General features: G+C 67.5%; 834 protein-coding genes, 6 tRNA genes, 6 rRNA genes, 1 other RNA gene and 5 pseudogenes (2 of these 852 running past the window's edge). 498 read left to right on the top strand and 354 right to left on the bottom strand.

The window, feature by feature from the left end:
* The 3 genes in view from cysD (OG300_RS21825) to OG300_RS21815 are tightly spaced (at most 15 nt apart) and all read right to left on the bottom strand, a layout consistent with a single transcriptional unit that may run on beyond the window.
* Positions 1-424: the 5' end (the start) of a sulfate adenylyltransferase subunit CysD gene (gene cysD, locus OG300_RS21825; RefSeq protein ID WP_405484376.1), read on the bottom strand. The gene continues 503 nt to the left of window position 1, outside the view; the window shows 424 of its 927 coding nt (coding positions 1-424); its start codon is at positions 422-424; its stop codon lies off the left edge, out of view.
* Entirely contained in the window at positions 403-1,113 is a 711-nt protein-coding gene (locus OG300_RS21820) for a phosphoadenylyl-sulfate reductase (protein ID WP_405484374.1), read from the bottom strand. Before OG300_RS21820 ends, cysD (OG300_RS21825) begins: the two co-directional genes overlap by 22 nt.
* Before the next feature lie 15 nt (positions 1,114-1,128).
* Positions 1,129-2,919: a nitrite/sulfite reductase gene (locus OG300_RS21815; RefSeq protein ID WP_405484372.1), complete on the bottom strand. Its 1,791-nt coding sequence runs from the start codon at positions 2,917-2,919 to the stop codon at positions 1,129-1,131.
* A gap of 476 nt (positions 2,920-3,395) precedes the next feature.
* Between OG300_RS21815 and hemW the strand changes: the two genes are divergently transcribed.
* The 11 genes and pseudogenes from hemW (at position 3,396) to era (ending at position 13,849) form a co-directional block, all read left to right on the top strand.
* Complete coding sequence (gene hemW / locus OG300_RS21810) at positions 3,396-4,586, top strand: radical SAM family heme chaperone HemW (RefSeq protein WP_405498628.1); 1,191 nt, start codon at positions 3,396-3,398, stop codon at positions 4,584-4,586.
* Between the two features lie 93 nt (positions 4,587-4,679).
* Entirely contained in the window at positions 4,680-5,519 is an 840-nt protein-coding gene (locus tag OG300_RS21805; protein WP_405484370.1) for an alpha/beta fold hydrolase, read from the top strand.
* 9 nt (positions 5,520-5,528) lie between these two features.
* Positions 5,529-6,116: a thioredoxin family protein gene (locus tag OG300_RS21800; protein WP_405484368.1), complete on the top strand. Its 588-nt coding sequence runs from the start codon at positions 5,529-5,531 to the stop codon at positions 6,114-6,116.
* Positions 6,117-6,279: 163 nt separating this feature from the next.
* Positions 6,280-7,320, top strand: coding sequence for a heat-inducible transcriptional repressor HrcA (hrcA, locus tag OG300_RS21795; protein ID WP_405484366.1), 1,041 nt, complete (start codon positions 6,280-6,282; stop codon positions 7,318-7,320).
* 37 nt (positions 7,321-7,357) lie between these two features.
* Positions 7,358-8,512: a molecular chaperone DnaJ gene (dnaJ, locus tag OG300_RS21790; RefSeq protein WP_405484364.1), complete on the top strand. Its 1,155-nt coding sequence runs from the start codon at positions 7,358-7,360 to the stop codon at positions 8,510-8,512.
* 4 nt (positions 8,513-8,516) lie between these two features.
* Positions 8,517-9,257, top strand: coding sequence for a 16S rRNA (uracil(1498)-N(3))-methyltransferase (locus OG300_RS21785; protein ID WP_405484362.1), 741 nt, complete (start codon positions 8,517-8,519; stop codon positions 9,255-9,257).
* 224 nt (positions 9,258-9,481) lie between these two features.
* The gene (locus OG300_RS21780; RefSeq protein ID WP_405498627.1) at positions 9,482-10,552 is read left to right on the top strand and encodes a PhoH family protein; all 1,071 of its coding nucleotides are present in this window, start codon (positions 9,482-9,484) and stop codon (positions 10,550-10,552) included.
* A gap of 22 nt (positions 10,553-10,574) precedes the next feature.
* Positions 10,575-11,144, top strand: a complete 570-nt coding sequence (ybeY, locus tag OG300_RS21775) for an rRNA maturation RNase YbeY (protein ID WP_405484360.1) — start codon at positions 10,575-10,577, stop codon at positions 11,142-11,144.
* Entirely contained in the window at positions 11,141-12,463 is a 1,323-nt protein-coding gene (locus OG300_RS21770; protein WP_405484358.1) for a hemolysin family protein, read from the top strand. The genes ybeY and OG300_RS21770 overlap by 4 nt, the downstream gene beginning before the upstream one ends.
* Positions 12,456-12,773: pseudogene (locus OG300_RS21765) on the top strand (cytidine deaminase); the annotation flags it as partial. The gene OG300_RS21770 and the pseudogene OG300_RS21765, both read left to right, overlap by 8 nt.
* 134 nt (positions 12,774-12,907) lie before the next feature.
* On the top strand, positions 12,908-13,849 hold the full coding sequence (era, locus tag OG300_RS21760) for a GTPase Era (RefSeq protein WP_405484356.1): 942 nt from the start codon (positions 12,908-12,910) through the stop codon (positions 13,847-13,849).
* Positions 13,850-13,920: 71 nt separating this feature from the next.
* On the opposite strand, the gene OG300_RS21755 is transcribed toward era, so the two are convergent.
* Positions 13,921-15,336, bottom strand: a complete 1,416-nt coding sequence (locus OG300_RS21755) for an amidase (RefSeq protein ID WP_405484354.1) — start codon at positions 15,334-15,336, stop codon at positions 13,921-13,923.
* Positions 15,337-15,486: 150 nt separating this feature from the next.
* Here OG300_RS21755 and recO point away from each other — a divergent pair, with 150 nt between their 5' ends.
* The 5 genes from recO (at position 15,487) to OG300_RS21730 (ending at position 21,382) form a co-directional block, all read left to right on the top strand.
* Entirely contained in the window at positions 15,487-16,260 is a 774-nt protein-coding gene (recO, locus tag OG300_RS21750; RefSeq protein ID WP_405484352.1) for a DNA repair protein RecO, read from the top strand.
* A 272-nt stretch (positions 16,261-16,532) separates the two neighbouring features.
* Positions 16,533-18,710: a DUF4132 domain-containing protein gene (locus OG300_RS21745; protein WP_405484350.1), complete on the top strand. Its 2,178-nt coding sequence runs from the start codon at positions 16,533-16,535 to the stop codon at positions 18,708-18,710.
* A gap of 89 nt (positions 18,711-18,799) precedes the next feature.
* Positions 18,800-20,017: an arylsulfotransferase family protein gene (locus OG300_RS21740; RefSeq protein WP_405484348.1), complete on the top strand. Its 1,218-nt coding sequence runs from the start codon at positions 18,800-18,802 to the stop codon at positions 20,015-20,017.
* A gap of 142 nt (positions 20,018-20,159) precedes the next feature.
* A complete protein-coding gene (locus OG300_RS21735) occupies positions 20,160-20,963 on the top strand; it encodes an isoprenyl transferase (RefSeq protein WP_405484346.1) in 804 nt (267 codons plus the stop codon).
* Complete coding sequence (locus OG300_RS21730) at positions 20,960-21,382, top strand: hypothetical protein (RefSeq protein ID WP_405484344.1); 423 nt, start codon at positions 20,960-20,962, stop codon at positions 21,380-21,382. The genes OG300_RS21735 and OG300_RS21730 overlap by 4 nt, the downstream gene beginning before the upstream one ends.
* Positions 21,383-21,389: 7 nt before the next feature.
* Here the strand turns inward: OG300_RS21730 and OG300_RS21725 are convergent, their stop codons facing one another.
* Positions 21,390-22,004: a TetR/AcrR family transcriptional regulator gene (locus tag OG300_RS21725; RefSeq protein WP_405484342.1), complete on the bottom strand. Its 615-nt coding sequence runs from the start codon at positions 22,002-22,004 to the stop codon at positions 21,390-21,392.
* A gap of 103 nt (positions 22,005-22,107) precedes the next feature.
* Between OG300_RS21725 and OG300_RS21720 the strand changes: the two genes are divergently transcribed.
* Positions 22,108-23,145 (top strand): hypothetical protein, encoded by a 1,038-nt coding sequence (locus tag OG300_RS21720; protein ID WP_405484340.1) that lies wholly within the window; start codon positions 22,108-22,110, stop codon positions 23,143-23,145.
* Between the two features lie 72 nt (positions 23,146-23,217).
* Here the strand turns inward: OG300_RS21720 and OG300_RS21715 are convergent, their stop codons facing one another.
* Both OG300_RS21715 and OG300_RS21710 read right to left on the bottom strand, forming a co-directional pair.
* A complete protein-coding gene (locus OG300_RS21715; protein WP_405484338.1) occupies positions 23,218-23,631 on the bottom strand; it encodes a Fur family transcriptional regulator in 414 nt (137 codons plus the stop codon).
* A gap of 3 nt (positions 23,632-23,634) precedes the next feature.
* Positions 23,635-24,030 (bottom strand): ArsR/SmtB family transcription factor, encoded by a 396-nt coding sequence (locus tag OG300_RS21710; protein WP_405484336.1) that lies wholly within the window; start codon positions 24,028-24,030, stop codon positions 23,635-23,637.
* Between the two features lie 170 nt (positions 24,031-24,200).
* Here OG300_RS21710 and OG300_RS21705 point away from each other — a divergent pair, with 170 nt between their 5' ends.
* The 8 genes from OG300_RS21705 (at position 24,201) to OG300_RS21670 (ending at position 45,312) form a co-directional block, all read left to right on the top strand.
* Positions 24,201-25,592 (top strand): glycine--tRNA ligase, encoded by a 1,392-nt coding sequence (locus OG300_RS21705; RefSeq protein WP_405484334.1) that lies wholly within the window; start codon positions 24,201-24,203, stop codon positions 25,590-25,592.
* A 192-nt stretch (positions 25,593-25,784) separates the two neighbouring features.
* Positions 25,785-26,495 carry a DUF6875 domain-containing protein gene (locus tag OG300_RS21700; RefSeq protein WP_405484332.1) on the top strand — a complete coding sequence of 237 codons (711 nt, stop codon included), beginning with the start codon at positions 25,785-25,787 and terminating at the stop codon, positions 26,493-26,495.
* Between the two features lie 10 nt (positions 26,496-26,505).
* A complete protein-coding gene (locus OG300_RS21695; RefSeq protein WP_405484330.1) occupies positions 26,506-39,954 on the top strand; it encodes an amino acid adenylation domain-containing protein in 13,449 nt (4,482 codons plus the stop codon).
* 110 nt (positions 39,955-40,064) lie between these two features.
* Positions 40,065-41,507 carry a molybdopterin-dependent oxidoreductase gene (locus tag OG300_RS21690; protein ID WP_405484328.1) on the top strand — a complete coding sequence of 481 codons (1,443 nt, stop codon included), beginning with the start codon at positions 40,065-40,067 and terminating at the stop codon, positions 41,505-41,507.
* A 74-nt stretch (positions 41,508-41,581) separates the two neighbouring features.
* Positions 41,582-42,520 (top strand): ABC transporter ATP-binding protein, encoded by a 939-nt coding sequence (locus OG300_RS21685; RefSeq protein ID WP_405484326.1) that lies wholly within the window; start codon positions 41,582-41,584, stop codon positions 42,518-42,520.
* Positions 42,517-43,287, top strand: coding sequence for an ABC transporter permease (locus tag OG300_RS21680; protein WP_405484324.1), 771 nt, complete (start codon positions 42,517-42,519; stop codon positions 43,285-43,287). Before OG300_RS21685 ends, OG300_RS21680 begins: the two co-directional genes overlap by 4 nt.
* Positions 43,271-44,710 (top strand): sensor histidine kinase, encoded by a 1,440-nt coding sequence (locus OG300_RS21675; protein ID WP_405484322.1) that lies wholly within the window; start codon positions 43,271-43,273, stop codon positions 44,708-44,710. The genes OG300_RS21680 and OG300_RS21675 overlap by 17 nt, the downstream gene beginning before the upstream one ends.
* Complete coding sequence (locus OG300_RS21670) at positions 44,707-45,312, top strand: response regulator (protein ID WP_405484320.1); 606 nt, start codon at positions 44,707-44,709, stop codon at positions 45,310-45,312. Before OG300_RS21675 ends, OG300_RS21670 begins: the two co-directional genes overlap by 4 nt.
* Positions 45,313-45,453: 141 nt before the next feature.
* On the opposite strand, the gene OG300_RS21665 is transcribed toward OG300_RS21670, so the two are convergent.
* Positions 45,454-47,460 (bottom strand): TPM domain-containing protein, encoded by a 2,007-nt coding sequence (locus OG300_RS21665; RefSeq protein ID WP_405484318.1) that lies wholly within the window; start codon positions 47,458-47,460, stop codon positions 45,454-45,456.
* A gap of 62 nt (positions 47,461-47,522) precedes the next feature.
* Here OG300_RS21665 and OG300_RS21660 point away from each other — a divergent pair, with 62 nt between their 5' ends.
* Genes OG300_RS21660 through OG300_RS21645 form a run of 4 tightly spaced genes read left to right on the top strand, consistent with a single transcriptional unit; the run spans position 47,523 to position 50,931 of the window.
* A complete protein-coding gene (locus OG300_RS21660) occupies positions 47,523-48,218 on the top strand; it encodes an MBL fold metallo-hydrolase (RefSeq protein ID WP_405484316.1) in 696 nt (231 codons plus the stop codon).
* 44 nt (positions 48,219-48,262) lie between these two features.
* Complete coding sequence (locus OG300_RS21655; RefSeq protein WP_405484314.1) at positions 48,263-48,922, top strand: YdcF family protein; 660 nt, start codon at positions 48,263-48,265, stop codon at positions 48,920-48,922.
* Positions 48,923-48,926: 4 nt separating this feature from the next.
* On the top strand, positions 48,927-50,195 hold the full coding sequence (locus tag OG300_RS21650) for a deoxyguanosinetriphosphate triphosphohydrolase (RefSeq protein WP_405484312.1): 1,269 nt from the start codon (positions 48,927-48,929) through the stop codon (positions 50,193-50,195).
* Positions 50,196-50,226: 31 nt separating this feature from the next.
* Positions 50,227-50,931: a hypothetical protein gene (locus OG300_RS21645; protein WP_405484310.1), complete on the top strand. Its 705-nt coding sequence runs from the start codon at positions 50,227-50,229 to the stop codon at positions 50,929-50,931.
* Positions 50,932-50,937: 6 nt separating this feature from the next.
* Here the strand turns inward: OG300_RS21645 and OG300_RS21640 are convergent, their stop codons facing one another.
* The 3 genes from OG300_RS21640 to OG300_RS21630 all read right to left on the bottom strand — a co-directional run bounded on the left by OG300_RS21640 (position 50,938) and on the right by OG300_RS21630 (position 52,853).
* A complete protein-coding gene (locus OG300_RS21640) occupies positions 50,938-51,618 on the bottom strand; it encodes an energy-coupling factor ABC transporter ATP-binding protein (protein WP_405484308.1) in 681 nt (226 codons plus the stop codon).
* A complete protein-coding gene (locus tag OG300_RS21635; protein ID WP_405484306.1) occupies positions 51,615-52,163 on the bottom strand; it encodes a biotin transporter BioY in 549 nt (182 codons plus the stop codon). The genes OG300_RS21640 and OG300_RS21635 overlap by 4 nt, the downstream gene beginning before the upstream one ends.
* Positions 52,164-52,262: 99 nt before the next feature.
* Complete coding sequence (locus OG300_RS21630; RefSeq protein WP_405484304.1) at positions 52,263-52,853, bottom strand: energy-coupling factor transporter transmembrane component T family protein; 591 nt, start codon at positions 52,851-52,853, stop codon at positions 52,263-52,265.
* Positions 52,854-52,974: 121 nt separating this feature from the next.
* Between OG300_RS21630 and dnaG the strand changes: the two genes are divergently transcribed.
* Complete coding sequence (gene dnaG, locus OG300_RS21625; protein WP_405484302.1) at positions 52,975-54,885, top strand: DNA primase; 1,911 nt, start codon at positions 52,975-52,977, stop codon at positions 54,883-54,885.
* 56 nt (positions 54,886-54,941) lie between these two features.
* Here dnaG and OG300_RS21620 read toward each other — a convergent pair whose 3' ends face one another.
* Complete coding sequence (locus tag OG300_RS21620) at positions 54,942-55,187, bottom strand: hypothetical protein (protein ID WP_405484300.1); 246 nt, start codon at positions 55,185-55,187, stop codon at positions 54,942-54,944.
* 188 nt (positions 55,188-55,375) lie between these two features.
* Here OG300_RS21620 and OG300_RS21615 point away from each other — a divergent pair.
* Positions 55,376-55,448 (top strand) — tRNA-Asn (locus tag OG300_RS21615).
* Positions 55,449-55,676: 228 nt separating this feature from the next.
* Here the strand turns inward: OG300_RS21615 and OG300_RS21610 are convergent.
* The 3 genes from OG300_RS21610 to OG300_RS21600 all read right to left on the bottom strand — a co-directional run bounded on the left by OG300_RS21610 (position 55,677) and on the right by OG300_RS21600 (position 57,340).
* Positions 55,677-55,988, bottom strand: coding sequence for a hypothetical protein (locus OG300_RS21610; RefSeq protein WP_405484298.1), 312 nt, complete (start codon positions 55,986-55,988; stop codon positions 55,677-55,679).
* A 22-nt stretch (positions 55,989-56,010) separates the two neighbouring features.
* Positions 56,011-56,301: a hypothetical protein gene (locus tag OG300_RS21605; RefSeq protein WP_405484296.1), complete on the bottom strand. Its 291-nt coding sequence runs from the start codon at positions 56,299-56,301 to the stop codon at positions 56,011-56,013.
* Between the two features lie 571 nt (positions 56,302-56,872).
* Positions 56,873-57,340 (bottom strand): DUF4254 domain-containing protein, encoded by a 468-nt coding sequence (locus tag OG300_RS21600; RefSeq protein ID WP_405498626.1) that lies wholly within the window; start codon positions 57,338-57,340, stop codon positions 56,873-56,875.
* Between the two features lie 153 nt (positions 57,341-57,493).
* Here OG300_RS21600 and OG300_RS21595 point away from each other — a divergent pair, with 153 nt between their 5' ends.
* Together OG300_RS21595 and OG300_RS21590 are read left to right on the top strand one after the other, a co-directional pair.
* A complete protein-coding gene (locus tag OG300_RS21595) occupies positions 57,494-58,357 on the top strand; it encodes a helix-turn-helix transcriptional regulator (protein WP_405484294.1) in 864 nt (287 codons plus the stop codon).
* A gap of 4 nt (positions 58,358-58,361) precedes the next feature.
* On the top strand, positions 58,362-58,742 hold the full coding sequence (locus tag OG300_RS21590; protein ID WP_405484292.1) for a DUF397 domain-containing protein: 381 nt from the start codon (positions 58,362-58,364) through the stop codon (positions 58,740-58,742).
* Between the two features lie 955 nt (positions 58,743-59,697).
* Here OG300_RS21590 and OG300_RS21585 read toward each other — a convergent pair.
* The gene (locus tag OG300_RS21585; protein ID WP_405484290.1) at positions 59,698-61,047 is read right to left on the bottom strand and encodes a serine/threonine-protein kinase; all 1,350 of its coding nucleotides are present in this window, start codon (positions 61,045-61,047) and stop codon (positions 59,698-59,700) included.
* Between the two features lie 154 nt (positions 61,048-61,201).
* Positions 61,202-61,672: an NUDIX hydrolase gene (locus OG300_RS21580; RefSeq protein WP_405484288.1), complete on the bottom strand. Its 471-nt coding sequence runs from the start codon at positions 61,670-61,672 to the stop codon at positions 61,202-61,204.
* A gap of 160 nt (positions 61,673-61,832) precedes the next feature.
* Here OG300_RS21580 and OG300_RS21575 point away from each other — a divergent pair, with 160 nt between their 5' ends.
* A complete protein-coding gene (locus OG300_RS21575) occupies positions 61,833-62,249 on the top strand; it encodes a DUF2628 domain-containing protein (RefSeq protein ID WP_405484286.1) in 417 nt (138 codons plus the stop codon).
* A 125-nt stretch (positions 62,250-62,374) separates the two neighbouring features.
* Here the strand turns inward: OG300_RS21575 and OG300_RS21570 are convergent, their stop codons facing one another.
* The gene (locus tag OG300_RS21570; RefSeq protein ID WP_405484284.1) at positions 62,375-63,817 is read right to left on the bottom strand and encodes an ATP-binding protein; all 1,443 of its coding nucleotides are present in this window, start codon (positions 63,815-63,817) and stop codon (positions 62,375-62,377) included.
* A gap of 379 nt (positions 63,818-64,196) precedes the next feature.
* Between OG300_RS21570 and OG300_RS21565 the strand changes: the two genes are divergently transcribed.
* The 4 genes from OG300_RS21565 to OG300_RS21550 all read left to right on the top strand — a co-directional run bounded on the left by OG300_RS21565 (position 64,197) and on the right by OG300_RS21550 (position 72,291).
* Positions 64,197-64,574, top strand: a complete 378-nt coding sequence (locus tag OG300_RS21565; RefSeq protein ID WP_405484282.1) for a hypothetical protein — start codon at positions 64,197-64,199, stop codon at positions 64,572-64,574.
* Positions 64,571-65,245, top strand: coding sequence for a hypothetical protein (locus OG300_RS21560; protein WP_405484280.1), 675 nt, complete (start codon positions 64,571-64,573; stop codon positions 65,243-65,245). Before OG300_RS21565 ends, OG300_RS21560 begins: the two co-directional genes overlap by 4 nt.
* Entirely contained in the window at positions 65,246-70,999 is a 5,754-nt protein-coding gene (locus tag OG300_RS21555) for a putative T7SS-secreted protein (RefSeq protein WP_405484278.1), read from the top strand.
* A 776-nt stretch (positions 71,000-71,775) separates the two neighbouring features.
* Positions 71,776-72,291, top strand: a complete 516-nt coding sequence (locus OG300_RS21550) for a hypothetical protein (RefSeq protein ID WP_405484276.1) — start codon at positions 71,776-71,778, stop codon at positions 72,289-72,291.
* Positions 72,292-72,663: 372 nt separating this feature from the next.
* Here OG300_RS21550 and OG300_RS21545 read toward each other — a convergent pair whose 3' ends face one another.
* From OG300_RS21545 to OG300_RS21530, 4 genes are all read right to left on the bottom strand, one after another.
* A complete protein-coding gene (locus tag OG300_RS21545) occupies positions 72,664-73,560 on the bottom strand; it encodes a hypothetical protein (RefSeq protein WP_405484274.1) in 897 nt (298 codons plus the stop codon).
* A 120-nt stretch (positions 73,561-73,680) separates the two neighbouring features.
* Complete coding sequence (locus OG300_RS21540) at positions 73,681-74,835, bottom strand: radical SAM protein (protein ID WP_405484272.1); 1,155 nt, start codon at positions 74,833-74,835, stop codon at positions 73,681-73,683.
* Positions 74,836-74,972: 137 nt separating this feature from the next.
* Complete coding sequence (locus OG300_RS21535) at positions 74,973-75,341, bottom strand: hypothetical protein (RefSeq protein ID WP_405484270.1); 369 nt, start codon at positions 75,339-75,341, stop codon at positions 74,973-74,975.
* A gap of 135 nt (positions 75,342-75,476) precedes the next feature.
* Positions 75,477-76,028 (bottom strand): TetR/AcrR family transcriptional regulator, encoded by a 552-nt coding sequence (locus tag OG300_RS21530; protein ID WP_405484268.1) that lies wholly within the window; start codon positions 76,026-76,028, stop codon positions 75,477-75,479.
* A 150-nt stretch (positions 76,029-76,178) separates the two neighbouring features.
* Here OG300_RS21530 and OG300_RS21525 point away from each other — a divergent pair, with 150 nt between their 5' ends.
* Positions 76,179-76,670, top strand: a complete 492-nt coding sequence (locus tag OG300_RS21525; RefSeq protein ID WP_405484266.1) for a hypothetical protein — start codon at positions 76,179-76,181, stop codon at positions 76,668-76,670.
* A 6-nt stretch (positions 76,671-76,676) separates the two neighbouring features.
* On the opposite strand, the gene OG300_RS21520 is transcribed toward OG300_RS21525, so the two are convergent.
* Together OG300_RS21520 and OG300_RS21515 are read right to left on the bottom strand one after the other, a co-directional pair.
* Positions 76,677-77,159 carry a diadenosine tetraphosphate hydrolase gene (locus tag OG300_RS21520; RefSeq protein WP_405484264.1) on the bottom strand — a complete coding sequence of 161 codons (483 nt, stop codon included), beginning with the start codon at positions 77,157-77,159 and terminating at the stop codon, positions 76,677-76,679.
* Between the two features lie 13 nt (positions 77,160-77,172).
* Positions 77,173-77,640, bottom strand: a complete 468-nt coding sequence (locus tag OG300_RS21515; protein ID WP_405484262.1) for a hypothetical protein — start codon at positions 77,638-77,640, stop codon at positions 77,173-77,175.
* 263 nt (positions 77,641-77,903) lie between these two features.
* Here OG300_RS21515 and rox point away from each other — a divergent pair, with 263 nt between their 5' ends.
* A complete protein-coding gene (rox, locus tag OG300_RS21510; protein ID WP_405484260.1) occupies positions 77,904-79,358 on the top strand; it encodes a rifampin monooxygenase in 1,455 nt (484 codons plus the stop codon).
* 7 nt (positions 79,359-79,365) lie between these two features.
* On the opposite strand, the gene OG300_RS21505 is transcribed toward rox, so the two are convergent.
* The 3 genes from OG300_RS21505 to gabT form a co-directional block, all read right to left on the bottom strand.
* Positions 79,366-81,171 carry an AMP-binding protein gene (locus tag OG300_RS21505; RefSeq protein ID WP_405484258.1) on the bottom strand — a complete coding sequence of 602 codons (1,806 nt, stop codon included), beginning with the start codon at positions 81,169-81,171 and terminating at the stop codon, positions 79,366-79,368.
* 151 nt (positions 81,172-81,322) lie between these two features.
* Positions 81,323-82,777 carry an NAD-dependent succinate-semialdehyde dehydrogenase gene (locus OG300_RS21500; RefSeq protein ID WP_405484256.1) on the bottom strand — a complete coding sequence of 485 codons (1,455 nt, stop codon included), beginning with the start codon at positions 82,775-82,777 and terminating at the stop codon, positions 81,323-81,325.
* A 27-nt stretch (positions 82,778-82,804) separates the two neighbouring features.
* The gene (gene gabT, locus OG300_RS21495; protein WP_405484254.1) at positions 82,805-84,190 is read right to left on the bottom strand and encodes a 4-aminobutyrate--2-oxoglutarate transaminase; all 1,386 of its coding nucleotides are present in this window, start codon (positions 84,188-84,190) and stop codon (positions 82,805-82,807) included.
* Positions 84,191-84,324: 134 nt separating this feature from the next.
* Here gabT and OG300_RS21490 point away from each other — a divergent pair, with 134 nt between their 5' ends.
* Positions 84,325-85,827, top strand: coding sequence for a PucR family transcriptional regulator (locus OG300_RS21490; protein ID WP_405484252.1), 1,503 nt, complete (start codon positions 84,325-84,327; stop codon positions 85,825-85,827).
* A 294-nt stretch (positions 85,828-86,121) separates the two neighbouring features.
* On the opposite strand, the gene OG300_RS21485 is transcribed toward OG300_RS21490, so the two are convergent.
* Positions 86,122-86,385 carry a GlsB/YeaQ/YmgE family stress response membrane protein gene (locus OG300_RS21485; RefSeq protein ID WP_405484250.1) on the bottom strand — a complete coding sequence of 88 codons (264 nt, stop codon included), beginning with the start codon at positions 86,383-86,385 and terminating at the stop codon, positions 86,122-86,124.
* Between the two features lie 236 nt (positions 86,386-86,621).
* On the opposite strand from OG300_RS21485, the gene OG300_RS21480 reads away from it, so the two are divergent.
* On the top strand, positions 86,622-87,980 hold the full coding sequence (locus OG300_RS21480) for a ferritin-like protein (RefSeq protein ID WP_405484248.1): 1,359 nt from the start codon (positions 86,622-86,624) through the stop codon (positions 87,978-87,980).
* A 67-nt stretch (positions 87,981-88,047) separates the two neighbouring features.
* Here the strand turns inward: OG300_RS21480 and OG300_RS21475 are convergent, their stop codons facing one another.
* From OG300_RS21475 to OG300_RS21435, 9 genes are all read right to left on the bottom strand, one after another.
* Positions 88,048-89,271 (bottom strand): cytochrome P450, encoded by a 1,224-nt coding sequence (locus OG300_RS21475; protein WP_405484246.1) that lies wholly within the window; start codon positions 89,269-89,271, stop codon positions 88,048-88,050.
* Complete coding sequence (locus tag OG300_RS21470) at positions 89,268-90,527, bottom strand: cytochrome P450 (protein ID WP_405484244.1); 1,260 nt, start codon at positions 90,525-90,527, stop codon at positions 89,268-89,270. Before OG300_RS21470 ends, OG300_RS21475 begins: the two co-directional genes overlap by 4 nt.
* Positions 90,524-91,126: a GTP-binding protein gene (locus OG300_RS21465; RefSeq protein ID WP_405484242.1), complete on the bottom strand. Its 603-nt coding sequence runs from the start codon at positions 91,124-91,126 to the stop codon at positions 90,524-90,526. The genes OG300_RS21470 and OG300_RS21465 overlap by 4 nt, the downstream gene beginning before the upstream one ends.
* Positions 91,127-91,160: 34 nt before the next feature.
* Complete coding sequence (locus tag OG300_RS21460) at positions 91,161-91,514, bottom strand: DUF742 domain-containing protein (RefSeq protein ID WP_405484240.1); 354 nt, start codon at positions 91,512-91,514, stop codon at positions 91,161-91,163.
* Complete coding sequence (locus OG300_RS21455) at positions 91,511-91,945, bottom strand: roadblock/LC7 domain-containing protein (protein ID WP_405484238.1); 435 nt, start codon at positions 91,943-91,945, stop codon at positions 91,511-91,513. The genes OG300_RS21460 and OG300_RS21455 overlap by 4 nt, the downstream gene beginning before the upstream one ends.
* Entirely contained in the window at positions 91,942-93,474 is a 1,533-nt protein-coding gene (locus OG300_RS21450; protein WP_405484236.1) for a sensor histidine kinase, read from the bottom strand. The genes OG300_RS21455 and OG300_RS21450 overlap by 4 nt, the downstream gene beginning before the upstream one ends.
* A 286-nt stretch (positions 93,475-93,760) precedes the next feature.
* Positions 93,761-94,435, bottom strand: a complete 675-nt coding sequence (locus tag OG300_RS21445; RefSeq protein ID WP_405484234.1) for a hypothetical protein — start codon at positions 94,433-94,435, stop codon at positions 93,761-93,763.
* Positions 94,432-94,791 carry a hypothetical protein gene (locus OG300_RS21440; RefSeq protein WP_405484232.1) on the bottom strand — a complete coding sequence of 120 codons (360 nt, stop codon included), beginning with the start codon at positions 94,789-94,791 and terminating at the stop codon, positions 94,432-94,434. The genes OG300_RS21445 and OG300_RS21440 overlap by 4 nt, the downstream gene beginning before the upstream one ends.
* 72 nt (positions 94,792-94,863) lie before the next feature.
* The gene (locus OG300_RS21435; protein ID WP_405484230.1) at positions 94,864-95,079 is read right to left on the bottom strand and encodes a hypothetical protein; all 216 of its coding nucleotides are present in this window, start codon (positions 95,077-95,079) and stop codon (positions 94,864-94,866) included.
* 213 nt (positions 95,080-95,292) lie between these two features.
* Between OG300_RS21435 and OG300_RS21430 the strand changes: the two genes are divergently transcribed.
* From OG300_RS21430 to OG300_RS21390, 9 genes are all read left to right on the top strand, one after another.
* On the top strand, positions 95,293-96,282 hold the full coding sequence (locus OG300_RS21430; RefSeq protein ID WP_405484228.1) for a zinc-binding dehydrogenase: 990 nt from the start codon (positions 95,293-95,295) through the stop codon (positions 96,280-96,282).
* Between the two features lie 19 nt (positions 96,283-96,301).
* Positions 96,302-97,195, top strand: coding sequence for a hypothetical protein (locus tag OG300_RS21425; protein ID WP_405484226.1), 894 nt, complete (start codon positions 96,302-96,304; stop codon positions 97,193-97,195).
* Between the two features lie 74 nt (positions 97,196-97,269).
* A complete protein-coding gene (locus tag OG300_RS21420; RefSeq protein ID WP_405484224.1) occupies positions 97,270-98,649 on the top strand; it encodes an MFS transporter in 1,380 nt (459 codons plus the stop codon).
* The gene (locus tag OG300_RS21415) at positions 98,639-99,058 is read left to right on the top strand and encodes a MarR family winged helix-turn-helix transcriptional regulator (RefSeq protein WP_405484222.1); all 420 of its coding nucleotides are present in this window, start codon (positions 98,639-98,641) and stop codon (positions 99,056-99,058) included. Before OG300_RS21420 ends, OG300_RS21415 begins: the two co-directional genes overlap by 11 nt.
* Positions 99,059-99,182: 124 nt before the next feature.
* Positions 99,183-99,974 (top strand): N-acetylmuramoyl-L-alanine amidase, encoded by a 792-nt coding sequence (locus tag OG300_RS21410; protein ID WP_405484220.1) that lies wholly within the window; start codon positions 99,183-99,185, stop codon positions 99,972-99,974.
* 125 nt (positions 99,975-100,099) lie between these two features.
* Positions 100,100-102,052, top strand: a complete 1,953-nt coding sequence (locus OG300_RS21405) for an amino acid transporter (RefSeq protein WP_405484218.1) — start codon at positions 100,100-100,102, stop codon at positions 102,050-102,052.
* A 124-nt stretch (positions 102,053-102,176) separates the two neighbouring features.
* A complete protein-coding gene (locus tag OG300_RS21400; RefSeq protein WP_405484216.1) occupies positions 102,177-103,082 on the top strand; it encodes a metal-dependent hydrolase in 906 nt (301 codons plus the stop codon).
* Positions 103,079-104,188: a PDR/VanB family oxidoreductase gene (locus tag OG300_RS21395; protein ID WP_405484214.1), complete on the top strand. Its 1,110-nt coding sequence runs from the start codon at positions 103,079-103,081 to the stop codon at positions 104,186-104,188. Before OG300_RS21400 ends, OG300_RS21395 begins: the two co-directional genes overlap by 4 nt.
* Before the next feature lie 21 nt (positions 104,189-104,209).
* Positions 104,210-105,979 carry an SDR family oxidoreductase gene (locus tag OG300_RS21390; protein ID WP_405498625.1) on the top strand — a complete coding sequence of 590 codons (1,770 nt, stop codon included), beginning with the start codon at positions 104,210-104,212 and terminating at the stop codon, positions 105,977-105,979.
* A 64-nt stretch (positions 105,980-106,043) separates the two neighbouring features.
* On the opposite strand, the gene OG300_RS21385 is transcribed toward OG300_RS21390, so the two are convergent.
* Together OG300_RS21385 and OG300_RS21380 are read right to left on the bottom strand one after the other, a co-directional pair.
* Positions 106,044-107,105 (bottom strand): TerC/Alx family metal homeostasis membrane protein, encoded by a 1,062-nt coding sequence (locus tag OG300_RS21385; protein WP_405484212.1) that lies wholly within the window; start codon positions 107,103-107,105, stop codon positions 106,044-106,046.
* Positions 107,106-107,281: 176 nt separating this feature from the next.
* A complete protein-coding gene (locus tag OG300_RS21380; protein WP_405484210.1) occupies positions 107,282-107,710 on the bottom strand; it encodes a nitroreductase/quinone reductase family protein in 429 nt (142 codons plus the stop codon).
* 128 nt (positions 107,711-107,838) lie between these two features.
* On the opposite strand from OG300_RS21380, the gene OG300_RS21375 reads away from it, so the two are divergent.
* The 4 genes from OG300_RS21375 (at position 107,839) to OG300_RS21360 (ending at position 111,561) form a co-directional block, all read left to right on the top strand.
* Complete coding sequence (locus OG300_RS21375; protein ID WP_405484208.1) at positions 107,839-108,213, top strand: DUF4234 domain-containing protein; 375 nt, start codon at positions 107,839-107,841, stop codon at positions 108,211-108,213.
* Positions 108,214-108,324: 111 nt separating this feature from the next.
* Positions 108,325-108,398: transfer RNA gene (locus tag OG300_RS21370), tRNA-Ile, on the top strand.
* A 727-nt stretch (positions 108,399-109,125) separates the two neighbouring features.
* Complete coding sequence (locus tag OG300_RS21365) at positions 109,126-110,715, top strand: ArnT family glycosyltransferase (protein WP_405484206.1); 1,590 nt, start codon at positions 109,126-109,128, stop codon at positions 110,713-110,715.
* Between the two features lie 141 nt (positions 110,716-110,856).
* Entirely contained in the window at positions 110,857-111,561 is a 705-nt protein-coding gene (locus OG300_RS21360) for a VIT1/CCC1 transporter family protein (RefSeq protein WP_405484204.1), read from the top strand.
* 9 nt (positions 111,562-111,570) lie between these two features.
* Here the strand turns inward: OG300_RS21360 and OG300_RS21355 are convergent, their stop codons facing one another.
* The 3 genes from OG300_RS21355 to OG300_RS21345 all read right to left on the bottom strand — a co-directional run bounded on the left by OG300_RS21355 (position 111,571) and on the right by OG300_RS21345 (position 113,884).
* Positions 111,571-112,041 carry a MarR family winged helix-turn-helix transcriptional regulator gene (locus OG300_RS21355; protein WP_405484202.1) on the bottom strand — a complete coding sequence of 157 codons (471 nt, stop codon included), beginning with the start codon at positions 112,039-112,041 and terminating at the stop codon, positions 111,571-111,573.
* Positions 112,042-112,334: 293 nt separating this feature from the next.
* A complete protein-coding gene (locus tag OG300_RS21350) occupies positions 112,335-113,033 on the bottom strand; it encodes a DUF2993 domain-containing protein (protein ID WP_405484200.1) in 699 nt (232 codons plus the stop codon).
* 104 nt (positions 113,034-113,137) lie between these two features.
* The gene (locus tag OG300_RS21345; protein WP_405484198.1) at positions 113,138-113,884 is read right to left on the bottom strand and encodes an SDR family oxidoreductase; all 747 of its coding nucleotides are present in this window, start codon (positions 113,882-113,884) and stop codon (positions 113,138-113,140) included.
* 129 nt (positions 113,885-114,013) lie between these two features.
* Between OG300_RS21345 and OG300_RS21340 the strand changes: the two genes are divergently transcribed.
* The 3 genes from OG300_RS21340 to OG300_RS21330 all read left to right on the top strand — a co-directional run bounded on the left by OG300_RS21340 (position 114,014) and on the right by OG300_RS21330 (position 116,005).
* Positions 114,014-114,964 (top strand): LysR family transcriptional regulator, encoded by a 951-nt coding sequence (locus tag OG300_RS21340; RefSeq protein WP_405484196.1) that lies wholly within the window; start codon positions 114,014-114,016, stop codon positions 114,962-114,964.
* Between the two features lie 124 nt (positions 114,965-115,088).
* Positions 115,089-115,547, top strand: coding sequence for a MarR family winged helix-turn-helix transcriptional regulator (locus tag OG300_RS21335; RefSeq protein WP_405484194.1), 459 nt, complete (start codon positions 115,089-115,091; stop codon positions 115,545-115,547).
* 20 nt (positions 115,548-115,567) lie between these two features.
* Positions 115,568-116,005, top strand: a complete 438-nt coding sequence (locus tag OG300_RS21330) for a hypothetical protein (protein ID WP_405484192.1) — start codon at positions 115,568-115,570, stop codon at positions 116,003-116,005.
* Between the two features lie 15 nt (positions 116,006-116,020).
* Here OG300_RS21330 and OG300_RS21325 read toward each other — a convergent pair whose 3' ends face one another.
* A complete protein-coding gene (locus tag OG300_RS21325; RefSeq protein WP_405484190.1) occupies positions 116,021-116,437 on the bottom strand; it encodes a VOC family protein in 417 nt (138 codons plus the stop codon).
* Positions 116,438-116,441: 4 nt separating this feature from the next.
* Entirely contained in the window at positions 116,442-123,749 is a 7,308-nt protein-coding gene (locus OG300_RS21320; protein WP_405484188.1) for an amino acid adenylation domain-containing protein, read from the bottom strand.
* A gap of 450 nt (positions 123,750-124,199) precedes the next feature.
* Here OG300_RS21320 and asnB (OG300_RS21315) point away from each other — a divergent pair, with 450 nt between their 5' ends.
* A complete protein-coding gene (asnB, locus tag OG300_RS21315) occupies positions 124,200-126,044 on the top strand; it encodes an asparagine synthase (glutamine-hydrolyzing) (RefSeq protein ID WP_405484186.1) in 1,845 nt (614 codons plus the stop codon).
* Between the two features lie 59 nt (positions 126,045-126,103).
* Here asnB (OG300_RS21315) and OG300_RS21310 read toward each other — a convergent pair whose 3' ends face one another.
* The 5 genes from OG300_RS21310 to OG300_RS21290 all read right to left on the bottom strand — a co-directional run bounded on the left by OG300_RS21310 (position 126,104) and on the right by OG300_RS21290 (position 131,123).
* Positions 126,104-126,643 carry a hypothetical protein gene (locus tag OG300_RS21310; protein ID WP_405484184.1) on the bottom strand — a complete coding sequence of 180 codons (540 nt, stop codon included), beginning with the start codon at positions 126,641-126,643 and terminating at the stop codon, positions 126,104-126,106.
* Between the two features lie 111 nt (positions 126,644-126,754).
* Complete coding sequence (locus OG300_RS21305; RefSeq protein ID WP_405484182.1) at positions 126,755-127,669, bottom strand: SDR family oxidoreductase; 915 nt, start codon at positions 127,667-127,669, stop codon at positions 126,755-126,757.
* A complete protein-coding gene (locus tag OG300_RS21300; RefSeq protein ID WP_405484180.1) occupies positions 127,669-129,162 on the bottom strand; it encodes a flavin-containing monooxygenase in 1,494 nt (497 codons plus the stop codon). Before OG300_RS21300 ends, OG300_RS21305 begins: the two co-directional genes overlap by 1 nt.
* A 15-nt stretch (positions 129,163-129,177) precedes the next feature.
* Positions 129,178-130,233 carry a PDR/VanB family oxidoreductase gene (locus tag OG300_RS21295; RefSeq protein WP_405484178.1) on the bottom strand — a complete coding sequence of 352 codons (1,056 nt, stop codon included), beginning with the start codon at positions 130,231-130,233 and terminating at the stop codon, positions 129,178-129,180.
* On the bottom strand, positions 130,230-131,123 hold the full coding sequence (locus OG300_RS21290; protein ID WP_405484176.1) for a metal-dependent hydrolase: 894 nt from the start codon (positions 131,121-131,123) through the stop codon (positions 130,230-130,232). Before OG300_RS21290 ends, OG300_RS21295 begins: the two co-directional genes overlap by 4 nt.
* 99 nt (positions 131,124-131,222) lie before the next feature.
* Here OG300_RS21290 and OG300_RS21285 point away from each other — a divergent pair, with 99 nt between their 5' ends.
* Entirely contained in the window at positions 131,223-131,834 is a 612-nt protein-coding gene (locus OG300_RS21285; protein ID WP_405484174.1) for a TetR/AcrR family transcriptional regulator, read from the top strand.
* 194 nt (positions 131,835-132,028) lie between these two features.
* Here OG300_RS21285 and OG300_RS21280 read toward each other — a convergent pair whose 3' ends face one another.
* Entirely contained in the window at positions 132,029-132,388 is a 360-nt protein-coding gene (locus OG300_RS21280) for an RNA-guided endonuclease InsQ/TnpB family protein (protein ID WP_405484172.1), read from the bottom strand.
* 23 nt (positions 132,389-132,411) lie between these two features.
* Here OG300_RS21280 and OG300_RS21275 point away from each other — a divergent pair, with 23 nt between their 5' ends.
* Positions 132,412-132,642: a hypothetical protein gene (locus OG300_RS21275; RefSeq protein ID WP_405484170.1), complete on the top strand. Its 231-nt coding sequence runs from the start codon at positions 132,412-132,414 to the stop codon at positions 132,640-132,642.
* 4 nt (positions 132,643-132,646) lie between these two features.
* On the opposite strand, the gene OG300_RS21270 is transcribed toward OG300_RS21275, so the two are convergent.
* On the bottom strand, positions 132,647-133,063 hold the full coding sequence (locus tag OG300_RS21270) for a PaaI family thioesterase (protein WP_405484168.1): 417 nt from the start codon (positions 133,061-133,063) through the stop codon (positions 132,647-132,649).
* Positions 133,064-133,234: 171 nt separating this feature from the next.
* Here OG300_RS21270 and OG300_RS21265 point away from each other — a divergent pair, with 171 nt between their 5' ends.
* Positions 133,235-136,405, top strand: coding sequence for a BTAD domain-containing putative transcriptional regulator (locus tag OG300_RS21265; protein ID WP_405484166.1), 3,171 nt, complete (start codon positions 133,235-133,237; stop codon positions 136,403-136,405).
* Positions 136,406-136,418: 13 nt separating this feature from the next.
* Here OG300_RS21265 and OG300_RS21260 read toward each other — a convergent pair whose 3' ends face one another.
* Positions 136,419-137,789 carry a serine hydrolase domain-containing protein gene (locus tag OG300_RS21260; protein ID WP_405484164.1) on the bottom strand — a complete coding sequence of 457 codons (1,371 nt, stop codon included), beginning with the start codon at positions 137,787-137,789 and terminating at the stop codon, positions 136,419-136,421.
* 364 nt (positions 137,790-138,153) lie between these two features.
* Between OG300_RS21260 and OG300_RS21255 the strand changes: the two genes are divergently transcribed.
* Positions 138,154-139,152 (top strand): alpha/beta hydrolase, encoded by a 999-nt coding sequence (locus OG300_RS21255; protein ID WP_405484162.1) that lies wholly within the window; start codon positions 138,154-138,156, stop codon positions 139,150-139,152.
* 108 nt (positions 139,153-139,260) lie between these two features.
* Here OG300_RS21255 and OG300_RS21250 read toward each other — a convergent pair whose 3' ends face one another.
* From OG300_RS21250 to OG300_RS21240, 3 genes are all read right to left on the bottom strand, one after another.
* Complete coding sequence (locus OG300_RS21250; RefSeq protein ID WP_405484160.1) at positions 139,261-140,874, bottom strand: flavin-containing monooxygenase; 1,614 nt, start codon at positions 140,872-140,874, stop codon at positions 139,261-139,263.
* A 126-nt stretch (positions 140,875-141,000) separates the two neighbouring features.
* A complete protein-coding gene (locus OG300_RS21245; RefSeq protein ID WP_405484158.1) occupies positions 141,001-141,360 on the bottom strand; it encodes an ArsR/SmtB family transcription factor in 360 nt (119 codons plus the stop codon).
* A gap of 4 nt (positions 141,361-141,364) precedes the next feature.
* Entirely contained in the window at positions 141,365-142,603 is a 1,239-nt protein-coding gene (locus OG300_RS21240; protein ID WP_405484156.1) for an MFS transporter, read from the bottom strand.
* A 109-nt stretch (positions 142,604-142,712) separates the two neighbouring features.
* Between OG300_RS21240 and OG300_RS21235 the strand changes: the two genes are divergently transcribed.
* Positions 142,713-143,450 carry a hypothetical protein gene (locus OG300_RS21235; protein ID WP_405484154.1) on the top strand — a complete coding sequence of 246 codons (738 nt, stop codon included), beginning with the start codon at positions 142,713-142,715 and terminating at the stop codon, positions 143,448-143,450.
* A 61-nt stretch (positions 143,451-143,511) separates the two neighbouring features.
* Here the strand turns inward: OG300_RS21235 and OG300_RS21230 are convergent, their stop codons facing one another.
* Entirely contained in the window at positions 143,512-144,294 is a 783-nt protein-coding gene (locus OG300_RS21230; RefSeq protein ID WP_405484152.1) for an SDR family oxidoreductase, read from the bottom strand.
* A 125-nt stretch (positions 144,295-144,419) separates the two neighbouring features.
* Positions 144,420-146,006 (bottom strand): TerD family protein, encoded by a 1,587-nt coding sequence (locus OG300_RS21225; RefSeq protein WP_405484150.1) that lies wholly within the window; start codon positions 146,004-146,006, stop codon positions 144,420-144,422.
* Positions 146,007-146,093: 87 nt separating this feature from the next.
* Here OG300_RS21225 and OG300_RS21220 point away from each other — a divergent pair, with 87 nt between their 5' ends.
* Complete coding sequence (locus OG300_RS21220) at positions 146,094-146,579, top strand: hypothetical protein (RefSeq protein ID WP_405484148.1); 486 nt, start codon at positions 146,094-146,096, stop codon at positions 146,577-146,579.
* A 6-nt stretch (positions 146,580-146,585) separates the two neighbouring features.
* On the opposite strand, the gene pabB is transcribed toward OG300_RS21220, so the two are convergent.
* A complete protein-coding gene (gene pabB, locus OG300_RS21215) occupies positions 146,586-148,691 on the bottom strand; it encodes an aminodeoxychorismate synthase component I (protein WP_405484146.1) in 2,106 nt (701 codons plus the stop codon).
* An 83-nt stretch (positions 148,692-148,774) separates the two neighbouring features.
* On the opposite strand from pabB, the gene OG300_RS21210 reads away from it, so the two are divergent.
* Positions 148,775-149,839, top strand: coding sequence for a phosphotransferase family protein (locus OG300_RS21210; protein WP_405498624.1), 1,065 nt, complete (start codon positions 148,775-148,777; stop codon positions 149,837-149,839).
* A gap of 80 nt (positions 149,840-149,919) precedes the next feature.
* Positions 149,920-150,501, top strand: a complete 582-nt coding sequence (locus OG300_RS21205; protein ID WP_405484144.1) for a DinB family protein — start codon at positions 149,920-149,922, stop codon at positions 150,499-150,501.
* Between the two features lie 3 nt (positions 150,502-150,504).
* Here OG300_RS21205 and OG300_RS21200 read toward each other — a convergent pair whose 3' ends face one another.
* Complete coding sequence (locus tag OG300_RS21200; protein WP_405498623.1) at positions 150,505-151,539, bottom strand: agmatine/peptidylarginine deiminase; 1,035 nt, start codon at positions 151,537-151,539, stop codon at positions 150,505-150,507.
* Positions 151,530-152,720 carry a serine hydrolase domain-containing protein gene (locus OG300_RS21195; RefSeq protein ID WP_405484142.1) on the bottom strand — a complete coding sequence of 397 codons (1,191 nt, stop codon included), beginning with the start codon at positions 152,718-152,720 and terminating at the stop codon, positions 151,530-151,532. Before OG300_RS21195 ends, OG300_RS21200 begins: the two co-directional genes overlap by 10 nt.
* A gap of 139 nt (positions 152,721-152,859) precedes the next feature.
* Here OG300_RS21195 and OG300_RS21190 point away from each other — a divergent pair, with 139 nt between their 5' ends.
* From OG300_RS21190 to OG300_RS21175, 4 genes are all read left to right on the top strand, one after another.
* The gene (locus tag OG300_RS21190) at positions 152,860-154,296 is read left to right on the top strand and encodes an amino acid permease (RefSeq protein WP_405484140.1); all 1,437 of its coding nucleotides are present in this window, start codon (positions 152,860-152,862) and stop codon (positions 154,294-154,296) included.
* Positions 154,297-154,305: 9 nt separating this feature from the next.
* The gene (locus OG300_RS21185) at positions 154,306-155,118 is read left to right on the top strand and encodes a serine hydrolase domain-containing protein (RefSeq protein WP_405484138.1); all 813 of its coding nucleotides are present in this window, start codon (positions 154,306-154,308) and stop codon (positions 155,116-155,118) included.
* Between the two features lie 118 nt (positions 155,119-155,236).
* The gene (locus OG300_RS21180; protein WP_405484136.1) at positions 155,237-155,767 is read left to right on the top strand and encodes a DUF3145 domain-containing protein; all 531 of its coding nucleotides are present in this window, start codon (positions 155,237-155,239) and stop codon (positions 155,765-155,767) included.
* Positions 155,768-155,883: 116 nt separating this feature from the next.
* Positions 155,884-156,303, top strand: a complete 420-nt coding sequence (locus OG300_RS21175) for a hypothetical protein (protein WP_405484134.1) — start codon at positions 155,884-155,886, stop codon at positions 156,301-156,303.
* Positions 156,304-156,454: 151 nt separating this feature from the next.
* Here OG300_RS21175 and OG300_RS21170 read toward each other — a convergent pair whose 3' ends face one another.
* Positions 156,455-159,454, bottom strand: coding sequence for a DUF4132 domain-containing protein (locus tag OG300_RS21170; protein WP_405484132.1), 3,000 nt, complete (start codon positions 159,452-159,454; stop codon positions 156,455-156,457).
* 65 nt (positions 159,455-159,519) lie between these two features.
* Positions 159,520-162,504 carry a DUF4132 domain-containing protein gene (locus OG300_RS21165; RefSeq protein ID WP_405484130.1) on the bottom strand — a complete coding sequence of 995 codons (2,985 nt, stop codon included), beginning with the start codon at positions 162,502-162,504 and terminating at the stop codon, positions 159,520-159,522.
* A gap of 155 nt (positions 162,505-162,659) precedes the next feature.
* Here OG300_RS21165 and OG300_RS21160 point away from each other — a divergent pair, with 155 nt between their 5' ends.
* Positions 162,660-166,703 carry a hypothetical protein gene (locus OG300_RS21160; RefSeq protein WP_405484128.1) on the top strand — a complete coding sequence of 1,348 codons (4,044 nt, stop codon included), beginning with the start codon at positions 162,660-162,662 and terminating at the stop codon, positions 166,701-166,703.
* Between the two features lie 64 nt (positions 166,704-166,767).
* Here OG300_RS21160 and OG300_RS21155 read toward each other — a convergent pair whose 3' ends face one another.
* The 6 genes from OG300_RS21155 to aceE all read right to left on the bottom strand — a co-directional run bounded on the left by OG300_RS21155 (position 166,768) and on the right by aceE (position 175,293).
* Positions 166,768-168,198 (bottom strand): acyl-CoA carboxylase subunit beta, encoded by a 1,431-nt coding sequence (locus OG300_RS21155; RefSeq protein ID WP_405484126.1) that lies wholly within the window; start codon positions 168,196-168,198, stop codon positions 166,768-166,770.
* A 164-nt stretch (positions 168,199-168,362) separates the two neighbouring features.
* Positions 168,363-169,613, bottom strand: coding sequence for a KasA/KasB family beta-ketoacyl-ACP synthase (locus OG300_RS21150; RefSeq protein WP_405484124.1), 1,251 nt, complete (start codon positions 169,611-169,613; stop codon positions 168,363-168,365).
* A gap of 10 nt (positions 169,614-169,623) precedes the next feature.
* Positions 169,624-169,926 (bottom strand): meromycolate extension acyl carrier protein AcpM, encoded by a 303-nt coding sequence (acpM, locus tag OG300_RS21145; RefSeq protein ID WP_405484122.1) that lies wholly within the window; start codon positions 169,924-169,926, stop codon positions 169,624-169,626.
* Between the two features lie 104 nt (positions 169,927-170,030).
* Positions 170,031-170,945, bottom strand: a complete 915-nt coding sequence (locus OG300_RS21140) for an ACP S-malonyltransferase (protein ID WP_405484120.1) — start codon at positions 170,943-170,945, stop codon at positions 170,031-170,033.
* A gap of 127 nt (positions 170,946-171,072) precedes the next feature.
* Positions 171,073-172,377 carry a PucR family transcriptional regulator gene (locus tag OG300_RS21135; RefSeq protein WP_405498622.1) on the bottom strand — a complete coding sequence of 435 codons (1,305 nt, stop codon included), beginning with the start codon at positions 172,375-172,377 and terminating at the stop codon, positions 171,073-171,075.
* Between the two features lie 45 nt (positions 172,378-172,422).
* Positions 172,423-175,293: a pyruvate dehydrogenase (acetyl-transferring), homodimeric type gene (gene aceE / locus OG300_RS21130; protein ID WP_405498621.1), complete on the bottom strand. Its 2,871-nt coding sequence runs from the start codon at positions 175,291-175,293 to the stop codon at positions 172,423-172,425.
* Between the two features lie 281 nt (positions 175,294-175,574).
* Between aceE and OG300_RS21125 the strand changes: the two genes are divergently transcribed.
* The 4 genes from OG300_RS21125 to OG300_RS21110 all read left to right on the top strand — a co-directional run bounded on the left by OG300_RS21125 (position 175,575) and on the right by OG300_RS21110 (position 177,404).
* On the top strand, positions 175,575-176,132 hold the full coding sequence (locus OG300_RS21125) for a hypothetical protein (RefSeq protein WP_405484118.1): 558 nt from the start codon (positions 175,575-175,577) through the stop codon (positions 176,130-176,132).
* 137 nt (positions 176,133-176,269) lie between these two features.
* The gene (locus OG300_RS21120; RefSeq protein WP_405484116.1) at positions 176,270-176,692 is read left to right on the top strand and encodes a DUF3052 domain-containing protein; all 423 of its coding nucleotides are present in this window, start codon (positions 176,270-176,272) and stop codon (positions 176,690-176,692) included.
* Between the two features lie 121 nt (positions 176,693-176,813).
* Complete coding sequence (locus tag OG300_RS21115) at positions 176,814-177,278, top strand: peroxiredoxin (RefSeq protein ID WP_405484114.1); 465 nt, start codon at positions 176,814-176,816, stop codon at positions 177,276-177,278.
* 54 nt (positions 177,279-177,332) lie between these two features.
* Positions 177,333-177,404 (top strand) — tRNA-Val (locus tag OG300_RS21110).
* A gap of 99 nt (positions 177,405-177,503) precedes the next feature.
* On the opposite strand, the gene OG300_RS21105 is transcribed toward OG300_RS21110, so the two are convergent.
* Positions 177,504-177,941 carry an ester cyclase gene (locus OG300_RS21105; protein ID WP_405484112.1) on the bottom strand — a complete coding sequence of 146 codons (438 nt, stop codon included), beginning with the start codon at positions 177,939-177,941 and terminating at the stop codon, positions 177,504-177,506.
* Between the two features lie 173 nt (positions 177,942-178,114).
* On the opposite strand from OG300_RS21105, the gene OG300_RS21100 reads away from it, so the two are divergent.
* Entirely contained in the window at positions 178,115-178,909 is a 795-nt protein-coding gene (locus OG300_RS21100; RefSeq protein WP_405484110.1) for an alpha/beta fold hydrolase, read from the top strand.
* A gap of 28 nt (positions 178,910-178,937) precedes the next feature.
* Here OG300_RS21100 and OG300_RS21095 read toward each other — a convergent pair whose 3' ends face one another.
* On the bottom strand, positions 178,938-180,770 hold the full coding sequence (locus tag OG300_RS21095; RefSeq protein WP_405484108.1) for a PQQ-binding-like beta-propeller repeat protein: 1,833 nt from the start codon (positions 180,768-180,770) through the stop codon (positions 178,938-178,940).
* Between the two features lie 176 nt (positions 180,771-180,946).
* Between OG300_RS21095 and OG300_RS21090 the strand changes: the two genes are divergently transcribed.
* From OG300_RS21090 to OG300_RS21065, 6 genes are all read left to right on the top strand, one after another.
* Positions 180,947-182,680 (top strand): ankyrin repeat domain-containing protein, encoded by a 1,734-nt coding sequence (locus OG300_RS21090; protein ID WP_405484106.1) that lies wholly within the window; start codon positions 180,947-180,949, stop codon positions 182,678-182,680.
* A gap of 316 nt (positions 182,681-182,996) precedes the next feature.
* Positions 182,997-183,722 (top strand): hypothetical protein, encoded by a 726-nt coding sequence (locus tag OG300_RS21085; protein ID WP_405484104.1) that lies wholly within the window; start codon positions 182,997-182,999, stop codon positions 183,720-183,722.
* Complete coding sequence (locus OG300_RS21080; protein WP_405484102.1) at positions 183,719-184,117, top strand: hypothetical protein; 399 nt, start codon at positions 183,719-183,721, stop codon at positions 184,115-184,117. Before OG300_RS21085 ends, OG300_RS21080 begins: the two co-directional genes overlap by 4 nt.
* Positions 184,118-184,119: 2 nt before the next feature.
* Positions 184,120-184,659 (top strand): hypothetical protein, encoded by a 540-nt coding sequence (locus tag OG300_RS21075; protein WP_405484100.1) that lies wholly within the window; start codon positions 184,120-184,122, stop codon positions 184,657-184,659.
* Positions 184,656-185,633 (top strand): hypothetical protein, encoded by a 978-nt coding sequence (locus OG300_RS21070; RefSeq protein ID WP_405484098.1) that lies wholly within the window; start codon positions 184,656-184,658, stop codon positions 185,631-185,633. The genes OG300_RS21075 and OG300_RS21070 overlap by 4 nt, the downstream gene beginning before the upstream one ends.
* Before the next feature lie 58 nt (positions 185,634-185,691).
* The gene (locus OG300_RS21065) at positions 185,692-186,330 is read left to right on the top strand and encodes a GNAT family N-acetyltransferase (protein WP_405484096.1); all 639 of its coding nucleotides are present in this window, start codon (positions 185,692-185,694) and stop codon (positions 186,328-186,330) included.
* A gap of 40 nt (positions 186,331-186,370) precedes the next feature.
* Here OG300_RS21065 and OG300_RS21060 read toward each other — a convergent pair whose 3' ends face one another.
* On the bottom strand, positions 186,371-187,141 hold the full coding sequence (locus OG300_RS21060; protein WP_405484094.1) for a GTP-binding protein: 771 nt from the start codon (positions 187,139-187,141) through the stop codon (positions 186,371-186,373).
* 155 nt (positions 187,142-187,296) lie between these two features.
* Here OG300_RS21060 and OG300_RS21055 point away from each other — a divergent pair, with 155 nt between their 5' ends.
* The 5 genes from OG300_RS21055 (at position 187,297) to OG300_RS21035 (ending at position 192,524) form a co-directional block, all read left to right on the top strand.
* On the top strand, positions 187,297-187,719 hold the full coding sequence (locus OG300_RS21055) for a Zn-ribbon domain-containing OB-fold protein (RefSeq protein ID WP_405484092.1): 423 nt from the start codon (positions 187,297-187,299) through the stop codon (positions 187,717-187,719).
* Positions 187,712-188,911 carry a lipid-transfer protein gene (locus OG300_RS21050; RefSeq protein WP_405484090.1) on the top strand — a complete coding sequence of 400 codons (1,200 nt, stop codon included), beginning with the start codon at positions 187,712-187,714 and terminating at the stop codon, positions 188,909-188,911. The genes OG300_RS21055 and OG300_RS21050 overlap by 8 nt, the downstream gene beginning before the upstream one ends.
* A gap of 209 nt (positions 188,912-189,120) precedes the next feature.
* Positions 189,121-190,485, top strand: a complete 1,365-nt coding sequence (locus OG300_RS21045; protein ID WP_405498620.1) for a DoxX family protein — start codon at positions 189,121-189,123, stop codon at positions 190,483-190,485.
* A gap of 135 nt (positions 190,486-190,620) precedes the next feature.
* Positions 190,621-190,872, top strand: a complete 252-nt coding sequence (locus OG300_RS21040) for a hypothetical protein (RefSeq protein ID WP_405484088.1) — start codon at positions 190,621-190,623, stop codon at positions 190,870-190,872.
* Positions 190,873-191,063: 191 nt separating this feature from the next.
* Positions 191,064-192,524 (top strand): glyceraldehyde-3-phosphate dehydrogenase, encoded by a 1,461-nt coding sequence (locus tag OG300_RS21035; protein ID WP_405484086.1) that lies wholly within the window; start codon positions 191,064-191,066, stop codon positions 192,522-192,524.
* 152 nt (positions 192,525-192,676) lie between these two features.
* Here the strand turns inward: OG300_RS21035 and OG300_RS21030 are convergent, their stop codons facing one another.
* The gene (locus OG300_RS21030) at positions 192,677-194,296 is read right to left on the bottom strand and encodes a hypothetical protein (protein WP_405484084.1); all 1,620 of its coding nucleotides are present in this window, start codon (positions 194,294-194,296) and stop codon (positions 192,677-192,679) included.
* Between the two features lie 64 nt (positions 194,297-194,360).
* Positions 194,361-194,993: a TetR/AcrR family transcriptional regulator gene (locus OG300_RS21025; RefSeq protein ID WP_405484082.1), complete on the bottom strand. Its 633-nt coding sequence runs from the start codon at positions 194,991-194,993 to the stop codon at positions 194,361-194,363.
* Between the two features lie 93 nt (positions 194,994-195,086).
* On the opposite strand from OG300_RS21025, the gene OG300_RS21020 reads away from it, so the two are divergent.
* Together OG300_RS21020 and OG300_RS21015 are read left to right on the top strand one after the other, a co-directional pair.
* The gene (locus OG300_RS21020; RefSeq protein WP_405484080.1) at positions 195,087-195,752 is read left to right on the top strand and encodes a hemerythrin domain-containing protein; all 666 of its coding nucleotides are present in this window, start codon (positions 195,087-195,089) and stop codon (positions 195,750-195,752) included.
* Positions 195,749-197,209, top strand: coding sequence for an MDR family MFS transporter (locus OG300_RS21015; protein ID WP_405484078.1), 1,461 nt, complete (start codon positions 195,749-195,751; stop codon positions 197,207-197,209). Before OG300_RS21020 ends, OG300_RS21015 begins: the two co-directional genes overlap by 4 nt.
* A 53-nt stretch (positions 197,210-197,262) precedes the next feature.
* Here OG300_RS21015 and OG300_RS21010 read toward each other — a convergent pair whose 3' ends face one another.
* Both OG300_RS21010 and OG300_RS21005 read right to left on the bottom strand, forming a co-directional pair.
* Complete coding sequence (locus OG300_RS21010; protein ID WP_405484076.1) at positions 197,263-198,156, bottom strand: cutinase family protein; 894 nt, start codon at positions 198,154-198,156, stop codon at positions 197,263-197,265.
* A 746-nt stretch (positions 198,157-198,902) separates the two neighbouring features.
* Positions 198,903-199,634, bottom strand: coding sequence for a hypothetical protein (locus OG300_RS21005; protein WP_405484074.1), 732 nt, complete (start codon positions 199,632-199,634; stop codon positions 198,903-198,905).
* A 204-nt stretch (positions 199,635-199,838) separates the two neighbouring features.
* Here OG300_RS21005 and OG300_RS21000 point away from each other — a divergent pair, with 204 nt between their 5' ends.
* The 5 genes from OG300_RS21000 to OG300_RS20980 all read left to right on the top strand — a co-directional run bounded on the left by OG300_RS21000 (position 199,839) and on the right by OG300_RS20980 (position 205,384).
* Positions 199,839-201,338 carry an alpha/beta fold hydrolase gene (locus OG300_RS21000; RefSeq protein ID WP_405484070.1) on the top strand — a complete coding sequence of 500 codons (1,500 nt, stop codon included), beginning with the start codon at positions 199,839-199,841 and terminating at the stop codon, positions 201,336-201,338.
* A 16-nt stretch (positions 201,339-201,354) separates the two neighbouring features.
* Positions 201,355-202,071: a response regulator transcription factor gene (locus tag OG300_RS20995; protein ID WP_405484068.1), complete on the top strand. Its 717-nt coding sequence runs from the start codon at positions 201,355-201,357 to the stop codon at positions 202,069-202,071.
* A gap of 31 nt (positions 202,072-202,102) precedes the next feature.
* The gene (locus tag OG300_RS20990; RefSeq protein ID WP_405484066.1) at positions 202,103-203,428 is read left to right on the top strand and encodes an ATP-binding protein; all 1,326 of its coding nucleotides are present in this window, start codon (positions 202,103-202,105) and stop codon (positions 203,426-203,428) included.
* A 96-nt stretch (positions 203,429-203,524) separates the two neighbouring features.
* Positions 203,525-204,967 carry an NADP-dependent phosphogluconate dehydrogenase gene (gene gndA, locus OG300_RS20985; protein WP_405484064.1) on the top strand — a complete coding sequence of 481 codons (1,443 nt, stop codon included), beginning with the start codon at positions 203,525-203,527 and terminating at the stop codon, positions 204,965-204,967.
* An 81-nt stretch (positions 204,968-205,048) separates the two neighbouring features.
* Positions 205,049-205,384 (top strand): hypothetical protein, encoded by a 336-nt coding sequence (locus OG300_RS20980; RefSeq protein WP_405484062.1) that lies wholly within the window; start codon positions 205,049-205,051, stop codon positions 205,382-205,384.
* Between the two features lie 91 nt (positions 205,385-205,475).
* On the opposite strand, the gene OG300_RS20975 is transcribed toward OG300_RS20980, so the two are convergent.
* From OG300_RS20975 to OG300_RS20955, 5 genes are all read right to left on the bottom strand, one after another.
* Positions 205,476-206,225 (bottom strand): vancomycin high temperature exclusion protein, encoded by a 750-nt coding sequence (locus tag OG300_RS20975; RefSeq protein WP_405484060.1) that lies wholly within the window; start codon positions 206,223-206,225, stop codon positions 205,476-205,478.
* A gap of 45 nt (positions 206,226-206,270) precedes the next feature.
* A complete protein-coding gene (locus tag OG300_RS20970) occupies positions 206,271-206,915 on the bottom strand; it encodes a TetR/AcrR family transcriptional regulator (protein WP_405484058.1) in 645 nt (214 codons plus the stop codon).
* Between the two features lie 135 nt (positions 206,916-207,050).
* A complete protein-coding gene (locus OG300_RS20965) occupies positions 207,051-207,224 on the bottom strand; it encodes a hypothetical protein (protein ID WP_405484056.1) in 174 nt (57 codons plus the stop codon).
* A 140-nt stretch (positions 207,225-207,364) separates the two neighbouring features.
* Complete coding sequence (locus OG300_RS20960) at positions 207,365-207,880, bottom strand: gamma carbonic anhydrase family protein (protein WP_405484054.1); 516 nt, start codon at positions 207,878-207,880, stop codon at positions 207,365-207,367.
* Positions 207,881-207,982: 102 nt separating this feature from the next.
* Positions 207,983-209,008: a GlxA family transcriptional regulator gene (locus tag OG300_RS20955; protein ID WP_405484052.1), complete on the bottom strand. Its 1,026-nt coding sequence runs from the start codon at positions 209,006-209,008 to the stop codon at positions 207,983-207,985.
* Positions 209,009-209,079: 71 nt separating this feature from the next.
* On the opposite strand from OG300_RS20955, the gene OG300_RS20950 reads away from it, so the two are divergent.
* Positions 209,080-209,874 carry an MBL fold metallo-hydrolase gene (locus tag OG300_RS20950; protein ID WP_405484050.1) on the top strand — a complete coding sequence of 265 codons (795 nt, stop codon included), beginning with the start codon at positions 209,080-209,082 and terminating at the stop codon, positions 209,872-209,874.
* A 234-nt stretch (positions 209,875-210,108) separates the two neighbouring features.
* On the top strand, positions 210,109-211,218 hold the full coding sequence (ald, locus tag OG300_RS20945) for an alanine dehydrogenase (protein WP_405484048.1): 1,110 nt from the start codon (positions 210,109-210,111) through the stop codon (positions 211,216-211,218).
* Positions 211,219-211,306: 88 nt separating this feature from the next.
* Here ald and sigJ read toward each other — a convergent pair whose 3' ends face one another.
* The 4 genes from sigJ to OG300_RS20925 form a co-directional block, all read right to left on the bottom strand.
* The gene (gene sigJ, locus OG300_RS20940; protein WP_405484046.1) at positions 211,307-212,269 is read right to left on the bottom strand and encodes an RNA polymerase sigma factor SigJ; all 963 of its coding nucleotides are present in this window, start codon (positions 212,267-212,269) and stop codon (positions 211,307-211,309) included.
* 141 nt (positions 212,270-212,410) lie between these two features.
* Positions 212,411-213,373, bottom strand: coding sequence for a cobalamin biosynthesis protein (locus OG300_RS20935; RefSeq protein ID WP_405484044.1), 963 nt, complete (start codon positions 213,371-213,373; stop codon positions 212,411-212,413).
* 143 nt (positions 213,374-213,516) lie between these two features.
* Positions 213,517-214,425, bottom strand: coding sequence for an SURF1 family protein (locus tag OG300_RS20930; protein WP_405498619.1), 909 nt, complete (start codon positions 214,423-214,425; stop codon positions 213,517-213,519).
* A gap of 17 nt (positions 214,426-214,442) precedes the next feature.
* Positions 214,443-214,943 carry a low molecular weight protein-tyrosine-phosphatase gene (locus tag OG300_RS20925; protein WP_405484042.1) on the bottom strand — a complete coding sequence of 167 codons (501 nt, stop codon included), beginning with the start codon at positions 214,941-214,943 and terminating at the stop codon, positions 214,443-214,445.
* A 167-nt stretch (positions 214,944-215,110) separates the two neighbouring features.
* Between OG300_RS20925 and cobC the strand changes: the two genes are divergently transcribed.
* Together cobC and OG300_RS20915 are read left to right on the top strand one after the other, a co-directional pair.
* Positions 215,111-216,127 (top strand): Rv2231c family pyridoxal phosphate-dependent protein CobC, encoded by a 1,017-nt coding sequence (cobC, locus tag OG300_RS20920; protein ID WP_405498618.1) that lies wholly within the window; start codon positions 215,111-215,113, stop codon positions 216,125-216,127.
* A gap of 31 nt (positions 216,128-216,158) precedes the next feature.
* Positions 216,159-217,289 (top strand): Nif3-like dinuclear metal center hexameric protein, encoded by a 1,131-nt coding sequence (locus OG300_RS20915; protein WP_405484040.1) that lies wholly within the window; start codon positions 216,159-216,161, stop codon positions 217,287-217,289.
* Between the two features lie 18 nt (positions 217,290-217,307).
* Here OG300_RS20915 and OG300_RS20910 read toward each other — a convergent pair whose 3' ends face one another.
* Positions 217,308-217,766, bottom strand: coding sequence for an OsmC family protein (locus tag OG300_RS20910; RefSeq protein WP_405484038.1), 459 nt, complete (start codon positions 217,764-217,766; stop codon positions 217,308-217,310).
* 154 nt (positions 217,767-217,920) lie between these two features.
* Between OG300_RS20910 and OG300_RS20905 the strand changes: the two genes are divergently transcribed.
* Both OG300_RS20905 and OG300_RS20900 read left to right on the top strand, forming a co-directional pair.
* Positions 217,921-218,661: a zinc ribbon domain-containing protein gene (locus tag OG300_RS20905; RefSeq protein ID WP_405498441.1), complete on the top strand. Its 741-nt coding sequence runs from the start codon at positions 217,921-217,923 to the stop codon at positions 218,659-218,661.
* Between the two features lie 215 nt (positions 218,662-218,876).
* The gene (locus tag OG300_RS20900) at positions 218,877-220,049 is read left to right on the top strand and encodes a bifunctional RNase H/acid phosphatase (RefSeq protein WP_405498617.1); all 1,173 of its coding nucleotides are present in this window, start codon (positions 218,877-218,879) and stop codon (positions 220,047-220,049) included.
* 1 nt (position 220,050) lies between these two features.
* On the opposite strand, the gene OG300_RS20895 is transcribed toward OG300_RS20900, so the two are convergent.
* Positions 220,051-220,938 carry an alpha/beta hydrolase gene (locus OG300_RS20895; protein ID WP_405498440.1) on the bottom strand — a complete coding sequence of 296 codons (888 nt, stop codon included), beginning with the start codon at positions 220,936-220,938 and terminating at the stop codon, positions 220,051-220,053.
* A 30-nt stretch (positions 220,939-220,968) separates the two neighbouring features.
* Between OG300_RS20895 and rnpB the strand changes: the two genes are divergently transcribed.
* The 4 genes from rnpB (at position 220,969) to OG300_RS20875 (ending at position 224,999) form a co-directional block, all read left to right on the top strand.
* An RNA gene (gene rnpB / locus OG300_RS20890) (RNase P RNA component class A) lies at positions 220,969-221,397 on the top strand.
* A gap of 146 nt (positions 221,398-221,543) precedes the next feature.
* Positions 221,544-222,500: a slipin family protein gene (locus OG300_RS20885; RefSeq protein ID WP_405498439.1), complete on the top strand. Its 957-nt coding sequence runs from the start codon at positions 221,544-221,546 to the stop codon at positions 222,498-222,500.
* Between the two features lie 529 nt (positions 222,501-223,029).
* Positions 223,030-223,299, top strand: coding sequence for a hypothetical protein (locus OG300_RS20880; RefSeq protein ID WP_405498438.1), 270 nt, complete (start codon positions 223,030-223,032; stop codon positions 223,297-223,299).
* Between the two features lie 14 nt (positions 223,300-223,313).
* Positions 223,314-224,999: an RNB domain-containing ribonuclease gene (locus OG300_RS20875; protein ID WP_405498437.1), complete on the top strand. Its 1,686-nt coding sequence runs from the start codon at positions 223,314-223,316 to the stop codon at positions 224,997-224,999.
* A gap of 25 nt (positions 225,000-225,024) precedes the next feature.
* Here OG300_RS20875 and OG300_RS20870 read toward each other — a convergent pair whose 3' ends face one another.
* The 5 genes from OG300_RS20870 to OG300_RS20850 form a co-directional block, all read right to left on the bottom strand.
* Positions 225,025-225,921 (bottom strand): CHAD domain-containing protein, encoded by an 897-nt coding sequence (locus OG300_RS20870; protein WP_405498436.1) that lies wholly within the window; start codon positions 225,919-225,921, stop codon positions 225,025-225,027.
* 15 nt (positions 225,922-225,936) lie between these two features.
* A complete protein-coding gene (gene pip / locus OG300_RS20865; RefSeq protein WP_405498435.1) occupies positions 225,937-226,893 on the bottom strand; it encodes a prolyl aminopeptidase in 957 nt (318 codons plus the stop codon).
* Positions 226,893-227,339, bottom strand: coding sequence for a hypothetical protein (locus tag OG300_RS20860; RefSeq protein ID WP_405498434.1), 447 nt, complete (start codon positions 227,337-227,339; stop codon positions 226,893-226,895). Before OG300_RS20860 ends, pip begins: the two co-directional genes overlap by 1 nt.
* Before the next feature lie 142 nt (positions 227,340-227,481).
* On the bottom strand, positions 227,482-228,336 hold the full coding sequence (gene panB / locus OG300_RS20855) for a 3-methyl-2-oxobutanoate hydroxymethyltransferase (protein WP_405498433.1): 855 nt from the start codon (positions 228,334-228,336) through the stop codon (positions 227,482-227,484).
* Between the two features lie 163 nt (positions 228,337-228,499).
* Positions 228,500-229,657, bottom strand: coding sequence for a S1C family serine protease (locus OG300_RS20850; protein ID WP_405498432.1), 1,158 nt, complete (start codon positions 229,655-229,657; stop codon positions 228,500-228,502).
* A 264-nt stretch (positions 229,658-229,921) separates the two neighbouring features.
* Here OG300_RS20850 and OG300_RS20845 point away from each other — a divergent pair, with 264 nt between their 5' ends.
* The 3 genes from OG300_RS20845 (at position 229,922) to OG300_RS20835 (ending at position 236,160) form a co-directional block, all read left to right on the top strand.
* Entirely contained in the window at positions 229,922-231,457 is a 1,536-nt protein-coding gene (locus tag OG300_RS20845; protein WP_405498431.1) for an alpha/beta hydrolase, read from the top strand.
* Positions 231,458-231,544: 87 nt separating this feature from the next.
* Entirely contained in the window at positions 231,545-232,885 is a 1,341-nt protein-coding gene (gene glnA / locus OG300_RS20840; protein WP_405498430.1) for a type I glutamate--ammonia ligase, read from the top strand.
* A gap of 260 nt (positions 232,886-233,145) precedes the next feature.
* Positions 233,146-236,160 carry a bifunctional [glutamine synthetase] adenylyltransferase/[glutamine synthetase]-adenylyl-L-tyrosine phosphorylase gene (locus OG300_RS20835; protein WP_405498429.1) on the top strand — a complete coding sequence of 1,005 codons (3,015 nt, stop codon included), beginning with the start codon at positions 233,146-233,148 and terminating at the stop codon, positions 236,158-236,160.
* A 194-nt stretch (positions 236,161-236,354) separates the two neighbouring features.
* Here OG300_RS20835 and OG300_RS20830 read toward each other — a convergent pair whose 3' ends face one another.
* The 11 genes from OG300_RS20830 to OG300_RS20780 all read right to left on the bottom strand — a co-directional run bounded on the left by OG300_RS20830 (position 236,355) and on the right by OG300_RS20780 (position 250,339).
* The gene (locus OG300_RS20830) at positions 236,355-237,662 is read right to left on the bottom strand and encodes a hypothetical protein (protein WP_405498428.1); all 1,308 of its coding nucleotides are present in this window, start codon (positions 237,660-237,662) and stop codon (positions 236,355-236,357) included.
* Positions 237,663-237,752: 90 nt separating this feature from the next.
* The gene (locus OG300_RS20825) at positions 237,753-238,574 is read right to left on the bottom strand and encodes a class I SAM-dependent methyltransferase (protein WP_405498427.1); all 822 of its coding nucleotides are present in this window, start codon (positions 238,572-238,574) and stop codon (positions 237,753-237,755) included.
* 122 nt (positions 238,575-238,696) lie between these two features.
* Positions 238,697-239,536, bottom strand: a complete 840-nt coding sequence (locus OG300_RS20820) for an alpha/beta hydrolase (RefSeq protein ID WP_405498426.1) — start codon at positions 239,534-239,536, stop codon at positions 238,697-238,699.
* 137 nt (positions 239,537-239,673) lie between these two features.
* On the bottom strand, positions 239,674-241,041 hold the full coding sequence (locus OG300_RS20815) for a M20/M25/M40 family metallo-hydrolase (RefSeq protein WP_405498425.1): 1,368 nt from the start codon (positions 241,039-241,041) through the stop codon (positions 239,674-239,676).
* The gene (locus tag OG300_RS20810) at positions 241,041-242,690 is read right to left on the bottom strand and encodes a CocE/NonD family hydrolase (protein WP_405498424.1); all 1,650 of its coding nucleotides are present in this window, start codon (positions 242,688-242,690) and stop codon (positions 241,041-241,043) included. Before OG300_RS20810 ends, OG300_RS20815 begins: the two co-directional genes overlap by 1 nt.
* A 134-nt stretch (positions 242,691-242,824) precedes the next feature.
* Entirely contained in the window at positions 242,825-243,736 is a 912-nt protein-coding gene (locus OG300_RS20805; protein WP_405498423.1) for an oxygenase MpaB family protein, read from the bottom strand.
* A 334-nt stretch (positions 243,737-244,070) separates the two neighbouring features.
* Positions 244,071-245,345 (bottom strand): dihydrolipoamide acetyltransferase family protein, encoded by a 1,275-nt coding sequence (locus OG300_RS20800; protein WP_405498422.1) that lies wholly within the window; start codon positions 245,343-245,345, stop codon positions 244,071-244,073.
* Positions 245,346-245,360: 15 nt separating this feature from the next.
* Positions 245,361-246,347: an alpha-ketoacid dehydrogenase subunit beta gene (locus OG300_RS20795; protein WP_405498420.1), complete on the bottom strand. Its 987-nt coding sequence runs from the start codon at positions 246,345-246,347 to the stop codon at positions 245,361-245,363.
* 19 nt (positions 246,348-246,366) lie between these two features.
* On the bottom strand, positions 246,367-247,494 hold the full coding sequence (gene pdhA / locus OG300_RS20790) for a pyruvate dehydrogenase (acetyl-transferring) E1 component subunit alpha (protein ID WP_405498418.1): 1,128 nt from the start codon (positions 247,492-247,494) through the stop codon (positions 246,367-246,369).
* 11 nt (positions 247,495-247,505) lie between these two features.
* A complete protein-coding gene (lpdA, locus tag OG300_RS20785; protein WP_405498416.1) occupies positions 247,506-248,963 on the bottom strand; it encodes a dihydrolipoyl dehydrogenase in 1,458 nt (485 codons plus the stop codon).
* Between the two features lie 173 nt (positions 248,964-249,136).
* The gene (locus OG300_RS20780; RefSeq protein ID WP_405498414.1) at positions 249,137-250,339 is read right to left on the bottom strand and encodes a PucR family transcriptional regulator; all 1,203 of its coding nucleotides are present in this window, start codon (positions 250,337-250,339) and stop codon (positions 249,137-249,139) included.
* Positions 250,340-250,657: 318 nt separating this feature from the next.
* Here OG300_RS20780 and OG300_RS20775 point away from each other — a divergent pair, with 318 nt between their 5' ends.
* Entirely contained in the window at positions 250,658-251,557 is a 900-nt protein-coding gene (locus tag OG300_RS20775; protein ID WP_405498412.1) for an SDR family NAD(P)-dependent oxidoreductase, read from the top strand.
* Between the two features lie 423 nt (positions 251,558-251,980).
* The gene (locus OG300_RS20770; protein WP_405498410.1) at positions 251,981-252,436 is read left to right on the top strand and encodes a TY-Chap domain-containing protein; all 456 of its coding nucleotides are present in this window, start codon (positions 251,981-251,983) and stop codon (positions 252,434-252,436) included.
* 24 nt (positions 252,437-252,460) lie between these two features.
* Here the strand turns inward: OG300_RS20770 and OG300_RS20765 are convergent, their stop codons facing one another.
* From OG300_RS20765 to OG300_RS20750, 4 genes are all read right to left on the bottom strand, one after another.
* Complete coding sequence (locus OG300_RS20765) at positions 252,461-253,300, bottom strand: tyrosine-protein phosphatase (protein ID WP_405498408.1); 840 nt, start codon at positions 253,298-253,300, stop codon at positions 252,461-252,463.
* Between the two features lie 311 nt (positions 253,301-253,611).
* Positions 253,612-255,048 carry a type I glutamate--ammonia ligase gene (gene glnA, locus OG300_RS20760; RefSeq protein WP_405498406.1) on the bottom strand — a complete coding sequence of 479 codons (1,437 nt, stop codon included), beginning with the start codon at positions 255,046-255,048 and terminating at the stop codon, positions 253,612-253,614.
* Positions 255,049-255,497: 449 nt separating this feature from the next.
* The gene (locus OG300_RS20755; protein ID WP_405498404.1) at positions 255,498-255,887 is read right to left on the bottom strand and encodes an SUKH-4 family immunity protein; all 390 of its coding nucleotides are present in this window, start codon (positions 255,885-255,887) and stop codon (positions 255,498-255,500) included.
* A gap of 161 nt (positions 255,888-256,048) precedes the next feature.
* Entirely contained in the window at positions 256,049-257,014 is a 966-nt protein-coding gene (locus OG300_RS20750) for a DMT family transporter (RefSeq protein WP_405498402.1), read from the bottom strand.
* 664 nt (positions 257,015-257,678) lie between these two features.
* On the opposite strand from OG300_RS20750, the gene OG300_RS20745 reads away from it, so the two are divergent.
* The 6 genes from OG300_RS20745 (at position 257,679) to OG300_RS20720 (ending at position 262,149) form a co-directional block, all read left to right on the top strand.
* A complete protein-coding gene (locus OG300_RS20745; RefSeq protein ID WP_405498400.1) occupies positions 257,679-258,233 on the top strand; it encodes an alpha/beta hydrolase family esterase in 555 nt (184 codons plus the stop codon).
* Between the two features lie 362 nt (positions 258,234-258,595).
* Positions 258,596-259,126 (top strand): RDD family protein, encoded by a 531-nt coding sequence (locus OG300_RS20740; RefSeq protein WP_405498398.1) that lies wholly within the window; start codon positions 258,596-258,598, stop codon positions 259,124-259,126.
* Positions 259,127-259,425: 299 nt separating this feature from the next.
* A complete protein-coding gene (locus OG300_RS20735) occupies positions 259,426-260,340 on the top strand; it encodes an alpha/beta hydrolase (RefSeq protein ID WP_405498396.1) in 915 nt (304 codons plus the stop codon).
* Between the two features lie 125 nt (positions 260,341-260,465).
* Complete coding sequence (locus tag OG300_RS20730; protein ID WP_405498394.1) at positions 260,466-261,068, top strand: sulfite oxidase-like oxidoreductase; 603 nt, start codon at positions 260,466-260,468, stop codon at positions 261,066-261,068.
* Entirely contained in the window at positions 261,068-261,859 is a 792-nt protein-coding gene (locus OG300_RS20725; protein WP_405498392.1) for a ferredoxin reductase, read from the top strand. Before OG300_RS20730 ends, OG300_RS20725 begins: the two co-directional genes overlap by 1 nt.
* Entirely contained in the window at positions 261,856-262,149 is a 294-nt protein-coding gene (locus OG300_RS20720) for a DUF6510 family protein (protein ID WP_405498390.1), read from the top strand. The genes OG300_RS20725 and OG300_RS20720 overlap by 4 nt, the downstream gene beginning before the upstream one ends.
* Before the next feature lie 80 nt (positions 262,150-262,229).
* On the opposite strand, the gene OG300_RS20715 is transcribed toward OG300_RS20720, so the two are convergent.
* On the bottom strand, positions 262,230-262,973 hold the full coding sequence (locus OG300_RS20715; RefSeq protein ID WP_405498388.1) for a DUF4191 domain-containing protein: 744 nt from the start codon (positions 262,971-262,973) through the stop codon (positions 262,230-262,232).
* Positions 262,974-263,351: 378 nt separating this feature from the next.
* On the opposite strand from OG300_RS20715, the pseudogene OG300_RS20710 reads away from it, so the two are divergent.
* Positions 263,352-263,471: pseudogene (locus OG300_RS20710) on the top strand (excalibur calcium-binding domain-containing protein); the annotation flags it as partial.
* 182 nt (positions 263,472-263,653) lie between these two features.
* Here OG300_RS20710 and OG300_RS20705 read toward each other — a convergent pair.
* The 6 genes from OG300_RS20705 to sucB form a co-directional block, all read right to left on the bottom strand.
* Positions 263,654-265,849 (bottom strand): elongation factor G-like protein EF-G2, encoded by a 2,196-nt coding sequence (locus tag OG300_RS20705; RefSeq protein WP_405498386.1) that lies wholly within the window; start codon positions 265,847-265,849, stop codon positions 263,654-263,656.
* Positions 265,850-266,055: 206 nt separating this feature from the next.
* A complete protein-coding gene (gene lipA, locus OG300_RS20700) occupies positions 266,056-267,120 on the bottom strand; it encodes a lipoyl synthase (RefSeq protein WP_405498384.1) in 1,065 nt (354 codons plus the stop codon).
* A 22-nt stretch (positions 267,121-267,142) separates the two neighbouring features.
* On the bottom strand, positions 267,143-267,967 hold the full coding sequence (gene lipB / locus OG300_RS20695; RefSeq protein ID WP_405498616.1) for a lipoyl(octanoyl) transferase LipB: 825 nt from the start codon (positions 267,965-267,967) through the stop codon (positions 267,143-267,145).
* Positions 267,961-268,473, bottom strand: a complete 513-nt coding sequence (locus tag OG300_RS20690) for a GNAT family N-acetyltransferase (protein WP_405498615.1) — start codon at positions 268,471-268,473, stop codon at positions 267,961-267,963. Before OG300_RS20690 ends, lipB begins: the two co-directional genes overlap by 7 nt.
* Before the next feature lie 74 nt (positions 268,474-268,547).
* Entirely contained in the window at positions 268,548-269,447 is a 900-nt protein-coding gene (locus OG300_RS20685) for a TIGR01777 family oxidoreductase (RefSeq protein ID WP_405498382.1), read from the bottom strand.
* Positions 269,448-269,456: 9 nt separating this feature from the next.
* Positions 269,457-271,208, bottom strand: coding sequence for a 2-oxoglutarate dehydrogenase, E2 component, dihydrolipoamide succinyltransferase (gene sucB, locus OG300_RS20680; protein WP_405498380.1), 1,752 nt, complete (start codon positions 271,206-271,208; stop codon positions 269,457-269,459).
* A gap of 554 nt (positions 271,209-271,762) precedes the next feature.
* Here sucB and OG300_RS20675 point away from each other — a divergent pair.
* Positions 271,763-272,098 (top strand): oxidoreductase, encoded by a 336-nt coding sequence (locus OG300_RS20675; RefSeq protein ID WP_405498378.1) that lies wholly within the window; start codon positions 271,763-271,765, stop codon positions 272,096-272,098.
* A gap of 77 nt (positions 272,099-272,175) precedes the next feature.
* On the opposite strand, the gene OG300_RS20670 is transcribed toward OG300_RS20675, so the two are convergent.
* Positions 272,176-273,681: a leucyl aminopeptidase gene (locus OG300_RS20670; RefSeq protein WP_405498376.1), complete on the bottom strand. Its 1,506-nt coding sequence runs from the start codon at positions 273,679-273,681 to the stop codon at positions 272,176-272,178.
* A gap of 178 nt (positions 273,682-273,859) precedes the next feature.
* Between OG300_RS20670 and tuf the strand changes: the two genes are divergently transcribed.
* A complete protein-coding gene (gene tuf / locus OG300_RS20665) occupies positions 273,860-275,056 on the top strand; it encodes an elongation factor Tu (protein ID WP_405498374.1) in 1,197 nt (398 codons plus the stop codon).
* Here tuf and OG300_RS20660 read toward each other — a convergent pair.
* Positions 275,049-276,317 carry an IS1096 element passenger TnpR family protein gene (locus OG300_RS20660; RefSeq protein WP_405498372.1) on the bottom strand — a complete coding sequence of 423 codons (1,269 nt, stop codon included), beginning with the start codon at positions 276,315-276,317 and terminating at the stop codon, positions 275,049-275,051. The genes tuf and OG300_RS20660 overlap by 8 nt on opposite strands.
* A 64-nt stretch (positions 276,318-276,381) precedes the next feature.
* Positions 276,382-277,800, bottom strand: a complete 1,419-nt coding sequence (locus OG300_RS20655; protein ID WP_405498370.1) for a sugar porter family MFS transporter — start codon at positions 277,798-277,800, stop codon at positions 276,382-276,384.
* Between the two features lie 637 nt (positions 277,801-278,437).
* Here OG300_RS20655 and OG300_RS20650 point away from each other — a divergent pair.
* The 4 genes from OG300_RS20650 to OG300_RS20635 all read left to right on the top strand — a co-directional run bounded on the left by OG300_RS20650 (position 278,438) and on the right by OG300_RS20635 (position 284,339).
* Positions 278,438-279,954: ribosomal RNA gene (locus OG300_RS20650) — 16S ribosomal RNA — on the top strand.
* 331 nt (positions 279,955-280,285) lie between these two features.
* A 23S ribosomal RNA gene (locus tag OG300_RS20645) occupies positions 280,286-283,401 on the top strand.
* Between the two features lie 158 nt (positions 283,402-283,559).
* Positions 283,560-283,676 (top strand): 5S ribosomal RNA (rrf, locus tag OG300_RS20640).
* Together the 16S, 23S and 5S rRNA genes form the textbook arrangement of a ribosomal RNA operon.
* A gap of 159 nt (positions 283,677-283,835) precedes the next feature.
* Entirely contained in the window at positions 283,836-284,339 is a 504-nt protein-coding gene (locus OG300_RS20635; protein ID WP_405498368.1) for an SUKH-3 domain-containing protein, read from the top strand.
* Between the two features lie 15 nt (positions 284,340-284,354).
* On the opposite strand, the gene OG300_RS20630 is transcribed toward OG300_RS20635, so the two are convergent.
* On the bottom strand, positions 284,355-284,621 hold the full coding sequence (locus tag OG300_RS20630; RefSeq protein ID WP_405498366.1) for a hypothetical protein: 267 nt from the start codon (positions 284,619-284,621) through the stop codon (positions 284,355-284,357).
* 88 nt (positions 284,622-284,709) lie between these two features.
* Here OG300_RS20630 and OG300_RS20625 point away from each other — a divergent pair, with 88 nt between their 5' ends.
* From OG300_RS20625 to OG300_RS20605, 5 genes are all read left to right on the top strand, one after another.
* On the top strand, positions 284,710-285,039 hold the full coding sequence (locus OG300_RS20625) for a WXG100 family type VII secretion target (protein ID WP_405498364.1): 330 nt from the start codon (positions 284,710-284,712) through the stop codon (positions 285,037-285,039).
* Positions 285,039-285,326, top strand: a complete 288-nt coding sequence (locus OG300_RS20620; RefSeq protein ID WP_405498362.1) for a WXG100 family type VII secretion target — start codon at positions 285,039-285,041, stop codon at positions 285,324-285,326. Before OG300_RS20625 ends, OG300_RS20620 begins: the two co-directional genes overlap by 1 nt.
* Complete coding sequence (locus OG300_RS20615; RefSeq protein ID WP_405498360.1) at positions 285,323-286,804, top strand: hypothetical protein; 1,482 nt, start codon at positions 285,323-285,325, stop codon at positions 286,802-286,804. Before OG300_RS20620 ends, OG300_RS20615 begins: the two co-directional genes overlap by 4 nt.
* Positions 286,805-286,820: 16 nt before the next feature.
* Positions 286,821-287,921: a hypothetical protein gene (locus OG300_RS20610; RefSeq protein ID WP_405498358.1), complete on the top strand. Its 1,101-nt coding sequence runs from the start codon at positions 286,821-286,823 to the stop codon at positions 287,919-287,921.
* A gap of 325 nt (positions 287,922-288,246) precedes the next feature.
* Entirely contained in the window at positions 288,247-289,398 is a 1,152-nt protein-coding gene (locus tag OG300_RS20605) for an ankyrin repeat domain-containing protein (RefSeq protein ID WP_405498356.1), read from the top strand.
* Positions 289,399-289,427: 29 nt separating this feature from the next.
* Here OG300_RS20605 and OG300_RS20600 read toward each other — a convergent pair whose 3' ends face one another.
* Both OG300_RS20600 and OG300_RS20595 read right to left on the bottom strand, forming a co-directional pair.
* Complete coding sequence (locus tag OG300_RS20600; protein ID WP_405498354.1) at positions 289,428-289,643, bottom strand: hypothetical protein; 216 nt, start codon at positions 289,641-289,643, stop codon at positions 289,428-289,430.
* Between the two features lie 87 nt (positions 289,644-289,730).
* A complete protein-coding gene (locus OG300_RS20595; RefSeq protein ID WP_405498352.1) occupies positions 289,731-290,333 on the bottom strand; it encodes a DUF4352 domain-containing protein in 603 nt (200 codons plus the stop codon).
* A 788-nt stretch (positions 290,334-291,121) separates the two neighbouring features.
* Between OG300_RS20595 and OG300_RS20590 the strand changes: the two genes are divergently transcribed.
* The 3 genes from OG300_RS20590 (at position 291,122) to OG300_RS20580 (ending at position 295,533) form a co-directional block, all read left to right on the top strand.
* The gene (locus tag OG300_RS20590) at positions 291,122-291,418 is read left to right on the top strand and encodes a YrhB domain-containing protein (RefSeq protein WP_405498350.1); all 297 of its coding nucleotides are present in this window, start codon (positions 291,122-291,124) and stop codon (positions 291,416-291,418) included.
* Between the two features lie 150 nt (positions 291,419-291,568).
* Positions 291,569-293,479: a DNA/RNA helicase domain-containing protein gene (locus OG300_RS20585; RefSeq protein ID WP_405498348.1), complete on the top strand. Its 1,911-nt coding sequence runs from the start codon at positions 291,569-291,571 to the stop codon at positions 293,477-293,479.
* 311 nt (positions 293,480-293,790) lie between these two features.
* Entirely contained in the window at positions 293,791-295,533 is a 1,743-nt protein-coding gene (locus tag OG300_RS20580) for a DNA/RNA helicase domain-containing protein (RefSeq protein ID WP_405498346.1), read from the top strand.
* On the opposite strand, the gene OG300_RS20575 is transcribed toward OG300_RS20580, so the two are convergent.
* The 5 genes from OG300_RS20575 to OG300_RS20555 all read right to left on the bottom strand — a co-directional run bounded on the left by OG300_RS20575 (position 295,523) and on the right by OG300_RS20555 (position 303,075).
* Entirely contained in the window at positions 295,523-295,891 is a 369-nt protein-coding gene (locus tag OG300_RS20575; RefSeq protein WP_405498344.1) for a nucleotide pyrophosphohydrolase, read from the bottom strand. The genes OG300_RS20580 and OG300_RS20575 overlap by 11 nt on opposite strands.
* Before the next feature lie 798 nt (positions 295,892-296,689).
* On the bottom strand, positions 296,690-299,272 hold the full coding sequence (locus OG300_RS20570) for an AAA domain-containing protein (RefSeq protein ID WP_405498342.1): 2,583 nt from the start codon (positions 299,270-299,272) through the stop codon (positions 296,690-296,692).
* A gap of 193 nt (positions 299,273-299,465) precedes the next feature.
* Positions 299,466-301,397, bottom strand: a complete 1,932-nt coding sequence (locus OG300_RS20565; RefSeq protein ID WP_405498340.1) for a hypothetical protein — start codon at positions 301,395-301,397, stop codon at positions 299,466-299,468.
* Positions 301,394-302,131: a hypothetical protein gene (locus tag OG300_RS20560; RefSeq protein ID WP_405498338.1), complete on the bottom strand. Its 738-nt coding sequence runs from the start codon at positions 302,129-302,131 to the stop codon at positions 301,394-301,396. Before OG300_RS20560 ends, OG300_RS20565 begins: the two co-directional genes overlap by 4 nt.
* Positions 302,128-303,075, bottom strand: coding sequence for a VWA domain-containing protein (locus tag OG300_RS20555; protein WP_405498336.1), 948 nt, complete (start codon positions 303,073-303,075; stop codon positions 302,128-302,130). The genes OG300_RS20560 and OG300_RS20555 overlap by 4 nt, the downstream gene beginning before the upstream one ends.
* 318 nt (positions 303,076-303,393) lie before the next feature.
* Here OG300_RS20555 and OG300_RS20550 point away from each other — a divergent pair, with 318 nt between their 5' ends.
* On the top strand, positions 303,394-303,909 hold the full coding sequence (locus tag OG300_RS20550) for a hypothetical protein (protein ID WP_405498334.1): 516 nt from the start codon (positions 303,394-303,396) through the stop codon (positions 303,907-303,909).
* Here the strand turns inward: OG300_RS20550 and OG300_RS20545 are convergent.
* From OG300_RS20545 to OG300_RS20525, 5 genes are all read right to left on the bottom strand, one after another.
* A complete protein-coding gene (locus OG300_RS20545) occupies positions 303,877-304,368 on the bottom strand; it encodes a hypothetical protein (protein ID WP_405498332.1) in 492 nt (163 codons plus the stop codon). The genes OG300_RS20550 and OG300_RS20545 overlap by 33 nt on opposite strands.
* A 319-nt stretch (positions 304,369-304,687) precedes the next feature.
* The gene (locus tag OG300_RS20540; protein ID WP_405498330.1) at positions 304,688-305,101 is read right to left on the bottom strand and encodes a hypothetical protein; all 414 of its coding nucleotides are present in this window, start codon (positions 305,099-305,101) and stop codon (positions 304,688-304,690) included.
* A complete protein-coding gene (locus OG300_RS20535) occupies positions 305,101-306,405 on the bottom strand; it encodes a polymorphic toxin type 24 domain-containing protein (RefSeq protein WP_405498328.1) in 1,305 nt (434 codons plus the stop codon). Before OG300_RS20535 ends, OG300_RS20540 begins: the two co-directional genes overlap by 1 nt.
* Positions 306,406-306,407: 2 nt before the next feature.
* Positions 306,408-306,707 (bottom strand): WXG100 family type VII secretion target, encoded by a 300-nt coding sequence (locus OG300_RS20530; protein WP_405498326.1) that lies wholly within the window; start codon positions 306,705-306,707, stop codon positions 306,408-306,410.
* 16 nt (positions 306,708-306,723) lie between these two features.
* The gene (locus OG300_RS20525; protein WP_405498324.1) at positions 306,724-307,038 is read right to left on the bottom strand and encodes a WXG100 family type VII secretion target; all 315 of its coding nucleotides are present in this window, start codon (positions 307,036-307,038) and stop codon (positions 306,724-306,726) included.
* 220 nt (positions 307,039-307,258) lie between these two features.
* Here OG300_RS20525 and OG300_RS20520 point away from each other — a divergent pair, with 220 nt between their 5' ends.
* The 12 genes from OG300_RS20520 (at position 307,259) to OG300_RS20465 (ending at position 319,272) form a co-directional block, all read left to right on the top strand.
* Positions 307,259-307,558: a type VII secretion target gene (locus OG300_RS20520; RefSeq protein ID WP_405498322.1), complete on the top strand. Its 300-nt coding sequence runs from the start codon at positions 307,259-307,261 to the stop codon at positions 307,556-307,558.
* On the top strand, positions 307,555-309,255 hold the full coding sequence (locus OG300_RS20515; protein WP_405498320.1) for an alpha/beta hydrolase: 1,701 nt from the start codon (positions 307,555-307,557) through the stop codon (positions 309,253-309,255). Before OG300_RS20520 ends, OG300_RS20515 begins: the two co-directional genes overlap by 4 nt.
* Before the next feature lie 80 nt (positions 309,256-309,335).
* Complete coding sequence (locus tag OG300_RS20510) at positions 309,336-309,866, top strand: LppA family lipoprotein (protein ID WP_405498318.1); 531 nt, start codon at positions 309,336-309,338, stop codon at positions 309,864-309,866.
* 47 nt (positions 309,867-309,913) lie between these two features.
* Positions 309,914-310,297, top strand: a complete 384-nt coding sequence (locus OG300_RS20505; protein ID WP_405498316.1) for a hypothetical protein — start codon at positions 309,914-309,916, stop codon at positions 310,295-310,297.
* A 39-nt stretch (positions 310,298-310,336) separates the two neighbouring features.
* On the top strand, positions 310,337-312,007 hold the full coding sequence (locus tag OG300_RS20500) for an alpha/beta hydrolase (protein WP_405498314.1): 1,671 nt from the start codon (positions 310,337-310,339) through the stop codon (positions 312,005-312,007).
* A 35-nt stretch (positions 312,008-312,042) separates the two neighbouring features.
* The gene (locus OG300_RS20495) at positions 312,043-312,615 is read left to right on the top strand and encodes a hypothetical protein (protein ID WP_405498312.1); all 573 of its coding nucleotides are present in this window, start codon (positions 312,043-312,045) and stop codon (positions 312,613-312,615) included.
* A 144-nt stretch (positions 312,616-312,759) separates the two neighbouring features.
* Positions 312,760-313,386 carry a hypothetical protein gene (locus tag OG300_RS20490; RefSeq protein ID WP_405498310.1) on the top strand — a complete coding sequence of 209 codons (627 nt, stop codon included), beginning with the start codon at positions 312,760-312,762 and terminating at the stop codon, positions 313,384-313,386.
* Between the two features lie 206 nt (positions 313,387-313,592).
* Entirely contained in the window at positions 313,593-314,381 is a 789-nt protein-coding gene (locus OG300_RS20485) for a hypothetical protein (protein WP_405498308.1), read from the top strand.
* Positions 314,378-315,463, top strand: coding sequence for a hypothetical protein (locus OG300_RS20480; RefSeq protein ID WP_405498306.1), 1,086 nt, complete (start codon positions 314,378-314,380; stop codon positions 315,461-315,463). The genes OG300_RS20485 and OG300_RS20480 overlap by 4 nt, the downstream gene beginning before the upstream one ends.
* Positions 315,460-316,947, top strand: coding sequence for a hypothetical protein (locus OG300_RS20475; protein WP_405498304.1), 1,488 nt, complete (start codon positions 315,460-315,462; stop codon positions 316,945-316,947). Before OG300_RS20480 ends, OG300_RS20475 begins: the two co-directional genes overlap by 4 nt.
* Positions 316,944-318,254 (top strand): AAA domain-containing protein, encoded by a 1,311-nt coding sequence (locus tag OG300_RS20470; RefSeq protein WP_405498302.1) that lies wholly within the window; start codon positions 316,944-316,946, stop codon positions 318,252-318,254. The genes OG300_RS20475 and OG300_RS20470 overlap by 4 nt, the downstream gene beginning before the upstream one ends.
* Before the next feature lie 205 nt (positions 318,255-318,459).
* Positions 318,460-319,272: a hypothetical protein gene (locus OG300_RS20465; protein WP_405498300.1), complete on the top strand. Its 813-nt coding sequence runs from the start codon at positions 318,460-318,462 to the stop codon at positions 319,270-319,272.
* A gap of 94 nt (positions 319,273-319,366) precedes the next feature.
* On the opposite strand, the gene OG300_RS20460 is transcribed toward OG300_RS20465, so the two are convergent.
* Complete coding sequence (locus OG300_RS20460; RefSeq protein ID WP_405498298.1) at positions 319,367-319,693, bottom strand: hypothetical protein; 327 nt, start codon at positions 319,691-319,693, stop codon at positions 319,367-319,369.
* A gap of 413 nt (positions 319,694-320,106) precedes the next feature.
* Between OG300_RS20460 and OG300_RS20455 the strand changes: the two genes are divergently transcribed.
* Positions 320,107-320,892 carry a hypothetical protein gene (locus OG300_RS20455; RefSeq protein ID WP_405498296.1) on the top strand — a complete coding sequence of 262 codons (786 nt, stop codon included), beginning with the start codon at positions 320,107-320,109 and terminating at the stop codon, positions 320,890-320,892.
* A 1-nt stretch (position 320,893) separates the two neighbouring features.
* On the opposite strand, the gene OG300_RS20450 is transcribed toward OG300_RS20455, so the two are convergent.
* The 3 genes from OG300_RS20450 to OG300_RS20440 all read right to left on the bottom strand — a co-directional run bounded on the left by OG300_RS20450 (position 320,894) and on the right by OG300_RS20440 (position 323,845).
* A complete protein-coding gene (locus OG300_RS20450) occupies positions 320,894-321,748 on the bottom strand; it encodes a DUF1266 domain-containing protein (protein WP_405498294.1) in 855 nt (284 codons plus the stop codon).
* A 99-nt stretch (positions 321,749-321,847) separates the two neighbouring features.
* Entirely contained in the window at positions 321,848-323,038 is a 1,191-nt protein-coding gene (locus tag OG300_RS20445) for a Fic family protein (RefSeq protein ID WP_405498292.1), read from the bottom strand.
* A gap of 186 nt (positions 323,039-323,224) precedes the next feature.
* A complete protein-coding gene (locus tag OG300_RS20440) occupies positions 323,225-323,845 on the bottom strand; it encodes a pyridoxamine 5'-phosphate oxidase family protein (RefSeq protein ID WP_405498290.1) in 621 nt (206 codons plus the stop codon).
* Between the two features lie 233 nt (positions 323,846-324,078).
* Between OG300_RS20440 and OG300_RS20435 the strand changes: the two genes are divergently transcribed.
* Positions 324,079-324,978, top strand: a complete 900-nt coding sequence (locus OG300_RS20435; protein ID WP_405498289.1) for an alpha/beta hydrolase — start codon at positions 324,079-324,081, stop codon at positions 324,976-324,978.
* 3 nt (positions 324,979-324,981) lie between these two features.
* Here the strand turns inward: OG300_RS20435 and OG300_RS20430 are convergent, their stop codons facing one another.
* Positions 324,982-325,128: a DUF5763 domain-containing protein gene (locus OG300_RS20430; RefSeq protein ID WP_405498614.1), complete on the bottom strand. Its 147-nt coding sequence runs from the start codon at positions 325,126-325,128 to the stop codon at positions 324,982-324,984.
* A pseudogene (rnhA, locus tag OG300_RS20425) lies at positions 325,114-325,548 on the bottom strand (ribonuclease HI); the annotation flags it as partial. The gene OG300_RS20430 and the pseudogene rnhA, both read right to left, overlap by 15 nt.
* Positions 325,549-325,686: 138 nt before the next feature.
* Between rnhA and OG300_RS20420 the strand changes: the two are divergent.
* Entirely contained in the window at positions 325,687-326,055 is a 369-nt protein-coding gene (locus OG300_RS20420) for a glyoxalase (protein ID WP_405498287.1), read from the top strand.
* A gap of 205 nt (positions 326,056-326,260) precedes the next feature.
* Here OG300_RS20420 and OG300_RS20415 read toward each other — a convergent pair whose 3' ends face one another.
* Positions 326,261-326,491: a hypothetical protein gene (locus tag OG300_RS20415; RefSeq protein WP_405498285.1), complete on the bottom strand. Its 231-nt coding sequence runs from the start codon at positions 326,489-326,491 to the stop codon at positions 326,261-326,263.
* A gap of 4 nt (positions 326,492-326,495) precedes the next feature.
* The gene (locus OG300_RS20410) at positions 326,496-326,687 is read right to left on the bottom strand and encodes a hypothetical protein (RefSeq protein WP_405498283.1); all 192 of its coding nucleotides are present in this window, start codon (positions 326,685-326,687) and stop codon (positions 326,496-326,498) included.
* Positions 326,688-326,956: 269 nt separating this feature from the next.
* On the opposite strand from OG300_RS20410, the gene OG300_RS20405 reads away from it, so the two are divergent.
* The 4 genes from OG300_RS20405 (at position 326,957) to OG300_RS20390 (ending at position 328,902) form a co-directional block, all read left to right on the top strand.
* Positions 326,957-327,856, top strand: a complete 900-nt coding sequence (locus OG300_RS20405; RefSeq protein ID WP_405498281.1) for a helix-turn-helix domain-containing protein — start codon at positions 326,957-326,959, stop codon at positions 327,854-327,856.
* A complete protein-coding gene (locus OG300_RS20400; protein WP_405498279.1) occupies positions 327,853-328,053 on the top strand; it encodes a DUF397 domain-containing protein in 201 nt (66 codons plus the stop codon). The genes OG300_RS20405 and OG300_RS20400 overlap by 4 nt, the downstream gene beginning before the upstream one ends.
* A 68-nt stretch (positions 328,054-328,121) precedes the next feature.
* A complete protein-coding gene (locus OG300_RS20395) occupies positions 328,122-328,259 on the top strand; it encodes a nucleotidyltransferase domain-containing protein (protein WP_405498277.1) in 138 nt (45 codons plus the stop codon).
* A gap of 13 nt (positions 328,260-328,272) precedes the next feature.
* A complete protein-coding gene (locus tag OG300_RS20390) occupies positions 328,273-328,902 on the top strand; it encodes a hypothetical protein (RefSeq protein ID WP_405498275.1) in 630 nt (209 codons plus the stop codon).
* Here OG300_RS20390 and OG300_RS20385 read toward each other — a convergent pair.
* The 5 genes from OG300_RS20385 to OG300_RS20365 form a co-directional block, all read right to left on the bottom strand.
* A complete protein-coding gene (locus OG300_RS20385; protein ID WP_405498273.1) occupies positions 328,872-329,429 on the bottom strand; it encodes a hypothetical protein in 558 nt (185 codons plus the stop codon). The two genes, OG300_RS20390 and OG300_RS20385, sit on opposite strands and share 31 nt — an antisense overlap.
* 23 nt (positions 329,430-329,452) lie before the next feature.
* On the bottom strand, positions 329,453-329,998 hold the full coding sequence (locus OG300_RS20380; protein ID WP_405498271.1) for an RDD family protein: 546 nt from the start codon (positions 329,996-329,998) through the stop codon (positions 329,453-329,455).
* A 163-nt stretch (positions 329,999-330,161) separates the two neighbouring features.
* Positions 330,162-330,716, bottom strand: coding sequence for a DUF3558 family protein (locus OG300_RS20375; RefSeq protein WP_405498269.1), 555 nt, complete (start codon positions 330,714-330,716; stop codon positions 330,162-330,164).
* A gap of 2 nt (positions 330,717-330,718) precedes the next feature.
* Positions 330,719-333,091, bottom strand: coding sequence for a hypothetical protein (locus OG300_RS20370; protein WP_405498267.1), 2,373 nt, complete (start codon positions 333,089-333,091; stop codon positions 330,719-330,721).
* Positions 333,088-333,405: a hypothetical protein gene (locus tag OG300_RS20365; protein ID WP_405498265.1), complete on the bottom strand. Its 318-nt coding sequence runs from the start codon at positions 333,403-333,405 to the stop codon at positions 333,088-333,090. The genes OG300_RS20370 and OG300_RS20365 overlap by 4 nt, the downstream gene beginning before the upstream one ends.
* 323 nt (positions 333,406-333,728) lie before the next feature.
* Here OG300_RS20365 and OG300_RS20360 point away from each other — a divergent pair, with 323 nt between their 5' ends.
* Positions 333,729-334,091 (top strand): SseB family protein, encoded by a 363-nt coding sequence (locus tag OG300_RS20360; RefSeq protein ID WP_405498263.1) that lies wholly within the window; start codon positions 333,729-333,731, stop codon positions 334,089-334,091.
* Here the strand turns inward: OG300_RS20360 and OG300_RS20355 are convergent.
* The gene (locus OG300_RS20355) at positions 334,051-335,535 is read right to left on the bottom strand and encodes a sodium:solute symporter (RefSeq protein ID WP_405498261.1); all 1,485 of its coding nucleotides are present in this window, start codon (positions 335,533-335,535) and stop codon (positions 334,051-334,053) included. The genes OG300_RS20360 and OG300_RS20355 overlap by 41 nt on opposite strands.
* Positions 335,532-335,870, bottom strand: a complete 339-nt coding sequence (locus tag OG300_RS20350; RefSeq protein WP_405498259.1) for a DUF3311 domain-containing protein — start codon at positions 335,868-335,870, stop codon at positions 335,532-335,534. The genes OG300_RS20355 and OG300_RS20350 overlap by 4 nt, the downstream gene beginning before the upstream one ends.
* Before the next feature lie 392 nt (positions 335,871-336,262).
* On the opposite strand from OG300_RS20350, the gene OG300_RS20345 reads away from it, so the two are divergent.
* From OG300_RS20345 to gcvT, 3 genes are all read left to right on the top strand, one after another.
* Positions 336,263-337,270: an exonuclease domain-containing protein gene (locus tag OG300_RS20345; protein WP_405498257.1), complete on the top strand. Its 1,008-nt coding sequence runs from the start codon at positions 336,263-336,265 to the stop codon at positions 337,268-337,270.
* Between the two features lie 110 nt (positions 337,271-337,380).
* Positions 337,381-338,400, top strand: a complete 1,020-nt coding sequence (locus OG300_RS20340) for an alpha/beta hydrolase (protein WP_405498255.1) — start codon at positions 337,381-337,383, stop codon at positions 338,398-338,400.
* A 31-nt stretch (positions 338,401-338,431) separates the two neighbouring features.
* Complete coding sequence (gene gcvT, locus OG300_RS20335) at positions 338,432-339,532, top strand: glycine cleavage system aminomethyltransferase GcvT (protein ID WP_405498253.1); 1,101 nt, start codon at positions 338,432-338,434, stop codon at positions 339,530-339,532.
* A 231-nt stretch (positions 339,533-339,763) separates the two neighbouring features.
* Here gcvT and OG300_RS20330 read toward each other — a convergent pair whose 3' ends face one another.
* Positions 339,764-340,606, bottom strand: coding sequence for a hypothetical protein (locus OG300_RS20330; RefSeq protein ID WP_405498251.1), 843 nt, complete (start codon positions 340,604-340,606; stop codon positions 339,764-339,766).
* 119 nt (positions 340,607-340,725) lie between these two features.
* Here OG300_RS20330 and OG300_RS20325 point away from each other — a divergent pair, with 119 nt between their 5' ends.
* A complete protein-coding gene (locus OG300_RS20325; protein ID WP_405498249.1) occupies positions 340,726-341,826 on the top strand; it encodes a branched-chain amino acid aminotransferase in 1,101 nt (366 codons plus the stop codon).
* A 46-nt stretch (positions 341,827-341,872) separates the two neighbouring features.
* Here the strand turns inward: OG300_RS20325 and OG300_RS20320 are convergent, their stop codons facing one another.
* From OG300_RS20320 to OG300_RS20310, 3 genes are all read right to left on the bottom strand, one after another.
* Positions 341,873-342,586: an MBL fold metallo-hydrolase gene (locus OG300_RS20320; RefSeq protein WP_405498247.1), complete on the bottom strand. Its 714-nt coding sequence runs from the start codon at positions 342,584-342,586 to the stop codon at positions 341,873-341,875.
* A 116-nt stretch (positions 342,587-342,702) separates the two neighbouring features.
* Complete coding sequence (locus OG300_RS20315) at positions 342,703-343,674, bottom strand: carbohydrate kinase family protein (protein ID WP_405498245.1); 972 nt, start codon at positions 343,672-343,674, stop codon at positions 342,703-342,705.
* Positions 343,675-343,822: 148 nt separating this feature from the next.
* Entirely contained in the window at positions 343,823-344,191 is a 369-nt protein-coding gene (locus OG300_RS20310; protein WP_405498243.1) for a HesB/IscA family protein, read from the bottom strand.
* Positions 344,192-344,471: 280 nt separating this feature from the next.
* On the opposite strand from OG300_RS20310, the gene OG300_RS20305 reads away from it, so the two are divergent.
* Positions 344,472-345,125 (top strand): DUF3043 domain-containing protein, encoded by a 654-nt coding sequence (locus OG300_RS20305; protein ID WP_405498241.1) that lies wholly within the window; start codon positions 344,472-344,474, stop codon positions 345,123-345,125.
* Between the two features lie 86 nt (positions 345,126-345,211).
* On the opposite strand, the gene OG300_RS20300 is transcribed toward OG300_RS20305, so the two are convergent.
* On the bottom strand, positions 345,212-345,424 hold the full coding sequence (locus tag OG300_RS20300) for a hypothetical protein (protein ID WP_405498239.1): 213 nt from the start codon (positions 345,422-345,424) through the stop codon (positions 345,212-345,214).
* Complete coding sequence (locus tag OG300_RS20295) at positions 345,421-345,543, bottom strand: hypothetical protein (protein ID WP_405498237.1); 123 nt, start codon at positions 345,541-345,543, stop codon at positions 345,421-345,423. Before OG300_RS20295 ends, OG300_RS20300 begins: the two co-directional genes overlap by 4 nt.
* A gap of 85 nt (positions 345,544-345,628) precedes the next feature.
* Here OG300_RS20295 and OG300_RS20290 point away from each other — a divergent pair, with 85 nt between their 5' ends.
* The 5 genes from OG300_RS20290 to OG300_RS20270 all read left to right on the top strand — a co-directional run bounded on the left by OG300_RS20290 (position 345,629) and on the right by OG300_RS20270 (position 351,400).
* Positions 345,629-346,594 carry a GlxA family transcriptional regulator gene (locus tag OG300_RS20290; protein ID WP_405498613.1) on the top strand — a complete coding sequence of 322 codons (966 nt, stop codon included), beginning with the start codon at positions 345,629-345,631 and terminating at the stop codon, positions 346,592-346,594.
* Positions 346,595-346,655: 61 nt separating this feature from the next.
* The gene (gene cobT / locus OG300_RS20285) at positions 346,656-348,557 is read left to right on the top strand and encodes a nicotinate-nucleotide--dimethylbenzimidazole phosphoribosyltransferase (RefSeq protein WP_405498235.1); all 1,902 of its coding nucleotides are present in this window, start codon (positions 346,656-346,658) and stop codon (positions 348,555-348,557) included.
* A gap of 87 nt (positions 348,558-348,644) precedes the next feature.
* The gene (locus OG300_RS20280) at positions 348,645-349,391 is read left to right on the top strand and encodes an adenosylcobinamide-GDP ribazoletransferase (RefSeq protein ID WP_405498233.1); all 747 of its coding nucleotides are present in this window, start codon (positions 348,645-348,647) and stop codon (positions 349,389-349,391) included.
* A gap of 222 nt (positions 349,392-349,613) precedes the next feature.
* A complete protein-coding gene (locus OG300_RS20275; RefSeq protein WP_405498231.1) occupies positions 349,614-350,411 on the top strand; it encodes a DUF4239 domain-containing protein in 798 nt (265 codons plus the stop codon).
* Positions 350,412-350,452: 41 nt separating this feature from the next.
* Positions 350,453-351,400, top strand: coding sequence for a hypothetical protein (locus tag OG300_RS20270; RefSeq protein WP_405498229.1), 948 nt, complete (start codon positions 350,453-350,455; stop codon positions 351,398-351,400).
* Between the two features lie 3 nt (positions 351,401-351,403).
* On the opposite strand, the gene OG300_RS20265 is transcribed toward OG300_RS20270, so the two are convergent.
* Positions 351,404-352,267 (bottom strand): MetQ/NlpA family ABC transporter substrate-binding protein, encoded by an 864-nt coding sequence (locus OG300_RS20265; RefSeq protein ID WP_405498227.1) that lies wholly within the window; start codon positions 352,265-352,267, stop codon positions 351,404-351,406.
* Positions 352,268-352,397: 130 nt separating this feature from the next.
* Here OG300_RS20265 and OG300_RS20260 point away from each other — a divergent pair, with 130 nt between their 5' ends.
* From OG300_RS20260 to OG300_RS20250, 3 genes are read left to right on the top strand one after another with little or no spacing between them, the layout of a single operon-like run.
* Complete coding sequence (locus tag OG300_RS20260; RefSeq protein ID WP_405498225.1) at positions 352,398-353,273, top strand: MetQ/NlpA family ABC transporter substrate-binding protein; 876 nt, start codon at positions 352,398-352,400, stop codon at positions 353,271-353,273.
* Entirely contained in the window at positions 353,270-354,331 is a 1,062-nt protein-coding gene (locus OG300_RS20255) for a methionine ABC transporter ATP-binding protein (protein WP_405498223.1), read from the top strand. Before OG300_RS20260 ends, OG300_RS20255 begins: the two co-directional genes overlap by 4 nt.
* Positions 354,332-354,351: 20 nt before the next feature.
* On the top strand, positions 354,352-355,014 hold the full coding sequence (locus tag OG300_RS20250; protein WP_405498612.1) for a methionine ABC transporter permease: 663 nt from the start codon (positions 354,352-354,354) through the stop codon (positions 355,012-355,014).
* A 46-nt stretch (positions 355,015-355,060) separates the two neighbouring features.
* Here the strand turns inward: OG300_RS20250 and OG300_RS20245 are convergent, their stop codons facing one another.
* Complete coding sequence (locus OG300_RS20245) at positions 355,061-356,485, bottom strand: DUF1254 domain-containing protein (RefSeq protein WP_405498221.1); 1,425 nt, start codon at positions 356,483-356,485, stop codon at positions 355,061-355,063.
* A gap of 196 nt (positions 356,486-356,681) precedes the next feature.
* Positions 356,682-358,649, bottom strand: a complete 1,968-nt coding sequence (asnB, locus tag OG300_RS20240; RefSeq protein ID WP_405498219.1) for an asparagine synthase (glutamine-hydrolyzing) — start codon at positions 358,647-358,649, stop codon at positions 356,682-356,684.
* 545 nt (positions 358,650-359,194) lie between these two features.
* On the opposite strand from asnB (OG300_RS20240), the gene OG300_RS20235 reads away from it, so the two are divergent.
* Both OG300_RS20235 and OG300_RS20230 read left to right on the top strand, forming a co-directional pair.
* Positions 359,195-360,187, top strand: a complete 993-nt coding sequence (locus tag OG300_RS20235) for a cytochrome c oxidase subunit II (protein WP_405498217.1) — start codon at positions 359,195-359,197, stop codon at positions 360,185-360,187.
* A 12-nt stretch (positions 360,188-360,199) separates the two neighbouring features.
* Positions 360,200-360,616, top strand: coding sequence for a cytochrome c oxidase subunit 4 (locus OG300_RS20230; protein WP_405498215.1), 417 nt, complete (start codon positions 360,200-360,202; stop codon positions 360,614-360,616).
* 165 nt (positions 360,617-360,781) lie between these two features.
* On the opposite strand, the gene OG300_RS20225 is transcribed toward OG300_RS20230, so the two are convergent.
* Both OG300_RS20225 and OG300_RS20220 read right to left on the bottom strand, forming a co-directional pair.
* Complete coding sequence (locus OG300_RS20225) at positions 360,782-361,570, bottom strand: SDR family NAD(P)-dependent oxidoreductase (protein ID WP_405498213.1); 789 nt, start codon at positions 361,568-361,570, stop codon at positions 360,782-360,784.
* Between the two features lie 120 nt (positions 361,571-361,690).
* Positions 361,691-362,950 (bottom strand): FAD-dependent oxidoreductase, encoded by a 1,260-nt coding sequence (locus OG300_RS20220; protein WP_405498211.1) that lies wholly within the window; start codon positions 362,948-362,950, stop codon positions 361,691-361,693.
* 268 nt (positions 362,951-363,218) lie between these two features.
* On the opposite strand from OG300_RS20220, the gene OG300_RS20215 reads away from it, so the two are divergent.
* Both OG300_RS20215 and OG300_RS20210 read left to right on the top strand, forming a co-directional pair.
* Entirely contained in the window at positions 363,219-364,364 is a 1,146-nt protein-coding gene (locus OG300_RS20215; protein WP_405498209.1) for a hypothetical protein, read from the top strand.
* Between the two features lie 67 nt (positions 364,365-364,431).
* Positions 364,432-364,986, top strand: a complete 555-nt coding sequence (locus tag OG300_RS20210) for an NADAR family protein (RefSeq protein WP_405498207.1) — start codon at positions 364,432-364,434, stop codon at positions 364,984-364,986.
* A 153-nt stretch (positions 364,987-365,139) separates the two neighbouring features.
* Here the strand turns inward: OG300_RS20210 and OG300_RS20205 are convergent, their stop codons facing one another.
* Both OG300_RS20205 and OG300_RS20200 read right to left on the bottom strand, forming a co-directional pair.
* A complete protein-coding gene (locus tag OG300_RS20205; RefSeq protein WP_405498205.1) occupies positions 365,140-366,312 on the bottom strand; it encodes an FAD-dependent monooxygenase in 1,173 nt (390 codons plus the stop codon).
* A 148-nt stretch (positions 366,313-366,460) separates the two neighbouring features.
* Positions 366,461-367,288 carry a helix-turn-helix transcriptional regulator gene (locus OG300_RS20200; RefSeq protein WP_405498203.1) on the bottom strand — a complete coding sequence of 276 codons (828 nt, stop codon included), beginning with the start codon at positions 367,286-367,288 and terminating at the stop codon, positions 366,461-366,463.
* A gap of 86 nt (positions 367,289-367,374) precedes the next feature.
* On the opposite strand from OG300_RS20200, the gene OG300_RS20195 reads away from it, so the two are divergent.
* The gene (locus OG300_RS20195) at positions 367,375-368,124 is read left to right on the top strand and encodes an SDR family oxidoreductase (protein WP_405498202.1); all 750 of its coding nucleotides are present in this window, start codon (positions 367,375-367,377) and stop codon (positions 368,122-368,124) included.
* A gap of 17 nt (positions 368,125-368,141) precedes the next feature.
* Here the strand turns inward: OG300_RS20195 and OG300_RS20190 are convergent, their stop codons facing one another.
* From OG300_RS20190 to OG300_RS20175, 4 genes are all read right to left on the bottom strand, one after another.
* Positions 368,142-368,615: a flavodoxin family protein gene (locus tag OG300_RS20190; RefSeq protein ID WP_405498200.1), complete on the bottom strand. Its 474-nt coding sequence runs from the start codon at positions 368,613-368,615 to the stop codon at positions 368,142-368,144.
* Between the two features lie 127 nt (positions 368,616-368,742).
* Positions 368,743-368,994 (bottom strand): hypothetical protein, encoded by a 252-nt coding sequence (locus OG300_RS20185; protein WP_405498198.1) that lies wholly within the window; start codon positions 368,992-368,994, stop codon positions 368,743-368,745.
* Between the two features lie 121 nt (positions 368,995-369,115).
* Positions 369,116-369,655, bottom strand: coding sequence for an NUDIX domain-containing protein (locus OG300_RS20180; RefSeq protein ID WP_405498196.1), 540 nt, complete (start codon positions 369,653-369,655; stop codon positions 369,116-369,118).
* Positions 369,656-369,684: 29 nt separating this feature from the next.
* Positions 369,685-370,599, bottom strand: a complete 915-nt coding sequence (locus OG300_RS20175; protein ID WP_405498194.1) for a helix-turn-helix domain-containing protein — start codon at positions 370,597-370,599, stop codon at positions 369,685-369,687.
* A 227-nt stretch (positions 370,600-370,826) separates the two neighbouring features.
* Between OG300_RS20175 and cysD (OG300_RS20170) the strand changes: the two genes are divergently transcribed.
* The 8 genes from cysD (OG300_RS20170) to OG300_RS20135 all read left to right on the top strand — a co-directional run bounded on the left by cysD (OG300_RS20170) (position 370,827) and on the right by OG300_RS20135 (position 380,374).
* Entirely contained in the window at positions 370,827-371,732 is a 906-nt protein-coding gene (cysD, locus tag OG300_RS20170; protein ID WP_405498192.1) for a sulfate adenylyltransferase subunit CysD, read from the top strand.
* Positions 371,732-373,594 (top strand): adenylyl-sulfate kinase, encoded by a 1,863-nt coding sequence (cysC, locus tag OG300_RS20165; RefSeq protein ID WP_405498190.1) that lies wholly within the window; start codon positions 371,732-371,734, stop codon positions 373,592-373,594. Before cysD (OG300_RS20170) ends, cysC begins: the two co-directional genes overlap by 1 nt.
* A complete protein-coding gene (locus OG300_RS20160) occupies positions 373,594-374,796 on the top strand; it encodes a hypothetical protein (RefSeq protein ID WP_405498188.1) in 1,203 nt (400 codons plus the stop codon). Before cysC ends, OG300_RS20160 begins: the two co-directional genes overlap by 1 nt.
* The gene (locus OG300_RS20155) at positions 374,793-375,602 is read left to right on the top strand and encodes an SDR family oxidoreductase (RefSeq protein WP_405498186.1); all 810 of its coding nucleotides are present in this window, start codon (positions 374,793-374,795) and stop codon (positions 375,600-375,602) included. The genes OG300_RS20160 and OG300_RS20155 overlap by 4 nt, the downstream gene beginning before the upstream one ends.
* Before the next feature lie 19 nt (positions 375,603-375,621).
* Positions 375,622-376,752, top strand: coding sequence for a sulfotransferase family protein (locus tag OG300_RS20150; RefSeq protein ID WP_405498184.1), 1,131 nt, complete (start codon positions 375,622-375,624; stop codon positions 376,750-376,752).
* Between the two features lie 203 nt (positions 376,753-376,955).
* Positions 376,956-377,558, top strand: a complete 603-nt coding sequence (locus OG300_RS20145) for a dihydrofolate reductase family protein (protein ID WP_405498182.1) — start codon at positions 376,956-376,958, stop codon at positions 377,556-377,558.
* Between the two features lie 81 nt (positions 377,559-377,639).
* Positions 377,640-378,959 carry a DUF222 domain-containing protein gene (locus OG300_RS20140; protein ID WP_405498180.1) on the top strand — a complete coding sequence of 440 codons (1,320 nt, stop codon included), beginning with the start codon at positions 377,640-377,642 and terminating at the stop codon, positions 378,957-378,959.
* Between the two features lie 800 nt (positions 378,960-379,759).
* Complete coding sequence (locus tag OG300_RS20135) at positions 379,760-380,374, top strand: dihydrofolate reductase family protein (RefSeq protein ID WP_405498178.1); 615 nt, start codon at positions 379,760-379,762, stop codon at positions 380,372-380,374.
* Here the strand turns inward: OG300_RS20135 and OG300_RS20130 are convergent.
* A complete protein-coding gene (locus OG300_RS20130) occupies positions 380,371-381,042 on the bottom strand; it encodes a TetR family transcriptional regulator (RefSeq protein ID WP_405498176.1) in 672 nt (223 codons plus the stop codon). The two genes, OG300_RS20135 and OG300_RS20130, sit on opposite strands and share 4 nt — an antisense overlap.
* Positions 381,043-381,183: 141 nt before the next feature.
* Between OG300_RS20130 and OG300_RS20125 the strand changes: the two genes are divergently transcribed.
* The 5 genes from OG300_RS20125 to OG300_RS20105 are packed head-to-tail and all read left to right on the top strand — an operon-like array spanning position 381,184 to position 386,251.
* Positions 381,184-382,335, top strand: a complete 1,152-nt coding sequence (locus tag OG300_RS20125; protein WP_405498174.1) for an acyl-CoA dehydrogenase family protein — start codon at positions 381,184-381,186, stop codon at positions 382,333-382,335.
* Between the two features lie 25 nt (positions 382,336-382,360).
* Positions 382,361-383,110 carry a 3-oxoacyl-ACP reductase FabG gene (gene fabG, locus OG300_RS20120; protein WP_405498172.1) on the top strand — a complete coding sequence of 250 codons (750 nt, stop codon included), beginning with the start codon at positions 382,361-382,363 and terminating at the stop codon, positions 383,108-383,110.
* A gap of 35 nt (positions 383,111-383,145) precedes the next feature.
* Entirely contained in the window at positions 383,146-384,303 is a 1,158-nt protein-coding gene (locus tag OG300_RS20115) for an acyl-CoA dehydrogenase family protein (protein ID WP_405498170.1), read from the top strand.
* Complete coding sequence (locus tag OG300_RS20110) at positions 384,304-385,788, top strand: long-chain-fatty-acid--CoA ligase (protein ID WP_405498168.1); 1,485 nt, start codon at positions 384,304-384,306, stop codon at positions 385,786-385,788. It begins immediately after the preceding gene.
* A 10-nt stretch (positions 385,789-385,798) separates the two neighbouring features.
* The gene (locus OG300_RS20105) at positions 385,799-386,251 is read left to right on the top strand and encodes a MaoC family dehydratase (protein ID WP_405498166.1); all 453 of its coding nucleotides are present in this window, start codon (positions 385,799-385,801) and stop codon (positions 386,249-386,251) included.
* Positions 386,252-386,341: 90 nt separating this feature from the next.
* On the opposite strand, the gene OG300_RS20100 is transcribed toward OG300_RS20105, so the two are convergent.
* Positions 386,342-387,109: a YdcF family protein gene (locus OG300_RS20100; RefSeq protein ID WP_405498164.1), complete on the bottom strand. Its 768-nt coding sequence runs from the start codon at positions 387,107-387,109 to the stop codon at positions 386,342-386,344.
* Between the two features lie 224 nt (positions 387,110-387,333).
* Between OG300_RS20100 and OG300_RS20095 the strand changes: the two genes are divergently transcribed.
* Positions 387,334-387,801 carry a carboxymuconolactone decarboxylase family protein gene (locus OG300_RS20095; protein WP_405498162.1) on the top strand — a complete coding sequence of 156 codons (468 nt, stop codon included), beginning with the start codon at positions 387,334-387,336 and terminating at the stop codon, positions 387,799-387,801.
* 190 nt (positions 387,802-387,991) lie between these two features.
* On the top strand, positions 387,992-388,396 hold the full coding sequence (locus OG300_RS20090) for a hypothetical protein (RefSeq protein ID WP_405498160.1): 405 nt from the start codon (positions 387,992-387,994) through the stop codon (positions 388,394-388,396).
* Between the two features lie 104 nt (positions 388,397-388,500).
* On the opposite strand, the gene OG300_RS20085 is transcribed toward OG300_RS20090, so the two are convergent.
* Positions 388,501-389,352: an SDR family oxidoreductase gene (locus OG300_RS20085; protein WP_405498158.1), complete on the bottom strand. Its 852-nt coding sequence runs from the start codon at positions 389,350-389,352 to the stop codon at positions 388,501-388,503.
* A gap of 78 nt (positions 389,353-389,430) precedes the next feature.
* On the opposite strand from OG300_RS20085, the gene OG300_RS20080 reads away from it, so the two are divergent.
* Both OG300_RS20080 and OG300_RS20075 read left to right on the top strand, forming a co-directional pair.
* Positions 389,431-389,874 carry a MarR family winged helix-turn-helix transcriptional regulator gene (locus OG300_RS20080; RefSeq protein ID WP_405498156.1) on the top strand — a complete coding sequence of 148 codons (444 nt, stop codon included), beginning with the start codon at positions 389,431-389,433 and terminating at the stop codon, positions 389,872-389,874.
* Positions 389,875-389,892: 18 nt separating this feature from the next.
* A complete protein-coding gene (locus OG300_RS20075) occupies positions 389,893-390,168 on the top strand; it encodes an Lrp/AsnC family transcriptional regulator (protein WP_405498154.1) in 276 nt (91 codons plus the stop codon).
* Positions 390,169-390,195: 27 nt separating this feature from the next.
* On the opposite strand, the gene OG300_RS20070 is transcribed toward OG300_RS20075, so the two are convergent.
* The 3 genes from OG300_RS20070 to OG300_RS20060 all read right to left on the bottom strand — a co-directional run bounded on the left by OG300_RS20070 (position 390,196) and on the right by OG300_RS20060 (position 392,191).
* Positions 390,196-390,510 carry a hypothetical protein gene (locus tag OG300_RS20070; protein WP_405498152.1) on the bottom strand — a complete coding sequence of 105 codons (315 nt, stop codon included), beginning with the start codon at positions 390,508-390,510 and terminating at the stop codon, positions 390,196-390,198.
* 150 nt (positions 390,511-390,660) lie between these two features.
* Positions 390,661-391,716 carry an anthranilate phosphoribosyltransferase gene (gene trpD / locus OG300_RS20065; protein WP_405498150.1) on the bottom strand — a complete coding sequence of 352 codons (1,056 nt, stop codon included), beginning with the start codon at positions 391,714-391,716 and terminating at the stop codon, positions 390,661-390,663.
* A gap of 52 nt (positions 391,717-391,768) precedes the next feature.
* Positions 391,769-392,191 (bottom strand): hypothetical protein, encoded by a 423-nt coding sequence (locus OG300_RS20060; RefSeq protein ID WP_405498148.1) that lies wholly within the window; start codon positions 392,189-392,191, stop codon positions 391,769-391,771.
* A 185-nt stretch (positions 392,192-392,376) separates the two neighbouring features.
* Between OG300_RS20060 and OG300_RS20055 the strand changes: the two genes are divergently transcribed.
* From OG300_RS20055 to OG300_RS20040, 4 genes are all read left to right on the top strand, one after another.
* Positions 392,377-392,988: a heme-copper oxidase subunit III gene (locus tag OG300_RS20055; RefSeq protein ID WP_405498146.1), complete on the top strand. Its 612-nt coding sequence runs from the start codon at positions 392,377-392,379 to the stop codon at positions 392,986-392,988.
* An 84-nt stretch (positions 392,989-393,072) separates the two neighbouring features.
* Positions 393,073-393,936: a c-type cytochrome gene (locus OG300_RS20050; RefSeq protein ID WP_405498144.1), complete on the top strand. Its 864-nt coding sequence runs from the start codon at positions 393,073-393,075 to the stop codon at positions 393,934-393,936.
* Positions 393,933-395,081: a ubiquinol-cytochrome c reductase iron-sulfur subunit gene (locus OG300_RS20045; RefSeq protein WP_405498142.1), complete on the top strand. Its 1,149-nt coding sequence runs from the start codon at positions 393,933-393,935 to the stop codon at positions 395,079-395,081. The genes OG300_RS20050 and OG300_RS20045 overlap by 4 nt, the downstream gene beginning before the upstream one ends.
* The gene (locus OG300_RS20040) at positions 395,078-396,706 is read left to right on the top strand and encodes a cytochrome bc complex cytochrome b subunit (RefSeq protein ID WP_405498140.1); all 1,629 of its coding nucleotides are present in this window, start codon (positions 395,078-395,080) and stop codon (positions 396,704-396,706) included. The genes OG300_RS20045 and OG300_RS20040 overlap by 4 nt, the downstream gene beginning before the upstream one ends.
* 61 nt (positions 396,707-396,767) lie before the next feature.
* On the opposite strand, the gene OG300_RS20035 is transcribed toward OG300_RS20040, so the two are convergent.
* Entirely contained in the window at positions 396,768-397,976 is a 1,209-nt protein-coding gene (locus tag OG300_RS20035; RefSeq protein ID WP_405498138.1) for an oxygenase MpaB family protein, read from the bottom strand.
* A 99-nt stretch (positions 397,977-398,075) separates the two neighbouring features.
* On the opposite strand from OG300_RS20035, the gene OG300_RS20030 reads away from it, so the two are divergent.
* A complete protein-coding gene (locus OG300_RS20030; protein WP_405498136.1) occupies positions 398,076-399,146 on the top strand; it encodes an AraC family transcriptional regulator ligand-binding domain-containing protein in 1,071 nt (356 codons plus the stop codon).
* Between the two features lie 48 nt (positions 399,147-399,194).
* The gene (locus tag OG300_RS20025) at positions 399,195-399,794 is read left to right on the top strand and encodes a Uma2 family endonuclease (RefSeq protein ID WP_405498134.1); all 600 of its coding nucleotides are present in this window, start codon (positions 399,195-399,197) and stop codon (positions 399,792-399,794) included.
* A gap of 27 nt (positions 399,795-399,821) precedes the next feature.
* Here OG300_RS20025 and OG300_RS20020 read toward each other — a convergent pair whose 3' ends face one another.
* Complete coding sequence (locus OG300_RS20020; RefSeq protein ID WP_405498132.1) at positions 399,822-399,965, bottom strand: hypothetical protein; 144 nt, start codon at positions 399,963-399,965, stop codon at positions 399,822-399,824.
* A 42-nt stretch (positions 399,966-400,007) separates the two neighbouring features.
* On the bottom strand, positions 400,008-401,753 hold the full coding sequence (locus OG300_RS20015; protein WP_405498130.1) for a DEDD exonuclease domain-containing protein: 1,746 nt from the start codon (positions 401,751-401,753) through the stop codon (positions 400,008-400,010).
* Between the two features lie 626 nt (positions 401,754-402,379).
* Here OG300_RS20015 and OG300_RS20010 point away from each other — a divergent pair.
* From OG300_RS20010 to OG300_RS19965, 10 genes are all read left to right on the top strand, one after another.
* Positions 402,380-403,009, top strand: coding sequence for a C40 family peptidase (locus OG300_RS20010; protein ID WP_405498129.1), 630 nt, complete (start codon positions 402,380-402,382; stop codon positions 403,007-403,009).
* Between the two features lie 235 nt (positions 403,010-403,244).
* On the top strand, positions 403,245-404,243 hold the full coding sequence (locus OG300_RS20005; protein WP_405498128.1) for an NlpC/P60 family protein: 999 nt from the start codon (positions 403,245-403,247) through the stop codon (positions 404,241-404,243).
* A gap of 101 nt (positions 404,244-404,344) precedes the next feature.
* On the top strand, positions 404,345-405,349 hold the full coding sequence (locus OG300_RS20000) for a peptidase MA family metallohydrolase (RefSeq protein ID WP_405498127.1): 1,005 nt from the start codon (positions 404,345-404,347) through the stop codon (positions 405,347-405,349).
* A 100-nt stretch (positions 405,350-405,449) separates the two neighbouring features.
* Positions 405,450-406,607 carry a glycosyltransferase family 4 protein gene (locus OG300_RS19995; protein WP_405498125.1) on the top strand — a complete coding sequence of 386 codons (1,158 nt, stop codon included), beginning with the start codon at positions 405,450-405,452 and terminating at the stop codon, positions 406,605-406,607.
* A 200-nt stretch (positions 406,608-406,807) separates the two neighbouring features.
* Positions 406,808-407,197, top strand: coding sequence for a polyketide cyclase / dehydrase and lipid transport (locus OG300_RS19990; protein WP_405498123.1), 390 nt, complete (start codon positions 406,808-406,810; stop codon positions 407,195-407,197).
* Between the two features lie 42 nt (positions 407,198-407,239).
* The gene (locus OG300_RS19985; protein WP_405498121.1) at positions 407,240-407,677 is read left to right on the top strand and encodes an SRPBCC family protein; all 438 of its coding nucleotides are present in this window, start codon (positions 407,240-407,242) and stop codon (positions 407,675-407,677) included.
* Between the two features lie 68 nt (positions 407,678-407,745).
* The gene (locus tag OG300_RS19980; RefSeq protein WP_405498119.1) at positions 407,746-409,008 is read left to right on the top strand and encodes an ArsA family ATPase; all 1,263 of its coding nucleotides are present in this window, start codon (positions 407,746-407,748) and stop codon (positions 409,006-409,008) included.
* Positions 409,005-409,877: a hypothetical protein gene (locus tag OG300_RS19975; protein ID WP_405498117.1), complete on the top strand. Its 873-nt coding sequence runs from the start codon at positions 409,005-409,007 to the stop codon at positions 409,875-409,877. The genes OG300_RS19980 and OG300_RS19975 overlap by 4 nt, the downstream gene beginning before the upstream one ends.
* Complete coding sequence (locus OG300_RS19970) at positions 409,874-410,878, top strand: ROK family glucokinase (RefSeq protein WP_405498115.1); 1,005 nt, start codon at positions 409,874-409,876, stop codon at positions 410,876-410,878. The genes OG300_RS19975 and OG300_RS19970 overlap by 4 nt, the downstream gene beginning before the upstream one ends.
* Positions 410,879-411,041: 163 nt before the next feature.
* Positions 411,042-411,767 carry a lysophospholipid acyltransferase family protein gene (locus tag OG300_RS19965; RefSeq protein ID WP_405498113.1) on the top strand — a complete coding sequence of 242 codons (726 nt, stop codon included), beginning with the start codon at positions 411,042-411,044 and terminating at the stop codon, positions 411,765-411,767.
* A gap of 80 nt (positions 411,768-411,847) precedes the next feature.
* Here OG300_RS19965 and OG300_RS19960 read toward each other — a convergent pair whose 3' ends face one another.
* Positions 411,848-412,351 carry a polyadenylate-specific 3'-exoribonuclease AS gene (locus OG300_RS19960; protein WP_405498611.1) on the bottom strand — a complete coding sequence of 168 codons (504 nt, stop codon included), beginning with the start codon at positions 412,349-412,351 and terminating at the stop codon, positions 411,848-411,850.
* A gap of 153 nt (positions 412,352-412,504) precedes the next feature.
* On the opposite strand from OG300_RS19960, the gene OG300_RS19955 reads away from it, so the two are divergent.
* Positions 412,505-413,893: a class II 3-deoxy-7-phosphoheptulonate synthase gene (locus tag OG300_RS19955; RefSeq protein ID WP_405498111.1), complete on the top strand. Its 1,389-nt coding sequence runs from the start codon at positions 412,505-412,507 to the stop codon at positions 413,891-413,893.
* 128 nt (positions 413,894-414,021) lie between these two features.
* On the opposite strand, the gene pknB is transcribed toward OG300_RS19955, so the two are convergent.
* Positions 414,022-416,031, bottom strand: coding sequence for a Stk1 family PASTA domain-containing Ser/Thr kinase (gene pknB, locus OG300_RS19950; protein WP_405498610.1), 2,010 nt, complete (start codon positions 416,029-416,031; stop codon positions 414,022-414,024).
* A gap of 108 nt (positions 416,032-416,139) precedes the next feature.
* Here pknB and OG300_RS19945 point away from each other — a divergent pair, with 108 nt between their 5' ends.
* Positions 416,140-416,508, top strand: coding sequence for an Rv2175c family DNA-binding protein (locus OG300_RS19945; protein ID WP_405498109.1), 369 nt, complete (start codon positions 416,140-416,142; stop codon positions 416,506-416,508).
* 51 nt (positions 416,509-416,559) lie between these two features.
* On the opposite strand, the gene OG300_RS19940 is transcribed toward OG300_RS19945, so the two are convergent.
* The 4 genes from OG300_RS19940 to OG300_RS19925 all read right to left on the bottom strand — a co-directional run bounded on the left by OG300_RS19940 (position 416,560) and on the right by OG300_RS19925 (position 421,936).
* The gene (locus OG300_RS19940; RefSeq protein ID WP_405498107.1) at positions 416,560-417,489 is read right to left on the bottom strand and encodes a phytoene/squalene synthase family protein; all 930 of its coding nucleotides are present in this window, start codon (positions 417,487-417,489) and stop codon (positions 416,560-416,562) included.
* A complete protein-coding gene (locus tag OG300_RS19935) occupies positions 417,486-419,135 on the bottom strand; it encodes an alpha-(1->6)-mannopyranosyltransferase A (protein ID WP_405498105.1) in 1,650 nt (549 codons plus the stop codon). Before OG300_RS19935 ends, OG300_RS19940 begins: the two co-directional genes overlap by 4 nt.
* Positions 419,136-419,199: 64 nt before the next feature.
* Complete coding sequence (gene crtI, locus OG300_RS19930; RefSeq protein ID WP_405498103.1) at positions 419,200-420,813, bottom strand: phytoene desaturase family protein; 1,614 nt, start codon at positions 420,811-420,813, stop codon at positions 419,200-419,202.
* A gap of 13 nt (positions 420,814-420,826) precedes the next feature.
* The gene (locus OG300_RS19925) at positions 420,827-421,936 is read right to left on the bottom strand and encodes a polyprenyl synthetase family protein (RefSeq protein ID WP_405498609.1); all 1,110 of its coding nucleotides are present in this window, start codon (positions 421,934-421,936) and stop codon (positions 420,827-420,829) included.
* 240 nt (positions 421,937-422,176) lie between these two features.
* Here OG300_RS19925 and OG300_RS19920 point away from each other — a divergent pair, with 240 nt between their 5' ends.
* On the top strand, positions 422,177-423,115 hold the full coding sequence (locus OG300_RS19920) for a methylenetetrahydrofolate reductase (RefSeq protein ID WP_405498101.1): 939 nt from the start codon (positions 422,177-422,179) through the stop codon (positions 423,113-423,115).
* Positions 423,116-423,208: 93 nt separating this feature from the next.
* Positions 423,209-424,024 carry a hypothetical protein gene (locus tag OG300_RS19915; protein ID WP_405498099.1) on the top strand — a complete coding sequence of 272 codons (816 nt, stop codon included), beginning with the start codon at positions 423,209-423,211 and terminating at the stop codon, positions 424,022-424,024.
* A 77-nt stretch (positions 424,025-424,101) separates the two neighbouring features.
* Here OG300_RS19915 and OG300_RS19910 read toward each other — a convergent pair whose 3' ends face one another.
* The 5 genes from OG300_RS19910 to OG300_RS19890 form a co-directional block, all read right to left on the bottom strand.
* The gene (locus OG300_RS19910; protein WP_405498097.1) at positions 424,102-425,250 is read right to left on the bottom strand and encodes a glycosyltransferase; all 1,149 of its coding nucleotides are present in this window, start codon (positions 425,248-425,250) and stop codon (positions 424,102-424,104) included.
* Positions 425,247-425,891, bottom strand: a complete 645-nt coding sequence (locus tag OG300_RS19905) for an LppM family (lipo)protein (RefSeq protein WP_405498608.1) — start codon at positions 425,889-425,891, stop codon at positions 425,247-425,249. The genes OG300_RS19910 and OG300_RS19905 overlap by 4 nt, the downstream gene beginning before the upstream one ends.
* A 144-nt stretch (positions 425,892-426,035) precedes the next feature.
* Complete coding sequence (locus tag OG300_RS19900; RefSeq protein ID WP_405498607.1) at positions 426,036-426,791, bottom strand: carotenoid biosynthesis protein; 756 nt, start codon at positions 426,789-426,791, stop codon at positions 426,036-426,038.
* A gap of 187 nt (positions 426,792-426,978) precedes the next feature.
* Entirely contained in the window at positions 426,979-428,532 is a 1,554-nt protein-coding gene (locus OG300_RS19895; protein ID WP_405498606.1) for a phytoene desaturase family protein, read from the bottom strand.
* A gap of 53 nt (positions 428,533-428,585) precedes the next feature.
* Positions 428,586-429,197, bottom strand: a complete 612-nt coding sequence (locus OG300_RS19890) for a GNAT family N-acetyltransferase (RefSeq protein ID WP_405498095.1) — start codon at positions 429,195-429,197, stop codon at positions 428,586-428,588.
* Between the two features lie 183 nt (positions 429,198-429,380).
* On the opposite strand from OG300_RS19890, the gene OG300_RS19885 reads away from it, so the two are divergent.
* The 21 genes from OG300_RS19885 to ileS all read left to right on the top strand — a co-directional run bounded on the left by OG300_RS19885 (position 429,381) and on the right by ileS (position 454,675).
* Positions 429,381-429,821, top strand: coding sequence for an SAV_6107 family HEPN domain-containing protein (locus tag OG300_RS19885; protein ID WP_405498093.1), 441 nt, complete (start codon positions 429,381-429,383; stop codon positions 429,819-429,821).
* A 125-nt stretch (positions 429,822-429,946) separates the two neighbouring features.
* Positions 429,947-430,375: a DUF3040 domain-containing protein gene (locus OG300_RS19880; protein WP_405498091.1), complete on the top strand. Its 429-nt coding sequence runs from the start codon at positions 429,947-429,949 to the stop codon at positions 430,373-430,375.
* A gap of 463 nt (positions 430,376-430,838) precedes the next feature.
* Entirely contained in the window at positions 430,839-431,270 is a 432-nt protein-coding gene (gene mraZ / locus OG300_RS19875) for a division/cell wall cluster transcriptional repressor MraZ (protein ID WP_405498089.1), read from the top strand.
* Positions 431,271-431,499: 229 nt separating this feature from the next.
* Positions 431,500-432,480, top strand: a complete 981-nt coding sequence (gene rsmH / locus OG300_RS19870) for a 16S rRNA (cytosine(1402)-N(4))-methyltransferase RsmH (protein WP_405498087.1) — start codon at positions 431,500-431,502, stop codon at positions 432,478-432,480.
* A 52-nt stretch (positions 432,481-432,532) separates the two neighbouring features.
* A complete protein-coding gene (locus OG300_RS19865; protein WP_405498085.1) occupies positions 432,533-433,219 on the top strand; it encodes a hypothetical protein in 687 nt (228 codons plus the stop codon).
* Positions 433,220-433,256: 37 nt separating this feature from the next.
* Complete coding sequence (locus tag OG300_RS19860) at positions 433,257-435,215, top strand: peptidoglycan D,D-transpeptidase FtsI family protein (protein ID WP_405498083.1); 1,959 nt, start codon at positions 433,257-433,259, stop codon at positions 435,213-435,215.
* Positions 435,216-435,357: 142 nt separating this feature from the next.
* The gene (locus OG300_RS19855) at positions 435,358-437,025 is read left to right on the top strand and encodes a UDP-N-acetylmuramoyl-L-alanyl-D-glutamate--2,6-diaminopimelate ligase (RefSeq protein WP_405498081.1); all 1,668 of its coding nucleotides are present in this window, start codon (positions 435,358-435,360) and stop codon (positions 437,023-437,025) included.
* Positions 437,022-438,506, top strand: a complete 1,485-nt coding sequence (gene murF, locus OG300_RS19850; protein ID WP_405498079.1) for a UDP-N-acetylmuramoyl-tripeptide--D-alanyl-D-alanine ligase — start codon at positions 437,022-437,024, stop codon at positions 438,504-438,506. The genes OG300_RS19855 and murF overlap by 4 nt, the downstream gene beginning before the upstream one ends.
* A complete protein-coding gene (gene mraY, locus OG300_RS19845; protein ID WP_405498077.1) occupies positions 438,503-439,579 on the top strand; it encodes a phospho-N-acetylmuramoyl-pentapeptide-transferase in 1,077 nt (358 codons plus the stop codon). Before murF ends, mraY begins: the two co-directional genes overlap by 4 nt.
* 49 nt (positions 439,580-439,628) lie before the next feature.
* Positions 439,629-441,071 (top strand): UDP-N-acetylmuramoyl-L-alanine--D-glutamate ligase, encoded by a 1,443-nt coding sequence (gene murD / locus OG300_RS19840; RefSeq protein WP_405498605.1) that lies wholly within the window; start codon positions 439,629-439,631, stop codon positions 441,069-441,071.
* Positions 441,068-442,570, top strand: a complete 1,503-nt coding sequence (gene ftsW / locus OG300_RS19835) for a putative lipid II flippase FtsW (RefSeq protein ID WP_405498075.1) — start codon at positions 441,068-441,070, stop codon at positions 442,568-442,570. Before murD ends, ftsW begins: the two co-directional genes overlap by 4 nt.
* A 91-nt stretch (positions 442,571-442,661) precedes the next feature.
* Positions 442,662-444,155 carry a UDP-N-acetylmuramate--L-alanine ligase gene (gene murC / locus OG300_RS19830; RefSeq protein WP_405498604.1) on the top strand — a complete coding sequence of 498 codons (1,494 nt, stop codon included), beginning with the start codon at positions 442,662-442,664 and terminating at the stop codon, positions 444,153-444,155.
* Positions 444,156-444,162: 7 nt separating this feature from the next.
* On the top strand, positions 444,163-445,005 hold the full coding sequence (locus tag OG300_RS19825) for a cell division protein FtsQ/DivIB (protein ID WP_405498073.1): 843 nt from the start codon (positions 444,163-444,165) through the stop codon (positions 445,003-445,005).
* A gap of 337 nt (positions 445,006-445,342) precedes the next feature.
* Entirely contained in the window at positions 445,343-446,617 is a 1,275-nt protein-coding gene (gene ftsZ, locus OG300_RS19820; RefSeq protein ID WP_405498071.1) for a cell division protein FtsZ, read from the top strand.
* A gap of 157 nt (positions 446,618-446,774) precedes the next feature.
* Positions 446,775-447,515: a peptidoglycan editing factor PgeF gene (gene pgeF, locus OG300_RS19815; RefSeq protein ID WP_405498069.1), complete on the top strand. Its 741-nt coding sequence runs from the start codon at positions 446,775-446,777 to the stop codon at positions 447,513-447,515.
* Positions 447,512-448,285, top strand: coding sequence for a YggS family pyridoxal phosphate-dependent enzyme (locus tag OG300_RS19810; protein WP_405498067.1), 774 nt, complete (start codon positions 447,512-447,514; stop codon positions 448,283-448,285). The genes pgeF and OG300_RS19810 overlap by 4 nt, the downstream gene beginning before the upstream one ends.
* A 104-nt stretch (positions 448,286-448,389) precedes the next feature.
* Positions 448,390-449,187 carry a cell division protein SepF gene (gene sepF, locus OG300_RS19805; protein WP_405498065.1) on the top strand — a complete coding sequence of 266 codons (798 nt, stop codon included), beginning with the start codon at positions 448,390-448,392 and terminating at the stop codon, positions 449,185-449,187.
* A gap of 491 nt (positions 449,188-449,678) precedes the next feature.
* Positions 449,679-449,981 carry a YggT family protein gene (locus tag OG300_RS19800; protein WP_405498063.1) on the top strand — a complete coding sequence of 101 codons (303 nt, stop codon included), beginning with the start codon at positions 449,679-449,681 and terminating at the stop codon, positions 449,979-449,981.
* A gap of 72 nt (positions 449,982-450,053) precedes the next feature.
* Positions 450,054-450,884 (top strand): DivIVA domain-containing protein, encoded by an 831-nt coding sequence (locus OG300_RS19795; RefSeq protein WP_405498061.1) that lies wholly within the window; start codon positions 450,054-450,056, stop codon positions 450,882-450,884.
* A 129-nt stretch (positions 450,885-451,013) separates the two neighbouring features.
* A complete protein-coding gene (locus OG300_RS19790) occupies positions 451,014-451,217 on the top strand; it encodes a hypothetical protein (protein ID WP_405498603.1) in 204 nt (67 codons plus the stop codon).
* Between the two features lie 302 nt (positions 451,218-451,519).
* On the top strand, positions 451,520-454,675 hold the full coding sequence (gene ileS, locus OG300_RS19785; protein WP_405498060.1) for an isoleucine--tRNA ligase: 3,156 nt from the start codon (positions 451,520-451,522) through the stop codon (positions 454,673-454,675).
* Positions 454,676-454,730: 55 nt separating this feature from the next.
* Here ileS and OG300_RS19780 read toward each other — a convergent pair whose 3' ends face one another.
* A complete protein-coding gene (locus OG300_RS19780) occupies positions 454,731-455,315 on the bottom strand; it encodes a TetR/AcrR family transcriptional regulator (protein WP_405498058.1) in 585 nt (194 codons plus the stop codon).
* Between the two features lie 128 nt (positions 455,316-455,443).
* Between OG300_RS19780 and OG300_RS19775 the strand changes: the two genes are divergently transcribed.
* The 3 genes from OG300_RS19775 (at position 455,444) to OG300_RS19765 (ending at position 457,330) form a co-directional block, all read left to right on the top strand.
* A complete protein-coding gene (locus tag OG300_RS19775) occupies positions 455,444-455,716 on the top strand; it encodes a hypothetical protein (protein WP_405498056.1) in 273 nt (90 codons plus the stop codon).
* Positions 455,717-455,756: 40 nt separating this feature from the next.
* On the top strand, positions 455,757-456,569 hold the full coding sequence (locus OG300_RS19770; protein ID WP_405498054.1) for a carboxymuconolactone decarboxylase family protein: 813 nt from the start codon (positions 455,757-455,759) through the stop codon (positions 456,567-456,569).
* Between the two features lie 224 nt (positions 456,570-456,793).
* A complete protein-coding gene (locus tag OG300_RS19765) occupies positions 456,794-457,330 on the top strand; it encodes an NlpC/P60 family protein (RefSeq protein ID WP_405498052.1) in 537 nt (178 codons plus the stop codon).
* A 6-nt stretch (positions 457,331-457,336) separates the two neighbouring features.
* Here the strand turns inward: OG300_RS19765 and OG300_RS19760 are convergent, their stop codons facing one another.
* Positions 457,337-457,750: an organic hydroperoxide resistance protein gene (locus tag OG300_RS19760; RefSeq protein WP_405498050.1), complete on the bottom strand. Its 414-nt coding sequence runs from the start codon at positions 457,748-457,750 to the stop codon at positions 457,337-457,339.
* A gap of 108 nt (positions 457,751-457,858) precedes the next feature.
* On the opposite strand from OG300_RS19760, the gene OG300_RS19755 reads away from it, so the two are divergent.
* Entirely contained in the window at positions 457,859-458,398 is a 540-nt protein-coding gene (locus OG300_RS19755) for a TetR/AcrR family transcriptional regulator (protein WP_405498048.1), read from the top strand.
* Here the strand turns inward: OG300_RS19755 and OG300_RS19750 are convergent.
* Positions 458,395-459,414, bottom strand: coding sequence for a hypothetical protein (locus OG300_RS19750; RefSeq protein WP_405498046.1), 1,020 nt, complete (start codon positions 459,412-459,414; stop codon positions 458,395-458,397). The two genes, OG300_RS19755 and OG300_RS19750, sit on opposite strands and share 4 nt — an antisense overlap.
* 56 nt (positions 459,415-459,470) lie before the next feature.
* Here OG300_RS19750 and OG300_RS19745 point away from each other — a divergent pair, with 56 nt between their 5' ends.
* The gene (locus OG300_RS19745) at positions 459,471-459,914 is read left to right on the top strand and encodes a MarR family winged helix-turn-helix transcriptional regulator (RefSeq protein WP_405498044.1); all 444 of its coding nucleotides are present in this window, start codon (positions 459,471-459,473) and stop codon (positions 459,912-459,914) included.
* 18 nt (positions 459,915-459,932) lie between these two features.
* Here OG300_RS19745 and OG300_RS19740 read toward each other — a convergent pair whose 3' ends face one another.
* Positions 459,933-460,970, bottom strand: coding sequence for an alpha/beta hydrolase (locus OG300_RS19740; RefSeq protein ID WP_405498042.1), 1,038 nt, complete (start codon positions 460,968-460,970; stop codon positions 459,933-459,935).
* Positions 460,971-461,196: 226 nt separating this feature from the next.
* Positions 461,197-462,075: a UTP--glucose-1-phosphate uridylyltransferase gene (locus OG300_RS19735; RefSeq protein WP_405498040.1), complete on the bottom strand. Its 879-nt coding sequence runs from the start codon at positions 462,073-462,075 to the stop codon at positions 461,197-461,199.
* Positions 462,076-462,350: 275 nt separating this feature from the next.
* Between OG300_RS19735 and OG300_RS19730 the strand changes: the two genes are divergently transcribed.
* The 3 genes from OG300_RS19730 to OG300_RS19720 all read left to right on the top strand — a co-directional run bounded on the left by OG300_RS19730 (position 462,351) and on the right by OG300_RS19720 (position 467,805).
* On the top strand, positions 462,351-463,676 hold the full coding sequence (locus OG300_RS19730; protein ID WP_405498602.1) for a DNA polymerase IV: 1,326 nt from the start codon (positions 462,351-462,353) through the stop codon (positions 463,674-463,676).
* 202 nt (positions 463,677-463,878) lie between these two features.
* Positions 463,879-464,385: a hypothetical protein gene (locus OG300_RS19725; protein WP_405498038.1), complete on the top strand. Its 507-nt coding sequence runs from the start codon at positions 463,879-463,881 to the stop codon at positions 464,383-464,385.
* A gap of 114 nt (positions 464,386-464,499) precedes the next feature.
* Positions 464,500-467,805 (top strand): arabinosyltransferase domain-containing protein, encoded by a 3,306-nt coding sequence (locus tag OG300_RS19720; RefSeq protein WP_405498036.1) that lies wholly within the window; start codon positions 464,500-464,502, stop codon positions 467,803-467,805.
* Positions 467,806-467,818: 13 nt separating this feature from the next.
* Here the strand turns inward: OG300_RS19720 and OG300_RS19715 are convergent, their stop codons facing one another.
* Entirely contained in the window at positions 467,819-468,325 is a 507-nt protein-coding gene (locus tag OG300_RS19715; protein WP_405498034.1) for a hypothetical protein, read from the bottom strand.
* Positions 468,326-468,461: 136 nt separating this feature from the next.
* The gene (locus tag OG300_RS19710) at positions 468,462-468,737 is read right to left on the bottom strand and encodes a hypothetical protein (protein WP_405498032.1); all 276 of its coding nucleotides are present in this window, start codon (positions 468,735-468,737) and stop codon (positions 468,462-468,464) included.
* Between the two features lie 171 nt (positions 468,738-468,908).
* Between OG300_RS19710 and OG300_RS19705 the strand changes: the two genes are divergently transcribed.
* Together OG300_RS19705 and OG300_RS19700 are read left to right on the top strand one after the other, a co-directional pair.
* A complete protein-coding gene (locus tag OG300_RS19705) occupies positions 468,909-471,392 on the top strand; it encodes a tetratricopeptide repeat protein (RefSeq protein ID WP_405498030.1) in 2,484 nt (827 codons plus the stop codon).
* Positions 471,393-471,404: 12 nt separating this feature from the next.
* Positions 471,405-472,928 (top strand): hypothetical protein, encoded by a 1,524-nt coding sequence (locus OG300_RS19700; RefSeq protein WP_405498028.1) that lies wholly within the window; start codon positions 471,405-471,407, stop codon positions 472,926-472,928.
* Positions 472,929-473,048: 120 nt separating this feature from the next.
* Here the strand turns inward: OG300_RS19700 and OG300_RS19695 are convergent, their stop codons facing one another.
* The 4 genes from OG300_RS19695 to OG300_RS19680 all read right to left on the bottom strand — a co-directional run bounded on the left by OG300_RS19695 (position 473,049) and on the right by OG300_RS19680 (position 477,044).
* Positions 473,049-474,440 (bottom strand): DUF6777 domain-containing protein, encoded by a 1,392-nt coding sequence (locus OG300_RS19695; protein ID WP_405498026.1) that lies wholly within the window; start codon positions 474,438-474,440, stop codon positions 473,049-473,051.
* A 43-nt stretch (positions 474,441-474,483) separates the two neighbouring features.
* Positions 474,484-475,260 (bottom strand): NPCBM/NEW2 domain-containing protein, encoded by a 777-nt coding sequence (locus tag OG300_RS19690; protein WP_405498024.1) that lies wholly within the window; start codon positions 475,258-475,260, stop codon positions 474,484-474,486.
* A 207-nt stretch (positions 475,261-475,467) separates the two neighbouring features.
* A complete protein-coding gene (locus tag OG300_RS19685; RefSeq protein WP_405498022.1) occupies positions 475,468-476,178 on the bottom strand; it encodes a hypothetical protein in 711 nt (236 codons plus the stop codon).
* The gene (locus OG300_RS19680; protein ID WP_405498601.1) at positions 476,166-477,044 is read right to left on the bottom strand and encodes a hypothetical protein; all 879 of its coding nucleotides are present in this window, start codon (positions 477,042-477,044) and stop codon (positions 476,166-476,168) included. Before OG300_RS19680 ends, OG300_RS19685 begins: the two co-directional genes overlap by 13 nt.
* A 220-nt stretch (positions 477,045-477,264) precedes the next feature.
* On the opposite strand from OG300_RS19680, the gene lspA reads away from it, so the two are divergent.
* The 6 genes from lspA to OG300_RS19650 all read left to right on the top strand — a co-directional run bounded on the left by lspA (position 477,265) and on the right by OG300_RS19650 (position 482,810).
* Positions 477,265-477,969: a signal peptidase II gene (lspA, locus tag OG300_RS19675; protein ID WP_405498020.1), complete on the top strand. Its 705-nt coding sequence runs from the start codon at positions 477,265-477,267 to the stop codon at positions 477,967-477,969.
* Positions 477,966-478,892, top strand: coding sequence for an RluA family pseudouridine synthase (locus OG300_RS19670; RefSeq protein WP_405498018.1), 927 nt, complete (start codon positions 477,966-477,968; stop codon positions 478,890-478,892). The genes lspA and OG300_RS19670 overlap by 4 nt, the downstream gene beginning before the upstream one ends.
* Before the next feature lie 10 nt (positions 478,893-478,902).
* Positions 478,903-479,568, top strand: coding sequence for a hypothetical protein (locus OG300_RS19665; protein WP_405498016.1), 666 nt, complete (start codon positions 478,903-478,905; stop codon positions 479,566-479,568).
* A 67-nt stretch (positions 479,569-479,635) separates the two neighbouring features.
* Positions 479,636-480,322: a GAP family protein gene (locus tag OG300_RS19660; protein WP_405498014.1), complete on the top strand. Its 687-nt coding sequence runs from the start codon at positions 479,636-479,638 to the stop codon at positions 480,320-480,322.
* Between the two features lie 89 nt (positions 480,323-480,411).
* The gene (locus tag OG300_RS19655; RefSeq protein ID WP_405498012.1) at positions 480,412-481,407 is read left to right on the top strand and encodes a diiron oxygenase; all 996 of its coding nucleotides are present in this window, start codon (positions 480,412-480,414) and stop codon (positions 481,405-481,407) included.
* Between the two features lie 140 nt (positions 481,408-481,547).
* The gene (locus OG300_RS19650; RefSeq protein ID WP_405498010.1) at positions 481,548-482,810 is read left to right on the top strand and encodes an MFS transporter; all 1,263 of its coding nucleotides are present in this window, start codon (positions 481,548-481,550) and stop codon (positions 482,808-482,810) included.
* Positions 482,811-482,812: 2 nt separating this feature from the next.
* Here the strand turns inward: OG300_RS19650 and OG300_RS19645 are convergent, their stop codons facing one another.
* From OG300_RS19645 to OG300_RS19635, 3 genes are all read right to left on the bottom strand, one after another.
* On the bottom strand, positions 482,813-483,955 hold the full coding sequence (locus tag OG300_RS19645; protein WP_405498600.1) for a lipase family protein: 1,143 nt from the start codon (positions 483,953-483,955) through the stop codon (positions 482,813-482,815).
* A gap of 91 nt (positions 483,956-484,046) precedes the next feature.
* Entirely contained in the window at positions 484,047-485,828 is a 1,782-nt protein-coding gene (locus OG300_RS19640; RefSeq protein WP_405498008.1) for a gamma-glutamyltransferase family protein, read from the bottom strand.
* A gap of 9 nt (positions 485,829-485,837) precedes the next feature.
* The gene (locus tag OG300_RS19635) at positions 485,838-487,196 is read right to left on the bottom strand and encodes a flavin monoamine oxidase family protein (protein WP_405498006.1); all 1,359 of its coding nucleotides are present in this window, start codon (positions 487,194-487,196) and stop codon (positions 485,838-485,840) included.
* 56 nt (positions 487,197-487,252) lie between these two features.
* Between OG300_RS19635 and OG300_RS19630 the strand changes: the two genes are divergently transcribed.
* From OG300_RS19630 to OG300_RS19620, 3 genes are all read left to right on the top strand, one after another.
* Positions 487,253-487,846 carry a TetR/AcrR family transcriptional regulator gene (locus tag OG300_RS19630; RefSeq protein ID WP_405498004.1) on the top strand — a complete coding sequence of 198 codons (594 nt, stop codon included), beginning with the start codon at positions 487,253-487,255 and terminating at the stop codon, positions 487,844-487,846.
* Between the two features lie 51 nt (positions 487,847-487,897).
* Entirely contained in the window at positions 487,898-488,710 is an 813-nt protein-coding gene (locus OG300_RS19625) for a PIG-L family deacetylase (protein ID WP_405498002.1), read from the top strand.
* Between the two features lie 248 nt (positions 488,711-488,958).
* Positions 488,959-489,747: a helix-turn-helix domain-containing protein gene (locus OG300_RS19620; RefSeq protein WP_405498000.1), complete on the top strand. Its 789-nt coding sequence runs from the start codon at positions 488,959-488,961 to the stop codon at positions 489,745-489,747.
* Positions 489,748-489,757: 10 nt separating this feature from the next.
* Here OG300_RS19620 and OG300_RS19615 read toward each other — a convergent pair whose 3' ends face one another.
* Positions 489,758-490,558 (bottom strand): acyl-[acyl-carrier-protein] thioesterase, encoded by an 801-nt coding sequence (locus OG300_RS19615; RefSeq protein ID WP_405497998.1) that lies wholly within the window; start codon positions 490,556-490,558, stop codon positions 489,758-489,760.
* Between the two features lie 190 nt (positions 490,559-490,748).
* On the opposite strand from OG300_RS19615, the gene OG300_RS19610 reads away from it, so the two are divergent.
* Positions 490,749-491,666, top strand: coding sequence for an ADP-ribosylglycohydrolase family protein (locus OG300_RS19610; protein ID WP_405497996.1), 918 nt, complete (start codon positions 490,749-490,751; stop codon positions 491,664-491,666).
* 5 nt (positions 491,667-491,671) lie between these two features.
* Here OG300_RS19610 and OG300_RS19605 read toward each other — a convergent pair whose 3' ends face one another.
* The 4 genes from OG300_RS19605 to OG300_RS19590 form a co-directional block, all read right to left on the bottom strand.
* The gene (locus tag OG300_RS19605; protein WP_405497994.1) at positions 491,672-492,499 is read right to left on the bottom strand and encodes a PhzF family phenazine biosynthesis protein; all 828 of its coding nucleotides are present in this window, start codon (positions 492,497-492,499) and stop codon (positions 491,672-491,674) included.
* 87 nt (positions 492,500-492,586) lie between these two features.
* A complete protein-coding gene (locus tag OG300_RS19600; RefSeq protein ID WP_405497992.1) occupies positions 492,587-495,058 on the bottom strand; it encodes an HAD-IC family P-type ATPase in 2,472 nt (823 codons plus the stop codon).
* Positions 495,059-495,086: 28 nt separating this feature from the next.
* Positions 495,087-495,587, bottom strand: a complete 501-nt coding sequence (locus tag OG300_RS19595) for a MarR family winged helix-turn-helix transcriptional regulator (RefSeq protein ID WP_405497990.1) — start codon at positions 495,585-495,587, stop codon at positions 495,087-495,089.
* A 57-nt stretch (positions 495,588-495,644) separates the two neighbouring features.
* A complete protein-coding gene (locus tag OG300_RS19590; RefSeq protein WP_405497988.1) occupies positions 495,645-496,088 on the bottom strand; it encodes a nitroreductase/quinone reductase family protein in 444 nt (147 codons plus the stop codon).
* A gap of 121 nt (positions 496,089-496,209) precedes the next feature.
* On the opposite strand from OG300_RS19590, the gene OG300_RS19585 reads away from it, so the two are divergent.
* Positions 496,210-497,115, top strand: coding sequence for an alpha/beta hydrolase (locus tag OG300_RS19585; protein WP_405497986.1), 906 nt, complete (start codon positions 496,210-496,212; stop codon positions 497,113-497,115).
* Between the two features lie 27 nt (positions 497,116-497,142).
* Here the strand turns inward: OG300_RS19585 and OG300_RS19580 are convergent, their stop codons facing one another.
* Both OG300_RS19580 and OG300_RS19575 read right to left on the bottom strand, forming a co-directional pair.
* Entirely contained in the window at positions 497,143-497,841 is a 699-nt protein-coding gene (locus tag OG300_RS19580) for a TetR/AcrR family transcriptional regulator (protein ID WP_405497984.1), read from the bottom strand.
* 47 nt (positions 497,842-497,888) lie between these two features.
* Positions 497,889-499,112 (bottom strand): oxygenase MpaB family protein, encoded by a 1,224-nt coding sequence (locus OG300_RS19575; protein ID WP_405497982.1) that lies wholly within the window; start codon positions 499,110-499,112, stop codon positions 497,889-497,891.
* 281 nt (positions 499,113-499,393) lie between these two features.
* Here OG300_RS19575 and rarD point away from each other — a divergent pair, with 281 nt between their 5' ends.
* Entirely contained in the window at positions 499,394-500,323 is a 930-nt protein-coding gene (gene rarD, locus OG300_RS19570) for an EamA family transporter RarD (protein WP_405497980.1), read from the top strand.
* Between the two features lie 54 nt (positions 500,324-500,377).
* Here the strand turns inward: rarD and OG300_RS19565 are convergent, their stop codons facing one another.
* Genes OG300_RS19565 through OG300_RS19555 form a run of 3 tightly spaced genes read right to left on the bottom strand, consistent with a single transcriptional unit; the run spans position 500,378 to position 503,267 of the window.
* Entirely contained in the window at positions 500,378-501,430 is a 1,053-nt protein-coding gene (locus OG300_RS19565) for an ABC transporter substrate-binding protein (RefSeq protein WP_405497978.1), read from the bottom strand.
* A 3-nt stretch (positions 501,431-501,433) separates the two neighbouring features.
* A complete protein-coding gene (locus OG300_RS19560; protein ID WP_405497976.1) occupies positions 501,434-502,315 on the bottom strand; it encodes an ABC transporter permease in 882 nt (293 codons plus the stop codon).
* Complete coding sequence (locus tag OG300_RS19555; RefSeq protein ID WP_405497975.1) at positions 502,305-503,267, bottom strand: ABC transporter ATP-binding protein; 963 nt, start codon at positions 503,265-503,267, stop codon at positions 502,305-502,307. Before OG300_RS19555 ends, OG300_RS19560 begins: the two co-directional genes overlap by 11 nt.
* Before the next feature lie 159 nt (positions 503,268-503,426).
* Between OG300_RS19555 and OG300_RS19550 the strand changes: the two genes are divergently transcribed.
* Complete coding sequence (locus tag OG300_RS19550) at positions 503,427-505,301, top strand: ATP-binding protein (RefSeq protein WP_405497973.1); 1,875 nt, start codon at positions 503,427-503,429, stop codon at positions 505,299-505,301.
* Positions 505,283-505,975: a response regulator gene (locus OG300_RS19545; RefSeq protein ID WP_405497971.1), complete on the top strand. Its 693-nt coding sequence runs from the start codon at positions 505,283-505,285 to the stop codon at positions 505,973-505,975. The genes OG300_RS19550 and OG300_RS19545 overlap by 19 nt, the downstream gene beginning before the upstream one ends.
* Positions 505,976-505,991: 16 nt before the next feature.
* On the opposite strand, the gene OG300_RS19540 is transcribed toward OG300_RS19545, so the two are convergent.
* Positions 505,992-506,276, bottom strand: coding sequence for a hypothetical protein (locus OG300_RS19540; RefSeq protein WP_405497969.1), 285 nt, complete (start codon positions 506,274-506,276; stop codon positions 505,992-505,994).
* Between the two features lie 269 nt (positions 506,277-506,545).
* Between OG300_RS19540 and OG300_RS19535 the strand changes: the two genes are divergently transcribed.
* Positions 506,546-506,944: a VOC family protein gene (locus OG300_RS19535; RefSeq protein ID WP_405498599.1), complete on the top strand. Its 399-nt coding sequence runs from the start codon at positions 506,546-506,548 to the stop codon at positions 506,942-506,944.
* Here the strand turns inward: OG300_RS19535 and OG300_RS19530 are convergent, their stop codons facing one another.
* Together OG300_RS19530 and OG300_RS19525 are read right to left on the bottom strand one after the other, a co-directional pair.
* Complete coding sequence (locus OG300_RS19530) at positions 506,945-507,562, bottom strand: class I SAM-dependent methyltransferase (RefSeq protein ID WP_405497967.1); 618 nt, start codon at positions 507,560-507,562, stop codon at positions 506,945-506,947.
* A 46-nt stretch (positions 507,563-507,608) separates the two neighbouring features.
* Positions 507,609-509,003 (bottom strand): alpha/beta hydrolase family protein, encoded by a 1,395-nt coding sequence (locus tag OG300_RS19525; RefSeq protein WP_405497965.1) that lies wholly within the window; start codon positions 509,001-509,003, stop codon positions 507,609-507,611.
* A 137-nt stretch (positions 509,004-509,140) separates the two neighbouring features.
* Here OG300_RS19525 and OG300_RS19520 point away from each other — a divergent pair, with 137 nt between their 5' ends.
* From OG300_RS19520 to OG300_RS19510, 3 genes are all read left to right on the top strand, one after another.
* The gene (locus OG300_RS19520) at positions 509,141-510,391 is read left to right on the top strand and encodes a serine hydrolase domain-containing protein (RefSeq protein ID WP_405497963.1); all 1,251 of its coding nucleotides are present in this window, start codon (positions 509,141-509,143) and stop codon (positions 510,389-510,391) included.
* A 146-nt stretch (positions 510,392-510,537) separates the two neighbouring features.
* Entirely contained in the window at positions 510,538-514,089 is a 3,552-nt protein-coding gene (dnaE, locus tag OG300_RS19515) for a DNA polymerase III subunit alpha (RefSeq protein WP_405497961.1), read from the top strand.
* A gap of 132 nt (positions 514,090-514,221) precedes the next feature.
* On the top strand, positions 514,222-515,385 hold the full coding sequence (locus OG300_RS19510) for a beta-mannosidase (RefSeq protein WP_405497959.1): 1,164 nt from the start codon (positions 514,222-514,224) through the stop codon (positions 515,383-515,385).
* A gap of 6 nt (positions 515,386-515,391) precedes the next feature.
* Here OG300_RS19510 and OG300_RS19505 read toward each other — a convergent pair whose 3' ends face one another.
* The 6 genes from OG300_RS19505 to OG300_RS19480 form a co-directional block, all read right to left on the bottom strand.
* Positions 515,392-517,095, bottom strand: a complete 1,704-nt coding sequence (locus OG300_RS19505; RefSeq protein WP_405497957.1) for an ArnT family glycosyltransferase — start codon at positions 517,093-517,095, stop codon at positions 515,392-515,394.
* Complete coding sequence (locus OG300_RS19500) at positions 517,092-518,564, bottom strand: glycosyltransferase (protein ID WP_405497955.1); 1,473 nt, start codon at positions 518,562-518,564, stop codon at positions 517,092-517,094. The genes OG300_RS19505 and OG300_RS19500 overlap by 4 nt, the downstream gene beginning before the upstream one ends.
* On the bottom strand, positions 518,561-520,066 hold the full coding sequence (locus tag OG300_RS19495; protein ID WP_405497953.1) for a hypothetical protein: 1,506 nt from the start codon (positions 520,064-520,066) through the stop codon (positions 518,561-518,563). Before OG300_RS19495 ends, OG300_RS19500 begins: the two co-directional genes overlap by 4 nt.
* Before the next feature lie 10 nt (positions 520,067-520,076).
* Positions 520,077-522,050 (bottom strand): hypothetical protein, encoded by a 1,974-nt coding sequence (locus tag OG300_RS19490; RefSeq protein ID WP_405497951.1) that lies wholly within the window; start codon positions 522,048-522,050, stop codon positions 520,077-520,079.
* 106 nt (positions 522,051-522,156) lie between these two features.
* Positions 522,157-522,771: an MspA family porin gene (locus OG300_RS19485; RefSeq protein ID WP_405497949.1), complete on the bottom strand. Its 615-nt coding sequence runs from the start codon at positions 522,769-522,771 to the stop codon at positions 522,157-522,159.
* Positions 522,772-522,876: 105 nt separating this feature from the next.
* Positions 522,877-523,098, bottom strand: a complete 222-nt coding sequence (locus OG300_RS19480; RefSeq protein WP_405497947.1) for a hypothetical protein — start codon at positions 523,096-523,098, stop codon at positions 522,877-522,879.
* A gap of 86 nt (positions 523,099-523,184) precedes the next feature.
* On the opposite strand from OG300_RS19480, the gene OG300_RS19475 reads away from it, so the two are divergent.
* From OG300_RS19475 to OG300_RS19465, 3 genes are all read left to right on the top strand, one after another.
* Positions 523,185-523,622 carry a nitroreductase family deazaflavin-dependent oxidoreductase gene (locus OG300_RS19475; protein WP_405497945.1) on the top strand — a complete coding sequence of 146 codons (438 nt, stop codon included), beginning with the start codon at positions 523,185-523,187 and terminating at the stop codon, positions 523,620-523,622.
* A 111-nt stretch (positions 523,623-523,733) separates the two neighbouring features.
* Positions 523,734-525,089 (top strand): threonine ammonia-lyase IlvA, encoded by a 1,356-nt coding sequence (ilvA, locus tag OG300_RS19470; RefSeq protein ID WP_405497943.1) that lies wholly within the window; start codon positions 523,734-523,736, stop codon positions 525,087-525,089.
* 131 nt (positions 525,090-525,220) lie between these two features.
* Positions 525,221-525,655 carry an SRPBCC domain-containing protein gene (locus OG300_RS19465; protein WP_405497941.1) on the top strand — a complete coding sequence of 145 codons (435 nt, stop codon included), beginning with the start codon at positions 525,221-525,223 and terminating at the stop codon, positions 525,653-525,655.
* Positions 525,656-525,746: 91 nt separating this feature from the next.
* Here OG300_RS19465 and OG300_RS19460 read toward each other — a convergent pair whose 3' ends face one another.
* A complete protein-coding gene (locus tag OG300_RS19460; RefSeq protein ID WP_405497939.1) occupies positions 525,747-526,421 on the bottom strand; it encodes a response regulator in 675 nt (224 codons plus the stop codon).
* A gap of 125 nt (positions 526,422-526,546) precedes the next feature.
* Here OG300_RS19460 and OG300_RS19455 point away from each other — a divergent pair, with 125 nt between their 5' ends.
* The gene (locus OG300_RS19455; RefSeq protein ID WP_405497937.1) at positions 526,547-527,761 is read left to right on the top strand and encodes a DUF2235 domain-containing protein; all 1,215 of its coding nucleotides are present in this window, start codon (positions 526,547-526,549) and stop codon (positions 527,759-527,761) included.
* Positions 527,762-527,776: 15 nt separating this feature from the next.
* On the opposite strand, the gene treY is transcribed toward OG300_RS19455, so the two are convergent.
* Together treY and glgX are read right to left on the bottom strand one after the other, a co-directional pair.
* Entirely contained in the window at positions 527,777-530,185 is a 2,409-nt protein-coding gene (gene treY, locus OG300_RS19450; RefSeq protein ID WP_405497935.1) for a malto-oligosyltrehalose synthase, read from the bottom strand.
* Positions 530,186-530,196: 11 nt separating this feature from the next.
* Positions 530,197-532,314, bottom strand: coding sequence for a glycogen debranching protein GlgX (gene glgX / locus OG300_RS19445; RefSeq protein ID WP_405497933.1), 2,118 nt, complete (start codon positions 532,312-532,314; stop codon positions 530,197-530,199).
* Between the two features lie 104 nt (positions 532,315-532,418).
* On the opposite strand from glgX, the gene OG300_RS19440 reads away from it, so the two are divergent.
* Positions 532,419-533,708: an adenosylmethionine--8-amino-7-oxononanoate transaminase gene (locus tag OG300_RS19440; RefSeq protein ID WP_405497931.1), complete on the top strand. Its 1,290-nt coding sequence runs from the start codon at positions 532,419-532,421 to the stop codon at positions 533,706-533,708.
* 19 nt (positions 533,709-533,727) lie between these two features.
* Here OG300_RS19440 and OG300_RS19435 read toward each other — a convergent pair whose 3' ends face one another.
* Complete coding sequence (locus tag OG300_RS19435; protein WP_405498598.1) at positions 533,728-534,321, bottom strand: TetR/AcrR family transcriptional regulator; 594 nt, start codon at positions 534,319-534,321, stop codon at positions 533,728-533,730.
* A 121-nt stretch (positions 534,322-534,442) separates the two neighbouring features.
* Here OG300_RS19435 and OG300_RS19430 point away from each other — a divergent pair, with 121 nt between their 5' ends.
* The 4 genes from OG300_RS19430 to OG300_RS19415 all read left to right on the top strand — a co-directional run bounded on the left by OG300_RS19430 (position 534,443) and on the right by OG300_RS19415 (position 537,548).
* Positions 534,443-535,366, top strand: coding sequence for an aldo/keto reductase (locus OG300_RS19430; RefSeq protein WP_405497929.1), 924 nt, complete (start codon positions 534,443-534,445; stop codon positions 535,364-535,366).
* 76 nt (positions 535,367-535,442) lie between these two features.
* A complete protein-coding gene (locus OG300_RS19425) occupies positions 535,443-535,943 on the top strand; it encodes a MarR family winged helix-turn-helix transcriptional regulator (protein ID WP_405497927.1) in 501 nt (166 codons plus the stop codon).
* Positions 535,940-536,743 (top strand): ABC transporter ATP-binding protein, encoded by an 804-nt coding sequence (locus OG300_RS19420; RefSeq protein ID WP_405497925.1) that lies wholly within the window; start codon positions 535,940-535,942, stop codon positions 536,741-536,743. Before OG300_RS19425 ends, OG300_RS19420 begins: the two co-directional genes overlap by 4 nt.
* A complete protein-coding gene (locus tag OG300_RS19415) occupies positions 536,703-537,548 on the top strand; it encodes an ABC transporter permease (RefSeq protein ID WP_405497923.1) in 846 nt (281 codons plus the stop codon). Before OG300_RS19420 ends, OG300_RS19415 begins: the two co-directional genes overlap by 41 nt.
* A 6-nt stretch (positions 537,549-537,554) precedes the next feature.
* Here the strand turns inward: OG300_RS19415 and OG300_RS19410 are convergent, their stop codons facing one another.
* Complete coding sequence (locus OG300_RS19410) at positions 537,555-537,866, bottom strand: hypothetical protein (protein WP_405497921.1); 312 nt, start codon at positions 537,864-537,866, stop codon at positions 537,555-537,557.
* 86 nt (positions 537,867-537,952) lie between these two features.
* Between OG300_RS19410 and OG300_RS19405 the strand changes: the two genes are divergently transcribed.
* From OG300_RS19405 to OG300_RS19390, 4 genes are all read left to right on the top strand, one after another.
* Complete coding sequence (locus OG300_RS19405) at positions 537,953-539,107, top strand: 8-amino-7-oxononanoate synthase (RefSeq protein WP_405497919.1); 1,155 nt, start codon at positions 537,953-537,955, stop codon at positions 539,105-539,107.
* A gap of 76 nt (positions 539,108-539,183) precedes the next feature.
* Positions 539,184-539,864, top strand: a complete 681-nt coding sequence (bioD, locus tag OG300_RS19400; RefSeq protein ID WP_405497917.1) for a dethiobiotin synthase — start codon at positions 539,184-539,186, stop codon at positions 539,862-539,864.
* Positions 539,865-540,008: 144 nt separating this feature from the next.
* Positions 540,009-540,476 carry an SRPBCC domain-containing protein gene (locus OG300_RS19395; protein ID WP_405497915.1) on the top strand — a complete coding sequence of 156 codons (468 nt, stop codon included), beginning with the start codon at positions 540,009-540,011 and terminating at the stop codon, positions 540,474-540,476.
* 87 nt (positions 540,477-540,563) lie between these two features.
* Complete coding sequence (locus OG300_RS19390) at positions 540,564-541,712, top strand: alpha/beta fold hydrolase (RefSeq protein ID WP_405497913.1); 1,149 nt, start codon at positions 540,564-540,566, stop codon at positions 541,710-541,712.
* Here the strand turns inward: OG300_RS19390 and OG300_RS19385 are convergent.
* Together OG300_RS19385 and OG300_RS19380 are read right to left on the bottom strand one after the other, a co-directional pair.
* A complete protein-coding gene (locus OG300_RS19385) occupies positions 541,690-542,064 on the bottom strand; it encodes a cupin domain-containing protein (protein ID WP_405497911.1) in 375 nt (124 codons plus the stop codon). The two genes, OG300_RS19390 and OG300_RS19385, sit on opposite strands and share 23 nt — an antisense overlap.
* 49 nt (positions 542,065-542,113) lie before the next feature.
* A complete protein-coding gene (locus OG300_RS19380; RefSeq protein WP_405497909.1) occupies positions 542,114-542,488 on the bottom strand; it encodes a cupin domain-containing protein in 375 nt (124 codons plus the stop codon).
* An 83-nt stretch (positions 542,489-542,571) separates the two neighbouring features.
* Between OG300_RS19380 and OG300_RS19375 the strand changes: the two genes are divergently transcribed.
* The 3 genes from OG300_RS19375 (at position 542,572) to OG300_RS19365 (ending at position 544,800) form a co-directional block, all read left to right on the top strand.
* Positions 542,572-543,018 (top strand): MarR family winged helix-turn-helix transcriptional regulator, encoded by a 447-nt coding sequence (locus OG300_RS19375; RefSeq protein WP_405497907.1) that lies wholly within the window; start codon positions 542,572-542,574, stop codon positions 543,016-543,018.
* Positions 543,019-543,099: 81 nt separating this feature from the next.
* Entirely contained in the window at positions 543,100-543,669 is a 570-nt protein-coding gene (locus tag OG300_RS19370; protein WP_405497905.1) for a TetR/AcrR family transcriptional regulator, read from the top strand.
* A gap of 81 nt (positions 543,670-543,750) precedes the next feature.
* A complete protein-coding gene (locus OG300_RS19365; protein WP_405497903.1) occupies positions 543,751-544,800 on the top strand; it encodes a medium chain dehydrogenase/reductase family protein in 1,050 nt (349 codons plus the stop codon).
* Positions 544,801-544,864: 64 nt separating this feature from the next.
* Here OG300_RS19365 and OG300_RS19360 read toward each other — a convergent pair whose 3' ends face one another.
* Positions 544,865-545,449, bottom strand: a complete 585-nt coding sequence (locus OG300_RS19360) for a TetR/AcrR family transcriptional regulator C-terminal domain-containing protein (RefSeq protein ID WP_405497901.1) — start codon at positions 545,447-545,449, stop codon at positions 544,865-544,867.
* A 110-nt stretch (positions 545,450-545,559) separates the two neighbouring features.
* On the opposite strand from OG300_RS19360, the gene bioB reads away from it, so the two are divergent.
* From bioB to OG300_RS19335, 5 genes are all read left to right on the top strand, one after another.
* On the top strand, positions 545,560-546,597 hold the full coding sequence (gene bioB, locus OG300_RS19355) for a biotin synthase BioB (protein WP_405497899.1): 1,038 nt from the start codon (positions 545,560-545,562) through the stop codon (positions 546,595-546,597).
* Between the two features lie 94 nt (positions 546,598-546,691).
* Positions 546,692-546,907 carry a hypothetical protein gene (locus OG300_RS19350; protein WP_405498597.1) on the top strand — a complete coding sequence of 72 codons (216 nt, stop codon included), beginning with the start codon at positions 546,692-546,694 and terminating at the stop codon, positions 546,905-546,907.
* Positions 546,907-547,593 carry a DUF2567 domain-containing protein gene (locus OG300_RS19345; RefSeq protein ID WP_405497897.1) on the top strand — a complete coding sequence of 229 codons (687 nt, stop codon included), beginning with the start codon at positions 546,907-546,909 and terminating at the stop codon, positions 547,591-547,593. Before OG300_RS19350 ends, OG300_RS19345 begins: the two co-directional genes overlap by 1 nt.
* Positions 547,594-547,664: 71 nt before the next feature.
* Complete coding sequence (locus OG300_RS19340; RefSeq protein WP_405497895.1) at positions 547,665-547,826, top strand: hypothetical protein; 162 nt, start codon at positions 547,665-547,667, stop codon at positions 547,824-547,826.
* 193 nt (positions 547,827-548,019) lie between these two features.
* Positions 548,020-551,034, top strand: a complete 3,015-nt coding sequence (locus OG300_RS19335) for an alpha-mannosidase (protein ID WP_405498596.1) — start codon at positions 548,020-548,022, stop codon at positions 551,032-551,034.
* A gap of 87 nt (positions 551,035-551,121) precedes the next feature.
* Here OG300_RS19335 and OG300_RS19330 read toward each other — a convergent pair whose 3' ends face one another.
* Positions 551,122-551,943: an NUDIX domain-containing protein gene (locus OG300_RS19330; protein ID WP_405497893.1), complete on the bottom strand. Its 822-nt coding sequence runs from the start codon at positions 551,941-551,943 to the stop codon at positions 551,122-551,124.
* 76 nt (positions 551,944-552,019) lie between these two features.
* Here OG300_RS19330 and nadA point away from each other — a divergent pair, with 76 nt between their 5' ends.
* From nadA to nadC, 3 genes are read left to right on the top strand one after another with little or no spacing between them, the layout of a single operon-like run.
* Complete coding sequence (gene nadA / locus OG300_RS19325) at positions 552,020-553,054, top strand: quinolinate synthase NadA (protein WP_405497891.1); 1,035 nt, start codon at positions 552,020-552,022, stop codon at positions 553,052-553,054.
* Positions 553,055-553,085: 31 nt separating this feature from the next.
* Positions 553,086-554,744 carry an L-aspartate oxidase gene (locus OG300_RS19320; protein WP_405497889.1) on the top strand — a complete coding sequence of 553 codons (1,659 nt, stop codon included), beginning with the start codon at positions 553,086-553,088 and terminating at the stop codon, positions 554,742-554,744.
* A 22-nt stretch (positions 554,745-554,766) separates the two neighbouring features.
* Positions 554,767-555,627: a carboxylating nicotinate-nucleotide diphosphorylase gene (gene nadC / locus OG300_RS19315; protein ID WP_405497887.1), complete on the top strand. Its 861-nt coding sequence runs from the start codon at positions 554,767-554,769 to the stop codon at positions 555,625-555,627.
* Positions 555,628-555,631: 4 nt separating this feature from the next.
* Here the strand turns inward: nadC and OG300_RS19310 are convergent, their stop codons facing one another.
* Both OG300_RS19310 and OG300_RS19305 read right to left on the bottom strand, forming a co-directional pair.
* Positions 555,632-556,171: a tellurite resistance TerB family protein gene (locus OG300_RS19310; protein WP_405497885.1), complete on the bottom strand. Its 540-nt coding sequence runs from the start codon at positions 556,169-556,171 to the stop codon at positions 555,632-555,634.
* A gap of 129 nt (positions 556,172-556,300) precedes the next feature.
* A complete protein-coding gene (locus OG300_RS19305; protein ID WP_405497883.1) occupies positions 556,301-557,479 on the bottom strand; it encodes a winged helix DNA-binding domain-containing protein in 1,179 nt (392 codons plus the stop codon).
* A 142-nt stretch (positions 557,480-557,621) separates the two neighbouring features.
* On the opposite strand from OG300_RS19305, the gene OG300_RS19300 reads away from it, so the two are divergent.
* Positions 557,622-558,590, top strand: coding sequence for an alpha/beta hydrolase family protein (locus OG300_RS19300; RefSeq protein WP_405497881.1), 969 nt, complete (start codon positions 557,622-557,624; stop codon positions 558,588-558,590).
* Between the two features lie 12 nt (positions 558,591-558,602).
* Here OG300_RS19300 and OG300_RS19295 read toward each other — a convergent pair whose 3' ends face one another.
* Complete coding sequence (locus OG300_RS19295) at positions 558,603-561,092, bottom strand: FtsX-like permease family protein (protein WP_405497879.1); 2,490 nt, start codon at positions 561,090-561,092, stop codon at positions 558,603-558,605.
* 90 nt (positions 561,093-561,182) lie between these two features.
* Here OG300_RS19295 and OG300_RS19290 point away from each other — a divergent pair, with 90 nt between their 5' ends.
* Both OG300_RS19290 and OG300_RS19285 read left to right on the top strand, forming a co-directional pair.
* Positions 561,183-562,061 (top strand): arylamine N-acetyltransferase, encoded by an 879-nt coding sequence (locus tag OG300_RS19290; RefSeq protein WP_405497878.1) that lies wholly within the window; start codon positions 561,183-561,185, stop codon positions 562,059-562,061.
* Between the two features lie 296 nt (positions 562,062-562,357).
* Entirely contained in the window at positions 562,358-563,938 is a 1,581-nt protein-coding gene (locus OG300_RS19285; protein ID WP_405497876.1) for a serine/threonine-protein kinase, read from the top strand.
* A 92-nt stretch (positions 563,939-564,030) separates the two neighbouring features.
* On the opposite strand, the gene OG300_RS19280 is transcribed toward OG300_RS19285, so the two are convergent.
* Complete coding sequence (locus tag OG300_RS19280; protein ID WP_405497874.1) at positions 564,031-564,882, bottom strand: helix-turn-helix transcriptional regulator; 852 nt, start codon at positions 564,880-564,882, stop codon at positions 564,031-564,033.
* A gap of 148 nt (positions 564,883-565,030) precedes the next feature.
* Here OG300_RS19280 and OG300_RS19275 point away from each other — a divergent pair, with 148 nt between their 5' ends.
* The 9 genes from OG300_RS19275 to OG300_RS19235 all read left to right on the top strand — a co-directional run bounded on the left by OG300_RS19275 (position 565,031) and on the right by OG300_RS19235 (position 571,714).
* Positions 565,031-565,318, top strand: a complete 288-nt coding sequence (locus tag OG300_RS19275; RefSeq protein WP_405497872.1) for a putative quinol monooxygenase — start codon at positions 565,031-565,033, stop codon at positions 565,316-565,318.
* 87 nt (positions 565,319-565,405) lie between these two features.
* Entirely contained in the window at positions 565,406-565,702 is a 297-nt protein-coding gene (locus OG300_RS19270; RefSeq protein ID WP_405497871.1) for a DUF6412 domain-containing protein, read from the top strand.
* A gap of 82 nt (positions 565,703-565,784) precedes the next feature.
* Complete coding sequence (yidC, locus tag OG300_RS19265; RefSeq protein WP_405497869.1) at positions 565,785-566,570, top strand: membrane protein insertase YidC; 786 nt, start codon at positions 565,785-565,787, stop codon at positions 566,568-566,570.
* 111 nt (positions 566,571-566,681) lie between these two features.
* Positions 566,682-567,401 carry a DsbA family protein gene (locus tag OG300_RS19260; RefSeq protein WP_405497867.1) on the top strand — a complete coding sequence of 240 codons (720 nt, stop codon included), beginning with the start codon at positions 566,682-566,684 and terminating at the stop codon, positions 567,399-567,401.
* Between the two features lie 100 nt (positions 567,402-567,501).
* Complete coding sequence (gene hisD, locus OG300_RS19255) at positions 567,502-568,839, top strand: histidinol dehydrogenase (protein ID WP_405497865.1); 1,338 nt, start codon at positions 567,502-567,504, stop codon at positions 568,837-568,839.
* Entirely contained in the window at positions 568,836-569,963 is a 1,128-nt protein-coding gene (locus OG300_RS19250) for a histidinol-phosphate transaminase (protein ID WP_405497863.1), read from the top strand. Before hisD ends, OG300_RS19250 begins: the two co-directional genes overlap by 4 nt.
* On the top strand, positions 569,960-570,577 hold the full coding sequence (gene hisB / locus OG300_RS19245; protein ID WP_405497861.1) for an imidazoleglycerol-phosphate dehydratase HisB: 618 nt from the start codon (positions 569,960-569,962) through the stop codon (positions 570,575-570,577). Before OG300_RS19250 ends, hisB begins: the two co-directional genes overlap by 4 nt.
* Positions 570,574-571,209 (top strand): imidazole glycerol phosphate synthase subunit HisH, encoded by a 636-nt coding sequence (hisH, locus tag OG300_RS19240; protein WP_405497859.1) that lies wholly within the window; start codon positions 570,574-570,576, stop codon positions 571,207-571,209. The genes hisB and hisH overlap by 4 nt, the downstream gene beginning before the upstream one ends.
* Before the next feature lie 49 nt (positions 571,210-571,258).
* A complete protein-coding gene (locus OG300_RS19235; RefSeq protein ID WP_405497857.1) occupies positions 571,259-571,714 on the top strand; it encodes a MarR family winged helix-turn-helix transcriptional regulator in 456 nt (151 codons plus the stop codon).
* An 8-nt stretch (positions 571,715-571,722) separates the two neighbouring features.
* On the opposite strand, the gene OG300_RS19230 is transcribed toward OG300_RS19235, so the two are convergent.
* The gene (locus OG300_RS19230; RefSeq protein ID WP_405497856.1) at positions 571,723-572,352 is read right to left on the bottom strand and encodes an LppP/LprE family lipoprotein; all 630 of its coding nucleotides are present in this window, start codon (positions 572,350-572,352) and stop codon (positions 571,723-571,725) included.
* A 139-nt stretch (positions 572,353-572,491) separates the two neighbouring features.
* On the opposite strand from OG300_RS19230, the gene priA reads away from it, so the two are divergent.
* From priA to hisI, 4 genes are read left to right on the top strand one after another with little or no spacing between them, the layout of a single operon-like run.
* The gene (gene priA, locus OG300_RS19225; protein WP_405497854.1) at positions 572,492-573,223 is read left to right on the top strand and encodes a bifunctional 1-(5-phosphoribosyl)-5-((5-phosphoribosylamino)methylideneamino)imidazole-4-carboxamide isomerase/phosphoribosylanthranilate isomerase PriA; all 732 of its coding nucleotides are present in this window, start codon (positions 572,492-572,494) and stop codon (positions 573,221-573,223) included.
* 4 nt (positions 573,224-573,227) lie between these two features.
* Entirely contained in the window at positions 573,228-574,040 is an 813-nt protein-coding gene (locus OG300_RS19220) for an inositol monophosphatase family protein (protein WP_405497852.1), read from the top strand.
* The gene (gene hisF, locus OG300_RS19215) at positions 574,037-574,810 is read left to right on the top strand and encodes an imidazole glycerol phosphate synthase subunit HisF (RefSeq protein ID WP_405497850.1); all 774 of its coding nucleotides are present in this window, start codon (positions 574,037-574,039) and stop codon (positions 574,808-574,810) included. The genes OG300_RS19220 and hisF overlap by 4 nt, the downstream gene beginning before the upstream one ends.
* Positions 574,807-575,166: a phosphoribosyl-AMP cyclohydrolase gene (gene hisI / locus OG300_RS19210; RefSeq protein WP_405497848.1), complete on the top strand. Its 360-nt coding sequence runs from the start codon at positions 574,807-574,809 to the stop codon at positions 575,164-575,166. Before hisF ends, hisI begins: the two co-directional genes overlap by 4 nt.
* Here hisI and OG300_RS19205 read toward each other — a convergent pair.
* The 4 genes from OG300_RS19205 to OG300_RS19190 all read right to left on the bottom strand — a co-directional run bounded on the left by OG300_RS19205 (position 575,163) and on the right by OG300_RS19190 (position 577,463).
* Positions 575,163-575,657: a MarR family winged helix-turn-helix transcriptional regulator gene (locus OG300_RS19205; RefSeq protein ID WP_405497846.1), complete on the bottom strand. Its 495-nt coding sequence runs from the start codon at positions 575,655-575,657 to the stop codon at positions 575,163-575,165. The two genes, hisI and OG300_RS19205, sit on opposite strands and share 4 nt — an antisense overlap.
* A 191-nt stretch (positions 575,658-575,848) precedes the next feature.
* Complete coding sequence (locus tag OG300_RS19200; RefSeq protein WP_405497844.1) at positions 575,849-576,445, bottom strand: permease; 597 nt, start codon at positions 576,443-576,445, stop codon at positions 575,849-575,851.
* 138 nt (positions 576,446-576,583) lie between these two features.
* Entirely contained in the window at positions 576,584-577,042 is a 459-nt protein-coding gene (locus OG300_RS19195; protein ID WP_405497842.1) for a peroxiredoxin, read from the bottom strand.
* Between the two features lie 115 nt (positions 577,043-577,157).
* On the bottom strand, positions 577,158-577,463 hold the full coding sequence (locus OG300_RS19190; protein ID WP_405497840.1) for a hypothetical protein: 306 nt from the start codon (positions 577,461-577,463) through the stop codon (positions 577,158-577,160).
* Between the two features lie 133 nt (positions 577,464-577,596).
* On the opposite strand from OG300_RS19190, the gene OG300_RS19185 reads away from it, so the two are divergent.
* The 12 genes from OG300_RS19185 to OG300_RS19130 all read left to right on the top strand — a co-directional run bounded on the left by OG300_RS19185 (position 577,597) and on the right by OG300_RS19130 (position 590,248).
* Positions 577,597-579,150 (top strand): anthranilate synthase component I, encoded by a 1,554-nt coding sequence (locus tag OG300_RS19185; protein WP_405497838.1) that lies wholly within the window; start codon positions 577,597-577,599, stop codon positions 579,148-579,150.
* On the top strand, positions 579,147-580,052 hold the full coding sequence (locus tag OG300_RS19180; protein WP_405497836.1) for a TIGR02234 family membrane protein: 906 nt from the start codon (positions 579,147-579,149) through the stop codon (positions 580,050-580,052). The genes OG300_RS19185 and OG300_RS19180 overlap by 4 nt, the downstream gene beginning before the upstream one ends.
* A gap of 149 nt (positions 580,053-580,201) precedes the next feature.
* Positions 580,202-581,020, top strand: coding sequence for an indole-3-glycerol phosphate synthase TrpC (trpC, locus tag OG300_RS19175; RefSeq protein ID WP_405497834.1), 819 nt, complete (start codon positions 580,202-580,204; stop codon positions 581,018-581,020).
* 8 nt (positions 581,021-581,028) lie between these two features.
* Positions 581,029-582,315 carry a tryptophan synthase subunit beta gene (trpB, locus tag OG300_RS19170; protein WP_405497832.1) on the top strand — a complete coding sequence of 429 codons (1,287 nt, stop codon included), beginning with the start codon at positions 581,029-581,031 and terminating at the stop codon, positions 582,313-582,315.
* Positions 582,312-583,112: a tryptophan synthase subunit alpha gene (gene trpA, locus OG300_RS19165; protein WP_405497831.1), complete on the top strand. Its 801-nt coding sequence runs from the start codon at positions 582,312-582,314 to the stop codon at positions 583,110-583,112. Before trpB ends, trpA begins: the two co-directional genes overlap by 4 nt.
* Before the next feature lie 483 nt (positions 583,113-583,595).
* Entirely contained in the window at positions 583,596-584,768 is a 1,173-nt protein-coding gene (lgt, locus tag OG300_RS19160) for a prolipoprotein diacylglyceryl transferase (protein ID WP_405497829.1), read from the top strand.
* A gap of 134 nt (positions 584,769-584,902) precedes the next feature.
* Positions 584,903-585,424, top strand: coding sequence for a hypothetical protein (locus tag OG300_RS19155; protein WP_405497828.1), 522 nt, complete (start codon positions 584,903-584,905; stop codon positions 585,422-585,424).
* Positions 585,425-585,676: 252 nt separating this feature from the next.
* On the top strand, positions 585,677-586,168 hold the full coding sequence (locus tag OG300_RS19150; RefSeq protein WP_405497826.1) for a TM2 domain-containing protein: 492 nt from the start codon (positions 585,677-585,679) through the stop codon (positions 586,166-586,168).
* A gap of 194 nt (positions 586,169-586,362) precedes the next feature.
* Complete coding sequence (locus tag OG300_RS19145) at positions 586,363-587,118, top strand: transporter substrate-binding domain-containing protein (protein WP_405497824.1); 756 nt, start codon at positions 586,363-586,365, stop codon at positions 587,116-587,118.
* 21 nt (positions 587,119-587,139) lie between these two features.
* Positions 587,140-587,808 carry an amino acid ABC transporter permease gene (locus OG300_RS19140; protein ID WP_405497822.1) on the top strand — a complete coding sequence of 223 codons (669 nt, stop codon included), beginning with the start codon at positions 587,140-587,142 and terminating at the stop codon, positions 587,806-587,808.
* 90 nt (positions 587,809-587,898) lie between these two features.
* The gene (gene pyk, locus OG300_RS19135) at positions 587,899-589,323 is read left to right on the top strand and encodes a pyruvate kinase (protein ID WP_405497820.1); all 1,425 of its coding nucleotides are present in this window, start codon (positions 587,899-587,901) and stop codon (positions 589,321-589,323) included.
* Between the two features lie 61 nt (positions 589,324-589,384).
* Positions 589,385-590,248 (top strand): acyl-CoA thioesterase, encoded by an 864-nt coding sequence (locus OG300_RS19130; RefSeq protein WP_405498595.1) that lies wholly within the window; start codon positions 589,385-589,387, stop codon positions 590,246-590,248.
* A 60-nt stretch (positions 590,249-590,308) separates the two neighbouring features.
* Here the strand turns inward: OG300_RS19130 and OG300_RS19125 are convergent, their stop codons facing one another.
* From OG300_RS19125 to OG300_RS19105, 5 genes are all read right to left on the bottom strand, one after another.
* Positions 590,309-590,671 carry a hypothetical protein gene (locus tag OG300_RS19125; RefSeq protein ID WP_405497818.1) on the bottom strand — a complete coding sequence of 121 codons (363 nt, stop codon included), beginning with the start codon at positions 590,669-590,671 and terminating at the stop codon, positions 590,309-590,311.
* 237 nt (positions 590,672-590,908) lie between these two features.
* Complete coding sequence (locus tag OG300_RS19120) at positions 590,909-591,583, bottom strand: low molecular weight phosphatase family protein (protein ID WP_405497816.1); 675 nt, start codon at positions 591,581-591,583, stop codon at positions 590,909-590,911.
* Positions 591,584-591,634: 51 nt separating this feature from the next.
* Positions 591,635-592,297 carry a monooxygenase family protein gene (locus OG300_RS19115; RefSeq protein ID WP_405497814.1) on the bottom strand — a complete coding sequence of 221 codons (663 nt, stop codon included), beginning with the start codon at positions 592,295-592,297 and terminating at the stop codon, positions 591,635-591,637.
* 117 nt (positions 592,298-592,414) lie between these two features.
* Positions 592,415-593,173 (bottom strand): aminoglycoside phosphotransferase family protein, encoded by a 759-nt coding sequence (locus tag OG300_RS19110; protein WP_405497812.1) that lies wholly within the window; start codon positions 593,171-593,173, stop codon positions 592,415-592,417.
* Between the two features lie 10 nt (positions 593,174-593,183).
* A complete protein-coding gene (locus OG300_RS19105; protein ID WP_405497810.1) occupies positions 593,184-593,570 on the bottom strand; it encodes an acyl transferase in 387 nt (128 codons plus the stop codon).
* Between OG300_RS19105 and OG300_RS19100 the strand changes: the two genes are divergently transcribed.
* Complete coding sequence (locus OG300_RS19100) at positions 593,554-593,814, top strand: hypothetical protein (RefSeq protein ID WP_405497808.1); 261 nt, start codon at positions 593,554-593,556, stop codon at positions 593,812-593,814. The two genes, OG300_RS19105 and OG300_RS19100, sit on opposite strands and share 17 nt — an antisense overlap.
* A 163-nt stretch (positions 593,815-593,977) precedes the next feature.
* Here the strand turns inward: OG300_RS19100 and OG300_RS19095 are convergent, their stop codons facing one another.
* The 6 genes from OG300_RS19095 to OG300_RS19070 form a co-directional block, all read right to left on the bottom strand.
* Positions 593,978-594,511 carry a hypothetical protein gene (locus OG300_RS19095; RefSeq protein ID WP_405497806.1) on the bottom strand — a complete coding sequence of 178 codons (534 nt, stop codon included), beginning with the start codon at positions 594,509-594,511 and terminating at the stop codon, positions 593,978-593,980.
* A 108-nt stretch (positions 594,512-594,619) separates the two neighbouring features.
* Entirely contained in the window at positions 594,620-595,060 is a 441-nt protein-coding gene (locus tag OG300_RS19090; RefSeq protein WP_405497804.1) for a hypothetical protein, read from the bottom strand.
* Between the two features lie 41 nt (positions 595,061-595,101).
* A complete protein-coding gene (locus tag OG300_RS19085; protein WP_405497802.1) occupies positions 595,102-595,986 on the bottom strand; it encodes a helix-turn-helix domain-containing protein in 885 nt (294 codons plus the stop codon).
* 436 nt (positions 595,987-596,422) lie between these two features.
* On the bottom strand, positions 596,423-597,874 hold the full coding sequence (locus OG300_RS19080) for a BTAD domain-containing putative transcriptional regulator (protein ID WP_405497800.1): 1,452 nt from the start codon (positions 597,872-597,874) through the stop codon (positions 596,423-596,425).
* Positions 597,875-598,008: 134 nt separating this feature from the next.
* Positions 598,009-599,265 carry a SulP family inorganic anion transporter gene (locus OG300_RS19075; protein WP_405497798.1) on the bottom strand — a complete coding sequence of 419 codons (1,257 nt, stop codon included), beginning with the start codon at positions 599,263-599,265 and terminating at the stop codon, positions 598,009-598,011.
* Positions 599,262-599,657 carry a hypothetical protein gene (locus tag OG300_RS19070; protein WP_405497796.1) on the bottom strand — a complete coding sequence of 132 codons (396 nt, stop codon included), beginning with the start codon at positions 599,655-599,657 and terminating at the stop codon, positions 599,262-599,264. Before OG300_RS19070 ends, OG300_RS19075 begins: the two co-directional genes overlap by 4 nt.
* Positions 599,658-599,780: 123 nt before the next feature.
* Here OG300_RS19070 and OG300_RS19065 point away from each other — a divergent pair, with 123 nt between their 5' ends.
* A complete protein-coding gene (locus OG300_RS19065; RefSeq protein WP_405497794.1) occupies positions 599,781-602,348 on the top strand; it encodes a LuxR C-terminal-related transcriptional regulator in 2,568 nt (855 codons plus the stop codon).
* 18 nt (positions 602,349-602,366) lie between these two features.
* Here the strand turns inward: OG300_RS19065 and OG300_RS19060 are convergent, their stop codons facing one another.
* The 3 genes from OG300_RS19060 to OG300_RS19050 all read right to left on the bottom strand — a co-directional run bounded on the left by OG300_RS19060 (position 602,367) and on the right by OG300_RS19050 (position 606,260).
* Complete coding sequence (locus OG300_RS19060) at positions 602,367-604,235, bottom strand: glycoside hydrolase family 15 protein (protein WP_405497792.1); 1,869 nt, start codon at positions 604,233-604,235, stop codon at positions 602,367-602,369.
* Between the two features lie 88 nt (positions 604,236-604,323).
* Positions 604,324-604,812: a DUF1269 domain-containing protein gene (locus OG300_RS19055; protein ID WP_405497790.1), complete on the bottom strand. Its 489-nt coding sequence runs from the start codon at positions 604,810-604,812 to the stop codon at positions 604,324-604,326.
* A gap of 71 nt (positions 604,813-604,883) precedes the next feature.
* Positions 604,884-606,260: an MFS transporter gene (locus OG300_RS19050; RefSeq protein WP_405497788.1), complete on the bottom strand. Its 1,377-nt coding sequence runs from the start codon at positions 606,258-606,260 to the stop codon at positions 604,884-604,886.
* A gap of 187 nt (positions 606,261-606,447) precedes the next feature.
* Here OG300_RS19050 and OG300_RS19045 point away from each other — a divergent pair, with 187 nt between their 5' ends.
* Positions 606,448-607,107 carry a hypothetical protein gene (locus OG300_RS19045; protein ID WP_405497786.1) on the top strand — a complete coding sequence of 220 codons (660 nt, stop codon included), beginning with the start codon at positions 606,448-606,450 and terminating at the stop codon, positions 607,105-607,107.
* Between the two features lie 61 nt (positions 607,108-607,168).
* On the opposite strand, the gene OG300_RS19040 is transcribed toward OG300_RS19045, so the two are convergent.
* Positions 607,169-607,255: transfer RNA gene (locus OG300_RS19040), tRNA-Leu, on the bottom strand.
* Between the two features lie 221 nt (positions 607,256-607,476).
* Here OG300_RS19040 and OG300_RS19035 point away from each other — a divergent pair.
* The 6 genes and pseudogenes from OG300_RS19035 (at position 607,477) to OG300_RS19010 (ending at position 613,776) form a co-directional block, all read left to right on the top strand.
* A complete protein-coding gene (locus OG300_RS19035; protein ID WP_405497784.1) occupies positions 607,477-608,100 on the top strand; it encodes an ANTAR domain-containing response regulator in 624 nt (207 codons plus the stop codon).
* Positions 608,101-608,346: 246 nt separating this feature from the next.
* The gene (locus OG300_RS19030) at positions 608,347-609,567 is read left to right on the top strand and encodes a branched-chain amino acid ABC transporter substrate-binding protein (RefSeq protein ID WP_405498594.1); all 1,221 of its coding nucleotides are present in this window, start codon (positions 608,347-608,349) and stop codon (positions 609,565-609,567) included.
* A gap of 101 nt (positions 609,568-609,668) precedes the next feature.
* Positions 609,669-610,709, top strand: a complete 1,041-nt coding sequence (locus OG300_RS19025) for a branched-chain amino acid ABC transporter permease (RefSeq protein WP_405497782.1) — start codon at positions 609,669-609,671, stop codon at positions 610,707-610,709.
* A complete protein-coding gene (locus OG300_RS19020; protein WP_405497780.1) occupies positions 610,706-611,923 on the top strand; it encodes a branched-chain amino acid ABC transporter permease in 1,218 nt (405 codons plus the stop codon). Before OG300_RS19025 ends, OG300_RS19020 begins: the two co-directional genes overlap by 4 nt.
* Positions 611,920-612,867 (top strand): annotated as a pseudogene (locus OG300_RS19015) (ABC transporter ATP-binding protein); the annotation flags it as partial. The gene OG300_RS19020 and the pseudogene OG300_RS19015, both read left to right, overlap by 4 nt.
* A 153-nt stretch (positions 612,868-613,020) precedes the next feature.
* On the top strand, positions 613,021-613,776 hold the full coding sequence (locus OG300_RS19010; protein ID WP_405498593.1) for an ABC transporter ATP-binding protein: 756 nt from the start codon (positions 613,021-613,023) through the stop codon (positions 613,774-613,776).
* Positions 613,777-613,840: 64 nt separating this feature from the next.
* Here the strand turns inward: OG300_RS19010 and OG300_RS19005 are convergent.
* Positions 613,841-613,913 (bottom strand) — tRNA-Trp (locus OG300_RS19005).
* A 123-nt stretch (positions 613,914-614,036) separates the two neighbouring features.
* Here OG300_RS19005 and polA point away from each other — a divergent pair.
* Together polA and OG300_RS18995 are read left to right on the top strand one after the other, a co-directional pair.
* Entirely contained in the window at positions 614,037-616,799 is a 2,763-nt protein-coding gene (polA, locus tag OG300_RS19000; RefSeq protein ID WP_405497778.1) for a DNA polymerase I, read from the top strand.
* A gap of 631 nt (positions 616,800-617,430) precedes the next feature.
* A complete protein-coding gene (locus tag OG300_RS18995; RefSeq protein ID WP_405497776.1) occupies positions 617,431-617,865 on the top strand; it encodes a 2-keto-3-deoxygluconate kinase in 435 nt (144 codons plus the stop codon).
* Between the two features lie 87 nt (positions 617,866-617,952).
* Here the strand turns inward: OG300_RS18995 and trxA are convergent, their stop codons facing one another.
* Positions 617,953-618,333: a thioredoxin gene (gene trxA, locus OG300_RS18990; protein WP_405497774.1), complete on the bottom strand. Its 381-nt coding sequence runs from the start codon at positions 618,331-618,333 to the stop codon at positions 617,953-617,955.
* A gap of 117 nt (positions 618,334-618,450) precedes the next feature.
* Here trxA and OG300_RS18985 point away from each other — a divergent pair, with 117 nt between their 5' ends.
* From OG300_RS18985 to OG300_RS18970, 4 genes are all read left to right on the top strand, one after another.
* Entirely contained in the window at positions 618,451-619,536 is a 1,086-nt protein-coding gene (locus OG300_RS18985; RefSeq protein ID WP_405497772.1) for an isocitrate/isopropylmalate dehydrogenase family protein, read from the top strand.
* A 138-nt stretch (positions 619,537-619,674) separates the two neighbouring features.
* The gene (locus tag OG300_RS18980; protein WP_405497770.1) at positions 619,675-620,598 is read left to right on the top strand and encodes an ABC transporter substrate-binding protein; all 924 of its coding nucleotides are present in this window, start codon (positions 619,675-619,677) and stop codon (positions 620,596-620,598) included.
* A 5-nt stretch (positions 620,599-620,603) separates the two neighbouring features.
* Positions 620,604-621,551, top strand: coding sequence for an amino acid ABC transporter permease (locus tag OG300_RS18975; protein ID WP_405497768.1), 948 nt, complete (start codon positions 620,604-620,606; stop codon positions 621,549-621,551).
* 117 nt (positions 621,552-621,668) lie between these two features.
* The gene (locus tag OG300_RS18970) at positions 621,669-622,421 is read left to right on the top strand and encodes an amino acid ABC transporter ATP-binding protein (protein WP_405498592.1); all 753 of its coding nucleotides are present in this window, start codon (positions 621,669-621,671) and stop codon (positions 622,419-622,421) included.
* An 18-nt stretch (positions 622,422-622,439) separates the two neighbouring features.
* Here OG300_RS18970 and OG300_RS18965 read toward each other — a convergent pair whose 3' ends face one another.
* Both OG300_RS18965 and OG300_RS18960 read right to left on the bottom strand, forming a co-directional pair.
* Positions 622,440-623,276 carry an alpha/beta fold hydrolase gene (locus OG300_RS18965; protein WP_405497767.1) on the bottom strand — a complete coding sequence of 279 codons (837 nt, stop codon included), beginning with the start codon at positions 623,274-623,276 and terminating at the stop codon, positions 622,440-622,442.
* Entirely contained in the window at positions 623,273-623,704 is a 432-nt protein-coding gene (locus OG300_RS18960) for a helix-turn-helix domain-containing protein (protein WP_405497765.1), read from the bottom strand. The genes OG300_RS18965 and OG300_RS18960 overlap by 4 nt, the downstream gene beginning before the upstream one ends.
* Before the next feature lie 165 nt (positions 623,705-623,869).
* On the opposite strand from OG300_RS18960, the gene OG300_RS18955 reads away from it, so the two are divergent.
* Complete coding sequence (locus tag OG300_RS18955; protein WP_405497763.1) at positions 623,870-624,331, top strand: DUF4383 domain-containing protein; 462 nt, start codon at positions 623,870-623,872, stop codon at positions 624,329-624,331.
* On the opposite strand, the gene OG300_RS18950 is transcribed toward OG300_RS18955, so the two are convergent.
* Positions 624,315-625,241, bottom strand: a complete 927-nt coding sequence (locus OG300_RS18950) for a LysR family transcriptional regulator (protein WP_405497761.1) — start codon at positions 625,239-625,241, stop codon at positions 624,315-624,317. The two genes, OG300_RS18955 and OG300_RS18950, sit on opposite strands and share 17 nt — an antisense overlap.
* 71 nt (positions 625,242-625,312) lie before the next feature.
* On the opposite strand from OG300_RS18950, the gene OG300_RS18945 reads away from it, so the two are divergent.
* The 3 genes from OG300_RS18945 to OG300_RS18935 all read left to right on the top strand — a co-directional run bounded on the left by OG300_RS18945 (position 625,313) and on the right by OG300_RS18935 (position 627,854).
* Positions 625,313-626,671, top strand: a complete 1,359-nt coding sequence (locus OG300_RS18945; protein ID WP_405497759.1) for an FAD-binding oxidoreductase — start codon at positions 625,313-625,315, stop codon at positions 626,669-626,671.
* A 146-nt stretch (positions 626,672-626,817) separates the two neighbouring features.
* Positions 626,818-627,696, top strand: a complete 879-nt coding sequence (locus OG300_RS18940; protein ID WP_405497757.1) for an SPFH domain-containing protein — start codon at positions 626,818-626,820, stop codon at positions 627,694-627,696.
* Positions 627,696-627,854: a hypothetical protein gene (locus OG300_RS18935; protein ID WP_405497755.1), complete on the top strand. Its 159-nt coding sequence runs from the start codon at positions 627,696-627,698 to the stop codon at positions 627,852-627,854. The genes OG300_RS18940 and OG300_RS18935 overlap by 1 nt, the downstream gene beginning before the upstream one ends.
* A 131-nt stretch (positions 627,855-627,985) precedes the next feature.
* On the opposite strand, the gene OG300_RS18930 is transcribed toward OG300_RS18935, so the two are convergent.
* Positions 627,986-628,858: a class I SAM-dependent methyltransferase gene (locus OG300_RS18930; RefSeq protein WP_405497753.1), complete on the bottom strand. Its 873-nt coding sequence runs from the start codon at positions 628,856-628,858 to the stop codon at positions 627,986-627,988.
* 302 nt (positions 628,859-629,160) lie between these two features.
* On the opposite strand from OG300_RS18930, the gene rpsA reads away from it, so the two are divergent.
* Entirely contained in the window at positions 629,161-630,645 is a 1,485-nt protein-coding gene (gene rpsA, locus OG300_RS18925; protein ID WP_405497751.1) for a 30S ribosomal protein S1, read from the top strand.
* A 110-nt stretch (positions 630,646-630,755) separates the two neighbouring features.
* The gene (locus OG300_RS18920; protein WP_405497749.1) at positions 630,756-631,388 is read left to right on the top strand and encodes a TetR/AcrR family transcriptional regulator; all 633 of its coding nucleotides are present in this window, start codon (positions 630,756-630,758) and stop codon (positions 631,386-631,388) included.
* Here the strand turns inward: OG300_RS18920 and OG300_RS18915 are convergent.
* The gene (locus OG300_RS18915; protein ID WP_405497747.1) at positions 631,334-633,670 is read right to left on the bottom strand and encodes an MMPL family transporter; all 2,337 of its coding nucleotides are present in this window, start codon (positions 633,668-633,670) and stop codon (positions 631,334-631,336) included. The two genes, OG300_RS18920 and OG300_RS18915, sit on opposite strands and share 55 nt — an antisense overlap.
* A 250-nt stretch (positions 633,671-633,920) precedes the next feature.
* Here OG300_RS18915 and OG300_RS18910 point away from each other — a divergent pair, with 250 nt between their 5' ends.
* Positions 633,921-635,444, top strand: coding sequence for a phospholipase C (locus OG300_RS18910; RefSeq protein ID WP_405497745.1), 1,524 nt, complete (start codon positions 633,921-633,923; stop codon positions 635,442-635,444).
* 100 nt (positions 635,445-635,544) lie between these two features.
* Here OG300_RS18910 and OG300_RS18905 read toward each other — a convergent pair whose 3' ends face one another.
* Positions 635,545-635,766, bottom strand: coding sequence for a hypothetical protein (locus OG300_RS18905; RefSeq protein WP_405497743.1), 222 nt, complete (start codon positions 635,764-635,766; stop codon positions 635,545-635,547).
* Positions 635,767-636,037: 271 nt separating this feature from the next.
* Between OG300_RS18905 and coaE the strand changes: the two genes are divergently transcribed.
* Complete coding sequence (coaE, locus tag OG300_RS18900) at positions 636,038-637,225, top strand: dephospho-CoA kinase (protein ID WP_405497741.1); 1,188 nt, start codon at positions 636,038-636,040, stop codon at positions 637,223-637,225.
* Between the two features lie 9 nt (positions 637,226-637,234).
* Here coaE and OG300_RS18895 read toward each other — a convergent pair whose 3' ends face one another.
* Positions 637,235-637,759, bottom strand: a complete 525-nt coding sequence (locus tag OG300_RS18895; RefSeq protein WP_405497739.1) for a DUF402 domain-containing protein — start codon at positions 637,757-637,759, stop codon at positions 637,235-637,237.
* Positions 637,760-637,946: 187 nt separating this feature from the next.
* Between OG300_RS18895 and OG300_RS18890 the strand changes: the two genes are divergently transcribed.
* The gene (locus OG300_RS18890; RefSeq protein ID WP_405497737.1) at positions 637,947-638,360 is read left to right on the top strand and encodes a hypothetical protein; all 414 of its coding nucleotides are present in this window, start codon (positions 637,947-637,949) and stop codon (positions 638,358-638,360) included.
* 83 nt (positions 638,361-638,443) lie between these two features.
* On the opposite strand, the gene OG300_RS18885 is transcribed toward OG300_RS18890, so the two are convergent.
* The gene (locus OG300_RS18885) at positions 638,444-639,028 is read right to left on the bottom strand and encodes a hypothetical protein (protein ID WP_405497735.1); all 585 of its coding nucleotides are present in this window, start codon (positions 639,026-639,028) and stop codon (positions 638,444-638,446) included.
* Between the two features lie 371 nt (positions 639,029-639,399).
* Between OG300_RS18885 and uvrB the strand changes: the two genes are divergently transcribed.
* On the top strand, positions 639,400-641,565 hold the full coding sequence (gene uvrB / locus OG300_RS18880) for an excinuclease ABC subunit UvrB (RefSeq protein WP_405497733.1): 2,166 nt from the start codon (positions 639,400-639,402) through the stop codon (positions 641,563-641,565).
* A 4-nt stretch (positions 641,566-641,569) separates the two neighbouring features.
* Here uvrB and OG300_RS18875 read toward each other — a convergent pair whose 3' ends face one another.
* A complete protein-coding gene (locus tag OG300_RS18875; protein ID WP_405497731.1) occupies positions 641,570-642,040 on the bottom strand; it encodes a VOC family protein in 471 nt (156 codons plus the stop codon).
* Positions 642,041-642,096: 56 nt separating this feature from the next.
* On the opposite strand from OG300_RS18875, the gene OG300_RS18870 reads away from it, so the two are divergent.
* Both OG300_RS18870 and OG300_RS18865 read left to right on the top strand, forming a co-directional pair.
* The gene (locus OG300_RS18870; RefSeq protein WP_405497729.1) at positions 642,097-642,960 is read left to right on the top strand and encodes a DUF6597 domain-containing transcriptional factor; all 864 of its coding nucleotides are present in this window, start codon (positions 642,097-642,099) and stop codon (positions 642,958-642,960) included.
* 538 nt (positions 642,961-643,498) lie between these two features.
* A complete protein-coding gene (locus OG300_RS18865; RefSeq protein ID WP_405497727.1) occupies positions 643,499-643,951 on the top strand; it encodes a universal stress protein in 453 nt (150 codons plus the stop codon).
* A gap of 84 nt (positions 643,952-644,035) precedes the next feature.
* On the opposite strand, the gene OG300_RS18860 is transcribed toward OG300_RS18865, so the two are convergent.
* Entirely contained in the window at positions 644,036-646,318 is a 2,283-nt protein-coding gene (locus OG300_RS18860) for a HelD family protein (protein ID WP_405498591.1), read from the bottom strand.
* Between the two features lie 188 nt (positions 646,319-646,506).
* Complete coding sequence (locus tag OG300_RS18855; RefSeq protein WP_405497725.1) at positions 646,507-647,844, bottom strand: diguanylate cyclase domain-containing protein; 1,338 nt, start codon at positions 647,842-647,844, stop codon at positions 646,507-646,509.
* 221 nt (positions 647,845-648,065) lie between these two features.
* Here OG300_RS18855 and OG300_RS18850 point away from each other — a divergent pair, with 221 nt between their 5' ends.
* On the top strand, positions 648,066-649,211 hold the full coding sequence (locus tag OG300_RS18850) for a beta-ketoacyl synthase N-terminal-like domain-containing protein (RefSeq protein ID WP_405497723.1): 1,146 nt from the start codon (positions 648,066-648,068) through the stop codon (positions 649,209-649,211).
* A 62-nt stretch (positions 649,212-649,273) separates the two neighbouring features.
* Here OG300_RS18850 and OG300_RS18845 read toward each other — a convergent pair whose 3' ends face one another.
* Positions 649,274-651,007, bottom strand: a complete 1,734-nt coding sequence (locus tag OG300_RS18845) for a GAF domain-containing sensor histidine kinase (protein ID WP_405497721.1) — start codon at positions 651,005-651,007, stop codon at positions 649,274-649,276.
* 223 nt (positions 651,008-651,230) lie between these two features.
* Here OG300_RS18845 and OG300_RS18840 point away from each other — a divergent pair, with 223 nt between their 5' ends.
* Positions 651,231-652,088, top strand: coding sequence for a sigma 54 modulation/S30EA ribosomal C-terminal domain-containing protein (locus tag OG300_RS18840; RefSeq protein WP_405497719.1), 858 nt, complete (start codon positions 651,231-651,233; stop codon positions 652,086-652,088).
* A 180-nt stretch (positions 652,089-652,268) separates the two neighbouring features.
* The gene (gene uvrA, locus OG300_RS18835) at positions 652,269-655,274 is read left to right on the top strand and encodes an excinuclease ABC subunit UvrA (protein ID WP_405497717.1); all 3,006 of its coding nucleotides are present in this window, start codon (positions 652,269-652,271) and stop codon (positions 655,272-655,274) included.
* Positions 655,275-655,456: 182 nt separating this feature from the next.
* Here the strand turns inward: uvrA and OG300_RS18830 are convergent, their stop codons facing one another.
* Entirely contained in the window at positions 655,457-656,233 is a 777-nt protein-coding gene (locus tag OG300_RS18830; RefSeq protein ID WP_405497715.1) for a hypothetical protein, read from the bottom strand.
* Positions 656,234-656,706: 473 nt separating this feature from the next.
* Positions 656,707-656,979: a hypothetical protein gene (locus OG300_RS18825; RefSeq protein WP_405497713.1), complete on the bottom strand. Its 273-nt coding sequence runs from the start codon at positions 656,977-656,979 to the stop codon at positions 656,707-656,709.
* Positions 656,980-657,370: 391 nt separating this feature from the next.
* Here OG300_RS18825 and OG300_RS18820 point away from each other — a divergent pair, with 391 nt between their 5' ends.
* A complete protein-coding gene (locus tag OG300_RS18820) occupies positions 657,371-657,673 on the top strand; it encodes a hypothetical protein (protein WP_405497711.1) in 303 nt (100 codons plus the stop codon).
* A gap of 545 nt (positions 657,674-658,218) precedes the next feature.
* Here OG300_RS18820 and OG300_RS18815 read toward each other — a convergent pair.
* The 7 genes from OG300_RS18815 to OG300_RS18785 form a co-directional block, all read right to left on the bottom strand.
* Positions 658,219-659,004 (bottom strand): methyltransferase domain-containing protein, encoded by a 786-nt coding sequence (locus tag OG300_RS18815; RefSeq protein WP_405497709.1) that lies wholly within the window; start codon positions 659,002-659,004, stop codon positions 658,219-658,221.
* Between the two features lie 242 nt (positions 659,005-659,246).
* The gene (locus tag OG300_RS18810) at positions 659,247-661,187 is read right to left on the bottom strand and encodes an ATP-binding cassette domain-containing protein (RefSeq protein ID WP_405497707.1); all 1,941 of its coding nucleotides are present in this window, start codon (positions 661,185-661,187) and stop codon (positions 659,247-659,249) included.
* A gap of 37 nt (positions 661,188-661,224) precedes the next feature.
* Positions 661,225-662,400: a type III polyketide synthase gene (locus OG300_RS18805; protein WP_405497705.1), complete on the bottom strand. Its 1,176-nt coding sequence runs from the start codon at positions 662,398-662,400 to the stop codon at positions 661,225-661,227.
* A 112-nt stretch (positions 662,401-662,512) separates the two neighbouring features.
* Positions 662,513-664,012 carry a fatty acid desaturase gene (locus OG300_RS18800; protein WP_405497703.1) on the bottom strand — a complete coding sequence of 500 codons (1,500 nt, stop codon included), beginning with the start codon at positions 664,010-664,012 and terminating at the stop codon, positions 662,513-662,515.
* 294 nt (positions 664,013-664,306) lie between these two features.
* The gene (locus OG300_RS18795; RefSeq protein ID WP_405497701.1) at positions 664,307-665,089 is read right to left on the bottom strand and encodes an LppX_LprAFG lipoprotein; all 783 of its coding nucleotides are present in this window, start codon (positions 665,087-665,089) and stop codon (positions 664,307-664,309) included.
* A gap of 436 nt (positions 665,090-665,525) precedes the next feature.
* The gene (locus OG300_RS18790) at positions 665,526-666,227 is read right to left on the bottom strand and encodes an alpha/beta fold hydrolase (RefSeq protein WP_405497699.1); all 702 of its coding nucleotides are present in this window, start codon (positions 666,225-666,227) and stop codon (positions 665,526-665,528) included.
* A gap of 239 nt (positions 666,228-666,466) precedes the next feature.
* The gene (locus OG300_RS18785) at positions 666,467-666,835 is read right to left on the bottom strand and encodes a DUF1844 domain-containing protein (RefSeq protein ID WP_405498590.1); all 369 of its coding nucleotides are present in this window, start codon (positions 666,833-666,835) and stop codon (positions 666,467-666,469) included.
* 329 nt (positions 666,836-667,164) lie between these two features.
* On the opposite strand from OG300_RS18785, the gene infC reads away from it, so the two are divergent.
* The 5 genes from infC (at position 667,165) to OG300_RS18760 (ending at position 671,058) form a co-directional block, all read left to right on the top strand.
* Positions 667,165-667,890, top strand: a complete 726-nt coding sequence (gene infC / locus OG300_RS18780) for a translation initiation factor IF-3 (protein ID WP_405498589.1) — start codon at positions 667,165-667,167, stop codon at positions 667,888-667,890.
* A 62-nt stretch (positions 667,891-667,952) separates the two neighbouring features.
* Positions 667,953-668,147, top strand: coding sequence for a 50S ribosomal protein L35 (rpmI, locus tag OG300_RS18775; RefSeq protein WP_405497697.1), 195 nt, complete (start codon positions 667,953-667,955; stop codon positions 668,145-668,147).
* A gap of 93 nt (positions 668,148-668,240) precedes the next feature.
* A complete protein-coding gene (gene rplT, locus OG300_RS18770) occupies positions 668,241-668,621 on the top strand; it encodes a 50S ribosomal protein L20 (protein ID WP_405497695.1) in 381 nt (126 codons plus the stop codon).
* Positions 668,622-668,661: 40 nt separating this feature from the next.
* Positions 668,662-669,459 (top strand): TrmH family RNA methyltransferase, encoded by a 798-nt coding sequence (locus OG300_RS18765; protein ID WP_405497693.1) that lies wholly within the window; start codon positions 668,662-668,664, stop codon positions 669,457-669,459.
* Positions 669,460-669,543: 84 nt separating this feature from the next.
* Positions 669,544-671,058: an APC family permease gene (locus OG300_RS18760; RefSeq protein ID WP_405497691.1), complete on the top strand. Its 1,515-nt coding sequence runs from the start codon at positions 669,544-669,546 to the stop codon at positions 671,056-671,058.
* 86 nt (positions 671,059-671,144) lie between these two features.
* Here the strand turns inward: OG300_RS18760 and OG300_RS18755 are convergent, their stop codons facing one another.
* Positions 671,145-671,759, bottom strand: a complete 615-nt coding sequence (locus tag OG300_RS18755; protein WP_405497689.1) for a TetR/AcrR family transcriptional regulator — start codon at positions 671,757-671,759, stop codon at positions 671,145-671,147.
* A 102-nt stretch (positions 671,760-671,861) separates the two neighbouring features.
* Between OG300_RS18755 and OG300_RS18750 the strand changes: the two genes are divergently transcribed.
* The 4 genes from OG300_RS18750 to OG300_RS18735 all read left to right on the top strand — a co-directional run bounded on the left by OG300_RS18750 (position 671,862) and on the right by OG300_RS18735 (position 677,813).
* On the top strand, positions 671,862-673,334 hold the full coding sequence (locus tag OG300_RS18750) for an MFS transporter (protein WP_405497687.1): 1,473 nt from the start codon (positions 671,862-671,864) through the stop codon (positions 673,332-673,334).
* Between the two features lie 221 nt (positions 673,335-673,555).
* On the top strand, positions 673,556-674,617 hold the full coding sequence (gene pheS / locus OG300_RS18745; protein WP_405497685.1) for a phenylalanine--tRNA ligase subunit alpha: 1,062 nt from the start codon (positions 673,556-673,558) through the stop codon (positions 674,615-674,617).
* Positions 674,618-674,649: 32 nt separating this feature from the next.
* The gene (gene pheT, locus OG300_RS18740; RefSeq protein WP_405497683.1) at positions 674,650-677,148 is read left to right on the top strand and encodes a phenylalanine--tRNA ligase subunit beta; all 2,499 of its coding nucleotides are present in this window, start codon (positions 674,650-674,652) and stop codon (positions 677,146-677,148) included.
* Between the two features lie 98 nt (positions 677,149-677,246).
* Positions 677,247-677,813 (top strand): hypothetical protein, encoded by a 567-nt coding sequence (locus OG300_RS18735; protein ID WP_405497681.1) that lies wholly within the window; start codon positions 677,247-677,249, stop codon positions 677,811-677,813.
* On the opposite strand, the gene OG300_RS18730 is transcribed toward OG300_RS18735, so the two are convergent.
* Complete coding sequence (locus OG300_RS18730; RefSeq protein WP_405497679.1) at positions 677,727-678,965, bottom strand: MFS transporter; 1,239 nt, start codon at positions 678,963-678,965, stop codon at positions 677,727-677,729. The genes OG300_RS18735 and OG300_RS18730 overlap by 87 nt on opposite strands.
* Positions 678,966-679,048: 83 nt before the next feature.
* On the opposite strand from OG300_RS18730, the gene OG300_RS18725 reads away from it, so the two are divergent.
* The 7 genes from OG300_RS18725 to OG300_RS18695 all read left to right on the top strand — a co-directional run bounded on the left by OG300_RS18725 (position 679,049) and on the right by OG300_RS18695 (position 684,831).
* Positions 679,049-679,501, top strand: a complete 453-nt coding sequence (locus OG300_RS18725) for a winged helix-turn-helix transcriptional regulator (protein WP_405497677.1) — start codon at positions 679,049-679,051, stop codon at positions 679,499-679,501.
* A gap of 598 nt (positions 679,502-680,099) precedes the next feature.
* Positions 680,100-680,981 (top strand): helix-turn-helix domain-containing protein, encoded by an 882-nt coding sequence (locus OG300_RS18720; protein ID WP_405497675.1) that lies wholly within the window; start codon positions 680,100-680,102, stop codon positions 680,979-680,981.
* Positions 680,978-681,184, top strand: coding sequence for a DUF397 domain-containing protein (locus OG300_RS18715; protein ID WP_405497673.1), 207 nt, complete (start codon positions 680,978-680,980; stop codon positions 681,182-681,184). The genes OG300_RS18720 and OG300_RS18715 overlap by 4 nt, the downstream gene beginning before the upstream one ends.
* Positions 681,181-681,390, top strand: a complete 210-nt coding sequence (locus tag OG300_RS18710; RefSeq protein ID WP_405497671.1) for a DUF397 domain-containing protein — start codon at positions 681,181-681,183, stop codon at positions 681,388-681,390. The genes OG300_RS18715 and OG300_RS18710 overlap by 4 nt, the downstream gene beginning before the upstream one ends.
* Before the next feature lie 239 nt (positions 681,391-681,629).
* On the top strand, positions 681,630-682,655 hold the full coding sequence (locus OG300_RS18705) for a hypothetical protein (RefSeq protein WP_405497669.1): 1,026 nt from the start codon (positions 681,630-681,632) through the stop codon (positions 682,653-682,655).
* Between the two features lie 133 nt (positions 682,656-682,788).
* Entirely contained in the window at positions 682,789-683,910 is a 1,122-nt protein-coding gene (locus OG300_RS18700; protein WP_405497667.1) for an epoxide hydrolase family protein, read from the top strand.
* 222 nt (positions 683,911-684,132) lie between these two features.
* Positions 684,133-684,831: a hypothetical protein gene (locus tag OG300_RS18695; RefSeq protein ID WP_405497665.1), complete on the top strand. Its 699-nt coding sequence runs from the start codon at positions 684,133-684,135 to the stop codon at positions 684,829-684,831.
* Between the two features lie 487 nt (positions 684,832-685,318).
* Here the strand turns inward: OG300_RS18695 and OG300_RS18690 are convergent, their stop codons facing one another.
* Positions 685,319-685,996 carry a GntR family transcriptional regulator gene (locus tag OG300_RS18690; protein WP_405497663.1) on the bottom strand — a complete coding sequence of 226 codons (678 nt, stop codon included), beginning with the start codon at positions 685,994-685,996 and terminating at the stop codon, positions 685,319-685,321.
* Positions 685,997-686,085: 89 nt separating this feature from the next.
* Here OG300_RS18690 and OG300_RS18685 point away from each other — a divergent pair, with 89 nt between their 5' ends.
* Positions 686,086-686,619, top strand: coding sequence for a YbhB/YbcL family Raf kinase inhibitor-like protein (locus OG300_RS18685; RefSeq protein WP_405497661.1), 534 nt, complete (start codon positions 686,086-686,088; stop codon positions 686,617-686,619).
* Between the two features lie 25 nt (positions 686,620-686,644).
* The gene (locus OG300_RS18680; protein ID WP_405497659.1) at positions 686,645-687,490 is read left to right on the top strand and encodes an SDR family NAD(P)-dependent oxidoreductase; all 846 of its coding nucleotides are present in this window, start codon (positions 686,645-686,647) and stop codon (positions 687,488-687,490) included.
* 81 nt (positions 687,491-687,571) lie between these two features.
* On the opposite strand, the gene OG300_RS18675 is transcribed toward OG300_RS18680, so the two are convergent.
* Positions 687,572-688,252, bottom strand: coding sequence for a hypothetical protein (locus tag OG300_RS18675; RefSeq protein ID WP_405497657.1), 681 nt, complete (start codon positions 688,250-688,252; stop codon positions 687,572-687,574).
* Positions 688,253-688,804: 552 nt separating this feature from the next.
* Here OG300_RS18675 and OG300_RS18670 point away from each other — a divergent pair.
* From OG300_RS18670 to OG300_RS18660, 3 genes are all read left to right on the top strand, one after another.
* Complete coding sequence (locus OG300_RS18670; protein ID WP_405497655.1) at positions 688,805-691,927, top strand: DUF4132 domain-containing protein; 3,123 nt, start codon at positions 688,805-688,807, stop codon at positions 691,925-691,927.
* A gap of 210 nt (positions 691,928-692,137) precedes the next feature.
* Positions 692,138-692,626: a hypothetical protein gene (locus OG300_RS18665; protein ID WP_405497653.1), complete on the top strand. Its 489-nt coding sequence runs from the start codon at positions 692,138-692,140 to the stop codon at positions 692,624-692,626.
* Between the two features lie 198 nt (positions 692,627-692,824).
* Positions 692,825-693,430 carry a hypothetical protein gene (locus OG300_RS18660; protein WP_405497651.1) on the top strand — a complete coding sequence of 202 codons (606 nt, stop codon included), beginning with the start codon at positions 692,825-692,827 and terminating at the stop codon, positions 693,428-693,430.
* Here the strand turns inward: OG300_RS18660 and OG300_RS18655 are convergent.
* Positions 693,424-694,041 carry a hypothetical protein gene (locus OG300_RS18655; protein ID WP_405497649.1) on the bottom strand — a complete coding sequence of 206 codons (618 nt, stop codon included), beginning with the start codon at positions 694,039-694,041 and terminating at the stop codon, positions 693,424-693,426. The genes OG300_RS18660 and OG300_RS18655 overlap by 7 nt on opposite strands.
* A 150-nt stretch (positions 694,042-694,191) precedes the next feature.
* Between OG300_RS18655 and OG300_RS18650 the strand changes: the two genes are divergently transcribed.
* Entirely contained in the window at positions 694,192-694,977 is a 786-nt protein-coding gene (locus OG300_RS18650) for an alpha/beta hydrolase (protein WP_405497647.1), read from the top strand.
* A gap of 10 nt (positions 694,978-694,987) precedes the next feature.
* On the opposite strand, the gene rho is transcribed toward OG300_RS18650, so the two are convergent.
* On the bottom strand, positions 694,988-696,208 hold the full coding sequence (rho, locus tag OG300_RS18645; protein WP_405497645.1) for a transcription termination factor Rho: 1,221 nt from the start codon (positions 696,206-696,208) through the stop codon (positions 694,988-694,990).
* 290 nt (positions 696,209-696,498) lie between these two features.
* Between rho and OG300_RS18640 the strand changes: the two genes are divergently transcribed.
* The 3 genes from OG300_RS18640 (at position 696,499) to OG300_RS18630 (ending at position 698,620) form a co-directional block, all read left to right on the top strand.
* The gene (locus OG300_RS18640; protein WP_405497643.1) at positions 696,499-697,008 is read left to right on the top strand and encodes a PspA/IM30 family protein; all 510 of its coding nucleotides are present in this window, start codon (positions 696,499-696,501) and stop codon (positions 697,006-697,008) included.
* Between the two features lie 38 nt (positions 697,009-697,046).
* Entirely contained in the window at positions 697,047-698,078 is a 1,032-nt protein-coding gene (locus OG300_RS18635) for a hypothetical protein (protein ID WP_405497641.1), read from the top strand.
* A 122-nt stretch (positions 698,079-698,200) separates the two neighbouring features.
* Positions 698,201-698,620: a hypothetical protein gene (locus OG300_RS18630; RefSeq protein ID WP_405497639.1), complete on the top strand. Its 420-nt coding sequence runs from the start codon at positions 698,201-698,203 to the stop codon at positions 698,618-698,620.
* Between the two features lie 9 nt (positions 698,621-698,629).
* Here the strand turns inward: OG300_RS18630 and OG300_RS18625 are convergent, their stop codons facing one another.
* From OG300_RS18625 to OG300_RS18615, 3 genes are read right to left on the bottom strand one after another with little or no spacing between them, the layout of a single operon-like run.
* Positions 698,630-699,034 carry a RidA family protein gene (locus OG300_RS18625; RefSeq protein WP_405497637.1) on the bottom strand — a complete coding sequence of 135 codons (405 nt, stop codon included), beginning with the start codon at positions 699,032-699,034 and terminating at the stop codon, positions 698,630-698,632.
* Between the two features lie 9 nt (positions 699,035-699,043).
* Positions 699,044-699,799 (bottom strand): IclR family transcriptional regulator, encoded by a 756-nt coding sequence (locus OG300_RS18620; RefSeq protein ID WP_405497635.1) that lies wholly within the window; start codon positions 699,797-699,799, stop codon positions 699,044-699,046.
* On the bottom strand, positions 699,796-700,824 hold the full coding sequence (locus OG300_RS18615) for a sugar kinase (RefSeq protein WP_405497633.1): 1,029 nt from the start codon (positions 700,822-700,824) through the stop codon (positions 699,796-699,798). Before OG300_RS18615 ends, OG300_RS18620 begins: the two co-directional genes overlap by 4 nt.
* A gap of 124 nt (positions 700,825-700,948) precedes the next feature.
* On the opposite strand from OG300_RS18615, the gene OG300_RS18610 reads away from it, so the two are divergent.
* The 5 genes from OG300_RS18610 to OG300_RS18590 all read left to right on the top strand — a co-directional run bounded on the left by OG300_RS18610 (position 700,949) and on the right by OG300_RS18590 (position 706,688).
* Positions 700,949-702,439: an amino acid deaminase gene (locus tag OG300_RS18610; RefSeq protein WP_405497631.1), complete on the top strand. Its 1,491-nt coding sequence runs from the start codon at positions 700,949-700,951 to the stop codon at positions 702,437-702,439.
* Positions 702,440-702,452: 13 nt separating this feature from the next.
* Positions 702,453-704,069 (top strand): amidohydrolase family protein, encoded by a 1,617-nt coding sequence (locus tag OG300_RS18605; RefSeq protein ID WP_405497629.1) that lies wholly within the window; start codon positions 702,453-702,455, stop codon positions 704,067-704,069.
* Positions 704,066-704,743: a bifunctional 4-hydroxy-2-oxoglutarate aldolase/2-dehydro-3-deoxy-phosphogluconate aldolase gene (locus tag OG300_RS18600; protein ID WP_405497627.1), complete on the top strand. Its 678-nt coding sequence runs from the start codon at positions 704,066-704,068 to the stop codon at positions 704,741-704,743. Before OG300_RS18605 ends, OG300_RS18600 begins: the two co-directional genes overlap by 4 nt.
* 4 nt (positions 704,744-704,747) lie before the next feature.
* Positions 704,748-706,214 (top strand): GntP family permease, encoded by a 1,467-nt coding sequence (locus OG300_RS18595; protein ID WP_405497625.1) that lies wholly within the window; start codon positions 704,748-704,750, stop codon positions 706,212-706,214.
* Positions 706,215-706,319: 105 nt separating this feature from the next.
* Positions 706,320-706,688 carry a DUF6188 family protein gene (locus OG300_RS18590; RefSeq protein WP_405497623.1) on the top strand — a complete coding sequence of 123 codons (369 nt, stop codon included), beginning with the start codon at positions 706,320-706,322 and terminating at the stop codon, positions 706,686-706,688.
* 8 nt (positions 706,689-706,696) lie between these two features.
* Here the strand turns inward: OG300_RS18590 and OG300_RS18585 are convergent, their stop codons facing one another.
* The 3 genes from OG300_RS18585 to OG300_RS18575 form a co-directional block, all read right to left on the bottom strand.
* Positions 706,697-707,182 carry a carboxymuconolactone decarboxylase family protein gene (locus tag OG300_RS18585; RefSeq protein ID WP_405497621.1) on the bottom strand — a complete coding sequence of 162 codons (486 nt, stop codon included), beginning with the start codon at positions 707,180-707,182 and terminating at the stop codon, positions 706,697-706,699.
* Positions 707,183-707,307: 125 nt separating this feature from the next.
* Positions 707,308-707,988 carry an HAD family hydrolase gene (locus OG300_RS18580; RefSeq protein ID WP_405497619.1) on the bottom strand — a complete coding sequence of 227 codons (681 nt, stop codon included), beginning with the start codon at positions 707,986-707,988 and terminating at the stop codon, positions 707,308-707,310.
* Positions 707,989-708,157: 169 nt separating this feature from the next.
* The gene (locus OG300_RS18575; RefSeq protein WP_405497617.1) at positions 708,158-709,078 is read right to left on the bottom strand and encodes an RNA polymerase sigma-70 factor; all 921 of its coding nucleotides are present in this window, start codon (positions 709,076-709,078) and stop codon (positions 708,158-708,160) included.
* A 492-nt stretch (positions 709,079-709,570) separates the two neighbouring features.
* Between OG300_RS18575 and OG300_RS18570 the strand changes: the two genes are divergently transcribed.
* Positions 709,571-710,293 (top strand): helix-turn-helix domain-containing protein, encoded by a 723-nt coding sequence (locus OG300_RS18570; RefSeq protein WP_405497615.1) that lies wholly within the window; start codon positions 709,571-709,573, stop codon positions 710,291-710,293.
* 8 nt (positions 710,294-710,301) lie between these two features.
* On the opposite strand, the gene OG300_RS18565 is transcribed toward OG300_RS18570, so the two are convergent.
* Both OG300_RS18565 and OG300_RS18560 read right to left on the bottom strand, forming a co-directional pair.
* Positions 710,302-710,796: a nitroreductase family deazaflavin-dependent oxidoreductase gene (locus OG300_RS18565; protein WP_405497613.1), complete on the bottom strand. Its 495-nt coding sequence runs from the start codon at positions 710,794-710,796 to the stop codon at positions 710,302-710,304.
* Positions 710,797-710,887: 91 nt separating this feature from the next.
* The gene (locus OG300_RS18560) at positions 710,888-712,600 is read right to left on the bottom strand and encodes an LCP family protein (RefSeq protein WP_405497611.1); all 1,713 of its coding nucleotides are present in this window, start codon (positions 712,598-712,600) and stop codon (positions 710,888-710,890) included.
* Positions 712,601-712,688: 88 nt separating this feature from the next.
* Between OG300_RS18560 and argC the strand changes: the two genes are divergently transcribed.
* From argC to OG300_RS18530, 6 genes are read left to right on the top strand one after another with little or no spacing between them, the layout of a single operon-like run.
* Positions 712,689-713,744 carry an N-acetyl-gamma-glutamyl-phosphate reductase gene (argC, locus tag OG300_RS18555; RefSeq protein WP_405497609.1) on the top strand — a complete coding sequence of 352 codons (1,056 nt, stop codon included), beginning with the start codon at positions 712,689-712,691 and terminating at the stop codon, positions 713,742-713,744.
* A complete protein-coding gene (gene argJ / locus OG300_RS18550) occupies positions 713,741-714,952 on the top strand; it encodes a bifunctional glutamate N-acetyltransferase/amino-acid acetyltransferase ArgJ (RefSeq protein ID WP_405497607.1) in 1,212 nt (403 codons plus the stop codon). Before argC ends, argJ begins: the two co-directional genes overlap by 4 nt.
* Positions 714,949-715,872, top strand: coding sequence for an acetylglutamate kinase (gene argB / locus OG300_RS18545; RefSeq protein ID WP_405497605.1), 924 nt, complete (start codon positions 714,949-714,951; stop codon positions 715,870-715,872). Before argJ ends, argB begins: the two co-directional genes overlap by 4 nt.
* Entirely contained in the window at positions 715,869-717,056 is a 1,188-nt protein-coding gene (locus OG300_RS18540; protein WP_405497603.1) for an acetylornithine transaminase, read from the top strand. The genes argB and OG300_RS18540 overlap by 4 nt, the downstream gene beginning before the upstream one ends.
* The gene (gene argF, locus OG300_RS18535) at positions 717,053-717,988 is read left to right on the top strand and encodes an ornithine carbamoyltransferase (protein ID WP_405497601.1); all 936 of its coding nucleotides are present in this window, start codon (positions 717,053-717,055) and stop codon (positions 717,986-717,988) included. Before OG300_RS18540 ends, argF begins: the two co-directional genes overlap by 4 nt.
* Complete coding sequence (locus OG300_RS18530; RefSeq protein WP_405497599.1) at positions 717,985-718,509, top strand: arginine repressor; 525 nt, start codon at positions 717,985-717,987, stop codon at positions 718,507-718,509. Before argF ends, OG300_RS18530 begins: the two co-directional genes overlap by 4 nt.
* A 22-nt stretch (positions 718,510-718,531) precedes the next feature.
* On the opposite strand, the gene OG300_RS18525 is transcribed toward OG300_RS18530, so the two are convergent.
* Positions 718,532-719,299, bottom strand: a complete 768-nt coding sequence (locus OG300_RS18525) for a trans-aconitate 2-methyltransferase (RefSeq protein ID WP_405497597.1) — start codon at positions 719,297-719,299, stop codon at positions 718,532-718,534.
* A gap of 219 nt (positions 719,300-719,518) precedes the next feature.
* On the opposite strand from OG300_RS18525, the gene OG300_RS18520 reads away from it, so the two are divergent.
* From OG300_RS18520 to argH, 3 genes are read left to right on the top strand one after another with little or no spacing between them, the layout of a single operon-like run.
* Positions 719,519-720,721, top strand: a complete 1,203-nt coding sequence (locus OG300_RS18520) for an argininosuccinate synthase (RefSeq protein ID WP_405497595.1) — start codon at positions 719,519-719,521, stop codon at positions 720,719-720,721.
* Between the two features lie 42 nt (positions 720,722-720,763).
* Positions 720,764-721,681, top strand: a complete 918-nt coding sequence (locus OG300_RS18515) for an SAM-dependent methyltransferase (protein WP_405497593.1) — start codon at positions 720,764-720,766, stop codon at positions 721,679-721,681.
* Positions 721,678-723,099: an argininosuccinate lyase gene (gene argH / locus OG300_RS18510; protein ID WP_405497591.1), complete on the top strand. Its 1,422-nt coding sequence runs from the start codon at positions 721,678-721,680 to the stop codon at positions 723,097-723,099. Before OG300_RS18515 ends, argH begins: the two co-directional genes overlap by 4 nt.
* A gap of 74 nt (positions 723,100-723,173) precedes the next feature.
* Here argH and OG300_RS18505 read toward each other — a convergent pair whose 3' ends face one another.
* On the bottom strand, positions 723,174-724,370 hold the full coding sequence (locus OG300_RS18505) for a hypothetical protein (RefSeq protein ID WP_405497589.1): 1,197 nt from the start codon (positions 724,368-724,370) through the stop codon (positions 723,174-723,176).
* Between the two features lie 158 nt (positions 724,371-724,528).
* On the opposite strand from OG300_RS18505, the gene OG300_RS18500 reads away from it, so the two are divergent.
* Both OG300_RS18500 and OG300_RS18495 read left to right on the top strand, forming a co-directional pair.
* The gene (locus tag OG300_RS18500; RefSeq protein WP_405497587.1) at positions 724,529-724,690 is read left to right on the top strand and encodes a CopG family transcriptional regulator; all 162 of its coding nucleotides are present in this window, start codon (positions 724,529-724,531) and stop codon (positions 724,688-724,690) included.
* Position 724,691: 1 nt separating this feature from the next.
* Positions 724,692-725,030 carry a VOC family protein gene (locus OG300_RS18495; protein WP_405497585.1) on the top strand — a complete coding sequence of 113 codons (339 nt, stop codon included), beginning with the start codon at positions 724,692-724,694 and terminating at the stop codon, positions 725,028-725,030.
* Here OG300_RS18495 and OG300_RS18490 read toward each other — a convergent pair.
* Positions 725,027-725,455: a MarR family winged helix-turn-helix transcriptional regulator gene (locus OG300_RS18490; RefSeq protein WP_405497583.1), complete on the bottom strand. Its 429-nt coding sequence runs from the start codon at positions 725,453-725,455 to the stop codon at positions 725,027-725,029. The genes OG300_RS18495 and OG300_RS18490 overlap by 4 nt on opposite strands.
* An 83-nt stretch (positions 725,456-725,538) precedes the next feature.
* On the opposite strand from OG300_RS18490, the gene OG300_RS18485 reads away from it, so the two are divergent.
* Positions 725,539-726,444 carry an LLM class F420-dependent oxidoreductase gene (locus tag OG300_RS18485; protein WP_405497581.1) on the top strand — a complete coding sequence of 302 codons (906 nt, stop codon included), beginning with the start codon at positions 725,539-725,541 and terminating at the stop codon, positions 726,442-726,444.
* Between the two features lie 45 nt (positions 726,445-726,489).
* On the opposite strand, the gene OG300_RS18480 is transcribed toward OG300_RS18485, so the two are convergent.
* Positions 726,490-726,684 (bottom strand): hypothetical protein, encoded by a 195-nt coding sequence (locus OG300_RS18480; RefSeq protein ID WP_405497579.1) that lies wholly within the window; start codon positions 726,682-726,684, stop codon positions 726,490-726,492.
* Positions 726,685-726,946: 262 nt separating this feature from the next.
* On the opposite strand from OG300_RS18480, the gene OG300_RS18475 reads away from it, so the two are divergent.
* Entirely contained in the window at positions 726,947-727,270 is a 324-nt protein-coding gene (locus tag OG300_RS18475; protein WP_405497577.1) for a DMT family transporter, read from the top strand.
* Between the two features lie 9 nt (positions 727,271-727,279).
* On the opposite strand, the gene ilvA (OG300_RS18470) is transcribed toward OG300_RS18475, so the two are convergent.
* A complete protein-coding gene (gene ilvA, locus OG300_RS18470; protein ID WP_405497575.1) occupies positions 727,280-728,494 on the bottom strand; it encodes a threonine ammonia-lyase in 1,215 nt (404 codons plus the stop codon).
* A gap of 198 nt (positions 728,495-728,692) precedes the next feature.
* Between ilvA (OG300_RS18470) and OG300_RS18465 the strand changes: the two genes are divergently transcribed.
* The 4 genes from OG300_RS18465 (at position 728,693) to OG300_RS18450 (ending at position 732,798) form a co-directional block, all read left to right on the top strand.
* A complete protein-coding gene (locus tag OG300_RS18465; RefSeq protein WP_405497573.1) occupies positions 728,693-729,211 on the top strand; it encodes a hypothetical protein in 519 nt (172 codons plus the stop codon).
* Positions 729,212-729,376: 165 nt separating this feature from the next.
* On the top strand, positions 729,377-730,903 hold the full coding sequence (locus OG300_RS18460; RefSeq protein WP_405497571.1) for an NCS1 family nucleobase:cation symporter-1: 1,527 nt from the start codon (positions 729,377-729,379) through the stop codon (positions 730,901-730,903).
* A gap of 180 nt (positions 730,904-731,083) precedes the next feature.
* Entirely contained in the window at positions 731,084-731,542 is a 459-nt protein-coding gene (locus OG300_RS18455) for an RrF2 family transcriptional regulator (RefSeq protein ID WP_405498588.1), read from the top strand.
* Positions 731,543-731,550: 8 nt separating this feature from the next.
* A complete protein-coding gene (locus OG300_RS18450) occupies positions 731,551-732,798 on the top strand; it encodes a globin domain-containing protein (protein WP_405497569.1) in 1,248 nt (415 codons plus the stop codon).
* A gap of 22 nt (positions 732,799-732,820) precedes the next feature.
* Here OG300_RS18450 and idi read toward each other — a convergent pair whose 3' ends face one another.
* Genes idi through OG300_RS18430 form a run of 4 tightly spaced genes read right to left on the bottom strand, consistent with a single transcriptional unit; the run spans position 732,821 to position 736,260 of the window.
* Positions 732,821-733,387: an isopentenyl-diphosphate Delta-isomerase gene (gene idi, locus OG300_RS18445; protein ID WP_405497567.1), complete on the bottom strand. Its 567-nt coding sequence runs from the start codon at positions 733,385-733,387 to the stop codon at positions 732,821-732,823.
* Entirely contained in the window at positions 733,384-734,256 is an 873-nt protein-coding gene (locus OG300_RS18440) for a geranyl diphosphate 2-C-methyltransferase (RefSeq protein ID WP_405497565.1), read from the bottom strand. Before OG300_RS18440 ends, idi begins: the two co-directional genes overlap by 4 nt.
* Before the next feature lie 49 nt (positions 734,257-734,305).
* Positions 734,306-734,839 (bottom strand): hypothetical protein, encoded by a 534-nt coding sequence (locus tag OG300_RS18435; protein ID WP_405497563.1) that lies wholly within the window; start codon positions 734,837-734,839, stop codon positions 734,306-734,308.
* A gap of 14 nt (positions 734,840-734,853) precedes the next feature.
* Positions 734,854-736,260, bottom strand: coding sequence for a family 2B encapsulin nanocompartment shell protein (locus tag OG300_RS18430; protein ID WP_405497561.1), 1,407 nt, complete (start codon positions 736,258-736,260; stop codon positions 734,854-734,856).
* Positions 736,261-736,591: 331 nt separating this feature from the next.
* Between OG300_RS18430 and OG300_RS18425 the strand changes: the two genes are divergently transcribed.
* On the top strand, positions 736,592-739,558 hold the full coding sequence (locus tag OG300_RS18425) for an AMP-binding protein (protein ID WP_405497559.1): 2,967 nt from the start codon (positions 736,592-736,594) through the stop codon (positions 739,556-739,558).
* A gap of 80 nt (positions 739,559-739,638) precedes the next feature.
* Here OG300_RS18425 and OG300_RS18420 read toward each other — a convergent pair whose 3' ends face one another.
* Positions 739,639-741,108 carry a hypothetical protein gene (locus OG300_RS18420; protein ID WP_405497557.1) on the bottom strand — a complete coding sequence of 490 codons (1,470 nt, stop codon included), beginning with the start codon at positions 741,106-741,108 and terminating at the stop codon, positions 739,639-739,641.
* Positions 741,092-742,084 (bottom strand): hypothetical protein, encoded by a 993-nt coding sequence (locus tag OG300_RS18415; protein WP_405497555.1) that lies wholly within the window; start codon positions 742,082-742,084, stop codon positions 741,092-741,094. Before OG300_RS18415 ends, OG300_RS18420 begins: the two co-directional genes overlap by 17 nt.
* A 423-nt stretch (positions 742,085-742,507) precedes the next feature.
* On the opposite strand from OG300_RS18415, the gene OG300_RS18410 reads away from it, so the two are divergent.
* From OG300_RS18410 to OG300_RS18390, 5 genes are all read left to right on the top strand, one after another.
* Positions 742,508-745,288 (top strand): AAA family ATPase, encoded by a 2,781-nt coding sequence (locus OG300_RS18410; RefSeq protein WP_405497553.1) that lies wholly within the window; start codon positions 742,508-742,510, stop codon positions 745,286-745,288.
* A 98-nt stretch (positions 745,289-745,386) separates the two neighbouring features.
* Positions 745,387-745,818 (top strand): nuclear transport factor 2 family protein, encoded by a 432-nt coding sequence (locus tag OG300_RS18405; protein ID WP_405497551.1) that lies wholly within the window; start codon positions 745,387-745,389, stop codon positions 745,816-745,818.
* A gap of 61 nt (positions 745,819-745,879) precedes the next feature.
* A complete protein-coding gene (locus tag OG300_RS18400; RefSeq protein WP_405497549.1) occupies positions 745,880-746,695 on the top strand; it encodes an alpha/beta fold hydrolase in 816 nt (271 codons plus the stop codon).
* Positions 746,696-746,729: 34 nt separating this feature from the next.
* The gene (locus tag OG300_RS18395; RefSeq protein WP_405498587.1) at positions 746,730-747,506 is read left to right on the top strand and encodes an SDR family NAD(P)-dependent oxidoreductase; all 777 of its coding nucleotides are present in this window, start codon (positions 746,730-746,732) and stop codon (positions 747,504-747,506) included.
* Positions 747,507-747,533: 27 nt separating this feature from the next.
* Complete coding sequence (locus tag OG300_RS18390; protein WP_405497547.1) at positions 747,534-747,896, top strand: DUF1622 domain-containing protein; 363 nt, start codon at positions 747,534-747,536, stop codon at positions 747,894-747,896.
* 113 nt (positions 747,897-748,009) lie between these two features.
* Here the strand turns inward: OG300_RS18390 and OG300_RS18385 are convergent, their stop codons facing one another.
* The 5 genes from OG300_RS18385 to OG300_RS18365 all read right to left on the bottom strand — a co-directional run bounded on the left by OG300_RS18385 (position 748,010) and on the right by OG300_RS18365 (position 750,974).
* Positions 748,010-748,264, bottom strand: a complete 255-nt coding sequence (locus OG300_RS18385) for a hexameric tyrosine-coordinated heme protein (RefSeq protein ID WP_405497545.1) — start codon at positions 748,262-748,264, stop codon at positions 748,010-748,012.
* A 72-nt stretch (positions 748,265-748,336) separates the two neighbouring features.
* A complete protein-coding gene (locus OG300_RS18380; RefSeq protein WP_405497543.1) occupies positions 748,337-748,753 on the bottom strand; it encodes an ester cyclase in 417 nt (138 codons plus the stop codon).
* A 34-nt stretch (positions 748,754-748,787) separates the two neighbouring features.
* Positions 748,788-749,588 carry an alpha/beta hydrolase gene (locus tag OG300_RS18375; RefSeq protein WP_405497541.1) on the bottom strand — a complete coding sequence of 267 codons (801 nt, stop codon included), beginning with the start codon at positions 749,586-749,588 and terminating at the stop codon, positions 748,788-748,790.
* 187 nt (positions 749,589-749,775) lie between these two features.
* Positions 749,776-750,138 carry a hypothetical protein gene (locus OG300_RS18370; protein WP_405497539.1) on the bottom strand — a complete coding sequence of 121 codons (363 nt, stop codon included), beginning with the start codon at positions 750,136-750,138 and terminating at the stop codon, positions 749,776-749,778.
* 200 nt (positions 750,139-750,338) lie between these two features.
* On the bottom strand, positions 750,339-750,974 hold the full coding sequence (locus tag OG300_RS18365; protein ID WP_405497537.1) for a TetR/AcrR family transcriptional regulator: 636 nt from the start codon (positions 750,972-750,974) through the stop codon (positions 750,339-750,341).
* 147 nt (positions 750,975-751,121) lie between these two features.
* On the opposite strand from OG300_RS18365, the gene OG300_RS18360 reads away from it, so the two are divergent.
* The gene (locus tag OG300_RS18360; RefSeq protein ID WP_405497535.1) at positions 751,122-751,880 is read left to right on the top strand and encodes an SDR family NAD(P)-dependent oxidoreductase; all 759 of its coding nucleotides are present in this window, start codon (positions 751,122-751,124) and stop codon (positions 751,878-751,880) included.
* A gap of 218 nt (positions 751,881-752,098) precedes the next feature.
* On the opposite strand, the gene OG300_RS18355 is transcribed toward OG300_RS18360, so the two are convergent.
* On the bottom strand, positions 752,099-752,659 hold the full coding sequence (locus tag OG300_RS18355) for a TetR family transcriptional regulator (protein WP_405497533.1): 561 nt from the start codon (positions 752,657-752,659) through the stop codon (positions 752,099-752,101).
* Positions 752,660-752,697: 38 nt separating this feature from the next.
* Between OG300_RS18355 and OG300_RS18350 the strand changes: the two genes are divergently transcribed.
* Positions 752,698-753,738, top strand: coding sequence for an epoxide hydrolase family protein (locus tag OG300_RS18350; RefSeq protein ID WP_405497531.1), 1,041 nt, complete (start codon positions 752,698-752,700; stop codon positions 753,736-753,738).
* Between the two features lie 142 nt (positions 753,739-753,880).
* On the opposite strand, the gene OG300_RS18345 is transcribed toward OG300_RS18350, so the two are convergent.
* A complete protein-coding gene (locus OG300_RS18345; RefSeq protein ID WP_405497529.1) occupies positions 753,881-754,180 on the bottom strand; it encodes a hypothetical protein in 300 nt (99 codons plus the stop codon).
* A 253-nt stretch (positions 754,181-754,433) separates the two neighbouring features.
* On the opposite strand from OG300_RS18345, the gene OG300_RS18340 reads away from it, so the two are divergent.
* Both OG300_RS18340 and OG300_RS18335 read left to right on the top strand, forming a co-directional pair.
* Positions 754,434-754,694 (top strand): hypothetical protein, encoded by a 261-nt coding sequence (locus OG300_RS18340; RefSeq protein WP_405497527.1) that lies wholly within the window; start codon positions 754,434-754,436, stop codon positions 754,692-754,694.
* A 390-nt stretch (positions 754,695-755,084) separates the two neighbouring features.
* On the top strand, positions 755,085-755,501 hold the full coding sequence (locus OG300_RS18335; RefSeq protein ID WP_405497525.1) for a CPBP family intramembrane glutamic endopeptidase: 417 nt from the start codon (positions 755,085-755,087) through the stop codon (positions 755,499-755,501).
* A 1-nt stretch (position 755,502) separates the two neighbouring features.
* Here OG300_RS18335 and OG300_RS18330 read toward each other — a convergent pair whose 3' ends face one another.
* Positions 755,503-756,996, bottom strand: a complete 1,494-nt coding sequence (locus OG300_RS18330) for a carboxylesterase/lipase family protein (RefSeq protein ID WP_405497523.1) — start codon at positions 756,994-756,996, stop codon at positions 755,503-755,505.
* 27 nt (positions 756,997-757,023) lie between these two features.
* The gene (locus OG300_RS18325) at positions 757,024-757,563 is read right to left on the bottom strand and encodes a winged helix-turn-helix transcriptional regulator (RefSeq protein ID WP_405497521.1); all 540 of its coding nucleotides are present in this window, start codon (positions 757,561-757,563) and stop codon (positions 757,024-757,026) included.
* Positions 757,564-757,620: 57 nt separating this feature from the next.
* Here OG300_RS18325 and OG300_RS18320 point away from each other — a divergent pair, with 57 nt between their 5' ends.
* A complete protein-coding gene (locus OG300_RS18320) occupies positions 757,621-758,268 on the top strand; it encodes a dihydrofolate reductase family protein (protein WP_405497519.1) in 648 nt (215 codons plus the stop codon).
* Between the two features lie 271 nt (positions 758,269-758,539).
* On the opposite strand, the gene OG300_RS18315 is transcribed toward OG300_RS18320, so the two are convergent.
* The gene (locus OG300_RS18315; protein WP_405497517.1) at positions 758,540-759,730 is read right to left on the bottom strand and encodes an FAD-dependent oxidoreductase; all 1,191 of its coding nucleotides are present in this window, start codon (positions 759,728-759,730) and stop codon (positions 758,540-758,542) included.
* 75 nt (positions 759,731-759,805) lie between these two features.
* Here OG300_RS18315 and ligA point away from each other — a divergent pair, with 75 nt between their 5' ends.
* The gene (ligA, locus tag OG300_RS18310; protein ID WP_405497515.1) at positions 759,806-761,797 is read left to right on the top strand and encodes an NAD-dependent DNA ligase LigA; all 1,992 of its coding nucleotides are present in this window, start codon (positions 759,806-759,808) and stop codon (positions 761,795-761,797) included.
* 320 nt (positions 761,798-762,117) lie between these two features.
* Here the strand turns inward: ligA and rffA are convergent, their stop codons facing one another.
* Positions 762,118-763,257, bottom strand: coding sequence for a dTDP-4-amino-4,6-dideoxygalactose transaminase (gene rffA / locus OG300_RS18305; protein ID WP_405497513.1), 1,140 nt, complete (start codon positions 763,255-763,257; stop codon positions 762,118-762,120).
* Positions 763,247-764,377: a glycosyltransferase gene (locus OG300_RS18300; protein ID WP_405497511.1), complete on the bottom strand. Its 1,131-nt coding sequence runs from the start codon at positions 764,375-764,377 to the stop codon at positions 763,247-763,249. Before OG300_RS18300 ends, rffA begins: the two co-directional genes overlap by 11 nt.
* 257 nt (positions 764,378-764,634) lie before the next feature.
* On the opposite strand from OG300_RS18300, the gene OG300_RS18295 reads away from it, so the two are divergent.
* From OG300_RS18295 to OG300_RS18280, 4 genes are all read left to right on the top strand, one after another.
* Complete coding sequence (locus OG300_RS18295) at positions 764,635-766,890, top strand: hypothetical protein (protein ID WP_405498586.1); 2,256 nt, start codon at positions 764,635-764,637, stop codon at positions 766,888-766,890.
* Positions 766,887-767,384 carry a GtrA family protein gene (locus OG300_RS18290; RefSeq protein ID WP_405497509.1) on the top strand — a complete coding sequence of 166 codons (498 nt, stop codon included), beginning with the start codon at positions 766,887-766,889 and terminating at the stop codon, positions 767,382-767,384. Before OG300_RS18295 ends, OG300_RS18290 begins: the two co-directional genes overlap by 4 nt.
* A 10-nt stretch (positions 767,385-767,394) precedes the next feature.
* Positions 767,395-767,616 (top strand): Trm112 family protein, encoded by a 222-nt coding sequence (locus OG300_RS18285; RefSeq protein WP_405497507.1) that lies wholly within the window; start codon positions 767,395-767,397, stop codon positions 767,614-767,616.
* A gap of 119 nt (positions 767,617-767,735) precedes the next feature.
* Complete coding sequence (locus tag OG300_RS18280) at positions 767,736-768,275, top strand: NUDIX domain-containing protein (protein WP_405497505.1); 540 nt, start codon at positions 767,736-767,738, stop codon at positions 768,273-768,275.
* Here OG300_RS18280 and OG300_RS18275 read toward each other — a convergent pair.
* Both OG300_RS18275 and OG300_RS18270 read right to left on the bottom strand, forming a co-directional pair.
* Positions 768,259-768,966, bottom strand: coding sequence for a hypothetical protein (locus tag OG300_RS18275; RefSeq protein WP_405497503.1), 708 nt, complete (start codon positions 768,964-768,966; stop codon positions 768,259-768,261). The two genes, OG300_RS18280 and OG300_RS18275, sit on opposite strands and share 17 nt — an antisense overlap.
* The gene (locus OG300_RS18270; protein ID WP_405497501.1) at positions 768,869-769,627 is read right to left on the bottom strand and encodes a hypothetical protein; all 759 of its coding nucleotides are present in this window, start codon (positions 769,625-769,627) and stop codon (positions 768,869-768,871) included. The genes OG300_RS18275 and OG300_RS18270 overlap by 98 nt, the downstream gene beginning before the upstream one ends.
* Before the next feature lie 201 nt (positions 769,628-769,828).
* Here OG300_RS18270 and OG300_RS18265 point away from each other — a divergent pair, with 201 nt between their 5' ends.
* The 3 genes from OG300_RS18265 (at position 769,829) to OG300_RS18255 (ending at position 772,073) form a co-directional block, all read left to right on the top strand.
* Entirely contained in the window at positions 769,829-770,020 is a 192-nt protein-coding gene (locus OG300_RS18265) for a hypothetical protein (protein WP_405497499.1), read from the top strand.
* A gap of 257 nt (positions 770,021-770,277) precedes the next feature.
* The gene (locus tag OG300_RS18260) at positions 770,278-770,649 is read left to right on the top strand and encodes a hypothetical protein (protein ID WP_405497497.1); all 372 of its coding nucleotides are present in this window, start codon (positions 770,278-770,280) and stop codon (positions 770,647-770,649) included.
* 254 nt (positions 770,650-770,903) lie between these two features.
* A complete protein-coding gene (locus OG300_RS18255; RefSeq protein WP_405497495.1) occupies positions 770,904-772,073 on the top strand; it encodes a hypothetical protein in 1,170 nt (389 codons plus the stop codon).
* A 19-nt stretch (positions 772,074-772,092) separates the two neighbouring features.
* Here OG300_RS18255 and OG300_RS18250 read toward each other — a convergent pair whose 3' ends face one another.
* The 3 genes from OG300_RS18250 to OG300_RS18240 are packed head-to-tail and all read right to left on the bottom strand — an operon-like array spanning position 772,093 to position 774,217.
* Positions 772,093-772,698 (bottom strand): TetR family transcriptional regulator, encoded by a 606-nt coding sequence (locus tag OG300_RS18250; protein ID WP_405497493.1) that lies wholly within the window; start codon positions 772,696-772,698, stop codon positions 772,093-772,095.
* Positions 772,695-773,483, bottom strand: coding sequence for an ABC transporter permease (locus tag OG300_RS18245; protein WP_405497491.1), 789 nt, complete (start codon positions 773,481-773,483; stop codon positions 772,695-772,697). The genes OG300_RS18250 and OG300_RS18245 overlap by 4 nt, the downstream gene beginning before the upstream one ends.
* The gene (locus tag OG300_RS18240) at positions 773,480-774,217 is read right to left on the bottom strand and encodes an ABC transporter ATP-binding protein (RefSeq protein WP_405497489.1); all 738 of its coding nucleotides are present in this window, start codon (positions 774,215-774,217) and stop codon (positions 773,480-773,482) included. Before OG300_RS18240 ends, OG300_RS18245 begins: the two co-directional genes overlap by 4 nt.
* A 235-nt stretch (positions 774,218-774,452) precedes the next feature.
* Between OG300_RS18240 and OG300_RS18235 the strand changes: the two genes are divergently transcribed.
* Positions 774,453-775,511, top strand: coding sequence for an NAD-dependent epimerase/dehydratase family protein (locus OG300_RS18235; RefSeq protein ID WP_405497487.1), 1,059 nt, complete (start codon positions 774,453-774,455; stop codon positions 775,509-775,511).
* 100 nt (positions 775,512-775,611) lie between these two features.
* Here OG300_RS18235 and OG300_RS18230 read toward each other — a convergent pair whose 3' ends face one another.
* A complete protein-coding gene (locus OG300_RS18230) occupies positions 775,612-776,235 on the bottom strand; it encodes a TetR/AcrR family transcriptional regulator (RefSeq protein ID WP_405497485.1) in 624 nt (207 codons plus the stop codon).
* Positions 776,236-776,329: 94 nt separating this feature from the next.
* Here OG300_RS18230 and OG300_RS18225 point away from each other — a divergent pair, with 94 nt between their 5' ends.
* Positions 776,330-777,841: an amidase gene (locus OG300_RS18225; protein WP_405497483.1), complete on the top strand. Its 1,512-nt coding sequence runs from the start codon at positions 776,330-776,332 to the stop codon at positions 777,839-777,841.
* A 126-nt stretch (positions 777,842-777,967) separates the two neighbouring features.
* Here the strand turns inward: OG300_RS18225 and OG300_RS18220 are convergent, their stop codons facing one another.
* On the bottom strand, positions 777,968-779,353 hold the full coding sequence (locus tag OG300_RS18220; RefSeq protein WP_405497481.1) for a hypothetical protein: 1,386 nt from the start codon (positions 779,351-779,353) through the stop codon (positions 777,968-777,970).
* 124 nt (positions 779,354-779,477) lie between these two features.
* Between OG300_RS18220 and OG300_RS18215 the strand changes: the two genes are divergently transcribed.
* From OG300_RS18215 to OG300_RS18200, 4 genes are all read left to right on the top strand, one after another.
* Positions 779,478-780,143, top strand: a complete 666-nt coding sequence (locus OG300_RS18215; protein ID WP_405497479.1) for a glycosyltransferase family 2 protein — start codon at positions 779,478-779,480, stop codon at positions 780,141-780,143.
* Positions 780,140-780,889: a DUF2064 domain-containing protein gene (locus tag OG300_RS18210; RefSeq protein ID WP_405497477.1), complete on the top strand. Its 750-nt coding sequence runs from the start codon at positions 780,140-780,142 to the stop codon at positions 780,887-780,889. The genes OG300_RS18215 and OG300_RS18210 overlap by 4 nt, the downstream gene beginning before the upstream one ends.
* A gap of 61 nt (positions 780,890-780,950) precedes the next feature.
* Positions 780,951-782,450: a molybdopterin-dependent oxidoreductase gene (locus tag OG300_RS18205; protein WP_405497475.1), complete on the top strand. Its 1,500-nt coding sequence runs from the start codon at positions 780,951-780,953 to the stop codon at positions 782,448-782,450.
* Entirely contained in the window at positions 782,447-782,917 is a 471-nt protein-coding gene (locus OG300_RS18200) for a hypothetical protein (protein WP_405497473.1), read from the top strand. The genes OG300_RS18205 and OG300_RS18200 overlap by 4 nt, the downstream gene beginning before the upstream one ends.
* Here the strand turns inward: OG300_RS18200 and OG300_RS18195 are convergent.
* Together OG300_RS18195 and OG300_RS18190 are read right to left on the bottom strand one after the other, a co-directional pair.
* Entirely contained in the window at positions 782,829-783,875 is a 1,047-nt protein-coding gene (locus tag OG300_RS18195; protein WP_405497471.1) for a sensor histidine kinase, read from the bottom strand. The genes OG300_RS18200 and OG300_RS18195 overlap by 89 nt on opposite strands.
* Positions 783,865-784,590 (bottom strand): response regulator transcription factor, encoded by a 726-nt coding sequence (locus tag OG300_RS18190; protein ID WP_405497469.1) that lies wholly within the window; start codon positions 784,588-784,590, stop codon positions 783,865-783,867. The genes OG300_RS18195 and OG300_RS18190 overlap by 11 nt, the downstream gene beginning before the upstream one ends.
* Before the next feature lie 260 nt (positions 784,591-784,850).
* Here OG300_RS18190 and OG300_RS18185 point away from each other — a divergent pair, with 260 nt between their 5' ends.
* Positions 784,851-786,050 (top strand): low temperature requirement protein A, encoded by a 1,200-nt coding sequence (locus OG300_RS18185; RefSeq protein ID WP_405497467.1) that lies wholly within the window; start codon positions 784,851-784,853, stop codon positions 786,048-786,050.
* 15 nt (positions 786,051-786,065) lie between these two features.
* Here the strand turns inward: OG300_RS18185 and OG300_RS18180 are convergent, their stop codons facing one another.
* Positions 786,066-786,785 (bottom strand): DsbA family oxidoreductase, encoded by a 720-nt coding sequence (locus OG300_RS18180; RefSeq protein WP_405497465.1) that lies wholly within the window; start codon positions 786,783-786,785, stop codon positions 786,066-786,068.
* 178 nt (positions 786,786-786,963) lie between these two features.
* Between OG300_RS18180 and OG300_RS18175 the strand changes: the two genes are divergently transcribed.
* The 5 genes from OG300_RS18175 (at position 786,964) to OG300_RS18155 (ending at position 790,955) form a co-directional block, all read left to right on the top strand.
* Entirely contained in the window at positions 786,964-788,148 is a 1,185-nt protein-coding gene (locus tag OG300_RS18175) for an NAD(P)/FAD-dependent oxidoreductase (protein WP_405497463.1), read from the top strand.
* 79 nt (positions 788,149-788,227) lie between these two features.
* On the top strand, positions 788,228-789,142 hold the full coding sequence (locus tag OG300_RS18170; protein WP_405497461.1) for an RNA polymerase sigma-70 factor: 915 nt from the start codon (positions 788,228-788,230) through the stop codon (positions 789,140-789,142).
* A gap of 147 nt (positions 789,143-789,289) precedes the next feature.
* On the top strand, positions 789,290-789,586 hold the full coding sequence (locus OG300_RS18165; protein WP_405497459.1) for a DUF3761 domain-containing protein: 297 nt from the start codon (positions 789,290-789,292) through the stop codon (positions 789,584-789,586).
* Between the two features lie 62 nt (positions 789,587-789,648).
* A complete protein-coding gene (locus OG300_RS18160) occupies positions 789,649-790,314 on the top strand; it encodes a DNA-3-methyladenine glycosylase (RefSeq protein WP_405497457.1) in 666 nt (221 codons plus the stop codon).
* Between the two features lie 56 nt (positions 790,315-790,370).
* Positions 790,371-790,955, top strand: a complete 585-nt coding sequence (locus OG300_RS18155) for a Clp protease N-terminal domain-containing protein (RefSeq protein WP_405497455.1) — start codon at positions 790,371-790,373, stop codon at positions 790,953-790,955.
* 26 nt (positions 790,956-790,981) lie between these two features.
* On the opposite strand, the gene OG300_RS18150 is transcribed toward OG300_RS18155, so the two are convergent.
* Entirely contained in the window at positions 790,982-792,586 is a 1,605-nt protein-coding gene (locus tag OG300_RS18150; protein WP_405498585.1) for a 2-isopropylmalate synthase, read from the bottom strand.
* Between the two features lie 215 nt (positions 792,587-792,801).
* On the opposite strand from OG300_RS18150, the gene OG300_RS18145 reads away from it, so the two are divergent.
* The 8 genes and pseudogenes from OG300_RS18145 to OG300_RS18110 all read left to right on the top strand — a co-directional run bounded on the left by OG300_RS18145 (position 792,802) and on the right by OG300_RS18110 (position 804,649).
* A complete protein-coding gene (locus tag OG300_RS18145; RefSeq protein ID WP_405497453.1) occupies positions 792,802-793,473 on the top strand; it encodes a FadR/GntR family transcriptional regulator in 672 nt (223 codons plus the stop codon).
* A 104-nt stretch (positions 793,474-793,577) separates the two neighbouring features.
* The gene (locus OG300_RS18140) at positions 793,578-794,003 is read left to right on the top strand and encodes a DoxX family protein (RefSeq protein ID WP_405497451.1); all 426 of its coding nucleotides are present in this window, start codon (positions 793,578-793,580) and stop codon (positions 794,001-794,003) included.
* A gap of 264 nt (positions 794,004-794,267) precedes the next feature.
* Positions 794,268-795,560, top strand: coding sequence for a tyrosine--tRNA ligase (tyrS, locus tag OG300_RS18135; protein ID WP_405497449.1), 1,293 nt, complete (start codon positions 794,268-794,270; stop codon positions 795,558-795,560).
* A 567-nt stretch (positions 795,561-796,127) separates the two neighbouring features.
* A 16S ribosomal RNA gene (locus OG300_RS18130) occupies positions 796,128-797,644 on the top strand.
* 337 nt (positions 797,645-797,981) lie between these two features.
* A 23S ribosomal RNA gene (locus OG300_RS18125) occupies positions 797,982-801,097 on the top strand.
* Positions 801,098-801,223: 126 nt separating this feature from the next.
* Positions 801,224-801,340 (top strand): 5S ribosomal RNA (gene rrf, locus OG300_RS18120).
* 1,046 nt (positions 801,341-802,386) lie between these two features.
* Positions 802,387-803,448, top strand: a pseudogene (locus OG300_RS18115) (hypothetical protein); the annotation flags it as partial.
* A gap of 304 nt (positions 803,449-803,752) precedes the next feature.
* Positions 803,753-804,649, top strand: coding sequence for an HAD-IIA family hydrolase (locus OG300_RS18110; RefSeq protein ID WP_405497447.1), 897 nt, complete (start codon positions 803,753-803,755; stop codon positions 804,647-804,649).
* 34 nt (positions 804,650-804,683) lie between these two features.
* On the opposite strand, the gene OG300_RS18105 is transcribed toward OG300_RS18110, so the two are convergent.
* Positions 804,684-805,442 carry a class I SAM-dependent methyltransferase gene (locus tag OG300_RS18105; protein ID WP_405497445.1) on the bottom strand — a complete coding sequence of 253 codons (759 nt, stop codon included), beginning with the start codon at positions 805,440-805,442 and terminating at the stop codon, positions 804,684-804,686.
* An 88-nt stretch (positions 805,443-805,530) separates the two neighbouring features.
* Between OG300_RS18105 and OG300_RS18100 the strand changes: the two genes are divergently transcribed.
* Genes OG300_RS18100 through recN form a run of 4 tightly spaced genes read left to right on the top strand, consistent with a single transcriptional unit; the run spans position 805,531 to position 809,482 of the window.
* Positions 805,531-805,818 carry a hypothetical protein gene (locus tag OG300_RS18100; protein WP_405497443.1) on the top strand — a complete coding sequence of 96 codons (288 nt, stop codon included), beginning with the start codon at positions 805,531-805,533 and terminating at the stop codon, positions 805,816-805,818.
* A gap of 1 nt (position 805,819) precedes the next feature.
* Positions 805,820-806,716 (top strand): TlyA family RNA methyltransferase, encoded by an 897-nt coding sequence (locus OG300_RS18095; protein WP_405497441.1) that lies wholly within the window; start codon positions 805,820-805,822, stop codon positions 806,714-806,716.
* The gene (locus tag OG300_RS18090) at positions 806,713-807,723 is read left to right on the top strand and encodes an NAD kinase (RefSeq protein ID WP_405497439.1); all 1,011 of its coding nucleotides are present in this window, start codon (positions 806,713-806,715) and stop codon (positions 807,721-807,723) included. Before OG300_RS18095 ends, OG300_RS18090 begins: the two co-directional genes overlap by 4 nt.
* Entirely contained in the window at positions 807,701-809,482 is a 1,782-nt protein-coding gene (recN, locus tag OG300_RS18085; protein WP_405497437.1) for a DNA repair protein RecN, read from the top strand. The genes OG300_RS18090 and recN overlap by 23 nt, the downstream gene beginning before the upstream one ends.
* 68 nt (positions 809,483-809,550) lie before the next feature.
* Here the strand turns inward: recN and OG300_RS18080 are convergent, their stop codons facing one another.
* Positions 809,551-809,970 (bottom strand): SRPBCC family protein, encoded by a 420-nt coding sequence (locus OG300_RS18080; protein WP_405497435.1) that lies wholly within the window; start codon positions 809,968-809,970, stop codon positions 809,551-809,553.
* Positions 809,971-810,132: 162 nt separating this feature from the next.
* Here OG300_RS18080 and steA point away from each other — a divergent pair, with 162 nt between their 5' ends.
* The 11 genes from steA to der all read left to right on the top strand — a co-directional run bounded on the left by steA (position 810,133) and on the right by der (position 822,798).
* Positions 810,133-811,344 (top strand): putative cytokinetic ring protein SteA, encoded by a 1,212-nt coding sequence (steA, locus tag OG300_RS18075; RefSeq protein WP_405497433.1) that lies wholly within the window; start codon positions 810,133-810,135, stop codon positions 811,342-811,344.
* 7 nt (positions 811,345-811,351) lie between these two features.
* Positions 811,352-812,272 carry a copper transporter gene (locus OG300_RS18070; RefSeq protein ID WP_405497431.1) on the top strand — a complete coding sequence of 307 codons (921 nt, stop codon included), beginning with the start codon at positions 811,352-811,354 and terminating at the stop codon, positions 812,270-812,272.
* 119 nt (positions 812,273-812,391) lie between these two features.
* Complete coding sequence (locus tag OG300_RS18065) at positions 812,392-814,113, top strand: CTP synthase (protein WP_405497429.1); 1,722 nt, start codon at positions 812,392-812,394, stop codon at positions 814,111-814,113.
* Between the two features lie 77 nt (positions 814,114-814,190).
* Positions 814,191-814,841: an NUDIX domain-containing protein gene (locus tag OG300_RS18060; protein WP_405497427.1), complete on the top strand. Its 651-nt coding sequence runs from the start codon at positions 814,191-814,193 to the stop codon at positions 814,839-814,841.
* Positions 814,842-814,941: 100 nt separating this feature from the next.
* Positions 814,942-815,862 carry a site-specific tyrosine recombinase XerD gene (xerD, locus tag OG300_RS18055; RefSeq protein WP_405497425.1) on the top strand — a complete coding sequence of 307 codons (921 nt, stop codon included), beginning with the start codon at positions 814,942-814,944 and terminating at the stop codon, positions 815,860-815,862.
* A 190-nt stretch (positions 815,863-816,052) separates the two neighbouring features.
* Entirely contained in the window at positions 816,053-816,946 is an 894-nt protein-coding gene (locus OG300_RS18050; RefSeq protein WP_405498584.1) for a ParA family protein, read from the top strand.
* Positions 816,947-817,179: 233 nt separating this feature from the next.
* Positions 817,180-818,043, top strand: a complete 864-nt coding sequence (locus OG300_RS18045) for a segregation and condensation protein A (RefSeq protein WP_405498583.1) — start codon at positions 817,180-817,182, stop codon at positions 818,041-818,043.
* A gap of 95 nt (positions 818,044-818,138) precedes the next feature.
* Positions 818,139-818,810, top strand: coding sequence for an SMC-Scp complex subunit ScpB (scpB, locus tag OG300_RS18040; protein ID WP_405498582.1), 672 nt, complete (start codon positions 818,139-818,141; stop codon positions 818,808-818,810).
* 12 nt (positions 818,811-818,822) lie between these two features.
* Entirely contained in the window at positions 818,823-820,652 is a 1,830-nt protein-coding gene (locus tag OG300_RS18035) for a pseudouridine synthase (protein WP_405497423.1), read from the top strand.
* A gap of 65 nt (positions 820,653-820,717) precedes the next feature.
* Entirely contained in the window at positions 820,718-821,386 is a 669-nt protein-coding gene (cmk, locus tag OG300_RS18030; RefSeq protein WP_405498581.1) for a (d)CMP kinase, read from the top strand.
* Entirely contained in the window at positions 821,383-822,798 is a 1,416-nt protein-coding gene (gene der / locus OG300_RS18025; protein ID WP_405497421.1) for a ribosome biogenesis GTPase Der, read from the top strand. The genes cmk and der overlap by 4 nt, the downstream gene beginning before the upstream one ends.
* 89 nt (positions 822,799-822,887) lie before the next feature.
* Here der and OG300_RS18020 read toward each other — a convergent pair whose 3' ends face one another.
* Positions 822,888-823,772: a LysR family transcriptional regulator gene (locus tag OG300_RS18020; protein WP_405497419.1), complete on the bottom strand. Its 885-nt coding sequence runs from the start codon at positions 823,770-823,772 to the stop codon at positions 822,888-822,890.
* Positions 823,773-823,860: 88 nt separating this feature from the next.
* Between OG300_RS18020 and OG300_RS18015 the strand changes: the two genes are divergently transcribed.
* Positions 823,861-825,114, top strand: a complete 1,254-nt coding sequence (locus tag OG300_RS18015; protein ID WP_405497417.1) for an MFS transporter — start codon at positions 823,861-823,863, stop codon at positions 825,112-825,114.
* On the opposite strand, the gene OG300_RS18010 is transcribed toward OG300_RS18015, so the two are convergent.
* The gene (locus OG300_RS18010) at positions 825,050-825,361 is read right to left on the bottom strand and encodes a hypothetical protein (protein WP_405497415.1); all 312 of its coding nucleotides are present in this window, start codon (positions 825,359-825,361) and stop codon (positions 825,050-825,052) included. The genes OG300_RS18015 and OG300_RS18010 overlap by 65 nt on opposite strands.
* Positions 825,362-825,537: 176 nt before the next feature.
* Entirely contained in the window at positions 825,538-826,272 is a 735-nt protein-coding gene (locus tag OG300_RS18005) for a TetR/AcrR family transcriptional regulator (RefSeq protein ID WP_405497413.1), read from the bottom strand.
* 108 nt (positions 826,273-826,380) lie between these two features.
* On the opposite strand from OG300_RS18005, the gene OG300_RS18000 reads away from it, so the two are divergent.
* From OG300_RS18000 to OG300_RS17950, 11 genes are all read left to right on the top strand, one after another.
* Complete coding sequence (locus OG300_RS18000) at positions 826,381-827,334, top strand: ATP-binding cassette domain-containing protein (protein ID WP_405497411.1); 954 nt, start codon at positions 826,381-826,383, stop codon at positions 827,332-827,334.
* The gene (locus tag OG300_RS17995) at positions 827,331-828,098 is read left to right on the top strand and encodes an ABC transporter permease (RefSeq protein WP_405497409.1); all 768 of its coding nucleotides are present in this window, start codon (positions 827,331-827,333) and stop codon (positions 828,096-828,098) included. The genes OG300_RS18000 and OG300_RS17995 overlap by 4 nt, the downstream gene beginning before the upstream one ends.
* Before the next feature lie 366 nt (positions 828,099-828,464).
* A complete protein-coding gene (locus OG300_RS17990) occupies positions 828,465-829,313 on the top strand; it encodes a lysophospholipid acyltransferase family protein (RefSeq protein WP_405497407.1) in 849 nt (282 codons plus the stop codon).
* A gap of 678 nt (positions 829,314-829,991) precedes the next feature.
* Positions 829,992-832,256, top strand: coding sequence for a germacradienol/geosmin synthase (locus tag OG300_RS17985; protein ID WP_405497405.1), 2,265 nt, complete (start codon positions 829,992-829,994; stop codon positions 832,254-832,256).
* Complete coding sequence (locus OG300_RS17980) at positions 832,253-833,278, top strand: polyprenyl synthetase family protein (protein WP_405497403.1); 1,026 nt, start codon at positions 832,253-832,255, stop codon at positions 833,276-833,278. Before OG300_RS17985 ends, OG300_RS17980 begins: the two co-directional genes overlap by 4 nt.
* Positions 833,279-833,321: 43 nt before the next feature.
* Positions 833,322-835,115, top strand: a complete 1,794-nt coding sequence (locus OG300_RS17975) for a 1-deoxy-D-xylulose-5-phosphate synthase (RefSeq protein WP_405497401.1) — start codon at positions 833,322-833,324, stop codon at positions 835,113-835,115.
* A gap of 29 nt (positions 835,116-835,144) precedes the next feature.
* Positions 835,145-836,227 carry a polyprenyl synthetase family protein gene (locus OG300_RS17970; RefSeq protein ID WP_405497399.1) on the top strand — a complete coding sequence of 361 codons (1,083 nt, stop codon included), beginning with the start codon at positions 835,145-835,147 and terminating at the stop codon, positions 836,225-836,227.
* Positions 836,228-836,254: 27 nt separating this feature from the next.
* Positions 836,255-837,658: an FAD-dependent oxidoreductase gene (locus tag OG300_RS17965; RefSeq protein WP_405497397.1), complete on the top strand. Its 1,404-nt coding sequence runs from the start codon at positions 836,255-836,257 to the stop codon at positions 837,656-837,658.
* 199 nt (positions 837,659-837,857) lie between these two features.
* Entirely contained in the window at positions 837,858-838,427 is a 570-nt protein-coding gene (locus tag OG300_RS17960) for a hypothetical protein (protein WP_405497395.1), read from the top strand.
* Positions 838,424-839,533, top strand: coding sequence for a PrsW family glutamic-type intramembrane protease (locus OG300_RS17955; RefSeq protein WP_405497393.1), 1,110 nt, complete (start codon positions 838,424-838,426; stop codon positions 839,531-839,533). The genes OG300_RS17960 and OG300_RS17955 overlap by 4 nt, the downstream gene beginning before the upstream one ends.
* Positions 839,534-839,592: 59 nt before the next feature.
* On the top strand, positions 839,593-840,459 hold the full coding sequence (locus tag OG300_RS17950) for a GNAT family N-acetyltransferase (RefSeq protein ID WP_405497391.1): 867 nt from the start codon (positions 839,593-839,595) through the stop codon (positions 840,457-840,459).
* Between the two features lie 77 nt (positions 840,460-840,536).
* Here OG300_RS17950 and OG300_RS17945 read toward each other — a convergent pair whose 3' ends face one another.
* From OG300_RS17945 to OG300_RS17935, 3 genes are all read right to left on the bottom strand, one after another.
* Positions 840,537-841,553 (bottom strand): alpha/beta hydrolase, encoded by a 1,017-nt coding sequence (locus OG300_RS17945; RefSeq protein WP_405497389.1) that lies wholly within the window; start codon positions 841,551-841,553, stop codon positions 840,537-840,539.
* Between the two features lie 229 nt (positions 841,554-841,782).
* The gene (locus tag OG300_RS17940; RefSeq protein WP_405497387.1) at positions 841,783-842,094 is read right to left on the bottom strand and encodes a transcriptional regulator; all 312 of its coding nucleotides are present in this window, start codon (positions 842,092-842,094) and stop codon (positions 841,783-841,785) included.
* Positions 842,091-842,555, bottom strand: coding sequence for a hypothetical protein (locus OG300_RS17935; RefSeq protein ID WP_405497385.1), 465 nt, complete (start codon positions 842,553-842,555; stop codon positions 842,091-842,093). The genes OG300_RS17940 and OG300_RS17935 overlap by 4 nt, the downstream gene beginning before the upstream one ends.
* 265 nt (positions 842,556-842,820) lie before the next feature.
* Here OG300_RS17935 and OG300_RS17930 point away from each other — a divergent pair, with 265 nt between their 5' ends.
* Both OG300_RS17930 and OG300_RS17925 read left to right on the top strand, forming a co-directional pair.
* Positions 842,821-843,045 carry a hypothetical protein gene (locus OG300_RS17930; protein ID WP_405497383.1) on the top strand — a complete coding sequence of 75 codons (225 nt, stop codon included), beginning with the start codon at positions 842,821-842,823 and terminating at the stop codon, positions 843,043-843,045.
* A gap of 82 nt (positions 843,046-843,127) precedes the next feature.
* Positions 843,128-844,342, top strand: coding sequence for a serine hydrolase domain-containing protein (locus tag OG300_RS17925; RefSeq protein ID WP_405497381.1), 1,215 nt, complete (start codon positions 843,128-843,130; stop codon positions 844,340-844,342).
* Between the two features lie 3 nt (positions 844,343-844,345).
* Here the strand turns inward: OG300_RS17925 and trpS are convergent, their stop codons facing one another.
* Together trpS and OG300_RS17915 are read right to left on the bottom strand one after the other, a co-directional pair.
* Positions 844,346-845,389, bottom strand: coding sequence for a tryptophan--tRNA ligase (trpS, locus tag OG300_RS17920; RefSeq protein WP_405497379.1), 1,044 nt, complete (start codon positions 845,387-845,389; stop codon positions 844,346-844,348).
* A gap of 161 nt (positions 845,390-845,550) precedes the next feature.
* A complete protein-coding gene (locus tag OG300_RS17915) occupies positions 845,551-846,855 on the bottom strand; it encodes an MFS transporter (RefSeq protein ID WP_405497377.1) in 1,305 nt (434 codons plus the stop codon).
* 297 nt (positions 846,856-847,152) lie between these two features.
* Between OG300_RS17915 and car the strand changes: the two genes are divergently transcribed.
* The gene (gene car, locus OG300_RS17910) at positions 847,153-850,662 is read left to right on the top strand and encodes a carboxylic acid reductase (protein ID WP_405497375.1); all 3,510 of its coding nucleotides are present in this window, start codon (positions 847,153-847,155) and stop codon (positions 850,660-850,662) included.
* Positions 850,663-850,712: 50 nt separating this feature from the next.
* Here the strand turns inward: car and OG300_RS17905 are convergent, their stop codons facing one another.
* Complete coding sequence (locus OG300_RS17905; protein ID WP_405497373.1) at positions 850,713-851,348, bottom strand: TetR family transcriptional regulator; 636 nt, start codon at positions 851,346-851,348, stop codon at positions 850,713-850,715.
* 121 nt (positions 851,349-851,469) lie between these two features.
* On the opposite strand from OG300_RS17905, the gene OG300_RS17900 reads away from it, so the two are divergent.
* A complete protein-coding gene (locus OG300_RS17900; protein WP_405497371.1) occupies positions 851,470-852,609 on the top strand; it encodes a lipase family protein in 1,140 nt (379 codons plus the stop codon).
* 55 nt (positions 852,610-852,664) lie between these two features.
* On the opposite strand, the gene OG300_RS17895 is transcribed toward OG300_RS17900, so the two are convergent.
* Together OG300_RS17895 and OG300_RS17890 are read right to left on the bottom strand one after the other, a co-directional pair.
* Positions 852,665-853,450, bottom strand: coding sequence for a VOC family protein (locus OG300_RS17895; protein ID WP_405497369.1), 786 nt, complete (start codon positions 853,448-853,450; stop codon positions 852,665-852,667).
* Positions 853,451-853,605: 155 nt separating this feature from the next.
* Positions 853,606-854,397: an SDR family NAD(P)-dependent oxidoreductase gene (locus tag OG300_RS17890; RefSeq protein WP_405497367.1), complete on the bottom strand. Its 792-nt coding sequence runs from the start codon at positions 854,395-854,397 to the stop codon at positions 853,606-853,608.
* Positions 854,398-854,563: 166 nt separating this feature from the next.
* Between OG300_RS17890 and OG300_RS17885 the strand changes: the two genes are divergently transcribed.
* The gene (locus OG300_RS17885) at positions 854,564-856,603 is read left to right on the top strand and encodes a CocE/NonD family hydrolase (RefSeq protein ID WP_405497365.1); all 2,040 of its coding nucleotides are present in this window, start codon (positions 854,564-854,566) and stop codon (positions 856,601-856,603) included.
* A 93-nt stretch (positions 856,604-856,696) separates the two neighbouring features.
* Here the strand turns inward: OG300_RS17885 and OG300_RS17880 are convergent, their stop codons facing one another.
* A complete protein-coding gene (locus OG300_RS17880) occupies positions 856,697-858,466 on the bottom strand; it encodes an ABC transporter ATP-binding protein (RefSeq protein ID WP_405497363.1) in 1,770 nt (589 codons plus the stop codon).
* Between the two features lie 86 nt (positions 858,467-858,552).
* On the opposite strand from OG300_RS17880, the gene OG300_RS17875 reads away from it, so the two are divergent.
* From OG300_RS17875 to OG300_RS17860, 4 genes are all read left to right on the top strand, one after another.
* On the top strand, positions 858,553-859,041 hold the full coding sequence (locus OG300_RS17875; RefSeq protein WP_405497361.1) for a MarR family winged helix-turn-helix transcriptional regulator: 489 nt from the start codon (positions 858,553-858,555) through the stop codon (positions 859,039-859,041).
* A gap of 79 nt (positions 859,042-859,120) precedes the next feature.
* Positions 859,121-859,765 carry a pentapeptide repeat-containing protein gene (locus OG300_RS17870; protein ID WP_405497359.1) on the top strand — a complete coding sequence of 215 codons (645 nt, stop codon included), beginning with the start codon at positions 859,121-859,123 and terminating at the stop codon, positions 859,763-859,765.
* A 40-nt stretch (positions 859,766-859,805) separates the two neighbouring features.
* The gene (locus OG300_RS17865; RefSeq protein WP_405497357.1) at positions 859,806-862,055 is read left to right on the top strand and encodes a molybdopterin-dependent oxidoreductase; all 2,250 of its coding nucleotides are present in this window, start codon (positions 859,806-859,808) and stop codon (positions 862,053-862,055) included.
* Entirely contained in the window at positions 862,052-862,558 is a 507-nt protein-coding gene (locus OG300_RS17860; RefSeq protein WP_405497355.1) for a winged helix-turn-helix transcriptional regulator, read from the top strand. The genes OG300_RS17865 and OG300_RS17860 overlap by 4 nt, the downstream gene beginning before the upstream one ends.
* Before the next feature lie 3 nt (positions 862,559-862,561).
* Here the strand turns inward: OG300_RS17860 and OG300_RS17855 are convergent, their stop codons facing one another.
* Complete coding sequence (locus OG300_RS17855) at positions 862,562-863,104, bottom strand: YaeQ family protein (RefSeq protein WP_405497353.1); 543 nt, start codon at positions 863,102-863,104, stop codon at positions 862,562-862,564.
* Between the two features lie 111 nt (positions 863,105-863,215).
* Between OG300_RS17855 and OG300_RS17850 the strand changes: the two genes are divergently transcribed.
* The 8 genes from OG300_RS17850 to OG300_RS17815 all read left to right on the top strand — a co-directional run bounded on the left by OG300_RS17850 (position 863,216) and on the right by OG300_RS17815 (position 869,884).
* Positions 863,216-863,917 carry a L,D-transpeptidase gene (locus OG300_RS17850; RefSeq protein ID WP_405497351.1) on the top strand — a complete coding sequence of 234 codons (702 nt, stop codon included), beginning with the start codon at positions 863,216-863,218 and terminating at the stop codon, positions 863,915-863,917.
* Between the two features lie 228 nt (positions 863,918-864,145).
* Positions 864,146-864,868 carry a response regulator transcription factor gene (locus tag OG300_RS17845; protein WP_405497349.1) on the top strand — a complete coding sequence of 241 codons (723 nt, stop codon included), beginning with the start codon at positions 864,146-864,148 and terminating at the stop codon, positions 864,866-864,868.
* A 104-nt stretch (positions 864,869-864,972) separates the two neighbouring features.
* Positions 864,973-865,509, top strand: a complete 537-nt coding sequence (ectA, locus tag OG300_RS17840; RefSeq protein WP_405497347.1) for a diaminobutyrate acetyltransferase — start codon at positions 864,973-864,975, stop codon at positions 865,507-865,509.
* Complete coding sequence (gene ectB / locus OG300_RS17835) at positions 865,506-866,777, top strand: diaminobutyrate--2-oxoglutarate transaminase (RefSeq protein WP_405497345.1); 1,272 nt, start codon at positions 865,506-865,508, stop codon at positions 866,775-866,777. The genes ectA and ectB overlap by 4 nt, the downstream gene beginning before the upstream one ends.
* A gap of 1 nt (position 866,778) precedes the next feature.
* Positions 866,779-867,168 (top strand): ectoine synthase, encoded by a 390-nt coding sequence (locus tag OG300_RS17830; protein WP_405497343.1) that lies wholly within the window; start codon positions 866,779-866,781, stop codon positions 867,166-867,168.
* Positions 867,169-867,183: 15 nt separating this feature from the next.
* Positions 867,184-868,068: an ectoine hydroxylase gene (gene thpD / locus OG300_RS17825; RefSeq protein ID WP_405497341.1), complete on the top strand. Its 885-nt coding sequence runs from the start codon at positions 867,184-867,186 to the stop codon at positions 868,066-868,068.
* A gap of 248 nt (positions 868,069-868,316) precedes the next feature.
* Complete coding sequence (locus OG300_RS17820) at positions 868,317-868,724, top strand: hypothetical protein (protein ID WP_405497339.1); 408 nt, start codon at positions 868,317-868,319, stop codon at positions 868,722-868,724.
* 83 nt (positions 868,725-868,807) lie between these two features.
* Positions 868,808-869,884, top strand: a complete 1,077-nt coding sequence (locus OG300_RS17815) for a calcium:proton antiporter (protein ID WP_405497336.1) — start codon at positions 868,808-868,810, stop codon at positions 869,882-869,884.
* Here OG300_RS17815 and OG300_RS17810 read toward each other — a convergent pair.
* From OG300_RS17810 to OG300_RS17800, 3 genes are all read right to left on the bottom strand, one after another.
* Positions 869,881-870,009, bottom strand: coding sequence for a hypothetical protein (locus tag OG300_RS17810; RefSeq protein WP_405497333.1), 129 nt, complete (start codon positions 870,007-870,009; stop codon positions 869,881-869,883). The genes OG300_RS17815 and OG300_RS17810 overlap by 4 nt on opposite strands.
* Positions 870,009-870,407 carry a hypothetical protein gene (locus OG300_RS17805; RefSeq protein WP_405497331.1) on the bottom strand — a complete coding sequence of 133 codons (399 nt, stop codon included), beginning with the start codon at positions 870,405-870,407 and terminating at the stop codon, positions 870,009-870,011. Before OG300_RS17805 ends, OG300_RS17810 begins: the two co-directional genes overlap by 1 nt.
* A gap of 164 nt (positions 870,408-870,571) precedes the next feature.
* Entirely contained in the window at positions 870,572-871,516 is a 945-nt protein-coding gene (locus tag OG300_RS17800) for an oxygenase MpaB family protein (RefSeq protein ID WP_405497329.1), read from the bottom strand.
* A 150-nt stretch (positions 871,517-871,666) separates the two neighbouring features.
* Between OG300_RS17800 and OG300_RS17795 the strand changes: the two genes are divergently transcribed.
* Positions 871,667-872,308, top strand: coding sequence for a TetR/AcrR family transcriptional regulator (locus tag OG300_RS17795; protein ID WP_405497327.1), 642 nt, complete (start codon positions 871,667-871,669; stop codon positions 872,306-872,308).
* 30 nt (positions 872,309-872,338) lie between these two features.
* Here the strand turns inward: OG300_RS17795 and OG300_RS17790 are convergent, their stop codons facing one another.
* Entirely contained in the window at positions 872,339-873,484 is a 1,146-nt protein-coding gene (locus tag OG300_RS17790) for a PucR family transcriptional regulator (protein ID WP_405497325.1), read from the bottom strand.
* A 184-nt stretch (positions 873,485-873,668) separates the two neighbouring features.
* Between OG300_RS17790 and OG300_RS17785 the strand changes: the two genes are divergently transcribed.
* The 7 genes from OG300_RS17785 to OG300_RS17755 all read left to right on the top strand — a co-directional run bounded on the left by OG300_RS17785 (position 873,669) and on the right by OG300_RS17755 (position 881,008).
* Positions 873,669-873,959 (top strand): hypothetical protein, encoded by a 291-nt coding sequence (locus OG300_RS17785; RefSeq protein WP_405497323.1) that lies wholly within the window; start codon positions 873,669-873,671, stop codon positions 873,957-873,959.
* 127 nt (positions 873,960-874,086) lie between these two features.
* Positions 874,087-875,478, top strand: coding sequence for a cytochrome P450 (locus OG300_RS17780; RefSeq protein ID WP_405497321.1), 1,392 nt, complete (start codon positions 874,087-874,089; stop codon positions 875,476-875,478).
* Positions 875,475-876,380, top strand: a complete 906-nt coding sequence (locus tag OG300_RS17775; protein ID WP_405497319.1) for an alpha/beta fold hydrolase — start codon at positions 875,475-875,477, stop codon at positions 876,378-876,380. Before OG300_RS17780 ends, OG300_RS17775 begins: the two co-directional genes overlap by 4 nt.
* The gene (locus OG300_RS17770) at positions 876,364-877,218 is read left to right on the top strand and encodes an SDR family NAD(P)-dependent oxidoreductase (protein WP_405497317.1); all 855 of its coding nucleotides are present in this window, start codon (positions 876,364-876,366) and stop codon (positions 877,216-877,218) included. The genes OG300_RS17775 and OG300_RS17770 overlap by 17 nt, the downstream gene beginning before the upstream one ends.
* On the top strand, positions 877,218-878,708 hold the full coding sequence (locus tag OG300_RS17765; RefSeq protein WP_405497315.1) for a flavin-containing monooxygenase: 1,491 nt from the start codon (positions 877,218-877,220) through the stop codon (positions 878,706-878,708). Before OG300_RS17770 ends, OG300_RS17765 begins: the two co-directional genes overlap by 1 nt.
* A 35-nt stretch (positions 878,709-878,743) precedes the next feature.
* The gene (locus OG300_RS17760; protein WP_405497313.1) at positions 878,744-879,361 is read left to right on the top strand and encodes a TetR/AcrR family transcriptional regulator; all 618 of its coding nucleotides are present in this window, start codon (positions 878,744-878,746) and stop codon (positions 879,359-879,361) included.
* Between the two features lie 111 nt (positions 879,362-879,472).
* Positions 879,473-881,008, top strand: a complete 1,536-nt coding sequence (locus OG300_RS17755; RefSeq protein WP_405497311.1) for a DUF4185 domain-containing protein — start codon at positions 879,473-879,475, stop codon at positions 881,006-881,008.
* Between the two features lie 34 nt (positions 881,009-881,042).
* Here the strand turns inward: OG300_RS17755 and OG300_RS17750 are convergent, their stop codons facing one another.
* The gene (locus tag OG300_RS17750; protein WP_405497309.1) at positions 881,043-881,624 is read right to left on the bottom strand and encodes a helix-turn-helix domain-containing protein; all 582 of its coding nucleotides are present in this window, start codon (positions 881,622-881,624) and stop codon (positions 881,043-881,045) included.
* An 81-nt stretch (positions 881,625-881,705) separates the two neighbouring features.
* On the opposite strand from OG300_RS17750, the gene OG300_RS17745 reads away from it, so the two are divergent.
* From OG300_RS17745 to OG300_RS17735, 3 genes are all read left to right on the top strand, one after another.
* Complete coding sequence (locus OG300_RS17745) at positions 881,706-882,671, top strand: NAD(P)/FAD-dependent oxidoreductase (RefSeq protein ID WP_405497307.1); 966 nt, start codon at positions 881,706-881,708, stop codon at positions 882,669-882,671.
* A 140-nt stretch (positions 882,672-882,811) separates the two neighbouring features.
* Positions 882,812-883,516 (top strand): response regulator transcription factor, encoded by a 705-nt coding sequence (locus tag OG300_RS17740; RefSeq protein ID WP_405498580.1) that lies wholly within the window; start codon positions 882,812-882,814, stop codon positions 883,514-883,516.
* On the top strand, positions 883,494-885,035 hold the full coding sequence (locus tag OG300_RS17735) for a sensor histidine kinase (RefSeq protein WP_405497305.1): 1,542 nt from the start codon (positions 883,494-883,496) through the stop codon (positions 885,033-885,035). The genes OG300_RS17740 and OG300_RS17735 overlap by 23 nt, the downstream gene beginning before the upstream one ends.
* Positions 885,036-885,145: 110 nt before the next feature.
* Here the strand turns inward: OG300_RS17735 and OG300_RS17730 are convergent, their stop codons facing one another.
* Positions 885,146-885,322, bottom strand: coding sequence for a hypothetical protein (locus tag OG300_RS17730; protein ID WP_405497303.1), 177 nt, complete (start codon positions 885,320-885,322; stop codon positions 885,146-885,148).
* A 265-nt stretch (positions 885,323-885,587) separates the two neighbouring features.
* Here OG300_RS17730 and OG300_RS17725 point away from each other — a divergent pair, with 265 nt between their 5' ends.
* From OG300_RS17725 to OG300_RS17710, 4 genes are all read left to right on the top strand, one after another.
* Positions 885,588-887,609: an ArnT family glycosyltransferase gene (locus OG300_RS17725; protein WP_405497301.1), complete on the top strand. Its 2,022-nt coding sequence runs from the start codon at positions 885,588-885,590 to the stop codon at positions 887,607-887,609.
* A gap of 634 nt (positions 887,610-888,243) precedes the next feature.
* A tRNA-Pro gene (locus OG300_RS17720) sits at positions 888,244-888,317 on the top strand.
* Positions 888,318-888,735: 418 nt separating this feature from the next.
* Positions 888,736-889,008, top strand: a complete 273-nt coding sequence (locus tag OG300_RS17715; RefSeq protein WP_405497299.1) for a hypothetical protein — start codon at positions 888,736-888,738, stop codon at positions 889,006-889,008.
* Positions 889,005-889,493: a Fic family protein gene (locus OG300_RS17710; protein ID WP_405497297.1), complete on the top strand. Its 489-nt coding sequence runs from the start codon at positions 889,005-889,007 to the stop codon at positions 889,491-889,493. Before OG300_RS17715 ends, OG300_RS17710 begins: the two co-directional genes overlap by 4 nt.
* A gap of 115 nt (positions 889,494-889,608) precedes the next feature.
* Here OG300_RS17710 and OG300_RS17705 read toward each other — a convergent pair whose 3' ends face one another.
* The 10 genes from OG300_RS17705 to OG300_RS17660 form a co-directional block, all read right to left on the bottom strand.
* Positions 889,609-890,445 (bottom strand): esterase/lipase family protein, encoded by an 837-nt coding sequence (locus OG300_RS17705; RefSeq protein WP_405497295.1) that lies wholly within the window; start codon positions 890,443-890,445, stop codon positions 889,609-889,611.
* Between the two features lie 11 nt (positions 890,446-890,456).
* Positions 890,457-891,278, bottom strand: a complete 822-nt coding sequence (locus tag OG300_RS17700) for an ABC transporter ATP-binding protein (RefSeq protein ID WP_405497294.1) — start codon at positions 891,276-891,278, stop codon at positions 890,457-890,459.
* On the bottom strand, positions 891,275-893,005 hold the full coding sequence (locus tag OG300_RS17695; RefSeq protein WP_405497293.1) for a dipeptide/oligopeptide/nickel ABC transporter permease/ATP-binding protein: 1,731 nt from the start codon (positions 893,003-893,005) through the stop codon (positions 891,275-891,277). The genes OG300_RS17700 and OG300_RS17695 overlap by 4 nt, the downstream gene beginning before the upstream one ends.
* A gap of 50 nt (positions 893,006-893,055) precedes the next feature.
* On the bottom strand, positions 893,056-893,997 hold the full coding sequence (locus OG300_RS17690) for an ABC transporter permease (protein WP_405497292.1): 942 nt from the start codon (positions 893,995-893,997) through the stop codon (positions 893,056-893,058).
* A gap of 4 nt (positions 893,998-894,001) precedes the next feature.
* On the bottom strand, positions 894,002-895,525 hold the full coding sequence (locus OG300_RS17685) for an ABC transporter substrate-binding protein (protein WP_405497290.1): 1,524 nt from the start codon (positions 895,523-895,525) through the stop codon (positions 894,002-894,004).
* 181 nt (positions 895,526-895,706) lie between these two features.
* Positions 895,707-897,161 (bottom strand): sulfatase-like hydrolase/transferase, encoded by a 1,455-nt coding sequence (locus OG300_RS17680; protein WP_405497288.1) that lies wholly within the window; start codon positions 897,159-897,161, stop codon positions 895,707-895,709.
* Between the two features lie 120 nt (positions 897,162-897,281).
* Positions 897,282-897,989: a hypothetical protein gene (locus OG300_RS17675; RefSeq protein WP_405497286.1), complete on the bottom strand. Its 708-nt coding sequence runs from the start codon at positions 897,987-897,989 to the stop codon at positions 897,282-897,284.
* A gap of 135 nt (positions 897,990-898,124) precedes the next feature.
* Positions 898,125-899,603: a sulfatase-like hydrolase/transferase gene (locus OG300_RS17670; RefSeq protein ID WP_405497284.1), complete on the bottom strand. Its 1,479-nt coding sequence runs from the start codon at positions 899,601-899,603 to the stop codon at positions 898,125-898,127.
* Between the two features lie 238 nt (positions 899,604-899,841).
* Positions 899,842-901,044 (bottom strand): M20 family metallopeptidase, encoded by a 1,203-nt coding sequence (locus OG300_RS17665; protein ID WP_405497282.1) that lies wholly within the window; start codon positions 901,042-901,044, stop codon positions 899,842-899,844.
* A complete protein-coding gene (locus OG300_RS17660) occupies positions 901,031-902,371 on the bottom strand; it encodes an MFS transporter (RefSeq protein ID WP_405497280.1) in 1,341 nt (446 codons plus the stop codon). The genes OG300_RS17665 and OG300_RS17660 overlap by 14 nt, the downstream gene beginning before the upstream one ends.
* Before the next feature lie 126 nt (positions 902,372-902,497).
* On the opposite strand from OG300_RS17660, the gene OG300_RS17655 reads away from it, so the two are divergent.
* Entirely contained in the window at positions 902,498-903,538 is a 1,041-nt protein-coding gene (locus OG300_RS17655; protein ID WP_405497278.1) for an Lrp/AsnC family transcriptional regulator, read from the top strand.
* A gap of 155 nt (positions 903,539-903,693) precedes the next feature.
* On the top strand, positions 903,694-905,496 hold the full coding sequence (locus OG300_RS17650; RefSeq protein ID WP_405497276.1) for a sulfatase: 1,803 nt from the start codon (positions 903,694-903,696) through the stop codon (positions 905,494-905,496).
* Here the strand turns inward: OG300_RS17650 and OG300_RS17645 are convergent.
* Positions 905,468-905,785, bottom strand: coding sequence for a DUF202 domain-containing protein (locus OG300_RS17645; protein ID WP_405497274.1), 318 nt, complete (start codon positions 905,783-905,785; stop codon positions 905,468-905,470). The genes OG300_RS17650 and OG300_RS17645 overlap by 29 nt on opposite strands.
* A gap of 82 nt (positions 905,786-905,867) precedes the next feature.
* Entirely contained in the window at positions 905,868-906,230 is a 363-nt protein-coding gene (locus tag OG300_RS17640; RefSeq protein ID WP_405497272.1) for a YidH family protein, read from the bottom strand.
* 106 nt (positions 906,231-906,336) lie between these two features.
* Between OG300_RS17640 and OG300_RS17635 the strand changes: the two genes are divergently transcribed.
* The 5 genes from OG300_RS17635 (at position 906,337) to OG300_RS17615 (ending at position 913,467) form a co-directional block, all read left to right on the top strand.
* A complete protein-coding gene (locus OG300_RS17635) occupies positions 906,337-907,314 on the top strand; it encodes a formylglycine-generating enzyme family protein (RefSeq protein WP_405497270.1) in 978 nt (325 codons plus the stop codon).
* A 63-nt stretch (positions 907,315-907,377) separates the two neighbouring features.
* Positions 907,378-907,944, top strand: coding sequence for a PadR family transcriptional regulator (locus OG300_RS17630; protein WP_405497268.1), 567 nt, complete (start codon positions 907,378-907,380; stop codon positions 907,942-907,944).
* Between the two features lie 105 nt (positions 907,945-908,049).
* Positions 908,050-909,615, top strand: a complete 1,566-nt coding sequence (locus tag OG300_RS17625) for a sulfatase (protein ID WP_405497266.1) — start codon at positions 908,050-908,052, stop codon at positions 909,613-909,615.
* 389 nt (positions 909,616-910,004) lie between these two features.
* Positions 910,005-911,207: an MFS transporter gene (locus OG300_RS17620; protein WP_405497264.1), complete on the top strand. Its 1,203-nt coding sequence runs from the start codon at positions 910,005-910,007 to the stop codon at positions 911,205-911,207.
* A 40-nt stretch (positions 911,208-911,247) separates the two neighbouring features.
* Positions 911,248-913,467, top strand: a complete 2,220-nt coding sequence (locus OG300_RS17615; RefSeq protein WP_405497262.1) for a glycoside hydrolase family 3 N-terminal domain-containing protein — start codon at positions 911,248-911,250, stop codon at positions 913,465-913,467.
* 19 nt (positions 913,468-913,486) lie between these two features.
* Here OG300_RS17615 and OG300_RS17610 read toward each other — a convergent pair whose 3' ends face one another.
* Both OG300_RS17610 and OG300_RS17605 read right to left on the bottom strand, forming a co-directional pair.
* Positions 913,487-914,104, bottom strand: a complete 618-nt coding sequence (locus OG300_RS17610) for a TetR/AcrR family transcriptional regulator (protein WP_405497260.1) — start codon at positions 914,102-914,104, stop codon at positions 913,487-913,489.
* Between the two features lie 102 nt (positions 914,105-914,206).
* The gene (locus OG300_RS17605) at positions 914,207-915,433 is read right to left on the bottom strand and encodes a lipase family protein (RefSeq protein ID WP_405497258.1); all 1,227 of its coding nucleotides are present in this window, start codon (positions 915,431-915,433) and stop codon (positions 914,207-914,209) included.
* A gap of 414 nt (positions 915,434-915,847) precedes the next feature.
* Here OG300_RS17605 and OG300_RS17600 point away from each other — a divergent pair, with 414 nt between their 5' ends.
* From OG300_RS17600 to OG300_RS17585, 4 genes are all read left to right on the top strand, one after another.
* The gene (locus tag OG300_RS17600; protein WP_405497256.1) at positions 915,848-916,885 is read left to right on the top strand and encodes a GDSL-type esterase/lipase family protein; all 1,038 of its coding nucleotides are present in this window, start codon (positions 915,848-915,850) and stop codon (positions 916,883-916,885) included.
* A 101-nt stretch (positions 916,886-916,986) separates the two neighbouring features.
* Positions 916,987-917,817 (top strand): SDR family NAD(P)-dependent oxidoreductase, encoded by an 831-nt coding sequence (locus tag OG300_RS17595; protein ID WP_405497254.1) that lies wholly within the window; start codon positions 916,987-916,989, stop codon positions 917,815-917,817.
* Positions 917,810-919,090 (top strand): MFS transporter, encoded by a 1,281-nt coding sequence (locus OG300_RS17590; protein ID WP_405497252.1) that lies wholly within the window; start codon positions 917,810-917,812, stop codon positions 919,088-919,090. Before OG300_RS17595 ends, OG300_RS17590 begins: the two co-directional genes overlap by 8 nt.
* Before the next feature lie 25 nt (positions 919,091-919,115).
* Positions 919,116-920,288: a glycoside hydrolase family 1 protein gene (locus tag OG300_RS17585; RefSeq protein ID WP_405497250.1), complete on the top strand. Its 1,173-nt coding sequence runs from the start codon at positions 919,116-919,118 to the stop codon at positions 920,286-920,288.
* A 9-nt stretch (positions 920,289-920,297) separates the two neighbouring features.
* Here the strand turns inward: OG300_RS17585 and OG300_RS17580 are convergent, their stop codons facing one another.
* Positions 920,298-921,602, bottom strand: coding sequence for a family 1 glycosylhydrolase (locus tag OG300_RS17580; RefSeq protein ID WP_405497248.1), 1,305 nt, complete (start codon positions 921,600-921,602; stop codon positions 920,298-920,300).
* 119 nt (positions 921,603-921,721) lie between these two features.
* Here OG300_RS17580 and OG300_RS17575 point away from each other — a divergent pair, with 119 nt between their 5' ends.
* Positions 921,722-922,339, top strand: a complete 618-nt coding sequence (locus tag OG300_RS17575; RefSeq protein ID WP_405497246.1) for a TetR/AcrR family transcriptional regulator — start codon at positions 921,722-921,724, stop codon at positions 922,337-922,339.
* Positions 922,340-922,470: 131 nt separating this feature from the next.
* On the top strand, positions 922,471-922,746 hold the 5' end (the start) of the coding sequence (locus OG300_RS17570; protein ID WP_405497244.1) for a hypothetical protein. The gene runs 444 nt beyond the window's last position; the window shows 276 of its 720 coding nt (coding positions 1-276); the start codon lies at positions 922,471-922,473; the stop codon falls past the right edge of the window.

Raw genomic sequence — 922,746 nt, 5'->3', positions numbered from 1 at the left:
GGCCGCCACCGAACACCGCGTCGAAGCGGTTGTCGTTGATGGAGTCCAGCAGCGGCACGGTCTGCAGCGGGTTGCGGATGCCGTCGGGACGCTCGGTGAGCCGCCCGTCGGCGAGGTAGTCCTCCACCGACGCGACATGCAGTCGCAGGCCGTACTTTTCGACGATCTTGTCGCGGAAGGCGAGCACCTCGGGCAGGTTGTGCCCGGTGTCCACGTGCAGCAGCGCGAACGGCAGCGGCGCGGGCCAGAACGCCTTGATCGCCAGGTGCAGCAGGACGGTGGAGTCCTTGCCGCCGGAGAACAGGATCACGGGGCGCTCGAACTCGCCCGCCACCTCACGGAAGATGTGGATGGATTCCGACTCCAGCGCGGCCAGGGTGTCGAACTCGGTCTCGATTGAAGTCATGATGCGTGCAACCCGCATTCGGTCTTGGCGAGCCCGGCCCAGCGGCCGGATCGCGGATCGGATCCCGGTTCCGGCTTCCGCGTGCACGGAGCGCAACCGATGGACGGATATCCCTCTTCGACAAGGGGATTCACGAGAATTCCGTTGGCCTCGATGTAGGCGGCCATCTCCTCGTCGGACCAGGCGGCGATCGGGTTGATCTTCACCAGGCCCATGCTCTCGTCGAAGGAGATCAGGGGTGCGTTGGCGCGGGTCGGCGCTTCCACCCGGCGGATGCCGGTGACCCAGGCGTTGTACCCGGTCAGCGACTTCTGCAGCGGCACCACCTTGCGCAGGCGGCAGCATTCGGCGGCGTCGCGGGCGAAGAGATCCTTGCCCAGCAGCTGATCCTGTTCGGCCACACTGTGTTCCGGTCGCACGTTGACGATGTTCACGCCGTAGACCAGCTCGACCGCGTCCCGGGTGCCGATGGTCTCGGCGAAGTGGTAGCCGGTGTCGAGGAACAGCACGTCCACTCCGGCATGCACCTGCGCGGCCAGCTGCACCAGCACCGCGTCCTGCATGTTGGACGCGACAATGTAATTGGTGCCGAAGGTGTCCTCGGTCCACTGCAGCAGTTGCTGCGCGGTGGCGTCGGGGCCCAGTTCGGCGGCGCCCTTCTCGGCGATGGCGCGGAGCTCGGATTCAGCGAGTTTCGTTGCGGTCATTGACGTTTCTCCCAACTACCGAAGGTCTGCTTCATCGGCGCGCACAGCCCACTGCGCGAAACGTTCTTCACCGTCACGGTTCTTGGTGAAATTGCGCACCACCCGCTCGATGTAGTCGCCGAGCTCGTCGCTGGTCACCTTGTGCTGGCGCAGCTTTCGCCCGAAGGCGCTGTCGAGCCCGAGGCTGCCACCGAGGTGAACCTGGAAGCCCTCCACCTGATTCCCGTCGCCGTCGTCGACGAGCTGGCCCTTGAAGCCGATGTCGGCGATCTGGGACCGGCCGCAGGAGTTGGGGCAGCCGTTGATGTTGATGGTGATCGGGACGTCGAGGTCGGCGTTGATGTCCGCCAGGCGCAGCTCCAGTTCGGGAGCCAGTACCTGCGAACGCTTGCGGGTCTCCACGAACGACAGCTTGCAGAACTCGATGCCGCTGCACGCCAGCAGGTTTCGCCGCCAGTGCGAGGGCCGGGCCTGCAGGCCGAGCGGCCGCAGCTCGTCGATCAGCTGCTCGACCTTGTCGTCGGGCACGTCCAGCACGATGAACTTCTGGTACGGGGTGAAGCGGATCCGGTCGGATCCGGCGCGCTCGGCGGCGTCGGCGGCCTGGGTCAGGATGGTGCCCGACACGCGACCGGCGATGGGGGAGAAGCCGACCGCGTTGAGGCCGTTGCGCAGCTTCTGCACGCCGATGTGGTCGATGGGGCGGGCGGGCTGCTCGGGCGCGGGACCGTCGATCAGCTTGCGCTTCAGGTACTCGTTCTCGAGCACCTCGCGGAACTTCTCGACACCCCAGTCCTTCACCAGGAACTTCAGGCGGGCCTTGGTGCGCAGGCGGCGGTAACCGTAGTCGCGGAACAGCGACACCACGGCCTCCCACACGTCGGGCACCTCGTCGAGCGGCACCCAGGCGCCGAGGCGCTGCGCCAGCATCGGGTTGGTGGACAGGCCGCCACCGACCCAGAGGTCAAGTCCCGGACCGTGTTCGGGGTGCTCGACGCCGATGAAGGCGACGTCGTTGATCTCGTGGACCACGTCCTGCTGACCGGAGATGGCGGTCTTGAACTTGCGCGGCAGGTTGGAGTATTCCTTCTTGCCGATGTAGCGCTTCACGATCTCGTCGATGGCCGGGGTCGGGTCGAGGATCTCGTCCAGCGACTCGCCCGCCAGCGGGGAGCCGAGCACCACGCGCGGGCAGTCGCCGCACGCCTCGGTGGTCTGCAGGCCGACCTCTTCGAGGCGACGCCAGATCTCCGGCACGTTCTCGATCTCGATCCAGTGGTACTGGATGTTCTCGCGGTCGGAGAGATCGGCGGTGTCGCGGCCGAATTCGGTGGAGATGGCGGCAATGGTGCGCAGCTGCTTCAGGTTCAGCGCACCGGCGTCGCAGCGCACCCGCATCATGAAGTAGCGAGCCTCGAGGATGTCGATGTTCTCGTCGCCGGTGAAGGTGCCGTCGTAGCCCTGCTCGCGCTGGGTGTAGAGACCCCACCAGCGCATGCGGCCGCGCAGATCGCTCTTGTCGATCGAGTCGAAACCCTGCTTCGAGTAGATGTTCTCGATGCGCGCGCGCACGTTGAGCGGGTTGTCGTCCTTCTTGCTCTGCTCGTTGGCGTTCAGCGGCTCGCGATAGCCGAGCGCCCACTGACCCTCGGACTTGCGCTTCACCGGGCGCGCGGTGCGCTCACGCGGCGCGACGGGCGCTTCCGAACGCGGACGGTCCGGACGCACACGTCGCTCCGAGGCGGGCCGTTCGGGCCGTGCGGAGGAAGCGGAATCGGAACTATTGGCGTCGGTGCTCGACGTCATGGGGGTCGCTCCTGAAGGTCTTGCGGGCAGGCGGGAGGGGCTGACTCACGCCTCCGATAGGGAGAACCGGCTCTCGTACGGCGTCGAAAAACGCCGGATTCCGGTAAGGGGGAGCCGATCTACCGGAGGCTTCCGAGCAGACAGCTCGCACTGCAGACACGCTTGAAGTCGACATGGCGACGCGCCACGAGTCGTACCCCAAGTCCAGTCATGTGGCTTATTGTGCCACGTCAGAAGGGTCGTTCCGACGGCCCGGCGGAATTTTCCGCACTTTTGCGGGAAATCCCCTGGATATATCGTTCGGTTTGTGACAGGGGTCATAGATCACCACTGTCCCGATCTTGGACAGTTGACCTCGAGAGTCCCAGGGGTCCCACCGTAGCGGTCGCCGCGCCGCAACCTCGAACTCGCGCGCTGACACCGCCCACGGTGTGACCCGCGCGACGGGTCACACTGATGTGGTGACCGACTCGACCATCACCGCACCCGCCACCGACCAGACTCCGGTGCTGCGCGACTTCGGCGTTGGGGCGTTCGGGATCTACGTTCATGTGCCGTTCTGCGCTACCCGGTGCGGGTACTGCGATTTCAATACCTATACGGCCGGAGAGTTGGGGAGTTCTTCGTCGCCGGCGTCGTGGTTCGAGGCTCTGCGGGGTGAGCTTGCCACGGCGGCAAAGGAATTCGGGGCGTTGCCGTCGGCTACGCCTGCGGTGGAGACGGTGTTCGTGGGTGGGGGGACGCCGTCGCTACTCGGTGGGGACGGGCTCGCCGGGGTGTTGGATGCCATTCGGGACAACTTCACGCTCGCGGCCAGGGCAGAGGTGACGACCGAATCCAATCCGGAGTCGACGTCGCCGGAGTTCTTCGAGCGGCTGCTCGCGGGTGGGTTCACGCGGGTTTCGCTGGGGATGCAGTCGGCGGCGCAGCATGTGTTGAAGATTCTCGATCGGACCCATACGCCGGGGCGGGCGGTCGCGGCGGCCAAGGAGGCGCGGGCCGCGGGGTTCGAGCATGTGAATTTGGATTTGATCTATGGGACGCCGGGGGAGAGCGACGCGGATCTCGATGCCAGCCTCGATGCCGTACTGGCCGCCGGGGTGGACCATGTGTCGGCGTATTCGTTGATCGTCGAGGACGGCACCGCGCTGGCTCGACGGGTGCGCCGCGGTGAACTGCCCGCGCCCGATGACGATGTGCTGGCCGCCCGCTACGAGCGGATCGACAGTCGGCTCGAGGCGGCGGGGCTGCGCTGGTACGAGGTCTCCAACTGGGCCGCGAACGACGACGCCCGCTGCCGCCACAACCTCGGCTATTGGGACGGTGGCGACTGGCTCGGCGCGGGACCGGGTGCGCACAGCCATGTGGGCGGCGTCCGCTGGTGGAACGTGAAACACCCTGCGCGCTATGCGGATCGGGTGATCGCGGGCGGCCTGCCCGCCGCCGGTTGGGAACTGCTCACCGACGAGGAACGCCACACCGAGCGGGTGATGCTCACCGTCCGCCTGCGCACCGGCCTCCCCTTCACCGACCTCGACGCCCACGGCCTGCGCGCCGCCGAAACGGTGATCGCCGACGGCCTCGCCGAGCGCTCGGGCGACCGCCTCGTACTCACCGACCGCGGTCGCTTGCTCGCCGACGGTGTCGTCCGAACCCTGCTGACCTGACATCCGCCCCATTCGGACAGGTGGTTCGTTAGGCTGCCAAGCGAGGTTCTTTCGCGAGCTGCCGTCCGGGCACTCCGTCGTGAGGAAGTCGCCATGCACGATTCGCACGTCGTTCCTGGTTCCACCGGCACCTCCACGCGGTCGAGGCGCGCAGGCGCTGTCGTGGCCGCGTTGCTGTTGAGTGCCGCGCCTGTTGTGGCAGCTGCTCCCGCCCACGCGGATTCGCTGCCGACTGTCGTGCTCGTGCACGGGGCATTCGCGAACTCGTCGAGTTGGGACGGCGTCGCGGCCAAGCTGCGCGCGGACGGGTATCGCGTTGTGACGCCGGAGAATCCGCTGCGCGGGCCCGCCTATGATTCGGCGGCGATCGAGCGGACCATCAATGGCATCGACGGGCCGATCGTGCTGGTCGGACATTCCTACGGCGGCACCGTGATCACGAATGTGCACGACCCGAAGGTCGAATCCCTGGTCTACATCTCGGCTTTCGCGCCGAGCCAGGGGGAAGTGGCGCTGGCGGAGATCAATCCGATCCAGTACCCCGGATCACAGCTGACTCTCGCCTTGCGCCCCAAGATCGTCGACGACCCACAGGGCTTGGCGGGCAAGAACCTCGACGCCTACGTCGACCCCGCCAGCTTCCACGATGTCTTCGCCCAGGACGTCGACCCGGCAGTTGCCGCGGACATGGCCGCCCATCAGCATTCCCTGGCGCTCACCGCCAACCTGGAGCCCTCCGGCCCGCCCTCGTGGGCGTCGACGCCGAGCTGGTATCTGGTCTCGGCCGCCGACCGCGTCATTCCGCCTGCCTCGCAACGGGATATGGCGGCCCGCATGGGCGCGCACACCTCCGAGATCGACGCCTCGCACGCGGGCCTGGTCTCGCACCCGGCCGACGTGGCAGCAGTGGTGGAGGCCGCCGCTCAGGGGTGACAATCGGGTATGGCGCTCGCATCCTCGATGGTTCCGATCGGCACTCCCGCACCGGATTTCACGCTGCCCGCGATCGACGGCGGCAAGGTCTCACTGGAAACCTTTGCGGGGGAACCGGTCCTGGCCGTCGTGTTCCTGTCCAACCACTGCCCGTACGTTCGGCGCATCGAGCAGGCGCTCGGCGCGGTGACCGCCGAACTCTCGCCGCGCGGCCTGGCCACCGTGGCGATCTGCAGCAACGACACCGGCAACTATCCGGATGACGATGCCGCGCATCTGCGAGATCAGGTGCGGCGGGCCGGTTTCCGATTCCCCTACCTGGTCGACGAGACCCAGCAGGTGGCGCGCGCCTATCAGGCCGCGTGCACACCGGACCTGTTCCTCTACGACGCGGACCGCCGCCTCGCCTACCGCGGCCGCTTCGACGCCGCCACCCCCGGAAATCAGGAACCCTCCGACGGTGCCGCTCTGCGAGCCGCTTTCGAGCAGGTGCTCGCCGCACGCCCGGTGCCCGAACCGCATGTCCCGAGCGTCGGCTGCGGCATCAAATGGCGGCACGGCGGAGCGCCCGGCGGGTGGCTCACCGCACCGCGCTGACGGGCGGCCGCACAGCGAACCTCGGACAGGCCACTAAACTGGAGTGGAATTCATCCGGGAGCCGCGTGGCCGGTGCCGTGCCGAGTCGATCGGCATCCGCTCTGCCGGGAGAACTCGGGCCTGCGACGAGGCAGACCCGAAGGCGAGCGAGGAGGTGGAGCCGATGTCGAGCACCGAACAGCGGCGGCTCGAGGTCCTGCGGGCGATCGTCGCGGACTACATCTCCACGAAAGAGCCGATCGGGTCGAAAACCCTGGTGGAACGGCACAATCTGGGTGTATCGAGCGCGACGGTCCGCAACGACATGGCGGTGCTGGAGGCCGAGGGCTACATCACACAGCCGCACACCTCGTCCGGCCGCATCCCGACCGACAAGGGCTACCGGCAGTTCGTCGACCACATCTCCGAGGTCAAGCCGCTGTCGGGTCCCGAGCGCCGGGCCATCATGGAATTCCTGGAGAGCGGCGTCGACCTCGACGACGTGCTGCGCCGCGGCGTCCGCCTGCTGGCCCAGCTGACCCGTCAGGTCGCCATGGTCCAATACCCGACCGTGTCCGCCTCGATCGTCCGGCACATCGAGGTGGTCGCCCTCAACCCCGCCCGACTACTCCTGGTCGTGATCACCGACAGCGGCCGCGTCGATCAGCGTCTGGTCGATCTGGGCAATGTGATCAGCGAAGAGGATCTGGCCGCCCTGCGCGGGATGCTGGGCAAGGCGATGGAGGGCAAACGCCTCGCCGCCGCCTCGGTGTCGGTGGCCGAACTGCCCGAGCATTCCCCCGCCAAACTGCGCGATGTGCTGATCCGGGTGTCGACCGTGCTGGTGGAAACCCTGGTCGAGCATCCCGAGGAACGCCTCGTGCTGGGCGGCACCGCCAACCTCACCCGCAATGCCGGTGATTTCGCCGGGAATGGATTCCCCGGTTCCCTGCGTTCGGTACTCGAGGCCCTGGAAGAGCAGGTGATCGTGCTGAAGCTGCTGGCAGCGGCCCAGCATCCGGGTACCGTGACGGTGCAGATCGGCGAAGAAACCAAGCTCGAGCAGATGCGTGGGACGGCCGTGGTGTCCACCGGTTACGGGATGCCCGGTACGGTGCTCGGAGGCATGGGGGTATTGGGGCCGACCCGCATGGACTACCCGGGGACCATTGCCTCGGTGGCGGCTGTCGCCCGATACATAGGTGAGGTGCTCGCCGAACGGTGAGCTCGGCTGAGACATGAAACAGGACTAGAGAGCGCAAGTGGCACGGGACTATTACGCACTGCTCGGCGTCGCACGTAACGCGACCGACCAGGAGATCAAGCGCGCCTACCGGAAGCTGGCGCGTGAACTGCATCCCGACGTCAATCCGGAACCGGAGGCGCAGGAGAAGTTCCGGGAGGTGTCGGCGGCCTACGAGGTGCTGTCGGACCCGGAGAAGCGCCGCGTCGTCGACCTGGGCGGTGACCCGCTGGAGTCGGGTGGCGGCATGGGCGGCGGGTTCTCCGGCGCCGGATTCGGTGGCCTGGGCGATGTTTTCGAGGCCTTCTTCGGCGGCATGAATGCCTCCGGCGGTGCGCGCAAGCCACGCGGCCGGGTGCAGCCGGGCGCGGATTCGCTGCTGCGGACCCGGCTTTCGCTGCAGGAGTGCGCCGTCGGCGTCACCAAGCACCTGACCGTCGACACGGCGATCCTCTGCGATCTGTGTCAGGGCGCGGGCACCAACAACAACTCCAAGCCGGTGCGCTGCGAAACCTGCGGCGGCGCAGGCGAAGTGCAGACCGTGCAGCGGTCGTTCCTGGGCCAGGTCATGACCTCGCGCCCCTGCCCGACCTGCCGCGGCGCGGGCGAGACCATCCCCGACCCCTGCCGCAAGTGCGGTGGCGACGGCCGGGTGAGGGCCCGCCGCGAGATCGCCGCGCCGATCCCGGCCGGTGTCGCCAACGGCATGCGGGTGCGGCTGGCCGCGCAGGGCGAGGTCGGCCCGGGCGGCGGTCCGGCCGGTGACCTGTACGTGGAGATCGTGGAGCAGCCGCACGACACCTTCGTGCGCGACGCCGACGACCTGCACTGCACCATCCGCGTCCCCATGGTCGACGCCGCGCTCGGCACCACCGTGGTCGTCGACACCATCCTCGACGGCCCGGTCGAGCTGACGATTCCGCCCGGCACGCAGCCGGGTGAGGCGTCGGTGCTGCGCGGCCACGGCATGCCGAAGCTGCGCGCGAATTCGCGTGGCGACCTGATCGCGCACCTCGACATCGTGGTGCCGACCAAGCTGGACGCCAAGCAGTCGGATCTGCTGCAGAAGTACAAGGGCCTGCGCGCCAACGAACGCACCGAGGTGCTCTCGGCCGGGTCCGAGCACAACTCGGGTCTGTTCGCCCGCCTGCGCGCTTCCTTCAGCGGACGCTGATCCGTTGGCCGCCACCGTCTTCTACCTCGACGAGATCCCCGAACCGGGTGCGACGGCCGTCCTGGACGGCCCCGAGGGCCGCCATGCGGCCACGGTCCGACGCACCCGGGTCGGAGAGGCCATCACTCTCTCCGACGGTCACGGTCTGCTCGCCGATTCGGAAGTGGTTGCGGCCCACAAGGACCGCCTCGAACTGAAGGTCCTCGACCGGCGGCGGGCCGAACCGTGGACCCCGCAGGTCACGGTGGTGCAGGCGCTGCCGAAGTCCGACCGCTCGGAATTGGCGATCGAGCTGATGACCGAGGCAGGAGTGGACGCCATCGTCCCCTGGCAGGCCGCGCGCTGCGTGTCCAACTGGGAAGCCAAGGCCCGCAAGGGCGTAGACAAGTGGCGGGCCGCCGCGAGACAGGCCGCGCGCCAATCCCGCCGCGCCTACATCCCCGACGTGGCCGACCTGCACACCACCCGGGATCTCCTCGAGCTGGTTCGCACCGCCAAATCCAACGGCGCGGTGGTCGCGGCACTGCACGAATCGGGCACCGCCCGTTTGACCGGACTGTCCTTCGACGGAGTTCCCGAGATCGTCCTCATCGTCGGCCCCGAGGGCGGGCTCGACGACGCCGAGCTGACCGCGCTGGCCGACGCCGGGGCCGACATCGTGCTGCTCGGCCCGACCGTGCTGCGCACCTCCACGGCCGCCGCGGTGGCCCTGGGCGCGCTCGGTGCGCTGACGCCCCGCTGGTAGTCCCCGTGACAGGCCGGATCCGGTCCGGTTTCGCCACGGAATGGATTCGGGGATGCGGCAGTTGCATGTCACCGGACTGTTCACCCTGCTGGTAGCGACTTATTCACTGGGCGGTGTCGGTGGGCGGCGGTAAACTTCTGTCAACGACGTGCGGTTCGAGACCGGAAAGCAGGCTGTAGCCACTTTTGAGAAACCCAGGCGAAATCGGCGACCAGAACACTTCCATCGTCGGCATCGGAGCCGATGGTGACGGTTCCGGACCGGCAGGTCGGACCGTCCGTTCCAGCATTGAATTGGCACCGGAGTCTGTGTTCGGATTCCTGGGTTCGGCTGATGAGAACCTGCGTGAACTCGAGCGCCTCCTCGATGCCGACATCCATGTCCGCGGCAACACCGTCACCCTGACCGGCAAGCCCGCCGACGTGGCGCTCGCCGAGCGGGTCATCGCCCAGCTGGTGGCGTTGACCGCGCGCAATCGGGTGGTCACGCCGGAGGCGGTGCGGCACACCTACTCGATGCTCACCGAGGGCTCCTCGGATTCCCCGGCCGAAGTGCTGAGCCTGGACATCCTGTCGCGGCGCGGCAAGACCATCCGGCCCAAGACGCTCAACCAGAAGCGCTATGTCGACGCCATCGACTCGCACACCATCGTGTTCGGTGTCGGCCCGGCCGGTACCGGCAAGACGTACCTGGCCATGGCGAAGGCCGTGCAGGCGTTGCAGACCAAGCAGGTCAGTCGCATCATCCTGACCCGGCCAGCGGTGGAAGCCGGTGAGCGCCTTGGTTTTCTGCCCGGCACGCTCAACGACAAGATCGACCCGTATCTGCGTCCGCTCTACGACGCCCTGCACGACATGATGGATCCCGAGGCGATCCCGAAGCTCATGCAGGCCGGTGTCATCGAGGTCGCGCCGCTCGCCTACATGCGTGGCCGCACCCTCAACGACTCGTTCATCATTCTCGACGAGGCGCAGAACACCACCGCCGAGCAGATGAAGATGTTCCTGACCCGGCTCGGATTCGGGTCGAAGATCGTGGTGACCGGTGACGTCACCCAGGTCGATCTGCCGCACAACTCGCGGTCGGGTCTGCGGGCCGCCACCGAGGTGCTGGTCGGCATCGACGACATCCATATCTCCTACCTCACCAGCGCGGATGTGGTGCGGCACCGATTGGTCGGCGAGATCGTCGACGCCTACGACCGCTACGAGTCCGAAACGCGGCGGCCGGTCGCGGTGCACCTGCAGGGCAACCGGGCGCAGCGACGAGCCGCGAGCCGGGGAGAGCGACACTGAGCTCGGCCATTAGGCTGGGCGGGTGAGTATCGAGATCGCCAACGAATCGGGTATCGAGGTATCCGAAGAAGAACTCGTCAGTGTCGCGCGCTTCGCGATCGCGCAGATGGACGTGCATTCGGCGGCCGAGCTGTCGATGGTGCTGGTCGATCTCGACACCATGGCGGATCTGCACATGCGCTGGATGGACCTGCCGGGTCCGACCGACGTGATGTCCTTCCCGATGGACGAGTTGGAGCCGGGCGGGCGGCCGGACGCCGCCGAGCCCGGCCCCTCCATGCTCGGAGACATCGTGCTCTGCCCGGAGTTCGCGGCCCAGCAGGCCGAGAAGGCCGGGCATTCCATGGATCACGAGCTGGCACTGCTGACCGTGCACGGCGTCCTGCACCTCCTCGGCTACGACCACGCCGAGCCGGAGGAGGAGAAGGAGATGTTCGCGTTGCAGGCCTCGCTGCTCGAGGGCTGGTACGAGAACGTGCGTGAGGAGCAGCTCGAGGAGCAGCGCCGCGCGGAGCTGGCCGAGCGGGATCGGCGACTGCTGGGCAAGACCGGATTCACCGACACCACCGGTGATCCGTTGGGCCCGGCGTGAATTCATTCGTCCTGCTCGTGCTGGCCATCGTCTTGGTCCCGGCGGGCGGCGTTTTCGCGGCGCTGGATTCGGCACTCAATACGGTGTCTCCGGCCCGCGTGGACGATCTGGTGCGAGCGGATCGCACCGGTGCGGCACGGTTGGCGCGCATCGTCGCCGATCGGCCGCGGTATGTGAATCTGATGGTGCTGCTGCGCCTTACGTGTGAGATCACCGCGACGGTGCTGCTGGCGGCGGTGCTGATGGACTGGTTGGACGAGGCGCTCGCGCTGCTGGTGACGGCGGCGGTGATGGTGCTGGTCGACTATGTGGTGATCGGTGTCGGCCCGCGCACGCTGGGTCGTCAGCACGCCTATTCGCTCGCGCTCGGCGCGTCGCTGCCGTTGCAGGCGATCGGTTCGCTGCTGGGTCCGATCAGCCGGCTGCTGATCCTGATCGGCAACGCGCTCACCCCCGGCAAGGGATTTCGCAACGGCCCCTTCGCTTCCGAGATCGAGCTGCGTGAGGTGGTGGATCTGGCGGGGGAGCGCGGCGTGGTGGACGCCGACGAGCGCCGCATGATCCAGTCGGTGTTCGAACTCGACACGACCCCGGCGCGTGAGGTGATGGTGCCGCGCACCGAGATGGTGTGGATCGAGGCGGACAAGACCGCGGCGCAGGCGATGTCGCTCGCGGTGCGTTCGGGGCATTCGCGGATTCCGGTGATCGGTGAGAACGTCGATGACATTCTCGGCGTCGTCTACCTGAAAGACCTTGTCCCGTACGCGGATCGCAGCCGCAAGGTGAAGGTGCGCCAGGTGATGCGGTCGGCCGTGTTCATGCCGGACTCCAAACCGCTGGACGCGCTGCTGGACGAGATGCAGCGCCGCCGCAACCATATGGCGCTGCTGGTCGACGAATACGGCGGCATCGCCGGGTTGGTCAGCATCGAGGACATTCTCGAGGAGATCGTCGGTGAGATCGCCGATGAGTACGACAAGGACGAGATCGCGCCGATCGAGCAGGTCGGGCCCGGCAAATACCGTGTCTCGGCGCGACTTCCGATCGACGACCTGGGTGAGCTGTTCGATATCGAGATCGACGAGGAGGATGTCGACACCGTCGGCGGCCTGCTCGCGCACGCGCTCGGCCGCGTGCCGCTGCCCGGCTCCAAGGCCGTCGTACAGGGTTTGCAGTTGAAGGGCGAGGGCGGCGCGGATGCCCGCGGCCGCATGCGGATTCACACCGTGGTGGTGCGGCGGGGGCCGGAGAAGACGAAAACCGAAGCGGCGGAGGACAAGCCGGACGGTGGCTACGAGGATGGAGAAGCCGATGACTGAGCTCGACGCCGAGGACGGCAAGCTGCTGGTGCTCGCGCGCGGCGCCCTGGGCCGCACCGGCGGCAACGGCGGCGCGGCGATCCGCGACACCGACGGCCGCACCTACGCGGCTGGTGAGGTGGAGCTGGCGGCGTTGAAGCTCAGTGCGTTGCAGGCGGCCGTCGCGGCCGCGATCTCCAGTGGCGCAGAGGGTTTCGAATGCGCCGTGGTGGTTGCGGGCCGGTTCTCCGACGCCGGGGTGGCCGCCGTGCGTGAGGTGTCGGCGGACGCGCGGATCGTGTTCACCGATCGTTCCGGCAAGGTCTTCGAGCGGGTCGAGGACGTCGCAGGCGACTACGGGGTCGAGAACCCCATTGCCGCACAACATTCCGAGGCGGGTGATGCGGTCAGCGAACGTGCGGTGCCCGCGGCGCTGGACCTCGGTTCCGAATCGGAGGTTTTCGAATGAGCGGCAAGGACGAATTCCGTTCCGGCTTCGTATGTTTCGTCGGGCGGCCGAACACCGGCAAGTCCACGCTGACCAATGCCATGGTGGGGCAGAAGATCGCCATCACCTCCTCGCGGCCGCAGACCACCCGGCACACCATCCGCGGCATCGTGCACCGTGAGCACGCGCAGCTGATCCTGGTGGACACCCCCGGCCTGCACCGCCCGCGCACCCTGCTGGGGCAGCGGCTCAACGACCTTGTGCGCGACACCTACTCCGAGGTCGACGTGATCGCGCTGTGCATTCCGGCCGATGAGAAGATCGGCCCCGGCGACCGCTGGATCGTCGATCAGATCAAGACCATGGCGCCGAAGACCACCCTGCTCGGCGTGGTCACCAAGATCGACAAGGTGAGTCGCGATCAGATCGCCCACCAGTTGATGGCCGTCTCCGCGCTGCTCGGTCCCGAGGCCGAAGTGGTGCCGGTGTCCGCGGTCAAGGGCGAGCAGGTCGAGGTGCTCGTCGACGTCATCGCCTCGAAGATGCCGGAGGGTCCCGCCTTCTACCCGGACGGTGAACTCACCGACGAGCCCGAGGAAGTCCTGATCGCCGAGCTCATTCGCGAGGCCGCCCTCGAGGGCGTCCGCGACGAGCTCCCGCACTCGCTGGCCGTGGTGATCGAGGACATCCTCGAGCGCGAGGAGAACGAGGACCAGGCGACCGAGGGCCGCCGCTCCGCCGAGGGCATGCTCGACGTCCACGCCCTGGTCTACGTGGAGCGCCCCAGCCAGAAGGCCATCATCATCGGCAAGGGCGGCGCCCGCCTCAAAGAGGTCGGCACCAACGCCCGCCAGCAGATCGAGAGCATCCTGGGCACCCGCATCTACCTGCACCTGCACGTGAAGGTCGCCAAGGACTGGCAGCGCGACCCCAAGCAGCTGGGCAAGCTCGGCTTTTGACCCTGATTCGCTGATGAAACCGCCGCCCACTGATTCGCTTCAGTGGGCGGCGGTTTCGTGTGTCACCGGGATCAGGGGTGCGGCCACCAGGGGGTGGGGCGGTGTTTGTACCACTGGAGTTCCGATTCCAGTTGGGCGGCAACGGAAACCAGGAGGGGCTCGGAGTTGGCGGGGCCCATGAGTTGGGCGCCGACCGGGAGGCCGGTGGCGGTGAAACCGGCGGGGACGTTCACCGACGGCCAGCCCAGGACGTTCCAGGGCCAGGTGTAGGGGCAGACGGCGGTGATGAGTTCGTCGGTGGCCCAGTTGCCGATGCCGTCGATCTCGTGGACATCGGGCGGCGGGGTTGCCGTGGTGGGGGCCAGGATTACGTCGAAGTCGTTGAACATGCGGCCGATTCGGTTGCGCAGCAACGGTTCTGCCTTACGGGCCGCGAAAAGCGTCGGGGCGAGCAGGCGGCCGACGGAGGCGTTGTGGTGCGTGCGCGGGTCCACCGTCGCGCCGGGGAGTCGCTTCATGGCCTGGTCGATGCCGGTCATGGAGCGGGGCAGGAAGGTCGCGCCCATCAGGACGCCGTACGGCACGTTGGCGATGGAGACCTCGTGGCCGAGGCGGCGCAGGGTATCGGCGGTGGCGTGCACGCGCGCTTCGACTTCGCGGTCGAGGCGAGTCCTGGTGGCGGTGAACGGGATTCCCAGCGACAGCGCGATGCGCAGGCGGCCCGGGTCGCGGCCGACGGCGTCGGAGACGCGCAGCGCTGGCGGGGTGTGCAGGTCGCCGGGGTGGGCTCCGGCGGCGGCGTCGAGCAGCAGGGCGGCGTCGGCGACGGTGCGGGCCAGGGGGCCGTTCACGGTGAGGCCGTAGAAGGCCTCGGGCAGCGGCCAGGTGGAGATGCGGCCGCGCTGCGGCTTGATGCCGACCAGGTTGTTCCACGCGGCGGGGATGCGCACCGAGCCCGCGCCGTCGGAACCCAGTGCGGCGGGCACCAATCCGGCGGCGACGGCGGCGGCGGAACCGCCGGACGAGCCGCCCGGGGTGCGGTCCGCGGCCCACGGATTCCTGGTGTGCCCGAAGGCTTCCGCGCTGGTGAACGGCAGCTGCCCGAGTTCACAGGTATTGGTCTTGCCGACGATGACCGCACCGGCCGCGCGCAGTCGCCGCACCGATTCGGCGTCCTCGGTCTTGGCGGGGAAGTCGCCGCCACAGCCGAAAGCCGTTGGCGTTCCGGCCAGATCGGTGTCGTCCTTGATGGCCATCGGTACGCCGAGCAGCGGAAAGCGTTCTCCCGCAGCGAGTTTCCGATCGGCTTCGGCGGCCTCGGCGAGCGCCTGCTCGCGCCGCACGATCCGGAAGGCATTGAGCGTGTCCTGGCTGGCCTCGATGCGATCGAGTACATCCGTGGTGGCTTCCACCGAGCTGATCGTGCCCGTTGCCAATGCCTGTGCGAGCTCCGCCAACGCGAGTTCGCCGACCGACGCCATCGTCATGTGAATCCCGTCTCCTCCGTACCGGTGGGTAACGTAGCGCGATTCTGGTCACACGTCCAATGTCGGCGGTCCGGTCTCGGATACCCGGAATCCCGCACACACCGGGCGACTCGTCGCCGCCCGATCGGCGCGGCATGCAAGACTGTCCCGGTGCGGTTGTATCGGGATCATGCGGTGGTGCTGCGCCAGCACAAGCTGGGCGAGGCCGACCGCATCGTCACGCTGCTGACTCGGCAGTACGGGCTGGTGCGCGCGGTGGCCAGGGGGGTGCGCCGCACCCGGTCCAAATTCGGGGCCCGCCTGGAACCCTTCGCCTACGTCGACATCCAGTTGCATCCCGGCCGCAACCTCGACACCGTCACCCAGGTGCACACGGTCGAGACCTACGCCGCTGACATCGTCTCCGACTACGGCCGCTACACCACCGCCTGCGCGGTCCTGGAAACCGCCGAGCGCCTGGCCGGTGAAGAGGGCGCGCCCGCCCCCCGCCTGCACACCCTCACCGCGGGCGCCCTGCGCGCCATCGCCATGGGCCGCCGCCCCCACGAACTCGTCCTCGACGCATACCTGTTGCGCGCCATGATGTTCGCGGGCTGGGCACCCGCCCTCGACGACTGCGCCCGCTGCGCCACCCCCGGCCCCCACCGCGCCTTCCACGTAGCCGCCGGCGGCGTGGTCTGTGTCCACTGCCGCCCACCCGGCTCGGCCACCCCCGTCCTCGGCGTCCTCGACCACATGAGCGCCCTCAACCGAGGCGACTGGTCCAACGTCGAAGCCGTCCCCGAAAACCTCCGCCGCCAGGCCAGCGGCCTCATCGCCGCCCACCTCCAATGGCACCTCGAACGCCAGCTCCGCACCCTCCCCCTGATCGAACGCACCCGCCCCCACGAATCCCTCGACCGCCCCGAAGCCGCCATCCGCTGACGATCTCGCAGGATGGTCCCAGCGTCGCCGGGAAACCACCGCTTGTTGGATGATGGCGCGGCTATCCGTTTTCGCCTCAGTGGTGCGCGCGATCCGATTTGGGCTTGTCGAACGTCTCTCAGAAGTGTTCCGGCCTGGCAGGCGTGCAAGTTCGCCGTCTGTGTCGGCCCGAGTGTCAGGGTCGACTCCGGCAGTGCCGGTGCGGAATTCGTGGTGTCGGTGGGTGGGGATACCTTGCTGTCAACGAATTGGATTGGCACTGGGGGAGACTCATGACCCGCGCATTGTCTGTCGAGGCACAGCCGGAAGAACTGCCGGAGATTCTTGTTTCGCCGCCGTGGTCGCGGAAGCGGGCCAAGCCCACCGTGATCGAGGTGGCGCGGGTGCATCGGGCCGCGGCGCTGGAGTGGGAGCCGGGAGAGCAGGAGAGCTGGGCGAACATCGCGTCGGTGTACGACAACGCCGATGAGCAGGTATGGCAGCGGTGGATCGACCAGGTGGTTGTGCAGCCCGGGTACACCACCATCCGGGTGTTGGCAGATGCTCCGGTGGAGCTTGCCCGGCCTCATTTGGATCGTCTCGGTGCCACCCCGTTCGTGAACGCGCGGTATCGGTTTCTGATGGCGGACGAGGGTGGTCCGGGCCTGGAGCCGCCCGATCCCCATCGGAAGTTGCTGGGCCGCTTCGGTGCCGACGTACTGGGCTGGGCCATGGAGACGGCTGATGCGCAGCCGTGGGTGGGTGCACCGATCTGGGCTCCGATCATCGGCAGCGATGTGACGGCGATGATGGTCGATTGGCTGGACAAGAGTCAGGGCGCAATCGCACGAAGCTGGTTCTGCCGCCATAGTTTCGCGGCGGCTCTGGATCTGATTCCGGCCGCGGTGGGCAAGGCCGTCAAGGATCGGCGCGAGGCCACCTTCGTGTTGCGGATGCTGGACAAGCGGGGGCATCGACGCACGATCATGTCGGCCGCCGACTCGTATGGCGCGGACGTGGTCGCGGCCGTCCTGAAGATCCTGGACGGCGACCGCCTGCTGTGGTTGCCCACCCGGATCCCGAAGGCGCCGGACTGGCTGGATCCGGCCGCGCTGCCACGAATTCGGTTGCGGCACAGCATGAAGGTGCTGCCCGACTCCGCGGTCCTGCACCTGATCGCCATGCTCATGATGTGCGAGCCGGACAGCGATTACGCGGGTGTGGCCGTCGCGGCCGAGGAGCTGGATGTCGTCTCGGCCGGTGAATTCGTCTGGGCGATCTACCGTGCGTGGCAGTCGGCCAAGTATCCGGGTAAGAAGAATCCCTGGGCGCTGCGTGCCTTGGGGCTGCTCGGTGACGACGCCACGCTGATGCGATTGCGCAGGATCGCGGAAAGCGATCGGGCGGTGAATCGTGCGCTGGAAGCCCTGGACACCCTGACCCTGGTCGGAACTCGCAACGCGCACACGCATATTCAACGAATTCGGGAGAACACCCAGTGGCCGGCGGTGCGCACGCAGGCAACCGAGGCCATCGCGAAGATCGTCGCCGAACTCGGGATCACCGTGGCGGAGTTCACGGATCGCGCCGTTGCGGATCTCGGGTTGTCATCGGATGGGACCCTGCGTCTGGACTATGGGCCCCGGCAGTTCGTGATCGGTCTGGATGAGCGGTTGAAAGTCGTTGTGCGGGAGGCGGATGGGAAGGTTCGGGCCAGCTTGCCGAAACCGGCTGCCGCTGATGACGAGGCGTTGGCCTCAGCGGCGTATTCGCGGTTCGGGTCGTTCAAGAAGCTGGTGCAGGAGGCGATCGTCGATGAATCGGGTCGGTTGGAGCAGGCGATGGTTTCCGAGCGGCGGTGGCGGGCGGACAAGCAGCGGGAGCTGATCATCGAGCATCCGTTGCTCGGGCAGTTGGCGCGGCGGTTGGTGTGGGCCACGTTCGGTGCAGGCGGTCAGGTGACGGGGACCTTCCGGGTGGATGCGGACGGGACCCTGGCTGATGTCGAGGATGAGTTGGTGGAGTTGGCGGGGGACGCGCTCGTCGGGGTCGCGCATCCGTTGCATCTGGGTGGGGTGCTGGGTGCGTGGGGGGAGGTGTTCGCGGATTATCAGTTGTTGCAGCCATTTTCGCAGTTGGAGCGGGTGAGTTTCGACGCCGGGTCGGAGGGGATGGCCGCCGGGTTGTCGCCGTTCTACGGGCGCACGGTGCCGACCGGGAAGCTGTTGGGGCTGCCCAAGCTGGGCTGGGCGAAGGGGTACGGGTCAGGTGGGGTGAACGAGCACTTCACGCGGACGCAGCCGGGTGGGAACAAGGTGTGGGTGGCGTTCAGTCCGGGGATCAACGGGCGTAATCCGATGGAGATTCCGGAGCAGACCCTCGACAACATCGGCACCGAGCTGGACCTCGAGCAGATGTCGCCGATCGTGGCGTCGGAGCTGTTGCGGGAACTGCATACGCTCGCCGTGTGAGTCCCGGTGAGCGGCACGGCGCGACAGGCTGAAAATCAGTGAGATTCCAGACAGCGATCGTGAAGGTTAGCTCGCCTAAAGTTCACGGCGTGGGTCTCTCGTCTGAACAGCAGTCGCGCCGTGTCGTCCTCCGCGCGGTCCCGGTCGTCGCCGCGCTCGCGGTCCTGACCACCGGCACCGCCGCCGCGCAACCGGCGCTGCCGAGTTCGCCGTTCGGCGGGCTGACGTACACGGTGAACGTGCAGCAGCCGGGCGAGGAGTCCGACGGCTACATCTACTACACCAGCGGCGTCAGCGCGGCGGCGCTGGTGCCCGGCCTCGGCACGATCGCGGGGCTGCTGCCCGGCGGCCAACCCGCGAACGTGATCGCCGATCGTTCCGGCCGGGAGATCAAACGCTACGAACCGCCTGCGGGACAGGATGTCTCGAACTTCCGCACCCAGATCTACCAGGGCCGCAAGGTGCTCACCTGGTGGCAGGGCAGCACGGTGGCCGGGCACGGTTCGGGTGTCGGGATCATCGCCGACGAGAACTTCAACGTGCTGGCCACCGTGGACCCGGGCGGCGCGGGCGCGGACGTGCACGAGTTCCGGCTGACCCCGGACGGGCACGCCCTGCTCACCTCGTACCCGCAGGTGACGGCGGATCTGACGGCCATCGGCGGCCCGGTGGACGGCAAGCTGTTCGACACCGTCGCCGTCGTGATCGACGTCGCCACCGGCAAGCAGCTGCTGCGCTGGAGCGCGGCCGAGCATGTGCCGCTGGCGGATTCGCAGACCACCGGCAAGCTGGGCGGCGATGTCTACGATCCGTACCACATGAATTCGATCAGCTTGGATCCGTCCGGGAATCTTGTTGTCTCCCTGCGCAATACGTCCGCCGTCTACGACGTGGACCCGCACACCGGCGACATCCTGTGGCAGCTCGGCGGCAAGAACCCGACCCTGACCGCGAGCCCGGACATCGAGTTCGCCTTCCAGCACGACGCCGAATTCACCGACGACTCCACGCTGCGGCTGTTCAACAACAACTCCAGCGGCCTCGAGACCCGCGGCCCGTCCAGCGTCGAATGGATCCGCATCGACCCGGTCGCCAAGACCGCGACCCTGGTTCGCAACCAGCAGCACCCGTCGGGCCTGACCACCTTCGCCATGGGCAACGCGCAATCGCTGCCCAACGGCGACACCTTCGTCAGCTGGGGCATGACGCCGCGCATCTCCGAGTTCAGCCCGTCGGGCGAACTGGTCTACGACGCGACCCTGCCCTTCGGCACCTACCGCGCCTACTTCGACACCCTGCCGTCCTGACCGCCCACTGACCCCGCGACCGCGCGGAATTGCCGGATTCGGTCGCGGTCGCGGGCCCTGGGCCGTCCCGAATGTGGAGGTTCGGTGGTGCTGTCGTGCGAAGGGTGTGGGGGGCGTCGCGGGCCGAATCGCGTCGGGCAGGATGGTGGTCGTGATCGGTAACCGGAAGTCCCCCACTGAGCAGCGTGTCGTGCGGCCGCCGTCGCCGCATCCGTCCGGGGCGACTCCGCCTGCCATCCCGCTGGAGTTCGTGCCCCGGCATGTGGCGTTGGTGATGGACGGCAACGGCCGCTGGGCGCAGGAGCAGGGACTGCCGCGCACCGCGGGCCACGAGCGCGGTGAGGCCGTGCTGATGGACACCGTCGAGGGCTGCATCGAGATCGGCGTGAAGTGGCTGTCCGCGTACGCCTTCTCGACCGAGAACTGGCGGCGCAGCCCGGACGAGGTGCGCTTCCTGATGGGCTTCAACCGCGACGTGATCCGCCGCCGCCGCGACGAAATGCACGAGATGGGCGTCCGGGTGCGCTGGGCGGGTCGCCGACCTCGCCTGTGGCGCAGCGTGATCAAGGAATTGGAAGTCGCCCAGGAGCTGACCGAGCACAATACGGTGATGACCCTCACCATGTGTGTCAACTACGGTGGTCGCGCCGAGATCGCCGATGCCGCACGGGAAATCGCGCGCCGGGCGGCGGCGGGTGAGCTCGACCCGGAGAAGGTGACCGAGGCGACCTTCGCCGAATACCTGGACGAACCGGATATGCCGGATGTGGACCTGTTCCTGCGTCCCTCCGGTGAGCTGCGCTCCTCCAACTTCCTGATCTGGCAGTCCGCGTACGCCGAATTCGTCTATCAGCACACGCTTTTCCCCGATTTCGATCGCCGCAACCTATGGGACGCCTGCCTGGAATACGCCAAGCGCGACCGCCGCTTCGGAGGAGTCAAATGAGCGACGAGACCACCCCCGCCGAGATCACTCCCGCCGAGGAGTTGCAGGCCCGCGCCGGAGCGGTGCTGGCCAAGTACAACGTCGATGTGCGTGTCGAGGACACCGCCCTCGGCTTCGAGTACGAGGGTTCGCTGTGCTCGCTGCGCGCGGTCAACCTCTCGCCCGGCCTCGACGTGCTGGCCCTGATGTGCATCCTGGCCTGGGATCGCCCGCTGAACGCGCAGCTGCACAAGCGCGTCGCCGAGCGCAATTCGCAACTCCAGTTCGGCACCATCACCGTCATGGGCCACGAGAAACTCGGCGACGTCGTCCTGCGCTACACCTTCCCGGCGGTCGGTCTCGAGGACCAGCCGCTCGCGACCATCCTGCTGCTCGCGCTGTCGGGGGCCGGTCGCGCCCGTCAGGGCCTGCTGCCCTGAATCCTGTTCAGGGAAGGGCGGTTTCGCGGGTGTAATCCGGGATGAGCTGGGCGATGCCGCGGGCGAAGGTGTCCGGGTCGGTGTCGCCCAGGATCAGGTGCTGGAGGATGAATCCGGGCAGTACGCCGAGCAGGATCTTCGCGACGGCGTCGGTGTCGGCGTCCGGGGGCAGCCAGCCGACCTCGCGCATGCGGTTGGCGTAGTCGAACCAGAGGCGGCGGATGCTGGCGATATTGCTGCGCACGTAGTCGGCGATATTGGCGTCGGTGAGGGCGAGCGCCCAGGCCTGGGGGATCAGGCGGACGGGGCCGCCGGGGGCGCTGAGCCGGACGATGGCTTCGGCGATGGTGCGGACCAGCTCGGGGGGAGTGGGCAGCGGGTCGCTGTAGACGGCCTCGCTCAGAGCTGCTCGCAGGTCGACGGTGGCGTCGTTGGTGAGGGCCTCGATGATGTCGTTCTTGGATTTGAAGTAGCGGTAGACCGCGCCCGCCGAGAGTCCGGATTCGGCGAAGACGTCCTGCATGGTGGTGGCGTGTAGGCCTTTGCGGGCGAAGATGGTCTGCGCGGCGTCGAGGATCTGCTGCCTGCGGCGTTCCAGGTGCTCCTCGCTGACTCTGGGCATACCGCCAAAGTAAAACGAATATCCGTTCTTGACAAGGTGACAGGGCGGTGTCAGGGTTGTCCGAACAAAGAGAACGAACCTCCGATTTTCTTTAGGGAAAGCCATGACCACCACTAAGCTTTCGTCGGAATCGGCCGCTCAGGGTACGGAAACGGATCGCTCGCCGGGGCGACTCGGGACCTCGATCGTGGCCCGCGCGGTGGCGCTGGGCTTGGCGGCGGCCGCGATTCAGGCCGTCATGCTCATCGCCTTCGCGTGGCCCGCTGTCCGCATCGCCCCGCGCGAGGTACCCATCGCGGTCGCCGGTCCGCAGGCCGCCGCCGTGGCGCAGCAGCTGACCGACCACGAAACCGGCGCCTTCGATATCCGCACCGTCGCAGACGAATCCGCCGCGCAGGCCGCCATCGAGCATCGAGATGTCTACGGCGCCATCGTGACCGGCGAACAACCGCGCGTCCTGGTCGCCTCCGCCGCGAGTCCGATGGTGACGCAACTACTCTCGGCCGTCGCATCGCAGATGGCCGGAACACCGGTGGTCGCCGCGCGTGACGTGGTCGCCGCCGATCCGCACGATCCGCGCGGCATCGGCTTCGGCGCGATGGTGCTGCCGCTGGTGATGTCCGGCCTGGCCGCCGGAGTCCTGCTCACCCTCGTGATCCCCACCGTCGCGGGCCGTGCCGTGGGCTTGGTGACCTTCGCGATCGCGGGCGGACTACTGAGCATGTCGATCGTGCAGGGCTGGCTGCACCTGCTGCCCGGCGACTACCTCACCATGGCGTCGATCGGCGCGCTCATCTCCTTCAGCGTGGCCGGAACGGTGGCGGGCCTGGCCGCGGCGATCGGCCGAGCGGGCCTCGGCTTGGGTGCGGTGACCCTGCTGCTCATCGGAAACCCTTTCTCCGCAGCGACTTCCGCTCCTGAGCTGCTGCCGCAACCGTGGGGGACCATCGGACAGCTGCTCCCGCCCGGCGCGGCTGCGACGCTGCTGCGCTCGGTGGCCTTCTTCGGCGAGGCCCCCATCTCGACCCCGCTCACCGTGCTGTTCTGCTGGGCCGCGGCCGCGCTGGCACTGCTGGGCATCGGATTCCTGCGTACACGCCGTCCGGCCCCGCAGCCGGTCGGGGATCTGGCCGTGGCCTGAGCTCGCACCACCGAACGCATTGCGCCCCGGCTCATTTCGAGCCGGGGCGCGCTGTCGTGTCCGGAGTCCGGGTCAGCCCTTGGCCTGCGCGCAGGTCTGGCAGGTGCCGAAGATCTCCATGGTGTGGCTGATATTGGTGAACCCGTGTTCGGCGGCGATGGCGTCGGCCCAGGCCTCGACCGTCGGTCCTTCCACCTCGACGGTGCGGCCGCAGTGGCGGCAGACCAGGTGGTGATGGTGCCCGGTGGAGCACTGCCGGTACACGGATTCGCCCGAGTCCGTGCGCAATACGTCGACCAGCCCCGCGTCGGCCAGCGACTGGAGCGTCCGATACACGGTGGTCAGGCCGATGCCCTCACCGCGCTTGCGGAGTTCGTCGTGCAGTTCTTGGGCGGAACGGAACTCGTCGATGTCGGCCAGCAGCGCGGCGATGGCGCTGCGCTGGCGGGTGCTGCGGACGCCGACCGTCTTCTCGGTTGTTCCCACGGTTCAGCCTTCCTCTGCGTGCGCGACCGCGTCGATGACGATGTGCGCGAGATGTTCGTCGACGAGTTCGTAGATGACCTCGCGGCCGGTGCGTTCGCCGCGGACCACCCCGGCGGACTTGAGGATCCGCAGGTGCTGGCTGATCAGCGGCTGTGTCACCCCGAGGGTGTCGACCAGTTCGTGGACGCAGCGCGGTGATTCGCGTAGTTGCAGCACGATGGCGATGCGCACGGGGGCGGCCAGGGCGCGCAGTAGTTCCCCGGCGGAGTCGAGAATGGTGCGGGAGGGCACCGCCGGTGGCTGGGGCGACCGGTAGGGGTACTCGTCGTGCGGGATCGCGGCGGGGGCCTCCGTCGCGACGTGCGAGCGCCGCAGGGGCGCGCCACTGTCCGTGGTCATCGAACCAACTCCTTATTGGAAACCGATGCCATTCTTATATGCACGGGTGCGCATGTCAAACCCGACACGGCGAGGCTACCCCACCGGACGGGTGTAAATCCGCTCGCGGCGTGCAGATAGGCTGGACGTAATCCTTTGCAATCTTCCGGACACGGATGGAGAACTGTTCAGTGGCACCCAAGTCGAAGGTGGACACCGTCGCCAACCTCGCCAAACGTCGGGGTTTGGTGTACCCGAGCGGCGAGATCTACGGCGGTACGAGGTCGGCCTGGGATTACGGTCCGCTGGGAGTCGAGCTCAAGGAGAACATCAAGCGGCAGTGGTGGCGGACCATGGTCACCAGCCGTGACGATGTGGTCGGCCTCGACTCGTCGATCATCCTGCCGCGTCAGGTGTGGGTGGCCTCGGGCCACGTGGCGGTGTTCAACGACCCGCTGGTGGAATGTCTCAACTGCCACAAGCGGCATCGGCAGGACCACCTGCAGGAGGCGTACGCCGAGAAGCACAAGCTCGACGATCCCGACTCGGTGGCCATGGAGCTCATCGGCTGCCCGGACTGCGGCACCGTGGGCAAGTGGACCGAGCCCAAGGACTTCAACATGATGCTGAAGACCTACCTGGGCCCGGTGGAATCCGAAGACGGCATGCACTACCTGCGCCCGGAGACCGCGCAGGGCATCTTCGTGAACTACAAGAACGTCGAGACCACCGCGCGCAAGAAGCCGCCCTTCGGCATCGCGCAGATCGGCAAGTCGTTCCGCAACGAGATCACGCCGGGCAACTTCATCTTCCGCACCCGTGAGTTCGAGCAGATGGAGATGGAGTTCTTCGTCAAGCCGGGCGAGGACGAGCAGTGGCACCAGTATTGGATCGACGCGCGCCGCGACTGGTACATCGACCTCGGTATCGATCCGGAGAACCTGCGGCTCTACGAGCACCCGAAGGAGAAGCTCTCGCACTACTCCACCCGCACGGTGGATATCGAGTACCGCTTCCGCTTCGCGGGTTCGGAGTGGGGTGAGCTCGAGGGCGTCGCCAACCGCACCGACTTCGACCTGAAGACGCACTCGGAGCATTCCGGCACGGATCTCGCGTACTTCGATCAGACCTCGGGCGAGCGCTACACCCCGTACGTGATCGAGCCCGCGGCCGGTCTGACCCGTTCGCTGATGGCCTTCCTGGTGGACGCGTACCACGAGGAGCAGGTGCCGACGGCCAAGGGCAATATGGAAACCCGCACCACGTTGAGGCTGGATCCGCGGCTCGCGCCTGTCAAGGCGGCTGTACTGCCGCTGTCGCGCAATGCGGACCTGTCGCCGAAGGCCAAGGACCTGGCCGCGCAGCTGCGTCGCAACTGGAACGTCGACTTCGACGACGCCGGGGCGATCGGCCGGCGTTACCGCCGTCAGGACGAGATCGGCACCCCGTTCTGCATCACGGTCGACTTCGACACGCTGGAGGATCAGGCGGTCACCGTGCGTGAGCGGGATTCGATGGCCCAGCAGCGCATCGCTCTTGATCAAGTAGAGGGCTACCTGGCAGCACGCCTCATCGGCGCCTGATTTCAGGTTCACAGGAAAGACCGGTCAATGGCTGACCGGTCTTTTCTTTATTCGGCTGCCCCCGAAATTCGGGGCGCCGGACCGAAATTGGGTATGTGACTACTCGTGTTAACAACTCGCCGGCGGGGCACTATTTAAAGGTATGAGCTATGGCGCCTTCTCTTGCCGTGGCTCGATCATCCGAGGTGAGTCATGAGCGAGCGTGTTATCGGGCCCCGCTCGGGGCTGCAATGGGTCTCATTGGGGGATTCCGGATCATCCTGTCCGGCCGCCGGTTCGACGGTGGCGGTATTTCGATCCTGGGCGGACGCTTTTCTGACCCAGCCGTGTGATGAGCTGGGTAGGGATGGACCCGTCTGCCCGTATGTCCGTCCGGCGCTGCGGCGTGATCTGCTCTGGCTGGCCCAGGTCCCGGCGGCGCGGCCGCGGCCGATGTGGGTCCGGGCGATCATCCGCGACGCCCTCGAACTGTATCCGTCGTTGCCGACCGGGAACGGCAGTTCGACTTCGGTGCTGCGTGCGCTGATCACGGTATTTCCGAATTTGAACGACTATGCGCTGATCGATGAGATGCACGTCGAATTCAAGTCCGAATTCGTTGATAAGGGAACGATGTTCGGTCAGTTCTATCCGGGCTGTGATCAACCTGGATTGTGGAACAAGGAATTTCGTCCGCTGGACGCGCCGATGCCGATGCTGGTGGTGCGGACCATGATGGTGACGGATTTCCCGTTCCTGCTCGACAAACCGGAATGGGCGGACGCTTATGTTCGAAAGTTCGCCCCGATGCTGCCCGCGCACGTCCGCGCGGTCATGGTGGGGCGCTTGACATCTCGCTCCGCGCCCAGGGTGCCGGCCTATGCCGACCGGCCGGCCGGAGAATCCTGCTCCACCAGCACTTAGGCGGTGCGCGATGACGCGCGAACTCACAGCCGAACCCACCGTTTTCCCGCTCTCGCCCGCGCAGTTGGGCATGTGGTATGCGCAGCAACTGGATCCGGCGCTCCCGCTGTCGGAGGCCCAGTACATCGAGATGCGCGGACCCCTGGAGCTGGCGGCGCTGGGCCGGGCCGCGGTGCTGGCCGGACGCGAATTCGGTTCCGGCGTACTGCGTCTGGTGTCCGGCCCGGACGGTCCGTCGCAGGTGGTGAACCCGCGGATCGAGCCGGTGGTGGGGTTCGCGGACTTCCGGGACCGACCCGATCCGGTGGCGGCGGCGCTGGCGTGGATGCGCGCGGATGCGGCCGCGCCGATCGACCTGCTGGGCCCGGATGCGGGAATCTCCAAGGTGATACGGGTCGGGGAGTCGCATCACCTGTGGTACACCAGAGCTCACCACATCCTCATCGATGGATTCGGTTCGGTGACCATGCTCTACCGGGTCGCCGAGCTGTACAACGCCGCGGTGCGCGGGCAAACGGCGCCGCCCGGCACCGCGGCCTCCCTGTCGGAGGTGCACGAAGCCGAGCTGGCGTACCGGGTTTCGACCCGGTACGCCGCCGACGAGCACTACTGGCGGGCGGCCACCGCGGGCATGCCGCAGCGGTGCAGCCTGGTATCGGCCACCGCGCCCGCGGCCGCCCTGGGGCGCGAGGCGCGCGCCGAGCTCGCCGCCGACATGTCCGCGCGTCTGGACGCCGCCGCCCGCCGCTTCGACACCAGCCCGGCCGCCGTGGTGATGGCGGCGGTCGCGCTGTATTACGCCCGCCTGACCGCCACCGAGGACGTGGTGCTGAGCCTGCCGGTGTCCGGGCGCACCACCGCCCTGCTGCGCCGTTCGGGCGGGATGATCGCGAATGTGGTGCCGCTGCGGGTGCGCGTGCCGCGCGCGGGTCTGGTGGGCGAGGTGCTGGACGCTGTGCGGGTGGCGGCGTCGGGGGCGTTGCGGCATCAGCGATTCCGGCACGAGGACATGCGCTCCGGTGACCATGCCGAACTCGGCCGGGGCATGACCGGTCCGGTCATCAACATCATGCTGTTCCCGGCCGGAATCGACTTCGAGGGCGTGGATTCCAGCCTGCACGTGCTCACCTCCGGTCCGATCGACGACCTGTTCGTGAACTTCTACCAGCACGGTGCGAACGCTCCGATCCACGTCGACTTCGCCGCCAATCCCCGCCTGTACGACGAGGATTCGCTGGCCCGACACCACCGGCGGTTTCTGGCCGAGCTGGATTCCCTGCTGTCGGCGAGCGCCGAGACACCGCTGGCGGAGTTGGCGTACACGACCACCGAGGACGAGCCACTGCTGAGCGGTGCGCACGGCCGACCGGCCCCGGCTACACAGCTGCTGCCCGAGATCTTGGCGGCCGGGTTGCGCCGTGCGGGGCGTGCTGCTGTGGCGGTGGTGGCCGGGGATCGACAGCTGACCTACGGGGAACTCGACGCGCTGTCGAACCGGTTGGCGCGCAGACTCTTACGGCTCGGACGTCCGGCGGACGGCGGCGACACCGGCCCAGCATCCTTTCCGGCGATCGGTCCGGAGTCCATCGTCCTGCTGGCATTGCCGCGATCCCTGGAGGCGGTGGTCGCACTGTGGGCCGTCGCGAAAACCGGTGCGGCTTTCGCCCCGCTGGGGGCCGACATGCCACCCGATCGGATGGCCCGGATCGCCGCCGAATGCGACGCGAAATTCGGCCTCTGCTTCGCGAAATCAGCTGATTCCCTGCCGATTTCGGTCACCTGGATGACCGTGGACGATGTCGCGCCGACCGGCGGGCGAACAGGCGAGTACAACGGTGCCGGGGTGGGCGCTGCGGTGCGGGATGACACCGAGCCGGGCACTGCCGCCACCCCGAGCGTCGACGATGCCGGATTGCCCGTCACGGCGCCGACTGGCGATCGGCCGCTGTCGGGTTCGGAGTTGCAGGGGCCGTTGCGGGTGGGGAATCCGGCGTATGTGGTGTTCACGTCCGGGTCGACCGGGGTGCCCAAAGGGGTTGGGGTGACGCATGCCGGGCTGGCGGCGCTGGCCGGGGCGATCGTGGAGGCGTATCGGGTGCGGCCGGGAGAGCGGGTGTTGCAGTGCCTGAATCCGAGTTTCGATGCGTCGGTGCTGGAGTGGTTGATGGCGTTCGCGTCGGGGGCGACACTCGTGGTGGCCGAGGCGGATCCGGTGCTGGGACCCGAATTGGCGGGGCTGGTTCGGGATTACGGGATCACGCAGGTGTGTTCGACACCGGCGGTGCTGTCGACGTTGGATCCCGAGGCGCTGGAGGGGGTGCGGGCGGTCTCCTCGGGCGGGGAGCCGACGCCGCCGGAGATCGTGGCCCGCTTCGGGATCGGGCGGGAGCTGCTGAATTCCTACGGGCCCAGTGAGACCACGGTGGCGGTGACGTATACCGGCGGATTGAGGCCGGGGGTGCGTGCCGGGATCGGTTCTCCCATACCGGGTGTGGGCATGCTGGTGCTGGATCGCTGGCTGCGGCCGGTCCCGATCGGTATGGCGGGTGAACTGTATGTGACCGGGCAGGGGCTGGCGCGCGGCTATGTGGGACGAGCGGGGGTGACGGCGGAGCGATTCGTGCCCGCGCCGTGGGGGCCGCCCGGGACGCGCATGTACCGGACGGGTGATGTGGTGCGGTGGAACGGATCCGGTGTTCCGGAGTATGTGGGGCGCAGTGATTTTCAGGTCAAGCTGCGGGGGATGCGGATCGAGCTCGGCGAGATCGACGCGGCACTGGATGCGCATCCGGGGGTGGATGTCGCGGTGACGGTGGCGCGGTCCGCTCCCGGCGGCGGCACCGTACTGGCCGCCTACGTGGTGCCGCATGCGGGCGCTGATCTCACCGAGGCCGAGTTGATCGCGCATGCCGCGCAGGGGCTGCCCGCCTACATGGTGCCCGCCACGGTCACCGTGCTGGGAGCACTGCCACTCACCGCGAACGGAAAGGTGGATCGCCGAGCTCTCCCGGAACCGGTTGTGACACCGCAGGTTCGGCGTCTCGAGCCGGTCACCGACACCGAACGTGCGCTCTGCGGTCTCTTCGCCGAGATCCTCGGCACCGACGAGATCGGCCCGGACACCTCGTTCTTCGCGCTCGGCGGCGATTCCATCATGGCCATCACCCTCGTCTCCCGCGCCCGGGCCACCGGACTGGTCTTCTCGGCTCGCGAGGTCTTCGACCACCGCACCCCGGCCGCGCTGGCCGCGATCCTCACCCGCGTCGACGACCGCCCGGCCCGGCTGGCCGAACTTCCCGGCGGCGGGGTCGGTCGAATGCCGTTGACGCCCATCGCCTCCTGGCTGCTGTCCCGGCCGGGCTGGGAGGGTTTCGCGCAGTCGATGGTGGTTCGGCTGCCCGTCGGCGTCGACCGGGCGACGCTGCTGCGCACGGTACGCACCCTGCTCGCCGGGCACGACATGCTGCGCGCGCAGGTCGTCTGCACCGCGCGCGGGCCGCAGCTCGAGGTGCCTGCCGAGTCGGTCGAGGACGAGCTGCTATTGGCTCGAATCGATTGCACCACTGATGATTCGGAGTCTGCTGTAATCGATCAGGCGATCGCGTCCGCTGTCGGTCGCCTGGATCCGCGCGCGGGACGCATGCTCGCTCTCACCTGGATGGACGCGGGTCCGGGCCAGGCCGGCCGTCTCGCGATCGCCGTCCACCACCTGGCCTGCGACGCAGTCTCCTGGCGAATCCTGCTGCCCGATCTGGTGTCCGCGTGGACCGAGGCATCGACGGGCACACCGGCGGCGGCGCACGAGTCCGGAACCTCCATGCGCACCTGGTCGCACGCGCTCCGGGAGCTGGCTGTGGCAACGTTCGACTCGGACGACAAGGTTGCCACCGACGGGGACCTGCGGGAGTCCGAGGTGCACTGGCCGGTGAGTGAACTCGGGTATTGGCGAAGCGTGCTGCGCGAGGATCCGCTGGTGGGGGCGCGGCGACTCGATCCGTCGGTGGACACGCGGCGAACTGTGAGGCAGATCGAAGTCGAAGTGCCGGGGGATATTTCGGCAGCCCTGGTGGCGAAGATGGGCGTGGCGTACCGGTGTGGCGTCGAGGAGGCGCTGCTGGCCGGTCTGGCGCTCGCGTTGGCGCGTTGGCGTGGTCCGACACGGGATGCCTCGGCGACCGTGGTGATGGTCGAGCGGCATGGGCGCGACGAGGTGGCGGTGACGGGTGCCGATCTGTCGCACACCGTCGGCTGGTTCACTGCGCAGGTTCCGGTGCGGCTGGGGCCTGTTGCCGTGCAGGGGGATTCGGACACTGACCGGTGGGCTGTCGTGGATGTGGCGGTGAAGACGGTCAAGGAGCAGGTGCGCGGCGTGCCGCGGGGCGGGTTCGGGTTCGGGCTGCTGCGGTATCTGAATCCGGAGACGGCGGGGGAGTTGGCATTGCTGCCGGAGCCGCAGGTCGGGTTCAACTATCTGGGGCAGATCCCGGATGTGGCGGCCGAGAGTGATTGGCTTCCGGTCTCGATGGCCGATCGGCTGGGCGGGCACGCCGATCCGGGGATGCCGCTGGCGGCGGTGGTCTCGGTGGATGCGGTGGCCCTCGAATCCGAGACCGGGACTCGCATCCGGGCGGTGTGGCAGTTCGCGTCCAAGGCGGTGACCGGGGCGACGGTGGAACAGTTGGCCCGGGAATGGGTTTCGGCGGTCACCGAGATCGCCGAGCTGGTGGCGCGACCGGGCGCGGGTGGGCTCACACCTGGAGATGTCCCGCTGCTGCCGGTCACGCAGGCCGAGATCGATACCTGGGCAGCCGATTTCGGCAGGCTCACCGATATCTGGCCGTTGACGCCGCTACAGCGGGGATTGCTGTTCCAGTCGCAGTTCGCCGAGGGTGGCCCCGACGGGTACTCGGTGCAAGCGGTGATCGATGTCGAGGGTGATCTGGATCCCGACCGGTTGCAGGCCGCCGCACGGGCACTGGTGCGCCGTCACGCCGGACTACGTGCCGGGTTCGCGGTCTCGGAAACATCTGCCGCCCAGGTGATTCCAGAGCTGGTCGAAGTACCGTGCGACTACCGCGAAGCTGTCGATGCGACACCGGAGCAGCTCGATGCCATCGCGGCGCAGGAGTTGCGTCGGCCGTTCGATGTCGCGCGACCTCCACTGATCAGGTTCCTCTGTATTGCGCTGGGCCAGAGCAGATTCCGCCTGGTCATCACCAACCATCACCTGATCCTCGACGGCTGGTCGATGCCGCTCCTCTTCGCCGAGCTGATCGGCCTCTACGAGACCTCCGGTGATGACACCGGTTTCGCCGCCCCGGTCCCGTTTTCCGACCATCTGTCCTGGCTGGCTCGTCGCGACCTGCCCGCCGCCCGGCAGGCATGGTCACGCGCCCTGTCCGGCCTGGACGGCCCCACTCTGGTGGTCTCCACCGCCTCGCGACCCGACACCGCGCCCGCCCCCGTAGCACACGCGGTTCCCTTGTCCGCCAGCGTGATCGACGACCTGCGCCGCACCGCGGCCGCACACCAGGTCACCCTCAACACGCTCGTGCAGGTCGGGTGGGCGCTGCTGCTCGCGGAACTCACCGGATCCACCGATGTGGTCTTCGGCGCGACCGTCTCCGGCCGTCCCCCGGAACTCCCCGGCGCGGAGCGCATGATCGGCATGCTGGTGAACACCGTGCCTGTCCGAATCGCCTTGAACCCGGCGGAAACCCTGACCGCCCTACTGACCCGCATCCAGCGGGAGCAGGCCGCCCTGGCCGACCACCAGCACCTCGGCCTCGACGAGATCCAGGCCATCACCGGCCACGTCCCCCTCTTCGACACCGCCACCGTCTTCGAGTCCTACCCTGTCGACGCCGCCGCCCTGACCGAGGCCACCCGCCACGCCGACCTGACGGTCACCGGCGTTCAAGCCCACGACGGCACCCATTACCCCCTGTCCCTGGCCGCCTACTCAGGCGACGGCCTCCGCCTGGAACTGACCAGATCACCCGGCCATTTCGACGCCGAGCAAGCCGATGCAATTGCGGAAACCCTTTCCCGCCTGCTGATCTCGCTCACCGGTGACCCCCAGCGTCACACCTCGCGGATCCACAGCGTCGACCCGCTGATCACCGCCGCCATCCGCTCCGGTAGTCCAGTCGGACCAGCGTGCCTACTCCCGGACCTGCTGACGGCCGTATCTGACCCGCAGACAGTTGCGGTCACCGGCGCGCATGTCGACCTGACCTATGGTGCGCTCGATCGTGCGTCGAATCGTCTGGCGCGCAGTCTGATCGCTGCCGGTGCGGGACCGGAGCGGGCGGTGCTCGTCGGCTTGCCGCGCTCGGTGGAGACGATGGTGGCGGTGTGGGCGATCGCGAAGACCGGTGCGGCCTTCGTGCCAGTGGATATCGCCCAGCCGGCGGATCGAACCGCTGCGATCGCGTTGGAATGCGATGCGGTACTGGGTATCACCGACCTCGTATCGCGGGCAGGACTGCCGAACGGGCCGACCTGGTTGTGTGTCGATGATCCTGTGGTCATCGCCGAGGTTGCCGATCGTTCGGCCGATCCGGTCACCGACTTCGAGCGCCTGACTCCATTGCGCACCGAGCAGCCCGCGTACATCGTGTTCACCTCCGGTTCGACGGGCACGCCGAAGGGCGTGGTGGTCACGCACGCGGGTCTGCCGAGTCTGGTGGCGGCTGCCCGCGAGCGCGGCGCGATCGGACCTGCTGCCCGCGTGCTGCTGTGCGTGAACCCCGCCTTCGATGCCGCGATCCTGGTCTGGCTCGCCACTTTCGCGGCGGGCGCGACCCTGGTGGTCGCCGCGCCGGAGGCGAATGCCGGGGCGGAGCTGGCCGCTGCGATCCGCGCCGGGGCCGCGACCCACCTGGTCTGTACCCCCGGTGTGCTCGCGACCCTGGACGACGCCGACCTCGCGGGTGTGGGCACCGTCGTCATGGGTGGTGAGCCGTGCCCACCCACGCTGGTCGCTCGCCTGGGTGTCGGCCGCGACCTGGTGAACTCCTACGGCCCGGCCGAGGCGACGGTAGCCGTGACCTTCGGTGATCCGATGACCACGGACACCGCGTCGGTACTGGGCGGCCCGGTCCCCGGCGTCACGCTGCTGGTTCTCGACGGCTGGCTGCGCCCCGTTCCATCGGGCGCGGTCGGCGAGCTCTATCTGCGCGGGCCCGCGCTGGCTCGCGGATATGCCGCGCGTCCAGGCCTTTCCGCCGCCCGCTTCGTCGCGGACCCTTTCACCGCCGGTGCCTGCATGTATCGCACGGGTGACCTGATGCGCTGCACCACGGCCGGTTTCGAATACGCGGGCCGCACCGACTTCCAGGTGAAGATCCGCGGCATCCGAGTCGAACCGTCCGAGCTGGACGCTGTCCTCCTGACACATCCCCGGGTGGCGGCCGCGGTCACCATCGCCCGGCGAAACCCGCTCGGGGCGATGGCCCTGTGCTCCTACGTGACTTCGTCGGACATCGCCCTGCGAGGGGCGGGGTCGTTGTCCGGGTCAGAGCTGCTGGCGTGGGTCACCGGCCGACTGCCCCGGTATCTGGTGCCGTCGAGTATCCAGGTGCTCGGCGAGCTGCCGCGCACGAGCAGCGGGAAGGTCGATACGCGGGCGCTACCGGAACCCGTTGTCGGGCATGCCGAATACGTGAAGCCGATCGGGGTGCAGGCGGTGGTGGCACGCACCTTCGCGGAGGTGCTCGGGATCGACCGGGTCGGGGCGTACGACGACTTCTTCGTGCTCGGCGGGGATTCGCTGATCGCGACCCGGGTGGCGGCCAGGCTGAGTACTGAACTGGGAGCGCCGGTTTCGGTGCGGACGCTGTTCGAGGTTCCAGTGGTGGCCGCGCTCGCCGAACGGCTCGCGACGGTGGAGAAGGATGCGGAAGGCCCGGAGCTGGTGCGGCGGGACCGGGCGGAGTTGGTGCCGTTGTCGCCGGCACAGCAGCGCATGTGGTTCGTGAACCGTTTGGATCCGGCGTCGGGTGCGTACAACGTGCCGGTGGCACTGCGGCTTTCGGGCCGCCTCGAGCTGGCCGCCCTACGGTCCGCACTGGGTGATGTGCTGGAACGTCACGAGACGTTGCGCACGGTCTATCCGGATGTCGACGGGGTCGGCGTGCAGCGTGTGATGGCCGCCGCCGATATCGAAGTGGAGCCGATAGCGGTCACCGCCGAGCGGCTTCCCGAGGCGGTTGCGCATGCCGTGGGTGAGGGGTTCGACGTCACCACGGCAGTCCCGCTGCGGCTGCGGCTGTTCCGGCTCGACGCTGATGAGCATGTGATCGTGCTGGTCATGCATCACATTGCCACCGATGGGTTCTCGATGGGCCCGCTGACCCGGGATGTGGCCGCCGCGTATGCGGCGCGCACGGAGGGCGTACAGCCCAGCTGGGAGCCGTTGCCGGTGCAGTACGCGGATTACGCACTGTGGCAGCGGGATCGGCTGGGTTCGGAGGCCGAACCGGGCTCGCTGCTGGCGCGGCAGGTGGACTATTGGCGGCAGGCCCTGGCCGGGCTGCCCGACTTGCTGGAGTTGCCGACGGATCGGATGCGACCGGCCCGGGCATCACATCGGGCTGCGGAATGTGTTGCGCGAGTGGATGGAACGCTGTCCGACGCCATCGAGGCATGCGCGCGTGCGCACCGGGCGACGCCGTTCATGGTGGTGCACGCCGCACTGGCGGTGCTGCTGTCGTGGTTGTGCGGCAGCGGCGATGTGGTGGTCGGGACTCCGGTGGCGGGTCGTGGACGGCGCGAGCTGGACGATCTGGTCGGGATGTTCGTCAATACCCTGGTGCTGCGCACCGAGATTCGCGCGGAGCAGGGCTTCGACGCACTGCTGGATCGAGTACGCGATATCGACCTGGCCGCTTTCGAGCACGCCGACGTGCCGTTCGAGCGTCTCGTGGACCTGCTGGCTCCCGTCCGGTCGGAGGCGCGGCATCCCCTCGTACAGGTGATGCTGGTGTTCCAGAACCTGGCGCTACCGCAGCTGCGACTGCCCGAACTCACCGTGGCCCCGCTCGAATTGCCTCAGACCGCCAGCCGTTTCGATCTGAGCCTCACCGTGACCGGTGATCCGGACGGCCTGGATTTGCGCTGCTGCTACGCCACCGACCTGTTCGACGCGGATACCGTTTCGGCGTTCCTCGACCGTCTGACCGGGCTGCTGCGTGAGATGACGACGACACCCGCGCAGCCGGTGGGCGACGTCGAAATACTCACGGCCAGTGAGTATCAGCAGCTACAGGCGACGCCGGCACCCGTGGCCGCACCGAGAAACCTGGCCGCCTTGATGGCCGACGCGGTAGCCGCGAACCCGGACGGTATTGCCCTCGTTTGCGGCGAGCGGCGACTGACCTACCGCCAGCTCGACGAGCGTGCCGACCGCCTGGCCCACCGGCTGCGCGCGGCCGGCGCGGGACCGGAAACCCTGGTGGCCGTCGGTATTCCACGCTCGGTCGAATCCGTGCTGGCCGTCTGGGGTATCACCCGTTCAGGGGCCGCGTTCGTGCCGGTGGACCCCGCCTATCCGCCGGACCGCATCGCGCGGATCATCGACGTCTCCGGAGTCTGCCTCGGGCTCACGGTGACAGCCCAGCGAGGCCGCCTGCCGGGCACCGTGGACTGGCTGTGCCTCGATGACATGGAGGACGAGCCGGGCGAATTCGACAGTTACACACTCGAATACGCATCCCCGGCGCACCCCGCCTACGTCATCTTCACCTCGGGTTCGACCGGGACTCCGAAGGGTGTCGTGGTCACGCACGCGGGTCTGGCGAATCTCGCTGCGGCTCAGCGGGAACGCGATGACATCACCCCCGATTCGCGAGTCCTGCACGTCGCATCTCCGAGCTTCGACGCCTCGGTGGTCGAACTGGTGATGGCAGTGAGCGCGGCCGCCACCCTGGTCGTCGCACCGCCCGCGGTCTTCGCGGGACCCGACCTCGCGGAACTGCTTGCCCGCGAGGAGGTGTCGCACATCGCGCTGACACCGTCGGCACTGTCCACAGTCGACCCCGCCGGTATGGACGCGCTGCGGCTCATCGTCACCGGTGGTGAACCCTGCCCGCCCGACCTGGTGGCGGCCTGGGCCGCACCGGGCCGCAACCACTTCAACGACTATGGGCCGACCGAAGCGACAGTGTGGGCCGCCGGTGCCCGCCTGCACCCCGGTGCACCCATCACCATCGGCACGGCCGCACCCGGGATGCGCACCCTGGTCCTCGACAACCGGCTGCACCCGGTCCCCGACGGTGTGGTCGGCGAACTGTATCTCTCCGGAATCGCGCTGGCCCGTGGCTATTTCGGCCGCTACGACCTGACCGCCGTCCGCTTCGTCGCCCTCCCGCACGGCGCTCCCGGCGAACGCATGTACCGCACCGGCGACCTGGTCCGCAGACGCCACGGCGACCTGGAATACCTGGGCCGCACCGATACCCAGGTGAAGCTGCGCGGCTTGCGCATAGAACTCGGCGAGGTGGGGGCGGCGCTGACCGCCGAACCCGGGGTGGCGCGGGCGGTGGCCATCGTCCGGGCGGATGTTCCCGGCGGCCTGCTCGCCGCCTACGTGGCACCGGACTGCGATGCCGAGTTGGATGTCACCGCGCTCAAAAAGGCTGTGGCGCAGCGACTGCCGTCCTACATGGTCCCCGCCTCGATTCAGCTGCTGCCAGAACTGCCGCGCACCGCCAACGGCAAGCTGGACTTGCAAGCCCTGCCCGCTCCGCAACCGACCAGCGCCGAGCACAAAGCTCCCGAAGGCCCCATGGAGGAGGCGGTGGCGAGGGCTTTCGCCGAGGTGCTGGGCATCGACCGGGTCTGGCGTGACGACGACTTCTTCGCTCTCGGCGGCAATTCGCTGATCGCCACCCAGGTGGTGGCCCGCCTCGGTGCCGCCCTCGACACCGCCGTACCGGTGCGTGCCCTCTTCGACGCGCCGACGGTCACGGAGCTGGCGGCCCTCGTCGCCTCGGGGCATACAGCGGACCGCCCGCGCCCGGGACCGCGCCCACGACCCGAACAGATCCCACTGTCCGCGGCCCAGCAGCGGATGTGGTTCCTCAATCGCTACGACCCGGGTTCCCCGATCTACAACATCCCCGGAGCCTTCGAAATAACTGGTGCACTGGATGTCTCGGTTCTACGGGCGGCGATCGACGACGTGGTCGCTCGGCACGAAACCCTCCGCACCGTCTACCCGGCGGGCCCGGACGGCCTGCCGTGGCAGGAGATCGCAGCCACGGTCCGCACGCCCGTCATCGAAATAGATGTTCCCGCAGAGGATGTCGCAGCCGTACTGACCGCGCAGCTGTCCCGGGGCTTCGACATCACCCGCGAAACCCCACTGCGCGTGAGCATCCTGCACCTTGCGGCAGACCGCACCGTGCTGGCACTGGCCGTACACCACATCGCCGCAGACGGCTGGTCCATGGCCCCTCTCGCCCGAGACATCATGCACGCCTTCACTGCTCGAACAGCGGGCAATCCTCCCGACTGGCAACCGCTGCCCCTGCAATACGCCGACTACGCACTGTGGCAGCGCGAGCTGCTCGGCTCGGAATCGGACCCCGACAGCCTGGCCGCCCGCCAGCTGGAGTTCTGGCGCACCGCATTGGCCGACGCCCCCGAGATCCACACCCTCCCGACGGATCGCCCCCGCCCGACGCTGCCGACCGGTGCGGGCGATCGAGTCGAATTCACTGTCCCCGCACCGGTGCACGACCGCATCCAGGTACTCGCCCGCAGCCATGGCGCGACGCCGTTCATGGTGGTGCACGCGGCCCTCTCGGTGTTGCTGGCTCGACTCTCCGGCCGCCGCGACGTCCTCGTCGGCTCGGTGGTGGCGGGACGCGGCGAGGGCGAATTCGACGACCTCGTAGGCATGTTCGTCAACACCGTGGTGCTGCGGGCGCGACTCGAACCGGCCGCCGGATTCGCCGACGCTCTCGATGCCGTGCGCCGCGCGGACCTCGCGGTGTACGGCAATATGGACCTGCCGTTCGAGCGACTTGTGGAGGTATTGGCCCCCGCCCGCACCACCGCGCACCACCCGCTGTTCCAGGTGCTGCTGGCCTTCCAGAACGTGCCGCTACAGTCGACGAGCCTGTCCGGCTTGGAGATTCGACCTCTCACGGCCCCGGCACCTGGCTCCAAGTTCGACCTGGAATGGATGCTGGCCGAACAGTTCGGCGCCGCCGGGGAACCGGCGGGCATCACCGGCTCGCTGATCTACGCCACCGATCTCTTCGACCGCACCAGGATCACCGCCATGGTGGACGCCTTCCTCGGCGTGCTGGAAACCGCCACGGCGACACCGGACACCGCGATCGGCGCACTCGAGGTCGCCACGCTGCCCACGCTCACCGCGGATACTCACGAGCCCGCCCGTACGGCGCACCCGCGCCCCGCCCGTCGCGGCTATCGCGCCCCGCGCACCCCTGCCGAACAGACCCTCGTCACCGCCTTCGAAACTGTGCTGGAGTCGCCGCGAATCGGCGTAGACGACAACTTCTTCGACAGCGGCGGCAATTCGATGGCCGCCGTACGCCTCGTCACGCTGGTGCGGGAACAGACCGGCCTGCCGATGCCCGTGCAGTGGATGTTCCTCGACCCCACACCCGCCGGGCTCGCCGCGCGGCTGGCCGAGACCGCCGACCAGCCGGACGTGGAACCGGCCATGCGGGTGCTGCTGCCCATGCGTGCCGCCGGTACGGCTCCCGCCCTGTTCTGCGTCCACCCCGCGATCGGATTGGCCTGGTGCTACGGCGGATTGGTGCGCTACATCGACGGCGACCGCCCGGTGTACGGCATCCAGTCCCCGGGCGTCGCCGACGGCGGCAGCGCGGATCGGACCGTTCGCCAACTCGCGGTGCGCTACGTCGAGGAGATCCTGCGGGTGCAACCCGACGGGCCCTATCACCTGCTCGGCTATTCGGCGGGCGGCCCGCTCGCGCACGCCGTCGCCGTCGAATTGCGCCGTCGCGACGCGGATGTCCCCGCGCTGATCATGATCGACTCCCGGGCCGACGTCGCGGTCCCCGACGACACCGCGCTGCCGCCACTGTCCATGCTGCTGTCGGAGTTCGGCGGCATCGACGTCCCACCCGAACTCGAGGACCTCACCCCCGCCCAGGCCGCCGGACTGCTGGAGGCGGCCGGAATCTCCTTCACCGCCGCCGAATTGGCGAACTTCTACAGCGACCTGCGGCATCTGCTGCGCCAGCTCGCCGCCCACGACCACCAGGTTTTCGACGGTGACCTGCTGTTCTTCACCGCCGCCGGAAATCCGGACCCGGTCCCGAACGTCGCCACCTGGCGCCCCTACATCGAGGGCGTCATCCACGATCGGCCGCTGCCGTACACCCACAACGAGATGATCACCGCCGCGGCACTGGCCCGCCTCGGCCCGGCCGTCGACGCGTATCTGCACGGCTAGCACCGGCGAATCCGCCCCGTGGACAGGGCCCTGCGTCACAAACCCGCCGATACAGTCACCCGGCTGGGGAACAATGGGCTGGAAACCCGGCCGACGGAAGGTTCGAGTAGGTGGCTGACAACGGGAAGCGGCGATTGCCGGGCGCGGCGGCGGTGGGGCTGGGCGCGCTCGGTGCGGGTGAAGTGATCGCCGCGGCCAGGGGTGGATCACTGCTCGACGGGATCGGGCGGCTGGCCGCCGATTACGCCCCGGTGCAGGTCGTCGAGACCATGGTGGAGCGGGCCGGGCGCTACGACAAGGAGATGACGCGGCTCGGCGTCGGTCTTGCCTCGGTGGCGGCGTCGGCCGGAATGTCGTTGCTGCCCGAGCGATTGCGAACTCCGGCCGCGTTGGCATTCGGGGCGGGCACCGCGGCCATGGCATTGCGCGGGGCCAACCGTTCGGTGCCCGGGGCACTGGGCGCGGTCACCACGGCGGCCGTACTGCGGGCGGGGCTGCGGCGTCCGCCCGCCGGTATCAGCCGCCAACTGCTCTGGGCCGCAACCGGAACCGGGCTGCTGGCCACCGCCGAGACCCTGGTGCGGCGGGCCGATCAGCGGCATCGGGACCGGGTCCGCCGGATCGGGTCGATGGGCGCGCACGTGCCGGTTCCCGAGGACGGCATCGGCACCGAACCGGGCCTCACACCGTTGATCACCACGGCGGGCAAATTCTATGTGGCGGACGTCAATTCGCGGCCGCCGCGCATCGATCCCGCGCAGTGGCGGCTCTCGATCGGCGGGCGGGTCGCGCACCGGCTGCGGTTCTCGCTGGCCGATCTGGCCGAGCAGGCAATCGAATTCGACGCCGTCATGGTGTGCGTGCACAACACCGCCGGATCCGGTCGCTGCGGCAACGCCCGCTGGTTCGGCGTCCCGTTGACCGCGCTGCTCGAACATGCCGCACCCGACACGGGAGCCACCCGCCTGGTCACCCGCGCCGCCGACGGCTACACCATCTCGCTGCCGCTGGAACCGCTGCGCACCGGGGAATGGCCCGGCTACCTGGTGATCGGTATGAACGGTGAACCGCTGCCACCCGAACACGGTTTTCCCGCAAGGGTTTTCGTGCCCGGCATTTATGGCCAGTACACCGGGTCCAAGTGGATCACCGAACTGGAACTGGCCGACGACTCGCACGTCGACTACTGGTGGAAGCGCGGCTGGCCCGCCGAAACCCTCTGGGTGCGACCACAGGCCCGCATCGACGTCGCTTCCTGCGCGAACTCCGGCTCCGGCAAGTGCACGGTCGCCGGAGTCGCGTGGGCACCGCCGCACGGGGTCTCCGGGGTGGAGATCCGGGTCGACGGGGGCGAATGGACATCGGTGGAACTCGGCTCCGAACTGGCTCCCGCCGCATGGCGGCGCTGGCGCACCCTGGTGGATCTGCCGCCCGGCGACCACACCATCGAGGCCCGCGCCACCAGCCGGTCCGGCGAGGTGCAGGACGCCGATGACCGGCCGCCGTATCCGATCGGGCCCGGCGGACTGCATGCGGTGACCGTCACCGCGTGAGCATGACATCTGTCATGGCCGAGTGATGACGGACAGCTGAGGTATCCGGGCCGCGACCGGCCGACAGTGGAGGTATGAACGCAACAGCCCACGGCGTCGCGGTCGGCAGGCCCCGGCCCGTGACCGCTCCGGCCATCGAAATCCGGGACCTGGTAAAGACTTTCGGGGCGGTGCGCGCCGTCGACGGACTCGACCTGACGGTGCGACCGGGTGAGATCGTGGCCTTCCTCGGCCCGAACGGGGCCGGTAAGACCACCACCATCGACCTGCTGCTCGGCTTCAGCCGCCCGGACTCCGGGCAGGTGCGGGTCTTCGGCGGCACCCCGTCCGACGCCATCGCCGCCGGGCGGGTGTCGGCGGTCATGCAGTCCGGTGGGCTGCTGCCGGATCTCAGCGTCGGTGAGACGGTCCGGTTGGTCGCCACCCTGCACGCCCATCCGCGTCCGGTGCAGGAGGTGCTGATTCGCGCGGGCATCGACGACATCGCCGATCGGCCGGTGGGCAAATGCTCCGGCGGCCAGCAGCAGCGGCTGCGTTTCGCCCTCGCCCTGCTGCCCGACCCGGACCTGGTCATCCTCGACGAACCCACCACCGGCATGGATGTCGAAGGGCGGCGCGACTTCTGGAACGCCATCCGCCAGGACACCAGTCGCGGGCGCACGGTGCTGTTCGCCACCCACTACCTCGACGAGGCCGACGCCTACGCCGACCGCATCGTGCTGGTGCGGGCCGGACGCGTCGTCGCCGACGGCAGTGCCGCGCAGATCAAGAACCTGGCCGCCGGGCGCACCGTCAGCGCCACGCTGCCCGGCGCGGACGCCGCACACCTGCTCACCCTGCCCGGTGTGGACCAGGTGGAACAGCGCGGCGAGCGGATCATCGTGCGCGCCAAGGACTCCGACGTGGTCGCCCGCTACCTGCTGACCGCGACCGGCGCGAAGGATCTGGAGATCTCCGCGCACAACCTCGAGGACGCCTTCCTGGCCCTCACCACGACGGGAGCAGTCCGATGACCACCCTCGACACTCGCCCCGCAGTGCGCGCCAACGGATTCCGGCCGGGATTCCTGGCCATGGAACTGCGGCGCACCCTGCGCAATCGACGCACCATGATCTTCACGCTGGTGATGCCGCCGCTGTTCTTCGTCATCTTCGGCACCAATTCCGGTTTCCGGCACCAGGATTACGGTTCCGGCAACGTCACCGGATACGTGATGGTGTCGATGGCGGTCTACGGGGCCATGCTCGCCACCACGAGCGGCGGGGCGATGGTCGCCGTGGAACGAGGTCTGGGCTGGAGCCGTCAGCTGCGACTGACACCGCTACGCCCGGCCGTCTACGTCGCGACCAAGATCATGGTCGCCATGGCGCTCGGATTCCTGTCCGTCGCAGTCGTTTTCGTTGCCGGAGCATTCCTGGGTGCGCAGCTGTCCCCGACCGCGTGGGTGGGCTGCTTCCTCATCGCCTGGCTGGGTTCGCTGGTCTTCGCCGCCTTCGGACTGTTCATGGGATACCTGCTGCCCGCCGAGAACGTCATGCAGATCCTCGGCCCGATCCTGGCGCTGCTGGCCTTCGCCGGCGGGTTGTTCATGCCGGTATCCGGCTGGTTCGGCACCATAGCGAAGGTGATCCCCACCAACGGCATCGCCGTCCTGGCCCGCGCCCCCTTCGCGCAGCCCAGCACCGCAGGCATTCTGCTGGCCCTCGCCAATGTCCTGATCTGGGCCGCGATCTTCGCCACCGGCTCTGCTCTGATGTTCCGTCGTGACACCGCCCGCTGACCGCCCGCACCGCCGCGAGCCGGACCGCCACCCAGGCGATCCGGCTCCGGCCGTGGGTGATCCCGAAACCCAGTCCGCGCCCGACCATCCGGATTCCCGGGCCGAGCGTTCGGTGGAACCCAGCAGGCCGGACGAGAGGGGGTATGCGATGGCGTCGGACGTCGCCGGACCGCGGGAGCCCGGGCGATCCGAGTCGTGGAGTCCGGCCGCCGCGTGGCGGCGCATCTGGGCGGGCGACGAGGGATGGGTGGGGCGCTGGGGCGAGCTGGCGGTAGCGTCGCGCGGTGTGGACGAGGAGGAGTTGGGGATTCGGCGGCGGCGACGCTACGGGTTCCTGTTCGCCGCGGTGTGGGCGGTGTATCTGAACGAGCCGGTGCGCAAGGCCTGGCAACTGCACGATCCGGTGGCCCGGGTGTACACGCTGGTGGTGATCCTCGCGTTCGCCGTCGCCTATATCGGTTCGTACTGGCTGGTGGTGCGGGGGCCGGTGTCGAAGAAGCCGTATCCGGTGCCGTTGCAGGTGCGGGTGGTGGTCTTCCCGCTGCTGGTGCAGGGGCTGCTGGTGCTGGCCGCAGCGGTCACACTGCATTCCGAGGCGTACGGGATGGCTGTATATCTGGTCTCGTTCAGCGCCTTCGCACTGCCGTCGGCGCGTGCGATACCGGTGCTGGTGGCGCTGATCCTGGCTTCGACCGTTGTTCCGCAGTTGCTCACCGGGCATTCGCCGGACTATGCGCTGATGCAGTCGATGGCACTGGCCGGATTCGCGGTCGGCGGGATTCGGATCATCCTGCTGCGCAATGCCCAGCTCTACCAGGCTCGTAAACGGCTGACCGAGCTGGCCGTCGCGGAGGAACGGCTGCGGGTCGGGCGTGATGTGCACGATATCCTCGGCCACTCGCTGACCGTCATCACCGTTAAAACCGAACTGGCGCAACGGCTCATGGACCTGGATCCGGAACGCGCCAAGACCGAGATGGCCGATGTGGAGCGGCTGGCCCGCGAATCTCTGGCCGGAGTGCGCACCACCGTCGGCGGCCTGCGCGAGGTCTCGCTCGCCGGTGAGCTGACCAATGCGCGAACCGCGTTGCGCGCCGCCGAGATCGACGCCGACCTGCCCGATACCGACGAGTTGCCGCTGCGGCACAGCGTGGTGTTCGGCTGGGTGCTGCGCGAGTCCGTCACCAACCTGGTGCGGCACAGCGGTGCCTCGTACTGCCGGGTCCGGGTGACGCCCACCAGCATCGAGGTGGTCGACGACGGCGTCGGTCTGCGGGACGGCGCGCACTTCGGTTCCGGCCTGTCCGGCTTGCGCGAACGGGTGCAGGCCACCGGCGGCAGCCTCACTCTCGGCAATCGCCCGGAGGGCGGATTACGGGTGCTGGCAAGCTTTCCGGCGGGACCGACCAAGGAGCCGGAATGATCAAACTGCTCATCGCCGACGATCAGGCGCTGGTGCGCGGCGCACTGGCCGCCCTGCTGCAACTGGAATCCGACCTGGATGTGGTGGCCGAGGTCGGCCGCGGTGACGAGGTACTCGAGGCCGTCGCCCGCACCGCCCCCGACGTGGCCCTGCTCGATGTGGAAATGCCCGGCCTGGACGGCATCTCGGCCGCCGCCCAACTGCACGCCGTCCACCCCGAGGTCCGCATCCTCATGGTCACCACCTTCGGCCGTCCCGGCTACCTGCGTCGCGCCATCGACGCCGGAGCCAGCGGCTTCGTCGTCAAGGACACCCCCGCAAGGGAACTCGCCGACGCCGTCCGCCGCGTCCACATGGGCCTGCGCGTGGTCGACCCCGCCCTCGCCACCGAAACCCTCACCACCGGCACCTCCCCGCTCACGGCCCGCGAACGCGAAGTCCTCGCCGCCGCGGCCGACGGCGCCACCGCGGGCGCGATCGCCAAACAACTCCACCTGTCCGAGGGCACAGTCCGCAACCACCTGTCCTCCGCAATCGGCAAGACCGGCACCAAAACCCGCACCGAAGCAGTCCGCGCCGCTGAGCGCCTCGGCTGGCTCTGACCCCCGTTCCAGCACACACGGCCCAGATACCCCGGCGAGTGGCCGCCCCGATCTGCTCGTGCCCCAGCCCTTTTCATGATCAAGGAGCTCTCAGCGCGAATATTTGTCCGTTTCGGCGCGGTGGGAGCTCCTTGATCTTGGTCAGAAGCGGCCGCCGCGGCTGATGCGTCGGGAGCTGTCGGAGCCGCCGTAGGAGCCGGGGCCGTAGGAGCCGCCGCCGAAGCCGCCGTTCGAGCGGGGGCCGGAGTTCATGCCGCGCAGCATGCCGTCGATGAGGATGCCGCCGAGGATCGCGCCGGTGGGGGAGTTGGAGCTGAATTGGCGCTGCTGCTGGGACTGCCATTCGCGCACGGCGGCCTGCGCTGTTTGCAGGGCGCGGGCGCCGAGTTCGACTGCGCGCTGGGCATATTGGAGGGCCTGTGCCGGGTCCGAACCGGCGAGCTGCTGGGCCTGTTCGAGGCTGCGCTGGGCTTCGGCCAGGCGGGTGCGGGGTTCGGCGTCGATGCCGCCGCGGCGGGTGCTGATGAAATCGGCGGCGGCGGTGACCTGCGACTGGGCGGCCCCGAGGGTCTGCTCGAGGCGGCGGTGGAGTTCATCGGCGGCGCGCTGACGGTCGGTGGCCGCCTCGATGGCCTGGTCCAGGGCGGAGTCGGCGGCGACGGCCTGCCGGAACACACCCAGTGGATTGCCGGCGGCCTCGGTGGTGGCCTGGTCGAGCGCGGCGCGTGCGGCCGTTGTGGCCGTGGGCAATTCGCTGCCGCCGTGCTCGGTGAGCGTGGCGGCGATATCCAGGTCGCGCTGGAGTTCGGCGATGATGGCGGGCAGTCCGGCGCGCGCCTGCTCGATATCGGTGGCCGCCGTGTCGATGGCGGTGAGCAGGGTGCGGGCGGCGTCCACGGCGGATTCCGCGGATCGGATGTCGGCGACCGCCGCGCCCTGCTCGCCCACCGGTTTCGCGACGGCCGCGCGCCCGCTCTCGATGGTCCGCTCGGCGAAGGAGATTCGCTCCTGCGCCATGGACACGTTGTCGCGGATCGGGGCGAGCACGGAGGCCGGATGCTCGGCGGTCAGCCGCGACAGCGTCGCCTGCGAACCGGGCAGCTGGGTGGTGAGCGCCACCAGATCGCGGGTGAGCGCGTCGAGCCGGTCGCCCGCGTTGATCAGCAGATTGCGCATCCCGTCGAATTCGGTGACCTTGGCGTCGAGTTCGCGATCGGCCCGGCCGCAGGTGCCGATCAGCTCGACCAGCAGCCGCCGCTGCTCGTCCGGGGTCTCCGGGATGTCGTCGTCGAGCTGCTGACGAATGGAGAAGGCCTTGGCGAGTGCGGTTTTCGCACCCTCGAGCGCCGCGGTGAACGGCGTGGTGGCCAGCGCGCCGAATTCGTCGGTGGCCAGCCGCAATTCCTCGGCGCTGGTGCGGATGGCGTTGTCGGTGTCGACCAGCGTCTCCTTGGACCGGGTGTCCAGGGCGTGCAGTGGCAGCGCCGCCAGCGCGGCGGTATCGGTCGGGTCGACCCGGCGGGCGGTCTGGAGCGCGGCCCGGTCCCGTCGGCGGCGGCGCACTCGCAGGAACAGCCACACCGCCAGCGCGGCGAACGCCACGATCAGCAGCAGGAGCAGCAGGGTGCGGCCGCTGAGCCCGCCCGACGCGCCCATCGCCTCGGACAATCCGTTCGCGGTCGCGAGCCCGGCCCCGGCCCAATCCCCGTTGCGCAGCTTGGGTTCCACCTTGTCGGTGAGCAGCCGGTCGAGCTCCTTGTCGCTGACCGAGGACGGCACGGTGCCGGTGAAGGCGTAGGCGCGGTCGTCCACGGCGATCGAGAGCAGCACATCGCGGTCGGCGAAGCCGGACAGTCGCGCGGTCTGCTCACCCCACGAATGTGAGTCCAGCCCTTGGAAATTGCGCACGTATACGATCCAGAGCCGCTCGTGGTCCTTGGAGTACAGCGAGTCGATGGCCTGCTGGAGTTCGGCGGTCTGCACCGCGTTCAGCGCCTGCGCTCGGTCGGTGAGATACGAGGGCAGTCGAAGCGGTTCGTCGGCCATCGCCGGGGCGGCGGGACCCCCGGCGAGCGCCAGGACCACGAGCACGCCGGTCACGATCAGGGACAACAACCGAGAGTGGGAGCGCTGCTTCGGTAGCCGCATGCATCGAATCTAAGCGGTTGAGGCCAGGTGGTCGGTTTCTTCCGCACACTGTGTCGGAAGCGATGACTACGATCGACAGCGTGATCACGATCGATTCCCCCTACACCGGACACGTCTCCCCCGGCTCGAATCCGCAGCAGCGCGAGCTGCCGGGCGCTCGCATCGTGAAAATGTCCGTCGGCGGCATGGACAACAACGTCTATCTGGTGCAGTGCGCGCACACCGGCGCGACCCTGCTGATCGACGCCGCCAACGAGGCCGAGCGCATCCTCGAGCTGATCGGCGAGCAGGCCCCGGACGGTGTCGAGCTCATCGTCACCACCCACCAGCACGCCGACCACTGGATGGCGCTGGAACCGGTGGCCACCGCGACCGGCACCCCCACCGCCGCCCACGAACTCGACGCCGCCCCGCTACCCGTGCCGCCCACGCGCCTGCTCGCCGACGGCGACAAGGTCAGCATCGGCGACCTCGAGCTCGAGGCCATCCACCTGCGCGGCCACACCCCCGGCTCGGTCGCGCTGGCCTTCACCGACGGCGCGGGCCGCACCCACCTGTTCACCGGCGACTCGCTGTTCCCCGGCGGCGTCGGCCGCACCGGCTCCCCGCAACAGTTCACCTCCCTGCTCGGCGATGTCGAAACCAAGCTGTTCGACCGCTATCCCGACGACACCGCCGTCTACCCGGGCCACGGTGACGACACCACCCTCGGTGTGGAGCGTCCGCAATTGCCCGAATGGCGGCGGCGCGGTTGGTAAAACTCCGCAACCGCACCCCCGAACCGGATTGGCTGGTGAGGGATATGACCGACACGCCCCGCACGGGCGGCCGCTTCACCGGCGTCGCCCGCTGGAGCCGGCGGCTGCTGCTCGGCGGCGTGCTCATCGGCGTGCTCGTGGTGGGCGGCACCGCGCTGCGGGTGTGGCAGGTGGCCCGCATCGACGACTACACCCACGCCGACGCCATCGTGGTGCTCGGCGCGGCCCAGTACGACGGCACCCCGTCTTCGGTGTTCCAGGCGCGACTGAACCAGGCGTTCAAGCTGTATCGCATGGGCATCGCGCCGATCGTCGTCACCGTCGGCGGCAAGCAGGTCGGTGACAACTACACCGAGGCCGCCGCGGGCAAGAACTACCTCAAGGACAACGGCATCCCCGACGACCGCGTGCTGGCCGTCGAAACCGGGTCCGACACCCTGCAGAGCATCGAGGCCGTCTCCAAAGCCCTGCTGGCGCGCGGCAAGTCGTCGGTGGTGCTGGTCAGCGACCCGTGGCATTCGCTGCGCACCCGCACCATGGCCCGCGACGCCGGACTGAAGGCGTGGACCGCGCCCACCCGCAGCGGGCCCGCGGTCTACACGCGGGAATCGCAGGCGCACGGCATCTTCCGGGAGACCTTCGCGTTGCTCTGGTATCAGCTGACCCATTTTCCAGCGGACTTCAAATACACGGCGGACCAGTGAAACCATGAATGCGCGTATCGACTACGACGGGGTGTACTCCGACGCCGACCGGGAGCGCATGGCTCCCGAAACCGGCGGCACCGCCGGACTGAACTGGTCACCCTGCCCGGCCCGGCGCAGCGAGTTCGCTCGCGACCGGGCCCGGGTGCTGCACTCCGCGGCCCTGCGCCGCCTGGCCGACAAGACCCAGGTGATGGGCCCGCGCGACGGTGACACGCCGCGCACCCGGCTCACCCACTCCCTCGAGGTCGCGCAGATCGGCCGCAGCATCGCCGACAGCCTCGGCTGCGACCCGGACCTGGTGGACCTGGCCGGGCTGGCGCACGACATCGGGCACCCGCCCTACGGGCACAACGGCGAGAAGGCGCTGGACCAATTCGCCGACGCGCACGGCGGTTTCGAGGGCAATGCGCAGAATCTGCGCATCCTGACCCGGCTGGAACCGAAGGTGCTCGACGATCAGGGCGTCAGCTTCGGGCTCAACCCGACCCGGGCCGCACTGGACGCGGTGATCAAATACCCTTGGGGCAGATCAGGTCCCGGCTCCAAGTTCGGTGCCTACGACGTCGACATGGACCGCCTCGACTGGGTCCGCAAGGGCGCGCCGGACCGGCGGCAGTGCCTGGAATCGCAGATCATGGACTGGGCCGACGACGTCGCCTACTCGGTGCACGATGTCGAGGACGGGATCATCGTCGGACGCATCGATCTGCGCGCGCTCGCCGACCCGGACGAGCAGCACTCGCTCGCGGAACTCGGTGCGGGACGGCATCGTTCGCTCAGTGTCGACGACTTGGTGGCCGCCGCCCAGCGCCTGTCCGAACTCCCCGTGATCGCCGCGGCGACCGAATACGACGGTTCGCTGATCGCCTCGGTGGCGCTGAAACGCCTCACCAGCGATCTGGTCGGCCGCTTCGCCACCGCCGCCGTCGAGGCCACCCGCGCCGCCTGGGGCGGCCGCCAATTGTCGCGCTACACAGCCGATCTGGAGGTGCCGCCGATCGTGGCCGCCGAGGTCGCGGTGCTCAAGACGGTCGCGCTGCGCTACGTGCTGTCCGACCCCATCCACCAGGTGCGCCAGGCCGGTCAGCGCGAACGCATCCTGCTGGTCGCGAACACCCTGCTCGCCGCCGCCCCGCGCGGCCTGGACCGGCTGCTGCTGCCCTGGTGGGAGGCGGCCGCCGACGACTCCGCGCGGGTGCGGGTGATCGTCGATCAGATTGCCTCCTATACAGAGAGCCGCTTGGAACGGGTCGCCGCCGCGATACCCTGAACCCGGCGAATTCGGCGGCAAGGGGGCGCTAATGACACGGGGTCTGGACACCATCGTCGATCTGGCTCGCTACCCGCTGGACCGGCGCGACGTCCCGCGCCTGCGCGAGGTGATCGAACAGGCACAGGCCGACTTCCTGGTCACCGGCGTCACCGTGCTGCCGGAATTCCTGCGCCCCGCCGCCGTCACCGAGATGGCCGCCGACGTGCTCTCGGACGGTCTCGGCGATTCCATGCGCTACGAGTACACCGTCGCCTGCGATCGCATCCCGGAACGGTCACCGCTCAAGGCGCTGTACAGCTGGGAACCGTTGCTGGACTTCGTAACCCAGGTGGTGGGGGAGCGGGCGCACCGCTCCGCCGACGAACTGGGCGCGATCACCGTGCAGATCCACGAGACCGGCGACGCCCAGGACTGGCACTTCGACATGTCCGACTACACGGTCATGCTGCACATCGTCGCGCCCGAACAGGGCGGGATGCTCGAGTACATTCCGCTGCCCGGCGCGTTCCTGGAACGCGGCGGCGGACTGCCGATGCGGCATCGGCACGGGGTGCGGATGCTGGCGACGGTCCCCGGCACGCTGGTGCTGCACGCCGGACGGCGGTCACGGCATCGGGTGACGCCGGTGCACGGGGCGATTCCGCGGGTGAGCGTGAACATGGCGTTCAATTCGAAGCCGGGCCAACGGCTCAACGCGCACGTGCGCCGACATCTCTACGGGCGCATCGAATAACGGCGTTCAGAGCTCGGCGTGCAGCGCCCGGTAGTGGGTGAGGCTGCGGTCCGGAGTGTCGTCGTGGACCAGGCGGCCCGCGTCGAAGACCAGGACGCGATCGAAGTCCGCGAGCAGATCCAGATCGTGCGAGATGACCACCAGCTGCTGCGGCAGCTCGTGCAGCAGCCGCGAGATCCGGCGGGTATTGCGCAGATCCAGCAGCGTGGTCGGCTCGTCGAAGATCACGTACTGCGGACCCGTCGACAGCACGGCGGCGATGGCGAGCAGCTGCTTCTGCCCGCCGCTGAGCAGATGCGCGGGATGGTCACGGAATTCGGTCAGCCCGTATTCGGCGAGCACCGCGTCGACCCGGGCATCGATGTCGCCCTTGGGAACTCCGTGATGCTTGAGCCCGAACGCCACATCCTCGGCGACCGTCGGCATCACGATCTGCACGTCCGGGTCCTGGAACACGAACCCGACCAGCTTGCGAACGGCTTTGCCCTGCTTGCGGGTATCGAGGCCGTCGACGCGCACGGTGCCGCGGGTGGGTACCTGCAATCCGTTGAGCAGCCGCGCGAAGGTGGACTTGCCGGAACCGTTGGATCCGACGACGCCGATGCGGTGCTCGCGCAAAGTCAGGTCGAGTTCGCTGAGGACTTCGCGCTCACCGAATTTGTGCGAGACGCCCGCCAGTTCGATCATGTGCGTGCCGGGATCATCGGATAGGCGCGGCGCACCGCCAGCGCGGCGAGGGAACCGATCACCGTCTTGACTACATCGCCGGGTAGGAACGCGACCGACGTGGTGATCGCCTTACCCAGCGAGATGTGGGCGGCAACCGCCATCCACGGAATCCCGATGGCGTACAGCACGATTGCGCCACCCAGGAAGTTGATCGCCAAGGCGATGGGCAGGTTGTAGTGCCGCCACAGCCTTTCGGTGAGCAATCCGATCACCAGTGCGCCGATCGGATAGGCCAGTACGAATCCACCCGTGGGGCCCATGATCACCGACAGGCCGCCGCGTCCGCCCGGCAGCACCGGCAGGCCGATGAACACCAGGACATCGAACAGCAGAATGGCCAGTGCCCCGCGCTTCGCTCCCAGAATCGCGCCCGCGAGGATCACGCCGAGAGTTTGCGAGGTGAACGGCGCGAACGCGCCCGGCAACTGGATGAGTGGGAAGAAGCCCAGCACCACCATGATTGCCGCGAACAGCGCGATCTGCGCCAAATCCCTACTACGCACCGGGGCATCCTAATTGGACAGCGGTCCGGTGCGGTGCGGCACCTATGCCGTGAGCGGCGTCAACTGCGATTGCCGGTCAGATGCTGTGACGGCTCGTACTCAATCCAGTCCGCGAGCGTCGAGGGCCTCGCCGACGCCATCGGCCATCCGCAGCGTGCGGATCAGCAGCGGCACCAGGAACACCGTGCTGCGCTCGATGCCGCGCGCTTTCTGTGCCGCACGCACCATTTCGGCTTGTTCGCGGATGACGGGGATGAATCGAATGGTCATGGCCACCAGCAGGCCGACGCGTTCCGGCCGCACACCGAGCGGTCGCAACGGACCGAGCGCGGTCTCGATGGTCGCGATCATCGCGGAGGTGCGAGTGGTGAGCGTCACCAGATTGGCCAGCAGCACCAGTGTCAGCAACCGCTCGCCGACCAGCACGGCCGAGACCCATCCGGTGAAGATCAACTGCGCGAACATGATCAGCATCAGGACGGGCAGCAGCCCGAGCACCTGCCGCCCGGTCGTCCGCCACGGCACCCGCGCCACCGCGTAAAGCGCGAGTACGGCGGCGAATGCCACCCCCAGCCAGGCCATCGAGTGAACGAAGAACAGCCCCGTCCCCGCGACCGCCAGCACCACCAGCTTCGCCCCGGCAGGCGCGGCATGCACCGGCGTCCGGGCATCGTGGTAGAGGCTGAGCACCGCCCGATCCTGGCAGACGGGCCGCGGGTGCTCGTGAGCGACTCCGGCGCTGTTGGCCGCGTGCCCAGGCTCGAAGAGGCGGGAGCACGCGTGCCCGTCGAGCGGGGCTAGACTCGCTCGCGTGGCCGGCCGACTTTCTGACCGCGATATCGCGGCGATTCGTGAACGTGTTCGGATCGAGGATGTAGTCGGTGAGTACGTCGCTTTGCGTCGCGCCGGTGCAGACTCGATGAAAGGGCTGTGCCCCTTTCACGATGAGAAATCCCCCTCCTTCCATGTGCGCCCAAATCATGGCCATTTCCACTGCTTCGGCTGTGGTGAGGGCGGCGATGTCTTCGCCTTCCTGCAGAAGATCGAGCACGTGGGTTTCGTCGAGGCTGTCGAGCAGATGGCCGACCGCCTCAACTACAAGATCAACTATGAGGGCGGCGGCACCTCGGTCCAGCGTGACCGCGGCACCCGCTCCCGCCTGGTCGCGGCCAATGCCGCGGCCCACGAGTTCTACATGGCTCAGCTCGGCAGCCCCGAGGCCGAGGCCGCCCGGAAGTACCTCACCGAGCGCAATTTCGATCACCAGGTCGCCAACCAGTTCGGCTGCGGCTACGCCCCCGGCGGGTGGGACACCCTGACGAAACACCTGCTGCGCAAGGGTTTTGAGTTCAAAGAGCTGGAAGCGGCGGGCCTGTCCAAGCAGGGCCAGCGCGGCCCGATGGACCGTTTCAACCGCCGCCTGCTGTGGCCGATCCGCAATCTCGGCGGCGAGGTGATCGGCTTCGGCGCGCGCCGCCTCTACGACGACGACACCATGACCGCCAAGTACATCAACACCTCGGAAACGTTGCTGTACAAGAAGTCCCAGGTGCTCTTCGGGCTCGATCTGGCCAAGCGTGAGATCGCGAAAGGCCATCAGGCCGTGGTCGTCGAGGGCTACACCGACGTGATGGCCATGCACATGGCGGGCGTGAAAACCGCTGTGGCGTCCTGCGGTACCGCCTTCGGCGACGAGCACATGGCGATCCTGCGCCGCCTGCTGATGGACGACAACTTCTGGCGCGGCGAGATCATCTACACCTTCGACGGTGACGCCGCCGGTCAGGCCGCCGCCCTGAAGGCCTTCTCCGGCGACCAGAAACTGGCCGGGCAGACCTACATCGCCGTCGCCCCCGACGGCCTCGACCCGTGCGAACTGCGCCAGCGCAGCGGCGACGGCGCGGTCCGCGACCTGGTCGCCCGCCGAGTCCCGCTCTACGAGTTCGTCATTCGCGGCCTGCTCGCCGAACACAACCTGGACACCCCCGAGGGCCAGGTGGAGGCATTGCGCCGCGCCGTCCCCGTGGTCGCCCAGATCAAGGACAACGCCCTGCGCAAGGCCTACGCCACCAAACTGGCGGGTTGGGTCGGCTGGGACGACATCCAGCTGGTCGTGCGCCGCGTCGGCGACGAGGCCCGCAAACAGTTCCGCAGCGGGACCAAGGCCGGCATCCCGGAAAAGTCCGCCCGCCAAGCCGATTCGGCCGCCCAACCCGCGGCCCGCCCCACCCCCACCGACCCGACCCTGCTGCCGCAGCGCCAAACCCTCGCCGCCGCACTGCAATACCCGGCCTTCGCGGGCCCCGTCTTCGATTCCCTGGACCCACAGGCATTCACCCACGCCGCCTACGTCTCCGTACTCACCGCCATCGAGAAGGCAGGCGGCACCGCTGCGGGCCTCAGTGGCGCGGAATGGGTCAACGCCGTCGCCGACAACACCGACGACCTCACCATGCGAGCCCTGGTCTCGGAGCTATCGGCCGAACCCCTGCCGGTGAAATCCGCCGACGCCATCCCGCGCTACGTCACCGGCGTGATCGCCCGCACCCAGGAAGCCTGGGTGGGCCGCCAGGTAGCCGAACTGAAGTCGAAGCTCCAGCGCATCTCCTCCACCGAGCAGACCGACGCCTACATGGCGCTGTTCGGTGACCTGGTAGCGCTGGAACAGTACCGTCAGAGCCTGCTCAAGCAGGCCATGGGCAACTCCGAAGACTTCCGCTGACACAACCCCCTCCGGATTCACTCCACAGAGGGGGCAAGGGGCGCAGCCCCAATCCCTCAGCGCCGCAGCTGGTCTTGCGGAATGAGGATCGTGGTGCGCTCGTCGATCGGCACCATGGGTTCCAGCTTGGGCTGGGTGCTCAGCTTGTCCGCGAGCTTCTGCCGTCCCATCGACACCATCTTCTTGGTGACGGGGCTCTCACTGATCGCACGGGTCGTCTTACTGATCTGTTCATACCGAACCCGCCCGGCCTTCGCGCCGAGCACGTACCCGGCAGCGACGCCGATGATCAACCGCAGCATCTCGAGAAGCTCCTCCCATAGACCAGTCCGCCCCCACCATCCTGCCCGACCCCACCCCCCACTGTCGATCCGGCACCCCGTCCCATCCCCACCCCTATTTCCCCAGCTAGAGCCACGATTTGGGAACTGAACAACAGATACGCTAAAGTTTTCCCCGGCCGGTTCGAGAGATCCAGCCAGGGAAACAATCCCCTATAGCTCAATTGGCAGAGCAGCCGACTGTTAATCGGCAGGTTTCTGGTTCGAGTCCAGATGGGGGAGCCTGAAACGGCCCCTGACCAGCGCGACAAGCGCAACGGTCGGGGGCCGAATTCGTTCCCGGAGTTAATCGCCCGTGACCACATCATGCTGGATGGCCGCGGCGCGGTGAGAGACTCGGCTGCGCGGAAGATATTGCGTAGGCAGCGCTTTCGCTGCTGTGCAATCCCTACGGCGTCGACAGCGTGGTGCATGCCGACAGTGGGCACCGACTGGTCTGAAGGGGCCTAGCTAGAGGGTCTGACCGGCCAGGCAGCCTTTGCCGCCGCTGGAGAGCGAGCACAGCAGCGTCAACGCCGGTACGACGGTGGCATTGGCCGCAGAGCCGACACCGTTGCCGATACCGGCGGCCGAGCCGGGCGGCAGGAGGCCGACCAGTGCGCCGACAATGGTGGAGGTCGCTTGGCTGCTGCCCAATTCGGTGCTGCCGGAATCGGCGACCGGGGTCGGGTTGTCGAGGGTCAGCGGCGCGGCCGAGGCCGACGCGACGGTACCGAGGGAGATGGTCGCACCGGCGATCCCGATGAGGAGTGAACGTTTCACGGTTTCTCGAATCCGATCCGGATCAGGCGAAGTTGCTGATGCAGCTGCGAGGAGCGCTGGACATTGTGCAGAGCGCGAAGAGCGGCGCGAGGATGATGTTGGCGGCAGCGCCGATGGTGTTGCCGATCGCGGCGGTCGAGCCGGTCGGGAGAACGCCGACCAGTGCACCGACGCTGCCGGATTCGAAGTTGCTACTGCCGGAATCGGCGACCGGGGCCGGGCTGTCGAGGGTCAGCGGCGCGGCGGAGCCAGTGCTCACGGTGCCGAGAGTGATGGTCGCACCGGCAATACCGGCGAGGAGTGCGCGTTTCACGGTAGATCCTTTGTGCATGTGCTGCTTCGACGGCGAATGACGTCGAAGCAGCACGGTACATAGCAATCGCCCGATTGGCGGATTAATCGATCATTCTTATCGCGTGGCGAATCCGGCTGTACCGGTGTGGTTTTCAATGCACAGAATGATCGCTTTCGGGAGACCTCAGTTATAGCGGGTCTAGCCAATCCGCCTCGGCGACCGACTTCCAGGCTAAGGCTCTCTTTCCGCGCGGTATGTCTCCTTTCAGGAGACTGCGACCGCCTGCCGTCGTGGGATCGCGGATCCATGCGTGACGCCGTGTACTGATCGATGGGCTGTGCGCCTCGCAGTCCGGGTCGCTGAGCCCGCTCTGGTGATTGCCCGTTGACCGCTGGATGTTTCGCTATCCGTGCGCTCCCGATCAACTCGCACCAGGATCGCCGCGACTGTCCGTCCTTCGTCCCGGGCGGATGTTTGAGTTCTCCCGAGCATCATCGTTGCGAACCACGTCAACGCGGTACCGACACCCACGCCGAGGAAGAATGAGAGCCAACCCTCGATCATCGCGTGCTCCTTTCGCGGTGCATTGCTATTTCGCGCTGTGCGGCTTGGAATCCGGTTCAGGACAGGCGAAGTCGGGAATTCGACGCCGCTGCCTCGCGAGATCATGGGACAGGTCGTCATAAGCGAGAGAAAGCTCCGCCAGCCGCTGCCATGCGAAGTGGAGCTCGGGTTCCGAACTGTCAACGGACAGTGCTGCGTAGGCCTCGACAAAGAACCCCGCGAGCCGATCGATGACCATGCCGACCGTCTCGGTGTGCATGGCGGCCGCGGAATGCGGCGTCGGCATCTCCAGTGCCACCCACCGGTCGATATCGCGAACCAATCTGTATCGGGCACAGTCGATTTCGATTGCTCCCGGTCCGGATCCGATCGTCGGGCGAGCCTCGTGCAGGCTCGCGAGCTCATAAGCGGCCTGTAGGACCGGGTGTGGCTCGATGATGCATCCTGAGCACGCCTCCAGGACCAGGTCCTTCGACGGCAACCGTGTTTTCATGCTCGCCCCTCCTCCCTCGATCCGGCAGTTCACCTGTCGGAGAGTGTGACTGAATGCACATCTGAGGGTACGTCTGACAACTTGTCAAAACAACACTCTTGTTTGGGTCGTTGTCGCTGTAGGATTGCGCTGACCCGGCGAAAGGATCGATCGATGGCACCCCAGTCACCGACCGTTGCTCGATGGGAACTCTCGCTTCGGTTGAACGAGTGGCGAAAGCAGCTCAACATCGATGTCGATACCGCAGCGAAAGCGCTCAAGATCTCCCGCAATCACTGGTGGCAGATCATGAGCGACCGGAGGGCGCTCACGGATGAACACTTCGCAGGCATGGTCAAGCTCTTCGGGATCGGCGGCGAAGAGCAGAAGATCCTGCGCGAGCTGCGTGCCGTGGCCCGTGACCGTGGATGGTGGTCCGAGTACTCCGCCCTCTACAGCGATGAGAACCGGCGATTGTTCGGTCTCGAACATGGCGCCCAGTCCATCTCCAGCTATGAAGCTCTGCTGATTCCTGGACTGCTGCAGACGGAGAGCTACGCCCGCGCGGTCATGACATCGGATGTCGCGCGCATTCGTCCGGTCGATGCCGAGCGCTACATCGAGGCGCGGCTGCGCAGGCAACAGCGCCTCGTTGACGCAGATCCGTTGCAGCTGACCGTAGTTCTGAGCCAGGCCGCACTGGTGCAGCAGACCGGGGGACCTGTCGTGCTGGTGGAACAACTGCGGCATATCGTGGCGATGGCACGCGATACTCGGGCCAGCGTGGATGTCCGCATCGTGCCGTTTGCAGCAAGTGAACGCCCGATTCTCAGCGGCTCACCGTTCCATCTGATCGAGTTCGAGAGCCCAGTGCTGCCGACGCTTGCTTGGCACGAATCCGTTGCGACACATGGCATCATCGAGGATCCTGTCCGGGTTCGTGAGCTGCGCATCATCTATGGCCACCAACTCGATTCGGCCCTCAGTCGAGAGGATTCACTCGCCCTGATCGAGGAGACAGCGAATCGGCTAGCCTGAAAATATGAGCACCGCCCAGTTTCATGGCAACTCCCGCACCGGCTGGTTCAAGTCCTCCAAGTCCAATGACGGACCCAACTGCGTCGAGGTCAAGTTCGCCGGCGATGTTGTGGCCATCCGGGACAGTAAGTTTCGGCGAGACGCAGCTAATGTGGGACGGTCTCAGCCGGTGATCGAGATCGGCCGCGTGGACTGGAATGCTTTCCTGGATCTTGCTGTCGACGCGGAAGTCGGATCGCTCCAAGGCCTTCCGGTCATTTCTCGACATGACTCGGGTGAAGTCAGCGTATCTGCTCCAAGTGGTGGCGTAGTGCTGGTCTTCACTGACACAGAGTGGCTTGCCTTCACCGAGGGCATTCGGGAAAACGAGTTCGCCGCGGCCTGATCGAGGGTTCAGCCTGACCTTGCGTTTGCCGCTCTGGTCAGGGGCTGTTTCAAGCTCCCGCATCTGGACTCGAGCTAGAAACCTGCCGATTAACAGTCGGCTGCTCTGCCAATTGAGCTATAGAGGTCAGTGCCGGAATGGGATCGGCCGCAGCCGAATCGCCGTCGACCGGTTCGGTCACGGGTTCGACCGGGTCTGTCGTCGACGTCATCTGCGCGGTGGTCGAAGTGATCCAGCCCTCGGCCTGCACGCTCTCGATTCCTGAGCACAATGGGGTAATGAGCCCACGCTCATGATTGCTGACCACGTCGCTCGATCTACTCCTCCATACGTTCCGCGTCGTCCGGGACCCAGGAAAAAGGGACCTGTGGCCAGCGGGCGGCGGTCCACGCCTCCAGGTCGATCGAGAGAACGGCGTCCACGAAAACTTGCGGAGGTCGGTAGCCGTGGGCGGTGATGTAGTGCCCGATCAGATATGGAGCGGCGTAAGCGATCCCAGCGGGCCCGGGGATGCGGATCTCCCCGTTCCCTTCCGGGCCAACCCCATGTGGGCACAAATCACACTCGTGTACTCCTAGGCAGACGATCATTCCGTGCAGTGAAAACCACACCGGCACAGCCGGATTCGCCACGCGATAAGAATGATCGAATAGGCCGCTGACTGGGCGAACGATATGTACCGTGCTGCTTCGACGTCATTCGCCGTCGAAGCAGCACATGCACAAAGGGATCTACTGTGAAACACGTACTCCTCGCCGGTATTGCCGGTGCGACCAGCACTCTCGGCACCGTGAGCACTGGCTCCGCCGCGCCGCTGACCCTCGACACCCCGGCCCTGGTCGCCGATTCCGGCAGCACCGAATTTTGGACCGATCGTAGTTTTGTCGACTGGCTGCGTCGAAAATCAAGCCCCTCCAACCGATTCCAGGTCCGGCGTGCCGACGCCGGGTGGACCTCACCTGTTGGCGAGCCGGTGGATGGTCCGCTTGTTAAGTACGAGGAGCAGTACGACGATCGCGGCGGTGCTACTGACCAGGTGCAACTTGGGAGCCGGGTAGTAGCGGAAGACCTCTAGATCAGGGAATGGTGTGAGGCTGAGGACGCCGATCGCGATGGTCAGTCCTGCGCCTGCGGCGGCGAATCTCGTGCCGAGGCGCTGCCGGGCGAACAGCAACCCTGGTCCTAGAACTAGCAGCGCGATGGACAGAACGACGAGAGCTGTGTTCAGCAGGTATGTGGTGTGGGTTATCTGGTAGCGCTCGCCCCAGCATGAATAGCCGGCGAGCAACAGCGCAAGGATCGCTGCGACGATGGCGACCGGTGGCGCGGCCGGTTTTACCGGAGCTGCCGTGGAGTGCAGTGGCCGGTCCGGAGACTGGTTGACTTGCGAGCGTGGGCGTTTCGATCCGATGCCATCGTTCGAAGCCGCGCGTCGATTTATGGCGGTCGGAAGCTGTCGCGCAATGCTGGCCCCGCGACCGTGCGCCGCATTCCGTGCCATGGTCGCGAATTCGGTACAGCTGTCGAATCTTTCCTGCGAATTCTTGGCCATCGCCCGGGCAATGACGGCATTGAGTTCTGGCGGGACGTCCGGGCGAAGCAGTGGTGGAACTGGTTTGCTCAGATGCCCCGCCACCACCTGCCCAGGATCGTTGGCCGCGAAGGGCGGCCGCCCGGCGAGAAGGGCGAACAGGGTGCAGGCGAGTGAATACTGGTCCGAGCGATGGTCGAGCGGTTCGCCGGAAAGCTGTTCGGGCGACGCGTAGGACAGTGTGGCAGTGAAGGTTCCGGTCGAGGTGAGCTGGGTGTTGGATGCCAGGAGGCGGGCGATGCCGAAATCGGTGAGTACGGCCCGTTCCGGGCGTCCGGCCCCTGGTGCCGCTAACAGGACGTTCGCGGGCTTCACGTCGCGATGCAAAATTCCTTGGCTGTGTGCGTAGTCCAGGGCGGCGGCGACCTCACTGATGATCTGGATCGCTCGTTGCACCGTGAGGGTGTCTGAAGCCAGCCTACTCGCATCGATACCTTGGACGTACTGCATTGCAAGCCAGAGCTGCCCGGCCTCGACCCCGCGATCCTGAACCGCCACGATCCCCGGATGGTCCAGTCGTGCAACGACTGTCGCCTCACGCTCGAACCGTGCCCGTAGCTCCGGATCGGTAGACACCGCCTGATTGAGTAGCTTGAGTGCCACCCTGCGCGGTAGTCGTGGATGGCGGGCCAGGAACACAGTTCCCATCCCACCCTGACCGAGCACACCTTCGATGACGTATCCGGCGAACGCCTCTCCGACTACTGCTCCCACCTCGTGGGCTCCTCCCCAAGCCAAGGGGCAGCGCGACACGACCGACCCCAACGCGGCGACTGTAAAGAAGTACAGCGAAGTCTGTCCACCGCTGGAAGCAATACAGGCTTCAGGCATTCGGGAAAACGAGTTCGCCGCAGCCTTGATCGGGAGTTCAGCGCAGATAGTCGGTGGCACGACCCAGGGGCGGCCTGGTCCGCCACAGTTCGATTCCCGCGTCGACGAGTCCGACTCGGTCTAGGTGGGCCACATCGTCGAGGGGATGCCAGGCGGCGAGGTCGGTCGAGCCGTTGGCTTCGTTGCGGAGTTCGCCGGTGGTGATCCGGCCCTCGTACACGATTTGGATGCCGTGGAAATCAGCGAATTCGCCGTGGGGGCGCGGGTATTGGCGGTTGATCGAGTGGATGCCGAGGAGGCTGACGAGTTCGACGACGTACCCGGTTTCCTCGTCTACCTCGCGTACCGCCGTCGCGAGCGGGTCCTCGCCGTGGTCCATTCCGCCGCCCGGCAGAGTCCACCGCTTGCCGCCGTCGGGGTTGATCCACCGGGCGAGCAGGATCTCGCTCGCGTCGTCGATTTCCCGCACGCACACGGCGTAGGCGGCCACTCGCAGTTCCTTCTTCACTCCGCGAGGCTAGCGGTCACCGTTGATTCTGTTCCGCCAGCGCACAATCTGGCTGAGCAGGCGGTTGTCGTACAGCTCCACTACTGTGTGCTCCGCCCGTGGAGTTCGTCCACGCGGCCGGGGGACTATCTCGTTTGCTACAGCGCTATGGAGTTCGATCATGACCGAGGCCACTGCCCGCGACTACAGTCACCTCCGGCTCCGCTGGCAGGAACGTTTCGCCTTCTACGACGCCCACGGTGCCCCCAGCTCCCGTGAATACCAGGCCGAACTGCGCCTGCTCCCGTTCTGGAAGCGCCTGTACTGGAACTACAACTTCCTGGTTTTCTTCTTCGGCCCCATCTACTTCTTCATCCTCGGCCTCTGGAAGAAGGCCTTGGTCCTGCTGGCCGTCGCGATCGCTCTGGGCGTCGTCTCCTTCGCCCTCGACGCCTCCGCGGGCTCCTTCCTCGGCCGACTGTTCACCTTCCTGGTCGCAGGCACCTACGCCACCACCGCGAACTACGCCTACTACTTGAAGGAGGCCAAGGGAATTCAGTCCTGGAACCCCTTGGAAGGCATGTTCCGCACGAAGTAGCTCCGCTGGGTCGGCTTCGCAGGAGTGGTCCTGATGGTATGCGGATCCGAAAACCGCTGGGAACCAAAGCAACTCGGCATTGCTGCGGCTGTCAGCCAGCTACCGGGCGTGGGAGACCGACCTTTTCAACTCCATGCTGAGAGCACATCGGAGGCATTCCACACCAGGTCTACGGAATCGACCACAGTCTGCTCGATATCGGTCAGGGATACGATTAGCAACGCTGTTTCACGAGCCTCGAATCCCGGAACGACGGCAATCGCCCGCGTTAGTTCGGCGAGGTCATGTCGGTCGAACGGGGTACCGAGCCACTTGATCGATCCGGCGAAGATCAGCTTGTTGGCGACGGGAGAGCGGTCGGCGCCGATAAGGTCTATCTCGGGGTTGAAGGCGCGGTTCCACCAACCGCCAACCGCACCAACTTCTTTCCAGGGCAGTGCGCCGGAAAGCGCCGTGAGCTCCAATGCGTCTCGTATCAGTGGCTCGACAGCTTTGCCACGCCACGAGGTCCAGCGTCGCGTGAACAGCTCGTACGCTGCGGCACTTCGGCCTCGTCGAACCAGGTCCTGGGCCGAACGCAGGGTTGCGAGGTAGAGTCGCAGGTTGCTGTCAGCGACCCGGTAGAGGGCGGGCTTTCCTGGTTTGACCGACAGTGGCTGGTCGACCGACAACACCTGCTTGTCTGTCGAAAGCCGTTGCAGGATCGGCGATAACGTTCCGGACGGCAGCGCGCCACTGCGACTGCCTGCGGTGGCCGCGATTGTGGCGTGCGTGCGTTCTCCGCTTCCGATCGCTTCCAGTACGCGTCGTGCCTGATCCGGTGCGGGAAACTCGGCGAGCAGTGTCGACTCCGGCACGCCGAACAGCGGCGCGGCAGGGTCGCGACATTCGCGTTGCACGAAGTCGAGTGGTGGAAGCCCGTGGGGCCAACTACGCAGAATGCCCGGCAGGCCGCCCGTGATCAGATGTGCGTCGATGCTGTCGGCCGCGTCGAGTCCGAGAGCTCGGCCGACCTCGGCAGGGTTGAGTGGATCGAGTACCAGGTTGTCGGCTCGTCCGTAAAACGGACGGTCGTAGGCGGTGAGTCGTTCCATCATGTGGATGTCACTGCCCAGGAGCAACAGCAGGATGGGGCGTTGCCGCAGCAGCCTGTCCCACGCGGTCTGGAGTGCGCCATCGAAAACGTCATCTTGTTCTGCGAGCCAGGGCAATTCGTCGATCACGACAATCGTCGGTGTGTCTCCGAGCGCGGTTGCCAGCGCTCGGAGCGCATCAGGCCACCCGCCGACGCTCTCGGGAAGAGCCTCGGGATCGTGTGCGATGCCCGAGCACCTCAGCTCGGTCAGGAACGTCATGAGCGATTCGGATACCGACATGCCCTTGGTGGCGGTGAAGTACAGATACGGCACCTGCGCCGTGTCGCAGAACTCCTGAACCAAGCGGGACTTTCCGACCTGTCGGCGTCCTCTGATGGCTAGGGCGATACCTGCCTTGGACTCCGCTACCCGTTGGAAGCGAGTTTGCAATAGTCCCAGTTCAACGCTTCGCCCTACGAACCCAGATGTCATTTACGCTCCCGGTAGTCTACGTGCAGGTAGATGGGATCTACGTAGATTGAATCTACATTAGTTCGTAGACCTTCCTGGCATGATCGAGTCGATCGTCTGATCGCCGACGTGGGCATGTTGCTGGTGGGTCTGCCTCGATGTCGATCGGTGCCGCATGGTTGAGCAAGCGCCGTTCCGCTCGGAGCAACTTCCATATGTGTCGACGTAGTGCCGCTCTGTTGCGTTGCTGCTGAATAGCTTTGGTGGCCGGTGTCGCCGTCGTATTGCCGGTGAGGCGTCTAGTTGGCTGTGAGTTGCGGCGACCGAATGTTGTAGGCTGCGCCTATTGCTGTTGTCGGGGGCCGCATGCAGGGGGTGCGTGGTGTTAGCTGGTGATGGAGTGGCCGAGTTGCGGTCGGAGATCCAGGCGTTCTACGCCGGGTTCGGGCAGCCGGAGTTGCTGCGGCAAGCCTTCGAGGCGGCCGTGCTGGTGGTGCCCCTGGTCGAGGACGATCGGGTACCCACTTCCCCGGTCGGCGGGATCGACTGGATTCCCGCTTTCACCAGTGTCGAGGAGTACGCCCGCTACATGGTTGCTCGCGGCGTTTCCGAGGAGCGTGAATACCGCTATCACACACTCCAAGGGGCTCTGCTGACCGGATACGCCGCCGCCAGGACCGAGCCGACGGGGGTGTCGGTGGACTGTGTCGGTGCCGCGCCGGTCGCCTTCCCGCCGCGGCCCGCGGCAGAGACCACTGCGGCGGAGGTGGAGGCGTGAGCGAGGAGTTGCAGGTCCAGCCTGAGGTGTTGAAGCAGGCCGAGACCGGGATCAACGCGATCATCGGTGAGCTGTCCGGTCTCGGCGTGAAGGAGACCGGCGCGCAGGGGCGCGGGTTCGCGCTGTTGACGCTGTCGCCGTTGCAGGCGGGGAAGGCTTCGGTGCAGTCGGCGTTCGAGTCGTTCTGTGACCGCTGGTCGTGGGGCGTGCGGTCGCTGGTGCAGTCGGCGAACTCGATGGCGCGGTCCGTGGGTTTGGCGGCCGGGCGCTATCAGATGATGGATCAGGCGGCGCAGAACGCACTGAAAGAGGTGTATTCGCACCTCTTCTCGGATCCTCATCTGACAAAGGACGACATCGACAAGCGGTCGTGGGGAGACACGCTGTCCGACAACGGTTTCAACGCGATCATGCATCCGGACTACACCGACAAGTCGTTCCAGGACATGCTCACCCAGCTCAACAAGGACGGCCAGGTGATCAAGATCGCCGCTCCGCAGGCGGCGGCGAATATCGGTGCGCTGCAGAATCCGGGGAGCGCGGTGGCGCCCTCCGGTGGCATGCCGGACGCGGGCTGGAACACCGGTGTGATGCAGGAGGCGGCGAAGATCCTCAAACCGCCAGAGCCGCAACAGGTCCCGGGCCAGGTGCAGCCGGAAGGCGGCCGATAGGTGGGTATCGGCGACTTCATCAACAGCGTCGGGAATGCGATCGGCGACGGCATCGACGAGGCCGAAACCAAGGCTGGTTCGATCCTGGACAAGGGCGCGCACACCGTCGCGACCTGGGTGCGCGACGCTGGTGCTGGTGGTGTCGCCGATGCCATCGACCACATCGGTGACCAGATAGCCGATGTGCTCGGCGGCGAACTCACCGAAATGGAACTCGGCCAGACCAAGGACAAGACCGAACTGATCCGCGGCGAGCCGGACGCCATCAACGACGTGGTCGGCAAACTGCACAAGATGTCGGCGTCCATCGAGTCCACCGGCGACGCGTTGAAGACCATCGACGTCGCGGACTGGACCGGCAAGGGCGCGAGCGCATTCCACACCGCCTTCGACAAGCAGCCGAAGCTGTGGTGGACCGCAGGTGATGCCATGTCGAAAACGGCTGCCCACTTGAGCAACTGGTATTGGGCAGTCGAAACGGCGCAGGCCAAGGCGCAGGACGCGATCGACAAGTGGGAAGCCGCCGACAAAGAGGAGTCGACGAAGAAGTCCGCTTGGAATGCTTTGTCGGACAAGGACAAGAAGGCTCACCCTCTTGCTGACACCTGGACATCGATGCGTGACGATGCCCGCGCGATCCTCAAAAACGCGCGCTCCCAGCGCGATAGCATCGCCAACCAGATCGCGAGCGGCATCTCGGCCGAAACCCAGCAGGCTCCGACCGAACCGCCTCTCACCCAACGGTTGTCCGACGACTTCGACGACATGAAGGACATCTACGAGTACGGCAAGATCAGCTTCGGCGACGGCCTGCTCACCAGCTTCTCCTCGATAGTCCAGTTCGCCCGTTCCACCAACGTCCTCGACCCCTACAACATCACTCACCCCGCCGCGTACGTCAGCCACATGGCCGACCTCGGAACCGGAATGGTCACCGCGGCAGCCGATCCCGGCGCCGTGGTTCACTCCATGCTCTCCGACGCCCGCCGCAACCCGTTCGAAGCGGGCGGCGCCCTGACAGGCAACATCATTCTCACGATCGCTACCGGTGGTGCGGGTGGCGCGGCGAAGACCAGCGTCGAAGCCCTCGACGAGATCAACAACGCGGCCAGGATCGCCAAGACCACCTCCGGCGTCGCCGAAGACCTGCCCGGCTTGGTTCCCGGCCGGAGCGTTCCCCGCGTCGACGCCCCGGCAATTCCCGACCGCGCTGCGCCGAGTCCGGGCCAAACCTTGGATACGAGAGCAGGTTCCGGCGCTCCCGCCGACGCACGGGCCGGTTCGGGAGGGCCCGCGGATACGCGATCAGGCCCCGCTCCGGCGGACAGCCGGGCCGGAGCTGGGACTCCCGCAGATGCCAAGGCAGGCGCAGGGGCGCCGGCGGACGGCAAGGCGACTCCGGGCCCGGCGGACGCGCGCGCAGGTTCCGGTACTCCAGCCGACACCCGCGCTGGTTCAGCCGCTCCCTCGGACGCCGCCCAACCGGGGCAGCAGCCACCAGGCCTGCACCCCGACAGTGGCAGTCCCGCAGGCCCTTCCAACGCCCCCGAGGGCGGCCCGGCGGCAGGCCCGCACCCGGATGGCGCTGCCCCACAGGCGAACCCGGTCGCCGAGCCACGCCCAGTCGACACCGCGCCCGAGCATCCGTCGACAGCCCCGCACGCCGACCAGCCGGTCGCAGCGAACGACCATGTCCCCGGCGACAATTCACCCCACTCCGGGCCCGACACGCTGCGCTCCGAACCTGACACGGTGAAGCCGCATCCCGAAGCGGATCCCGCCGCACCGCACCAGGACAAGCCCGGCGACACTCGCCCCGAACACCCGAACGACCAGACCCAACCCGGAGCTCACCCCGCGGCCGATACCGCTCCCCGCACTGAACCGACCACTCCACACCACGAACCCGACGGCACTCACTCCGGCGACCGCCCGTCGCCAGACCACACCACGCCGGATCACGAGAATCCCGCCGCCGATACTCATCCAGGCCATGACCAGCCCGATCCCCACGGCCACGAACCCACCCTGGATGACCTGGCCCACAACGATGCCGACGCTCGCCCGCATCACTCGGCCACCGACGCCCCCGCAGAGTCCAACCGAACCCCCGACAACACCTGCGCGGGCCGCGACCCCGTAGACATCGCCACCGGCGAATTCCTGCTGCCCGAAACAGATCTCGAACTCCCAGGCATCCTGGCGCTGGTCCTCAAACGCCGCCACCGCTCCAACTACCGCTTCGGCCGCTGGTTCGGCCCTTCCTGGTCGGCCACCCTCGACATGCGAATCGTGGTCGAAGACGAAGGCGTCACGTTCCTCGGCGAGGACGGGCTACTGATCGCATACCCGCACCCAGAGCCCGGTATCCCTGTCGAATCCCTCACGGGCGGCACTCCGTGGACCCTGACCCGCACCGACAGCGGCGGCTACCAAGTGCGGGACCCACAACGAGAACTCCTGTGGCACTTCGCTCCCAACACCAACTTCGACGGCCTCGACGTCCAATTGGGCAACTTCGCCGTCTCGGCCCTGACCGACCGCCATCTGAACCGAATCCGGTTCCACTACGGCGTCGACGGTGCCCCAACCGCGATAACGCATTCCGGCGGCTACCGAGTCGAGATCGCAACTGCTGCGGGCCGCATCACCGAGCTCACCGTGATCGGTGTCGATGGCTCTGGCGCGGAGACACGCACTCCGATAAGGCAATTCGGCTACCAAGCAGGGAACCTGGCCGCGGTCACCAATGCCGTGGCCGCCACGACCACCTACACCTACGATGACCGCGCCCGCATGCTGTCATGGACGGATTCCAACGGCACCTCCCTGCGGAACGTCTACGACGAATCCGGCCGAGTCATCCGCCAGCACGGCACCGACGGCATCCTCGACAGCGCATTCGAATACCTTTCTTTCCCAGACGGCACAGGCACTTTCACCACAGTCACCGACTCCCTCGGCGCAGCCACCCAACACGGCTTCGACCACGACCTGCGCCTGCGCGACATCGTGGATCCAGTCGGAGGCCACACCCACTACGACTACAACCGCGATCGCCATCCCCTGAAAGTCGTTGCCGCCGACGGCGCAACCACCGAATACCGCTACACATCCGACGGTGACCTGACCCAACTTATCCGCCCGGACGGCGCCAGTATCACCATGGAGTATGGGGCCCGCAGCCGCCCGTCCACCATCACCGATGCCGACGGCAGTGTCCGACACCAGGAATGGGACGGGGCAGGCAACCTCGTCGCCACAACCGACGCCGCCGGTATCCGCACCGAATACACATACCACGCTAATGGTGCGGTCGCATCCGTCCTGGCCGCCACCGGCGCTCGCAGCGTCGTGGAGGTGAATGCTGCAGGTCTACCAGTCACTGTCGCCGATCCATATGGCGCGACAACGCGCATCGACCGCGACAACTTCGGTCGCCCGATCCGTGTAACAGATCCCCTCGGCGGACTGACTCTGTATTCCTGGTCGCCCAGCGGAAAGCTGTTGTCTCGCAATGACCCGGACGGCTTCGCCGAATTGTGGACGTGGGACAATGAAGGCAACCTGCTCACCCACACAGACCGAGCGGGTGGCATCACTCGACACTCCTACACCGCTTTCGATCTGCTTGAAACCCGCACCGACCCGGACGGCTCGACAACTCACTACACCTGGGATACTGAACGCCGGCTCACCCGCGTCCGCAATCCGCTCGGTGATTCATGGGTTTATGAGTACGACTCCGCAGGTCGGACCATTGGGGAAACCGACTATGCGGGTGCTACCACTCGCTACGCCCACGACGTTGTAGGTCGGGTCGCATCGGTTACTGCCGCTGACGGCACGACCCGTTCCCATGTCCACGACATACTTGGCCGTGTCACTGAGGTCGCTGTGGATTCCGGCGAATGGCGACGATACCGGCATGATCGACTTGGTCGTGTCCTCACCGCAGTCTCCGGTCTTGGCGAAAAATCAATTCACACACTGCAATACGACTTCGCGGTGGGTGGCCAGGTGTTGTCCCAACGACTGGACGATCAGCCCGTCTTGGTACACGAATACGACCCCTACGGACGTCGAGTTCGGCGCACGACGCCCTCTGGCGCGGTAACGACATGGCACTGGGACATCACAGGCCGCGTCCAAACGATGTCGTCCGACGACCAGCACATTCAATTCGCTCACGACCGCATGGGACGCCAAACTGGCTGGCGTGTAGGTGAGATCACCGTCGACCGAGAGCTTTCGGGCACGGGTCTTCTTACTGCTCAGCAGGTCACTGGATTTCCCGCGTCCTCTCTGAATCTCGACCTGCACTCCGCCGCACGCCCCAGCCCGACGTCCATCCGCCGCGATGTCTATGCCTATCGTCCGGACGGGTATCTCACCAGTCACTCCCTCGAACGGCTGAGCGTTCCGTCCGAACAACGCAGCTTCGCTCTCGATCCCGCAGGTCGTGTCACCGCGATCACCCGCAACGACATGCTGATCGAGTCATATCACTACGATCCGCTGAGTAACATCACCGACGGTCATCGGGCTACCCAGGCAGCCAGATTTGATCAGGCTGCAGGTGCCTCAGAACCAGCAGATATCAGCCAGGGGTCCGGCAACGGACCACAGCGTGAGTATCAGCGCAACCTTTTGATTCGTGATGGTCGTACTCGCTATCACTACGACGTCTCAGGCCGTCTGATTCGAAAAACCTCCACTCGAATCTCCCGTAAGCCGCAAGTCTGGCACTATAGCTACGACGCCTTCAGTCAGCTCATCGCCGTCGATACGCCAGACGGCAGCCGTTGGTGTTACAGCTATGACGCGTTCGGAAGGCGAGTCACCAAAAATCGCGAAGACCCGGATGGTACTATAGCGGATCGCGTCGAATACACTTGGGATGACACGTCTATCATCGAGCAATCCGGCGTGGGGTCGGTGATGCGGTGGCAATATCAACCTAACTCCTATACGCCGATTACCCAAGTTACCGATCAAGAAGATATCGACCGAGCCTTCTTTGCGATAATTACCGACCTAGTCGGAGCGCCTGTAGAACTTATCGAACCGGTCAACGCAGAGATCGCTGGTGTAGCCGCAGCTGATCTCTGGGGTGAGACCGTATGGCATGGCGGGGCTGATACGCCACTGCGGTTCCCCGGGCAAATCCATGATCCTGAAACTGGCCTCCATTACAACCTCTATCGTGTCTACGACCCGGCTACTGGCCGATACTTGACGTCGGATCCGCTTGGTCTTGCACCTGCGGCCAATCCCAATTCCTATCCGCATAATCCGACCGTATGGACCGACCCTCTGGGTTTGTGCCCTGAAGATGTCCGCGATACGTATCGAGGTGATTCTCAGAACAGCCCAGGTGGACGCCATGGTCCCGGTGTGAGCATCGACCATGTCAAGATGGAACTGGGGCGTGCAGGTATGCCGGTGAACCAATACGACATCGTCCACGTGCCAACAATCCGAACTCCGGACGGGGTTGCGTATGGTAACAGCCCGCATACATTCGATGGGCTCCCGGCCACTGGTCCGAGAGGTCTGCCTAAAATTGAGATCTCTGATATTGGATTGCGTAACCTAAATGAAGCTGTCGCGACGATATATCACGAGATCTACCACCATCGGCAGTTTGGGTTGACTCGAAACTCGGGAAATATTTGGGGTGGCTCCGAGGCTGCGGCCGAGGATTTTGGCCAGAGAATGCTATCTGAATTCCTCAAGCGAAGGGCGAAATGACAATTAGGTTGGAATCATGAAAGAGTACGACTACCGGCAGGTGGATGCCTTGGTTTCGGGTCCCAGATTTTCGGAGGATCCAGTAGAGCGTTTATGTCCAGCTTGTGGGTGCAAAACTGTGCGGACCTATATCTATCGAAATATTGGTCCGCATAGAACGACTCGCGCCACCTACATGTGGTGTGCCTCGTGTCGTAGGTTCAAGGGATGGACCGGACCGGATTCTGATAATTTGACATTCTCAGACCCGCTTGAATCTCTCTCGTCCGAGGGGCGGCGAAAGATGGAGATGGACCTCGATAGCTTCTTTGGTTATCTGGATGGACTCTGGGATACGGGTATCCTTCCGCAGAATTTTAGTAAATCTGGATAGCGATCCTATAAGTTATCGACCCTATTCGAATTGGGTTCGAATCGTGGCCGAGCCCTCGGGTGTGCTGAACTCAGTTAGCCGACGTGTTGTGGTTCTCGGTCCGTTCGGGTGAGCCTCCCAACTGGGCGTGATTTGAGGAGGCGATGGTGGATGTCGGGATGTTGATGTTTCGGCTCGCGAGCTCTGGTGTGACTGCCTTGTTGAAGGCGGACCATGAATGCAATCCACCAACTCGGGTCGATGACGATCGTGATGGAGTCTTGTCGTAAGCGGTTGCCCGCTAATTTTCCCCGTGGGCAGTTGTGTTCCGGAGAGAATGGGAGGATGTCGCGTCTTGAATCCGAATCAACCTAACTACGGTGGCGCGCAATGGGAGTCGACTCCGAGGGAGCGGACCTACCCTGTGCCTGGCTACGGTGGGGCGGTCGGCTACCCGATGCATCCCGTGCCGCGGAAACCCAAGCGCCGCAACATGCTTTGGGTCTTCGGTGGGTTGACTATTGCAGCGGTGGTGGCGGTCGTGGGTGTGGTGGTGGCTCGCGGATACGATCCTGAAGATACTCGGATGTATAAGAGCGTCCGCGATCTTCGTGTCGGGGATTGCATTGACATGCCGATAGATTCATCGACGCTCCCGGGCGGTACGTCGCGCTCATGCAAGAAGCCTCACGATGCCGAGGTGCTGTACATCGGCGGGATCGACGTGTCGTTGGGGGATACGGCAGCGAAGGATGATTCCGCCAAACGGTGTGACGATCATGCCGCGCCGTTGCTCGCTGCAGCCGGGCTCGGTGACAAGGCTGAGTTGACGAGCTACTACTCGACCGATCAGTCGACATTGAAGTCGTGGTCGGGCATCATCTGCTTGGCGATCGGAACATCGGGGCACAAGCTCACTGCGCCGATCATCGGGAACTAGCCGCTTGACTGTGTCGCGAGGGGTGCGCGGATTGTTGTGTCGATCGCGAGACTCGCGGCGGTGGCCGGTCCTGAGATCTGACCTTCCGGCAGTATAAGTGCACTTCTCAGAAGTGTACTTATATACACCGCGACCGATGCGACCGAGGTCGAGGCGTTGGAGGGGTTCGGTAGCGCTGTGGCCGGTTTCGCCGATGGCGGGCGGTATGCGTTCCATCTACAGCAACGCCTAGGCGCGACAGACGGTCTCGTTACATTCGCTCGGGTGCCTGACCGAGGACATACAGCGTGGGGAGTTGGCCGCGGTTCGGTTCGGGCATCGGGCCTTCTTCGGGTGTGGCGGTTGCTGTGGGGAACGGTCGGACTTGGCCTACTAGGCGAGGGTTGTCGGTGCGGGGAAGTGGCCTCGGCAGCTGAATTGGAGGTCTATTTGGCCGTGGGGTTCGGCGTAGCCGTCGTGGAGCATGTTTTCGGTGGGGGCGAGGTATGCCTCGCCGGGGTGGAGGGTGATTTTGGTGACGGGGTAGTGGGGGAAGGCGGTGAGGAAGGCTTGGCCGAGGGTGTAGTGGGGGTCTTCGGTGCCGGTGAGGAGATTGTGGGCGTGGAGGGTTTGGGACATCGATGCGAGGGGGGTGTTGATGCAGAGTAGGTAGCGGGGGTGGTGGCCGAGGTTGATGGCTAGGCGGTTGGGGGCTGTCGCACGGGTTTTCAGGGGGCTGTGGTACCAGCTGTCGACGTGGAGGCCGACTTTTTGGGAGTGGTCGCCGGTGGTGAGGGTGGGGGAGCCGGTGGGGGTTTTGCCGTAGAGGAGGGGGGCGTCGATGCCGGCGCGGGTGGGGTCGGTGAGGGTCATGGACCAGCGGATTGCTTCGATGAGGGCGGTGCGGCCGGTGCGGCCGTTCAGTAGGGCGTTGAGGGCTTGGTCGTTGCCTTCGGCGGCTGCTGAGCGGAGGTCGGTGAACGTCGTCAGCAGGTGGGCGGGGGCTTGGATTATGGAGATCCAGTCGCCGGGGTCGGCGGCGGGTGTTGGTGTGCCGTAGAGGATTCCGCGTTCGTGGCAGCTGGGTGGGCGCCACGGGGTGCGGGGGACGAACGCGTCCGAGGTGTACTCGTGGGCGTGGTGGGTTTCGGCGGCGGGTTGGGTGCCGGAGCTCAGTTCGATTCTGTTGGCGGCGCTCGGGGCGACTCCGTTGGCGGAGTACGGGCCAGACGGGAATGAAAACGTCATCCCCCTGCGGAGTCCCGTGTGATCGGTCTGGGTGACGGGCATGGCTAGGTTCCTCGGTGCGGTGCGGTGCGGTGCGGTGCGGTGCGGTGCGGTGCGGTGCGGTGCGGTGCGGTAGGTGCTGAGCGGTGGATTTCGAGCGAAATAAGTTGCGTAGCAGCAGAGTCAGGCGTTGGCGTGCGTAGCTCGCCACTGTTCGACGGTGGCGGGAACGCGTCCTCGCAGCTGCTCGGCTATGTATGCGATCACCGGCCGCCCGGTGCACAGCAAGGTGCCGTGCCCGTCCTCGTCGCGTTCGCGCGCTTCGGTTTCGGCGAGCAGCGATCCACCGCATACGTCGAAGAACTGGCAGGACAGGCAGTTTCGGGCGACTCGCCGTTCGGCTTCGACGGCGCAGCGTTCGAACACCTCGCCGCTCAGCATCTCGGCGAACGGGTCGGTGAAGATGTTGCCTATCGACCAGTCGGGCTCCCCGTATGGTTCGCCGTAGGTGAAGCAGGAGCCGTCGGTGTTGACGAGTACCACTGGCAGCCATTCACGGCGGTCTTGGTATTCGGGGCCCTGAGCATCGGCGAGGTAGCGGGCAGCGATCTGGACAAAGTTGTCCAGGGGCGCAGGCGGGCGTTGCAGGTTGCCGGTCAGCCAGAGGTCGACGAGCTGCGCCAGGGCGGTGAGTTCCTGCTCCATCGTCACCTCGAAAGGTGTTGTCTGGCCGGGCTCTCCGGTATCGAAAAGCGGCAGCACTCGGAAGTTGAGGTTGCGGGATTCGAAGAAGCGGAACACCTCCTCGACCGCGTGGATGTTTTGCGCGGTCAGCACCGAGATGCAGCCGACGGGGACACCGGCGGCCACCAGTGCGTCGAGGTTGGCGGTTACGCGTTGTTGAGAATCGCGCCCGGCCAGGTTGACTCGTAGGCCGCCGACCACGTCCAGGGATACGCCGACGGTGTCGAATCCGTCGGTCAGCAGCTCTCGGCGTTCGTCGTCGAGCAGCATCAGGTTGGTCTGCACGCTGTTCGAGATGGCGAGCCGTGAGCCGAATATCTCGGCCTGGTCGGCGAGCGTCTGCCGGTAGAACTGCACCGGCTGCATCAGCGGTTCGCCTCCGTGCCAGATGAATTCGAGTGCGGTATGGGCTCCGTCGCGTTCATCGGCGGCCACGAAGTGGTCGTGCAGGTTGCGGTACATGGCGGTCAGTTGCGAAAGCGACATGGCCGCACGGTTTCCCAGTTCGGGGTACTCGTAGCAGTATTTGCAGCGCAGGTTGCAGAACTTGGAGACCTTGACCACGATCTGCAGGGTTCGGGTGGTCGAATTCACCTGGGCACACTCTTTTCTGGCGGGGTGACGTACGAGACCGGACCCGCCGCCAGGGTGCGCGAGCCTGACGGCGGGCGTGAAAGGTGCTGTGCCCCAGGCGGACCGTCGTCCGCTACCGGGGTTCCGTCAGCGGATGGCTACGGATCGACCAGCTGGTTGAAGGGGTCGCCGGGGGCTTGATGGAACGGCGGCGACTGGCCGAAGGGCTGGCCTTGCCGGAACGGGCCCTCGTTGAACTGATGGAACTGGTGGAACGGGGTCGGTTCCACCGTGTCGTGCTGGAGGCCGTGGGCGGAAACGAGTTCCGCCGTGGCACTCTGGGCCAGCAGCGAGGACAGATGGAGCTGGGCCGCCGACCCGACCACGGTGGTCTGCGGGGCGGGGGCAATCGCGGCGGCGGCCGGTCCGGCCAGGGAGACGGCGATCGCCGGTGCCGCGGCCATGGTCGCGGCGATCCCGGCGAGTCGTGCGATCGCTGCCGCCCGGCGGCTGTTCGGAGGTGACATTCGGTTTCCTTCCGGTCAGGCCCCGTCGCACTCTGGTGGCCCCGGGTACTCGAAGAACGCGGCGGGACACCAATAGATATGAGCGGGGTTACATTCCGGAATGACGCGGGCGAAACCTGTTGGTATGAAACAGGTTCACGGGGTGATGAGCAGGCGTCCCGCGGCTGTGAGCACCTGGTCACGGGTGCCGCCGGGGTGTTCAGCGGCGATGAGATGGTTGCCGATCAGCAATGAGAAGGCCAGCAGGCTGCGGGCTTCGACCTCCTCGGGGTCGCTGACGATGGCGCCGAGGAGCTCGCGCAGCAGGTCCATCCGGTTGTTGTCGACCCGGGCGAGCCGGGCCGCGACCGCGGGGTCGCGGCGTGACCATTCGCGGACCGCTATGTCGACCGGCAGCAGCTCCTTGGAGAAGGTGAGCAGCCCGGCCCGGCGAACCTTGCTCCCGGCGTCCCCGCCTTCGTGCTCGATTCGGGCCCGGACCTCGTCGGTGCTGCGATGCTCCCAGGTGTCGAGCACGGCATCGAGCAGTTCCTGACGCCCGGCGAACTGGCGATAGAACCCGCCGCGCGTGACACCCAGTGCGGTGGCGAGGGTTTCGACCCGGATGGCGTCGGGGCCGGACTCGGCGAGCATCGCCAGGGCGGCGTCGATCCAGGCCTGACGCGGGGTTCGCACTGGTGGCGGCATCTGTGGTCAACCAATCAGTCGGAGGCTCTTGATTACATCATCCCTCGATAGATACAGTACTGTTCTGTATCTATCGGCGCGAGGCCGATGCCCCTCGCCGACGCACACGAGTGATGGGAACTTCCGATGACGAGCTCGCACACGGATGAAATGTCCACTGCCACAGCGCAATCGTCCGTCGAGACCTTGGCTGCCGATGCGAGCATGCTCGCGCTCGGCACCCTCAATGAAGTCCAGTACGCCGACGCGCACCTCCTGCACACCCCGCACTGGGCCGAATATCCGGCCGAACGCTGGGCGCGCGCCATCATGGAGGAGGTGCCCGCCGAGATGGCCGAGCACCTCGAGCGGGCGTGGCGCAGCATCGGCCTGCAGCGTGAGATCAGCGGGACGCCCGGCACGGTCGCGGGCTGGCCGATCGCGCACGTGAGCACCGAATATGTTCTCCTGCAAGCACAGTCGACTCTCGGATTCGAGGGCCAGCTGCTCATCAGGAGCGCTGATCCCGGCGTTCTCGTCGCGACCTTTGTCGACTATCACGACCTGGACGGGCAAGCCCTGTGGGAGCGTGTCGTCCCGGGGCATCTGAACTTCGTGCGGGCCCTGCTCGAGCATCGCGCCGCGCACGTCGGCACGCTCTGAGGAGCGCTACTCCTCGGCGATAATCCGTTGCAGCGCAGCGGTTATGGCCGCTCGCACCGCGTCATGACTGCTGCCGAGCTGGTATTTCGGCGCATCACGCTCGCTACCGTAGCGAGCCACCGGCCCGACACGGAGTTCATCGGGCTCCCATCGGTAGCGCGGGTGAATGTGCCCGTGCAGGTGCTGCCACGAATTACCCTGCACCTCGTAGTTGATCCGCCAGAATTCGGGATCGACTGCCCTGCAACCCAGTTCGACCGCCTCGCCGAGCAGCACCAGATCCTGCATGAACACGAACCGGTCCGGTCGCGGCAACTCGGTGAGCTGATCGGCGCTGCCGTCGTGCAACAGCAGACAGTATCCGGGCAGATGCTGGGTGGTTCCGATGACCGCCCAGCCACTGCGCATCCGGGCCAGCACGGTCGGGTTGGTGCCCTGTCTCGCCGCGCCGATCGAATCGGTGCGGTAGTCGATGGTCGAGTCTGTCATGGGTGCTCCTGGCTCAGCTGGGGCATTCCGTTCTCACCTGAAGCTTTACCCGCGTGCCGTGCAGGAAGTCGGTGGTTTGGGCGGATGTCAGGTGCGCGCGGGCGAGCGGGCTGGGCGTCGGGAGGAATTGCAGGAGCAGCAGTTCGCAGCCGTTGGGGGCCTCACCGAGCGCGATCATCCTGCTGTAATCGTCACCGAGCGGATCGGTGCGGGGGACGAGCTGAATGCCGGGCGCCTGAAAGTGTTCCAGGAGTTGGGCGTCGGGGTCACCGAAATACTGGGCGTACGCCGTGGGCGGATCGTCGACGGTGACGCCGAACACCAGGCGGGTGTATCCGGGAATGGTCACCTGATCCACCAGGGTGAGTGCGGAATTCGGGCCGTGCGTGCGAGCCGGTTCGCGGGAGCACACGACGCCCGCGACGAGTAGGGCCACGATCGCCGCCAGCGTGGTCAGACAGCGGCGCGTGGTGGCACTCATCGAGGCGGCTCGGATCATCCCCCGCACGTTCTTCCCTTCCGGCACTCGGCAGCAGCACACCATCATGCCCGGGCGAGATGTCGGGACCGTGCAGGCGATGCGGGAGAGTCGGCGCGGCGGGCCGGAAAACAACGGCGGGCGAGGAGTTTGCTCACTCCTTGCCCCCTTCAACATATAGCGCACCCCGGGGCTTGCGGCAAGACCCCGGGGGTGCAGCAGAATCGTGCGCCGAAGCCGGAAATCGACGTCGAATGGGGAGTTTCATGATTGACGTGATCGTGGCAGGGTGCGGACCCACCGGGCTGATGCTGGCGAGTGAACTGCGGTTGCGCGGGGTGCGGGTGGTGATCGTGGACAAGGATCCGGAGCCGACGCCGGTGGTTCGCGCACTCGGAATTCACGCGCGCACCATCGAGATAATGGATCAGCGTGGGCTGCTGGACCAGTTTCTTGAGCTGGGCAAGAAGTACCCACTCGGTGGGTTCTTCGCTGGAATCCAGAAACCGCAGCCGGAACGGCTCGATACCGCGCACGCCTGTGTGCTGAGCATTCCGCAGACCGTCACCGAATGTTTGCTGACCGAGCACGCGGTGGCGCTCGGAGTGGAGATCCGGCGCGGCTGCGAGCTCACCGGATTCGATCAGGATGAGGCGGGAGTCACCGCCGAACTCGCCGATGGCAGCACCTTGCGGGCGCGATATCTGATCGGGTGCGACGGCGGGCGCAGCACCGTGCGCAAGCGGCTTGGCATCGGATTCCCCGGTGAATCGAGCACGGCAGACACCCTGCTGGGCGAGATGCGGCTGACCATGGATCCGGAGGCGATGGCCGCCAGGGTTTCCGAGGTCCGCAAGACCCAATTGTGGTTCGGGATCATGCCTTTCGGTGAGGGGATCTACCGCGTGGTCGTGCCCGCCGGTGAGGTGTCCGAGGGCCGCACGGCGCCGCCGACCCTCGATGACGTCAAGCAGCGGCTGATCGCGGTGGCGGGCAACGACTTCGGCGTGCACTCGCCGCGCTGGCTGTCCCGCTTCGGCAACGGCACCCGGCTGGCCGATCGATACCGGGTCGGCCGCGTATTCCTGTGCGGCGACGCGGCGCACGTGCACCCGCCGGTTGGCGGGCAGGGCCTCAACCTCGGTGTGCAGGACGCGTTCAACCTGGGTTGGAAGCTCGCCGCCGACCTCACGGGCCGGGCCCCGGAACACCTGCTGGACACCTACGAGGCCGAACGTCGACCCGTCGCCGCCGACGTCCTGGACAACACGCGCGCGCAGACCGAACTCATGTCCCTCGCCTCGGGCGCGCAGGCGGCCCGGCGGCTGGTGTCGAAGCTGATGGACTTCGACGAGGTGAACCGCTACCTGCTCGGCCAGATCATTGCCATCGACGTGCGCTACGACCTCGGCGACGACGACCCGATGATCGGAAAACGATTGCGGGACATGCCATTGAAGCAGGGACACCTCTACGACCGGCTGCGCGACGGACGCGGCCTCCTGCTCGACCAGACCGGCCAGCTGTCGGCCGCGGGCTGGGCGGATCGCGTGGACCACGTGGTGGACGTCAGCGAGGAACTGTCCGCCCCCGCCGTACTGCTGCGCCCGGACGGACACGTGGCCTGGACCGGAGATGACCAGCAGGCCCTGAACATTCATCTGGCCAAGTGGTTCGGCGCGGCCGTCGGCAGTGATCGATCAGGTGGTCCTGCGGCGTGACGCCGATTCAGGCGCGGCGGGCCATTGCTCGCAGGAGGGTGCCGTCGATGTAGGCGGTGCGGCAGGCGCGGCGGGCGATCTTGCCACTGGAGGTGCGGGGGATGGTGCCCGCGGGGACCAGGAGGAGGTCGCGCAGGGCCAGGCCGTGGCGGTGGAAGAGGGCGGTGCGGACTCGGGAGGTGACCACTTCCGGGTCGACCGCGCCGACCCCGGCGGCGCGTTCGGCGACCAGGATCAGGTGCGCGCCGTGCTCGAGATCGACTGTGAAGGCGGCGATGTGGCCGGGGCGCAGGGCGGTGCTGGCGTCCTGGGCGGAGAGTTCCAGGTCCTGGGGGTAGTGGTTGCGGCCGTCGACGATCACCAGGTCCTTGACTCGGCCGGTGACGAAGAGTTGGCCGCCGTAGTAGGCGCCGAAGTCGCCGGTGCGCAGCCAACGGGCATCCGGCGGTGCGCCTTTGGCGTGGCTGCCTTTGGACAGGCTGTAGTTCAACGTGTTTCGGAAGGTCTGGCGGGTCTCCTCGGGGCGATTCCAGTAGCCCGCACCGATATTCGCGCCGTGCAGCCAGATTTCGCCGACCGCGCCGTCGGGTCGTTCCCGGCCGGTCTCCGGATCGGTGATCACCGCCCACTGCGAGCGTGACGGGTAGCCGCAACTGACCTGTGTCACACCGGCTTCCAGGCCGGGCGCGACCCGCACCATGCGGCCGGCGTTGAGCAGGTTGCGTTCCACGTGCACCACCTTCGCGCCGTTGTCGGCGGGGGTGGCGGCGACGAAGAGGGTGGCCTCGGCCATGCCGTAGCAGGGTTTGATGGCGGTCGGGTGCAGTCCGAACGGTTCGAAGGTCTCGGTGAAGCGGCGCATCGCGCCGACGGTGACCGGTTCGCTGCCGTTGATCAGCCCGATCACCGAGGACAGGTCGAGGTCGGCGTCGGCGGGCGGGCGGCCGCGGGTCGCCGCGTACTCGTAGGCGAAATTCGGTGCTGCGGAGAAGACTCCGCCGCCGTCCGCGGTCGCGCCGAGCTCCTTGATCCAGCGGTACGGGCGGCGGATGAAGGCGCTGGGCGAGAGCATGGTGAGGTGCCTGCCGCAGACCATCGGCAGGATCACGCACAGCAGGCCCATATCGTGGAACAGCGGCAGCCAGCTGACGCCACGGGATTCGGCGTCCAGGCCCAGTGCCTCGGCCAGTTGGATCAGATTGGTGATCACCGCGCGATGAGTGATCTCCACGCCCGCCGGGACGCGCGTGGAGCCGGAGGTGTACTGCAGGTAGGCGATCGAATCACCGGTGGCCGCCGGGCGATTCCAGCGGATCGCCAGCACCTCCGGGACCGCGTCGACGGCGATGACCCGCGGCCGCGGCGTTCCCGCCCGGGTTCCGAAGAATTCGCGCACACCCGTCGCGCCGGCCACCGTGGTGAGGATGACGTCGGGCGCGCTGTCCTCGAGCACCGCGCGCAGGCGGTCGGTGTGGCCGGGTTCGTCGGGGGTGAACAGCGGTACCGCGATGGTGCCCGCGGCGATGGCCGCGAAAAACGCGACCACATAATCCAATCCGTTCGGGCACAGCACCGCGACCCGAGCACCGGGATCGGTCACCTGCTGAATGCGCGCCGCCACCGCGCGCACTCGCGCCTGCAATCGCGACCAGGTGAGTTCGAGGTATTCACCGTCCATCGCACGGGAATAGTCGGCGTATCGGTAGACCACGCCGTCCCCGTTTTCCGTGGCCCGCCGCTCGATGAGATCCACCAGCGTGATCTCCCGCGGAACTGCGGTACCGGGCTGGACGGCGAAACGGGGTGCGACCATGTACCTGCTCCTGACTAGGAATCCAAATATCCTGTGCAGCAGATACTTTCACGCGGTTTTCCGGATGTGAACGGTGTGCTCGATCGCAGCGGACCGTGCTGTGTTTGCGGTTACGGCGGGCTCGGGACATTGCTCACTTGCGCGATGTGGATCAGGGCAGTGCAATGTATTTGATTTCCAGGTATTCCTCGATGCCTTCGGTGCCGGCCTCGCGACCCGATCCGGATTGCTTGACACCACCGAAAGGCGCGGCGACATCGGAGATGATGCCGCGATTCACCCCGACCATGCCGGATTCAAGCGCCTCGGCGACCCGCAGCGCGCGATCGAGGCTTTCGGTGTAGATGTATGCCGCCAAACCGAATTCGGTGTCGTTGGCGGCGTCGATGCCCGCCTGCTCGCCATCGAATCCGGTGATCGCGGCGACCGGACCGAACACCTCTTCGCGCAGGATCCGCGCGTCCGCGGGCACATCGGTGAGCACCGTCGGCTCGTAGAACCAGCCGGGGCCGGGTACCGCCGCGCCACCGGTGGCCAACTTCGCACCCTTGGCGACCGCGTCGGCCACCAGATCGGCCACCGCATCGCGCTGCTTGGCGGTGATCAACGGACCGACCTGGGTTCCGGCGAGGACGCCCGGACCGATCTTCAGGCCGCGCATGCGTTCGGTCAGCCGCGCGGTGAACTCGTCGAGCACCGCATTGTCGACGTGGAATCGGTTGGCGGCCGTGCACGCCTCGCCGATATTGCGCATCTTGGCGGCCATCGCGCCCTCGACCGCAGCGTCCAGGTCGGCGTCGGCGAACACCACGAACGGTGCGTTGCCGCCGAGTTCCATGGAGGTGCGCAGCACTCGCGCCGCCGACTGTGCCAGCAGTGTCTTGCCGACGGGTGTGGACCCGGTGAAGGTGACCTTGCGCAGTCGATCGTCGGCGAAGAGCGGATCGGTCAGCCGGGCCGCACGGGAGGTCGGCAGGATGGACAGGACTCCGGCGGGCAGACCGGCGTCGGCGAGCACCTGGCCGAGCAGCAGCATGGTGAGCGGGGTTTCGGCGGCCGGTTTCACCAGCATGGTGCAGCCCGCGGCGAAGGCCGGTGCCAGCTTGCGGGTGCCCATGGCCAGCGGGAAGTTCCACGGGGTGATCGCCAGGGTCGGCCCGACCGGCTGTTTGGTGACCAGGATGCGGCCGGTGCCCGAGGGCGACGGGGTGTAGCGGCCGTTGATCCGCACCGCCTCCTCGCTGAACCAGCGCAGGAACTCGCCGCCGTAGGCGACCTCACCGTCTGCCTCGGCCAGGGGCTTACCCATTTCCAGGGTCATCAGCAGGGCGAAGTCGTCGCGCCGTGCCATCACGAGTTCCCATGCGCGCCGCAGGATTTCGGCACGGGTGCGGGCGGGGGTGGCGGCCCAGGAGGCTTGCGCGGCGACGGCGGCATCGAGGGCGAGCGCGCCGTCGGCGGGGGTGGCGTCGGATACCTCGACGAGCACCTCGCCGGTCGCCGGATCGTGGACCGGGAAGGTGCCGCCGTCGCTCGCCGGGCGTTGTTCACCGCCGATCCAGAGTCCGGTGGGGACGCTCGCCAGCAGGTCGGCGGCAGTACGCATCGGGAAAACTCCTCTGTCTCTTCGTAATCAGGGTCGGGACGTCAGATCGCGCAGGACGGCGGCCAGCACTCCGATGCCGTCGGTCAGCAGGTCCGCGCCGATCACCAGCGGTGGCAGCAGGCGGATCACGTTTCCGTAGGTGCCGCAGGTCAGCAGGAGTACGCCGCGCGAGAATGCCTCGGCGGCAACGGCTTTGGTGAGCAGGGGGTCGGGGGTGCTGGTTCCGGGCCGCACCAGTTCGATGGCGAGCATCGCGCCACGTCCGCGGACGTCGCCGATCACGCCGGTCTCGGCGGCCAGGTCGCGCAGCAGTGGGACGGCAATCGATTCGATGGCACGGGCGCGCGCCGGAAGGTCCAGCTCACGCATCACCTCGAGGGTGGCCAGGGCGGCCGCGCAGGCGACCGGGTTGCCGCCGTAGGTGCCGCCCAGCCCGCCCGCGTGCACCCGGTCCAGCAGGTCCGCGCGCCCGGTGACGGCGGCCAGGGGCATACCGCCCGCGATGCCCTTGGCCATGGTGACCAAGTCCGGTTCGAGCTGTTCGTGTTCGGTGGCGAACCAGGCGCCGGTGCGGGCGAATCCGGTCTGCACCTCGTCGGCGATGAAGACCACGCCGTGTTCGCGCGCCCAGTGCAGCAGGGTGGGCAGGAATCCGGGTGCGGGGACGATGAATCCGCCCTCGCCCTGAATGGGTTCGATGATCAGCGCGGCCAGCGAGTCGGCGCCGATCTGGGTCTCGATCTGCGAAATCGCTCGCCGCGCAGCCTGTTCCCCGGTCAGGTCCGCGGCATCGCGGTACGGGTAGGACATGGGCATTCGGTAGATCTCGGGTGCGAACGGGCCGAAATTCGCCTTGTACGGCATGGATTTCGCGGTCAGCGCCATCGTGAGATTGGTGCGGCCGTGATAGGCGTGATCGAAGGCGACCACGGCGGGACGGCCGGTGGCCAGCCGGGCCACCTTCACCGCGTTCTCGACCGCCTCCGCACCGGAGTTGAAAAGCACTGTGCGCTTGTCGAATTCACCGGGCGTGAGGGCGCACAGCTGCTCGGCCACCCGGACATAGCCCTCGTACGGGGTCACCATGAAGCAGGTGTGAGTGAAATGCGCGGCCTGCTCGGCCAGCGCCGCCACGACCTTGGGATGCGACGCGCCCACGCCCGTCACGGCGATACCGGAACCCAGGTCGATCAGTGAGTTGCCGTCCACGTCGAGCAGCACGCCGCCGTCGGCGTCGGCCGCGTAGATCGGCAGTGACGAACCGACCCCGGCGGCCACCACGGCCTTGCGGCGCACGGTCAGGGCCTGCGAACGCGGCCCGGGGAGATCGGTGACCAGGGTCCGCCGCTGCGGCAGGCGGTGGTCGAGCTCGGGTAGTGCGGACGCCGGGAATTCGCGCTCGGTGCTCACCATGGCTCTACCGTCCATCCCTTCGCGGAGTCGTCGATTCGAGGTCCGGGATCAGTGTGCTGCACGGCACCGGCCGCAGGGGGTGCCGAATCGGTCATCGGAGTGTCGAGGAATCGACAATCTGTACACTCCCGGCAATGCCTGTCTCCGTTGGCTGGGTGCTGGCCCAACCCGACCTCGCGCTGCGGCTGCGCGGCGGCGCGGCCGGGGTGCGCCGCGAAATCGGCCTGGTCGTCACCACCGAACTGGAGGAGCCGTTTCAGTGGCTCTCCGGTGGCGAGTTGGTGCTCACGACCGGCATGGGCCTGCCCGCCCCGGGGCCGGGCCGTGGCGAATACCTGCGGCGGCTCGCGGAGTGCGGGGTGGTGGCGATCGGATTCGGCACCGGGCTGTCCTACGACGAGGTGCCGCCCGAACTGATCGGTGCCGCGGACGAGATCGGCATCCCGCTGCTCGAGGTGCCGCTGGCGACCGCCTTCGCGGCCATCGTCGAACGGGTGTCGGCGCGGATCGCCGAGGTGCAGTACGAGGCGGTGTTGCGCGCGAGCCGGGCACAGCCGCGGATGACGCGGGCGCTGATCAAATCCGGCAGCCGGGCCATCGTGCGCGAACTCGCGGGCTCGCTCGGCGCGACCGTGCTGGTGCTCGACCCGGGTGGCAACGTCACGGACAGTGGACCGGGCGAGGTGGATGCCGAAGTGCTGCAAGAGGTTCGGGCCGTGGTGACCGCCGATGCCGCTCGGGCGGGTGTACAAACGCGTACCTCCGGGGCGTCGATCACCTTCCAGCGCATCGGAGTCGATCGCCGGCTGCACGGTGTCCTCGTGGTCGTCAGCGCGGCCCCGCTGGGGGCGGTGGACCAGATCCTGCTGGGGCACGCGAATTCGCTGCTGGCGCTGGACTTCGAGAAGCCGATCCGGCTGCGCTCGACCGAGCACCGCCTCAATGCCCAGGCGCTGGGCCTGCTGCTGGGGGAGCCGGGGGATCCGAGCGCCGCGTGGGAGCAGCTGGGGCAGGCGGCGGACGGCCGGGGACGCATCGAAGTGCTGCTCGCCGAATGTGATTCGGACGAGGCGGTGGCGGCGGTGAGTACCGCGCTCGGTGAGGCGGTGATCGCGGCCGGATACCCGCTGTTCCTGCATACGTCAGGACGACGGGTGGTGGTCGTCCTACCCGCGGACGGTGGGTTCGGGGGATTGGCCGATACCGAAAGCCTCGGCGGCGTACGCGGATTCGTTCGTCTAGGCCGGAGCGGGCCGCATCCGGTACGCGGGCTCACCGATGCGGTGGCGGCTGCGCGACTGGCCGCGTCCACTGCGGAAAGAGGCGGTCCCGCAGCGGATTTCGCCGCGCAATCACTGCTGTCCTTCGCGGCCACCCGCGAAGTGCTCGACGCCGTGGCTCGAAGCACCCTCGCCCCGCTGATCGAGCACGATCGCCGCCACGGCGCCGACCTGCTCGGCAGCCTGCGGGGCTTCCTGGAAGCGAACGGTCAATGGGAGTCGGCCGCCGCCACCACCGGCGTGCACCGCCATACCCTGCGCAAGCGCATCGCCACGGCCACCGAGATCCTCGATTGCGACCTCGACAGCGCCCGGGTCCGCGCGGAACTACTGCTGGCGATCCTGGCGCTGAGCTGATGGGGCCGGCCGGGGCGGATCCGGCATCGCCTCCCGGTCGCGGATCTGCTCGGTGCGAGCGCTTGTGCACCGGTGATCATGTCTTGTATGTTCTACGTATCTACTAAGTAGATACGTAGAAGCTCGCGCCGTAGACCACCTGCGGCGGAGGGCGCCGCGGGACCGGCGCCGCATCGGTGGGCGTGTGCGGACCCTCATCCTGCGCACTCGTGCCGAAGCCACAGGGGCGGGGCCGCGCTCGGCGGCCCCGCCCCTGTTCGTATTCGCTTGTCGTGCGGCCGTTTCCGGCGTCCGTCAGACGCGGGCGCGAATGGCCTTGTAGATGAACAGCAGTACGATCGCGCCGACGATCGCGCCCAGGAAGGCGTGGTTCACCGGCGGGTGCACGCTGAACTTGTGGGGGCTGAAGACCAGGCTGCCCAGGGTGCCGCCGACATAGCCGCCGATGATGCCCAGAACCACGGTCCAGATGATGCCGAAGTCTTCCTTACCGGGGACGACGAGGCGGGCGATGGCGCCCGCGATGAGTCCGATGATGATCATCGCGATGATGCCCATGGCAGTGCTCCTTGCGTTGCAGATACCGCGTATCAAAAAGTAGCAGGCAACGGCGTGGCGGTGCGCGTGTCGCAATACATCAGCGTGCCAATTCCGACATCACGTACCGCTCCGACGCCGCAGCCGGGTACGGACCTTGGATGACCGTTTCTCGGCGAGCGAAACCTGCGGCGACGCCCCGATTTCGAGAGGCATGATGGAGGCCGGACAGTGCCCACCCCCGGAAAGGCACGCATATGACCGACGGCTCGACGCCACCGGAACCCACCGCTCTCGCCGGGCAAGGACGCCTGGCCCGCACCATCGCCGCCCGCGGCGGACTCGCCGCCCCCGAAGCGCCCTTCGTCATCGAACACCGCGAAGCGCTCATCTACATGCTCTGCCAGGCCGCGGAACTCGAACACGGCATCATGTGCCAGTACCTGTTCGCCGCCTTCTCGCTCAAGACCTCCGAGGCCGAGGGTCTGACCGCGGCCGAGGTGGAGAAGGTCACCCGCTGGCGAAAGCTGGTGTCGCACGTGGCAACCCAGGAGATGCTGCACCTGGCGCTGGTGCAGAACCTGCTCGCCGCCGTCGGCGCGGCGCCACACATGTCGCGACCGAACCTCCCGCTGCCCGCCGCCCACTATCCCGCCGGGGTGCAGTTGGCGCTGCTGCCGTTCGGCGAACAGGCGTTGCGGCACTTCCTTTTCCTGGAACGCCCGGAGGGCATGGACCTCGAGGACGCCGAGGGCATCGAGATGGCCGGACGCGCGGCCGCGGTCGTGCAGCAGGGCGAGATCGTGCCCCGGCTACAGGATTTCGCGACCGTCGGTCACCTGTACCGCTCCATCGAGCGCGGGATCGAGCATCTGGCCGAGAAGTACGGGGAGAGCAGGCTGTTCGTCGGCCCGCACCGCGCGCAGGCGACACCGGAGCACTTCCAGTGGCCGGAATTGGTGCCGGTCACCGATCTGGCCTCCGCCAAGCTGGCCATCGACACCATCCTCGAACAGGGCGAGGGCGCGCGCGGCGACTGGCGCAACGCGCACTTCGGCCAGTTCGTCGGCATCCTCGACGAGTACGAGCAGAGCCTGCGCGACAATCCGGTGTTCGACCCGGTCCGGCCGGTGCTGGCCGCCAATGTCCGTGCCCCCGAACGCGATATCGCGGTCCCGCTGATCACCGATCCGGCCACCGCGCGCGTGGTCGACCTGTTCAACGTCGGCTACGAGATCCTGCTGCAGATCTTCGAGCGGTTCTTCGCGCACACCGAGGAGTCCGACGCCGAGTTGCAGACCCTCGCGGACGCCACGGTCTCCATCATGTTCCGGGTGATCCGGCCGCTGGGCGAACTCATCACCACGTTGCCCGCCGGACCGGAACATCCGGGCCGGACCGTCGGCCCCAGCTTCGAATTGTTCTACGAGACCGACTATTTGATGCCGCACCGCGAAGCGGCGTGGATTCTGATCGCCGAACGACTCGCCGAGGCGGCGGTGCTGTGCGAGCGCATCGGCACCGACCTCACCAGCGCAGTCGGTGATCAGCTGGCTCCGGTCACCAAGGCCTTCAACGAGATTCGCGCCACGCTTACCGCGCACGTCCCGGCCTGACACGGTCCCGAAGACGCGATCGGCCTGCCGGAAGGGAAAATCCTTCCGGCAGGCCGTCATTCGTAGCTCAGACCAGGTGCACCGGCACCGCGGCCACATCGTTCTGGGTCAGCACCGGCAGATTGCCGATCTGCTCGGCGGCCTCGGCCAGCCGCAGCGCCGGGAAGCGGTCGAACAGCGCGGGCAGGCCGATGGCGGCCTCCAGTCGGGCCAGCGCGGCACCCGGGCAGATGTGCGGGCCGTAGCCGAAGGAGATATTGCGGCTCGCGGTCGGACGGGTGATGTCGAACTCGTCGGCGTCGTCACCGTGGATGGTGGTGTCGCGGCCGATGGCCCGGTACGACATGACCACGCCCTCGCCCTTCTCGATCACGGTGTCGCCGACCGTGATGTCCTCGGTGGCGAAGCGCATCAGCAGGTGGGTGACCGGGCCGTCCCAGCGCAGCGACTCCTCGATCGCCTGCTTCCAGTCGATCTCGTCGTTGCGAATGCGGGCGAGCTGCTCGGGGCGAGACAGCAGGGCGCGCACCGTGTTCAGGATCAGGCTGACGGTGGTCTCGTGACCGGCGGCGACCAGCGCCTTGAGGTTGCCGACCACCTCCTCCTCGGTGAGCGGCTCGCCGCCCTCGTCGGCCAGGATGAGCGCGCTGGTGAGATCGTCGGTGGGCTCGGCGGTCTTGCGGCGGACCATCTCGGTGAAGTAGACGTCCATGTCCTCGATGATCTGCAGGCGCTCGTCCTGCGGGGTGACCATGGAGAAGAACTTCTTGTACCAGTCCAGCAGCATCGGGTGGTCGCTGCGCGGCACGCCCATCAGCTCACTGATCACCCGCATCGGCAGCGGGTAGGCGAAGACCTGCTTGAGATCCACCGCCGACCCGTCGTGCCCGGCCTCGTCGAGATCGTCGAGCAGCTCCTTGGTGAGCCGTTCGATGGTGGGGCGCAACTCTTCCAGGCGACGCGGCGTCAGCGCCTGCGTGGTCTTGATGCGCAGGCGGCGGTGCTCGGGACCGTCGACGGTGAACATGGAGCGGCCCGCGTCGATCATGCCGATCAGCGGCCACTGCCGGGTGACGACGCCGGACTGCCACAGACCCCAGGCGTCGATGTCCTTGATAAGCCTGGTGTCGGTGAGCAATTGGCGGGCCACCGTGTGATCGGTGACGGTCCAGGCGGGAACCCCGAGCAATTCGATCCGGGTGACGGCGCCGGCGGCGCGCAGGGCGGCGGTCTCACCGGCCAGATCACCCACCATCGGGTCGATCGCGATGGCGTGCGGGCAGGAACTCACTGGAAACCTCCGAGAGCGCGAACAGGTGTGAAAACAACAGGCAGAGAAGTCATTCCACGCAGGAAAGGCGACGGACGGCGCACCAGGTTCTGCGCCGGGATGGCCAGATCGACATCGGGCAAGCGGTCCAGCAGCACCTCGATCCCGGTCCGCGCCACCGTCTCGGCGATCTGCTGCGCCGGGAACGGGCATCGGTACTCGCCGTGGCTGAAGGCGAAGTGCGCGTTGTTCCCGGCGTGCGCGATGGACTCGCCGACCGCCTGGCGCACATGCGGATCGGTATTGGCCGCGGCCAGACCCAGCAGCAGCAGATCCCCGGCGCGAATCGTCTTGTCCGCCAACCGGGTATCGCGCGCCGCCCAGCGCCCGGCCAGGATCGAGGTGGGGGCGTCCTCCCACAGCACCTCGTTCATGGCCTGATCCACGCTGCGGCGGCCACCGCCCATGGCTGCGGCGAAACGATCGTCGGTGAGCATCAGCCGCACCGAGTTCACCAGCCAGTCCGAGGTCGGCAGGTGACCGGCGGCGGTGATCGCCATCAGGTCGTTCGCGTACTCCTCGTCGGTGAACGGCGCGGGGAACGCCAGCATGCGCGAGACCAGATCATCGCCGGGCGCGGCCCGCTTCACCGCGACCAGATGCGTGATGAACTGCATGAACTGCATGTGCGCGGACTGGGCGTCCGCGCCGCCGTCGGCCAGCTTCTTCATGAGCCAGGCCAGCTTCGGGCCCTCCTCGTCGGGAATGCCCAGCAGCCAGGCCAGCACCAGCACCGGCAGCGGTTCGGCGAAATCGGCGACCAGATCCGCGGATCCGCGCCCGCAGAAGCCGTCGATCAGGCGATCGGCCAAAGTCTCACCGACCCTGCGCAATTCGAACGGATCCACCGACTCCAGCGCGGGCTCCACCATGGCCAGATGCCGGCGATGCTCCGCACCGGCGGTGAAGTAGATCGACGGCATGGGCCGGCCGACCATCGGCAGCAGCGGCCAGTCCGGCGGAATATTGCCCCACTGGTTCCAGAGGCTGACATCGCGCGGGAACAGCTCGGGGGAGTTGGTGATCTGATGCATCTCGCGATAGCCGATCACCAGCCAGGCCGGAATCCCGCCGGGCAGTTCGACGGAGACCACCGGACCGTGATCGCGGCGCATCTCGCGATACAGCGAATGCGGGTCGGTGTGGAAACGCGGACCACCGAGCGGCACACTCGCGCGCTCGTGCGGTACCGGGCAGGCGGCTCCGGGAGCGGTCATGCCGGATTCCTTCCGAGAGCGGTCCGCGCGGCCTGCGCCGCCGGGCCGTAGAGGTATTCGACCAGGGTGATCAGCACGTCCCGACACGAATCCCGGTGCCGGGCATCGCATTCGATGAGCGGGACGTGCGGATCCAGATCCAGGGCGGCGCGCACCTGCCCGAGGTCCGCGCCCGGCCCGAAGGTGTTGCACGCCACGATGAACGGGGTGCGCTGATGTTCCAGGCGGTCGATGGCGTACCAGGAATCCTCGATGCGGCGCTGATCCACCAGCACGATCGCGCCCAGGGCGCCGGTGAACAGCCGATCCCACAGGAACCAGAAGCGTTCCTGGCCCGGTGCGCCGAACAGGTACAGCACGTGTTCGGTGTCGATGGTGATGCGACCGAAGTCGAAAGCCACAGTGGTGGTGGTCTTTCCGGGCGCACCCGTCGGATCGTCGACGCCGAGGCCGACCTGCGTCATGGTGGCCTCGGTGTCGAGGGGGCGGATCTCACTGATCGACCGCACCATGGTGGTCTTGCCGACGCCGAAACCGCCGACGATGACGATCTTCAGACCGTGCCGCGCGTCGGCGTGCAACGGCGCGTCGGCGCGCATCGGGCGGTGATCGATTACCCGGCCCGGGTGGGGATCAAAGTTTGCGGAGTCCAACGAGCACCTTTTCCAGCGTGGTGGTGTCAGGCAGCGAATTCCATTGCCGCGAAGCGTGATCCGGATGTCGCACCGTGATCTTGCCCGCGTCCAGCAGATCCGAGAGCAGGATGGTGGTGATGCCGACCGGCAGCCGCAGCTCCGCCGCGATCTCCACCACGGCGGTCGGCGCCCGGCACATCTCGAGGATCGCGACATGCTCGGATTGCATGCCGCGCACCGGATCGCATTCGCTGACAACGAGAGTCACCAGATCGAAGGCATCCGAATCCGGTCGGCTGCGCCCCCCGGTCACCGTATACAGCCGGTCCGGATCCTCGTCTGGCCTGGTCACGACACGCTCGCTCCTCGGGACTGGCCGAACTCGGGGGACACCCGCGGCGCGGCGGCCAGGTGTTCGCCGAGCTGCTCGACCAGCTCGCGCATATTGTGGCCGACCAGGCCCGCGTCCGCGTCCTCCGCGGCGACCACCGCGATGTGCGCGCCGATCCCGGCCTCCACGATGAACAGGATGCCCCCGTAGAACTCGGTCATGGACTGGCGAACGCCGCCGCGCCCGTCACCGAACTCCACCGACGCCCCGTGTGAAAGGCTTTGAATCCCAGCGGCGATGGCGGCCAGCTGATCCGCGGAGTCGATCCCCAGTTCCGGCGTATGGCAGATCTTCAACCCGTCGCCGGACAGCAGCAGTGCGTGCCGGGCGCGCGGGGTGCGAGCCAGCAGTTGCTCGAGCAGCCAACCCAGATGTGTGGCGGACGGGGTCATCGATCGGTCTCCAGAGGGGCAGTGGGGGTGGGGACGGTGCCCGCGCCGTGGTCCCGGTCGGCGACCCCGCGCTGCAGGGCCTCCAGGACGGACGCGGGCAGCAGGGAGGCGGTCTCGGGGCTCAGATTGCCGTGCCTGGTGTGCTGCAACGCCTCCTGCGCGGAGGACGGGAACGGGTCGGCCGTGCGGGCGGATTCGCCGGGCACGGCGCCCAGGGTGGTGAGGGGGGCCGCTTCGGCCGGGGTTTCGCGGCCGGTGACGGCGCGCTGGAACGCGCCCATCGCCGACGGCGACACCGGTGGGCGCGGTGCGGCCGGGGGAGTGGTGGCGTCCAGACCGTCGGGATGCACGGCGGCGAACGTGCTGCCGCGTTGCCGCCTCGGCAGGCCCGAACCCGGTGCGGTGGTGACTGTTTCGGCGATTTCCTCGACGACGGCCGCGGGCTGCTGGATCGGCAGCGGGCCGGTGTTCGGCCCCTCGCCGGAGGCGACGGTGCCGAGCCTGGACAGGGTGCCCTGGCGTTCCAGCCGGGTGGTGAGCTCGCGCGGCACCACCACGACCACGGCGGTGCCGCCGATGGCGGAGGGCCGGTAGCTGACTGTCAGCTCGTGCTTGCGGGCCAGATGGCCGACCACCGCCAGCCCCAGCCGGGTGCCCGACAGCGACGACAGATCGGAGTTGCCGCGCGGTCGCGACACCGCGGATTCGGCACGGCGCAGGGCGGATTCGCTCATCACCAGGCCGCTGTCCTCGATGGTGACCACCACACCGGCCGGGACCTCGGCGGCGTAGACGTGCACCTCGGTGGTGGGCGGAGAGAAGTTGCAGGCATTGTCGAGCAGCTCGGCCAGCGCGTGCATGATGCCCTCGGCCGCGTGCCCGGCGATGGCGATCTCGGTCACCGCGCGCAACCGCACCCGCTGATAGCCCGCGACGCGACCCATGGCCCCACGCAGAATCGATTCCATCGCAATGGGTTTCGCCCAGCGGCGGCCCGAACGCGCACCACTGAGCACCGCGATGCTGTCGGCCAGCCGCCCCGCCTGCGCGGTGCGGTGATCGAGCTCGAGCAGGTCGGCCAACACCTTCGGATCGGCGTGCCGGTTCTCCATCTCGCGCAGCTCCGCCAGCATGCTGGTACTCATCGCCTGCATGCGACCGGCCGCGCCCGCGAACGCCGCCATGGCCGCGGCCCGGCGGTGATCGCTGTCCTTGGCGGCGCGCGACTGCTCGGCGACCGCGTCGCGCACACCCTGCGCGTGCGCCTCCGCCTCCACGATGCGTGCCTGCGCTGCGGCGACGGTGGCGTGCACCTGGGCATCGGCACGCGCGGCGGAAGTCTGTGCCTCCGCGCGGATTCCGGCCAGCTGCGCGCGATAGAACACGGCCACGGTGACGGCGGCGCACCACAGCAGCCCGGCCACTCCGGCACCGATCGCGAGGGGTAAGCGCGCGTCGTCGGGAGCGAAGACCACCGCTCCGACGACCGCGATCACGGCCACCGCGAGGGATGCCAGCGGCACCGCCACGGGCAGGCGCCGACTCCGAACGGCCTGTGGCTCACCGTTCGGCGGCTTCACTGATTCCGACAAGCTCCGCACTTCCGCACTGTGTTCATCGGCGCGAACACGCCGATGCCCCCGACCGCACCCACGCAGCGGCCGTGCCAAAAGGGTGGACCGACAGGCGGATTCGGATCTGCGGGACGAGCATAGGCGCAGCCGGGAGGCCGCGCTACCCGAGCGCGAATGCGCTGGCAAACACCGGTCCCGGTGTGCGAGACCGGATTAGGGGAAGGTGAACGGCCGGGTGCGTTCAGATGTCGTCGGCGGGCACGGGTTCGGTGCGCGCGCTGGCGACCAGCGACCCCAGCGCGAACCCGAAGACCGGTGTCGCGAGGATCGGCGCCCATGATTCCAGCTGCCAGCCGTCGGGCCGCAACAGCGTCACGATTCGCGCCACCGCCAGCACCACCCCGGCGGCGCCGCCGAAGATGAACAGTCCCAACGGGAGTCGGAACGGCGCGGGCACCGCACGGTAGCCGAGCGTCACCGGAGCCAGCACCGCGAGATTACCCAGCAGGCCAGCGACGGCCAGGATCCACTTGTGCGCCTCGACGATTCCGTCGGAGGGATGCAGCGGATCGTAGGTGAGCAACAGTGCGGCAGCCACCACGATCATGCCGACATAGAAGGATTTCTCCAGCCGCGGCCGCCCCCACGCGTCGGCCATCGCCACCCCGATCAGGCCGCCCGCCGCGACCAGCGACAGATCGGCAGCCAGACCGGGCAGGGCTTCGAAGTGACCGCTGGGCAGCGTCAGCGCGGTGGCCGCGTCGGTGATCGCCGGGGCCCACAGCAGTGCCCAGACGGCAAGGAACACCAGACCCAGTGTGAACGGCCGGGATTCCGCGGTCCGCCAGCGCGGCACCCGCGCCAGCGCCGCGGCGGAAGCGCACAGCGCGGCCAGGATCGACACCAGATTGCTCACCGGAACAGCCTCGCTCCGGCTTCCCCGTGCGTGGGCTTACGCCGCGCCGATTCCTCGCCCTCTTTGTCCCGCCGCAACAATTCGGTGAGCAGTTGCCGGGTGGAGGCCTGGCGGATGGCGCTGCCCGATCCGGCGCGCTGTGCCTCGGCCTCGGTGATGATGCCCGCGACCACCTGCACCTCGACCGGATTCGCGCTGTAGGCGCGGGCGATCTCGATGAGGGTTTCGACCGGTGGTGTCGGCACGGCCAGATGCCGGGCCAGGGTGGCCTGCGGGATTCCGGTGACCACCGCCATGGCCCGCGTGCTGTCCCCGCCCGTCAGCTCGTCGATCCACTGCTTCAGCTGATCATGCACGGGATGATTCTCGCATGCGTGGTGCCCCGGTATCGAGGCATGAAAGGTGCGCGTCGGCGCGGACTCTCGGGGTCAGCGGCTGCCGGTGCGGACGCCGTCCCGAATCTGGTACACCCGCGAGGTGGTGATGTCACCGGCGGCCTTCGCGATCAGGAACACGCGCTCACCCGCGACGGTGGCGTCCTTGATCTTGTCGCGCCACAGCGCGTCGGCGGCGTTCGCGGCGGCCTTGGCGGCCTCGCGGGCGCGGGTGGCTTCACGGATGTCATGCAGGTACACGGTGGGCATGAGGAGACACCTTTCATCGGCCCCGATGGGACGGACGGGTGTCCGTCGCGCCTACCAACGTACGGGCTGTTGTGAGTCATAGTCAAGGCTGCTTGCCTCGAAAATGAAGCACCCGGTTCGCTCTGGGAGAAATCGCTACGGCCGCACTTGACCTCAACATATGTCGAGGTTCGAAGCTGTATCCAGAACCGGAAACGAGAGTGAGGCAACGAGATGCGTGTGGTGCAGGCCAAGGAATTCGGTGGACCCGAGGTGCTGTCGGTGGGCGAGCTGCCCGACCCCGTCGCCGGAGACGGTGAGGTGCTGGTGCGGGTCGGCGCGGCCGACGTCATGTTCCTCGACACGATGATGCGCAGCGGCTGGGCCGCCGCCTTCTTCCCGGTGCAGCCGCCGTTCGTGCCCGGTGGCGCGATCGCCGGGACCGTCGAGGCGGTCGGGCCCGGCGTCGACGCGGCCTGGATCGGACGGCGGGTCGCCACACCCACCGCCGACAGCGGTATCGGCGGCGGCCTGCCCATCGGCGGTTACGCCGAGCTGGCCCGCGCCAAGGTCGAGACCCTGGCGGTGATTCCCGAGGAACTCTCGTTCGTGCAGGCGGCGGCGCTCGCCCACGACGGTCGCACCGCGCTCGCGGTCATCGAACGAGCCGACCCGCGGCCGGGGCAGTGGGTGCTGGTCACCGCGGCCGGGGGCGGGCTGGGCACCCTGTTCGTCCAGCTGGCTAAGGCGGCCGGTGCGCGCGTGATCGCGGCGGCCCGCGGTACGGCGAAACTCGAACTGGCGCAACGGCTCGGGGCCGACATCGTGGTCGACTACTCGGTGGCGGGATGGGCCGACACGGTGCGCGAGAAGACCGGCGGCGTGCAGACCGTGCTCGACGGCGCGGGCGGCGACATCGGCAGCGCCGCGCTCGGTGCGATCACCTCGGGCGGGACCCTGCTCGCCTACGGTAACTCCGCGGGCGGGTTCGCGGCGGTCGACGCGGAAACCGCTGCGGCGCAGGGCATCACGCTGCTGACCCTGTTCGACATCACCGCACCCGGCATCGACTGGCTCGACCTGCACGAGCGCGCCCAGCGCGAGGTGGCGGCCGGGCGCCTGGAAGTGGTCGTCGGGCAGACCTTCCCGCTGGCCGAGGCCGCCGCCGCGCACACCGCCATCGGCGACCGGCGGGCGGTGGGGCGCACCATCCTCACGGTCTGACCTCGCTCGGCGTGTCGCGGTGGCCCGCCCGGCCCCCGAGCGCAAGGGTGAGGGCTGGGCGGGGACCGACCCGGAGGTGGCCGTGAGCTGTCGAACCGGATTGACCGCGGTCTTGATCGCGAGTGCCTGCCTGACCCCGGCGGGCACCGCGGCCGCCGCACCCCAGCCGATCCTGCCCTTCCCGCTGCCGCCGGGTCTGTCGCTCCCCGAGGGCTGGCGACTGCCCGACGGCTGGCGGCTGCCGCTGGAACCCGACCTCTCCCAGGTGCCCGCGCGCACCACGCTTTCGGTGCGCCCGGTCTTGCCCGGCGCGAACCTGGTGCCGTCCGGAATGAAGTGGGGAACCGCCAACGAGACCGAAGAGCGTGCGGCCCTGTCCATTTCGAAGCTCTACCTGGCCGACTACGCCCTGCGTCACGGCAGCGCGTCGGCCGAGGACCGAGACCTCGCCGAGCGCATGATCCGCAGCTCCGACGACGCCGCCGCCGACCGGATCGCCTTCGAATACCCCACCGCGATCGACGCGACCGCGGTGGAGTACACCCTCACGGCCACCCACGGCAACGGTGACTGGCGCTTCGCCACCACCAGTACCGCCGACGTCGCAGACTTTCTCGCCGCCAAAGTCCGCACCGACCCCGAAAGCCCGATCCTCGACTGGATGCGCCACCCCTCCGAGCGGGCCGCCGACGGCACCCGCCAAGACTGGGGAACCGCCCGCCTCCCACGGGTCCTGGGCACCAAATGGGGCTGGTCCGACCTGGGCAACCCGGAAGTCGCCTCGGCCTCCTACGGCCCCGGCTTCACCATCGCCGCCAACACCGTCGGCACCGCCCAGCAGCAGAACGAAGACGTCGACGCCGCCTTCGCGACCCTCACCGAACTCTTCTCGGAATTGGTGCCGGGCCATTGAGCGTCCCCGAGGGTGTGAACCATCCCACTGAGGACACCCTTGCCTCGGGACAGTTGTGCTCTCACAATCGTTGTGTGCTTACAACCGTTGAAGAGCTGAGTGCTCGCCGGAAGACGATCATCCTCGTCACCTGCTGCTTGAGCCTGCTCATCTCGTCCATGGACGCGACCATCGTGAATGTCGCGATTCCGACGATCCGGGACGATCTGGGTGCGTCGATGTCGCGGCTGCAATGGATCGTCGACATCTACACGCTGACGCTGGCCAGCCTGCTGATGCTGTCGGGGGCGGCGGCGGATCGGTTCGGGCGGCGGCGGGTGTTCCGGATCGGGCTGCTCACCTTCGCGGTGGGGTCGCTGCTGTGTAGTCTCGCGCCGAGCATCGAGGTGTTGATCGGGGCGCGATTCCTGCAGGCCATCGGTGGGTCGATGCTGAATCCCGTTGCCATGTCGATCATTACGACCGTGTTCACCGGGCGGGTGGAGCGGGCGCGCGCGGTCGGGGTGTGGGGTGCGGTGGTCGGGATCTCGACCGCGATGGGGCCGCTGGTGGGCGGGTTGCTCATCGACAGTCTCGGGTGGCAGTCGGTGTTCTGGATCAACCTGCCGATCGTGGCCGTGGCGCTGGTGCTCACCACTGTCTATGTGCCGGAATCGAAGTCGGCCACGCCGCGCGGAATGGATCCGATCGGGCAGGTGCTGGCGATCGCGGTGATGTTCACGCTGGTGTTCGGGCTCATCGAGAAGAAGCCGGTGGTGTTCGTGGTGACGGCGGCGGCGCTGGCCGGGTTCGTCTGGCACGAGTCGCGGCACAAATCGCCGTTCATCGATCTGCGGTTCTTCCGCAGCTTCCCCTTCTCCTCGGCGACCGTGATCGCGGTGTGCTCGTTCGCGGCGCTGGGTGCGTTCCTGTTCGACATGTCGCTGTATCTGCAAGGGACACGGCACTTCTCGGCCGTGCACACCGGTCTGCTGTACCTGCCGATGGCGCTCGGAATGCTGGTGTTCTCGCCGCTGTCGGGGCGATTGGTCGGCCGCACGGGCACCCGTCCGTCGCTGCTGATCGCCGGAACACTGATGGCGGTGGCCGGAATCGGCCTGACCCGGTTGCAGCCGGACACCGCGATCTGGCAGCTGGTGATCACGTTCGCGGTGTTCGGGATCGGGTTCGGCATGGTCAACGCGCCGATCACCACGACGGCGGTGAGCGGGATGCCGCTGGATCGGGCGGGCGCGGCCTCGGCGGTGGCCTCCACCAGCCGTCAGGTCGGCGTGAGTCTCGGTGTCGCGCTGTGCGGTGCGCTCAGCGGGGCCGGGTTGTGGTGGACCATTTCGGCGTTCGCGATCGCGGTGGTCGGCCTGGGTGTCGCCGCCAACACCGATTGGGCGTACCGTACCCGCGATCGCGTCGCCCCCTTGCTCGAACAGAAAGCAGTGCCAGCCCATGCCGGATGACACGCCCACCCCGGATCAGGTCTGGCGGCAGCTCACCCACGTGGTGATGGACACCCGCGACGCCTGGAAGCGCGCCGTGGTCGAGCGAACGGGCATGCCGTTCAGCCGGATTCGGGTGCTGCGGCGGCTGCTGGCCGGTCCGCTCACCGCCAAGCAGCTGGCCCGCGCGGCCACCATGGACGCGCCCGCCACCACGGTGGTGGTCAACGATCTCGAGGAGCGCGGTCTGGTGATCCGCGAGATCGACCCGACCAATCGGCGCTTCAAACTGATCTCGATCACCGACGCGGGGCGGGCGGTCACGGCCGAGGCGCTCGCGACCCCCGACCCCGCGCCTGCGGCGATCGAGGCCCTGGACCCCGCTGACCTGCGGACTCTGCACGAGTTGCTGCGCAAGATCGAGCACTGACCAGCTCACCGTCCTCTTGGTTCGGCGGTGAGGTCGTGCGGGGTGGGCGTGGGCTCGCGCACAGCATGGGTGCAAACTTCCTCGGCGCCTTACTCCCTCGTGATTCAACCGTTATGGTTGGCCGGTGCGACAGCGACATTGGAAGTCCTTGGCGGCGATCTGCGGAGCACTGCTGATCGCGGGCTGCGGCCATAGCGTGGCCGCCGCACCCACTCCGGACGCGCATGCCCGGCCGGTGCTCGATTCGCCTGCCGCCCCGGTGGTTCCGATCGCCGGGCAGGTCGTGGTGCTCGATCCCGGCCACAACGGCGGCGGCGCGGACCATCCGGACCAGCTCAACGCCCAGGTGCCAGACGGTCGCGGCGGCACCAAGGCCTGCAACACCACCGGCACCAACGGCGCCGACGGCTACTCCGAGCACGCCTTCAACTGGGATGTGGCCCAACGGGTTCGCGACGCGCTCACCCTGCGCGGCTACCGCGTGATCATGAGCCGTGACAGCGACACCGGCGTCGGCCCGTGCGTCGACGAGCGCGGCACCCTCGGCAACCGGGTCGGCGCGGCCGCCGTGGTCTCCATCCACGCCGACGGCGCGCCCGCCGGTGCGCACGGCTTCCACGTCGCCTACTCCTCGCCCGCCCTCAACGACGCCCAGTCCGGGCCGTCGGTGCAACTGGCCACCGCCCTGCGCGACACCATGGTCGGCCGCGGTTTCACCACCTCCACCTATGTCGGTTCCGACGGTATGGACCCGCGTGCGGATCTGGCCGGGCTCAATTTCTCCGAGCGTCCGACCGCGCTGATCGAATGCGGCAACATGCGTGACCCGGGGGACGCCGCGGTCATCGAATCCCCGGACGGGCGTGCCAGATTCGCGGACGCCATCACCGCCGCCATCGCGGCGTACCTGAACTAGCACACAAGACCTACCGACTCACGGCGCGGGGTGTGTCTGCGCCCGGTTTGCCGTGAGTACATTCCTTACGGCATTGACGGAATATTTTCGGGAAACCGGACGCACAGAGTTCCGGGGAGGACTCCTTGACCACGACCGATGTACGGCCGCGCTCGCGCTTCGCGAACTGGCTACTAGAGGATGCGGGTGAAGAGCACTCGCAGCTTCCTGGGCCGATGGTCAAGCGCACCCCGAAGGAGCATCAGCACTCCTGGTGGAAAGTCATGTGCCTGACCGGTGTCGACTATTTCTCGACCCTCGGGTATCAGCCTGGTATCGCGGCGCTGGCCGCGGGCGTGCTGTCCCCGCTGGCGACGCTGGTGCTGGTGGCGCTGACGCTGCTGGGCGCGCTGCCGGTGTACCGCCGGGTGGCCAAGGAGAGCTTCAACGGTGGCGGCTCCATCGCCATGTTCGCGAGCTTCCTGCCGAACTGGTGGGGCAAGATCTTCATCCTGGTGCTGCTGGGCTTCGCGGCCACCGACTTCACCATCACCATGACGCTCTCGGCCGCCGACGGCGCGGCCCACATCGTCGAGAACCCGTATGTGCCGAGCTTCCTGCACGACCAGAACATGATCATCACCCTGGTCCTGCTGGCGCTGCTGGCCGCGGTGTTCCTCAAGGGTTTCAGTGAGGCCATCGGCATCGCCACCGGACTGGTCGGCGCGTATCTGGCGCTCAACCTGGTGGTCGCGGTCGTCGGCATCACGAAGGTGGCGCAGTCTCCGCACCTGGTGACCGACTGGACGCATCTGCTGACGGCCAAGCACGGCAACATCTTCGCGATGATCGGCGTGGCCCTGCTGGTGTTCCCGAAACTCGCGCTGGGCCTGTCCGGCTTCGAGACCGGTGTCGCGGTCATGCCGCAGATCAAGGGCAACCCGGCCGACGACTGCGACTATCCGCGCGGCCGCATCATCGGCACCCGCAAGCTGCTGACCACGGCGGCGCTCATCATGAGCGGCTTCCTGATCATCACCAGCTTCATCACCACCGTGCTGATCCCGGAGCAGGAATTCGAGGAGGGCGGGCAGGCCAACGGCCGCGCGCTGGCGTACCTGGCGCACGAGTACCTCGGCAATGTCTTCGGCACCATCTATGACGTCAGCACCATCGCGATCCTCTGGTTCGCGGGCGCGTCGGCGCTGGCGGGTCTGCTGAACCTGGTGCCGCGCTACCTACCCCGCTTCGGCATGGCACCCGAGTGGGCACGCCAGATCCGGCCGCTGGTACTGGTTTTCGCGCTGGTGTCCTTCGGCATCACCTGGTACTTCAACGCCAGCGTGGACGCGCAGGGCGCGGCCTACGCGACCGGTGTCCTCGTGCTGATCACCTCCGCGGCGGTGGCGGTGACCATTTCGGCCTGGCGCAAGGGACAGCGTTCGCGGGTGCTGGGCTTCGGCCTGGTGTCGGTGATCTTCGTGTACACCACCATCGACAACATCATCGAGAAGCCGGCGGGTCTGCACCTGGCGATCCTGTTCGTGCTGGCGATCGTGGTGGTGTCGTTCGCGTCCCGGATCCGGCGTGCGTTCGAGCTGCGGGCCGTCGAGGTCATCTTCGACGAGAAGGCCGCGCAGCTGATCGACGATCTGGCCGCGCGCGGCGAGATCCGCATCGTCACCCACGACATCGACGCGCGTCAGCCCGAGGAGTACGCGGAGAAGGAAGCCGATCAGCGCCGCGAGAGCCACATCCCCGCGGACGAACCGATCCTGTTCCTGGAGGTGATCGTCAGGGACCCCTCGGAGTTCAGCACGATCATGCACGTCACCGAGGTGGAAGTGGCCGACTACCACATCCTTTCGGTCGAGGCGGCCGCCGTGCCGAACTCCATCGCGTCCATCCTGATCGCCATTCGCGACCGCACGGGCCAGTGCCCGCACGTCTACTTCGAATGGACCGAGGGCAATCCGCTCGTCAACCTGGCCCGCTTCATGTTCTTCGGTGAGGGCGAGGTGGCCCCGGTGACCCGCGAGATCCTGCGCCGGGCCATTCCGCGCCGCTCGCTGCGCCCGCACGTCCACGTGGACAGCTAGTTCGATCCTCACGTTTCGGGTACAGCTGTCGCGCGACAGGATTTAGGTGTTACTCGGGGTTTCACGCACGCGTAGAATATTGCTACAGTCACGCAGCAAACGTGGAACGAGACCAGGAGTACCGATGAAGTTACTTCCGAAGTTGGGACGGCGGACCGTGGCCGAACCGGGAGAAGTAGCCCTTCACGCCCGCAACGTTCAGTTCGATTGGTCCAGGACCGAACCGGTCTGGATGAAGGACGAACCGGTCGCCTCGCACGTGCTCAACGCCCTCAGCATGCTGTTGCCGGAGGGCGAGCGCATGTTCCTGGTGACCTTCGGCGAGGCCCTGGAACTGGTGAAGGACGAGAAGCTCCGCGAAGCCATGATCGGCTTCATCGGGCAGGAGTCCATGCACGCCGAGAGCCACGGCGGAGCCCTCGAAGAGGTGCTCGCCACCCACGGCATCGATGTGGAACCGTATGTGCGGCAGACGGAATTCCTGTTCCGCAAGACCCTGGGCCCGCGCGAGAACGCCAGCGAGGCCGCCCGCCAGCAGCAGCTGGTGGAGCGCCTCGGCGTGATCGCCACGCTCGAGCACTTCTTCGCCTGGCTCGGCGACTGGGTGCTCAACGCCGAGCTCGAGAAGTTCGACACCGACCCGCAGATGCTGGACCTGTTCCGCTGGCACGGGGCCGAAGAGGTCGAGCACCGGATGGTCGCGCACGATGTCGCCGAGTACTTCGAGGTCGGCTACTTCCGGCGCGGCGCGCTCATGCTGCTGGTGTTCCCGATCTTCATCGCGCTGCTGCTGCGCGGCACCAAATACCTGGTGCACCAGGACTCCTCGCTGCCCAACCACCGCTATCCGATGCTGATCCTGCGGATCTTCGCGGCCATGTGGCGCGGTGCGGTGCCGGGCATTCCGTCCCTGCTGATCAGTGCGCTGTCGACGTTCAAGCCGGGCTACACCCCGGAGACCGTCGGCTCCTCCGCGCAGGCGATCGCCTACCTGGCGCAGTCGCCGGCCGCGCGGATGATGGCGTCGTGAGCGCGGAACGACCCGTTCCGGAGGCTCCGCCCGCGGACCTGTACGGAAAGAGCCGTCCCGATCGCGCCACCCGGGTGCTGGACTTCATCGCCGAAAGCCGTTTGCGCTGGACCACTCTGGTGAACCGGCGCGAGCCCGCGGTGCGCGTCGACGACTGGCGGATTCCGCTGGTCGTGGTCGAGCGCCGGGTGGAGGCGCACGACACCGACGTGATCAGCCTGCTGATGACCGCGCCGGACGGCGCGCGGCTGCCGGAGTGGCGGCCGGGCGCGCACCTGGATCTGGAGCTGCCCTCGGGGCGGGTGCGGCAGTACTCGCTGTGCGGCGATCCGGCCGACAAGCACGCGTATCGCGTTGCGGTGCGGCGCATTCCGCAGGGCAACGGGGGATCGCTGGAGGTGCACGACGGGTTGAAGGTCGGCACCCGGGTCACCGTGCGCGGGCCGCGCAACGCCTTCCCGTTCGTGCTGCCGGGTTACGGATCCTCCGCTGCCCGAATCCATTTCGTGGCCGGTGGCATCGGCATCACGCCGATTCTGCCGATGATTCGGATGGCCGACCGGCTCGGCGTCGACTGGACCATGGTGTACGCCGGGCGTTCCCGCGACACCATCCCGTTCCTGTCGGAGGTGGAGTCGTTCGGGTCGCGGGTCACCGTGCGCACCGACGACGAGCACGGCATCCCCACCGCCGCGGATCTGCTGCCGGGCGTCGGCGCTGACACCTCGGTGTACTGCTGCGGACCGGTGGTGATGACCCAGGCCATCGCCGATCGGATCCGCGAGATGCCGGGCGTGGAACTGTATTCCGAGCGGTTCTCGCCGCCGCCGGTGGTCAACGGCACCGCCTTCCAGGTGGAGCTGGCTCGTACCGGTGTCACCCTCGACGTGCCCGCCGACAAGTCGGTGCTCGAGGAAGTGCTGAAAGTTCGTCCGGACAGCGCGTATTCGTGCCGTCAGGGGTTCTGCCGCACCTGTGTGGTGCGGGTGCGCTCCGGCGACGTCGAGCATCGCGACACCGTGCTCACCGACGCCGAGCGGGCGGCCGGCGACATGCTCATCTGTGTATCCCGTTGCGGCGGGGACCGTTTGGTGCTCGACATCTAGCGCCATCTCAACGAGGAGAAGATCGTGACCGATCACCCCACCGTCATCCCCGCCGCCGAGCGGGTGGTGCGCAGCGGCGACTTCGACATCGCCGTCTACGAATACGGTGAGCCGTCCGCGGAAACGCTCGTGCTGGTGCACGGCTGGCCCGACGACAATCACCTGTGGGATCGCGTGGTGCCGCTGCTGGCCGACCGCTTCCACGTGGTCACCTACGACACCCGCGGGCACGGTCGTTCCACCCGCACCGACCGCACCGAGGACTACCGCCTCGAGCACTTCGCCGCCGACTTCTTCGCGGTCGCCGACGCGGTGAGTCCCGAAGCGCCCGTGCACATCCTGGCCCACGACTGGGGTTCGGTGGAGATGTGGGAGGCGGTGTGCGAACCGCAGGCCGCCGACCGGGTCGCCTCCTTCACCTCGGTGTCCGGGCCCAACCTGGACCACCTGGGCGCGTGGGCGCGCACCAACCTGGCGCAGGGCAAGCTGTGGGGGCCGTTCACCCAGCTGCTGTCCTCGGCCTACACCGGTCTGTTCATGACCCCGGGAGTGCCGCGGGTGGTGCTCAAGCCGCTGGGCACCGAGAAGATGTGGTCGCGTTTCGTCGGGCTGATGAACGACACCTCGCCGCAGAACATCAAGTTCGGGCCGGAATTCCGCCGCGACTTCTTCGACGGCATGCGCATCTACCGCGCGAACATCCTGCAGCGCATGGCCGATCCGCGCGAGCGCCGCACCGAGGTGCCGGTGCAGCTGATCATCGCCCGCCGCGACGTCGCGGTGCGCCCGGCCGGATACGCCGACACCAAGGAGTACGCGCCCAACCTGTACCGGCGTGAGGTCGGCGGCGGACACTGGCTGCCGTTCTCGCATCCGGAGCTGCTGGCCACCTCCACCATCGAGCTCATCGACTCGCTGCGCACCGGCGAGATCCCGCGCACCCTGCGCCGCGCCGAAGTCGGCCGGGAGCAGCGGCCTTTCGACGATCAGCTGCTGGTCATCACCGGCGGCGGCAGCGGTATCGGCCGCGAGACCGCGCTGGCCTTCGCCCGCAAGGGCGCGGAGGTGGTGCTCTCGGACATCAACCTGGATTCCGCCAAGGAGACCGCGGAACTCATTGCGCGCGAAGGTGGTACGGCGCACGCCTACCAGCTCGACGTGTCCAGTGAGGCCGATGTCGCCGAGCACGCCGCGACGGTCATCGCCGCGCACGGGGTGCCGGACATCCTGATCAACAACGCGGGCATCGGCGCGGCGGGCGACTTCTTCGAGACTCCCGCAGCCGAATTCGACCGGGTGCTGAACATCAACCTGCACGGCGTGATCAACGGCTGCCGCTCCTTCGGCAAGGCCATGTCCGAGCGTGGCCTGGGCGGCCACATCGTCAACCTGTCCTCGATGGCCGCCTACACCCCGCAGCGCGGTTTCGCCGCCTACTCCACCTCCAAGTCGGCGGTCTTCATGTTCTCCGACTGCCTGCGCGCCGAACTGGCCGGTCAGGGCATCGGCGTGCACACCATCTGCCCCGGCATCGTGCACACCAACATCGTTGCCAACACCCGCTTCTCGGGCGTCTCCGCCGAGGAGGAAGCCGCCAAGCAGCAGCGCTACGACAAGCTCTACGCGGCCCGCCGCTACGGCCCCGAAAAGGTCGCCGCCCAGATCGTCAAGGCCGTCGAGAACGACCGCGACGTCGTCCCGGTGACCCCCGAAGCCTGGCTCCAGTACCGCTTCAACCGCTTCGCCCCGGCCGTCGCCCGCTTCTTCGCCGCCCGCGTGAAGCTGACGTAACCGGTTCCCGCAGAACGAGAACGGCCCCCGAGGAGAAGTCCTCGGGGGCCGTTTCGGCTGTCTGTCAGGCGTCGACGGTGGACTCCGGCGCGTGCCCCTTGTCACCGCGGGTGGCGCGGAGGCTGGTGAGGGTCACGGTGGTCAGGACCACCACGATCACCAGTAGCGAAGCGGCCGTGGGGATCTGGGGGACGCCGCTCCAGATGCCGTGGGCCCAGTGCAGGACCAGCTTCACGCCGATGAAGGCGAGGATGGCGGCCAGGCCGTAGGCCAGGTGGACCAGGCGCGAGAGCGCGGCGTGCAGGACGAAGTACAGGGCGCGCAGGCCCAGTAGGGCGAAGGCGTTGGTGGCGAAGACCAGGAAGGGGTCGCCGGTGACGCCGTAGACCGCGGGGACCGAGTCGACCGCGAACACCACGTCGGTGGCCATCACCGCGGCCACCACCAGGGCGAGCGGGGTCAGGGCGCGGCGGAACATGCCGGGCTTGTCCGGGTCCGCCTCCTGCACAACCATTTTGGTGCCGCGGTAGTCGTCGGTGACCGGCCAGAAGCGGCGCAGCAGGCGCACCGACTTCATGGTGCTGATGTCGACGTCCTGTTCGTGCCCGCCTGCCGCGTCGGCCAGCAGCTTCACCGCGGTGATCAGCAGGATGACGCCGAAGAGCAGGAATGCCCAGTCCAGGGTGGCCAGTGCGGCCGCGCCCAGAGCGATGAAGATGCCACGCAGCACCAGTGCGCCCGCGATGCCGTAGAGCAGCACCCGCTGTGCGAGAGCCGCGGGGACGGCGAACGCCGAGAGCAGCAGCATGAAGATGAACAGGTTGTCCACCGACAGCGACTTCTCCAGCAGGTAGCCGGTGAAGAACTCGACGGAGGTGGTGCCGCCGTTGTTGAACCACAGGAACAGGCCGAACGCGACCGGCAGGGCGATGTAGAAGACGGTCCAGCCGATCGCCTCCCGCATCGACACCTCGTGCGGGCGGCGGGTGAGCGCGAAATCGAGCACCAGCAGCGCCAGTACTCCGGCCAAGGTGAGACCCCACAACCAGGGCGTACCGATGGATTGAACGGGCGGGGCCGCGCTGTAGACGGTATCGGCGGCGAGTACGGACAGGGTAGGACTCACGGGACCTCCTCGGGCATGGGTAACCAGCCGAGGTCTCCTTCACCCATGTCCGTGGGCAACCACCCGGGGGCCGCGATAGCGCGGCCCGTGTTGACCGGAATGATTCGTGGGAAGTACTCCCCTCTAGGCGCAGAGGATAGTCGACCCTTACCCGCGCTGTCCACCCGTCGGGCCGGTTAGCGCGGGGTGAGCACCACCACGGCAATCTTGCGGTCGGTCATCTTCTGGTACTGCGTGTAGCGGCCGCCGTTGACCTTGTCGACGAGCTGGAACCGGCGCGCGTAGTCCGGATCGTCCGGATAGGTGGCGGTGGCGGTCACCGGGATGTGCTTGGTGCCGACCTGAATATCGCAGTCGCCCTTGGCTTTCACGTTGGCCAGCCAGCCCGGCGGCCGCGAGGACCCGCCGTTGGAGGCGGTCACCAGGTAGCTCTCGCCATCCTTGGCGTAGGTCAGGGCATTGGTCCGCTGCTGCCCGGTCTTGCGGCCGATCGTCCGCAGCAGCAGGGTCGGGTTACCGAACAGCAAGCGGTGCCCGACCAGCCCGTTGCTGTTCTCGTAGAGCCATTGATGTCCGCGCAGTACGTTCACGAACAGATTCGCCATCGTGTGCTCCCGTCTCGTGGTCGCCCCAGATTAACGCTTCACGATCCGGTCACGATCTTGTGGATACGTTTCCCGCACCGGCCCGGCCGGAGGCTCGAAAATCGCACGACGACAACAGGATTCCAAGAATGAACACTGCCCTCGCGGCCCCCGTCAAGAACCGCAACGCCGTCCTGGTGTGGCTGGTCTGGCCCCTGATCACCCTCGGCATCTACTTCCTGGTCTGGTACTACAAGATCCACAAGGAGATGGCCGAACTGCGCCGCGACCCCGACGCCCCCGTGGTCGGACCGCTGCTGGTGATGATCTTCCTGTCCTGGACCGGCATCGCCGCCATCATCAGTTTCTGGCGTACGGGTGACCGCATCCGCCAGTCCCAGGAGGCCGCGGGCCTGGAAGGCACCTGCAACCCGGTCTTCGGTTTCCTGCTGAACTTCGTCTTCGGTCTCGGAATCCTGTACTACCAACTCGAACTCAACAAGATCGCCGACCGCCTGGCCTGATGTGCCGGTCCTGCCCACCCCTTCCGGGCAGGACCCTCATTACCCGTGCCCGAGTAGGCAATCTCACTACCGGCGCGGTACCATCGCGACGCCCGCGCACCGCCGCGGTCCGGGGCGGTAGCTCAGTCGGTTAGAGCCGTGGACTCATAATCCATTGGTCGCGGGTTCGAGCCCCGCCCGCCCCACATCTCTTGCGCCGCAGGCGTTTTCGCCTGCCCTGCGCGTGCGGTTGCGGTCGGCCCCGGGGAGGGGCCGACGCACAGCCCCCCTGTCAGTGCTTGGAGTTCGCGTACGCGGATCCGAGGCTTGCCACGTTCGCGCCCTGGCCGAGCAGGGTGAAGAGCAGCGAGATGATTTCCATGATTTTTCCTGTGTTCCTAACTCTCATCGAATCGGTGGAATTCGCATTCCCCCATCAACGCATATCACAGGTTCGCCCGGCATGCACCCTCCGGGATTGATTCCGGATGGAAGCGAATCTGTTGGTGGATCGGTCACCTATCCGTATGTCGAATCGGATGTGATGCGTGGCACTTTGTATTCGATGGGTATCTGGAAACGGGAAAAGAACAGTAGCGAAATTCGAACGCAACGTCGCTGCGTCGGCACCTGTCCCGGCATCCGTCATCGAATCTGTCACCGTATCGGTCATTGCGAACCGGCTGCTCGGAATGCCATCCTGAGCGCGATGTTTCAATTGGAAGCGAATCGCTATTACTGCGTTCTCCATTTGCGAACACGGCTGATCAGGCATTAACGTTCTGCTCAGCTGCAAATCCGAGCAGGATCGCGAGCTCTTTCGCTCATCAAGTTCGCTGCCGGGGAGGAATCAGTTCACCAGCGAACAGATGTGACGTCATCAACGGGAGTGATGCGTCGTACGCGTCTGTCGGAAAGCATCAGAGGCAGTTCATGACAGCGGTCGTATCGGTTCGCGTCGAACCGAAGGACATTTCGGATACCCACCCACCATTCGCCGCGCGCGGTGTCGCGTTGCTGGCCGCGATCTCCACGATTGTGCTGACGGTGACCGCGGGCCGCTACGAGTTCTTCGGGGACGAACTTTATTTCCTGTCCGCGGGCCGCCGACTCGACTACACCTACGCCGACCAGGGCGTGGTGGTGGCCTTCTTCGCCCACCTCGCGGACGTGCTCGCGCCGGGATCGGTGACGGCGGTGCGGTTTCCGGCCGTCGTGATGGGTGTCGGCGCGATCGTGGTCGCGGCGCTGATCGCCTACGAACTGCGTGGCAGCCGCCGCATCCAGCTGCTCGCCGCGGGCACCTACGCGACGTCCTATCTGCTCGTCACCCAGTGTGCGCTGAGCACCTTCTCCTTCGACGCGACGCTGACCGCGGTGATCACCTGGCTGTTCGTGCGCTGGGTGCGCACCCGCCAGGACTGGCTGATCGTCGTGGCGGGACTCGTTGCGGCACTGGACATGCAGGTCAAGTGGATGATCCCGCTGGTCTGGGCCTGCCTGGGCATGGGTGTGATCCTCTGTGGCCCGCGCGAGATCCTGCGACGTCGCGCGCTGTGGGTGGCGACCGGCATTCTGGCGTTGTCGGTGGCGCCGATCCTGTACTGGCAGTCGCAGCACAACTGGCCGCAGCTGGCCATGGGCACCATCATCGGCGCCGAACAGGACGCGACGGGCTACGGTCCGCCGGGATTCTTCCCGCAGTGGCTGGGGCTCGCGGGCTTCCTGGGCACCGTGCTGATCGCGGTCGGATTCTGGGCGGTGCTGCGGCAGGAGTCGTTGCGCCCCTACCGTTTCGTCCCGGTCGCGCTGCTGCTGATGACGTTGTTCGTGGTGGTCACGCACGGTCGCCCGTATTATCCGACCGGCTTCTTCCCTGCCATGTTCGCCCTCGGTGCTGTCGGTTTCGCGCAGTATCCGCGCAGGCGGTGGATGAATCTGGCGATGATCCCGGTCGTGGTGCTCACGGTGGTGACGTTCGTCGGCACGCTCACCCTGCTGCCGCTGCCGCAGAGCTGGCGCACCCCGACCCAGAACGCCATCGATCTCGGTATTCGATCCGCGTTCTGGGGCACCACCAATTGGTCGCGCATGGTCGCGGCGGTCGACGCCGGGTACGAGACGCTGACGCCGGAGGAGAAGGCGCACTCCGCGATCATCACCCAGGGCTACTGGCAGGGTGGCGCGGTCGAGGAGTTCGGCGGCAAGTACGACCTGCCGCCCACCTACAGCCCGAGCCGGGGCTTCGGATTCTTCGGTCCGCCACCGGATTCCACCACCACGGTGATCTACGTCGGACTGAACACCGCCGAGCCGGGCCTGCGTTCGCATTTCACCGAGGTGGAGCGGGTCTGGCAGCTCGACGATCCGATGGGCATTCCCGGCATCGACCGGATGGTCGCGGTCTGGAAGTGCAAGGGCCCCAGGCAGCCGTGGTCGACCATGTGGGATTCGATGACCACGCTGTACTTCGACCTCGGCCTCTGGCACGACTCGCGCGCCACCACCCGCCCGGTGCACTGACCGCCGGAAAGTGTTCCCGCCGTACCACGGAGCGCGACCCGCGGATCACTCTATGAACTCGATCGGGACTGCCTGCGGGGCGTCCGGGTAGTCGGCCAGCATGATGTGCGGGCGGGGGCGCGAGTGAAAGGGTTGCCGGTGATGACTGCGGCGTCGGGATGGACACATCGGCACCGGGACGTATCCGGTGGGTGGCTGCGGCCCACCGTGTTCGGGGCCGTCGACGGTCTGGTGACCAATGCCGCGCTGATCGCGGGTGTCGGCGGCAGCGGGGTCGAGGTGCACGCGATCGTGCTGACCGGCCTGGCGGGCCTGGTCGCCGGGGCGTTCTCGATGGGGACCGGGGAGTACGTGTCGGTCACCAATCAGAACGAGCTGGTCGCCGCCGAGGTGGCATTGGAAGCCGATATGCTGCAACGCTTTCCGCAGGAGGAGCTGGCCGAGCTGGTCGAGCGCTTCCAGTCCTACGGGGCCGATCTCGATACCGCGCAGCGCATGGCTGACGCGGTCTCCCATGATCCGGCCCAGGCGCTGCAGATCCACACCCGTGACGAACTCGGCGTGGACCCGCAGGATCTGCCCTCACCGGTGCTGGCCGGCGCGGCGTCATTCGTCGCCTTCTCGCTCGGGGCGATCCTGCCGCTGATCCCGTACCTGCTGGGTGTCGCGTCGCTGATCCCGTCGCTCGCGATCAGCTGTGTGGCACTGTTCGCCGGTGGCGCGGTCGTCGGACGGCTGACCGGACGTCCGATGCTGCACTCGGGTCTGCGACAGCTCGCGCTCGGCGCGGTGTCGGTCGCGGTCACCTACGCGGTCGGCCATCTGATCGGCACGTCCGTGGCCTGATGGCCGGGGCTACAACCGATCTCGCAGTCGCGCCAGCAGCGGTAGCGCGTCGGCGATGCGGGCCACCTCGTCGGGGGTGAAGTCGGCGGCGAGCGCGGCCACCACGCGGTCGGCGGTGTCTGCGCGCAGGGCGCTCATCGCCGCCCGCCCGGTGGGTGTCGCCTCCAGGAGCAGGCGTCGCTTGTCGCGGTTGTCCTTGGTCTTGGAGATCAGGCCGCGATTGTGCAGCGCGGCCACCGTCAGTGCCATCGCCTGCGGCGTAACCTGTTCGGCGGCAGCCAATTCCACCGCGGTGACCGGGCCCTCGCGATCCAATCGACCCAGCACCGACAGCTCCGGAACGCTGACCCCGGTGATTCTCAGGTCATTGCGCAGCCGCCGGAACAGTTGCCCGATGAGCAGCCGCAATTCGACCCCGACCCGATCCGGGCTACTGGACCCGCGCGCACCCATGTCGAACAACCTATCCGTCTCGCCCATGGTCGCGGCGCAACCTTGATGCGGGTCGGTGATCAAGTTAGCTTGATCAAGTCTACTTGATCATTTTCCCGGTTCTCGTCATGGTTCGACGACCTCGGTCTCGTCGGCTGCGTTTCGCATCCCCCGGCATGAAGGATTCATCGTGAATCCAGGTCAGCCGCGACGCCGACATCCTGGTGTGTTTCATCGGAGTCGGTTTTCGCCAAGAACTAACGATCGTGGCTGATCACCATGAGCGGTTCCCGGACACCGGTCACGAACTGTTCGAGACGGGCCAATAGAAAACAGCGTCGCTACTTCGGCAGGTCGGAGAAGTGGACGTTGTGGGCGACGGCGGTGACCTGGAGTCCGGCCGGGGTCGGCTGAATGGAGGTCAGTTTCGCGCCGACCGGCAGTTGTTGCAGGGGGACGGTGAAGGTGAGGGTGTCGCGCAGCAGGGCCAGGGGGATCATGGGTCCGCCCGCGGCGGCCTGGACCGAGACCGGGGTGATCTGGATGCCGTCGTCGGTGGGGGCGACGGTGACCACCACCGTGGCCGGGATCGGAATGCCGCCGACGGTGAAGGTGCCGGTGACGTCGAGTCCGTTCTGGCCGTTGGAGATCGACTCCACTCCGGCGGGGGCGTAGGGCTGCACCGTGGTGTAGGGGACCAGGGCGGTGGCGGTCGCCGTTGCCGCCACCAGGTTCTCGGTGCGGTTGTTGGCGATGTCGCCCAGCGGTGCGGAGACCTTGTCGAGGGTGACGTCGAGGTTGTGGACGGTGATCTGCTTGTCGGTCCAGTCACCGACCCGAATGTCGATGTCGCCGTAGGTACCGTCGACGGCCTGGGTCAGGAACGGAAAGCCGTTGATGTCGACGGCCGGTCGGGCCGACAGCTGGTATTCGGACGCGATCCTGCGGCCGATCTCGTTCTGGACCAGGACGACCGCGATCCGGTCGCCCGCCACCAGTGCGATCGCCAGCACGACGATCAGTGTCAGTAGTCCGCGCATATGCTCCCCTGTTCGGCCATCCCACCATCATGCTGGCGATCGGGCCCGCGCGGTGTGGCCGACCCGCTGTCCACTTCGGGAAAACAGGTCGGCCGGACCGCCGCTCACCAGGTGTGCGGGCCGTCGGCGGACTGGAAAGTGCCGGTCGGGCCGTCGGCGGGCAGGGTGGCGAGGGTCACGATGGCGGTCGCGCCCTCCTCGACGGTGGAGGTGCCGCTGTGGTGGTTGAGGTCGGTGGCGATGTAGCCGGGGTCGGCGGCATTGACCTTGATGCCGTCGGCGCGAAGCACATTGGCCCACATCACCGTCAGCGCGTTGAGCGCGGTCTTCGACGAGTTGTAGGCCAGCAGGGACGCGGCCGGCCACCCGGCGAGGGGACCGTTGGGGTCGGCGGAGACGCTCAGCGAGGCCAGCAGGCTCGACACGTTGACGATGCGGGCGTTGGCGGATCCGCGCAGCAGCGGCAGCAGGGTGTTGGTGACGGTGACGACGCCGAACACATTGGTCTCGTAGGTGGTGCGCATGGCGTCGGCGGTGATGTCGGTGACCGCCGTGCCGTTCTCCACGCTGATGCCAGCGTTGTTGACCAGCACGTCGAGCTTGCCGAATTCCTGTTCGACGCGGGCGGCGGCGGCCTTGACGGTGTCGGCGTCGGTCACGTCCAGGTGCAGGAACCGGACGTCGAGGCCGTCGGCGGCGAGTTCGGCGGCCGCCTGCTCGCCGCGCTGGATGTCGCGGGCGCCCAGCAGTACGGTCATGCCCGTCGCGGCCAGTCGTCGGGCCGTTTCCCGGCCGATGCCCTTGTTGGCGCCGGTGACCAGGGCGATTTCGCGAGAGGTGGTGTTGCTCATGATGTTTCACTCCTTGTGTTCGCGACTCCGGGTCGCTGAATTCAGTCAACGCCCTGGCCCCCGGGTCGCGGAAAGACCGATTCGATCCGCATCTAGACTTGCAGGGTCTAACCGCAGGTGAGGATTGGTATGAGCGATGTCGAACTGCGTGAGTTCCGGTATTTCGTCGCCGTCGCCACCGAGCTGAACTTCTCGCGGGCCGCGCAGCGGCTCGGCATGGCGCAGTCCCCGCTGTCGAAGGCGATCGCGCAGTTGGAGTCCCGGCTCGGTGTGACGCTGCTGCAACGCGATACCCGTCGGGTCGATCTCACCCCGGCCGGTGCGGTGCTGCTGGAGCAGGCGCGGTCGGTGCTGGCCGCCGCCGACGCCGCGATCACCCGCACCATGCGCGCGGCCGCTCCCGAACCGCGCCTTACGGTGACCCTGAAACCGGGTGTGGACAGCGGCCTGCTGCGCGAGATCGTCGCCGCCTACGAGCGCCCGGACCTCCCGCCGGTCGAGATCGATTTCGCCGACTGGGGTGGCCCGACCGCCCGATTGCTCTGCGGTGCAGCCGATGTCGCCATCCTGCACAGCCCCTACGATCCTCACGGCCTCGAGATCTGGGAACTGCTCACCGAGCCCCGCGTGGTGGCCCTGTGCGCCGGTCACCGCCTCGCCACCCGCACCCGCCTGCGCCGAGCCGACCTGTCCGGTGAACCGCTGCCGCACTGGCCGAGCGGTGACCCCGCCTCCGACGCCTACTGGGCCGGTCGCGACCCCGTCACCTTGGCGGCGGCCTGGACCGGCAGTGCCGCAACCGATTCCGCCCCTACCGGACCCGCGGTCCGCGATCTCACCCAACTCCTCGAGGTGGTCGGCTACGGCCAAGCGGTCGCCTTCCTCCCCGCCTCGACAGCCGCCCGCTACCCGCGCCCGGACATCGTCTTCATCCCGGTGACGGATCTCAGCCCCAGCATCACCGCCATCGCCTGGCCGGAAGGCTCCCGCTCCTCAGCGATAGCCGCCTTCCTGGCCGCCGCCATCGACGTCGCCGAACGCGGCGACTCGGATGCGCAAGTGGCCCCGGCGATTCCGTGAATCGGATACTCGCAGCGGCGTAGCTGGCCAGGCTCACCGCCGATGAGCTCGCCGATCGGACGGCGCATATATATGGCTTGCCATGTATTATGAGGAGTCGAGCTCGTCGAAGAGAGGAGACAGGGTGGATGCCGACGGATCGGGGGCGATGGAGCGGGGGGCGTCGCTCGGGTATGGGGTCAATCATCTTGCCCGGCTGATGGAGCAGGCGTTGCGGGAGCGGATCGCGGGGGTCGGGGTGGTGCCGGGGCAGTTCGCGCAATTGCTGGCGTTGTTCGAGGAGGAGGGGGTTACGCAGAACGAGCTGTGCGAGAAGGTGCGGATCGATCAGTCGACCATGGCGCACACGCTCAAGCGGATGGAGCGGGACGGATTGATTCGGCGGAGTGCGGACCCCGCGGACGGGCGGCGGGCGCTGATTCATCTCACCGAGCGGGCCAGGGGGTTGCGTACGGAGTTGTACGCGGCGGCCGGTGCGGTCAATGACATTGCCACGCGGGGGTTTTCGGACACTCGGCGGGCGGAGTTCAATCGTTCGATTCGGCAGGCGATCGGCAATCTGGAGGCCGGTCGCGCCACCTGAACCTCGAAGAGGGGGACGGCATGCTTTCCCGCATTCATCCGATCGCGGGCGTGATCGGATTGACCACTATCTGCTGTTTCTGGATCTCCTCCGCCGCGACCGAACTGTTCGGGTCACGAGCGGCCGTGATCGAGGTGAAGCAGGCCATCCCGTGGGGACTGCCGGTGCTGGTGCTCGCGCTGGCGATCACCGGGGCGAGCGGCTTCCGGCTGGCCGGAAAGTCCACTCTGCCAGCAATTCTCGCCAAGAAGCGCCGGATGCCGTTCATCGCGGCGAACGGGCTGCTGGTCTTGATCCCGGCGGCGATCACCCTCGCCGCGCTGGCTGGGCGCGGCGAGTTCGGCGTCGTGTTCTATGCCGTGCAGGCGGTGGAACTCGTTGCGGGGGCGGTGAATATCGTGCTGATGTCGCTCAACGTCCGGGACGGCCTGCGGCTGCGACGGGGGTCGCCGGGCTGACCGCCGCCCGGCCGATCAGGAGTGGGCGACGAGTTCCAGGGCGATGTTGTCGGGGTCGCGGAACTCGAGGATGGACATGGGCCCCAGGTCCTTGATGGGCTCGTGGGGGATGGAGTGGTCGTCGAGCAGGGCGGCGGCGGCTTCGAGGGCGGCGCGGTCGGGGAGGGTGAAGGCGAGATGGTCGAGACCGCAGCGGTTTTCGTGGAAGGCGTCCTCGGCCACCGGGCGCAGGCCGAGCAGCTGGGTGTCGCTGATCCGGTAGAGGACGCCGCCGAAGAGGAACCAGAGCAGCTCGCGGGTGGCCTCGTCGGCGTCGGCAGGGGTTTCCAGGTAGACGGGCCAGCCGAAAACCAGTTCGTAGAACTTGCGGGAGCGGCCGATGTCGGAAACCGTGAGGCGGACATGGTCGAACGACGTGACGGGGATGGGCACGGGCTTACCTCGCTTCTGTGCCGGGTGAGGGTACGGATATCAGGATGGCGTGGCCCCAGGCGGGCGGCGCGTCCGGGGCGTCCACGATGACGGCCCGCAGATCCTCGAGAGCGGCCGGGTCGACGGCGTTCAGCTGGTCGTGTTCGGCGAACACGTGCGTGACCCATTCGTCGGCGAGTGCCCCGCTGAGGTCGGAGCCGTTGTGCGGCAACACCATCGACGCACCGGACATCCCGGCGGCGAGGGCTTCCAGGACCGACAGCAGGCTGTTGCCCGCACCCAGGTGGACGGTGCGCGACTCGAAGTTCAGCTCCGCGGTGGTGCGGACCCGATCCAGCATCGTTGCCAGGGCGTCATAGCTGAGCCGGACCGAACCCGGTGCCGCACAGGCGATATCGTCGCCGTGCAGGGTGCGGGTGCGGTGCGCGTAGGTGACCGGTCGGGCCGATTCGGCTGAGACCTCGGCGGCGATCGCCGGATGGTCGAGGGCGAGCCAATCCATGCCGGGCACGGAAACCGGTGTGCCGAGCGTCAATCCGACCTTCACGTCCAGGTCGCCGGAGCCGGGCAGGTCGGTGGCGGCCAGCGGCACCGCCGCCGCACCCGCCTTGAGTACCGCCCAGGTCGCGACCGCGAGTTCGATGCCGCGATCCAGCCGGATCGCGACCTCTATGCCCGGGCCGACACCGCGGCCGATCAGTGTGCGCGCCAAACGCGAAGAGCGTGCGTCGAGTTCACGGTAGGTGAGCGCGCTCTCGCCCCACACCAGGGCGGGGCCGTCGGGATCGTCCTCGACCACCGTGGACAGCGCCTGCGGCAGTGCGGTGCCCCGGGTGGCCACGGCCGGTGCGGTCGCCGAACTCGGTTGCACCCGTGCGTGTTCCGCGGAGTCGAGCAGGTCGATATCGCCGACCGGCACGTGCGGGTCGGCGGCGACCGCGGTCAGGATCCGGATGAGCCGCTGGCCCAGCGCCGTCATGGTCGGTTCGTCGAAGAGGTCGGCGGCGTAGGAGAACACCACCACCAGTTCGTCGGGGGAGCCGTCGGCGGACAGTAGTGGATCGATGGCGATCTGGAGATCGAACTTGGCGGTGACCAGGTCGGTGTCCACCGCCGAGACGGTCAGCTCCGGCAGATCGAGGGAGGCGGCCTCGGTGTTCTGAAGCGCCAGCACCACCTGTAGCAGTGGATCGGCCGCGCCGCGACCGGGAGCCGCGACCTCGGACACCCGCTCGAACGGGACGTCGGCGTGCGCGAACGCCGAGAGATCGGTCTCGCGCGCCCGTTCCACCAGATCGTCGAAGGACGCCGAGGTGTCGACCCTGGTGCGCAGGGTCAGCGTATTGACGAACATGCCGACCAGATCGTCCAGCGCGCGTTCGCCACGCCCGGCGATGGGTGTGCCGATCACCGTGTCCGTCGTCCCCGACGTCCGCGCCAGCAGCGCCGCGACCGCGGCGTGCACGACCATGAACAGGGAAGCGTTGTGGCGGCGTGCGATTCGGTTCAATCCCGCGTGGACGTCCGCGCCGACGGTGAAGTCGACGAGTGCTCCGGCCATGGACGCGACCGGCGGACGCGGGTGATCCAGGGGCAGCACGCCGGTACCCGGGAGCCCCGCGAGCTGTTCGCGCCAGTAGGTCATCTGCTGTGCGGCGACGGAGTTCTCGTCGCTGTCGGTGCCGATGACGTCGTGCTGCCAGAGCGCGAAGTCCGCGTACTGCACCTGAAGTGGTGCCCAGCCGGGATTCTCGCCCGCCGTGCGCGCGAGATAGGCGGTCATCAGGTCGCGGGCCAGCGGTGCCAGCGAGGCGCCGTCGGCGGCGATGTGATGGGCCACCAGAATCAGCAGGTAGTCGTCGGGCGCGTCACCGGTGAGCATCGCGACCCGCACCGGAATCTCGGCTGCCACATCGAATCCGGTGGCGACGAGCGCCCCGACCCGGGCCCCGATATCGTTCGCCCGCTCGACGGTGAGACCCTCGGGCAGCGCGTCGGCGACCGACAGCACGTCCTGGTAGGGCGCGCCGCCGGGCCCGGATTCCGGGTAGCGGGTGCGCAGCACCTCGTGGCGGGCCACCACGTCCTCGGCGGCCTGCGCCAGCGCGTTCGTGTCCAGGCTGCCGGTGAGGCGGATGACCATCGGAATGTTGTAAGCCGGTGAGCCGGTGTCGAATTGGTTGAGCACCCACATGCGCTGCTGTGCCAGCGACAGCGGCGGGTGCGCCGGACGCTCGCCCGCCACCAGCGACGGGCGGCTGCCGGTGGCGGTGCCCGGCACGATGCGCGCGGCCAGCGCCGCCACGGTCGAGGTCTCGAACAGCTCCCGCACCGACACCGCGGCGTCGAGAGCCTCGTTGATGCGCGAGACCGCGCGGGTGGCGATCAGCGAATTGCCGCCCAGATCGAAGAAGTCGTCGTCCGCACCGACCTTCTCGAGCCCGAGTAGATCGGCGAACACCCCCGCGACCAGCTCTTCTATGGGTGTGGAGAGCGCGCGGAAACGCTTGGCCTCGAACACCGGCGCGGGCAGCTCCTTACGGTCCAGCTTGCCGGAGGCATTGAGCGGGAACGCGTCGAGCACCGCGACGGCAGCGGGCACCATGTAGGCCGGAAGCAGCTGTGACAGTGCGGCTTTCACCACATCCGCCGAGACGTCGGCTCCGGCCGCACGGACCACGTAGCCGACCAGCAGTTCACCGGCGTGCGGGTCGGTGCGCACGAGCACGACCGACTGTTCGATCCCGGGCTGGGCGAGCAGGGCGGCTTCGATCTCACCGAGTTCGATGCGCAGACCGCGCAGCTTCACCTGGAAGTCGGTGCGGCCCAGGTACTCCACCTCACCTGCGCTGGTCCACTTCACCAGGTCGCCGGTGCGGTACATGCGCTCACCCGGAGCGAACGGGTTGGCGATGAAGCGATCCGCGGTCAGATCCGCACGCGCCACGTACCGGGTCGCGAGCTGATCGCCAGCCAGGTAGAGCTCGCCCGCCACACCCGGGGCGACCGGGTGTAAACGCGAATCCAGCACGTAGAGCTGAGTATTGAACACCGGACGACCGATCGGCACCGACACCGTGTCCGCATCGACCACCTCGTGGAAGGTGACGTCGACCGCGGCCTCGGTCGGACCGTACAGATTGTGCAACCGCGCACCGGTCAACTCACGCAGCTTCTGCGCCGTCGGCGCGGGCAACGCCTCACCCGACGCGAACACCTGCCGCAACCGCAAACGATCCGACACATGATCCTCGCCCAGCGCGGCCACGAACACCGCCAGCATCGACGGCACGAAATGCGCTGTCGTCACACCCTGTTCAGCGATCACCTGCGCCAGATACACCGGATCCCGATGCCCATCCGGCTTCGCCACCACCAGCGCGGCACCGGTCTGCAAGGGCCAGAAGAACTCCCACACCGACACATCGAACGTCGCCGGAGTCTTCTGCAACACCACATCATCGGCACCGAGCCGATATTCGGCCTGCATCCACACCAGACGATTCACGATCGCCGCGTGACTGATGGCGACACCCTTGGGCCGACCGGTCGATCCGGATGTGAAGATCACGTACGCGGTGTTCCACGCCCGCAGCGGCACGATCCGCTCGGCATCGGAGACCTGAGTCCCGCTGTGTACCAACGCCTGCCGCTCCAGGTCCTCGACGTAGGCGACCTCCGCGTCCGAGGCGAACTCGTCCCGCCGCGTGCTCAGCACCAGGCGCGGCCGCGCGGTGTTCAGGATGTGCCCGATCCGCTCACCCGGCTGATCGGGATCCAACGGCAGGTAGGCGGCCCCCGCGGTCAGCACCGCGTACATGGCCACCACTAGTTCGGTGGAGCGCCGGATCGCCAGCGCCACCGTGGATTCCGGCCCGACTCCGGCGGTGATCAGTTCGCGGGCCAGCCGGTTGGCGCGCTCGCGCAGATCCCGGTAGGTGAGGCGCTCGTCCTCGAAGACCACCGCGAGCGCCTGCGGTGTCGTCGCCGCCTGCGCCTCGAACATGGACACCAGGGTCGGTTCGACGCCGTAGTGCAGTCCGACGGCCGCGCGCACATCGAAACGGGTGGCGTTCCAGTCGGTCAGCACCCGCCGCCGGTCGGTCGCGGTCAGCAGGTCGAGGTCGCCGACGGCGGCCTCGGGGTCGGCGAGCACCGCCGCCAGCACCCGCTGGAAGCGCCGGGCGAAGGACGCGACAGTCGCCTCGTCGAAAAGGTCCAGCGCGTAGGAGAATTCGGCGTCCAGCCCGGTTACCGCGGCCTGCTCGTCGTGTGATTCGGCGAGGGTCAGCTGAAGATCGAACTTGGCGAACGGGATCTGCAGATCCGCGCCCGCCACGGTGAGCCCGGGCAGTTCCAGGGCGGCCGGTGCCATGTTCTGGAAGGTCAGCATGACCTGGAACAGCGGGTTGCGGGCCTGCGAGCGCACCGGATCGATGAGCTCCACGAGCCGTTCGAACGGCACGTCGGCGTGCCCGAAGGCCTGCGCGTCGGCCTCGCGCACCTGCCGCAGCAGGGTGTCGAACCCGGCGGCCGGGTCCACGTCCGTGCGCAGCACCAGCGTGTTGACGAACATGCCGATCAGATCATCCAATTCGGCCGCGCCACGGCCCGCCACCGGGGAGCCGACCGCGATGTCCCGGGTGCCGGAGAGGCGGGCCAGCAGCACCGCCAGCGCGGTGTGCACCACCATGAACAGGGTGGTGTTGCGGGTCTCGGCGAAACGGCGTGCCGCCGAGTAGATCTCGTCGTCGATGCGGAAGCCGTAGGTCGCGCCCCGGTAGGAGGCGACCGGCGGCCGCGGCCGGTCGAAGGGCAGCACCAGTTCGTCGGGGAGGTCGGCCAGCGTCGAGCGCCAGAACGAGATCTGCTGTGCCAGCAGCGATTCCGGATCGACCTCGGATCCGAGGGTCTCGCGCTGCCACACCGCGAAGTCGGCGTACTGCACCGGCAGCGGCTGCCAGCCCGGCGCCGCGCCCTGCGCGCGTTGCGCGTAGGCGGTCACCAGGTCGCGGGTCAGCGGTCCCATGGACAGTCCGTCGCCCGCGATGTGATGCATCACCGCGACCAGCACGTGCTCCTCGGGCGCGATCCGCAACAGCCGCAATCGCATCGGCGGCGCGAGGGTGACGTCGAAGCCCGCGTGGGCGACCTCGATGATCCGCTGCGTCAGCTCGTCGGAGGTGACGTCGAGGACCGGAAGTTCCGGCACCGCGCGCGGATCGCCCAGCGGCAGCACCAGCTGGTAGCCCTCGCCGTCCACGTCCGGGTAGAGGGTGCGCAGTACTTCGTGCCGGGCGACGAGATCCTGGACGGCGGCGCGCAGCGCGCCCAGATCCAGTGTCCCGCTCAGTCGTACCGCGAGCGGGATGTGGTCGACCGCGCTGCCGGGATCGAAGCGGTTGAGGAACCACATGCGCTGCTGCGCGAACGACAGCGGCACCCGGTCGGGTCGTTCGAGGGTGCCCAGCGCGGGTCCGCCCGCCCCGGTGGCGGTGCTGTCCAGCCAGGCCGCCAGCGCCGCGACGCCGGGCATGTCGAACATCACGTGCACCGGAACCCGCACGCCGAGCGCGGTGCCGACGCGGGCCGCGGCCTGCGCCGCCAGCAGTGAGTTGCCGCCCAGTTCGAAGAAGTCGTCGTCGACGCCCACCGGTTCGGCGGGCTGTAGCAGGTCGGTGAAGACCGCGGCGACGGCGGCCTCGGCGCGGGTGACCGGTACCCGGTAGGCGCGGCCGGTGAACACCGGCTCGGGTAGTCGCTCCCGGTCCAGCTTGCCCACCGGGGTCAGCGGGATCTCGTCGAGCACCACGATGGCGGCCGGAACCATGTACGCGGGCAGCGATTCCCGCAGGAACTCGGTGAGCGCCGCGGTGTCGAGGACCGCCCCGGGCCGGGCCCGCACATAGGACACCAGCGCGGTGGTCCCGGAGGACAGGGTGGTGCCCAGGGTGGCGGCGAAGTCGACGTCGGGGTGGGCGGTGAGCGCGTCCTCGATCTCGCCGAGCTCGATGCGCAGACCGCGGATCTTGACCTGGAAGTCGGTGCGGCCCAGGTATTCGAGCACGCCGTTGCGGCGGCGCACCAGGTCGCCGGTGCGGTAGAGCCGGGTGCCCGCGCCGCCCTCGGTGCTGCTGAAGGGGTTGGCCACGAACCGTTCCGCGACCGCGTCGGGCCGGTTCAGGTAGCCCTGCGCCAGCCCGGCTCCGGACAGGTAGAGCTCGCCGACGACGCCGTCGGGCACCGGGCTCAGCCGCGAGTCCAGCACGAACGCGCCGACCCCGGCGATCGCGGAGCCGACGGTGATCGGCTGTCCGGGAAGCATTTCGGCGGTGGTCACCATGACGGTGACCTCGGTCGGGCCATAGGCGTTGAACATGGAACGGTCCACGTTCGCCCAGCGGGTCACCAGGTCCGCGCCGAGCCGGTCGCCGCCGCAGACCACGACGCGGATCTCGTCGAACCCGTCGGCGTCCAGGGATTCCAGTGCGCCGGGCGTGATCAGCAGGTGTGAGACGTGTTCGCGGGTGAGCAGTTCGGCCAGTTCCGCGCCGCCGAAGACGCCGGGCGGTGAGATCACCAGGGTCGCGCCCGCGGTGAAGGTGAACAGCATCTCCATGAGCGAGAAGTCGAAGCTGGGCGAACTCAGGTGCAGCACCCGCGAATCCGGGGTGACCCGGTAGCGCACGCCGACCGCGGCCATGTTCGAGATCCCGGCGTGGGTGACGGCGACGCCCTTGGGGCGGCCGGTCGAGCCGGAGGTGTAGATGATGTACGCCGGATGCTGATCGGTGAGCAGCCGGGTGCGGTCGGCGTAGGAGACCGGATGCGCGGGCCAGGCGGCGATCCGCTCGACCTGTGCCGGATCGTCGAGTTCCAGCCAGTAGGCGCTCTGGCCGAGGTCCGCCCGGTGCGCGCGCATGGTGAGCCCGAACGCCGCGCCCGAATCGGTCAGCAGGTGTTCGATGCGCTGCGGCGGGTAGGCCGGGTCCACCGGGACGTAGGCGGCGCCGGTCTTGGCGACCGCCCACACCGACAGCACCGATTCGATGGATCGGGTGATGGCGATCGCGACGATGTCGCCGGGCCCGATACCCCGGTTGATCAGCTCACGCGCCAATTGCGAGGAGCGTCCGTCCAATTCGCGATAGGTCAGCTCGCGCTGGTCGGCGGGTTCTCCGGTGGGGTTGAACCGGACGGCGACGGCATCACCGGCGGTTTCGACCGCGGCGGTGAGCAACTGGCCGAACAGCGGGCTGCCCGACCGGCGCCGACGTTGACCACCACGGGAGCTGCGGCGAGCTGTGTCCATCTTCGAGTACCTGCGGCTCTCGCGCTCTAGTTGACGGGCGTGGATGCGGCGTTGCGGACGGTCGCCGAAGTAGGGACGGGTGGCGGGACACTCATGCGCAAACTCCTGAATCGACCATGTTTCACTCGGAGAGTATGGGACAAACGCGTTCTGTGGGAGCCGTAAATCCACATGGCAGGAAAACCGGGGGCTCGACAGCTTTCGCCGGGTCGCGGCGTTACCGACCTCGGGTGGCGGGCGCGCTGCCGTTGTCATAGAGTGCTGGGTTTCGCTATTGACGCGCGGGGGAACGCGGGCGCGCGGGAGGGCCGCTTCGGCTATCTCGAAGTAACTGCGCAGCAATTAATTTCGGTCGAGCGGGCTGAACTCTTTCGGTGGTCTATCGGGGTTTCGTTGTGTTACAACGGAATTACCGATAGTTCTCTTTGCTAAAGATCTGGAGGTCGCGTGATGTGCGGAATCGCAGGGTGGGTTTCATACGATTCTGATTTGACCCGGCGCAGCGACACGGTGACGGCCATGGCCGAAACCATGGCCTGTCGCGGCCCCGACGGACACGGTGTCTTCCTGCGGCCACACGCCGGACTCGGCCACCGCAGACTGGCCGTCATCGACCTGCCGGGCGGCGCGCAACCGATGCACGTCGGCACGCCGAACGACGACATCGCCATCGTCTACTCCGGCGAGGCCTACAACTACCGCGAACTGCGGTCCCGGCTACAGGGACTCGGGCACACCTTCGACACCGACAGCGACACCGAGGTGGTGCTGCGCGGCTACCTGCAATGGGGTGAGTCCGTGGTCGACCGCCTCAACGGCATGTACGCCTTCGCGATCTGGGATCAGCGCGAGGAGAAGCTGCTGATGGTCCGCGACCGGATGGGCATCAAACCCTTCTACTTCTCGCCGACCCCCGACGGCGTGCTGTTCGGCTCCGAACCCAAGGCCATCCTGGCCAATCCGCTGGCGTCCAGGGTGGTCGACGCCGACGGGCTGCGCGAGGTGTTCGCGTTCACCAAGGCGCCGGGCTGGGCGCTGTGGAAGGGCATGGCCGAGGTGCTGCCCGGCACCGTGATCACCGTGGACCGCAACGGCATCCGGCCGCGCACCTACTGGCGGCTCGAGCCCGCCGAGCACACCGACGATCGCGAGGCCAGCGTGGATCGGGTGCGCGAACTGCTCACCGACATCGTCGAACGGCAGCTCGTCGCCGATGTGCCGCGCTGCGTACTGCTGTCCGGCGGACTGGATTCCAGCGCGCTCACCGGGCTGGCGGCGCAGCGGCTGGCCCGCGACGGGGAACAGGTGCGCACTTTCTCCGTCGACTTCGCCGGGCAGGAGGAGAATTTCGTGCCCGACGAGATGCGCGACACCCCGGACGAGCCGTTCGTGCGCGATGTCGCCCGGCACGTCGGTTCGGCGCATCGGACCGTGCTGCTGAATCCGGCCGAGCTGTCGGATCCCGCGGTGCGGCGGGCGGTGATCGGGGCGCGCGACATGCCGCTGGGGCTCGGCGATATGGACAGCTCGCTGTATCTGCTGTTCCGCGCCATCCGCGAACACTCGACCGTCGCGCTGTCCGGCGAGTCGGCCGACGAGGTGTTCGGTGGCTACCGCTGGTTCCACGACGGCACCGCGCTGAAGTCCGACACCTTCCCGTGGCTGGCGTTCAACAGCGCGCTCGCGGGCGACACCCGGTGGGAGATCATCGAACCCGGGCTGCGCCGCCGCCTGCGACTACCGGAGTACGTGGCCGATCAGTACGCGAGCGCGGTCGCGGAGGTCGAGCATCCGGCGGGCGAGACCGAGGTCGAGCACCGCATGCGCACCGTCTGCCATCTGCACCTGACCCGGTTCGTGCGCCAGCTGCTGGACCGCAAGGATCGGATGTCGATGGCGGTCGGGCTCGAGGTGCGGGTGCCGTTCTGCGATCACCGGCTCGTCGAATACGTCTACAACACACCGTGGGCGCTGAAGACCTTCGACGGCCGGGAGAAGAGCCTGCTGCGGCACGCGTCGAAACATGTGCTGCCACAGTCGGTTGCGCAGCGGGTCAAGAGCCCGTATCCGTCCACGCAGGACCCGGGCTACGCTGTCGCGCTGCAACAGCTGGTGAAACAGCGTCTGGTGGAACGTGATTCGGTGCTGTTCGACCTGCTGGACCGGGACTGGCTGCTGGCCGCCGTGGAGGCCGATCCGGCGCAGCTGTCCCCGTCGACGCGGGTCGGGCTCGACCACGCCATCGATATCGGCACCTGGCTGGACTTGTATTCGCCTGAACTACAGCTGAATTGAGGGTCGGCGCCGGGCCGGGAGGAGGCAGCCGAACCGGCCCGGCGCGACCCTCGGGCGCGTCAGGAAACCGCGCCGATGAAGCCGCCGATGGCAGCTCCGATAGCACAGCCGAACAACGCCCCGACCAGGAAGAACCAGATGCCGATCAGGATGCCGACCACGCAGCCGACGACCGCGCCGGCCAGAATCGCGCCGCCCCCGCCGGTTTGATGCATGAACGGCAGGGTCTGTTCGCTGAGTGCGGCGGGGGTCGGACCGCCGACCGGCGTCAGGGTCAGCGAGGTGTCACTGTTCAAAGTCGGCGTGACAGCCAGACTTTGGCCGGTGTCGACCCGCAGCGTGGTCGGAATCGCGCCGACGAACGCACCGTCGTCACCGTAGATCTGGACCGCGTCCGGGGTCAGCACGAACCGGCCGGAGTCCAGGGTGACCTGGGCATTGGAATGGTCGGCCGCCAATGTGGTGGTGTATCCGACCGAGCCGTCGGCCCCGCCGACGGTGATATCCGCGAGTCCGGCTTCGCCGTGCGCGGTGGCCATGGTGATTCCGGTGGCCGCAATGGCGAATACTGTCGTCGCCATCATTTTCTTGGTGAACATGATTTCTCATCCCATCCGTTTGGGGGTGTCTCCTTTGACGTCCCCCGACGAACGGCACCGGATGTGAGATCAATAATGCGCTTCCGCGCACCTGATGTCCATGGGGTATTGCTACTGGTGAAACCGTAATTCAGGTCTGTTGACACCCCTAATGGGCGCATTGGTGGGTACTCGATTCCCGACCTCGCGAACCGTGCGATTCTCGACCTCGTGGACAATGGCGTGAATTCGTGGATCCCGGGTGAGAGCGGAGTCGAGCACCGCATTCACCACCCCGCGCAGCAGGGAATAGGGAATCCAGCCGCGCGGTGAAATCGATTGCGGAGCACGCCGTTCGATGGCGTCGGCGACGGTGCGGGCGGCCTGCGGCGCGGTGATCCGGATATTCAGCGGCCAGGGCAGCAGGGCGTCGATCCGGCGGCCCAGCTCGTCCTGGTCGAGGGTCTCGTGGGTCATGGCGGTCTCGACGATGCCGAAATACGCGATGCCCGCGCTCGCGCCGTGCGGGGCCAGCTCCACCCGCAGCGCCCGGCCCAGCTGCTCCACCGCCGCCTTGCTGATCATGTACGGCGCGCCGCCCATGCCGGGAGCGAAAGCGGCACAGGAGGATACGACCACGACGTGGCCCCGGGAATCGATGATGTGGTCCAGGGCCGGATGCACGGTGTTGAAGACGCCGGAGAGGTTGATGGCGAGCACCCGCTCGAAATCGGCGGGGTCGATGGTGCGCAGGGTCGCCGGGCGCGGCACCACGCCGGCATTGGCGACCACCACGTCCAGTCGGCCGAAATACGCGACCACCTGCGGGATGGCCTCGGCCATCGCGGTTCGGTCGGCGACATCGGCGATGACCGGCAGCGCGCGCTCGCCCAACTCCGCCGCCAGCGCGGTGACGGCCCGCGCGTCGATGTCGAGCAGCGCCACCGAGGCGCCGCGGCGGTGCAGCAGCACGGCCAGCTCGCGGCCGATGCCCTGTCCGGCACCGGTGATGAGGGCGACGCGGCCGTCGAGGGGGAAGGCGGGCATCAGTGGCTCATTTCGTAGGAGTCGGCATCGAATCGCCGCGTGCGCCTGCGGTATTCGAAGCTCCAGTTCGGGTACAGCCCGGCATTGCGGCCGTCGGCGGTGGTGTAGTAGCTCTGGCAGCCGCCGGTCAGCCAGACGGTGTCGGCGCTGCGGCGATCCATCTCGGCCAGGAACTCGTCCTGCACGGCGGGCCGCAGTTCGATGCGGGCGAATCCGCTGTCCCGCACCACCTTCAGGGCATCCACGATGTAGGTGATCTGGGATTCGATCATGTAGATGGCGGACTGGTTCCCGGCCGCGCCGAACGGGCCCAGCGTGCAGAAGAAATTGGGGAATCCGGCGACCGCCGCACCCAGATAGCTCTGCGGCTGTTCGTGATACAGGTCGGCGATGGAGCGGCCGTCGCGGCCCACATAGCGGGCGTAGGCGGTGGGGATGGAGGTGAATCCGGTGCCGAAGACGATGGTGTCGACCGCGTGTTCGGTGCCGTCGCTCAGCACGATCGAGTGCGCGCGGACCTCGGCGACGCCGCTGGTGACGACCTCGACATTGGGCTGATCGAGCGCGGGGAGATAGGCGTCGGAGAAGATGGCGCGCTTGCAGCCGATCACATAGTCGGGGGTCAGGGTCTTGCGCAGCAGCGGATCACGCACCTGACGTCGCAGTTGCAGGTGGCCGAGCGCCTCGTAGGGATGACGGAAGCGCTTGTCCACCAGCGAGATCAGGCCGAAGCCCTCGATGGCCGCGTACCAGCCGCCGCGGATCGCCTTCTGGGCCAGCGGAAGTCGCCGCAGCAGCAGCCGTTCCAGGGGCAGCGTGCGGCGGTCCATGCGGGGCACGATCCACGGCGCGGAGCGTTGCACCAGCAGCAGTTTCGACACCAGAGGCTGGATCTCGGGCACGAACTGCACGGCCGAGGCTCCGGTGCCGATCACCGCGACCCGCTCACCGGTGAGATCGTGGTCGTGATCCCAGTGCAGTGAGTGGAAAGCCTTGCCCTCGAAGCGATCCAGGCCCGGCAGCTGAGGATACTTGGCCTCGGCGAAGATCCCGGCCGCCGAGATGAGTACGTCGGCGGTGAGCGGTCCGCGCGCGGTTTCCAGTCGCCACAGTGAGCGCTGCTCATCCCACCGGGCATCCAGGACTTCCGCGCCGAAACGGATATGGCGCACCACATCGTGGTCGGCGGCCACCCGGTGCAGGTAGTCGAGGATCTCGGCCTGCTGCCCGTAGGTGCGCGACCAGTCCGGGTTCGGGGCGAAGGAGTAGCTGTAGAGCTGGGACGGCACATCGCAGGCGCAGCCGGGATAGGTGTTGGCCCGCCAGGTTCCGCCCAGATCGTCGGCGCGTTCGAGGACCAGCAGGTCCTCGAATCCGGCCTCACGCAGTTTGACCGCCAGGCCGATGCCGCCGAAGCCCGCGCCGACGACGGCGATCGCGGTGTGCTCGACGGGTTCCGGGGCAGTCGCCTCGGTGTTCGTGGAGTTCGTCATGAAATTCTCTCCGGATCAGAGATCGAGCACGAGGGCGTCGCCCGCCGCGCGGGAGACGCAGGGCAGCATCCGGTCGGCGCGTGCCGACTCGGTGAGCAGGCGGTCGCGGTGATCGACCGCGCCGGCTCGGATGCCGACCTCGCAGGTGCCGCAGAAGCCTTGGCGGCAGGAGTAACTCGCGTCGGGCAGGATCCGGCGCAACGCGGTGAGGGTGGTTTCTTCGGGTGCCACCTGTACTGTCCGGCCGCTGCGCGCCAACGTGATGGTGAACGCTTTGCCGTCGACCACCGGCGCGGCCGAGAAGCGTTCGGTGTGCAGCGATCCCGTCGCATCGAGGGCGAAACGGCAGCGCTGGGCCGCCGCCAGCATCGGCGGCGGGCCGCAGACGTACACCGCCGCACCGGGTTCCGCCCGCGCGATCAGGGCGGCGACATCGGGCGGTCCGTATTCGTCGTCGGGGCGGATCTCGGCGCTGGGCAGCTCGTCGAGGAACGGCATCGACGCTCGGGAGCGGCCCGTGTACACCAGGTGCCCGCGCGGCCCGGCGGCCCGCACCATCGGCAGCATCGGGGTGATGCCGATGCCGCCCGCCAGGAACAGGTAGGAGGGCGCGTCCACCAGCGTGAAAGCATTGCGGGGACCGCGAATTCGTAGTCGATCACCCTGCTGTAGCTGTTCGTGCAGCTCGCGGGAACCGCCGTCGCCGTCCGGAATCAACCGCACCGCAATGCGATAGCGGAAGCTGTCGCCCGGATCGCCGCACAGTGAGTACTGGCGTTGCCTGCCGGACCGCAGGAACACATCCAGGTGTGCGCCCGGTCGCCAGCTGGGCAACGGCCGCCCGTCGGGTGCGCGCAGGGTCACCGCCAGTACATCCGGTGCCGGGCGTTCGAGCTTCTCGACGACCGAGTCCAGTTCGAATCCGCTGCGGCGCACCGGATTCGACGGTGAGAGCAACTCGGCGGATCGCCCGCTCACGAACACCCGCTTGTAGGCGTCCATCGCGCCGCCCAACAGTCGCAGGCCAACGGGCGGCCTGGCTCCGGCCTCCATGATCGTGCCCGCGCTCACTCGGCCGCCGCCCGCGCGGCGGGGGAGTGCGCGAGATACCGCAGCGCCCGATCCATCGGACCCAGCTGCGAGGGATGGAAGCCGGGCCGAAGATAGCGGGGGATCTCGCTGAAGAACACTGTCCAACTGGGGATTACGCCGCGCCGGGTGGCGCTGACGAACTGCGCGCCCCAGAAGCGGCCCTTGTCCGGCGAGGGATCCTTGCGATACAGGTAGCCCGCCGACAGGATGAACAGCGGCAGCAGGGTGGCGCTCGCCAGCACGGCCGTTCGAGCCTTACGCAGGTAGCCGCCGTCCAGGTACATGTACGCGTCGTAGACCACGCTGCGGTGCTCCACCTCTTCCGCGCCGTGCCAGCGCACCAGATCGAGCATGGCCGGGTGCATGCCCTTCTGCTCGAGCACGTCGGCCTCGAGCAGCCACTCACCGAGCACGGCAGTGTAGTGCTCCATGCCCGCGAACAATCCGAGGCGTTCGCGCAGCCACTGCTGCTTGGCGCGCCCGGTCAGGCCGTGATCGCCGAGGATGCGATCCACCAGCCACGCGATGCCGTTCACATAGCCGTCGACATCCAGCCCGAGTGATCGCAGATGCTCACGCGCGGCCTCGTGGCTGCTCGCGTGCATGGTCTCCTGCCCGACGAATCCGGTCACCTCCTCGCGCAGCCGCTCGTCGTGGATGTACGGGAGGGCCTCGGCGAGGGCCTGGGCCATGGCCCGTTCGCCCTCAGGGAGCACCAGGTGCATGACGTCCACGATGTGGGTGGCCAGCACCTCGCCCGGAATGTAGTGCAGGGGAACGGTTTCGAAGTCGAAGCGGACATCGCGTGCGCCGATGGCATGTGCCTCGTCGCGGTAGGTGCGCCTCGTTGCGCCAGCCTGGTCAGCCATGATTCGAACCGTACAGCGCAACAAATAGCATTGCAATGTTGCAGCCACAAAATGTCCGAGATTGTTGCATCGGCGAGGGTGGCTGCTAGCGTTGGTGCGGTGACGACCGCGTCGAAAGAACCGCTGACCCGCGCCGATGCCGACGAGATCGAGACCCGCATCCTGGACGCGGCCCTGGTGCAGTTCGAGAAGGTCGGGGTCAAGAAGACGACCATCGAGGACGTCGCCAAGCAGGCCGGGGTCGATCGGGTGACGGTCTACCGGCGGGTGGGTTCGCGCGACGACCTGGTGGCCGCGGTCGTCGGCCGTGAGGTCGGGCTGGTGCTGGCCGAGCTCGCGGATATGCCCGAGCGACACGACGACTTCGGGGATCTGGTCGCCGACGTCTTCGTCACGGTGATCACGCGGTGGCGCACGCACGGGTTGGTGGAACGTCTGCTCGCGGTCGAGCCCGAGCGAATTCTGGTGAAGCTCACCGTCGACGGGGCGACGACGTTCGCCATGTCGGTGGCCGCAGCGGTCGAGGTGTTCGAGCGGGCCGCCCGGCGCGGATTGTTCGCGGCTCCGGCCGATCTGGCGACACGCGTCGAAATCGGCTGCCGCGTGGTGCATTCGCTGATTCTGGTGCAGGGCGGGCTGGCGGAGCTGGCCTCGGAGGCGGAACTGGCGGAGTTCGCGCGGGCCTATCTGGTGCCGATCATCCCCGGCTGAATTCGGACGCTTACGTGCTAATCCACGCAACCGAACGTTGATTGCGAGGGCGCTGACCTGGGTCGAGTGAGTGAGAAAGTGGAGCGTTCCAACGAGGGATTGACGTCCTCCCTGACCTGATGGTCCGGGATTCCTACCAGCGCCCTGGCGGGCACTCTTGGTGGGTTCCTGTTTCACAGGGACTTGCTTTCCGCCTAGACGGAAAGGCTTACGGTCTCTCCACAGGCGTTTAGCCACTCCGCTCGTCCAGCGGCGTGAATATTGATCGCGGCGTTCAAGTCTCGGTCGTGAGTGACTCCGCAAGCGCAAGTCCACTCCCGCACATGTAACGGCTTGCTCCCGCTGTCTACCCCACAGTGCGAGCAAATTCGAGTGGACGGGAACCAACGATCTACCTTGCCGAACACCCGTCCGTACCTGGCGGCTTTCTCCTCCAACATGCGGATGAACATGCTCCACCCGGCGTCGCGGATGGACTTTGCCAACCGGGTCCGGGCCAAGCCCTTCACGCATAAATCCTCGACGAACACCGCTTGGTTTTCGCGGATGATCATCGTGGACTGCCGAAAAGCACGGGGTGGCAGCCGATCCCGCCGTGCTGGCCGGGTATCCGGACATGGAGATCCTGATCGGCGCGGCCGTCTCGGAGGCCAATGCCAAGCTTTCGCGGGTCGAGCAGATCCGCAAGTTCCGCATCGTGCCCGACTACTGGGAGCCGGGCAGCGAGCTGCTCACCCCGACGATGAAGCCGCGCCGCAAGCCCATTCACGCGCGCTACGCCGACATCATCGAAGCGCTCTACGCCTGAGAGCTCACAGCACCGCCTGGGTCTGGGTCACCTTGGCGACGAGTTTGCCCGCGTCGTCGCGGATCTCGGTCTCGACCACGATGAAGCTGCGGCCCGCGTGCAGCGGCTTCGCGGTCGCGGTGGCATAGCCCGAGCGCAGAGCGCGCACGAAGTTCGTCTTGGACTCCACCGTCGTCGTACCCTGCGCGCCCGCAGGCAGATTCAGGAACGCGCACACCGCGGCGGTGCCGTCGGCCAGCGACATCAACGCCCCGCCGTGCATGGATCCGCCCAGCGTGCACAGGTTCTCGCGCCATTGCAGGCGACTGCGCACCAGCTCGGGTCCACAGTCGAGCACCTCGACGCCGAGCCCCTCGGTGAACGGCATGGTGGCGAACAGTTGCGTGCCCACCGGGTCGGTGGTGATCTCGGTGTCGGTCATGGAATCGACTCTGCCTGACACCGGGCCCGGAGTCGATTACCCGGCGGGTAATGGGATGCTGCGTACGAAGAGGCGACAGCTGATTTCGTGCCGATGCACCCGACCGCTGGCACGGGTGCGTGACAGGCAACGGCTATCAGCTGCCCGCTGAAGGTTCGGGGAGGCGGAACTGTGCAGGTTGGTGTGTTGGGGCCGGTTTCGGTCCATGCCGAGGACGGGACGCCCGTAGCGGTGCCGGGCGTCCGGGTGCGGATGCTGCTGGCGCGACTGGCCCTCGACGCGGGGCGCGATGTTGCTGTCACTGCGCTGATCGACGGGCTGTGGGGTGAGCAGCCGCCCGCCGATGCGAACGGTGCGTTGCAGGCGCTGGTGTCGCGGTTGCGGCGGGCACTGCGTGGGGTCGGGATCGTGGAGTTCGGGGCGGGTGGCTACCGGCTGCCCGCGGCCGAGGTGGATGCCGATCGGTTCGAGGAACTGATTCGACGGGGGCACAAGGAGTTGGAGGCCGGGCGGGCCGAATCCGCGGTACGACTGCTCACGCAGGGCTTGGAACTGTGGCGGGGGCCGGTGCTCGGGGATGTGCTGGACGCGCCTTTCACGCAGGCCGCGGTTGCGCGGCTGGCGGATCTGCGGGCCGCTGCTCTGGAAGAGCGATTCGAGGCGGAACTGCGCTTGGGCCGGTTTGCCGATGTGCTGGTCGAACTCGAGGCCGCCGCGGCGGAACAGCCGCTCGGTGAACGATTGGCCGCCCAGCGGATGCGGGCGCTGGCGGCGGCCGGGCGGCAGTCCGACGCCCTGGCCGTGTACGAGGACATGCGGGCTCGGCTCGACGAGGAACTGGGCATCGATCCTTCGGCGGCGCTGCGTGACACCCATCTCGCACTGCTGCGCGGAGAGCTGGAGATCCCCGCGCCCCGCCGGGAACCGATCACCGCCGCACTGCCCGTCCGGCTCACCGGATTCATCGGCCGCGCAACGGAACTGGCGGAGCTCATCGGGCTGCTCGCGGACGCGCGGCTGGTGACCGTGGTCGGTCCGGGCGGCGCGGGCAAGACCCGGCTCGCGCTGGAGGCCATGGATCAGGTGGACGGGGCGGTGTTCTTCGTGTCGCTCGCCGAGATCGGCGCGCCGGACCAGCTCGCCGACGCGGTCGCGGGGGCGCTCGACAGCGAGCAGCGAGATCGCCCTGACAAGGCGGCCCGGCTCGTCGAACTCCTGGATGTCGGTGCGGCAGTGCTGATTCTGGACAACTGCGAGCATCTGATCGCGGCGGCCGCCGCCCTCGCCGACCGGCTGCTCGAGCGGCTGCCGCAGCTGCGGATTCTCGCGACCAGCCGGGAACCCCTCGCCATCACCGGTGAGGTGCTCTGCCATCTCGGACCCCTGGACATCCCGGTCGAGACCACGGATCCTGTCGTGGCGCAGCGGTATTCGTCGGTCGGACTGTTCGTGGACCGGGCCAAGGCGGTCCGGCCCGGCTTCGTGCTCGACGACCACACCACCGGGCCCGTCGTGCGGATCTGCCGCCAACTCGACGGCCTGCCACTGGCTCTGGAACTGGCCGCCGCCAAACTGCGCGCCATGAGCGTCGAGCAGATCGCCCGCCGCCTCGACGACCGCTTTCGGCTGCTCAGCACCGGCAGCCGCACCGCGCTACCTCGGCAGCGCACCCTGCTGGCGCTGGTCGAGTGGAGCTGGGATCTTCTCGACGATCCCGAAAAGGTGCTGATCCGAAGGCTTTCCGCGTTCCCCGGCGGTGCCACCGTGGATGCGCTGGAGGCCATCTGCGCCGACGACACGCTCTCCGCCGCGGATATCCCCTACCTGCTCGATGGTCTGGTCGAGAAGTCCCTGGTCACGGTGACCGGAGGCGATCAGCCCCGGTACCGGATGCTGGAAACCATCCGCGTCTATGCCGCCGCCCGGCTCGCCGAGTCCGGCGACGACCTCGGCGACGGGTTCGCCGACTACTTCGTGACCCTCGCCGAGCAGCACGAGGCGGACCTGCGCGGCAGTGAACAGCTCAGCGCCATAGCTCTTTTCGATGCCGAACACGCCAACATGGCCGCCGCGCTGCGCACCGCCATGCGGGCCGCGACCGGGGCGGACGCATCGGCCGACGCCACCGCGCTCGTTGTACGACTGGTGCGGACGCTGTTCTGGTACTGGGGAATTCGTGGCATGGGCACACAGTTCGAGACCACCCTCGACGGCGTGTTGCGGCTGGGTGAGGCGCTGCCCGCCGACGCCCGAACGGCTTTCGCCGTGATCGAGCTGATGGACGGAGCACCGCCCACCGGTGATGAGACACTCTCGACGATGGTCGAGGCATGCGTGCGCGCCGGGGGACTGGAATTCCATCCGGCACTGCCGATGTGGACGGCGATGCTCGCCGCGCGAGCTGAGGACGAACCGCTGCGCGAACGGCAGCTCGAGCAGGCCCTCGCCCACCCGGATGTCTGGGTGCGGGCCAGTGCGCACCTGGCCCGGGATTTCGATCTCACGGGTCGTGGCGAACAGGTCGCGGGCGGCGACGCGCGCCGAGAGGCGTTGCACGGCTTCGAGATCGCCGGTGACCGCTGGGGACTGGGCATGGCCCTGCTCGCGGTCGGACGTGACCGGTCGCTGCGCGGCGAACACGCCCACGCCATCGCCACCTACGCCCGCGCGGTCACCGTCGCGGCCGAACTCGGCACCGAGGACGACCTCTGCGCCAGCCACCTCGCCCTCGCTGAAGAACGAGTACGGGGCGGTGAATTCGCCGAGGCCGCCCGCGACATCGAGGCTGTCCGTCGTCTCGCCACCGACCACGGCTATACCCGCCTGGCGGCTGTCGTCGGTTTCGTCGATGCCGAATCGGCCCGCCGCACCGGCGATGTCGCGCGCGCCGACGCTCTGATCACCGAACTCGAACAGCGCGTCCGTCACCTGCCCTACCCGAAACCCATGGCAGCCCTGCACATCGCGACGGCCCGTCTCGCGAACCGGCTCACCGCAGCAGATCTGGCGGCGGCCCGCACATTGCTCCCGCAGGTGATCGAGGGCTCGTTCCTGAACGGCGACGCCCCCACCATTGCCCAGACCCTGGCCAGGGCCGCCGAGCTGCTCGCCGAACTCCACCATCGGGAGTCCGACCACACCGCGGCCGCCACCGCACTCGGCCTCGCCGAGGTCATCCGCGGTATCCCCGATCGTGGAAATCTCGAAATCGCCGCTCTCACAGCGCGAATCGTCGAAGAACTAGGGGCAGACGCCTATCGCGACGCCTATCGAGGCGGCTCCGAACTGATCCGGGCGGCCGCGCTGACCAGGCTGGCCGCCGAGGCTGGACAGCCCGGCTGAAGGGCCGGGTCGGTCAGGCGCGGGCGAACAGACGTCCGGCCAGGTCGATGCCGATGATGTCACCGTCGGCATTGCGGCTGAAGAAGCCGCGCTGACCCTTGAAAGAGCCTGCGGTGATGATGTATTCGTCGCCGTCGCCGGGGAGGAAGCCGAAGGGGAACGGCGGGTGGTCCTGGGGGAGTTCGGTATCGGCGGCGGCGCGGATCTCGGGGCGGATGCGGCATTCCAGCGACAGGCCGTTGGCCTCGGAGAGGCAGGTCATGGTCATGGCGTCGATCTCGTAGGTGCCCAGGTACTCCGTGGCGCGATCGGCGTCGAAGGGCACCGGTTCCGGGTCGGCGTCGATCACGCCCAGGTAGTGCTCGAGTGCCCAGCGCACGATGGCCTGGTTGGTGGGGATGCCGTCGGGGCTGGCGTTGGACAGCACCGCGACCACGAAGTTCCGTTCGGGCACGATGACGAATTCGGCGAACTGGCCGAAGCCGGAACCGCCGTGGCCGACGGTGCGGACGCCGTCCACGTCGCGCAGCATCCAGCACAGGCCGAAGGCGTCGGCCAGTGTGCTGGAACGCAATTCGACGGTCGGCTGCTGCATGCGGTGCATCAGCTCGGCGGGCAGCACGGTGACGCCGGATTCGGTGCGGCCGTCACCCAGGTGGAATCGGCCCCAGCGCAACAGGTCCGACACCGTCGTGCCCAGTCCGCCGCCGGGGTTGTTGGCGCGGTTGCCCTTCCACGCCCGCGACACCGCCAGCTCGCCGTCCTCCTGGCGTTCGTGTCCGGCCGAGAAACGGCGGGTCATGATGTCGTCACGCAGGTAGAAGCTTTCGGCCAGGCCGACCGGCGTCAAAACCGTTTCGGTGACGACCTTGTCGAACGGTTCACCGGTGACCTTCTCGATCACCCGGCCCAGCAGGTTGAAGCCCGCCTGGCTGTAGGAGGCGCGCTCACCGGGCGCGCCGATCAGCGGCAGCTCTGCCAGTGAGGCCGCGAACAGTTCCAGGGCGTCATCGCCCTCGCCGGTGTTGTTGATCTGATTCCAGTCCAGGCCGGAGGTGTGGTTGAGCAGCTGCCGCACGGTGACGGTGGCCGCCGAATGCTCCTCGGCCAGTATCAGTTCCGGCACATAGGTCCGGACCTGGGCGTCCAGGTCGACCCGGCCGTCGGCGACCAGCCGCATGAGCGCGGTGGCGGTGAAGGTCTTGCTGGTCGAGCCGATGGCGAACAGCGTGTGCTCGTCGACGGGGACCGGGTTCTCGATGCTGGTGACGCCGTGGCTGGCGAAGATCTCGCGGCCGTCGGCGAAGATCCCGACGGCGATACCGGGCATGCCGTACTCGGTGGCAACGGATTCGACGAACTGGGACAGGGCGATATCGGACATGTCGTGCCTTTCGACTGGGCTTTCCCGTGCCCGGCGGAGTGGTTCCGCCCGGTGCATCCGGTGTGCCCATGACATTGCCGAGTCGCGCTGACAGTCCGCCGACGGTGCGCTGACAGCGTGGCGGCGGCCACCGTCGGTGTGATCGGCGGCCTTGTCGAGCGGCCTCGGTGAGCGAGCTCACGGCCGGTGATTCCGGCCGCTGACCGGCATACCGGTCATCCTCTCAGGAGGACCTCAGGCGCAGGCCAGCAAACGCACAGTGCCCGCGGGCAGCGTGGGCCGCTGACTATTCCCGAATGAAATAACGGCCGAAGGAGATCACGGCGTGCGTTCATCGAAGACCTGGGGCAGTGCGGTTCTTGCCTTGACTGCAACCGTCCTGCTACCGGTCGCCGCGGGGACCGCGCACGCCGCACCGGCCGCCACCCTCGCGCCCGCGGGCACTTCGGCCGACGGCTCCAAGATCGTCTCCAGCACCGCCTCGGACGCCCGCACGCTGAAGCTTCAGGTCTATTCGGCCGCCATGGACAAGAACATCGAGATCGACGTGCAGCGCGCCGCCGACACCTCGCAGCCCACCCCGGTGCTGTACCTGCTCAACGGCGCGGGCGGCGGCACCGACTCGGCGACCTGGCAGAAGCAGACCGACGTGCTGAACTTCCTGTCCGACAAGAACGTCAACGTGGTGCAACCCGTCGGCGGCGCGTTCAGCTACTACACCGATTGGCGCGCGACCGATCCCACGCTCGGCGTCAACAAGTGGAAGACGTTCCTCACCGAGGAACTGCCGCCGCTGATGGACAAGGCGCTGAACACCAACGGCCGCAACGCCATTGCCGGACTCTCGATGGCGGGCACCTCGGTGCTGCAACTGCCCATCGCCGCGCCCGGCCTGTACCAGTCGGTGGCCGCCTACAGCGGTTGCGCGCAGATCAGTGACCCGGTCGGCTGGAACTTCGTCAACACCGTGGTGGCCGCGGGCGGCGGCGACAGCAAGAACATGTACGGCCCGCAGCACGATCCGATGTGGGCCGAGAACGATCCCTACGTGCACGCCGACCAGCTGCGCGGCCTGAACCTGTTCATCTCCAGCGGTTCCGGTCTGCCGGGCGAGTGGGACACCCTCGACGGCCCGCACACCTTGCCGGGCACCGGCGGCTGGCTCAATCAGATGACCGTCGGCGGCGGGCTCGAGGCCGCCACCAACTACTGCACCCACAACCTCAAGACCAAGCTCGACGGTCTCGGCATCCCGGCCACTTACGACTTCACGCCCACCGGCACCCACTCGTGGGGCTACTGGCAAGACGCGCTGAAGCAGTCCTGGCCGGTGCTCGCGGCCGGTCTGGGCCTGCCCGTCTAGCCCCCGGAACGCCGAAAACCGGCCCGCTCCTGTTGGGAGCGGGCCGGTTTCGTGTCCACCACCCGGTTGTGATGCGTGAGAGCGCCGGGCAGCGAGAGCGGGCGATCGCTACGCGGTCAGCTCGAAATTGGGGTAGCCGTTGTCGCGCTCGGCGTCGCAGTAGCGGCGGTAGTTGCCGAAACCGCCGATGTAGGGCATGAATACGCGCTTCTTGCCCGCCACGTTCGCACCCATGTACCAGGAGTTGGCCTTGACGAACAGGGTGCCCTCGGCGACTTCGAGGAGGTGATCGGTCCACTTGACCGCAGCCTCCTCGCGGGCCTCGGCCTTGCGAATCCCGTTGGCCCGGCAGTGTTCCACCAGCGCCAGCACCCAGTCCAGCTGCTGCTCGGAGTGCAGCACCATGTTGGCCATCACCGACGGGGTGCCGACACTGTTGATGCTGAACATGTTCGGGAAGCCCGGAATGCCGAAGCCCAGGTAGGTGACCGGGCCGTCGGCCCAGGTGTCACCGAGGCGGGCGTCGTGCGAGCCGTGCAGGTCGATGCGCAGCAGCGCCCCGGTCATGGCGTCGAAACCGGTTGCGTAGACCAGGGTGTCGAGCTCGATGAAGCCGTCCGCGGTGCGCACGCCGGTCGGGGTGACCTCCGTGATGGGGTCGCGGCGCAGGTTCACCAGCGTGACATTGGGCCGGTTGAACATCTCGTAGTACCCGGAATCGGTGCAGATGCGCTTGGTCCCGATCGGGTGATCGTAGGGGATCAGGTCGTCGGCCACCGACTGGTCGTCGATCTTGGCGCGGATCTTGGCGACCGCGAACTCGCGCACCACCTCGTTGGCGGCCAAGTCGCTGTTCTGATCGGGGAACACCTTGTTGAACAGCACACCGCCGCCGCTCCAGCGATCCTCCATCGCGGCCTCGCGCTCCTGCGGCGACAGCTCCAGCGCCTTGGTCTGCAACGAGGCGTGCGGGGTGGCGGCACCGGCGTAGTAGGACTTCTCGCGACGCTCCCGGTAGGTGGCGCGGATGTCGCTCTGCTCGGCGTCGGTCCACGGCCGATTCGGGACGGGCACACTGAAGTTCGCCGAACGCTGGAAGACGGTGAGCGCCTCGGCCTCGCGCGCGATGATCGGCGAGACCTGAATGCCGGAGGAACCGGTTCCGATGACGCCGACCCGCTTGCCCGCGAAGGACGCGCCCTGTTCCGGCCACTGCGCGGTGAAAAGCTCCTCCCCGGCGAAGGTTTCGATACCGGGCAGGTTCGGCTTGATCGGCGCGGACAGGCAACCGGTCGCGAAAACCACGAACTGCGAGCGGTATTCGGCACCGGACTCGGTGCGCAGCGTCCAGATGCCCGACTCGTCATCGAAACTCGCCGCGCTGACCCGCTGCCCGAATTCGTAGCGCTGCCGCAACTCGAAGCGGTCGGCCACATGGTTGATGTAGGACAGGATCTCCGGCTGCGCCGCGAAGCGCTCGGTCCAGGTCCAGCTCTGCTCGAGCTCCGCGTCGAACGAATAGGAGTAGTCGACGCTCTCGACATCGCAGCGCGCGCCCGGATAGCGGTTCCAGAACCAGGTGCCGCCCACATCCTGCCCGGCCTCGAGGCCCAGCACGTTCAGGCCCGCCCGCGCCGCCCGATGCACGCCGTAGACACCGGCGAATCCGGCACCGATGATGATCACATCGAAGGGGCTGCCCTGATCGGCGGTCGAGTTCATGCGTGACCTCTCACTATTCGTCTGACGATATTTCGACTAGGCATATCGTCACGGCGAACGCGGGGGCACGGCGATAGGTCGTCCCACTGACCAGGAGAGCGACGGCGGTGGCCGGGAACGCGCGGGCTACTCGTGCGCGGGTTCGCCGGTCACCACGTGATCGGCATGGTTGAGGCCCTCGCGCACCAGGCGGGTCAGGTGACCGTCGCGAATGCGGTAGATGATGCGGCGGCCCTCACGGCGGGTCTCGACCATGCCGGTGAAACGCAGCTTGGCCAGGTGCTGACTGACCGCGGTCCGGGACGCGCCACAGGCCTCGGTGAGCGCGGTGACATCGGATTCGGCGTCGGCGAGCAGCCAGAGGATATGCAGCCGAGTCGGATCCGACAGCATCCGGAAGGTGGCGGTCGCGGCCTCGAGCCGGGCCTGATCCGGATCGACGGGATGGGCGAGGCTGGGGGAGTGCTGCGATTTCGCCTTGCTCACCTCGTCACCTTCCTGCCGCTGACACCGCCTCGGTGTCCGTCGCGGCGCTCGCGGGCCACACCCGGGCGGCCGTCGTAGCAGCCAGTGTAGCGAGCCCGGCCAGCACGATCGCGCTGGTCGGCAGGCCTGCCAACGCGCCGACCTTGCCCGCGATCGGATAGGTGAGCAGGAAACAGGCGTGCGAGAGCGAGAACTGCGCGGTGAAAACCGCTGTGCGGGTGTGCGGTTCGGACTCGGCGCGCAGCAGGCGCGCGGACGGGGTATTGATCAGGGAGGTGCCCGCACCCAGCAGCACCCAGGTCACGGCGAGGATCATCGCGCCCGTGTCGCGGCCCGGCAGCGGCACGATCGCCGCGGCGAGCAGGCCGGGCGGCAGCAGCCAGGCGCCGGTCAGCATGAGCCGGCGGTCGGGGATCGCGGTGAGCAGGCGCGGCGTGACCAAGGCGACCACCATGGAACCGAATCCGAAGCAGCCCAGTGCGAGCGCCACCCCGACATTCGAGCCGTCGAGTCGATCCCGCACGTAGACAACGGTATTCACGATCACCAGGGCGGTGGCGGCCGCGACCGCCAGATTCAGCGCCAGCAGGCCCCGCAGCACCGGGCGGTTCAGCATGATGCGCGCGCCCTCGGTGATGCGCTCGAGCAGCGGCGCGGACCGCTCGGGTGCGGTCGTGCGGGGCAGGCGGGTGGTGACGACCAGCAGCGCCGAGGCCACGAAACCCGCTGCGGTGCCGACGAACAGGGAGTGGTAGCTGATCACCGTCAGCAGGACCGCTGCCAGGATCGGGCTCAGCAGCGATTCCATGTCGTAGGCCAGCCGCGACAGTGACAGGCCGTGCGTGTAGTCGCGCTCCTCGGTCAGGATCGAGGGGATCAGCGACTGGAAGGCGGGGGTGAAGGTCGCCGACGCCGATTGCAGCAGCGCGATCAGCACGTAGATCTGCCAGGTGTGGGTGACGAACGGCAGCATCAGCGCGATGCCCGCGCGCAGCGCGTCGGCGGACACCAGCACCAGGCGTCGCGGCAGCCGCAGGGTGAACGCCGAAACCACCGGCGCCACCGCGACATACGCCACCATTTTGATGGCCAGCGCGGTGCCGAGCACCGCACCCGCCTGCGCGCCCGCGACCTGATAGGCGAGCAGGCCCAGCGCGACGGTGAGCAGACCGGTGCCGATCAGCGCGACCACCTGGGCGGTGTACAGCTTGCGGAACTGGGGATGACGGAGCACGTGGAGCACAAGGCCACTATAGGCCAATGAGTGCGCAGGTGTGCACATGATGTTTGATTACTGCTACTCCGGCGTGTATTGCCGGGTTCACCGGGCCGATCGCCGATATCCTCGAAACATGGGCAGGAAGCTCGCGGCCACAGGGCTGGCGGTCGCGACACTGCTCGCCGCCGCGTCCTGCTCCGGACACGGGGGTCCCGACACTCCGGCGGGCAACGCACCCGGCGGCGCGAACCCCGTCGAACCCCTCTCCGACCTGCCGCCCTGCGGCGATATCGGGACGACGGCCACCCCGCCGGATTGCGCACTGCAATCCCGGGATTCGGCCGGGCTCGCCTTCGAGGTCCGGCACAGCGGGCCGCAACTCGCCGTCACCGTCCTGGACTCCTCCGGCAGCCAGGTGCAGACCCTGACCGAACACCCCGTCCACACCCAGGCCGAACCCCGGCTGCGCGATCTCGACGGCGACGGCCGCGACGAACTCATCGTTCCCCTCGACCTCACCACCGCGAACATCCGGTACGCCGTCTATCACGCCACCGGCGACGCCACCCGGCTCGAGCGCGCGGGCGAACTCGCCGGAATCGGAATCGACCTGTCCGCAGCGGGATACACGGTGGTGACCGCGCGCGACAGCTACGAGAAGTGGCAGATCGAATTCTGGACGTTCGCCGCCGACATCCTGCAACCGCTCGTCACCGCCGAGGTCCAGTTGCTCGACGACGGCACCGGACACGTCGGCGGCTCACAGTGCACGGTGATCGACACCGGTGGTCTCGCCCGCACGGGACTCACGCAGGATCAGGCCACCGACCAGTTCTGCGCGGAACCGGCCGTGCAGCGGGTAAGGCGCTGAATCGGGGGAGGATCCGGGGAAATCCGGATACCCGGCGCGTGCGCACCGGGTCAGGATGGAATCAGTTCACGGACTTCCGCCGGTGCTTTCGCAGCCACTCGGCATAGTCGTACGACACGGTCTCGCCATCGACGTCGAGGCACAGCGCAGCGTCGCGCACCCGTCGCACGATCCGCCCGAGTGGCGGCACCGGCAGCGGAATCAGTGACTGCCCCAGGATCATTCGCCGGGTCTCGGCCAACTCGGTGAGCGATTGCACCACCGGACCACCGACATCGCGGACCCGGCCGGAGGGGCCCGCGTCGACCGCGTCGGCCAGCCGCCGGGCCACCGCGTTCACGTCCACCGGCTGGAACATCAGGTTGCCGTGCGGTGCGATCCGGAATTTCGCGGCGGCGGCGAGGATCTCGTCGATCAGATCGTGGAACTGGGTGGCGCGCAACAGGGTCCACGGCACCGGACCCTGGGTCACCACCTGCTCCTGCGCGGTCTTGGTGCGGTAGTAGCTGAACGGCACCTGTTCGCAGCCCACGATGGACACCTCGACATGGTGGCCCACCTGCGCCCGCTGCTCGGCGGCCAGCAGGGTCCGCACCCCTTCGACCATCACCCGGGCGCTGCGCAGGCTGCGACTGCTGACCGCGTCCACCACGGCATCGACGTCTGCCAGCGCGGCATCCAACCCCGTCCCGGCGGCCAGATCGACCGGGAAATGCTCACTGCCCGCCACCGAACGCACCGGTGCGGTCCGGGTCAGCACCCGCACCGCATGTCCCCGGGCCGCCAGCTCCCGGACCACCGGGTGCCCGAGTGTCCCGGTCCCGCCCACCACCGCAACCCGCATGTCGAATCCCCTTTCCCGATGCGCTTTCCTCGGACGCTAGGACGGCCCCCGCCTGCTGCTCAACATGATTCATCGCACGGTGCGCGATTCCCCACATTGCCCACGCTGCCGCGCGTCGGCAGGCGTCAGATGTGTGCTCCCTTTGTCCGGTTGCATGCGCGACAGAGGATCTGGAGGTTGGCGGGGCTGGTGGCGCCGCCTCGGCTCAGCGGGATGATGTGGTCGAACTCCAGATAGTGGGTGTCGCCGCATTCCACGCAGCGGCCCGCGTCGCGCTGCCAGACCTGGGCCTTGACGTCCGGCGGGATGGCGCGGGAGTCGCGGCGGCCGGGGGAGAGGGCCAGGCGTTTGGCGATGCGCAGCGCACCCTCCATGGCGGCGGCCACATAGTCCGGGTCGGCCACCTCGAGCAGCGCGCCACCGCGCGCGGAGGTGGCGGCCACCGCGATCCGGCCCGGCTCCGGCGTGATGGAAACGACTCGGGCCCAAGGCATCTCGGTGCCCGCGTCGGGGCCGGTGAAACGCAGTTTGCGATTGCTGACGATGAGACGGCCCTCGGTGCGCTTCGGCCCGCGCACCAGCTGCCGGACCTGCACGGCCGCGACATTCAGGTGCACGCGCTCATCGGGATCCAGGTGCAGGCCCGTCGTCGCGAGCTGCGGCAGTTCGCCCGAGCGCAGGCGGGTCAGCATGCGGCCGCGCTGCATGCGGCGGCGCAGATCCTCGATCAGCGGGCCGGTCAGCGCGAGTTCGTCGACCGTCTCGTCGAAGTCGTCCAGGTCCGGTTCCTCCACCACACCGTCGGCGAAGGTGAAGGCCACCAGGCGTTCCAGATGGTCGAGGGCCAGCGGGCGCAGCAGCTCCTGCCCGGCCGAGCGTTCGACGCGCGCGAAACGCAGGGCCGCCCACAGCGTGTCCCAGTCCTCGTGGGAATCGGCCCGGCGCAGCGCGCGTTCGGCGCGCGGTCGCCACGACCGCAGGTATTCGGCTGTCTCGGCGGCGCATTCACGGCAGGCCGCGGTTCCGAACAAGCGGCGGCGGCGCGGCGCCCCGCAGCGCGCGCACCGCTGCGCGTCCTCGGGCAGCCGCGGCAGTGTCGAGGCCGACCAGCTCGCGCCGTCCCACCAGCGCAGCCGGGCCGGATCCCGGGGATCCGGATGCCAGTCCGGCCGTTCGGCATTCGGTGGCGGCACGGTCACCCGCACCGGCGCCTCGACCTCGGGCATCCGCACCCCGAACTCGCGCACCAGCCCCGCCAGGCTCACCGCGCCCTGACCCAGCGCCCGGAAACCCCAGCCGTCGCCGGACCGGAAGAACTCGCCGAACGCCATGGCGGGCAGCGCCTCCGGCTCGTCGAGGTCGAACCACGCCACCGGACGGTCGTGGTCGAGCACCGTCAATCGCACGTCCCGCACCTCGGTGAACCGCCCCGGCACCGACGCGGTGACCACGATCGCGGACACCTCCGGCCCGGTGCGCGGTAGCGACACCGACAGCCGGGCGGTCCCCGGCGCGGGCTCCGGATCCAGCGACACCGCCTGCGACACGTGCCGGGGCGCGCGCTCCCAGACGAAGTCCCGATCCGACCGGGCCCGCCCGTCACCGCCCAGCAACAGCGCCTGCGCCGCCACCCTGGGCCCGGAACCCCACGAAAGAACCACCGACAGAAGCGAAGTCGGAACCGTCGTATGCCCACCCTTGGTCAGTTTCATCGTGGTGGCACTATGCCACGAGCCTCCGACACTCGATCGCGACCGAGCCGGAACCCCTTTCGGGGAAACGTGCGGCACAGTGGAACCATGACCAATCCCAAGGGGAGCGGCCGCCCCGACCCTGCCCCGCGCGGTACGCCGCGCGTCCCCACCCCCGGCGAAATCCTCGCCGCCGCACAGGCCGCCATGGAGGCCGCCCAGACCGCCGCCGGTCAGGCCCTCGATTCCGCGCAGGTCACCGCCACCACCGCCTTCGACACCGCGGTCCGGCTGCCCCCGGCCTCGATTCAACTGGCCGCCCAGCTGCCCGACCTCATCCAGAGCCTCACCACCGCGGTCGAACGCCTCAACTCCACCATCGACCGCCTCGACCGCACCCTGGCCCTGGCCGAGCCCGCCTTCGTCGCCTACGACAAACTGCTGACCCGCCTGGAATCCGTCACGGCCCTCGGCGAGGAGGCCCTCACCCGCCTGGACAAGCTCCCCGGCGTCTCCCTCCTGAACCGGCTCACCGGCCGCGAGCAGCAGCCACCCCCACCGCCGCCCGAGACCCCCTCTCGCCGAAAGAAATAGCCGAGATCAGGAGTGGACCGGCGGGGTGCCCAGCAGGGGGAGGGCGCGTAGGGCGGTGGCGGCCTTCCAGACCATCTCCTGATATTCCGCCAGGGGGTCGGAGTCCAGGACGACCGCGCCGCCCGCGCCGACCCGCCAGCGGCCCTCGTGGCGGACGGCGGTGCGGATGACGATGTTCAGGTCGGCGGTACCGCCGAGGCCGAGGAAGCCGATGGTGCCGGAGTAGATGCCGCGGGCCTCGGTTTCGAGAGTGTCGATGATCTCGAGGGTGCGCAGTTTCGGTGCGCCGGTCATCGAGCCGCCGGGGAAACACGCACGCAGACAGTCGATCACGTCGAGTCCGGGGCGCAGGGTGCCGCGCACGGTGGACACGAGTTGGTGCAGGGTGGTGTACGTCTCGACGGCCATCAGCTTCGGGACGTGCACCGAGCCGATCTCGCAGACCCGGCCCAGATCATTGCGCAGCAGGTCGACGATCATCAGATTCTCGGCGCGGGTCTTGGGGTTTCGCGCCAGCTCGGCGGCCAGCGCCGCGTCCTCGCCGGGGGTGAGGCCGCGCGGCGCGGTGCCCTTGATCGGCTTGCTCTCCACGGTGCCGGCGCGATCCACCTTGAGGAAGCGCTCCGGGGAGGCCGAAGCCACCTCCAGCTCACCGAACCGCAGGAACGCCGCGTAGGGGGCCGGATTGCACCGGCGCAGTGTGCGATACACCGACAGGCCGTCGGTGTCGGCCGGGAAGTAGGCGCTGTCGGTCAGGCAGATCTCATAGGACTCACCCGCCAGGAGTTGCTCCCGGCAGGCGGCCACATCGGCCAGATAGCGGTCCTTGCCGCGGGTCAGCAGCGGAGCCACCGTGAGTTCATCGGCCCGCAGCTCCACGGCGGGCGGGTTCTCCCAGGTCGGCAGGGTGTCCACCACGACCCGGTTGGCCGCGAGCCAATCCAGTGCGGCGGCAGGGGAATCCGGCTCGGCGAGAGCCAGCAGGTGGGTGCGGCCCGCCTCGTGGTCGACCACGACCAGACGGTCGGCGAAGATCCACTGCGCGTCCGGAGTCGGCGCGGTGTGCCGGGCGCCCGCACCGCACTCGGCCTTCATCTCGTAGCCGAGATAGCCGACGTAGCCGCCCGCGAAATCGAAAGGGACGTCCGGGAAGTCGATGTGGCGGCGCTTCAGCTCCCCCGATAGGTAATCCAGCACGCCACCCGGGACCCGGCGCTGCCCGGTCGCGGACTCGACCTCGACGGCGTCCCAGCCGATCCGATACCGCACCACCTCGGCCAGCGGCCCCGAGGCGTCACCGAGGAACGAGAAACGGTCCAGGCCCGGCTCCACATGCTCGCTGTCGAGCCAGAACGCATGGGGCGAGCCGCTGAACAGCGCGTCGAACACGGCCTCCGCGTCCACCGCACGATCCAGCACCACCTGTTCCACGCGGTACCGCACCGGCTCGGATAGGGGCGGGACCTGCTGGGCCTCCTTGCGCGCCAGCGCAGTTCGCGACGATGACCCCGAAATACCTTGCCCGCGCTGATATTCGGCGGTGAGCCGGGCGAAATTGCGTAGCAGCGTCGCCCCGTGCTCGCTGGAGATCGATTCGGGATGGAACTGCACCCCCCACTGCGGCCGGGTGCGATGTCGGACGCCCATGATCACCCCGTCCGGCGCGGTCGCCGTCACCTCCAGCGCATCCGGCAACGGCAGTGCGGCGCACAGCGAGTGATAGCGCACGGCGGAGAAGTCCTGCGGCACACCGTCGAACAACTCGACACCGCCGTGGGTGATGCGATCGGGATACCCGTGCCGCGCCCGCGGGGCCGCCGTCACCACCCCGCCCGCCGCGAGCACGATCCCCTGATGCCCCAGGCACACGCCCAGCAGCGGCAGGTCCGATTCCGCGATCAGCGCCGCCGAGATGCCGAAATCGCGCGGCACGTCCGGCCGCCCGGGTCCGGGCGAGATCACGATATTGTCGAATTCGCGCAGCCCGAGCTGCTCGATCCTCGTGACCTCGTCATTGCGCACGACCACGGGTTCGACCCCGTTCACCTCACTGATCAGCTGATACAGGTTGTAGGTGAACGAGTCGTAGTTATCGATCAGCAGCGTGCGCATTTGCCCCGGAACTTTACGCGCTGTCCAGATTCACCCGGTACTGCTGGCATGTGCCTTCAGTTCTGGTGGTGGCCTACGGCACAATGGTCGGCATGTCTGTAGCGCAGCCGGTCGAAGTGGATCGTGACGTCGTCGATTTCGCCATCGTCGGGAAATGGATGGAAGAGCAGGGCTTGCCCGGCGGGGAGTTCGAGGACGTGAAGCCGCTGGGCGGTGGCACCCAGAACATCATGCTGCGGTTCCAGCGCGGCGGCCGCGACTACGTGCTGCGGCGCGGACCCAAGCATCTGCGGGCGGCCAGCAACACCGTCATCCAGCGCGAGTCCCGGATCCTGGGCGCGCTGGGGGACACCGAGATCCGCGCGCCCAAGGTGATCGCCGCCTGCCCCGACGAATCGGTGCTCGGCGCGTCGTTCTATCTGATGGAACCGGTCACCGGCTTCAACCCGCAGAACGAACTGCCCGCCCTGCACGCCGGTGACCCCGAGATCCGGCGGCAGATGGGCCTCTCGGCGGTGGAGGCCATCGCCCGCCTCGGCTCCCTCGATCACGAGGCGCTCGGCCTGGCCGACTACGGCAAACCCGAGGGCTTCCTGGAGCGGCAGGTGCCACGCTGGCTCAAGGAACTCGACTCCTACAGCACCAACGAGGGCTACCCCGGCCCGGAGATCCCGGGCGTGCAGCGCGTCGGTGACTGGCTCGACCGCAATCGCCCCGCGCAGCCGAAAGCCGGGATCCTGCACGGGGACTGCCACCTGGCCAACCTGATGTTCGACTTCAACGGCCCCGACGTGGTGGCCATGGTCGACTGGGAGATGTCGACCATCGGCGACCCGCTGCTGGACCTGGGCTGGCAGATCGCCACCCGGCCCGAGCCCGGCACCACCGGCGCGGCGCTGATCGGCGCGCTCGGCGGCGTGGGCGGGCTGCCGACGGCTGCGGAGATGACCGCCCACTACGGGCAGTTCTCCGATCGCGACCTGACGCACGTCACCTGGTACACGGTGCTGGCCTGCTTCAAGCTCGGCATCGTGCTCGAGGGCACGCACGCACGGGCTTTCGCGGGCAAGGCCCCCAAGCAGGTCGGCGACTTCCTGCACGCCATCACCCTCGAACTGTTCGGCAAGGCGCATCAGCTGATGGAGTGACGGCAAACCTGTCGCCATCTCGAGGGATGGTGGCAGGATATTGGTGGCACGTAATTTATTGCCACCGTACCGTGATGCGCATGCCGATCGCTCCCGACGCCAAAGACTGGACCTGGGTCCTGGAACGCTCCTGCCCGGACTGTGGATTCGACCCCGCGACCACCGCCTTCGAGGCGGTCCCGGGGTTGGTCCGCGACAGCTCCGACCGGCTGCGCGCCGCCCTGGATCGCTCGGATTCCCGTGTGCGCCCGGATGATTCGACCTGGTCGACGCTGGAGTACGCGGCGCACGTCCGCGACGTGTGCCGCATCTTCGAACACCGCCTCGACATCGCCCGCACCGGCGGTGCGCGTCCGGGCCCGGTCATCGCCGCCTACGACACCACCGTCACCGTCGCCGACAACGGGGTGCCGATGTTCGCCGACTGGGACCAGGACGCCACCGCCCTCGCCGCGAACTATCCGGCCGCCGAAACCGCCGTCGTCGCAGCCGAACTGGCTGCCGCGGCCGAAACCGCCGCGCGCGCATTCGAATCCGTTCCCGTGACCGAACGCGATCGGGCGGCACTGCGCAGCAACGGTTCCGCGTTCACCGTCGAATCGATGGCGCGGTACTTCGGGCACGACCTGGTGCACCACGTCCACGACGTCGAACGGGTCTGAGCCTCAGGCGGGTTCCTGCTGCGTGGTGCAGTGGATGCCGCCGCCGCCCGCCGCCACCGCGTCGATATCGATCTGCACCACCTCGCGATCCGGGAACAACTGCGCCAGCGCGGCTTTCGCGGTCGCGTCGGCCTTGTCGTCACCGAACTCCGGCGCGATCACGCCGCCGTTGCACAGGTAGAAGTTGAGGTAGCTCGCCGCGAACTCGTCGTCGGCGAAGTCCGCGCGCAGCTGGCGCGGTCCGGGAATCACCTCGACGCGCAGCGGACGGCCCGCGGCGTCGGTGGCGTCCTGCAGGACGGTGAGGTGGCGGCGGGTCACGTCGTAGTCGTAGGAGTCGATGTCGTCCTCCCGCCCGGCCACCACCACGCCCGGCTCGGCGAAGCGGGCGTAGAGGTCGGTGTGGCCGTCGGTGATGTCGTACCCGGCGATGCCCGGCAGCCAGATCACCTTCGAAATCCCCAGCAGCCGAGCCAGTTCCGCCTCCACGTCCTCGCGCAGCCAGCCCGGATTGCGATTGTCGTTGAGCACGCAGCTCTCGGTGATGATCGCGGTGCCCGCACCGTCGACCTCGATGCCACCGCCCTCCATCACCAGTTCGGTGCTCAGCACCTCGGCTCCGGTCCGCTCACCGACCAGCCGGGCCAACCGGGAATCCTCGCGATGCTCCTGCTTGTCGCCCCAGCCGTTGAAGTTGAAATCCACTGCGGCCCTGCGCCCGTCGGCCTCGACGAACACCGGGCCGCTGTCGCGCAGCCACAGATCGTCCATCTCGGCGGGGACCAGCGCCACCTCCGGGCCGGTCAGCGCCCGCGCCAGATCGAACTCCTCGGGCCGCACCAGCATCGACACCGGCTCGAACCGGGCGATGGTGGTGGCGATGCGGGCCACGTCCTCACGGATGCGCGGCAACAGGTCCACCGTCCACCCGCGCTCGGCCGCGCCGAACGCCATCCAGGTGCGCCGGTGTGCTCGCCATTCTTCGGGCATCATCCACTGGGACGGCGGCATGGACGGACTCCTATCGGTCAGCGACAGCGGAGCAGGGCATTGCGGAGATTGCGGGAGCGGACATCGTCGAGCACGGCCATGCCCAGGCGATTCATGGTGTAACCGAAGCCGAGACCCGTTGTGGGATCGGCGAATCCGAACGAGCCGCCGTATCCGGTGGTGCCGTAGGCGCGCTTGTCGCTGCCGAAGCGGAAGCTGCCGCGCGACTTACGGAAACCCAGGTGATAGCGGCTGGGGGTGAGCAGGACCAGGTCCTCGGCGGGGACGTCGTCGGCGGTATCGGGGGTGGCCAGGCGATCCAGTAGCGCGGTGTCGATCGGCAGCTCGCCGGTCTTCCCGGCGGCCGCGCCGTACACCCGGGCCAGGGCGCGCGCGGTGCCGACGCCACCGGCGGCCGGGCTCTCCACCGAGAGGAACTCGCGGCGGGTGGCACGTGCGGGCGCACCGACCTGAGGGCTGTTGAGTGCGCGGAAGGACAGGCCGCGCTTGCTGTAGAGCTGAATCCCGATGCGTACCGGCAGATCCCGCTCGTAGCGAAGTACATCCAGGCCCGCCGTCGCGGACAGCGTGGCGACCCGGTCGAGTGAAATGTCCTCGGGCAGGCCGATATAGAAGTCCGCACCCAGCGGCTGCGCGAAGTCCTCGGCGAAGATTCGGCCCAGGGTGCGATGCTGCGGATCGACCCGGCGGATCAGCTCACCCTGGTACAACCCGGCGGTGATCGGGTGGTAGCCGTGCCGGGTTCCCGGACGCCACAACGGTTTCTGCTCGGCGAGCACCTCGGCCATGTGATCCAGATCGGCCATATCGGTCAGCCGGAACGGGCGATCCAGCGCGGCCAGGCCCGCCTGATGATCCAGCAGCTGCCGCACGGTGATGGAATCCTTGCCCTGCGCGGCGAATTCCGGCCAGTACAGCGCCACCGGCGCTTCGTAATCCAGCAGTCCGCGCGAGACCGCCGACGCCACCACGAAGGCGGTCATACCCTTGGTGGACGACCACACCGGGGCCATGGTGTCGCGCTGCCACGGCAGCGTGCGCTTGCGATCGCGGTGTCCGGCCCACAGATCCACGACCGGGCGATCGCCGTCGTAGACCGTGACGGCCGCGCCGATCTCGCCGTGCTGGGTGAAGTTGCGGCGGAACGCGTCGGCGACCGGCCCGAAACCGCTGTCGACGTCGCCGTGGATGCTGACCTGCTCACTCATGATGGACAGATCGTAACCGGGCGGTCGGCAGGTTTGGGGCCGATGCGACGCCAGTGCATAGCTGTGAGCTGTGCTATCTCCTGGGGACACGACACCCCGTGCCCGAAAAGTGGTTTCCGGGCCGGTAGCGTGGCCGTACATGCCCGGACTCCAGCGGATTACCGCGTCATTGCTGCGGACCAAACCCGTCGAACAGCTCGCCGCCGAGAGCGAGCACACCGCGCTGCGGCGCAGCATGGGTCTGACCGCGCTGATCTCGCTGTCCGTCGGCGCGACCCTGGGCACCGGCATCTTCGTCGTCCTCGGCGAGGCCGCGCCCAAGGCCGGGCCCGCCGTTGTCGTCTCCTTCGTGATCGCCGCGCTCGCGGCCCTGTTCTCGGCGCTGTCGTACGCGGAACTGGCGGGCGCGGTACCGGTTTCGGGGTCGGCCTACTCCTACACCTACGCCACCCTCGGCGAGATCGTGGCCTGGGTGTGCGGGTGGTGCCTGCTGCTGGAGTACGGGGTCTCGGTGGCGGCGGTCGCCGTCGGGTGGGGTGCGTACCTCAATGAATTCCTCGGATCCACCATCGGCTGGCGGATTCCGGATGCCCTGGCCCAGCCGCCGGGCGGCGGCGGAGTCGTCAACCTGCCCGCCGCCATCGTGGTGCTGCTGGCCACCGTGGTGCTGCTCGGTGGCGTGCGGGAGAGCTCGCGGGTCACCACCGTCACCACCATTATCAAGATCGCGGTGCTGATCTTCTTCGTGGCCGTCGCGATCACCGCATTCAATTCCGAGAATCTGCACCCCTTCGCCCCGTCCGGGGTCGCCGGTATCGGGGCCGCGGCCTCCATGGTGTTCTTCTCGTTCATCGGCTTCGACGCCGCCTCCACCGCCGGTGAGGAAGCCCGCAACCCGCAGCGAGATCTGCCGCGCGCCATCATCATCTCGCTCGGCATCGTGACGCTGATGTACGTGCTGGTGGCGCTGACCGCGGTCGGCGCGGTCGGCATCGACGACGTGAGCAGCTCCGGGGCGTCGCTGGCGACCGTGCTCGAGCAGGTCACCGGGCGCGGCTGGCCCGCCACCATTCTCGCGGGCGGCGCGGTCATCGCCATCGCCTCGGTGGTGCTCACCGTGCTCTACGGGCAGACCCGCATCCTGGTCGCCATGTCCCGCGACGGGCTGATGCCGCCGCTGCTGTCGAAGGTGGGTCGCAACCGGGTGCCGACCTTCAACACCCTGATCGTCGGCGGTCTGGTCGCGGTGCTCTCGGCGCTGATCCCGCTCGGCGAACTGGTGAACGCCACCAATATCGGCACCCTGGTCTCCTTCGGCCTGGTGAACATCGGGGTGCTGGTGCTGCGCCGCACCAAACCCGAACTGCCACGGTCGTTCCGGACGCTGGTGCCGCTGGTGCCGGTGCTGGGTGTCGGGCTGTGCGTGTGGCTGCTGTTCCACCTGCCCGGCGTGACTTGGCTGGCGTTCGGGCTGTGGTCGGCGGTGGGGCTGATGGTGTACTTCGGCTACGGGCGATCACGGTCGCTGCTGCGGCGGGCGGGGACCGCGCAGCCGACGGTACGAACCGACTCGTAGGCTCGTGGGGTGCGAGCGCTGGAACAAATTCGACAGTGGCCGGTCCGGAACGCGGCGGCGGGCGTCGCCGTGCGTGGTCGGGGCACGGTGGATACCGAGGGTGACACCGCACGGGTCTTTCCGCTGGCCTCGGTGACCAAACCCCTTGTGGCATACGGGGTTCTGGTGGCCGTCGAGGAGGGCGCGATCGAGCTGGACCAGCCGGCCGGGCCACCCGGATCCACCGTGCGGCACCTGCTCGCGCACACCTCCGGACTGGCCTTCGACTCCCTCGCCGTGCAGGCCGAGCCGGGTAAGCGGCGCATCTACTCCAGCGCCGGATTCGAGGTGCTCGCGGATTTCGTTGCGGCGCAGACGGATATCCCGTTCGACCGGTACCTGCACGAGGCGGTGTTCGAGCCGCTGGGCATGACCGACTCGGTGCTGGCGGGTCCGGCCGGGCATGCGGGCCGTTCCTCGGTCGCAGACCTGCTACGGTTCGCTGACGAATTGCTGAGCCCGTCGATCCTCAGTGCGGAATTGCATTCTGAAGCAAGCACAGTGCAATTCCCGGACCGCAATGGGATTCTCCCCGGCTACGGGTCGCAGCGCCCCAACGACTGGGGACTGGGATTCGAGATCCGCGACCACAAGGTGCCGCACTGGACCGGGTCCGACAACTCCGCGGCCACCTTCGGGCACTTCGGTCAGTCCGGCACTTTCCTCTGGGTCGATCCGGAAGTCGGCGTCGCGTGTCTCTCGCTCGCGGACGAGAATTTCGGAGACTGGGCCAGAATGGCGTGGCCACCCCTCAGTGACGCCGTGATCGCGGAGTTTGCGTAAGCTCCGACACGGGTACGAAGTAACACACGCAACATCGGGCACTCCAGTAAACTCGGGCAACGCCGCGCGAACGGGGCCGTTGGGGAAGACGTCCCTCGTCGAGCCGGAGGTGCTAGTGGTGCGCGCGTCTAGTCAATTCGCGGATGCGACGTCTGGAGTCGTCTATATCCACTCGTCGCCTGCCGCGCTGTGCCCGCATGTCGAATGGGCGCTCACGTCCACCCTCAAAGCGCCCGCGAAACTGCGCTGGACCGCGCAACCAGCGGACCCCGGAAATCTGCGGGCCACCACCGATTGGTACGGCCCGGTCGGTACCGGCGGACGGTTAGCCAAGGCATTGCGGGACTGGCCCGTGCTCTATTTCGAAGTTACCGAGGACCCCAGTGAGGGCGTCGACGGCGAACGCTTCAGCTTCGTCCCCGGCCTCGGCCTCTGGTCCGCCCCCACCGCCGCCAACGGCGACGTCATGGTCGGCGAGATGCGCCTGCGCGCCATCGTCGCCGAAGCCCGCGCCCGCGGCCGCAATTCGATGGATATCGCCGCCGACATCGACCATGCCCTCGGCACCCCCTGGGACGACGTCCTCGAGGCCTACCGCCTCGGCGGCGAAGGCGCGGAGGTCACCTGGCTGCGCCGCGACGTCGGCTGACCTGCCGAATCCGCTTCACTATGTGCCTGATTCGTCCGTATTGCGCGTGGCGTCTCGCTCCGCGCGCGCCCGGCGGGCAGAATGCCGGGGGAGGGGCACTGCGACGAGGAGGTTTCGTGCGGTACACCAGGATCGCGCTCACCACGCTGGCCGTCCTATCGGCCGTCACCCTGACCGCCTGCACCGACAGCTCCGGAAGCAGCGCCGCCGCAAAACCTTCCACGACCCCCACTCCCGCCGTCCCGGCCCCCGCGAACGCCTTCCCGGCCGCAGGCCACGAAGCCGTCCAGTGCGGCACCGGCCCCTGGGGTCTGGCCGTGGTCGCCTCCACCGCCAAGGGCAACGACTTCTGCCCCGTCGCCCACGCGGTGGTCGACGCCTACGCCGCCGACCGCGCCCAACAATCCAACGGCGACATCGCCGTCACCGTCGGCACCGTCCGCTGGGTATGCGGCCAACGCCAGGGCGACCCCAACCCGTACCAGGAATGCGCCAGCCAGAACGAATCCGCGGATCTGGTCCGCCTGCACTCGTGAGGTTCCGGCGCGTTCGCCGTGGAGTGCTGGTCCGGCGCGCACCACGCGGCCGGACCGGGGCACTGCTGATGCTTCGAGTAATCGCGCTCACCGACATGGTTCGTCTTGGATTCCACCGGGTTTCGTCGTCCAGCAGGAATTCGCCGACGGTCTAACGCAGTGAGTGCAGATCCCGCAGCAGCTCGGAGGCGCTGACCGGATCGAGGGCGGTCAGGTCGCCCTTCAGGTGGACCTGGACGAGAGTCTGATTCCATTCGGCCATCGGCTCGTCGAGGTCGATGCCGGGGGAGATCTCGAGCTGGACCCAGGCGGAATCGGCGGTGAGGTACCGAGTGAGCCCGTCGACCACGCCACCGTCCAGGGCGAGTTCCCAGCCGCGACGCCGCAGCGCGAGCAGCGGCCCCGCACCAGCCGGTGAGCCTTCGAACGCCGACAGCCCCGCCGCCACCTCCGCCGATCCGGGCGCGAAGCTGACCCGCTGCAACTGCTCGAACGGTTGCAGCAGTTCGTAATCGGTGAAAACCTCACCCCATCCCGACACGGCCGCGCCCAGATCCACCGGATGCGCGATCCCCACCACAGCGGTGTCGGGGAGCTCCACCGTCTTGTCGTCGACGTCGGCGTAGCTGCCGTCCTCGGCGATACGGAATGCCGCTGTGGCCGAACCGGTCTCGTCGAACGCGGCCCAGACTAGCCGCCGAGTGATCCGTGACAGGAGCGGGTGCGCGTCGAAAACCCGACGCTGCGCATCCGCCGTCCAGCGCCGCCGGGTGACCATCGCCCGCTCGATGCGTCGAATCTGTTCGGCAGCTTCGGATTTCAGCCCCTTCCGCATGGTGGCGTACGACCGATGCGCCGACGCGGCGGACTCGCCCTCGTCGTTCACCCCGGGCCTCGGCACCGCCTTGCGCTGCTTACCCGCCACCCAGCAGCCGTCCTCGCCACGGGTCGCGTCGAAGACGATTACCCCGAGCTGCTCGTCCAACCGCACCACGAAACCGCGGCGACCGTAGTCGAGGGTCAAGGTGCCATCGCTGTCGAAGCCGAAGGCGGGCACCAGCCGATCAGCGAGATCCTCGGTGGTCAGGCCCAGCCGGGCGGCGACCTGATCGATCTTCTGGGTCGCCTCGTAGCTGAGCGCACCGATATCGGTACGCAGGCTCAGCCGGTGCAGGTGCAGCAGCGCGCCCTCGGTGCCGATCGAGGCCAGCGCATCGAGACCGGAAACCGCACGGGCGTAGAAGGATTCGGTGGGCCACGCCTTCAGATAGGGCACCAGTCGATCCGCGGTCTCGTCGGTGCCGAGCAAAGCCTGCGCGCGCAGTACCCAGCGGCCCTTGGCCGGGAACTCGGCCATCCGCCACTGTTCGAACAGCGACCAGGCGAACTCGGCCAGCGAATCGCGGTCGGCGATACTGACCAGTTCAGCGATGGCGCTGTGGTTGCCGTCCAGCTCGCACATCATCAGGTATGTGACGACCGCCCGGATTGTGGGCTCGGGCAATACGGCTCGGTCGGCGGCCAGCAGTATGGGTGATGTGCCGGGCATCGAGAACCAGTCCGGGATCGGAGGGATTCGTTGTGCGGCGGGTTCCAGCAGCGCGGCCACAGCGACGGCGATATCGGAGCCGTATCCGGCCGCTGTCCTCAGCATGAGTTCACGATGGGCAGGAGCGAGATAGCGCATCGCGGCCTGGGCGTTGTTGCGCTCCTTCGCGGTTTTGGCGAACGCGTCGGCGATCAGGTCCGGTAGGGCCGACGCGTAGTGACGGTCGAACCAGCCGCGAGCCGCCGCGCGATTGGACTTGGAGCTATTCCAATGAGCCATCCACCGGGTGATCCGAGCTCCGGTCATGGGAGCCATGACAACCGACGACTCCTGACCCTTACGTCCGAGGATCTGATCCACGTAATCGACTGCGTCGGTGCCGAACCGGCCGAGAAGACGTTGCAGCGCACCTTCCCCCGGCCAGCCCTCGCCCGGCTCCATTCGCAGGTAGGGGCGCGCGATATCGGCGGGGGCCATGGCGAGCAACCGTGGGACTTCATTGGCCGGGCTGTACCCGATGGCGGTCGGAACGCCGTCGTGCGCTGTGACAAAGCGGTCGAGTTCTTCCTGGTAGTCGTCAATGTGTGAATTGCTGTACCACAATTCAGCATTGGCGAATTCCGCCTGCTCACCCTCCGCCCAGGCCAGGGAGACCGGCGTGGGATCCGGTAGCCCTGACGGGACCGGCTGAAGCTTGCGCTTCTTCGGTTCGGCTGTCGGAGGCTGACGTAGCGATTCGGGAATCTCAGCGAGTGCCGCTTCGCGGTATCGCACCGTGCGGGAACCGAATTCGGCACCGACCTCCGGAAAAGTCCTGGCGATGTGGTCGATCAGGTACCCGACGGTCGGCGATGGTTTGCGGACCGCCTTCAGCAGTCGCAGCGCCCGCCGTGGAAAGCGCTCCGCCGCATCGAATATTGCCATCGCATGCCTCGGATCACCGATGTACTGCAGCAGCATTGAGAACGCGTCATCGGTCGGGAACCGCGCCAGCATGTGCGCGAATTCCCGGCCGAACCCATCATGGTATTGATCCCAATGCGTGCCGAGGCTGGTCTCCAGCAGCGGCGCACTGTCCGGACCGACCCGGGTAATGGCGGTGCAGATCAGTCGCTTACCGAGTTCCGTGGTGAACGAGATCCGCACCACCGCGGTCAGAGCTTCCACCTGCGCCCGCGTGGTCACCGAGGCGCCCAGCATGGCGCGAGCCTGCTGGAAGGTGGGCTCGGTGGCCGCGAGATCCGCATCCACCCAGTGCTGTTCGCTCGGAGCCAGCACCGACGCCGCGACCCGCACCCGCCAATCGCCGGAGCGCTCACGCAGATCACCCAATCGCGCGACAACCGAACGGTATTCGTCGTCCGACAGCCCCGCCGCCACGGTCCGCAACCGGAACAACCCCACCCGAAGTGAACTGAGCTGAGCCAACTCCCGCGCCAATTCCTCAGGCGCGGCCTCCAACAGCAGCACCCGATCCTCGGCGTCACCCTCGCCCACCTCCGGCCGCGGCCCGATATCCCGCCCGGGAATCGCCTCCGCCCACCAGTCGGCCGGTATCTCCCAGCGATTCTCGTCGTCGAGCATGGTTCCTTCTTCCCCCACGGTGTGTATGTATTTCGTCTGTGCTGCAAGATATCCGTGCCGTCCGACATGGATGTTCCGTGGATCTATCGCAGGGTGTGCAGGTCGCGCAGAAGTTCGGAAGCGGTGACGGGGTCGAGTGCGCTCAGCTCATCGCTCGTGTGGATGGAGATGAGGGTCTGCTCCCACCGGGCCATCGGCTCGCTGAGATCGATGCCGGGCGAGAAGGTCAGCCGGACCGAGCCGCCGCGGGCCGTCGAGCGTCGATTGATCGCGTCGATCAATCCGTCGAAGCCGTCCAGATCCCAGCCGCGGCTGCGCAACGCGAGCAGTGGTCCGGCGCCGGCCACCGATCCCTCGAAGGCCGAGAGCCCGGCCAGCACCTCCGGCGAACCGGGCGCGAAGCTCACCCGCTGCAGCTGCTCGAACGGTTGCAGCAGTTCGTAGTCAGCGAAGACCTCACCCCATTCCGCCACGGCCGCACCGAGATCCACTGGGTGGGCGATGCCGACCGTGGCGTCATCGGGGAGTTCGACGGTCTTGTCGTCGACGTCGGCGTAGCTGCCGTCCTCGGCGATACGGAATGCCGCTGTGGCCGAACCGGTCTCGTCGAAGGCGGCCCAGACCAGGCGGCGGGTGATCCGGGACAGCAGCGGGTGTGCGTCGAACACCCGCTGCTGCACCTCCACCGTCCAGCGCCGCCGGGCGATCATGGCGCGCTCGACTCGCCGAATCTGTTCGGTAGCTTCAGATTTCAGACCCTTCCGCATGGCCGCGTACGAGCGGTGCGCCGACGTGGCAGATTCACCCTCATCGTTCACGCCGGGCCTCGGCACCGCCTTGCGCTGCTTACCCGTCACCCAGCCGCCGTCGTCACCGCGGGTCGCGTCGAAGACGATCACCCCGAGCTGTTCGTCCAACCGCACCACGAAACCGCGACGGCCGTAGTCGAGGGTCAATGTGCCCTCCGCGTCGAACCCGAATGCGGGCACCAGTCGATCGGCGAGATCTTCCGTGGTCAGGTTCAATTGCGCGGCAACCTGCTTGATCTTCTTGGATGCCTCGTAGCTGAGCGATCCGACATCGGATCGGAGGCTGAGCCGATGCAGGTGCAGCAGTGCGCCCTCGGTGCCGATGGTCGCGAGCGCATCGAGACCGGAAACCGCACGGGCATAGAAGGACTCACTCGGCCATGCTTTCAAGTACGGCACCAGGTGATTCGCCGTCTCGTCGGTGCCGAGCAGTCCGAGAGCGCGCAGCACCCAGCGTCCCTCGGTGGGGAACTCGGCCATCCGCCACAGCTCGAACAGCGACCAGGCGAACTCGGCCAGCGAATCCCGGTCGGCGATCTCGATCAGCTCGGTGACGGCTGCGTGCTTGCCTTCGGGGGCGGACAGCATGAGGTAGGTCACGACCGCTCGCACGGCAGGCTCGGGCAGGGCAGCGCGATCCGCCGTCAACACCACGGGGACGGTCCTGGGCATCGAGAACCATTCCGGCAGTGCGGGAATCCGCTGTACCGGCGCGTCCAGGTGCGGGGCCACCGCGTCGGCGATACCCGGACCGTATCCGGCCGCTGTGGTCAGAATCAGCGCACGATGCTCGGTGGCCAGATACCGCAGCGCCGCATGCGCGAACTTGCGGTCCCTGGCGAGCTTGGCGAAGGAATCCGTGATCAGATCGGGAATGGCCGCGGCGGAATGACGGTCCAGCCAGACCCGGGCCGTGTTGGCGAAGTTCTTGCCGCCCAATCGGTGAGACATCCAGCGCGTGATCTCGGTGCCGGTCATCGGAGCCATGACAGCGGGCAACTCGTTGCCCTCGCGCAGCACCATCGGCAGGACGAAGTCGAGGGCCTCCGCGCCGAAGCGGCCGAGCATTCGCTTCAGTGCGGCCTGGTCCGGTTCGCCCTGGTCGGGCAGCGACATCCGCAGGTATGGCCGCGCCACCTCGTCGGGAGCCATCGCGAGCATGCGCGGCACGTAGTGGACCGGCTCGTGCTGGGTGGCGACGAATGTCCCGTCACGCTCGGCGACCGTCTGGGCGAGGGCTTTCGCGTAATCCATCTGCGGAGGACAGTTCCACAGCTGAAAACCGGCGTACACCGCCTGCTCGCCGTCCGCCCAAGCCAGTGCGATCGGCGTCGGCTCCGGTAGTCCCGCCAACACCGGGCGGCGTGAGCGGCTCTTCGGCTGATCGACGGGCGGCTGCCGCAGTGCTTCGGGCAGCTCGGACGCCACCGCCTCGCGGTATCGCTGTGCGCGGAAACCGAATTCGGCACCCACCTCCGGATAGGTCCGGGCAAGGTGATCGATCAGGTACAGCACCGTCGGCGACGGCTGCCGGACCGCCTTCAGCATCCGCAGTGCCCGGTGTGGAAAACGTTCCGCCGCTTCGCGAACGGTCTTCGCGTGGAACGGTGTTCCGATGTTCGCGAGCAGTATCGAGAATGCTTCGTCGGTCGGGAACTCCGCCAGCAGACCCGCACATTCCCGGCTCAGCGCCGCTTGCTCGTCATGCCAGTGATAGGGGAGGCACTGTTGCAGCAGCAGCGCGCCGTCCGTGCCGACCCGGGTGAGCGCGGTACCGATCAGACGCCTGCCGACCTCATGCTCACTGGCCATCGAGATGTGCTCGGCCAGCTTCTCCACCTGCGCGCGCGTACTCACCGAGGCGACGAGCAGCGCGCGCTGACGCCACGGCGAGGACTCGACAGCGGCGACATCCGCGTCGACCCAATGCTGCTCAGTCGGTGCCAGCACCGAGGTCGCGACCAGCACGGGCCAACTGCCCGACCGCTCACGCAGCTCACCCAATCGTGCGATCACCGCGGCGTACTCATCGTCCGGCAACCCGGCCAGCGTGGTCCGCAACCGGAACAGCCCGACCCGCCCCGGAACGAGCCGCTCCAACTTCCGCCCCAACTCCCCGAGCTCCCCGCTCAGCAGCAACTCCCGATCCACCGCGACCCCCGCCCCGACCAACTCCGGCCGCGGTCCGATATCCCGCGCGGGAACCGCCTCCGCCGCCCATTTCTCCGGTGCCGCCCAGCGGTTCTCGTCGTCGAGCATGGATCCTTCTTCCCCCACGGTGTGTGTTTCGGTTGTGCTGCAAGGTATCCGCACCGTCCGACACGTGAGAACGGGTCGGGTGCTGTCGGCTGCGGCTGCTTCAATGAGCGCCGAGAGGACGGCTGAGGTCGGCCGTCGGGATCGATGGGGAACAGATGAGTTACACGGCCACTACCGAGGGGACGCCGGAAGCCGGTCATCCACTGGACGACCTGCACCGATTGTTTCTGGTGCTGAGCGGGTACGGTACCGGTCGTGCGGAAGGATCGCTGCTGCAGGCGATTCGGAGCACGTCGGCGCGACTGACCGGGTCCGGCACGACCGGCGCGACGGACCATCCGACCGGGGGAGAGGTCTGGGGACCGTACATTCGGGGGATCGGCGCGGTGGCGTTGCGCGCCGTGTCACCCGTGGTGCCGCGGGGAGATCGGGAGTATCTGCTCGCGGTGCTGGAGACGTGGGCGGAGACGGCTTTCGCGGATCCGGCGATCGAGGTGCGGATCAGCGAGTTCGCGCGGGACGCCGATCGGACCGGGTTCGCCGAGGACCAGGCCACGCGGCTGTGCTTCGCCAGGATGCGGGACGTGTTCGCCACCGTGGTGGAACCGACGACTGCCTCGGGCGAGACGTCCGGGCAATGGGCTTGGGGGAGTGCGGTACAACTGCGAGCCCTGGTGGCCACCATTCGTGAGCGCGGGCCGGTGTCGTGGGATCCCGAGGCGGTACGGGTCCTCGCCGATCACACCGGACTCACCCGGCAAGCAGCTGCGCTCGTGTTGGCCGGATGCTTTACCCGGCTCCGGGTATTCGGCGATGTGCTCGACGCTGGACAGCGGGAGCTGGTGGGTCTCACCAAAGCTGAGCTGTCGGCCGCGGAATGGGAACTCGGCGAGTTCTCGCAGGACGAATTCGGCTGCGGCACAAAGCTGATCACCGATGCGCTACCTGAAGATCCCGCATCCCTGTGGAACCCGGACGGAATGCGGAACCTCGCCGGACGGCTGGCAGAGGTCTGGAACGCCCGTTACGGTCGTCGGATCACGTTGCCCGAGAACACCATCGCCGCAGCCACGGCCGTACATCAGGAACTGAATATCCCGCGCATCGGGGTCGGCGTGAGTGTGGCCCGTCTGAGCGCGATGGTCGCTGACCCCGACACGGCACCGGAGCTGACCGCGACACTGCGTTCGAGCCTGGAGAAGCACCGGGACCACCCGAGATACTGGGTCAGGGACGCGTCGGGCCCGGGTTCCGAATTCACCTGGCGCTGGCAGTCGTTGATCCAGACCTGCCGGTGGGGCTACGCCTTCCTGCCCGCCGGTGATCCGGTGCGATCGGGCATTCCGAGAACGATCGAGCTGCTGCGTGCCCAGCTCCGACAGCCCGAATTCCTGCTCGATGTCGGCAATGTGGCGCAACGAACCATCGACTCGGTCCGAGACCGCCGACCAGCGGACTGTCTGCGCGAGGACAGCAGCTTCGACGATGGCCTGATCGTCGCCGCCGGACCGGAGGAGAACGGCGAATGGACGCTAGCGCTGCGTCCCGCCAACTACCTGCGCGACGATCGATCCGTCGACCTGCGGGCCATGGTGATGTCCTACCGACGCGACGACCTCGACTACCTGGACTGGTTGCTGGGCGACGAGTGCGACCGGATGGTCGCACGCATCACCGCCGATCCGATCCCGGCGGGCCGCTTCGAAACAGACCCCGGCTGTAGCGATCCCGAGCTGGTCGCGGAAGTCGCCGCCGAACTCGAGATCACCGCTGACGCTGCCGTGCTGTATCTGCAGCTGGCCACCCTGATCGCACCCACCGACCGCAATATCAGGACCTGGAACGGGTGGCGGCCCGCCCGGCATCGCGCGGCCGAAAATGAGTTGCTGGCCCGCCGATTGGTGATCCCCGACAAGCGCGGTCGGGCCGGGCGATCAGTCTTCCTACCCGGCACATGGATCGACAAGCCGGGTATCGAGGCGTGGAAATGGGAGCTGCACGGACTCCGCCAGCGATACCGGGAGAAGTTCGCGCGCGGTACCTCGACACCGAGTCGCACTCTGCCCGAACTGTTTCGGGCGGCCTGGGCTCAGGTGCGCGCCGCTTCGACGTCAGCCGATGCGGTCGCCATCGACGCGTTCGGCGCAGTGGACCCGGTCAGCGAACAAGCATCACAAATCGCGGAGCTTGCGGCCGTTGCGCCGGTGCCCGCAATCGGTGATGCCACTGCGGTCGACCCGCACCCGCTCGACGACTATGTCCCGCTCAGCCGTGCCGTGCAGGGGTACGACAGTGGCGCCGCGGACCTGAAAGTGTTGCGTGCCATCAGGATTACGTCGAACCTGCTACGCGGCGAGGCGCTGCCCGACATCGCTGACAACTGGCCGCACCTCGACGGCAACCTGGTCTGGAACTCGTGTATCCACGGTGTCGGATCCCTCGCGCTGCGGGCGATCGGTGCGGCCACCCCGCCAGCCGCCCGGCCGTATCTGCTTGCCCTGCTGGAGGTTTGGGCAGAAACCATCTTCGCTGACCCGACTGTCGAACTGCGCACCGGCTGGGGAGAGGTAACCCTCCCTCTGGTAGCGACGCACACCGGCATCGCGGTGGCCCTGAGCACGCCGGGCAAATCGTCCTGCCGCTTCGTCGATGTACGTCACGGTGAATCGGAGCCGCCCGCCCTCGGGCGGATCGACCGGGTCACCCCGGTCGGACCCCGCTGGGGCGACCGGGACCAACTGCTGACACTGATCGAGTTGGTGCGCACCCGCGGCCCCGTGCCCTGGGACGCGAGCGCCGCCACCGTGTTCGCGACACGCACCGGAATGAGTCCAGCGGCCTCGGCGCTGATCATCGCCGGATACTTCGACTGGTTCCAGCAGGCCAAGGACCCCTACGAGCACACCCGGCGCGACATCCTGGGCCTCACCGCACTCACCGCCACCGACGCGGGCCATGAACTCGACAGCAGACGACATCGAGACGCCCGCGGTGACGCCGCCGTATTCGGGTGTGCGCTGCCGGATGATCCAGCGGAACTGTGGGAGCCGGGCGGCATGAGCGCCCTCGCCGAACGCGCCGCCGACGCCTGGATCGGGGTGCATGGTCCGCGCACGACGATTCCGCCGGCGGCCCTCACCGCGGCAGCCCCGCTACGTCTGGAGTTCACCTACTACGACCATGGTCCGGCGGTCGCCGACCTGTGCGCTGTTCTGATCGACCCGAACGGGTGGCGCCCATTGACCGATCCGGCGTGTCATCGGTTGCAGCGGGTGGGGGACGGCTACCGGACCTCCGATCATTCCGACTGGGGCAGTTACGATTTCGATCGTAGACTGTCCGCACTGGTCCGAATGAGCCGCTGGGCCTACGCCTTCCGTCCGGCAGGCGACCCGATGCGCTCGGGCGTCCATCGAACCTTGGAACTACTGCGCGACCGGCTGCGCGATCCGGACCGAATCGTGTATCTCGGATCCGAAAACAGCCGGGACATAGCGGATTTCAGCGCGATCAGCGGGGTCGCGCCCGTAGTCGATGCCGAGGGCGGGCGATGGTACGACGATGGCCTGGTCGTCGCCTCCACCGATGGCGGTCGGGACTCGTGGCGGGTGAGCTATCGGCCCGCGCACTACGGCTCCACCGTGCAGAGCGATCTACTGCGGACCCGGCACGGAGGGCGATTCCGCATCGGATTCGCCCCCCTCGACTGGCTTTTCGGCCCCGACTGCACCCGAATCCTCGACCGATTGGACGCCGCCGACCTGCCCACGGGCCGATACGAGACGGACCCCACCCTCAGTGCGCCCGGCGTGATCGACGACGTCATGACCGACCTCGGTCTCGACCTCGACGCGGCGACACTGTACCTGCAACTCCTCACCCTGCTGCGCCCCGCCGACCGTCAGATCCGAACCTGGAATCGATGGAAAGCCGAGCGGCACAAGGAAATCGAAGAGGAACTGCTGGCCCGCAAACTGGTCGTACGCGACGAACGCAAACGTGCCGGGCGGACCCTGTTCATCCCCGGCCGCTGGGTCGGCAAGCCCGGCATGGAGGAATGGAAGCTGCCGCTGTACGACCTGGTCGCCGGATATCGCGGCAGCGTGGAAGATCCCGGGGTCAACACACCCGGCCGAGCCCTGCCCGACCTGTATCGGGCAGCCTGGCAGCGCGTCCGCGACGGTGACGTGCCGAGCTGATCCACGACGAGAAAAGCGGGCGATCTCCGAGGAGACCGCCCGCTTTACGTTGCCGCGTAACGGATTACAACGGGATGTTCTTGTTGTGCTGCGGCCGCGACGGGGCGGCGGCCAGTGCGGCGGCGATGGTGGAGCGGGTCTTGGCGGGCTCGATGACCTCGTCGACGACGCCGATCGAGATGGCGCGCTGGACGCCGCCCGCGATCTGCTCGTGTTCGGCGGTGAGGCGTTCCAGCATGGCTTCGCGCTCCGACTCCGGGGCGGCCGCGAGAGCCTTCTTGTGCAGGATGCCGACCGCGGCCTTGGCGCCCATGACGGCGACTTCGGAACCGGGCCACGCGTAAACCGCTGTGGCGCCCAGGGATCGGGCGTTCATGGCGATGTAGGCGCCGCCGTAGATCTTGCGGGTCACCAGCGTGACGCGGGGGACGCGGGCCTCGGCGAAGGCGTGCAGCAGTTTCGCGCCGCGGCGAACCACGCCCTCGAACTCCTGCGAGAGGCCGGGCAGGTAGCCGGGTACGTCGGTGACGACGATCAGCGGGATGCCGAAGGCGTTGCACAGGCGCACGAAACGTGAAGCCTTCTCGGCACTTTCGGAGTTGAGGCAGCCACCCAGGCGGATCGGGTTGTTGGCCAGCACGCCGACGGTGCGGCCACCGAGACGACCCAGACCGACGACCATGGAGCGGGCGTAGCCGCCCTGCAGTTCCTCGAAAGAGCTTTCGCCGTCGACATTGTCGAGCAGCTCGTTGATGATCGGCTTGACGTCGTAGGCGCGCTTGGCCGACTCCGGCATCATGGCCTTGAGGTCGACATCGCCGTGTTCGGCTGCGGCCAGGTCGAATTCGCCCTGCTCGGCGAACATCGAGACCAGGCGGCGCGCACGGTGCATGGCGTCCTGCTCGTCATCGGCGACGATGTGGCAGACCCCGGACTTCTTGCCGTGCGTGATCGGCCCGCCCAGGGTCGCCATGTCGACGTTCTCGCCGGTCACCGTCTTCACGATGTCCGGACCGGTGACGAAGACGCGGCCCTCGGGCGCCATGATCACGATATCGGTGAGCGCGGGGCCGTAGGCGGCGCCGCCGGCGGCGAAGCCCAGCACCACGGAGATCTGGGGCACCTGGCCGGAAGCTCGGACCATGGCCTCGAAGACCAGGCCGACAGCGTGCAGCGCCTCGACGCCTTCGGCGAGACGCGCGCCTCCCGAATGCCACAGTCCGACAACGGGAATCTTGGAGTCGATCGCGGTATCGATCGCGTCGACAATGTGCTTGCAACCCTCGACGCCCATGGCGCCGCCCATGACGGTGGCATCGGAGCAGTAGGCGACGGTACGGACACCGTCGATCTCACCGATGGCGGCGAGCACACCGGACTTGTCGCGGGGATGCAGCGGGAGAACGGTTCCGTGATCGAAGAAGCGCTGCAACCGGCCCAGCGGGTCACGGGGATCGGTCGCGGTGTCTGCGTGAGCGGGAGCCATGATGGTCATCGCAAACTCTCCTCTATAGGAAAGGCGGTCGCTGAGAGCGGCTGCGAATGTCTAAGTCCCGGCGGGATTTCCGGGTGCGGGATCGCCATCCGGAGATCCCGCCGGGACCGCTGTCTTACTGACCGATACAGATGCGCGGTGTCTGATCTACCAGTTGTTGCGTGTCAGTACCGGCCGAAGGCGAGCGCGACATTGTGCCCACCGAAGCCGAAGGAGTTGTTGATCGCGTACTGAATGTCCTGCTGACGCGCAGCGCCGTGCACGACATCCAGATCGATCGCCGGATCCTGGTTCTCGAGGTTCAGCGTCGGAGGGACGATACCGTCCCGGATGCTGAGCACCGTGAGCACCGACTCGAGAGCGCCGACAGCGCCGATCGAGTGGCCCAGAGCCGACTTTGGCGCGTAGACCGAAGCGTGCTGAACGCCCGCCTTGTGAATCGCGTTCGCTTCCGCGGAGTCACCGATAGGGGTGGCCGTCGCGTGAGCGTTGATGTGGGTGATGTCCTTGGGGGACAACCCGGCGGTCTGCATCGCACGCTGCATGGCGCGAGCCGCACCGCTGCCCTCCGGATCCGGCGCCACCAGGTGGAAACCGTCGGAGGTGATACCCGCGCCCAGCAAACGGGCGTGGATGGTGGCACCACGTGCCTTGGCGTTCTCCTCGGTCTCGACGACCATGAGAGCGCCCGCCTCGCCGAAGACGAAGCCGTCACGATCCTTGTCGAAGGGACGCGAGGCCGCCTTCGGATCGTCGTTACGGGTCGACATGGCCCGCATCATGGAGAACGCGGCGATCGGCACCGAGTCGATGAAGCCCTCGACACCACCGGTGACCACCATGTCGGCGTCACCCATGACGATCATTCGCCAGGCGTTGGCGATGGCCTCCGAACCCGACGAACACGCCGAGACCGGAGTGACCACTCCTGCCCGGGCCTTCAGTTCGAGACCGACGACGGCGGACGGACCGTTCGGCATGACCATCTGAACAGCCAGCGGCGAAATCTTGCGATAGCCACCGTTCTTCAGCTTGTCGACCGAATCGATCAGCGCGTCGCCGCCGCCCAACCCGGTACCGATCGCCACGGCGAGCCGCAGCGGGTCGATGTCGGGTGTGCCGGCGTTCTTCCAGACCTCGCGACCGAGCACGATCGCGAGACGCTCGACATAAGCCATGCGACGAATCTCGACACGGTCGAGCAGCGTGTCCGGCGACACCTTCAGGTGGCCGCCGATACGAACCGGAAGGTCGTACTCCTCGATGAAGTCGTCCTCGAGAACGTCGATGCCGCTCTCGCCGTTGAGGAGGCCCTTCCACGTCGCATCGACGTCGCCGGCGATCGACGTGGTCGCCGCCATGCTCGTAACGACGACGTTGGGGAAGTTCCCGTTCAAGGTGGAAGGAGTGGTCACGGTGTCGGTCCTAGGCCTCGGAACCGAACTTGGACTTCAGCTCGGCGGCCGCATCGGAGTTCTCGGCCTCGAGCTTCTGGATGTACGCCACCGCGTCGCCGACGGTCTTCAGGCTCGCCAGGTCCTCGTCGGGGATCTTGACGCCGTACTTGTCCTCGGTCTGGACGGCGATCTCGACCATCGACAGCGAGTCGATGTCCAGGTCGTCGACGAAGGACTTCTCGATGGTGACCTCGGAGGGCTCGATACCGGTCACCTCTTCGATGATCTTACCGAGCTCTTCGACGATCTGTTCCTGGGTCAGAGCGGCCACTGTGGTGGCTCCCTTCTTGTTTCCTCTAGAGGGAATGGATGGATTTACTGTTTTGCGACCCGAACGCTTCCGTCGCCGTTGACGGGAGCGGGCCGCGAGCCAAGCTAGCTTGCCGAGGTGAGATCGGCGAGCGCGGGGAGGTCCGCGGGGGTCTTCAACGCCAGGTTCGGGGTGCCCTTGAGCTCCCGTTTGGCGATGCCGACCAGGGTGCCCGCCGGCGGCAACTCTGCCACCGCGGAAACCCCTGCCGCACGGATCGTTTCGGTGCACAGGTCCCAGCGCACGGGGCGCGTGACCTGGGCAGCGAGCTTATCGATCGCGTCCTGTCCGGAGCTGACCGGCGCGCCGTCGAAATTCGACAGCAGCACCCTGGTCGGCTCGCTGAGACCGATCTTGGCGATGGCCTCCGCCACGGCGTCCTGGGCGGGTGCCATGAACGCGGTGTGGAAGGCGCCGGCGACCGGCAACGCACGGACGCGAGCCTTTTCGGGCGGGTTCGCGGCGAGGGCTTCGAGCGCCTCGAGCTTACCCGCCGCCACGATCTGACCCACCGCGTTGCGGTTGGCCGGGATCAGGCCGAGTTCCTCGAGCCGGGCCAGCACGGCGGCTTCGTCACCGCCGAGCAGTGCGGACATTCCGGTCGGCTCGAGTGCGCAAGCCTTGGCCATCTCCGCTCCGCGGATGGCGGCCAATGCCACCGCGTCGTCAGCGGAGATGACTCCGGCGACGGCAGCGGCGGCGAATTCGCCGACCGAGTGTCCGGCGACGATGGTATCCGCGGGAAGTGAATCCTGCGGGATTTCCGCGAAAGCCAAAAGGGCTGCCGCGACGACGAGCGGCTGGGTGACGGCCGTATCGACGATCTCTTCGGCGGTCGCAGTCGTGCCCAGCCGCAGCAGGTCCAGCCCCGAGGCCTTCGACCACAGCGCGACGCGGTCCGCGGCGCCGGGCAGTTCGAGCCAAGAGGTGAGCATGCCGGGTGTCTGAGAGCCCTGTCCAGGGGCGAGCAATGCGATCACACCTCAAGAGAACACTGTGAGGGGGCTCTCACGAGATGTCGGCGCGAATGAAGCTTGCTTGGCAGATTTGTGGGGAGTCCACAAAAGGCCTAGTGGGTTGCCCGGATCGCCCGATCCCCGGATCCTGTTACATCCCATCCTTAGGGTCTGTGACGGGAGTCATATCAGTGGCAGGAGTGGGTGTTTCGTTACGGGTTCGTGTCAGCCGGCCTACTGTGGCCGCGATACGTAACACGTAGGCATCGCGCGGGTTCATCGGATCCCGGCCCGTGATGTCGGCGATGCGCTTCAAGCGATAGCGCACAGTATTTGGATGAACGTACAGCTGGCGGGCGCAGGTTTCGACGGCTCCACCGCAGTCCAAATAGGCGTCCAGCGTGTCCGACAAATCCGCGCTGGCGGCGGCCAACGGTAGCACGAGATGCTCGTTGAGGGCGTCTATCGCCGCGCGGTCACCCAGCAGCGCGCGTTCGGGCAACAACTCCGCCGCGTGCACCGGACGCGGGGCGCTGCGCCACCCGACGACGGCCTCCATACCGGCCATCGCCTCCACCGAACTCACGTGCGCGGCGGACAGCGTGCGCATGGTCGGGCCTATTACTACGGGGCCCTCGGAGAAGGCCTCGGCGAGCAGGTCCGCCAGGAACTGCGACGGGTACAGCGTGTCGCCGAGATGTCCGCTGACTACCATTACCAGCCGCGAACCCTGCACCACGGCGAGCGCGTTTCGGCCGTGCCGAGCCGCCGCGCTATGTACGGAATTGACAACAGCCACCTGATCCTTGGGAGGTGTCCCAACCAGGACGGTCGCCGGTGCTGTCGCATCCCAATTGAGAGTGGCCGCGCGCGAGAGCATTTCGGGCCCGGTATCGCCACGCACCACGGCGTCGACGACCAGCGCCTCCAACCGGGTGTCCCACGCGCCGCGCGACTCCGCGGCCGAGGCGTACACCGAGGCGGCCGCGAAACCGAGCTCACGCCCGTATCGCAGCACCGCCTCGGTGAGCGCCACCAGCTGCCGGTCGTTTCTGGCCAGCGCCGGCAGCCACTGCTCGAAGAATTCCATGGCCACTCGGACCATGTCGACGGTCTGGCGCAGCGTGAGCCGCCGCGCCAGATCGTCCGGAATCACTTGGAAGGCATCCAGCGAGAACCGGATATCGGACTCCGGATCCTGCAGCCATTCCAGGAAGTTCACCACCGCGGTCTGCACCAGCATCTGGACGCCGGCCCGCTGGGCGGCGTCCAGATTGGCGAAGAACGGCAACCGGTCCTGCATCGACGCCACAGCCTCGGTCGACAGGCGACCGGAGAACTGCTTCACCCGCTTCAGGAGCGTGTCCGGAAGTGGGTCGCGCGTTTGCCGATTCGGGGAGAGCGCGCCGGTCGGCAGATACACCTCGTGTTCGGAGGAGGACCCGTCCTCGTTGATCCGGCGCGGTTTCGGCGGTTTACGTTCCACAGTGTTTATGTTCGGCTATGCGTCGCCACCTTCGGTACCGGGTGCCGCCTTCGGCGCGGCGTTCACATCGTCGATGCGATAGCGGGAAGCTGCCTCGGCGACCGTGGCCGCAGCCACCCTGCCCTGCGCGGCCAATCCCTGCAGTGCGCCCACCACGATCGACGCGGCATCCACATTGAACACGCGGCGTGCGGCCGCGCGGGTGTCGGAGAAACCGAAACCGTCGGTGCCCAGGGTGACGAACTCGCCCGGCACCCACTGGCGGATCTGATCCGGCACCGCGCGCATCCAATCGGAGGCGGCGACCGACGGGGCCTGGGTCGCGGACAGCAGCTGGGTGATGTACGGCTGACCCGGATCCTGTTCGGGGTGGCGGAGTTTCGCGATCTCCTTGGCCAGGGCGTCCTTGCGCAGCTCGCCCCACGAGGTCACCGAGTACACGTCGGCCTGCACACCCCACTCCTGCGCCAGCATCTCCTGCGCGCGCAGACCGTCCGGCATGGTCACCCCGGAGACCAGGATGTTGGCGCGCAACTGACCCGCGCCACCGGCCTGGTAGAGGTAGATGCCCTTGAGCAGACCCTCGACATCGAGGTTCTCCGGCTCGGCGGGCTGCATGTACGGCTCGTTGTAGAGGGTGATGTAGTAGAAGATGTCCTCGCCACCGAATTCGTGGTGCTGCGAGTGTGATTCGGGATCGGTGCCGGGCAGCGCCTCCTGATAACCCCCCTGCACCAGACCGCCGCCGTACATGCGGCGCATGCCGTCGCGCACGATGTGGGCGATCTCGAAGGAGAAGGCGGGGTCGTACGGGACGCAGGCCGGGTTGGTGGACGCCAGCAGCATCGAGTGACCGTCGTTGTGCTGCAGGCCCTCACCGGTCAGCGTGGTTCGCCCGGCGGTAGCTCCGAGTACGAAGCCGCGCGCCATCTGGTCCGCCGCCGCCCACAGGCCGTCACCGGTGCGCTGGAAGCCGAACATCGAATAGAAGATGTAGAGCGGGATCATCGGCTCGCCGTGGGTGGCGTAGGAGGTGCCGACCGCGGTGAAGCTCGCGGTGGAACCGGCCTCGTTGATGCCCTCGTGCAGGATCTGCCCGATGCTCGACTCTTTGTAGGCAAGCATCAAATCAGCGTCGACCGATGTGTACAACTGGCCGTTGCGGTTGTAGATCTTCAACGAAGGGAACCACGAGTCCATGCCGAAGGTGCGGGCCTCGTCGGGGATGATCGGGACGATGCGCTTGCCGATCTCCTTGTCGCGCAACAGCTCCTTCATCAGGCGCACGAAGGCCATGGTGGTGGCCACGCTCTGCTTGCCGGAACCCTTGCGGACCGAACGGTAGGCCTCGTCGCCCGGCAGTTGCAGGGGCTTTGCCATGGTGCGCCGCTCGGGCACGAAACCGCCCAGCTGCTTGCGGCGGTCCATCATGTAGTTGATCTCGGGCGCTTCCATGCCGGGGTGGTAGTACGGCGGCAGGTAGGGGTTGGCCTCGAGCTCGGCGTCGGTGATCGGAATGCGCTGCACGTCGCGGAACGCCTTCAGATCATCGAGGGTCATCTTCTTCATCTGGTGCGTGGCGTTGCGGGCCTCGAAGTGCTTGCCCAGGCCGTAGCCCTTGATGGTCTTGGCCAGGATGACCGTCGGCTGTCCCTTGTGCGCCATCGCCGCCGCGTAGGCCGCGTAGATCTTGCGGTAGTCGTGGCCGCCGCGCTTGAGGTTCCAGATGTCGCCGTCGGAGAGGCCCTTCACCAGTTCCTTGGTGCGCGGGTCGCGGCCGAAGAAGTGCTCGCGCACGTAGGCGCCGTCATTGGCCTTGTAGGTCTGGTAGTCGCCGTCGGGCGTGGTGTTCATCAGGTTGACCAGGGCGCCGTCGCGGTCGGCCTGCAGCAGCGAGTCCCACTCGCGGCCCCACACCACCTTGATGACGTTCCAACCGGCGCCGCGGAAGAACGACTCCAGCTCCTGAATGATCTTGCCGTTACCGCGCACCGGGCCGTCGAGGCGCTGCAGGTTGCAGTTGATGACGAAGCTGAGGTTGTCCAGGCCCTCGTTCGCGGCGACCTGGATCAGGCCGCGCGATTCCGGCTCGTCCATCTCGCCGTCGCCCAGGAACGCCCAGACATGCTGATCCGACGTGTCTTTCAGGCCGCGATCGTGCAGGTAGTGGTTGAACCGGGCCTGGTAGATGGCGTTCATCGGGCCCAGACCCATTGACACCGTGGGGAATTCCCAGAAATCCGGCATCAGGCGCGGATGCGGGTACGAGGACAGACCGTGGCCGGGGCCGCCGTGGCTGTACTCCTGGCGGAAGCCGTCCATCTGGTCCGGCGTCAAGCGGCCTTCCAGGAACGCGCGGGCGTAGATGCCCGGCGAGGCGTGGCCCTGGATGAAGATCTGGTCGCCGCCGCCGGCGTGGTCCTTGCCGCGGAAGAAGTGGTTGAAGCCGACCTCGTAGAGCGCCGAGGACGAGGCGTAGGTCGAAATATGCCCGCCCACACCGATTCCCGGCCGCTGTGCGCGGTGCACCATGACCGCGGCGTTCCAGCGGATGTAGGCGCGGAAGCGGCGCTCGGTCTCCTCGTCGCCGGGGAACCAGGGCTCGTTCTCGGTGGGGATGGTGTTGACGTAGTCGGTCGACGTCAGCGCCGGGATGGCGACGTGGCGTTCACCGGCGCGCTCGAGCAGGCGCAGCATGAGGTAGCGGGCGCGGCCGGGGCCTTCGCGAGTCAGCATTTCGTCGAACGAGTCCAGCCATTCGCTGGTTTCCTCCGGGTCGATGTCCGGCAGGTATGACGCCACCCCCTCGCGAATCACTCGGACCCGGCCCCCGGCCGGGCGATTGCGGGCCGATCCGTTGGCGGGATTCGGCGGAGTCGGGTGCATCAAGTCGGTCAAGACGGTTTGCTCCTCGTACGCATGGGGTGGGACATCTGGTGTGGCGTCAATACCCCGGGTATCCGCCGGTCGGCGGCATACCCGTACTGATTGGTTTGGGGCGCATCTCACATCCTTGTCGATGATGCGGCCCAGGTCATCATGTCAGCCGGAAATCCAGTACGGTTCTCCAGGGAACCGAGACGATCGTGATCAGGCCTCCAGGCGTGCGTGACGGCCGGAGGCCCATGAGCGTCTCTGACTGGTACAGCAGTGGCTGGGGAGGGCGAGTGAAGCAGCTGAACCCGCGTGGGTTCGGGTTGGTGTGCGCATCCGCGGCGGTGGCGATCGGGTTGCTCCTCGCCGGGTGCGCGAACACGGTCGAGGGTACCCCGACGGCGAATCAGGTCGAGGTCAGCTCGTATCGGTCCGAGGTGGCCACCTCTTCGGCGGCGGCGAGCGCTTCCAAGCAGGCGGCCGCGACCGCCAAGGCCATCGCCGACAACTGTGACCCCTTCCGCAAGACCACCGGCACCGCGGTCGATCGCTACAACGACTTCGTCGACGCGCACGACGGCAGCACCGCCGACCAGAACGACAAGCGGGACGCCGCGGCGGGCGCGCTCGACGACGCCGCGAAGACCGTCGAGGGTCAGGTTGCCGCCTCCGGCGCGGACCTGGCGGCCGATTTGGGACAAAAGTTCACCGATTATGTGGCGGCGGCTCGAAATTTGGCCGCAGAGGTGCGCAAGATGACAACCGGGTCCTCCGTCGCACCGCTGAACGACGCGAGTCGCAAGGTCAACGACGCGTTGAACGCGGTCCGTGCGGCGTGTCCCGCGAAGTGAGACCGGGCTGTCCGACCGGGGGCGCGGGTCTCACATACGACATTTAGGGTGCGATTTCGGTCGATCAGCTTGCGCTGCGGGCTTTTACCATGTTCGCTTGCAACTACCTATTGTCGGGACTTGAGGAGGACACCACCGTGGTCGCCGCGGCGGACGCGCAGAACTACGCTCAGAAGCTTGGCATTTCACACGGCATGGTGGTTCAAGAGCTGGGCTGGGACGATGATGCCGACGACGACCTGCGAGCAGGTGTCGAAGAGGCGATCGGTTCCGAGTTATTGGACGAGGACACCGACGAAGTCGTCGATGTCGTGCTGTTTTGGTGGCGGGACGGGGACGGTGATCTCGTCGACGAGTTGATGGACGTCGTCGGTCCGCTCGCCGATGACGGCATCGTCTGGGTTCTTACCCCCAAAACCGGTGTGACAGGCCATGTCGATCCCAGTGAGATCGCCGAATCCGCAGTGCCGGCCGGTCTGAACTCCACGACCCCGGTCAGTCTCGGTTCCTGGACGGGCACCAAGCTCACCCAGCCCAAGACGCCCTCCAAACAACGCTGAACCGAACCTCCACTAAGGTTTGATCCAGCCGAGTGCCACATGGCGGCGCGACGCGAAAGCGTCTCGCCGCCATGGTGCGTTCTCCGGCGCTGCCGTGTCGCCGACTGGATGGAGTTCTCGTATGCCGCTCGAAGTCGGCACGCTCGCACCGGACTTCACGTTGAAGGACCAGAACAACCAGGAGGTGACCCTCTCCTCCTTCCGCGGCGAGAAGAACGTCCTGATCGTCTTCTACCCCCTGGCCTTCACCGGCATCTGCCAGGGCGAGCTCTGCAAGGTCCGCGACGAACTCCCCAAGTTCCAGAACGACAGCGCCGAAATCCTCGCCATCTCGGTGGGCCCGCCTCCCACCCACAAGATCTGGGCCGCCGAACAGGGCTACACCTTCCCCCTGCTGTCCGACTTCTGGCCCCATGGCGCGGTAGCCCAGCAGTACGGCGTCTTCAACGACACCTCCGGCTACCCCAACCGCGGCACCTTCGTCATCGACAAGGACGGCATCATCCGCTTCGCCGAAATGAACGGCCCCGGCGAGCCCCGTGACCAGCAGGCTTGGGAAAAAGCCCTCGCCACACTAGATTCATAGACCGTTGCCTCCACCGTGGGGCACGATCCGATTCGGCCTCGGCCGGATCACCCGGGGCGTATAGCTCAGCGGTAGAGCACTGGTTTTACACACCAGCGGTCGGGGGTTCGATCCCCTCTGCGCCCACCTTTCGAAAACCCAGGCCACGCCTGGGTTTTCGTGTATCGGCCTCTGCGCGTGAGCGGTGCCGCAGCCCGACCAGTGGGTCCGTGACTTCGAACGAGATCAAATCTGGACGCCGATTTGGTGCAGTAGCGTGATGTCGTCGAAAACCGCTCGCGCCTCGGCGATCTTGCCGTCGCGCATGGTGTACATGCCGAGCTGTGTGTATTCGACCGGGCGGCCGGTGGCGGGTACGCCACGCAGTACGGCCGAGTGCGTGCCGCGGATGATGATCCGAACCCACACCTGGTCGCCTTCGGCGACGATCTGGTCAGGAGTGAATGTGGCGTCGGGCAGTGCCTCGAGGTAGGCCAGCAGGAAGCCCTTGTAGTCCTCGACTGTGAACGTGGCCTTGCCGGTGCGCGCGGCGAAGGTCGGGAAGTCGCAGTCCGGGGTGAAACAGTCCCAAATCGCTTGCAGGTCACGCGTATCGGCGTCACCCACCTCGAGGAAGTGGCGGATCGCGTTCTTGTTGACAGCTTCGAGCGTCGGGGTCGACATCAGGTCTCCAATAGTCTCATTGATACCGTTTCAGTGGGACTGAATCTATAGTCTCAATGAGACGATGTCAATTGAGCGAGGTGCGCTCTCCCGATCTGTTGCAGCAGGTGTCATGATCGATTCGGTCGCCTACCTGCGGTCGGGTCGGTGCGGATCCGTGGATTGGACTTGGGATGGACGAGCTGTACTTCACTCGCCGGGGGCAAGGTGAGCCGCTGCTGTTGATTCATGGGTTGGGGGATGACCACCATGCTTGGGATCGGGTGGTGCCGTTGCTTTCCGGGTTCGATGTGGTGGCGGTTGATCTGCCTGGGCATGGGAAGTCGGCGCGGCTCGGGGGTGGGGTGCGGCCGACGCCGGATGCTTTGCGGAACAGTTTGATCGGGTTGCTCGATCGGTTGGGGATCGAGCGGGCGCATGTTGCGGGGAACTCACTTGGTGGGTGGATGGCGTTGGAGTTGGGGCGGGTTGGTCGGGCTCGGTCGTTGAGTTTGTTGTCGCCTGCGGGGCTTTGGACGGGGCGGGAGCGGGTGCGGAACAAGGTGTTGTTCTCGGTGGCGGGGGTGGCGGCGGGGAACTTGGAGCCGTTGTTGCGCAGCGTTGTTAGGACGAGTGCGGGGAGGGCGGCGGTGCTTTTTCCGATCGCGGCTCATCCGAGGGCGGTGCCGGTGGAGGCTGCTGAGTCGTTCGTGGCCGCGCTTGCCGGGGCGGCGGGGTTCTATGACACTCGGCGGGCGGTGCAGGAGAGTCGGTTTCGGGGTGGGCGGGATATCTCGGTGCCGGTCACGGTGGCGTTCGGGGCGAAAGATCTGTTGTTGACGCCGGATCGAGGGCAGTGCGGTGAGGAGCTGCCCGCGCATGCGGTGTGGTCGCCCCTGCCCGAGTGCGGGCATGTGCCGATGCTCGATGACCCCGAGGCGGTGGCCGCCGTCATTCGTACGACGATCGGCCGAGTAGCGAGCGTGTGAGCGCGCGGGCGCTGTCTTGAAGCGGGGCTTAAGGTTCCGGGGCGTATCCGATGATCACGGTCGGTGCGCGTTCGGGAGTGTCCGCTCCGCATATGAGGACGAGCGCGGAAGCGGTGGGGACGAGACGGGTGGATCCGCAGTACCGAGTTGCGTTTTCGATCGGCTGGGTACTCGCGGGGCTGCCGTCGGTACGGCTCCATGAGCGCACACTCTGTTGGTAGCTGCCGCCGGACTTTTGCTGTGATATCGCGACTATTTCGTTGTGCAGGTAGACGACTCGATTGGCGTAGGGGTCTCGGAGGTGCGGGTCCGGGATGGTGAGGGTGGCGGCGGTGTCGCTGTTGGCGTCGACGGTCTGCATGACGTTCTGCGGGGCGTGGATGTCGAGCGCTACCTGCGGTCCGGACGGGTCTGCGCCGATGGGGCTGCCGGTCCGTCGGATCGGGGCCGAGGCGAGGTGGGCGGGGGAGTCGATCAGCAGGTAGGAATCAGGGTCGGGTTTACGCAATTGGACGACGACGGTGTTGGCGAGTCTTTGGGTAATGGCGGGGAGCGGGTCATTCTCGAGTGCGCCTTGGCCGACGGCCCTGGTGGCGGTGATCGTTCCGGTGTCGGCGTCCAATGCGAGGATCTGCCACCAGGATTGGGTCCCGTCACTGCACTGCTGGATGCGGTAGACGGCGGTGTCGGTGCGGATATCGGGGACGTTGCCGTTCCACGAATCGCGGGTGGGGCCGGGGCATTCGGGGGATCGGGTGTCGGTCAGCCAGAGTCGGGCGCCGGTGCGAGCGTCGTAGCGGGCGATCTGGGTGGGGTTGCCCAGCGTCAGGGGGCCGGAGAGGTATTCGGAGCTCTTGCCGCCGACCATCCATGCCCAGCCGACCGACCCGGTATCGCGGTTGAAATCGGTTTCGGTCCACAGGAGTTCGCCGGTGGTGGCGTCGAAGGCACGGTAGCCGAGGTTGCTCCAGGCTGCGACGACCACGTCGCCCTCGACGGCCAGCAGTGAACCTGAGGCGTATCCCATTGCCAGTCGGCCGTTTTGGCGGGTGCGGAGGTAGTGCCAGCGTTCCCGGCCGGATCTTCCGTCGTAGGCGGTGAGTCCGGCCTGTGTGGCGACGACGAATCCGGTTCCGGCGGCGACGATGTCGGGGTTCTCGTTCGCCGGGATCTCGACGCGGTAGCGCTCGCTGCCCAATCGGCCGGGGATTGCCGGGATGTCGGCGGTACCGGCGGTCGTGTGGTCGAAGTTGGCGTCGTCGTCGCCCGCGCGCACCGCGGCGAAAGCGGCCGTCGCCGCGATGACCAAACCTGCCGCCACCGCGACCGCGACGATACGGCGGTCGATCCGCCACACCACGCTCACGCGCGGAGTCAGGCCGAGCACCAGCACACTGCCGACGCCGACGAGCCCGGTGGCCGTGATCGCTGTCGTCAGGCGCGAGAAGTACGGGTACTGGGTCCGCAGATAGTCGACCATGCTCGGCAGATGCGACGCCATCACCATGATCACCAGCGTCAGCACGATCACGATGATGACCAGCGTCGCGAGAACTTCGTACTGACCCTCGAATTCGTCGTACCCACCCGATTCACGTCCGCGACGGAACGCGATCGCCGTCAACAGGAGCGCGACCGCACCGGCGACAACGGCCGCGACCGCGAACCGTTCGGGCGTGCCCACGACGCCCGCGGAGCGGAAACCCCAATCGTCCAAGGGGACCGTGGCGGCCAGGAATCGGCTGTACAGACCGAGCAGCATGCCGCCGAGTAGCAGCCCGAATCCGATGCCCGCCAGGATGATCCGCACCCACTGGGCACGGGTCGTGGTCGGTTCCTGCACCGCTGTCTCTGCTGTCATCAGAACGTTCCCCCAGTCTCGACGGCCGATGAATCCGATGAGAATCGCGCAGCACACCCGCACGGCAGCGTCCGGGAAACCCTATAACGACCGGACCGGACGGCTCGGGGTCGCCGAGTTCGAGCGCGGTGTCGGCGCGGAATCGGCAGCTTCGGCGTGTCATACAGTCGGTGTCGATGAAGCCATACGAGGAGTCTGGGGGCACGCCGACGCCGGAACAGTCGGCGATCGATGCGGCTAAGGCGGGCGATGAGGCTCGGCTGCGTGTGCTGCTGGATGGTGATCCGGGGTTGGCGAATGCCAGGGGCTGGCGGGATATCAGCCCGCTGATCGAGGCTGCGGGGAATCCGGATTCTGTTGCGGCGGTGCGGCTGTTGCTGGAGCGGGGTGCGGATCCGCTGGCGGTGTGGAGTGACGGCTATACCGCGCTGCATCGTGCGGCTGGCGGGGAGGTAGCTGAACTGCTGGTTGCGGCTGCGGGTATGCCTGGGCTGCGGGCGCGTGATCGTTGGGGGCGGACGCCGCTGTATTCGGCGGTGGAGGACGGGCATGCCGAGGTGGTGCGGGTGCTGCTGGCGGCGGGCAGTGATCCGTCGGTGCTTGCTGAGGACGCTCCCGGCTCGGAAGATCCGCTTTCGCCGCTGGATGTCGCGAAGGACCCGGTGATCGTGGGATTGCTGCTCGCGGCGGGAGCTTCGGTGCATACGCCACGAAAGTGGACGCCGCTGCACCTGGCCTGTGCTCGGATCGTGCAGGACGACGGCTGGCTCGCGGTGGTCGGTTTGCTGCTCGACCACGGTGCCGACCCCGGGCGGCGCACAGAGTTCGGCGATTCACCTCTCGATGTTCTCGGCGTGGACGGGGATGCGGGGGTGCGCGCGCGGATGACCGGAATCCTGCATGGGACAGGCAGATCGACGGAGTTGGGGCTTGCCGACGTCGCGGCGGGTGAGCAGCGGCAGGTTGCGATTCATCCGACGCGGGACCGGGCTGTCACCTCGATGTACCTCGGTGCGGCGCTCGTAGAGTGGCGGCTCACTCCGGCCGTCGAGCCGGTCGGGATCGTTCGATTGCCGGTACGTGCGGCGACGAAGGGGCCGTACGGGTCGGTGGGGGAGATGATGGCCTTCGCCGACCGGCGGTCGGTGCACTTGCGCAGCTGGCAGGATCTGACCGAGTCGATTCCGGTGGAGATGCCGTTGAACCGGAGCGTCTCCGGGGTCTGCTGGTCGCCCGACGGTCGGTCGCTGGCGGTGACCGGTGCGGAAGCGTTGCGGCTCATCGATGTTCAGCGCCGCGAGGTGGTGGCCGACACGGCCGAGCTCGACGATGTCGGTCTGGGCGATTGGAGCGCTGAGCCGCGGTTTTCTCCGGACGGTCGGCTGCTGGCCGTCGGGAACTCGATGCAGGGCGTGTGGTGGCAGACCGTCCTGGATGTCTCCCCGGAGGGAGCGCTGCGGCTGCGGTACGACCGCGAGAGCGACAAAGGCGAAGCACCGACGAATCAGCGAACCACCGAGGTCGTCACCGCCGTCACCTTCTCGCCTGATGGGCGGCGGACCGCGACCTGGGTTCGCCCCGATTTCGGCATCCACCGTCCGAACGGGTATCGCGGTCTCGTCGCTGTCGCCTGGGCGGCGGACGGTGAGTCGGACTGGTATCAGCGCATCGATGACGAAATGACCGGCGTCGCTGGTGATTCGAGCTCGGCGGCACTGTGTTTCACCGCTGACGGTGCTCAGCTCGCGGTCGGCCTGGATTCCGGAGTCGTCTGGTTCGATACGGAAACCGGTGCTCATCTGGGCACATCGGCGATCGGCACGGTCTTGGATCTCGCGTGTGCCCCGCATGTCGGCATGCTGGCCGCGACGTCGAACGGTCTGCTTCGGATTCAGCCTCCCACCCGCTAACTCCCCCCGAATCCCGCCGCACGTCGAGGCGAAGTGCGCACCGGCCGTTCGGGGTTTGTCGTCCCCCCTTCGGACGACATGGGCTCGAACGGTCGGTGCGCTCTTCGGGCCTCTGCCACCACGGCGTCGGGGTGGCGGCGGACAGTGATCATGATCCGCTGGGTGAGGCGGGTTCAACGTATCATGAGCTTGCTTGTGACGTCGTCGGCGCTGATTTTGGGTACTGTGAGTTGGTCATGAGTTGTTCGTGGGATTTCGGGTGGGGTCGAGGTGGGTAGGAAGGGGTGGCGGGGATGGGTCGCATAGGGTTCGGCCTGTGGTGACGCGGGATCTGCAGGAGCGGTTCGGGCGGGTAGTGGCCGGGCGGCGGGAGGAGTTGGGGCTGTCGCGGCCGGATGTGCGGGAGGCCGGGGGACCTTCGGTGGCGACGTTGGCGCGGGTGGAGATTCCGCGCGCCGACACCGCGCTGCCCAGTCCGATGACGCTGCGGCTGCTCGATACCGGGTTGCGCTGGGTCGAGGGGAGTGCGGCGCGCGCGTTGCGCGGGGGCGAACCGGTGAAAGTGACTGAGCCGTCGACTGTTTCGGAAGTCGTCGAACCTCAGCCCACGCAACACGATCCGTTGAACTTCAGGCTCGTCGAGGTCGACATCGACGTGGTGGACGCGTTGATCGCCGCCGCCGACCGATGTTTCCAGCTCTGCGACAGCGCCGATCTGCCGGAAGCGATTGCGGCGGAGGCGCGGGCGGTGAAGGAGCAACTCGGGATCGCCATCGCGGGCCTCGCCGCCGCGCAGGCGACCGAGGTGCTCGAGCGGGCCGGTGGTCCGGACCGCGAGATGCCCAGGCATATCGACAGACTCATCGGTGCGCTGCTGGCCGCGCCGCCGTCGGGTATCGGGGACGATCGGGAGAATCAACAGTACCGGCGCTGGCTGGCGGGCAGGCTCACGGAGCTCGATCCTGACCGCGCGGACAGGTTCACCCGGCGGTGGCGGTCTAAGCTGAAGCGGATCAACCTGATTGAAGGGGAAGGCCGTTGAGCTCGGACGTCGTGCCGTTGGAGGAGCGGGTGAACCTGCTGTTCGCCACCGTTGTCGACAAGGAAGGGACCGAGGTCGGCGCAGTCACTGTGGCGCAGGGGCTTTCGGAATCCCTGGGTCGGACGGTGTCGGTGGACGAGGTCGAGGCGCTGCGGCAACCGGGTGCACAGCACCCGTGCACCGACCTGCTCGACGGGCTGGCTCGCTATTTCGATATGCCGGAGAGCTTCCTCTCCGATGATCCCGGCCGGTACTACGGCCCGTTCCGGCAGCTCAGCCTGCTGATCGTGCAGCGCGACAAGCGGATTCCCTTCGTCGCCCTGCGTTCCAGCTCGGACAAGTTGGGGGACAACGCGTTGCGAGAGTTGCAGAGCTACCTGGAATCCCTGAGCTGAGCGTGGATGCGGATCGTCTGGTCGCGGAGCGGGCGCTCGAACGGTTGCCGCTGCGGCGGCCGTGGTCGATGCAGCGTTTCGTGGAGGAACTGAGCCTGCTGCGCGACCGGCCCATCGAAATCGTCGAGGGTCTGGGCGAATTCGAGGAAATCGACTTCTCCGGCATCTGGATTCCGCTGCCGGAGAAGGACCTGATCCGGCACCGTTCGGGGGTCGACCGGGTCGAGCGGGACGGGATCATCGCGCACGAGCTCGGGCACATCATCCTCGGGCACGAGATTCCGGACGGGGAGCGTCTCGGGTATTTCGAACGGACCGCGCCCGCGATCCCGGCCACCGTGATCCAGCGGCTGCTGGACCAGCAGGCCTGTCTGCGTTCGAATTTCGATCTGCCGCTGGAACGTCAGGCCGAATGGTTCGCGACCTTGCTGATGGAGGCGGCCGCCATGCTGAGTCGGCCACTGCTGCTGGATCGGGATCTCAATCCGCGCCAGCGTCTCATGCTGGAACGCGCCGCCGCGATCATCGGATGGTCGTCGTGAACATCGTTGTCGGCATCCTGATCCCGGTGTCGCTGCTCGCGCTGGCGACACACCGCATTCGAATCAGCCGGAACGGAAACCGTTTCAGCCGGCCCACCGGCATGGTCAACCCGCTCACCCAGATGCTGGTGTTTCCCGGACTGGCGCAGCTGTGCCGGGCCCCGGTGATCTCCGACGACATCATCAACCCGGTGCTGCGCGACGCGACCGGCGTCGCGAACATCATGTCGCTGGCGGGGATGACATTCGGTGCGCTGTCGGCGATTCCGATCTTCAGCGTCAGTTCCTTCGTCACCGGCCGCACTGTCACACCGCGGGTGCAGCTGGGGCTGGCCGCCGCGATCACCGCCGCGATGGTGCTGACCTTCCTGCGCACACCGATGGCACATGTCCCGACGTCCTACATGAGCAACGACTTTCCGGTCACCGGGCCGGTAATGGCGTACTGGTTCGCGTTTCTGGCACCGCTGGCCGCCGCACTGGCCATCGGTTGCGGATACATCGTTCGTGAACTGCGCTGGATCCGCGGCCCGTTCGCCCGCGCGCTGGCCGGAATCGCCCTGTGCGAGACGCTGGGCCTGGCCTACTGCCTGTTCAAGGCCTACAACCTCTACCTGCAGCGAGCCGGTATCGAGAACTTCTGGCACCTGCACGCCAAGCTGATCTCCATCGCGCTCGGACTCGCCGCCGTCAGCGCGGCCGGCATCTGCGCGAGCGTCTACACCTTCTACACCCTGCGAGACCGCTTCCACCGCTATCGGCTGCTGCGCATCTTCGGAGCGAGGTGGCTGGCGGCCCGCGCCGCGAATCCCGCTGTCGTACTGGATAGAACCGAAGTCTTCCGCCCGACCCGGCGCATGTGCTGGGCGGCGTCACTGACCGGGACGACCGCGTATCGCCTGCGAATCGAACTGGCCGATCATCAGCATCAGACCGGTGCCGCGACCGCCGCGACCAGACCGTCGATCGCCTGAACCGCACGGCCGGTGACGGGCGTCTATATTCGTTGGGCGTTGTACCGAGGTGGGATTGATGGGGCATGTGGTGGGTGGAAGTCAGGGCGGCTCGAGGGGGATTGTTCGTAAGGGCGAGCCGTTCGATATGCGGGAGGTATCTCGAGTGCTCGCAGGGGTTTTCGACGATAATCCGCTGACGGGGTGGTATCACCCGAGGCCGCGTTCCCGGTTCAGGAAGCTTCGTCTCGGTTTCGAGCACTCTTTCATGGAGTCCTGCCGTACCAGTGGTGGTGCTGATGTCGCTGCCGACGGGGCACATCGGATTGTCGGTGCGGGGTTGTGGATTTCCACTCCGCGAGTGCCGCCCAAGGTAGCTCTGCCGCTGGATGATTGGGTCAGGTTGCGGCGGCTCTATGGTTCACGTGTCCGGGAGGTGCTGGAGGGTTCGCGGCTGACCTGGGCTTCCCATGTGCAGGAACCGCACTGGCATCTGCTCGCGATCGGAACCGCGGCGGCGGTTCGTGGCCAGGGGTACGGCGCAGCGTTGATGACGGCCGGGCTTGCTCGTTGCCGGGCCGACGGGCTGCCTGCTCATTTGGAGACGGCGAAGCCCGAAAACATCCCGTACTACGAGCGATTCGGCTTCACGACCATCGGCACGGTCGATATGCCGAACGGTGGGCCCCGGAACTGGATGATGCGATTCGAGCCGTGAGCCGTACTGGCCGGTGTGGCCGAGCAGGTTTTGATCGGCGTCAGTAGTCGAGGGCGTGTTCCGGTTGGCAGACGTCGAGGGGGGAGGGGAGGTAGCGCGCTATCGCGTCCAGGAGCAGGGCGGTGTCGTCGGTTCTGGGAGCCGGGCTGCAGAGGACGGGGAGGACGTCGCCGATTCGGGTCTGGGCGCGGATGTGGCGGTGTAGTTCGACCAGTGGGATGTCTACCGGTAGGGAGGCGCCGGGGGGCGGGTTCAGGAGAGTCTGGACCAGGGTGTGGTAGGCGTGTGCGGCGAGATGCCAGGTGGGGCCGTACATTTCGGCGGCTATCGAGCGTAGGGACCACATGGGGAGGAGGTCTACGACGCCTTGGAAACGGCGGCCGGTGCCGTGGGGGAATTGCAGGGGGAGGGGGATCGCGCCGTGGAGGTCGGTGAGGGCGGCGATGGTGCGGTCGAAGTCGGCGGCGGGGTCGTCGAGGGCGGTGAGCAGGCACAGGCGGGCGACCTGGTGGTCGTCGGCCACGCGCAGGAGGGTTTCGAGCCGGGGGGAGGGGCGGGTGGTCGCGTCGAGGACCGCGATCAGGCTGTCGGCGACGCGGATCGAGCGTTCCAGGTCGGCTACAGGGGCGTCGCCGGGGAGTTCGGTGATGCGGATGGTGTGGTCGACGCGGGCGGTGGACCAGGGGATGGCGGTGTGCGGGCCGGATCTGGTGCGGCGGTGCAGGCGGTGGATCAGCGGCGTCGTGTCGGCGGGGTGGCCGATGAGCGTGACGTTGCGGATCGACTGGGGGTCAATGGCTTTGGTGCCCATTGTGGTGTCGGTACTCCAGATCGGCGCGAGGGCGGTGGCGCTTCCTCGATCCAGCCACCGTACCTCCGTGTCCGGATTGCCGGTGCGGATTCCCTCGCCAAAGTAGAACGTGTTCCTATAACGTCGGGGATGTGCAGAAAGAACAACGCCCTGCCGTGGCTGACTGGTTCACTGCGGACGACGGTGCGGTGCGTTTGAAGGGAACTCGGTGCGATGCCTGCGGCACGCCCTACTTCCCGAAGAACACCCTCGCCTGTCGGAATCCGCAGTGCGCAGGTCCGCACGATGGCACCGAGCTGACCGAATACCTGTTTTCCACGCGTGGCCGGATCTGGTCGTACGCGGATGCCCGCTACAAGCCACCGGCGCCCTACGTCTCGGGTGATCCGTTCGAGCCGTATGTGGTTGCGGCCGTTGAGCTCGAGGTCGAGCAGATGGTGATCCTCGGGCAGGTCGCGAAGGGTTTCGGCGTCGACGACCTGGCGGTCGGCATGCCGGTGGAACTGACCCTCGGCGTGCTCTACGAGGACGAGGAAGCCGAGCGCACGGTGTGGATGTGGAGGCCGGTCAATGACTGACACGAATCGCGACATCGCGGTCCTCGGTGCGGGCATGCACCAGTGGGGCAAGTGGGGTCGCAACTTCGTCGAATACGGCCTGGTGGCGGCGCGAGCGGCCTTGCGCGACGCCGGGGTCGACTACCGGGATGTCGGCTACATCGCGGGCGCGGACACCATCCGCAACGGCTACCCGGGCTTCGTGGCGGGCGCGACCTTCGCGCAGGCGCTGGGCTGGTCGGGTGCGCGGATCTCCAGCAGCTACGCCGCGTGCGCCTCGGGCGCGCAGGCCATCGCGAACGCGCGGGCGCAGATTCTGGCCGGGCTCACCGATGTCGCGCTGGTGGTCGGTGCGGACACCACGCCGAAGGGCTTCTTCCAGCCGGTCGGCGGCGAACGCCGCGACGACCCGGACTGGCTGCGCTTCCACCTGCTCGGTGCGACCAACCCGATCTACTTCGCGCTGTACGCGCGCCGCCGGATGGCGTTGCACGGCGCCACGCTCGACGACTTCGCCGCGGTCAAGGTGAAGAACGCCAAGCACGGCCTCAACAACCCGTATGCCCGCTACCGCAAAGAGGTTTCGGTCGAGGAGATCGCCGCCTCGGCGGTCGTCTCGGATCCGCTGCGGCTGCTCGACATTTGCGCGACCAGTGACGGCGGCGCCGCGCTGGTGCTGACGTCGATGGAGTACGCGCGCAAGCACGGCATCGCCGACCCGGTTCGGATCAAGGCGCTGTCCACCGTCACGCCCACGTTCCCGAAGACCGTGCTCGACCTGCCGGACTTCTCGACCGATTCGGCGGTGGCCGTCGAGCCGCCGTCGCGCACCTTCCGTTCCGCCATCGCGCACGCCGCCTACGAGGAGGCCGGGCTCGGCCCCGACGAGCTGTCCTTCGCGGAGGTCTACGACCTGTCGACCGCGCTGGAGCTGGACTGGTACGAGGACATCGGGCTCTGCGAGGTCGGTGGCGCGGAAGAGCTGTTGCGCAGTGGCGCAACGACATTGGGCGGCCGGGTGCCGGTCAACCCCAGTGGCGGGCTGGCCTGCTTCGGCGAGGCGATTCCGGCGCAGGCCATCGCGCAGATCTGTGAGCTGACCTGGCAGCTGCGCGGGCAGGCCGACGGGCGTCAGGTGGAGAACGCCAGCGCCGGTATCGCGGTCAACCAGGGGCTGTTCGGCCACGGATCGGCGACGATTCTCACCCGCTGAACCTGAGCTCCGGCTCGAACACGAAAACCCGGGTGCTGCCCGGGTTTTCGTGTTCGCTGACGGGTGCGGTCGCACCCTTCGATGTCGATCGGAGTCACTGAGCCCTCGTTAAGCGAACTACCTGGTCTTTGTTAAGCGGCCCTGTCTACCGTGCCGCCTAGTGATCTCTAGGTGGGGAGGGTCCGGTGGTCGATACCGTCGATCTCGAGGTGGTCGGTGCGGCCGAGAAGGTCGTGGCCGAGACGGCGCGATCCGAGGGCTCCGGTGAGCCGCGCTGGCAGGTGCTGACGCGCATCGGATTCCGGTTCGGGGTCTGCTATTTCGGGCTGTTCGGCTTGGCCGGAGTGCTGGGGCTCATCCCGATTCTGTTGCACGGGTTGGGGGTTGGCTCCGGATCGGGGTCCGTGCTGGGCGTGCTGTCGCTGGCGCGACCACCGATCGAATGGACCGCGAGTCATGTGCTCGGGTTGAGCGTCACCAGTACGCAGGTGGGGAGTGACAGCGCTTTTCAATGGACCGCGCTGTTCCTGCTGCTGGTGATCGCCTCCGTGGCCACCACGGTGTGGTCGGTCGTCGATCGACGGCGAGGACGCTACACCGGGCTCTTCGCGTGGACGCAGGTGTATCTGCGGTTCGTGCTGGCCCTGGCCATGTTCTATTTCGGGATGGCGAAGGCGATTCCGACGCAGATGCCGTTCGTGTTGAACCGGCTGGTGGAGCCCTACGGCAACTTCAGTCCCGAGGGCGTGCTGTGGTCGCAGGTGAGTGTGTCGCAGCCGTACGAGATCGCGCTCGGCGCAGCGGAATTGCTGGCCGGGGTGCTGTTGTTGGTGCCGCGGGCCACGGCGGCGGGCGCATTGCTGTGCGTGGTGGATATGACGCAGGTGTTCCTGCTGAACATGACCTACGACATTCGCCTGAAAACGGTGTCGTCGCAATTTCTGCTGCTGAGCCTGTTTCTGCTCGCGCCCTACGCTCGGCGACTGCTCGCCGCGTTGTTCGGCGGTGGCGCGGTTCCGGCGTTCCGACCGCCGTCGCTGTTCACCTCGGTGCGGGCGAATCGGATCGCGCTGGCGGTGCAGTTGGTGGTGGGTCTGCTGCTGCTCGCTGTCACCGGTGCGCAGAATCTGCGCCAGTGGGTGCGGCCGACGCCGGAGCTGTACGGCATCTATCAGGTGGATCGCTTCTCGTCGGAGGGTTATGCCCGCGATCCGCTGCTGACCGATGAATTGCGTTGGCGGCGTGTGGTTGTCGACCGTCCGTTCCATGTCAGCGATCCGGTGGTGATCACCATTCAGCACATGGACGATTCCTTCGAGATGTACGGCGGCACCATCGATCCGCGCAAGCATTTCATCGATCTGCACCACCGCATCACCCTCGGCACCTATGCCGAGACGCCGGTGCGGGTGCGGCTGACCTACTGGTGGCCGGGTCCGGGCCGGATGATCATCGACGCCGACGATTACGCCGGGCATCGCATTCACACCTCGTTCACGCAGCTCGACCCGAAGTCGTTTCCCTTGCTGGAGCGCGGTTTCAGCTGGGTTCAGGAGCAGCCCTACAACCGCTGAGTCGCTGCTCGAGTCCTACCCGCCGGTAAATTGAGGGTTCAAAACCGCATCTGAATCGGATGTTTTTCATATGCTCTTGTCCGGCGAGGCGGGGATGTCGCGCCCGCCTTCATGATCGGAAGTAGGGACAACTTCATGAAACGTACGATTCTCGTCGGTGCCGCCGCGTTCGCGCTGCTGGGTGGGGCCATGGGTACGGCTGCGGCGGACGGGCTCCCGCTCACCACCGCCGGAGATGTGGACCTCACGGACGGCTCCGCCGCCGATCTCGGCAATGCCATCGGCGCGGGCTCGGTGACCGCGGGCAGCGCCGCCGCGTCGCTGGGCAGTGCGTTCGGCGGCGGGTACTGGGGTGGGGTGCTGAGCAGCCTGTCGGCGGGTCACTGATCCGATCTCTGGGATGAATCCGGAACGGTAGGTGACCCGGTCGCTTACCGTGCCGGGCCCATCCACGATTGATCCCGGGTGGCGCGCGGGTGAGGCGCGGGTCTCACAGTGGGGTAGCGGGCCGATGTGAAAACGGGACCGCTGGTTAGCATCGGTGCACTGAAGCATCGAGGGAACCCCGAGGACCTGTGTTGACTACCGACCATCTTGACCGCTGGAACGCTCACGAAGCTTCCGCGGAGGCGATGATTCCGATTATTGGGCGGCTGTATCGCGAGAAGGGGGTGACCATCCTCCTGCACAGCCGGTCGCTGGTGAACAAGTCGGTGATCAGCATTCTGCGCACCCACCGCTTCGCGCGGCAGATCGAGGGCGAGGAGCTCTCGATCGAGGAGACGCTGCCGTTCCTGGAGGCGCTCACCACGCTGGATCTGGGTCCGAGCAAGATCGACCTCGGGCGGCTGGTGATGGCCTACCGCGCCGACGCGCGCGGACGGTCGATCGCGGAGTTCACCGCGGCGGTGCTCGCCGAGGTCATCGACGGCAACAAGGCCGAGCCGCAGGGACCGCGCGATGTGGTGCTCTACGGGTTCGGGCGGATCGGGCGTCTGGTCACCCGGCTGCTCATCGAGAAGGTCGGCTCCGGCAACGGGCTCAACCTGCGGGCCGTGGTGGTGCGCAAGGGCGGTGACGAGGATCTGGCCAAGCGGGCCTCGCTGCTGCGCCGAGATTCGGTGCACGGACAGTTCAACGGCACCATCAAGATCGACGCCGAGAACGATTCGATCATCGCCAACGGCAACGTGATCCGATTCATCTACAGCGACGATCCGCAGTCCATCGACTACACCGACTACGGGATCAACGACGCGATCCTCATCGACAACACCGGTCGGTGGCGTGACCGGGCGGGCCTGGAGCAGCATCTGCGCCCGGGGATCGCGAAGGTCGTGCTGACCGCGCCCGGCAAGGGCGATGTGCCGAACATCGTGCACGGCGTCAACCATCGTGATCTGGACCTGTCGCAGCAGATCTACTCCTGCGCGTCCTGCACCACCAATGCGATCGTGCCGCCGCTCAAGGCGATGGACGACGAATTCGGCATCGTGCGTGGACATGTCGAGACGGTGCACTCGTTCACCAACGACCAGAACCTGCTCGACAACTATCACAAGGCCGACCGTCGCGGCCGTTCCGCGCCGTTCAACCTGGTGATGACCGAGACCGGCGCGGCCTCGGCGGTCGCGAAGGCGATGCCGGACTTCAAGGCCAAGATCACCGGCAACTCGATTCGCGTTCCCACACCGGATGTTTCGGTCGCCATCCTCAATCTGCAGCTGCGCCGCGAGGTCAGCCGGGACGAGGTGCTGGAGTACCTGCGGCAGGTGTCGCTGTCGGGTCCGTTGAGCCGCAACCTGGATTTCACCGCCGCCAACGACGCGGTCTCCAGTGACTTCATCGGTTCGCGCGCGGCCTCGATCGTGGATGCCAACGCCGCCATCGTCGATGGCGACACCGCGATCCTCTACCTCTGGTACGACAACGAATTCGGCTACTCGTGCCAGGTGGTGCGGACGGTGCAGTACATCTCCGGCATCGAGTACCCGACGTACCCGCAGCTGGGTGTGGACGCGCCCGCGCACGCCGGATAGCTCTTGGACGCCAATGTTCGGCCGTCGCGGAATTCGCGGCGGCCGAACATTTTTCGCGGTCAGGCCTTGCAATCCTGCTGGAACCGCGGGCGACACGGCCGGGCCGTGAGCCTCCGACCGGATGGCGTTGCCGCCACGATCATTTCGGCAGGTCAGTCCCAGCGGTCGAGGGTGTAGCGGACGCGTACGCCGCCGGAGGTGACGCGGAAGGTGTGCGACAGCTTGCCGCCCTTGGACATCAGCAGGCCGCACACCTCGGCCTCGTCCTTGCCCGCGACGACGGCCTGGGTGATGTGTGCCTCCAAGGTCTTTCGGATTTCGTGGAGTTCACTGGTGAGGAATTCCGGGAAGAAGCCCGCGCCGCTGGTGTAGGTGGTGTCGGTCGCGCCGGCGAGCGCGAACAGGACGGCCTGTTCGCGGGCGGTGCGGTCGTCGGGGGCATGCCAGGTCACGGGGTGTCCGACGACGGCGGTGACGCGGCGGAACTCGCCGGGGCGCAGGCCCCACTGGGTGGCGGGGGAGCCGTTGACGTAGACGTACCAGGTGACCGGGTTGCGACGATCGGGCCGGTCCCACTGGATGATCGGCGGGGCGTCGGGGTTGGCGGCGGTGACCATCGCGCCGTAGCTGGTGTTCGCCTGCGGCACTTCGTATTCGATGGATTCGGCGCTCGGCAGCACGGTGCGGGCGAATTTCTCCCAGGTGATCACCGTGGGCTCGGCATCGAGATCCGCTGCGCCGTCGCGCTTTCCGGCGGGCACGAGGTGCCCGAACACGCCCGTGGATCGCGCGGGTTCCGCCGTCGCCGACCAGATCGGCTGCACGTCGGCCAGTTTCGCGAAACGTCGTTCGAGGGCTCCGGCTGCCTTCAGCTCGCCGATGACCTTCTCCGCCCGCGCGATCATCGCCTCGGTCGGTGCGGCCGTAGGGCGGCGGTACTGCAACGGATTCATTTTCTCGGCGAAGCGGCGCTTGACGCTGTCGAACGGCAGGCCGTCGGCGAGGTCGCCGAGCAGGGTGCCGATCATGCCGCTCTTGACGTGGCAGAAACCGGCGGGCGCCGTCGCGGCGGCCGACCACAGCAGGTTGTCGCGCTGCCGCCCGGCGGCGTCGCCGCGACCGCGCACCTTGTCGAGCGCGCCGTGCAACTCCAGCAGCCAGGTGCCCGCGCCCAGGATCGCGTCCGAGCGGTAGAGCTGCTCGGTACGCAGCAGTGCCACCGCCTTTTTCACGATGTCGTGCGGAAATTCGGTGACGGCGCGCGCGAGGGTTTCCCGGTCGGCGTTGCGGGCCGCGACGTACTGCGCGGTGGTGGTGATCGCGGACGGCGTGTGCACCTGGTGGTCGGGCGGGGTGAGCGCGAGATGCGGCCAGCCGCCCTTCTCGGCGCGGCCCCAGCTGCTGTCGCCGGAACGGAAGACCGACACGACGGCGCGGCCCTCGACCGCCGCGGCGAGCGCGGCCACCGCCCGCGTGTAGGCGGGCGGCACCCGATCCGCCTGCCACAGCGCGGATTTCGTCCGGCCGTTCGCATCGATCGCCACCAGCCCGCCGTAGCGGCGCACGAACGTCCGGCAGGTGCCGCAGTCGTCGAGCACGGCGAGATCCGGTGTCAGCGCCGCGAGATACGCCTCGAACAGCCCCTCGGTGTCGACCCGGAACAGTGCGACGCCCGGCTCGGCCGTGGCCAGGAACCGTTCCCGGACCCCGTGCAGGAACTCGTCGTACCGGTCGTCGGTGGTCACCTCGGCGGGTGCCGCGGAATGCGTCATGGGATCTCTCGTCTCGGTAGCTGTCGATCGACCCTAATGCCGGGACAGAGTTCGAGCCTGGGAATTATCCGCGCGGCGCGGTCGGCTCCCGGTGCGCTCCCAGCACGGTGGCAGCCATCCCGGCGATCACCGGGACGACCTCGAGCAGGTCGCCGTCCGGTCCGGCCATGGTGTCGAAGGTTTCGAAGCTGGTGAGCGCCAGCAGGATCCGCAGCTGCCCATCGAGATCCGCCGGCGCCGGGTTACCGTCGGAGAAGGGGGCCGACAGCACCGCCAGGCCTTCGCGGCGACGCTCGTCGCGGGCACTGATCACCGCGTGGACGTCGACGTCGAGTGCGGCCAGCGCGCGCAGTCGCCGCATGGCGGCCCGGTCGGCGGCCCAGAAGCGGGCGAAGCAGGCGATGAATTCGCTGAGCGCGCCCAGCGGTTCGGGATCGGTGAACGCTTTGACCAGTTCCGACAGGCCGCCGACCGCGGCGAGATCGTCGCAGACCGCTTCCAGCAGGCCGGTTTTCGACCCGAACTGGTAGTAGACGGTGGCGCGGGCCACGTCCGCGCGCTTGGCGACCGCGTCCAGGGTGAATCCGGTGTAGCCCTCGGCCTCACCCAGGATCGCCCGGGCAGCGTCGAGTACCTGCCTGCGACTCTGTTCGATCTGGGCGGAACGCTTTCCCAGGTTGTATTGGCGGGGGCTCATGGCCTTGACAGTACCCTGCCGAACTGATTCATTCATACAGACAGTACGACTAAATCAAATGGCACCCGCTCGACACCTCTCCACGAGAACGGCATGACCGTGAACAACCACAGACCCACCACGACCATCGACTTCTTCGGCATGTATCTCGCTCACGACGCCTGTATGCGCGACCTGATCCGCCTCGGCACCGCCATCGACGAGGGCCGCCTCGCCACCCCGGCGGTGCGGATCGGCTGGGAGACCTTCCGGCGTCAACTCGACCGGCACCACACCACCGAGGACGTCGCGCTGTGGCCCCTGGTCCGCACCGCCACCGACGACCCGGCCGACCTGACGATCCTCGCCGAGATGGAGGACGAACACGACGGCCTCGAAAAGCTGCTGGCCGAAGTGGAATCCGGGCTCGCGCGCGGCGGCGACCCCCGATTGCGCTCCGCCGTGGACGAATTGGCCGCCGCGCTGGACACCCACTTCACCCATGAGGAGCAGCAGGCCCTGCCGCTCATCGACCGCACCGTAGGCGGCCCGGGGTGGGCGGCGTTCGGCGAGGAGATGCGGCGGCGCAACGGGTTGCGCGCGGTCACCGAATATCTGCCGTGGGCGCTCGACGCCGCGGAGTCCGGCGCGCGGGACAAGATGCTCGGCTTCCTGCCCGGCCCGATCCGCGCCCTGTACCGCTATGTCCTCGAACCCCGCTACGCGCGTCCGCGGCGTGGCTGGCAGTCGCCGGGTGAGCGTGGGGGACAGGGCAAATGACGCAGACGACGAAGGCCCCGGCCGGATTCGACCCCGCCCTGCGCAATCTGGTGATCGTGGTGGTGCTCGGCGCGATCATGACCATCCTCGACACCACGATCACCAGCGTCGCCGTGAACACGCTCGGGTCCGAGTTCCACACCTCGCTCACCGCGGTGCAGTGGGTGCTGACCGGATACACCCTGGCGCTGTCGGCCAGCATTCCGCTGTCGGGCTGGGCAGTGGTGCGGTTCGGGCCGAAGACCATGTGGCTGGTCTCGCTGCTGCTGTTCATCACCGGATCGGTGCTGTGCGGTCTGGCCTGGAACATCGGCTCGCTCATCGTGTTCCGGCTGGTGCAGGGTTTCGGCGCGGGGATGATCCTGCCGATCGGGCAGACCATGCTGGCGCGGGCGGCCGGACCCGCCCGGATGGGTCGCGTGATGAGCGCGGTCGCGGTGCCCGCCATGCTCGCCCCGGTGCTCGGCCCGACGGTGGGCGGGCTGATCCTCGCGCACCTGTCGTGGCGGTGGATGTTCTTCATCAACGTGCCGCTGTGCGCCATCGCGGTGATCGCCGCCGTCCGGCTGCTGCCGGGCGATCCGGCTCGCGACCGCGGCGCCAAGCTGGACATCGTCGGATCGCTGTTGCTGTCACCGGGTTTGGGCGCGCTGGTCTACGGCGCGTCGGAGGCCGGGGGCGGCACCAGTCCGACCGATATCCGTGTTCTCGGAGCGCTGTCGGCGGGCGTGGTGCTGGTCGGCTGCTATGTCGTGCACGCCCTGCGTCGGGGTGGCGCGGCGCTGGTGGACGTGCGGCTGCTGCGGAATCGGAACTTCGCCGCGGTCAACGTGATGATGTTCCTCTACATCGGTGCGCTCTCGGGGCTGACGGCATTGCTGCCGTTGAGCTTTCAGACCGTCCACGGGGACACACCGCTGCGTTCCGGGGCCCTGGTCGCGTCGCTCGGTGTGGGCGCGATCGTGACGACGGTGATCACCGGCAGGCTCAGCGACACCTACTCGCCGCGACTGTTCATCCTCACGGGGTTGCCGGTGGCGCTGCTCGGAATCGTCGGCCTCACCCGGGTCGAGCCGGGCAGCGGCGATCTGCTGATCGTGGTGCTGCTGTTCGTGATCGGGCTCGGGCACGGCATGGTCATGCCCGCCGCGATGGGCGTGGGCTACCGCACCCTGCGGCACTCCGAGATCCCCTCGGCCACCACCGCTACCAATGTCGGCATTCGCGCGGGCAGCTCGTTCGGTGTCGCGGCGCTGCTGGTACTGGTGCAACGCGATATCGAACATCGGGTTCCCGGCGTCGACGCGTTCAGCCGCGCGCCACGCGCCGACGGGGTGAGCGAGGCCCTGGCGCACTCGTTCACCCACACCTACTGGTGGGCACTCGCGATCGGGGTCGCCGCGTTGCTGTCGGCGCTGATGCTGCCGTCACGAGCGCGACTCGACAGCGGCGGGTGAAACGACGGTGCGGGCGACACCGCAGTGTCGCCCGCACCGAAAACAACTGACTGTCAGGGGTTTTCGTCGGCGGCGTCGGCCAGCCAGTTGTGCAGCCACGCGGTGGCGGTCGCACCGTTGTGATCGACCACGTAGCGGGGGTAGGACTGGTGGACACCGGAGGTGAGGAACTGCTGGACCTGCCGCACCCACTGCTCACCGGCGGGATCGTCGGAGGGGGCGGACAGGATGGCGGTGCTACCCGGTCCCAGGGCCTCGGCCAGGATCGACTGCAGGGTGAAGGCGTAGTTCGGGATCTGCAGCGGATCCGGGGCCGAGAGCTGGGTGGCGAAGCCCGCGAACCGTCCGGCGAGATCGTCGTTGGGGACCGAGCAGTACAGATCGCCTGCGGCGCAGAAGGTGCGGACCTTCGGGCTCAGCCAGCCGAAGCCGCCCACCCGGGCGCCGCCCGCGCCCGCACCGGGCACCGCAGGACCCACCAGGGCGTCGGTGGCGGAGCGACGCGGGTCCGACAGCAGCCCGACCGCGACCACCTTGTCGGGCGAGACGACACCGAGCCCGGTGCCGATCTCGGCGGCCAGATCACCGGCCGCGTCCGCACCCTGGCTGTAGCCGAGGAGGGCGTAATGTGTTGCGCCGCAACGGGATGCCATCTTGGAGATCATGTCTCGGGCCGTGTTGACGGCCTCGCGTTTGGAACGCCCGTACACCTCTCCCTCCCAGGGGAGCGCGGTGGCGGCGTAGCTGACGTAGTCGGTGCGCACCTTGCCCGGTAGGCCGCGGGTGACCTGTGCCAGCATGCCCTGCTGGGGGTCGTCGCGGGAGGTCTCCCAGGTGCCGGGGACGGCCACCACATTCAGGCTCGGGCAGTCGCTCGGCGCCGCGGTGGCGGCCGGTAGCCCGGTGGCGGTCAGGATCGCGGCGGCGGTGGCCACGGCGGCGATCACACCTGAGGCTGCTCTGACGGATCGCACTGTTCGAAAGGACAAGGTCCACACCCCTTGTTCGGAACGCTCGGACGGCTTCTCTACAAACAGGGTTCTACACACTGATGCGCGCCGACCCCGCGATGCCATCGAGCAGACGGCGAGGTACTGCCCCGGTGTGAGGCGGCGCGCCTTGCCGAAGATACCAAAGGAACTGGATGGTTTGGTTCCGGATTGCCGGAAAATCGCCAGAATCGTATCGCGTGCTTGTCCTAGGCGTATGACCAGGTTTGGGTGGATCGCTGGCACGTCGCCGAACAGCCGTCGGGGACCTGGACGAGTGCGGGAATAAGGGAAGCCCCGGGGACTAGCCTGCCCCGGGGCCTCGAGGTGCCGCCGAATTGCGTTGTGCCGACACGTTTAAGGACGGAATCAGTTTGAAGTTAACGCGGCGCTCTACGATTGAGCTACGGCCCATTGGTGGCTGAGCCGGCGGGAGTTGAACCCGCAACCTCCACGCTGACAATCCGTTCTCTCGATTCGGCACACGGCGGCGAATGCTGAAGCTGGAGCGATAATGTGAGTTTGAGTGGGTGGCGGCGCCTCTACCGTTGGGCTACCCCACCAGGGAGTGGTGGGGGAAGGATTCGAACCTCCACTGGACCGCTGAACCCGTCACACAGAACTTCGGTTTCAGCTTGCGCTCCTTGCGCGACACCGACATTAGCCGGTGCCGGTCGCGCGGGCCAAGCGAATAATCCGCGCACTCAGCCGAACAGATAGCCGAAGACGTTCTCGCCCAGCTTGCGCTGGGTGATCTCGGCGTTGTTGGCCTCCTCGCGCGCGAACTTCACCGCCTGCTGAAGTTTCTCGACCCGGTCGGTGAGCTCGTTGACCCGCTTGGCGGGCAGCGCGCCGGAGAACTTGATGGTGCGCCAGTAACCGACCACCACATCCTCGTGATACACCTCGACCTGCGCCGGATGCTTCTCCGTCGCTTCGGCTTTCACGTGGTTGCGCGGAATCTTCTTGGTGCGCACCGTCTGCACCGGCTCGGTGGCGTAGCAGTCCGCCGAGGAGTCGTACTCCCAGGACTCCGAGGCGTCGAGCACCGGCAGCTTGCGCACGAAGGTGTGCAGATCCACCAGCTGTTTCTCCAGGAACAGCAGGTAGGTGACGGGCGCGCCCTCGATCAGGGTGCGGCCGTCGACCACCACGTCGGCGGTGGCCGCGCAGTTCGCCCAATCCTTGGTGGCGACGACGTCGAACAGTTTGGTCAGGATGTCGGCCGTGGCCGCGAGCACCTCATCGGACTTCACCTGCACGCGCGTCGACTCGGGCGGCAGCTGCTCACCCTCCTCGTCCTTGGGACGGTAGGTGCGCGAAATCCCGCTCAGCAGCGGATTCTTGCCCAGCTTGTGATGGGCCTCGGTGAGGTCGGAGAAGGTACGGGACTTGATCCCTTTCTCGACGGCGACAATCTGATTCAAACGTGTCATGACGGGCACTGTATCGGCGATCATGCGCGCTCGCCCAGCGGTTTTCGGCTGGCCGGGCGTTTTCCGTTGGACCGGAACATGATTCGAAGCGATCGCGGATTCTTACACGCCTTTGTCATCGGTTTGCGTTCGGCCTCACACCGCTGCCACAGGATCTTCCACAACAGCCCGGACACACCGGGTGAGCAGGTGAGGGAGAGTCGGATGCGCAGTGGAATGTGGTCGGCAGTCGGCGCGCTGGCGGCGGTGGCGGTGGTCGGCGGCGTGGTGACGGGCTGCGGTTCGGATACGCCGCCGCGGTCCACCGGCTACTCGTGGTGCCCGACCGTCGAGGGGCATCAGGTGGAATGCGGTGTGGTGCAACGGCCTCTGGTGGAAGGCAAGCCCGCGCTGGGCACCGTGGACGTCGGATACGCCCTGATCAAGAACGGCAGTGGGCAGCCCGCGGCCGGAACGATCCTGCCCAACCCCGGTGGGCCGGGCGTGCCGATGATCGGGCACGCCGCCGACGCCGCCAAGGTCTCGGCCGAAATGCTGCCCGACTACAACGTGCTGTTGATCGATCCGCGCGGCACCGGCGTCTCCAGTCCGCTGAATTGCGGTGTGACAGAGGATGCCTACCAGCTGGGCACGCGTGAACAGCAGCGTGACGCCATCGGCCGGTGCGCACAGCAGCTGGGGGACAAGGCCGCCGGCTACACCTCCGCGGCCACCGTCGACGACTTCGACGCCGTGCGGGCGAAACTCGGCATCGACAAGGTGGTGCCGTACGGCATCTCCTACGGCACCTACCTGATGCCCATCTACGCCCAGCGGCATCCCGACCATGTCCAGTCGATGGTGCTGACGGGCGCTTACCCGCACGACCACGACCCCTTGCAGCGGCCCAATGCCGAAGCGGTATCGCTTGCCCTGCAACACATCTGCGAGCGCAGCAAAGCCTGCGACGGCACCACCGCGGTCGACGACCTGCGCACCGTGGCCGCACGACTGCGGGATCAGCCGTTGCCGGTGCAGGCCAAGGCTCCGGTGCTGCTGACCGAGGCCAAGCTGGCCGGCCTGGTGTTCGAGGCCGCCACGAGCAATGTGGGCGCGGACCCCACCGCCATGACCCCGCTCGGAATGCTGCCCGCCGCACTGCATTCCGCCGTGCGCGGTGACGATGCCGGACTCATCGAGTTCACGCGGCTGACCACCGATGAACCCGGCTACGAGAACATCAGCCTGTACGTCACCGTCGCCTGCAACGACTATCCGCCGCTGTGGTCGCCGGATGCCGCTCCGGCACAGCGTGAACAGCAGTACCGGGATCGAATCGCCCAGGCGGCCGGGCAGTTCGGCGCGTTCAGCGCGGAGGGCTTCACCGCCGCCCAGCGCGACGGCGGCGACGCCTGCGTGCAGTGGACCGGCATCCCCGGCCATCAGCGCCCCGATCAGGTGACCACCCCGCTACCGGAGGTGCCGGTGCTGGTGCTCTCCGGTGACCTGGACGCCATCACCCCCGACGCCAACGGCAAGCGGGTCGCCGCGAAGTTCGCGCACTCCACCTTCCTGTCGGTGCCCAACACCGGGCACGTCCCGGACCTCGAGCCCAGCGGCTGTGTGGTCGGAATCGTGAACACCTTCGTGCGCACCGGGGCCGCGGGCGACACCACCTGCACGGCGCACATCCCGCCGATCGCTGTGGCCCCGGTCACCAAGTGACAGGGCAGGATTCGTGATGTCAGCTATTACCGAGCAGACTGACCCGGTGACCCCGGCAGCGACCGTTCTCGTGGTGGAAGACGACCCCAATGTGCGCAGCACGCTCGATCAGCTGCTGCGCTTCGAGGGCTACCGGGTGCTGCTGGCCGGTGACGGCCAGGAGGCCCTGGACCTGCTGGCGGGCGAACGCCCCGATCTGGCGGTGGTGGACGTGGTGATGCCCCGGCTGGACGGCCTCTCGCTGTGCCGGGCGCTGCGCCGCCGCGGCGACCGGCTGCCCGTCCTGGTGCTCACCGCTCGGCATCAGGTCGGTGACCGGGTCGCGGGCCTCGACGCCGGCGCGGACGACTACCTGGTGAAACCCTTCGACACCGAGGAACTCCTCGCGCGACTGCGGGCCCTGCTGCGCCGCAGCGCGCCCGAGGAACCCGCGCTGCTGACCATCGCCGACCTCACCCTCGATCCCGCCGCCCGCGAGGTCCGCCGCGGCGACCGGCTGCTGGAACTCACCCGGATGGAATTCGACGTCCTGGAACTGCTACTTCGCAATGAGCGCGTGGTCCTCACCAGAAGCCGCATCTACGAACACATCTGGGGCTTCGACTTCGACACCGAATCCCGCTCCCTCGACGTCTACATCGGCTATCTCCGCCGCAAGACCGAGGAGGGCGGGCTGCCCCGGCTGATCCACACCGTGCGCAATGTCGGCTACACCGTGCGGGCGGGGTCGTGAGCATCCGGGAACCCGGGCGGGGAGCGGTCTGATGCGGGCACGGCTGACGCTGGTGGCGGTGCTCGCGGCGGTGCTGGCCATCGCGGTGGCGGTGGTGACGGCTTACCGCAGTGTGTCGCCGCTGATCGCGGACGAGGTGGACCGGGGGCTGGCGGATCGGGCCGACACGGTGGTGGCGTTGCTCGAGGCTGGGGCGACGCTGCCGCAGCGGGCCGATATGACCGAGCAGCTGCTGGCACCGGACGGGACGGTGCGTCCGCTCACCGCGGGACGGGAACCGTTGCCGGTCAACGATTCCGACCTCGCGGTCGCCCGTGGCACGCAGACCCGCAGCGAGACCGAGGTGACGATCGGGGACCGGTCCTACGGGGTGCTGACCAAGGCGCGGCCCGGCGGGGGAGCGGTGATGGTGGGGCAGAATTACGCCGAGGTCGAGCGGGTCGATCGCGAATTCCTCTGGCGCACAGTGTCGATCACAGGTGTGGCGGTGATCGTGACGGCGTTGATCAGCTGGCTGGCCGTCGGGCGGATCCTGCGGCCCATGCGGCGGCTCGCGCACGCGACCCAGCGGATCACCACCACCCACGACCTCTCGACCGTGCTGCCGGACGCCGGACGCGACGAGATCGGCGATCTGACAAGGGATTTCAACGCCATGCTGGCGGCGCTGCGGCTCTCGCGCGCCCAGCAGCAGCGGCTGGTGCAGGACGCCGGGCACGATCTGCGCACCCCGCTCACCTCGGTGCGCGGCAGCGCGGAACTGTTGCAGCGGGCGCGTGGCCGACTCGATCCGGCCGATGAGACCCAGGTGCTGACCACCCTGGTCCAGGAGGCCAAGGCCCTCGATGCCCTCGTCGGCGAACTCGTGGATCTGGCCACCGACCGGCACACCGATGAACCCGCGGTCGCCGTCGACCTCGCCGTCCTGGTCGAGGAATCCGCCCAGCGCGCCCGCCGCCGCAGCGGACGCAGCGTCACCGTCGAACTCGCGGACCCGGCCACCGTGACCGGGCGGCCGCAGGCGCTGGCCCGCTGCATCGACAACCTGCTCGACAATGCCGCCAAATTCAGTCCGCCCGACACCGGCATCGACATTCACCTGCGCGGCGCGCGCCTGACCGTGCTCGATCGCGGGCCCGGCATCGACGCCGCCGACCAGCGGGCCGTGTTCGACCGCTTCTACCGCGCCGACCGCACCCGCTCCACACCCGGCTCCGGGCTGGGCCTGGCCATCGTGCACGACATCGTCACCGCGCACTCCGGCAGCGTGTTCGCGGCCGGGCGGGCCGGGGGCGGGGCCGAGGTGGGTTTCGATTTGTCCGGCGCTGCCCACAGCGGCGCGGAGGCCGTGGGGTAGAAAAGGGTATGGCGTCGTGGAGCGTCCGGGATGCCGCCGCCGGAGGTTGATTTTCGTGCGGCCCCTACACCTGTCGAACGGAGAGAGGCTGTATTCATGGCGACCTCTGAAGCGCGCGCCCAGATCGGCGTTACCGGCCTGGCTGTCATGGGCAGCAACATCGCCCGCAACTTCGCACGGCACGGATACACCGTCGCCCTGCACAATCGCAGCATCGCCAAGACCGATGCGCTGCTCGCCGAGCACAGCGGCGACGGTGACTTCATCCGCACCGAGACCGTCGAGGAATTCGTCGCCGCGCTGGAGAAGCCGCGCCGCGTGCTGATCATGGTGAAGGCGGGCGATCCGACCGACGCCGTGATCGAGGAGCTCGCCGCGGCCATGGAGCCCGGCGACATCATCATCGACGGCGGCAACGCCCTCTACACCGACACCATCCGCCGCGAGGCCGCGATGGCCGCGCGGGGACTGAACTTCGTCGGCGCGGGCATCTCCGGCGGCGAAGAGGGCGCGCTCAACGGCCCCGCCATCATGCCCGGCGGACCCAAGGAGTCCTACGAGTCCCTGGGCCCGATGCTGGAATCCATTGCGGCACAGGTGGACGGCACCCCGTGCTGCACCCACATCGGCCCCGACGGCTCCGGCCACTTCGTCAAGATGGTGCACAACGGCATCGAGTACGCCGACATGCAGCTCATCGGCGAGGCCTACAACCTGTTCCGCGACGCGCTCGGCTTCGACGCCAAGCAGATCGCGGACGTGTTCACCGACTGGAACTCCGGCGAGCTGGAGAGCTACCTGGTGGAGATCACCGCCGAGGTGCTCAACCAGGTCGACGCCAAGACCGGCAAGCCCCTCGTCGATGTGATCGTGGACGCCGCCGAGCAGAAGGGCACCGGCCGCTGGACGGTCAAGTCCGCGCTCGATCTCGGCATCCCCGTCACCGGTATCGCCGAGGCCGTGTTCGCCCGCGCGCTGTCCGGCTCGCGCACCCAGCGGGCCGCCGCCAAGGGCCTGGCCGCCGGCGTGCTCGGCGAAAAGCCCACGGACGTCGCGGAATTCACCGAGGCCATCCGACAGGCGCTGTACGCCTCCAAGATCGTCGCCTACGCGCAGGGCTTCGACCAGATCGCCGCGGGCAGCGTGGAGTACAACTGGGATCTGCACCCCGGCGACCTGGCCACCATCTGGCGCGGCGGCTGCATCATCCGGGCGCGGTTCCTCAACCGCATCAAGGATGCCTACGACGCCGACCCGGCGCTGCCGAGCCTGATCCTGGCCCCCTACTTCCGCGAGGCCATCGAGAAGGCCATCGACAGCTGGCGGCGCGTGGTCGTGGTCGCCACCCAGCTCGGAATTCCGGTGCCCGCCTTCGCTTCCTCGCTGTCCTACTACGACGCCCTGCGCGCCGAGCGGCTCCCGGCCGCCCTCACCCAGGGGCAGCGCGACTTCTTCGGCGCGCACACCTACGAGCGCATCGACGCCGAGGGCAAGTACCACACGCTGTGGAGCGGCGACCGCAGCGAGGTTCCCGCGTAGGGAATTGATCTTCGCCCTTTCGGGTGAAGTCGGAAACGACAGCGGGGCCGGTGCGAATTCGCACCGGCCCCGCTTGTTCTTATGCGTCTCCGGAACCTTTTCGTATTCATCCCGGAATTGCGGGAATTCGATGGTGTTCCGCAATTCCGCTCCGGCACAGTGGTTTCGGCCTACCACATCCCGATCGAAGCGCCGACTGTGAAAGTGCTGGGTATCGCCATGGAGTCGGCACAGAGTAGGTCTTCCGGGCTCGCCGCGGGGCTTGTGCGGCAGTACTTTTCAAAGCGGCTTCAACAGTTCGTTCTTCGAAAGGGTTTCATCATGGGTTTGATCCTCGGTCTCTTCGGCCTCCTGACCGGTAGTGCTCTGATCGCCGGTGGCACTGCTGCCGCCGCGGCGTTCGCAGGAAACGTCTGATCCAGGATTTCTGAGATCGAACGACCCGACCCGACATCGGGTCGTTCGAAAGCCCCCGCCCCCGACAGGGCGGGGGCTTTCCCGTTCCCGGCTACTGCTTCGGATCGGCGGCCATGGCGTCGCGCACCGAGGTCTCCTGCTTGCCGAGGAACGTCGGATCCGGGCGCAGCAGTAGCGAATACACGGCCTTGGTGTCGGCCAGCTGATCACGCAGCCAGATCTTGCGGTAGATGGCGCTGTGCGGCTGGTTCGCGTCGCCGACCGCGGTGGCGTCGATACCGACCCCGCGGCACAGCGCGATGGTGCGCGGCACGCTGAAATCCTGGGTGACGGCGATGGCCGATCGGACCCCGAAGATATCGTGGGCGCGGACACAGGATTCGTAGGTGCTGAAGCCCGCGTAGTCCAGCGCGATCTTGGCCGCCGGAACCCCTTGCGCCACCAGGTAATCGCGCATGGCGGTGGGCTCGTCGTAGCTGGCGCGGCCGTTGTCACCGGTGACCAGGATGGCCTTCACCTTGCCGGACTCCAGCAGCTTGCGGCCGAGGTCGAGGCGGGCCGCCAGATAGGGCGATGGCTTACCGCCCGCCTTGACCTCCGCGCCGAAGACGATGGCGACATCGGCGGCGGGCACGGTGTCGGCGGTGTAGGCGAACTCGCTGGTGCTGAAGCGAACCCACAGGATCGAACCGACCCCTACCAGCAGGGCCGCCACCACCGCCCCGGCCAGCATCTTGACGATTCGGCGCGGGGGGAACCAGGCGGCGGCGCGGGCGCGCACCGGGCGCAATGCGGTGCGCGCGGTGTCACCGACGGTGCGCAGGGTGTCGCGGTAGTGCATGCCGGTCAGTCTGCCCGAACCCGGTCGCTTGCCCGAAACGGTTTTTCAGTGGGGGTCGCGGACCGGCTGCACGCCGATCATGGGAAGTACGGTGCGGCGGGCGAAGGCGCGGGCCGCCGTCTCGTCGGTGAGCGGGATCAGGCCGTCGGGGGTGAGCACCAGCGACTGACCCAGGCGGGCCAGCACCTCCGCCACCAGGTCGGCGTCGAAGTCGGGGATATCGACGGATTCCTGTAGGGCGCGCAGCTTTTCGGCGAGATAGCCGCGACCGACCGCGAGCACCGGCCCGGCTTCGGTGGTGAGCCGGGGCAGGATCACGTCGGGTTCGGTGCGCAGGAGTCGTTGCAGCAGTTTGTTGTTGGCCAGCTGGGTGATGAAGGCGACGAAGACCTCGACCAGTACGTCCGCGCCCGGATCGCCGTTGCGGGTGGCGGCCTGCACCCGCTCGTCGATCGCGGCGACGAACAGCTGCGCCTCGCGCACACCGACCGCCTCGACGAGCTCGTTCTTGGATTCGAAGCGCCGATACAGGGTGGCCGGGCTGATACCGGCTCGCCGCGCGATCTCGCCCATGCTGGTTCGCTTGATCCCGAAGTCCAGGAACGCGGAAAGCGCGCTCTCCAAGAGCTGTTCGCCTTCGGCCCTGGGCTTTTCCAGGATGCGTTGCAGAATGGTGGGCACGGACGGCATCGAGTCTCCAGTCGATCGAGTGGGCGACCGCGACATTGCGGCGAGCGGCCACTGCGCAGGCGGGATCCCCGCATGCGCACAGCGGTGGAGCGCATTATCGCACCGGCGGTTCCGTGCCACCGACGGCGCGTCTGGTCAGTGGACGTTGAGTGCGGCCATTTCGTGCTCTATCGCGTTGGCCGCGAAATCGATGCCATTGGAACGTAGTTCGTGAACGCGGCGCTGTAGCGCCTCGATGCCCCCCGGCTGCGCGGCGATGTCGGCCACGCTGATCCGCCGTCGGTGCATACCGTCGTGCTCGTACGGCACCGTTGAAACCTCCTGCTAGCCCCGAGCGCGCACCCGGCGAGCGGCGGCAAGCCCGGGCCGCCGGGAACGCTTCGGACGATGCTAACAGCGACCTTTATGGTCGCTTGTTCAGTGTGGGACTTCTCACACACCCTGTACAGTCACGCCTCTTGACCCTGTCGGTGCAGCGCCATGTTGTGCAGGTACACAGCGGCATTGAGGCGAATCCGATCCAGCTCGGCCTCGCCCAGCTCACGCCGCACCTTGCCCGGCACACCCGCCACCAGCGAACCCGGCGGAATCTGCGCCCCCTCCGGAATCAGCGCGTTCGCGGCGATCAGACTGCCCGCCCCGATCACCGCCCCGTTCAACACGGTGGCCCCCATCCCCACCAGCACATCGTCGCCGACCGTGCAGCCGTGCAGAATCGCGTTGTGCCCCACCGAAACCCCGGCGCCGACCGTGCACGGGAACCCCGGATCGGCATGCAGCACACAGCCGTCCTGGATATTGCTGCGCTCCCCGACCGTGATCGCGTCCATATCGCCGCGCAGCACCGCCGAATACCACACGCTCACTTCGGCTTCCAACCGTACGCGCCCGATCACCGTCGCATTGGGCGCGATCCACGCGCTCTCGTCGACCTCCGGCGCAAACTCACCCAGCTGAATCCTCATACCCAGAACCTAGCCCCACCCACTCCGCCGTCAAGATCAAGGAGCTCGCACGGCGAGATTCTGTCCGATTCGGCGCGGTGCGAGCTCCTCGAACCGGGGAGGTCAGGCGGCCGGGTGGCGGAACAGCATCCGGTGGGCGGCGGGGGAGGTGCCCAGCAGGCGATGGAAGTGGTGGCGCAGGTTGACGGCGGTGCCCAGGCCGGTGTCGGCGGCGATGCGGTCCATGGTGTCGTCGGTGGATTCCAGCAGCAGGCGGGCGTGGTCCACCCGCTGGTGCAGCAGCCACTGCTGTGGGCTGGAGCCGGTGCGGTCGCGGAAGCGGCGGGTGAAGGTACGCCGCGACATGAGGGCGGTGCGCGCCCAGGTGTCGAGATCGAGGGGGTCGTCGAGATGTGTTCTGGCCCAGACCATCGCCTGCTCCAGAGGGTCGTTGTCGAGGGCCTCGGGGACCGCGACGGGGATGTACTGGGCCTGCGAGCCGCTGCGGTGCGGGGCCAGCACCAGGCGGCGGGCCAGCTCGGTGGCGGCGCGGCTGCCGTGATCCTTGCGCACCAGATGCAGGCAGCAGTCGAGCGCGGCGGCCACACCCGCCGAGGTGATGACATCGCCGTCGTCGGACCACAGGGTGTCGGCGCGCACCCGCACCGCCGGATGCGCGCGGGCCAGCTCGGCGGCCGCCGACCAGTGCGTGGTGACCTCGCGGCCGTCGGCCAGGCCACTCGCCGCGATCGCCCACGCGCCCAGGCACAGGCCCACGATCCGCGCACCATCGGCGTGCGCCCGGCGCAGCGCTGCCCGAACCGGTTCGGGCAGCGGCATATCCCGCTCCCAGCTGGGAACGACGACCGTGTCCGCGCCGTCGAGGGCCTCCAGGCCGGCGGGCACGACGATATCGAATCCCGCTGGCGTGGACAGGGTTCCGGGCCGCTCGGCGCAGATCACCACCCGGTACGGCGAGGCCTCGGCGCCACCCGCCCCGATCCGACCGAACACCAGGCTCGGGACCGACAGGTGAAAGGGGCTGATGCCCGGGAAGGCCAGCACGGCCACCGTGTGCCTGCGCGGCGTGCGCGCCGCCGGTGCCGGACCGAGCGTGCCGGATCGGGACTTCGAGACGATATCGGGCATGGCCCGATCTTAGCGCTGGACGGCCTTCGGGCCACTGGGCACGGAATACGCGGTGTAGCAGACTCATTCGCATGACGAACACGATCGACACCGCAGCTGTCGCGCAGACCACCACCGTCGAGATCCTGCACATCGGCGGACCCACCCTCCGCTTCGCCTACGGCAACCTGACCTGGCTGACCGATCCCACGTTCGACGAGCCCGGCGACTACCCCGGCCCCATCACCCTCTACAAGCTGACCGGACCCGCCGTCTCGGCCGCCGAGGTCGGACCGGTCGACGTGGTGCTGCTGTCGCACGATCAGCACGCCGACAACCTCGACACCTCGGGGCGCGCGTTCCTGTCCACCGTCGAGCACGTGCTCTCGACACCGGGTGCGGCCGAGCGCATCGAAGGCGTTCGGGGACTGGCGAACTGGGAGTCGACCCGGATCGGCGAGGTGACCGTCACCGGCGTGCCCGCCCTGCACGGACCCGAGGGCGCCGAGGAGTTCTCGGGCATCGTGACCGGGTTCGTGCTGCAGGCCGAGGGGCTGCCCACCGTGTACGTCTCCGGCGACAATGCCGCCGTCGATCGGGTGCAGCGCATCGTCGACCACTTCGGGCGCATCGACCTGGCCATCCTGAACGTGGGCGCGGCCAACGTCGGGCGGTTCGGGGACGCCGACGTGACCCTCAACGGCCGCACCGCGGTCGACGCGTCGATCGCACTCGGTGACGCGGTGATCGTGCCGGTGCACGGCGAGGGGTGGGCGCACTTCTCCGAGCACCTGGACTACCTGACCCACAACTTCACCATCGCGGGCCGCGCGGACCGGCTGGTCGTGCCCGTACCGGGTGAGACGCTGACCGTTGCCGCCGGGTAGCCGGTCGGCCGGGCCGGTTCGGAAGTCCAGTGGCCCATGCGGTCCGGGGTCCGGGCCGAGTGGCTGGATCGACGCGACGATCGGCTCTTCGATAGGCGGGTGATGCTCCAGCGAGCGTCACCCGCCTCGCTCGGTGGTGTGGGTCGCCGGATCGTTCACTGTGGGATTGCTCGAATCGAATTCGGGTCGTGGCGCTCCCGGCGGCCGGGCGGCTCACGGTCCACGATGGGCGGTATGAGAATCGGTGTGCCGCGGGAGGTCAAGGAGCAGGAGTACCGGGTCGCGCTGACCCCGGCGGGCGCGGGGGAGCTGACCCGCGACGGTCACGACGTCACGGTCGAGAAGGACGCGGGGGTCGGGTCGGGGTTCTCCGACGCGGACTACGTGGCGGCCGGGGCGCGCATCGCGGGTACCGCCGACGAGGTCTGGGGTTCGGCCGAACTGGTGTTGAAGGTGAAAGAGCCCATCGCCGAGGAGTATTCGCGGATGCGGGCGGGGCAGGTGCTGTTCACTTTCCTGCACCTGGCGGCCTCACGCGACTGCACCGACGCCATCCTGGGTTCGGGAGTCACCGCCATCGCGTACGAGACGGTGCGCGCCGCCGACGGATCGCTGCCGCTGCTCGCGCCCATGAGCGAGGTCGCGGGCAAGCTCGGCAGCCAGGTGGGCGCGTACCACCTGATGTCCCCGCAGGGCGGGGAGGGACTGCTGCTGGGCGGGGTGCCCGGGGTGCGGCCCGCCGACGTGGCGGTGCTCGGCGGCGGAGTGGCGGGCAGCAACGCGGCGGCGGTCGCGGTGGGCATGGGGGCGCGAGTCACGGTGCTGGACACCAATATCGCGCGGCTGCGGGATCTCGACGAGCGGTTCGGCGGACGCGTCATCACCATCGGATCCAATGCGGCCGAGGTCGAGAACGCGGTGCTGGCGGCGGATCTGGTGATCGGCTCGGTGCTGGTGCCGGGTGCGCGCGCCCCGAAGCTGGTGACCGACGCGCTGGTGGCGGGCATGCGGCCGGGGTCGGTGCTGGTCGACATCGCCATCGACCAGGGCGGGTGCTTCCAGAGCTCACGACCCACCACGCACTCGAATCCGACGTTCCCCGTGGCGAATTCGCTGTTCTACTGTGTGGCGAACATGCCGGGCGCGGTGCCGCACACCTCGACGGTGGCGCTCACGAATGTGACGCTGCCGTACGCGCGGGCGATCGCCCGGGCGGGCTGGCCCGCCGCCTGCGCGGCGGATCCCGGTCTGGCACAGGGGCTCACCGCGGATGCCGGGCGGCTCTACTCGGCCGAGGTGGCCGCGGCACACGGGATGCGGCCGGCCGCTCGCGTCGCCTCCTGAACGATCGTCGAGCCGGAATCCGGCTCGGCCACAACGACCTCGGGCCCGCGACCGGTGAATCCGGTTGCGGGCCCGGGCTGTTCGCTGATCAGTCCGCGTCGGGCTCGGTAACGCCGAGCAGCCAGTCCGGTGTGGCATCCACGGGCAGGTCGTGCAGCTTGTCCGGGTTGCGGACCACATCGATATGGGTGATGCGGCCGTCGTCGATGGTGAACGAGAACACGCCGACGTGGGTCCCGTCGAACACCACCAGGCCCGGGCGGCCGGTGACCATGACCAGTCGCGCCCAGCCGCCGCCGAATTTCGTGGCGTGCCGCAGGAATCCGAGCAGCGTCTTGGCGATGGTGTCCGCGCCGTGCAGCGGATGCAGGAACGCCTGCACCTTGCCGCCGCCGTCGGAAGTGAAGGTGGCGTCGGCGTCCAGCATGCCGAGCAGGGCGCTGAGATCCCCGGAACGCCAGGCCACCACGAAGGCCGAGACCACCTTCTCGTGTTCGCCCGGACTGGCCGGGAAGCGCGGGGTGCCGTCCTCGACGTGCTTGCGGGCCCGAGAAGCCAACTGGCGCACCGCCGCCGGGGTGCGGCCCACCACCTCGGCCACCTCCGGGCCGGTCATGCCGAACACGTCTTGAAGGACGAAGGCGGTGCGTTCGGCGGGGGACAGGGATTCCAGGACCACCAGCAGGGCGGTGGTGACGCGCTCGTCCTGGGTGACGCGATCGGCCGGATCGTCCCAGTTGGTGATCTGGGGTTCCGGAAGCCATTCGCCCACATACTCTTCGCGGCGGACCCGGGCCGAACCCAGATGGTCGAGGGCGAGCCGCCCGGTGACGGTGGTCAGCCAGGCGCGCAGATTCTCGATCTCCGCCCCCTCGGGGCTGGTCTCGTAGTACCGCTGCAACCGCAGCCACGCTTCCTGCACCACGTCGTCGGCGTCGCTGAGGCTACCGAGCGTGCTGTAGGCCACCCGCCGCAGATACCCGCGATGTTCCTCGAATTCGCGCGCCAACTCCGCCGTGTCCGGCCCCTGCCGCCCTGCGTCACCACTCATCGCACCCAACCTCCACTCCTGGTCGCCCCGTGGGCAAGCCGACTACAGAGTCGACGAGACAGAGCCTAGGAGTGTGACACTACGGCGATTGATCCGGGCAAATTGGACATGGTGTCGGCCTGGTTCGGGGCCGAGGAGCTGTCACCGTGCGTGTCCGCCCGAGTTCGCGGTGCGGGACAGGGCGAATGCGGCGGCCGCGACGGCGGCGGCGAGTTGAACGGCTTCGGAGAGCCGGACGGCTCGGCGCAGATCCGGGACGCGGGGCGTGGGGCCGTCGCCGAGGGTCGGCCGCATCTCGACACCGTGGCGGTATTCGGTGCGGCCGCCGAGGGTGACGCCCAGCGCGCCCGCCATCGAGGCTTCCGCCACACCGGCATTGGGGCTCGGATGCTTCGCCGCGTCACGCCGCCAGGCCCGCCACGCCGCCGCCGGTCGGCCGCCGATCACCGGGGCGAGCGCGGTGGTCAGCAGTCCACTGACCCGGGCGGGGATCAGATTCGCCAGGTCATCGGTGCGGGCGGCGGCCCAGCCGAATCGGTGGTATCGCTCGTTGCGGTAGCCGACCATCGCGTCGAGGGTGTTCACCGCGCGATAGGCGAGCACCCCGGGCGCACCCGCGACCGCGCCCCAGAACAGGGGCGCGACAGTCGCATCCGAGGTGTTCTCGGCAATGGATTCCAGGGCCGCCCGCGCCAGCCCGTCCGCGTCGAGCAACTCCGGATCCCGCCCGCACAGTGATGGCAGCAATGCCCGCGCGCCCTCGAGATCCCCCGACTCCAGCAGGTTCGCCATCTCCCGCCCGGTCTTCGCCAGCGTGGTTCCGCCGAGCGCCGTCCAGGTCGCCAGCGCCGTCACCAGCACCCCGCCGACCGACCTCGCCCCGGCCGCGCGAACCCCGGCCTGCGCGAGCGCGGTCACCCCACCCACCAGCACGATCTCGTGCACGACTCCCGCTGCCCGCTGGTCCCGGTAGCCGACCTGTTCGAGTCGCATTGCCGCCGTGCCGAACCCGGCCACCGGATGTCCACGCCGCGGATCCCCCAGCACCCGATCCAGCGCAAACCCCAGCAGCAACCCACTCGCAGCAACAACCCCGGTACGCACCCGGCGAGACTACCGAGCCTCCTGCATCCGCCCCGCGCGGCTCCCGGCCCAGCCCACCGGACCCACGACCATGATCAAGGAGCTCCCACCGTCGTGAACCGGACAAAAATTCACGGTGAGAGCTCCTTGATCATGAAAGGGGGTCAGCGGCGGCTGCCGCCGTAGCGGTCGGCCAGGCGGGCCTCGTTGGTCGGGCGTGCCGGGGCGGCAGGGGGTTCCGGGTCGGGGGTGGCGGATGTGGTTGTGGCCGGGACCGGTTCGGGCTTGGGGGTCGGGACCGTTTGGGCCGCTTCGGCTTTCTCGCGGCGGCGGGCGCGGATCTCGGCCCAGACGAAATAGCCGAGGCCGAGTGGGGCCATCACGCCGAAGGCCAGCCATTGCAGGCCGTAGGAGAGGTACGGGCCCGCGTCGAGTTGGGGGAGCGGGTCGGGGGTGAAGGCGCCGGGCTGGCCCTCGTCCAGTTGCAGGTAGCCGCCGCGGCCTGCGGTGGGGATGCCGGTCAGGGGGGTCGCCATGACGGCCGATTCCTGTTCGGTGTCGGTCGAATACACCTGGCGGTAGCCGTCTTCGGTGACCGGCGGACGGTTCTCGACGATGCCCTCGGAGGCGCGGACGCGGGCCGCCAACTGCTGGGTGCCGGTGGGCGGGGCGGCGACGACGGGCGGGTGGACGCCGCCGTTCGCGGCCGCGATCTGCCCGCGATCGACCAGCAGGGTGCGGCCGTCGCCGAGCCGGAACCCGGCGAGCACGGTGTAGGCGGGCTGACCGTCGAGATGCCGCAACCGCACCAGCACCGTCGAATTCGGCAGGTACTCACCGGAAGCCGTGACCCGCCGCCACTCGGTGTCCTTGCCGTTGCCGCCGAGCATGCTGGTGATGTCGACCGGTGCGGAATGCACCGAATCGGCGATGCGCTGATTACGTGCCGACGTCGAGGTGTTCTTGCCCAGCTGCCAGGGCGCGAGCACGGTGAAACACAGGTACGCGAACCCGGCCACCACCACCGCGAGGATCACCCAGCTGGGCCGCAGCAGGAACGTGAAGCGCCGCAGCACCGACAGTTTCGAACTCATGCGCCGTGACCCTCCGCGCTGTCCCCGAGCTGTTCGCGCACCCAATCGAGCAGCCCGGGCATGGCCGCCTCGATCTGCTCGCGCACCAGCACGAAATCCGATTGATCGCCGTAATAGGGATCCGGCACCGACTGTCCGTCCGCCTGCGGATCGAAACTGCGCAGCAGCCGCCGCCGCTCCGACGGCACGCCCATGCGAGCGAGATCCCGCTCGTGCCCGGTATCGAGGGCCACCAGCAGATCGGCGTCCCGGTGGTCGGGTCCGATCACCGCGGCCGCATGCCCCGTCGGATATCCGTGCTCGACCAACTCCCGATTCGTCCGGTAGTCGGCCTCGTCGCCCACATGCCAGCGACCGGTTCCAGCACTGGTCACCCGGACGCGATCGGCCAGCCCGGCCCGCTCGACATTCGCGGCGAAGATCTTCTCGGCCATCGGCGACCGGCAGATATTGCCGGTGCAGATGAAGGTCACATGCAGCTCGCCCACGACAGCCATTGTGTCCGGTGGGTCTACGACACGGCCACGTAGGGTGGATGGCTGTGCCCGACGCCACCGCGGACCACCGCGACCCGCCCTCGACCGGAGACCGTTCGACGTCTCCCGGTGAGCGGTGCCTGCCGGCGGGCGCATCGACGTCGGCATCGACTGCCACCCTGATCGACCTGGGGAAACTGCGGCATCACGGGGACGTCGAGACCGGGCCGGGGATGGTCGATTTCGCGGTGAACGTGCAGGGCGGTGCGCCGCCCGAGTGGTTGACGCGGCGGCTGGCCGCGCGGTTGGGGGATCTCGGGGCCTATCCGTCGGGCGAGGACGAGCGGCGAGCGCGGGACGCCGTGGCGGCCAGGCATGGACGGCGGGCCGAGGAAGTGCTGCTGCTGGCCGGGGTCGCCGAGGGGTTCGCGATGCTGCCTCGATTGGGGTCGCGGTTGGCGGCGGTGATCCATCCCTCGTTCACCGAACCGGAGCTGGCGCTGCGGGAGGGTGGGGTGCCGGTCGCGCGGGTGGTGCTGGAGCCGCCCTACACGCTGGACGGGGTCGTGCTGCCCGAGGACGCGGATCTGGTGGTGGTGGGCAATCCGACCAACCCCACCTCGGTATCGCACCCGGCGGCGAGCATTCGGGCGTTGCGGCGGCCGGGGCGCATCGTGGTGGTGGACGAGGCGTTCGCCGACGCGGTGCCGGGGGAGACGGAATCGATTGCGGGGGAAAGTCATTCGGATGTGCTGGTGTTCCGCAGCCTCACCAAGACGTGGGCGCTGGCCGGGCTGCGCTGCGGATACGTGCTCGGTGCGCCCGAGGTGCTGGCGCGGCTGAACCACGGCCGTCCGCACTGGCCGCTGGGGACCCTGCAACTGGAAGCCATTGCGGCGGTGAGTGAGCCGGACGCGGTCGCCGCGGCGGGACGGCGGGCCGAGGGGATCGCGGTGGATCGGGTCGCCATGATTCCCCGGCTGCGGGAACTCGGCGTCGAGGTGCACGAGCCCGCGTCCGGTCCGTTTCTGCTGATCCGGGTGCCGGACGCGGAACTGTTGCGAAAGCGGCTCGCGGACAAGGGGATCGCGGTGCGGCGCGGTGATACCTTCCCGGGACTGGAAACCGGATTCCTGCGGGTCGCGGTGCGCCCCGCGGCCGCCGTCGACCGCTTGGTCGCGGCGATCCGGGACGTAGGACTGTGAAGCGGTCGGTGACGGAGGAGGTTGGACTGTGGTGACGACGGTGCGGCTGGCGGATCTCACGGCGGTACTTGATGCGGCCTATCCGCCGCGACTGGCCGAATCCTGGGATTCGGTGGGTCTGGTCTGCGGTGACCCGGACGACAAGGTGTCGCGGGTGCTGTTCGCGGTCGACGCCACCGAGGCCGTGGTGCGCGAGGCGATCGACTGGGGCGCACAGGCTTTGGTGGTCCATCACCCGCTGCTGCTGCGCGGGGTCGACACCGTGGCGGCGAGCACGCCCAAGGGCGCACTGCTGCACGGGCTCATCCGCTCCGGTTGTGCGCTGTTCACCGCCCACACCAATGCCGACTCCGCGGACCCGGGCGTCTCCGACGCGCTGGCGGCGGCCATCGGGCTGACCGTCACCGGGCCGCTGGACCCGCAACCGCTCACCGCCCGCGACACCTGGACGGTGACGGTGCCGCGGGCACATGCCGAGGCCGTGCTGGCCGCGCTGTTCGCGGCGGGAGCCGGTGCGAGCGAACGCTATTCGGACGCCGCCTGGACGGTCGCGGGGACCGCGCAGTTCCGGCCCCTGGACGGGGCGAATCCGGCGGCCGGGAGGATCGGGGAGCTGCATCGCGGCGAAGAGGATCAGCTCGAGCTGGTCGCGCCCGCCTCGCGTCGCGCCGCGGTCTTGGCGGCCTTGCGGGCCGCACACCCCTACGAGGAACCTGCCTACGACGTCACCGAACGCGCGACCCTGCCCTCTCGCCTCGGGATCGGCCGCGTCGGTGAGCTGGCAGCCCCGGAGACCTTGCGCGAGTTCACCTCTCGCGTTCGTTCCGGGCTACCCGCCACCACGTGGGGCGTGCGCGCGGCGGGTGAGCCGGACCGCGTCATCCGCACCGTGGCGGTCTGCGGCGGCGCGGGAGATTCCTTCCTGGGCAAGGTGTCTCGTCTGGGAGTCGACGCCTACGTCACCTCCGACCTGCGCCACCATCCTGCCGACGAACACCTGCGCGCGGGCGGACCCGCCCTGATCGACGCCGCCCACTGGGCCACCGAATTCCCCTGGTGCGCACAGGCGGAAGGCATCGTGCAGGCCGCGCTCCCCGGTCTGGAAACCCGGGTCTCGGCGGTGCGCACCGATCCCTGGACGCTCGGCGCGCACGACTGCTGACGTACTACCTCGGGTGCATCACGACGGATCCTGCTGCGCCACAACGATTGTGGGCTCGTGTTCGACCGGGAAGTTCATCGAGTTGGCGATGAAGCAGCGTTTCGCGGCTTCGGCGTGCGCCTGCTTCGCGGCCGCGCGCATGCTGGCGTCGGTGACCGTGACTTCCGGGCGGAGCACCACGAGCAGGAACTTCTGGTTGTTCATGATGCCCGTGGCATGGTCGCGATAGTCGGTGACGACCACGCCCGCCTCGACGCACATGTGCAGATACCAGAGCATGTGGCACTGGGCGAGGGAGGCGACCAGCAGCTGTTCCGGGTTCCAGCGGGTGACATCGCCGCGGCCGATGATCGGGTCCGCCGAGCCGGGGATCGGGGGCTTTTTGTCCGCCGTCACCTCGTGGTTGCGGGAGTACGAGCGGTACTCGGCGTTGTTGCCGGACCACGTCACGTCGACGTCGTAGATGTGCTCAGCCATGGCCGCAGACTGGCACATTCGCGGCTCGGCGTCCGCCGATTTTCGGGGGCTCGTGATCGAATGCGCAGGTAATCGCGGTGTTGGCGAATTCGGGTGCCCGGTGCGGGTACGGTGAACATCTTGAACCGTCCATAGCGTCCAGGAGCCCTCCGCGTTGAATGCCGAACCATCGATCCAGGCCAAGCTGCTCGACCTCGCCGCTGTCGACGCCGAGCTGACACGGATCGAGCATCGCCGCAAGGTGCTGCCCGAGGCGCAGGAGGTGGCGCGGCTGGAGGGGGAGCGGACCGCGCGCAAGGACGCGGCGGTGAAGGTCGAGATCCTCATCGACGACCTCGATCGCGACATCCGCAAACTGGAAGGCGAGATCGACGCCGTCCGCAAGCGTGAGGACCGCGACCGCGGCATGCTCACCGCGGGTTCCGTGGGCGCCAAGCAGCTCTCCGAGCTACAGCACGAGCTGACCAGCCTGGAACGTCGCCGCAAGGTGCTCGAGGACGATCAGATCGACGTGATGGAGCGCCGCGAGGCCGCCGCCGCCGACCATGACCACGCCGGTGCCAACCTCGATCAGGCCGAAGCCGACCTGGTCGACGCCGAACGTCGCCGCGACGACGCGCTCGCCGACCTGAACGTCGCCCAGCAGCGTTGCGACTCCGACCGTTCCGCACTCGCCGGTGGCCTGCCCGCCGACCTGCTCGCCGCCTACGACAAGCAGCGCGCCGCCGCCTACGGGGTCGGCGCGGCCCTGCTGCAGGCCCGCCGCTGCGGCGCCTGCCGCATCGAACTCGACCGCGGTGAGATCTCCCGCATCACCCAGACCGCCCCCAACGTGGTCGTGCGCTGCCCCGAATGCAACGCGATCCTGGTGCGCACCAAGCACTCCGGCCTGTAGGACGCGAGTCCACCTCCCCGCCGCGCGCCGATCTCGACGCGCGGCGGTTTCGTTTCCCGGGCGGGGCGGCAGGCCGACGCCCAGCCGACGCTGCGAGACTGTGTCACGCGGTGCCTCGGCGATCACGCGAGCACGACGATGGCCAGGTCGCCGCGGCGAACGGCGCGACCGGCATCGGGCCGTCACAGGTTCCGTAGGGAAGGTGGAAGACGTTGGTGGACAAGGTGGTCGTCGAGGCCGACGGCGGTTCCCGCGGCAATCCCGGGCCCGCCGGGTACGGGTCGGTGGTGTTCGACGCCGAGCGTGCGACGGTGCTGGCCGAGCGCAAGGAATACCTGGGCGTCGCCACCAACAATGTCGCGGAATATCGCGGACTGATCGCCGGGCTGGAGGCCGCCGCCGAACTGGGCGCGGCGCAGGTCTCGGTGCGGATGGATTCCAAGCTGGTCGTCGAACAGATGTCGGGGCGCTGGAAGGTCAAGCACGAGTCCATGATTCCGCTCGCGGATCGGGCCCGCCGCCTGGTCGCCGGATTCGACCGCGTCACCTTCACCTGGATTCCGCGCAAGGAGAATTCGCACGCCGACCGGCTCGCCAACGAGGCCATGGACGACGCCGGGACCGTCGCGGAGGTGCGAGAAGCCCTCGCTGTCGCGACGGCGGTGCACACCGACCCGAACCTGGGAGCCGCGACGGCCGATGCCGTGCCGGAAACCCCTCGTGCCGCCGATGATTCGAGCTCGGCCACGCCCGCACCCGGCTGGACCGGGGCGATCGGCCGTCCCACGCGCCTGCTGCTACTGCGGCACGGTCAGACGGAACTGTCCATCCAGCGCCGGTACTCCGGTCGCGGCAATCCGCCGTTGACCGCGCTCGGTCGCGAGCAGGCCGCCAAGGCGGCGGAAATGCTTGCGGGCAAGGGCGATATCGCCGCCATCGTCAGCTCGCCGCTGGGCCGGGCCCGGGAGACCGCCGAGGCGGCCGGGCGGACGCTGGGTCTGCCGGTGCGGGTGCTCGACGGCCTCATCGAAACGGATTTCGGTGTGTGGGAAGGGATGTCCTTCCAGGAGGCCCGCGACCACGACCCCGAGATGCACGCCCGCTGGCTCGGTGATCCGTCCGTGCCCGCGCCCGGCGGCGAGAGCTTCGATCAGGTCCGCGAGCGCGTCGAAGCCGTCCGCCGCGACATCGTCGCCCTCTACCCGGGCGTGAATGTCCTTGTCGTGAGCCATGTCACGCCGATCAAGACGCTGCTGCAACTGGCTCTCGGCGTCGGCCCGTCGCTGCTCTACCGCCTGCACCTGGATCTGGCGTCGCTGTCGGTCGCCGAGTTCTATCCGGACGGCGGTGCGTCGGTGCGCCTGGCCAACGACACCTCGTATCTCTGACTCAGGGGCGCAGTACCGCCATCAGGAATTCGGTCTGGTCGTAGACGGCCTTCTCGAACCAGTCGTCGAAGTAGATGTCGAAGTGGCCGATCGGGTAGCGCTTGACGGTCGCGTGCTTGGTGCGTTCCGCCGCCTTGAGCGTCGGCCCGGCCGGGGCGACCGTGTCGTTGTCGCAGATCGCGTACAGGACAGGGGCTTTGATGTCCTTGGCGCGGCGGGCGGGCGCGTCGAAGAGGGTCGACAGGCTGATCCGCGCGGCCACCTTGGGCCGGTACTGCGTGGACTCCTCGGCGAGACGGCCGTATCCGGCGGGCACGTCGGCGGCGCTCATCAGGGCCGACGAATGCTTCTTGCCCGCCAGCCGGGCATTGATGGGCCGCCGGATGATCGGCCCCACCAGCTGGTCGGTGAGCCCGATGGTGCCGGTCTTGAGCAGGCTGATCGGGCCCTTCGCCATCGCCGAGGCCCAGCCGCTGGTGAACGGGCACTGCGCGACCACGGCGGCGATGTAATGGTCGTCCGGCGCCACCGACAGCACGTGCCCGCCGCCGAAGGAACTGCCCCACAGCGCGATTCGGGTGGCGTCCACACCGCGGACGGTGCGCGCGTAGGCGATGGCGGCATGCCAGTCGGCCCGCTGCTTGGCGATATTGATGACCTGGCGGGGTTCACCCTCGCTGGCCCCGAAATGCCGGTAATCGAAAGCCAGGGCGGCTATTCCAACCGCGGCGAACCGGCGCGCGTACCGGTCCAGACCCATTTCCCGATCGGCCCCCAGCCCGTGTCCCATCACGACCAGTGGACGCGGCTTGGGCGGGCCGTCCGGCATATACAGCCACCCCGCACACTGTTCGTCGCCAGAAGAGAACCCCACCTCGACACGCTCCATGGCGCACTACCGTACCCTGGTGCCCGCGGACGAGTCGGTCGGGCGGCCGCGGCGATGGGAACGGGCATGCGAATGCCGCAGCCCGTCGCCGAGGAAAGTCCGGACTCCGGAGAGCAGGGCGGTTGCTAACGGCAACCCGGGGCAACCCGCGGGACAGTGCCACAGAGAAGAGACCGCCGGTGGGCCGCGCTTCGCACGAAGTGCACCACCGGTAAGGGTGAAACGGTGCGGTAAGAGCGCACCAGCGCGCCGGGTGACCGGCGCGGCTAGGTAAACCCCGCCCGGAGCAAGGTCGAAGGCCGGACTCGCGAGAGTGCGGCTGCGCAGGTGTTCGAGGGCTGCTCGCCCGAGCCTGCGGGTGGACCGCTCGAGGCACCCGGCAACGGTGTGTCCAGATGGATGGTCGCCACTTGGTGCTCGCACCAGGTACAGGATCCGGCTTACAGACCGACTCGTCCGCCTCGGCTCGGTCGCCGCTTCGCGGCACCTCTCGAACGTGTGGGTGCAGACCCGGAATTGGCGTCGCGCGGAAGATCTTCCGGTGCCATGATGGAGGCACACCACCGGATTTCCGATGGCGCGGAAATGCTTTCGCGGAGTGAACGATGAACGTTGTTGGTGTACTTGTCGTTGTTCTGACGATTCTGGTCGTGGTCACGGGGATGGTGGTCAGCGCCGGGGTGCGGGTGGTCGCCCAATACGAGCGCGGGGTGGTTTTCCGCCTCGGGCGGGTGCGATCGGTGCGAGAACCCGGGCTGCGGCTGCTGATTCCCGCGGTCGACAAGATGCGCAAGATATCCATGCAGGTGATCACCATGCCGGTGCCCGCGCAGGAGGGCATCACGCGTGACAATGTGACCGTTCGCGTGGACGCGGTCGTGTATTTCCGGGTGGTGGACCCGATGCGCGCGATCGTGGAGGTGCAGGACTATCTGTTCGCCGTCGCGCAGGTGGCGCAGACTTCGCTGCGATCCATCATCGGCAAGAGCGAACTGGATGATCTGCTGTCCAATCGTGAACAGCTCAACAAGGGGCTCGAGATAATGATCGACAGCCCGGCGCTGGCCTGGGGCGTGCATATCGATCGGGTCGAGATCAAGGACGTCGCGCTACCGGATGCGTTGAAACGCTCCATGTCCCGGCAGGCCGAGGCCGAGCGGGAACGCCGCGCCCGCATCATCTCGGCGGAAGGCGAATTCCAGGCCTCGCAGAAACTCGCCGACGCCGCCACCAACATGGCCAAGGCGCCGGCCGCATTGCAGCTGCGATTCCTCGAGACCGTGGTGCAGGTTGCGGCGGAGAAGAATTCGACGCTGGTGCTGCCGTTCCCGGTCGAACTGCTGCGGTTCTTCGACCGCGCCGGGAATCCGCAGGCCGCCACCACCGACGAGCCGCAGGTTCCCGCGCAGCCCGCAGTGCACGCGCCCGAGGCGGTGGGTCAGCTGATGGCGCTGCTGGCCACCCCCGGCCTGCGGGAGGCGCTGGCCGCTCCGGAACGGCCTGGCGCACAGGCGAAGACGAACGCGGCCGGGCAGCCGGCGGCGGGCAAGGAGTCGGCGTAGCGCGGGCACCCGGTCCGCGCGCGTTCGGCGGATGAAGATGAGGGTAGAAAACATGTCGGGTCTGATTCAGCCGGCGGCAATCGTGGTGCTGTTCGGTATCGCTTACGGATTCAAGTACTTCAGCGCGAAATTCCCTGACGGGCTGCGCGCCAAGTAGCGGATTCAGCGAGCGGGAGGGTGGCGTGAGCGACGCCGCTCTCCCGCTCGCGTGCGTTCCGGCCCGGACGGGTGCAAGATCGAGGTGCGCGCAACATCGGTTGCCGAAGGCCGGTCGCCGCTTCGGAAGTCCGCGTACAAACCGATTGGTCGACACGCCGGTGCCCGGCACGGCGTGTCGAGCTGGTGATCCGGCCGGAACTGGCATCGAACGTGATCGACGTCATAAAGTGTTGCGCGTTGGAAAGTTCCGTTGCGAACCGCAACGGGCCAAGGGCTGAAACAACGTCGGAAAGCAGGTCTCGTCTAAATGCGAATTGCTCGCAAACTGGCAGCCGGTGCACTTCTTGCCGCTGCCGCTTCCGTTTCGGTCATGCTGGGTGCCGGGTCCGCTTCGGCGTTCGCGGTGACCCCGTTGCCGGGTGGAGTGCAGGTCGATCTCACTCCGGCCGACACCCAGTGGGTCGCGAATTCTCACATCGGGCAGGCGATCGCTGGCCTGCCGCACCCCTCGGCCGCTTCGTTCGGCGAGGCCCTGGATTCGGCGGCGGCCATGTCGTCGCAGTTCCCGGACGGCCGCGTGGTGTTCACGGTCTACGGTCCGTTCGACACCCTGAACGGCACCATGCTGGCCCTGCAGTAGGGACAGCCTTTCCGGTGGAACTACACCAGAGGATCGTTTCGGCGCCGGTCGATTTCGGCGCCGTGCGAACCGAATTCGGATTGGCCTCGGGCTACCCGCCCGAGGCTGTCTCGGAAGCCCGCGGCGCGGTCGACGCGTTCGCGGGTGGCCGAGTCGATCGGCGGGAGATTCCGCTGGTCACCATTGATCCCGTCGGCGCGATGGATCTGGATCAGGCGCTCTGCCTGACCCGCACGCCGGACGGATTCCTGCTCTACTACGCCATCGCCGATGTCGCCGCGTTCGTCGTTCCCGGCGGACCGCTCGCGCAGGCATCCCTGGTGCGCGGTCAGACCTTCTACTTCCCGGACGGCACCGTCCCGCTGCACCCCACCGTGCTGTCGGAGGACCGCGCCTCCCTGCTGCCCGACGTCGACCGCCCGGCCGCGCTGTGGACCATCGAATGCGACGAGAACGCCGAGCCACTGCGGTATTCGGTGACCCGCGCACTGGTCCGCTCCCGCGCCCGCCTCGACTACGCCGCCGTGCAGGCCGACGCCGACGCGGGCCGCCTGCACCCCGCGATCACCGCCCTCCCGGACTTCGGCCGCCTGCGCATCGCCGCGGGCCTGCGCCGTGGCGCGATCAACCTGCGCCTGCCCGCCCAGAGCGTCGTGCGCGACGACGAGCAAACCGGAATCGACCACTGGCAACTGGTCCTCGAACCCCGCACCGCCGCCGACGACTGGAACGAACAGGTCTCACTGCTGACGGGCATGTGCGCCGCCCGAATCATGTTGGATGGCAATAACTCCACCGCTCCCGGCAAACCCGCCCGGACATCTCCCGAAGCCGCTACGAAATCCGCGGGGTCGGGTGACGCATCCGCGAACGGCGGTGCACAGGCGGGCAGTGCCGCGCGGACGGACGGTGGCGCGCACGCGAACAGTGAAGCGGCCTCGAATGCTGCTGCGGCGACGCCGGAGGCGAACGATCATCTCGGGTTGCTGCGCACCATGCCGCCGCCCGCGTCGGCTGCCATCGAATCGATGCATCGCACCGCCGCGGCGGTCGGCGTGCGCTGGCCGAAGACCGAATCGGCCGGACAACTGCTGGCCGGACTCGACGCCAACACCCCCGCCGCCCTGGTCCTCATGTCCGAGGCCACCAGCCTGCTGCGCGGCGCCTCCTACACCATCCCCAACGGCCAATCCCCGGACACCTTGCAGCACAGCGCGATCGGCGCCGCCTACGCCCACGTCACGGCCCCCCTGCGCCGCCTGGCCGACCGCTACGCCACCGAGATCTGCCTGTCGCACTGCGCGGGAACCGAAGTCCCCCAATGGGTCCACGAGGGCCTGGCCCCCGTCGCGGATGTCATGCGCCGCACCGACGCTCTCGCCAACAAGGTCGAACGAGCCTGCCTCGACCTCACCGAAGCCACCGTCCTGGCCCCCCGCCTCGGCACCGACTTCGACGCGGTGGTCCTGCGCGAAGCCACCCCCACCCGCCCCGCCGAAATCTTCATCCCCACCCCACCCGTCCTCGCCAAATGCACCGGCACCCCACCCGAAGGCACCCCGGTAACCGTCCGCCTCACCACCTCCGACCCCACCACCCGCACCGTCACCTTCGCCTACCCCGCGATCGACGCGAACGGTGATGGTGCGATGCCGCCGAATTCATCACCCGGACGGGGCAAGCCGCCTTCGGCATCGTGAGCTCGGGCGCGGCCCTGCAACGTCCTCAGCCCAGGGGGCGGTGGTGGAGGAATTCGGTGGCGGCGGGGTATTGCTCGAGGGCCTTGGCGGCCGCGGCGGCTTCGGCGTCGCAGAGACGTTGGTAGCCGGATTCTTTCGCGTCGGAGGCGTGGGTGCGGAGGGTGGCGAGGGATTCGACGGCGTCGCGGTGGTCGCCGAGGACGCCCTGAAGGTTCTTGGCGCGCTTGGCCAGTTCGGTGGCGGGGGCGCCGAGGACGGCGGTGGCGGCTTCGGCGGAGTAGCGGAGGCGTTTGGCGGCCTTGCGGATGTCGTGGAGGTGTTCCACGCGGTCGGCTTCCGAGAGGGTGGGTTCGATGCGAACCAGGCGGCGCAGGTCGCGGAATTCGTGGCGCAGGACGGCGGTGAAGACCTCGGTGGCGGGTTCGCGGGCCTGCGCGGGGCGCAGGGGCGGCTTGTCGATCATGGTGTGCAGGCGGGCGATCAGGTGGTGGTAGCGGCGGCTGTCGAAGGCGTCCACCGCGGCCGCGTGCGCACCGGCGTAGAAGCGGCGTTCCTCGGCCACCAGGCGGGCGCCGAAATCCGGGCTGGGAGCGGACTTCTCGCCCAGCGGGACGGTCTGCTCGTCGAAGGGTGCGGCGGTATCGCCGAGCAGGGCGGCGAAGCGGTCGGCGCGCACCTCGGCGTCGCGGGCCACCCCGAGCAGTCCGGCCAGCCAGCGTAGTTCGTCGGTGATCTCGCCGATCGCCTTGCGCCGCATGATCTTCCGATACGACTTGAGGACGCTGCGCAGCCGCCGGGTGGCCACCCGCATCCGATGCACCGAATCCGGAAGATCCTGGCGCACATCGGGTTCCGCTGTGCACAGCCGGTCCACATCGGCGGCTACGGCGTCGATCAGGGCGGATCCGGCTGCGGTACTCATGGGTGTCCTAGGTGTCTATGTCCTGAATTTGTCGGTGGCTTCGACCAGGTGGTGGGTGATGCCGGGCTCGGCGGCCGCATGACCGGCGTCGGGCACGAGGTGCAGTTGCGAACCGGGCCAGGCGTGGTGGAGATCCCAGGCGCTGACCGCGGGGCAGACCACGTCGTAGCGACCCTGCACGATCACGCCCGGAATATCGGCGATGCGGCCGATATCGCGCAGCAGCTGACCGTCGTCGAGGAAGCCGTGGTTGACGAAGTAGTGGTTCTCGATGCGCGCGAACGCCAGCGCGAACCGCGGATCGGCGGTCTCGGCGACCCGATCAGGGTGCGGCAGCAGGGAACTCGTGGCGCCCTCCCAGGTCGACCACGCGACGGCCGCGTCGGTGGCCACAGCGGTATCGGGGGAGTGCAGCAGCCGGTGATAGACCTCGACCAGGTCGGTGTCGCGTTCGGCTTCCGGCACCGGCGCCAGGAACTTCTCCCACTCGTCGGGATAGATGTACCCCGCCGATCCATTGTAGTACCAGTCGATTTCCTTGCGCCGCAGCAGGAAGATGCCGCGCAGCACCAGCTCGGTCACCCGGTCGGGATGCGTCTGGGCGTAGGCCAGCGCCAGCGTCGAACCCCAGGAGCCGCCGAACACCTGCCAACGTTCGATCCCGAGATGCGTTCGCAGTCTTTCGATATCGGCGACCAGATCCCAGGTGGTGTTGTGCTCGAGGCTCGCGCCGTCCGCGATGTGCGGCGTCGACCGCCCGCACCCGCGCTGATCGAACAGCACGATCCGATACGCCGCCGGATCGAAGAACTGCCGATGGAAGGGCGCGGTGCCGCCGCCCGGCCCGCCGTGCAGGAACACCACCGGCTTGCCGTCGGGGTTGCCGCTGACCTCGTAGTAGAGCTGCTGTCCGTCGCCGACGGCCAGCCGCCCCTGCTCGTAGGGTTCGATCGGCGGGTACAGGGTGCGCATCAGCCCACCAGCCCCGCGGCCAGGTTGGGGATCTCCAGCGCCTTGACGGCCTGCTCGTGCACGTCCGCGCAGCTCTTGGTGGTGACGCGGTCGACCACGTCCTTGTCGGCGAGCACCTGCAGGTTGATCGCGCCGTTCTCCAGCGCCCACTGGTGCACGGTCGCGTTCCACGCGATCTTGCCCAGCGTCGGGCCCTGCACCCGCCAATCGGAGAGCTGCGGCTTGATCAGATCGCACAGCCGGGTGGCGGTGGCGTCGGAGATATTCAGGGGCGCACCGGATCCCGTGGGCAGCGTGATCACGCTCGTCGACGACGGCGTGGTGGAACTCTGCGCCGATCCGGTGTTGGTAGCGGTCCCGCACGCGGCGGTCAGCGCGAGCACTCCCGTCGCGGCGACCAACAACGGCAGACGCCACATCCGGCGACTCGTTCCACGGCGATCCATGACATCCCTTTGATCGTTCCGGCTCGTTGGCACGAGTCTGCCATCAAAACTCGATCATGGTCCGAACACGTCGGCCGTCGACAGCGAAACGCCCCCGCGGCAGCACCGCGGAGGCGTGGTATTCGATGCGCGAGCTACCGGCTCAGTAGCTGTGCTCCGGCCCCGGGAACACCCCGCGCCGCACCTCGTCCGCGTAAGTGGCTGCGGCGGTACGCAATTGACCGCCCACATCCGCGAACTGCTTGACGAACCTGGCGGTCTTGCCGCCGGTGTAACCGACCATGTCCTGCCACACCAGCACCTGCGCGTCGCAATCCGCGCCGGCGCCGATGCCGACGGTCGGAATGGTCAGCTTGCGACTGACCTGCCCGGCCAGCTCGGCGGGCACCATCTCCATCACCACCGAGAACGCCCCGGCCTCCTGCACCGCGATGGCGTCCGCGACCAGCTGCTCGGCCCCGTCGCCGCGGCCCTGCACCCGGAATCCGCCGAGGGTGTTGACGCTCTGCGGGGTGAACCCGATGTGCGCCATCACCGGGATACCGGCCGCGGTGAGCTTGGCGATGGTGTCGGCGACCCGCTCGCCGCCTTCCAGCTTCACCGCGTGCGCGCCACCCTCCTTCATGAACCGCACGGCCGTGGCGAGGGCCTGCTCGGGGGAAGACTCGTAGCTGCCGAACGGCAGATCCGCCACCACCAGGGCGTGCGGCGCACCGCGCACCACGCCACGCACCAGCGGGATCAGTTCGTCGACGGAGATGGCGACCGTGGTGTCGTAGCCGTACACCACGTTGGCGGCCGAATCGCCGACCAGGAGCACCGGAATCCCGGCCTCCTCGAAGAGACGGGCGGTGGAGAAGTCGTACGCGGTGAGCATGGACCAGCGCTCACCGGCCTGCTTCATCTGCTGCAGATGATGAACGCGGGTCTTCTTCTTGGCGGGAGCCGGCGTCGCCGCCGCACCGTACACAGGGGTTTCCGCATCGGATACGGACATCATCGTCCCTTTCGTCGTGTCCTCGAGGCCCTGATCGGGTCCCCGGGCTGTTATGACGAACTCAGTCTGCCACCGCTGAGCCTGCGCTCGAGGATGTATTTCCTCACATCACGAAGGAAGGGGCCCGGGCAGCAGCGTTCGGACCCCTTCTCTGTGGCAGGCCCTATCCGACGGGTCCGGTGGCCAATTGCACCTGCGCCGACTGGTTCTGACCGGTGGCGTCGGTCCAGTGCAGCGTCACGTTGTCGCCCGGGTGGTGCTGATCCATGGCATTGGTGAGCTCGGTGGCCGAGGTGACGCTCGTACCGTCCACGGCGGTGATCACGTCGCGGGCGGCGAGCCCGAGCTGATCGGCCGGGCCGCCCTGCACCACGCCGCGCACCAGCGCGCCGCCGTTGGCGGTGCTCACCGAGACGCCGATGAACGCGGTGTCACCGATGTGCACCCGGTCCGAGCTGTTGCCCGCCTCGATCTGCTTGGCCACCCCGAGCGCCTTGTTGATCGGGATGGCGAAACCCTGACCGCCGCCGACATTGTTGAACCGGAAGCCCTTCGAGGTGGAGGCCGCCGTGTCCATGGCGACCACCTGTCCGGCCGAATTCACCAGCGGCCCACCGGAATCGCCCGGCTGGATATTGGCGGCGATCTGGATCATCCCGGTCAGCTGCTCGGAGCTGCCGGTGGAATCGTCACTGGCGGTGATGGATTGGTTGAGGCCGGTCACCTTGCCCTGCGCGGCGGTCGGCGTGCCACGCCCGCCCGCATTGCCGACGCCGACGATCGGGTCGCCCACCGCGACCTTGTCGGAATCCCCGAGGGTCGCGGTCTGCAGTCCGGAGGCGTTGCTGAGCTTGATGATCGCCATATCGTCACTGCGGTCGAAGCCGACCACCGAGGCGTCGTAGGTCTGGTTGTTGCCCAGGTCGGTCACCGAGATCTTGGTCGCGCCCTCGACCACGTGATTGTTGGTCAGCACGGTGCCGTCCGAGGTCAGCACGATGCCGGTGCCCGCGCCCTCGCCGTTCTGCAGGCCCAGTTCGGTGTTGACGTTGACGATGCCCGGCACCACGCTCTGCGCGGCGGAGTCGAGATCGGCGGTGGGCGTGGTGAAGTCGATCGGCTGGGTCTTGCTCGCGGCGCTCGGCGCCTGCGCCACCGGATTGCCCGGCACCAGACCCGAAGGGCCACAGGCGGACAGACCCAGGGCCGCGGTGAGCGCGACCGCGGCGGCGGCCGCCGCTCGGAAGCTTCGGGAGCGCAAGGTTCCGAACCGGCCCGTGGCCGGCGCGGACTGGTTCGGCGAGAGTGGTTGCTCGGTCATGACTTCCCTCATTGTTAGATCCCCCCGGTTCTCTCTCATTAAGCATGCGGTTTCTGAGAGGGGCCTGGGGAGTTACCGTGGGAAAACCCACGACTCGTTGTCCGCGGCTCCGAACCTCTACCGTGACCTGATCCGTGCTCCGGTGACGTTGCGCACACGCGCGACGGCCGCGATGTACCTCAGGGACACGACGCGAGGTGGCGGAGCGAGATGACAGACCGAAGGGGTGCGCTGGTGCGTACGGCAGGATGGCACGATCGTGAGATGGCGTTGAAGCGAAAGGGCCGGGTCCTGCTCCTGGCGACGGCCTTGGCGATGACCGTGGCCGCGTGTACGAGCACGGTGGACGGCAAGCCCACGGCGAGTACGCCGACCGCGGTGCCCGCGGGGATGGACCAGTTCTACAACCAGACCCTGACCTGGGGCAGCTGCGGTGACTACACCGAGGATCAGATGCCCGCGAATGCCCAGTGCACGCGGGTGACGGTCCCGGTCGACTACGCGAATCCCGGTGGTGCGACGGCCAAGATCGCGATCTCGCGGGTGAAGGCGACCGGCGGCAACAAGGTCGGGTCGCTGCTGTTCAATCCGGGTGGTCCGGGTGCGTCGGGGCTGAGCATGATCAGCCAGGGCGACAAGACCCTGCTCGAGCAGCGTTTCGATCGGATCGGTTTCGATCCGCGCGGCGTCGGCGCCTCGCAACCCGCGATCAAATGCCTGACCGCCGCCGAGAACGACGCCGAACGCGCCGAACCCAACCGGGACAACTCGCCCGCCGGGATCGCGGGCACCGAAGCCGAGAACAAGGACTTCGCCAACAAGTGCGTGGAACGCACCGGCAAGGACTTCCTCGCCCACGTCGGCACCCGGGAAGTGGTGCAGGACATGGACGTAATTCGCGGCGCGCTCGGTGACGCCAAGCTCACCTACCTGGGCTACTCCTACGGCACCCGCCTCGGCTACGCCTACGCCGAGAAGTTCCCCGACCATGTGCGCGCCCTGGTCCTCGACGGCGCGCTCGATCCGGAACAGGATCCGGTCAAGGAGTCGGTGGCGCAGGCGGGCGGCTTCCAGGTCGCGTTCGACAACTACGCCAAGGATTGCGCCAAGAAGGCCAACTGCCCGCTCGGGCAGGATCCGGCCCAGGCCACCAAGACCTTCCGGACCCTGGTCGGCCCGCTGTGGGACACACCCGTGCCGACCGATGATCCGCGTGGCCTGCACTACGGCGACGCCATGACCGGCGTGCAGCAGACCCTCTACACCACCAGCCTGTGGCCCGCCCTCACCAAGGGCCTGCGCGAACTGACCCAGGGTCACGGCGACACGCTGCTGGCGCTCGCCGATCTGTACGACGGCCGCAAGGACGACGGCAGCTACGACAACAGCGCCGACGCCTTCAATGCCATTCGCTGCGTGGACGACCCGCCGATCACCGATCGCAACATCGCCGCCCAGCAGGACGCCGACTATCGCCGCGTCGCCCCGTTCCTCGACGACGGCCACGGCAGCAATGCCGCGCCGCTGGAGATGTGCGCGATCTGGCCGGTGCCCAACACCAGTGCGCCGCACAAACTCTCGATCCAGGGCCTGCCCAAGACCGTGGTCGTCTCCACCACCGACGACCCGGCCACCCCGTATCAGGCGGGGGTCAACCTGTCGAAGGAACTGGGTGCGGCGCTGATCACCTACAAGGGCACGCGGCACACCGCGTCGCTGTCGGGTGTCGAGTGCGTCGACAAGCCGGTCATCGCCTACCTGGTGGACCTGACGACCCCGGCGGACGGCCTCACCTGCTGAGGCGCGCAGGGGTGAGGGGGAGCACCGGGCGGGTTTGGTGCTCCCCATGTAACACGGATTTAACTCCGATTCCCTAAAGTCGCGGTCATGGACCGTCAGAAGGAATTCGTCCTCCGCACGCTCGAAGAGCGGGATATCCGCTTCGTGCGTCTCTGGTTCACCGACGTACTGGGATATCTCAAGTCGGTGGCGATCGCGCCCGCCGAGCTCGAGGGTGCGTTCGAAGAGGGCATCGGCTTCGACGGTTCGGCCATCGAAGGGTTTGCCCGGGTCTCCGAGGCCGACATGGTGGCCAGGCCGGACCCGTCCACCTTCCAGGTGCTGCCGTGGTCGACCTCCAAGGGCCATCAGCATTCCGCGCGCATGTTCTGCGATATCGCCATGCCCGACGGTTCGCCGTCGTGGGCGGATCCGCGCCACGTGCTGCGCCGTCAGCTGAACAAGGCCGCCGACCTCGGCTTCAGCTGCTACGTGCACCCCGAGATCGAATTCTTCCTGCTCAAGCCCGGCCCGCACGACGGCTCCACGCCGATCCCGGCCGACAACGGCGGCTTCTTCGACCAGGCCGTGCACGACGAGGCCCCCAACTTCCGCCGGCACGCCATCGATTCGCTGGAGTCGATGGGCATCTCCGTCGAGTTCTCCCACCACGAGGGCGCGCCCGGGCAGCAGGAGATCGACCTGCGCTACGCCGACGCGCTGTCCATGGCCGACAACGTGATGACCTTCCGCTACCTCATCAAGGAGGTCGCGATCGACGAGGGCGTGCGGGCCACCTTCATGCCCAAGCCGTTCGCCGACCACCCGGGTTCGGCCATGCACACCCACATGTCGCTGTTCGAGGGCGAGCAGAACGCCTTCGCCGACCCGGACGACCCGGACAACCTGTCGGAGACCGCGCGCGCGTTCATCGCGGGCATCCTCGAGCACGCGCCGGAGATCAGCGCCGTCACCAACCAGTGGGTGAACTCCTACAAGCGGCTCATCCACGGTGGTGAAGCGCCGACCGCCGCCTCCTGGGGCCGCTCGAATCGCTCTGCGCTGGTGCGCGTTCCGATGTACACGCCGAACAAGTCGTCCTCGCGCCGTGTCGAGATCCGCAGCCCCGACAGCGCCTGCAACCCGTACCTGACCTTCGCGGTGCTGCTGGCCGCCGGTCTGCGCGGGATCGAGAAGGGCTACACGCTGCCGCCGGAGGCCGAGGACGACGTCTGGTCGCTGACGTCGGCCGAGCGGCGCGCCATGGGCTTCCGTGAGCTGCCGGGTTCGCTCGACGAGGCGCTGAAGAACATGGAGAAGTCTGAGCTGGTCGCCGAGACCCTGGGCGAGCATGTCTTCGACTTCTTCCTGCGCAACAAGCGTCGCGAGTGGGCGGGGTACCGCGCCCAGGTCACGCCGTACGAGCTCAAGGAATATCTCGGGCTGTAGTTCGAGCTCGCTCACCGCACTTCAAAAGGCCGCGTACACAACAGTGTTCGCGGCCTTTGTGGTTCGCAGCGCTGGGTGGTTCGCGGCCGTCTCGTTCTGGACTGACGGAGCGGGGGAGCGAAGCGGAGGAGCGGAGGAGGGAAGAACGAGACATCGGGGCCGTGAACCCGCCGTAGCGAAGCGGAGGCAAAATTATCACAGTGTCGTGTTTGGGAGGGTTCGGCGGCATGGCGGTCAAGACCTGCATGTAATTTGAAGGGATGGTTCGGCCACCGACTGCTCGTTCCGCTGTGCCCGGTGTCGGACGGCTCGGTTTGCTCGAGCCTTCGGCCGCTAACTCGCTTCGAGAGTTGGCCTGGGACAACGTAGACAGTGTTCCCCTGCTGTGGGCCCTGTCGCGTTCCCCCGACGCCGACCTGGCGCTGCTGACCCTGATCCGGCTTCGCGAGCAGCTCGGAAACGACTGGGCGGCTTTGGATTACGAACTGCGCAAGGACACCTCGCTGCGCGGGCGCTTGTTCGCGCTGATCGGGTCGTCGAGTGCGTTCGCCGATCACCTGGTCGCCGATCCGGCGGGCTGGCAACTGCTGCGCCGGGCCACGCTGCCCGCGCCCGCCGAATTGCTGGCCGAGCTGCTCGAGGTGGTGAAGGCCGAGCCGGAGACCGGGCCGCATGCCGGACCCAGGCTGTTCCGCGCCGGGGTCTCGGGGCCGGAGGCGATCGCCTTGCTGCGCAAGCGGTATCGCGATCAGCTGATGCTGCTGGCCGCCATCGACCTGGCCGCCACCGTCGAGAACGAACCGGTACTGCCGTATCAGCAGGTCGGGTGGCATCTGACCGAACTCGCCGACGCGGCGTTGACGGCGGCGCTCTCGGTGGCCGTCGCGCGGGTCTGTCCGGACCGGGAGGTGCCCGCCCGGCTGGCCGTCATCGCCATGGGCAAATGCGGTGCGCGGGAACTGAATTACGTCTCCGACGTGGACGTCATCTTCGTCGCCGAACCCGCGGACACCACCGCCACCCGGCTGGCGGCGGAGATGATGAGCGTCGGATCGGCCGCCTTCTTCGAGATCGACGCGGCGCTGCGGCCGGAGGGCAAGGCGGGCGCGCTGGTGCGCACCCTGGAATCCCATCTCGCCTACTACAAGCGCTGGGCGCGGACCTGGGAATTCCAGGCGCTGCTCAAGATGCGGCCCGCCACCGGCGATCTCGACCTCGGCGGCGACTACCGCGACGCGCTGATGCCCATGGTGTGGGCGGCCTCCGAACGGCCCGACTTCGTGGCCGACGTGCAGGCCATGCGGCGGCGCGTCGAGGATCTGGTGCCCGCGGACCTGCGGGAACGCGAACTCAAACTGGGGCACGGCAGCCTGCGCGACGTCGAATTCGCCGTGCAGCTGCTGCAATTGGTGCACGGCAAGGCCGACGATTCGCTGCACGTGCAGGGCACCGTGGAGGCGCTGGGCGCGCTCGCCGACGGCGGCTATGTCGGCCGCGACGACGCCGCCAACCTCACCGCCTCCTATGAATTCCTGCGCCTGCTCGAACACCGGCTGCAGTTGCAGCGGCTCAAGCGCACCCACACGCTGCCCGCCCCCGACGACGAGGAGGGCATGCGCTGGCTGGCGCGGGCCGCGCACATGCGGCCCGACGGTCGGCAGGACGCGGTCGGCGTGCTCACCAGCGAGATCAAACGCAATGCGGTGCGGGTGAGGCGCTTGCACGCCAAGCTCTTCTACCGGCCGCTGCTGGACTCGGTGGCGCGCCTCGACGCCGACAACCTGCGGTTGAGTCCCGCTGCCGCCATCCGGCAGCTCGCCGCACTGGGTTACGTGGCGCCGGAGAACGCGCTCGGGCACCTCAAGGCGCTCACCGGTGAGGTCGGGCGCAAGGGCCGTATCCAGGCGCTGCTGCTGCCCACGCTGCTCGAATGGCTCGGCGAGACACCGAATCCCGACGCGGGTCTGCTCGCTTACCGGCGGGTCTCCGAGGGTCTGGACAACGAGATCTGGTTCCTGCGCGAACTGCGCGACGAGGGTGCGATCGCACAGCGGCTGATGATCGTGCTCGGCTCCTCGGCCTACCTGCCGGACCTGCTGATCAACGCGCCCGAAACCATCCGCATGTACGCCGACGGACCGGACGGGCCGCTGCTGCTGGCCACCCAGCCCTCGGATGTGTCGCGCGGAATCCTTTCGGGCGCAAGCCGTTACGATGATGCCAAGCGTGCCGTCGCGACCGCGCGCTCGCTGCGCCGCCACGAACTCGCGCGCGTCGCCTCCGCCGATGTGCTCGGCATGCTGGAGGTGCCGCAGGTGTGCGAGGCGCTGTCCGCGGTGTGGATCGCCACCCTGGAGGCGTCGCTGCTGGCCGTCATCCGTGGCATCGAGACCGAGACCGGCAAGCCAGCGCCCGCCGACTTCGCGGTCATCGGCATGGGACGGCTCGGCGGAATGGAACTGGGCTACGGGTCCGACGCGGATGTGCTGTTCGTCTGCGATCCGCGCCCCGGCCAGGACGAGACGGTCGCCGTGAAATGGGCGATCAGCGTCGCCGAACAGGTGCAGCGACTGCTCGGCGCGCCCAGCACCGATCCGCCGCTACAGGTCGACGCCGGACTGCGACCGGAGGGCCGCAACGGCGCGCTGGTCCGCACCCTCGCCGCCTATGCCGCCTACTACCAGCAGTGGGCGCAGCCGTGGGAGGTCCAGGCGCTGCTGCGCGCCCACCAGGTCGCCGGTGACCCCGAACTGGGAATCCGCTTCCTGCGCACCGTCGATCCGGTCCGCTACCCCGTGGGCGGCATGTCTCCCGACGCCGTCCGCGAGATCCGCCGCATCAAGGCCCGCGTCGACGCCGAACGCCTCCCGCGCGGCGCGAACCCGGCCACCCACACCAAACTCGGCCGCGGCGGCCTCGCCGACATCGAATGGACCGTGCAACTGCTGCAACTCCAGCACGCCCACGAGGTCCCCGAACTGCACAACACCTCCACCCTGAAGTCCCTCGACGCCATCGAAGCCGCCGAACTCATCGACAGCGCCGACGCCGCCCTGCTGCGCGAATCCTGGCTCACCGCAACCAAAGCCCGCAACGCCCTGGTCCTGGTCCGCGGCAAACCCGCCGACCAACTCCCCGGCCCGGGCACCCTCCTCTCCGCCGTCGCCAAGGTCGCGGGCTGGCCCAACGACGACGGCAGCGAATTCCTCGACCACTACATGCGCGTCACCCGCCGCGCGAAAACGGTGGTGGAGAGAGTTTTCGGCGGCGAATGAACCACCGGGCCGCGAGAGATGTTCGTGGCCCGGCGATTCCCGCCGACATCGAGGCGGTGCGGTTTCGGATAGTGCCGAGTTCGGCTCCGGCGCTTGTCGGCGATGGGGCGAAGTTCTAACTGGTGGGAGGCCTCCCCCAGGCGAGTCGAGAGGGATTCGTGCCGATGAACGGCCTGCCAGGAAGCACGGTGGGCCTACGGCGGCTCGTCGGGGAGTAGGGCGAGATCGTTTCGGGCTGCGAGGATTTCGGCGCCGATTGTCGGGGCGACGGTGGGGAGGGGGCGGCCGAGGAGTTCTTCCTGGCGGTCTCGGATGAGCCAGGCGGGGGAGTGGTGCTCGGTGGCGGAGTTCTGCGCACGGGAGCCTGGGGCGTAGAGGCCAGGCGGGGCACTTGTGCCGAGTGATTCTGGGCTGGGGAGGGTGCCCGGAAAGGTTGGGCGCGTGGTGATTTCCGAGGGTGTGGGGCCTGGGTAGCTGCGGCCGGGGTCGGGGAGGGCCGGGATCGATGGTGAGCTTCCCGGTGTCCGGGGAACGGTTGGGGTCGGGGATGCGGAGGTCAGTGGGCTGTCGGCGGCGGGCACGGTCGAGGGTTCAGCGGTGGTGGCGGGGTCTCCGTTGTCCGCGGTGGGTTCCGCGCTGAGGTCCGGGGTGCCAGCGTGATTCTCGGTGCCGGTGCCGGTGCCGGTGCCGGTGCCGGTGCCGGATGACGGGGTGGGCGTCGAATTCGGGATTTGCTGGGAGACAGGGCGTTCCAAGGGGTGGAGTGCCGAATTCGGATCGGTGGGATTCGAATATCTTTCGGAGAAGCGGTGGAATGGGTTCGAGGTGTCGGGCACCTGGGTTCGCTCGCCCGCGGAATCGGTCCGGCTGACGAGTGAGATCGGGTTCGAATCGGCAGTCTCGGTGGCGTTCTCGTCCGGTGGTGACGGCGGGGTGTTGTCGGGTGCGGTCGTGTCGGAGAAGGCGGGGACTCCGGAGCCTGCGGGTGGGTAGATGGGGACGTAGTTGGCTTCCATTGCGGCGACGGCTATTCGGTGCTGTTCTCGGCGATACGCGGCGAAGGCGTCGAACAGTGGCGGGGGGACGGTTCTGCGGACCGCCTCGGCTCCGTAGGCGGCGGCGGTGATCCGGGTGCCGGTGGTGTGGGCGATATCGGCGACATCCATGGCGTCCTGGACGAATCGGCGGGCCGCGAGGTCCGCCGCGTCGGCGATGTGACCCGCCATGCCCTCGGCGAGCGCGGCCTGCGCGGTGTTGTGCAGGCCCTGCGCCGCACCCCACAGGCTGTCGGCGATACCCACCCAGATGTCCGCTGCCGCATGCATTTCGCCGGGGTTCATGGCCTGGACGCGGTGGTAGAGCTGGGGGTGGGTGAAGCTCTCGAAGTGCTCGAGCCGGTGAATGTAGTCGGGGTCGACGCCGTGGCCGCCGACTCTGGCCTGTTCGCGCTCGGCTCCGGCCTGACTCTGTCGTGCGCTGCGGCGCAATGCGTCCGGGTCCATCGGTGCCCCCTCACGTCCTTTCTCGATTGGACGCGCGGTGCGGCGGACGGGTTCCCGGCCCGCGGCGAAACCCGCGGACCCGGACGGGCGTCAGCGTTTGCGGGCTTGCAGGGTGTAGGACAGCGGCAGGCGTTCGGGATGCTCGGCCAGTCGCCATTCGCCGTCATCTCCGGCGATCATGCGCTGCGGCAAGGCATTCCACGGCACGCTGTGGTGTTCGACGATCTGGGTGAGCGTCAGATCACGCTGCAGCAGCGCCTCGATGATCTCGCCCAGGCCGTGATTCCACTGGTGCGTGGTCGATTCCGTGAGCGGGCCCGCGGCATCGACGTAGGTGTCGGCCTCGGTGAACACCGAGGGCTCGGGGGTCTCGAAATACGGGTAGCCGATGGCGAGGGTGTCGGTGCGGGTTTCGTCGATCGACCACAGCACCGGGTGTCCCTCGCGCAGGAACAGCCGCCCGCCGGAGCGCAGCAGGCCCGCGACCGTCTCGGCCCAGCGGTGCACGTCCGGCAGCCAGCACAGCGCGCCGATCCCGGTGTACACCAGATCGAATCGGGCCCCGCCGAGCACCGAGACGGCGTCGTAGACGTCCGCCTCCACATAGTCGATGACGGTCGAGGCCGCGTCCGCCAGTTTGCGGGCCTCGGCCAGCGAGGCCGGGGAGAAGTCCAGGCCCGTCATGGTCGCGCCCAGGCGGGACAGCGAGAGGGTGTCGGTGCCGATGTGGCACTGCAGGTGCACACCCTCGAGGCCCCGGATGTCGCCCAGGCGCGGCAGGTCGAAGCGAACCACGTCGCTGAGGAAGGACGGGTCGGCGCGGAAGCTGTCCACGGCGTAGTCGTGGGAGCCTGCGTGCAGGGGAGCTCGGTCGTCCCAGTTGGCACGGTTGAGGCGGCGGTAGTCGCTCATGAGCCTCGACTGTGCCATGGTTGCGGTGACCGTCGCAGATGATTTCCCCGCAGCGTGTCGAGTGACACCCCGATTCCGGTGGCGAGAACGCTTGCGGCGGAAGGTGATTCGCCGCGTCGCGATCAGGCCGCCGGGAGGTGCGCCTCGAGCCAGTTCACCAGGTCGGAGAGCACCTTGTCCTGCTCGGGCTCGTTGTAGATCTCGTGGTAGAGGCCGGGGTAGCGGATGACCGTCTTGTCGGTGGCGCCCGCGTACTTCTCGACCAGGTCCGAACCGGTGGGGGAGGCCAGGCCGTCGGCGGTGCCGTGCTGCACGAGCAGGGGCGCGGTGAGGCGGTCCAGGTGCGCCTTGACGAACTCGCCGGCGCGCAGCATCTCGCCGCCGGTGCGAGCGGGGACGCCGCCGTGATGCACCAGCGGATCCTCGTCGTAGGCGCGCACCACCGCGGGGTCGCGGCTGACCAGCTTCGAATCCAGCTTCAGCACGGGCAGATTCGGCAGGTACCGGGAGACCAGCGGCGCGGCCAGGCGCTGGATCGCATTGCCCGCCGCGATGTCGATGGCCGGGCCCGACAGCACCACCCCGGTCACGTCGAGGGGAGCACGGGTGGCGAGGTAGGCGGTGGTGAGCCCGCCCATGCTGTGCCCGATCACGAAGCGCGGCAGGCCCGGATTGCGTTCGCCGGCGAGGTCCAGCAGCGTCTGCACATTGTCGGCGGCACCGTCGAGCGATCCGATATTGGCGCGCGGACCTTCCGATCGGCCGTGCCCGATGTGGTCGAGGGCGTACACCGCGATCCCGGACTCCACCAGCCGCTCGGCCACGTGCGCATACCGCCCGGAATGCTCCGCGTACCCGTGCACCACCACCGCGACCGCCCGCGGCGCGCCGTCCGGCAGCCACGCCTGCCAGAACACGCGGCCACCCGTGCCCTGGAACTCACCGGTCTCGTTGCGGGTCATCGCCTGCTCCCTTCGGATCGAGGTCACTGCCGGGTGAACCGGCGCAGCCATTCTCGCGCATGGCATGCCCGGCATGTCGGATCAGCCCGATTCGCCGCGTACTTTCCAGCGCCGGGCGACACCCGCACGGTGGTTGATCACACCTGCGCGGCGAGGCGGTCGACGAGCAGCCGGTTGAAGCGGATCAGCCGCGCGTAGTCGGTGCGGGAGATGCGTTCGTCGGTGCCGTGGATGCGATCGAGGTCGGCGGCGGTCAGCACGATGGGTGCGAAGTTGCACCGGGTGACGGCCAGATCGTCGTAGTAGCGCGAATCCGTCGCGCCCGGAACGATGCCGACGGTGACCGCGACACCCGGCACCAACTGCCGCGCCAATTCCGCGACCACCTCGAAGTCGGGTCCGGCGGCCGGTTCCCGCGACGGTTCGGAGGCGACGCCGTCGAGTTCGATGCGCACCACGTCGTCGCGCACCACCCGGCGGCAGTGCGCCAGCACGTCCGCGACCGAATCACCGGGCAGGATACGGAAATTCACGAATGCCTCGGCGAGCTGCGGCAGCACATTCGGTTTGACGCCGCCCTTGATCACGGTCGGCGCGGTGGTGGTGCGCACCATCGCCTCCGAGGTCGGATTCATCGCGATCACCCGCGCCACCACCGGCCCGGCCACCCGCAGCAGACTCAGTCCACCGCGGCGCGGCTGCGCCATGAAACCGCGCAGCCGGGTGACCATGTCCACCGTCACCGGGGTCAGCCGCACCGGGAACGGATGGTCCTGAATCCGGGCCACCGCGCGAGCCAGCCGTCCCACCGCCGTCTGCCGCCCCGGCATCGACGAATGCCCGCCGACATCCGACACCGACAGTCGCACGGTCGCGAAACCCTTCTCGCCCACCATGATCGTGGCCACCGGTACGTCGATGCCGTCGGCGATCCCGGAGGTGATCACGCCGCCCTCGTCGATCAGCAGCCGGGCCCGGACCCCGGTCTCGCGCAGCCGCTGCGCCATCCGCGCCGCCCCGTCGCTGCCGAAGATCTCCTCGTCGTGACCGAACGCGAGATACACCGTCTCCCTGGGGGTTACGCCTTCGGTCAACGCCTGCTCGACTGCCTCCAGGATGGCCAGCACTCGGCTCTTGTCGTCGATAGCTCCACGGCCCCAGACGAATTCGCTGTCCACCACGCCGTCGAACGGCGGATGCGTCCACCCCTCGGCCCCGTCGACCGGCACCACGTCCATGTGCGCCAGCAGAATCGCCCCGGCCGTGCCGGTGTCGGCGCTGCCCTGCCAGCGGTACAGGCGGCTGTGCCCGAAGGATTCCCACGCGAGATGGGTGTGCACCAAGGGGTAGGCCTGCTCCAGATGGGCGAGCAGCCGATCGAATTCGGTGTAGTCGATGCGCTCGGGTTCCTCGTGCGACACCGTGCGGCAGCGCAGGGCGGCCGCGAGGCGTTCCGCAGTGGCGTCGTCGACGGCCGCCGCGGGGCTCTGCGCGCTGCGGGTCATCAGCCACCGGTCCTGGTCGGGAAGTCGACGGTCACCCTCGCATTGTTCAGCAGATCGGGGGCGAGGGGGATGGTCTTGCGGTTTCGCCACTTGGGAATCGAGTCGGTTTCACCGCCCGGCAGGTCCGGGGTGCGCACGATGCCGAGCAGCGGCACGTCCACCCGGGCCGCGGTGACGGTGACCGGAGCGAAGGCCGGAGTGTGCGACCAGACGTCGTCCACCACATCGGTGATCCGGAAGCCCAGCCGGTGCCCGGCGGCGATCGGCCAGTCCTGGGCCAGCAGCCGGACCTGCGCGGTCGGCGTGACCGGGGCGATACCCCGGGTGACGACGGTGGCCCGGCCGTCGGGCGCGATGTCGTAGACCTCCACGGTGACCGTGGCCTGCGGCGGGCCGTCGAGGGTGAGGGTGGCGGTGGTGGTTCCGGACAGGTGCTGATCGGCGTCGAGCGGCTGGGTGACGGTCCAGATCTCACGATCCGCGCCGGGAGTCAGCCCGCGGTCGTTGTAGCGCCCGGTGTTCAGGTCGACGGGCAGCGTCCGGGTGTCGGCGGACGGCCACGCCGCCTCCGAGCGATAGCGTCCGTCGAACGAGCCGACCGTGACGCGCGGCCCCGGCACCGTGATGTCCTTGCCCGCGACGTGCCGATCGAAGAACGCCAGCAGCTCTGAGTCGAATTGCGGTGTGCCGCAACCACTGCTGCAATCCTGATGCCCCCACTGCCCGAACCAGGCCTTGTGCTCGCCGGGCCCGAGCTCGTTCCACATCTGGATGATGCGATCCGCGCGCGTGTTGTAGTCCAGGAACCCCTGTCCGAGGAACAGCGGAGTGGTGTTGCCGCGCACCTTGTCCATCAGGTCGCGGTCGCGCCACCAGTCGGAATTCGCGTCGTGGTTGGTGGTTTCGGCCAGGTAGTGGGCGTAGCAGGCCGGATCGATGCTCGATGCGTTGGCCTTGTACTCTGCCGAATCGGTCGGGTACGCGGGTGTGGTCGCGATCAGCAGATGTTCGAATCCGGCCATGTCGCCGGGCCGGAAACCGTCCTCGCTGATCGGTTTCAGCGAGAACTTCCACGCGATGCCCTGCATGTACAGGTACGAGTTGGGATCGGGCACCGGCTCGAACGCGGCCACCGCGGCCAGCCCGTTCGGGTGCTCGGCCAACCCCATCAACCCGGTCCACGCCTCGTAGGACACGCCCTCGAGGCCCACCCGCCCGCTCGACCAGGGTTGGGCCGCAGCCCATTCCACGGCCGTCTTCACATCCGAGCGTTCACCCGGCCCGCCGTAATCCGGGCACCCGTTGGAGCCGCCGAACCCGCGCAGATCCACGATCACATAGGTGTATCCGGCTTGCAGGAACATGTCGACCGGCAGGTCGCCGGTGGACGGCCCGCCCTGCGGCCGCGGCAGCGTCAACCGCATCAGGTGCGCCCGATACGGGCTCACCGTCATCACCACCGGGGTGCGCACATCGTCGGCGATTCCCGCGGGCCGCAGCACATCCACGTGCAACCGCGTCCCATCCGGCGAGGTGATGAACTCCTCCCGCCACTGGAACTGCGCATCCGCCCCCGCCTGCCCCGGCACCGCCACAACCCCCGCCACCAACAGCGCGCACACCACAGCACGCCACAACACCTTCCGCATGATCACTATTCGACCTTGGTCTGCCGCGGCGGTTCCGGCCAGCCCCCGGAACCAGGTTGTAACACTCCAAGATCAAGGAGCTGTCAGCGTGAAATTTCGTCCGAATTCACGCGGTGACAGCTCCTTGATCTCGATCAGACGGGGCGGATGGCGATGATGCGGCGCAGGCGGGCGCGGTCGCGCTCCAGGCGGCGGGCCTCGTAGGCGATGGGGAAGTAGCGGACGCGTTCGGGCAGGGCGGGGACGGTGCGGCCGATGACCCAGCCCAGGGCGCGCAGGGTGCGTTCGTCGCGGGCGGTCCATTCCAGGCCGAGGCGGTCGCGGATCGATTCGGGGGTGGTGCCGACGGTGAAGAAGTACTGGAGGCCGCCGACCGGGCGGGTGGCGGCGCGCCAGACCGGGCGCAGCGGGGCGGGGATCTGCTTGGGCGGGGCGATCTTCCGGATCACCTTCAGGTAGTCGTAGGCGACATTGGTTGCCACCAGGTGGTTTTCGACCTGATCCTCGAACCAGGGCACCCATTCGGCGTAGGTGGCCGGAATCTCCTTGGGCGCCACCGAGAAGTTGCGCATCAACTGCACGACCTCCTGGTAGTAGGACTCCTTCTCGGCCTCGGTGAGGCGGTCGGCGGAGAAGTACCGGTTGCCCTCGGTGAAGGCGTGAATGGCGGTGTGCAGCACCCATGCCCACGGCCCGGCGGAGAGGGCTTGGTGTTTGACGCCGCCCGCGTCGGTGGAGTTCAGGGTGGCGTGCATGGTGCGCAGCCGGTCGGCTTCGGCGAGGGCGTCCTCGCCGCCGTAGATCCACATCATGACCGAGGAGATGCTGCGGGCCGCGCGGCCCATCGGGTCGGTGCGGAAGGTCGAGTGCTCGTCGACGACGGCGGCGATGGAGGGTTCCATGGTCTGCAGCAGGAACGCCGAGCCGGCGGTGAGGGAGAAGGTGACCAGCCCGGTGTCCTCCCACATCCGGCTGCCGGGCCCGAACGGGCGGCGCTCGGGACGCGGTGCCCTGCTGGCGGGGACGGGCGCGACGGCGGCGGTCATGGTGGATCTCCTTTGATCGACCGGCCCTGTCGCGGCCACGGCGACAGGGTGAGAGGATTATGGTCAAATCTTCTCATCATGTCGACCTGCTGGCAATGGATGTTTCCGGACACGAAAAAGCCGGATGGTGTGCACCGGCCGGGTAAGTCCGGTGCACACCATCCGGCGTTCTTCGTGCCCACCGCCGGGTGAGTACCTGCGGCGTCCCGGCGCTCGGCGTGGCATGGGTTGCACCGAGCGCCCGGAACAGTGGGCACCGTCGTTCCGACCCCGGATCAAAGGTTCGGACGGCGGATCGAGACGTGACGCGCGCGGGCGTCACGAGGGTTCGCGACTAGGTCACGATGCGCAGCGGCTGCTCCACGATCGCTTTGAGCTGCTGCAGGAATCGAGCCGCGACGGCACCGTCGATGGACCGGTGATCGGCGGACAGCGTGACGCGCAGGATCTTTCGCGCCACCACCTTCTCGCCGTCCAGCTTCAACTCGTCCTGAGCCGCGCCGACCGCGAGGATCGCCGACTCCGGCGGGTTGATCACGGCGGTGAACTGCTCGATACCGAACATGCCCAGATTCGAGATGGTGAAGGTGCCACCGGACATGTCGTCACCGCGCAGTTTGCGATCACGGGCGCGCAGCGCCTTGTCGCGGCCCTCCGCGGCGATCGCCGAGAGCGACTTGCGGTCCGCGTCGTGGATGACGGGGACGAACAGGCCCGCCTCGGTTGCCACCGCGATGCCGATATTGATCGCCTTGTGCCGCAACAGCTTGTCGCCCGCGAAGCTGACGTTCACCGACGAATCCTGGCGCAGCGTGGTCGCGACCGCCTTGATCAGCAGGTCGTTGACGCTGACCTTGCCCGCGCCGGACTCCTCGAGGGTCTTGTTGATCTGACCGCGGAAGGCCAGCAACTCGGTCACGTCGATCGCACTGGTGAGGTAGATGTGCGGGGCCTGCTGCTTGGACTCGGTGAGACGCTGCGCGGAGACACGCTGGATGTTGGTGAGCGCGATCTCCTCGTAGCCGCCGGTCGCGGGAGCCTGGGCCGGCGCAGCGGCTACCGGGGCCGGGGCGACCGGGGCAGCGGGTGCGGCCGGAGCCGGTGTGCGACCGGCGGATTCGACATCGACCTTCGTGATGCGTCCGCCGGGGCCGGAGCCGGTCACGGTCGCGATGTCGACGCCGATCTCCTTGGCGATCTTGCGGGCCAGGGGAGACGACTTCAGCCGCTCACCGGATGCGGTGGGGGCGTTGCCGTTCGCGACGGCCGGAGTCGAATCGGGCTGTGCGACAGGGCTTGCGGGCTGGGCCGGTGCAGCCGGAGCCATAGCAGCGGGAGCCGCGGCGGCCGGGGCCGGAGTCGCCGACGTGCCACTGCCGTCGCCGAGGATGGCGATCGGCTCACCGATGGCGACGGTGGTGCCGGGCGCGGCGATGATCCGCTCGAGGACGCCGTCCTCGTACGCCTCGAGCTCCATGAGCGCCTTGTCGGTCTCGATCTCGGCGACGATCTCGCCCGCCTTGATCTGGTCGCCGACCTGCTTGAGCCAGGACGCGACGACGCCCTCCTCCATGGTGTCGGAGAGCCGGGGCATGGTGATTTCAGGCATGATTCCTTCCGGTTCTCAGCGGCGGCGCTTGCCCACGGCGGCAAGGGTTTCGAGGGCGGCGGTGTACAGGGATTCGGCCGACGGCAGCGCCAGCCGCTCGAGCGGCTTGGCGTAGGGCAGCGGCACCTCGGCCATCGCCACCCGGCGCACGGGGGCGTCGAGGTAGTCGAACGCGCCGTCGGAGATGGACGCGGCCACCTCCGCGCCGATGCCGTAGGTCAGCCAGTCGTCCTCGCCGATCACGACCGCGCCGGTCTTCTTGGCGGACGCCACGATGGTGTCGCGGTCCAGTGGACGCAGGCTGCGGAGGTCCACGACCTCCGCCGAGATGCCCTCGGCGGCAAGCTTTTCCGCGACCTGGGTGCAGACGGTCGCCATCCGGGAGTAGCCGATCAGGGTGATGTCGGTGCCCTCGCGGGTGACCGCGGCCTTGCCGAGCTCGGCGGCCGGAAGATCGTCCGGCACTTCGCCCTTGGTGTTGTAGAGCGACAGGTTCTCCAGGAACAGCACCGGATCGTCGTCGTCGATGGCGGCCTTGAGCAGCGCCTTGGCGTCGGCGGGCGTGCTGGGCGCGACCACCTTCAGGCCGGGGACGAACGCGTAGTACAGCTCGATGTTCTGCGAATGCGTCGCGCCCAGCTGCTGCCCGCCGCCACCCGGGGTGCGGATGACCATGGGCACGTTGGTCTGCCCGCCGAACATGCCGTAGATCTTGGCGGCGTGGTTGACGATCTGGTCCAGTGCCAGCAGGGAGAAGTTGATGGTCATCAGCTCGACCACCGGGCGCAGGCCCAGCATGGCCGCGCCGATGGCCGCGCCCACGAAACCCTCTTCGGCGATCGGGGTGTCGCGCACCCGCTTCTCGCCGAACTCGGCCAGCAGGCCCGCGGTGATCTTGTAGGAGCCCTCGAAGACGCCGATCTCTTCTCCGATGAGGAAGACGTCGTCGTCGCGCCGCATCTCCTCGCGGAGGGTCTCGCGCAGCGCTTCACGGTAGGTCATGACAGCCACAGTGATGTCCTTAAACGGTGAAGAGCGGATCCGCGGGCAGGCGTCGGGAATCGCCGTGCACCGGGGTCGCGTAGTTGTAGTCGAACAGGGTGGCCGGGTCCGGGTGCGGGCTCGAGTCGGCGAAATCGACTGCGGCCTTGACGCGTTCGGCCACATCGGCCTCGATGGCCTTGGCGGAGTCCTCGGAGAGCACTCCGGCTTCGAGCAGCCGGTTGTGCCACAGCGCGACCGGGTCGTGCTCGCGGACCTCGGCGACCGTCTCCTCGCTGCGGTACTTGGCCGGGTCGACCACCGAGTGGCCCTTGAGCCGGTAGGAGACCGCCTCCAGCAGCGCGGGTTTGCCTTCGCGCCGGGCGGTTTCGATGAGATCGCTCGCCACCTCGCGCACGGCCAGCACGTCGGTGCCGTCCACGCGCTCGCCGCGCATGCGGTAGGCGGCGGCCCGCTTCCACAGATCCGGTTCGGCCGAGGACTTGTCGACGGTGGTGCCCATGCCGGTCTGGTTGTTGATCACCAGGAACACGATGGGCAGATTCCACAGCGCCGCGATGTTCAGCGACTCGTGGAACGCGCCGATATTCGTTGTGCCCTCGCCCATCTGGCACACCACCACGTCGTCGCCGTCGCGGTAGTCGATGGCCAGCGCCGCGCCCACGGCCAGCGGCACCTGGCCGCCGACGATGGCGTAGCCGCCGAGCAGCCGGGTCTGGGTGTCGTACATGTGCATCGACCCGCCCCAGCCCTTTGAGGTGCCGGTGGAGCGGCCGTACAGCTCGGCCATCACGCGACCGGGCTCGATGCCCTTGGCCAGCGCGTAGCCGTGCTCGCGGTAGTTGGTGAACAGGTAGTCGGTGGGCCGCATGGCCTTTCCGACGCCGACGACGGTGGCTTCCTCACCCAGGTTGAGGTGGCAGTAGCCGCCGATCTTGGCCTGCTGGTAGGCCTGCGCCGTCCGCTCCTCGAAGCGGCGGATGAACAGCATGTCGGTGTAGAGCTCGCGCAGTTCGGCGGCGTCCACGCCACCGAAATCGGTTCCGCCGAGCAGGGTTTCGGCTACGGCGGCATCGGCGTGCGATACCCCGGCCGGGCGGCTCGTCTTGCGAGCGCCCTTGCGCGGGGCGGCGGTGGTGGTGGTCATGATGGAACTCCTCAACGCTTCCGGGGCGGCGCGATGTGTACCGGCAGGCCCAGCCCGGCGAGGGCGGTCTCCATGCCGATTTCGCCGAGGGTGGGGTGGGCGTGAATGGTGTCGGCGAGCTCTTCGAGGGTCGCCTCCAGCGAAATCGCCAGGGCCCCTTCGGTGATCAGGTCGCTGGCCGACGGGCCGATGATGTGCACGCCGAGCACCTCCTGATGCTTGGCTCCGGCGACGATCTTCACGAAGCCCTCGGTCTCGCCGAAGGTCTTGGCCCGGCCCAGTGCCGCGAACGGGAACTTGGCGGTGACGATCTCGTGCCCGGCGCCGCGGGCGGCGTCCTCGGACAGGCCGACGGAGGCGATCTCCGGGTGGGTGAAGGTCGCGGCCGGGATCACCGTGTAGTCGATGTGGGCGTCCAGCCCGGCGACGGCGTCGGCGGCGGTCAGGCCCTGATGTGAGGCGACGTGCGCGAGCAGCGCCTTGCCGGTGACATCGCCGATGGCGTACACGTGCTCGACAGCGGTGCGCAGCTGACCGTCGACGGGGATGAAACCCCGTGCATCGGTGGCGATTCCGGCGACATCCAGGCCGAGGGCGGCGGTGTTGGGGCGGCGGCCGACGCCGACCAGCACCACGTCCGCGTCGAGCTCCCGCGCCTGCGGGCCGCCGACGGTGACGCGCAGCGCGTCGTCACCCGGTGCGATGCCGGTGACGGTGGAACCGGTCAGCACCGTGATGCCGCGCTTGCCGAAGCTGCGGCCCAGGGCGGTCCCGATCTCCTTGTCCTCCAACGGAACCAGGCGATCCTGCATCTCGACGACGGTGACGTCGGTGCCGAAGGTGTGGAACAGGCTGGCCCATTCCGCGCCGACCGCGCTGCCGCCGATGACGACCAGCCGCTTGGGCACCTCGGTGAGACCGAACGCGCCGTCGGAGGTGATCACGCCCGGCAGATCCGCGCCCGGCACGGGCAGCAGCGCGGGCACCGAACCGGTCGCGACGATGACATCGGTCGCGCTCACGGTGCGGATCGCGGTGGCGGTCGGGGCGGCGGCGTAGCGGGGGCCGCCGTCGAAGATCGGCGACGGACCGGCCTCGCGCACCTCGACGGTGGTGGGGCCGGTGAAGGTGGCGTGGCCCTCGATGACCGTGACGCCGTTGGCCTTCAGCAGGCCCGCGACACCATCGGTGAGTTCCTTGACGATGCCGTCCTTGCGCTGGCGCACGGCGCCGAAATCGAAGCGCACATTGTCGGCGTAGACACCGAAATCAGCGGCGTGGCTGAGGGTTTCGAACACCTCGGCGGAACGCAGCATGGCCTTGGTCGGAATGCAGCCCCAGTTCAGGCAGACGCCGCCCGGACGTTCCTTCTCCACCACGGCCACCTTCAGGCCGCGTTGCGCGCCGCGGATGGCGGCGACATAGCCGCCGGGGCCGCCGCCGATCACCAGCAGATCGAATTCCGGCACTCGTGGTGCTCCTCATCTCGATACAGACCCATGCGTCGGTTGTGATGCGGGTCATTGCGATCGAGTCTCGCGGTCACCAAATGCACAATCAATGCCCTGATAGCCCATATATCTTTGGATTGGAATGGGCGCAGCGCACAATTTGTACCGCCGAGTAGCGTGCTCCGGACGGCTCAGTCGCGGTCGGGACCGTCCAGCTCCAGCGCCGCCAGCGCGAGCGAAATTTCCAGGTAGGAGCGTTGCCCCTCCAGCGGGCGGCCCAGCAGCAGGGTGATGCGCTGCAGCCGGTTGATGATCGTGTTGCGATGGCAGTGCAGCAGCGGCGCGGCATTGGCGGCCGAGCAGTTCTCGGCCAGCCACACGCTCAGCGTGCGCAGCAGAATGTCGCGTTCCTTGGCGGGCAGTTCGAGCACCGGGCCGAGGGTGCGCGACACCAGCAGTTCGGTGAGATCGGGGGAGCGCAGCAGCAGCGCCTCCGGGTAGCGGGCGTCCAGCGACACCAGCAGGCCCGCGTCCGCGCCCGGCACCGTCTCGAGCGCGAGCGCCGCCAGACCGTGCGCGGTATCGATGCCGGCCAGCCCGCTCACCGCGGGGGAGACCCCCGCCCGGCCCCGGATCAACGGCCGAAGCTGTTGCAGCACAGCCGAACTGCCGCGCTGCTCCATCGACACCAGGCCCACCGTGGAATCCACCCGGTCGTGCCACACCGAGCGGATTCCGGTCGCCGCCAGCGTCGCCTCCGCGCCCACGTGCAGCGGCGGGCCGTCGCTGCCGTGCGCGACCACCACCAGATACGCGCCCTGCGCGGGCAGATTCAGCTCGCGCCCGGCCCGCGCCGCGAACGTCGCGTCGTGCGCGCGCCCGGCCAGCAGATCCTCGATCAGCGAATGGCGGCGACGCTCGTCGCTGCGCACCCGATCCAATTCGGTATTGCGATACGAGGTGACCAGCGCCGAGGACATGCCGTCCACCACCGCCCACATGGCCGATCCGACCATGCGGATCTCGCCCGCGCCGATGTCACCGGCCTTGTCCAGCAGCGCTTCCCACACGATCTGGCCGCCCAGCCGGAAGGTGCGCAGCATCGCCTCCAGCGGCACGCCCTGCTCGGCGCGGTGGCGGCCGATGGCGGCGGCCACATCGTCACCCTCCGGATCGGGTTGCTGGCCGCCGAGCCGATACAGGATCCGGGTCAGGTAGCGGCGGCAGCCGTCGCGCAGATCGGCGCGCGGCACCGCCGTGTAGTCGGTCCACTCGGGGTTGTCGGTGAAGATGGCCGCGATCAGCCGCTTGGTCAGCGCGTTGACCTCGGGCTGGCAGGCGGCGGCCAGCTGCTGGGTGACCGGCGTGGGTGCCGGGTGCCTGGGTGCCGCCATGCCGATCAACCTACGCCCCGGCGGTTGAGAACCGGGCGTCCGCCCGGGTGCGCCGGCACCGCCAAGGTTCCGTAAAACCGTGTAAAGGAATCTTGTGCCCGCCGCGGCGCTCGAGGTGTGCTGTAGATATGTTCCGGCACCATTCCCGTCGCGACGGCGAACCACCTCGACGGCGTTCGTCGCACCCCTGATTCTCGGGTATTTCAGCGGTGCCAGCGGTTCGCAATCAGGCGATCACACTCCGACTCACGCACTGCACACCGGCCCCATTTCCCGTGGCCTGATTCGCAGTGTCACAACCTATTTGGTGGATCAATCATGGCTGTATTCGCGCACCCCTCGCGCACCGTGCTGGTGACCGGCGCGACGTCGGGAATCGGATTCGCGCTCGCCCGTCGTCTCGCCGACGACGGAGCCACCGTGCTGATGCACGCGCGAACCCACTCCGAAGGCGATATCGCACTGGGTGAATTGGTGAAAGACGGTGTCGAACCATTTCGGCTACAGCTGCTCGTCGCCGATTTCCGGCGGTTGAGCGAGGTACGCGCGCTCGCCGCGAAAGTCATCCGCACCGTGCCCGGTCTGGACGTGCTGGTGAACAACGCGGCCATCGAGAGCCCGCAGGACCGCACCCTCACCGAGGACGGTCACGAGATCACCTTCCAGGTCAACTATCTCGCGCCGGTGCTGCTGACCCGGGCGCTGGCCGGATCGCTGGGCTCGGTGGGCGGGCGCGTGGTCAACGTCGCGTCGGAGCTGCACCGCGCCGGCGCCATCGGCTGGAACGATCCGGCGCGCAAGGGTTTCTACCTGCCGCAGGCGGTGTACAGCCAGTCCAAGCTGGCGCTGGCCATGTTCACCCGCACCTTCGCCGAGCGCGAGCACGGTGAACTCAGCGCCATCAGCGTGAATCCGGGGACGGTGGCCACCCCGCTGGCGCGCGTCTACGGAGCCGGTGGCAGGCGTCCCGACGAGACAGCAGACCTGCTCGCCGAGTTCTGCCCGCCGGAACGGCCGGTGCGCAACGGCGGCTACTACGACGGCCGCGAGCCCTCCACCGCGGCTGCGCCGGTGGACGATTCGCGGGCCCGGGCCCGGCTCGCGATGCTTACCGACCGGTTGCTCGGATCGACGCGGGGTGCGTGGAACGGCGCGAACGGGGTACCGCGCATCGGTGCCCACGTGCAGAGCACCGAGTTGGCCCGGCCGCAGGCGTAGGACGGGGGCGGGGACCGCCGGACCGCTCGCCGGTGCGGTGTTGTTCACCAGAGTTTAACGGCCACAAAGGCACTCGATTGACAGAATGGTAACCGGGTGCCCTCGAATACGAGAGGAAAGTGCAATGAACGCAATGGCCGCGGTCGCGCACGAGACGCCGATCGCCGCGTTCGATTCGATGCGGAACCGGATGCGGGAATTCGTTGCCCGCCATTCGCTTACGTATGAATCCGTGGACGCGCGTGACATTGCCCGCACTCCACTCGCAATACTCGGCACCGCCCCGCGGCCCCGACGGCGGTAGCCGACATCCGGAAACCGCGGCGGCCACCTCAGTCGACGCCGCCGCGGTTTTCGCTGATCGGACTGTGCGCCAGAACTATTCGGTGTCACATTCCCCTGGACGGCGTATGATCGGCCAGGATGGGCACCCGGGGGCGCAACGAGCAGGCAGTGGCAACCGGCTGGGACGTGTTCGTTCACGGGCTGGCGCGATGTCTCGCGGAATTACCCTCCCGCGCAACGCTGATCATCGCCGCCAGCGGAAATCGCTATGTGCAATTTCACCAGTTCGACATCAAACTATCGGTCGAGCTCACCGGCAATTCCTATCTGGCCGAACCGATTCCGGAGGCCGCAGCCAAACATCTGCGGGAACTCGGCTGGCGCGCGCCCGTACTGAGTCACGAGGTCGAGAACTGGCGGCGCGCCCTGTTCTGGCCCATCTCCGCGAAAGGCCTGGAGGCCCTCGCACATTCGGTGGCCGTCGGCCTGCACGAGGCCCTCGGCGTCAGTTCCCCGGACGAACTGCGCGCCTCCGGCTGGTCGGACACCAACGCCGAACTGGACCTGAGGGCCCTCACCTCGGTCATGCACTGACCGCTCGGAGGGCCCCGCCTCGAGTCAGCTCACCAGGTTCTTGCGCAGCTGTAGAACCGTCGCCGGATCCACGCCGAGGCCCTTGGTCAGATACTTGCCGAGATCACCGAACTGCGACTGCATCTGCTGCACCGCGACATCGAGATACTGATCACTGACCGTCTGCAACGGGATCAGCAGATCCGGATTCTGCATGTATCCGGCCTGCTGCAACTGCTGCCGCGTCGCCGCGTCCGCCGCCGCCCGATACTGGTTGGACAGCAGATAGTCCTGCCGGGCAACCGCTTCCGGCACCCCGACCGCCTGCAACACCACATACGACAGCCAGCCGGTCCGGTCCTTCCCGGCCGTGCAGTGGAACAGCGTCGCCTTCTTGGTGGCGGCCAGATCCTTGACGGTCTGCCCGAACTTCGCCATCGAATCCGCGGAGAAGAAGCTCTTGTACACCCCCGCCATGATCTGCTCGGCCGCACCGTTTCCGAGCATCTGCTGCTGCACCTCCGGATCCTTCGACCCGATCGCCTGCGACATCTTCAGGAACATGCCGGTGTCGTCGATGGCGCGCGCCACCCCCGGCACCCCGGACGGCAGCACATCGGCCCCGAGCCCCTGTACCTCGGCCGGGGTTCGGAAATCGATGACCTGCTGCAGGTTCAGCGACCCCAGCTTCTGCACGTCGGCCGCGGTCAGCTTCCCGAGCGCGTCCGACCGAATGATCTTGCCGGACTTGACGGTGGCCCCGTCGTAGGTCTGATAGCCGCCCAGATCCCGGACATTGGCTGCCCCCTGCAACACGATCTGCGTGGGAGCCCCCTGGGCGTGCGCGATGGTCGTCCCGCAGGCGCCGATCGCTATCGCGGCCAATGCCGCAATCGAAACTTTAAGTCGTGCAAATGGTTTCATCGCCGAGACGGTAGCCAGGCTCGGACCCGCCCCGGTCGATACGGCCGACCCCGACCGTCCATCGGGACCGGTACCCCGTCCATCGGGACGTGCCCTATCGAATCGAGCGAATCTCTGTATGTGTCAACAGGTTTCGCGTACCCCGCCTCGGCATATTAGCACTCGGCATATGAGCGCCGGAAACTTCGAGCCCGGCGACCGCACCCCAAACGGCCGAAGCCCCGGCTGCCAGGCAGCCGGGGCTTCGGTGAAATTCGTTGCGGAGCTTCGACTTAGACGTCGAAGTACAGCTCGAACTCGTAGGGGTGCGGCCGCAGGTTCACGGGCGCGATCTCCTGGTTGCGCTTGATGTCGATCCAGGTCTCGATCAGGTCCTCGGTGAACACGCCACCCTCGGTGAGGTAGTCGTGGTCTTCCTCGAGGCGGTCGATGACCGACGCCAGCGAGGTGGGGGCCTGCGGGATGTTCTTGGCCTCCTCGGGCGGCAGCTCGTAGAGGTCCTTGTCGACCGGAGCCAACGGCTCGATCTTGCGCTTGACGCCGTCCAGGCCGGCCATCAGCATGGCGGCGAACGCCAGGTACGGGTTACCCGAGGAGTCAGGCGCGCGGAACTCGATGCGCTTGGCCTTCGGGTTGCTGCCGGTGATCGGGATACGCACCGCGGCAGAGCGGTTGCGCTGCGAGTACACCAGGTTGATGGGGGCCTCGTAGCCCGGCACCAGACGGTGGTACGAGTTGACGGTCGGGTTGGTGAACGCCAGCAGCGACGGGGCGTGGTGCAGGATGCCGCCGATGTAGTGACGCGCGATGTCCGACAGGCCCGCGTAACCGGCCTCGTCGTGGAACAGCGGCTTGCCGTCCTTCCACAGGGACATGTGGGCGTGCATACCCGAGCCGTTGTCGCCGAACAGCGGCTTCGGCATGAAGGTGACCGTCTTGCCCTCGGCCCACGCGGTGTTCTTCACGATGTACTTGAACAGCTGCAGATCGTCGGCCGCACCCAGCAGGGAGTTGAAGCGGTAGTTGATCTCGGCCTGACCGGCGGTGCCGACCTCGTGGTGGCCGCGCTCCAGCTCGAAGCCCGCGTTCTGCAGGTTGGTCGAGATCTTGTCGCGCAGGTCGACGTAGTGGTCGTACGGGGCGACCGGGAAGTAACCACCCTTGGGGCGAACCTTGTAGCCACGGTTCGGGGTGCCGTCGGAGTTGAACTGCGCGCCGGTGTTCCAGGACGCCGAGATCGAGTCGATCTCGTAGAAGGCGCCGTTCATCTTGGACTCGTAGCTGATCGAGTCGAAGATGTAGAACTCGGCCTCGGCACCGATGTAGCAGGTGTCGGCGATGCCGGTCGAGCGCAAGTACTCTTCGGCCTTGCGCGCGATGTTGCGCGGGTCGCGGGAGTACGCCTCACGGGTGAACGGGTCGTGCACGAAGAAGCTGAGGTTCAGGGTCTTCGCGGCACGGAAAGGATCGATCCGAGCGGTGCTGAAATCGGGCAGCAGCAGCATGTCCGACTCGTCGATCGACTGGAAGCCGCGGACGGACGAACCGTCGAACGCGAGGCCTTCCTCGGCGAGGTCAGCGGTGAACGCCTTCGCCGGGATCGAGAAGTGCTGCTGCACACCGGGGAGGTCGGTGAACCGAATGTCTACATACTCGACCTCCTCCTCCTTGATGTACTTGATGACCTCGTCGGCCGTGCTGAACGCCACTTAGTACTCCTTACGGATCGGTTCCCAGCCAGTGGTGACTGCATGGGTTCGTCGCTGCCAGACGGTATGGATGCGGTGTTTCCCTGCAATCAAGGCTGTGTTTCGCCAGTGTTACACGTTAGGCGTTACCGCCAGTTACTGACAGATACTCGCTTGCCTGGTCAGGCTACCGGACGCAACCAAGGTCACTACCAGCGGATACCGGGCCTTACCGAAGATCTGACTACGGATCTGACTACTTCGCCACCGGAGCAGCGCAATTGGCTCTGCGTGTCGTTCGGCGACGCGCCGACGAGTTTTCGAGTCCAGCAATCGGGTGGCAAATCTGCGCATTCCACGCCGCCGATCCGGACTACCGCGCCGGGCCGGGCGCGAGCGCTCTCGGACCAGGGGCTGGCAGTGATTCGCTGCGCCGGATGATCTCGGACCGGACTGATCGGCGGTGCGTACTACGGGAGCTTCTCCGCAACAAGCCGAAGTACCATTTCCCACGTCGGTTCGCCCGGCTCGTACTCGGAATCCGCATCGGGCGGCTCGAAGGCGAGCGGATCGCTCGTCCTCATGAGTTCACGCAACCGGTCTTCGGCCCCGGGCAGGTAGCCCTGCTCGGGATGTACGGCCTCGAAATCGTAGTTGGGCCGTTCCAGTTCGAGCCCCATGCTGGCATCGAGCCAGACATGGGCGGGAACGCCGATGTCTCGCAGCAAGATTCGAGTCGCCGAGTGAGTCACCGCCTGCAGTGCGTCGTCCGGCAATGTGATCAATCGATTCGGCGGAAAGACCGCTTCGAGCATGGCTCGGTCGATGGGCTGTGCGATGGTGACCAACTCCGTCATCATGAAGGGCAGATTGTCGGCAATTTACAACCGGCGCCGGAGCCGGAACGGGTAGTCGCGATCGGCAAAACCCGGGTGCGTCCGACCCATCGTCGGACTCGCTCGGAGAAGGATGGTTCGAAGCGCGAGGGTGGCACCGGACGGGACGCCGCACTCGGTTCGGATCAAGCCCGCGACGGGGTGGGCGCGGCAAGTGCGTGATGCGCCGGGATGTCTTGGTGCGCAGTGGTTTCCGGCTCAACCGCAGGTGTGGTATCTAAGACGGGCGAAGTGGCCGGTGTCCTGCGGGAGGCGAGGGCCATGCCGATCACGCCCACTCCGAGTCCGGCAATGGTCAAGGCGTGCAGCGGTTGTGCGATGACCAGCCAGGCGAGTAGGGCGGTGGTGACCGGTGTGGCGAAGAACAGCTTGCCGACCCGGGTCGCATCCCAGCGCCGCAACATGGCGTTGAACAGCAGGAACACGCCGATGGAATTGACCACGATCATCCAGCTCAGCGATATCGCGAAACGGCCGGGATCGCTGACGTGGAAGTTGCCGCTGATCAACACGAGCAGTAGCGCGAACGGCGCACTGACCAGTTGGTGCACCGCTGTCGCGGCGCGGCTGTCCACACTCGGGCTGAACTTCTTCTGGTAAACGGTGCCCAGGCTCAAGCCCAGCAGTCCGACCACACACAGCAGGAGGCCGGGCCACGAGAAGTGCGACTGATCACTGACCGCAAGGGCGATGCCGATTCCGCCGATGCCGAATCCCAGCCACTGCCGCGTGGAGATGTGCTCGCCCAGCACGCCCGAGAAGAGTGCGATGACAACCGGATTCAAGCCCTGCACCAGCGAGATCACCGCGGCGGATACATGTTCGCCCATGGCCGAGTAGAAAGCGGCGAACTGCACGATCTGCATGAGTAGACCGGCGAGCACGACGTGCCGCAGCTGGCGGCCGCGTGGCCAGGTCGCGTGTATCGCAAGCCCGTAGAGCAGCAGCAGCGGTCCAGCGATGGCGTACCGGCCCAGCAGTACCATCATCGGCGGGGCGGCGCCGACGCCGATGATGCCGGCGATGAACGCGCTGCTCCACATGAGGACGAAGGCGGGCTGCGCGATCCCGTCCATAATCCGGCTTTTCATCGTGTTCTCCCAGGGGGCCGCCCGGCGCGGACGGTTGCCCGGACCTGTTCGAGCAAACGTATGCGCCGCGCCGAAGCCTGCCGGGGGTAGAACGCGCCAGTCTGCGGACTCGACACGCCACACCGGACCCGAGCCGTTCTCTCCTGCCCCCGGGTATCCGTCACTCCGGCGACCATTACGCAAGGCGCGATCAAAGCCGTCGAAGCCACCCGTAAAGTCCTCGCGCACAAGGCTTCCCGAATATGGAGAAACCGCGGCGCGACGCCCGATTCCGGAAATTCAACAGTTAAACTGCATATCTCAGCTGAGGAGATGGATGAGAACAGTGCACCTGCGGGTTGACGGGCGTCGGCGTGCGTTCGCACTACAGTTGCCGGCCGAACCGCGTCCCGGCATGCCCTTGGTAGTCGTCCTGCATGGAACCCGAGCGCCGGGGCTCGAGGCGATTCAGCGTGTCGCCGAAGCGCGCTCGCGGCGCACGACCGGTTTCGGCCCGTGCGCCGATCGCCACGGCATCGCAGTGGCCTATCCCGAAGCAGTCGGGGGTGCCTGGGCTGACGGCCGGGGTGTCACGAGGGCCGAGGGACACGGCGTCGATGATGTCGCTTTCCTGCGCGCGGTCGCCCGACGGTGTGCCGACCAGTACGGTGCCGACGCTGATGGAATGATCCTGGCGGGTATCTCCAACGGGGCGTTCATGGCGCACCGGATGGCGCTCGAAGCGTCGGATTCGGTCGTGGCTTTCGGCGCGATCGCGGGTGGGCTGCCCGCGGCATTGACCGAATCGCGCCCCTCCCACGCGGTTTCGGCGCTGCTGATCAATGGCACCGCCGACCGCATCGTCCCGATCGAGGGCGGTCATAGCCGCCGCCGCGAATCCGGCGGCGAATATCGCGGCCGGACGTTGTCATTGGCCGACACCGCGCGGCACTGGGCCGAGATCGATCGATGCGCCGTCGGCGAGTTCGTCGAAGAACGACCAGCGGGCAGCGATCCCACGCATATGGCGGTGACCCGGCGCGTGATGGGGAGTGGTGCCGGTGGGTCGCGGGTGGAGGCGTGGACCGTGCACGGCATGGGTCATACCTGGCCCGGCACGCCCGTCCCCGCTTTCCTCGAGAAAAGGTTGGGCAGGTCCCCGCGGAACGTCGACGCGGCCGAGGAGATCTGCCGATTCGCCCTGCCCGTACTGGCGACGGCCCAGGATCGCAGACTCTGAGGATCGCGGCGAATCTCGCGTCGGACGAGACGGCCGTTCGGGTGCGGAAAGCCTTGCTCGTGACCAGGTTTCACAAGCCTGCATATCGCACCATCAGCGCGACATGGCGAGGAAGTGGCGGGTGCTGATGGTGGAGTGGGCGATCGCCGCGAGCGCGAAAACGATCGCCCCGCTGCGTTGTACGTTGCCACTCACCTCCGGAAACCGCCCGCTGGATACTCCGAAGAAGGGACTTGGCGCGTTCGTGCCGACGACCGTGACAATCCTCACGGTTGCGCTCATTCCTCCCAAACAAGGCCGCTGAGCGGTCGCGGATATCCCGGCGGGCGGTGCGCGGTGCGGCCCTGCCTAAGCTGAGGCCCATGGCACGCATTACCGGCTCTTGGCTGTCCGGACCCAACGCCGAGTCCGGAGACGATCCGGCCGGTGACTATCAGGGTAAGGAATTGGGCCTGCCGCGATCGGGTGTGGGGGCGCTCGCGCCGTTCACGCGCCGGGTCGTCGCGATCCTCGCGGACTGGTTCATCTCGATGGGGCTGGCCGCGATCATCGTGCGGCCCAATGCCGAGCACCTGATCGCCAAGCTGACGATTCCCAAAGGGCAGCAGCCACCTTCGCACTTCGAGGTGATCACCCAGGCGCTGTCCACGCCGACGCTGCTGGTGTGGTTCGTGCTCGGGGTCGCCGCGATCACGCTGTTCGGGTTCACGCCGGGCCAGTACTTCCTGCGGATCAAGGTGACCCGGGTGGACGCGGACGCGCCGGTCGGATTCGTGCGCGCGCTGGCGCGTCAGGTCATCGTGATGTTCGTCATCCCGGCCCTGTTCACCGACGGTGACGGCCGTGGCATGCACGATCGGGCCACCGGTACGGCGCTGGTTTACAGCCGCTGAGGAAACGCCCGGCCGCGTTGCGGACATAAGGGAGTAATGCCCTCGCTGCATCGGGACGTCGATGCCGCACTGACCTTGCTCCGGAATTTCGCGCGTCCGGATTCGAATCGGTCCGCTCGTACCTGGTCGGGACATCCGACCCTGGTTACCTGCGATGCTGTTGGTCAATAGTGTGGCGAGACGTAGCCGAATGTTCACCGCAGTTTGCTTTCGATCTGTATGGTGACGGCGATTTGCCGGGGCACAACCAGAGATGGTGCGCATCGGTAAGTAGCTGTTGTTGTGCTGATGGAGGATCAATGGTCGAGGACTACCGGCCCGCCATGCGGGGCTTCAGCCGGCGGTCACTGCTCGCGACCACCGGTCTGCTGGGCTTGGCGGCGGCCGGTGCCGCGGTGACCGCGGGCGTGAACGCCACCGCCGACGCGGACGGCGTACAGCGCACCCCGCACGGTCAGCACATCGGCCAGACCAGCTTCGGCTTCAACGCGATCATCCGCACCGAACGCGTGCACTCGGTGGCGCGCGGCCGCGATGTCGACATGGTGACCATCCTGCCGCCCGGCGTTCCCGCTGAGGGCCTGCCGATTTCGCTACTGCTGCACGGCCTCTACGGCACCGCGCAGACCGCCGCGGTCGGCGGCCTGTCCGACGTGCTCGCCGCCGCGGTGACCACCCGGCAGTCACCCGCCTTCGGTTTCGTCGCCCTCGACGGCGGCGACAACTACTGGCACGAGCACGGCACCGGCGACGATCCAATGTCCATGCTGGTCAACGAGGTTCCCGGCTGGCTCGCCCAGCGCGGCCTGGGGGGCATCGGCGGGCTGCCCGCCGCCGTGACCGGCACCTCGATGGGTGGCTTCGGCGCGATGGTCTACGCCCGCCGCCGCGCCGAGCAGGGCCGCCCGGTCAAGGCGGTCGCCACCATGTCGCCGGGGCTGCTCACCTCGTGGACGGAGATGGCCAAGCGCAAGGCCTTCATCAACGCCGACCAGTGGGCCTCGCTGGATCCGCTGCGCAACTTCGACAAGATGGGTCCGGTGCCGACCGGCCTGTGGGTCGGGGATCACGACCGTTTCATCGACGGCTGCCGCCGTTACATCGAGGTCGCCAGGCCCGAGGTCGGTCTGGTGACACCCGGTGCGCACAACGACGACTACTGGCGCACAGTCACTCCCGATGTGGTCCGCTTCCTGGCTCGTCACATCATCTGAGCTGGTTTCACTCCGCTCGGCGGTGTCCGAATCGCCGGGATCGCTGTAGCGCCCCGGCGTAAGCTTTCCGCAGTGCGCACCAGGTGCGGTTCCGCGCCCGCCGTTCTCGCGGAAGGAGTGGTCCGATGACCGGCTTCTCGCCCGGTTTCCAAGGCCGGCCCCGGCCCAAGAGTGATCGGCTGCCGCCCGGGCAGTATCTGGTCGAGGACTGGCCGGTGCTCTCGGCCGGGCCGACGCCGCGGGTGGATCTGGCCCGCTGGCAGTTCACCGTCACCAATGAGACCGGCCGCCAATACAGTTGGAGCTGGCCGCAGCTGATGGCGCTGCCGCAGGAACGCCCGCACGTCGACATCCACTGCGTCACCAGGTGGTCCAAGCTCGACACCGACTGGCGCGGCGTCTCCCTCGACACCCTGCTCGAAAACGTCGAGACCCAAGCCGAATACGCGCTGGTCTCCAGCTACGGCGGCTACACCACCAACCTGCCCCTCGAAGATCTGCTCGACGGCAAGGCCTGGATCGTGCACACCTTCGGCGGCCAGGACCTGCACGCCGAGCACGGCGGCCCGGCCCGGCTGCTGGTGCCGCACCTGTACTTCTGGAAATCGGCCAAGTGGGTCAAGGGAATTCGCCTCCTAGACAGCGAGGAGCTCGGCTTCTGGGAGGCCGCCGGCTACCACAGCTACGGCGACCCCTGGCGCGAAGAGCGCTACCAGGACGACGACTGATGCGCTGGCAGCCCGCCGAACTCGTCGCCGACCGCTTCGAGAACCCGTCGGCCCGCACCCTGATCCTGCGTGTCCCGGGCTGGCCCGGGCATCGTCCCGGCCAGCACCTCGACGTCCGCCTCACCGCCCCCGACGGCTATCACGCCGAACGCAGCTACTCGCTGGCCGCGCCCGCCGACGGCGACCGCGTCGAGATCACCGTGCAGCGCGTCGTGGACGGCGAGGTGTCCGGATATCTCGTCGACGGCCTGCCGGTCGGTGCCTCGATCGAGGTGCGCGGCCCGGTCGGCGGCTGGTTCGTCTGGACGCCCGAGACCGGGGGAGCGGCCGTCCTGATCGGCGGCGGCTCCGGCATCGTCCCACTGATGGCAATGCTGCGCGCTCGCCGAAAAACCGCTGCCGCCAGCCCTTTTCGCATCCTGTACTCGCTGCGCGATCCGGCCGACCTGTACTACCGCGACGAACTCACCGAGCTGGGAACCGATCTCGAAACCGCCAGCGCGTCGACCGGACCCGGCGGCAGTCCGCTGCGTGGTGTGGACCCGGCCGACGGCATCGAGATCTTCGTCGCCTACACCCGCGACGCGCCCGCGGGCAGTCCCCGCCCGCCCGCCCGATTGACCCGCGAGGAAATCTCCCGCTACATGTTGCCGCCCGCCCCGGACGTCACCTGCTACGTGTGCGGCCCCACCGCGTTCGTCGAATTCGTCGCCGACGCCCTGGTTTTCGCCGGGCACGATCCGGCCATGATCCGCACCGAACGTTTCGGACCCACCGGAGGCCGGTCATGACGATCCCGTACACCTACGCCTCCGGCACCGCCGACGACCGCCACCTCGACGGCAACTGCCTGGCCGGCGTGCTCTCGGAGATCTTCCCCGGCGACCCCACCGTCCACGAATGCCGTTGCGGCACCTGCGGAACCACCGAACCCCTGGCCCGCGCGCTGGTCTACCTGAACTCGCCGGGCACCGTGGTTCGCTGCCCGCACTGCTCGGCGGTCATGCTGCAACTGACCACCACGCCGACCGGTCATCACCTCACCGTCACCGCCACCCTGCACATCCCGCGACTCCAGTAGGGGAAAGCGCGAGGCCCGCGTCCGGTTGGGGACGCGGGCCTCGGGTGAACGGTGCGGAAGGCGTTGCCTCCCGGGATGAATCAGCGGCGGCGGATGCTGCGCTGTACGCCGCGCATCTTCGCGCCGTTGGGCAGCGGGCCCTTCGGCAGCGCCGGTCCGCCGCGGGTGGCCAGCGCGGACAGGCGGCCCTCGATGAGGTCCATCCGCTTGGTGTCGATATTGCGCGGCAGCTTGGTCAGGTAGCGCTGCAGTTCCTTCAGCGGCACCTGATTCGCGTCGTTGCCGATGATGATGTCGTAGATCGGGGTGTCGCCGACGAGCCGCGCGACCTTCTTCTTCTCCTGCGCGAGCAGCGACTTCACCCGCTGCGGGGAACCCTCACCGATCAGGATGACGCCGGGCTGCCCGACCACGCGGTGCACGGCGTCGAGCTGGGTGGTGGCGGCGATACCGGGGGAGACACGCCACTTGCCCTGCAGGTTGTCCAGCGCCCAGGCGGCCGCGCCGGCCTGTCCGTCGGCCTTGGCGTACACATTGTTCTGCACGCGCCGCCCGAACAGGATGAACGCGCCGAGCGCACCGCCGATGAGACCGATCGGCAGCAGATACCACTGCACGCCGAAGATCAGTCCGATCACCAGGAACAGTACGGTCACGCCGACGAAGACGCCGATCATCAGCGGCAGCAGGAGTTTGTCTTCCTTGCGCTGCATCTGGAAGGCCTGCCAGAGTTGCTGGCGGCGCTCCTTCGACGCCTTTTTGCGCGCCGCCTTCGCCGCGGCCTTCGCTTCCTTCGACGGATTTCCGCCCTTGCCTGCTGCCATGGTGTCCAGCTTAGTGGCCGGTACCGCTTGGTTCGCGACGGGATCACCACGCCGGTGTGCCCGCGCGTCACCAGCCGTCCCGGGTGCGCCGCGAATCTCATTCAGTGGGACGCGTTGATCCCGGATACGACGGTCGGCCGCGAGGATACCGGCGGGTGGGTGTCCGGTTCGGTCATCGGCCACCCACCTCCTCGTCCCGGATCGGTAGCGGGGCGGCCCGGGATCGGTCGCGCTTTGGTGAAGCCCGCTTGGATCTGCTGAGCTGGTCGTCAATACCGAACGGAGACAACACCGATGTTGAAGAAGACCCTCGCGGCCCTCGCCGTGACCGCCTTCGCGACCACTCTCGCCACCGTCGCCACGGGCACGGCCACCGCGGACGTGTACTACAAGAACTGCGCCGCCGCTCGTGCCGCCGGTGCCGCCCCGATCCTGCGCGGCGAGCCCGGCTACCGTCCCGCGCTGGACCGCGACAACGACGGCATCGCCTGCGAGTGATCGCATCGCCTCGGCCGCGTACGACAGTGCGGCGGTCGGGGACCCGAACTCCCCAACCCGACAGTGCGCAGACCCGGTGAAGCCCCGAGTCCTTCCTGGTGTGCGCGGGTCAGGATCTGGTGAGGCCCGGCCGGACCGCATACATCGCGGTCCGGCCGGGTGTCTTTTCCCCGTGTCGCAGCTCAGGTCTGGGTCTTGGCCCGGGCGCGCATACTCTCGGCCAACTGACTCGGCATGGCCTCGTGCCGCGCGTACCCGCGGGTGAAACTCGCCGCCCCGTGCGCCAGCGACCGCAGATCCACCGCGTAGCGGTTCAGCTCCAATTCCGGCACCTCGGCGCGAATCGTGGTGCGGCCCGGCCCGATCGGTTCGGTGCCGAGCACGCGTCCGCGGCGGCTGGACAGATCGCCGAGCACCGGCCCCACATAGTCGTCGGAAACCACCACGCGCACTTCGGCGATCGGCTCCAGCAGGCTCATCCGGGCGGACGCCGCGGCCTCGCGCAACGCGAGCGCCCCGGCCATCTGGAAGGCCGCGTCGGAGGAATCCACCGAATGCGCCTTGCCGTCGAACAGCGTCACCCGCACATCCACCAGCGGATACCCGGCCGCCACCCCGCGCAGCGCCTGCGCGCGCACGCCCTTCTCCACGGACGGAATGAATTGGCGCGGAACGACTCCGCCCACCACCTTGTCCACGAACTCGATGCCCGACCCGCCCGGTAGCGGCGCGACCTCGATCTCGCAGATGGCGTACTGCCCGTGCCCGCCGGACTGTTTGACGTGCCGTCCCTTGCCCGGCGCGGTGTTGGCGAAGGTCTCGCGCAACGCCACCCGGTGTTCGACCACATCCACCTGCACCCCGAATCGGGAGCGCAGTCGTTCCAGCGCCACATCGCGGTGTGCCTCGCCCAGGCACCACACCACCAGCTGATGGGTGTCGGGATTCTGTTCCAGCCGTACCGTCGGATCCTCGGCGATCAGCCGCGACAGCCCCTGCGAGAGCTTGTCCTCGTCGGCCTTGCTGTGCGCCTCGATGGCGATGGGCAGCAGCGGATCCGGCATGGACCACGGCTCGATGATGAGCGGACAGTCCTTGGCGGACAACGTGTCCCCGGTCTCGGCGTGCGTCAGCTTGGTGACGCACACGATGTCCCCGGCGATGGCCTGCGCCAACGGCCGCTGCTGTTTGCCGAACGGCGCGAGCACCCCGCCGACGCGTTCGTCGGAATCGTGGTTGCCGGTGTCGCCGGGCCCGTGCCCGCACACGTGCACGGTGTCGTCGGCGTGCAGGGTGCCGGAGAAGAGGCGGACCAGCGACATACGGCCCACGTACGGGTCGGAGGCGGTGCGGATGACCTCGGCGGCCAGGGGCGCGTCGGGATCGCAGGCCAGCGTGGAGCTTTCGCCGCTGGATCCGACGGCGGAGACCGGATGTTCTGCGGGCGTGGGGAATCCGCGGGTGATCAGGTCCAGGATCTCCACGGTGCCGAGCCCCTGCCGCGCGCCCTCCGGTGGCGGCGCCGCGATCAGCACGGGATGGAAACTGCCGCGCGCCACGGCTTTTTCGAGGTCCGCGACCAGGCTGGCGAGATCGATCTCCTCGCCGCCGATGTAGCGGTCCATCAGGGATTCGTCCTCGCTCTCGGCGATGGTGCCCTCGATGAGCCGGTTGCGCGCCTCCTCCAGCTGCTGGAGTTGTTCCTCCGACGCCGGAGTCTCCACCCGCTCTCCGGTCGCGTAGTCGTACACGTGCTGGCTGAGCAGGTCGATCAGCCCGAGCACCGGCCGATGCCCGTCGGCCGCCTTGTCCCCGTACACCGGAAGATGCAGCGGCAGCATGCTTTCCGACCGCCCGCCGCCGAGGATCTCCCGGCAGGTCTCGGTCATGTCCTCGAAATCGGCTCGCGCGGTGTCCAAGTGGGTGAGCACGATGGCGCGCGGCATGCCCACGCTCGCGCACTCCTCCCACAGTGCGAGGGTGGCCCCGCTGACGCCCTCCACGCCCGCGGCGGCCGAGAGAATGAAAAGGGCCGCGTCCGCTGCTCGCAGACCGGCCCGCAGTTCCCCGACGAAATCGGCGTATCCGGGGGTGTCGAGGAGATTGACCTTGACCTTCTCCCACCCCATCGGCACCACCGACAGTTGCACCGACCGATGTTGCCGCTGTTCGATGTCGTCGTAGTCGGAGACGCTGGTCCCGTCTTCCACGCGTCCGGCCCGGGGCACCGCCCCCGCCGCCACAGCCAGGGCTTCCACCAGCGTGGTCTTGCCGGACCCGCTGTGCCCCACCAGCACGACATTACGTATCTCTTCCGGCCTTTCGGCCGTGATTACCCTGCCGTTGGCGCCTGCGGACGCCGTCGTTCGCTCGACCATAAGGCTCGCTCCGGGGTCGAAAGTGCGGATAGTCCGAGCTTCCCACCGGCATCGTGCCCGCGTCCACGAATCCACCGAACCGATTTGTACGGCACGCCGCTACCCGCCGTTCACCTCGGTCGATGCGCGCGGCGTTCGCTCACGTGGCACAAAAGACTCCGGCCCGGACGTGAGGTCCGGGCCGGAGTCGTGGAGATCGGTTGCGGCTACGAGCCGAAGCGGGCCAGCACGCTGGTGGCTTCCTGCGCGGCGGTGCCGCCTTCGGCGAGATGTGCCATCTCCGGGGCGATTTCGCGTCCGTGGTGACGCATGGCCTGCGCGTAGAGACGACCGGCGCGGTAGGAGGAACGGACCAGTGGCCCGGCCATCACACCGGCGAAACCGAGTTCGTTGGCGACGTTGGAGTGCTCGACGAACTCCTCCGGCTTCACCCAGCGATCCACCGGATGATGCCGCGGCGAGGGCCGCAGGTACTGGGTGATGGTGAGAATGTCGCAGCCCGCCTCGTGCAGGTCGCGCATGGCCTGGGTGACTTCCTCGGGCGTCTCGCCCATGCCCAGGATCAGGTTGGACTTGGTGACCAGTCCGGCCTCGCGCGCGGCGGTCAGCACCGACAGCGACCGCTCGTAGCGGAAGGCCGGGCGGATGCGCTTGAAGATGCGCGGCACCGTTTCCAGGTTGTGCGCCAGCACTTCCGGCCGCGAGGCGAACACCTCGGCCAGCTGTTCGGGCACCGCGTTGAAGTCCGGGATCAGCAGTTCGACACCGGTGTGCGGGTTGAGCCGCTTGATGGCGTGCACGGTCTCGGCGTACAGCCAGGCGCCGCCGTCCTCGAGGTCGTCACGCGCCACACCGGTCACCGTCGAGTAGCGCAGCCCCATTGCCTGCACACTCTCGGCCACGCGCCGGGGCTCGTCACGGTCGAGCGCCGCGGGTTTGCCGGTGTCGATCTGGCAGAAGTCGCAGCGCCGCGTGCACTGTTCACCGCCGATGAGGAAGGTTGCCTCGCGGTCTTCCCAGCACTCGAAGATGTTGGGGCAACCGGCTTCTTCGCAAACCGTGTGCAGCCCTTCACGTTTCACCAAACCCTTGAGTTCGGTGTATTCGGGGCCCATGGTCGCGCGGGTGCGAATCCAGTTGGGTTTGCGCTCGATCGGGGTCTCGGAGTTGCGAGCCTCGATGCGGAGCAGCTTGCGTCCCGCGGGTGCGGAGGCAGTGGATGATTGCGCTCCGGCCGGGTCGTTCGATGCCGGGGTATCGACAGAGGTCACTTTGTTCACCCTACGCTCGTGATCATTCGGCCTTGATGGGCACGGTTAGCGGAGCGGCTGCTGTGCCGGATTGCGGCACGTCCGCCGGGAGCGGTTCCGGGCATTCCGCGGAGGTTTTCGCGCACCGCGAGATGCTGTGGTCGGTCACCTTCAGGTCGCCGTCGAGCGCGCGGGCGATGGCCTCGGCCACCAGCGGCCGCACCTCCGCGACGGTCACCTCACGCCCGAGCTCACGGCTGAGCGTGGTGACTCCGGCGTCGCGAATGCCGCACGGCACGATCGCGTTGAAACCGTCGAGGCTGGCATTGCAGTTCAGCGAGATCCCGTGCAGGGTCACGCCGCGCTGCACGCGCACGCCGATGGCCGCGATCTTGCGTTCGGGCTGGAAGTCCGTCTCCGGCAGCCACACTCCCGAACGTCCTTCCACCCGGCCGGTTTCCAGCCCGAGCTGCGCGCACACGCTGATCAGCGCTTCCTCGAGCCGCCGCACATACGCGACGACGTCGACGGGTTCGGCCAGCCGGATGATCGGATACCCGACCAGCTGTCCCGGCCCGTGCCAGGTGATCTTGCCGCCGCGATCCACCTCGATCACCGGGCTGCCGTCCATGGGCAGGTCGGCGGCTTCGGTGCGGCGGCCCGCGGTGAAGACGAAGGGATGTTCCAGCAGCAGCAGCCGGTCCTGGCCGATGCCCTCGGCGCGTTCGGCGGCGATGACCCGCTGCCGGTCCCAGGCTGCCTGGTAGTCGATGAGGCCCAGATCGTCGACGGCGAGGGGTGTGCCGTCGTAGCGGGCGGATACCGCGCGGGGTAACGGTGCGGTGGCCGTACTGCTCTCGCTCACGATTGTGACGTTACCCCTTCGTCGATGACGCACTGCATCAGTGTCAGGTCCATCCAGCGCCCGAACTTGTAGCCGACTTCGGGCATCTGCCCGGTGATCGCGAACCCGAATTTCTCGTGCAGTGCGATCGACGTGGTGTTACTCGACTCGATGGCCGCGATCATGATGTGCACGTCGCTCTTGCGGGCCCGCACCAGCAGCTCGGTCATCAGCGCGGTGGCGACGCCGCGGCGGTGAAATATATCCGATACGTACACCGAGTTCTCGACGGAGAACCGGTAGCCGGACTTCGGCCGGAACTGTCCGTAGCTGGCGTATCCGGCGACCGCGCCGTCGATCTCGGCGACCAGGATCGGGCAGCCGGCCCCGGTCCGCGTCGCGAACCAGGCCTTGCGTTCGTCGAGGTCCGCGAGTTCGGTGTCCCAGATCGCCGTGGTCTCGGCGATGGCGTTGTTGTGGATCACCAGAATTTCGGGCAGGTCGCTTTCGCGCGCATCCCGCACCACCAGTTCGGCCGCATGATCGCTCACATCCGACACGCTAACGTCCGGCCCGACGTGATCTGCGCCGCACCCGCCCCGGCTCAGGCGGATTCGCCGAGCGTGGCCGCGAGCGCCGCGCCGACGGTGGGGTGCTGGAACGGATATCCGGCGGCCTCCAGCGCGGTCGGAATCGCCCTGGGGCCGTGCAGGATTGCCTCTTCGGCGAATTCCCCGACGGCCAGCCGCAGCGCGAACGCGGGCACCATCAGGGGGGTGGGCCGCCGCATCACCCGCCCGATGGCATGGGTGAACTCGGCATTGGTGACCGGTGCGGGTCCGACCATATTGACTGGGCCGGAAAGGCTTTCGTTGGTGAGCGCGTAGGCGATCGCACCCACCTCGTCGTCGAGGGAGATCCACGGCACGTATTGCCGTCCGCTGCCGAGCCGTCCGCCCAGGCCGAGGTAGTAGAGCGGATACAGCATTCCGAGCATGCCGCCGTGCCGGGCCAGCACTACCGCTGACCGCAACAGCACGGTTCGCACGCCCGCGTCGGCGGCCGGTTCGGTGGCGGCTTCCCAATCCGCGCACAGTCCCGCCAGGAATCCCGTTCCGGCAGGGGAGGTTTCGGTGACGACGCGATCGCCGCTGTCACCGCCGTAATAGTGGACCCCGCTGGCATTGATCAGCGTGGGCACGCCCGCGGCGGCGACCGCGGTGGCCAGCACGTCGGTCGCGACGATGCGGCTGTCGCGCAGTTCCTGCTTGTAGGTCCCGTTCCAGCGCCGACTGCCGATGCCCGCTCCGCAAAGGTTCACCACGGCTCCCGCGCCCCGCAGGGCCCGGTCGTCGATGCTGGAACGGACCGGGTCCCAAGCGAATTCGTCACGGGCACGCACGGGCCGCCGGACCAACCGGGAGACTTCGTGCCCGTCGCGGCGCAGTGCCGCGACGAGCGCCGTCCCGATCAGTCCGGACGACCCGGCGACCACGACTTTCATCCTTGCTGCCTACAGGCCGAGGTCGCCCTCGAACGCCGCCTCTTCCAGCCGGTGCTTGATCGTGGTGACGAAGCGTCCGGCGTCGGCGCCGTCGATGAGACGGTGGTCGTAGGTCAGCGGCAGGTAGGCCATCGAGCGGATGCCGATGAACTCACTGCCGTCATCGCTGATCACCATGGGGCGCTTGACGATCGCGCCGGTGCCGAGCATGGCCGACTGCGGCGGAACCAGGATCGGGGTGTCGAACAGCGCGCCGTTGGAACCGATATTGGTGATGGTGAAGGTGCCGTTGGCCAGCTCGTCCGGCTTCAGGCCACCGGTGCGCGCCCGGTTGGCGATATCGGTGATGGCGCGCGCCAATCCGGCCAGCGACAGGTCGTTGGCGTTGTGGATGATCGGCGAGAGCAGACCCTGCTCGGTATCGACCGCGATGCCGAGGTTGACCACCTGGTGGTAGGTGATCTCCTTGGTGTCGGAGTTGTACGAGGCGTTGATGTTCGGGTGCACGGCGAGGGCCTCGATGACGGCCTTCGCGTAGAACGGCAGGAACGTGATGTTCACGTTCTCCCGCTGCTTGAACGCGGCCTTGGCGCGGTTGCGCAGGGCGGCGATCTTGGTCATGTCGACCTCGTGCACCTGGGTGAGCTGCGCGGTGGTCTGCAACGACTCGACGGTCTTGGCCGCGGTGATCTGCCGGATGCGCGTGGCCTTCTGGACCGTGCCGGGCAGATGCGACAGCGACGGACGCGGCGCGGCGGCGGCAGCCGGGGCGGCCTTGGCAGCAGCGGCGGCAACCGGAGCCGGAGCCGGAGCCTTGTTGGCCTCGGCGGCGGCGAGCACATCCTGCTTACGGATGCGACCACCGACACCGGAACCGGTAAGGGCGGCGAGGTCGACGCCGTTGTCCGCGGCCAGCTTTCGCACCAGCGGCGTGACGTACGGGCCACCGTTGGCGGAGCTGTCGTCGGCCGGGGTGCTGGCCGCCGGAGCCACGGCGGGCTTCGGCGCGGGGGCCGGAGCGGGAGCCGGGGCCGGGGCAGGCGCGGCAGCGACCGGAGCCGGAGCCGGCGCGGGAGCCGCGGGGGCCGGAGCGGGCGCGGGGGCCGGAGCGGCGGGTGCGGCTGCGGGCGAACCACTTCCGATCACGCCGAGCTGACCGCCGACGGCGATCACGTCGTCCTCCTGCGCGCTGATCTCGAGCAGTGTGCCCGCGACCGGCGAGGGGATCTCGGTGTCGACCTTGTCGGTGGAGACCTCGAGCAGCGGCTCGTCCACGGCCACCTGGTCGCCGACCTGCTTGAGCCAGCGGGTGACGGTGCCCTCGGTGACGGACTCGCCCAGTTCGGGCATCTTGACCGGGGTGCCGGAGCCGTTGGAGGCGGCGGCGGGCGCGGGGGCGGCGGCCGGAGCAGGAGCCTGCGCGGCGGGCTGCGGGGCCGGGGCAGGGGCTGCGGGTTGCGGCGCGGGGGCCGGGGCCGGAGCGGCGGCGGGCGCGGGAGCGGCGGCGGGGGCCGGAGCCGAACCTGCCTCACCGATCACACCGAGTTCGCCACCGACATCGATCACGTCGTCTTCCTGGGCGACGATCTTCACCAGAACGCCGGCGACCGGGGACGGGATCTCGGTGTCGACCTTGTCGGTGGAGACCTCGAGCAGCGGCTCGTCGACCTCGACCGTGTCTCCTTCCTTCTTCAGCCACCTGGTCACAGTGCCCTCGGTGACGCTCTCACCAAGAGCTGGCATCTGGACGGAGAAGGTCATTTCCGTTGACTCCTCTGACTGCTCGTCGGGTTAAACAGTTCGTCTCTCCGCGGGCGTGGCACCGCGGGTCGCGGTGTCGGCTCGACGGCCACCGAAGTTTCTGTGGCACCGGAGATCCGTGTTGGTTCTTGTTCCGTCACCCATCCTTGCACTTGCCCGGGTGCGGCGTGTCACAGGGCGGCGGTTGCGCCGACCTCTCCGTGTCGCATTGCTGAGCGTGAGCATGGAAGGAGCGGGATCCCATGACACGTATCACGTTTGCCTTCGGCTTCCCAGTCTCGGGTGCTCGCGTCCGGCGCGTCACGCTGTTTGCGCTCGGCTTGCCGACATCCGCGAGCGGGCCCGATCGCCGCGTCTGCGCGGCGGCTGAGGGCTCGGTCGATTCCCATAGTGCGGGTCATCCCGGCGGCCGTCCGCGCGGTCGGCTGAGGCGGTGCTGAGCGCTGGCTGTGGTGCTGCTTAGGAGTTGTTTCCGCGGGTGGCGAAAGCCTCTGGAGCTGGCATTATCGAAGTATCCGGCCGATTCTCGCCGGGCCCGGAGAGGAGGTTGCCGGATGGGTTTCCTGGATCTGTTCGGTCGCAGCGGCACGGCCCGCAGGGGTGATATCGACCCCGCCGACGCCGCGTATCTCACCGCGTGGACACGCGGCCACCACGGCGTCGAGGCCTTCGTCGAACCCCGCACCACCGTCACCGACGTGACCGTCGTGCTGGTGGCGCACGACGGTGAGTGGACCCGCCGGGTGGTCGGTGAGCGTGGCGCGCAACGGCTTTCCGCGAGTCTGCGCGTCCCCGTCTACGACGTCCGCCTGGTCGGCTACCCGCAGCGCATGCGCGATCACGATGCCCGGCTGCGGATTCTGCACCGCCGCGCGGCCGAATCCCCCTGAGCCGCCGCGAGGCCCGTTGCCGCGGGGTTGCGGCAACAGGCCTCGCGGGCTTCGCTGTTCGGCCCTCGCGGGCTTCGCTATTCGGCGGCGATGTCCTCGAGCGTCGCGATCAGCGTGCGGACCGGGACACCGGTGCCGCCCTTGCCGATGTACCCGAACGCGCCCCCGGTGTTGTAGGCCGGACCGGCCACGTCGAGGTGCGCCCACTGCACGGCGTCGGTGACGAATTCCTTGAGGAACAGTCCGGCCGAGAGCATCCCGCCCCAGCGGTGCGGAGCCACGTTCGCGATATCCGCCACCTTGGACGCCAGATCACCGCGCAGTTCGGCGGGAAGCGGCATGGCCCAGGCGTTTTCGCCGATCTCCTGCGAGATGCGCGCGACCCGGTCACGGAACGCCTCGGTGCCCATCACCCCCGGCGTCCGGGTGCCCAGCGCCACCATCTGCGCACCGGTCAGCGTCGCGACGTCGATGAGGTAGTCGGGTTCGTCCTCGCTGGCCCGCACGATGGCGTCGGCCAGGATGAGCCGTCCCTCGGCATCGGTGTTGATCACCTCGACGGTGGTGCCGCCGTACTGGGTGAGCACGTCACCGGGCCGCTGCGCGGTGGACGACGGCATGTTCTCCGCCATCGGCACGGTCGCGATCACGGTGAGCGGCAGGCTCAGTCGCGCGGCCAGCAACGTGGTGGCGATGACCGCGGCCGCGCCGCCCATATCGGAGGTCATGTTCTCCATGCCCGCCGCGGGCTTGATCGAGATGCCGCCGGTATCGAAGGTGATGCCCTTGCCGATCAACGCCACCTTCGGGTCGCCGCCCGCGTAGATGATGCGGATCAGTCGCGGCGGCCGCGAGGACCCCTTGCCGACCCCGAGAATGCCGCCGTAGCCCTGGCTTTCGAGCTGCTTCTCGTCGAGGATCTCGACCTGCAATCCGGCGGCCTTGGCCAGTTCGGCTGCCCGGTTGGCGAATTCGCCGGGGTACAGCGCGCTCGGCGGGGTGTTCACGAAATCCCGTGCGGTGGCGACGGCTTCGGCGATGGCCTGCGACCGGAACAGGTCCTCTTCACCGAATCCCGTTTCGGGAACCAGCAATTCGACCCGCTTGACCGGCTGGTCCTCGGCCTTCGGTGCGGTCTTGGCCGACTTGAACGTGGTGAACTGGTACGCGCCCAGGTAGAAGCCCTCGGCCGCCGCGCCCAGATCCAGTCCGGACAGCGTGGTGACCGCCGTGGTGACCCCGGTCAGCGCCCGCCCGGCCGCACCCGCGGCCTTGCGCACGCCCTCGGTGTCGAGCTTGTCGAGCGAGCCGAGTCCGACGGCGAGCACGAAGTCAACCCCGAGTTCGGCGGGCGCGGGAATCCGGGTGAGCTCCTCCAGCTTGCCCTTCGCGCCGACGGCACGCACCGCGCTGAGCAGGGCCGCGCGGGTATCGGCGTCGAGCACATCCTCGAACGTGTCGGCGGGCGCGAGCACGGGCCCGTCCTCCGACGTGGTGAGCCCGATGACGAGTACATCGGCCTCCCCGATGCTCTCGGTGCGTACGAGTTCCGGTCCGAGCGAACGATCTGCAACAGCTGTCATGGGAGCTCACGTTACTGGCCCCCTCGTCAACAAGGCTCGACGTCCGATTCGCGCATTTCCGCGACGTGTCGCGGGATCGGGCAAATACCCTGGTTAGGACACCGCAGTCGGGCATACCCCGCGGTGTCCACATCCTCCGATGCCCGCTCGAGATCCTGCGGCGTTCAGGAGGACTCCAGTGGCGAAGGCAAAGTTCCAGCGGACCAAGCCGCATGTCAATGTCGGCACCATCGGTCATATCGACCATGGCAAGACCACGCTCACCGCGGCGATCACCAGGGTCCTGCACAACGAGTATCCGGACCTGAATCCGTTCACCCCGTTCGAGGCCATCGACAAGGCTCCCGAGGAACGCCAGCGCGGCATCACCATTTCCATCGCGCACGTCGAATACCAAACGGAGCACCGGCATTACGCGCACGTCGACTGTCCCGGCCACGCCGACTACATCAAGAACATGATCACCGGCGCGGCCCAGATGGACGGCGCGATCCTGGTGGTCGCCGCCACCGACGGCCCGATGCCGCAGACCAAGGAGCACGTCATCCTGGCGCGGCAGGTCGGCGTCCCGAAAATGGTGGTGGCACTGAACAAGTGCGACATGGTCGACGACGAGGAGATCCTGGAACTCGTCGAACTCGAGGTCGCCGACCTGCTCAACGAATACGAATTCGACGGCGACGAGACGCCGATCATCCGCGTCTCCGCGTTCCAGGCCCTGGAGAATCCGACCGGCGAGTGGGGGCAGCCGATCCTGGATCTGCTCGCCGCCGTGGACACCTGGATCGAGACGCCCGCCCGCGAAGTCGACAAACCATTCCTGATGCCGATCGAGGACGTCTTCACCATCACCGGCCGCGGCACCGTCGTCACCGGCCGCATCGAACGCGGCGTGCTCAAGGTCAACGCGGAGGTGGAGATCGTCGGCATCCGCCCGAAGACCACCAGGACCACGGTCACCGGCATCGAGATGTTCCGAAAGCTCCTCGACGAGGGCCAGGCGGGGGAGAACGTCGGCCTGCTGCTGCGCGGCATCCGCCGCGAGGATGTCGAACGCGGGCAGTGCGTGATCAAGCCCGGGTCCGTCACGCCGCACACCGAATTCGAGGGTCAGGCCTACATCCTGTCGAAGGAGGAGGGCGGCCGCCACACCCCGTTCTTCGACAACTATCGGCCCCAGTTCTATTTCCGCACAACGGATGTCACCGGAGTGGTCACCCTTCCGAAGGAGGTCGAGATGGTGCTGCCCGGCGACAACGTCACGATGGCGGTGGTGCTGATCCAGCCGATCGCCATGGAGGTGGGCCTGAAATTCGCGATCCGCGAGGGCGGCCGCACCGTCGGCGCGGGCCAGATCACGAAGATCGTCAAATAACCGCGGGCGGATTGCTGTTCAACCGCGGCCACCGGCGCAGGATCGCCAGCGCGAACATCCGCATGGCCGGATGCTGAATCGTGTTGTATATGAACTGATCTCGCGGCGTCATGTGCAGAAAGCGCAGCAGCGGCCGGGTCTCGCGCAACAGCCCGAGCACCTGGTCACCGGTGCCGCCGCTGCCGAGCCACACCGGATAGTCGAGCGCCTCCAGCACCGGCGCGACGGTCTCGACCACATTGTCGGTCTCGGTGGCCGCCGCGAGCACATAGAGCAGGATGGGATCCCCGAACGAGGCCCGGGCCACCCGCGCGGAGACCTGGTCGGCGAGGTACCACCACAGCGACAGCGGGTCCTCGCGCAGATCCAGCCCCGCGTCGGTGAGCACGATGCGATCGAATTCGCGTCGCACCAGCCCGATCTCCTCGGCGGATTCGAGCAGCATGCGCACTGGGATGGGGATGTCGCCGTGGAACTCCGAGTCGTCCCAGCGCTCCTGCATATCGGATTCCTTGAAGATCGCCAGCGCGACCGCGAGCGGCACCTGCTCGCCGTCGAGCGCGAAGACGCCGTCGGGCCCGATGTGGCGCAGCACCGACTGAAAGGGCCGGGTGAAGTCGGCCGCGGTCGCCCGATCGATCCGGACCGGCCGGGTGAGCATGGCCTGGGCGATGAGGTTCATCAGCAGTCGCCGCGGCCGCCCGTGATGCTGGCGGGACAGCTGCACCAATCCTTCGGGCAGATCCTCGAAGTCGAGGTCCGGGTCGCGTGCCACCCCAAATCCGAAGCAGCTCAACGACAGATTGACCGCCTCGATATCGGCCCGCTCGGGCCCGCCGACGCACAGCACGCGCGCCGAGGTCGGTCTGCGTTCGGCGATCGCCTCCAGCCGCAGCACCCGCTGCCACTCCGGCCGTGCCCCGTACCGGTGGAAAAGTTCGTCCCCGCGCCCGATCAGCACCTCGTCGAGCCGCACCTCGTCGTCGGGAATTCCCCTGAGCCGCTTGAGAACTTCCGTTCGGCACAGATAGTGCTCGCTGTCGCGGCGCTCGAAATCAGCCCCCGACCCGAACCGATACCGCCGCTTGTCCTGCCATCCGTAGAGCGTCGTGAGTATGTCGTGCACTTCATCGAGGAACAGGTCGGAGGCGAGCTCGAGCCCCCGCCAGCCGCGCCCCGGTGATTTCACCGATTCGGCGCGCACCAGATAGGTGACCACATCCGCTCGCCTGGTCCGCCGAGCTCTCCTCGTCGCGTCCATGCCTTGCCACGCTAATGGATTCGCGATGCGGACATGCCGTGATGTCCGCACCCGGCACCATCGGTCAGCCCATCTCCTCGAGTGATTTGCCCTTGGTCTCCGGCACCCACTTGAGCACGAACGGAATCGAGAGCAGTGCGAACGCCGTGTAGATCACGTAGGTCCCCGACAGGTTCCAGTCCGCGAGACTCGGGAAGCTGGCGGTGATCACCCAGTTGGCGATCCACTGTGCCGAGGCGGCCACACCGAGCGCGGCCGCGCGCAGCCGGTTCGGGAACATCTCACCCAGCAGCACCCACACCACCACACCCCACGACAGTGCGAAGAACAGCACGAACGAGTGCGCCGACACCAGCGCCACGATGCCCTGCGCGTGCGGCAGCGACACCTTGTCCCCGGACCCCGACTTGGCGGAGAACGCCCACGCTTCCAGTCCGAGCGAGATCGCCATGCCCGCGGATCCGATGAGCGCCAACGGTTTCCGCCCGATCCGGTCCACCAGCGCCATCGCGATCACGGTGCCGACGATATTGATGATCGAGGTGGTGAAGGAGTAGAAGAACGAGCTCGACGGATCGATGCCGACCGACTGCCACAGCGTCGCGGAGTAGTAGAACACCACGTTGATGCCGACCAGCTGCTGGAACACCGACAGCCCGATACCGATCCACACCACCGGCAGGAACCCGAACTTCCCGAGCAGATCCCGGAACGACGACTTGTGCTCCTGCGCCATGGCCGCCTGGATGTCCGCGACCCGCGCGTCGAGATCCTCGTCCGCGCTCTCGACCTCCGACAGCACCTTCTTCGCCTTCTCGATCTTGCCCACCGACACCAGGTAGCGCGGTGACTCCGGAATGGCGAAGGAGAACAGGAAGTAGAGCGCGGCCGGCACCACCATCACCCCGAGCATCCACTGCCAGGCCTCGAGCCCGAGCACATGCCCGCGCTGGTCACTGCCCGCCGCCTTGAGGATCGCGAAGTTCACCAGCTGCGAGGTGGCGATACCGGTGACGATGGCCGCCTGCTGGAACGACGCCAGCCGTCCGCGATACGCGGGCGGCGACACCTCGGCGATATAGGCGGGCCCGATCACCGACGCCATCCCGATCCCGATGCCGCCGAGCACGCGCCACATGGCCAGATCCCACAGCGCGAACGGCAGCGCCGACCCGATGGCGCTGATGGTGAACAGCGCCGCCGCGATCCGCATGACGAGGATGCGTCCGATCCGGTCCGCGATCCGTCCCGCGATGGCCGCGCCGATCGCGCAGCCGATCAACGCGATGGCGACCACCTGGGCCAGCGCCGCCGACCCGATGTCGTACCGATCGCGGATCGCCTCGACCGCGCCGTTGATGACCGAACTGTCGTATCCGAACAGGAACCCGCCCATGGCGGCCGCCGCGGTGATGAAGACGACGTAGCCGAGACTGTCCGTCCCCACCGCCCGTTGTTCCGATCGTGCTGCCGGGTTAGTCACGCTCGACTCCTTCGTCACGGCTCGGGCCTGAAGTACGCGAGCCAACCGCAATGGGGTGAACCAGTTGGAGCTATTGCCGCTTTCGCGCGGACTACACCGATTCTGGCCGTCGAGATGGTGTTCGAGGCGCAGGCAACGCCGAGTGGTCGGTTTCTTCGACGGCCCGCGTGCGTCCACGGCCGCTTGGGGTGCTGCAAAACCGCAGGTAGACAGGCGATTTGACTTTGGTGCACCGCATTCCGTAACTTATTCCAGGTCAGAGCGACACGGACACCGACCCGGAGCCCCAAGGGCCTGGGAAACGAGGTTGTACGAGGAGCGCCTGATGCTCACACTGGTTCGGTCCTGATCAGCGGATTTGGTTCTGCTGAGATGGATGAGCTATGTTTTACCAGCAGCCTCACCGACAAGCGGGACAAGAGCCCGGGGTTTCGGTGTGTGCGTGTGTTCTTTGAGAACTCAATAGTGTGTCGATGAATGTCAGTGCCAATTATTTAATTGGTTCCGATCTTTCGCACCCCCGTGTGGAGGGTCGGACATTTAGTCAGCAAATACTTTTGCTGGCGTTTGATTTTGCCAAGGTTTTCGGACTCTGGTTAATTCTTCCAATTGGCTCTTCGGAGCGAGTTGAGAGTCTTCAACGGAGAGTTTGATCCTGGCTCAGGACGAACGCTGGCGGCGTGCTTAACACATGCAAGTCGAGCGGTAAGGCCCTTCGGGGTACACGAGCGGCGAACGGGTGAGTAACACGTGGGTGATCTGCCTCGCACTCTGGGATAAGCCCGGGAAACTGGGTCTAATACCGGATATGACTTTCGGATGCATGTCCGATGGTGGAAAGATTTATCGGTGCGAGATGGGCCCGCGGCCTATCAGCTTGTTGGTGAGGTAACGGCTCACCAAGGCGACGACGGGTAGCCGACCTGAGAGGGTGACCGGCCACACTGGGACTGAGACACGGCCCAGACTCCTACGGGAGGCAGCAGTGGGGAATATTGCACAATGGGCGAAAGCCTGATGCAGCGACGCCGCGTGAGGGATGACGGCCTTCGGGTTGTAAACCTCTTTCGACAGGGACGAAGCGCAAGTGACGGTACCTGTAGAAGAAGCACCGGCCAACTACGTGCCAGCAGCCGCGGTAATACGTAGGGTGCGAGCGTTGTCCGGAATTACTGGGCGTAAAGAGCTTGTAGGCGGTCTGTCACGTCTTCTGTGAAAACTTGGGGCTCAACCTTAAGCTTGCAGGGGATACGGGCAGACTAGAGTACTTCAGGGGAGACTGGAATTCCTGGTGTAGCGGTGAAATGCGCAGATATCAGGAGGAACACCGGTGGCGAAGGCGGGTCTCTGGGAAGTAACTGACGCTGAGAAGCGAAAGCATGGGTAGCAAACAGGATTAGATACCCTGGTAGTCCATGCCGTAAACGGTGGGTACTAGGTGTGGGTTTCCTTCCACGGGATCCGTGCCGTAGCTAACGCATTAAGTACCCCGCCTGGGGAGTACGGCCGCAAGGCTAAAACTCAAAGGAATTGACGGGGGCCCGCACAAGCGGCGGAGCATGTGGATTAATTCGATGCAACGCGAAGAACCTTACCTGGGTTTGACATACACCGGAAAGCCGTAGAGATACGGCCCCCCTTGTGGTCGGTGTACAGGTGGTGCATGGCTGTCGTCAGCTCGTGTCGTGAGATGTTGGGTTAAGTCCCGCAACGAGCGCAACCCTTATCTTATGTTGCCAGCGCGTAATGGCGGGGACTCGTGAGAGACTGCCGGGGTCAACTCGGAGGAAGGTGGGGACGACGTCAAGTCATCATGCCCCTTATGTCCAGGGCTTCACACATGCTACAATGGCCGGTACAGAGGGCTGCGATACCGTGAGGTGGAGCGAATCCCTTAAAGCCGGTCTCAGTTCGGATCGGGGTCTGCAACTCGACCCCGTGAAGTTGGAGTCGCTAGTAATCGCAGATCAGCAACGCTGCGGTGAATACGTTCCCGGGCCTTGTACACACCGCCCGTCACGTCATGAAAGTCGGTAACACCCGAAGCCGGTGGCCTAACCCTTGTGGAGGGAGCCGTCGAAGGTGGGATTGGCGATTGGGACGAAGTCGTAACAAGGTAGCCGTACCGGAAGGTGCGGCTGGATCACCTCCTTTCTAAGGAGCACATCTCCACGACTCTTCACACAGGTGAATGACGTTGTGGCAGAGACCGTTTCGGACTCACATGTAGTCCGGCGGACGCTCATGGGTGGAACACTGACTACTTTCATCGCACTCGATCGAAGCTATGTCTTCGGTCGCGGTGGATATACCGACACACTATTGGGTCCTGAAAGAACACGCGAAAGCGAGTTTCTTTCTAGGAATCAAAACGACGAGACTGGCTTTCAGTCATACCGCCGAGCTTGGCTCGGGCTGGTGCTGAGATCAAAGCGCAGTCTCGTGTGTTGTTTGAGAACTGCACAGTGGACGCGAGCATCTTTGTTAGTAAGTGAAAAAGAGCGTACGGTGGATGCCTTGGCACCAGGAGCCGATGAAGGACGTAGTAGGCTGCGATAAGCCTCGGGGAGCTGTCAAACGAGCTGAGATCCGAGGATTTCCGAATGGGGAAACCCAGCACGAGTGATGTCGTGTTACCCGCGCCTGAATATATAGGGCGTGTGGAGGGAACGTGGGGAAGTGAAACATCTCAGTACCCACAGGAAGAGAAAACAACAGTGATTCCGTGAGTAGTGGCGAGCGAAAGCGGAAGAGGCTAAACCAGGAGCGTGTGATAGCCGGCAGGCGTTGCGTTCGTGGGGTTGTGGGATCTCTCTTCTCGATTCTGCCGAATCGAGCACAAGTCAGAAACCGAGTTGTTAGTCGAATTGGTCTGGGATGGCCAACCGTAGACGGTGAGAGTCCGGTAGACGAAAACATCTCGGCTTGTGTGAGAGACACCCGAGTAGCAGCGGGCCCGTGAAATCTGCTGTGAATCTGCCGGGACCACCCGGTAAGCCTGAATACTCCCTGGTGACCGATAGCGGACTAGTACCGTGAGGGAAAGGTGAAAAGTACCCCGGGAGGGGAGTGAAATAGTACCTGAAACCGTGCGCTTACAATCCGTCAGAGCCTTCCACTTTGTGGTGGGGTGATGGCGTGCCTTTTGAAGAATGAGCCTGCGAGTCATCGGTGTGTGGCAAGGTTAACCCGTGTGGGGTAGCCGTAGCGAAAGCGAGTCCGAATAGGGCGTTTGAGTCGCACACTATGGACCCGAAGCGGAGTGATCTACCCATGGCCAGGGTGAAGCGACGGTAAGACGTCGTGGAGGCCCGAACCCACTTAGGTTGAAAACTGAGGGGATGAGCTGTGGGTAGGGGTGAAAGGCCAATCAAACTCCGTGATAGCTGGTTCTCCCCGAAATGCATTTAGGTGCAGCGTCGCGTGTTTCTCACCGGAGGTAGAGCTACTGGATGGCCTAGGGGGCCTACAAGCTTACCGAAGTCAGCCAAACTCCGAATGCCGGTGAGTGAGAGCGCGGCAGTGAGACTGTGGGGGATAAGCTTCATAGTCGAGAGGGAAACAGCCCAGATCGCCAGCTAAGGTCCCTAAGCGTGTACTAAGTGGAAAAGGATGTGGGGTCGCGAAGACAACCAGGAGGTTGGCTTAGAAGCAGCCACCCTTGAAAGAGTGCGTAATAGCTCACTGGTCAAGTGATCCTGCGCCGACAATGTAGCGGGGCTCAAGTACACCACCGAAGCTGCGGCATTCAGACATTATCCCGCTTTCGAGCCAGGAGTCTGGATGGGTAGGGGAGCGTCCTATAGCCAGGGAAGCGGCGGAGTGATCCAGCCGTGGAGGCTATGGGAGTGAGAATGCAGGCATGAGTAGCGAAAGACGAGTGAGAAACTCGTCCGCCGAATGACCAAGGGTTCCTGGGCCAGGTTAATCCGCCCAGGGTGAGTCGGGACCTAAGGCGAGGCCGACAGGCGTAGTCGATGGACAACGGGTTGATATTCCCGTACCCGTGTATCCGCGCCAAATATCGAATCAGTTGTGCTAAGTATCCAAAAGCGGTCTTATCGAGCCTTCGGGCGAGAGGGAGCGTGGCTGCATACGACCCTGGCTGTAGTAGGTAAGCGATGGGGTGACGCAGGAAGGTAGCTGGGCCAGGTGATGGAATACCTGGTGTAAGCCTGTAGGGCGTTGTGTAGGCAAATCCGCACAGCATATAGCCTGAGAGGTGATGCGTAGCCGATTGAGGCGAATTCAGTGATCCTATGCTGCCGAGAAAAGCCTCTAGTGAGTTGGTACACGGCCCGTACCCCAAACCGACACAGGTGGTCAGGTAGAGAATACTAAGGCGATCGAGATAACTGTGGTTAAGGAACTCGGCAAAATACCTCCGTAACTTCGGGAGAAGGAGGGCCATGTCTGGTGAAGGGACTTGCTCCTGGAGCTGGGTGTGGTCGCAGAGACCAGTGAGAAGCGACTGTTTACTAAAAACACAGGTCCGTGCGAAGTCGTAAGACGATGTATACGGACTGACGCCTGCCCGGTGCCGGAAGGTTAAGAGGACCGGTTAGCACTTCGGTGCGAAGCTGAGAATTTAAGCCCCGGTAAACGGCGGTGGTAACTATAACCATCCTAAGGTAGCGAAATTCCTTGTCGGGTAAGTTCCGACCTGCACGAATGGCGTAACGACTTCTCAGCTGTCTCAACCACAGACTCGGCGAAATTGCAGTACGAGTAAAGATGCTCGTTACGCGCGGCAGGACGAAAAGACCCCGGGACCTTCACTATAGCTTGGTATTGGTGTTCGGTACGGTTTGTGTAGGATAGGTGGGAGACTTTGATCCAGGGACGCCAGTTTCTGGGGAGTCGTCGTTGAAATACCACTCTGATCGTATTGGACCTCTAACCTCGGACCCTGATCGGGTTCAGGGACAGTGCCTGGTGGGTAGTTTAACTGGGGCGGTTGCCTCCCAAAATGTAACGGAGGCGCCCAAAGGTTCCCTCAGCCTGGTTGGCAATCAGGTGTCGAGTGCAAGTGCACAAGGGAGCTTGACTGTGAGACCGACAGGTCGAGCAGGGACGAAAGTCGGGACTAGTGATCCGGCACCGGCAAGTGGAAGCGGTGTCGCTCAACGGATAAAAGGTACCCCGGGGATAACAGGCTGATCTTCCCCAAGAGTCCATATCGACGGGATGGTTTGGCACCTCGATGTCGGCTCGTCGCATCCTGGGGCTGGAGTAGGTCCCAAGGGTTGGGCTGTTCGCCCATTAAAGCGGCACGCGAGCTGGGTTTAGAACGTCGTGAGACAGTTCGGTCTCTATCCGCCGCGCGCGTCAGAAACTTGAGGAAGGCTGTCCCTAGTACGAGAGGACCGGGACGGACGAACCTCTGGTGTGCCAGTTGTTCCGCCAGGAGCACGGCTGGTTTGCTACGTTCGGAAGGGATAACCGCTGAAAGCATCTAAGCGGGAAGCCTGTTCCAAGATGAGGTTTCTCACCCCCTCGAGGGGTTAAGGCCCCCAACAGACCATTGGGTTGATAGGCCGGAACTGGAAGCCCTGTAAGGGGTGTAGGTGACCGGTACTAATAGGCCGAGGACTTACCAACAAAGTTGCTACGCGTCCACTGTGCGGTATCTGAAACAACACACAAACTTCGTTTGTGTGGGATTTCGGGGACCTTGTCCCCGGCCCCCTTGTTTGAGGGTGGTCGAGGGCGTGCTCCTCGTGATTCCATGCGGGCGGAGTGTGACAGTTTCATAGAGTTACGGCGGCTATAGCGGTGGGGAAACGCCCGGTCCCATTCCGAACCCGGAAGCTAAGGCCACCTGCGCCGATGGTACTGCACTCGACAGGGTGTGGGAGAGTAGGACACCGCCGGAACATCATTCGCGAAACCCCCTGACTTCGGTCAGGGGGTTTCTGCGTTTCCGGACAAAGTCTTCTCACCCAAAATGGTCGCCGCAGGCCACAATTCGATGTCATCTGCCGACATACGCAGAATATTTGCACCCAGTTTGCCCCCAGCTCCGAATATCCTCTATGCACTTCGACTGGCCGCACCCCGCAACCGCTCGAGCCGTCACCGATTCAGGCTGGACCCCCGCCCGCCGCATAGACATCGCCCCCTGGATAGACCGCCTCGAAGGCGAGGGCTACCACGTCTCCCCACCCGCGGCCGCCATCCTCGAATCCTTCGGCAACCTCGCAGTGCGCCCCCTCGAAGACCCCCACTCCCTCTGGGGCGCAGACTCCCTGTTCTTCGACCCGATAGACGTAGGCAACGGCATGTACGAGCGCTACTACGACTTCGAATCCGCCCTCGGCCACCGCATGACCCCCCTGGCCGCCAACTCCAGCAGCACCTCCTTCTTGCTGATCCTGGACGACGGCCGCCTCGTCTCCGACGGCGTCCTCGCCCTCCACCTCCTCGGCAACTCCCTCCCCGAAGCCCTCGACCTCCTCATCCGCCGCCACCGCACCCCACCGACCCTCCTCTCCTACGACCTCCCCATCCCCGCCGCCAGGCGCACCCGTGTCTCCTGACCTCGCCCTCCGCGGCTACACCCCGGTCCCACGGTCGACAACCCAAGGCGGATAGAACAACACCCGATCCATCTCACGGCGTCGGCACGCCTCAGCGAATTCGCCACCGGCACTCGGCTCTTCGCGAAACCGATCGAACGCCGCCTGATCGATCTCGTAGAACTCTTCGTAGTCCACATGCCCGGAGCTGACGGGGATCGAAAGGTAGTACCTCCCCGTCTCCACCTCGAGCCCCAGCGAATACCAGTACTCCCGCGACACGAACCTGTCGTCGAATGTCATTCCGCACCACCATCGTCGAGGAAACCCACCGGACGCGAACCTTGAATGTGGCACATATTCAGCTACTTCCGCCAGTACCCTCATGCGGGTGGCGGGAGAGCTGAGTGTGAACCCGGTCGAAGTGTCGGCGACCGCGGACTATCTGGAGCGAACAGCACAGGAGATCGCCGATGACGTGGCAGCACACATGAAACAGGTCCGCTCGTTCCTGGGCGGCGACTGGCAGGGCGACGCGGCGACCTCGCACGAGAACCCCTGGACCGATTGGGAGAACGGCGCCCATCGCATCCTGGCGTCGTTCCTCTCCGACTCCGGGCTGCTGCGGCAGGTGGCGTCGGAGTGCGTGCGTATCGACGGCGCTCGGGCGGAGGCGATCGGCCGGACGGGATCGAGTCTCGAACTGCCCGAGGCGATGTAGTGGGGGACTACCGAGTCGATCTCGGCGGCCTGCAACAGCTGATCGACGCGGCCGCCAAGTTAGAGTCCACCATCGAGGCCAGGGTCTCCCAGATCGAAAACCGTGTCGACGAACTCCACGTCGAATGGTCCGGCGACGCCGCCCGCGCCCACCGCACCGCCCACGACGAACGTGTGGCCGCGGTAGCGACGATGCGCGAGGCTCTGCGAGTCCTGGGCGAGAAACTCGCGACAGCGCACACCGCCTACACCGCCGTCGGATCCACCAACGCCGGAATGTGGCCGTGACCCCCACCCCGAGCGTCCCGGTCATAGTCTGCCGCGCCGCCGAATACGCCTCAGCCGGAGAGGTTTTCGGCACCGTCGGCACCGAGGCCGTCAACACCCACACCGGACTCCTCGGCGTGCTGCAAGCCAACGCGGGCATGGCAGGTAGCGACACCATCGGCCAGGAATGGGCCGCCGCCTACGACCAGGCGGTTGCCCTCGCCCTCCAAGCCTCCGCCCACTTGGCCACCGCCACAACGCAATCCCGCAACCTGATCACCGTCGGCGCCTACAACCACCAATCCGGCGAGGCCGAGGCCGACCACGAAGCCGTCTCACCGCCCCCGAAACCAGCCCTCACCCCGGCCCCCTGTCTCGTAGACCAGGCCCCTTCCGCGGCAGGCGGCGGCCTCCCCGAACCCTTCGGCTGGTCCATCATCAAGGACGCGGTAGGCGCGGTCTGGCCCAACGGCCACCAGGACGAACTCCGCTCCGCCCAAACCGCCTGGACCACAGCCGCATCCAACTTCCACGCGATGTCCTGCACTATCCCCCAGGCCGTAGATCTCCTCGCCAACCAACAGTCCGAGGAGATCCCCACCGCCATAGCCACCGCCCAGTCCCGCCAATCTGACCTGAACGACCTCGGCGACATCGCCCAGCAGATCGGCGACGCCTGCGGCGACTACGCCCACCACCTGGACGAGGCCCACCACCAGATCTTGGTAGAACTGGCAGACCTCGCCGCCGAAACCGCCGCCGTCGAGGTAGGTTTCGCCATCCTGGCCCCCTTCACGGCAGGTCTCTCCGAAGCAATCGGTAACGCGGCTTGGGTAGCCCGAATCGCGGTGAAGGCCCGCCGAATCGCCACGATCATTGCCGACTTGGCCACCAAGGCAAGGGAATCCGCCCGCGTCGTCAGCACCCTCGTGGACCGCGTGAGCGTCCTGTCCGCGAAAGTCGCCAAGTGGGTCCAGGAGGCCGCGGCGAAGCTCGCGACCTTCGGCCGCCGCATCGGCCTGGCGCCCAAGCTGGAGACTACGGCGATGAACCCTCGCTACGTGGGCGAGAATCTTCCCGGCAATTCTGTGTGGCCGGGTGACACGGTGCGATACCTCACTGCGGAAGAACGGCAGAGCTTCCGGCTGTTCGTCCGTGACGGAAAGCTCTACGACGCGAACGGCAAACTTTTCGACACCACCGCCTCGGCGACTCATTTCAGCGATGGCAGCGCCATCTTCGTGATGGACGAGGACGGCGCGCTCTACGCCTCGAAATATCATGAGCCCGGCCATTTTCACCACTCCAGCTTCCTGTCCGGCGCTCCCGTGGCAGGCGCCGGTGAACTCCGTGTGGTCGACGGCGAACTGCGTTTGATCACCGATTCGAGCGGCCACTATCGTCCTGCACAGGACTTCTCCAACCAGGTCATCGAACAGCTTCGCAGCCAAGGTCTGAAGATCGATCTGTCCCAGATCGCGCTGCAGGCACCCAAGTAGCACGAGAGGGATAGAGATGAGCGACAACTGGCGTGCGGTCGCCAACGCCGTGCTGTACAAGATTCAGTTCGCTGGTGCCCTCGGCAACGACGAGATCCAGCGCATGGCAACTTCGCTGGTGCACCAGCCACTCTGGGATCTCACAGTCGACGACGAATACCGCGCACTGCTCGAAGCTCTAGACTCTGGAGAGGTGCTCGATCCCGTTGTCCAAGTGAACTTCTCGGAATCAGAGAAGCGAGCCTTCCTGACCGCCGTTGCCGCCGAGCTCGACAAGATGCGACCCTGGCCCGAACGCCCCTTCCGCGAGGTCCCCCTGGACCGTTGGCCAGAGTTCGCCCATCTCGCCCCGATCGCACGAGTGGAAGAGCCCTGGACCGATCTTCAGCCCTTGCTCGGCAAGATGTTCCGCAAGCCCGCAGGCTTCAACCGCGAAATCCTCCCGCTCCGTTTGAAATCCGGCACCGAAATCGCCTTCCTCTGGCCCGGCTGGCCGGGCGAATCGTCAACTGCGCTGGTAGCGCTGGGCGAGAAGATCGACCCCGATGAGATCGTGCGGGAAATCCTGTCGGTATCACCAATCGACCCGACCACCGTGACCACTCTGCCTGCACCGACCACGCCCTTCACAACCTACGAGGTGACGCCACTGCGCCCCGAGTTCGTAGGCGAACACATCCCCGGCAACAGGATCTGGAACGGCACTCACGTCCACTACCTGACGCCCGCGGAACGCGAACCATACCGAGTCACGGTCGCGAACGGCCTGCTGTACAACAGCCAAGGCGCCCTCTTCGACACCTCCACCGCCCGCACCCTCTGGACCCCACAAGGCGGCCGAGCAATCTTCGTCATGGACGCCAGCGGCGAAATCTATTCCTCCCCAGAGCATCTCCTCGGCCGCTTCCACCACTCCAGCCTCCTCGCCGGCACCCCGGTAGCCGCCGCGGGCGAACTCTTCGCCGAAAACGGCCGCATCCGCCTGATCTCCGACCACAGCACCCACTACCGCCCCGCCCGCCGCTTCACCCACCAGATCCTCGACAGCCTCCGCCGTCGCGGAGTCCCGGTTGATGACAAACAGGTCGAGTACCACATGCCACCGGACGTGGAGTGATGACGTGATCCGTTGGCTCGCAGTCATATTCAGCCCGCGAGTCACGATGCAGCGGAACGCTCCTCGCTTCGAGGAGCCGAGCTGCCGCGACGTCTACCCGCGATTCGCTACCTCGTCGACTTTGGCATCTCTGACACCCGCCGACCTGTTCATGTAGTCGAGCAGATTCGTGCCGATGATGAGAAGTCGGAGGAGAGCGGCCGATAGACGCGGGCGCGGTGCTTCCGAGTCGAGACGGCCGTAGATGATGGGCCTTGCCGGATAATCGGTTCCGGCATTCGAAAGGGGCGGCATGAGGTTCGGATGGAGATCGAAGACTGCCCGGTTGCGCGCTGCGGTCCTGGTACAGGACGCGCAGCTGGTAGCCGAACTGGTTGCGTCGGGTATCGAGGTCGACCGCCCCGACAAGTCGCTTCGCACCCCACTGCACTATGCCGCGAGCCGCGCTGATCTGCAGACCTGCCGCATTCTGCTCACCGCGGGCGCCGACCCGAACACGAGCTCGGAGGACAGCGAGACTCCGTACTACCATGCCCTGACATCGATGGACGGCGTCCCCGAGTTGTCCGCACTGTTCATCGAATTCGGTGCCGACCCTCGCCTACTCGTCGATATCAACCGCCTCGACGAGTTCGACCGCACCGCGCTGCACTACGCCGCTTTCTACGCCCACCTGCCTCTTCAAGATCTGCTCATCACGACACTGCTGGAGGCCGGATCCCAGCTCGAGGCCCGAGACTGCAATGGTTTCACCCCGTTGCACGCGGCAGCGGGCCAGGACCAGGCGCGTCCCCTCCGCCGTCTGCTCGAGGCCGGGGCGGAAGTAGATGTCGCGAACAACGTGGGTGACACCCCATTGATCCACGCCGCGAAGCACTCTCGTGCCGCGGACGAAGTGATCGGCGTGCTGCGCGAATGGGGCGCGGATCCGTTGCGCAAGAACCAGAGCGGGTGGAGCGCACTGAGCTTGGCACGCCGAGAAGATGTTTCAGGCGGCAATTTCGATCGACTCCGAGCTTCTCTGTCCGATCTCTTCGACGACTACGACGCCCTGGTCGAACGCCTGGATACCCCGCTACACAGAGCAGCCGCCGCAGGCGACGAACCCCGAGTACAAGACCTCCTGGCCGCGGGAGGCAACCCCGCCGCAGCCGATATCGCGGGTCGCACCCCGGTATACCTGGCAGCGGCGGATTGGCATCGGGAGGCATTGCTGGCCTTGCTGCGCACCGGCGTCCCAGTCGATATCGAAGACGACCGAGGCCAGACACCTTTGCTGGCAGCGGTTCTCGGCTCGTCCGGCTCCCCGGAGCGGCTCGAATGTGTCCGCCTGCTGGTCGAGTACGGTGCGAACCCCGACCACACAAGCCGGAGCATCGGCTCAGCCCGTGGTATCGCGGAGACCAACAACATGACCGATGCGCTGGTGATCTTCGCGTCCGCGGCCGGCTCGGTTCGAGACGGAGGAGCAGACTGATATTCGCCGCGGGCACATTCAGTTTGGAGTCAGTCAGCGCTACCAGCCACCTGGTAGTCGTACTTGTCGGATTGCAAAGCCGACCCGATCAGTTCGGCAGGCTCGGCAAGGAGACCGGCATCGAGGTCATGGCCGCAAACGAGATCCCCTACCGGCACCTCGACTAGCCTTGACGCCGTTTCGAATCCGATGCCGGTGATGTCGATGTCCTCGACGCTAACCTCGGACTCCTTGTCGAAGCCCATCCGCCGAAGCCGCACTCCTCCACCTCTCGAGATGCACTGGTGCTGTGGCTGATACGCCGTTGCTACGGCGTATCAGCCACTAGGCGACTACTTGATCGCGACCCGGGTCCCGTTCGAGAACAGCGAGTCGTGGAACTCGATCGCGGTCGGTGTCGTGCCTTGGGGTACGTCGAAGGCGAGCACCACCGAGACCTTGTTGCCGGGGTTGATGTCGGTCACCACATCCTTGTTCAGGTCGATCACAGCGATCGTGTCGTTCGAGTAGGACTTGCCCTGATCGTCGATGAGCTTCTGATTGTCGCCGATGTAGCTCTGCGACTGATTGCCGATATTGGCGATGTCGACGTGCACCAGAATGAACTCGCCCTGGGCCTGTTTGCTCGTGAACTCGTTGTCGCCCACCGTGTTCACGGGTGCGTCGACCCCGGTCACGGTGAACGCGAACTTGCCGTCCCGAACCTCCGAACCCACCGGGGCGATGCTCGTTGACTGAGCCGCCTGCTTGGCGACCTCATGGGCGGCGCCGCCCATCAATGCGGCACAACCGCCGAAAAGCACGGCGATGCATGCGAAGAGACCCAGGAACACCCAGGGCCAGACACGACGTTTGCGAGGTGGCGCGGGGTAGCCGGGCATCGGCTGCTGCCCGCCTCCCTGCCAAGGCTGCTGGGGTATACGCGGATCGGTCATTTCTCGGTTCCTTGATAAAGGGGATATTTGAGGCCGATTGCGTGACTGGCACGACTTCGGCCCACCGGTGGATGATCCGGCCGAATCTTCCGGTTTGTCAGGTTTACCGCGGTAACGCTGGACAGTAGATTATTCTCCGTTATTTCCAGTTCCGTTACTGCTTGAAGATTGCGATATGGTGGACGAGGAGATGCGGAAGAAATTGTCACTATTCGTCATATGCATGGCACGCGTTTTCAGTGTCAAATAGGCATGAATGGTGTCTGTCGCTCCTGGCTCGTAGAAAGCTGCTGATCAACGCTATGGGTGAGCTGATAGTCGTATCCGTTGGGCACGGCGAGATCTGTTGGCGCACCTCTTCTGAGGCTGCAGCGTTCAGCCGCGGATGCGTCCTCGATGCGTCGTCATTCCGCCCTCAGAATCCGACCTACGTGATATCGAAGTCCGCGGACAGTCGTTCCGTCTTGAAGTCGAAACCCATCAGCCTGAGCTTCATTTCTCCACACTCCTGGTTCGATCAGAAGGCTTCATCTGCGCGGGTATCGGAGCCGCCGCACCCTGGAGCTCCCGCTCTCTTAGGCCCCGCCGTGCGTGTCTCCTGGTGGATAGTCTCGGAGACGCTCATGCCATGACCGCGGTGAGCTTCTTGGGCTGCCATGACGGGCTCGTGTTCAACGTCATCAACCGAGACGGCAAGATCTTCTGCGTCGACGGCCACTCCGGTACCTGGGCAAATTTCGAGGACTTCAGCGGCTTCGAATTCCTCCGCACGAACCGAAGGAGCACCCATGGACGAACCCGCAGCCCGCAGCTTGGCAGCTCGGCACCTCGAAGGTATCTCGTCCCCCGAGCGCCTCCTGATGCTGTTCCCCTCCTCGAAGGACCTCGGCTGGTGCTTCACCTTCGGCTGGAACACCCAGCGCTACCTCGAAACCCGAAACATGTCCGACTCTATGGGCCCGGGCACGGGTCCGATCGTCGTGGTGAAGTCGACTGGTGACATCTGGATGCTCTCCAGCGCAACGTCTTTCGATGAGCAGCTGGCGGCGTATGCACAAAGCCGTGGGATCGACACCACTGTCTGACTTTGTGGTCGGGCGGGTGTGATGATCTTCCCAGGCAGTGCCCTGGAAGAGCTGCTATTCGATGTAGCCTGGACTCTCGCGGCCCGCCGAGCACCGAGTTCGCTCGTTGTTGCTCCCACCCGCATGTCGATGTCGGGTGCGGGGAGAGTCATGGCGTTGATGCGCGGAAGTGTGCGGCAGCTACTGGAGATGGCTGATGCCGGGCTGCTTCCCGATCAGCTGGAGAAGCGGGCGGTCGTCGAGTGGGGGAGCGCGGTCGGAGCTGGTGAAGTTCGATCCTGGCGGAAAAGTCTGTCGGTGTTTTTGAGAGTGGTCGACGAGGCGGGCCTCGGAGATGTGGAGGCACTGCTCGAGCATCGGCTGCCGCACAGTCCCAAACGTGTGGATGTCATTCTGTGCGGGACGGATCCGAACGTCGGCACGGTCACGTACGTATTGGTCGAGCTGAAGCAGTGGTCGGAAGCCGAACTGATCGCCCGGGAGTTGGTGCGGGTGCCGTACTACGACGATCCGGTGCTGCACCCGGTGGCGCAGGTCCGCCAATACTGCCGCTATCTGGTCGATTTCACACCCGCACTTGAACATCGAGTGGTCAGGGGTATTGCCTTTCTACACAACGCGACTGCAGCAGGCGTTGCTTCGCTCGCCGACTATGAACTGGACGAATTTGGGAGGCTGTTCCTGGGGGACGACGACGAGAGACTGCGTGGGTTTCTGACCTCCGTGCTGGACGCCGATGCGGGCAGGGATCGAGCCCGCGCCGCAGCGGACGAGTTCGTCGGATTTCCCCATCGCCCGACCAAGAAGCTACTGGACTCCGCAGCTTACGAGATCCAGAGTCGTGAACAGTTTGTGCTGTTGGATGAGCAGCGAGTGGCGTACGAGACAGTGGCCCTTGCCGTCAACCAAGCATGGGAAGCGGAATGTTCGCGCAGGAAGGGATCGCCTGTGAGCCACCAGAAGACGGTGGTTGTGGTGGTCGGTGGCCCTGGCTCCGGAAAGAGCGTTATCGCGCTCAGCCTTCTCGGGCATCTCGCTCGAAAGAACCTCGCGGTCAATCACGCGACCGGCTCCAGTGCGTTCACAAGGACGATGCAGAGGCTGGTGGGGTCGAGGGAGCGATCGTTGTTCAAGTACTTCAACAACTTCGCCAACTCTCGGCAGTCGGAACTGGATGTGCTCATCTGTGATGAGGCGCATCGGATCCGGACCGTGAGCTCGAACGCCGGCAGTGGCTCGACTTCTCGACCGGGACGTAGAACCCAACTGGACGAGCTGATCAGTGTTGCGGCAGTGCCGGTCCTGTTCCTCGATGACAATCAGGTTGTGCGGCCGTACGAGGTCGGCTCGCTCGCGGCCATCGAAGAGGGGGCCCGTGCGGCGAGATGTGACGTTGACATCGTGCACTTGAAGAGCCAATTTCGTTGTGGCGGATCTGATCTCTTCGAGGATTGGGTCGATCGCCTGCTCGGTGTCGTCGACGATGCTCCGATCGCATGGTCGACATTAGTGGGCGCGAGCGAGGATGACTTCCTGCTTGGGAGCGCGGATACGCCTGCCGCACTGGATGACTGGGTGCGGGAACGGCACCGGCAGGCTGGTGGTCTGGCGCGATTGACGGCCGGATTCTGCTGGGACTGGACCAAGCGGCCGACCGGGCCGCGTGGGAATCGAAGCCTGGTCTCCGACGTCCGGATCGATGAGTGGAGTCGTCCGTGGAATGCTTTTCCTGGTTCGGATGTGTCGGGTGCGCCTGATTCCTACTATTGGGCATTCGAGAACGGTGGGATGGACCAGGTCGGCTGCATCTACACTGCACAGGGCTTCGAATACGACTGGGCTGGTGTGATATTCGGGGACGACTTCGTCCGACGTGGTGATCGGTGGGTGGCACGGCGGGAACACTCCTACGATTCCGAGGTCAAGAAGGCCGACGACGTTCGGTTTCCGGGGTTGATCCGCAATACCTACAAGGTCCTTCTGACCCGTGGTATGCGCGGCGCCTGTGTCTACTCGACGGACGAAGAGACGCGGTCGTTCTTCGAGCGAATGACCGCCTAGATGCGGGAATCCTGCAGTCTCGCTTGACACTCCGGGAAGCTGATCAGTCGGCGGGGTGCTTGTCGAGTAGTGTGACTCTGCGCGGCCCGCCGGGCACCGAAGCGCCGCTTCGTCGCTGCCCCTACCCGCATGGTGTATTTCGCATGCGTCCGTGGGGGTGGCGAGTGGTTCTGGTCCGGGGTAGTGCTGAGTATCTGATGTCGGAGGCGAACGCTGGGCGCCTCACGACGCTTCTCGCGGATCAGGCGCTCTTCAAATGGGGGCATCGTGCAGGGACATCCGAGCAGGGCTCCTGGACCAAGAGTCTGCCGGTGCTGTTGAACGATCTCGTCGATGCGGGGCTCGCGCAGATCGAGGTGCTGATCGAGTACGGCTTGCCGCACAGCCCGAAGCGGGTGGACGCTGTGCTCTGCGGCGTACACCCGGGCACCGGAGCGCCGAGTTATGTTCTGGTGGAACTGAAACAGTGGTCGACGATCGAGAAGGTTGCTGAGGAACTCGTCGAGATCCGCGGGTACGGCAAGAAGACATTGCACCCGGTGGAGCAGGTCCGCCGCTACTGCGAGTACCTGGTGGACTCGACGCCCGCGTTAGCCGATCGCCCCGAGGTCGTGCGTGGCATCGCCTATCTACACAACGCACGTTCTCGTGCCGTCGCAGCGCTCGAGCAGTACCAGCCAACACCATTCGGGAGATTGTTCACGCTGGATAGTCGTGGCCAGATGGTCGACCATCTCAAGGCCTTGCTGGACCCGGCGGGTAGTCGTGAGCATGCGCTCCAAGCTGCCGACGACTTTCTCCACTTCGAGCACGCTCCGACCAAGCCGCTACTCGACTTGGCGGCCAAGGAGATTCAGGAGCGGGAGCAGTTCGTTCTTCTGGACGAACAGTGGATTGCGTACAAGCTCGTCATGCAGGCCGTCGACAGGTCCAGGAGCGGGAACACTCGGACTGTCGTGATCGTGTCCGGCGGACCTGGGTCGGGCAAGAGCGTGATCGCTCTGAGCTTGCTCGGTGCATTGGCACGACAGGGCCGCCGCGTTCACCATGCGACGGGCTCGAGTGCCTTCACCAACACGATGCGGAAGGTTGCTGGCCGCCGAAATCCGCGTGTGAAGGCGTTGTTCAAGTACTTCAACAACTACATGGGTTCGGCGCCGCGCGAGCTGGACGTCTTGGTCTGCGATGAGGCGCACCGTATCCGGGAGACCAGCGCGAACCGGTTTACCAGCGCGGAACTGAGGGCGAAGGGACGCAAGCAGATCGACGAGCTGCTGGACGCGGCGTCGGTACCGGTGTTCTTGCTCGATGAGAAGCAGACCGTGCGTCCAGGTGAGATGGGTTCGCTGGCGGACATCACCGCCGCTGCAGAGGGAGCCGGTTGTCTCGTTGATGTCGTGTCACTCGACGGCCAGTTCCGTTGTGGTGGTTCGGATCTGTTCGACATGTGGGTGGAGCGGTTGTTGGGGTTGGATTCGCTGCAGCCGATCAGCTGGCAGGAGCTGACAGCCGACTCGGATGATCTGTTCCGGGTCGCGAGCGCCGTCTCGCCACAGGCGCTCGAAGCTTGGCTGACCAACCAAAGTGAATCTGGAGGTGGGACAGCACGCATCGCGGCGGGATACTGCTGGCCCTGGAGCGATCCGGAAACCGTCGACGGTGGCAAACGACTGGTCGACGACGTCCGGATCGGGGATTGGCGGCGGCCGTGGAACGCCAAGCCGGACAAAAGGGTGCCTGATGCGCCGGAGTCGTACTACTGGGCATCCGATGAGCGGGGTTTCGGCCAGGTCGGCTGCATCTACACCGCACAAGGTTTCGAATATGACTGGGCGGGAGTCATTTTCGGTCCGGACTTCGTGCGCCGAGGCGACCGCTGGGTAGCGCTGCGCCGCGAATCGGAGGATCCTGCCGTGCGGAAGGCTTCAGACGAGGAGTTCGAAGCGTTGGTCCGCAACACCTACAAGGTCCTCCTCACCCGCGGTATGAGGGGCGTGTGCGTCTACTCGACGGATTCGGAAACCCAAGCGTTCTTGGAGAAGATCACGGCGTGACCTCGCGTCGCAGTTCGGAATGCTTTACGGCCCGTCCTCGCGCGAGTTCGGCGGGATACCGTTGCTCGTTCGCTCGGATCTTCGCTTCCGCCGCCGCAACCAGATCGACCTGAAGTACGTCGGCGAGGCGGAGCAGGTAGATGAAGACGTCGGCCAGCTCCTCCTCCACGCGGGAGCGACCCTGGGGATCGGCGGTGATGGCCGTGCTCTGTTGGGGTGTCAGCCACTGAAAGATCTCCGAGAGTTCCCCGACCTCTCCAGTCAACGCCATCACGAGGTTCTTCGGTGTGTGGAACTGATGCCAGTCCCGTTCGCTCGCAAAATCCGAGATGAGTGCTTGCAGTCTCTCGATGGCCATGCCTATCTGTGTATCAGGTCGAAGGAGGTCTCACCGCGCGGACCGATCGGCTCGTCGCAGGAGGTCGCAGGAGGTCGCGGAGGTCGTCGGGACTCAGTCGGATGGTGTCGGCGCATCCAGAGGCGATCCGACGCCGAATCGCCTCGTGAAGAGCTTTAGGTGGTTCGCTCACCCGGATCTTCTCGATTTCGCCGAGCGGAGCCATGTCGAACCGATCTGGATAGTAGACCCCATCTTCGGCGAGCTCGTTCGGCCCGAACGGTTTATCCGTGCGCTCGACTTCGCCCATTCGCTCGACAACGGCAATCGTTACCGTGACCTGTGCTGGATCCCATCTTGCCGAGGAAGGTCGGGGGACGCCGCAGCCATCCGGGTCGGCCCTACCTACGCAGGTCACCGTCACATCGTCAGCGTCTTCCGAACTGAAAGCCATTGTGCACCAATGGATCTCGGTACCGGATCGAACCCGTCGGTGAGATAATCTGTACCGAGCTCGCTCGGTGCGGTCGCCTTGTGCAGGCGAGGGTGGGACGAAATCGTTTGTGGCTCTGTAGGGATCGCTCAGTCGGTGGATCCGAGGAGCCCAGAGAGTCGTTCCAGCTCTTTCAGGTCCGCTTGTTTGGCTGCATGTCCATGATCGCGGTCGGGTCGAGCCTGGCGAGCCTATAGCGGCTTCCATCATGCCGTACCCATCGGCCCGTGCGGTGCCCTCGCGCGTTCGACATGGTCGAGGTGCCGATAAAGATATCGATCATGATGTACGTGAACGTTTTCACGATCTTGGTCAGCCACTGTTGATCACAACAAGCCGCCGCCTGAAAAATCTGGGTCCAGCACCGCATCGAAAGCGGCTCGGATGCGCGGAATCTCGGCGCTACCGGTGGTAGGCAGGCGCAGTAGGGGAATGCCATACTTGGTGCATATGCTGTTTTTCAGCCTATCGCGTGCTAGCTGGTCCGGATTGTTCTCGTGGTATTCGAACCCGTCGACTTCGATCCCGCAGGTCAATTTTTTGGTGACGCGGTTGAACACGACGAAGTCTATGGAGGCGCGATTGTTGACATATTGCGCCTCTCGCCGACTGAGGTTGTTGAGGTCGGGTAGCAGATTCCTTACGTACATCTGAGGTCTGACCGCCAGCCCGCGGTAATTCGTCTCTCGTAGAACATCTTCCAATACAGTGGCAATGATGTCCTCAGAGGGGAATCTTGACCGCCGCCGGACGCGGGCGGCCAGAGGTCTGAGGCGCTCCGCATAGTCGTCGTACAGAAGGTCGAACACCGAGACGATCGAGCTGTCGAATATCCCACTCGCACAGTTGCGGTAGCCGATGTACCCGATGAGGTTGCGCAGATTACGACTTCGGGGGAGCATGTCGTGGTTTGTCACGAGGACGAACCGCTTCTTCGCCCGGGATACAGCGACATTGACCATCTGGGGGTCGTCAAGAAACTCCAGCCCGTGGCGATCGTGCTCTGCAGCCCTTTCGTCCAGGACGGTCGTCATGACGATTGCCTCTTTCTCTCGTCCCTGGAAGCGGTGGATGGTGTCGGCCTCGATGGCGTCGATCAGCGCGTCGGTCACTTTGCTGACCTGCTTCCGGTACGGCGTGGTGACGCCGATGTCGACCGGCGCGAAATCGGTGCAGTACTGCTGCAGGACTTCATGTTGGATAACGTCGACTTCGCGCTGGTTGGAACGACTTCCAGCGGCGTGCCGGCGCATATGGTTTCCAGGCGTGGTGCGCGCGACAACCATTGGTTGCCAGCCGGGAGTGCTGGTGGTGAAGGGGATCAGCGCATCGTCGTAGAACATGTGGTTACAGAACCCGATGATCTCCGGATCGCAACGGTAGTGTTCGCGAAGCATTGTGCGCGGCAATTCTTGCTCGTATAACGCGATCAGCGACGACAAGATGCTGTGTTGGAGGTAGTCGTAGACCGGCTGCGGTGGGGTCGGACAGTCGTCCTTCTGGACCCCGGGGATGTGGGCAAGTTGCTTCAGATCGCCGACGACCACCAGGCTTCTGCAGCATCCCAGTACCGCTGCGGCCTCGAGTAGATTGACCTGTGAGGCCTCGTCGATGATCAGGTAGTCGACCATGCGTCCGGGGCCAATGCTGCGCTGCAGCGAATGACAGGTGCTGAGCACAACCGGATAGTCGCGGCTGAAGGCACGCCATTTTGCTGGATAGTTGTGGTTGTAGGTGCCAGGCGGATGCGCGAGGTAGCGCTGGCGCAGACTTTCCGTGAGCAATTCCAGTGACAGATCGCGCTGCCGGTCGGCCAGCTGCTCGAATGTGGCTGTGTCCAAGGCATTCTCGAGCCGATGGATCTCGTTCTCGAGGTCCGCCGTTCGCTTGTCGAAGTACAGTCGCTGCAGCTGCAGCACCACCTCGACATCGCCCGGGTCGATCGCACGCATGGAACGGAATTTCATCCAGTGGGTGACTCGGCCGAGCAGGCCGGGCAGCCTGCCAGCAGGCACCAGCTCAGGGTCAGTGGCGGCTATGTAGTCGAGGATCTTTCCCGCACTCCATCGCCATACCGGAAGCAACTCTGGATCGGGCAGGGATTGCCGATCGAAGTGGGCCATGAAATGCTCGCGCTCGAGGACATATGCACGGTGCTCCGATCGCCTTTGTGCGAGTTGACGTTCGGTGGTCTGTTTGCTTCGCAGCCGCCGGTCGAGCACGGCCAGCTCCTTTTGGGAGACCGGTGCACCTTCTGCGCTGTTGACCAGGGCCGTAACGAGTTGATTCCTCGCGGATTGGGAGCTGGTATCGAGAAATGAGCGCCTTTTCTCCGCCCGCCCCAAGCTGGCCACGACGTAGCCGATCCCGACTCCGTCGAGCTTCTCGCGGACGTTCTCGACTGCGGCGTTGTTGGAAGAGACCACCGCGACGGTATTCGACTCATCGAGCAGAATATTGGCGATCAGGTTAAGTATGGTCTGAGTCTTACCGGTGCCGGGCGGCCCGTCTATGGCAGACACCGGAGAACGAAGAGCATGGTCGATCGCTTCACGCTGGCTGAGATTGGTGTGGAACGGATAGATACGTGGCGTAGACGGTTCAGCGTGAGACTCGAGGCGAGCACCGGTGAGATAGCGGTGGAGAGCGCTGTCGGGATGGATGAAGCCGAGCTGCTCAAGTCCCTCCCGGAGCAGGTTGCCTTCCACTGAGAGCAGTGCGGCCACCGTTCGCCAGTAGTTCAGAACCTCAGCTGCGCCGACGGAAGTGGCACCATTGCCTACGACCTCGACTTGGTCGGCACGATATGGTCGGAAGCCGCCGTCCCCCGAGAACAGGTGCCACCAACCCCCGTCCGGGGTATCGAAATGGTAAGCGCCACCTGAGGTGTCGCAGGGCAAGCCATCCACGAGAACTACGTTCTGAGGGTCGGGAGGCAATTGCCGCGGCGGACCTGCGAGGGATACCCGCTCCGAATGATAGCGATATGCGGAGCGCCCGTATGTGATGTGAACCCAGGCTCCGTCAGGTCGAAGCTCGGAGATCTCGGCGGTCTTGTTCTCGACCGATCGTCCGTCCCGGTCCGACACCAATACTGCGGTTCTACGTCCATCTATCACTGGGGTCAGCTCCGTCCCGGTGCCGTGGCCACAGACCAGTCCTCTCGACGGCGGTCGGAACGGCGATGTCCCAATGAGTCGACCTCGTTGCCGAGTGTGGCTCGGGGGCAGCGCATCCGACCAGGACGATGACGATCAGCAGCACGACGATCGCGAGCAGCCAGAGCAACAGCATCCTCCTGCCACGTTTCGAGCGGCGCGGTGGAGCCTCGGGTGGCGGAGCGAGAGGGTAGACCGGGGGGTACGGCGGTGCCGTCGGCCGTGTCGGCATGTGCGGAGGCAAAATCGAGGTTGGTTGGGTCAATGTGGTCGTCGCCGCCCGCGGCGGTGGCTTCGCCGGGGGGCGTGACGGTGTGGGGGGAGGTGGCGACGACGTCGTGGTGGCCGGGTGGTTCTTGTACATCTCGCTCAACTGGGCCTGCCTGCGTGCCGCCTGGTCGGCAGGATTGCGTTGCGGTGCAGTAGGTTTCGCTGCCATCGGTGCATTGCGCGAGGGTTTCGTCGCCGGTGGCCTCGTGGTAGGCGTGGTTCGTGTCGACGATTCGGAGAGCGGTGGCCGACGCGGCGGCATCGGCGGGGGCGAGACCAGCGAGGCGATCTGCTGATCCGTGAGGTTGCGCAGCAGGCCGGTCCGGAGGAGCTCGATCTGGGGGACGTGTGTGCCCTTGTTGTCGTAGATAACCACTGTGCCAGTGATGGCGACCTGCCAGTTTCGAAGCTGGCGCAGGCGGCGGTTGCCCCAGTTATCGCGGTTCCCATAGTCGGCGAAGAGCTTTCGAGCGATTCCGTCATAGGCAACAATCGTGAAATCGCCGATGACATAGTTACCAAGATTGATCAGCGCGACGTCGCGGCCTTGACGTCCGGTCACCAGGGTGGCGAATTGGACTGTTCCGAACACGGTGACTGTCTCGCCTTCGAGGCTGAGCAGCCGATCACGCTCAGTTCCTCCAACAATCTGTCCGGTGACCAGCGCGAACCCGCCGGAATTCGGCGCGGTTGTCATTCCTTCGGAAAGCACCGCATCGACATACTCGTAGTCGGTTCGGCATGCGCGATGAAGACGCTTCGAGGCCTCGGCGACTGCTGGAATTTCCGCCAGCTCCGCGAAGACCGGCGAGTTGTCTGGATCGACGAAGTCGCGTGCGGTGAAGATGAGATTCTCGCCAGTGCCACCGAATTTGTCCCACAGTGCCGGACGCTCGCGGAGCGCATGCAGCGACAGATCGATGACGGCGGCTGCGAACGCGTCTATGCCGGAATCGAATCGGTTGCCGCGTCCAGGGTGCTGATAGTTGCGATGACCTTGTTCGGTGGCCTGCAGACCGGTCCCGTCGAATGTGGAGAGGTACATGCCGTCGTAGTCGATGAGTGTCACCGAAAGATCGTCAGCGACAAGGATATTGCCATGCTGCAGGTCACCGTGTGCGGCGCCCGCTTGGTGCAGCATCGCCACCGATTTGGAAATCGCGGCACGTACCGCTTCGATGGCATCGGGATCGCGCTGGGTGTCTTCGATCCAGTCTTCGATCCAGACTCCCAACATTTCCCCACTGGCCCAAGCCATCCGGACCATCGGGTATGGAGCGCCGTTGACGATGATTCCGTCGTCTTGGTAGAGGACGTCCACCAGGAATCTCAACTGGGGATTAGCGACGATGAAACTGTGGACCAAGTCGTAGCGCTCACGCAGCCGCCGATCACCGTGGCCCTGTTTGTAGAAGCATCGCACCGCGAAGCGCCGCCCGGTGGCGGAGTCCACGGTGAACGTCGCGGCGAAGCCCCCTGAGGCGACTGACGGCATCCCCTGTGCGTTCAAAAGTGTCGTGCCAGTCCGCAATTCCGCGACGTTCGCAAACGCGGAGCGTGGATTCTGCAGCGCAAGTTGATAGTTCAGCAGGGTGGGCAGTCTCATGGCTGCACCATCACGCAGATCGTGGTGTCGTCATTGTCCATGCCGGTTCGACGGGCCTCGGCAACCCATTCGTGGAACTCCTCGTCATCGGGGATCGTGGCCGGATCGATGGTCTTGCCCAGGCTGTGGCGTGTCAAAAGATGTTTTGCGAGAGCGTCGGAGGCCAGCACGAGGTGATCGCCGGACATCAATTCGGCTTCATGTCTCCAGATCGCAGGCATATGGGACCGGTCGCCCGCCAATGTGCTGATCAGGGGTGGGGTGCGCCCGAACTGGGTGGGATCGTCCAAGGGGCCCGCCGTGATCAGCTGCCCGCCACGAAACTGCAGCAGGCAAGCGTCGCCGACAGCGACGGCGCGGTATCTGCTGTGTGCGAATTCGATCCCGACGAATGTCGCCGCACCACCGTGTTGCAGCTTCGCCAGTGCATACCAGGGCAGATTCTCATCATGCACACGCCGCTGCCATTCGGTGCGAAGCTCTTCCAAGACTTCGGGATCGAAGATGTCGACTCCGTCCACTACGTATGCGCAAACCAGGATTTCCGCCCAGACCTCGGCTCGAGCAGACGTCGACGCGCCATCGGCGAGCGCGATCCGCGGTCGAGTGCCCGCAGCAGCGCGATCGTCGTTCTCGTCATCACGTCCCTGCTTGGGTTGAGTTGCCAATCGCACCAAGGGAATCCCCGTCGCCGGATCCGAGACTTGCGTGGGACCTGTCGCGGCTTCGATCACAGCTTGGGCTGGTCGCCGCCGGGTGTCATGTCGTCGGGGTCCACGTCGGGATCGTCGTGGTCAGGAGCAGAATCATCGTCGGTTGCGGCGGGGCTGATGAGATCGGTGAGGCCGGTCGGAGTGACGGCACGAGTGCCGATATCCAGGAAGTCGATCACCATGGTGACGTCCGCGTTGTACAAGAAACCGCGAGATCCGTTGCGTACCGAATATCCCAGAGCCGCAGCTGCTTCCAGCAATGCTGGTGGCAAGATGCTCGATGCCTCGAACAGCCCCTGGGCATTCGGATCGCTCAGCCCCGCCGCGCTCTCGGGAAAGGCCACGGCCTGTCCGCCCAGCGCCGACAGGTGCAAGTTGAAGACGAGTGCCGCACCGTCGTCGGTGGATAACCCCCGGATTCGGTCGGCGGCCTCACGCGGATCGCCATCGGTACTGGCTCCATCGGTCACATTGATCACGATCGGCGGAAAGCTCGCCGGATGTGCCGCACACCACGCCGCGATCACGGGCTCGCTGTATTCCAGTGCGGAAACCATTGGTGTCACGCCATCGGCGACCGGGTCCACCCAGACCGGCATCTGCTGCTGTACCGGCACTACGCCACCGGCACCGTCCGACACGCGTCGGGTCACGGTGTCGACCCGACGTGGATTCTGGGCAAGATCCTTCACTGGCAGCACCGGCTGCTCGGCACTGGCGCCGTGCAGAATCGGGCCGATAGTCGCACCGTATCCGACGACCCCGACCTCGAAATAGTTGTAGATCTTCTCTCCGCCGCGGCTGCATAGCAATACCGCATTGCCCAGTAGATTGTTGACCGCCAGCGCCAATGACTCGGCCTTCGTGCCCTGCCCTTGTCCGGAGGACTCCTCCATCGAGAACGACTGATCGACCAGCAACATCAACAGCGCGGGCTGTTTACGGTTGATCTCCGCCGAATACATATCTCTCCATCCTGTGACCACGACTGTCTGGGGGCGGTCTTCTCCGCCCCGACGAAATGGCCGCCCCGACAACGCTTTCGTCCGTCACATGCAACAAGATCAGAAATCGAACATCACCCCCAATTTGGGCAAATCGAAATCCCCTGCTGCCCTTGTGCTTCCGTCGATTCTAGTTGGCGAGCTCCGACATTCGATGCCGAATCAGAGACCTGCTGTGCCAGATCGCTGGACGCCTGCGAGGTGGCCGTCGAGGAGCATCAGGTGAAGCAGCGGCCTTCCGCTGGGCATGCGATCCGCCCGTGAGGGCTTATCTGCCACGTGCCCGGCACGCCCAGCCGCGTACAAGATGACATCTTCAAGCGGATCGATACCGGTGGAGAACCGTTGAACGCCATGGAGATTCGGCACTGCATGAGCAGCGCGCGCAGCCGGGACCTGCTCAAGCTCTGTGTCGCGACCGAGGCCTTCCAGGTGGCCACCGCGGGCGTGCTGCGGTTCCTCGCCTTCCGCAGCGTGCCCGGTCTGCAACAGTACGAGGCCGACTGGACTCTGGAGAGCTTGCTCGACGCGACCACCGAACTTATCGATGACCCCGATCGGCTCTCCGACGCGCAGATCGAAGGATTGTGCGAGACGAAGTCACTCGGCGGCTCGCAATGCGACGGAGTGAACTCAGCTGTTGTCGCTTCTGCGGAGGGCTTACCGCACCCGAGCGCGGCGGCACAGCTTGTCACGGCTGCGCATCCCGCTGGCTTGAGGTTTTGTACTAGTGCCGCAAGGCCGCCGCTATCCCTTCTTGATTCAGAACGGAGGTTCGCGGTCGTCCACCGATAAGGGTGTGCTCGGTGGACGACACAGCAGGCACTCATCCTCGTACTCGCCATGCTTGCACGCCGATGGCAGCGGAAAGTCGTCTCCATTCCGCGGTCGGCAAAGCCCTTCGGGCGCATGGGTTTTCCACAGCCTGTAAGCGCAGTTGTAGCAGGTTGTGTAGAGGTGCCAACCAGATGTGTCGTCCGTGAGAACTGTCGCGGCTTCCGGAATCAGCAGTCCGCAAACGGTTTTGGCCTGATCGACGGTCGCATGACGCTTGGAGGGCTGGTCGTAGTCCACGTACCGCCCTTCGATCAGCCGGCGCTGGTGCCGCGGCCACTCGACTACGGTCAGCTGATCGGTCTGATGAATTTCCTTGCTGGCTGAAGGCTCGCTAGAGCTCACTGGCACGGCGACAGATGGGTCATAGAGCTCGGTGTGCCACATGTCGCCGTCGAAGGCGCGTTCTAGATAGGCCACCGGCTCCTGGCGCTTGTCCGGTGTGAGTCCTTCAGCCCGCAGCTGGCTCAGCGTTCTGAGCCTCGCCGGTACGTCTCCCCGGGTCCTTACTTTCTCCCAGCTTTGGATCATCGTCCACCCCATGGCAGTCGCTTCCCCAACGCATGTGGGGCACGAATCCAGTATGACGACGCTCCCGCCGGCCCGTAATCGAACTGTGGAAACGCGAGAACTCTGTGATGCCGGTCTGTTTCGGCTGGTATCGCACCCCATGTTGGTCGGACAAGGGTGCAGTCAGGAGCTCATCGTCAGCTCATCAACGACGGGATCGTGCTCCCGGCTACTTCTGCATGAGCTTGCGCAAGTTGTCGAGTCCGACTCTGGCCTCTTCAGAGAATCGGGTGGTTTCGATCGTTGAGGCTTCCGCGAGAACGGGAAATTCGCCGAAATTGTCGAGTTCGCTGAGCATGTACGCTGTGTAATCGATGTCCGGGTCATCTTTTCGTCGCCCGAGTTCGTCTAGTACGGCGAGAAGGCCAATCTGTCCGCCGTGGCGAACGAGTTGCTCCGCAGCATCGACTCGCATGGTGACGATCTTGTCGTCGGTCATGATCTCTTCGAGTCGCCGGCGTGCGGTCGGCGCATCGATGTGCCGACCGAGGTCGGGGATTGCCGCGATTCGAGTCGCGTTGTCCTCGCTCTCGGAGCGTGCGAGAACCGTTGGCAGGCTGGTGTCGGAAGCACCGGTGTCCACTAAGGAATCTCCTCGGGTAGCGCTGGTCGAACATTGTTTCTGTCGGTTCTGGCGAAGATCTCCCCAGTATCCGGCTTGACATACTTTTGAATGTCGACGACGTGAGGCGTATCGACTGTTTCCCCGGTTACCTTGTTGAAGTGTGAATCGCCGGTCAAATCTACGCGCTTCGTCGCTATCCCGTCGCTGTCGTAGTACGAGTAGTTGGTGATGTTGCCGTTGGGATCACGTTTGACGAGGTATCCGTTGGATGGGCCGCCTTTTGTCGGGAGGTTGCCACCGGTCCAAGTGCCGGCATTGTCCAGATCTTGCTTCAACGATGTTCTGGGAACCGTCTTGACGCCGCCGACCTTCTGACGCAGACGATCCAAGAGATCCTTGACCGCCTTTCGTGCTCTGACGAGAGAGTCCTTGGCGGATTGCTTGAGTCCGACGATCTTGGTAGCCTTGGCTGCTTTCCAGGCATGGACGGCATCTTTGATCTTGCCTGCCCATTTCTTCAGAGTCGCAAGGCTTTTGACGGCAGTGATCGCTCCGGCTCCGAAGCTGACCGCCGCCGCGACGATGCTGATACCGGCATCGATTGCCAGCTCCTTCGCGAGGCTCTTCAGCAGACCCTCGATCTCGTCGCGGAGGTCATCGAGGGACTGTTTGTAGTCCTTGCAAGATTGACCAATGTCCTTGCAGGAGGCCAACAATTGGCCGATCGAGGCATCCAGAGACCCGAGGTCCTTGCGCACCTGCGGCGCATCGTCCGCGCCCTGATCGTCGAAAAGGCCTGCGGCGATGGTGATCTTGTCTTTGGCGTTGGTGTTCTGGTAGATCGTGCCGAGCCGATTCCAGGCGTCGGCTGCCTTGGCGAGCTTGTCGGTGTTGCCGTCGGGGACAGGAACACCGATCTCGGAGAGCAAGCCGATGCTCTCGTCGATGATGCCTTTGCCTGTACCGCCCGCTGGTGCGGGAACAGCGAATGGTCCGAAGATCGGTGAGCCAGGGTCGGTTGGCCGTTCTGGCTGAGGCGTCCCCGTGAGCGCCGCATCTGCTCGAGCATGGTTGTAGCCGATGTCGTTGAGCGCGTTGCCGTAGTTCTCCAGCGTCGCGACGACGTCCTGGAACATGCCGACGGCGTCGTAGGCAGAGGCGTTATAGGCTGTCGCCCAAGTCTTTCCGCTCTCGTCGACGCCAGCCATGTTGCTGCAGCCCGACAGCTCGCCGAAGACATAGAGAAAGCTGTCGCGCAACGCGGCTGCCGAATCGAAGCAATTGGTAGCGGCCCGGTAGTAGACCTTCGGATCGACGTCCACGCCTACGCGCCCAGGATTTGCGAGTTCGCGGCCGCAGCCCCGACATGCGCCTGGTGGACGCGCGTCACCGCGTTCTGGAACGCAGTCAGGCCTTCGTGGATGTCGGTCGCTCCGCGAAGCCACTCGGAGTGCGCCTCGGCGTAGGCGGCGGCAGCCGCGCTGTCCCACTTCGCATCGACCTGCTTCTTGCGCTGCTCGATCTCGTCCAACCTGGCGCCAACGAAATCGGCGAACCCCTTGATCCGAATAGCGAGATTGTCCAGCTCCTCGAGATCGACTGAGAATGCGCGGGGCTCGGTCATCGACCACGCGATTCGGTCATGGCAGGTCCAATGAGCTCAAGCCTGCGGCGTACTCCTGATCGACGGCCCGCAGAGACTCTGCGGTGACGCCCAGTTTGGCTGCCAGCTCGAACAGGGCGTCCCAGACCTCGGTCGCTCCGTGCTCGAACTCGCCCCAACCAGTGGAGAAGACATCGGCGTTGTTTCCTCGCCACTTCTCCAGGGCGACTTGGACATCTTTCGCCAGCGACGAGTACCCGTCCCGGCACTGTGAGGCGATGTCGAACGCCAACCGGCCAAGGGCCTTCACTTCATCGGGTTCGATGGACAGTGACGGAGACGCACCAGTCATAGCTACCCCCTCGCAATGCTAGATACCGACGGCAGCATACATGCTGGTCCATGCACATCTGAACGTCATATAGCGGGTCCGCGCCGCAACTGGCAGGCCGTCAATGTCATTGACTGGCTACTTGACCGAGCGACCGGTCCAAACCTCATACGTACTGGTCAGTCCAACATGTTAAGGTCGCTGGGAGTTTGTACCGCGAACTGATCCAGGGGGTAAAGCGGTGGCTGACATTCTCGATGTCGACCTAACCACGCTGCACGGGCTGGCGACCGAATTGGGTAACCAGGCAGCGGATATCGGCAAACTTGCGATCACCGCGACCGTGACGATGCCCGGCTCTCCCGTCGAGTCTGCTTCGACACAGGTCAGCGATGCGGTTCACAAGGCATACGGACTGGTTCAAGGTCAGATCCAGACCCTGGCGGACCGGTCCAAGATGGCATCGGGCACCTACGAGGACATGGACAAGGCGAACGCCGACCAGCTCGACAAGTACGCCCGTGGTGAGGGCGTTAATTGACGACGATCAGCCACGTTCGCGGCTGCAACCCGCAGTCGATGCTCGATTTCGCGGCCGATCTGGTGAAGCAGAACGACAGTTTCGTGGTGAAGGTCGACGCGATGGAGACATCCGTCGACACTGCCATGAATCACTGGAAGGGCGACGCCGCAGCGGCGGCGTCCGAGAAGGCGATGGCGCACAAGCTGCAGGGCAATCACCTCGCCACCACCGTCGTCGGCATTGCCGACCAGTACAACATCCACGGCGTATCACTCGGGGACACTCGGACCGCCTTGATCAGGCTCCTCGATGTCGAGATGAAGAGTTCCGGGATGAGTGTCGACGACGACGGGAACGTGACGGCGCCGAAGGTGCCGGCCGGTGCCGATGGGTCGAACTCGGCATCGGGGGCGCTGACCCAGCAGGTTCTCGACGGGCAGGCGTCGGGATTCCAGACACGGATCAAGAACCTGCTGACGCAGTTCGGTGACGGGGAAACCGCTGCGGCGAAAGCGATCTCGACCGATCTTCAGGCGCTGGGCGACTACGAGAAGAAGCCGGACGGCGCACCTGCGCGCTCGGACGTGCAGGCCATTCTGGACGGCAAGTCCCAGTTGCCGACCGATCCCAAGAAGCTGCGCGACTTCTGGGAGACGCTGACCCCGGCTGAGAAAGACGCACTCTACGAAAAGGACCAGTACATCGGGAACAGGGACGGCCTGCCCACTGTCGACCGCGACCATTACAACCGCGAGAAGCTGGATGACGAGTTGACTCGCGCGCAGAATGGCGACCCGGCAGTGGCGGACAAGCTGCCCGATCTCCAAGCCGTCAAGAAGACACTGGATTCGAATCCGGAAGCGATGTTGATGCTGATGGACACGCAATCCGGAAAGATGGCACACGCAGCGATCGCTGTCGGCAATCCCGATACCGCACAGAACGTTTCAGTGAACGCGCCGGGTCTGAACGGCAACGTGCGCGACTCTCTGGGCAGCATGATCAGCGAGGCGAAGAACGTGCAGAACACCGCCCAAGACAGATTGAAATCGTTGCCCGACGATGATCCACGCAAAGGGCAGAAGGTCGTTCCCATCGCATGGATCGGGGCGGATCTGCCCCAGGCCAACTACAAGAACATCCCCGGCGACCTGGATGGCAGCACACTCGCGGGTTACGAGGCCGTCATCAATGACGACATGGCCAAGGCCGGCGCCCCGAAACTGGCGACGTTCTACGACGGTGTGCGGGCATCTCACGATGATGCGTCGGTGCACCTGACCGCGGTCGGGCACTCTTACGGTTCGGTGATGACCGGGCTCGCGGTCCAGGAGTCAGGTCATCAGCCGGTCGACGATCTGGTCGTCTACGGGTCGCCGGGATTGGACCTTCCCTACAAACACTGGTACTGGCCGGTGAGTGGCGACCAGCAGGTCGGGAATCTCCATGTGCCCGACGGGCATCGGTACGAAATGACCGGTGGAGACGACAAGATCGCGAACCTTCCGAGGTTCGGTGACAATCCGCGGACTCTGCCAGGATTCACGCATCTGGAAACTGGACCGTCCACCACACCCGATGGCGTGCATCGCGATGGTGCATACCAACATGCCGACTACCCGCGCAATGGCAGCAACAATCAACTGCGGACTTCGGGCTGGAACACGGCCATGATCGTCGCGGGCCTACCCGAAGAGGCGGTGGTGAAGAAGTGAAGGCTTCCGGGATCTCTCGAATCAGCATGGGAGCGGCCTTGATTGCCGCTGTAATCGCGACGACGACGGGATGTGGATCCGTGGACTCCGAATACCAGAAGACCAACTCGACCGACACGGCTCAGGCGAACAAGGACCTGGCGAGCAGGCCGTCCTTGGAGGAATCAGCGACCGATCTCAAGCAGGCGGTCGAGCAGCTGGCCGCCTATGCGAGTTCGCTGGTTCCTGGCATGACTTGGCAGCCCGATACCGCGAGCTCGCCCTATGCCTGCGATGCCCCATACGATCAGACCAACGGTCGGCAGATCCATATTCCCGCGTACACCACGCAGGGGGGCGATAGCGCGCATGGTGGCGGAATTCCTGACGATGTGTGGCCGCAAGTCCGCGACAAAGCTCGTGAACTCGCGGCTGGACTGGGAGCTACTGAGAACGACCCGTTTCCGTTCAACGAGAAGGTCGGTGACCGGCAGGCTCGCTTCTACGGACCGAATGGAACGGTCTTGTGGCTTGCGACCCGCGCCATCAGCGGCGATACGGGTTGCCGTCTGCCCGCCGCTGACAAACCGTCCGTCAGCACTGTCGTACCGACCACCGAACAACCCAAGTGACGCCGGTATCCAGTCAGCACGTCATGAATTCGACACAGGGTTAGCGAATGTCTTTGAAACACAATGATTCCGATGCACTGGGCTTGAAGGTGCAGCGCGCCCAGCACGCCCTCGAACAGATCCGGGGCGTTGGGGTTGTCAACGGTATCCGGGTGATCGTGGATGCCGAGGATCGCCTGCTGTCGGTGACAGTCGCCGAGGAAGCCGCCATCATGGCCGCGTATCGGGCAGCGGTGGAGGACAAGCGCCCCAAGGTCGATGAGGCACTGCAGGAGCTGCGCGCCGATACGACCTTCGAGGCGGTATCGACGTACACGAACGCGAATTCTGCCCGGCTGGAAGCTGAGCGGGTCGAAAAACAGCGCAAGCTGGACGAAGAGTTCGATGACGACTACTACATGCGCGGATCGATCAAGGACCGGGATTGGTAGTGAGAAGTGCTGTAGCGTTTCGCGTGGCGAGGGCGTGAATTGACGACGATCAGCCATGTGCGTGGGTGCAACCCGCAGTCGATGCTCGACTACGCCGCCGACATGGTTACGCAGAACGAAGGTTTCGTCACGAAGGTCGATGCGATGGAGGCGTCGGTCGATAGAGCCATGAACAACTGGAAGGGAGACGCTGCGACAGCGGCCTCCGAAAAGGCTATGGCGCACAAGCTACACAGCAATCACCTCGCGACCACCATCGTCGGCATCGCCGACCACTACAACACCTACGGCGCTCAACTCGGTGACACTCGTACGGCATTGTTGAAGGTCGTCGACACCGAGGTTCGTGACTCGGGGATGACCGTGGACGACGACGGCAACGTAACCGCGCCTAAGGTTCCCAACAACTCCGGTCAACCGCTGACCGGGACGGCCGCGTTGATTCAGCAGATGATCGATGGTCAGGCGTCAGGATTCCAGACCCGGATCAAGGCACTGTTATTCCAGTTCGGCTCGTCAGAAATCTCGGCGGCAACAGCGATCAAAGGCGACCTACAGCTCCTCAGCGGTTATGAGAAGACGCCAGATGGCGCGCCGATCAGTCCGACCGTGCAGAAAATTCTCGACGGTGACACGGAACTGCCCGCCGATCCCAAGAAACTGCACGATCTTTGGGAGGGGCTGACGCCGGCAGAGAAGGACGCGCTGTACGACAAGGACAACTACATTGGCAACCGCGACGGTCTGCCCACAGTGGACCGCGACCACTACAACCGCGAGAAGCTCGACGACGAACTGGTCCGCGCTCAGAACGGCGACCCGGCAGTCAAAGACAAACTCGCCGATTTGCAGGGCATCGCTGCCGCGCTCAACGGGTCCGACCGTTACTTGATGCTGATGGATACTCAATCGGGCAGCATCCCTCACTCCGCGGTCGCAGCCGGCAATCCTGACACTGCTGACCATGTGTGCACCTACGTGCCGGGAACCACTTCGCGTCCCTCGATCATGAACGGCGATGGGACAAAGGCCGGCGATCCGACGGAGAACGACGATATGGCGCGAGTAGACGCGATGAGGCAGCAAGCCCAAAAGGACGGTGCCCCTAACACGTCGGTGATCGCGTGGTTCGGCTATGACGCACCGCAGCAGCTGATCAATGCCACGCAGGTGAACTACGCGGACAAGGGAGCACCCGCGTTGGATCGGTTCCAGGACGGGCTCCGAGCCTCCCACGAGGGCCAGCCGTCGTACAACACGGTGCTCGGCCACAGCTACGGCACTACCGTGGTAGGCGACGCCGCCAGCCATGGGCACACACTCAACGCCGATTCCGTAGTGCTCGTTGCCAGTCCAGGCACCACGGTTGGGCACGCCAGCGACCTCAGCCTCACGGGAGTATCGCAGGCTGATACACCCAATCATGTCTACGCCACCAAGGCCGACAACGATCCGGTAGCTCTGTACGGCGAAAATAGTCATGACCCGCTTCTGAAATGGTTCAAGCGTCATGGCATCGACGACTTCGGCGTAGACCCGACTTGGCATCAGTACGGCGCGCGATCCTTCCCGTCGGATCCTGGGAGTTCGAGCTGGTACGGATACAACGGAGATGCCCACAGCCAGTACTGGTTGCCGAATTCCAAATCGTTGCAGGGTATGGGCGAAATTATCGCAGGAAACGGAAATGAGGCGGTGAAAACCAAGTGATATCCAAGCGGCGCTGTAGCGTTCCTGTGCTCGGTATGGCACTGCTCACCGCGGCGACGTTGTTGAGCGGATGCGGGAACGACTCTGGAAACAGCCATGACTCGGCACGCATTATCGACACGGGAAACAGTGGAGGAACCATAGTGGATCCGTCGCTCACTGAGTCGGTTGCCCGCGACCGGCTCAACGCTAACCTGCTCGACTCTCTTCAGGGACTCCCGCCGAGCGTGGGCTATTCGATCATGTCCGACAATCAGTACCTCGGAACCATGCATACACCCAGCCTCAGGGTGCCCTGCGATGACGACGGTCAGCATGGCAGCGGTTCAGTACTGCAGGTCAGCTACTGGGTGGTCGGCGTCCCCGCAGGGCAGAACGCCCAATACTTCGAGCAGATCCGCAACGCATGGACCGCGCGGGGGTGGACTGTTCAGAAGGATGCTGACGACCATTGGGCGCCAGTGCACACCCCAGACGGCTACGTGCTCGTCCTCCAGTACGCACCATCGCAAGACCAATCCCTGAGCGTCACCGCTGGATCTCCATGCTTTCCGAAGGCAGCCGCAAGTACGGCCGTTCCTCAACCGACCGAGATCAAGCGCCCGTAGCGGAGTCGTGAATGTTCGCGGCCGCTGCAGGATCTGGTGACAGTGTCACCTACCCCTGCAGCGGCCCCGTGCCCCCGATCGGCGATCTGACTGTCAAGACCGTCCAGGACTGGCACGATTCCGCCATGAGAGACGGGTACGGCGATGTCACTGGTGACCATCGAGGGAACGACGATCAGAAGCCGCGCAACAGTGGCAAGGAAATGGAACGCCTCGCTGGTTACGGTCGCGGCGCTGGTGGCGATCACCGGGTGCGGCAGCACCACCAAGGACGCGGATTCGACGTCTGCGGGAGCCGATCAGGACTACAAGACGCTCGACTGCGTCGCGGTACCGGAGGATCTCCGGTGGGAGTACTCCTACTTGTATGACGCGAGCGGTCAACTCAAACCCTTGAGTGAGATCAAGTCGATGCCGGTCGACCAGGCGCGTGCCGAAGATCCGCTCAATGACGTCACCGCGCTGTACAAGGAGTTGGAGTCCCGGTACGGCCACCGGCCTGCCTGCGGTGAGGCGTACCCGAAAGGCGCTTCAGGTCAGTTGAATATCAACGTGCTCAACCATAAGGCGTTGAGCTGCGCCGACATTCCGTTGGATCTCGTGCAGAAGTACCCGACGTTGTTCGATGCCGTTGGTCGACTGAAGAGCTGGAATTCGATCGCGGCGACGCCGGCTGACTCTGCGGGCGGCGATCCAACCGAGGACGTGACGTCGTTGTACAACCAGGTGGTGAGTCGACTCGGCCACCCGATTTCTTGCTCCGGGAACTGAAGCAAGCGACGATCCCTCCCCTGAATCCCGTCGCCTGCGGCTGCAATGCCGCACCCGGGCCGTCGTTCTCGGGCGTGCGCCGAGGTAGTACGCACGATTACGCGTGTCCTGCCGGACTCATCGCAACTGACCAGTCTCATGTCCGTTCCGCCCAAAACACTGGAAGAAGCTGGAATTTAGCGGAACTCACCGCTACTCTCATCCCCGTGAGCGATGGCGCGGAGTTGCTGGAGGCGCGGATCGCCGAACTCCGGGTGGCGGTTCGGCGGGCCGCCGGGCTGGGGGATCGGGCTGGGGCCCGGCAGTTGCGGTCGGCTTTGCGGCAGGCGGAGAAGGATTGGGATGCCGTGGTTTTGGGGGACGCTGTCGAGGAGATCGCGGGGCCCGCTCCCATAGTTCCGGTGCGGGATCATGTGCATCGGGCGTTGACATTGCTGTCGGTTCCCTCAGCGCCGAAAGTGGTGCTTGCGGTGCACGAGAGCCTCTATTCCGGTGAGTTGGTGCCTGCCAGGCTCACCAGTCTCCGGCGGGATGAAGAACGGTCTTTCCGGGCCGCGCCCTACGCCCGGCCCTACTTCATCTGTGCCGCACTGACAACGGACCTGCTGGCCCCGGCCCGCGGCCTGATGGCCTTGAGTACCTGGCCACTGGACCAGCGCATGGTCGGTCCCCTCAGCCAGCGGGTCCACCTCTTGACAGCAGTAATCCAGCTAGGAAAGCACCTGGCCGCCACAGACGAGATCCGTCCGGCGGCGCGAAAAACCCTGTGGCGGTTGTCCGTATCGATTCCTGGAGTCGAAGGCTTCCCGGATGATCTCGATCCGGCGTCCGTGATCCGCCCGGCGGAGCGCGAGCTCGCGGTGCACCGGGACGCCGATCTACAGGAACGCAAAGCGGCTGCGGCGCGGGCGGTTCGGCAGTTGGCCGACCCTGCCGCTCAACTATTCGGAGCCCGGCTCGGAGTGGCCGGCAAGCGAGGAATCGAAATGGCATGAACGATTTGGCTGTGCGGCTGGAGCGGTTGCGTGGGTCGGTGCCTGCGGTGCGGCACAACGCGCGGACCATCGCGGCGCTGACGGCGAATCCCGGGTGTGCGCGGCGGGCGATTCTGGATGCGGCGGCGGTCGACAAGACTGTCATTGCACAGGAATTGGGGTTCGCGTCGCAGTTCGGGCAGTCGCAGTTCGCGATTACTCGCGGCAACGAGTTCGAGCGGATGGTGAAGGCCAACGGGTGTGCGGAGTTGATCGCGATTCTGCGCGACAAGCTCGGGTTGAGCATTCCGGAGGTCGAGCTCAGCGACCTGAACGAGGTGGGGGACAACGCTTCCACGGTGCTGCGGTATCAGCGGACCAAGCAGCTACTCGCGCGGGCGCTGGAGTCGGAAGACGGGACGCTGTTCGATCATCCGATGCTGCAGATCGATATCGCCGGTGCGGCAGCCTATTTGGAGCCCGACGTGGTTGCCGTGCAGTTGAACGGTCAGTTCTACGTGGTTGAGATCAAGTCGTTCGCGGTGATCGACGGACAGGCTGATCCGACGCAGGTCGCGGCAGCTGCCCGGCAGTCCGCGGTCTACGTGCTGGCTCTACGTCAGCTGGTGGTCGAGCTGGGTGGTTCGCCGGATCAGGTGTCGCACAACGTGATTCTGGTGTGCGCCAAGGACTTCACCAACCGTCCGACCGCCGAGTTGGTCGATCTACGCAAGCAGCTCAGTGTGATCGAGCGGCAGCTGTCGCGGATGACGTCGATCACCTCGCTGGTCGAGGCACTGCCGGAAGGCATCACGCTGGAGCCGGGGGAGCAGCTCGGCGAGACCATTTCCGGGTTGCCCGCGAGGTACGCCCCGGAGTGCATGTCGACGTGTGAACTCGCCTTCATGTGCCGTGAGGAAGCGCGCGCTTGCGGCTCGCTGGACGTCCTCGGCCGAGGGGTGTGCGATGAGCTCGGCGGCATCGAACGCATCGACACAGTGCTGGGGCTGGCACACGGTTCGCTGACCCTCGGACCCGAATATGCCGACATCGCACAGACTTTGAGGCGGGCGCACGGGCTCCTCGAGGAGCTCGCCGGATGAGCGTCCTCACTGCGTTGGCGCGGGTGAAGGCGACTCAGGAAGGGCGGGCGCAGCGGCTGGTGTCGATGCGGCACACCTATCTTTCCGAGCGCCCGCTGGTGGTGATCCCGCTGCGGATGGCTGGGGAGACGGCTGCTCCGCTGGCGTTCATGATCGGCTCGAATCCGGCTGCCCCGACGCTGCTCGTCGCGCATCAGCCGCGAGACCGAGCCTTGCGCTTCCGATTCCTCGCCGATGTGGCCGATCAGATCCTGCCTTACATCGAATCCTGCTGCGCCACTCCCGAAATCATCACCACGAAGTCGGGCGAGGAGCTCGTCTCCTACGGTGACGCGCCGCAGCTGATCGTCCCGAACGGCGGCGGCGCGACGTTCCTGCGCCTGCTCGGCCGCTCCACCCGATTCCGCCAGATCGAGGGACCGTATGCGGTCCCGGAGAACGTCCCACTGCTCGGCCGCTGGCTCACCTGGTTCGCCGCTCGCGCCGAACAGCCGGGTTCCGCCAACCTGCTCTCGATGACGAGCGTGCTCTCCGCGCACTGGGCGACCGGCCAATCCGGTTTGGAGGACGCGAATCTCGCCGCGCTGCTCGGCTGGATCGACCCGCCCGCCGGGCTGTCCGGTGCCGCCGCGGCCGCGTTGGCCGAGGATCCGCTGCATTCGCCGCCCGCCGGTCCGGCCACCGATCCCGGTTTCGACAACGAGGAACTCAAACCGCTGATGGACGCGCACGACGCGGCCATCGACGACCGGGCGCGGGAGGTCACGGCCGAACGTCTGGAGCAGGCACTGCGGCTTCAGCTAGAGCCGACCTGGCGGTCCATGTGGCGAGCCATCGAGCTGTTGGAGAAGCTGCCGCCCGGTGCGAGCGTCGCCGCTCGATGGGGCCGCGACCGTGCGGATTTCAGCTGGTTCGCAGGCAATCTCGCAGAGGCTCCACCGCAGGCACGCCGGGACGCAGCGGTCTCCGCGGTCCGGACTCTGCTGAAACGTGAACGCGCACTGGAGGAATTCGACGCGCAGCGAGCCTTCGACGACCCCTGGGTGATGGCCGAGCATCGGCTTGTCGGCAATGCCTGCCACGCCACGGTGCTCGAGGCTGACCCGACGCGGACAGTGACCGGTAGCGGATCTCGAAAGACGTTGCGCCCCAGCATTCGTGTGCAGATCACCGATGAGGCGTTCGTGGCGACCGTCGGCGAGAAGTACTCGTGCGTCGAGCGACCCAAACAAGCGGCCACAGTCATCGACATCGACAGTGACACAGTAGAACTCGAACTGAGCGGTGGCATGGGCCGCAAGCTGGTTCCCGAACTCGGCAGCGTCCCCGAGGCCGGTGACCGCATCGGCTTCGCCCGCTTCTCCCCGTCCAGCGGCCACCCGATGCCGTCACTCCCGCCCCGCGAGGAAACCCCGTGGACCCACGGCGGCCCGCCGCCGGAGTGGGTCCCGAACGAAGACGACGCCCAGGAGGAATGGTCGTGACGACAGCGGATCAGGTGGTCGAGGCGATCCTCGCCGACCTGCGATCCACGACCCAGCGTGCGATTGTCGTCGACTCTCCGCCCGGCGCAGGCAAATCCACGCTCGTGGTGCGCGCCGCCCGGCAGCTCGCGACCGACGGCGAGCAGCGCATGATCGTCGCGCAGACCAACGAGCAGGTCGACGACCTCATCGACCGCCTCGCCTCCGAGGCCCCCGACCTGCCCATCGGACGGCTGTCGTCGAAGGAGTACCGCCCCAGCGACCGTGTCGCCCAGCATGTCTCGGTGCGCTGCGACACCAAGGCCACCGACCTCGCCGACCGTGCGATCGTCATCGGCACCGCGGCCAAATGGGCGACCGTCACCGAAGGCCGCTGGTCGTGGGCGATCGTCGACGAGGCGTACCAGATGCGCTCAGATATGTTGCTGCGCATCGCAGATCGCTTCGAACGCGCCCTGTTCGTCGGTGACCCCGGCCAGCTGGACCCATTCTCCACGGTCGAGAACTCCCAGTGGGCGGGCCTCAGCTGGGACCCCACCATGAGCGCGGTCAGCGTGATGCTCGCCCACAACCCCGAAGTGCCGATCCACCGCCTCCCCGTCTCATGGCGGCTGCCCGCCAGCGCGGCCCCGGTGGTCTCCCGAGCCTTCTACCCCTTCACCCAGTTCGTGTCCGGCACCGAATCCTTCCAGCGCCGAATGGAATTCAGCACCGAGGGCCTGCGCAACCCCCTCGACAACGCGCTCGAGGAAGCGGCCCGCTCCGGCTGGGCCTGGTACGAACTCCCCGCCCGCTTCGCCCTCCGCACCGACAGCGAGGCAGTAGCCGCGATCGCCGCCCTGGCCTGCCGCCTCCTGCAACGCTCCGCCATCGCCCACTCCGAACGCGGCTCGAACCTAGTAGGCATCGACCGCATCGCAGTCGGCACCGCCCACCGCGACCAAGCCGCCGCGATCCAGCAGGCCCTGGAAGGCACCGAAGCCGCAGGCGTCACAGTCGACACCGCAAACCGCCTACAGGGCCGCGAATACGACGTCACCATAATCCTCCACCCCCTCTCCGGCCGCCGCGACGCCAGCGCCTTCCACCTCGAAGCAGGCCGCCTCTGCGTCCTCACGTCGCGTCACCGGCACGCCTGCATCGTGGTGGGGCGCGCGGGGATTCCTGAGCTACTGGATGCGCACCCCTCCACCGAGCCGGTGCATCTCAACGTGCCGGTGAAGTTCCCGGACGGCTGGGAAGCCAATCAAGCGGTCTTGGCTCACCTGTACAAGCATCGTGTTCCGGCTGGACAACATCAGACTTGAGTAGATGTTTATCTGAATTGCTGAGGTATTCAGAGATATTCGTGCGAAGCGAGAACGCCGGTCGATCGCCGCTCAGAGCCCGTGAGCAACTGCTCATCTACACCAGCGAGGGTTCTTGATCGATGCGGACGTGCGCTTCTCCGCGTGCATGTCGGAGGTCTGCGTTAGCGTGCGGTGGCACAGTCGCACCGCAGCAGGAGGATTGGTGGAAGTGGACTTCGGTCGCGAGGCCTTCGTCGAGATCGCGAAGTTCCTTGTATCCGATCGGACTGACATTGCGCAGGCCGTGCAGCAGCAGCTGACGGACGACGATGCGCTCGAGGAGTTGCTGATCCGGCTCGAACAAGCCGAACTGGTCGTTTGCCGTGTGGCTCGCGAGAATCCGGACACAGTGGTGGCGCTACTCGCGAACCTGCCCGAGGCCCCGCTGCGGTTCCCGGTCGGGTGGTTCGAGGTCTTCCGTTCCTACACAGAAGGTTTCGACCGTGGAACCACTATGGAAGTCCTGCTCGGGCTGATCGGGGAGCTCAGCTGCGAGGCAGGGGTGGTCCTGGTCAATATCGACACACAGGGTGACGATTACGCTCTAACCTTCATGCCTGGTGACGTTGGTGATCGGTTCTTCGCAATCGCGCCGGGCTATCTTTCGCCGATGCGTTTGGATCCCGGCGTGGCGATCGCACTGAGTGCCGCAACGAATTCCGTCCAGCGGACAGACGTGCATTTCTCCTACAAGGTGATCGGGCTCGAGGATCCCGACGCGGCGTTCGAGGTACTACAGGAAGTGGATTCCTTTTACGAGCGCACACTGGCCGGATGGTGGGTCTCGGGTTCCACCGACCACTCCGACAGCGGCTATGTCGCCCTCGGCGACACCGAGAGCACCCCGTTGAGCGTGGTCGACTTCGACCGGTGGCGGTCAGGATTCGAAGACGCGCTGCGGCAGACTGTTTCATCCTTCGCGCCGGCCGCCGAAGTCTGCGTCACTTGGGAACCTGTCGTGCCCCGAAGCGCTTGAGGCCCCACACTCGCGATCGTCGAACGCAACCAGGACGTCAGCGGATTCGTTGTCCTGCAATGGTTCGTGCAGTGCTCCGAGGAGAGGCGCTCAACTATGCTTGCCGCTCCTTCAGCGTCGGACACGGATCTTCGGGGATGGGCCTGTTGTTGCTTTCCAAACCGCCCCAGACCGCGAGAAGGTGCAGTCCCACTATGACGCTTACCGCAATCAAGCCCACCGCCATCCATCTCGCCACCCGAGATCGTGTTTTGTACGCGACGATCAGCGCGCTTGCGACCGTCACTACGAACACCGCGGTGATCACGAATAGATAGGTGCGCTCGGCGGGGTTGTATGGGCCGATCACGCAAGTGTCGCCGCTCCAGTGGCCGGTGCGCTGTATGACTATGCGAAGGCGCAGGGCGATGAGCACGATCATCGCGACAGCCGACGCCACCGGTACGACTATCCAGCGTCCACTTTTCAGCATGCGTCGAGCAGGGCGTTCTCGACTTCCGCCGACCTGGATCCTGCCGGACAAATCCCCATGTCATCCCCTTGTAGACCGTTGAATTCCACGGATACTTCGTTCGGGACAGGTGGTCTGGATCGAACTGGCGAGACGGTAGCACGAGCAAGTTCACCCGGTCCGGAAGGAATCGCGGGGCGTACGCGGGGTGCTGCGGAACGCCTCGCCGCCGGTAGAATTTCGAGTTCGACGTGGTGAGGTCGGGCAGGAAGGGGTGGGTTGTGCTCGAGGTGTGGGGTCAGCGGACTGCTGTTCGATTCGGGGGTGGGCGGCTGGTGACGCAGCCGTTGGGGGTTGAGGATGATGTTGCCGTTGATGTGGGGGTGGCCGATTTGCGGCGGATCGCGCTGGCGGAGATGGAGGATGGGCGGATCGCGGTGTTGTTGTACTTCCGGACGCCGGAGTTCGTGGTGAACGGGGTTGCTACGCAGCATCATCCGGTGCCGGTGTTCTTGGAGCCGGAGTTGCGGGAGCGGGCGGTGGAGTTGGTGCGGGCGGTGCAGAAGGAGTTGCTGGAGGCTCGGCGGGTGGTGGGGGTGCGGCCGGACTTCACGCCGCCCGCGCTGGTGCCGTCCGCGAACGGGCCGATGCGGCAGGATGTGACCTGGGCGGCGCAGCGGATGCGGTTCTCGGGGAACATGATTCGCGAGATCAGCGCGTTGCAGACGTTGGCTCGGGCGGATGAGTACGTGATGGAGATAGCGCAGTCCGCGTACGGTGGTGCGCCCGGGCTGGTGGCGATCACCACGCTGCGGTTCTTGTTCATCGGCGCGGATTCGGTGTCGGAGTTGCCCGTTGCCGCGATCGATCGGGCCGAGGTGGTGGACCCGCCCGCTCCCGGTGCGGTGGCGACATTGAAGATTCACGCTTACCCGGATGTGCTGGAGTTCATCGATTGGGCCCCAGTCGATTTCGCACGGGTCGCGACTGCGGTGCGGCTGGCCTGCGAGATCCAGCAGGTGGATGGTTCGATCGCGCCGTCGCGGCCGTCCACGGCGGATTTGTTGACCGAGTGGCAGCTACTGGTGGAGCGTCGTCGTCTCGGCATGGTGGAGGACGATGCGTTTCAGCGGCAGGCCATTGGCATCATGATCGCCACCGCGGGCTGAGTCAGGACGGTGTCGTCCCGAATACCGGTGTGCCGGGGTGCAGAGCCACCCGCCGCCACGGGCTCGACGGCCGAGAGTGCAAGGCGGACAACATTCTCCGGCGTTCGCCGACCTGTTCCTTCGCGGCGGCGAGGTCGCGGGTTGCCGCCCAGAAGATGGCTCCGGTGAGGAAGCCCGACCCGAATTGCCGCCAATTGCGGTAGTGCTGCTGCGCTATTTCGAGCCCGGCGAGCATGTGCGTCCAGGCTTCTTCCTCGTCGAGGTATCCGGCGGTGTGCGCGGAGCGTGCGATGAAAACCACGCGAGCCAGATCCCACGCTGTGGCATCGGTATTCAACGGCTGGGGTAGGCCGTCGGTGATGCCGAGTTTGATGGCTTGCAACCACGCGTCATAGTCGCGATCCAGACCGGAGGTGTTGTCGTACCCGCGGAACTGCGACAGCACCTGTAGAAACTCGCGATGCCCGTTGGCGATACTGCTGCGATCAGGCCGATAGGCCTCCCGCGACGCGGCCGCCGCCAGCGGATGGATCAGCGTGAACAGCGGCGCGTGCATCCCGGCGAGCAGTCGGCGAATCGTCTCCCTCGCATCGTCGGCGTTGTCCACTCCCCACGCGTCGTGCAGCCCCTCGACGGTGGCTTCCTGCCGAGTCTCCTTGCTACCAGCCAGTTCCGGCGTGAACGCGACGGTGTCGTTGTACGCCCCCCAGCTCCGGCAGTAGTACGCGCCGAGCGCCAGCGCCCGAATCTGATCATCGGAAACCTCCGCTCCAGACCACAGATCAGGATTCGCATCGGCCTTGGACATCGGGAACCCGACCGTCCGCAAACCGCCTCCCGGAACCACTTCGGTCATCAGCCTTACCCCCTCACGATTCAGGACGGATGCCGCAGCGAATTCTACCGACCAGCTCTGGTGGAGCTTAGGGCGCGGAGGAATCCGGGGGCCGCAGCGTCACAGGTGCCCGGTTGTGCGTCGTCCGATGGCCGCACTCAGCGTGTCCAATTCGGCGAGTACGTCTGTTGCCGCCCAGATGCGGTTGCGCTTGTTATCCGACAGGAGTTCGAGAATTCCCGCGTCGGTCAGTCGTCCCAATGCCCGATAGGTGCTCGGGTCGGTGGTGCCCGTGATCTGTTGTGCGGTGTCGGCGTTGAAGATCGGGGTGTCCAGCAGCGCCGCGATGAGGGCCTCGTCCGCCGACTTCGCCCGTGGACGAGCGATGTCGCGCCAACGGGTGGGCAGATCGGCCAGGGCCATGCCGGAGTCCTGCGCGGCTTCGCTGGCGTGGGTTGCGCCGACCGCCAGGTATTCGACGAAGCCGTCGGCGTCGCCTTCGCGAAATCGGTTGAGGTGCATGAAGTATCGGCTGGTGTCTGCCAGCATGACCGATGCCAGTGGCACGGTCATTCGGCGGGTCAGGCCTCGGCGCCGGAGGACCGCGCTGATCAATGCCCGTCCTATGCGCCCGTTTCCATCAGTGAACGGATGAATGGATTCGAACTGGGCGTGTGCGATCGCGGCTTGCGCGAGGATCGGCAGATCGTCCCGGTTGACGAAAACCAATAGATCGGCGATCAGCTCGGATACGAGTTCGGGTGGCGGCGGCACATACGCTGCGTGTATCGGTGTGTAATCACTGCCGCCGATCCAATTCTGCACATCCCGGAACTGTCCCGCATCGCGGGCGGTGTAGTAGTCGACGGCCATCAGCAGTCGGTGCGCCCGGAGCAGGTCGTCCAGCCCGATGGCACCTGAGCCGGCGGCATCGACCATCGCGTTCAGAGCCCGGACCGCAGCCAGTTGCGATTGTGCCTCCTCGCTGGCCTTGCCTCCCGCGACGGCTTTGCCGAACGCACGCCAGCCCGCATCTATATGTTCGATCTTGGATGAGGCGACAGACTCGCTGCGCAGGAGGAAGTCGGCCAGCGGGGCGAGGTGCTCGCCGAATCCGGCCTCGAGGCGAGCTATCGCGATCACCGCTGCTTCGTGGGCGCGGGCGAGGGGGCCGGTCGGGTCGTACTCGAGCTCGCCGATGCGGGGCGGAATCGAAACAATTATGCGCTCGAGGGTCCGGTCGGCCCGCGAACCTTGGCGCTGACGTGGGTTCCAGGTCCGCTCTTCGCTCTGATGTGTTGGCCAGGCCATGCGGTCCTCCAGAAAAGTAGACCAACTCTGCGCTTAGTATACTTTAGTGGTATCAAACGCAGCTAAGGCGAGCGTTGATGTACTTTTTCTCATTGATTTGACTCCGAAGGGTCGTGGGACAGGCTGGTTGCCGTATCAATTCGAGGCTAGGAACAGCGAGCCAGGGTCCTCGGCTACCTGCCGGGCTCACCCCTTGTACAGCTGGTTCGTGTACTGGTCGGTGTAGAAGTTCTCCAGCTCTTCCAGGGTGCTCTGGTTGCGAGTCTGGAGATCCTTCACGATCTGCGCCTGTGACGGCAGGGAGTCCTCCGCCCACCTGTCCGGCTTCCAAAGGTCGCTGCGGAGGATCGATTTGGCGCAGTGGAAGAAGATCTGTTCGATCTCGACTTCGATGGCGAGAAGCGGGCGGTGGCCCTTGATGGTCATGTCCTCGAAGTACGGGGCGTCGCTGATCAGGCGGGCGCGGCCGTTGACGCGGAGGGTTTCGCCGCGGCGGGGGATGAGGAACAGGATGCCGATGTGGGGGTTGGTGAGGATGTTGAGGTAGCCGTCGGCGCGGCGGTTGCCGGGGCGTTCGGGGATGGCGAGGGTGGAGTCGTCGAGGACCTGGACGAAGCCGGGCGGGTCGCCTTTGGGGGAGGAGTCGCAGTTGCCTTCGGCGTCGCTGGTGGAGATGACGATGAAGGGGGACAGGGAGATCCATTCGCGGTCTCGGGGGTGGAGGGCGACGCGTTCCTTGGTGAGGGCGCGTTCGCTCGGGGCGCCCAGTAGCTCTCGGAGGCGTTCGGGGGTGGTGATTTCAGTCATGAAGTGATTCAACGGGTTTCGAGGAGTTTCGCGCCAGCGAGTAATGGGGAAATGTGAGATAGGCGCCACTCGGGAATGCGGTTCGCTGTTCGGAATGGTGTGATGGCGCGCAGAGTCCCGTTCCGGTCGCGTTCGGTCCCCTGTTCGCGGCCGCGGTGGCGAATAGATTGATCGAGTCTGTGCCCGCGAGGGGTGGGCTCGGACGCTAACGGAAACGAAATGATGGAGGCTCGGTGCCCAGTCCGGCGATGCTGGAAATGATGGAACGACTGTCGGCGCGCCGCGGTGCGCGTCCGGCCGGGCCACCGCCCATCGCCGAGCTGCGCGAGCAGTTCACCACGACCGGGCTGCCGCCGTATCCACGTCCGGAAGACGTTGTGGTGACCGAGATTCCGGACGCCGGTGTGCCCGCGTTCTGGATCGACACCCCGGATGCGGATCCGCAGCGGGTACTGCTGTTCGTGCACGGCGGCGGGTTCTCGCTCGGGTCGGTGCGCAGTCACGGGGAGCTGGCTTCGCGGGTGGGGCTCGCGAGCGGGACACGGGTGTTGTTTCCCGAATACCGCTTGGCTCCGGAGCATCCGTTCCCGGCCGCCGTCGACGATGTGCGCGCGATCTGGCGTTGGCTGCGTGAGGTGCTCGGGGCACCCGCGAAATCGATTGCCGTCATCGGTGATTCGGCCGGGGCCAACCTGCTGGCGGGCCTTCTGGTCGCGTTGCGTGCCGAAGGTCAGGATCTGCCTGCGGCGGGCGTGTTCCTCTCGCCCGTACTGGATCTCACGGGCTCCGGTGATTCGATGACCGAAAAAGACGGTGTGGACCCGATTTTCACGCCCGGCATGATCCACGGCATCTTCGCGGGCTATCTGGCGGGCGCGAATCCGTTATCTCCCGTCGCCTCACCGCTTTTCGCCCCGCTCACCGGATTGCCGCCGATCCTGGTGCAGGTGGGCAGTGCCGAACTGGTGCTCAGTGATTCAGAGCGGTTCTACAAGGAGGCGACCGCGGCTGGTGTGGCGGTAGAGCTCGAGGTCGGCGAAGGACTGCCGCACGTGTACCAGGCCATGCGCGACACCCCCGAGGCCGCGGCCGCGACCGAGCGGATCGGGGAATTCCTCCGCCAGCATCTCTGAGGTTCAGGCCGCGTGGACGTGGCAGAAGCCGGATTCGCGCGCACCGTTGGAACACGGTGCGCCGGATTTGGTCACTCCGCCACACAAAGTCGCGTCCGGGTCCGCGGGCTTCCGCGGCTTGGGGAGCTTCTGGCTCCCGCCTGCCTCCACCGATCCGCGTACCGCCAACCGGTCAGCGCGCTCATTGTCGGGATTGCCGGAGTGTCCTTTCACCCATTCCCACTCGACCTGGTGCGTCGAGCAGGCGGCCTGCAATTGCTGCCACAGATCCGCGTTCTTGACCGGCTCCTGATTCTGCGTGGTCCAGCCATTGGCCTGCCACTTCTTCACCCACGATGTGATCCCGTTGCGCACATAGGTGCTGTCGGTGAAAACCCGCACCTGCGAAGGCCGTTCGAGCCGCTCCAGTGCGCGAATCGGCGCAGTCAGTTCCATCCGGTTATTGGTGGTCGGCCCCGGCTCGCCGCCGTACAGGTCGAGTTCACGCTCCCCGTACCGCAGCACGGCACCCCACCCGCCCGGTCCGGGATTCGGACTGCACGCACCATCCGTGTAGATGTGAACCTCCACGCACTCTCGCCTTCCGCTCGCCTCCGATGTCCCCGAACATTGTGTCGCCACCCGCAATTCGATACCGAGCACCTCGGCCGGTGAGTTCCCGGAGTTCTAGCAGTACGCTTGTCCTGTATTAGATTCGAGGAGGGGCTTATGATCCACCACGTCCAGGTCGCCTGCCCACCCGGTGCCGACGACCGCATGCGCGCCTTCTACACCGGCGTCCTCGGCTGGAGCGAATTCCCCAAACCGCCCCTACTGGCTGCCCGGGGTGGATGCTGGTTCAAGGTTCCCGGCGTGGGCGGGCCCGATGGCGAGCTACACGTCGGCGTCGAAGCGGAATTCCACCCGGCACGAAAGGCCCACCCCGCCTTCGTCGTCAAAGTCGGCATGGTCGCAGCCACCCTCTCCGCGTCCGGTCACGAAGTTCACTGGGCAGACCCGGCCGAGATTCCCGGTCGCCGCCGCTTCCACACCGCCGACCCGGTCGGCAACCGCCCCGAATTCCTCGACGCCGTTTGACGCGTATGGCGAGCGGGTCGGGCGTCGGTGAGTCCGGATCGACACTGCCGGCGGCGATTCTCCCGATCGAGGCGAGCGCGGATTTCGGCCACGGTGGGCCCAGCGCTGGTCCGTGCCACGCGCCTGTCCTCCCGGGGCATGGCGGCAAGCCAGACCAGAAGCATCCCTGCTCCGGTACCCAGAATGAAATAGGCGAGTTCCCCGATCATTGCTCGGGCCCTGATGATTCGGAGCTATCGGACCCGGACTTCGGAATCGGCGCCCAGATGTTCCACGCGACCGTGCCGCGCCGCAACTGGGGTACCAACGCGGCGAAATAACGCCCCGCCTCGCATTCGTCACCGCAGCCCGCATGTCGCTCCAGAGCGCGTCGCGCCACCTCGAGATCCAGCACCGGCCGTTCAGGCATCTGGTGCAGAGCCGGATTGTCGCTCATCCCCTCAGCTCCCGACGTGCGGCGCGTCGGCAGGCACCAGCTTGCCCGCCACGATCAGCTTCCCCCGGGCCTGAGCCTTGGCCGGGCAGACGGTGATCGGGCAATGCTTGTGGTCCTGCATGATTCGGTGGGCGCGGGACACCGTCAGCGTGGCGTCGGGCACCGCACTGTGGGATACGGGCGGGAGGGTGGGCATGGTCATTCCTTTCGGTTCGAACGCGACGGGCCGGTCTGGATGTTTGTGATGGCTGCGGTGAATCGGGCGCAGCCAGCGAGCTCGGCCTTCGGATGGCTGCAAGTAGACGCTCGGATACCGGTGCACCACGGGGCTTTTGGATGAGCCAAAGAAATCCATCCGTTCTTCCTGCACGGGTTCCATGACGCGCGGACAATGAAATCCGCAGTTGGCCAAGCAGCCACCCACGATGAGGCGTTCGCGCCATCCAAAATTTGGGGGTAGTGCTCATGAGTAAGAATCCGACGACGATTCCCCGGCGGCAGTTGGGACGACAGCTTCGGGAGCTGCGGCAATCGGTCGGGCTGTCCCTCGCCGACGCGGCCAGGCTGATCGAGCGCGGCGCGGGCACGTTGCAGCGGCTGGAGAAGGGTGAGAACCCCCGCATCCGCCAGCTCGACATCGAGGCACTGTGCAAGCTCTACGACGTGCCGGAGGATCACATGCAGCAGCTGAAGGAACTTGCGCTGCAATCGGATAGGCGGACGCGGCCAGCAGATGATTCGTTCTGGTGGACCAGATATGAAGATCTGATCCCGGCCGACTTCGAGACCTACATGTCTCTGGAGAGCGCCGCTGAACGGATCACCATGTACCAGCCCGACACAGTGCCCGGCATCATCCAGACCGCCGAATATGCGCGAGCGCTCGACAGGGCGTTCTTCGGTTCGGACACCGTCATGGAACTGGAACAGCGGGTACAGGTTCGGATGCAACGGCAGGTCGCGATCACCCGCCGGTTGTCTCCCATTGAGGTCGATCTACTTATCGATGAGGCTGTGCTGAGGCGGGTGGCCGGGTCCCGCCGGATCATGGCGGCGCAACTCCGACGATTGGCGGACACTCCGCCGAACGTCAGAGTCCGTGTCATCGCCTTCTGCGCGGGATTTCCAATGGGCGGCCACGTCGGTCCCTTTGTGATGCTGGAGTTTCCGAACGATCCGAGCACTGGAATGCCGGTGGAGCCGACCACCGTCTATGTGGAGTCGTACGGAACCCGGTTGTACTTCGACAGCGAAGCCGATGTCTCCCGCTATCGGGAGGCCTATGTCAGGATCAGACGCGTAGCGTTGGGTGAAGCAGAGAGCAGGCATCTGCTTCGGTCGGTTGCGAAGGAGTACGAGGCATGAATGATCTGTCCGGCGCGCGGTGGTTCAAGAGCAGCAAGAGCCAGGGCGGTGAAGCCTGCGTGGAGGTCGCGCACTTCGCAGGCCGGACCGGTGTTCGGGACTCGAAGCATCGAGGTGGGCCGGAACTGATGTTCTCCGTGGAGGATTGGGCGACGTTCAACCTCGCGGTCGCGGCCGGGAAGTTCGACCGCACGTAGCTGCGATCTCGCGCACGTATCCGATGCTGCGACCGCGGATGGGTGGGCTGCCGCCCGGCGTTGCCTAGGTGCTTCTGCGGTTCGGCGCGGACTTACGTTGCGCTACTGAGGTAGTCGCGTTGTGCGTGGGTGGGTCGTTGGCGACGGGTGACTATCGGGCCGGGGTCAGTGACATCGACTTGGTGGCGATCGTTAACGGCCGTTGACCAGGCGGCAGTGGTGGCGGGTGCTTCGGATCCATCGGCGCTGGTCGCTCGATATTCGGTCGCGGCCGAGCTGCACTGTATCTACGTGCCTGTCAACGAGCTCGACGATGTCGGAGTTCGTCATCCGAGCTGGGTGGGGCGGATCATGCTCCAGCACAGGTTCACTGGCATCGCCCGTGCGGAGTTGCTTCAGAGCGGATTCGCGGTGTTCGGGCAGGAGCCTGGTGCGGTGATCCCTGCGGTGTCCGGTGCTGAGCTATGTGACGCGGTGCGAAGCGAGCTGGCTGGATATTGGAGTTCGATGCTGTGGAGGCGGTGGATCTGGCTGCGCGACTTCTATGTTGACCTCGGACTGTTGACCATGGCTCGTGCGGAGGCGACATTGAGGGAGGGGCGGCTGATCGGTAAGGGGGAAGCGGTGACTCGGCTCGATCGGATCGGGGTTCCGGGGGAGTTGGCGATGAGATCGCCAGGCGGCGAAGCGGGGCCAGTGTTTCGCTCACGCTGCGGGGTCGGCTGCGCCGGGCGCGACTGGTCCACGGCATCGTCCGAAGCCAGGTCGCCGAGCTGTTGTCGGATTGAAGCCTGGCTTTCCCGCTGGATCGGGCTATTTCAGCCCGGCCGTTTGATCTCGGATGGCTGAGTAGCCGCGCTAGCGAGGTTCGACTTCGCGATGCACGGCGATCCGGCGCTGATACTGACCGAGTTCGCCTTCTCGGGAAGGTATTTCACGTTGAGCCCGTAGCCGTCGGGTGTGGTCACCGGAGCCCATTCGGCGGTGCCATCTGACTGCAGCTGGAAGCCGCGTTGTGTCCAGATGTTTCGGATGAGCTCGAAGTAGTGTGAATCCTGCCCTGCCGGAATGCCGACGACCCAATAGCCGACTTGCACCTGCTGAGGTCCGCCGGTCTGTAGGTTGCCGTCCTGGCAGGGAACAGTGACTGGGCCTCTCGCGCCGAGCGTGCCGAGGTCTGGGGCGTCAGGGGTGAATGACAGCGATGCACCCGGTGGAAGGTTTTCCACGGTCTCCAACAGATATGCGGTGATGCGATCTCGTGCCGATAGCTCACTGAGTGAGCTATCCACCTGCGGCTTCTCACCCGTATTGTCGGTGCTGCATCCGCTTGCCGAGATGGTCACGGCGAGTGCGATGCCCAGCGCGGCTGCCATGCGCCGGAACGTCTTCGGTCCCGTCATCGTCGGCGGGTGGCGCGGAGGAAGTGGCGGTCAGGGTTTCTCAGCCCGGGGGCGTCGTCTCCCGACAGCAGCGTGCTGACGGTGATCACCGCGACGATGTAGAAGCTCATGAACCATGCCGTCAGCAGGCGTCGGAAGGATGGTGGGCGGCAGTCTTCCGGGGTTCTGACCGTGAGACCGAAGAGGGCTTTTCCGATCGTGGTGTGCGCGACCGATTGCAGGGCAACTCGATCCAGGAAGGACAGCAGCAGCCAACATCCGACTACTGCGGCCGGGTTGATGCCGAGGTGTGCCCAGTCATGGCTCGATACAGCCGATTTGGAGAAATTCGGACTCAGTGCGGTGCCGAGGGCTGCGCCGCCGACGAGATGGAAGGCCCAGTCGGTGACGAATGCGCTGATTCGTTGTGCGAGTGGGGCTTTCGGACACTCGTCGGTCGCCTTATCTTCGGACGGTGACTGGCTCGCGCGCATCATGACGCGGCCATCGGGCTGGCGAACCAATTCGTAGCTGGAGGGGTAGGGGTCTTTGTCGTCGCTCATTGGCTTTTGAGGTCGTCGCTTCTCGTGAAGGTGAATTGGGGTGGGTGAGCTCGGCGGGAGACGTAGCGGAGGTCTGCACCGCCGGGCACAGTTGGGCATCACCAGACGACCGTTTGGGGTCCTGGGTCACCTGTATTCGCCAGGCTAGGGATCCGGCGGCATGCTAGTTGGGGGGCAGGGTAGGTGCCAGCCCTGTGGCCAAGTCGACCAAGACCTGGCAGGGGTCGGCCTGGGAGTTCGAGGTGGAGAGTTCGATGCCGCCACCATGGATCGCGATCAGCGTTGCGCAGTAGTTGGTTCCTGCGGCACGAGCGGTCGCGACGTCTTTCCCGGAGATCTGGAACTGGTGTTGGGGCTGGGAATTCGTGACGAAGTACGGCATGGTCACGTTGGTGACGCGCACCGTAATTCCCGGTCCGCGTTCTGCCTGATATGCGTCCTGGGACGTGTAGTCGCAGCCCTTGTACTTGTCTATGGGGCCGCCCGTATTGTCGGGGATCGGGCGGGGATCGGCGTTGAGATGTTGTGCGGCAAGCACATCGGCGGGAATACCGTGGCACGGATCGAACGATGTCGGAACGCTGCTCGACAGCGTTGCAGAGGGCGTCGCGTCATCTTTGCTCTTGTCGCATCCGCTGAGGAGGGCCAGTACGCAGGCTCCGACGCCCAGGGCCACGATCATCGGGTACGCGGGTTGGGTGCGGCGGCGTACGTTCATCCTTACGACCCTTTCTTGTTCACGTCTTTGTTGTCGGGTGCCAGCGCGCCACCCGTTGCCAGTTGCTCCACACTTGTGTTGTCGTGCACCAGATTCGATCCGACGATGTCGGCGTATTGGCGGCGGTAAGTCTCCATGTGGGTCTCGATCTCGGCCTGCGAAAGCGGATGGTCGCCGTCCTTCGCGACCGGTTCGAACAAGTCCCTGAAATTTTGTTCGCCGGTCAGTATGGACTTCTCGACCGATGGATACTGGACAGTGCCTGGTGTCGGCTCAGGATTGATATTGTCCATCAACGCTTTGTACGCGGGCTCCTCGACCAGATCCTTGATCGTGCTGACCGCCTTGCCGCCCGGGAGCGGTAGGGCATCGACGACCTTCTTGGCCATGTCGGCGGCCTGCTGGTTGTTGTCATGGGACTGCTGCGCCTGGGCGTTCTGCTCGGCGACAGCGTGATAGTCCTGGTAGATGAGCGCGTTTTGCTGTGCATCCTTGATGTGGGCATCGATGCCAGCGAGCTTCTGAATTGTGTCGTGAGCGCTGATGTCGCCGCCGCCGTGGGTGAGCTGATACAGCATGGCGTTCTCGTAGCTCTGTCTGGCGGCATCGATGGTGTGTCGGCCGTCCTGAGTCTGGCTTGCCAGGAAGGCGAGGCGCTCGGAGTCCATCAATTCAAGGGGCACAGCGGGTTTCGGTCCGTGCCGGTCGGTGTCGACACCAGCGAACGCATCGATATCGGAGGCCACGACTCGTGCCAATGCGTTGGCCAGCTCGGGGTTCTTGTTGAAAGATTCGGTCGTGTGCGCGAAATAGGTTGAGCCGTCCGCTGCCTTGACGAGGCGCTCACCATCCTTCGGCTCCAACGTGTCGGGTAGCGCGGCGATCGTCTTGCGGGCGATATCTCCGTCGTGAGTCGGGTCCTGAATGTGGTCGGCGGTCCACTTGTAGAGGTCACCGGCCGCGGTGCCCTGGTCGCCCCAGGTGTGGTTTCGAAACATTGTGTCGGCGAACTGTTTTTGGTCGTAGACACTGCGTGGGCCGTAGTCGTCACCCCTGGCGCCGAAGGACATGTCACCGGGTAGTCGATCCCCTGTGATGACGTCCCGGCCGGTCATGAGCTGGAAATCAGCATCGTGATTGCGGTTGGCAATCCCGAGCAGCTTCGTCGCAGCGTCGTCTATGGACTTTCGGTCGCCGTCCTCAGTGAACCCGGGCGGCATGTGGTCGGGATGACTGTCGAGGATGCCGGCCAAGCTCTGGGACTGCCGACCCAGCTCCGTACTGAACGTTCGGCCACCCTGCATGGCGGGCTCGGCGTGAGAGAGGAAGTCAGCGAATCGAGTTCGCTCACCAACCCGCTGCTTCATTCCGCCCGGGCCCGAGTTGTTGCCGATGTAGTCCTGCTCGCGCCCCGAAACGAGTTGACGGATATCGGTGGGCAGGTTCGTATAGCTACCCGGGGCGGTGAGCTTTCCGTCTGGAGTAATGCCGGTACCGAGATGCTCGTTGGTGATCGCGAGCATGCCGGTGGCCAACGCCGTCTGCTGAGACGCTGCGACGGTGTCGGCGGGATGACCTGGATCCACCGTGGCCCGCGCGGTCAGCCTGTCGTCGAGGGCCAGTAAACCGTCTTTACCGGCGTTCGCGAAGAACTCCTTGTAATAGTCCTGGACTTCGGCCGGCAGCGTGGGAACGTCCTTGCCGGCCGCGAGGGCCTGCATCTGTTCTGGTGTGACAACGAATGTCGGCAGCCGCGATGCGACATCGTCGAGCTTGGCGGTATCGCCTGATTGCGCCGCTTCGGCAGCCAACTTCCCATCCTCGGCGCCCAAGCGGCCACCCTGCGCCGGGGCGGCGGCGACATCCAGATCGGAGCCGAACAGATCACCGGCGGAACGGACGAGTTCGGCTGCCGCGCCGATCTTTGTCGCGGCGGCGGACACGGCGTCGTAGAACGGTCGTAGTGCGCCGTCGATCGCGTCCTGATGTGACCGGATGATGTCGGCGGAGACGCCCTCCTTATCGCACACCACCCAGTTGTCGGCGACCCTCAGCCCGGCGCCTTCCGCGTCGCCCACCTTGCTGAGCACGACGGTGCGGTGTGAGTCGATATCCGAAGCCGCGCTGTGGATCTCGGTGATGAGGTCGTCGACATAGGTCCAGACCTTGCGTGCCTGTGCGTGATCGGCGTCGACGCGGTCGTAGGCCGCGTTGTGAGCGGCACCCTGCCATGCTGTGCCGAGATTCGAGAAGAGGGCGTGAGGCTTGTCGATATTGGCCTGGAAGGTGTCATTGTTCGCCGCCGCCAAGGCGCTGGCGAAATCGTTCAGGGCCGAGACCCGCCATTTCTTGACATCGGGGAGGAGCATCGTCAACGACTTCCAGCCTGGTGGATGTCGAACCTGCGCATAGCGTCGGCGAAGGCCGTATCCGTGTCGTGGACCGTTTTCGCGCATTGGCCGATCGCGTTCGACACCTGGGTCAGCTTGCCAGCAACCCGCTGATAGGCCCCATCGGTGAACTGACCGGCCTGGGTGCACACTCCATCGAGCCCGCTGCCGGGTAAGGCGGAGTCGATACCCTGTGCCGCGTCGGATGCCTTGATGTTGCTGATTTCGGTAGATGCGTTGGAAAGTGCGTCCGACACCTTATGTAGTTCTTCGATATCGAGCTGCAGAAGTGATGCCATGAACACTCTCCACCTGGGAAAACGGATTGATTCATGGAGGACAGTATCAATTCCCGGGTCTCAACTCGGGCTTGGATTGGCTAACTCACGGCATCGCATCTGGTGGCGAACCGCTATCGCGACAGACGAGCCGGTCATCGCCACGATCGGGGAGTCCGCCGAGTGAGGGCACTGTGTTGTCAGAAGGCGAAGCAGTGTGACGGAACGTTGCGGCTTCTACCTCCTGCGGAATGACTTCGATGAGCAGCGGGCCGTGAACATCGACTTCGGGAACAGACTCGAGGTACTGAAACGGGCGGTCCGACAGGCAGGGCAGGATATTGGTGGTGTTCCCAGCTAATCGTCTCGAAGAGTTGCTTGCCGACGCGCAGGATGGGCGGGTGTCGGATTCTGAACTGCTGGAGGGGATTCGAGGGGCTTCGCTGTTCATCCCGGTTTCCGGTGGGGAAGGTGGGGCGGTTTCGCTGCCCGGGGTGACGCTCGATGGTGGGCAGTATGTGCCGGCGTATTCGTCTGAGGAGCAGCTTGTTTCGGCTGCGGGGGCGGTGTCGCGGATCGAGGTGGCGGTCGACAGATTGCTCGGGATCATGCCTGGTGGGGTTGGGATCGCGTTGAATTTGCGGGCGGAGGCGCCTGGGTTGCCGATTACGCCGGATGCTGTTGCGGCGTTGCGGGTTCGGGAGTAGGGGCGGAGGGCTCGGTCTTTGAATTGACCGTCCACGAGACTGTCGCTGCGACAATCAGATTCGCGGTCAGCGCGTAAAGACCGCCGTTGAGGCCGAAGAGCGGATCGTGGCCGGTGGCGTGCAGGAGTAGGACTACTGCGCTGCCGGTGATGAGGCCGAGGCCTACGCCGAGGGCGGTGAGGCGGCGCCAGTAGAGGCCCAGGAGGACTGCGGGGACCAGTTGGGCTATGCCCTCGTAGGAAAGGACCGAGAGGTTTACCAGGACCTTCGGGTAGATGAGGGCTCCGGCCAAAGCGATGGCACCGACGGTCAGGCCGATGAGTTGGGCGCTGCGGCGTTGGCGGGTGTCGGAGGAGACCTTGCCGTGTAGGCCGCCGCCGAGAATTGTTCGGCCCCACAGGGTTCCGATGGCTACCAGGAAGACGCTCATCGGCACGATGGCGGAGAGGGCTCCGGCGATGCCGATCAACGCTACGACCGGGGAGGGGAGGGAGTCGGTGACGAGGGTGAACAGGGCCAGGTCGGGGTTCTTCAAGGTGGGGGCGGCGAAGAGGGCCGCGGCGCCGATGAGGATGGGGACCAGGAGGAGGAGTTGGTACCAGGGGAGGAGCATGGAGTTGCGGCGGAGGGCGTTGGGGGTGCGGGCGGAGAGGTAGCCGGCGACGGTGGTGGGGAAGACGCAGATGGTGAGGGCGTTCAGGAGGATGGTGGAGACGAACCAGGAGGCGCCGAAGGTGCCGCCGCCTGCGCCGGGGAAGGTCAGCCAGTGGGGTTTTTCGGTGACCAGGCGGTTGAGGAGTTCGGCGGGGCCGGAGAAGTAGTGCCAGGGGATGTAGGCGGCGAGGATCGCTATCGAGAGGACGGCGAGGCTGTCCTTGAGGACGCTCACCCAGGCGGAGCCGCGTAGGCCCGAGGTCAGGATGAAGGCTTCGGCGACCACGAAGGAGATGATCGCGGCGGTCTTCAGGTTGATCGCGCCGTAGGACATGGCGTTGACGACCAGGCCCATGCCCTGGATCTGGAGTTGGATGTACGGCACCAGGAAGATCGTGCACAGCAGGGCGGCGGCGATACCCAAAGGCCTTGAGCGGAACCGATGTTCGGCTATGTCGGCGATCGAGACCAGGTGGTGGCGGGCGCAGTACGACCACAGAAGGGGCGCGACGAAATACGCCACGACCAGGCCGGTGCTCAGGTACGCGATCAGGTAGAAGATCGGGATGCCGTAGCGGTAGGACCAACCGGCCGCGCCGAGAAATGAGAAGCTGGTGTAGCTTTCGCCCGCCATCAGGACCAGGACGAACAGGGTGCCGAGACCGCGTTCGGAAATGGACCATTCCGACATCGAGCGGGTTCGGCCTCGGGAGGACAGGACGCCGATGGCGACCGTCACCAGCATGGCGACGGCGAACAGGGATACCGCCACGGTGGCGCGGCCCGTCACTGGTCGGCCTCCGTGGACTCGATGCCCTGGGCGCCATCGCCGTGCCGGGGTGGCGTGGCGGCATGCGGGTCACCGCCCAACGTGCTGTCGGCGGGGACGAATTCCGGTGCGCCGGTGCGGTATGCGGGGTCGAAGCGGGCTACGAGCCAGACCAGAGGGCCGGTCAGGATGGTGACGGCGATCAGATACGCGATCAGGAACGGGATGCCCGCGATGCGGGGTTCGATGCGGTTGGCCACGACCGGGGCCAGGCAGTAGAGGACGGCGGGGGCCGCCAGTAGCAACAGGACTGGGCCGCGGTGGCGCAGGGGCACCGGGCTCGCTGAGTCGGGCATGGGGCCTCCGGGTCGTCGCGGGTCGCTGCCGTTGCGAACTATTCCACCCGGATATGCCCGGCTGACGGTTCGGCACGCCGGACCTCGTACGGGCGAATCAACTGATGTGTGGGACGAATCGACGGACTAACGGGAGAAATCGACAGCCGGGCTGGAGCGGCCGCGGGGGTGCGTAGACGCTGAAACGGGCGTCATTCAAACCCGGCGGTCGGAACTGTTTGGGTGCGTTGGGAATTCGCACCGGGGGCGATGTGGAGTTGTCCGGCGGATGCTCTAACGTGGCCGGGTATCTGTCCGGCACGACCGTGGAGCGTTATGACCTTCTCGCTCGAAATTCAGTCCACTGCCGTCGCGCGGTTGTCGTCGCTCGCGGTGCGGTGAGTATGGGCGGATTGTCGTTCGCTGCCATCGATGTCGAGACCGCGAATTCCTCGCGGGGGAGTATCTGCGCCATCGGAGTGACGGTGGTGCGGGACGGGAAACCGGCGGAGGCCGGGGCGTGGCTGTGTAAGCCGCCCGCCGGGCTCGAGTTCTTCAACTGGCACAACATTCGGGTGCACGGGATTTCGGCGGCCATGGTGGCCGATCAGCCGGTGTTCTCGGAGCGATGGCCGGAAGTCTCGGGGATGGTGGACGGGCTGCCGTTGATCGCACACAATGCCGGGTTCGACAGCGGCGCGATACGAGAAGCGTGCGGGCGCAGTGGGATTCACGTGCCCGACTGGGAATTCAGTTGCAGTCTGGCGTTGGCCCGGCGACACCTGGATCTCGACAGCTATCGGCTGCCGCAGGTGGCTGCCGCATTGGGGATCGAATTCACCAATCACCACGATGCCGCCGCGGATGCTGCTGCCGCGGCGGACATTGTCATCGCCTTGGCGGAGCGGACGGGGGCCGACTCGCTGGCGGCGCTGGAGCGGATGGTCGTCGGGACGCGGTTGCGACTGGAACCGGCGGAACGGGAGACGCTCCGGACAGGGCCTGGCGGTTGGCCGGACTCCGGCAGCGACGATATCGCTCGGCCTCGTGAGGAACGGCGGGCACACCGATCCTGGTTCAGCCGTGAGGAATTGGTGCTCCCGGAGATCAACAGCGGAACCCCGGGTCATCCCCTGCACGGCGAAACCATCGTCTTCACAGGCGATCTCGGCTCCATGACCCGGCAGGAAGCCTGGAACGCCATCGCCTCTCACGGCGCGACTCCGGCGAAGAACGTCACCCGGCGCACCACCGCGCTCGTCATCGGTGACGGCTTCCGCGGCGGCGACCCGGACGCTTTCACCACGACCAAGGCGCGGCGGGTGGCCGAGCTGCGGGCGCGCGGGCAGCGGATCGATGTGCTCGACGAGACCACGCTGCTGGCCCGGCTGGGCACCGATGCGGTGGTGGCATCGCAGTGAGGCCGGTGGGCGGCGGTCGCTCTGCGGTGTTGTGAGAAGTGTGTTATTGCGGCAACCCACCGGCGTCGGTAAAGAGGTGGGGAGATCAATCACGGGAAATTGAGGCGAATATGTCGGGTTCACTCGGGCGCGCGATGCGGCTGATAGCGGGAATGGCACTGGTCACGGCGGCAATCGGAGCCGTGACGCCAGCCTCCGCGAATGCTGCGGCACCCGTGTTTCCCGATGCGCAGGTCGACGCCGACGGGTCGCATATCGATCATGTCGTGTCGCACGACGACCGCCGATCCACCGTGTACGTGTACTCGGCGGCCATGAATCGGGTGGTCGGGCTCGAGGTGATCCGCGCGGCCGACACCTCCGCGCCGCGGCCCACGCTGTATCTGCTCAACGGGGCCGAGGACGGGCTCGACGCGGGTGGCAACGAGACCTCGTGGGAGACGAAGACCGACCTCGTCGACTACCTGGGCGATCAGAACGTGAACGTCGTGAACGTCATCGACGGGCGCTACACCTATTACACCGACTGGCAGACCGACGATCCGATGCTCGGTCGCAACAAGTGGACGACGTTCCTGACCCGGGAGCTGCCGCCGATCATGGATACCGCCTTCGATGCCTCCGGCGTGAATGCCATTGTGGGCGTGTCGATGTCGGCGACCTCCACGCTCGCGCTGGCAGAATCCGCGCCGGGGCTGTACCGGAGTGTGGGGGCGTTCAGCGGCTGCGCGCAGACCTCCACGGATCCCGGCCGCCGCTACCTCCAGGCCGTGGTGCTGTCGGGCGGCGGCAATCCGTGGAACATCTGGGGAGTCGACGGTGCGCCCGCGTGGACGGCCAACGATCCCTCCACCGATGCCAATCTGGCGAAGCTGCGCGGCACCAACCTCTTCGTCGCCGCCGGAACCGGGGCCGATACCGCTGCGGCGGGCGGGGGACAGGTCGGCGCGTCCAGCACCGCGCTCGAGGGGACCGTCGAAACCTGCACGCGCGCTCTGCAATCCAGCATCGAGAACCTGGGCATCCCGGCCACCTTCAACTACCTGCCCGGTGGCGGGCACAACTGGCCGTCCTGGCAGATCGACTTCCACGAGGTCTGGCCGGACATCGCCCGCAGCCTCGGGATCTGATCCGAGGCCGGTAACCGATAGGCTGCTACGGGTGACCGACGAGAAGCTGCTGCAGGGACCCATCCACGCCGTCCATGTCGAATTGGGCGCCACCTTCGCTCCGTTCGGGGGGTGGGAGATGCCGGTTTCGTACGCGGGCACCGTCGGCGAGCACAACGCCGTCCGGTCGACCGTCGGGCTGTTCGACGTCAGCCACCTGGGCAAAGCCACCGTCAAGGGTGCGGGCGCGGCCGCGTTCGTGAACTCGGCGCTGTCCAACGACCTGAACCGGATTCGCCCCGGCAAGGCGCAGTACACGCTGTGCTGCACGCCCGAGGGCGGCGTGATCGACGACCTCATCGCCTACTACGTGAGCGACGACGAGATCTTCCTGGTGCCCAACGCCGCCAACACCGCGACCGTCGTCGCGGAGTTGCGGAAGGCCGCGCCGGAGGGCATCACCATCACCGACGAGCATCGCGGATACGCCGTGTTCGCGGTGCAGGGACCGCGTTCGGCCGAGGTGCTGGCCAAGCTCGGATTCCCCACCGACATGGAGTACATGGCCTACGCCGACGCCGATTGGGACGGCCGCCAGGTCCGAGTGTGCCGCACCGGATACACCGGCGAGCACGGCTACGAGCTGCTGCCGAAGTGGGACGACGCCGAGGCCCTGTTCCGCGCGCTGGTCGCCGAGGTCGAAGCCGCCGGTGGCCAGGCCGCCGGACTCGGCGCGCGCGACACCCTGCGCACCGAGATGGGCTACCCCCTGCACGGACACGAACTGTCCCTGGACATTTCGCCGCTGCAGGCCCGCACCGGCTGGGCCGTCGGCTGGAAGAAGCCGGAATTCTGGGGCAAGTCCGCCCTCGAAGCCGAGAAGGCCGCGGGCCCGCGCCGAACCCTGCTGGGGCTCAAGGCGATCGACAAGGGCGTCCTGCGCCAGGGCCAGACCGTCATGCGCGGCGACACCCCCGTCGGCGAAACCACCTCCGGCACTTTCTCTCCCAGCCTCAAGGTGGGCATCGCCCTCGCCCTCCTCGACACCGCCGCAGGCCTCGAACCCGGCGACCAGGTAGAGGTCGACGTCCGCGGCCGCCGCCTCCGCTGCGAGGTCATCCGCCCGCCCTTCGTCGAGGTCCGCACCGCCTGACCCACCCCGGATACACCTGCGGCCCAGTCGAATCCGACTGGGCCGCTCTCATGTCCACACCAGTTGTCCGTGAAATGAGCTCGCCGCGAACAACAGCTGCGGTCGAGCCGGTCACCGGGGCGGGAACATCCATTCGCTCCATCGACCGGACGTCGCATGCGCGGGCCTGGCGGGCACGTTTGGTGCCTGGCCGCAATCAACGTCCGCGCGGTCCGGCACCTCGAAGCAGCCTCAGCCGCACCAGGTGCCGACGACGTCGCGGTCCTGTTTGCAGTCGGTGGCCTTCAGCCCGGCCGGGCGGAGGGTGGTGAGCATGCCTCGGATGGTGGTGTCCGTGAGCGCGCCGGCGATGCCCTGGTCGGCCTGGATGACCATGACCACGGATTGGCCGTTGTTGCCGGGGACGGCGAGGACGTGCAGGACCGAGGTGGTGGGGTGTTCGCAGTCGTAGGGGGCGGGGTTGGTGAGGGTGGCGGTGACGTGGGCCGCGGGTTTGCCTTGGACGGTGAGGGTTTCGACCGGGCTGAGGGAGATCTGGGCGTCGGGGCGGTCGTCGTCGGCTGCGGCGACTTTGGACCAGTTGTCGGCGGTGGCCTTGGCGGCGGCGGAGACGTCGGCGAGCGTTGAGCCGGTGACGCCGGAGATGGCGTGGGGGTGGTACTTGCCGCAGGCCTTCTCCTGGTAGGTGGCCGCGCCGCTCATGACCACCTGTTTGCTGCCGCTCTCGAAGCCGACGATGGTGGTGGGGGTGGGGACCGTCCAGTCCGGCGGGACGTCGTAGGTGGCGTTGCGGGTGATGGAGTACGCGGTCTGCCAGCCGGGGGTGAGGGCGGGGGTCACCGACTTCGGGGCCGTGGTGGTGGTCGTGGTGGTCGTGGTCGACGGGGGTTTGGTGGCGGTGTCCTGCGGGCCGTATTGGTCTGCGGGAAGGGCGATTCCGGACACTGTCCGCCCGGGTTGCAGTGCGGCCACCACCAGGACTGCGACCAGGCCCAGCACCGCCACCGCGAGCAGTGCGAGCAGCCAGGGGCGGTTCGAGCGGACCGGTGGCGGGGTGGCGGCGTCCTGGTACACGCGTGCCAGCCTATCGGCGAGATGATCTTCGGCCGAGGGCCGCGGTCAGCACGATCACCGGAGTGTCGGGGAGGGAGCCCGCACCGGCGTGTCGAATGCGGCGAATTAGACTCCCGGTCATGACACTTGCCGCGCAGTTCACCCGTGTCCCGCATCCCGCGCCCCTCGCGGCGCAGCGGCGACAGGAGATTCTCGCGGAGCCCGGGTTCGGGCGGTATTTCACCGATCACATGGTCTCGCTGGACTACGCCGACGGCGTGTGGAGCAACGGGCGGGTCGAACCGTACGCGCCGATGTCCATGGATCCGGCGACCATGGTGTTCCACTACGGCCAGGCCATCTTCGAGGGCCTCAAGGCGTACCGGCAGGCCGACGGCAGCATCGCGACCTTCCGCGTCGACGCCAACGCGGCACGTTTCCGCCGGTCCGCGGCCCGGATGGCGATGGCCGAGCTGCCCGAGGAACTGTTCATCGAATCGATCCGGCAGCTGCTCGAGGTCGACGCCGACTGGGTGCCCGCCGCCGGTGGCGAGGACGCCCTCTACCTGCGGCCGTTCATGTTCTCCACCGAGGTCGGCCTGGGCGTGAAGCCCGCCGCCGCCTACAAGTACCTGCTGCTCGGCGGTCCGGCGGGCGCGTACTTCCCGCGGGGCCTCAAGCCGGTGCGGGTGTGGCTGTCGACCGAGTTCGTGCGCGCGGCACCCGGCGGCACCGGCGAGGCGAAGGTCGCGGGCAACTACGCGGCATCGCTGCTGGCGCAGCGGCAGGCCGCCGAGAAGGGCTGCGACCAGGTGGTGTGGCTGGATGCCTGCGAGCACCGCTACGTCGAGGAGATGGGCACCAACAACCTGTTCTTCGTGTTCGGCAGCGGGTCGCAGGCGCGCCTCGTGACGCCGGAACTGTCGGGTTCGCTGCTGCCGGGTATCACCCGCGACTCGCTCATCACCCTCGCCGCCGACTCCGGGTACCACGTCGAGGAGCGCAAGATCTCCGTCGACGAATGGCGCACCGGCGTCCAATCCGGTGAGATCACCGAGGTTTTCGGCTGCGGCACCGCCGCCGTCGTCATCCCGGTCGGCTCGGTGCGCTCCGAGGACGGCGAATTCACCATCGGCACCGGCGAACCGGGCGAGGTCACCATGGCACTGCGCGACACCCTGACCGGGATCCAGCGCGGCACCTTCGCCGACCAGCACGGCTGGCTGCGCACACTGGCCTGAACGACGCACGCCCGCACTCGAATTCGGGTGCGGGCACAGTCGGACATCAGCCCGGCATGAACATCTGCCACTGCTCGAGGGTCTGCGGGCGCATCACATAGTTGTGGTCGCGGATGTGCGAGAGGTTGGCGCTGGGCTCCTCGGAGTACCAGTGTCCCGGGTACACAACGGGATCCGACTTCAGCTCGGCGAGGTAGCGCAGGCTGCGGAACATGGCGTCGGAGTCGCCGCCCGGAAAATCCGTGCGGCCGCAGCCGTCCACGAACAGCGTGTCACCGGCGATCAGCCGATCCTCGAACAGGAAACACTGGCTGCCCGGCGTATGTCCGGGCGTGTGCAGCAGCTCGATCTCGAAGCCGCCGACCGCGACCTTGTCACCGTGCGCGTGCCCGGTCAGCTCACTGGGCGCGATGCCGGTCACGTTGGCGACCCACGGCAGCTCTTCGGCATTCACGTGCACGGCCACATCGGTCTTCTCGAGCAGCTCTTTCACCCCGCGCAGCGTGAAGCCCATCATCGAACCGCCGACATGGTCGGGGTGATGGTGGGTGGCCAGCACGCCGGTCAGGCGCATGCCGTCCGCCTCGGCGATGTCCACCAGCTGGCTCGCCTCGTACGCCGGGTCCACGACCACGCATTCCCCGCTGTCGCGATCCCCGATCAGGTACGCGAAATTGCGCATCTGCGTCGCGATGGGATCGCCAACGGCCCAGTCGCGGCCGGAAAGCAACTGACGGAAATACAAGCGGTCGGTGGCCATGACCACCACCTTATTGCCCGGGCTGGCAACTGTCTCATCCGGATTGGGCATATCGAGCGGGCCGAAAACGAAAACCGCACGCCGACCGGAATCGACGTGCGGTTTCGACGGGCAGGTCAGCGCAGGACGGATTCGATCTCGTCGGCGGCCTCGGCGCCGAACGCCTCGCGCAGGCGCTTGAGCGCGACATCGTGATCGAGGGTCCAGTCCTGGGGGCCAACGGTTTCCAGCACCAGGACGGCGACCAGCGAGCCGAGCTGCGCGGAACGCTCCAGCGACAGGCCCGCCGAACGGCCGGTCAGGAAGCCCGCGCGGAAGCCGTCGCCGACGCCGGTCGGGTCGACCTTGGCGATGTCGGGGACCACGTCGACGTGCAGTTCGGTGCCGTCGCGGTCGATGATCTTCGCGCCCTTGGAACCGAGGGTGGTGATGCGAATGCCAACGCGCTCACCGATTTCCGTCTCGGACAGGCCGGTCTTCTGGAGCAGGATGCCCCACTCGTACTCGTTGGTGAACAGGTAGTCGGCGCCCTCGATGAGCTTCAGGATCGTCTCACCGTCGATGAACGCCAGCTGCTGAGAAGGGTCGGCGGCGAACGGGATTCCGGCGGCGCGGCACTGATCGGTGTGGCGCAGCATGGCTTCCGGGTCGTCGGCGCCGATCAGCACCAGCTCCAGCTCGCGGTCGGCGGCCAGAGCGGTGATGTCGATCTCGCGGGCCTCGGACATGGCGCCGGGGTAGAAGGACGCGATCTGCGCCATGGTCTCGTCGGTGGTGCAGACGAAACGGGCGGTGTGGGCCTCGGTGGAGACGCGCACGGCCGAGCAGTCGACGCCGTTGTCCTCCAACCACTTCCGGTACTCGCCCCAATCCTTGCCGACCGCGCCCACCAGCAGCGGGGTGGTGCCGAGCACACCCATGGCGTAGGAGATGTTGCCCGCCACGCCGCCCTTGCGGATGACGAGATCGTCGACGAGGAAGCTGAGCGACACGTGCTGGAGCTGATCGGCCAGCAGGACGTCGGAGAACTTGCCCGGGAAGCGCATGAGGTGGTCGGTCGCGATGGACGCGGACACGGCGATGGTCACGGGGTTCGATCCTTTGGTTTGGGGATGCGCACCGAAAAGGGCTCGCACTTAAGAAAATAACACCGTCCGGGACGGATTTGACCGTCTCGCGGGCCCGGACATGCAGCAGCGCGGAACGTCCGGAGACGTTCCGCGCTGCGAGGCTATGTCAGTTGAAGCTGTCGCCGCAGGCGCAGGAGCCGGTGGCCTGGGGGTTGTCGATGGTGAAACCCTGCTTCTCGATGGTGTCGACGAAGTCGATGGAGGCGCCCTGCACGTAGGGGGCGCTCATGCGGTCGACGGCGAGCTTGACGCCCTCGAACTCCACGACCAGATCGCCGTCGAGCGAGCGGTCGTCGAAGAACAGCTGGTAGCGCAGGCCGGCGCAGCCACCGGGCTGGACAGCGATACGCAACGCCAGGTCGTCGCGGCCTTCCTGGTCCAGCAGTGCCTTGGCCTTCGAGGCCGCGGCGTCGGTCAGAGTCACACCGTGTGTGGTGGTCTCACCGGGAGTGGTGGTCTCGTTCTGCACAGTCATGAACTCTCCTAAAGGACCCTGTTTTTCAACCCGTGTGCGGCATGGCCACGCTTCGGCTCACAACGCCGGTTCGCGGGCGACTATTCCCCATCCTACGCGGGACGGTTTCTCCCGCGGATCGTCGTTCCCCGTTTTCGTTGACGGCAGCCGGAGTGTCGGGTACGCCCTTGCCGGAAATTAGCCGGTGACGGCGGCCGGAAGCAGACCGAGAGGTGTCCGACACAACAAACAGGCGGACCAGGATTTTCCGGCAGACCAGTCATCGAATAGCCTGGTCGGCGTGAAGTTCCTGCGCCGTGGCGACTCCGATACCGCTTCCGACAGCTCCAGCACCGAATCCGCTGGTGGGGCCGTGGTTGCCGATAAGGCCGTCACCCTGGGTAAGGGGCGTCCGACGCCATCGCGTCGCGAGGCCGAGGCCCGTAAACGCGGACCGGTCGCGCCCGCGCCCAAGACCGCCAAGGAGGCCCGGGCGCGTCGCAAGGCGCTGCGCGGCACCAAGGAGGAGCGCAAGGGCACCTCGTCCGAGCGTCGCGAGGCCGCGCAGGACCGCCGCGCCCGCATGCTCGCCGGTGAGGAGCAGTACCTGCTGCCGCGCGACAAGGGACCCGTCAAGGGCTACGTGCGGGATATCGTCGACGCGCGCCGCAATCTGCTGGGCCTGTTCATGCCGCTGGCGCTGGTGTTGATCCTCAGCATGATCCTCTCGCCCGCGCTGCAGGCGATCGTCACGCTGGCCATGCTGGTGATGATGCTGTTCATGATCATCGAAGGTGTCGTGCTGGGCCGCATCGTCAACCGTCGGGTCCACGAGCGCTACCCCGATGCCACGGACTCCTCGATGTCCCTGGGCTGGTACGCCTTCGTCCGCGCCTCCCAGGTGCGTCGCATGCGTGCCCCCAAGCCCCGCGTCTCCGCGGGCGACGCCGTCTAGGGCTACCGCTTCCAAGATCAGGGAGCTCTCACCGTGTGAATTCGACTCGAATTCAGCGGTGGGAGCTCCCTGATCTTGTTCGGGGGTCAGGCACGGCCACGGATGGACATGATGGCGTTGAGTTCGGCGGCGGTGCGGGGGACGTCGCGGTCGTCGAAGTTGGTGGAGCCGAACATTTCCGGGCGGTGGAAGGGGACCGCGCGGCCCGCGGCGGTGAAGAGGGCGGCTACGCGGCGGAAGATGGCGGCGGTGTCGGCGCGGTGGGTGGAGCGGAACGCGGTGGTGGGCACGGTGGTCATGCGGTGGCCTCGCTGTCATCGGTGGGGGTGGGGACGTCTGCGGCCATGAAGCCGAAGGTCAGGTAGCCGAGGGCCGCCATGGCGGTGCCCGCGGTGACGATTGCGTAGAGCGCTTGCATGGCAGTAAGTTTTCTCTAGAAGAGTTACTGCCAACAGTGGCGGTACTGACATTGTTCGCAAATATTCGGCCAAGTGGGTGAAGCGATGCTCTCCAAGGTTGCGGTCGTGCTCAACGACAACCTCGCCATGTTCGAATTCGGCGTCGTCTGTGAGGTTTTCGGGCTGGACCGGACCGGGGACGGACTGCCGGGATTCGACTTCCGGGTCTGCGGGGCCGAACCGGGGAAGCCGCTGGCCAGCAGTTCTCCGGGGATCCGGGTGACGCCCGACTACGGCCTCGACGAGCTGCGAGACGCGGATCTGGTTGCGATTCCGGCGTTTCCGTTCCATATCTCCACGGCCCTGGATCCCCGGGTGATCGAGGCCGTGCGCGATGCCTCCGATCGTGGGGCGACCGTGCTCACCGTGTGCTCGGGCGCGTTCCTCGCGGGCGAGGCCGGGCTGCTCGACGGGCGCAAATGCACCACGCACTGGCGGTACGTGAACCAACTGGCGCAACGGTTTCCGCAGGCGACCGTCGACCCGGACGTGCTGTTCGTCGACGAGGGCAATCTGATCACCAGCGCGGGCACCGCCGCCGGGATCGACGCCTGCCTGCACCTGGTGCGGCGGGAACTGGGCAGCAGCGTCGCCAATGCCATCGCGCGGCGCATGGTGGTGCCGCCGCAGCGCGACGGCGGGCAGCGGCAGTTCATCGAGCGGCCGGTCGTCGACTGCGACAACGACAACCTCAGCGAAACCCTGCGCTGGCTCGAGGAGAACCTGGAACTCGGGCACACCGTGGAGTCCCTGGCCGCCCGCAGCGCCATGTCCACGCGGACCTTCGCCCGGCGCTTCGCCGCCGAGACCGGGACGACCCCGGTGAAATGGCTGACCGGACAGCGCATCCTGCTGGCCAAGCAGCTCCTGGAAGACACCGACATGGATCTGGAAACGCTGTCGCACCGCTGCGGATTCGGCTCCGGGGCGCTGCTGCGCCACCACTTCCAGCGGCAGGTCGGCATCGCGCCGGTCGAGTATCGCCGCCGCTTCGGCGTCCGCGTTTCCTGAACGGGGCGCGCTGACCGTGCCTACCGGTCCGTGGCACAGCTTCGATTGATACCGTGCTGACGTGTCGCACACTGCTCAGACAACCGATCGGCCGCTGCGGACCCTGGTGCTCGGTGGCGCCCGGTCCGGCAAGTCGGCCTTCGCGGAACAGCTGGTCTCGTCCGGGGCGGTGCGGTATGTAGCCACCGCGGTGGTGGATCCCGCCGATGCCGACTTCGCCGAACGCATTGCGGCGCATCGCACGCGGCGACCCGCGGAATGGGATGTCGTCGAGGCCGACCCGGTCGAGGTGCTGCGCGAGGCCACTCCGGCGACGCTGGTCGACGATCTGGGGACGTGGCTGGCCGGGCGGATCGACGCGCACGCGGCGTGGGACGCGCCGCGCGGGACCATCGCGCCGGATATGGCGGCGTTGGTCGCGGCGGTCGCGGGGTATCAGGAGCGGCTGGTGATCGTCAGCCCCGAGGTCGGGCTGGGCGTGGTGCCCGCGACCGATGTGGGGCGGCTGTTCCGTGATGAGATCGGGACGCTGAACCAGCAGCTGGCTTCGGTGTGCGACGAGGTTTTCCTGGTGGTGGCCGGGCAGGCCATGCGGGTGAAGCCGGACCGGGTCGCGGAGGTGGTGCTGGGTTCCGCTGCGCCGGTCGCTGATTCGGTGCAGGTCGCCGGCGTGGTGGCCGATCAGGCTGCGGGGCAGGGTGTTCCGGTGCAGGCGGCCGACTCGGTGCCGGATATCGCGGTATCCAGCGGCGCGGCCGGCGTGACGGAGGTCGTTGCCGTGGTGCCCGTCGCGGCGCTCGCGGACGAACGGGTCGACGAAGTCGCGGCGACCGAACCCGCTGCCGCGACTTCCGATGCGAGTGCCGAGGTTTCGGCTGCGCCGGTGTTGACCAAGCCGGTGCGGATTTCGTTCGGGCCGGTCGGGTCGCCGGATGCGGTGGCGCGGGCTGCGGCTCAGGAGCGGCAGTTGCAGTTGACCAAGCCGGCCGGGGCGCTGGGGCGGTTGGAGACGCTGGCGAACTGGGTGGCGGCGTGTCAGGGTGTGTGCCCGCCCAAGCAGTTCGAGCGGGCGCGGGTTGTGGTGTTCGCGGGGGATCACGGGGTGGCGCAGCACGGGGTGTCGGCGTACCCGAGTGAGGTGACCGGGCAGATGGTCGCCAACTTCCTGCACGGCGGGGCGGCGGTGAACGTGCTGGCGCGGTTGGCCGACGCGAGTGTGCGGGTGGAAGACATTGCGGTGCAGGGGGATACGGCACCGGAGATTTCGCGGCACAAGGTGCGGCGGTCCAGTGGGGCCATCGACCGGGAGGACGCGCTCACCGAGGCGGAGGTGCAGGCGGCGCTGGCGGCCGGAGCCACCATCGCCGACGAGGAGATCGACGGCGGCGCGGATCTGCTGATCGCCGGGGATATGGGCATCGGCAACACCACACCCGCCACCGTGCTGATCGCGTCCATCACCGACACCGAGCCGGTCGTCGCTGTCGGCCGTGGCACCGGAGTCGACGACGCGGGCTGGATCCGCAAGACCGCCGCCATCCGTGACGCCATGTGGCGGGCCCGCCCGGTGGTGAAGGATCCGGTCGCGTTGCTGCGCACCGCATCCGGCGCGGACTTCGCGGCCATGGCGGGCTTCCTGGCCCGTGCCGCCGCCCGCCGCACCCCGGTAATCCTCGACGGCGTCGTGGTCACCGCGGCTGCCCTGGTCGCCGACCAGCTGGCCCCGGGCGCACGCGCCTGGTGGGTGGCGGGCCACCGCTCCAGCGAGCCGTCGCACACCATCGCCCTGACCCGCCTCGAACTCGAGCCCCTGGTCGACATGAGCATGCGCCTCGGCGAAGGCTCCGGCGCGGTCGCCGCCCTCCCGCTGCTGCGCGCCGCCGTCGCCACCCTCACCGACATGGCGACTTTCGCAGAAGCCGGAGTCAGCACCGCCGACGCGAGCGAACCCGAAGGTGCCTGACCCCGCCGCCGGATCCCTGGCCCGCGCACCACTTTTCGGAGCTGGTGGGTCCCGGCTGCGGGTCAGCGTCGTGGCGGAGGGGCTGCGGTGAACGGGATTCGGCTGGCTCTCTCGTGGTTGACGGTGTTGCCGGTGCGGGGGCCGGAGGAGGTTGATCGGGCGGCGGCTGCGCGGGCGATCGGGTGGGCGCCTGCCGTGGGGATCCTGCTGGGGTGCGCTACGGCCGGGCTCGTGTGGGTGTTGGGGTTGGCCGGGGCGCCTTGGCTTTTGGCGGGGTTCGTGGCGGTGGCAGGGCTGGCGCTGATCACGCGGGGGATGCACATCGATGGGCTGGCGGACACCATGGATGGGCTGGGGAGTTATGGGCCGCCGGAGCGGGCTCGGGAGATCATGAAGAGTGGGGGCGCGGGGCCGTTCGGGGTGGCGGCGTTGGTTTTTGCCATTGCGGTGCAGGCGGTTTCGTTCGCGGCGCTGGCGGGGGCGGGGCGATGGTTGGCGGTGGTGGTGGCTGTCGCGGTGGGGCGGGTGGCGGTCGTGCTGGCTTGTCGGCGGGGGATCGAGGCTGCGCCGGGGGCGGGGTTCGGGGCGCTGGTGGCGGGGACGCAGCCGGTGGCCGCGGGTGTGGTGTGGAGTGGGATCGCCTTGGTGGCAGCGGTATTCGCTACCGGGGATCATTGGCAGGGGCCGGTGGCCGTGTTCGCCGCGCTGGGGTTGGCGGGGGTGCTGGTGCGGCATTGCGTGCGGCGGTTCGGTGGGCTCAATGGGGATGTGCTGGGGGCGGCGCTCGAGGTGAGTGTGGCTGTCGCGGCGGGGATTCTGACCTTCGGGGTGTAGTCGCAACCGGTTCGCTGGGCTGGAGTCGGGGTCGATTCGTCTGGATCCGACCGGTCGGGATCGAGGGCGCTGTGAGACCGCTGGGGCTCGATTTCCGTTCATGCGCAAGTGAAATGGGTGTCGCAGAATAGTTGCCCAATGTGAATCGGGGGCAATCCGACCATCCAGTGGCTGCGAATACTTCGTGATCGAAGTGCCCGGGCCCGGAGATGGAGTCGCGCGATGGTGTTGCAGCTGGGTGTGCTGGTGGGTTTCGCGGTGGTGGCGGTGGTCGTATTCCTGGTCGGGGATCGGCTGCGACCGGCGTCCTGGCGGCACGAGGACGACGCGGGCGCGGGCACCATGATGCTCGATCTGGTGAATATGTTCTTCGCGGCCATCGTCGCCTTCGTGGTGGTGATCCTGTGGCAGCAGTACGACGATTCGCACGGCCATACCGTGGCCGAGGGCAAGGCGCTGGTCACCGTGTACGAGACCGCCAATGATCTGCCCGCGCAGGACCGTACGCAGATCCAGGGGCTGGTGCGTGACTACACCAAGCAGGTGATCGGCGAGGAATGGCAGACGATGGACAAGCAGCGGCGGCTGAGTCCGGCCACCCAGTCCACCCTCGACGATCTGCGGGCGGCCGTCTCGGCGCTGCCCACCACCGATGACAATGCCAAGTCGTTGCAGGACAAGGCGTCCACGGCGGTCGACGGAATCTCGGACGCGCGATACGACCGCGGCCTGGATGCCTCGTACCGACTGCCCGGCTTCCTCTATGTGGCGCTCTGGTTCTCGACGGTCATGCTGCTGTTCGGGACGGTGTTCTCCGGCGTGGTCGTCACCAAGCGCAGCGTGATCATGACCGGCCTGTTCGGCGTGGTGATCGGCGCGGTCATCGTGGCCGTCTATCAGCTCGATCAACCGTTCTCCGGCGGCAACCACGTCTCCAAGGACGCCTACGAACTGGCCCTGGCCCGCTTCCAGCACATCGCCGACTCCAATACCTCGGCCATGAGCACCAACCCGCGCTGACGCGCCGAAGAAGTAACTCGCACACGGCTTTCGGAGGCAGGGTGACGCGCACACACAGGGCGGCAAGTCGATTCGCGGCGGCAACCGCGGTTCCACTGGCCGCGGCATTGCTCACGGTCCACGCAGAGGTGGCACACGCGGATCCGGACCTACCGCAGATCGGTGAGATCTTCAGCGGCAGTGCGGCTCCGGACCCCGGCGCGGGACCGATCGACGCGCCGACAGGCAGCTCGCTCGGACTCGGTACCGGGAGCAGCTATTCCGGCAGCGCCTCGGGATCGGGCGGGGGCGGTGCGAGCTCGGGCAGTTCGCTCGGCCTGAACCCGAGCCGGTCGGCGACGCATATCGCCACCGGCAGCCCGCGGGCCGAGGCGCCGGTACCGAGACCGGAGCCGCCACCGGTCGACCTCGCCCCGGCGACACCGACACCGGTTGCGGCGGCACCGAATACGCTCGGCGGTCTGGCGGGTCTGGACTCCGGCAGCGTCGTGACGGCCTGCGCGGGCAGCGCGGTCGTCGGCAGCGCGGTCCTGGGGCTGGGACTGCTCACCGGCAGCAATCTGGGCTCGGGCCTCATCGGTCCGGGATTCATCCTCGGCTCCAGCGGGCTGGTCGGTCCCGGCTCGGCGGGCGCGGGCAGTGTCGTGGTCGGCAGCGCGATGACCGGCAGTGCGCTGCTCACCTGCATGCTGCTGCTCCCGATCCCCAACGCACCGGAACCCGGTATCCCACTGGAGATTCCGAAGGCTCCGGCCGCTGTGGTCCCGGTCGCGGCGCCGGTCGCCGTGATCCCACCGGTACCCGAGGTGATTCCGCCGGTTGTTCCGATTCCCCCGAAACCGGTAGTGCCGCACCCGCCCGTACCCGTGGCCGCCCAGGTTCCCCAGCCCGAACCGGTGAATTGGACGTCGTTGCAGATCATGACGGTCATGGTCCTCACCATCATCGCCGCCGCTCGTGCCAAGTCGGGTCGCCGACGGCGCGGCTGAGCACTACTTGCGGAACGCGGTCTCCAGCTGGGTGGCGGTGGCGCGCAGCTGGTCGACCGGGGTGGTCTCGAAGATGCCCTGGAATCCGGCCTCGGCCTTGATCGCGGCCTCGACGTCCGGATCGTGGTAGATCTGCACCAGTTTCAGGTAGGTGGGGTTGCCCTGGTCGGCGGCGCGGGCGGCGAAGATATTGATGTACTGGGCCAGGTCCGGGCGCTTCGGGTCATCGGTGTAGATGATCTGATCGTTGGTGAGACCCGCCTGGCGCGCCCAGGTGTCGTCGACATAGGCGGCGTCCACGCTGTCGAGGGAGGACGCGGTCAGGGTCGGGTCGATGGGGGTGAGGCGGACGCGGGAGGCGGCCTTGTCGACGTCCTCGAGCTTCGAATCCCAGGACGGGCCGTTCCTCAGGGTGATCAGGCCCGCGGCGGCCAGATTCAGCAGTGGCCGCACCTGATTCGCCGGATTATTGCTCAGGGTGATCTCGCCGCCCTGCGGGATCTCGGTGACCGAGCGGTGCTTCTTGGAGTACAGGCCCAGCGGGTAGATCTCCGTCGCGCCGATCGGGACCAGGGTGTCGTTGTTGCGGGCGTTGTAGTTGGCCAGGTAACGGACGTGCTGGAACTTGTTGAGGTCGATCTGGCCTTGCGAGAGAGCGGGATTGGGCTGGTTGTAGTCGGTGAAGTTGGTGAACTTCACCGTGATGCCCGCCGCGGCGGCCTTGGTCTTGAACACGTCCCAGTGTGGCTGTGCGAGATCGTTCACACCGATGCGGACCACATCGCCGGGGTGTTCCCGGCCACACGCCGCGGGTAGGGCGAGCGCGAGCAGGACCGGAATCGCCAGGAAACGGCGCAGTTTTCGCATTTCACGCACCGTAGGTGTGCGGACGGTAATACCGGAAGGCTTTGATTCCCCGCGATCACAATCATTGCTCGCCGGTTGCCCGCACGGTTGCATGGCCGGGTTCGATTTCCACCTACATGCGGGAGCACGAGTGAAATTCCATCGGGTACTGGCGATCCCGGTCCTGGTAGCAGCCGTCGCGAGCCTCACCCTCACGGCCTGCGGCAGCAACGACAGCGCTGGCGGCAACACGGTGCGCATCGGCACCACCGAATCCGATCCGCACTGGGACGTGTTCAAGGACAAGGCCAAAGAGCAGGGCATCAACCTCGACATCGTCCACTACTCGGACTATTCGCAGCCGAATATCGCGTTGGCGCAGAAGCAGATCGACGTGAATCTGTTCCAGCACCTGCAATTCCTGGGGCAGTACAACGTGGCCAACAACCAGGATCTGACACCGATCGGGGCGACCCAGATCGTGCCGCTGGGGCTGTACTCCAAAAAGCACAAGACGCTCGCCGAGATCCCGCAGGGCGGGGAGATCGCGGTGCCCAACGATCCCACCAACCAGGCGCGGGCGCTGTTCGTGTTGCAGGCGGCGGGACTGCTGAAGATCTCGGGCAACGTCAAGCAGCTGACGCCCGCCGATATCGACAAGGGCTCCTCCAAGGTGAAGGTGACCGCGGTGGACGCGGCGCAGACCGCGCTGTCGCTGGAATCGGTGGACGGGTCGGTCATCAACAACACCTTCCTGCTCAAGTCCGGCATCGACCCGAAAACCGCGCTGTACAAGGATGATCCGAGCAGCCCGGTCGCGGAACCGTACATCAATGCCTTCGTGACCCGCGCCGCCGACAAGACCAACCCCACCTATCTGAAGCTGGTGGACATCTTCCACGGCCCCGAGGTGCAGAAGTCGGTGCAGGAGGACTCCAAAGGCACCGCGCTGGAGGTCACCAAGAGTGGGCCCGACCTCGAGCAGATCCTGTCGCGGGTGCAGCAGACCATCCGCGAAACCAAGTGAGCGCGGAGCAGTCCGAGCCAGCGGCGGTCGAATTCCGTTCGGTCACCAAGGTTTTCCAGACCGGCAAGCAAAGCCAGACCGCCCTGGACAGCATCGATCTCCGCATCGAGCACGGTGAGATCTTCGGCGTGATCGGCTATTCCGGGGCGGGCAAGAGCACCCTGGTGCGGCTGATCAACGCCCTGGAGAAGCCGACCAGCGGCACCGTCCTGATCTCCGGGAGCCCCGTCACCGGGGTCCCGGAGTCCCGGGTGCGGCAGCTGCGCCGCGATATCGGCATGGTGTTCCAGCAGTTCAACCTGTTCCGCTCGCGGACGGCGGCCGGGAACATCGAATACCCCCTGAAGGTGGCGGGCTGGCCACGCGCGCGGCGCAAGGCGCGAGTGGCCGAACTCCTGGAATTCGTGGGCCTTTCGGACAAGGCGCGCAGCTACCCCGACCAGCTCTCCGGCGGCCAGAAGCAGCGCGTGGGCATCGCCCGCGCGCTGGCCACCTCACCCGCCCTGCTGCTCGCCGACGAGGCCACCTCGGCCCTCGACCCGGAGACGACGGGCGAGGTGCTGCGCCTGTTGAAGAAGATCAACCGCGAGTTGGGCGTGACCATCGTGGTCATCACCCACGAGATGGATGTGATCCGCGCCGTCGCCGACCGGGTGGCGGTGCTGGCCGAGGGGCGCATCGTCGAATTGGCCGACACCTTCGACGTTTTCGCGGCTCCGGCCGCCGCGCCCACCCGCTCGTTCGTGGAGACGGTGCTGCGCAACCGGCCCGACACCGAAGAACTGCGGCGGCTCGAGCAGCGGCACGGCGGCCGGTTGGTCACGGTGGCCGTCGACGACGAGCACGGCGTCGGAGAGGCACTCGCCGCGGCCGTGGCGGCCGGAGTGCGCTTCGAGATCGTCTACGGCGGCGTAAGCGCCTTGCAGGACAAAACCTTCGGCAGCCTCACCCTCGCCCTGCACGGCCCGCCCGAGGCGGTCGATGCAGCCGCCGAGCGATTGGGTGACGGTGCCGTGCTGGTCAGTTCGGTCGAGGTCGATGATCGGAGGTCGGCGTGAATGCGACTGTTCTGGCTGCGGTGCCTACCGATTGGGGGCGGTTGCGGCCGGTATTGAGTGAGGCCATCGGGACCACTGTCTATCTGGTGGGCGTGACCTTCCTGGTCGGTGGCGTCATCGGGTTGGGGCTCGGGACCTTGCTCTACGCCACTCGCAAAGGCGGGCTGTTGTCCAGTGCGCCACTGAATCTGGTGCTCAATGTGCTGGTGAATGTGGTGCGGCCGATTCCGTTCATCATTCTGCTGGCGGCGTTGGGGCCGGTGACGTTGAAGGTGATCGGGACGACCATCGGGACGGATGCCGCGGTGTTCGTGATGATCGTGGCGGCGTCGTTCGGGATCGCTCGGATCGTCGAGCAGAATCTGGTGACGGTGGATCCGGGGGTGATCGAGGCGGCGCGGGCCATGGGGGCCGGGCCGGTGCGGATCATCCTCACGCTGTTGATTCCGGAGGCGTTGGGGCCCTTGGTACTCGGGTACACGTTCGTCGTGATCGCGATTGTCGACATGTCGGCGATGGCGGGCACGGTGGGCGGTGGCGGGTTGGGGGACTTCGCGCTGGTGTACGGATATCAGCGGTTCGACTGGCAGGTGACGCTGGTGGCGACGTTGATCATCATCGCGGGGGTGCAGGGGGTGCAGTTCCTCGGAAACTGGCTGGCGCGCAAGGTTTTGCGGCGGTAGGCGGCGCGGCCGTCACGGAAGTCCGTGGCGGCCGCGCACGTTCGGGTCAGTCGAGTTTGCGCAGGACCGGGATCTCCCACTTGTTGTTGAGGACCGCGGTTTTGGGGGAGTAGAGGCGCAGGGTGAGGGAGAACTGGCCGGTGTCGGGGATGGGCAGCCACTGCCCGGCGGGGACCTCGGAGCCGGGATCGGCGCTCTGAACAGCGATTTCGACACTGCCGTCGGGTCCGGGGGTGACCGGGACCAGGTGGCCCACCGAGTAGATCTGGGCGGGATTCTGGACCAGGTAGCTCTGGCCGTCGTAGGCGGTGATCGACCAGAAGGCGTCCACCGGCGGTAATTGCCCCTCGGCGAAGGTGATCCGGTAGCGGCTGCCGCCGTCGGCCGTGCCCTTCAGCGTCGGGTAGACGGCGTCCTTGGGGAGGTTCGCGCCGAGACCGATCGCGGCGACCTGAGCGCGCAGCGGATAGTTGGTGCCGTAGGTGCCGACATTGAGGTCGAAGCTCCAGCCGTTCTGGTTGCGCGCCTGCGGATCCCGGTAGGCCAGCACCTGCTTACGGGCATCGGCGCCGGCCGAGTTGAGCAGGTCGGCCGGTTGGCCGTCGACATTGCCACCGGGTTTGATGCCGAGAGTGGCGAAGCGCTTCATGGCCCCGGCGTCGTCGGTGGCGGGCGGATTGATCGCCATCACCGCGCACATGCGACCGAAGAAGGTGCGCCCGTCCATCTGTGCCACCATCTGGGCGGGGACACCGCCGCCCGCCGCCTTCGCGCCCGGACCGCCCCGTACGGCGCTCGGGTCGGCCTTCCAGACACTGAGCGGGGCCAGCTTCATCTGCTGCTGGAGTTCGCGCACATGCTCGATGTCGTTGCCGCCCTGGTATTCGATGCGGCCCAGCAGCCAGGTGACGGGGGTCGGCATGGCCAGCCGGGTGAGGCCCGCGGGCACGGTGCCGTTCCAGCCGGGGCCGGTGATCAGGTAGGTGTAGGGCGGCCCGGACGCACCCGGGTCGAGGTCCTGATCGGCGCTGCCGGGATCGTGGACGGTATTGGTCCAGGCGTCCATCAGCTGCATCAGCCAGTAGCGGCCGGGTTCGATGGCGGGCACCTGCAACACCATCGGTTCGGCGCGCAGATCCAGCCAGGCCTGCGAGTAGAGGGTGTCGAGGTTGAGCCGGACCACCTGCTTGTCGTCGGGGGTGGGTGGGTTCTGATGCACCAATTGGTTTGCCGGACCGCCGGTTTCGCGGGTGACGTCCATCAGGACCAGTGGGTAGCCGAAGACGTAGGCGTCGGCGGCGACCACCTTGGGGTCGCTGGCCGCGGTGGTCGAGCCCGAGGATCCGGCGCTGTCGGACTTCCCGCAGGCGCTCGCACCCAGCGCCGTGAAGGCGGCCACGCCGAGCCCCAGCGCCCTGCGCCGGGAGATACTCGCGAACTGTCCGGTGACGTCGTTCGACGGGAAATCCATTGCTACCGATTCCTTTTCCGGAGGGGTCAGCGCTGACCACGGGCTCGACGTCAGCAACTCATCGGTTACCGATCGTTCGCGGGTCATTTTAGGGCTGTGACCACCGCGAAGCCGGTTGCGTCGCGGGAGTGTCCAGTACGGAAAACGAAAGGAGCGCCCTCCACGTCGGAAGGCGCTCCCTCGGAACAGCGATGGCTCAGAGGTTGACCGGGTACACCGGCTCCTGGATCTCGGGCTTGATGCGGTCCTCGACGAAGATGCCGTGCCAGATCATGAAGATCAGCAGCGTCCACAGTCGGCGGCTGTGATCCAGCGGCCCGGTGCGGTGGGCTTCCAGCATGGCCAGAATCGCCTGCTTGTTCAGCAGGTGATCGGTGTTGGACTCGTTGATCTGGGTGCGCGCCCAGTCGTAGAGTTCCGGCCCGCGCAGCCAGTGCCGCAGCGGCACCGGGAAACCGAGCTTGGCGCGGTTGAGCACATGCGGCGGCACGATATCGGTGAGTGCCTGGCGCAGCGCGTATTTGGTGGTGTCCTTGGTGATCTTCTGCTCGACCGGGATCTTCTCGGCGACCTTGAAGACCTCCGGGTCCAGGAACGGCACCCGCAGTTCCAGGGAGTTGGCCATGGTCATCTTGTCGGCCTTGACCAGGATGTCGCCGCGCAGCCAGGTGAACAGGTCCAGATGCTGCATGCGCGCCACCGGATCCCAGTCGTAGCCCTGCATGGCGTAGATGGGGGCGGTGACGTCGCGGTGGGTCCACTCGGGGCGGAACTCGCGCAGCACCGAACGCAGCTGGGCGTCGTTGAAGCTGCGGGCGTTGCCGTAGTAGCGCTCCTCCAGGGTCATCGAGCCGCGGTGCAGCAGGCTCTTGCCGCGGGTGCCCTCCGGAATCCGGTCGGAGAGCTTGCCCGCCAGCTTGCGCACGCCGCGCGGCAGGAACTCGAAGGGCTTGAGCGACAACGGCTCCCGGTAGATGGTGTAGCCGCCGAACAGCTCGTCGGCGCCCTCGCCGGAGAGCACCACCTTGACGTGCTTGCGGGCCTCCTTGGCCACGAAGTACAGCGGCACCAGCGCCGGGTCGGCCACGGGTTCGTCGAGGTACCAGACGATTTCGGGGATGGCGGCCGCGTACTCCTCGGGGGAGACCATGCGCACGTAGTGCTTGGCGCCGATGGCGGCGGCGGTCTCGGCGGCCACGTCGGCCTCCGAGTAGCCCTCGCGCTCGAAGGCGGAGGTGAAGGTGAGCAGGTTCGGGTTGTGCCGGATGGCCAGCGCCGCGGTCGCGGTGGAGTCGATGCCGCCGGAGAGGAACGCGCCGACGGTGACGTCCGCGCGCATGTGCTTGGCGACGGAGTCCTCCAGGGCGTCCGCGATCTCCTTGTAGCGCTTGGCTTCGGAGCCCGCCGCGAACTTCTGCACTCGGAACTGCGGGTTGAAGTAGCGGGTGACGCGCGGGGCCTCGCCGGGCTCGACCCAGGCGTAGCAACCGGATTCGAGGCGGCGGATGTCCTTGTGCAGGGTCTCGGCCTCGGGCACGTACTGCAGCACCGTGTAGTGCTCGAGCGCGCGCGGGTCCAGGTCGGCGGAAAGCTCCAGCGCCGGAAGCAGTTCCAGCAGGCTCTTCTTCTCGCTGGAGAAGGCGGTGCCGCCCGCGCCGGTGGCCAGGAACAGCGGCTTGATGCCGAACGGGTCGCGCGCGATGAACAGCTTGTGGAGCTGGGTGTCCCAGATCGCGAACGCGAACATGCCGCGCAGCTTGGCGGGGGCCTTGGTGCCCCAGTAGTGGAAGGCGGCGACGATGGCCTCGGAGTCACCCTCGGTGCGGAACATCGGCTCATCGCCGAATTCCGCGCCGTGCTCGGCCTTCAGCTGCTCGCGCAGTTCCAGGTAGTTGTAGATCTCGCCGTTGAAGGCGAGGGCATAGCGCTCCGGGTTCTCCGGCGGGCCCCAGCGCAGCGGCTGGTGCGAATGCTCGATATCGATGATCGACAGGCGGTTGAACCCGAAGATCATCCGTTCGTCGTTCCAGGTGCCCTTCTCGTCGGGGCCGCGATGGCGCTGGCAGTGCAGCGCCTCGAACACCTGTGCCGCAACGGATTCCGCCGTCCGTCCGTCGGGGGTAGTCGCCGTGTCAGCTGTCAGAAATCCGAGCAGTCCACACACTGAGCCGAGAACCTCTTTCCGGAATAGGTACCTGCAGGACACGAAATCTACTGCCTGAGTATGCCGCACGGCCCATCGACAGGGCATGCCGCAGGCCCCTGAGTAACCCTGCCATGTCGAAACATTCACGGTTCGCGGCCCGCCTCGGTCTGGACTGACCGGAACGGGGGAGCGAAGCGGAGGAGTGGAGGGAGGGAAGACCGAGGTCAGAGGGCCGCGAACACGCCCGGAGCGAAGCGGAGGGCAAATAGCGCCGTGTCGAAGCGGACCCGATCACAACGGGGGGCGTTCTTTGGTCTACGCTGCGTAGTACTTGGGAAACTCTCAGGGTTGTTTTCGCGTTCGCGCGTACTCTGCCCGAGGCCCAGAACTGTGCTGAAGTTGTGCCGCCCGGCGGACGGGAGTCCGGGTGGCGCGGTGTCGGAATGACGACCAGGAAGGCGTTGAGCGTGGCGCACAAGACGAGCGAGGCGATTGGGGCACGACCCGCCCGGGGTCGGCGAGGCCGCATCCTTCGGCGGGCCGGACTGGCGGTGTCCTTGGGGATGACCGCGATGCTCGTCTCCGGCTGCTCGATCGACAACCCGTGGCTGCGGTTCGGTTGGCCCTCGGGTATCACCCCGCAGGCCACCCGGATGCGCGAGCTGTGGACGTGGTCCGTGCTGGCCGCCCTCGCGATGGGCGTGCTGGTCTGGGGTCTGACGTTCTGGACCATCGCGTTCCACCGCAAGCGGCCGGACTCCCCGGAGTTCCCGCGGCAGACCGGTTACAACGTGCCGCTGGAGCTCAGCTACACGGCGATCCCGTTCGTGATCATCGCGGTGCTGTTCTACTTCACCGTGGTCGTGCAGAACTACGTGCACGAGAAGGTCGGCAACCCGGACGTCGTGGTCGATGTGACCGCGTTCCAATGGAACTGGAAGTTCGGCTACCAGCACGTGACCCTGCCCGACGGCAGCAGCTACGACGGTGTCGACCACGCCCGCCAGGACGTGAACACCCAGACCCGCGACGAGTACAAGGAGCGGACCAAGGACGGGCACCCGCAGCCCGGACCGAACAACGGTCTGCCCGCCAATGACATCTCGTACCTGAACTACGACAAGGTCGAGACCGTCGGCACCTCCGACGAGATCCCGGTCCTGGTCCTGCCGACCGGCAAGAACATCGAGTTCCAGCTGGCCGCCGCGGACGTCATCCACTCCTTCTGGGTGCCGGAGTTCCTGTTCAAGCGTGACGTGATGCCGAACCCGAAGCAGAACAACTCCGACAACGTCTTCCAGATCACGCAGATCGACAAGACGGGTGCCTTCGTCGGCCGCTGCGCCGAGATGTGCGGTACTTTCCACTCGATGATGAACTTCGAGGTCCGCGCGGTCACCCCGGAGAACTTCCAGAAGTACCTGAAGGCGCGTCAGGACGGCGAGACCAACGCGCAGGCTCTGATCGACATCGGTGAATCGCCCGTGGCCACCACCACCAAGCCGTTCAACACCAAGCGCACCGCGCGTGGTAACGAACTCGCCGACGCGAAGTGAGGATGAACTGACATGAAGGTCGAAGCTCGCATCTTCGAACTGCTCACGGTCTTCTTCGTGATCGTGGGTGTGGTCTACGCCTACTTCACCGGCAAGTCCCGCACCGGCGTCGAGTGGGCGGGTACCACCGCCATCATCCTGACCGCGGGCCTGGCGCTGATCGTGGCGACCTACTTCCGCTTCGTGGCTCGTCGACTGGACCTGCGTCCCGAGGACTTCGAGGACGCGGAGATCGTGGACGGCGCCGGTGACCTGGGCTTCTTCTCGCCCGGTTCGTTCTGGCCCATCCTGCTGGCCGGTGCGGGTTCCATCACCGCCCTGGGCCTCGCGTTCTTCCAGTTCTGGCTGATCGGCATCGGGGTGGCCTGCATCCTGGTCGCCGCGGGCGGTCTGGTGTTCGAGTACCACCTGGGACCGGAGAAGCACTAGCTCTCACGGCTCTACTTCGAAGCGCCCCATCCGAATCCGGGTGGGGCGCTTCGCTGTTCGCGGGGGCCGATGCGACGAGGTTGGCGGAGCCGGGTTTTCGAAAGGCGGGGTCGCCCGCGCGTCCTCCGGGCGGCCCCGCCTTCCCCTCATCGGATCACTAGCGGGTCAGATGCCCAGGGCGTGTTTGAGACGGTTGGTGCGTGGGCCCATGGTGCCGAGCAGGGTGCGCGGGAAGCGCGCGGGCAATGCGGTGGGGCGTTCGAGGATGGCGGTCTCGATGCTGCGCGCCGCCTCGGCCCGATCCGCGGTGTCGGCGTCCGGCCGCAGGGTCGGATAGGTGACCGAGGTGACGTGGATGCCGCGCGGGGACAGTTCCGCGTCGGCGCACTGGCTGAAGGTGGTCCAGGCCGCCTGCGCGCTGGCGTAGGAGGCGAAATTGGGTGTGGGAGTGGTGCAATCGCCCAGCGGGCCGACGTTCACCACCTGCCCGGAACCACCGGCCAGCATGGCGGGCAGCAGGCCCAGGGTCAGGCGCAGCGGGCCGAAATAGCAGGCGGCCATGGTGCGCTGGTAGTCGCGGAAGCGGTCCAGAGACTGCAACACCGGACGCCGCGTGGGCCGTCCGGTGTTGTTGACGAGGACATCGATGGTGTCGAACTCGGTGAGCAGCCATTCGACCAGTTGGTCGACGTCGCCCAGGGCGGACAGATCGCAGCGGAACCAATGCGCCCGGCCCCCTGCCTGGATGATGTCGGCGCATTCGTCGACCAGTTGGGCTCCGTTGCGCGACACCAGGATCACCTCGGCGCCGTGCGTGCCCAATAGTCGGGCGGTTTCGCGGCCGATGTCGGAGTTGGCGTCGGTGACGACAATGCGTTTACCGGCGATGGACAGTTTTTCACCCGCGAGAGTTCCGGCGGAGCGGGGGCGGCGGGCAGCACGAAAATCGATCATGGGACAGGCAACCTTCGCTAACGAATGAGCATGAACCATGCACCGGTACCCCGCCGACAGCACCGATACGACCGCGCCCCCGGCTGCTATCCGGTTGCTGGGGGTGCGGCGGAACACATTCTAATCGGTCGGGTCATAACGCCGGGCCCGTTCGGCGACGCAGATCTCGTCGATTCCGGAAACGATGTCCCGCAACAGTTCCGAGGGCAGCGCGGCCGGCCGCAAACGGCAGGTGAAGGTGATGAACCCGTGCTCCTCGTTGTCGAGTTCGCGCAGGTAGCGCGAGCGCACGCCATAGGTCATGGCCGAGATGACGGTGAAGCAACCGGTCCGTTCGCGGTGTCCGGCAAACAGGTCGTGCAGGCCGTGGAAGACCCGCGCGTAGTTCGACATGGGTGCGAAGAGCGAGACACGGTAGGCCGCTCCGCGTTCCGAGGAGCTGATGACGGTGTCGGCCAGGTACTCCGCGTCGCGCAGCGTCAGCACCTTCGGAGCGAACATGAGCGCGCCCGCGGCGGCATTGCGGACCGGCATACCGGCGCGGCCGCCCGCCGAGGCGGCGATGGCGCCCAGCGACTTTCGGGCGCGCGCGCCGACCTCGCGGCGGGCGCGCAGCGAGAGGTTGGGGGTGGTGGGGTGCAGGCTCGACCACTGGCCGAAGCGCACGGTGCCCAGCTGTACGGTGCCGGTGCCGACCGGTCGGCCCACCTTCAGGGGTGCGGTGTCGATCCAGCGGCCCACCTGCAGCATGGAGTCACCGGGGGACTGAATCTCCTTGTAGGAGTGCTCCACCCAGGTGTCGAAGTCCAGGAAGCGGTGCGCGTCGGTGGTGAGCCAGGTGCGGTCCTTGTCGACATCGGTCACCTCGAGGGTGAGCGCGGTGATGATGCCGGTGCGGCCGCCGCCGCCCAGGATGCGCCGGAAGCGCTCGGTGTGATGGGTGCGCCCGCAGGTGCCGAATCGTCCGTCCTGATCGACGTATTCGAGTTCTGCCACATTGTCGCTGAACATGCCGAACCGGTGCGATGCCGCCGACAGCCCGCCCACTGCCGCGAATCCACCCGCCGTGATGTCTCGATGGTCGCCGACGATCGGCAGTCCGAGTCCGTGCCCGCCGAGGGTGCGGTCGATATCGGAGAGTCGAGCCCCCGCCTGCACCCGGACGGTCCTGGCGTCGGCGTCGACCACCTGTACCCGGTTCATCTTGCGCAGGCTCAGCACACTGCTGTGATCGGGCAGTGCGAGCTCGTCGTCCGGACGTTCCCCACCCCGGATGATCAGGGGTTTCGTCGATCGTCGTGAATCCCGAACGGTCCGAACCACATCCGCGGTATCGCGGGGCAGGAATTCCTCGGTGAGGATGGAGACGGGCGTGCTCATGGCGCTACAGCTAACCATAGTCACGCGGGTTGTGCTCGTAGTTGGACAGCCGTCTCAGTGAGCGGGGCGCGGATGCCTTGTGAACAGCGGGTTTCCGTCCTCGGCGGTCTGGTTCCCTGGAAGTTAGCCGGATAGTGCTGTCAGTGCGCGGGCGTACAGTCCGGCGCATGGGGTTTCCTGGGTGGGGTGTCACAAGTTTCCTGGGCGGTGTGCGGTGAGCTTCTTGGGTGGATTGTTCGGTTCGGCGCGAAATCGGTTCGGCCGGAAGGTGTTGGAACAGGTCCGGGCCTATCCGGCGGTGGCCGCGGCCGAATTCGACGCTGAGCACTACGAGATCAGCTATCAGCTACGCAATGGCTATGCCGCCAAGCTGAATCTCGGCACGCTCTACCGGCGCTTCGACGGGAAGACCGGGCCCGGTCTGTTCGACGCGGTGGACGATCTGCTGCTGCCGCCCCCGGCTCCCGACACCTGGGAGCAGGTCGCGCCTCGACTACGTCCGGTGCTGCGCAAGGCGGGATACGAGCGGGTCCAAATGGCGGGGGTCGACCCGCGCGACGATCTGGTGCTGGCTCGCCCGGCGCTGCCGTTCCTGTCGGAGCTGGTGGTGATCGATCTGCCCAGCACCGTGCAATTCGTTACCCGGCAAGATCTTTCGACCTGGGGCGTGGACGCCGACAAGGTGTACACCATCGCGCACACCAACCTGACCGACCTGGCCATGAACACCCTGGCGGCCTTCGAACCGTCCGAGGGTGTGCGGGTGATGGAGTTCGCCGACGACGACGGTGAGAGCTATGTCGGTTCGCTACCGCTGGTGGCGGGCTGGCTGGCCGGGGCCGAGGCCCGGAGCGGTACGCGCCCACTGGTTTTCCTACCCGGGCACCTGGGGATGTTCGTGGCGTTCGGGGCGTCGCCCGCGGTGCTGGTGCAGCTGATGTCGCTGGCCGAGGAGCGGTACTCGGCGGCGCTGCGGCCGCTGTCGACGGTGCCGTACACCCTCGACGAGCACGGGGAGCTCGCGCCGCTCGAGGTCGAGCCGGAGCACCCGGCCTGGGCCGCGGTGCGGCACGCGCAGACCCAGCTCGCGGTCAGCGCCTACCGCGGCCAGACCGAGAAGCTACGCGCCTTCCCCGAACGTGAGGGCGCGATCATGGAGCTGCTGCATGTGCGCGCGCCCGACGGCGCCGAGTACACCATGACCTCCTGGACCGACGGTGACGTGAATCTGTTGCCCAGGGCCGATTTCATCTGCTTCGTCACCGGCGACGGGGATGTCTTCCGGGTGGACTGGGACGCCGTGGCCGGGCTGCTGCCGCTGCGATTGGCCGCCGAATACGACCCGCCGCGCTACCGGGTGCGCGACCACCCACCCGCCGAGATGATGGCCCGCCTGCGCGCGCTGTCGAGCTGAGGCGCGTCCGCCGGTGTGGCGCGATACCCAGCGGAAAGTGTCGCCCGAGTCCGCTAGGGTCGGCCGCGTGGACAGGGCGCGGCTGACAGCCGAGATGGCGACGGGATCGAGACCGGAATTCCTCTTCTTCTGGGGGCACACCCGCACCCCGGGTCACGAGGTCGGCAAGTGGGTGATGAGCCAGTGGTGGCCGGTGGACTTCACCGTCGACGGCCAGACCTACGGCAGCGCCGAGCATTTCATGATGGCGGAGAAGGCCCGACTGTTCGGTGACGAGGACATGCGCGCCCGCGTCCTGGCCGCCGAGACGCCCGCAGACGCCAAGCGCCTCGGCCGCGCGGTGACCGGTTTCGACCAGGACACCTGGGAGGCGCACCGCTACGACATCGTATTGCGCGGCAGCATCGCCAAATTCGGCCAGCACGACGCGCTGCGCGAGTTCCTGCTCGCCACCGAGGGCAAGGTCCTCGTCGAGGCCGCGCCCCGCGACACCATCTGGGGCATCGGCCTGGGCGCGGACAATCCCGCCGCCGCCGACCCGGCCACCTGGCGCGGTGAGAACCTGCTCGGCTTCGCCCTGATGGAAGCCCGCACCGCGCTGGCCCCCGCCCGCCACCCCTGACGCGAATACGATCAGGGAGCCGTCTCACCGGGAAATACGCCCAACGGATTCGAGCCGATACGACCTCCTGATCGAGAGGTCGCATCGGCTCGGAATCCGCCGGACGATTTCGTGCGGTGACAACTCCCTGATCGTGTTGTCGCGCCGGGGTTCTCAGCGGTTGGCGAGTTCCGACAGCTGATAGGCGAGGGCGTGGCGGACGGCGGGGACCCGGGTCGCGGTGCTGATCAACAGGTTTCGCACGGCGCGGGCCGGGCGGGGGCGCAGGGTGGCCATGCGGGTCATCCGGTCGGTGAAGGTGACCACGCCCAATGCGACCGGGCGGCGGGTGGTTTCGTAGGTGTCGAGGGTGGTGGCGGGGGTTCCGGCGAGGACGGCGGCGAGCAGGCGGCCCAGCAGGGCGGCGTCCTGGATGCCGGTGTTCATGCCCTGGCCGCCCGCCGGACTGTGTACGTGGGCGGCGTCCCCGGCCAGGAAGACGCGACCGGCGCGGTAGTGGTCGGCGAGGCGGTGGTGCACGCGGAAGCGTGAGCTCCAGACGATCTCGTGGACTTCGGCTTTCGCGCCGGGGCGGCGGTCGTCGAGGAGGGCCTGGACGTAGGGGAGGTCCGGGTGCTCCGGGGCCTCGGCCACGGTGGAGACGATGCGGAAGCGGTCGCCGGCCGGGTCGGGCAGCGGCGCGACGATGGTGGGGCCCGCGGGGGAGAGGATCATCGAGACCTCGTCGCGAGGGTCCGGCCAGCTCATGTGAATGTCGGCCAGCACGAAGGATTCCGGGTACGAAGCGCCGGTGAAGCCGATTCCGGCCGCCTCGCGAATGGTGCTGTGCATGCCGTCGGTGCCGATGACCCACTGTGCGCGAACAGAATTCGCGGCGCCGTCCGCGTCGGTGTAGTCGACGGTGACGGCGTCGTCGTCCTGGGTCGCGGCGGTGACCTCGCAGTGCCGGTACACCCGGCCGCCCGCCTTCTCCAAGCGCGCCAGCAGGATCGCCTCGGTGTGCTCCTGGCCGAGCATCACGGTGTAGGGGTATTCGGTGGGCAGGTCGCCGAAGTCGACCCGGGCCAGCACCTGGTCGCCGTCGCGCATCACGAAGCGCGGCACCACATTTCCGGCCTCGATGACCTGATCGGCGAGGTCGAGTTTCTTCAACACCTCGAGGGTGCGGGCGTGGATGACCACGGCGCGCGAGGTGTTCGCGCCCTCGGCGAGCTTGTCGAGCAGCACCACGTCGGCACCGGCGTCGGCGAGCACGATGCCCGCGGTAAGCCCGGCGGGGCCCGCGCCGACGATGACGACCTGAGCGGTGGCGGGGACGGTGTTCATGACGACTCCTAGTGGAACTCATTCTTGCCAACATCTGTTGGCCAACGTCTGTTGATAAGAACGATACGACCGGGTCGCAGCTATGTCAACGGTTGTTGGCCAACGAATGTTGGCAGATGATTCGCGCCGGTCGCGACCGGGGTCGCCGTCAGTGCGCGGCGCGCGCGATGAGGGAGTCGAACACTGCGGCCGTGCTACTGCCTGGTTCCGCGCAGTAGACGATCATGCGCAGATCGGAGTCGGAGATGTGCAGCACCTGGCATTCGAAATCCAGCTGCCCCAGCTCGGGATGCTCGATGTGTTTGCGGTGCGTGCGGCGCACCGAGACATCGTGTGTCGCCCACATGGCGGCGAAACGCGGTGCGGTGCCCAGCAATTCGGTGACCAGCTCGGCCAGTGCCGGATGGCCGGGATAGCGGGCGCAGGCGGCGCGCAGGTCGGCGACGGTGGAGCGGGCGAACTCCTGGGTCTCGCCGTCCGCCCACTGCGGATGGTAGGCCGCGGTGCGGAACATCCACCGGACCATATTGCGCTCGCGGCGCGGCATCGAGTCGAGGTCGCCGATGAACGGGACCGCCGACTGGTTCCAGGCCAGGATCTCGTAGGTCGCGTCGACCACGTAGGCGGGCGTGGTGAGGGCGTCGAGAATGGTCCGAACCGCCTGCGGCACCGTGTGATTCGGCCCGGTCACTGCGGGTGCGCTGTCCCCGGCCATCCGGAACAGGTAGGCGCGCTCGTCGGTGGTCAGCAGCAGCGCGCGAGCCAGCGCGGCGAGGACCTGCCGCGACGGCTTCGCCCCGCGCGCCTGCTCCATCCGGATGTAGTAGTCGACCGAAATGCCCGCCAGCTGGGCGACTTCCTGACGGCGCAGCCCGGGGGTGCGGCGGTTGAGCCCATCGGGCAGCCCGACCTCGACGGGGGTCAGCCGGGCTCGCCGGGAGCGCAGAAAGGCCGCGAATTCGTTCCTGTCGGGCATGCCCTCCAGTGTGGACCGCCGGACGCGAACCCGGGTGGTACAAACTGGTCCTCCCACCGGAACCTTCGCGGCGCGAAGCTCATCCCATGACGACAGCACTCATCACCGGGGCCAACAAGGGAATCGGCTTCGAGACGGCCCGACAGCTCGCCGCACGCGGCATGACCGTGCTGCTGGCAGCCCGCGATCCGCGGCTCGGCCAGGTGGCGGCGGACAAACTCCGGGCCGATGGCGCGGACGTGCGTTTCATCCAACTCGACGTGACCGACGCGGAATCGATCGCGGCCGCCGCCGCCCGCGTCGACACCGAATTCGGCACGTTGGACGTGCTGATCAACAATGCCGCCATCACCGGCGGTCTCGAAGGCGACGGCAAGCCGTCCTCGGGAACCGTGGAGATGCTGCGAAAGGTGTACGAAACCAACGTCTTCGGGCTGTTCGCCGTCACCAATGCCCTACTGCCACTGCTGCGGCGCGCCCCGGCCGCGCGAATCGTGAACGTCTCCAGCGAAGTCGGCTCCCTGACCATGCGCACCGACCCGAACAGTCCCATGCGCGGGATGATCGGGGCGATTCCGTACGGCTCGTCCAAGACGGCGGTCAACATGGTGACCGTCCTCTACGCCCTCGAACTGGAGGACACCCCGATCAAGGTGAACGCCGCCAACCCCGGCTACACCGACACAGACCTCAACGGCCACACCGGATTCCGGACGGTCGAACAGGGTGCGTACCCCAGCGTGTACCTGGCGACCCTGCCCGACGACGGTCCGTCGGGGGAGCACTGGGGTTATCTCTGGGGCGGCGAGCAGGAGTACGGCCGCATCGACTGGTGAGTGCCCGTCGACCGAGCTCAGGGGGTGGAGTCGATCCGGGTGCGCAGGCCCTCGGCGAACGTGCGTGCCGCCTCCAGGTCGGTGGCGTTCGGGTGACCCTTGCGGACTCCGCCGACGATCATCAGCGGCAGGAAGGTGTCGTACCCGTAGCAGGAGAAGGTGTCGACGATCTCGAAACCCTTCTGCTCGAGGGATTCTGTGAAGTTGTGCTGGTAGCGGCGGAACGGAGGTTCGGGGAAGCCGCTGGTGTTGAAGACGAATGCCTTGGCGCGCTGTCCCTCGGGGAGCGAAGCGACGAACTCTCGCAGCTCTCGGTAGAAGTCCATATTGCGGACCCCCGAGCCGAATCCCACGAAATCGTAGGAGGCGAGCCCGGCCGCGTCGATCTCCGCGGGGTCGACGACCTGCGCGCCCAGTACCCCGCCGATCACATCGGCGATCTTCCTGGTGTTGCCGTGGGACGTCGACTTGCACACGATGATGGTCTTCATATCAGCACTCCTTGATTCCCCGAGTTCATGGTGGTGATGATCGAAGCCTACTGAGGCGAGTGCTGACGTAGTCGGATTGTGATGGGGCGCACGGGTCGCCGAAGCGGCTGTGGCGTCCGGCTTTTCGCTACCCGTCGTGGTGCCACATGTCGCCGGTGTCGCGCTGGCAGCGGGGGTGCCACCATTCGTGCATCTGCCGGCAGTGGTGGTCGAACCACCAGTCGGCGTGGGCCGGGGTGACCACCGCGGCCGGTGCCGGGGCGGGCTGGGCGTCGGCCAGTCCGGCGGTGAGTATCGGGGCGGTGATCAGGGCGGTGATCAGCAGTATTCGGGCGAGTTTCCTCGGCATATCGATCACTTCTCGTATGGTGTTGGGCATCAATACGATCCACGTGATCAGCCCCCGGCCCTGATCGTTGGACCGTGCAGCCTCAGTGAACGCTGCGTAGGTGACGATCGATAGGCCGGTGCCGTTTCTTCTGCGTATCTTCAGCTCATCTTCAGGATTCGGCCGCAACGCGCCTTTCGTGCAGCAGTAGAAGTGCGTATGCCGCAACGGATTGCGCGTCGACGATGGCGCCGTCGGTGAGCATGGTCTCCAGTTCGGCGCGGGTGAACCAGGCCGAGCGCATGTCCTGTTCCTCGGGTTCGCGTTCGTGCGGGCCCTCGGTCAGGTCGGTGGCCAGCACGATGTGGCCGTAGTGGGTGGAGGTCGCGGGGGCGGGGGCGATGCGGCCCAGGGCGAGCAGGTGGGCGGCGCGCAGACCGGTTTCCTCGCGCAGTTCCTGTCGCGCCACCTCGATCGGGTCCACGGATCCGGCGACCGAGCCGCCCGGAAATTCCCAGCAGCGGCGGGCAAGTGGATACCGGTACTGCTCGACCAGGTGGAAGCGTTCGCCGTCCTGCGGGATCACGATCGCGAAGTCGGATTTCTCCACCACCGCGTACAGCGCGTCCTCACCGTCGGCGCGTCGAATCACGTCCTCCCGGACCGAGATCCACCGATTCGAGTACAGCTGGCGCGAGCTCACCGTTTCCATCCCCCGATCCTGCCCGACCGGGGTCGGTTTCAGGCGCGGCGGGCGGTTACCGAGGCGGCGGCGGTGATGGTGGCGGTGGCCAGATCGTGCAGGCGGGTCGCGGACAGGTTGGTGTCGGGGCAGGCGACCAGGGAGGCGATGACGGTGCCGTCGGCGGCGAAGATCGGGGCCGCGATGGAGACCACGGCATTGTGCTCGCCGAGTTCGTCGGGCAGATAGTCGATGGTGATCAGCTCGGTGATCATGGCGCTGAGGCGGTGTCGCAGCGGATCGGTGACGGGGGAGTGGCGCAGCGTGGCCAGCGCCTCGAGCATGGGCGCGGATTCGTCGGCGAGGCGTTCCACCGAGTAGCCGCGCTCGGCGATGGCGTCCAGGACCGCGGCCAGGCGCGGGCGATGCGCCGGATCGGCGGCGGCCAGCCAGGCGTCGCGCTCGGATCGCGGTGCCCAGGCGACGAATTCGCGGGCGACCGGCGGTGCGAAGGGCATGCGGCGGGCCGGGCGGATCCACGGCACCGACGGGCTGCCGATCACCTCGGTGATGACGATGGCGTCGCGTTCGCGCTCGGCCAGGAACACCGGCACCCGGTGGGTGGTGGACAGTTCGCGCAGCGCGCCCAGGGCGAGTCGCCGCAGCGGGAACGCGAATTCGGCGCGCCGGGCCACCGTCAGCAGGCCCAGTCCCAGCCCGTAGTTGCCCTCGGTGTCACGCACGGTCCAGCCGTCGGCGGTGAGCTGGGTGAGCACGGCGTGCGCGGTGGCGCGGGACATGCCGGTGGCCCGCACGATGCGGGCGAGGGAGAGCTGTTCACCCGGGTGCCGCGACAGCAGTTCGATGGCCTGCACCACGCGGTGGGTCGGCGGTGAGGCCGCCGTGCCCGCACCGGCCGCCGCGGGGTCGGTTCCGGGCTCGGAAGCTGCTGGGGCGGTGGTGGATTCAGGCAAGTCGATCCCTGCTGCGTTCGGGTCCGGCGGTACCGGAGGTCGGGGAGATCGTATCGGGCGTCCCGCTGAGTGGGCGTGGGCGGCAAGGCAATCGGCGCGCGGGTATTGACCGTGCCCGGACTCCGACCTAATGTCGGTGTCACATTATCGAACAATAGCGTCGAATATTCGACACCGCAACCCCTCGGGTAGCGCAGTGGCGGATGACGCGGCGAGTGAGTTGAGAGATGCGCACGGGATACGAGCTGTCGCACCTGAACGCCCTGGAGGCGGAATCGGTGCACATCATCCGGGAGGTGGCGGCCACCTTCGAGCGGCCGGTGCTGCTGTTCTCCGGAGGCAAGGACTCGGCGGTGATGCTGGAGCTGGCGCGACGCGCGTTCTGGCCCGCACCGCTGCCGTTCGCCCTGCTGCACATCGACACCGGGCGGAACTTCGACGAGGTCATCGAATTCCGGGATCGCACCGCCGCCCGGCTGGGGGCACAGCTGCTGGTCGGCAGCGTGCAGGACGACATCGACGCGGGCCGGGTCACCGAACGACCGGGCGAGACCCGCAACCGATTGCAGACCACCACGCTGCTGCGCACCATTCGCGAGGGCCGCTACGACGCGGTGTTCGGCGGGGCGCGCCGCGACGAGGAGAAGGCGCGCGCCAAGGAGCGGGTGTTCAGCTTCCGTGACGAATACGGCGCCTGGGAGCCGCGCGCGCAGCGGCCCGAGGTGTGGAACCTCTACAACGGACGCCACCGCAAGGCTGAGCATATCCGGGTGTTCCCGCTGTCGAACTGGACCGAACTCGATATCTGGGAGTACATCGGGCAGGCCGAGGTGGAGCTGCCGTCGCTGTACTACGCGCACCGCCGCACCGTCGTCGAGCGAGACGGAATGCTGCTGGCGGACAACCGATTCCTGACCTTCGGACCGGGCGAGAAGCGCTTCGAGACGAGCGTGCGCTTCCGCACCCTCGGCGACGCCGACTGCACCGGCTGCGTCGAATCCGACGCCACCAACCCGACCGAGGTGATCGCCGAGACCGCGGTCACCCGCCTGACCGAGCGCGGCGCCACCCGCGCCGACGACCGAATCTCCGAGTCCGGCATGGAAGATCGCAAGCGAGAGGGCTACTTCTGATGCGCCGCAACCTTTTGCGCCTGGCCACCGCCGGCAGCGTCGACGACGGCAAGTCCACCCTGATCGGGCGGCTGCTGTTCGATTCCAAGAGCCTGTTCACCGATCAGCTCGATGCCATCGAGCGTGCCAGCCTCAGCCGCGGCAGTGACGGGCCCGACCTGTCGCTGGTCACCGACGGACTGCGCGCCGAACGCGAACAGGGCATCACCATCGATGTCGCGTATCGCTACTTCACCACTCCGCGAAGGAAATTCATCATCGCGGACACCCCGGGGCATGTGCAGTACACGCGCAACATGGTGACCGGCGCGTCCACCGCGGACCTGGCGCTGATCCTGGTGGACGCCCGCAAGGGCGTCTCCGAGCAGACGCGGCGGCACGCCTTCCTGTCCTCGCTGCTGGGCGTCGGGCACCTGGTGCTGTGCGTGAACAAGATGGATCTGGTCGACTGGTCCGAGCAGCGGTTCGAGGAAATCCGTTCGGAATTCGCGGATTTCGCGACCAAGCTGGATGTCGGCGACCTGAGTTTCATCCCGCTCTCGGCCCTGCACGGCGACAATGTGGTGGACTCCTCCGAGCACACCGCCGACTGGTATCCGGGCCCGCCGCTGCTGCGGCACCTCGAGGAGGTGCACGTCGCCTCCGACCGCAACCTCATCGACAACCGGCTGCCCGTGCAGTACGTGATCCGGCCGCACGGTGAGACCCAGCGCAGCTACGCGGGCACTGTCGCGGGCGGCATCTTCAAGCCGGGCGACGAAGTGGTGGTGCTGCCCTCGGGGCGGATCAGCCATGTCGCGCAGATCTGGGGTCCCGGCGGCGGCAAGGTGGACGAGGCGTTCTCCGGCATGGCCGTCTCGCTGACCCTCGACGACGAAATCGATATCGGCCGTGGCGATATGCTCGCGCGGCCCGGCAACCAGCCGCACTCCGATCGTGAACTCGACGCCATGGTGTGCTGGTTCTCCGACGACACGCAGCTGCGGCAGGGCAGCGAATACTCCATTCGCACCGCCGCGCAGACCTCCAAGGTCGAGGTCGCCGAACTGGACTACCGGCTCGACATCAATACCCTGCACCGGCAGACCGATTCGGAAGCGCTGGGGCTCAACGACATCGGGCGCATCACGCTCAAGAGTCGGCAGCCGCTGCTGTTCGACCCGTACCGGGAGAACCGCACCACCGGCAGCTTCATCCTCGTCGACGACGCCACCAACCAGACCGTCGCGGCGGGCATGATCACCGGACGCTCCACGGGCGCACCGCGGGTCGAGACCCGTGCTTCGAATGTGGTGTGGCACAGCTCGGCCGTGGAACGCGGGCGGCGGCTCAGCACCGGCGCGACCGTGTGGCTGACCGGGCTCTCGGGCTCCGGGAAGTCCACCATCGCAGTGGAATTGGAGCGGCAGCTGATCGAATCCGGGCAGCCCGCCTACCTGCTCGACGGCGACAATCTGCGGCACGGGCTCAATCGCAACCTCGGCTTCACCGATGAGGACCGGCGCGAGAACATCCGCCGGGTCTCCGAGGTCGCCGCGCTGTTCGCCGACGCGGGCGTGATCGCCATCGTCTCGCTGATCAGCCCGTTCCGCGCCGAACGGCGGGAAGCGCGAAAACTTCACGAGGGCAGGCACTTGCCGTTCCGTGAGGTCTTCGTCGACACTCCGCTCGAAGAGTGCGAACTGCGCGACCCGAAGGGGCTCTACAAGCGGGCCCGCTCCGGCGAACTGCCCGAATTCACCGGCATCTCCTCGCCGTACGAGCGGCCCGAGTTCGCCGACCTGACCATCATCCCCTCGGACGGGACGCCGTCCGAGATCGCCCATCGAATTCGAGTAGAACTAGGGATCGCTGACAGCTGATGAATCAACCAGACATCGAGCAGGCCGAAATACCGCTCACCGATCCGTTTATCGCGGCGGTGACCGAGGCCGAGAAGCTCATCGCCGCAGCGGATTTCATCCGTGACCCGCACGACCTGGCCGAAGGCTACGACTACTTGCAGGGCAGTATCGCCGCGGTGCTGCAACTGTCGCGGGCGCACGGCACCTCGCACCCGTATTTCGTGACCTCCACCGGGCCGTACACCAAGATGGGTCTCGACAACCCGGACACGCTGTACCTGCACGCCACCGTCGAGCCGACGGCCGAGTACCTGCTCACCGGCGTGCGCGGCAGCACCACGGACCTGAGCTTCCAGGTGCTCAAGGGTGACTACACCGCCACCGACGTGCCCAACGGGGACGACGCCTTCGACGATCGGCGTTTGCAGATCGCCGAGGACGGCAGCTATCAGCTGAGATTCGGTCCGCCGAAGGAGAATCCGGAGCCGAACTACTTCGTGCTCGGCGAGGGCGCGTCCATGCTCGCCGTGCGCGAGGTTTACAGCGACTGGGATGCCGAACGCAAGGGTTCGATCCGCATCGAGCGGGTCGACACCATCGGCACCGCGCCCACCGAGGCCGGCGTCGACCAGCTGCGCAAGCGCTACCGGGCCGCCGGGCGGATGCTGCTGACCCGGGTGCACACCTGGTTCAACTTCCCCAAGTGGTTCTACCTGAACCTGCCGGTCAACACGCTCACCGAACCCCGGCTCACCCCGGGCGGATTGAGCACCCAGTACTCCTCGGTCGGGCACTTCGAGCTCGAGGACGATCAGGCGCTGATCATCACGGTGCCGAAATCCGATGCGCCGTACCAGGGCTTCCAGCTGGGCAGCCGGTGGTATGTGTCGCTGGACTACGTCAACCACCAGACCAGCCTCAATCACGCGCAGGCGCAGGTGGATCCGGACGGTTTGATCCGCATGGTGGTGTCGGCTCGCAATCCGGGCGTCGCCAACTGGGTCGAGACCACCGGGCGCAAACTCGGCATTCTGCAGTTCCGCTGGCAGCGGGTGGGGCGGGCCATCACGCCCGCGGACGGGCCCTCGATCGAGCTGGTGCCGTTCGACAAGGTGGCCGAACGGCTGCCGCACCACGAATTGAATCGGATCGACGAGGCCGGCTGGCGGGAGCGCATCGCGGCTCGTCAGCGCGCCTTCGCGGGAAGGATGCTCGGATGAGCGAGAACAACACTCGACTGAAGACCGGGCTGCTCGCGGGCAAGGTTGTCGTGGTCAGCGGGATCGGGCCGGGACTCGGCCGATCCATCGCGCTGGAGGCCGCGGCGGCCGGGGCCAATGTGGTGCTGGCGGCGCGGACGGAATCGCGGTTGAAGGAGGTGGCCGCGGAGATCGAGGCGGAGGGTGGAGCCGAAACGCTCTGCGTGCCTGCCGATATCACCGACGAGGCCACGGTGGCCAACCTGGTGGAGCGGACGGTCGCGACCTTCGGGCGCGTGGACGCGCTGGTGAACAATGCGTTCAAGGTGCCGTCCATGAAGCCGCTCGCCCGCACCGACTACGAGCAGATCCGCGAGAGCGTGGATCTGACCGTGCTCGGAAACCTGCGCATGACACAGGCTTTCGCGGACTCGCTGGCCGAGACCAAGGGCTCGGTGGTGATGGTCAACTCGATGGTGCTGCGGCACAGCGAGCCTCGCTACGGCAGCTACAAGATCGCCAAGGCCGCCCTGCTCGCCATGTCGCAGACGTTGGCGACGGAGCTGGGGGAGAAGGGGATTCGCGTCAACAGCGTGCTCCCCGGCTATATCTGGACCGACCAGCTGAAGTGGTACTTCGGGGAGATCGCCAAGAAGTACGGCATCACCGAGGAGCAGGTGTATCAGCAGACGGCGATGAAGTCCGACCTCAAGCGGCTGCCGCTGCCCGACGAGATCGCGCAGACCATCGTCTTCCTGACCTCGCCGTGGGCCAATGCCATCACCGGGCAGACCATCGACGTCAACTGCGGCGAATACCACGTCTGAGCTAGGAGTTTCCACCACCATGACCGGACGCACCAACGTCGGCACCATCGAAGACCTGCACCACTCGGCCGCGAAAGTCACCGGGCTCACCGACTTCGGCTCCGACGACTACCTCGACGCCCTCGGCGTACTGCTCGAGTCGTATCAGCGCGACGCCGGGCTCACCGAGCTCGGCTCCAAGATGAGCCGGTACTTCCTGCGCGGGGCGCTCGTCGCCCGCGCGCTGAGCGAAGCCTCGTTCAAGGCCAACCCGAGCTACACCGAAACCCGGGTCACCAGGCCGATTTTCGTGACCGGGCTGCCGCGCACCGGCACCACCGCGCTGCACCGACTGCTCGCGGCCGACCCGCAGCACCAGGCCCTGGAAATGTGGCTGGCGGACTTCCCGCAGCCGCGCCCGCCGCGCGACACCTGGGCCGACAACCCGGTGTATCAGGCCGTGGACGCCGGGTTCGCGCAGCACCGGGTCGAGAATCCGGAATACATGGGGCTGCACTACATGACGGCCGCCGAGCCCGAAGAGTGCTGGCAGCTCATGCGGCAGACGGTGAAGTCGATTTCCTACGAGTCGCTGGCGTATCTGCCGACTTACTCGCAGTGGCTGCGCAAGCAGGACTGGACCGACGCCTACACGCGGCATCGGATGAACCTGCAATTGATCGGGCTCGGGGATGACCGGAGTTGGGTGTTGAAGAACCCCAGCCATCTGTTCGCGCTGGACGCTCTGATGGCGGTCTACCCGGACGCGCTGATCATCCAGACCCACCGTGACCCGGTGACCATCGTCGGCTCCTCGTGCAGCCTGTCCGAGGCGACCACGAAGGGCTGGTCCACCACCTTCGTCGGCGACAAGATCGGCGAATCCCAGCTCGAGCTGTGGTCGCGTGGTCTGCGCGAATTCACCGCCGCGCGTGCGAAATACAACCCCGCCCAGTTCCTCGACATCCAGTTCGACGAACTGCGCGCGGACCCGTTCGCCACGCTGGAGAAGATCTACAGCACCTTCGGCCTCGAGTACACCGACGGGGCCCGCGCGGCCGCGAAGGCGCTCGACGAGGAGAGCAAGTCCGGCGACCGCAAACCGGCACACCGGTACTCGCTGGCCGACTACGGGCTCACCGAAGACCAGGTCCGGGCCGAATTCGCCTGACACCACCCGCTTCGCCCGGAGTGTGCCCTCCGTGTGAAAAGCCCGGGCCCCGAGTCGCATTCGACTCGGGGCCCGGGTGCGTTCCGGCCCCCGAATTGCGTTCGGTCGACAGCGAACGATGAAATTCTCCGACGGCCGCCGTCGATACTGAGGACCGCGCGGCCGGTTGCCGGCAGCGCGACGGATCAGAATCTAGGAGCACCATGCGCACGATCACCGCAGGACTGTTCATCTCCCTCGACGGTGTCGTCGCGGAACCCCAGGACTGGCACTTCCCGTACTTCAACGACGAGATGGGCGAGGCCGTCGGCGCCCAGTTGGCCACCGCCGACACCCTGCTGATGGGCCGCCGCACCTACGAAACCTTCGCCGCCGCATGGCCTGGACGGGAACATGTCAGCGGTGAGGAAGGCGTGATGGCGAAGTCGCTCGGCGACGCCCGCAAAATCGTTGTCTCACAACGGCGGCTGAAATTCGGCTGGCGCAATTCCGAACAGCTGCAAGGGGATCTGGTCGCGGGGGTCACCGCGCTCAAGAACGAGCCCGGCGAAACACCGATCGGCATGAGCGGATCACCGTCCATCGTGCGCCAACTCCTCGAAGCCGGGCTGATCGACGAAATGCATCTGCTGGTCCACCCGATCGCGTTGCAGCACGGGTTTCGACTATTCGACGAAGGCAATCCGATTGCGCTGGAGCTGCTCTCGGCCACGCCGTTCAAAACCGGTGTCGTGCACCTGGTTTATGGGCCCGGAGAGCTGCGTGATCCGCTCGGGTACGACGAGGCACGCGGGCACCTGTCCTAGTGGAGGGCCCAGTGTTTGAAAAGCGTTGTATCACAATTTAATTCGATTCACCTGTTGCGAATGCGGGAGTAGAATTGGGGAATGATCCGGGGAGGGGAATCACGCGAAGCGGCTGCCGCAGACCATGTGGCAGCGCTCTCCAATGACGTGGATTTCCTGGCCGAGGACAACCTCGATCCGATGTCGGATGCCGAGGTCGTGAAGCTGTTGCAGGAGATGGAATCGTGCTCGCGCCGGATGGCCGCGGTGCAGCATCGGGTGCTCAATCAGATCGAGATGCGTGGCATTCCCGCGCAATCCGGCCTGAAGTCGATGCCCCGCTTTCTTGAACACACGCTGCACCTCGGTGCCGCCGACGCTCGCGCACGCTGCCGTGCCGCAACCCTGCTGGGACCTCGGGAACTTCCCGGTCAGACACTGCCGCCCTGGCTGCCGTGGACGGCAGCGGCGCAGTCGGTCGGGCTGGTGTCTGCTGAGCATGCTCGGGTGATCGGTCGGATCATGGACCGGCTGCCGGTGAAACTCGATGTCGAACAACGGGAAACGGTCGAATTCCAGTTGGCCGAGTTCGCCACGAACACCACTCCGGATGATCTGCCGAAGATCGGTGACCGGATCCTGGCTTACCTCGACCCGGACGGCAGCCTCACCGAGGACGAGGACCGCCAGCGTGGCCGTGGCGTCACGCTCGGCAAGCGGCGCGTGGATGGGATGTCCCCGCTGAGCGGTGAAATCACTGCGACACTTCGCGAGTTGCTCGAGCCGGTCCTGGCCAAACTCGCCCGCCCCGGCATGTGCAATCCTGCCGACCCGGAAAGCCCGTGGGCTCCAGAGCATGTCGACCGCGATGTCCTCGATGCTGCCGCAAATCGCGACCGCCGTTCGACGGCGCAACGCAATCATGATGCGCTGGTAGCATTCCTACGTCCGGAACGCGGCCCCGCCAACCTCGGCGAGCATCGGGGCCGGATTCACCATTCGCGGGCAGAACAGGCTGGATCGCCCCACCACCGCTGGATCCGATTGGTATCCCGAAGGTCAACACCCGCCATCATGTGGGTGAGTTGGCCGTGGCCACCCTCACCGACCTGCGCGGCCGCAACGCCCATCACGGCCGGAGACGGGCAAGACCGCCTCGCGAATAGCATTCGCGGAGGCGAGGCAGAGGGGCTGCCGCCGACGGATCGCCCACCACAGCTGGCGACCAACAGAGCCGCCCGCGAATCAGCATGCGCCGATTGCCCCGCCGAATATCAGCGGCGATCCTGGCGTCCCCCCATCGTGACCGCGGTGATCGCTGCAACCCGTCCCGACCGCAACATCCCGGAACATCCAGCCTCCCATGGCCTTTGCCGCAACACATGCCCCACCACCCACACAACTCCCGGTAGTATGAGGTGACATGATTCTGGATGGGGGACACCATGTCATCGAACAGCCACGAAGAAGCCAATGACCCACGCGCCCACTGGCGCCACCTACCCCCCGAACCCACCCCCTCCGTCGAGGAAACCCACATCGACGGAAGCTCGTCGAGCTACACGGTGCCCTCCGTGGATCCGACCCAAGACTTCATTCGCCTCTACAGCTGACGGCACCGTACCGATGTGGGGCAGGTCAGGCTCTGCTCCCACACCGATGAACCTGCTAGATGCAGAAGGTTGGCGCACCGGCAGGGAAGCAGCCATGTTGCTCCTGTGAGCCCGTGCCCTGTGAGCCGGTGGACGGAAGTCCGGCGATCGGTTGTGGCAGTTGGACGTCCGTTGTGGGCGAAGGGGTGTTCAAAGGGATATCGGCGATGGCCGAACTGGTTCCGAGCATCAGCAGGGCCGCGCTGGCGACAATCGTTCCCGCGGCCAACCGTTTGACAGACAACATGCAACTCCTTCTCCGAGTGATATCGCCTCGACAGTAAGCGCTCGTAAGGGTCCTGGCAGGACGCGAATTATGTTGCCCCCCAAGGCTATGTGTTGTCGTGAACTGTCTCCTGATCGTCGCGGATAGTCCCACCGGAATGTCGGAACGTGTGAGAGGACAGCGATGTATTCGGGAGTGCTCTCGACGTCTTCGCCTCGCGCGCAATCGACGGATGGAACGGTTCGACGTCTCGCCCGCGAGCAATCCGGCTTCCGAGCGGGACCGATTAGTTCTGGGGTCGGGGGGCGTCTGAAGAGGTAACCGAACCAACCAAGGAGCATTCGATGCGCAAGATCACCGCTGGCCTGTTCATTTCTCTCGATGGGGTTGTGGCTGAGCCGCAGGATTGGCATTTTCCGTACTTCAATGACGAGATGGGGGAGGCGGTCGGGGCGCAGCTCGGTGAGGCCGACACGCTGTTGCTCGGGCGGGTTACCTATGAGGGGTTTGCGGGGGCTTGGCCGGAGCGGGAAGCGGCCGGTGGGGAAGACGCCGGGATGGCTAAGGCTTTCGGGGATGCGCGGAAAATCGTTGTGTCCCAGCAGGAACTGAGCTTCAGCTGGCGGAACTCCGAGCAGTTGCAGGGGGATTTGGTGGCGGGGGTTGCGGCGTTGAAGGCGGAGGCGGGGGAGTCCGCTATCGGGATGAGTGGGTCGCCGTCGATCGTTCGGCAGTTGCTCGAGGCGGGGCTCATCGATGAGTTGCACCTGCTGGTGCATCCGATCGCTTTGCAGAGTGGGTTGAAGCTGTTTGCCGAGGGGCAGCCGATTCCGTTGGATCTGTTGTCGGCCAAGGCATTCAAGACCGGGGTGGTGCATCTCGTGTATGGGCCTGCTGAGCTTCCGGCGCCTGTCGACTATGACGAGATGGTCAATCGGGAAAGTGGTCAGGGCGCCTAGTCGGCGGATTCCGTTCGGGTTCGCTGGCGCTTGGCGCGGCGGGCCAGGATGGCTTCGTAGCGCAGGGTCAGGCCGTCGGTGAAGGCGGACAGCGCCAATTCGAAGCTTTCGGAGTCGATTTCGTCGGCTTTGGCGCGGAGCAGGTGAGCCTGCTCGAGGTGGGGGTAGCGGTCTCGGTAGACCTGGACGTCGTCTACGAAGCCTCGGGAGAAGGAGCCCATGGTGGCGCCCATGACCAGGTAGCGGGTGGCCGCGCCGATCATGGTGGCGTCGCGTGGGGGCCAGCCTGCGGCGACCAGGCCGCCGTGGACGGCGTCGGCGGCGCGGAGGTTTTCTTCGCGGGTGCCCGGGCCGGCGGCCAGGTAGGCCACGAAGTTGGGGTGGCGGACCAGGGCGGTGCGGTAGGAGCGGGCCCAGGAGGTGAGGCCGTCGCGCCAGTTGCCTCGGTCGAAGGCGGAGGTGTCGACGCGGGCCATGATGCCTGCGGCGATCTCGTCGAGGACGGCGTCCTTGGTGGGGTAGTGGGTGTAGAGGGACGCGGCCTGCACGCCCAGTTCGGCGGCCAGTTTGCGCATCGACAGTTCGCCCAGGCCGTCACGGTCGATCAGGGTCAGCGCGGCGTCGCGGATGCGGTCGCGGTTCAGCAGGGGCACTTTCGGCCTGGCCATGAGGTCCACCTCCCGGTCGTGGTCCGGTGTGGATCGCCCGGCGTGACCTCGAATTTAGCACCGACTCCTTGATAAACCGAACGCTGTTAGGATACTTTCGGGTTATAAACCTAACAACGTTCGGTTAGGAGCTATCACCACATGGATTTCGAACTCGGCGAGTCGCAGCGGGAGTTGCGGGAGCTGGCCCGCGCCTGGGTCGACAAGGAAGTCGTGCCGTACGCGGCCGCCTGGGACCGGGCCGAGGCGGTCGACACCGCCATCGTCGGGAAGCTCGGCGCTATGGGCTTCCTCGGGATCGAGATTCCGGAGGAGTACGGCGGGTCCGGGGGCACGCCCATGGACTACTGCCTGCTGCTCGAGGAACTCGGGCGCGGCGACAGTGCGGTGCGCGGCATCGTGTCCGTCTCGCTCGGGCTGGTCGCCAAGTCGATCAAGACCTACGGCAGCGACGAGCAGAAGCGGGAATGGCTGCCGCGACTGTGCTCGGGGCAGGCGCTGGGGTGCTTCGGGCTCACCGAACCCGGCACCGGGTCGGATGCGGGTAACCTCACCGCGAAAGCCGTTGCGGACGGCGAGGATTGGCTCATCTCGGGCACCAAGATCTTCATCACCAACGGCACCTGGGCGGATATCGCGATCATCTTCGCGCGCACCGGCGGGCCCGGACCGCGCGGCGTGACCGCGTTCCTTGTTCCCACCGACGCACCCGGATTCACCCGCACCGAGATCAAGGGCAAGCTCGGACTACGCGGGCAGGCGACCGCCGAACTGGTGCTCGATCAGGTGCGGGTCTCCGACGCGCAGCGACTCGGCGAACTCGGGCAGGGCTTCAAGATCGCCATGGGCGCACTCGACAAGGGCCGCATGGGCGTCGCCGCCGGATGCGTGGGCGTCGCGCGCGGCTGCCTGGAGGCCGCGGTGAAGTACGCGGGGGAGCGCGAGCAGTTCGGCAAGCCGATCGCCTCCTTCCAGCTGGTACAGGAACTGCTCGCCGACATCGCCGTCGACGTCGAAGCCGCGCGCCTGCTCACCTGGCGGGTCGCCGACCTGGTGACCAAGGGCAAACCGTTCGGCACCGAGGCCTCGGTGGCCAAGCTCTTCGCCAGCGAAGCCGCGGTCAAGGCCGCCAACAACGCCATTCAGGTGTTCGGCGGCTACGGCTACATCGACGAGTTCCCGGCCGCCAAATACCTGCGCGACGCGCGCGTGCTCACCCTCTACGAGGGCACCAGTCAGATCCAGAAACTGCTCATCGGCCGCGCCCTCACCGGCATCAACGCCTTCGCCTGACAACCCTTCTCGGACAGGAGATCTCATGTCGAAAGTCGCCATCGTCACCGGAGCGGCCCGCGGCATCGGTGCGGCCACCGCGGCCCGCCTCGCCGCCGACGGCTGCACCGTGGCCATCGTCGACCTCGACGAAGCCGCCTGCAAGGACGCCGTGGACGCCATCGCCGCCGCCGGTGGCACCGCGATCGCGGTGGGCTGCGACGTGACCGACGAAGCCCAGGTCGACGCCGCCTTCGAACGCGTTGCCGCCGAACTGGGTTCGGTCGACGTGCTGGTCAACAACGCGGGCGTGCTGCGCGACAACCTGCTGTTCAAGATGTCGGTCGACGACTGGGACCTGGTGATGTCGGTGCACCTCAAGGGCGCGTTCCTGTGCACCCGGGCCGCGCAGCGCTACATGGTGGCGCAGAAGTCGGGCAAGATCGTCAACACCTCCAGCGTGTCCGCGCTCGGCAGCCGCGGGCAGGCGAACTACTCGGCCGCCAAGATGGGCATCCAGGGCCTGACCCGCACGCTGGCAATGGAATTGGGGCCCTTCGGCATCAACGTCAATGCCGTCGCGCCCGGGTTCATCGTCACCGAGATGACCGACGCCACCGCCGCCCGCGTCGGCGTCCCGCCCGAGCAGTTCCGGGCCGACGCCGCCAAGATCACCCCGCTGCGCCGGGTCGGCGAACCCGCCGACATCGCGAATGTCGTGTCGTTCCTGGCGTCCGACAACGCCTCCTTCGTCACCGGGCAGACCATCTACGTCGACGGCGGCCGACGCCTCTAACCCGTTTCGCAGCAACGACTTTCCGGAGTAGCACCATGCAGAGAACAGTTTTCGACAAGGACCACGATGCCTTCCGCGAGACCGTGCGCGCGTTCATCGAATCCGAGGTCGTACCCGTCTACGACCAGTGGTACGAGGCGGGCATCGCGCCGCGCGAGTTCTATTACCAGCTGGCCGAACTCGGCATCTTCGGCATCGAGGTGCCCGAGGAGTACGGCGGCGCGGGCATCGAATCCTTCAAGTTCCAGGCCATCCTCATCGAGGAGGCCGCCCGTGCCGCCGTCTCCTTCGGTGGCTCCAGCGTGCACGTCGGCCTGTGCCTGCCATACCTGAAGCACCTCGCCACCGAGGAGCAGAAGCAGCGCTGGCTGCCGGGCTTCGTAGCCGGTGAGATCATGTTCGCCATCGCCATGACCGAACCCGGCACCGGCTCCGACCTCGCCGGAATGCGCACCACCGCAAAGCTTTCCGAGGACGGCACGCACTACGTGCTGAACGGGTCCAAGACCTTCATCACCGGCGGCGTGCTCGCCGACCGGGTCATCGTGTGCGCCCGCACCGACGCACCCCGCGGCGAGGACCGTCGCCACGGCATCTCACTGTTCGTCGTCGACACCAAGTCGCCCGGCTACACCGTCGGCCGCAAGCTCGACAAGCTCGGGCTCAAGGTGTCCGACACCGCCGAACTCAGCTTCACCGACGTGCGGGTCCCCGTCGAGGACCTGCTCGGTGAGGAGAACAAGGGGTTCTCCTACCTCGGACAGAATCTGCCGCAGGAACGGCTGTCCATCGCGGTCGGCGCGTACGCGCAGGCCAGTGCGGCCATCCGGTTCGCGAAGGAATACACCAAGGCGCGCAACGTCTTCGGGCAGCCGGTGGCCAGCTTCCAGAACACCAAATTCGAACTCGCCGCCTGCCAGGCCGAGGTCGACGCCGCCGAAGCCGTCGTCGACCGGGGCCTCGAGGCCCTCGACAACGGGACGCTGACCGCCGCCGACGCCGCCTCCGCGAAACTGTTCTGCACCGAGGTCGCCGCCCGCGTCATCGACCGCTGCCTGCAACTGCACGGCGGCTACGGGTTCATCAACGAGTACCCGATCGCCCGGCTCTACGCCGACAACCGCGTCAACCGCATCTACGGCGGCACCAGCGAGGTCATGAAGATGATCATCGCCAAGAACATGGGTCTGTGAATGAACGCGACGCTCTCCCTGGCCAGCATCCTCGCCGAACCGGCCCGGCGGCGGCCCGACCACATCGCCCTCATCGAAGGCGAACAGCGCATCAGCTTCACCGACCTGTGGCGGCAGGCCCGCGAACAGGCCGCAGCGCTCATCGCCCGCGGCATCCGGCCGGGGGATCGGGTTGCGCTGATGGGGCCCAACACCGCGGACTTCCCGCGCGCTTACTTCGCGATCCTGGCGGCGGGCGCGACGGTGGTGCCGGTGCACCTGCTGCTCACCGCCGACGAAGCCGAATACGTGCTGCGGGACAGCGATGCCAAACTGCTCATCTGCCATGACATGGTGGCCGCGGTCGGCGGCGAGGCGGCGAAGCGGGTAGGCATCGACTCGGTCAGCCCGAAAGACCTGACCGGCGAGGCGATTCCGGCGTTCGTGTCCCGCGACCCCCTCGACACCGCCGTCGTGTTCTACACCAGCGGCACCACCGGACGGCCCAAGGGCGCGGAGCTCAGCCACCTCAACATGGTGATGTGCGCGACCGTCAACGCCTTCGACGCCAATGAAGTCCACCGCGACGACATCGCGCTCGGGGCGCTACCGCTGTTCCACGTGTTCGGGCAGACCGTGTCCATGAACTCGCACTGGCGGGTCGGAGCCACCCTGGTGCTGCTGCCCAGATTCGATGCGGCACAGGCCATCGAACTCATGGTCGCCGAGAACGTCAACACCTTCCACGGCGTGCCCACCATGTACCACGGGCTGCTCGACGCCGCGAAAAGCGCTGTCGCACTGCCGAAATTCAAACTCTGCATCAGCGGTGGCGCGGCCATGCCGGTGGTGCTCATCGAGGAATTCGAGCGGACCTTCGGCGCGCACGTGCTCGAAGGCTACGGACTGTCGGAGACCTCGCCCACCGCGACGGTCAACCAGCCGCAGCTCGGCGTGCGCGCCGGGACCGTCGGGCATCCGGTGTGGGGCGTGGATGTCGAGATCGCCGCCGCCGACGTGCGCGACCGCATCGAGCTGCTGCCCGCCGACACCATCGGCGAGGTCGTGGTGCGCGGGCACAACGTGTTCGGTGGATACACCGGAAAACCCGAAGCCACCGCGGAAGTCATGGTGGACGGGTGGTTCCGGACCGGAGACCTCGGCATCAAGGACGCCGACGGATATCTGCGGATCGTCGACCGGATCAAGGAGATGATCATCCGCGGCGGCTTCAACGTGTACCCGACCGAGGTCGAGGCGGCGCTGCTGCGGCACCCGAACATCGCGCAGGTCGCCGTGATCGGGGTGCCCGACGAGAACTACGGCGAGGAGATCCTGGCGGTGGTGGTGCCGTCCGGGCCGCTCACCGCCGAGGAAGTCATCGAGTACGCGAAAGAGCATGTGGCACGGTACAAGTACCCGCGCCGCGTCGACTTCGTCACCGAACTCCCGCTCGGACCCACCCACAAGATCCTCAAGCGAGAACTCAAGCAGCGCTACGTCTAAGGGGCACAACGTGATCGACTTCCCGGACTTCGACAGCCTGCGCGCCGCCGTCGGCACCGAGATCGGCGTCAGCGACTGGATCGGCATCGACCAGCAGCGCATCGACACTTTCGCCGACGCCACCGGAGACCACCAGTGGATCCACGTCGACGCCGAACGCGCCGCCGCCGGACCCTACGGACGCACCATCGCCCACGGCTTCCTCACCCTGTCGCTGATCGTGCCGCTGACCGGGCAGATCATGACCGTCGGCGCGGCGCGGCTGGCCGTCAACTACGGACTCGACAAGGTGCGCTTCATCAACCCGGTGCCGGTGGACAGCCGCATCCGGGCCCGCCTGGCGCTCGATGACGTGAGCGACGTCCCCGGCGGCGTACAGGCTCGGCGCACCGTCACCGTCGAGATCGACGGCACGGACAAACCCGCCTGCGTCGCGGTGAGCATCGCGCGCTACCTCTCCTGAACCCACTCGAAACCCGCAGGGGTGCAAGCGAACACCGGTCCGGCGGTCGAGATCATCGACCGCCGGACCGATGTCTTCGCGAGTACCGCCCTACTTGCCCGGGCCGAACGGTGTCGCGCTCATCGGGGAGGCGTCCGGTGTCAGCGTCGCCACCACCGAGATCCCGGCCGCCTGAAAGTTGTTCAGCGCCCGGGCGATGTGATCGTCGGAGGTGATCAGAATGGCCGCGTGCACGCCGATCGCATTCATCAGCTGCGCCGAGAACGCCGCGTTCTGCACCGTCGAATTCGCCTTGGTCTCGGTGTGGATCCGCGCCGGATCGACACCGCGCGCGATCAGCCAGTCCGCCATCGCCTGTGCCTCGGTCACGCCGTTCTGCGGATTGCCACCCGTCACGATGATCGGGGCGGCGGGCGACAGCAGCGCCGACACATACCCGGAGTAGAGGCGGGCCATCAACTCCGGTCGCATCGAACCATCCGGCATCAGACCGTAACCCAGCACCACGATCGCGGTATCCGGGTTGAACAGCGCGGGCAGATCCAGCCCCGGCAGATCCACGCCCGGCATGGCGACGGCCCGCAGCGTCTGCAACGAGGCGACGGCGTCCTGGGTGAACCCGGCGAGCGGATCGGTCTGCACCTGGGTGGGAGCGGGAGTCGCGTGCGCCGGGGCGGTGGCCGCGGCCAGCACCAGCACGGTGGCGGCCGGGAGCAGCGCCTGCAACGCCCTCGTATGTATGGCTCGGGGAACGGCTTTGCGATGTCGCCCGGGTTTGCGCCGTTCGCGGATCGCGGCGTGCACGCTCTGCCACGGATCGCCGGACGAGATCTTTCGATGCCTGGCCGAACTGAACATCGCAACCTCCTAGGCAGTCTGATTAGTGACTACCGTTCGGTTCACAATCTTCGATCCATGATCGCGTGGAATGCGCTCCGGCGGAGGCGGATTCGCGAAATCAAGATCCGGTCTGTGGCAGGTCATAGGGTGACCGGGCTCACAGTCGTGGCGATGTCACACCTGCGCGCGCCGCGTCGTCAACCTCATGAAACCAGCGAACACCACACGGAAAGAGCAGGACCATGAGCCGCTTCGACATCTTCCAGAACGACATCTCCGGCAAGTACATCAAGCGCTTCACCACCGCCAGCCGCATCGTGGACGACTCCACCCTGCCCAAGGCCACCCAGGAACTGGTCAAGATCCGCGCCTCGCAGATCAACCACTGCGGCATGTGCCTGGACATGCACACCAAGGACGCCGCGGCCGCCGGGGAGACCCCGGTGCGGCTGGCCATGATCGCCGCCTGGCACGAATCCACCGTGTTCACCGACGCCGAGCGGGCCGCGCTGGCCCTCACCGAGGAGGGCACCCGGCTGGCGGACGCCGCGCCCGGCATCTCCGAGGAGACCTGGTCGCTGGTGCGCAAGCACTACGACGACGATCAGATCGGCGCGCTCATCTCGCTGATCGCGGTGATCAACGCGTGGAACCGGCTCAATGTGATCTCCGGTCAGGTCGGTGGGGAGTACGTGCCCGGCCAGTGGTGACCGATTCCCCTGTGCCCCCGACGCTTTCGGACCCTCGGGTTCGGAGCGATCCGGGGCGCGGGGTGGGGTGGCGCTGACGCGGGAGAACCCTCGACCATGCATCTTGCTATTGACAAGATACATTCCACTGTGGAGCATTGAGGGCGGTCGACCGCACGACCGAAGGTCCCGATCGAAAGAGGAACCCGTCATGCCCGCACTCCCGTGGATCACCGTCAACGCGCCCACCACCCCCGAAGTCCAGTGCATGGCCTCCCGCCTCGAAGTGAAATCCCTCCGCGACACCCCCGGCTTCCTGCTGGCCTCCATGCGCCTGTGGCGACAGGCTCGCCGCAGCCCCGGCGCGATCGGCGTGGCCCTGAACGCCGAACTCTTCAAACGCACCTTCTGGACCTATTCGGCCTGGACCGACCAGGCCGCCATCTACGCCTACGCCGCCGCCGAACCCCACAAATCCACCATCGCCCGTAAACGAAAGGTGATGCGCGAGGCCACCTTCGTGTTCTTCACCGCTCCGGCCGACGAACTGCCGCTCCCGTGGGAAGAAGTTCGCCGCCGCATCGCCGCTCAACAGGCCGCTGAGCAGGCTCGCTGACCACTGCTCGGGTGGCCGCGCGCTCGTGCGGCAGGTCGCTTCGGGAAAGCACGCTGCCGCAGGCAATGTCGCCGCGCGGCCGGGACGACCCACCGACCCCGTGGTCAGTCCGCGAAAGTGGTGCGGTGGGCGGCGCACCACTGAGCGAAGGAGCGCGGTGGGCGGCCCAGGAGTTCGGTGACCGTGTTCGTGTGCAGGCCGACGGTATCCGCCCGCATCGCGGTGAAGGATTCGAGGATCGCGGCAGACAGGGTCGGGGGCGCGCCGTTGGGGAAGCGGGCGGCGACGGCTTCGGCCGCGCTGGCGGCGGTGCGGAAGGCGATGTCGCGGTTGAGCTCTCGGCTCAGCGTCGCTATCTGCTCGGCGAAGGTGAACGAATCCTGTCCGGTGAGTAGGTAGGTCGCGTTGTCGTGGCCGTCAGAGGTCAGGGCCAGGGCGGCGACGGCGGCGATGTCGGCGGGGTCCACCGGGAAGAAGCGACCGGGGCCGGTGGGGTCCACCAGTACTTCGCCCGCGCGGATCGCGGGGGCCCACTCCAGGACGTTGGACATCAGGCCGCCGGGGCGGATCACGGTGTGGGGGATGCCGCTTTCGGTCAGGAGGCGTTCGCGTTCCAGGTGCCAGCGGCCCATGGCCGGGACGGGATCGCCCAGGGTCCAGAGGGACGAGATCAGCACGATGCGGCCCACTCCGGCCTCCTGGGCGGCCTTTATCGCGTGGTGGGTGTGGTCGAGGCCGGTGCCGGGGACCAGGAGGAACAGCGCGGAGGCGCCGGTCATGGCCTCGGACAAGGCATTCGGGTCGTCGAGGTCGCCGAGGTGGCGCTCGACGTGGTCGGGGAGGTGGGCGGCGCGGGCGGGATCGCGGATCAGGACGCGGAATTCGGTGTTCGACGCGGTGAGGGTGCGGGTGAGTTCGCGGCCGATGTTTCCGGTGGCACCGGTGAGCAGTAGCATGGCTTCTCCATATCGTTAGCCGTCTATCGAAAAACGTTAGACGGCTAACGATCTATCGGTCAAGACCTCGGAGGCTCGATGTCGGAATTCCTCGACCTGCACGGCCGCACCTCGAAAGCCTTGCGCACCTTGGCGGATCGCGATATGCGACGGCACGGACTGCACCTCGGGCAGAACCATGTGCTCGCCGTGCTCTGGGCCGACGACGGGCGCACGCCGGGGGAGATGGCGGCCGCGCTGAACGTCACCACGCCGACCGTCGTCAAGATGGCCACCCGGATGGCCGCCGCCGGACTCCTCGAACGCCGCCGCGACGACCGCGATAACCGCCTGGTCCGGCTCTGGCTCACCGAGCACGGCCGCGAGCTGCGCGAACCCGTCGAAGCCGATCGGAAAGCGTTGAGCGACAACGTGACCGCCGACCTCACCGACACCGAGCGACGGCAGCTGATGGTCGCGCTGGAAAAGATCCACCGCGCCGCGAGTGAACTGCTCGGCGCACCGGTCGACTACACGGACTGATCGCCTAGAGTTGGCGGCATGATTACCGCGATTGTGCTGATTACCGCTGAATCGGATCGGATCCCCGAGACCGCGCAGGCATTGGCGGACATCTCGGGAGTGGCCGAGGTGTACTCGTGCGCCGGTGACGTCGACCTGATCGCCGTGGTGCGGGTGCGCGACCACGAACAGATCGCGGAGGTGGTGACCGGGCGGGTCAACAAGACCGCGGGCGTCGTGCAGACCACCACCCACATCGCGTTCAAGTCGTACTCGCGCGCCGATGTCGAGGCGGGGTTCTCGATCGGGGAGTGAATCCGACCGAGGCTCAGGCGGTCACGATCAGTTGGTCAGGACCGACGCACCGAGCGCCGTGCCCGAACGACCCGGCTCGATGATGTGGGTGACGCCGCCCCGGCAGCCCGGGAACAGGTACACCTTGGCCCGCTCGGCGGTCGCGTTGTCGACCGCCAGGCGATGCGGAATGCGCCGGATGGTCACGCAGTCGGTGGGGATGCCGTAATCGTGGCCGTCGACGGTCAGCGTGCCGCCGATATCGGTGGATTCGGCGTGAGCGGCCGGATGCGCGGCGCTCATGGGAATGCCAACCCCCAGAAAGACGGCCACCAGGCCGGCCAGCACCAGTCCGTATCGCATTGAGCGCTTCCTCGATTCGTTTCGAGGGCCGGCCCGGCGCACCGCCGAAGTAACCGTCCCGATACAGCCGAAACTGTAACGCCGCCGGGACGGCACCCAGCCGAAACACACAGGTGAATGCCCTGAACTCTCAGGACACTCGGAGGAATCTCAGCTCTCGTCGAGCTTGTTGCTGACCGTCACCCAGCGATCCAGCAGCGCGGCCGCCGCGCCGGTGTCGACCGCCGCGGCCACCCGCTCCAGGGCCACCGCCAGCTTGGGATGCAGATCGGTCTCGACATCGTCGGCCGAGAGATCGAAGGCCACCAGCGCGGCCGCCGAATTCAACAGCACCGCGTCGCGGACCGGTCCCGGATCGCCCGCCAGCATGTTGCGGGCGATCACCGCGTTCATCTCCGCGTCGCCACCCTTCAGTGCCGACGGATCCACCCGCTCGATCCCCAAAGTCGTTGGGTCGATGGTCGTTTCGTGCTTGCGACCACCCGCGACCACCCACACGTCGGTGGTGTCGGCGGTGGTGATCTCGTCCAGGCCGTCATTGCCGCGCACCACCAGGGCCGAGATCCCGCGCTCGGCGAACGCACCCGCGTAATCGGCCAGCAGCTCACCGAACGCGCACCCGATCAGGCCCGCGCCCGGCTGCGCCGGATTGGTCAGCGGGCCCAGGATATTGAAGACCGTCGGAATGCCGATCTCACCGCGCGCCTTGCTCGCGAAACGCAGGGCCGGATGGAACACCGGCGCGAAACAGAAACCCACCCCGACCTGCCGCACACACTCGGCCACCGACTCCGGGCCCAGCGCGATCTTCACGCCCAGCGCCTCGAGCACATCCGCGCCGCCGCTCTTCGACGACGCCGCCCGGTTACCATGCTTGACCACCGGAATCCCGCTGGCCGCCACCACGATCGACGACATGGTCGAAATATTGACCGTGCCCGAACGGTCACCGCCGGTGCCGACGATGTCCACCGCCGGACCCTCGAACGGCACCCGGCGAGCGTGCGAGAGCATGCCCTGCGCAAGCCCGCTCAACTCGATCGGCGTCGGGCCCTTCATCTTCATGGCGACACCGAACGCGGCGATCTGCGCCGAGGTGGCGTTGTCGGTGAAGATCTCGTTGATGACCCACGCGGCCTCATCCGAGGACAGATCGTTGCCGTCGGTGAGGATGCCGAGGATTTCTCGCCAGCTGCGCGCGCTCATTGCTCTTCTCTTCCCGGGACCGGACTGTTGGAGGTCAGCCTAGTGGGAAGGGCTATCTCTTTTCCGCTGGACCGGTCGCGGGCTGCAGCGCGTCCCAGCCCAGCGCGTCACCCTCGTGCCGCTGCGCCAGACCGGCCATCCGCGAACGCTCCTGCGAACAGTGCAGGGCATCGAGGATCTGCACCCGCTGCACCACCAGCTTGGCCGGGTCGCCCGCGCTCACCGACGCGGTGTCATAGCCTTGCTGTGCCGCAATGACTTGCACCGCATTCACGGCCGCCGCGGGAACCCGGAGATGGTGCCGCAGGACTACCGGTTGGTCGGCAGTCCAGTCCATCGCCTTGCCGAGCGCGGTCGAACACGCTTCCGCGTCATCGAAACTCGACACGACGACCACCAGATCCGCGCGCGCCGCATCCAGTTCCGTTGCGCCGCCACGACCCAGCAGTCCGCGCAACCACGCTCTCGCGCCCATCCCAACCACCTCTCCGAACCCCTCTCACCAGGGCTCAGCTTCCTCTTACCCGAGCAATCTAGGCTCTGCCGTGACACGCCGGGAGCCCCGCCGAGACGCTCGCTCGCCCTGGGCTTTACGACACGTACGACGAACTTTCGTACCCCGCTACGCCTGTCGTACTACGACAAGTCATACTTACCGGCGTGACGACCGCAGTAGGGACCCCAGGATCGGCCATTACCCAGCGTGTGCATTCGCTGAACCGGCCCAACATGGTCAGCGTCGGTACCATCATCTGGCTGTCGAGCGAGCTGATGTTCTTCGCGGGCCTGTTCGCCATGTACTTCGTTGCTCGCGCGCAGGCGCACGGGAACTGGCCGCCGGAGCCGACCGAGCTGAACATGAAGCTGGCTGTGCCGGTCACCTGCGTGCTGGTCGCCTCGTCGTTCACCTGCCAGATGGGTGTGTTCGCGGCCGAGCGCGGTGACGTGTTCGGGCTGCGCCGCTGGTACGTGATCACCTTCATCATGGGCGCGATCTTCGTCGCCGGTCAGGCCACCGAGTACCACGGCCTGTACTCCGAGGGCACCTCGATCTCCAGCAGCGTTTACGGCTCGGTGTTCTTCATTACCACCGGTTTCCACGGTCTGCACGTCATCGGCGGTCTCATCGCGTTCATCTTCCTGCTGATCCGCACCAAGGTCAGCAAGTTCACCCCGGCGCAGGCCACCGCGGCCATCGTCGTCTCGTACTACTGGCACTTCGTCGACATCGTCTGGATCGGCCTGTTCGCCACCATCTACTTCGTCCGCTAACACGGACCCGCCGCGACAGCAGCCCCGTCGCCGGCAGCAACACAACTTGTACAAGTCGGTTCCGTCTACTCCAAAGGGACACAGATGAGTTCATCTCCCCCGTCAGCGCCAGATCCCAGCGAGGGGATCGGCCAGGCCACCAAGACCCGGAAACAGCGCCGCATGCGTCGGAAACTGGTCGGCGGCTTGGTACTTCTGATGGGCCTCGTCGGAGCCGGATTCGCGGCGTCGGCCCTGACCCCGCAGGCTCAGGTCGCGACGGCGAAGGAAGACCAGTCCGCGCTGATCCGCGAGGGCAAGCAGATCTACGACACCTCCTGCGTCACCTGCCACGGTGCCAACCTGCAGGGTGTCCAGGATCGCGGCCCCAGCCTCATCGGCGTCGGTGAAGCCGCCGTCTACTTCCAGGTCTCCACCGGCCGCATGCCCGCCGCCGTCAACGGCGCGCAGATCGTTCGCAAGCCCCCGAAGTTCGACGCGCACCAGACCGACGCGCTCGGCGCGTTCGTCCAGTCCAACGGTGGCGGCCCCACCGTGCTGCGCGACAACAACGGTGAGGTAGCCAACGAATCCCTCATCCAGGGTGCCGATCTCGGCCGCGGTGGCGAACTGTTCCGCATGAACTGCGCGTCCTGCCACAACTTCACCGGCAAGGGCGGCGCGCTGTCCTCCGGCAAGTTCGCGCCTCCGCTGGAGGAGGCCACCGAGCAGCAGATCTACCTGGCCATGCTCACCGGCCCGCAGAACATGCCCAAGTTCTCCGACCGGCAGCTGACGCCGGAGGAGAAGAAGGACATCGTCGGCTACATCAAGGACCGCATGGAGACCCCGTCCGAGGCGGGCTACGGCCTCGGCGGCTTCGGTCCCGCGACCGAGGGCCTGGCCATCTGGATCGTCGGCATCGTCGCCCTGGTCGGCTCCGCGATGTGGATCGGATCCCGATCATGAGCGAAGAGGAGCGAAACAGCATGGGGGACAACCCCACCGAACTCACCGACGAACAGCTCGACGCCATGTCGCGTGACGAGCTGGTCAAGCTCGGCACCGCCCTCGACGGTGTCGACGTCGCCTACCGCGCACCGCGCTGGCCGGTCCCGGGCACCCGGGCCGAGAAGCGCGCCGAGCGCAAGGTCGCACTGTGGTTCGGCATCTCCGCCATCGCGGCGATCGCGCTCATCGGCGTCTACCTGTTCTGGCCCTGGGAGTACAAGGGCCGCCACCAGGACGGCAACGCCGCGTACACGCTGACCACCCCGCTGTACGGCCTCACCCTGGGTATCGCGGTGCTGGCCATCGGCATCGCGGTCGTGTTGATCCGCAAGCATTTCGTGCCCGCCGAGATCTCGATCCAGGACCGCCACGACGGCAAGTCCTCCGAGGTCGACCGCCGCACCCTGGTCGCCGAACTGACCGACGCGCTCGACACCTCCACCCTGGGTCGCCGCAAGCTCATCACCCGCACCGCGGGTCTGGGCGCGGGCCTGGTCGGCGTGGGCGCGCTGTTCGTCTTCGTCGGCGGCATGATCAAGAACCCGTGGGCCAAGGGCGACAAGTCGCCGCTGTGGGTCTCCGGCTGGACCCCGGACTACCCGGGCCAGACCATCTACCTGCGCCGCGACACCGGCCGTCCCGAGGACATCGTCCTGGTGAAGCCGGAGGACGTGCAGCCTGGTGGCATGGAAACCGTCTTCCCCTGGAAGGAAGAGTGGCGCGGCGACGAGCACGCCACCCTGCAGTCGCTGCGCGGCATCCGCAACGCGGTCATGCTGATCAGCCTGCGCACGCAGGACGCCGAGCACGCCATCAAGCGCAAGGGCCAGGAGAGCTTCAACTTCGGCAACCTGTGGGCCTACTCGAAGATCTGCACCCACCTGGGCTGCCCCACTTCGCTTTACGAGCAGCAGACCAACCGGATCCTCTGCCCCTGCCACCAGTCGCAGTTCTCCGCGACCGAATGGGGTAAGCCGGTCTTCGGTCCCGCCGCACGCGCGCTGCCGCAGCTGCCGATCACCGTCAATGCCGAGGGCTACGTGGTCGCCCAGCACGACTTCATCGAGCCCCTCGGCCCGGCTTACTGGGAGCGTCGTTCATGAGTCCTAGCAAAGCGGCCACACAGGCCAACGAAATGGACGAGCGCTACCACGCGGCAGCGTTCGCCAAGCGATCGATCAACAAGGTCTTCCCGACCCACTGGTCGTTCCTGCTCGGTGAGATCGCGTTGTACGCGTTCATCATCCTGCTGCTATCGGGTATCTACCTGACGCTGTACTTCGACCCGTCCATGAGCGAGACCGTCTACCAGGGCGCCTACCAGCCCCTGCGCGGTGTCACCATGTCGCGGGCCTACGAGACCGCGCTGAACATCTCCTTCGAGGTGCGCGGCGGTCTGTTCGTACGCCAGGTGCACCACTGGGCGGCGCTGCTGTTCGCGGCGTCGATCATCATCCACCTGTTCCGCATCTTCTTCACCGGCGCGTTCCGCAAGCCGCGTGAGGCCAACTGGGTGATCGGCTCGCTGCTGCTCATCCTGGCCATGTTCGAAGGCTTCTTCGGCTACTCGCTGCCCGACGACCTGCTGTCGGGAACCGGTCTGCGCGCGGCGTTCTCGGGCATCACCATCGGTATCCCGGTCATCGGCACCTGGATGCACTGGCTGATCTTCGGCGGCGACTTCCCCGGCGAACTGATCATCCCGCGTCTGTACATCGCGCACGTGCTGCTGCTCCCGGGCATCATCCTGGCGCTGATCGGCGCCCACGTGGCACTGGTCTGGTACCAGAAGCACACCCAGTTCCCCGGACCGGGCCGCACCGAGAAGAACGTCGTCGGCGCCCGCATCATCCCGGTGTTCGCCGCCGACCAGGGTGCGTTCTTCGCATTCACCCTCGGCATCGTCGCGATCATGGGTGGCGTGCTGCAGATCAACCCGATCTGGAACCTGGGTCCCTACAACCCGTCTCAGGTCTCCGCGGGTTCGCAGCCCGACTTCTACATGATGTGGACCGACGGCATGGCACGACTCATGCCGCCGTGGGAGCTGTACCTGGGCCGCTACACGGTCCCGGCGCCGTTCTGGGTCGCGCTCATCATGGGTGCGGTCTTCGGCGCGCTGGTCATGTACCCGTGGATCGAGAAGCGCCTCACCGGCGACACCGCTCGCCACAACCTGCTGCAGCGTCCGCGTGACGTGCCGGTCCGCACCGCCATCGGCGCCATGGCCATCGCGTTCTACATGGTGCTGACGCTGGCGTGTGTCAACGACATCATCTCGCTGAAGTTCGACATCTCGCTGAACGCCACCACGTGGTTCTTCCGCATCGCCCTGCTCACCGCACCGCCGCTCGCGTACTTCGCGGCCTACCGGTTCTGCCTGGGTCTGCAGCGGGCGGACCGCGCGGTGCTCGAGCACGGCGTGGAAACCGGTGTCATCAAGCGGCTTCCGCACGGCGAGTACATCGAAATCCACCAGCCCCTGGGCCCGGTCGATTCGCACGGCCACCCGATCCCGCTGGAGTACCAGGGCGCCCCGGTGCCCAAGAAGATGTCCAAGCTGGGCCTCGCCGGCAAGCCCGGCACCGGCTCCTTCCTGCGCGCCGACCCCGCGTCGGAGCAGGCGGACAACGTCGCCATCGCCCACGAGGAAGAGCACACCATGCTCTCCACCCTCGAGAGCTACCAGGACACCCCGTCCGGCGGCGACAAGCACGACCACCACTGAGTTCACTCAGTCCCGAAGGCCCCGAGTCGATTCCGACTCGGGGCCTTCCCCGTTCCCGGGGCTATTCAGCGATTGCGGCGGTTACCGCCCGGCGGGGATCGACCGGTGCGGGAGCGGCCTTCATCGCATCGAGGACTCCGGACAGCTTGCGACGCTGACGGACCGCGATTTCCGCGTCGGAGCCCAGACGGCCCCTGCGGCGCAACAGCTCTCGGCCCCGAGCTATCTGGCGCAAAGTGAGCACGACGGGATGATTGCGCGGCGGGTCGGTGTCGGGGTCGTTGTATGCGGTGACGATGCGACCGGTGCCGCCCCAGACGAGTGTCGAGAACACCGGGCGCAACGCCGGGGCGGTCCGCGACCAGAGCGGTTGAGGGAGTAGACGTTCGATGCGCAGGCCGCTGCGGAACAGCGCGCGGGTGAGGATCTCGGTATCGCGATCCGGTGGTGCGAAGATCCTGAAGGCGGCGCTTTCGAGGACCGTGGCGTCGGCGAGAGAATGCGGCAGCAGCTGGTCGGGGACGCCCATGAGGTAGCCGATCCAGCACCAGAGTTGGCGGATGGACTCCAGTTCGTCCTCGCGCAGCGGCATGTCGAACATCTCGTACATCGCCAGTGGCATAAGCAGGAAGCCGCCGATGGTGATCGCCATGCCGGTGGCGTGGATCGGCTCGCCCCAGTCCGATGTCCGCCACTGTCCGCACTCACGCAGGTGGCGGCGAACCATCGCGTGCACGAACCGGATTCGGAGGGTGGAGTCGAAGCCGGTGCCGCCGGGGATCAGGGTGCCAGGATCGGTTGCGGACAGCACCCAGCGAGCGGTCTCCTCGTAGCGTCGGGCTGCCATCTTCTCCGTGCGGGAGTTCATGGCCTGCGGCTTGTTGAGGTCGCCGAAGGAATATGCCGTGAGCAGGGTCCCGCCCATGCCGACGATGACGGCGGGTGCGTAACGCCACCACAGTTCCGCACCGTGGCGCACCCGCTCCGGATCGAACCAGACCGGTGGGTGCAGCAACGGAGTCAGCAACTCGCACAGCGAGTCCGGGGACCCGGGCGGGTTCGGGTCGCGGGTGCGCAGGGCTTCGTCCAGAATTCGCCAGCCGGCGCCTCGGCCCAGGGTGGCGAAGTCGGCGACCACCTCGTCGATGACGGTATCGGTTCGGAACAGGTTCTCGGCCACCCGGTCCACCACCTGCTCCGGGAAGGTGCGGCGCGCGGCGGCGATGCGTTCGGCCCGGGCCGGGTCGAAGGGGATCTCCAGTGTCGTCACGGGACTTTCCTCTCGGTCGAAGTCGTGAATTCGACGGTAGGAAAGCGGGATTCGGCGGGACAGGTGACAAGCTGACCGGTATTTGTTAGCTTCCGCCATATGGGCGAGCGAGTCCGGCCCTCGCGATGGCATATCGCGCGACCTGCGGTATCGACGCGCTACCTGCTCGATACCGGGGCCGCGCACGGGCTTTCGGCGGCCGAATGTCTGGCCGGAACGGGATTGCGGGTCGCCGAGGTGGGGCAGGTCGGCGCGGTGGTGCTGCCGGAACAGGAGCTGCGGGTCATCCGCAATGTGCTCCGCAGCGGGGTGGAGGCACGGGCGCTCGCGGTGGAGACCGGAATGCGGTACTCACTCACCAGCACCGGGATCCTGGGCTACGCCATGCTGTCGAGTCCGACGGTCCGCGAAGCACTTCGGCTGCTGCAGCGGTTCATCGAACTCACCTCCGACTTCTTCGAGGTCACCTACACCGACACCCACGCCGGGCTGCTGGTCGAAGTCGACGATACGGACGTCCCTGCCGACGTCGCCCCCTTCCTGCTCACCCGCGATCTGGTGTCCGGCTTCCGGGTGGCGTCCCTGCTGCTTTCCCCGGCGCTGCTCGACTTGATCGCGGCCCTCGAACTCCCGGTCAACATGCAACTGTCCGGTCCCGAATCCCCTGATTCCCGCGCTGCCGCGGACGCCCTGCTCGCTCCCTTCGGCATCACGATCCGGATCGAGTTCGATGCCCCCGGAAACGCTTTCACCATCCCACGGCAGTTCCTGGATCAACCCACCCCTGCGCCCGATCCGCACACCGCCGCCCAATGCATCCGACAGTGCGAGCAGTTGCTGGACGAACGCGTCCGCTTCACCGGCGTCGCCGCGCAAATACGGCACCGGCTGCTACAGGATCCCGCCGATATGCCCAGCTTCGCGGACCTCGCCCGGGAGCTGGCGCTGTCCGAGCGGACCCTGCATCGTCGATTGGCGGACGCGCACACCAGCTATCGCGGACTGCTCGACCAGGTTCGCCAACTTCTCGCCACCGAACTGCTGGCCCAGGGCCTCACGGTGGAAGCCGTGGCCCGCCGCCTCGGATACTCCGACACAGCCGCCTTCAGCCACGCCTTCCACCGCTGGCGCGGACACTCCCCGACCCGAGCCCACGACATTCCCCGCTGATCTCCCAGCTTCTGGCCGGGCACACTGCGGCCTGCCATGATGTTCGGTATGAGCGCTCCCGACGAGCACGATCAATTGCGCCTGACAGCTGAGAAGTTCGCCGATGGGGCGACTGCTGAGCTCGGCGATATCGAGATCGTGGACGGACTGGTCGTGCGGATGATGGCGCAGAGCCCCCTGCACAGCCGAGTCGTCAGGCGTCTCGCCGGTTTGCTCGAGTCCGCGCGTCGTGACGGGGGACCGTGCATGGTGGTGGACTCCGACGTCGCGGCGCGCTTTGCGGACGCCGAGTCCGCAGTGCTCGACCGGCGATTGAATGTCCGCTACCCCGACATCTGGATTCGGGATTGCGAACCGTACGACGTCAATACAGTTCGTGCGCACATCCTGCTCGTCGTCGAGGTGACCTCCGAGTCGACCATCGACGCCGACATCGGCGACAAACGAATCCAGTACGCCGCCGCGGGGATTCCCCGCTACCTGATCGTTCGCCTGGACCAGAAGGAAGAGCGCATCGAGGAGATCGAGGAGTACCGCCTCGACTGGTCCGGTCGGCGCTATCGAGCACACACGGTTCACCGCCGTGTCCTGCTTCTCGACGAACCCGTCGAAGCAACCATCCCTTTCGACGTCCTGGAAGCGATCTGATCCGATCGGATCCTGTGCCGGAACCGGCTATGGGTGTGTCGCAGGCGGATTCGGCTTGGTCCATACGCCGCACTCCACCTCGAGCTCGTCGTGGGCCTCGGCCACCGCCTCCGTGAGGAAGGAGTGGTATTCGACGTTGTGATTCCACCGCTTGGTGTCGGGAACCTCCACTCGGCCATTCTGGCACCGATGTTCGCGTCGGCAGGCCTTCCTCTATGCGAGGTCTGGTTGGCGCGCGGCTGCGGCGGTGGCGCGTTCGACCCAGGGCAGCCAGGGGCCCGCGCCGAGGCGGGGTTCGGCGTAGCCGTCGGTGGTGCGGACTATTCGGGTGCCGGGTTGGTCGAGCCAGCGGGCGAGGAGGCCTGCTTCCTCCGGGAGTGCGCCGCGCAGTGGGGGATACGCGGGGGTGGTGCCGGGGGCGGCGAGGTTGGGCGGGATGACTGTTTCAGCGGCGGCGGCCAAGCGTTCCACTACTGCCATGGGGGAGATGCCGCGGCGGGCGGTGCCCGCGGAGGCGAGGCGGGCGTGCCGGATGATGGCGAAGTCCCAGCCGCCCGCGCCGTCGGGGTGGGCGGCGATCAGTTCGGGGATGGCGGCCAGGGCGGTGAGGCGCTGGGTGCGTCGGAGGGCTCGGATCACCGCGGCGGTGCGATCGCGGAGGCGGGCGGCGGCCTCGAAATGTTCTGCGGTGGAGAGGGATTCAAGTTTCGCCCGGGCGGCGTGCAGGAGTTCGTCGCTGGCGCCGGTGAACAGGGCGCGGACGGCTTCAGGGGCTGGTTCGTATTCCTTTATATAGAGGGGGCTGTTTTGCGCGCTTGCGGGGCAACCGCCCACTATGGCCGGTGGGCATTCGTGGCGGCCGGTGCGGGGGATGCGGGTCGTGCAGGTGCGCAGGCCGGACAGTTCGGCGATGGTGGCGGCCAGGTCGAGGGCGTCGGCTCGGGAGTTGAACGGGCCCAGGCAGTCCCGGGTGGGAGTGCGGGACATGGCGAAGCGGGGGAACGGCTCGTCGGTCAGGGTCAGCCACCAGGCGCGCTGCGGGAACTTGGAACGACGGTTGTAGGGCGGGGTGTGGGCGAGCAGCAGGCGCAGCTCGCGGACGCCCGCCTCGAGACCGTGTGCGCACTCGACGTGATCCACCCGGGTGGACAGCTGCACCATCTCGCGGATGCGCGGGCGGGTGTCGGAACCGGTGAAGTAGTTGCGGACTCGGCGGCGCAGGTTCACGGCGGTCCCTATATAGAGGACTTCGTCGGAGGGGCCACGGAACAGGTACACGCCGGGGGTGGCCGGAAGGTCCGCTGCCATCACACGTTTGGCGCGCTGCCGTCGCGTCACCTCCGGCAGGTAGTCCAGCAGTTCGGTGAGGCTGTGCACGCCCTGATTGCCGACCCGGCCGATCAAGGCGTGCAGGACGTCCACGGTGGCGCGGGCATCGTCGAGCGCGCGGTGCGTGGGACGGGTCTCCGCGCCCAGCAGTTGCGCCAGGTACCAGAGCTTGGCCGAGGGGGCCTCTTCCTTCGGCAGTACGCGCCGTGCCAGCTGAACAGTGCACACCACTTGGAAGGCGGGCCACGGGGTTTCGTGGCGGGCGGCGGCGGCCTTCAGGAAGCCGGTATCGAACCGGGCATTGTGGGCGACCAGCACCGAGCCCGCCGCGAACTCCAGGAAGCCGGGCAGCACCTCCTCGATGCGCGGGGCGTCCAGCACCATGGCGGTCGTGATCCCGGTGATGTGGACGATCTGCGGTGGAATGTCGATGCCCGGGTTCACCAGGGTCGCGAACTCGCCCAGCACCTCGCCGCCGCGCACCTTGACCGCGCCGATCTCGGTGATGGCGTCACCCTCGGGGCTGGTGCCGGTGGTCTCCAGGTCGACGACCACGAATGTGGTGTCGTAGAGCGGGGTTTCGAGCTCGTCGAAGGCCAGCTGGCCGACTCGCTCCACATTCGACGACACAGACGGCAAGCCTAGGCCGGGGGTCCGACAGGTCGCGGCGGTCGCCGCGACCGGATCACGCTCTGACCCGGAGGAATCGGAGTAATCGGGCGCTTGACCGGGTGATCATTTGAACTGGGTAAATGTCCGTATATCGAATCGAGATTCTCGAGATGCAATCTCCGAAATGTCGAGATATGCGACTTTGTGGCCAGGGTCACATTAATTCATAATGTGTATCAAAAAGGGCGAAGCGGCCGGTTGGTCCGGAACCGCCGCCGAGGCGTGCTGTGGGTCGATCGCGCGGTCGGGCGTGTCGGGGGACGGGCTCGAGATCCCCCAGGTCGGAGCACATCGCTGTGAACTGCGGTTATTCGGAATTCGTCCTGGTCGGGAGGGTCTCCGGGCGACGTTTCCTACCGGCGGGTAGCTACCGGGAAGCTCCTCACGAACTGGTCGCCGTTATTGTTTCGTGATTGCTGTGACGTTTGTCGCACCGAAATGACGATGCGTAACAAATTCCGGTCACCGCGCGTTGGTCTCGGCTTTACAAAGCACCGTTATGTCCTCGTAATCTTCCTGAGACCTCACGGAGTCCGAGGCACCACCGGGTGCCGCGCCGCGGGGCAGATTGGAAGTACCTCATCATGGCGACCACCACCGTCAAGCGGGTCAAGGGCATGCAGCGCAATGCGCGTCGCGTCGCCGCTGCCGGCGCCGTCGGCGCTGCCACGCTGAGCGCGCTGCTGCTGCCCGCTACGCCCGCTTCGGCCCAGCCGGTCAACGTTCCCGGCGTCGGCACCTTCGACGTGCCGGACGCGATCCAGCTCCCCGCGGGCATTCCCGGAGTGCCGCAGTCGCTTCCGATCAACATCCCGGCCATCCCCGGCATCGTCGAGCCGCAGGCGCCCGCCGCCCCGGCCGCGCCGCAGAACAGCGTGCACCAGGCCGCCGTCGATGCCGCCCTGAGCCGCCTCGGCGATCCGTACGTGTACGGCGCCACCGGCCCGAACGCCTTCGACTGCTCGGGCCTGGTCCAGTGGTCCTACGCGCAGGCCGGCGTCAGCCTGCCCCGCACCAGCTACGACCAGCAGAACGCGGGCGCGCCGGTGTCGTACGACGATCTGCAGCCCGGCGACGTGGTGTCGTTCTACGGCGGCAGCCACTCCGGCATCTACGTCGGCGACGGCAATGTGGTGCACGCGTCCACCGCCGGTCAGCCGGTGGCCATCGCGTCGGTCTCCTCGATGCCGTTCGCGGGTGCGCGCCGCGTCTGATCGACCCTCGATGGGATGCGAACCGACCGGTGAGCGTAATGATTCCGTGCCCTGCTGGACACAACCGGTCACTGTTTCGTAATCTTATCGAGACCTTCTTTGCCAGCTAGGGGTAAGAGGACGGACGACACCAACGGTGGCAGCGCAACAGCGACAACATCGAACAGCCGGTCAGCGCACGCGGAGCAGTAACCGAACGACGCGACTGGTGGGTGGCGCCCTCACGGTAGGTGCCGTGTTCATCGGCACCTGCAGTATCGGACCCGCGACAGCCGATCCGGTCGCCGCACCGGCCACTGCTGGGGAAGCAGTGCAGCGGCTCATCGACCTGTCGCGGCAATCCGAGCAGCTCAATCAGCAAGCGCTCAACGCACAGTCGGATCTCGACGCGAAGCTCGTGGTCTCCGGCGACGCCGACCGCAAGGCCGCCGACGCCGCCACCGCCCTGGATGCGGCCAAGGCCGAGATCAAGCGGTTCCAGCCGGTCATCGAACGCGCGGCGACTTCCGCGCTACTGGGCAGCCGCACCAACCGGCTCACCTCGCTACTGGTGAGCAATTCGCCGCAGCAGCTGCTCGATCAGATGTCGATCGTGGACTTCGTGGGCGCGCGCACCAATGCTCAGCTGGGCGAATACCAAAAGGCCACGGACGCGGCCACACTCGCGGAGAACGCCGCGCGCACCGCGGCCGACACCGCCCGCGCCGCCAGTACCCAGGCCGACGCGGTGCGCACCGACCTCGAGGCCAAGCGTGCCTCGCTGCAGGGTGCGATGGCCGGCGTCATCGCCGCCTGGGGTCAGCTCTCGGCCACCGACAAGTCCGCACTCGCGGGCTCGATGTTCCCGCCCGGCTTCGACCGCGACAGCCTGCTGCGCGGTCTGGTCCCCGGCAGCGGCACCAGTGCGCTGGCCGCCGGACTCACCCGCGTCGGCGACCCCTATGTCTGGGGCGCGACCGGACCCGACCAGTTCGACTGCTCCGGCCTCGTGCAGTGGGCGTTCCATCAGGTCGGCAAGAGCGTGCCGCGCACCAGCCAGCAGCAGTCCACCTTCGGCACCCCGGTCGCCGAGAAGGATCTGCAGCCGGGCGATGTCGTGTTCTTCTACTCCGACATCTCGCACGTGGGCATCTACGCGGGCAATGGATTGATGTTGCACGCCTCCACGTTCGGCGTGCCGGTGGCGGTCGCGCCGATGGGCTCCACGCCCTTCAATTCCGCACGACGATTCTGAGCCGGATCCGATGATGCGGCGAGGCTCGAAGGAGGCAGCGTGCGTCACCACGTAGGGTCCCGGGTCATGTCGAGCGGTCACCGGCCGGGAGTGATGTCCCGATGAGCGCGCTGCGCGGAATGCGCGGCTGGCTGTCCGCGCGGCGGCGCTTCCAATTCGTCGCCACGCTGGTGATGGTCACCGCGCTCACCGCGGCCTGCGGCGCGCTGCTGATGCTGCCCGATACCGTGCTGCCCACCCTGCGCGCCGCCGAACCCGGCGACAGCGGTCCGACACCGACCGATGCCCAGGTCCCGCAGGTGCGACGCCTGCTCGACCCGTACGGCTCGATCAGCGCCGAGGCGGTGTCGACGGCGGCGGGCAAAGTCGGTGTGGTGCTCGGACATCCGGCGCAGCAGCACGAGATCGATGTGCTGGCAGGCGAACTCGCGGCATCCACGGCGGCCGTGACCGCGCTGTGGGGTCCGGACTGGGCGCAGGCGCCGGTGGTGGTGGTCGCCTCCAGTACTTCCGAATTCGCCGGGCTCACCCGAAGTGTCGGTGATGTGCCCGCGGAGGTCGCCGCCTCGACCGTCGCCGATCCGTATCGTCCCGGCGGCCCGCTGACCGGTCAGCGCGTGGTGTTCGGCCCGCAATCCGGGCAGCGACTCGGCGATGACGGACTGCGTTCGGTGCTGCGCCACGAACTCACCCATATGGCCACCCGTTCGGTGACGGTCGACGGTTCACCACTGTGGATGCTCGAGGGTTTCGCCGAATACACCGCGCATCGGGGCACGGGTCATCCGATCACTCAGATCGCGCCCACCCTGACCACTCGGGCTCGCGCCGGTGACCTCCTCGGGGATCTGCCCGTCGACGCGATGTTCGAGCCGGGCAGTGGCGCGGCCTCCCTCGCGTACGAAGAGGGTTGGTCCGCCTGTGCTTTCATCGCCGATCGCTTCGGTGATCCGGCCCTGGTCTCCTTGTATCGGCAGCTGGCGAACGGTCCGAAGGATCGGGCCGCGACCGACGCCGTGTTCCGTTCGGTGCTCGGCACCGGGTACAACGACCTGGTCGCCGACTGGCGCGGTTGGATCACGGCCCATACGACCTCGGGCGCCTGACAACTCGCTGACTCGGGCGGGGCTCGCGTCGTGCGAGATTGCGGGGTGCAAGGTTTCGGGGCTCCGGGAGTGTCGGGGTTCGGTGCAGTAGGTTTGTGCCATGGGGCGAACTCTGCTGGTTACCAATGATTTCCCGCCGCGACCGGGTGGGATTCAGTCGTATCTGCACGCGCTCGCCCTGCAGCTGCCCGCCGACGAACTGGTGGTCTACGCGCCGCGCTGGCGCGGCGACAGTCACTGGAAGTTCGACGCCGAGCAGCCGTTCCAGGTGGTGCGGCATCCGACCACGCTGATGCTGCCGACCCCGCTGGTCGCGCGCCGCGCCAAGAAGCTGATGCGCGACGAGCAGTGTGATCGGGTGTGGTTCGGGGCGGCCGCGCCGCTTGCGCTGCTGTCGCCGGTGCTGCGCGAGGCGGGCGCCGAGCGGATCATCGCGTCCACGCACGGGCACGAGGTGGGCTGGTCGATGCTGCCGGGCGCGCGGCAGGCGCTGCGGGTGATCGGCGATCACACCGATGTCGTCACCTATGTCAGCAAGTACACGCGGCGGCGGTTCGCGGCCGCGTTCGGCGCGCAGTCGGCGCTCGAATACCTGCCGCCCGCAGTCGATTCCGAGACCTTCAAGCCGGATCCGGCGGCGCGCGCGGAACTACGCGACCGCTACGGGCTGGGGGACCGCCCGACGATCCTGTGCCTGTCGCGCCTGGTGCCGCGCAAGGGACAGGACGCGCTGATCGCCGCGCTCCCCGATATTCGCAAGCGCATCGACGGTGCGGTGCTGGTCATCGCGGGCAGCGGACCCTACGAGCAGAAGTTGCGGCAGCTGGTCGAGGCCATGGGTCTGCGTGAGGACGTGGTGTTCACCGGCCGCGTCCCGGCCAAGGAACTCGCCGCGCACCACACCCTCGCCGACGTGTTCGCCATGCCGTGCCGCACCCGCGGTTTCGGCCTGGACGTGGAGGGCCTGGGCATCGTGTTCCTGGAGGCCTCCGCCTCGGGAGTGCCGGTGGTGGCGGGCAATTCGGGCGGTGCGCCGGAAACGGTCCGCGAGGGCGAGACCGGCCGCGTCGTCAACGGCCGCTCCACCCAGGCGCTGGCCGACGCGATCGTCGACATCCTCTCCGACCGCGAGGCCGCCGCCGCCATGGGCGCGGCGGGCCGCACCTGGGTCCAGCAGCAGTGGCGCTGGGACCTGATGGGCGAACGACTACGCGAACTCCTGGATCCGGCCACAGCCCTGAATAGCAAGGCGCTGTAAGCGATCAGCGAACTTCTAGACCTCTGTCCATCCGCCCCTATCGAAGCAATCCATAAGGTTCGCGGCCCGTCTCGTTCTGGACTGAGCGGAGCGGGGGAGCGAAGCGGCGGAGCGGAGGGAGGGAAGAACGAGACTTGGGGGCCGCGAACCCCGCCCGTAGCGAAGCGGAGGGCAAATTAAACACTGCTAGGCTCACCGGCGTGAGCAGTATCCAGGTTGCCGACCAGACTTTCGTTGTCGCGCCCGGCGAGGCCGTGGCCGAGGTGCTGGCGGACCGTGCCCGGTGGCGTCGCTGGTGGCCCGACCTGCAGTTGCAGGTGCGGGAAGACCGGGGCGACAAGGGGATTCGCTGGACCATCAGCGGCGCGGCCGAGGGCACCATGGAGGTGTGGCTGGAGCCCATGCTGGACGGCGTGGTCATGCACTACTTCCTGCACGCCGAACCGCGCGGCGGGATCGACGGTATGTCCGGTCGTGACCTGCTCGCCCTCACCCGTACCCGCCGCGTCGCGGGCAAGAACATGTCGTTCGAGATCAAGGCCCGCCTCGAGGCCGGACGCAAGGCCGGGGTCGCCCCCGCCGCTCGCTAGACCGAGCTCGCCGCCACCGCTGGAAAGGAAGCGTTGTCCCCCATGGCCGATCGCACTCAAAGGTCGATCGTGATCGACGCCCCCTCGGAACGGGTGATGGCGGTCATCGCCGACCTGGAGTCGTATCCGGAGTGGGTCGCCGCGGCCCGTTCGGTCGAGGTGCTGGACAAATTCCCCGACGGCCGGGCGCGCACCGCGCGTTTCGTGCTGGACGCGGGCGTCGTGAAGGACACCTACACGCTGTCCTACACCTGGCGGCCCGACGGCCGCGCGGTCAGCTGGAGTCTGGTCGGCGGTGAACTGCAGAAGGCGCAGGACGGCAGCTACGAGCTGATCGCCCTGCCCGACGCCACCACCCAGGTGGTCTACGAGCTGACGGTGGATCTGAACATTCCGATGATCGGCATGTTCAAACGCAAGGCGGAGAAGGTCATCACCGACACCGCGCTCAAGGAACTCAAGAAACGGGTCGAAGGCTGACCGCGAGCGGTACCGGTGGGGGGCCGACCGCCGAAGACCCGGCACGTCCGCCGCGCCCCCGCACCCGGGTGGAGTTGTTCATCGGCAAGGGCGGTGTCGGCAAGACCACCCTGGCCTGCGCCAGCGCGCTCGCGTACGCCAGGTCCGGGCAGCGGGTGCTGCTGGCCTCACTGGATCAGGCGCATTCCCTCGGTGACGCACTGGGTTTCCGTTTCCGCCGGGCCGCCGGGGCCGCGCCCGCGGTGGCCGCGGTGGCGACCGGCCTGGATGTGATCGAGGTGGATTCCCTTGCGCTGCTGGAGGATCGGTTCCGGCAGGTGCTGCTCATGGTCTCCGGTGCGGGGCACGAGCACGGAATCGACCTGGGCGCACTGGATCCCGCCGAACTGACCGGCCTGCCGGGCGTGCAGGAGTTGCTGGCCCTGCTCGAGATCACCCAGTTCGCACGGGACGCGCGCTGGGACGTGATCGTGGTGGACTGCCCGCCGTCGGCGGACATGCTGCGCATCGTGACCGCGCCGGACACGTTGCTGGGTTACCTGGAACGGGTATGGCCCGCACATGCGCGCACCATGGAGTCGGTCGGCGGCGATTTCCGCCGGGCCATTCTGGCCATCACGGTGGAGCAGATCGTGTCCGCGGTGAGCGAGGCCCGCGACCTGCTGGCCGACCGCGACCGCACCGGCGCCCGCCTGGTGACGGCCGCCGAGCAGGTGGCGGTCGCGGAATCCGCGCGGGTGCGTTCGGCGGCCGCGCTGCTGGGTCTGCGCCTGGACGCGGTGCTGGTCAACAAGGTGCTGCCGGAGCTACCCGGTTTCGATCCGGCGGTGCCCCCGCATCCGGCGACCCAGTGGTATTTCAACCGTCGCGGTGAGCAACTCGACGTGGTTGCCGAGTTGCGGCGGCGGTTGCGCGAAGTTTCGGTGCAGGTCGTGGGGCATGCGGGGTCCGAACCGGTGGGCCTGAGCTCGCTGGAGGCACTGTCCTACGCGGTGGACGCGAGTGGTAACTGGGTGGGATGGCATCCGGTCCCTATGCTTGGCACAGATGCGGACGGAGTGCTACCCGTTCCCGCCGAGCCGGTGGTGCGGCTCGAGGCGGGTGCCGGGGTGGCATCGGTGTTCGCGATGCGCATGCATCTGCCGGTGGTCGACCCGTCGACCCTGCGACTGGGACGAGTGGAGGACGATTTGATCGTGGGAGCGGACGGGGTCAGGCGCCGGTTGCGGCTGGCGCCGGTATTGCGGCGGTGCACGGTCGACGCCGCCGAACTCGACGGCGATCAACTGGTGATCCGCTTCCGGCCCGACCCGCAGGTCTGGCCGTCATGACCGCCACCCACCCGCGAGCCGGTCACCCCGACGAGAACCTCGGCGAATTCGCCGAGGAGCTACGTCTGCTCGCCGAGGCGCTGCTGGAACGCGTGGAGCCGGTGCTGCGCCGGACCGCCTCCGACGGCCGGGTCGAATGGTCCAGTTGCAGTTGGTGTCCGGTGTGCGCGGCCGCGGCCATCGTGCGCGGCGAGCATCACGATGTGGTGGCCGCGATCGCCGAGCACGGCACCGCCATCGTCACCGTGCTGCGGGAGGCATTGGCGGGGGTGCCGGTCGATCCGGTGATCCCGCCCGATCTGGATCCGGATTCGCCGGAGTACCACCTGTGGCGGCATCACGCCTACGGTGGTGGAAGCCCTTCGGACACAGCCGATCTGCCGTTCGCGGACGCCTATGCGAAGGCGCGCGGCGAGGCCGATGAACAGGGCGGTGGTGGCGAATCCGATTGGGTGAAGGCCACATCCGCGCGCGCCGCGGCGGCGGGCCCGGGACTGGGCGCGCTGCTGGCGCGATTCCTGGCCGGTGCGCAGGGCCGGGCGGCGGCCGCGAATACGGACCGCCACAACAGCTTCGAGAAGGAAGCCGAGGATCCGTTCGGGCCCGGACCGGGTGCGGCCCGCCGCCCCGGAGACCCCGAGTCCGCGCGTGCGGCCGCCGCACCGGATGCCGGGGCCGACGGCTCCGCGCATCAGCCGTTCGGTCCGCCGGTGGCGGGTCCCTTCGAGGGGGTCGGACGTCCGGCCGCCGCGCGGGACGACGCCACTGTTCGCGCCGGGGACGAGTCCGCCGGACGCACAGCCGGTAAGGCCGGGCGGGGAGGCAGGCGCGCCAAATACGTGCCCATCGACGTCACCATCAAGGCATGACGGGCGGTGATGGGGTGCCGTTGACGGTGGGAATCGATGTGGGCGGCACGAACATTCGGGCGTCCGTGGTCGACGGGGCCGGTGAGGTGCTGGACACGGTGACCGCGCCGACGCCGCAGTCGGCACGCGCCCTCGAAGACGGGCTGGCTCGCGCGGTGCGCGAGTTGTGCGCTCGGCATTCGATCGGCGCGGTCGGGTTGGCCGTCGCCGGTTTCGTGGACGAGGATCGCGCGACGGTGCGGTTCGCGCCGCATCTGCCGTGGGAGGACGCGCCGGTGGCGCGGCGGCTCACCGATCGGCTCGGACTGCCCGTGATTCTGGAGCACGACGCGAATGCCGCACTGTGGGCGGAGTATCGGTTCGGTGCGGCCGCGGGTGGCCGCAATGTGGTGCTGGTGGCGATCGGCACCGGAATCGGTGCGGCGCTGCTGATGAACGGGCAGCTGTATCGCGGAAGTTACGGTGTCGCACCGGAATTGGGTCATCTGCAGGTGGTGCCGAACGGCCGGGCGTGTGCCTGCGGCAAGCGGGGCTGCTGGGAGCGGTATTGCAGCGGAACGGCTCTGGTCGATACCGCGATCGAGTCGCTGGCCACCGATCCGCAGCGCTCGACGCTGCTGGCCCGCGAGTCCGGCCGCGATCCCGGATCGTTGACCGGTCGCCGGGTGGCGGGCGCGGCGCAGGACGGCGACCCGGTGGCGCTGGAGGTGATGGCGGACTTCGCGCGCTGGCTGGGCCTGGGTCTGGCCTTCGTGAGCGACCTGTTCGATCCGGATCTGATCGTGGTGGCCGGTGGGGTGAGCTCGTCGGCGGCACTGTTCCTCGACGATGCCCGCGAGCACTACGCGGCGTCGATCACCGGGGCCCGGCATCGGCGACTCGCCCGGATTCGCACCGCCCAATTGGGTGAGGCCGCGGGCATGATCGGCGCGGCCGAGCTGGCCCGCGCGGCGCTGGTGTTGCCGGACGGCGCCGTGTCGGTGGCGCGAGCCCGGCGCTGACCCGTACCTGCGGGGTCCCGGAGCGTGGGACAGCTGTCCCGGCATCGGAGAAAGAGCAGGACACGGGTTGGTCACCGTGAGGTCGCGGCGGTAGGGTAGGCAAGCGAGTGGTGGTGCCCGCAATGAGGCCGGTCCCGGGTATCGAAACAGGGGAAAGGACGCAATGTTCTACTGGCTGCTGAAGTTTGTCTTGGTGGGGCCGCTCATGCACCTCCTCAACCGGCCTGAGGTCGAGGGCGTCGAGAACATTCCCCCCAAGGGCGCCGCGATCCTGGCGGGCAACCATCTGTCGTTCACCGACTGGTTGTTCACCCCGTTGATGAGCCCCCGGCGCATCACGTATCTGGCCAAGGCCGAATATTTCACCACCCCGGGTCTGAAGGGCCGTCTGCAGAAGTTCTTCTTCTCCGGCACCGGTCAGTACCCGATCGATCGTTCCGGCGCCGATGCCGCCGAGTCCGCCCTCAACACCGCGCGCATGCTGCTGGGTGAGGGTCGTCTGGTCGGCCTGTACCCGGAGGGCACCCGCTCCCCGGACGGCCGCCTGTACAAGGGCAAGACCGGTGTCGCCCGCCTCGCCCTGGAGACCGGTGTGCCGGTGATCCCGGTCGCGCTGATCGGCACCGACGAGGTCTGCCCGCCCGGACCGTTCCGCTGGCGTCCGCGCAAGGTGACCGTGAAATTCGGTGCGCCGATCGACTTCTCGCGCTACGAGGGCATGGGCGGCAACCGTTTCGTCGAGCGCGCCATCACCGACGAGATCATGTACGAGCTCATGCAGATGGGCGACCAGGAGTACGTCGACGTCTACGCCGCGAGCCTGAAGAAGGGCGTCCCCTCGGGCAGCCGCCCCGACGAGGACCGCATCCCGCAGACCATGGCGGGCTGATTTCCGCACCGCCGCAATAGTTCTCACGAGACAGCCCCCGAGAGTCCGACTCTCGGGGGCTGTCTCGTTGCCGGAGCCGCTCAGGAAGCGTGGATCCTGCGGTAGGCCTCGATGGCCTCGAACTTGGCCAGATTGTGGCGGGCGTCGGCGAGCGCGTCGTGCGCGTCCTTCGGGATGGGCGGCAGCGGTGGTCGCCCGTGCTGGTCCCAATGCTGGCGCAGCTCGTTGGTGTAGCGCGGCAGGGTGTTCGGCAGGTCCACCATCGACCCCCACAGCTGACACAGTGCCACATGGTCGTACGCCCCGACCCAGGCCCACAGCTCCGGCTCGACCCCGGTCCGCGGCACCAGGAACTTGTAGAGATCCTCGCGGATCCGCTGCCGTGAGCGCCACAGCGGGGAGGCGGGCGGCGGTAGCTTGGGCAGTACATTGCGGCGGACGAACGGCCCGGCCTTCTCGGGATCGAATTCGGTGGATACCGCGTAATATTCGCGGCCGTCCTCGCACACCATCGCGATGGAGACCAGATCGATGGTCGTCCCGTCCTCGATGAATTCCGAATCGTAAAAGTACCGGAGAGAGATGGGTTGCTCCTCAGTTCGCCTGTCCCGGAGTGATCCGAGCAGATCATCCGGTCTCCCAGCCTAAGGTGCGTGCGCGGGCCGGGCACGGGGGGTGTGAACGCCCCAGCCCTGGGGGTGGTCCTGATCACGCCGGGCGGTCCGTATTCTGAACGGGTGAACTGGACCGTCGACGTACCGATCGATCGCCTGCCGGAACTGCCGCCGCTGCCCGACGAGCTGCGTCGCCGTCTCGACGATGCGCTGGCCCGACCGGCGCTGCAGCAGCCGTCATGGGATCCCGACCATGCCGCGAAGATGCGGACCGTCCTGGAGAGCGTGCCGCCCATCTGTGTGCCCGCCGAGGTGGAGGAGCTGCGCTTGCGGCTCGCCGAGGTGGCGCGCGGCGAGGCGTTCCTCATGCAGGGCGGTGACTGCGCGGAGACCTTCGCCGACAACACCGAGCCGCACATCCGCGGCAATATCCGCACCCTGCTGCAGATGGCGGTGGTGCTGACCTACGGCGCGAGCCTGCCGGTGGTGAAGGTGGCGCGGATCGCGGGGCAGTACGCGAAACCCCGTTCCGCCGACCTGGATTCGCTGGGGCTCAAGTCCTACCGCGGTGACATGGTGAACTCGATCGTGGCCGACGCCTCGGTGCGCGATCACGATCCGTCGCGGCTGGTGCGCGCGTACGCTAACGCGTCGGCGGCGATGAACCTGGTGCGCGCGCTCACCTCGGCCGGCATGGCCGACCTGCACAAGGTGCACGACTGGAACCGCGAGTTCGTCTCGCAGTCCCCGGCCGGCGCCCGCTACGAGCAGATGGCCGCCGAGATCGATCGCGCGCTGGCGTTCATGAAGGCCTGCCGGGTCAACGACCCGAACCTGTCGACCGCGCGGCTGTACGCCAGCCACGAGGCGCTGGTGCTCGACTACGAGCGGGCCATGCTGCGGTTGAGCACGCATCCGGTGACCGGTGATCCGGTGCTATACGACCTGTCCGCGCACTTCCTGTGGATCGGTGAGCGCACCCGTCAGCTGGACGGCGCGCACATCGCGCTGGCGGAGCTGATCTCCAACCCGATCGGTCTCAAGATCGGTCCGAGCACCACCCCCGATCAGGCCGTCGAGTACGTGGAGCGCCTGGACCCCAACAACGAGCCGGGCCGCCTCACCCTGGTGGCGCGCATGGGCAACGGCAAGGTCCGCGACGTGCTGCCGCCGATCATCGAGAAGGTGCAGGCCACCGGACACCAGGTGATCTGGCAGTGCGACCCCATGCACGGCAACACCCACGAGTCCTCGACCGGCTACAAGACCCGCCACTTCGACCGCATCGTCGACGAGGTGCAGGGCTTCTTCGAGGTGCACCACAAGCTGGGCACCCACCCGGGCGGCCTGCACATCGAGCTGACCGGTGAGAACGTCACCGAATGTCTCGGTGGCGCGCAGGACATCTCGGATCTGAACCTCGAGGAGCGCTACGAGACGGCGTGCGATCCGCGCCTGAACACCCAGCAGTCCCTCGAACTGGCGTTCCTGGTCGCGGAGATGCTGCGGTAGGAAGGCTTGCGCGGCAACGACTGTCGCGCCGAGTAACGAAGGAGCCCGGACCGCGTTTGCGGTCCGGGCTCCGATGTTCTTGTGCTCAATAGGTTCTCGACGCGCTATCGGTGCAAGGATCTATCGGTTCAAGGGATGGCGACCAGCGTGATGGTGGAGCCGGGTTCCACGGTGCCGCCGGGGACGGTGCTCTGCGAGATGACGATGGAGCTGTCGTTGGAGGCCAGCTGCCGGACGACCACCTGTAGTCCGAGGGCATCGAGCTTGCTGCGGGCGCTGGAGACGCTGCCCCCCAACAGGTTCGGCATATCCACCGCGCTGTTGGTGACCAGCACCACGCCGCTGCCGGATTCGACGCTGCTGCCCGCCACCGGGTCGGTGCTGACCACCGCACCACCCTTGACCTTGCCGTCGAACTCGGTTCTGGTGGAGGTCACCGTGATCCCGGCCTTCTGTAGCGCCGTTCTGGCCTCGTCCTCGGTCTTGCCGCGGACATCGGGCACCTTGACCGGCATGGATCCCTTGCTGCGGTAGTACTTCACCTGCCCGTTGGCGGGGAGTACGGTGCCGGGGGCCGGATCCACCTTGGCGACAGTGCCTTTGGCCGCGGTGCTGTTGACCTCGCCGCTGTCGACCGGTGTCAGTCCCGCGTCCTTGATGGCCTTGGTGACACTGGCGACATCCTGTCCGGGCTGGATGTCGGGCACCTTCGGCTTCCCGATGGAGATCAGCACCGCGACCGTGGAGCCCTTGGTGATCCGGGTCCCGGCGGGCGGGTCGGAGCCGACCACGTTGCCGACCGGAATCACATCGGAGGCCTTGTTTCTGGTCTCGGTCTGGAATCCGGCGTCCTGTAGCGCGGTGACCGCCTTCTGACTGTCGAGGCCCGCGATGGACGGCACCGCCGAATATCTGCCGACCCCGATCCACCAGCCGCCGATGCCGAGTGCCACCGCCAGCGCGACCACGATGCTGAGCCAGATGATGACCTTGCGGCGGGACTTGCCGCGATCCTCGATCAGTTCGGACTGATAGCCGTGATCGGTGGGCGGCGGCCCCGGCGGCTGACCGGGCGGCGGCCCGTAACCGGTGGGCATCTCGCGGGCCGCGGTCATCACCCGGGTGTGCTGCGGCTGCTGCACGTGCACGGTGGGCGCGTCGACCGGTAGTCGGGTGGTGAGGTCGGCCGCGCCGACCGGCACCGGCCGGGTCGCGGGCCGCGCGGGTGCGGCGGCGACAGGGGTGGGTCCGACCCGATACTTGGCGCTCTGGTGTTCGGCCGATTCGGTGGGTGCGGGCACCCGGTAGTCGGGCAGTTGCAGTTCGCGGGCCAGCCGCCGCAGTTCGCCCGCCATCTCGGCGGCGTCGGCGAAGCGGCGCATGGGATCGCGCGCGGTGGCGTGGGCGACGAATTCGTCGAATTCCGGTGGCACGCCGGTGATGAACCGGCTCGGGCTCGGCACATCCTTCTCGACCCGCTGCAACGCGATGGACAGCGAGTTGTCGCCGGTGAAAGGGGTTCGGCCGGTGAGCATTTCGAAGATGAGCACGCCCGCGGAGTAGACGTCGCTGCGGGCGTCGGCGTCGCCGCTGGTGACCTGTTCGGGGGAGAGGTAGGCGGCGGTGCCGAGAATCACGCTGTCGGAGGTGATCTTGGCCTCGGCGACCGCGCGCACCAGTCCGAAGTCGGCGATCTTCACCTCACCGGAATCGGAGATGAGCACGTTCTCCGGCTTGATGTCGCGGTGCACGAGCCCGGCCTTGTGCGCGACGCCGATGGCCGCGAGCACGGGTTCGGCGACGGCGCGCACCGCGTGCGGCGGCATGGGCCCGCGCTCGCGCAGCAACTCCCGCAGCGTGCCGCCCTCGACCAATTCCATGATGAGGAACGGATGGTCGCCGTCGACGCCCTGGTCGTAGACCGCCACCAGGGATTGGTGTTTGAGTTTGGCGACCGCGCGGGCCTCGAGTTCGAAGCGGGTGAGGAATTGTGGGTCGGAGGCGAATTTGGGGTCCATCACCTTGATGGCGACCGGTCGATCCAATCGGGTGTCGACCCCCCGGAAAACCATGGACATTCCGCCGCGCGCGATCGGCGCGTCGATGCGGTAGCGCCCTTCCAGCATCTGGCCGATCAACTGCAACCCTTCCGATTCTTTCCCAGGCCGCCCGGCGCGGCTCACCCGATGGTAGTCGTGTCGGGGTGTGATGCGATGCGTGCGACGCGAGAGACTACCGTGGTGCGGGTGAGTGCCTTCCCTTGCAGCGAAGACGTCCTGCCGGACTCGGTGACCCTGATCCCACTGCCCGATGTGGCGGAGCAGTTGGGCATGGTCGTCACGCGTGTGCATCAGATGCTGCGTGACCATGAGATCCTCGCGGTGCGCCGCGACGGCATCGCCGGAATTCCGAAGGAGTTCTTCGATTCCACCGGTGCTGTCGCCAAACACCTCACCGGTTTGATCACGGTGATGCGTGACGGTAAATACACCGACGAGGAAATCCTCCAATGGGTCTACACCGAGGACGAAACCCTCCCCGGTCGACCGATCGACGCCCTGCACGGTCAACTGGCTCGTGAAGTGATTCGTCGGGCCGCCGCCGACCCCTTCTGAAAACAGCCGAATTCCCCGTGGCCGATTTCGGTCGCGGGGCATTCTGTCATGTCACCTTGCGACGAATTCTTTTGCCGCGACGCGTAATCGGCGGTGCTGGGGGACGGCGGCGCGGCGGGTGAACACCGCGTAGTCGGTGCGTTCGATCTCGTCGAGGATGCCGCTGTACAGGGTCGCGGCGGTGCGGATGGCGGGGCGCACGCGCGGGACGAGCAGGGTGATGCCGGGGGTGGCGAGGCGGTAGAGGTCGCGGTTGACGGCGATCAGGTGGGCCAGGGCGCGGCGGACCCGCGGGTCGGTGTTTCCGGTGGCGCGGCATTCGCGCAGCAACTCGGTGTCGACGCCGAAGGCGGCCAGTTCGTCGGCGGGCAGGTAGACCCGGCCGCGGTCGAGGTCCTCAGCGACGTCGCGCAGGAAGTTGGTGAGCTGGAAGGCTTCTCCGAGCGCCGCGGCGGCGGGTTCGGCGTCGGCGGTGGCGGCCACGGTGCCCAGCACCGGCAGCAGTTGCAGGCCGATGGCGGCGGCCGAGCCGCGCATGTAGCCGCGCAGTTCGGTCATGGTGGCGTAGTGGTCGCGGTATTGCGGGCTGCCGGGAATGTCCATCCGCATGGCGTCGAGGAACACCCAGAAGTGTTCGGCGGCAATGGAATACCGGCGGATGGTGTCGGCGGCGGCGAGTAGCACCCGGTCTTCTTCGCTGTCCGGGTCGTCGACGGGGGCGTCGACGAGGCGGGCGCGCAGCACATGTTCGATGCGATCGAGGCGGGCCGCGGACACCTCGGCGTGCGCGGGGGCGTCCGCGGCGTCGACGATGTCGTCGACCAGGCGCGCGAACGCGTAGAGCGCGTGCACGGCCGGTCTTCGCTCGGGTTCCAGCAGCCGGGTGGCCAGGAAGTAGGTGCGCCCGTGTGCGGCGGCGATGCGACGGCAGTCCTCGTAGGCGCGTTCCACCTGACAGGGCGCGCCGATCGCAGTGGTCACGCCGGGCCGGGTGTGACGCCGGTGAACTGCTCGTGCGGGTGGGTGGCCCGCAGTTTGAGCGGATCCACGTGCCGCAGGGCCAGCGCCGCGACCACCGCCGCGAAGGTGGACAGCGCGACGTGCCAGAAGTTGTAGAGCCCGATCGACCCGTCCGGCTGGAACACCAGCATCAGCCAGGTGCACAACCCGACCAGCACCTGAAGTGTGGTGGTGGACAACGCGAATCCGGCCGCGAGCGCCAGCGGCCACGAGTAGTACCAGGGCAGTGCGGCCGGGGACAGGATGACGATGGCCACGAACGCGATGAGAATGCCGAACACGGCTTCCTTCTCGCTGTTCTTGAACCGCCACCAGGCCCACACCAGGATGGCGGCCAGCGCGACCGCGCACAGGGTGCGGGTCACCGACAGCACCGATTCCAGCCGCAGCGGCGACACCCAGGTCACCATGTGCGCCATGATGGTCGGCAGCGACAGCCAGTTGATGATCTTCTTGGATCCGGACAGTGCGGTCAGCCAGCCGACGCCGTCGCGTCCGAGCCCGGTGAGCCAGGTGGAGACGATGAACACGGCCGCGAACACCGTCACGCCGAGTCCGGCGATCTTCGCGAACAGCAGTGCGGGATGCGGCAATTCGCCTTCGCCGCGTTCGGCTCGGCGTTCGCGTTCGTGAATCATCCAGATCCACACCAGGAACGGCAGTGCGATGCCGGCGGTGGCCTTGACGGCGACGCCGATGGCGACCACCACGATGCCGCCGACGTGATGGTGTTCGAGCACCAGCGCGATGCCGGCGGCCATCAGGCCGACCATCAGCATCTCGTTGTGCACGCCGCCGATCAGGTGGATGAGTACGAGGGGATTGAGCACGGCCAGCCACAGCGCGGTGGTGGGTTTGCCGCCCAGGTGTTTGGTCAGGTGCGGGACCGCCCACATCATCAGCACGAGGCCGGGCAGCATGACCAGGCGCAGCGCGATCGTCCCGGCCACCACGTTGTCACCGGTGATCGAGGTGATGCCGCGCGCCAGCAGCAGGAAGATGGGTCCGTAGGGCGCGGTGGTGGTGGTCCACACCGGGCTCACGTTGTCCAGCAGCACACCGGGATTCACCACCGGGCCGACCAGATACGGGTTGAAGCCGTCGCGCAGCAGCGCGCCCTGCGCCAGGTACGAGTAGGCGTCGCGGCTGAACATGGGGACCGCGAACAGCAGCGGGAAGATCCAGATGCCGACGATGGCGCGCAGTTCGTTGAGCGTCACGTGCGCGCCCTCGACGGTGCCGAGGGTGGCGCGGCCCAGCCGCACCCACGCGGTGATCATGGCGATGACGCCGATCCACACGAACACCGTGGACAGCACGTAGCCGTGTCCGAAGCGCAGCCAGGACAGGTGCGCGGACTCCAGCAGCGGATCGTTGCGTCGCAGGCTGCCGGCGCCGAAGCCGCCGAAGGTGATCAGCAGGGCGCCGAAGAAGCCGAGCAGCGCCGCGTGTCCCTCTGGGCTGCGGGCGAAGTCGGCGGCATTGCGCGTCCAACCGGTGAGTCCGGACGGGAACCGGTCGGCTTCGGCACGCGCGCTCAGGTCGCTGGTGCTCGGGGCCGTGCTCGGTGCGTCCGGGGCGGTGGCGGCAATGTCCGGGGTCGGCATAGGCGGGCATTCCCCCCGGAAAGTCTGCGGCGGGCGGCCGCGTGGGATCAAGGACGCGGTCAGTCTAGTGCTTGTCCGGCGCCGCTATCGCCTCGGCATCGGCCGATCGGATCCCGGCATGTCGTAGATCACCCGCGATCCGTTCGGCGGCGAGTTTTCCCGACAGCAGCACGGTCGGAACACCGACGCCGGGAACGGTCCCGGAGCCCGCGAGCACCACATTGTCGCGGCCCCGCACCAGGTTCCGGCTGCGGAAGGGTCCGGTCTGCCGGAACAGGTGCGCGGCCGAGAACGGGGTGCCCGCGAGCATGCCGCGGTCGAGCCAGGTGCGCGGGGTGTCGAGGTGATCGACCTGGAAGTGCCGCGAAATGCCTTGGTAGCCGCGCTCTTCCAATGTGTTCAGCAGTTCGCGCAGGTAGTGCGGGGCGAGCTGTTCCCAGGCGAGCGGCGCGGCGTCGAGGTTGGGGCAGGGCGCGAGCAGTGAGAGTGGTTCGTAGCGGCGGGTTTCGTGCAGTTGCCCGGCCGGGTCGATGTGCTGTTCGGGGCGGTCGAGGAACAGGCCCGGGTCGGTGAGGGCGGGCCGGGTGAGCAGCAGCGACGGGTCGCTCATCAGCGCACCGCGACCGCGGCGGGCGGCGATCTCGTCGAAGGTGCGGTCCCATTCGCGCCCGAAATCGATGGTGTGATGCGCCCGCACGGGCCAGGCGTCGGCCACGTCGGCGGGGACGGTGCCGTGTGCGACGACCGCGGACGGGGAGGCCCGCAGGCCGCGGCGGCGGCGCAGTCCGAAGCGCGGAAGTGAACCGATATCGGCGGTCACCACCACGGCGTCGCAGGGGAAGGCGCGCCCGTCGGCGGTGTGCACGGTGGTGGCGCGGGAGCCGCGGTAGTCGATGCGGACCACGTCGGCCTCGAATTCGAGGGTGCCGCCCGCGGCGGTGAACGCGCCCGCGAGGGCCGCCGCGATGGCCCGCATCCCGCCCTCGGGGTAGGAGACGCCCAGGCAGGTGTCCATGTAGGGGATCGCGCCGTAGACGCCGAGCGCCCGATTCGGCGCCATGCCCGCGAACAGGGCCTGGAAGCTGAACAGCCGGGCCAGCTGCGGATCGCTGATCAGCCGCCCGACCTTGGGACCGAGTCGCCCGAATGCGCCGAGCCGCAACAGTTTCGCCAGTGCGGCGCGCTTGTCCGGCTGCCGCACCATGTCCAGGGGTGAGTCGAAGTTGGTGTCCATGAACTGGCCGAATTCGGCCTCGTAGACATTGCGCAGCCAGTCGCGCAGTCGCCGATACCGTTGTGCCGCGGCCGGATCGCGCACCCGCGCCACCTCGTCGGCCATGGCGTCCGGATCTGAGTGCACGGCGACGGTCGTCCCGTCGGCGAAGCGGGCCCGATACGCGGGCTCCAGGTCGATGATGCGCAGTCCCACCGATTCCCGGGTCTGCCCGGCCACCGCGAGCAGTTCGTCGATCAGCGACGGCAGAGTGAGAATGGTTGCCCCGGAGTCGATCTCGTAGTCGGGGCCGCGATAGGACCCGACCCGGCCGCCGGGATGGTCGGCGCGCTCGAGGACGGTGACCTGCCGCCCGGTGCCCGCCAGGTGGATCGCCGCCGCCAGCCCGGACAGGCCCGCGCCGACCACGACGACTCGATTCGACGGTCCCGCAACGGTTCTCATGTCCGCACTGCCTTCAGTAGGTTCGAGCGGTGGCGGCCAACGCCTGCGCGCGCAGCTGCCGTTTGGCCTCGGGGGTCGCGGTGCAGGCCTCCAGCGCGGTCATCGCCTGATCGGTGAGCGCCGCGATGCGCTTCTCCACGGCGTCGACCGCGCCGAGATCGGTGATGGCGGTGCGCAATTCGGTGACCTGCTCGGGGGTGACGTCGGTGCCGAGGCTGCGCCGGATGAGCTCGGCGGTGGCGGGTGCGGTGGCGTCGGCGCGTTGCAGGGCCTCGGCGATGAGCACGGTGCGCTTGCCCTCGCGCAGGTCGTCGCCGGACGGTTTGCCGGTGACGACCGGATCGCCGTAGACGCCGAGCAGGTCGTCGCGCAGCTGGAAGGCGATGCCGATATCGGTGCCGAATTCGCGGTAGGCCGCGATCAGGTCCGGATCCGCGCCCGCCAGTGCCGCACCCAGGTGCAGCGGCCGTTCGATGGTGTAGGCCGCGGTTTTGTAGCGGTTGATCCGCAGTGCCGCCTCGACGGTTTCGTCCCCGGCGGACTCGCCGTGGATGTCGAGCAGCTGCCCGCCCAGCACCTCGGTGCGCATGGCCGCCCACACCGGGGCGAAGCGGGCGTAGGCGTCGGCGGGCAGGCCCGCGTCCCGGGTCATGTCGTCGGCCCAGGCCAGCGCGAGGTCACCGATGAGGATGGCGACGCTGACCCCGTAGTGCCCGGCGTCCCCGGCCCAGCGCTGATCCCGGTGTCGCTGTTCGTAATCCACGTGCACGGTCGGGAATCCGCGCCGGGTGCGCGAGGAGTCGATGATGTCGTCGTGGATCAGCGCGCACGCCTGCACCAATTCCAGTGCGGAGCAGGCGGTCAGGACGGCGTCGGCGTCGAGCTCCTCGGGATCGCGGCCCGCGCCGAGCCAGCCGGTCCAGGCGAAGGCGGGGCGGGTGCGCTTGCCGCCGCGCAACACGAAATCCCGCAGGGCGGCGGCGGAGTCCACGAACACCGGTCCGAGCGGCGCGACGATTTCGTCGCGGGTCTCGAAGAACGCGGTGAGACGCTTTTCCACGGCGGCGGCGAGAGTGCCCGCGCCGACCGGGTTGCGGGTCGGGGTTCCAGGGCCGGCGGACAGGGGGAGCCTCCTCGGTGTGGCGGGTTCGGCACCGACAATACCGAGCCCGCGCGTCGCCCCGGAATCGGACTTTCCACCGAGCGAGTCCGCCGCCCTCGCGAGTCCGCCGCAACCTTCCCACCTGCTGGGATGAGTCCAGGTCCGGCTCTGGTGACCCGCCTCACCCCGTAAACTGGGCCGGTGAGTGTGGACGACGTTCGGGGAAATTCGACCCCAGGCCGAGTTTCCCGGACGCCGCGGGTGTCCGGGACTCCGTCGGTGCTGCAGCAGCTCGGGCCGCGCCCGGACGGCTCGGTGCCGTTCTCGGTCGAGTTCAATCCGCCGCGCGACGCCGCCGGGGAGGCGCGGCTGTGGCGGGCGGCCCGGGAGTTCGAGCGGCTGCATCCGGCGTTCGTGTCCATGACCTACGGCGCGGGCGGCTCCACCCGCGACCGCACCATCCGCGTCACCGGGCAGCTGGCCCGCGAGACCACGCTGCTGACGGTCGCGCATCTCACCGCCGTGGATCACAGTGTCGCCGAACTGCGTTCGATCGTCGGCGCGTACGCCGACGCCGGGATCCAGAATCTGCTGGTGCTGCGCGGTGATCCGCCCGGGGATCCGCTGGGGGACTGGGTGCGGCATCCCGACGGTGTCGAGTACGCGGAGGAACTGGTGCGCATGGTGCGCGACCTCGGCGACTTCCATGTCGGGGTGGCGTCGTTCCCGCAGGGGCATCCGCGCTCCACCGACCTGGACGAGGACACCCGGTTCCTGGTCGCGAAACTGCGTGCGGGCGCGGAGTATTCGATCACCCAAATGTTCTTCGACGTGGATCACTATCTGCGGCTGCGGGATCGGGCCGCCGCGCACGATCCGATCGACGGCGTGAAGCCGATCATTCCGGAGCTGATGCCGGTCACCTCGCTGCGCACCGTGCAGCGCGCCGAGGAACTCTCGGGCCGTCCGCTGCCCGCGTCGGTGCTGGACCGGCTGCGCAAGGCCGCGGGCGACGGGCCCGAGGAGGATCGGGCCGCGGTGCGCGAGGTCGGCATCGAGATCGCCACCGAGATGGGGCAGCGTCTCATCGCCGAGGGCGCGCCGTGCCTGCACTTCATCACCCTGAATTTCGCCAAGACCACCAGCGAAGTGCTGGCGAATCTGGGCTATTCGTTCTCGGCGTCGTCGGCCACCGCCTGAACAAACTGACCGGCATGCCGGTGGAAATCCCTGGAACACCCTGGTCGTGGCGGTAGCGTCGCCCTCGACCGGCGACTTCGATGGGAGCGAACAATGTCCGTGTTCCAGCAGGTTATCCGGGTCGCAGGCGCTTTCGGTGCCTGTGCGGTGCTGACAGCTACCGGCCCGTTCGCGGCGCAGGCGGTGGCCGCGCCCGCCAATGCCGTCCCGGTCGAACCACAGGCTGCGATCCCGGCCGCGCCCGCCGTTCCCGCTGGCAGCCCGTCCGCGCCGCTGGCCGCGCTCACCGGCGAGGCCGCCGCGGCGCTGGCCGCCATCACGCACGCCGGTGGTACCGCCGCGGGTCCCGCGGACTGGTTCTCGGCCTACGGTCAGACCATCGACGGCCTACAGGCATTGGGCGTGCAGCCCTTCCTGTTCCCGTCCGCCGCGCCGTTCTGCCTCAACGGCACCACCCTCGGTCTCGCCCCCGCGGTCGCCGGTACCGTGCCCGGTCCGTGGCCGCGCTACGCGGTTTCCATTCCGGGCCTGGATCTTTCGGCGGTCAAGGCGGGGCAGGCCATGTTCGCCTTCGTGCCCTACGGCCTCGGCCCGGACGGCGCGGACACCACCGGCATGCAGGTGGCGTGGGTGAACCTCACCACCGGTCGCGGCGGCATGGCCCCGATGGGTTCGATCTCGCAGGTGCTCAATTCCATGATCCCGCCGCAGGTTCCGACCGAACTGCGACCGATGGTGGAACGCGCCGTCCACGACTACTTCGCCGCAGCACTCCCGCTGGGCGGCGTGCGCGCCGTCCCGGTCGACACCGGGTCCGGCACGGTGCTGGCGGCCATGTTCGGCACCGTGCGCAACGGCGCCAATACCTGCCTGTTCCTGCCCACCGTCGGCGTCACCCCCGTCCCTTGAACCGAGTGATCGACCGGACGGCGGACTTTCTCCGAATCAGCGGTGGCACTGCCTTTTTCACGGTACTCGAGCACGCGTCAGCGACTCGGCCCGACGGTCCTGCCCTTCCAGCGCAGCGCGCCGGTGAGCCGGGCGTGATGGGAGCCGACGGACAGGGCCAGGTAGGCGGCGACCGACAGCGGGTGCGCCACGGCGGCAACGACATCCGCACGTTCGAGGCGGCCGGTTTCCAGCGAACGAGCCAGTAGCCGGGCGGTGACCGCGGCGGCGTAACCGGTGAGACCGATGCGCCGGACGCCGCCCCGGCCGAGGATCGCGGCCAGCGGCGGCAGCCAGAATGCCAGTGCCGCAATCGAACCCACGGCCACGCTGCCTGCCGGGCCACCGTAGGCCGACCACAGCCAGCGGGCGTAGCCCTCGGCCAGTTCGCTTGCACCCCGGTACATCCGGGTCTCGGCCAGGGGACCGGCCGCCGCCAGCACCGTGCGTTGTCCGGCACGCCGCAGCTCGCGCGCGATGGCCAGGTCCTCGGTGACGCTGTCGGCGACCGCGGCATGCCCGCCGATCGCCCGGTAGGCGGCGATGTCGAAAACCAGGAATTGGCCGCAGGCCACCGCCATCGAGGCGAAGGTGGTCCGATTCGCCACGGCCACCGGCAGCGTCGAGGCCCACGACCAGCACAGCAGCGGCTGGACCAGCCGTTCGGCGGGGGATTCGGCCCGTTGCCACGGCCACGGGCACATCAGTGCGGCTCGGGTGCGTCGCAATTCGGTGACAGCGGCGGCCACCGCGTCGGGCGCGAGCCGCACGTCGGCGTCCAGGAAGGTCAGCACCCGGGTGTCCGGTGTCGTCAGTTCGGCCAGCCGGGCGCAGGCGGCGGTCTTGCCGGTCCAGCCCCGGCCGGGGTGAATGTCGTTGCGGGTGAGGCGGAATCGGGGATCGTCGGCGATGGCGGCGCGGGCGGCGTCGGAGGTGCCGTCGGTGGAGGCGTCGTCGAGGATCAGCACCCGCAGGTCGGTCAGACCGCGCTGGGCGCGCAGATCGGCGATCAGGGCGGGGAGCCGGTCGGCCTCGTCACGGGCGGGAACGCAGACGGTGACGGGTTCGTCGACGCGGTGTGGGCCGGGCCGAAGCCGGGGTGTGCCAACACGATTGGCGAGAGCGGTGAGCGCGCCCAGGGCGGAGACTGCCGAAGCTGCCGTCACCGCCCGGGCGGCCGGGGTCACCTGGAGACTTTGTCGCGGCGAATCCAGCGGGCGGCGCGCACGTACGCCGGCGGGTCGGGGTTGCGGGTCATGTAGGCGAGCACGGCGACCACCGCGGCGACCGCGAGGGTGATACCGCCGACGATGCCCGCCCACCCGGCGAAGGAACGCGTATTCGGGTCCGCGTAGCCGACTTCGGCGCGGAGGTTGGTGACCTCGCCGGGCGGCAGCTTCCACGACACCACCGAATCGCCCTCGCGGGTGCCGTTGGTGGTGGCGACGCGGGCGGGGAAGGCGACGGTCAGCTGGACGTCGGAACCCTGGGCCGGGAGGCTCTTGAGATCGACGCGGCCGGTCAGGGTGACCAGGTCGCCCGCGCGGCTGAAGACCAGGTTGAACATGCCGGAGGTCTGGTCGGACATGGTGCCCAGCTGCTGCACCTCACCGAAGCTGAGATCGTCGAAATAGACCTGGCTGCCGACGTATCCGTCCTGCGAGTACGCGTCGACGCGCACCTTGCCGCCGAGCCCGTCGGGCGCTTTGAGCTGCGGGCCCTTGTCCTTGTCGTTCTGCGGCACGGCGGCCGCCACGATCCGCCCGGACACCCGGTCGTTGGAGGACACGCCCATCGACACCTGCACGCGCAGGCACCCGGTCAGCATGACCGCGAGCCCGGCGAACAGGAGCGCGGCCACCAGCCGCACCCACCGCCGTGGTCTCCGCCCGCCCTCGACGGCCCGGCCGGAACTGACCGCGGGCTCGAGCGTTTCCCCTGCTGTCGACATGATCGGACTCGGCTGCACGGCTCACATCGTGCCATGCCCCCGGTGCCCCAGCGTGATTCGACGGGCGTTCAGCCCCCGAACCAGCGGAATCCCCAGCACACCGAGCCCCGCGAACCCGTACATCGCCGACACCGGCAGCCCCAGGAACACCGCGTGCGCCAGCGTCGACCCCAGCCAGGTCCAGCCGAACACCGCCACCGGCACCCAGCGCGCCGCCCCGGTATCCGGCGCGGTCCGATCCCAGATCTCCAGCAACCCAGCCATCACCAGTGCCACCCCGAACCACCCCAGATAGTTGATCACCGGAATCTGCTCCAGCCCCGGCAGTCCCGCAACGCTCGAGCTCCACTGCCACTGCCGGTCCGCCACCATCTGCGGATCCAGGAACAGATCCCACCCGACCGCCCCCGCCGCCGTCAGCGAAACCCGCCCCGCCGCACTCCGACTCAGCAGTCCGGCCACCACCCACACCGGATACAACCCGCCGGTCCAGGCCAGCGGCACCACCAGTGGCACCTCGAAGAGCTCCGGCCCCAGCCGCCCACTCGCGTACTCGTAGCAACCGAACGGAAACCCGGTGGCCACCCCCAGCACCTCGGACCCGAACCCGATCCCCGAGACGATCACCAGCAACCCGGCCGCCCACCGCACCCCGCGCGTCACCGCCGCATGCGTCAAAGCCGTTGCCGCCGACAACAACACCACGACCACCGTCACCCGATCCCGCCCCACCCCGTGCGTGAGCGGATACGAGATCTGCACCAGCACCAGCAGCATCGCGGGCGCCGCACACACCAGATCGGCCCGCCCGAATCCGAGCCGCGCGACCTTCTCACCTCGGGTCACAGCGACAACCACATGGAGCGCCAGTTCGGTAGACGCGAATATCCACCTGTGAGCGCTGATTTCGTGCCTCGGCGCGACCTCGGGGCGAAATCGGCCAGGGTCCGGTGGCGTCGGCCGATCATCGACGGGAGAAGCGGATCCGGGGGCGGAGGTCGCGTTGCAGCAGTTGGGCGGCGCTGCGGCCGCTGGCTCCGGAGACACCACCGCCGGGGTGGGTGGAAGCGCCGGTGAGGTAGAGGCCCGGGGCTCCCGGCACGCGCTGGGTGGCGAGTTCGGGAAGGGGGCGCCACATGAACATCTGGTCGATGGACATCTCGACGTGCATGACGTTGCCGCCGAGCAGGCCCAGTTCGGATTCCAGGTCGGCGGGGGTCTGGACGTGGCGGGTCAGCACGGTGTCGGCGAATCCCGGTGCGTGGGCGTCCATTTCGGCGATGATGCGGTCGGCTTCGCGGTCGGCGTGACCGGGCCAGGTGGTGCCGTCGGCGAGGGCGTAGGGGTGCCACTGCGACCACAGGGTGAGCTGATGCTGGCCGGGGGCGGCGATTGTCGGGTCGAGGGCGGAGAAGCTCATGGCCAGCACCACCGGGCGGGGCGGCAGGTCACCGGCGAGGGCGGCGCCGTGGGCGCGGCGCAGTTCGCGGCGGTCGGTGACGAGAAGCTGTAGGCCATGGGCGGATTCGCTGGCCTCGGCGCCGGGGTAGTGGGGGAGGGCGCTGGTCGCGGCGCGCACCACCATGCCGATGCCGGGGCCGACGCGGATGCGCCGCCGCCAGTCGGCGAGCACGGCGGCGTCGAAACCGCCCTGCTCCAGCAGGTTCAGGGTGGTGAGGATGTGACAGCCCGCGACGACGTTGTCCACCACCAGGTTCCGGCCGCTCGCGGTGGTGACCCGCCAGCCGTCACCGGCGCGGGTCAGCGCGGTCGCGGCGTCACCGGCGCTGACCGTGCCGCCGTCGGATTCGAAGCGGGCCACCAGAGCCGTGGTGAGCGCACCACTTCCGCCGACGGCGCGGCCGGGCGGCAGGGTGTGCATGAGCGCCGCGAACGCGACCATGGGTGCGGAACCGGGTTCCGACATGGGCGGTCCGGATTGCGCGCCGAACCAGGCCAGTGCCGCCTTGAGTCGTTCGCTGTCGAAGAGGCTGTCCAGCAGCGCGTCTCCGGTCTGCATCATCTCGCGCGAGAGTGCGCCGCCGTCGGCACGCCCGCTCGCGCCCGCCGCCTCGCGGGGATCCATGCCCCAGAACGAGCGCAGCAGATTCCCACCGGTCGCGGGTCCGGAGAAGGCCCGCATCACCTTGGCGCTGCGCGGACCCCAGATCTGTACGAACCGGCGGTAGGCCCGCGCGTCCCGCTCCCCGCAGGCGGCGGCGATCGAGGCGCAGGTGGCGTCCAGGTCGCGGTGGAACACGATCGGCGACTGCTCGGCGCCGGGCGGCGCGGGCGCGAAAGCCCAAGGGTCGCAGTCGATATAGCGCAGTCCGAAGCGCGCGAGTTCGAGCTCCTCGATGATCCCGGTGTGCCGGATCATGATGTGCGCCGAGGATCCCCGATCGACCAGGTGCCCGGGGAAGCGCTCAACGGTGGACACCGCGCCGCCGAGCACGGTGTCGCGTTCGAGCACCTCCACCCGATGCCCGGCCCGGGCCAGGTAGCAGGCGGCGACCATGGCGTTGTGCCCGGAGCCGACGATCGCGATGCTCCGGGTCCGGTCGCTGGAACTCACAGCGGCAGCCGCCGACCGAGCACCGCGAAACGCCGGGTGTCGCCGGAGAAGATGAAGTGCCGCACCACATCTCCGAAGTCCTGCCGCCGGTAGAGCCGCCAGGCGCGGTTCGCCTCGGCGTCGACCTCGGGCGTGGACAGCAGCACGGTGCGCTCGGGCCGGTTGCGCAGCAGCCGGGTGAGCAGGATCTCCCCGACGCCGCCACCCTGCGCGGCCGGGTGCACGTGCAGTTCGGTGAGTTCGAAGTAGTCCGAAAGCAGTTCGCGCGCCGCGTGTTCGGGCCAGCCGGTGCGCCGCATCCCGCTGTAGACCTGCTGATGCCACCACTGGTGGGGTGCGCCGTGATACCCGTAGGCGATGGCCACGATGGGCGCGGTGCGCAGGTCGAGGTGGCCTTCGTCGTCGGGTAGCACCGCGGCGACGGCCTGCCAGCCGGGACGGGTGGTGTGCTCGGTCCACATGGGTGCGCGCTGGTGTTCGGTGCCCCGCGGATAGTCCATGGCCGCGACGTAGACCGCGAGGGCGTCATACAGCCGGGCGCGCATCGTGGCGGCCGACAGATCGACCACGACGGGGGCGGGCGTGGTGTTGGGGGTGACGGCGGTCATCGGCTGGACGCAACTCTCGTTGGCGCGGACGGTGGGTTCGACCCTAGCGCCATGCTGGCCGCCGGAACTTGTCGGTGGGTCTCTCTATATTCAAACCCAAGAGATTCCTTCGAATACCTGTTCGATCTTCTCGTTGGGTGAAATGCCTGGTGGGGTCGGGGTATGCGAGTGGGGAGGTACCCGATGACCGGCAAAATCGAGCGTTCGGCCCATCCTGGCCGAGCCGGCGAGCTACTGCGCAAGGCGGACGGTCTGCTCATGCAGTCCGAGGGGGAGCGGGACCCGGCGGAGCGTTTCCGCACCGCGTATCTGGCCGCGTTGCGCGGCGCGGGTGCGGTGCTGGCGCTGACCGGGGCGGACCGCGCGCCGCGCGCCCGTTCCCGCAACGCCTGGGTGCTGATGCAGCGCGCCGCACCGGAATTCGTGATGTGGGCGGACTACTTCACCGGCCAGTCCGAAACCAGGGCCGCCTTGGAGGCCGGATTGCCCCGTCCGATCGATGATCGGCGGGCCGACGAGTTCGCTTCCAGGGTAGGAGCATTCCTGCATGACGTGGAGGATCTGCTGGTAGCCGCGGCCCAGCAGCGTCCCGGAACGGGGTGGGCATCCGGAATGCTGGCATGACTATCGGCGAGTAGGTGGTAGCGCTCTGGTGGAACTCGTATTATTGATGTTAGACAGCCGCCGAAGTCGGCTATCCGTCGTCTACCCGGAGGCGACAGCCACCACCTAGTGCCGGGGGAGGTACCGTGCCACTCTCCGAGCACGAGCAGCGCATGCTCGAACAGATCGAGAGCGCGCTCTACGCTGAGGATCCGAAGTTCGCCTCGACTGTTCGGGGTGGACGGTTACGTTCTGCCACTGGTCGACGCAGACTTCAAGCAGCGGCGCTGTTCGTCCTCGGTCTGTTTCTATTGGTGGCGGGCATCGCGGCGCCGTTCAAGCCCGGCGGTTTCCCGATCATCTCGCTGGTCGGGTTCGCGGTCATGTTCGCCGCGGGCGTGCTGTTGCTGATCGGTGGCCCCAAGATGGGGTCGCCGGCCGCTCGTAGCGGCAGTGACGCACATCCCGCTTCCGGCGGCGCTCCCGGTTCCGGCCGGGGCAAACAGCGCAAGCCGGGCGGGTTCTCCGCGCGGATGGAAGACCGTTTCCGCAAGCGGTTCGAACAGGACAGTTGATCCACCCGTCCGGCGCGAGCCGGGCGGAGATCGCTCGCCCGACTTGGCGACAAGACGGCGACAACTGAACAAGAACGCGACACGCCGTGGCGCCACACCGATTTCAAGTGTGGCGCCACGGCGTTTCTTGTTGGTCGGGTCTCGGCGTGTCGGATGTTTCCAAGATTCCCCACCGCCCCCCACGGGGGTGCCCCACACCCACCCACGCGCGCCGGAAATGGGCGCTATCTGCGGGTTTGCTGGCTGTTGTCGAGGGCTCCGTGGCGCGCGTCGCGCGTGTCGGGGGAACTGCGCGAAATCTTCCCCACCTCCGTGATAGCTGGTGTGACCTGCGAAGTTCGCCAAGCGGGGACCGAGATCACCGACGCTTTCGATTGAAAGTGGGGGAAAGTGGGGTAATGTGGAGCGCGCACTACAGGAGGCCGAACAGTCGAGAGGGTGATCCGGTAGGAGGTGGCGAGTCTTGTTTCTCGGTACCTATACCCCACGACTGGACGACAAAGGGCGACTGACGTTGCCTGCGAAGTTCCGGGACGAGCTGGCGGGAGGGTTGATGGTCACGAAGGGACAAGACCACAGCCTTGCCGTATACCCCAAGGACGAGTTCACCGCGCTCGCGCGGAGAGCCGCGGCTGCTTCCCGGTCCAATCCGCAGGCTCGGGCATTCGTCCGGGCCTTGGCGGCTTCCACCGATGAGCAGCGGCCCGACGCACAGGGCCGGATCGTCTTGTCGGCCGAACACCGCCGCTACGCCAATCTCTCGAAGGATTGCGTGGTGATCGGCTCGGTCGACTTCCTCGAGATTTGGGACAAGACGGCGTGGGATTCCTACCTCGCCGAAAATGAGGAGGATTACTCGCAGGCCAGAGACGAGTCGCTGGGCGGGATTTTCTAACCCCGCAGCGAGGCGAGTGCCCTGCGGCCTCTGCCCGACACCGACCCTGACGTACTTCCCCAACGCCAGGTGCGGTGCTTCGGTCAGAGACCACGGGGCATTGGCCTTAGCACTGAAACGTCTTCGGTATCGACAACTTTCGGTATCGGCACGGTCAGTGAAAGTCCGAATCGCAAGCGACCCGTGCGGCCGTGCGAATGACGTGAGGCAGGAATTCCGGGAGGTCCGAGTGCACCGAGACAATGACGGCCCCCGCCATGTTCCGGTCCTCCTGCATCGAGCCGACGAAATCCTCGGTCCCGCACTGCATTCCGACGGCGCGGTGTACCTGGACTGCACGCTCGGGCTCGGCGGTCACGCCGAATACTTCCTGCGGACCTACCCCAACATCCGCCTGGTCGGCCTGGATCGCGACACCGCCGCGCTGAAGCTGGCCGGTGAGCGACTACGCCCGTTCCAGGACCGAATCACCCTGGTGCACACCCGCTATGACGGCATCGCCGACGCGCTCGAGCAGGCCGGGTTGCCCGCCAAGAGCTCGGTCGCCGCGATCCTGATGGACCTGGGCGTGTCGTCGATGCAGCTGGACGAGGCCGATCGTGGTTTCGCCTACTCCGTCGACGCGCCGCTGGACATGCGGATGGATTCCAGCACCGGCCCCACCGCCGCCGACATCCTCAATACCTACGGTCACGGTGAGCTGGCCCGGGTGCTGAAAACCTATGGCGAGGAACGGTTCGCGGGCAAGATCGCCTCCGAGGTGCTGCGCCGTCGGCAGCGCACCCCGTTCACCACCAGCGCCCAGCTGGTGGAGTTGCTCTACGACGCGATTCCGGCCGCGGCCCGCCGCACCGGCGGTCATCCTGCCAAGCGGACCTTCCAGGCGCTGCGGGTGGAGGTCAACCGGGAGCTCGAATCTCTGGAGGCGGCATTGCCCGCCGCGCTGGACGCGCTGGCGCCGAGCGGCCGCATCTGTGTCATGAGCTACCAGTCCCTCGAGGACCGGGTGGTGAAGATGGAGCTGGCCAAGCGGTCGGCGTCCCGGACACCGATCGATCTGCCGGTCGAATTGCCGGGCATGGGACCGGAATTCAGGATTCTGACCCGCGGCGCGGAGAAGGCGACCGAGCAGGAGATCGAGGAAAACCCGCGGGCCACCCCGGTGCGCATGCGGGCGGCCGAACGGATCGCAGGGGAGGACCGGTCATGAAGGCACGGCGACGTCGGATACCAGGGTGGCGGACCGAAATCGGGGTCGCCCTATGACCATTCGGACGCAGATGAAGGCGGCGGGCCGGGGGGCTCGGCGCGTGCAGGCCGCCGAACGCGTGAAATCGGGTGCGGCGCAGCGGGCCTACGCCAAGCGGCGCAATCGCGAAGGCGGGAGCGAACTTCCGGGGGTGCGGCGCGGCCGCCGCAGCGATCGGATCCCGCGTGGCCGAATGCCGTTCGTGGCCAGCATCATCGCGCTGCTGGGCTGCGGCCTGGCGCTGACCCTGCTGCTCACCACCCGGGCCACCGAGGACAGCTATCGGCTGGGTGATCAGCGGGCGGCCAATCAGGTGCTCTCCGACGAACGTGACGCACTGCAGCGCGAGGTGGCGGGCGCGGACTCGGCGCCCGAATTGGCCCAGCGCGCCGCGGAACTCGGCATGATCCCGGCCAAGGATCCGGCCCGACTGCTGGTCGCTCCGGACGGTTCGGTGACCGTGGTCGGCAATCCGCTTCCCGCGCAGGGCAATCCGGTGCCGCCGCTGAACACCACCCCGGCCGCGCCGTCGGCGGTCCCGAAGCCCGGTCAGAGCCAGGGCGAGCGGGTGGTCCCGGCGACCACCGCGCCCGCGGCCCCGACCACCACCCCGGCCAATCCGGTTCCGGCACCGCAGACTTCGGCGGCGCTGCCGGTGCCGCAGAACCCGCAGGTCCAGGCGAACGGAGCCCCGCGATGAGCGCGGGCCGCCCGTTCGCCGGGTCGGGAGTCCACGCATGAGCCCTTCCCGCGCCGGGCGCGGGCGGGACACCGGCCGGGGCCGGTCCGACTCGGGCCGGTCGCGGGCGGCGGCCATCGGCCGGGCTCGAACCGATTCGGGCCGAGCCGGTTCGGGACCGGGACGGCAGTCCAGACCACGGCCCGCTCCGGGCCCGGACGCCTCGACACGCTTCCGGTTCGGGGCGGGTCGCCTCGTGATGCTGGTCGCGCTCGCGGTGGCCGCCATCCAATTGCTCTGGGTGCAGGCGGTTTCCGCGCCGACACTGTCGGCCGAGGCGGCCAGTCAGCGCACCGTGAACCTGCCGGATCCGGCGACCCGCGGCCCCATCCTGGACCGCTACGGCAAGTCGCTGGCCTTCACCATCGCCGCCAAATCGCTCACCTTCCAGCCGGTGCGGGTGCGCAAGGATCTGGCCGACGCCTATGCGGCGCAGCCGAAGACGGCGCCCAACCCGGACGACCGGCTGGCCGACATCGCCAAGTACATCCACGACAAGCTCGGCAACGACGCGCCCGAGAAGGACGTTCTCGACAAGCTGAAGAGCGACGATCCGTTCGTGTACCTGGTGCGCAACGTGGATCCGCGGGTCGCCGCCGACATCAGCCTGAAGTACAAAGAGGTCGGCGCGGAACGTCAGGACATGCGCGAGTATCCGGGTGGCTCGCTGGCCGCCAACGTGATCGGCGCGACCGGCTGGGACGGGCACGGTCAGATCGGCCTGGAGTCGTCGATGGACGCGCTGCTGGCCGGTTCGGACGGTTCCCTCACCTACGACCGCGGTTCCGACGGCGCGGTGATCCCGGGTTCGTGGCGCGACCGCCAGCCCGCCGTGAACGGTTACGGCGTTGAGCTGACCCTGGATTCGGATCTGCAGTACTACGTGCAGCAGCAGGTGCAGCAGGCCAAGGATCTCTCCGGCGCGGGCGCGGCCTCGGCCGTGGTGCTGGATGTGCGGACCGGTCAGGTGCTGGCCATGGCCAACGACTCCACCTTCAATCCGGGTATGGGACCGCAGTTCTGGTCGACCTCGGATCTGGGCAACCCGTCGGTGCAGGAGGTGTACGAGCCGGGTTCGGTGAACAAGATCGTCACCGCGGCCGCCGCCATCGAATACGGCGTCACCACTCCCGATGAGGTGCACCAGGTTCCGGGCAGCATCAATATGGGTGGTGTCACCGTGCACGACGCGTGGGAGCACGGCGTCGCGCCGTACACCACCACCGGCATCTTCGGTAAGTCCTCGAACGTGGGCACGCTGATGCTGGCGCAGCGCGTCGGCGAGGACCGCTGGTTCGACATGGTCAAGAAGTTCGGCATCGGTCAGCGCACCGGTGTCGGCCTGCCGGGTGAGAGCGCGGGCGTGCTGCCCGCCCGGGATCAGTGGTCGGGTTCCACCTTCGCGAACCTGCCCATCGGCCAGGGTCTTTCGATGACCACCCTGCAGATGACCTCGATGTATCAGGCCATCGCCAACGACGGCGTGCGGATACCGCCACGCATCGTGAAGGCCAAGATCGCCCCCGACCACACCCGCACCGAGGAGCCGGCCCCCGACAGCGTCAAGGTGGTCAGCCCGCAGACGGCGCAAACACTGCGGCAGATGTTCGAGGCCGTGGTGCAGAAGGATCCGCGCGGCATCCAGAGCGGCACCGGCACCCCGGCCGGGATCGAGGGCTATCAGGTGGCCGGTAAGACCGGCACCGCGCAGCAGATCGATCCGAAGTGCCGCTGCTATTCCAGCGACCGCTACTGGATCACGTTCGCGGGAATGGCCCCGGCCGACAACCCGCGCTATGTGATCGGCATGATGCTGGACGCGCCGGTGCGCAGCTCCGACGGCAGCGGTGGTGGATCGAGCGCGCCACTGTTCCACAGCATCGCCTCGTGGCTGTTGCAGCGCGATCGCATTCCGCCCTCGCCGCCCGCCAAACAGCTGATTCTGCAGGCGAGTTAGAGCAGAGGACGGATGGTCGTGACGTACACCGCCACCGGCGTGTGCACCGGCGGGTGACCGAACCGCGCCGTGCCGCGAGTCCGGCGATCGAACACAGGTAACCTGACTCGTCGATCCGAGTCCTTTGGTCGGATTCATCGATATGACAGCCATCCCGGAGAGGAGCTTCGTGCCCGCGCAGTCCAGCCCGCAGGATCTCAGGCCCGCCACCAACGCGGCGACCACCCTGCGCACGGTTGCCGAGTTGACGGGGGCGCGAGCGCTGCCGTCGTCGGTGCCGGTGGAAGATGTGCAGGTCACCGGGATCGAGCAGCGCTCCAACGCGGTGCGTCCGGGGGATCTGTTCGCCGGTCTGGCCGGATCGCAGGCGCACGGCGCGCGGTTTGCGCACGACGCGGTCGAGCGTGGCGCGGTCGCGGTGTTCACCGATGCGGCGGGCGCGGAGGTCATCGGCGCGATCGGGGTGCCGGTGCTGGTGCACGATGCCCCGCGGTCGGTGCTCGGCGAATTGTCCTCGGCCCTCTACGGTGACCCGTCTCGCAAACTCCGCATCATCGGTATCACCGGCACTTCCGGCAAGACCACCACCTCGTATCTGGTGGAGACGGGTCTGGCGGCGGCGGGGCTGCGGACCGCGCTGATCGGCACCATCGAGACCCGCATCGGCGGCAACCGGGTGCCCTCGGCGCTCACCACCCCCGAGGCCCCGCAGTTGCACGCCATGTTCGCGCTCATGGTCGAGCAGGGTGTGCAGGCCGTGGTCATGGAGGTGTCGAGTCACGCGCTGGCGCTGGGCCGGGTGGACGGCGTGGATTTCGCGGTCGGCGCGTTCACCAATCTCTCCCAGGACCACCTCGACTTCCATCGCGACTTCGAGGACTATTTCGCCGCCAAGCGCCGCCTGTTCATTCCCGATGACGCGGCCACCGCCGCGCACGCGGGCCCGTCGGTCGCCGCGCACACCGCGGTGATCTGCGTGGACGATCAGTGGGGGCAGCGCCTGGCCGGTGACGTATCCGCTTGCCTCGCAGGCGAATCCGGTGATACCACCGGCCGGTTGCGCACGGTGGCGACCCGGGCCGGGATTTCGGCCGACTGGCGGGCCGGTACGGCCCTGGCCGGGGCGGGCGGCACCCAGGAGTTCACCGCCGCGGGGCCGGACGTCGATGTGGATGTGCGACTGCGGCTTCCGGGCGCGTACAACGTCGCCAACGGCCTGCTGGCCGTGGCGGTGTGCGCGGCGGCCGGAGTGGATGCGAGCGTCGCCGCGGCGGCGCTCGCCGAAGTGGATGTACCCGGGCGCATGCAACGGGTGGATCGAGGCCAGGATTTCCTGGCCGTGGTGGACTACGCGCACAAACCGGCGGCGATCGAATCGGTCGTAGCCACCTTGCGCACGTGGATCACCAACCAGGGGGCGGGACGTTTGGCGGTGGTGGTCGGTGCGGGCGGTGATCGCGATGCCGGGAAGCGGCCCCTGATGGGGGCGGCGGCGGCACGCGGCGCGGACCTGACGATCATCACCGATGACAATCCGCGCAGCGAGGATCCGGCGGTCATTCGCGCCGCCGTGCTCGCCGGGGCCGATACGGTCCCGGGCGCGGAACGAGGTGAGGTCCGGGAGGTGGGGGACCGGGCGGCCGCGATCCGGACCGTCGTCGACTGGGCACAACCCGGTGACGTGGTGCTGATCGCGGGCAAGGGACATGAGACAGGGCAGGAGATCGCAGGCGTGAAGCAGCCGTTCGACGACCGCGAGGTACTCGCGGCCGCCCTGTCGGAAAAGACGAGGGACCTGACGCATTCATGATCGAGATGACTTTGCGGGAGCTGGCGGAGGTCGTGGGCGGCACGCTGCACGACGTCGCGGACCCCGAGGCGAAGGTCACCGGATCGGCCGAATTCGATTCGCGCCGAATCGGTTCCGGTGACCTGTTCCTGGCGCTGCCGGGTGAGCACGCCGACGGCCACGACTTCGCGGCCAAGGCGGTCGCGCAGGGCGCGGTCGCGGTGCTGGCCGCTCGGCCGGTCGGGGTGCCCGCCGTCGTGGTGACGCCGCGCCCCGGCAACACCCGCGCCATCGCACTGGCCCACGACAGCGACGGCTCCGGCGCGGCGGTGCTCGACGCGCTGGCCGCGCTGGCCCGCGCCAGCGTCGAGCGACTGGTCGCCGCGGGCACGCTCACCGTGGTCGGCGTGACCGGCTCCTCCGGCAAGACCTCCACCAAGGACCTGCTGGCCGCGGTGCTCGCGCCGTTGGGATCCGTTGTGGCCCCGCCCGGTTCGTTCAACAACGAGCTCGGCCACCCGTGGACCGCGCTGCGCGCCGACGCTTCGACCCGCTTCCTGGTGCTGGAGCTCTCCGCGCGCGGACCCGGACATATCAAGGCGCTCACCGAGATCGCGCCGCCCAATGTCGGCGTGGTGCTCAATGTGGGCACCGCGCACCTGGGCGAGTTCGGCAGCCGCGAGATCATCGCGCAGGCCAAAGGTGAACTGGTGGAAGCGCTTCCGGCCGACGGGGTGGCGGTGCTCAACCTCGACGACCATCTGGTCGCCGGGATGGCTCCCCGCACCCGCGCCCGCGTCGTGACCGTCGGACTCTCCGGCGAGGCCGACATCCGCGCCACCGACGTGGTGCTCGACGACCAGGCCCGCGCGGGCTTCACCCTGCACCACGGCGGCGAGAGCGTCGCCGTCCAGCTGGCCGTGCACGGCGAACACCAGGTCGGCAACGCGCTGTCCGCGGCCGCCGTCGCCCTGCAGCAGGGTGCGGACCTGGCCACCGTCGCCGCCGCGCTCGCCGGGGCCACCGCCGCGTCCGCGCGCCGCATGGACGTGCGCACCCGCGCCGACGGCGTCACCGTCGTCAACGACTCCTACAACGCCAACCCGGACTCGGTGCGCGCCGCCCTCAAGGCGCTGGTGACCATGTCCCGCGCCGGGGACACCCCGCGCCCCAGCTGGGCGGTGCTCGGCGAAATGGGTGAACTGGGCGAGGAATCCGTGCTCGAACACGACCGGATCGGCCGCCTGGTGGTGCGCCTGGACGTGGACCGCCTGGTGGTGGTCGGCGCGGGCCGCCCGGTGCGCGCCCTGTTCCAGGGTGCGGTGCAGGAGGGTTCCTGGGGTGAGGAGGCGATCCACGTCCCCGATATCGAGACGGCCATCGCGCTGCTCGACGCGGAACTCGAACCCGGCGCCGTGGTGTTGGTGAAGGCCTCGAAATCCGTTGGCCTGTGGACGGTTGCCGAGCATCTTCTCGATGCCGCGCAGGAGGCCGCGCGATGACCCAGATCCTATTGTCGGCCGCCATCGCGCTGGCCGTCTCCATCCTGCTGACGCCCGTGGTGATCCGCTATTTCGCCAAACAGGGCTTCGGACAGGAGATCCGGGTCGACGGCCCGGAGAGCCACAAGGCCAAGCGCGGCACCCCCACCATGGGCGGCGTCGCCATCATCATCGGCATGTGGGCCGGATACCTCGGCTCGCACCTGATCTCGATGACCTACGGCGAGCCCGGCCCCTCGGCCTCGGGCCTGCTGGTGATGGGCCTGGCCACCGCGCTGGGCTGCGTCGGCTTCCTCGACGACCTGATCAAGCTGCGCAAGGGCCGCAACCTGGGCCTGACCGCGGCGGGCAAGTACATCGGCCAGCTCACCGCCGCCATCGTGTTCGGCGTGCTGGCACTGCAATTCAAGAACAGCCACGGCATGACGCCCGGCGACAAGCACCTGTCCTACACCCGCGACATCTCCACCATGTCGATGGGCGTGGTGATCTTCCTGGCGTTCGTCTGCTTCGTGGTGGTGGCCTGGTCCAACGCGGTCAACCTGACCGACGGCCTGGACGGTCTCGCGGCCGGTTCCATGAGCCTGGTGCTGGGCGCGTACATGATCATCACCTTCTGGCAGTGGCGTAACTCGTGCTCCACGCGCGCCATCGCGGGCTGCTACTACGTGCGCGATCCGCTGGATCTGGCGCTGGTGTGCGCCGCCGGTGGTGCCGCGTGCATCGGCTTCCTGTGGTGGAATGCCGCGCCCGCCAAGATCTTCATGGGCGATACCGGATCGCTGGCGCTGGGCGGCATGCTCGCGGGCCTGTCCATCACCACCCGCACGGAACTGCTGATGATCGTGATCGGCGCGCTCTTCGTCGCCGAGGCGGCGTCGGTGATCCTGCAGGTGGCGGTTTTCCGGACCACCCGTAACCGATTGTTCAAGATGGCCCCGTTCCACCATCATTTCGAATTGAGCGGCTGGGCCGAAACATCGGTGATCATCAGGTTCTGGCTACTCGCCGGCATGGCATCGGCGATCGGTCTGGGTCTGTTCTACAGCGAATACCTCTCTGCGGCAGGGTGAGTGAGCAATGTCCGAACATTCTCCGAGGGTCCTGCGATCGCCGGGCCCCATGCTCGAATTCCTGCGTGGCCGTGATGTTCTCGTCGCCGGTTGGGGCGTCTCCGGACGTTCGCTGATCGAGCCGCTCCAGGACATCGGCGCACGCCCAGTGGTCACCGACGGTGGTGAGAAGGCGCTCGCGGAGGCCGCCGAACTCGGCCTCGGCACCGCCACCTGTGCGGACCTGTTGCAGCCGGACGCGCTGCGCCGGTTCGCGCTGGTCATCACCAGCCCCGGCTGGCGACCCGACTCCCCGGTGCTGGTCTCGGCCGTCACCGAGGGCATCCCGGTGTGGGGTGACGTCGAGTTCGCGTGGTGGGTGGATCAGGCCCGCATCTACGGCCCGGTCCGCAAGTGGCTGGTCATCACCGGCACCAACGGCAAGACCACCACCACCCAGATGACGCACTCGATCCTGCGCGCCGCCGGAATCCCCAGCGTGGCGTGCGGCAATATCGGGCTGCCCATCCTGGATGCGTTGCGGCGCAACCCCGGTCCGCAGATCCTGGCCGTCGAGCTGTCCTCGTTCCAGCTGCACTGGGCACCCTCGGTGCGCCCGGAAGCGGGCGTGGTGCTCAATGTGGCCGAGGATCACCTGGATTGGCACGGCGGGCTGGATGCCTATGCCGCCGCCAAGGCGCGGGCGCTCACCGGCCGGGTCGGCGTGGTCGGCCTCGACGATCAGGTCGCGGCCGCGCTGGCGCGAAAGTCCAAGGCGCGCCGCACCGTCGGCTTCCGCATCGGTGTCCCCGCCGACGGTGAACTCGGTGTGGTCGACGGCAAGCTGCTCGATCGCGCCTTCACCAAGGCCGCGATCCTGGCCGAGGTCGGCGACATCAGCCCGCAGGGTCCGGCCGGAGTGGCCGACGCGCTGGCCGCGGCCGCGCTCACCCGATCCATCGATGTGGCCCCGCAATTCGTGAAGGAGGGCCTGCAGGAACATCGTGTCGGCCCGCACCGCGCGGCTCATGTGCGGGAACTGGCCGGGGTCGAGTTCGTCGACGACTCCAAGGCCACCAACCCGCACGCCGCGCGCTCCTCGATCCTGGCCCACCCCAACGTGATCTGGGTGGCGGGCGGTCAGCTCAAGGGCGCGGGCGTCGAGGACCTCATCGAGGAAACCCGCGAACACCTGGTCGCCGCCGTGCTCTTCGGTCAGGACGCGGCGGTGATCGCCGCCGCACTCGCGCGACACGCCCCCGATGTCCCAGTGGTGGAGCTGAATTCGGGGGACGATGCTCGAATGGGTGACCCCTTCACCGAGATCGAGCCGGATGCGGTGATGGCGCGCGCGGTTCGTGTGGCGGCCGGGTTCGCTCATCGCGGCGACACCGTGCTGCTGGCTCCGGCCGCGGCCTCACTGGACATGTTCGCCGACTACACGCACCGCGGGCGCAGCTTCGCCGCCGCCGTGCAGGCCCTGGACGAGAAGGACATCGGGAGAACCGAATGACGACCGCCACGCCGCGCCGGGCCGCCGACCGCGGCCCGCGCCGCGTGCGCATGGCCTGGTTCGGCGCGTGGCTGGCCCGCCCGCTGGCGTCGTTCCACCTGGTGGTCGCGATCGCGGTGCTGCTCACCGTGACCGGACTGGTCATGGTGCTCTCGGCGTCGAGCGTCGAATCGTATGTCGGTGACGGATCGGTGTATTCGCTGTTCTACACCCAGGCGACGTTCGCGGTGCTGGGCGCGCTGCTGTTCTATATCGCGCTGCGGGTGCCGATGCGGGTGATGCGGCAGCTGTCGTTCCCGGTGTTCGCGATCTCGGTGGTGATGCTGGTGCTGGTGCTGATCCCCGGCATCGGCTCCGAGGTGCAGGGTTCGCGGCGCTGGTTCGACCTCGGCTTCGTGTCGGTGCAGCCGTCGGAGATCGCCAAGGTCACCCTGGTGGTGTGGGGCTCGCACCTGCTCGCCTCCCGGCAGACCGAAAAGGCCGGGTACAAGGACATTCTCATGCCGCTGGTGCCCGCCGGGCTGCTGGTGTGCTTCCTGGTGGTGCTGGAACCCAACCTGTCCACCACCATCGCGCTGGGCATCGTGCTGACTTCGCTGCTGTGGTTCGGTGGGCTGCCGCTGCGCATGTTCGCCACCATCGCGGTCTCCGGCGGCGTGGCGGCCGCGATCCTGGCGTTGTCGGCCGGATACCGCTCCGACCGCATGCGCGCCTTCTTCAATCCCGGCGACGATCCGCAGGGCATCGGCTATCAGGCGCGGCAGGCCCAGTTCTCGCTGGCCGACGGCGGCATCTGGGGACGCGGGCTGGGACAGTCGCGGGCCAAGTGGAACTATCTGCCCAACGCGCACAACGACTTCATCTTCGCCATCATCGGCGAGGAGCTCGGGTTCCTCGGATGTGCGCTGGTGCTGGGGCTTTTCGCGCTGTTCGTCTACACCGGCCTGCGCATCGCGTCGCGCTCGGTGGATCCGTTCATCCGACTGCTGACCGCCTCGGCCACCACCTGGATCACCGGGCAGGCGCTGATCAACATCGGCTACGTGGTGGGTCTGCTGCCGGTGACCGGTCTGCAGCTGCCACTGGTGTCGGCGGGCGGTTCGTCGCTGGCCATCACCCTGCTCATGTTCGGCATCATCGCCAATGCCGCCCGCCACGAACCCGAGGCGGTGGCGGCCCTGCACGACGGGCAGGACGGGCGCTTCAGCAAGCTGCTGCGACTGCCCATCCCCGAAATCTATTCCCCCGCACGGGCACAGGCCGCGCGCGCCCGGGCGAAGGCGAAAGCCAAACCGAAGCCCAAGGTCAAGGCGAGTCCGCAGCGACGGGCGCTGCCGCCGTCCCGCGGCCGGGACGGATCGGATCCGCGACGCGCGGTCGACTCGGACACGGCCCGGCGCGGCAGCACCAGCCGCTCGACCGAATCCTGGCGCGGCACCCGGGCCTGGGAACCCAGCTATCCCACCAAACACGCGAGAGAACGAGGTAATTCGAGGTGAGGCTGCGGGCCGGGAAAGGGGCAGTGCGCATCGTGACGGAGGTGGCGGGACGATGACCGAGGCAGCGGATACCGACCGGACCGGCGGCTCGATGACCGAGCAGCAGACCGATCTACCCGAACATCTGCGCCGCGTGCACATGATCGGCATCGGCGGTGCGGGCATGTCCGGCATCGCGCGCATCCTGCTCTCCCGCGGCGGCATGGTCTCCGGCTCGGACGCCAAGGAGAGCCGCGGCGTGCTCGCCCTCAAGGCGCGCGGCGCGCAGGTGCGCATCGGCCACGACGCCAACGCCCTCGACCTGCTGCCCGGCGGGCCCACCGCGGTGGTCACCACCTACGCCGCCATCCCCAAGACCAATCCCGAACTGGTGGAAGCACATCGGCGCGGCGTGCCGGTGCTGCTGCGCCCGGCGGTGCTGGCCTCGCTCATGCAGGGCCACAAGACGCTGCTGGTGTCGGGCACCCACGGCAAGACCTCCACCACCTCGATGCTGGTGGTCGCGCTGCAGCACTGCGGGCTCGACCCGTCCTTCGCGGTCGGCGGAGAACTCAACGAGGCGGGCACCAACGCCCACCACGGCACCGGCGGCATCTTCGTGGCCGAGGCCGACGAGAGCGACGGCTCGCTGCTGCAGTACGCGCCGGACGTGGCCGTGGTGACCAATATCGAATCCGACCACCTGGACTACTTCGGCACCGACGAGGCCTACGTGCAGGTCTTCGACGACTTCGTGGACCGCCTCGAACCCGGCGGGAAACTGGTGGTCTGCGTCGACGATCCCGGTTCGCTCGGGCTGGCGCTGCGCTCGGTGGCGAAACTCGCCGAGGATCCGCGCGGCATCGAGGTGATCGGTTACGGCTCCATCGATTCCGCGACGGCCGGGGTGCCGGTCGGCGCGCAACTGCTGTCCTTCGAACCGCGCGACGTCGGCGGTGTCGCGGTGTTCCAGCTCTCCGACGAACCGGCCGCGCGCACGCTGCGGCTGTCGGTGCCCGGTCGGCACATGGCGCTCAACGCGCTCGGCGCCCTGCTGGCCGCCCGCGCCGCCGGAGCCGATATGGGCGAGATCATCCAGGGGCTGGAGGGTTTCGGCGGTGTGCACCGGCGCTTTCAGCTCACCGGACGCGAGAACGGCGTGCGGGTCTTCGACGACTACGCCCACCATCCGACCGAGGTGCGCGCGGTGCTCTCCGCCGCCGCCGAACTGGTGGCGCAGGAGGCGCGCGACGGCGCCCGCTCGCGGCAGGGCCGGGTCATCGTGGTCTTCCAACCCCACTTGTACAGTCGCACCGCCACTTTCGCGACCGAGTTCGGCATCGCGCTGTCGCTGGCCGACGAGGTGGTCGTGCTCGACGTGTACGGCGCGCGCGAGGAACCGCTGCCCGGGGTGAACGGTGCGCTGGTGGCCAACGCGGTCACCAAACCCGTGCACTACCAACCGGATATGTCGCGGGTCGGCAAACAGGTGGGCGCGCTCGCCCGCCCCGGCGACGTGGTGATCACCATGGGCGCGGGCGATGTCACCATGCTGGGCAGCCAGATTCTCGACGGGCTGCGCGCGCGACCCTCGCACGGGCGGTGAGCGAGAAGTGAGTTCGGGTGGGGGAGACCGGGATCAGCCGGACACCGAGGCTGAGTGGGACGACGAGCCGCTCGCGGACGACACCGCGGCCGAGGTCGATCCGGACGCCGCGGCGGCCGCCAGGCGGGCGCGGCTGCGCCGAGGGCGTGCGCCGCGCCGGGAATCACGGGTGACGATCGCCTGGCGGTCGCCGCTGGTGCGGATCGGCGTCGCGGCCGGTTTCGTGCTGCTGGTGGCGCTCGGCCTGGTCGCCTATTTCACGCCGGTGCTGGCCGTGCGCACCGTGCGGGTCGACGGGCTGGTCGCGGTGCCCGAGCAGCAGGTGCTCGACGCGTTGCAGATGCCCGAGGGCCGTTCGATGCTGCGGCTGGACACCAACCAGCTGGCCGAACGGGTTTCGCGGCTGCCCAAGGTCAGATCGGCGCGCGTGCAGCGGGTTTTCCCGTCGAGCGTGCGGGTGACCGTGGTGGAGCGCAGCGCCGTGCTGTACTTCGAGTCTCCGGACGGGACGCACCTGCTCGATTGCGACAGCGTGGAATTCGCGATCGAGCCGCCGGGACCCGGTGTGCCCAAGCTGGTCACCGATCATCCGGGCGGGGACGATCCGGTCACCCGGGCCGCGGTCGCGGTGATGGCTGCCATACCGGTCGGTCTGCGAGATCAGGTGGGCGTGGGAGCGGTTGTCGCCCGCTCGGTTTCGGATATTGCCCTGGAGTTGCGCGATGGCCGTACTGTGCTGTGGGGTGGAACCGTGGACTCCTCGCGCAAGGCGGCGGTGGTCGGACCGCTGCTTTCCCAGCCGGGCAAGGTATTCGATGTTTCGAGTCCGAATCTGGTCACGGTAAAGTGAGCCGTACCCATTGGGCCACCGAAATTTTCGGTGGTTTGCCGGAAGGGCACCGTCGGTTCCGATCTCGGCACCGGTGGGCAACCGTCCACGATACGATGCCCAGGTGGGCCGGACGAGGGGAATCACACAAGATTCTGTCACTCGTCGCGGCGCGCCTGCGCTAGTAACGCGGTGGCTGCGAATACCGTTCGGCACCAGTCGGATACTTGACATAACGCTGAACCTATGGTTGAGGGTTTATCGGACCGAGATCAAATCGGGTCGACGCCAAGAAACCCGCGCACGATGAGTATCCGAAGACGACAAGCTGTTTCAGATCGAAGGAAGGCGAGAGCCCATGACGCCCCCGCACAACTACCTTGCTGTGATCAAGGTCGTCGGTATCGGCGGCGGCGGCGTCAATGCCGTCAACCGGATGATCGAACAGGGACTCAAGGGAGTCGAGTTCATCGCCGTCAACACCGACGCGCAGGCGTTGCTGATGAGTGACGCGGACGTGAAGCTCGATGTCGGCCGCGAACTCACCAGGGGTCTGGGCGCCGGCGCCGATCCGGAGGTGGGCCGCAAGGCCGCCGAGGACCACAAGGACGAGATCGAGGAAGTGCTCAAGGGCGCCGACATGGTCTTCGTGACCGCGGGCGAGGGCGGCGGCACCGGCACCGGCGGCGCGCCCGTCGTCGCGGGCATTGCCCGCAAACTCGGCGCGCTCACCATCGGCGTTGTGACACGGCCGTTCTCGTTCGAGGGCAAGCGCCGCAGCGGCCAGGCCGAGGCCGGCATCCAGGCGCTGCGCGAATCCTGCGACACCCTGATCGTCATCCCCAACGACCGGCTGCTGCAGCTCGGCGACGCGGCCGTCAGCCTGATGGACGCCTTCCGCTCGGCGGACGAGGTGCTGCTCAACGGTGTTCAGGGCATCACCGACCTGATCACCACCCCGGGTCTGATCAACGTCGACTTCGCGGACGTCAAGTCCGTCATGTCCGGCGCGGGCAGCGCCCTGATGGGCATCGGTTCCGCACGCGGCGAAGGACGTTCGGTGAAGGCGGCCGAGGCGGCCATCAACTCGCCGCTGCTGGAAGCCTCCATGGACGGCGCGCACGGCGTGCTGCTCTCGATCGCGGGCGGCTCGGATCTGGGCCTGTTCGAGATCAACGAGGCGGCGTCGCTGGTGCAGGAGGCCGCGCACATCGAGGCCAACATCATCTTCGGCACGGTCATCGACGATTCGCTCGGCGACGAGGTCCGGGTCACCGTGATCGCGGCCGGTTTCGACGGCAGCGGCCCGGCCCGGCGCATCGAGCCCGCGGTCGGCCGCTTCGGCAGCAGCAACACCGCCGCGTCGACCGCCAGTGCGTCGGCCGGATCCGTCAGTCGCGGAACCGATTACACCCCGGCCCGCGCCGCGGAGCCCGCCCCCGCCGCCCGGCCCGAGCCCGCCCCGGCCCCCGTCGCCCCGGCCCCGCCGGTGGTGGAACGCGGTCCGGTGCCGTCCTACGGCGCCCAGCGCCCGGCCTCGGTGGATCCCACCATCGGCCACAACTCCCGCACCCACATCGAGCCGCCGGACGACGACGATGTGGATGTCCCCTCCTTCATGCGCCGGGGATAACTCCCCGCATCGCATCCGGATCGGCCTTGCGCCCGCTCCTTTCGGAGCGGGCGCTCCGCGTTTGTCGTGTGGACAACCCTGAGTTTGTCCTGTGGATGACTCCGCGTTCGTCGTGCTGCTGTGGGGTTGCCGTCGAGTGGCCACTACCCTCGACGGCATGACTTCTGCTGCACCGGTTTTCCGGACCAGACGCGTGGTGACGACGCGGGCCGGTGGCTTCTCGACCGCGCCGTACGACTCGTTCAATCTCGGAGACCACGTCGGCGACGATCCGGAAGCCGTGCGGCGCAATCGTGTTCGGCTCGCGGAGAACATCGGGATGGCTCCGGAGCAGCTGGTCTGGATGGAACAGATCCACGGCCGCAATGTCGAGATCGTGGACGGACCGCGCGCCGAGCCGGTGCCCGCCACCGACGCGCTGGTTACCGCACGGCGTGATCTGGCACTGGTGGTGCTGACCGCGGACTGCGTGCCGATCCTGCTGTCCGACGACGAGGCGGGCGTGATCGCCGCCGTGCACGCGGGCCGGATCGGGGCGAGAATCGGCATTGTGCCCAAGGTGATCGAGGCGATGGTGTCGGTCGGCGCGCGTGCCGAGCGCATCGGCGCCTTCCTCGGCCCGGCGGCCAGCGGTCGCCAGTACGAGGTGCCCGCCGCCATGCGCGCCGATGTCGAGGCGCATCTGCCCGGCAGTGCGACCACCACCGCCAAGGGCACCCCCGGTCTGGATCTGCGCGCCGGGATCCGCCGTCAGCTCGAGGCGGCGGGCGTGAGCGGGGTGGCGGTGGACCCGCGCTGCACCATCGAGGACAAGACGCTCTTCTCACATCGACGCGGCGCGCCGACGGGACGACTCGCCGGTGTGATTTGGATGTCATCCGAGGGGGTTCGAGAATGATCGAAAGTTCCGCCGCCGCAGCGGGATCCGATGCGGCGCAGGTCACTGTGCGCGAGGATCGCACCGCGCAGCTCTCGGCATCACTGTCAGCACTCGTTCAGCGTATCGACGCAGCGTGTGCCGCCGCGGGCCGCGAACCGGGATCGGTCCGGCTGCTGCCGGTGACCAAGTTCTTCCCCGCCTCGGATATCGAGATCCTCTATAACCTGGGCCGCCGTGAGTTCGGTGAGTCCCGGGAGCAGGAGGCCGGGGACAAGGTGGCGCAGCTGAGCCAACTGTCTCAGATACGCTGGGAGTTCATCGGGCGGCTGCAGCGCAACAAGGCAAAAGCCGTTGCACGCTGGGCCGATACCGTTTATTCGGTCGACAGCGACCGGCTGGCGACCGCACTCGAAGCGGGCACTCGGGCGGCCCTGGACGATGGTTCCCGAGACACTCCCTTGCGTGTGCTGCTACAGGTGAGTCTGGACGCCGATCCGACCCGCGGCGGCGTCCGTGACCAGGCGCTGCGGGCGCTCGCCGATCAGGTTGCGGGCGCAGAATCATTGCAGCTCGCGGGCCTGATGGCGATCCCGCCGCTGGACGTCGAGCCGGATGCCGCATTCGAGCAACTTGCCCGCATCCACACCGCGCTGTTGCGCGAACATCCCCAGGCCAGCGTGCTGTCCGCGGGAATGTCGGGGGACCTGGAGGCAGCTGTCCGGCACGGTTCCACCTGCGTGCGTGTCGGTACTGCCTTGATGGGCGCGCGACCGATAACCTCGGCGTAGCAAAGAAACCTCACCAGTCACACATGAAACATATGCTTGGTGTCTGACGAGGACTGAGCAGGACAACACCCCAGGCCAACCGGGGCCGAAGGAAGGTCGACCAGATGAGCACGCTGCACAAGTTCAAGGCGTACTTCGGGATGGTTCCGCTCGAGGATTACGAAGACGACTATGTAGACGATCGCGGTCCGGCCCGGAGTGCCGCCGACGACCGCGCTCAGCCGCGTCGTCCCCGGCCCTACGCCGAACGGGAGCGCGACTACGACCGGTACGGCGAGGACCGCTACGACGACGAGCCCGCCTACGGCGAGCCCGCGTACAAGGCGCCCTATAAGCCCGCCTACAGCGCCGCCCGCCGTGACGACTACGCCGAGGAGCGGGAACGCGACCGCTACGACGCCGACGATCGCTACGAGCCGTCCCGTCGTCCCACCCGGATCGAGACCGCACCGTCGAGCCGCACCCGGACCATGGGCGGCGGCAGCGCGCCGATGGTGCGTGGCACGACTCGCGGCGCACTCGCCGTCGACACCGAGGCCGAGCGGCGAATGGAAGAGCTGCGGGCCGAGGAGCGTCGCCTCGAGGCGGCCAGCCGTCCCCAGATCTTCGCGGACGGAGGACCCTTGTCCAAGATCACCACGCTGCGTCCGCGCACCTACGCCGAGGCCGCCATCATCGGTGAGCGTTTCCGGGACGGCACCCCGGTGATCATGGACCTGGTCGAGATGAGCAACTCCGACGCCCGCCGCCTGGTGGACTTCGCCGCCGGACTGGCCTTCGCGCTGCGTGGTTCGTTCGACAAGGTCGCGACCAAGGTGTTCCTGCTCTCGCCCGCCGACGTCGACGTCTCCGCCGATGAGCGTCGCCGCCTGGCCGAGAACGGTTTCTACAACCAGAAGTGAGCCCGACCCTCTGACCGGGGCGCACCTGAGCTGGGGAAGTTCAGGAGCACGCCGACCGTGACGAGGGTGGGGACCTGCCCGGAGTGTGCCAGGGCCCGGCGTCCATCGCCGAAAGCACGCAGTGGCAACGACTTTCGTTGCGTCAACGGGGGTTGCGAAAAATTCGCTGGGGGATTTCCACACTCGCACTGACCAGGGCCATAGCCCGGCTGCGAATCTTGCGTCCTTGCTCTCACTGCACCCGCCCCTCACCCTCACTTCCGCACGCCCACTGGCAAACGGCGGTACTCCTACCCGTCTACCTGCATGTTCGCGGCCCGTCACGTTCTGGACTGAGTGGAGCGGGGGAGCGAAGCGGCGGAGCGGAGGGAGGGAAGAACGTGACATGAGGGGCCGCGAACCCGCCCGCAGCGAAGCGGAGGGCAGAAGGCGCGGCCGAAAGTACCGTGTTTCTATTTTGACGATCTTCAGTCTTCAGGCAGAGTGGTGCGGTGGCCCTGTTCCAGGTGTTGAACCTACTGCTGTTCCTCTTCTGGCTGCTGCTGATCAGCCGAGTGATCGTCGAGTTCATCCGCAGCTTCGCGCGCGACTGGCGTCCGACGGGCTTCGTCGTGGTCATCCTGGAGGTGGTCTTCACGATCACGGATCCTCCGGTGAAACTCCTGAGGCGTTTGATACCCCCAGTGAATCTTGGGGGAATTAGGCTCGATCTGTCGATTATGGTCCTGCTGTTTATCGTGTTCATCCTGATGTCGATCACGGGCCAGCTAGGGCAGTCGGTAGCTCAGGTGTGACAGAATGGCACGAAAGAATGCTTGCCCAGATCTACCGCTAGATCTCCATACGAAGCGTGAAGGGATCGTTCCATGCCGCTGACCCCCGCCGATGTTCATAACGTCGCGTTCAGCAAACCACCGATCGGGAAACGCGGATACAACGAGGACGAAGTAGACGCCTTCCTCGACCTGGTCGAGCAGGAGCTTTCCCGCCTCATCGAGGAGAATGCCGATCTGCGGCAGCGCGTTGCCGAGTTGGATGCCGAGCTTTCGGACGCCAAGAAGAACCGGGGCCCCGCGGTCCAGCAGGTGAAGGCGCCGATCGCGCCGGAGCCGATCAAGGCCGCTCCGCCCGTGCCCCCCGCGCCCATGCCCGCCCCGGTGCCGGTCGCCCCGATCAAGCAGGACGCGCCCAGCGCGGACGCGAATCTGCAGGCCGCCAAGGTCCTTTCGCTGGCTCAGGAAATGGCGGACCGACTCACCTCGGATGCCAAGACCGAGGCCGAGCAGCTGCTCTCCAACGCGAGAGCCAACTCCGAGCGACTGGTCAGTGACGCCCGCACCCGTTCCGAAGCGATGATCGCCGACGCCCGTCAGAAGGCCGAAGCCATGCTGTCGGACGCGCAGACCCGTTCGGATTCACAGCTGCGCCAGGCCAAGGAGAAGGCCGACGCCCTGCAGGCCGACGCCGAGCGCAAGCACACCGAGATCATGGCCACCATCACCCAGCAGCGCAGCGTGCTGGAGAGCCGCATCGAGCAGCTCAAGACCTTCGAGCGCGAGTACCGTGTGCGCCTGAAGTCCTACCTGGAATCGCAGCTGGAGGAGCTGGAGAACCGTGGTTCGGCGGTCCCGGTCGATGGCGGCGAGTTCAACGAGGGCGCGCAGGGTAACGGAGCACTTCTCAAGGGCAGCAAGTAAAGTCGTACATACGGCCACTGTTGTCGCGCCGGATGGGGTGCTCGCCCCGTCCGTCCGGCATCGTCGCCAACCTTTCGCAGCCGACTCCGACGGTTACCGCCGTCGAAGCAACACGAGGGGGTGGTGCACTTGCTCGTCATGACGCTTGCGCTGGCGGCCGTCGGCTTCGGCCTGCTGGTGACCGCGCTGACCACCGGTTCGGTGCTCTGGGCGTGGGGCTGCATCATCGTGTGCGTGATCGGCGCGGTGCTGCTGCTGGTCAGTGCGTTGTCATTGCGGACCGATGAGGAGGACACGTCCTCGCGGCCCGGTGGCAGACACGCGAAGCATTAGGGATGGGGGGGAAGGGTCCCGGGGAATATCCACTGGACCCGTCCCGCTAGACTTTCAGTAGTCAGGCGGCGTTGATCCGGCCATCACCGGGGAGTCTTCGGAAGAACGGCGGTCCTCCTCCGGGGGGATGCTCAGTAGAACCGAACGGGTGAGCCCGTCACAGCTCGCAACGAGAGGTTCGGTCGCACAAGGGTTTCCGCCCTTGCCAGGCCGGACAAGCGGGGTGGTACCGCGGTTACGGCGCACCGGCGTCGGCATCGTCCCCGTGCCCATGGATGGCACGAGGAGACGGAGACGCCGCGATGGCGGAAGAGACGACCACCCGAAACGCGTACCCCCGTGTAGATCTGAGCCGGACCAGCGGTCAGGTGTCCTTCCCTGAGCTGGAGCAGCGGGTCCTCGACTACTGGGCGGCCGACGACACCTTCCGGGCCAGCATCGAGAACCGTTCTGATGCACCGGAATTCGTCTTCTACGACGGTCCGCCGTTCGCGAATGGCCTGCCGCACTACGGCCATCTGCTGACCGGATACGTCAAGGATTTGATCCCACGATTTCAAACGATGCGCGGCAAGAAGGTCGAACGCCGTTTCGGCTGGGATACTCACGGCCTGCCCGCGGAAATCGAAGCCGAGAAGCAGCTCGGTATCACGGACAAATCACAGATCGATGCCATGGGGCTCGCGGAATTCAATGCCGCGTGCAAATCCTCGGTACTGCGCTACACCGGTGAGTGGCGTAACTATGTCACGCGCCAGGCGCGCTGGGTCGACTTCGACAACGACTACAAAACCCTCGACCTCGACTTCATGGAGTCGGTCATGTGGGCGTTCAAGTCGCTGTACGACAAGGGCCTGATCTATCAGGGCTTCCGGGTGCTGCCCTACAGCTGGTACGAGCAGACCCCGCTGTCGAATCAGGAAGCGCGACTGGACGACTCCTACCGGATGCGCCAGGACCCCGCGGTCACCGTGGACATGGCGCTGCGGGTTCCGGCCGATCATCCGCTGCACGTCCTCGACGGCGCGAACGCCCTGATCTGGACCACCACCCCGTGGACGCTGCCGTCCAACCTCGCGATCGCCGTGCATCCGGACGTCACCTACGCCCACATCCAGGGCAAGGACGGCAAGCGGTATGTGCTTGCCGCCGAGCGGGTGTCGCACTACACGCGCGAGTTCGGCGAGGAACCGCAGGTGCTCTCCGAGCATTCGGGTGCGGCGCTGGCGGGCCTGGACTACCTGCCGCCCTTCGACTTCTTCCTGGGTCACCCGAAGGCGCACCGCGTGCTGACCGCCGACTACGTGACCACCGACTCCGGTACCGGCATCGTGCATCTCGCGCCTGCCTTCGGTGAGGAGGACATGGATGTCGCCACCGCCAACGGGATCGAGATCGTGCAGCCCCTCGACGCGGGCGGCAAGTTCACCTCGCAGGTGCCGCCGTACGAGGGCCTGATGGTCTTCGACGCCAACCCGGTCATCATCAAGGACCTCAAGGCGTCCGGAAAGCTGTTGCGGCACGAGACGATCGAGCACTCGTACCCGCACAGCTGGCGTTCGGGTCAGCCGCTGATCTACATGGCGGTGCCGTCCTGGTTCGTGGCGGTCACCAAGTTCCGCGACCGCATGGTGGAGCTCAACCAGGAGATCACCTGGGTTCCCGAGCACATCCGCGACGGCCAGTTCGGCAAGTGGCTGGAGAACGCGCGCGACTGGAACATCAGCCGAAATCGCTACTGGGGCGCGCCGATCCCGGTCTGGGTCTCCGATGATCCGGCCTACCCGCGCGTGGACGTGTACGGCTCCCTCGACGCGCTCGAGCATGACTTCGGCACGCGTCCGGACGATCTGCACCGGCCGATGATCGATGATCTGGTGCGCCCGAATCCCGATGACCCGACCGGGAAGTCGATGATGCGGCGCACCCCCGAGGTCCTCGACTGCTGGTTCGAGTCGGGTTCGATGCCGTACGCGCAGGTGCACTACCCGTTCGAGAACAAGGAGTGGTTCGAGGGCGCGGGCGACCAAGCTCCGCACAGCCCCGGCGATTTCATCGTCGAGTACAACGGTCAGACCCGCGGCTGGTTCTACAACCTGCACGTGCTCTCGACCGCGCTGTTCGACCGTCCGGCGTTCAAGTCGGTTGTGGCGCACGGCATCGTGCTCGGCGACGACGGCCTGAAGATGTCGAAGTCCAAGGGCAACTACCCGGACGTCAACGAGGTCTTCGACCGTGACGGCTCCGACGCCATGCGCTGGTTCCTGATGGCGTCGCCGGTGCTGCGCGGCGGCAACCTGATCGTCACCGAGCGCGGCATCCGTGAGGGTGTCGGGCAGGCGCTGCGGCCGCTGTGGAACGCGTGGACGTTCCTGCAGCTGTACGCGACTCAGCCCGGCGAGTGGCGCACGGACTCGAAGAACGTTCTCGACCGCTACATCCTGGCGAAGCTGGCGCAGACCCGCGACGTGATGACCGACGCGTTCGAGGTCTACGACATCGCGACCGCCTGCGACGAACTGCGCACCTTCGCCGACGCGCTCACCAACTGGTATGTGCGCCGGTCGCGTTCGCGGTTCTGGGAGGAGGACCGCGATGCCATCGACACCCTGCACACGGTGCTCGAGGTGACCACCCGGCTGGCCGCCCCGCTGCTGCCGCTGCTGTCGGAGGTCATCTGGCGCGGTCTCACCGGTGAGCGCTCGGTGCACCTGACCGACTGGCCGAGTGCCTCCGAGCTGCCCGCCGATCCGGAGCTGGTCTCCGCGATGGATGAGGTCCGCACGGTGTGCTCGACGGTGCTGAGCCTGCGCAAGGCGCAGAATCTGCGTGTGCGCCTGCCGCTTTCGGAGGTCACGGTGGCTGCCGCCGATGCCGAGCGGCTGGCGCCGTTCGCGGATCTGGTGGCCGACGAGGTGAACGTCAAGCGTGTCGACCTCACCTCCGATGTGGCCGCGCACGGCCGCTTCGAACTGGTCGTCAACGCCCGCGCCGCCGGTCCCCGCATCGGCAAGAACGTGCAGGCGGTCATCAAGGCGGTCAAGGCCGGAGACTGGAGCGAGGCCGCCGACGGCACCGTCACCGCCGCCGGAATCGCGCTGCTGCCCGAGGAATACACGCAGCGTCTGGTCGCCGCCGAACCCGAGTCCACCGCCGCGCTGCCCGGCAATGCCGGTCTGGTGGTGCTGAATTCGGTGGTCACCGAGGAGCTGGAGGCCGAGGGCTGGGCCCGCGACCTCATCCGCGACCTGCAGGAGACCCGTAAGTCGTTGGGGCTGGACGTCTCCGACCGCATCACCGTGGTCCTCGACGTCCCGGCCGAGCGGCTGGGCTGGGCGGAGACCCACCGCGACCTGATCGCCGGTGAAGTCCTCGCCACCGCACTGACTTTCGGTGCGACCGGCGCGGACGCGGCCGAGATCGTCGGCGGCGTCAAGGTGTCGATCACCAAGGCGTAGTCGAAGCAGCGACGCGGGGGCGGGGCCGATTCGGCTCCGCCCCTTTGTCGTTCGCTCAGGCGCCGGGCCTCGGGCGCAGGCCGTCGAGGATGGGCTCCACCATCTCCGGGGCATCGTCGAGGTCCCCGAGGCCGAGCAGGAAGCGGACGTAGATCGGCCCGTAGAGCATGTTGGTCATGACCAGGGGAGTGAGGTCGCCGCGGATCTGCCCCGCGGCGATGGCGATCTCGAGGCGGCGCATGCCCGCGGTGGCGCGCGGTTCGACGAAGGTGTCGCGCACCATCGCCATCAGCTGCGGATCGTGCTGGGCCTCGGCGATCACGCCGCGGTAGACGCAGCCCACGTCCCCGGCGAACATCCGGCACAGTCCGGTGACCTGGGTCTTCAGGTCGGCGGCGATGTCCCCGGTGTCGGGAAAGTCGGTGGCGGAGCCGATCTGGTGGTTGATGGCCTCGAGCGCGATGGCCCCCTTCGACGGCCACCAGCGGTAGATGGTCTGTTTGCCGACTCCGGCCGCGGCGGCGATGGCCTCGATGGTGAGTTTGCCGTAGCCCTTGCGCACGGCCAGGTCGAAGGTGGCGTCCAGGATCGCCTGATGTGATCGGGCGCTGCGCAATTCGGGGTTCGGGGGCGGTGACATGGATCGATCATACCTCTGAGCGAGACGAACCGTCTCGTCTTGACACGGCGGGGGCGTCGATCTAGATTCTTGTGAGACGAGACGGACCGTCTCGTTCGAATCGGGAACGCGGTCGCTAGGAGCGAACAATGACCACCTTCACCACAGTGCCGACCACCAGCGTCACGCTCGCTACCGCCACCCCGGCCCCCTCGGTCCACCGCCGCGCCCTCATCACCTGGCTGGCCGTCTACCCGACCATCACCCTCGCGCTGGCCCTGCTCGGCCCGGCGCTGGCGAGCCTGCCGCTGCTGCTGCGCACCCTGGCGCTCACCGGCATCGTCGTCCCCACCTCGGCCTACCTGCTCATCCCGCTGCTGATGAAGGCCGACCACCACCTCACCCTGCGGTCGCACCGCTGACCGTCGTTCGCGCTTTTCCGTCGAAATCGAAAGAGGAGTCATGACTTTCACCGAAACCGGCACCGCCGACCGCTACCGGCGCGGACTGTCCGTCCTCGACGAGGTGGGCGGGCTCAGCGGCCGCGCGGTGGTCGATCGGCTCGCCGACCTCGCACCCGACCTCGGCCGCTACGTCGTCGAATTCGGTTACGGCGACGTCTATTCCGACCCCGGCCTGACCCTGCCGCAACGTCAGCTCGCCACCGTCGCGGCCCTGACCGGCATGGGCACCGCCGCCCCGCAGCTGCGCTGGCATATCGACGGCGCGCTCAATGTCGGGGTCACGCCGGCGGAGGTGGTGGAGACCATCATCCACATCGGCCTGTACGCGGGTTTCCCCGCCGTCCTCAACGCGCTGGCCATCGCCCGGGCCGCCTTCGCCGAGCGCCCCGAGGCCGGGAATCCGGTGGGGGACAGTCAGATCCGGCCCGAGGAGACCAGCCGACAGCGGTACGAGCGCGGCCTGCGCAAGCTCACCGAGGTCGACGGTGACGCCGCCGACCACATCTTCGAGACCCTCGCGGGCACCGCTCCGGACCTAGCTCGCTATCTCGTGGAGTTCGCCTTCGCCGACGTGTACTCCCGCGCCGGGCTGGACCTGCCGACCCGTGAGCTGATCACCATCGCGGCCTGCACCGCCATGGGCACCGCCGCGCCGCAGCTGCGGGTGCATCTGCACGGACTTTTGAATGTGGGCGGCACGGTCGCGGAGGCGGTCGCGGTCATCACGCAGATGGCGTCCTATGCCGGGTTCCCGGCCGCGATCAACGGCATCGCGGCATTGCGTGAGGTGCTGGCTCAGCGCGAGTCGTAAACGATCGGCAAACACTCGCGGGCAGGTTCGGCGACAGCGTGCTGCCGGCGCGTCACAATACGCTCTGATCAGTCAATACCGAGTCGCGGTGAGATGTGTCTCGCGACACGCCAGCCATGGTTCTCTTGTGGCCCCTGTGACTGTTGCGATAGAACGGCTATCAGCTAGCTAATTCATGTCTTGCTGAAGCGGTTCCCGCGGTATCCCGATCAGAGGGGCGCGTCATGGCTCGAAGGCTGCTACAACGATTCGGCTCGTTCGTCACGACCACCTCGGTGCTGGCGCTGGCCGCCGCGCTGGCCGCCGGAATGGCCCACGCGGACAGTGGTTCCGCGTCGGGGTCGGCGTCCGGCAGTGCCAGTGGTTCGGCCTCGGGCAGCGCCAGTGGTTCGGCGCAGATCCCCATCGCCAGTCCGCGCGCCATGGTCGCGTTGAGCCTGGCCACCACCCAGACCGGCAAGCCCTACCGGTGGGGTGGCACCGGTCCGGACGACTGGGACTGTTCGGGGCTGGTGCAGTGGGCTTTTCGCAGTGTCGGCATCGATATGCCGCGCACCACCTGGCAGCAGGCGGACGCGGGGCTGGAAGTGCCCAACAGCTCGATACAGCCGGGAGACGTCGTCATTCTCAATGGCGACGCCTCCCATGTCGGCATCTACGCCGGTGGCGGCAATGTGCTCAACGCCTACGACTGGGGTGTCCCGGTGGGACTGACCCCGCTCGCGCAGTTCGACGTGTACACGATCCGCCGGTTCTTCTGAATTCGGTTACTCCACAACCAGTTCCACGGGGATGTTGCCCCGGGTGGCCTTGGAGTAGGGGCATACCTGGTGGGCGGCCTCGACGAGCTCGCGGCCCTGCGCGTTCTGCAGGTGCTCGGGCAGCTCGACGTGCAGCACGACGGAGATGCCGAAGCCGGTCTCCTCGTCCTTGTGCAGGCTGACGTCGGCGGTGACCGAGGTGTCGCCCAGGTCGATGTCCTGGTTGCGGGCCACGGCCTGCAGCGCGCCGGCGAAGCAGGCCGAGTAGCCCACCGCGAACAGCTGCTCCGGGTTGGTGCCGTCGCCGCTGCCGCCGACCGCCTTGGGCTGGGCCAGCTTCAGGTCCAGGTAGCCGTCGGAGCTGACCGAGCGGCCTTCGCGGCCGACCGAGGTGGCGGATGAGGTGAAAAGCGTGGTCATAGTGATCTCCCTAGACAGACTTGTCTGTTCACGTTCGACTACAGAGTAGACAGATCTGTCTGCTATCGTCAACAGGAGATTCGATTTCGGAAGGAGCGCTGGTCGGCCATGAGCGAGGCCCGCGAACGTCTACTCGACACCGCCACCCGGCTGTTCTACAACGAGGGCGTGCACACCGTCGGCATCGACCGCATCATCGCCGAGGCCGGCATCGCGAAGGCCACCTTCTACCGCCACTTCAAGACCAAGGACGACCTCGTCGTCGCCTACCTGACCAGCGAATACGCCCGCCAGCGTGCGCTTTTGGAGGCCATCCCCGGCGACGGCGTGGACTCCATCACCGGCATCTTCGAGCGGCTGGGCGAACTCAGCTGCGGCCCCGGCTTCCGTGGTTGCCCGTTTCTCAATGCGGCAGTGGAGTTTCCGAATCCCGAACACGCCGTGCGGCGCGTCGTCGACGACTACCGCGCCTGGTTCCGCGACCTGATGGCCGAGCGGCTGCGCACCGCCGGGCATCGAGAAGTCGAAATCACCGCTCGCGCACTGCTGCTCACCCGGGACGGCGTCGCCATGAGCGGCGGCCTCGGCGACGACGAAACGGTCCGGGTGGGAATCCGGACCGCCCTGTCGCACTTGGCTGTTCGCTAGACGCCGACCGTCTCCTCCATCTCCGCCTCGGCCTCGACCGGGGATTCGAGTTCCTTCGCGGCCGCCCGCTTCTCGGCCAGTGCCGCGATCATCATGAGCGCCACGCCCGCGGCGAACCAGGCGAACAGCGCGGCCAGTCGGCTGCCGAAGCCCGCGCCGTCGAAGTACAGCAGTCCGCGCGCACCCTCGACGAAGCCCGCGCCGTTCCAGAACCGGTGCAGCGTGCCGAAGAAGTCGTTCTGCAGCCACGGGCTGTAGACGCCGCCGGAGCTGGTGAAGTTCAGCATCACGAACAGCACCATCATGACCAGCGTGGTCCAGCGCTTCAGGAAGGTGTGCAGCCCGATGCCGACGAAGATGATGCCCGCCGAGTACAGCCAGCCCATCGCCCATACCGCGGCCAGATCGTGGCCGACCACATGGAAGATCGGGCCCGCCAGCGCCGCGCCGATCAGGCTCACCGCCAGCGAGGTGACCAGTCCGATGAGCGCGCGAATCCGCATGGACAGTCCCGCGCCCGCCGCGCCGATGGCCGCGACGCTGCCGTAGGAGCCGATGCTCAGGGCCACCAGCAGGAAGAAGATGCCTTGCGCGGTGGGGTCGCCGGAGCTCGGGGTGGTGACGTCGGTGGTGGTCAGCGGCACGCCCTGGTTGGTGGCGACCTGATCGAAGACGAGTTCGACGGCCATCGCCGTGGTGTCGGATCCGGCCTTGGCGACCAGCAATTCGGGATGCTGGGCGTCCGGGACGTAGGCCCCGGCCAGATCGCGGTGGCGCAACTGGTTCACGGCGTCGTCGCGAGTCGGCACGGTGATCACGTCGAGGGCGTTGCCGCCCTTGTCCTTCAGCGTCTGCGCCAGCACCTTGACCTGCGGGCTGTCGCCGACGACCGCGACCGCGAGGTGGTTGGGCTCGGGCTGGTGGAACGCGCCGAGGTAGGCCAGTCCCATGCCGAGGCACATGAGCAGCGGGGTGAGCAGGTGGACGGCGACGTGCCGGATCTGAGGCGAGGCCATGCGATTCATCTCCAATAGTTGGTAAATACAACCAAGCGAAGTTGTACTCTACAACCATGAATGAACAGGCGGCATTCCCGGACCGGGCCCGTGCGATCGAGGTCATACAGCGCGAGCTCACCGCCTTCGCCCGCCGGGCGCGCGGCCGGGCCAGCGAACTGCATCCGGAGCTGTCACTGGTGGCGTCGAGCATTCTCGATCTGGTGATCGAGCGGGACGGCTGTCTGGCCGCCGATCTGGCCGGGCACTTCCACCTCGACAAGTCGACGGTCAGCCGTCAGGTCGCGACCCTCGAGTCGGAGGGCTACCTCATTCGCGAGTCCGATCCGGCCAATCGCCGCAACCATGTCCTGCGCGCCACCGCGGAGGGGCGTCGCCTGGCCCGCGCCGCCGCGCGCCGCCGCACCGACGCCTTCGCCGACCGCGTCCACGACTGGGACGACACCGACCTCGAGCGCCTGGCCGGATATCTCACCCGCTACAACGCCGCCGACGAGTGACCCGCAACAGCCTGCGGCTCAGCTGGTTTCGGCGAGGTCGAGGCCCTTGGCCAGCACCGGCCAGGAGGCGCGCAGGGCGTCCTGCCAGTAACCCCAGGAATGCGTGCCCGCCTGGGTGATGTCGAAGGTGGCGGGGATGTGCAGATCGTGCAGCCGGGTCTTGAGGTTGCGGGCGCACCAGTCGCTGGCCGCCTCCAGGATGCCGCCGACCAGGATCTGCTGTGGCAGACCGCCGTCCGCGGGTCCGAGGCTGCGCAGGTCGGCGATATTGTCGTGGCGGCCGGGCAGTCCGCTGCCGTTGGAGATGTAGAGACCCAGCCCGCGCAGCGCATCGGCATGCAGCAGTGGATCATTGGCCGCCCAGGCCGGATCGTCCATGGGCCCGTACATGTTCACCGGATTGCCGCCGCCGACCGACACCACCAGATCGGCGAACTTCTGCCCGACCGGATCGCTGATCTGCGCGCACCCGCTGTAGGCCGCGACCGCCTTGTAGAGGCCGGGCTGCGCGATGGCCAGTTGCAGCACCGAGGTGCCGGACATGGACATGCCCGCGATGGCGCTGAGCCCGTCGGAGCCCAGCGCGCCGTCGACGATCGGTGGCAGTTCCTCGGTGAGGAAGGTCTTCCACATCGGTTGTCCCAGCCGGGGATCCGGGGTGCGCCAATCGGTGTAGTAGGTGAACGCGCCGCCGATCGGCATCACCACGTTGACGTTCTTGTCCTCGAAGAACTGGGTGGAGTCGGTATTGCGCTTCCAGGTGGCGGTGTCGGTGCCGCCGCCCGCGCCGTTGAGCAGGTACAGCACCGGGCGCGGCCGCGAGGCGTCGGCCGGGCGCTGCACGTCGACCGCGAAATCCGTTCCCATGGCGGCGGAATGGACGTGCAGGGTGAGATTGCGCGCGTCGTGGATCTCGAAGGAGCTGATCCGGCTGCCGTCCGCGGAGACGGGGGTGGCCGCGAGTTTCGTGGAGCCGATGATCGGATCCGGGGGAGCGGCTTGCGCGCTGCCCGCGCCTGCGGCGAGGGTGAAACTGCCGACCAGGGAAACGCACATGGCCACGAGCGTCATCGCCCGGGTACCGAATCCGCCTAGCAAAACCGACCTTCGATCTAACGGGTGTCCCGACCCGTCAGGATCATCGCTGACCGTGCCCCGATGTTTCGGGTTTTGACAGAATCCACAATCGCGGGGGCGCGGGGTCGGGACGGATCACAATGCGTTGCGGCGCATGCCAACTGGGCCGCGCGGTGCTACCGCGCGGTCCCGGATGTGACGAGGGTTACTCCGCGACGAGCTGCCGCAGCAGCGGGCCGTACTCGGGATGCGCCAGCGCCGAGGCGAATTGCGCGGTGAGGTAGTCGAGCGGGTTGCCGGTGTCGTACCAGCTACCCCGAATCACCTGGCCGTACACCGGGTTCTCGGCGGCGAAGATATTGATGGCGTCGGTCAGGTACACCTCGCCGGTGCGGTGGGTGTACCAGTGGTCGACCTGCTTGCGCAGTTCGGCGATGATGCCGGGCGTCACCACGTAGCCGCCGATGGCCGCGTACGACGAGGGCGCGTCGGTCGGCTTGGGCTTCTCCTTGAGGCCGCTGATGCGCATCAGGCCCTCGCCCGCGGTCTCCTCGACCACCGGGACGCCGTAGCGCTGCGACTCCGACGGGTCCATCGGCATCAGCGCCAGCACCGGAGCGTCGGTCTTCTCGTAGGCGTCGATGAGCTGCTGGGCGCGCGGCACCCCGGCGACGAACACGTCGTCGGGCCACAGCACCAGCATCGGCTCGTCGCCCAGGTGGCGGGCGGCGTTGAGGACCGGGGTGCCGTTGCCGTACGGGCCGTGCTGGTCGAGGTAGGTGATGTGGCCGCGGCGGCTCAGCTCGCCGACCTCCTCGACGGCGTCGGCGTAGGCGGCCTTGCCGTCGGCGTGCAACTGGGCGACCAGGGCCGGGTTGGGGCGGAAGTGGTCCTGGATCAAGGACTTTCCATTGCTCACCACGATGGTGATGTCGGTGATGCCGGAGGCGACGAGCTCGCGGACGGTGTGTTCGATGACCGGCTTGTCGCCCACCGGGAGCATTTCCTTGGGGATCGCCTTGGTCAGCGGCAGCAGGCGCGAACCGATCCCGGCGGCGGGGATCACGGCCTTCCGAATCGTCATGGTCCGATCATCACACACCGGCGTATACGGACCTGTCGGTTGTGGCGCGTAGATTCCGTCTGGTGCAGCCCTCCGACCAGCCCGCAAACACCGGCATCATGGCTGGTCGCGGCGGTGATACGGGGGTCGTTGGGGGAGCGTTCGGCGCGGTCGGGCAAATCCGGGATTCGCAGCCGGTTCCGAGCGATCTCACGGCCGAACGGCAGCTTCGGGCGGGGTTTGCGGCGGCGGCGCCGCGCGGGGTGGGGCAGCGCCGCTGGGTGCTGCACATCGACATGGACGCCTTCTTCGCCTCGGTCGAGCAGCTGACCCGGCCCACCCTGCGCGGGCGGCCGGTGCTGGTGGGCGGCATGGGCGGGCGCGGCGTGGTGGCGGGCGCGAGCTACGAGGCGCGGGTGTTCGGGGCGCGCTCGGCGATGCCGATGCATCAGGCGCGGCGGCTGGTCGGCATGTCTGCGGTGGTGATCCCGCCGCGCGGGGCGGTGTACGGAGAGCTCAGCGGGCAGGTGTTCGAGGCCCTGCGCGCGCGGATCCCGGTGCTGGAGACGCTCTCGTTCGACGAGGCGTTCGGTGAGCCCGCCGAATTGGCCGGGGCCACACCCGATCAGGTGCGGGAGTTCTGCGAGGGCCTGCGCACGGCGGTGCGCGAACGCACCGGGCTGGTGGCGTCGGTGGGTGCGGGCAGCGGCAAGCAGCTCGCCAAGATCGCCTCCGCGCTGGCGAAACCCGATGGGGTGCGGGTGATCTCGGCGGCCGAGCAGACCGGGTTCCTGGCGGCGCTGCCGGTGCGCAAACTGTGGGGGATCGGGCCGGTGGCCGAAAGTCGTTTGCGCTCACTGGGTATCGAGACGGTCGGGGCGTTCGCGGCGCTGCCGGAGGCGGAGGCGTCCTCGATTCTGGGCGGCAGCATCGGGGTGGCGCTGCACCGGTTGGCGCGCGGGATCGACGATCGCCCGGTGGCCGAGCGTGCGGAGGCCAAGCAGATCAGCGCCGAAACCACCTATGAGACCGACATTCTCACCCTCGCGCAGTTGCGTCCGGCCATCGACTCCATGGCGGTGGCGGCGCACCGGCGGCTGACCAACGACGGCCGGGCGGCTCGGACCGTGGTGTTGAAGCTCAAGCGCACCGATATGAGCATCGTGACGCGGTCGTCCACGCTGCCGTACGCGACCGAGGACCTGACCACGCTGACCGCCGCCGCCCAGCGTTCCGCGCTGGACCCGGCCGAACTGGGCGCGATTCGGTTGGTGGGTGTGGGTTTCGCGGGCCTGTCGGAGATCCGCCAGGAGTCGCTGTTCCCGGAACTCGATCAGGCGGTGGCCCCCGATGCCGCGGTCTCGGAGGAGCCGACGCTGGGTCTGGCGGACGTGCCGGATCCGGTGGTGCCGCCCGCGACTCGCTCCTACACCACCGAAATCTGGTATCCGGGCCTGGATGTCGAGCACGCGGAGTTCGGGCACGGCTGGGTGCAGGGCGCGGGGCACGGCGTGGTGACCGTCCGCTTCGAGACTCGTTCCAGCGGACCGGGTCCCGCGCGCACCTTCGCGGCCCAGGATCCGGCGCTGACCCGCGCGGATCCCCTCGCCAGCCTGCGCTGAGCCCGGATTCGACCTAGGCTGAACACACGTAAGAGGTGTTTGCGCCAATTATGAGGATTCGGACTGAAAAAGCCGCGCCACCCTCCTCGGAGGGGGCTTACCGCGTCATGCGTTGGTAGGGTCGGGCCTCGTGCAGCGTCGCTCGGTCGGGTGTAGCTGTCACGTTGTCGAACGGACCTACTCGAACGCAAAGGACGAGCAGTTGAAGCTTCAGAAGACTGGACGTATCGCGGTCGCCGCCCTGGCTGTCGTGACCGTACTCGGGCTGTCGGCGTGTGGGAGCGGTGACAAGAAGACCAGCAGCACTCCTGCCAAGACCTCCACGTCGAAGACCACCTCCGCGGCCTCCACGAGCTACCCGCCGGCCCCGACCGCGGCGGACCTCAACACCGAGCTGCAGAAGGCCCTGGACCCGAATGTCCCGGATGCCGACAAGCTCGACATGCTGCAGGGCGTCTCGGCGGATCCGAACCTGCCTTCGCTGCTGAGCAACGCCTACAAGCAGAACAACGCGACCATCAGCGTCACCAACGTGACCGATCTGGGCAACGGCACCATCACCGCCGACGCCTCGGTCGCCGTCAACGGTGGCGCCCCGCAGAACGCGGTGGTCCCGTTCGTGGCCGAGGACGGCAAGTGGAAGGTCCAGAAGGAGTGGATCTGCAACATGCTGTCGCTGGCCAACCAGACCTCCCCGGCCTGCTCCTAGCCGAATCCCAACCAGGCCCGGCCGCCCCGACGGGGTGGCCGGGCCTGGTTGTTTCCTGGCAATCGGGGACAGGGGGGAGCGGTCACTAATGAGTTCCGCTTAGGATCTGCGGTCGTGACCGACGTGTTGGAGAAGGCGGGGCAAGCGTCCGCCGGTGGTGCCAGAGCTGATCTCGTTGCCCCGAGATCCGGGGGATGGGAACGGCCGCTCGCGCTGATCGCCGGTCTGATCGCGGTGCTGGCCGCACTGGCGGTGCCGTTCCTGCCGGTCAAGGTGGATGCCACGACTCTTACGTGGCCGCAAGGCAATTCGACGCAGAGCATCGAAGCGCCGCTGGTGTCGTACGCGCCCTTGACTTTCGATGTGACGCTGCCCTGTTCGGCTGTGGCGCAGCTGGGTTCGAAGGGCGGCACGCTCGCCGCCACCGCGCCCAACGGTGCGCCGGATCTCGAGCGCTACGGCTTCGTGGCCCGCGTCACCGCGGCGGCCACCGGCACCGACGGCGTGACGACGCCCGCCAAGCTGGAAGCCGTCCTGCATCATCAGACATTGCTCAGCGTCCCGGTCGATCAGCTGGTCGCCGGATGCGCGCTGACCGTGCACTCCGACATGCAGCAGACTGTCGCCACGCTCAGCGGGACCGCGGTCACACCGGTCACGCTGACCGGCGACTACCGCCCGCAGCTGGTCGGCGTGTTCAGCGATCTCACCCTCGCCGACGGCGCGAAGGTCACCGCCCAGGTCGACAGCCGCTTCTCCTCGACGCCGAGCCCGGTCAAGCGGATCGCCATCTGGACCGCGGTCCTCGGCACCCTGATCGCCCTGTTCGGACTGTTCCGCCTGGGTCGCCGCGACGGTCGGCGCGACCACCGGTTCCTGCCGCGGCAGTGGTGGACGTTCAAGCCGGTGGACGCCGTGGTGCTGGGCACGCTGGTGCTGTGGCACTTCATCGGCGCCACCACCTCCGACGACGGCTACCAGTACGGCATGGGCCGCACGTCCATCCACGCCGGGTACATGGCCAACTACTTCGGCTACTTCGGTGTCCCCGAAACCCCGGTCGGCACACCGTATTACGACCTGATCGGGCATATGGCGCTGATCAGTCCGGCCAGCGTGTTCGTGCGACTACCCGCGCTGCTGTCGGGCATCCTGATCTGGCTGCTGCTCAGTCGCGAGGTGATTCCGCGCCTGGGCGCGCGGGTGCGTCGCGACCGGGTCGCGGTGTGGACCGGCGCGCTGGGTTTCCTCGCGGTGTGGCTGCCCTACAACAACGGTCTGCGCCCCGAACCGCTGGTGGCGCTGGGCGTGCTGCTCACCTGGGTGTCGGTGGAGCGGGCGATCGCGACCGGACGGCTGCTGCCCTACGGCGTGGCCATCCTGGTGGGCGCGCTCAGCTGTACCGTCGGCCCCTCGGGTGTCATCTGCTTCGCGCCGCTGCTGGCCGGTATCCGGCCCATGTGGCGCATCCTCAACCGCCGCGCGAGTGAACTCGGCAAGCCGGTGCCCGCGGGTTCGAGCACGTGGACGATCCTGCGCGCCCGCTTCGGCGGCTACCTGACGCTGACCGCGCCGGTGGTGGCCGCGGGCGCGGTGGTGCTGGCGATCATGTTCTGCGATCAGCCCTTCACCTCCATGTCGGTGATGCGCCGGGTGCACACCCTGGTCGGCCCCGACGTGCACTGGGACGGCGAGTACATCCGCTACCAGTACCTGTTCATGCCGACCATCGACGGTTCGCTCGCGCGCCGCTTCGGCATGTTCGCGTTCTGGATCGGCCTGCTGGTGTGCGTGTTCGTGTTGCTGCGCAAGGGCGGCCGGATTCCGTTCACCGCGCCGGGGCCGGTGCGCCGGGTGCTGGGCTCGGGCGTCGGCGTGATTCTGCTGATGATGACCACGCCCACCAAGTGGACCCACCACAACGGCGTCTACGCCGGATTGGCCGGTGTGATAGCGGTTCTGACCGCGGTCGCGGTCGGGCCGCGGGTGATGAAGTCGCCGCGCAACCGGACGTTGTTCGCGGCGGTGATCGCCTTCGCGATGGCAATGGCGTTCTCCAGCATCAACGGTTGGTGGTACGTCTCCAACTGGTCGATCCCGTGGAACGACAAGTCGGTGGTGCTGGCCGGGTTCGGCGTGGACAAGCTGTTCCTGGTGCTGGCGATCGCGCTGCTCGGCCTGGCCGGATGGTTCCATGTGCGCGCCCCGCAAACCCCAGGGCCGCACCGGATCTCGAAGTTCGGCTGGCGACTGGTGGCGATCCCTCCGCTGACCGTGGCGGCCGCGTTCATGGTGCTGTTCGAGGTGGCCTCGCTTGCCAAGGGCGCGGTCACCCAGTACCCGGCCTACTCGCTGGCGCGCTCGAATATCGATGCGGTGCTGGGTGAGCCGTGCGGTATGGCCCGGGATGTCCTGGTGGAGAAGGACCCGAACGCGGGCATGCTGAAGCCGCTCACCGGTGACGCGCACACCGCCTTCACCTCGGACGCGGTCGGCTTCACCCCGCAGGGCGTCGCGACGGACCTGCGCGCCGACGACGACACCAGCGACAACGGGGGCAGCGTGTCCGCCGCGGTGAGCGGTCGCAGCACCACCACCGTGGACGGAACGTCCACCGCGCCACTGCCTTTCGGTCTCGACTCGAACACCCCGGTGCTGGGCAGCTACAACAGCACCGAGGCCGTCTCCACGCTGACCACCGGCTGGTACGGGTTGCCGCAGGCCCGCGACCGCAACGGCATCATCGCGCTCGCCGCGGCGGGCCGCATCCGCTCGGTCAACAAGGACGGCGTGGTCACCCCCGGCCAGTCCGTGGAGATCGAATACGGGGTGCCGGAGGCGGACGGGTCCATCACGCCGCTGGGCCGGGTCACCCCGATCGACATCGGCCCCGCCCCGACCTGGCGCAACCTGCGGGTGCCGTTCACCGATATCCCGATGCAGGCCACCGCGATTCGCGTGATCGCCTCGGACCGGGACAGTGACGCCAAGCAGTGGCTGGCCCTCACCCCGCCGCGCGTCCCGCAGACCACCACCCTGCAGGACTACGTCGGCGCCACGAAGCCGGTGCTGCTGGATTGGGAAGTGGGCCTGCAGTTCCCGTGCCAGCGCCCGTTCGATCACCTCGACGGCATCGCCGAGGTGCCGGACTTCCGCATCCTGCCCGATCGCGGCGGCGCGGCCATGACCACGCTGTGGCAGAGCCACGACGGCGGCGGTGCGCTGGGCTGGAGCTCCATGCTGGTGCGCCCGTACACCCTGGCCACCTATCTGGACAACGACTGGCGCAACGACTGGGGCGAGCTGCAGGAGCTGCGCCGCATCGACTCCTCGGCGGTGACCGCGAAACCCAGCGTGACCGTCGAAAGTCACAGCGGCCTCTGGAATCCCGGCCCGATCAATGTGACCGGCTGGCAGTAAGCGGCGTTCGGCGTCAGCGCCGGAACGGCAGGGCGATCACCCCGTGGTCGCCCGGCCGTAGGTCGGAGGCGGCGTGCCGGACGAACCGTTCGATCCGCTCGCCCGCCTCGATGCCGCGCCGCCGTCGTTCCTCGGCGTCGATGGCGCGGTGGATGGCGTCGATGCGTTCCACGACGTCGGTGGCGATCTCGCGCAGCCCGGGGTCGTCGGTGAGGATCTGCATTCGGGACAGTTCTTCGAAAAGGACTGCGCGGCAACGGTGCGCGGTGCCGATGGCGGTCCTGGCCTCCGGGCTGCCCGGCAGTTCCGACACCAGCTGCCAGCGAGTGAGCTCGCTGAGCCGGTAGTGGATGGCCGCGCCGCTGAAGCGGCTGTAGGCGTCGAGTCGTTCGCGCCGTTCGCGTTCGAGTCGCTGCCGGGTGGCCGCGCGTTCGCCGAGGGCGCGCTGGATCCAGAAGGTGAGCAGCGCGCCGAGCAGGGTGGCCGCCGCGCCGGTGATCGAGGTCCACAGCGCGATCATGTGGTGCTCCGTTCGCCGGATGAGGGAGGGAGCAGGCCGACCGACCCCTCGTAATCGCGCCGAACCCCCTGTTCCGCCGCGCTTTTCACGATCGACCTGCTCCGGGTGCGGCCGACCGGGTCGAGCCGCCGCATATTCAGCCGTGGTCGATGTCGCGCACCTTGCTGTCCTGCTTGCCGAGCGTCTTGCAGAACGCGGCGGCCGAAACCCGGTTCGCCGTGACCTCGAGACCGGTCGGGTTCTTGCCCTTGTCCTTCAGGAATTTCGTGATGGTGTCGGTTTGCTTGGACGTATCCTGCTTCAGGAAGTCCTTGCAGGTGGTGTCGCCGCCCGCATTGGATGAGCACCCGGACAGCAGCGCCACGGTGACGCCGACTCCGGCGACGAACCCGGCGGTTACCTTGCGTCCCATACGTTTTCTCGCTCTCGTTTCCCGTTACGGCGCGATCGCCGCGCCGTCCGGAATCCATGACACCGCCGATACACCCCGATATGCGGTGTCCCCGAGCAGGTCCGGACAACGTCGTACGGTTCGGCGGTCCTGAACGCGGCTAGCGTGGCCACGGGACGGAGGGAGCCGACGGTGACCGGAGCAGATCGCAACGGCCTCGATGCGCCCGATCCGCGCCGGATCAGCTCCCGGCGCGAGTTCGGCCGCGAACTGACGCTGGCGCGGCGGCGCAGCGGGCTCAGCGTCCGGCAGGTCGCCAATCGGGTGGGGTTGCCGCCCAGCACGCTCGGCGGCTACTTCGCGGGCGCGCACCTGCCCGCCCTGCAGCCCCCGAACCTGCTCGGCACCCTGCTGGGGGTGCTCGGCATCGAGCGCGGCGACGAGGTGCGGCGGTGGTGGGACGCGTACTGGCTGGTGCGGGAGGGGCCCGCCGAATCGGTCGAGACCGCGCTCGCCGGGGAGGCCGCGCGCATGCTGGTGTCCACCCGCGCCCCCGTCGATCGGCTCGTGGTCGAACCGCGACTGCGCGGTCGCGACGACCTCGTCCGGCTGCTGAGCGGGTGCGCCGACGGAACGGTGGCCGGGCCCGCCGGTGTGCATGTGCTGCAGGGGCTCGGCGGCTGCGGCAAGAGCATGATCGCGCTGACCGTCGCCGAACACGCCCTGGCGGCGGGCATCGCCACCTACTGGATCGCCGGGAACGACGCGGCGACCCTGGCCGCCGGAATGCACGCGCTGACAGTGCAATTGGGTGCGGCGGGCTATCTGTCGCAGGGCGGCAGCCCGCCGGATACGCTGTGGCGTTGTCTGGCCGAGTTGCCGCATCGCTGGCTGCTGGTGCTCGACAATGTCGACGACCCGCAGGTGCTGGCGTTGCCCGGCGCGCGGATCAGTGACGGCACCGGCTGGTTGCGACGGGTCGCGGGGGAGCGCGGGACGGTACTGGTCACGACTCGTGATGGGGATCAGGCCATCTGGGGTGCGGAGCCACCGGGATGGCTGTCGATTCACCGGGTCGGGGGACTGCCGGCCGCCATCGGCGCGCAGGTGCTCGCGGATCTCGACCCCGCCGGTGCCGGAAATCTTTCCGGCACAGGAGATCTCGCGGAGGCGGCCGAGCTGTCGGAGCGGCTCGGCGGATTGCCGTTGGCGCTCATGCTGGCCGGGCGCTATCTCGCCGAGTCCCGGCGCGCCCCGGCGTTCTTCGGGGTGACGGCCGTACCCCGGGGTTATCGCGAATATCGGGATGCCTTGCAGCACAGTGGCTATCGAGACCTGATGCCGGAACACGGGCGGGGCGACGAACGTCTGGTGATCGGGTCCAGCTGGCGGCTGTCGCTGGAACTGCTGGCTCGCCGGGGCGTCCCGCAGGCGACCACCCTGCTGGGCACGCTGGCCTGCTTCGGCACCGAAGCCATCCCGTACGGGGAGCTCCTCGACGTCGAAACACTTTCGGAAACACCACTTTTCGAGGGCGTCACGGCGCGCGGTGTGTGGCAGGCATTGCGGGCGCTCGACGACCTGGGATTGATCGCGGTCGACGATTCCGGCGTGTCTGGTTCCGTCACCCTGCACCCGTTGGTGCGGGACATGGCGCGCCGCGATGTCGCCTCCGCCGATCTCGCCGCCGATCACCTGCGCACGACGACCACACTGCTGCGCGCCGCCTTACGCAACGCGCATCCGAAATCGCCTGCGGCCTGGCACAAATGGCGGGCCCTGCTGACCCACTGCACCGCGCCGCTGGATCTGCTGGCGGTGCTGTCCACGGTGACCCCGGCGGTCCGGGGCGCACTGCAGCTCGGTGGTGACGCGGCACAGTATCTGCGCGCCAGCGGGTTACGCGAACAGTCGGATGCCACCTTCGGCCTGGTGCTGCACCGGTGTGCGGGACGGCTCACCGACGCCGATCCGCTGCGCCTGGACATCGAGCACAATTTCGCGCGCCTGCGCTACGACCAGGGCCGGTACGCGGATGCCGAACAGCTCTACCGCTCGGTGCTGGCCCGCCGTCGCACGGTCGCGGGCTCCGATCACCCCGACACGCTGACCACCCAGCATTATCTGGCTCGCACGCTGCGTCGGCTGTGCAAGTTCGAGGAGGCCCGGGGACTGTCGCAGCAGACCTATCTGACGCGCCTCGAGCTGCTCGGCTCCTCGCACCCCGACACCCTCACCAGCCGTCAGGGCATCGCGGATCTGGTGCGCGCACAAGGTGATACGGCGCAGGCGGAGGCGATGTACACAGAAGTGCTCGAGGCTCGCACGGCGGTGCTCGGACCCGAGCATCCCGCCACCCTGTCCACCCGCCAGTACCGTGCCGAACTCTTGCACGCCCGGGGCCGTGTGGCCGAGGCGGAGGCGGAACTGAGCCGACTGTGGCCCGCCAATCAGCGCGTCCGCGGCCTCGACCATCCGCGCACCCTCGCAGTCGGCCGCGCGCTGGCCGACGTCCACCACGCCGCCGGGCACCTGTCGGAGGCCGCGCGGGTGGCCTCGGTCGCCGCCCCCGCTGCCCAGCGCCTGCTGGGACCCACCCACCCGATCACCGTCGCCCTGCGCAGCCGCCTGGATGCCCTCGAATCCGAACGCGGCGAACCACCTTCACCCTCGTAGAACGGAGGATCCATGCCGGACCTGTATCGCGGACTCGACCCGGAGCTCGCCCGCGGGCTGGACCCGCATGTCGCCGAGATGCTGGCGGTCTGGGCCGACCTACACGGCCGCCACTACGCCCTGGATCGCTGGCTGGTGAACGGCCGCAGCCGTCAGCCCGTCGCCGTGGTTCGTGAAACCGACAGCCATAAGGTCGAATGCACGATGCTGGTGCTGAAAGTGCTGTCGGCGGAACGTGATTCGCTGCGCACCAACGAGTTCGCCCGGCATCGCCGCGCCGAGCGGGACGCCGCCGACTTCGCCGCCGCCCACCTGAGCACCTTCGTGCACGACGCGGTCCCGGTGTCGCCCCGGCAGTGGATCACCTTCCAGCGCATCGCCGCCAACGCCTTCGAGAACACCGAGGTGCTGACGGTGCTGCTGCGCCGCATGCTCGGCCTGGCCGACGAGATCGAACCACCCCACGCACGTGAGCTCACCTGTCGCCCGGAGGTGTTCACCGATGCCTGTCGCAGCATCGTGGCAGGCGTACTCGGCGACTGGGCGGGCAAGCCGTACATCCTTCCGGACCAGAAGTGGAGTCCCGCACAGTTCTTCGCCTCGCACCTGTTCGACCAACTGGAACCCGACGGCCGCCTCGCCACCTGGTCGCGCAACCACCCCGCAGCGCTGCTGACCCTGGACGGCGAACCCGCCCCCCTGCCGAACCCGTTCGCGGTAGCGCGCGGTGAACTGTTCGCCGACACCCTGATCGCACCCCTCACCGGCCACAGCCACGGCGACCTGCACACCGACAACGCCCTGATCCGCGTGCGCCCCCACACCGACGTCACCGACTACTACCTCATCGACACCGCCCTCTACGACAGCGTCGGCCCCCTCACCCGAGACCCCGCCCACCTCCTGCTCTACATCATCGCCCGCGCCATGGAAGCAGTGTCCCCACCCCAGCAATCCCCCCTGATCGAAGTCCTCCTCGACCCGATCACCGGCCCCACCCACCTCCTCCCCGGCTGGCTCGCCACCCTCATCCAAGGCATCCACACCGAAACCACCTCCTGGATAGACAAATCCGGCCTGGCCCCCGCCTGGCGCACCCAATCCCACCTCTCCCTGGCCGCCTGCGCCCTCCTCTTCCTCGGCCGCACCTCCACCCGCCCCCAAGACAAACCCTGGTTCCTCCGCCTGGCCGCCCGAGCCACCGCGAAATTCGCCCAGGAACACTCCCTCCCCTGGACCACCCTCCCCACCCAGCCGCTGACGCCCACCCCGTCACCCCTTGCCCCACAACCAGATTCGCAACTCACCCCGAATATCGTGCCGTCCAACCACCCCAACACAGCCAACACAGCCAACGCCGCCGAGTCGGCGAATCATGTCCCGAACGCCGACCCGCAGATCGCCGCGACCCCACCCACCGCATCGGAACCCGAGCCGTCCGGCCGCAGGAAAAAGAGCCGCTACACCGTGAACGTCCGCGACGGCAAAGGCATCCAAATCGGCGACAACGGCCACCAACACAACGACTTCCGCTGACTCGGTTTCATGATCAGGGAGCTCCCACCGCGAAGTTTTGTCCGGTTCTGGACGGTGAGAGGTCCCTGATCATGATTGAGTCGGTACCAGAGGCCGATCAATGGACGCTGTGGCCGCGGACTATTGGGGTGCGAGGGTGAAGGTGGCTTTGCCAAGTGAGCCGATTTCCGGAGTTGCGCCGGTGCCGTCGAAGCGGAACTTTGTGTGTTCGCCCCAGGGAATCCGCGTCAGTCTGCCCACATCGGTCAGGTGATACCCGTAGTCGGTGGTGTCGACCGTCGATCCGCTGACGCACGTCATACTCACTGTCTCGCCGAACTTGTTCGGTAGCGAGCAATCAACGGTCGATAGTCCAGTGCCGAAACCCACCTCGTAGTGGAAGGCGAAGCCGTCCGCGGTCTGCTTGACGGTGCCGCTCACGCTGTTGCCCTGCACCGTGGTGTACGACGAACTCAGTACCCATACGCCTGACAGATCCAAGGGTGCTTCGGGACTGTTGCTTCGGGCAGTTGTCGGCGCCTGCGATGTCGTGATCGTGGTCGTTGGTGGGGTGGTCGGTGTTGGTGTGGGCGTTGTGGTTGTCGGCCAGTCGGGGTGGTCGAGGTCGCGGTCGCCGGTGGTTCCGACAGGGCGGTCGAATGGGTTGCCGGTTTTGTTGTCGATCAAGGTGATTCGGATCAGCGCCGCTCCGGGGGACACTGCTGCGACTCGTTTGGCGTCGAATCCTGGCCACGGTGTGCCACTGAAGGTTGGGGTGTGGGGGAGGGCGGTGGGGAGGGTCAGGGGTGCGCCGCTGAGGCTTCGGAATCGCGGGACGCCGTGGTTGTCCACCAGGACTGCGGTTCCGGCCTGGAGGATCGATTGGTGTGGAGTTGGTTTGCCCTCCACCAGTGTGTAATTCGTGACTCGCTGGTCGACGCGGAGCAGAACCGGAGTGAGTTCCCGGAGGTACTCAACGAGATCCGGGCCGGTGATCGCTTTGCCGTGGGACCAGGTGAGGGTCGAGTCTGCGCCGAGAGCTGTTGCGGCGGTGGCTGCTTCGGAGGGGTGGTCGGTGTAGAAGGTGATGATGGCGTCGCGGTCGGGGAGGGTCTGATTCCTGGGGGCGGTGTAGAGGCCGGGAAGATCGCCGGAGTACGGCTTCGCCGCCGCGGAGCTGCCGATGCCGGGGAGGTCGACTACCGGCTGGGTGCCTTCGGGGTGGTAGACCGGTGGGGCGGTGGGCATGAAAGGGTTGTTGCCCTGTTGATCTCCGGGTTCGAGGAGGACCTCGGGTGGGCCCAGGGCTTCGGATTTGGTGGTCAGGGTCACGGTGGCGGCGATCGCGCCGGAGGCGGCGAGCAGCGCCACGATGATGGCGACGATCAGGCCGAGGCGGGTGAGGCGCAGGTTGTCGTCGCGGGTGCGGTAGAAGAGGTTGTACTGGGTGGCGGAGTCGCCGATCTGGACGCCGTCGGCGTGGCGCGCGTCGGCGGAGTAGTCGGCACCGGACTCGTCGGATTCCTTGGTCACCCGGCTGCCCCTGTCGCATCGACTGCGTTGTGCGCGTGCATGTTCAGTGGGCCGGACCGGGCGATCCGGCGCAGAGGATCCGGGGGCGTCCCCAGGCGTTGGTGGCGTCCTGGCCGTGGCGGGTGTCGAGCAGGGTGAGGCGAATGATGCCGGTGATGTCGACGTGGACGTCGGCGGCCGGATCGTTGGGTCCGACGTCGACGGAGAACAGTTCGCGGTCGTCGCCGAGGACCACGAAGTGGCCGGTGCCGCCGCCGGACGAGTCGGTGTTCTTGCCGACCGAGGTGTCGAAGGCCGTGCACTGCCCGGCGATCGCCCACACCGCCTTGTCGTTCTGATCGCTGCTGCTGGACTGGTAGCTGCCGACGATGCCCGCCGGGTAGGTGCCGGTGCCGATGCGGACCGGGTCTACGGGGTCGAAACCGTTGTTCCACACCACTGATCGCAGTTTGGTGAGGTCGTAGGAGATGGGCGCGTGGGCCTGCGGTGAGGTGGCGGACGGCCCGATGGCCGGTGTGAGGCCGGTGGTCGTCGTGGTGGTGGCGGTCGCCGACACCGCTACCGGCGGTGTGGATTCGGCGTTGCCCGCCACCGCGGAGTTGCCGTGCCGGTTCGCCCAGACCGCCGCGGCCACCGCTCCGGCGAGAACCAGCAGCGCCGCGAGTGACACCGCCGCCAGCCGTCTGCTGGGCCCGTGGAAGTTGTTCACCACCGAGTTGCCTTCGCCGACGACCTGGCCGCGTACCTCCCGGCCGTGAACGTCGAACTGTCGCCTTCCCGGTTTCCCGGGTGCGGGGTGCTGTTCGGGATTCTTGCTCACTGCGACGCCTACCCGTGTGTCGGCTGCCTCTGTTCCGCGCGGCGCCGAACCGCTGCGCCGCCGCAGTGGATTATGTCCCGTCGCGGGTGCGCGCGGTGTCGAAAGTCGCTCTCCAGGCCCATATTCGAGTACGACGTTGTCCGAGCCCGTACGAATTCGGCCGAAAAAGTCCGGACCGAAAACGCTGGTCGGTATTTTCCGGGCGGGTTAAGGGCCGACCGCGCCCTGTAAACGCCGAACTTGCGTCGCGGTCATGGCGCTGAGCTGCTGCGGATCCGGTTCCTTCGCATCGGACAGCGCGATCTGCACCACCGTCGACCCGACGAGCACGATGCTCACATCCGTGTACAGCGTCAAACCCTGACTGGTGGTGCGCATTTGGAACGAGGTGGACGCGTCCCCGGCATTCGGCTGGCTCAGCCCGCCGACCCGGAATTCCACGGACGAATTGTCGGCGTCCTTCCCGGTGTATTTGGTGCAGCCCTGCAACAGCTTCTGCACCGCGGAGAAGGCCTGCGCCGCACCGCCGTTGGCGTAGGAGGCGGCATCGATGTCGAGGCTGGCGAAGTTCGAGCCCGCGAACTGCGCGGCGGCCTGCGCGGCCGAGCCGGGGGCCTGGTCGGCGATGCCGGCCAGCACGCTGGAGCACTGTGCCGGATCGGTTTTCGAGCCCGCGCCGCTGGTGCTGCCGGGCGGCGGATCGTTGAGCGCGGAGAACCCGGCGGGCAACTGTCCCACCTCGAGCAGGTCACCGCGCAGGGTGTACTGATCGAGTGGCGCCGCGCCCGCGCCGGAAGTCCCGGGCGCCACGGTGGGTCCGAGGGTCGGCAGCGGTGCCGCGGAATCCTTGCTCCCGCAGGCGGTGACGGTCAGCGCGAGGGCGGCCGCCAGCAGCGCCGAGCGGGTCAGGCGCCCCACTGCACCTCCGTGCGCAGCGTCTGGCGCAGGGTGACCTGGCTGTTCGGATCGCGGTAGGTCTGGTTGCCGCCCACCTCGACGGAGCCGGAAACCGGCAGCGGCATATCGAGATCCACCGCGATGGTGCCGGTGCCGTGCATCAGGTAGTCGACGATCTCGAGCTGCCCGGCCTCGTTGGGCAGATGCCACACCGTGGTTTTCGGGGTCTGCACCACATTGAGTTCGATGGTGAGCTGATTGCCCTCGCGTGCGGTGAGGGTCGCGGTGGTGACCTGCTCGAGCGGCACGCTGTCGGAAACCTGTTGCCGCACCGTCCACACCGCGCCCACGCCGACGGCCTCGTCGGGGAAGGCGATGGACTGGTACACGGCCTGATAGAACGCCTGCTCGAGCGCGGCCCGCGCGGCGTCGGAGGTGGCGGGCTTGGGGGCCAGCCGCAGCGCGGTGATCGCACCCAGCTCGCTGACGTCGAACCCGACGCGGGAGCCGTCGGCGGGCAGCAGCGCCTTGGCCAGTGCGGGATCCGGGGAGGTGACATTGCCGAGGGTGAGGTCGACGCCGTCGGTGCCCGCCTGCGCGGTGAGTGGAATGGTCACCGAGGGCGGCGAGAAGTCGCGCACCGCCTGCTGATTGATCTGCTGCTCGATGTGATGGTCGGTGCTGAGCGTGACCTGCTGGGTGGTGCCCGGGGTGAACGAGCGCCGTAGCGGCGAGCGGGGTTCCGCGCCGGGATCCACCACCGTGGTGGTCATCGCCTCGATCGGCATGGTGACCTCTTTGCCGAGGCCGTGGCTGTCGGTGTTGTCGGATTCGGCGGTGACTTCGGGCCGGTCGCTGCAGCCGACCGCGAAGGCCGACAGCGTCATCGCCAGTACCAGCAGCAGCACGCCGGGGCGGGTGTGGCGTGATCCGGGCCGGGGTCGGCGGGATGCGCCGGAACAGCGTGCGGTGGCATGCGCCGAGCTGGGGGATGAAGACAACACCGTCACGTCGAACAGGTTACGCAGCGATCCTGAAAATCTGCTGGGATCGTGGGCGAGGCGGGCGTGCGGGATGGGTCACCGGCCATAGGGAATGATGTCAAGGGTGAGTACCGACCGCCCGCGCGAAACCGGCGCAGAAGATCCAGACGTGTTGCCTGGCGAGACCGGGGCCGCGCGGGATGCGGAGACCGCCGCCGCGGACGCGTCGGCGTCATCGGAAAACGGGCAGGCAGCGGCCGATTCGCCGGATGCGGCCGAGACCGCGGCGGTGTCGGAAACGGCCGTGGCGCAGTCTCGTCGACTGCCCACCCTGCTGCTGATCGCGGCGGTGCTGCTCGGTCTGGACCTGCTGACCAAGACCATCGTGGTCACCCGGATGACCCCGGGTAAGCCGATCTATCTGATCGGTGACTGGGCGCGGCTGACATTGGTTCGCAACCCGGGCGCGGCGTTCTCGATGGCGACTGGCATGACCTGGGTGCTGACCCTGATCGCGGCGGCCGTGGTGATCGGCGTGATCCGCATCGGCCGCACGCTGCGGTCGCTGCCGTGGGCGATCGGCCTGGGCATGGTGCTCGGTGGTGCGCTCGGCAATCTCATCGACCGTTTGTTCCGCGCGCCGGGCCCGCTGCAGGGACATGTGGTGGATTTCGTGGCCATCGGCTGGTGGCCGGTGTTCAATGTGGCCGACTCGTCGATCGTGTGCGGCGCGATTCTGCTGGTCGTGTTGACCGTGTTCGGTTTCGAACTGGACGGCACCCGCATCCATCGCCAGTCCGCACCGCACACCGAGGAGAAGACCGCATGAGGGAAACCCGCAGCATGCCGGTACCGGACGGCCTGGACGGCATGCGTGTCGACGCCGGTCTGTCCCGTTTGCTCGGCCTGTCCCGGACCGCGGTCGCGGCCATGGCCGAGGACGGTTCGGTGCAGCTGGACGGCGTCGCCGCCGGCAAGTCCGAGCGGTTGACCGCCGGAGCCTGGCTCGAGGTCGAATTCCCCGAGCCCAAGCGCGAACTCGTCGTGGAGGCGACGCCGGTGGACGGCATGCGGATCCTCTACGCCGACGACGACATCGTGGCCGTCGACAAGCCGGTGGGCGTGGCCGCGCACACCGGTGTCGGCTGGACCGGGCCGACCGTGGTGGGCGGGCTGGCCGCCATGGGCTACCGCATCTCGACCTCGGGCGCGCACGAGCGGCAGGGCATCGTGCACCGGCTGGACGTCGGCACCTCCGGGGTGATGGTGGTGGCGCAGTCCGAGCACGCGTACACGGTGCTCAAGCGGGCGTTCAAGGCCCGGACCGTGGAGAAGCGGTATCACGCGCTGGTGCAGGGTCATCCGGATCCCAGCAGCGGCACCATCGACGCGCCGATCGGGCGGGCCCGCGGCAACGACTGGAAGTTCGCGGTCACCGCGGACGGCCGTCCCTCGGTCACCCACTACGACACCGTCGAGGCGTTCCAGGCCGCGAGCCTGCTCGACATCCATCTGGAAACCGGTCGCACCCACCAGATTCGCGTGCATTTCTCGGCGGTCCGCCATCCCTGCTGCGGTGACCTCACCTACGGCGCGGATCCGCGGCTGGCCGAACGCCTCGGGCTGGAACGGCAGTGGCTGCATGCCCGGCAGCTGGGTTTCAATCATCCCGCCGACGGCCGCTGGGTGGAGATCACCAGCGAGTACCCGGCCGACCTGAAGCACGCCCTGGACGTTCTCCGCACCAACTGATGGGTTCGCAGTGCCCCGTGCCTCTTCGATCCGCAATGCCGGGATCGGTCTCGCCGCAGTAGCTTTCGTGATGCTGATCGTGGTTCTGGGCTGGGCGATCCCGCCCCGGGCCGCGGTCATCGGCACCGACCGGCTCGGTCCCGAGAACGGCGAGGCGGTGTCGAACTATCTGGCACGGTCGAAGGACTCACTGCGGGGCGAGGATTCGTCGGTGCGCTGGGCGCTGCTGTCGTTCACCACCGCCATCACTTCCGACCGGATTCCCGAATACGCTGCGGGCCTGCGGATCTCGGAGGTGGAGTATCACGTGTGGGTGGATCGGGTGGCCACCCCGATCATTCCGGTCCCGGTTCCGGCCGGGGACGCGGTGGCGGTGGCCACCGTGAAAACGGCTGCGGCGCAGATGGGTTCGACGCCGACGTACGACGATCGTTCCACCCGGGTCAAGAATCTGGTGACCGCGCGGCTGGAGGCGAATTGCGCGTGCGTGGTGGCGGTGGTGCTGCAGGCTCCGCTGGCCGAGCTTCGCACGATCGCCGCGAAACCCGGTGCCCGCGTCGTCGAGGCGCTGCCCGCCGATGCCGCGGCCGATGTCTTCGCGGTCGCGCCGCTGCTGCCCGAGCAATCGGTGAGTGCCGACCCGACTCCCGACGACGGCCCGGTTCCGGACAACTGAGCGAGCCCGGGGTCGGTCTCACCGGTCTCGAACCCGCCGGTCGTGTTCCCGTATGTTCGGCAGGGACATGTTGATCTTCTTGCTGGCGCTCGCGGGCTTCGCCTTCCTCGATTCGCTCGATGTCCTGCTGGTGGGGGTCACCACCGCGGTGATCTACGACAGCCGCCTGAGCCGTCGCTCCGCGGTGCCGGGGGCGTTGAGTTTCCTGGCCGGAGTCTTCGCCGTCACGGTTTCCTTCGGCATCACCTTCGTGCTCGGCCTGCGCTTCCTCACCGATCTGGTCAGCTTCGACATCACGCCGACCGTGCGCTACTGCGCCGAATTGCTGGTCGGCATCCTGCTGCTGGTGCTCGGCAGCGTGCGGTTGTCGAAGTCGGGTGGTGCGGCGACGGTGCCGGAGTGGGCGTTGCGGGCGCGGCGGAAACCGTTGCTGCTCGGCCTGGTCGGCGTGGCGATCGGGTTGGCGCAGGCGCCGACCGCGGTGCCGTATCTGGCCGGGCTGGCGATGATCTCGGCGCGCGAGCCGCATCCGCCGCTGTGGCCGTTGATCATCGTGGTCTACTGCGCGATCGCGCTGCTGCCGCCGACCCTGGTGCTGATCACCTCGACACTGCGGTCGACTCGCGCGCGCCGGTTCTATCGCCGTCTGGTGCGTGGTCTACAGCGTTTCGGGCCGCTGTCGGTGCGGATTCTGCTGCTGGTGGCGGGGGTGGCGCTGGTCGCGGACGCGCTGGTGCACTACTCAGCGCTCTGAGCTCGCCGGGTTGTATGTGACAACTTGTTACGTATACTTCGGTGGCAGCCGGTTCGCCGGTGCGTCATGGAGCTCAACGAGGAGGACACATGGCCCTGCCGTTCGCGGAACGAGCCGATTGGTTCGGCCCGGAGTATCGGGACACGCTGGAGGCCCTGAACGACGGGTCGGTGCACCGGCGCTTCGATCCGTATCTGGACATCGACTGGGACGCAGCGGAATTCGCCATCGACCCGGAGGATCCGCGCTGGGTGCTCGCGCCGGACTTCGATCCGCTGGGCGCGACGCGCTGGTATCGGGAACAGCCCCTGGACCGGCAGATCGCGATCGGACGCTGGCGGGTGGCCAACTCGATCAAGGTGGGCGCGGCCTTCGAGAGCATGCTGATCCGCGGGCTGATGCACTACATCATGAAGCTGCCCAACGGTTCTCCGGAGTTCCGCTACTGCCTGCACGAGATGACCGAGGAGTGCAACCACATCCAGATGTTCCAGGAGCTGATCAATCGGATCGGCGTGGATGTGCCCGGCATGCGGCCGATGTTACGGCGCCTGTCGCCGTTCGTCGGCGTCATCGGCGGCTATCAGCCGGTGGGCCTGTTCATCGGGATTCTGGGCGGTGAGGAACCGATCGACCACTACCAGAAGTCGATCATCCGCGACGGCGGCAACCTGCCCCCGGCGGTGGTGCGCACCATGGAGATCCACATCGCCGAGGAAGCCCGCCACATCTCCTTCGCTCACGAGTTCCTGCGAGTGCACGTCCCCAAGATGTCCGCCAGTCGGAAAGCGTTGACCGCCATGCTCTTTCCGGTGATCATGCGCTGGCTCGCGGCCGAGATCATGACCCCGCCGAAATCCTTCGCGGCCGAATTCGATATCCCCGAAGACGTGTTCCGCGAGGCGTTCTGGGATTCCCCGCAATCCCGCCGCATCCTGGCGGGCTACTTCGGCGACATGCGCCTGCTGGCCAGCGAACTCGGCCTGATGACACCGCTGGCCACCCGCGTCTGGACGAAACTCGGCATCAGCGGACCGGCCTCGCGCTACCGCAGCGAACCCGAGCGTGGTCGCCGCGCCGCCTGACGCGCGGACCGCCTCGACCTGCGTGCACAACGTGCGGTTGTGGCCGGCCGACCCGCTCGTTGTTTGATTCGAGCCTGCCGCCCTTGCTTTGATTCACTGCCGACAGCGGCGAGTGATGCGGGCGGAAGGTGCGGAATTTGGTGGCCAGGCGTGCTCTGGGTAGGCAGTTCGGCTGGTTGTGGGCGTCCTACGCGGTCAGCGCTTACGGTTCCGGCCTGGGGTTCGGTGCGTTGCCGCTGATCGCGGTGCTGGCGCTGCACGCGAGTCCGGTGCAGGTGTCGGTGCTCTCGGCGGTCGGGCCCGCGGTGGGTGCGTTGATCGCGTTGCCGCTCGGACCGTGGGTGGAGTTCCGCCGCAAACGGCCGGTGATGATCACCATGGATCTGGTGCGGTTCGCGGTCATGCTGTCCATTCCGATCGCCTACGCGCTGGGACGCCTCGGTTTCGCGCAGCTGATGATCGTGTCGGCGGTGGTGGCCGCCGCCAAGATCGCCTTCAACGCGGCGAGTGGTGCGTACCTCAAATCGATTGTCCGGCAGGAGGATCTGCTGGTCGCCAATGCGCGGTTCGAGTCGACGAACTGGAGTTCCATCGCGGTCGGACCGCCGCTGGGCGGCGCGGCGATTGGGGTGTTCGGGCCCGTCACCACGATCATCGCCGACGCCCTCAGCTACCTGCTGTCCGCGCTGGGCGTCACCGCGATTCGCGATCGGGAGGAACCTCCGCAGCGCACCGGCAAGGACGGCACGCGCCTCGCCGACTTGCTCGAGGGCTGGCGATATCTGCTGTCCCACAGCGGGTTACGAGTGCTGCTCTTCAACAGCATGCTCGTCAGCGGCCTGATCATGGCCACCGAACCGCTGCTGGCCGTGCTGCTGCTGCGGGAGCTGGGGTTCCCGCCCTGGCAGTACGGCCTCGCCTTCGCCGCCCCGTGCCTGGGCGGGCTGATCGGTTCCCGGCTGGCGCGCCGGGTCGTGGCCCGCTACGGCCAGTTCCGGATCTTGCGCACGGTCGGGGCGCTGCGGGTGGTGTGCCTGATCGGCTTGGCCTTCGTCGGGCCCGGAATCGCCGGTCTCGCAACGGTGATCGTGGTCGAGCTCGCGATCATCATCTGCATGAGCCTCTACGCCCCGGTGCTGGTCACCTACCGGCTCGAACAAACCCCGAAGGACCGGGTGACCCGCACGCTGTCGGCCTGGTCGATCAGCACCGGCCTCTCCATCGCCGTCTGTACCGCCCTCGCAGGTGTCCTCGCCCAGGCCACCACGCCCCGCACCGCCCTGGCCGTATGTGGCCTGCTGATTCTCACGACCGCGCTTTTGCTTCCGCGTCGCGAGGATTCAGCCCCGGCCGCCTCCGTCCCGCTCGATTCGCCACAGCCACACAGTGATTCGCGGGTCTGAGGTCAGCCCCGGCTCGGCAGGACTTCGCTGACGAAGCTGCGGGTGTCGGAGTCGGCCTGCTTCAGCACCGTGAAGTGGGTCGCCGACGGGTAGACCCGCAGTCGGCTGTCGACACCTGCCTGCTGAAGTTCCTGCTGGAGCAGCAGTGTGGTGGGGATCGGCTGCAAGGTGTCCGACACGCCTTGCAGCAGCAGGACCGGCCGCTGGTATCCGGTGGTGGGTACGGCCAGATAGTCGCGCAGCGCCGCACTGATCGCCGGATCCGACAGCGGCCGGGAGAACAGCGATCCCAGCGACTTTCCCACCGCCGCGGCGTCGAGTCCGGCCAGGCAGCCCGGCCCGGTGGTGGCCGCGTCGAGCAGCTGCCTGCCCACCGGTGTCAGGTAGTCGGTGATCCCCAGTTCGGGGCGGGCGTGGTCGAGACCGGCGAGGATCATCACCACCCGCGTCTCGAACCCTTGCAGAATCGACAGTTCCGGCAGGTCCGGGCGGGCCAGGGTGTCGATGAGGTCCTCGACATTGCTGGTCGGCGCGTAGGACACGGTGCCGTGCAGGTCGAGTTCCGGCGCGTAGCCCGCCGCCTGGCTCGCACCGTCGAGGACGGAATGCCCGCCGATCGAATGTCCGGCCAGCACAAAGGATTCCGAGAGGGTGGGATCCACGGCCGCGCCCGCCCGGACGATATCCAGCACGGCGTGCCCGTCGGCGCGTCCGGCCAGGTACTCGTAGAAGCCCGGCGCGCCCAATCCGATGTAGTCGGTGGCCTCCACCGCGTAGCCCTGCGCGAGATAGGTGGACAGCTGCGGTGTCTCGTCCCACGTATCCGCCAGTCCGCCATCGAGATTCGGCGTGCAGCCCAGTGTCATGCCGCTGGTGCTGTGCCCCCACGACACCACCCGCCACCCGCCCGCCGGTGGCGTTCCGGCGGGCAGATAGATATTGCCGCCGCTGAGTTCCGGCTCACCGTTCTGCCCGGTGGTTCGGTAGACGATCCGGAAACCCTTGTCCGCGCCCGGAATCAGGTCCGCGGCCGACAGCGCTTCGAGGTGCACGATGGTGCCGGGGGCGGCCGCTTCGACCGGACCGGCCGTCGCCGCCCCGGTGGCGGCGACCGTGGACAGGGCGACGGCGGCCGCCAGGATCATGCTTCGCACGGGTAACTCCTTGTTCGAACGGGGACAGCGGCTTTCGGGCGGAGCGGCGGAAGTCGGGTGGTGGCGCGGTGCGGGCCGAGGATCAGCGACCGGCCGCATAGCCCTGCATCCCACGGGGATTGGCGGCGGCGGAGAGGACGCCGGTGGCGGGGTCGCGGGCGACGGCGCACAGGCGTCCCTCCGACCATGGGCCGCCGACGCTGATCAGGTGCCCGCGGCGGCGTAGTTCGGCGATGATCGCGGGGTCGATCCGCGATTCCATGGTCACGCCACCGGGATTCATCAGGTGCGGATAGAACGAGCCGGGGAAGCTGTCCTGATGCCAGTTCGGTGCGTCGATGGCTCCCTGCAGATCCCAGCCGCCACGCACCTGCCCGCTCAGGGCGACGGCGAGGAAGAAGTGCAGGCTCCACTGATCCTGCTGATCGCCGCCTGGTGTGCCGAACGCCAGCACCGGTTCGCCGTCGCGCAGCGCCAGCGTCGGGCTGAGCGTGGTGCGCGGACGTCGGCCCGGGGTCAGGGAATTGGGTAGTCCGGGCTCCAGCCACGCCATCTGTAGCCGGGTGCCGAGTGGGAAGCCGAGTTCGGGCACCACCGGATTCGATTGCAGCCAGCCGCCACTGGGCGTCGCGGCGATCATATTGCCCCAGCGGTCCACGATATCGAGGTGGCAGGTGTCACCGCGGGTCGTGCCGTTCCCGGCGACGGTCGGTTCCCCGGCGCCTGCCGGAACATGCTGGGGTACCAGTGATTCCGCATGACTGCCCAGGACGGGCGAGCGGCCGTCGGGGCTGCCGGGCCGCAGCTGGTGCGAGGCCTCGGGACCGATCAGCGCCCGGCGTTCGGCGCTGTACTCGGGAGACAGCAACGCCCCCAACGCGATATCGGCACTGTCCCCGTACCAGGCCTCACGGTCGGCCATCGCGAGCTTCGAGCCCTCGATCAGGCGGTGGTAGTAGTCGGCGGTCCCGTACGCCAGCCGATCCGGCAGCAGGGCGAGCTGTTGTAGGAACGCCGGGCCCTGACTCCACAGCCCGGGTTTGGCGATGGTCCAGCCGTTCCAGGTGAACGTGACCGGATCCTCGTATGTCGCGGAGTAATTCGCGATGTCGTCGGCGGTGAGGGTGCCCGCGTGCCGTTTACCTGAAGTGTCCATGGCGGGCCGCGCCGCCCAGGCGGCCAGGGCCTCCGCGATGAATCCTTCGCGCCAGACGCGGCGGGCGGCCTCGATCTGGGTGTCGCGGTCGGTTCCGGCGGCCTCGGCCTCGGCGATCACCCGCCGCCAGGTGTCGGCGAGGACCGGATTCTTCAGCAGGTCCCCTGGCGCGGGCGGTTTCCCGGACGGCAGATAGACCGGCACCGAGGAGGTCCATTCGGTTTCGAACAGCTCGCGCATCACCGTGATGGTCGCGCCGACGTCCTCGAGCACCGGATGCCCGTGCTCGGCGTATCCGATGGCGTAGGAGAGGATTTCGGCCAGCGGCTTGCTGCCGTGGTCGCGCAGCAGCAGCATCCAGGCGTCGAACGCGCCGGGAACCGCCGCCGCCAGCGGCCCGCTGCCGGGCACCAGGTCCAGGCCGAGTCCGAGATAGTGCTCGATGCTCGCGCCCGCGGGGGCGGGTCCCTGCCCGCACAGCACCTTCGGCGGTTGTCCTGCCGGTGCGAGGATGATCGGCACCTCACCGGCCGGACCGTTGAGATGCGGCTCCACCACGTGCAGTACGAATGCCCCGGCGACCGCCGCGTCGAAGGCGTTGCCGCCGTTCTCGAGTACAGCCATCGAGGTCGCGGAGACCAGCCAGTGCGTGGACGACACCATGCCGAAGGTGCCCCGCAGGGTGGGCCGGGTGGTGAACGAAGTCATGTCGAACCTTCAGATCGTGTGGTGGTCGAGGATTTCGCGGGCGGCCCGCTGCCCGGATTCGATCGCGCCGTCGATGTATCCGGCCCAACGGATGGCGGTCTCGGTGCCCGCCCAGTGCAGGGCTCCGGTGGGGCGGCGCAGTTCGGAACCGAAGCGGGTCAACGTCATCGGGGTGGCGAAGGCTCCGTAGCAGCCGCCGGTGTAGGTTTCCGCGGCCCAGTCCTGTTCGAAGTAGTGCACCGGGTCGGCGGCCTCGGGCCCGAAGTACCCGACCAGGTCTTCGATGACCGCGTCGCGCCGCTGTTTCGGGCTCAGTCGCGCGGCGGCCTGGGCGTGCACCGATTCCAGGAAACCCACCAGCACAGCGGGTTCGGCATTCGGCGGGCTGGCGTCGAACACGGTGCCGAGAGCGCGACGGTCGCTGTTGGCCTGGCCGGAGAGTCCCGCGCGACGCCAGAACGCCTCGTCGTAGACCACATTGACCTTGATGGTCCAGCCCATCGGAAGTCGTTGCAGCAGTTGGGTTCGCGCTGACGGCAGGTCCGGGGTGAACCGGATGCGCGACACCAGCGGCGGCGGGACCGCGACGATCGCGTGCCGGGCCCGCCACTGCCGGGCACCGGCGCGCACCCGCACCTCGGTGTCGGTCCAGTCGACCTCGGTGACCGGAGCGCCGAGTTCGACCCGGTCGCCGAGTTTCTCGGCGAGGGCGATCGAGACCTGCTGGGTGCCGCCGACGACCCGATCCTGTTGTGCGCCACCGGTGGTGTTGATCAGCGAGTCCACGCCGCCGCCGGAGTGGATGTAGAACTGCGCCCACAGTGCGGACATGTCCGCGGGTTCCGCGCACCACACCGCGTTGGTGACGAGGCGGAAGAAGGCCCGGCCGGTCGCGGTGCGGGTGCGTGCCCGCAGCCACGTCTCGAAGGTCTGACCGTCGAGTTCCTCGGCGTCCGGCGCGGTCCAGGGCGCGTCGAGGGGAACCTTGCGCGCGGCCCGATCCAGGCGGGCCTGGGTGAGCCCGATGTCGGCCAGCGCCAAGGGATTCAGGCGGGGGATACGCCCCTGGTAGCGGGTGACGCGGTCGCCGAATTCGCCGATGTGGACGCCGCTGTCGTGGGTGGGGTAGGTGGCGAGGCCGAGTTCGGTCAGCAGCGCCAGGATTCGGTCCTGGCCCGGACCGACCCACATGCCGCCGGCTTCGACATAGCTGGGGGTGTCGGGGATTTCGACGGTGAGGGTGCGGCCGCCGACCCGGTCCCGGGCCTCGAGCACCACCACCTCCAGTCCCTGGGCGGTGAGCGTGTTGGCCGCGGTCAGTCCGGCCGCGCCGGCTCCGATCACGATGACATCGACGAGATCCGTCATTTCTCATACACCTTGCATCTCAAATACAGGATGTATGTGAGAGTACTATTGCCGATGTGGCTGTCAAGGGACTACGGGCGGAATACGCCGAAGCGACGCGGTCTGCCCTGCTGGAGGCGGGTCGGCGCCTGTTCGTCGAACGGCGCTACAGCGAACTGTCCGCCGAGGAGATCGCCCGGGCCGCCCGCCTCACCCGCGGGGCGCTGTATCACCACTTCGGCGGCAAACAGGGCTTGTTCGAGGCGGTCTTCGAGCAGATCGAAGCGGAGCTGACCGGTCGGCTCGGGGCCGCGCTCACCGGCGACGACGCCTGGGAGGACGGGCTGCGCGCGCTGGACGCGTTCCTCGACGAATGCACCAGCGTCCCGTATCGGCGCATCGTGCTGCAGGAGGGTCCGGTCGCGCTGGGCTGGGACCGGTGGCGCGAACTCGACGAGCGGCACATGCTCGGACTGGTCCGGGGTCTGGTGGACGAATTGAACCGGGCCGGAATCCTGCGGCCGCGACCACCGGATCTCGTGGTGCGCGCCATCTACGGTCTGTTGACCGAAATAGCCTGGGGTATGGCCGAAGCGGGTGACAGCGAGCAGGCCCGCCGTGATGCGGGTCAGATCGCGCTCGAGATGATCAGTGCGCTGCGGCTGCCATGAGGGTGTCCGCGGTGGAAAAGCGAATCGGCGAGTAGGGACAGACGGGGACTCATGAGTGACCAATTGACGATCATGGCCGTGCACGCGCATCCGGACGACGAGGTGATCGGTACCGGCGGGGTGTTCGCGCGGTATGCCGCCGAGGGCATTCGCACTGTGCTCGTCACGTGCACCAATGGCGAACAGGGCGACGCACCCGGTGGGATCAAACCCGGTGCGCCCGGTCATGATCCGAATGCGGTGCGGGCGCAACGGCTTTCCGAACTCCGGGAGTCGGCGGCGCTACTCGGAATCGAGCATGTCGAATTGCTCGGTTATCGCGATTCGGGGATGGACGGCTGGGACGGCAATCACGATCCCGAGGCGTTCTGGAACATTCCGGTCGAGCAGGCGGCGGCGCGGGTCGCGGAACTGATGCGGCAGTATCGGCCGCAGGTGGTGGTGACCTACGACGAGAACGGCAATTACGGTCACCCCGACCATATTCAGGCCAATCGGGTGGCATTGGCGGCCTCGGCCGCGACCGGTATCCCCGACAAGCTGTACTACTCCGCGATTCCGCGGGAATCCTCGCGCGAGTTGTTCGTGGAACTGCGTGAGCGGGGTCTGGTCGACTTCGATCCGCCGGAGGACTTCGGGACGCCGATGGCGCAGATCACCGCGGTGGTGGATGTGAGTCCCTATGCCCGGCGCAAGGTCAAGGCGCTCGAGGCGCACGGGAGTCAGAGTGACAGTGTGCCGTTCCTGCACATGCCCGCCGAGCTGCAGAACCTGATGTTCTCCAGCGAGAGCTTCGTGCGCCACTACAACCGGGTCGCCGCGGCTCCCGATCAGGAGACCGATCTGTTCGCGGGACTTCGCTGACCGTCGCGTCGGCGCTCGATATCGAGTGTGTCGCTTACCATTACGGCCGGGGTGGAGTGAATTCGACGACCGGTGTGCGTGGTGGTGTTCACCGAGACTCCGCGGAGAAGATAAAAAAGACCGGTCGGTATTTTATTGCGGGACAACGGAATTGCTGAACAGTCCTATTGTTGCAATTCGGTCACGTGCGGTGTCGGAGTGCGTGTTCGAATGGGTCAGGGTACCGGCCGGTTTCATAGAGTGCACCAATGGTGGGACTGGGAGTTTCGGACCCCACGCGGGTAGAAGAACTGCGTTTCGGCGTCGTGCTGAGGCAACTGCGTGATGAACGCAGAATGTCGCGGGAACGGCTGGCTTTCCGAGCTGGGATGAGTTCCAGCTATATCGTGCAGCTCGAATCCGGGAAGAAGGAGCATCCGGCGGATGCCGTGGTGCACGCCCTGATTCGCTCGCTCGACGCCGTCATCGAGTTACAGGTCGGGCAGCGTCAGCTATTGCTCGATCTGGCGGGTTTGGGCGCCTCGGAATTTCCGAGTGTCGGCCAGCTGCAACGCACATTGAGCGAAGACCTTTTGAAAGCACTCGACCTGTACGGGCAACGTCCCGCCGCGTATTTGGATGTGCGCTGGAATCTGCTCGCGTGCAACAACTGCTACGGCCAGACCTTCCCCGGCCTGTGCCCCGGACAGAACGTGCTGTCCTGGATGCTCAATCACCGGGCCGCCCAGGACGTCCTCGAGGACTGGGACCAGGAATGCCGCCGCGCCGTGCACTGCCTGCGCGGCGCGATCGTCCGCAACGGCTGGGGCGACTGGGCGCAGCGGCTGGTCACCGAACTCGGCCGCAGTGAGGTGTTCCGCCGCATCTGGAACGCCGGGGGCATGACCTACGGCCGTGACGATCCGATCATGCGCATCCGCGATCCTCGCACCGACCAGCAACGCACCCTCATGGTCCAGCTGTTCGGGCTGCCGGGTCCCGGTGCGGCCGACCGCATCCAGTTCTTCCTCGGCGTCGACGCCACCCCGTCGACCTAGCCGGGTCCTGTCATTCGCCGGGAGCGGGTGGGGCGGTGCGGAGTTGGGCCACGGCTCGGACATCGCGGTCGACGGTGAACCACAGGGTCAGCGAGTCCGGACCGTGGGCGGTGTGGACGTCCACGAGTTCGCCGTAGTGGATGGGCTTGTTGTACTCGAGGATGTAGCGGTGCGGGAAGCGGGTGAGATCGTGCGCCTCGGCGGTGAACTCGTGCACGGCATGCCAGTAGGCGGTGTTGGTGATGTGCTGGAAGTGGTCGGTGTCGGTGCGGCGCAAGGGGAATCGGATGCCGCCGATGCCGGGGACGGGGGTGTCGAGCCACTGCTTCCAGCGCAGGCGGTGGTCGGGGGTGGTGCTGGACATCAGCTCGAAGAACTGGTCGGCGAGCCGCGAGGGGCTCATCGTGTCCTTGTTCATGTGGATCCAGAAGCCCTCGGTTTCGATGAGGCCGCCGGCGTCGGAGTCGATGCGCACGCGCATGGTGCACCAGCGCGGGGAGACGCCCGAGCACCAGCGGCGCAGGCGCAACTGGGCGGGCCATTCCACGGGCCGCAGCACGTCGATGACGGTGCGGCGGACGATCCAGTGCGGATGCGAGTCCAGGGCGTTCTCATGGATCAGGTGGTCGACGCCCGCGTCCTGCAGCAGCCGGGCGATGCCGTCGATGCGCAGACCCTGGTCCTCGCCCATGTCGACGGTGCCGAGGCGCTGGGTGACGTCGAAGATGTGGCCGGTGGCCGGGACCGCGGCCAGCCGCGAGGCCATCAGGGGGATGTCGGCGGTGGTGACCGGCGGGGCGAGCTGACTCATGATCGGCAGAACCTCCGGGCTGGGGGAGGGAGCGCGTGACAGGGAACCGGGCGACGACGCGGCGGTATGCCCAGAGCGTAATGCAGAACCGTAAAGAGGCCGGGTTCAGCGGTTCGGCGTGCCCGGGGGTGAGTAACGTCGAGGTTGGTCGAGGTGCAGCCTCGAGACGAGCAGGAAGAGGCGGGCTGAGATGGAATTGACGCCGGAGCAGGCCGATCGGGCCGCCGGGGTACTGGTGGGCACCGCGGCCGGGGACGCCCTGGGCGCGGGCTACGAGTTCACGCATCCGGGCCGGGACGCGGTCATCGAGATGAAGGGCGGCGGCTCCTTCGACTGGGCGCCCGGCGAGTGGACCGACGACACCGCCATGGCGATCGCGGTGGCCCGCGCCGCCACCCAGGTCGGCGAACTGTGCTCCCCGCAGGGCCTCGACGCCGTCGCCGCCGAATTCGTCGCCTGGTTCGACACCCAGCCCAAGGACATCGGCAACCAGACCCGCGAGATCCTGCAGTGGCGCGACACCACCGGCCGCGACATGCAGATCCGCGCCCACGACCTGAAGGGCCTGAAGGCGGGCAACGGCTCCCTGATGCGCACCGCCCCCGTCGCCCTCGCCTACCTCGACGACCCCGAGAAGTGCGGCAAGGCAGCCAAACTCGTCAGCTCCCTCACCCACTACGACATGCAGGCCATGCAGGCCTGCAAACTCTGGACCCTCGGCATCCGCCACGCCGTCCTGCACGGCACCTACGACGGCGTCCGCGAAGCCCTCGCCATGGTCGACACCGGCTTCTGGGAACCCTTGCTGGACAAGGCCGAATCCGGCGACCCCTCCGACTTCCCGAAAAACGGCTGGGTAGTCCACGCCCTGCAAACCGCCTGGTGGGCCATCACCCACACCGACACCCTCCCCGCCGCCCTGGAACTCGCGGTCCGCGCCGGCGGCGACACCGACACCACCGCCGCCATCGCCGGCGGCCTGCTCGGCGCCCGCTGGGGCGCCTCGGCCGTCCCCGCAGAATGGCAGACCCTACTCCACGGCTACCCCGGCTACCGCGTCGCTGACCTCGTCACGTTGACCGAGCAGATCACCGCGCACGGCAACTGAATTCGCTAGTCCGGGATGCGGACTACGCCGTCGAGGTAGCGGCGGCAGCGGCCGGTGAGGCGGACTCGGTCGCCGGTGAGGGCGCAGCGGAGGGCGCCGCCTCGGGGGGAGAGTTGGCGGGCGGTGAGGGTGGTGCGGCCGAGTTCCCGGGACCAGAGGGGGGTGAGCTGGGCGTGGGCGGAGCCGGTCACCGGGTCTTCGGGGATGCCTTGGCCGGGGGCGAAAACTCGGGAGACGAAATCGGATTCGTTGCCGGCGGCGGTGATGATGGCGGCGCGGTTCATCCGGGGGAAGGCGGCGAAGTCCGGGCGGGCTTCGCGCACTTCGGATTCGGTGGGGACGAGCAGGACCAGGTCGGTGCCGTCGAAGGCGCGCACGGCGCGGACGCCGAGGGCGCGGGCCAGGGCGTGCGGAACCTCGTCGCGCACATCGACTTCCACCGAGGACACCGACGGGAGATCCAGGACCAGATCGTCACGGTCGCGGTCGACGCGCAACCAGCCGCTGCGAGTGTAGAAGTGGACGCGATCCGCGCCGGGATGCATATCGTCGAGAATCTGGGCGGCGGTGGCGAGAGTGGCGTGACCGCACAGGTCGACCTCGACGGCGGGCGTGAACCAGCGCAGATGGAAGGCGGGCGAGTTGTCCGGCGGCGCACCCGCTTCCGGCGGCAGCGCCGAGGTGTAGAAGGCGGTCTCGGCGAGATTGTTCTCCTCGGCCAGCTGTTGCAGTAGCTCGTCGGGCAACCAGGTCAGCAAGGGCATGACGGCGGCTGGGTTGCCGGAAAAGGGTGCGTCGGCGAATGCGTCGAGCTGATGCAGCAGGACCTCCATGGCGGACAAGGTACCGCCAGATTCGTTGCCTGCCCAGGACACAGCGCAATTCGGCGAGCCAAACCATGCGACCAGTTCGATTGCGGATCAGGGTTTTTCGGCGGCGGGCGGAAGCAGGTGGGGGGATTCGCCGAGCAGTTTGGCGCTCACCCACCAGGCCACCTCGACCAGAACGACGCCGATCGCACCGCAGATGATCGCGGAGGTGGTCAGCGCCACGTTGGAGGGATCCAGTTTGAAGAAGTGGCGGGTGAAGGGAACGGCGAACAGGATCAGGTATCCCACAACGGAACCCGCGACCAGCAGCATCTTCCACCAGTTCCACGGCCGCGCCACGATGGCCAGCACCCACACCGCGATGATCAGCAGCGTGATCAACGCCGTGGTGCCCGCCTGCACCTTCGCGGTCTCGCCCGCGTCGGGCCCCTTGTAGGCGATCAGGTAGGAGATGAACGTCATCACGCCGATCACCAGACCGGACGGAATCGCCAATCGCATGACGCGCCCGACGAATCCGGTGCGGGCGCGCTCGTTGTTGGGCGCGAGCGACAGGATGAACGCCGGAATGCCGATGGTGAACCAGGCCGCGATCGTCACGTGCCGCGGCAGGAACGGATACCCGATCGCCTTGTAGTGGAAGATCTGCGAGCCGATGCCCGCGATGCCGACCAGGAATGCCAGCACCACCGAGTAGACGGTCTTGGTCAGGAACAGGTTGGAGACCCGCTCGATATTGCCGATCACCCGGCGGCCCTCGGCCACCACGTACGGCAGCGTCGAGAACTTGTTGTCCAGCAGCACGATCTGCGCGACCGACCGGGTGGCCGGACTGCCCGAACCCATGGCGACGCCGATATCCGCGTCCTTCAGCGCCAGTACGTCGTTGACGCCGTCACCGGTCATGGCGACGGTGTGCCCACGCGATTGCAGCGCGCTGACCATGGCCCGCTTCTGATCCGGCCGCACCCGCCCGAACACGGTGGATTCGTCGAGCACATCGGCGAGTTCGTTCTGGTCGGTCGGCAACTTGCGCGCGTCGACCGGCCGATCCCCGCCGGGCAGCCCGAGTGACGTCGCCACCGCACCCACCGACACCGCGTTGTCACCGGAGATCACCTTGGTCGAGACATGCTGGGAGGCGAAGTATTCCAGCGTCCCCTTGGCGTCGGGCCGCACCCGCTGCTCCAGCACCACCAGCGCGGCGGGCGTCACCTGCCCGGGCGCGTCGGCCGCGTCGACGGGCCGGTCGCTGCGTGCCAGCAGCAGCACCCGCAGCCCCTTCGCGCCGACTTCCTGTGCGGTGGCGGCGATTTCGGAGTCCGGGTCCAGCAGCACATCGGGCGCTCCCATCAGCCAGTTGCCGTGTTCGCCGTAGGACATGCCGCTCCACTTCTTGGCGGAGGAGAACGGCGCGAGCGCGGTGGACTGCCAACCCGGATCGTCGGGCAGCGCCTCCTTGATGGCCAGCACGCTGGCATTGGGGCGCGGATCGTCGGCGGCGAGCGCGGCCAGCACCTGCCGCAATTCGCCAGTGTCCCCGTCGGATTCGCTGGTGCCGGTGACGCGCGACCCGGTCGCGTCGACGGTCTGGATCTCGGCCAGCCGCATGCCGTTCTCGGTGAGCGTGCCGGTCTTGTCCGCGCACACCACGTCCACCCGCGCCAGTCCCTCGATGGCGGGCAACTCCTGCACCAGGCACTTGCGCGCGCCCAGTCGCACCACGCCGACCGCGAACGCGATGGAGGTCATCAGCACCAGGCCCTCGGGCACCATCGGCACCAGCGCGGCCACCATGCCGTTGACGGCGGGCCGCCACGATTCCTTCGACGACACCAGCTGGTTGTAGATCGACAGCAGTCCGGCCGGAATCAGCAGGTAGGTAATGACTTTCAGGATGGTGTCGATACCGCTGCGCAGCTCCGACTTGACCAGCGTGAACTTCGACGCCTCGTCGGCCAGCTTGGCGGCGTAGGCGTCCTTGCCGACCTTGGTGGCCCGGTACGCGCCGCTGCCCGACACCACGAAGCTGCCCGACATGATCGGCGCGGCAAGGGTTTTGTCGATCGGGTCGGCCTCACCGGTGAGCAGCGATTCGTCGACCTCGAGCAGTTCGGATTCGATGACCTCGCCGTCGACCACGATCTGATCGCCGGGCCCGAGCTCGATGATGTCGTCGAGCACGATCTCCTGCGGCGAGACCGGCTGGGCGCGTCCGTCGCGCCGCACCACCGGTTTGGCCTGCCCGACAATGGCGAGCTGGTCGAGGGTGTTCTTGGCCCGGATCTCCTGGATGATGCCGATCGCGCTGTTGGCGATGATCAGCAGCCCGAACATCCCGTCGATGACCGACCCGGTCGCGATCACCAGGATGAACAGCACCCCGAGCAGCGCGTTGATTCGGGTGAAGACATTGGCCTTGACGATGTCTCGCACCGAGCGACTGGCCCGCTCGGGCACATCGTTGGTGAGTCCGTCGCGCCGCCGCTGCTCGACCTCGGCCGAGGTCAGTCCGGTCGCGGGCGCGGGAGGGTGTGTCTCGGCCTGGGCGGTGATCGACATGTCCGCCAGCCTAGATGCTTGCTGCTCGTTAGCTGGTGTTCGCGTCGGTCAATTCCTCGGCCGATTCCTGACCGGCGGCACCGGTTCTGCGCAGGAAGTCGGCGATCACCTCGAGTTCGGCCGCGGAGTAGTGCTCGCAGAGCGCGTCCATTCGGGAGTTCATGCCCGCGAACAGTTGGAACAGTTCGGTATTGCGCTCCCGGACCGCGTGCAGGGTCACCGCGCGGCGATCACTGGATTCGGGGTCGCGTTCGCGCACGATCCAGCCGCCCTTCTGTAGCCGGTCGAGGATCCCGGTGAGCGTGGCCGGGTGCAGCCCCGCCTGACGCGCCAGGGCGGTCGGGGTCATCGGACCGTGGCGATCGATGAGATCGAGGCAGGTCCAGTCGATGTCCCGGAGTTCGACTCGGCTGCCGAAGCGCCGGTTGAGCAGCGACAGCTGAATGTTCAACTCGCGCAGCGCGTCCCGGACGGCCACGGTGAGCTGCCGCCGGTGCCGGGCGTCCGCCCGATCTGCTGTCGAACTCATCCGGCGCTGCTCTCCGATCGGTTTGTATGGATTCCGTATCGTATCGCGCCTGGTGGATCAGGCCGGTTCGACGCGGAACACCGCGATCCGATGCGCTGCCGCCGCCACCCCCTCCGGCGTCGCGGCCTCGGCCAGCCCCGTGGTCACGAAGCGCTTGCCGACGCTCGCCGGGCTGGTGCTGACCAGTTCCCGCAGCAGCGGGCGCCGTTCGTCCACCGCGACCTCGACGAGCCGGACGGTCGAGGACTTCCGGCCGCGGATCAGATCGACGGTATCGGCGGCCCGCACATTGGCCACCCAGGCCGCCTTGGGAAAGGCCTGAAAGATGTACCGCCCACCGTCGAGCGCATTGACGGCGATCGGAAACGTCCGCAACTCCCCACTGCGCCGCCCGCGCACCGTGAGCAGCTGCATCGGCCCGAAAGCGATTCCGCGCCTCTGCAATCCGACCACGAGCTTGTTGATGGTGTTGGTCATGCGGCGGTAGCCGTCGGCGTTCATGAGGCGTGCTCCCATCGGGGCCACCGGGGCCCTCTCCAAAAAATACGTAACCCATATGCTACGTAAGTCATATAGTATCGAATCCATATTAACTGGCAACCCTGATCGATCGGAGATCCAGGTGCGAACCAAGACAGAACGCGTGCGGACCCGCTTCACCAGCGGTGATATCGAGTGCGCCGCATGGCATTACCCCGGAACCAACGGCGCGTGCGTGGTCATGGCGCCCGGTGGAGCCGTCGACAAGGAACCCGGCACCGACCCGTTCGCGCGCCGATTCCACGACGCCGGATTCACGGTCCTGGCCTTCGATTTCCGGCGGTTCGGGGAAAGCGGCGGGCAGCCCCGCCAGCTCGTCCGGATGCGCGAGCAGCGCGCCGACTTCGAGGCCGCGATCGCCCACGCCGCCACCCTGCCGGAAGTGACCGGCCGGATCGCGATCTGGGGTTTCTCTCTGGCCGGCGGTCACGTCGTGCGGATCGCCGCCCGGCATCCGGGGATCGCCGCGGCGATCGCGCAGACCCCGCTCGTCGACGGCCCCCGCTCCGCGGCCCGGGCGAGCCGCCACCAACGACCGCTCGCCATGCTGCGTTTCCTGGGCCTCGGGCTACTCGACGCGCTCGGCGGAATCGTAGGCCGCGCACCGATTCTGGTGCCGCTGGCCGGCGCGCCCGGAACCGTCGCGATGCTCACCACGCCCGACGGTCTCGACGGTGACCGGGCACTGAATCCGGGCAATCGCTATCCGGACTGGTTGCAGGCCATCGCCGCCCGCAGCGGCATCCGGATCAGCCTGTACCGGCCCGGCCGCTACGCGTCCGCGGTCGCGGGCCCGCTGCTGGTCCTCGTCGCCGACCAGGATCGGACCGCCCCACCCGAATTCGCGCTGCGGGTGGCGCATTCGGCCTCGCACGCGGAACTCGCCCGGGTGCCGGGCGGCCACTACGCGCCGTTCCTCGACGCGCACGAGCAGGCCGTCGAAGCCGAACTGGTGTTCCTGCGCGGACATCTGCTCAGCGACGGATGAGTGCGGGCCGCCCGGTTCGGGGGATCGTCAGTGCCGCGGGCCGGGTGACTCGAGCATCGGGACCAGGAATTGCCGGGCGATCGCGGCCAGCTGTGCGTCGTCGTCGAGATCGACCACCTGGCTCGGAATCGCCAAGAAGGAGGCGCAGATTCGCACCATCACCTCGGCTACCAGGTCGATGTGGAGGTCGGGGGAGATGGTGCCGGCGCGCTGTTCCTGGCGTAGCTGCTGGGCCACGAATTCACGGACCATGGCCACCGCGCGGCCGCCGTCGCCGATCAGGGAACCGATGAACTGGTTGGGTTCGGCGGTGATCATCGCGCCGATCAGCGGATTGCCGCGGATGGCGCGCAGTGAACTGGAGAAGCCCAGCACCACCCGGTCCGCGGCGGTGGCGGCCGCGGCGATGTCGACGAGGAATTTGTCGAAGTATCGGCGGAATTCGCGCAGGATGACCTGCTCGACCAATTCCTCCTTGGTCGCGAACCGCCGGTACACGGTGATGCGCGAGACGCCCGCCTGCCGGGCCACGTCCTCCATGGTCGATCGCTGAATACCCCAGCGCTGGAACTGTTCGGTGGCCGCGTCCAGGATGCGGGCGCGCATCCGATCGGTGTCGTCGGTCTGATCGACGGCCGCCAGGTAGGCGCGTTCGAGCAGCGACTTGCCCGCGGGCGCGGGGCCCGCGGGTAGCGCGGATTCCACAGTGTCCTCCTGGCGTTCCACATCGTCGATGATACGTAGCGGCCCGCGCTGTTTCAGGCAGGCCCGAATCAGCGGTTGGTCAAAGGGATTTCGATGCTGACCGGCATGCGCAGCTCGGCCAGGTACCACATGGCGAACTGGCGCAGGAACTCGTCGAACATCCAGTAGGGCGCGTCCACCACCGGTGCGATCGACAGCACGCCCTCGCGCACCGCGACGAACGGTCCCCACGCGGTCTCCAGCAGCGGACTCCAGACGATCTCGCGGGGAATGTCGAGCCAGTCGGCGACCTTGTCGCCCATCACGAATCGCGTGAAGGCCCCGAGAATTCCGCGGCTGAGCAGCGTCAGATCGAGATCCTCGCCGAGGTTGAGCAGTTGGTTGGCGAGATCCTTGCCCTCCATGGTCGGGGCCAGGATCGGATCGAGCATCTGGCTGGCCTGCGATTCGGCCTGATCCCAAGTGGCGGGCAGATATTCGTCACGGACGCCGAGCAGATGCCCGGCCAGCTGCCAACTGTGCAGGTACCCATCGGATTCCGCGGCCGGGATCGGCACCCGCCAGGCATTGAGCGTGCGCATGATGGTGGTGGCCAGGCTGTGCCAGGTCACCATGATGTCGTCCTGGCTGATCGGCGTGACACCCGCGGGCCAGTGCGGCGACTGCGGCAGCAGATGCCGCACCGAGGCGTGGATGATGCGGGTCTTGACACAGGTCACGATCATTTCGCCGTCGTCGGCGTAGGCGTTCACGGTGCCGATGTCATAGCCGAATTTCGCGGTCTTGGCGATGCGTTCCTTCAGGTGCGAGCCGCCGCGCGAGTAGTACACCGCCAGCGCCTCGTGCGGGATGACCGTCGACATCATGCCGCTGGCGAACGCGTAGAGCACGCCGAGATAGAGCCCGCGCTTCTTGTTGAATTCGAAGGAGCTGGCCAGCTTGCCCTGATCTGCCCACGACGGCAGCTGGCGTGCGTTCTCGATGAAATCCTTCAGCCCACTGGGCAATCCGTCCGGCAGCGGCTGCCCGTTGCGCGTCCAGGTGGCCAGCAGCCGGTTCACCTCGCCGACGTCGGCGTGGTCGATGACGTCGGCGAGAACCGGATCGGCCTCGGGATCGAACATGGTCAGCGGGTCGGCCCCGCCGCCGCTGCCGACCACCGAATTGCTCGGCGACCAGGTCCACGGTTCGGCTCGCGCGGTGCGGGCGGTCAGCGCGAGCGCGCCGACCGCACCCAGAAATCCGCCGCCTGCCCTCAGTGCGTCACGCCTGCTGAGTCGGTGTGCATCCATGGCCCGGGTCCTCTTCGTCGAGTCTTTGGTACAGAGAAACAATTCCTGTACCGGTGTATCTTCATGACATCACACCGTGACTGCCATCACAACGTGTCGGCAGGATTCCGTCGTCAGGCGGAGTCGCGAAAACCGGTCGCCGCCAACGGCGTCCGCGAGCAAGGAGCAGTGGATGAACCTCTGGGTGGTAGTGCAGAATCTCCTGAACCGGCTGGATCTGGGGTCGGCGCAGGGTCCGATATCCGCTAGGACCGAATAGTTTCGGCGGCTAACGTTGAGGGGTGACTGACCGACTCTCGGCCACCCCGGCCACCGGCGAGGTCGAATCCGCGCACGCCGCCACACCCGCACGGGACAGCGGTGTCGCCTTCGGGGTCGGCGCGTATCTGATCTGGGGACTGTTCCCCGCGTTCTTCGGACTGCTGTCCTTCGCGAGCGCGGGGGAGGTGCTCGCCGAACGCATCCTCTGGACCCTGGTGGTGGCGCTGATCGCGCTGCTGGTCACCGGACGATTCGGTGAACTGCGGCGGATCGACGCGCGCACCTGGCGGCTGGCGTTCGTCGCGTCCGCGGCGATCGCCACCAACTGGGGCGTCTACGTCTACGGCGTCATCTCCCATCACGTGGTCGAGTGCGCGCTTGGCTATTTCATCAACCCGCTGGTGACGGTCGCCTTCGGTGTCCTGATCTTCCGCGAGAAACTGCGTGCCCCACAGTGGATCGCGCTCGGGCTGGGCGCGAGCGCGGTCATCGTGCTGACCATCGACTACGGTCGGCCGCCGTGGATCGCGCTGATCCTGGCGGGCTCGTTCGCCACCTACGGGCTGGTCAAGAAGGTGATCCGGCTGGATCCGCTGCCGGGACTGGCGGCCGAGGGTCTGGTGGCCGGGCCGTTCGCGTTGATCGCCGTGATCGTCTTCGCGGTCAGCGGTACCGCGACCTTCGGCAGCAGCGTGTCGCATACGACGTTGCTCATGGTGACCGGGCCGGTGACGCTGGTGCCGCTGATCTTCTTCGCGCTGGCGGCACGGCGAGTCCCGCTCTCCACCATGGGAATCCTCCAGTACCTCACGCCCGCACTGCAATTGACCTGGGGTGTCGCGGTCGGCCACGAGGATATGCCCGCCTCGCGCTGGGCCGGGTTCGCGCTGATCTGGTTGGCGCTGGCCATCTTCAGCTTCGATGCCATCCGCCGGGCCCGGCGCGGCTGACATACGACGGCACCGCACACCCCCTCATCGGATGTGCGGTGCCGCGCGGATCGGCTAGGGCTTCGTGCCGCCCCGGGCCTGCTCGACGAACCGGTTGGTGTAGGTGTCCTCGAGCACGATGCGGTCGCGCACGGGGGCCACGTTGCGTGAGTACTGCCCCAGAATGCGCAGAACATTCTCCGCGCCTTCACATTTCATCAGCCCGTCGCCGTTGAACATGCTGATCGAGTCCTGGATGGACTTGACGTAGAGCTTCGGATCGCCGCCCGCGTACTGCGAGGGCATCTTCGCCGCGATCTCCTGCGGGCTGTGGGTCTTGATCCAGTGCAGCGTCTGCACGAACGAATTCGCCAGCTGCTGCACGATCTCCGGATGCTTGTCGACGGTCTCGCACCGCATGTACAGCGAGGCCGCCGGATACAGGCCGCCGAGCGCGGCGCGGGTGCCCTGCTCGTTGCGCATGTCCACCAGGACCCGCGCGTCCCCGGAGCTCACCATCTTGGCCACGGTCGGGTCGGTGGTCATGCCCGCGTCGATGCCGTCGTGGTTCATGCCCGCGATGAAGGTCTGTCCCGCACCGACTTTCACCCGCGTGTAGTCGGATGTCGCCAGTCCGGCCTGCCCGGCCAGGGCCTGGGTGAGGAAGTCGGTGGACGAACCCAGTGAGGTGACACCGAGATTGCGGCCCTTGAAATCGGCAGGGGACTTGACGGTTTCGGCGTCCTGCTCGGACACCAGCTCGACCTCGCCCGGTACATCGGCGAACTGCACCACCGTCTTCAGGCACTGATCCTTGGCCTGGAGGTCGATGGTGTGGTCGTAGAACCCGACCACGGCCTGCACGTCGCCGGTGAGCAGCGCGGTTTCGGCTGTCGCACCGGACTGTTCGCCCAGCAGCTGCACATCGATGTCGTTGTCCTTGAAGAACCCGAGCTTCTCGGTGAGCATGGCGGGCAGATAGATGACCTTCTCCAGCCCGCCGACCATGATGGTGAGCTGCGGCCGCCCGTTGTGGGTCGGAATGGCGCGCGAATCCCGGCAGCCGGTGACCAGCAGTAGCGCGCTTACCGCCAGCACGGCGACGGCGAATTGCTTGCGAAACCTCATGGCTCAGACCCCGTGCCCCGAAGCCGCCTGCGACGGACGCCATTTCAGCAGCCGGTTCTCCGCCAGCCCGATCAGCCATTCGGCGACCAGTGCCACCACCGTGATGATGATCATGCCCGCGTAGATGCCCGCCGCGTCGAAGGTGCCCTGCGCGTTGGAGATCAGCAGCCCCAAACCCTTGCTGGCCCCGGCGTATTCACCGACCACCGCGCCGATCAGCGCGAAACCGAACGCGGTGTGCAGCGAGGACAGGATCCAGGTGGTGGCGCTGGGCAGCACGATCGAACGCAGCACCTGCGCCCGGCTCGCACCCAGGATGCGGGCGTTGTTGATGACGTTCCCGTCGACCTCCCGCGCACCGGTGAAGGCGTTGAAGAACACCGCGAAGAACACCAGCACCACCACGGTCGCCACCTTGGACTGCAACCCCAGGCCGAACCAGATGATGAACAGCGAGGCCAGCACGATGCGCGGCACCGCGTTGAGCGCCTTGATGAACGGGGCCAGCACATCCGCCCAGTAGCGGGAGCGGCCCAGCAGCACGCCCAGCACGATGCCCGCGACGGTGCCGATCACGAAGCCCAGCACGGCCTCCTGCACGGTGGTGTAGAGCTGCAACCAGATGGAGCCGAATTGCGTGCCCTCGGTGAACCATTCGACCAGCCGATCCCAGATCAGCGACGGCTTCGAGTAGAAGAACGGGTCGATCCAGTAGGTGGCGGTCAGCTCCCAGGAACCCAGCCACAGCGCCACGATCAGCGCGCGCAGCCCCCAGGTGCGGGTCTCGTTGCGGCGAGCCTGCGTGCGCACCCGGGCCAGGATCTGCTCCTCGGTCTCGAATTCCGGTGTTACGGCGGCGGTCTCGGTCATGACATCAAGCGACATGGGTCGCTCCCTTCGTGCGAGCGGCCTCGACCTGATCGCGCAGCGTTTCCCAGATTTCCCGGTAGAGGTCGCGGAATTCCTCGGTGAGCCGCACCTCCTCGACATTGCGCGGGCGCTCCAGGGTGACCGGGAAGTCGCCGCACACCGTGGCGGGGCTGGCCGTCATGACCACCACCCGGTCGGCGAGGGCGATGGCCTCCTCCAGATCGTGGGTCACGAAGATGACGGCGGCATTGGTGCCCGACCACACCCGCAGCAGTTCGTCCTGCATGAGCTGGCGGGTCTGCACGTCCAGGGCGCTGAACGGCTCGTCCATCAGGATGATCTCGGGCTCGTTGACCAGGGTCTGCGCCAGGCTCACCCGCTTGCGCATGCCGCCGGAGAGCTGATGCGGGTAGTAGTTCTCGAATCCGGCCAGCCCGACCGTGCGCACCCAGCGCGCCGCGCGCTCCCGCGCCTCCTTGCGGCCGATGCCCCGGAACCGCGGTCCCAGCGCCACATTCTCGACCACCGATTTCCACGGCAGCACGGCATCCTGCTGGAACATGTAGCCGACACCGTCCGGGATCCCGTGAACATCCTTGCCACGCACCAGGGTTCGCCCCGCCGATGCCGGTTCCAGGCCGGAGACCAGTGACAGGCTGGTGGACTTGCCGCACCCGGTGGGACCGACCACCGCCACGAATTCGCCTGCGGCGACGCTGAAGTTGAGGTCGCGCACCGCCGTATGGATGCCGCCGCCGCTGCCTGGGAACCGCTTGGTCGCGCCCCGCAGCTCGATCAACGGAACGCCGCGCCGCGCCGTCGCCGAGCCGTCAGGAAGGTCGCTCGCTCGATCGGCGGATTCGGTCGCACGGTCGGCGGGCCGGACCTGTTCGCTGCTGCGCGCGGGCGTCCCGGCGCCGGTGTCACCTGTCGCGGGTTCGTCCCGCTCGGTGGTGGATGTGCTCATCAGTGCTCCTGTTTCGTGCCGCCGCTGCGGCGTTGGAGCGAAGTTACGTGGGCCGGGTCACACCGGGCCGGGTTGTGCGCGCAAGTCACACAAGTGGCGATTCGGTCGTTTTGCGCATTCTGCTCAATCGTTTGCGCGGGGTTGTCTACACTGTGCGCCGTGTTGTCGCTCGGCCCCCGCTCCGTCCGCCTGCGGACGCAGATCGTGCTGTTGCAGATCGCGGTGGTCGGTCTCACGGTCGGTCTGGCCTTCGGCGTGTTCGCCTACGTCAGCGGCGAACGCCTCTCCGGCGAATACGGTCAGCGCGCCCTGGCGATCGCCCGCGCCGTCGCCTCCGATCCGCAGCTGCGCGCCGATGTCACCCGCTACGCCGACGACCCGCGCCTCGCCGCCCCCGGCACCCGCCAGGAGCTGGCCGCGGGCACGGTGGAACGCTTCGCCGAGGCGACTCGGATCCGCACCGATGCCCTGTTCGTCGTGATCACCGACGACGCGGGCATCCGTCTGGCCCACCCCGACCCCGCCCGCCTGGGCGAAATGGTCAGCACCGACCCCTCCCGCGCCCTCGCCGGAGCCGAGGTGGTGATCCAGGAACACGGCACGCTCGGTGAATCCGTGCGCGCCAAAGTCCCGGTGCTGGAGCCGAATACGCTCGAGCTCGGCGGTTCGGCGCAGCCGTCCGCCACGCCTTCTCCCTCCGCCGCGCAGGAGATTCCGCCCGGTGCTCCGACCTCGGGTGTGTCCGGGACCGGCGTCGGACCCGGCCCGACCCCGAGTCCGGGTGCGTTGTCGCGGGGTCGGGTGGTGGGGGAGGTGAGCGTGGGGATTTCGACTGCGGCGGTGCATGATCAGCTGCTGCGGGATCTGCGGCGGGCCGGGCTGCTGATCGGTGGAGCGCTGCTGGCCGGGATCGTGGGATCGGTGTTGCTGGCCCGTCGCTGGCATGGGTTGACGCTGGGGTTGGAACCGTCGGAGTTGGCGGAGCTGGTGCGAGAACAGGACGCGGTGCTGCACGGGATCGGCGAAGGTGTCGTGGCCGCCGATACCGCCGGGCGGATCACCGTCGTCAATGACGAGGCTCGGCGACTGCTCGGCATCGACCCCGAGCCCGGCGTACCGGCCGACGGCATCGGGCTGACTCCCCGTGTGCTGCAAGCCTTCCGCGACGCCGATGGGCATCCGGTCCAGGCCGCCGTGGGCGAGCGCATCGTGGTCGTCACGGCCCGCACCGTCACCCGCGACGGCCGCCCGCTCGGTGCGGTGCTGTCGGTCCGCGACCGCACCGACGTCGAATCCCTCACTCGTCAGCTGGATGCCGTCTCCACGATGAGCACCGTCCTGCGCGCCCAGCGCCACGAATTCGCCAACCGCCTGCACCTGCTCTCCGGCCTGCTGCACACCGGCCGCCCCGACGAAGCCGCCACCTATCTCGGCGAACTCCTCGGGTCCGGCCCTCTGGGTGCGGCTCTCCCCGGCATCGACACCGTCGCCGACCCCTATCTGCAAGCTTTCCTCGCGGCCAAAGCCGCTCACGCCCGCGAGCAGGGCGTGGAGCTGCGGCTGGGGCCGAACACCTGGGTGGATGCGAATCTCGCAGCACCGGTGGACGTCACGACCGTCCTCGGCAACCTGATCGACAACGCCATCGACGCCGCGAAGACCCCGGCTGCCCTGCGGTCTTCCCCCGCCGAAGCAGAGGTCTCGCCGGTCGTGGAGGTGGAGTTGGTGCGGGAGGGGGAGACCCTGCACATCGTGGTGGCCGACAGCGGTCCCGGGGTGTCGCCGGACCTGGTGGATTCGCTGTTCGCGGAGGGGTTTTCGACCAAGGAGGGTGGCGGTCCGGGTGGCAGGGGAGTGGGCCTGGCCTTGACCAGGCAGGTCGCGCGGGCGAACGGCGGCGAGGTGTGGTTGGCCGATCCCGGCGGGGAGGAAGGGGAGCCGAGCGGTGAGAACCGTTTGGGCGGTGCGGAATTCATGGCCTGGATGCCGGGTGTGCTGATGGAGGAGGAACCGGCGTGGGCCGAGGAGAGCTGAACGTCCTGGTGGTCGACGACGATTTCCGGGTGGCCAATATGCATGCCGGGATCGTCGCGGCGCTGCCCGGGTTCACGGTGGGCGCGGTCGTCAACACCCTGGCGGCGGCCCGGGCCGAGTTGGCCGCGACCGCCTTCGATCTGGCGCTGGTCGACGTCTATCTGCCCGACGGGTCCGGCGTCGACCTCGTTCGTGAACTGCGCTGCGACGCCATGATGCTCACCGCCGCAATCGAATCCGAGACAGTGCGGGCGGCGCTGACGGCGGGCGCACTCGGTTATCTGGTGAAGCCGTTCGATCACGCGCTGCTGGCCGCCCGCCTGGCCGGGTACGCGCGCTACCGCCGGATCATGGACGCGCCGGAGGTGACGGCGGCCGAGGTGGACGCGGCCCTCAACGCCCTGCGACCGAGCGCGGGCGGCGGTCCGGCGGTCGCGGCCCCGGCGAACCTGTCGCCGACGAAAGACCTGGTGCTACAGGCGGTTCGGCGTGCGGGCGGCCCGGTGTCGGCCGTGCAGGTGGCCACCGCCATCGGCATCTCCCGCGCCACCGCGCAGCGCTACCTGGCCACGCTGGTCGGCGGCGGTGAGTTGCGAATGCAGTTGCGGTACGGCAATACCGGCCGCCCCGAGCAGGAGTACACCGCACCGCGGGCGGCGGCCGATCCGGGGTGAGTGCCCGGCGATCGGCTCAGATGCCACCGCCGATGCACATGCCGTTGTTGAACTGGCGACCGGACAGGGTGCATTGCAACTGGTCCAGCGAGCGGGCCAGCCCGCTGGAGCCGGTCTGCTGGAAGAAGACCTGGATCAGGTACACCCCGTAGGCGGCGGCCGATCCGGTGACGGTCGAGGAGCCGGAATCGGCGATCGGGGCGGTGGCGCTGTCCGGTGTGGCGGCGGCCGTGGCGGCGGTGGCCGTGGCCAGCACGGTGCAGAGGGTGGCGGTGGCGGCGAAGCGCGCGAGAGAGGTCATGACTGTCCTGCCGCTGCGAATGTGCTGTGGCATCGGTGATTTCGGGAAAGCCGTCGCCGTGCGTGCAGGACGCTACGGGATCTCCGGCCGGGAGCGCGGCCCCGAATTGGGGTGCCCCTGATTCCTGGGGCCGCAGGGTCGTGACGGTCCGCACACGGGCCTTTGCGGATGCGCGGAGCCTTCGCTACGGTCGATGGCGTGACGGTGCTCCTGTCGGCCGACTTGTACCGGTCCAGGGTCGGGACCGTCACGACTACAGGAGAAATCCCATCACCATCCAGTTCAATCACACCATTGTCGCGTGCAAGGACAATCGAGTCTCCGCCGAATTCTGGGCGGATATCCTCGGCGTCGAAGTGGGCAAGCAGTGGGGGCCGTTCATTCCGGTCACCGTCGCGCACGGCATCACTTTCGACTTCGCGAATCTGCCACCGGGTTTCCCGGACGAGCCGCAACCGCAGCACTATGCCTTCCTCGTTTCCGAGGACGAGTTCGACGCGTCCTTCGAGCGCATCAAGGCCTACGGCCTGACTTTCTGGGCTGATCCGCGCGGCCAGGACGAGGGGCAGATCAACCGCAACGACGGTGGCCGCGGCGTCTACTTCCGCGACCCCGTCGGTCACTACCTGGAACTGATCACCGTCCCGTACGGTGGCTGGCCCGAGTAGTCACCCCGCGACCGCGGTGCCCAGGGACAATGCGCCGATGAATTTCGGCCCGTCCTTCTGGTAATAGCGGTCGATCTCGCGGATCTCGAATCCGGCGGATTCGATCAGCCCGCGAATATCACGGTCGAGATGGCAGCCACCGGCAATGGTCTTCTGCACGGGATTGAGCCGGTGCTGCCATTTCTGCACGGCCGCATCGGGTGCCAGGCCGTGTTCGACGAAATGCAGTGTGCCGCCGGGTGTCAGCACCCGGCGGATTTCGCCGAGCGCGGCCTCGACATCGGGAATGGTGCACAGCGTCCAGGTCGACAGCGCGGAGTCGAAGCTGTTGTCCGCGAACGGCAGTGACTGCCCGTCGAGCCCGGAGCGCTCCACCGGCACGGTCGCGGCGGCCACTCGTTCCGCGGCCATCCGCCACCCGAGGTCGGCCGGTTCGACCGCGCTCACCGAGGTGACCGTCGCCGGATAGAACGGCACGTTGCGGCCGGAGCCGAAACCGATCTCCACCACTCGCCCGTGCAGTCCGGCGCAGACCCGCTGCCGTTCCGGCGCGAGGAACTTCGAGCCGCAGGTCAGGTCGATGATCCGGGGCAGCAGCCGATCTTCGTAGATTCCCACCCTGCCACTCTGGCAAGGGAATCCGCGTCGCGCCAGTACCGGCGGCTCAGTGTCCTGGCGGGAAGCGCTGGGTCAGCCAGCCGGTCACGTAGGTGAGCACCTGCGGATCGATGGTGGTCTCGATCTTGGCGTACTCGCTGGGCGATCCGGTGGTCGCCGGTTGCATGAGGTGGTTGAGCCCGTCGAAGACGTGCACGGTGGCGTCGGGATCCGCGGCCAGCAGGGTGCGCGCAGGTCCCTCGTTCTGCGCGGCGGACACCTGAAGATCCTTGCTGCCGTAGAACGCCAGCACCGGCACCCGCAGCGCGGAGAGCGCGGGCGCGGGATCGTAGGTGATCAGCGACGCCATATAGGTGGTGACCAGCGCGTCGACTTCCTGATCGGTGGATTTGCGCTCGGCGGGCAGGCTGTCGTTGTGCTGGTGCGCGAAGTCCTTGGCGGCCTGTAGATCTCCGTTGCGCAGGATCGCGGTCAGCGTGGACACGAACCCGATCTGCTCGTCGATCTGCTCGGGGGTCGCGCCGTTGGCGGCCAGGATCAATCGATTCTGTTCCAGCAGCACATCCGAACCCGATACCGCCGGTCCGGCCATCATGATGATGAACGCCACCCCGCTGTCGGGCCGGTTGGCGTACAGCGGCGCGAGGTAGCCGCCCTCACTGTGCCCCAGCAAACCGATGCGTTTGCCGTCGATCTCCGAACGCCCGTGCAGGAACGTCATTCCCGCCGCGATGTCATTGGTCAGATCCTGGTAGCTGGAGGTGTCCAGGGTGCCGCCGGTCGCGCCGACCCCGCGCTTGTCGGTGCGCAGCACCGCGTACCCGGCCCGGGTGAAAGTGTCCGCGAGCAGCAGGAACGGCTTGTGGCCGACGATCTCCTCATTGCGGTCGTTGGGTCCGGAACCGTTGATCAGCACCACGGTCGGGAACGGCCCGCCGGTGTTCGGCTCGGTCAGCGTGCCCGCGATGGTGATGTCCCCGCTGCGATAGCTGACGTCCTCGGACTTGTAGGGGAACGGCGGTTTCGGCTCCTGCGGGCGCGGCGGCCCGGCCACCTTGCCGCGAGCCAGGTTCAGCGTGAACGTCTTGCCCGACTGGGTGAACTGGCCCTTGATGGTGTCGGAGGCCTTGTCGTACTTACCGGTGTAGGACGGGTTGCCCGGAATGGTCGGGATCGACCAGGCCACGTCGGTCGCGTCGGTGCGGACCCCGGTCAGCGGCTTGTCGACCACGCTCTGCGCCGGAATGGTGACGGTGGCGGTGCCGTCGGAGGTGAAGGTGACTCCCACCGCCAGCGGCTGATCCGGAATCTCCAGCTTCCCCTGGAAATCGCCGGTGACCCGCAGCGGCGCGGTCGGCGTCGTCGAGGTCGACGAGCAGGCCGCCGCCACCGCGACGACCACGACGAGCCCGGCCGACGACAACCACCGCAGGGTACGCATGAACTTCAGCGTACGCATCGCCCGCCGGTTACAGCCGGATCACCAACCGGACAGCCGGAATAACTACTGGGGCAAAGGAAATAACTCTGGCCGCGATTCCATTGCCTCCGCCGACTGGTCGCTCGTACCGTTGACTGGTGAGCAATGTCGCTTCCTCCACGGGGCTCGTGGACCTCCCCACCTCGGTGGGCGGGTACGCCGCCGTCGAATTCGGTCCGCTGGTACGCACTTTCGCCCGGATGGTCGGTGGCCACCCCGGAGCGGGCGGCGCACTCACCGTGCGTTTGCGCGGAGAACCCCTCGTCGAGATCTACGCCGGTGAGGCCGCGCCCCGGCGGGCCTGGGACGCCGACACCGGATCCATCGTCTTCTCCGCCACCAAAGGCGTTGCCGCGACGGTCATCCACCGGCTCGCCGATCGCGGACTGATCGACTACGACGCCCCGATGGCCTACTACTGGCCGGAATTCGCGGCCAACGGCAAGGAGCGGATCACGGTGCGGCAGGTGCTGTCGCATCGCGCCGGGCTCTACGGCCTGCCCGCCATCGCCCGCGGTCTCGACGACATCATCGACCACCGCATGATGGAAGAGCATCTGGCGGCCGCGAAACCCGATCACCTGCTGGGCATTCCGACCTATCACGCGCTCACCTTCGGCTGGCTGCTGGCGGGTCTGGCCCGCGCGGTCACCGGTCGCGGCATGGCCGAACTGTTCCGCACCGAGATCGCCGAACCCCTCGGGGTCGACGGCATCCACCTGGGCACCCCGCCCGCCGGTGCGCCCACCAGTGCCGCGGTGCTGCACGGCAATCGGCTCTCCGCGGTCGGCGTCAACTATGTGTCGCTGGCGCTGGGGCGCGCCTACTCGCTGCCGGGCGCGCTGGGCGCTGCCGCCCGCGCGCTGTTCCTGCCGGGGCTCGATCAGCTGGTGGAGGGCGATGATCCGCCGATCCTGCACACCGAACTCGGTGCGGGCAACGGGGTCTGCACCGCCACCGGACTGGCCACCCTCTACGGCGCGCTCGCCAATGGCGGCATGCACGAGGGGCAGCGGTTCCTGTCGCCGGAGACCATCCGGGCCATGCGACATGTCGAGACCTATCGACTCGACCACGCCCTGTTCTACATTCCGATGATGTGGCACATGGGCTATCACTCGCTGCCGGTGCCCGGAGCGCGCGCGGGTTTCGGTCATATCGGTCTCGGCGGGTCCTTCGGCTGGGCCGATCCCAAGCTCGGGCTGTCGGTCGGATTCGTGCACAACCGCCTCGGCATCGGTGCCATGAGCCTCGATCAGATCGCGTCGGCCTGGGTGCTGCCGCTGGTGGTGCGGGGCGCGCACGCGGCGCGTCGCACCACCGCTCTCGCCCAGCCGGTGGCCGCCTAGCGCGCGGGTAGCGGCGGGGGGTCGCGCGGGTCGGCACCGATCTCCGCGTGACCCCTCGACACGACACGCCCGCCCGCCACGCCGATCATCGGCAGCGCTCCCGCGTGCCTTCGAAAGCAGTCGGTGGCGGCGCTTAGTATGTTCGGGTGTCAGCCTCGTCGGGATCATTCGTCCATCTCCACAACCACACCGAGTACTCGATGCTCGACGGCGCGGCGAAGATCACGCCCTTGTTCAAAGAGGCCACCCGCCTGGGCATGACCGCGGTCGGCATGTCCGACCACGGCAATATGTACGGTGCTTCGGAGTTCTACAACTCCGCCAAGAAGCAGGACATCAAGCCGATCATCGGCATCGAGGCGTACATCGCGCCGGAGTCCCGGTTCAACACCAAGCGTGTGCTGTGGGGCGACCCGTCGCAGAAGGGCGACGACGTCTCCGGTTCGGGTTCCTACACCCACATGACCATGGTCGCGGAGAACGCGACGGGTTTGCGGAACCTGTTCAAGCTGTCCAGCCTGGCCTCGATCGAAGGTCAGCTGGGCAAGTGGGCCCGCATGGACGCGGAGATCATCGCCGAGCACGCCGAGGGCATCATCGCCACCACCGGCTGCCCGTCGGGCGAGGTGCAGACCCGCCTGCGCCTGGGCCACGACCGCGAGGCTCTCGAGGCCGCGGCCAAGTGGCAGGAGATCTTCGGACCGGAGAACTTCTTCCTCGAGATCATGGACCACGGGCTGTCCATCGAGCGCCGGGTGCGCGAGGGCCTGCTGAATGTCGGCAAGCAGCTGGGCATTCCGCCGCTGGCCACCAACGACTGCCACTACGTGCACGAGTTCGATTCCGGCAATCACGAAGCGCTGCTGTGCATTCAGACCGGCAAGACGCTCTCGGACCCCACCCGCTTCAAGTTCGACGGTACCGGCTACTACCTGAAGTCCGCCGAGGAGATGCGCGCCATCTGGGACGCGGAAGTCCCCGGCGCCTGCGACAACACGGTGCTGATCGGCGAGCGCGTGCAGCCCTACGACGACGTCTGGGCCCACCGCGACCGGATGCCGATCTTCCCGGTCCCCGAGGGTGAGACCCAGGGCGGTTGGCTGCGCAAGGAGGTGCTGCGCGGTCTGGATCGCCGCTTCCCGCAGGGCGTTGCGGCCGACTATCTCGCGCGCGCCGAGTTCGAGATCGGCGTCATCAACGAGATGGGCTTCCCGGCCTACTTCCTCATCGTCGCCGACCTCATCACCTACGCCCGCTCGGTCGGCATCAATGTCGGCCCGGGTCGTGGTTCGGCCGCCGGTTCGCTGGTCGCCTACTCGATGGGCATCACCAATATCGACCCGATCCCGCACGGTCTGCTCTTCGAGCGATTCCTCAATCCCGAGCGTGTGTCGATGCCCGATATCGATATCGACTTCGACGATCGCCGCCGCGGTGAGATGGTCCGCTACGCCACCGAGAAGTGGGGCACCGATCGGGTCGCCCAGGTGATCACCTTCGGCACCATTAAAACCAAAGCGGCGCTGAAGGACTCGGCCCGCGTGCAGTTCGGTCAGCCGGGTTTCGCCATCGCCGACCAGATCTCCAAGGCGCTGCCGCCGCCGATCATGGCCAAGGACATTCCGCTCTCGGGCATCATGGATCCCGAGCACGAGCGGTACAAAGAGGCCGCCGAGGTCCGCGAGCTCATCAACACCAATCCGGACGTCAACAAAATTTACGAGACCGCGCGTGGTCTCGAAGGCCTGATCCGAAACGCCGGTGTGCACGCCTGTGCCGTGATTATGTCCAGCGAGCCGCTGACCGACGCGATCCCGGTGTGGAAGCGCGCGCAGGACGGCGCGATCATCACCGGCTGGGACTACCCGTCGTGTGAGGCCATCGGCCTGTTGAAGATGGACTTCCTGGGTCTGCGCAACCTGACGGTCATCGGTGACTGCCTGCAGAACATGAAGGCCAACCGCGGCATCGACCTGGATCTCGACACCCTGCCGCTGGAGGACGCCGCCACCTACGAATTGCTCGCTCGCGGAGACACTCTCGGCGTGTTCCAGCTCGACGGTGGCGCCATGCGAGATCTGCTGCGCCGCATGCAGCCCACGGGCTTCGAGGACATCGTCGCGGTGCTCGCGCTGTACCGCCCCGGCCCCATGGGCATGAACGCGCACAACGACTACGCCGACCGCAAGAACAACCGGCAAGAGGTCAAACCCATCCATCCGGAGCTCGAGGAGCCCCTGAAGGAAATCCTGCGCGATACCTACGGCCTGATCGTGTATCAGGAGCAGATCATGCAGATCGCGCAGAAGGTGGCCGGGTACTCCCTGGGTCGAGCCGATATCCTGCGCCGCGCCATGGGTAAGAAGAAGGCCTCGATCCTGGAGGCCGAATTCGAGGGCTTCGAAGCGGGCATGGTGGAGAACGGCTTCTCCAAACCCGCCGTGAAAGCGCTGTGGGACACCATCCTTCCGTTCGCCGGTTACGCGTTCAACAAATCGCACGCCGCCGGATACGGTCTGGTCTCCTTCTGGACCGCCTACCTCAAGGCCAACTATCCCGCCGAGTACATGGCCGGTCTGCTCACCTCCGTCGGTGACGACAAGGACAAGGCCGCCGTCTATCTCGCCGACTGCCGCCGCCTGGGCATCCAGGTGCTGCCACCCGACGTCAACGAGTCCGAACTCGAATTCGCCTCCGTCGGACACGACATCCGCTTCGGCATGGGCGCGGTTCGCAATGTGGGCGCGAACGTGGTCGCCTCGATCATCTCCGCCCGCAAGGAGAAGTCGAAGTTCACCGACTTCTCCGACTACCTCAACAAGATCGACGCCATCGCCTGCTCCAAGAAGGTCACCGAATCCCTCATCAAGGCAGGCGCTTTCGACTCGCTCGGGCATCCGCGCAAGGGCCTGCTGGTGGTGCACTCCGACGCCATCGACGCGGTCATGTCGACCAAGAAGGCCGAGGCCATCGGCCAGTTCGACCTCTTCGGCGGCCTCGACGACGGTGACGACTCGCTCGCCAGCGTCTTCAACGTGAAGGTCCCCGAGGACGAGTGGGAGACCAAGCACAAGCTGGCGCTGGAACGAGAGATGCTGGGCCTCTACGTGTCCGGGCATCCGCTCAACGGTGTCGAGCACGTGCTCTCGGTGCAGTCCGACACCAATATCCCGACCATCCTCGAAGGCGAGATCAAGGACGGCGCGCAGGTCACCATCGGCGGCATCTTCGCCAATGTCACCCGCCGCGTGAACAAGAACGGGCTGCCCTGGGCGTCCGCGCAATTGGAGGACCTCACCGGTGGCATCGAGGTGCTGTTCTTCCCGCAGTCCTATTCCGTCTACGGCATGGACGTCACCGAGGACGCCATCGTCCTGGTCAAGGCCCGCGTCAGCGCCCGCGACGACCGCATCTCGCTGATCGCCAACGACCTGGTGGTGCCGGACCTTTCGTCGATCGGCGTGGACAAGCCGCTGTCGGTGGTCATCCCGACGCGGCTGTGCACGCCCGACAAGATCGGCGCGCTCAAGCGGGTGCTCACCAGCCATCCCGGCACCGCCGACGTGCTGATCCGGCATATCGGCTCACGGGAACGCACCACGGTGCTGAAAGTGGCCGACAACCTGAGGGTTTCACCGTCCTCGGCACTGATGGGCGACCTCAAGGCGCTGCTCGGCCCGGGCTGCCTGGCCGGCTGAGGCAGCGGTCCGGCCGTGGAAACGACACGGCCGGGCCGGGATCGCCGCCAGTTCGCTGAAAGGCGGTGCCGTGGCGACGATTGCGGGCGTGGGTGGCCCGTCATCGGCTGAATCGTCGGTATGGTGCAGTGTATGGTGGCCGCCCTGCGTAACCGGTGTCTCGCCGCGTTTTTCGCCACCGGATTGCTGATGCTCACCGGTTGCGGTAGCGGTGGCCACCCACACCAGGTGAAGACCACCTCGGTTCCGCAGGCGGTGCCCGCCGGCGCGCCCGCCGCCCCCGCCCTGGTGAGTGCCGGGCCGAACGGCCTGCTGCTGCGTGGGCAACCGTGGTGGCCGGCCGGATTCAACGGTCCGCAGCTGGCCACCGACTACGCGGTCAACTTCGGCTGCGGCGCGCATGTGGATCTGGACGCCTTCTTCCGCAGGCTCCCCGACAACACGCTCACCCGCTTCGCGATGTTCCAGGCGCTGGCGGTGAACAAACAGACCGGAGCTCTCGACTTCAAAGCCGCCGACGCGGTATTCGCGGCCGCCGAGAAGTACGGGCGGATCATCCTGCCGGTGCTCACCGGGCAGATCGGGGACTGCGAGGACGAGACCTTCAAGGAGAGCCGGTGGTACGTCGACGGCTGGACCCAGCTCACCCCGGTACACGGTCGCGCGGTCATGAGTTTCCGGGACTGGATCGACACCGCCGTGAACCGCTGGCGCAGTTCACCGGTACTGGCGGGCTGGGAACTGGTCGGTGAACCCGAGGCCAGCAATTGCGGTCGCACCTGTGATCTGCGCGGCCGCAGTTGCCCGCCGGACGGCGAGCAGATTCTGCGCCGGTTCATGGACGCGGCCGGAGCGCTGGTGCGCGCGGCCGATCCGCAGCGGCTGATCTTCTCCGGCCTGATCGGCGGTACCCAGTGCGGTGTGTCCGGTGTCAGCTACCGCGATATCGGCGCGTCACCGAATCTGGATGTGCTGTCGTACCACGACTACAGCGAGGAGGAGGGGCCGCTGCCCGGCGACCGGTACAGCGGTCTGGCCGCCCGCCTGGCGCAGGCACGCGAACTGGGAAAACCCTTGCTGGTCGGGGAGATCGGGGAGTACGCCGGATCCTGCCGCAGCTTCGAGCAACGCCGCGACATCATCGGCGGCAGCATGTCCGGGCAGCGCGCGGCCGGCAGCGCGGGCGCGCTGATCTGGGCCTACGTCCCGGACCCCCGATCGAACGAGTGCACCTACGATGTCGGCCCGGACGATCCGCTCTGGGGTCTGGTCGCCGAGCGCACCACCCTCGGCTGACCCGCCTCAGCTGCCGATCACCCGGTACAGCCGCCAGTCCGGCTGCCCCGCACCGTCATTGGGGATCTCCAGTTCCAGGGTGGCGATCTGCGCGCCGTTCTCGTACATGGTCGGATACCGCCGGTTGACCGCGTCGGAGGTACCGCGCCCGGAATTGGGCACCGCGAGAATGTATTTCACGCCGCGCTCGGTGGGCCGGTTGAGGATGCGCACGAAGTCCTGATCGGAGGGGATGACGAAACGGTCGGGCCGATGGGTGGCGACCAGCACCGCGAAGCCGTACACCGTGTCCATCACCACCGAGCCGGGCGGCAGGTCCAGGGCATCGAGGTAGTCGGCGAGCCGCCGCTCGGTCGAGAACGTGAGCGCGATGCGTCGCTGATCGCGGTATTTGGCGGTGATATTCGTCGGATCCGGGAACAGCGCCGCACGCAACGGATACTCCTGGACCGCCATCAGCTGGCTGTTCATTCCGATCGCGGTCGCGGGCAGCGACGCGATCAACAGCACCACCGTGGCGGCCGCGGCTGACGCGAGCAGCAGACCCCGGCCGGTGGCGCGTCGCGGCACCGACGATTCGGGCGGTGGCGCGCTCGCCGCGAGTTCGTTCCGGTCCGCCGGCAGGTCCGCGTACCGGCCCGGTCGGCGGCTGGGCGGGAAACGACGGGCGGCCGGAATCTGCAGGGCGAGAATCAGCACCAGCGGGATCGCGGCCACGTAGAAGCGCAGGAACGCGAACGTCGACCCGCTCGCGAAGCTCAGCGCCTGGAAACCGAGCACCGAGCCGCACAGCAGGATCGGCACCAGGACCTGGGCGTCGCGGCGACGGATGGCGAGCGCGCCGACCATCGGCAGCAGCAGGGGCAGCGTGGGCGCGAGGATCAGGGTGGCCCCGATCGAATACTGCAGCGCGGCCAGCGGATTCCCGGGTGCGGCCCCCGACTGCGCGAGGATCGCGGAATTGCCGTACTGCGAGGTGAATTGTTGGAACGCCTGTCCGGTGATCAGCCAGCTGGTCGCGGCCCACACCACGAACGCCAGCGCCACCGGCGCCGTCACCAGCACCAGATCCATTGCGGCCCCGGCGAATCGGTGCCCGTCACGGCGGTGATAGCTGAGCACGAACACCAGAACCGCCGCGGTCGCGGCCGGGGCGAGCGCGTCGTAGCGGGTGAGATACCCCAGCCCGAAGGCGATTCCGGCGGCCACCAGATCGTGCACGCCGTCGGTGCGCACCCACCGCATCAACCGGCGCACCGCCCAGCACAGGCAGAACAGGAACAGCGCCTCGCTCATCCCGTTGCCGCCGTAGAACACCACCATCGGATTGATCGCGAACAGCACCGTCACCGCCACGCACAACCAGCGCGGCGCACCGCGATCGGTGCCGATACCCCACACCGCGGTGACCGCGCCCGCCATGAACAGCGCGGTCATCAGCACCCCCGACAACCCCCAGCGGGTGATGGCCGGGAGCACCGGGGCCAGTGCCACGAACGGCAACTGTGCCAGCGAGGTCAAGGGCGTGAACACGAATCCGATGGCCGACAGGTGCGGATCCCGGCTGAACAACGCCGACTGGGTGGCCGAGACCCGGCTCAGCGCATCGCCCATCAGGTTCGCGCGCCCGGCCGCGATGAAGGTTCCGACGGCCAGATACAGCAGCGTCGAGGCCGCGAAGATCAGTCGCGGCGTCCGCGTTCCGGTCATGACGCGCTCTCCTCGGAGGTGCCCAGGCCGTGAAAGGTCTTCTCCCAGTAAGACGGATTGCGCAGCAGCTGCCAGCAGCCCTTGGCGGAGGCGATCGCCATCAGCAGCCAGTAGGCCGGGGAGGTGAGGCAGGCGATCAGCAGATCCGGCCGGTCGTTCTCCCGGCAGGCCACCAGGTTCATGTACACGGTGGCGGCATTGCCCAGCACCAGCGCGATGAGCGCGGGGAAGTAGACCGCCGCCGGAAAGATGCGTTCGATCAGTGCGGGCTGCCCGAGCACCCACGACAGCGTGATGAACCAGAACACCAGGTTCAGGCAGGCGATCACGGGGGTGCCCGCCAGGATCAGGGTGAAGCGAAAGAAGCCGACCGGACCGATCTTGCGCCACAACGAGACCGGCCGTCGCGCGTGCACCAGCCAGCTCTGCAGATAGCCCTTGTACCAGCGCGAGCGCTGCCGAATCCAGTTGATGACATCCGGATTGGCCTCCTCCAGCGTGGTGGAATCGATGACGGCCGTGGAGTATCCGCGCGCCGCGATCCGCACGCCCAGGTCCGCGTCCTCGGTCACGTTGTAGGGATCCCACGCGCCGATCGCGACCAGCACATTGCGCCGGAAGTGATTCGAGGTGCCGCCCAGGGGAATCGGCGCGCTGCTGCGCATCAGACCCGGCAGCAGGAAGCCGAACCACAACCCGTAGTCCATGGTGAACCAGGCGGTCAGCAGGTTCTGGCGGGCATTGTGGAAGGCCAGCTTGGCCTGGATGCACACCACCGACCGCGGCAGGCTCCCGAACGCCACCACCACCCGCCGCAGTTGCAGCGGATCGGGGATGTCCTCGGCGTCGTAGATGGTCACGATATCGCCGGTCGCGGCGTGCAGGCCGTAGTTGCAGGCCTTGGGCTTGGTGCGGGGATCGGCCGCGGGCACCAGCACGATGGTGATGTGTTCGCTTCCCGCCGTACCGATTCCGGCCGCGTGGGCCGCCTCGATGGTGGGCGCGTCGTCCTCCTCGAGCAGCAGCAGCGCCTGCATGCGGTCGCGCGGGTACTCGAGTCCGTTCAGGGCGGCGATCAGATCGCCGACCACCTCGGGTTCGCCGTAGGCGGGCACCAGGATCGTGTAGGGCGGCAGGTCGGCGTCGGGCAGGGCGCGTGCGGTCTCGTCGTCCACGGTGAGGATGGCGTCGCGGGCCATGCCCCGGGTGAACAGCACCACCCGGTCCACCATGACGGCGATATAGCCGAACGTGCACACCGCCATCACCACGATGAGCGTGGCCAGCGGTGCGAACACCGCGCACACCACCGCCAGCGCGGCCAGGCCCAGCAGCGAATTGCGTTGCCAGGGTAGGAATGCCACCGACGCCGAGGCCATCGCATCGGTCTCGCGCAGGCCGTGAACCGCGGCGTGCAGCGCCTGTTCCCGTTCCTCGGGGGTGGCCAGCCCCGGGAGTTCGCCCGTCATTCGCCCGCTCCGTTCCGCACGATCTCCTGCGCCACCGCGGTCAGCATGTCGCGGTCCTTGTACTCCGATTCCGGGTCGCCCACGGGGGATTCCGGGTCCAGGATCACCGCGTTGCCGCGCAGCATCGCGTGCAGCTGATTGCTGAGCAGCTTGCGCACCGAGGGGTCGGGCCGCGGGAAGACCGCGTCGCGCAGATGGTTGTCCGCGGAGATCAGGCTGACCCGTTCGGCGCCGTCCGCGCCCTGCCAGGTCCACGTCAGCCAGGTCCAGCTCAGCAGGTTCCGGTCGTCGACGACGGCATTGAGCCGGCCCACCACCCCGTGCCCGAGATCGATGCGCAGCGGTGGACTGATCCGCGGCTGGTCGAGCCCGTACATGACGAACTCCGGGTAGTGGTCGAGCCGGTCGCGATAGTCGGCGCGCAGCACGTCGACCATGATGCGCCTACGCCGGGATTCCTTGTCCCACAGCGGATTGCCTCGCACCGTCTGCCACTGCTGCCGCATCCATCGGTTGCCCCGTCCGTAATAGCGAGGGGCCCAAGGGTATTCGTGCTCGCTGACCAGTTGCCAGCCGCCCGCGACCTGCGGGGCGTCCGCGATGACCAGGCCCGGGATCAGCGGCGCGGGCGGGCGGTATTCCTCCGGTACCGGGATCAGCGCCATCAGCGCCGTCGATACGATCACCGTCGCCAGCGCGCTCCGCGACCAGGTCGCGGTGGACGGGCGCACCCGCCGGTCCAGCGGTCGCACCGTGCGCCAGCGGCGCTGGAAGAAGTACATGACCGTGGTCGCCACGTAGCTGGCCACGATCGGCGGCACCAGCTGGAACCACAGCCCGCGCAGCTGCGGGAACCAAACCGCCATCACCGCCACCATCAGCGCGCCCACCGCGAGCGCGATCGCACCGCCGGCCAGCGCCCGCAGGCGGGTGCGGCCCGATCCGATGGCCGCCGCGGCCGCGGCCGGGATCAGCATGACCAGGCCCTGATCGGGTTTGGTGCCGCCGATCGTGACCGTCAGAATGCGGTAGAGCAGCGGCGACGCGCACACCAGCACCAGCAGCCACACCGGCCAGAAGCGGAACACCGGCCGCAGTCCGAAGGCGAGGATGCACACGCTCATCAGGAACAGCGGCGCCGCAACGAGATCCAGGTGCAGCACCTCGTATTCGTAGGGATAGCGCAGCACCAGCAGGCCGATCAGCGCGGCGGTGCCGGCCAGCCCGAGCAGGCCGACGATGATGTCGGTCTGCCGGTCGTAGATCGGCAGTTCGGTGTGGTGGCGCAATGCCATGCCGATCGCGGCGAAACCGGCCAGGATCGGCAGCGCGAAGACGTAGCCGATGTCGGAACGCTGTGCGATGTCCTCGATCAGCTCGTGCCACAGGTTCCAGAACGCCACCACGGTGGCGGCCGCGACCAGCACGAACCGCCACACCGTCAGCCATGGGAAGGTACGCGGCGCGCGCGCCGGGGCAGGGGATTCGAGGGTGGCGGTCATGGCGCCGGCGTCAGCGGGACCGTCGCCGCTGCGACAGTATCGCGATACCGCCCACCAGGCCGGCCGCCAGGATCACCCCGGCGATGATGGCCAGCCGCCGGGCCAGCGGGATCTCCGCGTCCGAGGACGGTGCGGCGGCCAGCTCGGTGTGCAGGGTGGCGCCCGGATCGAAGAGTTCGGGATCGCGGTCACCGACCTGCAGCAGCACCGGACCGGAGAGCCGGAAGGACCGATCCGGGTCGGCGACAAGCCAATTCAGCAGCCGGTCGAGCTGCGCGGGAGCCTCGGTCGAGGTGGCCACCACGACCGTGCGCTTGCCCGTCCAGGTGGCCTGCAGCGAACCGAAGTTCAACGGCGGGCGCAGATTCAGCTTCGTCCGCACCTCCGCGTCGTCGCCGTAGACGGTGAGGGTCTCGCCGCTGCGTGCCAGCGGCAGCGCGATCGACTGCGGCAGTTCGCCGTTCGCCGCGATCAGCACCGCCGGCAGATTGCTGCCGACGGCGTCGTCGAAGCTCACCAGTTCCGGTCGCAGCGGCACCGAGGTCAGCCGCTGCATCGCGACCAGCACCTGCGCGGCCCGCACGGTGTCGTCGAAACCGGGCGTCCGCAGCCCCACCTGGACCCGGGGCAGCAGCGCCTGCGGTACCGCGCCCAGCCCGCCGGGAACCGGCGGTTGCGAGGTATTGCTGAGCACCGTGCCGTCCGGGTCGATGGTCAGGGTGATCGGTTGTTCCAGGCCGCAGCCGTGGGTCAGGCCCGCCTGCTGCAGGGTGACCGACACCGTGGTGACCCGGCTCAGCAGCTCGTCCGGGATGGTGATCCACTGGTCGAAGCGACCCGAGGGCTCGAGCGGCCAGGCCGCCAGCTGCCGGTCGCCGATCGTCACGGCGAGTTGCCCGTTCAAGGTGTCAGGCAGTGGAGTGTGATTGCCGCTCAGATGAATTCGCACATTGCGGGCCGGTCGCCCCAGCCGCGTCATATCGACGGCGAAATCGACGCGCACATACCCGATGGCCATCGCGCTGAGTCGGCTCTGTCCCAGCTCGCGCAGCGTGGTGGTGCGCGGGGCCAGTTGCGGCGCGGCGGGCAGGCCCAGCGCGGTGGCCGAGGTGCCGATGGCTGCCTTCGCCAGATCGCTGGAGAGCAGCCGCATCTGGACCGGCAGCGACTTCTCGTCCCCGGAGACGGTCAGCAGCGGTGCGGGGCCGGCGGTCAGGCGCAGTCCGGCGTCGGCCGCCTCGCGGATCACGACCTGACGCTCCAGGAAGGCCGGCGGATGATCCGGTGCGGTCGCGCCGGAGTCGATGCGCCGGATGTCCACGGCGACAGTCTGATTGGTGTATCGGGCGACCACCGCCGTGGTGAGCGTCAGCACGGCGGCGCTCTCGGTGGGGGAGGGGCTCGCGGGCGTGTACACGGTGAGGCGGTTCAGTGCCGGGGGCAGGAACTCGGCGACCGTGGTGGGCTGCGCCTCCTCGCCGAAGTACACCACCGCGGCGTCGGTGAGGGTCAGCGGCTGCCCGCGCCAATCCTCCGGGCAGATACCGGGTTCCGGCAGCAGCGCCGAGGCCAGCGTCACCGTGATGACGCTGCCCTCGACCCGGGCCCCGGCGAGCGAGATGCGAATGGGCGCGCGCGGATCCAGCGGCAGGTTCACCCGATCGAGCAGGCGCTGATCGGAGCGCGCCTCGAGCACACCGCGCGACAGCGTGGGCGGGGCCTGCACGGTCCCGGTGATCGCGGCGGGCGCCAGGCCGGGCAGCAGCGGCAGGGTCAGGGTGACCTCGTGTTCGCGGCCGGGGAACTGCAATGACTGGCCCAGCCCCAGGTTCTGCAGCGCGATCGGGTGATCGGCGGCCTCGGCGTGCGCCGCCGACGGGAGCGCGGTGGTGGGCAGCATCGCGATGAGCAGGGCGGCCCCGGCGGCCAGCACGCGCCTGCCGTGCGGTGCGCGGGGGCGGGAGCGGAACGCGCACAAGATCATTCGTTCTCCTGGGGGCGTCATCGGCGGGGTGGCCGAGGGTGCGCGGTAGGGGCCGGGGGCCGCTGCGGTGCGGCCGGGAATCGCCGCGGTGCAGGGCGAGAAACTGCTACAGCCAGGTGGAATCGCCGAAAACTGCTCCGCTGTCATCGGTTTCGGCGGACTTGACGTAGATGTAGGTGTACTGCCGGATCGCCACCGGACCGGTGCAGCTGTTGACCGTGATGTGGAAGTCGCGGATCACGATGGAGACCTCCTTGCCCGGCATCAGGTCCTTGTCGGCGACCGGTACGTCCTTGACCTCACCGGGGGCGAGGTTGACGCTCATCGGCACCTGGATGTTCGGACCGATGATGCCGACCGTCGGGCTCTGGCCCACGGTCGCGCTCGGCACGTACACCTGGGGGATCGCGCCCACGTTGCCGTTCTGCAGCGTGACCGCGCAGCCGACGGTGTATCCGGTCTTGAGGCTGCCGCCCGCGATGCCGTCGACCCGCGCGTAGGCGATGCTGCTGACCAGGCTCTCGCGGGTGGTGCCGACCATGTTGAGCGGCGCGATGCGGTTGACGAACTCGTCGCGGTTACCGACCGTGAAGCTGCCGAAGGTGGAGGCGTAGGTGCGTTCGTGCGGGGGCAGCGTGTCGATGTCGGCCCGGGCGGGGGTGGTCGCGCACAACGCGGCGGACAGGGACAGCGCGAGCAAACCGAACGGAAACAGCCGCATGTCGATCACGGTAATAGAGAATCGGTATGACCGATCCGAATGACACGTAACGACCAGTCGGCTTTATCGACGGGATCCGCGATCAGGAGGGTGAGATGGCGAACCTCAGGCGCGAACCAGTGCGAACAGCCAGCGCAGCGCGGCCGCGGTGGCCGCCGCCAGCACGGCGGCCTGCGCCGAACCGGTGATCAGGGCGATGAGCAGCGCGACAGCCGCGGCGGCCGCGAGGGCCTCGAGCTTGTACACCGGCCAGGCGGTGCCCGCGATATTCACGGTCGCCGCCCGCGCGGGCGGCCGTCCGGTGTCCGTAGGGTTAACCACTGCCATACGGTCAGGGTAGACGGAGAAACAATGTTCGGGCAACCGAACTTATTGTCGGGAACATAACAGTGAAGACGGAGGTTACCCACGTCATGCCACTAATCGGAGAGTATGAACCCAGCCCTTCCGACTGGGCGCGCAAGCAGGCCGATGAATACGAGGACTCGCAGGGCGCCGATGGCTTCAGCCTCAAGGGCAAGCCGATCATCCTGCTGACCACCAAGGGCAACAAGAGCGGCAAGCTGCGCCGCACCCCGCTGATGCGTGTCGAGCACAATGGCGAGTACGCCGTGGTCGCCTCGCTGGGCGGCGCCCCCAAGCACCCGGTCTGGTACTACAACATCGCCGCCGACCCGCACGTGGAGCTGCGCGACCGTGACGTGGTCAAGGACTACGACGCCCGCGAGGTCACCGGCGATGAGAAGGCCGTGTGGTGGGAGCGGGCCGTCGAGGCCTGGCCCGACTACGCCGACTATCAGACCAAGACCACCCGCGAGATCCCGGTCTTCGTCCTGACTCCCCGAGCCTGACCCGCGAGAATGCCCCGGCCACACGGTGACCGGGGCTTTCTTTATCGGACTATCCGGACTGTTGCCGATACTGGCTCCTGACCTGCGCTCGCTCCCGGCTAGCATGTTCGAGTGTCTGATCCGCTTGCAGTAGCAGAGAAAGTGTCCGGTCGGCTGCCCGAATTGACGGCCGACGAGATCGATGCGGCCGCCAAGCGAATCTCGGGGATTATCGAGCCGACACCGCTGCAGCGGATTCCGCGCCTATCGGCGCTGACCGGTGCCGAGGTCTACCTCAAGCGCGAGGACCTCACCGCCGTGCGCTCCTACAAGCTGCGCGGCGCCTACAACCTCATGATGCAGCTGACCGATGCCGAGAAGGCCGCCGGTGTGGTGGCCGCCAGCGCCGGAAACCACGCGCAGGGAGTCGCTTTCGCGTGCAAGGCGATGGGAGTGCGCGGCCGCATCTACGTGCCGACCACCACGCCCAAGCAGAAGCGGGACCGAATCCGCGTGCACGGCGGCGAATTCGTGCAACTCATCGCGGTCGGCGACACCTACGACGCGGCCGCCGCGGCCGCCGTCGACGATGTCGCCCGCACCGGCGCGACCATGGTGCCGCCCTTCGACGATCCGCGCACCGCGGCCGGGCAGGGCACCATCGCCGCCGAGGTGCTCGAGCAGCTCGGCCGCGCACCGGATCTGATCGTGGTGCCGGTCGGTGGCGGCGGCTGCCTCGCGGGCATCAGCACCTATCTGCGGGAACGCGCGCCGCACACCGCGATTCTCGCCGCCGAACCCAGCGGGGCCGCCTCCATGACCGCCGCCCTGGTGGCCGGGGGACCGGTGACGCTGCCGGAGATCGACCCGTTCGTCGACGGCGCGGCGGTCCGCCGGATCGGCGCGGTCGGCTATCAGGCGGTGGCGCGCTTCGGCGGCCAGGTCCGCTCGCACGCCTCGCTGCCGCTGCTCACCAGCACCGAAAACCGGGATGGCGCAGGCTCTTTCCGGATGATGCAGATCGACGAGGGCGCGATCTGCACGGCCATGCTGGAGCTCTACCAGAACGAGGGCGTGGTCGCCGAGCCCGCCGGCGCGCTGTCGGTCGCGGCCCTGCGCGAGATCGATATCGTGCCCGGTTCGACCGTGGTGTGCCTGCTGTCCGGCGGCAACAACGACGTCTCGCGCTACGGCGAGGTCATCGAGCGTTCGCTGGTGCACCAGGGCCTCAAGCACTACTTCCTGGTGGACTTCCCGCAGGAACCCGGTGCGCTGCGCCGCTTCCTCGACGAGGTGCTCGGCCCGGACGACGACATCACCCTGTTCGAGTACGTCAAGCGCAACAACCGCGAGACCGGTGCCGCGCTGGTCGGCATCGAACTCGGCGCACCCGGCAATCTCGAATCCCTGCAGAAGCGCATGGACGAATCGCCGATCCAGGGTGAGCGATTGGAGCCGGGCACCCCGGCCTACCGCTACCTCACCTGACCCGGTCCGTCTCGCGGCCCCCGACCCGACGGTCGGGGGCCGTTTTCGTGGATTGACGCGTTTGTCCAAGAAGTCGCCGCCGCCGAGGCATAGCGTGGATCGCACCTCGGCAACGAAAGGTGATGGTTCCCATGGCCGGAATCCCCGACGCGGTCGCCAGTACGACCGTCCCGCAGCATCCTGCCCGCGTATGGCAGGCGCTCACCGATCCCAGCGAGATCGAGCAGTACTTCTTCGGCACCCGGGTCGTCACCGACTGGCAGGTCGGCGGTCCCATCACGTGGGGCGGGGAATGGCAGGGCAAGCCGTACGAGGATCGCGGGGAAGTCCTCGAGGTCACCGCGCCCGAACAGCTCACCGTCTCCCACTACAGCCCGATGACCGGACTGCCCGATGTGCCGGAGAACTATCACACCGTCACCTACATCCTGGCCGCCGTGCCCGACGGCACCACGGTCACCATCCGCCAGGGCAACAATCGCAGCGAGGGCGAGGTCGCGGAATCCGAGAAGACCTGGACCATGGTGCTCGACAGCCTGAAAAGCTATCTCGGCGAGGCCGATTGAACGACGTACCGATCCGACACCACGGCCCCCGACCGGATTGGTCGGGGGCCGTGGTACGTGTGATCCGACCCCACGACAGATCACACGGGTCTCAGGTGTGCAGCAGGTATCCGGCGTCGGAGCGGTGGATCAGGTGCGGCGTGCCGAGTTTGCGGTCCACGCGGGTGATCACCTCGGCTATCCCGGTGGGCGCGACGGACTCGCTGCAGTAGGCGGCGATCTCGTCGGGAGTCACCAGGGTGCCCGCGCGGGCGGCCAGCAACTCCAGGGCGCAGAACTCCGGCGTGGTCATGGTCAGCAGCACGCCGCCGCGCCGGACCCGGCGGCGCAGCCGGTCCACCACCAGATCGCCGAGGGTGATCAGGGAGGACGGGCCGCGGCCGGGCGTGCACAGCGCCCGCACCCGGGCGGCCAGCTCGCCGAGCGAGAACGGTTTGGCCAGATAGTCGTCCGCGCCGCCGGCGAAGGACTCGGTGCGATCGGCCGGGCTGTCGCGGGCGGTGATCAGCAGGGCCGGGGTGCTGTCGCCCGATTCCCGTTGCCGCCGAACCAGTTCCAGCCCGTCCCCGTCGGGCAGGCCGCGATCGAGCACCAGGCAGTCGTAGAGTCGCGCCCCGCACTGCCGCCCCGCGTCGCCGAGGGTGCGGGTCAGATCGACGATGAAACCGGCCTCCCGCAGTCCGGCGGCCACCCGATCACCGAGTTCGTCATCGTCCTCGCAGACCAGGACCCATACGTGGCGGCGGCTGATTCCATCGTCGGGCATGCGCCCACGGTGCCAGAGTGATCGTGAACGAATCATGATTGGTTAACGTGGCGGGCCCGTGAAGCCGATACCCGAGTAGTCCACTACGCATGCGGTCCGAATACCGGAGCGGGAGGCTGGGGAACATGAAAAGGCTGGTGGTGTGCTGCGACGGCACGTGGAAGGCCGAATCGAGCACGACGTCGTCGAATATCGTGAAGATCGCGCAGACGGTGCGCCTCAGCGGTGCGGACCGCGCGGGCAATACCGTCGGCCAGCGCATCTACTACGTGTCGGGGCCCGGTTCGCGCGGCTTCATGTCCGATCGGCTGCTGGGCGGCGCGTTCGGGGTGGGGCTGGAGGCCAACCTGTCCGCCGCGTATTGGCAGCTGGCATTGAACTGGGAGCCGGGCGACGAGATCTACATCTTCGGTTTCAGCCGGGGCGCGTACACCGCGCGCAGTCTCGCGGGCATGATCAACCGGCTCGGCATCCTCAGCTATCAGGCCATGATCGGCGGCAAGTATCCCGAGGCGCTGGAGATCTACCGGACCCGCAAGGCGCACCCGGATGATCCCGATCCGCCCGCCTGGGCCGAATTCCGCAGGGCCAACAGCTATCCCGATCCGGTGACCATCAATTTCCTGGGCGTCTTCGACACCGTCGGTGCGATGGGGGTGCCGGGGCTGACCGCCCGCCGACACCGCTTCCACGACGTGAACCTGTCGAACATCGTGCTGTGCGCCCGGCAGGCTCTGGCCCTCGACGAGCGCCGCCGCGCGTTCGCGCCGTGCCTGTGGGAGATCCCGGCCGAGCAGCAGGCCGGATCCGGTCGGCGGGATCGGGTCAAACAGGTCTGGTTCGAGGGCGTGCACAGCGATGTCGGCGGTGGCTACGCCGACTGCGGGCTGTCCGACATCACCCTGCGCTGGATGATCGCGCAGGCCGAGGCCGAGGGCCTGGCCTTCGACCACGACCGCCTCGACACTCTGCTCAGCGGCTGCACCCGCGACGCCGTCCAGCTGCACGATTCGCTGAGCGTCGGCTTCCGGGCATTGAATTACGCTCGCGCGCTGGGCAATCCGCGCAGCCCCCGCTTCTACTTCGATTCCTGGCGCAAGGTGCTGCAACCGCAGGACCAGGACAGCTACCTGTCCTCGACGGTGTCGGACGGCAATGGGTATCGGCCGCGCAACCTGCGCCGCTGGCGCGAACTGCGACCCGGGCCGATCCCCGCCGCCCTGATCGAACCTGTTGTCCTGGCACCCATTCCGCCACCGGTGGTCGATCCCGTGACCACCCTGTCGTCCGCGGCCGTCGCGGCCCTACCGGCGTCCAACGGCATCGCCGCCCGCAACTGAGCCTGCGCGGCGGACTCAGCGGACCAGTAGCGCCACGGGCAACCGGGCGAAGAGCTTCTCCAGTCGTGCCCGCCCGGAGAAGGTGTGGCCGGTGAGGCGGTCGGTCCAATGTCCCTGCGGCAGATCCAATACCGTGTCCGCCCAGCCGCCCGCCTCGTCGAGGCGGACGCTGTGGCGGGTGACCGCGACGATCACCTCGGGGGTCTCGCCCTGGCGGCCGCGGGCGTAGGAGATCAGGTGCTGGGCCTGGTCCCCGGAGGCGAACAGTGGGCTGTAGGTGCCGCCGACGAAGCAGTCCGGGCGTTCGCGGCGCAGCCACAGCGCGTACGCCACGATCCACATCTTGATCGCGCCGGTCGGATCGAGATCCGGTGTGCCGGTGAGTGATTGCAGCAGCAGCGAGCGGTGGGTGAAGTCGACCGGGCGGCGATTGTCGGGGTCGACGAGCGAGTCCTCCCACAGTTCGCAGCCCTGGTAGATGTCGGGGATGCCGGGCCCGCACAGCTGCAGCAGCTTCTGTGCCAGCGCGTCGGTCCAGGCGTGCGAGACCAGGTCGTCGACGAACTCGCTCAGCTCGGCCCCGACCGGTCCGTCGAGCACCGCGTCGATCCAGGTGTGCACGGCCGTCTCGAACTCGGTATCCGGTTCCTCCCAAGAGGATTGGGTACCGGCCTCGCGAACGGTCTTCTCCGCGAACTGATGCAGGCGTTCCCGCAGTCCGGGCACCGTCGCGGCCGGGCGGCCGTCGGCGGGCCAGATGCCGAACATGTTCTGCAGCAGGAACAGTGTGGTCGCGCCGTCGGGTCCGGGCGTCTGCTCCTCCCAGCCGCTGACCTGTCGTGTCCAGACGTCTGGCACCTGCGAGAGCATGCCGATGCGGGCGCGCACATCCTCGCCGCGCTTGGTGTCGTGGGTGGACAGCGCGGTCAGGGTGGCGGGCCAGCGCACCGCGCGTTCGGCGTTGGCGAGATGGAATTCGATCACCGAGCAGCCGAAGCGGGCCGGATCCGCACCCATCTCCTGCAGCGACACCAGCCGCGCGGCGCGGTAGAACATGGTGTCCTCCACCGCTTTCGCGGTCATCGCCCCGCCCACCTGATGGAAGCGGGTGGCCGCCTCGCCGCCGATGGTGAGGGCGGTGACCAGTACCTGCAGCGGCGCGTTGAGTTCGGCGTTGCGCCGCGCCACCTCGGCGACCACCGCGCCGACCATCCCGGCCAGCGGCGCGTAGTCGGTGCGGTACACCGGCATGAACGACAGCACCTCGATGGTGGCGTTGGTCAGCGCCATGGTGTCGAAGGCGTCGGCGTGGGCGTCGCGTTTGATGGCGGCGACCAGGCGGCGAACCTCGGGCACCAGCATGGTTTCGGCAACCGCCCGGCGAATGCGGTGTTCCTGCTCGGTGAACCAGGCCCGGTCGCTGCCGTGACCGGTGAATTGCCGTGACAGTTCGGTGAGCTGTTTCTCACCGTCGGGGTCGATGAGCACCCCGCCGATATCGGCGAGCGCGTCGTAACCGGTGGTGCCGTCGATGGGCAGGGTGGCGTCGAGGGGTTCGCGGTTGGAGAGCACCTTCTCGACGATCAGCAGCCGCTGCGGGCCGATCAGCTGCCGCAGCCGTCGCAGGTAGCCCGTTGGATCGGCCAGCCCGTCCGGATGATCCACGCGCACACCGTCGATCAGCTCGTGCTCGCACCAGGCGGCCAGCTCGCGATGGGTGGCCTCGAAGACCGCCGGGTCCTCCTGCCGGATGGCCGCCAGCCCGCCGACGGTGAAGTAGCGCCGGTAGCCGCAGAGTCCGGATTTCCAGTTGACCAGTCGATAGTGCTGCTTGTCGTGGATGCGCAGCGCGTTCTCGCCGTCGGTGCCGGGCGCGATCGGGAAACGCATATCGTGCAGTGCCAGCATGGGTTCCGGCCCGGTGCGGTCCACCGACAGTGCCGCCGGATCGTTCTCCCCGGCCAGCACCGGCAGCGCGATGCGTCCGCCCGCGCCGTTGCCGGGCGTCCAGTCGATGTCGAACCAGGTGGCGTACTGGGAGTCCTTGCCGTTGCGCAGCACGTCCCACCACCACGCGTTCTGCCGCGGATCGGCGACGCCGACGTGGTTGGGGACGAGATCGACGATCAGGCCCATGCCGCGGCCGCGCACCTCGTCGGCGAGGGCCTTGAAGCCGCCCGGTCCGCCGAGCGCCGCCGACACGGTGGTGGGGTCGGTGACGTCGTAGCCGTGGGTGGAGCCGCGCACGGCGGTCAGCACCGGCGATAGGTACAGGTGTGAAATGCCCAGCTGCTGCAGGTATTCCGCGATTCCGCGCGCATCGGCGAAGGTGAGTGCGTCGGGTCGCAACTGCAGCCGGTAGGTGCTGCGCACGGGCGTCTGCCGGGCGATGGGTCCGGTGGTGTGTTCGGGCGAGCTGGTCATGGCGCTATCGATCATGCCGTACGGCGCAGGACGAGCAGACAGCGTGCGGGTACTTGCACGGTCGCGGCGGCGGAGTGGTACACGTCGACGGCGGGGGTTCCGGTGGCGGTCGAGCAGTCCAGGGCGACCATCCAGCTATCGCCGTACGCGGTACCGGGAACGGTGAATTCGAGGGTCTGGTCATGGGCGTTGAAGCACAGCAGGAACGAGTCGTCGGTGATGGCCTCACCGCGTGGGCCGGGCTCGTGGATGCCGTCGCCGTTGAGGTACACCGTGAGTGACCGTCCGAAGCCGGTCTCCCAGTCCACGTCGGTCATGTCCGCGCCGCCCGGGGTGAACCAGGCGATGTCACCGGGCCCGTCCGCGGTGGGCGCGGGGCGGCCGTCGAAGAAGCGACGCCGCCGGAACACCGGGTGCGCGGTGCGCAGAGCGACCGTGCGCCTGGTGAATTCGAGTAGCTCGGCGTTGGAGTCCATGAGTGACCAGTCCATCCACGACAGCGGTGAATCCTGACAGTAGACATTGTTGTTGCCCTGCTGGGTGCGGCCGAATTCGTCGCCGTGCAACAGCATCGGGGTGCCCTGCGACAGCATCAGGGTGGCGAGCAGGTTGCGGGTCTGGCGGGCGCGCAGGGCGTTGACCTCCGGGTCGTCGGTGGGGCCCTCGACGCCGCAGTTCCAGGAGCGGTTGTAGCTCTCGCCGTCGCGATTGTCCTCGCCGTTGGCCAGATTGTGTTTCTCGTTGTAGGACACCAGATCCGCGAGGGTGAACCCGTCGTGCGCGGTGACGAAGTTGATGCTCGCGCCCGGGCGGCGGCCGGTGGTCTCGTAGAGGTCCGAGGAGCCGGTGAGCCGAGAAGCGAACTCGCCCAGGGTCGCCGGTTGTCCGCGCCAGTAATCACGCACGGTGTCACGGTATTTGCCGTTCCACTCGGTCCAGGCGGCCGGGAAATTGCCGACCTGGTAGCCGCCCTCGCCGACGTCCCACGGTTCGGCGATCAGCTTGACCTGGCTCACCACCGGATCCTGGTGCACCAGGTCGAAGAAGGTGGAAAGCCGGTCCACGTCGTGCAATTCGCGGGCCAGGGTGGCGGCGAGGTCGAAGCGGAAGCCGTCGACGTGCATCTCCAGGATCCAGTACCGCAGCGAATCCATGATCAGTTGCAGGGCGTGCGGATGCCGCATGTTGAAGCTGTTGCCGGTGCCGGTGTAATCCATGTAGTGCTGCGGATCATCGTCCACCAGACGGTAATACGCGGCATTGTCGATGCCGCGGAAGCTGATGGTGGGCCCGAATTCATTGCCCTCGGCGGTGTGGTTGTAGACCACGTCGAGGATCACCTCGATGCCCGCCGCGTGCAGTGCGCGCACCATGGCCTTGAATTCGGTGACCGCGGCCCCGGGCGTATCGCTGGCCGCATATCCGCGATGCGGGGCGAGATAGCCGAAACTGTTGTAGCCCCAGTAGTTTCGCAGTCCGCGGTCGAGCAGGATGCGGTCGTCGAGGAACTGGTGCACCGGCATCAACTCGACCGCGGTGACGCCCAGTCGCAGCAGGTGCTCGATGATCGCCGGATGCGCCATGCCCGAGAAGGTGCCGCGCAGTTCCGGCGGTACGGCCGGATGCGTGAACGTCATCCCCTTGACGTGCGCCTCGTAGATGACGGTCTCGTGGTACGGCCGCCTGGGTGCGCGATCGTCGGCCCAGTCGAAGTACGGGTTGATCACCACGCCGGTCATGGTGTGGCCGAGCGAGTTCTGCCCGTGGTTGTAGGGCGCGCTGGCGGTGCCGAAATCACCCTCGAACGCCTTGCCGTACGGATCCAGCAGCAGCTTGCTCGGATCGCAGCGCAACCCCTTCTCGGGCGCGAACCCGCCGTGCACCCGGAACCCGTAGCGCTGCCCGGGCCCGACGCCGGGCAGATAGGCGTGCCAGACATACCCGTCCACCTCGTCGAGGGGGATGCGGGTCTCGCGCTGCCGCTCGTCGATCAGGCACAGTTCGACCCGCCGGGCCACCTCGGAGAACACCGAGAAGTTCGTCCCGACTCCATCGTAGGTCGCGCCTAGCGGGTAGGCGGTCCCGGGCCAGACGTCGAGGGCCGTCGTGCCGGGGGTCGCGGGAGCCATACCGAGACACTATCGGCCCGGTGAGGGTGAGCTCTTGCGGACCGGTCCGAACCCCGCGTGCTAACTTGAACGGTGTTCAAGCCCGCTCCTCGTAAGGACCTTCCGTGGCATCGACTCCCGCAGCGACGGCACTGACCCCCGCCGAGATCACCGCCCTCGACGCGGCCCACGTGTGGCATCCCTACGGCGGATTCCCGGCCAGCACCGAACCCCTGATCGTGGCGTCGGCGGCCGGTACCCGACTCACCCTCGCCGACGGGCGGGAACTGGTGGACGGGATGAGTTCCTGGTGGGCCGCCATCCACGGGTATCAGCATCCCGTGCTGGATGCGGCATTGCTCGCGCAGTCGCGGCGGATGAGTCACGTCATGTTCGGCGGGCTGACTCATGAACCGGCCGTGCGGCTTTCGCAGCTGCTGGTGGAGTTGACGCCCGAGGGGCTGAACAAGGTGTTCCTCTGCGACTCCGGGTCGGTGTCGGTGGAGGTCGCGGTGAAGATGTGCCTGCAATACCAGCGGGCGGCGGGCAAACCGGAGAAGCATCGGCTGCTCACCTGGCGCGGCGGATACCACGGCGACACCTTCACCCCGATGAGCGTGTGCGATCCCGAAGGTGGCATGCACTCGCTGTGGACCGATGTCCTGACTCCGCAGATCTTCGCGAGCGCGCCGCCGAAAGACTATGAGCCCGAATATGTCTCGGAACTCTCGACGCTGATCGCCGCGCACGCCCACGAACTCGCCGCCGTCATCGTCGAACCCGTGGTGCAGGGCGCGGGCGGCATGCGCTTCCACGACCCGCGCTACCTCGCCGACCTGCGCCGCCTCTGCGACGAACACGGCGTACTGCTGGTCTTCGACGAGATCGCCACCGGATTCGGCCGCACCGGAACGCTTTTCGCCGCCGACGCCGCCGCAGTCGTGCCCGACGTCATGTGCGTGGGCAAGGCCCTCACCGGCGGGTACATGACCCTCGCCGCCGCGCTGTGCACCACGCGGATCGCCGAAACCATCTCGCGTTCGCACGGTGGCCTCATGCACGGACCGACATTCATGGGCAACCCGCTGGCCTGCGCCGTCGCCGTGGCGTCCCTGGAACTGCTGCTGTCGCGCGACTGGCAGGGCGAGGTCGCCGCCATCGAATCCGGTCTCATCACCGGGTTGGCCCACGCCATCGACCTGCCCTCGGTCGCCGATGTCCGCATTCACGGCGCGATCGGTGTGGTCGAACTCCACGAGCCGGTCGACATGGTGAAAACCACTGCGGCGGCGATTGATTCCGGTGTCTGGCTGCGGCCCTTCCGCAACCTGATCTATACGATGCCGCCGTTCATCAGCACCCCGGACGACGTCGCCCGAATCACCGCCGCCATGCTCGCGGCCGCCTCGGCCTGAGCCGCGCACCGGCCGGAAGTCAGTGTCGGCCAGTAGGTTCCGGGCGCAGCGCGGCCATCGCCAGATCGAGCATGCGGGCGGTCTTCGCCGCATCGTCGGTCGCGGTGGCGAGCAGGATGCCGAGCATCATGGTGACCACGTCGTCGGCCTCGACGTCGGTCCGCAGTGAGCCGTCCACCGATGCGGCGGTGAGGAATTCGGCGATGGCCGCGGTGATGCGTCCGCGCGTGTCCGGCGTCGCGATGCGCCCGGAGGCCCAGCCCGCGCGCAGGGTGTCGGCCATCCCGCGCTTGGTGGCGACGAACACGGCGTAGCGGCCCATCCACGCCCGCAGGGCGCGATCGGGCGGCAGCTCGCGCAGCAGTTCGGCGGTGGTGTCGGTGAGATGGTCGAGTTCGGCCGCGTACACCGCCTCCACCAAGGCCTCCCGACTGGGGAAGTGGCGATACAGGGTCCCGATGCCGACACCCGCCGAGCGGGCGATGCCCTCGAGTGACGCGCTATCGTCGCCGGCCGCCGCGAAGGCGGCCCGAGCGGCATCGACCAGCTTGTCCCGGTTGCGGACAGCATCGGCGCGCGGCTTCTTCCCCGCATCGGTCGAGGCTGCGGTCAGGTCTGCGTCGGTCGGGCCGGGTCGAGCGGGAGTCAAAGCGGAGGCTCCTCCGTTTATGCTAGTGTCGATTCAAGCGGAGGGTCCTCCGCTTCGCTGATTCTCGCACGCGGAAGGCACTTCCATGACCGCGAACACCGCACTCGATCGCACCGCCGCCGGTCACCCCCGCGCGGGCGGCGCGGCCACCCTCGGCACGCACACCGTCTCCCGCATCGGCTACGGCGCGATCCAGCTGCGCCGCTTGGACCGGGATGCCGCACTGACCCTGCTGCGCCGCTCGGTCGAACTCGGCGTCGACCACATCGACACCGCCCAGTTCTACGGTGGCGCGAACGAATTCCTCCGCGAGGCCCTGACCCCCGCGGACGGCACGGTCATCGTCACCAAGGTCGGCGCCGATCCCAATCCCGGCGGCCCGATCCCGCTGCGTCCCGCGCAGCGCCCCGAACAGTTGCGCGCCAGCATCGAGGACAATCTCGAATCCCTCGGCCTGCAACAACTTCCGGTGGTCAACCTGCGCCGCCTCGACGCCGGTCCGGGCCTGCGCGCCGAGGGTGATCAGGTCGTCGACCTCGACGACCAGCTCGCGGTGCTGATCGCACTGCGCGAGCAGGGCAAGATCGGCGCCATCGGCCTCAGCGGCGTCGACCTCGAAGGCCTCCGCCGCGCCCTGCCCGCCGACATCGTCTGCGTCCAGAACTCCTACAGCCTCGTCTCCCGCACCGATGAGCCCCTGCTGGAGCTCTGCACCGCGAACCACATCGCCTGGATCCCGTTCTTCCCCTTGGGCGGAGCCCTTCCCGGCCTCCCGAAGGTCACCGACGATCCGACCATCCGATCCGTCGCCACCGCCCTCGGCCACACCCCGTCTCAGATCGCCCTGGCCTGGCTCCTCCACCACGCCCCGAACATCCTGCTCATCCCGGGCACCGCCGACCGCACCCACCTCGAAGCCAATATCGCCGTAGGTTCGATCGTCCTCGACCCCGACACCCTCGCGACCCTCGACGCGATCCCCTCCCGCGTCGCCGAAATCCACTTCTGACATCTGGACGCCTCCGGCTTTCGCCAGGTCGGAGGCATGTCTAGAAATACCTCTGGAACAGAGCTATTGTGGCGAGGTGTCGGAAACCCGGCGGCGCGAGGCCGAAGACGAGGGCTATGCCGAGCTGTTCACGTTGCTGTTCAGTTCGATGGGCCGGTTGCGGCGGCAGGTCGGGCGGCTGGCGGGGCGGTCGTTCGACGAACCGGGGTTGTCGGGGGCGCAGTCGGAGTTCCTGCGACTGGTGGGGCGGCGGCCCGGGCTGTCGGTGAAAGAGGCTGCGGGAGAATTGGGTTCGGCGGCCAACAGCGTGTCGACCCTGGTCACCGAGTTGGTGCGGCGGGAGCTCATGGTGCGAGAACCGGATCCGCAGGATCGGCGCACCATGCGGCTGTCGCTGACCGACGAGGCGCAGCGCATCGCAGACGAGACGCGCAGGCAGCGCATCGAAGTCGTCGCCGGGGCGCTGGATCAGCTCACCGATGCCGAACGTGACGAACTGCGCGGCGGGTTGCGGGCCATGGCTCGGCTGACCGATCTGCTGCACGAATCCGAGCAGGCCCGGGGAGCGAAATCATGACCAGCGCAGTCGAATGCGTCGACCTGACCCATCGCTACGGCGACAACACCGTGGTCGACGATCTGACCCTCACCATCGAGCGCGGGGAGGTTTTCGGGTTGCTCGGGCCCAACGGTGCGGGCAAGTCGACCACCATCCAGTTGCTCACCACGCTCAAACCGATTCAGCACGGATCGGTGCGGGTTTTCGGGCTGGATGTCTCCACCCGGGCGCAGGACGTTCGCTACAACCTCGGCTATGTGCCGCAGCAGCTTTCGATCGAAGCGGGGTTGACCGGGCGGCAGAACGTGGCCTGGTTCGCGCGGCTGTTCGACGTGCCGCGCGCCGAACGCGAGGAGCGCGTCGAGGAGGCCCTCGATTCCATGCACCTGCTGGATGTGGCCGACCGGATGGCGGGCGGCTACTCCGGCGGCATGATCCGCCGCCTCGAATTGGCGCAGGCGCTGGTCAACCGGCCCGCGCTGCTGGTGCTCGACGAACCCACCGTCGGCCTGGATCCCATTGCGCGCGACAGCGTCTGGGAACGGGTGCAGGCCATGCGCGCCGACTACGGCACCACGGTGCTGCTGACCACCCACTACATGCAGGAGGCCGACGCGCTCTGCGATCGGATCGCCCTGCTGCACAAGGGTGTACTGCGCGCGACCGGTTCGCCGGCGCAACTGAAGGCGGGCCTGGGGCCCGACGCCACCCTCGAGGATGTGTTCCGGCATCACGCGGGGGAGGGGCTCGATGATTCGACCGAAGGGAACGTTCGCAATGTCCGAAGCACTCGCCGGTCGGCCCGGCGCATGGGCTGATTCCGCGTTCACCCCGGTACTGGCCCCGCGCGGCTGGGCCCGGATTCCGCGACTGGTGTCGCGGATCGGGACCTTCGCGCTGATCGAGGTCCAGAAGCTGCGCCACGATCAGACCGAGGTCCTCACCCGCGCGATCCAGCCGGTGCTGTGGATGGTGATCTTCGGGACCACCTTCTCGCGGCTGCACACCCTGCCCACCGGTTCGGTGCCCTACCTGGACTTCCTGGCCCCGGGCGTGATCGCGCAGTCGGCGCTGTTCATCGCCATCTTCTACGGCATCCAGATCATCTGGGACCGGGACGCGGGCATCCTCACCAAACTGCTCGTCACCCCGACCCCGCGCGCGGCGTTGATCACCGGAAAGTGTTTCGCCGCAGGCGTTCGCGCGGTGGCGCAGATCGCGGTGATCGTGGTGGTGGCGTTGCTGATGGGTGTCTCGATGACCGGAAACCCGCTGCGCATCCTCGCCACCGTGCCGGTGGTGTTCCTCGGAACCGCCTTCTTCGCCTGCCTTTCCATGACGATCGCGGGCCTGGTGCAGGCCCGCGACCGGTTGATGGGCATAGGTCAGGCCATCACCATGCCGCTGTTCTTCGCGTCGAATGCCCTGTACCCCGTGGACTTGATGCCGGGCTGGTTGCGCGTGGTGAGCCACGTGAACCCGCTCAGCTACGAGGTCGACGCCCTGCGCGGCCTTCTGATCGGCACACCCGCGAACCTCTGGCTCGACTTCGGGGTCCTGGGTGCCGCCGCGGCGGTCGGTGTCGCGACATCGTCCGCCCTACTGGGTCGCCTGGTCCGCTGACTCGCTTCAGCGGGTGGCGCGTTTCTCGCGGACTTTGTCCGCATTGTCGGTGTCGGACAAGACTTCCCACACTTTGAAAACACAGTGGTAGTCGTCCGACCAGCCGCGAGCGATCAGCATGAAGGTGTCGCCGTCGCGCAGGATGGTGCGGCGGCTGATCATCTTCGGATGATCGGGGGTGAATTTCTGTACCAGGTCCGGGACCTTCGCGAGGGCTTGTTCGCGGGTTCCCACCACCTCGGTGAGGATCTTCGGACTCCATGTTTTGGTGTCGCCGAAGCCGGTCGTCTGCTCGACCACTATTGCCCATCGTGGCATCGCGCAGCCTCCTTACGCTTGCCAGCATAGTCCCGCCCACCGACACTTATGGCTTCCTGAACGGCGTTCAAGTATGCTTCCGAGCTGTGAATGCGGATCCATTGAGCTGGCTGGACGAGCGCGCCGCCGAACGCGTGGACGCCGGGCTGCGCCGCGCGCTGCGGCCGCGCGCCGCCGAGTCGGCGAACATCGACCTGGCCTCCAACGACTACCTCGGCCTGGTTCGCCACCCCGAGGTGCTCGAGGGCGCGATCGCCTCGCTGCGCCGCTGGGGTGCGGGGGCCACCGGTTCGCGACTGGTCACCGGCACCACCGCCGAACACGAACAGCTCGAGACCGAGCTCGCCGAATTCACCGGCGCGCAAGCCGGATTGGTGTTCGCGTCGGGCTACGCGGCCAACCTCGGCGCGGTCACCGCGCTGGCGGGCCGTGGCGCGCTGGTGGTTTCGGACGCGGGCAGCCACGCCTCACTGGTGGACGGCTGCCGGTTGTCGCGCGCCCGGGTCGAGATCGCCCCGCACCGGGATCCGGCCGCCGTGGACCGGCTGCTGGCCGGACGCTCCGAGGAACGCGCACTGGTGCTCACCGATTCGGTGTTCAGCGCCGACGGCGACCTCGCCCCGCTGGCCGAACTGCACCGGGTGACCCGCGCCAATGGCGCGGTGCTCATCGTGGACGAGGCGCACGGTCTCGGCGTGCGCGGCGCGGGCGGTCGCGGCCTGGTGCACGAGGTCGGTCTGGCGGGCGAACCGGACCTGGTCGTCACCGCGACCCTCTCGAAAGCCTTTGCCGCGCAAGGTGGTGTGGTGCTGGCTTCCGAACGGGTGCGCGCGCATCTGATCGACGCCGCCCGCACCTTCATCTTCGACACCGGGCTGGCCCCGGCCGCTGTCGGCGCGGCCCGCGCGGCCCTGCGGCTGCTGCGGCAGGATCCGGACATGGCGCAGCGCGTCCTCGACCGCGCCGCCGACCTGGCCCGCATCGCCGGTGTGGGACAACCGGATTCGGCCGTGGTCCCGGTTGTGCTCGGTGACGCGCAGGTCGCGTTCGACGCCGCCCAGGCCTGTCTGTCGCGCGGCCTGTCGGTGGGCTGCTTCCGCCCGCCGTCGGTCCCGGAGGGCACCTCGCGCCTGCGGCTGACCGCGCGCGCCGATCTCACCGAGGCGGAGCTGTCCACTATCGCCGAGGTGCTCAGCGAGGTGCTCGCCGAGGCACGCGGACGCACTCCCGTTTCCGCATGAAGGTGCGCCGGAGCCCCAGCCGTTGCGGCGCACCGAGTTCCAGTTCGTTTCGACCCGTCATCAGGAAAGTCAGCGCATGAGTCTGTTGTTCGTCACCGGTACGTCGACGGATGTCGGCAAGACGATCGTGACTGCCGCCCTGGCCGCCACCGCGCGGTCGGCCGGAGCCGCGGTCGCGGTGATCAAGCCCGCGCAGACCGGGGTGGCCCCCGGCGAACCCGGCGACCTGGCCGAGATCACCCGGCTCAGCGGCGTCACCCGGACCGTCGAATTGGCCAGGTACCCCGAACCACTCGCCCCCGACACCGCGGCCCGGCGCTGCGGAGCGCCGCTGCTGACCCTCGCCGAGACCGCCGCCGCCATCGACGGCTGCGCGGACGCCGATCTGGTGCTGGTGGAGGGCGCGGGCGGATTGCTGGTCCGGATGGGCGAATTCACGCTGCTGGACCTGGCGCAGAAGCTCGGCGCGCCGGTGCTGCTGGTGGCGGCGGCCGGACTCGGCACGCTCAACCACAGCGAGCTCACCACCCGCACGCTGCACGCCGCAGGTGTCCCGTGTGCCGGTCTGGTGATCGGATCCTGGCCCGCCGCACCGGATCTCGCCGCCGAATGCAATCGCGTCGACCTGCCCGCGGTGACGGGTGTGGAGCTGGTCGGTTCGGTTCCGGCCGGATCGGGAGCGCTGACCGCCGCGGAGTTCACCGCCGCCGCCCCCGCCTGGTTCGACACCGACTGGGTCGGCCGCTACCTGCGGTAGCACCGGGCATACCGCTCGAACATGACACGCGAATCGGATGTGGTTCAGCCCTATTTCGCTTCCGGGGCAATCTGATTCGCGACGGGCTCACAGGCTTCGTCGATCCGCAAGTGATCTACGTCACTCTGAGCGTAGGGTGGCGCGATGACCTCCACCAATGTCGAGTGGTTCATCAATGCCCCGCGCCCGAACGTCTTCCGAGCGTTGCTGGACGCGCGGTCGGTGCGCACGTGGATGGTCCCGGACGGCATGACCAGCCGCATTCATGAATTCGATGCGCGGGTCGGCGGACGCTTCCGCATCTCGCTGACCTACGACCTGCCCTCCGGAACCGGAAAATCCACCGCGCACACCGACACCTTCCACGGCGTCTTCGCCCGCGTCGTCCCGGACCGGGAGGTGGTGCAGACCGTCGAATTCGAAACCGCGGACCCCGATCTCACCGGGGAGATGACCGTGTCCTACCACCTCGCCGACGCGCCCGGCGGCACCCGCGTGGTCGCCCGGCACGACAACCTGCCGCCCGGGCTCGCCCCGAACGAGAACGAACAGGGCTTCCGCATGTCCCTGGCCAAACTCGCCGACCTCACCGAACACGCTGCCAAACACTGACCTGAGCCCGTCGAATCCGGGCCGGCGATGCTCGTCGGCTCTCGATCGGTGGTGCCGCGGTGGCGCACATGCTTATCGTGGATTGGTATGGCGCTGCCACGGTATCCGTATCCGTCGCCGCTGTCGGCCTGTGACGATCGCCGACGGCAGGATCGGTTGCGCGCGGCCCGCTGGGGTCAGGACTGGGTGCGGTGGCGGCGGACCCGGTTCGCGCTGATGCGAATCGGCATGATCCCACTCGTCCTGGTCGGCATCTTCGCGCAGTACCTGGCGTGGGATGTGCTGCCCGAACAGGCACGGCTGGCCCGCACCGAACCCGCGGTGCTGCCGATCGCCGGACCCTCGGATCCTCGGGCCCGTGACACCGCGGTCTTCGACCTGGTCGGCCTGGGTGTCCTGGACGCCAGCGCCACCGCGCGGGCCCTGCCGTCGCTGAGCAAGCTGGGTTCGGTGTGGGCGGTGCGCTACGACCAGACCGGTATCGACACCAAGGTGATCTCGGATCTGATCGTGAAGGTGACCGCCGCTGCGAAGGTGTCCAATGTGGTGCTGACCGGGCACAGCATGGGCGGCGTGATCGCCCTCGAGGTCGCCCGGCACCTGCACACCGACAGCACCGAGAAGGTGTCGGCGGTGATCCTGGACTGCACCCCGGTGGATCTCAACGCGGTCCGCCCCGAGAGCCGCGACCAGGGGGAGCAGATGCTGCGCTGGGCGGGCTGGGTGCCCGGCGCCCGCGAGAGCCGCCTGCTGCGGTTGATCGTGGAAACCTATGCCCGCCACGACAATTACGTCGGCGGCCGCTACGGCGTCGACCCCGGGCGGTTACGGGCGTCGGTGCTGCAGGTGCTGCGCGACAAGATCCTCAACACCGACGCCGCCAGCAACGGCCTGATCGAGGCGCAGTTCAAGGCGATCGTGGCGGGCGGCGCGGTCGACGATCTGCGGGCGCTGGCGAAACCCGCTGCGGGCAAACCCCGTCCGGCGATCGTGTTCATCCGCCCGCACAACCCGTACGACGATCCCATCGTCGATGTCGAGTATTCGCACAAGGTGCTCATCGATCAGGTGGGGGGAGTCAACGGCACCCTGCTGGTGGTCACGACTCGAAACACGGAGCACGCCAACCCGATCGAGCATCCGGTGGAGTACAACACCGTGATCGAACAGCAGGTAGTCCCGTTCGTGCGGCAGGTGCGCGCCGACGCGCTGCTCAGCGCGCCCACGGTGCGATGATCGGCGGCTGCCCGGGAATCAGGCCCTGGCCGCCGACCGGCAGCACCACCACGGCCTCGAACGGCTCCGCGTGCGGATTGGACATGGCGAACAGTTGGTGTGCGGGCACCACCAGCGCGTCTCCGGCTGCGACGGTGAAGGTTTCGTCGTTCATCCGCACGGTCATGGCACCCGAGAGCGCGATGAAGATCTCCTCGCGATCGAGGGAGTGCGGCGGGGCGTCGGTGCCGGGCTTGATGGTGATCCGCCACGCGCTGTTCTCGGTGGAGCCGCGGCTGGGTGCGGCCAGGCCGACGAAGGAGGCGTGATCGTTCTCGAAGCGGAAGGCGTCGGCGGACTTGATGAGCGGCATGACTCTCCTGAAAAGCTGAGTGGTTCGTGAAATGGATTGTGCGAGTCGGCTATTGAGCCCAGGGCGGGCTGATCGGATCCTGGCCGGGGGACTGGGCGAACGCGCCGACCGGCAGGATGGCGACCGCCTCGAACGGTTCGTCGCCGGGCACGGCCAGGTCGAAGAGGGTGTCGGCGGGCACCACCAGGGCGTCGCCCGCCCGGAAGTCGTGGACCTCACCGGCGATGGTGGCGCGGGCGCTGCCCGAGAGCGCGATGAAGATCTCCTCCCGCGACACCGCGTGCTGGTGTCCGGCGCTGCCGGGTTCGAGGGTGAAGCGCCAGACGCTGTTCTCGGTGGAACCGCGGCTGGGCGCGGCCAGTCCGACGGCGATCATGCGCGGTCCGGCGAAGGTGGGTGCGTCGGCCGATTTGATGAGTGGCATGCTGTGACTCCAGATCTTCAACCAAGGTGTTCAACTTCGGTGTACAACTAGAGTTGAACATATCGACGAGAGGAGAGTCAAGGATGGATTTCGGCATCCTGCTCGGGCAGGCGTATCAGACGTTCGTCCGCGAGCTGCACGCCGAGCTGGCCGCGCGCGGGCACGAGGTGCTCGGTGCGTCCTACGGCTTCGTCTTCCGCGCCCTCGCTGAAAAGCCGCTCACCGCAAGCCAACTGGGCGAACAGCTCGGGATCACCGCGCAGGGCGCGGCCAAGGTGGTCGACGAGATGGTGCGCGCGGGGTATGTGGAACGCCGCCCCGATCCGGCCGACAAGCGCGCCAAACTGCTGCACCTGTCCGAGCGCGGGAACGAATTCCTGGGCGCGGTGCGGGCTTTCCATGCCGACTACGAGCGGCGGCTGATCGAGCGGGCCGGGCCCGAGCAGGTCGCGGCGCTGCGCGCGGCGCTCGGTGGAATCGTCTCGGAGGCACCGGATCCGGGCGGTCAGCGTGATTTCCGGCCGCTGTGAGCAGCGGTTTCCGGGGTGGGCCGCGACCTCGATCGGCAGTGGGGTTGCGCTGCCCGAAAGAGTGAGTGTACAGTCACTCACATGAGCAAACGGGGCATCCTCCTCTCCACCTCGGACATACGGCGTGACGCGGTACTGGACGCGGCGATCGTGGAGTTCGCCAAGTCGGGCTACCACGGCACCCCGATCAATACGGTCGCCGTGGCCGCGGGCATCTCGCCCGCCTACGTGTTCAAGCTGTTCCCGAGCAAGGTCGAGCTCTTCGTGGCCACGCTCGATCGCTGCTTCGAACGCGTGGAACAGTCCCTCGCCACCGGTGCGGCCCGGGTTCCGGACGCCGATCCGGAGCGGGTGCTGCACGAAATGGGCGGCGCCTACGCGGAATTGATCGCCGACAAGAGTCTGCTCATGCTGCAGGTGCACGCACTGTCCGCCGCCGATGTCCCGGACATCGCGGGAGCCGTGCGGGCCGGATTGCAGCGCGTCACCGACTACGCCAAGACCCGTTCCGGCGCGACCGACGCGCAGGTGCAGCACTTCATGGCCTTCGGGCAGCTGTGCCACCTGATCACCACGCTCGGTCTCGACGGCATCGACGGCGGCTGGGCCGCCATCCTGACCGCCGGTATCCGGCATCCCAACGCGCACTGACCTTTTCGTGGCCCCTGGCTCAGGGGCTTTCTTTTCACCCATCGAGTGACTGACCAATCACTCACCAGGAAGGCAGAGACCATGAACTCCACCGCCTCGACCACCACCGCCACCCAGATCGTCCTCCCGGGCCGCGTCGAACCCGATGAACTGCTCGTCACCCGCCGCGAACTCCCGGCCCCGGCCGCCGGACAGGCGCTGATCCGCGTCGAGGCCAGCGGCGTCTCCTTCGCCGAACAGCAGATGCGCCGCGGCAAGTACTACGACCAGCCCGCCTTCCCCTTCGTCCCCGGCTACGACCTGGTCGGCGAGGTGACCGCCGTTGGTTCGCCCGAGGACACCGGGCTGCTCGGCCGCCGGGTGGCCGCGCTGACCAAGACCGGCGGCTGGGCCAGCCACGCCCTGCTCGACACCGCCGATCTGGTCCCGGTCCCCGACGCCCTGCCCGCCGACGCCGCCGAGACCTTCGTGGTCAACGGCATCACCGCCTGGCAGATGCTGCACCGGATCGCGAAAACCGCTGCCGGGCAGACGATCCTGGTGCACGGCGCGAACGGCGGCGTGGGCAGCACGCTGGTGCAGTTGGCCCTCGCGGCGGGCATTCGGGTGATCGGCACCGCCTCGGCGGCCAACGCCGACAAGGTCCGGGCACTCGGCGCGATCCCGGTGGACTACCGGGGCGACGTCTCCGCCCAGGTCCGTGCCATCGCCCCCGAAGGCGTTGCCGCGGTCTTCGATCACCTCGGCGGGCAGAGCGCGGTGGACTCCTTCGCGATGCTGGCTCCCGGCGGCACCCTGGTCGCCTATGGCAGCGCCTCCACCAAGGACGAGGAAGGCAATTCGCGGCTGCCCGTCCTGAAGCTCTTCGCCCGCCTGGCGCTGTGGAATGTGCTGCCCAACAAGCGTTCCGCGCACTTCTTCAACATCTGGGCCGGGCAGCGTCGTCCCGCTCGCTTCCGCGCTCAGCTCGCCGCCGACCTCGGCGCGGTGCTCGAACTGGCCGCCCGCGGCGAACTCACCCCGCAGATCGCCGCCCGCATCCCGCTCAGCGAGGCGGGCCGCGCCCTCGCGCTGGCCGAATCGCACACCGTCACCGGCAAAGTCGTGCTCGTCGCCGATGACGCCTCGTAAGGCGTGCGCCACCGCAAGCCTGCCCCGGCCTCGAAAGCCGGGGCAGGCCAGTGTGATTCGAGGTTCAGCGGATGCGGGTGCCGAGCAGGTGACGGACGCCGCTGACGAACAGTTGCAGGCCGAAGTCGAAACGCGCGGTGGCGTCCGGAGTGTCGTAGAGGGGGGAGTGCTCCTCGATAAGTGCTCCGGCGGAATCCATTTGGATGCGCGACTGCTCGTCCACGGTCTGGCCGAGCACGTAGTAGAGCAGGGTGAAGGCGGCGAGTTCGGCTTCCTCGCGGGTCATGCCCGCGCGAATCGCGGCGCTGGCCAAGCGTTCCCGGCCCTTGCTGGTGGTGAGGCGGGAGGCGTAGGTGCTCGAGACCAGCTCGGCGCCGTCGCGGTAGGCCAGCAGGCACGAGCGCAGCCGATGCGCCAATTCGGTGAGCTGCTTGGACCATTCGTCGGCTTCGACGGGTTCGTCCATGGGCGCGAGGATGCGGTCGGCGACCGCGCCCAGCAGCGCCTGCTTGTTGGGGAAGTGCCAGTACAGCGCACCGGGCTGGACGTGCAGGGAGGTGGCCAGACGCCGCATGGTGAGGTCCGCCAGACCGTACTGGTCGAGAATGGCGATGGCCCCGTCGACCACGTCCGTGCGATGGAGTTGCACTGAAAAACCCGACCCTCTCGTGTTCCGGCTCACGTTCTGGGCTGCTAGCCTACCCTGAACACCGTTCAAGTTGCTCGGCCACACCGGCCGGATGAAGGGATTCAGGCGCAATGACCCAGGCAGCCGTCACCACCGCAGCCGACACCGCAGCCGAGGGCGACATCCTCGCTGTAGCCCGTGAGCAGGTGCTCGAGCGCGGCATCGGCCTGACCCAGGACCAGACCCTCGAGGTGCTGCGCCTCGGCGACGACCGGCTCGAGGAACTGCTCGGCCTGGCCCACGACGTCCGCATGAAGTGGTGCGGTCCCGAGGTCGAGGTCGAGGGCATCATCTCGCTCAAGACCGGCGGCTGCCCCGAGGACTGCCACTTCTGTTCGCAGTCCGGTCTTTTCCAGTCCCCGGTGCGCGCCGCCTGGCTCGACATCCCCTCGCTCGTCGAGGCCGCCAAGCAGACCGCCAAGACCGGCGCGACCGAATTCTGCATCGTGGCAGCGGTTCGCGGACCGGACGAGCGCCTGATGGCTCAGGTCGCCGCGGGCGTCGAGGCCATCCGCAACGAGGTCGACATCCAGGTCGCCTGCTCGCTGGGCATGCTCAACCAGGATCAGGTCAACCAGCTGGCCGCCATGGGCGTGCACCGCTACAACCACAACCTGGAGACCGCGCGTTCGCATTTCCCGAACGTGGTCACCACCCACACCTACGACGAGCGCTGGGAGACCCTGCGCATGGTGCGCGAGGCCGGCATGGAGGTCTGCTGCGGCGGCATCCTCGGCATGGGCGAATCCCTGGAACAGCGTGCGGAATTCGCGGCCGACCTGGCGTCGCTGGAGCCCGACGAGGTGCCGCTGAACTTCCTCAACCCGCGCCCGGGCACCCCCTTCGGCGACCTCGAGGTGCTGCCCGCCGCCGACGCGCTGCGTGCCGTCGCCGCCTTCCGGCTCGCGTTGCCGCGCACCATCCTGCGCTTCGCGGGCGGTCGCGAGATAACCCTCGGCGACCTCGGCGCCAAGCAGGGCATCCTCGGCGGCATCAACGCCGTCATCGTCGGCAACTACCTGACCACCTTGGGGCGACCCGCCGAAGCCGACCTGGACTTGCTCGGCGAGCTCAAGATGCCGATCAAGGCCCTCAACGAAACCCTCTGAGCTCTCCGGGTTAGGGAAAACCGGTACTTTGGCGGTACGGTCCCGCGCAGCACGTCTGCACCCAATTGACACGAAGGATTCGATCGAGGTGGTCGTGGACATCGAGGAGCGCTACAACCCGTTCACGGGGAAGCGGATCGTGCCGGGTCTCGAGGACTCGGTACCGGCCGCCGCCGCACTGGGACTGGAACCGCCGCGGTTCTGTGAGCAGTGCGGGCGGCGAATGATCGTGCAGGTGAGCCCCGACGGCTGGTGGGCCAAGTGCTCGCGGCACGGGGTGCTCGACTCCACGAGCCTGGAACACCGCTAGTGGCAACGGCATTCGCCGCCGAACCGGGCGGACTACGTCCCGACGTCCTGCGTCGGGAGGGTCGCGCGGCGGCGGTGGTGCTGGCCGCCCTCGCCGCGCTCGGCGCGGCCGCCGGGGTGGTGTGGGCGCTGCTGGCCCCGGCCGAACAGCTCGTGGTGGTGGAACCCGATCGCGGCGCCGCCCTGACCGGCGAGAGCATTCATCGTTTCGATGCTCTCGCCATTTTCGTGTTGATCGGCATCGTGATCGGTGTCGTCGGCACGACGGCCGCCTGGCGGTGGCGTCGGGCCCGCGGCCCGGTGCTGCTGCTCGGCATCCTGCTGGGTTCGCTGGCGGGCGCGGCGCTGATGAAGATCGTCGGCGAGGCGGTCGCCGAACAACTGCACACCCGCCCCGCACATCCGCCGGTGCACACCATCGTGGAATTCGCACCCTCCGTGGAGGGTTGGGCCGCCCTCATCGTGCAGCCCCTGGCCGCCGCGGTCGTGGTCCTGATCCTCGCGGCGCTGAGCACCTCCGACGATCTCGGCACCGGCGAGTACCAGCCCTTCGGCGGACCGCGCCCCGCCCCGGAGACCGTCGCCCCCGCCCAGTACGGCTCGGCCATCAGCTTCGGCCCCTACCCCGGCGCGAACGGCGGCGGCCAGCCCAACGGCCCGGTCGTCCCCTTCGAGTCCCCGCAATAATCACTGGAGTCCGGGTGTTGCACCCCTTACCGTGGTCGAGTTCACGACCACGGATCACCTCGGGGGACACCATGAAAGCCACCGCACCGGACGCCACCGCGCCCGCCGAGCGGCCCGACCTCGCGGCCTGGCGTCAGCGCCACGCCCTGCGCAGATCCAATGCGGCACAGCCCATTCCGAGCGGCCGCAAGTACAAGCGCGGCACCAAACACCGCAACCGCCCGGCCGACTGACCCGCGCCCGGCGCGATCGGTTTCCGGCACGTCCCGACTCGCCGGCCGATGAGCGCCGCCCGCGCCGATCTGCCGGCCGCCCGGGTCATCCGCGCTCCGCAACCCGCTGCCGGTGGTGCCCGCGAAAACTCCCGCAGTACCGGAGAATGAGGTCGGATATCGACCTCGACTGCGGCCGATGGGAGCCACCGCGATGCACGACGACCGTCGACTGATCGAAGACCGGCTGGGGCGGGTGCTGTCCGAACGCATCGTCCCCGCGATCTATCCGGAGTCGGTGCCCATGACCGCCTCGATGTGGGTGGCCCCGGACGAACCGGTCCCGGTCGCCGAGGGATTGGCCGCGCCGCGCACGCCGGTGTCCCCGGGCGACCGGTGGGGCGCGCCGTGGGGGACCAGTTGGCTCACCGTCGAGGGGACCGTGCCCGCCGAATGGTCGGGCCGCACCGTCGAGGCGATCATCGACCTCGGCTTCGACACCGGCATGACCGGATTCCAGTGCGAGGGACTGATTTACCGGCCCGACGGGTCGCCGGTGAAGGGTCTGCATCCGCGCAGCCAGTGGGTGCGCATTGCCGCGCCCGCGATCGGCGGGGAACCCGTGCTGCTGCATGTCGAGGCGGCTTCCAATCCGTCGCTGTCGTTCTTCGGCCCGACCGGGCTCGGCGAGAAGTCCACTGCCGGAACCGATCCGCTGTATCGGCTGGGGCGCATGGATCTGGCCGTGTTCGACGAGGAGGTGTGGCAGCTGGTGCAGGACCTCGAGGTCCTCGGCGAGCTCATGCACGAGATGCCGGAGGATCCCGCCCGCCGCTACGACATCGTGCGGGCCATCGAACGCGCCCTCGACGCCATCGACCTGCGTGACGTGAACGGCAGCGCCACCGCCGCCCGCGCCTGCCTGACCCGGGTGCTCGCCGCGCCGGCCATCGGTTCCGCGCACACCGTGTCGGCGGTCGGGCACGCGCACATCGACACCGCGTGGCTGTGGCCGCTGCGCGAGACGGTCCGCAAGGTCGCGCGCACCACCGCCAATATGGCCGCCATGCTCGAGGACGAACCCGACTTCATCTACGCCATGTCGCAAGCGGCACAATACGATTTCCTCAAACAGCATCGGCCCGAGGTGTACGAGCGGGTCAAGCAGGCCGTGGCCGAGGGGCGGTTCGTGCCCGCCGGGGGCATGTGGGTCGAGTCCGACACCAATATGCCCGGCTCCGAGGCGATGGCCCGGCAGTTCGTGCACGGCAAGCGTTTCTTCCTCGAGGAATTCGGCATCGAGAACGAGGAGGCCTGGCTGCCCGACACCTTCGGGTTCGCCGCCGGGCTGCCGCAGATCATCAAGGCCGCCGGATCGAAATGGCTGCTGACACAGAAGATCTCGTGGAGTCAGATCAACCAGTTCCCGCATCACACCTTCCTGTGGGAGGGCGTCGACGGCACCCGCGTCTTCACCCACTTCCCGCCCGTCGACACCTACAACTGCTCCATGCAGGGGCGCGAGATCGCCCATGCCGCACGCAGTTTCAAGGAGAAGGGGCGGGCATCGATGTCGCTGGCCCCGACCGGCTACGGTGACGGCGGCGGCGGGACGACCCGCGAGATGATCGCCAAGGCCGCCCGCATGCGCGATCTGGAGGGCTCCCCGAAGGTGCGGTGGGATCGGCCCGCCGACTTCTTCGCCCGCGCGCAGGCCGAATACCCGGACCCGCCGGTGTGGGTGGGCGAGCTGTATCTGGAACTGCACCGCGCGACCCTCGCCAGTCAGGCGAAGACGAAACAGGGCAACCGCCGCTGTGAGCACCTGCTGCGCGAGGCCGAACTGTGGTCGGCCACCGCCGCGCTCCGCAAGGGCCTCGAGTATCCGCGCGAGCAGCTGGACCGGCTCTGGAAGACGGTGCTGCTGCACCAGTTCCACGACATCCTGCCCGGCTCCTCGATCGCCTGGGTGCATCGCGAGGCCGAGCGCACCTACGCGCTGGTCGCCGAGGAACTCACCGGGATCGCCGAGCGGGCGCGCTGGATTCTCGGCGGCGAGGAACCCGGGCCCAATCTGTTCAATCCGGCACCGCATGCGTGGCGCGGGATCGCGGCCGGAGCGGCCGGGCCGGTGGCGCGGGTCGAACCGGGTAGCGCGACCGAGCGCGCGGGCGGCGGGTTCGTGCTCGACAACGGCATGCTGCGAGTCGACGTGGACGAGCGGGGCTTGGTCGTATCGGTGCTCGACCTCGCGAGCGGTCGCGAGACCCTCGCGCCGGGCGCGACCGCCAACTTGTTGCAGCTACACCAGGATCTGCCCAACTCGTGGGATGCCTGGGACGTGGACCGGTTCTACTGCAACCGGGTCACCGATCTGACGAGCACCGAACTGCTTGCCCTGGAGAAGGATTCGTCGGGTACGCCCGTGATCCGGGTGCGGCGCAGTTTCGGAAGCTCCACCGTCGAGCAGACCCTCACCCTGCGTCCGGGCGAACCCGCCCTCGAGATCGACACCACCGTCGACTGGCACGAGACCGAGAAATTCCTCAAACTCGCCTTCCCCCTGGACATTCACGCCGACCGTTACGCCGCCGAAACCCAGTTCGGCCACCTCTACCGGCCCACCCACACCAACACCAGTTGGGAATGGGCGAAATTCGAGGCCTGCAACCACCGCTTCGTGCACCTGGCCGAACCGGGCTGGGGCATCGCACTGGTCAACGACTCCACCTACGGCCACGACCTCACCCGCGCCGTCCGCGCCGACGGCGGCACCACCACGACCCTGCGCGCCTCGCTGCTGCGCGCCCCGCGCTTCCCCGATCCGCACACCGACCACGGCGCACATCGCTTCCGCCACACCCTGATTCCCGGCGCGGCCATCGGTGACGCGGTCCGCGACGGCTACCGCATCAACCTGACCGCCCCCGCCGCCGGAGTGGCCGAAGCGGTCGAGCCCCTGTTCGCCGTCGACGACGACGCCGTGGTGACCAGCGCCGTCAAACTCGCCGACGACGGCAGCGGCGATGTGATCCTGCGCGTCTACGAATCCCACGGCGGCCGCGCCGCGGCACTGGTGGCCCCGGGCTTCCCGATCACCGGGTTCGAGGTCTGCGATCTGCTGGAGCGGCCCCTGACCGACGCGGCACACGCCGTCCGCGAGGAGGCGGGAATTCGCCTGCGCCTGAGGCCTTTCCAGCTCGTCACCCTGCGCTTCACACGAGCCTGACCCGGGCTCTCCGCCGCGGACGGACCGGCGTGCCCTCGGTTCTCCTTCGATGCGTAGGCCGAGGGCGCAACCCGGGTGGAGATCGGCTCAGGCGGGTGGGCGGAAGGTGGCGAATTCGTCGGTGACGCGGATTTCGGAGTCGGTGAAGCGGTAGACGGCGGCGGGGCGGCCGCCCGCGCGGCCGGGGGAGGCGGTCTCACCGGTCGGGGTGATCACTTTGCGGCGGGTCAGGACTCGCTGGAGGTTGGTGGTGTCCACGTCGTATCCGAGTGCGGCGCAGTAGATCTCGCGCAGGGTGGACATGGTGAAGGTATCCGACGCGAGCCCGAACGCGATATTGGTGTAGGAGAGCTTGGCGGCCAGGCGATTTCGCGCGTGCCGCACGACGGTGCCGTGGTCGAAGGACATGTCCGGCAGATCCGAGACCGGATGCCAGCGGGTGTCCGGGGGCAGTTCCGGTTCGGCGGTCAGCGGCACCAGGCCCAGATACGCCGAGGCGATGCGCCGGTCGCCGGGGACGCGGTCGGGATCGCTGAAGACCCAGACCTGCTCGAGGTGGGTCAGCTCGCGGACGTCGACCTTCTCGGCGAGCTGACGGGCCGCCGAGGTGTCGAGGTCCTCGTTCTCGCGCAGCCGGCCGCCCGGCAGCGACCAGGTGCCCTTGGCCGGGTCGAGGGCCCGCTCCCACAGCAGCACAGCCAGTTCCGTGCGTTCGCCCGGTCCGCAGCGGGGGAGCGGATCATTACCGCGTCCACGGGCCGCAATGGCGCGCCCGGATCGGCTGATCGGTGCTCCGGTACCACTTTTTTCGCGATCTCTAGCGCTCTCACCTGCACGGACGGTTTCCGGGAAGCGACGAACCTGGAACACCGCGGTGAGCGTTTCGTGGATGGTGCTACGATGGGCCACGTTTTCGATTGTAAGTCGAAAACCGGTTGTATGCGAATCGGCGAGGTTGCCGGAAGCATGAGAGAAGGAGCCAGACATGGCTGCAGGTGCGACGTTGACGCTCACCGAGCGCATCACGGACGGTCCGTCGGGGTTCAGTGGAGTCGATGCCACCCCCGAATGGGCGCAGGAGATCAAGCGGCTGGCGCGCGAGCGCAACGCCACCATCCTGGCGCACAACTACCAGCTGCCGGAGATCCAGGACATCGCCGACCACGTCGGTGACTCGCTGGCCCTGTCCCGGATCGCGGCCGAGGCGCCCGAGGACACCATCGTGTTCTGCGGCGTGCACTTCATGGCCGAGACCGCCAAGATCCTCAGCCCGGACAAGACGGTCCTCATCCCCGACCAGCGCGCGGGCTGCTCGCTGGCCGACTCCATCACCGCCGAGGATCTGCGCGCCTGGAAGGCCGAGTACCCCGACGCGATGGTCGTCTCCTACGTGAACACGACCGCGGCGGTGAAGGCGCTCACCGACATCTGCTGCACCTCGTCCAACGCCGTCGACGTGGTCGCCTCGATCGACCCCGACCGCGAGGTGCTGTTCCTGCCGGACCAGTTCCTGGGCGCGCACGTCAAGCGGATCACCGGCCGCGAGAACATGCACATCTGGATGGGCGAGTGCCACGTGCACGCGGGCATCAACGGTGACGAGCTCAACGAGCAGGCGCGCACCCACCCGGACGCGGAACTGTTCGTGCACCCCGAATGCGGTTGCGCCACTTCGGCGCTCTACCTGGCGGGCGCGGGGGAGTTCCCGGCCGACCGGGTGCACATCCTGTCCACCGGCGGCATGATCGACGCGGCGAAGGCCGCGAAGTCGAACCAGGTGCTGGTCGCCACCGAGGTCGGCATGCTGCACCAGCTGCGAAAGGCCGCCCCGGGCATCGACTTCCAGGCCGTGAACGACCGCGCCTCCTGCCAGTACATGAAGATGATCACCCCCGCGGCGCTGCTGCGCTGCCTGGTGGAGAACCGCGACGAGGTGCACGTCGACCTCGAAACCGCTGCCCTGGCCCGCAATTCGGTGCAGCGCATGATCGAGATCGGCAACCCGGGCGGCGGGGAATAGCGGTTACGCGGCCCGGAGAGGGTGATCGGCGATGAGTACATCCATATCGATCCAGTGGGAAGCCGAAGCCGACCTGGTGGTGGTCGGGGGTGGGGTGGCGGGACTGACCGCCGCCCGCACGGCGTCGCGGCATGGGCTGCGGGTGCTGACCCTCAGCAAGGGCGGCCCCAACGACACCTCGACCCAGTACGCGCAGGGCGGCATCGCCGTCGTTGCGCCGCACGGGGATTCGGTGGAATCGCATGTCGAGGACACCGTGATCGCCGGGGCGGGGCTGTGTGACGAGGCCGCCGTGCGCTCCATCGTGGAGGGCGGCCGGCACGCGGTCACGGCGCTGACCGACCTGGGCGCGGTGTTCGACCTCGGCCGCGACGGTGAGGTGTCGCGGACCCGCGAGGGCGGCCACAGCACCCGGCGCATCATCCACGCCGGTGGTGACGCCACCGGCGCGGAGGTGCAGCGGGCGCTCAACACCGCCGGGCTGCCGGTGCTGTTCGGGGCCGCGGTGCTCGACATCGTGACCGGACCCGAGGGCGTGCGCGGCGTGATCGCGGTGTCGGACCGGGGTTTCGGGATCGTGCACACGCCCGCGGTGCTGCTGGCCACGGGCGGACTCGGCCAGCTGTACGCGTGCAGCACCAATCCCTCGGGCGCGACCGCCGACGGCATCGCGCTGGCGCTGCGGGCCGGGGCCGTGATCTCCGATCTCGAGTTCCTGCAGTTCCATCCGACCGTGCTGTTCACGCCCGGCGGTCTCGGCCGCCGTCCGCTGATCAGCGAGGCGGTGCGCGGCGAGGGTGCGATCCTGGTCGACTCGGCGGGTGAATCGGTGACCGCGGGCGTGCACCCGCGCGGCGATCTGGCCCCGCGCGACGTGGTCTCCCGCGCCATCGCGGCCCGCATGCACGAGCTCGGCACCGACCACGTGTACCTCGACGGCCGCTCGATCGAGGGTTTCGCGCAACGGTTTCCGACCATCACCGCCTCCTGCCTGGCGGCGGGTATCGATCCCACGGTGGATCTGATCCCGGTCGCCCCGGCCGCGCACTACCAGTGCGGCGGCATCCTCACCGATACGGCGGGCCGCACCACGGTGCCCGGCCTCTACGCCGCCGGCGAGGTGGCCCGCACCGGACTGCACGGCGCGAATCGCCTGGCCTCCAACAGCCTGCTCGAGGGCCTGGTGGTCGGTGAGCGCGCGGGCGCGGCGGCCGCCGAACGCCAGGGCGTGTCGGCTCCGATCACCGAGGTCGGGCCGCTGCGCTTCCCGCGCGCGGATCGGAAGCTGCTGCAGGAGTTGATGTCCGAGCACGCGGCGGTGGTCCGCGACGGCGAGGGCCTGCGCGCGGCCATCCTGCGCATGGTCGGCCTGGTCGCCGACAACGCCGCCCCCGACATCACCGTCGAGTGGGCGATCGGCACTGCCGCACAACCGGATTCGGCCGCCGCGCTGATCCGTGAACTGGAGGATTCCTCGCTCACCCTCACCGCGCGGGCGCTGCTGGTCGCGGCGGCGGCACGGACCGAGAGCCGCGGCTGCCACACCCGCTCCGACCACCCGCAGCCGCGCGAGGAACAGCGCCGCAGTACCGCCGTGCGACTGGGTTCGGACGGTCGCCCCAAACTCGTCACCGAATGCGCCGACCTGGGCCCCACCTGGGCTCGCGACGTGCTGCGTTCGGCGTGCTGACATCGGAAGAAGGAGTGCAGTAATGACCCTCGACACCGGACTCGATCGCGACGAGATCGTCGCGCTCATCCGCACCGCCCTCGACGAGGATCTGCGGTACGGCCCCGACATCACCACCCTGGCCACCGTGCCCGCCGACGCGATCGCCAAGGCGGACATGGGTTCCCGGCAGCCCGGCACGGTCGCCGGACTCGACGTGGGCCTGCTGGTCCTCGACGAGGTACTGGGCGCGGGCAGCTACGAGGTGACCGGCCGGGTCGCCGACGGCACCCGGGTGCAGCCCGGCGACACCGTGCTGAGCCTGGCCGCCCCCACCCGCGGCCTGCTCACCGCCGAGCGCACCCTGCTGAACCTGGTCTGCCACCTGTCCGGCATCGCCACCGCCACCTCGGCGTGGGTGGACGCCGTCGCGGGCACCGAATGCCGAATCCGCGACAGCCGCAAGACCCTTCCGGGACTGCGCGCGCTACAGAAGTACGCGGTCCGGGTCGGCGGCGGCGTCAACCACCGCATGGGACTCGGCGACGCCGCGCTGATCAAGGACAACCACGTGGTGGCGGCGGGCTCGGTGGTGGCCGCCCTGCGCGCGGTCCGCGAGCTGAACCCCGATATCGAATGCGAGGTCGAGGTCGACAGCCTCGACCAGCTCGACGAGGTGCTCGCCGAGGACGTGGAACTGGTGCTGCTGGACAACTTCCCGCTGTGGGCCACCCAGGCGGCCGTGCAGCGCCGCAACTCTCGTTCGCCGCGCACCAAACTCGAGTCCTCCGGCGGACTTTCGCTGGACATGGCCGCCGAGTACGCGGGCACCGGCGTCGACTACCTGTCGGTCGGCGCGCTCACCCACTCGGTCACCGTGCTGGACCTCGGCCTGGATATGTGACCGGTCAGCGGCCGGGCAGGAATTCGGCGGCGTCCAGGTGCAACACCTGGCACGCCTCCGCCAGCACGGCGGTGGCGTGCGCGCCGAGCGCGCCGTCGGATTCCCCGACCGCACAACCGATCCGGACCACCTCGCCGGTCTGCTCGGGCGTCTCGAGGGCGCGGGCGATCTGCTGCATGACGTAGGCGTGCCCGAACGCCGGATCCATGATCAGCCGGGCGCAGTTGTCCTCGAACCGATCCCGCAGTTCCTCGGCGGAGTACCCGTTGAGGACCTCGTGCGCGCCGATCAACTGGGCGACCCGCATGCGCATGGCCGGATCGATCGCCCCGTCCACGGTCGCCACCACCGCGCAGATCCCCAGCGCGGCATCGCGAAAGACCTCGCCCCGCAACTCGTTTCGCACCCTCGGCGCGGGCGCGGGCTGCGGCACGTGCTGTGCGTCGGCACTGTCGTGCTCCGATCCGCTCGCGGAACCCCGCGCGCGAGCATCCCCGGCGGCCCGCGGTGCGGCAGGCGTGATCAGCGGTTTCGAGAAAGCCATGACACACACTCCGAGAGAACTCCCGGACCCGGACCCCCGCGTCCGAGGCCGGACTGTGCAAAGTAACAATGCCGACAGTAACAGTCGATTGTCCGAGCGGTCGGTGGAAACTTCCCGGCGATCATGTGATCACGCTGTGAGTTCTCGCTCGAGCGGCGTGCGGAAACGGGGGATCGGGCGGACGTCGCCGTAGAAACCGGTCAGCCGCACCGCCTCCGCCGCCAGCATTCGCTCCGCGTCCGCGCCGATGTCCTCCAACAGCCGCCAGACGATCTCGCCGTCGGAGCGTTGCGCCCAGCCGCCCACGATGCGCCCGTCGCACCAGATGGTCGGGCCCACATTGCCATTGGTGTCGAACAGTCGCGGCTGATGCTGGCCCAGGTACCAGTCGCGAGACTGCCAGCCCATCGGGGTCGGATCCAGGGCGGGCAGCAGCGCCACCCAGGGCTCCGGCGCGGGCGTGGGTTCCAGATCGTCGGCGAGCACCAGGCCGGTCGTACCGTCCAGATCCACCTCGGCGGTCTCGAGGTGCGCCAATGTCTTACGAACCTCGCCCAGCGTCCAGCCGGTCCACCATTTGATATCGCTCACCGGGGCCGGGCCGAAGGCGCGCAACCACTTCCGCACCAGCTCCGCTCGCGCCTCGTCCGCGGTGCGGGTGGGAATGCCGTCGGGAAGCCAGGATTCGACCGGCGCCCAGGTGTACTGGCTGCTCGACCAGCTGCCATTGGGTCGCCCGCGCACGATCCGCCCCTCGCACCCCATCGTCACCAGCACCCAGGTGGTGATGTTGGTCGGCTTCGAATACGGCTTGCCCGGTGCGGTATCCACCTGGGTCCGCAGCCGCGGCACCTCCTTGCCCAGCTGCGCCCCGGTCGCGGCCCCGCGCGCCAGCAGCGCCGCATGCGTCTCGGCCTCGACCTCGTTCCACCAGGTGAGAATGTTCCCGTCCACCGCCCCCGCCTGTTCGAGGTAGCGCCCATAGGTCCTGCGCTGCTTGTGCGCCAGCGCGTCCGCGCACGACCCCTGCAACGCGGGCACGGTCTCGATCGGGGACACGAACATGGTGCGCCGCATGGCCAGCATCCGCAGCAGCGTCCGCTCCTCGTAGATCGCCTTCTCGATGTGCCCCGGCGTGATCCCGTCACCCCGCGCCGCCACCGAGAGAAAAACGGTCGCCGGATCGGTGGCATGCAGCACCACCATCGACCGCGCCACCTCCTCGACCGCGGCGGCCCGCTCGGCCACCGCCAGCCGATGCCGCACCCCGACCCGAGCCCGCCGCTCCTCGACACTCATCGAACGCATGGTCGAATCCTAGCCGCACCCAACGAAGATCAAGGAGCTCTCACCGTTCGAATCCGGGCGAATTTTCACGGCGGCAGCTCCTTGATCTTGATCGCGGCGCGGGTACCCGGGGTGACGGCGGGGCCGTGGGAGGATGCGGGGCGTGGACGGTCGGTGGAGGGTTGCGCGGATGGTCGGTGCGGTGGCGGGAATCGTCGCCGCGACCCTGGTCGGGATGCCGCAGAGCGCGGCGGATCCGGGCGGGGTGTCCATGCGGGCCGTGACGCTCACCGTCGACGGGGAGACCGCGACCGGACGGGTGTACGAGCCGGACGGCGGGGCGCGCGGGCTGATCGTGGCGGTGCACGGGCACGCCGGAAGTGCTTCGGATTTCCCCGATTACATGAGTTCCATCGTGCGCGCCACCGGTGCGGCGCTGGTGACGATGGATCAGCGTTCCGACACCGGCGTGTGGCGCACGGGGGAGTGGAACGTGTGGGCCGGCTGGCGCGACACCCTCGCGGCCACCCAGTGGTATCGCGGTGAGCATCCCGGAATCGGGCCGACCGTGCTGTGGGGTTGGAGTCAGGGCGGGGTGACCAGCGGGCTCGCGGCCGCCTACGCGCCGCCGGGCACCTACGACTACTGGGTCGACACCTTCGGGCACGCGGGCGATATCACCGCCTGGCTCGAATCCGGGCTCGCCGGACCGCAACTCACCGCCGAGATCGAACGCGACGCGGGCGGCTGCACGCCGCTCACCTGCCCGCAGGCGTATCTGGACCGATCGCCGGTGGTGATGGCCAACCGCATCGACGTGCGGCAGGCGATCCTGCTGCACGGCACCGCCGATCCGCTCGTCCCCTACACCCAGTCGCTGGAGATGCGGACCGCGCTCACCCTGGCCGGGAAGCCGGTCTCGATGTACACGGTGGTCAGCGGCCGCGATCTGGGCGGCAACGTGGTGCCCGGCGATCACGGCATCAACCCGGTGTTCTTCGAATCCGGCTGTGCCGTGCAGCGACTGCTGCTCGGCACCGAACCGCTCGGCGGGCACGACTACCTCGTCGACGTGGCCCACAATATCGACACCGCGCCCCCGGCCCCGCCGAACGCCAAGTGCGCGGCCTGATTTCGGGCAGTCCTAGTCGGCGCTGACGGCGTCCACGATATTGAGCCGGGCCGCGCGCACCGCCGGTGGAATCGAACCCAGCAGGCTCAAAGCCAGTGCGGCGAGCGTGAATACGGCCAGCAGCGGACCCGGCCGGAACTTCACGTCGATACCCATCAGGTCGGTGGCCAGCAGCGAGTACAGGAACTGGTTGCCCAGCCCGAACAGCACACCCAGCGCCGCGCCCATCACCCCGATGCCCGCCGCCTCGGCCAGCACCATGCGCAGCGCGAACCGGCGACTCGACCCGACCGCGCGCAGAATGCCCAGCTCCCTGCGTCTTTCGAGTAATGCCAGGGTCAGTGTGTTGAGCAGCGACATGGCCGCGATCACCGCGACGATCACCAGCATGATCCGCGACAGCACCAGGCCCTGCTGCATGGCCTGACTGACGCCGTCCAGCGCCGCCTGCCCGGAGTAGACGTGCACACCGGGCGGCACCACCTCCTTGATCGCCGAAAGCACCTGGCGCGGATCGGCTCCGGGCGCGTCCTGGATCTGCAATGTGGTGGCCCCGGCGCGCGCGAACCAGTCCCGCATGAGCGTCAGGCTGATCGCGGCGGTACCGGTCAGCGCCGAGAAGTAGGAGACGGTCTTCAGTACACGGGTGCGCTTCTCCCCGCTCGGCGTCTGCACGGTCAGTTCGTCACCGGTCGAAACCCGCAGGCTGCGAGCCAGATCCCGGGACAGCACCACGCCCTCACCGGCCAGCAGCCGCCGCGCGGTGTCACCGTCGAGGGAACGGAACATGGAGTAGTCGCTGCCCGGCTCGACCCCGTACATCAGGGCTTTGGTGCCCGCCAGGGTGGCGAAGGCCAACTGGCCCTGCACGATCGAGCCCACACCGGGCACCGCCGCCACCTTCGCCGCGACCTCCGGCGGCAGCAGCGTGGTCGGCACCATGTCCTCCGGGGTGACGCTGACCCAGCCGTCGTTGTCTGCGATGGAGGCGAAAGTGTCACGCGCCGAACGCACCGCGTCGGCGTTCGCGCCGGTGATGGTGATCGTCATGCTGACCGCGATGGTGACCGTCATCAAGGTCGCCCACACCCGCCGCGGCGCGCGATCGATGTTCACCCCGGCGAGCACCCCGGCCGGACCCAGCCGCCGCGCCACCATCCCGGCCACCCGCACGATCGGCCCGGTCGCCGCGAAGGCCAGGGCGACTTCCGCCGCGAACGCGCAACCCAGCGCGGCAGCGGCGAACAACCCCAGATGCAGCCGCGCCACCACCACGGTGGCGACCGCCAGCCCGGTGCCGAGTGCACCCGCCCCGATCAGCAGCCGCCGCGACACCACATCCGCCTGCGACGCCCCGACCGGTGCCAGCGCCTCCACCGGCGACACCCGGTACACCTGCCGTGCCGCCACCGCGGAGGCCGCCACGTTCGTGCACACCGCCGCGGCCACCGCCACCGGGATCGCGTACCAGGGCAGCAGGTATTCCAGGCGCGCGTCCGTCATCTGCGTGAACGCGCCCGGCAGCAGGCTGATCGCGTAGCGGCCCACCAGAACTCCGATGCCGCCGCCGATCACCCCGCCGATCAAACCCAGCACCGTCGCCTCGGCCAGCACGTCGCGCACGATGGTCTGCCGCTGCCCGCCCAGCGCCCGCAGCATCGAGATCACCGGCCGCCGCCCGGCCAGCGCCATGCTCATGGTGTTGTAGATGAGGAACGCCGCCACCACGAACGCGATCGCCGCGCCCATGGACGCCATGAACCGCAGCATCAGGATGCCGTTGCCGGTCTGCGCGGCCCGCAGACTCGGCGTGCCGACCAGCGCCCGTCCCGCGACGGCCTCGATGACATCCGAACTCAGCTGCGCGGCATCGGTATTCGGCTTCGCCACGATCAGCACCGAATCCAGCTGCCCCACCCGGTTGGTGATGCGCTGCGCCAGCGGCAGCGGCGCGAGCAGGTAGTGGCCGCCGTTGATGGACGCGAGCTGCTTGCCGTCCAGCACGGCCGCGATGGTGATCCGCGCCGGACCCAGCTGCACCACTTGACCTTTGGTGAAGCCCGCGCCCGGCCCGGCCAGCACCCCGTTGGGCACGCTGAGCAGATCGGTCAGTTCGCCGCCCTGCACCGCGCCCTTCAGATTGCTGTCCAGCGCGGCACTGGAACCGTCCACGCCCAGCACCAGCAACCGGTTGTCGTCGGGGCCGACCGAGTCGCGCAGCATCGGCACCGCCGCGGCCACCCCGGGTACCGCCGCCACCGTGGCCGCGACCTCCTGCGGGAACCCGGCATCGGTGACACCGGAGACCTCGAGGGCGGCGTTGCCCGCGAGCCCCTGCGACAACTTGGCCACGGAACCGGTCAGCGAGCCCGAGATGCCGATGACCGCGACCAGGAACGCCGCCGACACCGCCATCACCAGAATCGACGCCGCGGTCCGCCCCCAGTGCGTCGTGAACTCGCGAATATTGAACAGCCGCAGGCGGTCCAGCAGCGCGATCATGAATTCAGGCTAGGCGGCGTCGGGTCCGCCGGAACAGTTTCGGGACGAATAGGGTTGATCAGGCCGATCGGTATTCGACAGGAGGCACGGATGAGCAACCCGCAGGACCCCTCGTACAGCTGGCAGGGTGAGGAAATCGACCTCGACGCCTACCTCGACCGCATCGGGTTCACCGGCGAACGCGTGCCCACCCTGGCCACCCTGCGCGAGCTGGTGCGGGCGCACACCACCAGCATCCCGTTCGAGAACCTGGAGATCATCCTCGGCCGGGGCGTGCCCCTCGATCTGGAGGGCTTGCAGGACAAGCTGATTCGCCGCCGTCGCGGCGGCTACTGTTACGAGAACATCACCCTGTTCGCGGCCGTGCTCGAGCGCCTCGGGTTCGAGTTCACCGGCATGTCCGGGCGGGTCACCATGGGCGCGACCGCGCTGCGTCCCGCCACCCACTCGCTGCTGCGGGTGCTACCCGCGGACGACGATCGGGCCTGGCTGGTCGACGTCGGCTTCGGCTCCGGCCCGCTGGAACCGATCGAGCTGACCCCGGATCGCGGCGAATTCACCGTCGGCGCATGGCGTTTCCGCCTCGAACGCGAGCCGGACCCGATCGGCGGCGAGTTGTGGACGCTGTACCAGTTCGGCCGCCTCGGTTGGGTCGACCGCTACACCTTCACCGTGCTCCCGCAGTACCGCATCGATTACGCGGTCGGCAATCACTTCGTATCCACCTCGCCGCGTTCACCGTTCACCATGCGGCCGTTCGTGCAGCGCTTCCACCCGGATTCGCATCATCAGCTCGACGGTCTCACCTGGACCACTTCCTACCCGGACGGCACCGGTGAGGTCCGGGTGCTCGAGCCCGCCGAATTGCCCAAGGTGCTCGCGGAGGTGTTCGACATCGACCTGGACGCGGCCGATGCGGCCGAGCTGACCCGGGCCGAATGGCCCGCGGCGAGCAACGCCGATGCCTGAGGGGTGCGAAAACCGCCGGAGTTAGCTGCGGGCGGGTCGTGAGACGGAGCAAACACACACCAAACCGCACGGTCTATGTGCGGTCATATACGGCCTGCTAGCAGGCAATTCAGCTGATCGGTCACGTGGTGGTCGCGACAGTGCGGCGTAGATCTCACCGAGATATCACTCATATCTCACGCTGACGTCGGCCAGACGCCGTGCGACCGCTACACTCGTGCGGGGAAACGCGCGGGCAACCGCACTGTCACAGTCGTCTCGGAGAACTTCGGAGTAGTGCCATCGAAACCGGCCAAGTGATCGCAGGGCACTACCGCCTGGTCGAACGGATTGGTAGCGGCGGCACTGGTGTCGTCTGGCGAGCCGTGGATCAGCGGCTCGAACGATCCGTGGCGATCAAACAGATCATCACCCAGCCGTCCCTGTCGGATGCCGACAAGGACATCGTGAAGCAGCGTGCCGCGCGAGAAGCGCGCAACGCGGCTCGATTCCAGCACCCCAACGCCATCGTCGTATTCGACATCACCGAGCACGAGGGCGACCCGTGCTTGATCATGGAATACCTGCCGTCGCAGAGTCTCGCGGTGGTGCTGTCCGCTCAGGGCACGCTGCCACTGCCACAGGTGGCCCGCATCGGCGAACAGGTGGCGTCCGCGCTCATCGCCGCCCATCGGGCCGGGATCGTGCACCGCGACGTCAAGCCGGGCAACATCCTGCTCGGTGACAACGGCGCGGTGAAGATCACCGACTTCGGCATCGCCAAGTCCAAGGGCGACGTCACGTTGACGGCCACCGGGCTCATCTCCGGCACCGCCGCCTACCTCGCTCCCGAGGTGGCCCGCGGCGCGGAACCCACCCCGGCCGCCGACGTCTTCGCCCTGGGCGCCACCCTCTTTCACTCGCTCGAGGGTGAACCGCCCTACGGCACCAACCCGAATCCGCTGGCGCTGCTGTACGCGGCCGCCAACGGACAGATCAGCGAACCGCGCAATGCCGGGCCGCTCTCGGATCTGCTGCTGAGCCTGCTCAGCTTCGAGCCGGAGGACCGGCCGAGCATGACCGACGTGCGCGACATCATGGCCGAGTTCGCCGAACTCGGACCGGATGCCGAGGCCACCCGGGTGCTGGCCGCCCGTCGCTCGAGCAACAACACGCCGCCGCCCAGCGCTCCGGCGCGCAACTCCAACCGCGCGGCCACCCGGCAGATGGATCGCCGCGGCTCGGAGAACGCGGACATCCCGACCGGGGCCATGACTGCGGCCATGCTGGAGACGCCGCCCCCGCGCCGGGCCGCCGGAGGTCCGCCCACCCGCTCCACCCCCGCACCCCAATTCGACGGGGACACAGGCGGATCCAAGCGCAAGTTCGTCTGGATCGGTCTGGTCGCGGCCGTGGTCGTGGCGGCCGGTGTGGCATTCGGGCTGATGCAGGGCGGTGGTGGCAGCACCAGCGGCCAGCCCAACGGCGACACCTCGTCGGTGAAGGCGTCCACCTCGGCGTCCGCCGGAAAGCCCACCACCTCGTTGGGCCAGACCAAGAGCGCCGGCTCGGTCGGCGTCGGCGACGCGGCGGGCATGATCGAGACCTTCTACAACGACCTGGTCGGCTCCAACCCGGCCGACGCCTGGTCGCTGCTCACCCCGGCCGCCCAGCAGGTGTACGGCAACCAGCAGGCGTTCGTCAGCTTCTGGAGCGCCAACCCGGTCACCCGGTACTCGACCATCACCGGAGCGCACGGCAACGGCAGCACCAATGCCGATGGCTCCGTGGACATGTCGGTCGCCAACGTGACCTACGGGCAGAAGAGCAAGTCGGTCAACCTGCGGGTCATCGACGCCGGGAACGGCAACCTGCAGATCGACAGCGACACCCGCTAGTACCGCTTCACGCGCTGAATCGATTGCGCCGCACCGGATCACCGGTGCGGCGCGATTGCGTTGCGGGGCTCGATGATCCGCGGTTTCGGGGACTAGTGATCCGCGGTCGACGGTGCCGACAGGCTGGCCAGCAGTTGCAGGGCGTCCGCGCTCGGCGAGCCGGGCTCGACATGATGCGCGACCAGGGCCTGATCGGGATCATCGGGCAGGCGCAGGGTTTCGAAGCCCAGCTCCAGGCGGCCCACCACCGGATGCCGGTAGATGTGGCGGCCGTGGGTTTTGTCCTTGAGCTCGTGCCGCTGCCACAGGGCGGCGAATTCCGGGCTCTCGGCGTTCATTTCGTCGATCAGGGCGGCGATGCGCGGATCACCCGGATTGCGGGCGGCGTCCAGGCGCAGATAGGCCACCGTATCGGAGGCCTTGTCGTCCCAGTCCTCGTAGAGATCCTTCGCGCCCTCGTCGAGGAACACCAGGTGCAGGAAGTCGCGCTGTTCCGGCGGCAGCGCGCCGAAATCGGTGATCAGGTTGGCGGCCAGTCGATTCCAGGCCAGCACCCGCACCCCGCGCCCGACGATGTAGGCGGGCACGTCGTGGGCGGCGTCCAGCAACCGTTGCAGTCCCGGCCGCACCAGCTGCTCGGCGGGCGGCTCCTCGCCCGACCACGGTCGCGCCAGCCGGTAGAAGTGTTCGCGCTCAACGGTATTCAGGCGCAGCGCCCGCGCCACCGCGTCCAGCACCGACTCCGAGAACTGCAGGCTGCGCCCCTGCTCCAGGCGCACATAGTGATCCACGCTCACCCCGGCCAGCAGGGCGAGCTCCTCGCGGCGCAGGCCCGGCACCCGGCGGCGCGCACCGTGATCGATCAGGCCCACCTCGTCCGGACGCAGCCGGGCCCGGCGGGAGCGCAGGAATTCGCCGAGTTCGGCACGTCGATCCAGAGTCATGGCCCCAGTATCCAAGATTCGCCCGGCGCAGCCTGGTCCTGCGCTGCCCAGGCTCACGCCGCACTGGTTGGCGTGCCCGCGCGCGACGATCGTGATGGACAGCGCCGGAACCGCTCCGGCCGAGCATGTCCCATCGCCTGGAGGAATCATGTCCCTGCACGTCGTCGCCGAACTCCGGGCCGCCGCCGGTCACGAGGATCGCCTGCGGACCGCCCTGGAATCGATGATCGAACCGTCGCTCTCGGAGCCGGGTTGCCGCTCCTGCCAGCCGTTCTCCAACCCCAACGAGCCCGGCCACATGGTCGTGGTGGAGGAGTGGGACGGACCGGACGCGCTGGAGAACCACTTCGCGACCGACCACTTCCGGCACATCGCCGGGGTGCTGGAGAGCATCGTCGCGGAGCCGATCGTCATCCGGCGGCTCGTCGCGGAGTGACAGCCGGGCGCACCGGTATGCGGCCTCGCGAATGCTCGCGGGGCCGCCGCCGTGTCGGAAACCGCCGATCCGGGTAGTGTCGAGCCCATGGTCACCCGGATCCGATCGACAGCGCTGCTGGTGTGCGCGCTGATCGTGTCCGTCTTCGCCGTGCTGTATCTGACTGCGGTCACCCCGGATTCGCTGCTGGTGCTGGGTGCCGCCGCCCTGGTCGCCTTCACCGCCTCGCTGCTGTCGGCGCGTGGGCCGCTGCTGGTGCTCACCGGCAACTCCGGTCCGCCGGAATCGGCCGGGCGTCGCCGTCGCGGCGCGTTCCTGCGCCAGAGTCACCCCGATACCGCCGGTCGTCCGCGTCCGCGCGCCCCGGGAACCGTTGCGGCCTGACCGTTTCCGGTCGGGTCTTCCGCTGCCCTGAAATCCCTTTCGCCCGCTCTGTCGCGCGGGCGTTCTCGCAGTGAGGTTCCCCATGCTCGATTTCATCTATTACCCGGTGTCCGCGGTGCTGTGGGTGTGGCACACCGCCTTCGCGGCACTGCTCGGCGCGAGCAGCGGCCTGGCCTGGGTGCTGGCCATCGTGTTCCTGGTCATGACGCTGCGGGCATTGCTGTTCCGCCCGTTCATGGCCCAGCTGAAGTTCTCCCGCGCGCTGACCGAGATGCAGCCGAAGATGCAGGAGATCAAGAAGAAGCACGCCGGTGACCGTGAGAAGCAGGCCGCGGCGATCCAGCAGCTACAGGCGGATGCCGGGGTCAATATCCTCACCGGATTCCTGCCGATCATCGGTCAGACGGTGGTCTTCATCGGGCTGTATCACGTGCTGCGGTCGTTCAAGGACCCGAACGTCGCCAACTACGTGTTCTCCACCGGTCAGGTGCAATCCTTCCTGCACGCAAAGTTTTTCGGCGCACCGCTGACCGCGACCCTCAGCACCGCCGGTTCGTCGTTCGGTACCGTTGCGGCCGTGGCGATTCCGCTGATGGTCATCGCCGCCATCTCCACCCACTTCACCGCCCGTGCCGCGATCTCCCGGCAGCAGCCGCCCGCGGACGGGGCTGCCGGACAGCAGGCCCGCATCATGAACATGTTGTCGCAGTGGGTGTTTCCGGTCGGCGTGCTGATGTTCGGCCCGGTCATGCCGGTCGCGATCCTGCTGTATTTCGTCACCCAGAACGCATGGACCTTCGCGCAGCAACATCTGGTCGCCAGCCGCTTCCCGCAGCCGCAACCACGGGCGGACACCGTCAAACCGTGATGTGCCCCCGGCCACACGGCGGGGTACCGGCGGGCTCCGGGTCAGTCAGCAATATCATGGCTACCTGATGGGCCTGTCTCGCCGTGTGTCCGGAAGGAAGCGTGTTCGACGATGAATCGCAGCAGCCGCAAGGTCTCCGGAGCGAGCGGCTCACGCCGCCTGCTCAACCCCGTCAGCGTGGGCGCGGTCATCCTGATCCTGGTGCTGGCCGGGGTGGTCATCGCCAACTCGGTGCACAAGCACAATGACAAGAAGCAGACCGCCGAGGCCGTCGCACCGCCCGCGGTCTTCACCCCCGACGGGCGTCTGCACTTCGGTAGCGGGGGACCGCTGGTCACCGTCACCACCGACTTCCAGTGCCCGATCTGCCATCAGTTCGAGGTCACCACCGGGCCCACCCTCACGGAAATGCTGGCCGCGGGCACGATTTCGGTCGACTACGACACCGTCGCGGTCCTCGACGGGCTGTCCGAGGACCGCTACTCCTCCCGGTCCGCCAACGCGAGCGTCTGCGTGGCCGTCGCGAACAAGAGCGCCTGGCCCGACTTCAGCAAACGACTCTTCGACGCGCAGCCCGCCGAGAACGGGCCCGGCCTCACCGACGACAAGCTGATCCAGATCGCCGGGGACGCCGGAGTCACCGGTGCGGACGTCGCGGACTGCGTGCACTCGAGCCGCTATGCCGGGTTCGTCGCCTATCACAGTCAACAGGCCATCACCGCCGGTCTGACCCATGTTCCGGTGATCAAGGTCGGCGACACCACGCTACAGAACCTCGGCCCTGACGCGCTGCGGGCCGCGGTCGCGCAGGCCAGCCCGGCCGCGAAGTAAAGCGCTGGCGGTCACCGGATAGGCTGGTAGCCGGTCACACGGCAGTTACGGCTGCCCGCGGACCCCTCGAATTCCGCACAGACAAGGACTGCACACTGCTATGACCAGCCGCATCGAGCTCGCCCGCGAAGACCTGCGCGGACGTACTCCCACTGCTGCCGAACTGCGCGCGGCACTGCCGCGTGGAGGCGTCGACGTGGACTCGGTGCTGCATCATGTGCGGCCCGTCGTGGAGGCGATCCGCGATCGGGGCGTCGAGGCCGCGCAGGAGTACAGCGAGAAGTTCGACGGAGTGCGGCCCGCCGTGGTGCGCGTGCCCGCCGCCGAACTGGAACGTGCTCTCGCCGAACTGGATCCGGCCGTGCGCGCCGCCCTCGAGGTCGCCATCGAACGCACCCGCAAGGTGCACGACGATCAGCGCCGCACCGACAAGGTCACCCAGGTGGTGCCCGGCGGCACCGTCACCGAACGCTGGGTGCCGGTCGAGCGGGTCGGGCTCTACGTGCCCGGCGGCAATGCCGTCTACCCGTCCTCGGTCGTCATGAACGTGGTGCCCGCACAGGCCGCCGGCGTCGACTCGCTGGTCGTCGCCTCGCCCCCGCAGGCGCAGTTCGACGGGCTGCCGCACCCGACCATCCTGGCCGCCGCGCAGCTGCTCGGCGTCACCGAGGTGTGGGCGGTCGGCGGCGCGCAGGCCGTGGCGCTGCTGTCCTACGGCGGCATCGACACCGACGGCGCGCAGCTGGAACCGGTCGACATGATCACCGGACCCGGCAATATCTACGTGACCGCCGCCAAGCGGCTGTGCCGCGGCCTGGTCGGCATCGACGCCGAGGCCGGGCCCACCGAGATCGCCATCCTCGCCGACGCCACCGCCGACCCGGTGCACGTGGCCGCCGACCTGATCTCGCAGGCCGAACACGATGTGCTGGCCGCCAGCGTGCTGGTCACCGACAGCGTGGAACTGGCCGACGCGGTGGATGCCGCCCTGACCGCGCAGATGGCCGTGGTCAAGCACCACGACCGCGTCGCGGAAGCGCTGTCGGGCAAGCAGTCCGGCACCGTGCTCGTCGACGACATCGCGCAGGGGCTGCGGGTGGTCAACGCCTACGCGGCCGAGCACCTCGAGATCCAGACCGCCGACGCCGCCGCCGTGGCCGCCCAGGTGCGTTCCGCCGGAGCGGTTTTCGTCGGCGCGTGGTCGCCGGTGTCGCTGGGCGACTACTGCGCGGGATCCAACCACGTGCTGCCCACCGCCGGATGTGCCCGGCACTCCTCGGGTTTGAGCGTGCAGACGTTCCTGCGCGGCATCCACGTGGTCGAGTACTCCGAGGCCGCCCTGAAGGACGTTGCGGGACACGTTGTGGCACTGGCCAATGCGGAGGACCTGCCCGCACACGGGCAGGCCGTGCAGGCGCGATTCGGAGAACTGCGGTGAGCGCTGTGACTGTCCCCGGATCGAATATTTCCCTGGATGACCTGCCGCTGCGCGACAACCTGCGCGGCAAGAGCCCTTACGGCGCACCGCAATTGACGGTGCCCGTGCAGCTCAACACCAACGAGAACCCGCACCCGCCGAGCCGGGCGCTGGTCGACGACGTCGCCGAATCCGTGCGCGCGGCCGCCGCCGACCTGCACCGCTACCCGGACCGCGACGCCGTCGCGCTGCGCACCGAGCTGGCCGAATACCTGACCCGCCAGACCGGTGTCGCGGTGGACGTCGCGAACGTGTGGGCCGCCAACGGTTCCAACGAGATCCTGCAGCAGCTGCTGCAGGCCTTCGGCGGACCCGGCCGCAGCGCACTGGGTTTCGTGCCCTCGTACTCGATGCACCCGATCATCTCCGAGGGCATCGACACCGAGTGGATCGAGGCCAAGCGCAACGGCGACTTCTCCCTCGACATCGACTACGCGGTGCTGGTGGTCGGCGAGAAGCAGCCCGACGTGGTCTTCGTGACCAGCCCCAACAACCCGACCGGGCACAGCATCCCGCTCGCGGATCTGGAGCGCATCCTCGACGCCGCGCCCGGCATCGTGGTGGTCGACGAGGCGTACGGGGAGTTCTCCGCCGCGCCCAGCGCCATCACGCTGATCGATGCGTACCCGACCAAGCTGGTGGTCAGCCGCACCATGTCCAAGGCGTTCGCCTTCGCGGGCGGCCGCCTCGGCTACCTGGTGGCCGCGCCCGCCGTCATCGACGCCATGCTGCTGGTGCGCCTGCCCTACCACCTGTCCGTGGTGACGCAGGCCGCCGCGCGCGCCGCCCTGCGGCACGCCGACGAAACCCTCGGCAGCGTCGCGGAATTGGCGGCGCAGCGTGATCGGGTGATGGCCGCGCTCACCGAGCAGGGCTACGACGTCATTCCGTCGGACGCCAACTTCGTGCTCTTCGGCCGCTTCACCGACGCGCCGCGGGCCTGGCAGCACTACCTCGACGAGGGCGTGCTCATCCGCGACGTCGGCATCCCCGGCTACCTGCGCACCACCATCGGCCTGGCCGCCGAGAACGACGAATTCCTGCGCGTCAGCGCGAAACTGGCGTCCGAGGAGCTGACCCGATGACCGACCGCATCGCTCGTATCGAGCGCACCACCCGCGAATCCAGCATCACGGTGGAGCTCAACCTCGACGGCTCCGGCAAGACCGACATCTCCACCGGTGTCCCGTTCTACGACCACATGCTGACCGCGTTCGGCCAGCACGGCAGCTTCGACCTGACCGTGCAGGCCAAGGGCGACATCGAGATCGAGGCCCACCACACCGTCGAGGACACCGCCATCGTCATCGGTCAGGCGCTGGGTCAGGCGCTCGGCGACAAGAAGGGCATCCGCCGCTTCGGCGACTGCTTCATTCCGATGGACGAGACCCTCGCGCACGCGGTCGTCGACGTCTCGGGCCGCCCGTACTGCGTGCACACCGGCGAGCCGGAACACATGCTGCACACCATCATTCCGAGCGTGGCGCCGACCGCGTCCTACTCGACGGTCATCAACCGCCACGTCTTCGAGTCGATCGCCCTCAACGCCCGCATCGCCCTGCACGTGCGGGTGCTCTACGGCCGCGACCAGCACCACATCACCGAGGCCGAATTCAAGGCTGTCGCACGGGCTCTGCGCGCCGCGGTCGAATACGACCCGCGGGTGTCCGGCATCCCCTCCACCAAGGGTTCGCTATGACCAAGAAGATCGCCCTGCTGGACTACGGTTCCGGCAACCTGCACTCCGCGAGCCGCGCGCTGGCCCGCACCGGTGCCGAGGTCACCATCACCGCCGACCCCGAGATCGCCCTGAACGCGGACGGTCTCGTGGTCCCCGGCGTCGGCGCGTACGCGGCCTGCATGGCCGGGCTGCTGGCGGTGCGCGGTGAGCGCATCATCGGCAAGCGCCTCGCGGGCGGCCGCCCGATCCTCGGCATCTGCGTCGGCATGCAGATCCTCTTCGAGCGCGGCGTCGAATTCGGCGTCGAGACCGAAGGCTGCGGCGAATGGCCCGGCGTGGTGGAACGTCTGGACGCGCCGATCCTCCCGCACATGGGCTGGAACACGGTGAAAACCCCCGACGACAGCGTGCTGTTCGCGGGCATGGACGCCGACACCCGCTTCTACTTCGTCCACTCCTACGCCGCCCAGCACTGGACCTGGACCGACGACGGCTCCCACCTGGCCCCCGCCAAACTCACCTGGGCCGAACACGGCGTCCCGTTCCTGGCCGCCGTCGAGAACGGCCCCCTGAGCGCCACCCAGTTCCACCCGGAGAAATCCGGCGACGCCGGAGCCCACCTCCTGCGCAACTGGATCGACTCCCTCTGACCCCCGAAACCCCCGCTCCCAGCGGGGGTTTCGCGGTTAGATTGCCCGCATGGACACCGCACCCGAAGGCCCTTCCGGTCGGCTGCGCGCCCTGCCGACCCGGCTGCTCACCCAGGCGGCCATCCTCGCCAACCGCGCCACCGACAAGGCCCTGGCCGACACCGGTTCCCGCCGCTACCACTACGCCATCCTGGTCACCCTCGACGAACACGGCCCCGCCAGCCAAGCCGAAGTGGGCCGCCGCACCGGCATAGACCGCTCCGACGTAGCAGCCGCCGTCAACGACCTCTCCGCCCACGGCCACCTCCACCGCACCCCCGACCCCACCGACCGCCGCCGCAACACCCTCACCCTCACCCCCGCCGGCCGCAGCCACCTCCACGACCTCGACGAACGCCTGGAACAGGCGCAGCGAGAACTACTTCCAGGCTTCTCCGGGGCCGACCGCGCCAACCTGGTGCTACTGCTCACCCGCATCCTGGAGGAGCACTCCCACTCGGATTGACCGCGGAATCAGCACTTGGTCGAGCCCGGTGTCTCGTTGCCCGCCGAGTTCTCCGGTGGCTTGCCGATCTCCTGCACTGACTTTCCGTCCCAATGGAATTGGGCGCAGTAGAAGGTGCCGTCCGAGCAGGCGTCGCAACTGCCCGGGATCATGTATTTCAAGCCGACCGTGTCGGCGGTGGTGCGGGACTGGTCCGCCGAGATGAACGAATTCCAGTTCTGCTCGGCCGTTCCCACGTAGCTGCCCTGATGGAACAGCAGGACCTGCATGGGGGAGCTCGCTGTTCCACCGTGGATGGTGAGCAGGTAGGCCGACAGCGTCGAGCAGATTCCGTTCACCGTCGGTTCCGTGCCGACGGGCGGCACCGACCACTGCCAGGTCGCGGTTCCCATCGTCACCGGGGCCAGGGTCGCGGCCGCGTTCCGGATGGCCGCCGGATCCGGGGCGCAGGCGGGATCGCCGGGGGCCGCCGCGGCGGACCGTGCCGAGGGCGGTAAGGCGGAGGTGGTCTGCGCACTCGCACTGCGCTGCGCGGTGAGTTGCCCACTGGCAGTACCCGACTCGTCGCTCTTCGCGCAGCCGGAGAACGCGGCCACCATGGCCAGCGCGGTCATCACGATTCCCACAGTTCGCAGCACGAGAAACCCCTCCCGATGAGGTCGAAGCCCGGCGTCCACCCGCCGATGTCAAGCATGCGCCTCCGGGCGGCGGCAACCCTTCGAATTCGGCGATGAGGCCGAAAGCGGGGGAGCCGGGGGTAACCACTAGGATGCTTGCGTGAGTCTTGTGCTGCTACCTGCCGTCGATGTCGCCAATGGTGAGGCCGTGCGCCTGGTTCAGGGGGAGGCGGGCAGCGAAACCAGCTACGGATCGCCGCGCGACGCCGCACTGGCCTGGCAGCAGGCCGGGGCCGAATGGGTGCATCTGGTGGATCTGGACGCGGCGTTCGGCAAGGGCAGCAATCGGGATCTGGTGGCCGGGGTGATCGGGGAGCTCGACGTCAAGGTCGAGCTGTCGGGCGGTATTCGAGACGACGAGTCGCTGAAGGCGGCGCTGTCGACCGGGTGCGCGCGGGTCAATATCGGCACCGCGGCCATCGAGAACCCGGACTGGTGTGCTCGGGCCATCGGTGAGTACGGCGACAAGATCGCGGTCGGGCTGGACGTGAAGCTGATCGACGGGGAGTGGCGGCTGCGCGGGCGCGGCTGGGTCACCGACGGCGGCGACCTGTGGGAGGTGCTCGAGCGGCTCGAACGCGACGGGTGCTCGCGCTACGTGGTCACCGACGTCTCCAAGGACGGCACGCTGACCGGCCCCAACCTGGAACTGCTCGCGCACGTCGCCAATGCCTGTGAGGCACCGGTCATCGCGTCCGGCGGCATCTCCGTCCTCGACGACCTGCGCGCCATCGCGACCCTGGTGCCCGAGGGCGTCGAGGGCGCCATCATCGGAAAAGCCTTGTACGCGGGCCGGTTCACGCTGCCCGAAGCCCTGGCCGCGGTCAGCTAGCCGGATGGAACTCGCCGAGCTGCTCAGCATCGCCAGCGATGTGCTCGACGCTGCCGCACCGCGTTTCGTGGAGGGGATCGGCGCTCCCAGCGCGGTCGAGAAGGGCCGCAACGACTTCGCGACCGAACTCGACCTGGAACTCGAACGCACCATCTCCGCGCAGCTCAGCGCCCGCACCGGCATCCCGGTGCACGGCGAGGAATACGGTGGGCCGCAACTGATCTCGGGCACCGCCTGGGTACTCGACCCGATCGACGGCACCTTCAACTATTCGGCGGGCAGCCCCATGTGCGGGATGCTGCTGGCACTGGTCCGCGACGGCGTCCCGGTCATCGGCCTGACCTGGCTGCCGATCCTCGGCCAGCGCTACGCGGCGATGGCCGGCGGCCCGCTGCTGCTCAACGGAAAACCGCTGCCGCCCTTGGCCCCCATCAAACTCGCGGGTGCGATGATCGGCTTCGGCAGCTTCAATCTCGATGGGGCGGGCCGGATTCCGGGCATCTTCCGCTTCAACCTGCTGGGCGCGCTGAGCCGGCTGTCCGGCCGCCAGCGCATGTACGGCTCGACCGGCATCGACCTGGCCTACACCGCCTCCGGAATTCTGGGCGGAGCCGTGGTGTTCGGACATCACCCGTGGGACAACGCCGCGGGCGTGGCCCTGGTGCGGGCCGCGGGCGGTGTGGTCACCGACCTGCTGGGCCAGGACTGGACCATCGAGTCCGGTTCGGTGCTGGCCGCCGCGCCCGGCGTGCACGAGGAACTACTGGATTTGATCGCCGACACCGCCGATCGAGTCCGCGGAGAGGCGGAACAATGACACTCGCGGTACGCGTGATTCCCTGTCTGGACGTCGACGCCGGACGCGTCGTCAAGGGCGTCAACTTCGAAAACCTCAGGGACGCCGGCGATCCCGTCGAGCTGGCCGCCACCTACGACGCTCAGGGCGCGGACGAGCTCACCTTCCTCGACGTCACCGCCTCCACCGGCGACCGCGGCACCATGATCGACGTGGTCACCCGCACCGCCGAGCAGATCTTCATCCCGCTCACCGTCGGCGGCGGCGTCCGCACCGTCGAGGACGTGGACCGCCTGCTGCGCGCGGGCGCGGACAAGGTGTCGGTCAATACCGCCGCCATCGCCAGACCCGAAGTGCTGCGCGAGATGTCGGAGCGCTTCGGCTCGCAGTGCATCGTGCTCTCGGTCGACGCCCGCACCGTGCCCGCCGGCCAGGACCCGACCCCGTCGGGCTGGGAGGTCACCACCCACGGCGGCAAGCGCGGCACCGGCATCGACGCGGTCGAATGGGCCGTGCGCGGAGCCGAATTGGGCGTCGGCGAGATCCTGCTCAACTCGATGGACGCCGACGGCACCAAGGCCGGATTCGACCTGCCGATGATCCGCGCCGTGCGCGCCGCGGTCTCGGTCCCGGTGATCGCCTCCGGCGGCGCGGGCAAGGTCGCCGATTTCGCCCCCGCCGTGCAGTCCGGCGCGGACGCGGTGCTGGCCGCCAGCGTCTTCCACTTCGGCGACCTCACCATCGGTCAGGTCAAGGACGCCATGCGCACGGAAGGAATCACGGTCCGATGAGCGCCCTGGATCCGTCGATCGCGGCCCGGCTCAAGCGCAATGCCGACGGGCTGTTCGCCGCGGTCGCGCAGGAGAAGTCCACCGGCGACGTGCTGATGATGGCGTGGATGGACGACGAGGCCCTCGCCCGCACCCTGGAAACCCGCAAGGGCACGTACTATTCGCGGTCCCGCCAGCAGTACTGGGTCAAGGGTGAGACCTCCGGCCACACCCAGTACGTGCACGAGGTGCGCCTGGACTGTGACGGCGATACCGTGCTGCTCATCGTCGATCAGGAGGGCGCGGCCTGCCACACCGGCACCCACACCTGCTTCGACACCGATGTGCTGCTGGCAGCGGACGATTCGGCCCGCTAGCCGTCCGGATCCTCGACCTCGAACTGCGAGATCGGCCGCCCCGAGCGGCCGATGCCGCGCGACATGCCCTTGTCGAGCTGCCCGAGCAGGATCTCGGTGAGCGCCAGCAGCTGTGCGGCCTGCTCCTCGTCGAGGCCGTCGAAGACCAGTCCGCGCACGCATTCCAGGTAGCCGGGCGCGGCCTCGGTCACCTTGCGGAACCCGGCGTCGGTCAGCACTGCCTGGGCGCCGCGGCGTCCGGTGATGGTGACGCGTTGGGCCCAGCCGAGCCTTTCGAGCTTCGACACGACATGCGAGAGTCGTGATAGCGATGCGTTTGCCTTTTGCGCGAGTTCACTGAGTTGCAAACGATGTCCGGGCTCTTCGGAGAGCAGAGTCATCACGAAGTATTCGAAATGCGTTATGCCGGACTCGCGCTGGAGCTGAGTGTCCAGGGCGGCTGGGAGGCGCGTGGTGAGGGCGACAAGCGCCCGCCAAGCTTGCTGTTCCATCGGATTCAACCACTTGGTCACCGTGCGCGCCCTCTCGTAGCAGCCGGGTGACGTGTGGTGCCGGCCGGTTGGAGAGCCTGCGATACAGCAACGAACGAGTCACCCGCTCGTCAAAGTTTGCCACGATTTCGCTCGTCAGTCACGGCGTTGCTGAATGACGTGACATCCATCACGCGTGTCGCGCGGATGAATCAGTTCGTGCCGAACTCCGGAGGATTGGGCGGAGTTTCGCTCGACACGCGCGGCTTTTCCGGCTCCACCGGACGGCGTTCGGCACGATGCCGACGGAATCGCCTGCGCGCCACGAGAAATGCCACGCCGAGGAACAGTACGGCGGCGATGATCGCGCCGGTCAGCGCGGCGCCGCGGAATGCGGGCGCGTCCACATCGAGAATGCGCTCACCGGCGTGTGCGGCATTGGAGTTGCCCAGCACGATGGTCAGCAGCATCAAATTCGGGATGGCCGTGATCAGGGCGAGGACCGCCGAACCGCCCGCAATGAACGGACCGCCCCGTTTGCGCCAACCGAGTCCGGCCACCAGCAGCAGCAAAAGTGGCACGAGCGTGCCGAGTAATCCGAACAGCAGTCCGTACCACATGCCCTTGCTGAAACTGCCGTGCACCATTTCGGCGATTCGCTGCGCCCACCATCGCGGAATGAACGCGGACAGAATCAGATACGCCACCCACAGCACCGCCAGGGCCACCACGACCGCGATGATTCGATTGCGCCACGTGACGAAGGTTGAACGCTTGCGCTCCGGCAGGTCCTCGCTGGGCGTAGTCATAGCCCTAGGTTATGCCTGCGCGTGCGACGCCGCAGCGATCGCCACTCCGGGCCTATGCCACATTCCGGGCGTACTGACGAACAATTCCGGACGGCCGTGTGGCTGCCCGGAATTACCGTTTCGTCGGTGAAAAGGGATTCAGCTGCGGCTACGCAGGAATTCCAGCGCCTCGTCGGCGTGTACGTTCGCCCGCAGCTCGCTGTTGATCACCTTGGCGATGGTGCGATCCGGATCGATGACGAAGGTGGTGCGCTTGACCGGAATCAGCGCGCCCAGCAGGCCGCGCTTCACACCGAACTCGGCGGCCACCTTCGCGCCCGGGTCCGAGAGCACCGGGTAGCTCAGCCCCTGCTTCTCGGCGAACCCGGACTGCACGTCCACCGAGTCCGCGCTGATCCCGACGCAGGACGCGCCCAGGGACTTGAATTCCGTTGCCAGATCCCGGAAGTGGCACGCCTCGGCGGTGCACACCGTGGTGTTGGCGGCGGGGTAGAAGAACAACACCACCGGACCGTCCGCGAGCAACGACTCGAGCGAACGCGGGGTGCCTGACTGATCCTGGAGCTCGAAATTCGGAGCGAGCTGGCCTGCCTTCATACCCGCACCCTACCCCGAATTCATCGTGCGCGAGGTATCGGCGATCGTGGTGCGGCACAGGCGGAATCGGTGCGGTGGTGCGCACCGATTCCGACAGCGGACGGCAAACGCGCGATCACACGCCGATCAGGGCGGCGACCTCAGGGTTCTTGATATCCATGACATCGAGGATGCCGTGCGCGCGCAGGAACGGCTTCAGCTCCCGGATGCGATCGGTGTGCTCGGCGTACTCGTCCGGGAAGTTGCGCGGATCGATGGACTCCAGCGCCTTCACGTAGGTGACGAACGAGGCGATGGCGGAGTACTTGCCGCCGCCGTTGTTGAGATTCATCATCCGGGGCGGCTGGCCGGGCATGTGGCCCAGCTGCTGCGGGGCCGCGTGCCGGGGACCCTCCGGTGCTATCGGTTGCGAGGGGTACATCTGTGTTGAACTCCTCTCGATTGGGGATGCCGAGTCTAGTGACGACCGCTCCATGTATTCGCCACAGGTGCGCTCTCGGCTGGGCCGCGAACGCGATTTAGATACCGGTTGCCCGGCCTGGAATGATGGCCCCATGCACGGCGCGCAGGGTTTCCCCCAGAACACCACCACCTCCCGGGAGCGGTTCCGGGAGCTCGCGGCCGACCACCGGGTGGTCCCGGTGGTCCGAAAGGTGTTGGCGGACTCCGAGACTCCGCTCTCGGCCTACCGCAAACTGGCCGCTGACCGGCCCGGCACCTTCCTGCTGGAATCGGCCGAGAACGGCCGCTCCTGGTCCCGATGGTCGTTCATCGGCGCGGGCAGTCCGTCCGCCCTGACCGTGGTCGACGGCGAGGCGGCCTGGCTGGGCCAGACCCCGGCCGACGCCCCGGTGGGCGGCGATCCGCTCGTCGCACTGCGCGAATCCCTCGAGGTGCTGCGCACCGAGCGGCTGCCCGGCCTGCCGCCGCTGACCGGCGGCCTGGTCGGCTACCTCGGCTACGACACCGTCCGGCGGATGGAACGCCTGCCGCTGATCGCCCTCGACGACCTCCAGGTCCCCGAGATGGTGCTGATGCTGGCCACCGACCTGGCCGCCTTCGACCACCACGAGGGCGCGATCACCCTGATCGCCAACGCCGTCAACTGGAACGGCACCGACGAACGCGTCGACGAGGCCTACGACGACGCGGTGGCCCGCCTGGACCGGATGACCGCCGCGCTGGCCGCGCCCGCCGACTCCACCGTCTCGGTCTTCGACACCCCCGAACCGCGGTTCCGCCGCCAGCGCACCTCCGACGAATTCGGTGCGGGCGTGCGGCGACTGGTCAAGGAGATCGAGGCGGGCGAGGCCTTCCAGGTGGTGCTCTCGCAGCGCTTCGAGATGGAGTACCACGGCACGCCGCTGGACCTCTACCGCATGCTGCGCGCCTCGAACCCGAGCCCGTACATGTACCTCATGCACATTCCGGACGGTTCCGGCGGCACGGCGTTCTCCATCGTCGGTTCCAGCCCCGAATCGCTGGTCACCGTGAAGGACGGGGTGGCCACCACCCATCCGATCGCGGGCACCCGCTGGCGCGGGGTCACCGAGGAGGACGATCTCCTGCTGGAGAAGGGCCTGCTCGCCGACGAGAAGGAGAACGCCGAGCACCTGATGCTCGTCGATCTGGGCCGCAACGATCTGGGCCGGGTGTGCGAGCCGGGCACGGTGCGCGTCACCGAATACCGGCATGTCGAGCGGTATTCGCATGTGATGCACCTGGTTTCGACGGTGTCGGGCCGACTCAAGCCGGGCAAGGTGGCCCTCGACGCGGTGCAGGCCTGCTTCCCGGCGGGCACGCTGTCGGGTGCGCCGAAGGTGCGCGCGATGGAGCTCATCGAGGAACTCGAGCCCACCCGACGCGGCGTGTACGCGGGCGTGGTCGGCTACCTCGACTTCGCCGGTGACGCCGATACCGCCATCGCCATCCGGACCGCGCTGCTCAAGGGCGGCACCGCCTACGTCCAGGCGGGCGCGGGCGTGGTCGCCGACTCCGACCCGGACTACGAGGACGTCGAATCCCGCAACAAGGCGATGGCCGTGCTCAAGGCCATCGCCGCCGCCGAGACGGTGCGCGCCTACCTCCCGAACGGCAAGACCGAATGAGTGATCCGGACGCCGATACGTCGGCGGGCAGTGCGGAAAACGCCGTGGCACAACCCGACTCGCGTGCCGAAGGCGCGGGCACCACGGAATCCGATGCCGCGAGCACGGCGGAGCGCGCGATAGCCGCCGATCTGGCCGACGCCGATGCCGCTGCCGGATCCGACGTGCCCACGACCCGTAAACGCCCGCTGTCGGCGGTCGCGCTGCTGGCCGTCGCGGCCGCCCTGCTGTGGGTGTCCTCGCGAATGAACTGGGTGCGGCTCGAGATCACCAGCGATTACGGCCTGCCGCGCCACAAGGATCTCGACGGCGGCGTCTGGTTCGGCGCGCTCACCCCACTGGCGCTGGTCTTCCTGGCCACCATCGCGGCCGTGTTCGCCACCCACGGCTGGTGGCGGCGCGCGGTCGGCGTGGTGGTCGCGGTGCTGGCGGCGGTGTCCGCGGTGCCCGCGTACGCCCTGCTGATGCACCGGGGCGCGGCCGAACGCGCGGCCCGGCTGGCCGAGTTGCACGGCGGCGATCACGCGGGCGCGATGACGACCTCGACGCTGCCCGCGGTGGTTTCGCTGGCCGGTGCGGTGGCCGCGTTCGTGGCCGGACTGCTGCTGGTCCGGCAGTCCTCGGAGGCCGCGCGGATGTCCGGGAAGTACGACAATCCGGCCAATCGCAAGCTGTCGGCGGCCGAGCAGGTTGCCGCACATCACGCCCGTGGTCAGGGTGAGGATTCCGGGTCACAGGGGGCCGCTGCGGGCCAGCTGTCGGGCCGAGTGCTCTGGGACGCCCTCGATGAAGGCGTCGATCCGACCGACGCGGACGCCAACGACGGTGACATATCTGGCGCCAACGGCGGTGCCGCACACGACAATCCAAGTTCCGGGGGAGCGGCCGCCGCAGGGCGCTGAACTGGGAACTGCAGTGGTGCCGCAGCCGACTCCGGCCCCGCTGTCAAGCATGGGAACATAGCCATTTACTCTTTATCAGCATCGGTGAGACAGCGCCTGGGGGGATTCTCAGGCAGCAAGTCCGTCTCCCCAGAAAGGATTCGAGCCAGATGACGGTACTCGACTCGATTCTCGACGGGGTCCGCGCGGATGTGGCCGCCCGGGAAGCCCTCCTGGATTTCCAGGCCGTGAAAGCCGCCGCCGCGAAGGCCAAGTCCCCGCGTGACGCCAAGGCCGCCTTGCACGCCGAGGGCATCGGCGTGATCGCCGAGGTGAAGCGGTCCAGCCCCTCCAAGGGCACGCTCGCGGACATCCCGAACCCCGCCGACCTGGCCCGTGCCTACGAGGACGGCGGCGCGCGCATCATCAGCGTGCTGACCGAGCAGCGCCGCTTCGGCGGCTCGCTCGCCGATCTCGACGCGGTCCGCGCGGCCGTGGACATCCCGGTCCTGCGCAAGGACTTCATCGTCGGCCCGTACCAGATCCACGAGGCCCGCGCCCACGGCGCGGACGTGATCCTGCTGATCGTGGCCGCCCTCGAACAGGACGTGCTCTCCGCCCTCATCGACCGCACCGAATCGCTCGGCATGACCGCGCTCGTCGAGGTGCACACCGAGGAGGAGGCCAACCGCGCCCTGGAGGCCGGAGCCAGCGTGATCGGTGTCAACGCGCGCAACCTCAAGACCCTCGAGGTGGACCGGGATGTGTTCGCGCACATCGCCCCCGGCCTGCCCAGCGAAGTGATCCGGGTGGCCGAGTCCGGCATTCGCGGCACCGCCGACCTGCTGGCCTACGCCGGTGCGGGCGCGGACGCCGTGCTCGTCGGCGAGGGCCTGGTGACCAGTGGCGACCCGCGTGCCGCGGTGGCCGAGCTGGTGACCGCCGGAACCCATCCGTCCTGCCCGAAGCCGGTTCGCCGGGGCCGGTGAAAGCAGCGATGACTCAAACCCAGAACGCTTCCGGTAAAAACGTTCTCGGCCTGCCGCAGGCCAGCGCGGGCATCACGCACAAGAGCCACGAGCCCGATCTGGGTGGGCACTTCGGCGTGTACGGCGGCCGCCACGTACCCGAGGCATTGATGGCCGTGATCGAAGAGGTCACCGCCGAATACGACAAGGCCCGCGTCGATCCCAGCTTCCTCGACGAGCTCGACCGGTTGCAGCGCGACTACACCGGGCGTCCGTCGCCGGTGTTCGAGTGCAAGAACCTGGCCTCGCACGCCGGTGGCGCGCGCATCCTGCTGAAGCGGGAAGACCTGAACCACACCGGTTCTCACAAAATCAACAATGTGCTCGGCCAGGTACTGCTGGCTAAGCGCATGAACAAGACCCGCGTCATCGCCGAGACCGGCGCCGGTCAGCACGGCGTCGCCACCGCGACCGCGTGCGCGCTGCTGGGCATCGAATGCGTCATCTACATGGGCGCGGTCGACACCGTGCGCCAGCAGTTGAACGTGGCCCGCATGCGCCTGCTCGGCGCCGAAGTCATCAGTGTGACAACGGGTTCGCAGACGCTCAAGGACGCCATCAACGAGGCGCTGCGCGACTGGGTCACCAACGCCGAGCAGACCTACTACTGCTTCGGCACCGCCGCGGGCCCGCACCCGTTCCCGCTCATGGTGCGCGACTTCCAGCGCATCATCGGCCTCGAGGCGCGCCAGCAGGTGCAGGTGCTGACCGGCCGCCTGCCGGACGCCGTAACCGCCTGTGTCGGTGGCGGTTCCAACGCGATCGGCATCTTCCACGCCTTCCTCGACGATCCGGGCGTGCGCCTGGTCGGCTACGAGGCCGCGGGCGACGGTGTCGAAACCGGCCGGCACGCCGCCACTTTCACCGGTGGCTCGCCGGGCGCGTTCCAGGGCGCGTACTCGTACCTGCTGCAGGACGAGGACGGCCAGACCATCGAATCCCATTCCATCTCAGCGGGTCTGGACTACCCGGGCGTCGGCCCGGAGCACGCCTACCTCAAGGACACCGGCCGGGCGCAGTACTACCCGATCACCGACACCGAGGCGATGGACGCGCTGCTGCTGCTGAGCCGGTCCGAGGGCATCATCCCGGCCGTCGAATCCGCGCACGCCGTGGCGGGCGCGTTGAAGCTGGGCCAGGAGCTCGGCGAGGGCGCGATCATCGTGGTCAACCTGTCCGGTCGCGGTGACAAGGACATGGACACCGCCGCCGAATGGTTCGGGCTGTTCGACAAGTCCGAGGGAGACAAGAAGTGAGCCAGCAGTCTCGTCTCGCCAACACCTTCGCGGCCTGCCGCGAGGACAACCGCGCCGCGCTGATCGGTTACCTGCCCGCCGGATACCCGGACGTGCAGGGCTCCATCGACGCCTGCAAGGCCATGGTCGAATCCGGTTGCGACATCATCGAAGTCGGCATCGCCTACTCCGATCCGGTGATGGACGGCCCCACCATCCAGCGCGCCGCCGAACAGGCCCTGGCCGGCGGTGTCCGGGTGCGCGACGTGTTCAAGGTCGTCGAGGCCATCTCGCAGGCCGGCGGCAAGGCCGTCGTGATGACCTACTGGAATCCGGTGCTGAAGTACGGCGTCGACACCTTCTCCCGCGACCTCGCGGCGGCGGGCGGCCTCGGCCTGATCACCCCGAACCTGATTCCGGAGGAGGCCGACGACTGGTTCGTGGCCTCGTCCACCCACAACCTGGACCGCATCTTCCTGGTCGCGCCCTCCTCCACCGAGGAGCGTCTGGTCAAGACCCTGGAGGCGTCCAAGGGCTTCGTCTACGCCGCCTCCACCATGGGTGTCACCGGCGCCCGCGACGCGGTCTCGTCGATGGCCCCGGCGCTGTGCGCGCGCATCCGCAGCCACTCCGACATCCCGATCGGTGTCGGCCTCGGTGTGCGCAGCGGCGCGCAGGCAGCCGAAATCGCCTCCTACGCAGACGGTGTCATCGTCGGCTCGGCGCTGGTGAGCGCCGCCGCACAGGGTCTGGACGCGATCCGGACCCTGACCGCCGAACTCGCGCAGGGCGTGCGCTCGGCAAGGGTTTCCTCGTAGCCCCACAGTATTTCGAAAGGGCGCGTACCGAATTCGGTACACGCCCTTTCTTTGTTTCAACCAGAAATTCGAACCTGTTGACAATTCCAGAACTCGGATAACTTTCAGTTAACTTCGAAATCAAGCTGAATCGCCCTGCGCCCCACAGCACCCGCACCGCACCGGGCGTGGCCGCCCGAGAAGAACATCGCCTTCGCGAACGTCTTCGTATACCTGTTGCGTTACCGGATTCATGATCGTCATCAGGCTTCCTGAACTACGGACCGGTCATGCCGATCGGCTCGGGCGCACCGGAATCGGCATCGACGAAGGCGGCGGGTTCGGTCGGCGCGGTGCTGTCGCTGATTCTCGCCATGATCAGCGATAACAGGCACAGGGGAGCGGCCGGACGTGGTCGACGCGAGATGACCGTGGGCTGAACACGTACCGCCCCGGGGGCCTGTGTCCGCGGGGTGGTGGTGAACTCCGCTACGGTGGGGACCCGTGACCATACGAGCCCTGGCCGAAAGCACCGGCGCCGAAGTCCTGGCCTACATTCCCAGCCCGCCGCGCGGGGTGTGGAATATCGGCCCGTTCCCGCTGCGCGCCTACGCGATCTGCATCATCCTCGGCATCGTCTTGGCCATCTGGCTGGGCGAGAAGCGCTGGCAGCAGCGCGGCGGACAGTCCGGCATGGTGCTCGACGTGGCCATGTTCGCGGTGCCGTTCGGCCTGATCGGCGGGCGGCTCTACCATGTGGCCACCGACTGGGAGAAGTACTTCGGCGCCAACCGCCAGCCCGACGCGCACTGGTGGGCGATCTGGCAGGGCGGCCTCGGCATCTGGGGTGCGGTGGCGCTGGGCGCGCTCGGCGCCTGGATCGGCTGCCGGGTGTACCGGATTCCATTGCCCGCCTTCGGCGATGCCATCGCGCCCGGCATTCTGCTGGCGCAGGCGGTCGGCCGCCTCGGCAACTACTTCAACCAGGAACTGTTCGGCCGCAAGACCACCATGCCGTGGGGCCTCGAGATCTACGACCGGTTCGACGCCAACGGCAACCCGGACATGATGAGCGGCATCTCCAACGGTGTGGTCAAGGCGATCGTCCAGCCCACCTTCCTCTACGAACTGATCTGGAACCTGCTCGGCGTCGCGGTGCTGCTCTACGTGGACCGCAAGTTCCGCATCGGCCACGGCCGCCTGTTCGCCCTCTATGTCGCGGTCTACTGCTTCGGCCGCTTCTTCGTGGAGCTGCTGCGCGACGACGAGGCCACCCACATCCTCGGCATCCGCATCAACTCCTTCACCTCGGCGATCGTATTCCTGTGTGCCCTGGCCTATTTCCTGTTCGCGACCAAGGGCCGCGAAGCCGCCGAACAGCTCCGCCCGGACATCGAACGCCCGTGGCCGTGGCAGCTGGGCGCCCTGCGGGCCTTCGGCGCCGCGGGTGCGGTCGGAACCGCCGTGGCCGTGGGTGATTCGACCGAGGCGGACAAGACGCCCGATTCGGATGACGCCGATTCCGAGGCGAAGAGTGATCCGGAGCCGTCCGAATCCGACACCGCCGAATCCGCGTCACCGGTCGAGACCGAGACCGAGTCTTCCGAATCGAAGGACCCGGAATCGGAAAAGGCGGACACCGTCGAAAAGGTCGAATCCGGCAAAGCCGAATCCTGATCCCGATGCCCCCGAATTGCCCTGCGCGCGGCCATGATTCGGGGGCTAGAATCGGCTCCTAGCCGCCGGTGGGAGAAGTACGGCGGGAGGGGGCGTGGGTCGACTGGCGGACCCGTGCGGAGCCAGGAGGACACGTGACGGATCCGTTCCAGCAGCAACCCGGTTTCGGTGGGCCGCAGTACGGGCCACCCGGAACCGGACCGGCACTCCCGCCGGGTTACGGGGCGCAGGGGCAGCCGAGTTATCCGGCGCAGCCGAACTATTCCGCGCCGCTGCCGGTGGCCATGCCCGTCGCGGCACCCCGGCAGCCCGGATTCCTGTTGGCCATCGGCGATATCGGGATCTCCGAGGGACTGGTCACCACCCCGGCGGGCACCCTGCCGCTGCGCGGCGCGGTCTGGACCGCCACCGATATGTCGCAGTCCTCGGAATCGACTCCGGCCTACGCGGTCGTGCTCGCCATCCTGTTCCTGCCGATGTGTTTTCTCGGGCTGCTGTTCCTGCTCATCAAGCAGAAGTCGATCACCGGGTATGTGCAGGTCACGGTGACCAGCGCGGGTCGCTACCACTCGACGCTGATCGCCGCGCAGAACGAGTCCACCTTCCCGATGGTCATGCAGCAGGTGAACTACGCGCGCTCGGTGAGCGCCATGTAGTTCGCCGCGCGCGGTGAACAGCGTTCTCCCGGCAACGAATCCGTCGAAGATCGCGATAACTGTTTCGAATCCGGTGGTTGTGGTCCGGGAGTGACGGAATACGCATCGTTCGGCACGACGAATACGTCGTGACCGGCGACAATGACTCCTGAACTCCAGCGTGGCGGCAATCGGCGCAGCCCGGCCGCTCGGCGGGTTCGCAACCGGTGGGGCCGTTCCGACGGGGGGCGGTCCGCGATCAGGAGGACGCGAGTGACCGACCCATTCGACAAGCAGCCGGGCTCCGAGGGCCCGCAGTACGGTGCGCCCGGCACCGGCCCGCAGTACGGGCAGCAGCCCTACGGGCAGCAGCCGTTCCCGCAAGGGCAGCAGCCGTTTCCGCAGGGCCAGGAGCCTTTCCAGCAGGGCCAGCAGCCCTATCCGGTCGGTCAGCCCGGCGGCTACGGCCAGCCCGCGGGCTATGGCGCTCCGGGTCCGGCGGGCCCCTACGGCGGTGACCCGGAGGCCCCCTACGGCCGGGATCCGTTCGGAGTTCCGCTGTCCGACAAGAGCAAACTGACCGCGGGCCTGCTGCAGTTGCTGGTCGGCGGCCTGGGTCTGGGTCGCTTCTACATGGGCTACACCACCATCGGTGTGCTGCAGCTGGTCACCTGTGGCGGTTGCGGTATCTGGGCGCTGATCGACGGCATCCTCATCCTCACCGGCAAGGTGCCCGACCCGCAGGGCCGTCCGCTGCGCGAGTGAGCGGCGGCGACACTCGCTCGTGAACGGGCGTCACTCGAAGGGGTGGCGTCCGTTCGCGCATATCATGACCTGCGTATCCGCACCAGGTTTCGGCTCACCCTGATGATTTGTTGACCCGACCAGTTGGTCTCTGGCGTACCCTTTGTCGGTTGTTCAACGCGTGGTGATCCCACGCCCGAGGAGAGGTCCACCCCGTGCGCCGTAAGCTCGCCGCCGTCATGCTCGCCGTAGTCGCCGCCGCCGGGCTGGTGGCGTGCAGTAGCAGCAAGGACGATGCGAACGTCCTGCGGGTCGGGACCGAGGGCAACTACTCCCCGTTCACCTACCAGGACAACGGCACCCTCACCGGTTACGACGTCGACGTGATCAAGGCCGTCGGCGACAAGATCGGCAAGAAGGTGGAATTCACCACCGCGCCCTGGGATTCGCTGTTCGCCGCGCTGGAATCCAAGCGCGTCGACCTGATCGCCAACCAGGTGACGGTGAACGACCAACGGCAGCAGAAGTATTCGCTGTCCGCGCCCTACACCGTCTCCGAGGGCGTGATCGTGACCAAGTCCGGCAACGACGGCATCCACTCGCTGGCCGACCTCAGCGGCAAGACCTGCGCGCAGTCCGAGACCAGCAACTGGGCCGACGTCGCCAAGACCGCGGGCTGCAAGGTCGAGTCCATCCCCGGCTTCGTCGAGGCCGTGCAGCTGCTCAAGACCGGCCGCGCCGACGCCACCGTCAACGACACCCTCGCGGTGAACGCCTTCACCAAGGCGCAGGGCACCGGCACCATCCAGATCGTCGGCAAGACCGGCGCCACCTCCAAGCAGGCCTTCGCCGCGCGCAAGGATTCGCAGGCGCTGACCGACCAGGTCAACTCGGCGCTCGATCAGCTGCGCGCCGACGGCACGCTGGCCAAGATCTCCGAGAAGTATTTCGGCACGGACGTCAGCAAGTAAGCCGCACAGGACATTTCGACGATGGACGACGCCACCTGGGCACTGGTCCGGCACAACCTGTGGCCGATGCTGAAGGCCACGCTCACCACCACTCTGCCGCTGACCGCGATCACTTTCGTGGTCGGGCTGGCGATCGCGCTGTTCGTGGCGCTGGCGCGGATGTCGGACAATCGGCTGCTGTCGGCGGCCGCGCGTTTCTACATCTCGCTGATTCGCGGAACACCGCTACTGGTGCAGCTTTTCATCATCTTCTACGGCCTGCCCGCGTTCGATATCGTGATCGACCCGTTCCCGGCGGCGGTGATCGCGTTCAGCCTGAACGTGGGCGGCTATGCGGCCGAGATCATTCGGGCCTCGATCCTGTCGGTCGACCGGGGGCAGTGGGAGGCGTCCTACGCGGTCGGCATGAGCTACCCGCAGGCGCTGCGGATGATCATCCTGCCGCAGGGCGCGCGCATCGCGGTGCCGCCGTTGTCGAACACCTTGATCTCGTTGGTGAAGGACACGTCGCTGGCGTCGACCATCCTGGTGACCGAGCTGTTGCGGACCGCTCAGATGGCCGCCGCACCCACCTTCGACTTCTTCGCGCTCTATGGTGTCGCGGCTATCTACTACTGGGTAATATGTCTGATTCTCGGCTTCGGTCAAAGTGGCTTGGAGAGCGTGCTGGCCAGGCATGTAGCCCGTTGACCAGGAAATAGCTGAACGGCTGCTTACGAGAACCGTATATGTGTGTGCCGGGCTCGGCATGAGGGTTATCACAGGTCTAGGGTTGAAGCCGTGATGCGACGAACGAAGATTGTGTGCACCCTCGGACCTGCTGTGTCATCCGAGGACCGGATTCGTGAGCTCGTCGAAAGTGGCATGGATGTTGCTCGCCTGAACTTCAGCCACGGCGAGCATTCCGATCATGCCGATAACTACAAGAAGGTGCGTGCGGCCAGCGATACGCTGGGTCGTGCTGTCGGTATCCTCGCCGACCTGCAGGGGCCCAAGATTCGCTTGGGCCGGTTCATCGGAGACGGCAAAACCGTCTGGGCCACCGGTGAGGAAGTCCGCATCACCGTCGACGACATCATCGGAACTCACGACCGGGTCTCTACTACCTACAAACATCTCGCCAAGGACGCCAAGGCGGGCGACCGACTGCTCGTTGACGACGGCAAGGTCGGCCTGACGGTCGTTCGCGTCGAGGACAACGACGTGGTCTGTCGCGTGACAGAGGGCGGTCCTGTCTCCAACAACAAGGGTGTCTCGCTGCCGGGCATGGACGTCTCCGTGCCGGCCCTGTCCGAAAAGGACATCGAGGACCTGGAATTCGCCCTGAAGCTGGGCGTGGACTTCATCGCGCTGTCCTTCGTGCGTTCGCCCTCCGATGTGGAGCTGGTGCACGACATCATGGATCGCGTGGGCCGCCGGGTGCCGATCATCGGCAAGCTCGAAAAGCCCGAAGCCATCGACAATTTGGAAGCCATCGTGCTGGCGTTCGACGCCGTCATGGTCGCCCGTGGCGACCTGGGCGTGGAGCTGCCGCTCGAGCAGGTGCCGCTGGTGCAGAAGCGCGCGGTGCAGATGGCCCGCGAGAACGCCAAGCCGGTCATCGTGGCCACCCAGATGCTGGAATCCATGATCACCAACTCGCGGCCGACCCGCGCCGAGGCCTCCGACGTGGCCAACGCGGTGCTCGACGGCGCGGACGCGGTCATGCTCTCGGGCGAGACCTCGGTCGGCGACTACCCGATCGAGGCCGTGCGCACCATGGCCCGCATCGTGCACGCCGTGGAATCCGAGTCCTCCACCCGGGTTCCGCCGCTGACCCACGTGCCGCGCACCAAGCGCGGTGTCATCTCCTACGCCGCCCGCGACATCGGCGAGCGGCTGAATGCCAAAGCGCTGGTTGCCTTCACGCAGTCCGGTGACACGGTGCGCCGCCTGGCTCGCCTGCACACCCCACTGCCGCTGCTGGCCTTCACCCCGCAGGCCGCGATTCGCAGCCAGTTGTCCTTGACGTGGGGCGTGGAAACGTTCATCGTTCCTCCGGTGGGCACGACCGACGAGATGATCCACCAGGTGGACAATGCTCTGCTGTCGATCGGCCGGTACAAGAAGGGCGATCTGGTGGTCATCGTGGCCGGCTCCCCGCCGGGTACTGTCGGGTCCACCAACCTGATCCACGTGCATCGCATCGGCGAGGAGGACCACTAATTTGAGTGCGTCGCTGGACGAGACGTCTTCGGACGTCGTCGCGGACCCCGAGGGGGCCGGTATGTCCGACGATCTGCGGGAGCTGTTGCGCCTGCTGGATCTGGAGGAGAACGGCCCCGACATCTTCCTCGGTCAACATCCCGAGAAGGTGTGGAGCCGCACGTTCGGCGGCCAGCTGGTCTCGCAGGCGATCATCGCCGCGGGGCGGACCGTGGGGCCGGGGCGACCCATCCACGCGGTCAACGCGCACTTCGTTCGTGGCGGAGATCCCAAGGCGCCGATCGAATATCACGTCGATCGGCACCGGGACGGCCGCTCCTTCGCCAACCGCACGGTGACGGCGTATCAGGGTGGCCAGGAGCTGTTCGTCATGCTCGCGGCCTTCCAGGACTGGGGTAAGGGTCTCGAGCACGGCGCTCCGCTGCCGGACGTGCCGGGCCCGGAAGGCCTTGCCCGGGTGGAGGAGTCGTTCGCGGGGCTCGAGGACAAGCTCGAGATGTTCGTCAACGCCCCGCATCCGATCGAGATGCGCTACACCAACGATCCCGCCTGGATCCTCAAGGGCACCGGCGAGACGCTGGACCACAACCGGGTGTGGATGCGCACCGACGGCGCACTGCCCGATGATCCGCTGATTCACGTTGCGGCGCTGGCGTATTCGTCGGACACCACGGTGCTGGACTCGATCATCACCACGCACGGGCTGTCCTGGGGTTTCGATCGCATCCTGGCGGCGACGGTGAACCACTCCATCTGGTTCCACCGCCCGTTCCGCTTCGACGACTGGTCGCTGTACGCCACCGAGTCCCCGGTGGCGGCCGGATCGCGCGGCCTGGCCCGCGGCCACTTCTACGGCCGCAACGGCGATCTGCTCGCGACCACGGTGCAGGAGGGCGTGATTCGCCACTTCCCGGCGCGGCGCTGAGACAACGCACTTATCGGGCCGTACCCCTTGGGGTGCGGCCCGATGTGCGTTGCGGGACCGCTAGATAAGCTCGCGGTTCTCTTCGAGTTCGAAATTCTCGCGCTGTAGGGCGTGCACGATGTAGGGGATGGGGTCCTCGGCGGAGAGTTCGAGCACCAGTCGCTGCTCGAGTTTCGTGATGCCCGCCTTGGTGAGCTGGCGGGCCTCGCCCACCAGGCTGAGCGCGATCTCGTAGGTGCGGCGCTGTTCCGGCTCGACGCCGGGATGCTCCAGCCGCCACTGGGTTTCGAGGACGGTGTGGGTGGGTTCGTCGCACTCCACCGGAAGTGTGAAGCGCCACGCGAAGATATCGCGATCGGCGACGTATTCGTCGACCACCCGGCACACCGTCTCGGTGACGCGGTGCAGAGTGTGAGGTGTCACGTAAACATGGAGCGAAACATCCGAAATTCGCTTCGGCATGCTCTTGATCCTGTTCTTGTGTCGAACCACCGGCAGTGGTGTTCGGCGGAACGGTAGGTGTTCCGCGCGGAAGTGTAAACCCTTACCGGACCAACCCGGCAGACAGGCGCATTGACACGCGGGCGTTCAGATCGCCCACTTTACCCCGAAACGTAGACGTTTCGAAGTTTTGCCGGAGTCGGACTGCGGGATCGCCTGCTATCCGGCCGATTCCGCGGCGTGCCGCGTCGGTTCCACTGCCGTCTTGGGGGATTCGGCCCTTCTGTCGGAATCGTCACGTCCGCCCGGTAATACCAGCAGTTGTGGCGGCTGGCCGTTCGCCGTCCCGCGGGTGCGCAGGGTCGCCTGCGGATGCTGATGCGCGTGCAGCGCCAGCAGCAGTGGCACCAGTGCCTCGGCGATCCGGTCGCCGACATCGCAGAACTGTTGTGGCGAAAGGCCGACCGGGTCGGAGATGTTCTCGCGGCCCACGTAGGCCAGATCGTCGCGCGCGGCGTGCAGTCCGACCACGGTGCGCGCGCCGCTGACCTTCGCGATGCGATACGCCTCGAGCAGCGTGAAGGTGCGCGGCAGCGCCTCGGGTACCAGGTCACGGACCTGGTCGCGAATCTGCTCGGTCATGGTGAGCACCAACTCGGCGCGGTGCACCAGTTCCGGCTTCAGGCGGCGCGCCTTGAAATTGGCGGCGTCGCCACCGAGTCCGACAATCGTCTGTGCGGCAAGGGGTTCCACCGGGAAGCCCACCAGCGCCCGTACGCCCGCACTCTCGGCGGATAGCTCCTGTAGTCCGTGTTCGGCAGCCACCGCCAGCGTGAGGCGCTCGGCAATGACGGATCGGCAAACATTTCCGCTGCACACGAACAGCACATGCATGCCGTCAACATAATGCCGTCGTTGCCGCTTCGAAATGCTTCTGTGACCGGATCACATGTTTGAATCGGGATGTTCATCCCTCGTCCGAATGTCGGTCGCCTGCCGTTGGTTCCCGTTCATCGTCTGCGCGGGTGGACAGCAACTCGACGCCCCCGGAATGTGAGCATGCCCGTTGGTTCCGGGTAAATCAATAGGAAGACAGTTTTGTCCGCCGTGATCGTAAAGCGCGGATTCGGTTACCGCCGGCGCGATTTCGGGCGCCGCGTCGCGTACCCGCCCGCGGGTGGAGAACAATCGGCCGCGAGCCGCCACGGTGGGCGCGAATCGCGCCAGACCCGTGGTCGCGAACATATCGTCGTAGACGGAATCGATTCCACCCCTTGCGAAATAGGCCTCGTGCCAGAAGCCGGTGCCGCCGGAGTCGCGCAGGAACTGCTGCCACCACACCCGGTGCGGTTCGGAGCGGGTCCAGCGCTCCAGGCTGTCGAGATCGCGCCAGTACTGCCGGGCGCCCCAGTGCGGCGGCCACATCGACCACACCACATCCTCGTGCGAGAGCAGTCCGTCGGGCCGGTCGCGCTGGGAGCGATACAGCTTCGGCCCGACGCCCAGTAGTCGCAGCAGCCCGCGGGGTTTGTGCACCCGCATGCCCAGCAGGATCACGACCAGATCCGGATATTCCGACAGGTCCGCGGTCATTCTCTCTACCCGCATTCGCGACCTCCGCACGCGCTAGCTCTTCTGTGCGGATCTACGACAGATCCCGGCATCCGGTTCGAAACGCACGCGTTTTAGCCCTGACCCGCAGTCTATGCCCGTTTCGGGGAGCAGTCACCGGAGTCGGGCGAGGATGCCGTCCACGCCGCTGTCGACCAGCTCGGGCTGCCCGGTGTCCATCCCGTAGAGCGCCTCGTACCACGGTCCGAGCCGACTCCAGACGAGTGCTCGCCGCCGCAGCTCGGCGGTGACGCCGTAGCTGCGCGCCAGCGCGTCCGCGAATTCCGGGGGTGCCTCCGACAGTCCCCACGCCAGGTCCATGGCGGCGTCGCCGAGATGCGCGTCGCCGAAATCGATCACGCCGCTGAGCCGTCCGCCCTCGACGAGCAGATGGTCGGGTCCGAGGTCACCGTGCACGACGGTGTCGGCGGGCATGCCCGCGAAGCCGTCGAGCAGCGCGGTCGCCGCCGCCCGCTCGCTCGCCGGAAGCAGCGGCAGCACCTCGCCGCGGAAGCTGGCGATGGCCTCGGCGCGTTCGGCCCGGGTCAGTTCCGGGTCGGGCAGACCGTGGCGCAGTGCCTCGGCCGGTGAAACACCGTGCAGCGCAAGCAGGAAGCTGGCGAACGCCGCACCGTCGGCGGCATTCGGGGCCTCGATGGGCTCCCCGGTGACGAGAATGTGCCGGACCACGAACGGGTCCTCGCTCGCGATCTCCGGGACCGGAACCGGCAGCGGCAGGGCCGCCGCCAGCCACGGCATCATGCGGGTCTCGCGCCGTAGTTGCGCGACCACCTCGTCGCGTCGCGGTCGTCGCTCCACCCAGCGGCCGTCGACCAGCGTGGCCACGGTGTCCCATCCGGCGCCCAGTTCCATGGGCATCACGCTAGTTCCAGGTGCCGCTGGCAACCTCCCATATACCGTTGTCGCCCTGCGTGGCCGGTTGGACGAGGTGCACCGAGAGCTTGCCGCCGTCCTTGTTGGTGACGAAAAGCACCGTCGGCGGACCGAACTCGGTCTGCACATCGGTCCAGCCGAAACGCCCTTGCAGGAACGACTTCGCCACCGACACCCGGTCCAGTCGCCACGGCTGGTGGCCGTTGTCCACGGCCTGCTGTAGATCGGTGATCTGCCCGGCGGTCATGTTCTCGCCGCTGAAGGTGGTGCCCGACGGCGGATAGCCGGTGGCGGGCGAGGTGGTCGGCGGGGAGACCGGCGGAACCGGCGATTGGATGATCGGCGGAACCGGCGATTGGATGACCGGCGGCGCCACGGTCGGCGTGACCGGAACGACCGGCGGCCGAGCCGAAGTCGACGGCGGTGGCACCGTCGTGCCGCCGGGCGTGGAAGACGCCGCCGTGGTGGTCGTGGCGGGCGTCGAGGACGGACTCGAGGTCGACGAGGTGCTCGAGCACGCGCCGATCAGGCTCGCCGACGCGATCACGCCGACAATCGATACGGCGACGCGTGAACCTCGCGAACGGGTATTCACGGACATGATTCCCCCTGCTGGCTGATAGACGTATGTGCCCGGGCCACTGAATATTTCGGTACCGCCGGAATACCCGTTACGTCTTCGCGGTGCGGGGGACCGCCATGGAAATCGATGTCTTGCCAGGCCCGTGGGCCGGTGCCGTGAACCCGGCCCCCTCCGACCGGTCCGGGTTCACGGCATATGCGTCAGCAGCCCGAGCCGGTCCCGCCCGATCCCGTACCGCCCGAACCTGTTCCGCCCGAGCCGGTCCCGGATCCCGAATCCGCCGACCCCGATCCCGCGGACCCGGTGCCGGACCCGCTACCGCCGGACCCGGTGCCCGATCCGCTGGGCAGCCAGCCGCAGATGCCCTGCCCGTTGTTGCTCACGTAGTACGAGATGCTGTCCGCGGTCCCGTTCTGCTTGACCTGCACCGCATACAGCCCGTCCTTGGGCGGATTCCACAGCATGGTCGCGGTCACCTTCCCATTGGAGTCGGCCGAGGGGGTGGCGGTCCCCAGTGAGGTGCCGGCGACGATGAACTCCACCGGCGTCATGCTGTCCGACCCGGTGAGCGTCGCGATGATCGAGCACCCCACGTCGACCCGGCACGGTGCACCGGAGGTGGCCCCGTACACCCCGACACTGTCGACCATGGCCTGAGCCGGTGCCGCGAAACCCATGGTCGCGGCCAGTGCCGCACCCGCGCTGACGCCCAGCAGGAAAAGGGATTTGGACATTCCATACTTCCTATCCGGCGCGAACCGCGCGCCGCGGCGGACGGTACCAGTGTCAAGCCCCCAATTGCCTCGAATCCGAAAGTGCTGCAAGGTGATTCGATTTGCACATCACTGTGCAGCGTTTTCGGTGGTGCGGGGCTCGGAACGGTCGCCGAAAAGCTCCCGGGAGCGCACCGCCGCCGGAATCGCCGACCAGGGCGCCAGCGCGGTGGTGAACATCAATTCGCACCACGACAGCGCGGGGACCTCGCCCGCGGCCAGGGTCGCCAGCAGCGAGAGTTCCGCGTCGTGTTCGGACCAGACGGCGAGCAGCCACATCGCGTCCAGTCGGGCGAGGAAATCCTCGGTGTCGGTGGGCAGACCGGGCGGTGCGTCGACGGCGAGGTGCACGGTGGCCGAAATGGCGTGGCGCATGCGCGCGTCCAAGCCGATCGCACCCTGGGTCAGCAGGCTCTCGAGATCGTCGCGCAGGTACGCGCCCGGATCTCCCGGAATGTGGTCGGGCCGGGTCGCCAGGGCCACGCCGGTCGGGCATTTTCTGTTCTCCATGGCGTGAATACAAGTCCCCGGAAATCGAATTTTCCAGAGTGTCAGCGGGTTTCGACCGATGCCGCCGAGTACTGATACTCGCCCGTATATGTTCCGCCGGACAACAGCGCGGTGCGCGCGAGCCTACCGGTGCGGATCGGGTTGTCGACCGGAATGCCGAGCAACACCTGCATTCGATCGGTGTGCAGTACCGAGTCCACCCGGAAGGACTGCACGGCAATCGTTCTCGGCCGGCCGGAGGCGGGATCGCGCAACTGCATCAGCGGCCGGTCGCGCCCGTATGCCGCGATCTCCTCGTCCCATGCGCTGCGGAAATGTTCGTACCGTTCGAGTTCGGCGAGAAATGCCGCCGCGGAGGCCGCGTCGCCCGCGCCGGCGAGCAGTCCGCGCAGCCATCGCACCAGCAAACGCACCTCGTACTCCCACTCCACCACGACGCTGCGCGCGGATTCGTTGCCCAGCAACCAGTGCAGCAGATTGCCGTCGGCGCGGATCCCCGGAAACGCCTGTTCGTAACTGTCGTTGCAGGCCAGCAGATTCCATCGGGTATCCAGATAGGCGGCGAGATTGGGTTCGTGCAATGTCAGCGCGTGCCGCAGGTCGTCGGTGATCTCGCCGCGCAATTGCCCGGCCGAGGGATAGTCCTCGCCGCCGAATCCGGTGAGATCGCGCAGATGCCGGTGTTCCACCTCGGACAGCGGCCCGAGTCGATCGAGATAGCGGACCAGCGCCTGCAGTACCTCGCGGGTCGGACGTTCGCGCAGGCCGTTCTCCAGATGGGTGATGTAGCTGGTGCTCACGCCCGCGTTGTAGGCGAGTTTCTCCCGGGAAATCCGGCGGGTGTCGCGCAATCTGCGCAACACCTTGCCCAAGGTCGGGGGTTGTAGGAGGCCCGGTATCGGGGCGGTCTCCACATGCAATGGCATGACATTCCTCGCTATCCAATCGAGTCGCCGCACACAGATATATGACATGCGCATTTAGTTGTCCACTGCTACTTCCCAGCGATTGCCGGAAATTGAGCGACATCACACTCTGCCAGATGCATTGTCCGAGAACATGAACGGATCCGGCAAATATGCAAGGTTTCATTTCGGGGCGCGCACGGACCCGGGTGGCGCGACCCTTGCCCGTCGACGGCAAGTCATGAACGACACTGTGCGGCAACCGAGTTCTGCGCGCTGGTGAAGTCTCTCACCAGCGCAATGGCACGGAAAGTCCCTATGGAGGCATTGTCGGACAGTGTCGATGTTGCTGTCGTCCAGGCCGGGTAAAAACAGCGGCCCCGAGAATTGAGACGGCTGTTCATGGCCGTATACGATTATCTCCGAGCGAATCTCGCTATGTCACAGCAAATTGCGCTCACTCGTTCGGCCGTTCGACCGGCGGTGTGATCGACTCCTCCCATGCGGCGGTCCGGTCGGCAAGCGCGGCGGCGGTGGCGCGCAGTTCCGGATCCGCGTCGGCGGTGCGGGCGGTGAGGACCACCAGGACCGGACTGCGGCGCAGCCAGTGGGTGATCAGGCGCAGGATCCGCCAGGTGGCCGGGTCGCCGTGCTGTAGTTCGTCGAGCACCAGCGCGACCGGTTGCTGCGGCGTGCTCGCGCGGCAGCGCCGCACGATGGTGCGTGCGATGTCGTATTCGCCGGCGCCGGACAGGGATCCGGCGACCATGCCGGCGCCACCGCCCAACCGGTCCGCGATCTCGGCCCACACCCGAACTGGCCGGGTGTCCCCGGCGCGGCAGCGTGCCCGCACCACCGTCCACGACTGCGCGCGCAGGGCCGCTGCCACCGTGTCGGCCGGTGTGCCCGCGTCGGATCCGGTGGAGTCGACCAGCCACACCAGCCGGATGCCTTGCTCGCGTGCGATTCTCGCCGCCGCCAACGCCGCCGCGCGCTGTCGTGGATATCGCGCGCGGCGTTCGGGCGGGGGAGTCGCGACCGAACTCGCGGGGCCGTCGAGTGCGTCGGACTGAGTGAGGATGGAGATCTCGAGGTCCTGCAATCGACGGCCGGGATCGACACCGAGTTCCGCGCCGAGGTATTCGCGGGTGCGGCGCAGAGTGGCCAGGGCCGCGGCCTGCTGACCCAGCCGATACTGAGCGGTCGCCAGCAGCCGGGTGCTCTCTTCCCGATCCGGTCGCCGCTGCACCAGCGCCCGCAGTCCGGTGACGACCTCGACCGGGCGGTCCAATTCCAGTGCGGCGCGGGCCCGGGATTCGGCGGCGAGCAGTCGCAGGTCGGTGAGCCGGGCCGCCTCGGCCGCCGCCCAGTGCTGCTCGGCGAACGAGGCCAGGGCGGGGCCGTGCCAGTCCGCCAATACGGTGTCGAGGATTCGGCAGCGTTCGGCGGGATCGAGGGCATCGCCGCGGTCGCGAATCAGGTTCTCGTACTTACCCAGTCCGTCCTCGAATTGCCAGGCGTCGACCTCGCCGACCGCCAGTCGCAGGGCATAGCCGGGTGCTTCGGAGACCACGATCTCCGCGGCCGCGCGGCGCGGACGCTGCGGCTCGAGCACTCGCCGCAGCTTGTGTACCTGCACCTGTAGCACCGACAGCGCGCTGGCCGGCGGGCGGCCGTCCCAGAGGTCGGACACCAGCCGCTCCACAGGCACCGTCTCACCGTGTGCGATCACCAGTCGCCCCAGCAGGGCGCGCGGGATTCGCCCGCGCAGCTCGGCGGGCGCGTCGTCGATCACCACTTGGAGCGGACCCAGTACCCGTATCTGCCGCCGATTGTTCGAAACCACGATCCGCCCACGATTCGCCACCGTCCGGAACACCTGCCCGGCTGATTGCGAAATGTTAGCCATGACTGGATGTTTGGTGTGAAATGGCGAATTGGCGTGTCGCTGTGAAAGTCGCCGAGAAGTCGCGGAAAAGCCTCGGGGTGAATGCTCGACGGGTAGCCCGACGGGAGGTCTCGCCATGTGCCGATGCGATGCCATCATCGCGTGTGTCCGCTGGTCAGCCCGACCGGGCGTAGCCGGACCTCGGGGGTCAGCGGTGGGGCGGGCGTGGTCGGCCCGGTCGCGAAAACCAGCGCTACCCCGGCGCGGTCCAGCTGCGCATCGGTCCAGAAATCCTTTGCGCCCGGATCGATTCCGTTCAGATACAGCCGTCCGCCGGACCGTTCCAGTCGCTCGGCGTACGCCGCGAGCACGCTCAACGGCCCGTGCCCCCCACACGGACCGTCGAGCCGGATGACGACCACCGATTTCCGTCCCGCCACCGCGGGCAGTCGATCGCGCAGGGTGCGGGTACCGGCGAAGCGCGCGCTGCCGCGCACCTCGAGCACGGTGACGCCGTTGTCCCGCAGGCGAACCGGTGCCCGCACCCTGCTCAGCGCCCCGTTCACGAGGCGCAGCTCGGTCAGTCGCAGATCCACGTCCTCCCGATTGAACTGCTGCAGCACCGAATGCAGCGCGCCGATCGCCACCGCCTCGGTGACCGGGAGTGCCAGGGCCGCACAGCAACTCGACGTGAGTGCGACGCGCGGTGCGGTCCCGCCGTTCCAGATCGGGCCGACGGCGCAGCGGCGCACGGCCAGCACCGCACCGGTGATGTACACCGCCGCCACGGCGGGCATCGCGGTCTCGCTCAGCAGCCGACCGCCCGTCGCGATCGCCAGCAGCGTCCAGGCTCGGACCGGCACCGGAACTCGGGACCACGCGTGGCCGCGTCGGCCGGGACCGAAATATCCGGTGCCGGAATCAGATTCGGGGCTGCGCTGTGGCCTCGCCACCGTCGGCCGCCGGTGGCGAGGGCGCCCGATGGCCGCGACCATCACGAACGCCACCGCGCCACTCGCGGCGAGCGCCACCGCGGGCCCCGGACCGGGCGGCGCGGGCAGCGGCAGGCTGCGCACCCCACCCACCTCCGACATCGGGCGCACGGTGCGCAGCCGGGCCAGTGCGACGACCGCGGTCGGAACCAGCAGCGCCAGCGGCGCGGCGGGTAGCGCCGGGCGGTGTCGCCGCAGCCCGATCAGCACGATCACCGCGAGTCCGCCGATCAGCAGCGACGCCCCGTCGAACCGGCCGGGATGCGAGATCACCCGCAGCGCAGCGACATCCGTCTCGGCCGTGCGCACCCCGGTCAGGCCCGGCAGTTCGGCCAGCGCGATCTTCACCGCCATCCCGATCAGCAGTCCGGTGAGCACGGCGTGCGAGACGAACCACCGGCAGCGCGCGAGGCGGCTCACGCCGGGCGGCCGGTCCAGGTGGCCACCGCCCAGATGACGATCACGTCGAGCCCGATCACCAGGATCGACCACCACGGGTAGTACGGCAGGGAAAGGAAATTCGCGATGATGGACAGGGCCGCGATGATCATCGCCGCCGTCCGGCCCCAGGTCTTGCGGGCCAGCAGGCCGCCGCCGGAGCAGGCGAGCAGGGCCCCGAGCACGATGTGGGTCCAGCCCCACGCGGTCAGGTCGAGCTCGTAGATGTAGGTGGTGCCGACCACGTAGAGCCCGTCGTCGGCGACCGCGGAGATGCCGGCCAGCACCGACAGGGTGCCCACGGTGATCAGCAGGATCGCCGCACCCACGGAGGTACCGGCCGCGATGCCTCGGCGCACAGGATGTTCGGTCATTTCGAGCCCTCTCTGCCGGGTGGATCGATGTGGTCGATGCGTCGCAGGTTAGGCAACCGATCAGGCTGTGCCATCGCACGTTCCGGATGAGGACGATGCGGGCACCTCGGGAAAGGGAAGACCTTGTCCGCACCGATGTCGTTCACCTCGATCGAGAATCCGGCGCTGCACGACCGATTCGATGCCGCCTGCGCGGGCACCCGGGTGCTGCTGGTGTGTGCCGCCGCGGGCACCGGCAAGACCACCGCGGTCACCGACTGGCTGCGCCGTCGCGCGGGTGCCCGGGCCGCCGGAGGGCTCACCGTCACCGCCGAGGTCGACCACCCCGAACGGTTCTTCGACGCGCTCGCCGACTGCCTCGGGCTGTCGCCGGAAACCGTTGTCCCGCAGGATGTTCTGCACGGTCCCACCGGGGTCGCGGGGCAGGTCGTCGCCGCGCTGGCGCGGCTTCCCGGGCCGATGACGCTGATTGTGGACGACGCCCACCTGCTGACCGATCCACTGGTGCTGGCCGGGTTCGAGTACCTCTTGCAGCATGCGCCGCCCGGCTTCGCGGTGGTGGTCTGCGCGCGCTTCGAACCGCCCGTGCGCTGGCACGGTCTGCCGCTCGCGGCGCGGCTCACCCGGATCGGTGCGGACGAACTGGCGTTCTCGCCCGCGCAGGTGCGTGAGCTGTGCGGGCAGCACGGCTGCCACCTCGACGATAGGGCGGCCGCCGAACTGGCGCGGCTGACCGGAGGCTGGCCCGCGCTGGTGCGGATCGCCGCCCTCCACTTCGTCGCCCACCCCGGCGAACCCGGCGTCGCGCTGGCCGCTTTCGCCCATCCGGCCCCGGCCGTCTCGGACTTCCTCCGCACCGAGCTGATCGGCCCGCTGCCGCCGCCGCTGCGCCAATTCCTGCTCTACACAGCGATTCCGGAGTCGTTCACCCCGGCACTCGCCGAGGCGCTGGCCGGACCCGGCGCGCGACACCTGTTGCGGGAACTCGAAAGGGTGAACTTTCCGCTGTCGCGACAGCTGGACGAAGGCGAATCCCAGCTGACCCATCATCCGCTGGTGCACGCTCACCTACGGGACGAGATCCGCTATGCCACACCGGGACTGGCGCGCGAACTGGCGTTGCGGACCGCCGCGTTCCACGATCGTGCCGGGCGGCCGCTGGCGGCGCTGCCACATCTGCTGACCGAGCCGTCGGTGGAGCCGATCGCGGACTTCCTGCGCCGGCGCGGCATCGTCCTGGTGCTGGACGGGGCTGGCCCCGCCCTCTTCGACGCGATCACCGAGCTGCGCCCGGCCCTGAACGACGATCCGTTCGTGTGGCTGCTGCGGGCGGTGGACGCTCTCGCGCACGGCGACCGCGCCGGAGCCGTCACCTGTCTGGAGCTGGCGCACAATGGCAGCGGCACAACAACATCCGTGGCACCGGCCGCGTGGCTGGCTCCGCTGCGGCAGGCCGTGGCGGTCGACACGGCGCTGGTGCGTGAGACGGCCGACCAACCGGACCCGCCGCAGGTCGAGGCAGTCGGGCACGCCGGTGTCGACGGCTACCTGGCGACGCAGCTGGCCACCGCGCAGGTGCTGTACGGCAATCGAATCGAGGGTTCGCGGCAGTTGCGGCGTGGGCTGCTACTGGCCACGGGCGCGAATCAGCCTCGCCTGGCGCTGCGTTCGCTGACCCGGCTGGCCGCGACCGCCGGACTCGACGACGCGGTCACCCAGATGCGGGAGCGGGCCGGTCGCGCCCTGGTCCTCGCCGCCGACCACACTCTCGCGCCGTCCTCCGACACCGCCCACGCGCTGGCCCTGTCGCTGTACGGTGCGTTCCTGCAAGGGGATTCGTGGGATGCGGCGCAGGCCGCGACACTCTCGGTGACGCGCGAACAGCCGGACGGGTCGACCATCCCGGTGGCGGGCTGGTCGGCGGATGTGGTGGGGCGGCTGCTCGGCTTCCATACCGGCACAGACCGCCATGATGCCGCGGCCGGGCTGCGGCACAGCATGATGGCGCTGCTCGAGCAGGGTGGCCCGCTGCCCGTCGCGGCGGAAGGGCTACTGCCGCACGTGGTCCGGGTGCTGCTCGAGGTCCGCGAGCCGCGCACCGCACAGCTGCTCATCGAACACGCGGGCGCGGTCATCGGTGCGACGCCCCGCATCGAACTGTGCCGGGCGACCTCCGCGCTGGCCGAGAACGGCAGGGCCGCGGCACAGCAGCTGTTCGCGCCCGTGCTCGAGCAGTCCGAGGCGCTGCCCCCGATCGACCGGGCCACCCTGTGGCTGCTGTACGCGGTCCGCAGCGACACCGGCGACCGCCGCCATCGGGTGCGGCGCGGACTCGACAACGCGCTGGCCGCCGCCACCCCGCAGCAGCTGATGCGACCGTTCCTCGAGGTGCCGGGCAGCATCGCCCTGCTCGACGACCACGCCGGGAGTTTCGGCGACCACGAGGCCTTCGTGGAACGCGTCCGACACCACACCCAGGCCCGCCGTCCGGCCGTCGAGAACCTGCTCACCGCGGCGGAAATGACTGTGCTGCGGCATCTTCCGTCCGGCCGGACGGCGGAGCAGATCGCGACCGCGCTCGGGGTGTCGGTCAACACCGTCAAGACCCACATGCGCGGCGTCTACGCGAAATTCGGGGTGCACTCGCGGCCCGCCGCCCTCGAGCGGGCCCGGCGCGACGGCATCCTGTGACGGTCCGCCGCGCCGAATTCAGCGTGGCAGCACGGACTCCGGCAGCAGCAGCCCATGCTCGGACACCGCGGCCGCGTCCAGCGCCCGATCCAGCGCGATCGCCGCGTCGATCAGCGACAGGTGGGTGAACGCCTGCGGGAAGTTGCCCAATTGCGTTCCGGTGAGGTCGATTTCCTCGGCGTAGAGGCCGACGTGGTTGGCGTAGGTCAGCATCTTCTCGAACACCAGCCGCGCCTGCTCGGTCCGCCCGGCCCGGGCCAGCGCGTTCACATAGTTGAAGGTGCACAGCGAGAACGTGCCCTCCGATCCGCGCAAGCCGTCCGGGGAGGCGAGCGGGTCGTAGCGGTACACCAGACTGTCGGTGACCAGCTCCGCGGCGATGCCGTCCAGCGTCGAGAGCCACATCGGATCCTGCGGTGCGACGAAGCCGACCTGCGCCATCCGCAGCAGCGAGGAATCCAGTACGTCGGAGTCGTAGTGTTGGACGAAGGCCTGCCGGTGCGGATTCCAGCCGCGTTCCCACAGCTGGTCGTACACCCGGTCGCGATGCCGCTGCCACCGGTCGACCGGACCGGGCAGGCTGTGTTCGCCCGCCAGCCGCACCGCGCGATCGAAAGCCACCCAGCTCATCAGCCGCCCGTAGGTGAAATCGGCTCGGCCGCTGCGGGTTTCCCAGATGCCCTCCTCAGGCTGGTCCCAGTTGTCGCCGAGCCAGTCCAGCAGCTCGACCACGTCGTGCCAGCCCTGGTGCCCGATCCGCAGGCCGCGCAGATCGGCCTGATAGATGCTGTCGAGCAGTTCACCGTAGATGTCGAGCTGCAACTGCCCGGCCGCGTCGTTGCCGACCCGCACCGGCCGGGAACCGCGATAGCCCTCCCAGTGCCCGAGCACCTCCTCCGACAGGTCCCAGCTGCCGTCCACCCGGTACATGACCTTCAGCGGGCCGCCGTGCGAGCGGTAGCGCCCGCGCAGCCACTGCGCGAAATCGGCTGCCTCCTCGGTGAATCCGAGCGCCAGCAGCGAATACACCGAGAAGGAGGCGTCACGAATCCAGGTGAAGCGGTAGTCCCAATTGCGTTCGCCGCCTATCTGTTCGGGCAGTCCGGCGGTGGGCGCGGCGACGATGCCGCCGCTCGGCGCGTAGGTCAGCAGTTTGAGCGTGATGGCCGAGCGCTGCACCATCTCTCGCCAGCGGCCGCGATAGGTCGACTGCGCCAGCCAGCCGTGCCAGAACCGCACGGTCTCGGCGAAGAGTTCCTCCACCTCGGCGACCGGCACCGCGCGCGGCAGCGACCGGGCCTCCGATTCGAGGATCACCCCGCGCACCTGCCCGGCCTCCAGGGTGATCGCGCCGCGCAGCCGCCCGTCCTCGGCGAGTTGCAATCGCGCCAGCTGCGCGTCGTCCTCCTCGCGCACGGCGTGCAGGGTGAGGGTGACATCGCCGCCGTCGAACAGCGCTCCGTCGGGCAGGATGTGCGTGCGATGCGGTCGCCGCCCGTAGTCGAACGCGGGAAACACGTCCAGCTCGAACGTGATTCGACCGCGCACGCAGCGCAGCATCCGCACCAGCCGGTGATTGCCGGTCGGTGCGCGCTTGGTGATCGGCGGCATGAAATCGACCACCTCGCCGGTGCCGGACTCGGTCATGAAGCGGGTGATCAGGATCGCGGTGTCCGGAAAGTACATCTGGATGCTGCGATAGGTCTGCCGGGCGGGCCGGATCCGGCAGTGCCCGCCCCGCTGCTGATCCAGCAGCGACCCGAACACACTCGGAGAATCGAAGCGCGGCAGGCACATCCAGTCGATCGTGCCGTCGAGCGACACCAGGGCGGCGGTCTGCAGGTCTCCGATGAGGCCGTGATCGGCGATCGGCGGATACAGGTCCACGAGCAACTCCTTGTCGTCGAAGCGTTGTCGTCGAAGCGTTCGAGGCGGCGGCGGACCCCCGAAAAGCCCACCGCCGCTGTCGTTCTCGTCAGGCGGAGAAGACGTCGCGCAGCGTGGCCTCCTGCTCCTCGGAGAGGTTGGTGGCCAGCAGTTCGGCCTCCTGCCCGGGGAAGCGCTCGGCCACCCGATCGGGCACCGCGCCCGTGGTGAGGACGAACAGCGCCGAGGTGCCCGGCGTGATCTGCTCCTTCAGCCGCGCGATGAATCCGTCGTCGATGCCGACATCGGTCATCGCGCCGCTCAGCGAGCCCAGTCCCGCGCCGATCGCCAGCCCCAGCAGTGGGACGAAGAACAGCAGGCCGAACAGCAGCCCCCAGAACGCGCCGCCGAGCGCACCCGCTCCGGTGAGGCTGCGCAGCTGCTTGGTCTTGGGTTTCTTCGCGTTCTCGGGCCAGCTGACGATCGCGCCGTCCTGCACCGTGATCAGCTGTTCGCGTTGCAGTTCCTTGAGTTCCGCGATCGCCTCCGCGGCACCGGTGGCCGTCGGGAACTTCCAGACCGTCAGGGTTCCTGCCATCGGATCCTCCTTGGGTTGTGTGTCCGGATCGGTACCGCGCCGACGGTAGAAGCACCGGGGGTGGGTGGACGTCACACATCGCGGGTGAGAGATCCGGCCGCGGGTCGGGCCCGGCCGGGTAGCAGCGCGGCCGTGGCGAAGCCCGCGATCCCGAGCGCCGCGAGGACCAGCAGGGTGAGCGGATAGGCGCGGGCGGGGTCGGCCAGGCCCGCCACCAGCAGGGTGCCCGCGACGCCGGTTCCCAACGCGGAACCCAGATTCGACACCGCGCGCGAGAGCCCGGAGATCTCGCCCTGATCGGACTCGGGGAACGCGGACTGCACGACGTTCACCGACGGCGTCAGCATCGTCCCCACGCCGAGACCGAACAGCAGCAACCCGGGTGTGCACGCGACCGCGCCGGGATGCGCGCGAACCAGAAGCAGCAGCAGCCCGATTCCCACTGTCGTCGTGGCGAATCCGGTCATGATCAACAGGCGCTGCGGGTGGCGGCGGGCCAGGCGTTCGGCGGCCAGCGACGCGCACAGCACCCCACCGGTCGCCGCCGTGAAGATCAGCCCCGTACCGATCGCGTCGTAGCCGCGCCCCACCTGCAGGTAGGTCGCCACCACGAACGACACGCCCATCAGCAGCAGCCATTGCAGGTTCTGCGTCACCAGCGCCAGATTCGCGGTGCGGTTGTCAAAGACCCGCGACGGCAACAACACCGGCTTGCCCGCGCGCTCGCGAACCCGGAGGTATCCGGCACACCCCGTCAAGGCGAGCGTGCCCGCGATCAGCAGTCCGGCGGCGGCTCCGAGACTGCTGTCGGCCACCATGATTCCCGCCACCACGCTCACCAGCCCCGTGGCCGACAGCAGCGCGCCCACCACGTCGAAGGGCCGCGACGGCTGCGCGGGCAACGGATCGGTGATCCGGCGGCCAGCGACGATCACGATCGCCACGATCACGGCCTGGAAGACGAACACCGCCCGCCACGATGCCCACTCGGTGATCATTCCACCGATCAATGGTCCTGCGGCAGCGCCGATTCCACCCATTCCGGTGATCACGCCGAAAGCTCGCGCACGCGACCCGGAATCCGGAGTCAGCAGGGTGGCGAGGATATACACCGGTGGAATCAGCAGCGCGGTGCCCACGCCTTCCAGTAGTGAATTGCCGAGGATCAATACGCCCAATCCCGGCGCGATCGCGCTGAGCAATGCGCCCGCGGCATAGATCATCAATCCGGCTCGCAGACAGCGTTTCCGGCCCCAGCGTTCGGTCAGCGCGCCACCGGGAATCATCAGCGCCGCCATCACCAGCAGGAACACCGTGATCACCACCTGTACGCCCGCCACCGAGGTGTGCAGGTCGGTGCTGATCTCGGTGATCATCACATTCATGCTCGATCCGGCGAAACTGCAGATGAACTGGGCCAGTCCGAGCGGAATCAGGATTCGTCGCATCCGCTCACCTCAGCGCACGCCCGGGGCGCGCGCCTCATCCACGACGGATGAGAAAAGGACAACAAAGGCATTTCGCGCAATTCACATCTAAATGGACTGTGTGCCTTGACTTTCGCTGAATCGTCAGCCGAATAACGGCCCGCCCGATAGCATCTCGAATCGGCGCCGTTCAACAGTGAGGAAATTTATGACCGAATCCGAGAATGCGTCGCTGTCCTTCCCGCCGGCCGAGCCGCCGCCATTCCCGGACACGCCGCCCATGAAACAGCCGATGTCGCGCCGCAAGCTCGCGGCCATCGCGGGCATTCTTCCGTTGGGCGCCATAGCGGTCGGCGCCACCGCCCTGGCCCGATCCGATGACGACGCGCACTCGGCCACCCCGCCGAGCAAGGCCGCGAACTTCGGTGCCGTCCCGACCCAGACCGCGCCTCCCGCCGGCCTGGCCCCGGAGATCTCGAAGATCGGCACCCGCCACATCGCCGCGCTGCACGCCATCCACCTGCACATCAGCCATATGGCGACCTACGACCCGCAAACCCTGGACGACTATTTCATCGGCGCCCTCGACGCCTCGACCGGCGCCTACCGTCAGCACCTGCTCGACACCCGCGACGCCACCCGAGACTTCTTCGCCTCCACCAACAGTCGCAGCCAGGTCATCGAATTCAATTGCGGCCTGCGCGCGATCACCGGCGGCACCGCCCTCGGCATCGGCTACGTCAAGCAGTCCACCACCAACGACCTCACCCCCGACCCGGCAGTCACCCTGGTCGCCTCGGTGGTCACCGCCGAGGAGCAACCCGACGGCCGCTGGCTGATCAGCGACTTCAAACGCGTCTCCACCTAGCCGCGCACATATATACGGCTGAAGGGCTGTCCCGGCATCCGCTGGAACAGCCCTTCAGTGTTGGTGCCGAGTGTGGGAATCGAACCCACACGCCCTTTCGGGCAACGGTTTTTGAGACCGTCGCGTCTGCCTATTCCGCCAACTCGGCGCACCGGGGAGAAAGCATAGCGGGTCCGGGGCGCTCGGCCCAATCGGGCAGGCGGCGGGACTACACCGTTGTGATACTGGTCGGTTTGCCCTGGGTACGTGGGTTGTGGGGGCGGGTGGGCGGTACTCTTTGGGAGACTCGGGTGCGTGCCGGTCCTGCGAGGGTGGCGCAAGACGGGTGGCATCGGGTGTTGGTATTCGGAAGGCGACAGGGGTTCATCTATGGGAACGACAGCAGGGGGCGGTTCGAAGAAGGACTCAGCGGCATCCGCCCCCAAGCGGGTGGTGGTTGCCGAGGACGAGGCGCTCATCCGGATGGACCTGGTGGAGATGCTCTCCGAGGAGGGCTATCAGGTAGTGGGTGAGGCGGGTGACGGCCAGCAGGCCGTCGATCTCGCCGAAGAGCTGCGGCCGGATCTGGTCATCATGGACGTGAAGATGCCGCGCCGCGACGGTATAGACGCCGCTGCCGAGATCGCGTCGAAACGCCTTGCGCCGGTGGTCATTCTGACGGCTTTCAGTCAGCGCGACCTGGTGGAGCGGGCTCGCGACGCGGGAGCGATGGCCTACCTGGTGAAGCCGTTCACCAAGTCGGATCTGGTGCCGGCCATCGAATTGGCCGCTTCCCGTTTCCACGAGATCGCCGCGCTCGAGAGCGAGGTTGCCAACCTCACCGATCGGCTCGAGACACGCAAGCTGGTCGAGCGTGCCAAGGGTGTGCTCATGCAGACCCAGGGACTGTCGGAACCGCAGGCCTTCAAATGGATTCAGCGCACGGCCATGGACCGTCGCACCACCATGAAGGCGGTAGCCGAAGTCGTACTCGAGAACCTGGCGCCGAAGTAAGGCATGTTTGCCACAGTATCGCCCCCGTGTTGCCGTGAATAAACTGTAGGAATTTACAGTGCGGTAACACGGGGGCGTTCTCGAATGGTTGCGATGTCACATTGAAGATTCGATTGTGATGCGGAGCTAACGTGGCGGGACTATGTTCTGGTTCGGGCCGATCGATGGGGCGGCCCTCCTCGGTCGCCCGGGGGTGCACAGAACATGAGGTGAATCGTGCTTGGTTCATGGACACATGCCTCGAGCCTGCGGCGCAGTCGCACGGCCCGAGCGGTGATCATCGGCGCGGCAGCGGTACTTGCTCTGACATCTGCCGGTTGCAGCAGCAAGTCCACCGACAACAGCGGTGGCGGTAACGGCGGGGGCAGTCTGACTATCCAGCCCCTGGTCCAGATCGACAAGGACGGCAAGGAAGTTCCGGCCGCCGACAACTCCGCGGCCGCGAATCCGGCCAGCGACGGCAACGACAAGTGCGCGCCGCAGACGATCGCCATGGCCGGCCCGCTCACCGGCGCCAACGCCAACCTCGGACTCAACATCATCCGCGGCGTGAAACTGGCGCTCGACCAGCACAACAAGGCCAACTCGGGCTGCCAGGTGACAGTCAAGGAGTTCGACACCGAGGGTGACCCGCAGAAGGCCACCCAGGTCATTCCGACCATCATCAGCGACCCGTCCATCACCGCCCTGATCGGCCCGACCTTCTCCGGCGAGACCAAGGCCACCGGCCAGATCATCAGCGATGCCGGGCTGGTCTCGCTGACCCCGTCGGCCACCAACGTCACGCTCACCACCAACGGCTGGAAGACCTTCTTCCGCGGCCTGGGCAACGACGGTGTGCAGGGTCCGGCGGTCGCCAAATACCTGGCGGGCACCGGCAAGTACAAGAAGATCTGTGTCGCACAGGACAATTCGGATTACGGCACCGGTCTGGCCAAGACCCTGACCGAAGGCCTCGGCCCGCTCGCCGACGCCAGCTGCTCGGTGCAGGTCAAGACCGGCGACAAGGACTTCTCGGCCGCCGTCTCCAAGCTGGCCGCGGCCAAGGCCGATGCCATCTTCTACGCGGGCTACTACGCCGAGGCGGCCCCGTTCGTGCAGCAGCTGCGTTCCGGCGGCGTCACCTCGACCTTCATCTCCGATGACGGCACCAAGGACGTCGAGTTCGTGAAGCAGGCGGGCGACGCGTCCAAGGGCGCGCTGCTGTCGTGCCCGTGTGGCCCGGCCCCGGAGAAGTTCACCACCGATTACAAGGCGTCCAGCGGTTACGACCCGGGCACCTACTCCACCGAGGGCTACGACCTGACCACCATCGTGCTCAAGGGCATCGCCGCGGGTAAGGTCACCCGCTCCGACCTGGTCGACTACGTTCGTAACTACAACGGCACCGGCCTGGCGCGCACCTACAAGTGGGACGCGCAGGGCGAACTGTCGAACGCGCTGATCTGGATGTACGAGGTCAAGTAGTCCCACCGATTCGAAGCGGCGTGCGCCGAATGCGCGATAGGTCGAATATGAGCGTGACCTGTCCGCGGCGCGCGCCGCTTCCTCGACGGCGAGAGTAACGAATGTCTTCCACACTCCTGGCCGATGCGACTGTGCTGGCGAACAGTTCCATCAGTTTCGACGTCTCCGATGTGATTCACCAGTTCTGGCGGCTCACCGTGGACGGTCTGGCCTACGGCTCGATCTACGCGTTGGTCGCCGTCGGTTACACCCTGGTTTACGGTGTGCTCCGACTGATCAATTTCGCCCATTCGGAAATATTCATGGTGGGCATGTTCGGGCAATATGTCGGTCTCATGGCGCTCGGATTCAGCCCCAGCGGAAATGTGTATTCCGAAGGCGTGGTGCTCACCGTCATCTACCTGTTCGTCGCGATGGTGATCGGCATGCTGGTCTCCGGTGGCGCGGCCGTCGGATTGGAACGAATCGCGTACCGCCCGTTGCGAAAACGCGGCGCGAAGCCGCTCATCTTCCTGATCACCGCGATCGGCATGTCGTTCGTGCTGCAGGAGTTCGTGCACTACGTGCTGCCGAAGCTGTCGGGGTCCAAGCTGGGCGGCACCAACGCGCAGCAGCCGATCCGGCTGGTGCAGCCCACCGAGCAGTTCTCGATCTTCGGCGCACCGGTCACCAATGTCACCATCGTGATCATCGTGGCCGCGATCGTGCTGGCCGCGATCACCGAGATCCTCATCAACAGAACGAAATTCGGCCGCGGCATCCGCGCGGTCGCGCAGGATCCGGACACCGCGACGCTGATGGGCGTCTCGCGGGAACGGATCATCATGACGACCTTCCTGCTCGGCGGCCTGCTGGCCGGCGCGGCCTCGATGCTGTACACGCTGCAGATCCCCAACGGCATCATCTATTCGGGCGGATTCATCCTCGGCATCAAGGCTTTCAGCGCGGCGGTGCTCGGTGGTATCGGCAACCTGCGCGGCGCGTTGCTGGGTGGTTTGCTGCTGGGTCTCGCGGAGAACTACGGGCAGATCCTCTTCGGCACCCAGTGGCGTGACGTGGTCGCGTTCGTGGTGCTGGTGGCCGTACTCATGATCCGCCCCACCGGCATTCTCGGTGAGAGCCTGGGGAGGGCGCGGGTATGAGCGACAAGATGCCTACCAAGGTGCCCGGACGTGGTCTCGGTGACGGTGTGCGCGACTGGTGGGGCGGCCTGGCGCGGCCCGCGCAGTGGGGCCTCGGCGTTCCGCTGATCATCGTGCTGGCGCTGCTGCCGTTGTTCAAGGTGCCGCTGCTGGATACGCCCGGCACCAGTTTCTCCGGCGTGATGGCGCAGTTCGCGATGACCGCGCTGATCGCCGTCGGCCTGAATGTGGTTGTCGGACAGGCGGGTCTGCTCGACCTCGGCTATGTCGGCTTCTACGCGGTCGGCGCGTACACCGTCGGCCTGCTCACCAGTCCCAACAGTCCGTGGAATCAGACCGACGGTTGGCTGAAGCCCGGTTGGGCGTGGCTGGCGTGCGTTCCGATCGCGATCGCCGTCACCGCGGTCTCCGGATTGATCCTCGGCACTCCCACGCTGCGGCTGCGCGGCGACTACCTCGCCATCGTGACCCTCGGCTTCGGTGAGATCGTGCGCCTGCTGGCCGACAACCTGGGCGACATCACCAACGGCAGCCTCGGGCTGTCCCGCATCGCCTATCCGCGGGTGGGCGTCTCGGACACCCATCCGAACGGCTACTTCTCCTCCGGCAACCTGGGCGACCCGCACAGCTGGAATCTGTTGGACCGGGCCAACTCCGGCACCTGGTGGTTCTGGATCGGCATGGTGCTGGTGATCATCGTGCTGCTGGTCGTCGGCAACCTCGAGCGCAGCCGGGTCGGCCGCGCGTTCGTCGCAATCCGCGAGGACGAGGACGTCGCCGAGATGATGGGCGTGCCCACCTTCAAGTTCAAGCTGTGGGCGTTCATGATCGGCGCGGGCATCGGCGGCATGTCCGGTGCGCTGTACGCGGGCCAGGTGCAGTTCATCAATCCGACCGGATTCAACATCATCAACTCGATGCTGTTCCTGTGCGCGGTGGTGATCGGCGGCCAGGGCAACAAGCTCGGCGTGATCGTCGGCGCGTTCCTGATCGTGTACCTGCCCAACCGGTTCATGTCGGTGAACATCGGCGGACAGTCGCTGGGCGACTACAAGTATCTGTTCTACGGCGTCACCCTGGTGGTCGTCATGATCTTCCGCCCGCAGGGCCTGTTCCCGGTGCGGCAGAAGCTGCTCGCCTACGGGCGCACCGTCTACCGCGCGGTGCACCGCACCCCCGCACCGGCCGTCGAGACCACTGGAGGACCCCGATGACCGGGCCGGGCGCGGGTGACGGGCTCTACGACAACGAGGACCTCTCGGCCGGATACGCCGGGCAGCCGGTCGAGCCCAGTGCGGGCACCTTCGACGTCACCGAGGTGCTGCCGGTCTACCGGGACCCCGATGTGGTGGCGGAAGTCGTTGCGCCGCATCGTGATATCGAGACCGAGATCGGTGCGCCGCTGCTGCGCACCGAGGGGCTGACGGTGAAGTTCGGCGGCCTCACCGCGCTGGACGACGTCACCTTCGACATCCGCCGCGGCGAGATCCTCGGCATGATCGGGCCCAACGGCGCGGGCAAGACCACCTGCTTCAACGCCATTACCGGTGTGTACCAGCCCGCTTCGGGTCAGGTGCTCTTCGACGGCAAACCGCTCACCAAGTCCAAGCGCAACGAGATCACCCGGCTCGGCATCGCCCGCACCTTCCAGAACATCCGGTTGTTCGCGGAGATGACCGCGCTGGAGAACGTGGTGGTCGGCGCGGACGCCCGCCACCACACCTCGGTGCCCGGCGCGGTGTTCCGCACGCCGCGCCATAGCCGCGAGGAGCGCGACGCCATCGAAAGAGGCATGGCGCTACTGGAATTCGTCGGTATCGCACCGCACGCGGTGGAGAAGGCCCGCAACCTCTCCTACGGTGATCAGCGCCGCCTGGAGATCGCGCGCGCCCTGGCCACCGAGCCGAAACTGCTGTGCCTGGACGAACCGGCCGCCGGATTCAATCCGAGCGAGAAGGCCGCGCTGATGGATCTGATCCGCAAGATCCGCGACGACGGCTACACGGTGCTGCTGATCGAGCACGACATGCGCCTGGTGATGGGCGTGACCGACCGGATCGTGGTGCTGGAGTTCGGCCGCAAGATCGCCGACGGGCTGCCGGAGCAGATCCGGCAGGACCCCGCGGTGATCAACGCGTACCTGGGTGTGCCGGACGACGCCGAGGGCGGTCAACCGGGCGGGACCGCACCGAGTGTGCCGAGACCCGCCGCCTCGGTCTCGGCGTGGCCTGTCGCACCGAGCGTGCCGAAACCCGCTGCGCCGAAGCCGGATCCGGTTCCGTCCGGTGGTGGCGTGCTGGGCGGCGATTGGATGCCCACCGAGCAGTTGCCGGTCGTGCGGGTTCCCGAGCCACTGCTGGTGGTCGAGGACATGGTCGTCAACTACGGCAGAATCCAAGCCCTGCACGGTATTTCGCTGACAGTCGGCCAGGGTGAGCTGATCACCCTGCTGGGCGCCAACGGTGCGGGCAAGACCACCACCATGCGCGCCCTGTCGGGCCTGCTGCCGCTCACCCGCGGCCGCATCACCTTCCAGGGCCGCGACATCACCCGCATGAAGGCACACGAGCGGGTCGTGGCCGGGCTCATCCAGGCCCCCGAGGGTCGCGGTGTCTTCCCGGGCATGACGGTGCAGGAAAACCTCGACATGGGTTGTCACGCACGCCCGTTCAAGGTCAAGGCCGAGTACAACCAGACCTTGGACTGGGTGTTCGAACTGTTCCCGCGCCTGGCCGAGCGTCGTCGTCAGGTGGGCGGCACCCTCTCCGGCGGTGAGCAGCAGATGCTGGCCATCGGCCGCGCCCTGATGGCCCGCCCGGAACTGCTGCTGCTCGACGAGCCGTCGATGGGCTTGGCCCCCATGGTGATTCAGCAGATCTTCCGGATCATCGCCGACATCAACGCGGGCGGCACCACGGTGCTGCTGGTCGAGCAGAACGCCCAGCAGGCCCTGACCCGCAGCGACCGCGCCTACATCCTGGAGACCGGCGGTGTCACCAAGACCGGCCTGGGCGGCGATCTGCTGCACGACCCGGCGGTCAAGTCCGCTTACCTCGGTGTCGGCTGAGGCGGGAAACCACCGAAAAGCATTCGGGCCGGTCACCTTCTGGTGACCGGCCCGAAGCCTTCTGCAGGGGCGACAGGAATCGAACCTGCAACCTGCCGCTTTGGAGACGGCTGCTCTGCCAATTGAGCTACACCCCTTGGCGGGAGATCACGCTACCAGGTGCCCTGGGGCGGCGCGAAATCGGTTTACCCGACCTGCGGCGACGGGCCGGGTATGCCCGCTGCCCACGGATGTCGGAGGGGATACCTACACTCTTGCGGGTGACCCCTGCCTCTACCGATCAGCGTCCGAGTGCCACGTCAACCACAGCCGCTTCCGGCGCGCAGCCGACGCTGCTGCTGCTGGACGGTCATTCGCTGGCCTACCGCGCGTTCTACGCGCTGCCGGCGGAGAATTTCAAGACGCAGAGCGGGCAGACCACGAACGCCGTGTACGGCTTCACCGCCATGCTGATCAACCTGCTGCGCGATGAGAAGCCGACGCATGTGGCGGCCGCATTCGATGTGAGCCGCAAGACCTTCCGCACCGAGGTGTTCCCGGAATACAAGGCGAACCGGGCGACCACGCCGGACGAGTTCCGCGGGCAGGTGGAGACCACGCAGGAGGTGCTGGGCGCGCTCGGCATCCCGGTGATGGCCATCGACGGCTACGAGGCCGACGACGTCATCGCCACCCTCACCACGCAGGCCGTGCCGGAGGGCTTCCGGGTCCTCATCGTCACCGGCGACCGCGATTCGCTGCAGCTGGTCAACGACAACGTCACGGTGCTCTACCCGAAGAAGGGCGTCTCCGAGCTGACCCGGTTCACCCCGGCCGCGGTGGAGGAGAAGTACGGCTTGACCCCGGCGCAGTACCCGGATTTCGCGGCCCTGCGCGGCGACCCGAGCGACAATCTGCCGGGCATCCCGGGCGTGGGGGAGAAGACCGCCACCAAGTGGATTCGCGAATACGGTGATCTGGTCACCCTGGTCGACAAGGTCGACACGGTGAAGGGCAAGGTCGGAGACGCGTTGCGCGCCAACCTTTCCGGCGTCATGCTCAACCGCCAGCTGACCGAGATGGTGCGCGAGGTGCCGCTGCCCTACACCCCGGATCAGCTTGCCATGCAGCCCTGGGATCGCGACAAGATCCACCAGCTCTTCGACGAGCTGGAATTCCGGGTGCTGCGCGACCGCCTGTTCGACACCCTGGCCCCGGTGGAGCCCGAGGCCGAGTCCGGCTTCGAGATCAGCGGCAGCGCCCTGGCGCCGGGCACCGTCACCGCCTGGCTGGCCGAGCACGCCAAGCCCGGTGTGCGGCACGGAATCTCCGTCGTCGGCAACGGTTCGCCCATCCAGGGCGACGCCCAGGCGGTGGCCCTGGCGGCCGCCGACGGCGAGGGCGCCTACATCGACGTGCACGGCCTCACCCCCGAGGACGAGGCGGCACTGGGCGCGTGGCTCGCCGACCCCGAGACCCCGAAGGCGTTGCACGAGGCCAAGACCGCCATCCACGCACTGCGCGGCCGCGGCTGGCAGCTGGGCGGCCTCACCACCGACACCGCCCTGGCCGCCTACCTGATCCTGCCGGGCCAGCGCACCTTCAACCTGGAAGACCTGTCGCTGCGCTACCTCAGCCGGGAACTGCGCGTCGACAACGCCGGTGAATCCCAGCTCTCGCTGCTCGACGACGAGGATCTGGTCGACACCGAGATCGCCAATGCCCAGATGCTGCGCGCCCGTGCGGTTTCCGATCTGGCCGACGCCTTCGACACCGAACTCGAGCGCATCGAATCCACCGCCCTGCTGCGCGATATGGAGCTGCCGCTGCTGAGCGTGCTGGCCGAGCTGGAGGCCGCCGGTATCGCCGTGGACGCCGCCCAGCTCGAGACGCTGCAGCGCGAATTCGCCGATCGGGTCGGCGAGGCCGCCAATGCCGCGTACGGCGTCATCGGCAAGCAGATCAACCTGGGTTCGCCCAAGCAGCTGCAGGTGGTGCTGTTCGACGAACTCGACATGCCGAAGACCAAGCGCACCAAGACCGGCTACACCACCGACGCCGACGCGCTCGAGGGCCTCTACGAGAAGACGCAACACGAGTTCCTGCAGCACCTGCTCGAGCATCGCGACGCCACCCGCCTGAAGGTGACCGTCGACGGCCTGCTCAAGTCCATCGCCGACGACGCCCGCATCCACACCACCTTCAATCAGACGGTGGCCGCCACGGGCCGGTTGTCCTCCACCGAGCCCAACCTGCAGAACATTCCGATCCGCACCGATATGGGCCGCCGCATCCGCGACACCTTCGTGGTGGGTTCCGGTGCGGGAGCGGAGGGTTCGGTCGCCTACGAGTCGCTGATGACCGCCGACTACAGCCAGATCGAAATGCGGATCATGGCCCACCTGTCCAAGGACGAGGGCCTGATCGAGGCCTTCAACTCCGGTGAGGACCTGCACAACTTCGTCGCCTCCAAGGCCTTCGACATTCCGATCACCGCGGTCGATCCGGAGCTGCGCCGCCGCATCAAGGCCATGTCCTACGGCCTGGCCTACGGGCTGTCCGCCTACGGTCTGTCGCAGCAGTTGAAGATCAGCGCCGATGAGGCGAAGGTCCAGATGGACGTCTACTTCAGCCGTTTCGGCGCGATCCGCGACTATCTGCGCGACGCCGTCGACCAGGCCCGCAAGACCGGCTACACCTCAACCCTCTTCGGTCGCCGCCGCTATCTGCCGGACCTGGACTCCAGCAACCGGCAGCGCCGCGAGGCCGCCGAGCGCATGGCCCTCAACGCTCCCATTCAGGGCACCGCCGCCGACATCATCAAGGTGGCGATGATCGACACCCAGCGCGCCATTCGCACCGCCGGGCTGAAGTCCCGCATGCTGCTGCAGATCCACGACGAACTCGTCTTCGAGGTCGCGCCGGGGGAGCGGGAGCAGCTGGAAGCCCTTGCCCGCGAACACATGTCCAACGCCATCGACCTCTCGGTGCCGCTGGAGGTCTCGGTGGGCGTGGGTCGCAGCTGGGACACCGCCGCGCACTAGTGAGCCGCGCATTCCGATAGTCGAACTCGTCGGCCGCGAACTCTTTCGGGAGTTCGCGGCCGACGTGTTTTCGCCAGCCGCAGTGAATTCGCGTGCAGGAGCGGCTCGGCGCGTTGGCTTTTCGGCGTGTCGCAATTCTGGATGGTTGCTGGACTTCGACAGGTGTGATGTCGAAATGCGCCGCCATTCGGACTGGTCAGTCTGCGAGCGGGTTTCGGACTTGTCTGGATTGCCCTGAGCTGGGCGTTTATCTGCCGGATGGTTGCGGGCTCACCGGTGTTTGCCCGAGGCGGCGTGGCGGCCCGTGTGGCGGGCGTCGCATGTCGGGTGACCTGCGGAGAAGTTACTCGTGGGTCGACATCGAATGTGGTTGCCAATGCATGGGAGTCCCCCTATGCTCGACCCCGTGCCGAATCCCGCCCCCAGCCGCAGCGCAGCGCTCGAAGTCGCCGACCGCGACCGCGCCGTGCTCATTTCGCTTACCGCGAGTGTGGCTGACGCGCGAGTACTCGTAGTTCTCCGCCGTAGCGGGGTCTGATTCGGACCGGCCCCTCGCTGCGGCCGTGTGAACTTCTTTTTCTGCTGGTCCCCTCTGCCATTTCTTCGGAAGAAATCGGGAAGACCTAGTTCAATGACCATCACCCTTGATGCCCCCATGTTCATTGCCGCTGCCCCCGCGAGCCTGCGGGCCGAGAGCAACGGCCTGACCCCCGCCGAGTTCCACGGCCGGTACTGCGAACCGCGCGGTCCGGTGAAGCTCAGCGACTGGACCCCGCTCGGCGACCGCGCCGGCAAGGCCACCCTCGAAATCGCCGATCGCCTGCGCACCGTGGTGGCGACCGGCAGCCCGGTGGCGGCGCTCACCTCGGCTCTCTACGACGAGGGCTATCCGGTCGAGATCCTCGCGTTCCACCAGCGTCCGATCGAAGGCGGCCTGGCCACCTTCATCCAGTGCGAGTTCAACGGCCGTCGCGGCTGGGGCGCGGCCATCGCCGCCGACTCCGCCGAGGCGACCATCCGCGCCATGATCGCCGGGATCAACCACCTCGGCGCCCACTTCCAGTAGTTCCTGACGGCGTCACCCACGCTCTGAAAAGCCAAGCGCCGCATCTCCTTTCGGGGATGCGGCGCTTCGGTGTTTGCGGGTGGCGAGTTATTCGGCCGACTGGTCGGCGGGCTGCTGCTCGGCGAGCTGCTTGCGCACGTCCTCCATGTCGAGAGCCTTGATCTGGGTCACCAGATCCTCGAGCGCGGCCGGCGGCAGTGCGCCCGGCTGCGCGAAGACCAGCACGCCCTCGCGGAAGGCCATGATGGTCGGGATCGAGCGGATGTTGGCGGCCGCCGCCAGGCCCTGCTGGTCCTCGGTGTCGACCTTGCCGTGCACCACGTCGGGGTGCTTGTCGGAAGAGGCTTCGAAGGTGGGCGCGAAGCTGCGGCACGGACCGCACCACGATGCCCAGAAGTCGACGAGAACGATGTCGCTCCCGGTGATGACCTCGTCGAAGTTCTGCTCGGTGAGGGCTTGGGTGGCCATGGTGTCCTCTCGTATCGATGTCCCCCGGTCCAACACCGGGCCCAACGGTTATCTTCCCTGCGTACGCAGTGGCGGCGGTCGCTGTTCCACCACCGGTTACCCACTACCGTAACTGCCATGAGCGATCTCGACACTCGACTGCGGCTGGGCCTGTTGGAAGGCGACGGCATCGGCCCGGAAATCGTGAGAGCTACCCGCGACGTCGTCGACGACGCCTTCGAGTCCACCGGTCAGCAGCCCGTCGAGTGGGTGTCGCTGCCGTTCGGGCGGGCCGCGATCGAGGAGTTCGGCAGCCCGGTGCCCGAGCACACCCTCGAACAGCTCGCGGAGTTGGAGGCCTGGATCATGGGCCCGCACGACAGCGCCTCCTACGCGCCCGAGCATCGGCTCGGCCTGCCACCGGGAGGCCTGGTGCGCAAGCGATTCGGGCTCTACGCCAATATCCGCCCGGCCCGCACCCTCGAGGGCGTGCGCTCCACGGCCCCGGCCATGGACCTGCTGATCCTGCGCGAGAACACCGAGGGCCTCTACGCCGACCGCAATATGGCCGCCGGATCGGGTGAGTTCCAGCCGTCCCGGGACGTGGCACTCTCGGTCGGGGTGTTCACCCGGGCCGCGATCGAGCGCATCGCGCACCTGGGCTTCGAGATCGCGGGCGAACGATCCAAGAAGGTCACCATCGTGCACAAGGCGAACGTGCTGCCGATGACGATGGGCATGTTCCGGGACGTCTGCTACGAGGTGGCTGCGCAGTATCCGGGCGTCGAGGTGAACGACGAGCACGTCGACGCCGCGGCCGCGCATCTGGTGCGCGCGCCGGAGGATTACGACGTCATCGTCACCGAGAATCTCTTCGGCGACATCCTCTCGGATCTGGCCGGCGAACTCAGCGGCTCGCTCGGTATGGCGGGGTCGGTGAACTGCTCGGACACCCAGATCATGGCCCAGGCCGTGCACGGCGCCGCGCCCACCTTGGCCGGGCACAATCGCGCGAACCCGGTGGCGCTGTTCAACTCTGCCGCGGGCATGCTGCGCTGGATGGGTCGCACCCAGCGGCACAGCGCGCTGCGGCGGGTGGGGGAGCGCATCGAACACGCGGTTGCGGAGACGTTGCGGGCCGGGGTCGCGACGTCCGATTTGGGTGGGCTAGCATCTACCTCCGAATTCACCGAGCAGGTGCGCGCACGGCTGCACCGCTGGTGAGCGCGCACTTCCGGGACCGGGCGTGTTCGGCCACGTAAAGGCGTGTCGCCGATTAATGTTCGGTTACCGACCCACGCGGAAGGTGTCACTCGCCTACATTTCAAACGGCGGGTAATGCCCGGATGTCGCGCACCGAACATGTGGAGGACTGCTGTGTCTGTTCGTTTCGATCTCCGCGGGAGCGCCCTGCGGGCCGCCTGCGTCCTAGCCGGGGGCGCCCTGGTTTTGACCGCCTGTACCAGCAACTCGGAGTCCAACGCTCCCGATGTCGCCAAGGTGGACGTGGCCAAGGTGGACAGCATCGCGGCCAAGGTGCCCGCCGACATCAAGTCGTCCGGCAAGCTGGTCGTCGGGGTCAATGTTCCCTACCAGCCCAACGAGTACAAGGATCCGAGCAGCGGCAAGATCGTCGGCTTCGACGTCGACCTGATGGACGCGGTCGGCAAGGTGCTCGGCCTCGGAACCGACTACAAGGAAGCCGATTTCGAGAAGATCATCCCCTCCATCGAGGCCGGCACCTTCAACCTCGGCATGTCGTCGTTCACCGACAACAAGGAGCGCGAAGCCACCGCCGACTTCGTCGACTACTTCTCCGCGGGCAGCCAGTGGGCCCAGCAGAAGGGCAAGTCGATCGACCCGAACAATGCCTGCGGCAAGCGAGTCGCGGTGCAGCGCACCACCGTTCAGGACACCGACGAGATCCCGGCCAAGTCCAAGGCGTGTGTGGCCGCCGGTAAGCCGGAGATCCAGAAGGTCGCCTACGACGAGCAGTCCGCCGCCGCCACCGCGCTGGTGCAGGGCCAGGTCGACGCCATGTCGGCCGACTCGCCGGTGACCGCGTACGCCATCAAGCAGGCCAGCGACAAGATCGAATCCGCCGGGCCCATCTTCGATTCCGCCCCCTACGGCTGGCCGGTCAAGAAGAGCTCGCCGCTCTCGCCCGTACTGCAGGAAGCCGTCCAGTACCTGATGGACAACGGGCAGTACCGCAAGATCGCCGAGAACTGGGGCGTCCAGGAAGGCGCGATCACCAAGTCGGTCATCAACGGAGCCACGAGCTAATTCCGATGTCGCAGCAGGAGAACAACTCCGCAGCCTCGGCTGCGACGTCCGCGAACACCGAACCCGAGCCGATCAAGGCGATTCCGCTGCGGCGGCCGGGCCGGTGGATCGCGGCGGCCGTCATTCTGATCGCGCTGGCGCTGTTCGTGTGGGGCGCCAAGACCAACGACGCCTACCACTGGGACACCTACTTCAAGTACCTGGGCGACAAGCGAATTGCCCAGGGCGCGGTGGTGACCCTCGAACTGACCGTGTTCGCCATGTTCATCGGCGTGCTGCTGGGCATCCTGCTGGCCGTGATGCGACTGTCGCCGAATCCGGTGCTGCGCTCGGTGGCGTGGGCCTACCTCTGGATCTTCCGCGGCACCCCGGTGTATGTGCAGCTGGTGTTCTGGGGCCTGTTCCCGTCGCTGTACAAGACCATCACCGTGGGTGTCCCGTTCGGGCCGTCGCTGGCGCACTTCGACGTGCAGCACTGGTCGGCCCCGTTCGTGTTCGCCATGGTCGGCCTGGGTCTCAACGAGGCCGCCTACATGGCCGAAATCGTGCGTGCCGGAATCAATTCGGTGGGCGAGGGGCAGCGCGAGGCCTCGGTGGCGCTGGGCATGTCGTGGTCGCAGACCATGCGGCGCACGGTGCTGCCGCAGTCCATGCGGGTGATCATCCCGCCCACCGGCAACGAGCTGATCTCCATGCTGAAGACCACCTCGCTGGTGACGGCCATCCCGCTCACCACCGACCTCTACGGCCGGGCCCGCGACATCTACAGCGTGAACTTCCAGCCGGTGCCGCTGCTGCTGGTGGCCGCCACCTGGTACCTGCTCGTCACCAGCGTGCTCATGGTCGGCCAGTACTACCTGGAGCGGCACTACTCGCGCGGCTCCTCACGGCAGTTGACCGCCAAGCAGTTGCGCGCGCAGGCGGCCGCCCAGGTGGCCGGTGGAACGGGATAGGTGAGCGACGAAATGACCGAGGACTCAGTATCTTTCAGTAAGACATCCGAAGACTCTTTCACCAAGGAAGACGCGCCGCCGCGGACCGGTGCCGACGTCCTGCGGGCCGGTACGCCGATGGTGCGCGCGGACCGGGTGTGCAAGAGCTTCGGCGCGTTGCAGGTGCTCAAGGGCATCACCCTCGAGGTGAATCGCGGTGAGGTGCTCTGCCTGATCGGCCCGTCCGGTTCCGGCAAATCCACCTTCCTGCGCTGCATCAACCACCTCGAGCAGGTCAATGCCGGGCGGCTCTACGTGGACGGCGACCTCGTCGGCTACCGGGAGAAGAACGGCAAGCTCTACGAGCTGCATCCCCGGGACGCGGCCAAGCAGCGCCGCGATATCGGCATGGTGTTCCAGCACTTCAACCTGTTCCCGCACCGCACGGCGCTGGAGAACATCATCGAGGCGCCGACCCAGGTCAAGAAGCTCAGCAAGACCAACGCGGTGGCCCGCGCCAAGGAGCTGCTGGACCGAGTCGGGTTGGCGGACAAGGCCCATTCGTATCCGGCGCAGCTCTCCGGCGGCCAGCAGCAGCGCGTCGCCATCGCGCGGGCGCTGGCCATGGACCCCAAGCTGATGCTGTTCGACGAGCCCACCTCCGCGCTGGACCCGGAGCTGGTCGGCGAGGTGCTGGGCGTCATGCGTGAGCTCGCGGCATCGGGCATGACCATGGTCGTGGTCACCCACGAGATGGGTTTCGCCCGTGAGGTCGCAGATCAGCTGGCGTTCATGGACGGCGGCGTGGTCGTCGAAGCCGGCAACCCGCGCGAGGTGCTGGCCAGCCCGCAGCAGGACCGAACCAAGGCGTTCCTCTCGCGCATCCTCTGATCTCGTTGCGGCCCTTGGTCAGAGCAGGAATTCGCGGACGGGTTCCGTCTGGCCCAGGACGGCGTGGCCGGTGTCCGGCAGGATGCGGGCATCGGCGTTCGGGATGAGGGTCGTGGCGCGCTGGGCGGTCTTGTTCGAGTCGAACATGACGTCGCGGTCGCCGACCAGGACCAGCACCGGCATGGGCAGCGCGCGCAGTTGATCGTCGGTGAAGATCGGCAGTTTGCCGGTGCGCGGGTTGAAATGGTCGAAGACCAGCACCACGTCGTCGAGGACACCGCCGTACTCCTCGGCGGACAGGCCGGTGACGATGGCGGCCGAGCGGCGCATGTCGTGGTTGTTGAACAGGTGGTCGACCAGGTTCTTGAAGATCCAGCCGTACTTCTGCTTGCCGATGCCGCCCGGGCACAGCAGGGCGAGTTTGGTGACCCGCTGTGGGCGACGCACCGCGTAATCCAGTGCGGTCCAACCACCCAGCGACATGCCGACGAAGCTCGCGGCCGGAAGCTCCAGTCCCGCAAGGACATCGTCGAGCCACAGCGCCAGGTTCTCGGAACCGAGTTCGGGACGGTTCTCGGCGCTGCCGCCGGGCTCGCCGGGCATGTCGACCGCGTAGACCCGGAAATCCCTTGCCCAGGTGGCGATGTCGCCGCGCCAGGTCGAGGAGTTGCCGCCGGAGCCGTGCAGCAGGATCACCGGCGGAGCGTCGGCGGGACCCGAGGCGAGCACGAAGGTCTCGCCCTGGCTGGTGGGGAGACGCAGCTGCTCGGCGGCAACCGGCCACTCGCGCAACACTTCCCGGTAGCGGACCTGGACGGCCGAGCGACCGGCCTCGGACTTGTAGATCGCGCTCATGACGCGAGCACCCCTTCCATGTATTCCAGCAGCCGGGCCGTATCGCCCAGGCCGCCCACGATGATGATCTTCAGCCGCGCGCGTTCCCGATCGTGGAACGTCTGGAAGCGCAGGGGTTGTTCGCCGGTGCGGTGCGAGCCCGCGATGCCTGTCAGCAGTGTGGTGAGACGGTCGGCGGTGGGCGGGTCGATCGCCTCGAGTTCGACGATGCTCGACACCTCGCTGTGCCGTTCCCGGGACATGTTCTCGCGCAACGCATCCGGTGCCGGGCGGCCGGTGAAGGCCGCCAGGTCCGGCTGGGCGATCCGGTATTGCTTGCCGATGCGCACCGCGGGGAGTTTGCCCTCGCGAACATAGCCGCGCACGGTGCGGACGTGCAGGCCGAGACGTTCGGCGACCTCCTCGACGGAGTACAGGCGATCAGTCACGTGAACTACCCTAAATGTCCCTATCGGAAAGTGCAATAAGGAAGGTTAGGGAGTGAATCGGGCGATTGTGGTCGAGATCGATGCTATTTCGGTGGAATGCTTCCCGTTGCCGGGTAGGGCAACTACATTGTGTAGTAGATAGATTCTCGGGTGGGAGGTCATCGCATGACATCGCTGACAGCGTCACGGCAGGCCGAATCGGCACGCTGGAGTTTCCTGCAATGGGCGGTGTTGATCATCGGGATCGTCCACCTCGTCTGGGCCATCGTCGGCTGGGTGGCCGAGCCCAGCTTCGCCGTGGGCATGGGCGCGCCCTCGAAACCAGTCCTCGGCATGGACTACAACGGCTGGCACGGACTGGCGGGCCTGCTGCTGTTCGCGCCCACCCTGGTGGTCGCGCTGCGCAAGAACTGGGCCGCCTGGTACTGCGTGATCGCCGGTGCCGGAGGCGGATTCGTGGTCGGACTGTGGGCGCTGTTCGCGCACTCGGTGCTGATGTTCAGCTTCCCCAATCACGTGAGCGACGCCATCGAGCACCTGGTGACCGGGGCCGTCCTGTTCGCGTTGGTCGGGATTCAGGCCCTGCGGGACGGTGGTCTGCGCACGGTGTTCAAGCCCGCGCGGTGACCGGTCCGGCCGACCCCGTCTTCCATCGGGACAGCGCGATGCGCAGTTGTCCCAGTAGGACTTTCGCGGCCGGAGCCATCGGCCGCTCATTGCTCCACGCCAGCATCAATCGCCCACGCATGGGTGGATCGATGGCGAGGGTGCGGACGCCCAGTGCGGCCGCGTCGGCCTCGGGGATCGGCGGGATCACCGCGACACCCAGGCCGTGCGCGGCCAATTGGATCAGCAGCGGGGGAGCGGCCGCCTCGAACGCCACATTCGGGGTGAGACCCGCTGCGGCGCAGGCATTCTCGAGCAGACTGCGTAGGCCGCTGCCCGGCAGCAGGCAGATCAGTGGGTGAGTGCACAACTGCGGCAGGGTGATTCGCTCGCCGAACTCGTCCGACTCACGGGGCACCGCGGCGACGATCTCACTGTCGTAGACGAGTTCGGTGCCCAGGGCCGGATCCGGGTCCTCGGCGATGGACAGCAGGGCGATATCGAGATCACCCCGGCGGACGGCGGCGTGCATGGCGTCCGAGGTGCTCTCGGTGAGGGAGATGCCGATCTGCGGGTGATCGCGGTGGAAATCGGCCAGCACCCCGGCGATATCGACCTCTTCGCCGGCCGCGCCCGAGATCAGCCCGACCCGCACGTGCCCGCGCAGCAGCCCGGTGAACTCGTCGACGGTGTGGGTGATCCGCTGCACCGATTCCAGCGCCGCCCGCGCCAGTGGCAGCACCGCCGCACCCACCGGGGTCAGCGTCACCGAACGGCTCGAACGATCCAGCAGCGGCTGGCCCAGCTCGCGTTCCAGCTGCCGGATCTGGGCGCTGAGCCCGGGCTGCGCGAGAAACAGCCGTTCGGCGGCCCGGGTGAAGTTGGCTTCCTCGGCGACCGCGACGAAGTAGCGCAGCTGACGCAGTTCCATAACTGATGATTCTAGCTACCAGAAAAACCATGTGTTGGAGTTCTCGATCGAATCCGCGCAGAGTCATGGTCATGACGAAGACAGCGATCACCGAACTGACCACCACCGGCCCCGTCTTCCAGCCCGGCGACGACGGCTACGACACCGAAATCGCCGGATTCCAAACCTCTTACGCGCACCGGCCCGCCGTGGTCGTCGGCGCGGCACACGCCGAGGACGTGCGCGCCGCCGTGGAATACGCCGCGCGCCAAGGTCTTCCGGTCGCGGTGCAGGCCACCGGGCACGGACTGTCGGTGCCCGTCGAGGGCGGGGTACTGATCAATACCCGCCGCCTCACCGATATTCGGATCGACCCCGCCACCCGGATCGCCCGGATCGGCGCGGGCGTCAACGCCGGGGCGCTGATCGAGGCGGCCGCCGCGCACGGTCTGGCCCCGTTGAACGGATCCTCGCTGTCGGTCGGCGTCGTCGGTTACACCCTCGGCGGCGGCGTCGGCATCCTGGCCCGCGAATTCGGTTATGCCGCAGAGCATGTGCGCGGCATCGAGATCGTCACCGCCGACGGCAGGCTGCGTCGCCTGCGGGCCGGGGACGAGCTGTTCGGCGCGGTGCTGGGTACCGGCGGCAACTTCGGTGTCGTCACCGCGCTCGAGCTCGAACTGCTGCCGGTGACCACGGTGTACGGCGGCCAGCTGCAATTCGACACCCCGCTGGTGGCGACGGCGCTGGAGGCCTGGCGACAGTGGACACGGGACCTTCCCGAGCAGATGAGCTCGGCCTTCACCGCGATGGTCATGCCCGACATCCCACAGCTGCCCCCGCACCTGCGCGGCCGCTACCTGGCGACCGTCAATATCGCGTTCACCGGATCGGCCGAGGAGGGCGACCGGCTGGTGGCCCCGCTGCGGGCAATCGGCGAACGCTTCGCCGACGACCTGCGCGTCATGCCCTACACCGAAACCCATGGCATCTACCGCGATCCCGATGAGCCGCACCCCTACACCGCCACCAACGCGCTGCTCGCCGAACTGCCCGCCGAGGCCGCCGCGGCCTTCCTGGCGGCCACCGGTCCCGACTCGCCGCTCCCGGTCGTCGCCGGATTCCGGCACCTCGGTGGCGCGCTGCGTCGTCGGGGCCCGAACGCGATCACCATGGACCACCGCGACGCGGAATACGTGGCCCGTGTGATCGCCATGCCCGGACCGGACGCGGACACCATCCGCGAGGGGCTGGCGCAGCTGCGGAAGACGTTGCAGCCCTGGGATATCGGCCACAACCTGAACTTCCTCTACGGTGGCGCGGACTTCGCCGACGAGGCTCAGACCCGCGCGGGCTACAGCGAATCCACCTACGAGCGACTGGCCGCGCTCAAGTCGAAGTACGACCCGGCCAACCTCTTCCGCGCGAACCGCAATATCCGCCCGCACTGACGATCGGCCTCGAGACCCCGTGATGCCCAGCGCATCACGGGGTCTCCTCGTATCGGAGTGACCGGCGGTGCAGCCGAAAAGACACTTGCCGCGGCGACTCGTCCGGCGCTATCGTCGTGATATCACTTCGATACTAGGAGAGCGTCATGGAGCTACGTCGAGCATTTCGACTCAACGGCTTCCTTCTGCTGGGGGTTTTCATCCTGCTGATCATCGGGCTCGGCCTCGAGATCCGCGGCCTGCACGATGCCAGCGCACGACACGACAGCACCACGGTGCTGGGCATTCTCATGGCGGTGACCATTCTGGCCGCGGTGCTGGTGGCGAGCGGGTTCGTCACCGTGAGTCCCAACCAGGCCAAGGTGATCCAGTTCTTCGGCCGCTACATCGGTTCGGTCACCGAATCCGGTTTCCACTGGGTGGTCCCACTGTCGAGCCGCCGCAACATCTCTCTGCGGGTGCGTAACTTCGAGACCCAGAAGCTGAAGGTCAACGACTCCGACGGCAACCCGGTCGAGATCGCCGCGGTCGTGGTCTACCAGGTCACCGACAGCTACAAGTCCGCCTTCGCCGTCGACGACTACGAGGACTTCGTTCGCACCCAGTCCGAGACGGCGGTCCGCCACCTCGCCACCACCCACCCGTACCAGACCGACGACTCCGGCACCCCCAGCCTGCGCGACGGCGCGGAGGTGGCCGGTGAGCTCACCGTCGAACTGGGTGAGCGCACCGCGCTGGCCGGAATCCAGATCATCGAGGCCCGCATCACCCACCTCGCCTACGCGCCGGAGATCGCCCAGGCCATGCTGGTCCGCCAGCAGGCCGCCCAGGTGGTCGCCGCCCGCAGCCGCATCGTCGAGGGCGCGGTCGGTATGGTCGGCATGGCCCTGGATCGACTCGCCGAACAGGGCGTGGTCGAACTCGATGAGGAGCGCAAAGCCGCCATGGTCTCCAACCTGCTGGTAGTCCTGTGCGGCGACCGCTCCGCCGCCCCCGTCGTCAACGCCGGCACCCTGTACTCCTGATGGTCAAGCGCGAGCCGAAGAAGGTGCTGTTGCGGCTCGACCCGTCGATCCACGAGGCCATCGCCAAGTGGGCCGCCGACGACCTCCGCAGCATCAACGCCCAAATCGAATTCGCCCTCCGCCTGGCCCTCAAACAAGCCGGGCGCGACCCGAAATAGCGGTCTCACCACCGAAGCTCACGAAACGAGCACCGCCCCGTCGATCAAATACCTTTCACCCCAAGGGGACCGGTCGCGCCCGCCGCGACCGGTCCCCTTCCGGCGGTGGATCGTGGAGCCGGGCGGTCGTGTCAGGCCGGTTTCTGGGTGACGAAAATGGCTGTGCCGGGGAAGATCTCGCCGCGCAGGGGGCTCCACTGGCCCCATTCGCGGTCGAGCCATTCGGGCCAGTCGGGTTCGATGATGTCGAGGAGGGTGAGGCCGGCGGCGACGATTTCGCGGACGCGGTCGCCGATGGTGCGGTGGTGTTCGACGTAGGTGGGTTCGCCTTCGGCGTCGAATTCGACGTAGGGGGTGCGGTCGAAGTAGGGGATGGCGGCGAGCAGGCCCTCGGGGCCGGGGTTGTCGGGGAAGATCCAGCGCATGGGGTGGTTGACCGAGAAGACCCAGCGGCCGCCGGGCTTGAGGACTCGGTGCACCTCGCGCATCACCTGAGCGGAGTCGGCGACGAAGGGGACGGCACCGAAGGCGGAGCAGGCCAGGTCGAAGGATGCGTCGGCGAAGGGCAACTCTTCGGCACCCGCCTGGATCAGCGGGACGCGGGGGCCGCCCTCGGTCATGGCGGCGAGTCCGCGATCCAGCATGGCTCGCGAGATATCGAGTCCGACCGGGTGCGCACCGTGCGAGGCGAGCCAGCGCGAGCAGGGGGCGGAGCCGCAGCCGATCTCCAGGATCCGCTTGCCCTCTATATCCCCGAGAAGTCGCCAGTCACCTTCGTGCAACCCCTCGGGGCACCACACGAACTCGCCCGCGGTCGAGTCCACGCCGAGGAAATCGGCGTGCGTCTCGTGATAGGCGGCGGCGTCCGCGTCCCACCAGCGGCGGTTGGCTCGCTGACTGGCATCCGAATCGACCTTGACGCGAGCCACTCCCGCGGTTCCGAGCAGAGCGTTGGCCTCCGCGTGACGGGCATCCACGGTGGTGGCAGAGTGATCTTCGGACATGGGATCACCCTATCGACTGACCGGCGGGGACCCGTGTTTGCTTGGTACAACATCCGTCGCGTACGCTGTTTTCCGCGAGTGTCTTCTGTACCCGGTTTCTCGAGACCGAGTAGAGCAGACAATCGTGCTGTGAGTCCGCATGCTTTTCAGAGCAGCGTTGCGCAGCGTCGCAGCGATGTGCTGTGCGCATGCTTTGCTAAGGCCGAGCCGCCAACGTTAGTTCCATCAGCTGTGTGTTCGCAGCAATACGGAAAGCCCACATGTCCACTACCGACCACAATCCGTCCGGAGCCTCCCAACACATGCCCACTACTGTGACCTCGCCGCAGGTAGCCATTAATGACATTGGCTCTGCCGAGGACTTCCTCGCCGCCATCGACAAGACCATCAAGTACTTCAACGATGGAGACATCGTCGAAGGAACCATCGTCAAGGTCGATCGTGACGAGGTCCTTCTCGACATCGGTTACAAGACCGAAGGCGTCATCCCGTCTCGCGAACTGTCCATCAAGCACGATGTCGACCCGAATGAGGTCGTTTCCGTGGGTGATGAGGTCGAGGCCCTCGTTCTCACAAAGGAGGACAAGGAAGGCCGCCTGATCCTGTCGAAGAAGCGCGCTCAGTACGAGCGGGCTTGGGGCACGATCGAGGAGCTCAAGGAGAAGGACGAGGCCGTCAAGGGCACCGTCATCGAGGTCGTCAAGGGCGGCCTGATCCTGGACATCGGTCTGCGCGGCTTCCTCCCGGCTTCGCTGGTCGAGATGCGCCGCGTCCGCGACCTCCAGCCGTACGTCGGCAAGGAGATCGAGGCCAAGATCATCGAGCTCGACAAGAACCGCAACAACGTGGTTCTGTCGCGTCGTGCCTGGCTCGAGCAGACCCAGTCCGAGGTCCGCTCCGAGTTCCTGCACCAGCTGCAGAAGGGCCAGGTCCGCAAGGGCGTCGTGTCCTCCATCGTCAACTTCGGTGCCTTCGTGGACCTGGGTGGCGTCGACGGCCTGGTGCACGTCTCCGAGCTGTCCTGGAAGCACATCGATCACCCGTCCGAGGTTGTCGAGGTCGGCAACGAGGTCACCGTCGAGGTCCTCGACGTCGACCTGGACCGCGAGCGTGTCTCCCTGTCGCTCAAGGCGACTCAGGAAGACCCGTGGCGTCAGTTCGCCCGGACCCACGCGATCGGTCAGATCGTCCCGGGCAAGGTCACCAAGCTGGTTCCCTTCGGCGCCTTCGTGCGGGTCGAAGAGGGCATCGAGGGCCTGGTGCACATCTCCGAGCTGGCCGAGCGCCACGTCGAGGTCCCGGACCAGGTTGTCGCCGTCGGCGACGACGCCATGGTCAAGGTCATCGACATCGACCTCGAGCGTCGTCGTATCTCGCTGTCGCTGAAGCAGGCGAACGAGGACTACACCGCCGAGTTCGATCCGTCGAAGTACGGCATGGCCGACAGCTACGACGACCAGGGCAACTACATCTTCCCCGAGGGCTTCGACTCCGAGACCAACGAATGGCTCGAAGGTTTCGAGAAGCAGCGTGAAGAGTGGGAGACCCGGTACGCCGAGGCCGAGCGTCGCCACAAGATGCACACCGCTCAGATGGAGAAGATGGCCGCCGACGCCGCAGCTGAGGCTGCCAACGGTGGTCCGTCGAACTACTCCTCCGAGACCGGCGCGCAGGCTGCGACCAGCTCCTCGTCCTCGTCGTCGTCTTCTTCCGAGTCGGCCGGTGGCTCGCTCGCGAGTGACGCCCAGCTTGCCGCTCTGCGCGAGAAGCTGTCGGGCAACGCGTAATTCGCGTTCCCTGACGGGATAGCTTGACCGGAAATCCCCCGGGTCCTGAATTGGACCCGGGGGATTTCTCGTCGATGGGTACCCCGGCGCCCGGTATTCTCGGAGGCGACATGTCGGAATCCACCATCGCGTCCGCCCCTTCGTTGTGGGAGCGCCGCAAACTCGAGGCGATGAGCCGTATCCAGCGGATCGCGCTGGATCTGTTCGACGAGCACGGCTACCGCGAGGTGACCGTCGAGCGGGTGGCCGCGGCGGCGGAGGTGTCGCCGAGCTCCATCTACCGCTACTTCGGGACCAAGGAGATGCTGGTCCTCTACGACGAGGCGGACCCGAAAACCCTCCAGGTGCTGCACGCCGTGGCCGGTGGACGCATCCTCGGCCTTCCCGAAATGCTCACCATGGCACGGCCGTTGGTGCCGGTGGTGATCGACGAGATCATCACCGAGGAGGTCGAGCGGCGCACCCGGCTACGGATGGGCTACGTGCTGACCATCCCCGAGGTGAAGATCCGCCAGACCGAGCAGATGCGCGCGCTCGAGGATCAGTTCCGGTTGACGTTCGCGGAGATCACCGGGCGCGACGTCAACGATCTGCAACTGCGCACCGCCGCCGCGATCATCATCTGGAGCTGTATGGCGGGGCTGGAGCATTGGGCCGGAACAGGTTTCGCCGGTCGCCTGCGTGATGTCTACGCCGAGGTGGTCGAATCGATTCTGCTGGCGCTCGAGGCCGTGCTCGGCTGACGGCCGAATCGGGGCAGCCACCAGTTCCAGCGGCCGAACAGCCGCATGAACGCCGGCACCAGAATCAGCCGCACGATCACCGCGTCGATGGCGACCGCGACGGCCAGGGCGAACCCGATCTGTTTGAGCTCCAGCACATCCGCGCTCATGAAGCTCGCGAAGACGGCGACCATGATGGCGGCCGCGGCGGTGATGGGCCGGGCGGTGTGCTGCAAACCCTCGGCCACGGCGGACTCATTGTCCGGGTGGCGATCCCATGCCTCCTTCATCCGCCGGATCAGGAAAACCTCGTAGTCCATGGACAATCCGAACAGCACCGCGAACACCAGCATCGGCAGATAGACCTGGAGGAAGCCCGAACTCTGGAAGCCGAGCATCGACTGCCCGACGCCGTGCTGGAAGACCGTGACGGTGAGGCCCAGCGCCGCACCGGTGGCCAGCAGGTTCAGCCCGATCGCCTTGACCGCCAGCACGATACTGCGGAATGTCACGATCAGGAACAGCAGCGAAACCCCCAGCACCAGCGCGATGACCCAGGGAAAACCACGGGTGATCAGCTTCGACACGTCGGTGAAGGTCGCGGTGGTGCCGCCCACCAGGATGTCGGCGGAGTCGGCAGCCGTTGCGCGGGAACGGATGTCGGCGGTCAGCGCGGTGACGTCGACCGAGTCGAAGGAGCTCTTGGGCACCACGGTCGCGAGGTAGCGCCCGCCGGCCTGCTGCGGCAGCACGGCGGCGACACGCGGGTCGTGGGACAGCTCGGTAACCAGACGCAGCACCTGGGTGCGGCCGTCCGCGCCGAGCGGAGTATCGCCGGGGCCGGAGGCGACGACCTGGATCGGAGACAGCAGCCCGGGCCCGAAGTTGTCCTGTACCAACCGGGTTGCCTGCCCGGTGGGCCGATCGCCCAGCGAGCCCAGACCCATGTCGATGCCGTAGCGCATGCCGGTGATCGGCAGCGCGGCCAGCACCAGCACCAGCACCCCGGATCCCCCGAACAGCACCGGCTTCCGCATCACGAGGTACGCCCACCGGGTCCACCCGTCGGCCCGCCGGGAATCGGCCACCCGTGAATGCCCGTCCTCGGATGTGTTCCGTTGTGCGGCAGCGTCTCCGGCGTGGGTCGGCTCGGAAGCTGTCGAGCGGGTTTCGGCCGGACGCAGGCGGGCGGGGAGCGCGCCTCGGTTGATCGCGGGCCCGAGGGTGGCGAGCAGGGCCGGGAGCAGGGTGAACGCCGCGGTCAGGGTGCCCACCACGGCGGTGACCACGCCCAGGGCGACACCGTCGAGCATGGGCAGGCCCACGACCACCAGGGCGCACAGGGAGATCATCACGATGGTGCCCGAGGCCAGGATAGTTCGGCCGGTGGTGTCCAGGGCCGCGCCCACCGCGGCGTGAATCTCTTTGTGGGCCTTGTGATCGCGAACTCCGCGCTTGGTCAGCTCCTCGTTGAAGCGGCTCACCAGGAACATGGCGTAGTCGATGGCGGTGCCGGTGCCGATCATGGTCGCCACCGACAGCACCAGCGAGTCGAAGCGCAGGAAGGTGGTGAGCCCGAACAGCACACCCACGGCCAGCGCGATTCCGACCGCGGTGACCGAGATCGGAATGGTCGCCGCGACGACCGCACCCAGCGCGAGGATCAGCACCAGCGCCGCGATCGGCAGACCGATGCCCTCGGCCCGGGTCAGATCGGCGGTCTCCATCCGGACCAGGTCACCCTCGATCGGCGAGTAGCCGGTGAGCCCGGCGCGCACCTCGGTGTCGGAGGCGGCGGTCAGGGCGGCGGTGAGCCGGGCGGCGACCTCGACCCGCTCGGACATGTCCCCGTTCAGCCCGACGATGCCCAGTGCGGTGCGACGGTCGGCTGAAATCTGTTGTGCGGGAGCGCCTTCGAAGGGGCTCACTGCTCCGGCCACGCCCGGTACGGCGCGGGCGGCGGACAGCGCCCGATCGACGGCGCCGCGGAATTCCGGATCGTCGGCGGTATAGCGGTCCGAGTGCACCACGATCAGGTCCTGCTCCGCGCCCAATCCGGAGAAGTGCTGTGCCACAAGCTGTTCGGCGGCGGCCGAGGCGGAGCCCGGGACGGTGTACTCGGGTGCGCCGAGCCGGGTGTGCAGCGCGGGATAGGCGGCCGCGCAGACCACGGCCAGCAGCAGCCAGCTCCCGATGACCCATCGCCGGTGCCGGGCCATCAGTTCACCCCAGCGGCCGAGCCTGCCGAGGCGGGGCGCGGCGCCCGGCTGTGGCGGCCGGGCGATCAGTGCGGGGTGCGTCATGGTCCCTCCCCGGGGCTCGTCCCTGCCCTACAGGGCGAATAACTGAAAGTCACTATCAGGTATTGCCGACCAGCCTAGAGATACCCCGGTCGAAGGTGCAAGTCACTGTCAGAAATCCGGTGCCGGACGCACTACGGTTACGAGTGGTTTGCTGGTCCGTCATCATCCTGGGGTTTGATGCGAACTGGACGTGCGTCCTGAATAATTCGGGCGCGTTGACTTCACTCCGAGCGGAAGGCGTTATCGAAGCATGGGTGTGTTCGCCGGTATCAACAGGCGGGATTTTCTGGCAAAGGCCATGGCCGCGGGCGGCGCGGCGTCACTCGCCTCGCTGGCCGGGCCGATCATCGAGCGCGCGTACGCTGCCGATCCGGCGGGTATGGGTGGGCTCGGCGATATCGAGCACATCGTGCTGCTCATGCAGGAGAACCGGTCCTTCGACCACTATTTCGGAACCATGTCGGGGGTGCGCGGATTCGACGATCCGTCACCGGCGTGGAACCAGTACGGCTATGCGCCCGGAGTCGGGCCGACCGCGGACGGCTTCCTCAATCCGTTCCGATTGGACACCACCCGCGGCGCGAGCCTCGACGGTGAGTGCATCAACGATCCGGACCACAGCTGGGCCGCGATGCACAAGTCGTGGAACAACGGCGCCAACGACGGTTGGATGCCGATGTCGATCGCCTCGGTCGGCGCCGGAAACGGCCCTGCCGCAATGGGTTACTACACTCAGGCCGACATTCCGGTGCACTGGGATCTGGCCAACGCGTTCACGATCGCCGATCACTACCACTGTTCGGTGCTCGGACCCACCGACCCCAACCGGCTGTACTGGATGTCGGCGAGCATCGACCCGGACGGCCTCAATGGCGGCCCGCTGCTCGAGACGCCGACGCTGATCCCGCAGAACGCGTACAGCTGGCGCACCATGCCGGAGAACCTCTCCGATGCCGGTGTCAGCTGGAAGATCTACAACAACCGCGATATCGGACCGCTGTCCTCGGTGCTCCTCGACGGCATGCTGGGCTGCTTCAAGCAGGCCGCCGACCCGAATTCCGAACTGGCACGGCGCGGTAAGGCCCCGGCCTACCCGCAGGACTTCGCCGCCGATGTGGCCGCCAACGCGCTGCCCGCGGTGTCGTGGGTGATCCCGCCGCTGCTCAACTGCGAGCATCCGGCGTTGCCGCCCGCCCTCGGCGCGGTCGGCATCATGCAGGTCCTCGACATCCTCACCTCGAATCCGGCGGTGTGGGAGAAGACCGCGCTGATCGTCAGCTACGACGAGAACGGCGGCTTCTTCGATCACGTCACCCCGCCGACCGCGCCCGCGGGCACGCCCGGTGAATACATCACGGTGCCGGTCGACAAGAAGTACGAGGGCATCACCGGCCCGATCGGTCTGGGCTACCGGGTGCCGTGCTTCATCGTTTCCCCGTACAGCCGTGGCGGTCTGGTGGCGTCGGAGACCTTCGACCACACCTCGCAGCTGCGGTTGATCGAGAAGCGGTTCGGCGTCGACGTGCCGAATCTGACCTCGTGGCGGCGCGGCGTGACCGGCGATATGACCTCGGCGTTCGACTTCGGGTCCAGCCCGGACGCGTCGAAACCCGCGTTCGCCCCGGCGGATCGGAAGGTCGCCGAGGCGCTCGCGCAGTGTGGCCCGAACGTCGCCCTGGGCACCGCGACCGTCGGCACCCCGTACCCGGTGCCGCCGAATTCCATGCCGCGCCAGGATCCGGGCAGCCGTCGCCGCCCCAGCGGCCTCGTCTGAGCCGTCGGGGTTCGGTTATGCCGCAATAGGTTTCGACACGCACGCAAGAGAGTGGCTCGGTCCGGATGTCGGACCGAGCCACTATCGTCCAGGGGACGAATCAGGCAGCGGTGGCGGGAACCCAGCGGCGCAGCAGGGGAGCGGGTTTGCTCGACCGTTTTCGTTGCGCGCCGAGACTGTGCCGGGCGGGATTGAGCAGGGCGGCGAGCCAGGGTCGCCGATATTCGGCGAGAACAGCTGCGATGGCGGGGATCTCGCGGCAATGCACGGTGCCCGCCAGGCCCAGACGGTGGCGACCCGTCTGGATGTTTTTGGTGCCCACTGATATTCCTTCTCTTGCGTGTTACCGGCCTACGATCGCCTGCGGCGTACCGTAGCCGAACAAAAGTGTCATGCGCCGAATTTTGCGCGACTTTCACCCCGGCGTGTCGGAATGTTGCCGACAAACGGTCGGTATTGCCCGAAAAAGTTGCGAAATGATCTCGCCGATGTCACGGAATGGGCAAGCACTGCAATTGCATGTGAAACCACGCCGCCCAGTGGGTAATCCACCCCTCTGGAGCTGTCGCCCGCGCGGGTGCGAGACTGGTCGAATGTTGCGAATCGGTCTCACCGGAGGCATGGGAGCGGGCAAATCCACGGTGGCGCGGCTGCTGGCCGAACGCGGCGCGGTCCTGGTGGACAGCGATGTGATCGCACGCGAGGTGGTCGCCCCCGGCACCGAGGGGCTCGCCGCCCTGGTCGCGGCCTTCGGGGACGATATCCTCGCCGCCGACGGCAGCCTGGACCGACCGGCCTTGGCCGCCAAGGCCTTCGCCACCGACGAGGCCCGCGCCACCCTCAACGGCATCACCCACCCGCTCGTCGGCAAGCGCACCACCGAACTCATCGCCGCCGCGCCCGCGGACGGCATTGTGGTGCAGGACATTCCACTGCTGGTCGAGAACGGGCTGGGCCCGTTCATGAACCTGGTGGTCGTGGTCATGGCCGATATCGACACCCGGGTGCATCGACTGGAAGCCTTCCGCGGCATCAGCCCCGAGGACGCGCTGGTCCGCATCCAGGCCCAGGCCACCGACGAGCAGCGTCGTGCCGCCGGAGATGTGCTGCTGGACAACAACGGTGACTCCGCCGATCTCGAACCGCAGGTGCACGCGCTCTGGGAGCAGCGCCTCGTGCCGTTCGAGGAGAACCTGCGCACCGGGCAGCGCGCCCCGCGCGGCGCCGTCGATCTCGTCGACCCCGACCCCACCTGGGCGGCACAGGCGCAACGCCTCATCACCCGGCTGCACGTGGCCTGCGGGGACAAGGCGCGGCGCATCGACCACATCGGCTCCACCGCGGTGGCGGACCTGCCCGCCAAGGACGTCCTGGACATCCAGATCACCGTCGCCGACCTCGCGGTCGCGGACGCACTGCGAGACGCGCTGGCGGCCATCGGTTTTCCGCGCCTGGATCTCATCACCACCGATGACGCCAAGCCGGGCACCGATCCCGCGCTGTGGGAAAAGCGCATCCACGTCAACGCCGATCCCGGCCGTCCGGTCAATATCCATGTGCGCGTGGACGGTTGGCCGGGTCAGCGCTTCGCGCTGGCTTTCGTCGAATGGCTGCGCGGCGATGCCGCGGCCCGCGCCGAGTACCTCGAGATCAAGCGCAAGGCGGCGGCGAACGCGGTGGGGTTGAGCGGCCCGGAGGCCATCGACGCCTATCTCGCGGTCAAGACGCCGTGGTTCGAGCAGGTGTATCCGCGGGTGCTCGCGGCGACCGGGCAGGCCTAGCCGCGGCTGCTACTGCCAGGTCAGCACGATGCCCTGGGTCTTGAGCCAGGCCTCGAAACTGTGCCCGTGCGCGGCGATTCCGTCGATGGTGCCGGTCGCGGATTCGATGGCCTGCTGAGCCTGGGTGAGGGTCAGGTACCCGGCGGCGTGGGCGGCGAGCAGCTCGTCCACGTCGAGTAGCTCGACCTCACGGCCGGTGCGGACCACCAGATCCAGGTAGTGGTCGACCGATCGCCACTGCTTGGCGTCGACCTGTTCGAACTCGCCGATGTCGATGTAGTAGTTCTGATCGCGCCGGTACTCGGGTGTGAAATGGAACACGGTGGCGCGCAGCGAAACCGTTGGCAGCAACCAGGATTGGATGTAGTCGAACTCCGGGTGGTCGGAGGTGCGGGCCATGTAGAGGCCCCACGGCTCGACCTGGTAGCGCTCCACCTGTCGCACGAAACCCTTGGGGTCGACATTGGTGAGCTCGTCGATGTTGAAGTACTCCACCTTGGGTCGGTGCAGGTCCACCGCGGAGGCCTGGGTCATGTCATTCATCGTCGCGTGTCCGGCGGCGGTCGTCCAGGGGAGCGGGTGTTGCGTCGCCGACAGGTTGCCGGACACCGGGACAGAATGTCCGAATTTTCCGAAAACCCAATCTGAAGCACGTGTATTTCGCTAATGTGCCGCTGACCACCGCACCTGGGTGGCCAGCACTACCAAGGGAAGAATGCGCATGAATGCACAGCAAGCCCGGCGGGCGGGTCTGGGAGTCACGACGCTCGGCGCGGTCGCCGGAGCCATCGTCCTGGCCGCACCGCAGGCCGGCGCCTGGCCGAGCGATATCGCCGTGTCCGGCACCTCGCACAATGTGGGATGCAGCTACACCGTGACCGCCACCATCGCGGTCGACCGTCTCACCTCGGTCAAGTTCACCGACAACGGCACCGAGCTGACCGGTAGCCCGGTCTCGCCGAGCCTGCTCAGCGGCACGGTGACCATCTCGTGGACCCCGACCACCGCGGGCAACCACACGCTGGTGGCGACCCAGGACTTCCTGACCAAGTCGGTCGACGTCCAGGTCTCCCCGGCCAGCAGCTTCGGCAGCTTCGGATGCGGCCTCAACGGCCTGCTGCCGAGCCTGTCCTAGTCGCAGGGCGGACACTCCCGAAACCACCCGGTCCGACGCGAGTCGGACCGGGTGGTTCGCGTTTACCGCCGGGACCGCGCGGCTCACAGCCAGGTGAGCGAAACGCCCCGGCTCAGCAGCCAGCGATCGACGTCGTGATCGCAGCCCGCGATCCCGTCCACCACCGCCGCGGCGCGCTCGATGGCGCGATGGGTGTGCTCGGTGTGGAAGTGCCCGGCCGCGTGCGCGGTCAGCAGCTCGTCGATGCCGTGCAGCTCGGGCACCTGACCCGGGCGGGCCGTGACGTGCAGGTAGTGGCTCTCGGCGCGCCATTTCTTGGTCGCGCACGGGCCGTACTCGCCGATGTCGAGGTGGTAGGTCTGGCCGCGGTCGTGCCCGGGGCGCAGGTGATAGACGGTGGCGCGCAACGACAGTTCCGGCAGCAGCCAGGACTCGATGTAGTGGTAGCGCGGATTGTCCACTGTCCGTTCGACATACAGACCCCACGGTTCCGCGTGTAACCGCTCCACGGGGTGTAGGAACCCGCGATAATCGGTCCAGGACAGATCCGCGATATTGAAGTACTCGAGTCTGGGGCGATGGGCCGGCACCGCGGGGGTGTTGGTGATCGTCCGATGCGGATGTGCGCCATTGGCGGAATTCCGCTGTGGCATATGCAGACCGGTCATCGCCCTGCCTCTTCTCGAATAGTGCGACCAGCTGACTCAGGGTACACCTGGGGGCCGGGATTCAAACGTATGAGAAGGGACTGAGATCTACGCGACATCGCGTAGCGGCGAGTCGCCGAAATCCGTTGTGCCGACGGACAATTCGGACATTGGAAGTTCTTTACGAATTGTAGGGCGGACTGCGGGAATTCATCCCGTGGGCATACCTGGGAGTGCCCTGGGTGTGGGCCGTGGCTACCGATCGGTTCACCGAATTCGCTTCCGATCGGAATCGTGCGGGCGGGACGCGAACGCGGCGGTCGCCGGGGGCGGTCGGCGCCGCTCGGATCGGTCGCGCGGAAGTTGTCGGTGGGTGGTCCTAGGCTGGGGACATGGCTTTCGCAACGGAGATCCCGGACGACGTGCCGCTGGCGCACTCGGAGCACCGCCCGGTGGGCGAGATCGAGCGCCTCGACGGGCAGTTCCAGGTGATCAGCGAGCACAAGCCCGCCGGTGATCAGCCCGCCGCCATCGAAGAGCTCGAACGCCGCATCCGGGCGGGGGAGAAGGATGTGGTGCTGCTGGGCGCCACCGGTACCGGCAAGTCGGCCACCACGGCCTGGCTGATCGAGCGGTTGCAGCGGCCCACCCTGGTGATGGCCCCGAACAAGCTGCTGGCCGCCCAGTTGGCCAACGAGCTGCGGGAGATGCTGCCCAACAACGCGGTCGAGTACTTCGTCTCGTACTACGACTACTACCAGCCCGAGGCGTACATCGCGCAGACCGACACCTATATCGAGAAGGACAGCTCCGTCAACGACGACGTGGAGCGCCTGCGGCATTCGGCCACCTCGAGCCTGCTCTCGCGGCGTGACGTGGTGGTGGTCGCCTCGGTGTCGTGCATCTACGGCCTGGGCACGCCGCAGTCGTATCTGGATCGTTCGGTGCAGCTGGAGGTCGGCCAGGAGATCGACCGGGACCGGTTGCTGCGCCTGCTGGTCGACGTTCAATACACCCGCAACGACATGTCTTTCACCCGCGGTTCGTTCCGGGTGCGCGGCGACACCGTCGAAATCATTCCCTCGTACGAGGAATTGGCGGTGCGCATCGAATTCTTCGGCGACGAGGTCGAGGCGCTCTATTATTTGCATCCGCTCACCGGTGATGTGGTGCGGCAGGTGGATCTGGTTCGTATTTTCCCGGCCACCCACTATGTGGCGGGCCCGGAACGGATGGAGCGCGCGGTCCGCGATATCGAGGTGGAACTCGAGACGCGCCTGGCCGATTTGGAGAAGCAGGGCAAATTGCTGGAGGCGCAACGACTTCGGATGCGCACCCAATACGACCTGGAGATGATCAAGCAGGTCGGTTTCTGCTCCGGCATCGAGAATTATTCGCGGCATATCGACGGGCGGCCCGCGGGGTCGGCCCCGGCCACGCTGCTGGATTACTTTCCCGAGGACTTCCTGCTCATCATCGACGAATCGCACAATACGGTGCCGCAGATCGGCGGCATGTACGAAGGCGATATGTCGCGTAAGCGGAATCTGGTGGAGTTCGGGTTCCGGCTGCCGTCCGCGGTCGACAACCGTCCGCTCACCTGGGAGGAGTTCGCCGACCGCATCGGTCAGGCGGTGTACCTCTCGGCCACGCCCGGCCCCTACGAATTGGGCCAGGCCGGAGGCGAATTCGTCGAGCAGGTCATCCGCCCGACGGGTCTGGTGGATCCGCACGTGGTGGTGAAGCCGACCAAGGGCCAGATCGACGATCTGGTGCACGAGATCCGGTTGCGCGCCGAACGCGACGAGCGGGTGCTGGTCACCACGCTGACCAAGAAGATGGCCGAGGATCTCACCGACTATCTGTTGGGTCTCGGTGTGCGCGTGCGCTATCTGCATTCGGAGATCGACACGCTGCGCCGAGTGGAACTGCTGCGGCAGTTGCGCCTGGGCGAGTACGACGTGCTGGTCGGCATCAACCTGCTGCGTGAGGGTCTCGACCTGCCGGAGGTCTCGCTGGTCGCGATTCTGGACGCGGACAAGGAGGGCTTCCTGCGGTCGAGCACCAGCCTCATCCAGACCATCGGCCGCGCGGCGCGCAATGTCTCCGGTGAGGTCCACATGTACGCGGACCGGATGACCGATTCGATGCGGCACGCCATCGACGAGACCGAACGCCGTCGCGCCAAGCAGGTCGCCTACAACGAGGAACGCGGCATCGACCCGAAGCCGTTGCGCAAGAAGATCGCCGACATTCTCGATCAGGTCTATCGCGAGGCCGAGGAGACCGAGGTCGAGGTGGGCGGTTCGGGCCGCAATGTCAGTCGTGGCCGTCGTGCGCAGGGCGAGCCCGGTCGCGCGGTGAGCGCGGGCGTCTACGAGGGCCGCGATGTGAAGAACATGCCGCGCGCCGAACTCGCCGACCTCATCAAGGACATGACGGCGCAGATGATGAACGCCGCCCGCGAGCTGCAGTTCGAGCTCGCGGGCCGGCTTCGCGACGAGATCGCCGACCTGAAGAAGGAACTACGCGGCATGGACGCCGCGGGTCTGAGCTGAGTGGTCAGCCTTGTTCCCGCATCCACTCGTCGACGCGGCGTTCGGCTTCCTCGCGGGAGACGTCCTCCACCCGGGTCATGACGATCCAGCGGTGCCCGAAGGGGTCCATGACCCGGCCGTAGCGGTCACCGGTGACGAAGGTGCCCGGCTCGGCCACGAAGCGCGCGCCGTGTTCGGTGGCCAGTGCCGAGACCGCGTCCACGTCGGGGCAGTAGTGCACGACGCTGCTGTGCACCCAGTCGTCGCCGGGCGCGCGCAGCCCCTCATCGGGGATGGGCATGCCGACCTGGATGGTGGAGTCGCCGATCAGCAGTTCGGCGTGGGCGGCCTGGCCGTCGGGAAGATCGTTGCGGCTCAGCACTTTCGCACCGAAAACGGCCGTGTAGAACTCGATGGCCCGGTTGGCGTCCGGGACGGCAAGGAAGCAGGTGATGGAGTGGTAGCCCTCGGGAATCGGTTGCACCGCGTTGCTCATGCCCCCTACCCTTCTCGCCCGGTCGCCGGTGTTCTTGTAAGAAAGCGACAGGTGGCATGACCGTCGGCGAGGACTCCTGGAACCGGTTCGGGCCGCGGCCGGTGCCGCCGCCGGAGACGGCGAAGGGCATTCTGCGCCCGCGTCAGCAGAACGCGGCCAACAACCATGCGCGGCTGCCCACCAGCGAGCGGGTGTCGCGATATGTGGAGTGGTACTGGGCCGTCCGCTGGGATCGTCGCGGCCTGCCGCCGTTCCAGGCCGAGGTGCTGTCGTATCCGTGCGTCAACATCACCTTCGAACGCACCCATGAGCGCACCGGCGGGTTCGTCACCGGCGTGTGGACCACCAAGTACACGCGCGAATTGGCCGGGGAGGGTGAGACGTTCGGGGTGAAGTTCCGGGCGGGCGGCTTCGGCGCGTTCACGGGTCTGGATGTGGGGGCGCTCTCCGACACCTCGGTCGGGCTCGCCGAGATCTTCCCGCAGGCCGGGGATCTGGCCGAAAGAGTGCTGGCCGCAAACGATCTCGCGGTCCGCCGGGAGTTGGTCGAGGACTTCCTGGTGGCCGCGCGCGGCGGTGACGCCGACGATGCCGCCTACCGTCAGGTGCTGACGATCATCGAGGCCATGGAGTTCGATCGTGCGCTGACCCGGGTCGACCAGGTCACCGAGCATTTCGAGATTCCGATTCGCACGCTGCAGCGGCTGTTTCGCCGCTATGTCGGGGTGACGCCGAAGTGGGTGCTGCGTCGGTATCGCCTGCAGGACGGCGCGCATCTGCTGGCCGAGGGGCGCACCGCGGATCTGGCCGCGCTCGCCCTGGAACTCGGCTATTTCGATCAGGCGCATTTCTCCAACGAGTTCACCAAGGAGATCGGAATGCCGCCGCTGGAATACGCCCGAGCCTCGCTGACCTCCTGAGGATCCCGGCGTGTCGGCGGGATCCGCCCACCCCATGCGGTTGGTCGCCGCCCACGGACAGTTTTCCGGTCTCTGATGCGAGTCGGACGCGTTAGTATTGCGCGTCATTGATCGGCCGGTAGGGAAGAGGATCGCATGGACATCCTCAGCGCGATTCTGGGCTGGTTGTGGGCCGAATATCGCGACCTGTGAGGTAGGCGAAGTCACCGTTTCACAGGCCATCCGTTGTGAGTTCTCACAGCGGGTGGCCTGCGGCGACTTTGAAACCTCATCGGCCTTGTGACGAATCTCCCAGGGCTGCAACGATGTTGGCGTATTGTGGGCCAGATCGCGGGGCCTGGAGAATTCCCTGGTAGCGCGGGCCGTGTGTGCGCGGACGCGGGAATGGCCGCCGCGGTGAGCGTGCGACGCGAGTGTGATGTGTTGCGATATCGAAAATTTCCGTCGGATATGCCGCTATTGTCAGGCGCAGTTGCCGCGGTGGTAACCAGGAATTGGGAGAACGCCGCGACCCCGACCCTTGTACTTGGAGGAGAGAATGACCGCCTACCGGACGATCGTCGTCGGAACCGATGGCTCGGACTCGTCGTACGTCGCCGTCGAGCGGGCCGCAGCTCTGGCCGGCGACGAGGGCGCCACGCTGTATATCGCCTGCGCCTACTTCCCGACCGACGACCGCGATGTCGCAGCAGCCGCGGACGTGCTGAAGGAGGAGGCATACCAGGTGCGCGGTTCCGCGCCCACCGGTGAGATCCTCCGCGTGGCCCGTGACAAGGCCGTCGCCGCCGGCGCCGCCAATGTGGTGGAGAAGGCCGTCGTCGGTGAGCCCGTCGAATCCCTGCTGAACCTGCTCAAGGAGGTGGACGCCGATCTGCTCGTGGTCGGCAACCGCGGGCTGAACACGCTCGCGGGCCGCCTGCTCGGCTCGGTCCCCTCGGACGTGGCGCGCAAGTCGCGCAGTGACGTCCTGATCGTGCACACCGTGCGCTGATCGCGTTCCCCTCACAGCACCGAAACTCGAAGCGGCCGAACCCAACCGGGTTCGGCCGCTTCGCTGTTCAGGCGACGGTGCCGCTCAGCGCAGTCGGCGCAGCACCTCGGGCAGGTCCTCGGTGTGCACGACGGTCAGCCGCTGAGTGGCGCGGGTCAGTGCCACGTACAGGTCGTTGAGCCCGCGCGGCGATTCGGCGAGGATGCGGTGCGGTTCGGTCAGCACCACCGCGTCGAATTCGAGCCCCTTCACCTCGTGCACCGTCAGCACCCGGACCGAATCCTCGTTCAGGTGCACCAGTTCGGGCGCCAGGTCGTGCGGCACGATGACCACGGTGGTGCCGGGTCGTTCGGCTTCGTCGGCGAGTGCCCGCTTGATCTCCTCGGCGAGTTCGGCCGCGGCCACCCGGTGCGCCACCGGTTGGAAACCGGAGTCGCGGACCGAGCGCGGGGATGCCGCGCCCGGGTCGATGACCGCCAGCACGTCGGCCGCGACGGCCATGATCTCCGAGGGCGTGCGGTAGTTGACGGTCAGCTCGGTGAGCTTCCAGCGTTTGGCCACATAGGGTTCCAGCACCTGCTGCCACGAGGACGCGCCCGCCGGGTCGCCGGTCTGGGCGACATCGCCGACCGCGGTGATCCAGCGATTCGGGATGCGGCGCATCACCATTCGCCACGCCATCTCCGAAAGCTCCTGCGCCTCATCCACGATGACGTGGCCGTAGGTCCAGGTGCGGTCGCCGGCGGCGCGTTCGGCGGTGGTCTGGCTGGTGCGCACCTGCTGGCGTTCGGCGAGCTGGGAGGCGTCGATGAGGTCGTAGGCCATCAGCAGTTCGGGATCCAGGTCGTCCTCGAGGTCCTGGGGTGCGGAACCGGTGAGGATGTCGAGCGCGTCCTGCGCCTCGGCGAGCTGGGCACGCCAGCGGCGCCGCGAGCGTTCGCGTTCCTCGCTGTCGTCGATGCCGAGCAGTTCGGCCAGTTCGTCGAGCAGCGGGGCGTCGGCGTCGCTGAATTCGCCGCTGTCGGAACGGTACAGCTCGGCTCGGTCGGCGGGGCTGAGATGTCCTGCGGCGGTGGACAATCGCCGGGAGTCGGCCCACAGTCCGCCCAGCACCTCCTGCGGGGACAGGATGGGCCACAGGGTAGCGATGGCGCGCTGGATCTCGGGGTCGGCGCGCATCTCGTCGCGGATCTCGGTGAGGTCGGTCTGGCTCAACAGGTTTCGCCCGCCCAGCGGGTTGGACCCGATGATCTGCGCGAGCTGATCGGTGAGCGCGTCGACCACCGCGGCGGCGAAGATGGGCCGGGCCAGGTTGTGGGCGCGGCGCGAGGAGCGGGCGCGGCCGCGGGCCTTGGTGACGATGCCGCGGTCGAGTTCGAGCTGATGCCCGTCGAATTGCAGCCGCACCGGCTGCCGGGGCACCTCCTGCCAGTCGCGGACCGCCTTCTTGAGCACCTCGAGCATGCCGAGGGAGCCCTTGAGCTCGCCCGCGCGCAACGAATCCTCCAGTGTCGCGCGCACTCCCGGGTACAGGTTGCCGACGGTGGACAGCAGCACGCCGGTCTCACCGAGCGACGGCAGCACCTGCCCGATGTAGTCGAGGAAGGTCGAATTGGGTCCGATGATCAGCACACCGGCCTTGTCGAGCTGCTGACGGTAGGTGTACAGCAGGTAGGCGGCACGGTGCAGCGCGACCGCGGTCTTGCCGGTGCCGGGGCCGCCCTGCACCACGAGCACGCTCTTGTGCTCGGAGCGGATGATCGCATCCTGTTCGCTCTGAATGGTTTCCACGATGTCGTTCATGTGCCCGGTGCGGGCGGCGTTGAGCGCGGCCAGCAGCGCGGATTCGCTGCCGACACCGCCCTCGTCGCTGATCACTCCGGCCGCGCGGGCCGCGTCGAGGTCGAGGTACTCGTCGTTGACGGCGGTGACGTTGCGATTGCGCGAGCGGATGTGGCGGCGCACCGTCACCCCGTCGGGGGCGGCGGTGGTGGCCAGGTAGAACGGCCGCGCCATGGGTGCGCGCCAGTCCAGCAGCAGCGTCTCGTAGTCGGCGGCCTCGTCGAGGATGCCGATGCGGCCGATGTAGCGGTGCTCGCCCTCGCCGTTCTCGCTGATGTCGATGCGCCCGAAGCACAGACCGTGTTCGGCGGCATCGTATTTGGCGAGGTCCTCGGAGTAGAGCTGGGTGAACGATTCCCGTTCGCTGCGCGCCTGCGGGGTGCCGCCGGTTTCGAGCAGCACGGTGCGCAGCCGCCGCTGGGCGTAGGCGCGCATGCCGTCGAGCTGCTCGTAGAGCCGGGTGACGTACTGCTGTTCGCGTTCGAGATCCGGGTTTTCCGCCGGGGTGGCGTCGGACGCGGGCACAACACGCTCCTCGGTGAGGTCGGGCAAAACAGAACTCCTTGTTCACCACGTCTGCCGTGCGGACACGGCGCGCGAACCATCGAGAACAGAGTTGTCGATTCTAGTTCGCGTTTGCCCGCTGCGCCGTATTGCCAGGTGGGAGCGGGGCGTCCGGCCAGGAGAAATCGGTGGCGCGGGTGAGCGAGGTCTCAGGAGGCGTGGGTGCTGTCGCTGCGTCGGCTCAGGCTTCCGTTCTGATGGCCGGGCGGTTTGGCCCGATACATGGCCAGGTCGGCGTCGTGCAGGACGGCTTCGGGGCTGCGGTGGTCGCCGCTGTGCAGTGGCGTGATGCCGATCGAGGCCTCGATCTGGATGCGGTGCCCGCGCGCGATGATGGGTTCGGCCATGGTCTGGCGCAGCCGGGTGATCAGCGTGTCGAGGTCGTCGCCGCGGGTGCGCCCGGACAGCAGCACCAGGAATTCGTCGCCGCCGATGCGCCCCACGATGTCGTCGGAGCGCAGTCCGCGCTGCAGCCGCTGGGCCACGATCTGCAGCACGGTGTCGCCGATGGCGTGCCCGAGCGTGTCGTTGATGGCCTTGAAGCCGTCGAGGTCGATGAACAGCACGTTGGACACCGGCTGCGTCTCGCTGGTGCCCAGTGCCCCGGCGAGGCGGGAGAGCACGAGCGCCCGATTGGCCAGTCCGGTGAGCGGATCGTGGGTGGCCTGGTACTCCAATTGCCTTCGGCTGGCCCGGTATTCGGTGATGTCGCTGAACGACGACACCGCCGGGGAGTCCGGATCGTCGGGGTTGAGCAGGCGGCTGTTGGCCGAGAGCCAGCGCCGCTGCCCGTCGGGCCGGTCGAGCCCGAACACGAAGCGGGACACGGTTTCCCCGGTGGCCAGGGTGCGGATCACCGGATACCAGGAGCTGGGCATGGGCTGGGCGTTGGTGTCGAGCAGGCACAGCGGGATGTCGTAGATGTGGGTGCCGATCAGGTCTTCGGCGTCGTAGCCGAAGATGCGGCGGGCGGCCGGATTCGCGGATTCGATGCGCCCGTCCTTGTCGATCACCACCACGCCCTCGTCGAGCTGGGAGACGACGGTGGTGAAGAACTGTTCGGCCCGGCGCTGCGCGGCTTCGGCGTGGCGCTGCGGGGTCAGGTCGTGCACCACCACCTGATACGCGTGCCGGTCGTGCCAGACGGTGAGCACCGAGACGGTTTCCACTTCGACCTTGTCGCCGTCGAGGGTGAGCAGGCGCATCTCGGCGGGGTCGGAGGCGGTGCCGGTGATGGTGAGCCGGCGGATGCGTTCGAGCATGGGGGACAGGGACGCGGAGTCGACGAACTTGGTGACCGGTTGCCCGATCACGTCGCCGGGGGTATCGGCCGCCAGCAGGCGCAGCATCGCCGGGTTGGCGTAGACGACGGTGCCGCGTTCGTGGACCACCACCCCGTCGGGGCTGTAGTCCACCAGGGACCGGTACCGCTGGGCCAGCTGTTCGGTATCGGCCGGGCCGTTTGCCCGATCGTCACCCACCACCACCTACACCCCCTGATCGTCGTTGCAACACGTCGCCGGAGCACGGCACCATTTGATTATCTGTAATGTTGCTGAAACACCCTGCGAACGGTATTGAATGAATCACAGTTCCGCTCAGCATCGGGCTGCGATCGGTGATCATTACGGGCTACGGCACGAGAAGGAGCGATGCAATGCCTGGCACCATCCCCGAACCGGCTACCGCAGGTAAGCACCAAGATCATATGACTATTGCTGGAATCGGTGCCGTCACCGGGTACGGCTGGGGTCGCGAAACCCTCTGGGAGGGTTTGCTGAGCGGTAAGCCCGCAGCCCGGCTCTTTCCAGGGTACGGCCCGGAGCGCGATCGGCAGGGTTGGGTTGCCCGCGTGCCGGACGGCGGCGATCCGGACCTTCCGCCCAGTCGGTACGTGCGGGCCGTCATGGGGTCGGCGCACGAGGCGATGGCGGATGCGGCGCAGCGCGGCTGGCGGCGGGGGCGGACGGTCGGTCTGCTGCACGCGATCGTGCTCGGCAATGTCTACGAGTGGCGCGACTTCTACACCGTCGACGGCGGGCAGCGGCGTTCGCGCGACTACCTGAGACTGCTGCCCTCGACCCCGGTCGCCATGCTGACCAGTGAGTTCGATATCCACGGCCCGGCGATGAACGTGACCGCGGCCTGCTCCTCGGCCAATGTGGCGCTGCTGACCGCGCAGATGTGGATGGCGCAGGGGCTGGTCGACGACGTACTGGTGGTGGCGACCGACATGTCCGGAACGCCGGAGATGGTGCAGCCCTTCGTATCTCTGGGCGCGGCCGTCGACGACACCGACCCGCTCGATGCCTGCCGCCCCTTCCAGGAGGGCAGCCGCGGCTTCGGTTTCGGTGAGGCCTCGGTGTCGTTCCTGCTGACCCGCGAGGCCGACAACCCGTACGCGGCGGTGCTCGGCGGCGCGCTGACCAACGACGGCCACCACGTGATCTCGGTGGAGCCGTCCTACGAGCAGATCTTCGAATGTGTCCGGCGCGCACTGAAGTACGCCGACGTGCGGCCCGAGGAGGTCGCGGTGCTCAACACCCACGGGTCCGGCACCAAACAGTGCGACGACGCCGAAACCGCACTGCTGGCAGAGATTTTCGGCGATCGCCCGCAGGTGGTGGCGCTCAAGCCGCTGGCCGGGCACTGCCAGGCCGCCTCGGCGGGTGTCGAAGTCGCCGCCGCCGCACTGGGATACGACCGCGATCTGCTGGTGTCCTCGCCGATCGTCGCCCCCGCGCACGCCCAGCTGGTCGACGGTGTCGGCCCCGGCGTCAGCGGCCTCACGGTCAAGACCGCGCTCGGTATGGGCGGCCACAATTCGGCGCTGGTGCTCGGCCCGGTCCGCTGAGGCCGGTTCGCAGAGCTCAATCCGGTCGGTTCGCAGAGCTCAATGCGCCTGGTTCGCAGAGCTCAATGCAACGGCACCGACCAGAGCAGTTTCGTGCCGCTACCGCCGTCCCCGTTGGAATCTCGGCGTGGATACACCGCGAGGCTGCCGCCGGATTGTTCGGCGCGGCTGGCCAGATTGGTCAGCCCGCTGGGGGTGATGCCCTCCGGAATTCCGCAGCCGTTGTCCGCGACCACGATGGTGAGATCGTCGGCGACGCCGATGTCGATGGTGATGGTGTCGGCCCCCGAATGCCGGACCGCGTTCGAGACCGCCTCGCGCACCACGGCTTCCGCGTGATCGGCCAGCGCCGGTTCGACCACCGAGAGCGGGCCGGTGATGTGCATGAGCGCCCGGATCTCGGTGGCGGTGGTCTGCTGCTTGACCGCGCGTTCGATGCGCTGGCGCAGCCGGGTGCTGTGCCCGTCGCCGCCGTGGAGATCGAAGATGGAGGTGCGGATCTCCTCCACCACGTCCTGCAGATCGTTGATGGAGTCCGAAAGCCGGTGCTGCACTTCGGGAACCTGGGCGCGCGGCACCGTGCCCTGCAGGGCCAGCCCGATGGCGAACAGCCGCTGGATCACGTGGTCGTGCAGGTCGCGGGCGATGCGGTCGCGGTCGGTGAGGATGTCGAGTTCGCGCATCCGCCGCTGTGCCACCGCTAATTGCATGGCCAGCGCGGCCTGATCGGTGAAGGCGGCGATCAGCTCCACCAATTCCTCGGAGTAGGGCGCGGATTCGGCCGAGCGCACGGTGACCAGCGCGCCGAGGGTGGAGTCGGGGGTGTGCAGTGGCAGCACCAGCGCGGGGCCGACACCGGCGACGGTGGCGCCGAGGTCGATGTGGCGGGCGTCGTCGAAGCGCAGCGGGGTGCGGGTGGTGAGGGCCTCGCCGACGGCGGTGCCGACGGTGCGCACCACGCCTCCGGCGGGCGGTTCGGCGTCGCCGGACCATTGCGCCACCACGAGTTCGGTGATGTCCTCGGGCGTGGCCTCCGGGTCGCCGACCACCGCGACCAGGGCCAGTTGGGAATTGGTCAGTTCGCGCGCGTGCGCGACCACGTGGGCGAGCACCTTGCTGGGTTCGGTGTCGGCGAGGAATTCGGTGGCGATGTCGCGGGTGGCCTCGATCCAGGCCTGCCGGGTGCGCGCGGATTCGTAGAGCCGCGCGTTGTCGACGGCGATGCCGGCCGCGGCGGCGAGGGCCTGCAGCAGCACCTCGTCGTCCTCGGTGAAGGGGTGGCCGCCGGATTTCTCGGTGAGATACAGGTTTCCGAACACTTCGCCGCGAATGCGCACCGGCATGCCGAGGAAGGTGTGCATGGGCGGGTGGTGCGCGGGGAAGCCCACGGAGACGGGATGCCGCGCCAGATCGTCGAGGCGCAGCGGTTCGGGCTTGTCCAACAGCAGGCCCAGCACGCCGTGGCCTTCGGGCAGGTCGCCGATCAGCATGCGGGTGGGTTCGTCGACGCCGTGAAAGATGAACTGGGTCAACTGATGTTCGTGACCGAGCACGGCAAAAGCCCCATAGCGGGCATCGACGAGGCCGGTGGCGGTGCGCACGATGGTCTGCAATGTCTGATCCAGATCGAGCCCGACGGTCACCGCGAGCATGGCCTCGACCAAGCCGTCGATGCGGTCGCGGGCGTCGATGATCTGCTCGACCCGGTCCTTGACCTCGGAGAGCAACTCGCGTAATCGCAACTGGGACAGCGTCTCACGCACCGAATAGGGGCCGGTACGGGGAACCTCGTGCATGTGGTACCTGCTGTTCAGCGAATACGACGCGACACGGGGGAGTCTACGGCGCGGGCGGTTGCCGCACGGTTGACATGACGAACTCGACTGCGGCCGAATCCCTTTAATCGGAGAGTTTTCCCGGAAAGTGGTCGGTTTCGGGACTTTCGGCACTGTGCGCGCTTCGACCGTTGTGTTGGCATGGACGAAGGTTGCCGGGTCGGAACAGAGAATGGGGTCGGATATGGGCGCGTTCGATGTGTGGTCGAGTGGAATCGATCCGGATTTCGTGGTGGCCACACACGGACCGGTGCCCGCGGCGGAGGTGACCCGGGTGGTGCGCGGGTTGGGCAGAATTCTGCGCCGTCACGGGGTCGACGGGCCGGTGCGGGTGCGCCTGCACTGGCCCGATTCCGAGTCCGGGACCGAGCGGATCACCCTGGCCCAGGCGACAATTCGGACGCTGGGGAAGGCGTACCGGGTGCAGGTCGCCGGGCCGGGGCGGTTCGCGGCGACCTTCGCCCTCGAACGTCTGGACCGGCGGCTCGGCTGCGGGCCGGAGGAACTGTCACGGCCGTGGCCGGATCCGGCCCGGCCCAACCTATCCGCGGTGACCGAGCTGCGGCCGATCGTGCGGCGCAAGGATTTTCGACTCCAGGTGGTCTCACCGGCGGCGGCCGCGCAGGTACTCGACGCGATGGACTACGACGCCCACCTGTTCGTCGACGCGGGCACGGGCGCGGACACCGTGGTGTGCTGGAGCGGTCCGCTCGGGGTGCGGGTGCTGACCCGCGGTCGCGACAATGTGCCGCTGCTGCTCGAGGACGAGGCGGTGGCCCGGCTGTGCCTGGGCGGTCTGCCGTATCTGTTCTTCACCGATCCCGACACTCGGCGCGGGCGACTGCTGTACCGGCGCTACGACGGCGACCTGGCACTGGTGTGCGCGGCGGGCGCGGAGGTCACCACGATCGCCGACGAACGTGGGCGCGATCGCGATCGTGGACTACAGTCGCGGGCGATCGCGGCGTGTGTGCGCCGCTCGTTGCCCGCAGCCATCGGGGCCGAGTCGTCCTTCGCGCTCGGCGCCGAGAAATCATTCTGAGTACCGCGGTGTTGCAAGGGGAGTTCGCAGGCCTCGCCTGCCGGGCGTTCCCGACCCGCCGGTCTTCCGAATAACTGGTGTGACCAGCGTTTCCCTGAGCGTGACAAAACTTGTCGGTGGTCGCGCTTAGCATGGCGTCGGGGGTAACTCTGGATGCCGAAACGTTTGGAAGGACGGCTTGTGTCAGATCGCCTGACGGTGCGCGGAGCGCGGGAGCACAACCTCAAAGGGGTCGATCTCGACCTACCTCGCGACAGCCTCATCGTTTTCACGGGTCTGTCCGGGTCCGGGAAGTCTTCGCTCGCCTTCGACACTATTTTCGCTGAGGGTCAGCGGCGGTACGTGGAATCGCTGTCCGCGTACGCGCGGCAGTTCCTCGGGCAGATGGACAAACCGGATGTGGACTTCATCGAGGGTCTGTCCCCGGCGGTGTCCATCGACCAGAAGTCGACCAACCGCAATCCGCGGTCCACGGTCGGCACCATCACCGAGGTGTACGACTATCTGCGTCTGCTGTTCGCGCGCGCGGGCACCCCGCACTGCCCGGTCTGCGGTGAGCTGATCGCCAAGCAGTCCCCGCAGCAGATCGTCGATCAGGTGCTGGCGATGGACGAGGGCACCAAGTTCCAGGTGCTCGCGCCGGTGGTGCGTACTCGCAAGGGCGAGTTCGTGGACCTGTTCGAGTCGCTGCACTCGCAGGGCTATTCCCGTGTGCGGGTAGACGGCGTGGTGCATCCGCTGACCGACCCGCCCAAGCTCAAGAAGCAGGAGAAGCACGACGTCGAGGTGGTCGTCGACCGTCTCACCGTGAAGCCGAGTTCCAAACAGCGCCTGACGGATTCGATCGAGACGGCGCTGCGGCTGGCCGACGGCATCGTGGTGCTGGACTTCGTGGACCGCGACGAGCACGCGCACGACCGCGAGCGCCGCTTCTCCGAGCGCCTGGCCTGCCCGAACGGGCATCCCCTCGATATCGAGGATCTCGAGCCGCGCTCGTTCTCGTTCAACTCGCCCTACGGCGCCTGCCCGGATTGCACGGGTCTCGGCATCCGTAAGGAGGTGGACCCGGATCTGGTTGTGCCGGACTCGGATCTGAGCCTCAACGACGGCGCGATCGCCCCGTGGTCGCGCGGGCAGACCGCCGAATACTTCACCCGGCTGCTGTCGGGTCTGGCCGAGGCCATCGGTTTCTCCATGGACACGCCGTGGGCGCAGCTGCCGTTGAAGGCACGGAAGGCGGTGTTGGAGGGCAGTTCCGAGCAGGTGCACGTCTCCTACACCAACCGCTACGGCCGCAAGCGTTCGTACTACGCCGATTTCGAGGGCGTGATGCCGTTCCTGCAGCGCCGCATGGACGCCACCGAGTCCGAGTCGATGAAGGAACACTACGACGGGTACATGCGCGACATCCCGTGCCCGGTCTGCAACGGCGCCCGGCTGCGCCCGGAGATCCTGGCGGTCACGCTGTCGGCGGGCGCGGAGCGCAAATCGATTGCGGACCTGGCGGATCTGTCCATCGGTGACGCGGCCACGTTCCTCAACACCCTGACCCTCGACGAGCGGCAGGCCGCGATCGCGGCGCAGGTGATCAAGGAGATCTCGGCGCGGCTGGGCTTCCTGCTCGACGTCGGCTTGCAGTATCTGTCGCTCTCACGCGCGGCGGCCACGCTCTCCGGTGGTGAGGCGCAGCGCATCCGGCTGGCCACCCAGATCGGGTCGGGCCTGGTCGGCGTGCTGTACGTGCTGGACGAGCCGTCCATCGGCCTGCATCAGCGCGACAATCGCCGTCTCATCGAAACCCTCACGCGGCTCAAGAGTCTCGGCAATACGCTGATCGTGGTCGAGCACGACGAGGACACCATTCACGCTTCGGATTGGGTGGTCGATATCGGCCCGCTGGCCGGTGAGCACGGTGGCCGGGTGGTGTACTCGGGTCCCTACGAGGGGCTGCTCAAGGACAAGGAATCGCTCACGGGCGCATACCTTTCCGGTCGTGAGCGCATCGAGGTGCCGCTGGTGCGGCGGCCGATCGACAAGAAGAAGCAGCTCACCGTGGTCGGCGCGATCGAGCACAACCTGCGCGATATCGAGGTGAATTTCCCGCTGGGCGTGCTGACCGCGATCACCGGCGTCTCGGGTTCCGGTAAGTCGACGCTGGTCAACGACATTCTGGCAACGGTGTTGCAGAACAAGTTGAATGGCGCGCGTCAGGTGCCGGGCCGTCATACCCGCGTGAACGGTCTCGATCATCTGGACAAGCTGGTCCAGGTCGATCAGTCGCCGATCGGCCGCACCCCGCGCTCGAACCCGGCCACCTACACCGGCGTGTTCGACAAGATTCGCACCCTGTTCGCGTCCACCACCGAGGCGAAGGTGCGCGGCTATCAGCCGGGCCGCTTCTCGTTCAACGTGAAGGGCGGTCGCTGCGAAGCCTGTTCCGGCGACGGCACTTTGAAGATCGAGATGAACTTCCTGCCGGACGTCTACGTCCCGTGCGAGGTGTGCCACGGTGCGCGCTACAACCGCGAAACCCTCGAGGTGCACTACAAGGGCAAGACCATCGCCGAGGTGCTCGATATGCCGATCGAGGAGGCCGCCGAGTTCTTCGAACCGGTCACCTCGATCCACCGCTACCTCAAGACCCTGGTGGAGGTCGGCCTCGGCTACGTCCGCCTCGGCCAGTCCGCCCCGACCCTGTCGGGCGGTGAGGCGCAGCGCGTCAAGCTGGCCGCCGAACTCCAGAAGCGTTCCACCGGCCGCACCATCTACATCCTCGACGAGCCCACCACCGGCCTGCATTTCGAGGACATCCGCAAATTGCTGAAGGTGATCAACGGCCTGGTCGACAAGGGCAACTCGGTCATCGTCATCGAGCACAACCTGGATGTCATCAAGACCTCCGACTGGGTCATCGACATGGGCCCCGAAGGCGGCTCAGGCGGTGGCATGGTGATCGCCGAGGGCACCCCGGAAGACATCGCGGCCGTAACCGACAGCTACACCGGCCAATTCCTCAAGGACGTCCTCGCCGACTCACCCATCGCCCTCGCGGAACCCAAGGTCGCCAAGAAGGCCGCGGCCAAGAAGGCAACCGCCAAGAAAACGGTCGCCCCGAAGACCCCCGACCAGGCAGCAGCCGCCAAGAAGGCCGCCGCCGCCCGCCGCAAGGCAGCCGCCCTGCGCTGATCCCGACGAAAACGGCGACCCACCGCGATGCGCGGTGGGTCGCCGAGGGGCGCATGCACCCGGCGAACGTCCGGATCAACCAGGGGAGACACCCGTGAAGCTACTGCTCACCTACGGTGATCTCCGAAGGACAATGGACGAAGTTCGACACCTAGCCGGAACTCCGTGAACATTCGTTGCGCTTACTTGCGTTGGCGGGCACTCGATTCGGGCGGGTCCGGGGTGCTGGGAGCGCCTGCGATGATGTCGTCCCACTTGAAGCGAACCGAATCCCACCGTTCATCGAAGGTGTCGGCGCGATGCTGGGCGCGGGCTATGTGTTTGTCCGAGTAGAACCAGCGCACCCACGGTGACGTGGGGCGGGCGAGTCGGACTGCGCCGAACCACGCAATCGGCGAGATGAACAGCCCGACGATCGCGGTCGAATACTTGCCCTTGAGCGCGGTGACAACGACGAATGCCAGATGCAGCACCAAGAGTCCGACGGCGACGCTGCGCCAGACGATGCTCACCGCGGACAACCGGTCCATGCGTGTCGGAGACAAGCCGACGGCGCCCAATCCGATCACCGCGGCAGACAACGTCACGATGTTGACCGACAGCTGCCCCTCCTGCGACCAGTAGACATCCTGCAATCGGAAGATCATCGCGAATTCGTCGAGCACCAGCGCGGCACCCAACCCGACCGCGACCCCGGCGACGTAGGTCCAGGCTGACAGTGGCGGTGAACCGATCCCGACGAACGCGCCCGCGATCAGGATCAGCAGCCCGGGTGTCGAATGGTGCAGATGCACACCGCCGCTGCTGACATTGCCGAACGGCCCTTTACCTGCACGGATCATGCGAGTAATGGTGCGCACGGCGATAAACGTGACGACAAAAGCCACGAAGCTGAGCATGAGCGGGCCTTTATACCCGTCGGCCACCTCGTCACGCCACCACGTGTGAAACCAGCTCATTCAGCGATGGTAGGTGGCCCGCCGCACGATCGTTCACGACATCGACGAGCTACCCCCGCTCCGCCCAACTACGTGGAACCGACACCATATTTTTGGCCGCCCACAACGTGAAACGGGTCAAGAGGGTCTCAGTCGATCGCTCTTGCCGCATATCGCGCCGACGAGACCGGCCACACCGCAGCACCGGGACTACAGAAACGGCTGAGCCCCAACCGAATTCCGGACCAGGCTAAGTCGGGGGAGTACTTTCGCGAGGCGCGGGAGCTTAGTGTCGCTGCTGTCGCACCAGATGCCGCAGTCGCTGTGAACATTTACGACGTCGATGTAGAAGACGCGCATCCTGCCGACGCCGAAGACGTTCGCAGGCAACTGATTTCCTGGCTGTCGGAGGGCGAGGAGATCTACTATCGCGGGACCACCTGACCTGAGGGCAGAAGCGTCGATGTGGCCGGTGATACGCCGCGGGTGGTGACTCAGCGCTGACCATGCTGTTGCGCCCAGTCGGTCTGGTTGTCGGCCCAGTCGTGGTGGGGGACCTGGCCGACGTACTCCTCCCAGGTGTAGTCGGAGTCGCAGATGATCGAATCGCCGGTCCCGTCGTCAGTGGACTGCATGCCGATCTGGTAGCCGTAGCAGGGGGCGCCCAGCGAATAGGCGCCGGCTGCGCCAGACCCCACGGTGACGCCGGCCAGGGCGCACAGGCCGGCCACGACCGCGATTCCGGCAAGACGTGCGGTGATAGACATCGGAAACCCTTTCGTCGGTTGTCTTGAACCATCGGTCGCCGGATAGCGGCGCGTTATCGCCCCACCGGTCGATACGCCGGTGCCGCGGCCACCACCCTCCAACGGTCTGCACTCCCCGACACCTTCAATGATCCCGCGGACTGGCCGACCTGGCGAAGTCTTGCTACCCCACGGCGACGCCCTCAACTGCACGAAGTCGAGGTGGATCTTCCTGCCGGTGGTTGGATCACCGACTCACCTCCGTGGGCACGGCTCGGAACCCAACGCCACAGTGGCCAAGGCCGCTGTACCAACGGATCGGGCTGAGTTGTCAGAGGGGGCCGGTAGCGTCTGCGGTGCAGGAGGTTTCGGGAATACGTAGGGCTCGCGGCATTTGAGTGGAGGGCAACTCGTGGACGAGGTAGATCCGTTCTCACAACTCGATCCCGGGGAGCGGCAACGCCTGTTCGAGCTGGGCTCAGCCCAGATGAGAGGCGAAACCGCAGAGACCGGGTGGACGATGTACGGCCAGTTCGAGACTCCTTTCGGGGTCCGCCGATTTTCCAATGTCCGCATGCTCGACAACGGTCGGGTGCAGGCCCGTGAGTATCGGGTGGATGTGAACGATCCGGGGACGATCGTCGATCTCGACATGGACCGCTATCTGCTCGAAAACGGCATCGTTGATGAGATCGTCTGGGTCACCACTGAGTGACGAGAAGTCTCCTGGACGACCGGGACGGCGGAGCCAGTGCACTCCACGCCCTGCACAGCGTGCTTGCTGACGACTGCGAGACGTGCGAGGTCTCCAGGTGAATCAGCCCAGGCCGCCGCCCGCCGCAAGGCAGCCGCCGTGCGCTGATCACCGACAAACGGCGACCCACCGCACATGCTTGCGATGGGTCGCCGTTTCGGTTCTCTGCCCGCGTGATTCGTCAGAACGAGCAATCGGCGGGCCGCCCCGCCCAGCCACCCTTCAGAAACCTGATCACAGCACAGAACACATCCTCCGACGAGGACGCCACCGGCCTCGTGACCGATGTCGCAACACCCGGTCCCGCAACGGATTCCGCCGCAGCCGACGTCATCGGAACCACGAGTCCCGCGGTCACAGCGGCAACAACAAGAAGCTTTTTCATCTGAAGTCCTTCTCTGCGATCGGTTTCGGCATCCTCCAAGCTATGTTGCCCGCCGGGTCCCGCACTATCGGTCAGATGCCCTAGACGCGTTCGGACCGAGCATGACGGTCGACTCCGCCGACTACCCCGGTTTGACTGCTGAGAACAGGTAGCGGTTCAAGCTGAAGGAGTAGTCCGTTCCCATGGCGAGCAGGTCCGCTCGCCAGGCGTCGATCTCGACGTCGGGCAGTTGCCCGCGCACGAAATCGCTCACGAATTCGATCAGCCCCGCACTGTAGGTGTCGCGGTTGTCGCCGTAGTTCAAGAGCGGAACCACGCGACGATCGGTGACCACGAAACCGGTGTCGTGCAAGAGGGGCGCGAGTCGTCGAGGTAGGTGAGGGTCGCTCAGGTGGCCGTCCCAGGCGCGCAGCACCCGGCGCATGCGGTCGCGGTCGCTCGAATGCCAGACGACCGAATCCCAATCGGTGTCCAGGACCAGGAGTCGACCGCCCGGGCGCAACACTCGATGGGCCTCGGCGAGCGCGGTGACGACATCCTCGACGTACTCGTAGGTCTGGGTCGCGGTCACGACGTCGAAGGTATTGTCCGCGAACGGTAGGTCGGTGGCGTCACCCGGAATGAAATGCACCGCAGCGGAATCGGGCGACAGTACGCGCCAGCCGGCGAGCGTCCGCATGGCGGCGCTGGGTTCGAGACCGTGCACCGCGCCGGCCGGGCCTACTGCCTCGGCCATTTCGGCGACCAGGAATCCCGGACCGGAGCCCACATCGAGCACGACCTCGCCCGCGCTGAGCGCGAGAAACTTCCGGATGGTCTGTCGCTGCTCGACGACATCCGGTGTCAGATAGGTGGATTCGACCCGAGCCGAGGTCGCGTCGTCGAATCGCAGTGCCCCGGAGCTCATGACGTCGGTGCCGTGACGAGATCGACGTCTGCGGAAGATGATCCGAGCGCGGCGGCCCGGTCGCGATCTGGAACGGCCTTCGAAAAGTCCTGCACCTCTCGCACGCTAGCGGGCGAGAGATGGGTTGTCGAAGCGCTCGGCGCACCGCGGTCGGCGGGTGACGACGCCGATTCGCCGGGCGCGAGATGCGCCCGGCGAATACGGATCAGATCGCGGAGTCGTTCCCGCAGTTGCGGTTTCGGCTACTCCCCGGCGGCCTTCGCGGTCAGCTCCTTGACCTCGGCGATGCGGCCGAAGTCGAGTTTGACGATCTGGTCGGCGCAGTCGAAGTAGCGGTCGTCGTGGGTGATGACGATGACGGTCTTGCCGCGCTCCTTGAGCCCGACCAGGATCTCCTTGTAGAACACGTCGCGGAACTTGGGTTCCTGGTCGGCGGCCCACTCGTCGAACATGTAGATCGGCCGGTCCTCGAGCAGCGCGGTGAGCAGCGCGAGGCGCTTGCGCTGGCCCTGCGACAGCTGCACCGTCGACAGTCGGCCGTTCTCCACGGTGACCTTGTGGTCGATCTGCAGTTCCTTCAGGTACTTTCGCACCTCGTCGTCGATGCCGGGTTCGAAGCCGAGGTAGTCCTCGAACAGGTGGAAGTCGGTGAAGACCGCCGACGAGTTCTGCCGGAACCACTCGATATTGTCGTGGCCGATCGCCTCGCCGTTGAGCGAGAGATGGCCGCCCTGCGCGACATACAGGCCCGTGATCAGCTTGGCGAGGGTGGATTTGCCGCTGCCGTTGCCGCCCACGATGAATGTGATGCGGCCGGGCTCGAAGGTCAGATCCAGCGGTCCGAGGTGGAAGCCGGTGCCGTCGCCCTGCGGCGGGGCGACCGGCGCGCCGACCGGCATCGGACGGCTCTGGTGCCCGCCGTGCTCGATGAACCTGTGCCCGTTGACATCCGGGCGGGAGGAGCTACCGCCACCCCCGCGTCCCGGCGGCGGACCACTCGGTCGCGGTCCACCCGGTCCACCCGGATGCGGTCCGGGACGGCCACCGACGGCGGCACCGGGAGCATCCGGGCGGGCACCCGCACCCGCCGGGTGCGGCCGCGCACCCCCGCCCGGATGCCCTCCCGTTCCCGGCGGCGGACCGGCGGGCGGAAACGCGGGCGGCGGCTCCATCAGGTAGCTGTAGCTGACGTCGTGCAGCTCCAGCCGGGCCTGTTCGGGCACCGCTCGATCGGTGTAGGGCAGTAGTGATTCGTCGTGCGCGGTCTGGATGGACAGGTTCAGCGACCGGATCTTGGCCAGCGCGACGTCGCCGCGCAGCAGGTCCGGAATGCGATTCATGAAGTTCTGCATGGGCATCGAGAGGAAGGTGGTGACCAGGACGTACCCGAACATGACGTTCGGCGGCAGGTCCAGGGCGCGCGCGAGTCCGAACAGGATCAGCGCCATCGTGCCCAGCTGCAGCAGCTGGCCGAAGCCCTGGGCGTAGGAGAACTTGGATCCGGCGTCGACGTTCTGCACGCGCAGCTTCTCGGCGGATCCGAGCAGGTGGCGGTCCATGAAGTCGCGGCGGCGTCCGCGGTGCAGCTTGAGCTCCTTGATGCCCAGCGACACCTCCTGGAACGACCGGATCAGTCCGTCCTCGTTCTCGCGGGCATCCCGGTACAGGGTGCGAACCCGCTTGAGAACCGTTTCGACACAGGCGATTCCGAGCAGTGTCCCGGCGACCGTGGTGGCGAAGATCCACCCGGACACGATGGCCAGGTAGATGAAGCAGCCGACGATGGTGGCGAGATCGATGCAGATGCTCGGGATGGCGGTCACCGCCTGCGACAGCGACCGGACATCCTCGGTCAGTGTCGCGATCAGGCGGTGCTGCCCGAGCCGCTCGAGATGCTCGAGCGGCGCGGACACGATGCGGGAGCTCAGGTCGGCCCGCAAACGGTAGATGGCTTCCTGAGCAAGCCGGATCAGCAGCACCTGCGAGATCACGCCGCTGATCAGGATGATCAGGGCGGTCAGGACGAAGGCCTGCACGGTGACGTCGGGGTGCGGACCCGGTGAAACTACTCCCCGAATCAATGTCACCAGGTAGGTATTGGCCGCACCGCAGACGAGACCGGAGGCGATGACGCCCGCGATCCGCATCCACGAGATGGAGATGAGGAATCTGACGAGTTGCATGACTGCTGAGCCTTACTGGAAGGGACGGTCGCCCGGATCAGGGGCGGATGATGTCGAAAAGGACGCCTTCGAGCGTGACGCCCGGCGCGAACGAGAACGCCACGCCCGTCGAGATCGGCTTCGTCGCCGCCTGCGCCACCATCTGCTGGAGCACGAAAATCAGTGAGACGCTGAGCATGTTGCCGTACTCGGCGAGCACGTCCCAGCTGATGGACGGTGCGTCCGAGCCGAGGCCGAGCGACTTCACGGACTCCTCGATGATCTTCGGACCGCCCGGGTGGATCGCCCACAGATCGATATCGCTCTTGCTCATGCCGTGCCGCGCCAGCACCCCGGTCACCACCGGATCGACCCCGCGCAGAATGTAATGCGGCAGGTGCTCCGACAGCTCGCAGGTGATGCCATTGTCGTTGACGCCCAAGACGATTCCGTCCTCGGCGCCGTCGAACAGGTAGCTGAAGCTGTCACGGATGACCACCTTGCCGGGCGCGAGCTCCTGCTGCGGCTGGCTGGCCCCGATGACAACCGCGCCGCAGCCGTCGCCGAAGAGGCTGTGGATGATGACGTCATTGATATTGTCGTCGAAAACGGCGTTCACCGAGCTCAGTTCGATGCAGATGACCAGCGCCTTCTTGTCCGGGTGCGCCCGAACGTAATCCACCGCGGCCCGGATCGAGTTCATCGCGGCCGCGCACCCCATGAAGTTCACCATCAGGCGATTCACGGTGGGGGACAGGCCGAGCTGCTTGACCACGGCCACATCCACACCCGGTGCGATGAAACCGGTGCTGGTCGCGAAGACCAGCATGCCGATGTCATTGGCCGGATCCTCCATGCCCTCGATGGCGCGTCCGGCGACATCCACCGCCAGCGGCACCGCGTGCTGGTAGAAGAGGTTCATCCGGGCCCGGATGGTGCCGGGTTCCTTGCTGTAGGAAAGGAATTCGGGATCCACCGGGTTGACCGCCAGGTGGCGGGTGGTGATCTTCGTCTTCTGATAGACACGCGGAATCCGCGCGCGCTGGGTAGGATCTTCGAAGAGCTCCGCGACCTGAGCGGCGGCATCGGCCTGATCGAAGATCTGGGCCGGAGCGCCGGTGGCGATGCTCTCGATCACGCCGACCGTGGCCGGCGGGGTGGGCGGTAGTGGACGCGTCGAGAACGCGTATTCGGGCTCGCCCCCCGCGAACCGGGTCGCGGCTGCCGTGGGCATAGCGGACCCCTCATCCATAGTGATAGACACGAAATTCTCCCCTCGTTTCGATAGAACGATCCGCGACGCGGACGGCGCATGTCGGGCGCGCCGCGGATCGGGTGGAATCGGTTCAGACCGTTCCGATTCCGGTGAAGCCCTGAACCGTGTAGACGACGCAGGTCTTCAGTGCAGTGGGTGAAAAGTGCTCCTTGAAGAAGCCCCACTTGTTCTCCACCGCGTCGTCGGACGGCGCGAGGATGTAGGTTTTGATCTGCTTCGGGAAGCGATCGGTGAAGAAGCTCTTGGCCGGCAGCCATTCCACCCCGAAGGCGGCCGACTCCTCACGCAGCACGTCCTCGGTCGCGATGTTCGCGAAACCACTGCGCTGGTAAGGCAATACGTGGTGCACGCGGTGCGAGCTGAGCCCCGCGGACAGGAAGCAGTCGACGTAGCGGTTGCCGACCACCTTGAGGTCGTAGGCCTGCTGGATCTGATCCACCGCCCAGTCTTCCGAGTTGTGTTCCAGCTCTTCGGTTTCCACCTCGAAGTCGTGGCTGGCCACCACCAGGAAGGTGCTGATCCACATCGAGATCACGAATTGCAGTGCCCAGGCCCAGAAGTCGCCCATCACGGTGAAGACGATCAACTCGCCGATCAGCAGGAACCGCACGCCGAAGGAGCCAATGAAGTGCGGCAGCGCCCCACCCCAGGTGCCGTACATGTCCTTGATACCCACCTTGCGGGTGAGGCGGCAGACATCCAGCAGGCGCATCAGCATGCCGGTGACGGCGTGCCCGAACTTGTGCATGGTGTGCACCGGAATCCGGTAGAGCCGGGGGATGCGCATCATCATGGTGAAGACGTTCTTCTTGATGTCGACTTCACTCTGGGTGTGCGGGTGGTGCAGCAGGGCGTGGCCGTCCGCGGTCACGAAAGCCAGTGCGACGTAATTGAAGTCGAAGGCGTTCGTGTAGATCTTGTTCATGCCCTTCTGGGCCCGATGGATCGCGTAGTGCCCGAACCCGGCCAGCGAGCTGCGTAGTAGCACCATGGCGATCACGAAGACCGGCAACGGCATCCAGCTGCGCTCGAACAACCGCAGCCCCTGCACCGCGAAGTACAGCACCGCCAGGGTGGCGACCACGATGTTGAAGTAGGTGTCCATGCGGCGGATGCGCGCGGCCAGCTCCGGCTCCTTGAGCCGGGCCTTCACCTTGTGCAGCAGGTCTTCCTTGTTGTCGAAGCTGAACTTCGGGGTGTCCCGCCAGCTGTCGAAGCCCTCGTTGAACAGGAACGCGGGGGCGTTGGCTTTGGGGTGGATGTCTTCCGGGATGGCATCGCGATCCAGCGAGTACTTCTTCAGGATCCGGCCGATGGCCTCCGGATTCTTGTGGTACGAACCGATGATCGAGGTGATGTCTCGATTTTTGGTACGTCCGATGAAGAACTCGCCGCCCGGATGCTTGGAAATCCAGTCGCTGAGGTCGTAGGCTTTGCCGTTGTACACCCACACGTTCGAAGGCGGGGGCGGGCCGTCGAGCGGAGGCCTGCGAAACTCCTCTTGGGTTTCGGCTGTGGTCTCGGCTTCCGGGCGCTCGATGGTTTCGGCTTCCGGGCGCTCGATCGTCATTTCATCCCTCCACACACTGACACGACGTTTGAGCTTTCACACCAAATCGTCATTGTCGCGCCTTGTATTTCACTGAACAATCTCTTAAACCAAATAGATGGGTTGCTGCGGACTAACCGTGTCCGGGCAGAGTTCGGCTGCGGCCGAAGACCATCAGGCTGGTCGGCGCCGCGGTCTGCAGACTGGTTGGTTTCGGGACGCGAAAGCCGGCCCGGGGGTGTACGACGACAGTCGTTGCCGCCGTTGCGTTTTCCCCGAACCGGCTCCGAACTCACATGGGAGAGCGGCGCGTTCCTAGCCGCCGGGCTTGGTCACGTGGACCGGCTTGGCCCAATCGGACAGGGTAACGGTGAAGCTGCCGGGGTCCTTTGTGACCACGGCGCGCACCAGATTCGGGCCGGTGCCGGGCGAGGCCGCGGTGGACGGCAGCGCGCTCGCGCCGGCGGCCGGCGGGGCAACGTCCTTGATCCACAACGTGATCGGGAAGGTGCCGCCGTCCTTGCCGATCTGCGGCACGACCGGGTCGACGACGGAGGAGTCGATGGTGCCGGTCACCTTCACGGTGTCGACGCCGTCGATCTTCTCGCGCGAGATGGCCTTCGCATCCTTCACCTGGGCAATGACATTGGCGAGGCCCTTGTCCTTGTCCAGCACGACGCCCGGGTCGTAGATCTTCTCGGCCGGACCGACCGGCGCGTACTTGGTGCCGTCACCGGCGTACAGCGTCTTGTCGACGACCAGGAACTTGGTGTCGGTGAAATCCGCGTCGGGCTTGGTCCGGACCTTCGCCTCCCCGATGGCCTGACCGCTGCCCTGCGGCTGGTTGGTGACGTCGGCCTTCACACTCTGTACCGAGAGGGTCGGAAGGTTCTGCACGTCGAGCACCAGGTGCACCGACTGCAGCGTCTGCGTGGTCTTGGACGACTCCTGGATCAGCTGGGCGCCGTCCGGCAGCTGCGCCGGCGGGGCCGCGGCCGAGGTGGTGGCGCTGCTGTCCGAGCTGGACGAGGAGCAACCGGTGACCAGAGCGGCAGCGGCGGTGGCCGCGACCATCAGCGGCAGGACGCCACGGCGCATGCGACGTCCAGTGGCGCTGTGTCCCTGGGTTTTCGAGCTATTCATATACAACCCCCGAAGGTCCTTCGATCTCGTGATGCGGGCAGCCCCTCGACTGCCCGTCGTAGTATGCAGTACATCGTCCGAGTCCGTGTGGAACGGTCGATACTGCGGCATCCAACCAGCACCGCGTCGGTGCCGCCAAGAATTTCGATCATCCCGTCACACAGGCGATTACCCTGCAAACCAGAAATTGCCAGTTCGACCCGATTCGTTAACGCTTTCGATGAGAACACGGCAATTCGAGTGCTCGCTGCGCCGGTTACTGTTCCGTCGCTGGATATTTGCCAACCGGTCGCCACGCGTTCGATGTTTCGCCGCCCGGCAGCCCGCCGCGTCGTCGAAGGTCGCCAGCGTTTCGCCACGCGCCGAGTCGGGTGTTTCGCCGCGTGTCGGCCTACCGGTTGGCGATCTCGTGGATCAACTCCGCGAGCTCGACCGGCTTCGACCACATCGGCCAGTGTCCCGTGGGTAGGTCCAGGTACTCGGCGTCGATATTCCGTAGTTCCCGGAAGATCGGCTGCTCCCCGGCGTCCCGCAACTGCCGCACCAGCTCCGAGGGGTAACTGGTGCAGATGACGGTGGTCGGAATCCCCAGCCGCGCAGGCGAATCACTGAGTTTCAACGCGCCACCCGCCACCCCGACGGGCACCGATACCGCCCGTGCCCGGAACCGATCCAGCATCGCCGCGTCCAACCCCGCCAGACTGTTCCCGCTCGCCTCCACCTCTTCCCAGGTCTCCGGCAGCGGAAACTCTGCCACGTCCCCCAACCCCGGAATCAACACCAAGCCGTCCGGCAGTGGCGCACTGTCCGCGTAGATCACCCGCGAAAAGCTCTCCGGCGCAAGATCAGTCGCCAAATAGGCCGCCGCCCCCGCCCCCGAATGCGCCACCAGCACGGCCCCCGCCCGAGCCGCCGCCACAATCCCCTCGGCCTGCGTCTCCAACGTGGCCCCCAACCGATCCGGATCCCCCGCATCCAGCCCAGGCAACGTCAACGCCAAAACCTCATCCCCCCGCCCCCGCAGCTCCTCGGCCACCTCATCCCAAGCCCAAGCGCCCAACCAGAATCCCGGAGCCAGCAGTATCCGTGCCATCCCCAGAGAATGACACGCCCCACCGACACATTCCCCGTTTTCGCCCACCCACCCCACAACCGCTGCGGCACAGCCGCAATCGAGCCCGAGCAGCCCGCCTCCGTACTACCCCGCGATCGCGTCGAGGGCATCGGTCGGCGTCACGCTTGGCCGCAGGTCGCGCTGTTCGATCGCCGCCGAATGCGAAGGCCCCGTGCCGGATTCGGTACGGGGCCTCGGGTGCTGTGGTGGTGGGCGGGTCAGTAGACCGGGCCGGTGTACTTCTCGCCGGGGCCGGCGCCGGGGGCGTCGGGGTGGGAGGAGGCTTCGCGGAAGGCGCGCTGCAAAGACTGGAGGCCGTCGCGGATGGGGCCGGCGTGGGGGCCGAGGTATTCGAGGGAGGCGGTGACGAGGCCGGCGAGGGCGGTGATGACGCGGCGGGCCTCGTCGAGGTCGAGGTGGGGGCTGGTGGCAGGATCGGGTTCGCCGAGGCCGAGCTTCTCGGCGGCCGAGCTCATCAGCATGACGGCGGCGCGGCTGATCACCTCGACGGCGGGGATGTCGGCCAGTTCGCGGACGACCTCGCCTTCGATGAGGGCCGAGTCGTCGTTCAAGGTTGCCTCGCTCATGGGGAAGAGCATGGCATCGGGCGGGTTGCCGCTGGTGGCGGGGGCGGGCGATTCGGAGCTCACGGCTATGAGTGTTAGACTCTTCCGCGACGACCGTCCCGGACTGGTTCCTGCAACCGACTCGGGGCATCAAGTGGAGCCCGACTCCCACCGTCTACCGGCAGCGATGTCAGGTTCGACGGTCCGGTCGCCCATCATTTACTTGGTGGGGTTCTCGTGCGGGTTCGCCCTGCTCGAGATGCGATGCGAGTTGTTTGCGTCGTCGATCGGTCGACTCGGGCCCTGTGTTGGTGAAATACCAACGCAGGGCTTTCGTGTTGAAATTGGGGTTGCAGTTATTGCTTGCGGTCGTTGACGAACCGCTTGACCTAGGAGGCCCCATCAGCACTGAGACCCGCATCAACGATCGCATCCGCGTTCCCGAGGTTCGCCTCATCGGACCGGGCGGCGAGCAGGTTGGGATCGTGCGTGTTGAAGATGCACTACGCGTCGCTCAGGAAGCAGACCTCGATCTCGTCGAGGTCGCGCCGGACGCTCGTCCGCCGGTGTGCAAGATCATGGACTACGGCAAGTTCAAGTACGAGACCGCGCAGAAGGCGCGTGAGTCCCGGAAGAACCAGGTCCAGACCGTGATCAAGGAGCAGAAGCTCCGACCGAAGATCGACGACCACGACTACGCCACCAAGCGTGGCCACGTCATGCGCTTCCTGGAAGCCGGGTCGAAGGTCAAGGTCACCATCATGTTCCGCGGTCGCGAGCAGTCGCGTCCGGAACTCGGTTACCGGCTCTTGCAGCGATTGGCCGCCGACGTCGCCGATCTCGGTTTCGTCGAAACATCGGCCAAGCAGGACGGCCGAAACATGACCATGGTCCTCGCTCCCCACAAGGGTGCGAAGACGCGGGTGAAGGCGCAGAACGACGCGAGCTCGACACCGCAGCGCAGCAGCGCGCCTGCGCCCGCGGCTCCGGCTGAAGCACCGGCTACCGAGGTTGCGGCGGCTCCGGCCGAAGCGCCGGTCGTCGAAGCTTCGGTGGCAGCCGCCCCGCAGCAGTAATAACGACAAGCACCGGAGGCTGGGACACCCCTGCCTCCGGGACGAGACAGATTGAGGAATCCATGCCGAAGATGAAGAAGCACAGCGGTGCCTCGAAGCGATTCAAGGTGTCCGGCTCGGGCAAGCTGCTGCGTCAGCAGGCCAACCGCCGCCACCTGCTCGAGCACAAGCCGAGCACCCGGACTCGTCGTCTGGACGGCGTGGAGGTCGTCGCCAAGGCGGACGTCTCTCGCGTCAAGAAGCTGCTCGGCCTCTAAGAGCCTGTAGCGGCACACGCGATCCGTCCGCGGAACGCAACCCGACCAACTCCGGGCGCTCGCAGCGCCCCCCAATCGATCAAGGACTGACAAGTGGCACGCGTCAAAAGGGCTGTCAACGCTCAGAAGAAGCGCCGTTCCGTTCTCGAGGCCTCCAAGGGCTACCGCGGCCAGCGCTCGCGGCTGTACCGCAAGGCCAAGGAACAGCAGCTGCACTCGCTCACCTACGCCTACCGGGACCGCCGGGCGCGCAAGGGTGACTTCCGCAAGCTGTGGATCACTCGTATCAACGCCGGCGCGCGTCTGAACGACATGACCTACAACCGCTTCATGCAGGGCCTCAAGGCCGCCGGCATCGAGGTGGACCGCAAGATCCTCGCCGAGCTGGCCGTGTCCGACGCCGAGGCGTTCGCCGCCCTGGTCGCCGCCGCGAAGGCCGCGCTGCCGGCCGACGTCAACGCTCCCGCCGCCTGATTCGGCCTGCGTGACGACACAACATCATTCGGAACGACCCGTGGAAGCACTCTCCGAGCGCAACCCGCGGGTCGTTTCGGCTGTCAAGCTGCATCGCGGCCCGATGCGCCGCAAGTCCGGGCTGTTCCTGGCCGAGGGCGCGAATTCGGTGGAATCCGCACTGGATACCGACCGGGTCGAGGAATTGTTCTTCTCCTCCAAGGCCGCTGAACGCGAGACCATGCTGGTGGCCGGTGCCGCCGCACGGGGTGTGCGCACCACGCTGGTGAGCGATCGCGCCGCGGAGATGCTGGGAGAGACCGTGACTCCGCCCGGCCTGGTCGCCGTGTGCAAACAGGTCGACGTGCCGCTGACCGACATCCTCGCCGGTGGCCCGCGCATGCTCGCGGTGCCGGTCGAGATCGCCGATCCCGGCAATGCGGGCACCCTGATCCGGGTGGCCGACGCGGTCGGCGCGGACGGCGTTGTGCTGGCCGGTGATTCGGTCGACCCGCACAATGGCAAATGCGTACGCGCCTGCGCCGGAAGCCTTTTCCACGTTCCGGTGGCCCGCTCGCGTGACATCGACGCCACCCTCGACGCCCTGGAGTCGGCGGGTATCGCCATCCTGGCCACCACCGCCAAGGGCGAGGTCGACCTCGACGACGCCGACGAGATCCTCGGCGGCCCGGTCGCCTGGCTCTTCGGCAACGAGGCGCACGGCCTGGACCGCGCCATCGCCGCGCGTGCCACGCATCGCATCCGCATCCCCATCCACGGGCGCGCGGAAAGCCTGAATCTGGCTGCGGCAGCGGCTATTTGCCTCTACGCGAGTTCGCGAGTCCAGCACCCGCGATGATCCGTGTCACCCCGCCCGCCGTGACGGTGCGGGTGGGGTCGACAGGATTCGATGTGCTGGGTATTTGCCCGTATTCTGTTGCGCGTGACATCGCCCAGCACTCTGCGGTCCGGTGCCCTGTCCCTGGTTTCCAGTGTGGTGATCGGGGTGGCGTCGGCGGGGCCGGCCTACAGCATTACCGCGACCCTCGGATTGGTTGCGGTGGCGGTCGGCATGCAGTCGCCGATCATCGTCCTGCTGGCCTTCGTGCCGATGCTGCTGGTGGCCATCGGATACCGGGATCTCAATGCGGTGGAACCGGATCCGGGCACCACGTTCGTGTGGGCGACGCGCGCGTTCGGACCGTTCACCGGGTGGATGGCCGGGTGGGCGATCGTCGTCTCGGATCTGCTGGTGATGGCGAGCCTGGCGCAGATCAGCTCGCAGTACACCTTCCATCTGTTCGGGGCGCACGGGATCGGGTCGAACGCCACCAGCATGTGGGTGCTGTTGCTGGGGATTGTCTATCTCGTGGTGATGACCGCGGTCGCGGTATTCGGGATCGACGTCTCGGCGCGGGTTCAGTCGGCGCTGCTGGCAGTGGAATTCGGCATGCTGGTGGTGTTCTCGGTGATCGCGCTGGGCCGGGTCATGCTCGGGCACGGGCCCGAAGGTTCACACCTCCCAGAACTGTCGTGGTTCAACCCGTTCGCGATCGGATCGTTCTCGGACTTCGTGACCGCGCTGCTGCTGATGGTCTTCATCTACTGGGGCTGGGATTCCGCGGTCTCGGTGAATCAGGAGACCGTGGATCCGCGACGTACGCCGGGACGCTCGGCGGTGCTCTCGACCATCACGCTGGTCGCCCTCTACCTGCTGGTTACCGTTGCCGCACAAGCCTTCGCGGGTACCGGTAAGGACGGGCTGGGCCTGGCCAACCCCGACCATGTCGACGACGTCCTTGGCGCACTCGGCGCGGCGGTGTTCGGCGACAGCTGGTTCGGGACCATCCTGGTGCACCTGCTGTTCCTGATGGTGCTGACCTCGGCGGCGGCTTCCACTCAGACCACGATCCTGCCGACCGCGCGCACCACGTATTCGATGGCGCTGCACCACGCGCTGCCGAAGGCGTTCGGCACCATCGACCCGCGCTACCGCACCCCGGTGTTCTCGACCATCGTGTTCGGCGGCGTGTCCGTGGTGCTCTACGTGGGCCTGAACTTCGCGTCGGGTGGTCGCCTGATCGCCGAGGCGGTGACGGCCATCGGCATCTCGATCGGCGTCTACTACGGGCTCACCGGACTCAGCTGCGCCTGGCTGTATCGCCACGAATTCGCTTCCAGCCCAAGGGCTCTGGTTATGAAGGGCGTGCTGCCGACGCTCGGCGGCCTGGCCCTGCTGTTCGCGGCCGGCTGGACGGCGGTCACCTCGTGGTTCGGCGCGATCTTCGTCCTCGGCGTCGGCACACTGCTGCTGGGCATTCCGATCTACCTGACCCTGGCCCGCACCATGCCGCCGTTCTTCCGCGGCGAGGTGCTGGCGCGGCGACTGCCGGAACCGACCGAGGACATCATCGAGGCCGACGCCGAGCCGGACCCGGAAGTCCCGGTGCTGCGCTGACCGCTCTGCCCGAGAGGTGATTCCCGTGCCCGGGAACTGATCCGGGTTCGGCTGAGCCCAAACGGATTCCGGGCCCGGTGGCCGGACTACGCGCGAGATTTCGTGGGCGTCGCGGCGGCGTCGTGCTCCATGCTCACGTACGCCTCGCTCAGATCCGAGAGCAGCTCCTGCGCCCACGGCGTCGGCACCGCGTCGGGTCCGGTCAGCAGCATCGCGGTCATGTTGGTGAGCAGCATGCCCTTGGCCATGAAGCCGCGCGCTTCGTCGATCGAGGCTCCGGTCAGTTCCCGGATGAGGTAGTAGATGCTGCCGAAGCGCTCCCGGATGCAGTCGCCGATCTCCGGATCTGCCGCGGCCGCGATGCCTTGCAGGAACACCCGCGGCAGATCGCGTTCGAGTAGGAAGTCCACGAAGCGAAGACCCATCGCCTCGAGCCGTTCGACCGGTGTGGCATCGGGTGCGGCCTGTTCGGCGGCGCTGCGGAACAGCCCCTCGATGCGGTCGCAGACCCGTTCGAGTACGGCCAGGAACAGCTGCTGCTTGGTGCCGAACAGCCGGATCACGTAGGGCTGGGAGACCCCCGCGCGTCGCGCGATCTCATCGGTTTTCGTTGCGGCGTAACCGGATTCGGCGAAGGCGGAGATGGCCGCGAGGAGTACTTCCTCGCTGCGCTCCCCGGCGGTCATGCGGGTTCTGGTCATGCTGTCGATCCTCCTCGTCGTCGGGATTCCGGTTCGCCATTGACATGTTATCAGTCGATGCATACTCTCTAGTTATCAGTCGATAACAACAAGGAATTGGACATGACTGAAACACTCGAAACCTCTTCCGCGGCAGGCGGAGTCGCTGCGGCGGCCCGCAAGCGCCCACTCGCCGCCGTCCTCGTTGCCATCGGCATCCCGACCTTCATGGTCACCCTCGACAACCTCGTGGTGACCAACGCGCTCCCGGTCATCCGCACCGACCTGAACGCGTCCCTCTCCGACCTGCAGTGGTTCGTCAGCGCCTACACGCTGGCGTTCGCGTCGATGCTGCTCACCGCGTCCGCCGTCGGCGACCGGATCGGCCGCAAGCGGCTCTACCTGGCCGGTATCGCCCTGTTCACGGTGGCGTCGGCGGCCTGCGCGCTGGCCACCGAACCGTGGATGCTCATCATGTTCAGGGCCATCCAGGGCTTCGGGGCGGCGGCCGTCATGCCGCTGTCGCTACCGCTGCTCTCGGAGGCCGTGCCGGAGAAGATGCGCAGCGCCGCGATCGGCATCTGGGGCGGCATCACCGGTCTCGGTGTGGCGCTTGGCCCGGTGGTCGGCGGCGCGGTCGTCGAGGGCCTGAGCTGGCACTGGATCTTCTGGCTCAATGTGCCGGTCGGCATCGTCGCGGTGCCGCTGGCCGCCCGGGTGCTGGGCGAATCCTTCGGCGGCGCAAGGAAACTCGATCTGCTGGGCCTGGTGTTGTCGGCTGGCGGCGTGTTCGGCGTGGTGTGGGGCGTCATCCACGGCGCCGGTGACGGCTGGACCTCGACCTGGGTGCTGACCGGCCTGGTCGGCGGCGGGGCGCTGCTCATCGCCTTCGTGCTGTGGGAGCGTCGGGTCGCCGAACCGATGCTGCCGCTGCGGTTGTTCGCTCATCGCGGCTACGTCATCAATGTCGTGTCGTTCACCTTCTCCCTGGGCGTCTTCGGTTCGATCTTCTTGCTGGCGCAGTACTTCCAGGTGGTGCAGGGCTATTCGCCGCTGGCCTCGGGCGTGCGCACCATGCCCTGGACCATGGCGCCGATGGTGGTGGCTCCGCTGGCGGGTCTGATCGTGGACCGGGTCGGGGTGCGGACCCTGATCACCATCGGGCAGGTGATGCTGGCCACCGCGCTGTTCTGGATGGCGACCGTCACCGACGTGCACGCCTCCTACAGTTCCTTCGTGCTGCCGTTCGTGCTCGGCGGTGTCGGCATGGGCTTGACCTTCGCGCCGAGCGCCACCGCCATCATGGCCAGCGCGTCGGTGGGGGATCGGGGCATGGCCTCGGGCGCCAACAGCACGATTCGTGAGGTCGGCGTCGCCATGGGTGTCGCGGTGCTGGCCTCGGTGTTCGCCTCGCACGGTTCGTACCTGAGCTCGCAGGCCTATGTCGACGGGCTGATCCCGGCGATCAAGGTCGGTGCGGTCATCGTCGCGATCGGGGCGTTCATCGCACTGCTGCTGCCCAGCCGCAAGGCGACCGCCGAGGCCATCTCGGAGGGTGTGGCCACGCCGCATCCGGAGGTCGTGGCCGCGCACTAGCGACCCGCTCGCGAATCCCGAACGCCCTCTCCGCGATCCGTCCGGAGGGGGCGTTTCGCGTGCGCCGAGTCCGGAGTGAGGCGTACGCCACCCGGTAACCCGGCCCGCGAGCTGCGGAAATCCATTCGAGGTGGGCTGATTACAAGGATTACGATGCGACCAGCAAGAATGGACAGGCAATCCCGCCCGACCCGTACCAGCCAGGGGAGTGACGAACCATCGTGGCCGACGACAACGACCGTGCCGAGCAGGCCGCCGCATTGACCGAGGAGTCTCTCGCGGCCGCTGCCGAAGCCGCCGAGAAGGCGTTCGCCTCGGCCGCGACCCTCGATGAGCTGGCGGTCGCCAAGACCGAGTTCATGGGTGGCAAGTCGCCGATCTCGCTGGCGCAGCGGTCGCTGGGCACGCTGCCCAAGGATGAGAAGGCCGAGGCCGGTAAGCGCGTGAACGTGGCGCGCGGCCGGGTGTCCGCCGCCTACGAGACCCGCCAGGCCGAGCTGCTCGCCGAGCGCGACGCCGCGGTGCTGGTCGCCGAGACCATCGACGTGACGCTGCCCGCGTCGCGGACCGCCGCGGGCGCCCGGCATCCGATCGCGGTGCTGTCCGAGCGTGTCGCGGATGTGTTCGTGGCGATGGGCTGGGAGGTCGCCGAGGGTCCCGAGGTCGAGACCGAGCACTTCAATTTCGACGCCCTGAACTTCCTGCCGGATCATCCGGCGCGCACCATGCAGGACACCTTCCACATCGCGCCGGAGGGTTCGCGGCAGGTGCTGCGCACGCACACCTCGCCGGTTCAGGTGCGCTCCATGCTTTCTCGTGAGCTGCCGATCTACGTGGTTTGCCCGGGGCGCACGTTCCGCACCGATGAGCTGGACGCCACCCACACCCCGGTGTTCTCGCAGGTGGAGGGTCTGGCCATCGACAAGGGCCTGACCATGGCGCATCTGAAGGGCACGCTGGATTCGTTCGCGCGCTCGCTGTTCGGCCCGAACACCACCACCCGCATGCGGCCCAGCTTCTTCCCCTTCACCGAACCGTCCGCCGAATTGGACGTGTGGTTCGAGGACAAGAAGGGCGGACCGGGCTGGGTCGAGTGGGGCGGCTGCGGCATGGTGAACCCGAAGGTGTTGATCGCCAGCGGCATCGACCCCGAGGTGTACACCGGTTTCGCGTTCGGCATGGGTCTGGAGCGGACCCTGCAGTTCCGCAACGGCCTGCCGGATATGCGCGACATCGTCGAGGGCGACGTGCGTTTCACGCTGCCCTTCGGCATCCAGTCCTGACCTGACCCCGATACGAGGAAGCGAAACGTCAAGTGCGAGTAGCGCAGTCCTGGCTGACGGAAATCCTGCAGCGCACCACCCCCGACTGGTCGGTGACGCCGGAGGAGCTCGACGCCGGGTTCGTCCGGGTCGGTCTGGAAGTCGAAGAGGTGGATCCGCTGCAGCGGATCACCGGTGACCTCGAGCATCCCCTGGTGGTCGGCCGCGTCGCCGAGATCACCGAGCTGACCGAGTTCAAGAAGCCGATCCGCTACTGCAAGGTGGACGTCGGCAATCCCGAGCTGCAGGAGATCGTCTGCGGCGCACGGAATTTCGCCGTCGGTGACCTGGTGGTCGTGGTGCTGCCGGGTGGTGAGCTGCCCGGCGGGTTCAAGATCGCCTCGCGGAAGACCTACGGGCACACCAGCAACGGCATGATCTGCTCGGTGGCCGAACTGGCCATCGGCAAGGATCACAGCGGCATCCTGGTGCTCGAGCCCGGCACCGCCGAGCCGGGCGCGGACGCCAATGAGCTGCTGGGCCTGGACGATACGGTCATCGAGCTGGCCATCACGCCCGACCGTGGTTACGCGTTCTCGGTGCGCGGTCTGGCGCGGGAACTGGCCTGCGGATTCGATCTGGAATACAGCGATCCGGCCGTGCGGCTGCTGCCGGACGACGACGCCGACTCCCGCTCGGTGCGGGTCGAACCCGAGTCGCTGTGCACGCGTTTCGCGGTGCGCCGGGTCGCGGGCATCGATCCGAAGGCGGTGAGCCCGTGGTGGTTGCAGCGTCGGCTGCTGCTGTCGGGTGTGCGCCCGATCTCCCCGGCCGTCGACGTCACCAACTACGTGATGCTCGAACTGGGGCAGCCGCTGCACGCCTTCGACGCAGCCAAGGTGCAGGGCGGATTCGTGGTGCGTCGCGCCAATACCGGCGAAACCCTGCGCACCCTCGATGAAGTCGAGCGCACCCTGGACGCCGAGGACGTGGTGATCGCCGACCACACCGGTGTCATCTCGCTCGCCGGCATCATGGGCGGCGCGACCACCGAGGTGTCGGACACCTCCACCGACATCCTGCTCGAGGCCGCCACCTGGAACCCGGTCGCGGTCGCCCGCACCGCGCGCCGCCACAAGCTGGGTTCGGAGGCGAGTCGTCGCTTCGAACGCATCGTGGATCCCGAGGTGAACCTGGCCGCGCTGGATCGCGCCGCCACCCTGCTGGCCGAAATCGCCGGTGGCACTGTGGAACCCGAGCTGACCGACGTGCGCGTCGCGCTCCCGGCTGTCGCGCCGATCACCATGGACATCGACCTGGCCGACCGCATCGCGGGCGTGCAGTACGCGCGGGGCGCGGCCACTCGCCGCCTGCAGCAGGTCGGCTGCAGCATCGAGGTCGGCGTCAGCGAGTCCGGGCACGCGCAGCTGGTCGTCACCCCGCCGAGCTGGCGGCCCGACCTGGTGCAGCCCGCCGACCTGGTGGAGGAGGTGCTGCGCCTGGAGGGTCTGGACAAGATCCCGTCGGTGCTGCCGACCGCCCCCGCCGGACGCGGTCTCACCGCCGGGCAGCGTCGCCGTCGTGCGATCAGCAAGGCGCTGGCCTTCCAGGGCGGTGTCGAGGTGCCCTCACCGGTGTTCATGCCCGCCGGTGTCTTCGATACCTGGGGTCTGGCCGCGGATGACCAGCGCCGCAAGACTCTTCGCGTGCTCAACCCGCTCGATGTGGAGCGCGCCGAGCTGTCCTCGACGCTGCTGCCCGGGCTGCTGGAGATCGCCGCCCGCAATATCTCGCGCGGTGCCCGCGATCTCGCGATCTACGGCATCGGGCAGGTCACCCTGCCGACCGCCGAGACCACGGCGGTCAGTCCACTGCCGGTGGATCGTCGTCCCACCGAGGACGAGATCGCGACGCTGCTGAAGTCGTTGCCCGAGCAGCCGATTCGGGTCGGCGTGGTGCTCACCGGCCGTCGCGAACCGCGCGGACCGTGGGGTGCGGGTCGCCCCGCCGAGGCATCCGACGCGTTCGCGCTCGTCGACGCCATCGGTGAGGCGTCGGGTGTCGTGATCGAACGCCGTGCCGCACAGTACCTGCCGTGGCATCCGGGTCGTTGCGCCGAGTTGGTGGTGGACGGCGTGGTCGTCGGTCACGCGGGCGAACTGCACCCGGCGGTGCTGGAGCGTTCCGGGCTGCCGCCGCGCACCTGCGCGCTGGAGATCGACCTCGACGCGCTGCCGCTGCGTGAAATCCGGCCCACGCCGGTGGTTTCCGCGTTCCCGGCGGTGTTGCAGGACGTGTCGGTGAGCGTCGAGAAGACGGTTGCCGCGGCCGCGGTGGAATCCGCGCTGCGTTCCGGTGCGGGCGAACTGCTCGAGACCATCTCGCTGTTCGACGTGTACGAGGGCGCGCAGGCCGGTGAGGGTCGCAAGTCCCTCACCTACGCACTGCGTTTCCGCGCCACTGACCGGACGCTGACCGAGGACGAGGCGAGCGCCGCGCGCGATGCCGCCGTCGCCGCCGCGTCCAGCGCCGTGGGTGCGGTACTGCGCTGATCTGAACCGCATACGGTGAAGGCCCCCGGATTCCGGGGGCCTTCGTCGTTGAGGAACCGCGAATTCGACTGTCGGGCGGTGGTTCTAGACTCCCGCCCGTGACTCTCACTCCCGCCGACCTCACCGGCTACACCGTTCGCGACCTCGATGCCGATCTGACCCGCTGGTTCGCCGACGCCTCGAGGGTGCAGGTGCCCGCTGAAACCCGGCCGGTAGCACCATTTCTCGCCCGCCTCGCTCCGGCCGATGCCGCCGCGTTGGAGGCATTCGACCGCCGCGTCCGCTCCGGTGATCTCGCGGAGTTCCTCGATATCTTCGACTGGTCCTACGGCTTCGACTTCGCCGGAAACGACTGCGGCATCCTGGATTCCGACTACGAGACCCAACTCAGCGACGACGACGTCTATTCGATCGGTGCCGACGGCGGCGGGAATCTGTACGTCGTCCTCACCAATGGTCAAGTGGCGGTGTGGTTCCACGAGGAAGAGGTAGTCGAAGCCGGGACCCGCTTCGACAACCTCGACGTGTTCCTCTGGTCCTACGTCCGCTATCGCGCGGTCCGGGCAGGGAAGCTCTCCCTATCCGACGTCGAGGCCGACTTCCTGTCCCTCGGCCAGGACGGCGCGCTGGCCCCGACCCTCGGCCTGCTCAGATACATGAAGTAGCGGCCGGGCTTTCATCGACGCCCAAACCGCAAGCGCGCCAAGGGCGAAGGCCGCGCCGAGCAGGCTGGAACCGCGCCAGCCCGCGATGGAGTAGACGGCGGTGGTGGCGATCGCGCCGACGGCGGAACCGACGGAGTAGAACACCATGTAGTTACCGATCACGCCGCTGGTTCGATCCGGGTGGGCTGCGGTGAGCAGATGCTGGTTACTGACATGGACGGCCTGCACGGCGAAGTCGAGGACGATCACGCCGAGGGCGAGCAGCCACAGCGACCACGTCGCCTGACCCGTCGCCAGCCAGGAGACGGCCAGCAGGGCGAGCGCCGCGCCGGTGACCGCGTTGGCGAATCCGGCGTCGGCCCACCGTCCGGCCCGGCCCGCACCCAAAGCGCCTGCGAGCCCGGCGATTCCGAACAGGCCGATCTGAGCCGGGCTCAAATGCCAAGGTGCCGCTACGAGGGGCAACGCCAGCCCGCTCCAGAGCGTGCCGAAGGACGCGAACAGGAAGAAGGCGATCAGCCCCCGCGACAGGAAGAGTCGCTCGCCGAACAGGGCTCGTGACGTGCCCAGCACCTGCCGATACGAGGCGTGCTCGGTCTGTGTGTCGGCGGGCAGCAGCCGCAGCGTGAGCAGCGCCAACGCAACGAGAAGCATTGCGAGCGTGGCATATACGCTGCGCCAACCCCATACCGTCGCCAGCCCTCCGGCGACGATCCGCGCACCGAGAATGCCGATCACGACGCCGGAGGTGACAATGCCCAGCGTGCGCCCTCGTTCCCCGGGCGCCGAGGTGGCCGCCGCGTACGCCACGGTGGTCTGCACGACCACCGCGAACAGTCCCGCGATTGCGACTCCCGCGAACATCACCCAGCCCCGAGCCGCCGTCGCCGCGATCCCGACCCCCACTGCGGTGAGCAGCAGGTGCCCGACGATGAGCCTGCGCCGATCGACCATGTCACCCAGCGGCACGAGCAGAACCAGCCCCGCCAGATATCCGAGCTGCCCCGCCGTGACGATCCACCCCAGCTCCCCACCGGATATGCCCAGGTCATCCCCGATCTGAGTGAGTATCGGCTGGGCCGAGTAGCTGGTCGCGACGGATACCGCGCAGATCGTGGCGAACAACAACCGTCGACCAGTGGCCAGAGGCATCGATAGTCCAATCGGTAGCACTTTGCAACCGTTCGAACGGTACGGCACAATGGTTTCAATCCGCAACCGTTTGGAGTGTCTCAATGGCGCAGCCGAGCCCGGCAGCCCCCGACTGGACCGACCCGACCTGCCCGGTGGCCCGCACCCTCGACCTGGTCGGCGACCGCTGGACCCTCCTGATCGTCCGCGACGCCATGGACAACGCCCGCGCCTTCGGCGACTTCCAACAATCCACCGGCATCGCCCGAAACATCCTCACCGACCGTCTACGCCGACTGGTCGAACGCGGCATTCTCGCCCGCACCCCCGCCACATCGGGCAAGCGCCACATCTACACGCTCACCCCCATCGGCGCGGACCTCTTCACCGTCGTCGTCGCCCTCCGTCAATGGGGTGAGCGAAACGCCTTCGCGCCCAACGAACAACGCTCCACCCTCATCGACGAACAAGGCCACCCCCTCCCCGAACTACAACCCACCACAGTGACCGGCGGCCCCGCAACCGCCGAATCCACCACCGTGCAACGGAATCCATAACCGCGAAAGCCCCGCCCGAATGCCCGCTCATTCCCCGCGCGCGTCACTCCACAGATTCCACCCGCCCGACGCTGCCCGCCGCCGCGCGATCATCCGCAACTCCGGAACCAACTTCCCGAAGTACCGCCTGGCATCACACTCCCGCCCACACTCCCGGTGCGTCGCCAGCCCACGCTCGGCCACCTCGAGATTCTGCACCGGATAGTCCGGCACCTCATGAGTCACCGCTTCCCCCATGGCTTCTCAACTCCCCACATGCGGAGCATCGCTGGGCACCAGCACCCCGCACTCCACCAGTCGCCGCTTCGCCTGGTTCTTCACCGGACACACGGACACCGGGCACGTCAGATGCGTCTGCATGACGCGATGCGCGTAATCGACTGTCATAACGGGCAATTCGCCATGATCGGTAGTTGGAATGGTGCACATTGGCTGGCACTCCTGTCAGTAGTTGGATGCTGCTGCCTCAAGAGCTACGCCGGTGACTCGCCCGCTGGAACCTTCCGTAGGGAGAAAATCGCCAATAGTTCTCTATCCTCCAAATTCCGGGGCGACAATCATTCCAAATTCGCATGAAACCGGTAGTGAGGCTACAGAAATGGCTGCTGGATCGACGGTTCCGCGCCGCCTGCTCGGGCGGCAGCTCAAACAATTGCGCGAGAAGTCAGGGGTCCCGCAGGCCGAGGCCTGTCGGCTCATAGAGATTGCGCCGCAGACGTTATGGCGGATCGAAAGTGGACAACCCGGACCGAAGCTGAAGGAGATCTATATCGAAGCGCTGTGCCGGCTGTACCGCGCCACACCAGAAGATGCCGCGGCGTTGTCGGCACTGGTGGCGGAGACCAAGAGTCCTGGATGGTGGCATACCTATGGCGACGTGGTGCCAACCTATTTCGATCTGTACCTCGGGCTGGAGGAGTCGGCCAGAAGGCTGACCAGCCTGCATCTCGGGTTGCTCCCGGGCCTGTTGCAGACGCCGGAGTATCGACGCGCGGTGGTCTGGGCTGCCTTTCCAGGCATGGCGTCGTCCGAGGTGGAGAGTCGTGTGGAGATTGCATCGAAACGCCAAGCCCGACTTCGTGAGTCTCCGGAACTACTGACCCTCACGATGTACCTCGGTGAGGCTGCGCTGCGCTATCGACTCGGCGGCGCGGGCGTCATGGCGGACCAGCTGAGACACATCGCCGAAGTGTCGGAGCTACCGGCGGTGACGGTCCGAGCGCTACCGCTGAAGATCGAGAATCCGTTGCCCGTAATAACCGGTTCGTTCACACTGATGGAGTTCCCATCGCATCCGACCAGCCGCTTGACTGAGCCGCCGGTCGTCTACATCGAGGGCTTCACCGGAGCCCTTTACCTGGACAAGCCTGGTGAGATCGACGAGTACCGGTTGGCCTGCAAGGTGATCCGGTCGGTGGCGATGGATGAACGGGAAACCAGGCAACTGATCGAGAAGTTGGCGAAGGAGTTCGAGAAATGAGCATCGACCTAGCTGATGCACGCTGGTTCAAGTCCAGCCGAAGTGGCCCCAACCAGGACTGCGTCGAAGCCGCGCACCTGGTCGGCGGGGCCGTCGCCGTGCGGGATTCCAAGGCAGGCGATCTCGGGCCGGTGCTGGTGTTCGGACCTGACGCATGGGACGGCTTCAATTCCGCTGTGCGCGCGGGCAAGTTCGACAGATGACGGTCGACCCGCTGGACGCCCGATGGTTCAAGTCCAGTTTCAGCGCGGCCTCCGGCGAGTGCGTGGAGGCCGCGCACCTTGTCAGCGGGGCTGTCGCTGTGCGGGATTCCAAGGTGGGCGATATCGGTCCGGTGCTCGTGTTCGAGCCCGCCACCTGGGATCTCTTCAATCTCGCTGTGCAGCAAGGAATGTTCGATTTGGCATAGCGAATGTGATGGCGTGTACGGCTGTGACCCGCGCCGGGTACTCGAGGTGCTCGTCTGCGGGTCCATTCCTCGAACCGCACTGTCGGACAACGATGTTCGCTGGATCGGGGCCGCCGCCAATTCCGCGTGATCGGGCGAGTTCGACCCGCCGGGGTGCCCGGTAGGTAGTCGATCGGCTCGACGGGCGCAGCCATTCGCCGTGTCATAGGCTCGGGTGTTCGGTGACGAATGGGGGGCGGATGCGGTGGGCGCTGTGGTGGCGGCGGACGTGGGTTGCCGGGCTGGCGGTGCTGGGGCTCGTTGTCGCGGTGGTCGGTGGAATGTTGGTCGGGCTGCGGCTGGAGTATTCGGGGACGCCGTCGGCGCACACCAGGGGGCGGGATGCGCTGTGGCTGGGGCACGAGTGGATCGATGGTCGTAAGGATGAAGGTGATGTTGCTGCGTTGAAGGCGCAGTTGGCAGATAGCGGGATCAAGGATCTCTATGTTTTCTCTGGTCCGCTCGATTCCGATGGAAGTCTTCCCGATGACCGGCATCCCAACGCCGCATGGTTTGTCGACGCCGTCCACCGCGAAATCCCCAACGTCCGGGTGCAGGCCTGGTTGGGAAACTTTGTCGCCCCGGAGTATCCGGACGAATTGCACCTCGACGCCGCCGACGTGCGGGGGAACATTCTCGCGTCGACCGGACAGCTACTGGACCTCGGATTCGATGGTGTGCATTACGATTTCGAGCCGATTTGGTCGGACACCGCCGACTTCCTGACGCTGCTGGACCAGGCCCACGCCCTCACCATGGGCCGTCACGCCCTGTTGTCGATCGCCGCGCCCCAGATCGACCCGCTGCCTGGATTGCATGCCCCCTACCTCGCCGTTGCCGGGCATGAAAAGTGGTGGTCGCAAGCGTATTTCGCGGCGGCGGCGCATCGAGTGGATCAAATCGCCGTGATGTCCTACGACACGGGCATGCCCTACCGATTCATGTACGGCGGCTACGTCGCCGAACAGACCTCCCTCGCATTGGAGGTCACGCCGCCATCCGTGGATCTGCTGATGGGCCTACCGGCCTATCAGATCGAGAACATCGCCCACCACAGCTCAGCGGAAACCGTTGACACGGCAATCCGGGCGATCCGGCTGGGCTTGGGCCGCACCGATCCCACCCGGCCCGCTTTCGGTGTAGCCATTTTCGTCGACTACACCGCTACGCCGGAGGATTGGGCCTCCTACCGATCCAACTGGGTGACCGCCGCACCGGCCAGCTAACCGAAGCTCCATTCGCCATCGAACTGGACCGCGGGTATGTCCGCTAGGAAGATTCCCGCCGCGACCATGGTTACTGTTGCGAAGGGTTCGAGCATCTGATCCGGTAACGCCTTGACCAGTAGGGAGTCTCGCCATGTCCGCCGAGCCATTCGAGGTCAGCATCACCGCGGACGAAATCGCGGACCTGCGTGAACGATTGCGACGGACGCGGTGGCCCGAGCCCGAACCGGTGGACGACTGGTCACAGGGTGTGCCACTGGCGTATGCGCAGGAACTCTGCCGCAGCTGGGCCGAGGACTACGACTTCGGATTCGCCCAGCGGCTCAACGTGTTCCCGCAGTTCCGCGACACGATCGACGGGTTGGGCATCCACTTCCTGCACGTCCGCTCGCCGGAGCCGGACGCGTTCCCGCTCGTGCTCACGCACGGGTGGCCGGGTTCGGTGCTCGAATTCCTGGAGGTCCTCGGCCCGCTGACCGACCCGCGCGCGCACGGCGGCGACCCGGCGGACGCGTTCCATGTGGTCGCGCCGTCGCTGCCCGGATACGGCTGGAGCGACAAGCCGTCGACGACCGGGTGGGGCGTCACCCGTACCGCGCGCGCCTGGGACACGTTGATGGTTTCGCTGGGTTACGAACGGTACGGCGCCCAGGGCGGTGACTGGGGTTCGGCGGTGTCCGGCGCACTGGGCGAGGTCGCGCCCGAGCGGGTCGTCGGCGTGCACCTGAACCTGGCATCCGTCGCGGCGGGCAAGTTCGACGATCCGACGCCCGCGGAGTTGGCGAATCTGAAGTCCGAGAAGGACTTCCAGCGCACCGGCCGCGGTTACTCGGCGATCCAGGCGACTCGGCCGCAGACGCTCGGCTACGGCCTCACCGACTCCCCGGCGGGTCAGGCCGCCTGGATCGCCGAGAAGTTCTGGGCGTGGACGGACAACAACGGCCATCCCGAGGACGCGGTGTCGCGGCAGACGATCCTCGACGAGATCTCGGTCTACTGGTTCACCGCGTCGGCCACGTCGTCGGCCCGCCTGTACTGGGAGAGCTTCGCCACCTTCCGCGACAAGGTGACCGCGCCATCCGGACTGTCGATCTACCCGCGCGACATAACCCGCCCGTCGAGGCGCGAGGCCGAACTGCGGTTCACCGACCTGCGCTGGTTCGAGGAGCTGCCGCACGGCGGGCATTTCGCCGCGCTCGAGCAGCCGACGTCACTGGTCGAGCAGGTACGCGGATTCTTCCGCCTGTTCCGCTGACGGTATGACTCAGGGCTGAAGCTCGCTGAGTTCCGGTGCGCGATTGATGAAGTAGTCCGCCAGTGGGATCCGAGGTGTCCAGATCGGTTCTGGGAAAGACGCTTCCGGTGAGCGCCGCTCCGGAGAACATGGCGACCATCGAGAACAGGACAAGCTCCTTGTCACGCTTTTCGCTCCTGTTTACGAGTTCCTCGAGATCGTGTCGGTCGAGGACGCGGGCAAGTGGCGGTCGGAGATGATGGGCAGGATCGCGCTCAGGATGCGGGCGCTGGGGGCTCGGTGACCGCTGCCCTGCCTGATTCCGTGCCGAAACCAGCCCGATACTGTGGCCGCATGTCAATCTCGTTCGACGTCAGCGGTTTCCAGGCCGACGCCACCGACAGCTGGATCGATCCCGAAACCGGCGATCGGGCGGTCGTGCGCTACTTCCCGCTCGCGCCCGATCTACCGGCACCGCTCGAGGATCTCGACACCCTGCGCCGACGCCTCTGCGAAATCCACGCCAGCAGCGGCAGTCTCATCGAAGCATTCGTCATTGGCGTGGACGGGCAACCGGCTCTGCTGCGTGTGGAGAAGATGCCTCGGCACAATCAGCCGAGCGGTCTGCTGTTCGCCGCGTCGATCGTGATTCCCAAGGACCGTTGCAGCATCGCACTGATGATGTTCTGCGAGGAGACCGGCACAACCGGAATCCGTGAGGCTATGACCATGGCACGCTTGGGTTTCGAGAATTTCTCCACACCCCATCCCTACGCCCCGAACGTCGCAGGCAAACTGCCCTACAACCGTAGCGACGGAATGGAGTGGGACAGCGCGTTCCCCGATCATCCCTTGACCCGCCTGCGGCAGCGGATCGCCCGCATTGCGCCGACCATCCGCCTCGATCCCGAATTCGCTGCCCTGCCCCCGTTTTCGGGCTGAACGGCAGAATGTCGCATAGGTGGAATCTGAACTCAGGGTTCAGCTTGACATCCGGCCGTGTCCGGTTCGATCGACTCGGCACGGCATTTCAGGACGAGGCGCGCCGAATTCGTCGTACCCGACGCACCGCCCCGACGAAGTGCACACCCAATATTGCGGCTACGACAAACCACCCGGCCCCCACCAGCAGCCCGGAGAGTGCGACCAGCACCACCCCTGCCGTTACAAGCACTGCGATGCACGCAAACTGGAATGCCAAGCCGAATATCACCCAAGCCAGCGTTCGCCGCTGACGGCGCATAGTTGCTGCGTCGACTACCTCACTCGTGTCACTCCCAGGCTCCACCCTCATGACGCCACCTCATCACGTATTCACCAGACCCGCCATAAGCCAGATCGCACGGACATTGGCGCAGAGTCGATCAGGTCGAAATGCAGTCGGCCGGAACGTGCAATCGTGCCGAATTGCGTCTGGTCACAGGATATTTCAAACTTCTTGCGCTGTCAGTGCGGCTGTCGTCATGGTGAGGTGGCGAGTGAGTATGTCGGCGGCGGTGTCGGGGTCGCGGGCCAGCGTTGCCTCCTCCAGGCGGCGGTGTTCTTCGGTGCCGTCGCGGTCGGGGGCGCGGTGGGCGGACCAGCGGCGGGCGAGTTCGCTGGCGACCCAGAGGCGGTCGAAGGTTTCCAGTAGGACCGGGTTGCCGCACCCTTCCAGGAGGGTGCGATGGAATACGCGGTGGGCTTCGGCCCAGGCTTCGCTGTAGTACTCGTTGTCCTGTGGGGTGAATGCGGGGGTGCGGGCCAGGCGGTGGTGGGCGGCTCGTACGTTGCCTTCCCAGTCGACGTCGCCGCGTTCGATCGACATGCGGAGCAGGACCGGCTCGATGGTGCGGCGGGCCTCGCCGATCTGTTGCCAGCGTTGTGCGGAGAGGGCGGGGACCGCGAAGCCGCGGTTGGTCAGGCGTTCGGCCAGGCCCTCGCCGACCAGCCGCACCAGCGCCTCGCGCACCACGGCCAGGCTCACACCGTGCTGCTTGGCGAGATCCTGCGGCTTGAGCGCGGCGCTGGGTGCGTACTCGCCGCGCATGATCGCGTTCCGCAGGTGTGTGTAGACCTGCTCGGAGAGCATCTGCTTCGCCGGTTGGGTGGGGATCGTCCGAGTCATCGCTCGATCATAGATGATCAGAGAAATCATCGATTATTTCTGATATCGTCGATCTTGCATCTCTGGTACGAGTCGAAAGGCGCGACACGATGAGCGCAAACGATCCCTTCGCCCGCCTCCCCGAGGCAGCCGCATTCACGGTCACCAGCACCACGGTGCGCGACGGCGGCGCCTGGCCACCCGCGCAGTGGTCCTCCGGTGCCCCCGGCGGGAAAGATGTTTCCCCGCAACTGAATTGGAGCGGTGCCCCGGCGGGCACCAAGAGCTACGCCGTTACCATGTACGACCCTGATGCCCCCACCGGCTCCGGGTTCTGGCACTGGGCCGTCGCCAACATCCCGGCCACGACCATGACCCTGCCCGAGGGCGTCGGAGACGATGCGGGCAGTGGATTGCCGGTCGGCTCCTTCCAGTTGCCGAATGACGCGCGCCTACCTCGATACATCGGTGCAGCACCGCCTGCGGGGCACGGCGAGCACCGCTATTTCGTCACCGTGCACGCTCTGGATGTGGAGGACATCGGCATCGCCTCCGACTCCACACCCGCGCTGCTCGGGTTCACGATCGCCGGTCACATCCTGGGCCGAGCCACCCTCGTCGCCACCGCGGAGACTGTGCAGTGAATTCGATACCGATCAAGGAAATGCTGTGAGCGACAAAGATATCGACCTGATGGCCGATCGAACCGTGCTGATCACGGGTGCGACGGACGGGCTCGGTCGCGAACTCGCGGTGCGGCTCGGCGCGGCGGGCGCCCGGCTGATCCTGCACGGCCGCAACCCCGATCGGGCGGCCGCGGTAGCCGCCGAGGTGACAGCGGCGGGCGGACACGCGCCGCAGATAGTCCTGGCTGACCTGTCGCGACTCGCGGAAGTGGACCGGCTCGCCGACGAGATCATCTCCCGTACTTCGCGATTGGATGTGCTCGTGAACAATGCGGGCAGCGGCGGCCGGTCGGACGGGAAGCGTGAACTCACCGTCGACGGCAACGAATTGCTCTGGGCGGTAAACCATCTGGCCCCATATCGGCTGACACGACGGCTGCTTCCGCTGCTACAGGCCTCGGCTCCCGCGCGGGTGGTGAACGTGGCCTCGGCAGGGCAGCAGGAGATCGACTTCGACGATCCGACCCCTGAGCACGACTACAACGCATATGCCGCCTACTGCCGCTCCAAACTGGCGATGATCATGGCGACCATCGAGTACGCCGAGGAACTCGACGGCACCGGTGTCACTGTGAACGCCCTGCACCCGGCCACTCTCATGCCGACAACCATGGTGCGCGAATCCGGCGTTACCCCGATCAGCACTCTGGCTGAAGGCGCCGATGCGACCCTCCGCCTGATCTGCGATCCGGGCCTGTCGCAGACGACGGGCCAGTATTTCAACGGCACCAGAAAGTCTCATCCGCACGAGCAGGCCGATGACCCGAAGGCGCGTCGTCGTTTGCTCGAAATCAGTGACACCGCAGTCATTTCGGCGGTGCGCCGGTAGCCGCGAAATCGGTGAGAGGGAAACACGAAGGCGGCGAGACCCGGAGGTCTCGCCGCCTTCGTGTTTTCGATTACGCCGTGATCAGGCGACCGGGATGGATGCGCCGATCGCGGCACCGATTCCGGCACCGGCCAGCGCACCCGCGGCCATCACCGCCACGGTGACACCGCCACCGACCACAGAACCAATCAAGACACCGGTCATCGCGCCCAGCCCCGCCGTCGTGACCAGCGCCGGACCCATCGGCGCACCCACGGTGCCACCGGTGACCACACCGACCACGCCACCGATCGCCGCACCGGCCAGTCCGGTCGCCATACCGGCGACAAAGGCCACCGGCGCGGCGACCAAGAGACCGGTGGCGCCGCCGACCACTGCGCCGATACCGGCATTGGTCAGGCGCTGCTGATCCTGCGGGGACAGCGGCTGCGGGGTGAGATCCGAGATCGACGGAAGGTTCAGGTCGGCGGGCGCGGGCAGCGCCGGGAGGTCGACCGGCTGGGCGATGTCGGGGACCTGGATACCGGCGATCTGGGCGGCCGGGATGCGCAGGACCGACAGGTCCGCGGGGGCGGCACGGAAGTGGGAGAGGTCCGCCTCGGGTGAGAGCTCGGGGATGTCGAGGGCCGGCGTGGGGATCGGCGTCGTGGTGTCGGCCACGGCCGGGGCGGCGGAGAGCACTCCGGCGGTGGCGACGGCGGCGGCCAGGGGCAGCGCGCCCGCGAAAAGACGGCTCACCGGGCGGCGGGCAGATGTACTCACGATCGAATCCCTCATCCTGCGTATCCAATTCGGACGCGGGCGCTGAATTCGCTGAATGCGCGGCCCGCGGTGCGCCGGGACATTCACGGCGCAGTCCAGACCTGGGCCTGGATGGGCTGGACGCTACATAAGAGGCGACAGATATTCCAGTTACCTGATAGCTACTATGACGTGACTCACGCGAGGGTCGTGGGAAGGGCTCGGGTCGACGCGCAAGCGCGCTATGTCGAGAGCGTCACCTGCTCACGTTATCCGGTAGTCGACAGGACCGGAAACCGGACTGTGACCGCGCCCGGCACCCTGAGTGACTCCGGCATCGGGTAGCCAACTGGAGGGCGCTCTTATCCAGCTCCTGACGGATTCTGCTGCGAGACAGGCGATGGCTGAACCAGCTTGCAGACATCGGCAGTGTTGCAGCCGCTTTCGACTGCACATCGTTCATTCCATGACCGATGCTGGCATGAAAGATGCTGGTGTGCACGGCATCTAGGGGTTGTCGTACCTGCCAGTTAGGTTGTTTCGCGAGTGGGCCGCAACATATGGGGAGAGAACATGACTCGCGCGATTCCGGTCGATTCCGACGAGGATGTCTGGGAGGCGCCTGCCGGGTGGCCGGTCGTCCCAGGGCGTGGGTACGGACCGCAGGCAGAGTTGGACGTCGACCCGATGGCGGGGTTGGCCGCACAAGGCTCGGATGCGGTGGCTGGGGTCGCGGCGGTGGTGGCCGCGCGTATCTCCGAGATTCGTCTAATACTGGACGCCGCCAATGAATCTGGCGGGCTCGGCGCTGCCGGTACGGTAGCGCTGGATTCACCGGCGTCGGCTACGCCACTCGGTGCGGCTGTGCTTGCGCAGGCCGTGGCTCACACCCTCCGCTGGTCCGAGCGGGAAGACCCTGCCGTCGCTGACGCCTGGGTCAGCACTTACGGCGTGGTCTTCGCGGCCGAGGCCGCTGTGCAGTTGGCCAGTTCGGGTCGCTGTTGGAACCGGGAGACAGGCATATCTTTCCCGTCCGCGCGCCGTCTCGACGACATCAGCGATACGGTCCACTCCCCGATACTGTTCCGGATGCGGCAGCATCTCGCAGTGCTCCCCGAGGACACCTATCGCACGGTGGTCGTCCGGCTCGGAGAGTTGCGTACTCCGAACGCGCACCCGGTCACCCGAATCGCGACATCGGTACTGGCGCCCACTGAGCAACATTGGGTCGACGAGGACATTCGCGCCGCGACGCATACGACGCCGAGACGCCTGAACAACGCGTATCTCTATCTGTTGATGTCGATCACCACACCTGAGCAACTCGCCACGTTGGTTGAAACGGCGGGCTCGCCGACGCTGGGGACCTCCTCCATCGACCGTGTCCCGTTCTATACCTGCGTCGCTCGACTGGGTGCCGGCGCGGCCGCCATGGTGGATCAGCTTCTCCGCGAGGCCACATCCGGTTGGGACCGGGCGTTCGCTGAGATATTGGAACACCTCCCCTCCGACGAGGCATTTTCCCTGCTGTTGGCCCACCTGGACCCACCTCTCACCTCCGCTCCGATACTCAGGGCGATGGCACGTTTCCCGCGGCGCGCGATGAGGGTGCTCGCCGGGCTGGAACAACCCAGCCGCGCTGTGCGCGATCTGCGCGAACGCTATGCCCGCACACGTCCGGATCTCGCGGCCGAATTCGGAGTTCTCCTTCCACCGCGCGCGTCGGCGGATGTCGAGACTCTTCCCGAATCGCTTCGGACGCCACCGCATCAGCGTCGAGTTACCCGAACCCGTGCCGCTGTCGACACCTCTTCGCTTGTGCCCCAGCCGGTCTCGCTCGCCTGGCTGCCTGGTGAACAAGCGCGCTGGGCCACGCACCCGGATCAGCGGCAGTTCGTCAGCCGCGTCACCAGTGACCGCGCCTCGAATTTCCTGCTCACGCTCGGTTCGAAGGTCAGCGACATCGACCCGGAAATCCTGATGCCGTTCGTAGGAACTCAGGTGACTACATGGATGGTCGGCTGGCTCAACGGTAAGAAGCACCGCACCACCGCGCGCCGTTGGTTCGATCGGCATATCGCCACGGCCGCAACGGATCTCATCGCCTCGATTCTCGACGTGCCGGGCAAATCCAGGACCGTGGCCGAGAAGGCGGTGCGCACTTTGGCCGATCAGCACCGAGACACGTTGCTGGCGACGGCGGCGATCCTGGTGCCCGGTGCCGTCGAGACTGTCACGGCGATAGCGGACAGCTGGATTGGGCCGAAAGCCATTCCCGCGCTGCCCGACTGGCTCATGGTCGCAGGTCTGCCGCCGATCATGTTGCGCGAGAGCGGCTTCGTGGTACCCGATGCGGCAGTCCACACGCTGACCGGCATGCTGGCGTTGAGCGATTCGCACGGCAAGCATCCGGGCATCGCGCAACTCGCCGCGGTCGCCGAACCTGGCTCACTGGCGGAATTCGCCTGGGGGTTGTTCGAGGCGTGGATATTCTCCGGCATGGTCAACGACGGCATCTGGGTGATGCAGGCGCTGGCGCTGTTCGGTGACGACGAGACCGCCTGGCGACTGGAACCGTTGATCCGGCCTTGGTATTACTTCGCGGGTTCACCGGCGGAAGCCGCTCTGCGGGTGCTGGTCGCCATCGACAGTGATGCCTCCCTCACCGTGCTGCATCGGATCTCGCAGCAAGCCAAGGCGAAAGCGTTCAAGAAGCACGCGGCTGTGGCTGTTCGGCAAATAGCGGAGGCACGTGGCCTCACCGGCGACGAATTCGCCGACCGTTTGGTGCCGGACCTCGGCTTGCGCGAAACCGGAGCGCTGGTCGTCGATTACGGCACGCGCGCATTTCTGGTCCGGATCGACCAACGGCTCTGCCCGCTCGTGTTCGACGCGGTGCCTGATGACCGTGGCGGCTGGACCGCAGCGGGCAGTCGCAAGTTGCTTCCCCGGCCGACGGCCAAGGACGATCAGGACAAGGCGGTCCCGGCATACGCGGACCACACGGCCTTCAAGGAAATCTTGAAAACCACAGTGGCAGACCAGACGAAGCGGCTGGAGCAGGCGATGCTTTCGGGGCGACGCTGGCCCAGCGCAGTGCAACAGCGTTTGTTCGCCGAACATCCGTTGATGCAGCATTTGGCGCGCAGGCTCGTCTGGGTGATCGTCGACGAAGCCGGGGCGGTCACCGGATCGTTCCGGATCGCCGAGGATGGCACCCGCGCGGACATCGATGACGAGGTCGTGGAATTGGCCGATGACACGCTCGTCGGCGTTGCGCATCCCGTCCAATTGGGCGAGTCGGCACCTGAGTGGGCGCAGCTGTTCGCCGACTACGAGGTACTCGCGCCCTTCCAGCAGTTGGACCGCCCGTGGTGGACGGCTGATTCACCGGGCTTTGCCGACGCGTTCGATCGTCTCGCGGGCCGGACCGTGCGCACGGGAACTGTGATGGGCCTCAAGCGATTCGATTGGCGGTGGCAGGAGACCGGCGCGGGCGTCGTGACTCGATTGAGGCGCGCTCTCGGAGGCAACGTGTATGGCGAGATCACGATCGAGCCCGGACTGTGGTTGGGCGCGCTTCACGACGACGAGAAACAGGCCATCACTCGAGTCACCCTCGATGGGGCGACCTTGGATGAACTCGACCCGATTACTGCCTCCGAATTGATCCGCGAGCTGGAGATCATGAGTTGAGCTGTGGCGACCAGGGGGTGGTACCGCCGGTGGGTGTCACGGTCACGCCCCGACTGTCGCCCGATTCCGACATATGCTCTCGGAGTGGGGATTTCGGGGCGTGGGGTTGGGCTGGTGTGGGTGGTGGCGCTCGTGCCCTCGATGCTGCTGTGGGTTGGTGCGGGGGCCATTAGTGTCGGGGCGGGGTTCGAGCATGCGGTGTATGGCGGGATGGCTTGTCGGGGTACGGCTTCGGTGCCGGGGGCGGCGGCCGCCTGGTATTCGGTGGGGCTGGTGGCGGCGATCGTTGGGTTGACCGTTGCGATGGTGCCGTTCGGCTGGGTGCTGTCGGGTGCGGGGGAGGTTGGGCGGGGTCCGCGGTTCGTGGGTGGGGCGGTGACCGTGCTCGCGGTGGTGGCGTCGGTGGTGGTTGTCGGGTTGTTCGGGCCTCGGGATCAGCATGGGCGGGGGACGATCGCGGGTGGGTTGTGGCCGATGGTGCTGGTGGCGGCGGTTATTGGGGCGGTGACGGTCGTATGTTGTCTGTCACTGTGGCGGGCTCGGGGTGCGGATGTGCGCACGAGCGGGGTGTGGGTTGTCGCGGGGCTGGGGGTGCTGGTGTGCGGGGTGGTGCTGGGGGAGATCGGTGGGCACTGGTGGGTGGATGGGAATGCGCTGGTGAAGGTTTGTTGGTACGGGCTGGGGACGCGCTGGGGATAGTGGACGCGGCGGAGGGTGGGGGGCGGCTATCGTTGATTTGTCACGTGGGCGATGGTCGGGGCCCGGCTCGGGCGCTCAGTGGGACTGGGCAAGGCACGGGTGTGACGGGCTAGAGGGAGAATATGAGCGTGAGCGTTGCGATCGGAATGAAGTTCGATGATCTGCCGGGTGCCGTGGCGCCTGTCGGCGGTTAGTCCGATGTCGGATCGGGAACAGCCGGGTCGCGGATCCCTACCGGGACCCGGTGAGAACAGGTTCGATGCGGTGGAGCGGTTGCGCCGCAAGCTGGAAAGTCTGCGGGCCGCCGAAAACGGCACCGCCGAGGCCGAGGACAGCGGGTCCAATCTGACCCGGCTGCCGCGCCGCCCCCGACGTGCCACCGTGCAGCCCGGAGAGCATCCCGCCTCCGTGTGGCGTCCGGATGGCAGCTCCATCTACGACCCCGAACCCACCCGGCCGGTACTGCGGTCGGAACTGCAGCGCGAGACCGGCTGGTTCCCGGTCGACCCGGGCCGAGTGCAACACCCTGCCGCGCAGCCCGACCCGAACACCCCCGAATCCGATGCGAGCGTCATCGACCTCGACGCCCTGCGGCGGCGGCGAGCCGGTGACGACAGCCCGACCGGCGGTATTCGCCGCATCGCGAAACCGCGTCGAATCTCGCCGCCCACCGCGAGCGAGGAAGCCACCGGCGCGGACGCCGGCCCGACCGCGGGCATTCGCCGCATCGCCAAGCCGCGCCGGATCTCACCGCCCACCGCGAGTGAGGACACCGACGGGGACGGCAAGCCGACGGATCAGTAGGCCTCGCTCTCGCAGTGGGGCGGCAGGCCGAAGAACGAATTGCCCAGTCGCGCACGGTCGGCGGCCGGGATCCGCATCGCCGGGTAGCCGTGGATGACCAGTCGGTCGCTCAGCGCCGACAGGTCGAGGTCCCAGTCGAAGCGATCCAGGTACCGGCAGCGATCACTCGATCGATCCAGATCGGATTCGGCACGGCTGCGTGACCAGCGATTGAGTCGGCAGAGTCGCTCAACCACTTCGTGCTCCAGCCCTTTCACCCGCGCCAGCCCCGAATGCTGAACTTGATGACAGCCCGGGCACAACGCGATCAGCCGCCTCAGCCGCTGCGTGGGCCGCTGGCCCGGAAATTCGAACACCCACTTCTCGTGGCAGTCCGGCCGCCCGGGACGGCCGTTGCGGATCACCTCGTCGCCGCAGATCTCGCAGCGGTTCCCGGCGGTGGCGCAGATCGGCAGCCGCAGCGCGTCCCACACCCTCCGGTCCACGATGCCGCGCAGGTTCGAGCCGTGAGTGCCCGGGGGCAGCAGATCGGATCGGATGACCACGCCGTCCGGGGACTGCGGGCCCGCCAGGGTGTCGACGGTGATCGCGTCGTGGTCGCTGATTGTCATGTGCCGCAACATATCTCGAGCCACCGACGAAACCGGCCGGTTCGAACGGTACGCCGGTTTCGGTCACCGGTCCGGCGAGCGCCCGGGTGCGTGGGAAATTCCGGCGGGTCCGAGGTGTCGGATGAGGCGGCACCGGGTAGGAATGGGGACATGTGGCATCCGGCGGAACCGATTCTCAATGCGCTGAGTTATGTGCCGGGGGAGCGGCGGATCGTGGCTACTCCGGCGATGTTCGGGGTGGCGTTCGAGGAATTGTCGTTGCGGACCTCGGACGGGGAGACGGTGGATGCCTGGTTCGTGCCCGCCGTCGGGGAAACGGTGGGGCACCTGCTGTTCGCGCACGGGAACGGGGGGAATATCGGGGATCGGTCGCCGATGTTGGCGATGCTCGCGCAGGCCGGGTTCGATGTGCTGATCTTCGATTACCGGGGTTACGGGCAGAGCAGCGGGCGGCCGAACGAGCGGGGGACGTATCGGGATGCGCGGGCGGCCAGGGAGGCGTTGCTGGCGCGGCCCGGGGTGGATCCGGCGCGGGTGGTGTATCTGGGCAAGTCGCTCGGCGGCGGGGTGATGCTGGAGTTGGCGAATGCCTTTCCGCCCGCGGCCCTGCTGCTCATGTCGACCTTCACCGGGATGCGGGACGCGGCGGTCGCGGTGTATCCGTTCCTGCCGAAGGTGTTCGTGCCCAACGCTTATCCGAGCCTGAAGCGGATCCGTACGCTGCGCTGTCCGGTGCTGCTCATGCACGGTGACGCCGATGAGCTGCTGCCGGTGCGGATGGGTCGCGCGCTCTACGAGGCGGCGCCGGAACCCAAACGGCTGGTGATCTATGCCGGTGGGATGCACAACAATCTGATGATGATCCCGGGCTGGGCCGAGACCGTGGCCGACTGGGCGACAGGGGTGCTGCCGCCCAGGCGGCTGGCGCGGGGCTGAGCGCGGCGGCTCACCGCTTGGCGATGTTGAGCAGGAACTCGGCATTGCTGCCGGTGCGGCGCAGGCCGTCGAGCAGGAGGTCGAGGGCGCGCTGGTCGTCGAGGTCGGCCAGGGTGCGGCGCAGGCGGTCGACCGCTACGCGTTCGGCGGGGTCGAGCAGCAGTTCGTCGCGGCGGGTGCCGGAGCGGGTGACGTCGACGGCCGGGTAGACGTGCCGGGACGCGAGGCCGCGATCGAGTTTGAGTTCGGCGTTGCCGGTGCTCTTGTACTCCTCGAAGATCACGGTGTCGGCCAGCGAACCGGTCTCGACCAGCGTGGTGGCGATGATGGTGAGCGAGCCGCCGTGCTCGATATTGCGGGCCGCGCCGAGGAACTTCTTCGGCGGGATCAGTGCGGCGGAATCGACACCGCCGGAAAGGATTCGGCCCGAGGCGGCGCCGGTCATGTTGTAGGCGCGAGCGAGTCGCGTCAGCGAGTCGAGCAGCACCACCACATCGCGGCCCTGTTCGACCAGGCGCTGGGCCCGCTCGATGGCGAGTTCGGCCAGCGCGGTCTGCTCGGCGGGGGAGTGATCGAAAGTGGCGGCCACCACCTCGGCGGGGACGCCGCGCGAGAGCTCCGTGACCTCCTCCGGGCGTTCGCCGACGAGCACCATCATCAGGTGCACCTCGGGGTGGTTGGCGGCGATGCCGTGCGCGATCGCTTGCAGCACAGAGGTTTTGCCCGCCTTGGGCGGCGCGACGATCAGAGCGCGCTGGCCCTTGCCGATCGGCATGATCAGGTCGGTGACGCGGGTGGTGAGCTTGTTCGACTCGGTTTCCAGGCGCAGCCGCTCATCCGGGTGGATGGGGGTGAGCGCCTTGAATTCCGGGCGTCCGCCGATCTCGGCGACCGGCAGGCCGTTGACGGTGTCGACGCGGACCAGGGCAGCGAGCTTGCCGCCCTGCGCATTCGGCTGCGCGAGGCCGGTGAGGGTGTCGCCGCGGCGCAGGCCGTGGGCCCGGACCAGCCGGTTGGGGACCTGGAGGTCGCCGGGGCCGGGCAGGTAGCCGCTGTGGCGCAGGACTGCGTTCTGGCCATGGATATCGAGGATTCCCGTTGCGGCAACAAGGGTTTCGGTGTTGGACAGGTTCAGGTCGAGGTTGTCGTTCTCGACGGTGGTGTTGCGATTGGTCCGGGGCGCGTTCTTGCGGGCCGGAGCCTTGGTCTTGGTTGGATTGATGGTTGTCATGATGGTTCTCCTGAAGAGGAATCCGGGCGAATTACGCACCGGGAGTAAGTGATCGGGTGTGGCCGGTCAAGCGGCCGGAAGCGACATGAATCGCTTCGGAATCCGAGTCGGTCTGAGTGTTACCGCACCGCAGCGGGTATCGGACTCGGGAGGGAAGAAATCTCGTGGGAGGGACTGCCGTCGACCTGCGTCCTCGAGATTGCGACGCCTTCACCGTACGCCCTGTCCCGAAGTTTTCGCAATGGTGACGTTCGCCTCGCCGGTCGCCGCGGCTGCGTAGCCTGGATGGCATGAGCGAAGTCGAGGATCTCGCGGGCCTGCTGGCCCGACTACCCGATGCCGCGTTGGCGGCCGCGGTGGAGCTGGCCACCGAGGGTCGGGCGGGGCTGGCCGCCCTGCACGCGGTGGCGCAGTCGCTGGCCGCGAGTCTGGGTGATGTCTCCGACGTGATCGATGTGACTCCTGACACGCTTCCGGAGGAAAGCTATTCACAGTCTGAGACGGCTGGCGTATCCGAGCAGGTCGGAGCGGGTGCGGTGGTGTCCGCTGTGCCGATACCGCCCGTGGGTATCCCCGCTGTGCCCGGGATCGGCGGCTATACGTCATCCGGCGTCCCTACTTTCGAGTCAGTTCGCGATAAGGTCGAGCAGCGCTACGGCACCTCGCAGGGGATGGGCGAACTCGATCAACAAACACCCGTGGGTCGTAGCGTCGAGGAACAGTGGGATGCGCGAGCCAAGGCCGCGCGGGAACGCCTGGATCAAATTCGAAAATCGATGCACGGCAACGATTCCGAATGAGGCCGGGCGCTCCGTCTTATCGATGGGTGGAGCCCTGAATGACCGAACCGCGCGAAATCGCCGAGAAACTGTTGGACCTGCAGGTCGACTGGCTGCTGGCCGAGGTGACCGGTGACCGCTTCGCCGAGGTGATCGCCCGCGACGTGGAGGCGGTGATCGGTGTCGCCGACACCATCATCTTCCGCGACGTGGTGGAGATCGACCAGGCCAAGCAGACCGTCGCCAATGTGGTGAACCTGATCGGCGGCAGCCCGGTGCTCGGCGAGATGGTGGGCATCTTGGCCAACCACCTCTACGACGATATCGCCAACAACGACGACTACACCCTCGGTGACGTGGTCGAACGCGAGCCGGTGGAACAGCTGCTGGAGAAGATCTTCGGCATGCACCAGGCGCAGGAGCGAATCCTGGAGCGGCTCACCGAGAGCCCGCTGATCGCCACCGTCGCCGCCAAGTTCGTGGACAAGCTGGTCGACGATTTCATGGAGACCAACAAGCAGATCGCGGGGAAGATTCCCGGCGTCGGCTCGCTGGTGTCGATGGGCACCAACGCCGCCAAGTCCGCGCGCAAGGCCGCCGAGAAGGCGGGCGGCAGCTTCATCGGCGAAATGGCCGGTAAGGGTGCGCAATTCGCGCTCAAGCGGACCAACAACGCCATTCGCGAAATGCTGCGTGACGCCCCGGTGCACGACGCCGCCATGGAATTCTGGGATCTGCACGCCGGGGAACCGGTCAGCGGTCTGAAGGAATACCTCTCGCAGCAGGATCTCTACGATCTGGCGCTGATCATCTACCGGATCGCGCTGACCACCCGCGAGAAGGAGTACTTCGGCATCCTGGTCGATCAGGGCGTCGAGGTGTTCTTCGAGAAGTACGGCGACCACACGCTGGCCGCGCTGCTGCCGGAGCTGGGCCTGTCCGGCGAGATCATCGCCGAGGAGATCCTGCGCTACGGCCCGGCGGTCGTCGAGGCCGCCAAGCGCAACGGCGTGCTGGCCAAGCTGGTGCGCGAGCGGCTCGAGCCGTTCTACCTCTCCGACGAGGTGCTCGCGGTACTCGGCGGCAACTGATCGTCGCGAGCACGTAGGGCCGCACGCTGATTCAGCGTGCGGCCCTTGGCTTTCGGAGGCATCGCGCGGCCATTCCCTGGAGGGAATCGCCGGGCGCACCGGTCTCGCGCAGACTCGACGGCATGACCGATTTCAACGAACTCGCCGCCCGCTACGTCGCCGTGTGGAACGAGGCGGAGGCCCCGGCGCGACGCAAGTTCATCGAGGAGCTGTGGACCCGTGACGGCGCGCAGATCCTGGTCGACGCGCCCGAGGATCTGCGAAATGCCGTGGGGCGGATCAACTTCCAGCTGCCACTGCTGGAAGTGCGCGGCTACGACGCGCTGGAGAGCCGGATCGAACGCGCCTACGAGATGTTCGGCCGGGTTGGTCTGCGCTTCGTGCAGCACGGCACGCCGACCCGGCTGCTGAACCAGGTGGTCGCGGTGCGCTGGAGCATGGCTAAGCCCGACGGCGCCGTGGTCGGTGGCGGACTCGACATCCTCGCTCTGGACGAGGACGGCCGCATCCGCACCGACCATCAGCACATCGGGATCGACTGAGACGGAACGCTATTCGACGATGGCGACGGCGTCGATCTCGACCAGCATCTCCTCGCGCGGCAGGCCGGTGAAGACCGTGGTGCGGCTGGGCAGCACCTCGCCCTCGGTGTGGGCGGAGACGAACTTGCCGTACGCCTCGTTCATGATCGGGAAGTCCTCGCGCTTGGTGAGATACACCCGCAGCATGACCACGTCGTCGAAGCTCGCGCCGCCCGCCTCGACGATGGCCTTCACGTTCTCCAGGGTGCGGATGGTCTGGGCCGCGACATCACCGGGGTAGAGGTATTCGTTGCTGGCCGGGTCGACCGGCCCCTGGCCGGAGACCTGCAGGAACGGGCCCTTGCGCACGCCCTGCGAGAAGGTGTGCGCGGGCGCGGGGGCATTGTCGGTGCGGATGGCGATCTTCGGGCTCATGTCGGCCTTTCACTGGTCGGGGCTCGGACTCCAGCCGAGCTCGGTGGAGATGGCCTCGGCTGTCGCGCGCACGCGCGGGAGCAGACCGAGAACCTGGTCGTGGTCGAGCAATACGTTCGGCACCGACATGGACAGCGCGGCCACGACCGCGCCGGTGCCGTCGTGGATCGGGACGGCTACACAGTTGATGAAGCTCTCGTGCTCCTCGTGGTCCTCGGCGAAGCCTTGGGCCACAACGAGATCCAGCTCCGCGAGGTACTGCTCGGGGGTGCGGATGGTGCGTTCGGTGTAGGCGCGGTAGTCGATCTTCTCCGCGATCGCCGCCCACTGCGCGCGGGGGAGCGCGGCCACCAGCACCTTGCCGACCGCGGTGCAGTGCAGCGCGGCGGGGCGGCCGACCCGCGAGTACATGCGGACGCTGTGGGTGGCGTCGAGCTTGTCGATGTAGACGGCCTCACCGGATTCGTAGGTGGCCAGGTGCACGGTCTGCCCGGTCGCGGCGTTGAGCGCGGTCAGATGCGGGCGCGCCGCGATGCGCACGTCACGGCCCTCGAGGGAGCGGTTGGCCAGCTCGAACAGCCGGGTGCCGAGACGATAGCGGTGTTCGCTGTCGTGGGTGACGAAGCGGTCGGCCTCCATCGTCTGCAGCAGCCGCAGCACCGTCGACTTGTGGACGCCGAGCCGAGTGGCCAACTGGTCCAGGGACTTCGGCTCCTCGCCGAGTTCGACGAGCAGGATGAGGGCGCGGTGGAGACTCTGACTCATGAGGCCACATTCTCGGGGATGCGTAAGCCGGGCCGATAGTGCATGGCGGCCCATTCCGCGGCGCTTGCCCCGGCCAGGGATTCAAGCGTCGCGAGCGGCGGCAGTTCGGCGGTGTCGCCCGCGCCGGTGAGCGCGGCCGCGGCGCACAGGTGGCCGAAGCGCAGCAGCTGTTCGTGCGGCCGGCCCTGCAACAGCGCTGCGAGGTAGCCGCCCGCGAAAGCGTCTCCCGCGCCGATCCTTTCGGTGACCTCGAGGGTGAGGGCGGGCACCTCGAGGCGGTCCGCGCCGAGGAAGCCGGTCACCGAGTGCTTGTCGTTCTTGACGATCAGGTGCCGGGGGCGCGGGAACATGACGCGCAGCCGATCCGCGTCGCCGGTGCCGAAGACCTCTTCGGCCTCGTCCGCGCCGAGGAACACCACATCGCTGCCCGCGAGGTGCCGGGCCAGGATGTCGGCGGCCACGTCGGCACGCTGCGCCCACAGCGCCGGACGGTAATTGAGGTCGAAACTGATCAGGCGTCCCGCGCGCGGCAGGGTCAGCAGCGCGTCGGTGAGCTCGGTGGCCGATGGCGACAGCGCGGTGGTGATACCGGTGAAGTGGATCAGCTCGGCCCCCTCGATCAGCGGGGTGTCGAGGTCGGCGGGGGACAGGGCGCTGGCGGCGGATCCGGTGCGGTAGTACAGCATTCGGCTCGCGCTCGCGGGCAGATCATCCGGGCGGCCGGAGCCGCTGCCGCGTTCCTTGACGTACACGGCGGTGGGCCGGAGGGCGTCCACGGTGACCGCGCTGGTGTCGATGCCGCGTGCGGTGAGATGGCCCACCAGGTAGCGGCCGAAGCCGTCGTCGCCGACCCGTGAGATCCATCCGGTCGGCACGCCGAGCTGGGTGAGCACGCCCGCGACATTGGCTTCCGCGCCCCCCGCGCCGCGGTCGAAGACCGCGGAGTCAGCGAGCGGTCCGGGCGCGGCGATGAGCACGGCGAGTCCTTCACCCACGGTGACCGCGCGGACAGTCGGCTGCGTCACACCAGTCTCCTTCGAATGGTTGCGGTTTTCGGACGTCTTGTGCAGACTAACCACTGGAAACACGATCTGCAACAGCCGTTGCGTAATGCGCAATGACTGACTGCTATGACCCGGAAGGAGCATCGTGGCCATCGACAACGAGGTCGAAGCCCCCGGCGGCACCGTCGCGAATCGCACGCTGGACGACACCGTCCGCGCATTCGAGGACACCGTGCTGGGACCGCAGCACAAATCCCTGCCCCCCGCCGCCTGGGGATCCACCGCGCGTGAATACCTGGCCACCGCACCGCATCTGGACGACCTGCAAACCCCGATCCTCACCATGGACCGTGCCGCCCTCGACGCGAACCGCGCCGTCATGGCCGACTGGGCGCAGGCCGCCGGAGTCCGGCTGGCCCCGCACGGCAAGACCTCCATGTCCCCGCAACTGTGGCGCGAACAGCTCGAGGCCGGAGCCTGGGGCATCACCCTGGCCACCGGCTGGCAGGTGCAGGTCGGCCGCGCGGCCGGACTGGACCGCATCATGCTGGCCAATGCCCTGCTCGATCCGGTCGGATTGCAGTGGGCGGCAGCCGAACTCGCCTACGACCCGGAATTCGAGCTCTACAGCTGGGTCGACGGCGTCGGCTCGGTGCGCGAGATGGAACGGCACCTCACCGACGCCCCGGAGGGTGTGCGGCTGAGCGTGCTGGTGGAACTCGGTGGGCCGCACGGCCGTACCGGCGCTCGTGGGCTGGCCGCCGCACGGGCGGTGGCCGAGGCGGTGCACGAGTCGCCGCGGCTGCGGCTGGCCGGAGTCGGCGGTTACGAGGGCGCACTGGCCCACGACCGCAGCGTCGAGGGACTCGACGCGGTGCGCCGCTACCTCGATGAACTCGCCACGCTGCACCGCGAACTCGCCGACGCCGGACTGTACGAGCTCGGGGACGGTGTGTCGCCGCGGGTGTACGACTTCCAAAGCTCCTCCGATACAACGGGATCCACCACGGATAGCGCGCCGGACGGCCATCGGCCCTCGAACGCTCGGGCTGGAGGATCGCGTCGGACCGCGATAGTCACGGCGGGCGGCAGCGCCTATCCCGACCTGGTGGTCGAACACCTGGCCGGACTCGCCGACGAGCAAGGCGCGCACGGGGTTCCGACGACCGTGGTGCTGCGCTCCGGGGCATACCTGGTGCACGACGACGGCTTCTACTCCGGTATCTCACCCCTGGCCCAGGGGCGCACCGCGCGTCCACTGCGGTCGGCCATGCACGGCTGGGCACGCTGCGTGTCCCGCCCGGAAACGGAACTCGCCCTGCTCGACGCGGGCAAGCGCGATCTTCCGTTCGATGAGGGATTGCCGGTCCCGCAGCGGATCGCGGGATCGGCAATGCACGCGGGGCGCGAGGTGCCGCCGCTGCCCGAGGACGCGACCGTGTCGGCGCTCAACGATCAGCACGCCTTCCTGCGCCTGCCCGGCGGTTCGGCCGCCGACGCGCCGGTGGGCAGTGTGGTGCGGCTGGGACTCTCGCATCCGTGCACGGCGTTCGACAAGTGGCGACTGGTACCGGTCATCGATGACGCCGACGCACCGCGTCCGCGCATCGTCGGCTTCCTGCACACCGTCTTCTGAGCAGCGGAACATCATGGCCGACCTACTGATTCGTGATATCGAGGTCATCGACGGCACCGGCGCCGCGCGCTACCGCGCGGACGTGGTGATCGACGGCGGTCGCATCGCGCGCATCGCCCCGCCCGGCACCGTCGCCGGAGCCGATCGCATCCTCGACGAGGGCGAGAACCTGGTGCTGACACCGGGTTTCATCGATATGCACGCCCACTCCGACCTGCACCTGCTGCTGGAGCCGGGGCACTTCCCGAAGCTGAGTCAGGGCATCACCACCGAGGTGATCGGGCAGGACGGACTGTCCTACACGCCGATCGACGACGCGGCGCTGGCGGAGGTGCGCCGCCAGATCGCCGGATGGAACGGCAATCCCGCCGATTTCGACTTCTCCTGGCGCACGGTCGCGGAATATCTCGACCGCCTGGACGCCTCCGGCATCACCCCCAACGCCGCCTATCTGGTGCCGCAGGGCACGCTGCGGCTGATGGTGGTCGGCAACGAAAAGCGCGCCGCCACACCGGCGGAGATCGCGCGCATGCGGGAGATCCTGGCGCAGGCGCTGCGCGAGGGCGCGGTCGGCATGTCCAGCGGGCTGACCTACACGCCCGGAATGTACGCCGACACTTCCGAACTCGCGGCGCTGTGCGAGGTGGTCGCCGAATTCGGCGGCTTCTACGCCCCGCACACCCGCTCCTACGGCGCGGGCGCGCTCGACGCCTACGCCGAGATGATCGAACTGGCGCGCCGCACCAGTTGCGCCCTGCACCTCACCCACGCCACCATGAACTTCGGCGAGAACCGCGGGCGCGCACCGGAACTGCTCGCGATGATCGACGCCGCGCTGGCCGACGGCTGCGATGTCAGCCTCGACACCTACCCGTACCTGCCGGGCTCGACCACGCTGTCGGCGCTGCTGCCCAGCTGGGCCATGTCCGGCGGACCCGACGCGGCGCTGGCTCGCCTGCGGGATCCGGCCGAGCGCGAACGGATCGTCGCGGATGTGAACGTGCACGGCTCCGACGGCTGCCACGGGGTCACCGTGGAATGGGAGACCATTCAGATCAGCGGGGTCGGACACCGGGAACTCGACGAGTACGTCGGGCGCACCGTCGCGCGGATCGCGGTCGATACCGGACGTGAACCGGTCGAGGTGTTCTTCGACCTGCTGACCCGAGATCAGCTGGCCACCACCATCCTTCAGCACGTCGGCCACGAGGAGAACGTGCGCGCCATCATGCGCCACCACCGGCATATGGGCGGCAGTGACGCGCTGCTGGTGGGGGAGCGGCCGCACCCGCGCGCCTGGGGCACCTTCCCCCGGTACCTGGGCCGCTACACCCGTGAACTCGGGGTCCTCGAGCTCGAGGACTGCGTGCACCACCTCACCGGACGGCCCGCCGAGCGACTGCGACTGCACGAGCGCGGGCTGGTCCGCGCGGGCTACGCCGCCGACCTGGTGCTGTTCGATCCGGCCACCGTGATCGACAAGGCCACCTTCGACAACCCCAAACAGCAGGCGGCCGGACTGCCGTATGTGCTCGTGAACGGCGAATTCGCCTTGGACGCGGGCAAACCCACCGGCATTCGCGCGGGCCGGGCGCTGCGCGCGGACGCCACCCGAAAGGAGACCAGATGACCACCGCTGCGTCGAGCGAGTCGGCGATTGCCGCGTCCGGCGAACCGGCCACCGCCCTGGACGTGATCCTCGCGGATCGCGCCCTGACCGTGGTGCGGGCACCTGAGATACCCGACCCCGTCGCCCTGGCCGACGCGCTGGCCGGAGCCGGAATCCGCGCGGTGGAACTGACTTTCACCACTCCGGGCGTGCTGGAATGCCTGCGCCGGGTGTCGGATGCCGGGCGCGCGGTGATCGGCGCGGGCACCGTGCTGACCCCCGGCCAGGCCGAGGCCGCCATCGCGGCGGGCGCGCAGTTCCTGGTCACCCCGGGCGTCAGCGAGCAGGTCGCGGAAGTCGCTGCCCGCCAAGACATTCCGGTGGTCATGGGCGCGTTCACGCCGTCGGAGGTGATGCGCGCCATGGAGCTGGGTGCGGCCGCCGTGAAGATCTTCCCCGCCCGCGCCCTGGGCCCGGGCTATCTGAAGGACCTGCGCGGTCCGTTCCCGAATGTCCGCCTGATCCCCTCGGGTGGAGTCAATGCCGGCAATGCCGCCGAGTTCCTCGCCCACGGCGCGGTAGCGGTCACCGCCGGAACCGACGTCGTACCCCCGGCCGCCGTGGCGGCGGGCGAATGGGCCGAGATCGCCTCGCGCGCGGCCGCGTTCGTCCGGGCAATGAATTCCGAGAGGTAGAACCATGAGCGCCACCGTCGATTGGCTGCGCACCAGCACGTCGGGACTGCTGCTGCTCTGCGGCCTGGCCATCGCCGTGCTGCTGATCGCGATCATCAAGTTCAAACTGGAGCCGTTCATCGCGCTGCTGCTCACCGGACTCGGACTGGCCCTCGCGGCCGGGCTGCCGGTGACGCAGATCGTCGGCTCACCGCTGAAACCCGGAGAGTCGCTGCTGGAGACCGGGTTCGGCGGCATCCTCGGGCACATTGCCGTCATCATCGGGCTGGGCACCGTGCTCGGCGCGATCCTGGAACGCTCCGGCGGCGCGGACGTGCTCACCGAGAAGCTGCTGAACCTGTTCGGGGAGAAGGGCGCTCCGGTCGCCATGGGCCTGCTCGGGCTCATCTTCGGCATCCCGGTGTTCTTCGACATCGGCATCTTCGTGCTCGCGCCGCTGGTGTACGTCGCCGCCAAGCGCGGCGGGCGGTCGCTGGTGCTCTACGCGCTGCCGATGCTGGCGGGGTTGTCCATGACGCACGCGTTCCTGCCGCCGCATCCCGGACCGGTCTCGCTGGGCGGGCTGCTCGGGGTGAGCCTGGGCTGGCTGATCGTGATGGGATTCGTCTGCGGCATCCCGGGATTCATCGCGGCGGGCATCGTGTGGGGCAGCTGGATCGGCAAGCGGGTCCAGATCGAGGTGCCCGCGGAGTTCACCGTCGGCAAGCAGGACGACGAGGTGTCGGCCGGAACCGGCGGCGGGCAGCCCACGGGCGGCACCGCTACCCTCGCACCCGGCGAGACGCAGGTGAAGCAGCCGCCGACCGTGGGCCTGATCGGGGCCATCATCGCCGTCCCGCTGATCCTCATCCTGGGCGCGACCTTCGGCAGCCAGTTGCTCGACGCGGGTTCGACGACGCTGCAGATCCTCACCTTCCTGGGTACGCCCGCGGTGGCGCTGCTGCTGACCGTGCTCATCGCCTTCTATGTGCTGGGCATCCGGCGCGGCTCGTCGGTGCAGGAATCGAGCACGGTGACCGCCGAGTCGCTGCGGCCGGTGGGCATGCTGCTGCTGGTGGTCGGTGCGGGCGCGTTCTTCGGAAAGGTCATCTCCGCCACCGGGATCGGCGCGGCGCTGGCGCACACCATGGCCGCGGCCGGGCTGCCGGTGATCGTGCTGGCCTACGTGATCAGCTGTGGTTTGCGCATCGCGCAGGGTTCGGCGACCGTCGCGATCGTCACCACCGGCGGCATCGTCGCGCCGCTGGTGCACGACGCCGGTTACTCGCAGGTGGCGCTGGCGCTGATCGCCATGTCCATCGCGGCCGGGTCGATCATCCTCAGCCACGTCAACGACGGCGGCTTCTGGATCATCCAGAAGTTCTTCAACATGACCGTGAAGCAGACGCTGCAAACCTGGTCGGTGCTGGAAACCGTGCTGTCCGTGGTGAGTTTCGCGGTCGCCGGAGTGCTCTTCGCGATCCTCGCCTGATGTGACACTTCCCACCGAATCGGCCCGCGATCGCCGCTGAAGCGCGCGGGCCGGTTCGGTAGCGGTGCACAGTGGTGTCACACACTTCGGCAGCGGGAGGCAAGCATGGACCTACCGATTACCGGTGCGGCCCTGGTCATATCGTCCATCACACCGCATCGGCTGGTCTGCACCGCCGGTGACTACGAATTGCACATCGAAGCCGAACTCGTGGTCCACTCCCCGGACGGCCCCACCCTGCACCGCATTCCGGGCGAACCCGACGCGGAGGATCTGGCCGACCGGATCAGCGGCCTGATCACCGTCGCCGAGGTCGACGAGCACGGCAACCTCCGCATCGACCTCGACACCGGCCGCCGCCTCACCGTCGAACCGGATCGGTACTTCGAGGCGTGGAACCTCAGCGCACCCGGTCGCTACCTGGTGGTCTGCATGCCGGGCGGTGAGCTGGCCACCTGGACCGAACTGACCTGAGCCACAGGTCAGTTCGCTGCCGCGTCGAACATGCCGACCTGATACGACCCGCCCGGCTGGCGCAGGATGACTCCGAGCCGGTTGGCGGCGTTGATCAGCGCCACCTGCGACACCAGGGCGGCGAGCTGATCGTCGTCGAAGTGCTCGCGCACCCGCGCCCAGGTGCCGTCGCCGACTCCCTGGGACGCGTCGGCCAGCCGGGTGCCCTCCTCCGCGAAGGCCAGCGCCGCCCGCTCGGCCTCGGTGAACACGCTCGATTCCCGCCAGGCCGCAACCAGATTCAGCCGCACCGCCGTCTCACCGGCGGCCGCCGCCTCCTTGGCGTGCGCGTCCAGGCAGAACCCGCAGCCGTTGATCTGACTGACCCGCAGCGACACCAGCTCCTGAATGGACCGCGGCAGCGTCGAACGCATGATCACCGCACCGGCATTGGCGAACCGGTTCGCGAACTTCGCACCGAACTCGTTGGCGGCCAAGTCGAATCGGGTTTCCATGATGGCTCCTCCTGCTCGTCGAGAGTGACGACCACAAGACCCCGCCCACGCGGCTGCTGTGACAGGCCCGAAATGTGAACTGCGCCACCGTGCACGGTGCGGCTCCGATCCGGAGCCACACCGCCTCAGTTGTCGACCGGAATCGCCTCGGCCGACGCCGCGAGCGCGCTGCGCAGCCAGGGCAGGGCCTCGACGGCGCTCGGGGCGTGGTGGGTCGCGAGGTCCAGCTCGGGCGGCCGCAGCGCGGCCGACCAGCTCGGGACCGCCAGCACCCGCATGCCCGCGGTGTGCGCGGAGCGGATCCCGGCGGCCGAATCCTCCACTGCCACACAGTGTTGCGGGTGCACGTCCAGGAGTTGGGCGGCGTGCAGGTACGGGGCGGGATGCGGTTTGGTGGCGGTCTGATCCTCGCGGGTCACCACCGTCGGCATCCGCAGCCCGTAGTGCGCGAGGGTGGCGTCCACGAACCGCCGCGGTGAGGCCGACACCACCGCCACCGCGACCGTGGAGGCCGCGAGCGTCAGCAGACCCTGCGCGCCGGGCAGCAGCCCGATCCGGCCCGCCCGCACCCGGGCGATCATCAGATCGCAGCAGTCCTCGACCACCTGCTCGACCGGCAGCCCGCCTGAGACCCGGGCGAGATGACAGGCCCAATCCCCGTGCCCGTGCGTCGAATTCCGGTCGGCGTCGCACCACACGTGACCATGTCGCGCCGCGTACTGCTCCCAGCACCGATCCCACGGCCCCATGGTCGCGACCAGGGTTCCGTCCAGATCGAACAGGACCGCGTCGATCCGCGCGCTCACGCGGGCACGATCTCGGACTCGATCCGACAGGGCGGTTCGGCAACGGGTCGATCGGGTCGGCCCAGGGATACCACCATCGTCTATCGCCCTCGCTTGTCGTCGGGAATGGAGTCGAAGCGTGTGTCGGGGCTGACAGTAGTGGCAGTGATGTCCGTTTCCGGGGAGGTGGTCAGCGGGTGACGGGGGTGGGTTCGGTGAGGCGGGACAGCTTTTCGGGGTTGCGGACCACGTAGAGGGCGGAGACCAGGCCGTTGTCGATGCGGAGGGTGAGGACGGCGTCGAGTTCCTGATCGAAGTGGATGAGCAGGGCCGGGAAACCGTTGGCCTGCACCGGAGTGACGGTGACCGTCTGCGGGGTGCGGCGCAGGCCCGCGTCGAGGATGCGGGCGACGCGGTCCGCGCCTCGGACGGGGTTGGGGATGGCCTGTTTGATGCCGCCGCCGTCGCCGACGAGGACCACGTCGGGGGACAGGATGTCGATGAGGGCTTGCAGGTCACCGGTTTCCACGGCGTGCTGGAAGGCGTCGAGGGCGTGGCGGGCGTCGGCGGGGTCGGTGATGCCGCGCGGACGACGTTCGGCCACATGGCCTTTGGCGCGATGCGCGATCTGACGCACGGCGGCGAGACTCTTGCCGACGGCCTGCGCGATCTCGTCGTAGGGCAGATCGAAGACCTCGCGGAGCACGAAAACCGCACGCTCCGTGGGCGACAGGGTTTCCAGCACCAGCAGCATCGCGGTGGAGACGCTGTCGGCCAGTTCCACGTCCTCGGCCACATCCGGGGTGGTGAGCAGCGGCTCCGGCAGCCACGACCCGACATAGGATTCGCGGCGGCGGCCCAGCGTGCGCAGCCGGGTCAACGCCTGGCGGCTCGCGATCCGCACCAGATAGGCCCGCTCGTCGAGCACGGTGGACAGCTCCACCCCCGACCAGCGCAGCCAGGTCTCCTGCAGTACGTCTTCGGCGTCGGCCGCCGAGCCCAGGATCTCGTAGGCCACCGTGAACAGCAGATTCCGGTGCGCCATGAAGGACTCGGTCGCCGGATCCTCCAGTGCCGCCGTGGCTTCGCTCTCGATCCGCTCGCCCACCATCACCGGGTTCCTCTCACTCGCCTCGATCGTGCGACCCACCGGAGTGCGGGGGCCACCCACAAGACTCCGGTACCGAGCCGCGTGTGACAGGTCGGAGAAAATAAAATTCGGTGTGCGTGCCGTGACCGCCGGGACGGGTCCCCGTCCGCCCGGCGGCCACGACATCGCAGGGCACGCGGCTCCGAATCGGAACCTCGTGCCGGAGCGCCACTCGGCACGCGAGCGCGTCGCCTCGGCGATCGCCGTGCGGTCCGCGTTCGTGCCGTCCCCTCGCGGACACCCGGTGTCGCCGCGGCTGTTTCGCGGCCCTCAGAGCATCCCGACCGGTATGGGTATGGTCAAGCTCGAGCAGTGTCCCAATTTGTCCCACTCGACTTTGCGGAGAGTTTGCTGATTCAAAGTTCGCTTGACATAACCGAAGTGGTGCGCCCCCTGGTCGCCGGGTAGATTTACCGGAGAAAATCAGTTTGGAATGGGCTTCTGGAGGGTTGTGTGAACGCGTCGCGCTCGGAAATTGCGGACTATTTGCGAGGGCGGCGTGAGGCGGCCGGTCTCACCCGGGCCGACCTGGCGCAGCGAGCCGGGGTGTCCGAGGCGCTGATCCAGAAGATCGAGCAGGGCACCCGGCAGCCGACCGCCACCGCCCTCGGTGCACTCTTCGACGCGTTGCAGGTGCCGCCGCAGGTCCGCGAATACGCGGCCACCAAATTGCAGCCCGAGTTGGCTACCTTCGGCACCGAGATCAGCCCGCCCGAACCCTACGAACTCGACTTCCTCGAAAGCATGCCGTACCCCGCCTGCTATCAGACCATGCCCGCGGTGGATCTGGTCGCCGCCAATCAGGCGTATCTGCGGGCGTTTCCGGGCCTCGAACCCGGCGGCAACATCATCGAGTGGATGCTGCTCGATCCGCGCGCCCGCGAGGTCATCTACGACTGGGAACGCGAAGCGCACTTCATGGTCTACGGGTTCCGCTACATGGGCGCGGCCATCCACTCTCCCGAACGGATCGCGGCGATCGCCCAGCGATGTAGTGCGGCGCCGGAATGGGATCGCTTCTGGTCCACCGAGGTCGCGCCGGAGACCATCGCCGGCCGCTGCACCCGGGTGCGCTCACCCGAGACCGGCGAGTGGGAGAGCCTGCACATCCAGGTGTTCAAATTCGAAGTGCCGCAGCGCCCCTGGTGGATCTACTCGCTGGTCCCGGTGCGCTGACCCGGCTTTCAGTTCGCGCGGGTGAGCACCGCGATCGGGAAGCGGCGCGGGCTCAGCGCGCGGTAGGTGGTGAAGTCCGGGTACGCGGCGACGAGAGTGGCCCAGCGGCGGTCGTATTCGGCGTCGTCGGTGATCACCCGGGCCGCCACCGGCCAGGTGTCACGGCCGACCCGGACCTGTCCGTGCCCGGCGGCCTCCAGGTTCTTCCACCAGTTCGGCGTGCCGGGATGGCCGCCGTTGGAACCGCACGCCAGCAGGTCCGCGCCGTCGCGCACCAGCATCAGCATGACCGGGCGCGCCTGCCCGGATTTGCGCCCGGTGACGGTCAATTCGAAGACCGGCCGCCCGAACAGCGTGGTGAACCGTGCGCCGCCGAAGTGCTCGAACAGGCGGCGGTGCAGTCGCGCGTAGAAGCGGGAGACCGCACCGAGGTAGGTGCTCGAGTAGTGGTTGAAGCGGCCCGACAGGGTCAGCTGCTCGTTTCCGGAAACCGTGCCGGTCATTGGTATTCCTCTGCGTCACCCGATGTTTCGAGGCTCACTGTACATGGCGTCCAGTCAGTGGCCTCGGTGTGGCGCAAGCGCCCCCGCGTGATCAGTTCACGCAGGGGATCTTGGAACCGATGGTGGTGGTGACCGGCTTGCCGGAATCCGGTGCGTCGGAGGTGGAGTCGGTGGTGGCCGTGGTGCCGGTCGAGGCCGACGAGACGCCACCGGTCGCCGTCGCCGCCGTGGTGGCCGTCGAGGCCGCACTCGGGTCCAGCGACGCCGGGATGTCGAGATCGGTGCCCACCACCAGCTTCACGTGCCCGGAGGACACCTCGGTGGACTGCGCCACCGGTAGCCCGCCGAACATCTCCGAGAGCTGCTTGGCGTCGGTGTCCGCACCGGCGCCGTAGTAGATGGTCGAGGTGGTGCCGTCCGCGTACGAGGCATTGCCGACGTCACCGGCCGGGAAACCCTTGGCGGTCAGCAACTTCGACACCTTCGAGGCCTGCCCGGAGGTGCCGCTGGCATTGACCACGTCGAGGGTGGAGGTGGGGATGGTGGCCGGAGCGCTGGGCGCGGCCGGGGCCGAGACGCCGAACGCCTCGCGCACCGTCTTCTTGATGGCCACCGGGTCGATGACGTTCACGTCCTGGCCGTCGACCGTGTCGTAGCGCAGCACCGGCAGGGTGCGGAACTCCATCGTCGGGGACTCCGCGCGGCCCAGCTTGGTGGCGAAGTCGGTGAGGTTCCAGCCCTTCGAGAGCACCACGTCGTTGTGCGCCACGTCCATCAGCGACTTCAGCTTGGCCGGATTGGCCATGGTGCCCGAGCTCTTGAGCGAACTGGCCACCGAGGTGAGGAACGCCTGCTGCCGGTGGGTGCGGTCGAGGTCGCCGTTCTCGAGCCCGTGCCGCTGCCGCACGAAGGCCAGCGCGTCGGAGCCGTCGAGGTGCTGCGGTCCGGCGGGGAATTGCGCGCCGGAGTAGTAGCTGTCGTCCACGGCGTGATTGAGGCACACGTCGACGCCGCCGAGCGCGGTCGCCAGATCGTAGAAGCCCGCCAGCGAGATCTCCGCGAACTGGTTGATCGGCACGCCGGTCAGCGCCTTCACGGTCTGAACGATGCTGGCGCGGCCCGCTTCCCGGCCCTGGAACTCCAGATCGGGGCCGTCGACCGCGCCCTGCGCCTTGAGCTTCTCCTCGACCGTGTACTTCTTGAGGCCGTACGACTCCTTGATCTTGGCGTGGTCGTAGCCCGGAATGCCCTGTACGGGAACGTAATCGTCACGCGGGATGGAGAACGCGACGATGTGTTTCAGATCCTTCGGAATGTGCACCAGGATCAGCGAATTGGCGTTGTAGCCGCCCTCGGTGCCGTCGCCGGCGTGCAGCTGGTCGAGGATCGCCTTCGGCAGGTCGTTGCCGTTCAGGTCTTTTCGGGTGTCCAGGCCGATGAGCAGCATGTTGATATCGCCGTCGAGGTTCACGTCCTCGGGTGCGATGGCGCCCGTGCGTTTGAAGCCCGCGTCGAAACTGTGCTCGCCGTACCAGATCACACCTGTCGCGCCCATCACACCGGCGGCGATGAGTGCGACGAAACCGCGGCTGGCCAGTTGTAGCCGTTTGGCGGTCGGGCTCGCGGGCACGCTCTTGCCCGAGCGCTTGGCGGCCGCGCGCCGCTTGTCCGCGCGCCGGGAGGTGGGCGTCGCTTCGGCACGCCGTGAGCGGCGGGAAGCGGGTGCTGGCGTCTCCGGTGCCTTGGGGGTGCGGCCCGCCTGGGGGCCGACGACCGGCAGCGGTTGAGTGGCGTCGTCGTACATGGCGCTGTCGAGTGTGCCGTAAGCGGCGCTTCCTGTCAGATTTCCGGCCCGTTGTGAATGAGCTTGCACAGTCGTGCATAATCATCACATGGTGGATACCTCGGCGGGCCCCCTGCGGGTCGCGGTAGCTGGTGCGAGCGGATACGCGGGTGGTGAAGTCCTGCGCCTGTTGCTCGGTCACCCGGCCTACCGCAGCGGGCAGCTCCAGATCGGGGCGCTGACCGCCGGGTCCAATGCCGGTGTCACCCTCGGTGAGCTGCAGCCGCATCTGCTGCCGCTGGCCGACCGGGTGCTCGAACCCACCACCGTCGAAGTGCTCGCGGGCCACGACGTGGTCTTCCTGGGCCTGCCGCACGGGCAGTCCGCGGCGATCGCCACGGCGTTGCCAGAGTCCACGATCATCATCGACTGCGGCGCCGATTTCCGGCTCACCGACGGTGCGGCCTGGGAGAAGTATTACGGCACCCCGCACGCCGGGCACTGGCCCTACGGGCTGCCCGAATTGCCCGGCGGCCGTGAGCTGTTGCGCGGCGCGACCCGGATCGCGGTCCCCGGTTGCTACCCGACCGTCTCCAGCCTGGCGCTGGCCCCGGCCATCGCCGCCGGGATCATCGAGCCGCGGGTGAACGTGGTCGCCGTCAGCGGCACCTCCGGCGCGGGCCGCAAACTCGATGTCGGACTGCTGGGTTCGGAGGTGATGGGCTCGCTGCGCGCGTACGGCATCGCCGGCGCGCACCGGCACACCCCGGAGATCTCGCAGAATCTGAAGGCCGTGGGCGGCACCGACGTCGCCGTCTCCTTCACCCCCGTGCTGGCCCCGCTGCCGCGCGGCATCCTCGCCACCTGCACCGCGGTCACCACCGTGGACGCCGCGGCCGCCCGCGCGGTGTACGAGAAGGCTTACGCGGACGAACCTTTCGTGCATCTGCTGCCGGAAGGGGTACTCCCGCAGACGGGTTCGGTGCTCGGATCCAACGCCGTCACCCTCCAGGTGACGGTGGACGCCGATGCCGGAATGCTGGTCGTGATCGGCGCGATCGACAACCTGACCAAGGGCACCGCGGGCGCCGCGGTGCAATCGATGAATCTGGCTCTCGGAATCGACGAGACCGCAGGACTTTCCACCGTAGGAGTGGCACCGTGACCTCACACGACGACGGCAAGCTGGTCCGGACCCAGGGCGTCACCGCGCCCCTGGGCTTCCGTGCGGCGGGCATCGCCGCGGGCATCAAGAAGAGCGGCAAGGCCGACCTGGCGCTGGTGTTCAGCGAGGGACCCGACTACGCCGCCGCGGGCGTCTTCACCCGCAACAAGGTCAAGGCCGCACCGGTGCTGTGGTCGCAGCAGGTGCTGACCGGCGGACGACTGCGCGCGGTCATCCTCAATTCCGGTGGCGCGAACGCCTGTACGGGCCCGGGTGGCTTCCAGGACACCCACGCCACCGCCGAGGAACTCGCGAAAGCCCTGAGCAACTGGGGAACCGAGACCGGCGCGGGCGAGATCGCGGTCTGCTCAACCGGTTTGATCGGCGACCGGCTGCCGATGGACAAGCTCATCCCCGCCGTCACCGAGATCGTGCACGAGATGGGCGGCGGGCTGTCCGGTGGCCTGGAGGCCGCGCGCGCCATCATGACCACCGATACGGTGCCGAAAGAGGCTGCGTACCACCACAAGAACAAATGGAACGTGGGCGGCATGGCCAAGGGCGCGGGCATGCTCGCCCCGTCGCTGGCCACCATGCTGGTGGTGCTGACCACCGACGTCGTGGCCACGCCCGCCCAGTTGGACGAGGCGCTGCGCAAGGCCACCGGCTACACCTTCGACCGCCTCGACGTGGACGGCTCCTGCTCCACCAACGACACCGTGCTGCTGCTGGCCAACGGCGCGTCCGGCGTCGCGCCCAGCCAGGAGGCGTTGAACGCGGCCGTGTTCGCGGTCTGCGACGACCTGGCCGAACAGCTCATGTCCGACGCCGAGGGCGTCACCAAGCGCGTGCACATCACCGTGAAGGGCGCGGTGAGCGAGGACGAAGCGCTCATCGGGGCCCGCGCGCTGGCGCGTGACAGCCTGGTCAAGACCGCCTTCTTCGGTTCCGACCCGAACTGGGGACGGGTGCTGGCCTCGATCGGCATCGCGCCCATCGAACTGGATCCCAACCGGGTCTCGGTGTCGTTCAACGGATCTCCGGTGTGCGTCGACGGCGCGGGTGCGCCCGGCGCCCGCGAGGTCGACCTGTCCGGCCCCGATATCGCGGTGCTGGTGGACCTGGGTCTGGGCGACGGCGAGGCCACCGTCCGCACCACCGATCTCTCGCACGGCTACGTCGAAGAGAACTCGGCCTACAGCTCATGAACGCGGCGATCCAACAGCTTTCGGCTCTCGACAAGGCGCACGTGCTGGCCGGTGCGCTGCCGTGGCTGCAGAAGTTCCGCGATAAGATCGTGGTCGTCAAATACGGCGGCAACGCCATGGTCGACGACAACCTCAAGGAAGCCTTCGCCGCGGACATGGCGTTCCTGCGCACCGTCGGTGTGCACCCCGTCGTGGTGCACGGCGGCGGCCCGCAGATCAGCGCCATGCTCCAGAAGCTCGGACTGCAGGGCGAATTCCGGGGCGGCTTCCGCGTCACCACACCCGAGGTGATGGAAGTCGTGCGGATGGTGCTGTTCGGTCAGGTCGGCCGGGAACTGGTGGGGCTCATCAACGCTCACGGTCCCTACGCGGTCGGCATCTCCGGTGAGGACGCCCGGCTGTTCACCGCCACCCGCCGCACCGTGCAGGTGGACGGGCACGCCACCGATATCGGCCTGGTCGGCGACGTCACCGAGGTGAATCCCGAGGCCGTGCTGGATCTCATTGCGGCGGGCCGGATTCCGGTGGTGTCCACCATCGCGCCGGACGCCGACGGGGTGGTGCACAACATCAACGCCGACACCGCCGCCGCCGCACTGGCCGAGGGCATCGGCGCGGAGAAGCTCGTGGTCCTCACCGATGTCGAAGGCCTGTACACGGATTGGCCCGACCGCTCCTCGCTGACCTCGCGCATCGACACCGCGGCGCTGGCCGAGTTGCTGCCGCGCCTGGATGCGGGCATGGTGCCCAAGATGGAAGCCTGTCTGCGCGCCGTGCAGGGTGGCGTCCCCACCGCGCACGTCATCGACGGGCGGGTCGCGCACGCGGTGCTGCTGGAGCTGTTCACCGGCGAAGGCATCGGGACCATGGTGACCCCGGCGGGTCCCGACACTGGAAGTTCGAACGGAGTGGCGCAATGACTACGGCCGGCATGCAGGAGCGGTGGAACACCGCGCTGATGAACAACTACGGCACCCCGAAGGTCGCGCTGGTGCGTGGCGCGGGCGCGGTCGTCTACGACGCCGAGGGCAAGCGCTACCTGGACTTCCTCGGCGGCATCGCCGTCAACAGCCTCGGACACGCGCATCCGGCGATTCTCGCGGCGGTCACCGGGCAGCTCGGCACGCTCGGGCACGTCTCGAATCTCTATGCCAGCGAACCGGTCATCGCACTCGCCGAGCGGCTGCTCGCGCACTTCGGTGATGGCAACGGCAAGGCGTTCTTCTGCAACTCAGGCACCGAGGCCAACGAGGCCGCCTTCAAGATGGCCCGCCTGACCGGCAAGACCAAGATCGTCGCGTGTGAAGAGGCGTTCCACGGAAGGACCATGGGCGCACTGGCTTTGACCGGGCAGCCCGCCAAGCGGGCCCCGTTCGAGCCGATGCCCGCGGGCGTCGTGCACGTGCCCTACGGTGACGCCGCCGCGCTGTCCGCCGCCGTCGACGACGACACCGCCGCGGTGTTCCTGGAACCCATCATGGGCGAGAGCGGCGTCGTGGTGCCCCCGGCCGACTACCTGGCCAAGGCCCGCGCCATCACCAAAGCGCATGGCGCACTGCTGATCCTGGACGAGGTGCAGACCGGTATCGGCCGCACCGGCGCCTTCTTCGCGCATCAGAGCGCGGGCATCGTGCCCGACGTCATCACCCTGGCCAAGGGCCTCGGCGGCGGCCTGCCCATCGGCGCCGTGCTCGCGCAGGGCCCGGCGGCGGAGCTGCTGCAGCCCGGCATGCACGGCACCACCTTCGGCGGCAATCCGGTCTGTGCCGCAGCGGCTCTGGCGGTACTGAACACCATCGACGAGGACGGACTGCTCGCGCACGTGGAGTCCGTCGGCAAGATCCTCGTCGACGGCATCGAGGATCTCGACCACCCGCTCGTCGATCATGCCCGCGGTGCGGGCCTGCTGATCGGCATCCAGCTGACCGCCGACGTCTCCGCCCAGGTGGAGGCCGCCGCGCGGGAGGCCGGCTACCTGGTGAACCCGGCCAAGCCCAACGTGATCCGGCTCGCGCCCCCGCTCGTGCTGACCGAAACCCAGGCCGACAACTTCCTGGCCGACCTGCCCGCGATTCTCGATGCGGCGAACAAGGAGACCAAGTGACCATCCGGCATTTCCTGCGTGACGACGACGTCACCCCCGCCGAACAGGCCGAGATCCTCGCCCTCGCAGCCGAATTGAAGGCCGCACCGCTGTCGCGCCGTCCCCTCGACGGGCCGCGCGGCGTCGCGGTCATGTTCGAGAAGAACTCCACCCGCACCCGCTTCTCCTTCGAGATGGGCATCGCGCAGCTCGGCGGGCACGCCGTCGTCGTCGACGGCCGCGACACCCAGCTCGGCCGCGAGGAGACCCTCGCCGACACCGGCCGGGTGCTCTCCCGCTATGTCGATGCCATCGTCTGGCGCACCTTCGAGCAGACCCGCCTGGATGAGATGTCCGGTGCGGCAACGGTTCCCGTCGTCAACGCGCTGTCCAACGAGTTCCACCCGTGCCAGGTGATGGCCGATCTGCAGACGCTCAAGGAGCGCAAGGGCGCGGATCTGACCGGCCGCAACCTCACCTACCTCGGCGACGGCGCGAACAATATGGCGCACTCGCTGCTGCTGGGCGGCGTCACCGCGGGCATGAACGTGACCATCGCAGCGCCCAAGGGTTTCGAGCCACTGCCGTGGATCCTCGACGCCGCCGGTAAGCGGGCTGCCGAGACCGGCGCCAAGATCGCCGTCACCAATGATCCGCTGGCCGCCGCCGACGGCGCGGACGCGCTGGTCACCGACGCCTGGACCTCGATGGGCCAGGAGAACGACGGGCTCGACCGCGTTGCCCCGTTCCGGCCCTTCCAGGTGAACGCCGCGCTGGTGGCCCGTGCGGCCTCGGATGTGACTGTCCTGCACTGTCTTCCGGCGCACCGCGGCGACGAGGTCACTGACGAGGTGCTCGACGGCCCGCACAGCGCGGTCTGGGACGAAGCCGAGAACCGGCTGCACGCGCAGAAGGCGCTGCTGGTCTGGCTGCTCGAGAAGAGCCAGGGGTGACCAGCGGCGACCGCCGCGCACCCGCGCCCGGCAAATCGGGTGCGGCCATCGCCCGCACCCGCGCCGGGCGGCAGGCCCGCATCGTCGCCATCCTGTCGCAGCACGAGGTGCGCAGCCAATCCGAGCTGGCCGCACTGCTTTCCGGTGAGGGCATCGACACCACCCAGGCCACGCTCTCGCGCGACCTGGACGAACTCGGTGCGGTGAAACTGCGCGCCGCCGACGGCGGCGCGGGCGTCTACGTCGTCCCCGAGGACGGCAGCCCCGTGCGCGGCGTCACCGGCGGCACCGAACGCCTCTCCAAACTGCTCGGCGACCTGCTGGTGTCCACCGACGCCAGCGGCAATATCGCGGTGTTGCGCACCCCGCCCGGCGCGGCGCACTTCCTGGCCAGCGCCCTGGATCGCGCCGCACTGCCGGAGATCGTCGGCACCATCGCCGGTGACGACACCATCGCCGTCATCGCCCGTGAACCCATGACCGGCGCGGAACTGGCCACCAAGATCGAACTGCTGGCCTGATCGGATCGGGTATCACCCTGGCTCACTTGGTCTTTCGTGCGACCGCGAAGACGCGGCGGAACGGGAGCCAGGTGGTGCCGTCGGGCTGCCGGGGGTAGGCGGTGCGCAGGATCGGAGCGAGTTCGGCGCGGAAGCGGGCCCAGTCGGCGTCCTCGAGTGCGTCGCGGACCGGGTGCAGCGCGGTGCCGGTGACCCATTCAAGGACGGGGTCATCGCCGGTCAGAGGCTGTAGGTATGTGGTCTCCCAGGCGTCGACCTGGCATCCGGCGGCGGTCAGCACCGCGGCGTAACCGGCGGGGTCCGGTACCGATTCGCGATTCAGCAGGCCGCCGGAATTCAGTGTGGCGCGCCAGGATTCGCTGTGGGCGAGGTCGCGGATGGCGAGATGGGAAGGGGCGTCGAAGTTTCCGGGGACCTGCAGGGCGAACCAGGCACCGTCTGGGAGGGCATCGATCCAGCGGGGGAGCAGGTCGAGGTGGTTCGGAACCCATTGCAGGACAGCGTTGGTCACCACGACGTCGGTGTCGGGGGCGGGCATCCAGTCGCGGACGTCGGCGACGGTGGCGTCGATGCCGTGCTCGCGCGCGGCGGCGACCATCTCGGGGGAGGAGTCGAAGGCCTCGACGGTGGCGCCGGGCCAGCGGGTGGCGAGGGTGGTGGTCAGATTGCCCGGGCCGCAGCCCAGATCGGCAACGCGCCGGGGTGTGCTCGCGTTGACGCGGCCCACCAGATCGAAGAACGGGCGTGCCCGCAGATCATCGAAGGCCAGGTACTTGTCGGGGTCCCACATCGCAGCTCCACTCGCCAGGTTTACCAAACCGTACGTCCGTACTGTATTCCGGTGGCCGGTCGGACGCAAGGTCGGTACCCCGGTTATGAATGGGATTGCATCGTCGTGCATAATCATTTGCAGCACGCGGAGCCGCCCGGCGAGAGCCGACAGGACCGGCCCGTCGCCCGCGCCGGCGGGCTGCGCAGAACCTAGACGTATGAATCGAGGAGCACGGACATGACCAAGCGCGTCGTACTCGCCTACTCCGGCGGGCTGGACACCTCTGTTGCCATCAGCTGGATCGCCAAGGAGACCGGGGCCGAAGTCGTCGCCGTCGCCATCGATCTCGGCCAGGGCGGCGAGGACATGAACGATGTGCGCCAGCGCGCCATCGACTGCGGCGCGGTGGAGTCCATCGTGGTGGATGCCCGTGACGAATTCGCCAACGAGTACTGCCTGCCGACCATCCAGGCCAACGCGCTCTACATGGGCCGCTACCCGCTGGTCTCGGCCATCTCCCGGCCGCTGATCGTCAAGCACCTGGTCGAGGCCGCCGAATACCATGGCGCCGACACCGTTTCGCACGGTTGCACCGGCAAGGGCAACGACCAGGTCCGCTTCGAGGTCGGCATCGGCGCGCTCGCGCCCGACCTGAAGGTGATCGCACCGGTCCGCGACTACGCCTGGACCCGTGAGAAGGCCATCGAGTTCGCCGGTGAGAACAAGCTGCCGATCAACGTCTCCAAGAAGTCGCCCTTCTCCATCGACCAGAACCTGTGGGGCCGCGCGGTCGAGACCGGGTTCCTCGAGGACCTCTGGAACGCGCCGACCAAGGACGTCTACGACTACACCGTCGACCCGACCGTCAACTTCGAAGCGCCCGACGAGCTCATCATCACCTTCGACAAGGGCGTTCCGGTCGCCATCGACGGCCGCCCGGTCAGCATGTTCGAGGCCATCACCGAGCTCAACCAGCGCGCCGGCCGCCAGGGCGTCGGCCGCCTCGACATGGTCGAGGACCGCCTGGTCGGCATCAAGTCCCGCGAGATCTACGAGGCGCCCGGCGCCATCGCGCTGATCACCGCGCACCAGGAGATGGAAGCCGTCACCGTCGAGCGCGAGCTGGGTCGCTACAAGCGACAGGTCGAGCAGCGGTGGGGCGAGCTGGTGTACGACGGCCTGTGGTTCTCGCCGCTCAAGCGCGCCCTCGACGCCTTCGTGGCCGAGACCCAGCAGCACGTCTCCGGTGAGGTCCGCATGGTCCTGCACGGCGGCAGCGTGGTCGTCAACGGCCGTCGCTCCGACGAGTCGCTCTACGACTTCAACCTGGCCACCTACGACGCGGGCGACACCTTCGACCAGTCGCTGGCCAAGGGCTTCGTGCAGATCCACGGCCTGTCCTCCAAGGTCGCGGCGCGACGGGATCTCAACAGCAAGTAGTAGCCTGCGACCGGGGACAACCGGCCAAGAGGAGACGCGCCCATGCGAACCGATGACGACAGTTGGGACATCACGGAGAGCGTGGGCGCGACCGCCCTCGGCGTGGCCGCCATCCGGGCCTACGAAAGTAGCCGGGACGACGCGCTTTTCCACGATCCGTACGCGGCGAAGCTGGTCTCAGCGGTCGGCAACGACGGCTGGAACACGCTGATGGCGGGTGCGCTGAGCGGACGCGATATCGACGATCCGGATCTGCGCGGCTGGTCCATGGGCAGTGTGCTGATCGCGCGCACCGTCTACATCGACGAGTACTTCGCGGTGGCGGCGCGCGCCGGGATCCAGCAGATCGTGATCCTGGCGGCCGGGCTCGATGCCCGCGCCTACCGGCTCGAATGGCCTTCGGGCACCAGGATTTTCGAGCTGGATCAGCCGAAGGTGCTGGCGTTCAAGGCGCGTGCGCTGGCCGACGACCAGCCTGCCGCCGATCGCCGCGAGGTGGCCATCGACCTAAGGCACGACTGGCCGAAAGCCCTGCTGGACAAGGGTTTCGAACCGGATCAGCCGACGGCCTGGCTGGCCGAGGGGCTGCTGCGGTATCTGCCCGGGCATGCCCAGGACGCGCTGCTCGAGCACGTGCTGGAACTCAGTGCCCCCGGTAGTCGACTCGCGCTCAACCTGGGCACCGGCCACCGGGAGCTGTCCGATGAGCACCGCGAGCGGCGTTCGCAGGTGATGGCCAAGGCCGGAATTCATATCGACCTGGAAAATCTGTTCTACCCGTGGGAGGACCGCCAGGACCCCCGCGACTGGTTCGCCATGCACCAGTGGCTGGTGACCGAGGGTGACCCGGTGACCCTGCTCGAAGACCGCGGCCGCACCGTCCCCGAGACGGCCAAGGCCGGAATGAGCGCACACATCCTGATGACCGCGACCAAACCGCGAGGAGACGACACGCTATGACGCAGGGCGGCAGCACGAACGAAGGCGCGCTGTGGGGTGGACGCTTCGCGTCCGGCCCGGCCGCGGCGATGGCGGCGCTGAGCAAGTCCACCCACTTCGACTGGGTGCTCGCGCCGTACGACATTCGCGCCTCCAAAGCCCATGCGCGCGTGCTGCACAAGGCCGGACTGCTGTCCGAGGGTGACCTCACCGGCATGCTGGCCGGACTGGACTCGCTGGCCGCCGACGTCGAGTCGGGCGCGTTCGGGCCGCTGGAATCCGATGAGGACGTGCACGGCGCGCTCGAGCGCGGGCTCATCGACCGGGTCGGGACCGAGCTCGGCGGGCGGCTGCGCGCCGGTCGCTCGCGCAACGACCAGGTCGCCACGCTGTTCCGGATGTGGCTGCGGGATGCGGTGCGGCGCATCGGATCCGGCGTGCTGGACGTGGTGGACGCGCTGACCGCGCAGGCCGCCGCGCACCCGGACGCGGTGATGCCGGGCAAGACGCATCTGCAGGCCGCGCAGCCGGTGCTGCTGTCGCATCATCTGCTGGCGCACGCGCATCCGCTGCTGCGTGATCTCGAGCGGATCCGCGATTTCGACAAGCGGGCTGCGGTGTCGCCCTACGGTTCCGGCGCGCTGGCCGGGTCCTCGCTGGGCCTGGATCCGGAAGCCATTGCCGCCGAGCTGAACTTCGACGCCTCGGCCGCCAACTCCATCGACGCCACCTCCTCGCGTGACTTCGCGGCCGAGGCGGCGTTCGTGCTGGCCATGATCGCGGTCGATCTGAGCCGGATGGCCGAAGAGGTGATCATCTGGAGCACACCGGAATTCGGTTACATCACCCTCGCCGACGCCTGGTCGACCGGCTCCTCGATCATGCCGCAGAAGAAGAACCCGGACGTCTCCGAGCTCACCCGCGGCAAGGCGGGCCGCCTGATCGGCAACCTCACCGGTTTGCTGGCCACGTTGAAGGCGCAGCCGCTGGCCTACAACCGTGACCTGCAAGAAGACAAGGAACCGGTCTTCGACTCGGTGGCTCAGCTGGAACTGCTGCTGCCCGCCATCGCCGGACTGGTCTCCACCCTGACCTTCCACACGGACCGGATGGCCGAGCTGGCCCCGGCCGGGTTCACCCTCGCCACCGATATCGCGGAATGGCTTGTCCGCCAGGGTGTTCCGTTCCGGGTCGCGCACGAGGCCGCCGGTGGGTGCGTGCGTGCCGCCGAGTCGCGTGGTGTCGGCCTGGACGAGCTCACCGACGCGGAGTTCGCGGCGGTCGACCCGGCGCTGACCCCGCAGGTGCGTGAGGTGCTGACCGTGCAGGGCTCCATCGCCTCCCGCAATGCCCGCGGTGGTACGGCGGGCACGCAGGTCGCCAAGCAGCTCGAAGAGGTTCGCGGGACGGCTGCCGGGCACCGTACCTGGCTCGACTGAGCGTTCACGTTCACGACGAAATCGCCCGTGGTGCTGCCGAATCGGCGCACCACGGGCGATTTTCGTCCGAGGATCTATTCGCCGTGCAGCCAGCGGTCCTTCAGCTGCCAGTGGGTATCCCACCAGGCCTTTTCCTTGGCGGGATCCGAACCCGCTGCGGGCGGCGGTGATTCGCCGGGGAACAGCCAGTCGGGGCCGGGTGCGCCGACCGTGGTCGGGGTCGTCGTGGTCGGGTCCGGTGGCGGGGGAGTGTCCGTGCTGGTGGGGGTTTCGGTCGTGGCCGGTACCCGGGTGGGGCGAGCGACGGTGACCGGGGCGGGTGGTGCGGGCGCCGGTTCGAGGGTGGTGGTCGGCGTCGACTGATCCGGTGGCGGCGGATCGATGGTGGTTCCCGGATCTGCCGCCGGTGCCGGGAGCAGTACCGATGTCGTTGGCGTGGCGGGCAATCCGGTGCCGGTGGCGACCGGGCTCATCCGCACCTGTGCCGCGGGCACGGCGTGGTCGCGGGAGTGCGCGACCATGAATCCGGTTCCGGCGAGTGCCGCCACCACGGCGGCCGCCGCGACCACGACCCGCTGCGAACGCCGGTCCACGCTCGGCGGGGCCTCATCGACCATGTCGTGCAACTGTTCCGCGGCGACCAGCGCCGCACCACGCGCCACCGCGTCGGCGGGGTCGGAGATCTCCGCCACCGGTGCGTCGAACCCGAGCGCGATCACATTGGCGATGTCGGTGTCGTCAGCCGCCGACCCACAGATGACCACGGCGTCCGGTCGAATTCCGGCCGCGTCCAACAGCGGCCAGATGCGCGCGATGGCCGCGCCGGCCCCCTCCGGATCGGCGCTGCCCTCCGCCCACGAATCCGATGCGGCGATCTGCGAGCGATCGTCCCCCGTGGCGACGAAGGCGGTGTGATTCCCCAGCAGCTCCAGCACCAGCAGGTTGCCCGGCCGCTCCACCTCCCCGGCGACCGCGACCAGCGCGTTCTTGATCGAAACATACGAGGCGCGTTGCCATTTCCCCGCGGCCAGCGCCGTGACGAGCTCCCGTCGCTCGGCTGCGGTCCGATACACGACGGCCGCATCGTCGACCTCCGCGACCGCCGCGAGCTGGTCGAGCACCTCGGTCACTGCCGTGCCGAGCGCGCCGTCCTCGATCCTCCGCTCGGCGCGCCCCCGCCCCGGCGGTGGCCATCGCGCGTCCGCTGCATCCGTGTGCACGATCCCGCGCACCGACGTCCGTTCGGCCGAAATTCCGACAATTACCCGCATACCACTGAACCTCTGATCGACAACGCCCTGCCCGAGTAGTTCGACGCCCTCCACCAAAATGTTTGGTCCGGAGTCCAATTCCCCCGCGTGCCGTTCGAAATCGGTCCCGTGTCCCGCTACCCCTGGCGGCTAGATTGCTAGCATGCTAGCCTCGAAGGGTGGGCGAAGAAGTGAAGCAATTCAACGTCTACCTGCCGATCTCGCTGATCAAGCAGGTCAAATACCACGCGATCGAGTCGGGAATGTCGCTGTCGGCCTTGGTCGCCGACGCGCTGCGGGCGTATCTGGACGCCCACCGCCAGTCATCGAAGGAGGAGTGAAATGACCGTCAAAGGCATCGAAACCGTTTTCCTGGAAACCCACAACTGGGGCAAGACCGCCCGCTTCCTACAGGGCCTCGGCTTCGAGGTGGAGTTCGAGACCGGCCACAACTCCGGCCAGTTCCGCATGCCCGAAGGCCCCACCGTCTTCGTCGCCGAAATCGCCCCCACCCAGCCCCCCGGCCTGAAACTCGTTGTCGGCGTACCCGACACCACCCACCGCCCCACCGCCGACGTCGACATCGTCACCGACTTCGAACCCACCCACTACGGCACCCAGGAAATGACCGTCCGCGACCCCGACGGCCGCGAATGGGCCCTCCAGGCCCCGGGGGTCTAACCCGCGTCGAGGTTGCGCTTGATGGTGCGCAGCACCCGGATGAAGGAAGCCCTGTCGGCCGGATCTACGGTGGTCAGGGCTCTTTCGGTGATGGCGTCGGTTTCGGATTCGATGGCGTGCTCGAGTTTGTGGCCTCGGGGGGTGAGGTGGAGGCGGACGAGGCGGCGGTCGGTGGGGTGGGGTTCGCGGCGTAGGAGGCCGGTGGCCTCCATGCGGGTGGCGGCGCGGGTGATGGTGGAGGTGGCCAGGCCGAGGCGGCGGGCTATCTCGCCGGGGGTGAGGCCGTCTTCGGACCAGAGTTGGCGCAGCACGAACTGCTGGCCCTCGTGGACGCCGTGATGGGCGAAGGCGGCGGCGTTGGCCACGGCCAGTGCGTGTTTCGCGGCCCAGAAGGCGGACTGGAAGTCGTCGGCGGTATCGGACATGGTCGATACAGCGTAAGGGGTTGACAGTCGTTAGCCGAGCAACGATAGACTCGTTGTCCGGCTAACGACTATCGGAGGATCCGATGAAACTCGGAATCGGACTGACCAACTTCTCCTGGCCCGTACCCACGGCCGAACTCGGCGCGACCATCGAGGGCATCGCGCGCACCGCCGACGAGGCGGGCTTCGACAGCCTGTGGGTGATGGACCACTTCTTCCAGATCAGCATCTCCGGCGAACCGGTGGAATCGCCGATGCCGGAGGCGTATTCGACGCTCGGCTTCCTGGCGGGCGTGACGCGGCGGATCGCGCTTGGCGCGCTCGTCGGCTCGGTCTCCTACCGGCATCCCGGGGTGCTGATCAAGACCGTCACCACCCTCGATGTGCTCAGCGGGGGACGGATGTACTTCGGGATCGGGGCGGGCGCGCCGTTCGATCCGGAACCCATGGGGGCCGAAACCCGTTTCGAGGCAGAGGGATTGGGGATTCCGTTCCCGCGTCTCGGGGAGCGCTTCGAGCGGCTCGAGGAGGCGTTGCGGCTGGCGCATCAGATGTGGGCGGGGGACGAGTCGCCGTTCCACGGCGAGCACTATCGGCTGGAGCGGCCGTTGAATTCGCCGAATTCGGTGCGGCGGCCGCATCCGCCGATCCTGATCGGGGGCAGCGGGGAGCGGAAGACGTTGCGGCTGGTCGCGCGATATGCGGACGCGTGCAATCTGTTCGACCTGCCCGGGGCGGGGTTCGGCGATAATCTGACTCGCAAGCTGGAGGTGCTGCGTCAGCACTGCGAGGAGATCGGGCGCGATCCTGCTGAGATCGAGAAGACCGTGGTGAGCACCGTCGACTTCACCGCCGGGGTGAACGCCGCCGCCGAACATCTGCATGTCTTGGCCGAATTGGGGATCGACCATGCCTTGATCACGCCGCCCGGTGCGTGGGACAAGTCGACTCTGGCGGACGCGACCGCGCTGCTCGAACTCGTGCACTGACGGACGGGAAGGCCCGTGGGGTTCGAAAACCCCACGGGCCGTTGGTCATCCGCGCCGGTAGTTCTGGTGTTTCGCGGGCGGGACGGAGACCCGGCCGGAATCGCGGATCTTGCTCTGAATCTGTTGAGCCTGCTTGCCGTTTCGCGCCCGGCGCTCCTTGCGGGAGAGCGGGCGTTCGTCGGATACGGCGTCCGGCATGGGTTCGGAGTTGTTCATGGGTAGCGAAAAGCGCTCGGGCACAGTGCCTCCTGGAACTAAGGGACCGACTCACCGGGCCGGAGGCCGGTCGATATCGGGAATACCGACGCACGGCGGTGCGACCTGCCGTCGAAAGCAGGGACCGGGTGCCGGTCGGCGTCAGGGACGAATCGCGCTCAGGAGTAAAGCTGCTGCCACATGCCGAGCACCATAACCACACCCGCCGATGCCGCGCATCTCATTTATCCGCGCCCGGCGCGAACCGAGCCCCGGACGGGGTGCCGTGAATGGCTATTGTGCAGCTATGACGTTCCTGCTGCTGGCGCTCGCCATCGTGTCCGAGGTGACGGCGACGGTGTCGCTCAAGATCTCCGAGGGGTTCAGCAAACTGGTGCCCTCGATCATCGTGGTGATCGGCTATGTGGCGGCGTTCTGGTTCCTGTCGCAGGCGCTGAAGCGGGGGATGGCGATCGGGGTCGCCTACGGCATCTGGTCGGCGATCGGGGTGGTGGCGGTGGCGACCATCGGCGCGCTGTTCCTCGACGAGCACATCACGCCGGTGCAGATCGGCGGCATCGTGCTGATCATCGCGGGCGTGCTGGCACTGGAACTGGGCGGGGCGCACTGACGGGCGCGCTCAGTCCTGCACGTGCACAACGTATCCGGCGTCGTCGAGCGCGGTGAGCACCTCGTCGCGATGGGTCGGCCCGCGGGTCTCGAGGGTGAGGATGACCTCGACCTCGTCGATGGCCAGCCACGGCATGGTGCGGGAGTGCACCACGTCCAGCACGCTCGCACCGGTGCGGCCGAGTTCGCCGAGCAGGCGCGAAAGACTGCCGGGACGATCGGAGATGGTGATGCGGGCGGCCAGGTAGCGGCCCGCGGCGCTGAGGCCGTGACCGATCACCCGGGTCAGCAGCAGCGGATCGATATTGCCGCCGGACAGGATGGCGCACACCGGCCCCTCGAGCGCGAGTTCGTCTGGGGGACAGGCCATCAGGGCGGCGACCGCGGCGGCCCCGGCGGGTTCGACGATGAGTTTGGCGCGTTCCATGCACAGCAGCAGTGCCCGCGACAGCGCGTCCTCGTCGACGGTGACGATGGTCGGTTCGCTCGCCAGGATCTGCTCGAAGGGCACCTCGCCGGGCAGCCCCACCGCGATGCCGTCGGCCATGGTCGACATGTGTTCCAGCGCCACCGGTTTGCCCGCCAGCAGCGAGGCGGGCCAGGCCGCGGCCTCGGCGGCCTGCACCCCGATCACCCGCACCTCGGGCCGATGCCGCTGCATGACCGCGGCCACCCCGGCCAGCAGTCCGCCGCCGCCGGTCGGCACCAGCACGGTGCCGACGTCCGGTAGCTGCTCCAGGATTTCCAGGCCGCAGGTGGCCTGCCCGGCGACGATGTCGACGTGATCGAACGGGTGCACCAGTGTCGCCCCGGTCTGCTCGGCGAAATCCCGTGCGGCGGAAAGTGATCGGTCGATGGTCTCGCCGACCTGATGCACGGTCGCCCCGTATGCCCTGGTGGCCACCAGCTTCGGCAGCGCCGCGCCGACCGGCATGAACACCGTCGACTCGATGCCCAGCGAGGTCGCCGACCAGGCCACCCCCTGCGCGTGATTGCCCGCGCTGGCCGCGACCACCCCGTGCGCCCGTTCCGCCGCCGTGAGGTTGGCGATCCGGTTGTAGGCCCCGCGCGGCTTGAACGATCCGGTGCGCTGCAGGTTCTCGCATTTCAGCCACACCTGGTGCCCGACGCGCTCCGACAGCACCCGCGACGCCACCACCGGTGTCCGCCGTAGCACCGGTGCGAGAAGGGTTGCCGCCGCGTCGATCCGTGCCGTGAGATCCATGCGCGCCATGTTGCCAGCTGTTCACCCCGGCTGTCGCGACTGCGCGCCTGCCGCCCGGGGGAGACATGCCGATCGGACCCGGCAACGCTCGTCAAATACCGGTTCGCGAGGTTCGCGAGGCTTATGTTCTGACCGATCATCGCAGTTCAGCACCGATGTCGTGTGCCACCTCCACCAATCCCGGCAGAGAGGGAAGCTGTGCCCAAGGCAGTGAAAATCCTGGCCGCACTGGCCGTCTGCGGTGTCTCCGGCATCGCGCCGCTGTCCGCCCCGACCGCGCACGCCAGCGGCATCGGCAGTTGCACCGGCGGCGACTTCCGCTGGACCGCGGTGCAGGGCGGGATCACCATGACGCCGACCCAGTTCATCTTCACCTCGGTCGGACGACTGTGGGGATGCACCGGCTATCCGGGCATCACCGGCGCGACCTTCACCGGAGTGCACGAGGCGCGGTCGGACTGCATGCATCCCGCGGACGGCCCGCTGACGGTGAACATGCTGTGGTCCAACGGGGACACGAGTACCCTCTGGGGCCCCTGGCCGGTCGGCATGAGCCAGCCGACCGTCGGTCCCATGCAGGTCATCTCGGGTTTCGGGGAGGGCAGCTGGGTCAGTGTCAGCGCCACCTACGAGATGATGACCCCGGAGATGGTGATGGGCTGCCTGGGTCCGGGCATCCCCACCGGCATCGGCACCCTGAGCGCCACCATGATGTGAGCGCTCTGCGATCCGCAGCCCTGGTGCGAGTGTGAAACCCCTGGCCGGGGCGGTGCGGAAACATATATGGGACGCGCAATAAGCGGGAAATGGACGTGCAATCCGAGGGCAATCGCGCGAATCTAGCGTGAGCGCACCATCATCGGATTTCGGATCGGACCCATCATGACCGACATCGTCGCGCCCGTCTCGGCCGGACTTGCCCCGGCCGACCCGGCCCCGCCTACGTCGAGCGCGGAATCGCTTGCGCCACAAGCTTCTCCAGCATACGACCCGCGGCTGACCAATGACGATCTGGCCCCGCTGAAGAAGCAGACCTGGGGCTCCTATCACATCTTCGCGTTCTGGATGTCGGACGTGCACAGCGTCGGCGGCTACGTCACCGCGGGCAGCCTGTTCGCGCTCGGACTGGCCGGATGGCAGGTGCTGGTCGCCCTGCTCGTCGGCATCACGATCGTATATTTTCTGTGCAATCTGGTAGCCGCGCCGAGCCAGCGAGCGGGGGTGCCGTATCCGGTCATGTGCCGCAGCGCCTTCGGGGTGCTCGGGGCGAATATCCCGGCCATCATCCGCGGTCTGATCGCGGTGGCCTGGTACGGAATCCAGACCTATCTGGCCTCGGCGGCACTGATCGTGGTGGCCGTCAAGCTGTTCCCGAGTCTCGCGCCCTACTCGGTGGCGAGTGATTACGGCTTCCTGGGCCTGTCGCTGCTGGGCTGGTGCGCCTACCTGGCGCTCTGGGTGGTGCAGGCGGCGGTGTTCTGGCAGGGCATGGAGTCCATCCGCAAGTTCATCGACTTCTGCGGTCCGGCGGTGTACGTCGTGATGTTCCTGCTGTGCGGTTACCTGATCTACAAGGCGGGCTGGAGTTCGATCGACCTGCAGCTGGGTTCGGTCAAGTACCACGGCTGGGACGCGCTGCCGGTGGTGCTGGGCGCGATCGCGCTGGTGGTGTCCTACTTCTGCGGGCCGATGCTGAACTTCGGCGACTTCTCCCGCTACAGCAAGTCGATGGCGGCGGTGCGGCGCGGCAATCTGCTCGGGCTGCCGGTCAACTTCCTGGTGTTCTCGCTGCTGGTGGTGATCACCGCGTCGCTGACCCTGCCGGTGTACGGGGAGCTCATCACCGATCCGGTCGAGACGGTGGCGCGCATCGACTCCACGTTCGCGATCGTGCTCGGCGCGTTGACCTTCGCCATCGCCACGGTCGGCATCAATATCGTCGCCAACTTCATCTCCCCGGCCTTCGATTTCTCGCATGTGAGCCCGCAGCGGATCAGCTGGCGCATGGGCGGCATGATCGCGGCCGTCGGTTCGGTGCTGATCACGCCGTGGAACCTGTACAACAACCCGGACGTCATCCACTACACCCTCGAGGTGCTGGGCGCGTTCATCGGCCCGCTGTTCGGGGTGCTGATCGCCGACTACTACCTGGTGCGCAAGCGCGAGATCATCGTCGATCAGCTGTTCACCATGGCCGACACCGGAAAGTACTGGTACCGCAAGGGATTCAACCCGGTCGCGGTGATCGCCACCGTGCTGGGCGCGCTGGCCGCGGTGTTCCCGGTGCTGGCGCGCAACCTGTACGGCATGCACACCGCCGCGCAGTACAGCTGGTTCATCGGCTGCGGGCTGGCGCTGGTGATCTACTACGGCCTGGCCACCCGGACCCGGTTGATGACCCCGGCCTGACGGGCACGCCGAGGAGGCGATCCCCGGTGGCGATGCCGGTCGCTGCCGGGGATTTGCTGGACAAACAATGCGCAAGCACTTCGAATGTGTCGGCGGTTACATAAACCCCGAGAGAATGCGTATTAAAACGCACACTCGCAAAACATGGATTTCTTTGGCGGAATAACTAACGTTGAGGGCATGCAGCTTTCCCGGTTCACCGATCTCGGCCTGCGGGCGCTCATGCGGCTGGCGGTCGGCGACGGCGCCGAGGAACGGGTCACCGTCAAACTGATTGCCCGCCAGGTCAATGCGTCCGAGAACTATGTCGCGAAGGCGGTCTCCCGCCTCGCCGAGCTCGGCTACGTGGAATCCCAGCGCGGCCGCACGGGCGGGATCTTCCTGACCCAGGCCGGTCGCACCACCACCATCGGCGTCATTGTCCGCCAGCTCGAATGCGATTCCGAAGTCATCGAATGCGTCGGCGACAGCCCCTGTCCGCTGGCGGATGCCTGCCGTTTGCGAGGAGTGCTCGCGACCGCGCAGAACGCCTTCTATCGCGAACTCGATCGCTATCTGCTGGCGGATCTGGTCGACCAGCGCACCGTGGATCTGCTGTATGTGCCGGTCTTCCCGGCGAGAAACCTGATCGACACCTAGGAGACCCCATGAGCCTCGCGCCGGATTCCGCTCTGCTTCTTGTTCCCGAGTTGGAGCCCGAGCACGCCGAGGTGATTCGCGCGACGCTGCCGCTGGTGGCCGCGCATATCGACGAGATCACCTCGCTGTTCTATCGCAAGATGTTCACCGCGCATCCGGAGTTGTTGCGCGACCGCTTCAATCGCGGCAATCAGCAGCACGGCGCGCAGCAGAAGGCCCTCGCCGCCTCCATCGCCACCTACGCCACCCACCTGATCGACCCGGACCTGCCGCATCCGCGCGAGCTGCTCTCGCGCATCGGGCACAAGCACGTGTCGCTCGCGGTCACCGAGCCCGAATACGGTGTCGTGCACGAACATCTGTTCGCCGCGATCGTCGAGGTGCTGGGCGCGGACGTGGTGTCGCCGGAGATCGCCGCCGCCTGGGATCGGGTGTACTGGCTGATGGCGACCACCCTGATCGACTTCGAGCGCGAACTCTACGACGAGGCCGGGGCCGATCCCGGTGACGTGTTCCGCGAGACCCGCGTGGTGCGCCGCATCGACGACCCGTCCGGCGTGGCCGTCTTCGTGCTGGAGTCCACGGATCCGGAGCGTCTGCTGCCGGGATTCCTTCCCGGACAATATATTTCGGTCGGTGCGCAACTCGCCGACGGCGCCCGGCAGCTGCGTCAGTACAGCCTGGTGAACCGTTCCGGACTGGGCCTGCTGGCCTTCGCGGTCCGCAAGGTGGAGGCCGAGGAGGGCACTCCGGCCGGCGAGGTCTCGAGCTGGCTGCACGACACCGTGCGGGAGGGTGACACGCTCGAAATCACCCTGCCCTTCGGCGATCTCACCGTGGACATCGAGGCGAAAACCCCGGTGGTGCTGATCTCGGCGGGCATCGGCATCACGCCGATGGTCGGCATTCTGGAGCATCTGACCGCCGAGAACCCCGCGCGCCGCACGATGGTGCTGCACGCGGATCGCTCCACCACCGCACATCCGTTGCGCGAGCAGGTCGCCGGACTGACCCGGCAGCTGCGCGACTGCTATGCCCGCGCCTGGTACCGGGCCGACGGACACGGCCCGATGGAACTGTCCGGACTGGAACTGCCGACCGACGCCGACTACTACCTGTGCGGTGGCACCGGCTTCCTGCAGTCGGTGCGCGGGCAGCTGCTGGCCGCCGGAATCCCGACGGACCGTGTGCATTTCGAATTGTTCGCGCCCAACGACTGGCTGTTGGACGCCGAGAGCGCACCCGCCCTGGCCTGAGCGGCGGGTGCCGCGGGTCGGGCTATCCGGACCGGGTGATGGTCTCGAGCACGCCGCCCAGCCACGGCGTGTACCGCGCCGGTGCGGCCGAGACGCTTTCGGCGAGGAGGTCGGGCCGGACCCAGATGATATCGGCCACTTCGGCCGGATCCGGTTGCAGCACGGTGTCTTCCAGGATTCCGGTGAGCACGTGGTCGAATTCGAATTCGACCCGGCCGGTCCCGGCGTCGGTGGCCTGATAGGTGAAGGTGCCGACCTCGGTCAGCGCAGCCGTGACGCCCAGCTCCTCGTGCAGCCGGATGGTGGCGGCCGTGATCACCGACTGCCCGGGTGCGGGATGCCCGCAGCAGGTGTTGGTCCACAGCAGCGGGAAGCGGGTCTTCACACCCGCCCGCTGCTGCAGCAGCACCCGCCCCGACGCATCGAACAGCAGCACCGAGAACGCCCGGTGCAACCGTCCCGGCGCGGTGTGCGCCGCCGCCACCGTCAGCGCACCGGCCGCCAGCCCCTGCTCGTCGACGAGCTCGACGAGCAGGGCTTCACGGTCGGTCGCCGAGGCGGTGTCGGATGCGTCGAGGGTGCCGGTCACCTGCCCACCTTATCCGCGGTGATCATCAGGTACTGGAAGCTGCCCTCCCGGTAGGAGGTCAGGAAGGGCTTCTCCACACCCGTCGCCAGCTCGGAGTGGGTACGCAGATCCCAGTACGGAATGGTGGCCGCGGTGAGGTCGGTCACCGCGATCGGCACCAGGTTGTTGGCGGCCAGGGCCTTGAAGTACTGGCTGCGCGGATGGATATTGCAGCCGTAGTGGGCGTCGATCCAGCTCACCGACGCCGAACGGGCCCCGAAGACGTCGTTGGAGCAGCCGGTGATGCAGACGTAGCGGCCGCCGGGCTCGAGCAGCCGCGAGAACTCCGCGAACAGTTCGAAAAGGTCCACGTACATGGTGGTTTCATTGGTCCAGATGCCGCGCTTGGACCCGGTCTCGAAGCCGGTGTCGAGCATGTTCTTGAAATGGAACTGCACCTTGTCGGAGACGCCGCGCTCGCGGGCCTGCTCGTTGGCGAAGCCGACCTGGTACTCGGAGATGGTGACGCCGTCCATCCGGCAGCCGAAGCGCTGGTTGGCCATGAAGCTGGTGCCGCCGCGCCCGGAGCCGCCGTCCATCAGCTGATCGCCCGGGCGGACGTCGCCGAGCTGATCGAGCAGCAGGTTGGCCTGGGCGTGCTCGAGCCGGTGCAACTCCTTGACGAGCCGATCCTGGCGAGTGTCCTCCGGCCCCTCCAACACCGACAGATCGGGTTCACCGATGCCGTAGTGATGGTGGTAGATGCCGTCCACCTCACCGAGCTTGGTGTTGACTCTGTCGTCGTTGGGGTTGTTGTTCCAGTAGGACGCGACCGACTTCTGGTAGTCGGTCTTGAGCACGTCGGAAGCATCGGGGTGGAGCGCGGTCATGGCAGGTCATCCTCTCGAATGGGTGATATGACGCTGGAAGTACTGCGCGCTAGGGCGATGAGCTGTAGAGCTGGGGCAGTATCGACTGCCGCCCGGTCGTGGCGGTTCCGGGTGCCGGTGACCCGTGGACGAAGCGCCGAATCCGTTCCGGCGCAGGCGGATCCGCGGGAGCCGTGGCGGCCGGAGGTGAACCGCCGGACAACCCCGTCCGGCGGTACGCCGATCCCGATCCGATTCCGGTGGGGCCCAGGGCGATCGGGCCCCGGGCCGGTTTCTCGGTGGCCGGTGCCGGTGGCGCGGGTGGGGCTGTCGCGCCACCGGCCGGAGTCGACGGATGGGCCGCCTGCTCCGCGATCGCCGCGAGGGTCTCGAGGGTGGGGAGATTGATGCGCAGCGCCGGTGCGCCCAGCCCCGAGGGGCCGAGCAATCGCCGGGGACCCGGCGATTCGGCGGCATCGACCTCGGCCGCGGCGGGTGCGAGACCCGAATCAGCCGGTGCGATACCGGAATTCAGCAGTGCGGCGACCGCCGCCGCCACCTGGGAGGTGGCGGGCGGCGTCGCGTCGGGGGTGGGAACCGACATGTCGGGACACCCGATCAGTCGGTCTGCCGGGCGACGAGCACGTTGTCGAGAATGCCGAGCGCGTCGGGAACCAGCACGGCCGCCGAGTAGTAGCAGCTGACCAGGTAGGAGATGATCGACTGGTCGTCGATCCCCTTGAACCGGACATTCAGGCTGGGCTCGTACTCGTCCGGAATTCCGGTCTGGTGCAGGCCGATCACGCCCTGATCCTTCTCGCCGGTGCGCATGGCGAGGATGGACGTGGTCTGGGTGTCGCTGACCGGGATCTTGCCGCACGGGAAGATCGGCACGCCGCGCCAGGCCGGCACCCGGCTGCCGTCCACCTCGACCGGGTCGGGATAGATGCCGCGCTTGCTGCATTCGCGGCCGAACGCGGCAATGGCCTTGGGGTGGGCCAGGAACAGCTTGGTGCTGCGCCGCATGGACAGCAGTTCGTCCATATCGTCCGGAGTGGGCGCGCCGCCCTCGGTGTAGATGCGCTGCTTGAGATCACAGTTGTTGAGCAGACCGAAGTCCGGATTGTTGACCAGATCGTATTCGCGGCGCTCGTAGAGGGCCTCGACGGTCAGGCGCAGCTGCTGTTCGATCTGATCCATCGGATCGTTGAACAGGTCGGCGACGCGGGTGTGCACCCGCAGCACCGACTGCGCGAGGCTGAGCTCGTATTCGCGTGGCTGCGAGTCGTAGTCGACGAAGGTGCCCTCGAGGATGGGCTCCCCGTGATGGCCGGAGGAGACATTGATCTGGGCCTCGCCGTATTTGTTCTGCGGCGCGGACGGGGCCTCGGCGATCGCCGAAAGATGTTCGGCCAGGGCCGGAATGTTCTCCGAGAGCTGCTCGATGGTGGAGCGGGCGAGCGACAGGATGGTGGTGGGGGTGACGGTCTTGATGGTCACCGGCCAGATGGCGTCCGGGTCGGTGAGGGTCTGGTCGCCGAAGAAGTCGCCGCCGCCGAGCATGCCGACGCGGGTGGTCTCGCCGAAGTCGCCGGAGCCGAGCTTGGACAGCTTGCCGTGCACGATGAGCAGCACCTGATCCATCGGGTTGCCGAATTCGGCGACCACGGTGCCCGCGGGCAGATCCCGCTGTTCGAAGCGACCGGCGACGGTGGCCAGGATCTCCTCGTCGTCGAAGCCGCGCAGCTGCGGGAGCTCCTGCAGTTCCAGTGGGATGACCCGGGCGTGCGGACCGTTGATGATGTATTCGACCTCGCCGTTGCCGACGGTATGGGTGAGACGTCGGTTGACGCGGTAGACACCGCCCTTGACCTGGCTCCACGGCAGGGATCGGGTCAGCCAGCGGGAGCTGATGCCCTGCATCTGCGGTTCGGATTTGGTGGTGTGTGCCAGCTGGTGAGCGGCAGCGGTACTGAGGGTTTTCCGTTGGCCGTTTTCGGTCTGAAGGGGCATTTCGATGGTCATGCTGCGGTCCTCACCTCGAAGGGCCACCGCGATGGGTTGCGGTGGATCCACGGCGAATTAGCAGGCCTGACATGGCCTGCGGGAATTAGACAAGTGAGTGAATTGACAAGCGCGACAGTGCGTTCCAGCGATACCGATGGTAGATCCTCCGCTTCGCGCGTTGGGGGAAATGCCAAAACATGATGCCTGGAATGTTGCTGTAGGGCGTAAACCCCGAACGCCCGGTTTGGTTCGGCGCATGCCACCCGTCACAGTGCCTGCGCGATAGGCTGTGGGTATGGCAAGCTCATCGAGACGCGTCGGGGCGGATGGCGCTGGTCAGCAGCATGAAATGTCCGGGAGTGAAGCCGTGAAATTCAATACGAGGTCCGTCGTCGGTCCGATCGAGCGTTTGGTCGCGACCGCACAGAACGGACTCGAGGTGATCCGGTTCGGGGGACTGGTTCACGAGATCGAATCGTCGCCGTACGAGGTGGTCGAGCGAAAGCGGATGTACCGCCTGCGGCACTACTTTCCGGATGACGCCACACCAAACCGACCGGTCGTTGTCTTGGTGCCGCCGATCATGGTCACCGCCGAGATCTGGGACGTCAACGCGGCGGACGGCGCGGTCGGCATTCTTCACCAGGGCGGAATCGATTGCTGGGTAGTCGATTTCGGCTCGCCCGCGACCGAAGAGGGCGGCATGGACCGTGACCTCGCCGACCATGTGCTCGCGGTCAGCAGTGCCGTCGACACGGTCAACGAGATCACCGGCAATGCCGTGCACCTGATGGGTTATTCGCAGGGCGGCATGTTCGCATACCAGACCGCGGCCTACCGCTTCGGCAAGGGCGTCGAGTCCATCGTCACCTTCGGTAGCCCGGTGGATGCGGTGGCGGGCATGCCCTTCGGGCTGCCGCACGGACTGGTCTCCGACGCCGCCGACTTCCTCACCGACCACGTGCTCAACCGGCTGCCCATCACCGATTCCATGGTGCGCCTGGGCTTCCAGGCCCTGGACCCGGTCAAGACCGTCCGCTCGCGCCTGGACTTCCTGCGCCAGCTGCACAATCGCGAGGCGCTGCTGCCCAAGGAACGCCAGCGGCGCTTCCTCGAGGCCGACGGCTGGCTCGGCTACCCGGGCCCCGCGCTCACCGACCTGCTGCAGCAGTTCGTCATGCACAATCGAATGATGCTGGGTGGCTTCGTCATCCGCGACCAGCTCATCTCGCTGGCGGAGATCAAGGCTCCGATCCTGGCGTTCGTCGGCGAGGTCGACGATATCGGCCAGCCCGCCGCGGTGCGTGGGATCGTGCGCGCCGCCGCCAATGCCGAGGTGTACGAAACCAGCATTGTGGCCGGACATTTCGGACTGGTCTCCGGTTCCACCGCCACCCGCTACACCTGGCCCGTGGTCCGCGACTGGGTGCTGCACCTCAGCGCCGGCGGCGAGATGCCCGAGCAGGTTCAGCGGATGAGCACCGAGGTGACGCGCCGCAACCCCGGCACCGGGCTGACCCGCGCCGTGCACGCTCTCGGCAGCCTCGCCGAGGCGGGCACCAGCCTGGGCAAGACCATCGAGGGCGTGGCCGGGCAGACCCTGCGCGGCACCGTCGAACTCACCGGCGAGGCCGCCCGCGCGCTGCCCCGCCTCACCCGGCTGGGCATGATCCAGCCGCACACCCGGATCTCGCTGGGCCGCCTGCTCACCGAGCAGGCCCGCCGCGCCCCGCAGCGCGACCTGTTCCTCTTCGACGACCGCGTGCACACCCAGGAGGCGGTCAACCAGCGCATCGACAATGTGGTGCGCGGTCTGATCTCGCTCGGCGTGCGCCCGGCCACCCGGGTCGGCGTGGTGATGGAGACCCGGCCCAGCGCGCTGGCGGCCGTCGCGGCGCTCTCGCGGCTCGGCGCGGTCGCGGTGCTGCTGGCGCCCGGCAGCGAATTGTCCACGAAGGTCGAATTGACCGGTGCGAAGCTGCTGATCGCGGATCCGGAGAACCTGGCCAGTGCGGCCGCCACCGGGCATCGGGTGCTGGTGCTGGGCGGTGGCGACGCGCGCGGTCTGGACGTGCCCGCGGGTGCGGACGTCGTGGACATGGAGCAGATCGATCCGGCCGCGATCGACCTGCCCGCCTGGTACCGGCCGAATCCGGGTCTGGCCCGCGAGCTGGCCTACATCCTGGTCACCGGTACCGGCGACAAGTTCGACGTGAAGTACGTGACCAACCATCGCTGGGCGCTCTCGGCCTTCGGCACCGCGACGGCGGCCGACCTGGATCGGCACGACACCGTGTACTGCCTTGCGCCGCTGTACCATTCGTCCGGCTTATTGGTGAGTCTCGGCGGCGCGGTGGCCGGCGGCAGCCGCATCGCGCTGGCGCGTTCGCTGGAGCCGTCACGGTTCGCGGCGGAGGTGCACCGCTACGGCGTCACCGTGGTCACCTACACCTGGACCATGCTGCGCGACATCCTCGACGCCGACACCTTCCCGAACGGGCATCCGCATCCGATCCGCTTGTTCATCGGTTCCGGTATGCCCGCGGGCCTGTGGCGGCGCACCCAGGAGCGTTTCGCGCCCGCCAGCGTGCTCGAGTTCTACGCCTCCATCGAGGGAGATGTGGTGCTGGCCAACGTGTCCGGCGCGAAGGTCGGCTCCAAGGGCCGCCCCGTGCCCGGCACCGCCAAGGTCGAACTCATCGCCTACGACCCGAGCACCGACGAAATCCTCACCGAGGACACGGGTTTCGCGCGCCGCTGCGCCGACAACGAGGTGGGCCTGCTCATCGGCACCGCCTCCGACACCGTCGACCTCTCGGCAGGCGGCCTGCGCGGCGTGTTCGCCCCCGGCGACTCCTGGATGCCGACGGAGAACCTCTTCCGCCGCGACTCCGACGGCGACTACTGGCTGATGGACCGCCGCGACACGGTGATCCCCACCCCCCGCGGTCCCGTCTACACCCACCCGATCGTGGACGTACTCAACGAGATCCAGGCCGTCGACATGGAGGTGGCCTTCGCCGTCCCCGTCGGCGACCGGGTACTGGCGGTCGCCGCCGTCAGCGTCCGCGCGGGCTTCAAACTCGCCCCGAAGGACGTCACCGAAGCAGTCCGCGCCCTGTCCGCCGACCAGCGCCCCGACATCGTCTACGTGGTCGACGACATCCCCCGCAGCTCCACCTTCCGCCCGTCGACCCGAGCCGTCCAGGCCGCCGGTCGCACCGAACCCGACGACCGAACCTGGTGGTACAACCGCGAATCCGAGGCCTACGAGATCCTCACCAAGGACCTCGCCGCCCAACTGTTCGCCCATTAGTCGCCTACGCCGCAGGCCCGCACCGAAAACCGGTGCGGGCCTGCGGCGTTCCCGGCGGCTCGCCTGTTCGTCGAACGTCGCTAGTCGAGGAAGTAGGCGTCGACCTTCGCAGTGGAATCGAGGATCTCGTTCGAAGCCACACCGAGTTTCATTGCCAGCTCGACTGATCCGACGAGCGCGACCCGCACATCGGGCGAGAAGGCTCGTTCGAGTAGTCCGAGATAGTCGGACATGCTGTGGTCCAGCGCATCCAGTATCGCCTCGTACTCGGTGGCGAGTTGCCCGTCGAGGGTGCGCTGCTCGTCGAGGTAGCGCTTGATCAGCGCCGCTTCGCGTTTCGTCAACGACGATGCGACGGCCTTGTACATCACCGTGCCGATCGTGGTGCCGATGACGGCGCCGAGAATGGGAACGGGGATGGTCGCCTGGCCGACGAAAGCGGACAGTGCGCGTACCGCGGCCTCCAATGCGATGAGCTCGGAGGTTTCGATGAACTCGAGTTCGTCGATTTCGTTGCGGCGGAGCTTGTTCGCTTGCTCGGCGATGCTGAAGGAGGTGGTGACGATCGAGCTGGCGACGGCTGCGGAGGTCGCGGTGAAATTCGTGAGTGCGTAGATGCTCAGTCCTCGGACGCCGCCCTTACTGAAACCCGAGCCGGTCTCGCCTGCGATGTCGATCCAGTCACGCCCACTGAACTCATTGAGCCGCTTGCCTTCTCGACGCTTGGCGACCACGGCCAAGACGAACGTGGTCCCGCCCTCGGTCGCGGCGGCCGTGAGCGCGACCGCGCCTCCTTCTCGCAGCGTCGGTCGGCTGCGCTGGTAGGCGTCGTCGCGCAGGGACCGGTCCGTCGCACGGAGCGAGTCCCTTTCGGCCGCCATGGTCGAGGTGTAGACATCGCGCTGCACCTCGCTGTACTCGAGTGTCGAGGGTTCGAGCGATTCGAACCCGACCGATCCGCCCTGGAAGAACACTCGGACCCGATGCCAGTCTCGGAGGGAAGGCCCGTCGCCGCTGCGTGACAGCAGTTCGCCCGCTTCCTCGGGCGACAAGGCATGTAGCCGCTGGATCACCTCGAAGTGATCACGGGGGATCTGGTACTTCCCACCGTTGCGCACGTATTCGGGATATTTCTGGAGGTGCTCGGCGATCGCGCCCAGCGAGTAGCGGCCTCCCGCCGCAACGAATTTCTGCTGGATCTCGACACTTCCGCGCATCAGGTCGACGGGTCCGTTGTCGTTGACCCACTGGTAGACGGCCTCGTGGCCGAGGACCTGCTGTCGTGCGTTGCCGATCCCGACCTCGGCGATCTCGGCGATGAAGCCGTGCATGCCGTGCTGTCCGCCGCGGTTGGCGGCGACCACCTCGAGGTCGATCTTCCTGACGGCTTCATCGACACTGGCGAGCGCATCCCTGAGGTGCTCGTCCCGCTGGCCGAGCGCGCTCAGCAGGTTGTCCACGCGGAGCTGGTTGAGGTAGCTCACCCAGGAAGCGACGGCCTGCTCCTGGGCGTTCGTGACGAACTCGGCAGCGTCACTCACTCTCGGCATCCTGTTCGATGCGCATGCTCAGCATGGTCGCGCACGACTTCGTGTTGTTCACCAGCGCAGCGAGTGTCGACCGCCCGGCAGGGGCGAGCGTTTGGAAATCGGCGCGGAAGTACACCAGCGCTTCGCCGTAACTCTTCACCAGCCCTTCGCGGAGCAGGGTCGTCCGCTGAAGGAGATCGTCGATCTGAGCATCCATGCCTTCGACTAGGGTGGTGTTGCGCTTTATCGCAGTCAGCGCTTCGTGCTTCGCCTCTCGGCTCTCGAACTTCTTCTTCGCGAACAGCGCGATCGACGCGAGCAGCGTTGCGCCGGCGATGGTCCAGCCGATCGGGCCGGCCAGCGCGAGCAGTGTGGTGCCTGCCGCGGTGCCGCCGCCACCGGCGGCCAGCGCGCCGCCGCCGAGCCACGCCAGTGCCGCCTGGGTGGCTGCCGCCCCGGAAAGGGTCGAGATCGCGGTGCCGGTCGAAGCCGTCCCGAAGGTCGTGGCGACCCACATCGCCGCCGACGGCGCCAGACCCGCCAGCGCGGTGCCCGCCGCGAACCCGGCGCCGGCACCCGCAGCCGACAACCGCGCCGCTTCCAGCTCTTTCTGAGCGAAATCCTCCGCGTGCAGGAACCGCTTCCGATGTACCTCGATCTCGTCGAAGTCGGTGTCGAATGATTTCGGGGTGTTGGCGATGCTGTTCACCAGCTGCTCGACCAGCTCGATCAGGTCTGTCGAACGTTCGCGCTGACGCAACAGAGACAGGCCCCGGTCGGCCATCGCCGTGAAGACGCCGTTGTACTCCGCCACGGCCACTTCGTAGGGGTCCGGCCCTTTCGCCGTCAGCTTCTCGACCCGTTCTCTGGCAACGTCTTTGGCGCTGCCGACCTGCCCGGCGAACTGAGATGAAGCGCTTCGCGCAGCCTTGCCGATACTGCCGACGGTCCTGCCGATGCCCTCCCTCGCATTGCCTACGTCGAGCCGTTCCACCATCGCACCCCTCCAAGATCGTTGTGACTCAACAACCTAACGGAGAACATCGGACATATGCGACAAATTGGACAGGATGTACGGATCTGATCCGCCCAGGGAGTGGCCCCGGGGCGACTCACCGAATCCTGACGACAGCCCCGGCCGCGCGAAGCGGGCGTGCAAGGGACTCCATCTCCACCAGAGTCCCTCGAAGGCCAACGCGCAGAAGGTCATCGGCCATTGCCCGATGATGTTGCGTTTGCGTGGGCGACATTCTTCGCGGAGCAAGTCCGCAGCGTGCGGGACGTCAACGCTCCTGGGACGTTCGACTCGATCATTCCGACTGGGCTATGTCGTCTGGTTCGTGGTTCGGTGGGGTGATGCGCACGTGGACCTCGAAGCGGTCGATCTTCACGATTGGATTTGCGCGCATAGGATCCGCGAGTGAGTTCGTTGTTCGAAAATCTTCTCGGCCGCGATAGCGAGAAACACGCTCTGACCGCATTTCTGGCCGGTGTGGGCGATCGTGGAGGTGCCACGTCCCTGGTCGGGGATGCCGGGATCGGCAAATCGACGTTGCTGCATGCTGCGGCACAGCATGCCGAGGACCTCGGGTTCGCGGTTATCGATACCGCAGGCGTCGCATCGGAGCGAACACTGCCGCTGGCTGGCCTGCATCAACTTCTGATGCCTGTGCTGGGCAAGCTCGATACGTTGGCACCGGCGCAGCGCCGTGTGCTGCTGACCGCATTCGGTATGCACGACGGGCCGCCGCCGGAGCTGTTCCTCATCGCGCTGGCGGCGCTGAACCTGTTGTCGGAGGCCGCGTCGGAGCGTCCACTGCTGTTGGTGGTCGATGATGTCCAATGGTTGGACGAGCCGAGTGAGACCGTCCTGACGTTCGTCGCGCGCCGAGTCGGTCGAGATCCGATCGCGGTGCTGGGCGCGTTCCGTCCCGGTCACGACGGCCCGTTCGCGACGGCCGGGTTTCCCGAGCTGATCGTGCGTGGGTTGGGCGAGGATGCCGCTCGCCAGGTGCTCGCGGCGAATGCGGCTGATCTGGGCTCCACTGCCCAGGAGGAGATCCTGCGGACCTCGCTCGGTAACCCGCTCGCCCTGGTCGAATTGCCCGCGGCATGGCGGGCGGCCGGTGCGCCCGCCACTCGCGGCGGTGCCCAGATTCCTGCTCTGACAGCGCGACTCGAACGGACCTTCGCCGGTCGCCTACCGGTACTGCCGCAGCTGACCCGCGATCTGCTCTTGATCGCCGCTCTCGCCACACGTGATGAATTGCCCGAGATTCTGGCTGCGGCCTCAACACTCGCGGGTGTGAGCGCGACCGTCGAGGACCTCGAGCCTGCTGTTCGGGCCCGGCTGGTTCAGCTCGACCCGGTCCGAATCTCCTTCTGCCACCCGCTGATTCGTTCGGCGGTCGAGTTGTCCGAGTCGCTGGGGCGCAGGCTTGCCGCGCACGGCGCGCTGGCCGGCGCGGTCGGTGCGGATGCCTACCGCAGGACCTGGCATCGTGCGCACTCGATCGTCGGCACCGACGACGGAGTAGCCGACGAGTTGGATGCCGGGCACACGGTGGCGCTGAGTCGCGGTTCGGTGATCTCAGCGATCTGGGCGTTGGAACGATCCGCTGAGCTCACGGTCGACTCCGCGAGACGTGGGCGTCGGCGGCTGCTCGCCGCCGAGCACGCGTTCGGTCTCGGCCGTCCCGAGATCATCGGACGGCTCATCACCGCTGTCGCGCACGACGAACCATCCGCGATGGAAGCGGCCCGGGTCGAGCTGCTGCGCGAGACTCTCAACGAAGTGCCACCGGGTGACACGGCACGGGTGTTGCGGCTGTGCGAGAGCGCCCGCGACGCCCACCGCGCCGGGGACACCAGTTTGGCCCTGGATCTGTTGAACGTCGCTGCCCTGCGCTGCTGGTGGGCCGATACCGGAGCGCAATCGCGCGCCGAGGTGGCCCGCGCTCTGGACGAGCTCGACGAAGCAGTCGCAGATCCACGGCATCTGGCTGCTCTGGCATGCGCTGAACCGATTCTTCGCGGAGCCGAAGTGTGTGGACGCCTGGCGCGCTTGGAACCTGAATCGATCGATGATCCGGCAGCATTGCGCTTGATCGGTACCGCCGCACACGCGGTAGGCGACCAGGTCCGCGCAGCGGCATATCTCGACCGGGCCGAGAACCTGCTGCGTGAGCGCGGCCAGATGGGTTTGCTCCCACTGGTATTGGGCGTGCAATGTGCGGTCCGCCTCGACCTGGGCGACTGGGCTCGGATCGACGCCGCGCTCGCGGAGGGCCGCCGTATCGCCGCCGAGACGGACCAGCCCTTCTGGGGAGACGGTCAGATCATCAACGAGGCGCGTCTGGTCGGGCTGCGCGGCGATCTGGACCGCGCCTTCGATCTCGCGGACCAGTCCTTCGCACATCCGATCTTCAGCGCCTCCAATGTGGTGCTCGCGTGTGCGCAGCTGGCCCGCGGCTATGCCCTGCTGAGCGCGGGCCGTCATAGCGAGGCGTTCGATGCGTTCGTGATCGCGTTCGACCCCGCCTCCTCGAGTTTCCATCCGCGCGAACGCATCGCCGCGGTCATGTTCGTCGCCGAGACCGCCCGCCACGCAGGCCGTTTCGCCGAGGGCCGCGAGATTATCGAACAGTTGGAGCAGGTCGCACAGCTCACCCCCGCGCCGATGCTGCGCCTGCATCTGCAGTACGCGCGCGCGGTCCTGGCTGAGGACTTCGAAGCCGAGAGTCGGTTCCAGACAGCGTTGGCCGCACCCGAACTCATGCGGTGGCCGTGGGTACGCGCCCGCACCGAACTGGCCTTCGGCACCTGGCTGCGCCGACAGCGCAGGAGCAGCGAGTCCCGGGCCTATCTGCGTTCGGCGGCAATCGTTTTCGACGCGATCGGCGCGGGCGCCTGGTCCCGGCTGGCCGCCGCCGAACTCCGTGCGGCGGGCGAACGGCCCCGTATCGCGCCCCGGGACAGTCCGCTCGCAGTGCTCTCACCCCAGGAACTTCAGATCGCCACACTCGCCGCGCGGGGACTGTCCAACCGCGAGATCGGTGAACAGCTGTTCTTGTCCCATCGCACCGTCGGCTCGCACCTGTATCGGACGTTCCCCAAACTCGGCATCACCACCCGCGCACAGCTGTCGGACCGCCTCAACACCACCCCGCCCGCATCCGGGACGGCATCCTCACCCGAGTAGCGACCGGCAGATGGACCAGAGCATGGCCGCCTGAATACCGACGAGCGCAGTCGATCGACCGAAGCGATACGGGTGACTGATTCGGCAGCGTTGCAGCCATGAATACCGAATCAGTAATCGATGTTGTGCAGCGCGTCTACGCGGCCCTGGCTGCCGGTGACGTGCAGGCACTGGCCGAGCTCACCGACCCCGATGTCGAGATCTTCCAGAGCGAGCTGCTGCCGTACGGGGGCTATCACCGTGGCCTGTCCGGGTTGCAGACCTTCCTCGAAGGTGTGCGAACCGCCCTGGACAGTCAGATCGAAGTCGGCCAGCTGTTCGTCGCCGGTGACCGAGTCGTACAGATCGGCCGCAGCCACGGAACCGCACGGGCGACGGGAGTCGCCTTCGATGTGCCCGAGGTCCAGGTCTGGAAGGTCTACGACGGCCGAATCCTCGGACTGACCGTGTATCTGGACGATTCGGCGCTGCTGGCGGCATTGACCGCCGAGCCCGCCGCAGCAGTCGTTCGAGCGAAGCCGCAGTCATGAACCGCGCCTTCGCCTTTCCCGCGCTCGGCACCGAATTCGAACAACCCACCAGGAGCATCCGATGAACACGAACCACAGCTGGCACCGTCCGCTTCTGGCTGCGGCGATGGCCGCCGCGATCGCGCTGGCACCGGCAACCGCTGCCGCCGACTCACCGCCACAAGCCCCGACGATCGTGTTCGTTCACGGCGCGTTCGCGGACTCGAGCGGTTGGGATGCGACCATCGCCGACCTGCGCGGTCGCGGGTATTCGGCACTGTCGCTGGACAATCCGCTGCGGGGTGTGGCCTACGATGCGGCGGCGATACGTGCTGCGCTGCAATCGATTCCGGGCCCGATCGTGCTGGTCGGGCATTCCTATGGCGGGGCGGTGATCACCAACGCCGCCCGGGATCTGCCCAATGTGCGGTCGCTGGTGTATGTGGGGGCATTCGTGCCTGACGCCGGGGAGAACATCACCACGGTGGTGGATCCGATTCGCTACCCTGGTGCGCTCTTGGGACCGGCGACCCTCGATATCCGGCCGCGCTCGAGCCTGATCGACGCCGATGTCTACATCAAAGCCCAGGACTTCCCTGCGGTCTTCGCGGCCGACGTAGCACCCACCGTCGCCGCACGAATGGCCGCGACCCAGCACCCGCTGGCGTTGATCGCTCAGCTCGAACCGTCGGGCCCACCGGCGTGGCGGACGCTGCCGTCGTGGGATCTGATCACCCTGGACGACAAGGCGATTCCGCCGTCCGGGCAGGAGTTCATGGCCGCGCGGGCGGGCGCGCACATCGAGCGGGTGCACTCCTCGCACGCGGTCATGGTCTCGCACCCCGAGGCCGTCACCGCGATCGTGCTCGACGCGGTCGCCGCACTCGATCAGCAGTGATCGCATCGAAATCCGTTCAATCTCGGGAGCAATGATGGAATCAGAGCTGGCCGGCCGAACGGCCGTGGTGACCGGCGCGAGCCGGGGAATCGGTCTGGCGATCGCGCGCGCGCTCACCGATGCGGGCGCGTTCGTGATCGCCGGCGCGCGGGCGCCGAGTTTCGCGCTCGATGTGCTGGTCGATCAGGGACGGGCGCGGTTCGTGGCCACGGATATGACCGATCCGATCGCGATCGCTGATCTGGTCATCGCGGCGCAGGGGCGAGTCGATGTGCTGGTCAACAATGTCGGTGGCGCACCGGCCCGCACCCAGGGGTTCTTGGCGATCACCGACGAGGACTGGCGTATGAGTTGGGAGCTGAACCTGCTCGCGGCGGTGCGGGCCACCCGTCAGGTGCTGCCGTTGATGATCGAGGCCGGTGGCGGCAGCGTCATCAATATCAGCTCGGTCAACGCGAGCCTGCCCGAACCGTTGGTCGTGGACTACAGCGCCGCCAAGGCGGGGCTCTCCGCCTTCACCAAGGCGCTGTCCAAAGAGTTCGCCGCGCACGGGATTCGGGCCAATACCATCAGCCCCGGGCCGGTCTCGACCGATCTGTGGCTGGCCGAGGACGGAGTCGCGGCCACCGTGAGCCGCAGCGCGGGAATCACTGCCGAACAGGTCACCGCGACCGCGACCGCCGCCATGGTCACCGGCCGTTTCTCCACACCGGAGGAGATCGCGCAACTCGCGCTGATGCTGGCGCGCGATCGCGGCAACATCACCGGTGCCGACTTCCGCATCGACGGCGGCTACGTCCCCACATGGTGAATGCCGCTGGGACGGAAAGGAAATGCGATGAGTTTCGCGGTGATCGTCGAAGGTGCGGGCCGAGCGATCGACGCGCTCGGTGTCGGGGTGATCGTTGCCGGGACGGCGGCCACGTTGCTCGCGGCAGTGCCCCGGCTCTATAGCAAAATCCCCGGGACCTACCGCTGGTTGCGGGTGCGGCTGGGATCGACGATTCTGCTCGGGCTCGAATTGCTGGTCGGCGCCGACATCATCCGCACGGTCGCCGCGACACCCACCCTCGGGAGTGTCGCGGTACTCGCCGCGATCGTGGGAATCCGCACCGTGCTGAGCTTTTCCCTCGACCGGGAGCTCGACAGTGTGCGCACGTCTGCGCGAGGAGCCGAACTCGCGCGCGATAGCGGCGAATAGCCCTGCGGCTCAACGGCCTGCACGAAAAGGCCCGGGGTCAGATCGTTCGATCTGGCCCCGGGCCTTTGTCATTGCCGAAGTGCAGGAAGGCTTCTCAGCGCGCCGATGGAATGTCAGTCACGCCAGTAGTTGTTGGCGGCGGCGATGGTCTGGAACTCCACGGCCACCACATGTCCGGCGGCGATGAGGCTGTCGGGATTGACCGAATAGATCGGGCGGCCTTCCTCGAGCTTGTCGAGATCGGGCTGGATGTTGTGGATGGTGTGTCGCGCCAGGGCCAGGGCCAGCGCCCGGCCTTCTTCGGGGGTCGCGGTGATGAGAGTGGCACCGGGGACCAGGACGAGTTCGGAAGCGGGCAGGGCGGTCATGATGACTCCTTCGATGGTGCAGGGGCTGATTGGGGTGGAGCGGTGGATACGGTTGTCACCCGATGAGGCATTTCACGCGGCGTAGACGTCTGACGGCAGGTAGCCGATCTGGGTGAGTAGACCGAATTGGTCTTGCAGAGTGCGGATTTCGGCAACCTTGCCGTTCTCGAAACGCCACAGGGCGATATCGGAGATCTCCACGGGTTTGCCGGTGGCCTGCACGCCTCCGTAGGTGCCGGTGTGGGTGCCGCGCCAGAGAAGATGAATGGCCACGAGGTCCGCGTGGGCGTGCAGTAGGAGAATTTCGGTGCTCAGGTCAGGAAAACCGTTGCGGCGATCGAGAATCCGCTTCTTGGGCCCGTCGACCCCGACCCGTACGCCGTTGGTTATCAGATCCGGGCTGAAGTACTCCTGGGCGAGTTCGACGTTGGTCAGCCACCCTTCGGTGAACCAGCGGCGAGCGATCGCGAGTTGTTGATGTTCGGTCATTGCTCCGCAGTCCTCAGCGCGCGAACGGTATTCATCACAGGCCCTGGGCCGCGAGCCAGGACAAGGCGGCGTCGGCGACCTCGACCCAGCCGCTGTCGATGGTCAACGAGTGACCACGATCGGGAAAGGTGAGTATGTCGGTCGGAGCCTGGCTGTGGCGGTACTGCTTCAACGTGGCAGTTGTGATGACCTCGGGGACAGTGTGGTCCTGACCGCCAGCGATCAATAGCAGCGGCGCGTCCGCGTCTCGATCGGTGTTCACCGCAGCCGGTGAGTGCGGCAGGAAGTTCGCCGTCGCCGCCTCGAACAGCGGTCTACCGGGTGCGGGGACCACCCATCGGCGGTACAGCTCAGCGGACTCCTCTTCGCTGAGCGCGTTGCCGAACGCATAGCGGAACTGCTCCTGGCTCAGCGATACCGCACGATGTTTGTTGGCGGGGTTCCTGAACACCGGAAGGGTGGCGTGCAACGAGGAAAGAGGCAGCGGCAGAACACCTTTGATCTGGGCGGCGTCGATCGCGACGGCCGCTGCGGCCTTGCCTTCACCCAGGAGTTTCTGGGCGATCAGGCCACCGAAGGAATGACCGATCAGGATCGGCTTCACCGGCAACTCGGCGATGATCTTGCTGTAGTGATTGTCCACGTCCTCGATCCCGTGATCGGCGATCGATTCGGGGTTCGCCCGCGCGGCAGCGATGTCCGCGGGCATTCCGGGCCAGCCTGGGGCGATGCCCGAGTATCCGCCTTCGGCGAACTTCGCGACCCACGGCTGCCACGAATCGGGGTGCAGCCACAGGCCATGGATGAATATGACGGGGAGTTTCGAAGTAGTCATCGGTGCCTTCTCTCATCGGGTGTCAGGGCTGGTTCATGTCGATCCCGATATGGAGAATCGTCGCCGCCGCGATCCCGGTACCTCTTCCGTCGATCGACTGCATTCCGGGTGCCGATCCGCCACAGCGCATAGGCGGGATACCGAGCAAGCGCACTATCCTGCCGCATACCGCGCGGATCGGGACCTGTCAGCGTGGCACGTCGGAAGATCGACTGGCAGTGTGAGTCTGAGCCCCGCGGGGCTCCGCGCGCTCCCCTTCGCAGGAGTCGAGGTATACGGCGGAGAGGTAGTGCGTGCTGTGGAGGTTGACGTCGGCGGGCAGTAGGAGCTTGCGGTCCGGCGGGCTGAGAGCCTCGGCCAGTTCGTGGATCGGGTAGCCGAAGAGGTCGTAGTCGCCGAAGGCGACCGGAACGTCGGCGGCCCGGTCCGGGCCGTACTCCCGTTCGATGATCAAGTGTCCCAAGGTCTGCTCGGGGCACGCGGTGCAGGAGTAGGCCGTGACCAGAATGCCGTGGTGGCCGAAGGAGAAGGTCCAGTGCGTTCCGCACATCCACTCCGATAATGGCGCGTGGCCCGCTGTTCGGAGCGGCCGCGCGGCTCGCCGGAAGATCAAGGGGCAGAGATCAACTCGGCTCCAGTGACGCACCATAATGCCGATTGCAGTGCTTTTGTCATCGGAAGGTTGTGACTACTGGTAATCGGCTCGGGGCCTCCGGCATCCGGTGCGGGCGTGCGAATTCCGGTTTCGGATCAGGCTGGTCGATCGGTGGTGTAGCGGGTCAGCATGGTCTCTACAGCCTGCTCGACGGCGTAGCGGATGTCAGAGGCTGCGGGGTTCCAGTCGGTCAGCAGCATGCGGGGCCACAGGACATAGTTGGCGATCATCCCGAGGAACTGGTTGGCGGCGCTCTCGGCGTCCGGGACGTCGGCGTTGCCGGCCTCGTGCTCCGACTCGAGGTAGTGCTGGACCGAGGTGAAGTAGGGCAGCTTGCCGAGCTGGAATTGCATCCGTCCCAGTTCCGGGAAGCGGGGCAGCTCGGCGATGACGATGCGGAACAGGGCCGTCATACCGGGCTGGCCGATCAGGTCGGCGTAGCGGTGGCCGATGGAGGTCAGGCCGGAACGCAGGTCTCCGACCTGAGGCTGTGCGACAGTGCCGCCCGCGTCGCGCTGCCAGGACTCGGTGACGATGGCCTCGAAAAGGGCTGCCTTGGTAGGGAATTGCTTGAACAGGGTGGACTTCGAGACTGCCGCCCCTTCGGCAATGCGGGCCAGGGAAGTGCCGTCGTAACCGTGGTTAAGGAACAGGTCCGTGGCTGCGGAGATGATCGCCTCACGCTTTTGCTGGGCGAGGCGGCGGTGATGGGTGGAGAGCTCTGCTGCCATGCGTGCAGTATGCCCCAGCTCCGAGGCGAGTCACTTGACTCACCTCCTTTCGCATGCCTACGCTGCAATGGAAAGGCGAGTCGAGCGACTCGCATCTGATTGCGGCACCCGCCGTCTCCCGGGTGCCGTGCGATGAGGGAGCAGCCGATGACAGTCGACAGGATTGCCTTGGTGACCGGTGCGAACCGTGGCTTGGGTCGGAGTACGGCTCTTGCCCTGGCGGCGCGCGGGGTGCGGGTCGTGGTGACCTATCGCGGTGATGCGGCCGGGGCCGAGGAGACGGCGCAGCAAGTACACGCTGCGGGCGGTGTTGCCGCTGTCGTGCGTCTCGACATCAGCGACGTCCCCTCTTTCGGAGCCTTCACTTCCGAGCTGAGCGGACTGCTCGAGCGCTGGGGGGCTTCACAACTCGATATCGTGGTCAACAACGCGGGGGTGGGTGTCTTCGGCCCGCTGGAAACTGTCACGGCCGACGACTTCGACACGGTGTTCGGCACGAACGTGCGGGGCACGTTCTTCCTCATCCAGTCGCTGGTGCCGCTGCTGGCGCAGGGCGCCAGCGTCATCAACGTCTCGTCGTCGCTGACTCGCCACACCAGTCCCGCGACCTCGGTCTACTCCGCCTCGAAGGCCGCCGTCGAGGCTCTGAGCCGCACTCTGGCCGCGGAACTCGGCCCCCGTGGCATCCGGGTCAACGCCATTGCCCCGGGGCCGACCGCCACCGACTTCAACGGCGGTGCCATGCGCGATGACGCCGAGATGCGCCAGAGTCTCGCCGGGCAGACCGCGCTCGGCCGCGTCGGCGAACCCGAGGAGATCGGCGACGCCATCGCCACGCTGGCCTCGCAGGACCTGCGCTGGATGACCGCCCAGCGCATCGAAGTCTCCGGCGGCGTCCTCCTCTGACCGACGCGTCTGGGTCGCGCAGCGCGCCAGGCAGAATTCTCCAAGCCGAAATTTCGACAGGCCGGGCCGACCGAGAGCGCGGGTTCGGCCCACATCGAACGCACGATAATGCCGCTGGTCGCGCTGACCCAACCGGACAGTGCGCCGCTGCGAAAGATCAACTGGCCGTGGCGATCCGGCGTCGCGCGGAACCCGTCATCGTGCCGGAACGTCTCGGATCACCCGTCGGTGAGGCGTTGGATGGTGGTGCTCAGCCAAGTCTGGAGTTCGGCAGGGTCGCCGAGTTCGGAACGCAGCACTCGTCGACGAGTTGATACGCCCAGGACGAAGGCGTCGATCGCGGCGGCTCGCGCGCGGGCGTCGGCGTCGTCCAGGCCGCTGTCGCGCAGGTAGTGGTAGAGCGGCTGCAGTGAGTTGGTGTCGAGGAATACGGCAAGTGCCTCAGCCGCTTCCGGGCGTTCGCCGGATGCGCGTTGCAGCACGAGTAGCGGATCCTCTTCTGGCGCACCGAACCAGCGCTCGACGATGCTTGCCGCGAGGCGTGAACCGAGCTCGGAACGGTTGCCGTCGAAGGAATTCGAGACCGGGATCTCTACCCGCGTCGCCGCCAAGAAGATGCCCTCCTTGCCACCGAAGTAGCGGGTGATGAGGTTGGGCGACACACCTGCCGCATCGGCAACGCCCTTGACTGTGGTTGCCGCATATCCGTTCTGCGCGAACTGGCGTTGCGCATGCTCCAGGATGCGCTGTTTGGTGGTGGCCGCGTTGCGCGAAGTCATGTGTATCAGCATACACATCGATGTGTATGCTGATACACATGATCGATGACCTACGGGAACGACTCCAGCGGACGCGGCGTGTCACGACGCCGTGGAGTGCCGACGAGACGCGGGGCATCACCGGAGCTCGCCTCGACCAGCTGCTCGAACGCTGGGTGAACGGATACGACTGGAGCGTGCACGAGCGTCGCATCGCCGAGTTGCCTTGGGTAACAGTGCAAGCGGGCGGCACCGAGCTCCGGGTGATCCATCGACGGTCCGTGTCGCCCGACGCCCCGGTCGTCGTACTACTGCACGGCTGGCCCGACTCGGTGCTGCGGTTCGAGCGTGTCCTGCCATTGCTCGCGGACCTGAACGTGGTGGTTCCCGCGCTGCCGGGCTTCCCGTTCGCGGCCCCGCTCGAAGGTTCGGCGATGTCGGTCAACCGGATCGCCGAGATCGTCGCGGACGCACTGACCGAGCTCGGTTACACCCGTTACACGGTATCCGGCGGCGACGTAGGTGGCATGATCGCGGAAATCCTTGCGGCACAACACCCGGACCGGGTTACCGCCCTGCACCTCACGAACATCGCCCCACTCCGTGCGCTCACGGCGGATCGCGCGCAGCTCGCGCCCGACGCGGTGGCCTACCTCGACCGCTCGGCGCAGTGGTTCCGAACCGAGGGTGGATACATCGCCGAACAGTCAACGCGCCCGAACACTCTCGCCATCGCGCTCGGCGACTCACCCGCGGGCCTCGCGGCCTGGATCGTCGAGAAACTGGAATCCTGGTCCGACGATTCAGCTTTCACCGACGACGACCTGCTCACCTGGGTAACCGCCTACTGGGCCACCGGCGCCATCGCCACCTCGTTCGCCACCTATGTCGAACCGGCCGCCTTCGCTGCCCGGATCGACACGCCCACAGTGCTTTCCGTCTTCTCGCGCGACATCAAACCGGAGCCCCGAAGCTACGCCGAGGCGTTCCTGAACATCCGCGACTACGTGGAACACCCTGCGGGCGGCCACTTCGCAGCCTGGGAACAACCCGAGGCGTACGTGGCCGACCTACGCCGAGCCGTCCAACTGGGCGAATGAAGCGCCACCGAAACCCATTGGTGCCGAACCGAATCGATCGTTGACGGCTGAAGATCGACTGCCGCGGCGCTGCCAAGGTACCGAAACTGTGGTGCGGAAGGCGCGGGAAGACGAAAGTGCCTTCCCCGCGCGGTCATCGACGTCAGCGTCCCGCGATTCCCTCGTTGCACGCGGAGATCAGGGGGTCCAGGCCGAGCGGCAAGGTCGATCCGTCGTTGGGAGTGCCGTCGGCGTTGAGGGAGCGTCGCAACTTCGCCTCGCATCCGCCCGCCTGCTTGACATCGCTGACGGATATCGCGGACATTGCCACGAATTGGCCGTAGGTCACGTCCTTCCCGTCGGCGCCGACGATGATGACCGTGTCCGGGTCGTACGCCCAGGCACCGGCCGTTGCGGTGCCGACGAGAGCGGCGAGGGAGACGAGCGCTCCAACAAGAGCCAATTTCACAGTGCGCCTCTCGATCTGGTGAACGGGTGCACTTTATCGACGCTGACCGACAGTATTCGGCAGCCTTGGCGTGTCCGGCCGAACACGCGTGACTGACGAAGGGCGAGCGCCCTGCGGCGTATGGGCGCTGCTGCCTCTGCCGCTTCCGGGAAAGTTGTGCCCCGAAATGTTGAAGTAAGCGTGTTTCATTTGGGCTTCGAAAGTGTATCGTCCGTCTGGCATGTTGTGATGAGCGAAGGTTGCCCAAATGACCCTGACGCCGATGAAAATGGCTGTGGTAGCGATTGTTTCGGCCGGAATCGGACTTTCCGCCCTGGGTACGGCAGCGGCGAGTCCGTTGCCTTGCCTCGATCCGATCGCGGGCACCGGGAGCGCCCAGCAGGGTGTGCAGCCGGGGACCATCACCAGCGCGTTGGGGTATCTGCTGTGTGCGGTGACCGGCGGTCACCCGGTGACCGGTATGGCTGGCCCGACCGTCTGCGAGGGCGGTCAAGTGGGTTCCCTCTAGACGATTCTCGGGCGAAATACCAAGCCCCGGCCAAGTCTGCTTCTGCCGCTGATCGCGCTGACCGAACCGGGCGGCGCAGAGTCGGCGGAACCTCGACGGGCGGTGGCGATCCCGGTCCGGTACAGGACATAACGCTCGTCGCGGATGCCGCTCACCGAGTTCCGGCAAGCCTCGGCAGCGCCTGGACATGGCGTGTGTTGCCGGAGGAGTTCCTATCCGAAATGGTCAGCGCCGTAAAGCAATTGGCGGCACAGGGCGGGGAGCGGTGATGCGCGGCGGGCGTTGCCTCTGCACCCGATCAGGCTGGGCGAACTCTTGTCACGCGTAGTTTCCGTCGGTATTCGGTGCCCGGCTGTTCGCTCGCTGGTTGACAAGGGGTGGGTGTATGTCGTGTTGTTGCTGGTCGCGACGCAGTTCGTGGGGTGGGGTGAGGAGGGCATGTTTCGCGGGATCGGGGTTACGGTGTTGCGGCGGCATGGGCTCACCGAGGGGCGGGTTGCGCTGTGGTCGAGTGTTGTGTTCGGTGCGGTGCATTTGACGAACGTTGTCGGACACGGGATTTCGGCGCTGCCGCAGGCGGTGATGGTGAGCCTGGCCGGGTACTTCTTCTATCTGATCCGGCGGGTCAGCCGGGGCAACGTCGCCAACTCGATTCTGCACGGGCTGTTCGACTTCTCGTTGCTGAGCGGCTCCGCGATCCTCGTCGACCAGCAGGCTTACGCGGGAACGCTACTGCCGGTTCTGGTCTATCCCGTCCTGGCGATCATCCTGTTCGTCAAACGTCGCGACATCGAGCCCGCCGAATAGCTCACCGCGCCAGGTGGGCTCGGCGGACGGCGTCGAGTTCGGCGGTGCGCAGGCCGGTCACGGTCGTGGATTCGGGGGAGTCGAAGACGCGGACGACGGGGTCGGCCGTGGTGAAGGGGGACCAGCCGGGGTTGCCGGTGGTGGCGAAACGCACCCAGGCGGTGTGGATTTCGTCGGCCAGCGGCTGTGGGGGATTGGGGCCGGTGAGGGTGTGGGCCGAGTCGAGTTGGTCGAAGACGAAGGGGATTTCCAGGGCGTGGGCGGAGCCCAGTTCGGGAATGCCCGAGGGCCAGGCGAATTCGTAGGCGTGGGTGGGGGTCGCGGTGGGGGACTCGGCGATCCGGGTGACGTCGTCGCGGAAGACCGTCGCGGTGATGATGGCGGCGAAGAGGTCGGCGGGGGTCGCGTCGGGGCGGGACGGGCGGAAGGCGTCGAGCACCACCGGGTCGAGGCCGTAGCGGGTGAGCAGCGCCGGGAGGGTGTCGTCGGTGATGGCGGCGGCCAGGCCGGTGGGGAAGGTGAAGAAGCGGAATTCGTCGCGCGTCCAGCCCACCATGAGCGGGACCCGATCCGAGTGAGCGGCAACGATATCCACCGGGCGGGCGGTGATCAGGTCGCCGTCGATGACCGGATAGAAGCTGAGGATCCCCAGGCCGTTGGCGATGAGCGACGGGCCCCAACGCGCCGGATCCGGATTCATCATGAGTTCGAGGGCGATCGTGTTCTGTGCTTCGAGGACCTGCTGCGCGTCCAGCTGCCCGAAAGCCGCTGCGGTGTAGTCGATGCCGAGATGGCGCGCCAGTTCGGCTCCGACCTTCGCGGCATCGTCAGCCTCGCATACCGCGGATCCGTTGCAGCTCTGCACGATTGCCTGCTGGAACAGTCCACGCGCCGCCGGTGCGGCCAGTAGATCCACCACACTCATCCCGCCCGCGGACTCCCCGAAGACGGTCACCTTGCCCGGGTCCCCGCCGAAGGCCGCGACATTCTCCTGCACCCAGCGCAGCGCGAAGATCTGATCGTGCAGCCCGCGATTGTGCGGCGCACCCGCGACGGCCGCGAAACCCGAAGCGCCGAGCCGATAGTTGAGCGACACCACCACGACGCCGTCGCGGGCGAAGGCGCTGCCGTCGTAGATCGCGCGGGCGTTCGATCCGCGCGTGAACGCGCCACCGTGAATCCACACCAGCACCGGCAGCCCGGAACCCGCCGGATCCGGCGTCCACACATTGACGTTCAGGTACTCGTCGCCGGGGATGCCGTCGCTACCGAGCAGCGCGTGAATCGGTGCGGGATACGGACTCTGCACGCAGGTCGCCCCGAATTCCGTGGCCGCGCGGGTACCCTCCCATGCCGTGACCGGCTGCGGCAGCGCCCACCGTGCCGGACCCACCGGAGCGGCCGCGTACGGAATGCCCAGGAAGACACTCACCCCGTCGCGTTCGATGCCGCTCACTTTGCCGCCGGTGACAGTCACGATCGGTGTGATGCTCATCAGCCCTGTCTAACACGACGTACCCGATCAATCCGGCAAAACGGGATGTTCCAGGCGGGCGGCCGCCTCGTAGGCCGCGGTCAGTTCCGCGAGCACGCCATCCGCGGGTGCCGGGGCCCGGTCGAGGTGAATCCCGCGCAGTTCGGCCATGAATCGCTCCCACAGCGGGGGTCCGCCGTCGGCCAGCAGTTCGGCTCGGATGGTCAGCTCGGGAGTGGTGTCGAGCCAGCGCGCACCCCACGCGCCGAGCTGGGCCAGCACCGGGACGAGCTGGATCGACGCCTCGGTGAGGTGGTATTCGACCTTCTGGCGGTGGCTCGGGTCGTCGTCGCGGGTGAGCAGGCCCGCGTCGACCAGTTTGGTCAGGCGGTTGGACAGGATATTGGAGGCGATGCCCTCCATCGATCCGGCGAGCAGTTCCCGGAAGTGCGTGAAGCCGCCGAACATGATGTCGCGCAGCACGATCAGGCTCCAGCGGTCGCCCAGCAGTTCGACGGTCATATTGATCGGACAGCCGGACTTGCCGCGCGGCACCGGGAGCTTGTCGTAAGCAACTGGTTGCATCATGAGATCAGTCTAGGTACGGTCGAGACCGATTGCAGATTGCAACCAGTAGGAGTGTCGATGACGCAGCTCGTGCGAGTGCACAACTTCAATATCTCCAGCGACGGCTACGGGGCCGGGATCAACCAGAGCCTCGATCGCCCCTTTGGTGACGCGGACCCCTCCGCGCTGTTCGCGTGGTCGGGCGCCACCGCTCACGGGCCCACCCGCACCGAACCCGGTGGCAGCCGCGGGTTCGACGACTACTGCACCCGTGAATGGCACCGCAATATCGGCGCGGAGATCATGGGCCGCAACAAGTTCGGTCCGCAGCGCGGCCCGTGGGAGAACTACGACTGGCAGGGCTGGTGGGGCGACGAACCCGTCTTCCACACGCCGGTTTTCGTGCTCACCCACCATGTGCGCCCCTCGATCACCCTGGGGGAGACCACTTTCCACTTCCTCGACGCCTCCCCGAAGGAAGCGCTGGCGCGGGCACTCGAAGCCGCCGACGGCAAGGATGTGCGCATCGGCGGCGGCGCCATCACGATCCGTGAATTCCTCGACGCCGATCTCATCGACACCCTGCACGTCGCCGTCGCCCCGGTCGAATTCGGCCAGGGTGAGCGACTCTGGGAGACGCCCGAGGAGCTGACGGACCGCTTCCATCTGGAGCAGATCCCCAGCCCCACCGGCGGTGTGGTGCACCATTTCCTCTGGCGTCGATGACCTGTGGTTGCGGCCGAAGGGTTCGTCAGGCCGCGACCGGTTGTGCCGCAGCCACACTCGGCTGCTCGTCGCGGGCGGCGTTTCGCGCCAGCTCGACCGCGGTGACGAGCAGCAGGAAGGCGAGAACCGCTGCGGCGGTGCGGATATCGTGGAAGGTGTCCTGACGCTCACCGACGAGGGGCGTGCGGCGCTGACCGAGGCACAGCGATTGTCGGCGGATGCGATCGGGGCGGTGTTCGGCGACCTCGACGCCGCACAGGTCGCCGACCTGTCAGCGCTGCTGTCCCGAATCGTCAACACTCCCTGGCGGATTCGGCGCGGCTCTGCGCATGCCGCCGTAGATGCCGCGGCGCACGACGAAGGGTTGCAGGCGAGACCACGCCGGGATTCGAAACGCCTGCCCGGCGGGGGTGAAGATCTCCAGGGTGTTTCGCTGCGTGCCCACCACCGAACCCCAGCGCCGGGTCGCGGGCGTGAACGCCTTCGGGGTGCCGCCGGTGAGATCGGCGCGGATGTTGTGTGCGAGCAGGCCGTCGGCGCGACTGCGGGCCGAGGTGCGCAGCGGATCCGTCGCGGCGACATCGCCGATGGCGTACACGCCCGGTGCGCCGGGGACCCGCAGGTACTCGTCGACCACGACGAAACCGTTGTGGTCCAGCAGTTCCGGTGGCAGCCAGGCGGTGTTCGGGGTGACCCGGCCGATCGTCCAGAGGACCGCGGCGGCGTCGCTCGGCGGCTGCCCGGTACTCCATTCCACAGGTCCGGCAGTGATCTCGTCGCAGCCGAATCCGTCCGGCACGATCGCGCGATGTCCCGGGTGCAGGCCGACGCCGAGCCGCTCGAGACGTCCGCTCAGGGTGCGCCAGACCTTGCGGTGATGCTGCGGAAGCGCCTGTTCGCCAGGGAAATACAGGTCCACTCGTTTGCCCGGCCAGCTGGTGGCCACGTTCAGCGCGCTGCTCACCGCCGCGGCTCCGCCGCCCAGGACGATCACCGAATCGGCTGCCGCGAGGCGTTCGTGAGCATCGGTGAGGCCTGCGGCCACCTGCTCGGCGGTGAGCAGGTCCGGGCGACGCCAGAAGCCGTTCGACACACCCGTCGCGATCACCAGCGCGTCGTAGGACTCGCTCGCGGCCTCGCCGTCGGGTCCGGTGAGTTGGACACGCCGATTCTCGAGGTCGAGTCCGGTCAGCGAGCCGTGCACGGTCCGGGCCGCGTCGAGCCGGTGATAGTGGTCGAACGGCACCCAGAAGTCCCGCGCCCACTCGTGCGGACGCGACAGGCGCATGCCCAGTTCCTGCCCGCTGACCAGACCCGGTTTGCTCGAAATGCCGACCAGATCCGCATGTTTCGAGAGGTGGATGGCGGTCAGCAGCCCGGTGTCGCCGAGGCCCGCGACCACAATTCGCGGGCGGCTGGCCCGGGTGCGCCCGGCCCGGGTCACCGACTCGGTCTCGCTCATGCGAACACGGTATCTGGAACACGTTCCAGCGGCAGGTGCATCGCGATGTCAGTAGGTATCGGTAGCGTCTGGCGTGTGGAAATTGGGGAACGTATTCAAGAGCTCGCCGACCGGATCACGGCACTGCGCGACGCCTACTACCAGGGCACGCCGCTGGTCGCCGACGCCGACTACGACGCGATCGAGGACGAGCTGCGGGCGCTGATCGAGGCGAACCCGGAGCTGACACCGGACCCGAACCCGCTCGACCAGGTCGGCGCCCCGGCGGTGCTGCACGCACCCACCCGGCACGCGCGCCCGATGCTGTCGCTGGAGAAGGCGACCAAGCCCGAGCAGGTGGTGGCGTTCTTCGAACGCTTCCCGGGCCAGTCGGTCGTGGTCATGCCCAAGCTCGACGGCCTGTCGCTGTCGCTGGTCTTCGAGGACGGCAAGCTGGCCCGCGCGGTCACTCGCGGCGACGGCACCACCGGTGACGACGTGACCCCGCTGGTGCGCGCGCTCGTGGACGGCGTGCCCGACCGCATCGAGATCCCGGGCCGGGTGGAGGTGCGCGGCGAAGCGGTCATGCTGCGCTCCACCTTCAACGCCTACAACGCCGCGCATGCGGACAAGCCGCTGATCAATCCGCGCAATGCCGCCGCGGGCACACTGCGCGCCAAGGATCCGGCCACGGTCGCCGAACGGCGACTCCAGTTCTTCGGCTTCGATCTCGACACCGCCGACGAGCACGCGGCCGATGATCTGGGGGAGGGTCTCGGGGCGCTCGGTATCGCGGGCGCGGACATGCGGGTGTGCGCGGATGCCGAGCAGGCGCAGGCGGCGATCACCGCCATCGAGCAGGGCCGAAACGATCGCGACTACGACCTCGACGGCGCGGTGCTGCGGCTGGCCGACCGGAATGCGTACGCGGCGGCCGGAACTCGCTCCAACTCCCCGCGCGGCGCACTCGCGTTCAAGTTCGCGGCCGAGGAGAAGACCACGCTGTTGCGCGAGGTCATCTGGGATGTGGGCAAGACCGGCAAGATCGTCCCGGTCGCATGGCTCGAACCCGTCTTCGTCGGCGGCACCACCGTCACCAAGGCCACCCTGGCCAACCAGGAAGTCATCAAGGCCCGCGACATCAAGATCGGTGACACCGTGCTGGTGCGCCGCGCGGGGGACGTGATCCCGTTCGTGGCAGGCGTTCTCGACGCCGCCGCCCGCACCGGCGCGGAGATCGACATCGTCTCCCCGACCGCGTGCCCGTCCTGCGGTCAGCCGGTCACCGAGCAGGGCAACAGCCGGGAACTGTTCTGCACCAACGTGTCCTGCCCCGCCCAGACGGTCCGGCGGCTGATCCACTGGGCGTCGCGGGCGGGTGCGGATATCGACGCCATCGGCGGCAAATGGATCGAGCGCCTGGCCGAGGCGGGCATCCTGGAGAACCCCTCGGACTTCTACACGCTCACCAAGGAGCAGCTGCTCGAATTCGACCGTGTCGGTGAGGTTTCCGCCACCCGAATGATCGACTCCATCGACGCCAGTCGTCAGGTGGGCCTGCGCCGCGCCCTGATCGGCCTCGCCATCCCGATGGCATCGGACGGCACCGCCGCGCGCCTGGCCCGCTCGGGCTTCGGCTCGCTGGAAGAGGTGGCCGACGCGGGCGAGGAACGCCTGGTCGAGGTGGAGGACATCGGCCCGAAAGTCGCTGCCTCCCTTGCCGCGCACCTCACCCGGCTGCGGCCCGAACTGGAGCGCTTGCGCGCCGCGGGCGTATCCCTGGATGTCCGTGACGAGGATCTACCCCCGGTCGTCGCGGCAGGCGCGCCCCTGGAGGGTAAGACAGTGGTGATCACCGGCGCGATCAGCGATCCCCGCTCCGGCGAGAAGGTGGCCCGCCCGACCTTCCAGCGCCTGTGCGAAAAGGCCGGTGCGACAGCCGCTTCCTCGGTATCGGCGAGCACCGACATGCTCATCACGGGCGCGGGCGTCGGTGACAGCAAGTTGACCAAGGCGGAGAAGCTCGGTGTCGAGGTGGTCGATCAGGGCGAGATCTGGAAGCTGCTGATCGACGCGAACGTGGTCTGAGACAAGACGATCGAGGGGGATTCGGCTCGCACGTGGACGAGCCGAATCCGCTGAGCTCTACCAGCCGGAGCCGGAGCCACCCGATCCGGTGTTGGCCAGGATGGTGCCGATGACCATCTGTGCGAGCCCGGCGATTGTGGCAAGGAATCCCACGGTGTCCTCCGTATTTCTCAGCGCCGCGTGTCCGGCGTAGCCGCAACGTAGCCCACGGAACTTCCGAATGAAACCTATTTCAGAATATTCGTCCCAGGAAATCCGCTGGGTGGGATGCGCCGCGAAAACGCCTGCGTGACACCGTGCCCGATGCCACGCGGCACCGGTCAGACGGTGAAGCTGGTGACGCCGTCCACGACGCGGGCCAGTTGCTCCTCGGTCAGGCCCGGCCACAGCGGCAGGCGGACCAGGGTGGAGGAGAACTCGGCGCTGCGCACGCACGGGACCGGGGTGCGGCCGAGCTTGAGGCCCGCGGGTGAGGAGTCCAGGGGCACATAGTGGAACGGCGCGACGATGCCCAGCCCGGACAGATGCGAGATCAGGTCGTCGCGGCGATGCTCGGTCGGCACGCGCAGGTAGTACAGGTGCGCGGTGTGCTCCCGATCGTCCGGGACCGTCATCAGCCGAACCTCGTTGCGGGCGGCCCACTCCGGCAGTTCGGCCGCGTAGGTGTCCCACACCCGGTGCCGGTTGGCCTGGATCGTCGAGAACTCGGCCAGCTGCGCGTCGAGCACGGCGGCGTTCAATTCGCTGGGCAGATACGAGGATCCGATGTCCTGCCACGAGTACTTGTCGACCGCGCCGCGCAGGAAGCGCGCCCGGTCGGTGCCCTTCTCGCGAATGATCTCCGCGCGCGCCATCAGGATCTCGTCGGTGAGCAGCACCGCGCCGCCCTCACCGCAGTGCACGTTCTTGGTGTCGTGGAAGCTGAGCGCGCCGATGCTGCCGATGGTGCCCAGCGGGCGACCCCGCCAGTAGCCGCCGAGACCGTGCGCGTTGTCCTCGATGATCGCGAAACCGTGCGCGTCCGCGAGCCGTTGCAGCCCTTCCATATCGGCGCCCACACCGCCGTAGTGGATGACCATGATCGCCTTGGTGCGCGGCGTGACGGCCGCGGCCACCGACTCCGGATCCAGGTTGCCGGTCTCCGGATCGATATCGGCGAACACCACGGTCGACCCGCGCAGCGCCATTGCGGTCGCGCTGGAGGTGAACGCGAAGCTGGGCACGATGACTTCGTCGTCGGGCCCGAGTTCCAGCAGCAGCCCGGCCATTTCGAGCGCGTGCGTGCACGAGGTGGTCAGCAGCGCGTGCGGCGCGCCGGTGATGTCGCGCAACTTCGCGGTCGCCGTCGCGGTGAACGGTCCGTCCCCGTGACTGTGATCGGAGGACAGCACCTCCGCCACATTCGGGAGTTCGCGCGCCGCACGGAATGGACGGCTGAAAATAATGCGCTCACTGCTCACGCGGGTCGGTCTCCCTCGTCGCTACCTGGTCGTATCGGGTTGCCGCTCGGGCGAATTCGGGGGCGGCGCGATGGCCGCGGGCGAGCTGTTCGGGGCGCGGGGTCGGCGAATCCACCGTCAGGTAGAGGGGCTTGCCGACCAGCACATGCAGTGCCACGCCCAGGTATTCGGCGATCAGGCCGAGGGAGAACAGCACCGCGCCGGAACACAGCAGCAGCACCGTCATCAGCGAGGCCCAGCCCTCCGGGTCGGAGCCGCTGTCGGTGAGCCGGTGGTAGACCACCCAGGCCGCCATGGCCACGCCCGCCAGCGCCACCGTCACACCCAGCATGCTCACCAGACGCAGGCCGCGAGTTCCGCTGCACAGCACCATCTTCCAGAACAGCGAGAACAGGCGACGGTAGTTGTAGCCGGATTCCTCGCGGCCCTCGGCGCGCAATTCGACGGGCACCTGCGCGGCGTCGCTCACCACCCAGGTCAGCGCCACGTCCAGGTACACGCCGTTGGAGGCGACCTGCGCGAGCTGCCGCGCGATATCGCCGCGGATCAGCCGGTAGCTCTCGAAGCGGGTGGAGTCCGGAAACGCGAACAGGGTGGCCAGCACCAGTTTCGCGCCACGCGAGGTGATATTGCGCAGGAAGCCGTGCGGGCGGGTGTTGACCGGTTTGGAGTAGACCAGGTCCGCGCGCTGCGCGAGCGCCGCGTCCAGGAAGGCGGCGATGAAGGCCGGATCGTGCTGGCCGTCCTCGTCCATGGTGACGGTCCAGTCGCCGCGCGCCTCGGCCATGCCGGCGATGGTGGCGGCGTCCTGTCCGTAGTTGCGGCTCAACCACACGACTCGAAGCTGCGGATAGGTTTCGGCGAGTTCACGCAGCACCACATCGGAGCGGTCGGGGCCGTGATCGTGCACCAGCACGATCTCGTCCACCCGGAACACCGCGCCGTCAGGGGTGGTGATCGGACCGCTCAATTTGTCCAGCTCGGCGACCAGCGCGGCGATGGTGTCCTCGCCGCGATACACCGGAACGACGACGGAGACCGCGTGCACCCGCGCCGACCCGTCGGGGCCGGGGGTCACGCTGAGGTCGCGCGCGTAGGTGCGTGCGGACGGAATCGGCATCAGCTGAATCGACTTTCGAGGATGGTGCGTACCGGAACTCCGCGCCCTTTTCGAGAGCCCGAGCCGCGCTGAACTCTAACACGGTGCAGGTCGCGGCAATCGTGGCGAAAGGTGATCACGACACCATCATTGCCTCAGGCGTCGATGCTCTCGACGCCGACGCCCTGTAGGGTCTGGAACTCGTGGTGGAAAGCTCAGTTTCCGAGGTGGTCGGGGCCACCGAATCCGGGCCGGCGGAGAAATCGGCGCGACGCGAGGTGTACCGGTGGGGACTGATCACCTCACTCGGTGTGATCCTCGGCTATTTGGCTGTCATCGCGGCCAATACGCGGCATTTCTTCACCGATGACAGTGAATCCCAGTACACCGGACTATGGGTGTTCTTCGGCCGCGCCTACCGCGACGGCCACTTCCCGTTCCTGATTCCCGAGCAGTGGATGACGGGCAATTACACCAATGAGGAAGCGGGACTGTTCAACCCGCCGCAGCTGCTGATCAATCTGATCGCGCCCTCGGTGCCCAACCTGGCCGTCTACGCGACCATCGTGAAGCTGGTGTTCGCGATCATCGTCGGGCTCGGTGTGTACCGGGTCTGCCTCGCGTACGGATCGCGCCCGCAGTGGGCGGCGGTCGCCGGTGTCGCCATGCCGTTCACCGGGTTCTTCCTCTTCTTCGACGAGGCCAGCTGGTTCACCGCCATGAGCGGCACCGCGTGGATGATCCACGCCTGGGCGTCCTCGGAGCGCTACCTGCGCGGTAAGGGCGGGCCGATCCCGGTCTTCGTCTATCTGTACCTGGCCATCTCGGTGCAGTACGTGTTCCCCGCGGTCGAGGCCGTGCTGATGCTTCTCGCGGTGGCCGTCGGATATCTGGTGTGCCACTACGACGATGTCGCCGCCGCGGGCGCGACGGTGTGGCAGCGTGTGCGCACCCTGCTGACCCCGCTGACCAAACTGGCCGCGACCGCGGTGTTCGCGGGTCTGGCCGGACTGCTGACCTTCCTGCCCAGCATGCTGTCGGCGCAGGTGAGCTGGCGCGGCAACTCGCAGATCAACAACGACCAGTTCCTGACCGTGCCGTGGTCGGAATCGCTCAACGCCAGCCTGCCCAGCACGCTGCCCGCCTTCACCTCGTGGTGGGGTTACGTGCAGCCGCTGCCCATGACCTACATCGCCTGGTTCCTGATTCCGGCGCTGGCGTTCGTGGATTGGAAAGCCGCGCAGAAGCATTGGAAGCAGTTCGTCGCCATCGCGCTGTTCGCGCTGATGGCGCTGATGTGGACCGCGGGTCCCGGCACCGTCGGCCCGTTGCGCTGGCCCGCCCGCGTGCTGCCGATGCTGGCGCTGGGACTGCTGGTGCTGGTGTGCGTGCTGCTGGGCCGTTTCGCCACGCTGCGCGACACCCGTAAGCGGATCATCGCGGGCGCGGTGCTGATCCTGGCGCTGTGGGTGCGCAGTTTCTCCGCCGACCCGCACGACGCGGTGTGGCATCTGCTGTCCGCGGTCATCGTGGCCGGGCTCGGGGTGGGCGCGGTGTGGCTGGGCCGCACCCGCGGCACCGCCGCCGCCGTCGCGCTGACCATCGCCGCCATGGTGCCGATCGCCTACTTCCAGGTGCGTTCGGTGCAGCCGACGCCGATGTCGTGGAACCTGCCCGCCAACCGTGAGGACGCCAAGGCCGCGTTCCCGAAGTTCCACGGCGGCACCACCATCCAGCTCTCCGATCGCGGTTTGTTGCAGCCCGCCGACAAGAGCCTCGACGGCGCGTACGGGTCACTGGTGTGGGGCAACTACGCCAAGGACCTGGAACTGAACTATGTGAACGGGTACACGCCCAACGGGCACTTCTATTTCGGCGAGATGCTGTGCATGCGCTGGGACGGCAGCGTCTGCCCAGACGCCTACCGGCGCATGTTCACCCCGGAGCCGACCACCGGGCGGAATCTGGCCGACCTGATGCTGATCGATCGGGTCGTGTTGCAGAAGGCCATGTTCCCGGACGCGGGCGATCAACCCGCCCCGGAGGGCTGGCATTTCGTGGACGTGCCCGGGCACGAGAAGTACATCTGGGTGCTCGAGCGGGACGGCGGGCCGATCTCCTCGATCAACGGCCGCATCGCCGACACCCACGACGTCACCGCCACCTCGAGCGGCGAGACCGACACCACCAGCAGTGCGCGGGTCACCTCCGAGACCGGCGGCCAGGTCGTGTTCGCGCGGCTGGGCTGGCCCGGCTATCGGGTCACGCTGAACGGCAAGACGATTCCGTTCAAGACGGTCTCCAAGGTGTTCGTCTCCGTCGACATCCCGGCGGGCACGAACAACGCCGAGCTGGAGGTGAGCTGGCGGCCGCCGGGCTGGAAGATCGGAATCGGCAGTGCCGCAGCCGGACTCGTCGGCCTGGGCTTCCTGCAGTGGCTCTACATCCGCGATCGTCGTCGCAAGCAGGGCGCGCCGCTGACCGAGCAGCTCAGTGATGACCCGGATCGCGAACTGGTGGGTTCGGCGCAGTGACCGACACTCGCCCCCCGGTGGTCGACGCATCGCCCGAGCCCGGTACGGCCGGACCGCTGCTGCGGCTGGTGCGTCGCCAGGAGGTGGCGTACGCGCTGGTCGGCGGCTTCAACACGCTGATGGGCATGGTCCTCACCGTGTTGTGGCTGACCGTCCTGGAATCGGCGGTGTCCGAGAACGTGGCGGCCGCATTGTCGGTGGCGCTGGCCTACTCGGTCAGCATGGTGATCGCCTTCGTGCTGCACCGCACCCTGGTGTTCCGGGTGCGCGGGCACCTGTGGCGCGACTTCGTGGCGTTCGTCGGGGTCAACCTGGTCGGCATGGTGCTCAACATGGTCCTGCTGCAGCTGTCGGTGTCGGTGCTGCACGCACCCGCCAAACCGGCCGCGGTGATCGTGATGGGCCTGGTCGCGGTGGTCAGCTACTTCGGCCACCGCCACATCTCCTTCCGCCGCACCCCACACGATTCCCAGCCCGACCCGGCAGAGCGGTAGGTTGTCGATCATGTCGGAGGAAACCCTGGACGCCACCCTGCTGAGCCTGCTCGCCTGCCCGCAGGACAAGGGCCCACTGCAGCTCGCCCACACCGCCACCGGTGACGCGGTGCTCTACAACCCCCGCCTGCACCGCGCCTACCCGGTCGACAACGGCATCCCGGTGCTGCTCGTCGACGAGGCCCGCGAAGTCGACGAGGACGAACACAACCTCTTCCTGACCCAGGACTGAGCCCAGGACCGAGTGGTATTCGCCGCAGGGAATGTTTGCCTGCGCGAGGAGATTTCGAGCCCGCCATACCCTCGGGCTGGTGATCTCCGGCTCGGCGGGTGGCCGGTACTGTCTGCGTTGTGGAGCGTGCGACGCAGTGGAACATCCTCGGTGAGCATCTGGTCGACGAGAATCGACACATCCGGCTCTCGACTGTCGATGTCGAACTGCCCGACGGTGTCCGGTTCACTCAGTACGTCGCGCGCATGCCACGATGCGCGATGACGTTGGTACTCAACGAGAATCGCGAAGCACTGCTGATGTACCGGCATCGGTTCATCATCGATCAGTGGGTGTGGGAACTTCCGGGCGGCTACGTCGACCATGCCGAGGATGTCGCGGCGGCGGCAGCGCGGGAGGTCGAAGAGGAAACCGGGTGGCGTCCGCGCGCAATGCGGCACCTCGTGACGTATCAGCCCTCGATCGGCTCGTTGGACCAGCCACAAGAGATCTACTTCTCGCACGGCGCCGACCTCACCGATACCGCACCCGATATCAACGAGGCCGAGGCGATCCGCTGGGTCCCGCTCGACGAGGCGGTCGCCATGATCGACCGGGGTGAAATCGTGGGTGCGGCAACGGTGGTGGCGATCTATCGGGCCCTCAGCCTCTCCGAGTGAGATCGAGGACCCGCTGTCGGAACTCGGCGACCTCGGTCAAGTCATTGAATGGCCGTAGCCGGTAGCGCAGATCCCGCAGGTAGGACAGACTTCGGCGCGACGCGAGATCGACGGCGATGTTCAGTGCGCCGATGCCGATCCGCACCGCCTCGCGCGGATCGGCGGGAGCCAGGGCCGAGGCCAGCAGGCTCAGGTTGAATGCCCGCCCGCGCTGGTATCCCACCGACATCGTGAGTGACTTCTCGGCGAAGTGCGCAGTGCGCGCGTTGTCGCCGAGTTCGCGGAAGCAATGCGCGGTTTTCGCCGACATATAGGACTGGTCGAAATAGGCCAGCCACACCGGCCTCTCGCCCGGCTCGGCGCGGTCGAAAGCGCGTTCTGCGGCGTTCAGTGCCGATGAGCAGGCCGTCTCGTCCCGGCGGGCGGCATGCCCGTGCGCCTCGACCATGTGGCATTCGGATTCGAGTGTGCCCAGACCTGCTGCGCGAGCAGCGATCCGCGCCGCCCGAGCCAAGTCGACAGCGTCGCCGGGTCGGCCGACGTAGGTAGCTTGGTGACTCATTGCGGCCATGATTTCCGCGCTGAGCGCGCCATCACTGCCCGCTCGGGCGAGCCGCAACGCCTGGATCAGGTAGCGCTGCGCAAGGCCGTGGTCTTCCTGGTCGTAGGCGGCCCAGCCTGCCAGCCGCACGAGTTTCAGCGGTGGAGACGAACAATTGGCGTCCGATGTGCTCGTTGAAGCTGCCCCGCAGCAGTGGTGAGACCGAACTGTGCAGGTACTGAACAATCGTCGAGCGGACCTTGCCGCCACCGACCTTGTTGTCGAGGTCGCGAAACGCAGTCGCCATGGATTGAACCGCATCGACGTCGATCTGTCCCACACGCCGTGACGACCCGATCGAGACGGGATGCTCGGGTCCGGGCAACGTCAGCCACCTCATGGAGGCTGCCGGATACACCGCGACCGCATAGGAGGTGTCCCGCAGAAATCGTCGGTGCTCGACATCGCTGCGCCACAACGCAGTCGACGCGTCGACCGCGCCGGAGATACTGAGCGAGAACTCGAGGCCGAGTTCAGCCGAGGAATCCGTGATGTCGGACATGCCGCACATGGCAGGTGTGATTGTGCGACCCAGCAATTCGGTCAGAACGTCGGCGATCAGCTGGGGAACCGGGGGCTGCGGCTGCTCGCCCGAGAGCCACCGTCCGACCGAACTGTGGTCGTAGTTCAGCTCGAGCCCGAGACCATGCCCCCGATCGACGACTCGACGAGCAAAGGCCTTACGTACTCCACCGGTTTCCTCGACCAGCTCCTCGAACTGCCGGTTCGGTTGTTTCGCACGGCGTCCCATAGCGGAAGTGTGGCATCGGTGTTCGGGCCCATGCCATCAATCGGCCGCTGTGCACGCCCCCTGTGCACACACGCGCCCCCGTCGCACGTCTTACGTTGCTTGGGGCTGTCCGGTGGACTGGCAATCAGCCGTGATACGAGAACCGTACCCCTCGATATCGGGCGCACTCTGAGGACCGCCGAGTACTGGAAGTTGCCGGACATGGACATCATTCTTGCGATAGCGCTCGTATCGCTCGCCGTATTCGTGGCCGCCATCACGGGCCGCCTCATCGCCGACGTGCGCCGGTCCGAGCTCGACGGTGCCACCCTCCGGTTGACCGTCGCAGACATCCAGGCGCGCCTTGCTGCGGAGTATCCACGCACATACGTCCCGATCAGCCGGAGGTGGTAGCCAATGGCGTTCACCGAGAACGAAGCGAAAGTGCTTGGCGCACTGTCGATCCAGGGAGTCACTCAGGCGCTGACCGTACGGCAGCTGAGCCGCGTGACCAGGCTTCCGGATACTTCGATCCACCGGGCGCTACTGCGCTTGTCCCGTTCAGGTCTCGCGATCGGCACTCGGCAGGGTCCCGCACGGTGGCGAGCAACCAACCGAGGTCGCCTAGCGATCACACGACCTGTATATCGCGAATATGCCGGAGCCCGAACGTGACCGGGTACGCGGTCGGGTTCCTGCGCCGGGACGTCTCAGGCCCCATGCGGCGCCGACACGAGGACGCCATACACGCGGCCGCTACTCGACATGGCTACACGATCTGTCTCATGGTCCTCGCAGCACCCGAGCGCGAAGCGGTCGTGCAGAGGCTGATGACACTGATATGGAACGAGGCAGTCGACGCGATCGTCGCGCCGAGCGCTGACCATTTCGAACACGGTGACATCGAGGCGCTCATCAAGTTCGCCGACGTCATCTGCGCCGATAGCGGTGCCAGGTACGCGATCCCCGCTGCCGACATGGGCGCGGACGGCGATGTCAAGACGCTCGCGATCGCAGAGGAAGCTAGGTGGTGGACCTGTTGATCCGACTGGTGAGGAAGGGCTGAGGTCCAACGCCCGACGATTGACCACCAGGATAGGGCGATAGTGGTGAGCGGCGGCTTGCCTCGGCATGCTCTAGGGTTCTGCGGGTGAGTGGTTTCGGGGGAGCAGGGCCGTCGCAGAATCCGTATGGGGCCGGTGGGTTTCCGGTTGAACCGGCTGGTCCGCCGGGTGCGGCACCGGCGAAAGGCGGGACCGCGGAATTCGTGGCTGGCGGTCTGCTGATCCTTGTTGCGGTGTTGTTGATCGTCACATCGTTTCTGAACCTGGCCGAATACCGCTCCCCGGGCGATCCCACGCAGGGTCTCTCCGCGTACCGGAATCTGTGGGGCGCATGGAAATTCACCGATGCGACCGGTGCGACGCCGGACACTCAGCAGCTGCTGGGGATCGGCATGAGCCTGGCTGCGGTGTTCGCGGCCCTGGGTGGCGTGCTGCTGTTGGCCGGATCCGGTGCGGGTAAACGTGCGGTGCGAGCGCTCGAGGTGACGTCGGGTGCGCTGGCCTTCGGGCTGTCGGTGACCGTGGTGTTCGACGTCGGGTCCGCACCGCTGACCGTGGGTGACAACGGCACCGCGAGTCTCGGACCCGGTTTCTGGACCGTGTTGCTCGCCGCGCTGGGGGCGGTGGCCGCGGTGGCCCTGCTGTTGTCGGTCAAGGGCGCGACAACTTCCGTGCCGACCGTCGACGCGTACGGTCGCCCGCTCTCGCCGCGCGCCTCCGGGTTGGATATCGCCGTCGGTGTGCTGTCGGTGCCGTTGGCGGCGTTGATGGTGGCCGCGACCTTCTTCGACCAGCTGCGCAGCCCGGGATTCTCGATGACCATGTGGCGGGCGGCGGATAAGACGCAACTGGTGGGAGTGCCGTTCGTGCTCGGCGCGGTGGTGGTCCTGATCGCCGCGGTGCTGGCGTTCACCGGTCGCGGCGGACTCTTCCGGACCGCCGGTGTCGCAGCGCTTTTCGCGGCGGGCGTGCTGGTCGTGCTCGATACCGTGGACCAGGAGCTGTTCGGTCCGGTTCACCTCGGCGACTTCGGGATCGGTTTCTGGCTGCTGATCGGGGCGACCGTGCTGGCCCTGCTGGTGACGGTGCTGGCGCTCGTGGCAGCGATCGCCGGACCCCGGCATCGGACGCCGTATGCGCCTGTCGCGCAGGTGAATCCGCAGTGGAACGCGCCGAATGTCGGTGTGCCCGGCGCGCCGCAGTTCGGGTACCCGCAGGCCGGACCGCAGGGCGGGTTCCCGCAGGCTGAACCATACGGTGCGTTTCCGCAGCCGGGGCCGCAAGGTGGGATCCCGCAGGCGGGACCATCGGGCGGATATCCGCAGGTCGGGCCGGAACAGGGTGGCTATCCACCCGGGGCTCCGACGCAGAATTGGTCGTGGCCGGGGTCGCCCGGTCAGTAGGTGAGGTGCGCGCCGGGCGTCAATCCTGAAGGGGGAGATCGCCGGTGAAATAGCGTTGCAGGGTGGGGCCTACTACTACGGCTAGTTCGTCCACCGGCATCGAGGCTATCGGTTCCAGTTGCAGCAGCTTGCGGCTGATGAGCAGGCCCATCAGCTGGGTGGCGGCCAGGACGGCGCGTTTGTCGCCGGTGCCGGGGGGTGAATCCACGCGGGGGCGAATGTCTTTGAGGACGACTTCCAGTAGGAAGCTGCGGGCCAGGCTCGGGTCGCCGGAGCTGAGCAGGGAACGGAAGGCTGCGACCGCCGGGGTGCCGACGGGGGAGTCCCAGATGGAGACGATGGCGCGGACGATCGCCTCGCCCAGGTGTTCCACCGGGACGGCGGCGAACTGGGCCAGGATGGTCTGCGGGTCGATCGGCAATTCCAGTGCGGCGGCGAACAATTCGTGTTTGGTGCCGAAATAGTGGTGTACCAGGGCCGGATCCACGCTCGCGGCGGTGGCGATGGAGCGGATCGACGCGCGGTCGAAACCGACCTCGGCGAAACGCGCGCGGGCGGCGTCCAGGATGGCGTCCCGGGTGCCGGAACGTCCTGGACGCCGCCCGCTGCGAGCGCCGGATGTCACGCGGTGCGCCTGCGCAGGGTCGCCGCGGCCAAACCCAGTGCCACCGCGGCGAATACGGCCACGATCAGCGCGTCCCGCCACATCTGCCCGGTCGAGCCGGTGTGCGTGGAGACCTGTTCGAGCGCGTCGACGGCGTAGCTGAGCGGCAGCACATTGCTGATCGCCTCCAGCCAGCCGGGCAGCTGGCCGCGCGGCACCAGCAGCCCGCACAGGAAGAACTGCGGCAGCACGATCACGGGCATGAACTGTACGGCCTGGAACTCGGTGCGCGCGAACGCGCTTGCCAGCAGACCCAGCGCCACGCCCAGCATGGCGTCGATCACCGCGATCAGCACCACCAGCAGGGGACTGCCCGCCGCGCTCAGACCCAGCAGCCAGAACGCGACCAGGCAGGCCAGTCCGGCCTGGGCCGCCGCGGCCATCGAGAACGCGGTGCCGTACCCGGCCAGCAGATCCAGCTTCGACAGCGGGGTGGTCATCAGCCGCTCCAGGGTGCCCGAAACCCGTTCGCGCTGCATGGCTATCGCGGTGATCAGGAACATCACCACGAACGGCAGGATGCCGAGCATGGTGATGCCGACCCGGTCGAACAGGCGCGGCGCGCCCGGCATCGACGGATAGTTCTTGTAGACGAAGTAGAGCAGCGTCATCAGCAGCGCGGGCACCACCAGGATCATCGCCACCGTGCGGGGATCGGCGCGCAACTGCTTCAGAATGCGCAGCGTGGTGGCGAGGTAGCAGCCCAGCGGGCGCGGACCGGCCGGACGCGAAACAGTGGCGGTCACAGCTCTTCTCCCATTCGGATCAGCTTCAGGAAGGCGTTCTCCAGGCTGGATTCGCCGGTCTCGGAACGCAGTTCGGCGGGGGTGAGCTGGGCCAGCAGGCGGCCCTCGCGCATCAGCAGCAGCTGATCGCAGTGTTCGGCCTCGTCCATGACGTGGCTCGAAACCACCAGGGTGCGGCCCTGTTTCGCGAGCGCGTGGAACTGCTCCCACAGGTCGGCGCGCAGCACCGGGTCCAGGCCGACGGTGGGTTCGTCGAGGATGAGCAGTTCCGGATCGGCGACCAGCGCGCAGGCCAGCGACACCCGGGTGCGCTGCCCGCCGGAGAGTTGATTGCCGCGATGCCCGGCGTGACTCGACAGGCCGACCGCGGCCAGCGCGGTCTCGACGTCGGCGCGGGAAGCGCCGTACAGCGCACCGAAATACGAGACATTGTCGGTGACGGTGAGGTCGTCGTAGATGCTCGGGGCCTGGGTCACGTAGCCCACGCGCCGCCGCAGCCCCGGCGATCCGGCCGCGTCGTCGAGCACCGTGATGCTGCCGCCCGCGACCAGCTGGGTGCCGACGATGCTGCGCATCAGCGTCGTCTTCCCGCAGCCCGACGGCCCGAGCAGGCCGGTGATGCTGCCGCGGGGCACGGTCAGCGAAATGTCCTGGAGAACCTGATTGCCACCGCGGCGCACCTCGAGATGCTCCACCGCGATCGCGGGTGTCACAGCCACTGCCGTCACGGTCATCCTCAATTCATCGAGTGTTGAATTCACTACGTGATGAATTGTGCGCCCGGGTACCCGCGACGGCAAGCCCCGGCGGCGTGTCGCCGCGCGCCCCGCTGACGAATTCGTGACGAACCGCGCCACACCGGCCCGTCCGGTGTCGTTCACCTGCACCGGCGCCGACAATCGCGGGGAACACCGCAGACCTCCGCCGCGGGATCACCCGCGGCCCCGACGTGCCCGAGGAGAACACCGCATGCGTGTATTGCTGACCGGCGCAGCCGGATTCATCGGCTCGCACATCCACCGCGCCGCCCTCGACGCCGGTCACGAGGTGGTGGCGGTGGATCTGATGCTGGCCGCCGCGCACGGTTCGGCGGCCGTCCCGCCGCCCGGCGTGGCGCGGCTCGACGTGCGCGATCCGGACGCCCTCGACGCCCGGTTGCGCGGCATCGACGCGGTCTGCCATCAGGCCGCCGTGGTCGGCGCGGGCGTCAGCGCCCTGGACGCGCCCGCCTACGCCAGCCACAACGATCTCGGCACCGCGGTACTGCTGGCCGCCATGGCGCGGGCGGGCTGCCGGCATCTGGTGCTGGCCTCATCCATGGTCGTCTACGGGGAAGGCCGCTATCTCGACTCCAAGGGTGATCCGGCCGAACCCGCCCCGCGCACCCGCGCCGACCTCGAGGCCGGTCGCTTCGACCCACTCGGACCCGATGGCGAACCGTTGACCTGGACACCCATCGACGAGGACGCGCCGCTGCGTCCGCGCAGCCTGTACGCGGCATCCAAAGCGGCACAGGAGCATTACGCCGCCGCCTGGTCGGCCGCCACCGGCGGAACGGTGACGGCGCTGCGCTACCACAATGTCTACGGCCCCGACATGCCAAGGGACACGCCATATTCCGGGGTGGCGGCCATCTTCCGCTCCGCGCTGGAGGCGGGCGACGCGCCCCGAGTCTTCGAAGACGGCACCCAGGCAAGGGATTTCGTGCACGTCCGCGATATCGCGGCGGCCAATCTCGCGGCCCTGACCCAGCCCCTCGGCCCCTTCACGCCACTGAACATCGCCTCCGGGCAGCCCATCGCCATCGCCGACGTCGCGGCCACCCTGGCGACCGCGCACCGAGGCAAGCCCCCGATCGTCACCGGCGAATACCGCAGCGGCGACGTCCGCCACATCGTCGCCAGCCCCGAACGCGCCCGCCGCGCACTGGATTTCCGCGCCGCGATCACCCCCGAACAGGGCCTGATCGAATTCGCTTCCGCCCCTTTGCGGGCCGTCGCCGCGACGGGAGCACCGACCTGGCGGTAAGGACCGACAGTCCGATCGCCGCAGTTGTGGCTGTGCTGTTCGGATGAGGCTCGTGGGACCGTGAACCTGCTGGCCAGGTGGTGCCCCGGCCGCACCGGGATCAATTCCGCGCGTGGGATGCGGGAAGTTGGGCGGCCAGGAACGCCAGGCTCGCCTCGAAGGCGTGGTCCACTCGCTCCTGGTCGCCGGTGGTGATCAGGTCCAGTTGTAGGCCGCGGACCTGGGCGAGGATGAATGTGGCTGTCCAGGAGACGGTTTCGGCGGGCCAGTGGTAGCGCAGCAGTTCGCGTTCGATCACCGTGAGCCAGTCGGTGACGAGGCTGGCCATCGGGTGGTCGGGGGTGCGGGCGGTGTCGGCGACGAGTTCGAACAGGACCAGGAACTGGCGTTGCTCGCGTGGGCGGCAGAGGTGGCGCCAGGCGGCGCGCAGCAGGTCGGCGGGGGATTCGACGCTGCGGACCTCGGCGGTGAGCAGGCGCTGTTCGAAGTCGGCGCGAATGTGTTCGAGGACCTCGGCGATCAGCGCGTCCTTGGTGTCGAAATGCCGGATCAGGGTGGCGTGACTGACGCCGAGGGCCTGGGCGACCGGGCGCAGTGAGAGGTCGCGCACCCCGTTGTCCAGCACGTATTCGGTGGCAGCGGCCAGCAGTTCCGGTCGGCGATGCTGAAACCGCAGGGTGCGGCCGTCGACCTTCTTGGCGGGCTGCGTCTCGGATTCCGGCATGTCGTGAACTTTACCGTTCCAACCGGTTACGTAACCGACCGGTACGGCTATTCTCGGGATGGGGTTGCTGAACCCGCGAGCGAGGAGACGACACATGAGGTTCGACGAATACCGCGGCTACGACGCGGTCGGACTGGCCGAACTGGTGGCCAAGGGCGAGGTGACCGCCGCCGAGCTGCTGCGGCTCGCGCTCGAGCGGTACGCCGCCGTGAACCCGGCGATCAACGCGGTCAGCCTGCTGATGGACACCGCCGCCACCGAACGGGCCGGGCGCGCCGACCTTTCCGGGCCCTTCGCGGGCGTGCCGTTCCTGATCAAGGACCTCGCCCAGGACTTCGCGGGCTATCCGACCTCCGGCGGCACCGGGCCACTGCGCAGCGTGAAGGCGACTCGCAACAGCCTGGTCGTCGACCGCTGGCTCGAGGCCGGACTGGTGATCTTCGGCAAGACCACCACCCCCGAATTCGGCAGCAAGGCCATCACCGAGACCCGCACCTTCGGGGCGACGCGCAACCCGTGGGACACCGGCCGTACGCCCGGCGGCTCCTCGGGCGGGTCGGCGGCGGCGGTCGCGGCGGGCATCGTCCCGGTCGCGGGGGCCAGCGACGGCGGCGGCTCGATTCGAATCCCGGCCGCGCACACCGGATTGTTCGGGCTCAAGCCCGGGCGCGGCGTGGTCTCCAGCGGACCGGCGCTCGGCGATCCGCTCTTCGGCGCGGTCAGTGAGGGCGTGCTGTCGCGCACCGTGCGCGACACCGCCGCCATGCTCGACCTGCTGAGCGTCCCGGACCCGGGCGCGCCGTACGCCGTGCCGCGACCCGAGCGCCCCTACCGCGACGCCGTCACCGCGCCGCCCCGGCGGCTGCGCATCGGATTCACCAGCGCCTCACCGCAGGGCACGCCCGTCGATCCCGAAGCTGTTCGCGCCGTGGAGGACGCGGCCCGCCTGCTCGAAAGCCTCGGCCACACGGTCGAACCCGTGACCCTCGACATCGACGGCCGCCAGCTCGCCCTGGACTTCATGACGGTGTGGACCGCCTCGGCGGCAGCCGAACTCGACCAGGCCTGCAAGGTGAGCCGCAGTGCCCCTGCCGATTTCGATATCGACACCCAGGTGCTGGCCGCCGTCGGCCGGGCCACCCCCGCGCCCGACATCATGCGGGCCCACGGCCGCTGGAACGACTACACCCGCGCGCTGGCGGCCTTCCACGCCGACTACGACCTGCTGCTCACCCCCGGCCTCGCCGAACCGCCGCTGCGCATCGGGCAGCACCGCACCCCGGCCATCGCCGATACCCTGCTGCCGCCGCTGCTGCGCTTCGGTGCGGGAAAACTGCTGGCCCGCACCGGCTTCTACCGCGACCTGATCACCGCGAACCTGTCCGCCGTCCCGTTCACCCAGCTGGCCAATATCACCGGCCGCCCCGCCATGAGCGTCCCCACCCACTGGACGGCGGACGGTCTACCCCTCGGCACCCAGTTCGTCGGCCCCACCGGCAGTGAATACCTACTGCTGCAATTGGCCGCCGAAATCGAGACAGCTCTGCCGTGGATCGACCGCCACCCGCCGGAAGAGCCACTACATCAGGCGATCCCGGCCCGCTGACCGCCGCCTGCGGCCACGCTGAGCGGCCGTCGCTCCGGAACGTGGTCGGTTCGCTCAGTGCGGCCGACCAGTAGAAGTAGCCAGAACTGTTCGTAGGTAACCGGTTCCGCGAGGCGGACCGGACCACTACCAGTTGGTCAGGATCAGGTGGACGAGTAGCAACGCGCCCGCGGCCTGAACGGTGAGCCAGAAGCGCATGCTGTGGCGGGGGAGCAGGGCGGTGGCGGCGAGCGCCCACACGTCGAAGGGCAGCCAGATGCGTTCGGTCTCGGCCTTGCTCAGACCGCTGAGGTCGGCGATCAGGATGGCCGCCATGCCCGCGGCGGCCATCAGGGCGGCGGGATCAACGGCGGATCGCCAGCGCGACAACCAGTTTCGCCACGGGGCCACCGGGAGCAGTTCCAGTTCGATCAGCACCCGGCAGCTGGCCGCGGCGGTGGCCAGACCGACCGCGCACACGGTCGCGGCCAGATTGCCCCACACCCAGTAGGAGTAGGGGCGATCACTCGCGATGCCCTGGTAGTAGCGCTGCACCACCAGGTGATAGCCGTTGAGCCACCAGAATCCGGCCGCCGCGAACGCCGCGACCACCGCCACCGCCCCGGCCAGCGCGGGCAGCAGCGGCCGCAACGACCGCGCCAGCAGCACGGCCGCCGCCGGAATCGCCATCAGCACCAGGCCGTAACTGAGGAAGACGGTGAACCCGAACAGCAGCCCCGCCGCCACCGCGACCGCGATCCAGCCGCGCGGCAGCCGGGTCGCGATCGCCAAAAGCGCCACCGCCCAGGCACTCACGCCCGCGAACAACGCGTCCGCCGACACCGCGATCCAGATGACGGCGGGCATCAACGCCAGATACGGGATGGCCAGCCGGGCCCGATGCTCCGAACCCAGGGCCCGGATCGTCACCGCCACCGCAGCCGCCGCACTGGTCCCGACGAACATGCACAGCAGACCCGCCCACGCCCCGCCGCCCAGGCCGATGCGATCCAGCAGCACGAATACCAGCAGCGCCCCCGGCGGATGCCCGGACACGTGCGTGGTCCACGAATCCGGCTGGAAATCCAGGATGCGGCCGGAGAATCCGCGCAGCATCGCCCCGATATCGTGCACGCCGCCGACCTCGTGCAGGTATTCGTCGCGGGTGGTCAGGCGACCGGCGAAACCCCGCTGCCAGCCGTCGATCATGGCCACCGCGAACGCCCACGCGGCCGCGGTCGCCCACGTCAGCCACAGCAGCGGCCGCCACGCCATTCGTCGTGTCAGATCCGGGCCGAACCGGACAACCGCGGCAGCGAGTGCGACGGCCGGGACCGTGCCCCATCCGACATGCGGCAGCCAGCCGCCGAAAATCGGTGCCGCGCCCGCGAACAGCGAATCCCGAAAGTGTTTGCCTGACATTCGCGGTACCAGGAACGCGGCCAGCACGAGTAGAAATGCGGCCAACGCGCTGTAACCGTCCACGCGCGCCGAGACATAACGCGCGACCCTCGTCGCGGAAGCGTTCGCCATGCAGGCAACCCTAGGCCCCGGCACCCGCCGGAGCGGGCAGGACGGCTATCCGACGAGGCCTCGTCATACTTTTGTCATCGTGTCCCGGGGTCACGGCGGCCCCCGCCGCCGTACGGTCGAGGCTATGACCGAGTGGGACTCCGAACCGGGGGTCACGGTGGTGATCCCGTGCCGGGACGAAGCAGAAGCTTTGCCTGGCGTACTTTCAGCAATTCCAGTGGGCTACCGGGTGATCGTGGTGGACAACGGATCCAGCGACGGCACCGCCGACGTCGCCCGCGCCGCTGGTGCCACCGTGGTGACCGAAGCGACCCCCGGCTACGGCAGCGCCGTGCACGCCGGGGTGAACGCCGCCCGCACCGAACTGGTCGCCGTCCTCGACGGCGACGGCTCGCTGGATCCGGGCGAACTACCGCGCCTGGTGGCCGAATTCGCGCCGGGCGTCGACATGGTGGTCGGCCGCCGCCGCGCGGCCGTCCCCGGCGCGCTACCCCTGCACGCACGAATGGGCAACTGGGCCTTCGCCTTCCGGCTGCGCCGCCGCTACGGGCTACGCGTGCATGACATCGCCGCCATGCGGGTGGCACGCCGTGACCGGCTGCAGGCGCTCGGCCACCTGCACGCCCGCTCCGGCTATCCGCTCGCCCTGCTCACCGGTGCGGCCCGCGCGGGCTGGCTGGTCCTCGAACGCGACATCAGCTATCGGCCGCGGACTCACGGCGAGTCCAAGGTCTCCGGTTCCTGGCTCGGCACCGTGCGTGCCGCCCGCGACTTCTGGAGTGTGCGATGAACATCGGCGAACCCACCGAAATCCTGTTCCCGCGACCCGGCGTGCACGGCGCGCTCGGTCCGGTCGACACCGTCCCCGCGACCCTGCTGGTATTGGCCAAATCGCCGATTCCCGGCTTCGCCAAAACCCGTCTGACACCGCCCTTCTCACCCGTGGACGCCGCCTACCTGGCGGCCTGCGCACTGCTCGACACCCTGGATGCGGTGCGCGAGAGCGGCATCCGGCACCGTGTCATCGCCTGGACCGGCGACCTCGACCGCGCCGAACGCTCGATCGAACTGGCCGCCGCCCTGCGCGAGGTCACCGTGATCCCGCAGCGCGGCGACACCTTCGGCGAACGCCTCGCCAACGCGCACGCCGACGCCGCCGAATTCGGTTGCCCCGTCCTGCAGATCGGCATGGATACCCCGCAGGCCGACGCCGACCTGCTCACCCGCTCCGCGCACCGCCTGCTCGACACCGGCGACACCGTCCTGGGCCCCGCCACCGACGGCGGCTGGTGGGCCCTGGGCCTCACCGACCCAGCCCCCGCCCAGGTCCTCCCGGAAGTGCCGATGTCCACCCACCGCACCGGCGAACTCACCGCGGAAGCCTTGCGCCGCACCGGCTGTCGCATCCACACCCTCCCTGAACTCACCGATGTGGACACCTACGCCGACGCCCTCACCGTCGCCGCCCTGTCTCAGGGCCGCTTCTCCCGAGCGGTCACCGACCTCTCGACTCTGAAGACCCCCGTCCCGATCTAGGCCAGAACGGCTGCGGGAAAGCAGCTGTCCGGCAAGAGATACACCTTGGAGAGGAGCCCCCGTGCCTTCGGACAACCCCGGCCGATCCTCGGGAGCCGACCCGGCGACCCCGGATCCGAACCGGCCCGAGACGGCAGGCGAGTCGAAGCCGTCCGCTCGGGCCGGTGGCAATGGGACGCCGGAGACCGAACCCGGCGTGCCGGGTGGGTCCACCTCCGCGGCTGTCGCCGGTCACTCCGATGGACTTTCCGCGGCTGCTCTTTCCGAGCAGCACGGGAGTAGCAACGGCGCGGATGGTCCGCCGGACCGTGCCGTCGCGTCCGAAAGTGCCGCACCCCGTGGAGGTGTCGCGACCGTGCGGGCCGACACCGATGCCGACGGGGCGGCGCGGCCACCGCTGATGGTGCCCGCGGCGCTGGCGGATCGAATTTCACCGGCCCGTTCGACGGCCGTGGCGGCGCGGGCGGGGGTGCTGCTCGGGATCGGGATTCTGATCCTGTTCGTGACGGGGATGATCAGTCACCTGATTCAGCATCCGCCGGACTGGTTCTGGTGGCCCGCGCATCCGGTGTGGCTGTATCGGGTCACCCAGGGTGTGCACGTGACGGTCGGCGTCATGATGATTCCGGTGCTGCTGGTGAAGTTCTGGTCGGTGTATCCGCGGTTCTTCATCAAACCGTCGCTGCGGCGGGGCCCTGTGGAGCTGCTGGAGCGCGGGTCGGTGGCGGTGTTGATCGGGGCGGTGCTGTTCCAGATCGTGACCGGGCTGTTCAATACCGCGCAGTTCTATCCGTGGAAGTTCTTCTTCACCACCACGCATCACGCCATGGCGTATGTGGCGTTCGGGGCCGTGGTGGTGCACCTCGCGGTGAAACTGCCGGTGGTGCGGCAGGCGTTGACGGCACCGGTTCGGGAGCCGGAAGAGGCTGTCGGACAGGAGGATTCCGCCGCGAACACCGGTAGGACCGGTGTGTCCCGGCGGGCAGTGCTGGCTGCGGCCGGAATCGGGTCGGTGGCGGCGGGCGTGGCGGTCGCGGGGCAGTCGGTGCCGTTGCTGCGGCGGGTATCGGTGCTCGCGCCGCGCAGTGGCGAAGGCCCGCAGGGGGTTCCGATCAACCGCACCGCCGCCGCTGCCGGTGTCCTCGAGACAGCCCGCTCGGCCGGATACCTGCTGACGGTGAAAGCCGGTGGACGCGAACACGGTTTCACCCGCGCCGAGCTGGAAGCGCTGCCGCAGTACGACAGTGTGCTGCCCATCGCGTGCGTGGAGGGCTGGAGCGCCACCGGCCACTGGTCGGGGGTGCGGCTGCGGGATCTGCTCGCCGCCGTCGGCGAATACGGCGGCGGGGACGTGCGTTTCGTGTCGATGGAGACGACCGGCATCTATGGATCCTCGGTGCTGCCGCATCCGCATGTGGTCGACGCGTCCACGCTCGTCGCCCTGCGCCTCGGCGGTGCTGACCTGACCCTCGACCACGGCTATCCGTGCCGCCTGATCGCGCCGAACCGGCCCGGCGTCCTGCAGACCAAATGGCTGAAATCGATCGAGGAGCTCTCGTGACGCTCGTGCGAATCCTGCTGGGCGCGTGCGGAATCGCTTTCGCCGCCTACGGTGTCAGCCTGCTGCTGAAGATGAGCACCACCGACCTGCACTCCGTCGCGCTCTGGTTCGCCGGGGCGATCCTGGCCGAGAACCTGATCTTCGGTCCGGCCGCCGCGCTCGCCGGCGTGATCGGGCACTACGTGCTGCCCCCACGCTGGTGGCCCGCCTATGCGATCGGCGCGTTCACCAGCCTCGCCCTGGTGCTCGTCGCGGTGCCGGTGCTGGGCCGCGAGGACGCCGTGCCCGGCAACCACACCATCCTGGACCGCAATTACGCTGTCGGCCTGCTGATCTCGCTGGTGCTGGTGTGGGCCGCGGTGGCCGCCTATCTGCTCGTCAATGCGAAGCCCACGCTCGGTCGGCGCCCGGCAACAGCGGCAACCGGACCTCGAACCGCGCACCGTCCGCCCGGTTCCGCGCACTGATATCCCCGTGATGCGCGGCCACCAGCCCGGCGGCGATGGCCAACCCCATGCCGCTGGAACTGCCCAGGCCGTCCGCGCCGGGGGAGCGGGCCGATGTCCCGCGATAGGCGACCTCGAAGATGCGCGGCAGATCCGTCTCCGAAATACCGGGACCGGTGTCGTCCACCCGGGTCCAGGCCTGACCGTCGTTCGCACCCGCCGAGATATCGATGCGCCCGCCCGGCGGGGTGTGTGCGATGGCGTTGGCCACCAGGTTCGTCAACACCCGACCCAGCGCGCGATCGCTGCCCGCCACCACGATTCGCTCATCCGGCTGCCGCGCGGCGAGGGTGATCATGGCGCGCGCGGCGGTCGGCTGATTGGCGGCCAGCACCTCGTCGATCACCTCGCGGAGATCCAGCGGCTCCAACGCCAGCCGCAGCGCCCCGGCATTGATCTTCGACATCTCGAACAGATCGTCCACCATCGACGACAGCCGATTCGTCTCGCGCACAATCTGATCCGCGTACCGCTGCACATCCTCGGGCTGCGTGATCAAACCGTCCTGCAGCGCCTCACCCATGGCCCGGATCCCCGCCAGCGGGGTGCGCAGATCATGGCTCACCCAGGCCACCAGCTCGCGCCGCGATTTCTCCGCCGCCCGCTCCTGCTCGAGCATCTCGCGCTCCCACACCATCATTCGCGCCTGCTCGCGACCGAGCAGGATCGCGGCGGGCACCGTCACCGCCGTCACCACCGCCAGCACGGTCGCGGTGCGCTCGAATTCCGCGCCGAACATGAGACCGCTCACCGCCACCACCCCGCACAGGGTGGCCACGGTCGGAATCAGCACCAGCACCGCCATACTGGTGGTCATGGCGCGATTTCTGGTGTAGCGCAACAGCAGTGCGCCGAGCAGCACCACGGGCAGCGTGCCCGCCAGGGCGTACCCGATCAGACTCGGAGTGTCAGTCGGCACGACCCACCGCCTCACCGGCACCGGAATTCGCGGCGTCATCACCGGAATCCGCACGGCCCCAGGCATATCCGCGCCCCCACACCGTCTCGATGCGGTGCGCCGCACCCAGTTTGGCGCGCAACCGTTTGACGTGGACGGTCACCGTCGACAGGTCGCCGAAGTTCCAGCCCCACACCTCCGACAGCAACTGCTCACGGCTGTAGACCCGCCGCTGATGCGACAGCAGGAACGCCAGCAGATCGAATTCGCGCGCCGTCAACTCCACCGGCATCCCGCCCGCCGTCACCGTGCGGGCCGCACGATCCAGCTCGACGCCGTCGCCGCGCAGGATCTCCTCGGCAACCGGTGCGGGATGCGCCCGGCGCAACACCGACGCCACCCGCAACGCCAGCTCGCGCGGACTGAACGGCTTGGTCACATAGTCGTCGGCCCCGGCCTGCAACCCGATCACCCGGTCGTCCTCCTCGCCGAGCGCGGTCAGCAAGATGATCGGCGTCTGCGGATGCGGCCCCGCGCGGACCGCCCGGCACAGCTCGATCCCGTCCGGCGCGGGCATCATCACATCCAGCACCGCCAGATCGATCTCATTGCGCGCCAGCACCTCCGCCGTCGCCGGACCGTCCGCGGTCTCCACCACCTCGAGCCCATCGCGTTCCAGGTATCGGCGCACCACTTCTCGCACCACCGGGTCGTCGTCCGCGACCAAAATGCGCATCGCCGTCACCGATCCCGAAACCACTGGAAAGTCAGCATCCCCCCAGCCTAGGCGGCAGTATCGGTGGAAATGCCTGGTCCCGGTCCTACGGCCGCACCGTCACGGATTCGTCATGGCTGCGCAGCGGGTCGGAACGCAAAGGCGCGGCCCAACGGTCGGAAGCGTGACAGCAACATTCGGTGTGGCCGATGGATTCCGGCGGGTCTGGTGGTCGCGCGGCGTACTGGGCGGTCCGCGTGTCGCGGAATTACGCTCTGCACGTGACCAGCGACGATCCCAGTGCGGCCGAGGAAGCCGCGGAAGGCGGGCAACTGCGCGCCTCCACCCTGGAACTGTTCTTCGACCTCGTGTTCGTCTTCACCATCACCCAGTTGACGCACGCCTTCACCCACCATCCGGGATGGACCGAATTCGGGCAGGTGGCGCTGATGTTCGCGCTCATCTGGTGGATGTACAGCGGGTATGTGTTCCTCACCAACGAGGTCGCGCCCAGCAACTCCTCACGCCGGACCTTCCTGCTGATCGGCATGTTCGGATTCTTCGTGATCGCGTTGGCGGTGCCGCACGCGTTCACCGGCTCCGGTCTCGCCTTCGGGCTCGGCTACATCGTGGTGACCACGGTGCACACCGCCATGTTCGCGACCCAGGGCGGATCGCGGGCCAGCGCGGCCATGCTGCGACTGGGTCCGCTGAACACGCTGTCGGCGGTGCTGGTGCTGATCGGCGGACTGACCGACGGCTGGGTGCGCGGACTGCTGTGGACCGCGGCGGTGGTGTTGCAGATCGTCACGCCGTACATCGCCAACGTGGAGGGATTCACGTTGCGCCCCAGCCATTTCTGCGAACGGCACGGGCTGGTGGTGATCATCGCGGTCGGCGAATCGGTGGTCGCGATCGGCGCGAACGTGTCCGGACAGGACCTCACCGTCGGCCTGGTCGCCACCGTCGCCCTCGGCCTGACGCTCGGCTACGTGCTGTGGTGGGCGTTCTTCGGATTCGACGACGAACGCGGCGAGGAATCGTTGACCCTCGAGCACGGGCCGCGACGGGTTCGCAAAGCCGTTCTCGCCTACGGCTATTCGCTGTACGTGGTGGTGCTCGGCATCATCATGACCGCCGCGGGCATCGCCATGACCATCGCGCACGGCAACGAGCCCGCGAGCAAGGCCGCGGCACTGGCACTCTCGGGCGGTGTCGCCATCTTCTTCGTGGGGCAGAGCCTGTTCCGGCAGGTGCTCGGCATCCCACGAGCCTGGCTGCGCTTCGTGGCCGCGGTGTGCTCACTCGCGACCGCGGTCGTCGGCGTCGCCTGGGTGGCGTGGGGACAGCTGGTGGTCCTGGTGGTCGTCGCCTACGGATTCGTCATCGCGGACGATGTACTCGGGCTGCGCTCCGGCGAGCGCAGCCGCTACCTGCAGGAGATCAACGCGGTGGGAAGGCGGTTGGGCGCGGGCGAATGAGCCGCGCCCCGCACGTCAATTCCGTTCGGGCAGAGCGCATCCGTCGGGTCCGCAGGCATCGCCGTCGGCGACGATCTCGAGACCCGGCGCGTGATCGCTCCACGCCTGCTGCAACGCCTGCGCGAACACCTCCGCGGGCTGCGCGCCCGATACCCCGTACTTGCGGTCGAGCACGAAGAACGGCACACCGCGCGCACCCAGCTGGGCCGCCTCGGCCTCGTCGGCGCGCACCGCGTCCGCGTAGGCCTCCGGATCCGCGAGCACCGCCCGGACCGCCTGCTCGTCGAATCCGGCCGACACCGCGACCCGCGCGAGCCGATCGTGATCGCCGAACAGCGGCGCGTCCTCGGCGAAGTTGGCCGCGTACAACGCATCCAGCAGCTGTTCCTGACGGCCCTGCTCGAGCGCGAAATGCAGCAGCCGGTGCATGTCGAAGCTGTTGCCGAAGTCGCGGCCCTCGATCCGATAGGTCAACCCCATCGCCTCGGCCTGCGCGCCGATCCCGCGTTCGTTCGCGGCGGCCTGCGCCTCACTGATCCCGTACTTCTCCGCGATGTGCGGCACCACGGCGTCACTGTGGTCGCGCGGCAGCGTCGGATCCAGCTCGAAGGACTTGTGCACCACTGACACCTGATCGCGGTGCGGGAACGCCTCGAGGGCCTCCTCGAAACGCCGCTTGCCCAGGTAGCAGAACGGGCAGTTGATATCGGTCCAGATCTCGACCTGTACGGCCATCACACCTCACTTCGACGCTGTTTTCGCAGGCCGGAGGGGTCCGGCCACTCCTGTCCCAACTGCCCGGCCCGACCGATTGTTCCGGTGTGGCACAGGTCACATCGACGGGTTGTCACGTTCCGCGGGGCTGTCCTGTCCCATAGCCGACCCAGCCGGAACAAGACCCTCGGAGCCAACCATGAACGCCACCAACACCACTCGCGACATCATCGTCCTCGGCGCCGGCTACACCGGAATGCTCGCCGCCATCCGGGTGGCCCGCAACACCCGCAAGGCCGATGTCCGCGTCACCCTGGTGAACCCGTCGCAGCGCTTCACCGAACGGCTGCGCATGCACCAGGTCGCGGCCGGACAGGAACTGGCCGTCCACCACATCCCGGACCTGCTCGACGGGTCGGGCGTCACCTTCCGGCAGGCCGCGGCCGTCGCCATCGACACCGCCGCACGCCTGGTCACCCTCGACGACGCCACCACCCTGCGCTACGACAACCTGATCTACGCGCTCGGCAGCAGCACCGACACCACCCGCGTCCCGGGAGCCGACCAGCACGCGTGGACCTTGAACGATCCCCGTCTGGCACACCGGTTCTCGCAGCGGCTCGTCGAGATCGCCGCGGCCGACGGGACCGTCACCGTGGTCGGCGGCGGTCTGACCGGTATCGAAGCCGCCACCGAGATCGCCGAATCGCACCCCGGCCTGACCGTCACCCTGGTCTGTGCCCAGGAGCCCGGCGCGATGATGGGCGAGCGCGCCCGCGCCCACCTGAACCGGGCCCTCGACCGCCTCGGCGTCGTCCGTGTCACCGGAGTGCACGTGACCAAGGTGCTGCCCGACGCCGTCACCCTCGACAACGGCGTCGATCTGGCCTCGGATCTGACCCTGTGGACCACCGGCGTCCGGGTGCCCGCCCTGGCCGCGCAGGCCGGAATCGCCGTCGACGAGCGCGGTCTCATCGTCACCGACGCCACTCTGCGCTCGGTCTCGCACCCGGAGATCCGCGCCGTCGGCGACGCCGCCGCGGTCCGCATGCCGTTCGGTCAGATCCACGGCACCTGCCAGAGCGGCCTGCCCACCGCCGCCTACGCCGCCGACGCCCTGGCCCGCGAACTGCGCGGAAAGACCATGCGGCCCTTCCGATTCGGCTACATCCACCAGCCGGTCAGCCTGGGTCGCCGCGACGCCGTCATCCAGTTCACCAACGCCGACGACACCCCGCGCCGCGCGTACCTGAAGGGCCGGGCCGCCATCGCGTACAAGGCAATGGTCAGCGGCAGCCCGGTGCCGAGCTTCAAGATGAGCAAGCACATGACCGCGAGCGTGCAGCTGTCGCACGGTGGTCGCGCCACCCGCGGCATCGCGTGACGGGCTCCTACGGCCGGGATGCGACACCGTGTCCCGGCTGTATTCGCATCGCCGTAATGAAACCGGTAGGTATGAGTTCATGCAGGACCAGAACACCGATCAGCCGCTAGCCGCCACCCCGCACGAGGATCCGTTCGTGACCCACCGGCGACTGCTGTTCGGCACCGCGTACCAGATGCTCGGCACCGTCACCGACGCCGAGGACATCCTGCAGGACGCCTGGATCAAATGGCATGAGGTGGACCGTGATTCGATCACCCACCCCAGGGCGTACCTGGTCCGCACCGTCACCAACCTGGCGCTCAACCGCCTCACCTCCGCCCGCGCCACCCGCGAGACCTATGTCGGGCCCTGGCTGCCCGAACCCCTGCTCACCACCGCGGCCGACGCCGCAGAGGAGACCGAGATGGCCGACACCGTGTCGACGGCGATGCTGGTCGTGCTCGAAACCCTGACTCCGGTCGAACGCGCCGTGTTCGTTCTGCGCGAGGTCTTCGGCTACTCGCACGCCGAGATCGCCGGATTCCTGGACCGCCCCGAGACCAGCGTCCGGCAGCTCGCGCACCGTGCCCGCTCCCACGTCCAGTCCCGGCGCCCCCGCTTCGACGCCGATACCGCGGCCCGCTCGGAGGTCACCGCGAAGTTCATGGCCGCCGCCCAGGGCGGAGACCTCAACGCGCTCATGGAGATCCTCGCCCCCGACGTGACGCTGTGGAACGACGGCGGCGGCAAGGTGACCGCGGCCCGGCGACCGCTGCACGGACCCGACCACGTGTCGCGCTGGCTGCTCGGCGTCATGGCCAAGCCGGTGCTCACCGGCGTGTACCTCGAATCCGCGGTCATCAACGGCGAACTCGGCATTCTGGTTCTGCTGGGCGGCTACCGGGTCGGCGCGATCACCTACGACTTGGTCGACGGCGTCATCGAAAACGTTCGGTTCCAGGTCAATCCAGACAAACTGGCCGGTATTCAGCCGCCTGTTTCCGGCGAATAGTCCTGTCCCGCAACGGCGAATAGGCCATCGAATCGGTCGGCGGCAGCGAACTCGCCGGTAGGTTGGCGACGGTCCCGTACTATTCGAGCCTCGTCGGGGGCGTCGGATTCCCCGGCCGAATATCGCTACACCACAGGGGAATTCACGTTGAACAGTAAACCTCGCCGCGCTCTCGCGCGGCTCGTCCTGCCGTGGGCCGCCGCGGCCTTCCTGGCCGTCGGCACCGCCCTCGCCGGACCCGCCACCGCCGTCCCGGCCCTGCACGCGGCCTCGTGCACCGCGACCGAATACGAGAATGTCGACGGGGCCTGCGTGCACCGTCCGGAAGCCGCCCCGACCGCCCCCGACGGCGCCACCGCGCGCTGCGGCGACGGCACCTACAGCTTCAGCCGCCACCGCAGCGGCACCTGCTCGTCCCACGGCGGCGTCGCCAACTGGCTCTAGCCCCCTCGACAGCCGCGTCCCGCCGACCTCGGCGGGACGCGGGTCGGGAACAATCGGCTGGCGTGGGAGAAAAATCGGCTGGCGCGCGAACGGAAACGACGGGCGCGGGACCCGAAGCGCTCGAAATCGAACCGCTGCGCGCCGCCCGCCGCCTGCTCGGCGCGACCCTGTGGTCGGGACCCGTCGCGCTGCGCATCGTCGAGGTCGAGGCCTACGGCGGCGACCCCGCCGGACCCTGGCCCGACCTCGCCGCCCACTCCGGACGCGGCCGCACACCGCGCAATTCGGTCATGTTCGGACCGCCCGGTGTGCTGTACGTGTACTTCAGCTACGGCATGCACACCTGCGTGAACGTGGTGACCGGGCCGGACGGGACCGCCAGCGCCGTACTCGTTCGCGCCGGTGAGATCACCGCCGGACACGACATGGCCCGCAGTCGTCGCCCGGCCGCGCGCACCGACGCCGATCTCGCACGCGGGCCCGGCAATGTCGGTAGCGCGCTCGGGATCACGTTGCAGGACTACGGAACCCGGCTCTTCGATGCCGCCGCGACCATTCGGCTCGAACTCGGCCCCGAAATCATCGACCCCGCCGCCGTTTCCGCCGGACCCCGCGTCGGCGTCAGCCTCGCCGCCGACCGGCCCTGGCGACTGTGGCTCACCGGGTCACCCGCCGTCTCCGCCTACCGCCGCAGCCCCCGCGCACCTGAACCGGAACGGCAGGCGTAGCGGCTCGACAGGTCTACGGTGAAGGGATCGACAGCTCAGCCCTTAGGTGGAAGCCCATGTTCGAACGGTTCACCGATGCCGCCCGCCGAGTCATCGTGCAGGCCCAAGAGGAAGCCCGACTGCTCGGGCACGACTGGATCGGCACGGAACACCTACTGCTCGGGCTGCTACAGGGCAGCGACCCCATCGCCGCCCAGACCCTCGGCAGCATGGGTCTGGACCTCTCCGGTGTGCGCGAACGCATCCAGCAGGCCGTCGGCCCGCAGGCCGGATCCGCGCCCGACGGGCACATCCCGTTCACGCCGCGCTCCAAGAAGGTCCTGGAGATGTCGCTGCGCGAAGCAATTCGGTTGCACCACAACTACATCGGGCCCGAACATCTGCTGCTCGCACTGGTCGAGGAAGGCTCCGGGGTCGCGCCGCAGGTGCTGATCAGCCTGGGCGCGACCCCGGAGGACATCCGCACCCGCGTGCTCGCCGCCCTCAACGACGGCGACACCCTCGGGCGGACACCCGAACCCGTGCAGTCCACCGAGGGCGCGCTGCGGCGTCGCATCGCCATCCTGGAACACCGGGTCGCCATCCTCGAGCGGCACCTCGGCATCGCCGACTCCGCCGCGCAGAACGACGGCCCCGCCTAGTACGCGGACCGGCGTGGCCGTCGTATTCAGGCGGGCAGTGACACCGGCACCCGCTCGGCGGCCGCGAAGGCAGCGGCAATGGTTGCGGCGGAAGAGGATTCGGCAATTCCCGCCGCCCATGCGACGCCCTCCGGTGTGCGGTACTCCAGATACGCGATCGCGCCGGTCCGCCCGGCCCGGTCGATCGCGTGGGCGGTCGTCGACAGGATCTCGACCCGGCGACCTGCGGCCGCCAGCGACTCGATCACCTCATCGACGCTGGAGCCAGCGGGAATGACGTTGTCCTGCTGGATATCCGGAACGTAGGCCGTGGTGAACAGTTGCCACAGCGTCGCCGCCGACACCTCGGCGCCGGTCTCGTCGGTGTGACGCTGTACCCGGCGGGAGAAGTCGATCTGCAGGCGGCGCGGCAATTCCAGTCCGTACTCCGACTCCAGCAGATAGGCGATCCCGCCCTTGCCCGACTGCGAGTTCACCCGGATCACCGCATCGTAGGAACGACCCACATCAGCCGGATCGATCGGCAGATACGGTACCTCCCAAGCGATTTCGCGCTCCGACTGTCCCAGAGCGTGCGCGCGGGCCCGATGCTCGGCGAAACCCTTCTTGATGGCGTCCTGATGCGTCCCCGAGAACGCCGTGTACACCAGATCACCCGCGTACGGATGCCGCTCGTGCACCGGCAGCCGCGTGCAGTACTCCACCGTCCGGCGCACCTCGTCGATATCGGAGAAGTCGACCATCGGATCCACGCCCTGCGCATGCAGATTCAACGCCAGCGTCGCCAGATCCACATTGCCGGTGCGCTCGCCGTTGCCGAACACGCAACCCTCCACCCGCTGCGCCCCGGCCAGCACCGCCAACTCCGCGCAGGCGACACCCGTGCCGCGATCGTTGTGCGGATGCACCGACAGGATCACGCTCTCGCGGCGCGCCAGATTCCGGTGCATGTACTCGATCTGGTCGGCGTACACGTTCGGTGTCGCGATCTCCACCGTCGCAGGCAGATTCAGGGTCACGGGCCGCTGCGGCGTCGCGTCCCACAGCGTCGTCATGCGGTCGCAGACATCCAGGACGAAGTCCGGCTCGGTCAGCATGAACACCTCGGGGGAGAACTGGAAACGCACGTTCGGCATGTCACCGGCGAACTCCAGGACATCCCGCCCGCCCGCCACGATCAGCTCGGCCAGCTCATCGCGCGAACGACCCAGCACCACATCGCGCCAGGTCGGTGCGGTGGCCGTGTACATGTGGATGACCACGTCATTGGTGATGCCGCGCACCGATTCCACGGTGCGCTCGATCAGATCCCGCCGTGCGGGCGTGAATACGACGATGCTGACATCCGCCGGGGCCAGACCGGCCGTGCCGATCAGCCGCACGAAATCGAAATCGGTCTGCGAGGCGCTCGGATAGCCGACCTCGATCTCCTTGTAGCCCATGGCCACCAGCAGTTCGAAGAAGCGGCGCTTGCGTTCGGGATCCATCGGCTCGGCCAGCGCCTGATTGCCGTCCCGCAGATCCACCGGCACCCACAGGGGGGCGGCGGTGATGCGGTTGGCTGGCCAGTCACGTTCGGTCAGCGGAACCTGAACCCGCTGGTACACATCGCGATACCGATGCGAGGGCATGGGGGAGGGCTGCTGACGATTCCAGATCGGGGAGGTGCGCACGGGATTCGCTTTCGCGTCGGAGCGAGGTGACCGGCGCAGCTCAGCAGCCCGCGAGCGGGGAGCCGGTCGTTCAGACCCCGCGGCGGCGGCGAAGGAGAAGCAGGGAACCCGTAACCATGTGGCCTAGACTAGAGGGCGATCACTCCTCAGACAAGTAGAGAGGCAAAAACAACGTGGCGCAGGTACAGAGGCATCCGCTCGCCGCCCAGGCCGCCGAGGTCCTGCTGACCCGGATCCGCGCGGGAGAGTGGGAACTCGGGCACCGGCTCCCCGGCGAAACCACCCTGGCCGCCCAGCTCGGCGTCGGCCGCTCCACCCTGCGCGAGGCCATCCGTGAACTCGCGGGCCGCGGCGTCCTCGAAAGCCGTCAGGGCGCAGGCGTTTTCGTCACCGCGCTGGACGTCATCGAGGATTGGGACACCGTGCTGCGCCGGGCCGACATCGTCACCGTCATCGAGGCCCGCATCGCCATCGAGGCCGAGGGTGCCGCCCTGGCCGCCCGCCGCCGCACCCCGGCCGACCTGCGCGCCATGCTGCGTGGCCTGGCCGCCCGCGCCGAAGCCGGACCCGGCGTCGAGGCCCTCGTCGACGCCGACACCGCCTTCCACCGCACGGTCGTCGCCGCCGCGCACAACGACATCCTGCTCGAGATGTTCAACGCCTTCGTCCCGCGTTCGCGGCACGCCATGATCGACATGCTGCGTATCCGCCCGATGGCCGACCCGGCCGGCGACCACGACGCCCACGAGGTCCTCTACACCGCCATCCGCACCCGCAACTCCGAGGCCGCCGCCACCGCCAGCCGCGTCCACCTCACCGCCCTGCGGGCCGCGTTCGAGGGCTAGCGAAAAAACTTTCCGACCCACCGATGACTTTCCGCGGCGACCCCCGTCAGAACGGGCAAGCGAGTTCGATCCCCGAACAGACAAGCCCCGTAAGGACATTCGACATGACCACCATCGCCGCCACCCCCGCCGCCTCGACCACCGCCACCCCCGGCAAGACCCGCAACCGCGTGCTCTGGACCCTCCAGATCGTGTTCGGCGTGTTCTTCATCGTGGTCTCGGGCCTGCCCAAGTTCGTCGGCCAGGCCGACGCGGTCCGCATCTTCCACCAGATCGGCTGGGGCGACTGGTTCCGCTACTTCACCGGCCTGGTCGAGGTCTCCGGCGGCATCGGCCTGATGGTCCCGCGCCTGAGCGGCCCGGCCGCCGCGGGCCTGTCGCTCACCATGATCGGCGCCGCCGCCACCCAGGCCTTCCTCCTGAACGCCCCCGGCATGGCGATCTTCCCGCTGGTCCTGGTCGGCGTGTTCGCCTGGATCGCCTACGAGCGCCGCTCCTCCTTCTCCACCTTCACCAACCTGGTGAAGTGACCGCGAATAATCCCTCGCCCTCCAGCCCGCCGCCGAGCACGCTCGGCAGCGGGCTTACGGGCGTCTCGCCGGCGGATCGGCCCGGGCTTGTGTCGATTCGCCGCCGAATGATCGTTCGGATCGTGATCCACTGATCTGGTATCGACCGGGGTAACTCCTCGGGAACGTCCGAAATTGTGCACGGCACCCGACCGCTGGGCCGCGAATGGGATAGGTGACGGCTCTCTGCGGGGCGCAAAAGTTCCGGGGAGGCGGAATGGAAAGATGGGACAAGTGAGCGGCGACATCATCGATGAACTGACCTGGCGCGGACTGATCGCGCAGTCCACCGACCTGGATGCCCTGCGGGCAGCCACGGCCAAGGGGCCGATCACCCTGTATGCCGGTTTCGACCCGACCGCCGCCTCCCTGCACGCCGGACACCTGGTTCCGCTGCTGGCGCTGAAGCGTTTCCAGCGCGCCGGGCATCGCCCGGTCGTCCTCGCGGGTGGCGCGACCGGACTCATCGGCGATCCCCGTGACGTCGGCGAGCGCACCATGAACTCCAGCGACACCGTCGCGGAATGGGCCGGGCGCATCCGCTCGCAGCTCGAGCGTTTCGTCGACCTCGACGACGCCCCGAACGCGGCGATCATCGCCAACAACATGGACTGGACCGGACCGCTCAGCACGGTCTCGTTCCTGCGGGACATCGGCAAGCACTTCTCGATCAACGTCATGCTGGCCCGCGACACGGTCAAGCGTCGTCTCGAGAGCGACGGCATGTCCTACACCGAGTTCAGCTACATGCTGTTGCAGGCCAACGACTTTCTGCAGTTGCGTCGCGAATACGGCTGCACGTTGCAGGTCGGTGGCTCGGATCAGTGGGGCAACATCATCGCGGGCGTGGAACTCAACCGCCGCGTCGACGGCGAGCATGTGCACGCCCTGACCGTTCCGCTGGTGACCTCGGCCGACGGCAAGAAGTTCGGCAAGTCCACCGGCGGCGGCAGCCTCTGGCTCGACCCCGAGATGACCAGCCCGTACGCCTGGTACCAGTACTTCGTGAACACCGCCGACAGCGACGTGGTCCGCTACCTGCGCTGGTTCACCTTCCTGTCTCGCGAGGAACTCGACGAGCTCGAGCAGGCGACGATCGAGCGTCCGCACGCCCGGGAAGCGCAGCGCCGGCTGGCCGCGGAGATGACGACTCTCGTTCACGGCGAAGAGAACACGCAGTCCGTGCAGCTGGCCAGTCAGGCGTTGTTCGGTCGCGGTGAACTCCGTGACCTCAACGAGCAGACCCTCGCGGCCGCGCTGACCGAGGCGGCCGTCGACGGCAAGGTCGCCGAGGCCACCGATGAGTCGACCATCGTCGACCTGCTGGTCGAGTCCGGACTCTGCGACAGCCGCGGTGCGGCTCGCCGGGCTGTCAACGAGGGTGGCGCAGCGGTGAACAACGAGAAGGTGTCCGATCTGGAATGGACCCCCTCCGACGCCGACTACCTGCACGGTCGCTGGCTGGTGCTGCGTCGCGGCAAGAAGAACTTCGCCGGCGTGCGTCGAGCCGAGGGCTGACGGGAAACAGACAGCGGGCTGATAGGTAAACAAGATCGAAATGACCTGGGCCACACAAACCCGGCCCAGGTCGCCGATCGGCCCGATTCGAGACCGCGTGACCTGCGCAAACGGAGCGGTGACCAGCCGATTTGACCTTGCGTTATCCGCCGCGTAACTTAGTCCAGGTCAGAGCGACACGGACACCGACCGAGACCGAAACCCCAGCTCAGAGGCTGGAAATCGGGAGCGGGAACGAGGTTGGACGATGAGCGCCTGATGTGAACACTCCAGGCCTGAAATTAGTTCTTGACTCTGTCGAGACCTTTGGCTAGGCTGGAAAAGTTGCCTCGCTGGACATCTGATCAACTTCTTCGGGTGGACGGCGTGTGCGTGTGTTCTTTGAGAACTCAATAGTGTGTCGATGAATGTCAGTGCCAATTATTTAATTGGTTCCGATCTTTCGCACCCCCGTGTGGAGGGTCGGACATTTAGTCAGCAAATACTTTTGCTGGCGTTTGATTTTGCCAAGGTTTTCGGACTCTGGTTAATTCTTCCAATTAGCTCTTCGGAGCGAGTTGAGAGTCTTCAACGGAGAGTTTGATCCTGGCTCAGGACGAACGCTGGCGGCGTGCTTAACACATGCAAGTCGAGCGGTAAGGCCCTTCGGGGTACACGAGCGGCGAACGGGTGAGTAACACGTGGGTGATCTGCCTCGCACTCTGGGATAAGCCCGGGAAACTGGGTCTAATACCGGATATGACTTTCGGATGCATGTCCGATGGTGGAAAGATTTATCGGTGCGAGATGGGCCCGCGGCCTATCAGCTTGTTGGTGAGGTAACGGCTCACCAAGGCGACGACGGGTAGCCGACCTGAGAGGGTGACCGGCCACACTGGGACTGAGACACGGCCCAGACTCCTACGGGAGGCAGCAGTGGGGAATATTGCACAATGGGCGAAAGCCTGATGCAGCGACGCCGCGTGAGGGATGACGGCCTTCGGGTTGTAAACCTCTTTCGACAGGGACGAAGCGCAAGTGACGGTACCTGTAGAAGAAGCACCGGCCAACTACGTGCCAGCAGCCGCGGTAATACGTAGGGTGCGAGCGTTGTCCGGAATTACTGGGCGTAAAGAGCTTGTAGGCGGTCTGTCACGTCTTCTGTGAAAACTTGGGGCTCAACCTTAAGCTTGCAGGGGATACGGGCAGACTAGAGTACTTCAGGGGAGACTGGAATTCCTGGTGTAGCGGTGAAATGCGCAGATATCAGGAGGAACACCGGTGGCGAAGGCGGGTCTCTGGGAAGTAACTGACGCTGAGAAGCGAAAGCATGGGTAGCAAACAGGATTAGATACCCTGGTAGTCCATGCCGTAAACGGTGGGTACTAGGTGTGGGTTTCCTTCCACGGGATCCGTGCCGTAGCTAACGCATTAAGTACCCCGCCTGGGGAGTACGGCCGCAAGGCTAAAACTCAAAGGAATTGACGGGGGCCCGCACAAGCGGCGGAGCATGTGGATTAATTCGATGCAACGCGAAGAACCTTACCTGGGTTTGACATACACCGGAAAGCCGTAGAGATACGGCCCCCCTTGTGGTCGGTGTACAGGTGGTGCATGGCTGTCGTCAGCTCGTGTCGTGAGATGTTGGGTTAAGTCCCGCAACGAGCGCAACCCTTATCTTATGTTGCCAGCGCGTAATGGCGGGGACTCGTGAGAGACTGCCGGGGTCAACTCGGAGGAAGGTGGGGACGACGTCAAGTCATCATGCCCCTTATGTCCAGGGCTTCACACATGCTACAATGGCCGGTACAGAGGGCTGCGATACCGTGAGGTGGAGCGAATCCCTTAAAGCCGGTCTCAGTTCGGATCGGGGTCTGCAACTCGACCCCGTGAAGTTGGAGTCGCTAGTAATCGCAGATCAGCAACGCTGCGGTGAATACGTTCCCGGGCCTTGTACACACCGCCCGTCACGTCATGAAAGTCGGTAACACCCGAAGCCGGTGGCCTAACCCTTGTGGAGGGAGCCGTCGAAGGTGGGATTGGCGATTGGGACGAAGTCGTAACAAGGTAGCCGTACCGGAAGGTGCGGCTGGATCACCTCCTTTCTAAGGAGCACTTCTGCACAACCGCCTCACATAGGTGAGAGCTGGTGTGCCAGAGACCGTTTCGGACTCACATGTAGTCCGGCGGACGCTCATGGGTGGAACACTGACTGATTCTTCTCGATACGGTAGGTCCTCAGCGGCCGGCCAGAGACGATATACCGACACACTATTGGGTCCTGAAAGAACACGCGAAAGCGAGTTTCTTTCTAGGAAATCAGACGATCCGCTCGGATCTCCTCGATACCACCGGCGACTGCGGTTGCGGGAAAGGTCCAGGAAATATGTTGCGAGTGGGTGTGTTGTTTGAGAACTGCACAGTGGACGCGAGCATCTTTGTTAGTAAGTGAAAAAGAGCGTACGGTGGATGCCTTGGCACCAGGAGCCGATGAAGGACGTAGTAGGCTGCGATAAGCCTCGGGGAGCTGTCAAACGAGCTGAGATCCGAGGATTTCCGAATGGGGAAACCCAGCACGAGTGATGTCGTGTTACCCGCGCCTGAATATATAGGGCGTGTGGAGGGAACGTGGGGAAGTGAAACATCTCAGTACCCACAGGAAGAGAAAACAACAGTGATTCCGTGAGTAGTGGCGAGCGAAAGCGGAAGAGGCTAAACCAGGAGCGTGTGATAGCCGGCAGGCGTTGCGTTCTTGGGGTTGTGGGATCTACTTTCTCATCACTGCCGTGATGGGCGACAGTCAGAAAAGAATGCGTTAGTCGAATTGGTCTGGGATGGCCGACCGTAGAGGGTGAGAGTCCTGTAGACGAAAACGTGTTCTCTGTCGTAGTAGACACCCGAGTAGCAGCGGGCCCGTGAAATCTGCTGTGAATCTGCCGGGACCACCCGGTAAGCCTGAATACTCCCTGGTGACCGATAGCGGACTAGTACCGTGAGGGAAAGGTGAAAAGTACCCCGGGAGGGGAGTGAAATAGTACCTGAAACCGTGCGCTTACAATCCGTCAGAGCCTTCCACTTTGTGGTGGGGTGATGGCGTGCCTTTTGAAGAATGAGCCTGCGAGTCATCGGTGTGTGGCAAGGTTAACCCGTGTGGGGTAGCCGTAGCGAAAGCGAGTCCGAATAGGGCGTGTGAGTCGCACACTATGGACCCGAAGCGGAGTGATCTACCCATGGCCAGGGTGAAGCGACGGTAAGACGTCGTGGAGGCCCGAACCCACTTAGGTTGAAAACTGAGGGGATGAGCTGTGGGTAGGGGTGAAAGGCCAATCAAACTCCGTGATAGCTGGTTCTCCCCGAAATGCATTTAGGTGCAGCGTCGCGTGTTTCTCACCGGAGGTAGAGCTACTGGATGGCCTAGGGGGCCTACAAGCTTACCGAAGTCAGCCAAACTCCGAATGCCGGTGAGTGAGAGCGCGGCAGTGAGACTGTGGGGGATAAGCTTCATAGTCGAGAGGGAAACAGCCCAGATCGCCAGCTAAGGTCCCTAAGCGTGTACTAAGTGGAAAAGGATGTGGGGTCGCGAAGACAACCAGGAGGTTGGCTTAGAAGCAGCCACCCTTGAAAGAGTGCGTAATAGCTCACTGGTCAAGTGATCCTGCGCCGACAATGTAGCGGGGCTCAAGTACACCACCGAAGCTGCGGCATTCAGACATTATCCCGCTTTCGAGCCAGGAGTCTGGATGGGTAGGGGAGCGTCCTATAGCCAGGGAAGCGGCGGAGTGATCCAGCCGTGGAGGCTATGGGAGTGAGAATGCAGGCATGAGTAGCGAAAGACGAGTGAGAAACTCGTCCGCCGAATGACCAAGGGTTCCTGGGCCAGGTTAATCCGCCCAGGGTGAGTCGGGACCTAAGGCGAGGCCGACAGGCGTAGTCGATGGACAACGGGTTGATATTCCCGTACCCGTGTATCCGCGCCAAATATCGAATCAGTTGTGCTAAGTATCCAAAAGCGGTCTTATCGAGCCTTCGGGCGAGAGGGAGCGTGGCTGCATACGACCCTGGCTGTAGTAGGTAAGCGATGGGGTGACGCAGGAAGGTAGCTGGGCCAGGTGATGGAATACCTGGTGTAAGCCTGTAGGGCGTTGTGTAGGCAAATCCGCACAGCATATAGCCTGAGAGGTGATGCGTAGCCGATTGAGGCGAATTCAGTGATCCTATGCTGCCGAGAAAAGCCTCTAGTGAGTTGGTACACGGCCCGTACCCCAAACCGACACAGGTGGTCAGGTAGAGAATACTAAGGCGATCGAGATAACTGTGGTTAAGGAACTCGGCAAAATACCTCCGTAACTTCGGGAGAAGGAGGGCCATGTCTGGTGAAGGGACTTGCTCCTGGAGCTGGGTGTGGTCGCAGAGACCAGTGAGAAGCGACTGTTTACTAAAAACACAGGTCCGTGCGAAGTCGTAAGACGATGTATACGGACTGACGCCTGCCCGGTGCCGGAAGGTTAAGAGGACCGGTTAGCACTTCGGTGCGAAGCTGAGAATTTAAGCCCCGGTAAACGGCGGTGGTAACTATAACCATCCTAAGGTAGCGAAATTCCTTGTCGGGTAAGTTCCGACCTGCACGAATGGCGTAACGACTTCTCAGCTGTCTCAACCACAGACTCGGCGAAATTGCAGTACGAGTAAAGATGCTCGTTACGCGCGGCAGGACGAAAAGACCCCGGGACCTTCACTATAGCTTGGTATTGGTGTTCGGTACGGTTTGTGTAGGATAGGTGGGAGACTTTGATCCAGGGACGCCAGTTTCTGGGGAGTCGTCGTTGAAATACCACTCTGATCGTATTGGACCTCTAACCTCGGACCCTGATCGGGTTCAGGGACAGTGCCTGGTGGGTAGTTTAACTGGGGCGGTTGCCTCCCAAAATGTAACGGAGGCGCCCAAAGGTTCCCTCAGCCTGGTTGGCAATCAGGTGTCGAGTGCAAGTGCACAAGGGAGCTTGACTGTGAGACCGACAGGTCGAGCAGGGACGAAAGTCGGGACTAGTGATCCGGCACCGGCAAGTGGAAGCGGTGTCGCTCAACGGATAAAAGGTACCCCGGGGATAACAGGCTGATCTTCCCCAAGAGTCCATATCGACGGGATGGTTTGGCACCTCGATGTCGGCTCGTCGCATCCTGGGGCTGGAGTAGGTCCCAAGGGTTGGGCTGTTCGCCCATTAAAGCGGCACGCGAGCTGGGTTTAGAACGTCGTGAGACAGTTCGGTCTCTATCCGCCGCGCGCGTCAGAAACTTGAGGAAGGCTGTCCCTAGTACGAGAGGACCGGGACGGACGAACCTCTGGTGTGCCAGTTGTTCCGCCAGGAGCACGGCTGGTTTGCTACGTTCGGAAGGGATAACCGCTGAAAGCATCTAAGCGGGAAGCCTGTTCCAAGATGAGGTTTCTCACCCCCTCGAGGGGTTAAGGCCCCCAACAGACCATTGGGTTGATAGGCCGGAACTGGAAGCCCTGTAAGGGGTGTAGGTGACCGGTACTAATAGGCCGAGGACTTACCAACAAAGTTGCTACGCGTCCACTGTGCGGTATCTGAAACAACACACAGATCACCGAGAAGACAAGCAGGAGAAGAGAACCCAGGTTCTCTGATTCGGCTTTGGCTCTCTGTGTGACAGTTTCATAGAGTTACGGCGGCTATAGCGGTGGGGAAACGCCCGGTCCCATTCCGAACCCGGAAGCTAAGGCCACCTGCGCCGATGGTACTGCACTCGACAGGGTGTGGGAGAGTAGGACACCGCCGGAACATCCTTCACGAAAGGGGACCCACTACTGGGTCCCCTTTCGTCGTTTGAGCACCTGTGCCGCGTTGACGTACGGGGCAGCGTGATTGAATTCAGGGCAGGTGGATCGACCACCGGCCCTCCTCACGCGCTCGCGCGCCGTGGCCGGGTACCGGCAGGCTGACAAGACTAGAGAGGGATCACCGTGGCGGAGCAGAACGACGACCGCAAACCCTTCCGCCGCACCGGCGGTGGCTCCGGGCAGGGCGGCTACGGTCGGCGCGACGAAGGTGAGCGCCGTGACCAGGGTCGCTCGTCGTCGGACGGCCCGCGTCGTGAGCGTGGCGACAGCGGCCGCGACGGTGGCTCGTCCCAGCGCGGCGGTGGATTCAATCGTGACAGCGGCCGCGGCGATTCGCGTGGCGGCGGCGGATACAACCGCGACGGTGGCGGCGCCAACCGGGATGGCGGCCGCGGCGGGTTCAACCGCGACGGTGGCAGCCGCGGTGGCGACAGCCGTGGCGGATCGAACCGCGAGGGCGGCGACCGCGGCGGCTTCCGCCGTGAGGGCGACGATCGCGGATCCAACCGTGGTGGTGACCGCCGTGAGGGCGGGTTCAATCGCAGTGGCGGCGGCGAACGTCGTGAAGGTGGTTTCAACCGCAGCGGTGGCGGTGAGCGTCGCGAGGGCGGGTTCAACCGTGGCGGTGGTAGTGCTGGTGGGGACCGTCGTGAAGGCGGATTCAATCGTGGTGGTGGCGGTGAGCGTCGCGAGGGTGGTTTCAACCGCGGTGGCGGTGGCGACCGTCGAGAAGGTGGATTCAACCGCGGCGGCAGTGGCGCTGGTGGGGACCGTCGCGAAGGCGGGTTCAACCGCGGTGGCGGTGGCGACCGTCGAGAAGGTGGATTCAACCGGAGCGGTGGTAGCGCGGGTGGTGACCGTCGTGAAGGTGGTTTCAACCGCAGTGGCGGCGGAGATCGTCGCGAGGGTGGATTCAATCGCGACAATGACCGTCGTGAGGGTGGATTCAACCGTGGCGGGGGTGACCGTCGTGAAGGCGGCGGCTTCAACCGCACCGGCGGTGGGGATCGTCGTGAAGGCGGGTTCAACCGTGACAACGACCGTCGCGAGGGCGGGTACAACCGCGGCGGCCGGGACGGCGAAAACCGTGGCGGCGGGCGCGGATTCAATCGTGACGGCGGCAACCGCGACGGTGGCAACCGGGACTTCGGCAAGGATCGGGGTGAGGAGCGAAAGGGCTTCGCGCGCAATGGATCCGACGATGACCGTCGTGAGAACAAGAGCGAGGAGCGGTCGTTCGAGCGGCCCGAGCGCGCCGAGCGTTCGGAGCGCCCCGAGGGCGGTCGGTCCTTCGACGGTGGCCAGGACCGTCGTCGTGGCGGCGAGGGTGCGCGGGTCGGTGGCGGCGGTCAGTCCGGTGAGCGGCGTTCGAGCCGTCCGGACGAGCCGGAGCTGCCGGACAATGTGCAGCCCTCCGATCTCGACGGTGCCGTCCGCCGCGATCTGCTGAGCCTGGACAAGACCAATGCCGAGGCGGTCGCCCGGCACCTGGTGATGGTGGCGCAGCTGCTCGACGAGGATCCGGAGCTGGCGCTCGAGCATGCGCGTGCCGCCCGGCAGCGGGCCGGCCGGATCGCCGTGGTGCGCGAAACCGCCGGTGTCGCGGCCTATCACGCGGGCGAGTGGGCCGAGGCGCTCTCGGAGCTGCGGACCGCGCGCCGGATGTCCGGTGGTGCGGGTCTGCTGGCCGTGATGGCGGACTGTGAGCGTGGCCTGGGCCGCCCGGAGCGTGCGATCGAGCTGGGTCGTAGTGACGAGGCTCGGGCGCTGCAGGGCGACGAGGCGACCGAACTGCGCATCGTGGTGGCGGGCGCGCGGATGGATCTCGGTCAGCACGATCAGGCCGTGGTCACGCTGCAGACCGCCGAGTTGGATCCCGCGCGTACGGGTTCCGCCGCGGCGCGTCTGTTCTACGCATATGCCGAGGCGCTGCTCGCCGCCGGTCGCGCGGAGGAATCGCTGACCTGGTTCATGAACGCGGCCTCCGCCGACCTCGATGGTGAGACCGACGCCGAGGAACGCGCCGCCGACCTGGCCGAGGGCGGCAGCGACGACGAGGGCGAGGACGCCGACGACTGGACCTCGGCGCTCGACGACGACGAGGACGACTCGGAAGACGACAACACCGAGGACGCCGAGACCGCGGACGCGGCAACCGCTTCCGATGCTCCGGCCGTAAGCGACAAGCCCGCGGTCGACGCCGAGGATTCCAGTACCGACCAGTAGGTCGTCCATGACGCATTCCGCCACGTCCCGGGTCCTCGTGCAGGCTCCCGGGGCGTGGCGGACATACTTTGAGCGGAAGGTCGGCCGGATTCGTTCCGGCCGATGATGAAGGCGAAAGGACGGCGTCATGCGGCTGCGGGATCGATTCGGTGCCCTGCTACTCGATCTGGACGGCACGCTCTTCCGGGGGCACGAGGTGATTCCCGGTGCGCCCGAGGCGCTTTCGAACGGAGCGCCGGACGGTCAGCGCCTGGTGTACGTGACCAACAATGCGAGTCGCTCGGCGGTCGGGGTCGCCGAGCATCTGCGTGACCTGGGTTTCGCGGCCTCCGAGGACGAGGTGGTGACCAGCGCCCAGGCGGCCGCGCACTTGCTGGCCGGACGGCTCGCGCCCGGTTCGACCGTCCTGGTCGTCGGCACCGATGATCTGGTCGCCGAGGTGGAAGCGGTTGGCCTGCAACCGATCCGGCGTTTCAACGGTTCGGCTCCGGCCGCCGTCGTGCAGGGTCACTCCACCGCGACCGCCTGGCCGGATCTGGCCGAGGCCGCCTATGCCCTGAGTGCGGGCGCACTCTGGGTGGCCGCCAACACCGATGCCACCCTTCCCAGCGAGCGCGGCCTCGCCCCCGGCAACGGTTCGATGGTCGCGGCCCTGCGCCACGCTTCCGGCCTGGAACCGGTGGTGGCGGGCAAGCCTTTCGCCCCCCTCATGCAGGATGCCTTGGCGCGCGCGGGCACTCGCGAGGCCCTGGTGGTCGGCGACCGCCTCGACACCGATATCGACGGCGCGCACACCAGCGGCCTGCCGTCGCTGCTGGTCCTCACCGGCGTGAGCACCCTCGAGGATCTGCGCGACCAACCGGCCGACCGGCTTCCCACCTACGTCGCGCATTCCCTGGACGCACTCAACAACCCGATTGCCGAGACGCCCCCGGTGACCCCCGCCGACGGTGACATCGCCAAGGTGCTCGCGGCCCGCCTCGACGAGAACCCCGGCCGTGCGATCGCGGTCACCGCTTCCTGAGCTGTGATGTCCGCGGCCGTCGGGATGTGAAGTCTCACACTGGTTTACGCGCCTCGAACAGGGTGCGTGCCGAGTAGGCGACGAACGGTCTTTCGCTCTCGATCTGCCGGTGCAGGTCGTGGAGGCGGTCGCGGTACTGCTCGACGGTGAAGCCGGGAACCATCCAGATGACCTTGCGCAGGAAGTAGACGACCGCGCCTATGTCGTTGAACTCCATGCGAAGCCGTTCCGGCTGCGCCTGCAGGATCTCCAGCCCCGCGGCCCGGGCGTCGGCTGCCTCGGTACCCGGGTCGCGGCCGAGGCGGGCCTCGGGCTGCGGGCCCAGGAAGTATTCGACGACTTCGAAGACGCTGGCCGGGCCGACGTGCTGGGCGAAGTAGGTGCCGCCGGGGGCCAGTACGCGGGCGATCTCGCTCCACCACACGGTGGCCGGGTGGCGGCTGGTGACCAGGTCGAAGGCGTTGTCGGCGAATGGAAGTGGCGGCTCGTCCGGGTCGGCGACCACGACCGCGCCGCGCGGGTGCAGCAGGGCGGTGGCCTTGGCCAGATTCGGTGGCCAGGATTCGGTGGCGACCATGGTCGGCGGGAGCACGGCGGCTTTCGCGAGTACTTCGCCGCCGCCGGTCTGGATGTCGAGGGCGGCGTGCGCGGTCGCCAGCCGTCGCGCCTGCTGCCGCTGATAGCCCCAGGACGGGCGCGCTTCGGTGGCGCGGCCGTCCAGCCAGGAGAAGTCCCAGCCGTCGACGGAGACGGCGGCCGCCTCGGCGATCAGATCATCGAAGTTGCGGTCCATTTGCCCAATCCTGTCAGCCGGTGGCAAGTTGTTTTCGGAGCCTGGGTACGTGTGTTCGAATGCGGGTTCGGGTAGCGTTGTGGCCACGATGACTACGCCCATGCCTCGCCCGCAGTTTCCGGTGCCGGGACCCCCGTCGGGGCCGTCCGCGCCCCGCCCGGGCGCACCGCTACCCGGTCAGCATCTGGCGGGTGCGAATCAGGAGTTCGCCGACCCGCAGCGGATCCGCGCCGACGTCGACGCCCTGCTGTCTGAATTGTCGGCAGGCGCACGGGATTCGGTCGGTGACGGCACCGATATCGTGCGCCGCGGCAAGATTCTCGAGCAGGCGCACGACGTGCTGGTGCAGGCGCTGGCCACGGTGGACAAGATCTGAGGTGGCCAGGCGCGCAAGGGTGGACGCGGAACTGGTTCGCCGCGGGATGGCGCGATCGCGGGAACACGCGGTCGAGCTGATCGCCGCGGGACGTGTCCTGATCAATGGAACGGTCGCCACCAAACCGGCGACCGGAGTCGAGACGAGCACCCCGCTGGTGGTGCGTGACGAACCCGACGAGGTGCAGTGGGCCTCGCGCGGCGCGCACAAACTGCTCGGCGCGCTGGAAGCGTTCGAACCGCTGGGCGTGTCGGTCTCGGGTAAGCGCTGCCTGGACGCGGGCGCGTCGACCGGTGGATTCACCGATGTGCTGCTCTCGCGCGGCGCGAAAGAGGTGGTGGCCGCCGATGTCGGCTACGGCCAGCTGATCTGGCGGCTGCAGAACGACGACCGCGTCCACGTGCACGACCGCACCAATGTGCGGCAGCTGAACCCCGAACTCATCGGCGGCCCGGTCGAATTGGTGGTCACCGACCTGTCGTTCATCTCGCTGGCGCTGGTGCTGCCCGCGCTGGCGTCCTGCTGCGCGCCGGGCGCGGACCTGCTGCCGATGGTGAAACCCCAGTTCGAGGTCGGCAAGGACCGCGTGGGATCCGGTGGCGTGGTGCGGGATCCGGTGCTGCGCGCCGAGGTGGTGCGCGAAGTCGCCGCCACGGCAGCCACACTGGGCCTGCGCACGCACGGCGTGGTCGCCAGCCCGCTGCCCGGTCCGTCCGGGAACGTCGAATACTTCCTGTGGTTGCGCAAGGAATCCGAGGGAAATCCGGGCGAAACGGCCGCGGACCGGGATTCGACGCCCGCTGATGGCGCGAGCGTCGGTGCGGGCGCATACGATTCTGACGAGGCGGCGCGTGTTGCGGCGCTGATCGATCGGGCGGTGCAGGAGGGTCCACAGTGAACGCGGCGAGCACGGCCAGGGAAGTACTGCTGGTCGCGCATCCCGGGCGGGCGGAGATCACCGATACCGCGCACCGGGTGGCGAAGATCCTGTGCGGTGCGGGCATCGGGCTGCGCGTCCTCGAGGATGAGGCGTACAGCACCCGCTTCGACGTCGACGACCAGGGTGTGGCGGACGGCTACCCGGCGCGGGTCGTCGCCCATGATCCGGAGGCCGCCGTCGGTTGCGAGATGGTGCTGGCCCTCGGTGGCGACGGCACCTTCCTGCGGGCCGCGGAACTGGCGCGGGCCGCGTCGGTGCCGGTGCTCGGAATCAATCTGGGCCGCATCGGTTTTCTCACCGAGGCCGAGGCCGAGAACCTGGATGAGGCGCTCTCGCAGGTGGTGCGGCGCGACTACACCATCGAAGAGCGCATGACCATCGATGTCTGCGTCCGCGTGGAGGACGTGGTGGTGGAGCGCGGCTGGGCCCTCAACGAGGCCAGCATCGAGAACGCGGCCCGGATGGGCGTGCTCGAGGTGGTGCTCGAGGTCGACGGCCGCCCGGTGTCGTCCTTCGGCTGCGACGGTGTGCTGATCGCCACTCCGACCGGGTCCACCGCGTACGCCTTCTCGGCGGGCGGGCCGGTGGTGTGGCCGGAACTCGAAGCGCTGCTGGTGATTCCGAGCAATGCCCATGCCCTGTTCGCGCGGCCGCTGGTGACCAGCCCGCAGTCGCTGATCGCGGTGGAAACCGTTGCGACAGGCCATGACGCGATAGTTTTCCTCGACGGCCGACGCACCCTCGCATTGCCGCGGGGCGGCCGGGTCGAGACGGTCCGCGGGACCGAACCGGTGCGCTGGGTGCGGTTGGATTCCGCACCGTTCGCAGACCGGATGGTGCGCAAATTCCAGTTGCCCGTGACAGGCTGGCGAGGCCGCTCGTCTGGACGGACAGGCGCGGCGAGCGCAGGCGCGATCGATGACCGCCGAACGGAGAGCACGAGTGCTGACAGAGATCAGGATTGACGGGCTGGGCGTAATTTCCACCGCCACCGCGCAATTCCATGAAGGACTGACCGTGCTGACCGGTGAGACCGGTGCGGGCAAGACGATGGTGGTGACGAGCCTGCACCTGCTCAGCGGGGCGCGCGCCGATCCGGGACGGGTCCGGCTGGGCGCGTCGCGGGCGGTGGTGGAGGGCCGTTTCACCGTCGATGACGTGCACGACGGCGCGCTCGGCGAGGTCGAGGAGGTGCTCGCGTCCTCCGGCGCCGAACGTGACGACGACGGCAGCATCATCGCCGTCCGCACGGTCGGCAGCGACGGGCGTTCCCGGGCACATCTGGGTGGTCGTGGCGTACCGGCCGCGGTGCTCGCGGATTTCACCACCCCGCTGCTCACCGTGCACGGGCAGAACGATCAGCTGCGGTTGCAGCGGCCCGATCAGCAACTGCACGCTCTCGACCAGTTCGCGGGCGACGCGGTCGCCGGGCATCTGGCCAAATATCAGAAGGCGCGCCGAATCTGGCTCGAGGCCCGCACCCAGCTCCTCGAAAGGACCGCGCGCAGCCGGGAATTGGCCCTCGAGGCCGATCATCTCACCCAGTCCCTGAACGAAATCGACGCTGTCGCACCCGAACCCGGTGAGGACGAGCACCTGGTGGCGGAGGTGCGGCGGCTCTCGGATCTGGATTCGCTGCGCGAGGCCGCCTCCACCGCGCACGACGCGCTGGCCGGTCCGGCCGATTCACCCGGCGAGGATTCCGGTGCGCTGGATCTGCTCGGCACCGCCCGCGCCCGCATCGAAGCCTCCGACGACCCGGCGCTCAGCGGGCTGGCTCCCCGTCTGGGCGAGGCGATTTCGGTGGTCGTGGACATGGCCACGGAACTGAGCTCGTACCTGTCGGATCTGCCGTCGGATCCCGGTGCGCTGGAGTCGATGCTGACCCGGCAGGCCGAATTGAAGACGCTGACCCGCAAGTACGCACCCGATATCGACGGTGTCATCAAGTGGGCCGACGAGGCGCGCACCCGGCTGTCCTCGCTCGACGTGTCGGAGGAAGCCTTGGCCGCCTTGGCCGCCGAGGTCGAGACCGCCGCGGAGAAGGTCCGTGAGACCGCCCGCAAGCTGACCACGGCGCGCACCAAGGCTGCGGGCAAGCTGGCCACCGCGGTGAGCACCGAGCTGGGCGGACTGGCCATGGGCCGGGCGCGGCTCGAGGTCGGCGTGGCGCCCGCGCCCGCGGGCGTACAGGATTCGGCTCCGCTGCTGGTCGAGGGCAAGGAACTGCATGCCGGGTCGACGGGTGTAGACGAGGTGGAGTTCCGCCTCGCCGCGCACTCCGGCGCGCATCCATTGCCGTTGAGCAAGAGCGCTTCCGGCGGTGAACTCTCGCGCATCATGCTGGCCCTCGAGGTGGTGCTGGCGAGTTCGGAGCACGGCACGACCATGGTGTTCGACGAGGTCGACGCCGGTGTCGGTGGTCGCGCCGCGGTCGAGATCGGCCGTCGCCTGGCCCGTTTGGCCCGCACCCACCAGGTCATCGTGGTCACCCACCTGCCGCAGGTGGCGGCCTTCGCCGACACCCACCTGGTGGTCGACAAGGTCGACGACGGCAAGGGCGTGAAGTCCGGTGTGCGCTCGCTGAGCCAGGACGAGCGGGTGGTGGAACTGGCCCGCATGCTGGCGGGCATGGGGGACACCGAAACCGGCCGCGCCCACGCCTGGGAGCTGCTCACCACCGCCCACTCCGAGAAGGTCGGCGCGGCGGCATCGGGGGAGTAGCCCCGAATACACGCGCGCCCCGCACGACCGGCTGCGGTCGGGGCGGGGCGCGGCGGAAAAGCGAACTGCTACTTGATGGCCTTGCGGACGCCGCCGATGAGGGCGTTCGTCAGGGCGCGCAGGCCGGGCTCGAGGATCTGCGCCGGGATGGGCAGGCTGGGCTCGGATTCCATCGTGTACACGACCCGGGTCCCGCCGGGGGCGTCGGCGAAGGTGACGGTGCCGACGTGACGCTTGACGGGCGCCCCGGCGATCACGCGGTACACCATGCGCTCGTTGGGGACGAGCTCGGTGGTCTCCTCGGTCGGGCCGATGCCCGCGACGCCGAGCTGGTACTGCGCACCGACGCCCGAGGGGCTGCCGATACCTGGCTTCTTCAACGTAACCTTAATGGGCAGATAGGCATTGAGGCTGTCGCGCTCGGTGAAGAGCTTGTAGACAACGTCCCGCGGAGCGGGGAGAACGGTATCGACTGTGCTGGTGGCCATGACGGCATTGTCTCCTTTCGTGCCGGTGTCCGGAGCATAACCTTACTGACGGGTAAGCCGACAGGTGCGCTGCGTGAACCCGCAGCATCACTGTGGCGAATGGCGATCCTGACCGGCGCGCCTACACCATTGGTTGAGACTTTGGGGTAATCATCGGTTGCTATGAAGCTGCCGGCCTTGCTCTCGCGTCCAACCGAAACGCTGCCAGGTCTGACCGGGATGGCCCGGGTGGACCGCAACACTCGGCGATTGCTGCAGCGAGTGGGGCCGGGAGACATCGTCGTGCTCGATGAGATGGACCTCGATCGGCTCACAGCCGACCGGCTGGTCGAGGCCGGGGTCGCGGTGGTGGTCAACGCCTCGCCGTCGATCTCCGGGCGGTATCCGAATCTCGGGCCGGAAGTGCTGGTGGCCAATGGGATTCAACTTCTCGACGCGGTCAGCTCGGACGTGTTCACCCGGATCAAGGACGGCACCAAGGTGCGCGTCGAAGCCGGAATCGTCTACTCCGACAAGCTCTCGAAGAAGGAACCCGAGGCGCTGGTCGAGGGCATCGAGCTCACCGATGTCGCCATCGCCGAGCGCATGATCGAGGCCCGCAACGGGCTCGCTGATCACCTGGAAGCGTTCGCGGGCAACACCATCGAGTTCATCCGCACCGAATCCTCGCTGCTGATCGATGGAATCGGGGTGCCGGACGTCGTATTGGACATGAAGAAGCGGCATGTCGTGGTCGTCGCCGACGGACCCGAGCACATCGAGGACCTCAAGCGGATCAAGCCGTTCATCAAGGAGTACGCGCCCATCCTGATCGGCGTGGGCCGTGGCGCGGACACCTTGACCCGCAATGGATATCGCCCCGACCTGATCGTCGGCGACCCGGAGGAGATCACCGCCACCACGCTGAAATGCGGTGCGGAACTGATCCTTCCGGCCGACACCGACGGGCACGCCAAGGGTCTGGAGCGCATCCAGGATCTGGGCATCGGCGCGACCACCTTCCCGTCCTCCGGCGCGCCCGCCGATCTGGCGCTGCTGCTGGCCGACCATCACGGTGCGTCGCTGATCGTGACCGTCGGCGCGGCCGCCTCGCTCGACGACTTCTTCGATCGCGGTCGCCGCGATTCCAACCCCGCGACCTTCCTGACCCGCCTCAAAATGGGCACCAAGATGATGGATGCGAAGGCCGTCGCCTCGCTGTACCGTCACCGGGGTTCCGGGTGGGCGGTGGCACTGGTGGTGCTGGCCGCGCTGGTCGCGCTGATCGTCGCGGTGCTGGCCACGCACATGGGTGGGGACACCCTCGCCTGGGCCACCGACCTCTGGGATCGAGCGTCGGCGTGGGGACACCGGCTAGTGAACCAGTACAGGTAGGGGACCGATGATTTCCTTTCGCCACCATGCCATTTCGATCGCGGCCGTCTTCCTGGCCCTGGCGGTCGGGGTGGTGCTCGGCACCCGCACGCAGGGCAACGGGCTGTTCCACGGTGGCAGCGACCGCCAGCAGCTCGACAGCGTGCGCGCCGAGAACTCCCGGCTCACCGATCAGGTGAAGGCGGCCGACGCCTTCCTCGCGGGTTCGGCGGGCAAACTGCTGGCGGGCAGTCTCGCGAATCGGACGGTCCTGGTCTTCACCACTCCCGACGCCGACAGCGGCGATGTCGACGCCGTCACCGCGGCGCTGAGCACCGCCGGGGCCGCGGTCACCGGCCGGGTCGGGCTCACCGGCGCGTTCACCGACTCCTCCGAGGGCGATCGCATGCGCACCGCGCTGATGAACGTGGTGCCCGCGGGCGCGCAGCTGAAGATCGACGCGGTCGACCAGGGCAGCCTGGCCGGGGATCTGCTCGGGCAGGTGCTGCTGGCCGATCCGGCCAACGGTCAGTCGCGCGGCACCCCGCAGGAACGCGGCCTGGCCCTCGAAACCCTGCGTGGCGGTGGCTTTCTCACCTTCGGCGACGTGCAGCCCGCTCAGCTCGCGGTAGTGGTCACCGGGGACGGCGCGCGGGCCGATGAGAACAACCGCGGCACCATCATCGCCCGCTTCGCCGGTGGGTTGCGTTCACACGGCGCGGGTGTGGTGCTGGCCGGACGCTACGGCGCGGCCGAGGGCCCGGGTGCGATCGCGGTGGCGCGTTCGGAGGGTGGGCTGGCGAATGTCACCACCGTCGACAACGTGGATCACGAGATCGGCCGCATCACCACGGTGCTCGGTCTGACCGAGCAGCTGGGTGGCGGCACCGGCCGATACGGCACCGGCGCGAAGGCGACCTCGCTCACAGTCGCGGCCATGCCTCGTTGACCGAATTGTCGTGCTATGTCCGGAATCGGTATGTCGGGGCCAGGTTTCGAGCCAATCGCGGGCAACCCGTCGCGCCTGGCGTTCAACCCCTCGCCGGATCCGTGTTACCGTGAAGACCCGTGGGTAATTCACGGATTCCGGCGCGCGCGGCTACGAAACATATCTTCGTCAGCGGTGGTGTCGCCTCTTCACTCGGCAAGGGCCTGACCGCCTCCAGCCTCGGTCAGCTGCTCACTGCGCGCGGTTTGCGCGTCACGATGCAGAAGCTGGATCCGTACCTGAACGTCGATCCCGGCACCATGAACCCTTTCCAGCACGGTGAGGTGTTCGTGACCGAGGACGGCGCGGAGACGGATCTCGACGTCGGTCACTACGAACGCTTCCTCGACCGCGACCTGTCCGGTGACGCCAATGTCACCACGGGCCAGGTCTATTCGAAGGTGATCGCCAAGGAACGCCGGGGCGAATACCTCGGCGACACCGTGCAGGTGATCCCGCACATCACCGACGAGATCAAGAGTCGCATCACCGCGATGACGAATCCTGATCTGCACGGCCAGACCCCGGATGTGGTGATCACCGAGATCGGCGGCACCGTCGGCGATATCGAGTCGCAGCCGTTCCTGGAGGCCGCGCGGCAGATTCGCCACGAGGTGGGTCGCGACAACTGCTTCTTCCTGCACGTCACGCTGGTGCCCTACCTGGGCCCCTCGGGCGAGCTCAAGACCAAGCCGACCCAGCACTCGGTGTCGGCGCTGCGCAATATCGGCATCCAGCCCGACGCGCTGATCCTGCGCTGCGACCGCGAGGTGCCGCAGCCGCTGAAGAACAAGATCGCGCTGATGTGCGATGTGGACGTGGACGCCTGCGTCTCCACGCCGGACGCGCCGTCGATCTACGACATTCCGAAGGTGCTGCACCGCGAGGGCCTGGACGCGTACGTGGTGCGCAAGCTGGGACTGCCCTTCCGGGACGTGGATTGGACCGTGTGGGGCGATCTGCTCGATCGCGTGCACAACCCCCGCGAGCACGTCACCGTGGCGCTGGTCGGCAAGTACGTGGATCTGCCCGACGCCTATCTGTCGGTCACCGAGGCGCTGCGCGCGGGCGGCTTCGCCTCCAAGGCCAAGGTCAATATCCGCTGGGTGCAGTCCGACGAGTGCGAGACCGAGGCGGGTGCGCGCGGGCACCTGCACGACGTGGACGCCATCCTGATCCCGGGCGGCTTCGGCATTCGCGGCATCGAGGGCAAGGTGGGCGCGATCCGCTACGCCCGCGAGCACAAGATCCCGCTGCTGGGCCTGTGCCTGGGTTTGCAGTGCGTGGTGATCGAGGCGGCGCGCTCGGTGGGTCTCAAGGACGCGAACTCCGCGGAGTTCGAGCCCGACACCAAGTACCCGGTCATCTCGACCATGGCCGATCAGGAGCAGATCGTCGCCGGTGAGGCCGATCTGGGCGGCACCATGCGGCTGGGCGCGTACCCGGCTGTGCTGGAAAAGGATTCGGTGGTCGCGCGGGCCTACGGCGAGACCGAGGTCTCCGAGCGGCACCGGCACCGGTACGAGGTCAACAACACCTTCCGCGACAAGATCGCCAAGAGCGGGCTGAAGTTCAGCGGCACCTCGCCCAACGGGCACCTGGTCGAGTTCGTGGAGTACTCGCAGGACAAGCACCCGTTCCTGGTCGCCACCCAGGCGCACCCGGAGCTCAAGTCGCGTCCGACCCGGCCGCACCCGCTGTTCGCGGCGCTGATCTCGGCGGCGCTGGAATACAAGGCCGCCGAACAGCTTCCGGTCGAGATCCCCGAGTCCGCCGAGGCGGGCGAGAAGGTCTCCAAGTAGGTTCCCGGCATTATCGCGATCCGCCCGAGCACTCACCGAGTGCTCGGGCGGAGTCGTATCCGCGCTACGGTTCTCGGATGACGTCCTCCGGTTCTGCCCCCGGCACTCACGAATTCGATGTCCAGTCCAGTCGCACCGTGTACTCGGGCGCGATCCTCGCGCTGCGGCTCGATGAGGTGGTGATGCCGGGTGGTCGGGTCGCCGAGCGCGAGGTGATCGAGCATCACGCGGCGGTCGCGGTGGCGGCGCTCGACGAGGACGAGAACCTGGTGCTGATCAACCAGTATCGGCATCCGATCGGGCGACGGCTGCTCGAACTGCCCGCCGGACTCCTCGACAAGCAGGGTGAGGATCCCCTCGAAGCGGCCAAGCGGGAGCTGGCCGAGGAGACCGGGCTGGCCGCTCGCGACTGGTCGGTGCTGGTCGACGTGGCGCTCTCGCCCGGCTTCACCGACGAGGCGCTGCGCGTCTACCTGGCCACCGGCCTCTACGAAACCGACCGGCCCGACCCGGAATTGGAGGAGGCCGACATCGAGATCCGTCGCGTCCCCCTCGCCGAGGCCGTCCGCGCCGCGCTCGCCGGTGAGATCACCAACGCCACCGCGGTCGCCGGTGTCACCGCGCTGATGACCGCCCGCGCCTCCGGAGCCGAACTCCGTCCCGCCGACGCCCCCTGGCCCGGCATGCCCACCGCGTTCCTGGAGCGAAAAGCCGCGGCGAAAAGCTGAGTGATCCGACACATCTGGGGCGATTTGCCCGAATCCGCCACGGGCTCGGGCCACTCCGCGCTTCCCGGGAATTGTCGGGGGCGGCTGTAATGATGTGGCGATGCTGAAGCGGCAGGTCGACGCGTACCTCGATCATTTGACGGTCGAGCGTGGCGTGGCGCGCAATACGCTCAGCGCGTACCGGCGGGATCTGAACCGGTACCAGGCGTATCTCGCCGGGCGCGAGGTGGAATCGCTTGCGCGGGTGGCGGAATCGGATATCGCGGAATTCATGGTGTCGCTGCGGGCCGGGGACGGGGAGCATCCGGCGCTGGCGGCCAGTTCGGCGTCGCGGGCGCTGGTGGCGGTTCGGGGGCTGCATCGGTTCGCGACGGCCGAGGGCATCACCGACGCGGATGTGGCGCATCCGGTGAAACCGCCCACACCTGCGCGAAGGCTGCCGAAAGCGCTGCCGTACGACCAGATTTCACGGCTGCTGGACGCGGCGGGCGGGGCGGCGGGGGACGGGCCGCGCGGATTGCGGGATCGGGCCCTGCTGGAACTGCTGTACTCCACCGGCGCGCGGATCTCGGAGCTGGTCGGACTCGACGTGGACGATGTCGACGCCGCCGAACGCGCGGTGGTGTTGCACGGCAAGGGCGGAAAGCAGCGCATGGTGCCGATCGGGCGGCCCGCGCTGGCGGCCCTGGACGCGTATCTGGTGCGCGGGCGGCCCGCGCTCGCGGTGCAGGGGCGCGGCAACAGCGCGCTGCTGCTGAATCATCGGGGCGGCCGGCTATCGCGTCAAAGCGCTTGGCAGGTCCTGCAATCCGCCGCCGAACGCGCCGGAATCGCAGCTCAGGTGTCCCCGCACACCCTGCGGCACTCGTTCGCCACGCATCTGCTGGATGGTGGCGCGGATGTGAGAGTTGTCCAGGAGTTGCTCGGTCATGCCTCGGTGACGACGACCCAGATTTACACTCTGGTGACCGTCGGGACGCTCCACGAAGTGTGGGCAACCGCGCATCCGCGTGCCCGCTAACAGGTCTGAAGTGCAGGTTTAGGGTGCGTGTCCGAGCAATGGTCTGGTGTGAACAGGCGGTAGCGTCTAGAAAGAACCGGAACGCACACGCGACCGGTCGCGTCGTCAGCGGCACTTCGTTGGGCGGGGCAAGGCTAGGAACGTCGAAGGAGCAGCGGACGTGACGACAACCGGTGGTGCGGGCCGGCGGATCGAAACCGCCGCGCAAACGCTGTGGGAGGCACCCGATACGGCCTCCGGAGCGGAACTCGGTCCTACCGGTCGTCCGCTGCGCGAGATCCCCGAGCCGCCGCCCGCGGATCATTCCGGTCCGGCGCTGATCGTGGCCATGTGCAATCAGAAGGGCGGGGTCGGCAAGACCACCTCCACCATCAATCTCGGTGCGGCGCTGGCCGAATGCGGGCGCAAGGTGCTGCTGGTCGATCTGGATCCGCAGGGCGCGCTGTCGGCGGGTCTCGGTGTGGCACACCACGATCTGGACCAGACCGTGCACAACCTGCTGGTCGGGCCGGGCAAGGTGACCGTCGACGATGTGCTGATGAACACCAAGGTCGAGAACATGGACCTGCTGCCCAGCAATATCGACCTGTCGGCCGCGGAGATCCAGCTGGTCAACGAGGTCGGCCGCGAGCACACGCTGGGCCGGGCGCTGGCGCCGCTGCGCAATCGCTACGACTACATCCTCATCGACTGCCAGCCGTCGCTGGGTCTGCTCACCGTGAACGCGCTGGCCTGCGCGGACGGCGTCGTCATTCCGATGGAGTGCGAATACTTCTCGCTGCGCGGACTGGCGCTGCTCAACGACACCGTGGAGAAGGTCCGCGACCGGTTGAATCCGGAACTGGTGCTGTACGGCATCGTGGTCACCATGTTCGATGCCCGCCTGCTGCACTCGCGTCAGGTGATGACGCGGGTGGTCGAGGTGTTCGGTGACCTCGTGTACGACACCGTGATCGCGCGCACCGTCCGCTTCCCGGACGCCAGTGTCGCGGGTGAGCCGATCACCACCTGGGCGCCGAAATCCGGTGGCGCGGAAGCCTATCGGGCCATGGCCCGGGAAGTCATCCACCGGTCGGGCCGTTGAGCGATTCTCTCGATGCCGCGTCCGATCCATTGACGGCGGACGCGGACTCCGACATGCCCGGGGCTGATTCGGCCTCGGGCCTCGGCGTGCTGGGCGATATCGCCGGGGCGGGTGTGGCGGACGCGGCGGTGGCGGAGCCGGATTCGGGCGATGCGGAATCGGAGACCGCGAATTCGGGTGTGCTGGGCGATATCGCGGGTTCCGGTGCCGAGGCTCCGGTGGTTGTCGCGCCGGTGCCCGCCGAAATCCCTGCTACTTCGGACAATTCGGACTCGGATGGCAAGTTTCATCTGAACCTGGCCAACTTCCAGGGCCCCTTCGACCTGCTGCTACAGCTGATCAGCTCGCGCCGACTCGACGTGACCCAGATCGCGCTGCACCAGGTCACCGACGAATTCATCGCCTACACCAAGGCTTTGACCGCCGCCCTGTCCGGGGAACAGGGCCTGCGCGCCGACAAGATCCTCGACCAGACCACCGAATTCCTGGTCATCGCCGCCACCCTGCTGGACCTGAAGGCGGCGCGACTGCTGCCGTCCGGCGAGGTCACCGACGAGGACGACCTGGAACTGCTCTCCGCCCGCGACCTGCTGTTCGCGCGACTGCTGCAGTACCGCGCCTTCAAACAGGTCGCCGCGCTGCTCGGCGAGCTGGAGGCGGCGGCGCTGCAACGGTATCCGCGCGCGGTGTCCCTGGAAGAGCGGTATCTGGCGCTGTTGCCGGAGGTTACGCTGGGGGTGGACGCCGCGGGATTCGCGGAGGTCGCAGCCACGGTCTTCCGGCCGCGTCCCAAGCCGCGGGTCGGGCTGGATCACATCCACGCCCACTCGATCTCGATCGCCGAGCAGGCCGCCCTGGTGCTGGAAATGCTCAAAGCCCGTGGCGTGGGCGGCTGGACGACCTTCCACGAACTCTGCGTCGACTGCGAACTCCCGATCCAGATCGTCGCCCGCTTCCTGGCGCTGCTCGAGCTCTACCGCGGCAAGACCATCGAATTCGAGCAGCCCGATCCACTGGGCCCGCTCGCGATCAGCTGGATCGGCGAGGTCGCCGACCAGCCCGTCCAACCAGTGTCGATCGAGGAGGATTACGGGTGAGCGAATCGGCCGAGGACACACCTGCGGTGACCGATTCGGAGCCGGTCGCCGAGGGTGATTCCGGCCACGCCGGAACGGTTTCCGATCCGGCGGCCGTGAAGGTCATCGACCCCGCGACCGTGGACTGGGACGACGAGGACGAGCCGCTCTCCGAGGAGGAGTTCCGCTCGGCGCTCGAGGCCATGCTGCTGGTGGTCGACGCGCCCGCACCGGTGGATCTGCTGTCCTCGGCCATGCGTGATCACCCGATCCGGGTCGAGACCGCGCTGCGGGAGATGTCGGCGGAATTGACCGCGCGCCGCAGTGGCATGGATCTCAGATTCGTGGGCGACGGATGGCGTTACTACACACGGACGGAATTCGCGCCCTACGTGGAACGTATGCTGTTGGACGGCGCACGTTCGAAACTCACCCGGGCCGCTTTGGAAACACTGGCGGTGATCGCCTATCGTCAACCGGTTACCCGGGCCCGAGTGAGTGCGGTGCGCGGTGTGAATGTGGATGGCGTGATCAGGACCCTGCTGGCGCGGGGGCTGATCGCGGAGGCCGGAACGGACCCGGAGACCAACGGCACTCAGTACCTCACCACCGAGCTGTTCCTGGAACGGATCGGACTCGCGTCGTTGGCGGATCTGCCGCCTTTGGCGCCGCTGCTCCCGGGCGTCGACCTGATCGACGAGATCAACGAGAGCCTGGACACCGACCCCCGGTACACCAGGCTGAAGAAACCGTCCGAGGCGAATATCGACCTCGGTACCGAAGACTGAAATTAGGACAACGTGAATACACCCGCTCGCCGAGATGGCACACCGGATCGTAGGAAACGTGGCAGCGAACCGCCCGGTGGCGGTTCCCGCGCCGCCCGAGGCAAGACCGGCGACGACCGGTCCGCCCGCGGCGGCGGCAGCAGCTCGTATGGCAATACCCGCGGCGGCTCTCCCGCTCGCGGCGGATCGCGCGGCGACTCGCCCGCCCGGGGCGGGTCCTTCGACTCGCGCGGCGGCGATTCGCGCGGCGGCGGCAGCCGCGGCGGCTCGAGTTCGTACTTCGATTCGCGCGGTGGTGACTCCCGTGGTGGGTCGGGTTCGTACGGTGGCTCGCGCGGTGGTGATTCGCGTGGTGGTTCCGGTTCGTACGGTGGCTCGCGCGGTGGTGACTCCCGTGGTGGTTCCGGTTCGTATGGCGGTTCGCGCGGCGCGGATTCGCGTGGTGGCTCGGGTTCGTACGGTGGCTCGCGTGGCGGGGACTCCCGTGGTGGCTCGGGTTCGTATGGCGGTTCGCGCGGCGCGGATTCGCGTGGTGGCTCGGGTTCGTACGGTGGCTCGCGTGGCGGGGACTCCCGTGGTGGTTCCGGTTCGTACGGTGGCTCCCGCGGCGCGGATTCGCGTGGTGGCTCGGGTTCGTACGGCGGTTCGCGCGGTGGTGATTCGCGTGGCGGTTCCGGCTCGTACGGCAGCAGCCGTGGCGGCTCCGACGCGTCGCGTGGCGAAAGCCGTTGGGGCGGTGGCGGTTCGCGTGGTGGTGCCGGTGCGCAGGGTGGTTCCTCCTACGGAAACTCCGCGCGCGGCAACCAGTCTCGTGGCAGCGACTCCCGTGGCGATGATGCCCGCGGTGGAGATGCCCGCGGTGGTCAGGCTCGCACCGGATTCGGCGCGGACCGTGGCGGTTTCGGCGCGGATCGCAGTGCCCCGCGCGGTCGCGTCGGTGCCGGTCGGCCGTCGGCTCCGCACGCCGCGTCCAGTGCCGCGCCCAAGAAGACGGCCAAACCGGTCAAGCAGGTCGTGGCTCCGGTCCTGATCAGCAATGCCAAGCCCGCGCGGCGTCAGCATGTCGAGGGTGAGGCCCAGCAGGGTCCCAAGAAGCTGCCCTGGGGTGAGGGCGAGCGCTTGCAGAAGGTGCTGGCCAAGGCCGGTGTCGCCTCGCGGCGCGCGGCCGAGGAGATGATCGAGGCCGGTCGCATCGAGGTCGACGGCAAGATCGTGACCGAGCAGGGCCTGCGCATCGATCCGGAGACCGCGGTCGTTCGTGTCGATGGTGTGCGCGTGGTGATTCGCGGCGAGCAGGTGTACCTGGCGCTGAACAAGCCCAAGGGCTGGCAGTCCACCATGGCCGACGAGATGGGCCGCCCGTGTGTCGGTGACATCGTGGCCGAGCGGATCGCGGCCGGGCAGCGGCTGTTCCACGTCGGTCGCCTGGATGCCGACACCGAGGGTCTGCTGCTGCTGACCAATGACGGTGATCTGGCGCATCGCCTGATGCATCCGTCCTTCGAGGTCTCCAAGACCTACCTGGCGACCGTCAACGGCGAGGTCAACCCGAAGACGGTCGGCAAGCTGCTCAAGGACGGCGTCCAGCTCGACGATGGTCCGGCGAAGGTGGACAAGTTCCAGGTGCTCGAGGTCGGCAACGGCAAGTCGCTGGTGAAGATCGTGCTGCACGAGGGTCGCAAGCACATCGTGCGCCGCCTGCTGGACGCGGTCGGCTACCCGGTGAACGCGCTGGTGCGTACCCATATCGGGCCGATCATGCTGGGCGAACAGCGGCCGGGCACGCTGCGGGTGCTGGGCCGGGACGAAATCGGGAAGCTCTACGGGGCGGTGTCGTTGTGAACGGTGTGGGAAGTTTGATCGACACGACCGGCGCGCGGACCGGTTCGGCGGGTCTGGTCGTCGCCATGGACGGTCCGTCGGGTACCGGCAAGTCGAGTGTTTCGCGGCTGCTGGCGACCCGGCTGGAGGCCAGCTATCTCGACACCGGCGCCATGTACCGGGTGGCGACGCTGCGCGTGCTGCGCGGCGGCGTCGACCTCGAGGATCCGGCGGCGATCGCGGTGGCGGTCAAGGAGCTGCCGTTGACCATCGGCACCGATCCGAGCCGGGAGCTGATCCTGCTCGACGGTGAGGACGTGTCCGCCGAGATCCGCGGCAACGCGGTGACCAAGGCGGTGTCGGCGGTGTCGGCGGTGTCCGAGGTGCGTGACCAGCTGGTCGCGCTGCAGCGGGATATCGCGGCGTCCGCCGGTCGAATTGTGGTGGAGGGCCGCGATATCGGCACGGTCGTGCTGACCGGGGCCGACGTCAAGATCTATCTGACCGCTTCGGCGGAGGCGCGGGCGCAGCGTCGCAACGCGCAGAACATCGCGGAGGGTCGCGGCGACGATTTCGAGGCCGTGCTGGCCGATGTGCAGCGCCGCGACACCCTGGATTCCACGCGGAAGGTGTCGCCGTTGCGCCCGGCGACCGACGCGGTGCTGGTGGACACCAGCGATCTGAACAAGGACGAGGTCATCGACGAGCTGTATCGCGTTGTGGCCGAACGTATTTCGGCAGGAGGCGGGCAGTGACTCAGGACACCTTCGCTGGTGACGGTATTTGGTCGGACGAATCCGATTGGGACGTCGCCGAATTCGCGGGTGAGCAGGATGCCGAGCACATTCCGCTGCCCACCCTCGCCATTGTCGGCCGCCCGAACGTGGGCAAGTCGACGCTGGTGAACCGTATTCTCGGCCGTCGTGAGGCCGTCGTGGAGGACATCCCGGGCGTGACCCGCGATCGCATCTCCTACGAGGCCAACTGGGCCGGACGGCGTTTCATGGTGCAGGACACCGGCGGCTGGGAGCCGGACGCCAAGGGTCTGCAGCAGGCGGTGGCCCGGCAGGCCGCCGTGGCGATGGAGACCGCCGACGCGATCGTCGTGGTCGTCGACGCCACCGTGGGCGCGACCGCCGCCGACGAGGCGGTCGCCAAGACGCTGCGCCGCTCCAAGACCCCGGTGATCCTGGTGGCCAACAAGGTCGACAACCAGAAGCTGGAGTCGGACGCGGCAGCGCTGTGGTCGATGGGTCTGGGTGAGCCGTTCATGGTTTCGGCGGCGCACGGCCGCGGCACCGGTGATCTGCTGGACAAGATCCTGGCCTCGCTGCCCGAAACTCCCCGTGAGGGAACGGGTGTCGTGGGCGGTCCGCGCCGCGTGGCGCTGGTCGGCAAGCCGAATGTCGGCAAGTCGTCGCTGCTGAACAAACTGTCGGGCGAGGAACGCTCGGTGGTGCACAATGTCGCGGGCACCACGGTGGACCCGGTCGATTCGCTGGTCGAATTGGGCGGCAAGCCTTGGCGTTTCGTCGACACCGCGGGTCTGCGCCGCAAGGTCGGCAATGCCAGCGGCCACGAGTTCTACGCCTCGTTGCGCACCAAGTCGGCGATGGAGGCCGCCGAGGTGGCGGTCATGCTGATCGACGCCTCGGAGCCGCTCACCGAGCAGGACCTGCGGGTGATCTCCATGGTGGCCGAGACCGGCCGTGCCCTGGTGATCGCCTACAACAAGTGGGATCTGGTCGACGAGGATCGTCGCGAGATGCTCGAGCGCGAGATCGACCGTGAGATGGTGCAGGTCCGCTGGGCCCAGCGCGTCAACATCTCCGCCTCGACGGGCCGCGCCGTCCAGAAGCTGGTCCCCGCCATGGAGACCGCCCTGGAATCCTGGGACAAGCGCATCTCCACCGGCCGCCTGAACAACTGGCTCAAAGAGGTAGTGGCCGCCACCCCGCCCCCCATGCGCGGCGGCCGCCTCCCCCGAGTCCTGTTCGCCACCCAGGCCTCCACCCGCCCGCCCACCTTCGTCCTGTTCACCACAGGCTTCCTGGAGGCCGGCTACCGCCGCTTCATCGAACGAAAGCTCCGCGAGGAGTTCAACTTCGACGGCTCCCCGGTCCGCGTCAACGTCCGAGTCCGCGAAAAGCGCGAACGCAAGAAGTAACCGCGACCGACCAACTCCGGCCCGGGTGACCACGTCACCCGGGCCGTTCTGTGTCTTTCGCCGCGAATCACGATGCCCGACAGCCTTTTTCAGGGTTGGTGGCGGGTGGACCAGGTGGTGGTGAAGGTGCGGAAGAGGTGGACGGGGGTGGTGGGGGTGGCGGTGGGGGACCAGATCAGGCCTACGTCTCGGGTGGCGCCGGGGTCGGTGAGGGGGATGGTGGTTATGCCTGGGGGAGTGGGGGATTCGAGGGGGATGAGGCCTATGCCGAGGCCGGCGGCTATCAGGCCGGAGACGGTCATCAGGTCGCTGGATTCGAAGGCGATGCGGGGGCGGAGGTCGGCGGCGGCGCAGAGGTCGTCGAAGAGGCGGCGCATGCCGAAACCCTGGTGCATGGTGATGAATTCGGCGTCGGAGAGGTCGGCCAAGCGGAGGTGGCGGTGGGTGGCCAGGCGGTGGTCCTGGGGGACGGCCAGGACGAGGGGTTGGCTCAGGAGTTTGCGCCAGCCGATGCCGGGGAGGCTGGGGCGGGGGGAGACCAGGGCCAGGTCGGCTTCGCCGTCGAGGACCTGGCGGGTGATCACCTCGGCCGCGCCCTGGAAGAGGGTGAAGTCGACTTTGCCTGCGGTGCGGCGGAATTCGGCGATCAGCTGGGGTGCCAGCGAACTGCCGAAGGAGTGCAGGAACGACAGGCGGATCAGGCCCTTGGCGGGGTTGAGGCGGTCGGCGACGGCCTGTTCGGCGGCCTGGAGTTCGGCGCGGGCGCGGCGGGCGTGCTCGTAGTAGAGGCGGCCGTTGTCGTTGAGGGTGATGCGTTTGCCGTGCCGGTCGAACAGCGGCGTGCCGAGGCGGCGTTCCAGGCGGGCCAGCATGCGCGAGAGGGTGGGCTGAGCCAGGTGCAGGCGGTCGGCGGCCGCGCTCACGTTCTCGGTTTCGGCGAGTGTCGTGAACCACTCCAGGTCCGCGCCGAGCATGCCGCCCCCTCGCTATATGCCGTCAGTACATCAACCTTGTGTTCATTATGCATTTCCGTTCTAAGGACCCGTGGGGCGAAGGTGAATCATGACCAGCGTCCAGGGAACCGCCGCCGCCACGCTCGACCGCCCGGCGGCCACCCACGAGAAGCGGGTCACCATCGCCCTGTTCGCGGCCGGGCTCACCACCTTCGCGGCCATGTACAGCACCCAGTCGCTGCTGCCGAGCCTCTCCGCGGCCTTCGCCGTCCCGCCCGCCCGTGCGGCGCTGGCGGTTTCGCTGACCACGGGCCTGCTGGCGTTGAGCATCATTCCGGCGGGCCTGCTCTCGGCGCGGATCGGGCGGACCCGGGTGATGATCGGGTCGGCGGTCGCGGCGTCGGTCCTCGGCCTGCTGCTGCCGCTGTGCGCGAACTTCGACATGCTGCTAGTGCTGCGGGCCGCGCAGGGTATCGCGCTGGCCGGGGTGCCCGCGGTGGCGATGGCGTATCTGGCCGAGGAGATCGGAGCGGGTGGCCTGGGCGCGGCCATGGGCGTCTACATCGCGGGCACCACCATCGGTGGACTGGCCGGGCGGCTGATTCCCTCGCTCGCCCTCGAGGTGACGTCGTGGCGCTGGGCCGAGGTCGCGGTGTCGCTGGCGGCGGCCGCCTGCACCGTCTGGTTCGCGCGCACCCTGCCGCCCTCGCGCGGATTCGTCGCGCGCCCGGCCGGATTCGGCGTCATCGTCGGTGATCTCGCCGCCCAGTTGCGCAATCGCGGCCTGCTGCCGCTGTTCGCGCTCGCGTTCCTGCTGATGGGCAGTTTCGTGTCCGTCTACAACTACCTGGGCTACCGCCTGACCCACGCGCCGTTCGAATTGGCCCCTGCCATAGCCGGATTGGTGTTCGTGCTGTATCTCGCGGGCACGGTCGCCTCGGCCTATACGGGGCGGCTGGCCGACCGGCTGGGGTATCGGCGGGTGCTCGCGGGCTCGGTGGTGCTGATGGCCGCCGGTGCGGTGGTGACCCTGCCGGACCGCCTGGACGTCGTGCTGGCCGGGATCCTGCTGTTCACGACCGGGTTCTTCGGCGCGCACACGGTGGCGAGCACCTGGGTGGGCACGCTGGCCGAAAACCGCGGCGCCGCATCGTCTCTCTACATGTTCGCCTACTACCTGGGCAGCGCGGTGGTGGGCAGCGGCATGGGGATCGCGTACGCGGCGGGCGGCTGGGCCGGACTGCTGACCGGTATCGGCGTGCTGTTCGTGCTGGCGGCGGTGCTGGTGGCGCTGACGGCTACCGCGGATCGCGGGACGGTGAATCGTGGGACTGTGGATCGGCGACCGGATCCGCGGGGGTAGCGACGCAGTCCGGATCGGCGCTGTCCTCGGTGACATCCGCGCAGCCGGGTAGGGCCAGCGGGTCGGGGTGGGTGCGCGAGACCGGAATCGGTTGCGCCGGACCCGCGGTGGCGGGCACCGCGCCGAGTACGAACGCGGTGGCGAGCCCGCCCAGCAGCAGCGCCATGGCCGCGGCGGCCAGGGTGGGCCGCAGGTGTGACGGCGGCGCTGCGTCGAGCCCCGGGTGGGGCGCCGGGGTGACGACCATGGCGAACTCCTAGCGAAACAACAGCCACTGCACAACATTTCGCATGGCGTGCGCACATCGTGAAGTTCGCCGGGTGTACCCGTCAAGCTGAAACGGCCTGGTTAGCGCAGTGTTTACGCATGCTTGACGCCGGACGCGATTCGGTTGCCGGAACCGCCGTCCCGGTGAGACGACCGTCACCCGGTGGTGTGCGCGTCGATGAAGACCTGGTAGCCGTCCAGCAGCCGGGCCAGGGCGAAACCGAAATCGGCTTCCTCCCAGTTCATGTCGTCGTCCTCGAAGGCGTTGTTCATGATGGCGCTGGTTACCGTGGGGAAGCGGGCCGGGTCTATCACCTGGGCGAGGATGCCCGCGTAGTCCACGTCTTGCTGTTGCTGCTTGGCGGTGTCGCGCAGGAACCGGGTTCGCCCGACGACGTAGATCGACAGGTTCGTCACGAGCTGGAGCTTGTGCGGCTCGGTGATCGGCACCTCGGCCATCGCCGTCATCCCGGCTTCCAGCCAGGCCATGTTCTTCGGTCCCAGGGGCGGGCTCGACAGCGGCAGATCCAGCCACCAGTAGTGCTGCTGGATGCCACGGAACTCGGCCCACGCCCAGGCCTCCAGTTTCGCGCGCCAGCCGGGTGCGTCCGACAGGTCCGGCGGGTCGCCGAGCGAACGGTCGAACAGCAGCTCCATGAGGGTGTCCTTGCTGTCCACGTACCGGTACAGCGACATCGTGGTGAAGCCGAGTTCCTTGGCCACCCGGCCCATGGACAGCGCCGCGAAACCCTCGGCATCGGCGACGGCGGTGGCGGCCGCGACGATCTGATCGACGCTGAGCCCGCGCTTGGGCCCGCGACTACCCGCATCGTCCAGATCCCACAGCAGCTTCACCACTTTGGGCAGGGCCGGTTTGCCGGGCGTCTCCATCTGACCTCCTCGTCGCGGGTTGGCGTCTTCCATCTTGCGCCATCCCAAGAACTGTGTAGTCTATAAACAGTATAAGGCATACACACTTTCGACTCGGGGGAAGTACCCATGACGACAACCGGATCCGGCCCGGCCATCGAGGTCACCGGCCTGACCAAATCCTTCGGCGAGCACGCGGTGCTGGCCGGTATCGACCTGAATGTGCCGACGGGGACGGTGTTCGCACTGCTCGGTCCGAACGGCGCGGGCAAGACCACCGTGGTCCGCATCCTCACCACCCTGCTGCGGCCGGACGGGGGAGCGGTGCGGGTGGGCGGCCACGACCCGGTGTCCGAGGCGGCCGCGGTGCGCGCCCTGATCGGCGTCACCGGCCAGTTCGCCGCCGTCGACGAGGTGCTCACCGGCGCGGAGAACCTGCGCCTGATGGGCCGCCTGCTGCATCTGGGTTCGCGCGAAACCGGCAGGCGCACAGCCGGTCTGCTCGAGCAGTTCGAGCTGACCGAGGCCGCGAACCGCCGCGCGGGCTCCTACTCCGGCGGCATGCGCCGTCGCCTGGACCTCGCCCTGAGCCTGATGGGGGAGCCGCGCATCGTCTTCCTCGACGAGCCCACCACCGGCCTGGATCCGCGCAGCCGTCACGAATTGTGGCGGGTGATAAGAGGTTTGGTTGCCGACGGCGTCACCATCCTGCTCACCACCCAGTATCTGGAGGAGGCCGATCAGCTGGCGGATCGAATCGCCGTGCTGGACAACGGCCGTATCGTCGCCGAGGGCACCGCCGAGCAGCTCAAGCGCCTCGTCCCCGGCGGCCACATCCGCTTGAGCTTCGCCGACGAACAGGGTCTGGCTGCCGCCGCGCGAGCGGTGCCGCAGGCCGAGGTGGATGCCGAGCAGCTCGTGCTGCACGTGCCCTCGGACGGCAGTGTCGGCGACATTCGCAAGCTGCTGGACCATTTCGAGGATCACGCCGTGGCCATCGGCGAATTGGCGATCCACACACCGGATCTCGACGACGTCTTCTTCGCGCTGACCGGCGCACCCACGAAAGGTGCAGTGAAATGAGTACTTTCACCGATACCGTGCAGGATTCGACGACCATGGTCGGCCGCAATCTGCGCCACACCCTGCGCAGTCCGGACACCATGATCATGACCGTGATGGTGCCGGTGAGCATCCTGCTGATGTTCGTCTACGTCTTCGGTGGCGCGATGAACGTGGGCGGCCGCTATCTCGACTACGCGGTGCCCGGAATCATCCTGCTGTGCGCGGGTTTCGGATCCGGCGCGACCGCCGTGGCGGTGGCCACCGATATGCACAACGGGATCGTCGATCGCTTCCGGGCGATGCCGGTGTCGCGGCGCGCCGTGATCACCGGGCACGTGCTCGAGAGCGTGGTGCGCAATCTGATCACCACCAGCCTGGTGCTCGCGGTGGCGGTGGCGCTCGGGTTCCGGCCGACCACCGATCCGCTGCACTGGCTCGCGGTGGCCGGGATGCTGGTCTGCTACGTGCTGGCCCTGTCCTGGGTGGCCGCGGCGCTCGGTCTGCTGGTGTCGAATCCGGAGGCGGCCAACGGTTTCATGTTCCTGTTCATGTTCCTGCCCTATGTCAGCAGCGCTTTCGTGCCGACGCACACGCTGCCGAGCTGGCTGCACGGCTTCGCCGAGCATCAGCCGGTCACCTCGGTCACCGAGACCATGCGGGGACTGCTGATGGACACCTCGGTCGGCAGTCACGCGCCGACGGCGCTGGCCTGGTGTGCCGGGCTCGCGCTGGCCGGGTACCTGTCGGCGGGTGCGCTGTTCCGCCGTCCCGGCAAGGGCTGACATTCGGTTACTCCGATATGCGCATCTAACGATGAATCTCCCGTATGTCCGATCGCGGCGCGGGTGCGGAAAAGCAGGGCACCGAGAACCGGTGCCCTGCTTCGCGTTTGCCGGGGGTGTTGGGTTTCGCACAATCCGAAACAAGCAATTGCTTGTGTTGTAACGTCGATGGGGCAGGAGGACGGTGACGGGCATCTGTCGCAACGCAGCGACGTCCGCACATGAACCGGACCGCGCACGCGCGGCCGTCGGAGCAATCAATGGGGATGTGACCGGGGGCAATTCAATTCGGATCGATACTGCCCGGCAGTGTCGATGTCGTTGCGTGCCGCCCGTCCCCGGCAACGCAATCGACAGGAACGGCTCATGAGCGAAAACAAGGTTATTCCCGACCCGAACCACCCGCTGCTGCCGCTGGCTCGGGCTTACACCGACTACTTCACGCCGACGGTCACCGGACTGGAGAATCTCCCCACGTCCGGCCCGGCGCTGGTGATCGGTAATCACTCCTCGATCTACTGGGCGCCGGAGGTGTGGATCACCTTCATGGCGATGCTGGATCGCCGCCCCGGCGAACCGACCTACGGCGTCGCGCACGACATCCTTTTGCGCGCACCGCTTCTCGGTGACAGCCTGCGCGGCTTCGGTGTCATCCCGGCCTCGAAGGAGGCGGCGGCTACGGGCCTCAAGGACGGCGCGGCGGTGCTGGTGTACCCCGGCGGCGACTGGGAGGCGTGCCGCCCGTGGACCGAACGCGGCAAGATCGAGTACGCCGATCGCAAGGGCTTCATCCGCCTGGCCCTCGAACTCGGGGTGCCGGTGATCCCGGCGGTCGCCAACGGCGGCCACGATTCGATCTTCGTGCTCAGTCGCGGCGAGCGGGCGGCCAAGCTGTTGCAGCTCGACAAACTGGTGCGCGCCAAGGTTTTTCCGGTCACCCTGGGCCTGCCCTTCGGGGTGGCGCCGATCCTGCCGCAGATCCCGCTGCCGGCCTCGGTGACGGTCAGTTTCCTGCCCGCGCTGAACTGGTCGACCGAGCCGGGTGATCCGGCGGACGTCGACGCGGTCGACGGCTACTACGCCGAGACCGTGGCGACCATGCAGGGCGAGCTGGACCGGCTGCGCGCCGAGACGCCGAATCCGGTGGCGGCGGGCATCAAGAAGCACGTGGCCGGTTTGCCCGGACCGCTGTCCGCGCTGGCGGATCTGCTGTAGGACACACCGGTTCCGGTGTTTCGGATCCCGGGCGCGGTCGGCCGCCGCGCCCGGGATCCGCGGGGGGTTGCGGTGTGGTGCTGTGAGGTAACGCTTTACCGTCGGTGAGCGTCCGTACTACACTTTTGTCGGGTCAGGTCATATTGGGTTCAATGGCTGAAGGCTAACGGGTTATCGGGTTTCGACGCCGTTCGCGCGGCGATCAAATATATTGGCGTACAGCTTCATCGATCACACATATCGATCATTCGACGTATGGGACGGCATGCGGTGCCACCGGCGGATCGCGTCGCGATCCGGTGGACCGTTCGCGTCCGATTGTGGTGCAGGGAGTACTCGGATCATGGTTGGCACAACGGGTTTCGCGCAGTATCCGAAGGTATCGGGCGGGCTGGGGACGCTCGCCGCACTGACCGGTTGAGTTCCACTTCGTACCGATTCCGGCAACTCGGACAAATTCGCCGACAATTGTTGGAAACCGCCCGGCAGGTATTGTGCACCCCCGCCGAACAACTCACCGACGCGGATGGCTGAGCGTACAATTCGACTACGATCAGCACGCACGCGGTGCTCCGAATGGTGGAGCCGGATCGGGCGTCGAATATCCCCGTCACAATTCCCCCTGTCGCACAGTGTCTTTGTCGTGCAGGGATTCCCGTCACCGACCGAGGATGGCTCATGCAACCGTTCCGGCTTCCCGACTTCTACATGCCGTATCCGGCCAGACGCAATCCGCATCTCGAACAGGCGCGTACCCACACCAAGCGCTGGGCGCGCACCATGGGGTTCTTCGAACCCCAACAGGGACACCACATTTGGAGCGAGGAGGACCTCGACCGCCACGACTACGGGCTGATGTGCGCCTACACGCATCCCGATTGCGACGCGGCGAAGCTGGATCTGGTCACCGACTGGTACACCTGGGTTTTCTACTTCGACGATCACTTCCTCGAGCTGTTCAAACGCAGCCGAGATGCCCAGGGCGCCAAGGACTATCTGGATCGGCTCTACACCTTCATGCCGATCGGCGCGGAGGAGATGCCGGAGCCGGAGAACCCGGCCGAGCGTGGCCTGGCCGATCTGTGGGCGCGCACCTCCCCGGTCATGTCGGTGGACTGGCAGCGGCGGTTCCGGGGGAACACGGTGGCGCTGATGGAGGAGTCGCGCTGGGAGCTGGCCAATATCGCCGAGGGCCGGATCGCCAATCCGATCGAGTATTTCGAGATGCGCCGCCGGGTCGGTGGTGCGCCCTGGTCGGCGGATCTGGTCGAATTCGCCACCGGGCTGGAGGTTCCGGACCGACTGGTGCGTACGCGGCCGCTGCGGGTGCTGCGCGACACCTTCGCCGACGCCGTGCACCTGCGCAACGACCTGTTCTCCTACGAGCGCGAAGTGATCGACGAGGGCGAGAACTCCAACGGCGTGTTCGTGGTCGAGAACTTCTTCGGCCTGCCGACTCCGGCCGCCGCCGATCTGGTCAACGACATGCTCACCTCGCGCATGCAGCAGTTCGAGCAGGCCGCGCTCACCGAGGTGCCGCTGCTTTTCGCCGCCACCGGCGCATCGCCGGACGAGCAGCTGGCCGTCGCCCTCTACGCGAAAGGCTTGCAGGACTGGCAGGCCGGTGGCCATGAATGGCATCTGCGCTCGAGCCGCTACACCCACAAGGAGCCGTCCACGGCGAACCCGCTCGCACGGCTGCTCACCCCACACGGGCTGGGCACGTCAGGGGTCTTGCAGGACCTCAGCTATCAGGGCCTGGGACTGCGGCGGTTCAAGAACTTCCGGCACGTCCCGTACCTGCCGGTCGGCCCGACCCCGCTGCCGCGCATCGACTGCCCGTATCCGCTGACGTTGAATCCGCACTACGCGGAGGTGTCCGAACAGCTCGTCGCCTGGTGGTACGAGAACGACCTGTTCGATCCGGCCTGCCGCTGGGACGAACAGGTGCTGCGCGACGGCGATTTCGTGCTCTGCTCGGCCGGGCTCGACCCCGACGCCACGCCGGAGACCCTGCTGCTGTCGGCCTCGTGGCTGTCGTGGGGCACCCTGCTCGACGACTACTACCCCGAGATGTTCGCCAGGCGAAAGGATCTGGCGGGAGCGCGGCTGCAGACTCGCCGCCTGATGGACTGCATGCCCATCGAGGGCCCGGCCGCCATCGTCCCGGCCAACCACCTCGAACGCGGGCTGTGCGACCTGTGGCAGCGCAGTTGCGCCGCGGCCGACACCGCACATCGGGTGGAATTGCGCGACTCGGTCGAGCACATGTTCGACGCCATGGTGTGGGAGGTCGACAACCAGATCCTGCACCACATCCCCGACCCCATCGACTATGTCGAAATGCGCAGGGACACCTTCGGATCCGAGATGACCGCGGCCATGTCGCGGCTCGCGCACGGCGAGACGCTGCCGGAGTCGATCGCCGGGCACCGGGTGCTGCGCGACCTCGAACACACCATCGCCGACGCCGGCGGCCTGATCAACGACGTGTTCTCGTATCACAAGGAAACCGAGTTCGAGAACGAGCTGCACAATATGGTGCGGGTGCTCGAGAACGCCCTGGACTGTGACCGGGACGCGGCCGTGGCCATGACCGTCGCGCTGATCAACGCGCGTGTCGACCAGTTCCAGCGCGTGGTGAACCTCGAAATCCCGGCCCTGTACCGGGAATACGACGTGGACGACGAGGTCCGCGGCATCATCGACCGGCGGGTGCTCGAACTGCAGGATTGGCTCGCCGGAGTGCTCAATTGGCACGTGAAGACCCGACGCTATCCGGAAACCGGACTGCGGCAGCGCTTTTCGCGAACCTTCTTGCCGAGCGCCGAGCGGTCGGCACAGCGTCCGGCCGGGTTGCGGCCCACCGGATTGGGCACCGCCGCCGCACAATTGAGCTATCTGCGTGATCGCCGGGCCCTCACGAAAGAAGCCTCCTCATGACCGCGACCGCGTACGTCCCCCCTGTCGATCGGCACACCGAGATCCTGGCCCGCGCCCGCAGCGTGCTCGATCCGGTGCTGCGCGCGGCCGTGGCCACGCTGCCGGAACCCATGCAGCGCATGGCCGGATATCACTTCGGCTGGTGGGACGCCGAGGGCGTGGTGATCCAGGGCGACTCCGGAAAACTGCTGCGCCCGGCCCTGGCCACCTCCGCCGCCTTCGCCTGCGAGGGCGTCCCCGCCGAAGCCGCCGCGGCGGCCGCCGCCGTCGAACTCATCCACAACTTCACCCTGATCCACGACGACGTCATGGATTACGACGCCATGCGCCACGGCCGCGCCACCGTGTGGCGGGTGTGGGGGCTGGCCGACGCCATCCTGGCCGGTGACGCCCTGCACGCGCTGGCCACCAGCGTGCTCACCGCGCTGCTACCTCCGGTCACCGCGATGGCCGCGGTGGAACGGCTGGAGTCGACGGTCACCGAGATGTGCCGTGGCCAGCACGAGGACTGCCATGCCGGGGACGCGGCGGGAACCGTCGCGGACTGGGAGCGCATGGCCATGGGCAAGACCGGCGCGCTGTTCGGCTGCGCCTGCGCGCTCGGTGCGCTCAGCGCGGGCGCGAACGACGAAACCGTCGCGCGCTTCGAACATTTCGGCCGCGACCTCGGGGTGGCGTTCCAGGCCGTCGACGACCTGCTCGGCATCTGGGGCGATCCCGCCGCCAGCGGTAAACCCACCGGCGATCTGGCTCGCCGTAAACACTCGCTGCCGATCGTGCAGGCCCTGGAATCCGGGACCGACGCCGGTCGCGAACTCGCCCGGCTCTACGACGGCGACGAACCACTGTCCGCGGACCAGATCGCCGGTGCCGCGGTACTGGTCGAGCAGGCGGGCGGGCGGCGCGGCACCCAGCTCGAGGCGGCGCGGCGCATCCGCACCGCGGTGGCGGCACTGCCCGCCAAATCCGGCTGCGGTGACCTCATCACGCTCGCCCAGCTCGTCGGCCATCGCAACAAGTGAAGGAGGGCCGCACCATGAACGCAGCACCGATCGGCGGCCCCCGATGACCACCGCACCACCGTTCTCCGCCCGTGTCACCGCTCCCGGCGCGGCCACACCGCTGGCCGGGATCGACTCCCCGGCCGCGGTGCGCGCCCTGCCCGCCGCGCAGATTCCCCTGCTGGCCGCCCAGATCCGGCAGCTGATCATCGACTCGGTGCTGACCACCGGCGGGCACCTGGGCTCCAACCTGGGCATCGTGGAACTCACCATCGCGCTGCACCGCGTCTTCGAATCACCGCACGACACTCTGCTTTTCGACACCGGGCACCAGGCGTACGCGCACAAGATCCTGACCGGTCGCCGCACGGAATTCGCCACCACCCTGCGGCAGCCCGGCGGACTGTCGGGGTATCCCAGCCGCACCGAATCCGAACACGACATCATCGAGAACAGCCACGCCTCCACCGCCCTCGGCTACGCCGACGGCATCGCCAAAGCCCGTGCGCTGCAAGGCTGTCCGGAGCGGTCGGTGGTGGCGGTCGTGGGCGACGGCTCGCTCACCGGCGGTATGGCGTTCGAGGCACTCAACAATCTCGGAGCCAGCCCGCGACCGGTGATCGTGGTGATCAACGACAACGGGCACTCCTATTCGCCGACCGCCGGGGCGCTGGCCGTGCACCTGGCCCGGCTGCGCGGCGGCGGATCCGATCAGGGGCCGAACCTGTTCGAGCACTTGGGTTTCGCGTACTTCGGGCCGATCGACGGGCACGATGTCGAGGCGCTCGAGACGGCGCTGCGGCGGGCTCGCGCGCTGAACCGGCCGGTCGTCGTGCACGTGGCGACCATCAAGGGGCTGGGCTACGAACCGGCCTGCACCGACGCCGAACGCATGCACACCGCCGGGCCCCGCGCCCCGGGCAAGCCGGTCGTGGCGCGCCGCACCTGGACCGACGTGTTCGGTGAGGAGCTCATTCGAATCGCCGGTGGCAGAGACGATGTCGTCGCCATCACCGCCGCCATGCCCGGGCCCACCGGACTCTCCGGCTTCGCCGAGCAGTTCCCGGGACGCTGCTACGACGTCGGCATCGCCGAACAGCACGCCATGGCCAGCGCGGCCGGATTGGCCACCGCCGGAATGCATCCCGTGTTCGCGGTGTACGCCACCTTCCTCAACCGGGCGCTCGATCAGTTGCTCTTCGACATCGCCATGCTCGCCCTGCCGGTCACCTTCGTGCTCGATCGCGCCGGGCTCACCGGACCGGACGGGCCCAGCCACCACGGCATGTGGGACCTCACCGTGCTCAGCGGGGTACCCGGCCTGCGGGTCGCGGCCCCGCGCGACGCCGCCCGGCTGCGGGAACTGCTCGGCGAGGCGATCGCGGATCAGTCCGGGCCGACCGTGCTGCGATTTCCGAAAGCCGCGGTGGGGGAGGACATTCCGGCCACCGAACGCTTCGGCGGCGTCGACTATCTGCATCGTGACGAGCACAGCGAGGTGCTGCTGGTCGCGGTCGGCCCGCTCGCGGACGCCTGCCTCGAGGCCGCCCGCGCGCTGTCGGGACTGGGCGTGCCCACCACCCTCGTCGATCCCCGCTGGGTGCTGCCCATCGGACCGCATCTGCTCGAAACCGCTGTGGCGCACCGCCTGGTGGTGACCGTCGAGGACAACACCCGCGTCGGCGGTGTGGGCGCGGCCCTGGCCCAGGCGCTCGCCGACACCGGCAGCGCCGTCCCCGTCCGCCGCATCGGGCTGCCGCACCGCTTCCTGCCGCAGGGCGAACGCGGGCCGCTGCTGGCCGAATACGGGCTCACCGCCCACCACATCATGCAGACCGTGCTGCAGGCCCGGCCATGACCACCACACCGCATCGGAGGACGCCCCGCATGAGCACCCCCACCCTCGCCGTGACGCCCATGGACCGCGCTGACATCCGGGTGCGGGTGGAGGCGCGGCTGCGCGAATTCCTCGCCGCGAAAACCGAAGCCGCAGCCGCCGCCGACCTGCCCGCCGACGTGGTCGAGGCCATCGCGACGTTCCTTTTCGCGGGCGGCAAGCGGATCCGGCCGCTGTTCTGTGTGCTCGGCTGGTACGCGGGCGGTGGCGGCGAACTATCCGAGCAGGTGATCCGGGCGGCGGCCGCGGTGGAACTGTTCCACGCCGCGGTGCTCATCCACGACGACATCATCGACGACAGCGACACCCGCCGCGATCACCCCACCGTGCACCGGGCGGTGGCGCAGCGCCGCCGCGGCGCGGGCGACCATCCGGCCGCCGCCCGCTTCGGCACCCACGCCGCCATCCTGATCGGCGACTTCGGGCTGGTGTGGTCGCAGGAACTGCTGCACGCCGCCGCCCTGTCCGCACCCCAGATCGGTGCTGTCACACCGGTTCTCGACGCCATGCGCACCGAGGTGCACTACGGGCAGTACCTGGATCTGCTCACCACCGGGCGACCCACCCCCGACCTCGACCGGGCGCTCGAGATCATCCGCTACAAGACCGCCGCCTACACCGTGGAGCGCCCGCTGCAACTGGGTGCGGCGCTCGCGGGCGCGGGAACCGAGGTGGCACAGGCACTCTCGGACTACGGTCGGCCCCTCGGGGAGGCCTTCCAGTTGCAGGACGACCTGCTCGGCGTGTACGGCGACCCCGCGACCACCGGCAAATCCAATGTCGACGACCTGCGCGAGGGCAAGCACACCGTGCTGCTCGCCCTCGCCCTGCGGCACGCCGACGCCGCCCAGCGCGCCACCCTCGAGGAACTGATCGGCAACCCGCTGCTGGACGAGGACGGGGCCGCGCGCTGCCGGGAGGTCCTCGACGTCACCGGGCGACCCCGGGTGGAACGGATGATCCGCGAGCGTTGGGAGACCGTGCTCGACACCCTTGCGCACGCCCCCTTCCCACCCGCCGCGGCCACCGCACTGCGTGGCATCGCCGAGGACATCATCACCAGAACCGCATAGCCCCAACGGATTCCGGAGGATCCGCCCATGGCCTACGTCATCACCCGGCCCGGCTGTAAGTTGCGTGTGGCCATCGTCGGATCGGGTCCGGCGGGCTGCTACGCGGCACGGGAACTGCTCGCCCACGACGCCGCCGTCGAGGTCGAGATGTTCGAACGGCTGCCCGCGCCGTGGGGATTGCTGCGCTCCGGCGTCGCCCCCGACCGGCCGGACACCAAACAGCTCACCGAGGTGTTCGACCGGGTCCTGGACACCGATGCCCTGGCCATGCACCTGAATGTGGCGGTGGGCGAGCACATCCGGCTGCCGGAGCTGCTCGCCCACCATCACGCCGTCGTCTACGCGACGGGTGCGGCGGCCGACCGGCGATTGGGGATCCCCGGAGAATGGTTGCCGGGCAGCCATTCCGCCGCCGAGTTCATCGGCTGGTACAACGGCCATCCCGACTACGCCGATCACCACTTCGACCTGTCCGGAGAACGGGCCGTCGTCGTCGGCAACGGCAATTCCGCCCTCGACGTGGCCCGCATCCTCACCGCCGACCCGCGCCGGCTGGCCGCCACCGATATCGCCGAGCACGCCTTGGACGCGCTGCGGCACAGCCGGATTCGCGAGGTCGTCGTGCTCGGCAGGCGGTCCCCGCTGCAAGCCGCGTACACCGGGCTCGAGCTGCTGGCCCTGGGCAGGCAGCCGGGCGTGGACGTCATCGTCGACGAACACGACCTGGAACTGGACGTCATCGCGCGCGCCGTGCTCGAGGATCCGGGCGTCGATCCCGTGCTGCGCCTGAAATGGGAGCTCGCCGTCGAATACGCGCGCCGCGACCGGGTGCCCGCGCATCGCCGGATCCTGCTGAACTTCCTCGCCACCCCGGTCGCACTGCACGGTCGGACCCGGGTCACCGGCATCACCTTCGCCCGCAACGAGATCGGCTACAGCGCAGGCGAACCGGTGGCGCGGCGCACCCCGCACGCCGACGTCCTCGACACCTCCCTGGTGCTGCGCGCGGTCGGCCACCACGGGCAGCCGATCCCGGACCTGCCCTTCGATCCGAGCGTCGGCGTGGTCCCCAACGCGCGCGGCCGGGTGCTCGCCAAGACCGGTCCGATGCCCGGGGTGTATGTCACCGGGTGGATCAAACGCGGTCCGCACGGCGACCTCGACTCGCATCGCCTCGACGCCCGCGAGACCGTCGAACAGCTGCTCGACGACTTCCACGGCGACCGGCTGCCCCAACCCGGCGGCGGCCGCAGCGAACTCCTCGACCTGCTCACCCGGCGCTGCCCCGACCGCATCGACCGGACCGGATGGCTGGCCCTCGATGCGGCCGAACGCGAGGCGGGTCTGGCGAGCGGCCGCCCGCGGGTGAAGTTCACCGCTCTCGAGGACTGCCTGCGCGCTGCCCGGCGCGCGCCCGCCGGCACACCCTGAACCGGCCCGAGACGCGCTATCCGGGAGTCGCTTTCCTCTCGATCAGCAGTCCTCCGGCGATGCTGACCGGCCTCTGCCGACCCCGTGTGGTTAACTCGCGGCAAGCGTCGGGCGACCGTTGCTCGGGTCCCGCTGCGAGCGCCGGGAACGCCTCCGCGGTCTCCGCACGTTGCTTCGAGGAGCCGAGAGGTGGAAAAGCATGGTGCGCCTGATGCATTCGATAGTGCCCGCGGTCGGCGCGGTGGGCGCGCTGGCCATCGCCTTCGCGGTGCCGCCCATCCTGAACGCGGTGGTGCCGCAACGGGAGACCGATATCGCGGCCGGAACCCTGATCGCCCTCACCGCGACCGGCATCGGGGCGGTGCACGGGGGCACTGATCCCGCCAACGGCGTCACCTTCCAGGTGCCGGAACCCATGCGCCGCGTCGCGACCGGTGACGAGTCGATCGTGGTGCTGCGTTCCACCGACGGGGCGCAGCGGCTGTCGGTATCGGTGTCCGACGGCATCACCGACTTCGCCACGGCCGCACCGCGATTGCTGCTGCCGCTGCGCGCCGCCGGCGTGACCGTGCGCTACGACGGCGGTCAGGTGGCCGCCGGTGAGTTCCAGGGCCTGAGCTGCGTGTTGCCCGACAGCGCCGGCGGCGTGTGCGCGGTCGCGCAGAGCGGTGACGTGGCCGTCATGATCACCGCCACCGGAACCACCGCGCAGGACGGGAACTCGTTGATCGCCGCCGTGCTCTCGAGCGCCAAGGCGGTGGAGTCGTGAGCTGGTTCCAGCCGCGGACACCGCTGTTCTGGGTGTACTGCCTGGCCGTGATCGCCGGACCGCTGCTGTTTCTGCTGCAGGCCGCCGGACAGGTGTGGTTCGCGGGCCCGCCCGCACTGGCCGCACTGCCGATCACCGCGCTGACCCTGCTGCTGATCGGCCGAATTCTATTCGCGCTGGACCCTTTCCGGGCGCGCAGGCATCTCGTCGCGCCGATGGCGATGGGCGCGATATGGGGTGCCACGGTGTGGACCGGGCTGGCGATGTGGGCCAACGACAATATGACCCGGGTGATCACCAACCTGTTCGGCGACCGCTTCGCGATCAACTGGCAGGCCGCCATCACCGCGCCCCTCGACGAGGAGTACATCAAGGCCATCGGAATCGTGGTGGTGGCGTTGCTGTTCCGGTCCCGGCTGACCCGGCCCATGCACGGACTGCTGCTGGGCGCCTCGGTGGGGTTGGGCGCGCAGATCGCCGAGGACTGCCTCTACAGCACCCAGACCGCGCTGAGCTCACCGCAGGAGCCGGTCGTGGACGTGCTGCTGGTGGCGGTGCTGCGCCTGGTCACCGCGTTCACCTCGCACTGGGCCATGTCGGCGCTGGCCGGGGTCGGCGTGGTGGTGCTGCTGGTGCGCACCGACCGCTCCCGAATCTGGCGGCTGAGTGTGTTCGCGCTGTTCTACCTGCTCGCGGTCACCATGCACTTCCTGTTCGACGCGCCCCGGCCACCCGGTCCGGCGCTGCTGTCGACCTATCTGCCGATCCTGGTGGACCTGGCCATCTTCGCGCTGGCCTACGCCTGGGTGCTCGCGGTCGAACGCCGGTGGTTCCGCGGTCTGATCGCCACACCCGCGGCCCGCACCGTCGGCAGCGAGGCCGGGCTGGCCCCGCTGCTCACCTATCACCGCCGCCGTCAGGCCCGCGCGATCCTGCGGCGCGCCACCGGTTTCACCCGTCGCCAATCCCGCGACTACGAGCGCGGACTGCTGCGACGGGTCACCGACCTGAGCGTGGCTCCCCTCGGGCAAACAGTGTCGCGGCCCGGATTCGATAGCGGACCGGGCCCGGCACCTGGCCCGATGGGACCGACCTTCGCCCGGTAGCCCACTTACCGCGTGCCGATGACCTGCGCATCGTCAACTGGACGCTAGCGTGGGACACCATGAGTGAGGGCCAGACGCTTCCCGCACCGGCGCGCGACGACCGCGCCGGCGAGCTGCTGGAACGACGACAGCAAGCCTTGTGCAATTACCTGGACGCCAGTGCCGATATCGCGGGCACCCGGATTCGCGCCAATCTCGGCGGGTGGAAACGCTGGCTACAGGTGCTGCCCGGCTCGACCCTGGCCCGCGCCACCGGCCGCCGCGACGACCTGCTGCGCGAACTGGCCCGCCACGGCGTCGGCGCCGACGACCACCGCTGGGGTGTGCTGTCCGGCGGCTTCATTCCCAGCCTGGGGCATCCGGTCGGCCTCGAGCACACCCTCAACGGTCTGGTCACCGGATACGAGAGTGCCGACCCGCTGTGGACCCGGCAGTTGCAGCTGCTGGCCCGCGCCTCCGAACAGGCGCGCCCGCAGGCCGCGGTCGGTGACCGCAGCATCGTCGCCGACCTCACCGAGGAAGTGCTGAGCGTGATGCGCACCGCACCCGATGACGGTGCGCGGCAACGACTTTCCGATCACCTACCCGGTGTGCTGCGCCCGGTTCCGTTCGACATCGACACCCTGCGCCGCGACGACGAACTCGTCGAGGTGGTCTTCGACGTCTACGCCGACACCATCAAACTCGACAACATCACCGTGAATCCCGAACTGCGCGGCAGCGGTCTGGGCACCGCGGTGCTGCAGCATCTGTGCCGGGCCGCCGACGCCAACCACCTCTACATAGTCGGCCAGCTGGTGCCCACCTTCCGCGACGACGACTCCGCGGTCCCCACCCTGGCGCGCTGGTGCCGCCAGCACGGCTTCGCCGTCAACGAGCGCCTCGGCGGCCGAATCTCGCGCAGCCCCTTCAGCATTCCGGCCTGACAAACGAGAACGCTCCGGCTCAGGAAACGAAAACGCCCATGCCGGATGGCATGGGCGTCGTCGTCGAGCGGGATGCGTCAGGCGGGCACGTTCATGCCCGCGGCCAGCATCGGCCAGGAGTTGTGCAGCGCACGCTCCCAGTAGGGCCAGTAGTGGGTGCCGACCGGATCGAACTGGTAGGTCGCCGGGATGTTCAGCGTGTTCAGCTTGGACTGCAGGTTGTGCGTGCAGCCGTTGACCGCGCCCTCGATGATCATGCCGAGCGCCAGGTTGACCGCGCCCATCGGGCCGGGGGAGCTGCCCAGGTAGTAGTTCACGTCATCGATCACCGGAATGCCGCTGCCGGTGGAGATGTAGAGCTGGGTGCCGCGCAGCTTCTCGGCGTTGAGGACCGGATCGTTGGCCGCCCACAGCGGGCTGTCCGACGGGCCGTACATGTTGTCGGTGTTGCCACCCGCCCAGGTGCCCGCCGCGAGCCGCACGAACTCCTGGCCCGCCGGATCGGCGATCTGCGCGCAACCGCTGTAGGCCGCGACGGCCTTCCACAGGCCAGGCTTGGCCTCGGCCAGCTGCAGCACCGAGGTGCCGGAGGTCGACAGGCCGGTCAGCGCGTCCACCCCGGTCGAACCCAGGGCGGCGTCGAGCAGCGGCGGCAGCTCCTCGGTGAAGAACGTGGTCCACTTGTTCACGCCCAGAACGGGATCCGGCGACTGCCAGTCGGTGTAGTAGCTGCCGCGGCCACCGATCGGCTGGATCACGTTGACCTGCTTGTCCGCCAGGAAGCCCAGGGCGTTGGTCTGGGCCTTCCAGCTCGCGGTGCCCTCGCCGCCGTCGAGGCCGTTGAGCATCCACAGGTTCGGCGCGGGCGTCGACTCGTCGACCGGGCGCTGCACGTCGATGGAGATGTTCTTGGCCATCGCGGCCGAGTACACCTGCAGGTGCCAGGTGCGGCCGTCCTTGGTGATCGAGGTGATGGTCGAGGCCTGGCCGGGGTCCGCCGCGGCGGACCCGCACGGCACGGCGAACAGTGCGGCGGTGAGAGCGAGGGCGGTGGCGCGTGCGAAGGCCACCTTCCGGAGTGCGGAGAGCTTCATCTAGTGCGTCGTTTCCAGTTCTCGGGCCCGCGGCGGGCACGTTTGTCGAAGTGCGGTCTTCCCTGCGGCGAGCCTGAGCGGCGTGTGCCCCTGCCGCTACGTCTGTTGCCGCCGCAATATTGTTACCCGACTGTCTTTCAACTGTCGCGATCCGTATGACTTTCTCACGTCAGGCGACTCGCCGGGGACCCCCCGATTTTCCGGGGCAGGAAGATCTCGCTCAGTGGGATCAGGATTCGATGGGCGGGGCGGTGGCACCGGAGACGATTTCCTGCAGGGCCGCGATGTGGCCGTGGAAGGCGTCGAGCCCGCCCGGGGTGAGGCGGGCGCGGACCTTGTGGCGGGTGCCGTCGAGACGCCGTTCGGTGGCGACGTATCCGGCCTCCTCCAAGGTGGCGAGCTGTTTGGAGAGGGCCGAATCCGACAGTCCGAGACGGTCTTTGAGGAAGGCGAACTCCGCCCAGTCCGCGGCCGCCAGGGTCGCGACCAGGGTGAGCCGGGTGCTGGGATGGATGAGCTCGTCGAAGCGCGCGACGGTCATGCGTGCGCCCAGCGCCGCAGCACCCGCAGGATCTCCGGGCCGCCGAACCCGATGATCGCCGCGATCAGTACCGACGACCAGATGCCCGCGTGGCGGGTGCCGTCCGCGTCGAGCGCGAAGGCGGCGGCGACGGTGAGGGCGACCAGCCCCAGCAGCATGCCGATCACCACCAGGGGCAGTCGCCGCCCGGCGACCTCGGCGCTGACCTGAACCCCGTCGGTGCGTCGGCGTCCGTCCAGCAGCCGCGTCGCGAAAGCCGAATGGGCCGCACCGAATCCGAGGGTGGCGGTGATGCTCAGCCATTGCGGGCCGAATTCGCCGATGGCTCCGAGTCCGAGCCAGGCACCCGCCAGAACCCACCAGTAGCCGCGCGGCAGGCCGACCTCGTCGGCGACTCGGCGGCGAGCCTGCGCGGCGGCCTCGAGGGCGGCGCGGGCCTGGTCCGGGACGATGTTCTCCATGATGACTCCTCACTTTCCTGTCTGGAAAGAGAGTCTCACTTTCCTGCCTGGAAAGTCAAGGGCCCGATGCTGGTCCACTGATTCGGGTGAACCACGCAAACCGGTCAAAAATCGTATTTGACCTTGTGAAATAGGCTCTGGCTATTGCCTGGCGGCGCGCGTACTCTGGCCCGCTGAGTGTCTACGACGGCGTCGCATCGGAAGTGAGAACAGGCTCGTGCCTCTGACATCGGGAATCAGCTGGGGGAGCGCTATTTTCGGGCAAATGCCCGGACCGCCCATGGGGACCATCATGATGGCCGACGACGGCTCGGTGCTGGTCACCCTGCGCCGGCTCAACTGGGCAATCGTCGTGGTGACCGCGACCCTCGTCATCCTGGCCGCAATGTTCCTCGCGGTCCTGGTCAGCACCGCCCACTTCCACGACGCGGCTCCGCCCCCGCCCGCCCCGATGGGGAACTGCCAGCCGTTCTGCTCCGCCGCGCACTGACCATCCGGGGCAACGCCGCCACGCTTCGGGAATAACGTTCGCCGCCACCGGTTGTCGCTGACGGCGAACGAAGGAGCGGATTGTGACGGATGTGCGGACCGGATTCTCGGCGGCGGGCTTGCGCCGCGTCAGCGAGACGCTGCGGGACTATGTGGAGCGCGACGAGGTGGCCGGTGCGGTCGCCATGATCTTCCGGCACGGTGAACTGATCCAGGTCGACGCCGTCGGCGCCCGGGATCGCGCCGCGGGCCTGCCGATGCGGCGCGACACCCTGTTCCGGATCGCGTCGATGACCAAGCCCATCACCGCGGTGGCCGCCCTGACCCTGGTGCGCGACAAGCTGATCGGGCTCTCCGACCCGGTGGATCGCTGGCTGCCGGAACTGGCCGACCGCACGGTGCTGCGGGATCCGGACGGGCCACTCGACGACGTGGTCCCGGCGACGCGCCCGATCACCGTCGAGGATCTGCTCACCTATCGCCTCGGACTGGGCTGGGGCCGTTCGAGTCTCGCGCCGCGGCTGTTCGCCCTGACCGCCGATCCCATCGCGAGCGCCATCGGGGTCGCGGACGCCGAGCGGTTGAGCCCCGACGAATGGTTGCGGGCGATCGGCGAGCTACCGCTGATCGCCCAGCCCGGCGCGGTGTGGCGCTATCACACCGCCTCCGACATCCTCGGCATTCTGATCAGCCGGGTGACCGGGCAGCCACTCGAGACCGCGCTGCGCGAGCGGGTGCTGGACCCACTCGGCATGGCGGACACCGGATTCACGGTGTCGCCCGAGCGGCGCGATCGACTCAGCGTGCTCTACGGGCCCGAGCTGGTGGAACTGGATCGGCCCGCCACGACCGCATGGGGTGAGCCGCCGCTGTTCCCGTCCGGTGGCGCGGGTCTGGTCTCGACCGCCGACGATTATGCGCGCTTCGCGCATCTGCTGCTCAATCGTGGTGAGCTGGACGGGGTTCGGATCCTGCCGCCCGAACTGGTCGACGCCATGCGGCGCGATCACCTCACCGCGCAGCAGCATTCGGCACCGCCGTTCAATCCACCGCTGGGTCAAACGCTGTGGGATGAGCAGGGTTTCGGCTACGGCGTGCAGGTGCGCACGGTGCCGGGCGCGACGAGCGTCGGCACCATCTCCTGGCCCGGCGGCCTGGGCACCGACTGGTACGCCGACCCGGAGCGGGACCTGGTGGCGTTGCTGCTGGTGCAGTCGGCCAACATCATCGTCGCCGCGGAATGGCGCAGCCCGCTCGGCGGCGATTTCCTCGCCGCCGTCTACGGGGCACTCGACTAGCGGCTAGCTGTAGACGGTGCCCATCGCCGCGCGGACCTCGCCGAGGGTGCGCTCGGCGATCTCGTTGGCACGCCGATTGCCTTCGCGCAGTACGCCAATCGCGAAGTCGGGGTCGGCGGCCAGTTCGGCGCGGCGGGCGCGATGGGCGGCGAAGAAGTCGTTGACCGCGTCGGTGGCCACCTTCTTGAGGGCACCACCACCGCCGTCACCGATCTGCTCGGCGATGGTCGTCTCGTCCATGCCCAGACAGATCGAGGCGGTGGTCAGCAGCGCGGAAACACCGGGGCGGGTGTCGGGGTCGAAGGTGATGTGGCGGTCGGAATCGGTGGGGGTGCGCTTGATCAGTGCGGCGGTCTCATCGGCGGACATGCCCAGCGTGATCGAATTGCCGTAGCTCTTGGACATTTTGCGGCCATCGAGGCCCGGGATCTCCGGGGTGGCGGTCAGCAGCACCTGCGGTTCCGGGAAGACCTGGCCGTAGCGCTCGTTGAAGCGGCGCGCGATGACCCGCGTCATCTCCACGTGCGGCAGCTGATCCTTGCCCGCGGGCACCAGATTGCCCTTGCAGAACAGGATGTCGGCGGCCTGATGCACCGGGTAGGTGAGCATCAGCCCGCTCAGCGCGCGCCCGGAGGCGGCGTGCTCGGCCTTCACCGTCGGATTGCGGTGCAGCTCGGCCTCGGTCACCAGGCTCAGGAACGGCAGCATCAACTGATTGAGGGCCGGCACCGCGGAGTGGGTGAAGATGGTGGCCTGATCGGTGTCGATCCCGGCGGCGGCGTAGTCGAGGATCGCGCCGAACACGCTCTCGCGGACCTGCCCGAGGGTGTCGCGGTCGGTGATGACCTGATAGTCGGCCAGGATGACGAACAGGTCCACGCCCAGGGCCTGCAGTCGGGCGCGTTCCCGGATGGTGCCGAAGTAGTGGCCCAGATGCAGTGCGCCGGTGGGCCTTTCACCGGTGAGCACCCGGTAGTCGCCGGGTCGCGCGGCCACTTCGGCGGCGAGGTCGGCGCTGCGGTCGCGGCTGGCGGAGAAGGAATTCACCGTACAACTCCTGATCTTCGAGGAGGGCTGCACGAGCTGGATCCCGGCGAGGGGTCACGGGCTGCGTCCAGCCCGTGAACATGACTAATCGGGCTGCGTGGGCAGCCACCACCAGGACTGATGGTTCGCGATCATGCGTTTCACCCTAGCCGACGGGTCCGTCACGGATGCGCGGACACCACGCGCGGCATCGGCGCGACCGTGCCGGGGCACGGCGCGGGGCACAGGTGTCCGGCGAGTGCGGTGTGGGTGTTGGTGTGCCGGGTCGCACCGGCCATGGCGATCGCCTCGAGCGCGATGACGATCCCGCCGTAGACGTAAGTGGTGGTGGTCAATCCGAAGCGCTGCACGCTGAGTCCGGCCAGCACCGCCGGAATGCTCAGTGCCAGATAGGAGACCACGTAGATGGCGGTCACCACCTCCGCGCGATTCTCGGCCGGGCTCAGTCCGGTGAGCATGCGCAGCGCCCCGGAGAACGACGGCCCGAATCCGATTCCGGCCACCACGCTGGCGGCGAAGAACAGCCACACCGAATGCGTCGCCGCGCCGACCAGTGCCAGCGAGACGCCGGTGATGAGCAGCGCCGGTCCGCGCCGCAGCGCCTGATCGATGGTCCAGTCGCGGGCCAGCACGGCGGTCACCGCCGAGGTGCCTTGCAACGCGACCACCACCAGTCCGCCCGCGAGCGGACTGGTGAGGTGGAACTGGACCCGCATGAGCGCGCCGCCGAGGGCCAGATACAGCCCGCCCAGCGCCCAGGTGGCCGCGATCGACGGCATCAGCGTCACGAAGGCGGCCCGGACCGGTTGCGGCACCGACACTTTCGGCTTCAGCGAGGCGAGCGCCAGCCCGTCGGGCCGCACCGTCTCCGGGATCGCCAGCACTCCGACCACGATGACGGTGAAGGCCGCCGCCAGCAGCCAGTACACCAGCCGGGTCGGTGCGGGCGCGTAGGCGACCAGCAGTCCGGAACTGATGGCCCCCACCGCGAGTCCGCCGCCCGCGGCCACATTGGTCATCAGCGCGCCCAGCCGGGATTCGGCGGGCTGCAGGTCGATCAGCGTGGCCGAGATGGCCCCGGTGGCCAGTCCGGTGGCGATGCCCTGCACGATGCGGGCGGTGAAAAGCCATGCCACCGACTGGGCTTCGGCGAAGGCCAGGGTGCCGGCCAGTTCCAGGATCACCGCGGCGATCAGTACCGGCCGCCGTCCGACGTGATCGGACAGCGAGCCCGCGAACAGCAGTGTCACCAGCAGCGCGATGGCGTTGGCGGCGTACACGCCGGTCGACACCAGCGCCGAGTAGTGCCACATCTGCTGGTACACCGGGTACATCGGCGAGGGCGCTGCCGACGCGAACAGCAGCAGCCCCAGTGCGACCGACAGCAGCCAGAATGCCGAGGTGTTCGACATCCGGTAGCGCGCAGGGGTTTCGACGCCGGTGGCGTCGTGGGAAAGCTCAGGCATGGTTCCTCGGGCGATCGTCGATTACGTGCGGTTCGAGTCTGGCCCACTCCCACCGTGGCCGCCAGACGACGGGTTCGAGGGGGCGGTGGCGCAAACCGAAATCGTGGAAGTGCGATACAGCTCACACCCCGAGTGACAGGTCTTCCCCGGACAGCGCATTCTTTGGGGGTGGTGGGTCGCGGCGGTTCTCGGTGCGGCTCGCCGTGGGGCCTGCGGGATCTTGACTTCCCCGGGGGACCGGACCATCGTTAAGTAGTTAGCTTCGCTAATTTATGGGGAGAGCAAGGGAGGCCATTGATGCTCGAGGATGCCCCGGAAGTCCCGCCCGCACCGGATTCGGAGATGGTGCGGCGGTTCACCGAACTGCTCGCCGATCCGGCGATCCGCGCGGCCATGCCGCTGCCCGAGGTGTCGGAGGCGGCCCGGGAATCCGGGCTGGGACTCGCGCGGGCGGTGGGCGTCCTGATGGACGGCTACGCACAGCGCCCGGCCCTCGCCGAGCGCGCCGCCGAACTCGTCACCGGCCCCGACGGCCGCCGCACCCGGCGACTGCTGCCCGCCTACGAGACCATCAGCTACGGCGAATTGTGGTCGCGGGCAGGCGCTCTCACCTCCGCCTGGCATCACGACGACCGAAATCCACTGCGCGCCGGTGACTTCGTCGCCATGCTCGGCTTCGCCAGCGGCGACCTGACCACCGTGGAGCTGGCGAGCATCCGGCTCGGCGGCGTCGGCGTCCCGCTGCAGTCCAGTGCCGCTCCCGCGCAATGGCGTTCGATCCTGCTCGAGACCGAGCCCAAGGTGCTCGCCGTCGGTGTGGACCTGCTCGGCCCCGCGCTGGACGCCGTCCTCGACGGCGCGCCGGTGCCCGCCCTGGTCGTGATCGACTTCGAGCCCGGCGACGACCGGCAGGCCGAACTGTTCGAGGCCGCCCGTGATCGTCTGGCCGAGTCCGGCACCGGTATCACCCTCGACTCCCTCGCGACGCTGCTGGCCCGCGGCCGGGAACTGCCCGAGGTACCGCTGCACGTCAGCGCCGACCCCGACGAGCTGGCGCTGCTCATCTACACCTCCGGCAGCACCGGCACCCCCAAGGGCGCGATGTACCCGGTGCGTCTGGTCATCGGAATGTGGCTGGGCCCCACGGTGATTCCGGCCCCGGTGATGAACTTCGCGTACATGCCGCTGAGCCACGTCGCGGGCCGCATGGTGCTGGTCGGCACCTTCGCGCGTGGCGGCACCGCGTATTTCGCCTCCGCCGCCGATATGTCCACCCTGTTCGAGGACATCGCGCTGGCCCGGCCCACCGAGGTGTTCTTCGTACCGCGCGTGTGCGACATGGTCTATCAGCGCCACCAGGGTGAACTGCAACGCCGCCTGGCCGCCGGGGAGGATCCGGCCGCCGCCGACACCGCGGTGAAAACCGAACTGCGCGAACAGTTCCTGGGCGGCCGCCTGGTCCGCGTCATGGTCGGCTCCGCGCCCATCTCGGTGGAGATGAAGCAGTTCATGGAGTCGGTGCTCGGCTACCCGATGATCGACGGTTACGGCTCCACCGAGGCCGGTGGCGGACTGCTCATCGACAATCAGATCCGCCGCCCACCCGTGGTGGACTACCGACTGGTCGACGTGCCGGAGCTCGGCTACTTCGGCACCGACAAGCCTTATCCGCGTGGCGAACTGGTGGTGCTGTCCACCCAGCAGATCCCCGGCTACTTCAAACGCCCCGAGGTGACCGCCGAGATCTTCGACGCCGACGGCTACTACCGCACCGGCGACATCGTGGCCGAGATCCGCCCCGACCACCTGGTCTACGTGGATCGCCGCAACAACGTGCTCAAGCTGTCGCAGGGCGAGTTCGTGACGGTGGCCAAGCTCGAGGCCATGTACGCCACCAGCCCGCTGATCGCGCAGATCTTCGTGCACGGCTCCAGCGAGCGTTCGCATCTGCTCGCGGTGATCGTGCCGACCGCGGCCGCGCGACTGCTGGATCCGGCCGCGCTGCCCGCCGCCCTGGCCGCCTCGATGCAGCAGATCGCGAAGGACGGTGAGCTGGAATCCTACGAGATCCCGCGCGCCTTCCTGCTCGAGGACGAAGCGTTCACCCAGGAGAACGGCCTGCTGTCCGGTATCGCGAAACTGTTGCGGCCCAAGCTGAAAGAACGCTACGGCGCCCGCCTGGACCAGCTCTACGACGACCTGGCCCGCCAGCAGGCCGACGAGCTGCTCGCGCTGCGCCGCGACGCGGCCGATCACCCCGTCGTCGAGACGGTGTGCCGGGCCGCCCGCGCGGTGCTCGGCGGCGAGGAGCCCGCGCCCGACGCGCATTTCACCGACCTCGGCGGGGATTCGCTGTCGGCGCTGTCGTTCTCGACGCTGCTGCGCGAACTCTTGGACGTCGAGGTCCCGGTCGGCGTGATCGTCAGTGCCGCCAACGATCTGGGCCGCCTGGCCGCCCACATCGAGGCCGAGCGCGGCGCCGGCGGCAGCCGACCGACCGCCGCAACGGTCCACGACGGCACCGTGATTCGCGCCGCCGACCTCACCCTGGACCGGTTCCTCGACGCCGCCACCCTGGCCGCCGCACCGACCCTGCCGCGCGCCCCGCAGCCGCCGCGCACCGTGCTGCTCACCGGAGCCAACGGCTACCTCGGCCGGTTCCTGTGCCTGGAATGGCTCGAACGCCTCGACGAGACCGACGGCACCCTGATCTGCGTGATCCGCGGCCGCGACGCCGAATCCGCCCGTCGCCGCCTCGACGAGGTGTTCGACAGCGGCGATCCGGAACTGCTGCGGCACTACCGGGAACTGGCCGCCCGCCGCCTGCGGGTGCTGCCCGGCGATATCGGTGAAGCGAATCTCGGCCTGACGCAATCGGATTGGCAGGAACTCGCCGACACCGTCGACCTGATCGTGCACCCGGCCGCACTGGTCAACCACGTGTTGCCCTACGGACAGTTGTTCGGCCCCAACGTGGTCGGCACCGCCGAGGTGATCCGCCTGGCCCTCACCACCCGCATCAAGCCGGTCACCTACCTGTCCACGGTGGCGGTCGCCGCGCAGATCCCGCCCGCCGACTTCACCGAGGACGGCGACATTCGGGTCATCAGCCCGGTTCGCGGCCTGGACGACGGTTACGCCAACGGCTACGGCAACAGCAAGTGGGCGGGCGAGGTGCTGCTGCGCGAGGCGCACGAACTGTGCGGCCTGCCGGTCGCGGTGTTCCGCTCCGACATGATCCTGGCGCACAGCGACTACGCCGGACAGTTCAACCTGCCCGACATGTTCACCCGCCTGCTGCTGAGCGTGCTGGCCACCGGCCTCGCCCCGAAGTCGTTCCACGCCTTGGATTCCCACGGTGAACGGCAGCGCTCACACTACGACGGTCTGCCCGCGGACTTCACCGCCGCCGCCATCACCACCCTCGGGGCGGCGGTGGTCGAGGGCTTCGAGACCTTCGATGTCCTCAACCCGCACGACGACGGCATCTCGCTGGACGAATTCGTGGACTGGCTCATCGATTCCGGTCACCCCATCGACCGCATCGAGTCCTATCCGGACTGGTTCGCCCGCTTCGAGACCGCGCTGCGCGCCCTGCCCGAAGCTCAGCGCGCACATTCGGTGCAGCCCCTGCTGCACGCCTACCGGTACCCGTCCCCGCCGATCGCCGGTGCCGCCCTGCCCGCCGACCGCTTCCACGCGGCCGTCCGGCAGGCCGAACTCGGTCCCAGTGGCGACATTCCGCACCTGACGAAGGAACTCATCACCAAGTACGTCACCGATCTGAAACTGCGTGGCCTGCTCTGAGTTTCGCCGATGCCGCCCGGACGTGACCCGGTCCGGGCGGCATCGCTGGCTCAATCACCCACGGCGGCAGAGATTTCCAACCCGTGTTGCAGGCTGCTGATGACGTAGTCGAGCACTTCGTACAGGGCGGTGAGCGTGGGGTCCGGGCTGCGGGCCCAGCGATCGAGGCCGACGCCGAAGGCCGCGAAGGCGGTGGCGGCGGCGAGCTGGGCGCGCAGATCGTCCTCGGGCAGGCCCGCGCGCCGGGCGAAGCAGCGGGCCAGGGCGTCGCGGCGGCCGAACGCGCCGATGAAGTTCTCCCGGCGCAGTGCGGGATTGGTGATCAGCACCAGGCGGGCGCGCCGCGCGGTCTCGGCTTGGCGGCGGCGCTGTTCGGGTTCGACCGGATCGAGGATGAATTCGCGCAGCGCGCCGCGCATGGCCTCGAACACGGCCTCGCGCGGCGGTCGGCCCTCCAGTGCGTCGATCAGGTAGGCCATCACGTCTTCCTCGTGGCTGAAGACGACGGCGGTTTTCGACGGGAAGTGCCGGTGGAAGGTGCGCCGCGAGACTCCGGCGGCGTCGGCGATCTCCTGCACGGTGGTCTGCTCGAAGCCGCGACGCTCGAACAGCAGTAGCGCGGCGTCGATCAATTCCTGCCGCACCCTTGCCTTTTCGCGTTCGCGCAGCCCGGTCGCCGCCGTCATATCGCCTTACTCCTCACCGTGTCGGCACCCTGGTGTCTCAATGTGACACTTTTCAGGATAGTCTGTCCGAAGTGTCTCAATGTGACACCAATGCGAGACGAACGTGAGAGGACACGCCCCGATGACGCGACGCACCGTGATCACCATGGTCTCCGCGGCCCTGCTGGCCACCGGCCCCCTGACCGCCACCGCCCTGGCCGACCCGCCCGCGCAGTCCGCCGGACAGGCTCCCGGCACGGTCGTGCAGGACGACGCGCTGAGCCAGGACCTGTGGCTGCCCGGCAGCGGATCCGCGCGCAAGCTCACCTACTGGACCCGTGACTCCTCCGATCAGCCCGCGCTGTCGAGCGGTGTGGTGTTCACCCCGGCCGGTACCCCGCCGCCCGGCGGCTGGCCGGTGATGTCGTGGGAGCACGGCACCGTCGGCATCGGCGACGACTGCGCGCCCTCGCTCACCGGCCGCTCGCAGCGCGATATCGACTACCTCGCCACCTGGATGAAACAGGGCTACGCCGTGGTGGCCACCGACTACATCGGCCTGGGCACCCCCGGCATGCACGCCTACCTGGACGGCCGCGCCGAGGCGCACGCCGCCATCGACATGGTGCGCGCCGCCCGCGCGGCCGACGGCTCGCTGGCCTCGAAGTGGGTGGCGATCGGACAGTCCCAGGGCGGCGGCGCAACGGTTTTCACCGCCGCGCTCGCGACTTCCTATGCGCCGGAACTGGATTACCGCGGCGCGGTCGCAACCGGCCCGGCCTCCAACATCGTCGACGCCGCCACCCTGGTGAGCCCGTCGACCCCGCCGATCCCGTCCTCGCACATCACCGCGTACGCCACCTACGTGCTCAACGGACTGAAGGCGGCCCGCCCCGACTTCGATCTGGACAGCTACCTGACCCCGCTGGGCAAGGAGCTGGTGACCGACGCGCAGACGCTGTGCTTCACCCCGCTGGCCGATCGCGCCGAGGGCATCACCCTCAACCAGCTGGTGTCGCGTCCGCTGTCGGAGGGTGATTTCGTGGCGACCGCCCGCCCGGTGATGGATGTGCCGCTGACCGGTTACGACCGTCCGCTGTTCATCGGGCAGGGCACCAACGACACCGATGTGCCCGCCCCGCTCACCGCCAAGCTGGTCGCCGATATGGCCGCCGCGGGCACCCACCCCGAGGTGCACGTGTACCCGGGCCGCGACCACAGCGCCACCATGGCCGCGTCGCTACCCGACAGCATTCCGTTCGTGGCGCGCGTCTTCTCCTGACCCGAGGGTCCGAAAGGCCGAGTGGCGCACCGTCACTCGGCCTTTCGGCGTTTCGTCAGCCGCCGATGGTGACGTTGGTGTCGATGAGGCCGAACACCTCGCCCTGCGGCCCGGCCACCACGCCCATCCGTCCGAACGGGCTGTCGTCGGGGCCCATCAGCACCTTCGCGCCGAGCTCGGTCGCGCGCGCGAGGGCGTCGTCGGTACCCGAGACCTGGAACCAGGTCAGCCAGTACGGCATGTCCGAACCGGGCTGCCCGGTGGTGTCGGCGAAACCACCCATCGGGCGGCCGTCGGGGTCGTTGAAGGTGGAGTACACCATCCCGCCGCCGCCGATCTCGTCGAAGCCCCAGCCGAACACCTGCCGGTAGAACTCCTGCGAGGGCGCGTACGCGGTGGTGTGCAGATCGTTCCAGCAGTACGCGCCGGTTTCGTTGAAGATGCCGGCGCCGGTGTGCGACTTGGCTTCCCACACACCGAACACGCCCCCGGCCGGGTCGGCGGCGACGAACATGCGCCCGACGTCCATGACGTCGAACGGGGGTACGAACACGGTGCCGCCCGCGGCCTGGACCGCCGCGGCGACCGCGTCCGCGTCGTCGGCGGCGAAGTAGGTGGTCCACACCGACGGCATGGGCATATCGCCCATCTTCGGCCCGATACCGGCGGCCGGGCGGCCGTCGATCATGGCCATCAGATAGCCGCCGGCCTCCGGCGGGCTGTCGAGTACGTCCCAGCCGAGCAGCCGCGCGTAGAAGTCGCGGGCCGCGCCGGGGTCGTCGACCGAGCAGTCGACCCAACATGGGGTGCCTTGTGGCCAGGGGTTGTCGCGAGTGGGCATGGAATCCTCCCGAGGAAGGTGGGTGGGAGCCTGTCGGCAGGCAGGCGCATCGTCAGCTAACCACCTTTCCGGGCAATAGGGACGGTGAATCAGAGCTGTTCACGAACCGTTTCCGGGCTGCGGGAAGCGGCTGCTCGGGAGGTTTCGGGCCGGGGTCAGGGGCGGTGCGGGTTCGCGCCGCCGTCGACCACGATGCGCTGCCCGGTGAGGTAGCCCGCGGCGGGGGAGACCAGGAACGCCACCACGTCGGCGATCTCCTCGGGGCGGCACACGTGACCGAAGGGGGAGGAGGCGTCGAGATCGCGTGCCCGCGCGAGGGTTCCGCCGCTCAGCGCCGCGGTGAGCCGATCACCCATATCCGAGGCGACCAGGCCCGGGGCGACGATGTTCACGTGAATCCCGTTGCGCGCCTCCTCTTTCGCGAGGGTGTGGGCGAGGGCTTCCAGGGCGGCCTTGGCCATGTTGTACGGCGCGCCACCGGCGCCCAGGGTGTGGGCGGCCACGCTGGAGATCATCACGATGTCCCCGCGCGGGCACTCGCGCATGCCGGGCAGCACCAGTTGGGTGAGGTGATGCGGCCCGATCGCCTGGATTCGCAGCAGGCGTTCGACCTCCCCGGCCCGGGTGTCGGCGACGGTATTGCCGCGACTGGCGATGCCGCCGTTGTGCACCAGGATGTCGATCGCCCCGAGTTCGGTGGTGACCTGTTCGACCATGGCGGCCACGGCGTCGGGATCGTCGACCGGCGCGTGTACGGCGAACGCGTGCGCCCCGCTCGAATTCAGTTCCGCGACGGTGTTCTTCGCGGCCTGCTCGTCGCGGGCCCAGTTCACCGCCACCGCCGCCCCGCGCGCCGCGAGGTTCGCGCTGACGGCGCGCCCGATCCCGCGGCCGCCACCGGTAACCAGTGCCACCCGACCTGCCAATTCACCTGCTGCTGTGCTCATTTCGCCCACGGTAATCGCCGCGCCGTTGCCGGGACAGAGTGTTCGCACCGCGTCCCGGCCTCCGGAACACGCTGTGTCGCCGGTCATGATTGCGCCGGGGAGTGTCGGCCGTTACAGTCCGACCGGTTGGGTACATGGCTGTTTCTCGAATCGGCGTGGGGTCGGGATGAAATTCAGAAGATTGCGGGGACGGGTGCTGGGCGCGCTCGTGCTCGCCACGGCGACGGTCACCGTCGGCGCACTCGTGACACCGCTGGCCACAGCGGATCCGGATGCCGGGGCTATGGGTGCGGCTTGGACCGGCACCCAGGACGCGGCGCCGCTGTATCCCGGCGTGCACATCGACTGGGACGTGCCGATCACCATGAGCGACGGCACCGTCCTGAAGGCCAATGTGTACAGGCCCATGGACGGTGCGGGGCATATCGTCGACACCCCGTTGCCGACCGTCGTCAACCTCACGCCGTACACGAAACTCGTGTCCATGATCGCGGATTCGGCGTTGTCGATTCCGGGTCTGGCCGAGGTGCTGTCGAACTTCCTGCAGGGCTTCGACCTCTCCGGCATCGGCATGGGCGGCCTGAGTGACCTGCTGAAAGTGGTGCCCGGCGGCGGCGCGCGGCTGTTCACCGCCGACCGCAAGCTGATCCAGTCCGGCTACACCCAGGTCGTCGCCGACGTCCGCGGCACCGGATTCTCCGAGGGCGTCTGGCAGGTCTTCCAGGAACGTGAACAGCTCGACAGCGTCGAGGTCATCGACTGGGCCAGCAAGCAGCCCTGGTCGGACGGCAAGGTCGGGATGAGCGGCATCTCGTACTCGGCGATCAACCAGGTGCAGGCCGCCGAACACCAGCCGCCCGCACTGAAGGCCATCTTCCCGGTGGAACCCGGCAGCGACCTGGTGCGCGATGTGCTCGCCACCGGCGGTGCGCTCGGATTCGGTTTCATCCCACCGTGGTTGCTCGGCGTGGACTCGCTCAAGCTGATCCCGGATCTGACCGCGCTGGTGTCGGGCAACTTCGACTGGAAGTGGCTCTCGGACCGGTTGCAGAGCCCATTGACGTTCTTCGACTACATCATTCAAGCGCTGACGGTGCAGAGCATCCCGGAGATCCCCGACAACCTCAAGAGCATCCTGGAACCCGACAGCGCCCTGCGTTCGGGCTGGCAGGGGCATCCGGATCGGGTGAAGGTGCCGACCTTCGTCTACGGCGGCTGGCACGACATCTTCACCTACTCCGAACCGCGCATCTACAACGCGATCGACCTGCCGCCCGGTCAGAAGCAGCTGATCATGGGCGACACCTACCACGCCGATCCGGGCAGCGGCTTCGGTGCGCCCGGGGCACCGCCGCGGCTGGATGTGTTGCAGCGGGCCTGGTTCGACAAGTGGCTCAAGGGCATCGACAACGGCATCGACTCCTACGGCCCGGTCACGCTGTTCCAGCAGGGCGGATCCTGGACCACCTCGGGTGAATTCCCGCGCAAGGAAGCCGATTACCGCCGCCTGTATTTCTCGGGCGCACCCAGTGGCACCGCCGCCGCCAGCGTCCACGACGGCAGCCTCACCGCCGATCCGGCCGGACCTGAGCGGCTCACGGTCGGCGCCGGCGTAATGAGCGTCTGCTCACGGGATTCCGCGCAGATCACCGCGGGCGTCACCGCCATCCTCGACGGCTGTGCCAAGGACGCCCGGCCGATGGAGCTCAACGGCCTGACCTTCACCGGTCAACCGGTCGCCGAGCCGACCCTCATCTCCGGTCCGGTGAACGTGCACCTGAACTCGGTGCTCGACGCCACCGACGGCTACTGGTCGGCCACGCTCAACGATGTCGCGCCGGACGGCAAATCGACGGTGCTGACCTCGGGGCAGCTCACCGCCTCGTTGCGAAAAGTGGACGAGGCCAAGGCGACTCGCTCCGCCAACGGCGACTACACCGACCCGTACCCGCTGCTGACCCTGGTCGACCGCGAGCCCCTGGTGCCGGGTCAGCCCACTACGATCGATCTGGGTCTGACAGCCACCGACGCCGTCCTGCAACCGGGTCATCGCCTGCGCGTGGACGTCTTCGCCTTCAACTTCCCGCGCGGCCTGCCGCTGCGGCCGATGCTCAATGAAAGTCAGCTGCTGCCACAGCACATCGACCTCAACCCGAACGCGCCCAGCTGGGTGAACGTGCCGATCGCGGGCAATCCGGGCTGGTAACGGCCCCAAAGACTCTGGGTGACAGGGCGGTCACCGAGATAGCGAACCCTGCCGTCGATATCGACGGCAGGGTTTCGTGTCCCGTGCGGGCGCTCAGCCCTCCAGGGCTCCCACGACCTCGTCGAAGCTGTCGCGGGCGAGCAGCTCGGCGTAGAACCCGTTGCGCTCCACCAGTTCCCGGTGCGTACCCCGCTCCACCACCCGGCCGTGGTCGAGGACCACGATCTGATCCGCGTCGCGAATCGTGGACAGGCGGTGCGCGATGGTGATGGTGGTGCGGTTGGCCGACAGCGCGTCGATGGCGGCCTGCACCTCGCGTTCGGTGCGGGTGTCCAGCGCGCTGGTGGCCTCGTCGAGCACCATGATCGGCGGGTTGCGCAGGATGGCGCGGGCCACCGCCAGGCGCTGCTTCTCGCCGCCGGAGAATCGGTAGCCACGCTCGCCGACCACGGTGTCGTAGCCCTCGGGCAGGCTCATGATGTGGTCGTGGATCTGCGCGGCGCGCGCGGCGGCGTACAATTCCGCCTCCGTCGCTTCGGGTTTGGCGAAGCGCAGGTTGTCGGCGACCGTCGAGTGGAACAGGTAGGTCTCCTGCGAGACCACGCCCACCGCGGTGGCCAGATCCGCGAACGACAGCTCGCGCACGTCCACGCCGTCGACGGTGACCCGTCCGGAGGTGACGTCGTAGAGCCGCGCCACCAGGTAGCCGAGAGTGGTCTTCCCCGAACCGGTTTCGCCGACGATGGCGAGACTGGACCCGGCGGGCACCGTGATGTCGATGTCGCGCAGCACATCCCGGTCGGCGTCGTAGGCGAAGCCGACGTTCTCGAAGCGCACCTCACCGGTGATCCGGGCGGGCAACGCCTTCGGCTTGTCCGACTCCTGGATTTCCGGTCGCAGATCCAGGTATTCGAAGATCCGACCGAACAGCGCGAGGGAACTCTGGATGTCCACGCCGGTGGACAGCAGCATGACGGTGGGCCGCAGCAGCCCGGATTGCAGCGTGGTGAACGCGACCAGGGTGCCGATCGACACCATGGGATGCCCGGAGGCGACGGTCATTCCGGCCGCCCAGTAGATCACCGCGGGCATGGCGGCCATCACGATGGAGATGGTGGACTGCCGCCACCGCCCGGCCATGCTGGAGCGGATCTCCAGATCGACCAGCCCGCGCGATTCGCGGGTGAAGTCGTCGACCAGCGCGGGGGAGCGACCCATGGTGCGCGAGAGCAGGATTCCGCTCACCGACAGCGATTCCTCCACGATCGCCGACATTCCGGCCAGCTTGCGCTGCTTCTCGGTGGTGATGCGGCGGCGTTCGGAGCCGACCCGGCGGCTGATCCAGACGAACAGCGGCAGCATCACCAGCGAGACCAGGCTCAGCCGCCAGTCCAGCGCGAACATGGCGATCAGCGCGGCGACGACGGAGGTGAAGTTGGAGACCAGCGAGGTGGCCGTCGAGGTGACGGTGGACTGCATGCCGCCGATGTCGTTGGCGATGCGCGACTGCACCTCGCCGGTGCGGGTGGCGGTGAAGAACGACAGCGGCATGGACTGCAGCCGCGCGTACACCGCGGAGCGCAGATCGTGCATGACGTCCTGCCCGACCGTGGTCGACCAGTAGGTCTGCAACACGCCGAAGACGCTGTTGAGCGCGGCCACCGCGATCATGCCCGCAGCCAGCGCGGTCAGCAGACCGGTGCGGCCGTGCGGGAGGGCGTCGTCGATGATGCCGCGCAGCAGGAACGGCGAGGCCAGCCCGGCCAGCGAGGCCAGGCCGACCAGGCCCGCGACGAGTGCGAGTCGGCCGCGGTAGGGATGGAAGAGCCGGAGGATCCGGCGAAGTTCGTGTTTCGAAGTCATAGGGCGCCTCCTTTCGAGGGAGTCTGTGCGCTGTAACTGAGTTTGACTCATAATTGTTCCGAGGACAATGAGTTATGCTCTGAATCATGTCGAGCAGTCATGGAGACGAACCGCGGGACGGGCGTGCCGTGCCCGAGGACGACCTGGCCGAACTGTTCCTGCGCACCACCAAGCGGCTGCGCCGCACCCAGGCGTCGCGACTGTCCCCGCTCGGGCTCACCCCCGCGCAGGCCCGCGCGCTGCGCATCGTCGGCCGGGCGGCCGAACACGGTGACGAACCGCTGCGGATGTTCGCCCTCGCCGAGTATCTCGGCATCGTGCCGCGCTCGGCGACCACCGTGGTCGACGCCTTGGTCTCGGCGGGACTGGTTGCGCGCGAACCGGATCCGGCCAATCGCCGCGCCACCCTGGTCACCCCGACCGCCGCCGGACGACGTGCCCTGGACGGCATGTCCGAGGCCCGCCGCGAGGCCGCCGAGGAGATCTTCTCGGTGCTCACCCCCGAAAAGCGCGCGACCCTGCGTGGTCTGCTCGCGGAGCTCGGCACCGACGCGGCCGACCGCCGATCCTGCTGAGCAGCGCCTGGATTCGGTCCTGTCGGTCGTCAGGTCTAGCGTCGGGTGCGCTGTCCCGACGACGTGAGGATCCTCGCTGATGCCCCGAGAGCTGGCCGACCTGCCCTTCGCGCGCTTCCTGGAGGTTCAGGACGAATTGCGCGACGAGGGCGCGTACGACTGCGCCCACTTCCAGGGCCTCTCGCTCGACGACCCGCAGCTGCGCGGCGTCACCTTCACCGAGTGCGCCATCTCGGCCACGACCGTGAACGGCGGCTTCTTCCGGTACTCGCGCTTCAACGACGTGTGGCTGGGCAGCACCCGCTGGATTCGCACCGATCTCTCCGAAACCAATTGGATGGACGTCGAATTCGTGATGGCGGCGCTGTCCGGGGTGGAGGCGTTCGGGTCCACGCTGCGCCGGGTGAGCTTCCACAACTGCAAGTTCGATGCGGTGAACCTGCGCGGCGCGGTGCTCAACGAGGTGTCGTTCGTGGACTGTGTGCTGCGTGACGTCGACATCAGCGAGGCCAAGCTGACCTCGGTGACCTTCCCCGGCTCGGAGATCTCCGGGCTGAGCCTGCGCAATGCCAAGCTGAAGAAGGTGGATCTGCGCGAGGCCCGCTCGGTCGGCATCTCGAGCGGCGTCGAATCGCTGTCGGGTGCGCTGATCACCAATATGCAGCTGTTCGACCTGGCCCCGGTCTTCGCTCACACCTTCGGAATCACCGTCAAGGACCTGTAGTCAGTAGCGCTTGTGAACTGACTCGAGTTACCCTGCTCACATGACGGACTGGCGGCCCACGGCCTGCATCCTGTGCGAGTGCAACTGCGGCATCCAGGTGCTGCTCGGGCCGGACGGCCGGTCGTTCGAGAAGATCCGCGGCGACAAACTGCACCCGGCCTCGGCCGGATACACCTGCAACAAGGCCTTGCAGCTGGACCGCTACCAGAACGGGCACACCGGTCGACTGACCGCGCCGCTGCGCCGCCGTCCGGACGGGACCTTCGAGGAAATCGATTGGGACACCGCGATTTCCGAGATCTCGGCACGGATGACCGAGATCGGGCACCACTTCGGCGGTGAGTCGATCTTCTACTACGGCGGCGGTGGCCAGGGCAATCACCTCGGCGGCGCGTACGCCCCCGCCACCATGGCCGCCTATGGCATGAAGTACCGCTCCAGCGCACTGGCGCAGGAGAAGACCGGCGACTTCTGGGTGGGCGCGCGGATGACCGGATATCCGCTGCGCGCCGATGTCGAGCACGCCGAGGTGGCGTTCTTCATCGGCAAGAATCCCTATCAGTCCCATGGATTTCCGCGGGCGCGCACCGTGCTCAAGGAGATCGCCAAGGATCCCGCCCGCTCCATGATCGTGCTCGACCCCGTCCGCACCGAGACCGCCGAACTGGCCGACTTCCACCTGCAACTGCGGCCCGGCACCGACGTCTACCTGCTCACCGCCATGGCCGCCATCCTGGTGCGCGACGACCTGCTCGACCACGCCTGGCTGAGCGAGCACACCACCGGCCTGGACGCCGTGCTCGCCGTGCTGCGTGCCGCGCCGATCGAAAAATACTGTGCCATAGCCGATGTCGACCTTGACCTGGTCACCGCGGCGACCCATCGGCTGGCGCGTGCCGAATCGGTGGCGGCCCTCGAAGATCTCGGCGTCCAGATGAACCGCTACTCCACGGTCGTCAGCTACGCCGAGAAACTGGTGTGGCTGCTCACCGGAAACGTCGGAAAGCCCGGCACCCAATACGCTTTCACCGGCCTCACCAATATCGGCCACGATCGCGGGCATCCCGCGGGGGAGGGGCCCAAGAGCCCGGTCGTCGGCGCGCAGATCGTGAGCGGCCTGGTGCCGTGCAATGTGATCAGCGAGGAGATCCTCACCGATCATCCCGCGCGGTATCGGGCCATGTTCATCGAGAGCTCCAATCCCGCGCACTCCCTGGCGGATTCGGCCCGCATGCGCGAGGCGCTCGAGGCCCTGGAACTGGTGGTGGTCATCGACGTCGCCATGACCGAGACCGCGCGCCTGGCCGACTACGTGCTGCCCGCGCCCACCCAGTTCGAGAAGTACGAGGCCACCTTCTTCAACTTCGACTTCCCGCGCAACATCTTCCACCTGCGCCACCCCGTGCTGCCCGCGCCGGAAGGCGTGCTGCCGGAACCGGAGATCCACGCGCGCCTGGTCGAGGCGGCCGGTGTGGTCGGCGAGGCCGACTACGCCCCGCTGCGCGCCGCGCTGGCGCAGGGCCGCGAGGCGTTCGCCATGGCGTTCCTCGGCATTCTCGGCGACCCGAGCCGTTCCAAGCTCGCGCCCGTGCTGCTGTATCGCACTCTCGGACCGACCCTTCCGGACGATGCGGCCTCGGCGGCGCTGCTGTGGGCCGCCGCCTACAACATGGTGCGCCGCTTCCCCGCCAGTGTGGAACGCGCCGGATACGGCACCGGACTCGAGGCCGGGGAGCGGCTCTTCGAAGCCATTCTGACGGGTGAGCACGGCATCGTGATCAGCGAGGACGACTACGCGGAAACCTGGAATCGGCTGCGCGACAAGATCATTCGCCTGGAGATTCCGGAGCTGCTGGCCGTCGTCGCCGATCTCCCCGACGACGGCGGCGAATCCGGTGAGTGGCCGTTCATCCTGTCGGCCGGTGAACGCCGCGCCTTCACCGCCAACACCATCTTCCGCGATCCCGGCTGGCGCAAGCGCGATGCCGTCGGCACCCTGCGCATCAGCACCACCGACGCCACCCGCCTGGGTCTGGCCGCCGGCGATCTGGTCGAGGTCACCACCCGCCGCGGCAGCGCCCGGGTGCCGGTCGAACCCACCGACCGCATGCGGTCGGGACACCTGTCGCTGCCCAACGGTTTCGGTCTCGCGGTCGCCGACGCCGACGGCAACCCGGTCACCACCGGTATCGCGCCCAACGAACTGACCTCCTTCGACTCCCGCGACGAGTGGGTCGGCACGCCCTGGCACAAGTACGTGCCCGCCCGCCTGGATACCGTGAGCGTATGAAACGGACGAGCTTCGCGAACTGGCCGTGCACCGTCGCCCGCACCGTCGACCTGCTCGGCGACTGGTGGACGCCGCTGATCCTGCGCGAAGCCTTCTACGGCGCAAAGCGTTTCGACGAATTCGAGGCCACGCTGGGGCTGAGCCGCAATGTGCTCACCCAGCGTCTGGCCCGCCTGGTCGATGCCGGACTACTCACCCGCGTCCCCTACCAGGAGCGTCCGGTGCGCCACGAATACCTGCTCACCGAACAGGGCCGCGACTTCTTCCCGATCATCGCCGCCATGATGGCCTGGGGTGACCGCTATCTCGCACCCGCCGACGGCGAACCCATTGTGCTGCACCACGACACCTGCGATCACGACACGCACGCCGAGGTGGTGTGCGCGCACTGCCGCGAACCCCTGCACCACCGCGACGTCTCCGCCCGCCTGGGCCCGGGATTCCCGGCCCGCCTGCGCGAAACCGCCCTGGCCACAGGACGATTCACCGAGACGGCCGACTGAGGGCTACGCCAGCGAGTGCTCTTCGACCGGTGTGGAGAACGCCGCGCCGTTGAGTTCCAGATACAGCAGCCCGTCGCTGCGCGACACCGAGAAGTCGTTGCGCCGGCCGATGCTCCCGACGGCCTCGTCGATGGTCTCGCGATCGAAGGAGTAGACCGGGATCGTCTCGGCCCGATGGATCTTCTTGCGGGGCAGCGCGGCCAGCACCTTCTCCGGATCCCGATGCGTGTAGATGACCACCCGATCCGCGTGCTTGCTGGCACGGTGGATGCGATCGGCGTCGGGTGCGCCGACATCGATCCAGTCGGTCAACCGGCCGGTGAGATCACGCACCAGCACCGGCGGCTGATCGGTCGAGGAGACGCCGCCGTCGCTGAACGTGATGCCCTCGGTGTACTCCAGGCAGTAGGCCAGCACCCGGGTCAGCATGTATTCGGCGGTCTCGGAGGGGTGGCGTGCCACCCGCAGCTCCAGTTCCTCGTAGACATTGCGGTCGACGTCGGCCAGGTGGATGCCGAACTGGTGCAGGGTCGCGTTCAAGGCCATAAGGACTTCAGCCTAGAGGGGCGTGGCGGCACGGCCGCGACCGGGCGAGTTCGCCGGACACGCGCGCCGGGATCGCGCGATCGCGTTCGGGCACGCACACTGACAGACGAGATGATCGTCAATCGCCGGGGCCGAGTCCTCGTATCCATCGCCGCTGCGGCCGCCGTGCTGGCCGCCGCCGTGGGTTGCGCGAGCAAGCCCGCGCCGCCCGTGTCGCAGCCGACCTACACCGGATCGGCCCAGCAGCTGATCGATGTGGAGGCCGATTCGGCGAGCTCCACCGCGGGCACCCTCACCACCTGGGAGCGCTCCGGATCGGGGTGGACGCGGGTGTTCGGGCCGGTGCGCGCGGATCTCGGCGCGGACGGCATCGGGCAGGCCACCGAGACCGCCTCGCGCACCCCGCAGGGCGTATGGACGCTGACCGAAGCCTTCGGCATCGCACCGGACAACGGCACCAGGTTGCCGTATCGGCAAGTGACGCAGTCGGATTGGTGGGTGTCGGACGTGCGCTCGCCGTACTACAACACGCACTACGCCTGCGCGCCCGGCAGTTGCCCGTTCGACGAGTCCGCGGGCGAGGATCTCGGAACCGCCGGTCCCGCTTACGATCACGCCGTGGTCATCGACTACAACCGGTCACCGGTGGTGCCGGGCGCGGGCTCGGCCTACTTCCTGCACGTCGGCGACGGACATCCGACGGCGGGCTGCGTGACATTGAGCCTGGCCGAACTGAACACGGTGATGCGCTGGCTGGATCCGGCCCGCAAGCCGGTCATCGACATCGGCATCCGGGACCATTCCGCGAGCTGATACGCGAAACCTCTTGTGCCTGTTCTCACAATGTCGCAAATGTGCCTCACACCCTGATTCGCGCGCCCGATCTCCCCATTGTCCAGTGTTGTTACCGGAATGCCACGCCGATCACATAGCAATAGGTGTGATGTAAATCAGCTATCGAGCGGCATATACGAATTACATCGGTGTTTCGTCTCGCTAAGGTGCGGGTAACCGACCTCGTCGGGCGAAAGGACATGGGTAATGGGCGCGAGTCTGATGATCGTGGGAAACGACCTGGACCAGGGCGCTCTGCGGAACGCCATGGAGGAAGAAGGCTACGAGGTCACCGGGGCGGGTCAGGCCGAGACGGCGCTGGACCGGCTGCGCCACTACGGCGCACCCGACGTGATGATCGTGGATCTGCTGGTCGGCGACATGGACGCCTTCACCTGTATTCGCGAGGTGCGCCGCGCGCACGAGGTGCCGATCATGGTGGTCAGCAGCAGCGAGGACACCCATGACGTGGTCGCCGCACTGGAGGCCGGGGCGGACGACTTCGTCACGAAACCGTTGGCGTTCAAGGAGATCAGCGCGCGCGTGCGCGCACTGCGCCGCCGCCCGCACCTGGGCGCGCTGCCCGACGACCCCGCGCCGGAGCCACCGGCGGAACTGGTGCTCGACGCCGATCCACAAGCGCCGCTGGTGCTTTCGCCGGACGGCGGCGTGGTGCGCCGTGGCGACGAACCGGTGCACCTGACCATCACCGAATTCCGGCTGCTGTGCGAACTCGCGGCGAATCCGGGCCGGGTGCTCAGTCGCACGTTCCTGCTCGAAAGGGCTTGGGACGAAGGCTTCTTCGGTGACGAGCGGCTGGTGGACGTGCACGTGCGGCGGCTGCGCACCAAGATCGAGGCCGATCCCTCGGAACCGCACATCGTGGTGACCGTGCGTGGCCTGGGTTACCGGTTCGACCCGCCCAAATAGCGCTGCGCAAACGGTCTTCCGGCCGCGCGGTCATCGGATCGTCATGAGATCGCAATGAGTTCGCATGGAAGACCACAACGTTGCGTTGCAAAGCTGAATTGGTCATGCAGATTCCAATCAGCAAATTCGACGCGATATCCAAGCAAATCACCGAGATCCGGGAACCGCTCGTCGCCGACGGCGCGCGTATGTGGCAGATCGCCAAGGATTCCCGAGTACTGGACGCCAATTCCAGCTACGCCTACCTGCTGTGGTGCCGGGATTTCGCCGACACCTCCATGCTCGCCACCATCGACGGCGACCCGGCCGGATTCGTCATCGGCTACACCCGCCCGGCATTCCCACAGACGCTGTTCGTCTGGCAGGTCGCCGTCGACGAGACCTACCGCGGCCGCGGCCTGGGCGTCGGCATGCTCGACGCCCTGCTGGAAAGCCAAGGGCGACAAGGCGTCACCCAGTTGGAAACCACCATCTCGCCGGACAATTCGGCCTCGATAGCCATGTTCTCCGCGCTGGCCCGGCGACGTGGGGCGGCGATCACCCGCACCCCGCTGTTCACCGCCGGACAGTTCCCCGACGGGCACCAGCCCGAAGACCTGTACCGCATAGCACCAGTCACCGATCAGGAGGAATGGCGATGACTCTGCCGGAAATGACGGTTTTCTCGGAGCTCGAATCGAACGTCCGCGGCTACTGCCGCTCATGGCCCACGGTGTTCGACACCGCGTCGGGCTCCTGGCTGCGCGACGAGACCGGCCGCGAATACCTCGACTTCTTCGCGGGCGCGGGCGCACTCAACTACGGGCACAACCATCCGGTGCTCAAGACGGCGCTGCTGGACTACATCGCCCGCGACGGCATCACCCACGGCCTCGACATGTCCACCACCGCCAAGCGCGAGCTGCTGGAAACGTTGCGCGACAAGCTGTTGCGGCCGCGCGGCCTCGACTACAAGGTGCAGTTCCCCGGACCCACCGGCGCGAACGCGGTGGAGGCGGCGCTGAAGCTGGCCCGCAAGGTGACCGGGCGCACCGAGATCCTCAACTTCACCAACGCTTTTCACGGCATGACCCTGGGCGCGCTGTCGGTGACCGGCAATGCCGCCAAGCGGGCGGGCGCGGGAGTTCCCCTGCAGCACGCCACCTCGATGCCGTTCGACGGCTATCTGTCCGGCGCCGAGGACGAATCGTTCGAGTGGATGGAACGAGTCCTCGACGACACCTCGTCGGGGCTCGACAGCCCGGCCGCCGTCATCGTCGAGACCGTGCAGGGCGAGGGCGGGGTCAACCTCGCGGGCGTGGAGTGGCTGCGCAAGCTCTCGGCGCTGTGCTCGGCCCGCGAGATCTTGCTCATCGTCGACGACGTGCAGATGGGCTGCGGTCGCACCGGCCCGTTCTTCTCCTTCGAAATCGCCGGCATCACACCGGATATCGTGACGCTGTCGAAGTCGATCGGCGGCTACGGGCTGCCGATGGCGCTGGTGCTGTTCAAGCCGGAACTCGACGTGTGGGCTCCCGGCGAGCACAACGGCACCTTCCGCGGCAACAACCCGGCCTTCGTCACCGCGACCGCCGCCCTGAACCACTTCTGGTCCGACGACAGCCTCGAAATCGCCACGCTCGCCAAGGGCGAACGCATCGAGCGGGCGCTGGCGGGGATGATCGCCGACAACGAGGGTCTCTCGGCCCGCGGGCGCGGCCTGGTGCAGGGCGTGGTCTTCGACGACGCGTCCCTGGCCAGCAAGGTGTGCGCGGCCGCCTTCCAGCGCGGACTGCTGGTGGAGACCGCCGGACCCGAGGACGAGGTGGTGAAACTGCTTCCGCCGCTGACCATCTCGGACGCCGATCTCGATCACGGTCTGGAAGTGCTGGCCGCGTCCATGGACGTGGTGTGCGGCGGGGGGTGCTGAGATGATCGTGCGCACCACCGCCGAGATCACCGACACCGAGCGTGACGTGGCCGGGACCGGCTGGCGCAGCAAGCGCATCGTGCTGGGCGGCGACGGGGTCGGCTTCTCCTTCCACGAGACCACCATCGACGCCGAGTCCGTCCACGAATTCCACTACCGCCACCATGTCGAAGCGGTGTGGCTGGTCGAGGGCGAGGGCACCCTGGTCGACCTCGAGCATGGCGTCAGCTACGAGCTGGCCCCCGGCTCCATGTACCTGCTCGACGGCCACGAATCGCACCGTCTGTTCGCCCGCACCCGGATGCGCATGCTGTGCGTGTTCAATCCGCCGGTGACCGGGCAGGAGGTTCACGACGAGCACGGGGTGTACCCGCTCGTCGCCGTCGACTGAGTCAGGAGGCTCCGAATGTCCTTGTCCGACAACCCCCGCATCGACCGGTACCGCACCCGGACCACCGTCGGCACCCCGGTGATCGACCGCGACGCCCCCACCGTGTGGGGCGAGATCGGCGACCCGGTCCTGTCCGGCTTCGACAACGACGGGTACGCCGTCGTCGACGAGCTGCTCGACCCGCTCGAGGTCGCCGACCTGAGCAGCGAAATCGACCGCCTGACAGTCGATCCCGAGCTGCTGCCGGACCAGCGGGTGATCATCGAACCCGCCTCGAACGAGGTGCGGTCGATCTTCGACATCCATCGCATCAGCGAGTCGATCGGAAACCTGGTGCGGGAGAGCCGGATCGCGGGCCTGGCCCGCCAGCTCCTCGGTTCCGACGTGTACCTGCACCAGAGCCGTGTCAACCGGATGCCCGGCTTCGCGGGCTCCGGGTTCTACTGGCACTCGGATTTCGAGACCTGGCACGCCGAGGACGGCATGCCCACCCCGCGCGCGGTGAGCCTGTCGATCGCGCTGACCGACAACTTCGCGTTCAACGGCAGCCTCATGCTGATGCCGGGTTCGCACCGCACCTTCGTGCCGTGTCAGGGCGAGACCCCGCCCGACCACTATCGGGATTCGCTGCGCGAGCAGGAGCTGGGCGTGCCCTCGCGCGAGCACATCACCGAGCTGGCCAACAAACACGGCATCACCCAGTTCACCGGGAAGGCCGGGGCGGGGCTGCTGTTCGACGCGAACATGATGCACGGCTCGTCGGCCAACATCACCCCGTTCCCGCGCGCGAATCTGTTCCTCGTGTTCAACAGCGTCGAGAACACCCTGCTCGAGCCGTTCTCGGCACCGCATCGGCGGCCGGAGTACATCGCGAATCGCGACTTCGCACCGCTGCTGTAGTCGTCGACGCCCCCTCGAGGTGGGGCGTCGCGCCCGGGCGGGCAGAACGGAGTCGGGCCCGCCTGCTCCACCCGGGCGCGGCGCTCCACCTCGAATCGTATTCCGATGATGTTAGAAGTGTCTGCCCTCACAGGAGCGGCGATAAATCGGCTCTGAGCTGCACAAATAGGCCAACTCGTCGCACCGGGTAGAACGTTTGTGTTCCATTCTGATTTGAGAACGTTTCAATTTCCCTCTACCTTTGAGGCATGCGGAACACCATCGACGTACATCCGGCTCGCCGCGATCTCGCCGCGGGCGTCTCCCTGGGTGCCGGTGCCCTGCTGCTGATGATCGCCGCGGCGTCGATCCTGCAGGGGATCTCGGCGGTCGCCGATCGCGCGCCCTACATCGTCGGCGCGGACTACGTCTACGACCTGACCACCACCGGCTGGGGCTGGATCCACATCGCCCTCGGTCTGCTGCTGGCCGGTGCCGCGCTCGGTCTGCTGCGCGGCCGTGCCTGGGCGCGCGAGGCGACCGTGACGCTGGCGTCGCTGTCCATGCTCGCCAACTTCCTGTGGCTGCCCTACGAAACCGCCTGGGCCGTACTGATCATCGCGCTGAACGTGGTCGTGATCTGGGCCGTCACCAGCTGGAAGCCCGCCTACGAATAGCCGGTTGCGCAGCGCCGCAACAGCTTTCGTCGACGCTGCCACCGCCGCCGCGCGGTGGCTCGCCCGAACCGTATGGGAATGCCTTGCTCCTCAGCAGAATCCGCCCGACCGTCGTACTACCGCTGATCGCGCTCGCGGTGCTCGTGGGTGTGTGGGGGCGGGAACTGTCACTGCTCGCCGACATCCCGCTGTTCATGCTGCTGTTCGGTGCGGTGCTGGCCGCGGTGCACCACGCGGACGTGGTGGCGCACCGGGTCGGTGAACCGTTCGGCGCGCTGGTGCTGGCCGTCGCGGTCACCGTGATCGAGGTCGGGTTGATCCTGACCCTCATGGTGTCGGCGGGGGACAAGGCCGCCACGCTGGCCCGCGACACCGTCTTCGCGGCCGTCATGATCACCTGCAACGGCATCTTCGGACTGGCCCTGCTGGTCGGCGCGCTGCGCCGCCGGGTCGCCGTCTTCAACTCCGAGGGCACCGGCGCGGCCCTGGCCACCGTCGCCACCCTGGCCACCCTGAGCCTGGTGCTGCCGACCTTCACCACCAGTCAGCCCGGCCCCCGATTCTCGCCCGCGCAACTGGGATTCGCGGCCGTCGCCTCCCTGGTCCTCTACGGCTGCTTCGTGGCCATGCAGACCGTGCGCCACCGCGAGGACTTCCTGCCCGTCGAACCCGGCGGCAACGACGTCACCGGTGAGCGCCCCGGCCTGCGCGCCGCCTGGACCAGCCTGGTCCTGCTGATCGTGGCCCTGGTCGGCGTGGTCGGGCTGGCCAAGGCGGTATCCCCGGCCATCGAATCCGGAGTCGAAGCGGCCGGATTGCCGCGTGCCGCAGTCGGTGTCGTGATCGCGCTGCTGGTGCTGCTGCCCGAGGCGCTGTCCGCGGTCCGCGCCGCGCGCGGCGGCCGCGTCCAGGTCAGCCTGAATCTGGCCCTGGGTTCCGCGATGGCCAGCATCGGTCTCACCATCCCCGCCATCGCGGTCGCCTCGATCTGGCTCGATTCCCCGCTGGTGCTCGGCCTCGGCCCCACCGAGATGGTGCTGCTGGCCATCACCGTCATCGTCGGCCTGCTCACCGTGGTCCCCGGCCGCGCCACCCCGATGCAGGGCGTGGTGCACCTGTCGCTGTTCTCCGCCTTCGTCTTCCTGGCGGTCGCGCCCTAGCCGGTCGCCGGGACCTCGACGGGCCGGGCACGGAGTTCCCGATAGCCGAGGATGCCGGAGATCGCGTAGGCCACGGTGAGCGCCAGCCCGCCGACCCCCGCGACCGCCAGCAGCACCGGCGTCATCACAGCATCCCTTCGCCGATCTTGCGCCGGAATCTGCGGTTGCGCCGCTCCTCGCTCTCGACGGGGCGCTCGTGGGCCGGGGTGCGGCGCTCCACGGCGCGGCGTTCGCGCTCGGCGGCTTCCTCGAGCAGCTGCAACATGGGTACTTCGGCGAGTGCGTCCTTCGTGGCGGCGCGGTCGACGTCGCTGCGGGTGAGCAGTCCGGCCGCGATCAGTCCCTCCACCGGGTTCGCGCCATAGGCTCGGGCCAGTTCGATGACGGTGTCGGCGACCGGGGGATCGGACTCTTCCAAATGGCGCTTGACCCGCGGTCCATTGGAGTCGAGGCGCTCGGCGATGGCGCGGGTGCTGGCCCCGCGCGTCACGGTTCGTTTCCAAGCGTCGAACGCTTGCCTCATCGCATCATCCTCGGCTCGATCGGTGCGTTCGTCCGCGCCCGAGCCTAGCCCGATGATCACTTCCGTTCAATCACGCAACGCTGGTGTTCCAGGCCCGGACGCGCGAAAACGGCACCCGGCCGGGGCGAGTAGCCCGGCGCGGATGCCGTTTCGTGGGTGCCGACTCAGCTGGCGGCGGAGATATTGCGACGGCCTCGGGTGCCGTACAACTCGCGCCCTTCGGCCGGTGTCCGCGTTTCGAGAGTGGCCGGGAGACCGGACCTCTGGTGCGAATCCAGGATCTGACCCGCCATCGGGGCGATGATCGGCGCGGCCATGATCAGGCCCTTCTTGCCGAAAAGGGTGAACAGCCACACCAGGATTCGCGCCGCCGGGCGGACCAGCAGGTCCACGATGCGGGGCCGGTCGAACTGGCCGAGCTTCCGCATCCACTTGGGCAGGGTCGCGATGGACGCGAACGACAGCAGTCGCGCGCCGAGTGCGTAGGTCCAGCCCGCGCCGTTCTTGGGCGAGGTGAACAACATCTGGTGCATGCCCGCCTGCGCGCGCTCGGAGGTGCACAGCCGCGCCCGCACCTGCGCGTAGTACTCGCGCACGCCCTCACGGGTGACGGGCACGTCCTCCGGCTTGCAGGTCTGCAGTTCGGCGGCGACCCGGCATTCCTGCCAGAAGCGCTGCTCCTCCTCGGGAGTCAGTCCGGGACCGAACATCTCGTAGGCCTTGAGCACCGAGTGCCAGCCGGTGATGTGGATCCACAGCTGGGTTTCGGGATTGTTGGGGCTGTAGCGCTGCCCGCTGATCGGCTCGATGCCGGTCGACTTGGCGTGGATCGTCATCAGGTGTTCCGACGCCTGGATGGCGGTGCGGGTGTCGCCGATGGCCACGATCAGGAAGTACGCGAAGGTGGCGTCGAGACGGTGGCGCGGATCGGAGTAGATCTTGGCGGTGTCGCTGACCGAGGCGGTCAGGAACGGATCGAAGAACTCGAGGGCGACCGCGCGCTGAAAGCCGATCACCGCGGTGGGCGAGGTCCACACCTTCCAACTCGGCGAGTCGGGGCCGAAGAAGCCGTAGTCGTCGCGGCGGAGGGTGGTCGGATCGAAGGTCACTGGGGCTCCTCTGCATGTTCGATCCCATTGAATATGACGCCACCGTAGCAATTACTCGCTTCGAATACAACGGTGGCGTATCTTTGACCCGGACCGGCACGGAACCCCGTGGCCGGGATGACAGAATGGGCCGGTGAAGGTGAGGCGGCAGTGAGCAAACCGGGTGTGGCGGCCGAGCGGCCGCGTCGGCGCTACGCACCACGCCTGCCCCCCGAGCAACGCCGCGCCCAACTCCTCGACGCCGCCTTCGCCGTCCTGGAGAAGGCCGAACTGCACGAGCTCAGCATGGAGGCCGTCGCGCAGGAGGCCGGTGTCGGAAAACCGGTGCTGTACACCGTGTTCAAGACCCGCGCCGAACTCGTCGCCGCCCTGCTCGAACGCGAACGCGAACGCGCCCTCGACCAGGTCGCCGACACCCTGCCCACCGATCTGCTCGGCGCGGACCCGGTGGTCGCCGCGTCCGCGACCGTCGAGGCGTTCGTCGATGTGGCGCTGCGCAATCCGACCCGCTGGCGACTGCTGCTCTCGGGTCCCGGCAACGCCCCAGACGAATACCGCGAGGCCATTCGCAGCTCGCGTGCGGGCATCTTCGATCAGGCCGAGGCGTTGGTGCGGATCGGCCTGGCCATCGACTCTCGTTGGGCCGGAGTCGATTCCGGCCTGCTCACCAACTCACTGCTCACCATTGCCGAGATGCTGGGCCGATTGGCGGTCAGCGAACCGGAGGGCTATCCGCGCGAACGCATCGAGGGCTTCGTGCAGGCGATCGTGCGACTGCTGGTCGTCGGCTGATCGAAATCGGTGCTCCGCGAACGGGAGTGCTCAGTCCTGCGCCAGCTGCCGCGCGACCCGGGCCCCCATCAGCGTCGAGATCCCGGCCGGAGTCTGCGGGTCGTACCCGGTCAGCTCCGCGATCCGGGACAGCCGATAGGTCACCGTGTTGCGGTGCACCGACAGTTCTCGCGCCGCGCCGTTCTGGTTGAACTGCTGCAGGATGAACACCTCGAGGGTCTCGGCGAGCACCGGCTGACCGTCGAGTGGATCCAGGATGCGCCGCAGATTCTTCGCCGCGCTCGAGGTCGCGATGGCGTACTCGAACACCAATTCCTCACGGCGGCAGAACATTCGAGGCCAGCGCAGGGCGCGCCCGGTCTCCGCGAGCACCCGCGCCTCGGCGAACGCCTCCGGCAACCCGTCCCGGCTCGCGGCCGAAACCCCCACCCACAGTGGCGGTTTCGAGGTCGGGGTGCGGGGTGTGAGAATGTCGGTGAGGCTGTGCACGGCCGCGTTCTCGTCGGCCGCGGACCGCAGCGGCAGCAGGGTGGTCCAGCCGCCGCTGTCGCGATAGAGGAAGCTGCCCGCGATCCCGTTGAGCCGCCGCCTCAATTCGGTGAGGATGCCGGGTTGCGCGTCGCCGAGCCGGATCACCGCCACCACATAGGCGTCCACGATCGCGACCGTCGCGTCCTCGGCCCACTCGTAGGGGTCACCGCCGGTGAGCAGCGCCTCGGCCACGGCCCGATGCTGCTCGATGCGGTCGTAGCGGGACTGCCGCACATCGTCGACGCAGGCGTCGGCGATCCGCGCGGTCATCAGCGCCACGTACTGGGCCAGCCGGAACGCGGTGTCGGCGGCGGTGATCGCGTCCGCCTGCTCGACCTCGCCGACCACGTGACTCCAGATGAAACCGAGCCCGACCCGGTAGTTGGTGAGCGCCTCGGCCATCGGCATGCCGTCGCGGACCAGGGTGACCGCCCGCGTGATCAGCGGTTCGGTATCGGTCTCGGCGGGTTCCTCGCCGGTGCCCGCGAACCGGAAGAACAGGTCCACGTTCAGTTGCGCGGCGGGAATGAAGTCGGCGTCCATCATGGATTTCGGCAGCGCGTCATAGGGCGGGGCACCGGCCGCGAAGTTCGCGATCAGCGCCACCGCCCTGCGGTGCCATCTTTCGATGGCGGTCTCCACCATGAGACCTCCCGTTCAGCCCCCCGACAGACTGTGACGATAGCGAAGTCCGCGGCGGGCGCGGTCGGGCACCGCTGAATCGGCGCGTGTCCGGGATGTCCGATTGTCGAAATCCTTACGCAACTCGCCGGGTTCGGGGCCGTCGAAAGTCGTTCCGGCAAACCGATAGCGGGACTACCATTCGCGCATGACGGTTGGCACTCACCTGCCCAAATCCGACACGCTCTTCGATCTCGACGTGTGGCTGCATCGATGGCCCGCCAGTGTGTACGCCACCGAATTGCATTACGGCGTACTGGTTTTCACCGGCTGTGACCAGTTCGACGAGCGCGACGTGGAGATCGCCCAGCGTACCTATCCGGGGCGGCGCATTCTGCTCGGCGCTACCGGCAAACTCGAGGTGCACCCCGCGGGGGAGGGGCCACCGCTGTCGATCTACGACCCCGCGCATCCGGCGCGTTCGATGCCGCCGCTCTAGCGGGAACTCGCACTCTCACGGCGTCGAGCCGAGTCGCTCTCCGCCTGGAAAGTGACGCTTGCCACACCCTGGTACGTCGGCGTACCGTGCTGTTGGTACGCAGAGGTACCAGGCTGGGAGATGGCGCATGAGCACAGTGAGATTGCCCGACGGACCGACGACACCCGCCTTCGTGCAGGGCGTGGAGATCCTGGCCGGTCGCACCCGGGCCTGGCGACGACTACACCGCCGCTACGGCTCGGCCTTCGTGGTGAGCATGCCGCGCTTCGGACCCACCGTGGTGCTCTCCGACCCGGCCGAAGTCAAGGCGCTGTTCACCACGCACACCGACCTGGTCGACAATATCGACGCCAACCTCGGCCAATTCCTCGGTCCCGGTTCACTGTTCGCCAAGCGCGGCGAGAACCATCGCCGCGAACGCAAACTGCTCACGCCACCGTTCCACGGCCGCCGCCTCACCGTGTACGAGGCGCTGATCGAGGAGGAGGCCGTCCGCGAGATGGCCACCTGGCCCTCGGGCACCGAGTTCGCGACCATGGACTCGATGATGCGGATCACCCTCAACGTGATCCTGCGTGCCGTCTTCGGAGCCGAGGGTGCCGAATTCGACCGCTTGCGCACGCTGCTGCCGAAACTGGTGCTCGTGGGCTCCGCGCTGGCCGCGATTCCGGTGCCGCGCAAGTTCTTCGGCCGCTACGGCCCGTGGGCACGCTTCGCCGCCCACCGCGACCGGTACGACGCGATCGTCACCCGCCTCATCGAGCGCGCCGCCGCCGACCCGGATCTCGCCGAGCGTGACGACGTGCTGGCCATGCTGCTGCAGGCCCGCTACGACGACGGTTCGGCCATGACCCACAGCGAGATCGCCGACGAGCTGCTCACGCTGCTGACCGCCGGGCACGAGACCACCGCCACCTCACTGTCGTGGACCATCGAACGCCTGCGACGGCATCCGGACATCCTCGAGCGCCTGGTCACCGAGGCCGACGCCGGCGGCTCCGAACTGCGCGAGGCGACCCTGCTGGAAACCCAGCGGGTGCGCCCGGTCATCGACTCCACCATCCGCAAGGTCCGCGCCGATTCCGTACAGCTGGGCCGCTGGACGCTGCCGCGCGGCCAGCACGTGATCGTCAGCATCCGGCTCATGCACGACAACGCCGAACTGTTCACCGATCCAAGGGCTTTCAACCCGGACCGGTTCCTCGGCAAGCGGCCCGGCACCTTCAGCTGGATTCCGTTCGGCGGCGGGGCGCGTCGCTGCATCGGCGCGGCCTTCGCGACCATGGAGATGAACGTCGTGCTGCGCACGCTGCTGCGCGATTTCACCCTGGAGACCACCGACGCGCCCGACGAACGCGCCCATTTCCGCGGCGTCGCACTGGTTCCCGCGAAGAAGGGCCGAGCCGTGGTCTACCGGCGTCCACCTCGAGAGGCAGTGCGCGACCTCGATACCGCGCACAGCGAGAACGTCGCGGCCGGCGAAACCACCGGCGCGCGTAGCGAAGAGGTGACGGCATGACCGAACAGCTCGCCGATGTGGGTCGCGGGATTCACCTCGCCTACGAACGCCGTGGCGCGGGCGGTGTCCCGCTGCTGCTCGTCGCCGGACTCGGGCAGCAGCTGCACGAGTGGCACGACGGCCTGATCGACCTGCTGGTGGAACGCGGCTACGACGTGGTCCGATTCGACAATCGCGACGTCGGCCACTCCACGCACGCCGGATTCCGCCCGCCCGGCCCCCTCGACCTGGCCCGCAAGCGCTGGAGCCCCGAACAATACGATCTCGGCGACCTGGCCCTCGACACCGTCGGCCTGCTCGACGAATTGCGCTGGGAAGCAGCACATCTGGTCGGCATGTCGATGGGCGGCATGATCGCGCAGACGGTTTCGGCCCGCTACCCGAGCCGGGTGCTGTCGCTTACTTCGATCTTCTCCACCACCGGCGCGGCCCGCGTCGGCCGCCCGGCGCTGTCCACCTGGGCGCGCATGTTCGGCAAGCCCGCGCGCACCCGCGAGGAGCACGTCGACTCCGCCGTGCGCATGTACCGCCACATCGGTTCCGCCGGTTACCCGTTCGACGAGCCCCGCCTGCGCGCCACCGCCGGGACCACCTGGGATCGTGACCCGCGTCCGGCGGCGGGCGTGGGCCGTCAGCTCGCCGGAATCATCAAGTCCGGCGATCGAACTCGCGAACTCGCCGCCGTGGCCGCGCCTACCCTGGTGTTGCACGGCGATCGTGACCGCATGGTCAACCCGACCGGCGGCGTGGTCACCGCGCGCGCCATTCCGGGCGCCCGCGCGCAGACCCTGCCCGGTATGGGACACGACCTGCCCGCCGCCCTGTGGCCGACCTTCGCCGACCTCATCGACACCCATATCCGCACCGTCGATTCCAGGAGTTCCGATGCCCCGAACCTCTAGACCCCTCTCCGGCCACCCGGTCATGATCACCGGCGCGGCCTCCGGAATCGGTCGCGGGCTGGCCCGATTGCTGTCTCGCCGTGGGTCTCCGGTGGCGATCGCCGATATCGACGCGGCCGGGTTGAAGGAGACGGCCGAGAGCCTGCACGGCCCGGTGCTCACCCGCGTGCTCGACGTCCGCGACGCCGCCGACCAGCTGGCCTTCGCCGCCGAGGTGAAGCAGTGGCTGCCCGCCCCGCTGGCCGCGGTGTTCAACAATGCCGGTGTCGCGGTGTCCTCCTCGGTGCTCGACACCGTGCCCGAGGACGACGAATGGCTGCGGCAGATCAACTTCGACGGCGTGGTGAACGGGACCCGCGCGTTCCTGCCGCTGCTGGTGGCGCAGGACAGCGGCGTGATCGTCAATACCTCGAGTGTCTACGGCCTGGCCGGAATGCCGTACCAAAGTGCCTACTGCGCGGCGAAATTCGCGGTGCGCGGCTTCACCGACGCGCTGCGGCAGGAACTGCGGGGGACCGGCGTCTCGGCGGTCAACGTGCATCCGGGCGGCATCACCACCAATATCGCGCGCAACGGGCGGGTCCGGAAGGATCCGGAGGGCAAGGGGCGCACCCACGAGCAGATGGCCGCCGAGTTCGAGGCCATGACCATCACGTCGCCGGAGAAGGCGGCCGAAATCATCTGCCGCGGAGTCGAACGCGGTAAGGCGCGCATCCTGGTCGGACCCGACGCACACCTGTTCGACGTGCTCACCCGGGTGACGCCGACGCACTACTTCGACGTGCTGGCCGTGGTGATGAACGCGGCCCGCGCCCGCGGGTCGAAGGGGGCGAAGTGATGACCGAGCATGTCGACGTGCTGATCGTCGGGGCCGGACTCTCCGGCATCGGCGCGGCCCACCACCTCCAGAGTGCCCTTCCCGCAAAGAGTTACGCGATCCTCGAGGCCCGCGAAGCCATGGGCGGCACCTGGGATCTGTTCCGCTATCCGGGCGTGCGCTCCGACTCCGACATGCACACCCTGGGCTACCGCTTCCGCCCGTGGGTGGCGTCGGAGGCCATCGCCGACGGTCCGGCCATTCTCGACTACATTCGCGACACCGCCGCCGAAGCAGGAATCGAGCAGCGAATCCGCTACGGGCACAAGGTGACCGGTGCGTCCTGGTCGTCGGAGGAGGCCCGCTGGACCGTCGGCTTCACCCGCGACGGTGTCGCCTCCACCCTGACCTGTGACTTCCTCTACCTGTGCAGTGGCTACTACCGCTACGACCAGGGCTTCACCCCGGACTTCGCCGGAATGGACGATTTCACCGGGCAACTCGTGCACCCGCAGCACTGGCCCACCGAACTCGATTACGCCGGAAAGCGTGTCGTGGTGATCGGCAGCGGCGCGACGGCCGTAACCCTGGTCCCGGCCATGGCCAAGAGCGCCGGGCACGTCACCATGCTGCAACGCTCACCCACCTACATCCTGACGGTCCCGACCGCCGACGGCATCGCCACCAAACTGCGAGAACTATTGGGCGACAAGCGCGCCTACGCCGTCACCCGGTGGAAGAACGTCGCCGTCAGCACCCTGATCTACCAGCTCTCGCGGCGCCGCCCGCAGATGATGCGCAAGTTCTTCCGCAACCTCGCCATCAAACAGCTGCCCGAGGGCTACGACGTCGACACCCATTTCAAACCGGTCTACAACCCGTGGGATCAGCGCCTGTGCCTGGTGCCCAACGGTGACCTGTTCCGGGCGATCCGCGATGGCAGCGCCTCGGTGGCCACCGACCGCATCGAGCGCTTCACCCCCGAGGGCCTGCGCCTGGAATCCGGTGCCGAACTGCCCGCCGACATCGTGGTCACCGCAACCGGATTGGATCTGCTCGCCCTCGGCGGCATCGCGCTGACCGTGGACGGCCGCGAGATCCGCCCGCCCGACACCATGGCCTACAAGGGCATGATGCTCAGCGGTGTCCCGAACTTCGCGTTCACCATCGGCTACACCAACGCGTCCTGGACGCTGAAGGCCGACCTGGTCGCCGAATTCGTGTGCCGGTTGTTGCGGCACATGGACACTCACGGCTACGACCAGTGCACGCCGTGGCCGGACCCGCGGGTCACCACCGCGCCGCTGCTCGACTTCGAGGCGGGTTACGTGCTGCGCGCCATCGACAGCTTCCCCAAGGCCGGTTCGCGGGCGCCGTGGCGGCTGGGCATGAACTACGCGCAGGACGTGATCACGCTGCGGCACGGCCGGATCGAGGACGACACCATGCGCTTCACCCGCCGGTCGGTGGCCGCCGCGCGCGACCGCGGGCCCGAACAGGTCACCGCCTGATCCCGGGCGGTGGCGGAGAAACTACGCTGATGCTCGTGACCCGCGCCGATTCCGCCACCAGCGCCGAACCCGCCGCCGACTCCGGTTTCCGGCAGCGGCTCTTCGACGCCATGGCCGACGCGGTGCGCGAGCGCGGCTACAAGGACACCACGGTCGCCGACGTGGTCCGGCACGCCCGGACCTCGCGGCGCACCTTCTACGAGCATTTCGCCGACAAGCAGGACTGTTTCATCTCGCTGCTGACCGAACGCAACAACGAGACGATCGACCAGATCTATGCCGCCGTCGACGTCACCGCGGCCTGGGACATCCAGATCCATCAGGCGATCGAGGCCTGGATCGGGGTGTCGCGCATCGACACCTCCATCACGCTGGCCTGGATCCGCGACACCCCGGCCCTGGGCGAGGCCGCCCGGCAGTTGCATCGCGACGCGGCGGAGGCGTTCATCGCGCTGATCCAGAACCTCACCGCGACACCGGAATTCCAGTCCGCGGGCCTGCATCCGCCGACCCGGCAGATGGCCACCATCCTCTTCGGCGGCTTCCGGGAGCTGATCGCCTCCACCGTCGAGGACGGGCGCGACATCACCGAGATCATCGATGTGGCGGTGGAAACCGCACTGGCCCTGATCGGCCCGAGAATCCGCGCCTAGCCGTGGCGTCCACGAATGACGGATCGGCCGACCGATCCGTGTCGAGCCGCGATCCGGGTGGGCAGCGGCTAGGGTGATCGCGTCGATCTTGCGCGAGGAGTCTCATCACCCATGGGAATTCGATCCCAGTCACGTTCCAACCGGACCGGATTCACCGCGGTGCTCGTCTTCGCGAGCACGACCAGCGTGAGTGCTGTCCTGCTGCCCGCCGCACCCGCCACCGCCGACGCCTATCCGTGGGCGCCCGCGCCGGTGAACAGTTGTGGCGAAGCCGGCTTCGATCCGCTCAACCGCAAGCCGGATCCGGCCGCGCCGCAGGAGAATCCGACGATCAGGATCGGCGTGCCGGTTCCGCAGATCGTGACCGTCCAGGTGCCGGGCCCCAAACCCGACAACACCCGCGTCGATTCCACCGCACTGCCCGCCGATCCGTGTGCGGCACCGTGCCCCGAGATCCGTGACAATCCGACCCCGACGCCGGCCGCCGCGCCCGGCGGCGGCAGTGTCGCGATCCCGCAGGTCGAGATCACCACCGAAGCCGAGCCGATTCCCATCCCGGTGCCCGGCGGCGAACCGCCCGAACCCCAGCCGTCACCGGTCGCCAACCCCCAACCGGCCGCTCCCGCACCGGTTTCCGCGCCCGTCCCCGCGCCGCAGCTGGACTCGGTCGAGCTGGTGAACCAGGTGACCGGACACGGATCCATCAACCGCACCGACACCCGCTGGTCGGTCGACGGCACCGACCTCGGGCTGATGTGGGAGACCAAGCCCGGTCAGGTCGCGGTCGTGTTCGGCGACACCTTCGGCAAGGGCTGGCAGCCCGGCGGAGCGGGCACCGACAAGCAGGACTGGCGCAGCAATGTGGTCGCCTACAGCAGCGGCCACGACCTGTCGCAGGGCCTGGTGCTCGACGACTTCGTGCAGAACACCCCCTGCCACGCCGCCGAGGTCCTCGACAGCCGCAAGATCAAGAACTTCGAGACCACCACCATCCCGACCTCCGGATTCGCGGTCGGGGACCGGCAGTACCTGACCTACATGTCGGTCAACCGCTGGAGCCGCATCCCCGGCATGTGGTGGACCAACCTGGGCGGCATCGCCTGGTCCGACGACGACGGCCGCACCTGGACCAAATCCCAATGGGCCCGCTGGGACAACCTCTTCGGCGTCGGCCGCTTCCAGGTCGCCACCATGGTCCCGCACGGCGACTACGTCTACATGTTCGGCACCCCCAACGGTCGCCTCGGCGTAATCGGCCTGGCCCGAGTGCCTTCCGGCGAGGTCCTCAACAAATCCGCCTACCAGTACTGGATCGACGGCACCTGGGTCCCCGCCGACGGCGCCAACGAATTACTGGCCACCCCTTTGGTTTCCGGCACCGCCAGCGAACTGTCCATCCGCTACGACGAGGAATCCGCCCAGTGGCAGATGGTCTACCTCGACGTCACCAAGGGCAAGATCGTCCTGCGCACCGCCGCCGACCCCCAGGGCACCTGGAGCGACCCGGTGCCGCTGCTCAGCACCGACGACTACCCGACCGCCTACGGCGGCTTCATGCACCCCTGGTCCTCGGGCAAGGACCTGTACTTCACCGTCTCGGCCTGGAACAGCTACAACGTCTACCTGATGCATGCGAAACTGAAGTGACACAACCTCTTTCGAGGCGCTGAGCGGTTTTCGCTCAGCGGTCCTTCGGTTTGGCGCGGAGGTGGGCGCGTTCGCCCTGTTTGCCGAAGAGGCTGAGGAATTCGACGGGTTCGTCGTCGGCGGCGCCGAACCAATGGGGTTCGCGGGTGTCGAATTCGGCGGCCTCGCCCGGGCCGAGGATCAGATCGTGCGGGCCGAGGACCACGCGCAGGCGGCCGTTGAGGACGTAGAGCCATTCGTAGCCCTCGTGGGCCTGCGGGTTGGGTTCGTCGCGGCCGGGGCGCGGCTCGAGGACCAGCTTGTAGGCCTGGATGCCGCCGACGCGGCGGGTCAGCGGCAGCATCTGCATGCCGTGGCGGGTGACGGGCCGCATGTGCACGCGTGGATCGCCGGTCTGCGGGGCGTCCACCAGTTCGTCGAGGGTCACGTTGTGGGCGCGGGCCAGTGGCAGCAATTGTTCGAGGGTGGGCCGTCGCGCGCCCGACTCCAGCCGTGACAGCGTGCTCACCGAGATGCCGGTGGTGGCCGACAGCTCGGCCAGGGTGGTCTCCCGCTGCCGTCGCAGCTCCTTGAGCCGCGGGCCCACCCCTTCCAGGGCCTTGTCGATATCGTCCATCCTGGTATTTTGCCAGAACGGCAACGAATGTTGCCACGTTCGCTGCCGGACGGGCATGGTCGTTGCCAGGAGGTGGTCCCCATGACCGATGAGCTGAACAGCACTTATGACGTGATCGTGGTCGGCGGCGGCGCGGCCGGATTGAACGGCGCCCTGATGCTGGCCCGCGCCCGCCGCAGCGTGGCCGTGATCGACGCGGGCGAACCCCGCAACGCCCCCGCCGACGGCGTACACGGCCTTTTCGCCCGGGAAGGCACCCCGCCCGCCGAGCTCGTGGCCCGCGGCCGCGAAGAGGTGCGCGGTTACGGCGGCCACGTCATCGACGCCCGGGTGAGCGAACTCGCCCGCACCGCGGACGGTTTCACCGTCACCCTGGCCGACGGTCGCACCGCGCGGGCCCGCCGCCTGCTGGTCACCACCGGCGTGGTCGACGAACTGCCCGACATCCCCGGCCTGCGCGAACACTGGGGTCACGATCTCGTGCACTGCCCCTACTGCCACGGCTACGAGGTCCGCGATCGCCCGATCGGCGTACTGGGCCTGGGCCCCATGGGAATTCACATCGCGCAGCTCTTCCGGCAGTGGAGCCCCGACATCACCTACTTCGCCCACACCGCCAACCCGCCCAACGAGGAGCAGGCGGAACAGATGGCGGCCAGGGGAATTCGCATCGTCACCGGTGAGATCGAAGCCATCGAATCCGCCGAAGGCCACATCACCGGCGTACGCCTCACCGACGGCACGGTGGTGCCCCGCGAGATCCTCGCCGCTCCCACCCGCATGGTGGCGCGCGCCGACCTGCTCCCCGCCCTCGGCTTGAACCCGGTCGAACACCCCTCCGGCGCAGGCGAATACATCGCCGCGGACCCATTCGGTCGTACCGACATCCCCGGTGTCTGGGTGGCGGGCAACCTCACCGACGTCAGCGCCCAGGTGGGTGCCGCGGCGGCCGGCGGAGCGATGGCCGGAGCCCACATCAACGCCGACCTGGTGACCGAGGACACCCGCCTCGCCGTCGAGGCGCATCGCAGCCTCGCCGGAGTCTGATCGTCCCGAAGCCGCCGCAGTTGTGCCGCCGCACTCACAGCGGGCGCACAGCTGCGGCATAGCAATCCCGTAGTAACCGGGGCGAGGGTGGAAGAATGCCTACGGTGAACACGGGAAACAGTCCGATCGAGCGCGTGGTGATGCGGCGTGCCGACGGCAGCCCGATCACCGTGCTGGTCGTCGACGACGAACCGGCGCTGGCCGAACTGGTGTCGATGGCACTGCGGTACGAGGGCTGGAACGTCGTCACTGCCGGCGACGGGCAGACCGCGCTCACCCGGGCGCGGGAGACGCGGCCGGATGTGGTCGTGCTGGATGTGATGCTGCCGGACATGACCGGGCTCGAGGTCCTCGGCAAACTGCGCCGCGAGATTCCGACGCTGCCCGTGCTGCTGCTCACCGCGAAGGATTCCCTCGAGGATCGGATCGCGGGGCTGACCGCGGGCGGGGACGACTACGTCACCAAGCCGTTCAGCATCGAGGAGGTCGTGCTGCGGTTGCGTGCACTGCTGCGGCGCACCGGGGTGACCAGTGCGGACACCGGCGCGCAGATCGTGGTCGGCGATCTGGTGCTCGACGAGGACAGCCACGAGGTGACGCGTGCGGGCGCGGAGATCGTGCTCACCTCCACCGAATTCGAGCTGCTGCGCTTCTTCATGCGCAACCCGAAGCGGGTGTTGAGCAAGGCGCAGATCCTCGACCGGGTGTGGAGCTACGACTTCGGCGGCCGCTCCAACATCGTCGAACTGTACGTCTCATACCTGCGCAAGAAGGTCGACAGCGGACGCGAACCGATGATCCACACCCTGCGCGGCGCCGGATATGTCCTCAAGCCCGGGAACTGAGCGCACGCGGACGCGGCGACTGTCGCTGCGTGCCCGCCTGCTCGTCGGGCAAGTGCTGCTGCTGGTGACCGTGGTGATCGGTGTCGGCATCGTGACCGAGCTTGCGCTGCAACAGTTCCTGGTGCATCAACTCGATTCGAGCCTCCTGGAATTCGAGAAGCGTTCGCTCGCCGACTCCGGCGGGGGAGCGTTGATCGGACCGCCGCCCGACGGCGGGCCGAACTCGCCCGTGCCACCGCCACCGGATTCCTCGACGACCACCGGACCCGGACCGAGCTTCCTCAATCGCTTCGGGACACAACCGGATACGATCGGCGCGCTGATCGGTGCCGACAAATCCGTTGCGGCAGGCAAGATCCACGCAGACGGCTCCCAGACGGCGTTGTCCGACAAGGCCCGTCAGCAACTCGGAGCCGTCGCGCCCGGCAAGACGGTCACCGTGAACATCGACGGCCAGGGCCGCTACCGAGTGACGGCATCCACCACATGGTCGGGCAAAACCGTTGTCACCGCGCTGCCTTTGTCCTCTGTCGAGGCGATCCTCATGCGGGTCCTACTGATCCTGCTGATCGTCACAGTCGTCGTCCTGCTCATCGCCATCACCGTCGGTGTCTGGCTCATCCGCCGCGCCCTCGACCCCCTGGACCGTGTCGCCGCCACCGCCGCCCGCGTCGCCGATCTCCCCCTCGATCGCGGCGAAGTGGCTCTGCCCGTGCGTGTTCCAGCCGAGGACAGCGATCCCCGCACCGAAGTCGGCCGCCTCGGCGCGGCCCTCAACAGCATGCTCGACCACATCTCCGCCGCCCTGTCCTCGCGCCACGACAGCGAAACCCGCGTCCGCCAATTCCTCGCCGACGCCAGCCACGAACTGCGCACCCCCCTCGCCGCCATCCGCGGCTATGCCGAACTGGCACAACGCAAACGCGACGAAGTCCCTCCCGACGTAGCCAACGCCATGAGCCGCGTCGACTCCGAATCCCGCCGCATGACCACCCTCGTCGAAGACATGCTCCTGCTGGCCCGCCTAGACTCCGGCCGCGCCCTGGAACACACCTCCGTCGACCTCACCCAACTGACTGTGGACGCGGTCAGCGACGCCCACATCGCGGGCCCGGACCTCAACTGGGACTTGGAACTTCCCGACGAGCCTGTGGTCGTTGAAGGCGACGCCGCCCGCCTACACCAGGTGCTTTCGAACCTACTCGCCAACGCCCGCAATCACACTCGACCCGGAACCACGGTCGTCACCGCACTGACCGAGGACGGCCGCGGGGGAGCAGTCTGGCGAATCACCGACGACGGCCCCGGAATCCCCGCCGACCTACTCCCCGAAGTCTTCGAACGCTTCGCCCGAGGCGACTCCTCGCGCTCCCGCCGAGCAGGCAGCACCGGCCTCGGCCTCGCCATCGTCGCCGCCGTCGTGAAGGCGCACAACGGCGACATCCAGGTCGAAAGTGCCCCGGGCTGCACCGAATTCACGGTGCGTCTGCCCGGATCGGCTGGCGCCGGGCCAGCATGAAGATCAGGGCGAACAGCGCGACAACAGCGAGACTCGAGGTCAGCTCACCGCCGCGCTTGCCGATCGTGTTGACGACGCCCAGGGCGAGGAACAGGGTTTGCGGTTGAAGCTCACATCCCGCGTGTCTGCTCGATGAAGGCGTTCATGACCACGCAGAGACCGATGACAACGACCACCACGGCGACCACCGCACCGAGCAGCACCCACATCGCGTCGCCGAGCAGTCGCCGGACGGTCTCCCCGTTCGGGCGGGCTGCGCGTAGGCGGTCGAACAAACGAATTCTCATGAATCGTGCGCCTTCCGACTCTGCCGCACGGGATTCATTCCTGCCCATGACAATTCACTTCCACCCCTTGCGAGCGACTGACACTTCGACCATATCCGCTGAGCGCAAGCGGTTTTCGACGGAATTGTGGAGATGTCGTGCGGATTGTCAGGGCTGCTGTCCGAGGCTCATAGCCAGCGCATAGCGAGCGCAAAGGAGAACCCCACAGCGGTCATCGAGGATCGAGGTCGAGGGAGTGATCTCCACCCATCGAGAGGGATTCGACATGACCATCACAGCTGGTAGGCCGATCGAGCAGAGCGATACGCCACCCGAGGTGCCGCATCGCCCGCGCTGGAACGGCTGGGTGTTCGGGCCCGCGGATCAGCCGCGCTGGGCCCGCCCCGGCCTGTCGCTGCTACTGGCGACGACGGCGGTGCTGTACCTGTGGGGCCTGGGCGCGTCGGGCTGGGCCAACGACTTCTACGCCGCCGCCGTGCAGGCGGGCACACAGAGCTGGAAGGCGTTGCTGTTCGGCTCCCTCGACTCCGGCAATGCCATCACCGTCGACAAACCGCCCGCCTCGCTGTGGGTGATGGGGTTGTCGGGCCGCCTGTTCGGGTTCAGCTCGTGGTCGATGCTCGTACCGCAGGCGCTGATGGGTGTCGCCTCGGTGGGTCTGGTGTACGCGGCCGTGCGTCGTTGGGTCGGCCCCGCGGCCGGTCTGCTCGCGGGCGTGGCCCTGGCCGCGACACCCGTTGCGGCCCTGATGTTCCGGTTCAACAACCCCGACGCCCTGCTGGTCCTGCTGCTGGTCGCCGCCGCCTACTGCACGGTCCGCGCGACCGAGAACGGCAGCGGTCGCTGGCTCGCATTGGCCGGTGTCGCAGTCGGTTTCGGGTTTCTGACGAAGATGATGCAGGCCTTCCTGGTGCTGCCCGGCTTCGCCCTGGTGTTCCTGATCGCGGCTCCGATCGCGCTGCATGCCCGCCTGTTGAAGTTGGTCGGTGCCCTGGCAGCGGTGGTCGTGTCCGGCGGCTGGTTCGTCGCCCTGGTGAGCCTGTGGCCCGCGGATTCTCGGCCGTACATCGGCGGTTCGACCGACAACAGCCTGCTGGAGCTCGCGCTCGGCTACAACGGCCTGGGCCGAGTCCTCGGCGGTGACGGCAATCCGGGCGGCAACGGTGGCGGTGGCCCCGGCGGCAATGGCGGTTTCGGCGGCGCCACCGGCATCACCCGCCTGTTCAGTGCTTCGATCGGCACCGAGATCTCCTGGCTGCTGCCGACGGCGCTGATCGGCTTGATCGCAATGCTGTGGACCACCCGTCGCGCGCCCCGCACCGACCTCACCCGGGCGTCCATCATCCTGTGGGGCGGCTGGCTACTGGTCACCGGCATCGTCCTGAGCTACATGCAGGGCATCATGCACCCGTACTACACGGTGGCCCTGGCCCCCGCGATCGCCGCCCTGATCGGCATCGCCGCCACCCGGCTGTGGTCGCTGCGTGAAACCCGCACGGCCCGAACCGCTCTCGCGCTCATGTCGATCACCACAGGCGTGTGGACCTTCATCCTGCTGAACCGCGACTCCTCCTGGTATCCGGCCCTGCGCTGGATCGTGCTGATCGGCTCGATCCTGATCGCCGCGGCGATTCTGGTCCGTGCTCACCGGCTGGGCCGCTTCACAACCGCTGTCGCACTCACCGCGGTCCTGACCGGTCTGGCAGGCCCCGCCGCGTACACCCTCGCCACTGCGGCCACACCTCACAACGGTTCGATCCCCACCTCCGGTCCGGCGTCAGCCGCCAGCCACAGCGGATTCGGCGGCCACGGCCCCGGCGGCGGCTCTTTCCCGAACGACGGCCGATCCGGCCCTCAGGGCGAAACCCCGCCCGGTGCAGGCGAATCCAATGCCATGCCGGAGGGCGGCGGCCCGAGCGGTCCCGGTGGCGCGAGCGCCGACAACCCCCAACTCGACACTCTCCTGACCGCCACCGACAACCGCTGGGCGGCAGCGACCGTCGGCTCCCAATCCGCCTCCACCCTCGAACTCTCCACCGGCACATCCATCATGGCCATCGGTGGCTTCAGCGGCGGCGACAATTCCCCCACCCTCGCCCAATTCCAGCAGTACGTCGCCAACGGCCAGATCCACTACTTCATCCCCGGCGGCGGTATGGGCGGATCCGGCGGCGGCTCGGGCGAATCCGGCACCGGGTCAGCCATCACAACCTGGGTCGAAGCCCACTACACATCGGTCACCACCAACGGCACCACCATCTACGACCTGACCCAACCCAAGTCCTGACCCCGCAAACAACAGTGGGCCGCTCCCGAAGGGGAGCGGCCCACTGTCCGTATTCAGTTCCCGAACGACCCGGTCGGCAACGGCAACTGCTGCTGCGGCGCAGGCTGCTGCGGCCCCTGATCCTGATTCCAATTCCCCTGATCCCCGCCATGATCACCCGGCCGATGATCCCCATTCCCCTGATCCCCCGGCCGCCCATGCCCATCCCCACCCTGCCCATGATCCCAATCCGGATCCGCCACCTGACCGGCCACCGCCACCCCATCCCCGCCGCTCACAGCCGCAGACGCGGTAACCCCTACAGCTGCCAAAGGCACAGCCACCAGCGCCCCCGCCACCGCAACGCCCAAAACCCGCCGCCGAACCCCAGTCCCAATCCTCATAACCACACCCTTCAAAAGTCTCGACCGACCCTCTGCCCGCCGACCCCCCGATCCAATCCCCACCCCCTATGCCCCCACTGGGCCCAACCTATGAACCACCTAGGAACCCCCGAAACCCCAACTCCTCAACCCACTTCCACCCCACGCCCCATGACCCCTTCGACTGGCCCCACACGCCGACAACCAGCCGATTTGGATGTAGAGGGGGGTCCTGGGGTAATCTCGTCGAGCACGAGCGAGAGCGAATGCCACGGGCTGTGGCGCAGCTTGGTAGCGCACTTGACTGGGGGTCAAGTGGTCGCAGGTTCAAATCCTGTCAGCCCGACAGTGTGCAGGTCAGAGCCGGTTTTCGAACCGGCTCTGACTGCTTTCTGGACCACGAACTTCTGCTGATTCAAGCGATTCCGCCTCGGTCATACGGCTCTGACCAGCGATTTCTCTGCTCGTAAACCACTTGACCCGCTGTCAAGTGGTTCGGCAGCGAAATAGGCTGTGTCACTTCGGCTTTCGTGCGTTGCGTGGTGCCGTGACTTCTCTTCTGTTCGATCAACTCGGCGTTACTGTGAGCGTTTACGCAGGTGGCGGCTGTGTTCGTCGATTGTGGGCTAGCGGACGCTTAGACCAATCGTGGACCAGGATTGGTCCACAACCGGGCGGTGTTGGGTATCTAGTCGTCGGTTATCGGGCAAATAAACGCGCTTTAAAGACGTGATGTTCACCGCTTATCGGCGGCGACTTTGCTCATGGCGATCGAGGCCGATCACCAGGTGATCATGGAACTACCGATCAATGTCGACATGCTGGCAGGTCTGCGTGAGACCGCGCGGTTGGCGGCGACCCATCACTCGACTCAGATCGAGGGAAACCGGCTAACCCAGGCACAGGTCGCGGAAGCACTTGCCGGAGCCCACTTCCTGGGCCGAGAACGCGACGAGGCGCAGGTCCGCAACTACTACCGCGCGCTGGAACACATTGAAAACGGACCCCGACGCCATACCGATCCGGTCAGAACGTGATTCGCGAAGCAGCCACCGGTCGGGTCGTATACATGCCGCCCGAAGCATCCGATGTGCCTACCTTGATGGCGGACCTGTTCGATTGGATCAACACCCGGATGTCCGCGCGTGACCTTCCTGCCCCGCTCGTCGCCGCGCTCACCCACTACCAGTACGCGACGATCCACCCGTATGACGACAGCAACGGCCGCACCGCCCGGCTCCTCACCCCGCTTGTCCTGTACCGAGCGGGATACGGTTTGAATGGTATTTACTCCCTGGACGAGCACTACGCCCGCAACCTGAACGGCTACTACGCGGCGCTGACCGTCGGCCCATCACACAACTACTACATCGGACGAGCCGAAGCGGATCTCACGGGCTTTCTGAACTTCTTCTGCGACAGCTTGACCCTCGCCAACGGCGAACCCTCGAACTCTTTCGTGACAGTGCGGTCCGCCTACGCCCACGATACGAACGCTTGGTCGGCCCCTGAACCTCAGTAGCTTGCGCGGACACTGAGCAGGGCTGCAATCCATGAGCGATCAGGACGAACTGCGGGTTGCTGTCCGCTCTGGTGAGGTTCCGCACCGTGCACGCGCCGCGTGAACTTGCCGGGCCTCAGCGCTCGTCGGTGTTGGGCAGGCAACGCACTTGCGGATGGCGGACCGGGTCCAGGGCGTGCAGGGTCAGGTCGACGGTGCGGGGGTCGGTGGATTCGGTGAGGTGTCCCGCGCGGTCCTGCGGACAGCCGTCCTGCAACAGCACATTGGTGACGTTCGGGGCGTCGATGAAGCCGGAGGTGTAAGGCGTCACGATCTTGTCGGTCTCGGTGGCGATCATGGTGTACCGGACGGTGGGCGCGGTCATGGGGCCGGAGTTCAGTGTGGTCAGGTAGGGCGAGCCGATGAGCATGTCCCGCAACGCGGCTCGGCCCAGGAGATCGAATGCGGGGGTGCCCGCGCCGAGTGGTGTGATGTCGATTCCGCCGACCACCGAGGTGACGCCGTGCTGTGGGCCGCTGACCGACACCACCTGACGGATCGGATGCTGTTGCCGGTCGGTGAATTTCAGGCTGACCGCGCGAGCGATCAACGCGCCCTGCGATTTTCCGACGATATCCATCGTGGTGCGCGGGTTGATTTCGGTGATCCGGTCGACGGCGGCGGTGAAGTAGTCCACGGAGGTCGAAATCGGCTGGTTGGAGTCGTAATCGAGTCCGTAGACACAGCGTCCGTCGTCGAGCAGCGCCTGCCGGGTGGGGCCGAGGCTCTTCTCGACCGAGGCGTTGGTGCCGTGGATCAGTAGCACGGGCGGTTCACCGCGGGTCTGCGCCGGGCAGGCGTCGAGCGAAGTCAGCGGGGTGGCGCCGGGTGGGGTCGGATCGGCTGCCGCGCCCGGGACGCACACCATGCCCGCGACCGCGAGGGTGGCGCTGATTCCGGTGATCGCGCGCATCGGGATTCTCCTCATATCTTCTGCGTCTCCTGTCTGTGGTTTCGCCGCTGCCGCTGCCGATCGGGGTCCGCGACCAACGAGGACAGCAACAGCCGGGCGGTGAACGGGTCCGCGGGTTCGGAGGTCACCTGTGCGCAGGAGCCGAATTCCAGTACCCGGCCCTGTCGCATGACCGCCACCCGGTGGCTGATGTGACGCACCACCGCGATGTCGTGTGAGACGAACAGGTACGCGACGCCGGTGCGTTCTTGAATATCGATGAGCAGGGCCAGGATTCGGTCCCTGGTCGACAGGTCCAGCGCGGATACCGCCTCATCACAGATCACCAATTCGGGATCCAGCGCGAGTGCACGCGCGATCGCGACGCGCTGGCGCTGGCCGCCGGAGAACTCGCGCGCGTACCGGTCCGCCGCATCACGGGGGAGCTCGACCTGATCGAGCAGCGCGGTGACGTGCTCACGAGCCCGCGCGCGCGGTATCCCCGCGGCCCGCAGCGGTTCGCCGAGAATGTCGGCCACGCTCATCGTGGGGTTGAGTGAGCTGTACGGGTCCTGGAACACCACCTGGATGCGGGCCGCCAGTGGTCGTCGTCGCGCCCGCGTCAACCCGCCGATCTCGGTCCCGTCGAATCGGATCGCTCCGCCCGACACCGGTGCCAGGCCCAGGATCGCCCTGCCGACCGTGGTCTTGCCCGAACCGGATTCGCCTACCAGGCCGACGGTTTCGCCGCGTCGGATGTCCAGGTTCACCCCATCGACCGCGGTGAACGCCTCAGCGCGCCAGCCGCGGCCCGGAAACCGCACCAGCAGGTCTTCGATCTCCAGCAGACTCATTGCCGCGCACCGGCCTTCGTGTTCGGCGCATCGATGTATTCGGCGCGCACATGGTCTTCATCGAGCACCGCCGCCAGCAGCTCACGCGAGTACTCGTGCGCGGGATTCTCGAAGAACTCACGCACCGAGGCGGTTTCGACGATCTCACCGGCACGCATCACGGTCACGTCATCGCAGAGGTCGGCGACGACCCCGAGGTCGTGCGTCACCAGCAGGATCGACATGGACAACTCCTCTCGCAGTTCGCGGAGCAGGTCGAGGATCTCGCTCTGCACGGTGACGTCGAGCGCGGTGGTGGGTTCGTCGGCGATCAGGATTCGCGGCTCGGTCGAGATCGCTCCGGCGATCAGCACCCGCTGTGCCATACCGCCCGAAATCTGATGGGGATAGCACCGCATGACGCGTTCCGGATCGCTGATTCCGGTCCGAGTCAGTAGCGCTGCCGCGCGCTCGCGCGCCGCGCGACGACTGAGCCCACCCGCGCGCAGCGGTTCGGTCAACTGGTAGCCGATGGTGAACGCGGGATCCAGATTGGACATGGGTTCCTGCGGCACATAGGCGATGGATTCGCGCACCGATCGTTCGCGCTGAGCCGGTCGCATCGTCCGCATGGGCACACCATCCAGCCAGATTTCCCCGGACAGCAAGCTCGCCTGCCGTGGCAGCAGGTCGAGGATGGCGAACGCGGTTTGGGTTTTGCCCGAACCCGATTCGCCGACCAAACCCATGATTCGGCCCTGCCGCAGGGTCAGCGACGCTCCGCGAACCACCTCGACCGGCTCGGAATCGGCGGCGGGATAACCGATTCGAAGTTCTCGAACGGACAGCACCTCCTCCGGCGTGGGTGGATTCGCGGGCGTGGCCGGTAGGGTCACCCGTGGCCGTCGCACCGCACCGCGATCGGCCGTGGACCGGGTATCGCTGTGCTGCAACGCATCCCGGAGCCCGTTGCCCAGGAGGAACAGTGCCGTCACAGTGATGGATACGGCCAGTCCGGGCCAGAGGAAAAGCAGTCGATTCTGATAGAGGGCATTGAAGCCCTCGCTCAGCATGCCACCCCAGGTGATGATCGAGGCGTTTCCGAGACCGATGAAGTCGAGCCCGGTCTGGACCGTGATCGCCACCGCGGACAACACGGTCAGCATCAGCAACAGCGGCCCGCGCACCACGCCGAGCACATGCCGGGCGATGATGCGCGCATCGCGGAGCCCGGCGACCTTCGCGGCGTCGATATAGAGCTCGGACCGGATCGCGTTCACCTGCGCACGAATCACCCGGAACACCGCGGGCGTCATCATCGTGCCCAGTGCGCTCATGGTGATCCAGGTCGAATTGCCCAGTCCGGCAATGATCGCCATCAACACCAGCAGTGCGGGCAGCGCCAGGATCACACTGGACAACCAGTCCAGTGCCAGGTCGATCCGGCCACCGTAGTACCCGGCGACCAGCCCGGACGGCACGCCGAGCACAATCGCGACGCCGAGTGCTATCGCCGCGCTCAGCATCGTCGATTTCGTCCCGAACACCAAGCGCACGAAGACATCTCGTCCACCATTATCGGTGCCGAGCAGATGTCCGGGGCTGCCGAGCGGTGCGTTGAGATTGCGCAGGTTCGCGTCGAGGGGACTGTGCGGATCGACCCAGCCGATGATGAGGGCGGCGATGAACGCGACCAGCACCACCGTCAGCAGGATCAGACCTGTCGCCGCGAGCGGATTTGTGAGCACCGCACGCAGCCGAGTCGTGCGTAAAGACGTTCTGGGAGGGTTGTTTTCACTCATATCGTGCGTGCCTTCGGAGTCAGCCAGAGCTGGGCCAGATCGGTCAGGAGATTGACGAGTACGACCATCGCCGCGGTCAGGACCACCAGGCCCATGAGCACCGGGCGATCGCCCGCGAGCGTGGAATTCACCGCGAGCGTGCCCAGCCCCGGCATGGCGAACACCTTCTCCACCATGAAGGAGCCGCCGAGCATGGCGACCGCGCCCAGCGACATCGCGGTCAACCATGGGGGAGCGGCATTACGCAGCGCGTGCCGCCACAACAGCGCGCGCCGCGAGATTCCGCGCGAGCGCAGGGTGCGCATGTAGTCGGTGTCCAGCACATCGAGCAGCGCGCCACGACCTTGCAGCAGCGCCCCGGAGATCCCCGAGAGCGAGACGGCCAGGACGGGCAACACCATGCCCGAGAGCCATCGTCCGGGCGAAATGCTCAGGGGCACATAGCCGAGCACCGGAAAGATATGCCAGTGCACCGCGAACGCGGTGAGCAGCAGCAGTGCCAGCAGATAGCCCGGTACGGCGTGTCCAGCGAGAGCGATCAGCTGGACGAGACGGTCGGCGCGGCCGCGGCCGGTGGCCGCCAGCACGGCGAGCCCCAGACTCGCGACGGCGACCACGGTCAGGCTCAATCCCATCAGGCTCATGCTCACCGGGAGATGGGTCGAAAGCTCCCGGCTGACCGGCTGATTGCTCATATACGATCGCCCCAGATCACCTCGGAACACCCCGCCCGCCCAGTCGGCGTACTGGACGAGCAACGAACGGTCGACGCCGAGTGAGTGATTCGTGGCGGCGACCGCCTCCTGCGAGGCCCCCGGGCCGAGAATATTGCGGCCCGGATCGGTGCCACCCAGGCTGGTCAGGAAGAACGCGAGGGTGGTGACCGCCACGAGGAGCAACAGCGCGGACACCGCACGCTTCAACAGCAGTACAGCCATGTGATCAGCTCCCCGCGCGCTGGAACCGGACCAGATCGGGATAGCCGCGTTCCTGACGTTCGATCTTTACTCCGGCGACCGACGCCCACACCGTCTCCGCGCCGAAAATTGGTGCGAACCAAGCGCTTTGCACCAATTGGCGGTTGACTGCCCGGAAGGCGGCATCCTGGGCCGTGCCGGGTTCGGCATGCTGGGCGGCGGAGATCAGTGCGGCGAGTTCGGGCTCGGATACGTGGAAGGGATTCCAGGCCGCCGCGGGCAGCACCGACAGTTGCAGGTCCTCCCAGGGCGATTTCATACCGAGCGACATGAAGAACATCGGGAACCGGCCCGAGGTCATCGAGGTCAAAAGCTGTGTGGGCGGGACCTTTTCCCAGGTGACGGTGATCCCGATCGCACCCAATTGCATATCCAGCGCCGTATTGAGGGCGGGGCTCCCGGTGAAGGACGTCATATCCGGCATGGTGACCGCGAACCCGCCGGGGTAACCGGCGCGTGCCATCAACTCCTTGGCTTTGGTCACGTCATGCGGGTAGGCCGCGTTGAGCTGCTCGTCGTACGCGCCGGAGCCCGGCGCGAAGATCTGGGTCGTCGCGGGCGGATTCCCGGGCGCGAGCGTACGGAACAGGTCCCGATCGACGACCATATTGATCGCCTGCCGAACCTCCGGTTTACCCAGTGCGGGCTGAATGGTGCCCGCGCGGTCGGCCAGGATCAAACCGTTCCACGCGTTCGCGACCTGGACGGTCGACAATCCGGCCGCCTGTAGCTTCGACGCGTCGGTCGCGACGAACGACCCCGCATCCAGCCGCCCGGTGGTGAGGCCGTTGCGGATCGTATTGGGATCGCTGATCGCGACGAGTTCGAGGCGATCGAACGGGTATTGCGAACCGTCGGGGTAGGCGCTGTTGCGACGGAATACCGTGGTGCCCGGCTGGGAGCCGGCGGAGTCATACAGGTAGGGGCCGGAACCGACCGGGACCTGGTCGAATCCGCCCTTGGACAACGCATCCGGGGACACCATGGTGCCGAGTGCCGAGGCGAGGTTGGGCAGTAGGGCGGGGTCCGGAGCCGACAGGTGCAGCACCAACTGATCCGGGCGAACCGCGTCGATTCCGGTAATGGCCTCGCCCGTGGCACTGTTCGGCCCCGGCGTCGAGGTGAACCGCGCGAGGTTGGCTTTCGCGGCATTCGCGTCGAAGGCCGCGCCGTCGCTGAACCGGAGGTCCTTGCGGAGATCGAGGGTCAATGTGGTGTGGGCCGAGTCGTAGCCGAAGGCCGACGCCATTCCGGGGATGACGTTCCGGTTGGCGTCCTGGCGGAGCAGGGTGTCATATACGGCCTGCCAGTAGGGCTTTCCGGGCCCGACATCGAATTTGACCGGATCGAAACTCCCGAGCGGTGAAGCGGTCGCGAGGGTCAGAGTGTCGTCCGAGACACCACCCTGTGTGGATTGGCCGCAACCGGCCAGCGCGGTGATGGCCATCGCTACCGCGGTCGCGACGGTGAAGATTCGGGATTTGCGCAACGGGGGACTCTCCTGGAGGTCGTGGTCTAGGCTTGTTCGGACCAGCAGGCCGATCAATCGGTAGGTTGGCTCGGAGAGTGCGTCTCCGGCCTTTGCTGCCTTCGGATGGATTATGTACATGCGCAGTAGAAGATGTGGGGAGTATCGAACATTTTTACCAACTTCATAGATTCCTCAGAATCTATGAAGGTCGATGTAGGCGTAGGGCTGCGGTGCACAGGTCCAGCAGCACCGCGTCATCGATTTCCATAGCGCCCCGGGCATTTTCGCGAACCATTTCGCGTAGCCGGGCGACGACCGACCGATATTGCGGGTGCTCGGCCAGATTCGTGCGCTCGGCCGCGTCGGCCGCACGGTCGGCGAGGAAGGGCTCCTCCTCTTCCGGAGTGGGTGCGCGACCATCGATGCGGGTTGTCATATCGAAACGGAAGCGGTCCGTGCGCACACAGGACCGCCTCGGCCAGGCGTGCCCGCCCGGATAGCCGCCGTACATCTTGTTCGGGAACGCGGTACTCCACACCGCCCCGAAGCCGATGGTGGCGAAGATGGCCCGCGGTGCGGGATCGGCGAACAGATCACGGCCACCGAAACCCTCCGGAGCGTCGATTCCACAGAGCCCGAACAGGGTTCGGGCCAGATCGATGGACTGGGCGAGATCGTCGCGGTGGCCGGGCGCCAGACCGGGGGCGGCGATGATCAGCGGTACTCGATGCGACTGCGGAGCGAAGGTGTGTTTGCCGAACGCGCCGGTCTCACCCAGATGCGCGCCGTGGTCGGAGGTCAGCACGATAACGGTGTGGTCGGCGACGCCCGCGCGTTCGAGTGCGGCGACGATCCGCGCGATCTGGCTGTCGATCCAGCTCACCAGGTCGTGATACGCCGTGCGGGCTCGCCGAAGCTGCTCGGCCGACAACCCTTGGCCGCCACTGACATCGGCGAACGCCGATTCGAACGGACTCGAAACCTCTTGTGCGGGTGTGCCTCCGGACCGGTCGTGCGGATCGGGCAGCGTGCTGAACTCGTGCGGCACGATCACGGGTGTATGCGGTTGCAGATACGAGGCGCGGACCAGGAATGGTGCATCGGCGTGCTCGGCGATCCAGTCGACGGTGTTGTCGGTAACCCGCTCGGGCGGGTATCGAGTGCCTTCGGGTACCGTGCCCGCCACCACGAATCCGGTGCCCGGTGTGGTGAGGAGGTCCAGCTCCGCCGGATCGTGTCCACCGAACGGGTCACGCATGCCGCCACCGGCGGAATCGGTGTGTTGCCAAGGGGTCAACGCCGCCGGGGCATGGTGTTTTCCGAAACTGGCGGTGCGATAACCGTGCCCGGCGAACACCTCGGGGAAGGTCATCAGTCCCGCGGGCAGCGGGAATCCATCGGCATAGGCTTCGTTGTGGTAGACGCCGGTTCGCTCCGGTGGTTGCCCGGTGAGAATGGCGGTGCGCGCCGGGACGCAGACGGGGGAGTTGGTGAAGCATTCGCGGAAGACGACCGCGTGCTCGGCCAGCGCGTCGATTGCCGGGGTACGCGGTGAAAACCCCGGCTCCGCAGCAGAGTTCACGTAGGGGCCCAACGCGTCGGCGCGGAGCTCATCGCAGTAGATCCAGACGATATTGGGTGCAGCGGGATTCATCTCGGTCTCGCATTCCGTCGTCGCCATGCCCGGCGTGGGCACTGGGTTCCGGACTGCGGCAATCCGAAGATTCGGTGGAATCCGTGGATTGCCGCGTCGGGAACAGAATTGTCGGGCTCGCTACTTGGCCGGTTGCGGCTTCGGGGCGGGCTGGTTGATGGTGGTGAAGTACTGCACCGCGGCCATGACCGCGATCGGCGCGGTGACCAAAAGGGTGCCCGCGAGCGTGCCGAGAGCGCCCACCGCCATGACCCCGCCCAGACAGCCGATGGCCGCCGCGGGCAGGAAGGCGCCGAACAGGCCGATAATGGCCGCGGCGGCGATCGTCGCGCCCGCAATCCCGCCTAGTAGACAGCCGAGAGCGGCGCCGCCGAGGCTGCCGACAATGGTGCCGATACCCGCACCCATCTGGACCGTGGTGGCCATGCGTGCCCAGGCGGCCTGCTCGCGCTCGTATTCGGTGCGCCAGGGCGCCTGATCCTCGTATGGCAGCGCGACCGGGCGGTAGCTGGCGTGCTCGGCATCGAACTGCGGGGTGAGGGTGGCGGTGCGGTCGGCGATATCGGCCTTGATCGGGAAGACGAAATCGTCTACGCGAAAGGACAATTCGGTGCCCGCCAGGACGGTGCCATCGGCGGCCTTGATCTTCAGCACGCCGTCCTGCACCGCGAGTGAACCGCCGTCGGTGGTGATGACGGTGGACCGCTCGCCGGGCGTGGCGGTGTAGTTGACCCCGCTGAGTCCGGAATCTGGTGTGGCACTGGAGGTTCCGGAGGCAACGCCGATCGCCGCGGCCAATAGGATGGCCGTGGAGGTGATCCTTCTCATCTATTCGGTCTTTCGTTTTCAGTAGCGCTGCTCCGGCGTTACTGTGAAAACCAGGCGTCTGGCAGGACGTCGCTGGTTATGAAATGTGTTCGTCCGTATGGCGGATGGGTTCCGCCGTGCATCACAGGTGTGTCGTCACGTCCTCCTCGTATTCGTTCGATCCGGGCGTGGCGGCCGCATGCCTCCCGGAATCGGCAGATCCACCTGCGGGAAGCGGGGGTCCACCGCGTACGGGATGACATCGGAGGTCTCGACCATCCAGCGCAGCATCGCTTCGTGCATGCGCTGCCGGATGTCGGCGTACTCCGGTTGCCCGGCCAGGTTGATCAGTTCGGATGCGTCCGTGCGGCGGTCGTACAGCTCCGGCTGCTCATAGAGCCGCCACACATACGTCCAGTCCCGGTCCCGCACCGCTACGGCCCGACCGACCAGCGTCGGATCCGCGTGCTGGAGTTCGCCTTTGCGGTCGTAGGGAAACGCGGGCCGCTCCAGCTGTGATTCCTCCTCGATGGTGAAACCGCCTTCGGTGAAGGCGAATTCGCGATGCGGCAGAGCGGGATCACGCAGCTGTGGCAGCAGGCTGCGGCCGAAATGCCGGTGCGGGGCGGCGGTATCCGCGAGTTCCAGCACGGTCGGCAGCACATCGATGAGTTCGACCATGGCGGAACAGGTTCCGCCACCGGGGAGACCGCCGCCGCCGATGATGAGCGGATCGCGGGTGATGCAGTCGTGCATGGCGGACGGCCATTTTTCGATCAGCCCGTAATCACCGAGGTATTCGCCGTGGTCGGCGAAGAACAGCGTGATGGTGTCCTGCGCCGCGCCCGCTCGCTCGACCGCGGCGGTGATCCGGCCGAGTTGGCTGTCCAGGCGTTCGATCATCCCGTAGTAGGTGGCCACGACCTCGCGCCACTGTGCCGAGGTCACCTCGCCGATCTCGTAGGACTCGCGGATGGCCCGCATGAAACGAGGTTCACCGGCCGGATCGCCGGCGGGTATCGGGTCGGCCATGGCGGCGCGGTCGTGCCGGGAGAACCACGGCTCCTCGGCCTGGAATGGGCAGTGCGGCGCGATCAGCGGCAGGAACAGCACCCACGGCTGGTCGGGCGGATTCTCCAGCCATTGTTCGGCGGTGCGGATCAGGGCTTCGTCCGGGTCGATCAGGTCGTCGCCGGATACCTTGCCGCGGTAGAACAGTCGCGACCAGACGCCTTCTGGATAGTCGCCGCCGTGGCCCATATTCGGCAGGACGGAGAAGCCGTACTCGTGCACGCTCAGCTCCGTCACACCCGGTGCGAAGGTATCTCCGCGCATACCCGGCCAGGCGATGTGGTAGCCCGAATCCTTCAGAATCCGAAGCAGATTCGGTTCATCGGGCTGGATCAGGTGGGTGAGCGTCCGGTGTCCGGCCGTATGCGGATACCAGCCCGTCAACAGCGATGCCCGGCTCGGTGAGCAGACCGGATGCTGCACAAAGGCATTGGTGAAGCGGGTACCCGTGGCGGCGAGCGCGTCGATGTGCGGGGTATTGATCACGTCGTTGCCGAACGCTCCCACGGCGTCGGCCCGGAGCTGATCGGGAATGAAGAACACGAAGTTCGGGCGTCGCGTCACGGGAGTCCTTCGATTACGGCTGGGCGAGGGTGCTGCCGGTTCACGACCGCGAAGGCGGGAACCGTGGGTCTCTATGTGCATGAGAACTTAGGAGAACAATCGCGGGGAAGTGGTGGAGTGTCAAGAGTCAAGTCTCGCGAACCGGAAAGTTGGGTTAATCGCGCGGAAACTGCCTCGTAACGCACCATCGGACCTGTAGCGTGCTCGATCGGAATCTGTGATCGCTATGTACCTAGGGTCATAGTCGAGGGGCTGGTCGAGCCAAACGGCGGATGGCGAGTTCGGCGTACAGCGCGGCACCGTCGGCGAGCACCGATTCGTCGAATACGGCCAGCGGTGAGTGGTTCATCGGCGCTTTGCCGGCGTCGACGCCGGGCGGGGTCGCCCCGAGAGCGATCATCGCGCCGGGGATTTCGGCGATGACGCGGGAGAAGTCCTCCGAACCCGACCCGGGGCGATCCTGCCAGGCCCAGCGGCGCGGACCGCAGATCTCGGCCACGGTGTCGGCGGCGAATTCGGTCTCCCGATCGTCGTTGACGGTCACCGGATACAGTTCGGCATAATCGATTTCGACGGTCAGACCGTGGGCCGCGGCGACACCGCGCACCGTGCGCAGGAAGCCATCCCGCACGCGTGTGTGTGATTCGGGAGAATACGAGCGCACTGTCGCTTCGAAATACGCCTGCTCGGGAATGATGTTGTCCTGGGTTCCGGCGTGCAGCTTGCCGACGGTGATGACCACCGGATCATGGATATCGATGCGCCTGGTCACCATTGTCTGCAGTGCGAGCACCATTTCGCAGGCCGCGGGAATCGGGTCTCCGGCCTGATGTGGCATCGATCCGTGGCCGCCGACCCCGTGCACGGTCACCCGGACCGTATCCGCCGCGGCCAGGAACGGTCCGCGCCGCGCGGCGAAAACTCCGGCGGGCAGCTGCTGGCTGATCACATGCAATGCGTAGGCGGCGACGGGCCGGGTTCCGGACGCGTCCAGCGCGCCTTCGGCGAGCATCTTCCCGGCTCCGTCATAACCCTCTTCGCCGGGCTGGAACATGAAGACCACATTCCCCGCGAGCTGATCGGCGCGGGCGCTCAACAGCTGTGCCGCACCGGCCAGCATGGCGGTGTGCAGGTCGTGTCCGCACGCGTGCATGCGGTCGGCTTGCGCGGCGAAATCCAGTCCGGTCCTTTCGATTACGGGTAGCGCGTCCATATCGCCGCGCAGCAGGACCGTCGGCCCGGGGCGCGCGCCGCGCAGTACCGCGGTCACCGATGACAGCGACTTCCCCATGCTGATCTCGAGGCCGAGACCGTCCAGGGCGGTCAGCACCTTCTCCTGGGTGCGCGGCAGTTCCAGGCCGAGTTCGGGTTCGCGGTGCAGGGCGCGACGCAGCTGTACGAGATCGCCTTGCAGGGTGGTGGCATCCTCACGAATGGACATGGTGGGGCTCCTTCTGAAAGTTCTCGGTGAACAGTCGAACCTCGGTGACGGTGCGAGTTCCGGCCAGCAGCGCCAGCGACGCCGCGAAGACATAGACGGGCACGACCCAGCGCAGCTGTGCGGCCCCGAGCGCTTCGGCGACCATCGGGAAGGTGCCGCCGAAGACGGCCACCGTCACCGTGGACACCAGACCCGCGCCGACCGCTCGCACATCCGCGGGCAGCAGCAGCGCGCACAGCACACTGCTGACCGCGGAGAAACCGGCCGCGCCGAGCCCGAGCACGATCGCCGCGAGCTCGAACGGGAGCACCCCACGGACCATTGCCAGCGTGACCGGCAGTACGCAGATCACGTTGAACGCGAAGGTGATTCGCATGATCGGCAGCACGCCGAAGCGGTCCGCGAGAGCTCCGATGATCAGCATGGCGACCAGCACGACCATGAGTACGACGGTCATGAACGAGGTCGCCGACGCGGTATCGGCCACACCCGCAGCCGCGGCGAACTTCGGCAGATAGACCAGTGCGAAGTAATAGGTCACGGTGCCGCCGAGAGTGAACAGGAAGATCGTCAGCAGCGCTCGGCGATGCGCACGGAACACCGTGGCGATCGCCGGTGACCGTGCCGCATCGCTCGCGTGGTCGCCCTCGAACTCGCCGCTCTCCGGCGCGTAGGCCCGAATCCACAGGGCCAGCACGCCGAGCAGCCCACCGGCGACGAAACCCCACCGCCAGCCGCCCGCCCGCAGCGCCTGCTCACCGATCGTCGCGCTCGAGATCGCTACGGTGAGGAAGACCAGTATCGAACCGATCATGATGCCGCCGTAGGAGATCGCGCTGAACAGGAATCGATGCCGGCGCGGTGCGGTCTCGGCGACATACGCGGCGATGGTCGGTCCCTCACCGCCGTAGGCCAGGCCCTGCACGATGCGCAGTGCGACCAGTGCCACCGCCGACCAGACGCCGATCGTCGCCGCCGTGGGCAGCAGTGCGATGGCGATGCTCGCCACCGAGATGATCGACATGCACAGCAGCAGGTTGAAACGCCTTCCGCGCGAATCGCTTACGCGGCCGAAGAACACGCTGCCGATCGGGCGGGCCACGAAGCCGACCGCGAAACCCCCGTAGGCGACAATGCTCGCGCCGATCGAATCGGAGCCGAAGAGATCGGCGGTGAAGAACGACGCGAAGACCACATAGACGGTCCAGTCGAATGACTCGACAATGCCGCCGACGGTGGCCGCGGCCAGTTCACGGCGCGGCAATCCGCCGCGCGGCTCGGGGCGAGCGCCCGGCGCGGGCGCTTCGGTGCTGGTTGGTTCGCTCATCTGCCTCGGTTCCTTCCGGCCCGCTGACGGCCGTGGTTCCGGCCGCCGCGAAGGTGCGAGGAGGCTATCGTTCAGTTCCGAATGTGCCGCTCGACGCACATGAAATTGGCAATTTCAGGAGTTCTGATGCAGGAATCATTCACTTTGGATGAGCTGGAGCTGCAATTGGTCAATGCGATCCAGCTCAACCCACGCGCGTCATGGAACCTGATCGGCAGCGTGCTCGGCGTGGATCCGGTCACCGCGGCCCGTCGATGGGAGCGACTCACCGCGCTCGGCCTGGTGTGGACCTCGGTGTATCCGGGCACCCCGTGGGAGTGGGATCTGGTCGGCGCGAATATCTATGTGCGGTGCGCGGCGGGCAAGGCGGGCGCGGTGGCCGAGGCGCTGCGCGCGGACCATCGGGTGGCCACCATCGAACACATCACCGGGGAGGGCGATCTGTCGCTCACCGTCTTCACGCCGAACCTGGCGGAGTTGTCGTCGTATGTGCTCACCTCGCTGGGGTCCATCCGTGGCGTTCGTGATTGCCGGACCCATGTGCTGACGGCGGTCTACACCGAGGGCAGCCGGTGGCGATTGCGGACCTTGGACGCCGCCCAGCGCGATCGCATCCTCGCCTCGCGCCCGGCGACCGAGCCGAAAACCAGCGGGCCGCTCAGCGAGGTCGACCAAAAGCTTTACGCGGCACTGGAACTCGATGCTCGCGCCGGTTTCACCGAACTGGGTGTCGCGGCCGGTGTCAGCACCTCCACCGCGCGTCGGCGGGTGAACGCCATGCTCGCAGGTGGGCGCGTCGTGACCCGCTGCGAGGTCGCGCAACCGGTATCGGGGTGGCCGATCAGCGCATCACTGTGGTGCCGGGTGCGCCCGGCGGATCTCGATCGGGTCGCCACGCAGGTGGCCCGACTGCCCGAAACCCGTTCGTGCTCCTCGGTGACCGGCGGCCGGGCGAATCTGCTGCTGTCGGTGTGGCTGCGGTCAGCGGCGGATATCCACCGCCTCGAGGCTTCGCTCGCCGATCAGGTCGACGATCTGGAAATCCTGGATGTGGCACTGTCCCTGCGGCACGTCAAACGTATGGGCAGACTCCTCGATGAGCACGGCCGTGCCGTCGGGGTCGTGCCGATGGTGGCTCCCGAGACCTGGTCGGCGGATAACTCATAAGTTCTTAAGAACTTAGGTGAACCGGTTTCCGGTGATGGAAAGTCGTGTTAGAAAGGTCTGTCCGCAGCTGAACTGAAGTCGCTGCCCACTCACTTATATGCACAAGAAGATACCTGCGGCCCCGGTGCGCAGTGCTCGATCCGAAGGGATAGTCCATGCGAGCAATCATGGTGATGTTCGACAGCTTGAACCGGCATCTGCTGCCGCCCTACGGCGGTGACTGGACGCACGCGCCGAACTTCGCACGGCTCGCCGAACGCACCGCCACCTTCGACAACTGCTGGGCCGGATCGATGCCGTGTATGCCCGCGCGCCGCGAAATCCACACCGGCAGGCATAATTTCCTGCATCGCAGCTGGGGACCGCTGGAACCGTTCGACGACTCCATGCCGGAGATGTTGAAACAGGCGGGCGTCTACACCCATCTGGCCAGCGATCACCCGCACTACTGGGAGGACGGCGGCGCGACGTATCACGGCCGCTACAACAGCTGGGAGTTCTTCCGCGGCCAGGAGGGTGATCCGTGGAAGGGGCAGGTCGCCGATCCGGAGATTCCGGAGGACCTCAAACGGATGCGGCACACCAGCTACCGGCAGGACTGGGTGAACCGGCAGCATATGGACACCGAGGCCAAGCACCCGCAGACCTTGACCTTCGACGCGGGAATCGAGTTCCTGCACACGAATTTGGGCCAGGACCGCTGGTTCGTACAGATCGAGACCTTCGATCCGCACGAACCGTTCTACAGTCACAAGCAGTACAAAGACCTGTATCCGCACGACTACGACGGCCCGCATTTCGACTGGCCGGACTACAAGCGGGTGACCGAAACGCCGGATCAGGTGCAGCACGGGCGTTTCGAATACGCGGCGCTGCTGTCGATGTGCGATCACTCGCTGGGTCGCGTCCTGGACTTCATGGACGAGCACGATATGTGGCAGGACACGATGCTGATCGTGAACACCGACCACGGGTTGCTGTTGGGTGAGAAGAGCTGGTGGGGCAAATCGGTGATGCCCTGGTACAACGAACTGGTTCACCTGCCGCTGTTCGTCTGGGACCCACGGGCCGCCGACGCCGCGGGTCAGCGTCGCGAATCGCTGGTTCAGACAATCGATTTGGCGCCGACGCTGCTGGAGTTCTTCGGGGTCGAGCGCACCGGGGATATGCGCGGTGTGCCGCTGCCGGTCGCCGCGGATACCTCCGCCCGGGAAGCAGGTCTGTTCGGGATCCATGGTGGGCACGTCAATATCACCGACGGTCGCTATGTCTATATGCGCGCACCGGTGTCGGCGGAGAATCAGCCGCTCGAGGAGTTCACCCTCATGCCGACCCATATGCGTACCCGCTTCGGCGTCGACGAACTCGCCGACCTGACGCTGGCGGAGCCGTTCACCTTCACCAAAGGTGTTCGGACACTACGTATCTCCGGCCGCACCCTGCTGAACTCCTATCAGTTCGGCAGCCTGCTGTTCGATCTGTCGGTCGATCCCGAACAGCTGGACCCGATCCAGGACGATGCGGTCGAGTTGCGCATGGCCGGGCTGATGGTCGACCTCATGCGCGAGAACGACGCGCCCGCAAGCCAATTCGAGCGCCTCGGACTGCCGGTGGACGGGCCGGTCACCGAAGCGCATCTGCTGGTGGGTACGCAGCGCGCGATGTCGATGGAAAATGTCGAGCCGCTGCCCAAACCCGAGGACTTCGCGGGCGGCGGTGTGGCGCTGCTGACCCCGGTGCGCGCATTGCTCGCCGATCCGGTGATCGGTGCGGTATTGCACCGGCATCTGCCGATTCTGGGCGATACCGAGGTCTTGCAGATGATCGGTCAGGCCGGTCTGCTGGATATCGCGGCGGTCGCACGCGGGGCCGTCCCGGTGGCCAAGCTGCATGCGATCGCGGACGAATTGGCCGCTCTCACCACCGAAGTCAAGACCACGACATCGTCACGGCAATGATCATCGCGACCGTGGCCACCGCCGAAGTGGTGGCCACGATCGTCATCGCGGCGGTTCCGGTCCGCCCGGCCCGCAATTGCCGATTGCGCCGATAACCGATGACCGACACCACGAGAAGGGCGACCGTCGCGGTCGATACGGCCGCGACGTTGCCCGGTGAGCGGGCGCTGACGGCTTGGTGGGCGAGCAGGAGCGCCGCGGTGCACAGCGAAGCGATGGTGCGCCGCCATGCCAGGGTGGTGCGCTCGGTGGCGAGTCCGCTGTCACGCGCCGCCACGGGCGATCCCATGGTCATCGAATCCCAGCCGTCAGCGGATCGCTCGTGGCATCGATTCGCGCCGGGCGTCGAACCCGGCTCGGTCCAAGGGAATTCACCACAGCACGACAGCGGCCGCCGACAGTGCGGCGATGACGGCGGTTCCGGCCGCGAGTACGGGTACCGAGCCGGGGCCGGGCAGTTCCCGTCCGGCGCGCATCGCTCGCTCGACCATGCGCCAGCGCCGGTACGCGCCGAGCGAAAGCGTCAAGGCGAGTGCGACGCACACCAGTACCGCGAGCCGCAGCATGGGCCCGCCGCCGATCGGCTCGATGAGCGAGTGCACGGCGACCGCGCCCGCGAGCAATCCGAGCGAGGTTCGGATCCAGGCCAGGAAGGTGCGTTCGTTGGCGAGGGTGAACCGATAGTCGACCGGTTCCGACGCGGGTCGGCTCGCGTTGGGATCGTGGGAAGCCACCAGGTTACTTTCGGATCGAGGTCCGGTGACCGCAGCGGAGCGACTCCAGCTGCTCACCTATGTACATTCGAATATATCAGTACAACCGAAGGGAATGGCGGGAACAGTGGACCCAGACAAATCGCCGAGCTGCTGTGCGCCCGCGCGCGCCGCAGCCGATAACCCGGCAACCGGTGTGCGCCTGCCGCTCACCGCGCCGAGCGTCCGCACCGCCGCGGTGAGCACGGAGGGCATGGTCGCACTGCCCGGCGGTGAATTCCTCATGGGCAACGCGCACGGCGACGGCTATCCCTCCGATGGTGAGGGGCCGGTGCGGCCCGTCCGGCTGGACCCATTTCACCTCGATGCCCGCGCGGTCGACAATCAGCGGTTCGCGGCCTTCGTCGCGGCCACCGGATACCGCACCGAGGCCGAGCGTCTGGGCTGGTCATACGTTTTCGCGGGCTTCCTGCCCGCCGAGGTCCGCCGCCGCTCGCAGCGGCCCGAACGCACCCCGTGGTGGTGCGCGGTCGAGGGCGCGGTCTGGGATCACCCGGAGGGGCCGGGCAGCGGGCTGGACGAGCGTGCCGATCATCCGGTGGTGCACGTGTCCTGGAACGATGCCGACGCCTACTGCGCGTGGGCGGGCAAAAGGCTTCCGACGGAAGCGGAGTGGGAGTACGCGGCGCGCGGCGGCCTGGCCGGGGCGCGCTATCCGTGGGGCGATGAGCTCGACCCGGGTGGGGAGTATCGGTGCAATATCTGGCGTGGCAGTTTTCCCACCAAGAACACCGCCGCCGACGGCTATCGGGGCACCGCACCCGTGGATGCGTTCGCGCCCAATGGATTCGGCCTCTACAACATGACCGGCAATGTGTGGGAATGGTGTGCGGACTGGTGGAGGACCGGTCACGCCGCGGACCCGGCGATCAACCCCGCGGGCCCGCCCGCAGGGGAGGCCAAGTTGATCCGCGGTGGTTCGCACATGTGCCACGACTCGTACTGTTTCCGCTACCGGGTATCGGCCCGTTCGGCCAATACCCCCGACAGTTCGAGTGCGCACACCGGTTTCCGGTGTGCGGTTTCGGCTGCCGAACCGTCTTGACCCTTGACACGCAGAACCGCCGGTGCGATTCTCGTATTACGTTCCTAGGAACATAGGAGACCAATGCAGCTCGATTACGTGATCCTCGGCGCGCTCGCGCTGGGCCGCTACTCCGGCTACGATCTGCGCCGCTGGATGGAGGGTTCGGGTCGCTATATCGGCTACGGCGTCCAACTGCCGCAGATCTACCGCCGTCTCGGCGTGCTCGTGGACCGCGGACTGGTCGAGTTCGAGGTCGATCCGCGCGAGGGCCGTCCCGACGCGAAGGTCTACTCACTGACCGAAGCCGGGCGCGCCGTGCTGCTGGAGTGGGCGCGCTCGCCCTTCGAGCCGTCACCCCGGCCGATGGATCCGGATTTCAAGCTGCGTTTCTACTTCGCCGGGCAATTGGATCGCGATATCGCGATCGATATCGTTCGAACCGAACTCGAATACCGCCTGAAGCACGACAATCTCACCGCCGAGGCGCCGAGTCCGCCCAAGTACGAACCGCAGATTCCGGATCTCGATACGGAGTGGGCGCGTCAAATTCACATCATGGGCCATGAGCACGGCTACGCCTCCACCGCCGCCTACATCGCCTGGCTACAGCTCACCCTCGCGCGCCTGGAAAGGGGCAGCGCGCACTGAACCGCGGCGCTTGACCGCAGCGGCTCGAAGCGCGCACCACACTTTGAACCGCCCCTGACCCGCGGGCGCTCCACATCAATCACACTGCACCCCGGGAGTTTTGCCATGCGCATTATCTATGTCGATGTCGACACCCTGCGCGCCGATCACACCACCCCGTACGGCTACCACCGGCCGACCACGCCGAATCTGCAACGCCTGGCGGACAAGTCGGTGGTCTTCGACCGCTACTACTGCTCCGACTCGCCATGTATGCCCTCGCGTACGGCGCTGACCAGCGGGCAGTTCGGTATCACCAATGGTGTCATCGGCCATTTCGGTCAGGCGGCCCAGTTTCGCCTGGACGCGGGGCACGCCCCCGAACCCGATCGCCCCATGCTGGGGCAGGCACTCCAGTTCGGCGGCTACTACACCGCGCAGGTCTCGGTCTTCGCCGAACGTCACCGCGCCTACTACTTTCACGCCAATTTCCGGGAATCCATTCGCGCGACGAGCAATTGGGGCGATGAGGACGCCGCCGACGTCAATGGCGCGGCGATCGACTGGATTCGCCGCCATGCCGACGAAGACAACTGGTATCTGCACCTGACCTACTGGGAGCCGCACACCAATTACACCCAGCCGGTCGAGTGGACCGAGAAGATGGCCGACTCCGGGCCGGTGCAAGCCTGGCCCGACGCGGAAACCATTGCGGCGCATGCGGAAATCTACGGGCCGCGCAGTGCCCTGGACCTGAACTACTCCCTGGGCGGGGACGGCGGTTCTCCGGTCCCGCACAATATGCCCGACGCGATCACCTCACGCGCGGATTTCGAGCACCTGATCAACGGGTTCGACGGCTCGATCGCGTACTGGGACAACCATTTCGGTCAACTCATGGCGGTATTGCAGGAGATCGGCATCGCCGAGAACACGGCGGTCATCGTCAGCGCCGATCACGGAGAATCCTTCGGCGAGAACGGTTCCTACGCCGAACACGGCCTGGCCAACGAACCGACCCATCGACTACCGCTGGTCGTCTACTGGCCCGGCCTCACCGACGACCTGAGCGAAGAACAGCGTCGCAATGACGCCCTGCTCTACAACATCGACCTCGCACCCACCCTGTGCGATCTGCTCGGCCTGCGCATCCCGGCGGGCTGGCAGGGCGAATCCTTCGCGGAAGCCCTGCGCGGCAACACCATCGACTCCCGCGACTACCTCGTCTTCGGCCACGGCGCACACACCTACCAACGCGCTGTCCGCACCCGAGACCACCTCTACATCCGCACGTATCACCCGGGCTGCTTCCGCGCAGAATGGGAGCAACTATTCGGCGTCACCGCCGACCCCTACCTGACCCGCGACCTGCTCGCCGAAGAACCCGAACTCGCCGACGCGATGCGCGCCCGCCTCGCCCAATGGTGGAACACCTACGCCGGACACCCTGGCGCACTACCGGATCCGATGCAGACGACCCTGCAAACCGGTCCGACGTACTACAACGACCCGGTCCGATACGCCCAGCACCTGCGCGATACCGGCCGCGCCCACCTGGCGAAAGACCTCGAAGAGCGGCTCCATTCCCTCACGATCCCGGTCTCCTGGCACGCCCCCGACCGCCCACGCGTCGAAGCACTGCGCAACCGCTGGATGCAGGTGCTCTCCGAGCCCGCCTCGGCTACCCGATAACGAAGTCCCGCAGCCGATCCCATCTCGCCATCGCAGGACGTACCAATTCATCACCTCGGGATGCGCGGGCCCGTCCTTCGGGCATATGGCCCCGCAATCGCGGGCCGCACGCGCGCTCGGCACTTTGCTTCGTCGTCCCGGCGCGCCTTTGGCCGGGATCCACACCGACTGCACCCCAACGGATGTCGGCCGAGTCCGGCCAGTGCGCCCTGATCCCTCCGACAAAGGAAGTCGCCACCATGTCCCAGTCCACGCCGCCGCTGGAGCCGGTATTGGTCAAAGCGATTGATCCCACCGCAACCTCCGCCCCCGATGCCATGAATTCCACCGGGCCCCAACCGGTTACCAATCGGTGGCGGCAGCTCGCCCTGCTGAGTGGGTTGATCAGTATGGACAACAGTGAAGGCGCGGTGGCCTCTACGCTGTTCCCGGTTGTGCGTGTCGCACTGGGGCTGCCGTTGTCGGCGCTGGGGCTGATGGTGGCGGTCCACAAGATCATCCAGATGATTTTCGGGCCGGTATGGGTGCTGGTGGCTGCGCGGATCGGGCGCAAGCGCGTGCTCGTGGTGTTCTGCGGGCTCTGGGGTGTGTGGACGGCCGCTGCGGGGTTGTCGCAGAACTTCGCTCAGTTGCTGGTGCTGTACGGGATCGCCGCGCTGGGGTTCGCCGCGGGCGGGCCGCTGATCAACGGGATTCTCGCGGACCTGTTCGACGACAGCAGTCGAGGCCGCGCGGCGGGGCTGCTGTACGGCGGGTTCGCCGTACTGTCGGCGGTCATCGGACCGCTGCTGGGCCAACTGTCCCGGATTCCGGACGGCTGGCGGTACGGCTTCTTCGCCTCGGGCGGGCTCACCATTGTGTTCGGCCTGCTGGTCTGGCGGTACTTCGAAGATCCCCGCGTCGGTGCGGCCGATGGTGCGCGAACCTCCGACGACTCGAGCGGTCTACGTTGGCCGCAGATTCGAGAGCTGTTGGGGAGCAAGACATTACAGCTGATCATCGGACAGCGGCTGATGGCATCCCAGCTCGCGCTGACCAGCTTCGGGGTGGTCTTCCTGGTCGACGAGCGGGGCTTCAGCAATGCTTCGGCCACGCTCATTCTGCCCTTCGCGATGGTGTCGTACGTGCTGGGCACCGTGCTCGGCGGGTTCGTGGTGGACCGGGTGCAACAGCGCGTTCCCGGGGTCGGACGGCTGGCGGTATGGCAGGCATCCACACTCGGCTGGGGCTTGGCCGCCGCATTGTGCACGCAGGTCGCCTGGCCCTCCATCTGGATCTACGCGATCTGGTTCGCGATCTTGGGACTCCTGCAGGGCTTCATCCCCGGCTGCAACCGGCCGGTGCTGATGTCGGTCACCCGGCCCGAACTGCGCAGCGGGGCCTTCGCCCTGATGATCGGGGCCGAATCCGCGGGCTGGGCCGTGCTCACCCTGATCATCGGCTATCTGGGCGACCGGATCGGGCTGCAGGGCGCATTCCTCTACCTGGTCGTACTGCTCACCATTGTCAACGGCCTGTACATGTCCGCCATGTACCGCCCCTTCCTCCGCGAATCCGCCACGGTGCGAGCCGCTTTGGCGTCGGCCGCCTGATCGGCGATTCGCTCGTCTCTCATCTACTGAAGGAACAGTCATGTCACTACATCCGCTCATCAGCCAATTGACCGATGCCGAAAAGGCCACGCTCTGTACGGGAGCGAGTTTCTGGGATCTCAATGGAGTGGCGCGCCTGGGAATCGAGGGCATCAGTGTCGCCGACGGCCCGCACGGGCTGCGTAGACAAGAGGGCGGCGAGGCCGACCACCTCGGAACCGCCGATTCCCTTCCGGCGACCTGCTTTCCGACCGCGTCCGGGCTGGCGAGCAGTTTCGATCCGGAGCTGCTCGCTCGGATCGGAGCCGCACTGGCGGTCGAGGCGCGGGCCGTCGGGGTCGGTGTACTGCTGGGGCCGGGGGTGAATATGAAGCGGACTCCACTGTGTGGCCGCAACTTCGAATACTTCTCCGAAGACCCGTATCTGGCCGGCGAACTCGGCGCGGCGGTGGTGAATGGCTTGCAGGACAACGGGATCGGCGCGTCGGTGAAACATTTCGCGGCCAACAACCAGGAAGATCATCGAATCACGGTCTCCGCCGAGGTCGACGAACGGACGTTGCGCGAGATCTATCTCCCCGCGTTCGAAACCATTGTCCGCAAAGCACAACCGTGGACGATCATGTGCTCCTACAACCGGCTCAATGGCACCTACACCTCGGAACATCGGTGGCTGCTCACCGAGGTGCTACGCGAGGAGTGGGGTTTCCAGGGCCTGGTGGTGTCCGACTGGCTGGCCGTCAATGATCGCGCCGCGGGTATCGCCGCGGGGCTCGACCTCGAAATGCCCACCAGCCCAGACGGACCCGCGCGAGTGCTGGCCGCGCTGGAATCGGGTGATCTCGACCGCGCCGATCTCGATCTCGCGGCTTCGCGGGTGTTGACGCTCATCGACCGGGCGCACGCCTCGCACGGCCCCGCAGTCGTCGATGTCGACGTCCACCATGAACTCGCTCGCGAGGCGGCACGCCGGTCCGCGGTGCTGCTCCACAATGATGGCGCGCTGCCGCTGGCGGCGACCGGCGCTCCCATTGTCGTGGTCGGTCCCTTCGCCACCGTTCCGCGCTATCAGGGCGCGGGAAGTTCGCGAGTGGTGCCGACGCGCCTGGACAATGCCCTCGACGCATTGCGGACGGCGTTGCCCGACCGGAGAATCGACTACTTCCCACGCTATGACCTGGTCACCGCTGCGGCGGCCGCCGAAGCCGCCGAGGTGATCGTCTTCGCCGGGCTACCCGAGGACGCCGAATCGGAGGGCTTCGACCGCACGGTCATCGATCTGCCCGCCGATCAGCTGGAGCTGCTGGAGCTGCTGCGCCGCCGCAACGGTCGCTTGACCGTCGTCGTCCAGGCGGGTTCGGCGGTCACCCTGCCGTTCGCCGACCATGCCGATGCGATCCTGTTCGCCTGGCTCGGTGGACAGGCCGGGGGCGCGGCGATCGCCGACCTCCTGTCCGGTGCGCACTCACCGACCGGCAAACTGGCCGAGACCTTTCCGACGGATCTACGACATACACCCGCGCACACGGCTTTTCCCGGTGACGGGCTCACGGTCGACTACCGCGAGGGCATCTTCATCGGCTACCGCTGGTACGAAACACGGGGGCTCCCGGTCACCTTCCCGTTCGGGCACGGCCTGACGTACACCACCTTCGAGTACTCCGATCTCGAGGTGACCGTCGAAGGCGACACCGCCACAGCGCGATTCACCATTGCCAACACCGGCGATATCGCCGCGGACGAGATCGCCCAGGTCTACATCGCCGATCCCGAATCCGAATTCGCCCGGCCGATCCATGAATTGAAGGGTTTCACCCGAACCCACCTCGCCCCCGGTGAATCGCGCCGCCTGAGTATCGAACTCAATCGGCGAGCCTTCGCGTACTGGCATCCGGTCAAGGGTGACTGGCATGTGGAGGCGGGGGAGTTCATCGTCCAGGTCGGCGCGTCCAGCGCCGATATCCGGCTGGCACAGACGATCCGGCTCGACGGTGACGCACTGCGCCGCAGGCTCACCCCCGGTTCACCGGCCGGAGCCTGGCTCGCCGACCCCGACTACGGACCCCCGCTGCGCGCTGTGCTGTCCCGCGCCGCCGGCGGCTTGGTCGGGTTGCTGCTGGACAATCCGGAAACCAATCCCGGTCGCTACCGGATGCTGCAGAGCATTCCGCTCGATCGCCTGGGCCGCACCGGAGTCGAATGCGATATCGCGGCGATCCAGGAAATCATCACGGCGGCAACAGCTCCGGCTCCGGTCTGAGAGTCGCTTCGCGAGCCCACTATGCGCCGACGGTGATCAGATCGCGGCGCAGCACGGTGGTCAGGGCGTGCATCGCGGCGACCATATCAAAGGATTCGTCCTGGAGCCACTGCTCCTCAAGCCCCGAGATCGCCGCGATAATGACCGAAGCCAGTGCGGCGGCGTCGATATCGGCCCGCACCTCACCCGCACTGATGCCCTGTTCGATCAGCCGGGTCAGATTGGTCCGGAAGGTCCGCGTGCGCGTGCGCGCCCACTCGCGCGCCGCATCCGGCGCACTGTCGAAATTGAAGATGCTGACGTGCGCGAGTTTGGTGAGTTCGCGGTTCCGTTGATTGCGCGCGACGATCGCGTCGACGATATCGAACGCGCGCGCCAGGGGTGGGCCCTCGTATTCGTGGTCGACCTCGGCGGATTCCAGGGTCTGCTGGTCCAGTTCGGCGAGCACCTCGGTCAGCAGCACTTCTTTGCTGCGGAAGTGGTGCAGCAGTCCGGACTGCGATATCCCGGTCGCTTTGGCGACGGCGGCCAGTGAGGTCCCGCGATAGCCATGTGCGGCGAACAGGGTGATTGCCGCACTGATGATTTCAGCGCGGCGGACCGGCCCTGTCTGCTCGGCGTCACGGGTCCGCGCCATCGGGTGTGCTCTCCTGATCGTCGATTACGTCGTTTTCGGCAGCCTAGCCGCCGTTCGAGGGGTCTCCAAGCTTGCCGACCGAGTGCACGGTGTGCCCGCGTTTCAGCGCACCGGACCCAACTGCCGATCCCGGTCGATATTGACCCCGGGCGGGCCGTCGACGGTGAACCGGGTTTCGAGGAACTCCAGGGCCGGGATCTGTCCGCCACCGGCCTCACTCACATGGGTGCCCTGCGGCTTGCGGGTCGTCTCCACGCTCGCGCCCGCGTCCCGCCAGCTTCGTACCAGTGCGTCCGCCTGGCCGATGGGGACGACATCATCGGTATCGGCCTGGTAGTTGAAGATCGGCATGGTGGGCGCGGTCGCGCCGAGCGAATTGTGTTGCAGCGCATCGGCCAAACGTGGATCGCGCAGCGAATCGGCGACGGTGGCGGCGGAGGTCAGTCGTCGAAAGGGGAACGCCAGCAACAGATCCACCACGCACTTGTCCGCGCCGCGGGCCAGATCCGCGCGGCCGATGTCATTGAGCAGCTGATCGATACCCGCCTCGGGGAACTCGCGGGTGTACGAAACCAGCGCGCCGAAGATGAAACCCGACCACATCGTGCCGTCGACATTCGCCATGACCGCGGAAAGATCCGCCGGGACACCGCCGAGCGCCGCGCCGACGAAGTCGAGCTCGGGTGCGTAGCTCGGCTGCAATTGCGCCGCCCACCCGGAAGCCGCTGCGCCACCGGAGAATCCGTCCAATCCCCAGCGAGCGTCCGTACCGATGCCCGCCGGTGCGAACTGCCCGGCCGCGCGGATCCCGTCGAGCACGGCATGCCCGGACTGCGGACCGGTCAGAAACGCTGATTTCGGGCCCTCGAAGTCCGGTGTCACCACCGCCCAGTTCTTCGAGAGCATGGCCTCGACCCGATTCTTGTCCTGGAATGTGCCCATGCGGCTCGTGTACGAAGGCGCACACCGTGTCCCGGTGGAATCCTCGGCCGACTGAATCGACACCGCCGGGCGAGTTCCGGCCCCGGTCCACGGCGTGATCGGAACGAGCACGGTGGTGACCGCGAGTTCCGGCATGCCATGAGAGTCGTTGGTGCGGTATGCCAATTGCCACGCCCGGGCCGGGGTCGTGGTCGCGATGCCAACTTCACGACTGGAGACGATCGCGCCATCGGCGTACGAGTCGATATCGGACGGTGTCGCATAGAACGGATCCTGGTCCGGTACAAGCACAGTGCCGATGGCGGGCTCCTCCTGCGCGTACGCGGGGACGGCGACCGCCGACCCGAGGACCAGGAGTGCGGTCGTCGCCGCAAGACGCGAGAACATTTCAGCCTTTCCCGTAGCCGCCGGTAGCTCGGTCGGCGGCATGATCGGCTCACACTAGCTGACGGAGTGGTCGGTCGGTTAGTCTGCGGTCCACGATGGGTGGCAACCCAATCGGTCGAAAGCAACGAGAGGGCCGAAGTGATCAGGTGCACCGGGCGCGGAGTCGTGCCCGCGATGGCGGTCGCGGCAGCAGCGACATTGCTGATCGCGCCACAGCAGGCACATGCCGGGCCGGACGGCTGCGACAGCGTTCATTGGGTGAGCAATTGGTCCGCGAGTCCGAGTGACGCGCGCCCGGCTACCGAAATCGGTGTCACGCCCGCGCGGCCTCAGACGTATCGCGTGATCGCCACGCCGCATCTGGGTGGCGATAACGTCCGAATTCATCTCACCAACCGATTCGGAAAGGAGCCGGTGACATTCACCCGTGTCACCGTGGCAAGGCAGGGGATCGGCGCTGCGGTCCAACCGGATTCGGTGAATTCCGCACTCTTCGGTGGTCGTGAATCGATCACGGTCGCACCGGGCGTCGATGTCGTCAGCGATCCGGTGTCCATCGCGTTCGCGAATTTCGCGCCATTGGCGGTCAGCGTCTATATGGATTCCGCGCCCGCGACGATTCCCGGACACGATGACGGGAACGCGACCAGTTATTACACCGGCGGCGGTTCCGGTGACCATGCCTCGGATGCGGTGGGCGAGGCGTTCGTCAACGTCACGACCCGCGTGCCCTTCGTCTCACAGATCGACGTGCTGGCCGCATCGGATACGGCAACCGTTGTGGCCTTCGGAGATTCGATCACCGAAGGATTCGTCGGTGCCGACTTCCTCGGAAACCCGAGGCTGGACGGCGTCGTCGATCAAAATGTCCGATACCCGGACTTTCTACAGCGCCGACTGGATATGGCCGGGCGCAAGCTGGTGGTGACCAATGCCGGGATCGGCGGTGACAGGCTCACCCGCGACGCCATTCCGGTCATGCCGCGTTTCGGTCCGTCGGGTCTCTCGCGTCTGCAAGCGGATGTGATCGCGCAATCCGGTGTCAGCGATGTCATCGTCCTGATCGGGATCAACGACCTCGGCACTCCGATCGGCGTGGGCTACGAAGAGATGATCGATGCGTACACCACCATGATCGATCAATTCCATCGAGCCGGGCTCGCCATCCACCTCGGAACAATTCTTCCGGCGTCGAATGCGTTGCTGCACGGCTACATCAGCATTCCTCCCGCCGATCCGGTCCGAATGAGAATCAATGCCTGGATCAGATCCCAGGCACTCGCGGACAGCGTCATAGATTTCGATGCCGCGCTGCGCGACCCCGGGAATCCCAGCGTTGTGAACACGCGCTATGTAAGTGCCGACAATCTGCATCCGAATCCGGAGGGCTACCGGGTCATGGCGGACGCCATCGATATCGACCGGTTCTCCGGTAGTAAATGCAAGTCGTGAGCACACCGACCGTGTACACGGTATGCTCGCGATCGATCTAACAGACTGACTGCTTGGTTGGTGAGCTCGCTGAGGTAGGCGTGGCTCGAGGAAGGACGCGAATGTCCGAGATGGACAAGACAATTCAGGGCCGGACCGCGGTCGTCACCGGTGCGGCCGGTGGTATCGGGGCGGCCCTGGCCGCCGAACTCGGAGCCCGTGGGATGTCGGTCGTGGTGGCCGATATCGATGGTGCGGGTGCGAAATTCGTCGCGGACAAGCTAACCCTGGACGGCGTGCGCGCGCTGGGCGTGCGGGTTGATGTCACCGATCCGGAATCGGTGCGGGCGCTCAAACAGGCCGCCTATGAGGAATTCGGCTCGGTCGAATTGCTCTGCAACAACGCCGGTGTGCTGCTGTTCGGCGATATCGCGGACTCCTCGATCGGTGACTGGCGGTGGCTCTCGGCGGTGAATGTCGAGGGCATGCTCAACTGTCTGCACGCCTTCCTGCCCGATATGCGCGAGCGCACCGGCTGGCGGCACGTGATGAATACGGCCTCGACGCACGCCTTCCTCGCCGACCCCGGTCATACCTCGCTCTACTCCGCGACCAAGCACGCGATCCTGGGTATGACCCTCGGATTGCGGTCCGAACTGGCGGCCGACGATATCGGTGTCACCGTGCTGTGCCCCGGACAGGCCGCGACCCGCATCATGGATTCGCAGCGCAACCGCCCAGAGGCGTTCGGCCGCAAGGCCCCCGAGCCCTTCGGTACCGGCATCATCCCGATGGCGGTGGCACCGGAAGAAGTCGCGCGCCTGGCCGTGGAGGCCGTATTGCGGGACGCGCCAATGGTTTTCGCATTACCCGAGCACGGGTACGACATGTTCCGGGCACAGGTCGAGGAGATGTGGCGGCTGGCCGACAACGCCCTCGCCGACCGTGCGTAGCGACGTGTCCGGTCAGCACACCACCACCCCGGAGAGCGAGCTCCCGTCGGAGTTGCCGCGCGGCTTCCTCTCCAGCCTGCTGCTGTCCTACTTCGGGCTCTATCTCGCGGTGCTCACCCCGGTCATGGTCTCGATGGCCTTCAAGCTGGAGCGCATCACCGAGTCCTCGCAGCACGCGACAGCGGCATTGGGCCTGGTCGCGGGCAGCGGTGCGATCGTGGGCATGATCGTGCACCCGGTCACGGGCCGCTTGTCCGACCGCACGCGTTCGGCATTCGGTCGACGCAGGCCGTGGATTCTCGGCGGCACCATCGTCGGAGCGATCGGGCTCGGCTGTGTCGGGCTCGCACCGAATGTGCCGCTGGTACTGATCGGTTGGTGTATCGCGCAGGCGGGACTCAACGCGGCGATGACCGCAGCACAGGCGGCGATCGCCGATCAGGTTCCCCGCGATCAGCTGGGCCGGATATCCGGTCTCGCCGGGGTCACCACTCCGCTGAGCATTCTGGCCGGAAGCGTACTCGTCACCGTGCTGGCCGGGGATGTGGCCAGGTTTCTGGTCCCCGGGTTGGTCGCGCTGGTGCTGGTACTGCCGCTACTGGTGCGGCTGGACGATGAGCGCTTCGAGGGTGCGGCCGAACCGTTCGGGCCGCGGCAGTTCGTCGGTTCCTTCGCTTTCGATCCGCGCCGGCATCCGAGCTTCTCCTGGGTGATGGTGTCCCGGTTCCTGGTGATGTTCGGTTCCGCCGGAATCGGGACCTTCTTCCCGTTTTTCCTCGTCGAGAAGTTCGACCTCGCCGAGGACCAGGTCACCCACACGGTGCTGCAGGTGAATGTGGCCACGGTCCTGTGCCTTTCGCTGTCCGCGCCCCTGGGCGGATTCCTTTCCGACCGGATCGGCAGGCGGCGACCCTTCGTAGCGGTAGCCGGGCTGGTCATGGCGACGGGACTGGCGCTGTTGGCGTTCGCGCCCACGCTCGGCGCGGTCATTGCCGCACAGGGCGTGATCGGACTGGGCCTCGGTGCGTTCGCGGCGGTGGATCAGGCGCTGTCCACACAGGTGCTGCCGAATCCGGAGGACACCGCGAAGGATCTGGGGTTGCTCACCCTGGCCGGAAATCTGCCGCAATCGATCGGGCCGGTAATCGCCCCCGCGATCATCGCGCTGGGCAGTGCGACCGCTCTCGGTGGCTATCCGGCCTGGTATCTGTTCGGCGCTGTGGTCTGTCTGGCCGGTGCCGTCTCGGTCTATCGCGTCACCGGCGTCCGGTAGCGCGGCGTCGACGAAGAGGAATTCAATGCCACTGAGAGATGACTTCCTTTGGGGCGCAGCCACTTCCGCGCACCAAACCGAAGGCAACAACACCAATTCCGACTGGTGGGACTACGAGCAGCGGGGCATCGTTCCCGAACGCAGCGGCGACGCGGCGGACAGCTACCACCGGTACATCGAGGATATGGAGTTGCTCGCCGACGCCGGTCTCAATGCCTACCGTTTCAGTATCGAATGGGCGCGTATCGAGCCGGAGCGGGGGCACTTCTCCGCGTCGGCGCTCGCGCACTACCGGCGGATGATCGACACCGCGCGACTGTTCCAGCTCGAACCCGTTGTGACACTTCATCACTTCACCTCACCGCGCTGGTTCAGCCGGGCCGGTGGCTGGCGACATCCGCAGGCGCTGGACCGGTTCTCCCGCTATGTCGAACGAGTGACCGCGATCCTGGGCGATGTCGGGTGGGTCTGCACGATCAATGAACCCAATATCGCGGCCCTGGGTCACCGCTTCTTCGAGTTGGCCGCCGAACCCGGGGGAGCGGCGGCCGGTATCGCACAGGGCCGACTGGTCCCGGACGACGAAATCGGTGATCTGCTGGTGCGCGCGCACCGTCGAGCCGTGGCGATCCTGCGCGCGGAGACCTCGGCCAAGATCGGCTGGACGGTCGCGCAGCAGGCCTTCGAAGCCACACCTGGTAACGAGGACGCCTTCGCCCGCGCCAACTACACCTGGGAGGACAGGTATACCGAAGGCGCACAAGGCGATGACTTCCTCGGCGTCCAGTCCTACACCAGCCAGCCCGTCGGCGCGGACGGCCCGATTCCGCATCCGCCGCATCCGGACAACACGCTCACCGGCTGGGCCTATCGGCCCGACGCGCTGGGCATCGCACTGCGCCGGGCGTGGGACACCAGCGGCGGGCTACCCCTGCTGGTGACCGAGAACGGTATCGCCACCAATGACGACGCCCGCCGAATCGACTACACCACAGCGGCTTTGACGCATATGGAGGCCGCAGTGGCCGAGGGTGTCGACGTGCGGGGCTATCTGCACTGGAGCGCGCTGGACAATTTCGAATGGGGTCACTGGGCCCCGCGGTTCGGTCTCATCGCGGTGGACCGGAACACCTTCGCCCGCACCCCGAAACCGAGCCTGGCCTGGCTCGGCGCAGTGGCGAAGAACAACGGGCTGTAGGTCTTTCGACTAACCGGCCGGATCGAGGCAGCTGTCCAGCCCGTCCACCACCGAACACGTGGTGGCCGGGCGGGACGGGCGGTAGTCCGCCCCAACCCCGCCCTCGGCGGTGAGCGTGCGGTAGGCGGCCACGGCGGTCGTCGGCCTGCGGGTGAGGGCCGGATCGTTCTTCACATCGACGGTATAGAGGCCGAATCGCGATGTGTAGGTTCCCCATTCGTAGTTGTCGGTGATGCTCCAGTAGTTGTAGCCGATCACCCTCGCGCCGTCCTGCACCGCGCGCTGCACCCAGTAGACGATATCCCTGAGGTGGTCCGCGCGGTCGTAGCCGTCGGGCCGGAGCGCGCCGTTCTCGGTCGGCATACCGTTCTCCACGACATACAGCGGCAGGTTCGGAAAAGCCTTGGCGTAGTGGCGAAGTGCGTAGTAGATCCCGTCCGCGGAGATGCTGGACTTCCACGGTTCGGAGAAGGTGTTGCTGTAGCTCAGGTCCGTCGGCGACATCGAGTAGTAGTAGTCCAGGCCGATGAAGTCGAGCTTGTCGACCACGCGATCGAAGAAGGTGGTGTCCACGGCCGCTTCGGCGGCGGGGAAGTACGCGATATTGGAGGACACCTGCGCGCCGGGTTGTGCGGCGTGGATGTAGTCGTAGATGTCCCGATGCAACCGCACCCACTGATCGAGCGCGGCGGGAATGTTCGCGGCGCCGACCCCGCCGGTGCGGAGTTCCTGGAAGACGTAGGCCGATGGTTCGTTGAAGGTGATCCAGAGCGGGTTCAGCCCGGCATAGCGATCAACCACCTTGCGCGCGTTGGCAATCCAGGCCCCGGACATGTCGGCGTTGTTCCAGCCGCCGCGATCGAGGGCCCAACCCGGGTACACCCAGTGATCGAGGGTGATCATCGGCCGCATACCCGCGCCGCGAATCGCGGCGAGCACATTGTCGTAGAACTGCCAGGCGGCCGGATCGTACTGTCCCGGTTGGGGTTCCAGGCGAGCCCATTCGATACTGATGCGGAATACCTTCGCGCCGAGTGCCTTCGCATTCGCGATGTCCTCGGGGTACCGGTGCAGGAAGTCGACCGAGGTGCCGACCTGATCGGTGAGCTGTCCGGTGGCGGCCAGGCGCGTCCAGTTGCTGTCGGGGGAGTCGCCTTCGTTCTGGAAGCCGGAGGACGACACGCCCCACAGGAAATCGGCGGGCAGCGGCGCGACCCGGCGGGCGGTCGCCGGATCCGGGGCCGCGGCGGCGGGTGGCATCGCCAGCAGGGCGAGTCCCGCGGCAGCCGCTGCCAGGGCGGTCCGTCGGCGCATCAGTTCTCCTCGTGATTCGAATGCCCGGATCGATCCGGGTGGTCTGGCGAAGACCATAGCTGACAGACCGATCGGTCAGCCAGCTCGCGGGCGGAGGTTGTGCCATAAACTTCACCCTCATGGCAACCACCGAATCCGCGCAGCGCTCGGGCGAACAGGCTCGCACCAAGATCATCGCCATTGCGCTCCAGCATTTCGGGCAGCACGGTTACCGGGGCGGCTCGCTGGCACGTATCGCCGCCGAGGCGGGCATCTCGCAATCGGGTCTGCTGCACCACTTCGGCACCAAAGCGGCACTGCTGCAGGCAGTTCTGGGTGCGCGCGATATTCAGGATCTGGTGACCACCGGCACCAGCCTCGAGGACTTCGCCGAGATGGACTTCGACGCGCTGCTCGACTTCCTCGTCCGTGTGGTGCGAAACAATGTGGGCAGCCCCGACCTGGTTCGGTTGGCCCACCTGGTCGCGGCGGAGGCGTCGGGTCCGGACCATCCCGCGTACGAGTGGGTGGTGGGCCGGTTCAGGTTCCTGCAATCGTTGATCGGCGATGCGCTCGCTCGCGGCATCGATGCCGGATCCGTGCGCGCCGATGTCGACACCCGTGGCATCACCGAGTGGCTCATCGCCATGGCCGAGGGGCTGGAGAATCAATGGTTGCTCGACCCCGGGGTGGATATGGTCGGATCGTTCGAGCGATTCGTGGCCGAGTTACGCCGATCGGTGGCTGTTCGGGACTGACAGTCATGGTCTGAACTGCGAAAACTTCCTCATTTGAATGAGTTTCAAGCATTTTCGAGCTGGCCGACCGATCGAACGGTATGTTCCGTGACGTCGGAGAAAACCGACGCATCGCGAAGCTGAGGAAGTACATGAACATTCGTCGAGCCACCCTCACCGCGGCCATCGCCGCTACGGGTGTCATCGTCAGCGCCACCACCGCGGGGGCCACCCCGGAAACCGCGCCGGCACCCGTCGGGTACCACGCCACGCTCACCGACGGGACGGTCGTCACCACCCTCGACAACGGCACCTTCGCCACATCCGCTGATCCGGCCGCGATCGCCATCCGCGATGCCGCCGGACAGGTGCTGGATTCACTGCCCTTGACCTTCGTCGTCGACGGTCAGCGCATGCCGATCGATCAG

Origin of the sequence: Nocardia sp. NBC_00511, from assembly GCF_045161165.1 — a bacterium.
Classification (GTDB): Bacteria; Actinomycetota; Actinomycetes; order Mycobacteriales; family Mycobacteriaceae; genus Nocardia.
The sequence above is the reverse complement of the archived record's forward strand: the minus strand, read 5'-3'. Positions and strand labels throughout refer to the sequence as shown.

Coding starts and splice junctions, on each gene's coding strand:
- OG300_RS21820 (WP_405484374.1), bottom strand. CDS start 1,113: ATGACCGCAACGAAACTCGCTGAATCCGAGCTCCGCGCCATCGCCGAG.
- OG300_RS21815 (WP_405484372.1), bottom strand. CDS start 2,919: ATGACGTCGAGCACCGACGCCAATAGTTCCGATTCCGCTTCCTCCGCA.
- OG300_RS21805 (WP_405484370.1), top strand. CDS start 4,680: ATGCACGATTCGCACGTCGTTCCTGGTTCCACCGGCACCTCCACGCGG.
- OG300_RS21800 (WP_405484368.1), top strand. CDS start 5,529: ATGGCGCTCGCATCCTCGATGGTTCCGATCGGCACTCCCGCACCGGAT.
- hrcA (WP_405484366.1), top strand. CDS start 6,280: ATGTCGAGCACCGAACAGCGGCGGCTCGAGGTCCTGCGGGCGATCGTC.
- era (WP_405484356.1), top strand. CDS start 12,908: ATGAGCGGCAAGGACGAATTCCGTTCCGGCTTCGTATGTTTCGTCGGG.
- OG300_RS21755 (WP_405484354.1), bottom strand. CDS start 15,336: ATGACGATGGCGTCGGTCGGCGAACTCGCGTTGGCGGAGCTCGCACAG.
- OG300_RS21745 (WP_405484350.1), top strand. CDS start 16,533: ATGACCCGCGCATTGTCTGTCGAGGCACAGCCGGAAGAACTGCCGGAG.
- OG300_RS21735 (WP_405484346.1), top strand. CDS start 20,160: ATGGTGGTCGTGATCGGTAACCGGAAGTCCCCCACTGAGCAGCGTGTC.
- OG300_RS21730 (WP_405484344.1), top strand. CDS start 20,960: ATGAGCGACGAGACCACCCCCGCCGAGATCACTCCCGCCGAGGAGTTG.
- OG300_RS21725 (WP_405484342.1), bottom strand. CDS start 22,004: ATGCCCAGAGTCAGCGAGGAGCACCTGGAACGCCGCAGGCAGCAGATC.
- OG300_RS21720 (WP_405484340.1), top strand. CDS start 22,108: ATGACCACCACTAAGCTTTCGTCGGAATCGGCCGCTCAGGGTACGGAA.
- OG300_RS21710 (WP_405484336.1), bottom strand. CDS start 24,030: ATGACCACGGACAGTGGCGCGCCCCTGCGGCGCTCGCACGTCGCGACG.
- OG300_RS21700 (WP_405484332.1), top strand. CDS start 25,785: ATGAGCGAGCGTGTTATCGGGCCCCGCTCGGGGCTGCAATGGGTCTCA.
- OG300_RS21695 (WP_405484330.1), top strand. CDS start 26,506: ATGACGCGCGAACTCACAGCCGAACCCACCGTTTTCCCGCTCTCGCCC.
- OG300_RS21685 (WP_405484326.1), top strand. CDS start 41,582: ATGAACGCAACAGCCCACGGCGTCGCGGTCGGCAGGCCCCGGCCCGTG.
- OG300_RS21680 (WP_405484324.1), top strand. CDS start 42,517: ATGACCACCCTCGACACTCGCCCCGCAGTGCGCGCCAACGGATTCCGG.
- OG300_RS21670 (WP_405484320.1), top strand. CDS start 44,707: ATGATCAAACTGCTCATCGCCGACGATCAGGCGCTGGTGCGCGGCGCA.
- OG300_RS21665 (WP_405484318.1), bottom strand. CDS start 47,460: ATGCGGCTACCGAAGCAGCGCTCCCACTCTCGGTTGTTGTCCCTGATC.
- OG300_RS21660 (WP_405484316.1), top strand. CDS start 47,523: ATGACTACGATCGACAGCGTGATCACGATCGATTCCCCCTACACCGGA.
- OG300_RS21655 (WP_405484314.1), top strand. CDS start 48,263: ATGACCGACACGCCCCGCACGGGCGGCCGCTTCACCGGCGTCGCCCGC.
- OG300_RS21650 (WP_405484312.1), top strand. CDS start 48,927: ATGAATGCGCGTATCGACTACGACGGGGTGTACTCCGACGCCGACCGG.
- OG300_RS21645 (WP_405484310.1), top strand. CDS start 50,227: ATGACACGGGGTCTGGACACCATCGTCGATCTGGCTCGCTACCCGCTG.
- OG300_RS21640 (WP_405484308.1), bottom strand. CDS start 51,618: ATGATCGAACTGGCGGGCGTCTCGCACAAATTCGGTGAGCGCGAAGTC.
- OG300_RS21620 (WP_405484300.1), bottom strand. CDS start 55,187: ATGCTGCGGTTGATCATCGGCGTCGCTGCCGGGTACGTGCTCGGCGCG.
- OG300_RS21600 (WP_405498626.1), bottom strand. CDS start 57,340: ATGAAAACACGGTTGCCGTCGAAGGACCTGGTCCTGGAGGCGTGCTCA.
- OG300_RS21595 (WP_405484294.1), top strand. CDS start 57,494: ATGGCACCCCAGTCACCGACCGTTGCTCGATGGGAACTCTCGCTTCGG.
- OG300_RS21590 (WP_405484292.1), top strand. CDS start 58,362: ATGAGCACCGCCCAGTTTCATGGCAACTCCCGCACCGGCTGGTTCAAG.
- OG300_RS21575 (WP_405484286.1), top strand. CDS start 61,833: ATGACCGAGGCCACTGCCCGCGACTACAGTCACCTCCGGCTCCGCTGG.
- OG300_RS21570 (WP_405484284.1), bottom strand. CDS start 63,817: ATGACATCTGGGTTCGTAGGGCGAAGCGTTGAACTGGGACTATTGCAA.
- OG300_RS21545 (WP_405484274.1), bottom strand. CDS start 73,560: ATGCCCGTCACCCAGACCGATCACACGGGACTCCGCAGGGGGATGACG.
- OG300_RS21535 (WP_405484270.1), bottom strand. CDS start 75,341: ATGTCACCTCCGAACAGCCGCCGGGCGGCAGCGATCGCACGACTCGCC.
- OG300_RS21530 (WP_405484268.1), bottom strand. CDS start 76,028: ATGCCGCCACCAGTGCGAACCCCGCGTCAGGCCTGGATCGACGCCGCC.
- OG300_RS21525 (WP_405484266.1), top strand. CDS start 76,179: ATGTCCACTGCCACAGCGCAATCGTCCGTCGAGACCTTGGCTGCCGAT.
- OG300_RS21520 (WP_405484264.1), bottom strand. CDS start 77,159: ATGACAGACTCGACCATCGACTACCGCACCGATTCGATCGGCGCGGCG.
- OG300_RS21515 (WP_405484262.1), bottom strand. CDS start 77,640: ATGAGTGCCACCACGCGCCGCTGTCTGACCACGCTGGCGGCGATCGTG.
- rox (WP_405484260.1), top strand. CDS start 77,904: ATGATTGACGTGATCGTGGCAGGGTGCGGACCCACCGGGCTGATGCTG.
- OG300_RS21505 (WP_405484258.1), bottom strand. CDS start 81,171: ATGGTCGCACCCCGTTTCGCCGTCCAGCCCGGTACCGCAGTTCCGCGG.
- OG300_RS21500 (WP_405484256.1), bottom strand. CDS start 82,777: ATGCGTACTGCCGCCGACCTGCTGGCGAGCGTCCCCACCGGACTCTGG.
- gabT (WP_405484254.1), bottom strand. CDS start 84,190: ATGGTGAGCACCGAGCGCGAATTCCCGGCGTCCGCACTACCCGAGCTC.
- OG300_RS21490 (WP_405484252.1), top strand. CDS start 84,325: ATGCCTGTCTCCGTTGGCTGGGTGCTGGCCCAACCCGACCTCGCGCTG.
- OG300_RS21485 (WP_405484250.1), bottom strand. CDS start 86,385: ATGGGCATCATCGCGATGATCATCATCGGACTCATCGCGGGCGCCATC.
- OG300_RS21480 (WP_405484248.1), top strand. CDS start 86,622: ATGACCGACGGCTCGACGCCACCGGAACCCACCGCTCTCGCCGGGCAA.
- OG300_RS21470 (WP_405484244.1), bottom strand. CDS start 90,527: ATGACCGCTCCCGGAGCCGCCTGCCCGGTACCGCACGAGCGCGCGAGT.
- OG300_RS21465 (WP_405484242.1), bottom strand. CDS start 91,126: ATGCGCGCCGACGCGCCGTTGCACGCCGACGCGCGGCACGGTCTGAAG.
- OG300_RS21455 (WP_405484238.1), bottom strand. CDS start 91,945: ATGACCCCGTCCGCCACACATCTGGGTTGGCTGCTCGAGCAACTGCTG.
- OG300_RS21435 (WP_405484230.1), bottom strand. CDS start 95,079: ATGCCCACCGTGTACCTGCATGACATCCGTGAAGCCACCCGCGCCCGC.
- OG300_RS21430 (WP_405484228.1), top strand. CDS start 95,293: ATGCGTGTGGTGCAGGCCAAGGAATTCGGTGGACCCGAGGTGCTGTCG.
- OG300_RS21415 (WP_405484222.1), top strand. CDS start 98,639: ATGCCGGATGACACGCCCACCCCGGATCAGGTCTGGCGGCAGCTCACC.
- OG300_RS21400 (WP_405484216.1), top strand. CDS start 102,177: ATGAAGTTACTTCCGAAGTTGGGACGGCGGACCGTGGCCGAACCGGGA.
- OG300_RS21380 (WP_405484210.1), bottom strand. CDS start 107,710: ATGGCGAATCTGTTCGTGAACGTACTGCGCGGACATCAATGGCTCTAC.
- OG300_RS21375 (WP_405484208.1), top strand. CDS start 107,839: ATGAACACTGCCCTCGCGGCCCCCGTCAAGAACCGCAACGCCGTCCTG.
- OG300_RS21365 (WP_405484206.1), top strand. CDS start 109,126: ATGACAGCGGTCGTATCGGTTCGCGTCGAACCGAAGGACATTTCGGAT.
- OG300_RS21360 (WP_405484204.1), top strand. CDS start 110,857: ATGACTGCGGCGTCGGGATGGACACATCGGCACCGGGACGTATCCGGT.
- OG300_RS21355 (WP_405484202.1), bottom strand. CDS start 112,041: ATGGGCGAGACGGATAGGTTGTTCGACATGGGTGCGCGCGGGTCCAGT.
- OG300_RS21350 (WP_405484200.1), bottom strand. CDS start 113,033: ATGCGCGGACTACTGACACTGATCGTCGTGCTGGCGATCGCACTGGTG.
- OG300_RS21345 (WP_405484198.1), bottom strand. CDS start 113,884: ATGAGCAACACCACCTCTCGCGAAATCGCCCTGGTCACCGGCGCCAAC.
- OG300_RS21340 (WP_405484196.1), top strand. CDS start 114,014: ATGAGCGATGTCGAACTGCGTGAGTTCCGGTATTTCGTCGCCGTCGCC.
- OG300_RS21330 (WP_405484192.1), top strand. CDS start 115,568: ATGCTTTCCCGCATTCATCCGATCGCGGGCGTGATCGGATTGACCACT.
- OG300_RS21320 (WP_405484188.1), bottom strand. CDS start 123,749: ATGGACACAGCTCGCCGCAGCTCCCGTGGTGGTCAACGTCGGCGCCGG.
- asnB (WP_405484186.1), top strand. CDS start 124,200: ATGTGCGGAATCGCAGGGTGGGTTTCATACGATTCTGATTTGACCCGG.
- OG300_RS21310 (WP_405484184.1), bottom strand. CDS start 126,643: ATGTTCACCAAGAAAATGATGGCGACGACAGTATTCGCCATTGCGGCC.
- OG300_RS21305 (WP_405484182.1), bottom strand. CDS start 127,669: ATGCCCGCCTTCCCCCTCGACGGCCGCGTCGCCCTCATCACCGGTGCC.
- OG300_RS21300 (WP_405484180.1), bottom strand. CDS start 129,162: ATGACGAACTCCACGAACACCGAGGCGACTGCCCCGGAACCCGTCGAG.
- OG300_RS21290 (WP_405484176.1), bottom strand. CDS start 131,123: ATGGCTGACCAGGCTGGCGCAACGAGGCGCACCTACCGCGACGAGGCA.
- OG300_RS21280 (WP_405484172.1), bottom strand. CDS start 132,388: ATGATCATCCGCGAAAACCAAGCGGTGTTCGTCGAGGATTTATGCGTG.
- OG300_RS21270 (WP_405484168.1), bottom strand. CDS start 133,063: ATGACCGACACCGAGATCACCACCGACCCGGTGGGCACGCAACTGTTC.
- OG300_RS21260 (WP_405484164.1), bottom strand. CDS start 137,789: ATGTCCGATATCGCCCTGTCCCAGTTCGTCGAATCCGTTGCCACCGAG.
- OG300_RS21250 (WP_405484160.1), bottom strand. CDS start 140,874: ATGAACTCGACCGCCGATCAGGGCAGCCCCTTCGATGTGATCATCATC.
- OG300_RS21235 (WP_405484154.1), top strand. CDS start 142,713: ATGGGCAGGAAGCTCGCGGCCACAGGGCTGGCGGTCGCGACACTGCTC.
- OG300_RS21230 (WP_405484152.1), bottom strand. CDS start 144,294: ATGCGGGTTGCGGTGGTGGGCGGGACCGGGACACTCGGGCACCCGGTG.
- OG300_RS21225 (WP_405484150.1), bottom strand. CDS start 146,006: ATGAAACTGACCAAGGGTGGGCATACGACGGTTCCGACTTCGCTTCTG.
- OG300_RS21220 (WP_405484148.1), top strand. CDS start 146,094: ATGACCAATCCCAAGGGGAGCGGCCGCCCCGACCCTGCCCCGCGCGGT.
- pabB (WP_405484146.1), bottom strand. CDS start 148,691: ATGCGCACGCTGCTGATCGATAACTACGACTCGTTCACCTACAACCTG.
- OG300_RS21210 (WP_405498624.1), top strand. CDS start 148,775: ATGGTCGGCATGTCTGTAGCGCAGCCGGTCGAAGTGGATCGTGACGTC.
- OG300_RS21205 (WP_405484144.1), top strand. CDS start 149,920: ATGCCGATCGCTCCCGACGCCAAAGACTGGACCTGGGTCCTGGAACGC.
- OG300_RS21195 (WP_405484142.1), bottom strand. CDS start 152,720: ATGAGTGAGCAGGTCAGCATCCACGGCGACGTCGACAGCGGTTTCGGG.
- OG300_RS21190 (WP_405484140.1), top strand. CDS start 152,860: ATGCCCGGACTCCAGCGGATTACCGCGTCATTGCTGCGGACCAAACCC.
- OG300_RS21165 (WP_405484130.1), bottom strand. CDS start 162,504: ATGCTCGACGACGAGAACCGCTGGGCGGCACCGGAGAAATGGGCGGCG.
- OG300_RS21160 (WP_405484128.1), top strand. CDS start 162,660: ATGAGTTACACGGCCACTACCGAGGGGACGCCGGAAGCCGGTCATCCA.
- OG300_RS21155 (WP_405484126.1), bottom strand. CDS start 168,198: ATGACCATCATGGCTCCCGCTCACGCAGACACCGCGACCGATCCCCGT.
- aceE (WP_405498621.1), bottom strand. CDS start 175,293: ATGCACCCGACTCCGCCGAATCCCGCCAACGGATCGGCCCGCAATCGC.
- OG300_RS21115 (WP_405484114.1), top strand. CDS start 176,814: ATGCCGCTCGAAGTCGGCACGCTCGCACCGGACTTCACGTTGAAGGAC.
- OG300_RS21105 (WP_405484112.1), bottom strand. CDS start 177,941: ATGTCGACCCCGACGCTCGAAGCTGTCAACAAGAACGCGATCCGCCAC.
- OG300_RS21100 (WP_405484110.1), top strand. CDS start 178,115: ATGGACGAGCTGTACTTCACTCGCCGGGGGCAAGGTGAGCCGCTGCTG.
- OG300_RS21095 (WP_405484108.1), bottom strand. CDS start 180,770: ATGACAGCAGAGACAGCGGTGCAGGAACCGACCACGACCCGTGCCCAG.
- OG300_RS21090 (WP_405484106.1), top strand. CDS start 180,947: ATGAAGCCATACGAGGAGTCTGGGGGCACGCCGACGCCGGAACAGTCG.
- OG300_RS21065 (WP_405484096.1), top strand. CDS start 185,692: ATGGGGCATGTGGTGGGTGGAAGTCAGGGCGGCTCGAGGGGGATTGTT.
- OG300_RS21060 (WP_405484094.1), bottom strand. CDS start 187,141: ATGGGCACCAAAGCCATTGACCCCCAGTCGATCCGCAACGTCACGCTC.
- OG300_RS21050 (WP_405484090.1), top strand. CDS start 187,712: ATGACTGACACGAATCGCGACATCGCGGTCCTCGGTGCGGGCATGCAC.
- OG300_RS21040 (WP_405484088.1), top strand. CDS start 190,621: ATGAAACGTACGATTCTCGTCGGTGCCGCCGCGTTCGCGCTGCTGGGT.
- OG300_RS21030 (WP_405484084.1), bottom strand. CDS start 194,296: ATGACGCATTCCGCGGCACCCGCCGAGGTGACCACCGACGACCGGTAC.
- OG300_RS21025 (WP_405484082.1), bottom strand. CDS start 194,993: ATGAGCCCCCGCCAATACAACCTGGGAAAGCGTTCCGCCCAGATCGAA.
- OG300_RS21020 (WP_405484080.1), top strand. CDS start 195,087: ATGACCGTGAACAACCACAGACCCACCACGACCATCGACTTCTTCGGC.
- OG300_RS21015 (WP_405484078.1), top strand. CDS start 195,749: ATGACGCAGACGACGAAGGCCCCGGCCGGATTCGACCCCGCCCTGCGC.
- OG300_RS21005 (WP_405484074.1), bottom strand. CDS start 199,634: ATGACACGTTTGAATCAGATTGTCGCCGTCGAGAAAGGGATCAAGTCC.
- OG300_RS21000 (WP_405484070.1), top strand. CDS start 199,839: ATGCGCAGTGGAATGTGGTCGGCAGTCGGCGCGCTGGCGGCGGTGGCG.
- OG300_RS20995 (WP_405484068.1), top strand. CDS start 201,355: ATGTCAGCTATTACCGAGCAGACTGACCCGGTGACCCCGGCAGCGACC.
- OG300_RS20990 (WP_405484066.1), top strand. CDS start 202,103: ATGCGGGCACGGCTGACGCTGGTGGCGGTGCTCGCGGCGGTGCTGGCC.
- gndA (WP_405484064.1), top strand. CDS start 203,525: ATGGCGACCTCTGAAGCGCGCGCCCAGATCGGCGTTACCGGCCTGGCT.
- OG300_RS20980 (WP_405484062.1), top strand. CDS start 205,049: ATGCGTCTCCGGAACCTTTTCGTATTCATCCCGGAATTGCGGGAATTC.
- OG300_RS20975 (WP_405484060.1), bottom strand. CDS start 206,225: ATGCACTACCGCGACACCCTGCGCACCGTCGGTGACACCGCGCGCACC.
- OG300_RS20970 (WP_405484058.1), bottom strand. CDS start 206,915: ATGCCGTCCGTGCCCACCATTCTGCAACGCATCCTGGAAAAGCCCAGG.
- OG300_RS20960 (WP_405484054.1), bottom strand. CDS start 207,880: ATGAGGATTCAGCTGGGTGAGTTTGCGCCGGAGGTCGACGAGAGCGCG.
- OG300_RS20955 (WP_405484052.1), bottom strand. CDS start 209,008: ATGCCCGATATCGTCTCGAAGTCCCGATCCGGCACGCTCGGTCCGGCA.
- OG300_RS20950 (WP_405484050.1), top strand. CDS start 209,080: ATGACGAACACGATCGACACCGCAGCTGTCGCGCAGACCACCACCGTC.
- ald (WP_405484048.1), top strand. CDS start 210,109: ATGAGAATCGGTGTGCCGCGGGAGGTCAAGGAGCAGGAGTACCGGGTC.
- sigJ (WP_405484046.1), bottom strand. CDS start 212,269: ATGAGTGGTGACGCAGGGCGGCAGGGGCCGGACACGGCGGAGTTGGCG.
- OG300_RS20925 (WP_405484042.1), bottom strand. CDS start 214,943: ATGGCTGTCGTGGGCGAGCTGCATGTGACCTTCATCTGCACCGGCAAT.
- OG300_RS20910 (WP_405484038.1), bottom strand. CDS start 217,766: ATGGCTGAGCACATCTACGACGTCGACGTGACGTGGTCCGGCAACAAC.
- OG300_RS20895 (WP_405498440.1), bottom strand. CDS start 220,938: ATGGAGCGTGTCGAGGTGGGGTTCTCTTCTGGCGACGAACAGTGTGCG.
- OG300_RS20885 (WP_405498439.1), top strand. CDS start 221,544: ATGAACGTTGTTGGTGTACTTGTCGTTGTTCTGACGATTCTGGTCGTG.
- OG300_RS20880 (WP_405498438.1), top strand. CDS start 223,030: ATGCTGGGTGCCGGGTCCGCTTCGGCGTTCGCGGTGACCCCGTTGCCG.
- OG300_RS20870 (WP_405498436.1), bottom strand. CDS start 225,921: ATGAGTACCGCAGCCGGATCCGCCCTGATCGACGCCGTAGCCGCCGAT.
- pip (WP_405498435.1), bottom strand. CDS start 226,893: ATGCGCACCCTGTACCCGCCGATCGAACCCTACGAGCAGGGGCGGCTG.
- OG300_RS20860 (WP_405498434.1), bottom strand. CDS start 227,339: ATGGATCGCCGTGGAACGAGTCGCCGGATGTGGCGTCTGCCGTTGTTG.
- panB (WP_405498433.1), bottom strand. CDS start 228,336: ATGTCCGTATCCGATGCGGAAACCCCTGTGTACGGTGCGGCGGCGACG.
- OG300_RS20850 (WP_405498432.1), bottom strand. CDS start 229,657: ATGACCGAGCAACCACTCTCGCCGAACCAGTCCGCGCCGGCCACGGGC.
- OG300_RS20845 (WP_405498431.1), top strand. CDS start 229,922: ATGGCGTTGAAGCGAAAGGGCCGGGTCCTGCTCCTGGCGACGGCCTTG.
- glnA (WP_405498430.1), top strand. CDS start 231,545: ATGGACCGTCAGAAGGAATTCGTCCTCCGCACGCTCGAAGAGCGGGAT.
- OG300_RS20835 (WP_405498429.1), top strand. CDS start 233,146: ATGGTTCGGCCACCGACTGCTCGTTCCGCTGTGCCCGGTGTCGGACGG.
- OG300_RS20830 (WP_405498428.1), bottom strand. CDS start 237,662: ATGGACCCGGACGCATTGCGCCGCAGCGCACGACAGAGTCAGGCCGGA.
- OG300_RS20825 (WP_405498427.1), bottom strand. CDS start 238,574: ATGAGCGACTACCGCCGCCTCAACCGTGCCAACTGGGACGACCGAGCT.
- OG300_RS20820 (WP_405498426.1), bottom strand. CDS start 239,536: ATGACCCGCAACGAGACCGGTGAGTTCCAGGGCACGGGTGGCCGCGTG.
- OG300_RS20815 (WP_405498425.1), bottom strand. CDS start 241,041: ATGACCCGCAGCGCGCAGAGCCCCGCGGCGGCCGTCGACGACGCCACT.
- OG300_RS20810 (WP_405498424.1), bottom strand. CDS start 242,690: ATGCGGAAGGTGTTGTGGCGTGCTGTGGTGTGCGCGCTGTTGGTGGCG.
- OG300_RS20805 (WP_405498423.1), bottom strand. CDS start 243,736: ATGACCGCCGCCGTCGCGCCCGTCCCCGCCAGCAGGGCACCGCGTCCC.
- OG300_RS20800 (WP_405498422.1), bottom strand. CDS start 245,345: ATGCCTGAAATCACCATGCCCCGGCTCTCCGACACCATGGAGGAGGGC.
- OG300_RS20795 (WP_405498420.1), bottom strand. CDS start 246,347: ATGACCTACCGTGAAGCGCTGCGCGAGACCCTCCGCGAGGAGATGCGG.
- pdhA (WP_405498418.1), bottom strand. CDS start 247,494: ATGACCACCACCACCGCCGCCCCGCGCAAGGGCGCTCGCAAGACGAGC.
- OG300_RS20780 (WP_405498414.1), bottom strand. CDS start 250,339: ATGGCGGCACCCAGGCACCCGGCACCCACGCCGGTCACCCAGCAGCTG.
- OG300_RS20775 (WP_405498412.1), top strand. CDS start 250,658: ATGGCTGTATTCGCGCACCCCTCGCGCACCGTGCTGGTGACCGGCGCG.
- OG300_RS20770 (WP_405498410.1), top strand. CDS start 251,981: ATGGGCACCCGGGGGCGCAACGAGCAGGCAGTGGCAACCGGCTGGGAC.
- OG300_RS20755 (WP_405498404.1), bottom strand. CDS start 255,887: ATGATGACGGAGTTGGTCACCATCGCACAGCCCATCGACCGAGCCATG.
- OG300_RS20750 (WP_405498402.1), bottom strand. CDS start 257,014: ATGAAAAGCCGGATTATGGACGGGATCGCGCAGCCCGCCTTCGTCCTC.
- OG300_RS20745 (WP_405498400.1), top strand. CDS start 257,679: ATGATCCTGGCGGGTATCTCCAACGGGGCGTTCATGGCGCACCGGATG.
- OG300_RS20740 (WP_405498398.1), top strand. CDS start 258,596: ATGGCACGCATTACCGGCTCTTGGCTGTCCGGACCCAACGCCGAGTCC.
- OG300_RS20735 (WP_405498396.1), top strand. CDS start 259,426: ATGGTCGAGGACTACCGGCCCGCCATGCGGGGCTTCAGCCGGCGGTCA.
- OG300_RS20730 (WP_405498394.1), top strand. CDS start 260,466: ATGACCGGCTTCTCGCCCGGTTTCCAAGGCCGGCCCCGGCCCAAGAGT.
- OG300_RS20725 (WP_405498392.1), top strand. CDS start 261,068: ATGCGCTGGCAGCCCGCCGAACTCGTCGCCGACCGCTTCGAGAACCCG.
- OG300_RS20720 (WP_405498390.1), top strand. CDS start 261,856: ATGACGATCCCGTACACCTACGCCTCCGGCACCGCCGACGACCGCCAC.
- OG300_RS20715 (WP_405498388.1), bottom strand. CDS start 262,973: ATGGCAGCAGGCAAGGGCGGAAATCCGTCGAAGGAAGCGAAGGCCGCG.
- OG300_RS20705 (WP_405498386.1), bottom strand. CDS start 265,849: ATGGTCGAGCGAACGACGGCGTCCGCAGGCGCCAACGGCAGGGTAATC.
- OG300_RS20685 (WP_405498382.1), bottom strand. CDS start 269,447: ATGAAAGTCGTGGTCGCCGGGTCGTCCGGACTGATCGGGACGGCGCTC.
- sucB (WP_405498380.1), bottom strand. CDS start 271,208: ATGACCTTCTCCGTCCAGATGCCAGCTCTTGGTGAGAGCGTCACCGAG.
- OG300_RS20675 (WP_405498378.1), top strand. CDS start 271,763: ATGGGTTTCCTGGATCTGTTCGGTCGCAGCGGCACGGCCCGCAGGGGT.
- OG300_RS20670 (WP_405498376.1), bottom strand. CDS start 273,681: ATGACAGCTGTTGCAGATCGTTCGCTCGGACCGGAACTCGTACGCACC.
- OG300_RS20660 (WP_405498372.1), bottom strand. CDS start 276,317: ATGGACGCGACGAGGAGAGCTCGGCGGACCAGGCGAGCGGATGTGGTC.
- OG300_RS20635 (WP_405498368.1), top strand. CDS start 283,836: ATGCACTTCGACTGGCCGCACCCCGCAACCGCTCGAGCCGTCACCGAT.
- OG300_RS20630 (WP_405498366.1), bottom strand. CDS start 284,621: ATGACATTCGACGACAGGTTCGTGTCGCGGGAGTACTGGTATTCGCTG.
- OG300_RS20610 (WP_405498358.1), top strand. CDS start 286,821: ATGAGCGACAACTGGCGTGCGGTCGCCAACGCCGTGCTGTACAAGATT.
- OG300_RS20600 (WP_405498354.1), bottom strand. CDS start 289,643: ATGGGCTTCGACAAGGAGTCCGAGGTTAGCGTCGAGGACATCGACATC.
- OG300_RS20595 (WP_405498352.1), bottom strand. CDS start 290,333: ATGACCGATCCGCGTATACCCCAGCAGCCTTGGCAGGGAGGCGGGCAG.
- OG300_RS20590 (WP_405498350.1), top strand. CDS start 291,122: ATGGACGAACCCGCAGCCCGCAGCTTGGCAGCTCGGCACCTCGAAGGT.
- OG300_RS20585 (WP_405498348.1), top strand. CDS start 291,569: ATGGCGTTGATGCGCGGAAGTGTGCGGCAGCTACTGGAGATGGCTGAT.
- OG300_RS20575 (WP_405498344.1), bottom strand. CDS start 295,891: ATGGCCATCGAGAGACTGCAAGCACTCATCTCGGATTTTGCGAGCGAA.
- OG300_RS20565 (WP_405498340.1), bottom strand. CDS start 301,397: ATGAGACTGCCCACCCTGCTGAACTATCAACTTGCGCTGCAGAATCCA.
- OG300_RS20555 (WP_405498336.1), bottom strand. CDS start 303,075: ATGTATTCGGCGGAGATCAACCGTAAACAGCCCGCGCTGTTGATGTTG.
- OG300_RS20530 (WP_405498326.1), bottom strand. CDS start 306,707: ATGACCGAGCCCCGCGCATTCTCAGTCGATCTCGAGGAGCTGGACAAT.
- OG300_RS20525 (WP_405498324.1), bottom strand. CDS start 307,038: ATGACTGGTGCGTCTCCGTCACTGTCCATCGAACCCGATGAAGTGAAG.
- OG300_RS20505 (WP_405498316.1), top strand. CDS start 309,914: ATGTCTTTGAAACACAATGATTCCGATGCACTGGGCTTGAAGGTGCAG.
- OG300_RS20495 (WP_405498312.1), top strand. CDS start 312,043: ATGGCACTGCTCACCGCGGCGACGTTGTTGAGCGGATGCGGGAACGAC.
- OG300_RS20490 (WP_405498310.1), top strand. CDS start 312,760: ATGTCACTGGTGACCATCGAGGGAACGACGATCAGAAGCCGCGCAACA.
- OG300_RS20480 (WP_405498306.1), top strand. CDS start 314,378: ATGAACGATTTGGCTGTGCGGCTGGAGCGGTTGCGTGGGTCGGTGCCT.
- OG300_RS20475 (WP_405498304.1), top strand. CDS start 315,460: ATGAGCGTCCTCACTGCGTTGGCGCGGGTGAAGGCGACTCAGGAAGGG.
- OG300_RS20460 (WP_405498298.1), bottom strand. CDS start 319,693: ATGATCGTGCTCATCGCCCTGCGCCTTCGCATAGTCATACAGCGCACC.
- OG300_RS20450 (WP_405498294.1), bottom strand. CDS start 321,748: ATGACCGAAGTGGTTCCGGGAGGCGGTTTGCGGACGGTCGGGTTCCCG.
- OG300_RS20445 (WP_405498292.1), bottom strand. CDS start 323,038: ATGGCCTGGCCAACACATCAGAGCGAAGAGCGGACCTGGAACCCACGT.
- OG300_RS20440 (WP_405498290.1), bottom strand. CDS start 323,845: ATGACTGAAATCACCACCCCCGAACGCCTCCGAGAGCTACTGGGCGCC.
- OG300_RS20420 (WP_405498287.1), top strand. CDS start 325,687: ATGATCCACCACGTCCAGGTCGCCTGCCCACCCGGTGCCGACGACCGC.
- OG300_RS20415 (WP_405498285.1), bottom strand. CDS start 326,491: ATGAGCGACAATCCGGCTCTGCACCAGATGCCTGAACGGCCGGTGCTG.
- OG300_RS20410 (WP_405498283.1), bottom strand. CDS start 326,687: ATGCCCACCCTCCCGCCCGTATCCCACAGTGCGGTGCCCGACGCCACG.
- OG300_RS20405 (WP_405498281.1), top strand. CDS start 326,957: ATGAGTAAGAATCCGACGACGATTCCCCGGCGGCAGTTGGGACGACAG.
- OG300_RS20400 (WP_405498279.1), top strand. CDS start 327,853: ATGAATGATCTGTCCGGCGCGCGGTGGTTCAAGAGCAGCAAGAGCCAG.
- OG300_RS20385 (WP_405498273.1), bottom strand. CDS start 329,429: ATGGCAGCCGCGCTGGGCATCGCACTCGCCGTGACCATCTCGGCAAGC.
- OG300_RS20380 (WP_405498271.1), bottom strand. CDS start 329,998: ATGAGCGACGACAAAGACCCCTACCCCTCCAGCTACGAATTGGTTCGC.
- OG300_RS20375 (WP_405498269.1), bottom strand. CDS start 330,716: ATGAACGTACGCCGCCGCACCCAACCCGCGTACCCGATGATCGTGGCC.
- OG300_RS20365 (WP_405498265.1), bottom strand. CDS start 333,405: ATGGCATCACTTCTGCAGCTCGATATCGAAGAACTACATAAGGTGTCG.
- OG300_RS20350 (WP_405498259.1), bottom strand. CDS start 335,870: ATGCCCGACTCAGCGAGCCCGGTGCCCCTGCGCCACCGCGGCCCAGTC.
- OG300_RS20340 (WP_405498255.1), top strand. CDS start 337,381: ATGTCGGGTTCACTCGGGCGCGCGATGCGGCTGATAGCGGGAATGGCA.
- OG300_RS20325 (WP_405498249.1), top strand. CDS start 340,726: ATGACACTTGCCGCGCAGTTCACCCGTGTCCCGCATCCCGCGCCCCTC.
- OG300_RS20320 (WP_405498247.1), bottom strand. CDS start 342,586: ATGGCCACCGACCGCTTGTATTTCCGTCAGTTGCTTTCCGGCCGCGAC.
- OG300_RS20310 (WP_405498243.1), bottom strand. CDS start 344,191: ATGACTGTGCAGAACGAGACCACCACTCCCGGTGAGACCACCACACAC.
- OG300_RS20300 (WP_405498239.1), bottom strand. CDS start 345,424: ATGACCACCGTGCCCACCACCGCGTTCCGCTCCACCCACCGCGCCGAC.
- OG300_RS20295 (WP_405498237.1), bottom strand. CDS start 345,543: ATGCAAGCGCTCTACGCAATCGTCACCGCGGGCACCGCCATGGCGGCC.
- OG300_RS20290 (WP_405498613.1), top strand. CDS start 345,629: ATGCTCTCCAAGGTTGCGGTCGTGCTCAACGACAACCTCGCCATGTTC.
- OG300_RS20275 (WP_405498231.1), top strand. CDS start 349,614: ATGGTGTTGCAGCTGGGTGTGCTGGTGGGTTTCGCGGTGGTGGCGGTG.
- OG300_RS20265 (WP_405498227.1), bottom strand. CDS start 352,267: ATGCGAAAACTGCGCCGTTTCCTGGCGATTCCGGTCCTGCTCGCGCTC.
- OG300_RS20245 (WP_405498221.1), bottom strand. CDS start 356,485: ATGGATTTCCCGTCGAACGACGTCACCGGACAGTTCGCGAGTATCTCC.
- OG300_RS20235 (WP_405498217.1), top strand. CDS start 359,195: ATGACCGCGATGCTCGTCTCCGGCTGCTCGATCGACAACCCGTGGCTG.
- OG300_RS20230 (WP_405498215.1), top strand. CDS start 360,200: ATGAAGGTCGAAGCTCGCATCTTCGAACTGCTCACGGTCTTCTTCGTG.
- OG300_RS20225 (WP_405498213.1), bottom strand. CDS start 361,570: ATGATCGATTTTCGTGCTGCCCGCCGCCCCCGCTCCGCCGGAACTCTC.
- OG300_RS20220 (WP_405498211.1), bottom strand. CDS start 362,950: ATGAGCACGCCCGTCTCCATCCTCACCGAGGAATTCCTGCCCCGCGAT.
- OG300_RS20205 (WP_405498205.1), bottom strand. CDS start 366,312: ATGAACACCGTCCCCGCCACCGCTCAGGTCGTCATCGTCGGCGCGGGC.
- OG300_RS20200 (WP_405498203.1), bottom strand. CDS start 367,288: ATGCCCGACAGGAACGAATTCGCGGCCTTTCTGCGCTCCCGGCGAGCC.
- OG300_RS20195 (WP_405498202.1), top strand. CDS start 367,375: ATGACGACAGCACTCATCACCGGGGCCAACAAGGGAATCGGCTTCGAG.
- OG300_RS20190 (WP_405498200.1), bottom strand. CDS start 368,615: ATGAAGACCATCATCGTGTGCAAGTCGACGTCCCACGGCAACACCAGG.
- OG300_RS20185 (WP_405498198.1), bottom strand. CDS start 368,994: ATGCCCAACACCATACGAGAAGTGATCGATATGCCGAGGAAACTCGCC.
- OG300_RS20180 (WP_405498196.1), bottom strand. CDS start 369,655: ATGGAAACGGTGAGCTCGCGCCAGCTGTACTCGAATCGGTGGATCTCG.
- cysD (WP_405498192.1), top strand. CDS start 370,827: ATGCGCACGGGATACGAGCTGTCGCACCTGAACGCCCTGGAGGCGGAA.
- cysC (WP_405498190.1), top strand. CDS start 371,732: ATGCGCCGCAACCTTTTGCGCCTGGCCACCGCCGGCAGCGTCGACGAC.
- OG300_RS20160 (WP_405498188.1), top strand. CDS start 373,594: ATGAATCAACCAGACATCGAGCAGGCCGAAATACCGCTCACCGATCCG.
- OG300_RS20155 (WP_405498186.1), top strand. CDS start 374,793: ATGAGCGAGAACAACACTCGACTGAAGACCGGGCTGCTCGCGGGCAAG.
- OG300_RS20150 (WP_405498184.1), top strand. CDS start 375,622: ATGACCGGACGCACCAACGTCGGCACCATCGAAGACCTGCACCACTCG.
- OG300_RS20145 (WP_405498182.1), top strand. CDS start 376,956: ATGCGCACGATCACCGCAGGACTGTTCATCTCCCTCGACGGTGTCGTC.
- OG300_RS20140 (WP_405498180.1), top strand. CDS start 377,640: ATGATCCGGGGAGGGGAATCACGCGAAGCGGCTGCCGCAGACCATGTG.
- OG300_RS20135 (WP_405498178.1), top strand. CDS start 379,760: ATGCGCAAGATCACCGCTGGCCTGTTCATTTCTCTCGATGGGGTTGTG.
- OG300_RS20130 (WP_405498176.1), bottom strand. CDS start 381,042: ATGGCCAGGCCGAAAGTGCCCCTGCTGAACCGCGACCGCATCCGCGAC.
- OG300_RS20125 (WP_405498174.1), top strand. CDS start 381,184: ATGGATTTCGAACTCGGCGAGTCGCAGCGGGAGTTGCGGGAGCTGGCC.
- fabG (WP_405498172.1), top strand. CDS start 382,361: ATGTCGAAAGTCGCCATCGTCACCGGAGCGGCCCGCGGCATCGGTGCG.
- OG300_RS20115 (WP_405498170.1), top strand. CDS start 383,146: ATGCAGAGAACAGTTTTCGACAAGGACCACGATGCCTTCCGCGAGACC.
- OG300_RS20110 (WP_405498168.1), top strand. CDS start 384,304: ATGAACGCGACGCTCTCCCTGGCCAGCATCCTCGCCGAACCGGCCCGG.
- OG300_RS20100 (WP_405498164.1), bottom strand. CDS start 387,109: ATGTTCAGTTCGGCCAGGCATCGAAAGATCTCGTCCGGCGATCCGTGG.
- OG300_RS20095 (WP_405498162.1), top strand. CDS start 387,334: ATGAGCCGCTTCGACATCTTCCAGAACGACATCTCCGGCAAGTACATC.
- OG300_RS20090 (WP_405498160.1), top strand. CDS start 387,992: ATGCCCGCACTCCCGTGGATCACCGTCAACGCGCCCACCACCCCCGAA.
- OG300_RS20085 (WP_405498158.1), bottom strand. CDS start 389,352: ATGCTACTGCTCACCGGTGCCACCGGAAACATCGGCCGCGAACTCACC.
- OG300_RS20080 (WP_405498156.1), top strand. CDS start 389,431: ATGTCGGAATTCCTCGACCTGCACGGCCGCACCTCGAAAGCCTTGCGC.
- OG300_RS20075 (WP_405498154.1), top strand. CDS start 389,893: ATGATTACCGCGATTGTGCTGATTACCGCTGAATCGGATCGGATCCCC.
- OG300_RS20070 (WP_405498152.1), bottom strand. CDS start 390,510: ATGCGATACGGACTGGTGCTGGCCGGCCTGGTGGCCGTCTTTCTGGGG.
- trpD (WP_405498150.1), bottom strand. CDS start 391,716: ATGAGCGCGCGCAGCTGGCGAGAAATCCTCGGCATCCTCACCGACGGC.
- OG300_RS20060 (WP_405498148.1), bottom strand. CDS start 392,191: ATGGGCGCGAGAGCGTGGTTGCGCGGACTGCTGGGTCGTGGCGGCGCA.
- OG300_RS20050 (WP_405498144.1), top strand. CDS start 393,073: ATGAGTTCATCTCCCCCGTCAGCGCCAGATCCCAGCGAGGGGATCGGC.
- OG300_RS20045 (WP_405498142.1), top strand. CDS start 393,933: ATGAGCGAAGAGGAGCGAAACAGCATGGGGGACAACCCCACCGAACTC.
- OG300_RS20040 (WP_405498140.1), top strand. CDS start 395,078: ATGAGTCCTAGCAAAGCGGCCACACAGGCCAACGAAATGGACGAGCGC.
- OG300_RS20030 (WP_405498136.1), top strand. CDS start 398,076: ATGGGCGAGCGAGTCCGGCCCTCGCGATGGCATATCGCGCGACCTGCG.
- OG300_RS20025 (WP_405498134.1), top strand. CDS start 399,195: ATGAGCGCTCCCGACGAGCACGATCAATTGCGCCTGACAGCTGAGAAG.
- OG300_RS20010 (WP_405498129.1), top strand. CDS start 402,380: ATGGCGACCACCACCGTCAAGCGGGTCAAGGGCATGCAGCGCAATGCG.
- OG300_RS20000 (WP_405498127.1), top strand. CDS start 404,345: ATGAGCGCGCTGCGCGGAATGCGCGGCTGGCTGTCCGCGCGGCGGCGC.
- OG300_RS19995 (WP_405498125.1), top strand. CDS start 405,450: ATGGGGCGAACTCTGCTGGTTACCAATGATTTCCCGCCGCGACCGGGT.
- OG300_RS19985 (WP_405498121.1), top strand. CDS start 407,240: ATGGCCGATCGCACTCAAAGGTCGATCGTGATCGACGCCCCCTCGGAA.
- OG300_RS19975 (WP_405498117.1), top strand. CDS start 409,005: ATGACCGCCACCCACCCGCGAGCCGGTCACCCCGACGAGAACCTCGGC.
- OG300_RS19970 (WP_405498115.1), top strand. CDS start 409,874: ATGACGGGCGGTGATGGGGTGCCGTTGACGGTGGGAATCGATGTGGGC.
- OG300_RS19965 (WP_405498113.1), top strand. CDS start 411,042: ATGTTCTACTGGCTGCTGAAGTTTGTCTTGGTGGGGCCGCTCATGCAC.
- OG300_RS19935 (WP_405498105.1), bottom strand. CDS start 419,135: ATGCCGACCCCGGACATTGCCGCCACCGCCCCGGACGCACCGAGCACG.
- crtI (WP_405498103.1), bottom strand. CDS start 420,813: ATGAGAACCGTTGCGGGACCGTCGAATCGAGTCGTCGTGGTCGGCGCG.
- OG300_RS19915 (WP_405498099.1), top strand. CDS start 423,209: ATGTCCGTGTTCCAGCAGGTTATCCGGGTCGCAGGCGCTTTCGGTGCC.
- OG300_RS19905 (WP_405498608.1), bottom strand. CDS start 425,891: ATGCTGACCGGGTGCCTGCGCGTGCAGGTGTCGATGGGCGTGTCCTCC.
- OG300_RS19900 (WP_405498607.1), bottom strand. CDS start 426,791: ATGCTGCTGGTGCTGGTGCAGATCTCGTATCCGCTCACGCACGGGGTG.
- OG300_RS19895 (WP_405498606.1), bottom strand. CDS start 428,532: ATGGTCGCCGCCTGCTACCTGGCCCGGGCCGGGCATCGGGTGGAGGTG.
- OG300_RS19890 (WP_405498095.1), bottom strand. CDS start 429,197: ATGACCGCCGTCACCCCCAACACCACGCCCGCCCCCGTCGTGGTCGAT.
- OG300_RS19885 (WP_405498093.1), top strand. CDS start 429,381: ATGACCGGCAAAATCGAGCGTTCGGCCCATCCTGGCCGAGCCGGCGAG.
- OG300_RS19865 (WP_405498085.1), top strand. CDS start 432,533: ATGACCATTCGGACGCAGATGAAGGCGGCGGGCCGGGGGGCTCGGCGC.
- OG300_RS19860 (WP_405498083.1), top strand. CDS start 433,257: ATGAGCCCTTCCCGCGCCGGGCGCGGGCGGGACACCGGCCGGGGCCGG.
- OG300_RS19855 (WP_405498081.1), top strand. CDS start 435,358: ATGACAGCCATCCCGGAGAGGAGCTTCGTGCCCGCGCAGTCCAGCCCG.
- murF (WP_405498079.1), top strand. CDS start 437,022: ATGATCGAGATGACTTTGCGGGAGCTGGCGGAGGTCGTGGGCGGCACG.
- mraY (WP_405498077.1), top strand. CDS start 438,503: ATGACCCAGATCCTATTGTCGGCCGCCATCGCGCTGGCCGTCTCCATC.
- murD (WP_405498605.1), top strand. CDS start 439,629: ATGCTCGAATTCCTGCGTGGCCGTGATGTTCTCGTCGCCGGTTGGGGC.
- ftsW (WP_405498075.1), top strand. CDS start 441,068: ATGACGACCGCCACGCCGCGCCGGGCCGCCGACCGCGGCCCGCGCCGC.
- murC (WP_405498604.1), top strand. CDS start 442,662: ATGACCGAGCAGCAGACCGATCTACCCGAACATCTGCGCCGCGTGCAC.
- ftsZ (WP_405498071.1), top strand. CDS start 445,343: ATGACGCCCCCGCACAACTACCTTGCTGTGATCAAGGTCGTCGGTATC.
- pgeF (WP_405498069.1), top strand. CDS start 446,775: ATGACTTCTGCTGCACCGGTTTTCCGGACCAGACGCGTGGTGACGACG.
- OG300_RS19810 (WP_405498067.1), top strand. CDS start 447,512: ATGATCGAAAGTTCCGCCGCCGCAGCGGGATCCGATGCGGCGCAGGTC.
- sepF (WP_405498065.1), top strand. CDS start 448,390: ATGAGCACGCTGCACAAGTTCAAGGCGTACTTCGGGATGGTTCCGCTC.
- OG300_RS19795 (WP_405498061.1), top strand. CDS start 450,054: ATGCCGCTGACCCCCGCCGATGTTCATAACGTCGCGTTCAGCAAACCA.
- ileS (WP_405498060.1), top strand. CDS start 451,520: ATGGCGGAAGAGACGACCACCCGAAACGCGTACCCCCGTGTAGATCTG.
- OG300_RS19780 (WP_405498058.1), bottom strand. CDS start 455,315: ATGTCACCGCCCCCGAACCCCGAATTGCGCAGCGCCCGATCACATCAG.
- OG300_RS19775 (WP_405498056.1), top strand. CDS start 455,444: ATGACCACCTTCACCACAGTGCCGACCACCAGCGTCACGCTCGCTACC.
- OG300_RS19770 (WP_405498054.1), top strand. CDS start 455,757: ATGACTTTCACCGAAACCGGCACCGCCGACCGCTACCGGCGCGGACTG.
- OG300_RS19765 (WP_405498052.1), top strand. CDS start 456,794: ATGGCTCGAAGGCTGCTACAACGATTCGGCTCGTTCGTCACGACCACC.
- OG300_RS19760 (WP_405498050.1), bottom strand. CDS start 457,750: ATGACCACGCTTTTCACCTCATCCGCCACCTCGGTCGGCCGCGAAGGC.
- OG300_RS19755 (WP_405498048.1), top strand. CDS start 457,859: ATGAGCGAGGCCCGCGAACGTCTACTCGACACCGCCACCCGGCTGTTC.
- OG300_RS19750 (WP_405498046.1), bottom strand. CDS start 459,414: ATGGCCTCGCCTCAGATCCGGCACGTCGCCGTCCACCTGCTCACCCCG.
- OG300_RS19745 (WP_405498044.1), top strand. CDS start 459,471: ATGAATGAACAGGCGGCATTCCCGGACCGGGCCCGTGCGATCGAGGTC.
- OG300_RS19740 (WP_405498042.1), bottom strand. CDS start 460,970: ATGTGCGTTTCCCTGGTCGGCAGTTTCACCCTCGCCGCAGGCGCGGGC.
- OG300_RS19735 (WP_405498040.1), bottom strand. CDS start 462,075: ATGACGATTCGGAAGGCCGTGATCCCCGCCGCCGGGATCGGTTCGCGC.
- OG300_RS19730 (WP_405498602.1), top strand. CDS start 462,351: ATGGACGCCTTCTTCGCCTCGGTCGAGCAGCTGACCCGGCCCACCCTG.
- OG300_RS19715 (WP_405498034.1), bottom strand. CDS start 468,325: ATGATCGCGCTGTGGACCTCGATCACCGGCGCGGCGGCCACCCTGCTC.
- OG300_RS19710 (WP_405498032.1), bottom strand. CDS start 468,737: ATGGGACGCAAGGTAACCGCCGGGTTCGTCGCCGGAGTCGGCGTCACC.
- OG300_RS19700 (WP_405498028.1), top strand. CDS start 471,405: ATGCCGGACCTGTATCGCGGACTCGACCCGGAGCTCGCCCGCGGGCTG.
- OG300_RS19680 (WP_405498601.1), bottom strand. CDS start 477,044: ATGACGCTGTCGGCCTTCGCGGTCGGCTGCAGCGACCGGCCCGAAGTC.
- OG300_RS19670 (WP_405498018.1), top strand. CDS start 477,966: ATGAGGGAAACCCGCAGCATGCCGGTACCGGACGGCCTGGACGGCATG.
- OG300_RS19660 (WP_405498014.1), top strand. CDS start 479,636: ATGTTGATCTTCTTGCTGGCGCTCGCGGGCTTCGCCTTCCTCGATTCG.
- OG300_RS19655 (WP_405498012.1), top strand. CDS start 480,412: ATGGCCCTGCCGTTCGCGGAACGAGCCGATTGGTTCGGCCCGGAGTAT.
- OG300_RS19645 (WP_405498600.1), bottom strand. CDS start 483,955: ATGATCCTGGCGGCCGCCGTCGCCCTGTCCACGGTCGCCGCCACCGGG.
- OG300_RS19640 (WP_405498008.1), bottom strand. CDS start 485,828: ATGACTTCGTTCACCACCCGGCCCACCCTGCGGGGCACCTTCGGCATG.
- OG300_RS19635 (WP_405498006.1), bottom strand. CDS start 487,196: ATGACGGATCTCGTCGATGTCATCGTGATCGGAGCCGGCGCGGCCGGA.
- OG300_RS19625 (WP_405498002.1), top strand. CDS start 487,898: ATGAGTGACCAATTGACGATCATGGCCGTGCACGCGCATCCGGACGAC.
- OG300_RS19620 (WP_405498000.1), top strand. CDS start 488,959: ATGGTGGGACTGGGAGTTTCGGACCCCACGCGGGTAGAAGAACTGCGT.
- OG300_RS19615 (WP_405497998.1), bottom strand. CDS start 490,558: ATGAGTCAGCTCGCCCCGCCGGTCACCACCGCCGACATCCCCCTGATG.
- OG300_RS19610 (WP_405497996.1), top strand. CDS start 490,749: ATGGAATTGACGCCGGAGCAGGCCGATCGGGCCGCCGGGGTACTGGTG.
- OG300_RS19605 (WP_405497994.1), bottom strand. CDS start 492,499: ATGGAGGTCCTGCTGCATCAGCTCGACGCATTCGCCGACGCACCCTTT.
- OG300_RS19600 (WP_405497992.1), bottom strand. CDS start 495,058: ATGTCGATCACCGCCCAGGCCGAGACACACCCTCCCGCGCCCGCGACC.
- OG300_RS19595 (WP_405497990.1), bottom strand. CDS start 495,587: ATGAGTTCGACAGCAGATCGGGCGGACGCCCGGCACCGGCGGCAGCTC.
- OG300_RS19590 (WP_405497988.1), bottom strand. CDS start 496,088: ATGAACGCCGACGGCTACCGCCGCATGACCAACACCATCAACAAGCTC.
- OG300_RS19575 (WP_405497982.1), bottom strand. CDS start 499,112: ATGGATGCACACCGACTCAGCAGGCGTGACGCACTGAGGGCAGGCGGC.
- OG300_RS19565 (WP_405497978.1), bottom strand. CDS start 501,430: ATGAGGTTTCGCAAGCAATTCGCCGTCGCCGTGCTGGCGGTAAGCGCG.
- OG300_RS19560 (WP_405497976.1), bottom strand. CDS start 502,315: ATGTCGCTTGATGTCATGACCGAGACCGCCGCCGTAACACCGGAATTC.
- OG300_RS19555 (WP_405497975.1), bottom strand. CDS start 503,267: ATGAGCACATCCACCACCGAGCGGGACGAACCCGCGACAGGTGACACC.
- OG300_RS19540 (WP_405497969.1), bottom strand. CDS start 506,276: ATGACCTCTCTCGCGCGCTTCGCCGCCACCGCCACCCTCTGCACCGTG.
- OG300_RS19525 (WP_405497965.1), bottom strand. CDS start 509,003: ATGCGTACCCTGCGGTGGTTGTCGTCGGCCGGGCTCGTCGTGGTCGTC.
- OG300_RS19510 (WP_405497959.1), top strand. CDS start 514,222: ATGGTGGCCGCCCTGCGTAACCGGTGTCTCGCCGCGTTTTTCGCCACC.
- OG300_RS19505 (WP_405497957.1), bottom strand. CDS start 517,095: ATGACCGGAACGCGGACGCCGCGACTGATCTTCGCGGCCTCGACGCTG.
- OG300_RS19500 (WP_405497955.1), bottom strand. CDS start 518,564: ATGACGGGCGAACTCCCGGGGCTGGCCACCCCCGAGGAACGGGAACAG.
- OG300_RS19495 (WP_405497953.1), bottom strand. CDS start 520,066: ATGACCGCCACCCTCGAATCCCCTGCCCCGGCGCGCGCGCCGCGTACC.
- OG300_RS19490 (WP_405497951.1), bottom strand. CDS start 522,050: ATGATCTTGTGCGCGTTCCGCTCCCGCCCCCGCGCACCGCACGGCAGG.
- OG300_RS19485 (WP_405497949.1), bottom strand. CDS start 522,771: ATGCGGCTGTTTCCGTTCGGTTTGCTCGCGCTGTCCCTGTCCGCCGCG.
- OG300_RS19480 (WP_405497947.1), bottom strand. CDS start 523,098: ATGGCAGTGGTTAACCCTACGGACACCGGACGGCCGCCCGCGCGGGCG.
- OG300_RS19475 (WP_405497945.1), top strand. CDS start 523,185: ATGCCACTAATCGGAGAGTATGAACCCAGCCCTTCCGACTGGGCGCGC.
- OG300_RS19465 (WP_405497941.1), top strand. CDS start 525,221: ATGGCCGGAATCCCCGACGCGGTCGCCAGTACGACCGTCCCGCAGCAT.
- OG300_RS19460 (WP_405497939.1), bottom strand. CDS start 526,421: ATGCCCGACGATGGAATCAGCCGCCGCCACGTATGGGTCCTGGTCTGC.
- OG300_RS19455 (WP_405497937.1), top strand. CDS start 526,547: ATGAAAAGGCTGGTGGTGTGCTGCGACGGCACGTGGAAGGCCGAATCG.
- treY (WP_405497935.1), bottom strand. CDS start 530,185: ATGACCAGCTCGCCCGAACACACCACCGGACCCATCGCCCGGCAGACG.
- glgX (WP_405497933.1), bottom strand. CDS start 532,314: ATGGCTCCCGCGACCCCCGGCACGACGGCCCTCGACGTCTGGCCCGGG.
- OG300_RS19430 (WP_405497929.1), top strand. CDS start 534,443: ATGACCGCGAACACCGCACTCGATCGCACCGCCGCCGGTCACCCCCGC.
- OG300_RS19420 (WP_405497925.1), top strand. CDS start 535,940: ATGACCAGCGCAGTCGAATGCGTCGACCTGACCCATCGCTACGGCGAC.
- OG300_RS19415 (WP_405497923.1), top strand. CDS start 536,703: ATGTCCGAAGCACTCGCCGGTCGGCCCGGCGCATGGGCTGATTCCGCG.
- OG300_RS19410 (WP_405497921.1), bottom strand. CDS start 537,866: ATGCCACGATGGGCAATAGTGGTCGAGCAGACGACCGGCTTCGGCGAC.
- bioD (WP_405497917.1), top strand. CDS start 539,184: ATGAGTCTGTTGTTCGTCACCGGTACGTCGACGGATGTCGGCAAGACG.
- OG300_RS19395 (WP_405497915.1), top strand. CDS start 540,009: ATGACCTCCACCAATGTCGAGTGGTTCATCAATGCCCCGCGCCCGAAC.
- OG300_RS19390 (WP_405497913.1), top strand. CDS start 540,564: ATGGCGCTGCCACGGTATCCGTATCCGTCGCCGCTGTCGGCCTGTGAC.
- OG300_RS19385 (WP_405497911.1), bottom strand. CDS start 542,064: ATGCCGCTCATCAAGTCCGCCGACGCCTTCCGCTTCGAGAACGATCAC.
- OG300_RS19380 (WP_405497909.1), bottom strand. CDS start 542,488: ATGCCACTCATCAAATCGGCCGACGCACCCACCTTCGCCGGACCGCGC.
- OG300_RS19375 (WP_405497907.1), top strand. CDS start 542,572: ATGGATTTCGGCATCCTGCTCGGGCAGGCGTATCAGACGTTCGTCCGC.
- OG300_RS19370 (WP_405497905.1), top strand. CDS start 543,100: ATGAGCAAACGGGGCATCCTCCTCTCCACCTCGGACATACGGCGTGAC.
- OG300_RS19365 (WP_405497903.1), top strand. CDS start 543,751: ATGAACTCCACCGCCTCGACCACCACCGCCACCCAGATCGTCCTCCCG.
- bioB (WP_405497899.1), top strand. CDS start 545,560: ATGACCCAGGCAGCCGTCACCACCGCAGCCGACACCGCAGCCGAGGGC.
- OG300_RS19340 (WP_405497895.1), top strand. CDS start 547,665: ATGAAAGCCACCGCACCGGACGCCACCGCGCCCGCCGAGCGGCCCGAC.
- OG300_RS19335 (WP_405498596.1), top strand. CDS start 548,020: ATGCACGACGACCGTCGACTGATCGAAGACCGGCTGGGGCGGGTGCTG.
- nadA (WP_405497891.1), top strand. CDS start 552,020: ATGGCTGCAGGTGCGACGTTGACGCTCACCGAGCGCATCACGGACGGT.
- OG300_RS19320 (WP_405497889.1), top strand. CDS start 553,086: ATGAGTACATCCATATCGATCCAGTGGGAAGCCGAAGCCGACCTGGTG.
- nadC (WP_405497887.1), top strand. CDS start 554,767: ATGACCCTCGACACCGGACTCGATCGCGACGAGATCGTCGCGCTCATC.
- OG300_RS19310 (WP_405497885.1), bottom strand. CDS start 556,171: ATGGCTTTCTCGAAACCGCTGATCACGCCTGCCGCACCGCGGGCCGCC.
- OG300_RS19305 (WP_405497883.1), bottom strand. CDS start 557,479: ATGCGTTCGATGAGTGTCGAGGAGCGGCGGGCTCGGGTCGGGGTGCGG.
- OG300_RS19295 (WP_405497879.1), bottom strand. CDS start 561,092: ATGATCGCGCTGCTGGACCGCCTGCGGCTGTTCAATATTCGCGAGTTC.
- OG300_RS19290 (WP_405497878.1), top strand. CDS start 561,183: ATGAGCAACCCGCAGGACCCCTCGTACAGCTGGCAGGGTGAGGAAATC.
- OG300_RS19280 (WP_405497874.1), bottom strand. CDS start 564,882: ATGACTCTGGATCGACGTGCCGAACTCGGCGAATTCCTGCGCTCCCGC.
- OG300_RS19275 (WP_405497872.1), top strand. CDS start 565,031: ATGTCCCTGCACGTCGTCGCCGAACTCCGGGCCGCCGCCGGTCACGAG.
- OG300_RS19270 (WP_405497871.1), top strand. CDS start 565,406: ATGGTCACCCGGATCCGATCGACAGCGCTGCTGGTGTGCGCGCTGATC.
- yidC (WP_405497869.1), top strand. CDS start 565,785: ATGCTCGATTTCATCTATTACCCGGTGTCCGCGGTGCTGTGGGTGTGG.
- OG300_RS19260 (WP_405497867.1), top strand. CDS start 566,682: ATGAATCGCAGCAGCCGCAAGGTCTCCGGAGCGAGCGGCTCACGCCGC.
- hisD (WP_405497865.1), top strand. CDS start 567,502: ATGACCAGCCGCATCGAGCTCGCCCGCGAAGACCTGCGCGGACGTACT.
- hisB (WP_405497861.1), top strand. CDS start 569,960: ATGACCGACCGCATCGCTCGTATCGAGCGCACCACCCGCGAATCCAGC.
- hisH (WP_405497859.1), top strand. CDS start 570,574: ATGACCAAGAAGATCGCCCTGCTGGACTACGGTTCCGGCAACCTGCAC.
- OG300_RS19235 (WP_405497857.1), top strand. CDS start 571,259: ATGGACACCGCACCCGAAGGCCCTTCCGGTCGGCTGCGCGCCCTGCCG.
- OG300_RS19220 (WP_405497852.1), top strand. CDS start 573,228: ATGGAACTCGCCGAGCTGCTCAGCATCGCCAGCGATGTGCTCGACGCT.
- hisF (WP_405497850.1), top strand. CDS start 574,037: ATGACACTCGCGGTACGCGTGATTCCCTGTCTGGACGTCGACGCCGGA.
- hisI (WP_405497848.1), top strand. CDS start 574,807: ATGAGCGCCCTGGATCCGTCGATCGCGGCCCGGCTCAAGCGCAATGCC.
- OG300_RS19205 (WP_405497846.1), bottom strand. CDS start 575,657: ATGGAACAGCAAGCTTGGCGGGCGCTTGTCGCCCTCACCACGCGCCTC.
- OG300_RS19200 (WP_405497844.1), bottom strand. CDS start 576,445: ATGACTACGCCCAGCGAGGACCTGCCGGAGCGCAAGCGTTCAACCTTC.
- OG300_RS19195 (WP_405497842.1), bottom strand. CDS start 577,042: ATGAAGGCAGGCCAGCTCGCTCCGAATTTCGAGCTCCAGGATCAGTCA.
- OG300_RS19190 (WP_405497840.1), bottom strand. CDS start 577,463: ATGTACCCCTCGCAACCGATAGCACCGGAGGGTCCCCGGCACGCGGCC.
- OG300_RS19185 (WP_405497838.1), top strand. CDS start 577,597: ATGCACGGCGCGCAGGGTTTCCCCCAGAACACCACCACCTCCCGGGAG.
- OG300_RS19180 (WP_405497836.1), top strand. CDS start 579,147: ATGAGTGATCCGGACGCCGATACGTCGGCGGGCAGTGCGGAAAACGCC.
- trpC (WP_405497834.1), top strand. CDS start 580,202: ATGACGGTACTCGACTCGATTCTCGACGGGGTCCGCGCGGATGTGGCC.
- trpB (WP_405497832.1), top strand. CDS start 581,029: ATGACTCAAACCCAGAACGCTTCCGGTAAAAACGTTCTCGGCCTGCCG.
- OG300_RS19140 (WP_405497822.1), top strand. CDS start 587,140: ATGGACGACGCCACCTGGGCACTGGTCCGGCACAACCTGTGGCCGATG.
- OG300_RS19130 (WP_405498595.1), top strand. CDS start 589,385: ATGTCCGACGATCTGCGGGAGCTGTTGCGCCTGCTGGATCTGGAGGAG.
- OG300_RS19120 (WP_405497816.1), bottom strand. CDS start 591,583: ATGCATGTGCTGTTCGTGTGCAGCGGAAATGTTTGCCGATCCGTCATT.
- OG300_RS19115 (WP_405497814.1), bottom strand. CDS start 592,297: ATGCGGGTAGAGAGAATGACCGCGGACCTGTCGGAATATCCGGATCTG.
- OG300_RS19110 (WP_405497812.1), bottom strand. CDS start 593,173: ATGGAACTGGGCGCCGGATGGGACACCGTGGCCACGCTGGTCGACGGC.
- OG300_RS19100 (WP_405497808.1), top strand. CDS start 593,554: ATGACCGGCGGCGCCACGGTCGGCGTGACCGGAACGACCGGCGGCCGA.
- OG300_RS19095 (WP_405497806.1), bottom strand. CDS start 594,511: ATGTCCAAATCCCTTTTCCTGCTGGGCGTCAGCGCGGGTGCGGCACTG.
- OG300_RS19090 (WP_405497804.1), bottom strand. CDS start 595,060: ATGGAGAACAGAAAATGCCCGACCGGCGTGGCCCTGGCGACCCGGCCC.
- OG300_RS19085 (WP_405497802.1), bottom strand. CDS start 595,986: ATGCCATTGCATGTGGAGACCGCCCCGATACCGGGCCTCCTACAACCC.
- OG300_RS19080 (WP_405497800.1), bottom strand. CDS start 597,874: ATGGCTAACATTTCGCAATCAGCCGGGCAGGTGTTCCGGACGGTGGCG.
- OG300_RS19070 (WP_405497796.1), bottom strand. CDS start 599,657: ATGACCGAACATCCTGTGCGCCGAGGCATCGCGGCCGGTACCTCCGTG.
- OG300_RS19055 (WP_405497790.1), bottom strand. CDS start 604,812: ATGGCAGGAACCCTGACGGTCTGGAAGTTCCCGACGGCCACCGGTGCC.
- OG300_RS19050 (WP_405497788.1), bottom strand. CDS start 606,260: ATGCGACGAATCCTGATTCCGCTCGGACTGGCCCAGTTCATCTGCAGT.
- OG300_RS19045 (WP_405497786.1), top strand. CDS start 606,448: ATGACCGAATCCGAGAATGCGTCGCTGTCCTTCCCGCCGGCCGAGCCG.
- OG300_RS19035 (WP_405497784.1), top strand. CDS start 607,477: ATGGGAACGACAGCAGGGGGCGGTTCGAAGAAGGACTCAGCGGCATCC.
- OG300_RS19025 (WP_405497782.1), top strand. CDS start 609,669: ATGTCTTCCACACTCCTGGCCGATGCGACTGTGCTGGCGAACAGTTCC.
- OG300_RS19020 (WP_405497780.1), top strand. CDS start 610,706: ATGAGCGACAAGATGCCTACCAAGGTGCCCGGACGTGGTCTCGGTGAC.
- OG300_RS19010 (WP_405498593.1), top strand. CDS start 613,021: ATGCCCACCGAGCAGTTGCCGGTCGTGCGGGTTCCCGAGCCACTGCTG.
- OG300_RS18995 (WP_405497776.1), top strand. CDS start 617,431: ATGACCATCACCCTTGATGCCCCCATGTTCATTGCCGCTGCCCCCGCG.
- trxA (WP_405497774.1), bottom strand. CDS start 618,333: ATGGCCACCCAAGCCCTCACCGAGCAGAACTTCGACGAGGTCATCACC.
- OG300_RS18985 (WP_405497772.1), top strand. CDS start 618,451: ATGAGCGATCTCGACACTCGACTGCGGCTGGGCCTGTTGGAAGGCGAC.
- OG300_RS18980 (WP_405497770.1), top strand. CDS start 619,675: ATGTGGAGGACTGCTGTGTCTGTTCGTTTCGATCTCCGCGGGAGCGCC.
- OG300_RS18975 (WP_405497768.1), top strand. CDS start 620,604: ATGTCGCAGCAGGAGAACAACTCCGCAGCCTCGGCTGCGACGTCCGCG.
- OG300_RS18970 (WP_405498592.1), top strand. CDS start 621,669: ATGGTGCGCGCGGACCGGGTGTGCAAGAGCTTCGGCGCGTTGCAGGTG.
- OG300_RS18965 (WP_405497767.1), bottom strand. CDS start 623,276: ATGAGCGCGATCTACAAGTCCGAGGCCGGTCGCTCGGCCGTCCAGGTC.
- OG300_RS18955 (WP_405497763.1), top strand. CDS start 623,870: ATGACATCGCTGACAGCGTCACGGCAGGCCGAATCGGCACGCTGGAGT.
- OG300_RS18950 (WP_405497761.1), bottom strand. CDS start 625,241: ATGGAACTGCGTCAGCTGCGCTACTTCGTCGCGGTCGCCGAGGAAGCC.
- OG300_RS18945 (WP_405497759.1), top strand. CDS start 625,313: ATGACGAAGACAGCGATCACCGAACTGACCACCACCGGCCCCGTCTTC.
- OG300_RS18940 (WP_405497757.1), top strand. CDS start 626,818: ATGGAGCTACGTCGAGCATTTCGACTCAACGGCTTCCTTCTGCTGGGG.
- OG300_RS18935 (WP_405497755.1), top strand. CDS start 627,696: ATGGTCAAGCGCGAGCCGAAGAAGGTGCTGTTGCGGCTCGACCCGTCG.
- OG300_RS18930 (WP_405497753.1), bottom strand. CDS start 628,858: ATGTCCGAAGATCACTCTGCCACCACCGTGGATGCCCGTCACGCGGAG.
- rpsA (WP_405497751.1), top strand. CDS start 629,161: ATGCCCACTACTGTGACCTCGCCGCAGGTAGCCATTAATGACATTGGC.
- OG300_RS18920 (WP_405497749.1), top strand. CDS start 630,756: ATGTCGGAATCCACCATCGCGTCCGCCCCTTCGTTGTGGGAGCGCCGC.
- OG300_RS18915 (WP_405497747.1), bottom strand. CDS start 633,670: ATGACGCACCCCGCACTGATCGCCCGGCCGCCACAGCCGGGCGCCGCG.
- OG300_RS18910 (WP_405497745.1), top strand. CDS start 633,921: ATGGGTGTGTTCGCCGGTATCAACAGGCGGGATTTTCTGGCAAAGGCC.
- coaE (WP_405497741.1), top strand. CDS start 636,038: ATGTTGCGAATCGGTCTCACCGGAGGCATGGGAGCGGGCAAATCCACG.
- OG300_RS18895 (WP_405497739.1), bottom strand. CDS start 637,759: ATGACCCAGGCCTCCGCGGTGGACCTGCACCGACCCAAGGTGGAGTAC.
- OG300_RS18890 (WP_405497737.1), top strand. CDS start 637,947: ATGAATGCACAGCAAGCCCGGCGGGCGGGTCTGGGAGTCACGACGCTC.
- OG300_RS18885 (WP_405497735.1), bottom strand. CDS start 639,028: ATGACCGGTCTGCATATGCCACAGCGGAATTCCGCCAATGGCGCACAT.
- uvrB (WP_405497733.1), top strand. CDS start 639,400: ATGGCTTTCGCAACGGAGATCCCGGACGACGTGCCGCTGGCGCACTCG.
- OG300_RS18875 (WP_405497731.1), bottom strand. CDS start 642,040: ATGAGCAACGCGGTGCAACCGATTCCCGAGGGCTACCACTCCATCACC.
- OG300_RS18870 (WP_405497729.1), top strand. CDS start 642,097: ATGACCGTCGGCGAGGACTCCTGGAACCGGTTCGGGCCGCGGCCGGTG.
- OG300_RS18865 (WP_405497727.1), top strand. CDS start 643,499: ATGACCGCCTACCGGACGATCGTCGTCGGAACCGATGGCTCGGACTCG.
- OG300_RS18850 (WP_405497723.1), top strand. CDS start 648,066: ATGACTATTGCTGGAATCGGTGCCGTCACCGGGTACGGCTGGGGTCGC.
- OG300_RS18845 (WP_405497721.1), bottom strand. CDS start 651,007: ATGCACGAGGTTCCCCGTACCGGCCCCTATTCGGTGCGTGAGACGCTG.
- OG300_RS18840 (WP_405497719.1), top strand. CDS start 651,231: ATGGGCGCGTTCGATGTGTGGTCGAGTGGAATCGATCCGGATTTCGTG.
- OG300_RS18830 (WP_405497715.1), bottom strand. CDS start 656,233: ATGAGCTGGTTTCACACGTGGTGGCGTGACGAGGTGGCCGACGGGTAT.
- OG300_RS18825 (WP_405497713.1), bottom strand. CDS start 656,979: ATGTCTATCACCGCACGTCTTGCCGGAATCGCGGTCGTGGCCGGCCTG.
- OG300_RS18815 (WP_405497709.1), bottom strand. CDS start 659,004: ATGAGCTCCGGGGCACTGCGATTCGACGACGCGACCTCGGCTCGGGTC.
- OG300_RS18810 (WP_405497707.1), bottom strand. CDS start 661,187: ATGCAACTCGTCAGATTCCTCATCTCCATCTCGTGGATGCGGATCGCG.
- OG300_RS18805 (WP_405497705.1), bottom strand. CDS start 662,400: ATGCCCACGGCAGCCGCGACCCGGTTCGCGGGGGGCGAGCCCGAATAC.
- OG300_RS18800 (WP_405497703.1), bottom strand. CDS start 664,012: ATGACGATCGAGCGCCCGGAAGCCGAAACCATCGAGCGCCCGGAAGCC.
- OG300_RS18795 (WP_405497701.1), bottom strand. CDS start 665,089: ATGCGCCGTGGCGTCCTGCCGCTGATGGTCGCGGCCACCGCCGCTGCC.
- OG300_RS18790 (WP_405497699.1), bottom strand. CDS start 666,227: ATGGCACGGATACTGCTGGCTCCGGGATTCTGGTTGGGCGCTTGGGCT.
- OG300_RS18785 (WP_405498590.1), bottom strand. CDS start 666,835: ATGAGCGAGGCAACCTTGAACGACGACTCGGCCCTCATCGAAGGCGAG.
- rpmI (WP_405497697.1), top strand. CDS start 667,953: ATGCCGAAGATGAAGAAGCACAGCGGTGCCTCGAAGCGATTCAAGGTG.
- OG300_RS18755 (WP_405497689.1), bottom strand. CDS start 671,759: ATGACCAGAACCCGCATGACCGCCGGGGAGCGCAGCGAGGAAGTACTC.
- OG300_RS18750 (WP_405497687.1), top strand. CDS start 671,862: ATGACTGAAACACTCGAAACCTCTTCCGCGGCAGGCGGAGTCGCTGCG.
- OG300_RS18730 (WP_405497679.1), bottom strand. CDS start 678,965: ATGCCTCTGGCCACTGGTCGACGGTTGTTGTTCGCCACGATCTGCGCG.
- OG300_RS18725 (WP_405497677.1), top strand. CDS start 679,049: ATGGCGCAGCCGAGCCCGGCAGCCCCCGACTGGACCGACCCGACCTGC.
- OG300_RS18720 (WP_405497675.1), top strand. CDS start 680,100: ATGGCTGCTGGATCGACGGTTCCGCGCCGCCTGCTCGGGCGGCAGCTC.
- OG300_RS18715 (WP_405497673.1), top strand. CDS start 680,978: ATGAGCATCGACCTAGCTGATGCACGCTGGTTCAAGTCCAGCCGAAGT.
- OG300_RS18710 (WP_405497671.1), top strand. CDS start 681,181: ATGACGGTCGACCCGCTGGACGCCCGATGGTTCAAGTCCAGTTTCAGC.
- OG300_RS18705 (WP_405497669.1), top strand. CDS start 681,630: ATGCGGTGGGCGCTGTGGTGGCGGCGGACGTGGGTTGCCGGGCTGGCG.
- OG300_RS18700 (WP_405497667.1), top strand. CDS start 682,789: ATGTCCGCCGAGCCATTCGAGGTCAGCATCACCGCGGACGAAATCGCG.
- OG300_RS18690 (WP_405497663.1), bottom strand. CDS start 685,996: ATGACTCGGACGATCCCCACCCAACCGGCGAAGCAGATGCTCTCCGAG.
- OG300_RS18685 (WP_405497661.1), top strand. CDS start 686,086: ATGAGCGCAAACGATCCCTTCGCCCGCCTCCCCGAGGCAGCCGCATTC.
- OG300_RS18670 (WP_405497655.1), top strand. CDS start 688,805: ATGACTCGCGCGATTCCGGTCGATTCCGACGAGGATGTCTGGGAGGCG.
- OG300_RS18665 (WP_405497653.1), top strand. CDS start 692,138: ATGGCTTGTCGGGGTACGGCTTCGGTGCCGGGGGCGGCGGCCGCCTGG.
- OG300_RS18660 (WP_405497651.1), top strand. CDS start 692,825: ATGTCGGATCGGGAACAGCCGGGTCGCGGATCCCTACCGGGACCCGGT.
- OG300_RS18655 (WP_405497649.1), bottom strand. CDS start 694,041: ATGACAATCAGCGACCACGACGCGATCACCGTCGACACCCTGGCGGGC.
- OG300_RS18650 (WP_405497647.1), top strand. CDS start 694,192: ATGTGGCATCCGGCGGAACCGATTCTCAATGCGCTGAGTTATGTGCCG.
- rho (WP_405497645.1), bottom strand. CDS start 696,208: ATGACAACCATCAATCCAACCAAGACCAAGGCTCCGGCCCGCAAGAAC.
- OG300_RS18640 (WP_405497643.1), top strand. CDS start 696,499: ATGAGCGAAGTCGAGGATCTCGCGGGCCTGCTGGCCCGACTACCCGAT.
- OG300_RS18635 (WP_405497641.1), top strand. CDS start 697,047: ATGACCGAACCGCGCGAAATCGCCGAGAAACTGTTGGACCTGCAGGTC.
- OG300_RS18630 (WP_405497639.1), top strand. CDS start 698,201: ATGACCGATTTCAACGAACTCGCCGCCCGCTACGTCGCCGTGTGGAAC.
- OG300_RS18625 (WP_405497637.1), bottom strand. CDS start 699,034: ATGAGCCCGAAGATCGCCATCCGCACCGACAATGCCCCCGCGCCCGCG.
- OG300_RS18620 (WP_405497635.1), bottom strand. CDS start 699,799: ATGAGTCAGAGTCTCCACCGCGCCCTCATCCTGCTCGTCGAACTCGGC.
- OG300_RS18605 (WP_405497629.1), top strand. CDS start 702,453: ATGGCCGACCTACTGATTCGTGATATCGAGGTCATCGACGGCACCGGC.
- OG300_RS18600 (WP_405497627.1), top strand. CDS start 704,066: ATGACCACCGCTGCGTCGAGCGAGTCGGCGATTGCCGCGTCCGGCGAA.
- OG300_RS18595 (WP_405497625.1), top strand. CDS start 704,748: ATGAGCGCCACCGTCGATTGGCTGCGCACCAGCACGTCGGGACTGCTG.
- OG300_RS18590 (WP_405497623.1), top strand. CDS start 706,320: ATGGACCTACCGATTACCGGTGCGGCCCTGGTCATATCGTCCATCACA.
- OG300_RS18585 (WP_405497621.1), bottom strand. CDS start 707,182: ATGGAAACCCGATTCGACTTGGCCGCCAACGAGTTCGGTGCGAAGTTC.
- OG300_RS18575 (WP_405497617.1), bottom strand. CDS start 709,078: ATGGTGGGCGAGCGGATCGAGAGCGAAGCCACGGCGGCACTGGAGGAT.
- OG300_RS18565 (WP_405497613.1), bottom strand. CDS start 710,796: ATGACCGGCACGGTTTCCGGAAACGAGCAGCTGACCCTGTCGGGCCGC.
- OG300_RS18560 (WP_405497611.1), bottom strand. CDS start 712,600: ATGTACGACGACGCCACTCAACCGCTGCCGGTCGTCGGCCCCCAGGCG.
- argC (WP_405497609.1), top strand. CDS start 712,689: ATGGTGGATACCTCGGCGGGCCCCCTGCGGGTCGCGGTAGCTGGTGCG.
- argB (WP_405497605.1), top strand. CDS start 714,949: ATGAACGCGGCGATCCAACAGCTTTCGGCTCTCGACAAGGCGCACGTG.
- OG300_RS18540 (WP_405497603.1), top strand. CDS start 715,869: ATGACTACGGCCGGCATGCAGGAGCGGTGGAACACCGCGCTGATGAAC.
- OG300_RS18525 (WP_405497597.1), bottom strand. CDS start 719,299: ATGTGGGACCCCGACAAGTACCTGGCCTTCGATGATCTGCGGGCACGC.
- OG300_RS18520 (WP_405497595.1), top strand. CDS start 719,519: ATGACCAAGCGCGTCGTACTCGCCTACTCCGGCGGGCTGGACACCTCT.
- OG300_RS18515 (WP_405497593.1), top strand. CDS start 720,764: ATGCGAACCGATGACGACAGTTGGGACATCACGGAGAGCGTGGGCGCG.
- argH (WP_405497591.1), top strand. CDS start 721,678: ATGACGCAGGGCGGCAGCACGAACGAAGGCGCGCTGTGGGGTGGACGC.
- OG300_RS18505 (WP_405497589.1), bottom strand. CDS start 724,370: ATGCGGGTAATTGTCGGAATTTCGGCCGAACGGACGTCGGTGCGCGGG.
- OG300_RS18495 (WP_405497585.1), top strand. CDS start 724,692: ATGACCGTCAAAGGCATCGAAACCGTTTTCCTGGAAACCCACAACTGG.
- OG300_RS18490 (WP_405497583.1), bottom strand. CDS start 725,455: ATGTCCGATACCGCCGACGACTTCCAGTCCGCCTTCTGGGCCGCGAAA.
- OG300_RS18485 (WP_405497581.1), top strand. CDS start 725,539: ATGAAACTCGGAATCGGACTGACCAACTTCTCCTGGCCCGTACCCACG.
- OG300_RS18475 (WP_405497577.1), top strand. CDS start 726,947: ATGACGTTCCTGCTGCTGGCGCTCGCCATCGTGTCCGAGGTGACGGCG.
- ilvA (WP_405497575.1), bottom strand. CDS start 728,494: ATGGATCTCACGGCACGGATCGACGCGGCGGCAACCCTTCTCGCACCG.
- OG300_RS18460 (WP_405497571.1), top strand. CDS start 729,377: ATGACCGACATCGTCGCGCCCGTCTCGGCCGGACTTGCCCCGGCCGAC.
- OG300_RS18455 (WP_405498588.1), top strand. CDS start 731,084: ATGCAGCTTTCCCGGTTCACCGATCTCGGCCTGCGGGCGCTCATGCGG.
- OG300_RS18450 (WP_405497569.1), top strand. CDS start 731,551: ATGAGCCTCGCGCCGGATTCCGCTCTGCTTCTTGTTCCCGAGTTGGAG.
- OG300_RS18440 (WP_405497565.1), bottom strand. CDS start 734,256: ATGACCGCGCTCCACCCCGATGCTTCCGACGTGCTCAAGACCGACTAC.
- OG300_RS18435 (WP_405497563.1), bottom strand. CDS start 734,839: ATGTCGGTTCCCACCCCCGACGCGACGCCGCCCGCCACCTCCCAGGTG.
- OG300_RS18430 (WP_405497561.1), bottom strand. CDS start 736,260: ATGACCATCGAAATGCCCCTTCAGACCGAAAACGGCCAACGGAAAACC.
- OG300_RS18425 (WP_405497559.1), top strand. CDS start 736,592: ATGTCCGGGAGTGAAGCCGTGAAATTCAATACGAGGTCCGTCGTCGGT.
- OG300_RS18420 (WP_405497557.1), bottom strand. CDS start 741,108: ATGCCGAGAGTGAGTGACGCTGCCGAGTTCGTCACGAACGCCCAGGAG.
- OG300_RS18415 (WP_405497555.1), bottom strand. CDS start 742,084: ATGGTGGAACGGCTCGACGTAGGCAATGCGAGGGAGGGCATCGGCAGG.
- OG300_RS18405 (WP_405497551.1), top strand. CDS start 745,387: ATGAATACCGAATCAGTAATCGATGTTGTGCAGCGCGTCTACGCGGCC.
- OG300_RS18400 (WP_405497549.1), top strand. CDS start 745,880: ATGAACACGAACCACAGCTGGCACCGTCCGCTTCTGGCTGCGGCGATG.
- OG300_RS18395 (WP_405498587.1), top strand. CDS start 746,730: ATGGAATCAGAGCTGGCCGGCCGAACGGCCGTGGTGACCGGCGCGAGC.
- OG300_RS18390 (WP_405497547.1), top strand. CDS start 747,534: ATGAGTTTCGCGGTGATCGTCGAAGGTGCGGGCCGAGCGATCGACGCG.
- OG300_RS18385 (WP_405497545.1), bottom strand. CDS start 748,264: ATGACCGCCCTGCCCGCTTCCGAACTCGTCCTGGTCCCCGGTGCCACT.
- OG300_RS18380 (WP_405497543.1), bottom strand. CDS start 748,753: ATGACCGAACATCAACAACTCGCGATCGCTCGCCGCTGGTTCACCGAA.
- OG300_RS18375 (WP_405497541.1), bottom strand. CDS start 749,588: ATGACTACTTCGAAACTCCCCGTCATATTCATCCATGGCCTGTGGCTG.
- OG300_RS18370 (WP_405497539.1), bottom strand. CDS start 750,138: ATGTGCGGAACGCACTGGACCTTCTCCTTCGGCCACCACGGCATTCTG.
- OG300_RS18365 (WP_405497537.1), bottom strand. CDS start 750,974: ATGGCAGCAGAGCTCTCCACCCATCACCGCCGCCTCGCCCAGCAAAAG.
- OG300_RS18360 (WP_405497535.1), top strand. CDS start 751,122: ATGACAGTCGACAGGATTGCCTTGGTGACCGGTGCGAACCGTGGCTTG.
- OG300_RS18355 (WP_405497533.1), bottom strand. CDS start 752,659: ATGACTTCGCGCAACGCGGCCACCACCAAACAGCGCATCCTGGAGCAT.
- OG300_RS18350 (WP_405497531.1), top strand. CDS start 752,698: ATGATCGATGACCTACGGGAACGACTCCAGCGGACGCGGCGTGTCACG.
- OG300_RS18340 (WP_405497527.1), top strand. CDS start 754,434: ATGACCCTGACGCCGATGAAAATGGCTGTGGTAGCGATTGTTTCGGCC.
- OG300_RS18330 (WP_405497523.1), bottom strand. CDS start 756,996: ATGAGCATCACACCGATCGTGACTGTCACCGGCGGCAAAGTGAGCGGC.
- OG300_RS18325 (WP_405497521.1), bottom strand. CDS start 757,563: ATGATGCAACCAGTTGCTTACGACAAGCTCCCGGTGCCGCGCGGCAAG.
- OG300_RS18320 (WP_405497519.1), top strand. CDS start 757,621: ATGACGCAGCTCGTGCGAGTGCACAACTTCAATATCTCCAGCGACGGC.
- OG300_RS18315 (WP_405497517.1), bottom strand. CDS start 759,730: ATGAGCGAGACCGAGTCGGTGACCCGGGCCGGGCGCACCCGGGCCAGC.
- OG300_RS18300 (WP_405497511.1), bottom strand. CDS start 764,377: ATGCCGATTCCGTCCGCACGCACCTACGCGCGCGACCTCAGCGTGACC.
- OG300_RS18285 (WP_405497507.1), top strand. CDS start 767,395: ATGTCGGAGGAAACCCTGGACGCCACCCTGCTGAGCCTGCTCGCCTGC.
- OG300_RS18270 (WP_405497501.1), bottom strand. CDS start 769,627: ATGGGACGCCGTGCGAAACAACCGAACCGGCAGTTCGAGGAGCTGGTC.
- OG300_RS18265 (WP_405497499.1), top strand. CDS start 769,829: ATGGACATCATTCTTGCGATAGCGCTCGTATCGCTCGCCGTATTCGTG.
- OG300_RS18240 (WP_405497489.1), bottom strand. CDS start 774,217: ATGACCGTGACGGCAGTGGCTGTGACACCCGCGATCGCGGTGGAGCAT.
- OG300_RS18235 (WP_405497487.1), top strand. CDS start 774,453: ATGCGTGTATTGCTGACCGGCGCAGCCGGATTCATCGGCTCGCACATC.
- OG300_RS18230 (WP_405497485.1), bottom strand. CDS start 776,235: ATGCCGGAATCCGAGACGCAGCCCGCCAAGAAGGTCGACGGCCGCACC.
- OG300_RS18225 (WP_405497483.1), top strand. CDS start 776,330: ATGAGGTTCGACGAATACCGCGGCTACGACGCGGTCGGACTGGCCGAA.
- OG300_RS18220 (WP_405497481.1), bottom strand. CDS start 779,353: ATGGCGAACGCTTCCGCGACGAGGGTCGCGCGTTATGTCTCGGCGCGC.
- OG300_RS18215 (WP_405497479.1), top strand. CDS start 779,478: ATGACCGAGTGGGACTCCGAACCGGGGGTCACGGTGGTGATCCCGTGC.
- OG300_RS18210 (WP_405497477.1), top strand. CDS start 780,140: ATGAACATCGGCGAACCCACCGAAATCCTGTTCCCGCGACCCGGCGTG.
- OG300_RS18190 (WP_405497469.1), bottom strand. CDS start 784,590: ATGCGCATTTTGGTCGCGGACGACGACCCGGTGGTGCGAGAAGTGGTG.
- OG300_RS18180 (WP_405497465.1), bottom strand. CDS start 786,785: ATGGCCGTACAGGTCGAGATCTGGACCGATATCAACTGCCCGTTCTGC.
- OG300_RS18175 (WP_405497463.1), top strand. CDS start 786,964: ATGAACGCCACCAACACCACTCGCGACATCATCGTCCTCGGCGCCGGC.
- OG300_RS18170 (WP_405497461.1), top strand. CDS start 788,228: ATGCAGGACCAGAACACCGATCAGCCGCTAGCCGCCACCCCGCACGAG.
- OG300_RS18155 (WP_405497455.1), top strand. CDS start 790,371: ATGTTCGAACGGTTCACCGATGCCGCCCGCCGAGTCATCGTGCAGGCC.
- OG300_RS18150 (WP_405498585.1), bottom strand. CDS start 792,586: ATGCCCTCGCATCGGTATCGCGATGTGTACCAGCGGGTTCAGGTTCCG.
- OG300_RS18140 (WP_405497451.1), top strand. CDS start 793,578: ATGACCACCATCGCCGCCACCCCCGCCGCCTCGACCACCGCCACCCCC.
- tyrS (WP_405497449.1), top strand. CDS start 794,268: ATGGGACAAGTGAGCGGCGACATCATCGATGAACTGACCTGGCGCGGA.
- OG300_RS18110 (WP_405497447.1), top strand. CDS start 803,753: ATGCGGCTGCGGGATCGATTCGGTGCCCTGCTACTCGATCTGGACGGC.
- OG300_RS18105 (WP_405497445.1), bottom strand. CDS start 805,442: ATGGACCGCAACTTCGATGATCTGATCGCCGAGGCGGCCGCCGTCTCC.
- OG300_RS18100 (WP_405497443.1), top strand. CDS start 805,531: ATGACTACGCCCATGCCTCGCCCGCAGTTTCCGGTGCCGGGACCCCCG.
- OG300_RS18080 (WP_405497435.1), bottom strand. CDS start 809,970: ATGGCCACCAGCACAGTCGATACCGTTCTCCCCGCTCCGCGGGACGTT.
- steA (WP_405497433.1), top strand. CDS start 810,133: ATGAAGCTGCCGGCCTTGCTCTCGCGTCCAACCGAAACGCTGCCAGGT.
- OG300_RS18070 (WP_405497431.1), top strand. CDS start 811,352: ATGATTTCCTTTCGCCACCATGCCATTTCGATCGCGGCCGTCTTCCTG.
- OG300_RS18060 (WP_405497427.1), top strand. CDS start 814,191: ATGACGTCCTCCGGTTCTGCCCCCGGCACTCACGAATTCGATGTCCAG.
- xerD (WP_405497425.1), top strand. CDS start 814,942: ATGCTGAAGCGGCAGGTCGACGCGTACCTCGATCATTTGACGGTCGAG.
- cmk (WP_405498581.1), top strand. CDS start 820,718: ATGGACGGTCCGTCGGGTACCGGCAAGTCGAGTGTTTCGCGGCTGCTG.
- OG300_RS18020 (WP_405497419.1), bottom strand. CDS start 823,772: ATGCTCGGCGCGGACCTGGAGTGGTTCACGACACTCGCCGAAACCGAG.
- OG300_RS18015 (WP_405497417.1), top strand. CDS start 823,861: ATGACCAGCGTCCAGGGAACCGCCGCCGCCACGCTCGACCGCCCGGCG.
- OG300_RS18010 (WP_405497415.1), bottom strand. CDS start 825,361: ATGGTCGTCACCCCGGCGCCCCACCCGGGGCTCGACGCAGCGCCGCCG.
- OG300_RS18005 (WP_405497413.1), bottom strand. CDS start 826,272: ATGGAGACGCCCGGCAAACCGGCCCTGCCCAAAGTGGTGAAGCTGCTG.
- OG300_RS18000 (WP_405497411.1), top strand. CDS start 826,381: ATGACGACAACCGGATCCGGCCCGGCCATCGAGGTCACCGGCCTGACC.
- OG300_RS17995 (WP_405497409.1), top strand. CDS start 827,331: ATGAGTACTTTCACCGATACCGTGCAGGATTCGACGACCATGGTCGGC.
- OG300_RS17990 (WP_405497407.1), top strand. CDS start 828,465: ATGAGCGAAAACAAGGTTATTCCCGACCCGAACCACCCGCTGCTGCCG.
- OG300_RS17985 (WP_405497405.1), top strand. CDS start 829,992: ATGCAACCGTTCCGGCTTCCCGACTTCTACATGCCGTATCCGGCCAGA.
- OG300_RS17980 (WP_405497403.1), top strand. CDS start 832,253: ATGACCGCGACCGCGTACGTCCCCCCTGTCGATCGGCACACCGAGATC.
- OG300_RS17975 (WP_405497401.1), top strand. CDS start 833,322: ATGACCACCGCACCACCGTTCTCCGCCCGTGTCACCGCTCCCGGCGCG.
- OG300_RS17970 (WP_405497399.1), top strand. CDS start 835,145: ATGAGCACCCCCACCCTCGCCGTGACGCCCATGGACCGCGCTGACATC.
- OG300_RS17965 (WP_405497397.1), top strand. CDS start 836,255: ATGGCCTACGTCATCACCCGGCCCGGCTGTAAGTTGCGTGTGGCCATC.
- OG300_RS17960 (WP_405497395.1), top strand. CDS start 837,858: ATGGTGCGCCTGATGCATTCGATAGTGCCCGCGGTCGGCGCGGTGGGC.
- OG300_RS17950 (WP_405497391.1), top strand. CDS start 839,593: ATGAGTGAGGGCCAGACGCTTCCCGCACCGGCGCGCGACGACCGCGCC.
- OG300_RS17945 (WP_405497389.1), bottom strand. CDS start 841,553: ATGAAGCTCTCCGCACTCCGGAAGGTGGCCTTCGCACGCGCCACCGCC.
- OG300_RS17940 (WP_405497387.1), bottom strand. CDS start 842,094: ATGACCGTCGCGCGCTTCGACGAGCTCATCCATCCCAGCACCCGGCTC.
- OG300_RS17935 (WP_405497385.1), bottom strand. CDS start 842,555: ATGGAGAACATCGTCCCGGACCAGGCCCGCGCCGCCCTCGAGGCCGCC.
- OG300_RS17930 (WP_405497383.1), top strand. CDS start 842,821: ATGCCCGGACCGCCCATGGGGACCATCATGATGGCCGACGACGGCTCG.
- OG300_RS17915 (WP_405497377.1), bottom strand. CDS start 846,855: ATGCCTGAGCTTTCCCACGACGCCACCGGCGTCGAAACCCCTGCGCGC.
- car (WP_405497375.1), top strand. CDS start 847,153: ATGCTCGAGGATGCCCCGGAAGTCCCGCCCGCACCGGATTCGGAGATG.
- OG300_RS17905 (WP_405497373.1), bottom strand. CDS start 851,348: ATGACGGCGGCGACCGGGCTGCGCGAACGCGAAAAGGCAAGGGTGCGG.
- OG300_RS17900 (WP_405497371.1), top strand. CDS start 851,470: ATGACGCGACGCACCGTGATCACCATGGTCTCCGCGGCCCTGCTGGCC.
- OG300_RS17895 (WP_405497369.1), bottom strand. CDS start 853,450: ATGCCCACTCGCGACAACCCCTGGCCACAAGGCACCCCATGTTGGGTC.
- OG300_RS17890 (WP_405497367.1), bottom strand. CDS start 854,397: ATGAGCACAGCAGCAGGTGAATTGGCAGGTCGGGTGGCACTGGTTACC.
- OG300_RS17885 (WP_405497365.1), top strand. CDS start 854,564: ATGAAATTCAGAAGATTGCGGGGACGGGTGCTGGGCGCGCTCGTGCTC.
- OG300_RS17880 (WP_405497363.1), bottom strand. CDS start 858,466: ATGACTTCGAAACACGAACTTCGCCGGATCCTCCGGCTCTTCCATCCC.
- OG300_RS17875 (WP_405497361.1), top strand. CDS start 858,553: ATGTCGAGCAGTCATGGAGACGAACCGCGGGACGGGCGTGCCGTGCCC.
- OG300_RS17870 (WP_405497359.1), top strand. CDS start 859,121: ATGCCCCGAGAGCTGGCCGACCTGCCCTTCGCGCGCTTCCTGGAGGTT.
- OG300_RS17865 (WP_405497357.1), top strand. CDS start 859,806: ATGACGGACTGGCGGCCCACGGCCTGCATCCTGTGCGAGTGCAACTGC.
- OG300_RS17860 (WP_405497355.1), top strand. CDS start 862,052: ATGAAACGGACGAGCTTCGCGAACTGGCCGTGCACCGTCGCCCGCACC.
- OG300_RS17855 (WP_405497353.1), bottom strand. CDS start 863,104: ATGGCCTTGAACGCGACCCTGCACCAGTTCGGCATCCACCTGGCCGAC.
- OG300_RS17850 (WP_405497351.1), top strand. CDS start 863,216: ATGATCGTCAATCGCCGGGGCCGAGTCCTCGTATCCATCGCCGCTGCG.
- OG300_RS17845 (WP_405497349.1), top strand. CDS start 864,146: ATGGGCGCGAGTCTGATGATCGTGGGAAACGACCTGGACCAGGGCGCT.
- ectA (WP_405497347.1), top strand. CDS start 864,973: ATGCAGATTCCAATCAGCAAATTCGACGCGATATCCAAGCAAATCACC.
- ectB (WP_405497345.1), top strand. CDS start 865,506: ATGACTCTGCCGGAAATGACGGTTTTCTCGGAGCTCGAATCGAACGTC.
- OG300_RS17830 (WP_405497343.1), top strand. CDS start 866,779: ATGATCGTGCGCACCACCGCCGAGATCACCGACACCGAGCGTGACGTG.
- thpD (WP_405497341.1), top strand. CDS start 867,184: ATGTCCTTGTCCGACAACCCCCGCATCGACCGGTACCGCACCCGGACC.
- OG300_RS17820 (WP_405497339.1), top strand. CDS start 868,317: ATGCGGAACACCATCGACGTACATCCGGCTCGCCGCGATCTCGCCGCG.
- OG300_RS17810 (WP_405497333.1), bottom strand. CDS start 870,009: ATGACGCCGGTGCTGCTGGCGGTCGCGGGGGTCGGCGGGCTGGCGCTC.
- OG300_RS17805 (WP_405497331.1), bottom strand. CDS start 870,407: ATGAGGCAAGCGTTCGACGCTTGGAAACGAACCGTGACGCGCGGGGCC.
- OG300_RS17790 (WP_405497325.1), bottom strand. CDS start 873,484: ATGGTGGAGACCGCCATCGAAAGATGGCACCGCAGGGCGGTGGCGCTG.
- OG300_RS17785 (WP_405497323.1), top strand. CDS start 873,669: ATGACGGTTGGCACTCACCTGCCCAAATCCGACACGCTCTTCGATCTC.
- OG300_RS17780 (WP_405497321.1), top strand. CDS start 874,087: ATGAGCACAGTGAGATTGCCCGACGGACCGACGACACCCGCCTTCGTG.
- OG300_RS17775 (WP_405497319.1), top strand. CDS start 875,475: ATGACCGAACAGCTCGCCGATGTGGGTCGCGGGATTCACCTCGCCTAC.
- OG300_RS17770 (WP_405497317.1), top strand. CDS start 876,364: ATGCCCCGAACCTCTAGACCCCTCTCCGGCCACCCGGTCATGATCACC.
- OG300_RS17765 (WP_405497315.1), top strand. CDS start 877,218: ATGACCGAGCATGTCGACGTGCTGATCGTCGGGGCCGGACTCTCCGGC.
- OG300_RS17755 (WP_405497311.1), top strand. CDS start 879,473: ATGGGAATTCGATCCCAGTCACGTTCCAACCGGACCGGATTCACCGCG.
- OG300_RS17750 (WP_405497309.1), bottom strand. CDS start 881,624: ATGGACGATATCGACAAGGCCCTGGAAGGGGTGGGCCCGCGGCTCAAG.
- OG300_RS17745 (WP_405497307.1), top strand. CDS start 881,706: ATGACCGATGAGCTGAACAGCACTTATGACGTGATCGTGGTCGGCGGC.
- OG300_RS17740 (WP_405498580.1), top strand. CDS start 882,812: ATGCGGCGTGCCGACGGCAGCCCGATCACCGTGCTGGTCGTCGACGAC.
- OG300_RS17735 (WP_405497305.1), top strand. CDS start 883,494: ATGTCCTCAAGCCCGGGAACTGAGCGCACGCGGACGCGGCGACTGTCG.
- OG300_RS17730 (WP_405497303.1), bottom strand. CDS start 885,322: ATGAGAATTCGTTTGTTCGACCGCCTACGCGCAGCCCGCCCGAACGGG.
- OG300_RS17725 (WP_405497301.1), top strand. CDS start 885,588: ATGACCATCACAGCTGGTAGGCCGATCGAGCAGAGCGATACGCCACCC.
- OG300_RS17715 (WP_405497299.1), top strand. CDS start 888,736: ATGGCGATCGAGGCCGATCACCAGGTGATCATGGAACTACCGATCAAT.
- OG300_RS17705 (WP_405497295.1), bottom strand. CDS start 890,445: ATGCGCGCGATCACCGGAATCAGCGCCACCCTCGCGGTCGCGGGCATG.
- OG300_RS17700 (WP_405497294.1), bottom strand. CDS start 891,278: ATGAGTCTGCTGGAGATCGAAGACCTGCTGGTGCGGTTTCCGGGCCGC.
- OG300_RS17690 (WP_405497292.1), bottom strand. CDS start 893,997: ATGGCTGTACTGCTGTTGAAGCGTGCGGTGTCCGCGCTGTTGCTCCTC.
- OG300_RS17680 (WP_405497288.1), bottom strand. CDS start 897,161: ATGAATCCCGCTGCACCCAATATCGTCTGGATCTACTGCGATGAGCTC.
- OG300_RS17675 (WP_405497286.1), bottom strand. CDS start 897,989: ATGAGAAGGATCACCTCCACGGCCATCCTATTGGCCGCGGCGATCGGC.
- OG300_RS17665 (WP_405497282.1), bottom strand. CDS start 901,044: ATGTCCATTCGTGAGGATGCCACCACCCTGCAAGGCGATCTCGTACAG.
- OG300_RS17660 (WP_405497280.1), bottom strand. CDS start 902,371: ATGAGCGAACCAACCAGCACCGAAGCGCCCGCGCCGGGCGCTCGCCCC.
- OG300_RS17655 (WP_405497278.1), top strand. CDS start 902,498: ATGCAGGAATCATTCACTTTGGATGAGCTGGAGCTGCAATTGGTCAAT.
- OG300_RS17650 (WP_405497276.1), top strand. CDS start 903,694: ATGCGAGCAATCATGGTGATGTTCGACAGCTTGAACCGGCATCTGCTG.
- OG300_RS17645 (WP_405497274.1), bottom strand. CDS start 905,785: ATGGGATCGCCCGTGGCGGCGCGTGACAGCGGACTCGCCACCGAGCGC.
- OG300_RS17630 (WP_405497268.1), top strand. CDS start 907,378: ATGCAGCTCGATTACGTGATCCTCGGCGCGCTCGCGCTGGGCCGCTAC.
- OG300_RS17625 (WP_405497266.1), top strand. CDS start 908,050: ATGCGCATTATCTATGTCGATGTCGACACCCTGCGCGCCGATCACACC.
- OG300_RS17620 (WP_405497264.1), top strand. CDS start 910,005: ATGGACAACAGTGAAGGCGCGGTGGCCTCTACGCTGTTCCCGGTTGTG.
- OG300_RS17615 (WP_405497262.1), top strand. CDS start 911,248: ATGTCACTACATCCGCTCATCAGCCAATTGACCGATGCCGAAAAGGCC.
- OG300_RS17610 (WP_405497260.1), bottom strand. CDS start 914,104: ATGGCGCGGACCCGTGACGCCGAGCAGACAGGGCCGGTCCGCCGCGCT.
- OG300_RS17605 (WP_405497258.1), bottom strand. CDS start 915,433: ATGTTCTCGCGTCTTGCGGCGACGACCGCACTCCTGGTCCTCGGGTCG.
- OG300_RS17595 (WP_405497254.1), top strand. CDS start 916,987: ATGTCCGAGATGGACAAGACAATTCAGGGCCGGACCGCGGTCGTCACC.
- OG300_RS17585 (WP_405497250.1), top strand. CDS start 919,116: ATGCCACTGAGAGATGACTTCCTTTGGGGCGCAGCCACTTCCGCGCAC.
- OG300_RS17580 (WP_405497248.1), bottom strand. CDS start 921,602: ATGCGCCGACGGACCGCCCTGGCAGCGGCTGCCGCGGGACTCGCCCTG.
- OG300_RS17575 (WP_405497246.1), top strand. CDS start 921,722: ATGGCAACCACCGAATCCGCGCAGCGCTCGGGCGAACAGGCTCGCACC.